Source organism: Telluria sp. BA11 (genome assembly GCF_056680305.1).
Window position 1 is genome coordinate 1,260,814 of the sequence record NZ_CM155275.1, and the last position, 922,746, is coordinate 2,183,559.

General features: G+C 63.3%; 793 protein-coding genes, 9 tRNA genes, 1 other RNA gene, 8 pseudogenes and 1 riboswitch (2 of these 812 cut by a window edge). Of the genes and pseudogenes, 411 read left to right on the forward strand and 400 right to left on the reverse strand.

Annotation, left to right across the window (positions count from 1 at the left end):
• The 3 genes in view from AC1MGT_RS05510 to AC1MGT_RS05520 are tightly spaced (each overlapping or abutting the next) and all read left to right on the forward strand, a layout consistent with a single transcriptional unit that may run on beyond the window.
• Positions 1-194, forward strand: the 3' end of a protein-coding gene (locus AC1MGT_RS05510; protein WP_499503339.1) for a DUF2760 domain-containing protein. It extends 397 nt beyond the left edge of the window; 194 of the gene's 591 nt are visible here — the last part of the coding sequence; its start codon lies off the left edge, out of view; the stop codon is at positions 192-194.
• Positions 191-2,092 (forward strand): Hsp70 family protein, encoded by a 1,902-nt coding sequence (locus tag AC1MGT_RS05515; protein WP_499503340.1) that lies wholly within the window; start codon positions 191-193, stop codon positions 2,090-2,092. The genes AC1MGT_RS05510 and AC1MGT_RS05515 overlap by 4 nt, the downstream gene beginning before the upstream one ends.
• On the forward strand, positions 2,089-4,926 hold the full coding sequence (locus tag AC1MGT_RS05520; RefSeq protein WP_499503341.1) for an Hsp70 family protein: 2,838 nt from the start codon (positions 2,089-2,091) through the stop codon (positions 4,924-4,926). The genes AC1MGT_RS05515 and AC1MGT_RS05520 overlap by 4 nt, the downstream gene beginning before the upstream one ends.
• Before the next feature lie 18 nt (positions 4,927-4,944).
• Here the strand turns inward: AC1MGT_RS05520 and AC1MGT_RS05525 are convergent, their stop codons facing one another.
• A complete protein-coding gene (locus AC1MGT_RS05525; protein ID WP_499503342.1) occupies positions 4,945-5,616 on the reverse strand; it encodes a class I SAM-dependent methyltransferase in 672 nt (223 codons plus the stop codon).
• A gap of 123 nt (positions 5,617-5,739) precedes the next feature.
• Here AC1MGT_RS05525 and AC1MGT_RS05530 point away from each other — a divergent pair, with 123 nt between their 5' ends.
• The 4 genes from AC1MGT_RS05530 (at position 5,740) to AC1MGT_RS05545 (ending at position 9,655) form a co-directional block, all read left to right on the forward strand.
• Positions 5,740-6,396, forward strand: coding sequence for a DUF4230 domain-containing protein (locus AC1MGT_RS05530; protein WP_332531421.1), 657 nt, complete (start codon positions 5,740-5,742; stop codon positions 6,394-6,396).
• A 129-nt stretch (positions 6,397-6,525) separates the two neighbouring features.
• Positions 6,526-7,503: a Bug family tripartite tricarboxylate transporter substrate binding protein gene (locus tag AC1MGT_RS05535; protein WP_499503343.1), complete on the forward strand. Its 978-nt coding sequence runs from the start codon at positions 6,526-6,528 to the stop codon at positions 7,501-7,503.
• A gap of 154 nt (positions 7,504-7,657) precedes the next feature.
• Positions 7,658-8,626, forward strand: a complete 969-nt coding sequence (locus AC1MGT_RS05540; RefSeq protein ID WP_499503344.1) for an IS1595 family transposase — start codon at positions 7,658-7,660, stop codon at positions 8,624-8,626.
• A gap of 234 nt (positions 8,627-8,860) precedes the next feature.
• Positions 8,861-9,655, forward strand: coding sequence for a DUF8692 domain-containing protein (locus tag AC1MGT_RS05545; RefSeq protein WP_499503345.1), 795 nt, complete (start codon positions 8,861-8,863; stop codon positions 9,653-9,655).
• A gap of 216 nt (positions 9,656-9,871) precedes the next feature.
• On the opposite strand, the pseudogene AC1MGT_RS05550 reads toward AC1MGT_RS05545, so the two are convergent.
• Positions 9,872-10,148 (reverse strand): annotated as a pseudogene (locus tag AC1MGT_RS05550) (IS1/IS1595 family N-terminal zinc-binding domain-containing protein); the annotation flags it as partial.
• A gap of 245 nt (positions 10,149-10,393) precedes the next feature.
• Between AC1MGT_RS05550 and AC1MGT_RS05555 the strand changes: the two are divergent.
• The 3 genes and pseudogenes from AC1MGT_RS05555 to AC1MGT_RS05565 all read left to right on the forward strand — a co-directional run.
• Positions 10,394-11,218, forward strand: a pseudogene (locus AC1MGT_RS05555) (SDR family NAD(P)-dependent oxidoreductase); the annotation flags it as partial.
• A gap of 62 nt (positions 11,219-11,280) precedes the next feature.
• Positions 11,281-12,441, forward strand: coding sequence for an IS30 family transposase (locus AC1MGT_RS05560; RefSeq protein ID WP_499501889.1), 1,161 nt, complete (start codon positions 11,281-11,283; stop codon positions 12,439-12,441).
• Between the two features lie 5 nt (positions 12,442-12,446).
• Positions 12,447-12,665, forward strand: a pseudogene (locus tag AC1MGT_RS05565) (SDR family oxidoreductase); the annotation flags it as partial.
• A gap of 279 nt (positions 12,666-12,944) precedes the next feature.
• Here the strand turns inward: AC1MGT_RS05565 and AC1MGT_RS05570 are convergent.
• Positions 12,945-14,786 carry a DEAD/DEAH box helicase gene (locus AC1MGT_RS05570; RefSeq protein WP_499503346.1) on the reverse strand — a complete coding sequence of 614 codons (1,842 nt, stop codon included), beginning with the start codon at positions 14,784-14,786 and terminating at the stop codon, positions 12,945-12,947.
• Positions 14,787-15,028: 242 nt separating this feature from the next.
• Here AC1MGT_RS05570 and AC1MGT_RS05575 point away from each other — a divergent pair, with 242 nt between their 5' ends.
• Positions 15,029-15,703: a PRC-barrel domain-containing protein gene (locus AC1MGT_RS05575; protein WP_499503347.1), complete on the forward strand. Its 675-nt coding sequence runs from the start codon at positions 15,029-15,031 to the stop codon at positions 15,701-15,703.
• Between the two features lie 64 nt (positions 15,704-15,767).
• On the opposite strand, the gene hrpA is transcribed toward AC1MGT_RS05575, so the two are convergent.
• Positions 15,768-19,883, reverse strand: coding sequence for an ATP-dependent RNA helicase HrpA (gene hrpA, locus AC1MGT_RS05580; RefSeq protein ID WP_499503348.1), 4,116 nt, complete (start codon positions 19,881-19,883; stop codon positions 15,768-15,770).
• 54 nt (positions 19,884-19,937) lie between these two features.
• Here hrpA and argA point away from each other — a divergent pair, with 54 nt between their 5' ends.
• Together argA and AC1MGT_RS05590 are read left to right on the forward strand one after the other, a co-directional pair.
• Entirely contained in the window at positions 19,938-21,251 is a 1,314-nt protein-coding gene (gene argA / locus AC1MGT_RS05585; RefSeq protein WP_183555633.1) for an amino-acid N-acetyltransferase, read from the forward strand.
• A gap of 48 nt (positions 21,252-21,299) precedes the next feature.
• Positions 21,300-21,572, forward strand: coding sequence for an oxidative damage protection protein (locus AC1MGT_RS05590; protein ID WP_183555634.1), 273 nt, complete (start codon positions 21,300-21,302; stop codon positions 21,570-21,572).
• 174 nt (positions 21,573-21,746) lie between these two features.
• On the opposite strand, the gene AC1MGT_RS05595 is transcribed toward AC1MGT_RS05590, so the two are convergent.
• Complete coding sequence (locus AC1MGT_RS05595) at positions 21,747-22,073, reverse strand: hypothetical protein (protein ID WP_499503349.1); 327 nt, start codon at positions 22,071-22,073, stop codon at positions 21,747-21,749.
• 14 nt (positions 22,074-22,087) lie between these two features.
• Positions 22,088-22,765 (reverse strand): ribose-5-phosphate isomerase RpiA, encoded by a 678-nt coding sequence (gene rpiA / locus AC1MGT_RS05600; RefSeq protein WP_332531414.1) that lies wholly within the window; start codon positions 22,763-22,765, stop codon positions 22,088-22,090.
• A gap of 172 nt (positions 22,766-22,937) precedes the next feature.
• On the opposite strand from rpiA, the gene AC1MGT_RS05605 reads away from it, so the two are divergent.
• The 3 genes from AC1MGT_RS05605 to AC1MGT_RS05615 are packed head-to-tail and all read left to right on the forward strand — an operon-like array spanning position 22,938 to position 26,094.
• Entirely contained in the window at positions 22,938-24,143 is a 1,206-nt protein-coding gene (locus AC1MGT_RS05605) for an efflux RND transporter periplasmic adaptor subunit (RefSeq protein ID WP_499503350.1), read from the forward strand.
• Entirely contained in the window at positions 24,140-24,874 is a 735-nt protein-coding gene (locus AC1MGT_RS05610) for an ABC transporter ATP-binding protein (protein WP_499503352.1), read from the forward strand. The genes AC1MGT_RS05605 and AC1MGT_RS05610 overlap by 4 nt, the downstream gene beginning before the upstream one ends.
• Positions 24,871-26,094 (forward strand): ABC transporter permease, encoded by a 1,224-nt coding sequence (locus tag AC1MGT_RS05615; RefSeq protein ID WP_499503353.1) that lies wholly within the window; start codon positions 24,871-24,873, stop codon positions 26,092-26,094. Before AC1MGT_RS05610 ends, AC1MGT_RS05615 begins: the two co-directional genes overlap by 4 nt.
• A 15-nt stretch (positions 26,095-26,109) precedes the next feature.
• Here AC1MGT_RS05615 and AC1MGT_RS05620 read toward each other — a convergent pair whose 3' ends face one another.
• A complete protein-coding gene (locus AC1MGT_RS05620; RefSeq protein WP_499503354.1) occupies positions 26,110-26,808 on the reverse strand; it encodes a helix-turn-helix domain-containing protein in 699 nt (232 codons plus the stop codon).
• 137 nt (positions 26,809-26,945) lie between these two features.
• On the opposite strand from AC1MGT_RS05620, the gene AC1MGT_RS05625 reads away from it, so the two are divergent.
• From AC1MGT_RS05625 to AC1MGT_RS05670, 10 genes are all read left to right on the forward strand, one after another.
• Positions 26,946-28,994 (forward strand): serine hydrolase domain-containing protein, encoded by a 2,049-nt coding sequence (locus AC1MGT_RS05625; RefSeq protein WP_499503355.1) that lies wholly within the window; start codon positions 26,946-26,948, stop codon positions 28,992-28,994.
• Positions 28,994-30,004 (forward strand): dipeptide epimerase, encoded by a 1,011-nt coding sequence (locus AC1MGT_RS05630; protein ID WP_499503356.1) that lies wholly within the window; start codon positions 28,994-28,996, stop codon positions 30,002-30,004. Before AC1MGT_RS05625 ends, AC1MGT_RS05630 begins: the two co-directional genes overlap by 1 nt.
• On the forward strand, positions 30,001-31,302 hold the full coding sequence (locus tag AC1MGT_RS05635; RefSeq protein ID WP_499503357.1) for a peptide MFS transporter: 1,302 nt from the start codon (positions 30,001-30,003) through the stop codon (positions 31,300-31,302). The genes AC1MGT_RS05630 and AC1MGT_RS05635 overlap by 4 nt, the downstream gene beginning before the upstream one ends.
• Positions 31,303-31,329: 27 nt before the next feature.
• Complete coding sequence (locus AC1MGT_RS05640; protein ID WP_499503358.1) at positions 31,330-33,567, forward strand: TonB-dependent receptor; 2,238 nt, start codon at positions 31,330-31,332, stop codon at positions 33,565-33,567.
• Positions 33,567-34,601 (forward strand): N-acetyltransferase DgcN family protein, encoded by a 1,035-nt coding sequence (locus AC1MGT_RS05645; RefSeq protein ID WP_499503359.1) that lies wholly within the window; start codon positions 33,567-33,569, stop codon positions 34,599-34,601. Before AC1MGT_RS05640 ends, AC1MGT_RS05645 begins: the two co-directional genes overlap by 1 nt.
• Positions 34,598-36,175: a serine hydrolase gene (locus tag AC1MGT_RS05650; RefSeq protein ID WP_499503360.1), complete on the forward strand. Its 1,578-nt coding sequence runs from the start codon at positions 34,598-34,600 to the stop codon at positions 36,173-36,175. The genes AC1MGT_RS05645 and AC1MGT_RS05650 overlap by 4 nt, the downstream gene beginning before the upstream one ends.
• Positions 36,172-37,365, forward strand: a complete 1,194-nt coding sequence (locus tag AC1MGT_RS05655) for a dipeptidase (RefSeq protein WP_499503361.1) — start codon at positions 36,172-36,174, stop codon at positions 37,363-37,365. The genes AC1MGT_RS05650 and AC1MGT_RS05655 overlap by 4 nt, the downstream gene beginning before the upstream one ends.
• Positions 37,366-37,637: 272 nt before the next feature.
• Positions 37,638-39,314, forward strand: a complete 1,677-nt coding sequence (locus AC1MGT_RS05660) for a methyl-accepting chemotaxis protein (RefSeq protein ID WP_499503362.1) — start codon at positions 37,638-37,640, stop codon at positions 39,312-39,314.
• A 259-nt stretch (positions 39,315-39,573) separates the two neighbouring features.
• The gene (locus AC1MGT_RS05665) at positions 39,574-41,229 is read left to right on the forward strand and encodes a methyl-accepting chemotaxis protein (protein ID WP_499503363.1); all 1,656 of its coding nucleotides are present in this window, start codon (positions 39,574-39,576) and stop codon (positions 41,227-41,229) included.
• A 350-nt stretch (positions 41,230-41,579) separates the two neighbouring features.
• Entirely contained in the window at positions 41,580-43,235 is a 1,656-nt protein-coding gene (locus tag AC1MGT_RS05670) for a methyl-accepting chemotaxis protein (protein WP_499503364.1), read from the forward strand.
• Between the two features lie 46 nt (positions 43,236-43,281).
• Here AC1MGT_RS05670 and AC1MGT_RS05675 read toward each other — a convergent pair whose 3' ends face one another.
• A complete protein-coding gene (locus tag AC1MGT_RS05675; protein ID WP_499503365.1) occupies positions 43,282-44,223 on the reverse strand; it encodes a LysR family transcriptional regulator in 942 nt (313 codons plus the stop codon).
• Positions 44,224-44,353: 130 nt separating this feature from the next.
• Here AC1MGT_RS05675 and AC1MGT_RS05680 point away from each other — a divergent pair, with 130 nt between their 5' ends.
• Genes AC1MGT_RS05680 through AC1MGT_RS05695 form a run of 4 tightly spaced genes read left to right on the forward strand, consistent with a single transcriptional unit; the run spans position 44,354 to position 48,470 of the window.
• On the forward strand, positions 44,354-45,673 hold the full coding sequence (locus AC1MGT_RS05680) for a CitMHS family transporter (protein ID WP_499503366.1): 1,320 nt from the start codon (positions 44,354-44,356) through the stop codon (positions 45,671-45,673).
• A gap of 32 nt (positions 45,674-45,705) precedes the next feature.
• Complete coding sequence (locus AC1MGT_RS05685) at positions 45,706-47,043, forward strand: acyclic terpene utilization AtuA family protein (RefSeq protein ID WP_499503367.1); 1,338 nt, start codon at positions 45,706-45,708, stop codon at positions 47,041-47,043.
• Between the two features lies 1 nt (position 47,044).
• On the forward strand, positions 47,045-47,347 hold the full coding sequence (locus AC1MGT_RS05690; RefSeq protein ID WP_499503368.1) for an AtuA-related protein: 303 nt from the start codon (positions 47,045-47,047) through the stop codon (positions 47,345-47,347).
• A gap of 46 nt (positions 47,348-47,393) precedes the next feature.
• Entirely contained in the window at positions 47,394-48,470 is a 1,077-nt protein-coding gene (locus AC1MGT_RS05695; RefSeq protein ID WP_499503369.1) for a porin, read from the forward strand.
• Positions 48,471-48,531: 61 nt separating this feature from the next.
• On the opposite strand, the gene AC1MGT_RS05700 is transcribed toward AC1MGT_RS05695, so the two are convergent.
• From AC1MGT_RS05700 to edd, 4 genes are read right to left on the reverse strand one after another with little or no spacing between them, the layout of a single operon-like run.
• A complete protein-coding gene (locus AC1MGT_RS05700) occupies positions 48,532-49,209 on the reverse strand; it encodes a penicillin-insensitive murein endopeptidase (protein WP_499503370.1) in 678 nt (225 codons plus the stop codon).
• Positions 49,206-49,742, reverse strand: coding sequence for a Rhs element Vgr protein (locus AC1MGT_RS05705; RefSeq protein ID WP_499503371.1), 537 nt, complete (start codon positions 49,740-49,742; stop codon positions 49,206-49,208). The genes AC1MGT_RS05700 and AC1MGT_RS05705 overlap by 4 nt, the downstream gene beginning before the upstream one ends.
• Positions 49,743-49,762: 20 nt before the next feature.
• On the reverse strand, positions 49,763-50,386 hold the full coding sequence (gene eda, locus AC1MGT_RS05710; protein WP_499503372.1) for a bifunctional 4-hydroxy-2-oxoglutarate aldolase/2-dehydro-3-deoxy-phosphogluconate aldolase: 624 nt from the start codon (positions 50,384-50,386) through the stop codon (positions 49,763-49,765).
• A complete protein-coding gene (gene edd / locus AC1MGT_RS05715; RefSeq protein ID WP_499503373.1) occupies positions 50,383-52,302 on the reverse strand; it encodes a phosphogluconate dehydratase in 1,920 nt (639 codons plus the stop codon). Before edd ends, eda begins: the two co-directional genes overlap by 4 nt.
• Before the next feature lie 230 nt (positions 52,303-52,532).
• Here edd and pgi point away from each other — a divergent pair, with 230 nt between their 5' ends.
• Both pgi and AC1MGT_RS05725 read left to right on the forward strand, forming a co-directional pair.
• Positions 52,533-54,176, forward strand: a complete 1,644-nt coding sequence (gene pgi, locus AC1MGT_RS05720) for a glucose-6-phosphate isomerase (protein ID WP_499503374.1) — start codon at positions 52,533-52,535, stop codon at positions 54,174-54,176.
• Between the two features lie 144 nt (positions 54,177-54,320).
• Positions 54,321-55,217: an SMP-30/gluconolactonase/LRE family protein gene (locus tag AC1MGT_RS05725; protein WP_499503375.1), complete on the forward strand. Its 897-nt coding sequence runs from the start codon at positions 54,321-54,323 to the stop codon at positions 55,215-55,217.
• Positions 55,218-55,253: 36 nt separating this feature from the next.
• On the opposite strand, the gene AC1MGT_RS05730 is transcribed toward AC1MGT_RS05725, so the two are convergent.
• The 3 genes from AC1MGT_RS05730 to AC1MGT_RS05740 all read right to left on the reverse strand — a co-directional run bounded on the left by AC1MGT_RS05730 (position 55,254) and on the right by AC1MGT_RS05740 (position 60,298).
• Complete coding sequence (locus AC1MGT_RS05730) at positions 55,254-57,662, reverse strand: TonB-dependent receptor plug domain-containing protein (protein ID WP_499503376.1); 2,409 nt, start codon at positions 57,660-57,662, stop codon at positions 55,254-55,256.
• Positions 57,663-57,806: 144 nt separating this feature from the next.
• A complete protein-coding gene (locus tag AC1MGT_RS05735) occupies positions 57,807-59,252 on the reverse strand; it encodes a methyl-accepting chemotaxis protein (protein WP_499503377.1) in 1,446 nt (481 codons plus the stop codon).
• 74 nt (positions 59,253-59,326) lie between these two features.
• Entirely contained in the window at positions 59,327-60,298 is a 972-nt protein-coding gene (locus tag AC1MGT_RS05740; RefSeq protein ID WP_499503378.1) for an aromatic alcohol reductase, read from the reverse strand.
• A 133-nt stretch (positions 60,299-60,431) separates the two neighbouring features.
• On the opposite strand from AC1MGT_RS05740, the gene AC1MGT_RS05745 reads away from it, so the two are divergent.
• From AC1MGT_RS05745 to tal, 5 genes are all read left to right on the forward strand, one after another.
• Positions 60,432-61,361 carry a LysR family transcriptional regulator gene (locus AC1MGT_RS05745; RefSeq protein WP_499503379.1) on the forward strand — a complete coding sequence of 310 codons (930 nt, stop codon included), beginning with the start codon at positions 60,432-60,434 and terminating at the stop codon, positions 61,359-61,361.
• A gap of 150 nt (positions 61,362-61,511) precedes the next feature.
• The gene (gene zwf, locus AC1MGT_RS05750; protein ID WP_499503380.1) at positions 61,512-62,981 is read left to right on the forward strand and encodes a glucose-6-phosphate dehydrogenase; all 1,470 of its coding nucleotides are present in this window, start codon (positions 61,512-61,514) and stop codon (positions 62,979-62,981) included.
• Between the two features lie 9 nt (positions 62,982-62,990).
• Positions 62,991-63,845 carry an SIS domain-containing protein gene (locus tag AC1MGT_RS05755; protein WP_183555662.1) on the forward strand — a complete coding sequence of 285 codons (855 nt, stop codon included), beginning with the start codon at positions 62,991-62,993 and terminating at the stop codon, positions 63,843-63,845.
• Positions 63,846-63,880: 35 nt separating this feature from the next.
• Positions 63,881-64,378 (forward strand): GAF domain-containing protein, encoded by a 498-nt coding sequence (locus AC1MGT_RS05760; protein WP_499503381.1) that lies wholly within the window; start codon positions 63,881-63,883, stop codon positions 64,376-64,378.
• A gap of 19 nt (positions 64,379-64,397) precedes the next feature.
• Positions 64,398-65,327 carry a transaldolase gene (gene tal / locus AC1MGT_RS05765; protein ID WP_499503382.1) on the forward strand — a complete coding sequence of 310 codons (930 nt, stop codon included), beginning with the start codon at positions 64,398-64,400 and terminating at the stop codon, positions 65,325-65,327.
• A gap of 409 nt (positions 65,328-65,736) precedes the next feature.
• Here tal and AC1MGT_RS05770 read toward each other — a convergent pair whose 3' ends face one another.
• Positions 65,737-66,393, reverse strand: coding sequence for a TetR family transcriptional regulator (locus tag AC1MGT_RS05770; RefSeq protein ID WP_499503383.1), 657 nt, complete (start codon positions 66,391-66,393; stop codon positions 65,737-65,739).
• 125 nt (positions 66,394-66,518) lie between these two features.
• Here AC1MGT_RS05770 and AC1MGT_RS05775 point away from each other — a divergent pair, with 125 nt between their 5' ends.
• The 4 genes from AC1MGT_RS05775 to AC1MGT_RS05790 all read left to right on the forward strand — a co-directional run bounded on the left by AC1MGT_RS05775 (position 66,519) and on the right by AC1MGT_RS05790 (position 73,518).
• The gene (locus AC1MGT_RS05775) at positions 66,519-67,841 is read left to right on the forward strand and encodes an efflux RND transporter periplasmic adaptor subunit (protein ID WP_499503384.1); all 1,323 of its coding nucleotides are present in this window, start codon (positions 66,519-66,521) and stop codon (positions 67,839-67,841) included.
• Positions 67,842-67,865: 24 nt separating this feature from the next.
• Positions 67,866-71,054: an efflux RND transporter permease subunit gene (locus AC1MGT_RS05780; protein ID WP_499503385.1), complete on the forward strand. Its 3,189-nt coding sequence runs from the start codon at positions 67,866-67,868 to the stop codon at positions 71,052-71,054.
• Entirely contained in the window at positions 71,051-72,499 is a 1,449-nt protein-coding gene (locus AC1MGT_RS05785) for an efflux transporter outer membrane subunit (protein ID WP_499503386.1), read from the forward strand. Before AC1MGT_RS05780 ends, AC1MGT_RS05785 begins: the two co-directional genes overlap by 4 nt.
• A gap of 209 nt (positions 72,500-72,708) precedes the next feature.
• Positions 72,709-73,518: a zinc-binding metallopeptidase family protein gene (locus AC1MGT_RS05790; protein ID WP_499503387.1), complete on the forward strand. Its 810-nt coding sequence runs from the start codon at positions 72,709-72,711 to the stop codon at positions 73,516-73,518.
• 13 nt (positions 73,519-73,531) lie between these two features.
• On the opposite strand, the gene hemW is transcribed toward AC1MGT_RS05790, so the two are convergent.
• From hemW to AC1MGT_RS05815, 5 genes are all read right to left on the reverse strand, one after another.
• Positions 73,532-74,782 (reverse strand): radical SAM family heme chaperone HemW, encoded by a 1,251-nt coding sequence (gene hemW, locus AC1MGT_RS05795; protein ID WP_499503388.1) that lies wholly within the window; start codon positions 74,780-74,782, stop codon positions 73,532-73,534.
• A gap of 1 nt (position 74,783) precedes the next feature.
• Complete coding sequence (rdgB, locus tag AC1MGT_RS05800; protein ID WP_499504254.1) at positions 74,784-75,374, reverse strand: RdgB/HAM1 family non-canonical purine NTP pyrophosphatase; 591 nt, start codon at positions 75,372-75,374, stop codon at positions 74,784-74,786.
• 79 nt (positions 75,375-75,453) lie between these two features.
• Positions 75,454-76,185, reverse strand: coding sequence for a ribonuclease PH (rph, locus tag AC1MGT_RS05805; RefSeq protein ID WP_499503389.1), 732 nt, complete (start codon positions 76,183-76,185; stop codon positions 75,454-75,456).
• An 11-nt stretch (positions 76,186-76,196) separates the two neighbouring features.
• On the reverse strand, positions 76,197-77,126 hold the full coding sequence (locus AC1MGT_RS05810) for a PP2C family protein-serine/threonine phosphatase (protein WP_332533761.1): 930 nt from the start codon (positions 77,124-77,126) through the stop codon (positions 76,197-76,199).
• Between the two features lie 8 nt (positions 77,127-77,134).
• Positions 77,135-78,148, reverse strand: a complete 1,014-nt coding sequence (locus AC1MGT_RS05815; protein ID WP_499503390.1) for a serine/threonine-protein kinase — start codon at positions 78,146-78,148, stop codon at positions 77,135-77,137.
• A 94-nt stretch (positions 78,149-78,242) separates the two neighbouring features.
• Between AC1MGT_RS05815 and AC1MGT_RS05820 the strand changes: the two genes are divergently transcribed.
• The 4 genes from AC1MGT_RS05820 to AC1MGT_RS05835 all read left to right on the forward strand — a co-directional run bounded on the left by AC1MGT_RS05820 (position 78,243) and on the right by AC1MGT_RS05835 (position 82,541).
• The gene (locus tag AC1MGT_RS05820) at positions 78,243-79,130 is read left to right on the forward strand and encodes a YicC/YloC family endoribonuclease (RefSeq protein ID WP_499503391.1); all 888 of its coding nucleotides are present in this window, start codon (positions 78,243-78,245) and stop codon (positions 79,128-79,130) included.
• Between the two features lie 138 nt (positions 79,131-79,268).
• Positions 79,269-79,916 carry a guanylate kinase gene (gmk, locus tag AC1MGT_RS05825; RefSeq protein ID WP_499503392.1) on the forward strand — a complete coding sequence of 216 codons (648 nt, stop codon included), beginning with the start codon at positions 79,269-79,271 and terminating at the stop codon, positions 79,914-79,916.
• A 90-nt stretch (positions 79,917-80,006) separates the two neighbouring features.
• Positions 80,007-80,210 (forward strand): DNA-directed RNA polymerase subunit omega, encoded by a 204-nt coding sequence (rpoZ, locus tag AC1MGT_RS05830; protein WP_019922806.1) that lies wholly within the window; start codon positions 80,007-80,009, stop codon positions 80,208-80,210.
• 78 nt (positions 80,211-80,288) lie between these two features.
• Positions 80,289-82,541, forward strand: coding sequence for a RelA/SpoT family protein (locus AC1MGT_RS05835; protein WP_499503393.1), 2,253 nt, complete (start codon positions 80,289-80,291; stop codon positions 82,539-82,541).
• Positions 82,542-82,661: 120 nt separating this feature from the next.
• Here the strand turns inward: AC1MGT_RS05835 and AC1MGT_RS05840 are convergent, their stop codons facing one another.
• Positions 82,662-83,261, reverse strand: coding sequence for a biliverdin-producing heme oxygenase (locus AC1MGT_RS05840; RefSeq protein ID WP_499503394.1), 600 nt, complete (start codon positions 83,259-83,261; stop codon positions 82,662-82,664).
• 28 nt (positions 83,262-83,289) lie between these two features.
• The gene (gene greB / locus AC1MGT_RS05845; protein WP_499503395.1) at positions 83,290-83,856 is read right to left on the reverse strand and encodes a transcription elongation factor GreB; all 567 of its coding nucleotides are present in this window, start codon (positions 83,854-83,856) and stop codon (positions 83,290-83,292) included.
• A 47-nt stretch (positions 83,857-83,903) separates the two neighbouring features.
• On the opposite strand from greB, the gene AC1MGT_RS05850 reads away from it, so the two are divergent.
• From AC1MGT_RS05850 to AC1MGT_RS05900, 11 genes are all read left to right on the forward strand, one after another.
• On the forward strand, positions 83,904-84,596 hold the full coding sequence (locus tag AC1MGT_RS05850; protein ID WP_499503396.1) for a sensor histidine kinase: 693 nt from the start codon (positions 83,904-83,906) through the stop codon (positions 84,594-84,596).
• On the forward strand, positions 84,589-85,236 hold the full coding sequence (locus AC1MGT_RS05855; protein WP_183555683.1) for a response regulator: 648 nt from the start codon (positions 84,589-84,591) through the stop codon (positions 85,234-85,236). The genes AC1MGT_RS05850 and AC1MGT_RS05855 overlap by 8 nt, the downstream gene beginning before the upstream one ends.
• A 102-nt stretch (positions 85,237-85,338) precedes the next feature.
• Positions 85,339-86,937, forward strand: a complete 1,599-nt coding sequence (locus AC1MGT_RS05860; RefSeq protein WP_499503397.1) for a GGDEF domain-containing protein — start codon at positions 85,339-85,341, stop codon at positions 86,935-86,937.
• A 192-nt stretch (positions 86,938-87,129) separates the two neighbouring features.
• Positions 87,130-88,581: a flagellin N-terminal helical domain-containing protein gene (locus tag AC1MGT_RS05865; RefSeq protein WP_499503398.1), complete on the forward strand. Its 1,452-nt coding sequence runs from the start codon at positions 87,130-87,132 to the stop codon at positions 88,579-88,581.
• Between the two features lie 85 nt (positions 88,582-88,666).
• Positions 88,667-89,011 (forward strand): flagellar protein FlaG, encoded by a 345-nt coding sequence (locus AC1MGT_RS05870; protein ID WP_332532351.1) that lies wholly within the window; start codon positions 88,667-88,669, stop codon positions 89,009-89,011.
• Between the two features lie 180 nt (positions 89,012-89,191).
• Positions 89,192-91,813 carry a flagellar filament capping protein FliD gene (gene fliD / locus AC1MGT_RS05875; RefSeq protein ID WP_499503399.1) on the forward strand — a complete coding sequence of 874 codons (2,622 nt, stop codon included), beginning with the start codon at positions 89,192-89,194 and terminating at the stop codon, positions 91,811-91,813.
• Between the two features lie 25 nt (positions 91,814-91,838).
• Positions 91,839-92,291, forward strand: coding sequence for a flagellar export chaperone FliS (gene fliS / locus AC1MGT_RS05880; RefSeq protein ID WP_499503400.1), 453 nt, complete (start codon positions 91,839-91,841; stop codon positions 92,289-92,291).
• 20 nt (positions 92,292-92,311) lie between these two features.
• The gene (locus AC1MGT_RS05885) at positions 92,312-92,635 is read left to right on the forward strand and encodes a flagellar protein FliT (protein WP_499503401.1); all 324 of its coding nucleotides are present in this window, start codon (positions 92,312-92,314) and stop codon (positions 92,633-92,635) included.
• A 22-nt stretch (positions 92,636-92,657) separates the two neighbouring features.
• On the forward strand, positions 92,658-93,800 hold the full coding sequence (fliK, locus tag AC1MGT_RS05890; RefSeq protein WP_499503402.1) for a flagellar hook-length control protein FliK: 1,143 nt from the start codon (positions 92,658-92,660) through the stop codon (positions 93,798-93,800).
• Positions 93,775-94,137 (forward strand): EscU/YscU/HrcU family type III secretion system export apparatus switch protein, encoded by a 363-nt coding sequence (locus AC1MGT_RS05895; protein WP_499503403.1) that lies wholly within the window; start codon positions 93,775-93,777, stop codon positions 94,135-94,137. Before fliK ends, AC1MGT_RS05895 begins: the two co-directional genes overlap by 26 nt.
• Before the next feature lie 9 nt (positions 94,138-94,146).
• Entirely contained in the window at positions 94,147-94,899 is a 753-nt protein-coding gene (locus AC1MGT_RS05900) for a flagellar brake protein (protein ID WP_499503404.1), read from the forward strand.
• A gap of 35 nt (positions 94,900-94,934) precedes the next feature.
• Here AC1MGT_RS05900 and AC1MGT_RS05905 read toward each other — a convergent pair whose 3' ends face one another.
• Positions 94,935-95,744 (reverse strand): alpha/beta fold hydrolase, encoded by an 810-nt coding sequence (locus AC1MGT_RS05905; RefSeq protein WP_499503405.1) that lies wholly within the window; start codon positions 95,742-95,744, stop codon positions 94,935-94,937.
• A 158-nt stretch (positions 95,745-95,902) separates the two neighbouring features.
• Here AC1MGT_RS05905 and AC1MGT_RS05910 point away from each other — a divergent pair, with 158 nt between their 5' ends.
• Positions 95,903-97,423 (forward strand): HD domain-containing phosphohydrolase, encoded by a 1,521-nt coding sequence (locus AC1MGT_RS05910; protein ID WP_499503406.1) that lies wholly within the window; start codon positions 95,903-95,905, stop codon positions 97,421-97,423.
• Here AC1MGT_RS05910 and AC1MGT_RS05915 read toward each other — a convergent pair.
• Together AC1MGT_RS05915 and AC1MGT_RS05920 are read right to left on the reverse strand one after the other, a co-directional pair.
• Positions 97,420-98,004 carry a PEP-CTERM sorting domain-containing protein gene (locus tag AC1MGT_RS05915; RefSeq protein ID WP_499503407.1) on the reverse strand — a complete coding sequence of 195 codons (585 nt, stop codon included), beginning with the start codon at positions 98,002-98,004 and terminating at the stop codon, positions 97,420-97,422. The two genes, AC1MGT_RS05910 and AC1MGT_RS05915, sit on opposite strands and share 4 nt — an antisense overlap.
• A 35-nt stretch (positions 98,005-98,039) precedes the next feature.
• Positions 98,040-100,283 carry a phosphocholine-specific phospholipase C gene (locus tag AC1MGT_RS05920; protein ID WP_499503408.1) on the reverse strand — a complete coding sequence of 748 codons (2,244 nt, stop codon included), beginning with the start codon at positions 100,281-100,283 and terminating at the stop codon, positions 98,040-98,042.
• Between the two features lie 299 nt (positions 100,284-100,582).
• On the opposite strand from AC1MGT_RS05920, the gene AC1MGT_RS05925 reads away from it, so the two are divergent.
• The 15 genes from AC1MGT_RS05925 (at position 100,583) to AC1MGT_RS05995 (ending at position 114,673) form a co-directional block, all read left to right on the forward strand.
• Positions 100,583-102,412 carry an ATP-binding protein gene (locus tag AC1MGT_RS05925; RefSeq protein WP_499503409.1) on the forward strand — a complete coding sequence of 610 codons (1,830 nt, stop codon included), beginning with the start codon at positions 100,583-100,585 and terminating at the stop codon, positions 102,410-102,412.
• Positions 102,409-102,786, forward strand: a complete 378-nt coding sequence (locus AC1MGT_RS05930; protein ID WP_183555695.1) for a response regulator — start codon at positions 102,409-102,411, stop codon at positions 102,784-102,786. Before AC1MGT_RS05925 ends, AC1MGT_RS05930 begins: the two co-directional genes overlap by 4 nt.
• Before the next feature lie 27 nt (positions 102,787-102,813).
• A complete protein-coding gene (locus tag AC1MGT_RS05935; RefSeq protein WP_499503411.1) occupies positions 102,814-104,367 on the forward strand; it encodes an HD domain-containing phosphohydrolase in 1,554 nt (517 codons plus the stop codon).
• A complete protein-coding gene (locus tag AC1MGT_RS05940) occupies positions 104,364-106,400 on the forward strand; it encodes an ATPase, T2SS/T4P/T4SS family (protein ID WP_499503412.1) in 2,037 nt (678 codons plus the stop codon). The genes AC1MGT_RS05935 and AC1MGT_RS05940 overlap by 4 nt, the downstream gene beginning before the upstream one ends.
• A gap of 5 nt (positions 106,401-106,405) precedes the next feature.
• Entirely contained in the window at positions 106,406-107,530 is a 1,125-nt protein-coding gene (locus AC1MGT_RS05945) for a type II secretion system F family protein (protein ID WP_499503413.1), read from the forward strand.
• A 66-nt stretch (positions 107,531-107,596) separates the two neighbouring features.
• Complete coding sequence (locus tag AC1MGT_RS05950; RefSeq protein ID WP_499503414.1) at positions 107,597-108,232, forward strand: type II secretion system protein; 636 nt, start codon at positions 107,597-107,599, stop codon at positions 108,230-108,232.
• A gap of 16 nt (positions 108,233-108,248) precedes the next feature.
• Positions 108,249-108,803 (forward strand): prepilin-type N-terminal cleavage/methylation domain-containing protein, encoded by a 555-nt coding sequence (locus AC1MGT_RS05955; RefSeq protein ID WP_499503415.1) that lies wholly within the window; start codon positions 108,249-108,251, stop codon positions 108,801-108,803.
• A gap of 14 nt (positions 108,804-108,817) precedes the next feature.
• Positions 108,818-109,261, forward strand: coding sequence for a type IV pilus modification PilV family protein (locus AC1MGT_RS05960; protein WP_499503416.1), 444 nt, complete (start codon positions 108,818-108,820; stop codon positions 109,259-109,261).
• A complete protein-coding gene (locus AC1MGT_RS05965; protein ID WP_499503417.1) occupies positions 109,258-109,764 on the forward strand; it encodes a PulJ/GspJ family protein in 507 nt (168 codons plus the stop codon). Before AC1MGT_RS05960 ends, AC1MGT_RS05965 begins: the two co-directional genes overlap by 4 nt.
• Positions 109,761-110,636, forward strand: a complete 876-nt coding sequence (locus tag AC1MGT_RS05970; RefSeq protein ID WP_499503418.1) for a DNRLRE domain-containing protein — start codon at positions 109,761-109,763, stop codon at positions 110,634-110,636. Before AC1MGT_RS05965 ends, AC1MGT_RS05970 begins: the two co-directional genes overlap by 4 nt.
• Positions 110,637-110,691: 55 nt before the next feature.
• A complete protein-coding gene (gene pilM / locus AC1MGT_RS05975) occupies positions 110,692-111,816 on the forward strand; it encodes a pilus assembly protein PilM (RefSeq protein WP_499503419.1) in 1,125 nt (374 codons plus the stop codon).
• The gene (locus AC1MGT_RS05980) at positions 111,809-112,462 is read left to right on the forward strand and encodes a PilN domain-containing protein (RefSeq protein ID WP_499503420.1); all 654 of its coding nucleotides are present in this window, start codon (positions 111,809-111,811) and stop codon (positions 112,460-112,462) included. The genes pilM and AC1MGT_RS05980 overlap by 8 nt, the downstream gene beginning before the upstream one ends.
• A complete protein-coding gene (locus AC1MGT_RS05985; RefSeq protein ID WP_499503421.1) occupies positions 112,459-112,992 on the forward strand; it encodes a GspMb/PilO family protein in 534 nt (177 codons plus the stop codon). The genes AC1MGT_RS05980 and AC1MGT_RS05985 overlap by 4 nt, the downstream gene beginning before the upstream one ends.
• On the forward strand, positions 112,989-113,333 hold the full coding sequence (locus AC1MGT_RS05990; RefSeq protein ID WP_499503422.1) for a hypothetical protein: 345 nt from the start codon (positions 112,989-112,991) through the stop codon (positions 113,331-113,333). Before AC1MGT_RS05985 ends, AC1MGT_RS05990 begins: the two co-directional genes overlap by 4 nt.
• Positions 113,330-114,673 carry a type II secretion system protein GspD gene (locus AC1MGT_RS05995; protein WP_499503423.1) on the forward strand — a complete coding sequence of 448 codons (1,344 nt, stop codon included), beginning with the start codon at positions 113,330-113,332 and terminating at the stop codon, positions 114,671-114,673. Before AC1MGT_RS05990 ends, AC1MGT_RS05995 begins: the two co-directional genes overlap by 4 nt.
• A 4-nt stretch (positions 114,674-114,677) precedes the next feature.
• Here the strand turns inward: AC1MGT_RS05995 and fliE are convergent, their stop codons facing one another.
• A complete protein-coding gene (gene fliE, locus AC1MGT_RS06000) occupies positions 114,678-115,052 on the reverse strand; it encodes a flagellar hook-basal body complex protein FliE (RefSeq protein ID WP_183555708.1) in 375 nt (124 codons plus the stop codon).
• A gap of 189 nt (positions 115,053-115,241) precedes the next feature.
• Between fliE and fliF the strand changes: the two genes are divergently transcribed.
• The 14 genes from fliF to AC1MGT_RS06070 all read left to right on the forward strand — a co-directional run bounded on the left by fliF (position 115,242) and on the right by AC1MGT_RS06070 (position 127,705).
• The gene (gene fliF / locus AC1MGT_RS06005; protein ID WP_499503424.1) at positions 115,242-116,942 is read left to right on the forward strand and encodes a flagellar basal-body MS-ring/collar protein FliF; all 1,701 of its coding nucleotides are present in this window, start codon (positions 115,242-115,244) and stop codon (positions 116,940-116,942) included.
• Entirely contained in the window at positions 116,935-117,939 is a 1,005-nt protein-coding gene (gene fliG, locus AC1MGT_RS06010) for a flagellar motor switch protein FliG (protein ID WP_482899802.1), read from the forward strand. The genes fliF and fliG overlap by 8 nt, the downstream gene beginning before the upstream one ends.
• Positions 117,939-118,700 carry a flagellar assembly protein FliH gene (fliH, locus tag AC1MGT_RS06015; RefSeq protein ID WP_499503425.1) on the forward strand — a complete coding sequence of 254 codons (762 nt, stop codon included), beginning with the start codon at positions 117,939-117,941 and terminating at the stop codon, positions 118,698-118,700. The genes fliG and fliH overlap by 1 nt, the downstream gene beginning before the upstream one ends.
• Before the next feature lies 1 nt (position 118,701).
• Complete coding sequence (fliI, locus tag AC1MGT_RS06020) at positions 118,702-120,126, forward strand: flagellar protein export ATPase FliI (protein WP_499503426.1); 1,425 nt, start codon at positions 118,702-118,704, stop codon at positions 120,124-120,126.
• A 40-nt stretch (positions 120,127-120,166) separates the two neighbouring features.
• Positions 120,167-120,610, forward strand: a complete 444-nt coding sequence (gene fliJ / locus AC1MGT_RS06025; RefSeq protein WP_332532379.1) for a flagellar export protein FliJ — start codon at positions 120,167-120,169, stop codon at positions 120,608-120,610.
• A 25-nt stretch (positions 120,611-120,635) separates the two neighbouring features.
• Positions 120,636-121,943, forward strand: coding sequence for a flagellar hook-length control protein FliK (locus AC1MGT_RS06030; RefSeq protein ID WP_499503427.1), 1,308 nt, complete (start codon positions 120,636-120,638; stop codon positions 121,941-121,943).
• 199 nt (positions 121,944-122,142) lie between these two features.
• Positions 122,143-122,664: a flagellar basal body-associated protein FliL gene (fliL, locus tag AC1MGT_RS06035; protein WP_332532381.1), complete on the forward strand. Its 522-nt coding sequence runs from the start codon at positions 122,143-122,145 to the stop codon at positions 122,662-122,664.
• Positions 122,665-122,676: 12 nt separating this feature from the next.
• Positions 122,677-123,660, forward strand: a complete 984-nt coding sequence (gene fliM, locus AC1MGT_RS06040) for a flagellar motor switch protein FliM (protein WP_183555716.1) — start codon at positions 122,677-122,679, stop codon at positions 123,658-123,660.
• Between the two features lie 47 nt (positions 123,661-123,707).
• Entirely contained in the window at positions 123,708-124,151 is a 444-nt protein-coding gene (gene fliN / locus AC1MGT_RS06045) for a flagellar motor switch protein FliN (protein WP_332532382.1), read from the forward strand.
• On the forward strand, positions 124,148-124,852 hold the full coding sequence (fliO, locus tag AC1MGT_RS06050) for a flagellar biosynthetic protein FliO (protein ID WP_499503428.1): 705 nt from the start codon (positions 124,148-124,150) through the stop codon (positions 124,850-124,852). Before fliN ends, fliO begins: the two co-directional genes overlap by 4 nt.
• A complete protein-coding gene (fliP, locus tag AC1MGT_RS06055) occupies positions 124,842-125,582 on the forward strand; it encodes a flagellar type III secretion system pore protein FliP (RefSeq protein WP_258835324.1) in 741 nt (246 codons plus the stop codon). Before fliO ends, fliP begins: the two co-directional genes overlap by 11 nt.
• Before the next feature lie 13 nt (positions 125,583-125,595).
• Positions 125,596-125,865, forward strand: coding sequence for a flagellar biosynthesis protein FliQ (gene fliQ / locus AC1MGT_RS06060; protein WP_332532384.1), 270 nt, complete (start codon positions 125,596-125,598; stop codon positions 125,863-125,865).
• A gap of 30 nt (positions 125,866-125,895) precedes the next feature.
• A complete protein-coding gene (gene fliR, locus AC1MGT_RS06065; protein ID WP_499503429.1) occupies positions 125,896-126,738 on the forward strand; it encodes a flagellar biosynthetic protein FliR in 843 nt (280 codons plus the stop codon).
• 55 nt (positions 126,739-126,793) lie between these two features.
• Positions 126,794-127,705: an alpha/beta hydrolase gene (locus AC1MGT_RS06070; protein WP_499503430.1), complete on the forward strand. Its 912-nt coding sequence runs from the start codon at positions 126,794-126,796 to the stop codon at positions 127,703-127,705.
• A gap of 58 nt (positions 127,706-127,763) precedes the next feature.
• Here the strand turns inward: AC1MGT_RS06070 and AC1MGT_RS06075 are convergent, their stop codons facing one another.
• On the reverse strand, positions 127,764-128,840 hold the full coding sequence (locus AC1MGT_RS06075) for a DUF4214 domain-containing protein (RefSeq protein WP_499503431.1): 1,077 nt from the start codon (positions 128,838-128,840) through the stop codon (positions 127,764-127,766).
• A 195-nt stretch (positions 128,841-129,035) separates the two neighbouring features.
• Between AC1MGT_RS06075 and AC1MGT_RS06080 the strand changes: the two genes are divergently transcribed.
• A complete protein-coding gene (locus AC1MGT_RS06080) occupies positions 129,036-131,063 on the forward strand; it encodes an AsmA family protein (RefSeq protein WP_499503432.1) in 2,028 nt (675 codons plus the stop codon).
• On the opposite strand, the gene flgL is transcribed toward AC1MGT_RS06080, so the two are convergent.
• The 11 genes from flgL to flgB form a co-directional block, all read right to left on the reverse strand.
• A complete protein-coding gene (flgL, locus tag AC1MGT_RS06085) occupies positions 131,050-132,273 on the reverse strand; it encodes a flagellar hook-associated protein FlgL (RefSeq protein ID WP_499503433.1) in 1,224 nt (407 codons plus the stop codon). The genes AC1MGT_RS06080 and flgL overlap by 14 nt on opposite strands.
• 17 nt (positions 132,274-132,290) lie before the next feature.
• Positions 132,291-134,261: a flagellar hook-associated protein FlgK gene (gene flgK, locus AC1MGT_RS06090; RefSeq protein WP_499503434.1), complete on the reverse strand. Its 1,971-nt coding sequence runs from the start codon at positions 134,259-134,261 to the stop codon at positions 132,291-132,293.
• Between the two features lie 228 nt (positions 134,262-134,489).
• Complete coding sequence (flgJ, locus tag AC1MGT_RS06095; RefSeq protein WP_499503435.1) at positions 134,490-135,467, reverse strand: flagellar assembly peptidoglycan hydrolase FlgJ; 978 nt, start codon at positions 135,465-135,467, stop codon at positions 134,490-134,492.
• 15 nt (positions 135,468-135,482) lie between these two features.
• Entirely contained in the window at positions 135,483-136,595 is a 1,113-nt protein-coding gene (locus tag AC1MGT_RS06100) for a flagellar basal body P-ring protein FlgI (protein ID WP_482899816.1), read from the reverse strand.
• Between the two features lie 12 nt (positions 136,596-136,607).
• On the reverse strand, positions 136,608-137,255 hold the full coding sequence (locus AC1MGT_RS06105) for a flagellar basal body L-ring protein FlgH (protein ID WP_499503436.1): 648 nt from the start codon (positions 137,253-137,255) through the stop codon (positions 136,608-136,610).
• Positions 137,256-137,269: 14 nt separating this feature from the next.
• Entirely contained in the window at positions 137,270-138,052 is a 783-nt protein-coding gene (gene flgG / locus AC1MGT_RS06110; RefSeq protein ID WP_332532395.1) for a flagellar basal-body rod protein FlgG, read from the reverse strand.
• Between the two features lie 64 nt (positions 138,053-138,116).
• Positions 138,117-138,857 carry a flagellar basal-body rod protein FlgF gene (flgF, locus tag AC1MGT_RS06115; protein WP_332532396.1) on the reverse strand — a complete coding sequence of 247 codons (741 nt, stop codon included), beginning with the start codon at positions 138,855-138,857 and terminating at the stop codon, positions 138,117-138,119.
• Between the two features lie 19 nt (positions 138,858-138,876).
• A complete protein-coding gene (locus AC1MGT_RS06120) occupies positions 138,877-140,403 on the reverse strand; it encodes a flagellar hook protein FlgE (protein ID WP_499503437.1) in 1,527 nt (508 codons plus the stop codon).
• Positions 140,404-140,444: 41 nt separating this feature from the next.
• Entirely contained in the window at positions 140,445-141,161 is a 717-nt protein-coding gene (locus tag AC1MGT_RS06125) for a flagellar hook assembly protein FlgD (protein WP_499503438.1), read from the reverse strand.
• A 19-nt stretch (positions 141,162-141,180) separates the two neighbouring features.
• Positions 141,181-141,582 carry a flagellar basal body rod protein FlgC gene (gene flgC / locus AC1MGT_RS06130; protein WP_183555738.1) on the reverse strand — a complete coding sequence of 134 codons (402 nt, stop codon included), beginning with the start codon at positions 141,580-141,582 and terminating at the stop codon, positions 141,181-141,183.
• A gap of 11 nt (positions 141,583-141,593) precedes the next feature.
• Positions 141,594-142,010 carry a flagellar basal body rod protein FlgB gene (gene flgB / locus AC1MGT_RS06135; protein ID WP_499503439.1) on the reverse strand — a complete coding sequence of 139 codons (417 nt, stop codon included), beginning with the start codon at positions 142,008-142,010 and terminating at the stop codon, positions 141,594-141,596.
• A 167-nt stretch (positions 142,011-142,177) separates the two neighbouring features.
• On the opposite strand from flgB, the gene flgA reads away from it, so the two are divergent.
• From flgA to AC1MGT_RS06200, 13 genes are all read left to right on the forward strand, one after another.
• Entirely contained in the window at positions 142,178-142,876 is a 699-nt protein-coding gene (gene flgA / locus AC1MGT_RS06140) for a flagellar basal body P-ring formation chaperone FlgA (protein ID WP_499503440.1), read from the forward strand.
• A 116-nt stretch (positions 142,877-142,992) separates the two neighbouring features.
• Positions 142,993-143,307 carry a flagellar biosynthesis anti-sigma factor FlgM gene (gene flgM / locus AC1MGT_RS06145; protein WP_183555741.1) on the forward strand — a complete coding sequence of 105 codons (315 nt, stop codon included), beginning with the start codon at positions 142,993-142,995 and terminating at the stop codon, positions 143,305-143,307.
• A 3-nt stretch (positions 143,308-143,310) separates the two neighbouring features.
• On the forward strand, positions 143,311-143,781 hold the full coding sequence (locus tag AC1MGT_RS06150) for a flagella synthesis protein FlgN (protein ID WP_332532402.1): 471 nt from the start codon (positions 143,311-143,313) through the stop codon (positions 143,779-143,781).
• 173 nt (positions 143,782-143,954) lie between these two features.
• The gene (locus AC1MGT_RS06155) at positions 143,955-145,190 is read left to right on the forward strand and encodes a GGDEF domain-containing protein (RefSeq protein ID WP_499503441.1); all 1,236 of its coding nucleotides are present in this window, start codon (positions 143,955-143,957) and stop codon (positions 145,188-145,190) included.
• Between the two features lie 96 nt (positions 145,191-145,286).
• The gene (locus tag AC1MGT_RS06160) at positions 145,287-145,634 is read left to right on the forward strand and encodes a hypothetical protein (RefSeq protein WP_499503442.1); all 348 of its coding nucleotides are present in this window, start codon (positions 145,287-145,289) and stop codon (positions 145,632-145,634) included.
• Between the two features lie 562 nt (positions 145,635-146,196).
• Entirely contained in the window at positions 146,197-147,237 is a 1,041-nt protein-coding gene (locus AC1MGT_RS06165; protein WP_499503443.1) for a DUF4214 domain-containing protein, read from the forward strand.
• Positions 147,238-147,407: 170 nt separating this feature from the next.
• Positions 147,408-149,276 (forward strand): glycosyltransferase family 2 protein, encoded by a 1,869-nt coding sequence (locus AC1MGT_RS06170; protein ID WP_499503444.1) that lies wholly within the window; start codon positions 147,408-147,410, stop codon positions 149,274-149,276.
• A 15-nt stretch (positions 149,277-149,291) separates the two neighbouring features.
• Positions 149,292-151,628: a glycosyltransferase family 2 protein gene (locus AC1MGT_RS06175; protein ID WP_499503445.1), complete on the forward strand. Its 2,337-nt coding sequence runs from the start codon at positions 149,292-149,294 to the stop codon at positions 151,626-151,628.
• Between the two features lie 89 nt (positions 151,629-151,717).
• The gene (locus AC1MGT_RS06180; protein ID WP_499503446.1) at positions 151,718-153,382 is read left to right on the forward strand and encodes a glycosyltransferase family protein; all 1,665 of its coding nucleotides are present in this window, start codon (positions 151,718-151,720) and stop codon (positions 153,380-153,382) included.
• A 1-nt stretch (position 153,383) separates the two neighbouring features.
• A complete protein-coding gene (locus tag AC1MGT_RS06185) occupies positions 153,384-154,424 on the forward strand; it encodes a hypothetical protein (RefSeq protein WP_499503447.1) in 1,041 nt (346 codons plus the stop codon).
• Between the two features lie 132 nt (positions 154,425-154,556).
• Positions 154,557-155,873 carry a hypothetical protein gene (locus tag AC1MGT_RS06190; RefSeq protein WP_499503448.1) on the forward strand — a complete coding sequence of 439 codons (1,317 nt, stop codon included), beginning with the start codon at positions 154,557-154,559 and terminating at the stop codon, positions 155,871-155,873.
• A 9-nt stretch (positions 155,874-155,882) separates the two neighbouring features.
• Positions 155,883-156,464 (forward strand): hypothetical protein, encoded by a 582-nt coding sequence (locus AC1MGT_RS06195; RefSeq protein ID WP_499503449.1) that lies wholly within the window; start codon positions 155,883-155,885, stop codon positions 156,462-156,464.
• 742 nt (positions 156,465-157,206) lie between these two features.
• Positions 157,207-158,262, forward strand: a complete 1,056-nt coding sequence (locus tag AC1MGT_RS06200; protein ID WP_499503450.1) for a phytanoyl-CoA dioxygenase family protein — start codon at positions 157,207-157,209, stop codon at positions 158,260-158,262.
• A 46-nt stretch (positions 158,263-158,308) separates the two neighbouring features.
• On the opposite strand, the gene AC1MGT_RS06205 is transcribed toward AC1MGT_RS06200, so the two are convergent.
• Positions 158,309-159,454 (reverse strand): DUF1501 domain-containing protein, encoded by a 1,146-nt coding sequence (locus AC1MGT_RS06205; protein ID WP_499503451.1) that lies wholly within the window; start codon positions 159,452-159,454, stop codon positions 158,309-158,311.
• A 3-nt stretch (positions 159,455-159,457) separates the two neighbouring features.
• The gene (locus AC1MGT_RS06210) at positions 159,458-160,828 is read right to left on the reverse strand and encodes a DUF1800 domain-containing protein (RefSeq protein WP_499503452.1); all 1,371 of its coding nucleotides are present in this window, start codon (positions 160,826-160,828) and stop codon (positions 159,458-159,460) included.
• 185 nt (positions 160,829-161,013) lie between these two features.
• Between AC1MGT_RS06210 and AC1MGT_RS06215 the strand changes: the two genes are divergently transcribed.
• The 4 genes from AC1MGT_RS06215 (at position 161,014) to AC1MGT_RS06230 (ending at position 165,960) form a co-directional block, all read left to right on the forward strand.
• Entirely contained in the window at positions 161,014-162,375 is a 1,362-nt protein-coding gene (locus AC1MGT_RS06215) for a chloride channel protein (protein ID WP_499503453.1), read from the forward strand.
• A 330-nt stretch (positions 162,376-162,705) separates the two neighbouring features.
• Positions 162,706-163,938 carry a Na+/H+ antiporter NhaA gene (gene nhaA, locus AC1MGT_RS06220; protein WP_499503454.1) on the forward strand — a complete coding sequence of 411 codons (1,233 nt, stop codon included), beginning with the start codon at positions 162,706-162,708 and terminating at the stop codon, positions 163,936-163,938.
• Positions 163,935-165,263: a TrkH family potassium uptake protein gene (locus tag AC1MGT_RS06225; protein ID WP_499503455.1), complete on the forward strand. Its 1,329-nt coding sequence runs from the start codon at positions 163,935-163,937 to the stop codon at positions 165,261-165,263. The genes nhaA and AC1MGT_RS06225 overlap by 4 nt, the downstream gene beginning before the upstream one ends.
• Entirely contained in the window at positions 165,256-165,960 is a 705-nt protein-coding gene (locus AC1MGT_RS06230) for a potassium channel family protein (RefSeq protein ID WP_499503456.1), read from the forward strand. Before AC1MGT_RS06225 ends, AC1MGT_RS06230 begins: the two co-directional genes overlap by 8 nt.
• A 33-nt stretch (positions 165,961-165,993) precedes the next feature.
• Here AC1MGT_RS06230 and rfbC read toward each other — a convergent pair whose 3' ends face one another.
• The 6 genes from rfbC to AC1MGT_RS06260 all read right to left on the reverse strand — a co-directional run bounded on the left by rfbC (position 165,994) and on the right by AC1MGT_RS06260 (position 171,765).
• A complete protein-coding gene (gene rfbC, locus AC1MGT_RS06235) occupies positions 165,994-166,539 on the reverse strand; it encodes a dTDP-4-dehydrorhamnose 3,5-epimerase (RefSeq protein ID WP_183555750.1) in 546 nt (181 codons plus the stop codon).
• Entirely contained in the window at positions 166,539-167,432 is an 894-nt protein-coding gene (gene rfbA, locus AC1MGT_RS06240; RefSeq protein WP_499503457.1) for a glucose-1-phosphate thymidylyltransferase RfbA, read from the reverse strand. The genes rfbC and rfbA overlap by 1 nt, the downstream gene beginning before the upstream one ends.
• Positions 167,429-168,334, reverse strand: coding sequence for a dTDP-4-dehydrorhamnose reductase (rfbD, locus tag AC1MGT_RS06245; protein WP_499503458.1), 906 nt, complete (start codon positions 168,332-168,334; stop codon positions 167,429-167,431). Before rfbD ends, rfbA begins: the two co-directional genes overlap by 4 nt.
• Positions 168,331-169,407, reverse strand: a complete 1,077-nt coding sequence (rfbB, locus tag AC1MGT_RS06250; RefSeq protein WP_499503459.1) for a dTDP-glucose 4,6-dehydratase — start codon at positions 169,405-169,407, stop codon at positions 168,331-168,333. The genes rfbD and rfbB overlap by 4 nt, the downstream gene beginning before the upstream one ends.
• 274 nt (positions 169,408-169,681) lie before the next feature.
• Positions 169,682-171,097, reverse strand: coding sequence for a heavy metal sensor histidine kinase (locus tag AC1MGT_RS06255; RefSeq protein WP_499503460.1), 1,416 nt, complete (start codon positions 171,095-171,097; stop codon positions 169,682-169,684).
• Positions 171,094-171,765 (reverse strand): heavy metal response regulator transcription factor, encoded by a 672-nt coding sequence (locus tag AC1MGT_RS06260; protein ID WP_258835355.1) that lies wholly within the window; start codon positions 171,763-171,765, stop codon positions 171,094-171,096. Before AC1MGT_RS06260 ends, AC1MGT_RS06255 begins: the two co-directional genes overlap by 4 nt.
• 129 nt (positions 171,766-171,894) lie before the next feature.
• On the opposite strand from AC1MGT_RS06260, the gene AC1MGT_RS06265 reads away from it, so the two are divergent.
• The gene (locus tag AC1MGT_RS06265) at positions 171,895-172,395 is read left to right on the forward strand and encodes a GlcG/HbpS family heme-binding protein (protein WP_499503461.1); all 501 of its coding nucleotides are present in this window, start codon (positions 171,895-171,897) and stop codon (positions 172,393-172,395) included.
• Positions 172,396-172,451: 56 nt separating this feature from the next.
• Complete coding sequence (uraH, locus tag AC1MGT_RS06270; RefSeq protein WP_499503462.1) at positions 172,452-172,889, forward strand: hydroxyisourate hydrolase; 438 nt, start codon at positions 172,452-172,454, stop codon at positions 172,887-172,889.
• Positions 172,890-172,935: 46 nt separating this feature from the next.
• Here the strand turns inward: uraH and cynR are convergent, their stop codons facing one another.
• Positions 172,936-173,832 (reverse strand): transcriptional regulator CynR, encoded by an 897-nt coding sequence (gene cynR, locus AC1MGT_RS06275; RefSeq protein ID WP_499503463.1) that lies wholly within the window; start codon positions 173,830-173,832, stop codon positions 172,936-172,938.
• A gap of 122 nt (positions 173,833-173,954) precedes the next feature.
• Here cynR and AC1MGT_RS06280 point away from each other — a divergent pair, with 122 nt between their 5' ends.
• The gene (locus tag AC1MGT_RS06280) at positions 173,955-174,668 is read left to right on the forward strand and encodes an HPP family protein (protein WP_499503464.1); all 714 of its coding nucleotides are present in this window, start codon (positions 173,955-173,957) and stop codon (positions 174,666-174,668) included.
• A 102-nt stretch (positions 174,669-174,770) separates the two neighbouring features.
• Here the strand turns inward: AC1MGT_RS06280 and AC1MGT_RS06285 are convergent, their stop codons facing one another.
• The gene (locus AC1MGT_RS06285) at positions 174,771-175,547 is read right to left on the reverse strand and encodes a class I SAM-dependent methyltransferase (RefSeq protein WP_499503465.1); all 777 of its coding nucleotides are present in this window, start codon (positions 175,545-175,547) and stop codon (positions 174,771-174,773) included.
• Positions 175,548-176,396: 849 nt separating this feature from the next.
• Here AC1MGT_RS06285 and AC1MGT_RS06290 point away from each other — a divergent pair.
• The gene (locus AC1MGT_RS06290) at positions 176,397-176,975 is read left to right on the forward strand and encodes a cupin domain-containing protein (protein WP_499503466.1); all 579 of its coding nucleotides are present in this window, start codon (positions 176,397-176,399) and stop codon (positions 176,973-176,975) included.
• 380 nt (positions 176,976-177,355) lie between these two features.
• Here the strand turns inward: AC1MGT_RS06290 and AC1MGT_RS06295 are convergent, their stop codons facing one another.
• Positions 177,356-179,563, reverse strand: coding sequence for a putative bifunctional diguanylate cyclase/phosphodiesterase (locus AC1MGT_RS06295; protein ID WP_499503467.1), 2,208 nt, complete (start codon positions 179,561-179,563; stop codon positions 177,356-177,358).
• A 242-nt stretch (positions 179,564-179,805) separates the two neighbouring features.
• Between AC1MGT_RS06295 and AC1MGT_RS06300 the strand changes: the two genes are divergently transcribed.
• The 3 genes from AC1MGT_RS06300 to AC1MGT_RS06310 are packed head-to-tail and all read left to right on the forward strand — an operon-like array spanning position 179,806 to position 181,742.
• On the forward strand, positions 179,806-180,876 hold the full coding sequence (locus tag AC1MGT_RS06300) for a M35 family metallo-endopeptidase (protein WP_499503468.1): 1,071 nt from the start codon (positions 179,806-179,808) through the stop codon (positions 180,874-180,876).
• 6 nt (positions 180,877-180,882) lie between these two features.
• Entirely contained in the window at positions 180,883-181,449 is a 567-nt protein-coding gene (locus AC1MGT_RS06305) for a hypothetical protein (protein ID WP_499503469.1), read from the forward strand.
• A gap of 26 nt (positions 181,450-181,475) precedes the next feature.
• On the forward strand, positions 181,476-181,742 hold the full coding sequence (locus tag AC1MGT_RS06310) for a PAAR domain-containing protein (RefSeq protein WP_258835366.1): 267 nt from the start codon (positions 181,476-181,478) through the stop codon (positions 181,740-181,742).
• Between the two features lies 1 nt (position 181,743).
• Here AC1MGT_RS06310 and AC1MGT_RS06315 read toward each other — a convergent pair whose 3' ends face one another.
• The 6 genes from AC1MGT_RS06315 to flhF form a co-directional block, all read right to left on the reverse strand.
• Positions 181,744-182,259 carry a hypothetical protein gene (locus tag AC1MGT_RS06315; RefSeq protein ID WP_499455472.1) on the reverse strand — a complete coding sequence of 172 codons (516 nt, stop codon included), beginning with the start codon at positions 182,257-182,259 and terminating at the stop codon, positions 181,744-181,746.
• 79 nt (positions 182,260-182,338) lie between these two features.
• Complete coding sequence (motD, locus tag AC1MGT_RS06320) at positions 182,339-183,094, reverse strand: flagellar motor protein MotD (protein WP_499503470.1); 756 nt, start codon at positions 183,092-183,094, stop codon at positions 182,339-182,341.
• 9 nt (positions 183,095-183,103) lie between these two features.
• Positions 183,104-183,847: a flagellar motor protein gene (locus tag AC1MGT_RS06325; protein ID WP_343027941.1), complete on the reverse strand. Its 744-nt coding sequence runs from the start codon at positions 183,845-183,847 to the stop codon at positions 183,104-183,106.
• The gene (locus AC1MGT_RS06330; RefSeq protein WP_183555772.1) at positions 183,829-184,557 is read right to left on the reverse strand and encodes an RNA polymerase sigma factor FliA; all 729 of its coding nucleotides are present in this window, start codon (positions 184,555-184,557) and stop codon (positions 183,829-183,831) included. Before AC1MGT_RS06330 ends, AC1MGT_RS06325 begins: the two co-directional genes overlap by 19 nt.
• Positions 184,558-184,599: 42 nt before the next feature.
• Positions 184,600-185,418 carry a MinD/ParA family ATP-binding protein gene (locus AC1MGT_RS06335; RefSeq protein WP_499503471.1) on the reverse strand — a complete coding sequence of 273 codons (819 nt, stop codon included), beginning with the start codon at positions 185,416-185,418 and terminating at the stop codon, positions 184,600-184,602.
• Positions 185,411-186,817, reverse strand: a complete 1,407-nt coding sequence (gene flhF / locus AC1MGT_RS06340; RefSeq protein ID WP_499503472.1) for a flagellar biosynthesis GTPase FlhF — start codon at positions 186,815-186,817, stop codon at positions 185,411-185,413. The genes AC1MGT_RS06335 and flhF overlap by 8 nt, the downstream gene beginning before the upstream one ends.
• A 301-nt stretch (positions 186,818-187,118) precedes the next feature.
• Between flhF and AC1MGT_RS06345 the strand changes: the two genes are divergently transcribed.
• The 3 genes from AC1MGT_RS06345 (at position 187,119) to AC1MGT_RS06355 (ending at position 188,283) form a co-directional block, all read left to right on the forward strand.
• A complete protein-coding gene (locus tag AC1MGT_RS06345; RefSeq protein WP_499503473.1) occupies positions 187,119-187,442 on the forward strand; it encodes a hypothetical protein in 324 nt (107 codons plus the stop codon).
• Positions 187,443-187,603: 161 nt separating this feature from the next.
• Positions 187,604-188,011, forward strand: a complete 408-nt coding sequence (locus tag AC1MGT_RS06350) for a DUF2778 domain-containing protein (protein WP_499504255.1) — start codon at positions 187,604-187,606, stop codon at positions 188,009-188,011.
• On the forward strand, positions 188,008-188,283 hold the full coding sequence (locus AC1MGT_RS06355; RefSeq protein ID WP_499503474.1) for a hypothetical protein: 276 nt from the start codon (positions 188,008-188,010) through the stop codon (positions 188,281-188,283). Before AC1MGT_RS06350 ends, AC1MGT_RS06355 begins: the two co-directional genes overlap by 4 nt.
• Before the next feature lie 36 nt (positions 188,284-188,319).
• Here AC1MGT_RS06355 and flhA read toward each other — a convergent pair whose 3' ends face one another.
• The 3 genes from flhA to AC1MGT_RS06370 form a co-directional block, all read right to left on the reverse strand.
• Entirely contained in the window at positions 188,320-190,431 is a 2,112-nt protein-coding gene (gene flhA / locus AC1MGT_RS06360; protein ID WP_499503475.1) for a flagellar biosynthesis protein FlhA, read from the reverse strand.
• On the reverse strand, positions 190,428-191,603 hold the full coding sequence (gene flhB, locus AC1MGT_RS06365; protein WP_332532437.1) for a flagellar biosynthesis protein FlhB: 1,176 nt from the start codon (positions 191,601-191,603) through the stop codon (positions 190,428-190,430). The genes flhA and flhB overlap by 4 nt, the downstream gene beginning before the upstream one ends.
• A 166-nt stretch (positions 191,604-191,769) precedes the next feature.
• A complete protein-coding gene (locus AC1MGT_RS06370; RefSeq protein WP_499503476.1) occupies positions 191,770-193,080 on the reverse strand; it encodes an MraY family glycosyltransferase in 1,311 nt (436 codons plus the stop codon).
• A gap of 353 nt (positions 193,081-193,433) precedes the next feature.
• On the opposite strand from AC1MGT_RS06370, the gene AC1MGT_RS06375 reads away from it, so the two are divergent.
• Positions 193,434-194,558: a hypothetical protein gene (locus AC1MGT_RS06375; protein ID WP_499503477.1), complete on the forward strand. Its 1,125-nt coding sequence runs from the start codon at positions 193,434-193,436 to the stop codon at positions 194,556-194,558.
• On the opposite strand, the gene AC1MGT_RS06380 is transcribed toward AC1MGT_RS06375, so the two are convergent.
• From AC1MGT_RS06380 to AC1MGT_RS06390, 3 genes are all read right to left on the reverse strand, one after another.
• Complete coding sequence (locus tag AC1MGT_RS06380) at positions 194,539-195,546, reverse strand: fumarylacetoacetate hydrolase family protein (RefSeq protein WP_499503479.1); 1,008 nt, start codon at positions 195,544-195,546, stop codon at positions 194,539-194,541. The two genes, AC1MGT_RS06375 and AC1MGT_RS06380, sit on opposite strands and share 20 nt — an antisense overlap.
• 55 nt (positions 195,547-195,601) lie before the next feature.
• Positions 195,602-196,696 carry a phospholipase A gene (locus AC1MGT_RS06385; RefSeq protein ID WP_499503481.1) on the reverse strand — a complete coding sequence of 365 codons (1,095 nt, stop codon included), beginning with the start codon at positions 196,694-196,696 and terminating at the stop codon, positions 195,602-195,604.
• A 154-nt stretch (positions 196,697-196,850) separates the two neighbouring features.
• Positions 196,851-197,567 carry a pseudouridine synthase gene (locus AC1MGT_RS06390; protein WP_499503482.1) on the reverse strand — a complete coding sequence of 239 codons (717 nt, stop codon included), beginning with the start codon at positions 197,565-197,567 and terminating at the stop codon, positions 196,851-196,853.
• Between the two features lie 214 nt (positions 197,568-197,781).
• Between AC1MGT_RS06390 and AC1MGT_RS06395 the strand changes: the two genes are divergently transcribed.
• Positions 197,782-198,192, forward strand: coding sequence for a hypothetical protein (locus tag AC1MGT_RS06395; protein ID WP_499503483.1), 411 nt, complete (start codon positions 197,782-197,784; stop codon positions 198,190-198,192).
• Between the two features lie 475 nt (positions 198,193-198,667).
• Here the strand turns inward: AC1MGT_RS06395 and AC1MGT_RS06400 are convergent, their stop codons facing one another.
• The 3 genes from AC1MGT_RS06400 to AC1MGT_RS06410 form a co-directional block, all read right to left on the reverse strand.
• Positions 198,668-199,669 (reverse strand): S49 family peptidase, encoded by a 1,002-nt coding sequence (locus tag AC1MGT_RS06400; protein WP_499503484.1) that lies wholly within the window; start codon positions 199,667-199,669, stop codon positions 198,668-198,670.
• A gap of 165 nt (positions 199,670-199,834) precedes the next feature.
• Positions 199,835-200,494, reverse strand: a complete 660-nt coding sequence (locus AC1MGT_RS06405; protein WP_499503485.1) for an HAD-IA family hydrolase — start codon at positions 200,492-200,494, stop codon at positions 199,835-199,837.
• A 91-nt stretch (positions 200,495-200,585) separates the two neighbouring features.
• Positions 200,586-201,566 carry an RluA family pseudouridine synthase gene (locus AC1MGT_RS06410; protein WP_332532445.1) on the reverse strand — a complete coding sequence of 327 codons (981 nt, stop codon included), beginning with the start codon at positions 201,564-201,566 and terminating at the stop codon, positions 200,586-200,588.
• A 661-nt stretch (positions 201,567-202,227) separates the two neighbouring features.
• Between AC1MGT_RS06410 and AC1MGT_RS06415 the strand changes: the two genes are divergently transcribed.
• The 3 genes from AC1MGT_RS06415 to moeA all read left to right on the forward strand — a co-directional run bounded on the left by AC1MGT_RS06415 (position 202,228) and on the right by moeA (position 208,647).
• Positions 202,228-205,434: an Rne/Rng family ribonuclease gene (locus AC1MGT_RS06415; RefSeq protein WP_499503486.1), complete on the forward strand. Its 3,207-nt coding sequence runs from the start codon at positions 202,228-202,230 to the stop codon at positions 205,432-205,434.
• Positions 205,435-205,635: 201 nt separating this feature from the next.
• Positions 205,636-206,748, forward strand: a complete 1,113-nt coding sequence (gene moaA / locus AC1MGT_RS06420) for a GTP 3',8-cyclase MoaA (RefSeq protein WP_499503487.1) — start codon at positions 205,636-205,638, stop codon at positions 206,746-206,748.
• A gap of 33 nt (positions 206,749-206,781) precedes the next feature.
• Positions 206,782-208,647 carry a molybdopterin molybdotransferase MoeA gene (gene moeA, locus AC1MGT_RS06425; protein WP_499503488.1) on the forward strand — a complete coding sequence of 622 codons (1,866 nt, stop codon included), beginning with the start codon at positions 206,782-206,784 and terminating at the stop codon, positions 208,645-208,647.
• 344 nt (positions 208,648-208,991) lie between these two features.
• Here the strand turns inward: moeA and AC1MGT_RS06430 are convergent, their stop codons facing one another.
• Genes AC1MGT_RS06430 through AC1MGT_RS06445 form a run of 4 tightly spaced genes read right to left on the reverse strand, consistent with a single transcriptional unit; the run spans position 208,992 to position 214,285 of the window.
• On the reverse strand, positions 208,992-210,317 hold the full coding sequence (locus AC1MGT_RS06430; RefSeq protein WP_499503489.1) for a DNA recombination protein RmuC: 1,326 nt from the start codon (positions 210,315-210,317) through the stop codon (positions 208,992-208,994).
• A gap of 4 nt (positions 210,318-210,321) precedes the next feature.
• The gene (locus AC1MGT_RS06435) at positions 210,322-210,723 is read right to left on the reverse strand and encodes a group II truncated hemoglobin (protein ID WP_499503490.1); all 402 of its coding nucleotides are present in this window, start codon (positions 210,721-210,723) and stop codon (positions 210,322-210,324) included.
• A 2-nt stretch (positions 210,724-210,725) separates the two neighbouring features.
• Positions 210,726-213,257: an ABC transporter permease gene (locus AC1MGT_RS06440; RefSeq protein WP_499503492.1), complete on the reverse strand. Its 2,532-nt coding sequence runs from the start codon at positions 213,255-213,257 to the stop codon at positions 210,726-210,728.
• A gap of 20 nt (positions 213,258-213,277) precedes the next feature.
• Positions 213,278-214,285, reverse strand: coding sequence for an adenosine deaminase (locus tag AC1MGT_RS06445; RefSeq protein WP_499503493.1), 1,008 nt, complete (start codon positions 214,283-214,285; stop codon positions 213,278-213,280).
• A gap of 519 nt (positions 214,286-214,804) precedes the next feature.
• Between AC1MGT_RS06445 and AC1MGT_RS06450 the strand changes: the two genes are divergently transcribed.
• The 17 genes from AC1MGT_RS06450 to AC1MGT_RS06530 all read left to right on the forward strand — a co-directional run bounded on the left by AC1MGT_RS06450 (position 214,805) and on the right by AC1MGT_RS06530 (position 235,184).
• Complete coding sequence (locus AC1MGT_RS06450; RefSeq protein WP_499503494.1) at positions 214,805-216,727, forward strand: PrkA family serine protein kinase; 1,923 nt, start codon at positions 214,805-214,807, stop codon at positions 216,725-216,727.
• A 208-nt stretch (positions 216,728-216,935) separates the two neighbouring features.
• Entirely contained in the window at positions 216,936-218,207 is a 1,272-nt protein-coding gene (locus AC1MGT_RS06455) for a YeaH/YhbH family protein (RefSeq protein ID WP_499503495.1), read from the forward strand.
• Between the two features lie 42 nt (positions 218,208-218,249).
• Positions 218,250-219,773, forward strand: a complete 1,524-nt coding sequence (locus AC1MGT_RS06460) for a SpoVR family protein (RefSeq protein ID WP_499503496.1) — start codon at positions 218,250-218,252, stop codon at positions 219,771-219,773.
• 771 nt (positions 219,774-220,544) lie between these two features.
• Complete coding sequence (locus AC1MGT_RS06465) at positions 220,545-221,210, forward strand: energy transducer TonB (RefSeq protein ID WP_499503497.1); 666 nt, start codon at positions 220,545-220,547, stop codon at positions 221,208-221,210.
• Positions 221,211-221,294: 84 nt separating this feature from the next.
• Complete coding sequence (locus tag AC1MGT_RS06470) at positions 221,295-222,242, forward strand: MotA/TolQ/ExbB proton channel family protein (RefSeq protein WP_221290656.1); 948 nt, start codon at positions 221,295-221,297, stop codon at positions 222,240-222,242.
• Positions 222,243-222,245: 3 nt separating this feature from the next.
• Positions 222,246-222,665: an ExbD/TolR family protein gene (locus tag AC1MGT_RS06475; RefSeq protein WP_482899869.1), complete on the forward strand. Its 420-nt coding sequence runs from the start codon at positions 222,246-222,248 to the stop codon at positions 222,663-222,665.
• A 74-nt stretch (positions 222,666-222,739) separates the two neighbouring features.
• Positions 222,740-223,174 (forward strand): ExbD/TolR family protein, encoded by a 435-nt coding sequence (locus AC1MGT_RS06480; RefSeq protein WP_258835395.1) that lies wholly within the window; start codon positions 222,740-222,742, stop codon positions 223,172-223,174.
• Positions 223,175-223,245: 71 nt separating this feature from the next.
• Positions 223,246-224,475: a tetratricopeptide repeat protein gene (locus tag AC1MGT_RS06485; protein ID WP_499503498.1), complete on the forward strand. Its 1,230-nt coding sequence runs from the start codon at positions 223,246-223,248 to the stop codon at positions 224,473-224,475.
• A 335-nt stretch (positions 224,476-224,810) separates the two neighbouring features.
• A complete protein-coding gene (locus tag AC1MGT_RS06490; RefSeq protein ID WP_499503499.1) occupies positions 224,811-225,782 on the forward strand; it encodes a bifunctional riboflavin kinase/FAD synthetase in 972 nt (323 codons plus the stop codon).
• A gap of 112 nt (positions 225,783-225,894) precedes the next feature.
• Entirely contained in the window at positions 225,895-228,780 is a 2,886-nt protein-coding gene (gene ileS, locus AC1MGT_RS06495) for an isoleucine--tRNA ligase (protein WP_499503500.1), read from the forward strand.
• A gap of 18 nt (positions 228,781-228,798) precedes the next feature.
• On the forward strand, positions 228,799-229,341 hold the full coding sequence (gene lspA / locus AC1MGT_RS06500) for a signal peptidase II (protein WP_332532458.1): 543 nt from the start codon (positions 228,799-228,801) through the stop codon (positions 229,339-229,341).
• A gap of 19 nt (positions 229,342-229,360) precedes the next feature.
• A complete protein-coding gene (gene coaBC / locus AC1MGT_RS06505; RefSeq protein WP_499504256.1) occupies positions 229,361-230,581 on the forward strand; it encodes a bifunctional phosphopantothenoylcysteine decarboxylase/phosphopantothenate--cysteine ligase CoaBC in 1,221 nt (406 codons plus the stop codon).
• A gap of 30 nt (positions 230,582-230,611) precedes the next feature.
• Positions 230,612-231,061: a dUTP diphosphatase gene (gene dut / locus AC1MGT_RS06510; RefSeq protein ID WP_499503501.1), complete on the forward strand. Its 450-nt coding sequence runs from the start codon at positions 230,612-230,614 to the stop codon at positions 231,059-231,061.
• A 21-nt stretch (positions 231,062-231,082) separates the two neighbouring features.
• Complete coding sequence (locus AC1MGT_RS06515; protein WP_499503502.1) at positions 231,083-232,177, forward strand: M48 family metallopeptidase; 1,095 nt, start codon at positions 231,083-231,085, stop codon at positions 232,175-232,177.
• Positions 232,178-232,260: 83 nt separating this feature from the next.
• Positions 232,261-233,256 (forward strand): XdhC family protein, encoded by a 996-nt coding sequence (locus AC1MGT_RS06520; RefSeq protein WP_499503503.1) that lies wholly within the window; start codon positions 232,261-232,263, stop codon positions 233,254-233,256.
• Positions 233,257-233,340: 84 nt separating this feature from the next.
• Positions 233,341-234,258, forward strand: coding sequence for a DMT family transporter (locus AC1MGT_RS06525; RefSeq protein WP_499503504.1), 918 nt, complete (start codon positions 233,341-233,343; stop codon positions 234,256-234,258).
• Positions 234,258-235,184 carry a DNA-3-methyladenine glycosylase family protein gene (locus tag AC1MGT_RS06530; RefSeq protein WP_499503505.1) on the forward strand — a complete coding sequence of 309 codons (927 nt, stop codon included), beginning with the start codon at positions 234,258-234,260 and terminating at the stop codon, positions 235,182-235,184. Before AC1MGT_RS06525 ends, AC1MGT_RS06530 begins: the two co-directional genes overlap by 1 nt.
• Here AC1MGT_RS06530 and AC1MGT_RS06535 read toward each other — a convergent pair.
• Both AC1MGT_RS06535 and AC1MGT_RS06540 read right to left on the reverse strand, forming a co-directional pair.
• Positions 235,181-235,594 carry a T6SS immunity protein Tdi1 domain-containing protein gene (locus AC1MGT_RS06535; protein WP_499503506.1) on the reverse strand — a complete coding sequence of 138 codons (414 nt, stop codon included), beginning with the start codon at positions 235,592-235,594 and terminating at the stop codon, positions 235,181-235,183. The two genes, AC1MGT_RS06530 and AC1MGT_RS06535, sit on opposite strands and share 4 nt — an antisense overlap.
• A gap of 176 nt (positions 235,595-235,770) precedes the next feature.
• Positions 235,771-235,847 (reverse strand) — tRNA-Met (locus tag AC1MGT_RS06540).
• A 182-nt stretch (positions 235,848-236,029) separates the two neighbouring features.
• Between AC1MGT_RS06540 and AC1MGT_RS06545 the strand changes: the two genes are divergently transcribed.
• The 4 genes from AC1MGT_RS06545 to AC1MGT_RS06560 all read left to right on the forward strand — a co-directional run bounded on the left by AC1MGT_RS06545 (position 236,030) and on the right by AC1MGT_RS06560 (position 239,293).
• Positions 236,030-236,611 carry an NUDIX hydrolase gene (locus AC1MGT_RS06545; RefSeq protein ID WP_499503507.1) on the forward strand — a complete coding sequence of 194 codons (582 nt, stop codon included), beginning with the start codon at positions 236,030-236,032 and terminating at the stop codon, positions 236,609-236,611.
• 1 nt (position 236,612) lies between these two features.
• Positions 236,613-237,335, forward strand: a complete 723-nt coding sequence (gene aat, locus AC1MGT_RS06550; protein WP_499503508.1) for a leucyl/phenylalanyl-tRNA--protein transferase — start codon at positions 236,613-236,615, stop codon at positions 237,333-237,335.
• A gap of 65 nt (positions 237,336-237,400) precedes the next feature.
• Positions 237,401-238,129: an arginyltransferase gene (locus tag AC1MGT_RS06555; protein WP_332532468.1), complete on the forward strand. Its 729-nt coding sequence runs from the start codon at positions 237,401-237,403 to the stop codon at positions 238,127-238,129.
• A gap of 114 nt (positions 238,130-238,243) precedes the next feature.
• Positions 238,244-239,293: a quinone-dependent dihydroorotate dehydrogenase gene (locus AC1MGT_RS06560; protein WP_499503510.1), complete on the forward strand. Its 1,050-nt coding sequence runs from the start codon at positions 238,244-238,246 to the stop codon at positions 239,291-239,293.
• Between the two features lie 41 nt (positions 239,294-239,334).
• On the opposite strand, the gene AC1MGT_RS06565 is transcribed toward AC1MGT_RS06560, so the two are convergent.
• The 4 genes from AC1MGT_RS06565 to cysT are packed head-to-tail and all read right to left on the reverse strand — an operon-like array spanning position 239,335 to position 243,128.
• Positions 239,335-240,264: a CysB family HTH-type transcriptional regulator gene (locus AC1MGT_RS06565; protein ID WP_499503511.1), complete on the reverse strand. Its 930-nt coding sequence runs from the start codon at positions 240,262-240,264 to the stop codon at positions 239,335-239,337.
• Complete coding sequence (locus AC1MGT_RS06570; RefSeq protein WP_183555813.1) at positions 240,261-241,334, reverse strand: sulfate/molybdate ABC transporter ATP-binding protein; 1,074 nt, start codon at positions 241,332-241,334, stop codon at positions 240,261-240,263. Before AC1MGT_RS06570 ends, AC1MGT_RS06565 begins: the two co-directional genes overlap by 4 nt.
• Before the next feature lie 19 nt (positions 241,335-241,353).
• Positions 241,354-242,259, reverse strand: coding sequence for a sulfate ABC transporter permease subunit CysW (cysW, locus tag AC1MGT_RS06575; protein ID WP_499503512.1), 906 nt, complete (start codon positions 242,257-242,259; stop codon positions 241,354-241,356).
• Entirely contained in the window at positions 242,256-243,128 is an 873-nt protein-coding gene (cysT, locus tag AC1MGT_RS06580; protein WP_499503513.1) for a sulfate ABC transporter permease subunit CysT, read from the reverse strand. The genes cysW and cysT overlap by 4 nt, the downstream gene beginning before the upstream one ends.
• A 250-nt stretch (positions 243,129-243,378) precedes the next feature.
• On the opposite strand from cysT, the gene AC1MGT_RS06585 reads away from it, so the two are divergent.
• Positions 243,379-244,347 carry an IS1595 family transposase gene (locus AC1MGT_RS06585; RefSeq protein WP_499503514.1) on the forward strand — a complete coding sequence of 323 codons (969 nt, stop codon included), beginning with the start codon at positions 243,379-243,381 and terminating at the stop codon, positions 244,345-244,347.
• A gap of 68 nt (positions 244,348-244,415) precedes the next feature.
• On the opposite strand, the gene AC1MGT_RS06590 is transcribed toward AC1MGT_RS06585, so the two are convergent.
• Positions 244,416-245,054, reverse strand: a complete 639-nt coding sequence (locus AC1MGT_RS06590; protein ID WP_499503515.1) for a peroxiredoxin — start codon at positions 245,052-245,054, stop codon at positions 244,416-244,418.
• Between the two features lie 67 nt (positions 245,055-245,121).
• Positions 245,122-245,538, reverse strand: a complete 417-nt coding sequence (locus tag AC1MGT_RS06595; protein ID WP_499503516.1) for a diacylglycerol kinase — start codon at positions 245,536-245,538, stop codon at positions 245,122-245,124.
• A 115-nt stretch (positions 245,539-245,653) separates the two neighbouring features.
• On the opposite strand from AC1MGT_RS06595, the gene AC1MGT_RS06600 reads away from it, so the two are divergent.
• Positions 245,654-246,439: an IclR family transcriptional regulator gene (locus AC1MGT_RS06600; RefSeq protein ID WP_499503517.1), complete on the forward strand. Its 786-nt coding sequence runs from the start codon at positions 245,654-245,656 to the stop codon at positions 246,437-246,439.
• Positions 246,440-246,488: 49 nt separating this feature from the next.
• On the opposite strand, the gene pbpG is transcribed toward AC1MGT_RS06600, so the two are convergent.
• From pbpG to AC1MGT_RS06615, 3 genes are all read right to left on the reverse strand, one after another.
• Positions 246,489-247,655, reverse strand: coding sequence for a D-alanyl-D-alanine endopeptidase (gene pbpG / locus AC1MGT_RS06605; RefSeq protein WP_499503518.1), 1,167 nt, complete (start codon positions 247,653-247,655; stop codon positions 246,489-246,491).
• A 166-nt stretch (positions 247,656-247,821) separates the two neighbouring features.
• Positions 247,822-248,517, reverse strand: a complete 696-nt coding sequence (locus tag AC1MGT_RS06610; protein WP_499503519.1) for a nitroreductase — start codon at positions 248,515-248,517, stop codon at positions 247,822-247,824.
• Entirely contained in the window at positions 248,514-249,440 is a 927-nt protein-coding gene (locus AC1MGT_RS06615) for a DMT family transporter (protein ID WP_499503520.1), read from the reverse strand. The genes AC1MGT_RS06610 and AC1MGT_RS06615 overlap by 4 nt, the downstream gene beginning before the upstream one ends.
• A 322-nt stretch (positions 249,441-249,762) precedes the next feature.
• Here AC1MGT_RS06615 and phaP point away from each other — a divergent pair, with 322 nt between their 5' ends.
• Complete coding sequence (gene phaP, locus AC1MGT_RS06620; RefSeq protein ID WP_332532479.1) at positions 249,763-250,335, forward strand: TIGR01841 family phasin; 573 nt, start codon at positions 249,763-249,765, stop codon at positions 250,333-250,335.
• A gap of 75 nt (positions 250,336-250,410) precedes the next feature.
• Here the strand turns inward: phaP and AC1MGT_RS06625 are convergent, their stop codons facing one another.
• The 6 genes from AC1MGT_RS06625 to AC1MGT_RS06650 all read right to left on the reverse strand — a co-directional run bounded on the left by AC1MGT_RS06625 (position 250,411) and on the right by AC1MGT_RS06650 (position 255,717).
• Complete coding sequence (locus AC1MGT_RS06625) at positions 250,411-251,145, reverse strand: ABC transporter ATP-binding protein (protein WP_499503521.1); 735 nt, start codon at positions 251,143-251,145, stop codon at positions 250,411-250,413.
• On the reverse strand, positions 251,145-251,915 hold the full coding sequence (locus AC1MGT_RS06630) for an ABC transporter ATP-binding protein (protein WP_332532481.1): 771 nt from the start codon (positions 251,913-251,915) through the stop codon (positions 251,145-251,147). Before AC1MGT_RS06630 ends, AC1MGT_RS06625 begins: the two co-directional genes overlap by 1 nt.
• Positions 251,912-253,123 carry an ABC transporter permease subunit gene (locus AC1MGT_RS06635; protein ID WP_499503522.1) on the reverse strand — a complete coding sequence of 404 codons (1,212 nt, stop codon included), beginning with the start codon at positions 253,121-253,123 and terminating at the stop codon, positions 251,912-251,914. Before AC1MGT_RS06635 ends, AC1MGT_RS06630 begins: the two co-directional genes overlap by 4 nt.
• 12 nt (positions 253,124-253,135) lie before the next feature.
• A complete protein-coding gene (locus AC1MGT_RS06640; protein WP_258835419.1) occupies positions 253,136-254,065 on the reverse strand; it encodes a branched-chain amino acid ABC transporter permease in 930 nt (309 codons plus the stop codon).
• Between the two features lie 230 nt (positions 254,066-254,295).
• On the reverse strand, positions 254,296-255,255 hold the full coding sequence (gene ispH / locus AC1MGT_RS06645; protein WP_332532483.1) for a 4-hydroxy-3-methylbut-2-enyl diphosphate reductase: 960 nt from the start codon (positions 255,253-255,255) through the stop codon (positions 254,296-254,298).
• 9 nt (positions 255,256-255,264) lie between these two features.
• A complete protein-coding gene (locus AC1MGT_RS06650; RefSeq protein ID WP_332532484.1) occupies positions 255,265-255,717 on the reverse strand; it encodes an FKBP-type peptidyl-prolyl cis-trans isomerase in 453 nt (150 codons plus the stop codon).
• Between the two features lie 113 nt (positions 255,718-255,830).
• On the opposite strand from AC1MGT_RS06650, the gene radC reads away from it, so the two are divergent.
• The 4 genes from radC to AC1MGT_RS06670 all read left to right on the forward strand — a co-directional run bounded on the left by radC (position 255,831) and on the right by AC1MGT_RS06670 (position 258,839).
• Positions 255,831-256,502 carry a RadC family protein gene (gene radC, locus AC1MGT_RS06655; protein ID WP_332532486.1) on the forward strand — a complete coding sequence of 224 codons (672 nt, stop codon included), beginning with the start codon at positions 255,831-255,833 and terminating at the stop codon, positions 256,500-256,502.
• A 210-nt stretch (positions 256,503-256,712) separates the two neighbouring features.
• Positions 256,713-256,949 carry a 50S ribosomal protein L28 gene (gene rpmB, locus AC1MGT_RS06660; RefSeq protein ID WP_183555830.1) on the forward strand — a complete coding sequence of 79 codons (237 nt, stop codon included), beginning with the start codon at positions 256,713-256,715 and terminating at the stop codon, positions 256,947-256,949.
• Between the two features lie 13 nt (positions 256,950-256,962).
• Positions 256,963-257,130, forward strand: a complete 168-nt coding sequence (gene rpmG / locus AC1MGT_RS06665; RefSeq protein ID WP_005665735.1) for a 50S ribosomal protein L33 — start codon at positions 256,963-256,965, stop codon at positions 257,128-257,130.
• 86 nt (positions 257,131-257,216) lie between these two features.
• Positions 257,217-258,839 carry a DUF418 domain-containing protein gene (locus tag AC1MGT_RS06670; RefSeq protein ID WP_499503523.1) on the forward strand — a complete coding sequence of 541 codons (1,623 nt, stop codon included), beginning with the start codon at positions 257,217-257,219 and terminating at the stop codon, positions 258,837-258,839.
• A gap of 316 nt (positions 258,840-259,155) precedes the next feature.
• On the opposite strand, the gene AC1MGT_RS06675 is transcribed toward AC1MGT_RS06670, so the two are convergent.
• From AC1MGT_RS06675 to AC1MGT_RS06695, 5 genes are all read right to left on the reverse strand, one after another.
• Complete coding sequence (locus AC1MGT_RS06675; protein WP_499503524.1) at positions 259,156-260,367, reverse strand: DesA family fatty acid desaturase; 1,212 nt, start codon at positions 260,365-260,367, stop codon at positions 259,156-259,158.
• 104 nt (positions 260,368-260,471) lie between these two features.
• Complete coding sequence (locus AC1MGT_RS06680) at positions 260,472-261,842, reverse strand: mechanosensitive ion channel family protein (RefSeq protein ID WP_499503525.1); 1,371 nt, start codon at positions 261,840-261,842, stop codon at positions 260,472-260,474.
• Between the two features lie 12 nt (positions 261,843-261,854).
• A complete protein-coding gene (locus AC1MGT_RS06685; protein WP_499503526.1) occupies positions 261,855-263,180 on the reverse strand; it encodes an RsmB/NOP family class I SAM-dependent RNA methyltransferase in 1,326 nt (441 codons plus the stop codon).
• Positions 263,181-263,223: 43 nt separating this feature from the next.
• Positions 263,224-263,853 carry a phosphoribosylglycinamide formyltransferase gene (purN, locus tag AC1MGT_RS06690; RefSeq protein ID WP_258835427.1) on the reverse strand — a complete coding sequence of 210 codons (630 nt, stop codon included), beginning with the start codon at positions 263,851-263,853 and terminating at the stop codon, positions 263,224-263,226.
• A gap of 64 nt (positions 263,854-263,917) precedes the next feature.
• Positions 263,918-264,445, reverse strand: a complete 528-nt coding sequence (locus AC1MGT_RS06695; protein ID WP_229424794.1) for a barstar family protein — start codon at positions 264,443-264,445, stop codon at positions 263,918-263,920.
• A gap of 274 nt (positions 264,446-264,719) precedes the next feature.
• On the opposite strand from AC1MGT_RS06695, the gene AC1MGT_RS06700 reads away from it, so the two are divergent.
• The 4 genes from AC1MGT_RS06700 to AC1MGT_RS06715 all read left to right on the forward strand — a co-directional run bounded on the left by AC1MGT_RS06700 (position 264,720) and on the right by AC1MGT_RS06715 (position 268,139).
• On the forward strand, positions 264,720-265,265 hold the full coding sequence (locus AC1MGT_RS06700) for a glycine zipper 2TM domain-containing protein (protein WP_499503527.1): 546 nt from the start codon (positions 264,720-264,722) through the stop codon (positions 265,263-265,265).
• A 130-nt stretch (positions 265,266-265,395) separates the two neighbouring features.
• Positions 265,396-266,178, forward strand: coding sequence for a spermine/spermidine synthase domain-containing protein (locus AC1MGT_RS06705; RefSeq protein ID WP_499503528.1), 783 nt, complete (start codon positions 265,396-265,398; stop codon positions 266,176-266,178).
• Between the two features lie 16 nt (positions 266,179-266,194).
• A complete protein-coding gene (gene tfpB / locus AC1MGT_RS06710; RefSeq protein ID WP_499503529.1) occupies positions 266,195-267,991 on the forward strand; it encodes a type IV pilus assembly ATPase TfpB in 1,797 nt (598 codons plus the stop codon).
• A 72-nt stretch (positions 267,992-268,063) separates the two neighbouring features.
• Positions 268,064-268,139 (forward strand) — tRNA-Lys (locus tag AC1MGT_RS06715).
• A 255-nt stretch (positions 268,140-268,394) separates the two neighbouring features.
• On the opposite strand, the gene AC1MGT_RS06720 is transcribed toward AC1MGT_RS06715, so the two are convergent.
• A protein-coding gene (locus tag AC1MGT_RS06720) for an IS3 family transposase (protein WP_499504257.1) occupies positions 268,395-269,482 on the reverse strand; the annotation gives its coding sequence in 2 pieces (ribosomal slippage) (positions 268,395-269,230 and positions 269,230-269,482; 1,089 coding nt in all).
• A 31-nt stretch (positions 269,483-269,513) separates the two neighbouring features.
• On the opposite strand from AC1MGT_RS06720, the gene AC1MGT_RS06725 reads away from it, so the two are divergent.
• The 3 genes from AC1MGT_RS06725 (at position 269,514) to AC1MGT_RS06735 (ending at position 272,329) form a co-directional block, all read left to right on the forward strand.
• Positions 269,514-270,691, forward strand: a protein-coding gene (locus AC1MGT_RS06725; protein WP_499500736.1) for an IS3 family transposase whose coding sequence is annotated in 2 segments (ribosomal slippage) — positions 269,514-269,781 and positions 269,781-270,691 — 1,179 coding nt in all. Because the reading frame shifts where the segments join, the coding sequence is not laid out codon by codon here.
• A 119-nt stretch (positions 270,692-270,810) separates the two neighbouring features.
• Complete coding sequence (locus AC1MGT_RS06730; RefSeq protein WP_499503530.1) at positions 270,811-271,404, forward strand: hypothetical protein; 594 nt, start codon at positions 270,811-270,813, stop codon at positions 271,402-271,404.
• Position 271,405: 1 nt separating this feature from the next.
• Complete coding sequence (locus AC1MGT_RS06735; protein ID WP_499503531.1) at positions 271,406-272,329, forward strand: SEC-C metal-binding domain-containing protein; 924 nt, start codon at positions 271,406-271,408, stop codon at positions 272,327-272,329.
• 643 nt (positions 272,330-272,972) lie between these two features.
• Here AC1MGT_RS06735 and AC1MGT_RS06740 read toward each other — a convergent pair.
• The 3 genes and pseudogenes from AC1MGT_RS06740 to AC1MGT_RS06750 all read right to left on the reverse strand — a co-directional run.
• A complete protein-coding gene (locus tag AC1MGT_RS06740) occupies positions 272,973-274,526 on the reverse strand; it encodes a hypothetical protein (protein ID WP_499503532.1) in 1,554 nt (517 codons plus the stop codon).
• Positions 274,523-275,053 carry a hypothetical protein gene (locus tag AC1MGT_RS06745; protein ID WP_499503534.1) on the reverse strand — a complete coding sequence of 177 codons (531 nt, stop codon included), beginning with the start codon at positions 275,051-275,053 and terminating at the stop codon, positions 274,523-274,525. The genes AC1MGT_RS06740 and AC1MGT_RS06745 overlap by 4 nt, the downstream gene beginning before the upstream one ends.
• A gap of 322 nt (positions 275,054-275,375) precedes the next feature.
• Positions 275,376-275,852, reverse strand: a pseudogene (locus AC1MGT_RS06750) (integrase core domain-containing protein); the annotation flags it as partial.
• Positions 275,853-276,392: 540 nt separating this feature from the next.
• On the opposite strand from AC1MGT_RS06750, the gene AC1MGT_RS06755 reads away from it, so the two are divergent.
• The 5 genes from AC1MGT_RS06755 (at position 276,393) to AC1MGT_RS06775 (ending at position 280,190) form a co-directional block, all read left to right on the forward strand.
• Positions 276,393-277,232 (forward strand): PEP-CTERM sorting domain-containing protein, encoded by an 840-nt coding sequence (locus AC1MGT_RS06755; RefSeq protein ID WP_499503535.1) that lies wholly within the window; start codon positions 276,393-276,395, stop codon positions 277,230-277,232.
• Between the two features lie 193 nt (positions 277,233-277,425).
• Positions 277,426-278,022, forward strand: a complete 597-nt coding sequence (locus AC1MGT_RS06760) for a hypothetical protein (RefSeq protein ID WP_499503536.1) — start codon at positions 277,426-277,428, stop codon at positions 278,020-278,022.
• 51 nt (positions 278,023-278,073) lie between these two features.
• A tRNA-Lys gene (locus AC1MGT_RS06765) sits at positions 278,074-278,149 on the forward strand.
• Positions 278,150-278,218: 69 nt separating this feature from the next.
• Positions 278,219-278,827, forward strand: coding sequence for an IMPACT family protein (locus tag AC1MGT_RS06770; RefSeq protein WP_499503537.1), 609 nt, complete (start codon positions 278,219-278,221; stop codon positions 278,825-278,827).
• 142 nt (positions 278,828-278,969) lie between these two features.
• Positions 278,970-280,190 (forward strand): MFS transporter, encoded by a 1,221-nt coding sequence (locus AC1MGT_RS06775; RefSeq protein WP_499503538.1) that lies wholly within the window; start codon positions 278,970-278,972, stop codon positions 280,188-280,190.
• Between the two features lie 13 nt (positions 280,191-280,203).
• On the opposite strand, the gene AC1MGT_RS06780 is transcribed toward AC1MGT_RS06775, so the two are convergent.
• From AC1MGT_RS06780 to AC1MGT_RS06810, 7 genes are all read right to left on the reverse strand, one after another.
• Complete coding sequence (locus AC1MGT_RS06780) at positions 280,204-281,115, reverse strand: choice-of-anchor A family protein (protein ID WP_499503539.1); 912 nt, start codon at positions 281,113-281,115, stop codon at positions 280,204-280,206.
• Between the two features lie 111 nt (positions 281,116-281,226).
• On the reverse strand, positions 281,227-282,066 hold the full coding sequence (locus AC1MGT_RS06785; protein WP_332532504.1) for an HDOD domain-containing protein: 840 nt from the start codon (positions 282,064-282,066) through the stop codon (positions 281,227-281,229).
• Between the two features lie 192 nt (positions 282,067-282,258).
• Positions 282,259-282,666 (reverse strand): cell envelope biogenesis protein TolA, encoded by a 408-nt coding sequence (locus AC1MGT_RS06790; RefSeq protein WP_332532505.1) that lies wholly within the window; start codon positions 282,664-282,666, stop codon positions 282,259-282,261.
• Positions 282,667-282,754: 88 nt separating this feature from the next.
• Entirely contained in the window at positions 282,755-284,377 is a 1,623-nt protein-coding gene (locus AC1MGT_RS06795; RefSeq protein ID WP_499503540.1) for a methyl-accepting chemotaxis protein, read from the reverse strand.
• 173 nt (positions 284,378-284,550) lie between these two features.
• Positions 284,551-285,993: an efflux transporter outer membrane subunit gene (locus tag AC1MGT_RS06800; RefSeq protein WP_499503541.1), complete on the reverse strand. Its 1,443-nt coding sequence runs from the start codon at positions 285,991-285,993 to the stop codon at positions 284,551-284,553.
• A 27-nt stretch (positions 285,994-286,020) separates the two neighbouring features.
• Positions 286,021-287,637, reverse strand: a complete 1,617-nt coding sequence (locus tag AC1MGT_RS06805; RefSeq protein ID WP_499503542.1) for a DHA2 family efflux MFS transporter permease subunit — start codon at positions 287,635-287,637, stop codon at positions 286,021-286,023.
• Positions 287,638-287,644: 7 nt separating this feature from the next.
• Positions 287,645-288,784 carry an HlyD family secretion protein gene (locus AC1MGT_RS06810; RefSeq protein ID WP_499503543.1) on the reverse strand — a complete coding sequence of 380 codons (1,140 nt, stop codon included), beginning with the start codon at positions 288,782-288,784 and terminating at the stop codon, positions 287,645-287,647.
• Positions 288,785-288,898: 114 nt separating this feature from the next.
• Here AC1MGT_RS06810 and AC1MGT_RS06815 point away from each other — a divergent pair, with 114 nt between their 5' ends.
• A complete protein-coding gene (locus AC1MGT_RS06815; RefSeq protein ID WP_499503544.1) occupies positions 288,899-289,546 on the forward strand; it encodes a TetR/AcrR family transcriptional regulator in 648 nt (215 codons plus the stop codon).
• 136 nt (positions 289,547-289,682) lie between these two features.
• Positions 289,683-289,868, forward strand: coding sequence for a hypothetical protein (locus AC1MGT_RS06820; RefSeq protein ID WP_183555857.1), 186 nt, complete (start codon positions 289,683-289,685; stop codon positions 289,866-289,868).
• Positions 289,869-289,937: 69 nt separating this feature from the next.
• Here the strand turns inward: AC1MGT_RS06820 and AC1MGT_RS06825 are convergent, their stop codons facing one another.
• The 4 genes from AC1MGT_RS06825 to aceE all read right to left on the reverse strand — a co-directional run bounded on the left by AC1MGT_RS06825 (position 289,938) and on the right by aceE (position 296,742).
• A complete protein-coding gene (locus AC1MGT_RS06825) occupies positions 289,938-290,261 on the reverse strand; it encodes a hypothetical protein (protein WP_499503545.1) in 324 nt (107 codons plus the stop codon).
• Between the two features lie 159 nt (positions 290,262-290,420).
• Complete coding sequence (gene lpdA, locus AC1MGT_RS06830) at positions 290,421-292,295, reverse strand: dihydrolipoyl dehydrogenase (RefSeq protein WP_499503546.1); 1,875 nt, start codon at positions 292,293-292,295, stop codon at positions 290,421-290,423.
• 13 nt (positions 292,296-292,308) lie between these two features.
• Complete coding sequence (gene aceF / locus AC1MGT_RS06835; RefSeq protein ID WP_499503547.1) at positions 292,309-293,970, reverse strand: dihydrolipoyllysine-residue acetyltransferase; 1,662 nt, start codon at positions 293,968-293,970, stop codon at positions 292,309-292,311.
• A gap of 75 nt (positions 293,971-294,045) precedes the next feature.
• On the reverse strand, positions 294,046-296,742 hold the full coding sequence (gene aceE / locus AC1MGT_RS06840; RefSeq protein ID WP_499503548.1) for a pyruvate dehydrogenase (acetyl-transferring), homodimeric type: 2,697 nt from the start codon (positions 296,740-296,742) through the stop codon (positions 294,046-294,048).
• Between the two features lie 339 nt (positions 296,743-297,081).
• Here aceE and folD point away from each other — a divergent pair, with 339 nt between their 5' ends.
• The 8 genes from folD to AC1MGT_RS06880 all read left to right on the forward strand — a co-directional run bounded on the left by folD (position 297,082) and on the right by AC1MGT_RS06880 (position 305,723).
• A complete protein-coding gene (gene folD, locus AC1MGT_RS06845; protein ID WP_183555862.1) occupies positions 297,082-297,942 on the forward strand; it encodes a bifunctional methylenetetrahydrofolate dehydrogenase/methenyltetrahydrofolate cyclohydrolase FolD in 861 nt (286 codons plus the stop codon).
• Between the two features lie 20 nt (positions 297,943-297,962).
• Positions 297,963-300,038 carry a M3 family metallopeptidase gene (locus AC1MGT_RS06850; protein WP_499503549.1) on the forward strand — a complete coding sequence of 692 codons (2,076 nt, stop codon included), beginning with the start codon at positions 297,963-297,965 and terminating at the stop codon, positions 300,036-300,038.
• Positions 300,039-300,096: 58 nt separating this feature from the next.
• Positions 300,097-300,522: a DNA polymerase III subunit chi gene (locus AC1MGT_RS06855; protein ID WP_332533669.1), complete on the forward strand. Its 426-nt coding sequence runs from the start codon at positions 300,097-300,099 to the stop codon at positions 300,520-300,522.
• The gene (locus tag AC1MGT_RS06860; protein ID WP_499503550.1) at positions 300,519-300,953 is read left to right on the forward strand and encodes a DUF2486 family protein; all 435 of its coding nucleotides are present in this window, start codon (positions 300,519-300,521) and stop codon (positions 300,951-300,953) included. Before AC1MGT_RS06855 ends, AC1MGT_RS06860 begins: the two co-directional genes overlap by 4 nt.
• Before the next feature lie 144 nt (positions 300,954-301,097).
• The gene (locus AC1MGT_RS06865; protein ID WP_332533667.1) at positions 301,098-301,427 is read left to right on the forward strand and encodes an H-NS histone family protein; all 330 of its coding nucleotides are present in this window, start codon (positions 301,098-301,100) and stop codon (positions 301,425-301,427) included.
• Between the two features lie 130 nt (positions 301,428-301,557).
• On the forward strand, positions 301,558-303,711 hold the full coding sequence (locus AC1MGT_RS06870; RefSeq protein ID WP_499503551.1) for an NHL repeat-containing protein: 2,154 nt from the start codon (positions 301,558-301,560) through the stop codon (positions 303,709-303,711).
• A 137-nt stretch (positions 303,712-303,848) separates the two neighbouring features.
• Positions 303,849-304,550: an SIMPL domain-containing protein gene (locus tag AC1MGT_RS06875; RefSeq protein ID WP_499503552.1), complete on the forward strand. Its 702-nt coding sequence runs from the start codon at positions 303,849-303,851 to the stop codon at positions 304,548-304,550.
• 108 nt (positions 304,551-304,658) lie between these two features.
• Complete coding sequence (locus AC1MGT_RS06880; protein ID WP_499503554.1) at positions 304,659-305,723, forward strand: CHAD domain-containing protein; 1,065 nt, start codon at positions 304,659-304,661, stop codon at positions 305,721-305,723.
• A gap of 61 nt (positions 305,724-305,784) precedes the next feature.
• Here AC1MGT_RS06880 and katG read toward each other — a convergent pair whose 3' ends face one another.
• Positions 305,785-308,043 (reverse strand): catalase/peroxidase HPI, encoded by a 2,259-nt coding sequence (gene katG, locus AC1MGT_RS06885; protein WP_499503555.1) that lies wholly within the window; start codon positions 308,041-308,043, stop codon positions 305,785-305,787.
• Between the two features lie 218 nt (positions 308,044-308,261).
• Between katG and AC1MGT_RS06890 the strand changes: the two genes are divergently transcribed.
• Complete coding sequence (locus AC1MGT_RS06890) at positions 308,262-308,675, forward strand: BLUF domain-containing protein (RefSeq protein ID WP_332533661.1); 414 nt, start codon at positions 308,262-308,264, stop codon at positions 308,673-308,675.
• Between the two features lie 43 nt (positions 308,676-308,718).
• Here AC1MGT_RS06890 and bluB read toward each other — a convergent pair whose 3' ends face one another.
• From bluB to AC1MGT_RS06905, 3 genes are all read right to left on the reverse strand, one after another.
• Positions 308,719-309,354: a 5,6-dimethylbenzimidazole synthase gene (gene bluB / locus AC1MGT_RS06895; RefSeq protein WP_499503556.1), complete on the reverse strand. Its 636-nt coding sequence runs from the start codon at positions 309,352-309,354 to the stop codon at positions 308,719-308,721.
• Positions 309,355-309,359: 5 nt separating this feature from the next.
• Positions 309,360-309,734: a (2Fe-2S) ferredoxin domain-containing protein gene (locus AC1MGT_RS06900; protein ID WP_499503557.1), complete on the reverse strand. Its 375-nt coding sequence runs from the start codon at positions 309,732-309,734 to the stop codon at positions 309,360-309,362.
• Positions 309,735-309,861: 127 nt separating this feature from the next.
• Positions 309,862-310,170 carry a c-type cytochrome gene (locus AC1MGT_RS06905; protein WP_258835467.1) on the reverse strand — a complete coding sequence of 103 codons (309 nt, stop codon included), beginning with the start codon at positions 310,168-310,170 and terminating at the stop codon, positions 309,862-309,864.
• A gap of 178 nt (positions 310,171-310,348) precedes the next feature.
• Between AC1MGT_RS06905 and AC1MGT_RS06910 the strand changes: the two genes are divergently transcribed.
• The 6 genes from AC1MGT_RS06910 (at position 310,349) to AC1MGT_RS06935 (ending at position 316,420) form a co-directional block, all read left to right on the forward strand.
• Positions 310,349-310,573 (forward strand): TIGR04438 family Trp-rich protein, encoded by a 225-nt coding sequence (locus AC1MGT_RS06910; protein WP_499503558.1) that lies wholly within the window; start codon positions 310,349-310,351, stop codon positions 310,571-310,573.
• 93 nt (positions 310,574-310,666) lie between these two features.
• The gene (locus tag AC1MGT_RS06915; RefSeq protein WP_499503559.1) at positions 310,667-311,572 is read left to right on the forward strand and encodes a LysR family transcriptional regulator; all 906 of its coding nucleotides are present in this window, start codon (positions 310,667-310,669) and stop codon (positions 311,570-311,572) included.
• 2 nt (positions 311,573-311,574) lie between these two features.
• Positions 311,575-312,384, forward strand: a complete 810-nt coding sequence (lgt, locus tag AC1MGT_RS06920; RefSeq protein ID WP_499503560.1) for a prolipoprotein diacylglyceryl transferase — start codon at positions 311,575-311,577, stop codon at positions 312,382-312,384.
• 78 nt (positions 312,385-312,462) lie between these two features.
• Positions 312,463-313,761, forward strand: a complete 1,299-nt coding sequence (locus AC1MGT_RS06925; protein ID WP_499503561.1) for a c-type cytochrome — start codon at positions 312,463-312,465, stop codon at positions 313,759-313,761.
• The gene (locus tag AC1MGT_RS06930; RefSeq protein WP_499503562.1) at positions 313,758-314,237 is read left to right on the forward strand and encodes a (2Fe-2S)-binding protein; all 480 of its coding nucleotides are present in this window, start codon (positions 313,758-313,760) and stop codon (positions 314,235-314,237) included. Before AC1MGT_RS06925 ends, AC1MGT_RS06930 begins: the two co-directional genes overlap by 4 nt.
• A complete protein-coding gene (locus AC1MGT_RS06935) occupies positions 314,234-316,420 on the forward strand; it encodes a xanthine dehydrogenase family protein molybdopterin-binding subunit (RefSeq protein WP_499503563.1) in 2,187 nt (728 codons plus the stop codon). The genes AC1MGT_RS06930 and AC1MGT_RS06935 overlap by 4 nt, the downstream gene beginning before the upstream one ends.
• 7 nt (positions 316,421-316,427) lie before the next feature.
• On the opposite strand, the gene AC1MGT_RS06940 is transcribed toward AC1MGT_RS06935, so the two are convergent.
• The 5 genes from AC1MGT_RS06940 to AC1MGT_RS06960 all read right to left on the reverse strand — a co-directional run bounded on the left by AC1MGT_RS06940 (position 316,428) and on the right by AC1MGT_RS06960 (position 318,666).
• Entirely contained in the window at positions 316,428-317,246 is an 819-nt protein-coding gene (locus AC1MGT_RS06940) for a sulfite exporter TauE/SafE family protein (protein ID WP_499503564.1), read from the reverse strand.
• A complete protein-coding gene (locus AC1MGT_RS06945; RefSeq protein WP_332533652.1) occupies positions 317,243-317,716 on the reverse strand; it encodes an EVE domain-containing protein in 474 nt (157 codons plus the stop codon). The genes AC1MGT_RS06940 and AC1MGT_RS06945 overlap by 4 nt, the downstream gene beginning before the upstream one ends.
• A gap of 99 nt (positions 317,717-317,815) precedes the next feature.
• Positions 317,816-317,997: non-coding RNA, 6S RNA (gene ssrS, locus AC1MGT_RS06950), on the reverse strand.
• A 46-nt stretch (positions 317,998-318,043) separates the two neighbouring features.
• Positions 318,044-318,355, reverse strand: coding sequence for a cell division protein ZapA (locus tag AC1MGT_RS06955; protein WP_499503565.1), 312 nt, complete (start codon positions 318,353-318,355; stop codon positions 318,044-318,046).
• Positions 318,352-318,666 carry a hypothetical protein gene (locus tag AC1MGT_RS06960; RefSeq protein WP_499503566.1) on the reverse strand — a complete coding sequence of 105 codons (315 nt, stop codon included), beginning with the start codon at positions 318,664-318,666 and terminating at the stop codon, positions 318,352-318,354. The genes AC1MGT_RS06955 and AC1MGT_RS06960 overlap by 4 nt, the downstream gene beginning before the upstream one ends.
• Before the next feature lie 364 nt (positions 318,667-319,030).
• On the opposite strand from AC1MGT_RS06960, the gene groES reads away from it, so the two are divergent.
• Together groES and groL are read left to right on the forward strand one after the other, a co-directional pair.
• A complete protein-coding gene (gene groES, locus AC1MGT_RS06965) occupies positions 319,031-319,321 on the forward strand; it encodes a co-chaperone GroES (protein WP_183555885.1) in 291 nt (96 codons plus the stop codon).
• A gap of 39 nt (positions 319,322-319,360) precedes the next feature.
• Positions 319,361-321,007, forward strand: a complete 1,647-nt coding sequence (groL, locus tag AC1MGT_RS06970) for a chaperonin GroEL (RefSeq protein WP_499503567.1) — start codon at positions 319,361-319,363, stop codon at positions 321,005-321,007.
• A gap of 115 nt (positions 321,008-321,122) precedes the next feature.
• Here groL and AC1MGT_RS06975 read toward each other — a convergent pair whose 3' ends face one another.
• Complete coding sequence (locus AC1MGT_RS06975; protein WP_499503568.1) at positions 321,123-322,355, reverse strand: PEP-CTERM sorting domain-containing protein; 1,233 nt, start codon at positions 322,353-322,355, stop codon at positions 321,123-321,125.
• Positions 322,356-322,632: 277 nt separating this feature from the next.
• On the opposite strand from AC1MGT_RS06975, the gene AC1MGT_RS06980 reads away from it, so the two are divergent.
• The gene (locus AC1MGT_RS06980; protein WP_499503569.1) at positions 322,633-323,106 is read left to right on the forward strand and encodes a hypothetical protein; all 474 of its coding nucleotides are present in this window, start codon (positions 322,633-322,635) and stop codon (positions 323,104-323,106) included.
• On the opposite strand, the gene AC1MGT_RS06985 is transcribed toward AC1MGT_RS06980, so the two are convergent.
• Entirely contained in the window at positions 323,103-324,950 is a 1,848-nt protein-coding gene (locus AC1MGT_RS06985; RefSeq protein WP_499503570.1) for a glucokinase, read from the reverse strand. The genes AC1MGT_RS06980 and AC1MGT_RS06985 overlap by 4 nt on opposite strands.
• Positions 324,950-326,590, reverse strand: coding sequence for an alpha-glucosidase (locus AC1MGT_RS06990; RefSeq protein ID WP_499503571.1), 1,641 nt, complete (start codon positions 326,588-326,590; stop codon positions 324,950-324,952). Before AC1MGT_RS06990 ends, AC1MGT_RS06985 begins: the two co-directional genes overlap by 1 nt.
• A gap of 313 nt (positions 326,591-326,903) precedes the next feature.
• Here AC1MGT_RS06990 and AC1MGT_RS06995 point away from each other — a divergent pair, with 313 nt between their 5' ends.
• Positions 326,904-328,454 (forward strand): POT-type proton-dependent oligopeptide transporter, encoded by a 1,551-nt coding sequence (locus AC1MGT_RS06995; RefSeq protein WP_499503572.1) that lies wholly within the window; start codon positions 326,904-326,906, stop codon positions 328,452-328,454.
• A gap of 7 nt (positions 328,455-328,461) precedes the next feature.
• Positions 328,462-331,176, forward strand: a complete 2,715-nt coding sequence (locus tag AC1MGT_RS07000; RefSeq protein WP_499503573.1) for an alpha-1,6-glucosidase domain-containing protein — start codon at positions 328,462-328,464, stop codon at positions 331,174-331,176.
• Positions 331,177-331,247: 71 nt separating this feature from the next.
• Here the strand turns inward: AC1MGT_RS07000 and AC1MGT_RS07005 are convergent, their stop codons facing one another.
• The 9 genes from AC1MGT_RS07005 to AC1MGT_RS07045 form a co-directional block, all read right to left on the reverse strand.
• A complete protein-coding gene (locus AC1MGT_RS07005; RefSeq protein WP_499503574.1) occupies positions 331,248-333,563 on the reverse strand; it encodes a sensor domain-containing diguanylate cyclase in 2,316 nt (771 codons plus the stop codon).
• Positions 333,564-333,841: 278 nt separating this feature from the next.
• Entirely contained in the window at positions 333,842-335,707 is a 1,866-nt protein-coding gene (locus AC1MGT_RS07010; protein WP_499503575.1) for a glucokinase, read from the reverse strand.
• A gap of 45 nt (positions 335,708-335,752) precedes the next feature.
• On the reverse strand, positions 335,753-336,772 hold the full coding sequence (locus AC1MGT_RS07015) for an alpha/beta fold hydrolase (protein WP_499503576.1): 1,020 nt from the start codon (positions 336,770-336,772) through the stop codon (positions 335,753-335,755).
• A gap of 60 nt (positions 336,773-336,832) precedes the next feature.
• Positions 336,833-338,512: an alpha-amylase family glycosyl hydrolase gene (locus AC1MGT_RS07020; RefSeq protein ID WP_499503577.1), complete on the reverse strand. Its 1,680-nt coding sequence runs from the start codon at positions 338,510-338,512 to the stop codon at positions 336,833-336,835.
• Between the two features lie 25 nt (positions 338,513-338,537).
• On the reverse strand, positions 338,538-340,169 hold the full coding sequence (locus tag AC1MGT_RS07025; RefSeq protein ID WP_499503578.1) for an alpha-D-glucose phosphate-specific phosphoglucomutase: 1,632 nt from the start codon (positions 340,167-340,169) through the stop codon (positions 338,538-338,540).
• Between the two features lie 126 nt (positions 340,170-340,295).
• Complete coding sequence (locus AC1MGT_RS07030) at positions 340,296-341,633, reverse strand: MFS transporter (RefSeq protein ID WP_499503579.1); 1,338 nt, start codon at positions 341,631-341,633, stop codon at positions 340,296-340,298.
• Positions 341,634-341,950: 317 nt separating this feature from the next.
• Positions 341,951-343,795: a DEAD/DEAH box helicase gene (locus AC1MGT_RS07035; protein WP_499503580.1), complete on the reverse strand. Its 1,845-nt coding sequence runs from the start codon at positions 343,793-343,795 to the stop codon at positions 341,951-341,953.
• Positions 343,796-343,995: 200 nt separating this feature from the next.
• Positions 343,996-346,659 (reverse strand): TonB-dependent receptor, encoded by a 2,664-nt coding sequence (locus tag AC1MGT_RS07040; RefSeq protein ID WP_499503581.1) that lies wholly within the window; start codon positions 346,657-346,659, stop codon positions 343,996-343,998.
• A 449-nt stretch (positions 346,660-347,108) separates the two neighbouring features.
• The gene (locus AC1MGT_RS07045) at positions 347,109-350,021 is read right to left on the reverse strand and encodes a TonB-dependent receptor (protein WP_499503582.1); all 2,913 of its coding nucleotides are present in this window, start codon (positions 350,019-350,021) and stop codon (positions 347,109-347,111) included.
• Positions 350,022-350,409: 388 nt separating this feature from the next.
• On the opposite strand from AC1MGT_RS07045, the gene AC1MGT_RS07050 reads away from it, so the two are divergent.
• Both AC1MGT_RS07050 and AC1MGT_RS07055 read left to right on the forward strand, forming a co-directional pair.
• Positions 350,410-352,263: a glycoside hydrolase family 13 protein gene (locus AC1MGT_RS07050; RefSeq protein ID WP_499503583.1), complete on the forward strand. Its 1,854-nt coding sequence runs from the start codon at positions 350,410-350,412 to the stop codon at positions 352,261-352,263.
• Positions 352,260-355,166, forward strand: a complete 2,907-nt coding sequence (locus AC1MGT_RS07055; RefSeq protein ID WP_499503584.1) for an alpha-L-rhamnosidase-related protein — start codon at positions 352,260-352,262, stop codon at positions 355,164-355,166. Before AC1MGT_RS07050 ends, AC1MGT_RS07055 begins: the two co-directional genes overlap by 4 nt.
• A 10-nt stretch (positions 355,167-355,176) precedes the next feature.
• On the opposite strand, the gene AC1MGT_RS07060 is transcribed toward AC1MGT_RS07055, so the two are convergent.
• Positions 355,177-356,151, reverse strand: coding sequence for a diacylglycerol/lipid kinase family protein (locus AC1MGT_RS07060; protein ID WP_499503585.1), 975 nt, complete (start codon positions 356,149-356,151; stop codon positions 355,177-355,179).
• Between the two features lie 247 nt (positions 356,152-356,398).
• Between AC1MGT_RS07060 and AC1MGT_RS07065 the strand changes: the two genes are divergently transcribed.
• The 3 genes from AC1MGT_RS07065 (at position 356,399) to AC1MGT_RS07075 (ending at position 358,759) form a co-directional block, all read left to right on the forward strand.
• Entirely contained in the window at positions 356,399-357,382 is a 984-nt protein-coding gene (locus tag AC1MGT_RS07065) for a DUF1852 domain-containing protein (protein WP_499504258.1), read from the forward strand.
• 26 nt (positions 357,383-357,408) lie between these two features.
• A complete protein-coding gene (locus AC1MGT_RS07070; RefSeq protein WP_499503586.1) occupies positions 357,409-358,437 on the forward strand; it encodes a methionine synthase in 1,029 nt (342 codons plus the stop codon).
• A gap of 133 nt (positions 358,438-358,570) precedes the next feature.
• Positions 358,571-358,759: a hypothetical protein gene (locus AC1MGT_RS07075; RefSeq protein ID WP_499503587.1), complete on the forward strand. Its 189-nt coding sequence runs from the start codon at positions 358,571-358,573 to the stop codon at positions 358,757-358,759.
• A 586-nt stretch (positions 358,760-359,345) separates the two neighbouring features.
• On the opposite strand, the gene AC1MGT_RS07080 is transcribed toward AC1MGT_RS07075, so the two are convergent.
• The 4 genes from AC1MGT_RS07080 to AC1MGT_RS07095 all read right to left on the reverse strand — a co-directional run bounded on the left by AC1MGT_RS07080 (position 359,346) and on the right by AC1MGT_RS07095 (position 363,597).
• Entirely contained in the window at positions 359,346-359,846 is a 501-nt protein-coding gene (locus AC1MGT_RS07080; RefSeq protein ID WP_499503588.1) for a hypothetical protein, read from the reverse strand.
• A 63-nt stretch (positions 359,847-359,909) separates the two neighbouring features.
• On the reverse strand, positions 359,910-360,485 hold the full coding sequence (locus AC1MGT_RS07085; protein ID WP_499503589.1) for a hypothetical protein: 576 nt from the start codon (positions 360,483-360,485) through the stop codon (positions 359,910-359,912).
• Positions 360,486-361,697: 1,212 nt separating this feature from the next.
• Positions 361,698-362,237 (reverse strand): GNAT family N-acetyltransferase, encoded by a 540-nt coding sequence (locus AC1MGT_RS07090; protein WP_499503590.1) that lies wholly within the window; start codon positions 362,235-362,237, stop codon positions 361,698-361,700.
• Positions 362,238-362,319: 82 nt separating this feature from the next.
• Complete coding sequence (locus AC1MGT_RS07095; RefSeq protein ID WP_499503591.1) at positions 362,320-363,597, reverse strand: amidohydrolase family protein; 1,278 nt, start codon at positions 363,595-363,597, stop codon at positions 362,320-362,322.
• 174 nt (positions 363,598-363,771) lie between these two features.
• Between AC1MGT_RS07095 and AC1MGT_RS07100 the strand changes: the two genes are divergently transcribed.
• The 4 genes from AC1MGT_RS07100 to AC1MGT_RS07115 all read left to right on the forward strand — a co-directional run bounded on the left by AC1MGT_RS07100 (position 363,772) and on the right by AC1MGT_RS07115 (position 371,289).
• Positions 363,772-364,584: a phasin family protein gene (locus AC1MGT_RS07100; RefSeq protein WP_499503592.1), complete on the forward strand. Its 813-nt coding sequence runs from the start codon at positions 363,772-363,774 to the stop codon at positions 364,582-364,584.
• A 136-nt stretch (positions 364,585-364,720) separates the two neighbouring features.
• On the forward strand, positions 364,721-366,511 hold the full coding sequence (locus AC1MGT_RS07105) for an ABC transporter ATP-binding protein (RefSeq protein WP_499503593.1): 1,791 nt from the start codon (positions 364,721-364,723) through the stop codon (positions 366,509-366,511).
• A gap of 79 nt (positions 366,512-366,590) precedes the next feature.
• Complete coding sequence (locus tag AC1MGT_RS07110) at positions 366,591-368,348, forward strand: ABC transporter ATP-binding protein (RefSeq protein ID WP_499456800.1); 1,758 nt, start codon at positions 366,591-366,593, stop codon at positions 368,346-368,348.
• 76 nt (positions 368,349-368,424) lie between these two features.
• Entirely contained in the window at positions 368,425-371,289 is a 2,865-nt protein-coding gene (locus AC1MGT_RS07115; RefSeq protein WP_499503594.1) for an ATP-binding protein, read from the forward strand.
• Here the strand turns inward: AC1MGT_RS07115 and AC1MGT_RS07120 are convergent.
• Positions 371,270-372,031 (reverse strand): DUF2243 domain-containing protein, encoded by a 762-nt coding sequence (locus AC1MGT_RS07120; protein WP_499503595.1) that lies wholly within the window; start codon positions 372,029-372,031, stop codon positions 371,270-371,272. The two genes, AC1MGT_RS07115 and AC1MGT_RS07120, sit on opposite strands and share 20 nt — an antisense overlap.
• A 212-nt stretch (positions 372,032-372,243) precedes the next feature.
• Between AC1MGT_RS07120 and AC1MGT_RS07125 the strand changes: the two genes are divergently transcribed.
• Positions 372,244-374,307, forward strand: a complete 2,064-nt coding sequence (locus tag AC1MGT_RS07125) for a tetratricopeptide repeat-containing diguanylate cyclase (protein WP_499503596.1) — start codon at positions 372,244-372,246, stop codon at positions 374,305-374,307.
• Between the two features lie 23 nt (positions 374,308-374,330).
• On the opposite strand, the gene AC1MGT_RS07130 is transcribed toward AC1MGT_RS07125, so the two are convergent.
• Positions 374,331-375,101, reverse strand: a complete 771-nt coding sequence (locus AC1MGT_RS07130) for a hypothetical protein (RefSeq protein WP_499503597.1) — start codon at positions 375,099-375,101, stop codon at positions 374,331-374,333.
• A gap of 193 nt (positions 375,102-375,294) precedes the next feature.
• Here AC1MGT_RS07130 and AC1MGT_RS07135 point away from each other — a divergent pair, with 193 nt between their 5' ends.
• The 10 genes from AC1MGT_RS07135 to AC1MGT_RS07180 all read left to right on the forward strand — a co-directional run bounded on the left by AC1MGT_RS07135 (position 375,295) and on the right by AC1MGT_RS07180 (position 391,945).
• Complete coding sequence (locus AC1MGT_RS07135) at positions 375,295-376,344, forward strand: hypothetical protein (protein WP_499503598.1); 1,050 nt, start codon at positions 375,295-375,297, stop codon at positions 376,342-376,344.
• A gap of 56 nt (positions 376,345-376,400) precedes the next feature.
• On the forward strand, positions 376,401-377,579 hold the full coding sequence (locus AC1MGT_RS07140; protein WP_499503599.1) for a GAF domain-containing sensor histidine kinase: 1,179 nt from the start codon (positions 376,401-376,403) through the stop codon (positions 377,577-377,579).
• A gap of 78 nt (positions 377,580-377,657) precedes the next feature.
• Positions 377,658-379,100 (forward strand): serine hydrolase domain-containing protein, encoded by a 1,443-nt coding sequence (locus AC1MGT_RS07145; protein ID WP_499503600.1) that lies wholly within the window; start codon positions 377,658-377,660, stop codon positions 379,098-379,100.
• 149 nt (positions 379,101-379,249) lie between these two features.
• Complete coding sequence (locus AC1MGT_RS07150) at positions 379,250-381,640, forward strand: M1 family metallopeptidase (RefSeq protein WP_499503601.1); 2,391 nt, start codon at positions 379,250-379,252, stop codon at positions 381,638-381,640.
• 70 nt (positions 381,641-381,710) lie between these two features.
• On the forward strand, positions 381,711-384,074 hold the full coding sequence (locus AC1MGT_RS07155) for a M1 family metallopeptidase (protein ID WP_499503602.1): 2,364 nt from the start codon (positions 381,711-381,713) through the stop codon (positions 384,072-384,074).
• Positions 384,071-384,565 carry a DUF6702 family protein gene (locus AC1MGT_RS07160; protein ID WP_499503603.1) on the forward strand — a complete coding sequence of 165 codons (495 nt, stop codon included), beginning with the start codon at positions 384,071-384,073 and terminating at the stop codon, positions 384,563-384,565. Before AC1MGT_RS07155 ends, AC1MGT_RS07160 begins: the two co-directional genes overlap by 4 nt.
• A 20-nt stretch (positions 384,566-384,585) precedes the next feature.
• On the forward strand, positions 384,586-386,613 hold the full coding sequence (locus tag AC1MGT_RS07165) for a TonB-dependent receptor (protein WP_499503604.1): 2,028 nt from the start codon (positions 384,586-384,588) through the stop codon (positions 386,611-386,613).
• A gap of 39 nt (positions 386,614-386,652) precedes the next feature.
• Positions 386,653-387,390 carry a 2OG-Fe dioxygenase family protein gene (locus tag AC1MGT_RS07170; protein ID WP_499503605.1) on the forward strand — a complete coding sequence of 246 codons (738 nt, stop codon included), beginning with the start codon at positions 386,653-386,655 and terminating at the stop codon, positions 387,388-387,390.
• Between the two features lie 296 nt (positions 387,391-387,686).
• Positions 387,687-388,829, forward strand: coding sequence for an efflux RND transporter periplasmic adaptor subunit (locus tag AC1MGT_RS07175; RefSeq protein ID WP_499503606.1), 1,143 nt, complete (start codon positions 387,687-387,689; stop codon positions 388,827-388,829).
• Positions 388,826-391,945: an efflux RND transporter permease subunit gene (locus tag AC1MGT_RS07180; protein WP_499503607.1), complete on the forward strand. Its 3,120-nt coding sequence runs from the start codon at positions 388,826-388,828 to the stop codon at positions 391,943-391,945. The genes AC1MGT_RS07175 and AC1MGT_RS07180 overlap by 4 nt, the downstream gene beginning before the upstream one ends.
• 11 nt (positions 391,946-391,956) lie before the next feature.
• Here AC1MGT_RS07180 and AC1MGT_RS07185 read toward each other — a convergent pair whose 3' ends face one another.
• From AC1MGT_RS07185 to AC1MGT_RS07215, 7 genes are all read right to left on the reverse strand, one after another.
• Positions 391,957-392,427 (reverse strand): hypothetical protein, encoded by a 471-nt coding sequence (locus tag AC1MGT_RS07185; protein WP_499503608.1) that lies wholly within the window; start codon positions 392,425-392,427, stop codon positions 391,957-391,959.
• Positions 392,424-393,155, reverse strand: a complete 732-nt coding sequence (locus AC1MGT_RS07190; RefSeq protein WP_499503609.1) for a phosphatase PAP2 family protein — start codon at positions 393,153-393,155, stop codon at positions 392,424-392,426. Before AC1MGT_RS07190 ends, AC1MGT_RS07185 begins: the two co-directional genes overlap by 4 nt.
• Positions 393,133-394,773 (reverse strand): phosphoethanolamine transferase, encoded by a 1,641-nt coding sequence (locus tag AC1MGT_RS07195; protein ID WP_499503610.1) that lies wholly within the window; start codon positions 394,771-394,773, stop codon positions 393,133-393,135. The genes AC1MGT_RS07190 and AC1MGT_RS07195 overlap by 23 nt, the downstream gene beginning before the upstream one ends.
• Positions 394,774-394,859: 86 nt before the next feature.
• The gene (locus tag AC1MGT_RS07200) at positions 394,860-396,101 is read right to left on the reverse strand and encodes a sensor histidine kinase (protein ID WP_499503611.1); all 1,242 of its coding nucleotides are present in this window, start codon (positions 396,099-396,101) and stop codon (positions 394,860-394,862) included.
• Positions 396,088-396,777, reverse strand: coding sequence for a response regulator transcription factor (locus AC1MGT_RS07205; protein WP_332533133.1), 690 nt, complete (start codon positions 396,775-396,777; stop codon positions 396,088-396,090). Before AC1MGT_RS07205 ends, AC1MGT_RS07200 begins: the two co-directional genes overlap by 14 nt.
• Positions 396,778-396,810: 33 nt before the next feature.
• Positions 396,811-398,817 (reverse strand): LTA synthase family protein, encoded by a 2,007-nt coding sequence (locus AC1MGT_RS07210; protein WP_499503612.1) that lies wholly within the window; start codon positions 398,815-398,817, stop codon positions 396,811-396,813.
• Positions 398,818-399,075: 258 nt separating this feature from the next.
• Positions 399,076-399,738: a hypothetical protein gene (locus tag AC1MGT_RS07215; RefSeq protein ID WP_499503613.1), complete on the reverse strand. Its 663-nt coding sequence runs from the start codon at positions 399,736-399,738 to the stop codon at positions 399,076-399,078.
• Positions 399,739-400,118: 380 nt separating this feature from the next.
• On the opposite strand from AC1MGT_RS07215, the gene AC1MGT_RS07220 reads away from it, so the two are divergent.
• Positions 400,119-401,015 (forward strand): cupin-like domain-containing protein, encoded by an 897-nt coding sequence (locus AC1MGT_RS07220; protein WP_499503614.1) that lies wholly within the window; start codon positions 400,119-400,121, stop codon positions 401,013-401,015.
• Here the strand turns inward: AC1MGT_RS07220 and AC1MGT_RS07225 are convergent.
• Positions 401,012-402,883 (reverse strand): metallophosphoesterase family protein, encoded by a 1,872-nt coding sequence (locus AC1MGT_RS07225; RefSeq protein ID WP_499503615.1) that lies wholly within the window; start codon positions 402,881-402,883, stop codon positions 401,012-401,014. The two genes, AC1MGT_RS07220 and AC1MGT_RS07225, sit on opposite strands and share 4 nt — an antisense overlap.
• A gap of 346 nt (positions 402,884-403,229) precedes the next feature.
• Here AC1MGT_RS07225 and AC1MGT_RS07230 point away from each other — a divergent pair, with 346 nt between their 5' ends.
• Entirely contained in the window at positions 403,230-404,411 is a 1,182-nt protein-coding gene (locus AC1MGT_RS07230) for a DUF2325 domain-containing protein (RefSeq protein ID WP_499503616.1), read from the forward strand.
• Between the two features lie 73 nt (positions 404,412-404,484).
• Here the strand turns inward: AC1MGT_RS07230 and AC1MGT_RS07235 are convergent, their stop codons facing one another.
• Positions 404,485-406,509: a DUF4214 domain-containing protein gene (locus AC1MGT_RS07235; RefSeq protein WP_499503617.1), complete on the reverse strand. Its 2,025-nt coding sequence runs from the start codon at positions 406,507-406,509 to the stop codon at positions 404,485-404,487.
• A 354-nt stretch (positions 406,510-406,863) separates the two neighbouring features.
• Here AC1MGT_RS07235 and AC1MGT_RS07240 point away from each other — a divergent pair, with 354 nt between their 5' ends.
• Genes AC1MGT_RS07240 through AC1MGT_RS07250 form a run of 3 tightly spaced genes read left to right on the forward strand, consistent with a single transcriptional unit; the run spans position 406,864 to position 408,248 of the window.
• Positions 406,864-407,328, forward strand: a complete 465-nt coding sequence (locus AC1MGT_RS07240; protein ID WP_499503618.1) for an Hcp family type VI secretion system effector — start codon at positions 406,864-406,866, stop codon at positions 407,326-407,328.
• 36 nt (positions 407,329-407,364) lie between these two features.
• Positions 407,365-407,874, forward strand: a complete 510-nt coding sequence (locus AC1MGT_RS07245; protein ID WP_499503619.1) for a hypothetical protein — start codon at positions 407,365-407,367, stop codon at positions 407,872-407,874.
• A complete protein-coding gene (locus tag AC1MGT_RS07250; RefSeq protein WP_499503620.1) occupies positions 407,871-408,248 on the forward strand; it encodes a hypothetical protein in 378 nt (125 codons plus the stop codon). The genes AC1MGT_RS07245 and AC1MGT_RS07250 overlap by 4 nt, the downstream gene beginning before the upstream one ends.
• 91 nt (positions 408,249-408,339) lie before the next feature.
• On the opposite strand, the gene AC1MGT_RS07255 is transcribed toward AC1MGT_RS07250, so the two are convergent.
• The 3 genes from AC1MGT_RS07255 to pepN form a co-directional block, all read right to left on the reverse strand.
• Positions 408,340-408,415, reverse strand: a tRNA-Thr gene (locus AC1MGT_RS07255).
• 149 nt (positions 408,416-408,564) lie between these two features.
• Positions 408,565-409,566: a class 1 fructose-bisphosphatase gene (locus AC1MGT_RS07260; protein WP_499503621.1), complete on the reverse strand. Its 1,002-nt coding sequence runs from the start codon at positions 409,564-409,566 to the stop codon at positions 408,565-408,567.
• A 27-nt stretch (positions 409,567-409,593) separates the two neighbouring features.
• On the reverse strand, positions 409,594-412,251 hold the full coding sequence (gene pepN / locus AC1MGT_RS07265) for an aminopeptidase N (protein WP_499503622.1): 2,658 nt from the start codon (positions 412,249-412,251) through the stop codon (positions 409,594-409,596).
• A 188-nt stretch (positions 412,252-412,439) separates the two neighbouring features.
• Between pepN and AC1MGT_RS07270 the strand changes: the two genes are divergently transcribed.
• Positions 412,440-413,093, forward strand: coding sequence for a DUF4136 domain-containing protein (locus tag AC1MGT_RS07270; protein ID WP_499503623.1), 654 nt, complete (start codon positions 412,440-412,442; stop codon positions 413,091-413,093).
• Between the two features lie 70 nt (positions 413,094-413,163).
• On the opposite strand, the gene AC1MGT_RS07275 is transcribed toward AC1MGT_RS07270, so the two are convergent.
• Complete coding sequence (locus tag AC1MGT_RS07275; RefSeq protein ID WP_499503624.1) at positions 413,164-413,316, reverse strand: hypothetical protein; 153 nt, start codon at positions 413,314-413,316, stop codon at positions 413,164-413,166.
• Positions 413,313-414,290: a quinone oxidoreductase family protein gene (locus tag AC1MGT_RS07280; protein WP_499503625.1), complete on the reverse strand. Its 978-nt coding sequence runs from the start codon at positions 414,288-414,290 to the stop codon at positions 413,313-413,315. Before AC1MGT_RS07280 ends, AC1MGT_RS07275 begins: the two co-directional genes overlap by 4 nt.
• Before the next feature lie 187 nt (positions 414,291-414,477).
• Here AC1MGT_RS07280 and AC1MGT_RS07285 point away from each other — a divergent pair, with 187 nt between their 5' ends.
• The 18 genes from AC1MGT_RS07285 (at position 414,478) to AC1MGT_RS07370 (ending at position 435,999) form a co-directional block, all read left to right on the forward strand.
• The gene (locus AC1MGT_RS07285; protein WP_183556443.1) at positions 414,478-415,203 is read left to right on the forward strand and encodes a YebC/PmpR family DNA-binding transcriptional regulator; all 726 of its coding nucleotides are present in this window, start codon (positions 414,478-414,480) and stop codon (positions 415,201-415,203) included.
• A gap of 13 nt (positions 415,204-415,216) precedes the next feature.
• Positions 415,217-416,482: a phosphoribosylamine--glycine ligase gene (gene purD / locus AC1MGT_RS07290; RefSeq protein WP_183556442.1), complete on the forward strand. Its 1,266-nt coding sequence runs from the start codon at positions 415,217-415,219 to the stop codon at positions 416,480-416,482.
• 81 nt (positions 416,483-416,563) lie between these two features.
• Entirely contained in the window at positions 416,564-417,475 is a 912-nt protein-coding gene (gene hemF / locus AC1MGT_RS07295; protein WP_499503626.1) for an oxygen-dependent coproporphyrinogen oxidase, read from the forward strand.
• Positions 417,472-418,137, forward strand: coding sequence for a nicotinate-nucleotide adenylyltransferase (locus AC1MGT_RS07300; protein WP_499503627.1), 666 nt, complete (start codon positions 417,472-417,474; stop codon positions 418,135-418,137). The genes hemF and AC1MGT_RS07300 overlap by 4 nt, the downstream gene beginning before the upstream one ends.
• Positions 418,137-418,865, forward strand: coding sequence for a ribosome silencing factor (gene rsfS, locus AC1MGT_RS07305; protein ID WP_183556439.1), 729 nt, complete (start codon positions 418,137-418,139; stop codon positions 418,863-418,865). Before AC1MGT_RS07300 ends, rsfS begins: the two co-directional genes overlap by 1 nt.
• A gap of 6 nt (positions 418,866-418,871) precedes the next feature.
• Positions 418,872-419,342, forward strand: coding sequence for a 23S rRNA (pseudouridine(1915)-N(3))-methyltransferase RlmH (rlmH, locus tag AC1MGT_RS07310; RefSeq protein ID WP_183556438.1), 471 nt, complete (start codon positions 418,872-418,874; stop codon positions 419,340-419,342).
• Between the two features lie 59 nt (positions 419,343-419,401).
• Entirely contained in the window at positions 419,402-420,019 is a 618-nt protein-coding gene (locus AC1MGT_RS07315) for a Maf family protein (RefSeq protein ID WP_499503628.1), read from the forward strand.
• A 78-nt stretch (positions 420,020-420,097) separates the two neighbouring features.
• Entirely contained in the window at positions 420,098-421,561 is a 1,464-nt protein-coding gene (gene rng / locus AC1MGT_RS07320; protein WP_499503629.1) for a ribonuclease G, read from the forward strand.
• Between the two features lie 1,353 nt (positions 421,562-422,914).
• Complete coding sequence (rdrA, locus tag AC1MGT_RS07325; RefSeq protein WP_499503630.1) at positions 422,915-425,602, forward strand: antiviral RADAR system adenosine triphosphatase RdrA; 2,688 nt, start codon at positions 422,915-422,917, stop codon at positions 425,600-425,602.
• 373 nt (positions 425,603-425,975) lie between these two features.
• Positions 425,976-427,063, forward strand: a protein-coding gene (locus AC1MGT_RS07330) for an IS3 family transposase (RefSeq protein WP_499500801.1) whose coding sequence is annotated in 2 segments (ribosomal slippage) — positions 425,976-426,228 and positions 426,228-427,063 — 1,089 coding nt in all. Because the reading frame shifts where the segments join, the coding sequence is not laid out codon by codon here.
• A 126-nt stretch (positions 427,064-427,189) separates the two neighbouring features.
• Positions 427,190-429,541 carry a hypothetical protein gene (locus AC1MGT_RS07335; protein ID WP_499503631.1) on the forward strand — a complete coding sequence of 784 codons (2,352 nt, stop codon included), beginning with the start codon at positions 427,190-427,192 and terminating at the stop codon, positions 429,539-429,541.
• Positions 429,542-429,752: 211 nt separating this feature from the next.
• A complete protein-coding gene (locus AC1MGT_RS07340; RefSeq protein ID WP_499503632.1) occupies positions 429,753-429,872 on the forward strand; it encodes a BPSL0067 family protein in 120 nt (39 codons plus the stop codon).
• Positions 429,873-429,875: 3 nt separating this feature from the next.
• The gene (locus AC1MGT_RS07345; RefSeq protein WP_499503633.1) at positions 429,876-430,304 is read left to right on the forward strand and encodes an STY0301 family protein; all 429 of its coding nucleotides are present in this window, start codon (positions 429,876-429,878) and stop codon (positions 430,302-430,304) included.
• Positions 430,305-430,354: 50 nt separating this feature from the next.
• Positions 430,355-430,975, forward strand: coding sequence for an HD domain-containing protein (locus AC1MGT_RS07350; RefSeq protein ID WP_499503634.1), 621 nt, complete (start codon positions 430,355-430,357; stop codon positions 430,973-430,975).
• Between the two features lie 27 nt (positions 430,976-431,002).
• Complete coding sequence (locus AC1MGT_RS07355; RefSeq protein WP_499503636.1) at positions 431,003-431,185, forward strand: hypothetical protein; 183 nt, start codon at positions 431,003-431,005, stop codon at positions 431,183-431,185.
• Between the two features lie 62 nt (positions 431,186-431,247).
• Entirely contained in the window at positions 431,248-432,147 is a 900-nt protein-coding gene (locus AC1MGT_RS07360; RefSeq protein ID WP_499503637.1) for a sensor histidine kinase, read from the forward strand.
• A gap of 231 nt (positions 432,148-432,378) precedes the next feature.
• Positions 432,379-434,790: a catalase gene (locus AC1MGT_RS07365; protein ID WP_499503639.1), complete on the forward strand. Its 2,412-nt coding sequence runs from the start codon at positions 432,379-432,381 to the stop codon at positions 434,788-434,790.
• Between the two features lie 267 nt (positions 434,791-435,057).
• The gene (locus AC1MGT_RS07370) at positions 435,058-435,999 is read left to right on the forward strand and encodes a hypothetical protein (RefSeq protein WP_499503641.1); all 942 of its coding nucleotides are present in this window, start codon (positions 435,058-435,060) and stop codon (positions 435,997-435,999) included.
• Here the strand turns inward: AC1MGT_RS07370 and AC1MGT_RS07375 are convergent.
• Positions 435,996-436,232, reverse strand: a complete 237-nt coding sequence (locus tag AC1MGT_RS07375; protein ID WP_499503643.1) for a hypothetical protein — start codon at positions 436,230-436,232, stop codon at positions 435,996-435,998. The genes AC1MGT_RS07370 and AC1MGT_RS07375 overlap by 4 nt on opposite strands.
• Before the next feature lie 197 nt (positions 436,233-436,429).
• Here AC1MGT_RS07375 and AC1MGT_RS07380 point away from each other — a divergent pair, with 197 nt between their 5' ends.
• Positions 436,430-438,682, forward strand: coding sequence for a family 1 glycosylhydrolase (locus AC1MGT_RS07380; RefSeq protein ID WP_499503644.1), 2,253 nt, complete (start codon positions 436,430-436,432; stop codon positions 438,680-438,682).
• A 51-nt stretch (positions 438,683-438,733) separates the two neighbouring features.
• Here AC1MGT_RS07380 and msbA read toward each other — a convergent pair whose 3' ends face one another.
• Positions 438,734-440,467, reverse strand: a complete 1,734-nt coding sequence (gene msbA, locus AC1MGT_RS07385; RefSeq protein ID WP_499503645.1) for a lipid A export permease/ATP-binding protein MsbA — start codon at positions 440,465-440,467, stop codon at positions 438,734-438,736.
• Positions 440,457-441,770: an O-antigen ligase family protein gene (locus AC1MGT_RS07390; protein WP_499503647.1), complete on the reverse strand. Its 1,314-nt coding sequence runs from the start codon at positions 441,768-441,770 to the stop codon at positions 440,457-440,459. Before AC1MGT_RS07390 ends, msbA begins: the two co-directional genes overlap by 11 nt.
• Positions 441,771-441,823: 53 nt before the next feature.
• Here AC1MGT_RS07390 and AC1MGT_RS07395 point away from each other — a divergent pair, with 53 nt between their 5' ends.
• Positions 441,824-442,654 (forward strand): glycosyltransferase family 2 protein, encoded by an 831-nt coding sequence (locus AC1MGT_RS07395; protein WP_499503648.1) that lies wholly within the window; start codon positions 441,824-441,826, stop codon positions 442,652-442,654.
• Between the two features lie 23 nt (positions 442,655-442,677).
• On the opposite strand, the gene AC1MGT_RS07400 is transcribed toward AC1MGT_RS07395, so the two are convergent.
• Positions 442,678-444,282, reverse strand: a complete 1,605-nt coding sequence (locus AC1MGT_RS07400) for an alkaline phosphatase D family protein (RefSeq protein ID WP_499503649.1) — start codon at positions 444,280-444,282, stop codon at positions 442,678-442,680.
• 152 nt (positions 444,283-444,434) lie between these two features.
• On the opposite strand from AC1MGT_RS07400, the pseudogene AC1MGT_RS07405 reads away from it, so the two are divergent.
• Together AC1MGT_RS07405 and AC1MGT_RS07410 are read left to right on the forward strand one after the other, a co-directional pair.
• Positions 444,435-444,602 (forward strand): annotated as a pseudogene (locus tag AC1MGT_RS07405) (LysR substrate-binding domain-containing protein); the annotation flags it as partial.
• Positions 444,603-444,689: 87 nt separating this feature from the next.
• A complete protein-coding gene (locus AC1MGT_RS07410; protein WP_499503650.1) occupies positions 444,690-446,024 on the forward strand; it encodes an NHL repeat-containing protein in 1,335 nt (444 codons plus the stop codon).
• Positions 446,025-446,039: 15 nt separating this feature from the next.
• Here AC1MGT_RS07410 and AC1MGT_RS07415 read toward each other — a convergent pair whose 3' ends face one another.
• The 5 genes from AC1MGT_RS07415 to AC1MGT_RS07435 form a co-directional block, all read right to left on the reverse strand.
• A complete protein-coding gene (locus AC1MGT_RS07415; RefSeq protein WP_499503652.1) occupies positions 446,040-447,095 on the reverse strand; it encodes a glycosyltransferase family 9 protein in 1,056 nt (351 codons plus the stop codon).
• A complete protein-coding gene (dnaE, locus tag AC1MGT_RS07420) occupies positions 447,085-450,579 on the reverse strand; it encodes a DNA polymerase III subunit alpha (RefSeq protein WP_499503654.1) in 3,495 nt (1,164 codons plus the stop codon). Before dnaE ends, AC1MGT_RS07415 begins: the two co-directional genes overlap by 11 nt.
• 9 nt (positions 450,580-450,588) lie before the next feature.
• A complete protein-coding gene (locus AC1MGT_RS07425; protein WP_499503655.1) occupies positions 450,589-451,755 on the reverse strand; it encodes an acyltransferase family protein in 1,167 nt (388 codons plus the stop codon).
• 99 nt (positions 451,756-451,854) lie between these two features.
• A complete protein-coding gene (locus AC1MGT_RS07430) occupies positions 451,855-453,393 on the reverse strand; it encodes a methyltransferase regulatory domain-containing protein (RefSeq protein ID WP_499503656.1) in 1,539 nt (512 codons plus the stop codon).
• A 191-nt stretch (positions 453,394-453,584) separates the two neighbouring features.
• Positions 453,585-454,268: a PEP-CTERM sorting domain-containing protein gene (locus AC1MGT_RS07435; RefSeq protein WP_499503658.1), complete on the reverse strand. Its 684-nt coding sequence runs from the start codon at positions 454,266-454,268 to the stop codon at positions 453,585-453,587.
• Between the two features lie 231 nt (positions 454,269-454,499).
• On the opposite strand from AC1MGT_RS07435, the gene AC1MGT_RS07440 reads away from it, so the two are divergent.
• The gene (locus AC1MGT_RS07440) at positions 454,500-455,384 is read left to right on the forward strand and encodes a sulfurtransferase (RefSeq protein WP_499503659.1); all 885 of its coding nucleotides are present in this window, start codon (positions 454,500-454,502) and stop codon (positions 455,382-455,384) included.
• A gap of 1 nt (position 455,385) precedes the next feature.
• Here AC1MGT_RS07440 and AC1MGT_RS07445 read toward each other — a convergent pair whose 3' ends face one another.
• The 6 genes from AC1MGT_RS07445 to AC1MGT_RS07470 form a co-directional block, all read right to left on the reverse strand.
• Positions 455,386-455,976 (reverse strand): DUF4214 domain-containing protein, encoded by a 591-nt coding sequence (locus tag AC1MGT_RS07445; protein ID WP_499503660.1) that lies wholly within the window; start codon positions 455,974-455,976, stop codon positions 455,386-455,388.
• Positions 455,977-456,051: 75 nt separating this feature from the next.
• Positions 456,052-457,398 carry a TolC family outer membrane protein gene (locus AC1MGT_RS07450; RefSeq protein WP_499503662.1) on the reverse strand — a complete coding sequence of 449 codons (1,347 nt, stop codon included), beginning with the start codon at positions 457,396-457,398 and terminating at the stop codon, positions 456,052-456,054.
• Between the two features lie 3 nt (positions 457,399-457,401).
• Positions 457,402-458,754 carry an HlyD family type I secretion periplasmic adaptor subunit gene (locus AC1MGT_RS07455; RefSeq protein WP_499503663.1) on the reverse strand — a complete coding sequence of 451 codons (1,353 nt, stop codon included), beginning with the start codon at positions 458,752-458,754 and terminating at the stop codon, positions 457,402-457,404.
• A complete protein-coding gene (locus AC1MGT_RS07460) occupies positions 458,754-460,661 on the reverse strand; it encodes a type I secretion system permease/ATPase (protein ID WP_499503664.1) in 1,908 nt (635 codons plus the stop codon). Before AC1MGT_RS07460 ends, AC1MGT_RS07455 begins: the two co-directional genes overlap by 1 nt.
• Before the next feature lie 257 nt (positions 460,662-460,918).
• Positions 460,919-462,769 (reverse strand): DUF4214 domain-containing protein, encoded by a 1,851-nt coding sequence (locus AC1MGT_RS07465; protein ID WP_499503665.1) that lies wholly within the window; start codon positions 462,767-462,769, stop codon positions 460,919-460,921.
• A gap of 291 nt (positions 462,770-463,060) precedes the next feature.
• Positions 463,061-464,482, reverse strand: a complete 1,422-nt coding sequence (locus AC1MGT_RS07470) for a FecR family protein (protein WP_499503666.1) — start codon at positions 464,480-464,482, stop codon at positions 463,061-463,063.
• Between the two features lie 202 nt (positions 464,483-464,684).
• Here AC1MGT_RS07470 and AC1MGT_RS07475 point away from each other — a divergent pair, with 202 nt between their 5' ends.
• From AC1MGT_RS07475 to AC1MGT_RS07535, 13 genes are all read left to right on the forward strand, one after another.
• On the forward strand, positions 464,685-466,592 hold the full coding sequence (locus AC1MGT_RS07475; protein WP_499503668.1) for a CHASE2 domain-containing protein: 1,908 nt from the start codon (positions 464,685-464,687) through the stop codon (positions 466,590-466,592).
• Positions 466,589-467,881, forward strand: a complete 1,293-nt coding sequence (locus AC1MGT_RS07480; protein ID WP_499503669.1) for a tetratricopeptide repeat protein — start codon at positions 466,589-466,591, stop codon at positions 467,879-467,881. Before AC1MGT_RS07475 ends, AC1MGT_RS07480 begins: the two co-directional genes overlap by 4 nt.
• 141 nt (positions 467,882-468,022) lie before the next feature.
• Positions 468,023-468,247, forward strand: a complete 225-nt coding sequence (locus AC1MGT_RS07485) for a VanZ family protein (protein WP_499503670.1) — start codon at positions 468,023-468,025, stop codon at positions 468,245-468,247.
• Between the two features lie 16 nt (positions 468,248-468,263).
• A complete protein-coding gene (locus AC1MGT_RS07490; protein WP_499503671.1) occupies positions 468,264-469,052 on the forward strand; it encodes a Crp/Fnr family transcriptional regulator in 789 nt (262 codons plus the stop codon).
• 168 nt (positions 469,053-469,220) lie between these two features.
• A complete protein-coding gene (locus tag AC1MGT_RS07495; protein ID WP_499503672.1) occupies positions 469,221-470,021 on the forward strand; it encodes an ABC transporter permease in 801 nt (266 codons plus the stop codon).
• On the forward strand, positions 470,021-471,298 hold the full coding sequence (locus AC1MGT_RS07500; RefSeq protein ID WP_499503673.1) for an ABC transporter ATP-binding protein: 1,278 nt from the start codon (positions 470,021-470,023) through the stop codon (positions 471,296-471,298). Before AC1MGT_RS07495 ends, AC1MGT_RS07500 begins: the two co-directional genes overlap by 1 nt.
• A gap of 17 nt (positions 471,299-471,315) precedes the next feature.
• Entirely contained in the window at positions 471,316-472,374 is a 1,059-nt protein-coding gene (locus AC1MGT_RS07505; protein WP_499503674.1) for an FkbM family methyltransferase, read from the forward strand.
• Positions 472,375-472,382: 8 nt separating this feature from the next.
• Entirely contained in the window at positions 472,383-473,789 is a 1,407-nt protein-coding gene (locus tag AC1MGT_RS07510) for an FkbM family methyltransferase (protein WP_499503675.1), read from the forward strand.
• A 5-nt stretch (positions 473,790-473,794) separates the two neighbouring features.
• Positions 473,795-476,749, forward strand: coding sequence for a glycosyltransferase (locus AC1MGT_RS07515; protein ID WP_499503676.1), 2,955 nt, complete (start codon positions 473,795-473,797; stop codon positions 476,747-476,749).
• A gap of 32 nt (positions 476,750-476,781) precedes the next feature.
• The gene (locus AC1MGT_RS07520; RefSeq protein WP_499504259.1) at positions 476,782-477,798 is read left to right on the forward strand and encodes a glycosyltransferase family 2 protein; all 1,017 of its coding nucleotides are present in this window, start codon (positions 476,782-476,784) and stop codon (positions 477,796-477,798) included.
• Entirely contained in the window at positions 477,791-478,165 is a 375-nt protein-coding gene (locus AC1MGT_RS07525; RefSeq protein WP_499503677.1) for a GtrA family protein, read from the forward strand. Before AC1MGT_RS07520 ends, AC1MGT_RS07525 begins: the two co-directional genes overlap by 8 nt.
• A 44-nt stretch (positions 478,166-478,209) precedes the next feature.
• Entirely contained in the window at positions 478,210-480,324 is a 2,115-nt protein-coding gene (locus AC1MGT_RS07530) for an ArnT family glycosyltransferase (protein WP_499503678.1), read from the forward strand.
• Between the two features lie 83 nt (positions 480,325-480,407).
• Complete coding sequence (locus AC1MGT_RS07535; protein WP_499503679.1) at positions 480,408-482,504, forward strand: DUF7024 domain-containing protein; 2,097 nt, start codon at positions 480,408-480,410, stop codon at positions 482,502-482,504.
• Here AC1MGT_RS07535 and AC1MGT_RS07540 read toward each other — a convergent pair.
• Complete coding sequence (locus tag AC1MGT_RS07540; RefSeq protein WP_499503680.1) at positions 482,455-484,500, reverse strand: acyltransferase family protein; 2,046 nt, start codon at positions 484,498-484,500, stop codon at positions 482,455-482,457. The genes AC1MGT_RS07535 and AC1MGT_RS07540 overlap by 50 nt on opposite strands.
• Before the next feature lie 217 nt (positions 484,501-484,717).
• Here AC1MGT_RS07540 and AC1MGT_RS07545 point away from each other — a divergent pair, with 217 nt between their 5' ends.
• Entirely contained in the window at positions 484,718-486,421 is a 1,704-nt protein-coding gene (locus AC1MGT_RS07545) for a response regulator (protein WP_499503681.1), read from the forward strand.
• Between the two features lie 48 nt (positions 486,422-486,469).
• Here the strand turns inward: AC1MGT_RS07545 and AC1MGT_RS07550 are convergent, their stop codons facing one another.
• The 4 genes from AC1MGT_RS07550 to AC1MGT_RS07565 all read right to left on the reverse strand — a co-directional run bounded on the left by AC1MGT_RS07550 (position 486,470) and on the right by AC1MGT_RS07565 (position 490,257).
• Positions 486,470-488,050, reverse strand: coding sequence for a DEAD/DEAH box helicase (locus AC1MGT_RS07550; RefSeq protein WP_499503682.1), 1,581 nt, complete (start codon positions 488,048-488,050; stop codon positions 486,470-486,472).
• Between the two features lie 280 nt (positions 488,051-488,330).
• Entirely contained in the window at positions 488,331-489,083 is a 753-nt protein-coding gene (locus AC1MGT_RS07555) for a hypothetical protein (RefSeq protein ID WP_499503683.1), read from the reverse strand.
• 23 nt (positions 489,084-489,106) lie between these two features.
• Positions 489,107-489,727 carry an LON peptidase substrate-binding domain-containing protein gene (locus AC1MGT_RS07560; RefSeq protein ID WP_499503684.1) on the reverse strand — a complete coding sequence of 207 codons (621 nt, stop codon included), beginning with the start codon at positions 489,725-489,727 and terminating at the stop codon, positions 489,107-489,109.
• A 98-nt stretch (positions 489,728-489,825) separates the two neighbouring features.
• On the reverse strand, positions 489,826-490,257 hold the full coding sequence (locus AC1MGT_RS07565; RefSeq protein WP_499503685.1) for a hypothetical protein: 432 nt from the start codon (positions 490,255-490,257) through the stop codon (positions 489,826-489,828).
• Positions 490,258-490,467: 210 nt separating this feature from the next.
• On the opposite strand from AC1MGT_RS07565, the gene AC1MGT_RS07570 reads away from it, so the two are divergent.
• The gene (locus tag AC1MGT_RS07570) at positions 490,468-492,765 is read left to right on the forward strand and encodes a CHASE domain-containing protein (protein ID WP_499503686.1); all 2,298 of its coding nucleotides are present in this window, start codon (positions 490,468-490,470) and stop codon (positions 492,763-492,765) included.
• A 16-nt stretch (positions 492,766-492,781) separates the two neighbouring features.
• Here the strand turns inward: AC1MGT_RS07570 and AC1MGT_RS07575 are convergent, their stop codons facing one another.
• Entirely contained in the window at positions 492,782-494,662 is a 1,881-nt protein-coding gene (locus tag AC1MGT_RS07575) for a bifunctional diguanylate cyclase/phosphodiesterase (protein ID WP_499503687.1), read from the reverse strand.
• 278 nt (positions 494,663-494,940) lie between these two features.
• On the opposite strand from AC1MGT_RS07575, the gene AC1MGT_RS07580 reads away from it, so the two are divergent.
• The 4 genes from AC1MGT_RS07580 (at position 494,941) to AC1MGT_RS07595 (ending at position 497,931) form a co-directional block, all read left to right on the forward strand.
• The gene (locus tag AC1MGT_RS07580; RefSeq protein ID WP_499503688.1) at positions 494,941-495,357 is read left to right on the forward strand and encodes a YbaN family protein; all 417 of its coding nucleotides are present in this window, start codon (positions 494,941-494,943) and stop codon (positions 495,355-495,357) included.
• Positions 495,358-495,415: 58 nt separating this feature from the next.
• Positions 495,416-495,874: an Rrf2 family transcriptional regulator gene (locus AC1MGT_RS07585; RefSeq protein WP_499503689.1), complete on the forward strand. Its 459-nt coding sequence runs from the start codon at positions 495,416-495,418 to the stop codon at positions 495,872-495,874.
• The gene (locus AC1MGT_RS07590) at positions 495,861-496,844 is read left to right on the forward strand and encodes an NAD(P)/FAD-dependent oxidoreductase (protein ID WP_499503690.1); all 984 of its coding nucleotides are present in this window, start codon (positions 495,861-495,863) and stop codon (positions 496,842-496,844) included. Before AC1MGT_RS07585 ends, AC1MGT_RS07590 begins: the two co-directional genes overlap by 14 nt.
• 61 nt (positions 496,845-496,905) lie before the next feature.
• On the forward strand, positions 496,906-497,931 hold the full coding sequence (locus AC1MGT_RS07595; RefSeq protein WP_499503691.1) for a ribonuclease Z: 1,026 nt from the start codon (positions 496,906-496,908) through the stop codon (positions 497,929-497,931).
• A gap of 58 nt (positions 497,932-497,989) precedes the next feature.
• Here AC1MGT_RS07595 and AC1MGT_RS07600 read toward each other — a convergent pair whose 3' ends face one another.
• Positions 497,990-498,637, reverse strand: a complete 648-nt coding sequence (locus AC1MGT_RS07600) for a hypothetical protein (RefSeq protein WP_499503692.1) — start codon at positions 498,635-498,637, stop codon at positions 497,990-497,992.
• A 192-nt stretch (positions 498,638-498,829) separates the two neighbouring features.
• Between AC1MGT_RS07600 and AC1MGT_RS07605 the strand changes: the two genes are divergently transcribed.
• From AC1MGT_RS07605 to AC1MGT_RS07620, 4 genes are all read left to right on the forward strand, one after another.
• Positions 498,830-499,993 (forward strand): sensor histidine kinase, encoded by a 1,164-nt coding sequence (locus AC1MGT_RS07605; protein WP_499503693.1) that lies wholly within the window; start codon positions 498,830-498,832, stop codon positions 499,991-499,993.
• A gap of 741 nt (positions 499,994-500,734) precedes the next feature.
• On the forward strand, positions 500,735-501,007 hold the full coding sequence (locus AC1MGT_RS07610; RefSeq protein WP_499503694.1) for a hypothetical protein: 273 nt from the start codon (positions 500,735-500,737) through the stop codon (positions 501,005-501,007).
• Positions 501,008-501,895: 888 nt separating this feature from the next.
• Complete coding sequence (locus AC1MGT_RS07615; RefSeq protein ID WP_499503695.1) at positions 501,896-502,162, forward strand: hypothetical protein; 267 nt, start codon at positions 501,896-501,898, stop codon at positions 502,160-502,162.
• Positions 502,163-502,180: 18 nt separating this feature from the next.
• Complete coding sequence (locus AC1MGT_RS07620; RefSeq protein WP_499504260.1) at positions 502,181-502,252, forward strand: restriction endonuclease; 72 nt, start codon at positions 502,181-502,183, stop codon at positions 502,250-502,252.
• Between the two features lie 213 nt (positions 502,253-502,465).
• On the opposite strand, the gene AC1MGT_RS07625 is transcribed toward AC1MGT_RS07620, so the two are convergent.
• From AC1MGT_RS07625 to ybiB, 7 genes are all read right to left on the reverse strand, one after another.
• A tRNA-Ile gene (locus tag AC1MGT_RS07625) sits at positions 502,466-502,544 on the reverse strand.
• 114 nt (positions 502,545-502,658) lie between these two features.
• The gene (gene rpoD, locus AC1MGT_RS07630) at positions 502,659-504,914 is read right to left on the reverse strand and encodes an RNA polymerase sigma factor RpoD (protein WP_499503696.1); all 2,256 of its coding nucleotides are present in this window, start codon (positions 504,912-504,914) and stop codon (positions 502,659-502,661) included.
• Between the two features lie 226 nt (positions 504,915-505,140).
• The gene (gene dnaG, locus AC1MGT_RS07635) at positions 505,141-506,937 is read right to left on the reverse strand and encodes a DNA primase (protein ID WP_482900076.1); all 1,797 of its coding nucleotides are present in this window, start codon (positions 506,935-506,937) and stop codon (positions 505,141-505,143) included.
• Positions 506,938-507,058: 121 nt separating this feature from the next.
• Positions 507,059-507,508, reverse strand: coding sequence for a GatB/YqeY domain-containing protein (locus AC1MGT_RS07640; RefSeq protein ID WP_183556374.1), 450 nt, complete (start codon positions 507,506-507,508; stop codon positions 507,059-507,061).
• Between the two features lie 127 nt (positions 507,509-507,635).
• Entirely contained in the window at positions 507,636-507,848 is a 213-nt protein-coding gene (rpsU, locus tag AC1MGT_RS07645) for a 30S ribosomal protein S21 (protein WP_005665410.1), read from the reverse strand.
• Positions 507,849-507,943: 95 nt separating this feature from the next.
• Positions 507,944-509,161, reverse strand: a complete 1,218-nt coding sequence (locus AC1MGT_RS07650; protein WP_499503697.1) for a BaiN/RdsA family NAD(P)/FAD-dependent oxidoreductase — start codon at positions 509,159-509,161, stop codon at positions 507,944-507,946.
• Positions 509,162-509,231: 70 nt separating this feature from the next.
• A complete protein-coding gene (ybiB, locus tag AC1MGT_RS07655; RefSeq protein ID WP_499503698.1) occupies positions 509,232-510,212 on the reverse strand; it encodes a DNA-binding protein YbiB in 981 nt (326 codons plus the stop codon).
• A gap of 158 nt (positions 510,213-510,370) precedes the next feature.
• Between ybiB and AC1MGT_RS07660 the strand changes: the two genes are divergently transcribed.
• From AC1MGT_RS07660 to AC1MGT_RS07670, 3 genes are all read left to right on the forward strand, one after another.
• Positions 510,371-511,432, forward strand: a complete 1,062-nt coding sequence (locus tag AC1MGT_RS07660; RefSeq protein ID WP_499455521.1) for a 3-deoxy-7-phosphoheptulonate synthase — start codon at positions 510,371-510,373, stop codon at positions 511,430-511,432.
• Between the two features lie 89 nt (positions 511,433-511,521).
• Positions 511,522-512,562 (forward strand): tRNA (adenosine(37)-N6)-threonylcarbamoyltransferase complex transferase subunit TsaD, encoded by a 1,041-nt coding sequence (gene tsaD, locus AC1MGT_RS07665; RefSeq protein WP_499503699.1) that lies wholly within the window; start codon positions 511,522-511,524, stop codon positions 512,560-512,562.
• Between the two features lie 144 nt (positions 512,563-512,706).
• Complete coding sequence (locus AC1MGT_RS07670; RefSeq protein ID WP_499503700.1) at positions 512,707-513,552, forward strand: endonuclease/exonuclease/phosphatase family protein; 846 nt, start codon at positions 512,707-512,709, stop codon at positions 513,550-513,552.
• On the opposite strand, the gene AC1MGT_RS07675 is transcribed toward AC1MGT_RS07670, so the two are convergent.
• The 3 genes from AC1MGT_RS07675 to ybaK all read right to left on the reverse strand — a co-directional run bounded on the left by AC1MGT_RS07675 (position 513,549) and on the right by ybaK (position 515,521).
• Positions 513,549-514,217, reverse strand: a complete 669-nt coding sequence (locus tag AC1MGT_RS07675; RefSeq protein WP_499503701.1) for a DsbA family oxidoreductase — start codon at positions 514,215-514,217, stop codon at positions 513,549-513,551. The two genes, AC1MGT_RS07670 and AC1MGT_RS07675, sit on opposite strands and share 4 nt — an antisense overlap.
• Positions 514,218-514,316: 99 nt before the next feature.
• A complete protein-coding gene (gene plsY / locus AC1MGT_RS07680; protein WP_499503702.1) occupies positions 514,317-514,940 on the reverse strand; it encodes a glycerol-3-phosphate 1-O-acyltransferase PlsY in 624 nt (207 codons plus the stop codon).
• Between the two features lie 89 nt (positions 514,941-515,029).
• A complete protein-coding gene (gene ybaK, locus AC1MGT_RS07685) occupies positions 515,030-515,521 on the reverse strand; it encodes a Cys-tRNA(Pro) deacylase (RefSeq protein WP_499503703.1) in 492 nt (163 codons plus the stop codon).
• 38 nt (positions 515,522-515,559) lie between these two features.
• Between ybaK and AC1MGT_RS07690 the strand changes: the two genes are divergently transcribed.
• Positions 515,560-516,504 (forward strand): endonuclease/exonuclease/phosphatase family protein, encoded by a 945-nt coding sequence (locus AC1MGT_RS07690; protein ID WP_499503704.1) that lies wholly within the window; start codon positions 515,560-515,562, stop codon positions 516,502-516,504.
• A 38-nt stretch (positions 516,505-516,542) separates the two neighbouring features.
• Here the strand turns inward: AC1MGT_RS07690 and AC1MGT_RS07695 are convergent, their stop codons facing one another.
• The 5 genes from AC1MGT_RS07695 to AC1MGT_RS07715 all read right to left on the reverse strand — a co-directional run bounded on the left by AC1MGT_RS07695 (position 516,543) and on the right by AC1MGT_RS07715 (position 522,009).
• Complete coding sequence (locus tag AC1MGT_RS07695) at positions 516,543-518,654, reverse strand: putative bifunctional diguanylate cyclase/phosphodiesterase (RefSeq protein WP_499503705.1); 2,112 nt, start codon at positions 518,652-518,654, stop codon at positions 516,543-516,545.
• Positions 518,655-518,878: 224 nt separating this feature from the next.
• Positions 518,879-519,106: a hypothetical protein gene (locus AC1MGT_RS07700; protein WP_499503706.1), complete on the reverse strand. Its 228-nt coding sequence runs from the start codon at positions 519,104-519,106 to the stop codon at positions 518,879-518,881.
• Between the two features lie 85 nt (positions 519,107-519,191).
• Positions 519,192-520,094 carry a site-specific tyrosine recombinase XerD gene (gene xerD / locus AC1MGT_RS07705; RefSeq protein WP_499503707.1) on the reverse strand — a complete coding sequence of 301 codons (903 nt, stop codon included), beginning with the start codon at positions 520,092-520,094 and terminating at the stop codon, positions 519,192-519,194.
• Positions 520,067-520,591 (reverse strand): methylated-DNA--[protein]-cysteine S-methyltransferase, encoded by a 525-nt coding sequence (locus AC1MGT_RS07710; RefSeq protein ID WP_499503708.1) that lies wholly within the window; start codon positions 520,589-520,591, stop codon positions 520,067-520,069. The genes xerD and AC1MGT_RS07710 overlap by 28 nt, the downstream gene beginning before the upstream one ends.
• A gap of 416 nt (positions 520,592-521,007) precedes the next feature.
• Positions 521,008-522,009, reverse strand: a complete 1,002-nt coding sequence (locus AC1MGT_RS07715; RefSeq protein WP_499503709.1) for a TRAP transporter substrate-binding protein — start codon at positions 522,007-522,009, stop codon at positions 521,008-521,010.
• 108 nt (positions 522,010-522,117) lie between these two features.
• Between AC1MGT_RS07715 and AC1MGT_RS07720 the strand changes: the two genes are divergently transcribed.
• From AC1MGT_RS07720 to AC1MGT_RS07730, 3 genes are all read left to right on the forward strand, one after another.
• The gene (locus AC1MGT_RS07720; RefSeq protein WP_499503710.1) at positions 522,118-524,151 is read left to right on the forward strand and encodes a two-component system sensor histidine kinase NtrB; all 2,034 of its coding nucleotides are present in this window, start codon (positions 522,118-522,120) and stop codon (positions 524,149-524,151) included.
• A gap of 41 nt (positions 524,152-524,192) precedes the next feature.
• The gene (locus AC1MGT_RS07725; protein ID WP_332532320.1) at positions 524,193-524,774 is read left to right on the forward strand and encodes a response regulator transcription factor; all 582 of its coding nucleotides are present in this window, start codon (positions 524,193-524,195) and stop codon (positions 524,772-524,774) included.
• A gap of 148 nt (positions 524,775-524,922) precedes the next feature.
• On the forward strand, positions 524,923-525,303 hold the full coding sequence (locus AC1MGT_RS07730) for a DUF3052 family protein (RefSeq protein WP_499503711.1): 381 nt from the start codon (positions 524,923-524,925) through the stop codon (positions 525,301-525,303).
• Here the strand turns inward: AC1MGT_RS07730 and queG are convergent.
• The gene (gene queG, locus AC1MGT_RS07735) at positions 525,300-526,415 is read right to left on the reverse strand and encodes a tRNA epoxyqueuosine(34) reductase QueG (RefSeq protein WP_499503712.1); all 1,116 of its coding nucleotides are present in this window, start codon (positions 526,413-526,415) and stop codon (positions 525,300-525,302) included. The genes AC1MGT_RS07730 and queG overlap by 4 nt on opposite strands.
• A gap of 53 nt (positions 526,416-526,468) precedes the next feature.
• Between queG and tsaE the strand changes: the two genes are divergently transcribed.
• From tsaE to AC1MGT_RS07750, 3 genes are read left to right on the forward strand one after another with little or no spacing between them, the layout of a single operon-like run.
• Positions 526,469-526,969: a tRNA (adenosine(37)-N6)-threonylcarbamoyltransferase complex ATPase subunit type 1 TsaE gene (gene tsaE, locus AC1MGT_RS07740; RefSeq protein ID WP_499503713.1), complete on the forward strand. Its 501-nt coding sequence runs from the start codon at positions 526,469-526,471 to the stop codon at positions 526,967-526,969.
• Positions 526,930-528,486 (forward strand): N-acetylmuramoyl-L-alanine amidase, encoded by a 1,557-nt coding sequence (locus AC1MGT_RS07745; RefSeq protein WP_499503714.1) that lies wholly within the window; start codon positions 526,930-526,932, stop codon positions 528,484-528,486. The genes tsaE and AC1MGT_RS07745 overlap by 40 nt, the downstream gene beginning before the upstream one ends.
• 1 nt (position 528,487) lies before the next feature.
• Positions 528,488-529,273, forward strand: coding sequence for a D-hexose-6-phosphate mutarotase (locus AC1MGT_RS07750; protein ID WP_499503715.1), 786 nt, complete (start codon positions 528,488-528,490; stop codon positions 529,271-529,273).
• Positions 529,274-529,279: 6 nt separating this feature from the next.
• Here the strand turns inward: AC1MGT_RS07750 and AC1MGT_RS07755 are convergent, their stop codons facing one another.
• Entirely contained in the window at positions 529,280-530,311 is a 1,032-nt protein-coding gene (locus AC1MGT_RS07755) for a carbonic anhydrase (RefSeq protein WP_499503716.1), read from the reverse strand.
• Positions 530,312-530,526: 215 nt separating this feature from the next.
• On the opposite strand from AC1MGT_RS07755, the gene AC1MGT_RS07760 reads away from it, so the two are divergent.
• The 5 genes from AC1MGT_RS07760 (at position 530,527) to AC1MGT_RS07780 (ending at position 534,729) form a co-directional block, all read left to right on the forward strand.
• Positions 530,527-531,471, forward strand: coding sequence for a peptidylprolyl isomerase (locus AC1MGT_RS07760; protein WP_499503717.1), 945 nt, complete (start codon positions 530,527-530,529; stop codon positions 531,469-531,471).
• 72 nt (positions 531,472-531,543) lie between these two features.
• Positions 531,544-533,481, forward strand: coding sequence for a DNA mismatch repair endonuclease MutL (gene mutL / locus AC1MGT_RS07765; protein WP_499503718.1), 1,938 nt, complete (start codon positions 531,544-531,546; stop codon positions 533,479-533,481).
• 8 nt (positions 533,482-533,489) lie between these two features.
• Positions 533,490-534,434, forward strand: a complete 945-nt coding sequence (gene miaA / locus AC1MGT_RS07770; RefSeq protein WP_499503719.1) for a tRNA (adenosine(37)-N6)-dimethylallyltransferase MiaA — start codon at positions 533,490-533,492, stop codon at positions 534,432-534,434.
• Positions 534,435-534,516: 82 nt separating this feature from the next.
• Positions 534,517-534,593, forward strand: a tRNA-Met gene (locus tag AC1MGT_RS07775).
• 59 nt (positions 534,594-534,652) lie between these two features.
• Positions 534,653-534,729: transfer RNA gene (locus tag AC1MGT_RS07780), tRNA-Met, on the forward strand.
• A gap of 29 nt (positions 534,730-534,758) precedes the next feature.
• Here AC1MGT_RS07780 and AC1MGT_RS07785 read toward each other — a convergent pair.
• Positions 534,759-534,971, reverse strand: a complete 213-nt coding sequence (locus AC1MGT_RS07785; protein WP_499503720.1) for a hypothetical protein — start codon at positions 534,969-534,971, stop codon at positions 534,759-534,761.
• On the opposite strand from AC1MGT_RS07785, the gene AC1MGT_RS07790 reads away from it, so the two are divergent.
• The 3 genes from AC1MGT_RS07790 to AC1MGT_RS07800 all read left to right on the forward strand — a co-directional run bounded on the left by AC1MGT_RS07790 (position 534,970) and on the right by AC1MGT_RS07800 (position 539,068).
• The gene (locus tag AC1MGT_RS07790; RefSeq protein ID WP_499503721.1) at positions 534,970-536,436 is read left to right on the forward strand and encodes an oligosaccharide flippase family protein; all 1,467 of its coding nucleotides are present in this window, start codon (positions 534,970-534,972) and stop codon (positions 536,434-536,436) included. The genes AC1MGT_RS07785 and AC1MGT_RS07790 overlap by 2 nt on opposite strands.
• Positions 536,437-536,612: 176 nt before the next feature.
• Complete coding sequence (locus AC1MGT_RS07795) at positions 536,613-537,857, forward strand: glycosyltransferase (protein WP_499503722.1); 1,245 nt, start codon at positions 536,613-536,615, stop codon at positions 537,855-537,857.
• Between the two features lie 8 nt (positions 537,858-537,865).
• Positions 537,866-539,068 (forward strand): glycosyltransferase family 4 protein, encoded by a 1,203-nt coding sequence (locus tag AC1MGT_RS07800; RefSeq protein WP_499503723.1) that lies wholly within the window; start codon positions 537,866-537,868, stop codon positions 539,066-539,068.
• 43 nt (positions 539,069-539,111) lie between these two features.
• Here AC1MGT_RS07800 and AC1MGT_RS07805 read toward each other — a convergent pair whose 3' ends face one another.
• From AC1MGT_RS07805 to gstA, 5 genes are all read right to left on the reverse strand, one after another.
• Complete coding sequence (locus AC1MGT_RS07805) at positions 539,112-539,444, reverse strand: putative signal transducing protein (RefSeq protein WP_183556349.1); 333 nt, start codon at positions 539,442-539,444, stop codon at positions 539,112-539,114.
• Between the two features lie 14 nt (positions 539,445-539,458).
• Positions 539,459-540,727 carry a DUF445 domain-containing protein gene (locus AC1MGT_RS07810; RefSeq protein ID WP_499503724.1) on the reverse strand — a complete coding sequence of 423 codons (1,269 nt, stop codon included), beginning with the start codon at positions 540,725-540,727 and terminating at the stop codon, positions 539,459-539,461.
• Between the two features lie 97 nt (positions 540,728-540,824).
• Positions 540,825-542,783, reverse strand: a complete 1,959-nt coding sequence (locus tag AC1MGT_RS07815; protein WP_499503725.1) for an AAA family ATPase — start codon at positions 542,781-542,783, stop codon at positions 540,825-540,827.
• Between the two features lie 536 nt (positions 542,784-543,319).
• Complete coding sequence (locus tag AC1MGT_RS07820; protein WP_499503726.1) at positions 543,320-543,883, reverse strand: DUF1697 domain-containing protein; 564 nt, start codon at positions 543,881-543,883, stop codon at positions 543,320-543,322.
• A 1-nt stretch (position 543,884) separates the two neighbouring features.
• On the reverse strand, positions 543,885-544,490 hold the full coding sequence (gstA, locus tag AC1MGT_RS07825; RefSeq protein WP_499503727.1) for a glutathione transferase GstA: 606 nt from the start codon (positions 544,488-544,490) through the stop codon (positions 543,885-543,887).
• 159 nt (positions 544,491-544,649) lie between these two features.
• On the opposite strand from gstA, the gene AC1MGT_RS07830 reads away from it, so the two are divergent.
• Positions 544,650-544,979: a hypothetical protein gene (locus AC1MGT_RS07830; RefSeq protein ID WP_499503728.1), complete on the forward strand. Its 330-nt coding sequence runs from the start codon at positions 544,650-544,652 to the stop codon at positions 544,977-544,979.
• The gene (locus AC1MGT_RS07835; RefSeq protein WP_499503729.1) at positions 544,976-545,809 is read left to right on the forward strand and encodes an HDOD domain-containing protein; all 834 of its coding nucleotides are present in this window, start codon (positions 544,976-544,978) and stop codon (positions 545,807-545,809) included. The genes AC1MGT_RS07830 and AC1MGT_RS07835 overlap by 4 nt, the downstream gene beginning before the upstream one ends.
• Positions 545,810-545,923: 114 nt before the next feature.
• Here the strand turns inward: AC1MGT_RS07835 and AC1MGT_RS07840 are convergent, their stop codons facing one another.
• Positions 545,924-546,331 (reverse strand): hypothetical protein, encoded by a 408-nt coding sequence (locus AC1MGT_RS07840; protein WP_183556342.1) that lies wholly within the window; start codon positions 546,329-546,331, stop codon positions 545,924-545,926.
• A gap of 605 nt (positions 546,332-546,936) precedes the next feature.
• Between AC1MGT_RS07840 and miaB the strand changes: the two genes are divergently transcribed.
• The 10 genes from miaB (at position 546,937) to AC1MGT_RS07890 (ending at position 557,910) form a co-directional block, all read left to right on the forward strand.
• The gene (gene miaB, locus AC1MGT_RS07845) at positions 546,937-548,298 is read left to right on the forward strand and encodes a tRNA (N6-isopentenyl adenosine(37)-C2)-methylthiotransferase MiaB (protein ID WP_499503730.1); all 1,362 of its coding nucleotides are present in this window, start codon (positions 546,937-546,939) and stop codon (positions 548,296-548,298) included.
• Positions 548,295-549,416 (forward strand): PhoH family protein, encoded by a 1,122-nt coding sequence (locus tag AC1MGT_RS07850; RefSeq protein WP_499503731.1) that lies wholly within the window; start codon positions 548,295-548,297, stop codon positions 549,414-549,416. The genes miaB and AC1MGT_RS07850 overlap by 4 nt, the downstream gene beginning before the upstream one ends.
• Positions 549,391-549,858 carry an rRNA maturation RNase YbeY gene (gene ybeY / locus AC1MGT_RS07855; RefSeq protein WP_499503732.1) on the forward strand — a complete coding sequence of 156 codons (468 nt, stop codon included), beginning with the start codon at positions 549,391-549,393 and terminating at the stop codon, positions 549,856-549,858. Before AC1MGT_RS07850 ends, ybeY begins: the two co-directional genes overlap by 26 nt.
• A gap of 99 nt (positions 549,859-549,957) precedes the next feature.
• The gene (locus AC1MGT_RS07860; RefSeq protein ID WP_183556338.1) at positions 549,958-550,836 is read left to right on the forward strand and encodes a CorC family transporter; all 879 of its coding nucleotides are present in this window, start codon (positions 549,958-549,960) and stop codon (positions 550,834-550,836) included.
• The gene (lnt, locus tag AC1MGT_RS07865) at positions 550,836-552,404 is read left to right on the forward strand and encodes an apolipoprotein N-acyltransferase (protein ID WP_499503733.1); all 1,569 of its coding nucleotides are present in this window, start codon (positions 550,836-550,838) and stop codon (positions 552,402-552,404) included. Before AC1MGT_RS07860 ends, lnt begins: the two co-directional genes overlap by 1 nt.
• Positions 552,405-552,526: 122 nt before the next feature.
• On the forward strand, positions 552,527-553,462 hold the full coding sequence (glyQ, locus tag AC1MGT_RS07870) for a glycine--tRNA ligase subunit alpha (protein WP_499503734.1): 936 nt from the start codon (positions 552,527-552,529) through the stop codon (positions 553,460-553,462).
• A gap of 17 nt (positions 553,463-553,479) precedes the next feature.
• Positions 553,480-555,576, forward strand: coding sequence for a glycine--tRNA ligase subunit beta (gene glyS / locus AC1MGT_RS07875; RefSeq protein ID WP_499503735.1), 2,097 nt, complete (start codon positions 553,480-553,482; stop codon positions 555,574-555,576).
• A 22-nt stretch (positions 555,577-555,598) separates the two neighbouring features.
• Positions 555,599-556,171 (forward strand): D-glycero-beta-D-manno-heptose 1,7-bisphosphate 7-phosphatase, encoded by a 573-nt coding sequence (gene gmhB / locus AC1MGT_RS07880; protein WP_499503736.1) that lies wholly within the window; start codon positions 555,599-555,601, stop codon positions 556,169-556,171.
• A gap of 51 nt (positions 556,172-556,222) precedes the next feature.
• A complete protein-coding gene (locus tag AC1MGT_RS07885) occupies positions 556,223-556,963 on the forward strand; it encodes a lysophospholipid acyltransferase family protein (protein ID WP_258835629.1) in 741 nt (246 codons plus the stop codon).
• A complete protein-coding gene (locus AC1MGT_RS07890) occupies positions 556,960-557,910 on the forward strand; it encodes a M48 family metallopeptidase (protein ID WP_499503737.1) in 951 nt (316 codons plus the stop codon). Before AC1MGT_RS07885 ends, AC1MGT_RS07890 begins: the two co-directional genes overlap by 4 nt.
• A 54-nt stretch (positions 557,911-557,964) precedes the next feature.
• On the opposite strand, the gene AC1MGT_RS07895 is transcribed toward AC1MGT_RS07890, so the two are convergent.
• The 6 genes from AC1MGT_RS07895 to AC1MGT_RS07920 form a co-directional block, all read right to left on the reverse strand.
• On the reverse strand, positions 557,965-558,474 hold the full coding sequence (locus AC1MGT_RS07895; RefSeq protein ID WP_499503738.1) for a YcxB family protein: 510 nt from the start codon (positions 558,472-558,474) through the stop codon (positions 557,965-557,967).
• A gap of 95 nt (positions 558,475-558,569) precedes the next feature.
• A complete protein-coding gene (gene waaA, locus AC1MGT_RS07900; RefSeq protein WP_499503739.1) occupies positions 558,570-559,856 on the reverse strand; it encodes a lipid IV(A) 3-deoxy-D-manno-octulosonic acid transferase in 1,287 nt (428 codons plus the stop codon).
• A gap of 1 nt (position 559,857) precedes the next feature.
• Positions 559,858-560,838, reverse strand: coding sequence for a lipopolysaccharide heptosyltransferase I (gene waaC / locus AC1MGT_RS07905; RefSeq protein WP_499503740.1), 981 nt, complete (start codon positions 560,836-560,838; stop codon positions 559,858-559,860).
• Between the two features lie 10 nt (positions 560,839-560,848).
• Complete coding sequence (locus AC1MGT_RS07910; RefSeq protein ID WP_499503741.1) at positions 560,849-562,231, reverse strand: phosphomannomutase/phosphoglucomutase; 1,383 nt, start codon at positions 562,229-562,231, stop codon at positions 560,849-560,851.
• Between the two features lie 237 nt (positions 562,232-562,468).
• Positions 562,469-562,780, reverse strand: coding sequence for an H-NS histone family protein (locus AC1MGT_RS07915; RefSeq protein ID WP_332532344.1), 312 nt, complete (start codon positions 562,778-562,780; stop codon positions 562,469-562,471).
• 103 nt (positions 562,781-562,883) lie between these two features.
• Positions 562,884-563,978, reverse strand: coding sequence for an MraY family glycosyltransferase (locus AC1MGT_RS07920; protein ID WP_332532286.1), 1,095 nt, complete (start codon positions 563,976-563,978; stop codon positions 562,884-562,886).
• 273 nt (positions 563,979-564,251) lie between these two features.
• Between AC1MGT_RS07920 and AC1MGT_RS07925 the strand changes: the two genes are divergently transcribed.
• Entirely contained in the window at positions 564,252-565,100 is an 849-nt protein-coding gene (locus AC1MGT_RS07925) for a symmetrical bis(5'-nucleosyl)-tetraphosphatase (protein ID WP_499503742.1), read from the forward strand.
• Between the two features lies 1 nt (position 565,101).
• Here the strand turns inward: AC1MGT_RS07925 and AC1MGT_RS07930 are convergent, their stop codons facing one another.
• From AC1MGT_RS07930 to AC1MGT_RS07955, 6 genes are read right to left on the reverse strand one after another with little or no spacing between them, the layout of a single operon-like run.
• Positions 565,102-565,857 (reverse strand): lysophospholipid acyltransferase family protein, encoded by a 756-nt coding sequence (locus AC1MGT_RS07930; RefSeq protein WP_499504261.1) that lies wholly within the window; start codon positions 565,855-565,857, stop codon positions 565,102-565,104.
• A 55-nt stretch (positions 565,858-565,912) separates the two neighbouring features.
• Positions 565,913-567,208, reverse strand: coding sequence for a dihydroorotase (locus AC1MGT_RS07935; RefSeq protein ID WP_499503743.1), 1,296 nt, complete (start codon positions 567,206-567,208; stop codon positions 565,913-565,915).
• Positions 567,205-568,179 (reverse strand): aspartate carbamoyltransferase catalytic subunit, encoded by a 975-nt coding sequence (locus tag AC1MGT_RS07940; protein WP_482900133.1) that lies wholly within the window; start codon positions 568,177-568,179, stop codon positions 567,205-567,207. The genes AC1MGT_RS07935 and AC1MGT_RS07940 overlap by 4 nt, the downstream gene beginning before the upstream one ends.
• Complete coding sequence (pyrR, locus tag AC1MGT_RS07945; RefSeq protein WP_258835639.1) at positions 568,160-568,690, reverse strand: bifunctional pyr operon transcriptional regulator/uracil phosphoribosyltransferase PyrR; 531 nt, start codon at positions 568,688-568,690, stop codon at positions 568,160-568,162. Before pyrR ends, AC1MGT_RS07940 begins: the two co-directional genes overlap by 20 nt.
• 4 nt (positions 568,691-568,694) lie before the next feature.
• The gene (gene ruvX / locus AC1MGT_RS07950) at positions 568,695-569,081 is read right to left on the reverse strand and encodes a Holliday junction resolvase RuvX (RefSeq protein WP_258835640.1); all 387 of its coding nucleotides are present in this window, start codon (positions 569,079-569,081) and stop codon (positions 568,695-568,697) included.
• Between the two features lie 26 nt (positions 569,082-569,107).
• Positions 569,108-569,764, reverse strand: coding sequence for a YqgE/AlgH family protein (locus tag AC1MGT_RS07955; RefSeq protein WP_499503744.1), 657 nt, complete (start codon positions 569,762-569,764; stop codon positions 569,108-569,110).
• 194 nt (positions 569,765-569,958) lie between these two features.
• Between AC1MGT_RS07955 and AC1MGT_RS07960 the strand changes: the two genes are divergently transcribed.
• On the forward strand, positions 569,959-571,449 hold the full coding sequence (locus AC1MGT_RS07960; RefSeq protein ID WP_499504262.1) for a cryptochrome/photolyase family protein: 1,491 nt from the start codon (positions 569,959-569,961) through the stop codon (positions 571,447-571,449).
• A 17-nt stretch (positions 571,450-571,466) separates the two neighbouring features.
• On the opposite strand, the gene AC1MGT_RS07965 is transcribed toward AC1MGT_RS07960, so the two are convergent.
• From AC1MGT_RS07965 to AC1MGT_RS07990, 6 genes are all read right to left on the reverse strand, one after another.
• Positions 571,467-576,803: a hybrid sensor histidine kinase/response regulator gene (locus AC1MGT_RS07965; protein WP_499503745.1), complete on the reverse strand. Its 5,337-nt coding sequence runs from the start codon at positions 576,801-576,803 to the stop codon at positions 571,467-571,469.
• 7 nt (positions 576,804-576,810) lie between these two features.
• Positions 576,811-579,066, reverse strand: a complete 2,256-nt coding sequence (locus AC1MGT_RS07970; protein ID WP_499503746.1) for a methyl-accepting chemotaxis protein — start codon at positions 579,064-579,066, stop codon at positions 576,811-576,813.
• 58 nt (positions 579,067-579,124) lie between these two features.
• Positions 579,125-579,670 carry a chemotaxis protein CheW gene (locus tag AC1MGT_RS07975; RefSeq protein WP_499503747.1) on the reverse strand — a complete coding sequence of 182 codons (546 nt, stop codon included), beginning with the start codon at positions 579,668-579,670 and terminating at the stop codon, positions 579,125-579,127.
• Complete coding sequence (locus AC1MGT_RS07980) at positions 579,667-580,065, reverse strand: response regulator (RefSeq protein WP_332532276.1); 399 nt, start codon at positions 580,063-580,065, stop codon at positions 579,667-579,669. The genes AC1MGT_RS07975 and AC1MGT_RS07980 overlap by 4 nt, the downstream gene beginning before the upstream one ends.
• 26 nt (positions 580,066-580,091) lie before the next feature.
• Positions 580,092-580,487, reverse strand: a complete 396-nt coding sequence (locus AC1MGT_RS07985; protein WP_183556317.1) for a response regulator — start codon at positions 580,485-580,487, stop codon at positions 580,092-580,094.
• 138 nt (positions 580,488-580,625) lie between these two features.
• Positions 580,626-580,778 (reverse strand): rubredoxin, encoded by a 153-nt coding sequence (locus AC1MGT_RS07990; protein ID WP_036170087.1) that lies wholly within the window; start codon positions 580,776-580,778, stop codon positions 580,626-580,628.
• A 98-nt stretch (positions 580,779-580,876) separates the two neighbouring features.
• Between AC1MGT_RS07990 and thiD the strand changes: the two genes are divergently transcribed.
• Together thiD and hemL are read left to right on the forward strand one after the other, a co-directional pair.
• The gene (gene thiD / locus AC1MGT_RS07995; RefSeq protein WP_258835643.1) at positions 580,877-581,686 is read left to right on the forward strand and encodes a bifunctional hydroxymethylpyrimidine kinase/phosphomethylpyrimidine kinase; all 810 of its coding nucleotides are present in this window, start codon (positions 580,877-580,879) and stop codon (positions 581,684-581,686) included.
• A 50-nt stretch (positions 581,687-581,736) separates the two neighbouring features.
• Positions 581,737-583,035, forward strand: a complete 1,299-nt coding sequence (gene hemL / locus AC1MGT_RS08000) for a glutamate-1-semialdehyde 2,1-aminomutase (protein ID WP_499503748.1) — start codon at positions 581,737-581,739, stop codon at positions 583,033-583,035.
• A 65-nt stretch (positions 583,036-583,100) separates the two neighbouring features.
• Here the strand turns inward: hemL and AC1MGT_RS08005 are convergent, their stop codons facing one another.
• The 7 genes from AC1MGT_RS08005 to AC1MGT_RS08035 all read right to left on the reverse strand — a co-directional run bounded on the left by AC1MGT_RS08005 (position 583,101) and on the right by AC1MGT_RS08035 (position 588,121).
• Complete coding sequence (locus AC1MGT_RS08005) at positions 583,101-583,481, reverse strand: hypothetical protein (RefSeq protein WP_499503749.1); 381 nt, start codon at positions 583,479-583,481, stop codon at positions 583,101-583,103.
• 10 nt (positions 583,482-583,491) lie between these two features.
• Entirely contained in the window at positions 583,492-583,953 is a 462-nt protein-coding gene (locus AC1MGT_RS08010) for a hypothetical protein (RefSeq protein WP_499503750.1), read from the reverse strand.
• 10 nt (positions 583,954-583,963) lie between these two features.
• The gene (locus AC1MGT_RS08015; RefSeq protein WP_499503751.1) at positions 583,964-584,455 is read right to left on the reverse strand and encodes an Hcp family type VI secretion system effector; all 492 of its coding nucleotides are present in this window, start codon (positions 584,453-584,455) and stop codon (positions 583,964-583,966) included.
• Positions 584,456-584,591: 136 nt separating this feature from the next.
• Positions 584,592-585,557: a magnesium/cobalt transporter CorA gene (gene corA, locus AC1MGT_RS08020; protein ID WP_482896218.1), complete on the reverse strand. Its 966-nt coding sequence runs from the start codon at positions 585,555-585,557 to the stop codon at positions 584,592-584,594.
• Between the two features lie 96 nt (positions 585,558-585,653).
• Positions 585,654-586,412, reverse strand: a complete 759-nt coding sequence (gene mtgA / locus AC1MGT_RS08025; RefSeq protein WP_499503752.1) for a monofunctional biosynthetic peptidoglycan transglycosylase — start codon at positions 586,410-586,412, stop codon at positions 585,654-585,656.
• 12 nt (positions 586,413-586,424) lie between these two features.
• Positions 586,425-587,240, reverse strand: a complete 816-nt coding sequence (aroE, locus tag AC1MGT_RS08030) for a shikimate dehydrogenase (RefSeq protein WP_499503753.1) — start codon at positions 587,238-587,240, stop codon at positions 586,425-586,427.
• Positions 587,237-588,121, reverse strand: coding sequence for an energy transducer TonB (locus AC1MGT_RS08035; RefSeq protein WP_499503754.1), 885 nt, complete (start codon positions 588,119-588,121; stop codon positions 587,237-587,239). Before AC1MGT_RS08035 ends, aroE begins: the two co-directional genes overlap by 4 nt.
• Before the next feature lie 250 nt (positions 588,122-588,371).
• Here AC1MGT_RS08035 and AC1MGT_RS08040 point away from each other — a divergent pair, with 250 nt between their 5' ends.
• Entirely contained in the window at positions 588,372-588,644 is a 273-nt protein-coding gene (locus AC1MGT_RS08040; protein WP_499503755.1) for a hypothetical protein, read from the forward strand.
• A 135-nt stretch (positions 588,645-588,779) separates the two neighbouring features.
• Here AC1MGT_RS08040 and AC1MGT_RS08045 read toward each other — a convergent pair whose 3' ends face one another.
• The 4 genes from AC1MGT_RS08045 to mpl are packed head-to-tail and all read right to left on the reverse strand — an operon-like array spanning position 588,780 to position 593,387.
• Entirely contained in the window at positions 588,780-590,846 is a 2,067-nt protein-coding gene (locus AC1MGT_RS08045; protein ID WP_499503756.1) for a ribonuclease catalytic domain-containing protein, read from the reverse strand.
• 2 nt (positions 590,847-590,848) lie between these two features.
• Entirely contained in the window at positions 590,849-591,436 is a 588-nt protein-coding gene (locus AC1MGT_RS08050) for a chorismate--pyruvate lyase family protein (protein ID WP_332532268.1), read from the reverse strand.
• Positions 591,433-592,050: a YqiA/YcfP family alpha/beta fold hydrolase gene (locus tag AC1MGT_RS08055; RefSeq protein WP_499503757.1), complete on the reverse strand. Its 618-nt coding sequence runs from the start codon at positions 592,048-592,050 to the stop codon at positions 591,433-591,435. The genes AC1MGT_RS08050 and AC1MGT_RS08055 overlap by 4 nt, the downstream gene beginning before the upstream one ends.
• Complete coding sequence (gene mpl / locus AC1MGT_RS08060) at positions 592,047-593,387, reverse strand: UDP-N-acetylmuramate:L-alanyl-gamma-D-glutamyl-meso-diaminopimelate ligase (protein ID WP_499504263.1); 1,341 nt, start codon at positions 593,385-593,387, stop codon at positions 592,047-592,049. Before mpl ends, AC1MGT_RS08055 begins: the two co-directional genes overlap by 4 nt.
• 124 nt (positions 593,388-593,511) lie before the next feature.
• On the opposite strand from mpl, the gene AC1MGT_RS08065 reads away from it, so the two are divergent.
• The 8 genes from AC1MGT_RS08065 to AC1MGT_RS08100 all read left to right on the forward strand — a co-directional run bounded on the left by AC1MGT_RS08065 (position 593,512) and on the right by AC1MGT_RS08100 (position 600,334).
• Positions 593,512-594,144, forward strand: coding sequence for a hypothetical protein (locus tag AC1MGT_RS08065; protein ID WP_499503758.1), 633 nt, complete (start codon positions 593,512-593,514; stop codon positions 594,142-594,144).
• A complete protein-coding gene (locus AC1MGT_RS08070) occupies positions 594,141-594,707 on the forward strand; it encodes a TlpA family protein disulfide reductase (protein WP_499503759.1) in 567 nt (188 codons plus the stop codon). Before AC1MGT_RS08065 ends, AC1MGT_RS08070 begins: the two co-directional genes overlap by 4 nt.
• Positions 594,708-594,850: 143 nt before the next feature.
• On the forward strand, positions 594,851-595,282 hold the full coding sequence (gene aroQ, locus AC1MGT_RS08075; protein WP_499503760.1) for a type II 3-dehydroquinate dehydratase: 432 nt from the start codon (positions 594,851-594,853) through the stop codon (positions 595,280-595,282).
• Positions 595,283-595,376: 94 nt separating this feature from the next.
• On the forward strand, positions 595,377-595,835 hold the full coding sequence (gene accB / locus AC1MGT_RS08080; RefSeq protein ID WP_499503761.1) for an acetyl-CoA carboxylase biotin carboxyl carrier protein: 459 nt from the start codon (positions 595,377-595,379) through the stop codon (positions 595,833-595,835).
• A 103-nt stretch (positions 595,836-595,938) separates the two neighbouring features.
• Positions 595,939-597,339, forward strand: coding sequence for an acetyl-CoA carboxylase biotin carboxylase subunit (gene accC / locus AC1MGT_RS08085; RefSeq protein ID WP_258835657.1), 1,401 nt, complete (start codon positions 595,939-595,941; stop codon positions 597,337-597,339).
• The gene (gene prmA, locus AC1MGT_RS08090) at positions 597,336-598,301 is read left to right on the forward strand and encodes a 50S ribosomal protein L11 methyltransferase (protein ID WP_499503762.1); all 966 of its coding nucleotides are present in this window, start codon (positions 597,336-597,338) and stop codon (positions 598,299-598,301) included. Before accC ends, prmA begins: the two co-directional genes overlap by 4 nt.
• A 4-nt stretch (positions 598,302-598,305) precedes the next feature.
• Positions 598,306-599,382, forward strand: coding sequence for a DUF3426 domain-containing protein (locus tag AC1MGT_RS08095; protein ID WP_499503763.1), 1,077 nt, complete (start codon positions 598,306-598,308; stop codon positions 599,380-599,382).
• 10 nt (positions 599,383-599,392) lie between these two features.
• Positions 599,393-600,334: a carbohydrate kinase family protein gene (locus tag AC1MGT_RS08100; protein ID WP_499503764.1), complete on the forward strand. Its 942-nt coding sequence runs from the start codon at positions 599,393-599,395 to the stop codon at positions 600,332-600,334.
• 77 nt (positions 600,335-600,411) lie between these two features.
• On the opposite strand, the gene AC1MGT_RS08105 is transcribed toward AC1MGT_RS08100, so the two are convergent.
• Together AC1MGT_RS08105 and AC1MGT_RS08110 are read right to left on the reverse strand one after the other, a co-directional pair.
• Complete coding sequence (locus AC1MGT_RS08105) at positions 600,412-600,942, reverse strand: YggT family protein (RefSeq protein ID WP_343026094.1); 531 nt, start codon at positions 600,940-600,942, stop codon at positions 600,412-600,414.
• 120 nt (positions 600,943-601,062) lie between these two features.
• Positions 601,063-601,626, reverse strand: a complete 564-nt coding sequence (locus tag AC1MGT_RS08110; RefSeq protein WP_499503765.1) for a histone — start codon at positions 601,624-601,626, stop codon at positions 601,063-601,065.
• Between AC1MGT_RS08110 and AC1MGT_RS08115 the strand changes: the two genes are divergently transcribed.
• Complete coding sequence (locus AC1MGT_RS08115; RefSeq protein WP_499503766.1) at positions 601,595-602,683, forward strand: hypothetical protein; 1,089 nt, start codon at positions 601,595-601,597, stop codon at positions 602,681-602,683. The genes AC1MGT_RS08110 and AC1MGT_RS08115 overlap by 32 nt on opposite strands.
• A 512-nt stretch (positions 602,684-603,195) precedes the next feature.
• Here AC1MGT_RS08115 and AC1MGT_RS08120 read toward each other — a convergent pair.
• The 3 genes from AC1MGT_RS08120 to AC1MGT_RS08130 form a co-directional block, all read right to left on the reverse strand.
• Complete coding sequence (locus AC1MGT_RS08120; RefSeq protein WP_499503767.1) at positions 603,196-603,615, reverse strand: hypothetical protein; 420 nt, start codon at positions 603,613-603,615, stop codon at positions 603,196-603,198.
• Positions 603,616-603,690: 75 nt separating this feature from the next.
• Entirely contained in the window at positions 603,691-605,400 is a 1,710-nt protein-coding gene (locus AC1MGT_RS08125) for a PQQ-dependent sugar dehydrogenase (RefSeq protein WP_499503768.1), read from the reverse strand.
• A gap of 52 nt (positions 605,401-605,452) precedes the next feature.
• The gene (locus AC1MGT_RS08130) at positions 605,453-606,136 is read right to left on the reverse strand and encodes a helix-turn-helix transcriptional regulator (protein WP_499503769.1); all 684 of its coding nucleotides are present in this window, start codon (positions 606,134-606,136) and stop codon (positions 605,453-605,455) included.
• 74 nt (positions 606,137-606,210) lie between these two features.
• Here AC1MGT_RS08130 and AC1MGT_RS08135 point away from each other — a divergent pair, with 74 nt between their 5' ends.
• On the forward strand, positions 606,211-606,636 hold the full coding sequence (locus tag AC1MGT_RS08135) for a VOC family protein (protein ID WP_499503770.1): 426 nt from the start codon (positions 606,211-606,213) through the stop codon (positions 606,634-606,636).
• An 82-nt stretch (positions 606,637-606,718) separates the two neighbouring features.
• Here the strand turns inward: AC1MGT_RS08135 and AC1MGT_RS08140 are convergent, their stop codons facing one another.
• The 6 genes from AC1MGT_RS08140 to AC1MGT_RS08165 all read right to left on the reverse strand — a co-directional run bounded on the left by AC1MGT_RS08140 (position 606,719) and on the right by AC1MGT_RS08165 (position 615,607).
• Complete coding sequence (locus AC1MGT_RS08140) at positions 606,719-607,825, reverse strand: ribonucleotide-diphosphate reductase subunit beta (RefSeq protein ID WP_499503771.1); 1,107 nt, start codon at positions 607,823-607,825, stop codon at positions 606,719-606,721.
• Positions 607,826-607,971: 146 nt separating this feature from the next.
• Positions 607,972-610,920 (reverse strand): ribonucleoside-diphosphate reductase subunit alpha, encoded by a 2,949-nt coding sequence (locus tag AC1MGT_RS08145; protein WP_499503772.1) that lies wholly within the window; start codon positions 610,918-610,920, stop codon positions 607,972-607,974.
• Positions 610,921-611,416: 496 nt separating this feature from the next.
• Positions 611,417-612,850, reverse strand: coding sequence for a sigma-54-dependent transcriptional regulator (locus AC1MGT_RS08150; RefSeq protein WP_499503773.1), 1,434 nt, complete (start codon positions 612,848-612,850; stop codon positions 611,417-611,419).
• A gap of 18 nt (positions 612,851-612,868) precedes the next feature.
• Positions 612,869-614,542, reverse strand: coding sequence for a sensor histidine kinase (locus tag AC1MGT_RS08155; protein WP_499503774.1), 1,674 nt, complete (start codon positions 614,540-614,542; stop codon positions 612,869-612,871).
• Between the two features lie 13 nt (positions 614,543-614,555).
• Positions 614,556-614,804: a PP0621 family protein gene (locus AC1MGT_RS08160; RefSeq protein ID WP_258835672.1), complete on the reverse strand. Its 249-nt coding sequence runs from the start codon at positions 614,802-614,804 to the stop codon at positions 614,556-614,558.
• A complete protein-coding gene (locus AC1MGT_RS08165; protein WP_499503775.1) occupies positions 614,804-615,607 on the reverse strand; it encodes a cytochrome C assembly family protein in 804 nt (267 codons plus the stop codon). Before AC1MGT_RS08165 ends, AC1MGT_RS08160 begins: the two co-directional genes overlap by 1 nt.
• A gap of 253 nt (positions 615,608-615,860) precedes the next feature.
• On the opposite strand from AC1MGT_RS08165, the gene ffh reads away from it, so the two are divergent.
• Together ffh and AC1MGT_RS08175 are read left to right on the forward strand one after the other, a co-directional pair.
• Entirely contained in the window at positions 615,861-617,228 is a 1,368-nt protein-coding gene (ffh, locus tag AC1MGT_RS08170; protein WP_499503776.1) for a signal recognition particle protein, read from the forward strand.
• A gap of 232 nt (positions 617,229-617,460) precedes the next feature.
• A complete protein-coding gene (locus AC1MGT_RS08175) occupies positions 617,461-617,877 on the forward strand; it encodes an SWIB/MDM2 domain-containing protein (protein ID WP_183556557.1) in 417 nt (138 codons plus the stop codon).
• A gap of 98 nt (positions 617,878-617,975) precedes the next feature.
• On the opposite strand, the gene AC1MGT_RS08180 is transcribed toward AC1MGT_RS08175, so the two are convergent.
• From AC1MGT_RS08180 to AC1MGT_RS08195, 4 genes are all read right to left on the reverse strand, one after another.
• Entirely contained in the window at positions 617,976-619,349 is a 1,374-nt protein-coding gene (locus AC1MGT_RS08180; protein WP_499503777.1) for an alkaline phosphatase, read from the reverse strand.
• A gap of 16 nt (positions 619,350-619,365) precedes the next feature.
• Positions 619,366-620,823, reverse strand: a complete 1,458-nt coding sequence (locus AC1MGT_RS08185) for an alkaline phosphatase (RefSeq protein ID WP_499503778.1) — start codon at positions 620,821-620,823, stop codon at positions 619,366-619,368.
• 93 nt (positions 620,824-620,916) lie between these two features.
• Positions 620,917-621,540, reverse strand: coding sequence for a lytic transglycosylase domain-containing protein (locus AC1MGT_RS08190; RefSeq protein WP_499503779.1), 624 nt, complete (start codon positions 621,538-621,540; stop codon positions 620,917-620,919).
• Positions 621,540-623,258: a proline--tRNA ligase gene (locus AC1MGT_RS08195; protein ID WP_499503780.1), complete on the reverse strand. Its 1,719-nt coding sequence runs from the start codon at positions 623,256-623,258 to the stop codon at positions 621,540-621,542. Before AC1MGT_RS08195 ends, AC1MGT_RS08190 begins: the two co-directional genes overlap by 1 nt.
• Before the next feature lie 226 nt (positions 623,259-623,484).
• On the opposite strand from AC1MGT_RS08195, the gene AC1MGT_RS08200 reads away from it, so the two are divergent.
• The 3 genes from AC1MGT_RS08200 to AC1MGT_RS08210 all read left to right on the forward strand — a co-directional run bounded on the left by AC1MGT_RS08200 (position 623,485) and on the right by AC1MGT_RS08210 (position 626,237).
• Positions 623,485-624,120, forward strand: coding sequence for an RNA pyrophosphohydrolase (locus tag AC1MGT_RS08200; RefSeq protein ID WP_499503781.1), 636 nt, complete (start codon positions 623,485-623,487; stop codon positions 624,118-624,120).
• 90 nt (positions 624,121-624,210) lie between these two features.
• Positions 624,211-625,737, forward strand: a complete 1,527-nt coding sequence (locus tag AC1MGT_RS08205; RefSeq protein ID WP_499503782.1) for an aspartyl protease family protein — start codon at positions 624,211-624,213, stop codon at positions 625,735-625,737.
• A 71-nt stretch (positions 625,738-625,808) separates the two neighbouring features.
• A complete protein-coding gene (locus AC1MGT_RS08210; RefSeq protein WP_183556282.1) occupies positions 625,809-626,237 on the forward strand; it encodes a DUF1841 family protein in 429 nt (142 codons plus the stop codon).
• 24 nt (positions 626,238-626,261) lie between these two features.
• Here AC1MGT_RS08210 and AC1MGT_RS08215 read toward each other — a convergent pair whose 3' ends face one another.
• The 3 genes from AC1MGT_RS08215 to AC1MGT_RS08225 form a co-directional block, all read right to left on the reverse strand.
• Positions 626,262-627,782: a SulP family inorganic anion transporter gene (locus tag AC1MGT_RS08215; protein WP_499503783.1), complete on the reverse strand. Its 1,521-nt coding sequence runs from the start codon at positions 627,780-627,782 to the stop codon at positions 626,262-626,264.
• A 74-nt stretch (positions 627,783-627,856) separates the two neighbouring features.
• On the reverse strand, positions 627,857-628,195 hold the full coding sequence (locus AC1MGT_RS08220; RefSeq protein WP_499503784.1) for a c-type cytochrome: 339 nt from the start codon (positions 628,193-628,195) through the stop codon (positions 627,857-627,859).
• An 8-nt stretch (positions 628,196-628,203) separates the two neighbouring features.
• Positions 628,204-628,554 carry a c-type cytochrome gene (locus AC1MGT_RS08225; protein ID WP_332532242.1) on the reverse strand — a complete coding sequence of 117 codons (351 nt, stop codon included), beginning with the start codon at positions 628,552-628,554 and terminating at the stop codon, positions 628,204-628,206.
• Positions 628,555-628,731: 177 nt separating this feature from the next.
• On the opposite strand from AC1MGT_RS08225, the gene AC1MGT_RS08230 reads away from it, so the two are divergent.
• The 4 genes from AC1MGT_RS08230 (at position 628,732) to AC1MGT_RS08245 (ending at position 633,163) form a co-directional block, all read left to right on the forward strand.
• Positions 628,732-629,589, forward strand: coding sequence for an AAA family ATPase (locus AC1MGT_RS08230; protein ID WP_499503785.1), 858 nt, complete (start codon positions 628,732-628,734; stop codon positions 629,587-629,589).
• A 25-nt stretch (positions 629,590-629,614) separates the two neighbouring features.
• Positions 629,615-630,784, forward strand: coding sequence for a vWA domain-containing protein (locus AC1MGT_RS08235; RefSeq protein ID WP_343026116.1), 1,170 nt, complete (start codon positions 629,615-629,617; stop codon positions 630,782-630,784).
• A gap of 71 nt (positions 630,785-630,855) precedes the next feature.
• A complete protein-coding gene (locus tag AC1MGT_RS08240; protein ID WP_499503786.1) occupies positions 630,856-632,046 on the forward strand; it encodes a cation:proton antiporter in 1,191 nt (396 codons plus the stop codon).
• Positions 632,036-633,163, forward strand: a complete 1,128-nt coding sequence (locus tag AC1MGT_RS08245) for a YbdK family carboxylate-amine ligase (protein ID WP_499503787.1) — start codon at positions 632,036-632,038, stop codon at positions 633,161-633,163. Before AC1MGT_RS08240 ends, AC1MGT_RS08245 begins: the two co-directional genes overlap by 11 nt.
• A gap of 12 nt (positions 633,164-633,175) precedes the next feature.
• On the opposite strand, the gene AC1MGT_RS08250 is transcribed toward AC1MGT_RS08245, so the two are convergent.
• From AC1MGT_RS08250 to AC1MGT_RS08260, 3 genes are all read right to left on the reverse strand, one after another.
• Positions 633,176-633,523 (reverse strand): hypothetical protein, encoded by a 348-nt coding sequence (locus tag AC1MGT_RS08250; RefSeq protein ID WP_499503788.1) that lies wholly within the window; start codon positions 633,521-633,523, stop codon positions 633,176-633,178.
• Between the two features lie 135 nt (positions 633,524-633,658).
• On the reverse strand, positions 633,659-634,669 hold the full coding sequence (locus AC1MGT_RS08255; RefSeq protein ID WP_499503789.1) for a gamma-glutamyl-gamma-aminobutyrate hydrolase family protein: 1,011 nt from the start codon (positions 634,667-634,669) through the stop codon (positions 633,659-633,661).
• A gap of 65 nt (positions 634,670-634,734) precedes the next feature.
• A complete protein-coding gene (locus AC1MGT_RS08260) occupies positions 634,735-635,559 on the reverse strand; it encodes a response regulator (RefSeq protein WP_499503790.1) in 825 nt (274 codons plus the stop codon).
• A gap of 173 nt (positions 635,560-635,732) precedes the next feature.
• On the opposite strand from AC1MGT_RS08260, the gene AC1MGT_RS08265 reads away from it, so the two are divergent.
• Positions 635,733-637,727, forward strand: coding sequence for a DNA topoisomerase IV subunit B (locus AC1MGT_RS08265; protein WP_183556269.1), 1,995 nt, complete (start codon positions 635,733-635,735; stop codon positions 637,725-637,727).
• A 45-nt stretch (positions 637,728-637,772) separates the two neighbouring features.
• Complete coding sequence (gene parC / locus AC1MGT_RS08270) at positions 637,773-640,112, forward strand: DNA topoisomerase IV subunit A (RefSeq protein ID WP_499503791.1); 2,340 nt, start codon at positions 637,773-637,775, stop codon at positions 640,110-640,112.
• Between the two features lie 361 nt (positions 640,113-640,473).
• On the opposite strand, the gene AC1MGT_RS08275 is transcribed toward parC, so the two are convergent.
• Entirely contained in the window at positions 640,474-640,968 is a 495-nt protein-coding gene (locus tag AC1MGT_RS08275) for a hypothetical protein (protein WP_499503792.1), read from the reverse strand.
• Positions 640,969-641,112: 144 nt separating this feature from the next.
• Positions 641,113-642,525 carry an IgA Peptidase M64 gene (locus AC1MGT_RS08280; protein ID WP_499503793.1) on the reverse strand — a complete coding sequence of 471 codons (1,413 nt, stop codon included), beginning with the start codon at positions 642,523-642,525 and terminating at the stop codon, positions 641,113-641,115.
• A gap of 153 nt (positions 642,526-642,678) precedes the next feature.
• On the opposite strand from AC1MGT_RS08280, the gene AC1MGT_RS08285 reads away from it, so the two are divergent.
• Positions 642,679-643,710 carry an alpha/beta fold hydrolase gene (locus AC1MGT_RS08285; protein ID WP_499503794.1) on the forward strand — a complete coding sequence of 344 codons (1,032 nt, stop codon included), beginning with the start codon at positions 642,679-642,681 and terminating at the stop codon, positions 643,708-643,710.
• Between the two features lie 4 nt (positions 643,711-643,714).
• On the opposite strand, the gene AC1MGT_RS08290 is transcribed toward AC1MGT_RS08285, so the two are convergent.
• Together AC1MGT_RS08290 and AC1MGT_RS08295 are read right to left on the reverse strand one after the other, a co-directional pair.
• Entirely contained in the window at positions 643,715-644,959 is a 1,245-nt protein-coding gene (locus tag AC1MGT_RS08290; protein ID WP_499503795.1) for a cyanophycinase, read from the reverse strand.
• Positions 644,960-645,026: 67 nt separating this feature from the next.
• Positions 645,027-645,464, reverse strand: coding sequence for a GNAT family N-acetyltransferase (locus AC1MGT_RS08295; protein ID WP_499503796.1), 438 nt, complete (start codon positions 645,462-645,464; stop codon positions 645,027-645,029).
• A gap of 199 nt (positions 645,465-645,663) precedes the next feature.
• Here AC1MGT_RS08295 and argH point away from each other — a divergent pair, with 199 nt between their 5' ends.
• Positions 645,664-647,061, forward strand: a complete 1,398-nt coding sequence (gene argH, locus AC1MGT_RS08300; RefSeq protein WP_499503797.1) for an argininosuccinate lyase — start codon at positions 645,664-645,666, stop codon at positions 647,059-647,061.
• A 76-nt stretch (positions 647,062-647,137) separates the two neighbouring features.
• On the forward strand, positions 647,138-647,803 hold the full coding sequence (locus tag AC1MGT_RS08305; protein ID WP_499503798.1) for an HAD-IA family hydrolase: 666 nt from the start codon (positions 647,138-647,140) through the stop codon (positions 647,801-647,803).
• 130 nt (positions 647,804-647,933) lie between these two features.
• Here AC1MGT_RS08305 and paaZ read toward each other — a convergent pair whose 3' ends face one another.
• Genes paaZ through paaA form a run of 12 tightly spaced genes read right to left on the reverse strand, consistent with a single transcriptional unit; the run spans position 647,934 to position 659,669 of the window.
• Positions 647,934-650,006, reverse strand: coding sequence for a phenylacetic acid degradation bifunctional protein PaaZ (gene paaZ, locus AC1MGT_RS08310; RefSeq protein ID WP_499503799.1), 2,073 nt, complete (start codon positions 650,004-650,006; stop codon positions 647,934-647,936).
• 16 nt (positions 650,007-650,022) lie between these two features.
• Entirely contained in the window at positions 650,023-650,622 is a 600-nt protein-coding gene (locus AC1MGT_RS08315; RefSeq protein WP_183556256.1) for a phenylacetic acid degradation protein PaaY, read from the reverse strand.
• Positions 650,623-650,626: 4 nt separating this feature from the next.
• On the reverse strand, positions 650,627-651,829 hold the full coding sequence (pcaF, locus tag AC1MGT_RS08320) for a 3-oxoadipyl-CoA thiolase (protein WP_499503800.1): 1,203 nt from the start codon (positions 651,827-651,829) through the stop codon (positions 650,627-650,629).
• 14 nt (positions 651,830-651,843) lie between these two features.
• Positions 651,844-653,157, reverse strand: coding sequence for a phenylacetate--CoA ligase PaaK (paaK, locus tag AC1MGT_RS08325; protein WP_499503801.1), 1,314 nt, complete (start codon positions 653,155-653,157; stop codon positions 651,844-651,846).
• An 18-nt stretch (positions 653,158-653,175) separates the two neighbouring features.
• Positions 653,176-653,625 carry a hydroxyphenylacetyl-CoA thioesterase PaaI gene (gene paaI / locus AC1MGT_RS08330; protein ID WP_499503802.1) on the reverse strand — a complete coding sequence of 150 codons (450 nt, stop codon included), beginning with the start codon at positions 653,623-653,625 and terminating at the stop codon, positions 653,176-653,178.
• Complete coding sequence (gene paaH, locus AC1MGT_RS08335) at positions 653,618-655,144, reverse strand: 3-hydroxyacyl-CoA dehydrogenase PaaH (protein WP_499503803.1); 1,527 nt, start codon at positions 655,142-655,144, stop codon at positions 653,618-653,620. Before paaH ends, paaI begins: the two co-directional genes overlap by 8 nt.
• A 2-nt stretch (positions 655,145-655,146) precedes the next feature.
• Positions 655,147-655,938 (reverse strand): 2-(1,2-epoxy-1,2-dihydrophenyl)acetyl-CoA isomerase PaaG, encoded by a 792-nt coding sequence (paaG, locus tag AC1MGT_RS08340; RefSeq protein ID WP_499503804.1) that lies wholly within the window; start codon positions 655,936-655,938, stop codon positions 655,147-655,149.
• Positions 655,939-655,971: 33 nt separating this feature from the next.
• Entirely contained in the window at positions 655,972-657,048 is a 1,077-nt protein-coding gene (gene paaE, locus AC1MGT_RS08345) for a 1,2-phenylacetyl-CoA epoxidase subunit PaaE (RefSeq protein WP_499503805.1), read from the reverse strand.
• 8 nt (positions 657,049-657,056) lie between these two features.
• A complete protein-coding gene (gene paaD, locus AC1MGT_RS08350; RefSeq protein WP_499504264.1) occupies positions 657,057-657,569 on the reverse strand; it encodes a 1,2-phenylacetyl-CoA epoxidase subunit PaaD in 513 nt (170 codons plus the stop codon).
• Positions 657,569-658,321, reverse strand: coding sequence for a 1,2-phenylacetyl-CoA epoxidase subunit PaaC (gene paaC, locus AC1MGT_RS08355; RefSeq protein WP_499503806.1), 753 nt, complete (start codon positions 658,319-658,321; stop codon positions 657,569-657,571). The genes paaD and paaC overlap by 1 nt, the downstream gene beginning before the upstream one ends.
• 20 nt (positions 658,322-658,341) lie before the next feature.
• On the reverse strand, positions 658,342-658,626 hold the full coding sequence (paaB, locus tag AC1MGT_RS08360; protein WP_183556248.1) for a 1,2-phenylacetyl-CoA epoxidase subunit PaaB: 285 nt from the start codon (positions 658,624-658,626) through the stop codon (positions 658,342-658,344).
• 53 nt (positions 658,627-658,679) lie between these two features.
• Positions 658,680-659,669: a 1,2-phenylacetyl-CoA epoxidase subunit PaaA gene (gene paaA, locus AC1MGT_RS08365; protein ID WP_499503807.1), complete on the reverse strand. Its 990-nt coding sequence runs from the start codon at positions 659,667-659,669 to the stop codon at positions 658,680-658,682.
• Between the two features lie 100 nt (positions 659,670-659,769).
• Between paaA and paaX the strand changes: the two genes are divergently transcribed.
• On the forward strand, positions 659,770-660,690 hold the full coding sequence (gene paaX / locus AC1MGT_RS08370) for a phenylacetic acid degradation operon negative regulatory protein PaaX (RefSeq protein WP_499503808.1): 921 nt from the start codon (positions 659,770-659,772) through the stop codon (positions 660,688-660,690).
• 56 nt (positions 660,691-660,746) lie between these two features.
• Positions 660,747-661,880 carry a M14 family metallopeptidase gene (locus tag AC1MGT_RS08375; protein WP_499503809.1) on the forward strand — a complete coding sequence of 378 codons (1,134 nt, stop codon included), beginning with the start codon at positions 660,747-660,749 and terminating at the stop codon, positions 661,878-661,880.
• Positions 661,881-662,273: 393 nt separating this feature from the next.
• On the opposite strand, the gene AC1MGT_RS08380 is transcribed toward AC1MGT_RS08375, so the two are convergent.
• Genes AC1MGT_RS08380 through pmbA form a run of 3 tightly spaced genes read right to left on the reverse strand, consistent with a single transcriptional unit; the run spans position 662,274 to position 664,791 of the window.
• Positions 662,274-663,170, reverse strand: coding sequence for a DUF4214 domain-containing protein (locus AC1MGT_RS08380; protein ID WP_499503810.1), 897 nt, complete (start codon positions 663,168-663,170; stop codon positions 662,274-662,276).
• 19 nt (positions 663,171-663,189) lie between these two features.
• Positions 663,190-663,429, reverse strand: coding sequence for a hypothetical protein (locus AC1MGT_RS08385; protein ID WP_183556243.1), 240 nt, complete (start codon positions 663,427-663,429; stop codon positions 663,190-663,192).
• A 9-nt stretch (positions 663,430-663,438) separates the two neighbouring features.
• The gene (gene pmbA / locus AC1MGT_RS08390) at positions 663,439-664,791 is read right to left on the reverse strand and encodes a metalloprotease PmbA (RefSeq protein ID WP_499503811.1); all 1,353 of its coding nucleotides are present in this window, start codon (positions 664,789-664,791) and stop codon (positions 663,439-663,441) included.
• A 93-nt stretch (positions 664,792-664,884) separates the two neighbouring features.
• Between pmbA and yjgA the strand changes: the two genes are divergently transcribed.
• From yjgA to AC1MGT_RS08405, 3 genes are read left to right on the forward strand one after another with little or no spacing between them, the layout of a single operon-like run.
• The gene (gene yjgA, locus AC1MGT_RS08395) at positions 664,885-665,493 is read left to right on the forward strand and encodes a ribosome biogenesis factor YjgA (RefSeq protein ID WP_258835714.1); all 609 of its coding nucleotides are present in this window, start codon (positions 664,885-664,887) and stop codon (positions 665,491-665,493) included.
• A complete protein-coding gene (gene mog, locus AC1MGT_RS08400; RefSeq protein WP_499503812.1) occupies positions 665,471-666,091 on the forward strand; it encodes a molybdopterin adenylyltransferase in 621 nt (206 codons plus the stop codon). Before yjgA ends, mog begins: the two co-directional genes overlap by 23 nt.
• Positions 666,088-666,756: an alpha/beta hydrolase gene (locus tag AC1MGT_RS08405; protein WP_499503813.1), complete on the forward strand. Its 669-nt coding sequence runs from the start codon at positions 666,088-666,090 to the stop codon at positions 666,754-666,756. The genes mog and AC1MGT_RS08405 overlap by 4 nt, the downstream gene beginning before the upstream one ends.
• An 18-nt stretch (positions 666,757-666,774) precedes the next feature.
• Here the strand turns inward: AC1MGT_RS08405 and AC1MGT_RS08410 are convergent, their stop codons facing one another.
• Positions 666,775-668,112: an aspartate aminotransferase family protein gene (locus tag AC1MGT_RS08410; protein WP_499503814.1), complete on the reverse strand. Its 1,338-nt coding sequence runs from the start codon at positions 668,110-668,112 to the stop codon at positions 666,775-666,777.
• 131 nt (positions 668,113-668,243) lie between these two features.
• Here AC1MGT_RS08410 and AC1MGT_RS08415 point away from each other — a divergent pair, with 131 nt between their 5' ends.
• On the forward strand, positions 668,244-668,813 hold the full coding sequence (locus tag AC1MGT_RS08415; protein WP_499503815.1) for a carboxymuconolactone decarboxylase family protein: 570 nt from the start codon (positions 668,244-668,246) through the stop codon (positions 668,811-668,813).
• 6 nt (positions 668,814-668,819) lie between these two features.
• Here AC1MGT_RS08415 and AC1MGT_RS08420 read toward each other — a convergent pair whose 3' ends face one another.
• The 3 genes from AC1MGT_RS08420 to AC1MGT_RS08430 are packed head-to-tail and all read right to left on the reverse strand — an operon-like array spanning position 668,820 to position 670,644.
• Positions 668,820-669,668 carry a fumarylacetoacetate hydrolase family protein gene (locus tag AC1MGT_RS08420; protein WP_499503816.1) on the reverse strand — a complete coding sequence of 283 codons (849 nt, stop codon included), beginning with the start codon at positions 669,666-669,668 and terminating at the stop codon, positions 668,820-668,822.
• A 56-nt stretch (positions 669,669-669,724) separates the two neighbouring features.
• Positions 669,725-670,081, reverse strand: a complete 357-nt coding sequence (locus AC1MGT_RS08425) for a c-type cytochrome (protein WP_499503817.1) — start codon at positions 670,079-670,081, stop codon at positions 669,725-669,727.
• A complete protein-coding gene (locus tag AC1MGT_RS08430) occupies positions 670,078-670,644 on the reverse strand; it encodes a c-type cytochrome (protein ID WP_499503818.1) in 567 nt (188 codons plus the stop codon). The genes AC1MGT_RS08425 and AC1MGT_RS08430 overlap by 4 nt, the downstream gene beginning before the upstream one ends.
• 117 nt (positions 670,645-670,761) lie before the next feature.
• Here AC1MGT_RS08430 and AC1MGT_RS08435 point away from each other — a divergent pair, with 117 nt between their 5' ends.
• Genes AC1MGT_RS08435 through AC1MGT_RS08450 form a run of 4 tightly spaced genes read left to right on the forward strand, consistent with a single transcriptional unit; the run spans position 670,762 to position 674,995 of the window.
• Positions 670,762-671,163, forward strand: coding sequence for a c-type cytochrome (locus AC1MGT_RS08435; protein ID WP_499503819.1), 402 nt, complete (start codon positions 670,762-670,764; stop codon positions 671,161-671,163).
• A gap of 25 nt (positions 671,164-671,188) precedes the next feature.
• Positions 671,189-672,163, forward strand: coding sequence for a cytochrome c oxidase subunit II (gene coxB, locus AC1MGT_RS08440; protein WP_499503820.1), 975 nt, complete (start codon positions 671,189-671,191; stop codon positions 672,161-672,163).
• The gene (gene ctaD / locus AC1MGT_RS08445; RefSeq protein ID WP_499503821.1) at positions 672,160-674,664 is read left to right on the forward strand and encodes a cytochrome c oxidase subunit I; all 2,505 of its coding nucleotides are present in this window, start codon (positions 672,160-672,162) and stop codon (positions 674,662-674,664) included. The genes coxB and ctaD overlap by 4 nt, the downstream gene beginning before the upstream one ends.
• A 4-nt stretch (positions 674,665-674,668) precedes the next feature.
• Positions 674,669-674,995, forward strand: coding sequence for a hypothetical protein (locus AC1MGT_RS08450; protein ID WP_499503822.1), 327 nt, complete (start codon positions 674,669-674,671; stop codon positions 674,993-674,995).
• Between the two features lie 135 nt (positions 674,996-675,130).
• Here the strand turns inward: AC1MGT_RS08450 and AC1MGT_RS08455 are convergent, their stop codons facing one another.
• The 3 genes from AC1MGT_RS08455 to AC1MGT_RS08465 all read right to left on the reverse strand — a co-directional run bounded on the left by AC1MGT_RS08455 (position 675,131) and on the right by AC1MGT_RS08465 (position 679,164).
• A complete protein-coding gene (locus AC1MGT_RS08455) occupies positions 675,131-676,444 on the reverse strand; it encodes a PQQ-dependent sugar dehydrogenase (RefSeq protein WP_499503823.1) in 1,314 nt (437 codons plus the stop codon).
• Between the two features lie 78 nt (positions 676,445-676,522).
• Entirely contained in the window at positions 676,523-677,797 is a 1,275-nt protein-coding gene (locus tag AC1MGT_RS08460; protein ID WP_499503824.1) for an MFS transporter, read from the reverse strand.
• Between the two features lie 29 nt (positions 677,798-677,826).
• Positions 677,827-679,164: a KamA family radical SAM protein gene (locus tag AC1MGT_RS08465; RefSeq protein WP_499504265.1), complete on the reverse strand. Its 1,338-nt coding sequence runs from the start codon at positions 679,162-679,164 to the stop codon at positions 677,827-677,829.
• A 340-nt stretch (positions 679,165-679,504) separates the two neighbouring features.
• Between AC1MGT_RS08465 and AC1MGT_RS08470 the strand changes: the two genes are divergently transcribed.
• Complete coding sequence (locus AC1MGT_RS08470) at positions 679,505-679,960, forward strand: cache domain-containing protein (RefSeq protein ID WP_499503825.1); 456 nt, start codon at positions 679,505-679,507, stop codon at positions 679,958-679,960.
• Positions 679,961-680,040: 80 nt separating this feature from the next.
• Positions 680,041-681,747 carry a methyl-accepting chemotaxis protein gene (locus AC1MGT_RS08475; RefSeq protein ID WP_499503826.1) on the forward strand — a complete coding sequence of 569 codons (1,707 nt, stop codon included), beginning with the start codon at positions 680,041-680,043 and terminating at the stop codon, positions 681,745-681,747.
• Here the strand turns inward: AC1MGT_RS08475 and AC1MGT_RS08480 are convergent.
• The gene (locus AC1MGT_RS08480) at positions 681,744-682,328 is read right to left on the reverse strand and encodes a DNA-3-methyladenine glycosylase (protein ID WP_499503827.1); all 585 of its coding nucleotides are present in this window, start codon (positions 682,326-682,328) and stop codon (positions 681,744-681,746) included. The two genes, AC1MGT_RS08475 and AC1MGT_RS08480, sit on opposite strands and share 4 nt — an antisense overlap.
• 161 nt (positions 682,329-682,489) lie before the next feature.
• Between AC1MGT_RS08480 and AC1MGT_RS08485 the strand changes: the two genes are divergently transcribed.
• The 3 genes from AC1MGT_RS08485 to AC1MGT_RS08495 all read left to right on the forward strand — a co-directional run bounded on the left by AC1MGT_RS08485 (position 682,490) and on the right by AC1MGT_RS08495 (position 684,921).
• Entirely contained in the window at positions 682,490-683,347 is an 858-nt protein-coding gene (locus AC1MGT_RS08485; RefSeq protein ID WP_499503828.1) for an HDOD domain-containing protein, read from the forward strand.
• A gap of 65 nt (positions 683,348-683,412) precedes the next feature.
• Positions 683,413-684,609: a tetratricopeptide repeat protein gene (locus AC1MGT_RS08490; RefSeq protein ID WP_499503829.1), complete on the forward strand. Its 1,197-nt coding sequence runs from the start codon at positions 683,413-683,415 to the stop codon at positions 684,607-684,609.
• Positions 684,610-684,636: 27 nt separating this feature from the next.
• A complete protein-coding gene (locus tag AC1MGT_RS08495; protein WP_499503830.1) occupies positions 684,637-684,921 on the forward strand; it encodes a CopG family ribbon-helix-helix protein in 285 nt (94 codons plus the stop codon).
• Positions 684,922-684,966: 45 nt separating this feature from the next.
• Here the strand turns inward: AC1MGT_RS08495 and AC1MGT_RS08500 are convergent, their stop codons facing one another.
• The 7 genes from AC1MGT_RS08500 to AC1MGT_RS08530 all read right to left on the reverse strand — a co-directional run bounded on the left by AC1MGT_RS08500 (position 684,967) and on the right by AC1MGT_RS08530 (position 694,449).
• Positions 684,967-685,476, reverse strand: coding sequence for a DNA-deoxyinosine glycosylase (locus tag AC1MGT_RS08500; protein ID WP_499503831.1), 510 nt, complete (start codon positions 685,474-685,476; stop codon positions 684,967-684,969).
• An 87-nt stretch (positions 685,477-685,563) separates the two neighbouring features.
• Complete coding sequence (locus AC1MGT_RS08505; protein ID WP_499503832.1) at positions 685,564-686,835, reverse strand: glucan 1,4-alpha-maltotetraohydrolase domain-containing protein; 1,272 nt, start codon at positions 686,833-686,835, stop codon at positions 685,564-685,566.
• A 256-nt stretch (positions 686,836-687,091) separates the two neighbouring features.
• Positions 687,092-688,585 (reverse strand): efflux transporter outer membrane subunit, encoded by a 1,494-nt coding sequence (locus AC1MGT_RS08510; protein WP_499503833.1) that lies wholly within the window; start codon positions 688,583-688,585, stop codon positions 687,092-687,094.
• Positions 688,585-691,767, reverse strand: a complete 3,183-nt coding sequence (locus tag AC1MGT_RS08515; protein WP_499503834.1) for an efflux RND transporter permease subunit — start codon at positions 691,765-691,767, stop codon at positions 688,585-688,587. Before AC1MGT_RS08515 ends, AC1MGT_RS08510 begins: the two co-directional genes overlap by 1 nt.
• Before the next feature lie 6 nt (positions 691,768-691,773).
• Positions 691,774-692,967, reverse strand: coding sequence for an efflux RND transporter periplasmic adaptor subunit (locus AC1MGT_RS08520; protein ID WP_499503835.1), 1,194 nt, complete (start codon positions 692,965-692,967; stop codon positions 691,774-691,776).
• Positions 692,968-693,388: 421 nt separating this feature from the next.
• Complete coding sequence (locus AC1MGT_RS08525) at positions 693,389-694,234, reverse strand: alpha/beta hydrolase (RefSeq protein ID WP_499503836.1); 846 nt, start codon at positions 694,232-694,234, stop codon at positions 693,389-693,391.
• Positions 694,231-694,449, reverse strand: a complete 219-nt coding sequence (locus tag AC1MGT_RS08530; protein WP_183556211.1) for a hypothetical protein — start codon at positions 694,447-694,449, stop codon at positions 694,231-694,233. The genes AC1MGT_RS08525 and AC1MGT_RS08530 overlap by 4 nt, the downstream gene beginning before the upstream one ends.
• A gap of 140 nt (positions 694,450-694,589) precedes the next feature.
• On the opposite strand from AC1MGT_RS08530, the gene AC1MGT_RS08535 reads away from it, so the two are divergent.
• From AC1MGT_RS08535 to AC1MGT_RS08550, 4 genes are all read left to right on the forward strand, one after another.
• Positions 694,590-695,543, forward strand: a complete 954-nt coding sequence (locus AC1MGT_RS08535) for a LysR family transcriptional regulator (RefSeq protein ID WP_499503837.1) — start codon at positions 694,590-694,592, stop codon at positions 695,541-695,543.
• A 62-nt stretch (positions 695,544-695,605) separates the two neighbouring features.
• Positions 695,606-696,052 carry an Mpo1 family 2-hydroxy fatty acid dioxygenase gene (locus AC1MGT_RS08540; RefSeq protein ID WP_499503838.1) on the forward strand — a complete coding sequence of 149 codons (447 nt, stop codon included), beginning with the start codon at positions 695,606-695,608 and terminating at the stop codon, positions 696,050-696,052.
• An 81-nt stretch (positions 696,053-696,133) separates the two neighbouring features.
• On the forward strand, positions 696,134-697,072 hold the full coding sequence (locus AC1MGT_RS08545) for a DMT family transporter (RefSeq protein WP_499503839.1): 939 nt from the start codon (positions 696,134-696,136) through the stop codon (positions 697,070-697,072).
• On the forward strand, positions 697,069-697,560 hold the full coding sequence (locus AC1MGT_RS08550; RefSeq protein WP_499455702.1) for a GNAT family N-acetyltransferase: 492 nt from the start codon (positions 697,069-697,071) through the stop codon (positions 697,558-697,560). The genes AC1MGT_RS08545 and AC1MGT_RS08550 overlap by 4 nt, the downstream gene beginning before the upstream one ends.
• Positions 697,561-697,798: 238 nt before the next feature.
• Here AC1MGT_RS08550 and hutI read toward each other — a convergent pair whose 3' ends face one another.
• From hutI to ada, 8 genes are all read right to left on the reverse strand, one after another.
• A complete protein-coding gene (gene hutI, locus AC1MGT_RS08555; RefSeq protein ID WP_499503840.1) occupies positions 697,799-699,001 on the reverse strand; it encodes an imidazolonepropionase in 1,203 nt (400 codons plus the stop codon).
• Complete coding sequence (locus AC1MGT_RS08560) at positions 698,994-699,605, reverse strand: HutD/Ves family protein (RefSeq protein ID WP_499503841.1); 612 nt, start codon at positions 699,603-699,605, stop codon at positions 698,994-698,996. The genes hutI and AC1MGT_RS08560 overlap by 8 nt, the downstream gene beginning before the upstream one ends.
• 12 nt (positions 699,606-699,617) lie before the next feature.
• Positions 699,618-700,976, reverse strand: coding sequence for a formimidoylglutamate deiminase (locus tag AC1MGT_RS08565; protein WP_499503842.1), 1,359 nt, complete (start codon positions 700,974-700,976; stop codon positions 699,618-699,620).
• Positions 700,973-701,761, reverse strand: coding sequence for an N-formylglutamate deformylase (hutG, locus tag AC1MGT_RS08570; RefSeq protein ID WP_499503843.1), 789 nt, complete (start codon positions 701,759-701,761; stop codon positions 700,973-700,975). Before hutG ends, AC1MGT_RS08565 begins: the two co-directional genes overlap by 4 nt.
• An 18-nt stretch (positions 701,762-701,779) precedes the next feature.
• Positions 701,780-703,324: a histidine ammonia-lyase gene (hutH, locus tag AC1MGT_RS08575; protein ID WP_499503844.1), complete on the reverse strand. Its 1,545-nt coding sequence runs from the start codon at positions 703,322-703,324 to the stop codon at positions 701,780-701,782.
• A gap of 4 nt (positions 703,325-703,328) precedes the next feature.
• Positions 703,329-705,038: a urocanate hydratase gene (gene hutU / locus AC1MGT_RS08580; RefSeq protein WP_499503845.1), complete on the reverse strand. Its 1,710-nt coding sequence runs from the start codon at positions 705,036-705,038 to the stop codon at positions 703,329-703,331.
• Positions 705,039-705,164: 126 nt separating this feature from the next.
• Positions 705,165-706,832, reverse strand: a complete 1,668-nt coding sequence (locus AC1MGT_RS08585; protein ID WP_499503846.1) for an amidohydrolase — start codon at positions 706,830-706,832, stop codon at positions 705,165-705,167.
• 97 nt (positions 706,833-706,929) lie between these two features.
• Positions 706,930-708,039 carry a bifunctional DNA-binding transcriptional regulator/O6-methylguanine-DNA methyltransferase Ada gene (ada, locus tag AC1MGT_RS08590; protein WP_499503847.1) on the reverse strand — a complete coding sequence of 370 codons (1,110 nt, stop codon included), beginning with the start codon at positions 708,037-708,039 and terminating at the stop codon, positions 706,930-706,932.
• Between the two features lie 151 nt (positions 708,040-708,190).
• Between ada and hutC the strand changes: the two genes are divergently transcribed.
• The 8 genes from hutC to AC1MGT_RS08630 all read left to right on the forward strand — a co-directional run bounded on the left by hutC (position 708,191) and on the right by AC1MGT_RS08630 (position 714,612).
• Complete coding sequence (gene hutC / locus AC1MGT_RS08595) at positions 708,191-708,904, forward strand: histidine utilization transcriptional repressor HutC (protein ID WP_499504266.1); 714 nt, start codon at positions 708,191-708,193, stop codon at positions 708,902-708,904.
• A gap of 86 nt (positions 708,905-708,990) precedes the next feature.
• A complete protein-coding gene (locus AC1MGT_RS08600; RefSeq protein WP_499503848.1) occupies positions 708,991-709,395 on the forward strand; it encodes a response regulator in 405 nt (134 codons plus the stop codon).
• Positions 709,396-709,628: 233 nt separating this feature from the next.
• Positions 709,629-709,955 (forward strand): thioredoxin TrxA, encoded by a 327-nt coding sequence (gene trxA / locus AC1MGT_RS08605; RefSeq protein WP_183556197.1) that lies wholly within the window; start codon positions 709,629-709,631, stop codon positions 709,953-709,955.
• Positions 709,956-710,103: 148 nt separating this feature from the next.
• Positions 710,104-711,366: a transcription termination factor Rho gene (gene rho / locus AC1MGT_RS08610; RefSeq protein ID WP_183556196.1), complete on the forward strand. Its 1,263-nt coding sequence runs from the start codon at positions 710,104-710,106 to the stop codon at positions 711,364-711,366.
• A 188-nt stretch (positions 711,367-711,554) separates the two neighbouring features.
• Positions 711,555-711,824, forward strand: coding sequence for a type B 50S ribosomal protein L31 (locus tag AC1MGT_RS08615; RefSeq protein WP_183556195.1), 270 nt, complete (start codon positions 711,555-711,557; stop codon positions 711,822-711,824).
• Positions 711,825-711,965: 141 nt separating this feature from the next.
• On the forward strand, positions 711,966-713,684 hold the full coding sequence (locus AC1MGT_RS08620) for an ArnT family glycosyltransferase (protein WP_499503849.1): 1,719 nt from the start codon (positions 711,966-711,968) through the stop codon (positions 713,682-713,684).
• A gap of 265 nt (positions 713,685-713,949) precedes the next feature.
• Entirely contained in the window at positions 713,950-714,417 is a 468-nt protein-coding gene (locus AC1MGT_RS08625) for a hypothetical protein (RefSeq protein ID WP_499503850.1), read from the forward strand.
• A gap of 110 nt (positions 714,418-714,527) precedes the next feature.
• Positions 714,528-714,612, forward strand: a tRNA-Leu gene (locus AC1MGT_RS08630).
• Between the two features lie 632 nt (positions 714,613-715,244).
• Here AC1MGT_RS08630 and AC1MGT_RS08635 read toward each other — a convergent pair.
• On the reverse strand, positions 715,245-716,126 hold the full coding sequence (locus tag AC1MGT_RS08635; protein WP_499503851.1) for a hypothetical protein: 882 nt from the start codon (positions 716,124-716,126) through the stop codon (positions 715,245-715,247).
• Positions 716,127-716,507: 381 nt separating this feature from the next.
• Here AC1MGT_RS08635 and AC1MGT_RS08640 point away from each other — a divergent pair, with 381 nt between their 5' ends.
• The 4 genes and pseudogenes from AC1MGT_RS08640 to AC1MGT_RS08655 form a co-directional block, all read left to right on the forward strand.
• Positions 716,508-717,197, forward strand: a complete 690-nt coding sequence (locus tag AC1MGT_RS08640) for a hypothetical protein (RefSeq protein WP_499503852.1) — start codon at positions 716,508-716,510, stop codon at positions 717,195-717,197.
• A 206-nt stretch (positions 717,198-717,403) separates the two neighbouring features.
• Positions 717,404-717,793 (forward strand): annotated as a pseudogene (locus AC1MGT_RS08645) (transposase); the annotation flags it as partial.
• Between the two features lie 66 nt (positions 717,794-717,859).
• Positions 717,860-719,037 (forward strand): IS3 family transposase gene (locus tag AC1MGT_RS08650; RefSeq protein WP_499500736.1). Its coding sequence is split into 2 segments (ribosomal slippage): positions 717,860-718,127 and positions 718,127-719,037, totalling 1,179 coding nucleotides; the frame shifts between segments, so codons are not numbered across the junction.
• 11 nt (positions 719,038-719,048) lie between these two features.
• Positions 719,049-719,816: pseudogene (locus AC1MGT_RS08655) on the forward strand (IS30 family transposase); the annotation flags it as partial.
• Between the two features lie 475 nt (positions 719,817-720,291).
• On the opposite strand, the gene AC1MGT_RS08660 reads toward AC1MGT_RS08655, so the two are convergent.
• Positions 720,292-720,486, reverse strand: coding sequence for a hypothetical protein (locus AC1MGT_RS08660; protein WP_499503853.1), 195 nt, complete (start codon positions 720,484-720,486; stop codon positions 720,292-720,294).
• A 410-nt stretch (positions 720,487-720,896) separates the two neighbouring features.
• Between AC1MGT_RS08660 and AC1MGT_RS08665 the strand changes: the two genes are divergently transcribed.
• Together AC1MGT_RS08665 and AC1MGT_RS08670 are read left to right on the forward strand one after the other, a co-directional pair.
• The gene (locus AC1MGT_RS08665; RefSeq protein WP_499503854.1) at positions 720,897-721,085 is read left to right on the forward strand and encodes a hypothetical protein; all 189 of its coding nucleotides are present in this window, start codon (positions 720,897-720,899) and stop codon (positions 721,083-721,085) included.
• Positions 721,086-721,333: 248 nt separating this feature from the next.
• Complete coding sequence (locus AC1MGT_RS08670) at positions 721,334-722,440, forward strand: acyltransferase family protein (RefSeq protein WP_499503855.1); 1,107 nt, start codon at positions 721,334-721,336, stop codon at positions 722,438-722,440.
• A gap of 543 nt (positions 722,441-722,983) precedes the next feature.
• On the opposite strand, the gene AC1MGT_RS08675 is transcribed toward AC1MGT_RS08670, so the two are convergent.
• Together AC1MGT_RS08675 and AC1MGT_RS08680 are read right to left on the reverse strand one after the other, a co-directional pair.
• A complete protein-coding gene (locus AC1MGT_RS08675; protein WP_499503856.1) occupies positions 722,984-724,252 on the reverse strand; it encodes a sensor histidine kinase in 1,269 nt (422 codons plus the stop codon).
• Positions 724,249-725,802: an ATPase domain-containing protein gene (locus AC1MGT_RS08680; protein ID WP_499503857.1), complete on the reverse strand. Its 1,554-nt coding sequence runs from the start codon at positions 725,800-725,802 to the stop codon at positions 724,249-724,251. Before AC1MGT_RS08680 ends, AC1MGT_RS08675 begins: the two co-directional genes overlap by 4 nt.
• Positions 725,803-726,024: 222 nt before the next feature.
• On the opposite strand from AC1MGT_RS08680, the pseudogene AC1MGT_RS08685 reads away from it, so the two are divergent.
• The 3 genes and pseudogenes from AC1MGT_RS08685 to AC1MGT_RS08695 form a co-directional block, all read left to right on the forward strand.
• A pseudogene (locus tag AC1MGT_RS08685) lies at positions 726,025-728,049 on the forward strand (tetratricopeptide repeat protein); the annotation flags it as partial.
• A 207-nt stretch (positions 728,050-728,256) separates the two neighbouring features.
• Positions 728,257-729,378 carry a DegT/DnrJ/EryC1/StrS family aminotransferase gene (locus AC1MGT_RS08690; protein WP_499504267.1) on the forward strand — a complete coding sequence of 374 codons (1,122 nt, stop codon included), beginning with the start codon at positions 728,257-728,259 and terminating at the stop codon, positions 729,376-729,378.
• Between the two features lie 130 nt (positions 729,379-729,508).
• Positions 729,509-730,693: an FkbM family methyltransferase gene (locus tag AC1MGT_RS08695; RefSeq protein ID WP_499503858.1), complete on the forward strand. Its 1,185-nt coding sequence runs from the start codon at positions 729,509-729,511 to the stop codon at positions 730,691-730,693.
• Here the strand turns inward: AC1MGT_RS08695 and AC1MGT_RS08700 are convergent.
• The 8 genes from AC1MGT_RS08700 to AC1MGT_RS08735 all read right to left on the reverse strand — a co-directional run bounded on the left by AC1MGT_RS08700 (position 730,690) and on the right by AC1MGT_RS08735 (position 736,745).
• Positions 730,690-731,328, reverse strand: coding sequence for a hypothetical protein (locus AC1MGT_RS08700; protein WP_499503859.1), 639 nt, complete (start codon positions 731,326-731,328; stop codon positions 730,690-730,692). The genes AC1MGT_RS08695 and AC1MGT_RS08700 overlap by 4 nt on opposite strands.
• Complete coding sequence (locus AC1MGT_RS08705; protein WP_499503860.1) at positions 731,318-732,466, reverse strand: aromatic ring-hydroxylating oxygenase subunit alpha; 1,149 nt, start codon at positions 732,464-732,466, stop codon at positions 731,318-731,320. Before AC1MGT_RS08705 ends, AC1MGT_RS08700 begins: the two co-directional genes overlap by 11 nt.
• On the reverse strand, positions 732,466-733,113 hold the full coding sequence (locus AC1MGT_RS08710; protein WP_499503861.1) for a PglD-related sugar-binding protein: 648 nt from the start codon (positions 733,111-733,113) through the stop codon (positions 732,466-732,468). The genes AC1MGT_RS08705 and AC1MGT_RS08710 overlap by 1 nt, the downstream gene beginning before the upstream one ends.
• Entirely contained in the window at positions 733,104-733,868 is a 765-nt protein-coding gene (locus AC1MGT_RS08715; protein WP_499503862.1) for an SDR family NAD(P)-dependent oxidoreductase, read from the reverse strand. The genes AC1MGT_RS08710 and AC1MGT_RS08715 overlap by 10 nt, the downstream gene beginning before the upstream one ends.
• Positions 733,865-734,611 carry an SDR family NAD(P)-dependent oxidoreductase gene (locus tag AC1MGT_RS08720; RefSeq protein ID WP_499503863.1) on the reverse strand — a complete coding sequence of 249 codons (747 nt, stop codon included), beginning with the start codon at positions 734,609-734,611 and terminating at the stop codon, positions 733,865-733,867. Before AC1MGT_RS08720 ends, AC1MGT_RS08715 begins: the two co-directional genes overlap by 4 nt.
• A complete protein-coding gene (locus AC1MGT_RS08725; RefSeq protein ID WP_499503864.1) occupies positions 734,608-735,645 on the reverse strand; it encodes a ketoacyl-ACP synthase III in 1,038 nt (345 codons plus the stop codon). The genes AC1MGT_RS08720 and AC1MGT_RS08725 overlap by 4 nt, the downstream gene beginning before the upstream one ends.
• Positions 735,646-735,649: 4 nt before the next feature.
• Positions 735,650-735,874 carry an acyl carrier protein gene (locus tag AC1MGT_RS08730; protein ID WP_499503865.1) on the reverse strand — a complete coding sequence of 75 codons (225 nt, stop codon included), beginning with the start codon at positions 735,872-735,874 and terminating at the stop codon, positions 735,650-735,652.
• A gap of 115 nt (positions 735,875-735,989) precedes the next feature.
• A complete protein-coding gene (locus AC1MGT_RS08735; RefSeq protein ID WP_499503866.1) occupies positions 735,990-736,745 on the reverse strand; it encodes a substrate-binding periplasmic protein in 756 nt (251 codons plus the stop codon).
• Between the two features lie 304 nt (positions 736,746-737,049).
• Between AC1MGT_RS08735 and AC1MGT_RS08740 the strand changes: the two genes are divergently transcribed.
• Together AC1MGT_RS08740 and AC1MGT_RS08745 are read left to right on the forward strand one after the other, a co-directional pair.
• The gene (locus tag AC1MGT_RS08740; protein ID WP_499503867.1) at positions 737,050-740,361 is read left to right on the forward strand and encodes an MHYT domain-containing protein; all 3,312 of its coding nucleotides are present in this window, start codon (positions 737,050-737,052) and stop codon (positions 740,359-740,361) included.
• On the forward strand, positions 740,358-741,353 hold the full coding sequence (locus tag AC1MGT_RS08745; protein ID WP_499503868.1) for a response regulator: 996 nt from the start codon (positions 740,358-740,360) through the stop codon (positions 741,351-741,353). The genes AC1MGT_RS08740 and AC1MGT_RS08745 overlap by 4 nt, the downstream gene beginning before the upstream one ends.
• A 430-nt stretch (positions 741,354-741,783) precedes the next feature.
• On the opposite strand, the gene AC1MGT_RS08750 is transcribed toward AC1MGT_RS08745, so the two are convergent.
• From AC1MGT_RS08750 to AC1MGT_RS08770, 5 genes are all read right to left on the reverse strand, one after another.
• A complete protein-coding gene (locus AC1MGT_RS08750) occupies positions 741,784-742,962 on the reverse strand; it encodes a glycosyltransferase family 4 protein (RefSeq protein WP_499503869.1) in 1,179 nt (392 codons plus the stop codon).
• Positions 742,963-742,974: 12 nt separating this feature from the next.
• Positions 742,975-744,114: a glycosyltransferase family 4 protein gene (locus AC1MGT_RS08755; protein ID WP_499503870.1), complete on the reverse strand. Its 1,140-nt coding sequence runs from the start codon at positions 744,112-744,114 to the stop codon at positions 742,975-742,977.
• Positions 744,111-745,061, reverse strand: a complete 951-nt coding sequence (locus AC1MGT_RS08760; RefSeq protein WP_499503871.1) for an NAD-dependent epimerase/dehydratase family protein — start codon at positions 745,059-745,061, stop codon at positions 744,111-744,113. Before AC1MGT_RS08760 ends, AC1MGT_RS08755 begins: the two co-directional genes overlap by 4 nt.
• A 1-nt stretch (position 745,062) precedes the next feature.
• A complete protein-coding gene (gene gmd, locus AC1MGT_RS08765; protein ID WP_332532838.1) occupies positions 745,063-746,103 on the reverse strand; it encodes a GDP-mannose 4,6-dehydratase in 1,041 nt (346 codons plus the stop codon).
• A 289-nt stretch (positions 746,104-746,392) separates the two neighbouring features.
• On the reverse strand, positions 746,393-748,705 hold the full coding sequence (locus AC1MGT_RS08770; RefSeq protein ID WP_499503872.1) for an NADP-dependent malic enzyme: 2,313 nt from the start codon (positions 748,703-748,705) through the stop codon (positions 746,393-746,395).
• Between the two features lie 149 nt (positions 748,706-748,854).
• Here AC1MGT_RS08770 and thiL point away from each other — a divergent pair, with 149 nt between their 5' ends.
• Positions 748,855-749,823 (forward strand): thiamine-phosphate kinase, encoded by a 969-nt coding sequence (gene thiL, locus AC1MGT_RS08775; RefSeq protein WP_499503873.1) that lies wholly within the window; start codon positions 748,855-748,857, stop codon positions 749,821-749,823.
• On the opposite strand, the gene AC1MGT_RS08780 is transcribed toward thiL, so the two are convergent.
• Together AC1MGT_RS08780 and AC1MGT_RS08785 are read right to left on the reverse strand one after the other, a co-directional pair.
• Positions 749,805-752,429, reverse strand: a complete 2,625-nt coding sequence (locus tag AC1MGT_RS08780) for an EAL domain-containing protein (RefSeq protein WP_499503874.1) — start codon at positions 752,427-752,429, stop codon at positions 749,805-749,807. The two genes, thiL and AC1MGT_RS08780, sit on opposite strands and share 19 nt — an antisense overlap.
• Complete coding sequence (locus tag AC1MGT_RS08785) at positions 752,426-754,462, reverse strand: sensor histidine kinase, YfiR-like protein-associated (RefSeq protein WP_499503875.1); 2,037 nt, start codon at positions 754,460-754,462, stop codon at positions 752,426-752,428. The genes AC1MGT_RS08780 and AC1MGT_RS08785 overlap by 4 nt, the downstream gene beginning before the upstream one ends.
• A gap of 399 nt (positions 754,463-754,861) precedes the next feature.
• Here AC1MGT_RS08785 and AC1MGT_RS08790 point away from each other — a divergent pair, with 399 nt between their 5' ends.
• From AC1MGT_RS08790 to AC1MGT_RS08805, 4 genes are all read left to right on the forward strand, one after another.
• Positions 754,862-755,344 carry a CinA family protein gene (locus tag AC1MGT_RS08790; protein ID WP_499503876.1) on the forward strand — a complete coding sequence of 161 codons (483 nt, stop codon included), beginning with the start codon at positions 754,862-754,864 and terminating at the stop codon, positions 755,342-755,344.
• 165 nt (positions 755,345-755,509) lie between these two features.
• The gene (locus tag AC1MGT_RS08795) at positions 755,510-758,344 is read left to right on the forward strand and encodes a M16 family metallopeptidase (protein WP_499503877.1); all 2,835 of its coding nucleotides are present in this window, start codon (positions 755,510-755,512) and stop codon (positions 758,342-758,344) included.
• Positions 758,345-758,425: 81 nt separating this feature from the next.
• Positions 758,426-758,776 (forward strand): ArsR/SmtB family transcription factor, encoded by a 351-nt coding sequence (locus tag AC1MGT_RS08800; protein ID WP_332532821.1) that lies wholly within the window; start codon positions 758,426-758,428, stop codon positions 758,774-758,776.
• On the forward strand, positions 758,773-759,759 hold the full coding sequence (locus AC1MGT_RS08805) for a cation diffusion facilitator family transporter (protein ID WP_499503878.1): 987 nt from the start codon (positions 758,773-758,775) through the stop codon (positions 759,757-759,759). Before AC1MGT_RS08800 ends, AC1MGT_RS08805 begins: the two co-directional genes overlap by 4 nt.
• A gap of 41 nt (positions 759,760-759,800) precedes the next feature.
• Here AC1MGT_RS08805 and AC1MGT_RS08810 read toward each other — a convergent pair whose 3' ends face one another.
• Both AC1MGT_RS08810 and tcdA read right to left on the reverse strand, forming a co-directional pair.
• Complete coding sequence (locus tag AC1MGT_RS08810) at positions 759,801-760,328, reverse strand: FKBP-type peptidyl-prolyl cis-trans isomerase (RefSeq protein ID WP_332532819.1); 528 nt, start codon at positions 760,326-760,328, stop codon at positions 759,801-759,803.
• Positions 760,329-760,375: 47 nt separating this feature from the next.
• A complete protein-coding gene (gene tcdA / locus AC1MGT_RS08815; RefSeq protein ID WP_499503879.1) occupies positions 760,376-761,272 on the reverse strand; it encodes a tRNA cyclic N6-threonylcarbamoyladenosine(37) synthase TcdA in 897 nt (298 codons plus the stop codon).
• An 86-nt stretch (positions 761,273-761,358) separates the two neighbouring features.
• Between tcdA and pdxH the strand changes: the two genes are divergently transcribed.
• Positions 761,359-762,639, forward strand: coding sequence for a pyridoxamine 5'-phosphate oxidase (gene pdxH / locus AC1MGT_RS08820; protein ID WP_499503880.1), 1,281 nt, complete (start codon positions 761,359-761,361; stop codon positions 762,637-762,639).
• Positions 762,640-762,642: 3 nt separating this feature from the next.
• On the opposite strand, the gene msrA is transcribed toward pdxH, so the two are convergent.
• Entirely contained in the window at positions 762,643-763,185 is a 543-nt protein-coding gene (gene msrA, locus AC1MGT_RS08825; protein WP_499503881.1) for a peptide-methionine (S)-S-oxide reductase MsrA, read from the reverse strand.
• A gap of 154 nt (positions 763,186-763,339) precedes the next feature.
• On the opposite strand from msrA, the gene AC1MGT_RS08830 reads away from it, so the two are divergent.
• A complete protein-coding gene (locus AC1MGT_RS08830; RefSeq protein ID WP_258835791.1) occupies positions 763,340-763,852 on the forward strand; it encodes a flavin reductase family protein in 513 nt (170 codons plus the stop codon).
• A 92-nt stretch (positions 763,853-763,944) separates the two neighbouring features.
• Entirely contained in the window at positions 763,945-765,138 is a 1,194-nt protein-coding gene (locus tag AC1MGT_RS08835) for an acyl-CoA dehydrogenase (protein WP_183556159.1), read from the forward strand.
• 36 nt (positions 765,139-765,174) lie between these two features.
• Here AC1MGT_RS08835 and AC1MGT_RS08840 read toward each other — a convergent pair whose 3' ends face one another.
• Complete coding sequence (locus AC1MGT_RS08840) at positions 765,175-766,053, reverse strand: LysR family transcriptional regulator (RefSeq protein ID WP_499503882.1); 879 nt, start codon at positions 766,051-766,053, stop codon at positions 765,175-765,177.
• A gap of 111 nt (positions 766,054-766,164) precedes the next feature.
• On the opposite strand from AC1MGT_RS08840, the gene AC1MGT_RS08845 reads away from it, so the two are divergent.
• From AC1MGT_RS08845 to AC1MGT_RS08860, 4 genes are all read left to right on the forward strand, one after another.
• Positions 766,165-767,124, forward strand: a complete 960-nt coding sequence (locus AC1MGT_RS08845; RefSeq protein WP_499503883.1) for a 3-hydroxyacyl-CoA dehydrogenase NAD-binding domain-containing protein — start codon at positions 766,165-766,167, stop codon at positions 767,122-767,124.
• 2 nt (positions 767,125-767,126) lie between these two features.
• Positions 767,127-767,819 carry an aspartate/glutamate racemase family protein gene (locus AC1MGT_RS08850; RefSeq protein WP_499503884.1) on the forward strand — a complete coding sequence of 231 codons (693 nt, stop codon included), beginning with the start codon at positions 767,127-767,129 and terminating at the stop codon, positions 767,817-767,819.
• Between the two features lie 52 nt (positions 767,820-767,871).
• Positions 767,872-768,837, forward strand: a complete 966-nt coding sequence (locus AC1MGT_RS08855; protein ID WP_499503885.1) for a Bug family tripartite tricarboxylate transporter substrate binding protein — start codon at positions 767,872-767,874, stop codon at positions 768,835-768,837.
• A gap of 131 nt (positions 768,838-768,968) precedes the next feature.
• Positions 768,969-770,933, forward strand: a complete 1,965-nt coding sequence (locus tag AC1MGT_RS08860) for a phosphatase PAP2 family protein (RefSeq protein ID WP_499503886.1) — start codon at positions 768,969-768,971, stop codon at positions 770,931-770,933.
• Between the two features lie 81 nt (positions 770,934-771,014).
• On the opposite strand, the gene AC1MGT_RS08865 is transcribed toward AC1MGT_RS08860, so the two are convergent.
• Positions 771,015-771,362, reverse strand: a complete 348-nt coding sequence (locus AC1MGT_RS08865; protein ID WP_258835797.1) for a hypothetical protein — start codon at positions 771,360-771,362, stop codon at positions 771,015-771,017.
• A 478-nt stretch (positions 771,363-771,840) separates the two neighbouring features.
• On the opposite strand from AC1MGT_RS08865, the gene AC1MGT_RS08870 reads away from it, so the two are divergent.
• On the forward strand, positions 771,841-773,940 hold the full coding sequence (locus AC1MGT_RS08870; RefSeq protein WP_499503887.1) for a putative bifunctional diguanylate cyclase/phosphodiesterase: 2,100 nt from the start codon (positions 771,841-771,843) through the stop codon (positions 773,938-773,940).
• Positions 773,941-774,012: 72 nt separating this feature from the next.
• Here the strand turns inward: AC1MGT_RS08870 and AC1MGT_RS08875 are convergent, their stop codons facing one another.
• The 12 genes from AC1MGT_RS08875 to AC1MGT_RS08930 form a co-directional block, all read right to left on the reverse strand.
• On the reverse strand, positions 774,013-775,467 hold the full coding sequence (locus AC1MGT_RS08875; protein ID WP_499503888.1) for a serine hydrolase domain-containing protein: 1,455 nt from the start codon (positions 775,465-775,467) through the stop codon (positions 774,013-774,015).
• A 95-nt stretch (positions 775,468-775,562) separates the two neighbouring features.
• Complete coding sequence (locus AC1MGT_RS08880; RefSeq protein WP_499455764.1) at positions 775,563-776,246, reverse strand: OmpW/AlkL family protein; 684 nt, start codon at positions 776,244-776,246, stop codon at positions 775,563-775,565.
• A gap of 68 nt (positions 776,247-776,314) precedes the next feature.
• Positions 776,315-777,676, reverse strand: coding sequence for an SGNH/GDSL hydrolase family protein (locus tag AC1MGT_RS08885; protein ID WP_499503889.1), 1,362 nt, complete (start codon positions 777,674-777,676; stop codon positions 776,315-776,317).
• A 262-nt stretch (positions 777,677-777,938) separates the two neighbouring features.
• Entirely contained in the window at positions 777,939-778,970 is a 1,032-nt protein-coding gene (locus tag AC1MGT_RS08890; RefSeq protein ID WP_499503890.1) for an L-threonylcarbamoyladenylate synthase, read from the reverse strand.
• Between the two features lie 2 nt (positions 778,971-778,972).
• Positions 778,973-780,172 carry a 5-(carboxyamino)imidazole ribonucleotide synthase gene (locus AC1MGT_RS08895; RefSeq protein ID WP_499503891.1) on the reverse strand — a complete coding sequence of 400 codons (1,200 nt, stop codon included), beginning with the start codon at positions 780,170-780,172 and terminating at the stop codon, positions 778,973-778,975.
• A 4-nt stretch (positions 780,173-780,176) separates the two neighbouring features.
• Positions 780,177-780,674 (reverse strand): 5-(carboxyamino)imidazole ribonucleotide mutase, encoded by a 498-nt coding sequence (gene purE / locus AC1MGT_RS08900; RefSeq protein ID WP_183556146.1) that lies wholly within the window; start codon positions 780,672-780,674, stop codon positions 780,177-780,179.
• 3 nt (positions 780,675-780,677) lie between these two features.
• Positions 780,678-781,574, reverse strand: a complete 897-nt coding sequence (locus AC1MGT_RS08905) for a phosphoribosylaminoimidazolesuccinocarboxamide synthase (RefSeq protein WP_499503892.1) — start codon at positions 781,572-781,574, stop codon at positions 780,678-780,680.
• Between the two features lie 149 nt (positions 781,575-781,723).
• Positions 781,724-782,788 (reverse strand): class II fructose-bisphosphate aldolase, encoded by a 1,065-nt coding sequence (gene fba / locus AC1MGT_RS08910; protein ID WP_183556144.1) that lies wholly within the window; start codon positions 782,786-782,788, stop codon positions 781,724-781,726.
• Between the two features lie 110 nt (positions 782,789-782,898).
• Positions 782,899-784,347, reverse strand: coding sequence for a pyruvate kinase (gene pyk, locus AC1MGT_RS08915; protein ID WP_183556143.1), 1,449 nt, complete (start codon positions 784,345-784,347; stop codon positions 782,899-782,901).
• A 53-nt stretch (positions 784,348-784,400) separates the two neighbouring features.
• Positions 784,401-785,615, reverse strand: coding sequence for a phosphoglycerate kinase (locus AC1MGT_RS08920; protein ID WP_499503893.1), 1,215 nt, complete (start codon positions 785,613-785,615; stop codon positions 784,401-784,403).
• A gap of 38 nt (positions 785,616-785,653) precedes the next feature.
• Entirely contained in the window at positions 785,654-785,998 is a 345-nt protein-coding gene (locus tag AC1MGT_RS08925; RefSeq protein WP_258835807.1) for an AzlD domain-containing protein, read from the reverse strand.
• A complete protein-coding gene (locus tag AC1MGT_RS08930; RefSeq protein ID WP_499503894.1) occupies positions 785,991-786,749 on the reverse strand; it encodes an AzlC family ABC transporter permease in 759 nt (252 codons plus the stop codon). Before AC1MGT_RS08930 ends, AC1MGT_RS08925 begins: the two co-directional genes overlap by 8 nt.
• Positions 786,750-786,971: 222 nt before the next feature.
• On the opposite strand from AC1MGT_RS08930, the gene AC1MGT_RS08935 reads away from it, so the two are divergent.
• From AC1MGT_RS08935 to AC1MGT_RS08945, 3 genes are read left to right on the forward strand one after another with little or no spacing between them, the layout of a single operon-like run.
• Positions 786,972-787,166, forward strand: coding sequence for a zinc-finger domain-containing protein (locus AC1MGT_RS08935; RefSeq protein WP_183556139.1), 195 nt, complete (start codon positions 786,972-786,974; stop codon positions 787,164-787,166).
• Positions 787,167-787,213: 47 nt separating this feature from the next.
• Positions 787,214-788,197 carry a YheT family hydrolase gene (locus AC1MGT_RS08940; protein ID WP_499503895.1) on the forward strand — a complete coding sequence of 328 codons (984 nt, stop codon included), beginning with the start codon at positions 787,214-787,216 and terminating at the stop codon, positions 788,195-788,197.
• A 4-nt stretch (positions 788,198-788,201) separates the two neighbouring features.
• On the forward strand, positions 788,202-788,789 hold the full coding sequence (locus tag AC1MGT_RS08945) for a DUF2946 family protein (protein ID WP_499504268.1): 588 nt from the start codon (positions 788,202-788,204) through the stop codon (positions 788,787-788,789).
• A 211-nt stretch (positions 788,790-789,000) separates the two neighbouring features.
• Here AC1MGT_RS08945 and AC1MGT_RS08950 read toward each other — a convergent pair whose 3' ends face one another.
• Positions 789,001-790,539, reverse strand: coding sequence for a M48 family metalloprotease (locus tag AC1MGT_RS08950; RefSeq protein WP_499504269.1), 1,539 nt, complete (start codon positions 790,537-790,539; stop codon positions 789,001-789,003).
• 124 nt (positions 790,540-790,663) lie between these two features.
• Here AC1MGT_RS08950 and moaC point away from each other — a divergent pair, with 124 nt between their 5' ends.
• Positions 790,664-791,170, forward strand: a complete 507-nt coding sequence (gene moaC, locus AC1MGT_RS08955) for a cyclic pyranopterin monophosphate synthase MoaC (protein WP_499503896.1) — start codon at positions 790,664-790,666, stop codon at positions 791,168-791,170.
• Between the two features lie 51 nt (positions 791,171-791,221).
• On the opposite strand, the gene AC1MGT_RS08960 is transcribed toward moaC, so the two are convergent.
• Together AC1MGT_RS08960 and AC1MGT_RS08965 are read right to left on the reverse strand one after the other, a co-directional pair.
• Entirely contained in the window at positions 791,222-791,608 is a 387-nt protein-coding gene (locus AC1MGT_RS08960) for a LysM peptidoglycan-binding domain-containing protein (RefSeq protein ID WP_499503897.1), read from the reverse strand.
• Between the two features lie 207 nt (positions 791,609-791,815).
• Positions 791,816-792,742: a MerR family transcriptional regulator gene (locus tag AC1MGT_RS08965; RefSeq protein ID WP_499503898.1), complete on the reverse strand. Its 927-nt coding sequence runs from the start codon at positions 792,740-792,742 to the stop codon at positions 791,816-791,818.
• Positions 792,743-792,910: 168 nt separating this feature from the next.
• On the opposite strand from AC1MGT_RS08965, the gene AC1MGT_RS08970 reads away from it, so the two are divergent.
• On the forward strand, positions 792,911-793,366 hold the full coding sequence (locus AC1MGT_RS08970; RefSeq protein ID WP_183556134.1) for a fasciclin domain-containing protein: 456 nt from the start codon (positions 792,911-792,913) through the stop codon (positions 793,364-793,366).
• Between the two features lie 156 nt (positions 793,367-793,522).
• Positions 793,523-795,589, forward strand: a complete 2,067-nt coding sequence (locus tag AC1MGT_RS08975) for a S9 family peptidase (RefSeq protein WP_499503899.1) — start codon at positions 793,523-793,525, stop codon at positions 795,587-795,589.
• Positions 795,590-795,666: 77 nt separating this feature from the next.
• On the opposite strand, the gene AC1MGT_RS08980 is transcribed toward AC1MGT_RS08975, so the two are convergent.
• The 6 genes from AC1MGT_RS08980 to recA all read right to left on the reverse strand — a co-directional run bounded on the left by AC1MGT_RS08980 (position 795,667) and on the right by recA (position 801,188).
• Positions 795,667-796,113, reverse strand: a complete 447-nt coding sequence (locus tag AC1MGT_RS08980; protein ID WP_499504270.1) for a pilin — start codon at positions 796,111-796,113, stop codon at positions 795,667-795,669.
• A 320-nt stretch (positions 796,114-796,433) separates the two neighbouring features.
• Complete coding sequence (sucD, locus tag AC1MGT_RS08985) at positions 796,434-797,315, reverse strand: succinate--CoA ligase subunit alpha (protein ID WP_332532790.1); 882 nt, start codon at positions 797,313-797,315, stop codon at positions 796,434-796,436.
• A 19-nt stretch (positions 797,316-797,334) separates the two neighbouring features.
• Positions 797,335-798,504 (reverse strand): ADP-forming succinate--CoA ligase subunit beta, encoded by a 1,170-nt coding sequence (sucC, locus tag AC1MGT_RS08990; protein WP_183556131.1) that lies wholly within the window; start codon positions 798,502-798,504, stop codon positions 797,335-797,337.
• Between the two features lie 66 nt (positions 798,505-798,570).
• Positions 798,571-799,134 carry a DUF2889 domain-containing protein gene (locus AC1MGT_RS08995; RefSeq protein WP_183556130.1) on the reverse strand — a complete coding sequence of 188 codons (564 nt, stop codon included), beginning with the start codon at positions 799,132-799,134 and terminating at the stop codon, positions 798,571-798,573.
• A gap of 440 nt (positions 799,135-799,574) precedes the next feature.
• Positions 799,575-800,039, reverse strand: a complete 465-nt coding sequence (gene recX, locus AC1MGT_RS09000; protein ID WP_499503900.1) for a recombination regulator RecX — start codon at positions 800,037-800,039, stop codon at positions 799,575-799,577.
• 75 nt (positions 800,040-800,114) lie between these two features.
• Positions 800,115-801,188, reverse strand: a complete 1,074-nt coding sequence (gene recA / locus AC1MGT_RS09005) for a recombinase RecA (protein WP_183556129.1) — start codon at positions 801,186-801,188, stop codon at positions 800,115-800,117.
• Positions 801,189-801,409: 221 nt separating this feature from the next.
• On the opposite strand from recA, the gene AC1MGT_RS09010 reads away from it, so the two are divergent.
• The 5 genes from AC1MGT_RS09010 to AC1MGT_RS09030 all read left to right on the forward strand — a co-directional run bounded on the left by AC1MGT_RS09010 (position 801,410) and on the right by AC1MGT_RS09030 (position 808,213).
• On the forward strand, positions 801,410-802,150 hold the full coding sequence (locus AC1MGT_RS09010; RefSeq protein WP_332532786.1) for a response regulator: 741 nt from the start codon (positions 801,410-801,412) through the stop codon (positions 802,148-802,150).
• Positions 802,147-803,706, forward strand: a complete 1,560-nt coding sequence (locus AC1MGT_RS09015; protein WP_499503901.1) for a sensor histidine kinase — start codon at positions 802,147-802,149, stop codon at positions 803,704-803,706. Before AC1MGT_RS09010 ends, AC1MGT_RS09015 begins: the two co-directional genes overlap by 4 nt.
• On the forward strand, positions 803,696-804,010 hold the full coding sequence (locus AC1MGT_RS09020; protein ID WP_499503902.1) for a DUF4212 domain-containing protein: 315 nt from the start codon (positions 803,696-803,698) through the stop codon (positions 804,008-804,010). Before AC1MGT_RS09015 ends, AC1MGT_RS09020 begins: the two co-directional genes overlap by 11 nt.
• Positions 804,007-806,073 carry a sodium:solute symporter family protein gene (locus AC1MGT_RS09025; protein ID WP_499503903.1) on the forward strand — a complete coding sequence of 689 codons (2,067 nt, stop codon included), beginning with the start codon at positions 804,007-804,009 and terminating at the stop codon, positions 806,071-806,073. Before AC1MGT_RS09020 ends, AC1MGT_RS09025 begins: the two co-directional genes overlap by 4 nt.
• 121 nt (positions 806,074-806,194) lie before the next feature.
• Positions 806,195-808,213, forward strand: a complete 2,019-nt coding sequence (locus tag AC1MGT_RS09030; RefSeq protein ID WP_499503904.1) for an alpha/beta hydrolase family protein — start codon at positions 806,195-806,197, stop codon at positions 808,211-808,213.
• Between the two features lie 15 nt (positions 808,214-808,228).
• Here AC1MGT_RS09030 and tssK read toward each other — a convergent pair whose 3' ends face one another.
• Complete coding sequence (gene tssK / locus AC1MGT_RS09035; RefSeq protein WP_499503905.1) at positions 808,229-809,560, reverse strand: type VI secretion system baseplate subunit TssK; 1,332 nt, start codon at positions 809,558-809,560, stop codon at positions 808,229-808,231.
• A 196-nt stretch (positions 809,561-809,756) separates the two neighbouring features.
• Here tssK and tssE point away from each other — a divergent pair, with 196 nt between their 5' ends.
• The 7 genes from tssE to AC1MGT_RS09070 all read left to right on the forward strand — a co-directional run bounded on the left by tssE (position 809,757) and on the right by AC1MGT_RS09070 (position 819,414).
• Positions 809,757-810,239 (forward strand): type VI secretion system baseplate subunit TssE, encoded by a 483-nt coding sequence (tssE, locus tag AC1MGT_RS09040; RefSeq protein ID WP_499503906.1) that lies wholly within the window; start codon positions 809,757-809,759, stop codon positions 810,237-810,239.
• Between the two features lie 20 nt (positions 810,240-810,259).
• The gene (tssF, locus tag AC1MGT_RS09045; RefSeq protein ID WP_499503907.1) at positions 810,260-812,101 is read left to right on the forward strand and encodes a type VI secretion system baseplate subunit TssF; all 1,842 of its coding nucleotides are present in this window, start codon (positions 810,260-810,262) and stop codon (positions 812,099-812,101) included.
• Positions 812,101-813,171, forward strand: coding sequence for a type VI secretion system baseplate subunit TssG (gene tssG, locus AC1MGT_RS09050; RefSeq protein ID WP_499503908.1), 1,071 nt, complete (start codon positions 812,101-812,103; stop codon positions 813,169-813,171). The genes tssF and tssG overlap by 1 nt, the downstream gene beginning before the upstream one ends.
• 112 nt (positions 813,172-813,283) lie before the next feature.
• Complete coding sequence (locus AC1MGT_RS09055; protein ID WP_499503909.1) at positions 813,284-816,091, forward strand: type VI secretion system Vgr family protein; 2,808 nt, start codon at positions 813,284-813,286, stop codon at positions 816,089-816,091.
• Positions 816,092-816,136: 45 nt separating this feature from the next.
• Positions 816,137-818,080, forward strand: coding sequence for a phospholipase D-like domain-containing protein (locus AC1MGT_RS09060; RefSeq protein WP_499503910.1), 1,944 nt, complete (start codon positions 816,137-816,139; stop codon positions 818,078-818,080).
• 1 nt (position 818,081) lies between these two features.
• A complete protein-coding gene (locus AC1MGT_RS09065; RefSeq protein ID WP_499503911.1) occupies positions 818,082-819,110 on the forward strand; it encodes an SEL1-like repeat protein in 1,029 nt (342 codons plus the stop codon).
• Positions 819,111-819,135: 25 nt separating this feature from the next.
• Positions 819,136-819,414 carry a PAAR domain-containing protein gene (locus tag AC1MGT_RS09070; protein ID WP_499503912.1) on the forward strand — a complete coding sequence of 93 codons (279 nt, stop codon included), beginning with the start codon at positions 819,136-819,138 and terminating at the stop codon, positions 819,412-819,414.
• Positions 819,415-819,451: 37 nt separating this feature from the next.
• Here the strand turns inward: AC1MGT_RS09070 and cysC are convergent, their stop codons facing one another.
• Positions 819,452-820,042 (reverse strand): adenylyl-sulfate kinase, encoded by a 591-nt coding sequence (gene cysC / locus AC1MGT_RS09075; protein WP_499503913.1) that lies wholly within the window; start codon positions 820,040-820,042, stop codon positions 819,452-819,454.
• A gap of 26 nt (positions 820,043-820,068) precedes the next feature.
• Complete coding sequence (gene purM / locus AC1MGT_RS09080; protein ID WP_258835832.1) at positions 820,069-821,112, reverse strand: phosphoribosylformylglycinamidine cyclo-ligase; 1,044 nt, start codon at positions 821,110-821,112, stop codon at positions 820,069-820,071.
• Positions 821,113-821,302: 190 nt separating this feature from the next.
• Between purM and hda the strand changes: the two genes are divergently transcribed.
• From hda to AC1MGT_RS09110, 6 genes are all read left to right on the forward strand, one after another.
• Entirely contained in the window at positions 821,303-821,986 is a 684-nt protein-coding gene (gene hda / locus AC1MGT_RS09085; protein WP_332532771.1) for a DnaA regulatory inactivator Hda, read from the forward strand.
• Entirely contained in the window at positions 821,983-822,657 is a 675-nt protein-coding gene (locus AC1MGT_RS09090; protein ID WP_499503914.1) for an HAD family hydrolase, read from the forward strand. Before hda ends, AC1MGT_RS09090 begins: the two co-directional genes overlap by 4 nt.
• On the forward strand, positions 822,650-824,113 hold the full coding sequence (pcnB, locus tag AC1MGT_RS09095; RefSeq protein ID WP_499503915.1) for a polynucleotide adenylyltransferase PcnB: 1,464 nt from the start codon (positions 822,650-822,652) through the stop codon (positions 824,111-824,113). Before AC1MGT_RS09090 ends, pcnB begins: the two co-directional genes overlap by 8 nt.
• On the forward strand, positions 824,110-824,583 hold the full coding sequence (folK, locus tag AC1MGT_RS09100; protein WP_499503916.1) for a 2-amino-4-hydroxy-6-hydroxymethyldihydropteridine diphosphokinase: 474 nt from the start codon (positions 824,110-824,112) through the stop codon (positions 824,581-824,583). Before pcnB ends, folK begins: the two co-directional genes overlap by 4 nt.
• A gap of 79 nt (positions 824,584-824,662) precedes the next feature.
• Positions 824,663-825,202 (forward strand): NUDIX hydrolase, encoded by a 540-nt coding sequence (locus AC1MGT_RS09105; protein ID WP_499503917.1) that lies wholly within the window; start codon positions 824,663-824,665, stop codon positions 825,200-825,202.
• Positions 825,203-825,418: 216 nt separating this feature from the next.
• The gene (locus AC1MGT_RS09110; RefSeq protein ID WP_499501889.1) at positions 825,419-826,579 is read left to right on the forward strand and encodes an IS30 family transposase; all 1,161 of its coding nucleotides are present in this window, start codon (positions 825,419-825,421) and stop codon (positions 826,577-826,579) included.
• 25 nt (positions 826,580-826,604) lie between these two features.
• Here the strand turns inward: AC1MGT_RS09110 and AC1MGT_RS09115 are convergent, their stop codons facing one another.
• The 8 genes from AC1MGT_RS09115 to AC1MGT_RS09150 all read right to left on the reverse strand — a co-directional run bounded on the left by AC1MGT_RS09115 (position 826,605) and on the right by AC1MGT_RS09150 (position 833,280).
• A complete protein-coding gene (locus tag AC1MGT_RS09115; protein WP_499503918.1) occupies positions 826,605-826,928 on the reverse strand; it encodes a hypothetical protein in 324 nt (107 codons plus the stop codon).
• A 602-nt stretch (positions 826,929-827,530) separates the two neighbouring features.
• Positions 827,531-827,860: a hypothetical protein gene (locus AC1MGT_RS09120; RefSeq protein WP_499503919.1), complete on the reverse strand. Its 330-nt coding sequence runs from the start codon at positions 827,858-827,860 to the stop codon at positions 827,531-827,533.
• 533 nt (positions 827,861-828,393) lie between these two features.
• A complete protein-coding gene (locus AC1MGT_RS09125; protein ID WP_499503920.1) occupies positions 828,394-828,945 on the reverse strand; it encodes a GNAT family N-acetyltransferase in 552 nt (183 codons plus the stop codon).
• A gap of 141 nt (positions 828,946-829,086) precedes the next feature.
• A complete protein-coding gene (locus AC1MGT_RS09130; protein ID WP_499503921.1) occupies positions 829,087-829,431 on the reverse strand; it encodes a hypothetical protein in 345 nt (114 codons plus the stop codon).
• 936 nt (positions 829,432-830,367) lie between these two features.
• A complete protein-coding gene (gene arsH / locus AC1MGT_RS09135; protein WP_499503922.1) occupies positions 830,368-831,087 on the reverse strand; it encodes an arsenical resistance protein ArsH in 720 nt (239 codons plus the stop codon).
• Between the two features lie 14 nt (positions 831,088-831,101).
• On the reverse strand, positions 831,102-832,382 hold the full coding sequence (locus AC1MGT_RS09140) for an arsenic transporter (protein WP_499503923.1): 1,281 nt from the start codon (positions 832,380-832,382) through the stop codon (positions 831,102-831,104).
• Positions 832,383-832,438: 56 nt separating this feature from the next.
• On the reverse strand, positions 832,439-832,918 hold the full coding sequence (locus tag AC1MGT_RS09145; RefSeq protein ID WP_258835842.1) for an arsenate reductase ArsC: 480 nt from the start codon (positions 832,916-832,918) through the stop codon (positions 832,439-832,441).
• A gap of 35 nt (positions 832,919-832,953) precedes the next feature.
• Complete coding sequence (locus AC1MGT_RS09150) at positions 832,954-833,280, reverse strand: ArsR/SmtB family transcription factor (protein WP_183556098.1); 327 nt, start codon at positions 833,278-833,280, stop codon at positions 832,954-832,956.
• Positions 833,281-833,488: 208 nt separating this feature from the next.
• Here AC1MGT_RS09150 and panB point away from each other — a divergent pair, with 208 nt between their 5' ends.
• The gene (gene panB, locus AC1MGT_RS09155) at positions 833,489-834,376 is read left to right on the forward strand and encodes a 3-methyl-2-oxobutanoate hydroxymethyltransferase (protein WP_499503924.1); all 888 of its coding nucleotides are present in this window, start codon (positions 833,489-833,491) and stop codon (positions 834,374-834,376) included.
• A gap of 24 nt (positions 834,377-834,400) precedes the next feature.
• Here panB and AC1MGT_RS09160 read toward each other — a convergent pair whose 3' ends face one another.
• Positions 834,401-835,552: an MFS transporter gene (locus AC1MGT_RS09160; RefSeq protein ID WP_499503925.1), complete on the reverse strand. Its 1,152-nt coding sequence runs from the start codon at positions 835,550-835,552 to the stop codon at positions 834,401-834,403.
• Positions 835,549-836,325, reverse strand: a complete 777-nt coding sequence (locus AC1MGT_RS09165; RefSeq protein WP_499503926.1) for a DeoR/GlpR family DNA-binding transcription regulator — start codon at positions 836,323-836,325, stop codon at positions 835,549-835,551. Before AC1MGT_RS09165 ends, AC1MGT_RS09160 begins: the two co-directional genes overlap by 4 nt.
• Before the next feature lie 181 nt (positions 836,326-836,506).
• Here AC1MGT_RS09165 and AC1MGT_RS09170 point away from each other — a divergent pair, with 181 nt between their 5' ends.
• The 3 genes from AC1MGT_RS09170 to AC1MGT_RS09180 all read left to right on the forward strand — a co-directional run bounded on the left by AC1MGT_RS09170 (position 836,507) and on the right by AC1MGT_RS09180 (position 839,824).
• Entirely contained in the window at positions 836,507-837,568 is a 1,062-nt protein-coding gene (locus AC1MGT_RS09170; RefSeq protein WP_499503927.1) for a sensor histidine kinase, read from the forward strand.
• A complete protein-coding gene (locus tag AC1MGT_RS09175; protein ID WP_499503928.1) occupies positions 837,565-838,305 on the forward strand; it encodes a LytR/AlgR family response regulator transcription factor in 741 nt (246 codons plus the stop codon). Before AC1MGT_RS09170 ends, AC1MGT_RS09175 begins: the two co-directional genes overlap by 4 nt.
• Positions 838,306-838,381: 76 nt before the next feature.
• On the forward strand, positions 838,382-839,824 hold the full coding sequence (locus tag AC1MGT_RS09180) for a high affinity choline transporter 1 (RefSeq protein ID WP_499503929.1): 1,443 nt from the start codon (positions 838,382-838,384) through the stop codon (positions 839,822-839,824).
• A 57-nt stretch (positions 839,825-839,881) separates the two neighbouring features.
• Here the strand turns inward: AC1MGT_RS09180 and AC1MGT_RS09185 are convergent, their stop codons facing one another.
• Positions 839,882-840,628, reverse strand: a complete 747-nt coding sequence (locus AC1MGT_RS09185) for an SDR family NAD(P)-dependent oxidoreductase (RefSeq protein WP_499503930.1) — start codon at positions 840,626-840,628, stop codon at positions 839,882-839,884.
• Between the two features lie 43 nt (positions 840,629-840,671).
• Here AC1MGT_RS09185 and AC1MGT_RS09190 point away from each other — a divergent pair, with 43 nt between their 5' ends.
• Positions 840,672-841,358, forward strand: coding sequence for a TetR/AcrR family transcriptional regulator (locus AC1MGT_RS09190; RefSeq protein WP_499503931.1), 687 nt, complete (start codon positions 840,672-840,674; stop codon positions 841,356-841,358).
• Positions 841,359-841,622: 264 nt separating this feature from the next.
• Here the strand turns inward: AC1MGT_RS09190 and AC1MGT_RS09195 are convergent, their stop codons facing one another.
• Positions 841,623-842,993 carry a glutamine synthetase family protein gene (locus AC1MGT_RS09195; RefSeq protein WP_183556091.1) on the reverse strand — a complete coding sequence of 457 codons (1,371 nt, stop codon included), beginning with the start codon at positions 842,991-842,993 and terminating at the stop codon, positions 841,623-841,625.
• A 55-nt stretch (positions 842,994-843,048) separates the two neighbouring features.
• Entirely contained in the window at positions 843,049-843,819 is a 771-nt protein-coding gene (locus AC1MGT_RS09200; RefSeq protein ID WP_499503932.1) for a gamma-glutamyl-gamma-aminobutyrate hydrolase family protein, read from the reverse strand.
• A gap of 251 nt (positions 843,820-844,070) precedes the next feature.
• On the opposite strand from AC1MGT_RS09200, the gene gabD reads away from it, so the two are divergent.
• Positions 844,071-845,525, forward strand: a complete 1,455-nt coding sequence (gene gabD / locus AC1MGT_RS09205) for an NADP-dependent succinate-semialdehyde dehydrogenase (RefSeq protein ID WP_499503933.1) — start codon at positions 844,071-844,073, stop codon at positions 845,523-845,525.
• Positions 845,526-845,538: 13 nt separating this feature from the next.
• Here gabD and AC1MGT_RS09210 read toward each other — a convergent pair whose 3' ends face one another.
• The 10 genes from AC1MGT_RS09210 to AC1MGT_RS09255 all read right to left on the reverse strand — a co-directional run bounded on the left by AC1MGT_RS09210 (position 845,539) and on the right by AC1MGT_RS09255 (position 856,235).
• Positions 845,539-845,946, reverse strand: a complete 408-nt coding sequence (locus AC1MGT_RS09210) for a nucleotide pyrophosphohydrolase (protein WP_499503934.1) — start codon at positions 845,944-845,946, stop codon at positions 845,539-845,541.
• On the reverse strand, positions 845,897-846,595 hold the full coding sequence (gene can, locus AC1MGT_RS09215; RefSeq protein ID WP_499504271.1) for a carbonate dehydratase: 699 nt from the start codon (positions 846,593-846,595) through the stop codon (positions 845,897-845,899). Before can ends, AC1MGT_RS09210 begins: the two co-directional genes overlap by 50 nt.
• A gap of 173 nt (positions 846,596-846,768) precedes the next feature.
• Complete coding sequence (gene dnaJ, locus AC1MGT_RS09220) at positions 846,769-847,896, reverse strand: molecular chaperone DnaJ (RefSeq protein WP_332533169.1); 1,128 nt, start codon at positions 847,894-847,896, stop codon at positions 846,769-846,771.
• 120 nt (positions 847,897-848,016) lie between these two features.
• Positions 848,017-849,969, reverse strand: coding sequence for a molecular chaperone DnaK (gene dnaK / locus AC1MGT_RS09225; RefSeq protein ID WP_183556084.1), 1,953 nt, complete (start codon positions 849,967-849,969; stop codon positions 848,017-848,019).
• Between the two features lie 93 nt (positions 849,970-850,062).
• Positions 850,063-850,626 carry a nucleotide exchange factor GrpE gene (grpE, locus tag AC1MGT_RS09230; protein ID WP_499503935.1) on the reverse strand — a complete coding sequence of 188 codons (564 nt, stop codon included), beginning with the start codon at positions 850,624-850,626 and terminating at the stop codon, positions 850,063-850,065.
• 196 nt (positions 850,627-850,822) lie between these two features.
• Complete coding sequence (gene hemH, locus AC1MGT_RS09235) at positions 850,823-851,932, reverse strand: ferrochelatase (protein ID WP_499503936.1); 1,110 nt, start codon at positions 851,930-851,932, stop codon at positions 850,823-850,825.
• A gap of 147 nt (positions 851,933-852,079) precedes the next feature.
• On the reverse strand, positions 852,080-852,508 hold the full coding sequence (locus AC1MGT_RS09240) for an organic hydroperoxide resistance protein (protein WP_183556081.1): 429 nt from the start codon (positions 852,506-852,508) through the stop codon (positions 852,080-852,082).
• 76 nt (positions 852,509-852,584) lie between these two features.
• On the reverse strand, positions 852,585-854,249 hold the full coding sequence (gene recN / locus AC1MGT_RS09245; RefSeq protein ID WP_499503937.1) for a DNA repair protein RecN: 1,665 nt from the start codon (positions 854,247-854,249) through the stop codon (positions 852,585-852,587).
• Between the two features lie 65 nt (positions 854,250-854,314).
• Positions 854,315-855,217: an NAD kinase gene (locus tag AC1MGT_RS09250; RefSeq protein WP_499503938.1), complete on the reverse strand. Its 903-nt coding sequence runs from the start codon at positions 855,215-855,217 to the stop codon at positions 854,315-854,317.
• A 130-nt stretch (positions 855,218-855,347) separates the two neighbouring features.
• Positions 855,348-856,235, reverse strand: coding sequence for a DUF3667 domain-containing protein (locus AC1MGT_RS09255; RefSeq protein ID WP_499503939.1), 888 nt, complete (start codon positions 856,233-856,235; stop codon positions 855,348-855,350).
• Positions 856,236-856,379: 144 nt separating this feature from the next.
• Between AC1MGT_RS09255 and AC1MGT_RS09260 the strand changes: the two genes are divergently transcribed.
• The 4 genes from AC1MGT_RS09260 (at position 856,380) to ribB (ending at position 858,633) form a co-directional block, all read left to right on the forward strand.
• Positions 856,380-856,718: a hypothetical protein gene (locus AC1MGT_RS09260; protein WP_499503940.1), complete on the forward strand. Its 339-nt coding sequence runs from the start codon at positions 856,380-856,382 to the stop codon at positions 856,716-856,718.
• 3 nt (positions 856,719-856,721) lie between these two features.
• A complete protein-coding gene (locus AC1MGT_RS09265) occupies positions 856,722-857,153 on the forward strand; it encodes an OsmC family protein (RefSeq protein WP_183556076.1) in 432 nt (143 codons plus the stop codon).
• A 93-nt stretch (positions 857,154-857,246) separates the two neighbouring features.
• Positions 857,247-857,660, forward strand: a complete 414-nt coding sequence (gene gloA, locus AC1MGT_RS09270) for a lactoylglutathione lyase (RefSeq protein WP_499503941.1) — start codon at positions 857,247-857,249, stop codon at positions 857,658-857,660.
• A 69-nt stretch (positions 857,661-857,729) separates the two neighbouring features.
• Positions 857,730-857,882: riboswitch (FMN riboswitch) on the forward strand.
• A 103-nt stretch (positions 857,883-857,985) separates the two neighbouring features.
• Positions 857,986-858,633 (forward strand): 3,4-dihydroxy-2-butanone-4-phosphate synthase, encoded by a 648-nt coding sequence (ribB, locus tag AC1MGT_RS09275; RefSeq protein ID WP_499503942.1) that lies wholly within the window; start codon positions 857,986-857,988, stop codon positions 858,631-858,633.
• A gap of 59 nt (positions 858,634-858,692) precedes the next feature.
• On the opposite strand, the gene AC1MGT_RS09280 is transcribed toward ribB, so the two are convergent.
• From AC1MGT_RS09280 to AC1MGT_RS09295, 4 genes are all read right to left on the reverse strand, one after another.
• On the reverse strand, positions 858,693-860,051 hold the full coding sequence (locus tag AC1MGT_RS09280) for a TolC family outer membrane protein (protein WP_499503943.1): 1,359 nt from the start codon (positions 860,049-860,051) through the stop codon (positions 858,693-858,695).
• A 39-nt stretch (positions 860,052-860,090) separates the two neighbouring features.
• Positions 860,091-860,414 (reverse strand): rhodanese-like domain-containing protein, encoded by a 324-nt coding sequence (locus tag AC1MGT_RS09285; RefSeq protein WP_499503944.1) that lies wholly within the window; start codon positions 860,412-860,414, stop codon positions 860,091-860,093.
• A gap of 10 nt (positions 860,415-860,424) precedes the next feature.
• A complete protein-coding gene (locus AC1MGT_RS09290; protein WP_499455822.1) occupies positions 860,425-861,078 on the reverse strand; it encodes a protein-L-isoaspartate O-methyltransferase family protein in 654 nt (217 codons plus the stop codon).
• Positions 861,079-861,261: 183 nt separating this feature from the next.
• Positions 861,262-861,912, reverse strand: a complete 651-nt coding sequence (locus AC1MGT_RS09295; protein WP_332533180.1) for a TetR/AcrR family transcriptional regulator — start codon at positions 861,910-861,912, stop codon at positions 861,262-861,264.
• Positions 861,913-862,091: 179 nt separating this feature from the next.
• On the opposite strand from AC1MGT_RS09295, the gene AC1MGT_RS09300 reads away from it, so the two are divergent.
• Entirely contained in the window at positions 862,092-862,376 is a 285-nt protein-coding gene (locus AC1MGT_RS09300; protein WP_499503945.1) for a YkgJ family cysteine cluster protein, read from the forward strand.
• Between the two features lie 10 nt (positions 862,377-862,386).
• Here the strand turns inward: AC1MGT_RS09300 and AC1MGT_RS09305 are convergent, their stop codons facing one another.
• Complete coding sequence (locus tag AC1MGT_RS09305; RefSeq protein ID WP_499503946.1) at positions 862,387-862,794, reverse strand: hypothetical protein; 408 nt, start codon at positions 862,792-862,794, stop codon at positions 862,387-862,389.
• Positions 862,795-862,977: 183 nt separating this feature from the next.
• On the opposite strand from AC1MGT_RS09305, the gene AC1MGT_RS09310 reads away from it, so the two are divergent.
• On the forward strand, positions 862,978-863,811 hold the full coding sequence (locus AC1MGT_RS09310; protein ID WP_499503947.1) for an undecaprenyl-diphosphate phosphatase: 834 nt from the start codon (positions 862,978-862,980) through the stop codon (positions 863,809-863,811).
• A 58-nt stretch (positions 863,812-863,869) separates the two neighbouring features.
• Positions 863,870-865,726 carry a DNA helicase RecQ gene (gene recQ, locus AC1MGT_RS09315; RefSeq protein WP_229424819.1) on the forward strand — a complete coding sequence of 619 codons (1,857 nt, stop codon included), beginning with the start codon at positions 863,870-863,872 and terminating at the stop codon, positions 865,724-865,726.
• A 2-nt stretch (positions 865,727-865,728) separates the two neighbouring features.
• Here the strand turns inward: recQ and AC1MGT_RS09320 are convergent, their stop codons facing one another.
• The 3 genes from AC1MGT_RS09320 to trmB form a co-directional block, all read right to left on the reverse strand.
• Positions 865,729-866,478, reverse strand: coding sequence for a LytR/AlgR family response regulator transcription factor (locus AC1MGT_RS09320; RefSeq protein ID WP_499503948.1), 750 nt, complete (start codon positions 866,476-866,478; stop codon positions 865,729-865,731).
• Positions 866,475-867,689: a sensor histidine kinase gene (locus AC1MGT_RS09325; protein ID WP_499503949.1), complete on the reverse strand. Its 1,215-nt coding sequence runs from the start codon at positions 867,687-867,689 to the stop codon at positions 866,475-866,477. The genes AC1MGT_RS09320 and AC1MGT_RS09325 overlap by 4 nt, the downstream gene beginning before the upstream one ends.
• 115 nt (positions 867,690-867,804) lie before the next feature.
• Positions 867,805-868,485, reverse strand: coding sequence for a tRNA (guanosine(46)-N7)-methyltransferase TrmB (trmB, locus tag AC1MGT_RS09330; protein ID WP_499503950.1), 681 nt, complete (start codon positions 868,483-868,485; stop codon positions 867,805-867,807).
• Positions 868,486-868,639: 154 nt separating this feature from the next.
• On the opposite strand from trmB, the gene AC1MGT_RS09335 reads away from it, so the two are divergent.
• Positions 868,640-869,755 carry a succinylglutamate desuccinylase/aspartoacylase family protein gene (locus AC1MGT_RS09335; RefSeq protein WP_499503951.1) on the forward strand — a complete coding sequence of 372 codons (1,116 nt, stop codon included), beginning with the start codon at positions 868,640-868,642 and terminating at the stop codon, positions 869,753-869,755.
• Here AC1MGT_RS09335 and AC1MGT_RS09340 read toward each other — a convergent pair.
• Together AC1MGT_RS09340 and AC1MGT_RS09345 are read right to left on the reverse strand one after the other, a co-directional pair.
• Positions 869,727-870,410: a DUF6064 family protein gene (locus AC1MGT_RS09340; protein ID WP_499503952.1), complete on the reverse strand. Its 684-nt coding sequence runs from the start codon at positions 870,408-870,410 to the stop codon at positions 869,727-869,729. The two genes, AC1MGT_RS09335 and AC1MGT_RS09340, sit on opposite strands and share 29 nt — an antisense overlap.
• Positions 870,407-871,336 (reverse strand): aldo/keto reductase, encoded by a 930-nt coding sequence (locus tag AC1MGT_RS09345; RefSeq protein WP_499503953.1) that lies wholly within the window; start codon positions 871,334-871,336, stop codon positions 870,407-870,409. Before AC1MGT_RS09345 ends, AC1MGT_RS09340 begins: the two co-directional genes overlap by 4 nt.
• 16 nt (positions 871,337-871,352) lie before the next feature.
• Here AC1MGT_RS09345 and AC1MGT_RS09350 point away from each other — a divergent pair, with 16 nt between their 5' ends.
• A complete protein-coding gene (locus AC1MGT_RS09350; protein ID WP_499503954.1) occupies positions 871,353-871,682 on the forward strand; it encodes a hypothetical protein in 330 nt (109 codons plus the stop codon).
• A gap of 27 nt (positions 871,683-871,709) precedes the next feature.
• On the opposite strand, the gene AC1MGT_RS09355 is transcribed toward AC1MGT_RS09350, so the two are convergent.
• A tRNA-Gly gene (locus tag AC1MGT_RS09355) sits at positions 871,710-871,783 on the reverse strand.
• Positions 871,784-872,176: 393 nt separating this feature from the next.
• On the opposite strand from AC1MGT_RS09355, the gene AC1MGT_RS09360 reads away from it, so the two are divergent.
• Complete coding sequence (locus AC1MGT_RS09360) at positions 872,177-873,103, forward strand: hypothetical protein (protein WP_499503955.1); 927 nt, start codon at positions 872,177-872,179, stop codon at positions 873,101-873,103.
• Between the two features lie 319 nt (positions 873,104-873,422).
• On the opposite strand, the gene AC1MGT_RS09365 is transcribed toward AC1MGT_RS09360, so the two are convergent.
• From AC1MGT_RS09365 to AC1MGT_RS09460, 20 genes are all read right to left on the reverse strand, one after another.
• A complete protein-coding gene (locus AC1MGT_RS09365) occupies positions 873,423-874,358 on the reverse strand; it encodes a nuclease-related domain-containing protein (RefSeq protein ID WP_499503956.1) in 936 nt (311 codons plus the stop codon).
• A gap of 410 nt (positions 874,359-874,768) precedes the next feature.
• Positions 874,769-876,487 carry a putative bifunctional diguanylate cyclase/phosphodiesterase gene (locus AC1MGT_RS09370; protein WP_499504272.1) on the reverse strand — a complete coding sequence of 573 codons (1,719 nt, stop codon included), beginning with the start codon at positions 876,485-876,487 and terminating at the stop codon, positions 874,769-874,771.
• Between the two features lie 2 nt (positions 876,488-876,489).
• On the reverse strand, positions 876,490-878,208 hold the full coding sequence (kaiC, locus tag AC1MGT_RS09375; RefSeq protein WP_499503957.1) for a circadian clock protein KaiC: 1,719 nt from the start codon (positions 878,206-878,208) through the stop codon (positions 876,490-876,492).
• Between the two features lie 275 nt (positions 878,209-878,483).
• Positions 878,484-879,512 carry a TraB/GumN family protein gene (locus AC1MGT_RS09380; protein WP_499503958.1) on the reverse strand — a complete coding sequence of 343 codons (1,029 nt, stop codon included), beginning with the start codon at positions 879,510-879,512 and terminating at the stop codon, positions 878,484-878,486.
• 165 nt (positions 879,513-879,677) lie between these two features.
• Positions 879,678-881,213: a UdgX family uracil-DNA binding protein gene (locus AC1MGT_RS09385; protein WP_499503959.1), complete on the reverse strand. Its 1,536-nt coding sequence runs from the start codon at positions 881,211-881,213 to the stop codon at positions 879,678-879,680.
• Positions 881,210-882,439, reverse strand: coding sequence for a putative DNA modification/repair radical SAM protein (locus AC1MGT_RS09390; RefSeq protein WP_332533217.1), 1,230 nt, complete (start codon positions 882,437-882,439; stop codon positions 881,210-881,212). Before AC1MGT_RS09390 ends, AC1MGT_RS09385 begins: the two co-directional genes overlap by 4 nt.
• A 108-nt stretch (positions 882,440-882,547) precedes the next feature.
• Positions 882,548-884,098 carry an SEL1-like repeat protein gene (locus AC1MGT_RS09395; RefSeq protein ID WP_499503960.1) on the reverse strand — a complete coding sequence of 517 codons (1,551 nt, stop codon included), beginning with the start codon at positions 884,096-884,098 and terminating at the stop codon, positions 882,548-882,550.
• Between the two features lie 6 nt (positions 884,099-884,104).
• Positions 884,105-886,327, reverse strand: coding sequence for a putative bifunctional diguanylate cyclase/phosphodiesterase (locus AC1MGT_RS09400; RefSeq protein ID WP_499503961.1), 2,223 nt, complete (start codon positions 886,325-886,327; stop codon positions 884,105-884,107).
• Between the two features lie 9 nt (positions 886,328-886,336).
• Positions 886,337-888,451: an HDOD domain-containing protein gene (locus AC1MGT_RS09405; protein ID WP_499504273.1), complete on the reverse strand. Its 2,115-nt coding sequence runs from the start codon at positions 888,449-888,451 to the stop codon at positions 886,337-886,339.
• Between the two features lie 343 nt (positions 888,452-888,794).
• The gene (locus tag AC1MGT_RS09410; protein ID WP_499503962.1) at positions 888,795-890,078 is read right to left on the reverse strand and encodes a multidrug effflux MFS transporter; all 1,284 of its coding nucleotides are present in this window, start codon (positions 890,076-890,078) and stop codon (positions 888,795-888,797) included.
• A gap of 14 nt (positions 890,079-890,092) precedes the next feature.
• A complete protein-coding gene (locus AC1MGT_RS09415; protein WP_499503963.1) occupies positions 890,093-891,295 on the reverse strand; it encodes a THUMP domain-containing class I SAM-dependent RNA methyltransferase in 1,203 nt (400 codons plus the stop codon).
• Between the two features lie 91 nt (positions 891,296-891,386).
• A complete protein-coding gene (locus tag AC1MGT_RS09420; protein WP_499455843.1) occupies positions 891,387-891,800 on the reverse strand; it encodes a CopD family protein in 414 nt (137 codons plus the stop codon).
• 25 nt (positions 891,801-891,825) lie between these two features.
• Positions 891,826-893,091, reverse strand: a complete 1,266-nt coding sequence (locus tag AC1MGT_RS09425) for a glutamate-5-semialdehyde dehydrogenase (protein ID WP_499503964.1) — start codon at positions 893,089-893,091, stop codon at positions 891,826-891,828.
• Between the two features lie 81 nt (positions 893,092-893,172).
• A complete protein-coding gene (holA, locus tag AC1MGT_RS09430) occupies positions 893,173-894,186 on the reverse strand; it encodes a DNA polymerase III subunit delta (protein WP_499503965.1) in 1,014 nt (337 codons plus the stop codon).
• A 3-nt stretch (positions 894,187-894,189) separates the two neighbouring features.
• A complete protein-coding gene (locus tag AC1MGT_RS09435; RefSeq protein ID WP_499503966.1) occupies positions 894,190-894,759 on the reverse strand; it encodes an LPS-assembly lipoprotein LptE in 570 nt (189 codons plus the stop codon).
• Entirely contained in the window at positions 894,759-897,401 is a 2,643-nt protein-coding gene (gene leuS / locus AC1MGT_RS09440) for a leucine--tRNA ligase (RefSeq protein ID WP_499503967.1), read from the reverse strand. Before leuS ends, AC1MGT_RS09435 begins: the two co-directional genes overlap by 1 nt.
• A 363-nt stretch (positions 897,402-897,764) precedes the next feature.
• The gene (locus AC1MGT_RS09445) at positions 897,765-898,016 is read right to left on the reverse strand and encodes a PAAR domain-containing protein (protein WP_499504274.1); all 252 of its coding nucleotides are present in this window, start codon (positions 898,014-898,016) and stop codon (positions 897,765-897,767) included.
• A gap of 100 nt (positions 898,017-898,116) precedes the next feature.
• Positions 898,117-898,872 (reverse strand): putative type VI secretion system effector, encoded by a 756-nt coding sequence (locus tag AC1MGT_RS09450; protein WP_499503968.1) that lies wholly within the window; start codon positions 898,870-898,872, stop codon positions 898,117-898,119.
• Positions 898,873-898,928: 56 nt separating this feature from the next.
• Entirely contained in the window at positions 898,929-899,711 is a 783-nt protein-coding gene (locus AC1MGT_RS09455) for a putative type VI secretion system effector (protein WP_499503969.1), read from the reverse strand.
• On the reverse strand, positions 899,708-902,140 hold the full coding sequence (locus AC1MGT_RS09460) for a T6SS effector BTH_I2691 family protein (RefSeq protein WP_499504275.1): 2,433 nt from the start codon (positions 902,138-902,140) through the stop codon (positions 899,708-899,710). Before AC1MGT_RS09460 ends, AC1MGT_RS09455 begins: the two co-directional genes overlap by 4 nt.
• A gap of 27 nt (positions 902,141-902,167) precedes the next feature.
• Here AC1MGT_RS09460 and AC1MGT_RS09465 point away from each other — a divergent pair.
• Positions 902,168-903,255 (forward strand): IS3 family transposase gene (locus AC1MGT_RS09465; RefSeq protein ID WP_499500801.1). Its coding sequence is split into 2 segments (ribosomal slippage): positions 902,168-902,420 and positions 902,420-903,255, totalling 1,089 coding nucleotides; the frame shifts between segments, so codons are not numbered across the junction.
• Here AC1MGT_RS09465 and AC1MGT_RS09470 read toward each other — a convergent pair.
• From AC1MGT_RS09470 to AC1MGT_RS09495, 6 genes are all read right to left on the reverse strand, one after another.
• Entirely contained in the window at positions 903,252-903,821 is a 570-nt protein-coding gene (locus AC1MGT_RS09470) for a T6SS effector BTH_I2691 family protein (protein ID WP_499503970.1), read from the reverse strand. The two genes, AC1MGT_RS09465 and AC1MGT_RS09470, sit on opposite strands and share 4 nt — an antisense overlap.
• Positions 903,818-904,864, reverse strand: coding sequence for a DUF4123 domain-containing protein (locus AC1MGT_RS09475; RefSeq protein WP_499503971.1), 1,047 nt, complete (start codon positions 904,862-904,864; stop codon positions 903,818-903,820). The genes AC1MGT_RS09470 and AC1MGT_RS09475 overlap by 4 nt, the downstream gene beginning before the upstream one ends.
• A gap of 4 nt (positions 904,865-904,868) precedes the next feature.
• Entirely contained in the window at positions 904,869-907,403 is a 2,535-nt protein-coding gene (locus tag AC1MGT_RS09480) for a type VI secretion system Vgr family protein (protein WP_499503972.1), read from the reverse strand.
• Positions 907,404-907,699: 296 nt separating this feature from the next.
• Positions 907,700-908,026 carry a barstar family protein gene (locus tag AC1MGT_RS09485; protein WP_499503973.1) on the reverse strand — a complete coding sequence of 109 codons (327 nt, stop codon included), beginning with the start codon at positions 908,024-908,026 and terminating at the stop codon, positions 907,700-907,702.
• 1 nt (position 908,027) lies between these two features.
• Entirely contained in the window at positions 908,028-908,837 is an 810-nt protein-coding gene (dapB, locus tag AC1MGT_RS09490; RefSeq protein ID WP_499503974.1) for a 4-hydroxy-tetrahydrodipicolinate reductase, read from the reverse strand.
• Between the two features lie 8 nt (positions 908,838-908,845).
• On the reverse strand, positions 908,846-909,457 hold the full coding sequence (locus AC1MGT_RS09495; RefSeq protein WP_229424818.1) for an outer membrane protein assembly factor BamE: 612 nt from the start codon (positions 909,455-909,457) through the stop codon (positions 908,846-908,848).
• Between the two features lie 75 nt (positions 909,458-909,532).
• Here AC1MGT_RS09495 and fur point away from each other — a divergent pair, with 75 nt between their 5' ends.
• Positions 909,533-909,964, forward strand: a complete 432-nt coding sequence (fur, locus tag AC1MGT_RS09500) for a ferric iron uptake transcriptional regulator (RefSeq protein ID WP_183556044.1) — start codon at positions 909,533-909,535, stop codon at positions 909,962-909,964.
• 89 nt (positions 909,965-910,053) lie between these two features.
• Here the strand turns inward: fur and hrcA are convergent, their stop codons facing one another.
• Both hrcA and AC1MGT_RS09510 read right to left on the reverse strand, forming a co-directional pair.
• Positions 910,054-911,070: a heat-inducible transcriptional repressor HrcA gene (gene hrcA, locus AC1MGT_RS09505; RefSeq protein ID WP_258835901.1), complete on the reverse strand. Its 1,017-nt coding sequence runs from the start codon at positions 911,068-911,070 to the stop codon at positions 910,054-910,056.
• 91 nt (positions 911,071-911,161) lie between these two features.
• A complete protein-coding gene (locus tag AC1MGT_RS09510) occupies positions 911,162-911,923 on the reverse strand; it encodes an HAD family hydrolase (RefSeq protein ID WP_499503975.1) in 762 nt (253 codons plus the stop codon).
• Between the two features lie 233 nt (positions 911,924-912,156).
• Between AC1MGT_RS09510 and AC1MGT_RS09515 the strand changes: the two genes are divergently transcribed.
• Both AC1MGT_RS09515 and AC1MGT_RS09520 read left to right on the forward strand, forming a co-directional pair.
• Positions 912,157-912,750: a hypothetical protein gene (locus AC1MGT_RS09515; protein WP_499503976.1), complete on the forward strand. Its 594-nt coding sequence runs from the start codon at positions 912,157-912,159 to the stop codon at positions 912,748-912,750.
• Between the two features lie 19 nt (positions 912,751-912,769).
• Positions 912,770-913,414, forward strand: a complete 645-nt coding sequence (locus tag AC1MGT_RS09520) for a hypothetical protein (RefSeq protein ID WP_499503977.1) — start codon at positions 912,770-912,772, stop codon at positions 913,412-913,414.
• A gap of 231 nt (positions 913,415-913,645) precedes the next feature.
• On the opposite strand, the gene rsmA is transcribed toward AC1MGT_RS09520, so the two are convergent.
• The 4 genes from rsmA to AC1MGT_RS09540 form a co-directional block, all read right to left on the reverse strand.
• Complete coding sequence (gene rsmA / locus AC1MGT_RS09525; RefSeq protein ID WP_499503978.1) at positions 913,646-914,422, reverse strand: 16S rRNA (adenine(1518)-N(6)/adenine(1519)-N(6))-dimethyltransferase RsmA; 777 nt, start codon at positions 914,420-914,422, stop codon at positions 913,646-913,648.
• A 14-nt stretch (positions 914,423-914,436) separates the two neighbouring features.
• Positions 914,437-915,495 carry a 4-hydroxythreonine-4-phosphate dehydrogenase PdxA gene (pdxA, locus tag AC1MGT_RS09530; protein WP_499503979.1) on the reverse strand — a complete coding sequence of 353 codons (1,059 nt, stop codon included), beginning with the start codon at positions 915,493-915,495 and terminating at the stop codon, positions 914,437-914,439.
• 3 nt (positions 915,496-915,498) lie between these two features.
• Entirely contained in the window at positions 915,499-916,908 is a 1,410-nt protein-coding gene (locus tag AC1MGT_RS09535) for a peptidylprolyl isomerase (protein WP_499503980.1), read from the reverse strand.
• Positions 916,909-916,983: 75 nt separating this feature from the next.
• Positions 916,984-919,260, reverse strand: a complete 2,277-nt coding sequence (locus tag AC1MGT_RS09540; RefSeq protein WP_499503981.1) for an LPS-assembly protein LptD — start codon at positions 919,258-919,260, stop codon at positions 916,984-916,986.
• A gap of 113 nt (positions 919,261-919,373) precedes the next feature.
• On the opposite strand from AC1MGT_RS09540, the gene AC1MGT_RS09545 reads away from it, so the two are divergent.
• The 4 genes in view from AC1MGT_RS09545 to AC1MGT_RS09560 are tightly spaced (at most 10 nt apart) and all read left to right on the forward strand, a layout consistent with a single transcriptional unit that may run on beyond the window.
• Positions 919,374-920,438, forward strand: coding sequence for an aminoglycoside phosphotransferase family protein (locus AC1MGT_RS09545; RefSeq protein WP_499503982.1), 1,065 nt, complete (start codon positions 919,374-919,376; stop codon positions 920,436-920,438).
• 10 nt (positions 920,439-920,448) lie between these two features.
• Entirely contained in the window at positions 920,449-921,171 is a 723-nt protein-coding gene (gene murU / locus AC1MGT_RS09550; protein WP_499503983.1) for an N-acetylmuramate alpha-1-phosphate uridylyltransferase MurU, read from the forward strand.
• Positions 921,168-922,514, forward strand: a complete 1,347-nt coding sequence (pepP, locus tag AC1MGT_RS09555; RefSeq protein ID WP_499503984.1) for a Xaa-Pro aminopeptidase — start codon at positions 921,168-921,170, stop codon at positions 922,512-922,514. Before murU ends, pepP begins: the two co-directional genes overlap by 4 nt.
• Positions 922,511-922,746: the start of an FAD-dependent monooxygenase gene (locus tag AC1MGT_RS09560; RefSeq protein ID WP_499503985.1), read on the forward strand. 913 nt of this gene lie beyond the right edge of the window; 236 of the gene's 1,149 nt are visible here — the first part of the coding sequence; the start codon lies at positions 922,511-922,513; its stop codon lies off the right edge, out of view. Before pepP ends, AC1MGT_RS09560 begins: the two co-directional genes overlap by 4 nt.

Below are 922,746 nucleotides of genomic sequence, written 5' to 3' on the forward strand. Positions count from 1 at the left end.
CCGAAGGCGCTCGCGTTACGCTGAACGAAGGCTTCGATGCCGCCAGCGTGCGCCTGACCGGCAACGTGGTCGGCACGGCGCCGTTCAACGGCACCCTGAGCCATCGCGGCTGGCGCGCTGCCAGCGTCACGCTGCCGCAACTGGCCGAGCGCCACGATGCGCGCGTGCTGGCCCCGGCGGAGGTGGAACTGTGAACGACATCGTGAACGACCCATCGAACGAATCGCTGAACCATGCAGCCGAGCCGCGCTACGCCATCGGCATCGACCTGGGCACGACCCACAGCGCGCTGTCGTATGTCGACCTGCAGGCGAGCGATGGCGAACAGGCCGTCGACGCCGTGCTGCCGATCCCGCAACTGACCGCGCCCGGCACGATCGAAGCGCTGCCGCTGCTGCCATCGTTCCTGTACCTGCCGCACCCGGACGAACTGCCGGCCGGCGAACGCGCGCTGCCATGGAGCGACACCGAAGCGACTACCATGTCGGCGATCGCCGGCGAGATGGCGCGCAACCGCGGTGCGACCACGCCGATCCGCCTGGTCTCGTCGGCCAAGAGCTGGCTGTGCCACCCGGGCGTGGATCGCCGCGCCGCGATCCTGCCAACGGATGCGCCGGACGAAGTCACCCGTGTGTCGCCACTGGATGCATCGACCCACTACCTGCGCCACCTGCGCCAGGCCTGGAACGCTGCGCACCCCGAAGCACCGTTCGACCAGCAATCGGTCACGGTCACTATCCCCGCCTCGTTCGATCCGGGCGCGCGCGAGCTGACGCTGGACGCCGCGCGCCTGGCCGGCTTTACGCCGACCCTGCTCGAAGAGCCGCAAGCGGCGCTGTACAGCTGGATCCAGGGCAGCGGCGGCCGCTGGCGCAAGCAGGTCGCACCGGGCGACATCATCCTGGTGGTCGACGTCGGCGGCGGCACCAGCGACTTTTCGCTGATTGCGATTCTCGAACGCGATGGCAAGCTCGAACCGCACCGCGTGGCCGTGGGCGACCACATCCTGCTGGGCGGCGACAATATGGACCTGGCGCTGGCCCACTTCGTGGCCCGCAAACTTTCTGCCAACGGCACGCAGCTCGACGCCTGGCAGATGCGCGCGCTGACCTATGGCTGCCGCAGCGCCAAGGAAGCGCTGCTGGCCGACGCCAATGCGACGACGCACCCAATCGTGGTGCCAAGCCGCGGCTCGAAACTCATTGGCGGCTCGATCCGCACCGAACTCACACGCGACGAAGTCACCGCCTTCATCACCGACGGCTTCTTCCCGCGCGTGGAAGCCTCGGCCCGGCCAACCGTGCGCGCCCGCGCCGGCCTGACCCAGCTTGGCCTGCCGTATGCGCAGGACGCCGCGATCACGCGCCACCTGGCCGCGTTCCTCGCGCGCCAGGCCGGCGCCACCGCCGAACTCGAAGGTTTCACTGGCCGCGTCACGGCCGACCACACGTTCCTGCACCCGAGCGCGGTGCTGTTCAACGGCGGCGTGTTCAAATCCGGCATCCTGGCCCAGCGCGTGATGGACACCATCAACGACTGGCTGTACATGGAAGGCGCCGAACCGGCCCGCATGCTCGAAGGCGCCGATCTCGATCTGGCCGTCGCGCGCGGCGCGGCCTACTTCAGCTACGCGCGGCGTGGCGGTGGCGTGCGCATTCGCGGCGGCACGGCGCGCTCGTACTACGTTGGCGTCGAATCGTCGATGCCGGCCATCCCGGGCATGGAGCCACCACTCGAAGCCCTGTGCGTGGCGCCGTTTGGCATGGAAGAAGGCAGCGAACTCGAACTGCCGGGCCAGGAATTCGGCCTGGTGATCGGCGAGCCGGTCACGTTCCGCTTCTTCGGCTCCACCACGCGCCGCCAGGACCGCATCGGCGACGTGCTCGAATTCTGGGGCCCGGACGAGCTGCACGAAATGAACGAGATCCAGGCCACGCTGCCGGCCGATGGCCGCGCAGCAGGTGATGTTGTGCAGGTAAAACTGCATGCGCTGGCGACGGACGCCGGCACGCTCGAACTGCTGGCAGTGGCGCGTGACGGCCAGCGCTGGAAGATCGAGTTCGACGTGCGTACGGCGGCCGGGGTCCAGTGACCTGGCTCGTCGGCATCGATCTGGGCACCACGAACACGGTGCTGGCCTACGGCCGCAATGGCCCGGGCGGCATCGAGTTATTCCAGATCGATCAATTGGTGGCGCCCGGCGAAGTGGCCGGCGCACCGCTGCTGCCGTCGATGCGTTACCACCCGGGGCCGGATGAACTCGCGCCCGGCGCCCTGCAACTGCCCTGGCAGCAGGCGGACGTCGCCGGCGTCGAACGCGTTGCGCTGGGGCGCCTGGCGCGCGTGCTTGGTGCGGCCACGCCGGGCCGGCTCGTCACGAGCGCCAAGAGCTGGCTGTCGCACGACGGCGTCGACCGCATGGCGCCGATACTGCCGTGGGGTGTCGACAGCGACGTGCCCAAGGTCTCGCCGGTGGCCGCCAGCGCCAGCTATCTTGCGCACCTGCGCGCCGCATGGAATGCGCGCTTTCCCAAACAACCCCTCGAACGCCAGCAGATCGTGCTCACGGTGCCGGCCTCGTTCGACGAAGGTGCCCGCGCGCTGACGCTCGAAGCGGCCAGGCTGGCCGGCCTGCCGCAGGTCGCGCTGCTGGAAGAACCGCAAGCTGCGCTGTACGACTGGCTATACCGCCATCGCGCCAGCCTGGCCGACGATCTGGGCGACGCGCGGCTGGTGCTGGTGGCCGACGTTGGCGGCGGCACCACCGACTTCAGCCTGGTCAAGGTCGATACCAGGGATGGCGAGCCGCACCTGACGCGCATCGGCGTGGGCAACCACCTGATCCTGGGTGGCGACAATATGGACCTGGCGCTGGCGCACCTGATCGAAGCGCGCATGGCGGAACAATCCGGTGACCACAATGGCAATGACGCCGCACGCACACGCCTGTCGGCCGCGCGGCTGGCCCAACTCACGGAACGCTGCCGCGCCGCCAAGGAACAACTGCTGGCCGATGACGCACCCGAGTCGGTCACCGTCACGCTGCTCGGCGCCGGCAGCCGCCTGATTGGCTCCGCTCGCAAAGCCGACCTGCTGCGCAGCGACATCGAGCGCATCGTGCTCGATGGCTTTTTACCGCTCAACGCCGCGCAGGAAGAACCGACGCGCGCCCGCGCCGGCATCGTCGAATTCGGCCTGCCGTATGCAAGCGACCCGGCCATCACGCGGCATCTGGCGAGCTTTTTGCGCCAGCATGCAGCGGCGTCGCGCGAAGCACTCGGCCTGGATGGCGGCGCGATCCCGATTCCGGATACGGTGCTGCTCAACGGCGGCGTGTTCAGGGGCGCCGCACTGGCCAGGCGCCTGGTCGACACGCTGAGCGGCTGGCGTGACGCGCCATTGCGCGTGCTGCACAACGAGAATCCCGATATCGCCGTCGCCCGTGGCGGCGTCGCCTACGCGCTGGCGCGCCAGGGTCTGGCGCCGGCCATCGACAGTGGCGCGGCCCGTAACTATTACCTGCTCCTGGACGGCGAGGCGCGCGCCGGCCTGCTGCGCGCCGTCTGCCTGCTGCCACGCGGCACGCCAGCCGCCACGGAAGTCACGCTGGCAAACCGCAGCTTCGCGCTGCGCGTCGGCCGGCCGGTGCGCTTTCACCTGGTCTCGACGATTGCCGATGCCGGCGCGGCGCCACAGGCCGGCGACCTGGTCGATCTCGACCTGGCGGACGTGGTGCGCCTGCCGCCAATCGCGACGGTGCTGCGCAAATCAGGATCCGGCGCCACGGCCGAGATTCCCGTGCACCTGGTGACGACGCTGAGCGAAGTCGGTTCGCTCGAAATGCATTGCGTCGCCGAAGACGGCGGCGGGCGCTGGCAGCTCGCGTTCCAGTTGCGTGGCAATAGCGATGATGACGGCGATATCGACGCGCCGGACGAGGCCCTGCCCGCGAACCTGGACGCGGCAATCGACAAGATCGAGCGCGTGTTCGGCGCCCGCTCGAAACAGGTCGAGCCGAAAGAAGTCAAGCAATTGCGTGCTGGCCTCGAACACCTGCTCGGCCCACGCGAAAGCTGGACCACGCCGCTGCTGCGCCGCCTGTTCGACGCCCTGATGGCGCGCGCGAAAGGCCGGCGCCGCTCGGTCGAGCACGAGCGCGCGTGGCTGAACCTGGCCGGCTACAGCCTGCGCCCCGGCTTCGGCCACCCGCTCGACGAGTGGCGCATGGAGGGGCTGTGGGCACTGTTCGAAGCGGGCGTGCAGCACCACAAGGACAGCCAGGTGCGTGCCGAATGGTGGACGCTGTGGCGCCGCGTGGCCGGCGGCCTGTCGCTCGACGCGCAACTGCGCGTGCTGGACGATTTCGCGTTCAACCTGCAGGCCGATGCCGCCGAGCGTGGCCGGCGGCCCGTCACCCTCGTCGACGGCAGCGAAGAAGACCTGCTGCGCGTGGGCGCGTCGCTCGAACGCATCCCATCGGCCTACAAGGCCGAGATCGGGGAATGGCTGTTCAAGCAGATCGCCGATATCCCTGCCGGCGGCAAGCTCGATGCCCGCGCCAGCGCGCGCTACGGGCGCTATCTGTGGGCACTGGGCCGCGTGGGTGCGCGCCAGTCGTTCCAGTCGAGCGCGCACGAAGTGGCGCCGCCCGACGTGGCCGAAGGCTGGCTGCGCCAGCTCCTGCTGCTCGACTGGCGCAAGGTGGAGCCGGCCGGCTTTGCCGCCGCCCATATCGCGCGCATGACGGGCGACCGTTCGCGCGACATCGATGACGCGGTGCGTGGCGACGTGCTGCGCCGCCTGGCGGCCAGCGGCGCGCCAGCGGCGTGGACGGCGATGGTGCGCGAGGTCGTGGAACTGGATCAGGCCAGCGAAGCGCGCATGCTGGGCGATGCGCTGCCGCCGGGGCTCAAGCTGCTGCGCTAAGCGCGGTCGATCGACGCATCACGCTTCCAGCTGCCCGATCAGGATCAGTGAGACCGGCTTGCCGGTGCGCGGATGCAGCGGCTCGCGCATGGCGGTGACCCGCAGCCCGTTTGCCGCGAACAGCGCGACCCAGCTCGCGATTGTGCGGAAGTACCACGGCGGCGCATCGGCGAAGTCGCTGGAAAAGCCCGCCCAGCTGCCGCTGCGCCAGCCGTCGACATACGGCGCATCGTCGCACGCCATGAGCGGATGCACGGTCTGTACGACCAGCGAGCCGCCCTCGCGCAGATAGGTCGGCGCCGCGCGCAGCAGGCCATCGACCGCCTCGTTGCCGATCAACGAGAAATTGCAGACTGCGACATCGACTGCCAGCGCCAGCTGGCCCTGCGCGATCTGCTCGAACGACAACACGCAAAAGTCGCCGCCGCCAGCGGCATTGGCTTTTTCGACCAGCGCGGCAATCGCATCGACACCGACCATCGCCACGCCCGGTAGCGCGCGCACCAGCCAGCCTTCGCCGCAACCGAGATCGATGCCGGTGGCCGGATCAAGGCTGCGCACTGCATCGACGATGGCGGCATTGGTGACCAGCGTGCGCGTTTCGATCTCACCGCCGCGCACGGCGGTGGTCCAGGGGTCGACATTGCGTGACCACGCGTCGAGAACAGCGGCATCGGTAAGACCTGGCATGGGTTCCTCCTGTCATGACGTGATTATGCCGCAGGCACTCATGGCACACCGGTGAACGACAGCCATCCACAGGATCGGATAGACTGGCCGCCGACTCCGCCAACGCACCCGCCTCTGCCGCCCATGAAACCATCGCAACACCTGCCGATCCTGCTCGTCGCCGTCCTCGCTGCCGCCATTACCTTCGCGCTCATCAAGCGCCCGGCCGACGAAGCGCCCGCACCGCCGCCGCTGGTGTCGCTCGAGAAGATGGGGCACCTGGTGTCGCTCAAGATGAACTATTCGGACGTGATCGAATTCACGCAGCCGAATGCCGTGGACATCCCGTGGTCGCAATGGGAAGTCCGGCTTGGCAGCACCCGCGTGCTGCTGGTCGCGCGCGGCGACTGCACGCTGGCCACCGACCTGCGACAGGCGCGTTACGAAGACATCGACAACACGGCGCGCACGCTGACGGTCGTGCTGCCGGCGCCCTCGCCGCTACAGGCGCGCATCAACCATGAACCGCGCGCCAAGGGCGGCTCGTACTTCTATGCGATCACCGACCAGGGCTTGCAGGCGTTCATTCCATCGGCGCAAACGCGCACCACAGCCATGAACAATGTACTGGCCACGGCGCAAAAAGCGGTGCAGGCCGCGTGCAGCCAGCCAACAATACTGAATACCGCAAGGGACAACGCCGCTACCGTGATGCAGGCCACGCTGCTGGCCACCGGGTGGACGCCGACCGTCGTGTGGGAAGCGAGCACCGGGCAGCCCAAGGCTGGCACCACGCCATAATCTGTTGCAAGAAATTCCCACATAGAAACAAAAGATTACACCTGAGATGACGCAACCGGCGTGACCGTTCGTGTAAAATCGCCTCAGCAGGTTATCGGAACAAATCAACTATATAGAGGTGACAACACCATGCGCGTCTTCCCATCCAGCGGAAAAACCCTTGTCTTTGCTCTCGCGGCAACCGTTCTTTCCACCAGCGTCTTCGCCCAAACGTGGCCAAGCGACACCGTGACCGTCGTCGTGCCATGGCCGGCAGGCGGCCCGTCGGACATCGCGGCGCGCCCGCTGGCCAAAGGCTTGACGACCGCGCTGGGCAAGTCGTTCGTCATCGATAACCGTGGCGGCGGCGGCGGCAATATCGGTTCGGCAGCGGTCACCCGCGCCAAGGCCGATGGCCAGACCATGCTGATCACCTCGAGCGCACCAATCGTGATCAACCCGAGCCTGTACAAGAAAATGGCGTTCAACCCGGCGACCGACCTGATCCCGGTCACCAACCTGCTGCGCGCGCCGCTGGTGCTGGTTGCCCACCCATCGGTCCCGGCCAAGAATGTCAAGGAACTGCTGGCCCTGATCAAGTCGAAGAACGGCCAGTTCTCGTATGCGTCGGCCGGTAACGGTACCCCGCAACACCTGACCGGTGAAATCTTCCGAGGCGTGACCAAGCTGGACATGGTCCACGTGCCATACAAGGGTTCGGCGCCGGCGATTTCCGACCTGCTGGGCGGCCACATCCCGATCATGTTCGACAGCACCATCGCGATCATGCCGCACATCAAGAGCGGCAAAGTGAAACCGATCGCCGTTTCGGGCAACAAGCGCTCGCCGCTGCTGCCGGACGTACCGACCTTCGCCGAAGCCGGCCTGCCGATCGAGTCGTATGCGTGGTACGGCATGTTCGTGCCAGCCAAGACGCCAAAGGCCGTGGTCGACAAGATCAATGCCGAAACCCAGAAGGTCATGAAGTCGCCTGACTTCCAGCGCGTGCTGACCGACACCGGCACTGAGTACGTGGGCGACACGCCTGAGAACTTCGCCAAGTTCGTCCAGGCTGAAACCACCAAGTGGTCGAAAGTCGTGAAAGACAGCGGCGCGACCGTCGACTGATTGTCAGCGACTCGGTAGTGCCCTGAAAACGGGTGACGCGGCTTTGCCGGGTCACCCGTTTTTTTTGGGCGCAGTCAGCGTTAAATAGAGACTAGCTTTGAACTGACGAGCAGTCCAATGGTCCAACCCCTGTCCCCAGCGTCAGGAGTCGATCATGAAAGCGCCACGTTTCAAGGGCTGGTTTGCAAAACTGCCTTCGCTGAACCAACCCCAGCGCCGGCAAGTGCTTGATGCCCTGCATCCTGCAGCCGGGCTTGATCAGGTAGTCGAACTCATCAGTGAGGCCAGAGCGCCAGGCCGCTGCTGCCCCAGATGCGGCAACGAGCGCTGCTACTGGCACGGGTTCGCCAACGACTTGCAGCGCTACCGCTGCTGCGCTTGCGGTCGCACCTTTAACGACCTGACTGGTACGCCACTGGCGCGGCTGAGGCTCAAGGCCAAATGGCTCGCGTATTCTCAGACGCTGCTCGATTCACTCCCCGTGCGCAAGGCAGCAAACCGGGTTAGCGTACACCGCACCACGGCCTTTCGCTGGCGCCACCGCTTCCTGCATTGGGTCAAGCTCGACCGCCCCCCAGCGCTTAACGGCATCGTCGAGGCCGACGAAACATTTCTGCTCGAATCACAAAAAGGTTCTCGCACACTTGACCGGCCACCGCGCCACCATGGCGGCCGCGCTGCCACACCGGGCATTTCCAGCGAACTCGACTGCATCTTAGTCGCCCGCGACCGCGAGGGACGCACGATCGATGCCGTTACTGGCCGCGGTGCACTCACGGCTGCGCAACTCGACCGTAACTTGCTGCCCAAGCTCGATAAGCAGGCGTTGCTGGTCAGTGACAGCCATGCCGCCTACCGCGCCTTTGCACGCAAGCACAGGATCGCGCACGAGACGGTCAACCTGCACGCCGGTGTGCGTGCAAGGCGACTGGGCAATCTTGCTATCCATGTGCAGAACGTGAATGCCTACCATCAGCGTTTCAAGACCTGGCTACAGGGCTTTCGCGGCGTGGCGTCGCGCTACCTGCCCAATTACCTGGGCTGGCGCTGGGCGTTGGATGGAGAGCGAATTATTTTTCCAGAACAATTGCTCCGCATTGCTATCAGCGTCATCAACAGATAACACTGACTGCGCCTTTTTACGTCCGTATTGTTGCTTGCCGCAGCCATCGCAGTGCCTGGCATCCCGTGCCAGAATCTGCCCGCACGATGTCTTTACATACCAGAAATTGACCATTTACGATGTCTTATTAATAAGGTAATCTCCGCCTTACCGTTGTCATCGTCTTGTCACAGAACTGTACAGTTCCTGTTATTCGAACAGAAATTTCTTGGCGATCATCTTGGAGAAAACAATATGTCCGCCTATCGCCTGTCCAGCAGCCCCCGCTCGATTGCCTACTTTCTGGGCACGATCATCGTCTGTCTTCTGTGCGCGCACGCAGCAGGTCTTGTCATGCGTCTGGGGTTGGGGCACGACACAGTCTATGGCCTGGTTCCTCTGTTCGACGTCAATGTCGAAGGCAATATTCCGACGTTTTTCTCGGTGTGCCTCGGACTGTGCAGCGCTGCCCTGTTTGCCGTGATTGCGCTGGACGCAAAAAGTCGTGGTGACCGGGACGCTATCTACTGGACTGTCCTGGCGGCTGGCTTCCTGTTTCTGTCTTACGATGAATGCTTCCAGGTGCATGAAAGAATGACTGTGCCGATGCGCGCCATGCTGGGGGGCTCCGATCCGGCAAATGGCACAAACCTTGGCCTGATGTATTTCAGTTGGGTCGTGCCGGGCTTGATTGGCGCGTTCACGGTTTCGCTGTTCTTCCTCAAATTCATGTTGCGGTTGCCTGCCGCCACCCGCCGCCGAATGATCCTGGCAGCAAGCCTGTTCCTCGGCGGTTGTCTCGGCATGGAACTGATCAATGGCAGTGTCATGGAAAGCCAGGGCGACGGTCTGCTCTACAACGTGCTTGTCATGACCGAGGAAGGACTCGAAATGACCGGCATGGCAACCCTGATTTATGCCATGACCAGCCATATCGCTGCGAGCTGCGACAGACTCGAGGTCAATCTGCATGCCGGTAACATGGCAACGGTGCGGCAAGCGACTCCGGCGCAGTGCACTGGCGGCGCTGCCCGAACCACGTCCTCATGACGCACGCACCGGGATTCCCTGGCTGTCGTGGCGAACTTCATTGCTTCGTGGTGGCCTTTTTCAGTGTGCGGCGAGCTTTGTCAGTGGGCCACAACCGTTCTTTATCAGTCTCGTCCAGAAAGCGGTGACGCCAGCGCAGCGCGGTATTGCTGTGCACGCCAACCTGAGCCGCCGCTGCGCGCACTGATCTGGCTTCGCGCAGCATGACAATGTAATCGAGCCACTTGTCGCGCAATCTCAGCCGCGCCAGCGGAGTGCCGGTCAGGTCGTTGAATGTCCGGCGGCACTGGCGGCAGCGAAAGCGCTGGCGGTTATTGGCCTGGCCATGCCGGTTCAGTTGCCGGCTAGCGCAATGCGGGCAGCAGCGTTGCGTCGACCTGCTGTCTGCGATGAGGGCCGCGAGCCGCTCAAGGCTGCCCTGCTGGTGCTGCACCGCCATCGCCCTTGCCGGCCGGGGCTGGTCGAGCAATGCGCGACGCGGACCTGATTTCACGAATCTGAACGATGTCACGGCGGGCTCCCTTGTTACAGTCGGAGTTCGACACCTGCCTGGCCCGCCAGTTCAGTTTTCATCACCGCGATGAAGCTCGCACCCTGTTGTCGTTCAAGCGTCTTTGACTTCCCTTACAAGACATTGCTCCACCGCTACCGAACACCATGACTTTTCGATAACGACTAACATCTTTATCAACGTCGTGACCGCTATCGGCACCCTGCCACCACATCCAAGGAGCAAGCATGCATTCGGAAGACAAGAAGGTCGAGAACCAGACCACGCAAGACATGGCGCCATCGCGCCGCCGGTTCGTCGGCACCGTGGCCGCCGGCGTTGCCGCCTCGGCCGCCGCCATGCCGGCCCTGGCCCAGCAAGCCGCGAGCGGCAACCAGCCGGCCGCCGGCGCCGCGCGCGAAGCGGCCAAGCGCTATCCGCGTCCACCGTTCCCGAATCAGGATCAGCCATGGCCTGCCCTGGCCAGCAAGATGACGCCGCGCCCTGACCACGGCGAAACCACCTATCGCGGCAGTGGCCGCCTGGCTGGCCGCAAGGCACTGATCACGGGCGGAGACTCGGGCATCGGCCGTGCTGCCGCGATCGCGTATGCGCGCGAAGGCGCGGACGTGGCGATCGGCTACCTGCCGGCCGAAGAGCCGGATGCACGCGAAGTGATGCAATTGATCCGTGACGCCGGCCGCAAGGCCGTGGCCGTACCGGGCGATATCCGCGATGAAGCGTTCTGCAAGAAGATGGTGGAAACCGCCGTGCGCGAACTGGGCGGCCTGGACATCCTGGTCAACAATGCTGCGCGCCAGCAGAACCACGATTCGATCCTCGACATCACCAGCGAACAGTTCGACTGGACGATCAAGACCAATGTGTATGCGGTGTTCTGGATCACCAAGGCGGCGATTCCGCACATGAAGCCAGGCAGCGTGATCATCAATACGTCGTCGCAGACGGCCTACGATCCGCCGGAAAAACTCCTTGACTATGCGTCGACCAAGGCGTTCGAGGTGGCATTCACCAAGTCGCTGGCCAAGCAGATGGCCTCAAAAGGGATTCGGGCTTGGATTCAACCGGTCGACGCAACACACTAAACTCTGGGTAAGCAGAAGGAGTGTTACGGATGAAGCAGAGAGCAAGGATTTATTATACGGATGCCCAGAAGGCGTTGATGTGGGAGCACTGGAAAAAGGGGGAATCGCTCCAGCAAATTGCCCAGCTGTTCGATCGAAACCACTCGTCTATACAGCGAATTCTTGCCGAGTCTGGTGGCATTCGGCCCGCAGAAAGACACCGATCAAGACTGGCATTAACCTTGGCCGAGCGGGAAGAAATATCACGCTCGCTAGCTACTGGTCAATCGATCCGTCAGATTGCTCAAGCACTTGGACGAGCACCGTCCACTATTAGCCGTGAGATCAGTCGCAATGGTGGCCAGACGAGCTATCGAGCTGGCTGTGCAGACGCGGCTGCTTGGAAGCGAGCCCATCGTCCTAAGTGCTGCAAACTGGTGACCAACCCTGAGTTGGCAAATATCGTAACAAGCAAACTCCAATTACAGTGGTCGCCTGAGCAAATTGCTGGGTGGCTCAAGCATACGTTTTCAGGCAGCGAGGATTACCAGGTGTCGCATGAAACGATTTATCGCAGCCTCTTCATTCAGGCCCGTGGTGCGCTGAAAAAGGAGCTACTTGAGCATCTTCGGCGAACCCGGGCCATGCGCCGATCGCGTCATCATACGCAAAAGAAAGAAAATCACGGCAGGATCAAAGATACGGTATCGATCAGCGAACGACCTGCCATAGTGGAGGATCGCGCTGTACCAGGACATTGGGAAGGAGACCTAGTGTTCGGAGACAGAAATAGCCAGATCGCTACCCTTGTCGAACGCCACACTCGTTACGTGATGCTAGTAAAAGTCGCAAGCAAAGATACAGAAACAGTCATCAGCGCATTGATTGATAACGCCCGTCAGTTACCCCGAGAGCTTTATCAATCACTGACTTGGGACCGGGGCAAGGAAATGGCTGACCACAAGCGTTTTACCATGGCCACTGATATCGATGTCTACTTCTGCGATCCACACAGCCCTTGGCAGCGTGGTAGCAATGAAAATACCAACGGACTATTACGCCAGTATTTCCCAAAAGGCATCGATATCTCCGCGTACTCGCAGGCCCAACTTAACGAAGTAGCTCGCAAATTGAACGAACGGCCAAGGAAGACTTTAGAATACCAGACACCCGCTGAACGATTCAGCAAACTTGTTGCATCGACCGGTTGAATCCAAGGGTCAATGCAGTCGCACCAGGGCCGGTGTGGACACCGCTGCAACTGGCGGGCGGCAATTCACCGGAGGGCCGCGCGAAGTTCGGGGAAGACACGCCGATGAAGCGTCCAGGCCAGCCAGCCGAACTGGCGGCGACCTACGTCACGCTGGCGTCGGATGAGTCGAGCTACACCACCGGCCATGTGTATGGCGTGGCAGGTGGCGGCGGGCAGCCGTAAGCGCCTACTAGCATGCCCGCCCGGCATTGCCGGGTGGACCATCAACGCTGCGTGCTCAGCGGCGACGCAGCAGACGCACCAGCAACGCCGCGAACGGGCGGGTCGGGATCCGGCGGCCCAGCGGCCCCGCGTTGTTGCAGCGTGAGGTGACGGTCATGATTGTTCTCCAAAGTATTGCTTTGCAGATTAACCATTGCCGCTTGGCTCTTCTGTACGCTGGTTCGCATAGTCTTACCTGCTGGCATCAGGCCGCTCCATGGCCGTGCGACTACGCAACACTTACATTGTTTCCAGCACCGTCATTGCGCGTTTGAGCTTGTCCGTATGGGGTGTGATGCCATCGCAGGTCATTACCAGCTCATGCGTGGCGCGGGTCATCGCCACATACAGCAGGCGCGCCTCGTCCTCGACGCTGTCCTCTTCTTTCAACTCGGCGCCAAGGCCGGGAATGCCGACCAGTGAAAACTCCAGCCCCTTGCTGCTGTGCATGGTGATCAGTTTGACGCTGTCGTGTACCGGCGAATATGCCGCGCCTTTTGCCTGCTGCCACTGAAACGGAATGTCGCGGCGCTGCAGCACTTCTGCCAGCACTTTACCGACACCATAACGCCGATAGATCAACGCCATCTCGCCCCATGGCGTGCCGGTCTTGCTGGCCGCAGCGAGTTTATCGGCCAGGTATTCGGCTTCTTTCTGCAGACTCGGTAGTTGCACCAGAATCGGTTTCGGACCATGCCGGCCCGTGCTCATCGGCTGGACCGTGGGCGCTTCATCATCCTCGGTATTGTGTGCGGTGAGCAGTTCGGCGGCAAAGGCGCGCGCCACCGCCAGGATTTCGGCCGTGTTCCGATAATTGAGTTTCAGGATGGTGGTGCGCCCTGCCGCCTGTACGCCGACACTCGAGAACGAGAATTTGAGCTTCTTTGCCGTGTGATAAATCGACTGTGCATCGTCGTACAAGACCAGCAGCGATTTGGTTTCAGGATTGACCATTTGAACGATCAGCTTGAACCAGGCCGGTTTGAAGTCATGTCCCTCATCGATCAGTACGGCGTCGTACTGCCCCCGGGGAATCAGATTGCTGTCCACGCCCCGGATCACGCTATCGATGCACGCCTCGAAATAAGCATCCAGATCGGCTGTCCTGGCGGGCTTGTCGACGTGATAGGTGTCAAGCTGGCGCATGCACCACGCGTGGAAATTGATGGCCACGATTTTATCGCCCAGCCCTTTTTGCTCAATCATGGCGGCCAGCTTGGCTGCGAGGGTCTTGTTGTAGCAAAGGATCGCAATCGGCCGCTGGCTCAGCTTTGCGAGGTGCTCGGCGCGATAACCGAGGATCAGCGTTTTGCCGGAACCCGCCACGCCGTGAATCACGCGATGCCCTTCACCCAGGCTGCGCGCTAGCTGCTCTTGCTGCAGGTCCATGACACGGATGAGGTCGGGGATTTCCGTACTGATCTGGCCGTGTTCTTCGCACGCATCTGCCTGAACGCCAATACGCACTTCAGGAAACATATGCCAGCGCACACGGTCAATCTGCGGCAACGACAGCTTCATCTTGAACTTGATGGGGAACATGCCCCATAACCGTGCCTGAAACGCTTCGTCGTCCACACTCTCAGTCATCTCGTCCTGGCAAATAACGAGGTGCGCCGGAAGAACCTCGCCCAACGCACCATCGTCAAATTGCTTGCGCGTGATATTGCTCAGCACGACCCCACAACCATAGGGAAAGAAAAACTTTCCTTTCAAGCTACCCGATGGCCAGATCAGCATCGGATCACCTTCCAGCTTGTTGGTGACGGCGTACAGATACTGGCGCGCCTGCTCCAGCGGATTCAAGACCTGCCTGGTGCCGGCATCGGTGACGATCACGGCGTGCTGCTTGTCGATACTGACCAGGGTGCCGAGACGCCAGTCTTTTACTTCCAGCACCAGCAAGCCGCGCGCAGGATGAAACACGATGAAGTCGGGATGCTGGTTGCGCGCGCCGATGCTCACGTCATACCAGCACAGGTAGTCATCTTCGAGTTTGTCTTCGAGGCGCACAGCGAAGCGCCGTTCACCAGAGGTCATGCGCGCCGTGCAGGCGCTGAGTGATGGGATGAGAGTTGCCATTAACGTATTCCTGTCGATCCATCAATGTAGCTGATCGTTCCAGGGCAAACCGGTAAAAATAGTATTTCCGCAACGCATTAGTATTGTTTGTTGCATTTTGCCGTCGCCAGAGAATGCATCGGCCCAAAGCGCTGGCGCGCGCGCCCCAATCCAATAGCGTCCTACCATGGCATGACAGGGCGACGGCTGGTCCAGATCGGGTTGGCCGCGGGCACTGTTCACAACGTCACATGGAGGAACATATGGGCTACGCAGATCGCGACAAATATGGCATGTACAAGGACAGCTCCATCGCAGGTCCGGGACCATCGCTGATGGGGGCTGACACCTTGATTGGCGAAAATGTTGTCAATGCCAGCGAAGAAGACCTTGGCGAGATCAAGGAAATCATGCTCGACATGCAGACCGGCCAGGTTGCTTACGCCGTGCTGGCCTTTGGCGGCTTCTTGGGCATGGGAGAGAAACTGTTCGCCGTGCCATGGCAGGCGCTGCACCTCGATACGGTGAACAAGCGTTTCGTGCTGGGCGTCGAAAAAGACCGCCTCAAATCCGCGCCTGGTTTCGACAAGGACGCGTGGCCCGACATGGCCGACACCACCTGGGCCGGCGACGTTCATGATTTCTATGGCACCGACCCGCAGCGCGCAGGCGCACCGTCCATGGGACCAGGCGTCCCGACGGCTGGCATGGGCGGCGCGGCCACCGGCAGCAGCACGTATGCCGGCGGCGCAATGGGCTCGAGCATGGGTTCGAGCATGGGCGCAGGGTCGGCCGGTTCCGCCAGCGTGGCCGGATCGGGCAGCAGCATGAGCGACTCGTCGCTCAATCAGAGCTCGGGCGCGAGCCTGGATCCACGCGCAGGCAATCTGGGCGACGACGATGATCTGAGCCGGATCCGGGGCAGCAATATCGGCTGATCGTACGGCGACTTTACAATGGCTGGCGCTAGGCTATCAACCAAGCCGTCAGCCATCACTGCCCTTACCGCTGCATCGACTCCCACACCTTCTGCAAACGCTTGGCCGACACCGGCATCGGCGTTCTCAACTCCTGCGCGAACAGCGACACCCGCAGTTCTTCCAGCATCCAGCGGAACTCGATCATGCGCGGATCGTTGTTCTTCGCCCCCATGTTCTTGAGCGTGCGCTGGAACTGCGCCGCCGCCGACTGCCACTCCGCCATCAGCTGCGCGTCGCGCGTCGGATTGCCACGCAGCTTCTCCAGCCGCACATTGATTCCCTTCAGATAGCGCGGGAAGTGCGCCAGCTGGCTGTACTCGTTGTCCGCGATGAAGCGCTTGTGCACGAGCGCCTGCAACTGCCCCATGATGTCGGCAGACACTGCCTGCGGCAGCGTTTGCACGCGCTTGGGCATGCCGTGGAATTCGGCCAGCACCTGGCCCGCCAGGCGCGCCACCTCGTTGATCAACAGGCCAATGCGGCCCTTGCCCTGATCACGGCGCGCGTTGAACTGCGCCGCATTGAGCGGCAGCGGATCCTGCAGGCACGCGATGTCGATCGCCTTGGCCACGATCTGGTCGCGCAAATCTTCCTGCGAACCCAGGCTCATGAACTGCATGCCCATGCCCTGCAGACCGGGGATGTTCTTCTCGGCGAACTTGAGCTGCTCCTTGAACTGCAGCGCGAACAGGCGGCGCAGGCCCACGCGGTGCGTGCGCGCCGCCACGTTCGGGTCGTCGAACACTTCCAGGTCGCAGTGCGTGATCTTGTCGACCAGCGCCGGGAAGCCGATCAGCGTCAGCTTGCCCTGGTTGATTTCCAGGAGCTCGGGCAAGTCGCCGAACGTCCACGCGGTCAGGCCCGTGTGCTGGCTGCTGGTCGACGCACCTTTTGCAGATGCCACCGCCGGCGCGGCCGGCTGGGCGCCCTTGCCCTTGGCCGTCGGCGCCGCGGCGGGTGCAGCGGCAGCAGTAGCAGCTGCGCCGGAACCGACTGCACCAGGGCGCGCCAGCCGCGCGAGCGAGCCGCTTGACGCCGGCGCCGACTCGGCCATCTTCTGGAAACTCTCGCGCGCCTGCCCGCCCAGTTCTGCCTGCAGCGTGGCCAGGTTGCGGCCCATGTCCAGTTGGCGACTGTGCTCGTCGATCACCTTGAAGTTCATGAACATGTGCGCCGGCAGCGTCTCGATCTTGAAGTCGGCCGTCAGCACCAGCGTGCCGGTCTGCGCGCGCACGTCGGCGATCAGCACGTCGATCAGGTCGCCCCGTCCGAACGTGCCGGCCGCGTGGATGCGCTCGACGAACTTGGCCGCATAGTCCGGCAGCGGCACGCAGTGACGGCGCAGCTTTTGCGGCAGCGACTTGAGCAGCAGGTGCACCTTTTCCTTGATCATGCCCGGCACCAGCCACGCCGCCCGCTCTTGCGGGATCTGGTTCAGTGCGAACAGCGGCACGGCCAGCGTCACGCCATCGCGCACGCTGCCCGGCTCGAAGTGGTACGACAGCCCCATCTCGATGCCGGTGACGGTCATCGTCTTCGGGAACAATTCGGTGGTGATGCCGGCCGCTTCGTGCCGCATCAGTTCTTCGCGGTTCAGGTACAGCAGCTTCGGATTCTCGCGCGCGACGTCCTTGTACCACTTCTCGAAGCCGGCACCATTGACGATGTCGCGCGGGATCTCGCTGTCGTAGAAGGCCGCGATCAGCTGGTCGTCCACCAGCACGTCCTGGCGGCGCGACTTGTGCTCGAGGTTCTCGATGTCCTTCACCAGCTTGTGGTTGTGGATATAGAACGGCAGGCGCGTTTCATAGTCGCCCGCGACCAGCGCGTCGCGGATGAAGATCTCGCGCGCCTCGGTTGGATTGCGCTGGCCGTAGTTGATGCGGCGCGCGCCGTAGATGACGATGCCGTGCAGTGTCGCGCGTTCGAGCGCCGTGACCTGCGCCTGCTTTTTCTCCCAGCGCGGCTCGCCCCAGGATTTTTTCAGCAGGTGCGCGCCGACCTTCTCGACCCACTCCGGCTGGATCTGCGCGATCGTGCGCGCATACAGGCGCGTGGTTTCGACCAGTTCGGCCGCCATGATCCAGCGCCCTGCTTTCTTGCCCAGCGTCGAGCCGGGCCAGATGTGGAACTTGATGCCGCGTGCGCCCAGGTAGATACCGGCCTGCTCGTCCTCGGCCTTGAAGCCGATATTGCCAAGCAGGCCCGTGAGCAGCGAGATGTGCAGCTGTTCGTAGGTCGCCGGCGACTCGTTCAGGCGCCAGCCCTGCTCGCGCACGATGGTCAACAGCTGTGAATGCACATCGCGCCACTCGCGCAGGCGCACCTGCGACAGGAAGTTGGCGCGGCAGTTTTCCTGCAACTGGCGATTGGTTTTCTTGTGCTCGATCGCGTCTTCGAACCAGGCCCATATCTTCAGGTAGCTGAGGAATTCCGAGCGCTCGTCGGCGAATTTCTTGTGCTTCTCGTCGGCCTGCTGCTGGTACTCGATGGGACGGTCGCGCGGGTCCTGCGTCGACAGGGCCGAGGCCACGATCAGCATCTCGGTCAGGCAGCCGTTGTCGAGCGCCGCGAGGATCATGCGGCCCACGCGCGGGTCGAGCGGCAGCTTGGCCAGCTTGCGGCCCAGCGGTGTCAGTTCATTGGTGTCGTCGACCGCACCAACCTCTTGCAGCAGCTGGTAGCCGTCGGCGATCGCGCGGCCCTGCGGCGCCTCGATGAACGGGAACGTCTCCACGTCCGTCAGGCGCAGCGCCTTCATGCGCAGGATGACGGCGGCCAGCGACGAGCGCAGGATTTCGGGCTCGGTAAACTTGGGGCGCTTGAGGAAATCGTCTTCTTCGAACAGGCGGATGCAGACACCATCGGCCACGCGGCCGCAACGGCCGGCGCGCTGGTTGGCGGCCGACTGCGCGATCGGCTCGACCTGCAACTGCTCGACCTTGTTCCTGAAGCTGTAGCGCTTCACGCGCGCCAGGCCCGTGTCGACGACATAGCGGATGCCAGGCACGGTCAGCGACGTCTCGGCCACGTTGGTCGACAACACGATGCGGCGCGCATTCGTCGTGCGGAACACGCGATCCTGCTCCTCGACCGACAGGCGCGCGAACAGCGGCAGGATCTCGACATGCGGCGGATGGTGCTTGCGCAGCGCCTCGGCACAATCGCGGATTTCGCGCTCGCCCGGCAGGAACACGAGCACATCGCCCTGCCCCAGGCGGCACACTTCGTCGACGCCATCGACCACGGCGTCCATCAGGTCACGCTTGTCGCGCGCGGCTTGCGCCTTCGGGGCCAGATTTGGTGTCTCGCCAGGCTTGGGTACATTGACGCCCACGACCGGATCACGATCGACGGCGCGATAACGCACCTCGACCGCGTACAGACGGCCCGACACCTCGATCACCGGCGCCGGTTTCAGGTCGGCGCCATCGCCCTTGCCGAAGTGGCGCGCAAAGCGCTCGGCGTCGATCGTCGCCGACGTGATGATGATCTTCAGGTCGGGCCGGCGCGGCATCAGCTGCTTCAGGTAGCCGAGCAAGAAGTCGATGTTCAGGCTGCGCTCGTGCGCCTCGTCGATGATGATCGTGTCGTAGTTGCGCAGCAGCGGATCGGTCTGCGTCTCGGCCAGCAGGATACCGTCGGTCATCAGCTTGACCGACGCGCCCTTTTGCAGCGTGTCGTTGAAGCGCACCTTGAAGCCCACGTGCTCGCCCAGCGGCGTGCCAAGCTCCTGCGCGATGCGCTTGGCGGTGGACGACGCGGCGATCCGGCGAGGCTGCGTGTGGCCGATCAGGCCCTTGCTGCCGCGGCCCAGTTCCAGGCAGATCTTCGGCAGCTGGGTGGTCTTGCCCGAACCGGTTTCGCCCGAGACGATGACCACCTGATTTTCCTGGATCGCCTTGGCGATTTCGGCGCGCCGGCCCGAGACCGGCAAGTCTTCGGGGAAGGTAATCGGTGGCAGCGGATTGCGCTCGCGCGGGACATCCTCGCGGGGCGGCCGCTCCTGGCGTGGCTGCCCCTCGCCACGCGCGCGGCGTGGACGTGGTTGGGCAGATGCAGGGGCCGCCGTGGTGGTCGAAGTGGCGTCTACGGCGCGCGCCGGTCGTTGCGAAGGCTTGTTACTCTGTTCAGACATTGATTTTTACAAGGTTTTGGTGCGCACATCGCGCAGCGAATTATAATGCGGCAAATGGAAACTCCTACCCAATTCGTCCAGTGGCTGCGCTCGGTCGCGCCGTACATTCACGCATTCGGCGGCAAGACCTTCGTGGTCGCCTTCCCCGGCGAGCTCGTTGCTGCCGGCGCGCTACCGGTACTGGCGCAGGACTTGTCACTGCTGGTTGGCCTGGGCATCCGGATCGTGCTGGTGCACGGCTCGCGTCCGCAGGTGGCCGAACAGCTCGATCTGCGTAACGTCGAGGGGCGCTTTCACAACGGCGTGCGCGTCACCGACACTGCCGCCCTCGAATGCGCGAAAGAAGCCGCCGGCGAACTGCGCCTCGATATCGAAGCCGCCTTCAGCCAGGGCCTGCCCAACACGCCGATGTCCAACGCCCAGATCAGCATCGTCTCCGGCAACTTCGTCGTCGCCCGCCCGCTTGGCGTGATCGACGGCGTCGACTTCGAACTCACGGGCGTCACGCGCAAAATCGCCGCCGAAAAAATCCACCCGATCCTGCAGACCGAAGACAACCTGGTGCTGCTCTCGCCGCTGGGGTTCTCGCCCACCGGCGAAATCTTCAACCTGACGCTGGAAGATGTCGCTGCGTCGGCCGCGATCGCACTGCACGCCGACAAGCTGATCTTCATTACCGAAACGCCGATGATCGTCGACGCGGCTGGCACCGAGATCCGCGAGCTGTCGTCGCACATGGCCGAAGCCGTGCTGCAGGCGGGTTTCCTGTCCGACTCGGCCGCGTTCTACATGGAGCATGCGATCAAGGCCTGCAACGCCGGCGTCGATCGCGCCCACATCATTCCGTTCGAGATGGACGGCTCGGCGCTGCTCGAGGTCTTCACGCACGATGGCGTGGGCACCATGATCAGCCACGAAAACCTCGAAAGCCTGCGTCAGGCCACAATTGAGGACGTTGGCGGAATTATCAAGCTCATCGAACCACTCGAAGCCGATGGCACGCTGGTGTATCGCGGCCGCGAGCTGATCGAACGCGAGATCGACCAGTTCTCGGTCATCGACCACGATGGCGTGATCTTCGGCTGCGCGGCGCTGTATCCGTTCCCCGAATCGAAGATGGGCGAGATGGCCTGCCTGACCGTGAGCCAGGATGCGCAGACGCAGGGCGACGGTGAGCGCATCCTCAAGCACATGGAAAACCGCGCCCGCGCGGCTGGCCTCACCAAGCTGTTCGTGCTGACCACGCGCACGTCGCACTGGTTCAAGAAGCGCGGCTTCGTGCCTGCGACCGTGGACGACCTGCCGAAAGACCGGCAGCACATGTACAACTGGCAGCGCCGCTCACAGGTCTTGATCAAGACTTTATAATACGCGTCTTACATGACCGAATCACCGAACGAATAACAGGAGTACTCGATGGCCCGCACCGTCCACTGCATCAAACTGAACAAGGAAGCCGAAGGCCTGGACTACCCACCGGTCCCCGGCGAGATGGGCAAGAAGCTGTACCTGCAGGTGTCGAAAGAAGCCTGGCAGGCATGGCTCAAGCACCAGACCATGCTGATCAACGAAAACCGCCTGAACCTGGCCGACGACCGCGCGCGCAAATACCTGGCAACGCAGCTGGAGAAGCACTTCTTCGGCGAAGGCGCCGACCAGGCGATGGGCTACGTGCCGCCACCGGTGTAAGCCAAACAGCACACGCCCGCATTCAACCACTGCACTAAAAACCGTCCTTCCCGCGCAGGCGGGAATCCAAGTTTTCCAGCGTACCCGCTTCGTTTGATCGGACTGGCACGCATAGGACTTGGATTCCCGCCTTCGCGGGAATGACGTTTTATGGCTGCGGGTTCAATCAAACCATTACATCTTTTTGCACTGGCGCAGCTCGCAGCGCGCCATGAATACCTGGCCATTCTGGCACTGCATCCGATAGACCTCGATCGGCCCCGGCTCGGTCACCAGCCCCGCGCCCTGCGTGCTGGTGCAGGCCTGCGCCTTGGCCAGCTTCTCGACCGTGTGCGACGATTCCCCGACCTTGAACGGCGTGCGCTGGATCGCTGTCACGTCGGTCGACGCCGCCGGCGCTACAACGGCAGGCTCGGACAAATCGATCGAACTGCCAAAGACAGAGCAACCCGCCAGCAAGGCAGCGAGCAAAGAAGCGGACAGCAGCAGCGCACGATTCATGGTCGGGTTTCCGGTTACAGCGACAGGGTCTTGACGCCGTCCGCCGTGCCGAGCAGGCAGACATCGGCGCCGGCTTTGGCGAACAGGCCAACGGCGATCACGCCGACGATCTGGTTGATTTTCTCTTCGAGCGCCACCGGATCGGTAATCTTCAGACCTGCCACATCGATCAGCTCACCGCCGTTGTCGGTGATGAAGGCCTGATCGGTACCGGCCTTGAGGCGCAGCTTCGGCTGGCCACCCAGTGCCGCCAGCTGGCGCATCACCGACGCGCGCGCCATCGGGATCACTTCGACCGGCAGCGCGAATGCGCCGAGCGTCTCGACCAGCTTGGAGCCATCGGCGATGCAGACGAATTTCTTTGCCACCGACGCGACGATCTTTTCGCGCGTGAGCGCCGCGCCGCCGCCCTTGATCATCGCGCCCTGCGCGTTGATTTCGTCGGCGCCGTCGATGTAGACCGCCATCGATTCGACGTCGTTCAGGTCGAACACAGGGATGCCGTGACCGCGCAGGCGGCTTGCCGTGGCTTCGGACGACGCGACCGTGCCCTTGATGCGGTCCTTGATCTTTGCCAGTTCGTCGATGAAGAAGTTGGCGGTCGAGCCGGTGCCCACACCGATGATTTCACCCTCGACCACGTAATCGATGGCGGCGCGCGCTACGGCTTGTTTCAGTTCGTCTTGAGTCATGATGCTTCGGTAAAAAAGGAATACGCCATTCTAGCGGATCGGCGGCGCCCTTTTTCCAAAATTGGGGGGCCTTCGCCGCCAAATTCAGGCATGCCAATGCGCCATGCATTGCCATTCGCGCACCGGTGCATCAAACTCGGCCTTTACTTGGTATTTATCTGGCATACATACAATGAACATCTTCACCAGGAAGCGCGTTGTCATCGCCGTTGCCGTCCTCGCCGCTGTCGCCGTCGCCGTTGCCGTGGTGAAGCGCAAGGACGACGCCGTACCACCATCCCAATACCGCAGCACCGTCGTCGACCGCGGCGCCATCAACCAGACCGTAACCGCCACCGGCACCATTAATCCGGTCGCGCTGATCAATGTCGGCTCGCAGGTGTCGGGCACCGTGGCCGAACTGAATGCCGACTTCAACGACCGCGTCAAAAAAGGCCAGGTGCTGCTCAAGCTTGAGCCGACCATCTTCAATGCGCAGGTGCGCCAAGCCGAAGCCAACATCGCGTCGGCGCGCGCCAGCCTGCGCCTGGCCCAGGCCACGCTCGAGCGCAACGAGCAGCTGGTGGCGCAGAACTTCCTGTCCGGCCTCGCGCTCGACCAGTCCAAGCGCGAGATGCAGGTCGCGCAGGCCAACCTGACGCTGGCGCAGGCACAGCACGACCGCGCCAGGGCGGACCTGAACAACAGCGTGATCCGCTCGCCGATCGACGGCGTGGTCATCAAGCGGACGATCGACCTGGGCCAGACCCTGGCGGCGTCGTTCAACACGCCGAACCTGTTCCAGATTGCGCAAGACCTGACCAAGATGCAGATCGATACCAGCGTCTCCGAAGCCGACGTCGGCCAGCTCAAGGACGGCCTGCCGGCGCGCTTTGTCGTCGATGCCTACCCCGACCGTGAATTTGCCGCCACCATGCGCCAGTTCCGCCTCGCGCCGAACGTCGTGCAGAACGTCGTGACGTACAACGTGGTGCTCGACGTCGACAACGTCGACGAACTGCTCAAGCCCGGCATGACGGCGCAGGTGCGGCTGGTGGTGGCGAACCGCCCGGACGTGCTGCGCATCCCGACCACCGCGCTGCGTTTCCGGCTATCCGAAGAAGAACAGGAGGCCGAGCGCAAGCGCAACAAGGATGCCAAACCGGGCGCTGTTGCGGCCACGCCTGCACCCGTCAAGGACGACGACATCGCGTTTCGCAACGCGAGCGACACCACGCGCATGTTCAAGATTTACAAGCTCGACGCGATGAACCGGCCGCAGCCCGTCGACATCCGCGCCGGTCTGTCGAACTTCCGCTATACCGAAGTCGTGTCGGGCGACCTGAAACCGGGCGACCGCGTCGTCACCCGCTCGCTGGCCACGCCGGACAATCCATGACCGGGCCGCTGATCGACATCCGCGGCGTGGTCAAGACCTACCTGAGCGGCGCGGTCGAAACCCCGGTGCTGCATGGCGTCGACCTGCGCGTGGAGCACGGCGACTTCGTCTCGGTCATGGGCCAGTCGGGTTCGGGCAAATCGACACTGATGAATATCCTCGGTTGCCTGGACCAGGCGACCGGCGGCACCTACCTGCTCAATGGCGTCGACACGCGCACGCTCGGGCGCGCCGAACTGGCCGACATCCGCAACCGCACGATCGGCTTCGTATTCCAGAGCTTCAATCTCATCAAGCGCATGAGCGTGGCGGAGAACGTCGCACTGCCCCTGATCTATGGCGGCATGGGCCGCACCAAGGCGCAGGCGCGCGCGGTGCAGGAACTCGAGCGCGTGGGCCTGGGCGAGTTTGCCAAACGCACGCCAAGCCAACTGTCGGGCGGCCAGCAGCAGCGCGTGGCAATCGCACGCGCACTGGTGACCGATCCGCCGCTGCTGCTGGCCGATGAACCCACCGGCAACCTCGATACCCACACGAGCAACGACATCATGACCAGCTTCGGCACCCTGAACCGCGAGCGCGGCATCACGATCGTGCTGGTGACGCACGAACCCGACGTCGCTGCCTACAGCCGGCGCCTGGTGCGCCTGAAGGATGGCCGCGTGCTGTACGATGGCCCGGCGGCAGAAGGCCTGCAACTGGCGAACAGCCAGGCGGGAGTCGCGCGATGAACCTGGTCCAGGTCCTGATCGAGTCGTTCCGTTCGATGGCGGCCAACCGGCTGCGCACCGCCCTGACGATGCTGGGCATCGTGATCGGCATCGCGTCGGTCGTGCTGCTGCTGGCACTGGGCGACAGCATGCAGCGCTTCATCGGCAAGCAATTGCAGATGCTGGGCACGAATATGGTCTACGTGATGCCGGGGGGTGACCGCACGGCCGCCCAGCGCGCCCGTGAAGGCAAGGTCGCGGTGCTGACGCAGGGCGATGCCGAAGCACTCAATGCGCTGCCCAGCCTGACCGGCGCCGCGCCGGCGCTGCAGGGCAGCTTCAAGGTCACCGCCGGCAACGAGAACGCCAGCAGCATGGTCATGGGCGTGACGCCGGCGATGTTCACGATCCGTAACTGGAAAGTCGATCAGGGCACACTGTTCAGCGAAAGCGACGTGCGCGCCAGCGCGCGCCTGGTGGTGATCGGCCAGAAGGTGGCGGACCAGTTCTTTTACCGCGCCGACCCGCTTGGCCAGTTCCTGCGCATCGAGAACGTCGCGTTCCAGGTGGTGGGCGTGCTGGCCGGTGAAGGCCGCCAGACCGATGGCACCGACCTGGCCGAACAGATCCTCGTGCCGATCACGGCGGCCAGCGCGAACCTGGTCAAGTCGCCGTTTCCGCAGAACGTCCATTACATCAATGCGCAGGGGCGGCCCGGGGTGGCGATGGCGGATGCCATCGAGGACATCAAGGAAGTCATCCGCAGCCGGCACCGGATCCGCGTCGACGATCCCGACGACTTCCGGGTGCAGAACCTCAATACCATCGCCGAGACGGCCAACAAGATCACGGCCGGCGTGGCGCTGCTGCTTGGGCTCATCGGCGCGATCTCGCTGCTGGTCGGCGGGATCGGCATCATGAACATCATGCTGGTGTCGGTGACCGAGCGCACGCGCGAAATCGGCATCCGCATGGCCATCGGCGCGCGGCCCAACGACGTGCTGATGCAGTTTCTGGCCGAGGCGGTGGTGATCTGCCTGGCCGGTGGCCTGGTCGGCATTGCCATTGCCGCCGGCGGCGCGGCGCTGATCACGAAGTTTGCGGACTTTGAGGTCTATCTCACCATCAGCGCGGTGATGGTGGCGTGCGGGTTTGCCACGGCGGTGGGCGTGTTCTTCGGCTTTTATCCGGCCCGGCGCGCTTCACGGCTGCTACCGGTGGATTGCCTGCGCTACGAATGAGCGCAGCGCAGCAGGCTACCCATCCTGCCTGCTGCGCTTGCGGGGCTTGACCGGCTTTGCCGCCACCGCTGGCGCGCCGTCGGTCGTCGACTGCGCCGGCGTGTGCGACGACATGATCGCCTGCATCTGCTCCTCATCCTCGCTCGACATCACGGTCAGCACCTCGGCCTCGTCGCACCCTTCCGGCGCCAAGTACGCGTGCCCCATGCTCGAGTCGAAGTAGATCGACTGCCCTTCCCTGAGCACCACCGGATCGTAGAACTCGCTGTGCAGCACGACCGCGCCCTTGAGCACGTACGTGAATTCTTCGCCCGAGTGATGCACCAGCTGCCCGAACTGCTTGACCGACTTGGCGCGGATGCGCGCGATCACGGGAATCATCCGCTTGCGGCGCAGCTCCGCGCACAGGTAGTGGTAGTCGTAGTTGGGCGTCTCCACCCGCACCGCGCTGGCCAGGTCGCCGATGCTGCGCCGCGCCGTCACTGGCGTGTCTGCCCCCTTGTCTTCTTCGGCAAATAACTCGGACATGCGCATGCCGAGCTTTTGGCTCAGTTGGTACAGCTTGTCGTAGCTGAGCGTCAGCTGGCCGTGCTCCACCTTCGACAGCGTGGAGACCGGGATGCCGCTGTTTGCGCTCATTTCTTTCAGCGTCCACCCCTTGCGGCTGCGCAGGCCGCGGATCAACGCGCCAAGGGTCGGGGATTCAGAGGTCATGGACGGCAATCATAAAGTGTTGACATGGTTTCCGATTGGGTAGATATTTCTCTAATCAGAGAAAAATACTCGGATCAAGCTTTATTTTATAGGCTGGCCCGATCGACCGCAATCAACCGTATGGATAGGGAGCCTTGATGAGATTTCTGAAGATGGTCTTGATGAGCGTTGTCTGCTGGAGTGCCGGCGCCGCCGCACAACAAGCGCCCCAGGCCCCGGCCGTGCCGCCCTCGCCTGCTGGCGCGAAGCCGGCGGTAACGCCGCCATCCGGGCCGCCGCCAACACTGGTTGCGGCACCCCGCGCCGGCAATGGCAAAACGCTCGACAAGACGGATGTCGACACCTGGCTCGACGGCTACATGCCGTTCGCGTTGAACAAGAGCGACATCCCCGGCGCAGTGGTTGTCGTGGTCAAGGACGGCCAGATCCTCACCGCGCGCGGCTTCGGTTACGCCGACGTCGACAAGCGCACACCGGTCGACCCGGAGCGCACGCTGTTCCGGCCCGGCTCGGTCTCCAAGCTCGTGACCTGGACCGCCGTCATGCAACTGGTCGAACAGGGCAAGCTCGATCTGGATGCCGACATCAACGGGTACCTGGATTTCAAGATCGCCCCGCGCGCCGGCAAGCCCGTCACGATGCGCCAGATCATGACCCACACCGCTGGTTTCGAAGAGTCGGTAAAGTACCTGATCGTCTATGACAAGGCGGATATCCGCCCGCTCGGTGAACTGCTCAAGGAGCGCGTCCCGGCGCGCATCTTTGACGCCGGCACCACGCCCGCCTACTCCAACTACGCCACCTCGCTGGCCGGCTACATCGTCGGGCGCATTGCCGGCATGTCGTTCGACGATTATGTCGAGCAGCGCATCTTCGCACCGCTGAACATGCGCACCGCGAGCTTCCGCCAGCCACTGCCGCCTGCACTGGCGCCGCTGGCGGCCACCGGCTACAGCAAGCCGGGCCAGCCGTCGCTGGGCTTCGAAGTCGTCAACTCGGCGCCGGCCGGCGGCCTGTCGGCCAGCGGCACCGACATGGCCAACTTCATGATCGCGCACCTGCAGAAAGGCCAGTTCAACGGCGCCCGCATCCTGTCCGAGGCTACCGCCAACGCGATGCACAGCAGTTCGCTGGACAAGGTCAACCCCGCGTCCCTGCTGCCACCGCTCAACCGCATGGAACTGGGCTTTTTCGAAACCAACGTCAATGGCCGCAGCGTGATCGCCCACCTGGGCGACACCGAAGCGTTCCACACGTCGCTGCACCTGTACATGGACGATGGCGTCGGCCTGTACCTGTCGGTCAACAGCAGCGGGCGCGAAGGCGCCTCCAATCCGCTGCGCAGCGCCCTGTTCCAGGACTTCTCGGACCGCTACCTCCCTTCCACGCTGCCGCCCGATGGGCGCGTCGACGCGAAGTTCGCCGCGCAACACGCGCAGATGATGACCGGCTCGTGGGAAAGCAGCCGCCGCGCCGAAACCAACTTCTTCGCCATCTTCGACCTGCTCGGCCAGGTCAAGGTGACCGTTGACGACAAGGGTGCGCTCGTCATCCCGGCCATGGTGGGGACCAATGGCCGGCCCCGCGAATGGGTCGAGATTGCGCCGTTCGTCTGGCGCGACCGCAATGGCGAAGACCGCCTCGCGGCGCACGTCGTCAACGATCGCGTAATCCGCTGGAGCATGGACTTCATGTCGCCGTTCATGGTCATGGAACCCGTCCCGGCCGGGAAGAACGGCGCCTGGCTGCTGCCGGCCGTTGGCGCGGCGCTGGCCGTGTTCGTGTTCGCGGTACTGGCCATGCCGGCCGGCTGGATCGTGCGCCGCCGCTTCAAGCTGCAGCATGTGTTGACCGGCCCGGCGCGCAGCGCGGCGCTGGCCACGCGCATCGCGGCTGCAGCCTGCCTGGCGGTGCTGGCCGGCTGGGTAGGCATCGTGTCGGTATTCGATATCAGCCTCAAATACGCCACCGCCTCACTCGACCCTTGGCTGTGGATCCTGCAGATCGGCGGCTTGCTGGCCTTCGTGGCGGCGCTGCTGGCCGGCGCGCGCAATCTGCAACTGGCGTTCGCGCCTGGCCAGGGTCGCCTGCGCCGCGTGTGGAGCGTGCTGTTCCTGGCTTCGGCGCTGCTGATCGCTTATGTCTGCCTGCGCTTTGGCCTGCTGTCCATGACGGTGGCCTACTGATGGCCCGCCTCACCGTATCGATCGCCGTCGAGAAGCTGCGTTTGACCACGCCGTTTCGCATCTCGGGCTATCTGTTCGACGCGTTCAACGTCGTCGTCGTGACGCTGGGCGATGGCCGCCACAGCGGGCGCGGCGAAGGCGGCGGCGTGTATTACCTGGGCGACGACGTGCCGCACATGCTGGCGCAACTCGATGGCGCCAGCGCCGCGATCGCCGCCGGTCCCACGCGCGACGAGTTGCGCGCGATCCTGCCGCCCGGCGGCGCGCGCAATGCCGTCGACTGCGCGCTGTGGGAGCTGGAGGCGGCGCGCGCCGGCGTGCCGGTCTGGGAGCTGGCCGGCAAGCGCGCGCCACGGCCGCTGCGCACGACCTTCACGCTCGGCGCTGACACGCCATCGGCGATGGCCGCCACCGCGCAGCGCCACGCGCAGGCGCGCTCGATCAAGATCAAGCTGACGGGCGACCTGGCACTCGACCTGGCGCGCGTGGCGGCGATCCGCGCCGCGCGGCCCGAGGTCTGGCTGGGCGTCGACGGCAATCAGGGTTTTACGGTAGGCCAGATCGATGCGCTGATTGCCGGCCTCGTGGAACAGGACGTGGCCCTGCTCGAACAGCCTCTGGCGCGCGGTGACGAAGCCAGCCTGGAAGGCCTGCGCTCGCCGATTCCGCTCGCGGGTGACGAAAGCATCCAGTCGCTGGACGACATCGCCGCCAGCGTCGGGCGCTACGACATCGTCAACATCAAGCTCGACAAATGCGGCGGCCTGACCGAGGGCCTGCTGATGGCGCAGGAAGCGCGGCGCCTGGGCCTGCAGGTCATGGTCGGCAATATGGGCGGATCGAGCCTGGCGATGGCCCCGAGCTTCGTGCTGGGCCAGGAATGCGACATCGTCGACCTGGATGGCCCGATCTTCCTGGCGGCCGATCGCCGTCCGGGCGTCGAGTACTTCGCTGGCAATGTCTGGTCGGGCCCCGACGTCTGGGGCGGCGCAGCGAGGGCCACGGCATGACCGGCACGATGCAGATCCAGCCCACGTGGTTCGGCCATCCGCGCGGCCTGACGGTGCTGTTCCTGACGAATATGTGGGAACAGTTCTCGTACTACGGCATGCGCGCGCTGCTGGTCTACTTCATGACCAAGGAACTGCTGTTCGGGCAGGCGCACGCCTCGTTCATCTACGGTGCCTACACGGCCGCCGCTTATTTCACGCCGATCCTCGGCGGCATGCTGGCAGACCGTGTCCTGGGCAAGCGGCGCGCCATCATCATCGGCGCCTCGGTCATGGCGGCCGGCCACTTCATGATGACCTTCGACGCCCTGTTCTACCTGGCACTGGCCACCATTGCGCTGGGCAACGGCCTGTTCTTGCCCACGCTGCCAAGCCAGGTCGGCGACCTGTATGCGCGCGGCGACGCGCGCCGTGGCTGGGCCTTCAATGTGTATTACGTTGGGATCAATATCGGCGGCTTCCTGGCACCGCTGATCTGCGGCACGGTGGGCGAGCTGTATGGCTGGCATTACGGTTTCGGCCTGGCCGGCATCGGCATGCTGCTCGGCCTTGCCATCTATGTCGGCGGAGCACGCTACCTGCCGCCCGAGACCCTGCCCGCCAGATCCACGGCGACAACGGAAGCACCGCGTGGCCTGGGCCGCGAAACGATCCTGGTGCTGATCGGGATCGGCCTGGCCGTCACGGTGTTTCGCGCCGCCTACGAGCAGGTCGGCAACACGGTCGCGTTGTGGGCCGACAGCGGCGTCGATCGTGCGGCCGGGGGCTTTCTGATTCCGATGACCTGGTTCCAGTCGCTCAATCCACTGTTCGTGATGCTGCTCACGCCGCCCCTGCTGGCTTACTGGCACCGCCGCGCGGCGGCCGGCATCGACCAGGCGCCGCTGCGGCGCATGGCGTGTGGCGCGCTGATCGTGGCGCTGGCCTATCTGCTGCTGGCGGTGGTGGGCTGGACCGCGAATGGCCAGGTCACGGGCTGGATCTGGCTCGTGCTGTTCTTTCTGGTGTTGACGATCGGCGAGCTGTTCATCCTGCCGACCGGCCTGGGTCTGTTTGCCCGCCTGGCGCCGCGCCATCTGGGCAGCACGACGGTGGCGGCGTGGTTCCTCGTCACCTTCTCCGGCAGCCTGGCGGCCGGCCTGGTGGGCAGCCTGTGGAGCCGCTTTGCCCCAGGGGTGTTCTTCGCCCTGCTCGCGCTGCTGTCGGCGATCGCCGCCGGCCTGCTGTGGCGCCTGCACCAGCCGATGCAGGCGGCGGACCGCCTGCACGCAATGACGCCCGCACCATCCGCACCCTAATCACAACGACTACCGGGAGAGATTCACATGGCAACAGTAGCAGGCCGCATCGCAGTGACTTCCATGGCGCTGGCCGTATCGGGCGCCATATCGCAAGCCTTCGCCGCAGAACAGGCCGCGCCGCAGGACGACGTCCAGCAAGTCGTCGTGACGGCGCAAAAACGCGCGCAGACGATGGTCGACGTGCCGCAATCGATGTCGGTGGTGGGCGGCGACACGCTCGACAGGCACCAGGCCACCGGCTTTGCCGATTACCTGAAACTCGTGCCCAGCCTGCAACTGGTGCAAAGCACGCCCGGCGAAGGCCGGCTCGTGCTGCGCGGACTGGACACGGGCGGCGTGGCATCGACCGTCGCGGTCTACCTCGACGAAACGCCGTTCGGTTCGAGCAGTGGCCTGGCCAATGGCGCGATCCTGGCGGGCGACTTCGACACGTTCGACCTGGCCCGCATCGAGGTCTTGCGCGGGCCGCAGGGCGCGCTGTACGGCGCCAGCTCGCTCGGTGGCCTGGTCAAGTTCGTGACCAATGCACCGGAGCTGGACCGCTTCGCACTGCGCGCGCGGCTGGGCGCGGCGACGGTCGACGGCGGCAAGGTGTCGTACCGCTCGAACCTGGTGGTCAACACGCCGCTCAGCGACACGGTGGCGCTGCGCATGTCCGGCTCGTACCAGAAGGAGCCTGGCTTTATCGATTCGATCGGCACCGCCGGCTCGGACATCGAACGCAACATCAACGGCGCCCGCAACTACGGCGGGCGCGCTTCGCTGCTGTACAAACCGAGTACCACATTCGACCTGCGCCTGAGCGCCGTGGCGCAGAACATCGCCACCGATGCACCCGGTACCGTGGAGAGCGACCCGGACACGCTCGAGACGCTGTATGGCCGCCCGACGCAATCGCAGTTCATACCGCACATGCGCGACATCCACTACCGCGTCTTCAATGGCACCGCCAACTGGAACCTGGGGCCAGCCAGCCTGACCTCGTCGACCAGCTACAGCACGCAAAAGCAGTTCGCGCGCGAAGACGTCAGCTTCAACCTGAGCGAGCTGGTCGAAGGTGTGTTCGGCGTACCCAATGAGCTGTATCTGGGCCAGGAAACCGAACTGAAAAAATTCACGCAGGAGCTGCGCCTGAGTTCCAACGCCGGCAAGCGGTTCGACTGGCTGGCCGGCTTGTACTACACCGATGAAAAAGGCGCGATCGCGCAGCGCTACCACGCCGTCGTGCCAGGCTCGATGACACCGGCAACCGGCCTGCCGCTGCTGGCCGACATCCGCCTGCGCTCGAACTACCGCGAGGTGGCGGCGTTTGCCAACACGACCCTCCACCTCACGCCCGTGTACGACCTCGATGTCGGCGGGCGCTATAGCCACAACAAGCAGGACGCCCGCCAGATCGGCGACGGCGCCCTGGCCGGTGGCCCGGCCGACAACCGCGCCGATTCGTCCGAAGGCGTGTTTACCTATGCCGTAGCGCTCAAGCGCAAGTTCAGCGAACGCAGCGCCGTGTATGCGCGCGCGGCCAAGGGTTTCCGGCCCGGCGGGCCGAACGTGCTGCCGCCCAATCCCGGCCCCGGCACGCCCGCCACCTATGATTCGGACAGCGTGATGAGCTACGAGGCCGGCATCAAGACCCAGACGGTGGACGGCATGTGGTCCCTCGACCTGTCGGCCTTCCACATCAAATGGAAGGACATCCAGCTGCTGGCGGTGGTCAACGGGTTTGGCGTGAACACCAACGGCGCCGGCGCCACCGCCGACGGCGTCGAGATCAGCGCGGGCTTCCGCCCGATGCGTGGCCTGCGCCTGTCGGCCAACGGCGCCTGGAACAAGGCGCGCCTCGACGGTGCGACCGATCCGCTGGTGGGCGGCTTCAAGGGCGACCGCCTGCCCTTCTCGCCGAAGTACACGGCCGCGCTGCTGGCCGACTATCGCTGGACGATCCGCGACACCACGCCCGCCTACGCCGGCGTCTCGGTGCGCCGCATCGCGGGGCAGTTCGCATCGTTCGACTTCGACTACCGCACGGCCAATGGCCGCCAGCGCGAGATCCCGTCGTACAACGTGTTCGACGCCCACGCCGGCGTCGAACTGGGCGCCTGGACGGTTGAACTGTACGGCAAGAACCTGGGCAACAGCGACGGCCGGACGTCCACCGCATCGTTGCTGGCCAACGGCGGCTTCGTCCATCCGAATGGCGCGCTCGGCACCGGCGTGATCGCGCCGCGCACGCTCGGTTTCACGCTGATCAAGGAGTATTGATGGCGCCCGCATCGAACGACGCACGTGCCGTTGGCCGCTGCCTGCTGTTTCTGGGCGACGTGACCGAATCCGGTTTCGCCAAGACCGCCTTTGGCCTGCGCGACTGGGCCAGTGAGCGCTGCGTGGGAGAGCTGCGCCTGCCAGGTGCCACGGTAACCACCGGCCTGCCCGGGCTCAGCGCCAGGCAGGCCGCAGCGCGGGGCGCGACCACCATCGTCATCGGCGTGGCCGCGCCAGGCGGCACGATCCCCGCAAGCTGGGTGCCGGCGCTGGCCGAGGCGCTGGCGGCAGGCCTGGACATCGTCTCGGGCATGCACGTGCGCCTCGACCAGTTCGCCGTGCTGAAGGACGCCGCGGCGCGCCACGGCCGGCGCCTGATCGACGTGCGCACGCCGCCTGCCGACATCCCCATCGCCAGCGGGCGGCCACGCACGGGCCGGCGCATCCTCACGGTCGGCACCGACTGCGCACTGGGCAAGAAATACACCGCGCTTGCGCTCAGTCGTGGCCTCGCCGCACGCGGCCTGGACGTGACCTTTCGCGCCACCGGCCAGACCGGCATCATGATCGCTGGCAGCGGCATGCCGATCGACGCCGTGGTGTCGGACTTCGTGGCTGGCGCGGCCGAGATGCTGAGCCCAGCGGCGGCGCCCGGGCACATCGACGTGATCGAGGGCCAGGGCTCGCTGTTTCATCCCGCATTTGCCGGTGTCTCGCTCGGCCTGCTGCATGGCAGCCAGCCCGACATGTTCGTGGTCTGCCACGACCCGGCGCGCAGCCACCAGCTCGGGTATCCGGGTTCGCCATTGCCGTCGATCGAGACCGTCATCGAGCAGACGATCGTGCTCGGACGCGTGACCAATCCGGCAATCCGCTGCATCGGCATCGCGCTCAATACCGGCGGCATGGATGCCGCAGCTGCGCAGGCCTCCATCGAGGCGCATGCCCGCCGTTTGCCGTACCCTGTTGCCGATCCGATGCGCGGCGGCGCCGATTTTGACCGCCTGCTCGACGCTTGCCTGGAGATGCCATGAACTGCCCTTGTCTTGTTCCTTCCATTTTGCTGGCGCTTGCCTGCACCCCTGCGCTGGCCGCGCCGCCGGCCGGCTTCGAAGCCCGCGTCGAGGCGCTGCGCCAGCGTGTGGGTACGCCGGGCCTGGCCATCGCCATCGTCGAAGACGGCAAGACGACGCTGGCGCGCGGCTTCGGTGTGCGCCAGCTGGGCGCGCCGGCGCCCGTCGACGGCGACACGCTGTTCCCGATCGGCTCGACCACCAAGGCGATGACGGCAGCCGCACTGGCCACGCTGGTCGATGCCGGCAAGCTCACGTGGGACGACAAGGTGACCGACCACCTGCCCGCCTTCCAGATGTACGACCCGTGGGTCACGCGCGAACTCACGATCCGCGACCTGCTGACACACCGCGCCGGCCTGGGGTACGGCGCGGGCGACCTGCTGTTCGTGCCGCGCACGAACCTGTCGCGCGCCGAGACAGTGCGCCGCGTGCGCTACCTGAAACCGGCCACGAGCTTTCGCAGCACTTACGCGTATTCGAACCTGATGTATGTCGTGGCGGGCCAGCTGATCGAGCAAGTGAGCGGCCAGCCGTGGGAGGCCTATGCGCGCGAGCACGTGCTGCGCCCAAGCGGCATGCGGCTGTCCACCACCGACAACGTCGACAACTTCGCCACTGCCAACCGCGCCTTCCCGCACGCGCGGATGGATGGCGGGCTGCGTGGCGCGGGCACGCAGGTACGCCTGGACGAGCGCGATGACCTGGGCCGCAACGCGGCGCCCGCCGGCGGCGTGGCCAGCAGCGCCAACGACCTGGCGGCGTGGCTGCACACGCAGCTGGCGGGCGGCGTCGCGCCGGGTGGCAAGCGTGTCTTCAGCAAGGCCACGCATGCGCAGATGTGGGCGCCATCGATGACCGTGCCGCTCGACGAGATGCCGCCGGAACTGAAGCTCATCGAATCGACCTTCGCCAACTATGGCCTCGGCTGGGACGTGGTGGACTACCGCGGCGCGCGCATGGTCTGGCATGGCGGCGCGGTGCTGGGCTTCGGCACGGCCGTCGTGATGCTGCCCGAGCAGAAGGTGGGCTTTGCAATTGCGATCAACAGCGAAGACGGTGAGCTGGTACGGGGCCTGATGTATGAGCTGGCCGACCATTACCTGGCCAAGCCAAAGGCCGACTGGCCGGCCACGTTCGAAACCTACAAGGCGAAGAAGATCGCACAAGGCCTCGCGCTGCAGAAGAGCAGCGCCGCCAAACCGGTGCGTTCAACGCCACTGGTGGCGCCGGCGGCGCTGGCCGGGACGTATGCCGACCCGTGGTATGGCAAGATCACCATCGCGGCGGCGAAGAATGGTTTGCGGGTCGACTTCGGCTCGACGCCGCGCATGGCGGGCCCGCTCGTGCACTGGCAATACGATACCTGGATCGCGCGCTTCGACGACGAGACCATTGAGCCTGCGTACCTGAGCTTTGCATTCGACCAGGACGGCAAGGTCGAACGCATCACCCTCAAGCCGGTCTCGCCCATCGCCGATTTCAGCTGGGATTACGCGGACCTGAATTTCACCCCGATCAAGGCGCCCGAATGAACCGCACCATGACGTCCACCATGGCATTGGCCTGCGCACTGCTGGCCGGCTGCACCACGCCAGTGCCGACGCCGGGTCCAATCGATCCGACACACCGCAAGCTGCTGACACTCGACGCGCACCTCGACACGCCCGTGCATTTCGGCCGCGCCGGCTGGGACTTCGGTGCCCGTCACGATCCGGCCACCGAGATCGCACAACTCGACCTGCCCCGCATGGCTGACGGCAGCCTCGATGGCGGTTTCTTCGTGATCTATACCGAACAGGGGCCGCTGACGGCGGACGGCTTTGCCGCCGCGCGCCGTCACGCGCTGGCACGTTCGGCGCTGATCGACACCACGCTCGCGCGCCATGCGGACCGCATCGGCGTGGCCACGAGCGCGCACGAAGCGCGCCGCCTCGACGCGGCCGGCAAGCTGGTGGCATTCAAGAGCATCGAGAACAGCTATCCGCTCGGCGAGAGCCTGACTGCGCTGGCGGAATTCCAGCGCCAGGGCGTGCGCCTGGTGGGCGTGGTGCATAGCCTGAACAACCAGTTTGCCGACTCGTCGACCGACAAGCCGCGCTGGAATGGTCTGAGCCCGCTGGGGCGCGACTGGGTGGCCGAGATGAACCGACTCGGGATGGTGATCGACGCGAGCCACGCGTCCGACGCTGTCGTCGATCAGTTGCTGGACCTGTCGCGCGCCCCGCTGCTGCTGTCGCACACCAGTTCGCGCACGAGCTTCAACCATCCGCGCAACCTGGACGATGCGCGCATCCGCCGCATCGCCGCGGCCGGCGGCGCGGTCTGCGCATCGACCATCTACCTGGGCACGATGCGCATGAGTCCACGACGGAGCGAACTGTTCGACCAGATCGATCACATCGGCGGCATGACCCCGGCGCAGCAGACGGCGCTGGGCAAGGAGTGGCTCGCGCTCGAAGCGGTCACGCCGATGTGGAGCACGAGCTTCGACCAATACATGGCCTCGCTGCAGCACCTGATCGACGTCGCCGGCATCGATCACGTGTGCATGGGTGCGGACTTCGACGGCGGCGGCGGTTTCCCTGGACTGGACAACGTGTCGCTGCTGCCGCGCATCACCGCGCGGCTCAAGGCTGGCGGGATGTCGGACACCGATCTGGGCAAGCTGTGGAGCGGCAATCTGCTGCGTGTGATGGATGCGGCAGCGAAGGCAGCGCATTGAACAGGGGCCACCGACCATAGCCCTGCGTTATGGCAGGTACATCCATCGACATTGGCTCGCCGATAACTCCGATATGCAATCGTTATCGGATAATGGCAACCAAGTATCATATTGTTTCGCACAAGCAACAATTATCGATATTGCCGGATTTTTTGATGTCCAATCAGCTTGCCTGCGTTTACGCTTGCCACTGTGCACTTGCGTTCCCGGCATGATGCACGCCCCGGCTTCACCAGGTTGTCGGGGCATCACTTGCTACCTGAACGGATACTATGAAAATCAACGATCTCAAAATAGGCGTCCGCCTCGGCGGCGCTTTTGCCGCCGTGCTCGCCCTGATGGTCCTGATGCTGGGCGTCGCCTTCTGGCAGCTCGAACGGATCGCCGACGCCAAGCAGACCATGGCGCAAACGTCCTACCGCGCCAAGCTGGCCAAGGAATGGAGCCAGGGCACCGTCACCAACAGCGTCAGCACCGTTGCCAAGTACAAGAGCATCGATCCGGCTGACGAGAAATACCACGACGCGCAGATGAAAGTCATCAGCGACAAGGCCGGCAAGCTGCAGAAAGAGCTCGAATCCCTCGTCCAGAGCGAACAGGGCAAGGCGCTGCTCGCTGAAATCGCGACCGAACGCGCCAAGTATTCGGTCATGCGCAACGAGGGCTTCAAGATGAAGAGCGCGCTTGGCGCCGACAACGCCGAGGTCAAGGCGTTCTTCGAGACCAAGGTCATTCCCGAAATGCGCATCTACGTTGCCACCATCGAGAAACTCGCGACCTACCAGGAGCAATTGTTCACTGATGCGGACACCAGCATCGACGCCATCGTCGTGTCGGCAACGCGTATCCTGATCGGCCTGGGCATCGCGGCGCTGGCCATCGGTGCGGCCTGCGGCTGGTTGCTTACCCGCAGCATCACGCGCCCGCTGGCACACGCGGTGGGCCTGGCGCGCCAGGTGGCCTCGGGCGACCTGACGGCGGATATCCGCGCCGAATCGCGTGACGAAGTGGGCGACCTGGTACTGGCGCTCAAGACCATGAATGACAACCTGCTCAAGACCGTGACCGAAGTGCGCGCCGGCACCGAGACCATCGTCACGGCATCGCAGCAGATCGCCTCGGGCAATCTCGACCTGTCGTCGCGCACCGAGCAGCAAGCCAGTTCGCTCGAAGAGACGGCGTCGTCGATGGAAGAACTGACCAGCACCGTGCGCCAGAACGCCGACAATGCGCGTCAGGCCAATGTGCTGGCCAAGAATGCGTCGCAGATCGCGGCGCATGGCGGTGAAGTGGTGTCGCAGGTGGTGGCCACGATGGCGTCGATCAACGCGTCATCGAAGAAGATCGGTGACATCATCGCCGTCATCGACGGCATCGCGTTCCAGACGAACATCCTGGCCCTGAATGCAGCGGTCGAAGCAGCGCGCGCCGGTGAGCAGGGTCGTGGCTTTGCCGTGGTGGCGAGCGAAGTGCGCAACCTCGCGCAGCGCTCGGCCGCGGCGGCCAAGGAAATCCGCGGCCTGATCAGCGACTCGGTCACCAAGGTCGAGGCCGGTGGCCGCCTGGTCGATGAAGCCGGTGTGACGATGCAGGAAATCGTCCAGGGCATCGGGCGCGTGACCGACATCATGGCGGACATCACATCGGCCAGCGCCGAACAGTCGACCGGCATCGAGCAGGTCAACGAAGCGATCACGCAGATGGATGGCGTGACGCAGCAGAATGCAGCGCTGGTGGAAGAAGCCGCGGCCGCCGCTGCATCGCTGCAGGAGCAGGCGATGACGCTGGCGGAGTTGGTCAGCGTGTTCAATGTCGGTCATGGCAGGCCGGGTGGTGTGCGCCAGGCTGCGCAGCCAGCAGTGGCCGGGCGTTCGCTGACCGTACGCCGCGCCACACCATCGCGCGCCGATGTTGAGCGGGTCGAGGATGAAGAAGACGCCATCGCCTGATGGTGTCTGCCGCAACGGGCCGCCCTGGCCCGTTGTAGCGTATGAAATAATCATCTTTACAACGTTATTATGCGTGTTACCTGCCCAAGGTAATGTTCACATATTATTTCGTTTACTCCCCGCAACACATTCAACGAATTTTTCATTCCCGCTGACAATTCTCCTCAACCAGAGATTATTCTGCAACAAGGGTTGCCTGTAAGTACGATTACTTGAAGGCCCCACGATCGTCTCCCCTATTGTCAGGAATGGAATAGAAATGAACATCAAGGACCTCAAGATTGGCACCCGCCTGGGTGCGACGCTCGCCATTATCGTGGGCCTCATGGCCCTCATGGCAGGCAACGCACTATGGCAACTCTTCCAGATTTCAAATGCGAAGACAGAGATGTCTGAGGCCTCTGAAAAATTCATGCTGGCCACGGAATGGCGCCAGGGTGTAGCGGTCAACCGGGTCAGCACCATCGCCCGCTTCAAGAGCACCTCCCCCGAAGACGAGACCTACCACGAGAAGGAAATGAAGGCGGTCAGCGCCAACGTGAGCAAGGTACAGGATGAGCTGGAATCGCTGATAAAAAGTGATGAAGGCAAGGCGTTGATCGCCACGGTGGCGACACGTCGCACGACCTACCTCGACGCGCGCAATGCGGCTTACAAGCTCAAGCGGGAACTGGGCCCGGACAATCCGCAGGTCCAGACATACTTTGAACAAAAAGTGATGCCGGCGATGCTCGCCTACACCGAGAGCGTCAATAAAGTTGCAGGCTTCCAGCAGATGCTGTTCAAGAATGCGAATGAGCAGATCGAGGTTCTCGACCAGTCTGCACGGCGCTCGCTGATCGTACTGAGTCTGATCGCGCTGATCGTCAGTATCGTGCTCGGGATGATGCTGGCACGCAGCATCACCACGCCGCTCAAACGTGCCGTGAGCCTGGCGCGTCAGGTTGCTGCCGGCGACCTGACCACTGAAATCCGCACCGAGTCCCGTGATGAAGTCGGTGACCTGCTGGACGCCCTCAAGACGATGAGCACGAGCCTGCACAAGACCGTGACCGAAGTGCGCGCTGGTACTGAAACCATTGTCACCGCATCGCGCCAGATCGCGTCGGGCAATATGGACCTGTCGTCGCGCACCGAGCAGCAGGCCAGCTCGCTGGAGGAAACGGCGTCGTCGATGGAAGAAATCACCAGCACGGTGCGCCAGAACGCCGACAACGCGCGTCAGGCCAATGTGCTGGCCAAGAACGCGTCGCAGATCGCGCTGCATGGCGGCGACGTGGTGTCGCAGGTGGTGTCCACGATGGCGTCGATCAACGCCTCGTCGAAGAAGATCGGCGACATCATTGCCGTCATCGACGGCATTGCATTCCAGACCAATATCCTGGCCCTGAATGCTGCCGTGGAAGCAGCGCGCGCCGGTGAACAGGGTCGCGGCTTTGCGGTCGTGGCCAGCGAAGTGCGCAACCTTGCGCAGCGCTCGGCCGCTGCGGCGAAGGAAATCCGGGGCCTGATCAGCGACTCGGTCGCGAAGGTCGATGCCGGTGGCCGCCTGGTGGGTGAGGCAGGCACGACGATGCAGGAAATCGTGCAGGGCATCGGGCGCGTGACCGACATCATGGCCGAGATCGCGTCGGCCAGTGCCGAGCAAACGACCGGCATCGAGCAGGTCAACGAAGCCATCACGCAGATGGACGGCGTGACGCAGCAGAATGCGGGGCTGGTCGAGGAAGCGGCAGCCGCGGCGGCGGCGCTGCAGGAGCAGGCGACATCGCTGGCAGAGCTGGTCAGCGTGTTCAATCTGGGACACGGCGACGCACCACGCGTTGGCACCAGCCGCTCGCTGGTGCTGCGCGCGCCAGCGCCGACACGTGCCGGTGCCAAGCTGATCAAGGAACACGAAGGCGCCATCGCCTGATGGTGTCTGCCGCGGCAAGCCGCCCTGGCTTGCTGCGGCGACTGTGCGTGGCATGGCGGTCAGGTATCTCGCCAGGCACGCCACAGGACAAGCTCGGGGCGAAGATCTGAATGCCAGCACGATCCGTCCCGACATGTATTTTCGATAACGCCAAATTGAGCATTACACCGGAAAGCGTAATACTCACACATTGTTTCGTTTACTTGCAGCAACAATTCCATCCATTTTTTCTTCCTTCCGGTTCTGCGGCAAGCGCTGAGCCTATCCTGTGACACGGTTACCGCGTCTTTACAAAAATGTACGCTGGCGCAACCTGGATCGTGTCTCCTATCGTCAGGAATGGAATAAAAATGAAAATCAACGATCTCAAGATTTCAACTCGTCTGGGTATTACATTGGCCATCATCGTGAGCCTCATGATCACGATGGCAGGAAACGCAGTCTGGCAATTATCTCGAATCAAGGATGCCAAAGTCGCCATGGCGGAAGCCTCGCACAAATACATGCTGGCCAAGGACTGGAGCCAGGGCGTTGCAGTCAACCGGGTCAGCACCATTGCCCGGTTCAGGAGCCCTTCTGCAGAAGACGAGAAGTACCACGAGCAGGAAATGAAGGCGGTCAGCGCCAACGTGAGCAAGGTGCAGGAAGAACTGGAATCGCTCGTGGACAGTGCCGAAGGCAAGACACTGATTACCGCCGTCGCAACGCGCCGCGCCGCGTATGTCGCGGCACGCAACACCGCTTACAAGCTGAAGAACGAGCTTGGTCAAGACAATCCGCAGTCCCAAGCGTATTTCGAACAGAAAGTGATGCCCGAGATGCGCGCCTATCTCGACAGCGTCATGAAAGTCGCTGCCTACCAGCAGAACCTGTTCCAGGCAGCCAATGAGCGCATCGATTTGCTTGACCAGTCGGCGCAACGCTTCCTGATCGGACTGGCCTTGGTCGCACTGATCGTCAGTATTGTGCTGGGCTTGCTGCTGGCGCGAAGCATCACCATTCCGCTCGTTCGCGCCGTGGGGCTGGCGCGCCGGGTTGCTTCCGGCGATCTGACGGCCGATATCCGGGTCGATTCACGCGATGAAATCGGCGACCTGCTGGACGCACTCAGGACGATGAACGGGAGCCTGCACAAGACCGTCACCGAAGTGCGCGCCGGTACTGAAAACATCGTCACCGCATCGCGCCAGATCGCATCCGGCAATATGGACCTGTCTTCCCGTACCGAACAGCAGGCCAGCTCGCTGGAAGAAACCGCGTCCTCGATGGAAGAGCTCACCAGCACCGTGCGCCAGAACGCCGACAATGCACGCCAGGCCAATGTCTTGGCCAGGAACGCCTCCCAGATCGCCGCGCATGGCGGCGAGGTGGTGTCGCAGGTGGTGTCCACGATGGCGTCGATCAACGCGTCATCAAAGAAGATCGGCGACATCATCGCCGTCATCGACGGCATCGCGTTCCAGACGAATATTCTGGCGCTGAATGCCGCGGTCGAAGCGGCGCGTGCTGGCGAACAGGGTCGTGGTTTTGCGGTGGTGGCGAGCGAAGTGCGCAACCTCGCGCAGCGCTCGGCCGCTGCAGCGAAAGAAATCCGCGGCCTGATCAGCGACTCGGTCACGAAGGTCGAGGCCGGTGGGCACCTGGTCGACGAAGCCGGCGTGACGATGCAGGAAATCGTGCAGGGCATCGGGCGTGTGACCGACATCATGGCCGACATCGCGTCGGCCAGTGCCGAGCAAACGACCGGCATCGAACAGGTCAACGAAGCCATCACGCAGATGGATGGCGTCACGCAGCAGAATGCGGCGCTGGTCGAAGAGGCAGCAGCGGCGGCGGCGGCATTGCAGGAGCAGGCGACAGCGCTGGCGCAGCTGGTCAGCGTGTTCAATGTGGGGCATGGCGACGCACCGCGCGCTGGCGCCAGCCGCTCGCTGGTGCTGCGTGCGCCAACGCCGGCACGTGCCGGTGCGAAGATGATCAAGGAACACGACGGCGCCATCGCCTGATGGCGTCTGCCGCGGCAAGCCGCCCTGGCTTGCCGCGGCACGTTGGCTAGAGTCGCAACCCCGCATCGACCGGCTTCGCACCACGCTGCCTGCCACTGGCCGACAGCCGCGCCTCGATCAATTCGAGCATGCCCTGCGCGGCATGCGATAACGCCCGGTCCTTGCGCTGGACGATCAGGATCGGGCGCACCACGGCCTCTGCATCGAGCGGAATGGCAATCAGGTCCAGACTGCGGAACTGGAACAGCGTCAGCTCCGGCACCAGGCTCACCCCGAGTCCCTGTCCGATCAGGCCCGCCACCGTAGCCAGGTGCTCGACCTCAAGACCGGAATGGCGCACGTCGAGCCCCCGCGTCAGCTGGTCGACGTGCTGGCGCACGCTGGTCGATGGCGCAAGGTGAATCAGTTCGCAGCCCACCAGATCCGGCATCCGGATTTTGCGCTTGCGCGCGAGCGGGTGATCGCGCCGGCAGACAAAGAAAAACGGATCGCTGCACAGCGTGCGGGTTGAAAACTCAGCCAGGTTTGCCCCGGGCGCCGTCAGCGCCAGATCGACCCTGCCCTGGCGCAGCAGGTGCAGGCATTGGTCCGACAACGCATCGAACAGCTGCACCGTGATGCCGGGATAGGTGGCCTTGTAGTGCGCGATGACCTCGGGCATGCCATTGGCCGCCAGCGATGGCAGCACGGCCAGCGCCACCCTGCCCTTGCGCCGCGCGATGAAGTCGCCCATGTCGGTGAAGGCCGCGTCAAGGTCGGCCAGCAGCGTGCGCGCCACTTCCACGAACAGTTCGCCTTCGGTGGTCAGGGTGACGTTGCGCGTGTCGCGCTGGACCAGCTTGGCGCCGACGGTCGCCTCGAGCTTCTGGATCACGGCACTGAACGCCGATTGCGACAGATGGCAGCGCTCGGCCGCCTGGGTGAAATGCCGGTGCTGCTCGAGCGCCAGGAACGCCTGCAACTGCTTGGTGGAGATATTCGGAAGCATCGCGCCTGCCACTTATCGAAAAAGCCGCACAATCAATCGGAAAAATCCATTTTACAACAAAAACCAACGCCCCCCAGAATGGCCTCAAGTGCTGCATCGATCAGCACATACCAATAAACTGGAGACTTCCATGCTGGCCTTCCTCGGCTTTCTGACTATTTTCGCCCTGCTGTTCGTTATCCTTGGCAGGAAGATGTCTGCGCTTGTCGCGCTGATTGCGATCCCCGCACTGACTGCACTGATTGGCGGCTTCGGCGCCGAGATCGGCACCTTCATCACCGACGGCATCAAGGCGATCGCACCGGTGGCCGGCATGCTGCTGTTTGCGATTCTGTTCTTCGGGATCCTGACCGACGCCGGCATGCTCGACCCGATCGTCAACCGCATCCTGAAAATCGTCGGCACCCACCCGGCCCGCATCACGCTTGGTACTGCGGTGCTGGCGGCAATCGTCCACCTCGACGGTTCCGGCGCGGTGACCTTTCTCGTCACCGTGCCGGCGATGCTGCCGCTGTATATCAAGCTGAAGATGGACAAGCGCATCCTGGCCTGCATCGTTGCCATGTCGGCCGGTGTGGCCAATGCGCTGCCATGGGGCGGCCCGACCCTGCGCGCGTCGGCCGCGCTGCATATTCCGATGACCGAACTGTATCTGCCGATGGTGCCGGTGCAGATCGCCGGGATGCTGTTCGTGTTTGCCTGTGCCTGGATGATGGGCGTGCGGGAACAGCGTCGTCTGGGGCTCACCGGGGCCACGCCTGCCGGCGCCGGTGGCAGCATGGGAAGCCATCATGTGCCCGAGATCGACGAGGCACAACTGAAGCTGCGCCGGCCCGGGCGCTTCATCCCCAACCTGCTGCTGGTGGTGATCGTGCTGGCAACGATGATCAGCAATGTGCTCAATCCGGTCGCCTGCTTCATGTTCGGCACCGTGCTGGCCCTGATGATGAATTACCCGGATGTCGCCGAACAGCGCGCCCGCGTCGATGCGCATGCCAAGGCCGCCCTGATGATGGCGAGCATCCTGTTTGCCGCCGGTGTGTTCACCGGCATCATGAAAGGCAGCGGCATGCTCACCGCGATGGCCCAGGTGCTCGCGGCCAGTATCCCGGTCAGCCTGGCGAGCCACCTGCCGTTTGTCACCGGCCTGGTGTCCATGCCGCTCAGTTTGGTGTTCGATCCCGATTCGTTCTATTTCGGCGTACTGCCGGTGCTGGCCGAGGCCGGCAATACCCTCGGCGTGCCGCAGGTGCAGCTGGCCCAGGCCGCGCTGCTCGGGCAGATGACGACCGGCTTTGCCGTCAGCCCGCTGACACCGGCCACCTTCCTGCTGGTCGGACTGGTGGGCATCGACCTGGGAGAACACCAGCGCTTCACGATTCCGTACCTGCTCGCCACCACGGTATTCATGACCTGCGTCGCCGCGCTGATCGGGCTGTTCCCGTTCTGACGCACCCATTGACCCTTTCGACAGACTGCACCATGAAAACCCTACGCATCGGCTGCGGCGCCGGCTATTCGGGCGACCGCATCGAACCGGCGCTCGAACTGGCCGAGCATGGCGACCTCGATTACCTCGTGTTCGAATGCCTGGCCGAACGCACCATCGCCCTGGCCCAGCAAGCCCGGATGAAAGATCCGGCGCTCGGTTACGACCCGCTGCTCGAAGCGCGCATGCTGGCCGTACTGAAGCCCTGCGCCGACAGGGGCATCAAAATCATCACGAACATGGGCGCGGCCAATCCGCTCGCGGCGGCCGCCAAAACCAGACAGATCGCCGTCTCGCTCGGCCTTGGCCACCTGAAGATCGCCGCCATCACGGGTGACGACGTCCTAGAGCAGCTGCGCCAGGGCGACTACCTCGACGACACGGGCGAGCCGGTGGCGGCATTGGGCAACCGGCTGCTGTCGGCCAATGCCTATCTGGGCGCGCAGCCGCTGGTCGACGCGCTGGCGCAAGGCGCCGACATCGTCATCACCGGCCGTATCGCCGACCCGGCGCTGGTGCTCGCGCCGGCCATCCACGCCTTCGGCTGGGCGATGGACGACTGGCAGCGCCTGGGCCAGGGCACGCTGGCCGGACACCTGCTCGAATGCGCCGGCCAGGTGTGCGGCGGCTACTTCGCCGACCCCGGCGTCAAGGACGTACCAAGCCTGGCGCGGCTGGGCTTCCCGCTCGCCGTGATCGGCGAGGACGGCAGCGTCGAGATCACCAAGGTGGCCGGTTCGGGCGGCTATGTGACGCGCGCCACCTGCACCGAGCAGCTGCTGTACGAAATCCACGACCCGGCCGCGTACCAGACGCCGGATGTCGTGGCCGATTTCTCGGCGGTGACGATGACCGAGTGCGCACCGGACCGCGTCACGCTGCACGGCGCGAGTGGCCATCCGTGCAGCGGCCTGCTGAAAGTATCGATCGGCTACATCGACAGCTACATCGGCGAAGGCCAGATCTCGTACGCGGGACCAGGCGCACTGGCGCGCGCGCGCCTGGCGCAGGCGATTGTCGCCGAGCGATTCGCGCTCACAGGCGTCGCACTGACCGAGGTGCGCTATGACCTGATCGGCGTGAATGCACTGCATGGCGACCGTGACGTGCCGGGCGACGCCGAGCCGCGCGAGGTGCGGCTGCGCGTCATCGGCCGCACCGACAGCCTGCAGCAAGCGATCCGCATCGGCAACGAGGTCGAAACCCTGTACACCTGCGGGCCGGCGGGCGGCGGCGGGGCCACCCGATCGGCGCGCGAAGTGATCGCGATCCGCTCCACACTGCTGCCTGCCGCACAGGTCAGCCCAGTGATCCATTTCGAGGAAACCTGACATGAAACTTCGCGACATCGCGCATTCGCGCGCCGGCGACAAGGGCGACATTTCCAACCTGTCCCTGATCGCGTTTCACGCGGCCGATTACGCGCTGCTGGAACAGCAGGTCACCGCCGAACGCGTACGCCGGCATTTCGCCGGCATCGTGCACGGCGAGGTGACCCGCTACCTGTTGCCGCAACTGGGCGCCATGAATTTCGTCATGCAGCAGGCGCTGGGCGGCGGCGTGACGCGCTCGCTGGCCCTGGACGCGCATGGCAAATCGCTCAGCTCGATGCTGCTCGACATGGAACTCGACTGAGTCGACATTCCTTCACGCTGTACCCCATAAAAACACGGAGACAAACATGAAACCATTCGCGGCGATTCCGATCGTCATGCTTCTTGCCGCCAGCGGCGCAGCCACGGCCCAATCCAATATCACGATCTATGGCATCGCCGACGCTGGTATCGTCAACGAGCGCGGGGGCGCAGCCGGCAACGTCACCAAAGTCAGCAGCGGCGTCGCATCTGCCTCCCGCCTGGGATTCAAGGGATCGGAAGAACTGGGCGCCGGCGTCTCGGCGCTGTTCGTGCTCGAGGCCGGGATCTCGATCGACACCGGTGCGCTGGCCTCGTCCGGCCAGGCATTCAACCGCCAGTCCTTCGTGGGGCTGGCCAGCAAGGACGCCGGCAGTCTGACGGTCGGGCGCCAGTACACGCTGACCTACAATGCCCTCGGTCAGGTCGGCGATCCATTCGGCAGCGGCCTGTCGGGCAGCGCCAAGAACCTGTTCCCGGTCGCGGGCGCCAATCTGCGCGCGAACAATTCGATCATCTACACGACGCCCGTGAAGAATGGCTTCAGCGCAGGGCTGCTGTACTCACTGGGCGAGACCGCCGGCGACAGCCAGGCCGGCAGCCAGTACAACGTCAGCATCAACTATGCCAATGGGCCGGTCAACGCCCGGCTGGCGCACAACCATCGCAACAACGACAGCGCCACCCTCACCGGTACCGACAGCGGTCGCAACACGCTGTTCGTGGCGAATGTCGACTTCAAGGTGGTCAAGGTCTTCTTCGCCTACAGCAACGATAAAGGACTCAACAGCGCGCCACTGAACAATGCAACGCCACTCCCCTACGGCAAGGTGTTCAGACCGAGCCTGCGCGGCGACGACACGCTGGTCGGCGTCACCATCCCGGTCGGCCCGGCGGGTACCATCATGACTTCGTACATCCGCAAGAATGACAAGACCGCGCCGAACCAGGACGCCGCCCAGTATGCAGTGGGCTATGTGCATGCGTTGTCAAAGCGCACCAGTGCTTATACCTCGTACGGCATGATCGACAACCGGAACGGGGCTGGTTATACGGTGGGTAACAATGCCGAGACCGGCTCAGGTGACCGGGCTTTCAATATCGGATTGCGTCATACGTTCTGAGCGAGGCAGGCTGGCGAGCGGTTCGATGGCGCAACTGGCAACGGTAGCTCCCGCCGTCGATCTACCCGACGCACTTGACCGCAAAATCAACGTGGTAATGCTCGTCATGCCGAACCCAGGGCCTGGTCTTCATGAAGGGCAGAGCCTTGATACGCTGGCCTGCGGGTGTGGCGAGTACACGCGGGATATAGGCCGGCTCCAGAATGACACGCGCGATACCGAAGCCATGACGCCGCGCCTCCACATCCAGCTGCGCCAGATGCGCTGCAATGGCGGCGAAGTCGATGCGCAAGTCCGCAAGCTTGCCTGCGTCATCGAACTCCAGATCGTATCCGTAATGGTTTTGCGCGGTACGCGGTAACGGCGCCGGCCGGCCATCCCGGCCGCGCACCGGCACCATGAAGTCCACCGATGTCCCGTTCTCGTGCGTGCGATGGGGCGGCATCGGGCCGCCTGTTCGCAGGCCGGTCTCCCCGTAGACGTACTGCACGTCCGGCGTGCTGCGGGACAGTGTCGAATACGCGCCCAGCACGACGTCGCGCACCTGCGCATGAACCCAGGTGCGGCCAAGCTTGAGACCGAGTTCCGAATAGGCCGCGAAGTTGGGGCCTGCAAGCGGCAGGGCGACCGCGCCGTCGATGCGCCCGCTCCCGCTATTACCGAAGCAGCTGCTGGCCAGCGCGGGCGCGCACAGGACCATGGCGGCCAGCATCGCCCCCACGGAAAACGGGCGCATCATGCCGCCAGCCAGCGCGCCGGCCCACGGGGCAAACTTGCGCGGCTGGCAGGATCGGCCAGAAACAGCGCCAGTACCTTCTCGTACAACACCAGGCTGTCGCGATACCGCTGCTGGCGCATCGCCTCCGGCCGGCGCAAGTGTTTGAGCATGAAGTAATCCGCCAGCAAATCGCCCTGCGCTTCCATATTGAAGTCCTCCAGCGTCGAATCGTCGGTCAGCGTGTAGCCATAGGATAGCCCGATCCGGAACGCGCCGCGCAGACGCACCGGGTACCCGAGCTGATGCTGCCAGACGTGCACCATCTCGTGCATGAACCAATGGATCGCGGGCGGATCGCCGCGTGCATAGTCGGGGAGAAAACAGGAGTGGTGAAAATACATACTGCCGTTGGGCGTCATGCAGCAGTTCCGTGGCTGGAACGGCATGTAGCGGCGGTTGTGGATCCGCACGCGGGCGACATCGATGGCGTCGCCGAACAGCAGCGACGCCAACTTGATTTCACCTTCGCTCAGGGGGCGAAAGTACGAGCGCACGATGTGTCGCCCGTCGCCAGTCAGCTGGCGCGCAGCGCTGCGGCGGCTTTGGCCAGCGCGGTGATGTGGGCCCAGTCGCCGGCCTCGATCGCGTCCTTCGGCGTGAGCCACGAACCGCCCACGCAGGCGACGTTCTTGCAGGCCAGGAAGGCCGGTGCGGTCTCGATCGTGATGCCGCCGGTCGGGCAGAACGTCATGTCCGACAGTGGACCGCGGATCGCATTGAGCATGCCCACGCCGCCTGCCTGCATGGCCGGGAACAGCTTGACCTGGCGGAAGCCCGCTTCTCGCGCGGCCATCACTTCGGATGGCGTCATGACGCCCGGCAGCAGTGGCAGGCCGCTCGATTTGGCGGCGGCGATCAGCGCTGACGTCAGGCCCGGCGAGACGCCGAACACGGCGCCGGCGTCGCGCGAGGCGACGAATTCTTCGGGCGACGTCAGCGTGCCGACGCCGACGATGGCGCCTTCGACTTCGCTCATGGCGCGGATCGCGCCCAGGCCGTGCTCCGTGCGCAGCGTGACTTCGAGCACGCGGATGCCGCCAGCGACGAGCGCCCTGGCCAATGGCACGGCATGGGCCGGATCGTCGATGGCGATGACAGGGATCACGCTCGCCGAGCGCATAATTTCAAGTAAGGTCATTTCTGCGTCCTAAAGAGAAAGTCTTCGTCTGAACCCGGCACGACCTCATTGGCGTCCAGGCCTTCGTGCAGCGGCACGATGGTGGGGATCGGCGACGGCAGCGGGAACGTCGCCGCGCCCTGCTCCGCGGCGCTGATCGAGGCGCGGAACATCGTAAACAGTTCGCGGCCCATGCCAATGTGGCTCTTGCTCAGGTCGGTCGTGGCCTGCTTGCGCGCGGCCCACTCGTCGGCCGGCACGAGTGCCTGCAGCGTGCCGGTGGTGGCGTCAACGCGGATGATGTCGCCGTCGCGCACGAGGCCCAGTGGGCCGCCGGCCAGGATTTCAGGCGACACGTGGATCGCCGCCGGGACCTTGCCCGACGCGCCCGACATGCGGCCATCGGTCACCATCGCCACCTTGAAGCCGGCATCCTGCAGGTTCGACAGCGCTGGCGTCAGGGCGTGCAGTTCGGGCATGCCGTTGGCACGCGGCCCCTGGAAGCGCACCACCGCCACGAAATCGCGATTGAGCTGGCCGGCCTTGTAGGCGCCCATGAAGTCTTCCTGCGAATCGAATGTGATCGCCGGTGCTTCGATCACGTGGTAGTCGTGCTTGACGGCCGAGATCTTCATCACGGCGCGGCCCAGATTACCCTGCACCAGCACCATGCCGCCGTTGGGGCTGAACGGGTTCGATGCCGGACGCAGCACGGTCTCGTCGCCGCTCTGGGCCGGCGTGTCGCGCCAGATGGTCTTGCCATCTTCACCCAGGAACGGCTCCTTGCAGTGGGCGCGCAGGCCGTGGCCCAGCACCGTGTTGACGTCTTCGTGCGCCAGGCCAGCGTCCAGCAGTTCGCGGATGATGAAGCCCGGGCCGCCGGCGGCCTGGAAGTGGTTCACGTCGGCTTCGCCGTTCGGGTAGATGCGGGTGAGCAGCGGCACGACCTTCGACAGCTGGTCGAAGTCGTCCCAGTCGATCACGATGCCGGCCGCGCGCGCGATCGCCACCAGGTGCAGCGTATGGTTGGTCGAGCCACCCGTCGCGTGCAGCGCGGCGATGGCGTTGACGATGCATTTCTCGTCGACGATGCGGCCGATCGGCATGTAGGTGCCGCCCTGCTGCGAAATCGCCACTGCCTGGCGCGCTGCGCTTTTGGTCAGCGCGTCGCGCAGCTCGGTGCCCGGCGTGATGAACGCGGCGCCCGGCAGATGCAGGCCCATGACTTCCATCAGCATCTGGTTGCTGTTGGCGGTGCCGTAGAAGGTACAGGTGCCGGCGTCGTGGTACGACGCGGCTTCGCATTCCATCAGTTCTTCGCGCGTGGCCTTGCCCTGCGCGTAGAGCTGGCGCACGCGCGCTTTCTCTTTGTTCGACAGACCCGACGTCATCGGGCCGCCCGGCACGAAGATGCCCGGGATGTGGCCGAAGTGCAGCGCGCCGATCAGGAGGCCCGGCACGATCTTGTCGCAGATGCCCAGGTACAGGCTGGCGTCGAACATATTGTGCGACAGGCCGACGGCGGTGGCCATGGCGATGGTGTCGCGCGAGAACAGCGACAGTTCCATGCCCGGCTGGCCCTGCGTGACGCCATCGCACATGGCGGGCACGCCGCCGGCAAACTGGGCCACGGCGCCGATCTCGCGCACGGCGTCCTTGATGATCTTCGGATAGCTCTCGAACGGCTGGTGCGCCGACAGCATGTCGTTGTAGGAAGAAACGATCGCCACCGACGGCTGCTTGACTTCACGCAGCTTCAGTTTGTCGTTGGCCGGGAACGCGGCGAACCCGTGGGCGAGGTTCGTGCACGACAGCGCGCCGCGCTGCACGCCCTGGATGCGGGCGGCCTCGAGGTGCGCCAGATAGGCAGCGCGCGACGGGCCGCTGCGCTTGATGATGCGGTTGGTAACCTGTTCGACTACGGGGTGGAGCGCCATGTTCGTTCCTTCCTGAATTTAGTATCTGAAATTTTACTACAAATTGGACCACTGCGCTCTTCAGCGCCTCCCGATGCTGTATGGATGAGCATGAAGGCGCGTTCCGAAAAGCACCAGTAGTTGGTATCCTGGCGGTGCACACGCGCTTTTATGTAGTGAATTTACGCGCAGATAATTGTATTATTCGATAATCTGTTAACGACAACATTGTGCCACGCACCCCGGACCCCATGCGCCAGCCATCCTTGACCAGTACCGCCAGCTTCCAGGCCCTCGCCCAGCACGCCGACATCGCCACCACGTGGCAGATGCGCGATCTGTTTGCCGCCGACCCGCAGCGCTTCGAGCGATTCAGTGACGAGGCTGCAGGCCTGTTCCTAGACTATTCAAAAAATCGCCTCGACGGGCGCACGCTTGAACTGCTGATGCAGCTGGCGCGCGAGCGCGGCGTCGAAGCGCGGCGCGATGCGATGTTCCTGGGCGCGCGCATCAACAACACCGAAGGCCGCGCCGTGCTGCACACTGCCCTGCGCGCCCCGCGCGGCGCGTCGCACGTGGTCGACGGCGTGGACATCAACGCCGACATCCACGCCGTGCTCGATCGCATCAAGACCTTCACCGACGCGGTGCGCAGTGGCGAATGGCTGGGCCACACCGGCAAGCCGATCACGGACATCGTCAATATCGGTATCGGCGGCTCGGATCTGGGCCCGAAGATGGTCGTACTGGCGCTGCGCCACTATGCGCATCCGCGCCTGCGCATGCACTTTGTCTCGAACGTCGACGGCCATGACATGGATGCCGCCCTGGGTCAGGTCGATCCCGAAACGACGCTCTTCATCGTCGCCTCGAAAACCTTCACCACCACCGAGACGATGATGAACGCGCAGACCGCGCGCCGCTGGTTCCTGGCGCACGCGCCTGAAGAGGCGTTGGCAAAGCACTTCGTCGCCGCATCGACCAACACCGAGGCAATCAAGGCCTTCGGCATCGACCCGGCCAATATGTTCCCGTTCTGGGACTGGGTTGGCGGGCGCTATTCAGTATGGTCGGCGATCGGCCTGCCGGTCGCGCTGGCCGTGGGCTTCGGCTACTTCAAGGACTTCCTGGCCGGCGCGCACGACATGGATGAACACTTCCGCAGCGCGCCGCTCGAGCAGAACCTGCCGGCGCTCCTGGGCCTGATCGGCTTCTGGAACCGCCAGTTCCTCGAGTGCAGCTCGGTCTCGATCGCGCCGTACCACCAGGACCTGAACCGCTTCCCGGCCTATCTGCAGCAGCTCGACATGGAAAGCAACGGCAAGCGCGTCACGCGCGACGGCCAGCCAGTCGACACGCCAACCTGTCCGGCAATCTGGGGCGAGTGCGGCACCAACGGCCAGCACGCCTACTTCCAGCTGCTGCACCAGGGCACCGACGTGACGCCGATGGATTTCATCGCCGCCCTGCGCCCGGCGCACGAGATGGACCACCACCACACTGCCCTGCTGGCGAACTGCTTCGCGCAGTCGGAGGCCTTCATGAAGGGCAAGACCGCCGACGAAGTACGCACCGACCTGACGGCGCAAGGCTTGCCGGCGGACGAAGTCGAGCGCCTCACGCCACACAAGACCTTCCCCGGCAACCGCCCGAGCAACACGATCCTGATGGAGCGCCTGACGCCCACCACGCTGGGCGCCCTGATCGCACTGTACGAGCACAAGACGTTTGTCCAGGGCGTGCTGTGGGACGTGAACAGTTTTGATCAGTGGGGCGTTGAGCTGGGCAAGGTATTGGCCAAGAAGATCGAGGCCGAGCTGGCGGGTGAGCCAGTGCCCAACCTGCACGACAGTTCCACCAACGGCCTGATCGCGCGCGCGAAAGCGGCCGTCTGATCGTAATCCTGTAGGGTGGACGGGTTCCCCGTCCACGCGTTCAACGATCTCTGGTACACCACAAAATCAGCTTGATTTGAACGCGTGGACGGCATAGCCGTCCACCCTACGCCGGCTGAAGCACCTGCGACGCGAAAGAAGACTATGGCAACCGAAAAATTTGAAGTGGTACACGATGCGCCGATGCTGGTGGGCGAATCGGCGATCTGGCACGAAGTCGAATCGGCCCTGTACTGGGTCGATATCGAAGGCCTGACCGTCAACCGCCTGCACGCGGCCAGCGGCAAATTCAGCTCATGGAAGATGGGGTCGAACCCGTCGGCGCTGGCCATCGACGACAACAATTTTCTGGTGGTGGCCACGCGCGAGCGGCTGCTGCGCCTGAACACGACCGACGGTGCGGAAACCCCGATCGCCGACGCGCCCTACGATACGTCAAAGGTGCGCTTCAACGACGGCCGCGTCGACCCGGCGGGCCGCTTCTGGATCGGCACCATGTACGAACCGCGCGACCAGCCGGCCGCCGAGATGTACGTGCTCGCGCGCGACAACCTGCGCTGCGCCTGGCGCGGCGGCATGACCAACTCGAACGGCCTGGCCTGGAGCCTGGATGGCCGCACGATGTTCCATGCCGATACCACCACGCACCGCATCGACTGCTACGACTTCGATGTGGCCACCGGTGAGCACAGCAACCGCCGCACGATCCTCACCTTCCCGACCGATAAAACGGCGCCGGACTACGGTGGCCGGCCCGATGGCGCGACGATCGACTCTGAAGGCATGTACTGGGTCGCGATGTTCGAAGGCGGTCGCGTGCTGCGCATCTCGCCAACCGGCGAGATCCTGCGCGAGATCAAACTGCCGGTGCGCTGCCCGACGTCGGTCTGCTTCGGCGGGCCCGACCTGCGCACGCTGTACATCACCAGCGCCAGCCAGGGTCGCTCAAACGAAGAGATCGCGCAGTATCCGCACACCGGCAAGGTGCTGTCGGTGCGGCTCGATGTCGCCGGCCGTGAAGAGCCCGAATACGCGATCTGAAGCCCGGGCGCAATCTGAACCCGGGCCCGCACCTGCTTACCAGGTGTAGCCGGCCTTCACATAGAAGTAGCGGCCATTGAAGCCGTTCGGCGCCCACACGCTGTACGGCTGGGTGCCGTTCACGTTCAGGTTGGCCCGCGACGTGACCTGCGCAGGATAGCGGTTGGTCACGTTGTCGATGCCGGCCGTCAGGCGCCACTGGTTCAGGCGCACGCTTGCTGCCAGATCAAGCACCCATTGTGGGTCGTAGTTCTGGTCCAGCGCCGGATCGTTCTGCGGCACCGTGAATTCGCCGTAACGCGTCACGACTGCGCGGCCATTCCACGCACCCTGCGTAAAGTCACCCGTCAGGCCAAGCTTGTCCTTCGGCGAGCCGACGGTCAGGCGGTTGATGCTCTGGCGGTCCACCAGCGACAGTCCCTGCCCCGACAGCACGGCCGGCGACGCCGCCACACCCTGCACCTCGTTGTCGTTATGGTTGTAGGCCAGCGTCAGGTCGGCGCGCGCGCCCTGCGCGAAGTTCAGGCGGTACGTGCTGACCACGTCGACACCCTTGGTGCGCGTGTCGACCGCGTTGGTGAAGTAGCGCGCCGCGCCGACGAAGACGCCCTGGGCCGCGAGCGCGCGCGACAGCGCCGGTGCATTGGCCAGCTGCAGGTTCGACGAGAACACGATGCGGTCATCGATATCGATGCGGTACAGGTCGACCGTCGTGGTCCAGTTGCGGGTTGGCTGCCACTGCGCGCCGATGCTCAGGTTGCGCGCCTTTTCGGCCTTGAGCGGCTGCGCGCCCAGTGCACGGGCGGCAGCGCTGCCGACCGGGAACGTGCCCGTCTCCACCAGCGCGCTGGCGCCGTTGACGAGCAGCGTGTTGGTGGTGGTGATCGTGTAGAACGACTGGGCCAGCGACGGCGCGCGGAAACCGTTCGAGGCCGTGCCACGCAACGCGAAGGCTGGCGTGAACGCGTAGCGTGCCGACGCCTTGGCCGAGTTCGTGCTGCCAAAGTCGCTGTAGCGCTCATGGCGCAGCGCCAGGGCGCCCGACAGTGCGCTCGTGATGTCGCCTTCCAGGTTCAGGTACACCGATTTGTTGTTGCGGCTGTTTTCGCCTGCATTCTCAGGGCGGAAGCCCGAATAGCCCTGCGCGCCGGAACCGAAGTACGAACCGGCTTCGCCCGCGCCGATCTCGTAGGATTCATGGCGCGCTTCCAGGCCCAGGGCCACCGTCAGCGGCCCGCTCATGAACGACACGGGAATCTCGCGCGCCACGTCCAGGTTGGCCAGGCTTTGCTTCGAGGTCAGTTCGCCGGCATAGAAACTGGTCGGGCTGGCCGCGCCCAGGCTGTAGTTGACCGTGTCGTTGACGTCGAGCGTGAAGCGGTTGCGGCCGTGGTTCAGGCTCGCATCCCAGCGCCAGCCGCCGGCCACGCCGCGCAGGCCCGAAACGATCGAGGCATCGACCGAGGTGCTGCCCAGCAGCGGCTGGAAGCCTTCCGGATACAGCGGCGAGCGCAGCGTGGTGCGGTTGTTGTCGGTGAATGCGGTGCGGAAGGTCGCCGCCGACGAGGTGTCACGTTCGCCGTAGCTCGCAAAGGCGTACCAGTCGACGTCGTCGTTGATGCGCACTTCGCTGTTGACGAACAGCGTACGTGGCCGGCTGTCCGGGTCACCGTAGCGCTGGGTGATCAGGCCCTGACGTGGGCCGGCAGACGGGCGCGGGTCGGCGAACGAGCGGTTGGTGGCGTTGCGCTCGGCCGCTTCGACGGCGATGCGCACCCAGCCATCCTGGCCCAGGTTAAAGCCGGCCGAGCCGCGCACGGTGGCCTGCTCGCCGTCGCCCGCGTCATACTGGCCATACACCACTTCCGCTTCGCCGCCCTTGGCGCCGCGCTTGAGAATGATGTTGACCACGCCGGCGATGGCGTCCGAGCCGTATTGGGCCGCGGCGCCGTCGCGCAGCACTTCGATGCGCTCGATCGCTGCCAGCGGAATCGCGTTCAGGTCGACCGGGGCCGAGCCGCGGCCCAGCGTGCCGTTGACGTTGACGACGGCCGACGTGTGGCGGCGCTTGCCGTTGACCAGCACCAGCGTCTGGTCGGGCGACAGGCCGCGCAACTGCGCCGGACGCACCGCGTCGCTGGCGTCGGCGCCGCTCGGGCGCGGGAAATTCATCGATGGCAGCAGGCGCGAGAGCACGGTGGCCAGCTCGCCCGAGCCGGTGCTGAGCAGCTCCTTGTTGCCGATGACGTCGACGGGCGACTCCGAATCCAGCGTGCGGCGGTTCAGTGAACGGGTGCCGGTGACGACGATCGTCTGCACGTCCTGGGCGGCCGGCGCCGGTGGCGGCGTCTCCTGGGCCAGCGCGGCGGTCGGCGCCAGGGTCGCGATCAGGCTCAGGATCAGGACCGCGCGATGCGGGTTGGCGTGATGGTGCTTGCAGCTCATGGGGGCTTCTCTTCTTCTGGTCGGTGACGGCGGTACCTCGACCGCCGAAGGGACGCGAAGCTTAACAGGCCTCCAATTGCGTTGCCAATATCGATTTTGCCTATGCTTATATCCGGAAACGGCAGATGGAAACAGGCCTCCCGCTCAGCCCATCATCCGGGCCGAATCGTAGCCGATCCGCACTGCGCCCCAGTGCTTCCCATCGAGTACGATCGGCATCGACAGATCGTTGATCACCTCGCCCGTATCGCGCAGATAGGTCTGCAGCAGGAATGGCTCGCGGTTCTTCGCCAGCCGGATGCCCACCGGGTCGTCGAAGATGCGCTTGTTGCGGCAATACACCAGGTCGTGCTCGCGCTGCCCGTTGGGCGGGCGCGAGAACTTGGTGTTGTGGGTCGGCGCGAAGCCGCGGTTATCCACGGCCAGCGCATAGGCGGCGCCCGGCAAATCAGTCAGCACGCGGTCGAACAGCATTTGCAGGTCGCGCTCGACGATGCGATCGTAGGACGTGGTAAAGCGCGGCGGATCGGACTGGGCGATCGGCTGGTAGCTCTGGTCGAACACGTTGGCCCCGCCGTCGGCGTGCCGCTTCAGGCAGGCCAGCACCTCTTCGCGCAGGACGGTAGTCGCGTCGACCAGCGCGTCGAACGGCGTGCCGCCGGTGCGGAAACCCGCCAGCACGCCTTGCAGCTCCTCGGTGGCCAGCCGCACCTCGTCCACCCGGCGCGACGCGTCGTGCATGGTTGCCGCCGCCCCGGATGCATTGCTCGCCACCTCGCCGACGCGCGCCCCGATCTGCTGGTTGACGCCGTCGAGCGACTGCATCGCCAGCGCCATCTGGTCGACGGTTGCGGTCATGCGCTCAAAATCGGCCACGAACGTCGTCAGGTGGCTCGCCGCGCTGCCGGCCTCGCGCGCCGAGACGTTCACGCCATCGAGAATATTGGCCGTCGCGCTGGAGGTCGATGCCACCAGCCCGCGCATCGCAGTGCTGGCGGTCGCGATCTTGACAGCTTCGGCGTTGACCACTTGCGACAGGCGCCGCACTTCGGACGCCACCACGGCGAACCCGCGCCCGGCCGGGCCGGCGCGCGCCGCCTCGATCGCGGCATTGATCGCCAGCAGGTTGGTCTGGTTGGCGACATTCTCGATGACGGTGCCGAATTCGCCGATCTCGTGCAGGTGCCCGACCAGTTGCGAGACGGTGTCGGAAAAACCATGCACCTGCGCCTCGATGGTGCGCATGCGCGCTTCGAGGCGTGTCAGTTCATCCATCGACTCGCGCGCCGTGTGCAGGTTGCGCTGGGCGGTGTCGGCGATGCGCAGCGTACCGGCATTGACATCGGCCGACAGGTCGGTGACTTCGCGCGCCGCGGCGGCCAGCGCGCCAGCCGCCTGATGCTGGCGCGCGGCCTGGGCCTGCGCCTGATCGACTTCCTTGCGCAGGCGCGCGGCATTGATCGCCGTGCGGATGCTGCCATCGCGGGCCTTGACCACCAGCGCGCGCATGCTGCCGCCCACACTACCGCCAACTGCCCGTCCACCGAACGGCGACAGCGCGCGTCCCAGACTTTGCATCCAACCCATCATGTCTCCCTCGTCTTCGCAGCTCGCATGGCTGCGATATTTACGTGTGGAAACTATAGTCCCATTCGGTGGAACTGTCATTCATCCTGGATGCCGGTGGGCCGATTGTCTGCGCGGCGCGACAACTGCGTGAGCCAGGTGCGGATGTCCGAGGTCGGGATACCACGCTGCGCGTTGTAGGTATTCTGTTTGCTCCAGGCCAGACCGTCACCGCGCGCGAAGGCGAGGCGGTAGCGCGCCTTCGCGTCGTCTGGCTGTGCGGCGAGATCGGCCTGCAGCGCTTCGCGGGTCAACAAGGTACGTTCGGTGGCGCGCCCCGTCACCTGCTCGACGATGTCCGCCAGCTGCCCGTACGAGACGGTGTCGCTGGCCAGATACACGACCTGGTTCGCAATGCGGGGCATCTCGAACAGGATCGCGGCGGTACACCGGCCGATGTCATCGGGCGTGGTGACCGTCACCTGCGTGGCCCAGCTACCCAGGCCGCGCACGATGCCGGCATCCAGGTCGACGATGCCGACCGTCTTCTCGAACAGGAAACTGGTGAACATGCCGGTCGAGATGATGATCCACTCGGTCCGGTCCTGCCCGCGCAGCATGCCGCGCACATCGAACTGCTCGTCGAAGACCGGCTGGCCACTGCCCTTGCCGACAATGTCGTAATCGACCCCGAGCTGCCACGGAATATGCCGCCGCACGCCGGCAGCCAGCACCGCCCGGGTCAGCCGCAGCTGGGTACCCGGGCCGGCGACGAAGCCGGTACAGTTGATGACCGTGTCGAACGGACGCAGCAAGGCAACCAGTTCTTCTTCGCGGCGCTGTGCCAGATCGAACGGCACCAGTGCCACATCCAGCGTGCGTAGCGTGGCGTGATCCTGCCGCTGGCGCGCGGTTGGCGTGGTGATCGAGCCGGGCGTGACCAGAACGGCCAGCGCGCGCCCTGCAGCCTTCTGGCGCGGCGCCAGATGGCGCAGGATGGCCATGCCAAGTTCACCGGCGCCAAGCACCAGCGTGTGCGGGGCATTGTTTGCATTGTGGTGGGTCGTCATGCGAGCTCCTGTCGTGATCAAAGACGTGAAGTATGGTCACCCGCCCTTCCACGCGTAAGCCCGCCCGCCGGCATTTCAGAATTGCGATGGGTGGGATAATCGACGATCGGGGCAGATCAGCGAGGCAGGATCGATGGACAAGTTACGGGCAATGCAGATTTTTTCGCGCGCCGTCGAAGCACGCAGTTTTGCCGGCGCCGCCAACATCCTGGCCGTCCCGCGTTCGACGATCAGCCGCGCGATCCAGGAGCTCGAGGCGTCCCTGGGCGTGCGGCTGCTGCAGCGCACGACGCGTACCCTGCACGTCACGCCCAACGGCAGCCTGTATTACGACCATTGCCAGCGCATTCTGGGCGCCATCGAAGGGGTCGAGGCAGCGCTGTCCGACAGCACGGCCGCACCACGCGGACTGCTGCGCGTCGACATGACCTCCTCGTTTGCACGGGCCGTCGTCCTGCCGGTCCTGGGAGAATTCCAGACCCGGTATCCGGCCATCGACCTGACCCTGACGCTGGGCGACCGCCCGGTCGAACTGGTCCAGGAAGGCGTCGATTGCGTGGTGCGGGCCGGCACGCCGGCGTCATCGGCGCTGCTGGTGGCGCGCCATCTCGGCAGCTTCGACTGGATCACCTGCGCCTCGCCCGATTACCTGGCACGCTGCGGCACGCCGGACTCGCTCGATGCGCTCGATGGGCATGACATCGTCGGCTACCAGTCCGCCGCCACCGGCCGCGCGACCGACTGGCGCTTCACGGTCGCTGGCGCCGAGCACACGATTGCGGCCGGCGCGCGGCTCATCGTCAACGATACCGACGCCTATCTGGGCTGCGGCCTGGAAGGACTGGGACTGATCCGGGTCGCCAGCTACGTGGCGCTGCCGCACCTGAAAGCCGGCCGCCTGGTGCGCGTCCTGCCGACAGTCCAGGGGCCACCCGTTCCGCTGTCGCTGATCTATCCGCAAGACCGGCATCTGGCCTCGACCGTGCGCACGTTCGCCGACTGGCTGGGCCAGCAGGTGCATGCGCAGCAAAGTACGTGGCATATACCCCTGCCCCGCGGGTGACACGTCCGCCTGCGCTGCGCGCGCGGCGAATATGGCACCATAGGCCATCATAGGTCATCGTAGAGCGCAGACGTAGTAGATTTTCTTGATCCCGCATAAATTATGTAGTAAATTTACAAAACCCTTTTACTGACGCAGATCCGACCCATCATGGCGATTCCCGATTTCGACCTCGTATTCTTTGGCGGCAGTGGCGACCTTGCGATGCGCAAGCTGTTGCCTGCCATGTTCGCGCGCGACGTGGCCGGCGACCTGCCGGCCAGCGCCCGCATCATCTGCGTCGGGCGCGACGACGCCACGCAGGAAGAATTCCTGCACATGGTCGAGACCAACTCGAAGCCGCACATCAAGGAAGCGCCATCTGGCGCCAACTGGGACAAATTCATCGGCCGCATCACCTATGTGGCACTGAACGCCACCGATGCGAGTACCTTCGGCGACCTGGTCGCGGCCCTGCGCGCCGATGAATCGCTCACACGCGTGTACTACCTGGCCACGCCGCCGCAGATCTTCGCCAAGATCTGCGACAACCTGGCCGCCACGGGCCTGGCCACGCCCAATTCGCGCGTGGTGCTCGAAAAGCCGCTGGGTCGCGACCTGGCTTCGGCCAAGCAGATCAACCTGGATGTGGGCAAGGTCTTCGCCGAGTCGCAGATCTACCGCATCGACCACTACCTGGGCAAGGAGACCGTGCAGAACCTGCTGGCCCTGCGCTTCGGGAACATCCTGTTCGAGCCGCTGTGGCGCCGCGAATGGATTTCGGACGTGCAGATCACTATCGCCGAGAAGATCGGCGTGGGCAACCGCATGGGTTACTACGACAACTCGGGCGCGCTGCGCGACATGCTGCAGAACCACCTGCTGCAACTGCTGTGCATCGTGGCGATGGAGCCACCGGCCTCGATCGCGCCGGACGCCGTGCGCGACGCCAAGCTGCAGGTGCTGCGCTCGCTGAAACGCTTCACGCCAACGACGCTGACCCACAATATCGTGCGCGGCCAGTACCGCTCGGGCTATATCGACGGACAGCCGGTGCCCGGCTACCGCGACGAACCGGATGCGCCAAAGAGTTCGCGCACCGAGACCTTCGTGGCGATGAAGGCCGAAATCGACACCTGGCGCTGGGCCGGCGTGCCGTTCTATCTGCGCACCGGCAAGCGCATGTCCGACCGCCTGGCCGAAATCGTCGTGCGCTTCAAGCCGATCCCGCACTCGATCTTCAACCAGCCGACGTCGAGCTTCCAGCCCAACAGCCTGGTGATCCGCCTGCAGCCCGACGAAGGGCTGTCGATGAACCTGATGGCCAAGACGCCGGGCGATTCGATGCGCCTGAAACAGGCCGAACTCGAACTCGATTTTCGCGAACAGTTCACGTCGCCGCGCATGGAAGCCTACGAGCGCCTGCTGCTCGATGTGCTGCGCGGCCAGCTGACATTGTTCATGCGCGGCGACGAGCTGGAAGCGGCGTGGGAATGGGTCGAGCCGATCCTGGAACACTGGGAACAGGACGACACCTCGCCCGCCCCGTACACGTCCGGCACGTGGGGCCCGGCTGCGGCCAGTGCCCTGATCGGGCGCGACGGCTTGCAGTGGCGCGAAGAATCGCTGCCTGAAGACTGAGGCCCACCAATGCTGCTCGACTCGATCCGCACCCAGCTCGACACGCTCTCCAAATCGGAGCGCAAGGTGGCGCTCGCGGTGCTGGCCGCGCCGTCGGGCACCGTGAGCCAGAACATCACGGCGCTGGCGCGCAACGCGGGCGTGTCGGAACCGACCGTCGTGCGTTTTTGCCGCACGCTCGGTTACGACGGCTGGCACGAGTTCAAGCTGAAGCTGGCGCAAGGCCTGGCGCTGGCCCTGCCCGGCGCGAATGAGGCACCGCACCAGGACGACCTGGCATCGGACCTGATCAACAAGATCTGCAGCCGCTCGATCAACACGCTGCTCGACCTGCGCAACAACCTCAAGCCGGAGCTGGTCCAGCAGGCCCTCGAGATCCTCGCACGCGCGAACAAGATCGAATTCTACGGCCAGGGCACGTCCGGCTTCGTGGCGGCCGACGCGCAGCACAAGTTCTTCCGCTCGGGCGTGCCGACGGTGGCCTACACCGACCCGGCGATTCACTCGATTGCGGCGGCCCTGCTGCGCGAAGGCGATGCCGTGGTCGCCATTTCGCAGCGCGGCAACAACCCCGCGCTGACCCGTTCGGCCAAGCTGGCCAAGGCGGGCGGCGCGCAGGTCATCGTGCTGGCGCCATCGGGCACCCCGCTGGCCGAGATGGCCACGCTGCTGATCCCGATCGACCTGGTGTTTGCGACCGACCCGTACACGCCAATCTCGGCGCGCCTGGCCTATCTGGTCGTGATCGACGTGCTGGCGGTGGGCCTGGCGCTGCGGCGCGGGCCGGAGTTTCGCAAGAAAATGCAGAACGCGCAGAAGGCGCTGCAGGAGTTCGACATGCAGTTCGATTCGTTCATCGGCTAAAATAGTTTTTTTATTGACCGCCAAATGGCAACGCCATGCACATCAATCCAGAACGCAGCGACCGCCCCGATTACGACCTGCTGGTACGCCAGGTCACGAGCATCCTCGAAGGTGAACGCGACCTGACGGCCAATGCGTCGCAGTTCTCGGCCCTCGTCTACGACACCATCGCTGACCTGAACTGGGCTGGCTTCTACTTCACCGTGCCGTCCAAAAAAGGCGAAGGCAACGATCTGCTGGTCGGCCCGTTCCAGGGCAAGCCCGCCTGCGCACGCATCCCGTTCGGGCGCGGCGTGTGCGGCGCCACCGCCGTCAAACGCGAGACCATCGTGGTCGCCGACGTGCATGCGTTCCCGGGCCATATCGCCTGCGATTCGGCGTCGGCCTCCGAGATCGTGATCCCGGTGCTCAAGGACGACCGGCTGATCGGCGTGTTCGATATCGACAGCCCGAAGCTCGAGCGCTTCAGCGACGAAGATCGCGTCGGCCTGGAAGCCATGCTGGCCGCGTTTGTCGCGGGCACCGATTTCTAAGAATATTCAAGAGACCACCATGAACCAACTCGAACAGCTCAAGCAATTCACCACCGTTGTTGCCGACACCGGCGACTTCCAGTCGATCAAGGCCTACACGCCGCAGGACGCGACCACCAACCCGTCGCTGATCCTGAAGGCCGTGCAAAAGCCCGAATACCGTCCACTGCTTGAAAAAGCCATCGCCAACGCGCCCGACGCATCGATCGACGGCATCATCGACAGCCTGTTGATCGCCTTCGGCGTGGAAATCCTCAAGTTCGTGCCAGGCCGTGTGTCGACCGAAATCGACGCGGCGCTGTCGTTCGATACCGAGGCCACGGTTGCCAAGGGCCGCGAACTGATCGCGCTGTACGAAGCCGCCGGCGTGTCGCGCGAGCGCGTGCTGATCAAGATCGCCTCGACCTGGGAAGGCATCCGCGCCGCCGAGATCCTGGAAAAAGACGGCATCCACTGCAATCTGACGCTGCTGTTCTCGCTGTGCCAGGCCGTGGCCTGCGCCGAAGCGGGCGTCAAGCTGATTTCGCCGTTCGTCGGCCGCATCTACGACTGGTACAAGAAGTCGACCGGTACCGATTACCAGGGCGCCGAGGATCCGGGCGTGCAGTCGGTCAAGGGCATCTACCAGTACTACCGCAAGTTCGGCTACGCCACCGAAGTGATGGGCGCGAGCTTCCGCAATACATCGCAGATCCTGGAGCTGGCCGGTTGCGACCTGCTCACGATCTCGCCGGACTTGCTGCAAAAGCTGGCCGACAGCGACGCGCCGTTCGAGCGCAAGCTGGTCAAGGACGACAGCGCCAATATCGAGAAGATCGCAATCGACGAAAAAACGTTCCGCTTCATGCTCAATGAAGATGCGATGGCAACCGAAAAGCTGGCCGAAGGCATCCGCGCGTTCGTGGCCGATTCGATCAAGCTGAAGGTGATGATCGAAGGCATGCGCTAGGCACACCCGCTGCGCAAAACGACAAACCCGGCTACGGCCGGGTTTTTTCTTGTTTCTACATCTGCACAACCAGACGTCTCACAGCCGGGGTCAGGTCTGACATTCAGACACGACCTCAGCATTAGCCTCTCACAGCGGGGGTCAGGTCTGACATTCAGACACGACCTCAGCCTTAGCTACTATCAACGGCGTCTTGCCCGATACCAACATGGTCCGATGCCAGCTAATCCCGGCTGCCCGACTGTCGAGATCGCGTCCGAATGTCAGACCTGACCCTCGCTTTTCTTGATCGACTGTCGAGATCGTGTCCAAATGTCAGACCTGACCCTCGCTTTTTTTGATCGACTGTTGAGATCGTGTCCAAATGTCAGACCTGACCCCCGCTTTTTTACATTTGTAAAACCAGGGGTCAGCGGGCGCGCAAGCCTGCCATGTAGGTATCGATCAGCTCGGCCCCCAGGTCGACCAGCTCGAATGCCCCAGGCTCGAAGATCCAGTTGCGGATCAGGCCGTCGAGCATCACCCAGACCGACATCGACGCCTTGCGCGGATCGACCGAGGCTGGCAACGTGCCGGCAGCCACGGCTTGCGTGAACTGATCCTGCAGTCGCCCGCGCCAGCGCGCTACCGATTCGCGCTTGTGGGCGCGCGCCGAATCGACCTCGTCGGTAAATTCGGTCTTGAGCGTGGCGATCTCGAACACGCGGCGCGCCTTCTCGTCGCCTTCCACGATCTGCAGCACGGCCAGCATTTCGTCGCGCAGGCTTTGCAGCGGATCGGTGTCCGCGCGTTCGCCTGCCAGCTTCACGGCGGCATCCATCGGCATCGTGGCGCGTTGCATCATGGCGCTGAACACGGCGCCCTTGTCGACAAAATGCCAATAAATCGCACCGCGCGTCACGCCCGCCGCGGTAGCGATATGCTGTAAAGTCGTTCTTGAAACGCCATGTTTTGCGAACAAAATTTCTGCTGCGTCAAGGATGCTATCGCGTGTTGCGGCGGCTTCTTCTTTCGTCCTGCGGACCATATTCGGGGGATACTCCAAAATTCCAAGGGGGCAAAACATTTTACATACAGTCGTGATAGTATATAAAACTATTTGCAAAAGCCAGTGTTGATATCACCCTTCGCCATGTTTTCCTGAGCGCCGGGTGATGTCGACGCGTTACTAACTAGAAGGAAGCACACGTAATGCGCCCTGCCCAATCCTCGTCCCCGTCCCTGACCCGGGTCGCTGCCGCCACTCTGGCAGCCCTGGTTCTGTTGTCCGCCTGTGGCAAGAAAGATGCAGCCCCAGCCGGCGCCGCCCCTGGCGGCCAGCAAGCTCCTGCCGTCCAGGCTGGCGTCATCACCACCAAGATCGAAACCGTCGCATTGCAGACCGAGCTGCCAGCCCGCGTCGAGGCAATCCGCACCGCCCAGGTTCGCGCCCGCGTCGATGGCAACGTCCAGAAGCGCTTGTTTACCGAGGGCAGCATGGTCAAGCAGGGCCAGGCGCTGTATCAGATCGACGCTGCGCCCTACCAGGCCCAGGTCGCTTCCGCCCAGGCTGACCTGGCGCGCGCCCAGGCCAATCTGGTGGCGGCCAAGTCGATTGCCGATCGCTACAAGCCGCTGGTCGAAGCCGCTGCTGTCAGCAAGCAGGAATTCGACAACGCCGTCGCGGCGCAACGCCAGGGTGAGGCCGAAGTGGCCGCCGCCCGCGCGCAGGTCCGCGTGGCACAGATCAATCTGGGCTACACCAACGTCAATGCGCCGATCTCCGGCCGCATCGGCCGTTCGCTGGTCACCGAAGGTGCGCTGGTTTCGGCAACCCAGTCGACCGAGCTGGCCCTGATCCAGCAGACCGACCGCATGTACCTGAACATCACGCAATCGGCGAACGATCTGCAGCGCCTGCGCAAGCAGGCTGGCGGCAGGATCGATGCCGAGCTCCCGGTCACGGTCGTGCTCGACGACGGTACCGTGCTGCCGCGCAAGGGCAAGCTGCTGTTCTCGGACGTGACTGTCGACGAAACGAGCGGCCAGGTCACGCTGCGCGCCGCCATCGACAATCCGGACAACGCCCTGCTCCCGGGCCAGTACGCACGCGTGCGCCTGTCGCAGTCGGAAACGCGTGGCATCCTGGTGCCGCAGCAAGCGGTCACCCGTGGCGGCCAGAACGGCGATACCGTGATGGTCATCGGCGCCGACAACAAGCCAGTGTCCCGCACGGTCAAGATCGCTTCGCAGCAAGGCGAGAGCTGGATTGTCACCGACGGCCTGAAAGAAGGCGAACAAGTCATGGTCGACGGCTTCCAGAAGCTGCAGATGCTGCCGCCGGGTACCCCGGTCAAGCCAGTGCCATGGACTCCGGCCGCCGCCCAGGCGCCGGTCCAGGCCGGCGCTCCGGCTGCCCAGCCGAACGCTGCCGGCACCCAGGCCGCCGCCGGTGCGAATGCTTCCGGTGCACGTACCCCGAGTTCCGGTTCGCCGGCAGCGGGTGCAACGACCCCGGCCAACAGCAGCCGCTAAGAATAAAACGAACAGGACTTTTCAATGGCACGTTTTTTTATTGACCGCCCAATTTTTGCATGGGTGATCGCGCTGTTCATCATGGTGCTGGGTACTGTTGCGATCAAGCAGTTGCCGATCGCCCAATACCCATCCGTGGCGCCACCCGCGATCGTCGTCAACGTCACCTACCCGGGTGCGTCGGCGCAGACTCTGGAGGATTCCGTCATCTCGATTATCGAACGCGAGATGAACGGCGCCCAGGGCATGATCTATATGGAATCGACCAGCCAGGCCAACGGCACTGGCTCGATTACCATTTCTTTCGAGACCGGCACTGATCCGGAACTGGCCCAGGTTGATGTTCAGAACCGCCTGTCGCGCGCGACCCCGCGTCTGCCGCCGGCGGTGACGCAGCAGGGTGTGCGCGTCGACAAGTCGCGCTCGAACTTCCTGCTGTTTACGATCCTGTCGTCGGATGACCCGAAGATGGACAATATTGCGCTGGGCGACTACGCCTCGCGCAATGTGCTGCCTGAAATCCAGCGTATTACCGGCGTTGGCCAGGCCCAGCTGTTCGGTACCGAGAAGGCCATGCGGATCTGGATCGATCCGACCAAGCTGGTCGGCTACAACCTGTCGCCGGCCGACGTCACGAGCGCGATCTCGCAGCAGAATGCCCAGGTCGCATCGGGCACGATCGGCGACTTGCCGATCGCGCAAGGCCAGCAGATCAGCGCCACCGTCATCGTGACGGGCCAGCTGTCGAACGTCGAACAGTTCGGCAACATCGTGCTGCGCGCCAACCAGGACGGCTCGACCGTGCGCCTGAAGGACGTGGCCCGCATCGAAGTCGGCGGCCAGTCGTACAGCACCACGGCGCGCCTGAACGGCAAGCCATCGGCCGGTATCGGCGTGCAGCTGGCGCCATCCGGCAACGCCCTTGAAACCGCGGATCTGATCAAGGCCCGCATGGCAGAGCTGCAGAAGCTCTTCCCGAACGGCATCAAGTACTCGATCCCGTACGACTCCACCACCTTCATCTCGATTTCGATCGAGCAAGTGGTCCACACGCTGATCGAAGCGATCGTGCTGGTGTTCCTGGTGATGTACCTGTTCCTGCAGAACTTCCGCTATACGCTGATCCCGACCATCGTGGTGCCAATCGCACTGCTGGGCTCGTTCGCCTGCCTGCTGGCGATGGGCTTCTCGATCAACGTGCTGACCATGTTCGGCATGGTGCTGGTGATTGGTATCGTCGTCGATGATGCCATTGTGGTGGTCGAGAACGTCGAGCGCATCATGAGCGAGGAAGGCTTGCCGCCGCTGGAAGCCACGCGCAAGGCAATGGGCCAGATTTCGGGCGCCATCATTGGCGTGACCGTCGTCCTGATCGCCGTGTTCGTGCCGCTGGCCTTCTTCGCCGGCGCGGTCGGCAACATCTACCGCCAGTTCTCGGTCGTCATGGTGACCTCGATCGCCTTCTCGGCGTTCCTGGCGCTGTCGCTGACCCCGGCGCTGTGCGCACACCTGCTCAAACCGATCGAAGCCGGCCACAATCACACCAAGAAGGGCTTCTTTGGCTGGTTCAACCGCAAGTTCACCACCGGTGCCAAGAAGTACGAAGGCTTCGTCGGCGCTCTCATGAAGCGTGCCGGCCGCTGGATGGTCGTGTTTGCCGTGCTGGTCGTCGTGGTCGGTGTGATGTTCACGCGCCTGCCGAATTCGTTCCTGCCGAACGAAGACCAGGGCTATGTGATCGCCAACGTCCAGCTGCCGCCAGGCGCGACTGCCGAACGTACCGGCACCGTGATGCGTGCAATGGAAGAGTTCGTGATGAAGCAGCCGGAAACGGCCAACATCGTGGCCATTACCGGCTTCTCGTTCTCGGGCCAGGGCCAGAACATGGGCCTGGCGTTCATCCCGATGAAGGCATGGGACGAGCGCAAGGGTGACGGCCAGGACGCGCAATCGTTCGCGGGCCGCATCACCGGCCACATGGGCGCGCTGCGCGACTCGTTCATCTTCGTGGTGAGCCCGCCGCCGATCCCGGAGCTGGGTACCGGCACCGGCTTCTCGTTCCGCCTGCAGGATCGTGCCGGCAACGGTCACGCAGCCCTGCTGGCGGCGCGTAACCAGATGCTGGGCATGGCGTCGCAGAGCAAGATCCTGACGGGCATGCGTCCGGAAGGCCTGGAAGATGCGCCGCAGCTCAAGCTGAACATCAACCGCGACAAGGCGCAAGCCCTGGGCGTGACCTTCGCTGCGATCAATACGGCGCTGTCGACGTCGATGGGTTCGTCGTACGTCAACGACTTCCCGAATGCCGGCCGCCTGCAGCGCGTGATCGTGCAGGCCGATGCGCCACAGCGCATGCAGCCGGACGACCTGCTGCGCATCAATGCGATGAATACCCAGGGCCAGCCGGTGCCGCTGTCGTCGTTCGCGACGACCGAATGGACCACCGGCCCGATGCAGACCAACCGCTACAACGGCTATCCTGCAATGAAACTGACGGGTGAAGCAGCGCCGGGTTACTCGAGCGGCGAAGCGCTGGACGAAATGCAGCGTCTGGCCGAGCGCCTGCCGCCTGGTTTCGCTTACGAGTGGACCGGCCAGTCGCGCGAGGAACTGCTGTCCGGTTCGACCGTGTTCATCCTGATCGGCTTTGCACTGCTGGCCGTGTTCCTGGCCCTGGCCGCGCTGTATGAAAGCTGGACCATCCCGGTGGCCGTGCTGCTGGTGGTACCGCTGGGTATTCTCGGCTCGCTGCTGGCGGCCAATATGCGGGGCTTGTCAAACGACGTCTACTTCAAGGTCGGCCTGATCACCATCATTGGCCTGGCGGCGAAGAACGCGATTCTGATCGTCGAATTCGCCAAGGACCTGCAAGCCGAAGGCAAGTCACCGTTCGACGCGGCGCTTGAAGCGGCTCACCTGCGCTTCCGTCCGATCATCATGACGTCGCTCGCCTTCATCCTCGGCGTGCTGCCGCTGGTCCTCGCGGGCGGCGCTGGTTCGGCATCGCAGCGCGCCATCGGTACCGGCGTAATGGGCGGTATGATTACGGCCACCGTGCTCGGCGTGATTTTCGTGCCAGTGTTCTTCGTCGTGATTCGCACGCTCTTCAAGGGCAGCGAGCGCCAGAACAAGATGTACGCCCATGCGCAGGAAAAACAGCATGCCCTGGAAAAGCAGGAACGCCAGGCCGCAGAAGAAGGGAAACAAGTATGATCAAGCATATCAAACTGATCGTCACGCCACTGGCGCTGTCGATGGCACTCGCCGGCTGCATGTCGCTGGCGCCGGACTATGAGCGCCCTGCTGCCCCGGTGGCAAGCGCCTTCCCGGCCGTGCCACAGGCCGCCACGGCATCGACCAGCCCGGTAATCACCCAGGCGCCTGCCGCGGTCGCCTGGCAGCAGTTCTTTGCCGATCCACGCCTGCGTCAGCTGATCGACCAGGCACTGGTGAATAACCGTGACCTGCGCATCGCCATCGCCAACATCGAGCAGGCGCGTGCGCAGTACCGCATCACGCGGGCCGATCGCCTGCCATCGGTGGGCCTGGGTGTCAGCGGCAACCGCCAGACCGTCGGTGAAGACCAGCCGATCAACAGCCAGTACCAGGCCGGCCTGCAAGTCACGTCGTTTGAGCTCGACCTGTTCGGCCGGGTACGCAACCTGAGCGAAGCCGCGCTGGCGCAATACTTGGCCACCGAAGAAGCGCGCAAGACCACGCAGATCAGCCTGATCGCATCGGTCGCCAACGCTTATCTGCAATTGCTGGCCGACGAAGAGCTGCTGCGCATCACGCAGGACACGCTCAAGACGCGCCAGGATTCGGATCGTCTGACGCAGCTGCGTTTCGAAAACGGCGTCGCATCGCGCCTGGACATCCAGCAATCGCGTTCGCTTGTTGAAACGGCCCTGGCCACGCTGGCGCAGCAACAGCGCTTCCGCGCCCAGGACATCAACCTGCTGACGCTGCTGGTCGGCCAGCCGCTGCCGGCCGACGTCTCGACCGGCGCCACGCTGGCCAAGACCGAGCTGCCCGACCTGCCGGCCGGTCTGCCATCGGACCTGCTGGCCAACCGCCCGGACATCCGCGCGGCCGAGCAGGAACTGATCGCGGCCAACGCCAATATCGGCGCGGCCCGCGCGAACTTCTTCCCGCGCATCTCGCTGACGGGCAGCGCCGGCAGCGCCAGCACCGAGCTGTCGGGCCTGTTCGAGAGCGGCACCTGGGGCTGGTCGTTCGCACCGCAGGCGATCCTGCCGATCTTCGATTACGGCCGCAACACCGCGACGCTGGGCGCCGCACGTGCCCAGCGCGACATCGCCGTGGCGCGCTACGAGCAATCGATCCAGACCGCGTTCCGCGAAGTAGCGGACGCCCTGGCCGGCCAGGCGACGTACAGCGAACAGCTGCGCGCGCAGGCAGCCGTGACCGAAGCCGAAGCCGACCGCTTCAACCTGTCCGACCTGCGCTTCCGCAGCGGCGCCGCCAGCCAGCTCGACCTGCTCGACGCACAGCGTTCGCTGTTCCAGTCGCAGCAGTTGTCGGTGCAGGCCAATCTGCTGCGTTTGCAGAACCAGGTCGCGTTGTATCGCGTGCTGGGTGGTGGTTGGGTGGAACCAGCGGCGCAAGCTGATGGGGCGCCGGTGGCGGCGAGGTAAGTTGCGACGTTGCTGACGCAAACGAGAACCGGGCCTGTGTGGCCCGGTTTTTTTTTGTGTGAAGGCGGTCATCGTTCCCGCTGTGGCATCCACGCCGCAGCACGTTGTAGCGCGGCATTGCCCTCCCCTGGCGCCGCAGATATCCGCGGGATTGGCTACACTGGTCGCATCGATTGCCGACGACGCGCCGCAAGGCGCTGTGTGACGCCATGAGAAATTTCTTCAATTCGCACTGGAAAGTCATCATCGCGATCCTGCTCGCGATCGTGCTGGCGACCCTGACCGTCGACACCCAATCCGACGCCGCGCCTTTGGCGGCGCGCCTGCAAGCTCATGCCCGGGCTCTGGCGCCGGACGCGCCAAGCAGTCCCATGCAGTACGTCGACACATCGCTGCGCCGGTATGGCTACGTGCTGGACAGGCAGCGGATCGGCAGCGGCAACGCCAGCCATCCCGGCGACAGCATCGAAGCAACGCTTGCCGGCGTGACGCCCGGTGTCATGCCAATCCGTACGTTCGTGATCGGCGCCCGCGTCGGGCCGGGCGGCGATGTCGGCGCGGCGGCCGTGCTTGAACTGGCGCGCGCCGTCAAGGATCTGCGGCCCGCGTGGGGGACAGAGATCCGCTTCGTGTTCTTCATGGGAGATGCGGGTTCAGGTGAGGAGGACACTGGCGCCGGCAACTTCATCGCGTTCATCGGCACACCCGATGGCGCGCAGCGCGTGAGCCAGGCCTTTGCAGCACTACGCAGCGACCCGCAGCTGATGCACCACGGGCTGGCGACGTCGGCCCACGTGATGGGCTTGACGCTATCTAGCCATGGCGATGGCAGCCCAGCCAAGACGACCCTCTTGATCACCGGCAGCGACTTTCTCGGCTACCCCTATTTCTACACCGCGCCATTGCCCGCCGACGAGAATGCCGATATGCAGCAGCGCGGCGAATTCGACGGCCTGGCGCGCGTCGTGGCCGGCCTCACACGCACGCTCACCGCGATGGCAGGCGTCGTGCAGGCCTGAAAAACCGAGACGCTTACTCGGCCAAAAACATTTCCTGCAAATCGTTCAGAAAACGCTGGCCCAGTTCCGTTGGTTTGATCAGCTTGTGATCGCGGTAGATCAGCCCCCTGGCCTCGGCCTCGTTGAGCGACTTCGTGATCGTATTGATGCTCATCCCGGTGCGCTCGCCGAACAGGTTCGGATCGAAGCCGCCAGTCAGGCGCAGCGTGTTGAGCATGAACTCGAAGCCCATGTCGGTGCGGCCGATTTCGTGCTCTTCCTGCACCGGATTGCCGCGCTTTGCCGCCTCGATGAACGATGCCGGCTGCTTGTAGCGGGCCTGGCGCAGGATGCGATGCGGGAACGAGATCTTCGAATGGGCCCCGGCGCCAATGCCCAGGTAGTCGCCGAACTGCCAGTAATTCAGGTTGTGGCGCGCGCGCCGGCCCGCTCTTGCGTAGGCCGAGACTTCGTAGTGATCGTAGCCCGCAGCGCCCGTCACTTCGGCAATCATGTCCTGCATGTCGGCGCTCAGGTCGTCGTCCGGCAGTGATGGCGGGTACTTGGCGAAGACCGTGTTCGGCTCCATCGTCAGGTGGTAGAGCGACAGGTGCGGCGGCGCGAACGCAAGCGCCGTTTCCAGGTCGTGGCGCGCCTCAGCCAGCGTCTGCGACGGCAGCGCGTACATCAGGTCGAGATTGAAGTTGTCGAACGTGTTCTTCGCGATCTCGACCGCGCGCAGCGCTTCGTCGCCGTCGTGGATGCGGCCCAGCGCCTTCAGGTGCGCCGGGTTGAAACTCTGGATGCCGATCGACAGGCGGTTGATGCCGCTCTCGCGATAACTCTTGAAGCGCTCGGCCTCGAAGGTGCCGGGATTGGCTTCCATCGTGATCTCGGCGTCGAGTTCCAGCGGCAGCAAGGTGCGCAGGTCGGACATCAGGCGATCCAGCCCTGCCGCCGACATCAGGCTCGGCGTACCGCCGCCGATGAACACGGTGTGGATCTTGCGGCCCCAGATCAGCGGCAGCGACTGTTCCAGGTCCAGGCGCAGCGCGTCCAGGTAATCCTTCTCGGGCAGCTCGCCCTTGCCCTCGTGCGAATTGAAATCGCAGTACGGACATTTGCGCACGCACCATGGCCAGTGCACGTACAGCGACAGCGGCGGCAGTGCCGTCAGGTTCAGCGCGCCAGGCTGCAGGTATTGCAGCGCGGCCGTCGCGGGCGAACGGGGCTCGCCGGCCAACGGTTGCGGCACGTTTTCGCCGACGAATTTAATGGGGATCATGTCAGGTGTTTTTCAGTTTCTCGACCAGCGCGCGCAGCGCCTGGCCACGGTGCGACAGCGCGTTCTTTTCGTCCGGCGCCAGTTCGGCCGTGGTCTTGCCCAGCGACGGGATCAAGAAATACGGGTCGTAGCCGAAGCCGTTCTCGCCGCGCGGCGTGGCGATGATTTCGCCGTTCCAGCGGCCGTCGGCGATGATCGGCTGCGGGTCTTCCGGGTGGCGCACGTAGACCAGCACGCAATAGTAATAAGCCGATTTGTCGCTGAGCGTGGACAGATCGGCGACGAGCTTGCGGCTGTTGTTGGCGTCGGACTTCGGTTCTCCAGCGTAGCGGGCTGAATACACGCCGGGCGCGCCGCCGAGGGCATTGACGCAGACGCCCGAATCGTCGGCCAGCGCCGGCAAGCCGGTCAGGCGCGACGCGTGGCGCGCCTTGGCCAGCGCGTTTTCAACGAAGGTGCCGAACGGCTCTTCTGCTTCCGGGACGTCGAATTCGCCCTGCGGATGCAGGTCGAGGCCGATGGGGCCGAGCAGCTGGGCGAATTCCTTGAGTTTGCCGGCGTTGTTGGAGGCGAGGATCAGGCGCTGGGTCATGGTGGTCACGGTGCTGGTGAGGAAACCGGTCATTTTACCGGCTTCGCGCACCTGCTGCGCAGGAACTGGGCAACCGCAGTCAGCCCACGCGCAGCGCCTGCTTCTGCAAATGGATCAGGTCGGCGATCCCCGTCTGGGCCAGGTCGAGCAGGCGGTCCATGGCGGCGCGGTCGAACGCGGCGCCTTCGGCCGTGCCCTGCACTTCGATGAAATGGCCCTGGTCGTTCATCACCACGTTCATGTCGGTATCGCAGTCCGAATCTTCCGGATAGTCCAGGTCGAGCACCGGCACGCCGTTCACCATGCCGACCGACACGGCCGCGACGAAATGCCGTACCGGCAGCGCCGTGATCGCGCACGACGACAAAAGCGTGCTGAAGGCGTCGTGCGCAGCCACCATCGCGCCCGTGATGGCGGCGGTGCGGGTGCCGCCGTCGGCCTGGATCACATCGCAATCCAGATGCAGCGTGCGCTCACCGAACGCGTGCAGGTTGAACGCGGCGCGCAGCGAGCGGCCGATCAGGCGCTGGATTTCCTGCGTGCGCCCGCTCTGCTTGCCGCGCGCCGCTTCGCGGTCCATGCGCTTGTGGGTCGAGCGCGGCAGCATCCCGTATTCGGCGGTCAGCCAGCCCTGGCCCTTCCCTTTCAGGAAGGCCGGCACCTTGTCCTCGATGCTGGCCGTGCAGATCACCTTGGTGTCGCCGAACTCGATCAGCACCGAGCCTTCGGCGTGCCGCGTGTAGTTGCGGGTGATGACGATCGGGCGCAACTGGTCTGGCGCGCGGCCGCTCGGGCGCGGTGGGTAGGTCATGGGGTCGGTCCTTACTTGAGCAGCTGGGAGGATTTTTCGATCGCTTCGCGGATCTCGGCGATGGCTTTTTCGATATCGTCTTCGTCGAATGCATCGCTGCCTTCGGGCAGCGGGTCGCCCGCGACGATGGTGGAACTCACGGCATCCTCGGCCAGCATTTGGGTCGAGATCACATTGAGGGCATCGGCATCGATGGTGCCGGCCGCGCCCTGCCAGGCAATGGCCAGCGCGGTCGTGTTGTCGGCCTGCGCCCCGCCGATGGCGGCGGCCATCTGCACCAGTTCCGGCACCGCCTGCACGACGCCGCTGGTGGCCAGGCGATGCACGATCTCGGTTTCGGGCAGGGTCGACCACAAGCCGTCCGAGCACAGCAGCAGCATGTCGCCATGCTGCAGGCTGTGCTGCTGCGACAGCTCGATCTTCGGCGCACTCGAAGCGCCCAGGCAGTTATAGAGCCTGTTGCGGTCGGGGTGCGTGTTGCGCTCGGACGGGTCGGCGCGGCCGCGCTCGAGCAGGTACTCGAAATGCGAGTGGTCGCGCGTGCAGGCCAGCACCTGCTTGCGCCGTACCCAGTACAGGCGCGAGTCGCCGACGTGCGCCCAGACGGCGCAGTTGTGCTGGATCAGGCACGCCACGACGGTGGTGCGCGGGATCTCGGACAGGCCGTGGGTGACGGCGTAGGCCTGGATATCGTGGTGCGCCTGCAGCAGCGCTTCTTCAAGGAAGCGCTCGGGCTTTTTCACATACGGACGCGCCTGCAGACGAAACATCGCCGACACCGTCTGCAGCGCAATGGTCGCGGCGATCTCGCCGCCCAGGTGCCCGCCCATGCCGTCGGCCAGCAGCAGCAGCAAGGCGTCGCGCGTGTAGCAGTAGCCCATCCGGTCCTGGTTGACCTTGCGCCCGCCAATATGGCTTTGTTGATACACCGAGAATTGCATGACTTCCTTTAATCGCGCCGGAATGCGCCGAGACGGTCGACCAGTCCGCGCCAGCCGCCGCGTGCTTCATGTGCGTCCACCGCCTCGTCCGAGGCGCCGGGTACCGATGGGACCGTGGCCCGCGCCGGGGGCGGCGCGGCCGGCGCGGCCTGCAGCACCTTCTGTATCTCGAACACGCTTTGCGGCCGCATCAATGGGTCGAGCGCCAGGCACGCGGCCACCAGTTTGACCAGCTCCGGTGAATAATAGCCTGCCAGGCGCGCCAGGTGGCGCGGCACGTGATCGTCCATGCGACGCGCATCGACCGGTGGCGGCATCGAGCGGCTCATGCAGGCGAGCATGGCCGCGCCCAGGCTGTAAATATCGGTCCAGGGGCCGAGCGCCGCGCCGCGTGTATACAGGTCGGGCGCAGCGAAGCCCGGCGTGTACATCGGGGCGAGCATCGGGGCGTCGGTGTGCAGCGTCTGGCGCGCGGCGCCGAAGTCGAGCAGCAGTGGCGAGCCGTCAGTACGCAGATAGATGTTGGCCGGTTTGAGGTCGAGGTGCAGCAGCTTGTTGGCGTGGACTTCGCGCAGGCCGCTGCAGACGCCATGGAACACCTGGCGCACGAAGTTTTCACTCAAGCCATTGCCTTTGGCAGCTGCGCGCGCGATGTGTTCCTGCAGCGAGTGGCCGGACTCGTAGGCCATGACCATGTATACAGTCTCATGGGCGCGAAAGAAGTTAAGTACGCGCACCACGTTCGGGTGGACGATGCGCGCCAGGGCGCGGCCTTCTTCGAAAAAACACTTCAGGCCGATGCGAAACACCGCCAGGTGCGGCTTGGCCACCACGGGAATCAATTGCCCCGGCTGACGCAGCGCCAGCGCACTTGGGAGGTACTCCTTGATGGCTACTGCATTGCCCTCGCTGTCATAGGCAAGATAAACAATACTGAACCCGCCGGACGCAATTTTCTTTACAATGCGGTATCCGGCAATTTCGAGTCCTGCGGGCAGAGGAGCGTTATTCTGTGCAGCCATCCAATTGAGTTTCCTTGCTAAACAGCGCGATTGTGTGGATAAATGTCGGCTTTGTAAAGAATAAAAACCGGGGATTTCATTGAGCATTTCAAGCATGACAGGTTATGCGGTCGCCACCAGCGAAGGCGCTGCGGGAACCCTCACGATCGAAATCAAGAGCGTCAACTCGCGCTTCCTCGATTTGCAGTTCCGCATCAATGACGATTTGCGCGCGCTGGAACCCGATCTGCGAACGGCCATCATGGCCGCCATCCAGCGCGGCAAGGTCGAAGTACGCGTCTCGTTTGGCCGCAAGGTCAGCGGCGGCGCCGCAGCGCTCAATCAGGAACTGCTGGCCGACCTGGCCCGCCTGCAAGGCGAAGTGACACGTCACTTCGCGCAGGCCGCGCCCATGACAGTGGCTGAGCTGCTGCGCTGGCCCGGCGTCATCGAAGAATCGACCATCGGCCAGGAGTCGCTCCAGGCCGACGTCGCCGCGCTCACGATCACCACCATCGCCGCGTTCGTCGACAGCCGCCGGCGCGAAGGCGCGGCACTCGAAACGATGCTGCAATCGCGCATCGAATCGATGGAAGCGATCGTCAAGCGCATCACGCCGCTGATCCCGCAAGTCATTTCGCAATTCCAGAACAAGGCCATCGACCGCATGCAGGATGCGCTGGGCCTGGCCGGCCACGGCAATCCGTCGACGCTCACGCGTCAGGAAGTGCTGGAGCGGATTCGCCAGGAAGTGACCCTGTACGGTATCCGGATCGACGTGTCCGAAGAATTGTCGCGCCTGTCGGCGCACCTGAACGAAACGCGCCACATCCTGAAAAAGGGTGGCCAGGTCGGCAAGCGCCTCGACTTCATGATGCAGGAGCTCAATCGCGAAGCCAACACGCTGGGCGCCAAGGCGTCGGTGAAGGAGCTGGCTGATGCGTCGATGGAGCTCAAGCTGCTCATCGAGCAGATGCGTGAACAGGTGCAGAACCTCGAGTAAGCACGAGAATTGAATCGGTAGCGATACCAGCGCCGGTTGAACGCGTGGACGGGTTTCCCGTCCACGCGTTCAACGTTAACATGACCACCCGCGACACCATGCTCGCGCACATACCCGTACTGACAAAGGACCCCCGCCATGCTCCTACAAGCCTTTTCCGGCAGCCTGTTCGTCGTCGCCGCGCCATCCGGCGCCGGCAAATCGACCCTGGTCAACGCCTTGCTGGCGAACGAACCGGGCATCAAGCTGTCCATCTCCACCACCACCCGCGCACCGCGCCCGGGCGAGCAGGATGGCCGCGAATACCATTTCACGACCGCCGACGACTTCGTCACGCGCGCCGACCGGGGTGAGTTTCTCGAGTGGGCTGAAGTGCACGGCAATTACTACGGCACGAGCCGCTTGTCGGTCGAGCAGGAAATGAAAAACGGCACGGATATCTTGCTCGAAATCGACTGGCAAGGCGCGCGCCAGGTGCGCAAGCTGTTCCCGGACGCGGCCGGTATTTTCATCCTGCCGCCATCAATCGAAGCGCTGGAACAGCGTCTGCACAAGCGTGGCACCGACGAGCCGCACATCATCACGCGGCGCCTGCTGGCGGCGGGCGGCGAGATCGCTCACGCACCCGACTTCGAATATGCTATCATCAACGAAGAGTTTAACGTCGCCCTGGCTGAGCTGCAGGCGATTGTCAAAGCGACACGTTGCCGATTTGCCCAACAAGCTGCCCGCAACGCTACGCTGTTTGCCCAGCTGGGAATCCACGCGAATCAACCACAATCTTGACGAGCGCGCCGTTGCAGGCGCGCCGCACGCGTTGTTTTCACTCTTTGTCGCACTCATTGTCATCCAACATTCAGCAACCCAGGAGCACACATGGCCCGCATTACCATCGAAGACTGCCTCAAGAACATCCCGAACCGTTTCCAGCTGACCCTGGCAGCAACGTATCGTGCGCGCCAGCTGCTGCAAGGCCACACCCCAAAGGTCGAAGCCAAGGACAAGCCAACCGTCGTCGCCCTGCGCGAGATCGCCGCTGGTAAAGTCGGCATCGAAATGCTGAAAAAAGTCCCGATGTAATCCCATTCGGGGTTGCCTGAATTTGCGTTATCCCGTCTTCTGTTATTCTGATCTCACCGCAGCCAGACGATTAACGTAATGAACCTGTTACCTCCAGATTCACCCGCTTCACGCAACCCCGCTCCGCGCGAGCGGCGGGCAGACAATCGTCCGCCCGATTTCATCGAGCCCGTCGGCCCTATCGTGCCCGGCGTGGCCTCGGTGACGCAGCTGATCACCAAGCTGTCCGAATACCTCACCCCTGCCGAGCTCAAAAAGGTCAAGGAAGCCTACCGCTTCTCCGACGAGATGCACCTGGGCCAGGTCCGCAAATCGGGCGAGCCCTATATCTCCCATCCGATTGCCGTTGCCGAGATCTGCGCCGAGTGGAAACTTGATGCGCAAGCCATCATGGCTGCGCTGCTGCATGACGTGATCGAAGACCAGGACGTCAAGAAGGATGAGCTGATCGAGCGCTTCGGCGCCCAGGTCGCCAACCTTGTCGACGGCCTGTCCAAGCTCGAGAAAATCGAATTCCAGAGCCAGCTCGAAGCGCAGGCGGAAAACTTCCGCAAGATGCTGCTGGCGATGGCGTCGGACGTGCGCGTCATCCTGATCAAGCTGGCCGACCGCCTGCACAATATGCGCACGCTCGGCTTCATGATTCCAGCCAAGAAGCGCCGCATCGCCGGCGAGACGATGGAAGTCTACGTGCCGATTGCGCACCGCCTCGGCCTGAACAATATCTACCGCGAGCTGCAGGACCTGTCGTTCTCGCACCTGTATCCGGTGCGCTACCAGACGCTGTCCAAGGCGATCAAGTCGGCGCGCGGCAACCGGCGCGAAGTGGTCAAGAAAATCCTCGAAGCGGTCAAGAACCAGCTCGAGGCCGGCGGCCTGAAAGCCGAAGTGCACGGCCGCGAAAAGACCCTGTACGGCATCTACAAGAAGATGCGTAACAAGCACCTGTCGTTCTCGCAGGTGCTCGACGTGTATGGTTTCCGCGTTGTCGTCGACAGCGTGGCCGAGTGTTACGTGGCCCTCGGCACCCTGCACGCGCTGTACAAGCCGATGCCGGGCAAGTTCAAGGACTACATCGCCATCGGCAAGATCAACGGCTACCAGTCGCTGCACACGACGCTGATCGGCCCGTACGGCACGCCTGTCGAATTCCAGATCCGCACGCAGGACATGCACCGGACCGCCGAAAGCGGCGTGGCGGCGCACTGGCTGTACAAGACGGGCGAATCGAATATGTCCGATCTGCAGCAGCGCACCCATGCGTGGCTGCAGTCGCTGCTCGACATCCAGCAGCAGACGGGCGACTCGGCCGAGTTCCTCGAACACGTCAAGGTCGACCTGTTCCCCGATTCGGTGTACGTGTTTACGCCCAAGTCGAAGATCATCGCCCTGCCCCGCGGCGCGACGGCGCTCGACTTCGCCTACTCGATCCACACCGGCATCGGCGACCATACGGTGGGCGTCAAGATCAACCACGAAGAGCAACCGCTGCGCACCGAACTGCACAACGGCGACATCGTCGAGATCATCACGCAGCCCGATTCGCGCCCGAGTCCTACCTGGCTGACGTTTGTCCGCACCGGCAAGGCGCGCTCGGCGATCCGCCATCACCTGCGCCTGGTCGACGTCAACGAGTCGGCCGAGCTGGGTCTCGAACTGCTGACCCAGGCACTGGCCGTACGCAACATCAAGCCCGATTTGCCGGCCAGCGTCGTCGAGCGGCTGCTGGGCGAGTCGTCGGCCAATTCGATGGAAGAAGTGTACGCCGACATCGGCATCGGCAAGCGCATGCCGACGCTGGTGGCGCGCCAGATTTTCGGCCTGATGGAGGGCGACCCCGATCTGCTGCCGTCGAGCAAACCGCTGCCAGCCAGCGACATCGCACCGGTGACGATCTATGGCAGCGAAGGCGTGGCGGTCCAGCTGGCGCCGTGCTGCCTGCCGATTCCGGGCGACCAGATCACGGGCCAGCTGCGCCGCGACCAGGCGCTGGTGGTGCACACCTGCGATTGCCAGACGGCCAAGCGCCTGCTGGCAAAGGAACCCGACCGCTGGATCGCCGTGCAGTGGGGCGACGATCTCAACCGCCGCTTCGACTGCCGTATCCGCCTGCTGATCAACAATGAAAAAGGCATCCTCGCCCGCGTGGCTGCCGAGATCGGCGAGTCCGACGCCAACATCACGTATGTGGGCATGGACGAAGACGACGAAAACATGATGACGCAGCTGCGTTTCACGATCCAGATCGCCGACCGAGTGCACCTGGCGCAACTGATTCGCAATCTGCGCCGAGTGGCCGGGGTGAATCGGGTGGAACGCGAGCGGACCTAATTTTCGTTGTCGGGGGGCTTGCCGGTAGGGTGGGCGGCTATGCCGTCCACGCGTTCAAACCAAATTCGCTCCCTGGTAAGCGGAGGCCTGTTGAACGCGTGGGCGGGAAACCCGCCCACCCTACTTGTCCAGGCTCAGCTTCAGAATACTGTCAAACGCCGCGCAGGCTCCCTCGCAGGCATCGGCGATCTCGTCCGCCGACCTCACATGTTCTTTCAGCGCCAGCATGAACGCGCGCCAGCGCGGGCCCGGCCCGGCGTCACTCCCCTTCAGATACCGCAGCGGATGCGGCGCCAGCGTACCCGCCAGCTTCCCGTACAGCACCTTGCCACCCAGCTGCGAGCCTTCGATCACATAGCACACGCCCCAGCGATAGGCCGCGCTGGCGTCGCGCGGCCACGCGTATGCGAGCGCGGGGGTACGCAGCGGCGGCATGCCTGGCTCGTTCAGGTCGGCTTCGATCAGTGCCAGGCGTTCGACTGGCGACAAGACCTGCTGCGGCCCATCCGGGAACGATTCCAGCCAGGGTAGCAGCGACGCCAGCCAGTCGCGCACCATCGTCAGGTGCGCCGCGTAGTCGTTCAGGTCGGGAGCAGGTCCGGACAGCGGCAGGCCGCTGTCGAGCCGTTCGTGTTGTTCAGTGGTTGCGGCGCGCAGCGCCGCAAGGGGGTCTGCCTGCTGGTGCATCGGACTGTGCGCCGCTTCATGAGGTCGGTTCATGCGCACATAGTAGCACCGGGCTGCGCGCTCAGTCGGCGACGGGCTCGGGATAGTCGACCGAGATGATTTCAAGCTCGTCCATGCCCAGTGGCGTGTGCAACTGCGCGACGTCGCCTTCGCGGCACTTGGTCAAAGCGCGCGCTACGGGCGAGACCCAGCTGATCTTGCCGTGCAACGGATCGAGCTCGTCGATGCCGACGATGGTGATGGTGTGCTCTTCGCCGGCCCCGTTGACATAGCGGACCGTGGCGCCGAAGAACACCTGGTCGTTGCCATGCTGGATGCTCGGATCGACGACAAACGCCGAATCCATGCGCTTGGTAAGAAAGCGGATGCGGCGGTCGATTTCGCGCAGGCGGCGTTTGCCATAGATATAGTCGCCGTTCTCGGAGCGGTCGCCATTGGACGCGGCCCAGTGGACGATGCGCACGACTTCCGGGCGGTCGACGTCGATCAGCTGCAGCAGCTCATCCTTGATGCGCTGGTAGCCGGCCGGGGTGATGTAGTTCTTGGCGCCTTCAGGAATCGCCTGTGCCAGCACCAGGGCTTCATCATCGTCGTCGTTGTCCGACTCTTTTACAAATGCCTTGTTCATGGACGCATTGTAACGAGACTTGCGCGCCCTTGTCGTATCATTCGACCATGCGCCAACCCACCCTGCTCCAGCACGACCGCGACGACGCCGCCCGCCAGGCCGAGCGTACCCGCATTGCGCGCGAACTGCACGATGACCTGGGCGGCAACCTCATCGCCATCAAGATGGCGCTGGCGCGGCTGGCGGCGCGCGTGCCGGCCGACCAGCCCGGCCTGGCCGGCCAGGCGCAGTACATCGACGAGCTCGTCGATCGCACCATCGAGACGGTGCATCGCATCTCGTTCGGCTTGCGCGCCACCGCGCTCGACCTGGGACTGGCGGGCGCCCTCTTATGGCAGGCGGACGAGTTCGCGCGGCAGACCGGCATCGCCGTGATCAGGCACTGTCCCGACGCGCTGACGCCAGAGCCGGCGCCGGCCCACGCCGATGCCCTGTTTCACATCGCCCAGGAAGCATTGACCAATGTTGCCACGCATGCACGCGCGACGCAGGTCACGCTGACGCTGGAAGATGACGGCGGCGAGCTCACGCTGTCCATCTGCGACAACGGCTGCGGCATCGACCCGGCCGCGCGCACCCGGCAGCACGCGTTTGGCCTGCGTGGCATGCACGAACGGGCCAGCGCGCTTGGCGGCGTGCTCTCCTTGTCGCCAGCGCCCGGAGGTGGCACGATGTTGACCGTCAAGACCAGGCTGGCGCCGCCCGTGGCCCCGGCACAGAACAAGAAGCAGAATGAGTGAAAAAGTAACCATCCGGGTATGCATCGCCGATGACCATGCCATCGTGCGCGAAGGACTCAAGCAGATCCTCGCCGACGAGCGCGACATCGTTGTCGCCGGCGAGGCCGAGGATGGCCACGATGCCGTGCGCCTGGCGGGCAAGACACGCTGCCACGTGATGCTGCTCGATATCTCGCTGCCCGACCGCAATGGCATCGACGTGCTCAAGCAGATCAAGAAGGACAAACCCGAACTGTCGGTGCTGATGCTGTCGATGCACCGCGAAGACCAGTACGCAATCCGCGCGCTCAAGGCCGGCGCTGCCGGCTACATCACCAAGCAGAGCGCGCCACGCGAACTGGTCACGGCCATCCGCCTGGTAGCGGGCGGCCAGAAATATGTCAGCGCCGCGCTTGCGCAAACGCTGGCCAGCGCGATCGGCGAAGACCACGAAAGCGCCGCCCACGAAGGCTTGTCCGACCGCGAATACCAGACGCTGACAATGATCGCGTCGGGCATGACCGTCACGCAGATCGCAGGCGAACTGTCGCTGTCGGTCAAGACGATCAGCGAATACCGCGCGCGTCTGTTGGTAAAGATGAAACTGCGGAGCAGCGCCGAGCTGACCACGTATGCGATCCGCAACGGCCTGGTCGACTGACGCCCCTGCCGCGTGTCTTGCCACTGAATAGTTGTTGATGCGAGGCAAATAAACTGCCTATCATGTCGTCAATCCCGCAAACCCGGCACCGCGTTGCAACCCATGTCCACTCCGTCCACACCCGTTCCCGCTGCATCTGGCACTGGTTCCGCTGCAGCTCCCGCAGCGAATCCGGCCGACATCGCACGCGAGGCGTTCCGCCGCCTGGCCACGCGCCGTATCGCGCCGACGCCGGACGCTTATCGCGCCATCTATGACGAGATCGCCGGCACCCCGCCGCCGCCGCCCGCGCCGGCCCCGGATCCAGGGGCCATCGAGGTACTGAACGGGTTCGCGCGCCGCCTGCTCGATACGCCGGGCGAGCTGGCCGACTACGGCCGGCGCATGACGCGCGCCGTCAAGACGGGGGACTGGGGCGGCTACACCCAGGCACTGGGCCAGTTGAGCGAGCGCCATCTGCGGCGCAACACCCCGGTGATGGCGATGGGCGACGAAGAGCCCCAGACGCGCCTGCTGCGCGACATGCTGGCGCGCACGCTGTCGTTCGCCTGCGCCTCGTTGCTGAGCGACAACCCGGAACAGGTCAAGGAGGCCGAAGCGCTTGGCGCACTGGTCAAGACGGCGGTTGGCGAAAGCGAACTGCAGGACATCGAGGCGCGCCTGAAGCAGTTGTGCTTCCAGATCGAACTGCGAAAGGACGACAGCGCCGGCCAGCAGGAACTGCTGCTGCGGCTGTTCCGCCTGCTGCTCGACAATATCGAAGGCTTGCTCGAGGACGACAACTATATGCGCGGCCAGGTTGTGGCGGTGCAGGAACTGATCGCCGGGCCACTCGAAACGCGCGCGCTGGAAGACGCCACGCGCAGCCTGAAAGACGTGATCATCAAGCAAAGTCATCTGAAACATGGCATCGCCGACGTGCGTGCGACGATGAAGAACATGATGATGACGTTTGTCGAGCGCCTGGGCTCGGTGGCCGCCGCGACCGGCGATTATCACGCCAAGCTGGGCGACTTTTCCGAGCGCATCGGCGGCGCGACCGACATCAACGAACTCAATACCCTCCTGAATGACGTGCTGCGCGAGACGCGCCATGCGCAGGACGAAGCGCTGGCCTCGCGCGACCGCATGGTGGGCGCGCACCGCGAAGTGCAGGAAGCCGAGCAGCGCATCCGCGAACTGGAAGCCGAGCTGCAGCATATGAGCGAGCTGGTGCGAGAGGATCAACTGACTGGCAGCCTGAACCGCCGCGGCCTGGACGACGTGTTCGAGCGCGAAAGCGCCCGCGCCGACCGCCGCAACACGCCGCTGTGCGTGGCGCTGCTGGACCTCGACAACTTCAAGCGCCTGAACGACACCTACGGGCACATGGCGGGCGACGCCGCGCTCAAGCACCTGGTCAAGGTCGTGCGCGAGACGCTGCGCGCGATGGACGTGATCGCGCGTTTCGGCGGTGAGGAATTTTTGATCCTGTTGCCCGAGACGACCGTCGACGCGGCAGCGGCGGCCATGGTGCGGGTGCAGCGCGAGCTGACCCGGCATTTCTTCTTGCACGATAACGAGAAGATGCTGATTACCTTCTCGTGCGGGGTGGCGCTGCGGATGCAGAACGAGGAACAGGCGTCGCTGATGGCGCGGGCGGATAAAGCGATGTATCAGGCCAAGAGCAGCGGGAAGAACCGGGTAGTCGTGGCGGAATGACAAGTTCTGAACAGGTGTTTTTCCAGACAGGTAAAAAAAACGATTTATTTTGCGTCCGGCCCTAAACTTTTTCCACAGGGCACCGTTACCAGCAACAACAGCGGTTTGAACGTCACTGAATAACGGGACGGACCAAAGTGAACAGCAGCACGGTCGCTGCACCCCTAGTAAGACCTAGTCTGGAGAAACACCATGGCATCAGTAATCAACACCAACGTCGCATCCCTGAACTCGCAGCGTAACCTGTCGGCGTCGCAATCGCAGCTGAACACCTCGATCCAACGCCTGTCGTCGGGTATGCGCATCAACAGCGCCAAGGATGACGCCGCTGGTCTGGCGATTTCGGACCGCATGAATTCGCAAATCAAGGGCATGACGCAAGCCACCCGCAACGCCAACGATGGCGTGTCGATGGCGCAAACCGCTGAAGGCGCCCTGTCGAGCTCGGGCGACATTCTGCAACGTGTCCGCGAACTGGCTGTCCAGTCGTCGAACTCGTCGAACTCGGCCAGCGACCGCAAGGCCCTGCAGACTGAAGTTACCCAGCTGACCTCGGAATTGAACCGTATCGCCAACACCACCGAATTCAACGGCCAGAAGCTGCTTGACGGTTCGACCGGCACCTCGAATTTCCAGGTTGGCGCCAATGCAGGCCAGCTGATCTCGATGACCGGCGCAAACTTCAACACCTCGACCTATGGTAACAACAGCGTTGCTGTCGATGCCAAGCTTGCCAGCGTTGGCGACTCCAATGGCGTTGTAGCCGGCGCAATCGTCATCAACGGTTCGCAAGGTTCGAAATCGTTCACACCAGTTGCCAACGACACTGCGAAAACCACTGCTGCGAACATCAACAAAGTCAGTGGCGATACTGGTGTGACCGCCTCTGCCAAGACCGATGCCAACCTGGATCTGAAAGCAGGCCAGTCTTTCTCGCTGGAACTGAAGTCGGACAACAGCACTGCAGTGACGATTTCGTTCTCGATCGGTACTGACGACGCCAATGGCCATGCAGGTGCGATCAGCGCCTTCAATGCGCAATCGGCCAAGACCGGTGTCACGGCATCGTACGACACCACGAACGGTGGCATCAAGCTGTCGCACACCGAAGGTAACGACATCAAGGTGAAGAACACCTCCACGGGTGCAGCAACTGGCGATGCGATGTTGTCGACCTACACGGCAGCCGGTGGCAAAAGCACCGCAGCCGAGACAAACGGTACGACGGGCGCTACCGCGATGGGCAAGATCACCATGGACTCGGAGAAGAGCTTCTCGGTCGTCGATGCCACCAGCCTTATGGGCATGACCAAATCGTCGGACCTGAAGTCGGTCGCCAACCTCGACATCAGCACCTTCGACGGCGCCCAGGCAGCCATCAAGGTTGCCGACGCTGCCCTGGCATCAGTCAACAGCCAGCGCGCTGAATACGGCGCACTGCAGTCGCGCTTCGAATCGGCGATCTCGAACCTGTCGTCGTCGACCGAGAACCTGTCGGCATCGCGCAGCCGCATCGTCGACACCGACTTCGCTGCTGAAACCGCCAAGATGACCCGCGGTCAGATCCTGCAGCAGGCTGGTACGTCGATGCTGGCCCAGGCCAACTCGCTGCCGAACGGTGTTCTGTCGCTCCTGCGTGGCTAATCGCTAACGCGTAGTAACAGCACCACTTGGTAAGCGGTTCCCCGGCTGAAGAAATTTGGCTGGGGAATTTTCGTTAGGATACGCCATGCAAATTCCATCCGTTGCAACGTCACCCCTCGCCAAGCTGGACGAACGTCCAGCGGTTGCGAGCGGGCCGGCTGCCCCGGCACCACGGGCAGCACCGGAGAAGGCTGAAGTCGAGCCGAACCGGGACGAGGTGTCGTCCGCCGTCAAGAAGCTCAACGAAGCGCTGCCACAATCGGCGCAGAGCCTGCAATTCGAGATTGACGAAGAGAGCAAGGACCTCGTGGTCAAGATCATCGACCGCGACACGAAGGAAGTCGTCCGCCAGATGCCGACCAAGGAGGCGCTCGAAATGGCCAAATCGATCGACAAGATGGTGGGGCGCCTGCTGAACCAACGTGCCTGACGCGATTCGCTGCTCACCCAAAGCGCCGCACCCCACCAGGTGCGGCGCTTTTTACATGGCGCCGCGACATCATTGGTGACGATCCCCACCAAAATAAAAAGAGAGCCGCCTTTACCGCTCTTAAGTACGGTTTGTTTCTGCCGATAATGACTTACATTATTGCTTTCACCGGAGAAACAAGTGGCACTCGACATCGAAGGCATCGTTACCAAACTGATGCAAGCTGAAGCAAGGCCGCTCGACAATTACGCCAAGAAAACGGCAGCATTGCAAGCGAAGAACTCGGCCTTGAATCAGGTGAGCGCTGCCGTGGGTGCGTTCCAGGGCGCACTCTCGTCGCTGAACCAGTCGAACACCTTCCAGGGTCTGAGCGCCATCCCCTCCAACAAGGATATCTTCACTGGCACCGCCGGCGCCGGCGCCGTGCCGGGCAAGTACAAGGTCAACGTTACCCAGCTGGCCCAGTCGCAAAGTCTCAAGACGACGGGCATGGCCAGCAGCACCAGCACCATCGGCGCCGGTGCGCCAACCAATCTGACATTCCAGTTCGGCACCGTGACCGGCGGGACGTTCGGCGCCACCGGCACTGCGCTGGGCCTGGCCGCGGCCGCGGGCGGCATCGCCAACGGTTCGCTGAGCCTGAACGGTGTGGCAATCAGCACCAGTCCGACTACCCGCAGCGCCCGCGCCCTGGCCGAGGCCATCAACGCGCAGAGCGAAAAAACCGGCGTGGTCGCCACGGCTGGCAGCACCGAAACCGCCGCTGACCTGTTCGCCGGATTTGGTGATGTCAGCGTGACTGCAGGTTCCAGCTATGCACTGTCGGTGGGCGGCGTCCAGCTGGCCAACCTGAATACCGGCAGCGCACCACTTACTGGCGCCAGCCTTGATACCACCCTGGCCAGCGCCGGCACGCGCAACGCACTGGCTGCAGCGAACATTACCGTGAGTGGCAGCGCCGCCGACGGCACGCTGCAATTCAAGGCGGCCGACGGCAATACCATCGACGTAACCGAAACCGTGGCCGGCACTGTCAACGGCGGCATCAAGCATGCTGCTGGCGACGTCAACACCGGCGCGACCACAACCGCCACCGCTGGCGTCACGCTGCGCTCGAACGACGGCAACCAGATCCTGGTCGGCGGTAACAACCCGGCGTCTGCCGGTTTTACTGCAGGCAGCGTCGGAGCCCACCAGGGTTCTGGCTTCTCGCTCAATGGCGCAATCAACAGCAAAACCATTACGCTCGAAGCGGGCGACCAGACGCTGCAAGGCATCCGCGACGCCATCAACAAGGCCGATATGGGCGTGACGGCGACCATCGTCTCCGATGGCAGCAGCAAACCTTTCCACCTCGTGGTCACGTCGAACAAGACCGGCGAAGCCACGTCGATGAAGATTGGCGTCTCGGGTGAAGACGGTTCGGCAGCCGACCCGGCCCTCGCGGCCCTGCTGGGCTACGATCCCACCGGTGTGCAAGGCATGGCCCAGACCGCCGGGGCGCAGAGCACGCTGCTGAACATGAACGGCATCGAAATCAAGAGCGACAGCACCAGCGTCAAGGATGCGATCCAGGGCGTGACGCTCGACGTCAGCGCAGTCGGCAGCAGCACGTTGACGGTCACGAAGGACACGGGGGCCATCAGCACGGCCGTCAACGACTTCGTCAAGGCATACAACACGCTGAACTCGACGATGAGCGGTTTGACCAAGTACAACGCTGAGACCAAAAAGGGCGCGGTCCTGCAGGGCGACGCCAGCGTGCGCGCGATCCAGAGCCAGATGCGCCGCCAGATCAGCGCTGTCGTGGAGGGCACCGGCGGCAAGCTCAATTCGCTGAGCCAGATCGGCATTGGATTCCAGCAGGACGGCAGCCTGAAGCTGGATTCAACCAAGTTGAACAAGGCAATCACGGACAATGCGGCTGACTTCGGCGGGCTGTTTGCGGCGATGGGTTCAACCACCGATGGTCTGGTCAAGTTCGACAAATCGACCGCTGCCACCAAAGCGGGCACGTACGGCGTGAATATCACCAGCCTGGCTACCCAGGGCACGCTGGCGAGCAGCGCCGCACTTGGTACGACGACGACAATCGCCCCGAACACGGTCTGGCGGGTAACGTTGAACGATACCGATCCGGTCACCGACAGCAAGACGCAGGAAATCAAGCTGCCCGCTGGTAATTACAGCAAGGATGACCTGGCTGCGCTGCTGCGCTCGTCCATCAATGGCAACGCCGTCTTCGCCGGCGCCGGCGACACGGCCGAATCAAAGGTCGACGATGCAGGCATCCTGACGCTGTCGTCGAGCAAACATGGATCCACGTCGAACATCTCGATTGTCGGTGTCAGCGGCAGCGCGGTCAATTCGATCTTCGGCAGTGCCGCGCCAAGCAAGGGCGCCGATGTGGTGGGCACAATTGGCGGCGTAGCCGCCACCGGCAACGGCCAGGCGCTGACGGCAGCGCCTGGCTCGAACGCAGAGGGCATCCAGGTCTCGATCACCGGCGGCATCCTCGGTGATCGCGGTACCGTGACGTTCTCGCAAGGCTTCGCGTTCCAGCTCAATAACCTGGCCACCAGCTTCGTCGGCAAGGACAGCCTGCTCAAGAGCAAAACCGATGGCCTGAACGTATCGATCAAATCGGTCGCCGACCAGGCAGCGCGTTTTGAAACGCGCCTGGACAGCATCGAAAAGCGCTACCGCGCCCAGTTCGTCGCGCTCGACGCCATGATGAGCTCGATGCAATCGACCTCGGACTATCTAACCCAGCAGTTGGCGTCCATCGCGGCCAACTCATAATTTCAGCATCACCGGAGAATCTCATATGTTTGGAACCCCGAAACGCGGCGTCGGCGCCTATGCAACGGTTGGTCTGGAGACCGGCGTCGCTGCCGCCTCGCCACAGAAGCTGGTGGTCATGCTGTACGACGGCGTGATCGTCGCCCTGCTCAGCGCGATCAACCACATCAAGTCGTCGAACGTGGCCGCCAAGGGCGCCTCGATCTCGAAGGCCATCACGATCATCGACAACGGCCTGCGCGCCTCGCTCGACCAGAAAGCTGGCGGCGAGATCGCACAGAACCTCGATGCGTTGTACGATTACATGAGCCGCCGCCTGTTGCAGGCCAATATGAAGAACGATATCGCGATCATCGAAGAAGTCCATGGCCTGATGTCCGATCTGCGCGAAGCCTGGGTCGCGATCGGCGAAAAGAGCGATACGGCCGAGCAGGCCGTGCCGGCCATCCAGCGTGCCCCTACCCTGATGAGCGCATAAGGTTGACGATGACGATGACGATGAATGGACAAGAAGTGGTGACGGTCTACGAAACGATGGTCGGCATCACCGAGCGCATGCTCGACGCGGCCACCGCCAGCGAATGGGATCGCCTTGCCGAACTCGAGCAGGAATGCGCCGCCCATGCGCGCCGCCTCAAAGCCAACGAAGGCGTGGCCCCGCTGGCCGGCCAGGAACGCATGCGCAAGGTCAATGCGATCCGCCGCATGCTCGACGCCGACCGCCGCATCCGCGACCTGACCAGCCCATGGATGGCGCACCTGTCGTCCCTGATCAACAACAAATCGACCGAACGCCGCGTCGCGCGCGCCTACGGCATCTGATGCGCCCGGCGGGGGTTGACTGATGCTGCCCCGCGATCTCATTGGCGCCGTTACGCGCGTCACGCCGGGCCAGGCCGCCGAGCAGGCCGTCGACCCGCGCCAGCAAGCCTTTGCGCGCGCCGTCGCGCCGTTGCTGGGCAAGGCGATCCACGGCGAAATCCAGGCCAAACTGACTGACGGCACCTTCATCGTCAAATTCGCCGACACCCAGGCGCGCATGCAACTGCCCCCCGGCGCGCTGGTCGGCGCCGACGTGCCGCTCACGCTGATCGGCCTGCATCCCCGCCCTACCTTTCAGGTCGGCGCCCAGACCACTGCCACGGGCTTTGCTGAAGCCGGCCCCGCACCGCAAGCCGAAACCGACGCTCCCGGCGCGCCGCTGGGCTACCGCGAAGGCGCCGCCCTCGGCCGCGCCGGCGCCCTGCTGGCCTCCAGCGCCGGACTGGGCACGCAGGCCTTTGCCGGCGGCACCGAAGCAAAAAACACCACGCTGAGCCCTACCGCCCAGGCCCTGGCCGGCGTGCTGGCGGCCGCCCAGAAAGCCGAGACGGTGCTCACCGCCGTCACTGGCAGTGCGCCACTGGTGGCCACGCCGGACGCCGATCCGGCGGCGCTGGCTGCCGGCCTGAAGCAGGCGTTCGGCAAGAGCGGCCTGTTCTACGAATCGCACGTGGCCGAATGGGCGCAGGGCTCGCGCGCACTGGCCGAACTGGCGAACGAACCGCAGCAGCAGGCCGCACAAAACGGCGCGCGCCCGAACCCGCAGGATCCCGCCACCGCGCAGTTCATCAGCATGCAGCTGGCGGCGCAGGAGCAATCGCAACTGGCGTGGAAAGGCCAGCTGTGGCCCGGCCAGCCGATGGAATGGGATGTGCAGCGCGAAGCCCACGGCGGCGGCGGCGACGATGACGGGGCGATCTGGAACAGCCGCCTGCGCCTGCGGTTCCCCGAACTGGGCGAACTCGATGTGCAGCTGCGGATGGTGGGCGGCGCCTTGCAGATCGGGCTCGCAACCGGCGACGACGCCACCGCCGCCCTGCTGCGCCAGCACGTGCCGAACCTGGCGGGCGCACTCGATTCGGTGGGCACGCCGCTGGCAGGGTTCGATGCGCGCGCAAGGGCCGAGGCGGCGCCGAAGCATGATGATGATGGCGACCATGAATAAGCTGGCCAACCAGCGTATCAAGAGCGCGGTGGCAATGGCCTACAGCGCCGGCGAGAAAGCGCCGACGGTCGTGGCCAAGGGCTCCGGCATGGTCGCCGAACAGATCATCCGGCGCGCCCAGGATGCGGGCGTGTTCGTGCACGAATCGAAAGAGCTGGTCTCGCTGCTCATGCAGGTCGATCTGGACCGCGAAATTCCCCCAACGCTGTATCGAGCAATTGCGGAACTGTTGGCATGGCTATATCATATTGAGTCGGCTAAAAAGAACGGTGAGTCAATGCCCACCGCACCTGATCCGACGCCTCACCTCCCCCCGGAACAAGCGTCAAGGACATAAAGCCTAGCAATGGATGAAGCAGAACTGGAAGACTGGCACGACTACGAAGTCGCATCGCGCCGCGAGATCGTCTCGCTGCTGCGCCAGATCGGCGAACACAACCAGCTGATCCGTCTGCTGATCAGGGGTGAGGCCGACGTCTGCGTGACCTCGATCCTGGCCGTGGACGAAGACAGCAACACGCTCGTGCTCGATCGCTCGGTCGATCCGGCGCAGAACCAGCGCATGACGGGCGCAGCGCGCGCGAAATGCGAAACCACGCTCGACAAGATCCGCATCCTGTTCGGCGCCGCCAACCTGGCCCCGACAGTCTGGCGCGGCGAACCGGCACTGCGCGCCGACATTCCCCCCACCCTGATCCGCCTGCAGCGGCGCGAGTACTACCGCATGGCCACGCCCGTCACCAATCCGGTGCGCGCACTGATTCCAGTGCCGATGGAGGATGGTACCGGCGGCATGAGCGTCTTCGCGCTGCACGATATCAGCGTCGGCGGCATTGCGCTTCTCGATAGCAAGCTGCTGCTCGATACCACGGTCGGGCGCGTGATCGCCAACTGCCGCATCGAACTGCCCGAGATCGGGCCGATCGCCACCTCGCTCGAAATCCGCAATTCGCTCGACCTTACCCTGCTGAACCACAAGAAGACGCGCCGCATCGGCTGCCGGTTCGCTGACATCTCGCGCAGCGGACTGGCGGCGGTGCAGCGCTACATCACCAAGCTCGAACGCGAGCGCAACGCGAAGCTGGCCGGGCTGGCCTGACCGGCCGTGACTGGCCGTGCCTGACCAGTTTGCGGTCAGCCTTGTTTGCTGGCCGCGACCGCCTCCAGAATCACCTTTGCCACATCGGCCGGGCGCGATTGCTGCGGCACGTGGCCCGATGGCAGCACGGTGGTGTGGGCGCCAATTTTCTTTGCCATCGCGCGCTGCTGTTGCGGATCGATCATGCGGTCCTTGCTGCTGACGATATACCACGACGGTTTGACCTTCCACGCAGCGTTGCTGACTTTCTCGCCAAAGGCGCTGCCCTTGATCGGCCCCTGAGTTGCGCTCATCACGGCCGTTTGCGTGGCCGGCACGTCCTGCGCGAAGTCGTCGCGCATCGCCTCCGGCGGCAGGGTCAGGAAGCCTTCGCTGTCAGCCACAAGCTTGCCAATCCCCGGCGCCGGCGCATACCCGTTGCCCAGCTCCGCGCTGGTCTGGCCGGCATCCGGCGCGAACGCCGCCACATACACCAGCGCTGTGACCTTGTCGTGGGCGCCGGCTTCGGTAATCACGGTGCCACCCCACGAATGCCCGACCAGCACCACCTTGCCGGTCTGCGCATCGAGCACGCGCCGGGTGACGGCGGCGTCATCCTTCAGCGACGTGAGGGGGTTCTGGATCGCGGTGACTTTCACACCTTTCGCCTGCAGCAACGGAATCACTTTGGCCCAGTCGGACCCGTCGGCAAAGGCGCCGTGGACGATGACGACGGACGTTGCTGCAGGCGCCGATGCGGCCGCCGGTGCTGCCGGTGCTGCTGCCGGTTTTGCTGCGTGAGCCGTGCCGGCGACGACGGCAGCTGCGATGGCGATGGTGCGAAGCGTGGTGGTGAGTGTGGTCATGAAGTTCTCCTGGTGGGTGGTTGCTACGGTGAACCCAGTATAGGAAGTGGCTTGACAATCCGGTATCGGTCGATCGACCGATGCAGGCCGAACTGGCTATACTATCGGCGCCATCCGGCACGCAGGTGCGTCACCTGCCCATCCCACATAAAGGCATCATGGACACGCTAACCCAGGCATCCACGCCACCGCTCTCGCCTGCCAGCATCAGCCTGCACGGCCACGATACGGTGACGCTGGCGCAGGCCATGGGACTGCTCGCGATCGTCGGCGACCTGAGCATGGGCCAGCCCATTGATGCGTCAAGGCGCGCCGCGCGGCTCGCCGCACGCATCGCGCGAACCGCCGGCTGCGATGCTACTGCGGCTGCCCACGCGCGCATGGTGGCCCAGCTGCGCTGGTCGGGCTGCACCGCCAATGCCGCCGGGTTTGCCACGCTGCTGGGCGACGACGTGGGTGGCCGCCACGCGATGCTGGGCCGCACCCTCACGGCGCAGCAGGCCGCGCGCCTGGCAGACATCACCCCGTTGGCCGAAATACACTGCGAAGTCGCGGGCGACATCGCCGCCATGATGGGCTTGCCCGCCCCGGTCGAACACGGCCTGCGCCACGTGTTCGAACAATATGATGGCGGCGGCCTCCCCTATGGCCTGGAAGGCGGCGCGGTGCCGGCCGTCGTGTATCACGTGGCGCTGGCCGGCGACATCGAGATCTTCGCGCGCGTGCATGGATTGACCGTGGCGCTGGCCATGGTCGAGCGCCTGGGCGGCGTCAAGTATCCGGCAAACCTGGTGGCGCAGGTGCTTCCGCAGGCGCAGGCCTGGCTGGAGGCACTCGACAGCGCTGAAGAGCCGGCGCCACTGAACGACTTCCTGCCGCTGTCGGTGCCGCTGACGCTGGTGGCCGACATGATCGAACTGAAGCTGCCCTGGCTGGCCGGCTATTCACGCCGCGTGGCGCTGCTGGTGCAAGGCGCCGCGCAAGGGGCCGGCCTGCCGGACGCCGGCCAGCGCAGCCTGGCGCGCGCGGCGCTGCTGCACGGGATCGGGCGCGTGGCTGTGTCGAACACCGTCTGGGAGCGCAAGGGAAAACCGAGCGACGTCGACTGGGAAGCCATTCGCCTCGTGCCCTACTGGACCGCACGCGCCGGCAGCCGGATCGACGGCATGGCGGCCGACGCGCAACTGGCCTCACACGTGTATGAACGGCTGGATGGCAGCGGCTACTTTCGCAGTCTCGATGCCGACTCGCTCGGCCTGCCGCAGCGCCTGCTGGCCGCAGCGGCAGTCTATGTGGCCCTGCGCTCGCCGCGACCATGGCGCGCTGCGCACGAACCGGCGGCAACGCTGGCGCTGCTCGAAGCCCAGGTGACGGGCGGGCGCCTTGATCGCGCCGCCGTGGATGCCGTGCTGGCCGCCGCCGCAGGCCGCGCCGCGCCAGCCACCAGCACGGTCTCGACCACCGCGCCGGCATCGGCATCGGCGCGCCAGTTATTGTCGGCGCGCGAGGTCGATGTCCTTCAGCGCATCAGCCTGGGCGAGACCAACAAGGAAGCCGCCCGCGCAATGCGGATCAGTCCAAGCACCGTGCGCACGCATGTCGAGAGCATCTTTCGCAAGCTCGGATGCTCGACCCGCGCTGCGGCGACGTTGCGCGCGCTGACACTGGGACTGATTTAAAACGACGCGCGGCGCACCCGTAACACGCCGGCCATGCCAAGTCCGGCCAGCAGCAGCGCCAGCGAACCCGGTTCCGGCACCTCGGTCACACTGACAAAGCTGAAGTCGTCCATCGCATACGAACCCTGCGCGCCGCTGGAAACGACGACCGTATCGATCGCGCCATCCCAGCCGGCGTCCAAGAACGCGGCCACGCCGGACAGTTGCAGCGCCGACGTACTGGCGACCAGCAGACCCTGGAAGTACAGGTCGAAGCGCACGCTGCTGTCCTCGTAGCCCGAGAACCAGGCGCCCTCGAAGACGGTGGGCGCCAGGAAGCGGATGGTGCTGGCGACCGGCCCGCCGTCGGTCCAGTCGGTGGTGACCCGGCCCGTGCCGGAACGGGCGGCAAACGGATCCTGCTCGCTCGTGAAGACATTCAGACCGGCGCCCGACCAGTCGAGGCCACCGTAGTTGGCAGCGACGGCAGCGTAGCCGTCGGGGCCGACGATGTCGTCGAAATCGAGCACGGTGGCCGAGGCGAAGGGGGCGCACAGCGCGAAGGCAACGGCTGCGGCCGCGTTACGAAGCATGGGATGCATGGGAATCCTGTTAATGGTGATGGAAGCGAACATGGTCAGACCAGGCCCAGCGCCGGATCGCTGACCGTGTGGCGACCGGTTTCGACGCGCCCGGCAAAGCGGCGCAGGTAGTCGGGCTGGCCCGAGACCGTGGCGCTCAGGTCGTACCAGAAGCCATTGGCCGCCAGCGGAATGCGCACGAGCAGTTCGGTGCGCGGCGCCAGCGTGTGCAGCTGGCGCAATTGCGCGTAGGCGTTCGCATTCAGGTTGAACGTGCACGGCGCCGCGCCGGCATTCAGCAGGCGCAGTACCAGTTCCCCCGTGGCGGCGTCGCAGCGCACGTGGACGTCCGGACGTGCCTGCCCTGCCGCGACGGCGCGCAGCGCGCTGCCCGTGAAGTGGCGGTGATAGCCGTTCGGACCCAGCACCCACAAATCGTAGGCGCCGCCCACAGCGGGCGTCCAGCTGTCGGCCAGCGATTTGCCTGCCTCGACGGTGTAGCGGCGCGGCACGGCCGCCAGGTTCTTGCGGTCGTAGACGTGGAAGACCGCGCCCTGGCGCCCGCTATTGATGAAGTTCAGCGTCACCTGCACGGCGGCCATCGTGGCGCCGGGCTGCACCTGGCAGGTGGTGGCCAGTTCATACGGCAGCGCGCGCGATGGCCGCGTGCCCGGGGCCTGCAACGGCATTTGCGGCGACGCCGGCGGCGCGATCTGCGCCAGGCGTTGCTGCGCGGCGCGCAGGGCGTCGGCCTGGCTGCGATTGGTGCGGCCCTGCAGTGCCGGCAGCGCCTCGTCGTTCGGTGTCGCGAAGTTGAAGGCGCTCGTCAGATCGCCGCAGACGGCGCGGCGGTACGCGCTGATGTTCGGCTCGATGACACCGAAGCGCGTTTCCAGGAAGCGCAGCACCGACGTGTGGTCGAACACCTGCGAATTGACCCAGCCGCCGCGGCTCCACGGCGAAATCACGTACATCGGCACGCGCGGACCGGGCCCATAGACGCGCCCGTCCGCCGCCGGTTGCCGGGTGCTGCCGGCAGGCCGGGGGTGCGTGTAGTATTCCGGGCCCAGCGCGCCAGGGGACAGCGTCGTCTTGCCGGCGTAGCCGCCCTTGCCGTCCGGCGATGGCGCGGAGGGCGACGGCACGTGGTCGAAGTAGCCGTCGTTCTCGTCGAAGTTGACGATCAGGACCGTTTTGCTCCAGACCTCGGGATTGGCCGTCAGCGCGTCCAGCACCTCTTGCAGGAACCAGGCGCCCTGCACCGGGCTCGATGGGCCCGGGTGTTCGCAGTAGATCGATGGTGCGTTGATCCACGACACCTGCGGCAGCTTGCCTTCGCGGATGTCGCGCCTGAAGGCGTCCAGGTATTGCTCGGGCTTGGTACCCGGCAAGGTGTTGGCAATGCCCTTGTAGAGCGGGTTCTTCGCGTTGTCGGTGGCCGCATCGTAGGCGTGATACGGCAGCGCCTGGCCCGTGTTGGTGTATGGCTGGCCGGGGGCGCCGCCGCTGGACACCGGATAGCCCGACGCGATATTGGCACGCCGGAACTGGCGGAATGCCCCCAGCATATTGTCGCCCCATTCGTCGGGCATGTTCTGGTAGCTGATCCAGCTCACGCCTGCCTTCTCCAGACGCTCGGCATACGTGGTCCAGGTATAGCCGGTGTTCACGCCGCCTGGCAGGCCGTCGATGGCATCCCACTCATTCGAGACGAAGGCCGTGCCGGTGGGTCCGGCGCCATTGGTGCCGGTCAGGAAGAACGACCGGTTCGCGTCGGTCCCCGTGTGCATCGCACAGTGGTAGGCGTCGCAGACCGTGAACGCATTGGCCAGCGCAAACGCGAACGGAATCTCGCTTTCCTTGAAGTAGCCCATCGAGATGGGATTCTTGTAGCGCGGCCACTGGTCCATGCGGCCGTTGTCCCAGGCCAGCTGGCTGTCGAGCCAATCGTGGGGCGTTCCATTGACGCGCTGGGCGTTGCCACGGCTGGCGTCCAGGTGGAACGGCATCACGACGTTGCCGTTGGCCAGGCGCTGCTGCCAGACACTGCGCCCTTCGGGCAGCGGGATCGTGAAGCGGTCACCGAAGCCGCGCACGCCCTTGAGCGTGCCGAAGTAATGGTCGAACGCGCGGTTTTCCTGCATCAGGATCACGACGTGCTCGACGTCGCGGATGGTCCCCGTCGCGTTATTGGCCGGGATGGCAAGGGCGCGCTGGATGGCGGGCGGAAAGGCGGCAAACGTGCCGGCTGCGATACCCGCGCGCGCACTGTTGCGCAGGAAACTGCGTCGTGAAGTCATAGGGGCGTATCCAAAGACGTGAATGTTTTAGCCGGGAAATTTATGTTGCAATTTATTGTCTTGTCGACATGATGCAAGACGGCGCCAGCGTACGCCCGGATCGTGACGACGCCATGACACATCCATGGACTGACGGTGGACGTGAAGACAACGTGAAAACAACATTCAACGTTGTCACACAATTATTTTTTTAAAGAAATGTTGCGCACAATTGGAATTTTATTTGCCTGTTTGCAACCGCCAACCTATAGTTTTGATCGTTACAGTTCGCTAGATTCCATTTCGCCAAGTCCATCCGCATGAAACTCAACCGCATCGGCATCATCCTCATCGCCTGTGCACTGGCGGCCATTACCCTCGTCGTCGCATTGCTCGTGGTCCGGCAGCAGGCCAGCCAGGCTGCGCAGGTGCGCAACAAGGGTGTCGGACTGGTCAAGGCGCTCAGCACCGTCCCGATGGCGCTCCTTGCCGACAGCAGCGGCCGCAGCGGCGTGCTCGCCGCAGTGCTTGCCTCGAACGACGGCAGCGACTTTGCTTATGTGACAATTGGCGATGCGACCGGCCGCACGCTGGCCGAGATCGCGGGCAGCGGCAGCATCGCGCCTGCCACGCCGCTGCCTGCCGATGCGCAGGCCGGCTTCGGTGAGCGCACGCTCCCGGCAACCGGCGGCAGCGAGCCGCTGCGCGAATTCTATGGCCCGCTGGCCGACGGCAGCGGCGGCAAGGCGTTTGTCCGCGTCGGCTTCCACCAGCCGGGCTTTACCGTGCTGGCGCAGGATGTGTCGTTCCTCGCGCTGCTGGCGCTGATGATGTTTCTGGTCGTGCCAGTCATGTACGTCGTCATCAAGCGCGAGATGGCGCCGCTCGCGGCGCTCAGCCACCAGCTGCGTGGCCAGCTGCGCCAGCTTGCCGCGCCCGGCAGGCCGGATCAGCCAGGCGCTGACGACATGCGCGAGCTGATCACCAATATGCAGCACTACCTCGACCAGGCCGGCGCCCGCATCGTCCAGCTCGAGGAAGGCTCGCTCAACACCACCGCCGACAACCGCCTGCTGCAATACGGCAGCAAGAAGCTCAATGCGGCGCTGCAGTCGCTGCCGGACGGCCTGTTGATGCTCGATCCGGCCGGCGACGTCACGTTCGCCTCCGGCAAGGTCGAGCCTCTGCTGGGCATCCCGATGGACCAGATCCTGGGACAGCCGCTCGATGCCTGGTGCTGCGATCCGGCGCTGCGCACGCTGTTCGGCCGCTACAGCGGCGACCTGCGCGACAACGCCCGCTCGCACAAGATCGACTTCGCGCCGCTGAATGTCGAAGGCCGGCAGCTGAGCGCCACCGCGCAACCGCTCAGCGGCGGGCACGGCACGATGTCGTTCGGCACGCTGGTCGTGCTGCGCGACGTCACCCGCGAATACCTGGCGCGCCAGGCGGGCAACGACTTCGTCGCCCACGTCTCGCACGAACTCAAGTCGCCGCTCAACGTCATCGGCATGTACGCCGAGATGCTGGCCGACAGCGACGACGAGAGCATGCGCGTCGAATCGCTGAACGTGATCCAGGACGAGATCGAGCGCATGAATGCGCTGGTGGGCAACCTGCTCAACGTAAGCAAGCTGGAAACCGGCAGCATGAGTCCCGAACGCAATCGCGTGCGGCTCGACGACATGCTGCGCGACGCGTATGAGCAGGCGTTGCCACGCGCCGAAGGCAAGCAGCTGCGCGTGCTGCTCGACCTGCCGCGCGAACTCGAGGCCGTGGCGATCGACAAGGACCTGTTCCGCATTGCGCTGAACAACTTGCTGACCAATGCCATCAAATACAACCGCCCGGGCGGCAGCGTGACGCTGGCGGCCCGCAATGAGGACAATGAAATCGTGATCAGCGTACGCGACACCGGCATCGGCATCGCGCCGGAAGCCCAGGACCGCATCTTCGAGAAGTTCTACCGCGTCAGTGAAGCAGGCGCCGCCACCCAGCGCGGTGGCCACGGCCTGGGCCTGTACCTGGCAGCCCAGATCGTCGAACTGCACCACGGCCGCCTGGTCGTCGAAAGCGAACCCGGCGTGGGCAGCACCTTCTCGGTGCACTTGAAAATCGTTTCCGCGCCCGCCGGCGCTGCCGTGCTATGAGCGCGCGCCACATCCTGCTCGTCGACGACGAGCCCCATGTCCTGCGCGTGCTGCGCCTGTCGCTCGAACGCGAAGGCTATATCGTGGCCACCGCCAGCGATGGCAACGCCGCGCTGGCCGCGATGGCGCAGCAGCTGCCCGATGTCTTGATCAGCGATATCCAGATGGACGGGATGGACGGGCGCACGCTGTGCCCGCTGGCTCGCGCCACCTATCCGGACCACCCGTTCCTGATCCTGGTCATGACGTCGATGACCGCGCTCGACGAGCGTGCCTGGGCGCGCGAACTGGCCAATACCGAATTCCTTGAAAAACCCCTGAGCCCGCGCCAGCTGGTGGCGCGGTTGTCCCGCCATTTCGCGGCCCTGGCGTAACGCCGCGCCAGCCACCAAAGCCTGCCCATGTCCCTTGATCTTCTGCCCACCCTCGACTACACCCGCCACGAGCGCTGGCTGCGCCGCAGCACCGGGAGCGATTATTCACTGGCCGTCTGCGACGCCGCTGGCGCGCCCTGCTGGAGCGCGCCTGGCGACACGACGCTCGCATCGTGGATCACGGCGCTCAATGCGGGCGGCTTCGCCTGGCCATCCACGGGCGACGGCATGCAGCGCCACGATGCGGGCGATGCCACCCTGCTCTACACGCCGATCATCGCCAAAAGCGGCCTGATCGGCTACCTCGCGGTTCGTGCGGACAAGGCGACCACGGCGGCCACCGACGTGCCGTTCGCCTGGGACGCGCTGGCCGAAGCGCTCGAAGACATCGCCAGCACCATCGCCGACGACTGCCGCACGCAGGGCGAGCTCGATGCGATGGCCGGCGAACTGTCGGACCGCTACGAAGAGCTGCACCTGGTGTACGCGATCGACCGCCAGGTGCAGGACATGACCACGGGCGAAGACCTGTTCGGCGAGCTGCTCGAGAGCTGGGCCAGCCACATGGACGCCGACGTCGCCGCCTTCATCAAGCCGGGCGAGAACCTGTGCGTCTCGGCCACCAACCTGTCGGCGCCGATCCATAACCTCGACCTGGTATTGGTCGAGATGCGCGGCGACCTGTACCGCTTCTCGCATTCGTCGCGCCAGCCGATCGTCATGAACGAACCCGACGATCCGCGCCGCGCCTACATCTTCACCGACATGCCGTTCAAGATCCTGTGCTGCCCGGTCTTCCAGGACAAGTCGGTCGTGGCGATCCTGGTGCTGCTCAACCATGCGAACAAGGAAGACTTCAGCAACAGCGACCGCAAGCTGGGCGAAGTGCTGGCCAATCACCTGTCGAGCCTGTCGCGCATGCACAGCATGCTGGCCGAAACGAGCAAGTTCAACCAGCAGATGGCGGCCGCGCTGATCGAAGCGGTCGAAGCGAAAGACCCGTACACGCGCGGCCACAGCGAGCGCGTGCACCACATCGCGATGGAAATCGGCCGCGCGCTGCGCCTGCCGCCGCGTGAACTGGACAACCTGTTCTGGGGTTCGCTGCTGCACGACGTCGGCAAGATCGGCATCCCCGACGCCGTGCTGTGCAAGCCGGGCCGCCTGACGCGCGATGAATTCACCTTCATCATGGTCCATCCCGAGCGCAGCTACGAAATCCTGCGCCACATCGACCGCCTCAAGGGCGCGGTGCCGGGCGCGCGCCACCACCAGGAAAAGTACGACGGCACTGGCTATCCGCATGGCCTGGCCGGCAACGACATCCCGTACAACGCGCGCATCATTGCAGTGGCCGACACCTACGACTCGATCACCAGCTCGCGCGCCTACCGCGCCGGGCGCAGCCACGAAGTGGCGATGGCCGAGATCGCGCGCTGCGCAGGCACCCAGCTCGACCCGGGTGTCGTGGCGATGTTTGAAACGGTATGCCGCGCCGAACCGGGCTGGATCGCCGAATTCCGCATCGCCCGCGATCCGGTGCCAGCACCGGCCCCAGCGCAGGTCGCCGTCACCGCATGAGCGAGACCGCTGCCCCCGAGCGGATCACCCGCAGCCGCATCGGCGCCATGACGTATCTGGCGCCGCTGACGGCGCTGGTGGCCGACGAGGCCGTCCAGACGCTGCAGGCGGCGCTGAACGAATGCGTGGCCCAGCACCAGGTGTCGATCGTGGTCGACCTGGGCAAGGTCACGCTGCTGTCCGGGCGCGCGCTGAGCATGATGGCCGACATGGGCGAGCGCCTCGGTGAGCTTGGCGGCTGGCTCAAGCTGGCCTACCCGAATGCCCTGCTGCAGGACATCCTGGCGGCCACGGGTCTGCTGGAACAGCTGCCGCTGTTCGATGCGCGGCCTACCGCGCCGCGCCGCGTGCGCGAACCGGGCAGCAAGCTGGGCGACATCCTGGTCGAGCGTGGCGCGGCCAGCGCTGAACAGGTCGCCGAGGCGGCGCGCCTGCAGGACCAGACCGGCAAGCGCATGGGCCTCATCATGGTCGAGCGCAAGTGGATCACCGAAGCGGCGCTGTACCAGGCGCTGGCCGACCAGCTGGGCCTGCCGTATGTGCAGCTGCGCACCGGCCTGTACGACCCGGGCGCGCTGGCGCTGCTCGAACGCGATGTCACGCGGCGCCTGAACGTGCTGCCGCTGTTCCAGGTGCAGGGCACACTGACCGTGGCCAGCGCCGAACCGCAGGCGATCCACAGCATCGACGAACTGCGCGCCCGCACCGGCGTGCGCATCCGCATCGTGGTCGCGCCGCCGGCCGATATCCGGCGTCTGGCCGACGAAGCCTATGGCGGCGCCCTGCCCGATTTCGTGCAGACCGAAGCGAGCGACCTGGAACTGATCGAGTCGACGATTCCCGACGACTACACGCAGATCGACGAGATGGCCGGCGCCAGCCCCGTCATCAATATGGTCAATGCCGTGATCCAGCGCGCGATCCGCGATGGCGCCAGCGACATCCATATCGAGATCTCGCGCAACCGCGCCCGCATCCGGCTGCGCATCGACGGCGTGCTGTACGAAGTCATGTCGCCGCGCGTGGACCAGCACCCCGCCATCGTCTCGCGCCTGAAGGTGATGGCCAACCTCGACATCGCCGAGCGCCGCCTGCCGCAGGACGGCCGCATCCAGGTGGCGACCCAGGGCCGCACGGTGGACCTGCGCTTCTCGTCGCTGCCCGGCATCTACGGCGAAAAGGTCGTGCTGCGCGTGCTCGACAAGAACCAGTCGATCCTCGACGTCGACAAGCTCGGCATGAATGCACATGCGGTCGGCGCGTTCAAGCGCCTGCTGGGCCGCAGCCATGGTCTGATCCTGGTTACCGGCCCGACCGGCAGCGGCAAGACCACCAGCCTGTACGCGGCGATCAGCCACCTGAAAAGCATCGAAAAGAACATCGTCACGATCGAGGATCCGGTCGAATACCAGCTCGACATCATCAACCAGAACCAGGTCAACGACGCCATTGGTTTGAGCTTCCCGAAGATCCTGAAACACGTGCTGCGCCAGGACCCGGACATCATCATGATCGGCGAAGTGCGCGACCGCCAGACCGCCGAGATCGCGGTGCAGGCGGCGCTGACCGGCCACCTGGTGCTGACCACGCTGCACACCAACGACACGCTGGGCGCAGTCTCGCGCCTGGTCGAGATGGGCGTGGAGCCGTACCTGCTGTCGTCGGCGCTGATCGGCGTGATGGCGCAGCGTCTCGTGCGGCGCGTGTGCCAGGGTTGCCGCACCAGTTACCTGGCCACGCCCGAAGCGGCGGCGGCTTACCGCTGGCGCGGCCAGGGCGACCTGCGCCTGATGCGCGGGCGCGGTTGCCCGGCCTGCTATGACTCCGGCTACAAGGGCCGCATGGGCATCTACGAGCTGCTCGAAGTCGGTCCCGACCTGCAGCGCATGATCGTGGCCAATGCCAGCAAGGACCAGCTGGCTGCGCACGTGGCCTCGACCGGCCACCATGACCTGTACGCCGACGGCATGGCGCGCGCCTTCGATGGCCACACGACGCCCGAGGAAATCGCGCGCGTCGTGCATTCGCTGTAACCGCCATGCCGATCGAACTCGACGCCGCCGGCCCGGGCCCCGACCCGGCCCGCAAGACCGCACCGTCAGCCGCCTCGTGGTGGACCCTCGGCGCACGTCCGCCGGGCATGCGCGAACGGGCGCTGTTTACCGAACGCCTGGCGCTGCTGCTCGAAACGGGCGTGCCGCTGCACACGGCGCTGCAATCGCTGCACGACCAGACCGAGCCGGGCCAGCTGCGCACGATGATCGGGACCATCGGTGACGACATCCTGGCCGGTGAACGCTTTTCGTCGGCGCTCGGGCGCCATGCGCTGTTCCCGGGCAGCTACGTCAACCTGATCGCGGCCAGCGAGGCCGGCGGCTTCATGGCCGAGGTGCTGGTGCAACTGGTCGAGCTGGACGAAAAAGAAGAGCGCCTGCGCGCGATGCTGGTCTCGGCCCTGTCGTATCCGGTGATCCTGCTGACGTTTTCGTTCGCGGTGGTGGTGTTCATTTTGACGTTCGTGTTCCCCAAGTTTGCCGTCATGTTCGCGTCGATCCATGACCAGTTGCCGATCACCACGCGCGTGCTGTTGGTGGTGAGCGAGGTACTTACGGGGCATGGCGCGATTGTCGCGGCGCTCACGGCCGGCGCTGTTGGCGCGGGCTGGGTGCTGATGCGTCAGCCCGGCGTGCGCGTCGCGATCGACCGCGCCAAGTTGCGCCTGCCGGTCGTGCGCGACGTGTTCGCCAAGATCTATCTGACGCGCCTGCTGCGCGTGATGGGCATTTCTCTCGAACACGGTGTGACGATCCTGGCCACGCTCGAGGCCTGCCGCGCGGTGGTGACCAATGCCGACTTCCAGCGCTTCATCCTCGACCTCGAACGCGACGTCACCGAGGGCAAGGGCATTGCCGCCGGCTTCGAGCACAGCAATTTCGTGCCACTGTCGGTGCGCCAGATGATCGCTACCGGCGAGGCGACCGGCACGCTGGGCCGCGTCATGACCCGCGTGGCCGACTCGTACGACCGCGAATTGACGCGCCTGCTGGCGCGCCTGACGAAGATGGCGGAACCCGTGATGCTGCTGGTAATGGGTGTACTCGTCGGCACCATTGTCAGTTCGCTCATCTTGCCGATATTTAAATTATCACGCGCTGTGCACTGAATCGTTTCTCAAAAACCACACATTCTTCACACGATACATTTCGACATTCCGTGCGGAAACATGGTCATGTTACTCTACGGCATTGTGAATTTTAACAAGCCATCACTGCCGGGCAGTGTGGTTCAACCCAAGAGAAAAGCCATGTTCCGTTCATTCAAGCGCACCGCCGCAGCCGGTTTTACCCTGATCGAATTGCTGATTGTTGTGATTATTCTGGCAATTATTTCTGCGATTGCGATTCCACAGTTTTCGGCGGCGACGGCTGATGCGCAGAACTCGGCACTCGATGCAAACCTGGCGTCGGTTCGCAACGCCATTGAACAGTACCGCGCCCAGCATACTGGTTTCATCTACCCTGGCGTCAACGCTTCGAGCGGCGGCACTTGTCCAGCCGGAGCAACGCAAGGCACTGGTGAAGCAGGCTCGTTCCAGGCTTTCAGGGACCAGATGCAGTTCGCATCCAATGCACGAGGTCAGACTTGTTCGGTCGCTGGCGGTGAATTCCGCTTCGGTCCCTATCTGCGCCAGGGTGTCCCTAACGAGCCAATCAATAACGTCGCCACCATTACGGTCACCAACACCGGTGTGCCGATTGTCCCGACCGCTGCTATCGGAGGCTGGGCCTATGACATCCGTTCCGGCCAGTTTGTTATGAACAGCAACGCTGTGGGTCCTGACGGCCGGGCTTTCTCGGCCCACTGATCCTGAGTCAGTCAGCATGTACGCACGCCATTGCGCAGCCTACACGCTGACCGAACTCCTGATTGTGGTCGCCATCCTCGCCATCGCCGCCGCCGTTGCCATCCCGACGGCGCAACCGGTGGCAGAGTTTCGCGCCGATGCAGCCGCCGGCGAAGTGGTGAATGCGCTGCGCTTTGCCCGCGAAGACGCGCAGTACAGTGGCGAGCAACGGCTGTTTGACTGCGATGCGCCGGCCAATGCGATCGCCGTGTACGCCCTGGTTACTGCCCGGACCACCACTACGGCGTCGAACATACCCGTCGAACACCCATTCGCCCGCGCACCCTACCTGCTCAACCTGAACGCTGCCCCCGCCGGAAACACCATGGCCCTCGTGCGCTGCACCTTTACCTTCGAGGACAACTCGACCGCTGCTGCCGTCGCATTCGATGCAGCCGGCAAGCTGCTGCGTGGTGCAGGCAGCGGCGCGGCGCGCGATCGTGTGCTGCGCGCGGGCCAGGTCGTACTGGGCGCCGGCAATGTCGAGCGCACGATCACCATCGACGCCACTGGTCGCATCACGGTTTCCTGACCATCTTGCCGACCATGCATGTTCTCCCATCGCGCACCAGGGGTGCCGGCATGACGCTGCTCGAAGCCGTGTTCGCCCTGCTGCTGCTGTCGGTCTGCCTGATCCCGGCCGCCAATGCGCTGCGCGGCGCCATCAACGTGCCTGCCGACAGCGCCCTCGCGGCACGCGATCTCGACTGCGTCAGCACGCTGATGGAATCGGTGCTGGCTGAACCCTATGGCAACCTGTACGCCGCCGTCGGCGAACCCGATGCACCATCGACCTACTCGACGCCGGCCGGCGCCAACGCGCTGCCGACGGCGCCCGATTGTCCCCCGATGACGGTCACCATCACCTCGTACGGCACTGACCGGACGCGCAAGCTTGGTGCCTCCGGCACCAGCAGCTACCTGCTGCGCGTGGTGGCGTTCGTGACGGCCGACGGCCGGTTTCCCCTTGCCACGCTGGTGGCGCAATGAACGCGCTTCGCCTGGCACGCGGCTATACGCTGCTCGAACTGCTCATCGGCCTGGCCATCGCGGCGATCGTGATGCTGCCCCTGACCGACATGCTGCGCGCGGGCGCCGACAATGCGCGCTTCGTGCGCGCGGAACTGGACCGCAACGCGGACGCGCGCTACGCCATCAACCGCATTGCCGCCCAGTCCACGCGCAACGGACCGGTGCCCGGACCGATACCCGATAAGGCAAATGCCGGCAACCCCGCGGCCTGGCTCGCACCGCTGCAATACACGCTGCAGAACGGCGTCCTGCTGGAAAGCCACTCCACCGCCACCCCTGCGCGCCAGTCCGTGCTCGCCACCAGCGTGCAATCGTTCGCCGTCGACATTCCCGACAACGGCGTGGGCCAACCGGTCCTGCGCATCGCCCTGGTACTGGCGCGCCCGGATTGCGACGGCAGTGGCGTGCAAGCCTGCAGCGTAGCGTACACGCGCAGCGTGCGCCTGGGCGCGCCGCTATGAGGCCGCCGCGCCAGGGCGGCGCCTTGCTGCTGATGGTCGCGCTGCTGCTGGCCACGCTGGCGGCGCTGGCATTCGGCATGCACCGCGCGGGGAGCGTCGAACTGCGCTCGATCAATGACGATTACGAAGGCCGCGCCGCGGCCTACGTGGCCGAAGCCGGGATTGCGGCTGTGCGCTGGTCCAGCCAGCTCAACGATTGCAAGGGCACGAGCTACAAGGACCAACCCTTCGGCGCAGGCACTTTCACGGTATCGGCCAAGGAGAATTCCGGAAAGATCAAGATCACCGCCAGCGGGCAATTCAACGGGGCCGTGCGCACGCCGGAAGAGCGCGAAGTCCGTATCTACAAGCTGACAGACCCAAAAAGTTACGATATCGACGACGATGTGAAGGACACCACGATCGCCCGGCAGAGCGGGCCGCTCAACAAGGGCAATCTGAGCCTGGTTTCAAACGGGGCGCACATCCTGATGTCCTGGAAGCTGGACGATGTCGACGACGATGTACGGGTGCTCTCGGCCACGCTCACCCTGGTGCAGGCAAGCACAGGCAGTACCGCGCGCCGGATCGCGGTGCACCGGGTCACAGCGCCCTGGGATGACAGCGCGACCTGGACCAGGCCGCGCGGCGGCGCCACCTGGGATGGCGGCGCCTACAACAGCGCGGTGCTGGCCAGCGCCAGCGTGACCAGCACCGGTCCGGCCATCCTGAACGTCACCGGCCTGATTGACAGCTGGGCCGCCAAACGCTTCCCCGAGCACGGCCTGCTGTTGCGCCTGCCCGATCCGGGCCAGGCTGCCACCTTCTACAGCAACGAAGCGAGCGACAGCCGGCGCCCGCTGCTACGCGTTGTCGCAGCCGACAAATGCTGATGAACGAACCCATGCATCCACACGCGCCTGGCGCCATGACTGGAGACGCCGCGCCATGACCCTCCATCGTCTTGTGGCTGGCCTGCGACGCCGCCTGCAGCCCTCAAGCGCGCGGCCCATTGGCGCCGACTTCGCCGCCAACCGGCTCAACCTGGTACAGGCCGACTGGCGCGATGGCGGCTGGCGGCTGCGCGCTGCCAGTTCGCTGCCCTATCCGATGCCGCGTGACGTGCTGCTGGCCTCCCCGAAGGCGCTGGTGCAATTCGTCGATGCCGCGCTGGCGCAGGCGCCTTTCCAGGGCCGCCGCGTGATTTCCGCGCTGCCCCCGGCCGACGTGCGCATCCTGCCGCTCACCGTGCACGTCGCCACCGGCCAGACCGAGGCGCAGGCAGTGGGCCGCGCGGTGAGCGAGCAACTGGGCGAGCGCGCCGGGCAGCACGTCATCGATTATTACCAGGTGCGCGGCGCCGACATGGATGGCGGCGAACGGCAGGTGCTGGTCGCTGCCGCGCTCAAGCACCGGGTGCTCGATTACCTGGCGATGCTGGAACACGCGCGCCTGGAGCCGGTCGCCCTTGACATCGGCCCGGCTGCCATCGGCCGCCTGCTGGCCACGCTGCACGGCAGCGACGTCGGCCAGTCGGTCGCGCTGCTCAATTTCGGCGCTGCCAAAAGCTACCTGACCGTGATCTGGGGCCGGCGCCTGATGCTCGATCGCGAGATTGCGTTTGGCGAAGACATGCTGGCGGGGGCTGTTGCGGGCGCGCTCGACCTGCAACCCGATACGGCCGCCAGCCTGCTGCGCCAGCACGGCATCGGCGCGCGCCCCGGCATGGCCATCGACGATCCGCACATCGAGCTGCGGCGCGCGATCCGCGCCATCCTGCACCCGGCCTGCCAGGCACTGGCAGACGAACTCGCCCATACCCAGGTGTACGTGGCCTCGCGCACGCGCGGCAGCTCGATCAGCCGCCTGTACCTCAATGGCAGCCTGGCGCGCTACCCCGACATCCAGTCCCGGATCGCCGAGCTGATCGACGTGCCGGTGCACCTGCTCGATCCGTTCGGTGCTTTCCCCGAGTCGGCCCAAAATATGGCACACGGCACGGCAGGCGAACAGGCGACGACATCGCTCGCGCTGGCCACCGGCCTGGCGCTGCGCGGAGGCGCCGATGGCTGATATCGACATGATCCCGCGCAGCTATCGAGATGGCGTGCGCGTGCGCCGCACGCTGCGCCGCGCCGGCATGGCGCTGACGGCGATCGTCCTGGCCGCGGCGACAGGCAGCGGGGCGCTGCGCTGGCAGAGCGCCGCGCTGGAGCGCCGCACGGCCACGCTGCAGCAGGCAGCCAGCGCGGCGCAGACCAGCCAGGCGCAGGCGGCCACCGCGTACGCGGCGCGCGAACGTCTCGTGCAGCAGCAGGGCCTGCTGCGCGCGCTGCGGCGCGAAGGCGAACTGGCCGCACTGGCCGCCGCCATCGACAGCGCCCTGCCCGCGAATGCCTGGCTGACCGCCATCAATCTGCAGCGCGACCTGCAACTGGCCACGGCGGCCCCGGCCACCGCTTCGGCCCCGGCCCCGGACAGCCGGGCAACGACATTCGCCACCGGCAACGCCGATGGCGGCACGCTGGTGATGATCAGCAGCGTCGAACTGGCCGGTCAGGCTGCCGATTACAACGGCATCACGGATTTCCTGTCGAACCTGGGGCGCATGCCCGGCATGCATGGCGTCGAACTGCTCTCGAGCAGCGCCAATCCGTCGACGGCGGCGATCGATTTCCGCGCCGTGGTCATGCTGGTCCCGCCGGTGGAGGCGCCATGAGCCCGAAACTGCGCGACCTGCTCGCCGCCCTGCCCGCGCGCCAGCTCAATCTCATCGTCGGCGGCGCGATCGTCATCGCGCTGCTGCTGGCCTGGACGCTGGCCCTGCGCGCGCCGCTGGCCGCCTACCGGCAGCACAAGGCAGCGCTGGCCGCACTCGAAGCAGCGGGCACGGCCACACCAGGCGCTGCGCCGCCGACGGTCTTCGCCGCTGCCATCACGCCGGCGCCAGCGCCCCCGGAGCCGCTGGCCCTCATCGCGGCGGTCAGTCGCATTGCTGCAGCGTCCGACGTGGCCGTGTTGTCGGCAGCGCAAGGCGCGCAGCGCACCGTGGGCGGCGTGCGCCTGCTCACGGTCGAGATCGTCGCCAGCGCCCGCTACACCGCCCTGCTGGACTGGCTCGCCGCCATCGAGCGGCAGCAGCCAACCGTGGGCATCCACCAACTGACCGTGGAAGCCGCCGACGATACCGACGACCGCGCCATCACCCTGCAGCTTGTCATCCACGACACTGGAACACCACCACCATGAAACACACTTTGATGCCGACGCTGGCGCTGGTCCTTGCTGGCCTGGCAGCCAATGTGCTGGCCACGCCGCCCCGCATCGTGCGCGATCCGTTCGTGAGCCGGCTCCCGGCCAGCGCGCCATTGGCCGCTGATGCGCCTGCGCCCGTGCCCGCCACGCCGCCACGCCTGCGCGCGGTGGTGCTCAACGGCGCGCATTCGCTGGCCAATCTTGACGGCAATGTCGTGGCCACCGGCGAGCGCGTCGCCGGCTATACGGTCGTGCGCATCGATGCGCGCGGCGTGCTGCTGGCGCACGCCGGCAACCAGCACCTGCTGACCATGCAGGACAAGGACACCCAATGACGCCGCGCTTCCTGCTCGTCGCCCTGTGCGCAGCCTGGGCGTCGCTCGCACTGCCCGCAGCCGCGAACACTGTCGCGCCGGCCGTGGTGACGAAAAGCACGGCCACCGCACCGGTACCGCTGGCCCCGGTGACGATGTCGTATACATTCCGCGACACGCCCATCGAAGAATTGTTCAACATGATTGCGCGCAGCGCGCGCATCAATATCGTGCTTGGCAAGGGGGTTGGCGGCAACGTCTCGATCAACCTGTACGACATGACGGTGCGCGAGGCGATCGAGGCAATCGCCGAAGCCGGCGGCTTTGCGGTCACGGAACGTGCGGGCGGTTTCCTGATTTCGGATCCGAAGACCGCGCTGCCCGAGCGCGGCGCCATTCTGCAGGTGAAGGCGATGAAGGTGCGCTACGCCGACGTGACCAAGGTGGGCGCCATCCTGGCGCGCCAGATCGGCGTGCCCGGCACGGTCACCGTGCTCGACCAGACCAAGACGCTCGTGATCGAAGCGACCGCGGCGGGCCTGGAGCGCGCAGCGCTGGTGCTGCGTGAAATCGACCGTGCGCCGCAGCAGATCCTGATCGAAGCAAAGATCCTGGAAATCACGCTCGACCAGAACGAAAACTTCGGGGTCGACTGGTCGCGCGTGTTCAGCGGCGATGGCCCCGACACAGTGGGCGCGACAGGCTTTGCCACGCGCGCCGGCCCGCGCTTTTTCCTGAACCTGGTCAATGGAAATATCGAGGCCTACCTGAGCGCGCTGAGCAACAAGGGCCGCGTGCACACGCTGGCCACGCCGCGCCTGCTCGCCCTCGAGGATCAGGAGGCGAGCACGAATGTCGGCGACCAGCTGGGCTACCGGCTGACGACGACGATCAACAATGTCACGTCCGAATCGATCGAGTTCCTCGACACCGGCGTGATCCTGCGCGTGACGCCGTCGGTCGACGCCGACGGGCGCATCATGATGAAGATCCGGCCTGAGGTCAGCTCGGGCTCGGTATCGGCCGGCATTCCGTCAAAGAAGACGACTGAAGTGAATACGCAACTGGTGGCCAGTGACGGACAACCGGTGCTGATCGGCGGCCTGATCAAGCGCAGCCGCACCTACCGGCGCCTGGGTATCCCGCTGCTGTCGGATATTCCGGTGATTGGCGGCGCCTTTGGCAGCACCGACGACGGCGGCGCGGCCACCGAAACGATTGTCGTCATCACGCCGCGCATCGTGCCTTCCAGCGGCCCGGCCATCGATGGCGTTACCGAACGCACGCTCCAGCAGGCCGAGCAGACCATGCGCACGCGCGGCGATATGCTCGACCGCAAGCTCGATACGCTCGACCGCTAGGGCATTACACCTGCATGTTCATGATGTCCTGATAGGCGGAAATCATTTTGTTGCGTACCTGCACAGTCGCCTGGAACGCAATGCTCGATTTTTGCATCGCCACCATCGTGTCCGACAGGCTGACCGTATCGTCACCCATCGTGAACCGCTTGCTCAGGGCTTGCGCCTCGGCCGAACGATCGCTCACGCCCTGCAGCGTGCTGTGCAGGGCTTCCGCAAAATCGAGCTTGACCGTGGGTTTGCCCCCGATCGCGCTCGCGCCGCCCAGGCCATTGGCCACCTCGGGCGCTGCCGACGCCTTGGTCGCTGCCGCCTTGAGCTGCTCCATCATGGCCTGGATCCGGCTTGTATCAATCCCGCCGATGCCGCCAATACTCATCTTGCCCTCCGCTTGTGTTCGCCTTGCAGAAAACTCTACAAATGCACTCAGGAAAGCAGAATAGCAGCGCAAAAGCGAATTTGACGTGCGAATCAGGCCCGTAAACGCCCGCTATTTCGGGGTTTGAATGTTGCCCGGTGGCTCCATAATGCGTGCTGTCCCCACCCATTTTGACCAGGCCCCTCCACCATGGCAGCAACTGCTGAAAACCTTATCGACACGCCACCAGGCACGCCGGCCCCCGCTACCCCGTCGTTTTTCCAGACGACCATGGGCAAGCGCGTTGCCGTGGGTGGTGGTGTCGCGCTCATTCTGGCGTTGATGATTGCGGTCTGGATGTGGAGCCAGGCGCCGGAGTACCGGATCCTGTTCGCTAATTACAGCGACCGTGATGGCGGCGCCATTACCGCGTCGCTCGACCAGATGGGTGTGCAGTACAAGTTTTCGGAAGGCGGCAATGCGATCCTCGTGCCGGCCGAGCAGATCCACGACCTGCGCCTGAAGCTTGCGGCCCAGGGCTTGCCGAAAGGCGGCAACGTCGGCTTCGAGCTGATGGAAAACCAGAAGCTGGGCGTCTCGCAATTCCTGGAACAGGTCAACTACCAGCGCTCGCTCGAAGGCGAGCTGGCGCGTTCGATCCAGTCGCTGGGTTCGGTCGCCGCCGCGCGCGTCCACCTGGCGTTGCCAAAACCGTCCGTCTTCGTGCGCGACCAGCAAAAGCCGACCGCGTCCGTGCTGCTGAACCTGCAGCCGGGCCGCGCGCTCGATCCGGGCCAGGTCAGCGCCATCGTCCACCTGGTTGCCTCGAGCGTGCCGGAACTGACCACCGGCAACGTCACCGTCATCGACCAGAACGGCGCGCTGCTGTCGGATACCAGCAACAAGGGCGCGGGCGGCAAGTCGCTCGATCCGACCCAGCTCAAGTACGTTGACCAGGTCCAGCAGAACATCATCAAGCAGGTCGAGTCGATCATCAAGCCGCTCGTCGGCGAAGGCAATGTGCGCGCCGAAGCGACCGCCGAGGTGGACTTTGCCCAGGTCGATACGGCTGCCGAGATGTACAAGCCGAATTCGCCACCGGAGCCGCAGGCGATCCGCAGCACGCAAAGTTCGGAAGTGGTCGGCGCAGGTGGCGCGGCATCCGGCGTGCCGGGCGCGCTGTCGAACCAGCCGCCGGGCGTGAACACGGCGCCGATCGACGGCGCACCGCCAGCCGAAGGCGCGCAGCCAAGCGCCCCGACCAGCAAGAACTCGACCACGAATTACGAAGTCGACAAGACCATCCGCTACGAGCAGCGTCCGATGGGCGGCATCAAGCGCCTGACGGTCGGCGTGGTCGTGAATCACCGCCGCATCGTCGATCCGGCCACCGGCAAGGTCACCGTGCGTCCGCTGGCCGCGGCCGAAGTGGCCCAGATCAATGAGCTGGTCAAGCAGGCGATGGGCTACAACCAGGCGCGCGGCGACACGCTGAACGTGACCAACGCGCCATTCGACGGCGTGGACAAACCGGCCGAGGCAGTGGTAGAACCGACCTGGTGGAGCGATCCGGCGAACTTCCCGCTGTTCAAGGACCTGGCCCGCTATGCCTTCGTGGCTGCCGTGATCGCCTTCCTGTACTTCCGCTTCCTGCGTCCGCTGCTGCGCCCGGCCATCAAGAAGTTCGACGAAGCCACGGCCGTGCCGGAAGAGCCGAAGGAAGAAGAAAAGGACGAGAACGCCGAAGAAGAAGTCGCCGACACGCCGGCCGAAGAAGCGATCAAGGAAGAAGAAAAGATACGCCAGGACATGGGTTACCGCGCCAACCTGAAAATGGCGCAAGAGCTGGCAAGCAAGGATCCGCGCATCGTCGCCAACGTGATCAAGGGATGGTTGGGTTCAAATGAGTGATAAAGACAAAGACAATACCAACAAGGCCGCCATCCTGATGCTGGCCCTGGGCGAGGCCGAAGCGGCCGAGGTGATGAAGTTCCTGGGCCCGCGCGAAGTGCTCAAGCTGGGCGCCGCGATGGCGCAGATGAAGGCGGTGCAGCACGATCAGGTGGTCACGGTGCTCGAAGACTTTGTCACCGAGACCAATCTGCACTCGACCGTGGGACTGGATTCGGACGAGTACATCCGCCAGGTGCTGACCAAGGCGCTGGGCGACGACAAGGCGGCCGTGCTGCTCAACCGGATTCTCGGCGGCAAGGACGCGTCGGGCATCGAGAGCCTGAAGTGGATGGACTCGGTGTCGGTCGCCGAACTCATCCGCAACGAGCACCCGCAGATCATCGCCACGATCCTGGTCCACCTCGAGCGCGACCAGGCCTGTGAAATTCTGGCAAACTTTACTGAGCGGTTGCGCAACGACGTGGTGCTGCGTATCGCGACGCTCGACGGCGTGCAGCCGGCGGCGCTGCGCGAACTGAACGACGTGCTGACCAAGCTGTTGTCGGGCAATGAGCACATCAAGAAGTCGTCGCTGGGCGGTGTGCGTACTGCGGCCGAGATCTTGAACTTCATGAGCGGCGAGCAGGAATCGGCCGTGATGGACAACATCAAGAACTACGACAACGACATGGCGCAGAAGATCATGGACGAGATGTTCGTGTTCGACAATATTATCGATATCGACGATCGTGGTATCCAGTTGCTGTTGCGTGAAGTACAGTCCGACATGCTGATCATCGCGCTCAAGGGCGCCTCGCAGGATCTGCGCGAGAAGGTGTTCAAGAATATGTCGCAGCGCGCCAGCGAAATGATGCGCGAAGACCTGGAATCGAAAGGTCCCGTGCGCTTGTCTGAAGTGGAATCCCAGCAGAAGCAGATTCTGCAGATCGTGCGGCGACTGTCCGATGAAGGCCAGATCGTGCTGGGTGGTAAAGGAGAGGATTCGTTCGTCTGATGGCAATTTCAAAAGAACAGCAGAGCGCCTACCAGCGCTGGGAGATGGCCTCGTTTGGCGACGAGCGCCCCAGCACGCTTGCCCGGCGCGCTGCTGAGCAGCCATCCCCGCCCGCAGTGCCGGCGGGCGTGTCGCTGAACAGCATCGGTGCCGGCCTGCCGCCGAACGTCATGCTGCCCAGCGTCGAAGAACTCGAAGCGATGCGCGAGGCAGCGCGCCAGGAAGGCTTCGCGCAGGGCCTGGACGAAGGCCGCACGCAGGGCCATGCCGAAGGCCACGCTGCAGGCCATGCCGAAGGCTTCGCCGCCGGCAGCGCTGAAGGCGAGCAAGCGGCCAAAGAAGAACTGGAGCAATTGCGCACGGTCGCTGCCAGCTTTGGCGACGCCGTGTCGCAGGCCGACGAGACGATCGCCAAAGACGTGCTCGACCTGGCGCTGCGCCTGGCGCGCGGCATGGTGCGCACCGGTCTGGACGTGCGGCCCGAGCTCATCATGTCGGTGGTGCGCGACGCCATCAACCAGTTGCCGATCCTGCAGCAGCCTGCCCTTCTCATGCTCAACCCGCAGGACGCCGAACTGATACGCCATGGCATGGCCGAAGAACTGGCCACCGGCGGCTGGCGCATCATCGAAAATGCCGCAATCGCGCGTGGTGGCTGCCGCGTTGAAACGGCCAGCAACCAGATCGATGCCCAGGTCGAGGCGCGCTGGCAACGCCTGACGCACGCGCTGGCCGCCAATGTCGACTGGCTGAGCCCGTAACATGGACGACCACACCACCCTGCACCCGCCCCAGGCGTCCTCGCACGACCGCCATACGGCGCGCTGGAAAGCGTATATCCGCGATTGCGACACGCTCGTCAGCTTTGCCGAGCCGCTGCAGATTTCGGGCCGCGTCACGCGCGTGGCGGGCCTGGTCATGGAATGCGTTGGCCTGCGCCTGGCTGTGGGCGCGGCCTGCACGATTCCCACCGCCAGCGGCCAGATCGAGGCCGAAGTGGTCGGGTTCGAGGGCGAGCGCCTGTTTTTGATGCCGCAAAGCGACACCGAAGGCGTCGTGCCCGGCTCGCGCGTGTTCCCCGTCGAGAGCGTGCTGCCGCCGCCGGGCAGCGTGCCGCACGGGCGGCGCCGGCCGCAAGACCGCGCGCGCCACCTGCCGGTAGGCATCCAGCTGCTGGGCCGCGTCGTCGATGGCGCCGGCCGGCCACTCGATGGCCTGGGGCCGCTCGGCACGTCCGACATGGCGCCGCTCAACGCCCGCCCCGTTAATCCGCTCGACCGCGCGCCGATCAAGGACACGCTCGACGTCGGCGTGCGCGCCATCAATTCGATGCTGACGGTCGGCCGCGGCCAGCGCCTGGGCCTGTTTGCCGGTACCGGTGTCGGTAAATCGGTCTTGCTCGGCATGATCGCGCGCTACACCGAAGCCGAGATCATCGTCGTCGGCCTGATCGGTGAACGGGGCCGCGAGGTGAAGGAATTCATCGATCAGATCCTGGGCCCGGAAGGCCGCGCGCGCTCGGCCGTGGTCGCCGCACCGGCCGACTCGCCGCCACTGCTGCGCCTGCAGGGCGCGGCCTACGCCACCGCCATTGCCGAATATTTCCGCGACCAGGGCAAGAACGTCATGCTGATCATGGATTCGCTGACCCGCTACGCGATGGCGCAGCGCGAGATCGCGCTGGCCATCGGCGAGCCGCCGGCGACCAAGGGCTATCCGCCATCCGTGTTCGCCAAGCTGCCGGTACTGGTCGAACGGGCCGGCAACGGCCTCGAAGGTGGCGGCTCGATCACGGCGTTTTATACCGTGCTGTCCGAGGGCGACGACCAGCAGGATCCGATCGCCGATGCGGCGCGCGGTATTCTCGACGGCCACATCGTGCTCAACCGGCACCTGGCCGAAGCAGGCCACTATCCGGCCATCGACATCGAACAATCGATCTCGCGCGCCATGCACTCGATCACCACGCATGAGCACCAGCTGGCGGCGCGCAAGCTCAAGCAGCTGTATTCGCGCTACCAGCGCTCGCGCGACCTGATCAGTGTGGGCGCGTATGCGGCCGGCAGCGATCCGGTGCTCGACATGGCGATTGCCAAGAACACCGAGATCGAGGAATTCCTGTGCCAGGAAATCCATGACAATGCCTCGCTTCCCGAGAGCTTGGGGCGATTGACCACGTTATTCTAGTGATTGCGGGCAACGTCATGCCGGTAGAATGTAATTCACCATGGCACAAGCTTCCGCTCTCGAAACACTGATCGACCTGGCGCAACGCGATTCCGACGCGGCCGCCAAGCGGCTCGGTGCGGCCCTGAAACTGGTCGAGGACGCCGAGCAGAAGCTGGCCATGCTGGTCGGTTACCGCGACGAATACGCGCGCAAGCTCGACACCGCCCAGATGGACGGCATCACGCCTTTCGCGTACCACAACTTCGTTGCCTTCATCGGCAAGCTGGACCACGCATTGAATGGCCAGCGCGAAGTGCTCAAACACGCGCAGAACAAGGCGACGTTCGAGCGCACGACCTGGCAGGAAAGCGAGCGCAAGCGCCTGTCCTACCGCACGCTGAACGAACGCGCAGCAAGCGAAGCACTCAAGGTCGAGAACAAGCGCGACCAGAAGCAGATGGATGACCACGCAGCCCGTGGCGCCCGTTACAAACAACGCTGAACCAACGTCGATAGTCGAGTCCACCATGACGATGCAGACCAACACCCTCCCGTTCCAGATCACCGGCGCCAACGCCACGACGCAGCGCCCGGCCACGCCGGATCGCCTGGCCGACGCAGCACGGAGCAGCGGCACTGGCGGATTCAGCGCCACGCTGAACCGTGAAATGGCCACGCGCCAGCCGGCTGCGCCGCCGCCACAACCGGCCGCGCAACCGAAACCGGCGCAAGGGCCAAAACCGGCAAATGCCGACAAACCGGCCAACCGCGATCCGGTACGCGACGGCCCGACCCGCTCGACCATCCGCCCGCCGATGCACGACGGTGACGCCAAGTCCACGCAGGCGGCCAGCAGCAACACGGCGGATGCGGCAAGCGATGCCGACGACGCGGCTGCAGCAGAAGCGGCCGCGGCCGCAGCGGCAGCCACCACGCCGGTCACCGACATGCTCGCCTTCATGGCCAGCCTGAGCCAGCCGGCCAGCACCGCTGCCACCATCAGCACCGACGCAGCCGCAGCCGGCGCCGCCACGGAAGGCGACGCACAACTGACGGCGCTCGAAACGGCGCTCGACAACATGAAAGCCATGACCACCGGCGCTACCGACGACACGGACGCCGCCGGCGGCAAGGGCCAGGCACTCGCCAGCGGCGTGCAGCAGGCACCTGCCGACCTGCGCACCACTCAGGCACCCGGCACCGCGCTGCCACAGGGCGAGCAGGACGTCGGCCAGTTCCAGGCCCAGTTGCGCGATACACAGCAACAGCAGCAGCAATTGCCAGTGGCCGAAGAAGCCCCGGCCCCGCTGGCCGCGCTGCAGGCCCAGGCGGCCAGGGTCGATGCCACGGGCAATCCGGCGATGCCGGGTGACCGCATCCCGGCGCGCCTGGGCACCCAGGCTTGGGACAACCAGGTCAGCCAGCGCATCGTGTACATGGTCGGCAAGGAGCAGGCGGCCACGCTGACCCTGAACCCGCCCGACCTGGGCCCGGTGCAGATCGTGCTGAACGTGAGCAACGACCAGGCCACCGTGGCCTTCTCGTCCGACCAGCTCGACGTGCGCCAGGCGCTTGAAAACGCCCTGCCCCGCCTGCGCGAAATGATGAGCGAAAGCGGCATCGCGCTCGGCAACGCCACGGTCGACGCCAATGTGCCCGACCAGCGCCAGCAGCAGGACAGTGACCGCCGGGCGCAGGGCGGCCAGGGCGGCCAGGGCGGCGCCGGTGGCCTGACGGGTGACGGCCAGGATGCCGCGCCGGCCGTGAACGAGGTCGCGCCGCGCACGCGCACCGTCTCGATCGGCGACCGTGGCATGGTCGATCTGTTCGCCTGATGCCGCATTGGTGTCCCGGGGGCGGCCGCGCGGCCGCCCTTTTCTATTCTGTCATCGCGCCCCAGCAACAATCACACGGATTACCACGGCTTCCACCCTCTATTCGAGGCTTGCTGGGACGCATCTTTCCACGACAATGCCATAATGATGAACCCTCACCAACCAGCGGCAAAGACACATCTTGAAAGCGAATCCGAAAATGAAAGCTGATCCGAAAGCGGACACCGCAGCGGCACCTTCCGGCTCGAAGAAAAAGCTGATCATCATGATCCTCGCCGCCGTGCTGGTACTGGGCGCAGGCGCCGGTGCAGGCTGGTACTTCACGCAGGGGTCAGCGGCCCATGGCGAAGAAGAAGAGGCGCCGGCCAAAGAGCACAAGAAAAAGAAAAAGAAGAACCCGGACGCGAAAGCCGAGTACGTGCCGATCGAATCGTTCACCGTGAACCTGCAACCGGAAAACGGCGAACAGTATTTACAAGTGCAGTTCACGCTGCAAGTGGCGGGCGCCGAGCAGGCCACGCTGGTCAAGGACAATATGGCGATCGTGCGCAATCGCATGCTGCTGCTGTTGTCGAGCAAAAAGGCATCCGAGATCAGCACCGTCGAGGGCAAGCAGCAGCTCGCCACCGAGATCCGGACGGCCATTACCGAACCCTTCGAGAAAGATGGCGACGAACAGGAAGTGTCCGACGTATTATTCACCTCGTTCATCATCCAGTAAATCCAGACAAACATGGCCGATAATTTCCTCTCCCAGGAAGAAGTCGATGCCCTCTTAAAAGGGGTCAACGGCGATCAGGACGACATCTCGGCGCCTGAAGACACCTCGGGGGTCCGCACCTACAACCTGGCAACGCAGGAGCGCATCGTGCGCGGCCGCATGCCGACGCTCGAGATCATCAACGAGCGCTTCGCCAGGTATTTGCGGATTGGGTTGTTCAACTTCCTGCGCCGCAGCGCCGAAGTGTCAGTCGGCTCGGTGCGGGTGTCAAAATACAGCGAGTTCATCCGTAACCTCGTGGTCCCGACCAACCTGAACCTGGTGCACATGAAGCCGCTGCGCGGCACGGCGCTAATGGTGCTCGATCCGGGCCTCGTATTCCTGCTGGTGGATAACCTGTTCGGTGGCGACGGGCGCTTCCACACCCGCGTCGAGGGCCGCGATTTTACCCAGACCGAGCAGCGCATCATCATGCGTATCCTCGACATCATCTTCGAGGCGTACGCCAAGTCGTGGGAGCCGGTGTTCCCGGTCGAATTCGAGTTCATCCGTTCCGAGATGAACACGCAGTTCGCCAACATCGCCACGCCGAACGAAGTGGTCGTGTCGTGCACCTTCACGGTGGAGCTGGGCTCGGTGTCGGGTCAGATCCACTTCTGCATGCCGTATTCGATGATCGAGCCGATCCGCGATGCACTGACCTCGAGCCTGCAGGGCGAAGCGCTGGAAGTCGACAAGCGCTGGGTGCGCCTGATGACGCAGCAGATCCAGGTCGCCGAAGTCGAGCTGGTGGCGGTGCTGGGCCATGGCAAGGCCAACTTCGACGAAATCCTCAACATGAAAATCGGCGACGTGATCCCGATCGTGGTGCCCGAGATGGTGCAGGCCACCGTCGACGGCGTACCCGTGATGGACTGCAGCTACGGCGTCTTCAGCGGGCAATACGCGCTGAAGGTCGAGAAGCTGCTCGCCAATAGCGACACATTCAACAAGTAATCGGTATATTGGCGAGGCGCGCAGCGCCCGCCGCACAGGAGAACACCATGTCCGACAATCAGGAAGACCAGGAAAACATCGACGACGATTGGGGCGCCGCCATTGCCGAACAGGCCGCGGCCGAAGCGGCAGCACTCGAACGCCAGACGTCCTCTGCGGCCGCCGCACCGGTGGCCGCCGCAGCCGTGTTCAAGGATTTTTCGAACAAGGGCGCGCGCAACGAAACGCCGAACGACATCGACTTCATCCTCGACATCCCGGTGCAACTGACGGTCGAACTGGGCCGCACCAAGATCGCCATCAAGAACCTGCTGCAACTGGCGCAGGGTTCGGTCGTCGAGCTTGATGGCCTGGCGGGTGAACCGATGGACGTGCTCGTCAACGGTTGCCTGATCGCCCAGGGCGAGGTGGTGGTCGTGAACGACAAGTTCGGCATCCGGCTCACCGACATCATCACGCCATCCGAGCGGATTCGCAAACTCAATAAATGATCGCACGCCGCGCCGCCAGCTATTCCACGACCATCGCTGCGCTGCTGCTGGCGGCACCGCTCGCGCTGGCGCAGCAGACGGCGCCAGCCAGTGATACCACGACCGGCCGGCCGGCGACACCCGCTGTACCGGCGCCGGCCACGGTGCCCGCCGTGACCGCACCGCCGGTTGCCGCGCTGCCGGGCGATGCTGCCGTGCCTGCAGTGCCTGCAGAACCTGCAGAGCCTGCCGAACTTGCTACACCGGCAGTGACGGCGGCCACGACGGCGCCCTCCACCACGACCACCGCGCCGGCCATCACGCCGATGCGCCCGCCGCCGCAAGTCGCGCTGCCGGCATCGGGCGGCTCAGGCGCGGCCGGTCTGCTGCAAACCATTTTCGCGCTGCTGCTCGTGCTGGGTCTGTTGATCGGCCTGGCCTGGCTGCTCAAGCGCTACGGCCCCAAGCCGGGCGGCGGCCTGGCCAATCTGCGCGTGGTCGGGGCGCTGAATATCGGCGGACGCGAACGCATCATGGTGGTGGAAGTGGGCGACCAGTGGATCGTCGTCGGCGCCGCACCGGGCCGCGTGAACGCGCTGCACACGATGCCGCGCCAGGACGTCGACCTGGGCGCAGGCACGGGCGCCGGACAAGGCAGTCTCCCCGCCACACGCTTTGCCGACTGGCTCAAGAACACGATGGACAAACGCAATGCGTCATAAACACCTGTGGCTGGCCGCTGGCCTGGCCCTGCTGCCGCTGATCGCGGCGGCCCAGCCCGGCATTCCGGCGTTCCAGAGCAGCCCGGCAGCCAATGGCGGCACCGCGTATTCGCTGCCGGTCCAGACGCTGCTACTGCTCACCTCGCTCACCTTCTTGCCCGCTGCCCTCCTGATGATGACGAGCTTCACGCGCATCATCATCGTGCTCTCGCTGCTGCGCCAGGCGCTTGGCACCCAGACCGCGCCGCCGAACCAGGTGATGGTGGGGCTGGCGCTGTTCCTGACGTTCTTCGTGATGGGGCCGACTTTCGACCGCATCTACAGCGAAGCGTATCTGCCGCTGCAGAACAACCAGATCCAGATGACCGAGGCCATGAACCGGGGCGCCGTGCCGCTCAAGGAATTCATGATCAAGCAGACGCGCGAGTCCGACCTGGCACTGTTCGTCAAGATTTCGCGCTCGCCAGCGCTGCAGGGCCCCGAAGACATTCCGCTGCGGGTCCTGATTCCGGCGTTCGTCACGAGTGAACTCAAGACGGCGTTCCAGATCGGCTTTGCGATCTTCATTCCGTTTTTGATCATCGACATGGTGGTGGCGTCGGTCCTGATGGCGATGGGCATGATGATGATGTCCCCGGCCGTCATCGCGCTGCCGTTCAAGCTGATGCTGTTCGTGCTGGTCGACGGCTGGCAACTTCTGCTGGGCTCGCTGTCCCAGAGCTTCTACTAGAGGACGCCGCGCGATGACTCCCGAGAGCGTAATGACGATGGGCCGCACGGCCATGGAAGTGACCCTGATGGTCTCGGCGCCGCTGTTGCTGGTGGCGCTGATCGTCGGCCTGGTCATCAGTATTTTCCAGGCCGCGACCCAGATCAACGAGGCCACGCTCTCGTTCATCCCGAAACTGGTCGGCGTGTTCGTCACCCTGGTGGTGGCCGGCCCGTGGATGCTGTCGGTGATGCTGGACTATATGCGCCAGGTGTTCACGGGTATTCCCGGCCTGATCGGCTAAGGCCCGCGTGCGCACGCCCGGAGGCGCCCGATGCTGACGCTGACCTCGGCGGAAATGAATGCCTGGATCGCCGGCCTGCTGTGGCCGCTGTCGCGCATTCTCGGCCTGATCGCCGCCGCCCCGCTGTTCGGCAATGCCAGCGTGCCGGTGCGTGCCAAGCTCGCGCTGGGCATCCTGCTGGCGATCGTCATCGCGCCCCTCGTGCCGGCCGTGCCGGCGGCCGATCCGACCTCGTGGGCGGGCCTCCTTATTTTGACCAAGGAAATGATCATCGGACTGGCGATGGGCTTTGCCATGCGCATCGTATTTGCCGCGATCGAGTACGCCGGCGAAGTATCGAGCCAGACGATGGGCCTGGGTTTCGCCATGTTCTTCGACCCCAGCACGCGCGGGCGCTCGTCGGCCATCAGCCAGTTCATGGCGCTGGTCGCGACGATGGCGTTTCTGGCCGTGAACGGCCACCTGATCCTGCTCGAGGCGCTGGCCGAAAGCTTCATCACGATGCCCATCACCGACACGCCATTTTCATCGAACACGGCGCTGGAACTGGTGCGCTGGGGCGGGCGCATCTTCTCGGCCGGGCTGCAGATCGCCATGCCGATCATCGCCGCGCTCTTGATCACGCAGGTCGCCCTCGGCATTCTGACGCGCGCCGCACCGCAGCTGAACATCTTCGGCATCGGCTTTCCGATCACGCTGGGCGTGGGCTTTTTGACGCTGAGCCTGGTGCTGCCGTACCTCGGCGCGCCGATCGTCAACCTCTTCAACCAGGGCATTGAAGTGAGCCGCTCGCTGCCGCGCGCCAGCAATCCACAGCCGGGGGCGGCGGGTGCGCAGCCGGCGGCGACGCCGGTGGTGCCGGCGCCGGGGTAACGGCGGCCAGCGCGCTGCGTTACAATGAGAATCATTCTCATCTTTAAACACGCGCATGGCCACTCCTGCTGCCGTTCCCACGTCCTTTCCACGCCGCCGCATCCTCGGCGCCGCTGCCGCACTGACCGCCCTCGCCACCCCGCTGGCCCGCGCCGCGGCTGAGTGGCAACCCGCCACGCTGCACCAGGCCCGGCAGCTCGACATCACCTCGCCCATCACCGGCCAGACCTACCGCATCTTCGTCAGTATCCCGACCACCCCGCCCCCGCCCGCCGGCTACCCGGTCGTCTACGCGCTCGACGGCAATGCGACCTTCCCGACGCTGGCGCTGATGGCGCGCACGATCCTGCGGCGGGGCGCTGCGCTGCCCGTTGTCATCGGCATCGGCTATCCGGGCGAGTTCGATTACGGGATGGGGCGTGGTCGCGATTACACGCCGCCCCCTGGTGCAGGCGGTCCTGCGAAGGAAGGCGGCGCCGACCTGTTCCTCGACTTTGTCGAACGCGAACTCAAGCCGCTGATCGCCGCGCTGGCGCCGCTCGATCCGGCACGCCAGGCGCTGTATGGTCATTCGTACGGCGGGCTGTGCACATTGCACGCTTTGTTCACCCGCCCGGCAATGTTCCAGACTTACCTGGCGGCCAGCCCGTCGATCTGGTACCGCGAGCGTGTGGTACTGGATGGCATGGACGGTTTCAATCGGCGCGTTGCCACCCTGCCCGCGAAACCGTCGCTGATGCTGGCCGTGGGTGAACTGGAACAACCGTCAACTGCACATGGTCCGCTGCAGGGCCGTGACGCCATCGCCGCTGCGCGCCGCATGGTGGACAACGCGCGCGAACTGGGCGAGCGGCTGCAAAAGACCAACACCCTGGCGCGTGTGCAGTTCCACCTGCTGGCGCATGAAGATCACGGTTCGGCAACCTTCCCGGCGATGGCGCGTGGCCTCGAGTTTTTCCTCGTGTGAATCAGGGAAAGTACCTGACCAGATACGCAACGCTGCGCCTTACAAGAGCGCGAGCGACTTACCCATACGGCGTATAGGTAAAGCCATTGCCAATCACGTCCGCCAGTTGCGCGCGATTTTCTACGCTCTCGGCAAATTCAATGAGTACGTCCGCGCGACTGGTTCCATACTCCAGCGCAGCATTCCAGAATGCGACACCGGACGCTTCGCCGTCGCGATGCAGTACGTTGTCATACAGCGCATCGATGAAGGCCATATTGCTGGTATTGGCGCCATACAGGTCGGTGAATTCTGCGCTGTCGATGAAGCTCTGCGAGATCGCCGTCAACGTCTGGCCCGCGTCGCTGACCGCTAGCCAGAAACCGAAACCGATCTTGTCGGGTGTACGGTCGAACGCGGCCTGGTACAGGCGGTACACCTGGCCCAGGTTGCCCGCCATGGACAGGGCCAGCGCGTCCTTGCTTTCAGTGAACAGGGCGCGTTCGATACTGGTCAGCTCCGACGAATCTTTGGCCCAGGGGATCGGCACGGTATAGCCGGTCGCGGTCTTGGTGAATGTGAATTCGGATAGAGCTCCGGGAAAGACTGCCGTATCGCGCGTGTTGGCATCGGTACCGGTCACACGACCACGAGTTTCGGCGCTGATGCCGGAAAGCGCGGTGTCGCCATTACGCAGTGTGTTGATCTCGAACGGTCCTACGAATCGGCTAGTCTCGTAGGGGTTGCCGGCGGCGTCGGTGATCCCGCGGTTGAAGGCCACCGTATAACTGCGTACATCAAATAAATGATCGGGGGTCAATGTGAGCGTATTGCCGCTGACCGTCACCGCGGGGCCGGTCAGGTCGAACGATTCGAGCTGCGTCGACAAATTCCCGGCCAGCAGCGAGAGATGGCCGCCACGCACCTGGATGACCTCGTCAAATACCAATGTGAGAGGCCCGTCGACGGTCCCGCTGACCGACACGACTCTCGGCGCTGTTGTGTCAGGGACCGTGGTAGCGGAAGTCGTTGCGACGACGCGTTCGGCGGTGGGGGCATTGGCGAGCAGACTGTCGGTGTGCATGAGCGTGACAAAAGGGTCGGGAGAGAACCAGTATAGCCCGATGAAAGCCGCATCCAGATAACCGGAAAGCATAAAATCACGCCGGGCCTCCGCGCATGGCGCGTGGCCTTGAATGTTTCCTCAGCTAACGTACAGCGTAAAAAAATACCAATTAATTGTGCAGTAGTGCGACTTAGCCAACCAACAATATTGCCTGGACCCTGCTAGCCTGACGATCCCGGTGCCTCGCTGCGCCAGCCGCCGACCCACTCATGGGCACGAACGACAATGACCCTTTCCAGACCTCTCAAAATTACCGGCTGGATCTTGCTGGCCATCACCGTGGCAGTGATCCTGTTCCTCATGCTGTTCGACTGGAACATGCTGCGTCCCTACATCAACCGCAAGGTGTCAGAGACAACCGGGCGTGAATTTGCCATCCGCGGTGACCTGGACGTCAAGTTCCAGCGTGACCGCAACGGCGAAACGGGCTGGCGGCGCTTCGTGCCGCAGCCGCATATCACGGCTGACAATGTCTACATGAGCAATCCTGCCTGGAGCACGGTCGGCAAGCAGATGGCCGCCGCCCAGCGCATCGAAGCCGGCGTGCGCATCCTGCCGCTGCTCACTAAAGATGTCGTGATCACTGACCTGCGCCTGGCCAATCCGGACATCGCCGTCCAGCGCCGCGCCGATGGCAGCAATTCGTGGACCTTCAAGGACAACGGCCCATCAGAATGGAAGGTCGATCTGCAGCGCCTGGCCTTCGACAGTGCGAAGGTGCGCTACGTCGACGAGCCGGTGGGCCTGGACCTGCGCGCCACGGCCGATTCGATCAAGGGCGGCGAAACCGCCTCCACGGCGGCAGGCGTACCGCCGTATGGCCTGACGTTCACACTGGCCGGAACCTACAACAAGGCGAAGATCACCGGTGGCGGCAAGGCCGGCGCGGTGCTCTCGCTCACCGGCGACGACACCAGCTTCCCGATCGAAGCCGAAGCCACGGCCGGCGAAAACAAGCTTGGCCTGCGCGGCATCATCCGCGATCCGCGCTCGCTGTCGGGCTTTGCCCTGCAGATGCAACTGGCCGGCGCCAGCATGGCCGACCTGTACGGTCTGACCGGCGTGCTGCTGCCGGAAACGCCGCCATATGCCACCAAGGGCACCTTGCTGGGCAAGAAGGACGGCGACTTCTGGACCTTCACCTATAAAGATTTCACCGGCAAGGTCGGCGCCAGCGATATCGCGGGTACGCTCGCCTACGCCCAGCGCAAGCCGCGGCCGCTGCTGACGGGTGCACTGACTTCGAAACAACTGCGCCTGGCCGATCTGGGTCCGACTGTGGGCGCGGATACGGGCGAAGGCACGAAGGCCGCGGGCAAGGTCAAGGCGCCGGCACCGGGCAAGGCGTTGCCGGTCGATCAGTTCAACACGGCCAAATGGGGCGCACTCGATGCCGAGGTCAAGTTCACAGGTAAACAGATCCTGCGCACGGCCGACATTCCGCTGCGCGACATCGAGACCACGATCCGCATGAAGGACAAGGTTCTGACGCTGACCCCGCTGAGCTTTGCACTGGCCGGCGGACGCATCACGTCGAATATTCGGCTTGACGGTCGCGAGAAGGTGCTGGATGCATCGGCCCGGCTGGCGGCGCGCGGCGTGAAGATCCGCGAACTGTTCCCCAAGCTGCAATCGATGCAGGCGACCTTTGGTGAAATCAATGGCGATGGCGCGCTGGTCGGCAAGGGCAATACCGTGGCGGCCATGCTGGGCACGTCGCAGGGTGAAATCAATGCCGTGGTGACCGAAGGCACGGTCAGCCAGTTCGTCCTCGAACTGGCCGGCCTGAACGTGGCCAATGCCGTCTACGTGAAAATTTTCGGTGACAAGCAAACCATGCTCAACTGCGTGGCAGCGACCACCACGGTGCGCAATGGCCGCGCGAACATCGATCGCTTCGTGCTCGACAGTGAAGATGCGGTGGTGAACGCGACCGGCTATGTGGACCTGGCCACCGAGAAGCTCGACGTGGACGTGCGGCCAAAAACCAAGGGCGCGCGCATCCTGTCGCTGCGCACGCCGCTGTATGCGCGCGGCACGTTCAAGGATCCGAAGGTGGGGCCGCATGCCGGGCCGCTGGCGCTCAAGGCCGGTGCGGCCGTGGCGCTGGCAGCGATCAATCCGCTGGCCGCCCTGCTCCCGTTGATCAACGTCGACAAGGCGCCCGATACGAACTGCGGCGCCGAAATCAGCGCCGCGAAAGAACCACCGAAGGTGAACGGTAAGGTCGCGCCGAAGATCAAAGGTAGTTAAACAGCGACAGGCCTGACATCGTCTTGAACGACATCTGCGCCGCCTGCAGCGTCATTTGCTGCTGCGAGAAGTCCGAGATGGCCTTGACGGTGTCGAGGCCCACCAGGTCGTCGAGCGTGGCCGCGTACTGGATATCCAGATCGTCGCCGGTGCTGTCGAGGTAGTCGAGCTCTTTCATGTGGGCGCCGACCGACGATTGCACCGTCAGCACGTTGTCGTGCGCATTCTTCAGATTGTCGAGCGCCGTGTTCAGGCCATTGGTCAGCGCTGCCTTGCCGGCCGAGCCTTCGCCCGGCATGCGCAGTGTGGCGATCAGGTCGGTAACCGTGGTAAACACCGACTGCTTCTGGCTTGGCTCGACACTGAACGTGTCGCCGTTGGCCGGCGCGCCCTTGATGTCGAAGGCCATGCCGCCAAAGGTAATCTGCTTGCCCGGTTCATAGGCGTTGCCGCCGCTGACCAGGGCTTGGGGATTGCTGCTCGTGTTGTAGACCGAGTACGTGGTCACCGGGGGCGTGGCGGTGCTGACCGCAAATTCGATCCCATACTTGGTGCTGTTGAACGCTTGGCGGTCCACGACTGAACCGGACGAGATCAGCGCTGCGCCCTTGTTGGCGCTGCCGGCCTGGGTCTGGAACGTGCCGTTGCCAGTCGGGATCGCCTCGAAAATGGCACTGCCCGATGCCGACAGCGGCAATTTGCGCGAGTCGCTTACCTGCAACTGGCGTACGCCCTGGTCGCCCTGGTAGGCCGCGCCCGTCGGGGTGCTGGTGAACGGCTGGGTCGTGGTCATGTAACCCGAAAACAGGTAACCACCCGCGCCGTCGGCGGTATTGGCGATGCCCAGCAGGTCGGCCAGCCGGCCTTCGAGTTCGGTCGCCAGCTTTTCGCGGTCGCTCGGCAGCATCGTGGCGTTACCGGCCGTGACGGCCAGCGTCTGGATGTCCTGCAGCACATCGCCCGTATTTTGCAGCGTCGATTCCACCTGCGCCAGCGACGACTTTGCGCTATTGCGGTTGGTGGCGAACTGGGCATTGATTTCCTGCGACTGGCTCACTTCGAGCGCGCGCGCCGACGCGACCGGATCGTCGGCGGCGGTCAACAGGCGGCGGTCGGTCGACAGCTGCATCTGCGTGCGCGCGAGCGCGCTTTGCAGCGTGTTGAGCTGGTTGGTCGAGGTGGAATACAGGTTCGCGGTACTGATACGCATGATGTTCTTTCGCTACGTTAGCGGCTGATCGACAGCAGCGTGTCGAAGATGGTGCCGGCGATCTGCATCACCTTGCTCGACGCCTGATAAGCCTGCTGGTACTTGATGAGATTGGCGGCTTCTTCATCCAGATTCACGCCCGACACATCGGCCTGGGCACCCTCGGCCTGTGCCAGCAAGGCATTGCCGGCCTGCGCATTGACCTGCACTTCGCGCGTCTTGTTGCCCACCTGGCTCACCATCTGCGCATACGACGACGTCAGCGTGGCGGTGCCATTGTTGAAGATATTCTTGGTCTGCAGTTCGCCCAGCGCAGCGATATTGCGGGTGTCGCCCACGCCGCTGCTATTGGCCGCGATCGTGAACTTGTCGTTGTCGCCCGGCTTGCCGGTCAGCGTGACACTCACACCGCCAAAGCTGTAGGTCGAGCCGTTGTCGAATTTGACGTTGGCAGAATTGACCTGGCTCGAGACGCCCTTGCTGTCGACCACGGTCACCATGCCTGCCGGGAAGCCGGACAGATTGCCGCTGGTTTCATCGAATTCCAGCGTCACCGGCAATGCGGCGGGTGTGGTCAGGAAATCCTTGGACACCTTGCCTTCGCTGATCTTGCCGGTGCCGGTATTGGCCAGCGGCATGCTGGTCAGAATCGGGGCCGCGGCGGCGATCTGCGAGACATCGTTGGCCAGCACATTGAAGTTGGCAGCGCCGTCGATGGTCGGGCGCACCAGGAAGGTATCCTTGTTGCGCGCATTGTTCTTGAAGCTGAACTCGACGCCATCGACTTCAAACGTGGCCACGCCATTTGCGCCCGGCGTGACGGTGCCCACATCGGTGTTGTCGGACTGGCGCACGACCTTGTAGTTGGTGCCGTTGAACGTGACTTCGTAGTCGCTGTCCTTGAGCTTGCTTGGATCGGTGACCTTGGCGGTCAGCTCGGCCGCGGGATCGGTGCTGGTGCCCTTGGCATTGTTGATGCTCGCGCCAACAAACGCCGGCGCCACGTTGAAGAACGGCTGACCCTTGTTGCCGTTCTGGTCCAGGCCCAGCTGGTGCTGGGCGTTGAATTCAAAGGCCATGCCGATCGCGATCTTGCCGAGCGAACTCTGGGCGGTATCGAGCGTCTCGGTACGAAACTCGAGCAGGCCGCCCAGCTTGCCGCCGGAGAGCGCGCCATCGGGCAGCACCGCCACTTTCGAGCCCACCTGGTAACCCACTTCCATGCGGGTCAGGTCGGTTGGCGAGACCATCGCCGCCAGCTGGAACGAGTCGTTGCCCACCACCAGTGGCTGGCCATTGCCGATGGAAATCGTCAGGCTGCTGTTGTCGCCCGGCGTGACGCTGGCCTTGACGAACTTGTTCAATTCGAGCACCACCTGGTCGCGCTGGTCGAGCAGGTCATTCGGCGGGCGCGTCGCCGACGAGGCGAAATTGGAAATCTGCTCGTTGAGCTTGGCGATCTGCGTGCCATAGGTGTTGATCGCGGTGACGCTCGCTTCGATTTCGCCGTTCACGCCGGTGCGGATTTCGCCAAGGCGCGAATCGAGGTCTTGCAGGCGCGTGGCCAGCGTTTCGGCACTCGACAGCATCGCCTGGCGCGACGGCACCGACGCGCGGTTGGCCGCCATGTCCTGCACGCCCTTGAAGAAGCCCTGCATCGCCGGCGACAGGCCGGACGTGGTGTCGGCCAGCAGGTTGTCGATCTGCTTGATCTGTGAATAGTACGACTCCAGGCCGCTGGTGCTGGCCTGGGCGTTACGCACCTGCATGTTCAGGAAGTTGTCGCTGTAGCGCTTGATCTGCGCGATCTCGGTCCCGGTGCCCAGGAAGCCGACACCCGTATCGAGCGCGGCCGACGTGGCCTGGACCACGCTCTGGCGCGAGAAACCCGCCACGTTCGCATTGGCGATGTTGTGGCCGGTCGTGGCGAGGGCTGCCTGTGCTGCATACAACCCTGTCTTACCGATGGCGAGGAGGCTACCTGACATAATTTTTTTCTCTCTGTGACAGTACAGTCAACGGCAGTTTTTCAGAAAACTTGACGGTCTCTGGATAACATTAGCGTTCAACGATCGTTGGTGCGCCACCAAATCACGTTAATTTGAACGCGTGGACGGCATAGCCGTCCACCCTACAACTGGATAACATTAGCGTGTAGGGTGGACGCGGCCGGCGAGGCGGGTTCCCCGTCCACGCGTTCAACGGGCGCATGCGCGTTACGCCAGCGAATTCTTGATCAGGCGGGTCAGCTTGGCCGCGTAGTTCGGATCGGTGGCATAGCCGGCGCGCTGCAGGCCCTGGGCAAAGGTGGCCGCGTCGCTGCTGCCGATGACTTTTTCGTAACGCGGGTTCTTCGCGATCATGTTCGCGTAATCGCGGAACGAATCGGCCGGGCTGTCGTAGGCGCGGAATTTCTCGACCTTCGTCTGCGGCTTGCCATTCACGTATTCGGTGGTGACAGCGGTGGCGACCTTGCCTTTCCAGCTGGCCCCGGCCTTGATGCCAAACAGGTTGTTGCTGTTGCTGCCATCGGCGTTCCTGATCATGCGTTTGCCCCAGCCGGTCTCGAGCGCGGCCTGGCCCAGCATGAACTTGGCCGGCACGCCCGTGGTCTGCTCGGCGGCATGCGCGTGCTCGTGCAGTTTTTCCTGGAACGCGCGCACGTGCGGCGCCTGCACCCGGCCCGTCTCGGTCGTCGCCGGCAGCGGCGGCGCCTTGCTGGCGGCAGTGCCGGATACCGCACTTGCTGCAGCGCCAGCACCGAGCGCCGCGCCGTTGCCATACATGGCCGCGGCGTTGTTCAGCGACGGTGTCAGACGGCCAGCGCCAGCAGCAGCATCACTGCCCATGCCATCGGCGCCAATGGCCAGCGCCTGCTGCCCCATCTGGTTCGCGCTCAGCTGGCGCACCAGCACATCGGCCAGGCCGACGCCGCGCTTGGCGAGGTTCTGGCTGGTCTGCTGGTCGAGCATCGTCGTGAAGGTCTTGGTCTGCTGGTTGTCCAGCATGCCTTCCTGCGGCGTCGCGTCGCGCATGCTCTTCATCATCATGTTGATGAACATCGCCTCGAACTGGGTCGCCGCTTCTTTCATGGCGGCCGGCGTGCCGGCTTTCGCGCTGTTCTTCAGCCCGTTGAGGCTGTTGGTGTCGAGCGCGAGCTTGCTGGTCTGGTCAAGGTTGGGCGATGCGATCATGGCGTGTCTCTCGATTTAGATGATTTCGAGCTCGGCGCGCAGCGAACCGGCGGCCTTGAGCGCTTGCAGGATGGCCAGCAAGTCTTGCGGGGTGGTGCCGATCGAGTTCATCGCCTTGACCACTTCGGCCAGCGATGCCCCGCCCTTCACGTTGATCATCTGGCCCGGTTCCTTCTTGATCTCGACCGACTGGTTCTGCGTGACGACGGTCTGGCCACCGGCCAGCGCGTTCGGCTGGCTCACCTGGGTGTCCGAGCCAATGGTGATCGACAGGTTGCCGTGCGAAATCGCGCAGTTATCGAGCATCACGGCCCGGTTCATCACGACCGACCCGGTGCGGGCGTTCATGATGACCTTGGCCGAAGCCAGCGGCTGATTGACGTCGATCTGTTCCAGCATGCCCAGGAAAGCCACGCGCTGGTCGCTCGACGACGGCGTGCGCACGCGCACCACACGGCCGTCCAGGGCCGTGGCGATGCCGGGTCCGAACTGGTCGTTGACGGCGTCGACGACGCGCGCAGCGGTGGCAAAATCGGTCTCTTTCAGTTCCAGGCGAATCTGGTTGTTCTCGCCCAGGTTCGATGCGACGGCGCGCTCGACCGTGGCGCCGGCCGAAATACGACCGACGGCCAGGTGATTGACCTGGACCTGCGCGCCACCGCCCTGCGCCTGCACGCCCACGCCGCCGACCACCAGGTTGCCCTGGGCCATGGCGTAGACCTGGCCATCGGCGCCATGCAGCGGCGCCATCAGGAGCGTGCCGCCGCGCAGGCTCTTGGCGTTACCGATCGACGACACGGTGATGTCGAGCGTCTGGCCCGGCTGGGCAAACGCCGGCAGCGAGGTCGTGACCATCACGGCCGCCACGTTCTTCAGTTGCAGCTGGGTGCCGGCCGGCAGGTTGACGCCCTTCTGTTGCAGCATCGCGCGGATCGACTGCACGGTGAACGGCGTCTGGCTGGTCTGGTCGCCGGTGCCGTCCAGGCCCACGACGATGCCGTAGCCGGACAACTGGTTCTGACGCACGCCGGCGATGGTGGCCAGGTCCTTCAGGCGCTCGGCCTGGGCCAGGGGGGCGATGCCGCCAAAAGCGGCAGCCAGCAAGACAACGGAAGCAAATTTACGCATGGGTTTGGCCTTTTAGAACGGCAGCATCGACAGAAAGAAACGCGACAGCATCGACGTCACTTCGGCGCGATCGAGTCGGCTGTTGGTGCGGTATTCGACGCGCGCATCGGCGATCACGTTGGACGAGACCATGTTGCCGGCCTGGATCGTGTCGGGGCTGACCATGCCCGAGAAGCGGATGAATTCGGTGCCCTTGTTCATCGCGACCTGCTTTTCGCCGGCCACGATCAGGTTCCCGTTCGGCAGCACTTCGGTGACAGTCACACCGATCGTGCCGGTGAAGTTGTTCGATGCGCTCTGGTTGTCGCCATCGGCAAACTTGGTGCCCGATTCCAGCGCCACGCCGGCGCCGATCACGCCGGCCAGCAGGCCCGGGCTGGTGAAGCTTGCGCTGCCAGTCTTGTTGCCCGAACTCGCGCCGGCCTTGGTCGCCGTCGTACGCTCGCTGATATTGACAGTCAAGAGGTCGCCGATATGACGGGCGCGGCGGTCTTCGAACATTGGCCGGTAGCTGTTGACGTTGAAGATCGCGCCATCGGTGGCCGGAGCGCCATCGACCAGCATCGGACGCGCGCTGGTCGGGCCCTGCACGATGGTGGTGGGGGTGGCGGCGCAACCGGCGAGCAGTACCAGCGCAGCGAACGAAGTCAGGATTTTCATGATGGCTGAAGAAATTAAAGCTGCGACAGTTTTTGCAGCATCTGGTCGGATGTCGTGATCGCCTTGCTGTTGATCTCGTAGGCGCGCTGGGTCTGGATCATCGCGACCATTTCCTCGACCACGTTGACGTTCGACGATTCCACATAACCCTGCATGATGTTGCCGGCGCCATTGGTGCCAGGCACGTTCAGGTTCGGGTTACCGGAGGCGGTGGTTTCGGTGTACAGGTTCTCGCCGCGCGACTCGAGGCCGGCCGGGTTGATGAAGGTAGCCAGCTGTAGGGCGCCGATCTGGGTGGTAGCGGTTTCGCCGGAGACAGTGACCGATACGGTGCCATCACGGCCTACCGTGATCGACTGGGCATTGACCGGCACGGTGATCGGCGGCTGGATGACGAAGCCGCTCGACGTCACGAGCTGGCCGTTCTGGTCTTTCTGGAACGAACCGTCGCGGGTGTAGGCCTGGGTGCCGTCTGGCATCAAGACAGGGAAGTAGCCAGGACCGTTGACCATCACGTCCTTGTCGTTGCCGGTCAGCTGGGGATTACCCTGGGTATGGATGCGCTCGGTGGCGACGGTGCGCACACCGGTACCGATCTGCAGGCCCGACGGCAGATTGGTCTGTTGGGACGATTGTGCACCTGGCTGGCGCACGTTCTGGTACAGCAAGTCCTCGAACACGGCGCGCGACTTCTTGAAACCGTTGGTGCTGACGTTGGCGAGGTTGTTCGAGATGACGTCGAGATTGGTCTGCTGGGCTTCCAGGCCGGTCTTGGCGATGTAGAGCGAACGGATCATTGCATTCTCCTATTGGTGGCAGGCGAATGCCTCCACGGACAATAGAATTATGCAGCGGCAACACTTAATTCAAAGCGAGGATCTGGGTGGCTTTCGCCGCGTTGTTCTCGGCGTTCTTCAGCAAGCTCATTTGCGTGTCAAAAGAACGTGCCAACGCAATCATGTCGACCATGCAATCGACCGGATTGACGTTGCTGCCCTCGAGCGCCCCGCCCGCCACCTGCACGGTCGGGTCGGCCTGGACCGGCGCGCCGTTCTTGACCCGAAACAGCCCATCGTCGCCGCGCACCATGTCGCCCTGTGGGGGATTGACCAGTTTCAGGCGGCCGATCACCGTCGGCGCGGCCGGCGTGTCGACGTTGGAGATGGTCGAGATGGTGCCGTCGCCGCCGATCGTCACCGTGGCGTCGGGCGGGACCGTGATCGGCCCGCCTTCGCCCGCAATCGTCTGGCCGCCCGGCGTTTGCAGCACGCCATTCGGGCTCATCTGAAGCGAGCCGTTGCGGGTGTAGGCCTCGGTGCCATCGGGCATCTGCAGCGCCAGCCAGCCCTGCCCTTTCACCGCCACATCCAGATCGCGCCCCGTGGCCTGCAGCGGGCCGGCCGCGAAATCGTTGCCGGCGGTCGAGTCGACGACGAACGCGCGGGTCGGCATGCCCGGGCCCTGCACCGGCGCCGCACGGAACATGTCGATCTGGGCGCGAAAGCCCGTCGTGCTCACGTTGGCCAGGTTGTTGGACGTCGTGGCTTGCTGCTCGAGGATGTGCTTGGCGCCGGAGGCGGCGGTGTAGATCAGGCGGTCCATGGTGGTTTCCTAGATGTGTTTAACGCAGGTTCACCAGCGTCTGCAACACCGAATCCTGCGTCTTGATCGTTTGCGCATTGGCCTGGTAGACGCGCTGCGCGGTGATCATGTTGACCAGCTCGGCGGTCAGGTCGACGCTCGATGCTTCGGTGGCCGACGCCTGCAGCACGCCCAGGCCGCCGGTACCGGCAGTGCCCATCAGCGGGATGCCGGAGTTCGACGACTCAGCCCAGGCGTTGTTGCCCAGCGGCTGCAGGCCGTTCGGGTTGGTGAAGTTGGCAAGCACGACCTGGCCCAGGACCTTGGTCTGGCCGTTGCTGTACTGACCGAGGATGCTGCCGTCGGCGCCGGTGGAGAAGCGCTGCAGCGAACCCGGCTTGTAGCCATCCTGCGCCAGGAACTTTTCGCTGGTGGTGGTGCCGTACTGGGTGGTGCCGGCGAAATCGATCTGCACTGGCAGTTTCAGCTCGGCGCCGGTCGATGGCACGATCGGAATATTGATATTGAACCTGCCGGCGGTGCCCGTGCTGGCCAGGTTCAGCGCGCCATTGGTGTCGAACTTGAGCGTGCCGATGGATTTCGGCTCCATCTTGAGCGCCTTGGCAATCGCGGCGTCGATCTGCACCGGGGTGGCGCCCGGGATCGCGGCGGCGGCTGCTGCGGCCGCGCGCACTTCGGTCAGGTTGTCGGGGGTGGCCAGGTTGCCGGCGCCCGTCACGACCGCATTGGCGGCGTCAGTGGCGTAGGTACCAATGGCCGTGGCCAGCGTGGCGGCCACAGGCGGCACGACCTTGCTTGCCGTATCCCAGGCGTTGCGCGAGGCGACCGCCGTCGGGTCGGTCTGGGCCTTGCCAACCGCGTCCAGCGCGCCGATCTCGGTGCCGTCCTTGGCCGCGTACACGTTCCAGGTGCCGTCGCCGGTCGGCGACTTGACATAGAAGGTCGACAGTGTGTGCGAGTTGCCCAGCGTGTCGTACACGCTCATCGGCACCTGCTTGTTGTAGGTGTCCGGATCGGCCGGATCGAATTCGGTCTTCTTCGGCGTGCTGGCACGCGAATCGAGCTGGAGCTGGATCTGCACTTCCGACGTGACCTTCGGTGGCTGGTCGGCGGTATCGATCTTGAGCGGCACGGCGGTGCCGGCGGCCAGCAGGCCGTTGGCGCCCAGGCCATAGCCGGTCAGCTTGGCGCCCTGGGCGTTGACGATGAAGCCCTCTTTGTCGAGCGAGAACTGGCCATTGCGCGAGTATTGCGTCACGCCGGCCTGCTCGATGCGGAAGAAACCGGCGCCGTTGATGGCGATGTCGAGCGGGTTGCTCGAGGCTTCGACGTTACCCTGCGTGAACTGCTGGGCGATGGCGGCGGTCTTCACGCCGATACCGGCGCTCAATCCGCCCGCGCCGTTGAGCGCATTGGCGTAGACGTCGGCAAACTGGGTGGTCGAGCCCTTGAAGCCGACCGTGCTGGCGTTGGCGATGTTGTTACCGATAACGTCGAGCGATTTGGCAGCAGCGTTCAAGCCGCTCAGGCCTTGTTGGAAAGACATGGTGATGCTCCAGTATAAGGTGAGAGAGTAAGCGGCCTGGCTTACAGAACTTGTTTAATGTCGGCCAGGGAAACAGCGCCCTTGCCCGGCAGGTTCAGCTTGACGCCGTCCTTGCCATTCGTCGTAACGCTGGCCACGCTGTCGAATGACAGGGTCTTGGCGTCGGTGAGCTGTTCGCCCGCGCGTGTTGCGATCACGCGGAAGGTGTAGTTCCCATCTGGCAGCACGACCGGCTTGCCATTGGCGTCCAGGTTGGTCGGGTCGGGGATGCCATCCCAGGCCACCGGCACGATCCCGGCTTTCTGCTCGCCCAGGTCGATCGCCGCCACATCCTTGCCCGTGGCCTTGTCGACGACAACGACCTGCAGCTTGTCGGCCGGGCTCTCCAGCTCGACGCCCAGGATCGCCTGGCTCTTGGACAGCAGGATGCCATTGCCTTCGACCAGCACGCCGTGGCCGATCAGATTGGTCGCCGACAGCGATTCGCTCGACTGGTAGCTGGCCTTCAGCGACTCCAGCGTGGTGTTGAGCTTGTTCACGCCGGTGACGGTCTGCAGCTGGGCCAGCTGGCTCGTCATCTGCGCGTTGTCCATCGGATTGAGCGGATCCTGGTTCTTCAACTGGGTCACGAGCAGCGTCATGAACTTGTCGGTGTCGGCCTGGACGCCATCTTCGGCGGTTTTCGCCTTGGCGTTCATGGTCGCCTGCAGGCTGGAAATGTCGGACGTTGCGGTCGAGCTGGTAATTGGACTGGTCATGGTATCGATCTGGGGGCGCTTACTGGCCGATGGTCAGGGTCTTGAGCAGCATGGTCTTGGCTGCATTCATGGTTTCGACGTTGGTCTGGTACGAGCGCGAGGCGGACAGCATATTGACCATCTCGTCGACCACGTTCACGTTCGGCATCGATACATAGCCCTTGTCGTCGGCCATCGGATGCTTGGGGTCGTACACCTGCTTGAGCGGCGACGGGTCTTCGACCACTTCGCGCACGCGCACGCCGGTCGCGCCCGAGGCGGTCGGCACCGACTCGAACACGACCGACTTGGCGCGGTAGGCTTCGCCCGACGGGGACGTGGCGCTGTCGGCATTGGCCAGGTTGCTGGCCACCGTATTCAGGCGCTGCGCCTGGGCGCTCATGGCCGAACCGGACACATTAAAGATATTAAACAGCGACATGGCGAGTTTCCTTATTGGCCCTGGATTGCGCTCAGGAGGCCCTTGATCTGGCTGTTGATCATGTTGATCCCGGCCTCGTAGCGCAGCGCGTTGTCGGCAAACTGATTGCGCTCGACGTCCATGTCGACCGTGTTGCCGTCGACACTGCCCTGCACAACGCCGCGGTACAGCACCGGCGTGCCGTTGGCCAGCGTGTCGCCGGTGGGAGCGCCATGCGCCATGTGGTTGGTATTGGTGGTGTTCATCGCACCGCCCGGCTTGCCGCCTGCCATCGCCCCCTGCAATGCTGCCGCGAAATTGATGTCGCGCGCCTTGTAGTTGGGGGTGTCGGCATTGGCGATATTGGACGCCAGCAGTTCCTGGCGCTGCGAGCGCAGGGACAATGCCGTTTCATTAAAACGCATGTAGTCGTCGAGTTTGCCGATCATGCCGCCTCCGGGCTGTGCTTTGTTGGGACAGAAGCGATCATACGGTTCGGTTCGCCACACCAATCGACGGAGAAGAGCGACCATTCCCCCCGCTATTCAAAGTTTCACTACGGAATCATTCGACCTAAGATAGCAGCATTCCCGAATCTCAGCCCGAACTCCAAACCATGACATCCCAACTTGTCGCTTTTTCGCTGCTGGCACTTATATACAGTGGTGCGCAGGCCCAGCAGGGGGCAAACAGCCGCCAGCAGCCCGAGGCCGTGCGCGCCGTGGTGGAGCAGTTCCTGACCACCCAGAGCGCCGGCCTGCCGGGCCAGGTAAGCGTGAAGGTCGGCGCGATCGATCAGCGCCTGAGCCTGCCCGCGTGCCCGGCGCCGGAAGCCTTCCAGCAACCGGGCGCCCGCCCCTGGGGCAAGACGACGGTGGGCGTGCGCTGCACGGCGCCGGCGTGGACGCTGTATGTGCAGGCCCAGGTCAGCGTGGTGGCCGAGTATGTGGCGGCCGGGGTGCCGCTGGCCCAGGGCCAGCCGCTGTTGCCGGGTCAGCTGGTGATGGTAAAAGGCGATATCGCCGCCATGCCGAACGGGATCATCACCGACATGGCGCAGGCGCTGGGCCGTGCACCCACGGTGTCGCTGCCTGCCGGCACGGCGCTGCGGGTGGACGCCCTGCGCAGCCAGACCGTCATCAAGCAGGGCCAGGCAGTACGGCTGGTATCGCGCGGCTCGAACTTTTCGGTGAGCAGCGAAGCCAAGGCGATCAACAATGCCAGCGATGGCCAGATCGTCCAGGTGCGCACGACGGCGGGCCGGATCATCAGCGGCACCGCGCGCGAAGGCGGGACCGTGGAAATCGTTTTATAGGAATTGCGTTGTTCTCTTCGTCGAATCGGTGTTGATTGCTAAAGTTTGTAAAGGCGCGGCCGTTACAATGAGCAGATCCCGGAGCTTGTGCTCCGCGCACCGAGAAGGATGAAGCCGTGAAAATCAACGATACACTCAAGAGCAACCCAGGCCTTCAACCCGCCACCACGCAGACGAACAATGCGCGTGGCGCTGACAAGGCGGCAACAACCGCGCCCCTGACCGGTGCGCAAACCGACAGCGTGCGCCTGTCTCCGCAAGGCCAGGCCATGGCAAGCAGCGTCGGCGGCGGCGCAGCCGTATTCGACGCCAAGAAAGTAGAACGTATCAAGATGGCCATCGCCGATGGCCAGTTCCAAGTCAACTCCGAGAAAGTGGCTGACGGCTTGCTAGACACCGTACGCGACTTGCTCCATTCGAGACAACGCTAAACCATGACCACCAGCCCGTTCCAGACCCTCGCCGCCGAACACCATCACCTCACCGCCCTCCTGGCGTTGATGAAGCAGGAGCAGCAATCCCTGGTGTCGCTCGATGCCGACACCCTGGCCGAGCTGACCACGCGCAAGAATGCGATGCTGGCCGATCTGGCCTCGTTGTCGCAACAGCGCCACGCGGCACTGGCCGCGGCGGGCTGCGATGCATCGGAAGCGGGCATGGAACCCTGGCTGGCAGTCAATGACGACGGCGACGTACGGCAACAATGGGAGCGCATGCTCGACGCTGCGCGCGAAGCAAAAGAACTCAACCGCGTCAATGGCATGCTGATCAACAAGCAGCTGGCGCACAACCAGGGCGTGCTCAACGCCCTGCGCACCCCGACCAACGCCCCGACCGGCACCATCTACGGCGCCAGCGGTCAGACCATGGGCGTGGGCGTCTCCAAACGCTACGTCATCGGCTGAAGGCCGTCGCGGGCAAGCCCCTTCTGCGGCTTGCCACGTTAAATTAAAGTAATTGAACAACTGCGCCAAATAAGCGCACGGCCTGGATACAACGACGGCATAATACCGGCTCAGTTCGGTTTGCCCCCTCTTTGTCCATCACTGCGCATCCCATTGCGCCAGGCCCGTTCGCCATGCTCGCCACTCAGCAGATCTTCCTGATCGCGTCCCTGCTTTGCTTTCTTGTCTATCTTGCGTTGGTGTCGGCGGGCTCGCAATCGCTGCGCGGCATGCGTGCAATGCGCGCCGCCGCGCTGCTGGGACTGCTTGGCAACCTGCTCTATGCCTTTGGCCGTGAACTGCCGACCCTGCTGGGCTACGAACTGGCGAACATGACCTATTCCGGCGCCGGCGCGGCCCTTGCCGCCGGTTATCGCCAGTTGTCCGGCCGCCAGGCGCCTGTCAAGACGCTGGCCTTGCTGGTGGGTGCGGTCGGCATCCTGACCGTGGTATTTCATGACTGGTTCGACTCGTTCACACTGCGCAGCGCCGTCGTCTCGCTGTTCCAGGCTGGCGTCTGCATGGACATCGCGCACAGCGTGCTTGCCGGGCGCGGCGAGCAGCAGCGCCGCTCGCACGGCCAAATGCACCTGCAAGGCCCCGGACAGCAGCACGTGCAACGCTTCGTGCTGCTCATGTGCGTGCTGGTGGCCGGCGGCCATGGCGTGCGCATGCTCTGGCTGCTGGTCGCTACCACGCCACCGACCTCGCTGCTGCAGCCAAGCATGGCCAGCCTGGCGATCCTGACCGCCGCCGCACTGGCATTGCCGGCACTGACCCTCGGTGGCCTCTTGACCCTGCACCGCCACATCGTGCACCAGGCCGAGTACATCGCGAACCACGATCACCTGACCGGCGCCTGGTCGCGCAAGGCGTTCTTCGAGATCGCCGAACGCGAGACGACGCGCGCCAGGCACCGGCGCCAGCCACTGGCACTGATGCTGATCGACCTCGACCACTTCAAGGCGATCAACGACAGCGCCGGCCACGAAGCGGGCGACATCGCATTGCAGCTGGTGACCACCAGCGCGCGCGAGACGCTGCGCGCCGTCGACTGCATCGCCCGCCTGGGCGGCGATGAATTCGCGGTGCTGCTGCCGGGCGCCGATCTGGCGCGCGCCAGCACGGTAGGCAAGGCGCTGGCGGAAGCACTGCGCGCGGTCACCAGCACGATGCCGGCCGCGCAACGCCGGCTGACGCTGAGCATTGGCGCGACTGTCACGCTGGACGGGGAACCGTTCAAGACGACGCTGGCGCGCGCCGACTCCGCGCTGTACGCCGCCAAGTCGGCCGGCCGCGACCAGGTGATTGCGCTCGCCCCGCCACTGCACGCCGTGCGGCCGTCGCACAAGGTCAGCGCCAGCCGCTGAGCGACCAGTCCTACGTCGGGACGCTCTTTGCTCCTATTGGGAAGGCAGGATGGTGCACCCAGATGCATTGCATACCAACGCATCCAGGAGAGCAGCATGAACAACGACAATACCAACAATCCAAAAGATACCGACATGCGTGACGGCGGCCTACGCGGCGGCGGTCCTGATTCATATGCCGGCTTTGTGGCGAATGACGCTGACGGCGATTCGAGCATCGGCCATGCTGCCAAGGGCGACAGCCATTCGGGCATCAACAGCAATTTCGCGAAAGCCTCGCCTGAGAGCAATGTCGGCCCGGCCGGCGCGCCGCAGGCCAGTCATGGACATGCGACGGGTGACGTGCCGGGTGGCTCGCGGCCCAAGGCGCCGGGTGAGCCGGATGGTGCGGCAGCAGATGGTGGCGCCGATACATCGGCGTCGGAATCCGGGCGCGATCGCTGATTCAGTACACGAACGGCGGACTTTCGTTTCCGCCGTTTCACATTTTTGCAACACTCTTACGCGCGGCGCCCTGCCGCGCGTTGTCGTTTACGCGCAGCCCCGCCTTTTCTGCGCCAACGTCGTTCGCATCATCGTTCAATATGTCTTAATAAAATTGCTACCCAGCATGGATACCAACTGTCGGAAAGTGTTGTATTTGTTAGTTATTGAACGAAAAACGTGCTGCACTGCACGATAAAGCATTGAATCCTGCATGCTCCGCAGTAAAGTTACTCCAGACGAACCTGCGCCAACCTGCTGTATTTACAATTTTTTTTAACCAACCAGGTTAGGTGACAATTAGTTGGGTATTGAGACATTTGGTGAGAATATCCGCACAATTTCTCTGTAGAATCTGAACAGGATCGTGTTGGTTTTTAGAACGGATGACCTGAACACTCTGCCATATCCACACTGAATAAATTCTTAGGTACGTCGCGTATTGGCCAGCCCTGGCCGTGCATGCTTGTCCCCTGGAGCACCCGGCGAAACCGGGAAACTTTAATCCTTTTAGGAGTAGTGAATGTACGATAGCAACGCCCAAGCAGTTAGCAGCGCGCTGACCGCCACCTCGACCGAAGTCTTCAACGCAGCCACGATCCAGCAGATCCTGTCGCTGGTGTCGTCGCCAACCGACACCAAAGTCGTCGTCGACAGCACCACCGTCGTCAACAACGCCACCGTCACCGGCGCTGCTGGTGTTGAAGTCCTGTTCGTGAACACCGCGCCAAACGCAGTGACGAATGTCACCCTGACCGGCGATACGCCAGTCGTGTTCTTCCAGGGCGCTGGTGGCGTGAACGCTACTGTCGGTACCGCTCCTACTGCTAACACCGCTGAAGCTGGCGCATCGCTGGCAACCGTTGCTGGCGTGGACATCGAGCGCGTCATCGTGGGCACCGCAGGCGCCGACACCATCACCATCGTTGACGGCAAGAACACCCAAGTCATCGTTGGCGACAAAGACACGGTCGTTGCAGGCACGGGCCAACTGGTCGTGAACGCAACCCAGGGCACCAGCAAAGTGACCGGTAACGACGAAACGGTCATCGTGACCGCTGGCGTTGAAGATGACTTCACCATCATCACCAACAATGGCATGTCGAAAATCACCAACACGAAGACCAACGTGTCGGTTGAATTCACCGATGTCGACTTCGTCCAGCTGAACGGCACCGATGCGCTGATCTTCGCAGACAACGCTGACCAGGCCGTCGTTGCCCATATCTACCAGGCGCTGCTGGGTCGCACCGCTGACGCTGGTGGCCTCGACTTCTGGTTCGACCGTGCTGATGACGGCGCTGCTCTGACCTCGATCGCCATGGGCTTCATGGACGCTGCCGAGTACACCGGTGAAACGCAGACCAACGCGCAATTCATCGACGCACTGTATGACGGCCTGCTGGACCGTGATGGCGATGCAGCCGGCACCGCATTCTGGACGGCTCAGCTGACCGCCGGCATGTCGCGCGCTGCAGTCGCTGTCGAGTTCGTCGAATCGGTGATGTCGGGTATCGAAACCGAAATCGTCGGTAGCGTCACCATCGTCGATCCAATCGGCTAAGCAGTCGTACTATGCAGCATCCAAAAGGGGGCCCCGCCCCCTTTTTCCTCACTTCGTGCACGTCCCGCTTGCGGGACGATGCATTACTGACGCGAGCGCTTGAACTGTTCGCGGCGGGCCACCACGCCGATGCGCTGCTGGCTGCCGAGTACGTCTGCCGCCGCTTTCCCATGAAACGCATTCCAGCCATCTTGCGCGCCAAGATCCTGCAGACGGGCTATCCATCGTTAGCCGCCCGCGCATGGCATGCCGCATGGATGACCGAAGCTGAAAACCCGTTATTACAAGACATCATGCTGCAGAGCTGGCTCAAGGACGGCGGCCGTGCCGACGTCGCCAGCCTGGGCCCTGCATTTTTGCCTGCGCGCTGCCGCGCAGGCCAGCACGCCAGCCTGCTGCCCATATTGCGCACGGCCGGCGTTGCCCATACCGGCGCCTGCTGGACTGAAGGCGACGCCATTGACGTCATGGTCTTTCTTGGCACCAGCAGTGCGACCGCGCCACGCGCGACCCTGCTGCTCTCCGACGAAACCACGCAATACCAGTTCGAGATCCCCGGCGACGGCACGCGGGTACGCTTGAACCCGCCCCGCCCCGGCGCGGTCTGGTCGATCACCCTGCTGCAACCCGACGGCCGCCGCCAACTGCTGCCTGGCTCGCCATTGGCGTTTTATCCGGCGCCATCGATCCGCGCCGACGCTGCGCCCGACGCCGCCGTGACGGCGACCCCACGCCCGGTATCGATCGTGGTGCCGGTGTACCGCGACCTGGCGCTGGTGCGCGCCTGCATCGAGAGCGTCCGCACGAGCCTTCCGCTGAACCGCACGCCGGCCCGCATCGTCGTGGTCGATGATGCCAGCCCCGAACCGGCCGTCTCGGCCTGGCTCGACAAGCAAGCCATCAGCGGTGCGATCACGCTGCTGCGCAATCCATGCAACCTCGGTTTTATCGAAACGGTGAACCGCGGCATGCGCATGTTCGACGACCATGACGTGTTGCTGCTCAATGCCGACACGCAGGTCCACGGCGACTGGATCGACCGCCTGGCCACCGCCCTGTATGCCACGCTGGATGTGGCGTCGGTGACGCCATGGACCAACAATGGCGAGATCAGCAGTTTCCCGGTGATCAGCCAGGCCGCACCGGCGCCCGATACGCGCGAACTCGCGCTGATCGACCAGACCGCCGCCGCCGTGCGCGCCGCGCCGGGCGGCGCCGACATCGAACTGCCGTCATGCTGTGGCTTCACGATGCTGATCCGCCGCACGGTACTCGACGCCGTCGGCATGCTCGACGGCACCGCGCTCAATCGCGGCTACGGCGAAGAAGTCGACTGGTGCATGCGCGCACGCGCCGCCGGCTGGCGCCATCTGCAAGCCACCGGCGTGTTCGTCGCCCACGAAGGCACGGTCTCGTTCCGCGCCGAAAAGACGCTGCGCGTCGCGCAGAACCGCGGCGTGGTGGTGGCGCGCTATCCAGATTACTACGGCGAGTTCGCCGCATTCCAGCGCAACGACCCGCTCTTCGGTGCGCGCGACCTGCTGCGCAGCGCGCTCGCCCAATCGCGCGCGGCCGCGTGGCTGCGCAAGGCAGAGACGGCCGAATACACGGCCGCGCTGCCCAACACCGTCGCAAAAAAACCGATACCGGCGAACCTGCCGGCACTGGCCTCGTCATACGATCGCATCGCCGTCTGGCGCCACGATCCGCTCGCGCCGATGGCGCGCCAGGTACTGGCGCTGGCGCGCATGATTGCCAGCCGGCCGCAACTGCGGCTGCGCCTGCTGATTCTTGGCGGCGCCAGCGACGCACTGCTGCATACCGGCGTGGTCGACCAGGTTCCGGCGCTGCTCGGCGAAGCCCTGCCGCTGCTGGACGATCTGCGCCTGCTCCAGGTGGCCGGCTGCCGCGCCGTGCTGACTGCTTCCCCAGCGGGCTTGCCCTCCCGGGTACGCCCTGTACTTCTCGACGACAGCTTCGATGCTGCCGCGTGGCTGAACAACTGGATGTCCCGCAACCCAGGTGCCAAGGCTGCCTGAATTCCCTTTCTCGTAATGAACACCGAATCTGTATTACCTGCTGGCGCTACCGCCGTCGCGGTGCGATGGCATGGCGCAGTAGATGGCCTTCATGACAAACTGGTGTATGGCTGGGCCATCGATGCAGAACGGCCCAATAGCCGCGTCGTGGTCGAAGTGTGCCTCGATGACGAACCCATCGCCTGCATCATCGCCGACGTGGCCCGATCCGACCTGATCGAACCCCTGATGGCACTCGGCGCCACCGACGTCTGCCACGGCTTCGTGGCAGATCTTGGCGCGCTGCCGGCACATTCGGCCGGCGTGATTTCGGCGCGCATCGCCAACACCAACGCACCATTGAACGGCCACGTGCGCCTGCGTCAGCCGACCTTACCGCCGGCCGCAGCCGTCAACAGCGTGGTCGGCGACGGCGGCCTGCGCCTGCACGGCTGGGCGCTCGACCCGGCCGATCCGCACCGGACGCTGACGGTGCGCGCCTTTGTCGGCAACGACATGGTGGCGCAAGCGACCGCCAACATCATCTTCCCATCGATGCGCGGCCATATCGACGGCGCCCATGGCTTCGACCTCGCCCTGCCCGCCTCGCTGGCGGACGGCGCCATGCACAGCGTGCGCGTGGTGGACGAAGAAGGCCGCCCACTGAACGGCAGCCCGCTGACGATCTGCTGCGCCCTCGATGGCCTAGCCGGCCTGCTGCCGGCTGACGCCGACGAATTGCTGCTGAACGTTGCCGACATCTACCAGCGGCACCTGCCACGCAGCCTGCCCATGTCGGCCTGGCCGGAATGGTCGGCCCGCTTCGACCGCGAGGGACCGGCGACGCTACCGACCCTGCGCACCGCCATCATCATCACGGGCGACGCCGATGCGGCGCAGCTGGAACGTACGATCGCCAGCGTACAAGCGCAGCACGGCATGACCGCGCAGACCTTCTCCGGACAACCATTCCCAGTGCTGCTGACGCAGGCACTGGCATCCGGCAGCGACGTCATCGGCTGCATACGCGCCGGCGACACCCTCGCGCCGCATGCACTGGCGTACGCGCTGGAAGGCTTTGCCCTGCCGAATGCCAAGGTCGTGTACACCGACAGCGAATTCGAAGGTCGGCCGTGGTTCAAGCCGGCATGGAATCCCGATTACGCGTTCGCAAGCGATTATCCGCTCGATTTTTTGCTGGTGCGCAGCGACGTCGCGCAGGGTTTGTCAGACATCGACAATGCCGCTGTCTTCGCATGGGATGCACTGGCCGCGGTGTGGCACGACGGCGCCACCAGCGTCGTACACGTGCCGCGCGTGTTGCTGCGCGTGTTATCCCCATTGAATGCCGAAGAGCGCACTGCGCGTTTTGCAGCTGCCACGCGTGCATCGCTGGCAGTGCAGCCGAACGCAGTACTTGAGCCGTTGCCGAACGCACCGCAAGGCGTTGCCTGGGCGGCGCGGCGTGTGCGTCATCCGCTGCCGGAAGGCGCGCGGGACATGACCATCAGCCTGGTGATCCCGACGCGTGACCGTGTCGACCTGCTGCAACGCTGCATCAGTTCAATCCAGCGCTTCACCGATTGGCCGAAGCTCGAGATCATCATCATCGACAACGGCTCGACCGACGATGAGACGCACGCTTATTTTGCGGAGGTTGCGCAGCAGGGTGTTCGGGTGTTGCCAATGCCAGGACCGTTTAACTACGCGGACCTGAATAATCGGGCGATTGCACAGGCTAATGGCGAGATCATTGGCCTGGTGAACAACGACATTGAGGCGCTGCATGATGGGTGGCTTGATGAGATTGTCTCGCAGCTGTTGCGGCCAGGCGTCGGTGCCGTTGGTGCGAAATTACTTTGGCCGAATGGGATGGTGCAGCATGGGGGGGTGTTGCTTGGCGTGGGTAACGTGGCTGGACACTTTGGTAATCTTTTAGCTGACGCTGACTGGGGCGATCATGGGCGCAACCAATTGGCGCAACAGGCCAGCGGGTGTACAGCCGCATGTCTATTCCTAAGACGACAGGAATTTTTCGAACTCGGCGGTATGGATGCCGATTCGTTTCCAGTAGCATTTAATGATGTAGATTTATGCTTGAAGGTGCGAATATCTGGCAAGACTATTGTATGGACCCCGTATGCAAAGTTATTGCATGCAGAGTCTGCTAGTCGAGGCAGCGAAGACACTTCGCAAAAAAAAGCGCGCGCCAAACGCGAAGTAGAAATTCTAAGAAAATTTTGGGGCTCCATACTAACGCACGATCCTGCATATCACCCTAGTTCAAACCTTGATGTCGCAGTTCATGCATTCGCTGGCTTATCAATACCTCCCAGGTCACGTAAAGCGCGTCTTGCATGGCCTAAGAGTTAAATTTTTCAGCCAAACCATCAATATTTTCATCCTCCATCGCCTATGTAAACCGGCAATGGACCACTCAAATTTACTACTTTTAGACTAAAATGTCTCAAGAAAAATCATTAAAAGCAGTTGGCGGCATCAGCCATACCGATACAGAAAGCCTAGCTGAGAAATATTTTGGCTTCGTCGAGGTATGTGACGGTAAAATCCTCTCTGGCTGGTGCCTTAAAGTGGTTGGAAACAAAATATTCCCCTCTCATGTCATGGTTATAACCAACAATAATAAATACCAAGTTCTTGCAAATGGATTTCGTCAAGATCTTCACCAGAAAACCGGGGCGAGCTTTGGGAACTTCTCGTTGGATCTTCCTATAGGAACGGCTTCAATTCCAACGGTTCTTTTTGAAAACGGCACGGTAGTACCCGTTGCACAGGGAGTCCGCCAATTAGTAAAGTCGTCGATCGATAACGAGCATGATGCATTTTTCAGTGGATGGGCTGTCTCAGCCGACAAATTAGTCCCTGTAGTTCAGGTTTTTTGTGACGACGAGTTGGTTGTTGAAACCTATGCTAGTCGCTTTAGGGAGGATTTGGCATTAGCCGGTTTAAACAACGGATATGCTGCTTTTCGCTGCCGTATACCAGCCAATATTCGTGGGCGTCAAAACGTCGCAACTAAAATTACAGTAGATGGCGCAGAAATATACTCAACAACAAGAACTTACTCTCCACTCTCGGTGCTTATTGTTTCGGAAACCGAGAGACTCGAAGATGCATCACGATACTACCGCTGCGAAAACTTACGGAAACTCCTTCAGACTGAGCAGTTGGATGCATCAGTTATCGGCCCAGGGGAATTCAGCTCAAAAGTTTGGGCTCACGTTGACGTAATAATTTTTGCACGATTCAGTGCCGACGAAACAATGTTCGATAAGGTCAGGCAGTACAAGGAGAATTACGGCATCAAGATATTATATGAAATCGATGATCTTGTTTTTCTTCCTTGGCACACATTTGATCTTGGATCGGTCCGATCCGGCGTCGAAACCGCCGACAATCCCCATTTGGCCAGCATGTTCGCACGTAGACTCCGTTTAATTACGCTAGCTGATGGTGCAATTACCACTACCTCGAAAATCGAGCAGCACCTTGATGCTATGGGAATCCCATGCAAATTAATACCAAACATGGTACGCCCACATGAGATCACGAGACGCAATCCTACATCAAGCGAAAAATTACGCATTTTATGTATGTCGGGATCTCCAACTCACTACAGAGACTTTCAAGATATTGAGCAGGTCCTAATAAAATTCTTACGCGAAAATAGCAAAACTGTAGAAGTAACTTTACTCGGGCATTTCCGTACTGGATTACAAATAATGGACTTGCCAAACGTAAAACACATTCCAAGAGTGCCTTACCCTCAAATGCTTCAAGCAATTGACAAAAGCGATCTTTGCATTGTCCCATTAGAAGACACTGAATTCAATGACGCAAAATCGTGTCTTAAATTCATTGAATGTGGTGCTCGTGGCGTGCCGGTACTGGCTTCGGCTACTGCAGATTACCGCAGGGTCATCACCGATCAGATTAATGGCTTAATTGCTTACGATGTTGACGACTGGGCACAACATTTAAAAGCTTGTGCCAGCAAAAAGTATGATTTGCATGAGATGGGCTTGCGAGCTCAGGCTGAGGTCATGCAAAAGTTTAATATTGAGAATGCGAAATTCTCACTTCGTGATTTTGTGAACGGAATTTAAAATGCGCGATACAGTCTTGTTTATTTGCGAAGGCACTCAGCACCTCTCGTCTGCAATCGCGCTTGCAAAAAATCTGAAAAAAACAGGTATCGATGCTAGCCTTTTCTATGCTCACGCGTACCCGAATGATCCTGGATGTCGCATATTTAAGCACATCCTAAACGACAACATGATTATCCCTGGCTTCCTACAAAATGTCGGACTGGCAGTATTTTTCACAAACGAGTCATCGCCTTTCTGCATGACTTCAATTCGCATCGGTTTCATCGCGAAGCGTACCGCAACACCAACGATAACAATTCAGCATGGGTGGATCCAACCTGGTCTAAATTACCAATCCGACCTTCAAAAAGTTGGATTCCTGGGCCGAGGCACTGATAGCTCAGCCGCCCTTTGGCATTTCACGCCAGTGCTGCGGTATTTTGGGAAGGATGGGATTGGCTATCCTTTGGGAGCCAACGATGTAGCTATAAAAATTCCACAAAAAGATAATATCAACGTCCTAATATCGACAAACCTGAATTGGAATGTTTATTCTCGAGAGAACATTGTTGGCTTCTTGCGTACGTTAATGCACCTAAAACAGGAATTTCCATTTCTTAAATTTATGCACCGGGCTCACCCTGCTGAAAAAGCGAATGTAATTGCAGCAGAAATAGGCATGTATATGGAAACACTGGGTATTAGCGTAGGACCGTGGCAGGACATTGGAACTGCGATAGATTGGGCGGACCTAGTGATATCAACTCCAAGCACTGTTGTGCTTGATGCCTACTTCAAAGAGACCCCAGTATTTGTTTATGCATTTCAAAGTTTTAAAGAGGCACTGGCGGAAGTGGAAGGTATTACTTTTGGGTCTGGCAAAGAACTAACATCGCTAGTAGCTGAATTACTAACAGAAGGTAAGTATTCTGATCCAAAATTCTCCGGACTTCAGCCTGAAATTTTTGAAGGAGTAGTCAGAGAAAAAATGAAAAGCGTTAAAGACTTCTGCTTAATTGAAGAAGACTATCTGCAATACCGTTTATTCTGCACTTCCTGATATTTCTATTTTAATAAGCATTCGACTGCTGAACTAACGCGACGCAGTCTACACAATTCCGGCCAAATCTAATTTGGCTCTGAATATTTTATTCAACCAGCTGCATTGAAAAGCTGCAGCAAAAGGAATCGCATGTATATCGAATGGGGATTTAGAAGTTGTCCTTTCGAGCCTGAAGCTCTTAGAGCAGACGCCATTGGGCATCAGTTATTAGTTGGAAGAGATGTCGAGACAAAGAAAGTAATGACTCGCTTGAAGGCGTCTAAAAAATTGGTTACGCTTGACGGTTCAAATGGTGTTGGTAAAACAAGTTTAGTTAATATAGCGCTTTATCGTTGCTATCTTGAATATTTGAAGTCACCATCAAATAGTTTGTTCATTCCCTGCAGAACAGTCTTTCAACTAGACCATATTGATGACTTAGCGGCTTTTCAAACCCATGTGCTGTCAGAGATTGCCTTTACCCTCAGTGAGCGTAAGCAGGAACTAGATGCACTAGAAACTGGGATGCCGGGTGCTGTAGTTTTAAATTCATTCCTTGATCAAGACCTACTAGGAAAATGGAGATTTTCAATCAGTGGGTCTAACTCCACAAATACCAATCAAAGTGAGCAAACAGCCCCAAATCCTTTGGTGACCTCTCAGTTCGAGAGCGGACTTAAAGAATGGCTTGCGAAAACACTCTTCGAAAAGCATGAAGGCGCTATCGTGTGCGTCTTGGATAATCTCGAATTGCTTCAGACTTCGAAACGTGCAAGGCAATGTCTAGAGTCGTTGAGAGATACTCTTTTTTCCGTTAAAGGAATTCGCTGGGTTTTATGTGGCGCTAATAACATCATTCTGTCGGTCGCCTCCACCCCACGTCTTGCTGGACATTTGGAAAGCCCAATTGACGTCACTCCGCTCAAGAAAAATTGTACAGAGCAAATTTTCTCCAGTCGTCGTCAGGCTTACCAACTTGCTGAGCAAAACTGGTACCTACCTTTGACAAGTTCTGAGTTTGATCTACTTTATACAGTATTGAACCAAAATTTGCGAACAACGCTATCCAAATGTCATGATTACTGTATATCAACTTACGAAAATGGGCTTCGTCCAAAAGATGACACTGAAAAGAAAATTCTGTTTGAGAAATGGTTAACTAAAGAGGCTTTAGAGAATGAGAAAGCCTGCAGCGGCGCGGTTAAACAGAAGGCATTTGAAATTTTTGATCGTGCGGCAACAGACGAAGAGTTAAAAGATTCTTTTTCTCTCAGTCAGTATCAAAATTTCGGTTTTGATAGTGTAAATACACTTCGCCCACTTGTAAAAGAACTCGAAGATGCTGGCCTCCTGATTAGCCAAATTGATGAGGACGATAACCGTCGAAAGACGATTAGCGTGACGCCAAAAGGATGGTTAGTAAACTATTCAAGGATTTTATCTGGAAAATCTTCGTCTAGAAAATGATAAATAAGGATGAACGCTACGAGAAAAAACAATCTAGAAAATGATTTAAAAGAACTAGACAGCCGAATAAGCTTATCTAAATGGATAATACTTGGATTTGGATTACTATTACCCATACTTTATTTCAGTTGGTTCATCTATCAATCAATTCCAGTTTCGATTGACAGTGCCGATTGGGGTACTTTAGGTGACTTTATTGGAGGAATATTAAATCCATTAATCGCATTTTCGACATTTTATTGGCTCACGAAATCTGTCCGCATGCAGAAAGAAGAACTGGGTGAAACTAGGGCTACGCTAGATGACACTCTGGCTGCGCAAAGCGCTCAGGTTAAGATATCTGCTTTTACAGCTCTTATAAGTTCGACGACTAACGAGGTCGAAGTCTTAAATACACGCTTAAGTTACTTGTGCAATCAATTTAAAATAGACGACTCTACGGGGATTTTAAATTTTGACGGGGAATGGTTTAGCATAGAGAATGCTCGATCTCAAATTTCTATACTAAACGACGAAATATTTACACAATTAGAGCGGAAACGTGGTTATGAAAAAAGCATTCTAAGCCTTTTGAAAAATTCTGAGAACTAAATAGTTTTTCTGAAAATAATAGACTAGCGAATAGTGATTAAGGCAAAATTTAAACCGAACGTGAAGCAATGGCGCTTAACGTAAATTAGAATTTTTATGAACTTTGAAAAATCTTTACGTTCACTATCGGCAACAGAAATTATTAAAGTTTTAAATTTTATGAGCCAAACTTTTTCTTAAGTCAAAAAGAAGTGTCGAAGTTCGAGAACCGAGGGTAAGCGTTAAATTTGAGTGCGAAGAGGTTTCCTCAGTCTGTGTCCTTATTTCGGGAATCGGTTTCTTCGCGGTTAGCCAAAGTACTGCATCAACGTGTAGTCTGCTGGAAAATAGACGATACTCCCAACAGCGCTCCTGCTTCAATCCTTCGGGGTTTGGTTATCAGTCTGCCTAGGCTTACCAACCGTAATATTTAAACCATCACTGCCCATTCGTCCGGTTATGTGCCCCTGCTAATTTACCAAAATTGCATGGCATCAATACTACTGGCATGGTCGGTTTTCTCAAAAAAGTTCTCTATAACTTTATTGTATCTGGTGATATTTTCGACGACACGAATAGCATTTTAAATGATGACGTGTTCGGTTACTATCACGGAATTACCTACTTCTGCGCTCTTTAATGCGCGCATCTAACAACTATTTTTCAGATGGTAACGCGCAACCTGAGCACCAGTCTTTTAGAGGCTTATAGGCTTGCCACAACTAATGGCTTATCATTTCAATATTACAAGATTTAAATATTTATGACGCCCTTTAAAAACTCACTGCCAGGTGTTCCCAGTATTGAACATCCTCTGTTTGCGCGCATCTTCGACGAATCCATCGACCCAGAAACCCGTCGCATAGCCTTCGAACTGGCAATCAAAGGCTACGCAGTACTGGACTTCCCCGACCAGGATTTCAATTCGATGGCCGAGTCGATCAAGCAAAAGCTTCACCCCCACTACGATTTTGAGGGCTGGCGTGACCACGGCCACAATGCTGGCATCAGCCTGCGCGTCCAGGACGCATGGGAGTTTGACGACAACGTCAAACGCATCGCCTGCAACGAGAAGGTGCTGGCCCTGCTGTCACAACTGTATGGCCGCCAGGCCTGGCCATTCCAGACACTGAACTTCCCGGTTGGTACCCAGCAGCACTTTCACACCGACTCGATTCACTTCAGCTCCAGCCCTGAACGCTTCATGTGCGGTGTCTGGGTCGCCATGGAAGATATCGATGCGTCCAATGGCCCACTGATGTACTTCCCAGGCAGCCATCGCTGGCCGATCTATACGAATGAGCACATCGGCAAGTGTATTGCGGAGCTGGAAGGTACCAAGTCACAGGCCATTTACGAGTCGATGTGGCGCGACCTGGTAGAAGCACATGACGCGCAGCCGGATTACTTCCATGCGAAGAAGGGACAGGCGCTGATCTGGGCGGCTAACCTGATGCATGGCGGCACGAAGCAACTCGATCCGAGCCGCACCCGCTGGTCTCAGGTCACGCATTACTTTTTCGACGACTGTGCGTATTACACGCCGATGATGTCCGACCCCTTTTATGGCAGCATCGCGTTCCGCACGCTCACCAATATCGTGACGGGTGACCCTGTCCCCAACTGCGTCGCCGGGTATGAGATTCCCGAAAGTTTTATTGAGGCGACAGCGCCGGGGCAAACAAACTGGCATGCCGCGCCCGTTTTTGATCCCCAGCTGTACCTGCTGGCCAATCCGGATGTGGCAGCAGCTGGTGTCGATCCGGAGCAGCACTACCTGCAGCATGGGAAACGTGAAAAGCGCCGGCTGCGTCCCTGAGCTGAAGCAGTGGCGGCCATGTGTCGATGCACGGCCGCTACCTGGCTCAGCCGCGCAATAGACGCGATGACGCCTTGTCCGGCCGCGAATCGGGGAACAACACCTGCGCAGTGCGTTGCGGATCCAGCAAAAACGCATCGGCGCAGGCCTGCGCCACCAGCGTGTCAAGGCCGAGGGTCGGTCGCAAGTCACGATTGTCGAGCAGGTCAGCGGGAGCAAGTCCTGGCCAGTCTGCGACGATCTTCCCGCCTCTCACCGCACCGCCAATCAGCATGGCAGCCGATGCAGTCCCATGGTCGGTCCCGCCCGTGCCATTTGCCGCGACTGTGCGCCCAAACTCGGTGGCAACGAGAATCGTCGTCTGCCGCCATGTATCGCCAAGCCCCTGCTGCAGTCCGCTGATCAGGTTATCGAGGTTGTTCAGCTGCGTGGCCATGCGCCCTTTTTGCGCACTGTGCGTATCCCAGCCATTGGTTTCGATCATGGCAATCCGGGGGCCGTCCGCGCGCGCCAGAAAGCCCGCAGCAACTTTGCCCAGTTCAGCCGGCGACTGCTGGCCCTTGCCGCCGGCAGCCGCGCCAGCCATGCCCTGCGCCTTGAGCGCCGTCGACCAGAGTCCGCTCAGCTGGGCATCGCCTTCGTACAGCTTCTGCACGCGCAGCAGCAGATCGTCGTTGGCGTGCGGCAGGCCAGATGGCGCGTACGACGCAACATCGATCGCGCCGCGCAGCGCCAGCGGCAGTGTGGGCGCAAACGCGATGGCCTGATTGCTGCGCCGTGGCAGCATGCCGGCCAGCCGGTTCATCCAGCCATCCTTGACGTCGAATGGCGCTTTGCCGCCCGTCTCAAGAACATTTTGCGCGTCGAAGTGCGAGCGATCGCGGTACGGTGACGCCACCGCATGGAACAGGCTGGCCTGCCCCGCCTTGTACAGCCCGGCAATGCCGGTCAGCGACGGGTGCAGCGCAAACGTGCCGTCCAGCTTCAATGCTTCGGTGGGATCGATGGCAAGCGCCCCGCGCAACCTGGCATACGCAGGGTCGGCGTAAGGGATCAGCGTGTGCAGGCCATCGGCGGCGCCTCGCTGGATGATGAACACGAAGCGGCGCTCGGTGTCGGCGCCTGCAAATGCGATCCGGGGCGCGGCAAGCAATGCGGCTGCGCTGGAAATAAAACCTCGTCGGTTGAGCATGTTTTACCTTCTCAGGAATTCAGGCGATGCCAATAGCAACGCAAGCGCATTGGCCGGGCTTTCTGCCTGGGCAATCGCCGTCGCGGTCGCGCCGCTCAAGGTACCCGGCAGCACACGCGGCGCCAACGCGCGCGCGTCGATCTTGCTGCCAAACTCCGTGGCCAGGCGCTGCGCGATTTCTACCCGGCGCAGCAGCGCATCGGGCGCCGCCCAGGTGGCAGTCACGTCGCCATAACCGGCCGGCGAACCGGGCCGCCAGACGGGCTGGCCAAGCCGGGCCATCAGAAACTGGATGCGCGCCGCCGGCACGGTCTGCACGCCCATGGCGCGCAGGCCGGACAGCGTCCAGTCCCATGGCGACTTGAACTTGGCGGCCACTGGCGGCAAATCACCTGCTGCGCTCACCAGTTCCCGGTACAGCGCCGGCAAGTCGCCGCCGGTCTGCAGAAACCGGTCCGCCAGCCGCTTGACCAATGCCGGTGGTGGATCGTCGGTGATGAAGTGGCGCGCGAGCTTGGTAGCGATGTGGCTAGCTGTGGCCGGCGCGCTGGCCAGATCGCGCAGGATGGCCGTCGCCTGCTGCTGCCCATCGTCGGCGTAGCTGCGGCCAAGCACCGTCCGCACGCCGGGCTCGTGCTGGTTTGCCTGGAACCGGAACGTTTGCGCGGCGTCCTCAAGCGACTGCTGGCCGGGCAGCGTCCAGCCGGTCAGCGCGCGGGCGAATTCCAGCACGTCGGCCTGGGTATAGCCGCTGCGCACGCCCAGCGTGTGCAGTTCGAGAATTTCGCGCGCCAGGTTCTCGTTCAGGCCACGGGTCGGGCGGTCCGGCGCTTTTGCGCTGGCCCGGCGCGCGGCGACGCTGTCCGGCCCCGTCGAGGCGGACTGGTCGAGATACAGCAGCATGGCGGGATGGCGTACCGTGGCGAGCAGCAAATCTTCGAACCGCCCCAGGACATTCGGCCGGATGGCATCGGCCTCGAAGCTGGCGGCAAAACCCAGCACTGGTACTTTGTCGACCGAGATCGCGAAATGGTTCGCCCAGAAGTGGACCAGGCGCTCGACGAACGGCGTGCTGCTCTGCAGGGCGCTGTTGGTGCGCGCCTCTACGCCGGCAAGATAGGCTGCCCTGCCCGCGCGCTGGTACGCTTCACGAACGCTCGCACGCTGCGCCTCGGGTGCGCTGCGGATGGCGGCTTGCTGCTCGTTCCACTGCGCGGCGCGCTTTGACGTGCGCTCGATGGCACGCCATGGCGGCGGCAACGGCTCGTAAGCATCGAGCTGCGCCAGCAACCAGCGCCGTGGATCGGCAACGGGCTGGTCGTCCGGTCGCGCACCGAGGCCCAGGCGGTTGCGCGCAATGGAATCGTTGATCATGCACCGAGTATAGAACTGGAACTGTGCTGGCAGGTCATACCGGCATGTATGGTCTGTAACTGTCCGTAACGGCTGGTCCGGCAGTGCGTGCAGAAATTCTTTTATATTTGTGTCATTACAACAGTGTGGGCGCAAATACATTCGCACAAATCTATATAATATGGCCTCGTCCCCTCGAGCCCACCATGTCCCACGACCCTTCTCCGCACGACGTACGATCCGCCTTCAAACGCGAACTCATTTCTGCCAATCTCTGGCGCACCCGCATCGTCGTCGTCGGCACGGCTTCCATCGCCGGCCTTGTGGTCGTGGCGTTTACCTGGCTGGCCGAGCTGGCATTTGGCCAGTTCAACAAGATCGCCGACTTCGCCTGGTGGGTGCCCCTGATCTGGACGCCGCTCCTGTGCGCCGCCATCGTCTGGGTCACCCGGCGTTTCGTGCGCGGCGCCGGGGGCTCCGGCATTCCGCAAGTGATGGCGGCCCTTGACCCGGCTATTTCCGGCGGCCGGCGGCCCCTGCTCGTGTCCCTGAAAATCAGCTTTGCCAAGATCGGCCTGACCTCGGCCGGCCTGCTGGGTGGCCTGTCGCTCGGGCGTGAGGGCCCGTCGGTCCAGATCGCTGCCGGCGTGATGCTCGCCGCGCGCCGCTGGCTGCCGCGCGGCAGCGGCATCAGCGCCCATTCGCTGCTGGTGGCAGGCGGCGCGGCCGGTATCGCGGCTGCGTTCAACACGCCGCTGGCGGGGATCATGTTTGCGATCGAAGAATTGTCGCGCGCACCCGAGCAGCGTAACAGCGGCCTGATCGTCGCGGCGATCGTGCTGGCCGGTCTGATCGCCGTGTCCGTCCATGGCAATGGCCCGCACTTCGGCGTCATTCATCCGGGGCCGATCGGGCTGTCGCTGCTGTGGCCCGGCTTGCTGGCCGCCGTCGTGTGCGGCTTTGCCGGCGGCCTGTTCGCGCGCGTGCTGATCGCCAGCCTGCGGGGTGTCTCGCCCGACCTGCCCACGCGCTGGCGCGCCCGCTATCCGGTGCGCTTCGCACTGGGCTGCGGCTTCCTGATCGCGGTCATCGGCGTGCTCAGCGGTGGAGCGACCTATGGCAGCGGCAACGAAGCCACGCGCAGCCTGCTGGAGAACGAAGCCAACGTGCCGGCGGCGTTTGCGCTCTTCAAGTTTGTCGCGACCTGGCTCACCGCGTGGTCGGGCGTGCCGGCCGGTATCTTCGCGCCGTCGCTGTCCATCGGCGCGGCCATGGGTCAGAACATTGCCTCGCTCACCGGCTACCCGCATGGCGCGGCGCTGATTGCGCTGGGCATGGTGGGTTTTCTGGCGGCCGCCACGCAGGCACCGCTGACGGCCTTCATCATCGTCATGGAAATGGTCGATGGCCACAGCATGGTGCTCAGCCTGATGGCTTGCGCGGTCGTCGCCAGTACGGTCTCGCGCGTGCTCACACCGCCGTTGTACAGCGCACTGGCGACGATCCAGTTGCCGCCGCGCCCCGTTCACCCGGCGGGTCCGGGCGAACCGCCCGAGCGTGCGCCATGACGCGCAGCCCGCGCCGTAGCGTGGGCGGCATGTCAAATAATTACGTTATAATCCGACCAGGGTGTTCATGCCGCCAGGCATGACAGGATTTGCGCTGGTCGGGCCGCCACGCGGGCCACTACGCGACCACCATGCACCTGCACTTCTACCAGGCTTACGGGCCAACATCCGCTGTCCACGATCCGATCGGCCACCATGGCCGGGTCTTGCCATACCTCTCGTCACACCTCACGCCCTACCCTACTTTCACGAGCGCCCCGGCAGCAGCTGCGCCGCCTCATTCCACACGGGGGTTGCCAGATGACGCCCAAGCACTTTTGGAGATTCACCATGCGCATTGAAAAGCGTCTATCGAACACATTCAAGGAATTCGCAGCGTCCGGCAAGGCGGGCGGCACGATCCTGATCCTGTGCACCATCCTGTCGCTGATGGTCGCCAATTCACCGTGGGGTGCGCCGTACCTCGCGTTCTGGCAGATCAACCTGGCCGGCCTGAGCGTCGAACTGTGGATCAACGATGCGCTGATGGCCATCTTCTTCCTGTTGATCGGCCTGGAACTGCAGCGCGAACTGAACAACGGCGAACTGTCCGACCTGCGCAATGCGCTGCTGCCGATCATTGCCGCGGCAGGCGGCGTGGCGGTGCCGGCGCTGATCCACTTCACGCTCAATGGCGGCACGCACACCCAGCCGGGTATGGGCATTCCAATGGCCACCGACATCGCGTTCGCGCTGGGCGTGCTGGCCCTGCTGGGCAGCCGGGTGCCGGCGTCGCTCAAGATTTTCCTGACCGCGCTGGCCGTCATGGATGACCTGGCGGCCATCATCGTCATCGCCGTGTTCTATACGGCCGAGCTCAAGGTCGGCTACCTGGTCGGCGCGCTGGGCATGTTCGTCGCCTTGTTCCTGATGAATCGCCGCCTGCGGGTGCTGGCGCTGTGGCCTTACCTGCTGGGCGGCGCGGTGATGTGGTTCCTGATGCTGATGTCGGGCGTGCACGCAACGATTGCCGGCGTGCTGCTGGCCTTCACCATCCCGTATTCGCACACGCAGGACGATCCCGCGTCGCCAGCTCACCGGATGGAGCACGTGCTGCACACGCCGGTTGCTTTCCTGATCCTGCCGATCTTTGCGCTGGCCAATACCGGCATCGTGATCGGTGCCGGCTGGGCCGGCGACCTGATGTCGTCGAACAGCATGGGCATCATCGCCGGTCTGGTCGCCGGCAAGCCGGTCGGCATCTTCCTGTTCACCTTTGCCGCCGTGATGCTCGGCGTGTGCCGCCTGCCGCTCGACCTGGCATGGCGCCACGTGATCGGCGCCGGCCTGCTGGGCGGGATCGGCTTCACGATGTCGATCTTCATCACCAACCTGGCGTTTGTCGGTGAGGCCGAGATCATCAACGCGTCGAAGATGGCAATCCTGGCGGCGTCGCTGGCGGCCGGCATCCTGGGCTTCGTCTGGCTCAAGCTGTTTGGCGCGCCGGCCGAAGGCGATACCGATCCGGACACCATGGATTTCGACGACGGCACCACGGACACCGGGCCAGCCCGGGCGGCATGACCGCTATCCTGCACCCGGCCAGGGTCGTCGTCCTGCTGTTTGCAGGCGCGATCCTGGCCGGCACGCTGCTGTTGATGCTGCCGCTGGCCAGTGCCAGCGGCCAGGGCGCGCCGCTCATGGTGGCGTTCTTCACGGCGGTATCGGCCGTATGCGTCGGCGGCCTGGCCGTGGTCGATACGGGCACGTACTGGTCGGGTTTTGGCCAAGCGTCGATCATGGTGTTGTTCCAGCTGGGCGGCTTCGGCATGATGACGGCCGCCACGCTGCTCGGCCTGATGGTCAACCGCTCGTCGCGCCTGCGCACGCGCCTGATTGCGCAGACCGAAACGCGCTCGCTGGGCATGGGCGACATCGCGAGCGTGGCCCGGGTCGTGCTGACCGTGTCGGTGCTGCTGCAGCTCGTGATCGCCGCCATCCTGTTCGTGCGGCTGCGCGCCGGGTACGATCTGGCGTGGGGCGACGCGGCATGGAGCGCCCTCTTCCACGCTGTCTCGGCGTTCAACAACGCGGGCTTTTCGCTGCATGCCGACAGCCTTACCCGTTATGCAAGCGATACGCTGGTGCTGCTGCCGATCATGATCGCCATCGTGGTCGGCGGGATTGGTTTTCCGGTGCTGCACGACCTGCGCCACCGCTTGCGCGATCCGCGCCATTGGTCGCTGCACACCAAGCTCACCCTCACCGGCACGTTGTTCTTGCTCGTGGGTGGCTTCGTCACGGTGCTGCTGTTCGAGTGGAACAACGCCGCCACGCTGGGCGCGCTGTCGACGCCCGACAAGCTGATGAACAGCATGTTCATCTCGGTGGCGTCGCGCACGGCGGGTTTCAATACCGTCGACTACAGCGCGCTGACACCCGAGACCTGGGCGCTGCACTATCTGCTGATGTTCATCGGCGGCGGCAGCGCAGGCACGGCGGGCGGCGTCAAGGTGGCCACTGTCATGATCCTGGTTTTGCTTGTCGTGGCCGAAGCGCGCGGCCAGTCCGACACCGAGGCCTTCGGCCGGCGGGTCGGGATGGCGGCGCAGCGCCAGGCCGTTACCGTGCTGGTGCTGGGCAGTGTGATCGTGGCGCTGGGCACGGTGGCACTGCTGCGGATCTCGCATTTTCCGACCGATCAGATTATCTTTGAAGTCATCGCGGCCTTTGGCAGCGCGGGCCTTTCCACCGGCATCACCGCCCAGCTGCCGGCCTCCGGCCAGCTGGTGCTGGCCTTGCTCATGTTCATCGGCAGGGTCGGCACGATCACCCTCGCGACCTCGCTCGTTCTGGGCAAGCGGCGCATGCCCTATCGTTATCCGGAGGACCATCCAATTGTTGGGTAGAATTTTCACAGAACAGTTCGCCTTTTCGGCGGGCGACAGCGTCGTCGTCATTGGCCTGGGCCGCTTCGGCGGCGCGGTGGCGCAATCGCTGATGCGCCTGGGGCACGACGTCATGGGCATCGACCGCAAGGAAGAGCTGGTGCAGCTCTGGAGCGAGCGGCTCACGCACGCCGTGCAGGCCGACTCCACCAACGAGAACGTGATGCTGCAGCTGGGCGTGCCCGACTTTTCGCACGCCATCGTCGCCATCGGCTCGGACCTCGCGGCCAGCCTGATGACGCTGATGGTGCTGTCCGAACTGGGCATCAAGGATATCTGGGTCAAGGCGATGACGCCCGAGCACGGCCAGATCGCGCAGCGCATCGGCGCCCATCACGTGGTCTACCCCGAGGCCGACATGGGCGCGCGCGTGGCCCACCTGATCACCGGGCGGCTGATGGATTTCATCGAGTTCGAAGACGGGTTTGCGATCGCGAAGATCAATGCGCCGGCCGAGACGCACAACCTCACGCTGGCCGAATCGCACGTGCGCGCGCGCTTTGGCGTCACCGTGGTGGGCGTGAAACGGCTCAACGAAGACTTCCAGCATGCACTGGGCGAGACCCGCATCCTGCCGGGCGACCTGTTGATCGTATCGGGCCCGACCAAGAAGATCGAGCTGTTTGCCGGCGGCGAGAAGAAAGGCAGGAAGCGCTAGGGCCGTGCCAGGGCCCCGGGGCTAAGCGACCGCTTACTCGAACACTTCCGCGGTAGCGAACATGGTGCCCTTCTCGTCCTTGGCCGACACCGATGGCGTCGCGCTGATCGGCCAGGTAATCGCCAGGCTCGGATCGTTCCAGACGATGCAGCGCTCGTGCTCGGGCGCGTAGTAGTCGGTGGTCTTGTAGACGAACTCGGCCGTTTCGGACAGCACCACGAAGCCGTGCGCGAAACCTTCGGGCACCCACAGCTGGGCCTTGTTCTCGGCGCTCAGGATTTCACCCACCCACTGGCCGAATGTCGGCGACGCGCGGCGCAGGTCGACCGCGACGTCGTAGACGCTGCCGGCGACCACGCGCACCAGCTTGCCCTGCGGCTGCTTGATCTGGTAGTGCAGGCCGCGCAGCACGTTGCTGGTGGATTTCGAGTGGTTGTCCTGCACGAACGACACCTTGCGGCCCACCGCTTCTTCAAAGCGGGCCTGGTGGAAGCTCTCGTAGAAAAAGCCGCGGTCGTCGCCGAACACGCGTGGTTCGATCTTCAGGACGTCTGGAATTGCCAAGCGAGTAATCTGCATCAAAATACCTTTTCATTCAAAACACGCACCAGATACTGGCCGTAGCCGTTCTTGCGCAGGGGTGCTGCCAGTTCTTCGAGCTGGGCGGCGTTGATCCAGCCCTTGCGAAACGCGATTTCTTCGGGGCATGCCACTTTCAGGCCCTGGCGCTGTTCGATCGTTGCGATGAACTGGCCGGCGTCGAGCAGCGACTCGTGGGTGCCGGTGTCGAGCCAGGCGTAGCCGCGGCCCATGATCTCGACGTTGAGCTTGCCGATGTCCATGTACATGCGGTTCAGGTCGGTGATCTCGAGCTCGCCGCGTGGCGACGGCTTGAGCGTGCGCGCCATTTTGGCGACATTCTCGTCATAGAAATACAGGCCCGTCACCGCATAGTTCGAGCGCGGCGTGGCCGGCTTTTCTTCCAGGCTGATGGCCTTGCCGTCGTCGCTGAATTCCACGACGCCGTAGCGCTCGGGATCCTGCACGTGGTAAGCGAAGACGCTGGCGCACTCGGTGCAGGCATCGGCGCGCTCGAGCAGCTGGTTGAAATCGTGGCCGTAGAACAGGTTATCGCCCAGCACCAGTGCCGACGGCGAATTGCCGATGAAGTCTTCACCGATGATGAAGGCTTGCGCCAGGCCGTCGGGCGACTCCTGCACCGCGTACGACAGATTCAGGCCCCAGCGCGCGCCGTCACCCAGCAGTTGCTGGAAGCGCGGCGTGTCTTGCGGCGTCGAGATGATCAGGATGTCGCGGATGCCGCCGAGCATCAAGGTGCTCAGCGGGTAGTAAATCATCGGCTTGTCGAACACGGGCAGCAGCTGCTTCGAGATTGCCAGCGTGGCCGGGTGCAGGCGGGTGCCGCTGCCACCGGCGAGGATGATGCCTTTGCGTTGCATAGCGTTGCTCATAGGTTTCCTTGCGCCGACAGTTCGGCGATCAATCGGTTGACGTGGTGGCGCCAGTCGGGCAGGCTCACGCCGAAACTGGCGCTGAACTTGCTGCAGTCGAGCCGCGAATTGGCAGGCCGCGCGGCCGGGGTCGGGAACGCGCTGGCCGCGATCGGCTGCACGGCATCCGGCCCGGCCTTGAGCACGGCGCCGTGGCTTTGCGCCTGTGCCAGCACGTGCTGGGCGTAGGCATGCCAGGTGGTGGCGCCAGCGGCGGCCAGGTGGTACACGCCCGACAACCCCTGCGCATCCACGCCAGGGGCGGCGATGCGGTGCAGCGCCAGCGCCGTGACGTCGGCCAGCAGTTCGGCGCCGGTCGGCGCGCCATGCTGGTCGGCGACCACGTTGAGCGACTCGCGCTCTTTGGCCAGGCGCAGCATCGTCTTGGCGAAGTTGCCGCCGCGCGGTGCGAACACCCAGCTGGTGCGCAGGATCAGGTGGCGCGCGCCGCTGGCGGCGATGCGCTGCTCGCCGTCGTACTTGGTGCGGCCATACACCGACAGCGGATTGACGGCGTCGGTTTCGACCCAGGCGCCCTCTTTCGTGCCATCAAAGACATAGTCGGTCGAGTAATGCACGAGCCAGGCATTGCCGGCTGCGGCTTCCTCTGCCAGCACGCCCGGCGAGACGGCATTGACGTTGTGCGCCATGGCGGCGTCGCTCTCGGCCTTGTCGACCGCGGTGTAGGCAGCAGCATTGACGATGACGTCGGGCGCAAACGTGCGCACGACGGCGCGCAGCGATTCGGGATCGGTGAAATCGGCGTCGGCGCGGCCCAGCGCGCGCAGTTCGCCCAGCGGCGCGAGCGCGCGTTGCAGTTCCCAGCCGACCTGGCCATCTTTACCCAGTAGCAGGATCTTCATGCGGCGGCGTTTTCTGCCGTGTACTGGCGGTCGACCCATTCCATATAGGCGCCGCTGGTGACGTTCTCGACCCAGGCGCCGTTGGCGAGGTACCATTCGACCGTCTTGCGGATGCCCGTGTCGAAGGTTTCGGCCGGGCGCCAGCCCAGTTCGCGCTCGAGCTTGCCGGCATCGATCGCGTAACGGCGATCGTGGCCCGGGCGGTCTTTCACGAACGTCATCTGCGTTGCGTACGACGCGCCGTCGGCGCGCGGCTGCAGTTCATCGAGGATCGCGCACAGCGTGCGCACGACGTCGATATTGGCTTTCTCGTTCCAGCCGCCGACGTTGTACGTTTCGGCCAGGCGGCCGTCTTCGAGCACGCGGCGAATCGCGCTGCAATGGTCGGTGACGTAGAGCCAGTCCCGGATCTGCTGGCCATCGCCGTAGATCGGCAACGGTTTACCGGCCAGTGCGTTGTGGATCACGAGCGGGATCAGTTTTTCCGGGAAGTGGTACGGGCCGTAGTTGTTCGAGCAGTTGGTGGTCAGGACCGGCAGGCCGTAGGTGTGGTGGTAGGCACGCACCAGGTGGTCGGACGCTGCCTTGGTGGCCGAGTACGGGCTGTTCGGTTCATAGCGGTGCTGCTCGGTGAAGGCCGGCGCATCGCTCTCGAGCGTGCCATACACTTCATCGGTCGACACGTGCAGGAAGCGAAAATCCGTCTTGGCCTGCTCGTCCAGGCCGTTCCAGTAGGCGCGCACGGCTTCGAGCAGGTTGAAGGTGCCGACGATATTGGTCTGGATGAAGGCGCCCGGGCCTTCGATCGAACGGTCGACGTGGCTCTCGGCCGCGAAGTTCAGCACGGCCCGTACCTTGTGCTCGGCCAGCAGGCGCGCCACCAGGGCGCCATCGCCGATGTCGCCGCGCACGAAGTGGTGGCGGCTGTCGCCTTCCAGGCTCGTCAGGTTTTGAAGATTGCCGGCGTACGTCAGCTTGTCGAGGTTGACGACGGGTTCGTCATTGTGAGCGAGCCAGTCGATGACGAAGTTCGAGCCAATAAAGCCCGCTCCGCCAGTCACGAGGATAGTCATGCCTGCAGTTCCTGGTAAAGGTATCGGTGGCTGCGCGGCGCCCTGGGCGCTGCGCGAACCTGAGAATTGTCGTGGACGAACGGCGGTGGCCGTTCATGCGGTGTTGCTTCTATTTTATGATGACTAGGTAGCAAAAATGTGACATGTCGCCACATTCTCCGGGCACTGTAGGTATTCTGTCAATGCCGGATAGCCTGTAGGTTTCGTTGGGGTAATCCTAACATCTGCCTGGAAAGTATGTCACGCAAATAACCGACTGGCTGTGTACAGTCAGTTACATCCCGTTGTCGTGTCTGGTCTTCACAGATTGTGGGAACAACAGGGCGAAACGATTGCCCGTGTCGTCGCTTTCAGCCTGCGCTTCACCACCGTGCAAATGCATGATCGAGGCGACAATGGCCAGTCCCAGACCACCCGAATCACCGCCCTGGCTGCGTGCCGGGTCACAACGATAAAATCGTTCGAACAGGTGTGGGAGATGGGCGGCCGGGATCGGTATGCCGGTATTGTGCACGGCGATGCTGACCGTTGCGCCATCGGCGCAGGTCTGGATTGTCACCGTGCCTTCGGCCGCACCGTAGCGCAGCGCATTGGCCAGCAAGTTAGCCAGCGCACGCCGCACCAGCGCGCGGTCAGCAACCAGTTCGCCTGCCGCGTGCACCACGACGCTGATCCCGCGTTCTTCGGCCACGCCTTCGAAATAGTCCACCAGCTGGGTGCACAACTCTGCCAGATCGATCGTTTCAAGCGTGACGCCGCTGGCCGGCTGCTCCGAGCGCGCAAGAAACAGCATGCTGTCGATCATGCGCGCAAGGCGCTCGTATTCTTCCAGATTTGACGCCAGCAGCTGTTCATAGTCATCCACGCTGCGGCGCTTGCGCAGCGCGTGTTCAGTGTGCCCCATCAGGTTATGCAAAGGCGTGCGCATCTCGTGGGCCAGATCTTCGGAAAAGCGCGACAGCTGGACAAAGCCGTCGGCCAGGCGCGTCAGCATCTGGTCGAGCGCTGCCCCCAGTTGCTGCAGTTCCTGCGTTTCTTTCAGCGGCACCGGTGTCAGCTTCACCGCCACGTTCTGCTGCAGGCGCCGCACGTCGACGGCGGCGGCCCGCTCCGCCATCAGCCGCACAGGCCGCAGTGCGCGCTGGCTGATCAACCAGCCCAGTACGAACGACAGCAGCGCCCCGCCGGCCAGCGCCGCCCCCAAGGTCATGCGGTAGCTGGCCAGCATGCGCTCGCGCTCGGCCAGCATTTTGGCGGCGACCACGGTGAACCGGCGGTTGCCCTGCCAGACATCGACCCAGGCCAGCCGCGCCGCCTGCCCGGTCGCGACATCGGTGAGGCGGATCGAGGACGCGGGCGGCAGGGACGGCAGCGTCAGGCCGCCCGGATTGACAGCGATCAGCAACTGCCCCTTGGCGTCGAGCATCCACAAGGCATTGTCGCGATTGCCCAGCATGTTGGCGTACAGCTGCGGGCGCCTGCGCAACGCCTCGATACTGGCGCTGTCGGCAACCAGCGCGTGCATGCGGTCGATCCTGCCTGCCAGCGCGATGTCGTCGCGCCACGCCAGCTCGCTTGCCAGGGACCGGTACAGGAACACGCCGATGGCCCCCAGCAGCAGCGCGCTTGCCAGGGCAAACCACAGCGCCAGGCGCATGCTCAGCGAACGGGGCGCGAACGCAAGCCTCATGGCGTCTCGCCCAGCATGTAACCCATGCCGCGTACCGTATGAATCAGTTTCAGTGGGTAGGGATCGTCGATTTTCACGCGCAGGCGGCGGATGGCCACATCGACGACGTTGGTGTCGCTGTCGAAGTTCATCTGCCACACGTGCGAGGCGATGACCGCACGCGAGAGCACCTCGTCGACCCGGCTGACCAGCAGGTGCAGCAGCGCGAATTCCTTGCCCGTCAGGGTAATCCGGTCGCCCTGACGCGTGACCCGGCGGCGCAGCACATCGACCTGCAGGTCGGCGACGCGAAATTCCTGCATGTCGCGCGGCGGCCCGCGCCGCAGCAAGGTGCGCACGCGCGCCAGCAGTTCAGCAAACGAAAATGGCTTGACCAGATAGTCGTCAGCGCCCAGTTCGAGTCCGCGCACGCGGTCTTCGATTGCGTCACGGGCCGTCAGGAACATCACCGGCGTGGCCGACCTGGCACGCACCAGTTGCAGCAGCGCCCAGCCGTCAAGGCCCGGCAGCATCACGTCGAGGATCACCAGATCGAAGTCGAACTCCTCGATCATATAACGGCCGTCAAAGCCATTGCTTGCCACTTCGACGATGTAGCCGGACTCGCGCAAGCTCTTTTGCAGGTAGTCGGCTGCCTTGCGTTCATCTTCCACGATCAGTATGCGCATGCATGGCTCCTTGTTTCGCAATCTTACTGCCCGCCGCGCGCCAGATGACAAAACTGTCATCTGGCCGTCATCTGGTTGTCGCCAGGCGCTGCGTACCATGCGGCCATTCGAACACCACCGGGATCATTCATGTACCACCAACTGCCTGCAGGTTTGCTGATCGCGTTGTCGCTGGCCTGCACCCAGGCCAGCGCCGCCGCCCCGCTGACCATACCCCACCGCACTATCTCACTCGATGGCGCGAGTCGCCTGCTCGACGCGGCGATGACTGCCTGCCATGCCGACGGCAAAGTGCTGGCCGCCGCCGTGGTCGACCGCGGCGGCAACCTGGTCGCCCTGCGCCGCGACGATGGCGTCGGATCGCACAACACCATCGCTGCCCAGCGCAAGGCCTACACGGCGCTGTCAACCAGAACGGCGACCCGCCTGCTGGCCGCCAATGCCCGCGCCAGCGCCGAAGCAGCCAACCTCAACACCGTCGACACGCTGCTGCTGCTTGGCGGTGGCGTGCCACTGATGGCTGACGGCGAGCTCATTGGTGCCATCGGCATTGCCGGCGCTGGCGGACCGGCCACAGACGAAGCCTGCGCACTGGCCGCAATCGACAACGTGTTCCGCAAGACGCCCTGATCGCTGGCGACATTGACGTTCCGATTATTTCTACACTCACCCCATATGGAGAACACATGAAATTCCTTCAGACCCTGCTCGTTGTGACCCTCGGCGCTGCTGCGCACTGCGCCAGTGCCGCGGCCGCACCCACCGTCGCACCTGCCACAGCGATCAACCCGCTCAGCGTCCATGTCCTCAACCTGCAGGACGGTTTGCCATCAGCCGATGTGGCTGTCACCCTCGAACAGCGCGTGGGCGACGGATGGACGATGCTCGGCGAAGGCGTCACCAACGCCCAGGGCCGCATCCCGGCGCTGTTCCCCGCCGGCGTGGCAATGGTACGCGGCACTTACCGGGTCACATTCAAGACCGGCAAGTGGTTTGCCGAGCACAAGAGCCCGACGTTCTTCCCCGAAATCCCTGTCATCTTTACGGCTGACGGCAGTGTGCCGCATTACCACGTGCCGCTGCTGCTGAGCCCGTACGGCTATTCGACCTACCGCGGCAATTGAATCCGTACAGCGGCAAAGACTGTCAGCGGCGCGCCGGCACAGAGCATCACGCGCCTGACGTCAAATCCCGCACCAGGTCGGTCAATACGTCGACCAGTGCTTTGCTTGCCGCTGTGCGATACGCCCCCTTGCGCCAGGCGTAGACGACATGGCGCGACGGCATCGCCGGCAGCAGTGCAACCGCGTGCAGATCGGTATAGGTGGCAGAAATCGGGTTGGGCAGAACTGTGCCCAGCGTTCCCTGACGAACGATCTCGACCAACGCGCCAATGGCATTGACTTCGACGGCGACCTTTGCCGCGATACCTTGCGATGCGCAGTACGCGTCGATTTGCTGGCGGGTAGCGAACGACTTGTTGAGCAAGACCAGCGGTTCGGTAGCGAACGCCGCCAGCGGCAACGCGGCAGACCGGGCTGCGAGTCGATGACTGGCGGCGGTCACGAAGCCAAGGTGTTCTTCGTACACCGGTGTGTAGTCGAGTTCACCCGGCTGCAGCGGACTGAAGGCGATGCCGAGGTCGAGTTCGTCGTTGATCAACATCGCTTCAATGTCTTCCTGCGCAATTTCCAGAAAACTGACTGTGACCCCTGGATGCAGTGCATGGAAACGGGCGATCAGCGGACCGATCAGATACAGCGATAACGTTGGCGGCGCAGCGCAACGCAGCACGCCACGGTGTGCAGTGCCGACATCCTGGATCGCGCGGACGCCGGCGTGAAGATGCTGCATGCCGAGTTTGGCGTGGCCCATCCATGCCTCGCCGGCGTCGGTCAGGCGCACGCTTTTTCCACTTCGGTCAAACAGCTGGACACCCAGCAATGCTTCGAGCTGCTTGATCTGCTGTGACAGCGCTGGTTGCGACAGATGCAGCGCGGCGGCGGCACGGGTGAAGTTGCGATGCTCTGCAACGGCAAGAAAATAGCGGATATGGCGCAGCAGCATGGACGTTCCGATGATTCGTTTTACTTATCGACATCATCGCATATCGGTCTTGGACCTTATGGTTGTGCGTTGTTATATTTGCCGCCCGAACAATCCACTCAGTTTTTTAGAAAGATGTCATCTTGTCGTCCTTTCAGCAATGGTGTCGTGACTTCCTTCCCGCCCCGATTCAAATAGCGCCTCGTGAACAATTACGCAGCAGTCTGGGCGCGCTGATCGGGATATTGTTTACGGGCATGATTGCCTGGTTTTTCGGCGGACCAGTCGACAATCTGCCATTGCTGGCAGCGCCCTTGGGCGCGTCTGCCGTGCTGTTGTTCGGCGTACCGGCAAGCCCACTGGCCCAGCCATGGGCGATCATCGGAGGAAATCTGATCGGCGCAGTAACAGGCGTCAGCTGCGCTTACTTGATCCCGATGCCGCTCCTGGCGGCAGCAGTCGCCGTGGCAGTCACAATCATGCTGATGTTTTCGTTTCGCTGCGTGCATCCACCGTCCGGTGCGGTGGCGATCACAGCGGTGCTGGGAGGCAGCAAGATTCATGCACTCGGCTATGCATTCGTGCTGTTCCCGATCGGTCTCAATTCTGTCGCCCTGCTTGCCGGCGCACTTGTTTACCACAGGCTCACCGGGCATCGCTATCCTCACCGCGCGATTCACAAGACGCCTGCGGCCAACCATGACGCGACGGAGATGTTCACACGTGCGGACCTTGATGCGGTATTACGCAGGCGCACCGAAATACTGGATGTCGATGCCGATGACCTGGAATCGGTGCTGGAAGAAGTGGCGCAGGAAAGTCAGCGACGTCGTGTGAGCATGTCGAATTCGTCCTGAAACGGGAGATGGTTGATCAGTGTGCGTTGCGGCGGAAGGTGCCATGCCACTTCCGCCCCCAGGCCGCAACGCATCGACAGCAGCGGCCAGAAAACCTGGCGCTCAGGGCTTGCGAAACACGACCGCATGCTGGATCGGCAGCGACTTGATGCTGCGTTCCCATGTCAGGCCATGCGCCGTGGCTTCACGCCGTATCTGCGTCTCGCTCATCTTGTGCAGCGGCTTGATCGCAACTGCCGGATCCTCGGCACGATATTCGACGAAGACAACGCGCCCGCCCGGCTTGAGGGCAGCAACGATGCTATCGAGGACTTCTGCGGGATAGGAGAGCTCGTGATAGACATCGACCATGATTGCCAGGTCGATGCTGGCCGGCGGCAGTTTGACGGTGGTTTCGCTGCCCAGCACCGAAACCACATTGCGCACGCCGCGCTTTGCCATCTGGCTGTCGAGCATGGCAATCATTTGCGGCTGCACATCGACGGCGTACACACGCCCATTGGGGCCGACTTTTTTCGCCAGCTGCCAGGTGTAGTAGCCGGTGCCGGCACCGATGTCGGCCACCGTCATGCCGGGCGCCAGCGCCAGGTCCCGCAGCAGCAATGCCGGCCGCTCCTCGTGTGCGCGGCTTTCGCGCTCGAGCCATTGCGCCCCCTCCCATCCCATCACACCGGAGATTTCGCGGCCCATGTAGCGCTTGCCGATGCCATCCGGGCTGGGTGCAACACGTTCATAGCGCGTATCGGCGGTGGCTGGCTGTGCCACAGCATCGATACTGAAGGATGACAGCAGCGTCAGCGCCGACAGGCAAGCCAGCAGGATGGGGAGCGTACGGTGAGTGCGGCCGGTGCGGCAGTTGCTCGAGCGGGTGCGGTGCATGATCGGTTTCCGTAAGAAGTCGCTGCCTGCAATGGCGCGGGCAGGCTTGTCGTGAATGGGAATGATCAGTGTAGCTGCGTTGGCTGTTCGATGTACTTTCCCGTGGCGACCGGCGTCGAACGATGTGCGCTGTTCACAGGGACTCAGCGAATCCGCGAATCGGGCTCGGCTCGTGACACCTGCGCTGTCCACTTGATCCGCTTTGGTGGGAACCAATTGTTCGTAAGGGTATGCGACGCTTTCGCCCTTGCCTCCCTGGTACGATAAATTTAATGAAAGGGTCCGGCCTTGGATTCAACCGATCGATGCAACACACTACACTCTGGGTAAGCAGAAGGAGTGTTACGGATGAAGCAGATAACAAGTATTTATTATACGGAAGCCCAGAAAACTTTGATGTCGGAGCCCTGGAATAAAGGGCATTGCCGTTTGTCCAAATCCTTGAAACCCTTTTTTCTCCAATCCATAGTTCATTTCTAAAGCTTCCCGGTTTGAATTGATACGTTTGCGACATAGTAACCCCAAGAAATTTAGGGATTACAAATCATAGACCAGGTTTCATCTAATTTTTTCATGCATTTAAAGCACACGTGGCTGGAAGCATTAATTTTCTGTTTTCTGAAATATATTCCTCAAAAAATCAATTACTTGCGCCGAAATTTATGTCGGGCAACCGACTAAATCAATGGATTCCTATATAGGTATTGTTAAAACAGACGATTTGACGCTGCTTACCAGCCTACTGAGGCATTAAAAGAAATCGACAGCCCATCTGAATTATTGTAAATTTAATAGTGCAGCAAAAATTTCAATTTGGTATTTGAATCATTGACCAAAAGGAGAATAGACATGGATGCTGATGCTAATTTTTCACTAAGCGATTGCGAACACGAGACATTGAAGCGAGCTGCCCAACAAAGGGTGATGCCGTTCGACGAGGAAAGACGTGAATATACCGGATCCGAGCTTGAAACCTTCGGTCTCGTGCGGGAAGGATACAATCGTCGGGAAATGCATAAGGCCGGCGTAAAACCTGAACGTGTATCATGCTTTGATGAAATAGCTGTACTGGCCGAAAGAACAATGCCATTGGATACTCCTTTTGGGAGCAACATTCGAAAATGGCAACTTCCAATCGACATGATGCCAATCCGCGTTTCAAAAACAGTGTTTCCGAAAAATTCTGTCGTCCGGCCCCACGTTCATCCGGAAGGCGAAGTTGGAAATCCCGGCGGAGGTCTGCGCGTTGTGACAAAAGGCTGTATTACATTTGATGGAAAGGCATATGGCCCTGGTGACTGGTTCTTCGTGCCAAACGGCGTTCCCTACGAATTTTTGACATCGTCAGAAGGAGACACAGAAGTGATGTACACCTATGCCTTCTTTGCGGCTGCTGAGGGAAATCGGTTCTCTCATCCTCACGCTTGATCTTTCTATACGAGAGGGCTGACTGATGACAGTTTTGTGGCCCTCTCATGCCATTCAGTGCTGAAGATAGGTGTCGAAGGGCACGCGTTTAGTGAGATGACGAAAGCTTCTTCCTTGCCATCGAATGGAGCCTTGTATTGGCTGCCATACGCACGCGATCACATACGCTGACCGACCTTCGCAACACCTTATAGCTGTATGTTGTTAATCATCGCGACATTTTTTATGTTTTCCGTGAGTATCAACTTCAGGTCAAAGTCGGACTGTCGCACACCTGCATGCCCTGCTGACTATGGGCATACGTTATTGTTGAAGCAACTGGTGAATAACGCTTTGCCGACGTGCCCTGACAGACCGCCCATCGCGCGACGTGCGTGCGCCTACGCAGCGGCCGTAAGATTGCCTGGCTGGCTCTGAACAGCAGGCGCCGCGCGCAGCAACGCTTCGATGGCGTTCGGCGCCACCGGCCGGCTGTAGCAGAAGCCCTGCATCTGGTCGCACCCGTGGGCCAGCAAAAAGGCGAGCTGGTCCGCCGTTTCGACGCCTTCGGCAATCACGTTGAGCTTCATCGAGTGGGCCAGGCCGATCACGGCGTCGACAATGGCGGCGTCATCGGCATCGTCGATCAGATCGCTGACGAACGAGCGGTCGATCTTGAGGCTGTGGATCGGGAAGCGCTTCAGGCTGGCCAGGCTCGAGTAGCCGGTCCCGAAATCGTCGATCGCCAGTTGCACGCCCATCGCCGCCAGGCGCGCCATCGTGGCGGTGGCCGCCACCGGGTTCTGCATCAGCACGCTTTCGGTGATTTCCAGCGTCAGCGCGCGCGGGTCGCACCCGGTTTTCTCGAGCAGCACAGCGACGCGCTGGGCCACGTCCTGGCCCAGGAACTGACGCGCTGACAGGTTCACGCTGACGCGTACCGGCGGCAGGCCGCCCTGCTGCCAGGCCACTTGCTGGGCCATGGCGGTTTCCAGCACCCACTCGCCAATCGGCACGATCAGGCCGGTTTCTTCGGCCAGCGGGATGAAGTCGGCCGGCGACACCATCGGCTTGCCCTGCGGCTGCCAGCGCAGCAGCGCTTCGACGCCACCCAGGTGGCCGGTGGCGATATCGACCACCGGCTGGTAATGCAGCACGAATTCGCGGCGCTGCAGCGCCCGTTGCAGCTCGCTTTCCATGCGCAGGTGCAGCGCGGTCTGCGCGCCCATGTCGGCCATGTAGAAGCTGAAGCCGTTGCCGCCCTCGCCCTTCGAGCCGTACATCGCGCTGTCGGCACACTTGAGCAGCGTGGCGCTGTCGGTGCCGTCGCGCGGGTACATGGCGATGCCGATCGAGCCGGTCGGGAAGACCTCTTGACCGCACAGCAGCAGCGGCTGAAACAGGTTCTCGAGCAGCTTGCGGGCCACGCGCGCGGCGTCGGTCTCGCCGTTCATCTCGGGCAGCACGACGACGAATTCGTCGCCGCCCTGGCGCGCCACGGTGTCGCTCTCGCGTAGCGAACTCGACAGGCGGCGCGCGATCTCGACGATCAACTGGTCGCCCGCGTCGTGCCCGAGCGTGTCGTTGACGTGCTTGAAACGGTCGAGGTCGATGAACATCACCGCCACCTGGCTCCCGGCGCGGTGCGCATGGGCAATCGCGCGCTCGAGCCGGTCCTGCAGCAGCACGCGGTTCGGCAGGCCGGTCAGGGCGTCGTGGTTGATGACGCGCAGCAGCGCTTCTTCGGCGCCCTTGCGGCGCGAGATGTCTTCGACCACCGAGATGAAACGCTGGTTGCCATAGGCGTCGCGCATCGTCGAGACACTGACATTGACCCAGATCGGCGTGCCGTCGCGCCGCAGCAGGCGCCGCTCGCGCTGGTAGTCGCTGATCTCGCCGTCGCGCAGACGTTTGACCAGTGTCAGCTCGTCCGGCAGATCGTCCACGTGCGTCAGTTGCTGGAAGAAGCGCTGCAGCAGTTCGATTTCCGTGTAGCCCAGGATCTGCGCCATCTTGCCGTTCACGCGCAGCAGGCGTCCGTCCGGGCCCAGCAGCACGATGCCAACCGCCGCCTGGCTGAAGGTCAGGCGGAAGAACTCCTCGCTCTCCTGCAGGCGCAGGCGCGCCTTGCGGCGGAAGGTGATGTCCTGGCCGATCAGCAACAGCATGCAGCCGCCGGCCTGCTCGGTGCGGCGGATGTTGAATTCGAGGTGGCGCACGCCGTCCGCGTGGCCTTCGAGCGAGACGAGCACGTGGTCTTGCGGCATGCCGGTGTCCAGTGCAGCGCTGACGCGCGCGGCCAGGCCGGCGTCGGGCAGCCAGCGCGCGAGTGGATGGCCGGCGCTGGCCGATTCTTCCGGTGCGTCGATCAGCTCGGCCATCATGCGGTTCATCGAGCGTACGCAGCGCTCGGCGTCGATGACCAGCAAACCTGCCGGCATGCCGTCTATCACTTGCTCGAGGTAGTTGCGGTTGTGGCCGAGCAGCGCGTGGGCGTCACGCAGCGCATGCGCCTCGCTGGTGTCCCAGGCGAGTTGGCCGGTTGTGGCGCCCAGGTTGGTTGCCGCAAAAGCTTGCGGTGCGGAAGTCTCATTTGGCTGGATCATCATGGGAGGCACCTGTAGCTATGCAACGTAATCGAGTGTTATTTTTTGTTGGATACGATTGTTGCATAATAGCAAACTAAGCCTGTTCAGGCGACGGTTGTCGCTCCTCTGTTGTTATTTCGTGTGAGATTTTTGTGTAGCAGAAGACACGATTCAAGCTCGCCATCGCCCGGTGCTGCAGCGGCTCAATGTGGGCAGAAAAAATAAGGTGAGAGTTATCCGGTCCAACCCAACCGGAGTCCACCATGCATTCAGGTTTTCTGCTGTCGCGCGCCGCTGGCGCACTCGCCGTTGTGTGCAGTGCTGGCGCGGCGCATGCCCAGGTCAACGTCACGCTGAGCCCGGCGCAACCGGCGGTTGGTCGCGGCGACAACGTCCTGGTGAGCGTCACGCTGACCAATACCTCGTACACGGTCCAGCACCTGCTGCGCTGGCGCACGCCGCAGCAGGGCCTGGAGGCGCCGCTGTTCGAGGTGCAGCGCGACGGTCAGCCGGTGCGCTACCTGGGCCGCCGCATCAAGCGCGCCGCGCCGGGGCCGGCTGATTACCTGCAACTGGCCCCGGGCGCGGCGCTCACGCACACGGTCGAGCTCTCGCGGTTCTACGAGATGACCATTACCGGTAACTACACGATCCGCTATCGCAGTCCGGCCATGCCGTCGCCGGGCACGACCGTCGGCGCGGTGGTGGGCGAGCTGGCCTCCAACCCCGTCACGATCTGGATCGACGGCCGCCTGCCGCGTGGCAGCAGGACGACGATCCTGCCGGAGGCAGCCGCCCCTGCCACGGGTTTTGCCAATTGCAGCAATGCGCAGCAGGAGCACCTGGTGACGGCGATCGACGCCGGGCGCGCAATGGCGGCCGACAGCCAGGCCTACCTGACCTCGGGCACGCCATATGGCGCGCGCTATGCGATGTGGTTCGGGGCGCAGGACGCCGCGCGCGGCGCGAAGGTCACGGCCAATGTCACGGCGATCAAGGAAGCGTTCGAGAGCAAGCCCCTCAAGATCAACTGCGATTGCGACGAGCCGTATTTTGCCTACGTGTATCCCGCGCGGCCGTACACGGTCTGGGTGTGCAAGGCGTTCTGGGCCGCAGCGGCGACAGGGACCGATTCGCGCGGCGGCACGCTGCTGCACGAACTGAGCCACTTCGACGTGGTGGCGGCGACCGACGACCACGTGTACGGCCAGGCTGCGGCAGCGGACATGGCGCGCAGCGCGCCGCAGCGGGCAATCAACAACGCCGATTCGTATGAGTATTTCGGCGAGAACACGCCGCGGCAGGCGACTGCGGCTCAGGCTGCCGGGGAGTGATCGACCATGACACGGCTCCCGACCACCCTTGCCGCCGCCAAATTCGCCCAACACCCCGGCTTCGACCGCCCCGAAAGCACGCTGCTCGACGACTACAAGCGCTGGGCCAATACGCCCCCGAAAGACTGGAAACCCACCCCCTGGTTCCCGGTCCCCTGGAACCGCAACCCGCTTGCCGCCTTCAACGACCTGCCCTCGATGGGCTTCATCCACTGCCCCGTGTTAGTCAAGTTCGAGGATAACGAAGGCAAGCCGGTCAAGCGCCGCGACGCCCGTCAAAAGCTGCAGGAAGCCGGCTGGCAGCAGGCGCTGCAAACACTGCCCGAAGCGCAGCGCGCTGCAGGCCCGGCGCGCATCATCGCCGCGTTCAACCACGACACCGAACAGAAGATCGCGCTGGCAGGCATCGTGTTCATCAGCCCGCCCAGCAAGGAACGGCGCGAGGCGCAAGGCGCGAACATCTTCAAGCACATCGTCCAGCCGTCGATCGACCCGGACAACTACAAGCCACCGACCGTGGCCTCGGTACTGGGCGCAGACGCCATCCCCGAACACGACACCGCATCCGACTGAAGTACCGTCAGAAGAAAGGCTCAATCATGCGCAATATCATCAGGCTCGGCGACGCCACGTCGCATGGCGGCAAGGTCCTTAGCGTCAGCGCGCGGCATGTGAAGGTGGGCGGTATTCCCGTGGCGTGCGTGGGCGACACTTGCAGTTGCCCCATCAAAGGTCACAATGGCTGCAAGATCGTCAGCGGCTCGGCGCATCATAAAATCGACGGCAAGCTGATTGCCTTCGATGGCGACAAGACGAGTTGTGGCGCGACGCTGATCGCCAGCGCCACCAATTGCAAAGCGCCTTGAATCAGCGCGCGGCCATCCTGACCGTGTGCGAGAACTTGACCGGCAGCGCCGGGCTGCTCTTGATGCCGCCCGCGTCGAGCTTGCGCAAATCGGTCACCCATGGGCCGGCGTAGCGGATCTCGTAACTGTGCTGGCCAGGCTTGAACGCATAGGCCTGCGTGATGTCGAGCGTGTTCAGATAGGTCGTCTGCGGCTTGACCTCGAGATAATCAGCAGCGTTCAGCGGGCCGCGCTTGACCATGCGACCCGTGTAAGCGACCGTGTCCGTCAGTGAACTCAGCGCAAAACGGGGGGCGCTCAGATCGTCGCCCAGCGCGATCTCGCGCGGGATCCATATCGGTACGTCGCCCCGGTTCTCGATCAGCACCCGCACCTTGACCTTGCCGGCCCCGGTTTCCACTTCGAGCCGATGCTGGACGTTCACCTTGGCCTCCACGGCCTTGACCACGCCAACCAGGCCGACCAGCGACAGCACCATTGCCAGCTTGGCCGCCGGCGAGCTTCGTTTGACATGCATTGCGACTCCTCGAGGATTCACGGCAGGCGTCACCCGCGCGACGCTGCCTGTCGATTATGCCATGATTCCATCAATACATTCACGGAAGTATGTTACCGCCGGTCTCGGGCAGTGCTGCCAGGATCATCACCGCCACGCGCCGGTTGCGCGCCTTGCCGGCCTCGTCGGTGTTGGGCGCCACCGGGCGCGTCGCGGCAAAGCCGATCGCCGACAGGCGCACCTCGGGCACGCCGTTGGCGGCGAACAGCCGCACCACGCTGCTCGCGCGCGCGGTCGACAGTTCCCAGTTCGATGGATACAGTGGATTGGCGATCGGCAGGTCGTCGGTGTGGCCTTCGACCTCGATGCGGTGCGTGTCGTTCCTGAGCAGGCCAGCCACCTGCGCGAGGATTTCCTGGCCTTCGCCGTCCAGCACTGCTTCGCCCTGCGGGAACAGCACACTGGCGTTGATCTCGACGCTGATGCCGCGCGCGTTCTGGATCACCCGCACCTGCCCCGACTTCACCAGCGGCAGCAAGGTCGCCGACAGTTCGCGCGCCATCACGCCCATCTTTTCCTGCTCGCGTCGCGCTGCTTCGTTGCGGCGGCGGTTGATGATGTGCGACAGCGGCAGCACCGGTTCGACATTGGTGTTGACCTGGGTGGCTGCGCCGCGGCCGCCGAACGCATCGCCGAGCGCCTCGGACAGCACCTGGTACTTGCCCTCGTTGACGATGGAGATGGCGTACATGACGACGAAAAACGCGAACAGCAGCGTGATCAGGTCGGCGTATGAAATCAGCCAGCGTTCGTGGTTTTCGGTGGGGACATCGTCGTCGTAGCGCTTGCGTGCCATGGCGCTGGCCTAGTGGTGCGTGAGCAGGCTGGCGACGCGCTCGTCGACGACGCGGCCGTGGTCACCGCTGGCCAGGTCGGAGAACACTTCGGCCAGGATCTCGTACTGCGACACCTTGTCGCTGACGATGGCCTTGAGCTTGTTGCCGACCGGGTAGAAGAACAGGTTGGCCATGCCCACGCCGTACACGGTCGACACGAACGCGACCGCGATGCCCGAGCCCAGACGGGCCGGATCGGACAGGTTTTCCATCACGTGGATCAGGCCCAGCACGGCGCCCAGGATGCCGATCGTGGGCGAATAGCCGGCGGCCGATTCCCAGATACGCGCCGCCTGGCGCTGGGCGAATTCGTAGCCGTTGATTTCGTGTTCGAGCAGGCTGCGCACCTTCTCCGGCGCGATGCCGTCGACCACCAGGCGCAAGCCTTTGGCGACGAACGGGTCGGCCTTGCTCATGAATTGTTCGAGCGACAGCAAGCCATCGCGGCGCGCCGTCAGGCTCCATAGCGCGATTTCGCGCGACAGTTTCTGGCGGCCGTTTTTTGGTGGCACGAACACCCAGCGCAGCATGGTGATGCCGCGCAAGAAGGTGCGTGTCTCGCTTTGCAGCAGCACGGCGCCGAAGGTACCGACCACCACGATGGCAAATGCGGCAGGCTGGATCAACGACGAGAACTTGCCGCCGTCGAGGGTGTAACCGAGAAAGATGCCGGCGATTGCCAGCACCAGGCCGATTACGCTGGCCCAGTCCATAATTGCTCCCGTAAGGTAGTGCGCAAACGTGCGACGGCCTGGGTGTGCAGCTGCGACACCCGCGATTCACTCACGCCCATCACGGCGCCGATTTCCTTCAGGTTCAGTTCTTCTTCGTAATACAAGCCCATCAGAAGTTTTTCGCGCGGCGGCAGCTTGTCGATCGCGTCGATGACGGCCTGGCGAAAATCGGTTTCCATCAGGCTGCGCAGCGGATCGGCATCGTCCACCGCATAACGGTCGAGGAAATTGTCGCTGCCTTCGTCGGCATGAAAGTCCTCGTAGTACAGCAGCTGGTGGCCGCCCGAGTCGGCCAGCATGTCCTGGTACTCGTCGAGCGAGATCTTGAGCGACGCGGCCACTTCGGATTCGCTCGGCGGGCGGCCCAGGCGCTGCTGCAGCGACTGCATTGCACCCTCGACCTTGCGCATGTTCTGGCGCGTGCTGCGCGGCATCCAGTCGCTCGAACGCAGCTCGTCGAGCATCGCGCCGCGGATGCGCAGCACGGCATAGGTCTCGAACTGGGCGCCGTGGTCGTCTTCGTAGCGGTTGATCGCGTCGAGCAAACCAATCATGCCGGCCTGGATCAGGTCATCGACCTCCACCGAAGGCGGCAGCTTCGCCTTCATGTGGTGGGCAAGACGCTTTACCAACGGCATATGCTCCGTCAGCAAAGAATTCTTGTCCGCTTTCCCTTTGACCGTATACATGCTGGCGTATGTCTTTTTCTTTATATGTCGATGGCGACTGTGTCAGGAACCGATGGACGCGCTGCCCTGGCGGCCGAACTGCGGCAGTGCAGGCAGTGCGAACTTGCCGGCCAGCTGGCGGAACGCAACCGATGCGCCGGCCAGCGGGAAGGCATCGACCACGGCCCGGCCCAGACGCGCGGCGCGGTGCAGGTATTCGTCGGCCGGCACGGCGCCCATGAAACTGAGCTTGACGGCCAGATAACGTGTTGCTGCCAATGACATATTATCGTATACCACCTTGGCCTCCCCCTCAGTCGCGCCGGTCACCAGGATGCCGAATGGCCGGCGGCCCAGTTCCTGCGTCAGGCGCTTGATGAGCGAGTAGGCATTGGTGATCGAGGCCGCGCTGGTCGACACCTGGATCACGATCTCCGAACTGGACATCAACGGCACCGGAAACTCACCGTCCGGACCCAGTTCGCCATCGACGATCACGATGCCCGCTTGCGTGGCCAGCACGTCGAAGGTCTTGCTCAGACGGCGCACGTCGTCGGCCGATTCGGGCGTGCCCATGGGCACCACCGAGAAGCCTTGCGGGGCCGGATGGATCACCTGGTTCAGCGCGCTTTCCTGGCGCGCGACCTGCAGCAGCGAGGCGCCGCGGTTCAGGCCCAGGCGGCGGGCGACGCCGTACTCGACGTTGCAGGCGTCGACGATCAGCACTTCGTTGCCGGCCTGGGCCAGCGAGGCGCCCAGGTTCACCAGCATCGCGCCCTTGTCGTCTTCCGGCGTGGCCGACAGAAACGTGACCACGCGCGGACGCGGGCCTTGCAGCATGCGGCGCAGGCCTTCGGCCTGGTCGAAGTCAAAACTAGCCATGCGACACCTCGCGGCGGTTGGCTTGCGCGGTGGCTGCCATCAGCATCGGCAGGTCGGCGTCCGCCGGGGCGGTGCCACGGTTGCGGAACGCGCGGTCGATCAGCATCGCGCTGTCGGCCACATGCAGGTCTTCCGGCACGCGCTGGCCGTTCGAGACGTAATGCAGTTTGAGCTTCTGGCGGATCACGATGTCGAGCACGCCACCGGTCGAGGCAGCCTCGTCCATCTTGGTCATGATCGCGCCGTGCAGGCCGCTGCCCTGGTAGGCGCGCACGACTTCGTTCAGCGTCTCGTTGGTCGACGTCGAATTCAGGCACAGCAGGCGTTTGACTTCGGCGCCCGAGCCCGACAGCATCGCGACCTGCTCGGCCACCATGTGGTCGCGCTGCGACATGCCGATGGTGTCGATCAGCACAGTGTGCTTGTTGCGCAGTTCTTTCAGGGCGATGCGCAGGTCGGCCTCGTCCTTCACCGAGTGCACCATGACGCCGAGGATCTTGCCGTAGATGCGCAGTTGTTCGTGACCGCCGATACGGTAAGCATCGGTGGTGATCAGGGCCAGCTTGTCCGGGCCGTGGCGCATCACGCAGCGCGCGGCCAGCTTGGCCGTCGTGGTGGTCTTGCCCACGCCGGTCGGGCCGACCAGTGCGAACACGCCACCTTCGGACAACATCGCATCTTCGTTGCCGATGGTCGCCAGGTTACGTGCCAGCACGGTCTTCACCCAGCGCATCGCTTGCGCCGCGTCGTTCATGGCCGGCATTTTTTCGATGATGTAGCGTGCCAGCGTGGCCGAGAAACCGGCAGCGAGCATTTCACGCAGCACGGTGGCCTTGTGCGGCTCGCGCTGGGCGGTCGAGCCCCACGACAGTTCGGCCAGCTGGGTTTCCATCAGGCCGCGCATGGCACGGATCTCGCTCATCATGTTGCTGACTTCCGAGGTCGCCGATTCCTTGGCCTGGGTGATGGCGGCGCTCATCATGGCGGTCATCGCGGCCATGTCGATCGTTGGTTCAGGTGCGGGGGCGCGGCGTTCGGCGTAGGTCGACACCGGCTCGGCCGGCGCCAGCGGCGCCATCGGTGCCACGGGCGCGACGTAGGCAGGCGCGACCGGCGCGTTCATGACCGGACCGGCATCCTGGTAGCGGCGTGCCGGGGTGGCGCGCGGTGCGGCTGGTGCGAGTTCGTCGAAGTGCTGCAGCTGCGGTTTTGGCTGCGCCATCTCGGAGTCGGCGACAGGCGCGGACAGCGACGCGACATCGTCGTTGTCGAGTGCCAGGATTTCGACGGCGCCATCGACCGGACGGTTGGACAGGATGACGGCATCCGGGCCCAGGGCTTCGCGCACCTTGCGCAAGGCATCCCGGGAAGTTGCCGCTGTAAATTTCTTCACTTTCATCGTGGTTCTCCGCACTTCAATCTATGTTCTGCATGACGGGCACATGCCCATCGATAGGAATCATTATTGTCGATGCCGTGCGGAAACGATCAACCGAGAAGGATGGGGAAAAGGGCCTATTTCCCCGCAACCAGAAAAAATGATACCGGTTTATTGGAATCAGACAGGATTGGTGCAGACGCCGCCCCGGTTTGCGCTGGCGCAAACAGGTGGCGTCCGGGTGCCGATCTTGCGAATGCCGGCCAGGTCGAATCATGACTGGCACGGCTGGCGTGCCGCAAACGTTCATCAGGAGAACCCCATGGCACGCTCGATCCGGCTGATCTACCGCAATGTACAGGGCCGTGTACGCCGCAATTTCAACTGGCCCGGCCTCACCGAAAGCTCGGCCGTCCTCATCACGGCCGCAGAGTGGGCACCGGTCCTCGACCCGTTCGATTCACCGCCCGGCCGTCCTCACCTGGGCGAGGCCAATGTGTATGTCACCAATATCGGGCCTCACGATCCCGAAGGCGGTCCCGGCGGTGTCGAGTTCCATCTGCATGTCGACTGGGACAGTCCGTTGCATATTCTTGTCACGATTACCGACCTGGGGCCTATCGAGAAGCAGATCGTGATGGACTAGGGCATCTGGCCCCTGGAGCCTGGCAGCGGCATGGTTGTGGGACGTCAGCGGGTACCTGCATCAGCCACCTATGATCAAAAACTTCTCAACCAGGCTTCGAGGGGTCGCATATGGTCGAATGTACGTTCAAACTCAACGGTAAACCGATGAGCACGTTTGAGATGAACTCTTTAAAATTTCCCGCCTTCTCAGGGCTTGGCGAACATAAAAATCGACGCGAGTTCGCTTGTGCAGCAGGCGTAGGCCCAATTCCGCCGGGGGCCTACTACATCGTGAATCGTCAGTCAGGCGGCAGACTCGGTCCGCTACTTGATTTCATCAAGGACAGGTCCGACTGGTTTGCCCTGTACGCAGCCGACAAGCACATTGACGATGAAGTCTTTTGCAATACCGTGAAACGAGGAAATTTCAGGCTGCATCCAGCGGGTACGCGCGGCATTAGTCAAGGGTGCATTACGCTGACAACCCGGACTGACTTCGACGTGCTGCGACATCAACTCATCGCAGCCGGTCATGTTCTCATTCCAGGCACCTCATTGCACGCTTATGGCCGAGTAACTGTCCAATGAAGAGAGCACTGATACGACTGTCTCTGATCATCTGGATCCTTGCTGGCACTGTTGTGCTCGCTCGTTTTCTGATTATCCATCACGACCTTTTCCCACCGTTCCCGGAAGCGTGGGCAATCTGGCTGATCAACCTGTACGGCTCAAGGGATGGCGAAGAGCTCGCCGATCTTGAAATACTCGTCGCCCTGGGGCTGGCCTTCAGCGCGATTCTGACGGTCACGACGCTTGGCTGGCTGGTGTGGCGTCAAGTCCATCGCCCTGCTCCGGCATGATGAGCACGGGGCAGCGCGTGCGCTGCCCCATCCCTGTTACATCGGCACGCCCACCAGACTTGTCACACGAATCGTCTTGGTCTCGGGCACTTCGGCATGCGACAGCACCTTGAGGGCTGGCACGGCGCGGCGCAAAAAGCGCGAAAGCAGCACGCGCAGTGGCGCCGGCACCAGCAGCACGGGCGACAGGCCCATCTGCTCTTGCTGGTTGGCGGCGTGCGCTGCCTGCTGGGCGATCGTGTCGGCCAGGCCTGGCTCGATCCCGGTACCGTCGCCACCCGCGCCCATCGCCTGCATCAACAGGCGCTCGAGGCGGTTGTCCAGGGTCATTACCGACAGCTCGTTCTCGCCCGGGAACAATTGCTGGACGATCGCGCGGCCCAGCGACACGCGCACCACGGCGGTCAGTTCGGCCGGGTCCTGCGTCATGCCGGCGTGCTCCGACAATGCTTCGATGATCGAGCGCATGTCGCGGATGTGCACGCCTTCGACCAGCAGGTTCTGCAGCACTTTCTGCAGCGTCGACAGTGACACGACTTTCGGCACCAGGTCCTCGACCAGCTTCGGCGTTTCCTTGCCCAGGTGGTCCAGCAGCGCCTGCACTTCCATGCGGCCCAGCAGTTCCGACGCGTGCAACGTGATCAGGTGGTTCAGGTGCGTGGCAACGACGGTGCCCGCATCGACCACCGTGTAGCCCATGCTTTGCGCTTCGTCGCGCAGGCTGGCTTCAATCCAGGTCGCCGGCAGGCCAAACGCCGGGTCGGTCGTGACCACGCCTGGCAGCGTGCCGCTGGCCATGCCCGGGTTGATCGCCAAAAACTGGCCATTGAGTGCTTCGCCGCTGCCCACTTCGACGCCCTTGAGCGTGATGCGGTAAGCCGAGGGCTTGAGCTCCAGGTTGTCGCGGATGTGCACTGGCGGCGCCAGAAAGCCCACTTCTTGCGCGAACTTCTTGCGGATGCCCTTGATGCGCTTGAGCAGCTCGCCGCCCTGGTTCTTGTCGACCAGCGGAATCAGGCGGTAGCCCACTTCCAGGCCCAGCGTGTCGACTGGCATCACGTCCTGCCAGGTCGCTTCTTCGCTCTCGGCCGGCGCCGTACGGGCAGCGGCGGCGGCATCGGCCACGGCGGCGGCTTCCGCCTGCGCCGGTGCTTCTTTCTTGCGCTTCGAGATGAAATAACCACCGGCAGCCAGCGAGCCCGCCAGCAGCAGGAACACCACGTTTGGCATGCCCGGGATCATGCCCAGGCCCCCGATGATGGCGGCGGTGATGTACAGCGCTTCCGGGCGAGCGAACAGCTGGCTGGTCAGCTGCGAGCTGACGTCTTCATCGTTGGCCACGCGCGAAACCACCATACCGGCCGCGATCGAAATGATCAGCGACGGGATCTGGGCCACCAGGCCGTCACCGATGGCCAGCAGCGTGTAGATCTTGGTGGCTTCACCGATGGCCAGGTCGTGCATCACGACGCCGACGATCAGGCCGGCGATCATATTGATCACGGTAATCATGATGCCGGCGACGGCATCGCCCTTCACGTACTTCGAGGCACCGTCCATCGCGCCGTAGAATTCGGCTTCTTGCGAGACTTCCTGGCGGCGCTTGCGCGCTTCGTCTTCACCGATCAGGCCGGCGTTCAGGTCGGCGTCGATCGCCATCTGCTTGCCCGGCATCGCGTCCAGCGCAAAGCGTGCGCCGACTTCGGCGATACGGCCCGCGCCCTTGGTCACGACCGAGAAGTTGATGATGGTCAGGATGATGAAGACGACGATACCGACCGTGTAGTTCCCGCCGATCAAAAAGTGGCCAAAGGCTTCGACGACCTTGCCGGCAGCGGCGCTGCCGGTATGGCCCTCGGTCAGGACGATACGGGTCGACGCGACGTTCAGCGCCAGGCGCAGCATCGTCGAGACCAGCAGGATGGCCGGGAAAGCCAGAAAGTCGAGCGGCTTGACCGTGTACAGCGCGGTCAGCAGCACGATGATCGACAGCGCGATATTGAAACTGAAAAACACGTCCAGCACGAACGCCGGCAACGGCAAGATCATCATGGCCAACAGCATGATGATCAGGATCGGGGCTGCCGCCTTGCCGCCTTGTGCTCCAAGGCCGCTCATCCAGGCTGGCAGTTTCATGCTGTTGGTCATTCAGTTGCTCCATTTTCGGGTGCCGGTCGCTGTTGCGAGGCCGGGTTCAGCGGGTCCATCTCGGCAGGTACTTTCAACCTGGTCGGGCGATCCGGATAGTCGCCCTCGCCTTTCTTGTAAGCCCGCAGCTGGTACACGTAGGCCAGCACTTCCGCCACCGCCGAGTACAGCTTTTCCGGGATCTCTTCATCGATCTCGGTGTGCTTGAACAGGGCGCGGGCCAGGGCCGGGGCTTCGAGCATGGGCACCTTGTTCTCGGCGCCCATTTCGCGGATCTTGGCCGCGACGTCATCGACGCCCTTGGCCACTACCCGCGGTGCTCCCTTGCCATCCGCGTACTTCAGTGCGACTGCATAATGGGTCGGATTGGTAACGATCACATCAGCAGTAGGGACATTTTGCATCATCCGGCCCCGGGCCATTTCGCGCTGCATCTGCCGAATCTTCCCCTTAATCTGAGGATTGCCGTCCGATTCCTTCGATTCCTGGATCATTTCCTGGCGCGTCATTTTCAGTTTGTCTTTCCAATGCCACAACTGATACGGGCCGTCGATGAGGGCAATCACCCCCAGCGCGCCGGTGATGAACAGGAACGAGCGGCCAATCATATCGCCGACGTGGGCGCTGCTTTCATTGAGCGGCTCGACCGCCAGCCCCAGCATCGCTTCCTTCTGGCCACTGACGACGATCCAGGCAACGACGCCAATGACGATCGTCTTGATGATGGCTTTGAGCAGCTCGACCAGCGCGTTCTTGGAGAACATATTGCCGATCCCCTTCATCGGGTTGAGCTTGCCGAAGTTGGGCATGAACGCCTTCGACGAAAACAGCCAGCCGCCGATCAACATCGGCGAGATCAGGGCGATGAGCATGACGGCCCCGGCAATCGGCAGACAGGCCAGCATGACGCTGACGATGTCGTTGAGAATGCGTTCGAGCAGGATGTTGGGATTGAAGATCTGTTCGCGGTCGAGCGTGAGACCGGACTTCAGCGAGGTCGCCAGTCTGCCGACGAGCATGCCGCCAAATGCCCACAGGCAGGCGCCGGCCGTCATCAGGACAGTGAACGTCGCCAGCTCGCGCGATCGGGGAACGTCGCCTTCTTCGCGCGCTTTCTCGATCTTTCTGGGCGATGCGTCTTCGGTCTTTTCTGCGTCGCTATCATCCGACATGGTGCCCCCGCTCGATTGCTCTTGAATGTCTCACTGGCGCCTTTGTACTGCGCGTGCGAGATTATCGCTGAAATTGCCGTGCAGACAGATCGAGAACAAGCGGGGAAACCTGCCCCAGTTCAGGGGCGGCGTCGTGCGGATTGGGGACTGCGGGTTGCTTGGGAGATTACATGCGGCGGCGCGCGAGAACCGGCGCTGCTTGCTTGTGGCTGTGATCGGCCAGGCCGCCAGGCTGGTTGGCGGAGGGATTGGCAGCAATGCGGGCAGCAACCAGGCCGGACGTGGCGCCCTGGCCATTGCTGCTGGTCGTGATGAGGGGGTTGACTGCCACCGGCTTGACGGCGACGGTAGCCGCCTTCGGTGCCAGCGGCGCGGTAGCGACCGGCATGATGAACGGGGCATGGCGGCGACGGGCACGCCAGGCCGAAACGACCAGCGCATACACGCCCAGATACAGCGCGAAACTGGCCAGTGCGCCCTGCACCAGCACGGCCGGATCGCCCGCATAATTGACGGCCAGCGCTGCCGGCACCAGGGCGATGCCCCACGAGACCGGCGAGACGAAGGCATTGCGCAGCGGCGGCGGCAGCATGCGCAGGTAGCGCGCCGTGATCGCGGTCTTGACCAGGCTGTGCAGGTGCCAGCTGTCTGGATGCCCCGGATGACGACGGCACCAGAGGCGGCGCATGATCGTAAACAACGTCTCAAAAACCGGGTAAGCGCAGGCCAGCAGCGGCGCCCAGGCCGATACCGACGGATTGCGGTAGACCAGCATCACGGACAACCAGGCCAGCAGGAAGCCAAGCAGGTAGGCGCCGCCATCCCCAAGGAACAGCTTGCCCAACGGGAAATTGACGACGAAAAAGCCGGCCGTCACGGCGCAGATCACGAAGCACAGCTGCGCCAGGTGAATGTCGCCAGCGCCCATGGCGATCAGGCCCAGCGTACCCAGGCCGATGACGACCGTGCCGCTGGCCAGACCATTGAAACCATCGATGATATTGACGGCATTGGCCACGCCGCCGACGGCAAACGCGGTGAACAACACCGAGAACGGGAGCCAGCCGAGCATGCCGTCGAGCAGTGGCAGGCCCGTGTGCTGCAGCGTGACGCCCGTGAGGAACCAGCACACCACGCCACTGCCGATCGTGGCCAGCAGGCGGGTGCGTACAGAGACGGTGCGGGTCAGGTCTTCGGCCAGGCCAAAGACAAAGGCTGGCAGCGAGGCAATGAGGACCGGCAGCAGCAAATCGCGCTGCGCCTGCGGCAACACGCCCAGCGCCAGCCAGAGGCCGGTCATGATGGCGGCGCCGCCGATCCGTGGGGTTGGGGTGATATGAAATTTCTGCACGCCACGCGTTGCATCAAGCGAGTAGCGGCCGTGCCAGCGTGTGGTGAGCACGAGCAGGAGCGATACGATCAGCGATGTGGCGAAGCCGATTTCGAGGCCGGCTAATGGCAGGTTATAAATACTCATAGAACCACTTTGTTAACTCGTCAATTCTATCGCATTTCGGGTCATTTCTTCCCCAATCGTGTTGCTGCAGGGTTTCTCACGCAATTTCACTCATCATTAACGGTGTAGTGCAAGCCCTTGATTGTGAACGATTTATTTAGTGATTTTAGGTACGTTGCGCTGCAACAATCAATAGTACAGATACTTCTCCTACCATTTCTCCACAAATTGTTACACTTTTCTATAGTGATATTTAGATAGATTTATTTCTTATTACCCAATTGGGGCGAATCATGGCGCGTCGATATTCAACCGTACGAGCGTTCTATTCGATCGTCATGTTATGTCTGGGCGTTATGCACTCTGCACATTCAATGGCCCAGAGCGCTACGCCGTCCGACCTGCTCGAAGCACGGGCGCGGCTGCAGGAAGCCGAAGCCCGGCAGGCAATCGCCGAAGCAGAGCGCGCCGAATTGCTGGCGCGCCTGCCACCAGCACAAACCAAAGCGCTGGGCGGCAGCGTCGATACGCGCGGCTTCGGCGCCGCCGGTCTGGCGCGTGCGTTCGACCTGACGCTCGAGCTGGCAGCCGGGGTCTGCCACATATTGCCGCCCGACCGCGTTGTCATCCTGTTTGACCCGCTTGTCAGCCAGGGCATCGTGGTGGCGCGTACTGTCGATGCCGCGCTGGTCCGCCAGGCGCAAGAGCTGGCCGTGCGCAACGCCGCGCTGCAACGCTATATCGAGGCCAGCACGCCGGCGGCCGCGCGCCAGCGCAGCGCCCTGCTGCTGGCCTGGCTGACCGCGCCGACGATGGTGCTGCGTGCCGGGGCCGACCTGGCCAGCCTGTTCAAGACCGACACCACGCTGGCCGGCACCGCCTACGGCGACGGCGCCCGCGCCCTGTTTGCCAGTGCCATGGCGCGCAACTGCCCTGCGCGCCTGGCTGGCCTGAGCGGCGGCTATATGGGCGAACTCGACGTCACGCGCCATGCGGCGCTGCTGGAACGGGTGCGGCTGCTGGGGCTGGAACGCGCCGCGCTCGCCCAGCACATCGACGCACTCGACGCACTGGCCGCCGCCGCCAAGGGCGAGCGCAAGAAAGAGCTCGCCGCTATTGCGGCCGCTGCGACGGTGCAGCTCAAGGCGGTCGACAGCTTCATCGACTCGCTGCGCGCGGGCGAAGCCAGCGACAAAAGCCCATTGTTTACAACGGCGCGCTATCTCGGCCAGGCCGAACACAGCGCCGGCGCACTGGTGCTCGATGTCGACCTGCGCCTCGAAGGCCTTGCCGTACAGCGCGATCACCTGTTCACGGGCGAGCACCTGGCCTTGTCCGGCGTGGCGTTTCTCTGGTACCGGCTGCATGAACCGGATGGGCGGCTGGTGCGCGCCGATGCGCTGCGCCGGATCAGCCGGCCGGTGCGGGTCGATCTGCGTGGCGTGCCAGGTAATGACGGCTTCTGGGACGAACCCGGCGTCAAGCCACCGCGGCCTTGAGCGTTTGCTCGATCGCGCCAAACAGCGATGTGCCCTTCTCGTCGAGCATCTCGATGCGCACCGTATCGCCAAAGCGCATGAACGGCGTGACCGCGTCGCCGCCAGCAGCCATCTCGATCCAGCGTGCCTCGGCAAGGCTGGCATAGCCCGGCGTGTGGCGCCTGGTCGCCCGGTTCGACACGACGCCCGAGCCGACGATCGTCCCGGCCGTCACCGGCCGCGTCAGCGCCAGCGCCGACAGCAGTTGCGCAAAATTGAACGTCATGTCCTCGCCCGCTTCGAGCGTGCCGACCGGATTGCCATTGAGGCGCACACGCAGCGGCAACGCGGCTTTTCCGGCCGCCCAGGCGTCGCCCAGCTCGTCCGGCGTGACCGCCACTGGCGCAAACGCGGTGGCGGGTTTGGCGTGCAGCAGGCCGAAGCCCGCCGCCAGTGCATCCGGCGCCAGGTTGCGCAGCGTGATGTCATTGGCCAGCAACAACAGGCGGATCTGGCCCAGCGCCGCATCGGGCGTCGCGCCCTGGCGCAGGTCACCGCTGACAATGGCCAGTTCGGCGCCGAAGTCGATGCCCCATTCCTCGCGCGCCAGCACCAGATCCTGTGTGGGGCCGAGCAACCCATCGGCTGCGGCCTGGCGCAGCTGCGGCGCGTCGCGCCATGCGGCCGGCAAGCTGCTGCCAAGTGCACGTTGTTCCAGGTCGTGATGGTGCAGATAAGTCGCGCCGCACACGCGGGCGCTGGCGCGCGGCAGCGGCGCCATGCATTTTGTAGGGTCGAAGTCGAACGCACGGCGCGCTCTGGCGTCGCCCTTGCCGTCGTTCAGTTGACGGTAGAGTGCATCGAGTTGCGGGGCAATGAAGACCCAGTCATCAAGCGCGGCGCGCAAACTCGGCGCGATGCCGTCGGCAATGTGGGCAGTGGTCAGGTCGCGCGACACCACGGCCAGTTGGCCGTCGCGGGTGCCGTCGTCCAGCGAGGCAAGTTTCATGGGCGGGCTCGAAGAATCAAGCCCGCCATTCTACGGTACGGCAGGTGTGAAGCGATCAATACTTGACGATGACACCGACGCCCAGGCTGCGCTGGAAGTAGTTGTAGTCGATCATGCTCTGGCCGTAGCCGGCGAACGCATTGACATAGCCCTTGATCGGGCCGACGAGCGGGAATGCCCAGCCGACCTGGACTGCACCCTTGTCGGTGCTGAAGTTACGGCGCACGAGGGCCGAGATTTCGTGGCCGCTACCCATGCGGTAATTGCCGGCCAGCTCGAAGCGACCCATGAAATCGGTGATGTCCGGGTTGTTGTCGTCTTCCAGCGATTCATTGACGCGCTTCCAGAGCTTGGCGGTCATGGTCAACGGGCCACGCTCCAGGCCGACCTGGGCGTAGTAGCGGTTCCAGCTGCGCGACAGGCTCGACGACTGACCGTTCGACTGGTGCACGAAGCCCAGGTTCAGGAAGCGCACATTGATGCCGGCCAGGGCGAAGTCCAGTGGCATGACTGCCATGATCTCCGGCTGGTAATTGGTTTCGCGGAACGGGCTCGATGCCTTGTGGTTGGCCGCCTGCCAGAACGAATTCTGGGTATAGCCGAACCAGACGTCGATCGGTTGCTCGAACAGCGTCTCGACCAGCTTCATCTTCACGCTGAGCTGGAATTCCAGTTCGGCCTTCGACAAGCCTTCGGCATCCGGGTCGGTCGCCAGGAAGTCGGCGTACGGCGCTTCGTTCGGGCGGTGGGTACGGGTCGCGATCAGGTAGTTCGGGTGGTGCGGACGGAACTTGAACGCGCCGCGCTTGTCGCGTGGATCGAGTTCCCAATGGCTGCTCAGCGTGTATTCAGCGGCGGCCTGGACGGTTGGATCGACGGTGGCGGTGTGATCGACGGCGCTGTTCAGCGGTGCGTCGAACGCGCTCTGGGCAGCCACGGCCGGTGCGACGACCGGGGTCGATGCGGTGCTCGCGGCAGCGGCGCTGCCGGTGCTCGCAACGCGGTCGAAACAGGCGAGGCGCTGGGCACTGTCGAGAATCGGGGTGCATTCGGCCAGGGTGGCCGGCTGGCTCTGTGCCATGACTGGCAGCGCCAGCAGCAATGGAATCAGGGCGAGGGAATGGGAGAGGCTCGGTCGGTATGCGTACATGGTTATTTTTCTGGAAAATTCATTCGTGCGACAACCGGTGCCCGGACGCCGTCGGAACGGAGTGTCGCGGAAATCGGCTGACTATGTCGCACGAATATTGTGGTTAAGCATGTTCCGTTGTGAAATTTCCACAACAGCATGCGGATGTGGTATGTCAGTCAGGTACGAGCAGGTCGAGCTGTGCCTGGTCGAGGAAGCACCACTCGCCTTCTTCGAGTCCCAGCGCGGCCAGCGTCAAGCCGCCGATCTGGGCCCGGTGCAGCGCGCTGCAGTGATTCTCGGCAGCGGCCAGCATGCGCTTGACCTGGTGATATTTGCCCTGCTCCAGCACGATCTCGATGGATTGTTCGCCCAGCTTGACGCACGACACCGCCTTCAATGGCGCCGGCTCATCGTGCAGTTGCACGCCAGCGAGCAGCTTGGCGACGAGTTCCTCGGTCACCGGTTCAGCCGTCGTGGCGTGGTACACCTTCGGTACGTGGCGCTTGGGCGACGATTGCGCGTGGATGAACGGACCGTCGTCCGACATCAGGAGCAGGCCAGTGGTGTCATGATCAAGCCGGCCGACGGGCTGCACATCGCGCCAGGTAAATTGCTCTGGCAACAGGGTCAGCACGCCAGGATGGTGGCTCGGCTTGCGCGAACATTCAAAGTTGGCCGGCTTGTACAGCGCAATATAGACATGCTCGCGGTACGCCCATTCTTCGTCGAAGACGGTCAGCACCAGGCCGTCGGTCTCGAACGTGGCCTTGAAGTTGTCGGCGACCTCGCCATTGATGGTGACGTCGCCATCCTCGATCAGGGCGCGGCAGTATTTGCGGGTGCCGAATCCCTGCGATTGCAGGATGCGGTCTAGGGACAGTTTACTCATGGGGCGAGACTTTACCAGAACAGGTCCGGCACGGACAGACTGACAATTAGAGCAATGTTTTTTAGTCAACTTGCATGCCGCGGTTCATTTGAGCAGCGTCAAGTCTGCAGAAATTCTTATTGATAGACTTCAACATGTTAGGAATCCGCCTAACGACCATGATGGTTGTTTGCCATACATCAAGGTGCAATTCCGCCAGAGAACAGGACTGAACGTGAACGATGATCTCGACACCTGCTACGAAAAGCTTTCCCCGCATGAAGTGCATTGCGCGCGCCAGCGCGTTGCACGAGTACATGCGGCGCTTTTTCCCACGCTGATGGCATTGTCGCGCTGGAGCAGCGGCGCCCGTCCCTTGCCGCATCATGACCAGTTCCGGCTGCGCGCTGCGTGGTTTGCCCGTGTCGGCGGCGACCATCAGGGCTGGCTCGAACGCGGCGGCTTTGCCCAGCATGACGATTTGCCACCCTTGCGCCAGCCCACCATGTGGCACCCGCCGCGCCTCGTGTTGCCTTCGACGCCGCAGGCGAATGACACCATGACCGACCACTGCAACGACAACGAACTGCACCACCCGTCACGCCGCATCGGCCGCGATGACGACGCCGCCAGTGCGGCAGCCTGACCTGATTCCTGCAACGCCCGTCACTGCAGCGCCAGCCCGCACTCCCTGTCCACCAAAAAAAACACGGCAGCCTGGTCGGCAGACGTAGGGTGGGCGGCTGCGCCGCCCACGCGTTCAAACCAAGCGTGCTCCGTGATAAGCGAAGGTGCGTCGAACGCGTGGGCGGGAAAACCCGCCCACCCTACGTCCTACATCGCTCCGTAACATGCCAAGGCGAGTTGGACGCATCCACGCGTAATTGCTCCACCAAAAGAAAACGACGGCCTGGGCCGTCGTTTCCATTCCCGCCACGCGCATGCACGCGCCCGGGACAGTCTTACCGCGAGGAATAAAAATTCTCTCGAAAACCGCACAGAGGTGCGGTCGCCAGCGTTCGCCGTCCGGGATCAATAGGTGAGCAGGTTAACTGATCCACCGCAGCGTCGGCCACCGTTTCACTATAGCCGCATATCCTCTGGTTTCAAGGACAACATGCTTAGCGCAATTTGGGCACGGCGCTGTGATACGCCGCCCGGACGGCGCTTTCACCCACCGACGCCCCAAATTTCTTCAGCACCCGTTCCGGCAAGCCTTCGTGCGCCGTGTAGTCGACGATGTCTTCGGCCTTGACGATGTCGCGCGCCACCGTATCGACCGTGCCAAAGGCATCGGCCAGGCCCATGTCGATGGCGCGTGCACCGGTCCAGTACAGGCCAGAGAACGTCTCAGGCGTTTCTTTCAGGCGCTTGCCGCGCCCGGCGCGCACCACCGAAATGAATTGCTGGTGGATTTCGTTGAGCATCGTCTGGGCATGTTCGCGGTGTTTTTCCGATTGCGGGCTGAACGGATCAAGAAACCCCTTGTTTTCGCCGGCCGTCAGCAGGCGGCGTTCGACACCCAGCTTTTCCATCGTGCCGGTAAAGCCGAAGCTGTCCATCAGTACGCCCACCGAGCCGACGATCGAGGCCTTGTTGACGTAGATACGGTCGGCGGCCGAGGCGATGTAGTAGCCGCCCGAGGCGCAGATCTCGTCGACCACGACATACAGCGGTTTATCGGGATAGCCGCGCTTGAGGCGCTGGATTTCGTCGACGATGATGCCTGCCTGCACCGGGCTGCCGCCAGGGCTGTCAATTCGCAGCACCACAGCGGCCGAGCCGGGATCGGAAAACGCCTTGTTCAGCGACGGGATCACGGTGTCGGCCGCGCCGCTGCCTTCGGCTTCGATCTCGCCGTTGATTTCGATCAGCGCCGTATGGCGGCCGAGGTTTTCGGTGTCGCCGCTGGCGAAGTTGAAGTCGTAGTAGGCCCACAGGGCCAGCAGCGCCACGATCAGGAAGCCGAGCTTGAAGAAGATGCTCCAGCGACGCGCGGAGCGGCGCTCCTGGACGGTGGCAAATACCAGTTTCTCGAGCGTGTCGCGCTCCCAGTTGCTCATCGTCGGATTCGACGCGAGCCGGCTGTCGCCGGGTTGGTCAATGCTCGTATGGTCACTCATAAAGTCGGGAAGGTGGACGACGAAACGCCGTCCCCGCGCGTCACGCGCGGGGCTGTTCGTGCGGCAATCAGTATATCGTGCCAGCGCCCTCGCGTACGGTCGGCAAGACCACCCGTACGCAGCAGGTCCGCTTCAGCCCGCTCTCAGGCTTCAGTGAACCCGACCTCAGGCGTGCTCGAGCAGCCAGTCATGCAGCTCGGGGATGTTCTTGGCAGAGAACAATGGCTGGCAGGCGTGGAGCTGGCTGACCGGATGGGCACCGAACTCGACCGCGATACCGGCCGCGCCGGCATTGGTGGCCATCAAGAGGTCATGCGTCGTGTCGCCGATCATCACCGTCCGCCGCAAATCCTGGCCAAGCTCGCGCGTCAGCTCTTGCAGCATCGCCGGATGCGGCTTGGAGAATGTCTCATCGGCGCAACGTGTTGCATCGAAGATCGACAGCAGCCCGGTCGCATTGAGCGCGCGGTTCAGACCAACCCGGCTCTTGCCGGTGGCCACGGCCAAAAAGTAACCTTCGCCCGACAACGCATTGAGCATCTCGGGCACGCCCTTGAACAGCACCAGCTGGTGGTCCTTGGTCAGGAAATGGTGCCGGTAACGCTCGACCATGCGCGGATACAGCGCCGGCTGGATATCGGGCATCACCGCCTGCATCGCTTCGGCCAGGCCGAGGCCGATGACGTGCGCGGCCGACGAGTCGGTTGGTACCGGCAAGCCCAGGTCGCGCGCCGCCGCCTGGATGCACTTGACGATGGCGGCGGTACTGTCCATCAAGGTGCCGTCCCAATCGAAGACGATCAGGTCGAATTGTTTTCTAGCCATAATTAGTGGCGGCAAGGCCGCCGGTCCCCTGTTGTTTTTTATTGGTGCGCTGTCGTACTTGCGCGATTCGATTGCTGTGCGCCAGGTGCTGCTACACCGGGGCGCCCAGACTGGTCAGGAAGCGCTCGCACTCGGCCGGCATCGGCGCGCGCAGAGTCATGCGCTCGCCCGAGTCAGGATGCGTGAACGTGATCTGGTGCGCGTGCAAAAACATGCGCTTGAGCGCGCCACGGCTTTCATTCGCCTTGTGCAATTGCTTGTTGAACGCGAAATCACCGTATTTTTCGTCGCCCAGGATCGGAAAGCCCGACGAGGCCAGGTGAACCCGGATCTGGTGCGTGCGCCCTGTCTTGAGCTCGGCTTCGAGCAAGGCGAAATTGTGCCATTTTTTTAACAAACTGAAAATCGTGTGCGCTTCCTGACCGCCGGCCTGGACCAGCACGCGCTTCTCGCCTTCCGCGCTCGTGTATTTATGCAGCGGCAAGCGGATGTGCTGGCGCTTGTTGACCCAGTCGCCTTTCACGGCTGCATAGTAACGCTTGTCGGTCGTGCCTTCGCGCATCTGGTCATGCAGGTGCGTCAGCGCGCTGCGTTTCTTGCCGATCAACAAGAGGCCCGAGGTTTCGCGGTCGAGCCGGTGCACCAGTTCCAGAAACTTCGCTTGCGGGCGCGCGGCGCGCAATTGTTCGATCACGCCGTACGACACGCCGGAGCCGCCATGCACGGCCACGCCGCATGGCTTGTCGATCACGAGCAGATGCGCATCTTCATAGACGACGGCAAATTCGGCGCCCGGCGCGGCGTGCTCGGCCGACTTTTCAGCAATGCGGATCGGTGGAATACGGACGGTGTCGCCGGCAACCAGGCGGTACAACTGGTCGATGCGGCCCTTGTTGACACGGACTTCGCCGGAGCGAAGGATGCGGTAAATGTGGCTCTTTGGTACGCCTTTACAGACACGCAACAGGTAGTTGTCGATGCGCTGGCCGGCTTCTTCTTCGTCGATTGTCACGAACTGCGCTTGCAGTGCTGCGGGGGATGAAGGGGGGACACTATCGTTCTGCATTGCCATTCGGTCTGTCTTCCCAGAAATTCTCTCTAAGTCCTTCATTTTGAATATATAATCGACAGGCGGCGGTCAAACCTCTGCTGGTGTAAGAATTAAAATGAAATTTTACACTGGGGCACGCCCCATCGGCCCCGCCAAGTGCAAATTCGATGGAAAGAACGTGTACGCACATCCTTGCGCCAATCAAGGTTGCAACCGATTTGTAATCGGATTGCGCGCAATGATGCCGGATTGGATTGTCAGGATTCTTAAGGATAAGTACCAGCAAGCATCCTTAACAAAGTGCTTGCCGGTTGATGGTGTCGATAACGCTTGTCGTTTTCGCTGACCCCGCTGCTGCAGCATCCACACCGCTTGAGCAAGGCTGTCTCTTCGCCTCCAGGCCGGTCGGTTGCTGGCGCCCAGGGTCGGCTGGCTGTGGCACACCCTCCCTTGTTCGTTGCTGTGCCAACCCCAATGTGGTGGCAGGTAACGAACAAAAGTTGCGGCGTGTTTAGACAATGACGTTCGGCCCCACAGCGCCCCGTTGCGGCAGCGAAATTACTTTGCTGTACCGCACGCCCGGGCATACCCCCTCCTGTCACCCGTCCCCGCATACATCCCTGTAGCTGCGCCGCCCGCGAGGGCGGCCTTCACACGGCCCCCGGGTCACGGAGTACTAAAAATGAAACGCATGTTGTTTAACGCGACGCAGCAAGAAGAGTTGCGCGTCGCTATTGTCGATGGCCAGAAGCTGATCGACATCGATATCGAGACTGCCGGTCGCGAACAGCGCAAGTCGAATATCTACAAGGGTGTCATCACCCGCATCGAACCCTCCCTCGAAGCCTGCTTCGTCAGCTACGGCGAAGACCGCCACGGCTTCCTCCCCTTCAAAGAAGTCGCCCGCACGTATTTCCGTGAAGGTGTTGACGTGCGCAATTGCTCCATCAAGGAAGCGCTGCGCGAAGGCCAGGAAATCATGGTCCAGGTCGAAAAAGAAGAACGCGGCAACAAGGGCGCTGCCCTGACTTCGTTCATCTCGCTGGCCGGCCGCTACCTCGTCCTGATGCCGAACAACCCACGCGGCGGTGGTGTATCGCGCCGCGTCGAAGGCGAAGAGCGCCAGGAACTGCGCGAAACGATGGACAAGCTCGACCTGCCGCAAGGCATGTCGGTGATTGCCCGCACCGCCGGCATCGGCCGCAATGTCGAAGAGCTGCAGTGGGACTTGAACTACCTGATGCAACTGTGGCGCGCGATCGAAGGTGCCGGCAAGTCGTCCAACGGCGCGTTCCTGATCTATCAGGAATCGTCGCTCGTCATCCGCGCGATCCGCGATTACTTCCAGCCGGACATCGGCGAAGTGCTGATCGACACCGACGAAATCTATGAACAGGCGCAGCAGTTCATGAGCCACGTGATGCCCGACATGGCGCACCGCGTGAAGCGTTACAGCGACGACGTGCCGCTGTTCTCGCGTTTCCAGATTGAACACCAGATCGAAACCGCCTACGCGCGCACCGTGCCGCTGCCATCGGGCGGCGCCATCGTGATCGACCACACCGAAGCGCTGGTCTCGATCGACGTCAACTCGGCCCGCGCCACGCGCGGCTCGGACATCGAAACGACCGCCTTCAACACCAACTGCGAAGCAGCCGACGAAGTGGCGCGCCAGTTGCGCCTGCGCGATCTGGGTGGCCTGATCGTGATCGACTTCATCGACATGGAAGTGGCCAAGAACCAGCGCGAAGTCGAACAGCGCCTGAAGGACGCCCTGCACCATGACCGCGCCCGCGTTCAGATGGGCAAGATTTCGCGCTTCGGCCTGATGGAACTGTCGCGCCAGCGCCTGCGTCCGTCGCTGTCCGAAGGCTCCCACGTGACCTGCCCGCGCTGCTCGGGCACCGGCCACATCCGCGATACCGAATCGTCAGCCCTGCAAGTCCTGCGCATCATCCAGGAAGAGGCGATGAAGGAAAATTCGGCCGCCATCCACGTGCAGGTGCCCGTCGATGTCGCCGCCTTCCTGCTGAACGAAAAGCGTGGCGAAGTGCTCAAGATCGAGAATCGCCACCGCATCACCGTGATCCTGATCCCGAACAAGCATCTGGACACGCCGCACTACAAGCTCGAGCGCATCAAGCACGACGATCCGCGCCTTGAAGACGCACACGCCAGCTACGCGATGGCCGAGTCGGCCGATACCGACATGGCCTACGCAAAGCGCCAGAAAGAAGAAGCCAAGCCGCGCCAGGAAGCCGTCGTCAAGACGATCACGCCGGCCCAGCCTGCGCCACTGGTCGACCGCAGCGAAGCAGCCAAGCCAGTCAAGCCCGCCGCCGCCCCTGCTGTTTCGGTGCCGGTGGCTGCACCGGTGGAAGAAGAAGGTTTCTTCGCCAAACTGCGCAACTTCTTCTTCGGCAAGCCAGAACCGAAAGGCGCCGCACCCGCCGTGCTGGTGGAAGTGCCTGTCACCACTCCTGCGCAGGCAGAGCGCGACCGCAACAACCGCACCAAGAATGGCCGTACCGGTGGCCGTCCAGGTGGCAAGCCAGGCCGTGAACGCGAAGAGCGCGAGCCGGTTGCCAAGGCGGCCGCACCGGGCGAAGAGCTGACCAAGGGCCCGGACGCCGAAGCGCGTCCACCACGCCCGCCGCGTCCTCCACGTGCACCGCGCGAAGGCCGCGAGCCGCGTGAACCACGCGAGCCGGCCGACGCCGCGCCACGTGCCGAAGGCGCCGAGCGTCCGGAACGTGGCGAGCGTCCTGAACGCGGCGAGCGCAAAGAGCGCCAGCCACGTCAGCCACGCGAGCGCACCGAGCGTACGGAACGCACCACCCAGGTCATCGAAGCCAAGCTCGACGAAATCAATGTCAGCCAGGTGATGTCGAACACCACCGTCGCCGTGACCACGACCGGTCCGGAAGGCAGCCAGGAAGTCGTGCAGCAAGTCATCAAATCGGTGACCACGATCGGCCCGGATGGCGAAGAAGTCGAGATGGATGGCGACGAGCCACGCCGTCGTCGTCGCCGCGGTGGCCGTAACCGCAACCGTCGCGACCGTGACCAGATCGAAGGCGAAGGCGGCGAAGGCAACGAAGACGCACCAGCGTTCGCGCCGGTAGCGGACGAAGAAGTGGCCAAGGTGGCAGCAGCTGCCCGCGCCGCCCGTGGCAAGCAGGCGCAGTCCGGCGCCCAGGCGCCGTGGCCGTTCCCGACCTCGGCATCGATCGCTGCCAAGGATGATGCGGCGCAAGCTGCAGCTGCAGCACCAGCACCAGCACCAGCGGCAGCGGCTGCGCCGGTGGCTGCGCAAGCGGCGCCGGTCGACGGCAATATGTTCCCGACGTCGGCATCGATGGCGGCAACGACGGCCGTGGCAGCGCCTGCCAATGTCGAGCCAGTGAACTTCCCGACGGCGGCATCGATGGGGGCGCCGGCAGAGGTTTCGGCACCAGCATCGGCACCGGCATCGACCGAACCGGTCATGTTCCCGACGGCGGCGTCGGTGGCGGCTGAGCATTCTGCTGAACCGATCGTGGCCGAGGCTGCGCCTGCACCAGCGCCTGTCGAGCCGGCGCCGGTGGTGGAAGTCGCCCCTGCGCCAGTTGTCGAGCCTGTTACCGCCGTGGCCGTTGAGCCAGCGCCAGTGGCAGCACCGGAAGTGACCACGGCGCCTGCGCCAGTGGCTGCTACCCCTGCGCCAAAGCTGGACGACATGCTGGCCGAAGCAGGCCTGCAACTGGCTGCGACCGATCCTGAAAAGCTGCGCGCCGCCCAGGCCGCAGCAGCGCAGGCGGCCACGCCGGTGCGCGTTGGCCGTGCCCGCAAGCCGGTCGTCGTGCCGGTCGACGAGCCGCTGGTGCAGGTCGATACCAGCCGTCAGTAAGCACTTGGCAATAAGCAATAAGCAATAAGCCGTAGCGTACGTCGTTCCCGCGCAGGCGGGAATCCAAGTTCATCAGCGTTGCGATAACGCTGGCACCTTGGGTTCCCGCCTTCGCGGGAACGACGCATTTGGGCCGCATTACTCCCTCCAACGACACACCCTCGCCCGGCAGTATTCCCGGGCGCATGCTATCGTATTGGAATGGCTGAAAAAATCATCCTTATCAATGACCTGCGCTCATCGAAGTTGCGGGTCCCGGCCGTGCCGGAAGCACCTACGGGCCTGCTGAGCGACGCGCTCGGCCGGCCGCTGCACGACTTGCGCATTTCCGTCACTGACCGCTGCAATTTCCGCTGCGTGTATTGCATGCCGAAGGAAGTGTTCGACAAGGATTACCAATACCTGCCACACGGCGACCTCTTGTCGTTCGAAGAGATCACGCGCGTGGCGCGCCTGTTCGTTGCACACGGCGTTGAAAAGCTGCGCCTGACGGGCGGCGAGCCGCTGCTGCGCAAGAATCTCGAACGCCTGGTCGGCATGCTGCGTGCGCTCCCTACCCCCAGCGGCCGTCCGCTCGACCTCACACTGACGACCAACGGTTCGATCCTGGCGCGCAAGGCGCAAGCCCTGAAAGACGCGGGTCTGGACCGGGTGACGGTGTCGCTCGATGCGCTCGACGACGGCGTGTTTCGCAGCATGAACGACGTCGACTTTTCGGTGGCCGACGTGCTGCACGGCATCGACACCGCGCATGCGGTGGGCCTGGGGCCGGTCAAGGTGAATATGGTCGTCAAGGGTGGCACCAACGTCGACCAGATCCTGCCGATGGCGCGCCACTTCAAGGGCTCGCCGACGATCCTGCGCTTCATCGAATTCATGGATGTGGGCGCGTCGAACGGCTGGGACATGCGCGACGTCGTGCCGTCGGGCGACGTGGTGCGCCGCATCTCGGCCGAGCTGCCGCTGGCGCCGGTGGCCGCCAACTACAGCGGCGAGACCGCATCGCGCTGGCGTTACCTCGATGGCGACGGCGAAATCGGCGTGATTTCCAGCGTCACGCAGGCGTTCTGCGGCGACTGCAGCCGCCTGCGCCTGTCGACCGAAGGCAAGCTGTATACCTGCCTGTTCGCCACGCGCGGCCACGATATGCGCGCACTGCTGCGCGAAGGGCATGACGACCTGGCCCTCAGTGGCGCCATCGCGCAACTGTGGCGCGGGCGGGCCGACCGCTATTCCGAAACCCGCTCGGCAGAGACCGGTACGGGCCAGCTGGACGGGCCGCGGCGGGTTGAAATGTCCTATATTGGTGGCTGACAGCCGGTGGTTAATCAAACGATGGAGGCAGGCTTGATCAGCGGGTTGATTCTGGCGGGCGGGCGTGGCTCGCGCATGGGCAATGTGGACAAGGGCTTGCAACCGTTCCGTTCCAGCACGATGGTCGAACACGTGCTGGCGCGTTTGCGGCCGCAGGTCGGGCCATTGCTGATCAGCGCCAACCGCAATCTCGACACGTACCGCGCATTTGGCGCGCCCGTGCTGACCGACGAGATGGCGGATTTTCCGGGCCCGCTGGCCGGGCTCGAAACGGGCTTGCGCCACTGCGCCACGCCGTATCTGCTGACCGTGCCATGTGACTCGCCATTTCTGCCCCCCGATCTGGCCGCGCGCCTGTTCGCTGCGCTGCAGGAGCACGACGCCGACGTGGCCTACGCCGCAACGCAGGAAGCCGGCATGCTGGTCCAGCCACATCCCGTGTTCTGTCTGGTGCGCGCTGACCGCCTGCCCGTGTTGTCGGCCTATCTGGCCCAGGGCGGCCGCCGGGTCGACGGCTGGTACCGCGACCTGAAGGCCGTCGAAGTCGTGTTCGACGACGCCGACGCGTTCCGCAACATCAACACGCTCGACGAGCTGCGCGGACTCGAGCAACCGGCCTTCCCCGCCAGCCTGGCGCAAGTGGCCAGCTGCATCAATGGCTATGACCCGGACGCGCTGCCGGTGCGCGATGCCCAGCGCATCATCCGCGAATTCGTCCAGCCGGTGCGCGCCCTCGAGATGGTGGCGCTGCGCGCAAGCCTGGGCCGCGTGCTGGCGCGCGACCTGGTCTCGCCGATCAACGTCCCGGCGCACGATAATTCGGCGATGGACGGCTACGCACTGCGCGGCGCCGACCTGCCGCAGGACGGCGTGGCGACGTTCAAGGTGGTCGATATCGTCTATGCGGGCAAACCGTCCGCTGTCGTGCCCGGCCCAGGCGAATGTGTGCGCATCATGACGGGCGGCGTGATGCCGGCCGGCTGCGACAGCGTGCTGCCACAGGAATTTGCCGACAGCGGCGACGACGTTGCGATGACCGTGCGCGCCGGCGCTATCCGTGCCGGCGATAACCGCCGGCTGGCCGGCGAAGACCTGAACATCGGCAGCGCAGCGCTGAAGGCGGGCCGCATCATCCGGCCGGCCGACCTGGGGCTGTGCGCGTCGCTGGGCTTCGCCGAAATCCCTGTGCAACGGCGCCTGCGCGTGGCCTTCTTCTCGACCGGCGACGAACTGCGCTCGATCGGCGAGCCGCTGGGTGAAGGCTGCGTCTACGACAGCAACCGCTATACGATCTACGGCATGCTCCAGCGCCTGGGCTGCGAGATCATCGACATGGGCGTCGTGCGCGACAGCCCGGAAGCACTGGAAGACGCGCTGCGCACCGCCTGCGAAAACGCCGACGCGATCATCACGTCGGGTGGCGTCTCGGTCGGCGCGGCCGACTACACCAAACAGGTGATGGCGCAACTGGGCGACGTCACGTTCTGGAAAGTGGGCATGCGCCCGGGCCGCCCACTGGCATTCGGGCGCATCACATCGAACGGCCGCAGCGCCTTCCTGTTCGGCCTGCCGGGCAATCCGGTGGCCGTGATGGTGTCGTTCTACTTCTTCGCGCGCGACGCGCTGCTGCAGATGATGGGCGCCAACGCCCCACTGCCGCTGCTGCAGGCGCGCTCGTCCGAGGCGATCCGCAAGAAGCCAGGCCGCACCGAATACCAGCGCGGCATCGTCGCGCGCAGCGTCGACGGCACGCCCGAAGTCCGCCTCACCGGCGCCCAAGGCTCAGGCATCCTGCGCTCAATGTCCGAAGCCAACTGTATGGTCGTCCTGCACGACGAGCAAGGCAACGTCGCCGCCGGCGACATGGTCGACATCTTGCCATTCGAAGGCCTGTTCTAACCCCCTAGACGCAGCGCCACACCTACCGCAATCACCAAATTCTTGCCCCCAGCCCCTTACAAAACAATAAACAATTAGGGTCAGAGTCGAATTGTTTGACAACTTTGGGTAATTGCCCATTAATTCGACTCTGACCCTAATTAATTTTGGCTGTTTTTTCGACTAAATCGAGTCGTCCTGGCAATTGAGTTCCGGCCGGAATCAGATTCGGCGTTTGGCGACTAAAACCCCGCCAAAACAATTAGGGTCAGAGTCGAATTGTTTGACAACATTGAGTAATTGCCCATTAATTCTACTCTGACCCTCATTGTTTTTGTGACCTGGGGGAAATTGTAGGGGTGCTGTCAGTCTTCGCGTTCCAAGCCGTCAGAGCCCAGGAGTAATTGGGCGGCTTCGGTTGGGAGAGCTTCTACCGACTTGAGCTTGCGGGCCATCTGGCGGCTGCGCACTTCGGCGTTTTCGATGTTTTTCGCTGCCCGCTCCAGCGTTGTTTTCGTCGCGGCCAGCACGTCGCCGAATTTGGTGAACTCGGTTTTGACTGCGCCCAGCACCTGCCACACTTCGGATGAACGCTTTTCCAGCGCCAGCGTGCGAAAGCCCATTTGCAGGCTGTTGAGCAAGGCGCTTAGTGTCGACGGGCCGGCGATCGTCACGCGCAGCGTGCGCTGCAGGTCGTCGGCCAGGCCCGGGCGGCGCATCACTTCGGCGTACAGGCCTTCGGTCGGCAGGAACAGGATCGCGAAATCCGTCGTCTGTGGCGGCGAGACGTATTTGTCGCAGATGGTTTGCGCCTCGCGCCGCACTGCCCGTTCCAGTTCGGCGCCGGCGCGGATGACGCCTTCCGCATCCGCAATGTCGGCCGCGGCCTGCAGGCGTTCGTACTGCTCTTTCGGGAACTTGGCGTCGATCGGCAGCCATAGTGGCGCGCCGCCGTCGACGGTGCCCGGCAGCTTGATCGCGAACTCCACCCGCGCGTTCGAGCCCGCCACCGTCTCGACGTTCTTCGCATACTGCTCGACCGTCAGCACCTGCTCGAGCAGCATCTCCAGCTGCACCTCGCCCCATGTGCCGCGCGTCTTCACGTTCGTGAGCACGCGCTTGAGGTCCCCCACGCCGATGGCCAGCTGCTGCATCTCGCCCAGGCCCTGATGGACTTTTTCCAGCCGCTCGGACACCTGGCGGAACGACTCCGTCAACCGCGTTTCCAGCGTCGCGTGCAGCTTTTCGTCCACCGTCTGGCGCATCTCTTCCAGGCGCTTGCCGTTGTCTGCCTGCAGGTCGCGGATCTTCGACTCGAGCGTGTTGCGCACTTCGAGCATGCGCTGGGCGTTCGATTCGGTCAGGTTGCCCAGCGTTTGCTGCAGCGTGTCGGCAAAGCGCTTGAGCGCGCGCGCCTGTTCTTCGCGGCCGCTGCTGGACTGCAGCTGCATCTGCTGACGCATGCTGTCAAATTGCTGGACCGAGGCATTGTGATACTGGGCCAGGTGGCCGGCGGTCTCCTGGCGCGTCGATTGCGCACTGGCCTGCAGTTCCTGGCGCAGCTCGCGCTCGAGCCGTTCGATGTGCGCGCCGTTGCCATCGCCGCTGCCGCGCAGGCGCAGCAAGACCAGCACCAGCAATGCGATGATGAGCGCGAGGCCCACCAGGATCAGGATCTCTGCTGTCGTCATCGTCTCAATCGGCCTTGTTGCGCATCCAGTCGGCGGTCTCGAAAAACGACGTCAGCAGGCGCACCCGCAGCGCGTCGTCATAGCCCAGGTCTTCCATCGCCCACGCCATCGCGCGCAGCCACGCGTCGCGCTCCTTGGTGCCGATCGCATACGGCAGGTGGCGCGCGCGCAGGCGCGGATGGCCGTAGCGTTCTATATACAGGTCCGGGCCCCCCATCCACCCGGACAAAAACATGAACAGCTTGTCGCGCGAGCTGTCATTGGGCACCGGGTGCATCACGTGGATATTGGCGAACTCCGGTTCGAGCTGCATCAGGTCATAGAAACGATCGACCAGCGCGCGCAGGCGCTCGGCGCCGCCCATGATCTCGTACAGCGTTGGCGTGTCGGCTTGCGTATCTTGCATGCTCACGCCTCCCGCAACGTCTGCAGCGGCGGCTGGCGCAGCACGCCGCGCAGGCCGAACCAGCCGCCGACGATCGCGCACAGGATCCCTACCACCAGACCAGCCAGCCACACGCCCGGCGCGAACGTCCACGGGAATTTGAATTGGTACGTCGCCAGCGCCCAGCCCAGCGCCGCGGCGCCCGTCGCGGCGAGCAGGCCTGACAGCCCGCCCACCAGCACGAACTCGATCCGCTGCGCCCGCGCCAGTTGCTGGCGCGTTGCGCCCAGCGCCCGCAGCAGGCCGCCTTCACGCGTGCGCTCGGAGGTCGAACCCATCAACGCCGCATACAGCACCAGCACGCCCGAGGCCAGCGTGAACAGGAACAGGAACTCGACCGCGACCACCACCTGGTCCAGCACGTCCTGCAGCTGGCGGATGATGCCCGATACATCGACCACGGTCAGGTTCGGGTACGCGCGCGTAAGCGCATTGCCCAGGTTCGCGCCTTCGGCCGGCACGTGGAACGCCGTCATGTAGGTGGTCGGCGCATTGGCCATCGCGGCCGGATTGATGATGACGAAGAAGTTGGCGCGCATCGAGCCCCATTCGAGCTTGCGCACGCTGGTGATCTTCGCGTCCACCATCAGCCCCGCCATGTCGAAGCGCAGGCTGTCTCCCAGCTTCAGGCCAAGGCGGTCCATGATGCTTTTCTCGACCGACGCTTCGGCCAGGCCAGGGGCGTCCCTGAACCAGGCACCTTCGACGACCTCGTTCCCCTCTGGCAGCGCATTGGTCGTCGACAGGTTGAATTCGCGGTTGGCCAGGCGGCGCGCCTCGCCGTCGGCAAAGGTGTCGCTCTTGATGGCGGCGCCGTTGATCGCCGTGAGACGCCCGCGGATCATCGGAAACAGCACCGGTTCCTTCACGTTGGCCGCCTGCAGCTGGTCTTCGACGCCCTTCGTCTGCTCGGGCAGGATGTTGATCACGAAGCGGTTCGGCGCGTCGGCCGGCGTGGCCGACTGCCAGGCCGCCATCAGGTCACCCCGCACGACGGTCAGCAGCAGCAGCGCCATCAGGCCGAGCGACAGCGACACCACCTGCACAACCGTGGCGCCGGGCCGGCGCTGCAGCGACGTGACGGCAAAGCGCCAGGCCTGCTGCGGGAACAGGTTGCGCATGCGGCGCAGCAGCTTGAGGCCCAGCCAGGCCACGAGCGCGAACACCGCAAAGCCGCCGAGGAAGCCCCCGGCCGTGATCAGCGCCAGCGTCAGGTCGCCCGCCTGCCAGTAGAGCAGCAGGACGAACGCGCCCACGCCCAGGCCATAGGTCGCCAAAGCGGCCGGTTGCGGCGCGCCGGCTTCGCGCCGGATCACGCGGTTGTGCGGCACATTGCGCAATTGCAGAATCGGCGGCAGCGCAAAGCCCACCAGCAGCAGCATGCCCGTGGCCACGCCCTGCAGCGCCGGCAGGATCGAGACCGGCGGCAGCTCGGTGCGGATCAGCGATGCGATCAGTTCGAGCAGCACGAAGTGCGCGCCAAAACCCACCAGCACGCCGAGCACGCTGCCCAGCAAGCCGACGAGGGCAAATTCGGTCACGTACATGACGGTGACCTGGTTCTGGGTCAGGCCAAGGCAGCGCAGCATGGCGCAGGCATCCAGGTGCCGGCTCATGAAGCGGCGCGCCGCCATCGCCACGGCCACCGCTGCCAGCATCGCCGACAACAGGCCCACCAGCGACAAAAACAAACCCGCCCGATCGAGCGTCGCGCGCATTTCGGGGCGCCCGTTCTCGAGCGTCTCGATGCGCACGCCCTTGAGGTTGCCGTCCCTGATTTGCGCGCGCAGCCAGGTTTCGTAGGCCTTGATGGCCGCCAGGTCGTTGCGGTTGGTCGAGGCAATCTGCAGCCTGAAATCCACACGCGCGAAATCGTCCACCAGGCCCGTGGCCTTCAGATCGGCCATCGACAGCATCACGCGCGGCGCGAAGTTCGCGAACGACGCGCCTTTATCGGGCTCGGTCGCGATCAGCTGGGTGATGCGCAACTGGCTGTTGCCCAGCGTAAGCATGCCGCCCACCTGTGTCGACAGCTGCGCGAGCAGGCCGGGATCGACCCACACGGTACCGGGCGCCGGCACGGCGCGCGTCGGCTCGCCGCGCGCGCCACTGGCCGCAACCGGATCGGTCGTGATCTTCATCTGGCCACGCAGCGGATAGCCTGTTGACACGGCCTTGATCGACGAGAGCTGCGCCAGCGACTCATCGCCCTCGCCGGCCTGCGCCATGCTCGGGAAGGTGACGGTATCGGCCAGCAGCAGGCCGCGCCGCGCCGCTTCATCGCGCCAGGCTTGGGGCACTGGGTCATCGGTCTTGACCAGCAGGTCGGCGCCCAGCAGCTGGTGCGCGTCGCGGTCCATGCCGGCGCGCATCCGGTCGGTAAAGAAGCCGACCGACGTGAGCGCCGCCACGGCGACGATCAGCGCCACCAGCAGGAAGCGCAATTCACCGGCGCGCCAGTCGCGCGCCGTCATGCGAAGTGCCTGGACGAACATGGCGTCGCTCCGTGGTTGGGTCAGGCGTTGGCGAAGAAGTCGTCGACTTCGGCCAGGAAGGCGCGCTTGCGCTCCGGGTCGATGAAGGCGGCCTGGAAGCTGTTGCGCGCCAGTTGCCGCGCGTGCGTCGCATCCAGCGGCAAGGCGTCAAAAGCGGCGAAGTAGTTCTCGTTGACGTAGCCGCCGAAATAGGCCGGATCGTCCGAGTTGACCGTGACGGCCAGGCCGGCATCGAGCAACGTGCGCAGATTGTGCGAACCCATGACGTCGAACACGCGCAGCTTGATGTTCGACAGCGGGCACACGGTCAGCGCCATCTGCTCACGCACCAGGCGCTCGACCAGCGCCGGGCTTTCCAGGCAGCGCACGCCGTGGTCGATGCGCTCGACCTTGAGCACGTCGAGCGCGCTTTCGATATACGCTGGCGGGCCCTCTTCGCCGGCATGCGCGACCAGGCGCAGGCCCAGGTTGCGGGCGCGCTCGAAAACGCGCGCGAACTTCTCGGGCGGATGGCCTACCTCGGACGAATCCAGGCCCACGCCAATGAACTTGTCGCGGTACGGCAGCGACTCGTCCAGCGTGGCGATCGCGTCGTCTTCCGACAGGTGACGCAGGAAGCACATGATCAGCTCGGCGCTCAGCGGCGCATCCTGGCAGGCGCGCCAGATGCCGTTGATGACGGTCTCGAACGGCACGCCGCGCGCGGTGTGTGTTTGCGGGTCGAAGAAGATTTCGGTATGGCGGACATTGTCGGCATGCGCGCGCGCCAGGTAGGCGGCGGTCATGTCATAAAAGTCCTGCTCGGTCAGCAGCACGCTGGCGCCTGCATAATAAATGTCGAGGAACGATTGCAGATCGCTGAAAGCGTAGGCATCGCGCAACGCTTCGACCGAGGCATAGGCCAGCTGGACGTTATTTCTTTGTGCCAGAGCAAAAATCAGTTCTGGCTCGAGCGAGCCCTCGATATGGATGTGCAGCTCAGCCTTGGGCATGTTCTGCAGCAGGGTGCGCAAGCGGTCGTCAAGCATGGTGTTCTCCAACAGGTGTTCAGTGAATAAGGTCGCGTTGAGGCGACCGGCAAGTGTAACGCATGCGTGCAATCGGCTCATGCCACAGCGAAAAAGCGTGAGTTCATCATGGGGCCGCGCACGATGCGCGTGCACCGCCTGTTGTACCGTTGACGAAAACTCGCTACGCTTTGCATCACGGCCCGCACACGCATACGGCGAAGGCAAAAAGCCAAATTTTTGTTGTCGAATCAAGCGCTTGTTACCACTTCATCATGTCGTGCAACACGACTTTGACTTCGGAAACTATTAGGCACATAATAAATTTCAGTAACGCAAAAAGACGCTCTCCATACTGCGGTTAGTTCGATATTTCCGGATCGACAACAAGCAATCGCACGCGCACCATCCACGACGCCGACCACACTGGCGCCGCACGTGACGACCGAATAAGGAGTACGCCAAACATAACCGGGCCCCCGGGCAGCGCCATGCGTTGCTGTGACAGTGATTCGTTGTTGGCACATTAAAGGAAATTCAATGAGCATCTTTGAAAATTACACGGCCCGCTATGAGCGTACTCGCGAAGAGGAATACTCGATGTCCGAGTTCCTGCAGATGTGCAAGCGTGACCCGCTGACCTATGCCAGCGCACCGGAACGCATGCTCGCCGCCATCGGCGAACCGACGCTGGTCGATACCCGTCTCGATTCGCGCATGTCGCGCATCTTCGCCAATAAGGTCATCAAGATCTATCCGGCGTTTCGCGAGTTTTATGGCATGGAAGAAGTGATCGAACAGGTCGTTTCGTATTTCCGCCACGCGGCGCAAGGCCTGGAAGAACGCAAGCAGATCCTGTATCTGCTGGGCCCGGTGGGTGGCGGCAAGTCGTCGATTGCCGAAAAACTCAAGAGCCTGATGGAGCTGGTGCCCTTTTATACGATCAAGGGTTCGCCCGTCAACGAGTCGCCCCTGGGCTTGTTCAGCGAAGACGAAGACGGCAAGATCCTCGAAGAGGATTACGGCATTCCCCGCCGCTACCTGCGCGCGGTGCCGAGTCCCTGGGCCGTCAAGCGCCTGCACGAATTCGGCGGCGACATCAACAAGTTCCGCGTGGTGCGGCGCTATCCGTCGATCCTCAAGCAGGTCGCCATTTCCAAGACCGAGCCGGGCGACGAAAACAACCAGGATATCTCGTCCCTCGTCGGCAAGGTCGATATCCGCAAGCTCGAGGATTTTTCGCAGGACGATCCGGACGCCTACAGCTATTCGGGTGGCCTGTGCCTGGCCAATCAGGGCCTGATGGAATTCGTCGAGATGTTCAAGGCGCCGATCAAGGTGCTGCACCCGCTGCTCACGGCCACGCAGGAAGGCAACTACAAGGGCACCGAAGGCTTTGGCGCGATTCCGTTCGACGGCATCGTGCTGGCGCACTCGAACGAATCCGAATGGAAGACCTTCCGCAACAACCGCAATAACGAGGCATTCCTCGACCGCATCTATATTGTCAAGGTGCCGTATTGCCTGCGGGTGTCGGACGAAGTGAAAATCTACGACAAGCTGCTGCGCAATTCGTCGCTCGACAAGGCGCCCTGCGCACCGGGCACGCTGCGCATGATGTCGCAGTTTGCGGTGCTGTCCCGCCTGAAGGATCCCGACAACTCCAGCATCTATTCCAAGATGCTCGTATATGACGGCGACAACCTGAAAGACACCGACCCCAAAGCCAAATCGCTGCATGAATATGTCGATTACGCGGGCGTGGACGAAGGCATGAACGGCTTGTCGACCCGCTTTGCTTTCAAGATTCTGTCGAAGGTGTTCAATTTCGACAATACCGAAGTGGCGGCCAATCCGGTACACCTGCTATACGTGCTCGAGCAGCAGATCGAACGCGAGCAATTCCCACCCGAGACCGAGCAGCGCTACCTGTCGTATATCAAGGAACACCTGGCGCAGCGCTACGTCGACTTCATCGGCAAGGAAATTCAAACGGCCTACCTGGAAAGCTATTCCGAGTATGGACAGAACATCTTCGACCGTTACGTGACGTTTGCGGACTTCTGGATCCAGGACCAGGAATTTCGCGATCCCGATACCGGCGAGAGTTTCGATCGCGAGTCGCTCAATGCCGAACTGGAAAAGATCGAGAAGCCGGCCGGGATTTCGAATCCGAAGGATTTCCGCAACGAGATCGTCAACTTCAGCCTGCGTGCGCGCGCGACCAATGCCGGCAAGAATCCCGCCTGGACCAGTTATGAAAAGTTCCGCAGCGTGATCGAGAAAAAAATGTTCTCGAATACGGAGGAACTCTTGCCGGTGATTTCATTCAATGCAAAGGCGAATACCGAAGATGCGAACAAGCACGCCGATTTCGTGGCGCGCATGGTCGAGAAAGGCTATACGCCGAAGCAGGTGCGGTTGCTGTGCGAGTGGTATCTGCGCGTGCGCAAATCGTCGTAAGCAACAGCGCATAAGCAACAGTATAAGTAACAGCGTTGCCGGCTGGCCGCAGGCCGCCCGCCGGCAACGTCCCGCGCTGTGCGTGCGTCGCACGTCCGTTCGCGTAGCGTATTAAGATAAGGGCGCTGCTGTTTGGACGGCAGCGCCACAGCGCCAACGGCGTGTCCAACACGCCAGATCCGCGCTTACATTGAGCAGGAGGCCTGTTTTGACTTACCTCATCGACCGTCGCTTACAGGGCAAGAACAAGTCTGCGGTCAACCGCGAACGCTTTCTGCGCCGCTACAAGGCGCAGATCAAGGATGCCGTTGGCCGCGCCATCAAGGGCCGTTCAATCACCGACATCGAAAACGGCGAAAAGGTCACCATCCCCGTCAAGGATGTGAACGAACCCCACTTCGGCCACGCCCATGGCGGCGTCTGGGAAACCGTCAACCCCGGCAATACCGAATATCAAAAGGGCGACCAGTTCAGCCGCCCGCGCGGCGGTGGCGCCGGTGCCGGCCGCGGTCGCCCCGGCAACAGCGACCAGACTGTCGAGGACGATTTCATTTTTGAATTGTCGCGCGAAGAATTCATGAATTACTTCTTCGAAGACCTCGAGCTGCCGAATATGGTCAAGACGCAGTTGACCCAGACCATTGAGTACAAGAATCAGCGCGCCGGCTACAACGTTTCGGGCACCCCATCGAATATCCACGTGCTGCGCTCGCTGCGCGGCGCCCTGGGCCGGCGCATCGCCGTGGGCGGGCCCACGCGGCGCCAGTTGGCCGAGGCCCAGGAACAATTGCAGGCCTTGTTCGACGAAGGCGCACCGGCCGACGACCAGGGCGTCGTCGAACTGCGGGATCGCATTCACCACTTGCGGATCCGGCTCAATGCGATTCCGTTCATCGACCCGTTCGACCTGCGCTACGCCAACCGGATCAAGGTTCCCAAGCCAAGTACCCAGGCAGTGATGTTCTGCATCATGGACGTGTCAGGCTCGATGGACGAAACGCGCAAGGACACGGCCAAGCGCTTCTTCATCCTGCTGTATCTGTTCCTGAAACGCGTGTACGAAAAAATCGATGTCGTCTTCATTCGCCACCACACGGCGGCGGCCGAGGTCGACGAGAACGAGTTCTTTCATTCGCGCGAGTCGGGCGGTACCGTCGTGTCGTCGGCCCTGCACCTGCTGCAAAAAGTCATCAACGAACGCTACGGCAGCGCCGACTGGAATGCCTACGTGGCGCAAGCCTCCGATGGCGACAACTGGGATAACGATTCGGTGCTGTGCAAGCAGATCCTGTCCAATGCGATCATGCCGCGCGTCCAGTACTACACGTATGTCGAAATCACGGACGGCCCGCCACAGAATCTGTGGGAACAATACTGCGACGTCGCCAGCCAGCACCGCAACTTCGCGATGCAAAAGATCGTGACCCCGGCCGATATCTATCCGGTGTTCCGGGAGCTGTTTAAAAAGCAGGCCAAGTAGCCGCGCGAACAGCCGAACCAGCCAACAGCAGCGAGGTACCTCATGCCAAGAGATCCGGACAACCCGCGCGCCCTGCCCGAACAGTCGGAATGGACTTTCGACCTGATCGAGCAGGCCCACGAAGAAATCAGGCGCGTGGCCCAACGCTACGGCCTCGACACCTACCCGAACCAGCTCGAGATCATCACCGCCGAGCAAATGATGGATGCCTACACCTCGGTCGGGATGCCGGTGTCATACAACCACTGGTCGTTCGGCAAGCATTTCCTGAGCACCGAGAAAAGCTACCGCCGTGGTCAGATGGGGCTGGCGTACGAAATCGTCATCAATTCCAATCCCTGCATCGCCTACCTGATGGAAGAGAACAGCCTGACGATGCAGGCCCTGGTGATCGCGCACGCGGCATACGGCCACAACTCCTTCTTCAAGGGCAATTACCTGTTCCGAAGCTGGACTGACGCTGACGCCATCGTCGACTACATGGTATTCGCCAAGAACTACATCGCCGAATGCGAGCAGCGGCATGGCATCGATGCGGTGGAAGAATTGCTCGATTCGTGCCACGCGCTGCAGAACCATGGCGTCGACCGCTACAAGCGCCCAGCCAAGCTGTCAGTGGCGCAAGAGGCGGCGCGCACCAAAGAGCGTGAAGACTACGCGCAGTCGCAGGTCAATGCCATCTGGCGCACATTGCCACTGCGCGAAGAGCAGGTACACAACGCAGCGCCCGTGCGCTTTCCGCCCGAGCCCGAAGAAAACCTGCTGTACTTCATTGAAAAATATGCCCCGCTGCTGGAGCCATGGCAGCGCGAGCTCGTGCGCATCACGCGCAAGATCTCGCAATACTTTTATCCGCAGCGCCAAACCCAGGTGATGAATGAAGGCTGGGCCACGTTCTGGCACTACACGATATTGCAGGACCTGTATCAGGAAGGCATCGTCGGCGACGGCTTCATGCTCGAATTCCTGCAAAGCCACACCAACGTCGTCTACCAGCCGCCGGCCAACAGTCCGTATTACAGCGGGATCAACCCGTATGCGCTCGGCTTCGCGATGATGAGCGACATCCGCCGCATCTGCGAACACCCGACCGACGAAGACCGTACCTGGTTCCCTGACATCGCGGGGAGCGACTGGCGCAAGACGCTGGACTTTGCGATGCGCAATTTCAAGGACGAGAGTTTCATTGCGCAGTACCTGTCGCCAAAGCTGATCCGCGAATTTCACTTCTTCGCCGTGCTGGACGACGATCGCAGCGACAAACTGTCCATTTCGGCCATACACGATGACGCCGGTTACCGTTATGTACGCCACAAGCTGGCCGAACAATACAATCTGGGCAGCCGCGAACCGAACATCCAGGTCTGGCAAGTCAATACACGCGACGACCGCGCGCTGACGCTGCGTCATACGCAGTACAACCGGCGCCCGCTCAATCAGCAGGCGCAAGAGGTCCTCAAGCACGTTGCCCGCCTGTGGGGCTTCGACGTGCGCCTCGAGACGGCCGATCCCGATGGCCACGTGGTCAGCTTCATCGATTGCCGGCGCGAAAAACGCACGCGCTGATTGCCTGTCCCTACACAGGATCGGCGTTCCCGCCGATCCTTCCCACCCCGCTCTTCAGCCCTCGTCACCTGTCAATACCACGCGTGCGTAGGAACACGTACGTACTTGTGTACGCTTGGTATCGCCAATATCGGAATTTCATGGTATGTTGCCGTCATCACATGTTGGCGCTGTCACATCTACGTCATGGCAATATGGTGGTGAAGTACCTAGCAAAACTAAGTAATATAGTTTGGCGAAGCAGGTGTAGAGCCTCGCAGCTTTTATTCCTGCCAAGTTGAACCTCTGTTAGGCGCACGGTTGAGTTATCTCAATGGTGAGAAGTCGTATAACTTTTATCTATAGCTTGTGAAGGAAGGTACCTGTTCCAAGTGATTCGTTCTCCGATGCAAGACCCGGGGAACAGCGATAGCTTGTACAAAAGCCGTCGCTTACTCATAGGAAATTTGCCAAACTGCACAATTAACGACAATAATTTGGCTAAACCAGCCTGAGCATTGATCTTCCACGTAATGAGGAGAATCCATAGATAAGACGACACATTTTCCGGACCTCCAAACCCCGCCGTACAGCCCATCCGTTCTTGTATAGATGAGCAGGTTTGCCTGCTTTTACAAGCAGTTAGCGGTCCTTTCGCTGCTGTAAAAATGTATGTGCAAAAAAGAATTCGTAGGTATAATTCCTCGAATGTCCCGGATGCGGCTCTAGGTTTCCGTCGTATTTAGTGGGTTTGGTAGCAACAAAAAAGAGTTGGCATTGGAGAAATATGGCATGAATTTTTCGAACGAAAAGCAACCCGGGAAAAATTTCACAGGATTCATCGTTGTGCTCATCTTCCACATCCTCGTGGGTTGGGCACTCGTTGCTGGCCTGGGGACCCGGATCGTCAGCACGGTGACCGAAGCTGTGGAGACCAAGCTGATTGAAGAAGTGGCTCCGCCGCCACCACCGGAAACCCCGCCACCGCCGCCACCGCCGGAAATGAAGGCTCCACCGCCTCCATTCATCCCGCCGGTCGAAGTGCAGGTGCAGCAGCCGCCACCGCCGCAGAACGTGATCGCCGCTGCGACGCAGACGCCGCCACCGACCACGTCGCTGGCACCGCCTGCACCACCGGCACCATCGGCGCCGCCAGCACCACCGGCACCGCGTGCAGTCAGCCGCAGCGAAGCAGTAGCAGACTTTAATACTTGCGCACGTCCGGAATATCCGCGTTCGTCGCAACGCAATGAAGAAACGGGTACCACGACCCTGCAATTCCTGATTGGTGTCGATGGTCGCGTGTTGGAAGCCAAGCTGGCGAAGTCAAGTGGCTTCCGAGACTTGGACCGGGCCGCGCAATCGGCTCTGAGCAAATGCCGATTCAAGCCAGCCATGATCGATGGCAAGCCGGAACAGGCGTGGACAGCGGTGCAGTACGTCTGGACGCTGGAATAAAACCGGGACAAAACACCGTCTCAAACTTTGATTGTCGTTGTCGTAAGTTCAGCGAACTGTCTATTTAAATATTTTGGAGGAAGCATGTTTAAGAATACCCGTTTGTCCGCTTTCCTGGCGGCTGTCCTGTTGTCGGTAACCGCAGCATCGGCGCTGGTGTCGGCACCAGCCTTCGCGCAAACCCCGGCAACCGACGCAGCTGCTCCAGCGGCGACCGACGCAGCTGCACCAGCCGTTGATCCGGCTGCTGCGCCTGCTACTGATGCTGCTGCTACCGCTGCTCCGGCCGATGCCGGCGCGCCAGCTGCTGCACCAGGCACCGAAAAAACCGAAGAAGTCTACAACCCGTACGGCCTGCAGGCTATGTGGGAACACGGCGACTTCGTCAACAAGGGCACCCTGATCATCCTGTCGCTGATGTCGATCGGTTCGTGGTACATCATCATCACCAAGCTGATCGATCAGCAAAAAGTGATGAACCAGGCTAAAGACATGAAAGCCAAGTTCTGGAAAGCACCGTCGATCGTCGCTGGTTCGGCTACGCTGAAAGAAGGTTCGCCATTCCGCTTCATCGCTGAAACCGGCACGAAGGCTACCCAGCACCACGATGGCGCCCTGCTCGAGCAGATCGACCTGTCGACCTGGGTTACCATGCAGATCCAGCGCGCTGTTGACCGTGTTCAGTCGCGTCTGCAAGATGGCCTGTCGTTCCTGGCAACCGTTGGTTCGACCTCGCCGTTCATCGGCCTGTTCGGTACCGTCTGGGGTATTTACAACGCACTGACCGCCATCGGCATGTCGGGTAACGCATCGATCGACAAGGTTGCAGGTCCAGTCGGTGAAGCACTGATCATGACCGCCTTCGGTCTGTTCGTTGCAGTTCCTGCCGTGCTGGGTTACAACTGGCTGGTTCGTCGTAACAAGACCGCGCTGGAAGACATCCGCTCGTTCTCGGCTGACGTGCACTCGGTACTGATCTCGGGCGCAATGTCGACCTCGAACGCAGCAATCAGCGCCAAGAAGATTGGATAAATTATGTCGATGAGTGTCGGATCCGATAACGGAGAAGATGAGCTGAATTCAGAGATCAACACGACGCCACTCGTTGACATCATGTTGGTTCTGCTGATCATCTTCCTGATCACGAGTCCGGTGGTTCTGAAACTGCAAAAAGTTGCACTGCCTGCAGAAGAGAACCAGGTCACCCTGACCAAGCCGGAAGACATTAATATCACCGTCAATAAAGACGGCGAAATGTACTATAACCAGCTGCACCTCGCGAACACGGACGAACTGTTCAAGTTTCTCGCGGAGCAGTCGGTGAAGGTGCCGCAACCGGCAGTAAAAGTTCGTGGCGACCAGGAAGCCCGCTACGAAGCAATCGGTCGGGTCATCTACACGGCACAACGTGCTGGGGTGCAGAAGGTTGGCTTCGTGATCGAGCCACCGGGCTAATTGCCCTGCACGCGGCGTCAGGCTCATCGAGCCGGGCGCCGCGCCCTTCTCCCGACATTTGAAAAGGAAACACCATGAGTATGAGCGTAGGTTCGAGCTCCGCTAAGGATGCTGATCCGGAACCGATGATGGAAATGAACATGACGCCGTTGATCGACGTCCTGCTCGTTCTGATCATTATGCTGATCATCACGATTCCGAAGCAGAACCACTCGGTCAATCTGAACATGCCGACGGGTACCCCGCCACCGCTGACGGATGTCAAGCCGGTCGTGGTCACCATCGACGTGGACTTTGACGGCACCATCCTCTGGGATGGCGAAGTGATTCCGGATCGTGCAGCCCTCGAAGCAAAGATGAATGCAGTCGCAGCAATGGCTGACCAGCCTGAAGTGCACCTGCGTCCAAATAAGCTGGTAGAGTATAAAGTTGTAGCCGGCGTGATGGCATCTGCCCAGCGCATCGGCGTCACCAAAATCGGCATGGTCGGTAACGAGCAATTCCAGTAATCGTTCCATGTTTTGACCAACACGGCAGGGCTACCCCCTGCCGTGTCCATTTTGAAATAAGGATTTTTCAGATGATCAAGTTCCGTCTCGCTCACCTCAGTATCGCGATGGCCGCACTCGGCTTCGTTGCCGCCACTCCGGTGATCGGCCTGTCCTCCGCTGTCGCTGCAGAAGCACTGCGCGCGGAGATCGGCAAACCACTGCAGCAAGCCCAGGCACAAATGAAACAGGGCAAGCACAAGGAAGCACTGGCGACCCTGCGTGGACTGGACAAAGTCGGCAACAAAACCGCCAACGAGAGCTACACGATCGAGCGCGTGCGCGCTGCGGCAGCATCGTCGGCCGGTGACTTTGATACCGCCGCCAAATCGTTTGAAGCACTGCTCGATTCGGGCAAGCTGAGCGCCACCGAGCGTTCGCAATTCTCGGAAGGCCTGGTCGGCATCTATATGCGCGCCGGCGATCTGAACAAAGCCAACAGCACGATCCAGAACCTGCTCAAGCAGAAGGACGATCCGAAGCTGCGCGCTTACCTGCTGCAGAACTACTACAAGCAAGGCAACACCGCTGCGCTCGAGCAAGAACTGCGCACCATCGAAAAAAGCGGCCGCCTGAGCGAAGATCAGCTCGGCATGCTGGCCAATATCCAGCTCAAGAAAAACGATACGGCCGGCTATGTCCGCACCATCGAGAAGCTGGCAGCAAGTTATCCGAAAGCCCAGTACTGGACCGACCTGCTGAACCGCGTGCAGCGTCAGCCTGGCTACTCGCAGCGTCTGAACATCGACGTCTACCGCTTGAAGCTGGCGAATAACCTGCTCAAGAAGCCGAGCGAGTTCATGGAAATGGCCCAGCTGGTGCTGCAGGCGAAAGCCCCGGCCGAAGCGCTCAAGATCATCGACCGCGGCTACAAGGCCGGCGCACTGGGCACCGGTACCGATGCCGCGCGCCACCAGCGCCTGAAGGAACTGGCCGAGAAAAACCTGGCCGAGCAAAACAAGAACTTTGCTGCGCTCGAAGCCGAGTACACCGCCGCCAAGGACGCAGACCAGATGGTCGGTCTGGGTTACGCGATGGTGCAGGCTGGCCAGGCCGACAAGGGCCTGAAGATGATGGAAGCAGCGATCAAGGCCGGCGGCCTGCGCAATGCCGAAGAAGCCAAGCTGCGCATGGGCGAAGCCTACGCCGTCGCTGGCAAGAAGCAGCAAGCCATCGCTGCGTTCAAGACCGTTGGCGGCAAGGACGGCACTGCCGAACTGGCCCGCTACTGGATCCTGGCAGTCAACCACCCACTGTCGTAACTGGTTAGAAAGCGGTAGGGTGGACGGGTTTCCCGTTCACGCGTTCAACGTAACGTCGCATACCATGAGCGAGGTTGGTTTGAACGCGTGGACGGCATAGCCGTCCACCCTACGTTGCAATTGACCAGAACGCAGCCCGCGGGCAGCGTTTTGATCGGCCAGAACGCCGCCCTCGGGCGGCGTTTTTGTTTGGTCCGCATCCTCATGCCGCGCCCTGCAAGATCGACGGCTATCCATTCCTTCTATGCAACGTCGGAGTTGCCGCGTAGTTCCCGTATAATCAGGCTTTTGGCGCCGCATACCGACAGCATGGCGCGCAACCGGAACCAGACTTGATGAAGGTATTTCGCGGACTTCCCAACGACAGGGCGCGCGCACCCTGCGCACTCACGATCGGCAATTTCGACGGTGTCCATCGCGGCCACCAGGCCCTGCTGGCGCAAGTGCGCGGCGCAGCCGACCGGCTCGGTCTGGACGCGGCGGTGATGACGTTCGAGCCCCATCCCCGCGAATACTTTGCCCACAAACTGGGCGACCCGTCCAAAGCCCCGGCGCGCGTGGCCAATCTGCGCGACAAGCTCGAAGACCTGGACAAGGCCGGCATCGACCGCGTCATCGTCGAACATTTCAACGAACAGTTTGCCGCCATGTCGCCGCAGGATTTCGTCCAGCGCGTGCTGGTCGACGGTCTGCACGTCAAATGGCTGATGGTCGGCGACGACTTCTGCTTCGGCGCGCGCCGCGCCGGCAACATTGCCATGTTGACCGAAGCCGGCCGCAAACACGGGTTCGAGGTCCACACGCTCGGCACTGTGATGCATGGCGACGAACGCATCTCATCGTCGGCCGTGCGCGCGGCGCTGGCCGCGGGCGACTTTTGCGCCACCAGCCGGCTGCTCGGCCATCCTTATGCGATGTCGGGCCACGTGATCCACGGCGCCAAGCTTGGCCGCACGCTGGGCTTTCCCACACTGAATTTGCGCGTCACGCACCGCCCTGCCCTGTCCGGCATCTTTGTCGTGCAAGTGCATGGCCTGGCCGAGCACCCGCTGCCGGCCGTGGCCAGCCTGGGCGTGCGCCCCACCGTCGAAGACGCTGGCCGCACCTTGCTTGAAGTGCATGTGTTCGACTATGCCGGCCAGTGTTACGGCAAGCTCGTGCGCGTGGAGTTTCTCGCCAAGCTGCGCGACGAAGAAAAATACGCTGACCTTGCCCTGCTCACGGCTGCGATCGACAACGACGCGCTGCAGGCGCGCGCGTTCTTCGACCGGCGTAATGGCGCGCTGAACGCGACCGACCGAATTTGAGTGCGCTTCCCGGCCAGTCGACGATTGGCAGGAAGCGCCTCACCCTGTTTGCCAGACCCCATTCGACGCGGCGCACGGCGCCGTGCACACGAACACCCAACAAAAGAACCTTATGTCCGATACCAAACAGCACAACCCTGCCAAGGGCGGCAAAAAGCCCGAGAGTAAATACCCGGTCAATATGACCGACACCCCGTTCCCGATGCGCGGCGACCTCGCCAAGCGTGAACCGGGCTGGGTCAAGCAATGGCAAGACAAGAAAATCTACGAGCGCGTGCGCAAGGCAGCCAAGGGCCGCCCGACCTTCATCCTGCATGACGGGCCGCCGTACGCGAATGGCGACATCCACCTGGGCCACGCCGTCAACAAGATCCTGAAAGACATGGTGCTGAAGTCGCGCACGATCGCCGGCTTCGACGCACCATACGTGCCGGGCTGGGATTGTCACGGCATGCCGATCGAGATCCAGATCGAAAAACTGTACGGCAAGAACCTGCCGACGGCCGAGGTGCTGCAAAAGGCCCGCGCCTACGCGCTCGAGCAGATCGACCGCCAGCGCGCCGGCTTCATCCGCCTGGGCGTGCTCGGCGAATGGGACAACCCGTACATGACCATGGCCTACAGCAATGAGGCCGATGAGCTGCGCGCGCTCGGCACGCTGCTCGAAAAAGGGTATGTCTACCGCGGCCTGAAGCCCGTGAACTGGTGCTTCGATTGCGGTTCGGCCCTGGCCGAAGCGGAAGTCGAATACCAGGACAAGCGCGACCCGGCAATCGACGTCGGCTTCCCGTTTGCCGAACCGGAAAAAATCGCGGCCGCCTTTGGCCTGGACAAGCTCCCGGCCGGTGACGGCTTCATCGTCATCTGGACCACGACCCCGTGGACCATCCCGTCGAACCAGGCGCTCAACGCCGGTCCGGAAGTCCAGTATTCGCTGGTGCAGGCCGAGCGTGACGGCAAGCCGCTGCTGCTGATCCTGGGTTCCGAGCTGGTCGAGTCGTGCCTGGCGCGCTACAAGCTCGAAGGCACGGTGGTCGCCACGACGGTTGGCGAGAAGCTGGCCGGCATCAACTTCAAGCACCCGCTGCATGCACAGGACGCATTCTACGACCGCCTCTCGCCGCTGTACCTGGCCGACTACGTCACGGTCGACAGCGGTACGGGTGTCGTGCACTCCGCGCCTGCCTACGGCCTGGAAGACTTCGTGTCGTGCAAGGCGCACGGCATGCAGGACGACGACATCCTCAAGCCAGTCATGGGTGACGGCCGCTTCGTCTCGACGCTGCCGCTGTTCGGCGGCCTGACGATCTGGGAAGCGAGCAAACCGATCTGCGCCGCGCTGACCGAAGCGGGCGCGCTGTTCGAACTCAAGATGTTCGATCACAGCTACATGCACTGCTGGCGTCACAAGACGCCGATCATCTACCGCGCCACCAGCCAGTGGTTCGCCGGCATGGACCTCACGCCAAAGGATGGCGGCCCGACGCTGCGCCAGACCGCGCTGGCCGGCATCGCCAAGACCCAGTTCTTCCCGGACTGGGGTCAGGCGCGCCTGCACGGCATGATCGAGAACCGCCCGGACTGGACCCTGTCGCGTCAGCGCCAGTGGGGCGTGCCGATGGCCTTCTTCATCCATAAAGAGACCGGCACGCTGCACCCGCGCACGCCGGAACTGCTGGAGCAAGTAGCCAAGCTGTTCGAAACCGGCGGCATCGACGCCTGGCACACGCTCGACCCGGTCACGCTGCTGGGCGACGACGCCGCGATCTATGAAAAGAACCGGGACACGCTGGACGTCTGGTTCGATTCGGGCGCGACCCATCAGACCGTGCTGCGCGGCTCGCACAAGGAGCAGCTGGGCTTCCCGGCCGACCTGTATCTGGAAGGCTCCGACCAGCACCGCGGCTGGTTCCACTCATCGCTGCTGACGTCGTCGATGCTCAATGGCGAGCCACCGTACAAGGCGCTGCTCACGCACGGCTTCACGGTCGACGAGCATGGCAAGAAGATGTCCAAGTCGCTCGGCAACACGATGGCGCCACAGAAAATCTCCGACACGCTCGGCGCCGACATCCTGCGCCTGTGGGTGGCCTCGACCGATTACACGGGCGAGCTGTCGATCGGCGAAGAGATCCTCAAACGCGTGACCGAATCGTACCGCCGCATCCGCAACACGCTGCGCTTCCTGCTGGCCAACACGTCGGACTTCAACCCGGCGCAGCACGCGGTGCCAATGGGCGAGCTGCTCGAGATCGACCGCTACGCGATCGCTTCGATGGCCCAGTTGCAGAAGGACGTGGCGGCGCACTTCGAGCGCTACGAATTCCACCCGGTCGTCTCGCGCCTGCAGAACTACTGCTCGGAAGACCTGGGCGGCTTCTACCTGGATATCCTGAAGGACCGCCTGTACACGACCGGCATCGATTCGGCAGCACGCCGCTCGGCCCAGACCGCGCTGTGGCATATCGCGCATGCGCTGCTGCGCGTGATGTCGCCGGTGCTGTCGTTCACGGCCGAAGAAGCGTGGGCCGTGTTTGCGGACCAGGAAACGTTCAACGCCAGCGATGAAACCATCTTCACGCAGACGCTGTGGACCTTCCCCGAACTGCCGGATGGCGATGCGCTGCTGGCCAAGTACGCCTTGCTGCGCCAGGTGCGCCTGGACGTGACGAAGCAACTGGAAGAAGTGCGCACCTCGGGCGCGATCGGTTCGTCGCTGCAGGCCGAGCTGGCGATCAAGGCCTCGGGCGAGAAGTACCGCGCGCTGGCCAGCCTGGACGACGACCTGAAGTTCGTCTTCATCACGTCGCAGGCGAGCGTCACGGAAGTGGCAAGCGAGGCTGAAGAAGCCGTGGCCGTGGTGCCGTCGGACGCCGAGAAGTGCGAGCGCTGCTGGCACTATCGCCGCGACGTCGGCCACGACCCTGCGCATCCAACGCTGTGCGGCCGCTGCACCAGTAACCTCTTCGGCGCCGGCGAAGCGCGCCGCTTCGCATAAGTACCGGGTCCAGACACCATGGCAACCAAAAAGAAACCAGCGCCGTCCGGCGCCACCCTGATCAAGCGCAGCACGAACAAAAGCGTCGGCGCCAGCATGTTCCCCTGGATCGGCCTGTCCCTGATCATCGTCCTGCTCGACCAGGTCACCAAGCTCACCGTCGAACGCACGTTTGCGTACGCCGAGACGGTGCCGATCACGGGCTTCTTCAACCTGATCAAGGTGTACAACCCGGGGGCGGCGTTCAGCTTCCTGGGCGACGCGAGCGGCTGGCAACGCTGGCTGTTTCTGGGTATCGCCATCGGTGCCGTGGTGTTCTGCCTGTACATGATGAGCAAGAACGCGACGCAGCGCCTGTTCTGCTTCGCGCTCGCGCTGATCATGGCCGGCGCGGTCGGTAACGGCATCGACCGTGTCGTGCACGGCCACGTGATCGACTTCCTCGATTTCTACTGGACCGGCATCGGCCACTTCCCGGCCTTCAATATCGCCGATATCGGCATCTCGGTCGGTGCCGTGCTGTTCGTGCTGGATGAATTCCGGCGCGTGAACAAGTCGTGACCGGGACGAAACCATGAGCATGGACCTGAAAGGCAAGCGCATCGTCCTGGGCCTGACTGGTGGTGTCGCCTGCTACAAGGCGGCCGAGCTGTGTCGCGCCCTGGTCAAGCACGGCGCCAGCGTGCAGGTCGTGATGACCGAGGCGGCGACGCATTTCATCGGTGCGGTCACCATGCAGGCGGTGTCGGGCAACCCGGTCTACCTGGACCAGTGGGATGCGCGCATGGCCAACAATATGGCCCACATCGACCTGACCCGGGGTGCCGATGCAATCCTGATCGCGCCCTGCTCGGCCGATTTCATCCGCAAGCTGGTGCACGGCACGGCCGACGACCTGTTGTCGCTGCTGTGCGTGGCGCGCCCGCGTCACGTGCCGCTGCACGTGGCGCCCGCGATGAACGTCGAGATGTGGGACAACCCGGCCACGCAGCGCAATGTGGCGCAGCTGCGCGCCGACGGCATTTGCCTGTTTGGTCCTGGCCGCGGTGCGCAAGCCTGTGGCGAGACGGGCATGGGACGCATGCTCGAAGCGGATGAACTGGTCGACGAGCTGATTGCCTCGTTCCAGCACAAGGTGCTGGCGGGCCGGCGCGTGATGATCACGGCCGGGCCGACGTTCGAACCGATCGATCCGGTGCGCGGCATTACCAATCTGTCGTCCGGCAAGATGGGGTACGCCATCGCGCGCGCTGCGCGGGAAGCCGGCGCCGATGTGACGCTGGTCTCCGGGCCGGTGTCGCTGCCCACGCCGCACGGCGTGCGCCGCATCGACGTGCTCACCGCGCAGCAGATGCACGACGCGGTGATGGCCGGCGTCACGGGCCAGCACGTGTTCATCGGCGTGGCCGCGGTGGCCGACTGGCGCGTGGTGAATGCCAGCGACCAGAAACTCAAGAAGACGCCTGATGGCGCCCCGCCGGCGCTGGAATTCGCGCAGAATGCGGACATCCTGGCCTCGGTCGCGGCAACCGTGTCGCTGTCGGGCTGGCCGTATTGCGTGGGCTTTGCCGCCGAATCCGAGCACCTTGAAACCTATGGTGCAGCCAAGCGTGAAAAAAAGGGTATCCCCCTATTGGTCGGCAATATCGGGCCGCAGACCTTCGGCCAGGACGACAACACGATCATCCTGTTCGACGAACACGGCCACGTGCTGCTCGAGCGCGCCGACAAGCTCACGCTGGCGCGCCAGCTGGTCTCCGAGATCGGCAAGCGCCTCGAACAGCGCTCCCTGCTCACCTGAGCTGATTATCTGATTACGCAAGAATTTGCAATGAAACATATCGACCTCAAAATCCTCGACCCGCGCATGCAGGACCTGCTGCCGGCCTACGGCACGCCGGGCAGCGCCGGCCTGGACCTGCGCGCCTGCCTCGATGCGCCATTGACCATCGTGCCGGGCGAAACCGTGCTGGTGCCCACCGGTCTGGCGATCCATATCGGCGATCCGGGTTATGCCGCGATGATCCTGCCGCGCAGTGGCCTTGGCCACAAGAGCGGCATCGTGCTGGGCAATCTGGTAGGCTTGATCGACTCGGATTACCAGGGCCAGCTGATGGTCTCTACCTGGAATCGCAGCAGCACCGCCTTCGTGCTGCAACCAATGGATCGGCTCGCGCAGCTGATCATCGTGCCGGTACTGCAAGTGGCTTTCAACGTGGTGACGGACTTCGCGTCGAGCGACCGTGGCGTCGGTGGCTTCGGCAGCACCGGCAAACAATAACAAACCATGAGGAGCACCCCGATGCGCATCCAGCGCCTGCACCGATTCACTTCCCCGGCGTTGATCGTCGCCACGGCAGCGTTGCTCGCTGCCTGCAGCACGCCGGGGCCAATGCAATCGTCGACCGAACCGGGCGCCGTACCGGTCGAACAGGGGTCGGGCAAGCCCGAGGTCACGCCGCAGATGGCCGCTGCCGCCGAGGTGCTCCAGCGCATGGCCACGCAGCACGACCGCCTCTACCGCGTCGCCGCACCCCTTCTGATCGACAACGCCGCGCTGTGCACCAAGCACGCGCGCAACCTGCTGGGCTTCACGGCAAAGAACCGCTACACCTATCCGGGCCAGTACAACGAGGCAGCGTGGGTGGTGCTCGGCATGGACGAGCACCTGCAGGTCACGAATGTCCTGAACGGCAGCGGCGCCGCCAAGGCCGGCCTGCGTCAGGGCGACCGCCTGCTGGCCGCCGCCGGCACGCCGCTCCCGGTGGGGCCGAATGCCCTGAGCAAGGCCGGCGCCGTGTTCGGCCCGATCATGGCCAAGCAGGCCAGCCTGCCGCTGTCGATCGAGCGTAGCGGCAAGCCGCGCGACCTGACCATTCCCGTCACGCGCGCCTGCGCCTTTGCCATTGAGCTTGGCAACGCCGACAACATCAACGCGTACGCCGACGGCAGCCGCGTGATGGTCACGCGCGGCATGCTGGGCTTCGCCCAGAGCGACGACGAACTGGCGTACGTGGTGGCGCGCACGATGGCGCACAATATGCTGGGCCACGCGGCCACGCAGCGCAATGCGGCCACCATCGGCAGCATCATCGACAACCTCACCGCCATCACGCCGGATACCTCGATGCTGATTGGCAGCGGTGGCATCAGGGCGATGCCGGCGGCCGACGACGTGGCGGCCGACCGCCTCGCGGTCTACCTGCTGGCGCGCGCCGGTTACCGCTACGAGGGTGCGTCCGCATTCTGGAAGCGCCTGGCGGTGACCTATCCGGCCAAGGTCCTGAATGGCTACACGGCGAACCACCCGGCCACGCCAATGCGCGTGGCGGCGATCGACAAGGCCGTGGCGGAAGTCAAGGCCAAGCAAAGCGCAAAGAAACCGCTGGTGCCTTGACGTCTGGCCTGCGCGCCGACACGTGCGGCGCTTTTTTTGTATGATTGTCCATCTTATTCACCCGCCCCGGCGACACGAACACCATGGACAGCATCGACCTCGACGTACTGAAAACCTGCGCCGCCTGGCTTGACGGCGGCCAGCGCTGCCAGCTGGTCACGGTCATCAAGACCTGGGGTTCCAGCCCACGCCCGGTGGGCGCCACGCTGGCCATCTGCGAAGACGGCCAGGTGGTCGGCTCGGTCTCCGGCGGCTGCATCGAAGACGACCTGATCGCCCGCGTGCGCGACAACGGCATCGAAATCACCCTCCCCGAAATCATCAGCTACGGCATCAGCGCCGACGAAGCGCACCGCTTCGGCCTGCCCTGCGGCGGCACCATCGAGCTGGCCATCGAACCGCTGTCGGTCGACAGCGGCATCAAGGAGCTGCTCGCGCGTCTCGGCGAGGGTGAACTGGTCGAGCGCAGCGTGCAGCTGGATACCGGCGCCGTTACGCTCGCCACGGCGCAGGCCACGGCCATCCAGCGCGTCGAGGATGGCGTGCTGCACACGCTGCACGGCCCGCGCTGGCGCCTGTACATCATCGGCGCTGGCCCGCTGTCGCGCTTCTTGGCGCAAATCGCCGCCGGCATGGATTACCGCGTCACCGTGTGCGACCCGCGCGAAGAATACCGCAGCGGCTTTCACATCCCCGGTGTGACGCTGGTGCACGCGATGCCCGACGATCTGGTGATCGACGCCAGGCTCGATGCACGCAGCGCCGTCGTGGCGCTTACGCACGACCCGAAGCTGGACGACCTGGCGCTGATGGAAGCGCTCAAGTCCGAAGCCTTCTACGTCGGCGCGATCGGTTCGCGTGCCAACAACGCCAAGCGTCGCGAACGCCTGAAGCTGTTCGATCTGACCGATGTTGAACTGGCGCGCCTGCACGGGCCGATCGGCCTGTACATCGGCAGCAAGACCCCGGCCGAAATCGCGGTGTCGATCATGGCCGAAATGACGGCCGTGAAGAACGCGGTGCCGCAGACGCTACTCATGCCGCATGCGGCCGCGCTGACGCTTGCCAGCGCCGCCTGATATCGGTGGCAAGAAGCGGTTGGCACATTGCTGCCGGCCCTGCCACAATGGTCAGCTTAACAACTGGCCATTTTTTTCGACCTCATGAACACCGCGAACATGCTGCGCCTCGTTGCGCTGGCCGCCATCTGGGGCGGCTCCTTCCTCTTCATGCGCATCGCCGCACCGGTGCTCGGTCCGGCCGTGCTGATCGAATACCGGCTCGCGCTGGCAGCCATGTTTCTTGCGCTGGTGAGCTGGGTGCTGCATCTGCGCGGTCGCGGCGCGCCGCTGAACGTGCGGCGCCACTGGCAGCATTACCTGATTCTCGGCCTGTTCAACTCTGCCCTGCCTTTCCTGCTGTTCGCGTTTGCGGCGCGCACGCTGTCGGCGTCGGTGCTGGCGGTGCTCAACGCCACCGCACCGATGTGGGGCGCGCTCGTCAGCGCCGTGTGGGCGCGCCAGCACGTCACGCGCCGCAGCGCCCTCGGCCTGCTGCTGGGCACCGCCGGCGTCGCGCTGCTGGTCGGCTTTGATCATGTGGCCGAGCGGCCCGGCGCGGGCCTGGCCGTGGCCGCGGCGCTGATCGCCGCCTTCAGCTACAGCGTCGCCAGCCAGTACACGAAGTCGGCCGCCGCCAGCAAGGGTGGCGTGGCGCCGTTCGCCAATGCGCACGGCTCGATGTGGGCTTCGGCCCTGCTGGTGCTGCCGCTCGTCGCGTTTTTCCCGGCGCCGGGCGCGCCGACCGCTGGCATCATGGCCGCCGTGGTGACGCTGGGCGTGGTCTGCAGCGGCATTGCCTACATCGTCTATTTCAAGCTGATCGAGGACGTGGGCGCCACATCGGCGCTGACGGTCACGTTCCTCAGCCCCGTGTTCGGGATCCTGTGGGGCGCGCTGTTCCTGCATGAGGTGATCGGGTGGCACACGATCGCCGGCTCGGCGATCGTCCTGCTCGGCACGGCGCTGGTGACCGGGTTCAAGCCGGCCTGGCGGCGCGTGCCGGCGCCGACGGGAACTTGATGACTGCATCCCATGCGATCGCCCTGCCGCCCGGCTACCGCGTCGCCGACGTGCTGGCATTTCACGGCCGCGATCCCGAGCGCGTCGCTGAGCAGGTCGATGCCGATGGCTTGCGCAAGGGCGTGCTGCTCGGTGGCGTGCCGACGCTGTTCGACATCCGGTTCGAGGGCGGCGCAGCGCACTGCCGCGTGACGTTCGACGGCCCGGTCACGCCGGATGTGCAGGCACGCACGCACGAGGCGCTGCTGAACGTGCTGGGCCTGCGGATCGACCCGGCTGCATTCGGCGCGGCGGTGCAGGACGACCCGTGGCTGGGGCCAGTGGTGGCGCGCCAGCCGGGGCTGCGCATCGTGCAGTCGGCCACAATCTTCGAGGCGCTGACCTGGGCCATCATCGGCCAGCAAATCAACCTGACGTTTGCCATCACGCTGCGCCGCACGCTGATTCAACTGGCGGGCCGCGCGCATTCGTCAGGCTTGTGGTGCTATCCGGAGGCGCTAGATGTGGCCCGGCTCGACATCGGCGAACTCACGGGCCGCAAATTCTCGAACGCCAAGGCCGAGACGATCCTGCGCGTGGCGCGCATGGTGGTCGATGGCAACCTGGTGCTCGAGCGGCAGGCTGGCGTGGAAGATATTTCTGGCTCGGCAAGCGCCGAGGTCAGCGAAAGACTGCTGGCCATCAAGGGCATCGGCCCCTGGACCGTCAATTACGTGCTGCTGCGCGGCTATGGCTACCCGGATTGCTCGCTGGAAGGCGACGTCGCCGTGCGTGCCGCCCTGCACAAGCTCTCGGGCAGCGCAGCCCGGCCAACCGTACCGGAAGCCGAGCGCATGCTGGCACGCTATGCGCCGCACCGCACGATGGCAGCGGCCTACCTGTGGGCGAGCCTGGCCGACACACCGGCGGCGGACAAGCCCGCTTAGTTCCAGCGCGGCAAACCATCAAACTGCTGCGCGCCTTCTCCCGAAAACCGGATCAACGCTGCCAGCGGTGCGATGGCGAGATTGTCACACCCGTACTTCCCGCCGAGCGCACTGGGAATTTTAAGGCAGTAGGTGCGCCCGTCGGTCAGCGGCCCCAGCGCGGCTTCGGCAAGGCATACGGCCTCGGGCATGTACCAGTCGTTGAGAAAATCCTGGTTGTACGACAGCGCATCGAGCGCAGCGCGGTTGCTGGCGAGCGGCTCGCAACAGAGTTCGTGCGGGCGCAGGCACCAGAACCGGTCGTCCTCGTCGCGGATGATGAGATTGCCGAAGGCATTGGCGCCGAGCACTTCCACCGCGCTCATGCCGACCCAGCCCCAGGATTGGTTGATGTCGTCTACATCGATCATGACTTGCCCCTGACTTGTCGTCCGTTGGAAGTTGGACCGGGCAAGCTGCCGTGCATTGCAGCAGAGGCGCGTGACGTTGCGCTGGATCGAGGCCGTTACAGCCAAGCAAGAACCTCAAGGACGAGGCCAGAAAAACGAAAAGCCGCTGATTCTTTCGAATCAACGGCCTCTAATCTTGGTTGCGGGGACAGGATTTGAACCTGTGACCTTCGGGTTATGAGCCCGACGAGCTGCCAGACTGCTCCACCCCGCGTCTGTGAAATGAATTATACGCCCCCGTGCGTCATTTAGCAAATCCAATCCTCATTGCATGGCTTATTGAAGAAACTTATATCTCGGTCGAGCGCGCGGGCGCCAGCTGTGAACGCGCCCCCTGCCCCTGCCAACGCCGCATTCGGTGTACAGTATTGCCACGACCAACCTGCCCTATCCACCATGAAATTCTGCTCCGAGTGCGCCCACCCTGTCGTGCTGGCCATTCCCGAAGGCGACAACCGGCCGCGCTACGTGTGCACGCACTGCAACACGATCCACTACCAGAACCCGAAGCTGGTCGTCGGTTCGATTCCCGTGTGGGAACGCGATGGCGAACTTCAGATTTTGCTGTGCAAGCGCGCGATCGAGCCGCGCTATGGCTACTGGACGCTGCCGGCCGGGTTCATGGAAAACGAAGAAACCACCGAACAGGCGGCGCAGCGCGAAACCGAAGAAGAAGCCGGCGCCAATATCGAGCTTGGCCCGTTGTTCTCATTACTGAACGTCGCCCACGTGCACCAGGTCCATCTGTTCTACCTGGCACGCCTGCTCGACCTTGACTATGCAGCGGGCATCGAAAGCCTGGACGTGCAACTGTTCACCGAAGCCACCATCCCCTGGGACGACCTGGCCTTCCCCACGATCCGCACGACGCTGGAACTGTTCTTTGCCGACCGGATCAAAGTGCGCGAGGGTGGCGACTTCGGCTTTCACAGCGTGGCCGTGAACCGCCCCATGATGGCCCCACGCGAACCGGACTGACATGATTCCCTGGCTCGAGATCGATACGCCGTTCCCCGACGTCTCGAAGGCATTGACCGTCGAAGCGCCGGGCCTGCTTGCAGCCGGCGCCGACCTGTCGCCGGCGCGCCTGCTGCAGGCCTACCGCAACGGCATCTTCCCGTGGTTTTCCGAAGGCCAGCCGATTCTGTGGTGGAGCACCGATCCGCGCATGGTGCTGTACACCGACCAATTCAAGGTCAGTAACAGCCTGGCAAAAACGCTGCGCAAGATCGAGCGCAGCCGCCTCGATGGCGGGCGCTGGGACGTGCGCTTCGACAGCGCGTTCGACGACGTGATGCGCGCCTGCGCTGCCCCGCGCCGCGACGGGCCAGGCACCTGGATTTCGGATGAGATCATTGCCGGCTACACGGGCCTGCACGCGCTGGGTTACGCGCACTCGGCCGAAGTCTGGCTCGACGGCGAACTGGTGGGCGGCGCGTATGGCGTGTGCATCGGCCGCATGTTCTATGGCGAATCGATGTTTGCGCGCGTGTCCGATGCATCCAAGGTCGCGCTGGCCTATCTGGTGGCGTTTTTGCAGCGCCATGGCGTCGAGATGGTCGATTGCCAGCAAGAGACCGGCCACCTCGCCTCGCTCGGTGCGGCGCCGATCCCGCGCAGCCGCTTTCTCGAGCATGTCCACCGCGCGACCGCCAGGCCGGGCATCGGGTCATGGACAGTGGCGGCACCGTTGCCTGGCTAACGGAATCGCGGCGCGGTTTTCGCTAGAATAGGCGGCAACCCCACGTCGTCCCGAGAGCTCCTTGCATGACGCACCTACACGACCTGCCCTTTGCCACGCTGCAGTTCTACACCACGGCGCCCTACCCGTGCAGCTATCTCGACGCACGCCAGGCGCGCTCGCAGGTCGCGACACCCTCGCACCTGATCAATGCCGATGTGTATTCCGAGCTGGTCAGAAATGGCTTCCGGCGCAGCGGCATCTTCACCTACCGCCCGTATTGCGATGGTTGCCAGGCCTGCATTCCGGTGCGCGTCAGGTGCGCCGACTTCACGCCCAACCGCACCCAGCGCCGCGCCTGGAAGCGCCATGGCAACCTGGTGGCGATGGTCGCCAACCTGGCGTTCTCGGACGAGCACTACGCACTGTATCTGCGCTACCAGACGACGCGCCATGTCGGCGGCGGGATGGACCAGGACAGTCGCGACCAGTACGCGCAGTTCCTGCTGCAAAGCCGCGTCAACACGCGCCTGGTCGAATTTCGCGAGCCCGATGGGACCTTGCGCATGGTGTCGATCATCGACGTGCTGTCCGACGGCCTGTCGTCGGTCTACACCTTCTTTGACCCGGATGTCGAGAACGCGTCGTATGGCACCTACAACATCCTGTGGCAGGTGAACCAGGCGCACGAACTCGGCCTGTCGCATGTGTACCTGGGCTACTGGATCGCGCAAAGCCCCAAGATGGCCTACAAGATCAACTTCCGGCCACTCGAAGCACGTATTGACGGGCAATGGGGCGTTCTGGACGCCTGAACCTGTTGCGTGCCGGGTCTTCGGACACAACCGCTAACAATTGCCTTGATACTTCGTTACGTACGCCCCCTCGCCGCACGTTAGAATGATGAAGATACGTCAACCGAGTACCCCATGCCAGACAAAATTCTGTATACCCTCGTCCGTCCCGCATTGTTCTCGCTCGATCCCGAAGCGGCGCACAACCTGACCTTGCCCATGCTGCGTCGCGCAGCAGCGCTTGGCCTGACAGGCGCATTCCGGAAACCACGGCCCGATCCGCGCACCGTCATGGGTATCACGTTTCCCAATCCTGTCGGCCTGGCCGCCGGGTTGGACAAGGATGGCGCGTATATCGATGGCCTGGCGGCACTGGGCTTCGGCTCCATTGAAATCGGCACGGTCACGCCGCGTGGCCAAGCCGGCAATCCGAAACCGCGCATGTTCCGGCTGCCGCGTGCGCGCGGCATCATCAATCGCATGGGCTTTAACAACGGCGGCGTCGACGCGTTCGTGGCCAATGTGCAGGCCTCGCGCTTTTTCCAGGAAAAGCAGGGGGTGCTGGGGCTGAACATCGGCAAGAACGCCGATACGCCCATTGAGCGCGCCGCCGACGACTATCTGGAATGCCTGCGCAAGGTGTACCCATACGCCAGCTACGTGACGGTCAATATCTCGTCGCCGAACACGCAGAACCTGCGTCAGTTGCAGGGGGCGTCCGAACTCGACGCCCTGCTGTCGCAGCTCAAGCAGGAGCAGATGCGCCTGGCCGACCAGCACGGCCACTACGTGCCGCTCACGCTCAAGATCGCACCGGACGTCGACGGCGACCAGATCCGCGATATCGCCGGCGCCCTGCTGCGCCACAAGATCGACGGCGTGATTGCCACCAACACGACGCTCAACCGGCGCGATGTCGAGGGCATGAAGCATGCGCAGCAGGCGGGTGGCCTGTCGGGCGCGCCCGTGTTCGAGCAGTCGAACATCGTGATCCGCGCGCTCAAGACCGAGCTGCGTGACGACATCCCGATCATCGGCGTGGGCGGCATCATGCGCGGCGCCGATGCACGCGCAAAAATCGCGGCCGGCGCCAAGCTGGTGCAGTTGTACAGCGGCTTGATCTACGCCGGGCCGGGCCTGGTGCGTGATTGCGCGGACGCGCTGCGCGAACAAAAAAAGAAGTAAAACCGGCCGGCGCGCCAGTGCGGCGTGCCGGCAGCACCACCCTATTGTGCAGTCGCAATCGCCTTTTCGATATCGGCCCGCGTGTAGCCTTGCGCGAAGCGCTCGATGAAGTGAAACGCGTACGAGCGCAGGTACGACCCGCGCCGCACCGCCAGGCGCGTCACGTTCTGCGCGAACAGGTGCGATGCCTCGATCGCGCGCAGGCCCTTGTCGCGGCCATGGTCGAACGCCATCGACGCCACGATCCCTACACCCATCCCCAGCGACACGTACTGCTTGATCACGTCCGAATCCATCGCCGTGAGCACGATGTCTGGCGCCAGCCCGGCTTCAAGGAAGGCCGCATCGATGTGACCCCGGCCAGTAAAGCCCTGGTCATACGTGATGAGCGGATGCTCGGCCAGGTCTTCCAGGCGCAGCGGCGAGCCGCTGGCGAAGATCGGATGGCCTTCCGGCGCCACGATCACGTGGCTCCAGCGGTAGCACGGGAACGACACCAGGTCGGGAAACGCCGACAGGCCTTCGGTCGCGATGCCAATATCGGCCTTGCCCGAAGCGACCCACTCCGCGATGTGTTCCGGCGCGCTTTGCTGCAGGGCGATGCGCACATTGGGGAACGCGGCGCGAAACGATTGCACCACCTGCGGCAGCGCGTAACGGGCCTGCGTATGGGTCACGGCCACCGTCAGCGTGCCGCTGTCCTGGCCGGCGAATTCGCGGCTGGCCTGCTGCAGGTTCTCGGCTTCGACCAGCAGCTTTTCGACGATGCGCAGGATGCCCTTGCCAGGCGGCGTGAGGCCAGTCAGGCGCTTGCCGTTGCGCTCGAAAATCACCACGCCCAGTTCATCTTCGAGTTCGCGGATCTGGCGCGATACGCCCGGCTGCGACGTGAACAGCGCATTGGCCACGTCGGTCAGGTTGAAGTCGCGCCGGGCTGCTTCGCGCACCGAGCGCAGCTGCTGGAAGTTCATGCGGCGCTTCCCTGGTCGACGAAGACTTCGATGCGGCGCGGGCGCACCACCAGCGTGTCGCCCTCTTTCAGGCCCAGGCTGGCGAAGCGTTCATTCGGCAGCACCGCCTCGATCATCTGGCCATTGTCGGCGCGCTCCAGATCGAGCTGGGCCAGCGGCCCGATCGCATGCGCGCGGCGCAGCTTGGCCACGACGCCCGCAGCGCCCGGGGTGTAGCGCTCGACATCGAGGTCGTGCGGGCGCACGTAACCGATGCCGGCGCCGTCGCGCACGTCGATGTGCTGCGGGGCCTGGAAGTTGACGTCACCGCTGGCCAGCACGCCTTCGTGGATGCGGCCGTGGAACAGGTTGACGTTGCCCAAAAAGCCGTACACAAACGGCGACGCCGGATGGTTGTAGACCTGGTCGGGGCTGCCCAATTGCTCGACGCGGCCCTTGTTCATCAAAACCACCTGGTCGGCCACTTCGAGTGCTTCTTCCTGGTCGTGCGTGACGAAGATCGATGTCACGTGCAGGTCGTCGTGCAGGCGGCGCAGCCAGCGGCGCAGTTCCTTGCGCACCTTGGCGTCGAGCGCGCCGAACGGCTCGTCGAGCAGCAGCACGCGCGGCTCGACGGCCAGCGCGCGCGCCAGGGCGATGCGCTGGCGCTGGCCGCCCGACAGCTGCGGCGGATAGCGGTCGGCGATCCAGTCGAGCTGCACCAGTTCGAGCAGCTTTTTCACCTTGTCGCGGATCTGGTCTTCGCTCGGGCGCTCGCTGCGCGGTTTCACGCGCAGGCCGAACGCAACGTTTTCGAACACGGTCATGTGCTTGAACAGCGCGTAGTGCTGGAACACGAAGCCGACCTGGCGCTCGCGCACGTGGCGATGCGACGAATCCTGGCCGTCGAGCAGCACGGTGCCCGAGTCCGGATATTCCAGGCCCGCGATGATGCGCAGCAGCGTGGTCTTGCCGCAGCCCGACGGGCCGAGCAAGGCGGTCAGTTCGCCGTCCGGGAACTGCAGCGACACGTCGTCGAGCGCCTTGAACTGGCCGAAATTTTTACGGATGTGTTGGACTTCAATCGTCATGCGTGGCTCCGGCGGATATTCAGTGAGGGGCGTCCAGCGAGGCCGACTTGGCCTGGTGCAGACGCCATTCGATAAAGGACTTGATGGCCAGCGTCACCAGCGCGAGCAGCGCCAGCAGCGACGCCACAGCAAAGGCGGCCGTGAAGTTGTATTCGTTGTAGAGGATCTCGACGTGCAGCGGCATCGTGTTGGTCTCGCCGCGGATGTGGCCCGAGACCACCGAGACGGCGCCGAACTCGCCCATCGCGCGGGCGTTACACAGGATCACGCCATACAGCAGGCCCCATTTGATGTTCGGCATCGTCACGCGCCAGAACGTCGACCAGCCCGATGCGCCCAGCACCAGCGCCGCTTCTTCTTCTTCAGTGCCCTGCTGCTGCATCAGCGGAATCAGCTCGCGCGCCACGAACGGGAACGTAATGAACACGGTGGCCAGCACGATGCCCGGCACCGCGAACAGGATCTTGATGTCGTGCTCGGCCAGCCACGGACCGAACCAGCCCGATGCGCCGAACAGCAGCACATACATCAGGCCCGCGATCACGGGCGAGATCGAGAACGGCAGATCGATCAGCGTAAGCAAAATGCTCTTGCCACGGAATTCGAACTTGGTGATGGCCCAGGCGGCGGCCACGCCGAACACGAGGTTCAGTGGCACCGAAATCACGGCGGCGATCAGCGTGAGCTTGATGGCCGAGATCGCATCCGGATCGATGACGGACTCGACATACACTTCCCAGCCCTTCTTGAGCGCTTCGGTAAACACCGCAGCGAGCGGGATGAACAGAAACAGCGTGAGAAACACCAGGGCAACGGCGATGAGCACATAGCTGACCCAGCGCGGCTCGAGCACGCTCGTGTCGAGGCGCTTGCCCCGGGCCGCCGGTGGGCGTGGCGGCGTGACTTTGTCGAGAACGGCGCTCATGACTTGCCTGCCCGTTTGCGTGTCCAGGCCTGCAGCAGATTGATGGTCAGCAGCAGGATGAACGAGAACACCAGCATCACGACGGCAATCGCGGTGGCGCCGGCGTAATCGTATTGTTCGAGTTTGGAGATGATGAGCAGCGGCGTGATCTCGGACACCATCGGCAGGTTGCCGGCGATGAAGATGACCGAGCCGTACTCGCCGGTGGCGCGCGCGAAGGCCAGCGCAAAGCCGGTCAGCAGCGCTGGCACGATCGTCGGCAGCACCACGCGGGTAAACGTCTGCAGCGGCGGCGCGCCCAGGCTGGCGGCGGCTTCTTCGAGCTCGCGTTCGGCTTCTTCAAGCACCGGCTGCACCGTGCGCACGACGAACGGCAGCCCGATGAAAGTCAGCGCAACCACGACGCCCAGCGGCGTGAACGCAACCTTGATGCCCCACGCGGCCAGGTACTGGCCGATCCAGCCATTCTGCGCGTACAGGGCGGTCAGCGTGATACCGGCCACGGCGGTAGGCAGCGCGAACGGCAAATCGACCAGCGCATCGATGAAGCGCTTGCCGGGAAATTTATACCGCACCAGAACCCAGGCGACGATGCCGCCGAACACGACGTTCAGGGCGGCTGCGATCAGCGACGCGCCAAAGCTGAGGCGATACGATGCCATGACGCGCTCCGACGTGACGGTGGCCCAGAACTCGGACCAGGTCATGCTGAAGGTATTGAGGAACACCGCCGACAGCGGGATGAGAACGATCAGCGCCAGGTAAAACAGCGTGAAGCCGAGCGAAAGGCCAAAGCCGGGAATGACCCGGCCCGGTGCTTTCGACGACTTCGATGCTGCCGTGCTGCCTGGCATAGCAAGCGATGTCATGCGAGTCCTTATTACAAATTCTTCTATCGGACGCTCATATTCTCACGTGATCTTTATAACGCAAACGAAGCAATCCTTATTTGTATAGACACGAAACGCTATGTAGACGTGCAGCGCTTGCATGGCGATATGCGGAAATCTTCGATGGCTGGACAAAAAAAAAGGCGCAGTCAACGTTAAATAGAGACTCGCTTTGAACTGACGAGCAGTCCAGTGGTCCAACCCCTGTCCACAGCGTCAGGAGTCGATCATGAAAGCGCCATGTTTCACGGGCTGGTTTGCAAAACTGCCTTCGCTGAACCAACCCCAGCGCCGGCAGGTGCTTGATGCCCTGCATCCTGCAGCCGGGCTCGATCAGGTAGTCGCGCTCATCAGTGAGGTCAGAGCGCCAGGCCGCTGCTGCCCCAGATGCGGCAACGAGCGCTGCTACCGGCACGGGTGCGCCAACGATTTGCAGCGCTACCGCTGCTGTGCCTGCGGCCGCACCTTCAACGATCTGACCGGCACGCCGCTGGCACGGCTCAGGCTAAAGGCCAAATGGCTCGCCTATTCGCAGGTGCTGCTCGATTCGCTCCCCGTGCGCAAGGCGGCAGACCGGGTCGGCGTACACCGCAACACGGCCTTTCGCTGGCGCCACCGCTTCCTGCATTGGGTCAAGCTCGACCGGCCCGCAGTCCTTAACGGCATCGTCGAGGCCGATGAAACATTCCTGCTCGAATCACAAAAAGGTTCGCGCACGCTCGATCGGCCACCGCGCCACCGTGGCGGCCATGCGGTCAAACGGGGCATTTCCAGCGAACTCGACTGCATCCTGGTCGCGCGCGACCGCGAGGGACGCACGGTCGATGCCGTCACTGGCCGCGGGGCCCTTACGGCTGCGCAACTCGCCAGTGACTTGCTACCCAGGCTGGATCGGCAGGCGTTGCTGGTCAGTGACAGCCATGCCGCCTACCGCGCCTTTGCACGCAAGCACAGGATCGCGCATGAGACGGTCAATGTGCGCGCAGGTGTGCGCGTGAGGCGTCTGGGCAGCCTTGCCATCCATGTGCAGAACGTGAACGCTTACCACCACCGCTTCAAGGCCTGGTTACAGGGCTTTCATGGCGTGGCGTCGCGCTACCTGCCCAATTACCTGGGCTGGCGCTGGGCGCTGGATGGCCAGCGGATCATTTCGCCAGAACAATTGCTCCGCATTGCTATCAGCGTCATCAACAGATAATGCTGACTGCGCCAAAAAAATGGCCCAGGCATGTGCCTGGGCCATTTTTCTGGGGCGTACAACCTGAATTACTTGTTCGGCTGTGGCGTCATGCGCAGGTAAGGCCGTGGCGATTCGAAGCCTTTTGGATACTTTTGCTTGATCACGTCAGGATCGGTGACGGTCAGCGGAATGATGACGTCGTCGCCATCTTTCCAGTTGCCCGGCGTGGCGACCGTGTAGCCGTCGGTCAGTTGCAGGGCGTCGATCACGCGCAGCACTTCGTCGAAATTGCGGCCGGTGCTCATCGGGTAGGTGATGGTCAGGCGCACTTTCTTGTTCGGATCGATGATGAACAGCGAACGCACGGTGGCGGTGGCCGATTGTTCCGGATGGATCATGTCGTACAGCGTCGAGACCGAGCGGTCGGCATCGGCGATGATCGGGAAGCCCACCACGGTTTGCTGGGTTTCTTCGATGTCGCGGATCCAGTCGCGGTGCTTTTCGGCCGCGTCGACCGACAGCGCGATCGCCTTCACATTGCGCTTGTCGAATTCAGGCTTGAGCTTGGCGGTCAGGCCCAGCTCGGTGGTGCAGACCGGCGTGAAGTCGGCCGGGTGCGAAAACAGCACGACCCACGAGTCGCCCGCCCATTCGTGGAAACGGATCTTGCCAATGCTGGAATCTTGCTCGAAGTCGGGGGCGGTATCGCCGAGGCGTAAGGTCATGGTCATCTCCTGTGATTGATCAAACTTGTTCGGGGCGCCATCCTGTACGGACGGCGCGTTGCATGGTCTACATGAAGCGATTGTAGAGGACGACGGCCCAGGTCGCGAACGCCAGCAACAGCGCCAGTGCGACGGCGGCGCTGCCGATGTCCTTGGCCGCTTTCGACAATGGATGGCGCTCGAGCGAGATACGGTCGACGACCGCCTCGATCGCTGAATTGATCAGCTCGACGATCAGCACCACGATCAGCACGCCGATCATCGCCAGGCGCTGGAAGCCGGACACCGGCAACAGCAGAGCGATCACGCTGGCCACGACGATCAGCACCACCTCTTGCCGGAACGCCGCTTCACTGCGCCAGGCCCAGCGCAGGCCGTCCCAGGTGTTGCGGCACGCCGCGCCAATGCGCTCGAGGCCGCGCAAGGTCTTGAATTCGCTGATCGGGTTGTCCATCATTGTCCAGTGAGGATGCAGGAACGTCATTATGCAGCCTCCCGATCAGCATGTGGCATGCAGGCCCACAATGCAAGGGCGGGTTTGCGCGAGCGTTTCACATCATGGTATAAAGAATGGGCCTACTGCACCGCACAACCATCATATGAACATGGAAACGCCCCAACCCGCCAAGACCTCGATCCAGGTGATCGAACGCATGACCTCGCTTCTGGACGCCCTGGCCACCTATTCCGACCCGGTCAGCCTCAAGGAGCTGGCGCGCGTGTCGGGTCTGCACCCGTCCACGGCGCACCGGATCCTCAACGATATGGTGGTCACGCGCTTCGTCGACCGTGTCGAGCCAGGCACGTACCGGCTGGGCATGCGCCTGCTGGAACTGGGCAATGTGGTCAAGAGCCGGCTGTCGGTGCGCGAAGCGGCGCTCGACGCCATGCGCGCCCTGCACCGCAAGACGCAGCAGACGGTCAATCTGTCGGTGCGTCAGGGCGACGAAATCGTGTATATCGACCGGGCCTTCTCGGAGCGTTCCGGCATGCAGGTCGTGCGCGCCATCGGCGGGCGCGGTCCGCTGCACCTGACGTCCACCGGCAAGCTGTTTCTATCCGTGGACGACGTGAAAGCCACGCGCGCCTACGCGACCCGCACGGGCCTGTCGGGCCACACGCGCAACTCGATCACCGAGCTGGCGCGGCTGGAGCGCGAGCTGAGCCTGGTGCGCTCGCGCGGCTATGCGCGCGACAATGAAGAGCTGGAACTGGGTGTGCGCTGCATGGCGGCAGGTATCCACGATGACAGCGGCAAGCTGGTGGCGGGTTTGTCGATTTCGGCGCCGGCCGACCGCCTGCAGGAAGATTGGCTCGATGACCTGGTGCAGACGGCGGCGCGCATTTCGGCGACGCTCGGGTATCGGCCGATGCCGACGGTATAAAACACGAGAGCAGGTACAACAAGGGCAGGCGCAAGGCCTGCCCTGTTTCTTAGCGCGCCAGGCCTGGCGCGCTGGCGGTGATGGTCGATGGCCGGATCGCATCGACATCCATGCGGTCGGGCAGCGACTCGATCAGGCGGCGAATTCGGCCGGCGTCGGCCGTGCGCGACATCTTGCCCTTCGAATCCAGGAACACCATCACCACATTGCGGCCATGAATCATGGCCTGCATCACCAGGCAGCGCCCTGCTTCGTTGATGAAGCCGGTCTTTTGCAGGCCGATATTCCAGTCGGGCAGCGACACCAGGTAGTTGGTATTGCGATAGTGCATCGTGCGGCCGCTGGCTTGCACGGTGGAGTTGGGCGTGGTCGAGAATTCGCGCAGCACCGGGTCGCCATGTGCCGCCATGACGAGCTTGGCCAGGTCGCGCCCACTCGAGACGTTGCGGCTCGACAGGCCGCTGGAGTCGACGTAATGGGTATCGCGCATGCCCAGCTGGCGTGCTTTGGCGTTCATCGCGCCGACGAACGCGTTGATGCCGCCCGGATAGTTGCGGCCCAGCGCCGACGCGGCGCGGTTCTCGGAACTCATCAGGGCAATATGGAGCAATTCGCGGCGCGTCATGCTGGCGCCGACCGGCAAGCGTGAGCTGCTGAACTTGTGGCGATCGACGTCGTCATCGGTCACGCGCAATACTTCGTCGAGGTCTTGCTTGGCGTCCATCACGACCATGCCCGTCATCAGCTTGGTCAACGACGCAATCGGCAGTGCGACGTTGGCGTTTTTCTCGAACAGCACTTCGGCGCTGTTCTGATCGACCACGTAGGCCACGTTCGAGCGCAGCGCCAGCGGATCGACGGTGTTGTCGAGGCCAGCCATGTCGCCGACGGTCTTGGCAGCAACGCCAACCGCGACGGCAGCGGCGGCAGTGCGCACCGGCTGGTACGTAACAACGCGCTTGCCGCGCACTGTCTTGACACGGCGGATCATGCGCGGACGGTCGCCTGCGGCGGCGAGTTCCTGGCGTTTGGCTTTTTTGGTGCGTGTGGCCGTGGTTTTGCGCACGACCTTGCGTTTGACTTTTTTCTTGGCGGCAGACGATTTCTTCGCCTGCTCGGTGGCGCCCGCACCCGCGCCTGCGCCGGCACCGGCGGCCTGGACTGGGGAAAAGGCAAATAAAGCGGCAACCACGGCAGCCACAGCAAGTTTGAACATGATGAAGCCCCTGACCCGAACAGATGAGATACGTAGTGAAGTGTAGCGGAACGACGTCCGATCGCAAGCAAAATTCACATTCCGTGCGGCAATAAGCGACTTAATACAACAAGAAGCGCCCAACCATTTTCCTTTTGATATCAACAGGATATTGACGGTATTTACGTTACTCCATGAAGCGGGCGAAGCCGTGGCTCGGTTCGCGCTCGGTCACCAGCGTGTTCTCGATGCGCTTTGGATCGGCCCAGCCCAGCGCCATGCCGCAGACCACCATCTCGCTGCCCGGAAGATCGAGTTCGGCGCTGATGATCCGATGATACTGCGTGAACGCCGCTTGCGGGCAGGTGTCGAGGCCCCTTGCGCGCGCCGCCACCATGATGTTCTGTAAAAACATGCCGTAGTCGAGCCACGAACCCTGCGCCATGATGCGGTCAATGGTGAAGATCAATCCTACCGGCGCGTCGAAAAAGGCGTAGTTGCGGGCATGCTGGGCCGCCATGCCGGCTTTGTTGTCGCGGTCCAGGCCAAGCAGGCTGTAGAGATCCCAGCCGACCTTGCGCCGACGGTCGATATACGGCGACGTCCATTCGCGCGGGTAGTAAGCGTATTCCTCGGTGTGCCCGCGCGCCTGTTCGGGATCGGCATTGACCGCCAGAATCGCATTCGACAGCCGCGCGCGCGCCGCGCCAGTGAGCACATACACCTTCCACGGCTGCGTGTTGGTGCCGGACGGTGCCCGCGCAGCAACGTCGAGAATGCGCGCAATCTCGTCGCGTTCCACCGGCTTGTCGAGAAAAGCGCGAATCGAGCGGCGCGACGTGATGGCGGCATCGACCGCTTCCTGGCTAGGACTGCTGATCATCGGAGGTTCCTTGGTTTTTTAACGACAAAGGCGACGCCGGTCACGGCGACGACCATCCCGACCAGGCCGAGCAGGCTGAACGATTCGCCGAACAGCAGCCAGGCCATGATGGCGGTGGTGGGCGGGGTCAGGTACATCAGGCTCGTCACTTCGGTGGCCTGGCTGCGCCGGATCAGGGTAAACAACAGGAAGATGGCGCCAATCGACAGCGCCAGAACCGACCACACCAGCGCCAGGATGAAGTCGCTGCTCCATGTGATGCGGCTGAACGCCGGGTCAAGGTCTTCCAGCCAGATGGCCAATGGAATCAGGGCCAGCACCGTCGCGCTGAACTGGATTGCGGTGCCGGTGCGCAGATCGAACTGTGGACAGAAGCGGCGCTGGTACAGCGTGCCAGTCGTGATGCACAACAGCGCAAACAGGCACAGGGCCAGCGCGACCGGCGACATGCCGGCAACGCCCAGCTTGGCATACACGACCAGGGCCACGCCGGACAGGCCCAAGAGCAGACCAAGCCACTGCAGGCGCCGCACGCGTTCGCCGATCAGCGGCGCGGCTGCAGCGGTCAGGATGGGCTGCATGCCGACGATCAGCGCCGTCAGGCCGGCCGGCATGCCCAGATTGATGGCAGCCCAGACGCCGCCCAGATACCCTGCCTGCAACAGCAGCCCCGCCAGTGCGATGTGCAAGATCTGCCCGCGCGGCCAGGGTGCACGCCAGATCAGCACGATCGGCAGCAGCACCGCCAGTACGCCCATGCAACGCACGATCAGGAAGGTCAGCGGCGGCGCATGGGGCAGGCCGAACTTGGCGACGATGAAGCCGGTGCTCCACAACAGGACAAAAAACAGTGGTATCGGCGACAGCCATGGAGCAGTCGGGACGGGAGCGGTAACCGGCGGCAGAATGGCAGGCTGTGACATGAGCGCAGTAATGTCCCGAAAGAAACGACAGAGTTAAGGTAAAGACAAAAACCGAGTCTAGCACACCGTTTTTGTGCAATTAAACAGCAAAAAAGAATGTTCGTTTGCGGTACATCAATTGAGCTTTTCATAGCAAATGCATTCTTGTCACTTCTGTACCACGGATTGTGCATCGCATCAAAATCGCTTGACGCCTCAAACGAAGTGGCACAAAATCTGCCCTGTTGCGGTGCACAAAAGAAGAGTTTCATCGCGTTTGCCGAAGAGCCTGCCCCACCCGAGCAATAGTCCATTCACGAAACGTAACATTTTGGAGAGACACATGTTTGCAATCCCTGAGCAGTTTTCGACCGCCACCAAGACCAGCCTGGAGTCGCAGTTCGCCCTGTTTTCGTCGCTGACGTCGAAGACGTTCGAAAGCATGGAAAAACTGGTCGCCCTGAACATCAGCACCGCACGCGCCAGCCTCGAAGAATCGTCGGCCCTCACCAGCAAGCTGCTGAGCGCCAAGGATCCGCAAGAGTTCTTCTCGCTGGCCGCCACCCAGGCACAGCCAAATGCTGAAAAAGCCATGGCCTACAGCCGTCAGCTGGCGTCGATCGCCAGCGGCACCGGCGCTGAATTCTCGAAAGCAGCCGAAAGCCAGATCGTCGAAGCCAACCGCAAGGTGATTTCGCTGGTCGACGAAGTGAGCAAGAATGCACCGGCCGGTTCGGAGAACTTCGTCGCCGCCGTCAAGACCGCCATCAGCAACGCCAATGCCGGTTACGAGCAGTTCAGCAAGACCTCGAAGCAGGCTGTCGAAGCCATCGAAACCAATGTCAACGCTGCCGTGTCGCAATTCTCGGCCACCGCTGCCAAAGCCACCAACGCCGCAACGGCTGCTGCTGCGTAATACTGCAGCATCACTGATCGGTAAAAAAATGGCCGGGTCGCGCAAGCGACCCGGCCATTTTTACGTGCGCGTACGTTATTCGCCCAGATATGCCGCCTGCACGCGCGGATCGGTCAGCATGTCGCGCGCATTGCCAGTCATGGTGACCTCGCCCGACTCCATCACATAGCCGCGATGCGCGGCCTGCAACGCCAGCTTGGCGTTCTGCTCCACCAGCAGGATCGTGATGCCCTGCTGCGATACATCACGGATCACCTCGAAAATCTTTTCGACCATGATTGGCGACAAGCCCATCGACGGCTCGTCGAGCAACAGCAACGTCGGATGGCACATCAGCGCGCGCGCCATCGCCAGCATCTGCTGCTCGCCGCCCGAGAGCGTCCCGGCCAACTGGGCCGCACGTTCCTTCAGGCGCGGGAACACGCTGTACCACTTCTCGATATCGGCGTCGATGCCGGCCTTGTCATTGCGCGTGTAAGCGCCCATCAACAGGTTTTCGTGAATCGACATGCGGGTGAACACGCCCCGCCCTTCCGGCACCATGGCCAGCTTTTGCTGGACCATGCGGAACGACTGCGTGCCGCGCAGCGGCTGCCCCAGGTAGCTGATGTCGCCTTCGACCTTGCATGGCGGCAACGTGCCGGTGATGGCTTTGAGTGTCGTGGTCTTGCCGGCGCCATTCGCGCCAATCAGCGTGACCAGTTCGCCCCGCGCCACTTGCAGATCGATGCCCTTGACCGCCTTGATGCCGCCGTACGCGACCTTCAAGCCCGTGATCTGCAGGATCGTTTCGCTCTTCATTGCATTCATCAGTGGGCACCTCCCAGATAGGCGTCGATCACGGCCTGGTTCTTCTGGATCTCGGCCGGCACACCTTCGGCGATCTGCTTGCCGTATTCGAGCACCGTGATGCGGTCGCACAAGCCCATCATCAATTTGACGTCGTGCTCGATCAGCAGCACGGTCTTGCCCTGCGCCTTGATCTTGACGAGCAGCTCGCGCAGACCCAGTTTTTCGGTGGCGTTCATGCCGGCCGCCGGCTCGTCCAATGCCAGCAATTGCGGATCGGTCGCCAGCGCGCGCGCGATTTCCAGGCGGCGCTGGTCGCCGTACGACAAAAACTTTGCCGTGCGGTTGGCAAACTGGCCGATACCGACGAAATCGAGCAGTTCCTGGGCGCGCACACGGATCGCCCGTTCTTCTTCACGCGCCGCCTTGTGGCGCAGGATCGCGCCGAGCACGCCCTGTTTGGTGCGCACATGGCGGCCCACCATGACGTTTTCGAGCGCACTCATCTCGCCGAACAGGCGGATGTTCTGGAACGTGCGCGCGATGCCGGCCCTGGCCACGTCGTGCGGGGCCGACGGCGAGTACGCCTTGCCGGCCAGCTCGAACGTGCCGCTGTCGGGCTGGTACAGGCCCGTGATCACATTGAAGAACGTGGTCTTGCCAGCGCCGTTGGGGCCGATCAGGCCGTAGATCTGGCCCTGCTTGATCCGGATGCCGACATCGGTCAGCGCCTGCAGGCCGCCGAAGCGCTTGTTGACGCCGGCAATATTGAGAATGACTTGTTCGCTCATGTGGTACTCGCTTCTTCGTCGTCACGCGCCAGCGCGGCGTTCGGCCGCTCTTCCTTGTTGGGCGACGGCCACAGGCCAGCCGGGCGCACCAGCATGATCAATACCAGCGCCAGGCCGTACAGCAACTGGCGCAGCACTTCGGCTTCAATGATCACCTTGCCGAACAGCGCCTGCTGGGCCGGGTCGACCACGTGGCGCAGCACTTCCGGCAGGGCCGCCAGCAACACGCCGCCCAGCACGACACCCGGGATGTGGCCGATACCGCCGAGAACCACCATGGCCAGCACGGCGATCGACTCAGTCAGCGAAAACGATTCCGGCGAAACAAACCCTTGGAAGGCGCCGAACATTGCGCCGGCCACGCCGCCAAACGAGGCGCCCATGGCAAAGGCGAGCAACTTGACGTTACGGGTATTGATGCCCATCGCCTTGGCCGCGATTTCGTCTTCGCGGATCGCCACCCAGGCGCGGCCCAGGCGCGAGTGCTGGAGGCGGCCCGTGATGAAGATCGACACAATCACCAGCGCCAGGAACAGGAAGTAATAGGCGTTCACCGACGGCATCGCGTAGCTGCCGATATGCACGGTGGCGTTGGAGCCCGCCTCGCCCGCCAGCGACACCCCGAAGATGCGGATCGGGTCGATCATGTTGATCCCCTGCGGCCCGTTGGTGAAGTTGATCGGGTCGTTCAGGTTGTTCATGAAGATCCGGATGATCTCGCCGAAGCCCAGCGTCACGATGGCGAGGTAGTCGCCGCGCAGTTTCAGGGTCGGGGCGCCCAGCAGCGCGCCACACAGCGCGGCGGACAAGGCTGCCAGCGGCACGATCGCCCACAGCGACAGGTGGATGCCGTTCTGCTGGATCTCGGGACCGAAGAACGCAACAAGCGCTTCGCCGATGGCGGGCGAATAATAGATCACCGATTCCAGCAGCGCGGCGAACTGTGGCGACGAGAACAGGCCGACCAGGTAGGCGCCTACAGCGAAGAACGCGATATAGCCCAGGTCGAGCAGGCCGGCAAAGCCCACTACGATGTTCAGGCCGAGCGCGAGCATGATGTACAGCAGCGCGATGTCGATGATGCGCACCCACGAGTTGCCAAATTGCGCGGCAAAGAACGGGAAGATCAGGAGCAGCACCAGCACAATCGCCATGCTGGTGTAGGCCTGGCGCGGCTTGTGCTGGGTGTCGAACGTCAGGAGTGCCATGGTGTGCTCCGGTTAAGCGCGGTCGGCCACGCGTTCGCCCATGATGCCGGACGGGCGCAGGGTCAACACGAGGATCAGCACCACGAAGGCGAAGATGTCCTGGTAGTGGCTGCCGAGGAAGCCACCGGTCAGGTCGCCGATATAGCCGGCGCCCAGCGCTTCGATGATGCCCAGCACGAGGCCACCGATCATGGCGCCATAGATATTGCCGATCCCGCCCAGCACCGCGGCGCAGAATGCCTTCAGGCCCGGCAGCACGCCCATCGTGAACGTGATCGACGCGTAGTTGGCACCCCACATTACGCCGGCCACGGCGGCGAGCGCCGCGCCGATGGCGAAGGTGGCGACGATCACGCGGTTCGTATCGATGCCCATCAGGCCAGCCACGCGCGGGTTTTCGGCCACAGCGCGCATTGCGCGGCCCATCCGCGTGCGCTCGACCAGCAGCACGAGACTGCCCATCGCCAGAGCGGCCAGCACCAGCAGCAAGACCTGGGTCTGCGAAATCATGGCGCCGCCAATCATGATCGGTTCGGACGACAGCAATTGCGGGAACGGCAACGGGCTGCGGCCCCAGATCATCATCGCGAACGTTTGCAGCAGGATCGAGATGCCGATGGCCGTGATCAACGGCGCCAGGCGCGGCGCATTGCGCAGGCGGCGGTAGGCGATGCGTTCGATCAGAATATTGACCAGCATGGTGACGGGAATGGCGCCGAGGATCGCGAGCGCCAGCTGCACATAGCCAGGCAGGCCGGGCACATAGGCTTCAAGCAATTGCAGGATGGTCAGGCCGATCATTGCGCCGATCATCAACACGTCGCCGTGGGCAAAGTTGATCAGGTTGAGGACGCCGTACACCATCGTGTAGCCGAGCGCGACCAGCGCATACATACTGCCGAGCACGAGCCCGTTCAGTAGTTGTTGGATAAAGGTTTCCATCGTTCCGCCTGTTGTGCAATAACAAAAAACGGCACGCCGGGGTATCCCGACGTGCCGCTCAAGGTCTGAAGCTGCTGCTTTACCGTTGTCTGCGGCCGAACGACGCGCTGGTTAGCACATCGCTACGACAAATCCGAGCGCCGCCATCATAGCTTGGCTGCCGGAAAACTAACAACGGTAAATGGCGGCAGTAGCTAATTTTTGTTTTCTGCCAGAACGAAAAATAATGTTCAGCCTTCCGCCTTGAAGGCAACCTGTCGAACGCCATCCAGGCCTTTCGGCAGCGGGAAAGTGACGTTCTCTTCAACGCCTTCAAGGGCGCGCACACTGGCCGCGCCCAGTTGCTTGAGGCGATCGATCACGGCTTGCACCAGTACCTCGGGCGCCGACGCGCCGGCGGTGACGCCGATGCGTTTCTTGCCGGCGATCCAGGCCGGATCGATGGCGGCGGCGTTGTCGACCATATAGGCAGGCGTGCCCATCTTGTCAGCCACTTCGCGCAGGCGGTTCGAGTTCGAGCTGTTGGGGCTACCGACGACGATCACCACTTCGACCTGCGGCGCGAGGAACTTGACGGCTTCCTGGCGGTTGGTGGTGGCGTAGCAGATGTCGCCCTTCTTCGGCTCGATAATGTTCGGGAAGCGCACCTTGAGCGCGTCGATGATGTCGGCCGTGTCGTCGACCGACAACGTGGTTTGCGACACATACGCGAGCAGGTCCGGGTTGCGCACTTGCAGGTTCTCGACATCGGCAACGGTCTCGACCAGGTGCATGCCTTCTTCGGCCTGGCCCATCGTGCCTTCGACTTCCGGGTGGCCGTCGTGGCCGATCATGATGATCTCGGCGCCGAGTTTGCGCATCTTGGCCACTTCGACGTGCACCTTGGTCACCAATGGGCAGGTCGCGTCGAAGATCGTCAGGCCGCGCGCTTCGGCGTCGGCCCGGACTGCTTTCGAGACGCCATGGGCCGAGAACACCAGGGTGTTACCCGGCGGGACGTCTTCGAGCTGCTCGATGAAGATCGCGCCCTTGGTGCGCAGGTCGGCCACCACATACGCGTTGTGGACGATCTCGTGGCGCACATAGATCGGGGCGCCGAATTGGGTCAGGGCGCGCTCGACGATTTCGATGGCGCGGTCCACGCCAGCGCAAAAGCCGCGCGGCTGGGCAAGCAGAATTTCGTTTTCCATAGTCTTCCTTTACAGCACCGAAATCAGTTTCACTTCGAACTGGAGCGCCCGGCCAGCCATTGGGTGGTTGAAGTCGAACAGGGCCGAGTCATCGCGCATTTCAAGCAGCACGCCGGCAAACCGGCCGCCCTTCGGCGCGTTGAACTCGACCACTTCGCCAACCAGATAATCGGCGCCCGGCACCGAATTTTCCTCCAATGTCGCCTTCGACACCGACTGGATCAGTTCGGGGTTACGTTCGCCGAACGCTTCCTGCGCGCTGAGCTCGAAGGTCTGGTGCGTGCCTTCGGGCAGGCCGATCAGGCGCTCTTCGAGGAACGGCGCGAGCTGGCCCTGACCGAGCAACAGGGTGGCCGGCGTGCCATTGAAGGTGGTGATCACATCAGAACCACCGGCAACAGCCAGGCGGTAATGCAGTGTCAGGTACGAGGATTCATTGACGACAGGAGCAGCGTTGGCCATGTTCTTTGCGACGTTTCGTATGAGTGCGGGCAGCCCCGGTGGGGCAAACCGCTATTGTAAGCCACGCGCGCAGCTTGCGCCCGGGCTGCCTCTTTTTTTGGCGAGGAATCACGATGGGAATTTGTGACTGGCCCGAGCAGGACCGCCCGCGCGAGCGCTTGCTGCGCGATGGCCCGGGGGCATTGTCCGACACCGAATTGCTGGCGATCTTCCTGCGCGTGGGCGTGGCCGGGAAAAGCGCCGTGACGCTGGCCGGCGACACCCTCACCCACTTTGGCTCGCTGCAGCGGCTGCTGCATGCCGATGCGGGTGAGTTCGGGCAGCTGCACGGGCTCGGGCCGGCCAAGTATGCGCAGCTGCAGGCAGCGCTCGAACTGGCGCGGCGCGCGGTGGCCGAACAATTCCGGCGCGAGGCGCTGTGTTCGCCCGAAGCCGTGCGGCACTATCTGCGCAGCCACTTCGCGCTGCGAACGCATGAATCGTTCATCGTGCTGTTTCTGGATGTGAAGAATCGCTTGATCAATTGCGATGAAATGTTCCGGGGCACGCTCACGCATACCAGTGTCTATCCCCGCGAAGTCGTCAAGGCGGCGCTGCGGCGCGATGCAGCGGCCGTGATCCTGGCGCACAACCATCCTTCAGGCGTGGCCGAGCCAAGCGACGCGGATCTGCGGCTGACCAGCGCGCTCACGCAGGCGCTGTCACTGGTCGAAATCCGGGTACTGGACCATTTCGTGGTGGCGGGCAGCCATGTGCATTCGTTTGCCGAGAATGGGCAGTTGTGACGGATTTGCTACCTTCGCCTGGCCTGGTCATTGGCATGAATTACATCGCGTAAACAGGGGCTTACCCGTGCAAATGTGCTCGAATTCGGGATTGTTAAATTTTTTATCCACGCTAATTAACCATTGTTTTTCGCAAGTGATTGATTCCGCTTCATTTTTCGCGCTATACTCTCGTTTTTCCAGTCCTGGAACATATTTAAGGAGTGCACTATGGCACGTGTTTGCCAAGTAACCGGCAAGGGTGTGATGGTTGGTAACAACGTCTCCCACGCTAACAACAAAACGAAGCGTCGTTTCCTGCCTAACCTGCAGAATCGCCGTATCTACGTCGAATCGGAAAACCGCTGGGTTTCGCTGCGTTTGTCGAACGCCGGCCTGCGCCTGATTGACAAGCTCGGCATCGATGCCGTGCTGGTCGACATGCGTGCTCGTGGCGAAAAAGTTTAATTAGGGAGCTATCATGGCAAAAACTGGCCGCGACAAAATCAAGCTGGAATCGACTGCAGGCACGGGTCACTTCTACACCACCACCAAGAACAAGCGCACGATGCCGGCGAAAATGGAAATTACCAAATTCGACCCTAAGGCACGTAAGCACGTGATCTACAAAGAAACCAAGATCAAGTAATTGATCCTGTTGTCTTTCAAAAAGCCGCCGGCGCAAGCCTGGCGGCTTTTTTTATGGCCGGACACCGTCCGCGTTACCATGGCGGAATGACCAGCTCGTCCCTGCCCGCCCTCTCTCCCGCCAACGACCGCCTCGATGCCCTTGATGTACTGCGCGGTTTTGCGCTGATCGGCATCTGCATCGCCAACGTCGAATTTTTCAACCGGCCCGTGGTCGAATCCGGACAAGGCATCCCGGCTGGCCTGCACGGCCTCGACTGGCTCGTGGCGTTCCTTGTCGCGTACCTGGTCAGCGGCAAGTTCTGGACGATCTTTTCGCTGCTGTTCGGCATGGGCTTCGCGCTGATGCTCGAGCGCGCCCGCGTGGCCGGGCGGCCGTTCGCGCCAACCTACGGCCGCCGGGTCGGCGTGCTGCTGGCAATCGGCTTGTTGCACCACACCTTGCTGTGGAGCGGCGATATCCTGATCAGTTATGCGGCCGGCGCACTCGCGCTGATGCTCGCCCTGCTGGCGCCAGCGCGCGTGCTGGTGATTGCCCTCATTGCCTGCATTGCGCTGCCCCAGGTTCCGGGGCTGGGCCTGCTGGGCTGGCTGCTGGCACCTGTCATCCTGGCGTCGCTGGTCGCGCTCTACCTGCGCACCCGGCAAGCCTGGCTATTTCCGCTGGTGACGATCGGTACTGGAGTACTGATGTTGCTGGCGGCACTGCTCGCCGCATCGGGCAGCAAGGGCGACGACACGACGATGCTGACCGCGGTGGGCGCCATCTTCACGGGCCTTGGCCTCCTTGCCTTATGGCGCGGACCGGCCGAGCAGAAGCCGCTACGCATCGGCGTCCAGATCGTGATGCTGACCTATTGTCTGATCGCGGTAGAAGCCGGCATGCGGCACTTTGCGCCTGCCGTTGGACAGACCGCGGGCGTCAGCAGCGTGAGCAGCACTGGTAGCGCTGGTATCGCTGGTAGCGCCCATGCTGATGGCGAGTCCCTGCCTGCCGACAGTGGCCGCGTTTTGCGCTACCAAGAACAAGTCGCACGCAGCACTGAAGAACGCGTCGTACTGACGCAGGGCAGCTATCCGGATGCAGTCGCAATGCGGTTCAAGCAACTGGACGAACGCATGGTGGACGAGGTCGGTTTCTCGGTGTTGCTGGTGGGCGTGTTCCTGATCGGTATCTGGTTCGTGCGATCGGGTGTGATTGCACACGCAGCCGAGCACAAGCCGCTCTACCAACGCCTCGCCATTGTTGGGATCCCGCTAGGCATCGGACTTGGCCTGCTTGGCAGCCTGATCGCGACGGGCCGGCCGCCTGGCGTCAACGATGGTGGCCATGATCTTGCCCACGCCCTGCTGTCACTGGGTAGTCTGCCAGCTGCGCTTGGCTATATTGGCGCCGTCATGCTGATGCTGCACAGCCATGGCGCGCTGGCACGGATCCGCCTGCTGGCACCATTCGGACGCATGGCACTGAGCAATTACCTGACGCAATCGCTCGTATTTTCATTGTTGTTTTATGCCCACGGAATGGGGCTCTGGGGCATCGGGCGGACAGCGCAAGTAGGCATTGCGCTGGGACTATGCGCGCTGCAGATCGGCCTGAGCCACTGGTGGCTGGCACGTTACCAGTACGGCCCAGCGGAATGGCTCTGGCGCGCGCTGACCTATCTGACTTGGCCACCGATGCACATAAAAAGCCGGGGTCAGGTCTGACATTCGGACACGATCTCGACAGTCAAGTAGTCGCATGGTCGAAAATAGCTGGAACTGCTACGTGCTAACGATGGGCGAGACACCACAAGAAGTGGCTAAGGTTGAGGTCGTGTCCGAATGTCAGACCTGACCCCGGCTGTACCGGCTGTACCGGCTGTATGACCCCGGCTGTACAGCTGTGACCCCGGCTGCGGAAGTGGATAAGGCTGAGGTCGTGTCCGAATGTCAGACCTGACCCCGGCTTTGGTGTGCGGGCGCGACCAAATGCAAAACGGCTCCCGAAGGAGCCGTTTCTTTTTAATGCGCTGATACCGAATCAGGCATAGGTGCGCAGGCGCAATGAGAACTCTTGCAGCGCCTTGATGCCCGACGCCTCGGCGCGGTTGCACCAGTCCTGCAACTGATGCAGCAACTGATCGCGGGTATGGTGCGAACGTTCCCAGATCGCGCCCAGTTCCACGCGCATATTGTGCATGGTTTCCAGCGCCTTGCTGTGCTGGAACAGCTCAACCAGCTGCTCTTTCTGCGACAACTCCAGCTTGGCCGGTTCACGTTGCATCAGCTTGCGCGAGCTTTTAAGGAAGCGCGTTTCCAGGCCACTTGCATGCTTGCGCTGCTCGAATTCTTCATGGAACGCGTGACGCACCGATTTCGCATACTTCGCCATCACGTCATACCGGTTGGCGATCACCGATTGCAGCGTGTCGAAGTCAGCCTGTTCCTTGTTCTTTGCAAGCTTTGGCTTCGGCGCCACTTTCTTGACCTTGGCCAAGCCCACCATCTCGAGCATGCGGATATAACCCCAGCCCAGGTCGAACTCATACCACTTGCTCGACAGCTTGGCCGACGTGGCATACGTGTGGTGATTGTTGTGCAGCTCTTCGCCGCCAATCAGGATGCCCCATGGGAAGATGTTGGTCGCGGCATCGCTGCAATCGAAATTGCGGTAGCCCCACCAGTGGCCGAGACCATTGATGATGCCGGCAGCAGTGATCGGAATCCACATCATCTGCACGGCCCACACCGACAAGCCGATGATGCCGAACAGCGCAATGTTAATCACCAACATCGCGACCACACCCATCATGCTGCGGCCGGTGTACACGTGGCGCTCGATCCAGTCGTCCGGGGTGCCATGGCCATACTTGTCCATGGTTTCCTGAACCTTGCTCTCAGCGCGGTACAGCTCGGCGCCTTCGAACAGCACCTTGCGGATGCCGCGCGTTTGCGGGCTGTGCGGATCTTCTTCGGTGTCGCACTTGGCGTGGTGTTTACGGTGGATCGACGCCCACTCCTTGGTGACCTGACCAGTGGTCAGCCACAGCCAAAAGCGGAAGAAGTGACTTGGAATCGGATGCAGGTCAAGCGCGCGGTGCGCCTGATGGCGGTGCAGGTACACAGTGACGCTGATGATGGTGATGTGCGTGACCACCAGCGTGTACAGAACGACTTCCCATGCCGAAAAATCCAGCAGGCCAGTCGACAAGAACGACAGCACAGCGTGCAAAGTGTCGTTAAAGAAATTCATTCAGTCTCCAATGGCAGGGCTTGTATGACGTCGATCAGGAAGATCGCACATGCATAACCCTTGCATTTTACGTGTTTCTACTGCCGCACGGCAGCAGCACGTCTTCAATTTTTGCCTAAATCCACGCCAGTCTGTTTTACGCCACCTTCGGTAGCGTCTGATGCACCCTCGGGGGTGCGCGCCATCATGGATGTGATGTGCGCGTCGAGCAGGCGCGTGTCCATCGAAGGATGGCCGAGCTTGATGGCGCCCGTGTGCACCAGCGCGTAAATCTTGCGGTTGACCTCAGAGATCGGCCCGCCCTGCCCGTTTTCCGGGTCGCCCAGGAAAAACCCGACTTCCAGCTCGTAGCCGTCGGCGACAAAGGCAGTGAGCAGCACATTCGGGGCCGGCGTCTCAAGCACGCGGGCAACGCCCTTGGGTTGCTCTTCCAGCAACGGCATCACGACCGCTAGATCGCTGTCGTACGACACCACCAGCTTGGTGACAGCGCGCACGTTCTTGTTCGTCACCGACTGGTTCAGCACCACGCCGGTGATCAGCATTTCGTTCGGCAACAGGGTCTGCGTACCGTCGGCGCTACGCAACACCGTGTAGCGCGTATTGATGCGCGAAACCTTGCCCGAATACTTGTCGAGCGTGATCGGATCGCCAATCGCCAGGCTGCGCTCGAACAGGATGATGAAACCAGACACATAATTACTGGCAATGCGCTGCATGCCCAGACCCAGACCCACACCAAGCGCGCCGCCGAACACCGACAGCACGGTCAGGTCCAGCCCCGCCAGCGACAAGCTGAACAACACTGCAACAAGGATCATCGCAGCGCGGCCCACGCGCGCTAACGCGACGCGCAGCGACGAGTGCATGCGCTCGACATGCATCAGCCGCTCTTCGAGCGCGGCGCCGGCCCACAGCGCCAGGATCATCAGCACGACGATCGACACGATGCCCTGCAACAGGTCGAGCAGCGAGGTTTTCTTGGCCCCGACCGGTAGCATGGTCGTCTCGAGCGCACGCAACACGTCCGGCAGGATGCCGGTCAGGTGCAGCGCCACGATAATCCAGGCCGTGAAGGCAAACACGCGCTCGAACGTCTGCAGCGCCTCGCCCACCTGGCCACGGCGCGCAAAAGCACGGCGCAGCAGGTAGAAGAAGGTGCGGATGACTGCCAGCGACACGAACAGCGGCAGCGCCACGCGCAGCAGGTTCACGGTCTGGAAGTGTTCCAGAATGACCTTGCTCAGCGACAGCAGCGCCACAGTCAACAGCGGCCCGAGCACACGGGCAACGCCGCCCAGCCCGACACGCATCAAGCGGCCCTGTTCATCCCGGTTCTTGAGCAGCGACCGCCCGATCAACCCTGCCAACCCCCAGCCCACCGCCACACAGAAGACAATCGCAAGCGCCTGCCACAACAGGGCCGGGTTGCGGATGTCGGCAATCATGACATTCCAGAGGTCGGACAAGGGCATCGCAGGGATTCCTTATTCTTCGTCGGTTGCCGTCACATCGGCGTCAAGATCGGCGTCTGCCTTGACTGGCGCTGCCTTGACCAGCGCCTTGCGTTGCAGCACGGCGGCGAAGAAGCCATCGGTCTGATGCTTGTGCGGCAAGAGCTTGAGATACTTGTCCATTTCGAGTGGAATCTTTTGCTCGGCCAGCACCTGGCTCATCGGCACCAGATCGAAATCCGGATGCGTAGCCAGGAAGCCTTCGACGATGACGTCGTTTTCTTCATTCAGCAGGCTGCAGGTGGCATACACGAGGCGGCCACCGTTCTTGACCAGGCGCGCAGCACCGTCCAGGATTGCGGCTTGCTTTTCCTGCATCTCGGCAATCGCGCCCAGTTGCTGGCGCCACTTGACGTCCGGATTGCGGCGCAAGGTGCCCAGGCCCGAGCATGGCGCATCGACCAGCACGCGGTCGATCTTGCCGGCCAGACGCTTGACCTTGGCATCGCGCTCGTGCGCGATGAGCACCGGATGCACGTTCGACAAACCGCTGCGCGCCATACGCGGCTTCAGTTTGGCCAGGCGCTTTTCGGACACGTCGAACGCGTACAGGCGCCCGGTGTTGCGCATCAGTGCGCCCAGTGCCAGCGTCTTGCCGCCAGCGCCGGCGCAGAAGTCGACCACCATCTCGCCGCGGCGCGCGCCAACGATCTGCGACAGCACCTGGCTGCCCTCGTCCTGCACTTCGATCGCGCCTTCCTTGAACAGCGGCAGATTCTGCAGCGCAGGCTTTTGCTTGACGCGCAGCCCCAGCGGCGCATACGGCATCGGCTCGGCGACGATCGGCGCTTCGAGCAGCGTAGCGATGACAGCGTCGCGCTCGGCCTTGATCGAATTGACGCGCAGGTCGAGCGGCGCCGGCGTGTTGAGCACGACAGCCAGTTCCAGGGCTTCGGCTTCGCCGAACTGGGCGACCAGCTTGTCGTACAGCCATTGCGGCAGATTGGCTTGCACCGGACCTGGCAGCAACGTGCGATCGACTTCCTTGATACGGGTCAGGAAGTGGGTTTCATCTTCGGTCAGGCCACCGATCGAATCGATGCCAGCCGTTTCGGCCAGGCCCAGCAGCGCCAGGCGACGCATCGATGGCGTGCTGCCATGGCCGGCGAAATCGGTGAAGAATGATTTGTTACGCAGCACCGAATACACGGCTTCGGCAATCACGCCACGCTCACGGCCGCCAAAACGCGGATTGTCTTTGAAGAAACGCGACAGGGTGACGTCGGCTGGGGAGGTAAAACGGAGAATCTCGCGCAGGACTTCTTCAGTCTTGGCGACGATCGCTGGAGGCAATCTCATGTAAATCCTTGGGTTGTAAACTGCTTACTTAAAACAATGCGTTTTAAATACTAATGGCGTCAAAGCCAGGCTCGACGATGCGCACCGCACCGTTCTCGACGACCAGACGGTCTTCAACGAACAGGCGCACCGCGCGCGGATAAAGCTTGTGTTCTTCGACCAGCAGGCGGGTAGCCAGCGTGGCTTCGGTATCGCCCGGCAGCACGGGAATGCGTGCCTGCAAGACAGCCGGGCCGTGATCGAGTTCGGCCGTAACAAAATGGACCGTCGCGCCATGCTCGACACAACCGGCATCGAGCGCCTGCTGGTGCGTGTGCAATCCCGGAAACAGCGGCAGCAGCGACGGGTGGATATTGAGCATCCGGCCTGCATAATGCTCGACGAACGGCGCCGTCAGGATGCGCATGAAACCGGCCAGCACGACCAGGTCGGGCTCGAAGACGTCGATGGTTTCCTGCAGCTTGGCGTCGAATTCGGCGCGGGTGGCGAACGACTTGCTTGGCACCACCGCAGTGGGAATGCCGCGCGCCTGCGCAAACGCCAGGCCACCGGCTTCAGGTTTATTGCTGATGACGGCGGCGATACGGGCTGGCCAACCTTCGGCATCAAGCGCTCGCACGACCGCTTCCATATTGCTTCCGCGGCCCGAAATCAGGATCACGATATTTTTCATAGCCGGCATTGTACCGTAACGACGGGCACCAAATGCTGCCTGAAATGGCGACCTTGGCCCTCGCTCAGGCGGTCGGCGGCACCGTCGCGAACGAGTAGAACACGCGGAACGGGACCTTCTTTTCGGCCCAGAATTCGGCCGCATCGCGAAATACGTCAAGCAGGTTTTCGCGCGCTTCCTTGTCGAACTTCTGGGCGCTTGGCAGCTGCTCCAGCACCACGATGAAGCCCGGCTGCGGGCCTGCTTCGTGGACGGTTTCGGTCAGGCATTTGCGCAGTGCATCGAAGTTCTTGCTGCAGGGCTTGGGGAAGTAAAATTGTTCGCCGATGCGGGCGCAGACTTGTTGTTTGGTGAGCGTATTGGCGCAATGTGCGTACAGAAAATGATGCCCGAGTTGCCCCGCCTCCTGTTGCAGATCGCCAACGTTAAACGCGCGGATCGCTTGCACAATATTCGGCGCCACTCTCATCAACAAACTCATTTTTTCCTCAAGTTGACCTGTCAATAACGCGCCATCGCGCAACCTGTCGCGACGCCATGGGGCGTTGCTGCCGCTAACCTCGCTGTCGTTGCTATACGCCAATAAGTCCATGATTTGTGTAAGGGTAACGTTTTGTGGTATTGGAAGCAACCCAAATGTGCATTGCGAATAGTCATTTGTAAGAATCGGTACCACCTTGACTGCCTCAAAAACAAGGCGAATCGGGCGGATTCATTCTGGCGTGCCTCGAACGCCTCGCCATCGGCTGTTACATTTTGTTGCCACGGGGACTCGATGCGTTTTTGCGATCGGCGTACTATCAAGACTTGAACGCAGACTGTATTTATTGTCTCAACCAACGTCGCACCACTGAACGAGGACCATCATGAAATTCCAAGCCAAACTGATCATCGCAGCCCTGGGTGTGGCCACCCTGCCGCTGGTACAGGCTGCCGACTTTGAAGATTTCGGCCGGGTGGTGCGCGTCGAGCCGCGCGTCGAACAAGTCCGCACCCCGCGCCAGGAGTGCCGAACGGAATACGTGCAAGTGCCGGTGCAACAAGAGCGCAATGCGGGCGGCACGATCGTCGGCGGTATCGCCGGCGCGCTGCTCGGCAGCCAGATCGGTGGCGGTAACGGTAAAGTGGCCGCGTCGGCCGCTGGCGCCATCGCCGGCGCCATGGTAGGCGACCGCGTTCAGAACAATGGCCGTCAGGGCAGCAGCGTGCAGGAACAAGCGGTGCAGCAATGCCGCACCGTGGAAGCCATCGAGTCGCGCACCTCCGGCTACAACGTGACCTACGAATACCGTGGCCAGAATTACACATCGCTGATGCGCAACGACCCGGGCAACCGCGTGCGCCTGCGCGTGTCGGTCCAGCCACTGGACAGCTACGACGACGGCCAGGCCTACAGCCAGTACCAGCGCTAAGATTCGTCATTCATGAACAACCACGCGGCCCTGGTGGCCGCGTTGTCGTATGCAGGGTGCGGATCGTGGACCGAGCTTGCGCTGTGGGAACGCAACCGCCGATAATAGGGCGATTCCATCAGGCAGTCTTATGCTCATCAAACGCAAATCCATCGAACAGGCCGAATCGTCGCGCCGCCCTTCCCGCAAACCCAAGTACGCGCCCGTCACGCTGTCCGAACAGGAAGGCGTGCGCTACCTGCATTTCGGTACCGAATGGGTCCAGGGTGCCATGCGCATCCGCAAGCCTGACTGGCCCGAACTCGAGTATGCGCAGCAGATGATGGCGTGGATGCTGTTCATCGAGTCGCCACGCGCCATCGTCCAGCTCGGCCTGGGCGCGGCGACGATGACCAAGTTCTGCTACCGTCAGTTCCCCGAGGCCACCGTCACCGCCATCGAACTGAACCCATCGGTCATCGCCATCTGCAACTCGATGTTCAAGCTGCCGGGCCTGGACGAGCGCCTGACCGTGCTCGAGATGGACGCGCTGGACTTCGTCGAAGACCAGGAACACCACAATGCGTTCGACGTGTTCCAATGCGACCTCTACGACGCCACCGCGCGCGGCCCGGTGCTCGACACCCCCGAGTTCTACGTGGCCTGCGCCAATTGCCTGACCGACGACGGCATCATGACCGTCAACCTGTTTGGCGACCACCCGAGCTTTGCCAAGAACCTCAAGGCCATGAAATTCGCCTTCGGCCACGTACTGTGCCTGCCCGAGGTGCACGATGGTAATGTGGTCGCGCTCTGCTTCAAGACGCGCCCAACGCTTGACGAGGACGCGCTGACCAAACGGGCGGCGCAGATCAAACTCCAGACCAAGCTGCCCGCCGCATCCTGGGTCAAGGGATTGTTCGCCACCGATTGATTCGCCAAGGGCCACCGTGAACGCCATCCCGCAAAAACCCGCCAGTCTGCGCAAGCTCGACCTGCAATCGATTTTTTCGTGGCTGCTGGCCGACGGGATCGTCACGAAGGACAATGTCAAGGCCCAGTTCGCCCAGGCCCAGGGCATTCTCAAGAATGCGCCTGGCTCGATGCACCCGCTTACGGCGGTGGCGCAATGCAAGCTGGTTTCCGAACTGCCCCCCAACCGCCTGCTCACGCTGGACGTGCTGACCGAATGGTGCGCGGCCAAGGTCGGCCTGCCCTTCATCCGCATCGATCCGCTCAAGATCGATTTCACGAAAGTGGCCGATGTGATGTCGGCCGGCTACGCCGCGCGCTTCAATATCCTGCCGGTGGAAATGACGGCCACGACGCTGGTGGTGGCCACGGCCGATCCGGCGCTGACCGAATGGGAAGCCGAAATCGCGAAAGTCGCCCGGCGCCGCATCGAACTGGTGCTGGCCAATCCGCTCGACATCGCCCAGTACATTTCGCAATTCTTTGCGCTGGCCAAGTCGATCCGCGACGCCAACCGCAGCAGCGGGCAAGACGTCGCGATGCGCAACAACTTCGAGCAGCTGGTGGAAATGGGCAAGGCGAACAAGCAGTTCGACGCCAATGACCAGCACATCGTCAATATCGTCGACTGGCTGTGGGGTTACGCCTTCGAGCAGCGCGCCTCGGACATTCACCTGGAACCGAAGCGTGAATTTGCTGTCGTACGGTTTCGCATCGACGGCGTGCTGCACCAGGTCTACCAAGTGCCGGCCGTGGTCATGATTGCGATGACGGCGCGGATCAAATTGCTGGGGCGGATGGACGTCATTGAAAAGCGCCGCCCGCAAGATGGCCGCATCAAAACCCGCACCGCCGGCGGCCAGGAAGTCGAATTGCGCCTGTCGACGATGCCCACCGCGTTCGGGGAAAAGCTCGTGATGCGTATTTTCGACCCTGAAGTCGTCGTCAAGACATTGCCCGAGCTGGGCTTTCCGGCTGACGACGCCCTGCGCTGGGATCGCCTGACCAAGCGCCCGCACGGCATCATTCTCGTGACCGGCCCGACTGGCTCGGGCAAGACGACCACGCTGTACACGACGCTCAAGGCGCTGGCGACGAGCGAAGTCAATGTCTGCACGGTGGAAGACCCGATCGAGATGGTCGAACCGGCCTTCAACCAGATGCAGGTGCAGCCGGGGATCGATTTGTCGTTCGCCGACGGCGTGCGCTCGCTGATGCGCCAGGACCCGGACATCATCATGGTCGGCGAGATCCGCGACCTGCCAACGGCCGAGATGGCGATCCAGGCCGCGCTGACCGGGCACCTGGTGTTCTCGACGCTGCATACGAACGACGCGCCATCGGCGGTCATGCGCCTGATCGAACTGGGCGTGCCGGATTACCTGCTCGAGGCCACCCTGATCGGCGTGATGGCCCAGCGCCTGGTGCGCACGCTCTGCCCTGCCTGCAAGACGCCCGGTGGCGAGTTGAGCGACGACGTGTGGGGCAGTGTTGGCGGTGCGTGGAAGATTCCGAAGCCCGCGGTTGTGTACCGGCCCATTGGGTGTCCGGAATGCCGTCAGACCGGGTATCGGGGGCGGACCGGGATTTATGAGCTGTTGAGCGTGAGTGAGGGCTTTGGCAAGCTGATGCGGGGTGCGGGCGACCTGGTCGCGCTGCGCCAGCAGAGTGTTCTCGATGGCATGAAGCCGCTGCGCATTGCCGGCGCCATGAAGGTGGTCGAAGGCGTGACCACGGCGGACGAGGTGCTGAAGGTCACGTCGGCGCTGTCTTGAGCAGTTCCTCGCAGAAATTTATGCGAGAGGCCTAGCGCGATGCCGGATCGCCCGCTATAATGCTGCCTCCTTGGGTCGTTAGCTCAGCTGGTAGAGCAGCGGACTTTTAATCCGTTGGTCGCAGGTTCGAATCCCGCACGGCCTACCAAGAATTATCGAGAAGCCCACGAATTTCGGTTCGTGGGCTTTTTTGTTTCTGGTCGCTCTCTGGTCGCACCGGAACACTACCGGCCACCGTCCCCACCCTATCATTTCCCGCTACGTACGCAGATATTTCCGACGAGTGCAAAGGGAGGACTTGAAATAGTCGCTCTATCCCTTAATATAGTTGCAAACTTTGCCGAATCGAAATTTCCCCGAAGGGGGTAATCCCCCCATTTTTAGAGCACGCTAAAAGTAGAGGTTAAGCGGCGAGCGCCAATTTCTGTTTTGGCGTAATACCGCCGAGCGCCATGTTAGGCCGGTCGTGATTGTAGGTCCACAACCAGTTGGTGGCAAATTCCTGAACTTCATCGAGCGTTTCAAACAGGTGATGGGCAAGCCAATCATAGCGAACCGTCCTGTTGTAGCGCTCGACGTAAGCGTTTTGCTGGGGCTGGCCAGGCTGAATGAAATCGATGCGGATACCGTGCCTGGCAGCCCAGGCTAGCGTCACCGCGCTGATGTATTCGGGACCGTTATCGCAGCGGATGGCGTCCGGTTTGCCACGCCATTCGATGATCCGGTCGAGCGATCGAATCACCCGTTCAGATGGCAGCGAGAAATCGACTTCGATCCCGAGGCCTTCGCGGTTGTAGTCGTCGATGACGTTGAACAGCCGGATACTGCGTCCATCGGCAAGCTGGTCATGCATGAAGTCCATCGACCAGCACTGATTGATCGCCGTCGGCACCGCCAACGGCAGCGGCTTCTCGCGTACCAGCCGATGGCGCGGCTTGATGCGCAGGTTCAGCTCGAGCTCGCGGTAAATCCTGTAGACGCGCTTGTGGTTCCATTTGAAGCCCTTCACGTTGCGCAGGTACAGGAAGCACAGTCCAAAGCCCCAGTTGCGCTGGTTATTTGTCAGCCGTACCAGCCAGTCCGCGATCACGCCGTTCTCGGCATCGAGCTTGGCCTTGTAGCGATAGCAGGTCTGACTGATGTGAAATGCCTGGCATGCCAGGCCTATCGTGGCTGACCGGTTCGCCACGGCCCACTGCGCCATCTCCCGCCGCTGAGATGGCGCTACCACTTTTTTGTGAGTGCCTCCGCAACGATCTCGGCCTTGAGGCGCTCCTCGGCATACATCTTCTTGAGGCGCCGGTTCTCGTCCTCGAGCTCCTTCATGCGCGCCATGAGCGACGCGTCCATGCCGCCGAACTTGGACCGCCACTTGTAGAACGTGGCGTTGCTGATGCCGTGCTCGCGGCACAGCTCAGGGACCGGGCTGCCGCCTTCGGCTTGCTTGAGGATGGCGATGTGTAGTGGTCTAATGTCTCCGGACACCTCGATAGGTGGATAATTCACCTTCGAAGGAGTTTACATGACCAGGCAGCGCCGCAATTTTGACCCTAGCTTCAAGCTTGAGGTCGTTCGAATGATCACAGAACAAGGCCTCAGCATTTCGCACGTCAGCCAGACGATGGACATTGGCGTTACCGCGATCCGTCGCTGGATGGAACAGTACGAGGCCGAGCAACAAGGCCAGCCAGGCATTGGCAAACCGTTGACGGCTGAGCAGCAGCGAATCCGTCAGTTGGAGCAGGAAAACCGTCAACTTCGTAGTGATGTGGACGTCTTAAAAAAGGCATCGGCCTTCTTTGCCCGCGAGCTCAAATGAGCTATCGGCTCATCGATGAGCTGCAAACGAAGGCCGTACCTGTCGCACAAACCTGTCGTCTCCTTGGTGTTAGCCGGGCTGGATTTTACGAAGCCAAGCGTCGTGCAACTGCGCCGATGTTTTGCAAAGCGAGCGTGCATTTGCGTGCCGCGTTCATGAGCAGCGGCCAAAGTTACGGCAGCCGTCGGCTTGTCACGGCACTGGCCAACAGAGGCCTGCAGGTCGGGCGTTACAAGGTGCGCCGCCTGATGCAACAGGCCTGCCTGAAGCCAGTCTGGAAGCGCAAATTCGTACACACAACCGACAGTAAGCATGCCCTGCCGGTTGCGCCGAACGTCCTTGCCCGACAGTTCAACCCGGCAGCGCCGAATCAGGCTTATGCCTCGGATATCACGTACATCCGTACTGGCGCAGGCTGGCTCTACTTGGCTGTCGTGCTCGACCTGTTCTCGCGCAGAGTCGTGGGCTGGGCAATGGCGCCGAGCATGCCAGCTGCCTTGGTTTGCGATGCCTTGCGTATGGCGATCCAAGCTCGGCGACCAGCGGCCGGACTGGTCGTCCACTCCGACCGCGGCAGCCAATATGCAAGCGACCAGTACCAAGCGTTGTTGACCGAGCATGGCTTCGTTTGCAGCATGAGCCGCAAAGGCAACTGCTGGGATAACGCCGTCGCTGAACGCTTCTTCTTAAATTTAAAGATGGAGCGTGTCTGGCAGCGCAATTATGCGAACCAAGCCGAAGCCAAGCTTGATGTGGCCAACTACATCGTCGGCTTCTACAACTGCGAGCGCTTGCATTCTGTATTGGGCAATCTGCCGCCCAGCGTCTATGAACGCGCAATGGCAGAGAAAGAACTTATCGTTGTGTCCGAAATTACTTGACCACTACAATGATCTGGCTGTCGGTAAAACGGGACGTCTTCATGTAGAGCTTTCTGTTCTTAAGTAGAAAATTCTACTTCTAAACGCGCTCTTTCTGTGGGGGGATTACCAGGGTACCTATGGATATCCAAATCGAAGTCAACGAGACCGTTCAGGACCGCTTTTTCTGGCTGGGTCAGGGTCTTGCACATAACAATCTTGCAGAAGTCTCAAGTGCAGATTTACTCATCGTTCCCCTGAAAGATTTCCGCGAAGGAATTCCGTTCGCGTTCCACCAAGACACAGCCTCGCTTGCCCGTTTCCTCGCAAAAAAGATGGCCGGGCAAGCGAAAGTCGAAGTGCTGGCCGATGACGAGGAATACCTGGAACTCGCATTACATGGTGCAAGTTTTAGATTCTGTACGATTTTTGTAAGCGTCGCGTTAGCACCATTACTAATAAATCTACTTTCCAGCTACATCTATGATGAGCTCAAGGCGAAGCCTTCTGACACAATCGAAATGAGCGTCGTTATCGAGGATCACCAATGCCGCTCAATGCACATAGGATTCAAAGGTGACGCGAAGGACTTCAATTCAGTCGTGGATAAAGTTAGCGAACTATCCCACGAATGCATGACTGCGAAGCCTGCAGCTGATTCGAATACGCAATCAAGTGCCAGGAAGTCCCCTGCTGAGATCGAGCTCCAAGATACCGCAGACGATGGGGCATAATATGGCGGCTGACGATAACGTTCCGCAAGAATTCCGCCACCATGCGCGGCCCCTTCTCCTGAATGGGTTATTAGCGGCCAGCGAGGCCATCCAACGGCTCGAACGCCCAGAAACCCCATCCGCCGACGCCCGCTCGCCTGACCTCCTTATACAGATAGCCTCCGCAAAGGCCGCAGCGGTGTCCGCGGGTGATCAGGACGAAGCGAAGCTGTGCTGGCAAGCAGAAGCCATAGCGCGCGCTCAGCTTAGCTTCGAGGACTCGTTCGAGCTCATGAAAAATGAGAGATTTTACGAAGCATGGTGCGAGTTAGAGCAGTGTGAGATTATCGTGGCGTCGATAAAAAGGCACTACACGCCGAGCCCAGACGATCTCCAACGGATAGGCTACATCGAAACGATGGTGGCTAGGTGGCAGTCAATTTACCCATATGCGATCTTTTTTAGCCCCGAATTTCTCAAGAAGCGTGTTGAATGTAGTACTTGTGGCGCCAAGGTATCGCTACGAAATCCTTGCGGACATGAGAAGGGGGAAATCTACGACGGAGAACAGTGCTATCACCGCGTTGTAGAGCTTAAATTGCTCTCCATTTCTGCGGTAGAGAATCCGGTACAGAAATATTCTGTGGCGTTCCTTTCGTCCGAAGATGGCTCAGGGCATCGCGACCACTATGACTACTCCATCGTCAAGTTTGCGGTAGACCGGCTGATTTCTCCCTACCACGGCTGGCACAAAGAGATTCAGACGCGGACGGTACCCATCGAAGCACTAGCTCATCTGCTGCCATCAGCTACATGTCCTTGCGGATCAGGTACTGGATTCGGAGAGTGCTGTGCCTCCAAACAGGAAGTCATCACCCCACATTTGCAGTTCGTTTTCTATGTACAGCCGCCAGAAGGACTGCCTCCGGAGCAGTTGAACTTCTAGCGACAACAGGACCCCAATGTGCCGTCGGCAAATTGGAGGTTCTCTTCTTCGCTACCGCTCTAGCGCATCACGCTCTTTTGCCGCGTCAATTTGATCCTGACTCCATAGCCCATAAATATAGTCAGATACATCAAAGTGCTGGAGTTTAAGTAGCAAATCTTGCTCATTCGCGATTGCAGCGGCAAGCCATAAATCTGTAGTTGCCCAAGAGCGTAAATCTTCCGCGCTGCCAACCCGGTTAAATCCGTCCAAGAGTGTGCAGGGCGTGCAGACGCAGATCTCCCCGCTCCACGCAACGCCCCAAGCAAAGCGCCTTGGACCAGAAATGGACCAGCCCCCCATCCCCGCGTCGAGAGAGTCCGCACCTGAATGCGCGAGGCGCGGCAGCACGCATCAACGAAGCAAACCGCCCCTTACTCGCAGATCCACGGATTCGAACTTCCCGGGACACCAAACACACCACCATTAACCAACCAACGAGACCGCTATAGGAGCGCAAACAATGAACAAACAATTCCGCTTCAAGAAAAAGCTGATTGATGGGATTTCCGTCCATCCGGAAGAGGCAAAGTCAAAAGAGAGTGAATACTCCGACACCGAAGTGGCGGGCCTCCGCGTAAGCGCCCCCACTTCACGCTGGCATTCATGCGCGCTTGCGCCCCATTGCGACAAACGGCAATTCAACTCGCGTTAGCGTCGAGCGCTGCCGTGACACGCGCTCGCTTATTTGAATCATGGTTGCGCCAGGGATGGACGAAGGATCAACGCCAAACCGTACAACCACCTTGTCTGCATCAATCGACCTATTTGCCGACTTCGACGCCGGCCTGCCTAGTCCGAGCGTCCAAGCGGCTTTATATCCCTTGGCCTTTCGGCGCCTATCGACGCAGCGTTTAACATCGACACCAAAGGACAGCTTAAAGCGCATGTACGGCGTCGACCGGCCTGGTTTAACGCTCAAACATTGCTCCAACAAATAGATCACGAACCGATTGAGCAAATAGGCTTTATCAAAGTGCTGCCCACGGACGATGTGGAGCACCTGTCCAGTGCCGGGACGCAAGGTCTTGCGGACCTGTCGCACCACCGCTAGGTTACACGCAAGACGCGCCGCTGCTCGCTTGCATGCAGCATCGGCCATTGCCAAACCTGAACTGTCGCGAGACCACGATCCGTGCTGTCGCAGCTGCCGGTCAATGCTCAGCAGCGCAGGTAGCTCATCCTGCAGAGCGCCCCGCACTGCCGGTGCGGATTCGATGTCCCGTATTAGCGAGAGTGGGTGATCATGGCGGGTGAGAATCCGCAAGGTGTCTTGGATAGCACCATCCCCTCCTCCGAGTACCACGATACGCCCTTTGGTCACTGCAGGCGATTTCAGATCATCGTCGGCCCAAAACGATGGTGACGCTGGTTGAAGAGCACCGGGCACGCGCACGACTTCCGTCCCCATGCCTGCAGCGATAATGACGTAGTCGGGCGCAAACGGCTGCGCCGGCATCGCCGCCAAACCGTTCCAGGGCACGGCTCCGGCCCCCATCGATCCCAACAGCACCTTTTCGCTTTGATAGGCGCCATGCTCGTCCTCGATCGCACGGACCGCTTCACGCTGCGCAAAATCCTTGACGAAGCTGCCAATCTGTCTCGGTCCCACATTGACGTAGAACGCCGGGATTGGTAACGGCGGATTAAATTTCAGCGCTGTCGCTATCCAGTTTTGTACCGATTGCGTCAGTTGTTCCGCCAACTCGTCGGCGCTGATGGGATGCTCTGCCTCCCAAGACAAGGGCGATCGGCCATAGCCACCCCAAGCCGCAGTGTCATGGCTTGGGTAGGACTGATTGCCGTGAAACGCACTTGGCCACTCGTACATGTACGGGCCAACGAAACGCCCTTTTACGTTGCGGAACAAGCTAAATGGCTGATCCTTCGTGTCCACAATGCGCACCTTGTCGAAACCAGCTTCGCATGCAGCAAGTGCGGCCGTCATTCCCGCAGCGCCCATGCCGACAATGAGCAGCGATCTGGACTCCGGATGAGCTTGTTTCAAGTCCGTTATCAGTTGCTGAGCGCGTACGAGTTGATCGCGGATGCTGACATTGAACTGACGACTGGAAAGATCGAAAACGTTCGATGCAACCTTATGTGCCAGAAGGCTCAAACAGTCGATCTCCTCAATACGTTTCTCACTTCCGCTCATGGGGCCCCCGGTCCATTAAACATGCCATCGACGAGATTGGTGAACTCCTGATTTGGCAGTGCAAATAAATAAGGATGGCCAAGTACCTCGCGAACGCCTCCGCCAGATGTTCCACCATCTCCTGCGCCGTTGCCATCGCTGCCGCCACCGCCGCCGTCACTGCCGCCCCGGCCTTCTCCGCCTCCCGGACCGTTCCGCCCGTCCTCGGGAAACCTTTCGTTCAGGGCGGAATGATTGACCACACCCCACGTGGCTGCCAGACCGTCGACATCCCCCTCCGGCGCATCAATATTTTGGGCCAACCCGAGCAGAGACATTGCGCGCAGGTGGCGGGCTATTACGCCGATTCTGTCATGCAAGAGAGCTTTACGGAACTCAATATAAAACCTGTAGTCCTCTACGCTATGCCAGTAGGGCCATTTATTGGTCAGTTCGCGGTCGAGCAACACCAGCGAAAATGCTCGATGCGGGCGCCTTGCCAACGTCAGCAAAATAATACCGATGAAGGAGGAGTGGATACCATCCATTGTTCAATTCCTTTAAGACCGAAAACACGCAGAATGCAGCGGACATATCGCAAGCTGTTCGATGTCGAGCGATGCCAGCGTCCGCGCCCATCGATGCACCGCCGGCCCCTCCATTCGAATGTTAATCCAGTAACGTAGCGACCAATCAGACACTCCCGGCCAACAGGATGTTCGACCTTGTCGCTTGCTAAATTAACTATGCGAAACGCTCACAGTATTGCATACCGTGAATTGCAACAGAAGCATTTATTCGCTCGTAAATCGGCCGGAGAAACCGGCTCGAATTGATCACGCAGGCAAACGGACGTCTCTGGTTGATACTTTAGCTGTCAAAACACGCTTGGTTGTAGACACGTTTTATGAATAATTCCGGCTTTTTGTCCTGCCGTTCCTTGGGTGCCTGGATCGGCATTTTATGATCGAGCGCGCGCTGCCGTATGTTGTTGTTGTAGAGTTTTAGGTGGTTGCGCAGCGTCGATACAAGCTCGGCAGAGGAGCCGAATCGTGTTTGGCCGACGGTGTTGCTGATGCGGCCGTTGAAGCGCTCGACCATGCGATTCGTCTGTGGGTGGCATGGCGGAATGAAGCGGTGTTCAATGGCGAGGTCCTTGCGCAGCACGTCGAACACATGCTTGCCGGCAGGGGAGCGGTTGCCGGTCACCGGATGTTTCTGCTTGCTCGTGAAGCGGCCTCTAAACTGGGTGCCGTTGCCGGTGAGCAGGTTGATTATGTGGATCGAGCAGGCGTTTTTCACCTTAATCAGGAAGGCGGTACTGCTGCTGTCAGACGCCGCGCCGTATCGTCGGGCAGCTGCCATCCAGACACCACAAACAGCATCGAAGCCGGCGTCTGGTCGCCCTCTGGTCGTGGCCAGATACATGAAGGTCAAGAGGCATCCATCGCCGTCAAGGTCGAGAAGAACGGAATCGGAAGAGAAATTCGCAATGATTCAACTGCGGCAAGGAAGTCCCTACTGCAATGGATTCGGTAGCGCCAGGAATGCACTAGACAATAGAGGATGATCTAGGAACTTTTAATCCGTTGGTCGCAGGTTCGAATCCCGCACGGCCTACCAAGATACATAAGAAGCCCACGAATTCACGTTTGTGGGCTTTTTGCTGTCTGCGCTGCGGAGATTAGCGATCTGCTCCGGATTAGCCGCCCCTTTTTTTCGACTTTCCTTACAACGCGTATTGACGCACATCCTAATTAGGCTAACCATTAGGCATAAATCATTGATTACGTGATTTATTTTGCCTGTTAAAGGCACAGGTGCGGTTATTGCTACAGCTCTCTCACAGCCCATTCGAGGCCTCGTAAAACATACTGAGAGAGACATATGACTAAACTGCACACACTTATCGCTGCCGCAACCTTACTGGGCAGTGCAAATTCCTTTGCTGCCGACATCACCGTACTACCTTCCGACCTGAACGGCGGCGGCTTGAACCAGTGGAACTTGTCGAACTACCGTGGCACGTCGAATGGCTACACATCGACCACCAGCGCAGGCATCACAACGAACAATCCGCGTAACGGCAACGGCTCGGTCGAGATGTCGCTGACAAACAGTACTGGCAAAGCCGACTATGCTTATACCTGGGGCTTCGACAGCACGCGCACGTTGGGCAGCCTGACCTCAATGAGCTACGACTGGTATCGCAGCAGCGCGAGCAGCGCTGGCGGCGTAATGCCGGCCTTTCGCCTGCTCTACGATGCGGACGGCAGCGCTATGACATCGGCAGACCAGGGCTACCTGATTTTCGAGCAGGTGTACAACCCGAACGTTGCTTCGGTCGTCAGCGACCAATGGGTCAATAGTGATCTGATGACAGCGAATCTGTGGCAGCGCCAGTTCTCGCCGGGATTCACTGTGGAGTCTTACGGCGTAACGCTGGCAGACTGGGCATCTGGCAGCAATCAACCTACCAATGCCGACCGACTTGGTGCTGGCACTGCCATTCTGGGGATTGAATTCGGTATCGGCTCTGGCTGGAATGGCACGTTCAGAGGCTTTGTCGACAACGTCAGCTTCGGCTTCAACAGTAACGTGACAACGTTTAATTTCGAGGTGGTGCAGGCTGCAGAAGTACCGGAACCAGATAGCGTCGCACTGCTCGCCCTGGGCCTGACTGGTCTTCTGGCCGCGCGTCGCCGCCGATTGATCACGTCCTCGTGATCGGAACGCTGGCTGCCAGTCTGCGCTAGTCGATGCTTCACGAAGGCGTGATGAGTGATCGTGACGCCTTTGTGAACGATGTTGTATCGAGCGTCCGCTGATGTCTCAAGTACCCGACAACACGCTTCTCACGAACATAACCCGCTTTACATTTGGTGCTAAAGTCTCGCATCTTTACAACCACCGCTCCCCCGTGAAAGCCATAACAAAACTCTTCGAACTCGGTTACGTGTTCATCGTCATCCTGTTCTTCGCCTGCGGCATCGGCCTCGTCGTGCTGGCTGGCGTCGAAATCTGGTCTGCCCTCAGTCCTTCCGCCGATACCGTTGCCCGCGAACGCTTCGACCTCATTCTTGAATGCATTGGCATGCTGACCATCGCCGTTGCCGCGCTCGGTCTTGGCCAGACCGTGCTGGAAGAAGAAATCCAGCGCGAAGCCAACATCAGCTCGCCTACCCGCGTGCGTCGCTTCCTGTCGCGCTTCCTGATCGTGGTCGTCGTGTCCCTGTCGGTCGAGTGCCTGATCGGTGTGTTCCAGTTCGTCCATGGCAGCCCGGAATACTTGCCGCACGCTGCGTCGATTGGTGTTGCTGCTGCCGCCCTGCTTGCCACCTGGGGCCTGTTCGTCCGAATGAACGTCAGCGCCGAAGAACTTGAGCCGCACGCCATGCACGATGTGCAGGCTGAAGACAAGGTCATCGAAGGCGAAGATGTCTCGGAAGAAGGCGAACAACACGCCGAAGAACAAGGCGACGAGTACCACGCTGACATAGACAAAAAGAAAGAATGAGCGGAAGCACTTGGTAAATCTGCCAAGTGCCGCTATAATCTCGTCTTCTTCGGGTCGTTAGCTCAGCTGGTAGAGCAGCGGACTTTTAATCCGTTGGTCGCAGGTTCGAATCCCGCACGGCCTACCAAAGATTCAACGACAACGCCAACCTTCGGGTTGGCGTTGTCGTTTTCGTTGTCCTTTTACTGCGCGCCCCATGCCCCAGACCATTGCCAGCGCCGTCCACCACGAACTGATCATCAAGAAAAGCCGCTTCATCGCGTGCGTGCAGCCGATGGCTGACCGTGCTGGCGCGCAGCAGGTCGTGGCGGCGCTGCGCGCGCAGCATCCTGGTGCGGCGCATGTTTGCTGGGCCCTGCTGGCCGGCGGCCAGTCGGCGGCGGTCGATGATGGCGAGCCGAGTGGCACTGCCGGGCGGCCGATGTTCGATGTGCTGCGCCACCAGGATCTCGATGGCGTGCTGGCCACGGTGGTGCGCTACTTCGGCGGCGTCAAGCTTGGCGCGGGCGGCCTCGTGCGGGCCTATACCGACAGCGTCGCGCAGGCGCTGCTCGGCGCGCCGAAGATTCCGATCATCAAGCTGCGCCAGCTGCGCTGCAGCGCGCCGTATGCGATGGAAGGAATGCTCCGGCGCGAGCTCGATGCGGCCGGCGCCACGCTCGATGAGGTAGCGCATGGCGACGACGTGCAGTTCACGTTCAGCCTGCCGGCAAGCGACGCCGCCGGCATCCGCGCGCGACTGGGCGACGTGGGCCATGGCCGCATTGTGTGGCCGCCGGACGACGACGAACCACTGCCCGCCTGAGCCGGCCCATTCGGGCGCCCTATACCTGTCATCACGACTCGTGAGCGGACGTTTAGTCGTGCAGCCGGTATAGTGGCAGACCCGGCCGCAAATTCCTCCGACGGCAGGGATCATTTTCCACCGCAGTACAACCACCTCCCCTGTGATCAAGAAAAGCCTACTCCCCCTCGCCCTTGGCGGCTTCGGCATTGGCATGACCGAATTCGTCATGATGGGCATCCTGCCCGATATCGCCCGTGGTCTGCAGATCACGATCCCGCAAGCCGGCTACCTCATCACCGCCTACGCGCTCGGTGTCGTGGTCGGCGCGCCGACCCTCGTCACGATTGTCGCCGGCCGTCCGCCGCGCACCGTGCTGATCTGGTTCATGCTGATGTTTGCCGTGTTCAACGCGATGTCGGCGTTCGCGCCGAACTTCGAGACGATGATGGCGTCGCGCTTCCTGGCCGGCTTGCCGCATGGCGCTTTCTTTGGCGTGGGCGCGGTCGTCGCCAGCCGCCTGGCCGAGCCGGGCAAGACGGCGGCGGCGATGGCCATGATGTTTACCGGCCTGACGCTGGCCAATGTGCTGGGCGTGCCGCTCGGCACCTGGATCGGCCATGCGTTCGACTGGCGCATGGTGTTCCTGATCGTCGCGGTCATTGGCTTGCTGACCATGTGGAGCCTGTACCAGTGGGTGCCGCCGATCGCGCCAGGCAAACGTACGGGCCTGATGCAAGACCTGCGCATCTTCCGGCACCTGGATCTGTGGCTAGCCCTGGGCATCGTGTCGATCGGCACTGGCGGCTTCTTCGCGTGGTTCAGCTATATCGCGCCGCTGCTGACCGACGTCACGGGCTTCAGCACGGGTGCGCTGCCGCTGATCATGACGGCGGTTGGTGTGGGCATGACGGTCGGCGTGCAGTTTGGCGGCTATCTGGCCGACAAGTTCCATCCGCTGCCAGCCCTGCTGATCCTGATGGTCTCGATGGTGGTACTGCTGCTGTGCAATGGCCTGATGGCCGAGTCGAAGATTGCGATGGTGGTGCTGGCGTTCCTGACTGGCGCCAATGCGCTGGCCATTGGTCCGCCGGTGCAGGTGCTCCTGATCGAGCATTCGCGCGAAGCCGAGATGCTGGGCTCGTCGCTGGGCCAGGCGGGTTTTAATGTCGGCAATGCGCTGGGCGCCTTGCTGGGCGGGATTCCGCTGACGCTTGGCTTTGCCTACACGGCGCCGCAGTGGGTCGCGGCAGCGATGGCATTATGCGGCGTGGTCTTGACGGCGTTGATGCTGACGCGTCGCCGCTGGAAGGCACGCGAATTGGCCCGGACGGTCGAGCGCATGCTGGGCGAAGCGCAGCCGGCGACCTCGCCGCCAGCGTAACGGCCAGGTCGATTCAGGCGCAGGCTTCACGCAGGCGGCGCCTGCGCGAAGCGCCAACGCCGACGACACCTGCGGCGCCGGCCAGCATCAACGCCAGCGTGCCCGGCTCGGGCACATCGGTCGGCGGCACGTCCTTGACGAGCTCGAAGCCCGCGACCTCGACCGATTTGAAGTAATGGTTCGAGTTCACCTGGACGCTCGAGTTCCACGTATTGGCAATGACCTGGCCATTGATCACGCCCCAGCCATTTTCAACTGTGGCATACGGCGCCAGCACGCTCCCGATGATGCCCTTGACGTTGATCGATTCGGCTTCATAGAAGTTAAACAGCACGTTGTAGCCGCTCAATGGGTCAAAGCCGATATTGCCACCATTGAACCCGCCCTGCTTGCCGCTGATATTGAAAATCAGCGTCTGACCTGCACTCAGGCCAGTCAGCATCCAGTTATTGCCGCCGTTGAAAAAGTCGGCATTCACGTTGAACACGTCGACGCCACCCTTGCCGCTGCCGGTGACCTTGTTGGCACTGTACTCGCGTGTGATCGTGCCGGTGGATGCGAGCATGCTCAGGCCGCTGGCAATATCCCTGAACTGCTGGGCTGCAGCGACAAAGTCGACAGGGCTGATGGTGGTAGCAGGCGTCTGCGCCGCGTTGTTCAGCGTGGTCGTTCCGCCGGCATAGGTCTTGCCATTGCTGATCGCGCCATTTTGCAGGAACAGATTGCCGCCCGCGGCCACCGCGTAGCCACCATACGCAGCCTTGCCGTTCTGGTTGACCGCGTAATTGGCGATCGAGACATTGCCACCCGAAACGATGGCGCCTTCAACATCGCTTGAATTGGCCGTAAAACTGCCCGCGGTGAAAACGTTTGCGCCGCCCATGACCGAACCGATATCGAGCACACCCGCGTGTGCACCGGTCATTGCCAGTAACGCCGTCAGACATACGCCAAGCTTGATCACGATAGTTCCATGTGGGAATTGGTAATGATCAATAGTATCACTTCCAACATTGTATTTACACAGAAAATCAGATCACACCAACGAGATGCCACCCATTGCTCGAGCGGTCTCGGCCGCTTCTTCCAGGATCTCGGCCAGCGTGGTTTCATCGAACACAAAGTCGATTGCGTTTTCACCATGTGGCGGCAATGGCTCGCGCCGGCTATCGAGCGGCGATGGCACCGGTGCATATTGATTGGCCATCAGCAGCGTGTCGAGCAGCGTGCCGGGCGGCATATTGAGCCAGCCGCCGCGCATGTCGGCAATGGCGTCGGACACGGCCGGTGGAATCGACAGCTTCTTCATGACCTCGGCGCTGACTACATCCTCGCACAGCGCGCCCCAGTTGTCGGCATCGTCGTCGAGCAGGCCGGGAAATTCGTCGGCCCGTGCCAGCAGGTAAAAAGCGCCCACCTCGTGCACGATGCCGGCAAACAGAGCGGTGTCGGGATTGACGCCCGTCACGCGCCGCGCCAGCGAATAGGCGATCGCGGCCATGTGGGTCGTGTGCTCCCACAATTGTTCGGCCTTGGCACGCAGCTGCGGATCGTTGATACGGTTACCGAACTGGCGCACCACCAGGCTCGCGACCAGCGCCTGCAGGCGGCGGTAGCCGATGCGCGTCACGGCGGTGCGGACATTGGTCACGGGCACCGAGCCACCGCCGCCAAATGCGGCCGTGTTGGCCAGGGCGACCGTGCGCGCGGCCAGTTGTGGTTCGGCCAGCACCAGCCTGATGGCCTCATCGATATGGCAATCGGGATTGTCGAGCGCCTGCTGCAGGCGCAGCACGGCATTGACGCTGGTGGGGAACGTGATTTCGCCGCGGACAGCTTGCGCGGCGATATATCCAAAGGCTTCGAGTTTATTCACCGGGCGATTATAGCGCCCGCCATCTGCCCCATCGGGCGTGTCTGCGCCCGGCATGCCTGGCAGGTGCCAACTGTGGCGTCAAGACCACACGTACGCCGGATACAAAAACGCCGTCCGCAGAACTAGTCCGGGGACGACGTTTTCATGACAGGCGCCGACCGCAGTGAGGTGCGGCCAGGCGCGCATCAGGAATTACTTGGCCTTGTTGGCGTCGCGCGCTGCGTCGCGGGTCGACTTGGCTTGCATTTCGCACTTGTCTTCTGCATCGCCTTTCAGGGCGTCGCATTTTTCGTCAGCCAGGTCGTACTCGGCTTCGATGACGTTACCGCGGGCTTTCATCACGTTGTTGCCGGTGTTGTCGAACTTCACCGCTGCATCGTGCTCGGCCTTGGCACGCATCAGCTTGGCTTCATCTTCGCAGATGTCTTCTGCGTTGCCGCTCATGGCGTCGCACTTGTCTTTGGCGACTTTGTAGTCGGCCTTGGCCTTGTCCATGGCCGTTTTGTGCGCAGCCTTGTTGACGGTCTGGGCAGCTGCAGGTGCGATACCAACGGCGGCGAAGGCAGCGGCGGTGATCAAGGTGGCGATGAACGATTTCATGGTGAAGTCCCTTATTAGGTTGTTGGTGTAGCCATTAAACGCCATCCTCAACAACCGCTCTGTGCGACACCGTACACTTGCAAAAAAATCAATTAAGCAAATGCGGTTGATAGCCTGATGCTTTCTGTACGGCGTGTGCGCCGTCGTTCAGCCGGAAGATGCTCACCAGCTGCGCCAGGCGCTGCGATTCATCCTCGAGCGTGGCGGCCGAGCCGCTGGCCTGCTGCACCAGCGCCGCGTTCTGGCGTGTGGCTTCATCGATCTGTGCGATCGCGCCATTGACCTGCTCGATACCGGCATTCTGCTCGACGGTCGCATGGCTGATCTCGGCCATGATATCGGTGACGCGCCGCACACCCGTGACGATCTCGCCCATGGTCGCGCCGGCGCGGTCGACCAGCACGGCGCCCGCATCGACACGCTCGACCGAACTGCCGATCAACACCTTGATTTCCTTTGCTGCTGCGGCCGAGCGCTGGGCCAGGTTGCGCACCTCGGTGGCGACGACCGCAAAGCCACGGCCCTGCTCACCGGCGCGCGCCGCTTCGACGGCGGCATTGAGCGCCAGAATATTCGTCTGGAACGCGATGCCGTCGATGACGCCGATGATGTCCACGATCTTTTTCGACGATTCATTGATCGACGCCATCGTGTCGACCACTTGCGCGACGACCTCACCACCGCGCAGTGCCACGGCCGAGGCCGACTCGGCCAGGCTGTTGGCCTGGCGTGCATTCTCGGCGTTCTGGCGCACGATGCCGGTCAGTTGGGTGACCGACGTGGCGGTGGCGTGCAGCGTGCCGGTCTGGCGTTCGGTACGGTTGGACAGGTCGCGGTTGCCGTCGGCGATTTCGGTGGAGACGGCGCTGATTGCCAGCGTGCCGTTGCGCACCTGCGAGACGATGCGCACCAGGCTGTCGCGCATGCCCTGCATCGCAAACAGCAGGCTTGTATTGTCGCCCGGACGGGTGACGATCGCCACGCCCAGGTCGCCACCGGCAATCGCCGAGGCGATCGACGCCGCGTAATCCGGCTGGCCGCCCAGTTGACGGAGCAGGCCACGGGCCGTGTACCAGGCTGCCAGCGAACCGGCGGCAATCGCGCCCAGGCACAGCAGCGCCATCCAGCCAACGAATCCCTTGGCCATCGCGCGTGCATCGGCGGCCGCTTCGTTATTCAGTTTTTCTTCCAGGTCGATCAGGCGGTTGATGCTGGCGAGCCAACCGGTAAACGCCGGTGCGGCCGATTGCGACAGCAGCGCGGCTGCCTCGGCACCCTGGCCGGCGGCGTGCAGCGCGACCACGCGCTCGATCAGCGGCTTGGTGAGGTTTTCCTGCGCCTTGATGGCGGCCAGCGCGTCCTTCTCTTCGGGGAGCATGTCGGTGCGCTCGGCGAACAGGGCGTCCAGCGGGCCGGCCGAACGCGCGTAGTTGTCGTCCAGCGTCTTGATCAGCGCGATGGAGGTCGCGGCGCCAGCCGGGTCCGCCGCCAGCACCACGTCACGCAAGGCGATCGCGCGGTCATGCACGCTGCCGCGGAAATTGATCGCATAGCGCTGTTTGACGCTGTTGACGTCATTGATGTAATTCAGGACATTTTCGATGCGCCCCACGCGGCTCGCGCCCAGCGCAACCAGGACAATCATCAGCAAAAAGACAACGCCATAGCCGAAAGCCAGCCGGGCGCCGATCGTGAGGTTCTTGTTTTTCATGGGGAGATCGAGATAAGTGGGTCGCAAAGAAAACTGTCTGTTTTCTTTCAGCGAGCGCAAATATATCACCCGATATTGCCCATTGGAATCAAATCTGAATCGTGTGCACCTCGTGTGCACCATTACGCAACACCTGCCCGTGGTTGGTCGTGACAACCACGGGTCGGCACGTCTCAGCGCACGGTAGCCAGTGCCGCGCCCTGCTCCCAGCCACCGCCCAGCGCACGTGCCACCGCCACCGTTGCCAGCAGGCGCTGGGTGCGGATCTGCGCTGCGGCGCGGTCGGCGGCCAGCGTGCTGCGCTGGGCATCGGTCACGTCCAGATAGGTCGAGACGCCGCGGTCATAGCGCGCCTGCGCCACCAGCAGTGCGCGCGCCGCCGCCTGCTGCGACTGCGCCTGCACATCGCCCTGCTTGTGGCGCTGCTCGACGTCCGACAGCGCATCTTCCACTTCGCGCAGCGCCGTCAGCAGGCGCGTGTCGTGATTCGCGCGTGCCTCGTTGTAGCGCGCCTGCGCCAGCGCCAGGTTGGCGCGGTTGCGGCCACCGTCGAAGATCGGCAGCGACAGGGCCAGCGGCCCGGCCGAAAATTGGCGTGCACCACCGCTGGTCAGATCGTTCAGGCTTTGCGACGCATAGCCGAAATTGCCCGTCAGCGACAGCGCCGGATAGAACGCGCCCTCGGCCACGCCGATCTGCGCATTGGCCGCCTTCAGCTGCGCCACGCTGGCCGCAAGATCAGGGCGCTGGCCCACGAGGCTGGCCGGCAGGCCCACCGGGATCGCTGGTGGCTGCGGCAATGCGCCGGCCGCCGTCTCGGGCAGCAGCGGCGCAGTGGGCGAAGCGCCCACCAGCGTGGCCAGCGCGTGTTCGACCAGGTTGCGCTGGCGCTGGACTTCGTGCAGGTCGGCTTCGGCGTTGGCGCGCTCGATGCGGGTGCGCGACACATCCAGCTCGTTCGACAGCCCGGCATTGAAGCGCGCTTCGATCAGATCCTGCGATTCGCGCCGCGTGGCCAGCGCGTCGCGCAGGATCGCCAGCTCGGCGTCCAGCCCGCGCAACTGCCAGTAGTTCGACGCCACCTGGCCCGAGAGCATCAGCAGCACGCCGTCACGATCGATCTGCGCAGCCAGTGCCTGCGCGTCGCTGGCTTCGACGATGCGACGCACGCGGCCCCACAGGTCGAGCTCATACGAGAACGACGCAGCCACACTGTAGTTATTGCCTTCGATCGAGCGGCCACCGAGGGCCAGGCCCTGCGACGTCTCGCTCGACGTGCGGGCATTGGACAAGCCCGCGCCCACCGACACCGACGGCAACTGCCCTGCGCGCACGACGCCCAGTTGCGCCTGCGCCTGCAGCAGGCGCTGGGCTGCCGCTTCGACGCCCGGGTTGTCGCGCAAGGCACGCGTCTCCAGCGTATCGAGCGTTGCATCGCCAAACACCTGCCACCAGGTGGCCGGCAGGCGCGCGCCGTCCGTGCTGGCGTCGACATGGCGGAATGCCGCATCGGCGGGTGCCAGCGGCGCCTTGAAATCCGGGCCCAGTGTGGTGCAGCCGGCGAACAGGGTGCTGATGGCGATCGCGAGGACGCCGTTAAGTACAGGCTTGAACATGGTTTGTCTCTTCAATTGAATGCGGGTTCAGTGGCCACCGCCGCCGCCGCCGGGCGACTTGACCTTGTCGGCCATCCAGATCGCCGCGATGCAGCCGAGCAGGATCATGCCGATGATCCAGAAGCCGTCGTTGTAGGCCATCACATACGATTCACGCCGTACGAGGCGGTCGACCACGCCCAGCGCCTGGTTGGCCGCAGCCGCCGGGTCAATGCCCTTGGCGATGAAGGCCTGGGTCAGCATGTCGAGCCGCTCCTGCGTGGCCGGCGCATAGGTCGACACGGCCTCGCCCAGGCGCGCCGAGTGAAAGTGTTCGCGGTTGGTCAGCGTGGTGGCCAGCAGCGCGATGCCGACCGAGCCGCCAAGATTGCGCGTCATGTTGAACAGGCTCGAGGCCGAACCCATCTCGCGCGGCGGCAGGCCGGACATGGCAAAGTTCGACAGCGTCAGCATCACGAACGGCTGGCCGATCGCGCGCACGACCTGCGTCCACATCAACTGGTCGTAGCCGGTGGTCGCATCCATGTACGAATTCATGATGCACGAAATGCCAAACATGAACAGGCCGAAGCTGCACAGGATGCGATTGTCCACTTTCGAGGACAGCTTGGCCGCGAACGGCATCACCAGCAGTTGCGGCAGGCCGACCCAGGCGATCACTTCGCCGATCTGCATCGGCGTGTAGCCGGCGATCTGGCCCAGGTACAGCGGCAGCAGGTAGGCCGAGCCATACAGCCCCATGCCGATCACCGCCGACAGCGTGGTCGCCACCAGGAAGTTACGCTGGCCGTACAGCGCCAGGTTCACGAACGGATCGGGCCGCGTAAAGCTGAGCGCGATCCAGCCCAGGATGCCCGTCAGCGACAGCGCGGCGAAGGTCACGATGAAGCTCGAATCGAACCAGTCCTTCGAGTTGCCTTCTTCGAGGAAGATCGTCAGGCAGGCCAGGCCCATGGCCATCAGCCCGATGCCGAGCCAGTCGGCCTTGATCAGCGTGCGGACGTTGGACTTCTCCGAATCCATCCCCCACATCATGCCGGCGATGAGCAGCACGCCCGGCACCCAGTTGATGTAGAAGACCGACGGCCAGCCATACAGCTCGGTGAGATAGCCGCCCAGCGTCGGACCCATCGCCGGCGCCAGCGTTGCGGTCAGGCCGAAGATGGCCATGCCGGTTGCGCGCTTGGAGGGCGGCAGGCGCGTCATCACGAGCATCATCGCCATTGGAATCAGCGCGCCGCCGGTGAAGCCTTGCAGCATGCGAAACACGATCATGCTCTCGAGGCTCCAGGCCGCGCCGCACAGCGTCGAGAACACGAGGAACAGTGCGGTCGTGCCCATCATGTAGTTGCGCATGCCGAAGGCGCGGGTAAACAACGCCGTCATCGGGATCACGACGATCTCGGCGCACAGGTAGGCGGTGGAGATCCACGAGCCTTCTTCCTGCGTGGCCGACAGCGTGCCGAGGATGTCGCGCAGCGACGAATTGGTGATCTGGATGTCGAGCACCGCCATGAAGGCGCCCAGCATGCCGGCGGCGATCGCGACCCAGGTGCGCAGGTCCACCGCAGCGCCATTCGCGGGTGCGCCCGGCATGCCGCTGCCCATCGCGCCCGGCGGGGCTGATTTGCTCAAGCTGGTCATGGTGTGCTTAGCGCGCGGCTGCGGTCTGCGTCGGTTTCACGTCCTGGCCCAGCTCCACCTCGGCCACCACCGACATGCCCGGCACCAGGCGGCCCGCATACTTCTTGACGTCCTTCGGATCGAGCGTGATCTTGACCGGCACGCGCTGGACGATCTTGGTGAAGTTACCGGTCGCGTTATCGGCCGGCAGCAGTGCGAACTGGTTGCCCGACGCCGGCGAGAAGCTGTCCACGCGGCCGACCAGGTGATGATCAGGCAGCGCATCGACTTCGAGGCTCACGGCCTGGCCCGGCGCAAGGCCGCCCAGCTGCGTTTCCTTGAAGTTGGCGACCACCCAGACGTTGTCTTCGACCACGGCCAGCATTGCCTGGCCCGGCTGCACGCGCGCGCCGACTTCGACGCTGCGCCGGCCGATGCGGCCCGCCACCGGCGCCACGATGCTGTTGTAGGCCAGTTGCTGGCGCGCGTCTTTCAGCTGCGCCTGCAGCACCTTGATTTCGGCCTTGAGCACGTCGCGGCCCGCTTCAGCGGCGCCAATCTGTGCCTGCGCGGCGGCGGCGTTGTCGCGGCGCGCGGCCACGTCAGCCACGGCGCCGGCGCGCGCTGCGCTCGACGCATCGACTTCGGATTTCGACACGGCCTTCATCGTGTCGTTGTACAGCTGGCCGAAACGCTCGGCGTCCTGCCGTGCGCGCAGCAACTGGGCTTCGGCCTGGCGCACCTGGGCGCCGGCGGCGCTGGCCTGGGCGCGCACCTGCAGCAACTGGGCGTCGGACTGCTTGACCTGCTGCTCCATGCTGGCGATCTGCGCCTGGATCTGCTCGACGCGCACGGCCTGGTCGGCCGGATCGAGCAGCGCCAGCACATCGCCCGCCTTGACCATCTGGTTGTCTTCCACCAGCACTTTTGTCACCACGCCCGCCACGCGCGACGAGACCTGGTGCATGCGGCCGGTGACGTAGGCGTTTTCGGTTTCCACGAAATGGGAGCTGCGGTACCACATGCGGCCACCGGCACCGATGGCCAGTAGCGCAATCACACCGACGACGATCAGCACGCGCTTGTTGGGCGGCTTCTTGGCGGCGGGAGCGTCCGCCTTCGGTTGCGCTGCGCTCGCCTGCCGTGCCGTGATGTCGTTCTCTGCCATGGTGCTGCTCCGAAATGAAATGAAATGGATTCGTCGCATTATTCGCCATCAATACAACGAAGTCAAGAAATGAAACGGTTGCATTTCATTTTATTTTGCTCTAGAGTCCAGCGTATGAACACAGCACCGACCTGCACCAAATCCGCCGGGCGTCCCAAGGCAGCCGATATCGAAACGCGCAACCAGGAACTGATCGAGGCCGCCGGCCGCCTGTTCCTGAAAAACGGCTACACGCGCACCAGCCTGGAATCGATCGCGCGCGAAGCGCGGGTTGCCGTGCGCACCATCTATGTGAAGTTCGGCGGCAAGGCCGGCTTACTCAAGGCCGTGCTCGCCTCGCGGCGCGAGCGCCTGTTTGCCAAGCGCAATATGGACGTCGATCCGCGCCCGTTGCGCACGATCCTCGATGAATTCGCGCGCGATTTCTACGCCCTGCTGGTCGAGCCCGATGCCCTCGCACTGCAGCGCGTGGTGATCGCCGAGGCAGGCACCAATCCCGAACTGGCGGAAGCGTTTTATGAAGGCGGGCCGCGCATGACGCGCGAGATGCTGGCGCGCTTTTTCGCGCGGCCCGATATACGCCTGCAATTGCGCGATGACGTGCCGCCGGCCATCATCCTGACCCACCTGATCGGCTGTATCAACGGCGACCCGGTCGGGCGCTTCCTGTTTCCGGATGCCGAACCGTCGGGCGAGGAAGCACAACGCCAACTGGCGGCGCGGATGGAACTGTTCTATAGCAGCGTGCTCAAACCCGGCTGAGTTTTATGCATGTAGCCTCGTGGAAAGTTCAGTGTGCCATCGTACCGACTATTACGATTAAACTGTGTCATTATGTAAATGTTCACAACGGGTGTCGTGAATGCAAATAAGAGCGGTGTGACCGCGAGGAGAAAGTATGAGCAAGTCGTCCAGATATGAATGGCGTGATCAGGCAGCTGCCCTGCAAGAGCGTATGAAGAGTTTTATCGAAAATCCGGGCGATGACCAGCTGGAAGCAGTCATCGCCGACATGCGTACCTACGCAGCAGCCGCCAAGAATGGCGCAATCGATATTCCGGAGCGTTTCGTCAGCTTCGCCTGAAGCCTGCGATACGTCTCCATGCATGCCGTCCGGTACAAACCGGGCGGCATTTTTTTTCGTGGAACGCCCTCAGACGGACGACAGTGGGACTGGCCTGCCCTGCTCTTCGACCTCGTGAACGCGGGTCAGGAAGTGCATCTTGTGTGGCGCCCGGTGACGTTCGTGGAGTACACGCGTAACTACCTCGACACGGCGCGGCCGCAGGGCAAGCTGGCATGGATCGGCGACGCCGCCACCGCCCGGTATGGCATCGGCCAGTTGCTGCGCCAGTGGCTGGGCCACGGTGCCGGTGATGACGGTGGCTGCGCCATGCAGCACCGTGTGGAGTTCGAATGCGTGCGATTGCGGCAGCACGTACACGGTGCCGATGTATTCATTGCTGTACTCGTCCATATGCCCTCCGGCATGTTGCGAGAAAGGCGGCAACGCTGCTGCCGCCGTATCACTTCATCTTAGACCTTTGGCGGCGTGCTGCAAGCGGCACGCACGCTGCGCACTGGCATAAAAAAACCGGGACCATGAAGGTCCCGGTCTCGCCTGCCACGTTGCCGATCAGCGCTTGCGCGGTGGCGGCAAATCGGTGCAGACACCTTCATACGCTTCGGCTGCCATGCCGATCGACTCGCCCAGCGTCGGGTGCGGGTGGATCGTCTTGCCGATATCCACGCCGTCGGCGCCCATCTCGATCGCCAGCGCGATCTCGCCGATCATGTCGCCGGCATGCGTGCCGACGATCGTGCCGCCGATGATGCGGTGCGTTTCAGCGTCGAACAACAGCTTGGTGAAGCCCTCGTCGCGGCCATTGGCCACGGCGCGCCCGCTGGCGTTCCACGGGAAGTGGCCCTTCTCGACCTTGATGCCCTGTTGCTTGGCTTCGTCTTCGGTCAGGCCGACCCATGCCACTTCCGGATCGGTGTACGCCACCGATGGAATGACCTTGGCGTCGAAGTGCGTCTTCTTCTCAAAAGCCGCCTCGGCCGCCACGTGCGCTTCATGCACCGCCTTGTGCGCCAGCATCGGCTGGCCCACCAGGTCGCCAATGGCGAAAATGTGCGGCACGTTGGTACGCATCTGGCTGTCCACGGCGATGAAGCCGCGATCGCTCACCGTCACGCCAGCTTTGTCGGCAGCAACCTTCTTGCCGTTCGGGCTGCGGCCCACGGCCACCAGGACCAGGTCGTACAGCTGCGGTTCCGGTGCGGCTGTACCCGCTTCGGCTGACTCGAACGTGACCTTGATCCCTTCCGGCAGCGCTTCCACGCCGACGGTTTTCGTCTTGAGCATGATGTTGTCGAAACGGTGCGCGTTGTACTTCTGCCAGACCTTGACGGCCTCGCGGTCTGCGCCCTGCATCAGGCCATCCATCATCTCGACCACGTCGATGCGCGCACCTAACGTCGAATACACGGTCGCCATTTCCAGGCCGATGATGCCGCCACCGATGACGAGCATCTTCTTCGGCACCTGGCGCAATTCCAGCGCGCCCGTCGAATCGACGATGCGCGGGTCTTCCGGCACGAACGGCAGCTTGACCACCGACGAACCGGCCGCAATCACGGCCTTCTTGAAGGCGATGACCTTCTTGCCGCCATCGGCTGCCGTGACTTCGATGTGGTTCGGGCTCAGGAATGCGCCCACGCCCTGCACCGTGTTGACCTTGCGCGCCTTGGCCATGAAGGCCAGGCCACCGGTCATCTTCTTGATCACGCCATCCTTGTAGCCGCGCAGCTTGTCGATGTCGACTTCTGGCTTGGCAAACGCCACGCCCAGATCGGCCATGTGCGCTGTTTCATCCATGACGGAGGCCACGTGCAGCAGCGCCTTCGACGGGATGCAGCCCACGTTCAGGCACACACCGCCCAGCGTTGCGTATTTTTCGACCAGCACGGTGTTCATGCCCAGGTCGGCCGCGCGGAACGCAGCGGAGTAGCCGCCGGGACCGGCGCCCAGCACCATCATGTCGCATTCGATGTCGACCGCGCCGCTGTAGCTCGACGGGGTCGGCGCCGGCGCTGCGCCCGGCTGGACCGCTGGCGCCGGATGGGCCGGTGCGTACGAATCGGTCGGGCCGGCGGCAGCCGTCGGCGCCACCGCTTGCGCGCCGATCTGCGCGGCTGGCTTGGCGTCGGCTGGCTTGGACTCGGCCGGCTTGGACTCGGCCGGCTTGGCGTCGGCGGCAGGGCTGGCTGCGCCCTCTTCCACCGTCAGCAGCAGCGTGCCTTCATTGATCTTGTCGCCGACCTTGACCGTGATCGACTGCACCACGCCCGCGTGCGTCGACGGGATTTCCATGCTGGCCTTGTCCGACTCCACGGTGACCAGGGACTGGTCGACCTTGATCGTGTCGCCGGCCTTGACCATCAACTCGATGACTTCGACGTCCTTGAAGTCACCGATATTCGGGACTTTCACTTCAACAGTGCTCATCAGTGCGCTCCAATCACAGAAGGGTCTTGCGCAGGTCCGCCAGCACTTCGCCCAGGTAGGCGGAGAAGCGCGCGGCGCCGGCGCCGTCGATCACGCGGTGATCGTACGACAGCGACATCGGCAGCATCAGGCGCGGCTGGAAGGTCGAACCGTCCCACACCGGCTTCATCGCCGACTTGGACAGGCCCAGGATCGCCAGTTCAGGTGCGTTGATGATCGGGGTGAACGCGGTACCACCAATGCCGCCCAGCGACGAGATGGTGAACGTTGCGCCCTGCATCGCGGTCGGCGGCAGCTTGCCGTCGCGCGCCTGCGCCGACAGTTCGCCCATTTCAGTGGCGATCTGCGAGATGGTCTTCTTGTCCGCATCTTTCACGACAGGGACCACCAGGCCGTTCGGCGTGTCGGCCGCGAAGCCGATGTTGTAGTACTGCTTGGTGATCAGCGCTGCGCCATCGCCCGACAGCGACGCATTAAATTGCGGGAATTTCTTCAGTGCGGCGACGCTCGCCTTGATGACGAAGGCCAGCATGGTCAGCTTGACCGCCGACTTCTGCTTGGCCAGCGACGCGTTGGTGTCAACGCGGAACTGCTCCAGGTCGGTCACGTCGGCTTCGTCGAAGTGCGTCACGTGCGGGATCATGACCCAGTTGCGATGCAGGTTCGGGCCCGAGATCTTCTTGATGCGCGACAGCGGCACCGTTTCGGTCGGACCGAACTTGGAGAAGTCCAGCGATGGCCAGGCCAGCAGGTCGAGGCCAACACCACTGCCACCGGCTTTTGCCGGCGCGGCGGCAGGCGGCGCTGCCATCACGCCCTTGACGAAGTTCTGCACGTCCTGCTGGGTGATGCGGCCTTTCGGACCGCTGCCCGGCACACGGCCCAGGTCCACGCCCAGTTCGCGCGCGAACTTGCGGATCGACGGCGAGGCGTGGGCTTTCGAGCCTGTCACGCCTGGTGCGGCTGGTGCCGGTGCAGCGGCTGGTGCAGGCGCTGCGGCAGGTGCCGGTGCCGGTGCAGCAGCAGGCGCGGCGGCCGGTGCAGCAGCGGCTGGCGCAGCGGCCGGTGCAGATGCGGCAGCAGGTGCGCCGCCGGTCGCTTCCACGACCAGCACGAGCGAATCCTTGGCGACCTTGTCGCCAACCTTGACCTTGATTTCCTTGACCACACCGGCATGGCTCGACGGGATTTCCATGCTGGCCTTGTCCGATTCAACGGTCAGCAGCGACTGATCGACCTTGATCGTGTCGCCCACCTTGACCATCAGTTCGATGACTTCGACTTCTTTGAAATCGCCGATGTCCGGCACGGTCACGTCGACCAGGCCACCGGATGCAGCGGGTGCGGCGGCTGGCGCTTCGGCGGCAGCCGGTGCAGCGGCAGCAGGTGCAGCAGCGGCAGGTGCAGCTTCGGCAGCAGGTGCGTCAGCCGCGCCACCCGCTTCTTCGAGCAGCAGCACGAGCGAGCCTTCGGCGACCTTGTCGCCGACGTTGATCTTGATTTCCTTGACCACGCCGGCGTGGCTCGACGGGATCTCCATGCTGGCCTTGTCCGACTCGACGGTCACCAGGGACTGGTCCACCTTGATGGTGTCGCCCGGCTTGACCATCAGCTCGATCACTTCCACTTCCTTGAAGTCGCCGATATCAGGGACTTTGACTTCCACAATGCTCATAGTGTTAGCTCCAATTGTTATGTGAGTTAGCCTCGACCCGCCGCCCCGAACAGCACGGGGCGGCGGACGTGAGCATTACTGGGTCACCGGATTCGGCTTGTTCTGGTCGATGCCGTACTTGGCGATCGCCTGCGACACGATGGCGCGGTCGATCTTGCCTTCGTCGGCCAGTGCGCGCAGCGAAGCCACCGTGATGTAGTAGCGGTTCACTTCGAAGAACTCGCGCAGCTTGACGCGCGAATCCGAGCGGCCAAAGCCGTCCGTGCCCAGCACTTTATAGGTGCGGTCCTTCGGCATGAAGCCGCGGATCTGCTCGGCGAACATGCGCATGTAGTCGGTCGTCGCGACGATCGGGCCACTGGTGGCGCCCAGCATCTCGGTGACGTACGGCACGCGCTGCGGCTGCTCCGGATTGACCATGTTCCAGCGTTCGCAATCGTTGCCGTCACGTGCCAGCAGCGTCAGCGACGGCGCCGACCACACGTCCGCATCGACGTTCCAGTCGTTCTTGAGCAGTTCGGCCGCAAAGATCGACTCGCGCAGGATGGTGCCGCAACCGATCAGTTGTACGCGCTGGGCATTGTCCTTGCCGCCTTCCTGCAGCAGGTACAGACCCTTGAGAATGCCCTCTTCCTGGCCAGGCTTCAGGCCCGGCTGCGGGTAGTTCTCGTTCATGATGGTGATGTAGTAGAACACGTCTTCCTGTTCTTCCACCATGCGGCGCAGACCGTCCTGGATGATGACCGCGACTTCGTGACCGAAGGTCGGATCGTACGGCAGGCAGTTCGGCACGGTCGCGGCGATGATGTGGCTATGGCCGTCTTCGTGCTGCAGGCCTTCGCCGTTGAGCGTCGTGCGGCCAGCGGTGCCACCCATCAGGAAGCCGCGGGCACGGATGTCGCCCGCCAGCCAGACCAGGTCGCCCACGCGCTGCATGCCGAACATCGAGTAGAACGTGTAGAACGGGATCATCGTGCGGTTGTTCGACGAGTACGACGTCGCTGCAGCGATCCACGAGCTCATGCCGCCCGCTTCGTTGATACCCTCTTGCAGGATCTGGCCTGCCTTGTCTTCTCGGTAGTACATCACCTGGTCGCGGTCGACCGGCTCGTACAACTGACCCTGCTGGTTGAAGATGCCGATCTGGCGGAACAGGCCTTCCATGCCGAAGGTACGCGATTCGTCGACCAGGATCGGCACAATGCGCTGGCCGATGCTTTCGTCCTTCAACAGGCTCGTGATCACGCGCACATACGCCTGGGTCGACGAGATTTCGCGGCCTTCCGGGGTTGGCTCGAGCACGCCCTTGAACGATGCCAGTGCCGGCACCGTCAGCTTTTCGTCCGACTTTTCGCGGCGCTGTGGCAGGTAGCCGCCCAGTGCCTTGCGGCGCTCGTGCAGGTACACCATTTCAGGCGCATCGTCGGCCGGCTTGAAGAACGGGATGTCGGCCAGCTGGTCGTCGGGAATCGCGATGTTGAAGCGGTCGCGCATGTCGCGGATCGCCTGGTCATCGAGCTTCTTGGTCTGGTGCGCGGTGTTGCGCGCCTCGCCCGACTTGCCCATGCCGAAGCCCTTGACGGTCTTCACCAGCAGGACGGTTGGCGTGCCCTTGTTTTCTTGCGCGTTCTTGAACGCGGCGTAGATCTTGTGCGGATCGTGACCACCGCGGGTCAGGCGCCAGATGTCGTCGTCGCTCATCTTCGACACCATCTCGAGCAACGCCGGATCCTTGCCGAAGAAGTGCTTGCGCACGTAGGCGCCGTCCTTGGCCTTGTAGTTCTGGTATTCGCCGTCGACCGATTCCATCATCACGCGCTGCAGGATGCCGTCCTTGTCCTGGGCCAGCAGCGGATCCCACTGCGAACCCCAGATGACCTTGACGACGTTCCAGCCGGCGCCGCGGAAGTCGGCTTCGAGTTCCTGGATGATCTTGCCGTTGCCGCGCACCGGACCGTCCAGGCGCTGCAGGTTGCAGTTGACGACCATGACCAGGTTGTCCAGCTGCTCACGCGCGGCCATGCCGATCGCGCCCATCGATTCCGGCTCGTCCATCTCGCCGTCGCCGCAGAAGACCCAGACCTTGCGGTTGTCGGTCTTGGCGATGCCGCGTGCGTGCAGGTACTTCAGGAAGCGCGCCTGATAGATCGCCATCAACGGGCCCAGGCCCATCGACACGGTCGGGAACTGCCAGAAGTCCGGCATCAGTTTCGGGTGCGGGTACGACGACAGGCCCTTGCCGTCGACTTCGCGGCGGAAGTTCAGCAGCTGCTCTTCACTCAAGCGGCCTTCGAGGAAGGCGCGGGCGTAGATACCAGGCGACGAGTGGCCCTGGATGTACAGCAGATCGCCGCCGTGGTCTTCGGTCGGGGCGTGCCAGAAGTGGTTGAAGCCCGTGCCCAGCATATTGGCCAGCGAAGCGAACGACGAGATGTGGCCACCGAGGTCGCCATCGGCGCGGTTGGCCTTGACCACCATCGCCATCGCGTTCCAGCGCATCCACGAGCGCAGGCGCTCTTCGTATTCGAGGTTGCCGGGCGAGTTCTGGTTCAGGTGCGCGGGAATCGTGTTGACGTACGCGGTGTTGCTCGAGAACGGGACGTGCGCGCCGCGACGGCGTGCCAGGTCCACCAGGCGCTCCATCAGGTAATGGGCGCGTTCCGTTCCTTCATGTTCGATCACCGCCTCCAGCGCATCGAGCCATTCCTTGGTCTCGATTGCATCCGGATCGTTGGCGGTTTGCGAGGTCAACTGGTCGAGTTGAGCTGCCATGTCATGCGTCTCCTAGTGTGGTACGCCCCATCCGATCCCTGCGCAGGCTGGCGGCGGTTGATGAAATTCGAACTATCTTTTAGCTAAACCATCAGATTCTAACAGTGGACTTCCCCATTTTCAAACTATGATATTGGATTTCATAATGTGAAAAACCATGCTGCAACTGCACAATTTGCATAGGGAAATGTTGAACTTCCTGCCACCAATCATCGTATACCGAAGCGCCTGAAACACGGCAAAAAAGGCCCATTTCAGCCATGCGGAACGGGCGACAGCGAACGGCAACACAGGCGCGGGCCGTATAATTCTGTTTTTGCCCAGGACGAGCCTCCCACCATGCCAGCCCAACACATCGACGGAATCCTTCTCTCCCAACAACTGCGCACCGACATCGCCGCGCGCACCGCCAAGCTCACCGCAGCCGGCAAGCAGCCCGGCCTGGCCGTGATCCTGGTCGGGGAAGATCCTGCCAGCCAGGTCTATGTGCGCAACAAGGTCAAAGCTTGCGGCGACGTGGGTTTCCACTCGGTGCTCGAAAAATACGACGCCGATCTGAGCGAAGCCGCCCTGCTTGATCGCATTGCAGCATTGAACACCGACCCGGCCATCCACGGCATCCTCGTGCAAATGCCGCTGCCGAAGCACATCGACCCCAACAAAGTCATCGAAGCGATTTCGACGGCCAAGGATGTGGACGGGTACTCGGTGCTGTCGGCCGGCGAACTGATGACGGGCCTGGAAGGCTTCCGTCCCTGCACCCCGTACGGCTGCATGAAGCTGATCGAAACCACGGGTGTCGACCTGCGCGGCAAGCACGCTGTCGTGATCGGCCGCAGCAACACCGTCGGCAAACCAATGGCCATGCTGCTCTTGCAAGCCAATGCCACCGTGACCATATGTCATAGCGCGACCGCGGATCTGGGCTACCACACCCGCCAGGCCGATGTCGTGGTGGCCGCCGTTGGCCGCCGCAATACCCTGACCGCCGATATGGTCAAGCCGGGCGCGATCGTGATCGACGTGGGCATGAACCGCGACGACGCGGGCAAGCTGTGCGGCGACGTCGATTTTGCCGGCGTACGTGAAGTGGCCGGCCACATCACCCCGGTGCCGGGCGGCGTGGGGCCGATGACGATCACGATGCTGCTGCAAAACACGGTGGAATCGGCGGAACGCGAACTGAAGAACCAACGCTAACGAATCTGGAAGGACTATTGATGACGAACGAAACGAGCAATCCCCTCCTCGACTTTTCCGACTTGCCGCGCTTTGACGCGATCAAGCCCGAACACGTCACGTCCGCCATCGACAGTCTGATCGCCGAGGCGAACGCCGTCGTGGCGCAGCTCGAGGCGCCGCTGGATGAGGTTACCTGGGCCACGCTGGCCCCGCTCGACGACGTCGGCGAGCGCCTGGGCCGCGCCTGGGGCGTGGTCGGCCACCTGAACCACGTGGTCGACACCCCCGAGCTGCGCGCCACCTATAACGAGAACCAGCCGAAGGTCGTCGAGTTCTCGACTGCGCTGAGCCAGAACGAAGCACTGTTCACCAAATACAAGCAGCTGCGCGAAAGCGCCGGTTTCGAGGCGCTGAGCGACACCCGCAAGCGCATCGTCGAGAACGCACTGCGCGACTTTCGCCTGGGCGGCGCCGAGCTGGCGGCCGACAAGAAAGAACGCTTCGCCGAGATCCAGGAACAGCAGTCGCAACTGTCGACGCGTTTCTCCGAAAACGTGCTCGATGCCACCAACGACTACAAGCTCGTGGTCGACAGCGAAGCCGACCTGGCCGGCCTGCCGGACGACGTGAAGGCTGCTGCAAAGGCCGCCGCCGAACGCGATGGCAAGACCGGCTGGCTGTTCACGCTGCACTTCCCGTCGTACTTCCCGATCCTGCAGTTCAGTACCAACCGCGCGCTGCGCGAAACGATCTACCGCGCCACCGCGACCAAGGCGTCCGACGCCGGCATCATGTTTACCGATGTCGCGAAGTGGGACAACTCGTCGAACATCGTCAAGTTGCTGCAACTGCGCAATGAAGAAGCGAAGATGCTCGACTACGGCAGCTTCGCCGATATCTCGCTGGTGGCCAAGATGGCCCAAAGCCCGCAGCACGTGATCGAATTCCTGGAAGACCTGGCGCGCCGTGCCCGCCCGTACGCCGAGAAAGACCTGGCCGAACTGCGCGCGTTTGCGCGCGACGAGCTGGCAATCGACGACCTGCAATCGTGGGACGTGGCCTTCGCCTCCGAAAAGCTGCGCGAGCAGCGTTATGCATTCTCGGCCCAGGAAGTGAAGGAATACTTCCCCGAACCAAAAGTGGTCGCGGGCCTGTTCGGCGTGATCCAGGAGCTGTTTGGCGTGACCGTGCGCCCGGACGACGCACCGACCTGGCACCCGGACGTGCGCTTCTTCCGCATCGAGCGCGATGGCCAGCTGGTCGGCCAGTTCTACCTCGACCTGTATGCGCGCGCCGGCAAGGCGCAAGGCGCGTGGATGAACGATGCGCGCGGGCGCCGCCTGCTGCACGGCGGCACCGTGCAGACGCCCGTGGCTTACCTGGTCTGCAACTTCACGCCACCGGCGATGAAAGACGGCGTGCTGCAGCCGTCGCTGTTCACGCACGACGAAGTGACCACGCTGTTCCACGAATTCGGCCACGGCCTGCACCATATGCTGACCGAAGTCGAAGAACTGTCGGTCTCGGGCATCTCGGGCGTCGAATGGGATGCGGTGGAGCTGCCGTCGCAGTTCATGGAAAACTTCTGCTGGGAGTGGGACAAGCTGCAGCAGATGACGGCGCACGTGAAAACCGGTGAGCCGCTGCCGCGCGCGCTGTTCGACAAGATGACGGCCGCGAAGAACTTCCAGTCCGGGATGCAGACGCTGCGCCAGGTCGAGTTCTCGCTGATCGACATGCACCTGCACTACGACTTCGACGCGCACAACGGTGAAGTCCAGGCGCTGATCGACGACGTGCGCCGCAACTTCGCGGTGATCACGCCGCCGTCGTTCAACCGCTTCCTGCATTCGTTCAGCCACATCTTCGCGGGCGGTTACGCGGCCGGCTACTACAGCTACAAGTGGGCCGAGGTGCTGTCGGCCGACGCCTATGCCGCATTCGAAGAAGCCGTTGTCGATGGCGGCGCCGACCTGTTTGAAACGGGCCGGCGCTTCCAGCGCGAGATTCTGGCGGTGGGCGGTTCGCGGCCGGCGCTCGATTCATTCAAGGCCTTCCGCGGCCGCGAGCCATCGATCGATGCCTTGCTGCGCCATAGCGGCATGAATGCCTGACCAATTGGATTGACCCTGTCGGGAGTGCCAGCGCACTCCCGATTTTCCATAAGCGCCCATGACACGCATCGACTTTCATACCAATATCCCGGATAAGCTGGCCTATGCCTGCCGCCTCGCGCGCAAGGCATATGGCGCGCGCGCCAAAATCGTCGTGCTGGCCGATAGCCCCGAACAAGCCGACGCCTTGAATGCCGCCATGTGGACCGTGTCGGATACTGATTTCATTCCGCACGTGATGGCTGGCGACGGGTTGGCGGCGCAAACGCCGATCGTGATTACCGATAATGAAGACAGCGAGCTGCCGCACCACGATATGCTCGTGAACCTGACGCGTCGCAGGCCGCGCAATTTCACGCAATTCGCGCGCGTGTTTGAAATTATCTCGATCGATGAAGAAGATGCCGCCGAAGGCCGCAAACGCTATGTCGCGTATAAAAAAGAATCCTATCCGCTGACCCACTTCGTCGCAGGACAATCATGAACCACGATCCCGCTTTCGATGCCAGTATTCCCGTGTTGACCGAAGTGGTCGCGGAACCAAACGCGCCGGGCGCGCCAGTCGCGCAGCCGGCGCCGATCATTGAGGCGGAGGCCCCGCCACCGCCTGCGCCCGTGGTGGCCGCACCGCAGGATGCGCCGGAGGCGCTGGAACGGCGCGCTGTCGACCACTGGAGCGGCGAACAATGGAGCGTGATGGAACGGCGCGTCACCGAGCGCATCCTGCAGCAATTGCAGGGCCGGATCGATTTCGTGCTCGAACAGCGCCTGCGCGACGGTATTGCCGATGCCGTCGACAAAGCAATGACCAGTTTCTCGGCCGATATTCGCAACAGCCTCGGCGAAACGCTGAGCGATGTCGTGACGCGCGCAGTTTCGCAAGAAATTGCACACATCAGAATGCTGGAAAAATAAACCCGCTCTACATGCTGCTCTGCCTTCCATTTGATTCGAAATTAACCCCGCGCACGATTGTTATTCCAAATTGGCGGTTCAATAGTAAAATCCCTGCGCGGCTCTTCGAAACGAATCGAATCACCTAATCAAGGAAGAAACAAAATGGCAAACATCAATCTGTCGGGTTATAACCTCGCCGAACTGAAAGGTCTTCAATTCGATATCGAAAAGGAGATCAAAAACCGCCAGCATCAAGACGTAAAGAAAGCGCGTGAGCAAATTCTCGAGATCGCCCAGAATATGGGAATCTCGGTCGAGGAACTGCTGGCCAAGGGCGGTACCAAAGCCAAGAAGACGGGCGGCGCCAAAGTCAATCCGCAATATCACAACCCGGCTGACAATACCCAGACCTGGACCGGCCGTGGCCGTCAACCAAAATGGGTCGTCGATGCCCTGGGCAAGGGCAAGTCGCTGGACGACCTGCGCATTTGAGCCTCGCAGTAATACGCAAGACCTGCACGCCGCCGCGACCTTCGTCCGGCGGCGTTCGCATTTCCACCTACCCCATCCATTCGCGTGTTTCGGCTAAGATTGCAACTTCAGCAATCAGCCGGTCGTCGTCGTGAAACGCACTCCCCTCATCGCAGCACTCGCCGGCGCCGCCATCCTGGCCGTCGGCACCGTCTTCTGGTTCACTGACCGGGTCGAACCCCGCAGCGGCGCCACCCCGGTACTGACCGCCCCGGTCGCCAAAACACAGCCATTCTGGGCTGCCCGCGTGCACCTGCTGGCGGGCGACGGCCAGGACGGCGTGCTCGATGGCGCAGCACCCGCCAGCCGCTTCAGCGATCCGTACGGCGTGGCCATTGGCCCGCGTGGCGCGATCTATGTCGCCGACGGGGGCGAGGCCAACCGCATCCGCGTCGTGCAGCCCGATGGCGCAGTCTCGACGCTGGCCGGCGGCAAGGAAGGCTTTACCGATGGTCTGGGCACGGCCGCCGCGTTCAATACGCCATCTGCCATCGCGCTCGACCATCTGGGCAATCTGTACGTGGCCGACACGGGCAATCACGCAATCCGCCGCATCGCGCCAGATGGCGCCGTGACGACGCTGGCCGGCAACGGCAGTCCTGGCTATGCTGATGGCATCGGCCGTGCCGCCCAGTTCAACGGCCCGGTCGGCATCGCGGTGGATGACGCCGGCATCGTCTACGTGGCCGATACCTACAACGACCGCATCCGCCGCATCGCCCAGGACGGCACGGTAACCACACTGGCCGGCACCGGCAAGCCGAACCTGTTCGACGGCCCCGGCCCGGCCGCCGCCTTCGACACGCCAAGCGCGCTGGCCGTCGACCATGACGGCAACCTGTACATCGCCGACACCGGCAACAACGCGGTGCGCCGCCTGCGGCCCGATGGCACGGTCGACACGCTCGCGCTGCCACCCGAGGCCGAACGCCGGCCCGCGCTGCGCCGCCCGGTTGGCCTGGCCGTCACGCGCGACGGCTACCTGTACATCGTCGCCAGTGCCGGCGGGCGCATCCTGCAGATGACGCCAACGGGCGAATTCCGTCCGCTGGAGGATACCGACCACCCGCTCGAGCCGAACGGTTTCGGCAGCGACGGCACCGTGCAACTCAACGGCCCGCGCGGCATTGCCGTGGCGCGCGACGGCAGCCTGGTAGTGGCCGACGCCAACGCCCATCGCCTGCACCGCCTGGCGCCGCCGCGTGCGGGCGAAGCCGCGCCCGTGCTGGCGCGCCCGCCGCTGCAACGGCGCACGGCACCGATGCCCTGGCCGCTTGGCCCGCAAGACACCGTCCATGAAGTCGTGGGCGTGATGGGCGAAGTGCGCGGCACGTATGGCGGCGACAGCCGCGACCATTTCCACGCGGGCCTGGATGTGCGCGGCGATGTCGGCGCAACCGTGCTGGCGATCCTGCCGGCCAAGGTGACCGATCCATATGCGAACTGGGGTTTCAACAACCTCGGCGAAGGCATGAGCGTGGGGCCGCTGTCATACATTCACATGCGCGTGGGCCGCGATCCGCAAGGCCGCGCGCTCGATCCGCGCTTCCAGATCCAGCGCGAAGAAACCGCCAATGGCAAACCCGGCAAGGCCGTGCGCGTGCGGGTGCCGCGGGGCACGCGCTTTGCCGTCGGCGACAAGCTCGGCACACTCAATGCGCTGGCGCACGTGCACCTCGATTACTACCAGGGCGGCACGCTCGTCAATGCGCTCACGCTGCCGTTCACCGGCTTTACTGACACGGTGGCGCCGACGATCTCGCGCATCGCCCTGTACGACACTGCCGGCAAGCGCATCACGGCGAAAAAGGGCCAGCCCCTGCAGCTGGAACGCACGCTGGGCGAGCTGCAGATCGTCGTGAACGCCTACGACCAGGTGGATGGCAACCTGGCGCGCCGCAAGCTGGGCCTGTACAAGCTGGGTTACCAGGTGCTGCGCGCCGACGGCACGCCGCTGCCCGGCTTCGAGCAGCCCGTCATCACGCAGGTCTACGACCGCCTGCCGCGCAACCCGGACGCCGTGAAAGCGGTCTATGCACCGACCAGCGGCATCACGGTCTACGGCAGCGCGTCGACCCAGTTCGACTATGCGCTCAACAACCGCCTGCGCGATGGCAGGATCGAGACGGGCAGCTGGCGCATCGCCGACCTGGCGCCCGGCGAGTACCTGCTGCGCATCCACGCCGCTGACTATGCGGGCCAGGTGGCGCAGAACGGCCGCGACCTGGCGTTCGTGATCGAGTAGGCGCGCATTGACGGCGCAGCTGCCGTCATGCACGCCACATAATCTAGACCTTGATATCTACTTTATATAGACATCAAGGTCTAGAAGCTTTACGCTGGCCTTGCCACGGGAATGTTCCCGCTACGACAAGGATCATCATGCTCAAGATGTTTGCCACCGCATTGGCTGTCGCCGCCGTGCTGCACGTTGCCCCTGCGCGCGCTGCCGATCTGCCCGCCTACCCCTTCATCCACGTGACGGCCGCTGCCGACCTGCACGTGATGCCGGATACGGGCGAGATCGACTTCGACATCGTCAGCACCGACGCCGACCTGGAGGCGGCATGGAAACTGGTCCACGAGCGCCTGACAGCGAGCCGTGCGCTGCTGGCCGAACAGGGTGTGAAGGTCGAGGACATTTCGGTGCAGGCCGTGCTGCGCCGCCCGCTCAAGGAGGGCGAGCGGGTGACGGCGATCGAAACCCGCGCCGCCGTGCACGCGACGGTGCGTGACTTGAACGGGTGGACGGCGCTGATCCAGAGCCTGATGGGCCTGCCCAATGTCGAAGCGCTGGCCGTGGCCTTCAGCCGCAGCGACGCCGACAGGATCGAGGCGGAACTCGTCAGCCAGGCGCTGGGCGCGGCGCGCGTGAAGGCGCAGAACATCGCCCGCGGCATTGGCGCCAAATTGGGTCCGGCGGGTGGCGTGGCGCTGGCACCACTGAAGAACCTGTCCAACGCGATGGGGCTGGCCAGCGATGCGCCCCGCTACCCATCGGTGTCGTCGCCACGCGATCCGCAGCTGGTGGGCGTGCAGAAATTCGTGCAGGGCGTGGACGTGATTTACCGGATCGGCAAATAAGCTGACCTGCCCTGCAGTGCGCAATGTCACGTGCCTGTCATGGAGATGTGAACGGATGAGTGCTCAGGCGTATGATGGATCCATCCACTGTCCACGAGAGGCACCAGCATGAGCAAACACCACAAAACAAAACACCTGACGCCCGGGATCGCGGCGGTTGCGACGCCCGATCTGACGGAAGCAGTCACGATCACAGAGGCGACCGATGTGGCCGACGTGCCCGACGAACCGCAAACGGACCAGCCGCTGCCAGCAGAGCCAGCACCTGACGTCAAAGAAGCGCCGATCGGCGCCGTCAAGGCCGAACCGGTCCACCTGCGCGGGCGCATGACGCTCGAAGACGCGTTCCAGGCCATTGGCCTCAACTGCGTGGCGCAGATCGAAGCAAACGTACCGGGCGTGCTGAAACAGCACGTCGAGAGCCTGCACCAGATGCGCGTGGGCCTGCGCCGCCTGCGCGCGCTGCTGGCGATGTTCGAGGAACTGGCGCCGCCACCGGTGCCGCTGCATGCAAGCATCGAGTGGCTGTCCGGCGAACTCGGTCCCGCGCGCGACTGGGACGTGCTGGCCGATTCCACCATCAAGCGTGTGCCGGGCATCGATGCGCACGCGCTGCGCCAGGCCGCGCACGACCGCGCCACGGGCCACCACGCGCAGATCCTGCACGTGCTGCGCGATGCGCGCTATACCGAGTTGATGGCGCAACTGAAGGACTGGCTGGGCGAGCGCCGCTGGCAACCCGAAGGTGGCCTGCCAAAAGATTCGCCGCTGCTCGAACGCGCCGCGAAAAGCGCCCTGCCCCTGCTGCGCACGGCCGAGAAGCGGCTGGCCAAACGCATCGACGGGCTGGACGAAGCCGATGCACCGGGTCGTCACCGCGTGCGCATTGCGGCCAAGAAGGCGCGCTACGCGGCGGAATTCTTCCGCGACCTGCTGCCGGCGCAGCGCGTCAAGCGCTACCTGGGCCATCTCGAAAAGCTGCAGGACCGCCTGGGCGCGCTGAACGACCTGGCCGTGGCTGACCAGCTGCTCGAAGAACTCAAGGGTGGCAGCAGCCAGGTCGCCAAGCAGGCGGCCTATGTGCGTGGCTATATCGCGGCAACTGGCGAGGCCGATGCGCAGGGGTTGTCGAAGGTGCTGGCCGATGTCGCCAAGCGCCGCATCACGCGCTGATGTGAACGGGCCAGGCTGAAAAGAAAAAGGCCCGGGGTTCACCCCGGGCCAGACGACAGAGTTACTTCACGTCGAAGCGGTCCAGCTCCATCACCTTGGTCCAGGCCGCCACGAAGTCCTTCACGAACTTCTGGCCGGCGTCGGCGCTGGCATACACCTCGGCGATCGAACGCAGCTGTGCATTCGAGCCGAACACCAGGTCGACGCGCGACGCGGTCCACTTCTTCTCGCCGGTCTTGCGATCGCGGCCTTCGAAGCGTTCGACGCCCTGGCCCGGCCGCGTGGCAGGCCGCCATTCGGTGGCCATGTCGAGCAGATTGACAAAGAAGTCATTCGTCAACGCGCCCTTCTGCTGCGTCAGCACGCCATCGGCGCTGCCGCCCGTGTTGGTACCCAGCACGCGCATTCCACCTACCAACACTGCCATTTCCGGCGCCGTCAGCGTCAGCAACTGGGCGCGGTCGATCATCAACGATTCGGCCGGGATGCTGTACAGGGCTTTCTCGAAGTTACGGAAGGCATCTGCCACCGGTTCCATCGCGTGGAACGATTCCACGTCGGTCTGCTCCTGCGACGCATCGGTGCGACCCGGCGTGAACGGCACGGTGATGTCGTGACCCGCCGCCTTGGCTGCCGCCTCGACGCCTGCATTGCCGGCCAGGACGATCAGGTCAGCCAGCGAGACCTGCTTGCCGCCCGTCTGCGCCCCGTTGAACTCGCCCTGGATGCTTTCCAGCTGCGCCAGCACGCGGCCCAGCTGTTCCGGCTCGTTGGCAGCCCAGTCCTTTTGCGGGACCAGGCGGATGCGGGCACCGTTGGCGCCGCCGCGCTTGTCCGAACCGCGGAAGCTTGCGGCCGAGGCCCACGCCGTCGATACCAGCTCGCCGATGGCCAGACCGGATGCCAGCACCTTGTCTTTCAGTGCTTTCGCATCGGCGTCGTCAATCGCCGCGCCTTCAGCTGCCGGCACCGGATCCTGCCAGATCAGCACTTCGGCCGGAACCTCCGGGCCGAGGTAGCGGGCACGCGGCCCCATGTCGCGGTGGGTCAGCTTGAACCAGGCGCGGGCAAAGGCGTCCGCGAACTGGTCCGGGTTTTCCAGGAAGCGGCGCGAAATCGCCTCGTAGGCCGGGTCCATGCGCAGTGCCAGGTCGGACGTCAGCATCGTCGGACGATGACGCTTGGTGGCGTCATATGCGTCCGGGACAGTGGCATCGGCGTCCTTGGCGACCCACTGGTGGCCGCCGGCCGGGCTTTTCGTCAGTTCCCACTCGTGACCGAACAGGTACGTGAAGTAATCGTGGCCCCACTGCGTTGGCGTGCTGGTCCAGGTGACTTCGAGGCCGCTGGTGATCGTGTCCGGGCCCTTGCCGCTGCCGAAGCTGTTCTGCCAGCCGAAACCCTGGGCATGCAGGCCGGCCGCTTCCGGCTCTTCCTTGACGTGCTCGGACGGACCGGCGCCATGGGTCTTGCCGAAGGTGTGGCCGCCGGCGATCAGCGCCACGGTTTCTTCGTCGTTCATGGCCATGCGGCCGAACGTGTCGCGGATGTCGCGGGCCGATGCAACCGGGTCGGGCTTGCCGTCCGGGCCTTCCGGGTTCACATAGATCAGGCCCATCTGCACTGCGGCCAGCGGGTTCTCGAGGTCGCGCGAATGGGTGATCTCGCTGTCGTCGTCCTTGTCGATGACGCCGCGGCCTTCGACGCCGGGCGAACCCACCGTGTAGCGCTCGTCGCTGCCCAGCCACTTGTTCTCGCGGCCCCAGTAGACGTCGAGGTCGGGTTCCCACACGTCCTGGCGACCGCCGGCAAAGCCGAAGGTCTTGAAGCCCATCGTTTCGAGGGCGACGTTACCGGTCAGGATGATCAGGTCGGCCCACGAGATTTTCTCGCCGTACTTCTGCTTGACCGGCCAGATCAGCCGGCGTGCCTTGTCGAGGCTGACGTTGTCGGGCCAGCTGTTCAGGGGTGCGAAGCGCTGCTGACCGCGGCCAGCGCCGCCACGGCCGTCGCCAATGCGATAGGTGCCGGCGCTATGCCACGCCATGCGCACGAACAGGCCGCCGTAGTGACCGAAGTCGGCCGGCCACCACTCCTGGGAATCCGTCATCACCTTGGCCAGATCGGCCTTGACTGCCTCGAGGTCGAGACTGTTGAAGGCGGCGCGGTAATCGAAGTCGCCACCCATCGGGTCGGACTTGGCCGAATGCTGGGCGAGCAGATCGAGACGCAGTGCTTTTGGCCACCAGTCACGATTGGTCGTACCGGTGCCGGCTGCGCCGCTGAACGGGCACTTGGCCGGGATATTGTCCACACTCATTTGTTTCTCCTGTCTGATCGGTAAGATTTGACAAAATTATAGAAAAACTTCGTGTACTCGTGGATTGGCAATGTTGATGAGTGCGATAGCGGGCGTCGCACCGACGGGTGCAGCGCGCACCTTTGACCCGCTCAAATTTTCCAATCGGCAACATTGCATCGACAATCGCTGTGTGTCGCGCTATCGTACTTTCTTTCCAATAAGAAAGAAGTTCTTTCATGTCGATCAATCAACTCGTCTACGTCAGCCAGGCCACCCGCAAGATGTCCCCTACCGACCTGGCAGCAATCCAGGACACGGCGAAGAATAACAATGCCCCACTCGACGTGACCGGAAGTTTATTCTACAACGGCGGCTGGTTCCTCCAGGTGCTGGAGGGTCCGGTAGCAACGCTCGACAAGCTGTACCAGAAGATTGAACTCGATCCCCGCCACAAGAATTCGCGCGTTCTCTATAACGAACCAGCCAAGTTTCGCACATTCCCGCGCTGGAGCATGAACATGATCAACCTGAATGATCGTCAGGCCGACAAATACGATGAGCTGGTGGAAGTATTGGAAGCTGCGCAAGCCAACCGGCGCATCGGCTCGGCGGCCCCGGCAGTGGCGTTACTGAAGATGTTTGCAAGCTGACGCTGCATCGGCGCTCACTACCGGCACTTACTACCGGCGCTCGCTACCAGCGGTCGAGCGTGACAAAATCGCCCAGCGTGCCCCGCTGGGCCCAGCCTTCGAGTTCCAGCATCGGCTTCGGATAAAACTCGGCGACATGGCCCAGGCACAGGATCGCCACCGGCTTGCCGCCTTCCGGAATCCCGAGCAACGCCGCCAGTTGCACGGGATCGAACAGCGACACCCACCCCATCCCCAACCCTTCGGCGCGCGCCGCCAGCCACATGTTCTGGATCGCGCAGGACACCGAGGCCAGGTCCATCTCGGGCAACGTGCGGCGCCCGAACACGTGCCGTTCGCGCCCGTCCATCAGCGCCACGACAAGCACCTCGCCGCATTCGCGCAGTCCCTCGACCTTCAGGCGCATGAATTCGGCGCCGCGCTCGCCCAGGGCGTTGGCGGTGGCCACGCGCTCCGCTTCAACGAGCGCGCAGATCTGTTCACGCAATGGCGCTGACGCGATGCGGATGAAGCGCCACGGCTGCATCATGCCGACGCTAGGGGCCTGGTGCGCCGCCGTCAGCAGGCGCAGCAGCACCGCCTCGTCGATTGCGCCGGGAATGAAGTGGCGCACGTCGCGCCGCTCGGCGATGGCGCGGTAGACGCCGTCGACCTGGGCGTCGTCGAAGCGGTGCGCCATCGTCGTCACGCCTCCGTGCCCGCCTGGTGGAATACCAGGTCTTCCACGCGCTCACCCTTGCACAGGTGCTGGTCGATGATGCGGTCCATATTGTCCGGCGTGACGTTGTAGTACCAGGTGCCGTCTGGCTGGACGCAGACGATCGGCCCGCCCTTGCACGCCGCGAAGCAGCTCACCCGGCTGCGCTTGACGCGCAGCGGGCCGCCATCCAGGCCGCTGGCCTTGAACTTCTCGCCCAGGCTGTCGAACAATGCCTGCGAAGCGCCGTCAGCGCTGCAGCGTGAGCCGGTGCACACGAGCAGGTGGCGGCGGTAGACGCCGATGGTGGGCTTGACGACCTCGCGGGGCGTATCGGGTGCGGGAGAATCGATGGTGGTCATGCTTTGGTCAGGTGGGAAAGGCGGGAGAATAGCCGGCGATCTTACACCACGTGGCCTGCGGATCGCCCATAAAAAAGCGCGCCTTGCTCACGCAGGCGCGCTTCGTGTCGTGCAGCAGCCGGATGGCTTATTTGGTCGCGAGCACCCACTTGACCAGCGAGCGCGCTTCGGCCTCGCTGACCTGCGGATTGGCCGGCATCGGGATCGGGCCCCAGGTGCCTGAGCCGCCCTTGAGTACCTTCTGCACCAGCTTGTCTTCGGCGCCCTTCTGGCCCGCGTATTTCTCGGCGACGTCCTTGTAGGCCGGGCCAACCAGCTTGGTGGCTGACGTGTGGCAGGCCATGCAATTCTTGGCCTTGGCCAGGTCGGCCTGGGCCAGGGCGCTGCCAGACGCAAACGCCGACAGCACGACACACAACAACAGGGACCGCTTCATGGAATTCTCCGGATTAGTGACTGAGTGAATTTTACCGGCAATCCGGCAGACCTTCTGCAAGCGATACACTCTGTAACGCGATCACCACATTTGCTCATACGGTGTAACAGAAAACTGCTAGATTTTCCCACAAGCATCATTTACGCCGTAAGATGTGTGGCTACAAGGAGTTTTCATCATGCCTCTGATCCTCTTGATCGCCCTGCTTGCCTCCCTGCGTGGCTTTGAGGTCTGGCGTTTTGCCGACCTGTCCTGGTGGTACATCATCGGCCTGATGGTCGTCGCCTTCATCTGGTTCGAGTACATCGAAAAGGCGCTGGGCCTGGACAAGCGCAAGGCGCACGACGTCGATGAACAGCGCCGCACCGACCGCGTGAAGAAGTCGCTGGAAAAGCGCCGCTGACCAGACCCCGGCGCTGTCATGGTGGCGCTGTGATACTTGTGCTGTGATACATTGGACAACTCACCGAGTCCTGTCCATCCATCACCGCCATCAATGCATCCCGAACTGCGCCAGCTCCGCCATTTCGTCGCCGTGGCCGAAGAGCTGCATTTCGGTCGCGCCGCGCAGCGCCTGCACATGACGCAGCCGCCGCTCTCGCAAAGCATCGCCAATCTCGAAGACCTGCTCGGCGCGCCGCTGTTTTTGCGCAACCGCCGCATGGTCGGCCTGACGGCGGCCGGCAGCGCGCTGCTGCCCGAAGCGCGCCGCATCCTCGATGAAGCCGGCGCGCTGCCCGAACTGGTGCGGCGCGCGGCCAGCGGCGAAGCGGGCCGCCTGGCGCTGTCGTTTGTTTCCACGGCCGGCCTGGGCATGCTGCCCGACGTGCTGCGCCGCTACCGCGCGGCGTTCCCGGGCGTACGCCTGGTGCTGCACGAGGCGACGTCCGACGTGCAGTTCGACGACCTGCTGTCCGGCCGCATCGATGCCGGCTTCGTGATCCCGCTGCAGCCGGGCGCACCCGCGGGAACGGCCGATCCGGCGCTCGACTACCGCAAGCTGCTCGACGAACCGCTGGTGCTGTGCGCGCCCAGCGGACTGGCAGCGCTGGCTACACCAGGACCGGTGTGGCTGCGCGACCTGCCCCCGCTGCCGCTGGTAATCTTCCCGCGCACGGTGGCGCCCAGCCTGCACGATGCGATCCTGGCCTGCTACCGCGCCGCAGGCGTGGTGCCCACGATCGGGCAGGAGGCAATCCAGATGCAGACCATCGTCAGCCTGGTTTCCGGCGGCATGGGCTTGGCACTTGTGCCACAATCCGTGTCGAACCTGATGCGCCCCGGCGTAGAATACCGTGCCCTGCGCGACGCCGCGCCGTTGGCCGAAACAGGCCTGGCGTGGCGGCGCGATAACGATTCGCCCGTCCTCAAGGGCTTCCTGGACCTATTGAAGAAAGACTGATTATGCTGATTCATCCGCAGCCGGACCCGATCGCGCTCGCGCTCGGGCCGGTGCAAATCCACTGGTATGGCCTGATGTACGTGGTCGCCTTTGCCCTGTTCATCATGCTGGGCCGCGTGCGCATCCGCATGCCGCACGTGGCGGTGCAGGGCTGGACCAAGGATGACCTGGACGACATGCTGTTCTACGGGATGCTCGGTGTGATCATTGGTGGCCGCCTGGGCGAAGTGCTGTTCTACCAGCCGCTGTACTACCTGGCCCACCCGCTCGAGATCTTCATGATCTGGCGCGGCGGCATGTCGTTCCATGGTGGCTTCCTGGGTGTCTTGATCGCGATGGCGCTGTGGGCCCGCAAGCGCCGCCGCAACATCCTCGACGTGTACGACTTCATCGCGCCGCTCGTGCCGCTCGGGTATGCCGCCGGCCGCATGGGCAACTTCATCAACGCCGAACTGCCGGGCCGTCTGGCCGATCCGAGCCTGCCGTGGGCCATGCTGTGGCCGGGCGTGACCGGTCCGCGCCATCCGTCGCCGCTGTACCAGGCGCTGATCGACGGTGTGCTGGTCTTCATCATCCTGTGGATGTTCGCACGCAAGGCGCGTCCGCGTCTGGCCGTCGGCGCCATGTTCACGCTGCTGTATGGCTGCGCGCGCTTCTTCACCGAATGGTTCCGCGTGCCGGATTGGGAAACCACCGTGTTCGGCTTGCCGATCACGTCGGGCCAGGTATTGTCGCTGCCGATGATCATCGCTGCGCTGGCCATGCTGGTATGGGCATACCGCAAAGCGCCCACGCGCCCCGTGACGGCATAAGTACCCCCTGGGTGGGCGAACGCACAGAGCGCCCACCCTTGCTGCATCCACAATGGGCCTCCCCGACACGGAGTCCCGATGGTTCAAGTCCAGCGCAAACGACATACCGGCTGGTGGCTGCTGCTCGCAGCCGTCATCGTCGCCAGCGGCATCGCGTTTGCCATCATGTGGCGCCCCGCACTGGCGCCGCAGACCGCGCAACAATCCTTCGACACCACCCGCATCGGGCGCGGCGCCAACCTGGCGCGCCTTGGCATGTGCGCCTCGTGCCATACGCCGGATCTGTCGCGGCCCTTTGCCGGCGGCAAGCCGATGAACACCCCGTTCGGCACGGTCCACAGCACCAACATTACCCCCGACACCAGGACCGGCATCGGCGCCTGGAGCGAAGCGGCTTTTACACGCGCGATGCGCGAAGGCGTCGCGCGCGATGGCCACCTACTGTATCCCGCCTTCCCGTACAACCACTATGTACGCATGACCGACGGCGACATCCAGGATTTATACGCCTACTTCATGACGCGCCCCGCGATCGTGGCGCCGGCACGCGAGAACCGGATGACCTTCCCGTTCGGGTTCCGCCCTCTGGTCGCGTTCTGGAACGTGCTGTACCTGGACGACACGCCCTGGCAGCCGGTCGCCGGTCAATCGGCCGAATGGAATCGCGGCGCGTACCTGGCCGACGCGGTCGCCCACTGCGCCGCCTGCCACACGCCGCGCACGCTGCTGGGCAGCCCCGATCTGAAGAAGCAGCTTGACGGCGGCGAAGCCGATGACTGGTACGCGCCGGCGCTGAACGAACATTCGCCGTCGCCCCTGCCCTGGACCCGCGACCAGCTGCATGCGTATCTGCGCACCGGCGTCGCGCACGACCACGCGATGGCGGCCGGGCCGATGCAGGATGTGGTCACGCACCTGGCGCAAGCGGACGAGCGCGACGTGGCGGCGCTGGCCGCCTGGACCCACAGCCAGCTGGCCAAGGCGCCGCCGCGCGCGACGCCGGCGCAGCAGGCCGGCCCGCTGCCCAAACCGGCCAATGACGATCCTGACCTGCAACGCATGACGCTTGGCTACGCGGTCTATGACAATGCGTGCGCACGCTGCCACGACGCCGGACGCGACGCCAGTTCCGGCACCGCGCTGCCGCTGCAAAAGGCGATCGCGCTGTACGACCCCGACCCGCGCGACCTGATTCACATCACGCTGGACGGCATCACGCCGCCCGATGGCGAGCCGTCGCGCTTCATGCCGGCCTTTAAAACGATTCTCACCGACGAACAGACCGGCGCCCTGGCAGCCTACCTGCGAAAATATGGCGCGAATCAACCCGTGTGGCCCGATCTGGACAAGGCCGTGCGCAAAGCGAGCAAAGAATGACGACCTACCGCCTGCAAGTGAACGGCAAGGTGCACGCCGTCGACCAGGATGCCGATACTCCGCTGCTGTACGTGCTGCGGAATGACCTCGAACTCAATGGCGCGAAGTTCGGCTGCGGCCTGGGCCAGTGCGGTTCGTGCACGGTGCTGCTGGACGGGAAGCCTGCGATGTCGTGCATGGTGCCGGTGTCCATCGTCGGCCAGCGGCCGGTGCGCACGGTCGAAGGCCTGGGCAATGCCACCACCCCGGGCGTACTGCAGCAAGCCTTCATCGACGAGCAGGCCGCGCAGTGCGGCTACTGCATCGCCGGCATGCTGATGCAGGCCACGGCGCTGCTCGAAAAGACGCCGGCGCCGACCGACGCCCAGATCCGCGCCCACATGTCGCCGAACCTGTGCCGCTGCGGCACGCACATGCGCATCCTGCGCGCCGTGCGGCGCGCCGCCAATACGCTGGCAGCGAAGGGCAAGCCATGATGATCGATACCGGCCGCCGTGCCTTTCTCGCTGGCGGCGGCGCCCTGACGCTGTCGTTCGCGCTGCCGGCAACCGCCGTTGCCGCCCCCGGTGAGCTGCCCAAGAGCCTGGACAAGTCGCCGTGGCTCGACGCCTGGATCCGCATCGAGGCCAATGAACGCATCACGGTATTTACCGGCAAGGCCGAACTGGGGCAAGGCATCAAGACTGCGCTCTTGCAGGTAGTGGCCGACGAACTGCGCCTGGCGCCTGGCCGCCTGCAGCTCGTCACCGCCGACACGGCGCGCACGCCGGACGAAGGCATCACCGCCGGCAGCAATTCGATGAAGGACAGCGGCACGGCGCTGCGCCATGTGGCCGGCCAAGTGCGTCTGCGCCTGGGCGAACTGGCTGCCACGCGCCTGGGCGCGCCCGCGGGCAGCCTGGCGCTCAAGGATGGCGCATTCAGCACGGGCGGCCGGCGCGTCACGTTCGGGCAACTGGTGACGGGCCAGGAACTGCACCTGCGCGCCACGCCAACGCCCGCACCACCCCCGCCAAGCCCGCGCACGGCAATCGGCAAGTCGGTGCCGCGCATCGATATCCCGGCCAAGGTCACGGGTGGCGCTGCCTACGTGCAAGACCTGCGGCTGCCGCAGATGGTGCATGCGCGCATCGTGCGGCCGCCGTCGCAGGCCGCGCGGCTGATCGCTGTCGATGCCGCCGCGATCGAACGCCTGCCGGGCGTGCTCAAGGTGGTGCAGGACGGGCGCTTTCTCGCCGTGATCGCCGAGGGCGAGTACCGCGCCGTGAAGGCGGCGACGGCGCTGGCGCGGGCCACGCGCTGGGAGACGCCAGCGTCGCTGCCGGTGCATCCCGACGTGAATGCCTTTATCCGCGCCCAGCCGGCCGAGGCGCTGCCGATCCTGGCGCGTGGCACCGCCGGATCGGCCGGCCGCCAGTTTGCCGCGCGTTACACGCGCCCGTTCCAGCTGCACGCCTCGATCGGCCCCTCGTGCGCCGTGGCGCAACTGGTCGATGGCCGCTATACCGTCTGGACCCACGCACAGGGTGTCTTCCCGCTGCGCACGGCCCTGGCCGAACTGATCGCCGTCAACGAAGACACGATCCGCTGCATCCACGTCGAAGGGTCGGGCTGCTATGGCCACAACGGGGCCGACGATGTCGCGGCCGACGCCATCCTGCTTGCGCGCGCCCTGCCCGGTCGGCCCGTGCGCGTGCAGTGGATGCGCGAAGAAGAACACGCGTGGGAGCCGTTCGGCGCGGCGATGGTGGTGCAGGTGGCCGCCACGCTCGACAGCACCGGCCGCATCGCCGACTGGCAGCACGACGTCTTCACGCCACCGCACAACACGCGCCCCGGCAAGGCCGGTAACCTGCTGGCGGCCACGCACCTGGCGCGCCCGTTTGCGCCACCCGTTGCCAAGCCTGCGCCGCAACCCGAAGGCAGCGGCGACCGCAATGCGATTCCGTATTACGTGCTGCCCAATGCGCGCGTGGTGCACCACTTCCAGCCAAAGCCGGTGCTGCGCTCGTCGGCGCTGCGCGGCCTGGGCGCCTACTGCAATGTGTTTGCCATCGAAAGCTTCATGGACGAACTGGCGCGCGCCGCGAACAGCGACCCGGTCGCGTTCCGGCTGCGGCATCTGGACGATCCACGCGCTCTTGACGTGGTCAAGCTGGCGGCAGCAAAATTTGGCTGGGATGCGTACCGGCGCCCTGCCCGGCGCGGCCGCGGCTTCGCGTTTGCGCGCTACAAAAACCTGGCCTCGTACTGCGCCATCGCGGTGGAAGTCGAGGTGGCGCGCGAGACGGGCCTGGTGCGCATCACGCGCGCGGTGAGCGCCGTCGATTGCGGCGAGATCGTCAGCCCGGACGGCGTGCGCAACCAGATCGAGGGCGGCATCATCCAGTCGGCCAGCTGGACCTTGCTGGAACAGGTGCGCTTCGACGCATCGCGCGTGCTGACGGTGGATTGGGCATCATATCCGATCCTGCGCTTTGCCCAGGCGCCGGAGCAGATCGACGTGCACCTGATCGACCGCCCCGGCCAGCCGTTCCTGGGCACCGGCGAAGCGGCGCAGGGCCCGGCGGCAGCGGCGATTGCCAACGCGGTGTTCGACGCCTGCGGCCTGCGCATGCGCGACCTGCCGCTGGACCGCGCGCGGGTGCGCAAGGCCTAGCTACAGTCTAGTTGAACGCTTTCCAGAACATGTAGGCAGCCAGCGCGCACAGGATGACGCTGAAGATGCGCTGTAGTTGACGTACCGGCAGCTTGTGCGCGGTGCGCGCGCCCAGCGGCGCCATCGACACGCTGGCCAGCACGATGATCGCCAGCGCCGGCAGGTAGATGAAGCCCAGCGACCAGGGCGGCAACCCAGGTTCGCCCCAGCCGAAATAGACGTTCGACAGGGTCCCCATCAGCGCAACCGGAAAGCCGATCGCGGCACTGGTGGCCACGGCGTTATGGATGCGTACATTACAGCGCGTCATGAACGGCACCGAGACGAAGGCGCCGCCCGCCCCCACGAGCCCTGCCAGGATGCCGATCACGCTGCCCGCGGCAAACATGCCCGGCTTGCCGGGCAGCTCACGCGCCGCTGCCGGTTTTTTCCCGATCAGCATCTGGATCGCCGAGTACGCCACGAAGCAGCCGAAAAAGAAGGCCAGCACCGGGGTGTTCATCTGCTTGCCGATCCAGGGCCCGATCCACGCGCCGAGCAGGATGCCGGGCGTGAACAAGCGTACGATCGGCCACAGCACGGCGCCGTGCTTGTGATGCGCACGCACCGACGACAACGAGGTAAAGAAAATGGTGCCCAGTGAGGTGGCGATCGCCATGTGCACCACGAGTTCCTCGGGAAAGCCGCGCGCCGTGAAGATCATCGTGATGAACGGCACGAGGATCATGCCGCCGCCGACGCCAAGCAGGCCAGCCACGAAGCCACCAAACGCGCCCATCGCCAGCAGGGCCAGAATCAGCAGCGGATCGAATGCGAGCGCCATCATGTCGTTCCTTTGCCGCGCACGAGCGCGACGATGGTCGTGTACTGGGCTTTCGTGACCGGCGAGATCGACAGACGGCTGCCCTTTTGCAGCAGCACCATGTCGTCCAGCGCAGCCACCGTGCGCAGTTCGGCCAGCGGCACGAAGCGGCCCGCTTCGACCGCCTTGACATCGACCGAGATCCAGCGCGGCGTTTCGGGCGTGGCCTTCGGGTCGTGGTAATGGCTGGCGGCGTCGAACTGGGAGGCATCGGGGTACGGGCCACTGACGATTTCGGCGATGCCGGCCACGCCGGGCAGCTTGCCGCCCGAGTGGTAGAACAGCACGCCGTCGCCGACGGCCATGGCGTCGCGCATGAAGTTGCGCGCCTGGTAGTTGCGTACGCCAAACCAGGCCACGGTGGCACCGGGGGCGGCCAGGACGTCGTCGAAACTGACTTCGTCGGGCTCGGATTTCATCAACCAGTAGCGCATCGCGCTGTTCTCCCTGCCAGCACACGATGCATCGGATGCATCAGTGAATGCGCACATAAAAAAAGCGGCTGCGTACCGAGTGCGCAACCGCTTGTATGTTTAGTCCCCGCCTGTGCCGTTTTTGCCGGCATCCTGAACCACAACGGTTCAAGGCGGTCACGGTCAGATCAATTTCGGGTTCGTCGGACTAGCGACGCTCACACCCATCGAACTTGTTCCACGACCTATGCGTAAGAATGGTTCAAGGAATATATGGCAAATCTCGAACACCGCAGGGCAGAAGAGAGTTTACTCCTTTGACCAGCCCTGTCAAACGGATTCGGCCTTTCAGGACAGATTTTCCTGGCCCGCCAATACCCGATCGAGGACCGTGTGCATCGACTCGAGTTTTTGCTTGACCTCGAGGATCGACATGTCCGACAGCGGCCCTTGCGGCGACTTCACCGACAGGAATTCGGCAGCCACGCTCAGCGCCGCCATCACGGCGATGCGGTCGGTGCCCTTGACCTTGCCGGAATCGCGCAGCTGGCACATCTTGCCGTCGAGGTAGCTCACCGCTTCGCGCAGCGTGCGCTGTTCGCCGTCGCGGCACGCCAGACGGTAGGACTGGCCCATGATATGCACGTCGAGATGGATCATAGTGCCCCCTGACGACGAGCGTGGGCGAGATGCGGCGGGATCGGCGCATTGGGATCGGGCGGCGCCTCTTCGGCTGGTTCGGCTGCGGCAGATTCGTCTGCGTCGCCCGATGCGTCCGGCGGCTTCGGCAATTCGTCGAGCAATGCTTCGACGCGGCGCTGCGCCTCGATCAGGCGCTCCTTGAACGCGAGGTTCTCGGTGCTGAGCAAGGTATTGGCCTGGCGGAGCAGGTAATTCTCGGCGCGCAACGACTGGGTCAGTTGCGCAAGCCGGTCGATTTTGTCTGAGAGGTCTTGGAATTCGGAAATCATTCGACACTATAGGATCGAGTTGCTTTTTCCGTCAACCGGTGCCCATTGCCGTGCGGCAGTAATAACACGCTGGCGTGCGGCGTCAATGTGGTCGGCGGTGTACGCTGCCGCCCTCCGGTCGTGCCATCCACAGCCGACAAACGCTGGCAAACATTGCGCATATGCCAATGTCATGATTGCGCTATATCAAGTGTTTAAAATGTTTTCGCCATCATGCGCCTTGAAAAGGCAGGTTATCGTCCCTATAATTAGCACTCGTTAGCTGAGAGTGCTAACAACTCTTTGCAGACCGGCGCAGCATCATCAACTTGCTGCGACGGCGTCAAAAACGCCAGTTAATCCATTGAATATTAAGGAGTTTTGCATGAACCTTCGCCCTCTGCACGATCGCGTAATCGTGAAGCGTCTCGACCAGGAAACCAAAACTGCGTCCGGCCTGATCATCCCTGATGCCGCGGCAGAGAAGCCGGACCAAGGCGAAGTTCTCGCCGTTGGTAACGGTAAAGTGCAAGATAACGGCCAGCTCCGCCCTCTGGAAGTGAAAGTCGGCGATCGCGTGCTGTTCTCCAAGTATGGCGCTCAGACCGTCAAGATCGATGGCCAGGAACTGCTGGTGCTGCGCGAAGAAGAAATCCTCGCGATCGTCGCACTGTAATTTCTGACCCCACTCACGAACATTTCGGAGAAATAACAAATGGCAGCTAAAGAAGTAGTATTCGGCGACGCAGCGCGCGCCAAGATGGTCGAAGGCGTCAATATCCTCGCCAATGCAGTCAAAGTCACCCTGGGCCCGAAAGGCCGTAACGTCGTGCTCGAGCGCTCGTTCGGCGCGCCGACCGTCACCAAGGATGGTGTCTCGGTCGCCAAAGAAATCGAACTGAAAGACAAGCTGCAGAACATGGGCGCGCAGATGGTCAAGGAAGTTGCTTCCAAGACCAGCGACAACGCCGGTGACGGCACCACCACCGCGACCGTGCTGGCACAAGCCATCGTTCGCGAAGGCATGAAGTTCGTTGCCGCCGGCATGAACCCGATGGACCTGAAGCGCGGCATCGACAAGGCAGTTGCTGCCACCGTCGAAGAACTGCGCAAGATCGCCAAGCCAACCACCACCACCAAAGAGATCGCACAAGTCGGCGCCATTTCGGCCAACTCGGAAACCTCGATCGGTGAGCGCATCGCTGAAGCGATGGAAAAAGTGGGCAAGGAAGGCGTCATCACCGTGGAAGACGGCAAGTCGCTGAACGACGAACTGGACATCGTGGAAGGCATGCAGTTCGACCGCGGCTACCTGTCGCCGTACTTCATCAACAACCCGGACAAGCAAGTCGCCGTGCACGAAAACCCATTCGTCCTGCTGTGCGACAAGAAGATCTCGAACATCCGTGACCTGCTGCCGGTACTGGAACAAGTCGCGAAAGCTGGCCGTCCACTGGTCATCGTCGCTGAAGACATCGACGGCGAAGCGCTGGCGACCCTGGTCGTCAACAACATCCGCGGCATCCTGAAGACCGTCGCTGTCAAGGCCCCAGGCTTTGGCGACCGTCGCAAGGCCATGCTGGAAGACATCGCTGTCCTGACCGGCGGCCAGGTCATCGCTGAAGAAGTCGGCCTGACGCTCGAAAAGGTCACGCTGGAAGAGCTGGGCCAGGCCAAGCGCATCGAAGTCGGCAAGGAAAACACCATCATCATCGACGGCGCCGGCCAGGCTGAATCGATCGAAGGCCGCGTCAAGATGATCCGCGCCCAGATCGAAGAAGCGACCTCGGACTACGACCGCGAAAAACTGCAAGAGCGCGTGGCCAAGCTGGCCGGCGGCGTTGCCGTGATCCGCGTCGGTGCAGCCACCGAAGTCGAGATGAAGGAAAAGAAAGCACGCGTCGAAGATGCACTGCACGCTACCCGCGCTGCTGTGGAAGAAGGCATCGTTGCCGGCGGCGGCGTGGCCCTGCTGCGCGCTCGTGCCAACATCACTGTCAAGGGCGACAACCCTGACCAGGACGCTGGTATCAAGATCGTTCTGCGCGCAATGGAAGAGCCACTGCGCATGATCGTCCAGAACGCCGGCGAAGAGCCATCGGTCGTCGTTGCAGCAGTGTTGGCCGGCACCGGCAACTACGGCTACAACGCAGCCAACGGCACCTACGGCGACATGGTCGAAATGGGCGTGCTGGATCCAGCCAAGGTCACCCGTTCGGCACTGCAGAATGCAGCGTCGATCGCCGGCCTGATGCTGACCACCGATTGCATGGTGTCGGAACTGGCTGAAGACAAGCCAGCCGGCGGCATGGGTGGTATGGGCGGCATGGGCGGCATGGGTGGTATGGACGGCATGATGTGATTGCCGGGGCAGTCCGGGCGAAGCGCGCTGCAGGCTTCGCCCCCGCTACCCACGATAAAAAACCCGCGAGGTTCACACCTCGCGGGTTTTTTGTTGTCTGCGTTGTCTGCGTCTTTCAGCGGACGCGCGACCCCTTGCGACGCAGCCACAGCAGCGCAGCCAGTGCGATACCGCCGAGCCACAGCGTGCCTGGTTCAGGTACTTCGGTCGGCACGACCGGTTCGACCACGGTGTCGCCCGGCGGCGTTGGCGTCGTTGGCGTCGCCGGTACGGTCGGGATACCTGGCGTGCCAGGAGTACCCGGCGTACCAGGGGTACCAGGCGTACCAGGGGTCCCCGGCGTGTCGATACCGGTGCCTGGCGTCGGCGGGGACGGCGGCGTCTTGACCGGCAGTTCGGGCACGTCATTGCCGCCGCCGTCCGGCACGGGGACCGGAGGCGGTACCTCTTTGACGCCAGGGCGATCCGTGCCACCCGTGTCACCGGCGCCGACTGTCGGACTGACGCTTCCCGGCACCGTGCTTCCGCCACTATCCGTGGCCGGCGCTGGCACGTCATCGCGACCGCCGACAGGGCTGGCAGGGCCCAGCACGCCGCCAGCATAGATCGGCGTGCCATACCAGTTCGGCGCGCCAGGTGGCTGACCCTGGCGAGACGGCGTCGGCATTGGCGTCGTATTTTCCGGCGTCAGCAGACCAGCGCCATTGGGAAAGCTGATGGCATTGTAGCGCTGCCCCCCTTCCTCGCTGGTGATCAGGTCGTCCATGCCCACGGGCAGCATGTTGCCTTCTTCACCAATCGCGCCAGCCGTATCGGAGAAGTTGCCGACAGCAACCACGGTATCGAGTTCGGCTTCGGTTGGCCCGTGGGGTTCGACCGGATACTGCGGCACGTCCGAGATGCGGTTGGCACAGCGGGCGCGGATCTCGTGCTCGCCGTCGGTCAGGAGCGTCTCGCCCTGCTCGAGCATGACCTTCTTCGAGGTCCAGTAGATTTGATCGTTCTTCCGGTACGACACATAGACTGCGCGCGGGGCCGTCACCGTCACGGCGCGGGCATTGCCGACATTGAAGCTCGCGTAGTGCGCCGCCACGAGCCGGTCAGTTCGCAAGATCTGCGCCAGTTCGACCTTGTCCGCCACGCCACCCGGCACGACCGAGTGCCGGTAAATGCGCCGTGCCGCAGCTGTCTGCTGCGCCGTTGGTGGCGTCGCGCTCAATGCATGCGCCGGTGCGCCAGCGACCGGGGCCGCGTTCGACGCTGGTCCGAACATCGGCCAGCTGATCGATGGCGATGGCAGCACGACGCCGGCCACACCGACGGCAACGCCCAGTACGGCAAGCGTCATCAGGCGTTTTTCGCGGTGGGAGCTTCGTTCGAGACGACGTTGGTAAGTAGCGCGGTTGTCCATGCGGTGTACTGACTGGTAGGAATGTTCCTACAGAATATCATTACTCACATCAACTAAATCAGATGCCAACATGAAACATATGCAGAGCGTGGCGAAAACCACGAAAGCATTTCCATGTGGAAATAATAACGTCCGTATGGACGTCACAGACGACGCATATTGCCGCTAAAACAAGCATGGTTTAGTATGGCCGTCTTATCTCACGGAACCTGCCATGTCCCCTCGCGCTGCCGTCTTCCCTACCTTGCGCACGACTCTTGCGGCGCTTGCCCTGTGCTGCGCAGTTGCTGCCTGCCAGCGGGCCGAGCGGCCCGCGCCGCCGCCCGCCCCGGCGCCGGCCGCACCTGTCGTCCAGGCACCTGTGCAGAGCAAGGAACAGGCAATGACCGCATTGCTGGCGTTACCGGAACTGAAGGCCTGGTCGGCGCAGATCGAACGGCGCACCGGCGGCAAGGCGCATGGCGCCGTGGTCGAGGACAACCCGGCGCCGCGCGAGGTGAACGGCAAGACGTACTACCAGCTGAGTTTTGTCGAAAACCGCGCACAGGACGCGCGGCGGCAGGAAAGCTTCCTGGTCGCGCAGGACGGCAGCGAAATCCTCGTCGACGACACCGAATCCGACACTCTCCTGAGCCTGCAGGAATGGCGCCGCACGATCGAGCGCGTCAACCTGAAGAGCGCAGATTAACTATCCAGATGCGAGATCAGCAGCCGGCGCGGATCCTGCCCCGGCGCCGGTCCATGCTGGCCATCGACCGAGATCCCGACGGCCATGATGTCGATCAGCAGCAATTGCAGGATGCGCGAAATCATCGACAGGAAGCTCGTACTGTCCTCGGCATGATCGACCGCCAGGCACACGCTGGCCTTGCGCGCCAGCGGCGACTGGCTGTTGCTGATCGCGATGACATCAGCGCCGGCCGCGCGCGCGATGTCCACTGCTTCCAGCAGTTCGGGCAAGCCGCCTGAATTCGATACCGCAATCACCACGTCGCCCGGCCCCAGCAATTCGGCGGCCAGCGTGAACAGGTGCGCATCGCCATACAGCGCGGTCGGGATACGGAAGCGGAAGAACTTGTGCTGACCATCGAGCGCCACCGCGCGCGAATTGCCCATCGCGTAGAACTCGACGCGCTTGGCGCGGCTGACCATCTCGATCGCGCGGTCAAGAGAACGCACGTCGAGCTGGTCGCGAAAACGCAGGATCGCCGACACCGTGTTGTCGATGACCTTGGCCGACAGATCGTGCGTGCTGTCGCTCAGGCGCACCTGGCTGTGGCGCACGGGGATCGAGCCGGTCAGGCTACTGGCGAACTTGAGCTTGAAGTCGGCCAGGCCCTGGAAGCCCAGCGAGCGGCAAAACCGGATCACGGTCGGCTGGCTCACGTCGGCCAGGCGCGCAATCTCGGCGATCGGTTCATTGAGCACCATGCGCGGCTGGTCGATCACGAGGCTGGCCACGCGCCCTTCGGCCGGCGACAGCTCGTGGCGCAGCTGCGTGATGCGCTCCATCAGCGTGTTGGCGCCGCTGCGCCCGCGCAGGTGTTCGGCCAGAATGGTGGCCACGCCGTGAAAGGCGGGGTTGGGCGTCGTGATCACCCAGGTCGGAATGTCGGCCAGGTAGTCCGAGAAACGGCCCTTGGCTTCGAAGCGCGCGCGAAACGGCGAGCTGGCAAACCACTCGCCCAGGCGCGGCACGATGCCCCCGCCGATGTACACGCCGCCAAACGCGCCGAGCGTGACGGCCAGATTGGCCGCTGCGCCGCCCAGCATGCCGCAGAAGCACTCGAGCGTTTCCAGGCACAGCGCATCGTTCTGTTCGAGCGCGCCGGCCACGATCGTCGCGGCCGTGCGCGGCGCGGCGTCGATGCCATTGCGGTCGGCCAGCGCGCGGTAGATCACTTCCATCCCGGGCCCGGAAATCAGGCGTTCGTTCGACACGTGCGGCCACTCGCGCCAGGCGTATTGCAGAATCGCGAATTCGCGCTCGTCGAACGGCGCGAAGTTCACGTGCCCGCCTTCGCTGCCCAGCGTGACGAAGCCGTCGGCGGTCGGAATACCGCCCGAGACGCCCAGGCCCGTGCCCGGCCCCAGCACGCCGATGACGGCGCCCGGCACCGCCTTGCCCGGACCGACCTGCATCAGATCGTCGCGCGCAAAATTGGGCAAGGCCGTGGCCAGCGCCGTGAAGTCATTGACGATCAACAGCGTGGCCAGGCCCAGCTCGCGCCGCACGGCATCGGTGGAAAACTCCCACGCGCGGTTGGTCATGCGCACATAGTCGCCGCTGATCGGATTGGCCACCGCAAAGGCGCCGTGGTGCAGCGTAACGTCCTGGTGGTCGAGCAGATAATGGCGCAGCAGCGGCACGATGCCGGCGAAGTCGTCGCAGCGCAGCACCGCCACGTCGCGAAACACCCCGGGCGCGCATTGCAGCGCGAAGCGCGCATGCGTGGCGCCAATGTCCGCGAGCAGGCGCGGGCCATCGGCAAACGCCGTGCGCGCGAATTTTTCGGGCTGCGCGCCGGCCATCAGCGATTCGCCGCCACGGTGCCGAACCAGGCACCGTACGGCGCCAGCGTGACGCGGCCCTGCTGCGCACTGCCCTGCAGGCCGTCGACCGGCATCTGCGCCACGCCGTCCGTTGCCGGCCAGTCAAAGCTGACTTCTTCGTTCGACAGATTGAACGCGGCCAGCACGCTGTCATGTCCGGCCAGGTCGCGGCGCAGCGCCAGGACCGGCTCGGGCGCATCGAAGAACGCGATCTCGCCGCGCGTGAGTTGCGGCAGGCTGCGGCGCAGGGCGATGAAGCGGCGCTGGAAGTTCAGCATCGAATCGTGGTCGCGGTCCTGCAGATCGACGGCGGCCTTGACGTGCGCGGCGTCCACCGGCAACCACGGCTGGCCGTCGGTAAAGCCCGCGTGCGGCGCATCGGCCACCCATGGCATTGGCGTGCGGCAGCCGTCGCGGCCCTTGAACTCGGGCCAGAAGGTCTTGCCGTACGGGTCCTGCAGCAGTTCGTACGGCACATCGGCCTCGGTCAGGCCAAGTTCATCGCCCTGGTACAGGCATGGCGTGCCCTTGAGCGAGAGCTGCATCGCCAGCACCAGCTTGGTGAAACCAGGCGCCGGGTTGACGCCGCCCCAGCGCGTGGCGACGCGGATCGCGTCGTGGTTACCGACCGACCACGACGCCCAGCCATCCTTGACGCGTTCGTTGAATTCCTCGACCTGGCGGCGCACATGCGCGGCCGTGAAGACCGGCGTGAGCAGGTTGAAGCTGTAGGCCATGTGCAGCTTGTTGCCGCCTTCGGTGTACTCGCTCATCTGGGCCAGCGCGTCGTCCGAGCTGATCTCGCCGATCGAGACGGCGCCGAATTCATTCAGTTGTGCGCGCACGCGCTCGAGAAACGCGATGTTCTCGGGCTGCGTCTTGTCGTACAGGTGCGCCTGCATGCCGTACGGGTTCACGTCCGTCACGGTCGACGTATCGCGCACCAGCGCCGGCGGGTTGCTGCGCAGCTGGCGGTCGTGGAAGTGGAACACGCACGCATCCATGCGCACGCCGTCGACGCCGCGCTCGAGCCAGAAACGCTGCGCATCGAGGTGCGCCTGCTGCACCAGCGGATTGTGGAAGTTCAGCTGCGGCTGGCTCACGAGGAAGTTATGCAGGTAGTACTGCTTGCGGCGGGTGTCCCACTGCCACGACGAGCCGCCGAACACCGACAGCCAGTTGTTGGGCGGGTTGCCGTCCGGGAGCGGGTCGGCCCACACATACCAGTCCGACTTCGGATTGTCGCGGCTGGCGCGGCTTTCGACGAACCATTTGTGCGTCTCGGCCGTGTGCGACATCACCTGGTCGATCATGATCTTCAGGCCCAGGCTGTGCGCCTTGGCGACCATGCGGTCAAAGTCGGCCAGGTCGCCGAACAGCGGATCGACGTCGCAATAGTCTTCGATGTCGTAGCCGAAATCGGCCATCGGCGACTTGAAGAACGGCGACAGCCACACGATGTCCACGCCCAGGCTCGCGATGTAGTCGAGCTTTTCGGTCACGCCGTTCAGGTCGCCGACGCCATCACCGTTGGTGTCGAGGAAGCTGCGCGGGTATACCTGATAGATGATGGCTTCGCGCCACCAGTTCGGGTTGTCGGTCGTCGAGATCTGGGTCATTGGCTGGTCCGGGCGGATGCGTGATGTGGAATTCTAGGCAATATACATCAGGCGACTCGTCTTGACAATTCCAGTCAGCCAGCCATAAATCCCATTTAGTCATTTAATTTCAATGACTTGAAGCGTTATAGCCGATTCTGCCGATTCTTCATCCGTACCTAAACTACGTATGCATGTTGCCACTTTGTTTCTAGTTTGTTTCACGACAATTTTTATGTTGCAAAGAGAGGCGTCCCCGTCATAGCATCGCGTCTGTTTGCCAATTCAAGGAAGCGGTTCGATGACATCTCTCGCAAAACCAGGCACCGGGCGCATGCCCCGGCAAATCCCCTACATCATTGCCAATGAGGGGTGCGAACGCTTCAGTTTCTACGGGATGCGCAACATCCTGACGCCGTTCCTGATCACGACCCTCTTGATGTTTCTGCCGGAAGACATGCGCACCGGCGAAGCCAAGCACGTGTTCCACACCTTCGTCATCGGCGTCTACTTCTTCCCGCTGCTGGGTGGCTGGCTGGCCGACCGCTACTTCGGCAAGTACAACACGGTGTTCTGGCTCAGTCTCGTGTACTGCCTCGGTCACGCCTGCCTGGCCATGTTCGAGGACAACGTCAACGGCTTCTACTTCGGCCTGTTCCTGATCGCGCTCGGCTCGGGCGGCATCAAGCCGCTGGTGGCCAGCTTCGTCGGTGACCAGTTCGACCACACCAACAAGGACAAGGCGAAGGTCGTCTTCGACGCCTTCTACTGGATCATCAATTTCGGTTCGTTCTTCGCCTCGCTCCTGATGCCGCTGCTGCTGCGCGACTACGGTCCGGCCTGGGCCTTCGGCGTGCCCGGCATCCTGATGTTCATCGCGACGATGGTGTTCTGGAGCGGCAAAAAGAAGTACGTGCACGTGCCGCCTGCACCGGCCAATCCGCACTCGTTCATGCGCGTGGCGAAAAGTGCGCTGCTGGCCAGGCAGCCCGGCCAGGGCCGTCCAGGCCTGAACCTGGCCTTGCTGGGCGCAGCCGGCGCCTTGGCTTCGCTGGCCATGGCCGCGCAATGGGGCTTCGTGATCGCTGCCTGTACGGCCCTGGTGCTGTTGATGGCCTTTGGCGGCATGGGCACGTCGATGCAGCTGGACCGCGCACGCGGCCTGCATCCCGACGACGCCGTGGACGGCGTGCGCGCCGTGCTGCGCATCCTGATCGTGTTCGCGCTCGTCACGCCGTTCTGGTCGCTGTTCGACCAGAAGGCCTCGACCTGGATCGTGCAGGCCAACACGATGACCACGCAAGTGAACCTGCTGGGCTGGACCTTCGATGTGATCCCGGCCCAGATGCAGGCCCTGAATCCCCTGCTCGTGATGCTGCTCATCCCGATCAACAACATCGTCCTGTTCCCGCTGATGCGCAAGATGGGCGTCGAGCCCACGCCCCTGCGCCGCATGACGGCCGGCATCGCACTATCGGCTGCGGCCTGGATCGTCGTGGGCAATCTGCAGGTGGCGCTCGACGCCGGCGACGCTGTCTCGATCGCGTGGCAGATCGCGCCGTATGCGCTGCTCACGCTTGGTGAAGTGCTGGTCTCGGCGACGGGTCTCGAATTCGCTTACAGCCAGGCGCCAGCATCGATGAAGGGCGTGATCATGGCGCTATGGTACCTGGCCGTTACGGTCGGCAACCTGTGGGTGCTGATCGTCAATGCCAGCGTCAAGAACGAGGCAGTGATCGCGTATATCGAAGGCTCGGGCGTGGGGGTGATGGCGTTCCAGATGTACTTCTTTGCCGCGTTCGCGCTGCTGTCGGCGGCGGCGTTCGGGTGGTATGCGACGCGCTACCGCATGGTCGACCACTATCGCAGCAGCGTCGCGGGGTAAGCGGTCCATGAAACGTCACCTTGTCCTGCTTGCAGCATCGCTGTCCTCCAGCGCGTATGCTGCCGTTCCTCTCGCCACCTGCGACAGCCCGGCCTTCCAGGAGGTACTCAGCGCCTCCGCCACCAAGCTCGATGCGCGCGCCGTCTGGCTCGACCGCCGCCTCGTGCGCTGGCCCGGCGCCTCTGGCGATGGCGTATACCGCCTGTACCACTCCCCTGTCGGCGGCATCCAGGCCACGGCGGGCAGCAAGGTCACCGGCAGCGCCGGCGCGATCACGCTGGCCGTCTCGCGCGTCGCGGTGCCGCAAGCCGTCGCCACACGCTTCAAATGGGTCGCCAGCGGCCCGACCCTGAGCGTGCAGGAAGCCGACCTGGCGCGCCTGCCTGCCCTGCACCGCGAACAGCTGGTGCTGGTGCATGAGAACCCGGATGGCACCGTGCGCGACGCAACCCGCGTGCAGGCGGCCGGCGCGCTCGACGACCTGTATGCGGCCGCCGAACGCATCCCGGACCTGGGCGCGACGCCCACCGGCGACAAAACTGCCTTCAAGCTGTGGGCGCCAACTGCGCGCGATGTGGCCGTGTGCACCTATGACAGCGCAACGGGCCGCGCGAACGCCGTGCTGCCGCTGACGCTGGACGCACGCACCGGCGCCTGGGCTGCCAGCGTCCCGCGCGATTTGTCCGGCACCTATTACAAGTACGCGGTCGACGTCGTCGCCGATGGCGCCGGACTGGTACGCAACCTGGTGACCGACCCGTACTCGGTCAGCCTGAATGCGGACTCCAAACGCAGCTACATCGCCAACCTGGATGCGCCGAACCTCAAGCCCGCCGGCTGGGACACCACGCAGCCACCGGCCACGGTCAAGGCGCAGACCGACATGGTCATCTACGAGCTGCACGTGCGCGACTTCTCGCTGATCGACCAGACCGTGCCGCCGGCCAAACGCGGCAAGTACGGCGCGTTCGGCGAGACCAATTCGAACGGCATGCGGCACCTGCGCGCGCTGGCAAAAGCGGGCCTGACCGACATCCACCTGCTGCCCGTGTACGACATCGGCAGCATCCCCGAAGTGGCGTGCGCGCAGCCCGCCCCTGCCGGCGCGCCGGATGGCGAGAGCCAGCAGGCGCTGGTCGTCAAGACCGCCCATACCGATTGCTTCAACTGGGGCTACGACCCGCAGCACTTCAACGCTGTCGAAGGCAGTTACGCAAGCGACCCGCAGGACGGCGCGCGCCGCATCGTCGAGTTCCGCCAGATGGTCATGGACCTGCACAAGGCCGGCCTGCGCGTGGGCACCGACGTAGTCTACAACCACACCTTCATCGCCGGCCAGGAAGAAAAATCGATCCTCGACCGCGTGGTGCCGGGCTACTACCATCGCCTGAACGCCGTGGGCGGCATCGAGGCCTCGACCTGCTGCTTCAACACGGCGACCGAAAACACGATGATGGCCAAACTGATGATCGATTCGTCGGTGTTGTGGACGCGCCAGTACAAGATCGATTCGTTCCGCTTCGACCTGATGGGCCACCAGCCGCGCGAAGCGATGGTGCGCCTGCAGCAGGCTGTCGACACGGCGGCGGGCCGCCACGTGCAGCTGATCGGCGAAGGCTGGAACTTCGGCGAAGTGGCCGATGGCGCGCGCTTCGTGCAGGCCTCGCAGCTGTCGCTGAACGGCACGGGCATCGGCACCTTCAGCGACCGCGCGCGCGACGCCGTGCGCGGCGGCTCGCCCGGCGACTCGGGCGAACCCGTGGTCAAGCAGCAGGGCTATATCAATGGCCTGGTGTATGACGCCAACGCCCTTGGCGGCGACGCGAAGAAGGCGGACCTGCTGCGCGCCGCGGACCTGATCCGCGTCGGCCTGGCCGGCTCGGTGCGCACGTATCCGATGCAAGGATTCGATGGCCAGGTGCGCCAGTTGCAGGCGATGGTCTACGGTGGCAACCAGCCGGCCGGCTACGCCAGCGAACCGGGTGAAGCGGTCAACTACGTCGAGAACCACGACAACCAGACGCTGTACGACATCAACGTGCTCAAGCTGCCTGTGGCAACGAGCAGCGCGGAGCGCGCGCGGGTTCAGGTGCTGGGGATGGCGATCAATGCGTTCAGCCAGGGCGTGGCGTATTACCACGCCGGCATCGACACGCTGCGCTCGAAATCGCTGGACCGCAACAGCTTCAATTCGGGCGACTGGTTCAACCGCATCGACTGGACCTACCAGGACAACTTCTTCGGTACCGGCCTGCCGCCGGCGCCGGACAATGCCAAAGACTGGCCGCTGTTCAAGCCGTTGCTGGCCAATGCCGCGATGAAGCCGGCGCCCGCCGACATCGCGTTTGCGCGCGACGCCTTCCGCGACCTGCTGCGCATCCGCGCCAGCAGCACGCTGCTGCGCCTGCGCACGGCCGACGACATCAACACGCGCCTGCGCTTCTTCAATACGGGGCCGCAGCAGGAGCCGACCGTGCTGGCCGCCTGGCTCGATGGCAAAGGCTATCCGGGGGCCGGCTTTGCCGGGATGGGTTACCTGGTGAACGTCGACAAGCGGGCGCACACGATCAAGGACGCCACGCTGCGCGGCAAGCGCCTGAAGCTGCATCCGGTGCACAGCGCACCTGGCGCGGCCGACAAGCGCGCGCTGAAGGCGCGCTTCGACAGCGCCAGCGGCACCTTCACGGTGCCGGCCCGCACGGCGGTCGTCTTCGTCGAGTAGGGTGGACGGCTACGCCGTCCACGCGGTGATGGTTGGCAGCGAGATCATCCGGCGCCTAAGCGGCGCCGGTATCAGCCGGCATGCTCCAACACAGGCACCGGCGCCGTCACCATCGCCAGCCGCGCAATCGCAAACGTGTTGCGCCCCTTGTCCTTGGCTTCGTACAAGGCGCTGTCGGCCAGCTCGCTGATCGTCAGCGCCGTCACGCCCGGCGCGTCGGCCAGCGCAATGCCAATGGTCGCGCTCACTGAAATCGGCTGGGAGCCGACCATGAACGGTGCTTCCATCGTCTGCATGATCTTCTTGGCCACCAGCTCGACGTCGCGCGGCGAATTGACTTCGTCGAGCAGCACCGTGAATTCGTCACCGGCCAGGCGCGCCACCATGTCGGAGCTGCGCACCACCTTGCGCACGCGCCGCGCAAATTCGACCAGCACCATGTCGCCCACCGCGTGGCCGTAGGTATCGTTGATGCGCTTGAAGAAGTCGATGTCGAGATAGAACAGCGCAAAGGCGCGCTCGCGTTGCGGCGCACGTTCGACGGCTGCCTGCAGCGCCAGCTCGAACTGGCGCCGGTTCGGGATGCCGGTCAGCGCATCGGTGTGGGCCAGCGCATGCAGGTTGCGTTCGTGCATGCGTGCGGCGGTGGCGTCGGTCGTCAGGATATACACGCCCACCACTTCACCGTCGCGCAGATGTGGCAGGAAGGTCGAGTGGACGATGCGGATGTGCTTCTTGCGCACGATGTCATGCTCGCACTGCGAGGCCTTGCCCAGCCAGGCGTCGTCCAGCGCTTCCTTCTGCTGCAGGTAGAAGTCTTCGCCGAAGGCTTCGACCATGGTCTGGCCGACCACCTGCTCGGACGCCTTGCCAAGCCACGACTGATGCACCGCATTGGCGAACATGTAGCGGTGATCCTGGTCGAGGTGCGCGATCAGGACCGGCAGGTTGTCGGTAATCGTGCGCAGGCGCTCTTCGCTGTCGGCCAGGCGGTCGCGCGATGTCTTCAGTTCGGTGATGTCCTTCATCGCCACCACGGCGCCAAGGGTCTTGCCCTGGGCGCTGCGCAGCGGCCGGCCGCTGGCCAGCAGCGTGTACGGCGCGCGGCCGGCCGGTGCGATGACCATCGCGCCGTCGCGCACGACTTCGCCCTTGAGCGCGCGCACCAGGGGCACGTCGTCCATCGCCATCGGGGTCTGGCCGTCGCCGTGGTACAGCGAGTAGAACTGCGGCCATTCCGATGGCGCAATCGCCTTCAGGTCGTGACCATGCAGGGCGCGCGCCGTGCGGTTGAACAGCGTCAGGTTGCCGACGGCGTCGCAGGCGACCACGCCGACATCGATCGATTCGAGCACCGCGTCGATCAGTTCCTGTTTTTCTTCCAGCTGCTGCTGCGTGCGGATGCGCTCCGAGATGTCATTGACGAAGGCGCCGATGTAACGCGCGCCATTCCATTCGTGCGCCGCCACCGTCATCTGGATCGTGATCTGGCGCCCGCTCTGGGTCAGCGCCGGCAGTTCCACATTCTGGTTCAGGTACGGGCCGGCGCCGGTATCGAGCAGGCTGCGGATGTTCGCGTCATGCGCTTCGCGCTGCTGCGCCGGCATGACCAGATCGGACAACTGGCGGCCGCGCGCGTACTCGCCCGACCAGCCGAAGATGCGCTCGGCCGACGTGTTCCATGCCACCACCACGCCGTTGCTGTCAGCGCCGATGAAGCCGCTGAACGACGAGTCGATGATCGTGCGGTTCCAGGCTTCGCTCTCGCGCAGCAGCGCTTCGGCCGCTTCGCGTTGCGTCACTTCGTGCGACAGTTGCCCGACCTTGTCTTCCAGTTCGGCGGTGCGCGCGACGATGCGCGCTTCCAGATCGGTATTGAGCGACTTGAGCGCCTGCTCGGCGAGCATGCGCGCGGTGACCGCCTTCAGGTGATTGATTTCGATTTCGACCAGCCCGGCCAGGTCGGCCAGCACCTGGCGCTGCTCCTGGTTCAGGCGGCGCGGCGCGCGGTCGATGATGCACAGCGTGCCCACGGCTTCGCCATCGCTGTAGACCGGATGGCCGGCGTAGAAGCGGATATGCGGCTCGCCGGTCACCAGCGGGTTCTCGGCGAAGCGGGGATCCTGCGCCGCGTCCTCGATCACGAGCAGCGCGCGCGCCTGTACCGCGTGGCTGCAGAACGACAGCGAGCGCGGGGTTTCCGACGCTTCCAGGCCATGGTGCGACTTGAACCACTGGCGCTCCGCATCGATCAGCGACACCAGCGCAATCGGCACGTCGAACGTCATGGCGGCCAGGCGGGTAAAGCGGTCGAAGCGGGTCTCGGCAGGGGTGTCGAGAATCTGCAGTTCGGCCAGCGCGGCAAGGCGGGCCTGTTCAATTAACATTTGGCTGACGATGATAAAACCTCTTCCATGGTCCGGAGCGGAGACGACAAGGCAGGACGGCCCTGTCGACACGGCGCCGGGGATTGGGGGAGCCACATGAAATGGTAGCACGCAGTGCCGTGCGGAAACTACACGTTCCGTCCCGTGCGTCGCGTGGCGTTGACGTTTTTTTGACAACTTTTAGCGAGACATCGGTACAAAAGCACGCGCACAAGCCATGCGTGACCCGATGCAGCGCATTCTCGTCAGCACGCGTGACATGCGCGTGACATGCGCTGTCAGATGTCCAGGTGCGAGATCAGCAGCCGGCGCGCATCGATATCGCCCTGGTGGTCCGGGCTGCCCTCCCCTTGCGTGCCAAGGGAAATCCCGACCGACATGATGTCGATGAGGAGCAGTTGCAGGATGCGCGAAATCATCGACAGGAAGCTTGTGCTGTCCTCGCTGTGATCCACCGCCAGGCACACGCTGGCCTTTTTCGCCAGCGGCGAGCGGCTGGCCGTAATCGCAATAATGTCAGCGCCGCGTGCGCGCGCCGTGTCAACCGCCTCAAGCAGCTCGGGCAACTGCCCGCCGGTGGAGATGGCGATGACGACGTCGCCCGGCCCCAGCAAACCAGCCGCGAGGTTCAGCAGGTGCGAATCGCCATACGACGCCGCCGGGATGCGAAAACGAAAGAACTTGTGCTGGCCATCGAGCGCCACCGCGCGCGCATTGCCCAGCGCGTAGAACTCGACCCGGCGCGCGCCCCGCAGCAGTTCGATGGCGCGGTCGATCGCGTGCACGTCGAGCGCATCGCGAAACTTCAGGATCGCCGAGACCGTGTTGTCGATCACCTTGGCCGACAGGTCATGCGTGCTGTCGGTCATGCGCACCTGGCTGTGGCGCACGGGGATGGTGCCGGTCAGGCTGCCGGCGAACTTGAGCTTGAATTCGGCCAGGCCCTGGAAACCCAGCGAACGGCAGAAGCGGATCACGGTCGGCTGGCTCACGTCGGCCAGGCGCGCGATCTCGGCGATGGGCTCGGACAGCATCTTGCGCGGATGCTCGATCACGAGCGCGGCCACGCGCTGCTCGGCCGGCGAGAGCTCGTGCAGCAGTTGCTGCACACGGTCGGTGAGCGTGTTGGCGCCGCTGCGCCCGCGCAGGTGCTCGGACAGGATCGCCGAGACGCCGTACAGCGCCGGGTTGGGCGTCATGATGATGTAGGTCGGGATCTGGGCGATGTAGTCCCGAAAGCGCCCCTTGGCTTCGAAACGCGCACGAAATGGCGACTGCGCGAACCAGGCGCCCATGCGCGGCACGATGCCGCCGCCGATGAACATGCCGCCAAACGCGCCCAGCGTCACGGCCAGGTTCGCGGCCGCGCTGCCCAGCATGCCGGCGAAGGTTTCCAGCACCTCGAGGCACAGCGGATCGTGGGCATCAAGGGCGGCGCTGACGATGTCGGCGGTGCTGCGCGCCGGGGCATCCACGCCGTTGCGCTCGGCCAGCGCCCGGTAGATCAGTTCGATGCCCGGGCCGGAAATCAGGCGCTCGTTCGACACGTGCTTCCACTCGCGCCACGCGTACTGCAGGATCGCGAATTCGCGCTCGTCGCTCGGCGCGAAGTTGACGTGCCCGCCCTCGCTGCCGAGGGTGACGAAACCGTCAATGGTCGGGATCACACCCGAGACGCCAAGACCCGTGCCCGGTCCCAGCACGCCCGACACGGCATGCGTCTGCGGCGCGCCGCCGCCGATCTGCAGCAGGTCCTTCGGCTGGAAGCCCGGCAGCGCCATCGCCAGCGCGGTGAAGTCGTTGACGATCAACAGCGTCGACAGGCCCAGCGCGCGGCGCACGGCATCCGTCGAAAACTGCCAGTCACGGTTGGTCATGCGGATGAAATCGCCGCTGATCGGATTGGCCAGCGCAAAGGCGGCGTGGTGAATGCGCCCGCCCGGATGCTGTTCGAGGTAGGCGTGCAGCAGCGGGATGATGCCGTCGAAGTCATCGCACAACAGCACGGCAACCTGCCCCAGCACGCCGGGCGCGGTCTCCAGGCCCAGGCGCGCATGAGTGGCGCCGATGTCGGCCAGCAGGCGCGGGCCGTCGGCAAAGGCGGCGCGCGGGGGTTTGCTTTTTGGATCAGGGTCTTCCGTCATCGCGCAAGGATAGCATTAACCGAATGACAAAAGAATGGCCCCTGATCAGCGCACGAGCCCCTTGAGCAGCGCCTTGTGGAACTGTACCGGGTCCTGCATCTGCGGCGCGTGCCCCATCTCGGGGAAGGTCACCAGCACCGACCCCGGGATTGCCTTGCGCGTGGTCTCGGCCAGCACCTTGTAGTTGCCCAGTGTCGGGCGCACGTCAGCGGGCGCGGCGTCCTTGCCGATCGCGGTGGTGTCCTTCAAGCCCATGAGCAGGAAGGTCGGCGTTTTGATCAACGGGAATTCATGCACGACCGGCTGCGTGTAGATCATGTCGTAGATGAGCGCCGAATTCCAGGCCACGAGCTCCTTGCCCTTGCCACGGTACATCCCGGCCAGCATCTGCACCCACACTTCGTACTCCGGCTTCCACTGACCGTTGTAGTAGGTCGTGCGCTCGTACTCGCGCACGCGCTCGGCCGATAATTTCAGCTCGCGCTCGTACCACTGATCGACACCCAGCGACGGCACGCCCAGGTTCTTCCAGTCTTCCAGGCCGATCGGGTTGATCATCACCAGCTGGTCCGTCAGTTCGGGATACATCAGCGCGTAGCGCGTGGCCAGCATGCCGCCGGTCGAGTGGCCGATGATGATGGCCTTCTTTACGCCGATCGAGGCCAGGAGCTTGCGCGTGTTGTCGGCCAGTTGCTGGAACGTGTACTGGTAATGCTGCGGCTTGGTGGATTTGCAAAAGCCGATCTGGTCGGGCACCACGACGCGGTAGCCGGCCTCGCTCAATGCTTTCGTGGTGCCGGCCCAGGTCGCGCCGCAGAAGTTCTTGCCGTGCATGAGCACGACGGTGCGGCCGTTCGGGCTGGCCGGCTTGACGTCCATATAGGTCATCTGCAGATCGACGCGCTGCGACGTGAAACGGTATTGCTGCGTCGGTGCAGGGTAGGCGAATTCTTCGAGTTCGGCGCCGTAGACTGGTTCGGCGGCCGATTGCGCCTGCGCCGGGGCCAGCGCGAGGGCGAAACCGAGGCCCGCGATGGCGCGGGCGATGTGCGTAAAGTAGGACATGAAGGCGGGCAGACTGGCAGCCGAAAAGTGGACGGAACGGCCAGTCTACCCGGAACCCGGTCAGTCCTGCGCGATCAGCGCGACCTGTGCGGCGGTTGCGAACCGCACCTTGCCGTCCTTGACCACGGCGGTGTTGCCGGTGTACCAGTCGCGTACCGTGGCGCCGTCGTTGAAGACGCCCCCCACCGAAATGGCCACCGGCTGCTGCGTCGACAGGCCCAGCGCGACGACCACGCGGTCGCTCACGCCATTCTGTTCCCACGTGCGCTTGAACGTGTACGGGCTCGAGCCGATCATCTGGTGCTTGCCGGCGCCGACGGCCGGATGCGCGGCGCGGAAGCGCCCCAGGCGCGCCCAGTGCGCGCGGATATCGGCCACGCGGTGCAGGCCGCGCTCGGCGTTCGACGCCAGCTCGTCCCAGTTCATGAAGGTGCGCAGGTTGGCGTCGCCCTCGGCGCCATCGAACTTCAGGATGCGCGCCGTTTCGTCGCCGTAGTAGATCTGCGCCGCGCCCGGCGCCAGCAGCAGCTTGTTGGCCGACTCGAACGGCTGCTGGCGCAGCGGATCGAACGGGCTGCTGTCGTCGTGCGAGCTGATGTAGTTCAGCACCGAGAACCCTTTCATGTCGCCATGCAGGATGGTCGAGTATTCCGAGAATACCTGTTCGTACGGGCGCTTGGCGTCGCTGCGCAGGCTGAAACTGATCATGCTGTCGAAGCCCTGGTCCAGGTAGTCGACGAATTCGCCGCCGCCCAGGTCGAACTTGCGCGCGTGCTTGATCTCGTAGTTGTAGACCTCGGACACCATCCAGAACGGCTTCTGGTCGATGCTCTTGGCCGGGTTGGCGCGCTTCCAGTCCGCCAGCGCCAGGCTCGCTTCTTTTTTCAGTTCCTTCCACAGGCCAGGCTCGGTGTGCTTGACGGTATCGGCGCGGAAGCCATCGATACCGAACTTGCGCACCCAGTCGGCATGCCATTTCATCAGGTAGTAGCGCGGCGCGCGCGGGTAGCCGGTGCGCTTGAAGAAGGCGTCGAGCTCTTTCACTTCGCGCTCGTAGCGCCCTTCCTTCTTCCACTTGGCCACCAGATGCGGCGGCAGGTCGACCGGCTTGTCGCTGCCGGTCAAGAAGTCCGGCAGGTTCGCCACCAGCGTGCAGTCGACCGTCGTGCGCGCATCCTTGTAGGTGCAGGTGGGGCCGGTGCGCACCCACGACGCCGGCCAGACCTTGTCCTGCGGCGTGACGGGGCCCGTGTGGTTCATCACCACGTCGAACACGATGCGGATGCCATTGGCGTGCGCCGTGTCGACCAGCGTGCGCAGCTCGTCCTCGGTGCCAAATGCAGCGTCGAGCGCCGTGAAGTCCTTCGCCCAGTAGCCGTGGAAGGCGTAGCTCTTGCCAGTGCCTTCATCGGTCGCGCCGTGGATCTGTTCGATCACGGGCGTCAGCCAGATCGCATTCACGCCCAGGTCGGTGAAATACCCTTCCTTGATCTTGGCCGTGATGCCGGCGATATCACCGCCCATGAAACCGCGCAGCGGCGCTGCGTCGTCCTTGCGGCCATAGGCCTTGTCGTTGGCCGGGTTGCCGTTGTTGAAGCGGTCCGTCAGCAAAAAGTAGACGGTCGCGTTCTCCCAGACGAACGGCTTGGCGGCGGGCGCCGGGCCGGGCAGCTGGGCGCTGGCAGGGGCCATCGCGCCGAAGGCGAGCAGCATGGCGGAAGCAAGGACGGGTAGTTTCATGCGGGGTTCCTGTGTGGTGAAGGGGTCAGGTGACGACCGTGGGTTCGCTGCGGCCGGTGCGCTGGCGCAGATCGGACAGGCTCTCGGCCAGATCGATCAGGCCTTGCAGCGCGGCCTGCGTGTCGAGGTTGTGGTGCGCCGGATCGGCTTCGTAGCGTTCGAGGTAGACCCGCACGGTAGCGCCTTCGGTGCCGGTGCCGGACAGGCGGAACACGATGCGCGAGCCATCCGCCATGATGATGCGGATGCCCTGCCTGGTGGAGACCGAGCCGTCGACCGGGTCGGTATAGGCGAAATCGTCGGCCAGCGCGATCTGGTGGCCGGCCAGTGTCTGCCCTGACAGCTCTGGCAGGCGCGCGCGCAGCGCATCCATCATGGCGCCGGCAGCGCCGGCATCCACGGCTTCGTAATCGTGGCGCGAATAGTAATTGCGGCCGAAGCGCGCCCAGTGCGCCGCCAGCAGCTGTTCGACCGTCTGGCCGCGCACGGCCAGCAGATTGAGCCAGAACAGCACGGCCCACACACCGTCTTTTTCGCGGATGTGGAACGAGCCGGTGCCATAGCTCTCTTCGCCGCACAGCGTGACGAGACCGGCGTCCATCAGGTTGCCGAAGTACTTCCAGCCGGTGGGCGTCTCGAAGCAGGCGATACCCAGTGCTTCGGCCACGCGGTCGGCCGCCATCGACGTGGGCATTGAACGGGCGATGCCCTTGATGCCGCCCGCGTAACCCGGCGCCACGGTGGCGTTGGCCGCGATGATGGCCAGGCTGTCCGATGGCGTGACGGCGATGCCGCGCCCGACGATCATGTTGCGGTCGCCGTCGCCATCGGAGGCGGCGCCGAAGTCCGGCGCATCGGGCGCAGCCATCGCGGCGATCAGCTCGGCAGCGTTGACAGGGTTCGGGTCCGGATGCCCGCCGCCGAAGTCTTCGCTCGGCACGCCATTGACGACCGTACCGGCAGGTGCCCCGAGGATGCCTTCGAGGATCGTGCTGGCATACGGGCCGGCCACCGCGTGCATGGCGTCAAAGCGCATCCGGAAGCCGCTCGCGAACAGGCCGCGGATCGCATCGAAATCGAACAGGCGGCCCATCTGTTCGGCGTAGTCGGCCACCGGGTCGATCACCTCGATCTGCATGTTTTCCAGATGCGTGGTGCCCAGCACATCGAGGTCGACGGCCGCTGCGTCGCTGATGCGGTACTGCGTGATCGTCTGCGTGTGCGCGAAAATGGCGTCGGTGATTTTCTCGGGCGCCGGGCCGCCATTGTCGATGTTGTATTTGATGCCGAAGTCGCCGTCCGGGCCGCCCGGATTATGACTGGCCGACAGCACGATGCCGCCCTGGGCGCCGTGCTTGCGGATCACGCAGCTCACGGCCGGCGTGGACAGGATGCCGCCCTGCCCCACCAGCACGCGCTCGACGCCGTGCGCCGCCGCCATGCGCAGAATGGTCTGAACCGCCTCGCGGTTGAAGTAGCGGCCATCGCCGCCGACAACCAGGTGACGGCAGGCGCCTTCGCCCAGCGTCAGGAAGATCGACTCGACGAAGTTTTCAAGGTAGCCGGGTTGCTGGAACTCGGTCACTTTCTTGCGCAGGCCCGATGTGCCGGGCCGCTGGCCGGCGAACGGGGTGGTCGCGACGGTCTGGATGGTCATGCTCTACTCCTGTCAATGTAAGCGTTCACAACACCGCCGGACAGAGCCGGACAATGTTGATAAAACGTTACGATACGACAGACGCCGGATTCAAGGCGCGCACGCGCGCACCGTGTACTCCTGACGTCACACGGCAGCGCGTACCGGCGCCGCCTTGTCCGTCACCAGCAGGGTCAGCAGCGCGGCGATGAGCATGCAAACGCCGCCCAGCACGAGCGTCAGCACCGCGTGACCATCGAACAGGTGCTTGGTCACGAAACCCAGCAGCAGGCCGCTGACGATCTGCGGAATCACGACGAAGAAGTTGAACAGGCCCATGAAGTAGCCCATGCGCTTGGCGGGCAGCGAGCCGGCCAGGATCGCGTACGGCATCGTCAGGATCGAGGCCCACGCAATGCCGATGCCGATCATCGGCACGACCAGCATGTTCTTGTCGGTGATGAGGAATACGCTGGCCAGGCTCAGGCCACCGATGGTCAGGCACGTCGCATGGACGATCTTGCGGCTGGTCATGCGGGCAAACACAGGCAGGATGAAGGCAGCCAGTGCCGACACGCCGCTGTAGACGGCGAACATGATGCCGACCCAGCTGCCGGCGTCCTGGTACGCAGTTGACTGCGCGTCGGTGGTGCCGTAGACGCTGTCGGCAATGGCGGTGCCGGTATAGATCCACATCGCGAACAGCGCGATCCAGGTGAAGAACTGCACGAACGCCAGTTGGACCATCGTGCGCGGCATCTTGCCAAAGCCGCCGAAGATCTCGGCAATGGCCACGCCCACGCTGCGCGAGGCGGCGCGTTCCTTGTTGAACGCTTCCATGTCGGGCGGCGGCAGCTCGTCGGCGGACACCACGGTCCAGGTCACGGCCAGGAAGAACACGAGGCCACCGGCATAGAACGAGTAGCGCACGGTGTCGGGGATCACGCCGCCGATGACGGCGTTCGACACGCCCATGCTTTCAAAGAACGTCGGCAGGAGCGAGGCGATGACCGCGCCGCAACCGATAAAGAAGGTCTGCATCGCATAGCCGGCCGTCTGCTGCGACGGATCGAGCTTGTCGCCGACAAACGCGCGGAACGGCTCCATCGACACGTTGATCGCGGCGTCCATCATCCACAGCACGGCCACGGCCATCCACAGCGCGGTGGAATTGGGCATCAGGAACAGCGCGATGGCGGCCAGCACGGCGCCGATGAAGAAGAACGGCCGGCGGCGGCCCCACTTCGGATGCCAGGTATTGTCGCTCAGGTAGCCGACGATCGGCTGGATCAGCAGGCCAGTGACGGGCGCAGCGAGCCAGTACAGGGAAAAGTTTTCGGGGTCGGCGCCAAGGGTGGCGAAGATGCGGCTGGTGTTCGCGTTCTGCAGTGCAAAGCCGAACTGGATGCCGAAGAAACCGAAGCTCATGTTCCACAGCTGCCAGAACGACAGGCGTGGTTTGAGCACGGTCGATTGCATATCCATGTGTGTCCCCAATCTGGCCCGACACGGGAGCGGGCGCTGTTATGTGAATGCGCGGCGCACTGGTGGTGCGCGCCGTTGATGCGGAGGCGTGCCGGAACAGACAACAATCCTGCCAGCGTATCTGTAGCAAAATAACATGGGGGTATCGGGGTGTCAATCGTGGAGATCTCATAGTGAGATCGGTGAGACACCTGCGGAACATGTAGCGTTTTGTAGTCAAACAACATGAGCAAGAGCGCCCGTTATTCGACGTGCAAATGCGAAAACGTCGCTCCTGCTTGCGCGGGAACGACGTTTTTCAGCTTATGGTGAGACGATCAGTCCCTGTTGCCCTCGCCCTTGCGATGCGGCTTCTTGCCCGGCATCGGCTTGTCCGTCACGCGGCGGTCGGCGCCGCTTTTCGTGAACGGCTTCTTGGCGCCGGCGGCTGGCACGGCTGGCGTTTCGCCATCACGCGTGATCGACAGCTGGCGGCCGGCGACCCAGATCGACTTGAGCTGCGTAAACAGCTCGGCCGGCATGTCCGATGGCAGGTCGAGCGTCGAGTAATCGTCATAGATTTCGATGCGGCCGATCTGCTTCGACGGGATGTTCGCTTCGTTGGCGATCGCGCCGACGATATTGCCCGGCTTGGCGCCGTGGGCAAAGCCCACTTCGATGCGGAAGGTGGCCATGCCTGGCTCAGGGTCGCGCATGACGCGCTCTTTCTTGAAGCCTGGCTCGCGTGCAGGGCGTGCCGGACGCTCTTCCCAGTCACCGCGCGGCTCGCGTGGTGCACGCTCGTGGCTGCCGCCAAATTCGCGCTGCGACGGCATGCTTTCAGGACGCACGTCGCGGTCAGGCTTGGTCAGCAGCAGCGGCTCGTCGCCACGTGCCATCTTGGCCAGGGCCGCAGCGATGTCGATCGCCGGCACGTTGTCGTCGCGCTCGACGTCCTCGATCAGCGCGCGGAACACTTCGAGGTTGCCTTCGGCCAGCGTGGCGCGGATCTGGTCCTTGAAGCGCGTCATGCGCACTTCGTTGACGGCCTTGACAGTCGGCAGCTCGAGTGGCGACACCGGCTGGCGGGTCGTGCGCTCGATCAGCTTGAGCAGGCTACGCTCGCGCGGGGTGATGAACAGGATCGCTTCGCCGCTGCGGCCAGCACGGCCGGTACGGCCGATGCGGTGGGTGTAGCTCTCTGGGTCCGACGGCACGTCGTAGTTGATGACGTGGCTGATGCGCTCGACGTCCAGGCCGCGCGCGGCAACGTCGGTCGCGACCAGGATGTCGATCTTGCCCTTCTTGAGGTTATCGATCGTGCGCTCGCGCTGCTGCTGGGCGATGTCGCCGTTGATGGCAGCGGCGGAGAAACCGCGCGCCTGCAGCTTGGTCGCCAGTTCTTCGGTGCCCAGCTTGGTGCGCGCGAAGATGATCATGCCGTCGAAGGCTTCGGCTTCGAGGATGCGGGTGAGCGCGTCGAGCTTGTGCATGCCGGCCACCAGCCAGTAGCGCTGGCGGATATTGTCGGCGGTGCCGGTCTTGGCCGCGACCGTGATCTCTTGCGGCTCGCGCAGGTAGGTCTTGGCGATGCGTTTGATCGCTGGCGGCATGGTGGCCGAGAACAGCGTGGTCTGGCGCGTGGCCGGGGTCTTTTGCAGGATCTGTTCGACGTCGTCGATGAAGCCCATGCGCAGCATTTCATCGGCCTCGTCCAGCACGAGGGTGGTCAGCTTCGACAGGTCGAGCGAGCCCTTCTGGATGTGATCGATGACGCGGCCTGGCGTGCCGACGACGACGTGCACGCCGCGGCGCAGCGACGACAGTTGCGGGCCGTAGCTCTGGCCGCCGTAGATCGGCAGCACGTGGAAGCCCTTGATGTGGGCAGCGTAGCTCTGGAATGCTTCGGCGACCTGGATCGCCAGTTCGCGCGTCGGCGCCAGCACCAGCGCCTGCGGCGCGGTCTGCTTGACGTCGATGTTCGACAGGATTGGCAGTGCGAAGGCGGCGGTTTTACCGGTACCGGTCTGCGCTTGTCCCAGCACGTCGCGCCCTTCCAGCAACAGGGGAATGGTGGCTGCCTGGATCGGCGACGGCGTTTCGTATCCGACGTCTTTCAATGCTTTCAGGACAGGCGCCGAAAGATTGAGGTCGGAAAACGATGGGATTGGGGTGTCTGACATAGAGGAAGTTGCTCTTATTAAGTAAGTACGAATGCGACAGTTTACACCGTTGCTTCGTTGGGGGCGCTAAATACAATGGACCGGGCGGCCGAAACCACAGAATCCGAACAATGAAAAATGCCCTTGCAGGCACACCTGCAAGGGCATTGGCGATCGCGACAGCGCCCCGTTGGGTGGCGCTACCTTCGCTTGATACCGGATTACAGCTTGTAGTTCAGGCCGAACAGCATCTGGCGGCCATACTTGGCATAGCCGCGCGGACGGTCTTCGGTACCAGCGTAGCTGCGGAAGGCGGTGTCGGTCAGGTTGTTGACCTGGAACAGCACGGACAGACCTTCGACTTGCTTGAAGTCATAACCCAATTGCAGGTCGACTACTTTATCAGCTTTTACGTAAGTCAGCTCGGTTGCACCACCAATTCCGCCGATTTCACCCACAAAATCGCTGCGATAACGCTGGCTGATACGTGCCGAGAAGCCATCTTTCTCGTAATACGCCGTGAAGTTGAACACGCGCTTGGACAGGCCTGGCAGCGGAATCGCGACATTGCCGAAGCGCTGGTCAAGAATCGAGATTTCGCTGTTGGTGAACGAGGCGTTGGCGGTGATGCCGAAACCGTCGAGCATTGGGTGGATCATGTCCAGCGGCGTCGATGCAGCAAACTCCAGACCACGCAGGCTACCGCCCTCGCCGTTACGCGGCTGGGTGATGGTACCGATGTTGGTCAGGGCGCCCTGCAGGTTGAACTCCGAGAAGTCACGCGGCACGGTCACGCTGTAGATGTACGAGGACAGGTCCTTGTAGAAACCAGCGGCCGAGATATAGCCCTTGTTGCCGAAGTACTTTTCGTACGACAGGTCGACCTGCTTGGCGCGCCATGGATCGAGCTGCGCATTGCCGCCGTTACCGTATGGGGTGCCGGTGGTCTGGGCGGTCAGGCCCACTTCCAGCGCCGCGTTCAGCTGGTTCAGCTTGGCGCGGGCCAGCGTCTTGCCGGCGCCGAAGCGCAGGAATTGCTGGTCAGGCAGGCTCCATGCCAGGTTGATGCTTGGCAGGTAGTCGGTGTACTTCTTGCCGTCGGTCAGTGGCACCAGATCGGCGAATGGCCAGGCCCGCAGCGTGTTCGCGGTCGAGCTCTGGTCGGTTTCGATGACTTGCATGCCAATATTGCCGCGCAGTGGCATCGACATCAGCTCGGTGTCGATGTTCAGCTTGGCGTAGCCGGTCTTGACCTTCTCTTCGATGGTCCAGTTCTTGGTCGCGCCCCATGGCACCAGCACGGCTGGCGTGAATGGGCCGAAGTTGTTGGCCAGCACGCCGTCGATGTCCCAGCTCAGGCTGTTCTGCAGGCCGTACAGCGCTTGCGAATCGTTCAGCACATTGGCGCCGAAGGTGCCGTTGCCGATCTTCGAGAAGCCCGTTTCCAGGTGTGCTTTTTCCTTTTCGCGCTTCGAGTAGTTGAAGCCGACTTCCATGCTGCTGAAGTGTGCATTGTCGAACTTGCGCTCGATGCTCGTGCGGAACGAGGTCATCTTGTCGGTCATGTTCGGGGCATTGACATAGCCTTCGCCGAACTGGCCGCCGATGGCGAGCTGGGACGGATCGTCGTAGGTGCCCGACAGGCCCAGCACAGGAATCGTGCCACCGTTGTAGCTGTAGTTCAGCGTCTGGCGCGCAGCGCGGCCGGCGTTGATCTCGATCAGCTGTTCCTTGTGGTCAGCCTTCGAGCGGCTGATGTCGACGATGCCGACCCAGTCGCCCGTCGTGTAGCGGTTGTTCCAGCCGAAGGCAGTCAGCTTGTCGTCGCGCGTCAGGCGGTTGTTGCGCACGACCGGATTGACGTTGTTGGCAGTGCCGCTGATCATCGTGCCGTTGACGACGGTCGGGTTCGAGAAACGCACTTCGCCGTCGTCCTTGAGCGGCATTTCGATGCCGCGGCGAATTTCTTCCTGGTCGAAACGCGAGTGGTAGACGTCGAAGGTCGAGCTGAAGTTGCGGTTAGGACGCCATTCGAGCACACCCATCAGGCCATCGCGCACCTGGTTGCCGGTCGTGGCGATCGACTTCATGCCCTTCGGCACTTTGACGGTCGAGCCTGGCACGACATTGGTGTCGTCCACCCAGTCCCACGTTTCGAACTGTTCGCCGACGTTCGGCTTGTCCTGGCGGGCGTAACCGATGGCCACACCGAGCGTGCGGTTGGCGAACTGGTCGATGTACGACGCGCTGACGCGGCTGCCGGTGTCGGGCGAGCCGGCGCTGATTTCGCCTTTGGAATTCTTTTCACCGCGCACATTGACGGTGACGACGCGTTCGCGCAGCGACAGCGGCTTGATGGTCTGCAGGTCGACCGTGCCCGACAGGCCCTGGCCGATCACGGCGGCGTCGCCGGTTTTATACACGGTGACGGCGCTGATCAGTTCGGATGGGTACTGGTCGTATTCGACGGTACGGTCCGAGCTGGTGGTGACTTGTTCGCGGCCGTTGAGCAGCGCGGTCGACAGGTCGCCCGAGGTGCCGCGGATGCTGATCGACTGGGCCTGGCCGTTGACGCGCTGCGCCGACAGACCCGGCAGGCGGGCCAGCGATTCGGCGATCGACACGTCCGGCAGCTTGCCGATGTCTTCCGACGAAATGGCTTCGACGATACCAGTCGATTCGCGCTTGACGGCAATGGCGTCCTCGATGGCGCGGCGGATGCCGGTCACGGTGACGGTAGCAACTGGCACATCGGTTGCGGCGGTGTCAGTCGTCGTGGCGGTTTGCGCCTGCGCGCTGCCGGCCATGATGGTGACAAAGATGGCGCACCCGGCGGCCACTGGGCTCAGCTGGAACGCGGAACGCTTGTTGGCGAAAGTTTTCATGATCTCCTCAGAACGACGTAATTTCCCTAGAGCAGCTTTCGACCGCATGTTCGGGACTTTGTTATGACACGCCTCAACATCAACGCTCGGCGGGATTCTGTATTAAAACTAGATGCACTGTCAACGGGAGTTGGTTTCAAACGAACTCGGGTCATCCATTGACACGATATTCAATGAAAACAATGACTTATTAACTGATGAGCAGCTCACGTGTGGTTTTTAACGCGTGTAGTTGGGCTACAAACGCTCTAAAAAGCAACGGTTTATGCTTGATTGCACCGAATCAGTGCGCAGGATGTAGTAAAACAATCAGCCCCTGAAAGCCAGGTTGTAACTTCACTACATGAATTTTGTATTTTTACAACAGACCAAAAAAATCCCCGGCAGCCTTTCAGCTGTCGGGGATTGCTTGACGCGGATCGAAGGCTGCTACGCAGCCTCGCCGGTCATCAGAACTTGTAGTTGGCGCCGAACTGGTAGGTGCGGCCGTAGTCGACGCGACGGGTAATCGAATCGCTGCTGTTCGTGTACTCCTGGTACGGCGCATTGTTCCAGTTGTTGGCCTGTGCAAACACCGACAAACCTTTGGCGAAGCCCGACTGGATTTCATACGACAGCTGGAAGTCGACGATCGTCTCGCCCTTCACGAACGTGTACTGCAGCGTATCCGAGAAGTCCGGCGACTGGCCCAGGAAGTCCGAACGCTTGCGCGCTGCAGCAGCGATCTGGAAGCCGTACTTTTCGTAGTACACGCGCAGGTTGCTGACCTTGCGCGACAGGCCTGGCAGCGGGATCGATTGCGCCGAGGTCTGGACGTTGCCAAAGCCCAGGGCCGGGATATCGATCGCCGAGCTGGTGAACGAGTGGTTGGCCATGATGCCGAAGCCGTCCAGCCAGTCGCTGACCATATTCAGCGGAATGTTCACCGCCAGCTCGTAACCCTTGATGTTGCCGCCTTCGCCGTTTTCAGGACGGTTCAGCACGCCAACGGTCGAGCCGGCGAAGTCGCCGGTGGTCGGCAGCGGCGTGGTCGAGGTCGTCCATGGCGCGAAGTCGTATTCCGACGGCGTGCGCAGGATGAACGTGTCGAGCTTCTTGTAGAACACGGCTGCGCTGACATAGCCCTTCTTCGCGAAGTACTTTTCATACGACAAGTCGAACGCCTTCGCCTTGAACGGCTTGAGGCCCGGGTTACCGCCGCCACCGCTGATGAACGGGTTGGTCACGCCGGTGTTCACGCCAAAGCCGATGCCGCCGCGCAGGTCGTCCAGGTTCGGACGCGACAGCACTTGCGCCAGACCCATGCGCAGCACCTGGTCATTCTTCAGGTCGAACGACAGGTTCAGGCTTGGCAGCACATCCCAGTAGCTGACGCTGTCGACGACGCGCACGGCCGGGCACGCATCGGCCGTTTCGCCGGTGCAGTTGCCGCTGTTGTAGCCGCCGCCCGTCTGCTTCGTGTGCACGAATTGCGAGCCGACGTTACCGCGGTATTCAAAGCCAAACAGCTCGCCGTTCAGGTCGCCCATCAGGTAAGCGGTCTGGACCGTTTCCTTGACATCCCAGAACTTGGTCAGGATGTCGGCGTTGACCTTCGTGGCCAGCTGGTACACGGTGCCGAGCGAGCCGGACGGATTCCACGTAGCGATCGGAAGGCCAGTGGTGCCGGCAACGCCGGTACCCGTGCCCGGCATCGTCTGCGCGGCGAACTGGGCGCCGCCCAGGATCTCGAGGCGGCCTTCTTCGCCGCTGCGCGCTTTTTCGCGGTCGGTGAAGTTGTAGCCGAACTGCACGGCCGACATCGGGCCCCACTCCACCGGACGCTTGGCGTTCAGGCGGATTGCCTTGAGCGTGTCTTCCACGTACGGCTGGGCCAGGTAACCGGCTTGCGGCAGGATGTTGGTAGCAGTGCCCGACCAGCCGTTCACGTCGGTCAGTTGCGCAACCGCGCGGTCCGAGTAGTTCAGGCCAGTGCGCCAGGCGACGTCGGTGAAATTGCCGCCGTTGAAGCCCGTCCACGAGATCGTGTCCAGCGGATTTGCATTGCCCGGCAGGCCGGCGGTGGTTTCGTAGCGCGCGCTCAGCTTGGTCGCTTTCGACCAGGTAATGTCGGCGCTGGTGCTCCACTCACCCAGCTTCAGTTCGTTCTTCCAGCCGACCGTCTTCAGGTCGTCTTCCGACGTCTCGACGTGGTTACGCACCACGCCCTTGTAGTTGGTCAGCGTGCCGCTGGTGGCGACACCGTTCTGCACGACGACGTTCTGCAGCACGCCGGCCGGGTCATACAGGCCCGACGTGTTCGAGCCGACTGCGCCTTCGAAACCGCTGCGCTTCAGGCCTGTCTCGCCAGCCGAATAGAACAGGTCGAGGGTCGAGCGGAAATCGCGGTTCGGACGGAACTGCAGCGACATGAAGGCGCCGTCACGCTTGTGCGACGTCGATTCGGTGTCGGCGGTAAAGCCCAGCGGCACCAGCACATTTTGGCCATTGAATGGCAGGGCTGCCGTGTTGCCGCCCCAGGCGTCGAACTTGCGCTGCTCGCCGCCGGTTTCGTCGTACGACGTGATGCCCAGCGCGATGCCGAACTTGCGGTCGGCGAACTGGTCGATGTACGAGAACGAGACGCGGTCGCCGCTGCCTTCTTCGGCAGTGCGCACACCCAGACGGCTGCGCTTGTAGTTGGCAGCAATGACGCGCTTGCCGAAGTCCAGCGGCTGCACGGTTTTCAGGTCGATCGTCGCGGCCAGGCCCTGGCCGATGACGCTCGCGTCCGGCGTCTTGTAGATCACGACGCCGCCCATCAGCTCGGATGGGAACAGGTCGAATTCAGGATTGCGGGCATTGCCGGTCGAGGCCATTTCGCGGCCGTTGAGCAGCGTGCCATTGAAGCTTGGCGACAGGCCGCGCACCGAGATTTCCGATGCACGTCCCGAACCGCGGCTGCGCTGGGCGGTCACGCCCGGCAGGCGGGCAATCGATTCGGCAACCGATGTATCCGGCAACTTGCCGATGTCTTCAGCCGAGATCGCCTCAACGATCGAATTCGAATTGCGCTTGATCGAAATGGCCGCTTCGATGCCGGTACGGATGCCGGTCACGGTCACTTTCGAGACGGCGCCGTTCGGGAACGCGGTGGGCGCGGCGGCCGGTGCTTCAGCCGGCGTCTGCACCGTGGCGGCAGCCACGGGCGTGTTCGGTGCGACGGGGGTGGCTTCTTCGCTGCCCGAGGCTTGCGCATACGCGTTACCTGCCAGGACCGACAGCAGCACGGCGCAACCGGCGGCGAACGGGTTCAACGGGAATGCAAAAGTGGCTGCAGTACGGCGACGGGCCTGGGTGGCCCGGGTAGCGGTGGCGTTCATGTGTCTCCTCGGTTTTTCTTAACTGCTGGTCACGACTCTGTACTAAAACTAGAGCCTGAACAGGGCAGCAATGTGTGGCGAGGATCATGGCATGCTTTGCACGACAACAACATTGTGCACGTTGTACTTGGGCTACACATTTGCGGGGTTTTCAGGCCCTCTATACGACTTTCGCACCGGATCTGAAGGCAATCTGAAGGTTGCGCCATCCTGCGCCTATGTAGTCGGGGTGAAATCGAATCCGCCCCGCATGATTGTTGGGCCGCAGGGTTTATAGTAACCTTCCATCAACACAACAATTACCGGCCCCGCGTTCCACCGTTGACATGCAGACCCTGTAGTCCAACTACGTCAGCAATATCGCGACTGGCACCAGCCCCCAGAACCCATGAGACAACTCCTCGCCACCATCGTGCTCGGCAGCGCTTCGCTTGCCGCCTTCGCCCAGGCCCCTGCCATCGACCGCATGGAGCCGCCGTTCTGGTGGGCCGGCATGCACGACAACAAAGTTCAGCTGATGGTGCATGGCGAGGCGATTGGCGATCTGACGCCGACACTGACCTATCCCGGCGCGCGCATCGCGTCCGTCACGCGCACACCGAACCGCAACTACCTGTTCATCGACCTCGTGCTCGACCCGAAGGTGGCGCCCGGCACGTTCGACATCACGTTCAGCGGCGCCGGCCGCACGACCACGCATGCTTACCGCCTGCTGGCGCGCGACCCGGGCTCCGCGACCCGCCAGGGCTTTTCCAGCAAGGACGCGATCTACCAGATCATGCCGGACCGCTTCGCCAATGGCGATCCGTCCAACGATAACGTCGCCGGCATGCTCGACAAGGCCGACCGCAAGGGCGGCCTGGGCCGCCACGGTGGCGACATCCAGGGCGCGATCAACCACCTCGACTACATCGCGGACATGGGCTTCACGCAGCTGTGGCCGACGCCGCTCATCGAGAACAACATGCCGGGCTACTCGTACCACGGCTATGCGGCCACGGACCTGTACAAGATCGACCCGCGCTACGGCAGCAACGAAGACTTCGTGCGCCTGTCGACTGAAGCGAAGAAACGCGGCATCGGCATCATCCAGGACGTGGTGCTGTCGCACATCGGTTCGCACCACTGGTGGATGAAGGATGTGCCGGCGCCGGACTGGATCAACTACAGCGACAAGTTCGTCCCGACCCAGCACTACCACACGGCGGTACAGGACCCGTACGGCTCGAAGGAAGACGCCGACAACTTCACGCGCGGCTGGTTCGTCAAGAGCATGCCCGACCTGAACCAGTCCAATCCGCTGCTGGCCAACTACATCATCCAGAACAACATCTGGTGGATCGAATACGCGAAGCTCTCGGGCCTGCGCATCGACACCTTCGGCTATTCAGACAGCGCGTTTTTGTCGGAGTACACGCGCCGCATCATGGCCGAATACCCGAACCTGAACCTGGTCGGCGAAGAGTGGAGCATCAAGGTGCCGGTCGTGGCGCGCTGGCAGCGCGGCAAGGACAACTTCGACGGTTACCGCGCCTACACGCCAAGCCTGATGGACTTCCCGGTGGCCGAGGCGATGCGCACCGCGCTGGCGGACAAGAAAGGCGGCAACGTGTTCTCGGACGTCTACGAGACGCTGTCGCTCGACTACCTGTATCCGGAACCGGGCAACCTGGTGCTGTTCGCGGACAACCACGACATGTCGCGCATCTACAGCGTCGCCGGCGAAGACTTCGACAAGTACAAGATGGCGATGGTGTTCATGATGACGGCGCCGCGCATCCCGCAGTTCTACGTGGGTGACGAGCTGCTGTTTACCAGCCCGACGAAAGACCGTGACGACGCCAGCTACCGCATCCCGTTCCCGGGCGGCTGGGCCGGCGACAAGGTCAATGCCTTTACCGGCACGGGCCTGAAGGACAAGCCGCGCGCGGCGCAAGCCTTCGTGCGCAAGCTGACCAACTGGCGCAAGAGCCAGCCGGTGATCCACAGCGGCCGCATGATGCATTACGGGCCGCAGAACAATACCTATGTCTACTTCCGCTATAACGCGGACAAGAAGGTGCTGGTCGCCTTCAACAACAACGCGAAAGAAATGGCGCTCGATGTCGACCGCTTCCGCGAAATGCTCACGGGCGTGACCAGCGGCGTGGATGTCCTGACCGGCAAGACGTTCGACCTGCGCTCGAAGCTCACGCTGCCTCCAGGTGCTTCCGTGATTTTGGAGCTGGAGGCAGCGCGATGATGCGCAGCGCCATCGCACTGGCCGCCCTCCTCGCCTGCGGCACCGCCCACGCGCAGTCAGATGCCGCCTTGTTCGTGCGCGGCGCGTTCAATGGCTGGGGGACGGCCGATGCGCTGGCGCCCAAGGGCAAGGGCATTTACCAGGCCGACATCGCCGTCGCGCCGGGTAACCACGCCTTCAAACTCGGCAGCAGCGACTGGGCTGCCGAGTGGGTCATCGATCCGGACAAGAGCGTCAATGTGGCGCCCGATACCGCGTACCAGCTCGAACGCCAGTCGGGACCGGAGACGTTCCTGTTCGTGCGCACGTCGGGCACCTACCGCTTCACGCTTGATGCGAGCGACCCGGCCAAACCTGCGCTGAAGGTCACGCGTCTTGCCGATGCAGACCGTGCCAACGCGCCCGATCCGCATGCGGGCCACGCTGCGATCGTCACGCAAGCCTGGCCAACGTGGGACGGCAAGACCGAGACGGTGCGCTACTCGACGCCGGATGCCCAGGCGCCACTGCGCCAGTATGTCCAGTCGAGCACCATGAGCTTGCGCGATCCCGGTCCGCAGCATGTCGCGTACGCCGAGCAAAAAGGCTTGCCGCGCGCCCGCACCGGCAATCTCGCCTTCGACGCGCTGTTCGCGCTGGCCGGCGCCGAGATGCGCCTCAATTCGGTCAGCCAGATCAAGGACGGCAACTACAACGGCGGCAACGCCATCGATTGCGACTGCTTCTCCACCGGCGAGAAGTGGGCGTATGTCTGGACGCGCGACCTGTCGTATGCGGCCGACCTGGGCCTGGCCCTGCTCGACCCGCAGCGCGTGCGCAATTCGCTCGACTTCAAGCTCTCTGGCTGGCGCGCCGGCGTCACACCCGCAGCGCAGATCCCCGCCTCGGCAGGCGGTCTGCAAATCGTGCAGGACACCGGCAGCGGCGGCAGCTGGCCGGTCAGCACCGACCGCCTGACATGGGCCTTCGCGGCCGAAGAAACGCTGCGCACACTGCCGGCTGCGGAGCGCGCGCCTTTTGCCAGCAAGGCGTTGATCGCGCTATCGAACACACTCGAGATCGACCGCGTGGCGGCATTTGACGCGGCCACGGGCCTGTACACGGGCGAAGAATCGTTCCTCGACTGGCGCGACCAGACTTACGCTGCGTGGATCCCGGGCGACCTGGCGTCGATGGCCAGCTCGAAGGCGCTGTCGACCAACGTCGTCATCTTCCAGGCCCTCAAGCTGGCAGCGCAACTGGCGCGCGAACAGCGCGATGCGGCCAAGGCTGCGCGCTACACGCGCTGGGCACTTGAGCTGAAACGCGCGATCAACAAAGAACTCTGGCTGGCCGACGAAGGCATGTACAGCAGCCTCACCGCCGGCCACCTGGACGGCGCGCCGCTGCACAAGTTCGACTGGCTCGGCCAGGCGCTGGCGATTGTCAGCGGCGTGGCCGACGACAGGCAGACGGCGTCGATCCTGGCACGCTATCCGCATGGCCCGATGGGCGCGCCCGTGATCTGGCCGCAGCAGATCGGCGCGCCGGTGTACCACAACCGCGCCATCTGGCCCTTCGTCACCGCGTACGGCTTGCGCGCTGCGGTGCAGGGCAAGAACGCGGCGGTGGCCGATGCCGCCTATGCAACGCTGATGCGCGGCGCAGCGGTGAATCTGTCGAACATGGAAAACCTCGAGTGGTTGTCGGGCCAGCCGCTGCTGCTCGATGAAACCACGCCATCATTGAGCGGCCCCGTGATCAACTCGCGCCGTCAGTTATGGTCGGTCGGCGGGTATCTGGGCATGGTGATCGACAACGTGTTCGGCGTGACGGTGCACGACGACGGCATTGCGCTGCGCCCGTTCGTAACGGCCAAGCTGCGGCGCGAGACCTTCGGCGCGTCGAGCGAGATTGCCTTGCACGACCTGCGCCTGCACGGCAAGCGCATCGACGTGGTGCTACGCCTGCCGCCAGCGGCCGAAGGCGACGGCTATCACCTGGTCGAGCGCATTCTGTTGAACGGCAAGCAGGTGGGGGACACGCTGCGTACGAGTGATTTGCAAGCCGGGAATCGCATCGAGATCGTGCTGGGCAAACTCGTCGCCGGGGCGCAGGGCATCCGCCGCGTGCAGGCCAATCCGTATGAAGAATCGTCCGTCACGTTCGGGCCGCGCGAACCGGTGATCGAGGCGCTGACGCGTGCATCGTCCGGCGCCGTGGGGTTGACGATTGGCGCGAACGGGAATGCGGCGGGTGTGACCTACCGCGTCTACCGCGATGGCAAGCTGGTGGCCGACAAGCTGCCGGCCGGCGCCTGGACCGACGACAAGGCCGGTGTGGCGTCGTGCTATGCGGTGGAGGCGCGCTTTGCCGACAGCGGCAATGTCAGCCACCACAGCCAGCCGCGCTGCATCGATGCAGTTGCTGGCACAGGCGTCGACATCGGCGTTACCGACCCGCGCGTGACGTCGAACGTGACAACCACGGCGCCGGATGCGCGCTTTTCACTACCCGCGATCCGCGACTGGGGCCGGCCGCAAGACCGCTTCGCCGTGGATGGAATTCGGGTTGAAAGCGCAGGTGACTATCGAGTTCAGGTGCGCTATCACAATGGCGCGAACCAGGTGAATCTGGGGATCAGCGGCGGCGTAAAGTGGCTGGCATTGAAGAATGGCGCTGGCAAGGTCGTGGCCCAGGGCGTGATCCAGTTGCCGCATGCGCCGCTGTTCAAGGGCGCGACGCCGACCGTGTATTCGACGCCGCTGGCCGCGCGCCTGACGGCTGGCAGCTACCGCCTGGAGATGACGGACTTCTACAATATGAGCTACCTGGAGAGCAACCGCACCTTCACGGGCGCCGGTGGCGCCGAACCGGCCAACCGGTTCGACATCCATGGCGTGCGGCTGGTGCGGGTGAAGTAAGCCGGCTGGCTCAGGCAGCGTCGCCAGGTGCGGCGGCGGCTGCCTGTGGCGGCGCCAGCAGCAGCTTGAGCCGCCCTTCCAGCACCCGGAACTCGAACGGCGTCGCCATCTTGCTGACCTCGCCATCGACGGCGACCTTCAGGCGCTTGCGCCCGTACAGCGACGGCGTGCGCACGGTCATGCGCTTGAACGAGAACGCCACGACGTCGTCGGCGCCGCCCAGTTTCCCAAGCGCACCCCGTACCAGCAAGCCCAGCAGCCCCAACTTGCCCATCGGCTTGGGCGCCAGCGCTGCCAGCTGGCCATCCTCGACCGCATCGGTCAACTGTTCCATGCCGACCTGTTCCATCTGCAACCGGTTGTTCCCCACGAACAGCGTCGTCGTGCGCAAGCGCTGCTCCTTGCCGTCGAGCTCGAGCCGGATCTGCAGGTGGCGATGCGCGCGCAGTGCCATCTTGATGGCCGACAGAAACGCGACCACGCGGCTGCGTCCGAACTCGCGCTTGTCGTGCTCGCGTTCTTCGAGCAGCGCCGGGTACAGGCCGACACTCGCATTGACCAGGAAAATCTTGTCGTTGAGCATGCCTACCTGCACTGGCTTGATCTCGCCGCGCAGCAGCGCATGCACAGCCTCGGCCAGGTCTTCCGGAATCCCGTGGGTGCGCCCGAAGTAGTTGAAGGTGCCCTGCGGCAGCACGCCAAACGCGCACCCTGCCAGCACCGCCTGGTGCGCGACCGTGTTGATGGTGCCATCGCCGCCAGCGGCCACCAGCACCCCGCCGCTGGCGACGGCCTTGGCCGCCATGTCCTTCGCGATCTGTTCGATGCGCTCGGGCTCGTCCACCACTTCCAGATGGCACACGCGGCCACCGGCGTCCATGACCTCGTTGATCGTGGAGATGCGCATCTCGGTTTCGGAATGACCCGACCCCGCGTTCAGAACAATGAAAAAAGGAGCGTCAGGTAGCAACTCGGTGGATGGCATCGCAGGGTCGATTCGGTAAGAGGTGGTTGATCGAGAATGCAGCCATCGTATCACCGGCATTGACGCCGCTGGGTGCGTTACACAACGCTCGCGTGCATGGGCCAGGGCCCGTAGAGCAGGCTATGAACCATGAGCGAATTTCATCGTTGAATGAGTTAACATCACTTTTATTCAATCGACCGGCTGGTCATAATCGACGGACCGGGCACACACAGGTGTGCTCTCAATCCCGGAGCAGCTGGCTATGATGAATGAAGATTTTACGTTTGCGATCAAGACCGTTCGGTTCGATGAACATTACCGTCCGGCCGATGGGACGCGGATCACGACCAATTTCGCGAACCTGGCCCGGGGAGAACATCGGCAGGACAATCTGCGCAAGGCCTTGAACATGATGGACGCGCGTTTCAACGCGCTGGCCCAGGCGGACAATCCCAGGGGCGATCGGTATGCCCTCGAACTCGATATCGTGTCGGTGGAGATGGCGTTGTCGGCTGAAGGCGGTGGTGATGCGTTCCCGCTGATCGAAATACTGAAAACCACGATTGTCGATCGCGAGACCAACCAGCGCATCGAAGGCATCGCGGGAAATAATTTTTCTTCGTACGTGCGCGATTATGACTTCAGCGTGCTGCTGTCGGATCACAACAAGGATCGACAGGAATTTGGCGTCCCGGATAACTTTGGCGACCTGCACGGAAAACTGTTCCAGTGCTTCATCGCGTCGGCGGCCTATAAAGAACATTTCAGCAAGCCGCCGGTGATCTGCCTGAGTATTTCAACCAACAAGACGTACCACCGCGCCGACCATCAGCATCCTGTACTGGGCGTGGAATACGTCCAGGACGAACCTTCCCTGACCGACCAATACTTCAGCAAGATGGGATTGAAGGTGCGCTACTTCATGCCGCCCAACAGCGTCGCTCCACTGGCCTTCTATTTTGTCGGCGACCTGCTGGGTGACTACACCGATCTGGAACTGATCGGCACTGTCAGCACGATGGAGGCGTTTCAGAAGATTTACCGGCCCGAGATCTATAACGCCAATGCTTCGGCGGCGAAACACTTTCAGCCGAAATTAAAACACCAGGATTATTCACTGACGCAGATCGTGTACGACCGGGAAGAGCGCAGCCAGCTCGCCGTCAAGCAGGGGAAATTTGCTGAGGAACATTTCATCAAGCCATACCAGCCAATCCTCGAGCGCTGGGCAGCCAGCTACACCTTCTGAAGACCAAACACGCAAAGCGATCTGACATGAAAAAATTATTGCCCACTTCAACTGCCGGCAGCCTGCCGAAACCCGCCTGGCTCGCAGAACCAGAAACCCTTTGGTCGCCCTGGAAATTACAGAACGAAGAACTGGTCGAGGGCAAACATGATGCATTGCGCCTGTCACTCGAAGACCAGCAACAGACAGGCATCGATATCGTCAGCGATGGCGAGCAGACGCGCCAGCATTTCGTCACGACCTTCATTGAACACCTGAGCGGTGTCGATTTCGAAAAGCGCGAGACGGTCAGGATCCGCAATCGTTACGATGCCAGTGTTCCGACCGTGGTTGGCGCCGTGAGCCGCCCGAAGCCGGTATTCGTCGACGATGCCAAATTTTTGCGCCAGCAAACGAACAAGCCGATCAAATGGGCCCTGCCCGGCCCGATGACCATGATCGACACGCTTTACGACAGCCACTACAAAAGCCGTGAAAAGCTGGCCTGGGAATTTGCAAAAATCCTGAATCAGGAAGCGCGCGAGCTGGAAGCGGCCGGTGTCGACATCATCCAGTTCGATGAACCGGCGTTCAATGTGTTTTTCGATGAAGTCAACGACTGGGGCATCGCCACGCTGGAACGGGCAATCGAAGGTCTCAAATGCGAAACGGCGGTCCACATTTGCTACGGCTACGGCATCAAGGCCAATACGGACTGGAAAAAGACACTGGGATCGGAATGGCGCCAGTACGAATCCATCTTCCCGCAGCTGCAAAAATCGAACATCGATATCGTCTCGCTGGAATGCCACAACTCGCATGTTCCGATGGATTTGCTGGAACTCATTCGCGGCAAGAAGGTGATGGTCGGTGCGATTGACGTGGCCAGCAATATTATCGAAACGCCGGAAGAAGTTGCCAATACCTTGCGCAAGGCGCTGAAGTTCGTCGATGCCGACAAGCTGTGCCCTTGCACCAATTGCGGGATGGCGCCGTTGTCGCGGCACGTCGCGAAAGCCAAGCTGGCTGCGTTGAACGCAGGCGCAGACATCATTCGGCGGGAACTGTCGGCTTGATTTGGTGATGTGACAGAGTCATGCAGGCCGAGTGCGGACAGTGCATTCCTACACTCGCGCCAGCTTCGGGACTATTCGTGCGCTGAAGATACCTGACTATGATGAGGCCATATTTCATGACAAGGAGACCAGCATGGCAATGCAAAATGAAGACAATGACGTCCAGGCAAATCCTGACCAACGGCGCACAGATGACGGTACCGGCAGCGACGCCGCCGTAGGCGAACCAGCCGCAACTGAAGACGACCAGCAGGCCGCAATGCCGCCGAGTGAGACCGACGACGACCAGTACGACCAGGGCACTGTGCAGCGCGAGAGCTGAACATCGTTGTTCAAATGGTGGCGGCCCTGTGGCTGCTACCCGGCTCCAATTGGGTCACAGGCTCCACTCGGGGTCAATCCAATCGGGGTCAGGTCTGACATTCAGACACGAGCTCAACAAGCACAATCGGGGTCAGGTCTGACATTCAGACACGAGCTTAACAATAGGTCTATCCGTGATAGCCCTCGTGAAGGACCAAGGTAGAGTCCGGGTCCAAATGTCAGACCTGACCCTCACCTCTTGACCCTCACCTCTTGACCCTCACATCGTGTTGGCCGCCCAGCGCAGGATAGCAGGGTGCTGAGCTGAGGAAATTACGGACTGTCACCATACCCAGGAAACGACCCATACCGGACGTTTGTGAATCCGTGCCAATCATGATTTCTCTGAGTCAGTAGCACAGCCACACTGCATTGTCTCGTGTCCGCGCGTCAATTTCACCCCAAATTACACCGTCGGAAACAGTTCAGGAAACGCTGCTAAAGCTCGTTGATAAATTTGATTCGTCACCTCCGCCATGACATTACCGAACGCTAGCTTAAACTTCTGTACCTGCTAAAGGACAGATCTGCTATCACTGCCATCGCTATCTGCGCTTTTTTGTTCCAAAGCTGCCTGGCAGTGGTTTCATTGCACAATTCTTTCGTAGGCGTTCCTTCAGGTCTTTCCCATAATGAGAAACTACTTGCCCCTTGCCGGTAAGAGTATTGGCGAAAGCCCGGTCTTTAGACATGATGACTTCCCAGTACGATCGCCAATATCCGCCACGCACGGCAATTTGCTCAAGTGCGGCCTCTAATTGTGAGTGTGCATCGTCGACCGTCCGCCCTACAGTTTCAACGAAGGTTGATTCGGTAGGCGAATCGAGGTCAGCACGAACTAACCTGTCGAGCTTTTCCCGCAGATCCGTCCGTGCTGCTATCGTACGTTCGGAGCGGTCTATCTGCATGACCAGTCCTTCATATACAGCGTGCGCGTCCGCCCGCGCACGCGCCACTTCTTTCTCTTTGTGGCGCAGATCAACTAGCAGTTGGGAATTAGTGCACTCCATCTTGCGCCGCCGTACGTCGTCCAGCAGCCGCGACACGCGTCGAGTTCCTTCCTCCGTAAGCCCAAGCCAGTAGCGTTCGCCTTGGACGACGCGCTCTTGTCAACCTAAGTTGGCGAGTTCGTCAACGTTTCTACGTGCACCACTCCAGCCCGTACCGTCCCAAATGGCATAGGCCAGATAGCTGGTCGCCAAATAGTGCGGCTCCACCCGGTAAACACCTGGTAGGGCGGGGGTAACATCTGGTTCGAACCAATCAGTCAGATAGCGTCGGTCTAGTGTGTCCAGGATTTCGTCCAGCGACTCCATCTGTGGGTCTGGTGCCGCACTGCTTCCGGTGGTACCTGGGGCGAGGTTGAACTCCTCGACTTCGATTGAGAATGACCAGACAGTATCGGCATCCTGGTCGTCCCAGCGCCCCTCAAACTGCAGCGACTCTGGCTGCCAGCTCATCCGTCCCACCACGCCAGCAAAGGTGCGTGTCCGGTCGTCCTCATCATAGACAAAACGGGCGCTGGCGAACTGCTCTGCGGTAGTGATGGCCAGTGTTATCTGTCCTTCACCAACGTCGCGGCATGTAAACACGACATTCAATCGAGTGTCGTCCTGCTTACAAATGGTTACCTTGCCATAACCGCTTTCGTACCCTTCTGCAGTCCAACTGACTAAGCCTTTCATGGGCAGTCTCCGTAATTTCGTAGATTCATAAGTCGCTGTTCAGGTAAGCCAGCACATGGGGTTACCGTGCGATCGTACATACATGAGCCACCGCGATGCAGGCATGTGCCACTTCCGGGGCAGTCGGAAGACAGCCAGGCACGCGGCGAATTCAAAGCGACGATAGCATTCGGCGATTTCGTCAACTTCGAGATGGGGAGCTGCGCAACTGAGCCTCTGGTGGAATCGTTCGTATATAGCCCCTCTACCGTCGTCACAACCGGCCAGCATCGAACGGACGCTGCGCGGATCGTGCAGGAGATCGACGCTCTCTCTGCTGCCAATGTCGCCCAGTAGCGTGCGACCGAGGGAATGATCACTCAAAACCGTGACAGGATCGTAAGGAAGCGGGGGTTTCATGGGCAATGTTGCTTAACGCATTGGTGCGAAATCGAAGTCTTTCACGAAGGCTACGACTGCATGTCCTCGTACGAACAGGACGCTTTCCGTTCTCAATTGCTCCTTTAAGGCCTCGATGAAACTTTCTTTGATTCTGTCACGCTCGCAGAATTCGTAGAACTTCGACCAACGCATCGTCACGACGTCCCGTGAATCGGTTTGCATATGTCTAACGATATTGTCTGAAATCTGTCGCACTGATAGCGGCATATAGACCTCCTAAAATTCGCCGTATGGAAACAGCGAGAGGGAGAATAACACTATTTAATATCTGTGTAAGATATTTGTATGGCATTCGTACGGCAATTCTAAGTAATTTTTTGTTGCGGCGGACAGGTGCTTTGCTCCCGATCCTGCCGGTGCCTCCCGGCGGCTAGGCAACTACGTACGTCTGGCGCATTCATCATCAAGTTTTCAATTTTCGATGGAATGATGCTAACCCAGCAACAAAAAGAACACGTACACCTGCGTTACGAGAAGGACGGGCCGAAAAGGATTACAACCTGCACCTGAAGCAGGATGCAGGCAGCACTGGCATGTGATGCTGGTTCCACTCGAACAGCAAGCAAGGGGCAACCCTCAAGCCCGAAGAGAGGATCGAGGGTACAGATTCGTATGACCAGACGAAGAAAGTCTTCAACCAGACTCTGAAAGAAGATAGGCGCCAAGGGAGGTTACGTGTCGCAACTGGCTGGCAGGTTGCCAAGATCGAAAATGCTACGAATGACCGAGTTTCTACCCGAGAGGCACATGCAACCGCCTCCGCAGCACCCGTCACCCGCCCGGCGCGTCGTCAGCCGTCGGCCAGTGATCCGGATCCTGCAGCAACTGGTACATCACATAGGCATCGATATAGCCCAGGCGCTTGTGGCGAAACGCCTTGGGCAGCGTGCCGACAATCGAAAACCCGAGCTTCTTCCACAGGCCGATGGCCGGCCCATTGGTGCTGACCACATGGTTGAATTGCATCGCCAGATAGCCGCGGCTGCGCGCTTCATTCAAGCTGTGCTGCCCCATCGCGCGGCCCACGCCCGCCCCCTGCGCCGCCGGGTTGACCATGTACGAGGCATTGGCCACGTGATGGCCACGCCCGACTTGGTTCGGCACCAGGCGGTACATCCCCAGCACCCGACCGCCCGGGCTCACCGCGACAAAACTGCCCACGCCCTCGCCCAGCCAGTAGCGGTAACCGGCTTCGCGGGACGTCGCCGTGCTGAAGACATAGGTTTCACCCGCCTCGATATGGGCGCAAAAAATAGCCCAGATCGACTCGAAATCGGCTTCGAGCGCAGGGCGGATAACAAGGTCTTTCACAACAATCTACGGGAGTGCCAGGACAGGACGGTCCGCTATTTTGCCTGAAAATACACGAATTATCACGCGCTATATTGACAGTTTAGCCACGGCCGAGGCGGAAGTCGGCGCTGTCGGGCCGGCCGGGCAGCTGCAGGCGGCTGGCTGCCGCTGGGGCTTCAGCCACGATCTGGCCGCGCCGCAACACGAAGCGGCGCGGGGCGCGCAGGCGGATCGCTTCCACCGTCGAGCCGGCGTCCAGGATCACCAGATCGGCGTGACAGCCCGGCGCCAGGCCGTAGCCTTCCAAGCCAAGGATGCGGGCGGGCGTCTCGGTGATGGCGGTAAAGCACGACTGCATCGCTTCCAGCCCCGTCATCTGCGCCACGTGCAAGCCCATGTGCGCCACCTCGAGCATGTCGCCCGAACCCATCCCGTACCACGGATCGAGCACGCAATCGTGGCCGAAGGCGACGTCGACGCCCGCTGCCATCAGCTCGGGCACGCGCGTCATGCCGCGGCGCTTCGGGTAGGTATCGTTGCGGCCCTGCAGCGTGATGTTGATGAGCGGATTGGCGATCGCCGCCACGCCGCTTTCCGCGATCAGCGGAATCAGCTTGCTCACATAATAATTGTCCATTGAATGCATCGACGTCAGGTGCGAGCCGGCTACCCTGCCCTGCAGCCCCAGGCGCTGCGTTTCATAGGCCAGAGTTTCGATATGGCGCGACATCGGGTCGTCGCTCTCGTCGCAGTGCATGTCCACGCGCAGACCCCGTTCGGCCGCGAATTCGCACAGCAGCCTGACGGATTCGGCGCCCTGCGCCATCGTGCGCTCGAAGTGAGGAATGCCGCCGACGACATCGACGCCCATGTCGATCGAGCGCTTCAGGTTCTCGAACGCGTTGGCGCTGCGCAGCAGGCCGTCTTGCGGAAACGCGACCAGTTGCAGGTCGAGATACGGCGCGACGCGGCGCTTGACTTCCAGCAGCGCCTCGACCGCCAGCAGCCGGTCGTCGCAGACGTCCACGTGGGTGCGGATCGCCAGCAGGCCGTGTGCCACTGCCCAGTCGCAATAACGCAACGCGCGCTCGATCAGCGCATCCTGGCTCAGCTGTGGTTTCAGCTCACCCCACAGTGCGATGCCTTCCAGCAAGGTGCCGCTCTGGTTGACGCGCGGCAGGCCGTAGCTCAGCGTGGCATCCATATGGAAGTGCGCATCGACGAACGGCGGGCTGACCAGGTCGCCGGCGGCGTCGATCTCGCGCACGCCCCGTGCGGCCAGTTGCGGCGCCAGCGCCGTGATACGGCCGTCCAGAATGCCGATGTCGATGCCGGTGCGGCCATCGGGCAGCGTGGTATTGCGGATCACGAGGTCCATGGTGACTCCATTGAGTGGTTGTCCGATTGTAGCAACTGTGGCACAACCGTATGGCAATGCTGCAACGCAATATCATCCGCGCCGAATAAGCGACCGACGTTCATTGCACCGGCCGACAATCGTGGGTACACTGACTTTATTGCAGCGCGCCATACTTGATAGATAGGAAACTTCATGACCTCACTCTCCGAGCAGTTGTCCGCAGCACCCAACAATTACCTGACTGCACCGATGAACGCTCAGCTCACGGTGCTCAATGCACTGGCCACCCAGGCAATCGACAGCGCCAGCCGCATCACGGCGCTGAATCTGACCACGTCCCAGGAAGTCCTCGAGCGCTCGGCGCAGACGGCCCGCCAGCTGATCGGCGCGCGCGACGCGCGTGACCTCGCCGTGCTGCGCAGCCATGCCGAAGAACAGGTGCACAGCCTGTTTGCGTATAGCCGCGAGTTGCTCGGTATCGCTGTCGGCGCCCAGCCATTCCTGCTGCGCAGCGCGACGCCCGCACCGGCACCCGCACCTGCAATAGTAACGGCGCCGGTCGCCGAGATGGCACCGGTCGCCGAGATGACGCAGGCCGTCGTCGATGCCGGCAAGGCCACCGCCGACACCGTGCAGGCAGCAGCAGAGCGCACGATCGATGCGGTTGCAGCGGCGCCAACGCCAGAACCCGTCGCCGTCGCCCCGGCGCCGGTTGTCGAAGCGCCCGAGCCGGAAGTCGACGCAGCGCCAAGCGCAGAGGCGGCGCCCCAGCCTGCCCCGACGATCGACGCCGTGACAAGCATGCTGCAGGAACCAGCACCCGATGACGCGGCGCTCAATGTGCTGTCCAGCCCTGCGGCGGCCAAGCCCACGCCAATCGCCCAGGCAGCTGGCAACGGCGCCGTCATGGCGGCAACGCCACTGGCGCCAGCGGCCGCGCCGATCGAGCGGCGCGACCCGGACGCCCCTGCCACGGCGGCCACGCCGCGCCGGCGCCGCAAGTAACGGGCACCTGACGCCACAGCCAGGACGGCAGTAGCCAAGCGGCCACCACGGCCCCGCGCTGCGCCAACTAGGCAAAACGACTACACTAGCGGGCTCTGGCCCGCTTTTTTTTCGGGCGCAACCGCAAGGAATTCGAATGAGTCTGTCCAGGCTGATCGGCGGCTTCGTGCGCCGTCATTGGCAATCCTATGCCTCGTCGGCCGTGATGCTCGTCGGCGTCGCGATCTGTACGGTTCTCATCCCCCGCAAGGTCGGCGCACTGGTCGACGCGCTCGCCAATAACCGCCTCGGCGAGCAGGATCTCCTGCTCGGCATCGCCCAGGTTCTCGGCCTGGGTGTGGCCATTTACGTGCTGCGCGTGTGCTGGCGGATCCGCCTGTATTCGGCCGCCTACCAGCTCGGCGTCGAGCTGCGCACGCGCCTGTATGCGCGCCTGGCCGCGCAAGGCCCTGCCTTCTATCAGCGCCAGCGCACCGGCGACCTGATGGCGCTGGCCACCAACGACATCGACGCCATCGAGATGGCCGCCGGCGAAGCCCTGCTGGCCGCGTTCGACGGCACGCTCACGCTGGTGATGGTCCTCGGGATCATGACGCTGGGCGTGGACTGGCGCCTGGCGCTCGTCGCGCTGCTGCCGTTCCCGCTGATGGGGCTCGCGTTCTGGTACATCTCGACCCATATCCAAAAAGCCGAGGGGGATGCGCTCAAGGGTTTCTCGAAGCTAAACGACCACGTGCAGGAGTCGCTGTCGGGCGTGCGCACGCTGCGCGCCCTCGGCCTCGAAGCGCGCAGCAGCACCCAGTTCGGCGTGCTGACGGCCAACGCGGCCGAGGCCAGCCTCACCGCGCAGAAATGGGAAGCGGCCTACGAGCCGGCCGTTGGCCTGGCGCTGACCGCCGCCACCGGCCTGACGCTGGGCCTGGGCGGCTACCTGGTCTGGCAGAACGAACTGACGGTCGGCGCGCTGACCAGCTTCACGATGTACCTGGGCCAGCTGATCTGGCCCATGTTCGCCGCCGGCTGGGTGGTCACGCTGATCGAACGGGGCCGCGCCGGCATGGCGCGCCTGCAGCCGCTGCTCGAGGCGCCGCTGTCGGTCGAAGACGCCGGCACGATCGACCAGGTGGGCCAGGGCCCGCTGGTGCTCGAAGGCGTCACGTTCACGTATGGCGTGAACGGCGCCGGTAAAGACGGCGCGGCCGCTGACGACACGGCGCAGGCGCCTGCCCTCTCCGGCGTGTCCGTCACGCTCGAACCCGGCCAGACGCTGGGTCTCGTCGGCCCGACCGGCTCCGGTAAATCGACGCTGCTGCGCGTGCTGCTGCGCCAGGCGACGCCGCAACAGGGCCAGGTGCGCTGGGCCGGGCAGCCGCTCGACGCCTATCGCCTGAGCGCCCTGCGCAGCGCCACCAGCTGGGTGCCGCAAGAGTCGTTTTTGTTCTCGTCCACGATTGCCGAAAACATCGCGCTGGCCCGGCCTGACGCCTCGCGCGCCGAGATCGAAGACGCGGCGCGCATGGCCGCCATCCACGACGACATCCTGCGCTTCCCGTATGGCTACGACACCCCGGTCGGCGAAAAAGGCATCACGCTCTCGGGCGGCCAGCGCCAGCGCGTGGCGATTGCCCGTGCGCTGCTGGCCGACAATCCACTGCTGCTGCTCGACGACGCGCTGTCGGCGGTGGACACCGGCACCGAAACGCGCATCCTCGAACACCTGGCCGAATTGCGCCGGGCACGGCCCGAGCGCGCCGCCATCATCGCCAGCCACCGCCTGTCGGCCGTGGTCGGGGCCGACCACATCGTGGTGCTGCGCGCCGGGCGCGTGATTGAAGCCGGCACGCACGACGAACTCTTGCTGCTGGATGGCTGGTACGCCAGTCAGTGGCGCTATCAACAACTGGAGGCCAGCCTTGACGCAACCTGAAGCAACGCTGGACACAGCCGACGCATCTACCACCACCCCGCCGCCGCCCAAGACCGATAACAGCCTGGAACGCGGCGTCATGCGCGACCAGGCCAAACTGGCCACGCGCCTGCTGCGCCGCGCCGCCGCGCCCGAACAGCGCCACCTGATCATCGCCACGCTGTGGCTGATCCTGGCGGCGGCCTTCGAAGTGGTCGGCCCGCTGCTGGGCAAGGCGCTGATCGACGACCACCTGCTGCCGCGCAATCTCGACTGGCCGCAGATGGCCCTGCTCCTGGGCGGCCTGGTGGTCACCGGCTGGGTGTCGAGCTGGGTGCGCTACCTGCAACTGATCCGCCTGTCCGGCGTGGCGATGCGCTCGGTGCAGCGCCTGCGCGAATGGGTCTATGGCCACGTGCTGCGCCTGCCGATGGCGTTCTTCGACCGCGCCATCACCGGTCAGCTGGTCAGCCGCGTGACCAACGACACCGAGGCCGTCAAGACGCTCTATATCCAGGTGCTGTACGTCATGCTCGACAACTCGATCGTCCTGATCGGCACGATGGTTGCAATGGCGTGGCTCGACTGGCGCCTGATGCTGATCGTGCTGTTGCTGGTGCCGGCGGTGGTCGGCATCGTCTGGCTGTATCAGCGCCTCTCCGCGCCGGCCGTTACCCGAGCGCGCGCGCTGCGCAGCGACATCAATGCGCAGATGGCCGAGTCGATCGGCGGCATGACCGTGCTGCAGGCCAGCAATGCCGAACTGCGCTTCGGCGAACGCTTCCTCGTCACCAACCGCACCCACTACACGGCGCGCCTGGCCGAGCTGCGCGCCAACGCGTTCCTGCTACGCCCTGCGCTGGACCTGCTCAACGTGGCGCTGCTGGCACTGGTGATTTTCGCGTTCGGCCAGCGCGAGATCGGCGCCGTCGAAGTGGGCGTGCTGTACGCGTTCGTCAGCTACATCGCGCGCGTCGTCGAGCCGCTCATCCAGATCACGATGCAGTTCAGCGGCCTGCAGCAGGCGGTGGTCGCGGCCGCGCGCGTGAACACGCTGCTCGACGAAGCGGGCGCGCCCGAACATGATGTGGACCGCATCCATGGTCAGAATGCGTTTTCGCCCGACGCTCCGGCCGTCAGCGTGCGCAATGTCGAATTTGCCTACGTGCCCGGCCAGCCGGTGCTGCACGACCTGTCGCTGGACGTTCCGCAAGGCGCGTTCTTCGGCATCGTCGGCCACACGGGCAGCGGCAAGTCGACGCTGCTGTCGCTGCTGCTGCGCTACTACGTCGTCGAACAGGGCAGCATCGAGATCGGCGGCGTGCCGCTGGCGAAGATCGGCAACGAGCGCTTTCGCAACGAAGTGGGCCTGGTGCCGCAAGACCCGTTCATCCTGGCCGCCAGCGCGCGCGAAAACATCGACATGGGCCGCGGCCTGCCGCTCGAACGCCTGATGGATGCGGCGCGCGCGGCGCATGCGCACGATTTCATCAGCGCGCTCGAACAGGGTTACGACACGCAGCTGGGCGAAGGCGGCTCGCGCCTGTCGTCGGGCCAGAAGCAGCTGATCGCCATTGCCCGCGCACTGGCGGGCGAGCCGCGCATCCTGCTGCTCGACGAAGCGACGTCGCGCATCGACAGCGCCACCGAACAGGTGGTGCAACAGGCACTCGAAGAACTGCGCGGCAAGGTGACCATCATCGCCATCGCGCACCGCCTGTCGACGATCCGCGACGCTGACCGCATCATCGTGCTCAACCACGGCCGGATCACCGAAGCCGGGCCGCACGAAGAACTGATGCGCATCGAGGGTGGCCTGTACCAGCGCCTGTATCTGCTGCAGCAGATCGCCCTCTAGGACGGCACGCACCGACTGTGCGTCCGATTTGCCCGCCCCGGCTTATGATGACGGTTCATCATCACTGCGCGCGATCATGACCTTACAACCGGCTGCAGTTCCCTCGTTCAACCAGCCGGGCCGCATGGCCCGGCGGCTGCGCGAGCACGACTGGAGCGTCTCGACGCTGGGGCCGCGCGCCACGTGGCCGCACAGCCTGAACCTGGCCCTGAACATCTGCCTCGACTCGCATTTCCCGATCGCGATCTGGTGGGGGCCCGACCTGATCCAGTTCTACAACGACGCCTACCAGCCGATCATCGGCGACGACAAGGACGTCACGGGCTTTGGCGGGCCGGCGTTCGAGTCATGGCAGGAAATCTGGGACACCATCGGCCCCATGGTCGAGCAAGTCATGCAACAGGGCGAAGCCGTCCGGGGCGAGGACCTGCCGCTCTGGATCCGCCGTAATGGCGTGCTGGGCCTCGCGCATTTCACGTTTTCGTACAGCCCGATTCGCGACGACAGCGGCGCCGTGCTCGGCATGTTTACGGCGGCCGTCGAAACCACGGCGCGCATGGACCTCGAACGGCGCCAGGCGTTTCGCCTGAAGCTGGCGCAGGACCTGCGCCAGATGCCGGGCCCGGACGCCGCGATGCAGGCGGCCAGCCTGGCGCTCGGTGACTACCTGGACGCGCCGTTCGTGCGCCTGGGCGCCATCGACGCGGCGACGCGCTCTCTGGTCCTCGAACCGGCCACGCCGGACGGCGCCGCGCTGACGATTGCGCTGGACGGCCCGCGCGCCGCCTGGTGCACCGCGCTCGATGAGGGTGCGCCCGTGCGGCTCGACGACCTGCGCGATCAGGCGCCCGTCCCCGGCATCGCCTCGTTGCTGATGTTGGCGGCCATCGAGGATGGCAGCGTCGGCACGGTGCTGGTCGTCGGCAAGCACGCGCCGTACCGCTGGACCGATGGCGACGTGCTGACGGCCCGCGAAAGCCTGGACCAGATCGAGGGCGTGCTCCGGCGCCTGCGCGCCGAGCAGCTCGTGCGCCAGAATCTGGCCACTGAAATCGAACGCCTGCGCCACATGTTCGACCAGGCGCCCAGCTTCCTGGCCGTCACGCAGGGGCCGCAGCACGTGTTCGACCTGGCCAATGCGGCCTTCGGGTCCCTGGTGGGCGAGCGCGAGATCCTCGGCCTGCCGGTGCGCGCCGCACTGCCCGAGCTCGGGGGCCAGGGCTTCTTCGAACTGCTCGACGAGGTGTATGCGACGGGTGTGCCGTTCATCAGCCGGGGCACGCCGATCAAGCTTCAGCGCACGCCGGACGCACCGCTCGACGAACTGATGGTCGATTTCATCTACCAGCCGGTGCTGGACGCCGAAGGCACCGTCACCGGCATCCTGATCGAAGGCACGGACGTCTCGATGCAGTACAGCGCCCAGGCCGAACTGGTGCGCGAGCGCGATCTGAGCCAGCACGTGTTGTCGAGCATGAAGGAAGGCTTTGCCATCGTCGGCAGCGACCTGACGGTACGGCAGGTGAACGACGAAGGCGTGCGACTGGCGCAGCGCCCGCGCGAGGCGATTGTCGGCATGCCGGCCGGCGCCGTCTGGCCCTGGCTTGACGGCGACGCGACCGACGCGCTGTCCGGGCGCGTGCTGGCCAGCCACGCCGCCGAAATCCGGGACGTGCCGTTCGCCTGGCCGGACGGGCGCCAGGCGTGGATGGAGCTGCGCATCTACCCGTCGCTCGACGACAGCATGGCGCTGTTCTTCCGCGACATCACCGAGCGCAAGGTGGCGCAGCGCCAGCTGCGCGACGCCGACAAGCGCAAGGACGAATTTCTGGCCATGCTCGCGCATGAACTGCGCAATCCCCTCGCCCCGATCGGCGCCGCGGCCGACCTGCTGCGCATGGCACATCTCGATGAAGCGCGCCTGCGCCAGACAAGCGGCATCATCACCCGGCAGGTCAGGCACATGACAAGCCTGATCAACGACCTGATGGACGTCTCGCGCGTCACGCGCGGCCTGATCACGCTCGAACACGACATCCTCGACGCCAAGGCGCTGATTGCCGATGCCGTCGAGCAGACCAGGCCCCTCATCGCCGCGCGCCGGCACAGCCTGGACGTGCACACGCCACACGAACCGGCTTTCGTGCGCGGTGACCAGAAGCGCCTCGTGCAGGTCCTCGCCAACCTGCTGGGCAATGCGGCCAAGTACACGCCGGAAGGCGGCGAGATTGCCGTGTCGCTGGAGGTGCGCGGGGCGCTCGTGCGCTTTACGGTGCGCGACAACGGCATTGGCATGGCGCCGTCACTGATCGCCAGCGTGTTCGAGCTGTTCATGCAGGGCGAGCGCACGTCGGACCGCTCGCAGGGCGGTCTGGGCATCGGCCTGGCGCTGGTACACAGCCTGGTCGAGCTGCATGGCGGCGCCGTGTCGGCGCACAGCGCGGGCCTCGGCCAAGGCAGCACATTCACGGTCGTGCTGCCGGCCGTGGCGAGCGATGTCGACGCGCTGCCCACGCCGGCGCACCGCTTGCCCGCGCCCACCGGACCGCGCCTGCGCATCATGGTCGTGGACGACAACGTCGATGCGGCGCAGATGCTGTCGATGTTTCTCGAGGCGGCCGGGCACGACGTGGTCACCGAACACAGTCCGTACGCGGCGCTCGAACGCGCGCGGGCCGACACAGTCGATGTGTTCCTGCTCGATATCGGACTGCCCGACATGGACGGCTACGAACTGGCGCAGCGCCTGCGCCAGCGCGCCGGTGGCGCAGGTGCCACCTTCATCGCGATCACCGGCTACGGGCAGGAGTCCGACCGCGGCTCGAGCATGAACGCGGGCTTTTCGTACCACTTCGTCAAGCCGGTCGACACGCTGGAACTGGCGCGCCTGCTGGCGACGCTGGCTGAAAAGCCGGCCAGGTTCAAGGCCGGCTCCAGTTGACGCAGCCGCCCGGCGCGCCCGCCCCGCTCACGAGCAGCGCGCCGTGCCGGTACAGGGTCAGGTGGTGGCGGGAAGGGATGGCCATCACCACCACACCCATCGCGCGGTCGCTCCAGACCAGGCGTCCGTCGACGGCGTCGAGCGCGGCGAATACCTCGCGCGGTCCGGCGCCCGGATGAAACACGACCGTGGTGAGGTTCTGGCCGGGCGGCGGCACGAGCGCCCAGCCACCGAGGGCGGCGCTGCCGGCGGCCAGCAGCACCAGGCCGGCTACCGAGGCGCGCGCGCCCGTGCCGCCGCCATCCGGCCGGCGCAGCCAGCGCAGGCCCAGCAACAGCGGCGCGATGCCGAACACGACGAGCCAGCCCAGGTCCCACAGCAGCGGATCGGGACTGTCGACGCGGATGCGGTGGATGCCCAGCAGCCAGTGCGACAGCAGCGCATCGATCGCATGCCACGATCCGAAGCCGGCCAGCATGGCGCCCGCCAGCGGCCGGCCCCAGTGCATCGCGCCGCGCCGCTGCGCGCGCCACAGGCCCGCCAGGCCCACGAGCGCGACCACGTACATCAGCAGGTGGAAGTAACCATCCCACAGCACCTGCAGGCGCAGGTCGTCCATCCCGGGCACCAGGCTGAACAGATGGTGCCATTGCAGGATCTGGTGCAGCAGGATACCGTCGAAAAAACCGCCCAGGGCAAAGCCCAGTGCTACGCCCCACCTGACCCACGGTGATTTCCACATGGCTGACCTCTATCCGGATAATTGTCCGGCCAGTATAGGTCGATGGTCCGACGGCGCACGCACGCTTGCCTGCGCCGCGTGGGACACTTGGAAACGATGCCGCTGTGTCATTTTTGTGACATTTCACGACAAACTGAATTTCTTGTTTGCAACAGCAATATAATATTCCAAACCAACTTCCGCCGGCTTCCCCGGTGCGACGAAACCACGGCATGTTCGCTATCCTGCATCGCGCCTTGTCGCGCTCCCGATTCAACGCCGTGGCCTTGTCACTGTGCGTTGCGTCGGCCTGCGCGCTCGCCGGTGACGGCCCGGCGCTCGACGCGCGCCTGGCCGAGATCCGCGAAGTCAACCGCATCGTCCCTGAACGCGCCCTGCCGATGCTCGAAGCCATCGAGGGCCAGGCACGCGTGGCCCCGCTGCCGCAGCGGATCGAATTCCTGAACCAGCTGGCCGCCGCCCGCCACGGGATGGGCCAGCATGCGCAGGCAGTCGCGCTGGCCAACGAGCTCATTGTCCTGGGCCGCCAGCACGATCACACCGGCGCACTGGCCAAGGGCCTTTTGATGCAGGGGTACGCTGCGTTCGCGCAGCACCGCCCGGGTGAATCCCACCGCCTGATCTGGGAGGCCGAGAAACTGGCCAACACGACGAACGATATCGACCTGCGCGTGCGCGCCGCGATTTCGTCGGGTGAATCGTATGCCGAGGAAGGCAATCTGCCGCGCGCCCTGCAGGGCCTGCAGGGCGCTGCCGCGCTGGCGCGTTCAAACGGCGATCCGGTCCATATCGTGATGGCGCTGTATTCCCTGGCGCGGCTGTATACCCAGATGCGCGAACCCGAAAAAGGCTTCGACGTGCTGGACGAGGCCTATGCCGCCGCCGCCAGCGCCAACTCGCCCGGCCGTACGGCGCTGCTCAAGCGGATCGAGTATGGCCTGGCGATCGATACCGGCCAGAACGAGCGCGCCCTGCGCGCGCTGCAGGAAGGCCTCGCGCTCGAGCGCAAGATCGGCGCTACCAATCGCATCGCCGGTACCCTGGTCAATCTGTCGGACTGGTATCTCAAGATGGGGGACTACCCCAACGCCGTCGTCTACGCGCAGCAGGCGCTCGACGCGCTGAAAACCCTGAACGATCGCCGGCTCGACGCGATCGCGCACCTGAACCTGGGCCAGGCCTTCCTGGCCACCGGCCGCCTCGTCGAGGGCAAGCGCCATATCGAGGCCGGTATTGCCGGCTATGAAGAAATGGGCGACAAGCCCGAACTGCAGACCGCGCTGGTGGAATACGGCCTGGCGCTCGAGCGCGTGGGCGACCTGCCAGGGGCCCTGAAGGCCTATCACCGCGAGCGCACGCTGTCGAACGAACTGTTTGAAAAGCGCCGCCAGCAGGCCATGCTCGAGCTGCAAGAGAAGTACGAGGCCGAACGCAAGCAGCGCCAGATCGAACTGCTGCGCAGCGAAAACACGATCAAATCTGCCGAAATCGACAACCGCCGCCTGCAGCAGCGCGTCTGGTGGCTGGTGCTCGTCGTGATCGCGCTGGCGGCGATCGTGGTGGGTCTTTTGTACCGCAAGGTACGCCATGCGAACGCACAGCTGCACGCGAAGAACTGGGAACTGAAACAGCAGAGCGTGCGCGATCCGCTCACGGGCCTGTACAACCGCCGCCACTTCCTCGAGTACATGCGCGCGCTGCCCCCATCGACGCCGTCAGCGGCCGGGACGGACGGCGTCGGCGCGCTGTTCCTGCTCGACGTCGACCACTTCAAGCATATCAACGACACCCACGGCCACGCGGCGGGCGACACGGTGCTGACCACGATCTCGGCCAGCCTGGCCGAGATCCTGCGTGAGACCGACATGATCGTACGCTGGGGCGGCGAAGAGTTCCTGGCGTTCCTGCCATCGGTGCCGCGCCATCGCATGGATGAAGTGGCCGCGCGCATCCTGGGCGGCATCAACGCCACCGTCATCGACCATGCCGGCGTGGAGATTGCAGTGACCGTGTCGATCGGTTTCGCGCCGTTCCCGCTTGCCATCGGCAAGCAGGCCATGGCCTGGGAACGCGTGGTCAACCTGGTGGACATGGCCCTGTACATGGCCAAGTCGCATGGCCGCAACCGTGCTTACGGCGTGCGCGGTTTCGCCGATGGCGAGCGTGTGAACCTGGATGTGATCGAGCAGAACCTGGAGCACGCCTGGCGCTCGGGCCAGGTCGACATGGCCATCGTGTACGGCGATCCGGACATGCCGCGGGCCGCCAGCGCTTGAGTCGGCGCGGGCGATGTCCGGGTTCAGCGCGAAGGATCGGCCAGCGGGTGGTCGCGCCGGCCGGCGTCGATGCGCGCCTTGACTTCGCGCGTGCGCGCATCCTCGCCCCAGCGCTTGGTAAACGTGGCAAGGCGGGTGCGCGCCTGTTCGAAGCTGCCCGTATTCAGCAGACGCTCGATGGCGTTGTTGGCAGTGGTCCAGGCAGCGCGGCGCTGCCCGGCGCGCGTACAGGCCGCGGCCGCCGTATTGAGCCCGCTTTGGACTTGGCGCAGCTGCTCGGGCGTCGCACGCGTCTTGCGCAGCGCGATCAACTCGTCCTGCGCTTCCTTCGGCTTGCACTCCTTGGCCAGGGCGATGGCTGACGCCATGCGGCGCTCGATGCGGGCCGCGGTCGGCTTGGTCAGCATCCAGGCCAGCCACAGGAGACCCAGGCCGATCAGCCACCAGCGCAGGCGGATCGGTCTGCGCGTTGGAACAGCCGGGCGTGGTGGGAGGGTGGCGCGCACGGGTGGCGCGGGTGGCACCGGTGGCGCTGGTGGTGCTGGTGGCGCCGGCGCCGGAATCGGCTTCGGCGCGGGCGGCGGTTGAACGACTGGTGCAGCGATGACCGGCGCCGGCGGCACGGGTGGCGCGGGTGGTACGGGAAGCACGGGAAGCACGGGTGGCATCACGACCGGCGACGCCGGTACGGCGTTGAGCGGCGCCTGCGCCGTTCCGCACCACGGACAAAAATCGACCGGCTGTGGAAACGCGCGGCCGCAGCCGATATTGATGCAGGAATCGTTGTGTGCCATGGTGCCCCGTATTTCGCTGTTGCCGTACATGCCGAAAGACGGCCTGCCAACCGCTGTCTTGATCGTGATCGAAGGCCGCATGATAGCGCCCCGCACTGCCGCGCGTCGCGCTGTTTGCCCGGTAGCGCCGCCTGATCCCTCGCGGTGCACCGGAACGTATAATGGCCGCTTCCCTCTTGCCTCCTGTGCGCCGATGACCGCTGCCGCCCCCCTCCTTTCCGACGACGACCTGCCCGCCACCGTGGTGGACGCCGCGACCGCGCACCTGGCGGCCGTGCTGTCGATCGCCCTCGAACACGGCCCGGCGCACAAGGCGCTGGTCGTGTACGACACGCGCACGCCGCTGGCGCGCGCCCTGCTCGCGGGCTACCGGCGCAATCTGCCCGAGGCCGCGTTCGTGGACTTTGACAGCGTGACGCCCGATGCGGTACTGGCGGCGTTCCGTTCGATGGCCGCGCACGACCTGGTGGTGCTGGTCCAGTCGACCAATTTCCGGCTCGACGGCTTTCGCATCCGCGTCGAGCTGTTCAAGCTCGATCTGAAAGTGATCGAGCACGTGCACCTGTCGCGCATGCCCGGCATCCAGGGCGAACACTATGTCAATGCGCTGGCCTACGATCCCGCCTACTTCCGCGGCACCGGGCGCGCGCTCAAGGCGCTGATCGATGCCGCGCCGCATGGCCGCGTGGTCGGCGGCGGCGAGACGCTCACCTTTGCCTCGCCGTTCGAAGCGGCCAAGCTCAATATCGGCGACTACAGCGAGATGAACAACGTCGGCGGCCAGTTTCCGATCGGCGAAGTGTTCACCGAGGCGCAGGACCTCGAAGCCGTGCATGGCCGGGTCCAGATCCACGTGTTCGGCGACACCAGTTACCGCTCGAACCATCCCGACGTACCGGTCACCTTGATCATCGAAGCGGGCCGCGTGACCGGAACAGAAAACGCCACGCCCGCCTTCCTGCAGGTGCTCGAGAACATCCGTCTCGAGGAAGGCGAAGTGTGGGTGCGCGAGCTGGGGTTCGGGCTGAACCGCGCCTTCACGCGCGACCTGCGGGTGGACGATATCGGGACGTATGAGCGCATGTGCGGCATCCACCTGTCGCTCGGGGCCAAGCATGGCGTGTACACGAAGCCGGGCTTCAAGCGCAAGGATGCGCGCTTTCACATCGACGTGTTCGCAGTCACCGATGCGGTGTTTCTGGGCGACGTGCAGGTGTATGCCGACGGGCGCTGGCTGGCCTGAGCCGGACCGTGCCTGCCGGCCGGTGGTATGATTTCGACCTCATCTACCAGGGCCCCATGATGCCAGATACCGTCCCCCAGCATGTCCGGGAAATCCAGGCCATTGCCGCCGTGCCGCGCGTACTGGAAACAGTAGCGACCATGACCGGGCTGGGGTTCGTCTGCATCGCGCACGTCACCGACACGACCTGGACCACCTGCGCCGTCCACGACCAGCTCGGGTTCGGCCTGCAGGCGGGCGACCCGCTCGACGTCACCACCACGCTGTGCGAAGAAGTACGCGCGACGCGCCAGCCGATCGTCATCGACAGCGTGCGTGACAGCGATTCGTATCGTGACCACCACACGCCGCGCCTGTACGGCTTCCAGAGCTACTTTTCGATCCCGATCTTCCGTCCCGAGGGCGACTACTTCGGCACCCTGTGCGGCCTCGATCCCGAACCGGCAGCATTGAGCACGGGCGCCACCGTGTCGGCGCTGACACTGTTCGCCGAACTCATTTCGCGCCAGCTCGAAACCGAGCGCTCGCTGCGCGCCACCCGCTCGGACCTGCTGTCCGAACGCGAAACGGCCGAACTGCGCGAGCAGTTCATCGCGGTGCTGGGCCACGACCTGCGCACGCCGCTCAGCGCCATCCTGACCGGGGCCGAACTGCTCAAGCGCCGCAGCACCGATCCGGCCACCGACAAGGTCGTCGAACGGGTGCGCAGCAGCGCCATGCGCATGGCCGGCCTGGTCGACAACGTGGTCGATTTTACGCGCGGGCGCATGGGTTCCGGCCTCGCGCTCGAACTGTGCCAGAGCGCCGACGTGCACCTGATGCTCGACCAGGTGGTCGACGAGCTGCGTGGCGTGTACCCTGACCGCGTGATCCAGTCCGACATCGCGCGTGACATCGCACTGCGCAGCGATCCGCAGCGGCTCGCGCAACTGCTGTCGAATCTTCTCAAGAATGCGCTGCTGCATGGCGACAGCGGGAAGCCGATCCATGTGGAAGCGCGCATCGACGGCGCCAGCTTCGTGCTCGCCGTGAGCAACGCCGGCCCCGACCTGAGCCAGGCCATCATCGCCCAGCTGTTCAAGCCCTACTGGCGCGCCACCTCACGCGCCGGCGACGAAGGCCTGGGACTGGGCCAGTACATCGTCGACCAGATCGCGCGCGGCCACGACGGCGCGATCGGCGTCACATCAACGGACGGGCGCATCACGTTCACTTTCAGAATGCCGGCGGCATAGCTTTCTCCCGGTGCTTGCCGGCCTGGCCGCACCTGCCCATACTGTTTGCCATTTGTGCAACCATGTCTGGAGAAGAAGATGCGTTCCGCCCTGCCCCGCCGCCATTCCCATGTTGCTTACTTCGCCGCCTGCATCGCAATGCTGGCCGCTGCCGGCGCGTATGCCGATGACAGCGCCGCCATCGCCCGCATCGAGTCCGGCCTGCGCCCGGAAGTCGCCCTGGCCGATGTGCCGGTAGCGCCGCTGGCCTTGACCGACGAAATGAAACGGCTGAACGTGCCGGGCGTGAGCGTGGCTGTGATCAAGGACGGCAAGGTGGCCTGGACGCGCGGCTACGGCGTGGCCTGGACCGGCGGGCCGGCCGTCACGCCGCAGACGCTGTTCCAGGCAGCCTCCCTCAGCAAACCCGTGTCGGCGATGGCGGCGCTGCGCATGGTCGAACAGGGCAAGCTCGCTCTGGACGCCGGCATCGACCAGGCGCTCACCAGCTGGACGCTGCCGAAGGGTAACGGCACGCCAAGCCTGCGCCAGCTGCTGTCGCACACCGGCGGCATGAGCGTCTCGGGCTTTCCCGGCTACGCCGCCGGCAAGAGCGTGCCGACGCTGCAGCAGGTGCTCGATGGCGCCGGCCCTGCCAACACGAAGGCCATCCGGGTCACTGCGGCGCCTGGGTCGGCCTTCCGCTACTCGGGCGGCGGCTACACGCTGGTGCAGCAGGCGATGATCGATCGCGCCGGCCAGCCGTTCGACGCGATCCTGCACGAACTGGTGCTGGCGCCGCTGGGCATGACCGCCAGCACCTACGCCCAGCCTCTCCCGCCGGATCTGGCGCCCAATGCCGCGCGGCCGCATGACGAAAACGGCAAGCCGTTCCCCGGCGGCGCCTACACCTATCCCGAACAGGCTGCCGCCGGCCTGTGGACCACGCCGCACGACCTGGCGCGCTTCGCGATCGCGATCCAGCAAGGCGCGGCGGGCGCAACGGACGGCGTGCTCACGCCCGCGATGACGCGCACGATGCTCCAGCCAGTCAAGAACAACTATGCGCTGGGCTTGCAGATACAGGACGGCGGCAAGGGCTTCAGCCACGGTGGCAGCAACCAGGGCTTCAAGGCGGTGTTCTACGCTGCCGTCGCTGACGGCAGCGGCGCGGTCATCCTGACCAATGGCGACAATGGCATCGACGTGGCGGCAGGTCTGATGCGCGCCATCGCCTACGAGTACAAATGGGACAGCAACCAGACCAAGCTGCGCAAGGCCGTCGCGCTTGCGCCGGAAGCGCGGCGCACGCTGGTGGGCCGCTACAAGCTGGACGGCGCGCCGGACTTCGACATCGCCGAGCGCAAGGGCCAGCTGATGGTCAACCAGAGTGGCCAGTGGGAACCGCTGTACGCCGAATCGGACAAGGTGTTGTTTGTCCTGTCGCGCGATATCGAACTGCGCCAGCAGGATGCCGACAATGGCCAGATCGTCATGGGCACGTGGGTACGGGGGTATGCACGCGTGGCCAACATGCAATGAGCACGTACTAATCGGGCAATTCCATGCAGGCGCGCGTCATTGGTGTGGTGCGCGCCACATGTATCCGGATTTTTACAAATACGTTAAGCAATTGAAGAATATCAACGATAGAATTCCTGTCATATTCCAACAACAAATCCAGGGGAATCATGTTTCGTTTGCCAATCGGCGTAGCAGCTCTATGCCTCGCAGCATCTTCGTTTGCCGCAGCACCGTTCGACGACAAGTTCCGCCAGCTCGATGAGCTGCTGCCGACCCCAGGCACGATCCGCACCGCCTCCGGCGCCCCGGGCCACGCCTACTGGCAGCAACGCGCCGATTACACGATCCGCACCACGCTCGATGAAGCCAAACGCGCGCTCTCCGGCGCTGGCACGGTCACCTACCACAACAATTCCCCGGACACCCTCAAATACCTGTGGGTGCAGCTCGACCAGAACATCTACAAGACCGATTCGGATGCACGCCAGAGCGCCATCCTGCCTTCGCGCGAGGCGTGGGCCAACGGCACCCAGACCACCGGCCTGAAATACGATGCCCTGCGCACCGTGCTCGAGGGACGCACCTTCCCCGGCGGCTTCGACATCCTGGCCGTCAAGGATGCGGGCGGGCGCCCGCTGCCGTACACGATCAACAAGACGATGATGCGGATCGATCTGCCGCAGCCACTCAAACCGGGCGCGAAGGTGACCTTCGGCATCGACTGGCGCTACAACATCAATGAGCAGAAGGTGCTCGGCGGACGCGCTGGCTACGAAAAATTCGACGACAAGAACGACCTGTTCGAAATCGCGCAGTGGTTCCCGCGCATGGCCGCCTACTACGACGTGTACGGCTGGCAGCACAAGCAGTTCCTGGGCTCGGGCGAATTCACGCTGGAGTTTGGCGACTACGACGTGCGCATCACGGTGCCGGGCGACCACATCGTCGCTTCCACGGGCGAGCTGCAAAATCCGGGCGAGGTCTTGACCGCGGCCCAGCGCGATCGCCTGCAACAGGCCAAGACGGCGAAAAAGCCGGTCATCATCGTGACCCAGGCCGAAGCCGAAGCGGCCGAGAAGGTCCGTAGCACGGCCATGAAAACCTGGCACTTCAAGGCCAAGAACGTGCGTGACTTCGCGTTCGCGTCGAGCCGCAAGTTCATCTGGGATGCACAGGCGGTCAAGAGCGGCAAGCAGGACGTGCTGGCGATGTCGTACTACCCGAAGGAAGGCAATCCGCTGTGGGAGAAATACTCGACCCAGGCGATCATCCACACCATCGAGCAGTACAACAAGTACTCGTTCGACTACCCGTACCCGACGGCGATCTCGGTCAACGGCCCGGTGGGCGGCATGGAATACCCGATGATTTCGTTTAACGGTCCGCGTCCGAGCAAGGACAAGAAGACCGGCGAACTGACGTACTCGCAGCGCACCAAGTATGGCCTGATCGGCGTGATCATCCACGAAGTGGGCCACAACTACTTCCCGATGATCGTCAATTCGGACGAGCGCCAGTGGACCTGGATGGATGAAGGCCTGAACTCGTTCGTGCAGTTCCTGGCACAGGAAGCCTGGGAAGCCAACTGGCCGGGCGGCCGCGGCGACCCGCGCGCCATCACCACCTACATGAAGAGCACCAATCAGGTGCCGATCATGACCAACTCCGAATCAGTTCTGCAATTCGGTAACAACGCCTATGCCAAGCCGGCCACCGCACTGAACGTGCTGCGTGAAACGGTGCTGGGCCGCGAACTGTTCGACTTCGCGTTCAAGGAATACGCCGAGCGCTGGAAGTTCAAGCGTCCGACCCCAGCCGATTTCTTCCGCACGATGGAAGACGCTTCGGGCACGGACCTCGACTGGTTCTGGCGCGGCTGGTTCTACACCACCGATGCGGTGGACGTGAGCGTCGACGGCATCACCGAGTACACGGTGTCGTCCAAGGACCCTGAAGTCGAAAAAGCCATGGCGCGCGCACGCCGCGCCGCCGAGCCGGTGTCGATCACGGACCAGCGCAACAAGGGCATGCCACGCCGCGTCGATGCGCACCCGGAACTGAAGGACTTCTACAACGAGAACGACGAGTTCACCGTCACCAACAAGGACCGCAACAAGTTCGCGGAAACGACGGCCGAGCTGGAAGACTGGGAAAAGGCGCTGCTCAAGGAAGGCAAGCACCTGACGCTGGTGGACTTCTCGAACGTGGGCGGCCTGGTCACGCCACTGATCGTGGAACTGACGCTGAAGAACGGCCAGAAAACCATCGAGCGCATCCCGGCCGAAGTGTGGCGTTATTCGCCGACGAAGATCACGAAGCTGTTCGTCACCGATGAACCGATCGTCGGCCTGACGCAAGACCCGAACTGGGAAACGGCCGACGTCGATGTCAGCAACAACAGCTGGCCACGCAAGGCGACACCGTCGCGTCTCGAACTGTTCAAGACCGAACGCGATCCGAACAACCTGATGCGCGACTTCAATTCGAAGCTCAAGACGAAGGATGCGGAAGGTACCTCCGCAGTAGCGCCAGAAGCGGCGCCAACGCCGGCGGAATAACGCAGCATCCCGTTGGTTCATTACCCGGGCGGAGCGATCCGCCCGATGTCATTTTTTGGGTACCACGATCATGAAACTCCCCCACCTGCACGCGGCCTTCGCGACCCTCACCCTCGGCGTCGCGATGACCGCCGGCGCGGCCGGCCCGGCCTTCGACGACAAATTCCGCCAGCTGGACGAGCTGCTGCCGACGCCCGGCGTCACGCGCAACGCCGCCGGCGCACCGGGCCACGCCTACTGGCAGCAGCGCGCCGACTACAAGCTGCGCGTCACGCTCGACGAAGCCAGTCGCGCCATCAGCGGCGCCGGCACCGTCACGTACCACAACAACTCGCCCGACACGCTGTCGTACCTGTGGGTGCAGCTGGACCAGAACATGTTCCGCAGCGACTCGGACAATCGCAAGATCACCACGCTGCCGTCGCGCAGCGCGTGGCAGGCCAGGGGCAACGATGGCGTGAAGTTCGACGCACTGCGCTTCACGCTCGAAGCAGGCAAGTTTGCAGGCGGCATCGACATCCAGAGCGTGACCGGCAGCGACGGCCGCGCGCTGGCGCACACGATCAACAAGACGATGATGCGGATCGACCTGCCGCAGCCATTGAAACCCGGCGCGCGCGTGTCGTTCAACGTGGCCTGGCGCTTCAACATCCCCGAAATGAATGTGCTGGGTCGCCGCATGGGCTTCGAGCGCTTCAAGGATGGCAACGACATCTACGAAATCGCGCAGTGGTTCCCGCGCATGGCCGCCTACTACGACGCAGCCGGCTGGCAGAACGCGCAATACCTGGGCGACGGCGAATTCACGCTGGAGTTCGGCGACTACGATGTGGCGATCACGGTGCCGAGCGACCACATTGTGGCCGCCACGGGCGAGCTGCAGAACGCGGGCGATGTCCTGACCAGCACCCAGCGCGGGCGCCTGCAGCAGGCGAAAACCGCGGGCAAGCCGGTGATGATCGTGTCGCAGGCCGAAGCGCAGGCGACCGAGAAGGAGCGCGCCACCGGCAACCGCACCTGGCGCTTCAACGCGAAAAACGTGCGCGACTTCGCGTTCGCGTCGAGCCGCAAGTTCATCTGGGATGCGCAGGGCATCAAGAGCGGCAAGCAGGACGTGATGGCGATGTCGTACTACCCGGCCGAAGCGAACCCGCTGTGGGAGAAATACTCGACGCCGGCCGTGGTCCACACAATCGAGCAGTACAACAAGTACTCGTTCGACTACCCGTATCCGGTGGCGATCTCGGTCAACGGCCCGGTGGGCGGCATGGAATACCCGATGCTGTCGTTTAACGGTCGCCGCCCCGTCAAGGACGCCAAGACGGGCGAGCTGACGTACTCGCAGGCCGCCAAGTATGGCCTGATCAGCGTGATCATCCACGAGGTGGGCCACAACTACTTCCCAATGATCGTCAATTCGGACGAGCGCCAGTGGACCTGGATGGACGAAGGGATGAACAGCTTCCTGCAGTTCCTGGCCGAGCAGGCATGGGAAGAGAACTATCCGGCGCGCCGTGGCGAGCCGCGCGACATCGTCGACTACATGCGCAGCACGAACCAGGCGCCGATCATGACGAATGCCGAGTCGACGCTGCAGCGCGGTGCGAACGCCTACGCCAAGCCAGCTACCGCATTCAACATCCTGCGCGAGACGGTGCTGGGGCGCGAGCTGTTCGACTTCGCATTCAAGGAATACGCCGAGCGCTGGAAGTTCAAGCGCCCTACCCCGGCCGACTTCTTCCGCACGATGGAAGACGCCTCGGGCACGGACCTCGACTGGTTCTGGCGCGGCTGGTTCTACACGACCGACGCGGTGGACATCAGCGTCGACGGCATCAGCGAGTACACGGTGTCGTCGAAGGACCCGGAAGTCGAAAAAGCCTGGCAGCGCGCCCGCCGCGCGGCCGAGCCGGTGTCGGTGACCGACCAGCGCAACCAGGGTATGCCACGCCGTGTCGATGCGCATCCCGAGCTGAAGGACTTCTACAACGAACACGACGAGTTCACCGTCACCAACAAGGACCGCAACAAGTTTGCCGAAACGACGGCCGACCTGGAAGACTGGGAAAAGGCGCTGCTCAAGGAAGGCAAGCACCTGACGCTGGTCGACTTTTCCAATCGCGGTGGCCTCGTGATGCCGCTGATCGTCGAGCTGACCTTCAAGAGCGGCAAAAAGACGATCGAACGCATTCCGGCCGAAGTGTGGCGCTATTCGCCCAAAAAGATCACGAAGCTGTTCGTCACCGATGAACCGATTGTCGGCCTGACCCAGGACCCGTACTGGGAAACGGCCGACATCGATGTCAGCAACAATAGCTGGCCACGCAAGGCGACGCCGTCGCGCCTGGAGCTGTTCAAGACCGAGCGCGATCCGAACAACCTGATGCGCGACGCGGCCACGCCGTTGAAAGCGGCACCGAAGGCGGCGCAATGACGCTCGGCGGACTCAAGTCGCTGCTACTGGCCCTGCTGCTGTGCGCCAGCGCTGCGGCCAGCGCGCACCGCTTCCACTTCGGCATGACCGACATCTCGTACAACGCGCGCACCGAGAGCACGGAAATCGTCCACACCTACACGGCGCACGATATCGATGCGCTGCTGCTCAATCTGTACGGACGCCAGTTTGACCTGAGCGACGTGGAAGACCAGGCGGTGCTGCGCACCTACGTCGAGCGCCACTTCTGGCTCGTCGACAAGGACGGCAAGAAGCTGCCCATGACCTGGGTCGGCATGACGGCCGATGCGCAAAGTGTCGTGATCTACCAGGAGCTGGCCGCCACGCCGCTGTCGGCAACGGCCGTGATCCACCAGGGCGTCCTGGTCGACTTCATGGCCGAACAGGTCAACACCGTCAACCTCAACGAAGGCGGCGCCGTGCGTTCGCTGACCTTCATGCGCCAGACGCTCGAACAGCCCGCGCGCTGACCCTTATTCTGAATTTGCCCATGCTGCTTCGTCCCATCCCTTGCGTGCTCGCCGCGCTGTTCGTCTCATCCACCGTTCATGCCGATGATTTCCAGCTCCAGCGCGTGCTGGTCGAAGGCGCCCGCGCCAGCCAGCTCGGCATCGCCGATTCGGCCGGCGCAGGCAGCGCCGGTGCGAAGGACCTGGCCGGGCGCATCGCCTACCGGCCGGGCGAGCTGCTCGAAGTCACGCCCGGTCTGATCGCCAGCCAGCACAGCGGCGAAGGCAAGGCCAACCAGTTCTACCTGCGCGGCTTCAATCTCGACCACGGCACCGACCTGGCCACCTGGGTCGACGGCATGCCCGTCAACCAGCGCAGCCACGCGCACGGCCAGGGCTGGACCGACCTGAATTTCCTGATTCCCGAACTGGTGGGCCGGCTCGATTACCGCAAGGGCCCGTACTCGGCGCGCGAAGGCGATTTTTCGTCCGCTGGCGTGGCGTCGCTCAGCTATGCCAATCGTCTGGTAAAAAGCATCGCCTCCGCAACGGTCGGCCAGGACGGCTACGCCCGCACGATGCTGGCCGGCTCGCCCGAGGTTGCCGGCGGCAGCCTGCTGTACGCGCTGGAATTGATGAAAAACGATGGCCCATGGACGCGCCCCGACGGCTACCGCAAGGTCAACGCCGTACTGCGCTACAGCCAGGGCTACGCCAACAATGGGTGGAACGTCACCGCGATGAGCTACAGCGGCCACTGGAATTCGACGGATCAGATTCCGCTGCGGGCCGTCGAGGATGGCCGCATCGGGCGCTATGACCTCATCGACGACAGCGATGGCGGCAAAGCGCGGCGCCAGAGCATCTCGGGCATCTGGCGCAGCACGGACACCGATTCGGCCTCGAAAGTCAGTGCCTACGTGATCCGCAACGAGCTCGAACTGTTTTCGAATTTCACCTACTTCTTGAACGATCCGGTGAGCGGCGACCAGTTCGCCCAGCCCGACCGGCGCGTGACGACGGGCCTGGACGCCACCCACACCTGGCACATGCACCGCAGTGACACGCTGTCGTCCGACCTGACGGTGGGCGCGCAACTCCAGAACGACAATATCTACAACGGCCTGTACGACACCCGCAAGCGCGCGCGGATTGCCACCACGCGCGAAGACCACATCGTCGAGACGAGTGGCGCGGTGTTCGTCGAGAATGCCACGCGCTGGAGCGATGCGCTGCGCACGGTCGTCGGTGTGCGCGCGAATAACTACCGCTTCCGCGTCGATGGCGACCGGCCTGAAAACGCCGGCAAGGCGCACGACACGCTGGTGACGCCGACGCTGAACATCGCCTATGGCCCGTGGACCTCGACCGAGCTGTATGCCAACTACGGCCACGGCTTTCACAGCAACGACGCGCGCGGCACGGTCGCCACGGTCGATCCGAAAACGCTCGATGCGGTGGATCGCACGCCAGGCCTCGTGCGTTCGCGCGGCGTGGAGTTTGGCCTGCGCACCGAGGCGATTCCGAAGATGCAGATGTCGCTGGCCGTGTACCGCCTCGACTTCGATTCCGAGCTGACCTATATCGGCGACGCCGGCAACACCGAGGCGGGCGATCCGAGCCGCCGCTACGGCATCGAGTTCTCGAACTACTACCGGCCCTACAAATGGCTGTCGGTCGACTTCGATGCGGCCTGGGCGCGCGCCCGCTCACTGGGCAACCGGATCCCGGGCGCCATCGAAGGCGTCGCGCAACTGGGCGTGACGGTCGACCGCAGCGGCCCATGGTCGGGTTCCCTGCGCCTGCGCTGGTTCGGTCCGCGCCCGCTCATCGAGGATGACAGCGTGCGTTCGAAGGCAAGCGTGACGCTCAACGGGCGCGTGGGCTACCAGCTGGCGAAGGACCTGCAGCTGGAGCTCGAAGCGTTCAACCTGACGAACCGGCGCGCCTCGGCGATCGACTACTTCTACGAGTCGCAGTTGGCAGGCGAAACGGCGCCCGTGGCGGACGTGCATTTCCACCCGATTGAACCGCGCTCGCTGCGCCTGACGCTGGTCAAGACCTGGTGAAGTCTGGCCGGGCGGCAATGAAAGTGCTAGGCTAGCGGGATGACCACTCCGCCCCTGCCCTATCTCGATCCGTCGCGCCTGACGGCCGCACTGCGCGACACCGGCTACGCCCTGCTGCGCCCTGACGACGTTGCGCTGCTGGCCGGCTGCAGCCTGCCTGAACTCGCCACGCTGGTGCCCAGCTGGGACCGCCTCGAACTCGACGACTACCTGAAGGATGGCGGGCGCTATCGGCGCCGCCGTCACTCCTGCTTCATCGACGATGGCGCCAGCCTGACGCAGACGCCGCACCGCGCGCACTGGCAGCCGGTCGAATACAACGCGCTGCACGGCGGCATGCACCGCCTGTTCGCACCAATGGAAACGGCGACCGTCGCCAACCCGGCCTGGGAACGGCTGCTGCGCGCGCTCGGCGCCGCATGTTCGGCGGTGACGCCAGCACACCCATGGTTCGTCGAAGCGCACCAGTTCAGGATCGACACGGCGGACGGCATCGGCCGCCCGACACCCGAAGGCGCGCACCGCGACGGCGTGAACTTCGTGGCCGTGATCATGATTGGCCGCCATGGCATCAAGGGCGGCGAGACGCGCGTGTTCGACGCCGATGGTCCATCTGGCCAGCGCTTCACGATGACCGACCCGTGGACGCTGCTGTTGCTGGACGACGCGGCCGTGATCCACGAATCGACGCCGATCCAGCCGCTGGGCGAGCATGGTTACCGCGATACGCTGGTGCTGACCTGGCGCGCCGGGTCGTTCCAGGGCGAAAACGCTTAAATAGAGCAAAAAAAACGCCCGCAGAACCTGGTGGTTGGCGGGCGGCAAATCCAATTTTCGGAGAAAACTGGAGGAGACAGTTCCAATATAGTCTTTTTTATTGTGCAGTGCAATACGGTAGATCTACTGTTGTAAATTTGCAGAACGCCCTGCCAAACCGCCCATTTTTCCGCACTGCACTATTTGTAACGACAACCGTGCAGCCCTGCGGGGGGCGTCACATTTGCTACACTCAGTTGCTTGCCGGAGCGCCGGATCACCGGATTGCTGGACCAGGCCGCGATCACCCAGACACCATGAAAACCATTCGACATCCACGTGCCCTTGCCACCGCCCTCGGGGCTGCGTCGCTGTGCGCCGTCATTGCGCTGACAACGATCAACCGCGCCGACGCCAAGGAAGAAAAGGCCGCGCCACGCCCTGCCCTGAGCGTCACCACCACCCGCCCCGCCACCACCAGCCTGCCGATCAGCCTGACCGCCAACGGCAGCATCGCCGCCTGGCAGGATGCCGTCATCGGCAGCGAATCGAACGGGCTGCGTTTGAACGAAGTGCGCGTCAATGTCGGCGACGTGGTCAAGAAGCGCCAGGTACTGGCCGTGTTCGCGGATGAAACCGTACGCGCCGATATCGAGGGCGCACGCGCCGCGCTGCTCGAAGCGAAGGCCAATGCGCTGGAATCCAAGGCAAACGCCGACCGCGCGCGGGCACTGGAAAGCTCCGGGGCCCTGAGCGCCCAGCAGGTCACGCAATACGTGACGGGCGAGCAGACCGGCGCCGCGCGCGTCCAGTCGGCCCAGGCCACGCTCACGCAGCAGCAGTTGCGCCTGAAGTACACGCAGGTGACGGCGCCCGACAGCGGTGTGATCTCGGCGCGCAGCGCCACCGTTGGCGCCGTCGTCGGCGTGGGCACCGAACTGTTTCGCATGATCCGCCAGGGCCGCCTCGAATGGCGCGCTGAAGTGACGGCGCAGGACCTGGGCCGCATCAAGGCAGGCACGCGCGCCATCGTGCGCGGCGCCAGCGGCCTCGAAGTCACGGGCAAGGTGCGCGTCGTGGCGCCGTCGGTCGATCCGCAGACCCGGCTTGCGCTGGTCTATGTCGACCTGCCGCCAGCACTGTCGGGCGACATGCCGCTCAAGGCCGGCATGTTTGCCAGCGGCCGGTTCGAACTGGGCACGTCGAATGCGCTGACCGTACCGCAGCAGTCGATTGCCGTGCGCGACGGCTTCAGCTATGTGTACCGCCTGAATGCCGACAGCCGCGTGAGCCAGCTGAAGGTCACCACGGGTCGCCGCCTGGGCGACCGGGTCGAGATCGTCGGCGGCCTGGCGGCCGACGCGCCGATTGTTGTCACCGGCGCCGGGTTCCTGAATGACGGCGACCTGGTGCGCAATATTGCGACGCCAGCTGCAGCCCCCGCAAAGGCTGCGCGATGAATTTCTCCGCCCTGTCGATCCGCAATCCGATCCCGGCGATCATGCTGTTCGTCCTGCTCACCGTGGCAGGGCTGATGGCCTTCAATGCCAGCAAGGTGCAGGACTTCCCGGACATCGAGCTGCCGATTGTCACCGTCACCGCCGTCCTGGACGGCGCCGCCCCGGCGCAGCTGGAGACCGAAGTCGCGCGCAAGATCGAGGACTCGGTCGCCACGCTGCAGGGCATCAAGAACATCTACACGCGCGTGCTCGATGGCGTGGCCACCGTCACGGTCGAATTCATCCTCGAGCGCGATTCGGCCGAAGCCGTCAACGACGTGCGCGACGCGGTCTCGCGCGTGCGCGCCGACATGCCGGCCGAGCTGCGCGAACCGACCGTGACCAAGGCCGCCACCGCCGGGCGCGTCGTCTCGACCTTCACGATCGCCGCAGCCGAAGGCTCGGGCCTGGACGACCAGGACCTGAGCTGGTTCGTCGACAACGACGTCGCCAAGCGCATGCTGGGCGTGCCGGGCCTCGGTGAAATCCGGCGCGTGGGCGGCGTCACGCGCGAGATGCGCGTGGAGCTCGATGACCAGAAGATGGCGGCGCTGCGCGTCTCGGCGCTCGACATCTCGCGCCAGCTGCGCAATGTGCAGCGCGAAGCGCCGGGCGGCCGGGGCGATGTCAGCGGCGTCGAGCAATCGGTGCGCACGCTGGCCACCGTTGGCACCGCGCAGGCGCTGGCCGCGATGGAGATCCCGCTGCCGGACGGGCGCCACGTGCGCCTGGACCAGGTCGCGCGCGTGCTCGATACCGTGGAAGAACCACGCGCGCTGGCCGAGCAGGATGGCCGCCGCGTGGTCGCCTTTGAAGTGTTCCGCACGCGCGGGGCCGGCGAGATCGATGTCGCCACGGGCGCCCGCGCCGCGATGGAGCAGCTCAAGAAAGAAAACCCGAAGCTGATCGTCAATGAAGTGATCGACAACTCGGTGTCGGTCGACGAGAACTTCGACGCCTCGATGCACATGCTGTACGAAGGCGCGCTGCTGGCGGTGCTGGTCGTGTGGTGGTTCCTGCGCGACTGGCGCGCAACGCTGATCGCCGCGGCCGCCCTGCCGCTGTCCGTGATTCCCGCCTTCCTGGGCCAGTACCTGTTCGGCTACACGCTCAATATGGTCACGCTACTGTCGCTGGCCCTCGTGATCGGGGTGCTGGTCGACGATGCGATCGTCGAGATCGAAAACATCTCGCGCCACCTCCACATGGGCAAGTCGCCAATGCAGGCCTCGCTCGAAGCGGCCGACGAAATCGGGATGGCGGTGATTGCCACCACGTTCGCCCTCGTGGCCGTGTTTCTGCCGACCGCCTTCATGGGCGGCATCCCCGGCAAATTCTTCAAGCAGTTCGGCTGGACCGCCGTGCTGGCGATCCTGGCCTCGCTGCTGGTGGCGCGCCTGCTCACGCCGATGATGTGCGCGTACCTGCTCAAGGCGCCGAAGAACGCCGGCGTGGCCGGTCACGAGCCGCAGGACGGCGCCATCATGCGGCGCTACCTGGCTGTCATGCAATGGTGCCTGCGCCGCCGTGGCCTGACGATGCTGGGCGCGGCCGTGTTCTTCGCGGGCTCGCTGGCGCTGGTGCCGCTGCTGCCGACCGGCTTCATGCCACCGGCCGACCGCTCGCAGACGCAGGTCAATGTCGAACTGGCGCCGGGCGCCACGCTGGCCCAGACCCGCGCCGTGGCCGAACAGGTGCGCCTGGAACTGATGAAGGTAGAAGGCGTGACGAGCGTCTTCAGTTCGATCGGTGGCGGCTCGAGCGGCGACGCGTTCTCGCCCGGCGCCGCTGCCGAAGCGCGGCGCGCGGTCCTGACCGTGAAAACGGTGGACCGGAGCGATCGCGACGTGAAGCTGGGCGTGATTGAAAACACGATCCGCGAACGCGTGGCCGCCATTCCCGGCGCGCGCTTCACGGTCGGCATTCCGGATGCCGGCACCAAGATGCAGCTGGTGCTGCGCAGCGAAGACGCCAATGCGCTGAGCACCGCGGCGCGCCAGGCCGAGCGTGAATTGCGCGGCCTGCCCGGCATCGGCAACGTCAGTTCGAGCGCCTCGCTGGTGCGCCCTGAAATCATCGTGCGCCCCGACTTTGCGCGCGCGGCCGACCAGGGTGTGACGGCGGCGGCCATTGGCGAGACGGTGCGCGTGGCCACCGCCGGCGACTACGAGCAGTCGCTGGCCAAGATGAACCTGGACGAGCGCCAGGTGCCGATCCGCGTGAAACTGCCGGACGCCGTGCGGGCCGACCTGGACGCGATCGGGCGCCTGACGGTGCCTGGCAAGAACGGGCCGGTGCTGCTCTCGACCGTGGCCGACATCACGATGGAAAGCGGCCCGGCGCAGATCAACCGCCTGAACCGCACCCGCAACGTCACGCTCGACGTCGAGCTGTCGGGCCGCTCGCTCGGCGAGGTCAATACCGAAGCGCGCGCGCTGCCCGTGTTCCAGTCGCTGCCGTCGTCAGTGACGATCGCGGAGCTGGGCGACGCCCAGGAAATGCAGGCGCTGTTTGCCAGCTTCGGCCTGGCGATGCTGATCGGCGTGCTGTGCATCTACGGCGTGCTGGTGCTGCTGTTCTCGGACTTCATGCAGCCGGTGACGATCCTGGCCGCGCTGCCGCTGTCGATCGGCGGCGCCTTCGTGGCGTTGCTGGTCACGAGCAATGCGCTGTCGATGCCGACGATGATCGGCCTGATCATGCTGATGGGGATCGTGACCAAGAACTCGATCCTGCTGGTCGATTACGCGATTCTGGCGCGCCAGGCGGGCATGAACCGCTTCGACGCGCTGGTCGACGCCTGCCACAAGCGCAGCCGGCCGATCGTGATGACCACCATCGCGATGGGCGCCGGCATGCTGCCGCTGGCGCTCGGGTTCTCGGGTGATCCGAGCTTCCGCTCGCCGATGGCGGTGGCCGTGATCGGTGGCCTGATCACGTCGACGTTACTGAGCCTGCTGGTGGTGCCGGCCGTGTTCACGTATGTCGACGACTTCGAAAACTGGCTCAAGCGCACCGGACGCAAGATGCGGCGCCAGCCGGCGCGGGCCGTCGAGGTGGACAACACCCCGGCCTGAGCGCGCGCCCTTTAACGAGGTTCTTCGCCGGCAGCTTGCAGCAGCTGCCAGAGCGCGAAGAACTTCGCGCCATCGTTCGCCGGGCAGTACTGCAACAGCCCGGCCCTGCTGGGTTCATCCATCGCAGCGACGATCCGTCCGATCAGCGCCGCATCGTCGGCGCTGACGATGGCCAGCGGATGCGCCCAGCGCGGGCGGCCCGGTTCGCGGCCGAACAGCCAGACCGGCAGCACGCCCACCAGCAGCAACGGGCAGACGACGGGAATCAGGTAGGTCCACCAGGGCGACCAGAGCGCGCCGACCAGGCCAGTCAGTCCCAGACTGGCCACGATGGTCGCGCCATATAACAGCGCGCCGCACCGCTCGAGCCAGTCTGGCGGATACGCCCTTGCCAGCCGGTTCACCACGCCCTGCAGACGGACATGGTCGCCGCGTGACAAGGCAATCCGGGCAGGATCGACGACGGTGCGAAGCATGCTCATGATGGCCTGCCCTGCAAGGTGGCGATCAGCGCCACGACGATCGTGCATGCGATCCAGATCGACCACAGCGTATGCGTCATGAAATGCGCGCCGCGCAGCTGCTGCAGATAGCCGACCGTGGCGCCGGCGCCGATGGCCAGCAATGCGGCGGCGCGCGCCCGCGCTGGCCGCGCCGGCAACCAGCAGACGGCCAGCCCCACCAGCCACAACGCGCTCGACGCATGGCCGGCAGGCAGGCACTGACCCGGCGCCATGCCCGTAGGGAGCGTGCCGAACAGGCGCACGTACGGCTGCTCGCCGCCATAGCGCAGCAGGTCCCATGGACAGTGCGATGCGCTGAGCTGTTTCAAGGTACTGGTCACGGCCGGCACCAGGATGGCGGACAGCGCGACGATGCGCAGCTGCACGCGGCCAAGCGCACCCAGCGCGGCGCGGGGCCGGCAGGCATCGACCAGCGCATAGCCGATGACGCCCACCGCAAACACGATCATGAACTGCTTGATGATGACGTGGTTGAACGTGACGGTCAGCCACGCATCACGCCAGGGAAAGACGCGGCGCTGTGCGTCGAACACGGCATCGGCCAGCATCAGGTCGAGATCCGTATAGCGGCCCAGCCACAGGATGGCCAACGCGGCCGCCGCCAGCAGCGCGGTCAGGCGTCTCAGGGCGTGCGCCGACAGCAGCGTGGCATCGGCCCGCACCTCACGCACCCCGCACGCACGCATGGAACAGGTCCAGGCGCGGGTTGAGCACGGCCGTGTTCACGTCGAGCATGCCGAGCACCGAGTGAAACACATTGTCATGCGATAGCGGTTCGTTGCGCCGCGCCGCCAGGCAGCGCCGGTCGATGCGGAACCGGTCGCTGAAGCTGTCGGACATCCACAGCATCATCGGTACCTCGGTCTGTTCGCGTGGCGCGAACATGTACGGCGCGCCGTGCAGATACACGTTGCTTTCGCCGAGCGACTCGCCATGGTCCGAGAAGTACAGCATGGCCGTATCGGCGTCCTGCGCGGCGGCGATCGCGCGCAAGCCGTCGATGGTCTTGCTCAGGAAGTAATCGGTGTACAGGATCGTGTTGTCGTAGGCGGCCCGGATCGAGTCGCGCGAGCAGGTGTCGAAGTCATTGCTCGCGCAGACCGGGCCAAAGCGGCCGAACCCTTGCGGATAGCGGCTGGCATACGCCGGACCATGGCTGCCCTTCTGGTGCAGCACCACGACCAGATCCTTGCTGCTGTTGGCGAGCAAGCCGGGCAAGCCATCGAGCAGGCGCTCGTCATAGCACTCGTCGCCGCTGCAGTGCACATTCTTGCCGTCGGGCCGGGACAGGTCTTCGTACTGCACGCGGTTGCACACGCCCTTGCAGCCCGAATTGTTATCGCGCCACAGCACGGCGAAACCCGCATGCGCCAGCACGTCCAGCAAGCCTTCCTGGCTCGACGCCTTCGACTGGCTGTAATCGTTGCGCCCGAAGGCCGAAAACACGCACGGCACCGACACCGCGGTTGCGGTACCACACGAGCTGACACGCGAAAAATTGATCAAGCCAGCTTGCCGCGCCAGCAGCGGATTGGTGTCGCGGGCATAGCCATCGAGCGAAAAATTCGCTGCCCGCGCCGTCTCGCCGACGACGATCACCGTCAGCGTCTTGCGGTGATGGCCCGCCCAGGCGGCGCCTTTCACGGCATCGCGGCCCAGCGGGGCGACCACGATCTCGGCCGCCCAGCGGCTGCGCAGATACCCATGCACGGCCTGGATGAAATTGGTGGGCGTGAGCAGGAAGCGCAGTTCACGGTGCTCATGCAGCGTCGGCGCCAGGCTCTTGAACAGCAGCGCCAGCAGCACGAACGCCAGCAGCAGCGAGCCGCCGGCATTGCTGCTGCGCTTGAGCAGCCCTTTCACGCCGCTGGGAAACTGGATATTCGCGCGCGCGATCCACAGCGATGGCAGCACGCCCAGCAACCCGATCCTGGCGGCCATCTGCCAGCTGATCAATTCGGTGGCTTCGCGGGTGTCGGTCTCGAACACGTTCTGGATCATCGCCTTGTCGATGACGATCCCGTAGGTCGCAATGAAGTAGCCTGCCGCGGATGCCGCCAGCACGAGAGCGATCAGCACCGGCTTGGCGAGGTAGCGAAAGCTGGCCAGTGTCAGGCAGGCGTTGAAGAACAGGACGACGATGAGGAACGTGCCGGCAAGCAGGGGCAGGCTGGCCAGCGATATGCCACCGGTTGCATGAACCAGCACCTTCCAGAACGTGACATTGCCGAGGCTTGCCAGCAATAGCGCCACGCCAAGTACCAGCAGCGATGCATCGATCCGTCTTGCAAACAGCTTGTCCATCTCACGCCCTTGTCCACAGCGCAGCCGACGTCGCTGCAATGCCTCAAGGATAGAAAGGGTGATGGCAAGCCACCGTCAACACGGCGTTAGGATGGCGTGAACGACGCAGGAAAAACGATCGTGAAGCGGCTGCCGCCGCTCGGGCGGTTTTCGTAGACGAGCGACGCGCCCAGGTATTCGCAGATGCGCTTGACCAGCGACAGCCCCAACCCGGTGCCGGCCGATCCGCTCGACGGGATCGGGCGTGCGCCTTCGCCCAGCGTCTGCCGTACCGCCTCGGGCAAGCCGCGCCCCGTGTCTTCGACCGTGATGCGCCCCTGTTCGATGACGACCGTCACTTCGCCCTGCTCGGTGTACTGGCAGGCGTTGCGAATCAGGTTGGCGATGGCCGACACGCACAGTTCGGCGGGCGCGCAAATGCGAAACGCCGCATCGCCGACACAGCGCAGCGTAACGGGTTTGTCCGCCACCATGGCCTGGTAGCGCTCGGTTTCGCGGCACGCGATCTCGTTGACCGAGACGGGAGAAAACAGAGCGAGCTGGGGTGCGCGCGCCAGCACCAGCAGCACCGTCACGCACTCCGTCGCTTCCTGCGCCGCCCGGTAAATGCGCTGCGCTGGCGCCTGTACCGCCGGGCTCCTGCCGTTTTCGACGAGGATTTCGGCCGCGCCCATGATGACGGTCAGCGGCGTGCGCAGCTCGTGGCTGACGTCGCCCGTAAACAGGCGTTCACGATCGAGGTATTCGCGCAACTCACGCGTGTGCGCAGCCAGCGCGCGCGCCAGCGTTCCCAATTCGTCGGCCCGTTGGGTATGTGGCAAGGCAAACGCGCCCTGCCCCACGGCGTCGGCCAGTTCGCGCAGCGGCGTGACGATGCGCCTGCCGACAAAGCGACCGAGAAACAGCGCCAGCGTGACGAAGCCGGCAAAAAAGGCTGCGAACATCGAGTACACCAGGATCTCGATCTGCTCGTAATCGCTTTCATGGTCGACCACGACATATGGCCCCCGTTCATCGGCGCCGGACAGCACGTGCAGGCCGATGCCATCGACGTCGGCCTCGGACACGCCGGCCGGCAGCGCGCGCAGCGAGAGCGGGATGTCGTCGCCCCGGTGGAAGCGCAGGCCGGCCGGCAGGTCGGCCGGCAGCCCGGCAGCGGCCCTGGGACGCGCCCACTTTTCGACTTCGGCCAGGCGCTCGTCGACCAGATGCACTTCGATGCCCTCGACCACCAGCGCGGCCAGCACCGCGAAGAACAGCGACAGGACCACGCCGAACAGGATGAAGGCGCCGACGATCGGCCGGCTCAGCGAACTAGCCGGGCGCATCGGGCATCGCCAGTTTGTAGCCGACACCGGCAATGGTATGGACCAGGGGCGAGGCAAACGGCTTGTCGACCGCCTGGCGCAGCGCGTGGATGTGCGTGCGCAGCGCGTCACTCTCGGGGCGGTCTTCGCCCCAGACCGCCTGCTCGAGCGCCTCGCGCGGCACGATGCGCGGGGCCGCCGCCATCAGGCAGCGCAGCAGGACATACCCGGTCTTGGTCAGCACGATCCTGACGCCGTCACGCGAAGCCTGCTGCTGGTCGGGATCGAACACGAGGGGGCCAAAGCGCAGGACGCGGCTGAACGCATGCTGCCCGCCGGCACGGCGCGCCAGGGCTTTCAGGCGCACGTCGAGTTCGACCAGCGAAAAAGGCTTGACCAGGTAGTCGTCCGCGCCGCTGTCGAAGCCCAGCACCTTGTCCTGCAGGCTGTCGCGCGCCGTCAGCATCAGCACCGGCGTCGCACTGGACAGCTCGGTGCGCAGCTTCTGGCACAGCTCCAGGCCGCTCAGGCCGGGCAGCATGACGTCAAGGACGATGACGTCGTAGTTGTTTTCGGACGCCAGCGCCAGGCCGCCGTAGCCGTTGCGCGCCGAATCGACGGCGTAGCCCTTCGGTTCAAGGAACCCGTAAAGGTTGGCCAGGATGTCGGGGTTGTCTTCAACGATGAGGATGCGCATGCCGGTCATTGTAAGGCGAATCGGTGGCCGTTTTCAGCGCGGGCGATAGCGCTGCTCGCGGTACAGGATCGACGGCAGGATCACGTGCGCCATCGCCTTGTCGACCTGCGCCTGGATCGGGCTGCCGCTGCCCGGGCTGAAATGCCCGCTGGCGGCGTCGTACCGGCCCGCCAGCGGCGATTGCCCGGGCCGCAGCACGGTGGCCGAGGCCCCTTCGAGGTAGGCAAAATAATCGTTGAACTGGATCAGCGCGCGGCCCGGCGTCGTGCTGTCTTGCGCGAAGTCGCGCCCGATCATCGGATGCGTGCTCGACACGCCCAGCAGCGACAGCAGCGTCGGCGCCAGGTCGATCTGGCTGGCGATGGTTGCAATGCGCTTGGGTTCGATGTCCGCGCCCAGGATCAGGCCCGGGATGTGGAATTTCTTGATTGGCACGAGGCTGTCGCCGTACACGCGGTTGTCGTGGTCGGCTACGATCAAAAACACCGTGTCTTTCCAGTAGGCCTGCTGTTTGGCTGCGCGGATGAACTTGCCCAGCGCGTAGTCGGCATACTTGACGGCGTTGTTGACGGTCTGCTTGTCGGGGTCATGCAGCCCAATCTTACCGTCCGGGAATTCGAACGGCTCGTGGTTTGACGACGTGAAGATCAGGCTGAAGAACGGCTTGTTCGCGGCGTGCAGGGTGTTCAGGCGCTCAAGCGACTTGTCGAACAGGTCTTCATCCGATGCGCCCCAGCTGGCGACGAACGCCGGTTTCATGTCGCCGATGTCGACGATCTTCTGGAAGCCGTTGCCGGTGAAGAAGCTGCGCATATTGTCGAAGTGCGCTTCGCCGCCGTAGACGAATTCGGTGTGATAGCCCTGGTCGCCCAGGCCGGCGGCCAGCGTGTAGAAATTCTGCTGCGACAGCGACAGCTTGACCGTGCTGCGCGCGGGCGTGGGCGCGTAGCCGGCAACCACCGCCTCAATGCCGCGCACCGAGCGGGTGCCGGTGGCGTACAACTGCTCGAACCACCAGCCCTCGCCCTTGAGCTTTTCGAGCTCCGGCGTGACGGCCAGGCCGCCCAGCGACTCGACGAACGTCGCGCCCAGGCTTTCCTGCAGCACGATGACAAGATTCAGCGGCTTGGCGCGCGTGACGGCCGCGCTCTGGTAGTGCCGCGTCGGCTGCTCTGAGTTACCGAACTGATAATCACGCAGCCATGGCGCCGCCTTCACTTCGGCAAACACCTTGGCGCGCGGGAAGTCGCCGTAGATATCGGACGACTTGGCTTCGTTGTCCATCGAGCGCATCGCGTCGAGCACCGACCATGCCGAATTGATGACGAGCGAATTGACCATCGCATCGCCCGTCAGCGCGAACATGGCCGGATTGGCAGGCCGGTGGCCGGTGGTCGAGCGGATCTGCATGAACACGAGCAGGCACAGGACCGGCCACACCAGCAGCAGCCTGCGGCCCGGCCATATCGGCGTGCTGGCAGATGCACCTTTCAGCAGGCGCACCAGCGCGACACCCACGAGCACGGTGACTGCGCAGCCCAGCAATACCGCCGTGCGGAAACCGTGCCACAGCGTGGAAAAGACTTCCCGGGGATTGTTCAGGTATTCGATGAACAGGCGGTTGGGACGCACGTCGTACTGCATGATGAATTGCGGCGACGCGACTTCCATGAACAGGATGAAGATCAAGGCCAGCATCGTCCAGCCCAGCGTGAAGCGTTGCCACAGGCGGGCCGTACGGCGATGCGCCAGCAACGGCGCGGCCAGCAATGGAATGGCCAGGCAGTAGCCAAGCAGAATCAGGTCGGCGCGCACGCCCTGCACGATGATGTCCAGCACGACGCCGGTGGCACGCACGCGCTCCCATTGCCAGGCCAGCATCGCCAGGCGAAAGCCCGAGAGCAGCACGAGGCCGATGAGCAGCATCTGCACCAGCGGTGCGAAGGGGCCGGCGATGCGTGTACTGCGTGCCAGCCAGGAAGATGCAGGGCGTGTCGGGGCGGTGGCCACCCGGTGCAGGTAAAGCTCGTCAGTCTTCATGAATCCGTCGGATATGCCGGGCCATGCGCTGCCCGGCGATGAATCGATCACGCGGACCTGGATCCAACGCGCCTTCTGATGCGCTATGGATGCTAGATTGCCCACCGTCATCGTCACGTTAATCAGACGTTAAGAAAGCGTTAAGATCAGAATGAAAAAAGCCCGGCCAGCAGATGCTGGTCAGGCTTTGGATCGGCACATCGATGATGCGCCGGAATCAATCCACGGTATCAAGCCGTGGATTCGTTGCGCGTAGAATTAATCGCGGTACGAGTTGTAGTCTTTGCGGTAGTCGTTGCGATAATCGTCACGATAGTCGCTACGGTCGCTCGAGCCACCCAGCAGCTTGGCCAGGATGAAGCCGACGCCCACTGCAGCCAGCAGTGCGCTGCCTGGGTTGTTCTTGACGTATTCCTTGCCCTGAGCCGACAGGTCCGAGTACTTCTCGGTGATCTGGGTCGAACGGTCGCCGAATTTTTCTTGCGCGGTGCTGATCAGGCCAGTGACCTTTTCGACGCCGGCGTGTGCCTTCGAAGCGATGTTGTCGACGACTGGCTGAGCGGCTTGCGCTGCCTTGTCGATGGCGCCGTGTGCTTTCTCAGGCGTGATCGACGACATTGCTGCCTTGATGCCACCAGCGGCGTTCGCTGCGGTGTCGCTGATCGACGATGCGGTCGACGACGTCGACGAGGTCGATGGGGTCGACGACGAACCGGTGGTCGAACCCGACGTGTTGCCGGCGCCGGTGCTGGCGCTGCTGCCGCTGTTGCCCAGACCGCTGTTGCCGGTCACGGTGCTCGTGCCCAGCGAACCGGTGCCGGTGCTGGTGCTCGACGACGCGTTTTGCTGGTTGCCCGAACCTGGGTTCGAAGCGTTGGTTGCGTTGATGCCTTTACCCTCGGTAGACTTTTGATTATCCATGATGTAACCCTCATAAAATAGTGATCAACGCGGAGTAGAACGAAATTCGACTAGCACCACATCTTTGATTGAATAAGTCCGATACAACAAGCGGGAACGATCTTTGACTGCGCTACATCAACATCGATTTGACTCGGCGTCTCTGTACATTTTCTTTGCGTCCCATCCCGGTTGGCCACCTTGCGGCAACTTTCCGAGTCGCAGTATCGGATTCACTGCGTCGCGATACAAAAAATACAATGGGCACCCTGCGCAGACCGTGCGCTGACTAACAGAACCGTCACATCGGTTCATAAAGCGGTCATTTTGGGTGATTTAGGCGCACTTTATGGCAGCTGGCGGTACCATACGCCCCCTCATTACAGACAGGAACGCCTGACATGGCAGTAGAGAAGGACCCGGGCGCTGCGCGCCTGCCGCCGCTGCGGCGTACGGACGTGGCGCAGGCGGAACAGGACGCGGCAGCGCGCGCGCAGCGCGATGCACAGGTGCGCGGCGTCGACTCGATCCCCGCCATGCGCGAGGCCATCAAAGCCGCGGCGCGGGCGCTGCCCCCGTTCACCCACGTGCCACGCCTCGCGCGCCTCGATGCAGCCGCGTTTCGCGCGCATGCGCTGGCCGGGATGCCGTTCCTGGTCACGGACGTGGTCGGGCGCTGGCCGATCGTGCAGCTCGACATCGCCACCCTGCGCGCGCAGTACGGCCACCTGCCCGTGCGCGCGCGCGTGGGCGACTACGTGCATACCGCCTTCGCGCCGGACCGGGCCATGCAGGACATGCTGCTGCGCGACTATCTCGATCTGTCCACGCCGGTCGAATCGGGGTTGCCGCCGTACGTGGGCAACCTGGCGCTGCGCGAACTGAACCGGCTGTGCCACTGGCCGGCGTATTTTGACAAGATGGGGCCGCCCCGCTTCTGGATCGGTCCGGCGCGCACGATCACGCCGCTGCACTGCGACTACGATGACAATATCTTCGCCCAGATCCGCGGCGTGAAGCGCATCTTCCTGGCCCCGCCCCACCATGACGCGTTCTTGTATACGCGGGAAGCCAATCCGCTCCTGTTCGGCTCACCCGTCGATCCGGAAGCGCTGGACGACGCGCGCTTTCCGCTGGCGCGCCAGGCGGCGCTGGTGGAAGTGATCGTCCGCCCGGGCGACATGCTGTATGTGCCGGCCGGCTGGTACCACCAGGTGCGGGCGCTGGAGTTTTCGCTGTCGTCGAACCGCTGGGCGCGCGGGTTGCCGCTGGCGCTGGTAGGCCGGCAGCCGGGCTAGGCGGCCTTCTTCGGCCGTTCGACTGCGCGCTCGACCGCCTTTTCCTCACCAAGCTTCAAAAACTGCGTGGAAGGCCGGCCATCGGCATTGTGCTGCACGATGCGCTCGGGCCGGCCCTTCGCATCCAGCCACACCTGGCCGATGCCGGAGCCGTTCCACAGGCGCTCGCCGTGCTTGCGCTGGTCGGGCAGGTGCGGCGTGATCGACATCGCGCGCCGCTTGGTGAACCAGTTCAGCGGCGAGCGCGGCGAATACAGCCAGCGGTTGAGGCGGTCGAGCCAGTTAAGCAGGTCTTCGGGGAATTCGTTCTTGAAGCCGCTGCTGGTGATCTGCCAGATATGCGGCGGCCGGGTATCGTCGCGCACTTCGACGTCATAGGCGAACGAATAATGCACGTCGCCCGAGAGGATCACGTAGTTGCCCGGTGTGCGCGAGTGGCGGAAGATATTCAGCAGGCTGCGGGCTGCGCCGCGGTGCGCCATCCAGTTTTCGGCGTCGACGGTCAGGGCCTGGCCCATCAGCGTCGCAATCTTCTGCACCACCTCGATCAGCTTCACACCGAACATCGGCGCCGCCGACACGATCACCGCCGCCGTTTCATCGATCAGCTCATGCTGGAATTCGGTCAGCGATTCCCAGTCCATCAGACCGGACGGATGGCTCGGACGGCGCTGGTTGCGCCAGCGCCGCGTGCGGGTATCGAGCACGATCACGGCCGGCTGCGTGCGCAGCATGTAATCCCACTGGCGGAACGTCAGCAGCCGCTCGATCAGCGCGCCGTGCGGTTCGGGTTCCAGGCGATTCCTGGAATCCGGCCTGGCGGCCATCGCCGCCATGTCGTCGAGCACCTCGCCAAAGACGTCGGGCCGGTTGCCCCAGCCCTGGCACAGCATGTAGGCCACCAGCGCATTGCCCATGATGCGGCGCGAGAAGGGGTGGCCGTAGGCGGTCTTTTCCCACTTGTACGACAGGTTCCAGTCATCGGTGACGTCGTGGTCGTCGAAGATCATCAAGGTCTGCACGTGCGCCATCAGGCGCGCGGCGCGCGGCAACTCGTCACAGAAGCCGTGCAGGATGCCGGCTTCCTCGTGCCAGCGCTCCTGGTGCTTGGGGTCGAGCTGGGGCATCGCGATTTCGCCAATCACCTGCCACGGCACCGGCGACCAGACCAGCAGGTACATCGCCAGCACTTCGCCCAGCGTCATCAGGTGGTTGTCGGCATTGGCCGTCGTGAAGATCGGCTTTTCGACGCCGCCGAAGAACTTCTCGCGCAGCGCCTCGCTCGATTTAACTGCCGGCAGCAGTTGCTGGCGGCCATAGTAACCGTCGGGATGGGCGTACAACTCGTCGCTGTCGGCGACGACGGCGCCTTCGACGCATTCGCCGAACAGGCCCAGGCGCTCGATCAGCGCGTGGGTGGCGCCCAGCATCGGGCCGGCCACGTCATCGGCATACACCTGGTCGCCAGCCAGCAACAGCATCGACGGGCGCTCGCCGGCCTGCCCCAGGTGTTCGGCAATCAGATCATCCCCCCGCGCCAGACCGTCGCGCGACGGGTGATGCGGCTTGCGGCACGAGCCATACAGGATGTTGTCGGAGCGGCTGCGCAGCACCATGTTCGGCATCGTGGCGCCTTCGTGCACCAGGTGCGGCGCCCAGGCAGCGATGCCCTGTTCGACGCCTTCGACATCCGTCAGCAACAGGTCGTAGTCGATCAGCGTGTCCTGCGGCAGTGGCTCGGGCAGCGTGACATCGATGAAGTGAATGTGCGCATCGCGCCCGATCGGAATGATGCGGCACGAGTCCTCATCCACCACCAGTCGCTGCGTCTCGCCGCCATGCGGCGCGACCACCAGGGTCAGGGACAACGGCGTGCTGCCCACCAGCCAGAGGACGAGACGACCAGGTTCGAGGCGGCGTAACAGAGGACCGGCGAGGACAGATGGGAGGCCGTTGGGAGTATGTATGTGGATCACGCGAACGACGGCGGGCTGTGGAAAAGATCGGCTCAGTGTAACAGAGCCATCCGGAAAGCAAAGTTGCTCATTCAGGCGCGCGGGCATGGGTGAGCACGCCAGATGCGTTGTCGGAAATCGTAAGCGCGTTGTAAATTTTGCTTGCGCGGGGCGCAGACTGCGATAGAATAAATGAGAATCATTATCATTTGATGGAGGGCACTGACCTCCTGCCCTTTCCGTGCCACGAGGATCTGCCATGTGCGACAAACATGCTTCGACCGTAACCTGCGCCAACGATGGTGCCCAGAGCTCGCGCCGGCGGCGCGTCTGGGAGTTGTCCCATGCGTCGCATTGTCCGCTGGTGGGCGTGGGGTTGCCGTTAAATGGCTTGCGCAAGCTGGTCGAGAAGGTCACGGGTGGGAAGGTGCTGCATGATGATTACGATATTCACGTCGGCACCGTCAGTGAATGCGCATTGCGCACGCCTGTCGCCGATGCGGTTCAGAAAGAGCTTGAACGTCGCTATGCCCAGCATGTCCAGCGTTTCCGCGCGGCCAAGACCACCGAGCAGGTCGAGGCGTTGTGGTCGGCGGCCGTTGCTGCCGGTGACGTGGCGGGCGCGTTCTGGGCCGGGCTGTCGCATCCCCGCTGCACGGTGTCGCTCGAAGAGAAGATGTGCCGCGATATCCACATGGTCCAGCACCAGGCCGGCGCCTGTGCCCGCGCCGACATCAACAAGTTCAATGCAATCGTTGCCGACAATTCCCGGCTCGAACGCGAGGTCGTCCGCCTGCAGGAGCGCTGCAACGCGCTGGCACAAGAAAAAGCGCTCGACGCCGAGCGTCACGAGCAACTCCTGATGACGGCGCGCGCTGCCACCATTGCCCGCGACGGCGATGTCGCCACCCTGCGCGCCGAGCTGGCGCGTCTGCAAGCCAGTGTCCCCGACCTCGACACCCGCGAGCGCATGGCCGAACGCATCGCACAGCTGGAAGCGCGCGAGCAGGCCCTGCGCGCGCAGGTGGCCGAGCTGAAGGCGTCACGTGCCACAGCGCCGGATGCCGACGAAGCGCCCGTGCCGGAACCCGTCGCCGTGCCCGTTGCGATGCCGGTACGGCTGCACAACCGCGCCGTGCTGTGCGTGGGCGGGCGCAGCAGCAGCGTGCCGATCTACCGGACGATGATCGAGCGCGTCGGCGCCCAGTTCGCGCACCACGACGGCGGCCTGGAAGACAGCAGCAGCCAGCTCGATGCCAGCCTGGCCGCGGCCGACCTGGTGATCTGCCAGACCGGCTGCATCAGCCACAGCGCCTACTGGCGCGTGAAGGACCATTGCAAGCGCCATGGCAAGCGCTGCGTGTTCGTCGACAATCCGAGCGTATCGAGCCTGGCACGCGGGTTGCAGGAAGCCGCGACCGAAGAGACCCAGGCGAGTTGACGGTTTGGCGTCAGGCGGCCAACAGACAATCTGGCAGTACCGCTACCCCGATGTAGCGTTGAACCAATAACGGTCAGGCCAGGTCGATCGTCGTGCTCATCATCCCCACCAGCGCCGTCATCTCGGCCGAATCGGCAATCCCCAGCAGCAGGTCGCCACGATTCAGGGCGCCCTCGTCCATCAGCTTGATCCAGCCGGCGATTTCGCCTGCGCTGGCGGTGCGCTCGAGGCCCGACTGATACAGCTGCGCGATGAATTCGGCATCGGTCATGGCATTGATGCCGCCTTCAGCCATGGTCACGAAGGCGTCGGCGATCGTCGCAATCGTATTGCCGCTCTCGAACGCACCGATCCAGTAATTCAGGCCACCGGCATCCGGTGCGCGGTCGAACAGGGCGTCGTACATGCGTACCAGGCTGCCAATCTCGGTATCGGCGATGTGGGTCGTGGCGCCTGCATATCGCGCATACGACAGCATCTCGAACGAGTCGGCAAACTCCAGCAGAACCTCGGCACGCGTGTCGCCTGCACGCAGGCCGACAAGGAGGTAATACAGTTCCTTTTGATTGCCCACGCGCTCAGCGCCATTCAGGTACAGGGATCTGCCGAAATCGTCGTATGTGAGTGCGTCGTCACCGTGGTAGTCCTCCAGCAGGCTGGCCGCGATGCCCACCAGTGCCGTCCCCGACGCATGCGCCGCTTCCCAGCCATCGAGCTCAACACGCGTGGCAACGCGGTCTTCCAGTGCATCGATCATGCGGGTGATCGTGCCACGTACCGACAGGTCCGCGCCCGCACCACCGAAGTTCAGCAGGTCCACATTGATCAGATGGTCAGTGCCATCGTCCCCGGTGCGCGCACTGACCACCATCTGACCCTGCTCCACGCGGATCGTGTAGTCGGCCCGCGTGGCACTCAAGCGCGCCGTATCAAGGCCTGCGCCGCCATCGATCCGGTCGTTTCCGGCGCCCCCAGTCAGCTCGTCGTCGCCTGCATCGCCGTACAGGCGATCGTCGCCGGCGCCACCATCGAGCAGATCGTTTCCGCCGCCAGCGTGCACGATGTCGTTGCCTTCGCCGGCATTCAGGCGCTGTACAGCGTCGTCGGCCACCAGGAACTGATTGCCCGCGCCGCCGCCATACTGGTAGCCCACGGTCATGGCACCGGACAGCGCGGCAAAGCCGATGTGGTCGAGTTCGAACGTGTGCGATCCGACACCGCGTGCATCGATGACCAGCGCAGTGACCGGATTGGCGCCGTCCTGCGGCGTACCTGTCAAGGCCATGCTGACGTAACTCTGACCCGTGCCAAGTGCGATCGTCGGGACAATGGTTTGCAACAGCAGCGGCGTCGCAGGGGCGAGGCTGGCCAGGAACTCGGTGGCACCGGCCCTCAGCCCGGCCTGTGAGGCAGAACCGGCTGCGCTGTGCTGACCAATCTCGCGCAGCACCTCGTCCAGCGATGCGGCGGCGGCGTGTGGCGTCGTGCTGCCGGACGCCGTCAGGCCAACGCCGTCGATATCATCAGCGTGCAACAACACGGCCCCGCTGCTGTCCCTGACGATGGCAAACCCATCGGGCGGGTTGGGGTTCGATGGCGCGTCAGGCAGCGCTCTGGTCGGGATCGAGAGTAGCTGGCGCACCGTCCCATCGGCTTCGGTGACATAGCGCACCACGACTTCGCGCCGCTCGTCGAGCGTCGTCTGCGGCGCGGTGCCAGGGCGCTCGTCGACATCGCTCACCCACACCGTCAGCATCTGCGCAGCCGTGCCGGCCCACTCCTGGCGCGTGACTTCGACTTCATAGGTATTGTTGCCGACGCCATCCCCGAGGTCGCGCGGCGTTTCGTAGTCGGGCGCGTCGATGAAGACCAGATGACCATTGGACGGATCGATCGAAAACAGGGCGGCATCGCGGCCGCCGGTGATCGTATAGACGTTCGGTGTGGGCAAAGGAACGGCAAACACGGTATCGATGGCCACGTCGCGCGCGTTCTCCATGACCTGGACGACGGGGCCGCCGGGATAACTGAAACGCGGAAGAAAGGGGCCGTCGTAGGGCGGGCTTGCGGTGCTCGATCCGGGTGTGGTTGCCATCATCGTTCCTCAAGGTGATTTACCAGGAGTATAGCCATGGCGGCCGACACACGATTCATAAATTGAACACCCGGCGCTTTTCATGCGCCGGGAATACAACTGCACCACCTGAACTATGGACGCAAGAAAAAAGGGTTACCGGCCGAAGCCTGTGACTGTCCAGACGCTCAGTAAGTTTCTTACAGAGACGTGTGACCCTGTCCCGCAAAGTGATGCGCAGCTGCTGCCGAGATCCACCTCATCAGTTGCAGTCGCACAAACCAATAGGCAAGTCACACGATCCATTGCGCGCTCATAACCCCTATCGCGGTCGTTGGTAAAGAATGACCGATGCACTTGACCCATCGGAGACAGCACATGGCACTCGACGCATATCTACAAATTGACGGCATCAAAGGGGAATCGGCTGATTCAGCGCACCAAGGCTGGATTGAAGTCGCCTCAACTCACTGGGGCGTGACGCAACCCAGAGTCACCAGCGTGTCGACCGCAGGGGGCCACACGGCCGGGCACTGCGAGCATCGCACCCTGTCGCTCACCAAACTGGCCGACCTCGCCTCGCCGGTCCTCATGCAGCACTGCTCGATGGGCAAGACCATCCCAAAGGCCAAGCTGGAGTTCATGCGTGCCGATAGCGACGGCAAGCCCGTGAAGTACTACCAGGTCGAACTGGAGAACGTGCTGCTGTCCCATATGGACCAAGTGATGCATGATGGTGGCCTGCTCCAGGATGAGATCGGGCTATGCTTCTCCAAGATCAAGTGGACCTACGTCCAGCAGAAGATCGGCGGCGGAGCCAGCGGCAGTACGTCAGGGGGCTGAGATCTCGCCACCAAAAAGTGTGCATGAGGCCGGACCATGCCGATACCCATTCAACCAAGGGATCAACTTGGCCACTTCATGCTCCTGCAAGCGCCGGAAGAAGCGGGCTACTACGTGTACGGCAATATCAAAGGCGTGCCCGGCACTGGTCATCTGGCCCAATATGCCCACCCCACTATGCTGACCGTGATATTTCAGGTTGAACGCGAGTGGCAGGCAATCGATGACCGAAAATTTGGCATCGGGAACATCAGTGTGGCGGGTGGACTCAGATTCGACCATGCCACGCACATGAGGGGCATCGACATGGATATCCGCCCGGTCCGCAAAGACAAGCTGGTCGGCCAGGCTGCGCGGTGCTCGTACCGGGACGCAATCTACGATCAAGCAGCTACGATCAGACTGGTCAGCCTGTTTTTGCGGCACCCCCTTGTCAAGCTCATCTACTTCAACGACGCCAAGGTGCGCGAGGTGTGCGGTCCGCTGGTAAAGACATGGCGTGACCATGATGATTATCTTCATATTGGACTTTGGGAGCGGCCATGAACATTCGCCTGGCGTGTCTTGCCGGAGCCATTGCGCTAGCTTCATTCGCCTCTGCTGGCGAGAGCAAGAGCCAAAGCCGGTACCTGGCCAAACCGCTCACCGGAGATTTTTACATGTACGGCGGCAGCCTCGGCGACTCGACCCTACCGACGGAGAAGGACAGAAAACTATCGTTGATGGTGACAGGGCCGCTTGCCAAGGATTTGTTCGACCATCTAGGCCCCGACATCAAGGACGCGTGTGGCGCCGGCCCTGATCAGCGGGAACGTGGCAAAGGCGATCTTAGCTGCATCTGGACGAAGAGCGAAGGGTACTCGTGCTACGTCGGCCTCGATCTCCGGACAGGGAAAAGCATGCGAGGGCTAACCTGCTGACCGAGTGGTTGCACGATCAGACGAAGTGCAGGGAAAAGAAAAAAGGGCTACCGGCCGAAGCCTGTAACCCTTTGATCTGACTAACTAATTTTGGTGCCGCTGACCGGAATCGAACTGGTGACCTTCGCATTACGAATGCGCTGCTCTACCGACTGAGCTACAGCGGCGAAACCTGTGCTTCGCCTTCCATCATGCCCGACAAACAAGCAGTCGTTCACGAAAGAGCCGTATTCTAGCAAACAAACCGGCAACCTTGCTAGTGTGTATCGCGTCACTTTCGCAAGATTTCCGGTTTGCCTAATTTATCAGCAAGTCTTCACGCAGCGTGATAGCCCGTAACCACGTCCACTTCGTCCTTCGAACCCAGGAACACCGGCACGCGCTGATGCAGCTTGGTCGGTTGAATATCGAGAATGCGGCCCTGGCCGTCGGTCGCTGCGCCGCCGGCCTGCTCGACGATCATCGCCATCGGATTGGCTTCGTACATCAGGCGCAGCTTGCCTGGCATGCTGGTGTCGCGCAGGTCGGCCGGGTACATGAAGACGCCGCCGCGGGTCAGGATGCGGTGCACGTCAGCCACCATCGAGGCGACCCAGCGCATATTGAAGTCCTTGCCGCGCGGGCCGGTAGAGCCTGCCAGCAGCTCGTCGACGTAACGCTGGACCGGCGGGTGCCAATGGCGCTGGTTCGACATATTGATCGCGAATTCCTTGGTGGCTGCCGGAATCTGCATATCGCTCTGGGTCAGCACCCACGAACCCTGCTCGCGGTCGAGCGTGAAGCAATGCACGCCGTTGCCGGTGGTGAGCACCAGCATCGTCTGCGGGCCGTACACGGCGTAACCGGCGGCCACTTGCGTGCTGCCGGCTTGCAAAAAGTCTTGCTCGGTCGGGTCCTGCATGCCTTCCGGCGCCTTGAGCACCGAGAAGATCGTGCCGATCGACACGTTGACGTCGATGTTCGACGAGCCGTCCAGCGGATCGAACAGCAGCAGGAATTCGCCTTTTGGATAGCGGCTCGGGATCTGGCGGATGGTTTCCATTTCTTCGGACGCCATCGCGGCCAGGTGGCCGCCCCACTCGTTGGCTTCGAGCAGGATCTCGTTGGAGATCACGTCGAGCTTTTTCTGCACTTCGCCCTGGATGTTTTCAGTGTCGGCACTGCCGAGCACTTCGCCCAGCGCGCCCTTGCTCACCGAATAGCTGATGCGCTTGCAGGCGCGGGCCACGACTTCGATCAGCAGGCGCAACTCCGCATTGATGCTCTGGTGCTGGCGTTGCTCTTCCACCAGGTACTGCGTCAGACTTACGCGTTTCATGGGTTCCTCAGGTTGTGTTGAATGTGTTTAGTTGGCCAGCGCCTTGCCGACGATTTCGCGCACGTCGTTCGACAGCTTGACCTGCCCCGCCACCTTCTGCAAGGCTTCGCGCATCTGCCATTGCAGCGACGGCGCATAACGGCGCCAGCGGTCCATCGCGCGTGCCAGGCGGCTGGCCACTTGCGGGTTGAGGGCGTCGAGTGCGATCACTTGCTCGGCCCAGAAGGCGTAGCCGCTGCCGTCCGGCGCGTGGAACTGTACCGGATTATTCACGCAGAACATCGCCACCAGGCTGCGCGCGCGGTTCGGGTTGCGCAGCGTGAAGGCCGGGTGCGTCATCAGCGCGCGCACTGCCGCCAGGTCGGTGGTCGGGCTTGACGCCTGCATCGCGAACCACTTGTCCACGACCAGTGCCTCGTTCTGGAATTCGTCATAGAACACGGCCAGCGCGTCGGCCGCCTGCGGCACGCGCGCGGCGACCAGGGCAGAAAGCGCCGCGGCGCGGTCGGTCATGTTGTCCGCTTCATCGAACTGGCGCTGCGCCAGCGCGACGCTGGCGGCATCCGGCGCCGCGTTCAGATATGCCAGCGCCAGGTTCTTCAGCGCGCGCTTGCCGGCCGAGGCGGCGTCCGGGCTGTAAGGGCCGGGCGTGGCGTTGGCCTCGTACTGGGCCATGAGCTCGCTGCGCAGGCGCGCGCCGAGGTCGGCGCGCACGAACTGGCGCGCGATGTGCACGGCCAGCGGATCGACGCACTCGAGCTGCTCGGCCACCATCGATTCGGATGGCAGCGTCAGGCACTGCTCGCGGAAGGCCGGATCGAGCGTCTCGTCGACCAGGATCTTGCGCAGCGCTTCGATGAAGGTCTCGTCCAGGTTCAGGCTGGCGGCTGCATCGTCCTTGCTACCTGCTTCACCGGTCAGTTTCAACAGGCGTTCCATGGCCAGGCGCTGACCTGCCTCCCAGCGATTGACCGGGTCGCTGTCGTGGCTGAACAGGTGCAGCAGGTCGGCATCGGTGTAGCCGCCCTGCAGGATGACCGGCGCCGAAAAATCGCGCAGCACCGAGGGCACCGGCTGCCCGGTCACGCCGGTGAAGACGAAGGTCTGCTCGGCTTCGGTCAGTTCGAGCACCGCTGTCGTGCCACGTTGCTGGCCATCGACGACGAGCCGCATGTCGGCGCCGGCGGCGTCGAGCAGGCCAACGGCCACCGGGATGTGGAACGGCAGTTTTTCGGGCTGGCCGGGCGTGGCCGGGCACGACTGGAACAGCGTGAGCGTGTAAGTCTGCGCGGCTTCGTCCCAGCGGCCTTCGAAGCGCAGCACCGGCGTGCCGGCCTGGCTGTACCAGCGCTCGAATTGCCCCAGTTCGCGGTGGTTGGCATCGGCCATCGCGCGGCGGAAGTCGTCGCACTCGACGGCTTGTTCGTCATGGCGCGCGAAATACAGGTCCATGCCCTTGCGGAAACCGTCGACGCCAAACAGCGTCTGGTACATGCGCACGACTTCGGCGCCCTTTTCGTACACCGTCACGGTGTAGAAATTGTTGATCTCGACAAACGAGTCGGGCCGCACCGGGTGCGCCATCGGGCCGGCGTCTTCCGGGAACTGCGCCTGGCGCAGCGTGCGCACCTGGTCGATGCGGGTGACGGCGCGCCCGGTGGCGGTGCCGATCATGTCGGCCGTGAATTCCTGGTCGCGGAATACCGTCAGGCCTTCTTTGAGCGACAGCTGGAACCAGTCGCGGCACGTCACGCGGTTGCCGGTCCAGTTGTGGAAGTATTCGTGCGCCACCACCGCCTCGATGCCCTGGAAGTCGATGTCGGTGGCCACGCGCGGGTTGGCCAGCACGAACTTGGTGTTGAAGATGTTCAGGCCCTTGTTTTCCATCGCGCCCATGTTGAAGTCGCTGGTGGCGACGATCATGAAGCGGTCCAGGTCGAGTTCGAGCCCGTATTTTTCTTCGTCCCAGCGTATGCTGTGCTTGAGCGACTGCATCGCGTAGTCGGTCTTGTCCAGGTTGCCATCCTCGACCCACACCTGCAGCAGCGCGTCGCGGCCATCGGCCAGACGGAAGGTTTCTTCCTGGCAGACCAGTTGCGCGGCAACCAGGGCGAACAGGTACGACGGCTTCTTGAACGGGTCTTCCCACAATGCATAGTGGCGACCATCGTCCAGGTCGCCTTCTTCGATCAGGTTGCCGTTGGACAGCAGCACCGGATAACGGGCCTTGTCGGCGCGCAGCATCACGGTGAACTTGGCCATCACGTCCGGACGGTCCGGGAAAAACGTGATGCGGCGGAAGCCTTCGGCTTCGCATTGCGTGAAGAAGTTGCCGTTGGACACGTACAGGCCGCTCAGCGTCGTGTTCTTGTCGGGCGCGCACAGCGTTTCGATCTCGAGCACCACGTCGTCGGGCGCCGAACGGATCGTCAGCATGTTGTTGGCCAGCGTGTAGTCGCGCTTGCCCAGCAGCTTGCCATTCAGGCGCAGCGCCACCAGCTCGATGTCTTCGCCATGCAGTTCGATGCCGCGCGTAGTGGCGGCCGGGTTGCGCCGCAGCGTCAGGCGGCTGGCCACGACGGTGCGCGCCGGGTCCAGGTCGAAGCCCAGTTCGACGGTATCCACCAGATAGCTGGGCGGGGTATAGTCCTTGCGGAAGATGGTCTGGGGCGTATCGGTGCGCATGATGGGCTCGGGCTGACACAGTGGATGAGGGGCTTATTTTACCAACAAGCTTTTGGATCGCCGCCGACGAATTGCCATGTATCGCTTTGTAGGCACGGTAACCGGGTGTAAAAGTGGCTCCCCTGAATCTGAACAAGGGGTAATCTTGAAGATCGGGGAAAGACCGACAAGACAAACGGGAGATTTGCATGAAACGCTTCATCACCATCGCTCTGGGTACCGCGTTCGCGCTGCTGCTGGGCGGCTGCGCGACGAGCATCCGCAGCGATGTCACCACGTTCCACCAATGGCCGGCGCAGATTGCCGACAAGACCTATGTGTTTGAAGTGCCGTCGCCGCAGGACGATACCCTCGAGTGGCGCAGCTACCAGGACCTGGTGCGTGGCCAGCTGGCGCGCCAGGGCTTCCGCGATGCCAACGGCGCCACGCCGGCGCTGACCGTGGCGATGCGCTTTACCACCACCGACGTGCCCGTGCGCGTGATCGAACCGCTGATGACGCCGTATTTCTATCCGAGCGCACGCTTCGGCTACGGCGGCTACCGCGGCGGCTTCAACCGCCGCTACTGGGGCGGCTGGTACAGCCCGTTCTACGATCCGTTCTGGGGTCCGTATCCGTCGTACCAGACGTCGATCGAGCACCAGTACCGGCGCGAGCTGCAAGTGGCGATCAAGTCGTCGCGCGACGGCAAGCGCCTGTTCGAAGTAACCGTGCACAACACGAGCCGCAATATGTCGACGCCTGAAGTCATGCCGGCGCTGGTGCAAAGCGCGTTCGAGGGCTTCCCCGGCCAGTCGGGCGTGGCGCGCCGCGTGGTGGTCACAAAAGAACCAGGCGCTTGACCATGTCTTGAAGACGGACCCGAGAGCCAGACAACGCTGTCTGGCTTTTTTTACGTCCGTCTATTGATCGTTAGCTGAAATACGCCTCCGACCCGAACGTGATCGCCACGACCAGCAGCAAGGCCAGCACCAGCACGGCCAGCAGCCGCCCGAACTTTGGCGTGCCATCGCCCGTCGGCCGCGATGGCGGCGTGAACGGCGCCTCGTCGCGGGTATCCCTCATGGCAGCAGCACCGTCGAGCCCGTGGTGCGGCGCGATTCCAGCGCGCGGTGCGCCTCGGCCGCCTGCGCCAGCGGGAACGTCTGGTTGACGTTGATGATCACCTTGCCGCTCGTGACCATCTCGAACAGCTCGGCCGACATCGTCTCGGCTTCCTGCTGATTGGTCATGTAGTCGAACAGGGTCGGGCGCGTGATGTACAGCGAACCGCGTTTGGCCAGCTCGCTCGGGGTGAACGGTTCCACGGCGCCGGACGCATTGCCGAAGCTCACCATCAGGCCACGCCGCTGCAAGCAGTCGAGCGACGCGGCAAACGTGTCCTTGCCCACCGAGTCGTAGACCACCGGCACGCAGGCCCCGCCCGTGATTTCTTTCACGCGCGCCACGATGTCTTCGTCGTTGTAGTTGATGACGTGCGCGGCGCCATGCGCCAGCGCCAGTTCGCCCTTTTCCTTGGAGCCGACGGTGCCGATCAGCTGCACGCCAAGGGCGCGCGCCCACTGGCAGGCGATCAGGCCCACGCCACCGGCTGCGGCGTGGAACAGGATCGTCTGGCCAGCCTGCAGCGGGTAGGTCGAGCAAAACAGGTATTGCACCGTCAGGCCCTGCAGCATCATGGCCGCTGCCGTCTCGAACGAGATCGCGTCGGGCAGCTTGACGACGACCGCGGCCGGCATCACGCGCAGGTCGGCGTAGGCGCCGTTGGGCCCGCCTGCGTACGCGACGCGGTCGCCCGGCTGCACGTTGGTCACGCCCTCGCCCACTGCCTCGACCACGCCCGCACCTTCCTTGCCCAGGCCGCCGGGCAGCGGCTGCGGATACAGGCCGGTGCGAAAATACACGTCGATGAAGTTCAGGCCGATCGCATGCTGGCGCAGCAGGATCTCGCCCGGCCCGGGCGCGCCCACGTCGACATCGACATATTCCATGACCTCGGGGCCGCCATTGGCGGCGATGCGGATTGCTTTGGCGTGCATGCAGTTCTCCTTTGTGTGCACCAAGAATACCGTATTCGTGCCCGTCGCCGGCGAAAGCACCGGCGCGCAAGACTGTTGTTTCCATGCCGATTCGCGCCCCCGGCTTGATGGCCCTTGGACCTTTTTGCAAGGGGGCGCTATGCTAGAATGTCGGCCACTCTTGCATACCGTCTAAGGAATTCTCGACATGGCTGGACACAGCAAATGGGCCAATATCAAGCACAAAAAGGCCGCAACTGACGCCAAGCGCGGCAAGATCTGGACGCGCCTGATCAAGGAAATCACCGTTGCCGCGCGCATGGGCGGCAGCGACATCCCGTCCAATCCGCGCCTGCGCCTGGCAGTCGAGAAGGCGGCCGATGCGAACATGCCGAAAGATAACGTCACGCGCGCGATCCAGCGCGGTTCGGGCGAACTCGAAGGCGTCAACTACGAAGAAGTGCGCTACGAAGGCTACGGCATCGGCGGCGCGGCAATCATCGTCGAGTGCCTGACCGACAACCGCGTGCGGACCGTGGCCGAAGTGCGCCACGCGTTCAGCAAGAACGGCGGCAATATGGGCACCGAAGGCTCGGTTGCGTTCATGTTCCAGCACACGGGCCAGTTCCTGTTCGCACCGGGCGTCGACGAAGACAAGCTGATGGAAGCGGCGCTCGAAGCCGGCGCCGACGATGTCGCGGCCGACGATGAAGGCGGCTTCGAAGTGCTGTGCGATCCGCACGCCTTTGCGTCGGTGAAAGAAGCGCTCGAAGCGGCCGGCTTCAAGGCCGAAGTGGCCGAAGTCATCATGAAACCCGCCACCGAAACGGTGTTCACGGGCGACGATGCGATCAAGATGCAAAAGCTGCTCGATGCACTGGAAAACCTGGACGACGTCCAGGAAGTGTTCACCAACGCCGTGATCGACGAATAACCTGGTAGGCAATATGAAAATTCTCGTAGTCGGCTCGGGCGGCCGCGAACACGCTCTGGCGTGGAAACTGGCCCAATCGGAACGCGTGCAAACGGTCTTCGTCGCTCCCGGCAACGGCGGCACCGAGCTCGACACGCGCCTGGTGACGGTCGACCTGCACGAGCCGCAGGCGCTGGCCGACTTCGTCGTGGCCGAGCACATCGCGCTGACGCTGGTGGGCCCGGAAGTACCGCTGGCCGCCGGCATCGTCAACCTGTTCCGCTCGCGCGGCCTGAAGATCTTCGGCCCCACCCGCGAAGCAGCCCAGCTCGAGAGCTCGAAGGATTTCGCCAAGTCGTTCATGCAGCGCCACGGCATCCCGACCGCGAAGTACGAGACGTTCTCGGACGCCGCCGCCGCCCACGCCTACATCGACGCCAACGGCGCCCCGATCGTCATCAAGGCCGACGGCCTGGCGGCCGGCAAGGGCGTCGTCGTGGCCATGACGCTCGAAGAAGCACACGGCGCCGTTGACCACATGCTGGCCGATAACGCCTTTGGCGACGCCGGCGCGCGCATCGTCATCGAAGAATTCCTGGCCGGCGAAGAAGCCAGCTTCATCGTCATGTGCGATGGCAAGAACGTGCTGGCACTGGCCACGAGCCAGGACCACAAGCGCCTGAAAGACCACGACCAGGGCCCGAACACGGGCGGCATGGGCGCGTACTCGCCGGCGCCAATTGTCACGCCATCGATGCATGCACGCGTGATGCGCGAAATCATCAACCCGACCATCCAGGGCATGGCGCGCGACGGCATCCCGTTCACGGGCTTCCTGTACGCCGGCCTGATGATCGATGCCGACGGCAATCCGCGCACGCTCGAATTCAACTGCCGCATGGGCGACCCGGAAACCCAGCCGATCATGGCGCGCCTGAAAAGCGACTTCGCCACCGTGCTCGAACACGCCTGCAACGGCACGCTCGACACGGTCGAACTCGAATGGGACCGCCGCACTGCCGTGGGCGTCGTGATGGCCGCTGCCGGCTACCCCGACAGTCCGCGCAAGGGCGACGTCATCGACGGCATCCCGCCGGAAGCGCCGGAATGCGTCACCTTCCACGCCGGCACGCGCGTCGTGGGCGGCACGCTGCAAGCCAGTGGCGGCCGGGTGCTATGCGTCGTGGGTCTGGGCGACAGCGTCAAGATGGCGCAGAAGCGCGCCTACGAAACGGTCGAGAAGATCCACTTCAATGGCGCGCAGTACCGGCGCGACATCGGCTGGCGCGGCATTAAGTAAGCACCATCCTCACAACGAGTGACCACCACGTGCGCAGGTGTACAATCTGCGCTCTTTTCATTTCCCGACCGCGATCGTTACATGCCTTCCCTCCATAGCGCAGCCATCAAGGCCTGGTTGCTCGACCTCCAGGCGCGTATCGTCCAGGACCTCGAACAGGTCGATGGCAAGCCGTTCCTGCGCGACGCGTGGGAACGGCCCGAAGGCGGCGGCGGCATTTCGCGCCTGATCGAAGAAGGTAATGTGTTCGAGCGCGGTGGCGTAAACTTCTCGCATGTGATGGGCGCCGCCCTGCCCCCGTCGGCCAGCGCGGTGCGCCCCGAACTGGCGGGCCGCGCCTGGGAAGCGATGGGCGTGTCGCTGGTGCTGCATCCGCGTAATCCGTATGCGCCGACGGTGCATATGAACGTGCGGTTTTTCGAAGCCACCGCAGCCGGCGAAGAGCCGGTCTGGTGGTTCGGCGGCGGCATGGACCTCACGCCGTATTACGGCGACGAGGCCGACGCGCGCCACTTCCACCAGACCTGCCACGACGCCCTGGCGCCATTCGGCCCAACGCTGCACCCGCGCTTCAAGACCTGGTGCGACGAGTATTTTTACCTGAAGCACCGCAAGGAAGCGCGCGGCGTGGGCGGCATCTTTTTCGATGACCTGAACGAACTGGGTTTCGAGCAGTCGTGCGCGCTGATGCAAAGCGTCGGCAACAGCTTCACCACCGCCTACCTGCCGATCCTGGCGCGCCACAAGGACCGCCCGTACGGCGAGCGCGAGCGCGATTTCCAGGCTTACCGGCGCGGCCGCTATGTCGAGTTCAACCTGGTGTGGGACCGCGGCACGCTGTTCGGCCTGCAGTCGGGCGGGCGCACCGAGGCGATCCTGATGTCGATGCCGCCGATCGTGAAATGGCGCTACGACTGGCACCCCGAGCCGGGCAGCCCGGAAGCGCGCCTGGCGACCGACTTTTTGCCGCACCGGGACTGGCTCGCGCCGTGACGGCCTGCATCGCCGTGCTGGGCGGCAGCTTCGATCCGGTGCACCTTGGCCACGTCGCGCTGGGCCAATTGTTTTGCGGCTTGCTGCAGGCGGACGAATTGCGCATCCTGCCGGCCGGCCGCCCCTGGCAAAAGAACGGCATGGAAGCCGGTGACGCGCATCGCATCGCGATGCTCGAACTGGCGTTCAGGCCACTGAACAACGACAAGCTGAACGTCGTGTTCGACCTGCAGGAAATTGAACGCACGACGCCAACCTACACGGTCGAGACCCTGCGCGCGCTGCGCCGGGAACTCGGCCCGCAGGCATCGATCGTATTCCTGATGGGCGCCGACCAGCTGCGCAATCTGGATACCTGGAATGAATGGCGCGAGCTGTTCGCGCTGGCCAACCTGGGTGTGGCCACGCGCCCGGGTTACGACCTGGCGCAAGAAACCTTGCCACCACCGGTGGCACAAGAATTGTCGACGCGCCTTGCGACGCCCGACACCGTGCGCGCAAGCAGCCACGGAAAAGTTTGCCTCGCACCGACGCTGGACGTCGACATTTCGTCAAGCCGCATTCGTGCGGCCTTGCACGCGGGCCTCGAAGCGGACGCAAACGCGCTCGCAATGGCGCAAGTGCTAGACTATATTCAACAACATAACCTGTACAAAAACTAATGGATCTCAAGAAACTTCAAACCCTCGTCGTTGACGCCCTGGAAGATGTCAAGGGCCAGGACATCGTCATGTTCGACACGACGCACCTGACCAGCCTGTTCGACCGCATCGCCGTCGTCTCGGGCACTTCGAATCGCCAGACCAAGTCGCTGGCCGCATCGGTGCGCGACAAGGTCAAGGCTGCCGGCGGCGACGTCATCGGCATGGAAGGCGAGGACACCGGTGAATGGGTGCTGGTCGACCTGGGCGACATCATCGTCCACATCATGCAGCCAGCCATTCGCCAGTACTATCGTCTCGAAGAAATCTGGGGCGAAAAGCCGGTCAAGCTGGGCGCCGCCAAGCGCAAGTCGACCGCCGAAGGCGCGGAAGCCGACGAAGCCAAGCCGAAGTCGAAGCACCTTGCCGCCAACCAGGACAAGGTCGAGGCCAAGCCGGTCAACGAACGCAAACCTGCCGCCAAGCGCGCTGCCACCGTCGCCAAGACCATCGCTGCCGAAGGCCCTGCTGCTGCCAAGAAGCCGGCTGCCAAGAAGGTCGCCGCCAAGGCTGTCCCAACCGGCAAGACCGTGAAGGTCAACCCGAGCAAGACCGAGACCGCCGCTGTCGAAGCAACCAAGGCCAAGCCGCCAAAGCGCGCCGTAAAAGCTGCCGCGCCGAAAGAAGCGCCAGCGGTCGAAGCGCCGGCCAAAAAAGTGATCCGTCGTATCAAGAAGGATGCCGAGTAAGCGTTCATGCAACTGATCATTGCCGCGGTCGGTCACAAGATGCCGGCCTGGATCGAGTCGGGTTTCACTGAGTACACGAAGCGCATGCCGCCCGAGCTGCGCATCGTGCTCAAGGAAATCAAGCCGGTCGAACGGTCCGGCAGCAAGACCGCTGCCACGGCGATGGCGCTCGAACGCGAGCGTATCGAGGCGGTCTTGCCGAAGGGCGTACGCATCATCGCGCTCGACGAGCGTGGCCGCGACCTGACCAGCGTCGGCCTGTCGCAGCAACTGGAAACCTGGCAACGTGACGGGCGCGACACCGCGTTCCTGATCGGTGGCGCCGATGGCCTCGATCCCGAGCTCAAGGCACGTGCCGAAGGCTTGATTCGTATTTCCAGCATGACGCTGCCGCACGGTATGGTGCGGGTGATGCTGGCCGAGCAGCTGTACCGTGCCTGGTCGATCACCCAGAATCACCCTTATCACCGGGTCTGAATTTTGCTTCTGCAGTAATTCCTTACCTGCCCGACAGCCATGCCTGATCGTCCGAATCGATGAGAAACAACCAGAACAAGATTTACCTCGCTTCGAAAAGCCCGCGCCGACGCGAATTGCTGCGGCAGATCGGCGTGGACTTCGAGCTGATGCTGCTGCGCAGTGATCCGTCCCGCGTGGTGGACGTCAGCGAAGACGTGTTGGCAAACGAAGACGTGCACCATTATGTAGCGCGCGTTGCCAAGGAAAAAGGCGCGTTTGCCTTCAACCTGCTGCTGCAACGGCGCCAGCCGCTGCGCCCCGTACTGACGGCCGACACGACCGTCACGATCGATGGCGAGATTCTCGGCAAGCCAGCTGATAACCGAGAGGCGATCGCCATGCTCGAGCGCCTGTCGGGTCGCACGCACCAGGTGCTGACCTCGGTTGCCGTGCACGCTGAACGCGTGGCCGAGCAAGTCACGCAAGTATCGAACGTGCGTTTTGCCAAACTCACGCCGGAACAGATCCGCGCTTACTGCGCGACGTCCGAACCCTATGACAAGGCCGGCGGCTACGGCATCCAGGGCCCGGCGGCGCTGTTCATCGAGCACATCGAAGGCAGTCACTCGGGCATCATGGGCCTGCCCCTGTTCGAGACCGCCAGTTTGCTGCGCAAGGCGGGCCTGACGGTCTGAATTGATCGCCTTCCTGCCCCGGCGATGCCCCGTGAGCGTGTATCATGATCACCCTGAACAATACGTGCGGCAGGGTCCATGAACGAAGATATTCTCATCAACATCACGCCGCAGGAAACACGCGTCGCGCTGGTCTTGCAAGGCGCGGTGCAGGAACTGCACATCGAGCGCACGCTCACGCGTGGGTTGGCGGGAAATGTCTATCTGGGCAAGGTCGTGCGCGTGCTGCCAGGCATGCAATCGGCCTTCATCGACATCGGGCTGGAACGCGCCGCCTTCCTGCACGTGGCCGACATCTGGGAAGCGCGCAGCCACGACGGCGCCAATGTTCCCCCGACCGCGATTGAAAAGCTGCTGTTTGACGGCCAAGTGCTGACGGTCCAGGTCATCAAGGATCCGATCGGCACCAAGGGCGCGCGCCTGTCGACCCAGATCTCCATCGCCGGCCGCATGCTGGTGTATCTGCCGCAAGACCAGCACATCGGCATCTCGCAGAAAATCGAAAAGGAAAGCGAGCGCGAACGTCTGCGCACGCGCCTGCAAGGCATGCTGCCGCCCGACGAAAAAGGTGGCTACATCGTACGCACGATGGCCGAAGAAGCGCCGGACGACGACCTGGCCGCCGACGTCGACTACCTGCGCAAGACCTGGGGCGCCATCGTCCAGGGCGCCCGCACCCGGCCGCCGACCACGCTGCTGTACCAGGACCTGTCGCTGGCCCAGCGCGTGCTGCGTGACTTCGTGCACGACGAAACCGCCACCATCCAGGTCGACTCGCGCGAGAACTACCTGAAGCTCGTCGAATTCGCGCAGGTCTACACGCCGAGCGTACTGTCGCGCATGGCGCACTACACGGGCGAGCGCCCGTTGTTCGATCTATATGGCGTCGAAGAAGAAATCCTGCGCGCGCTCGGCCGCCGCGTCGACCTCAAATCGGGCGGCTACCTGATCGTCGACCAGACCGAGGCGATGACAACCATCGACGTCAACACGGGCGGCTACGTTGGCGGACGCAATTTTGCCGACACGATCTTCAAAACCAATCTCGAATCGGCGCACGCCATCGCGCGTCAGCTACGCCTGCGCAACCTGGGCGGCATCATCATCCTCGACTTCATCGACATGGAGAACAACGAGCACCGCAACCAAGTGCTCGCCGAGCTGAAGAAAACCCTGGCACGCGACCGCACCAAGGTCTCCGTGAGTAATTTCTCGGCGCTGGGGCTGGTGGAAATGACGAGGAAGCGCACGCGCGAATCGCTGGCCCACATCCTGTGCGAACCCTGCCCGGCCTGCTCGGGCAAGGGCCAGGTGAAAACCAGCCGCACGATCTGCTACGAAATCCTGCGCGAACTGCTGCGCGAAGCCAAGCAGTTCAATCCACGCGAATTCCGAATCGTCGCCTCGCAGGAAGTGATCGATTTGTTCCTGGAAGAAGAGTCGCAACACTTAGCTATGCTGGGGGACTTCATCGGCAAGCGCATTTCGCTGCAGGTCGAGAAGGGGTATCACCAGGAACAGTACGATGTGATTTTGATGTGAATAAATTCTTTTTCAAAATCAAAGACTTATTGCTACTCCATAGGAGAAAAAAATACTGCTGGCTACGTCGCTCCATACGCCAACACGCGCGACCTACTTATGTTGAGCACATCAAAGCAAAGTGCTTTAGCCTAAGGGTTCTTTAACGAAATGAGCAAATTTCATAAAGCCAAAAGACCGCGCAGTAGCTTTGTTGCATAATCAGCTGAGTTCGTGATATTCCAAACGCCGGATGGAATTACGGCATGGCGACGGTAGTAGGGGTGTCCAAACGTCTGAAAGATCGATAGCGGCACGTGCCGGCAAAGCGGCCAAATGGCGGTCGAAGTCACGCGCTATGACTTGTTTCCGAGCAAGTTGAAACGGCGTATTTTGATTTCGAAGTGGCTACAACTATGATAGCCACTCCACTTCCTCCAGAGTTACAGCGGAGCCAGTGACAGCGTTTAGAACAGCATTACGAGCAGCGAAGCGAAGACGTCGATCGCTCCATGTCTTGGCATTTTGCGTACCGGGATAAGCGCTCGTACACCTCGGTGTGCGATGGTCTCCTGACAGCTCGTCGTGTTGTAGACGCTGCTGACGCTGACGATAATTTCGTCAACCGCGACTATATGAGCAGGCATCAGAGCATTGGAACATCACAGGAGGGCTTATAAGCGACCTCGAAGGCGTAGGTTTCCGGGGGGTGGTCTCATCAGGACACAAGTGCACCTTGTTCAACCGCCGACGTTCGTTAGCACCAGCTTTCTTTGATTTCCCATCTGCCTTTTTCCAGCATTCGTACGGTGCTGTTGACCAGTAAGTGCCAGCCCCGCGCCATCGGGAGCGCCAGGCATCGCTGCGAGATGCTTTCAACGCCTACTGACCAGCGCAAGCCGGCCAGCTTAGTCGGACGTGACATATTCATGGCCTGCGCAGCGCAAGATTAAACACGCACTTGATGAGCAGGCAGAACTTATTTGATGAGTCACCGTCTTTCAGACTGAGGTGAATTTCCCTCTAACACCACCATAACATCATATATGACTGTCGAACCGCATCAGCAGTGAACCACGCGCTTCAGCGCGGTGTTGTAGTCTTTCCAATTGGTCTTGTGCTAGTTCGGTTTTGCTGTGGCATTCGTGTCGCCAGTTTACAAGCACCTGATCAGGGGCGCCGTACGGACAAGTTCTTGCAACATTATGCAGCTGGATGCTTTCAATCAAACGACTAGCTATGCCCAGTTATGCCGAAAATATCATCCTAATCGTTTTCGATAGTCTAGTAAAATGACGTTGCATTCATTCAACTCACAAAACAGTTATGGGCGTTGGATATTACGATTCAACCAAACAAGCAAAGGGAATACGAATGTCCACACAATCCGTTTCGTTAGAAAACACCATTTACTACCCACTGAACCAAGGTGAACGGGCGAACCACCTATACGTGGATCAGTTGTTGCCTAGGTCAATCTACGAAAGATTAGCGGAGCTGTTGGCCGAGTCTCTGCAGCAGCTCCCCCCCTCTACTGCAATGGAAACGGACGAACAGCAAGAATTTTCCCGCAGGAGAGGCCACACTACTATCTTTCTTGACGGAGACAGAGGTACCGGTAAGACCACCGTGATGGTTAATCTGCAGGCATACCTACAAGCGCCAGAAGTACGTGCGCGTTTCGCAGGCCTTGCGGATCAAGTTCATGTCCTACAGCCAATCGACCCATCACAGCTTGAGGACAACGATGACTTGTTTCTGAACGTTATTGTAGCAGCTGTCCTAGGGGACGACGAGATCAAGCGTGGTAAAGAGAGAAATCCGGAATGCTGGCAAGCCCTATATAACAGTCTCCAACTGTTAGGTACGGCTCTGGCAGGAAAGGAAACGCAAAGTGACGGTGTAGGCCTTGACCGTCTTCGTTCCTTTATGGGAGCGCAAGAATTAGCAGGTGCTGTGCACGATTTTTTCGTGAACGCTGCACGCTTATTAAATAAGCGACTCTTGGTACTTCCGATTGACGACGTCGATACCACGCTTCATCGAGCATTTGAGAACTTAGAGGTTGTGCGCCGCTATCTTGCGAGTCCTGTATTGGTGCCAATAGTTTGCGGAGATTTACGGCTCTATCACGATGTAACATGGCGAGATGCATTTCGTCGTTTAACTACCGATATCGTAGGCTTCTACGACGAAGCCAAGTCTACAGCTGAGTCTCTCGCGCTAGAATATTTGCGAAAAATTTTACCTTTGCACCGCCGCTTACGCATGCCAGAGGTAGACACTTTTCTACATAATGACAAAGTTCTTCTCGGTACGCCGCGTGACCGCGACACTCCGCCCCGCCTTACCTTGCCGAACTTAGAAGCCTGGTTGACAGCTCTGTTAGCAGGTCCGGTCAATAATCATGAAAATAGCCGTCTCCACATCCCCATTCCGACTGTAAGAGCCCTATCGCAACTCCTGTCCCGCGTACGTGAAGAAATTTCCGACCTTGAATTAGCGTTTCATGGCGAAACAGCACCATCTCCTATCACCGACTTAATGCGAAGAATTATGTATTGGCGAAATGGGGAAGCGCCTCAATATAGAAGAAATGGAATGGATGGCTCGGAGCAGGCCACTGCTAGCGACTTATCTAAGGGGGAGTGGCAGACAGCGCTACTGGACCATTTCATGTTTGAACCCGATGCTGGCGCCGTATGTCTAGTCCTTATGGCCGCTCAACACTGGCAGGACTCCCCAAACACATCAGTTCTTGCAACGCCACTTTTTACCCCCCTTAAACAAGTTGGACACCCAACACTTCGATATATCCAGTCCCGCGCAGCACTTAATTGGACAAATGATCTAAGTGGGCGACTCCCCGATTCTTGGGTGAGCGAATTAGCGAGTGAATCGGTTTTACCGTTTGCTAGTCCAGAGATCGGAAGAGCTGTAGTGGCGGACGGATGGCACGATAAATCTAAAATATCTAGCAAAGCGTTTCCTATTGAGTTGTCTAACGTCTTGATTGATTTAATCACGCATCGAAATTTTTACAGTCCAAGTAAGCGTGCTACGTTGATTTGCAGTGGTCGAATTCTTGAACTCATTGCAACCAGTCTGGTTAGAAATGTATCTCCCCTAGATATTGATCGAATTTTGTCGATGGCCCCCTATCACAGTGCAGTTAGTGTTGCGGGAACAAAAGCCGTGCAAATTTCTATAGACGAAATCGAAGAAAGTAGTGAATCAGAAGCTATTGATGACGCTAAGTATCAAGAAGAATCATATGGCGAAGACGCTACCGATGCGCATTTAATGATTCTGAGACAAGACCGAGATCTCACTATTCATACAATGGCTTCCGAAATAAATATTTGGCGAGACGAAGTTCAAGCCAATCGCTTACCACTGTCGCCGTGGCTGATATATTGCGCCCTAAATAAGACCTTCAATCAAGTACCCTTCTTCACTCGCCCGTTGCAATACAACGAACAGCCAAATAAGGAAGCCTTAAGCAATGTCGCAGCATCTGGCCTTTCAGCATTTAACTCATTTTGGGCCGCAATAGCAAGTTTCGAGAAAGGACCTTTATTTGGCCTTCCACTGGAGCTTTCCAATGTCAACCTCATAAATCGGCGCGGCGACTTCCTACGAACTGACTTATTTACTCAGAATATTAAACCCCTATTAAAAGATGACCAGCGAACATTTCGGGGAGAACAACTAATTTCTACTACTTCGGTGCTCAACAAACACCCTCTGCGCAGGTGGCTCAAGGAATTTTTTGAACATACTAAGCAACTTGAAACGCCTTTGCCTCGGTCGGAAAGTGAAGTGACTGACGGACGAGTTCAATTTTTGAAGAATTTAGGCTTTGCAGAGACTCGACGTCGTGTGACGGTGGCCGATCTTGTCAAAGCGCTTGAGCGCAACGCACCAAAGGGCGTGCCTACATTACGTTATGCACAAGCTCTACTGCAGCAAACTACTCGGAACTTTCCTAAGCTGAAAGAATTGTCTACCTTAAAGCGCGCGATTGCTGAATTGCAAAAACATCATACTGGTTCTAACTGATGCTTTTACGTGCCGTCCCAGAGCGAATGCTAGGAGCTTTATTTGGTAGCGACCAAGTAGCTGAAATCCTACACAACCACTTGACTGAGCTACCGCAATTTGGAATATCTAAAGACGCAGCTTCCGTCTTATATGCACTCAGAAGTCAGTTAACAATAGCGGTTCAGTCCGACGTAGATCAACGCACTAGTCGACGTCACCGTCTTAACGAGCTTGAAGCAGCTGCTCAAAAACTGTATCCGCAAAATTTCCTCAAGTCAAAAGAATTTCCTTTACTCGACACGGTATTTAAAGAGCTAATGGAATGGTAATCCCCCCACAGAAAGAGCGCGTTTAGAAGTAGAATTTTCTACTTAAGAACAGAAAGCTCTACATGAAGACGTCCCGTTTTACCGACAGCCAGATCATCGCCATCCTCAAGCAAGCCGAAGGCGGCAGCCCGGTCCCTGAGCTGTGCCGCGAGCACGGCATCAGCAACGCCACGTTCTACAAGTGGCGGTCCAAGTTCGGCGGCATGGACGCGTCGCTCATGGCGCGCATGAAGGAGCTCGAGGACGAGAACCGGCGCCTCAAGAAGATGTATGCCGAGGAGCGCCTCAAGGCCGAGATCGTTGCGGAGGCACTCACAAAAAAGTGGTAGCGCCATCTCAGCGGCGGGAGATGGCGCAGTGGGCCGTGGCGAACCGGTCAGCCACGATAGGCCTGGCATGCCAGGCATTTCACATCAGTCAGACCTGCTATCGCTACAAGGCCAAGCTCGATGCCGAGAACGGCGTGATCGCGGACTGGCTGGTACGGCTGACAAATAACCAGCGCAACTGGGGCTTTGGACTGTGCTTCCTGTACCTGCGCAACGTGAAGGGCTTCAAATGGAACCACAAGCGCGTCTACAGGATTTACCGCGAGCTCGAGCTGAACCTGCGCATCAAGCCGCGCCATCGGCTGGTACGCGAGAAGCCGCTGCCGTTGGCGGTGCCGACGGCGATCAATCAGTGCTGGTCGATGGACTTCATGCATGACCAGCTTGCCGATGGACGCAGTATCCGGCTGTTCAACGTCATCGACGACTACAACCGCGAAGGCCTCGGGATCGAAGTCGATTTCTCGCTGCCATCTGAACGGGTGATTCGATCGCTCGACCGGATCATCGAATGGCGTGGCAAACCGGACGCCATCCGCTGCGATAACGGTCCCGAATACATCAGCGCGGTGACGCTAGCCTGGGCTGCCAGGCACGGTATCCGCATCGATTTCATTCAGCCTGGCCAGCCCCAGCAAAACGCTTACGTCGAGCGCTACAACAGGACGGTTCGCTATGATTGGCTTGCCCATCACCTGTTTGAAACGCTCGATGAAGTTCAGGAATTTGCCACCAACTGGTTGTGGACCTACAATCACGACCGGCCTAACATGGCGCTCGGCGGTATTACGCCAAAACAGAAATTGGCGCTCGCCGCTTAACCTCTACTTTTAGCGTGCTCTAAAAATGGGGGGATTACCGAATGGCGAGGATCCGCAATATCCTTTATTCCGGAGCATGTTCAACGATATGCAGAGCTCGTTTCTGAACTTGATCCAACGGTCTTAGTGGCATGGCAACTCGCAAAAATCGAAGACAGCGCTGTTTTAAAAGAAGCAGTAGAAAACATGACCACATTGTTTGTGAATTCAATTTTTTTCGATTCACCATTTGCAGACAACCACTCTCATCTTGGCGGAATTACCGGAGATGATGTCGTTTTAGCTGAGATAGTATTACTTAAACAGGTTTTCGATACAAATCAAAATGAAGATAACCCTGAAGTAGACTTACTGAATAGTGGAAAGGAAAAACCTCCACTATCGCCAAACGTTATCAGGATAAACCGTATCCACCTCATGCTTTCTGCGTTCGTGGAGCTATGGAAGGCTTTCGCAGTCAACGAAACGACAACTGTAGCGCAATATGAGAGCGAATTGATAGACGCATGTTTGCATGATGCAATGTCAACGGCCAGTTACATGACGTTCGACTGGACAACAGAAAATGCCGGAATCATCGTGGATAGTGCGGAAGTAACGAGCCGTTGGATGGTAAAGCAGATGGCCTCTGCCGCGAGTTGTCATGATATTCAAAAAGCATGGATGTGGTTGTTTATACTTTTATGGCGTACTTATCGCCTTAAAACGAGCTCAGCAACAATTAGTGCAGCTGTACTGCTGTTCGTTACTGATGTCATGGTACTACGAAGACAATTGATTATGGACGGGAACGGTTTGAGACGATTCACTACCGGTTATCCATTTTCACCGTTGCGTGTAGTTGCAAGCAAGAGCAAAGAATGGAAAAATCTATCTTATAGAGAATCGGCCCGCCGTACATTCGCGCGCGCCGGCGACAAGGCTGAACTTAAAATCTCGGCCGGCAATTTTGGCGAATCAGATCCTCTTACAGAGCAATTCTCTCGCGTCGCCAATGAACGTATTCAATTCATTCATCTAAAAGACAATCAAGATTCAGATGGCAATACAGCGCCGGGTTTTCTTGATCACTGGCACTTTTGCCTACATTTCAACCGATCAGGAAAGAAAGGGCGCTACGTTCGTCGACAGAAGCTTTGGGAAGAAGCACGTTTATTAAAGAAATTCTTAGGTTCAAAATCCGTATGGAAATACGTATTACCCTTGGAGGCATCTGGAGGCGAGATAAGTAGCCGCTTTTTGCCATCACAGTTTGTTCGTGCCTTAGATGTAGCCGGGGATGAAACAAAATGGCCAATTGAGGTATTTTCCCCAATGCTACGGTGGGTACGATATCAAGAAAATTTTAAAGATCTTATGGGAATGAGTTGCGTCCCGCCGACTTGGTTACATCTGAGCATTCATGCTGGAGAAGATTATACCCATCCATTGTCTGGGCTTAGAAATATAGATGAAACAGTAACATTTACTGGCATGACCAAGGGGGACCGGATCGGACACGGATTGGCTTTGGGCATTCCTCCTGCTGATTGGCTTCATCGCCACGGCGATGTCCTGCTGCCGGTTGATGAACATGTCGATAATTTAGTTTGGGCATGGCAAAAAGCTCAAGAACTAGGGGGAGTAAAAAATCTGGAAGTAGCACCAATACTACAAAGAATTGAAAAGAGAATTACACGTTTTCTCCCTTATGTTTCATGGATTTCTACATCCAAAACGGTATGCCCCCCCAAGATACAGGATTTATATAGGGCTTGGCAGTACCGCCTTAACTGTCCCACCCTAATTCTAGAGCAACATAAGGACTTACAAATTGGAAGCTCGAGTCTAAAAGTAGGTGCTCCCGATTATGATATTCTTTGCGCCCAGTTAGGTAATCCAGATCTTTCAACTGCGGAAGGAATCTATGTACATAGGGCGATTTCCGAGCGCGATGTCTCCACTGTTTCGGGAAGGCAAATCATAACTGTACGATTGACATATCCTAGACACGGACACCCGTCACGTGCTCAGGTGCGGCTAGAAGAACTGGGCCCAAACAACCTTTCTCAAATGTACGACCATGATAATGCTCTCGATTTAAAATTTATGATGGCATTACAGGACTTATGCATAGAGCGTTATGCGCAGACTGGAATTTCTATCGAGACGAATCCAAGCTCTAACGTTTACATAGGACAAATTGAGACGCATAGTGACCATCCTATTTATCGTTGGTTTCCTCTAGACATGCAAGATCTGGAATCCGGAAAGAAGTATAATGAATTCGGTCTACGCACGCTGCGCATTCCTGTGACTATTAATACGGACGATCAAGGTATTATTCCTACAACTTTACGTATGGAATATCATCTTATGCATGAGGCGGCACTTGACCATGGACATTCAGAGCCAGTTGCTGATGAATGGATTGAAGAGCTTCGTAAAATCGGCATGCAACATTTTAACGAAGCCCATTACGGTAATAATCAGAGCTAAAATTAATCAGTGCATTTTTTTCCTGTCACTAGATGACTTGTTCTATAGAGCCACTGCCCCGAATTATTGATAATGGTGGCTTCCCCCTAGCTGGCGTCAATTCGCACAAAAAAATTTCAAATAGCAGGCTCTATCAACGGCAAGTACACTAATTAGTCATGTGGTCGCTATACTGCATTATACTGACTAAATATCTTTCGACATTTACACAATGGATCAGTGGCGCCCAAAATCTGCAATGGGCAAGTGCTTAATCAACAGCACGGAAAATGGCAAAGGCAACTTTATCGAACCGTCTAACAATGCCGATGCATTTTTCGTGATCGAGTGAGCCATGAAAATTCAATATGCAGTCGCAGCAGCTTTGCTGTCGGCCCACCCCGTGGCCCACGCAGCGCCAACAAGCTATGTGTGCCCCCAATCGATCCCTGAGGCATCTTTTCACTTGGCCGCGCCGGGTGAGGAGTGGACACCGTTTGTCTCTTCGCCGCTGTACTTGAGCAGCGCTGCGCCGACTGACGGTTCGCCTGCACGGCTCGGCGTGCTTCGTGAACGCGATGCCACGAAAACCAAGACAGGTTGGAGACGAACATACTCATTAGATGGTCAGTACCCTGACGGTAAATGGCTCAGGTGCGACTACGGTGCGTTCGGCGAGGTGTCGTTGGCGAAACGGCTGCCTGATAAGATCACCACATGCACAGTGACAGGAATGAAAGGCGCCCATGCCGGAGAGACTCAGGTCGACGTCAGATGTCGATAGCGTGGCGTACTTCCTAGGAACAAGGTGTTTAACTGATGCATTCATCATTAATGCCCCATCAAGATAACCTGGCGCGCTGGCGCGCCACCTGGGCATCCCTGAACCTGGCCCCGCCCCCCGGCTTGTGCGAGCAATTGCTGCGCGCATGGGACGAACCCCAGCGCCACTACCGCACGCTGCATCACCTCACCGAATGCCTGGCGCTGTTCGACACGCTCCGCGCGCATGCCGAGCAGCCTGCCGACATCGAGCTGGCTCTGTGGTTCCACGATGCCATCTACGACGTGCAAGGCCACGATAACGAAGCACGCTCGGCGCGCTGGGCGGTCCAGGCCCTGGTGGCTAGCGGCGTCGATGCGGCCCGCTGCCAGCGCGTGCATGACCTGATCATGGCCACCTGCCACACTGCCCTGCCCGCCTCGCCGGACCAGGCTTTGCTGGTCGACATCGACCTGGCCATCCTGGGCGCGCCCGCTGCGCGCTTTGCCGAGTACACACGCCAGATCAGCGCCGAATACGCATGGGTGCCGCCAGAGGTCTACGCGGTCAAGCGCCGCGCCGTGCTGCAGGGTTTTCTGGATCGCGCACAGATTTACACGACGCCCGCCGTCGCGCAGTGCCTGGAACAGCACGCCAGAGACAATCTGGCCAAGGCGATTTCGTCGCTCTGAACAACGATCCATCAACAGGCAGCATGCTTGATCCAGATCGATTGCAGCCTGCTTGACGAACGCGCCCGCAAACCTATTGATATCCATTCCATCCAAGCTGCATGGTGCGCCGTTGCTGCCACCCGCAAACAGACACGCAGCCAACATGCGCGCGTGATTTTGCGTGCATTCCCATCGGTTCCGCTTGACTTGCGTCAGCAAAATACTTAGCGTCTCACAACAGGCAGCAGGAAACTCATCCCTTTTTCGCGCGTGAACCACAGGTGATTGCCATGCGAACCCGACTCCGCAATCGTCACAGCAAAGCACCGGACCAACTGCGCGATGCCTTGGCGCCGTCGCGTTATGCCGATGTGGTTGCGGATGACGGACTCGAAGCGTCCATGCGACAGCTGACCGAAGGACAAATGCTCGTCAACCAGGCGCTGGTTGAAAAGATCATCGCCTGCCAGCATTCCGAAGCATCGTTACGCGCATCCGAGCAGCAACTGCACTCGTTACTGGCCCACCAGCGCGCCAGCAGTGAGGCCGAGCGCAAGCGGATCTCGCGCGAGATTCACGATTGCCTTGGCCAGAACCTGCTGGCCTTGCGGCTCGACATCGTCACCCTGCACCAGCAAACGGACGATCAACGTGGCCGCCTGCACGATTGGGTGAGTGCAGCGCTGGGCAATGTCGACGAGACGCTGCGCACCGTCAAGCACCTGCTGAGCGAACTACGGCCTGCCGGCCTTGAACTGGGCGTCGTCGCCACGCTGGAAATCGAGGCGCGCAAGTTCACCCGTGCGAGTGGCATCGCTTGCGACGTACAGGCTGACGGGCATCTCGACGATCTGCAGATCGATGAAGATATCCTGATGAGCTTACACCGCGTGCTGCGCGAGTCGCTCGACAATGTGTGTCGTCATTCGCGTGCCAGCCGGGTTCAGTTGCATCTGGCCAGCGCCGATGCCATGCTCGAACTTAGCATCAGCGACAACGGTGTCGGGTTCAACCCGCAGGCGCCACGCAAGTCCGGCAGTTTTGGCCTGGCCACGCAGCAGGAACAAGTGGCTGCGCATGGCGGCACACTGGTCATCAACAGTGCCCATACGCAAGGAGCCCGCCTCGTCGTGCGCCTCCCCCTGATAGCGCAGCAAGCCGCTTCGAAGCGCGTTGATCGACTGACCTAGTAGCCTGCTGACACCCTCGTTGCGATGCCGCATTGCGTACTGAATGCACATCAATGCTGCACGACTATCTTGTTTATTTTGGAGCAAGGCACCGATTAAAAATCCTGATCGATATCATAGGAATAATTAAATACTGATCCTCCTGTGTGTGTGTGAACTCACAGTGGAGGACTGACGTGCTGGGCTATGTTATTGGGAGTTCAATTATCTCTACAACAAACAAGGAACAGCATGCCAACATCAAAGCACCCCAGCTCATTCGATGGCGCCGGATCGGTCCTGAGCACGGTAGCCGGTCCATCCGATGCCAAGCCGCCCCAGAGCCTTGGCGTCAGCAACCCGATCGCGGATCGTCTGCTCGACAAAATCCCTGCTGAGCAAGAGCTTGCAGCAGCACGTCCATTCAATGCCAACAAGGCTGGCGAGTATGGCGACGCGTCGCGTACGCCAGCAGTCGGCGAAACCTTCAAGCCGTCGACCCACGCCGCCACCGGCAGCACGTCGAGCGAAATCATCGCCAATGACAAGGTTGGCGACGGCAACCCGCCAAAAGGCGAGAACGCCACCGTCGATCCACTCGACCGCGTGCGTGTCGACCCGGCCGACCGTCACCTGACGACGAACCAGGGCGTCCCAGTCTCGGACAACCAGCATTCGCTGAAGGCCGGCCTGCGTGGTCCGACCCTGCTTGAAGACTTCGTGCTGCGCGAGAAGATCAGCCATTTCGACCATGAGCGTATCCCTGAGCGCGTCGTGCACGCACGCGGCTCGGCTGCCCACGGTTATTTCGAGTCCTATGACAACTTCAGCGCACTGACCCGCGCGATTCCGTTCGCCAAGAAGGGCAAGCGCACGCCAGTGTTCCTGCGCTTCTCGACCGTGGCCGGTGAGCGTGGTTCGACCGACACCGCACGCGATGTGCGCGGTTTCGCAGTCAAGTTCTATACCGAAGAAGGCAACTGGGATCTGGTGGGTAACAACATCCCGGTGTTCTTCATTCAGGACGCCATGAAGTTCCCTGACCTGGTGCACGCAGCCAAGCCGGAACCGCATCACGCAATGCCGCAGGCAGCTACTGCGCACGACACGTTCTGGGACTTCGCCTCGCTGTCGCCGGAAATCGCGCACATGCTGATGTGGACGATGTCGGACCGCGCCATTCCACGCAGCTACCGCACGATGCAGGGCTTCGGCGTGCACACGTTCCGCCTGATCAATGCACAGGGCGAAGCGCGCTTCGTGAAATTCCACTGGACGCCAATGCAGGGTACGCACTCGCTGGTGTGGGATGAAGCTGTCCGCATCTCGGGCGCCGATTCCGACTTCCACCGCCGCGACCTGTGGGAAGCCATCGAAGCCGGCAACTTCCCTGAATGGGAACTGGGCCTGCAGATCTTTACCGAAGAACAGGCTGCCAGCTTCCCGTTCGACGTGCTCGATTCGACCAAGCTGATCCCGGAAGAACTGGTGCCGCTGACCCCGGTCGGCAAGATGGTGCTGGACCGCAATCCGGACAACTTCTTTGCCGAAACCGAGCAAGTCGCATTCTGCACGTCGCACGTCGTGCCGGGCATCGACTTCTCGAACGATCCACTGCTGCAAGGTCGTAACTTCTCGTACCAGGATACTCAGCTGACCCGTCTGGGCGGCCCGAACTTCCACGAGATCCCGATCAACTCGCCGATCGTCCAGATCCAGAACAACCAGCGTGACGGTTTCCATCGCCAGGCCATCAACCGTGGCCGCGTGAACTACGAACCGAACTCGCTGGGCGGCGGTGTGCCATACCAGGCTGGTCCTGCAGGCTTCACCAGTTTCCCGGAGACGATCGCAGCGGACAAAGTGCGCGGCAACCCTGAACTGTTTGCTGACCACTACTCGCAGGCGCGTCTGTTCTGGCAGAGCCAGACCACGGCCGAGAAGAACCACATCGTCAATGCATTCCGTTTCGAGCTGACCCGCGTGCAGACGCCGGCCGTGCGCGAGCGTGTGCTGGCGCTGCTGGCCAACGTCGATGACGTGCTGGTGTCCCGCGTGGCCGAAGGTCTGGGCATGGATGTGCCGGCACCGTTGCCACTGGCCACCGATGCACCGATTCCAACCTATCCGCCTTCGCCAGCGCTGTCGCTGATGAGCCGTCCAGGCGTCACTGGCATCAAGGGCCGCCGCGTCGCCGTGCTGATCGCGTCGGGTGTCGATGACAAGGCAGTCAAGAGCCAGTATGGCAGCCTGCTCAAGGATGGCGCCGTGCCACGCATGGTCGGTAACATGCTGGGCAAGGTCAAGGCGCTTGACGGCGATCCGATCGACGTCGAGATCTCGGTCGAAGCTGGCCCATCGGTCATGTACGACGCCGTGATCGTGCCGGACGGCGATCAGGCCGTGGCCACGCTGGCCAAGAACGCACAGGTGCTGGAATTCCTGCGCGAGCAATACCGTCACGGCAAGCCGATCCTCGTGTTCGGCGCCGGTTCGGACCTGCTGACCAAGGCCATGATCCCGACCACCCTGCCGGACGGTTCGGATGATCCGGGCCTGATCATGGGTGATGCTGCCAACGGCGATGCGGCCCTGGCAGCATTCAAGACGGCACTCGCCGGCTTCCGCGTGTTTGCACGCGAAACCGATCCACCATCGGTGTAAGTCAGTCCAGACCGCCTGTCAGCGATCACCCCTGTGATTGCCGGCAGGCGGGACAGGCAAAAATTTAATGAGAAGTAAGAAAAAAGACACCAGCTGGTGTCTTTTTTTTTGCTCGTTCCACCACCGCAGTGAGTGTCGGTATAGACGGGCATCAATATTGATACGTGGAATTGGGTGAGACTTCCGCAGTGCCACGATCGCTATAAATGTCCTGCGGCATTGACTGGCACAGCATTGTGCCCTTCTCCCACTTTCACGAAAGCTCCCATGTTCTGTTCTCATTGCGGCGCCCCGATGGCGCCGGATGCTGCCGCGTGCGCCGTGTGCAGCAAGGCGGCAGCGGTCCTCGCAGCGCCGGCAGGCAGCCTCGACAAACCATCGCTTCGCGGGGCCAGCGGCGATATTCCCGATGGCGTCAAAGGCTGGAGCTGGGGCGCATTTTTCCTGAACTGGATCTGGGCGATCGGCAACCGCTCCTGGATTGGCCTGCTGGCGCTGGTGCCGTACGTGGGCTGGCTCATGGTGTTCTGGCTGGGATTCAAGGGCCGCGAAATGGCCTGGAAAAACAAGCAGTGGGACAGCCTCGAGCACTTCAACCGCGTCCAGCGCAAGTGGTCGCAATGGGGTGTCGGCATCACGGTGTTCGTATTTGTCGTCGGCATCCTTGCGGCCATCGCCGTCCCTGCGTATCAGGACTACACGACACGCGAGCGCGACGTGCAGCGCGCTGCCGACCAGGCCGAAGACACCGCGCTGCTTCCCGGTGGCAGTGTCATCGACAGCAATGCCGACAACCTGCCGACGTCGCTGCGCACCGTGGCCGGCCTGCTGGAACGCAAGACCGGCCACGGTGCGCTGCTGCTCGATGGCCAGGCGCTGTTCACGGGCGAGGATGCGCGCTGGCAGTTCCCGCTGCGCAGCTTCAAGCTTTCCGGCGGCAAGGAAGCGATCCTGGTCGCCAGCAGCGGTGGCCGCGGCAACAGTTGCGAAACGCTGTTCTACTTTTTGCTCGTCGACGCATCCGGCGTCACGCCCACGCCGCTGTTCGGCACCTGCGCCGCGCAAGGCAGCATCGCGCAGCGTGGCGACGTCATCACCATCAAGCTGCCGGACGTGAACGGCGCGTCGACGACGGTGTTCGAAGACGGCGTCGTGCGCGCCGACGGCCAGGTCGTGAGCCTGACCGGCATGAACGATCCATCGCGCTAACTGCGCCGCTTCTTCCAGTTATAGTCGGCGCCCGTGACGTCCACGCCGGGATGGCCCACGACGTCCGGATGCTCCGAACACATGGTGATGAAGCGTATGCCTTCGCCTTCGCGCTGGCGCTTGCGCAGCGCCTCCATGAATCCCATCGCCGGGACCATGTCGGCCGTGTCGAAGCCCTGCGCATGCGCGTGCGTGGCTGCGCCATCCACCACCGTCCAGTAGACCATGTACATTGGATTCCCCTCCTGCATTGTGATGACAGGCATTGTCGCTTGAATAGATCTGCTCTGCAGAATTGCCACGCTACCGAAAAAACCGCCGCAAGAAGGTAGGACTGGTCCGAAAAACGCCTGCTATGTGAACCACTTAACATAGTGACTGCCCGGTGACCGTTAGTCTGTTGTCATGTTCACTACGCAGGTAAGCCTTCATGACTCTTCGCACCGATTCCCAGCCCGACCTCGCCCTGTGGGGCGGGCTCGAATGCACGGTTAACCGCGTACGCGACGACTATTTCAGCCAGATGGACCGCAACGGCCATGCTGGCCGCCTGCAAGATATTGAACGCTTCGCATCGCTCGGCATCCAGGCGATCCGTTATCCGGTGCTGTGGGAGCGCACTGCGCCCGACGGTATCGACAAGGCCGACTGGTCGTGGGCCGACGAACGGCTGCCGGCGCTGCGCGACCTCGGGGTCAACCCGATCGTCGGCCTGATCCACCACGGCAGCGGCCCCCGTCACACGAGCCTTGTCGATCCCGCCTTCCCCGATCAGCTGGCCGAGTACGCCGGCGCCGTGGCCGCCCGTTATCCGTGGGTCGAGCACTACACGCCCGTCAACGAGATCTGCACGACCGCGCGCTTCTCGGGTCTGGCCGGCGTCTGGTACCCGCATGGCGGCGACGAAGCCACTTTCATCCGCGCGCTGCTGATCCAGTGCCGCGCGACGGTGCTGTCGATGCGCGCGATCCGCGCCATCAACCCAAACGCAAAACTGGTCCAGACCGACGATCTGTCCAAGACCTACGGCACGCCCGAGATGCAGGACATCGCGAACTACTTCAACGAGCGCCGCTGGCTGGCCTGGGACCTGCTGTGCGGCATGGTCGACACCCATCACAAGCTGTGGGACTACCTGCTCGACTCGGGCGCCACGGTCGACGAGCTGCGCTGGTTCCGCGACAACCCGTGCCCGCCCGATGTGATCGGCGTGAACTACTACGTCACCAGCGAGCGCTGGCTCGACCACCGCCCTGAACGCTATCCCGAAAGCCACCGCCACGTGTACCGGGGCGTGGCGCATGCCGATATCGAGGCGCCGCGCGCACTGGCCACGCCCACGCCCGGCATCGCCCCGCTGCTGATGGAAACCTGGGAACGGTACGGCATCCCGATCGCGATCACCGAAGCGCACATCGATGCCAACCGCGAAGACCAGTTGCGCTGGCTCGTCGAAATCTGGAATGCCGCGCTCAAGGCGCGCCAGCAGGGCGCCGACATCCGCGCCGTCACGGTCTGGGCGCTGCTGGGCTCGTTCGACTGGAACAGCCTGGTGACCGCGTGCCACGGCTACTACGAGCCGGGCCCGTTCGACGTGCGTTCACCAACACCCCGCCCGACCGCGCTGGCAACCCTGATGCGCGAACTGGCCAGCAAGCGTACGCTGTCCAATCCCGTCCTGCAGGGCGAAGGCTGGTGGCGCCGGCCGGGCCGCTTCTGGTGCAAACCCGTGGCTACCCGCACGGCGGTGGCCGACATCGCCGTGCGCAGCCAGTTCAAGTCGGCGCCCGTGCAGCCGATCCTGATCACGGGCGCGAGCGGCACGCTCGGCGCGGCCTTCAAGCGCATCTGCGAAGCGCGCAACCTGGCCTGCCACGCACTCACGCGGCAAGAGATGGACATTACCGATCCGGCCTCGGTCGACGCGGCGATCGTGCGTTTCAAGCCGTGGGCGATCATCAATGCGGGCGGCTTCGTGCGCGTTGACGAGGCCGAAACCGACAGCGAGCGCTGCATGCGCGAAAACACGCTGGGCCCGACCGTGCTGGCGCTGGCCTGCATGCGCCATGCGCTGCGCTTCATGACGTTCTCGAGCGACCTGGTATTCGATGGCGCCAAGGGCGCGCCGTATGTCGAATCCGATGCGACCAATCCGCTGGGCGTTTACGGGCGCAGCAAGCTCGATGCCGAAACCCGCGTGCTGGACGCCGATCCGCAGGCGCTCGTGATCCGTACCAGTGCATTCTTCGGCCCGTGGGACCGGCACAACTTCGTGACCCAGGCGCTGGGCGCGCTGGCCAATGGCGAGCCATTCCAGGCGGCGGGCGACATGATCGTCTCGCCAACCTATGTGCCGGACCTGGTGAAGGTGGCGCTCGACCTCATGATCGACCGTGAGCGCGGCATCTGGCACCTGACCAACGGCGATGCCGTGAGCTGGGCCGAATTGGCGCGGCGCGCGTGCGCGGCAGCGGGCATGTCAGCGGATGGCTTGCAGGAGGTTGCGGCCGATGCTGTGGATTATCCGGCGCAGCGACCGGCATTCAGTGCGCTGGGCAGCGAACGTGCGCTGCTGCTGCCATCGCTGGACAATGCATTGCAGCGCTATGCGCACGCAGTGCAGGAAGCTGCCGGCGGCGCCGGCATTCGGCAGGCGGGCGAAGCGGCGCATTACGCGCGCTGATACTGTTGGCTTGACGTGGGGTGGACGGCGTAGCCGGCCACCCCACGCAGGCTAGATTGCCTGCTTCTTCTCGGCCGTAAACTGCAGATAGTACAGATTCGCATACATGCCCTTCATGGCCAGCAGTTCGTCGTGCGTGCCCTGCTCCACGATGCGCCCTGCTTCCATCACCACGATCCGGTCGGCCCGCTCGATCGTCGACAGGCGGTGCGCGATCACGATGGTCGTGCGCCCGGCCATCAGCGTGTCGAGCGCCGACTGCACCGCGCGTTCACTCTCGTTATCCAGCGCCGACGTGGCCTCATCCAAAATCAGGAGCGGCGCATCCTTGTAGATCGCGCGCGCGATCGCCACGCGCTGGCGCTGGCCGCCCGACAGGCGCGAACCGTTCTCGCCGATGCGCGTGTCGATGCCATCCGGCAGGCGCGCCACGACGTCCGTCAGGTGCGCCGCGCGGATCGCGCCGGCCAGGCGCTCGTGGTCGATGTGCTCGGCCCCGTAGGCGATGTTGGCCCCCAGCGTGTCGTCGAACAGCACGACATTCTGGCTCACCATCGCCAGCTGGCTGCGCAGCGACGCGAGCTTGATGTCGGTGTACGGCACGCCGTCGAGCAGCACGCGCCCTACTTGCGGATCATAGAAGCGCGTGACCAGGTTCACGAACGTCGACTTGCCGCCACCCGAGACGCCCACCAGCGCCACCGTCTGCCCCGGCAACACCTCGAGCGAGACATCGTCGAGCGCGGGACCGGCTGCATTCGGGTACTGGAACGCGACCCGTTCGAACACCAGGTGGCCGTTGGCACGGCCCAGCTCACGGCTACCGGTGTCGACTTCCGGCTCGGCGTCGATGATGCCGAACACCGTCTCGGCGGCCGACATCCCTCGCTGCATCGGGCCATTCACCTCGGCCAGCGACTTCAGCGGCGTGAGCAGCATCAGCATCATGGTGACGAACTGCGTGAATTCGCCGACCGTCATGTCGGCCTGCATTGCCAGCACGACCACCAGCGACAGCGCCAGCGAGGTCGCGATCTGGGTCACCGGCGTGGTGGCGGCGAAGGCCACCGTCATGCGCTGCGAAAAGCCGCGCAGCGCGACACTACGCTGATGAAAGCGGCGGCGCTCGTAGGCTTCGCCGGCGAACACACGGATCACCTGGTGGCCGCGCGCGGCTTCCTCGACCACGCCGGTCATCTCGGCAGTCACGCGCTGGCTTTCGCGATTCAGGTTGCGCAGGCGCTTGGTGGTGGTGCGCACGATGACGGCGGTCAGCGGGATCACGACGATGGCGATCAGCGTGAGCTGCCAGTTCAGGTACAGCAGGCTGCCAAGCAGGCCAATCACGACCAGCACATCGCGCACGCAGGCGACGAACACCGACTGGATCATGTCGACGACCTGGCGCACGTCGTTGACGACGGTGTTGATGATCTTGCCGGTGCTCTCGTCCTGGTAACGCGCGACCGGCAGGCGCAGCACGCGCTCGAAGGCCATCGCGCGCATGTCGTTGAGCACGCGCGAGAGCACCCAGTTGTTGAAGTAAGCGGTGCCGAAGGTGCCGATCCCGCGCAGCACGAAGATCGACACCAGCACGGCAGGAATCAGCCACAGGCTGAACGAGACGCGCTCTTCGAAGCCGCGGTCGAACAGCAGCTGCATCGCCTTGGCCAGCAGCGGCTGCGTCGCGGCGGTGATCGCCATCGACAGCAGCGCCAGCGCCGCGCGCGATTTGTACGGTTTGACGAGCGCCAGCAGGCGCCGCACGATGACCTTAGTTTCCACGTTGTTCAACCTTCTTTTCAACCATTGCAGCTTTCGCCTGACGCGTTTTCGCGACCAGGCACAGTCCCATCAGCAGGAACACCATCAGCGCATAGAACATGCTGCCCTTGAGCGACCAGAAAATCACTTCGGTGAGGCCAAAGCTGAAATAGCTCAGCACCACCAGCATGCCCGCCAGCGCCGGCGCGAACTGCGGCAGGCCGGCGCCGCGCGCATGCGCCTGGGCCTGCGCGCCGCGGCCGAGCTGGCGCGCGAAGAACACGAACGGCGTGACCAGGATGCCGGCCCAGGCCAGCAGCCCGAAGATGCCGCCGGTGGCCAGCGCCTGCAACCCGTCATTATGGAGGTGTTCCAGGGACAAGATCGCCGGATCGAGCGTGCCCTGCTCGACCATGTTGCGGATTTCGGTGCGCAGCGTGTTGCGGTCAAGGCCGAACAGCGGCCGCTGTTCGATCAGGATCGCCGCGCCCTTCCACAATTCGAGCCGGGTGCCGACATTGGTATGCACATTGCCGCCATCGACCCAGGTCTGGACATCGTCCACGCCCTGCAGCGCGCGCTCCTGCATGCCGGTGGCTGGCACCAGGAATGCAGCGGCGACCAGCGCGAAGCTGCCAGCCAGCAGCAGGCGCAGCTTGCGGCTGTGCAGCAACTGCGCGTAACTGAGAAACAGCACGGCGGCCAGCGCCAGCGCAACCCAGCTGCCGCGGGTACCGGTGAGCAGGCAGGCGGCCAGGCCGGCCAGCGCGCCCAGGCCCGCCAGCGCTGCCTTGCCGGCGTGATGGCGATAATCGATCGCCGCCGCCAGCGCCACCAGGCCCAGGCACAGCGCCAGGTCGCCGAAGGTAATCGCGTTGAGAAAGCCGCCCGGGCGCTCGACGCCCATCGCGATGCGCTGCCAGGCCACGAATGGCAGCGCCGCAATCGCGCCGGCCACCACGCCCCACCACAGCATCGCGGCGCGCGGCCTGGCCAGCACGACCAGCGCCATGGCGCTCATGGCCAGCAGCAGGCGTGATGGTTTGTCGAGCGAATCCAGGTGCGCCTCGGGCCGCAGCGCCACGGCGGCCACGGCCAGTGCGAACTGGAACACGAAGGCCGCGAGCACCCAGCGGATCTCTTTCCAGTACGGCGTCATCGCCGCCCAGGCCTTGCGCGGCACGAACAATGCGGTGAGCAGAAACAGGAGGCTGGAAAAACCGATGCCGGACGGCGTGGTCAGACTAATCAGGGGAAACAGGAACATCTGGAAGCCAACCAACAACTGCAGCGGCTCCCGGGCCATGATCGACGTATTGTTCATTCTTGTTCTTGTGGGCTATTCTTGCGGCCTAGAGAGCATTTGTATCGGACACCATGCAGCAAACACAGACATTGTCGGTCGTGATCACCACGTACAACCGGCCCGACGCACTGGCGGCGGTGTTGGCCGCCTGTTTCTTGCAGGACGACAAGAATTTTGAAATCATTATCGCTGATGACGGCTCGACTGCCAACACGCGGGACTGCGTCACGCGGCTGGCGGCAGGCGCCCCGGTGCCCGTCAAGCATGTGTGGCAACCGGACGACGGCTTTCGCGCCGCCATGGCCCGCAACCGCGGCACGCTGGCGGCAACAGGCGACTATATCATCTTCCTCGACGGCGACTGCGTGCCGCAGCGCGACTTCATCGCCCGCCACCGCGCGCTGGCCCAGCAGGGCTTCCTCGTGTCGGGCAGCCGTATCCTGCTCAGCCAGGCGCTGACCGAACGCGCGCTGCAGGGCGGCATCGACGTGGCTGGCCTGAGCGTCGCCGAGCGCCTGCGCCTGCGGCTGTCCGGCGACATGAACAAGGTGCTGCAGACGATCGTGCGCTGGCCCGACGTTGGCCGCGTGCGCCGCAAGTTCAGCTGGCGCCGCATCAAGAGCTGCAATCTGGGGGTATGGAAGGCCGACCTAATAGCAGTCAATGGCTTCGACGAAAGCTTTACCGGCTGGGGCCACGAAGATTCGGATCTCGTGGTGCGGCTGTTCCATGCCGGCGTATTGCGCAAGGATGGCGCCATGGCAACTGAAGTGCTGCATCTGTGGCACGCCGAAGCCGAGCGCGACCAGGCATCGAGCAACCGGCGCACCGTGCTCGAGCGCGCCGCCAACGGCACCACGCAGGCCAGTGTCGGGCTGCGTGAACACGCTGCCCCGAACTGACCTGACCCTGACCTGGCCAGGCCTTAGACGCCCACCGCCGGCAGTGTCTGCGCAAACTGCGAGACGCCGTCGAGATTGAACAGCTCGACCTTCATCGCCTTGGTGCGCGGGTCGATATTGACCTCACCAAAGAACTGGTAGCCAGAAAACGGCGAAGAATTCTGGATCACCGGACTTTTCGAGAAAACCGCCGTAGGGCCGAAGGTCTTGTCGAGCACGCCCGGACCGAAGGCGCCGGCATTCATCGGGCCGGCAACGAATTCCCAGAATGGTGAAAAGTTCGTGAACCGGGCCTGGGCCGGATCGTAATAGTGGGCCGCGCAGTAGTGAACGTCGGTGGTGATCCAGACCACGTTGGGGATCGCCTTGATACTGCTGAGCAGGCGCGCCATTTCGAGTTCGCGCCCGAGCGGCACGCCATTGTTGCCGTTGGCGATCGCCTCCCACACGTCTTCACCCCGGACGTTCTTGCCGTCGCCAACATTCAAGCCGATGGGCATGTCGGCGGAAATGACTTTCCAGGTCGCGGTCGAGGCTTTCAGCCCGGCGATCAGCCATTCCACCTGTTCACGGCCCAGGAACGCCGAACTGGCGTCTTCCCCGGTTTGCAGATTGGCGCTGTTCGGACCGCGATACGTACGCATGTCCAACACGAAGACGTCCAGCAGCGGGCCGTGCGAGATGGTGCGATAAATGCGCTGCGGTTCGCTTTGCTTGTAGTAGCGCATCGGCGCATATTCGAGAAAGGCGCGGCGACCACGGGCCGTAAGGGTGGCGATGCTTTTCTCGGTATAGCGTGCGTCCCCCGACAAATCCTTGGCCGCGCTGTAGTTGTTCGTGACTTCGTGATCGTCCCACTGCCAGATCTGCGGTACCTGGGCCGCAAACTTGCGAAAGTTCGCATCCAGCATATTGTAGGCGTGACGGCCGCGGTATTCCTTCAGTGTTTCGGCGACCTTGCTCACTTCTTCGGTGACCACATTGCGCCAGACCTGGCCGTTTTCTGCCGTCACCTGGGCCAGGATCGGCCCATCGGCATAAATCGTGTCGCCGTTGTGGATGAAAAAGTCCGGGTCGCGCAAGCGCATCGCTTCATAGATTTTCATGCCGCCAAAATCGGTGTTGATGCCCCAGCCCTGGCCGCACTGGTCCCCGCTCCAGTGAAACCGCACAGCCCGGGTGCTGTCCGCAGCCGGCGTGGTCCTGAATTGGCCCGAGATGGTTTCGCTTTCGATCTTTGCATTATTGGGATCGACGTAGCGCACGCGCACGAAGACCGTCTGGCCGGCGGGCAAGCCGCTCAGGTCGATACGGCTCGTGAAATCGGTCGCGTCGCTAGCCGTGGGGCCGACGATGCGGCTGGCGTTGCTGAAACGCTCGCTGGTATCGTATTCGACAATCATCTGCGCGGTGCGGTCGCTGCGGCTCCAGATGATCGCCCGTTGATCGGTAATGTCGCCGAACTGTATCCCCGATGGCATCTTCGGGCGTTCCTTGTCACTGACACCGATGGCGGCCTGGCTGCTGCCGCCGCAACCTGCCAGCAGCAGGGAGCCTCCCAACGCCGAACTGCCCACCAATGCCCCACCCTGAGTCAGGAAAGTGCGACGCGAATGCGATGAAGTCATGCCTGCTCCGTTCATGTAAGAGCCGACAAGCTTATTTTTTCAATATGACGTGGGCATGAAATCAACAACCGGATCGCGTCAGTCCTTGTGATCCAGCGCCGGGATGTCGCTCTGACGGTCTGCATACCCCGCCTGGAAGCCGGGCCGCTATTGCGGTGGCCGAAGCGGTCAAGCGTGGGGATCTGGTAGAGATTCTTCAGCCCTACGGCGGTCGCTGCCGCCCGTTTTCCATTCTGTATCCACAAAACCGGCATTTGTCGGCGCGGGTGCGTGCGTTTGTGGATTTCCTGCGGCTGGCGGTCAGCATTCAACATGTTTGACAGGCGGGCCGGTGCAAGTTTTCGTGCATTTTGCGCCGTTCTGCATGTGTAAGATCCATGCTATCGCCATATACCGAAAGACTTGTCATGCTCAATGCACGCCATCTTGCGATGTTCTCGGCAGTATTCCTGACTGCGTGTGGTGGTGGCAAGCACGACAGCGCGCCTGTGTCATCGCCGCCGCCTCCGCCGACGATCGCGCTGGCCTCTTCGGCCGCGTCGATGATCCTCAATGGCTCGGCGGTCGAGATCACGCCAACGCTGACGGGTGTCACGGGGCCGGTCACCTGGTCAGTGATGCCCAAGGCCGGTATTGGCGATACCTTGTACACGGATCCAAACAAGCCGATTGCCGCCTACGCGGCCTCTCTTGATCTGACAACAGACAAGGCGACAATCACGGCCAGCGCAGGCGGCATCTCGAATTCGATTCAGCTGAACCTGAAGCCATCGCCAGTGCCCGTGCCCTGGGTCACCCTGCCGCTCACGTGGACGGTTCTCATCGCCGATCCGTCCCAGCTCAAGGGAGCGCGGCCCGTCGACTCGGCCGCCGATCCATCCGGCACTCTGTACATCGCTTATTCATCCCCCGTGTCGGACATCAAGAAGGTGACGACGGACGGCAACATCACGACCTACGCAAACGTGGCCGAACCACTATCGCTGGCGTTCGGGCCAGACCGGGCGTTGTACGTCGTGGACCGAGTTGGCGCCGCCGCGTATGCAATCCGGCGGATCGCAGGCGACGGTACGGTGACCACGCTGACGCAGACCGCGCCCTATGATGCAGCGACCGGAACGATCGATGGCGCCTCCGGCGTTGCCACCGCGTATACGTTGAAGCTCGCGGTGGCGCCAGACGGCACCATCTACGCAACCGACGGGTCGAGAGTTCGCAAGATCGCGCCAGACGGTGCGTTTTCAACGTTTGCTGGCGGCGGTTGCGAGGCTGTCAGTCCGCCGGGATCGCCCTGCGCCGGCCGCAGAAATCCAGTCGACGGACCTGGAACGCAGGCACGATTCATGGGACCAGCCCAGATCGTCGCCGACAAGGCCGGAAACCTGTACGTCAGCGATGTATTGCTGATCCGGAAGATTACCCCTGCAGGCGCGGTCACGACGCTTGCCGGTCGAACAGACCGGAACTTTGATTTTCTCGACGATGTCGATGGCACCGGCACTGCTGCCTTCTTTGGCAGCAACGGCCCGATGGACATTGATACCGCAGGCAACCTCTACAAGCTCGGCTCCAGAGGGCAGCTGAGGAAGATCACGCCCGCTGGCGTTGCCAGCACGGTGGCGGCCAGTCTGGGCTTTACCGGAGCGCTACCTCAAAACGGCCTCGTCTCGCTCCATGCCGGTACGCCTGGGGTTGTGACACTGATGTCCTACGCTCAGTTAAGCAAGATTCGGGTCGACTGAGGTCCAAATGAAACCCTAGGCAGCCCCGCGCCGCGCTCCCGCCCCACCCCAGGCGCGCACCCGCGCGGCCACATCCTGCGGCGTAATCGACCCCATGCAGGAGCAGGTCGCCGAGTCCGTGCAGCCGGCGCACGGCTGGCGGGCAACCGCCACCTCGGCCAGCGCCCCCAGCGGCGCCCAGCGGCCCGGATCCATCGGCTTGATCGGCGGGAACAGCCCCAGTGTCGGCCGCCCCAGCGCCGCCGACAGGTGCATCGGGCCGGTGCTGCACGCCACCAGGCCATCACAGGTGCCGATCAGCGCCAGCAGTTCATCGAGGTCGAGCCGGCCGCACAGATTGTCCACGTTCGGCAGCGCCAGCAAGGCCGGCGCCTGCGCGGCCAGCAGCACGCCCTCGGCGGCGCTGCCGGTGACGAACAGGCGCATGGCCGGGTCGCTCCCGAGGTCGCGCGCCAGCGCCGTGAAATGGGTCAGCGGCCATTCACGGGCGCTGCCATTCGATTTGGGATGCAGGATGACGTGCCGCCGCCCCGGCGCCAGCAAGGCGTCAACGGCGGCGCGCTGCGGCGCATCCAGCCCGTACAACTGCGGGATCTCGGCCAGCGTCGGCACATGGTCGATGCCCAGGGGGCGCAGCAGCAGAAAGTTCAGCTGCGCCTCGTGCAGGTCGGACTTCGCGCGGCTGAAGCGGGCCAGTCGGTTGCAGGTGAACCAGTGATACACGCGGTGGCTGGTGCCTACCCGGTTGGGCACGCGCGCTGTCTGCGCCGCGCGCGCCAGGCGCCGGTCGGGAAACGCAAAGATCACGGTGTCGTAGTCGCCGTCGGCAAACAGGCGGGCCAGATCGTTCGACGCTTCGAGCGTGATCACGCGGTCGAGATGGCGGCTGTGGCGCATGGCCGGGGCCACGTAGGCACGGCACAGCAGGTCGATCTGCGCCTGCGGAAAGCGCTGCTTGAGGTAGCCCGCCAGCGGCAGCGTCAGGACGACGTCGCCGATATTGTCGGTGCGGCAGATCAGGATGCGTCCAAAGGCCGATCTGCCGTCGGTCGAACGTGCGCTAGTACTCAACGGCGACGTCCTTCGCACCCAGCGACAGCTCCAGCGCCGCCTTGAGCGTATCGGATGGCGCCACGCGCCAGTCGTCGCCCAGTTGCACGGTGAACGGAATATCCTGCGTCTGCAGCCGCAGGCTCACCGGCATCCCGTCATGCACCCGGTGCGGCTGCAGGATCTCGGCCAGGCGCGCCGCGCTGACCGATTTGTCCAGGTCCATCTCGAGCTTGTGGCCGTACTGGATGCGCGCCGTGGCCAGGTCGAACACTTTCTCGGCCGTGATGCGCAGACCGCCGTTGAAGCGGTCTTCGGATACCTTGCCCACCACAAGCAAAAATTCGTCTTCCTTGAAGGCGTTCTTGTTGGCTTCGAAGACTTCGCTGTAGACCGTCACCTCATGCACGGCGGTCTTGTCGTCCAGCGCCACGATCAGGATCTTGCCGCGCTGCGTCATCTGCGTGCGGATGCCCGAGATCACGCCGCACATCATGCGCGGGTCGCGCGACGGCTCGAGGTCTTTCATGCGCGTCTTGGCAAAGCGCCGCACCTCTTGCGCGTACGAGTCGAACATATGGCCCGACAGGTAGTAGCCCAGCGCGATCTTTTCTTCGGACAGCTTCTGGCGATCGGTCCACGGCAGCGCCTTCACGTACTCGGGCGGCGCGACCAGGTCGGCATCGTCACCACCGAACAGGCTGACCTGGTTGATGGCTGCCGCAGCCTGGCCGGCCGCTTCCATCGCGAACGACACGGACGCCAGCAGCACGGAGCGATCCACCCCGAATGCGTCCATCGCGCCGGCGCGGATCAGCGATTCGATCGTGCGGCGGTTGATCTGCTTGCGGTCGACCCGGTTGCAGAAATCGAACAGATCCTTGAACTTGCCGCCTGCCGTGCGCGCGGCGATGATCGCCTCGATCGCGCCCTGCCCCGCGCCCTTCACGCCGCCCAGGCCGTAGCGGATATTGGTGACCGGCTTGCCCGTTTTCGAGCGCGCCTCGCCTTCCGGCGTGAAGCGGAACTGCGATTCGTTGACGTCCGGCGGCAGGATCGTGAGCTTGCAGACTTCTTTTGAATCCTCGACCAGGATCTTGATCTTCTCGGTGTCTTCCATCGCCAGCGACATGTTGGCTGCCATGAACGCGGCGGTGTGGTGCACCTTCAGGTACGCCGTGTGGTACGACAGCAGCGCGTAAGCAGCCGCGTGCGACTTGTTGAAGCCGTAGCCCGCAAACTTTTCCATCAGGTCGAAGATCTCGTCGGCCTTGGCGGTGGTGAGGCCATCCTTGGCCGCACCAGCGCGGAAGATCTCGCGGTGCTCGGCCATTTCTTCGGCCTTTTTCTTGCCCATCGCGCGGCGCAGCATGTCGGCGCCGCCCAGCGAGTAGCCGCCCACGATCTGCGCCATCTGCATCACCTGCTCCTGGTAGACCATGATGCCGTAGGTCTCGGACAGGATCGACTCGGTGCGCGGATCGGGATAGTCGAACTTTTCGCCATGCTTGCGCTTGCAGAAGTCGGGGATCAGGTCCATCGGGCCCGGACGGTACAGCGCGACCAGCGCAATGATGTCCTCGAAGCGGTCGGGCCGCGCATCCTTGAGCATGCCCTGCATGCCGCGCGATTCCAGCTGGAAGATCGCGACGGTCTTGGCGTCCGACAGCAGCTTGTACGACGCGCGGTCGTCCAGCGCCAGCTTGGCGAGATCGAATTCGCTCTCGGCCGGATCGAGCTGCTTGATGTACTTGACCGCGCGGTCGAGGATCGTCAGCGTGGTCAGGCCCAAAAAGTCGAACTTGACCAGGCCCACGGCCTCCACGTCGTCCTTGTCGTACTGCGAGACCACGCCGGTATCGCCGCCAGCCGTGTAGAGCGGGCAGAAGTCGGTGAGTTTACCCGGCGCGATCAGCACACCACCGGCGTGCATGCCGATATTGCGGGTGATGCCCTCGACCTTCTGCGCCAGTTCGAGCAGCGTCTTGACCTCTTCTTCGTTCTCGAGGCGCTCCTTGAGCATCGGTTCTTCTTCGATCGCCTCGGCAATCGACACCTGCTTGCCCGGCTTGAACGGAATCAGCTTGGAAATGCCGTCGCAGAAGTTGTAGCCGAAATCGAGCACGCGGCCGACGTCGCGGATCGCGCCCTTGGCTGCCATCGTGCCGAAGGTGGCGATCTGCGAGACCGCATCGCGCCCGTACAGGTCTTTCACGTGCTGGATCACCAGCTCGCGCTTTTCCTGGCAAAAGTCGATGTCGAAGTCGGGCATCGAGACGCGTTCGGGATTCAGGAAACGCTCGAACAGCAGGTTGTACTTGAGCGGATCCAGATCCGTGATCTTGAGCGCATACGCCACCAGCGAGCCCGCACCCGAACCGCGGCCCGGGCCGATTGGCACGTCGTTGTTCTTGCCCCACTGGATGAACTCGGCCACGATCAGGAAGTAGCCGGGGAACTTCATGTTGATGATCGTTTGATTTTCGAAGTCCAGGCGCGCCTCGTAGCGCGGGCGCTCGCGTTCACGCTCCGCCTCGTTCGGGTACAGCTGCAGCAGGCGGTCTTCCAGGCCTTTTTTGGTTTCGGCGATCAGGAATTCATCGATCGTCATGCCCGGCGTCGGGAAGTTCGGCAGCTGAGGCTTGCCCAGCGTGAGCGTGACGTTGCAGCGCTTGGCGATTTCAACCGAGTTGGCCAGCGCGCCCGGCAGGTCCCTGAACAGTTCGGCCATCTCGGCCTGCGACTTAAAACACATGTTCTCGTTGAAGCGGCGCACGCGCTTGGCGTTGGCCAGCATCTCGCCCTCGGCGATACAGACGCGCGCTTCGTGGGCGATGTATTCGTCCTTGTCGAGGAACTGCACCGGGTGCGTCGCCACGACCGGCAAGCCGAGACGACCGGCCAGCGCCACCGAATGACGCACCTGCTGCTCCTGGTTGAGCTGGCCGGCGCGCTGGATCTCGATATAGAAGTGGCCCGGGAACACGCGCGCCCAGCGCGCAGCATTGGCCTCGGCGCGGGCGATGTCGCCGTTCTCGATGGCCTGGCCGATGTCGCCGAAATGCGCGCCCGACAGCACGATCAGGCCATTGGCCTGCGACTGCTCGGGATTGAGCGTGGACGTGGACGTGGCCAGCGCTTCGAGCCATTCGGCGCGCAGTTCGGCGCGACCCTTGTGCTGGTTGGTGAGCCAGGCACGCGCCAGCAGGTCGCACAGCTGCAGGTAGCCGGTGTGGTTCTTGGCCAAAATGAGCAGGCGGTGCGGCTTGTCGCGGTTGTCGTCGTTGGTGATCCAGGCATCGACCCCGACGATCGGCTTGACGCCCTTGCCGCGCGCCTCTTTGTAGAAGCGCACCAGGCAAAAGGTGTTGGCCAGATCGGTCACGGCCAGCGCCGGCTGCCCATCCTTGACCGCCGCCTTGACCAGCTCGTCAATACGGACCAGGCCGTCGACGATGGAGTATTCGGAGTGGATGCGCAGATGGGTAAAAGTCGGGGAAGTCATCCCCGCATTTTACCGCGCCCGGGCTTCGCGCGGAGGGGCTGGCGGGGTTGGCGGTTCCGGGGGGCGGGTCAGCGTGGCGTTCTCGCCAACGGCAGGCAGTGCCCCATAGCTGCGACGCCCGCGCAGGAATGGCTCTTCGACGATATTGAAGCTGAGGGTGGCCAGCGCCCAGGTGACGGCATAGGCGCACGCAGCCATGAAAGCGGCGTTCAGCCAGCCGATACCGGTCGGGCGCATCAGGCCGACCGCTTCGGCCAGCACGTGCAGCACCGCCATGTGCAGCAGGTAGAACGAAAAACTGATCTTGCCGCCGTGGCTGAGCACGCGCCCGAGCGGGCCCTGGAAACCGGGCTTGAAGGCGACCCAGGCCAGGATCAGCAGCGCCCAGCCGGCGCTTTCGAGCATCGTCCAGATGATCCAGAACGACGCATGCGGGGCGGTCAGGAAGCTGGCGTTGACGTGCATGAGCCGCGTATTCCAGACCACCAGCGCGGCGCTGGCAAGCACCAGGAAAGGCGCCCAGCGGCGCAACGTGGCTTCATGACGCGCGTAGGTCATCGCCGCGATCATGCCGATGATGAACTGGTCGAAGCGCCCGACGAAGGTGCTGAAATACATCAGCGTGCTGTTGGTGTTGACGGTAAATGCCGCTGCCTTGAAGAACAGCAGCAGCACCAGCCAGCCGGCCAGGTAGCGCACGCCCCGCTCCATCGCAAAACGCGCCAGAAACGGGAACACCAGGTAAAACAAAAATTCAAGAGAGATCGTCCAGGCTGCGCCGGTAATGACGGTCTGCGACGTGGGCGGCATGCCGAGATTCGACGCGAAGAAGAACAGCAGGTCTTGCGGCTGGAACTTGTCGCGCGAAATCGACGTGGCCACCAGGAAGATCACCACGTACAGCGGCGCGATGCGCAGCACGCGGTTGCGCAGGAACTCGCCATACCGGATCTGGCGCTGGCGCAGCGCGATCTGCATGAACAAAAAGCCCGACAGCGTGAAGAACAGCCCCACGCCGGTATGGCCTTCGATGATCAAGGAGGTCCACGGATTGACCAGGCCATTGCCGCCAAGGCGGCGATATTCCAGGTGAAAGTGGAACAGGAACACGAGCGTCGCCGCCAGCCAGCGTAGCTGATCGATACGTGGATTGTACTGGATGTTCAATGACCGCATGACATACCCTGGCGCTTGTGCACAATGCAATATAGTAACTGACAAGGTGCCATCGCCGTTGCCTGTATCGACCGGCAATCGTCTTTTTGGGACTGGGTTTTAGGCAGCCACGCCCAATGCCTGAAAAACGGGCAAGCGCGTTGTGTCGAACGCATGCGCCTGGCTGCGCAGCATCTCGATCTGGCGGGCATCGTCCAGCACCGGCTGGCCATCCTTCATGATGCGCTGGCCTTGCGCCTGCAGTGCAGCGGCCGCGAAATCGGCCAGCGCCGGGGTGCTGGCCGCACCAACGCTGCGCGCCAGCAGAAACAGCTGGTCGATGCGGCGCACCGGGAAGCCGCCGCCCGTCACCGGCGAAGCCAGGCAACCGACATCTTCGGCATAGCGCGCCATGGCGCACAGGCGGGTATTGAGCAGGAGTGCGCCGGCCCTGGCAGCGTCGATGGCCTCGTCGGCCTGGGCCGGGTGCAGGTTGCCGGCGCCGGTCAGGAGCATGACTGCCTCGACGATCCGGGTCAGCGTGGCGCCGTGCGGGGCCAGCGTGATTTCAAGTTCGCCCAGACTGTGCGGCCGGTGGTCGGCCAGCGCATCGAGGATCGGGCGGTAGACGTCCTCGTGCAGGTTCGCTTCGCCCAGCGCGCCACTGATCTTGAGCTTGACCTTGGCGGCCGGCGTGGCCAGCACCACCCGCATGGCGCGCAGGCGCTCGGTGCGGTCGGCCGGCGCCAGCCGGCGCGCGCCGCGCACCCAGTAATCGCGCCGGAACAGGCGGTTGACGATGAAGTCACGCGCCGTTTCGCGAAAACCCGCATCCGGGATCGCGGCCAGCAGATCCTGCTGCTGCGCGGTCAGATTCAGCATCGGCACGTGGTCGATGAACTGGGCGGATGTGGCGTAGCTCAGCCGTGCCCCTTCCATCCAGGTACGCATCTGCGCGAACGGCATCGGCTGCCAGTCGCGGTTGAAATATTCGTGCGCCAGATAGCGCCGGTCCTGGCTGCGCAGGCGCTTGAGGTGCTCGGCCACCTGGGGATTGACCTTGCCGTACAGCGCGCCACTTGCGACCAGCCCGTCGACGAAGTCGAGCGCCGCGTCGATGCGCGCTGCCGGACCGATGCCGGGGGGATTGAGGGCCGCGTCGAAGCCGGCCATCAACTCGGTCAGCGGTCCGGTCGCGGCCCAGCCGGGCTGGGTGTTGTAGCTGACGTAGACAACGCCGCCCACCTTGAGCTTGCGCTCGATGAAGCTGGCGATCACGCGGCGGTTGGCGTCCGACACCCAGCTCCAGATGCCGTGCAGCGCGATGAAATCGAACTGCGGCAGATCGGCGCGCTGGCAATAGGCCTCGAAGGCCTCGTCGGACAGATTGGCTGCCAGCGGCAAGTCCTGCGCCAGCTCGCGCGCAAAACCGACCTGGGCCGGATTGAAGTCGGTGCCATGCCAGGCCGCGCCGGCCGCGACCGCATGGATATTGATGCTCATGCCCTGACCAAAGCCCAGCTCACAAGCGGTCTGGACATCCGGCGGGACGATGCCCGCCTCGAGCAGGGCCAGCCGTGCACGCAACGGGTTGAGTTCGGGATAGTAGCCGTAGGTATAGGCTAACTCGGTCATGTAGCCTTCGGACCAGTCGTGCATGGCGTTCCTGTCGGTGATGGAGCAATGCGAGGCACTCTAGCACGGCGTATCCGGGACGCATATGGCGACCTTGCGCGGCCACCCGGTACGGTGTGTTGTTAACGCAAAAACGTCGTTCCTGCCTGCGCAGGAACGACGTTTCCAGTCTGCTGTCAGCAGCGCGCCGGTATTTCTGGCGCGCCGAGCGGCAATCAGCCGCGCTTGTTGCGACGGGTAAATGCCAGGCCAGCCAGTGCCAGACCCATCAGGGCAACGCTGCTTGGCTCAGGCACTTCAGACTCGAGTCCGGTGACGCGCAGATTATTCACGTTCACGCTCAGGCCTTTGTCCAGACCCAGGGTACGAACGCCGATCGTGTTGAACGACGCCAGGTTCGTGTTGCCGGTTGCCTTCAGGTCGGCGCCGGTCAGCGACGCCTTTTCGGCAGCCGTTGCATTGAGCCACATGTCGAAGCGGTTGTAGGTCGTCGAGCCAGCGGCCTTGTACAGGTTCGCGAAGATGTTGTAGGTGGTGCCTGCAACCAGGTTGCTGTTGTTCATGAACGGGCCGCTTTCGCCGCCCAGGCGTGCGAACAGGTCGTTGCTGCAGGTACCGTTACCGCAGTTTGCCTTGAAGCCGACGTTCGGACCTTTGTAGGCTTGGGACAGATTGTTCGAATTGCCGAACCACAGGGCCAGGAAATCGTTGTTGTCGACCGTTGCGCCCGTGTAGGTGAAGTTGAAGTCGATCAGCACGCTGCCGCTCTGGGCTGCCGGCATCACATTGGTGTAGGCAGTGTTGCTGTCCGAGTTGAAGGTCAGCGTTGCAGGAATGGTAGCGGCCGAAGCGGCACCGGCAGTCAGCGAAAGGGCCAGCAGAGCGATATTACGGATCATTGTTGTTTTCCTAGTTGATCAAAGTTTGTACAGCGCAGCCCTCCTATAAGCAAACTTGGTGCCAGGTCGTTACCTACCATACAAATCAATGACTTATTTGATATTCATCAATGCTATGAAGCAATGGTGTAAATCTATTCGACAAGGATATGGCGGGCCGCTGACGGTTGGCGCTTCTGACTGACTTATAATATCGACCTGTCCGTTCACCGCGTTTCTTCTTCTATCGCCATGTCTTCCGCTCAACAGTACGTCAACATCGCCGCCTACAAATTTGTCACGCTCGACGATCTGGAAACCTTGCGCCCGCAGTACCAGGCGCTGTGCAACGAGCTTGCTCTCAAGGGCACGGTGCTGCTCACGCCGGAAGGCATCAATATGTTCTTGTCGGGTACGCGCGAGCACATCGACGCGTACCTGGACTGGGTGCGCAGCGATGCCCGCCTGGCCGACCTGACATGGAAAGAAAGCCTGTCGACCGAACAGTCGCACAAGCGCATGCTGGTCAAGATCAAGAAAGAGATCATCACGATGCGCATGCCGCTCATCAAGCCCGAACTGGGCCGGGCGCCGGCGGTCGATCCCGTCACGCTCAAGCGCTGGCTCGACCAGGGCCACGATGACGACGGCGTCGAGGTCGTGATGATGGAAACGCGCAATGCCTTCGAAGTCGACGTCGGCACGTTCGAGAACACGCTCGACTACCGCATCGACAAGTTCACCGAGTTTCCCGAGGTCGCGGCGCAGCACCGCGATGCGCTGGCCGGCAAGACGGTCGTGACCTTCTGCACCGGCGGCATCCGCTGCGAAAAAGCGGCGATCCACATGAAGGAAATCGGCTACGAGCGCGTGTACCAACTGGAGGGCGGCATCCTGAAGTACTTCGAGGACGTCGGCGGCGCGCACTACACGGGCGATTGCTTCGTGTTCGACTACCGCACCGCGCTCAATCCGAAGCTCGAGCCGACCGAAACCGTGCAGTGCTTCGCCTGCCGCGCCGTGGTGACGCCGCGCCAGCAGTTATCGCCTGATTATGTGTATGAGGTGTCGTGCCCGCACTGCATCGGCAGCAGCAGCGCCGCTGGCCAGGCAGCAGCCGGCGAGGCCGCGGCCTGATTCAAGCCAGCGGCACCACGCCGACCAGGCCCACATCCTCGATGGCGGTGCCGTCGGCACCCACGATGCGCGCGATCCACGCATCGACCACGACCGGGTCGGCCGCGTCGAGCGCGCTTTTGGCATCCTTGACAGTGGCGAGAAATTCCATGGCCAGCTCCAATCCCGTATCGCGGCCGTAGGCTGCCACTTCGTTCGGCGTATCGAGGCGCAGCGTGAAGACAGTGGCCACAGCCGCCTTGCCGTTGAACACGATTGCATCGGCACCAACCGCCGCTTCTGAAATTTCCCTGACCGCGTCGTCGATCGCGATGACCCCACGGTCGATCAGGTCAGCCCAATAGGTGATACCGACGGTTTCGGCGTCGCGCCCGAACAGGTGGTCGTAGATCCTGGTGACCACGGTGCGGCTGTCCATGTGGCTGTAGTTGTCACGGTATTCCTGCGACTCGGCAAAGGAGCGCGAAATATCATCGGGTGTCACCACATTCCCGGCCAGTGTATCCATCCAGTAATCAAGCCCGACAGGATCGGCCGGGCGGCCAAAATAGGCGACGTAGAGTTGCTGGACTTCGAGCGGGTTGACGGCCATGAAGAAGTTCCTCGATTGGTAATAAATTGATATTAATCCAATCGAGGCAGGTGTGGCGCAAATCCGCCCGCAGGATCAGCGGAAGAACGCCGCGATCTCGCGAATCGATTCCGGCTCGAGCGTGCCGGCGGCAGAGCGCAGGCGCATCAGGCCGACGAGGTAGGAATACCGGGCCTGGGCCAGGTCGCGCTGGCTGGTGAACAACTGCTGCTGTGCATTGAGCAGGTCGAGGTTGATGCGCACGCCACCCTTGATGCTCTGCTGGGTGGCGGTCATCAGGAGCTTGCCCGAATCGACGGCCTTGACCAGCGCATCGATCTTGCGCCCGCTGCTGAGCACGAGGTCGTGCGCGCGACGCAGCTCGATCAGGATCTCGTTGCTGCGTGCATCGAGCTCGGCCTGGGCGCGGCCCAGATTGGCTGCGGCCTGGCGCGTGGTGGCATTGACCGAACCACCCGAATAGATCGGGAAGTTGACCTGGAAGCCCACCGCGCGGTTGGTCGATTCGGTGCCACGAAGATTCAGCGTTTCACTGTCGTTCTTGCTGTAGGCAGCCACCAGATCCACGCGTGGCAGGTGCCCGGCGCGGTTGCGGTTGATGTCCAGGCGCGCGTTTTCCACGCCCAGGCGCGTGGCGGCCAGCGTGTTGTTGCGCGCCAGCGCCAGGCTGCGCCATTCTTCGAAACTGCCCACATTGAGCGTGACCGGACGGAAGTTCTCGGCCAGCTGGTCGAGCGAGCCGGGGTCGGTGCCGATCACGCCGGCCAGCGTGTTGCGCACGGCGACCACATTGTCCTGCGCCTCGACCAGCTGGGCCTCGGCCAGATCGAGCCGAGCCTGGATTTCCAGCATGTCGGTGCGGGTGCCTTCGCCCAGCTGGAACAGGCGGGTGTTCACTTTTTGATGCTCGACGTAGGCATCACGCTGCACACGCGCCAGCGCCAGCTGGTCTTCGGCGAACAGTGCGTCCATATAGGCGCTGACGACGCGCACCGAGACTTCATCCAGGCCTGCTTCGTAGGCCTGTTCGGCCTGCTCGCTTTGGACCTTGCCCTGGCGGTAGCGCTGTATGCCGTCCATATTGAACAACGGCTGGCGCAGCTGCACGACCGACGAGCGGCTCAGGTAACGCGGGTGACTCAGGCTCTGGACGTTCGGAACGTTGGTAGGCTGCAGCAGGTCCGTGATGTTGCGGTTGAACGAATGGCTGGCCGAAATCTGCGGCAGCAATTGCGCGCGACCGAGAATGCGGTTCTCCTTGCCGCTCTCGTTCTCGAAGTAGCGCATGCGAAACACCGGATCGTTCTTGAGCGCGGCCTGGTAGGCCTGCTCGAGCGTGATCGCGCCGGCGCTGCCGGCAGCAGCGGCCAGCAGCGCGCCGGCCACCAGGGTGCGCAGGCGGGAGGTACGAATCGACGTCATCGCTTACTCCTCGCTCAGGGCCGTGTGGGCACGGTCCATGATTGGCTTGAACAGATAGCTCATCATCGTGCGCTCGCCCGTCTTGACGAACAGTTCGACCGGCATGCCGGAACGGATATCCATATTGTTTGCGATGATTTTCTTTTCACCGGCCGGTGCCACCTTGACGTGCACCTTGTAATACGGGACACCGGTTTTTTCATCGACGGCGCTGTCGGCCGAAATATGGGTCAGCTCACCGTCGATGTGCGGGGTCTTGTTGGTGTTGAAGGCCGAGAAGATCAGCTCGACCGGCAAGCCTGCATGAACCTTGTCGACCAGATTGGTCGGCAGACGGCCGTCAATGATCAACGGTGCGTTGCTCGGGACGATGTCCATCATCTTGAAGCCAGACGGTACGACGCCGCCGTTGGTAAACACGGCCAGGCCGACCACAGTGCCGTCGGCAGGCGAGCGCACCGCGACGTTGGTCAGCTCGAAGCGCTGGGCCATCAGGCGGGCATGCTGCCCTTCGGCTTCACGTTGCTGGTCGTTGAGCTGGCTGCGCACTTCCTTCTGGTATTCCTGCAGGCGCTGCGCGCGGCGCATGGTCAGTTCGACCACCTGGCGCTGCGAGCGGCCGATATTGCCGATGTCTTCCGAAATGGCGCCGCCGAGCTGGGCATAGGTACGCTCCAGATCAAGCAGGCGGTTGCGGGCAACATAGCCTTCCTTGGCCAGGTCGCGCATGCCACCGAGCTGTTCTTTCAGGAAACCGACCTGCTCCTTCTTGCTGTCGCGCGATTCCTGCAGACCGGTGATCTGCATCTTGAGGCCTTCGATACTGGCGTCGACACCCGACAATTCGTTTTGCAGCGCGCCCTGGCGCGACATCAGCAATTGTTCTTGCGAGCTCATCAGCTCACTGATGCGCGGTTCGCTGCGGCGTGATTCCAGGTCGGCAGGCCACTTGATCGTGCGGGCGCCGTCGCGCTCGGCCAGCAGGCGCGAGACGCTGGCCAGAGCCGACAGGTATTGCGCTTCGGTGGCCTGCACTGCGGACTGGGCCACGATCGGATTCATGCGCACCAGCACCTGGCCCTTCTTGACCACGTCACCATCGCGCACCAGCAATTCCTGAACGGTACCGCCGCTCAGGTGCTGCACGGCCTGGCGATTCGATTCGCTGGCCACGGTGCCGGACAATGGCACGCCCTTGTCGAGCGGCGCCAGCAGGGCCCACAGCATGAAGCCGCCAAAGCCGAGCAAAACGACCAGCCAGCCGATGCGGGCAAATGCGCGTGCATCCGTCTTTACTTCGAGCGGGGTCACGTCATGGGTAATGACGTCCGCTGCATCTTTCTTAAGCAACTTCATCAGTTAATTTCTCCAGGTGCTGGCGCTGCAGTCGCAGCGGGGGCAGCAGGCGCTGCAGGGGCTGCAGGGGCAGCGGGTGCGGTTGGGGCTTGCGGTGGCGTGGCGGCGGCATCGGGGGCGAGGCGCTCGGGCACGGCATAGCGCGGCCGGTGAGTCTTCTCGGCAGCCGGCTTCGCGCCACCCTGCTGTGCAACGCGCTGTTGGGCCGCTTCGACGGCTTTCTTGCTCGCTTCCTGCATCGCCGTCATCACTTGCTGGGTCGGGCCAAAGGCCTGAACCATGCCATCTTTCATGACCAGCAGTTTGGTCGTGGCGCCCAGAATGCTCGGGCGGTGCGTGATCAACACGATGGTCTTGCCGCGCTTGCGCAGTTCGAGCACGGCGGTGACCAGTGCCTGTTCGCCGACTTCATCGAGGTTCGAGTTCGGTTCGTCGAGCACGATCAGGGCCGGATCGTCGTACATGGCGCGGGCCAGGCCCAGGCGCTGCTTCTGGCCGCCGGACAGGCCGCCGCCCGCGTCGCCCAGCGGCGTGTCGTAACCCTTCGGCAAGCGCAGAATCATCTCGTGCACACCGGCGCGCTGGGCGGCGGTGACGACTTTCTCGGCATCGACTTCGCCAAAACGGGCGATGTTTTCGCTGACGGTACCGCTGAACAGTTCGATGTCCTGTGGCAGGTAGCCGATGTTCGGGCCCAGCTCCGCCTTGTTCCACTGATAGATGTCGGCGCCGTCGAGACGGACCTTGCCCATCATCGCCGGCCACACGCCCACCAGCAGGCGCGCCAGCGTCGACTTGCCCGAGCCGCTCGGGCCGATCACGCCCAGCACGTCGCCGGCCACGATGCCAAAGCTCAGATTGCGCACGATCGGCGTGGTGACGCCCGGTGGCGCTGCCGTGATGGCTTCGACCGTCAGCTTGCCTTCCGGTTTCGGCAGCGCCATGCCGGCAGCACGCGCCGGGTTGGTTTCCAGCAGCTTCGTCAGGCGCTCATGCGCGCTGCGGGTGCTGCTCCAGCTCTTCCAGACGCCAATCACTTGCTGCACCGGCGACAGCGTGCGGCCGACCAGAATCGATGCGGCAATCATCATGCCGGGGGTAATCTTGTTTTCCAGGACCAGCAGTGCGCCAAAGCCGAGCACGAGCGATTGCAGCGCGGTCTGGACGAATTTGGTAATGGCGCCAATGGTGCCGGCCTTCTGGCTGGCATCGGCCTGCAGCGACAGGAACTTGCCATGGGTCTTGAACCAGCGGCCCATCAGGTTTGGCAGCATGCCCATCGATTCGATGACTTCGGCATTGCGCAGATTGTTGGTGGCCATCGCACTGGCAGCCACGGCCATCGAGTTCGCCTCGGACAGTGGCGCGCGCGTGACGCGTTCGTTGACGACGGCCAGGACGATCAGAATGATCGTGCCGCCCAGCGCAAACCAGCCAAGTGCCGGCTCGAACAGGAAAATGACGAACAAATAGATCGGGAACCATGGCGCATCGAAGAAGGCGAACAACGCATTGCCAGTCAGGAACTGGCGCAGGCTGGTCAGGTCGCTCAGCGCCTGGCCGGCATTGCCGCCGCTCTGCTTGAGGTTTTGCTCGAATGCGGCGGTGTAGATGCGCTTGTTGAGCATCATGTCGAACTTGGCACCAACACGCACCAGCACAAACGACCGCACGACCTCGAGGCAGCCAATGAACAGAAACGCGCCCAGCATCAGCAAGGTCAGCATCAAGAGCGTGATCTCGTTGCGGCTGGCCAGCACCCGGTCATACACCTGCAGCATGTACAGGGATGGCGTGAGCATCAGGACATTGATGATCGCGCTGAACACCCCAATCGTGATAAATGTGCTCTTGAACGCGAGCAATGCGCGTTCGATTTCGTTTTTAGCGTTTAGCAGTTTTTTCATGGACGATGGTCTGAAGGCAGAATCGGGTCAGGGCTGGTTGACCCCGCATGTTGCCGTAGTACAAGCAACCAGTTAGCGCGTTCATTATGCCGCATAACCCTTAAATTTTGTGACAGAGATCACAAATTATGAGCTTTCTGACTACATTCAGTCGCATCATGTCCACAACAGACTCATACAAGGCAGGCAAAAAAAAACCCGCCACCTTGCGGTGGCGGGTTTTGGCGTTACCAAGCCCGCCGAAGCGGGCTAGATAATTAGGCGCCTGCCTTCATCGAGATGATGCCATCGACCAGTTGCAGGTCAGTAGCGTCAACACCGATCAGGGTGATGACAGTGACGTCGTCGCTGGCCGAACCGAAAGCTTCGGTTTCGACGTGGACTTCGGTACGGGTACCGTTCTGGATGAAGAAGACTTCCAGTGCGGCGTTATTGCCGGTGGTCAGGGCGCCGCTGTTCACGACGTAACCTTCGCCGATGACCAGAGCATCCGAACCCGAACGGCCGAAGGCGCTGATGGTCACTGCCATTTCATCGCCCAGCAGGAAGACGTCCGAAGCCGAAGTTGCAGCAGCCGAAGGGCCATCCAGCATCACTGGGGCAGCGAAGCCAGCGGCCTCGAATGCAGCACCTGCATCGACAACTGCCTTGTTCAGAGCAGCCAGCTCGGTCTTCAGAGCGCGCGCTTCGGCCAGATCGGCAACAGCGTCAGCCAGTTCTTCGATGTTGGTGTTAGCAGCTTCGATTGCGATGTAAGCATTAGTAACGGCAAGCACTTCATCCGAGTTAGCAGCCAGCAGTGGGTCAGCGTTTGCATCGGTCAGGTCAGCAGCAGCGAAGCCAGCGTCGACATCAGCGTCGACGTCAGCAGCCAGTGCATCGCGCAGTGCGGTCACGCCTGGGTACTTGACTTCGGTCGCGCCGGTTGCCAGCACGAAGTTACCAGCAGCGTTGATCGAGATCAGGTTGACGGTGGTGGTGCCGTCAACGAAGGTCACGACTGGGACTGGGGCAGCGCCAGCTGCAGGAGCAGGAGCCAGTTCGATGTCCAGCGTGCCACCGACGCGGGTGTTCAGGCCCGAAGCAGCGACTTCCAGTTCGACTTGGGTCTCTTCAGCCAGCGTGATTGCAGCTTCGTTTGCAGCAACTGCAGCACGCTGGTTAGCGATCGCAGCGCTCAGGCCGGTGATGGCAGCAGCGTCAGCGTTGGCGGTAACCAGTGCTTTGTTGGCATCGCTCAGTGCTTTGGTGTTGGCAGTGCGCTGATCAGCGATCAGAGCAGCTTGCACCGATGCGGTAGCACCGGTGTAGGTGCCGGTGACTTCAGCATCGATTGCAGCGATTGCTGCGGTTTCGGCAGTGCCGATTTCGGTGCCAGCATCAGTTACCGATGCGAATTCGTTTTCTTCCAGGAACGTCGCCAGGTTGTCGTCAGCCGCTTCAACAGCAGCCAGGCCGCTCGACAGCGTGAATGGGGTACCGGCTTTGACGACAGCAGCAACTTGTGCGGTCAGGTTAGCTGGTGCGACTGCGGTTGCCAGGGTTGCATCGGTGGTGACGGTCTTGATGAACGCTTTAGCCAGGGTCAGTGCCGAGTTGCCAGCATAGCCTGCGTTTTCAGCGGTGGTGTCCAGAGCAGCGGTGAAGGCGGTCGAAGCAGCGACCTTGTTTTCAACGGCTTCTGCGTCGGTGGTCAGCGCTGCTTTTGCAACTTCAGCAACGATGGTGTCGACCTTGATGGTGCCGTTGGTCAGCAGGTTTGCCCAGTAGGTGCGACCAGCTGCATCAGCGTCGCGACCGAACAGGTTTTGATAGATGTTGTTGACGATCTGGGTGTTGGTCTGACCGAAGTAGGTCACGATGTATTCTGGCGATGCGGCGAAAGCGGCCGACACTGCAGTGGTTGCGCCGGCGTTGGCTTCAACGACGTTGGTCCAGTAGTCCAGGCCTGCGGTGTCAGCAGGACGACCGAAGTAAGCAACGTACAGTTGTTGAACTGCTGCAACGTGGGTGGTGACGATAGCCATGTGTAACTCCAAAAAAAATGAGATCGATCGATCGAATGTTGATTCTTTATTGCAAGAGCCGAGGACACTCTTGAAGTCCAACGAGCCGCATCATGACAGATACGTCGGCATGACTCGTGTGACGGCCATCACAGTAATGACCAAGTTTTCCTAAAAACTGACAATTTCCAGACAAAATTGCGGGGTTAAACCGATTCCCCATGGAGATTCTCTTCAATTATCACAGTATACACTCAGAATCTTGTACTTTGATAATCTTTACGGGCGTTACATCTTGAAACAAAATGAGGCTGGATATACTCGACCATTAATTCTTGGCACATAAAAAAACCCGGAATTACCGGGTTTTTTTATTATCGGATATACAAAAACTCAACGCCAGGTCGCAGCACCATTGACTGTACGACGATCATCGATGCGCCCGTCGAAGATAGTAGCGGCAGTCGACGACGGCCCACGTTCATTGGTCAGCAGTCCCTGAATGTTCAAATACCCCTGACGCCCGGCAGCATCACCTCGCAGGCGACCGTCGCTGCTGACCGTGCCGTCGCCGCGCAGCTTGACGATATCGCTGCGCGTAGTCAGATCCATATTGGTGTTGAAGCTCCGTTTACCGAAATCGACGTTCAGCGCACCATTCGACAAGGTCGCCGGCGCCGTCACGATAATGCCGTTGCCATATTCGGTCATGACATACGCTTCACTGCTGCGCAGGCTGAATCCGACGCTGCCGTTATTCGGCGCGACATACTCTTTACCTGGCGTGCGGAACAGTGCGAAATAACCATTGAGCGCAATCCGTTCATTCTTTGCCTCTTGTGCGGCAAAGTCGAACGGCGCCGCATCGCCGTTCACCGGTTGCCAGCGTCCCCAGATGGCAAAGCGCTCGGCCGGGTTCGGCACACCGACCGGCGGCAGCGGCGACACTGGCGTCTCGGGTACCGGCGTTGGTGCAGGTCCTGGCGTGACCGGGGTTTCAGGCACCGGGACCACCACGACCGGCGTTTCCACGTCAGGCAGATCGACCGGCGGGTTCGCCGGCTCGGCAGGCCCAGGATTGACGACCTTGTCGATGGCAGTGTTCAGGCCGATGTTCTTGGCGACCTCGACATTGACCTTTGGCTGATCGGCGTCCTTCTTGGTCAGGGGTTCATCGGGACGCGGCGGAGCGGCCTGGTCCGGGCTCTGGCCGCCGGCTTCCAGCACCTGCGGCGCGGCCTGGCCACGCGTGACCTGCACGAGTTGTCCGCGCTGGGCCGCGCTCAGTTCACGGCTGGTACCGCCTTCGCACGGCCCTGCCCCATCCGGCCGGCAACTGCCCACGAAGCCGCTCACGACGACGCCGCCCGAAAACACGGAGACGCGCGACGTGTCGTTGTCGGTCGTGACCGTGAAATCGGTGCCGCGCACGCCGATGGCGGCCACGGGCGTGTTGAAGCGGAAGTTCTGGCGCGCCTGCTTGACGGCCTCGCCCGACTTGCTGCGCGCCGTACCACTGAGCAGCTCGAACTTGACGCGGGTGTTGGCGGGATTCTGCTTGTCGATCTGGTACGTGACGATACGGGCCCGGGTCTGTGGGCGCAGGATGAAGAGGCCATTGTCGGCTGTCTTCACATACATATAGCCATCGGCGCCCGTGGACAGCATCTGCCCTTCTTCGACGCGCGTGCCTTCGACGGCCGCGCGCTCGCCGGCCGAGGCTGCGCCGGTTACGAAAATGATCTTGCCCGCCTCGGCGGCATGGGCAAACTGCGCGGCGCATGCGAGCGTGGCGGTAATGAATAATTTGTGCAAGATAGACCCCTTTCCTTCCCACTGTACCGCGTCGCCTTGACGCGTTGCTGTGACGGTTATCACATTCTAGCGCAAAGGAACGGTGCCGATATTGGCATTTCAGCGTGTGATATTTCCAAATAAACAATGCAATCGAGCAATGCGACCAGTTATACTGCGTCACTACACTTGACCAACCAATTCTTTGACAAGAGCGCAGCGCGTGGCTGAACCGAGAACGCAAGCACGTACCCGTGGCCGCTGGATCATCGCTGCGCTGGCTTTCATGGTCACTCTCTGGACACAGTGGAGCACCACGGCGGGCGTGTCGCCATCTGACAACAGGTGGTCGCGGATCGGCGTCAACCAGGTGGCCTTCCTGCCCAATGAATGGCTGCGCGACGCCTTCCTGCGCCTGCAGGTCAGCACCGCGCCCGAACCGCGCATTCTGGTCGTCGATATCGATGAAGCCTCGCTGGGCGAACTCGGTCCATGGCCCTGGCCGCGCGAGCGCCTGGCGCACCTCGTGGAAATCCTGCTTACCCGCTACGCCGCGCGCGGCGTCGCCCTCGACATCCTGCTGCCGGCCGCGAGCGGTACCGATGGCGACATGCGCCTGGCCCTGCTCGCCGCGCATGGCCCGCTCGTGCCGGCCCAGGCCTTCGATTTCGACTTTGCCGGCAACCGGCCGCAGCCGGTACTCGACGGCTACCTGGGCGGCGCGATTGCCGGCCAGGCCGGCGGCGTGCCGGCCACCGGCTTCATCGGCAACTTCCCGGGGCTGGCGCGGGCGCCGCATGTCGGCGCCATCGGTTTCATCCCCGATGCCGATGGCGCCCTGCGCCACGTGCCGCTGGTGACGCGCTTTGGTGGCAAGGCGTATCCGGCGCTCGGGCTGGCACTGGTCAACTGCTGCACCGGGCGGCCGCCGCTGGCCATCGAGAACGCCGGCCTGATGCGCATTCCCTATACACGCGACTGGCGTGCCTATACGGTGGTCAGCGCCGGTGACATTCTCGCCCAGCGCATCGCACCCGAGGGTGCCAGCGAGCGCCTGGTGCTGATCGGCTCATCGTCGCTGGGCATGGGCGACCGGGTCTCGACGCCGCTCGCGGCCAACCGCCCGGGGCTCGGTGTGCAAGCCACCATCCTGTCGGCCCTGCTTGACCGCCAGGAAGGCAAGCAACCGGCGCCATGGCCGGGGCGCCTGATCGCCTGCCTGTTTGCGCTGGCGTCATGCATCGCCTGCACGCTCGCCTTCCCGCGCCTGTCGGCCGCCAATTGCGTATTGCTGCTGGGCGCCAGTTCGGCCTTGTGGCTGGGACTGGCTTACATCGTGGCGCCGCACGACCCGGTGTTCGCGCCAGTGGGGCCGCTGGGCACCAATCTGTTCCTGCTGGCGGTGGCGGTGCCCTACGGCTGGCAGCAGGCCCAGCGCCGCTCGCGCCATTTGCTGCAGACGCTGCGGCAATACGTGGCGCCGGCCGTCGTCGAGCAATTGCTGCGCAGCGAAGAAGAAGACCCGCTGCGCCCGCGCCGCTGCGACGTGACCACTCTCGTGGCCGACATGGAGGGGTACACGAGCCAGGTCGAGACGCTGCCGGTGGAAGCGGCGGCCACGCTCACGCGCGACTTCCTCGATTGCCTGACCGGACCCGTGATCGATCACCAGGGCACGCTCGACAAGTACACGGGCGACGGGATGATGGCGTTCTGGGGCGCACCGTTGCCGCAGGCCGAGCATGCCGACCTGGCGCTCGATGCGGCGCGCGCGATCCAGGTGCGCGTCGACGAACTCAGCGCAAGCCGGGTGCGTCAGGGTTACCAACCGCTGCGGGTGCGGATCGGGATCGAAAGCGGCGCCGCAATGGCGGGCGACTTTGGCACGATGTTCCGCAGCATCTATACTGCGGTCGGCGACGGCGTCAATACGGCCGCCCGCCTGGAGCAGGTCGCGCGTGATTTCACGCACAATGTCATTATCGGTCCGGGAACGGTCGAGCGCAGCGAGCGCCACCGTTTCCTCGCCCTGGGCGAGCGCCTGCTGCGCGGCAAAGAAAGAGCCACCCCTTTGTATACATTCGAACCCAGTCTGCAAGCCAGCAGCGCCGCGCCGGAGCAGGCATCGTGAACCAGACCCTCATCGTGCGCGCGATAGCGGGCCTCTGCCTGGCACTGGCCTGCAACGGCGCGCTCGCGCAATCGGGCAGCCCGTCGCCTGGTGCCAGCCCTGAAGACGCTGCCCTGCCCCGTCCATCCGGGCACACGGCGGAAGAACTGCTGTATCAGGAAGCCCTGCAGTCGCTGGCCGAAGGCCGCAAGAGCGATGCGTCGGAGCAGATGACACGCCTGATCGGCATCGTGCCGCAGCACGCCGGCGCCTGGCTCGACCTGGCGCTGATCCAGTGCAGCCTGGGCCAGGGCGATGAAGCCGAGCGCCTGTTCGCCAATGTCGAGACCCGCTTCAATCCGCGCCGTGAAATCCTCGAACTGATCGCCGAGGCGCGCGACACCGGCTGCGTGCGCTGGACGCCGGCGAGCACTGCCGCCATCAGCGTCAGCCGCGGCGTCGACGATAACGTGAACCAGGGCGCCAGCAATTCGACGTTCATCGTCGAAGGTCCGGACGGTACGGTCGAACTGCCACTGCTGGCCGATTTTTTGCCCAAGCATGACGGCTACACGCAAGTGAGCGCCGACTACCTGCGTGACATCACGGCCAACGGCACACTCGGTTTTCTGCAATTCCAGGGCCGGCGCTACGACAGCCTGCACGACTATGACACCACGGCACTGTTCGGCGGCGTCGAATCGCCGTGGCGGCTGGGTACATGGCTGGTGCGCGGCACCGCCTCGCTCGGACTCACGGGCATGGGCGGCCATCTGTACCAGCGCCAGGGCCAGGCCCAGGTGCGCGTGACGCCACCCGTGCCGCTGCCGCCACGCACCCAGTTGCACCTGATCGGCGCGGCCACCCGCACCGACTACGCCACCCTGAGCGCGTTCGACGCCAACCTGATCGAGGCACGCGCGCTGCTGAGCCACTACACGGGCGACCTCAGCGCCACCGTGACTGCGGGCGTCCAGTCCGACCGCGCGCTGGCCGACCGCCCCGGCGGCAACCGGCATGGCGCCTACGTCAGCCTGAACCTGCGCCGCCCGCTCGGCTGGAGCACGACCGGCGAACTGGCCTATACCCGCCAGAGCTGGGACAGCGCCAGCCCTTATTCGCCCGAACTCCTGATCGACCAGGTACGCGCCCAGCGCACGCAGGTGCTGCGCGCCTCGCTGACGTACCAGATCGGCAAGCAGCAGCGTATCGTTCTGGAGGCCCGCGCAGTGCGCAACCGCGAGAACATCTCGATCTTTCAGTACAATAATCGCCAACTGCAGTTGAGCTGGCAATGGCATACGCCGTAGGCGGTACAATCGCGGTCCGGATTTGTAGAGGACCCTCTGGTGAGACTGGAAGCGATTTTGTTGGTCTGCGCGTCGCTCGGACTGTTGGCCGGGTGTCTGGTGCCCAACCGCTGGCTGCCGCCTCTGCCGAACGATAAACTGATGCATTTTGGCGCCTTCGCGCTGCTGACCGTGCTGGCCCTGCGCATTGCGCAGGACGGCCTCGAGGCAGCGTGGTGGATGGCCGGCCTGCTGGTGTTCGGCTGGTTGATCGAATGCCTGCAAGCCCTGGTGCCCGATCGCCGCTTCTGCTGGCGCGATCTGGCTGCCAATGCGGCCGGCATCGGCTGCGCCGCCCTGGCCGTCTTCGTGGCCGGGCATTTTTGACGAGACCGACACACCCATGAGTTCCAGCGCCAAGCTTTCCCTGAAATCCGCCGCCGCTGCCGCTGCCGCCGCTGCCGCGCCTGCGCAAGAAGCGGCCGCTGGCGCTGCGCCGCAACTCCAGGAACACCAGGTCCAGGTTCACCTGCGCAAGATTCCGCTGTTTTCGGACCTGAGCGACGAAGACATCGCGCGCGTCAAGAGCGAAATGCGTTACCGCCATTTCCCGAAACGCACGGTGGTCCTGCACAAGGGCGGCGTCGCCGATGCGCTGCTGTTCCTGCTCTCGGGCCAGCTGCAAGTGGTCGACGTGACCGAAGACGGGCGCGCGGTCGGCCTGCGCATGCTGGCGGCCGGTGATTTCTTTGGCGAGATCGCCCTGATCAACGGCTCGACCCGCTCGGCGTCGGTGGTGGCCATGACCGAGGTGCTGGTCGCGTTCTTGCCAGCCTCGACCGCGATGCACCTGTTCTCGCACTCGCCATCGGTGGCGCACAAGATGCTCGGCCACCTGGCCCAGAAAATCCAGCGCGATTCCGAGTTCCGCGCGCTTCTCAGCATCAACAACACGACGCGCCGCATCTACACCTACATCGCGCTGATGCCGCAGACCGAGGACAAGGAAGGCCAGCGTGTGGTCGAGAACCTGCCAACGCACCAGGACATTGCCAACATGATCAACACCAGCCGCGAAACGGTCACGCGCGCCCTGCTGGTGCTGGCGCAGCAGGGGGTCGTGCTCAAGGACGCGCACCGCCTGGTAATCCTCGATCCGGATGCGCTGCAGCGGCTGGCGCAAGGCAGCTGAACGCCTTTCGCGACGCCTTTCAAGGTGTCGCGCAGCACGACACGTCGTTACAATTGAACAATTTGTAGGCAGGACCGTGCGGTATAATTCCGCTCTTATTGCAGCCTGCATTACTATGACGACAACACTTCCGCCCTCTTGCGAGGCGCTTCCGAACACCCTCATTCCATGATCCTGCCCCTGATGCTGCGCGGCCTGTGGGCCTATCGCGGTTTCGTCCTGGGCAGCGTGCAACGCGAATTCCAGTCGAAATACGCCAATGCGATCCTGGGAGCCGTCTGGTCGCTGCTCAGTCCGCTTGCGATGATCCTGGTGTACACCGTGATCTTCGCCGAGGTCATGCGCACCAAGATGCCGGGCTCGGATTCGACCTTCGCCTATTCCATCTACCTGTGCGCCGGCATCCTGACCTGGGGCCTGTTCGCCGAGATGGTCGGGCGCGGGCAGACCATGTTCCTGGAACAATCCAATCTGCTGAAAAAAGTCAGTTTCCCGCGCATCTGCCTGCCCGTGATCGTCACGCTCAATGCGCTGGTCAACTTCGGCATCATCTTCGGCCTGTTCGTCGTGTTCCTGATCGTCACCGGCAATTTCCCCGGCCTGACGTTTTTCACTCTCCTTCCGGTGCTGGTACTGCAGGTGATGCTGGCGCTCGGCATCGGCATGGTGGTCGGCATCCTGAACGTGTTTTTCCGCGACGTCGGCCAGTTCATGACGATCGCGCTGCAGTTCTGGTTCTGGCTCACGCCGATCGTCTATCCGGCCAGCATCCTGCCCGAGCACGTGCGCCCGATCCTCGACTGGAATCCGATGGCCCCGATCATCGCAACCTGGCAGGGCGTGCTGGTCAAGGGCACCCCGCCGGACTGGGGCAGCCTGGTCTATCCGCTGGTTGTCGCACTGCTGCTGTGCACGCTCGGCCTGCGCATGTTCCGCAAGCGCGCCGGCGAAATCGTGGATGAACTGTAATGGGATCGATCGTCGCCAGTGGCCTGGGCAAGGCCTACAAACAATATAACAACCGCTGGGCGCGCCTGGCCGACTGGACCCTGCCGGGCCAGCGCCACACGCTCAAGTGGGTGCTCGAAGACATCGGCTTCACGATCAAGCCGGGCGAAGCCGTCGGCCTGATCGGCGTGAACGGCGCCGGCAAGAGCACGCTGCTCAAGCTCATCACGGGCACGACGCAGCCGACCACCGGCGCGGTGACCCTGGAAGGGCGCGTTGCGGCGCTGCTCGAACTGGGGCTGGGCTTTCATCCCGACTTCACCGGGCGCCAGAACGCGCTGATGGCTGGCCAGATGATCGGCCTGGACGCCGAGCGCGTCGAAGCGCTGATGCCCGAGATCCTGGCCTTTGCCGACATCGGCGAGTACATCGACCAGCCGGTGCGCGTGTACTCGAGCGGCATGCAGGTGCGCCTCGCGTTTGCCGTGGCCACCTGCGTGCGGCCCGACATCCTGATCGTCGACGAAGCCCTCGCCGTGGGCGACGTGTTCTTCCAGCAAAAGTGCTATGCCCGCATCGAAGGCTTCATCAAGGCCGGCACCACGCTGCTGTTCGTGTCGCACAGCGCCGGCACGGTACTGAATATCTGCAATCGTTGCATTTTCCTGCGCGGCGGCAAGGTCGCCTTCGACGGCTCGCCGGCCGACGCCCTCGATCTGTACCAGGCCGAATTGCTGGGCCGGCTCGACCAGGCGCCGGATGCGATCCAGATTCAGGGTGACGCGGCGCCGCTGGCCCCGATCGAGCGCGAGCACCTGACGGTCGTCGCCGGCAAGACTGGCAGCATCACCACGCCCGGCGCCGATTGCGTCGGCGTGCGCCTGCTCGACCGCCATGGCGCCGAACGCGCTACGCTGATGGCCGACGAAATGGTCACGCTGCAGGTCGACTACCTGCTGCACGAAGACGTCGCCGATCCGCACATCGGCTTCAAGATCCGCAACCGCTACGGCGCCACGCTGTTCGAGACCAACAGCTACTGCATGCGCCACGCGCCCGGCCCGACCGCGCGCGGCGCGATCATCAGCGCCAGCTTCGCCCTGAACCTGTCGCTGTTCCCGGACGAGTACACGCTCACCGTCGGCCTGGGCGCCGGCGGCCATGGCGAAGGCGCATTCGAAAAAGTGCTGAACTACCTGCACGAGGCGCACAGCTTCGTGGTCGCGCCGAATCCGTCAGCGATCGTCTGGGGCGGCCTGGTCAACCTGCATCCGCAGCTCAAGTTCAGCATCCGCTGACCCGATTGGATACCACCATGCCTGAACACGATTCCACTTCATCCCGGCAGGACCACGCCGCCATCGTGCGCGGCCTGTACCGGGGCTTCCTGGGCCGCGAGCCCGATCCGGCCGGCCTGGCTTACTGGAGCGCGCGGCTGGCCGAAGGCGCCGCCGCCGACGAATTGCTGGCCGCCCTGATGGCGTCGGGCGAATACGGCCTCGGTCACGGCGCGCCCGGCGCGGCCGGCATCGATGCCATCAAGGCGCAGGTCGCGGCGGCCGCCGCGCCGCTGCTGGCGCGCCCGCTCACCGTGGTCGACATCGGCGCCCAGGAACTGGAAAACGAAGACCACGTGTATGCGCCGCTGACGCGCCACGGCCTGCCGTATCGCATCATCGGCTTCGAGCCGCAGCAGGACAAGATCGACGCGAGCCGCCGCAACAACCCGGACAGCCACGTCACGCTGTACCCGACCTTCATCGGCGACGGCGGCCAGCACACCTTCCACATCAACAATGACGATGCCACGTCCTCGCTGCTGCCGTTCAACCGGACCCTGACCGCGCAACTGCGCGATCTCGATCATCTGGCGACGGTGCAGACCGAGAGCGTGGCCACCAGCCGCCTGGACGACGTGCTGGCGGATGCCGGCCCGATCGACTTCCTGAAACTCGATATCCAGGGTTTTGAGCTGCCGACGCTGCGCCATGCGACGGCGGTGCTGGCGCGGACCAACGTCGTGCACTGCGAAGTCTCGTTTGCACCGATCTACGAAGGACAGGCCCTGTTCTCGGAGATCGAGACGCTGCTGCGCGCGGCAGGCTTTTACCTGCTCGACTTTTCGTCGCTGTGCCGTTACCCGAGCGCGGGCAGCGCGGCGCGCTCGCGCGACCGCCTCGGCTGGGGCGACGCCGTGTTCGTGCGCGAAGCCACGGCGCAGCAGGACCTGCTGGCGCAGGCACTGGTGCTGCTGCTCGTGTATGACAAACCGTCGGCCGCGCATGCGCTGGCGCGCCAGGCCGATGCGGCCGGCGCCGGTACTGGCGCAGGCAATACGCCACTGGCCCACCTGTTCGGGCAGGCGCAGGCATGAAAGACCGCATGAGCTATTTCATCTCGTATTCCCAGAACAATGAAGACGTGCTGCTGTGGCGCGCGCTCGGCCACATCAAGAACGGCTACTACATCGACGTCGGCGCCAACGACCCGGTCGAGCACTCGGTCACCAAGGCGTTCTACGACGCCGGCTGGAACGGCATCAGCATCGAGCCGCTGCCGTCGTTCCACCAGGCCTTCCAAGAGCAGCGCCCGCGCGACGTCAACCTGGCCGTCGCCGCCGGCGCCACGGATGGCGAACTGACGCTGTACGACGTGCCGGCCGTGCGCGGCTGGGCCTCGCCCGAAGCGTCGGTGGCCGAGATGCACCGCGCCGAAGGCCATGACGTGGCCGAGATCACGGTCCCCGTGCGCACGCTGGCCGGCATCTGCGCCGAACACGTGCGGGGCGAGATCCATTTTCTGAAGATCGACGTCGAAGGCTTCGAAGGCGAAGTGCTGCGCGGGATGGACTTTCAGCGCTGGCGCCCATGGGTGCTGGTGATCGAAGCAACACTGCCGAACAGCCGCGAAACCAACCACGCCAGCTGGGAGCACATGGTGCTGGGCCAGCGCTATCACTACGCCTGGTTCGATGGCCTGAACCGCTATTACGTGGCCGAGGAACACGCCGCGCTGATGACGCAACTGGATATCCAGCCCAACGTGTTCGACGGCTTCGTCTCGCACCATCTCGAGAAAGCCTGGGCCAGCGAACATGCACTGAACAAGGCGCTGGGTGAATCCAACGAGCATGCACGTGAACTGACCGCCAGGATCAATCACGTCGAATCGCGCGAACAGGCCTTGCACGGCCACCTCGAGCGCGTCGATGCGCAGGCCAAGGGCCTGCTCGAGCAGCTCGACGGCGCCTACCGCCGGCTCGACGAAGCCAATGCGCGCGTCAATGACCTGGGCGAGCGGGCCGACCACGCCACGCGCCGCGCCAGCGAAGAAGCGCAGCGCGCCAACGACGCCGAACAACGCAATGCGGCACTGACCCACGACCTGGCCCAGGTCCATGCGCAGGCCGAACGCCTGACCAACTGGGCCAAGGGCATGGAAGCGCACATCGTCGCAATCCAGCACAGCACCTCGTGGCGCGTCACGCGACCGCTGCGCCGCGCCGGGACCGCGCTGCACGGGCTGCGCCGCCCGCACCTGCTGCGCCGCGTCGTCACGCGCCTGACCCGCATCGAACTGCTGCGCCGCACGATCATCCCGGTGCTGCTGCGCTTCCCGTGGCTGGCCCGCCGCGTGTCGGTGCAGCTGGCCACGATCAAGCAGACGGCCCCTGCGCCGCTGCCGGCGGACGTGCCGCCCGTGCCCGACGAACTGCGTGGCCTGCCAGAGTCGGTCCGCACCGTGCTGGCCGACCTGCAGCGCGCCCGCAATCTTCCTACAGGCAGTTGAACTCCATGCGTATCGTTATCGACCTTCTCGGCGCCGCCGACCGCGCCAGCGTGCCGGCGCCGGCCCTGGCCCTGTCCACTGCCCTGGCGCGCCTGGCGGCTGCCGACAGCCTCCACCACACGCTGTGGATCGCCGCCCCGCTGCACGACACCGTCACCCTCGAACTGCTGCGCCTCGAACCGGCGCTGGCAGCCCGCGTGCGCGCATTCGACCTGCCGGCCGGCCCGGTGCATGCGCTGCTGCGCCGCCATGCCGTGGCAGGCCTGGCGCCCGACGCGGTGCTGGTCATCGGCGCCGGCGCCGACGCCGCAGATGCTGATGCGCCGTATCCGGTGCTGGCGCACGACGCCGCCGACACCGCGCAGGATGCCGCCGGCCTGCTGGCGCGCCTGTACGCGCTGGGAGAGGCACCGGCCCGGCTGCTGCCAACCGGGCGGCCAAAGCTGGCCTATGTGTCGCCGCTGCCGCCGGTTCATTCGGGCATCGCCGACTACAGCGCCGAACTGGTGCCCGAGCTGGCGAAATACTACGACGTCGAACTCGTGGTCGCGCAAGAGACGATGGTCGACGCGCGCCTGGACGGCATGCTGCTGCGCGATCCGGCCTGGCTGCGCGCCCACGCGCACCAGTTCGAGCGCGTGGTCTACCACTTCGGCAATTCGCACGCCCACCAGCACATGTTCGAGCTGGTGCGCGACGTGCCAGGCGTTGTGGTGCTGCACGACTTCTTCTTCTCGGGCGTGCTCGACAACCTCGAGCGCGAGCAATACCTGCCCAAGGGTTTCCTGCGCGCGCTGTATGCGTCGCATGGCTACTCGGGCCTGCTGTCGCACCGCAAGGAAGGCCGCAACCCGTCGATCTGGAAGTTCCCGCTCAATAAGGGCGTGCTCGATGCCGCCAATGGCGTGATCGTGCATTCGGACTTTTCGCGCCAGCTCGCCGCCGAATGGTATGGCGACGGCGCCGCCGACGACTGGCGCACGATCCCGCTGCTGCGCGGCCGGCCGGACGGCTGCGTCACCGACGAAGCCTGCCACAAGGCGCGACGCGCTGCGCGCAAGCGCCTGAAACTGGCCGACGACGATTTCGTCGTCTGCACCTTCGGCATGCTGGGCAGCACCAAGCTCAATGCCGAACTGCTCGACGCCTTCCTGGCCTCGCCGCTGGCGGCCGATCCGCATTGCCACCTGGTGTTCGTCGGCGCCAACGATCCCGGCCCGTATGGCGAGGTGCTGGCAAAGACGATCAAGGCCAGCGCTGCAGCTGCGCGCATCCGCATCACCAGCTTCGTCGATGCCGGCGCCTACGCCGACTGGCTTGCTGCCTGCGACGGCGCCGTGCAGCTGCGGGGCGTCACGCGTGGCGAGACGTCGGCCTCGGTGCTCGACTGCCTGCTGTACGGCGCGCCGACGATCGTCAACGCGCACGGCTCGACCGCCGCACTGCCGGACGACGTGCTGATCAAGCTGGAAGACCGCTTTGCCACCGCCGATCTGGCCGCAAGCCTGGGCCGCCTGCGCCTGGATCGCGGCCTGCGCGAGCGCCTGTCGCAGCACGCCCTCGAATTCATGGCGGCCCACCACGCGCCAGCGCAGGTCGGGCGCCAGTACGCCGAAGCGATCGAAGCGTTCGCGCACAACGGCCGCGACGCCGTGTATCGCCGCCTGGTGACGCAGGCCGCGCCGCTGTGCAGCGCGGCCGACCTGCCGGCGCTGGCCGCCGCGATTGCGTTCAACCGCGCGCCGACGCCGCAGCGCCAGCTGCTGGTGGACGTCTCGGCGCTGATGCAGTCCGACCTGCGCACCGGCATCCAGCGCGTGGTGCGCAGCATCCTGCGCTCGATGATCGCCAATCCGCCGCCGGGCCTGCGCATCGAACCGGTGTACTCGCATGGCGGCAACCAGCCGTATATCTACGCGCGCAGCTTCGGCATGAAGGTCGTCGACGAGACCGACCTGGTGCTCGAGGATGCGCCGGCCGACATCCGCCCGGGCGACATCTTCTTTGGCCTGGACCTGTTCACCAACGGCACGTCGCAGAACGAAGAGCGCCTGCTCGACATGCGCATGCGCGGCGTCGAGGTGTACTTCGTCATCTACGACGTGCTGCCGATGCTGCGCCCCGAAGTCTTCCCGTTCGGGACCGAGCAGTATTTCGGCGACTTCCTGCGCACCGTGCACAAGGTGGCCGACGGCGTGCTGTGCATCTCGCGCGCCGTGGCCGACGAATTTGCCGGCTGGATCGCCAGCCAGAATCTGACGCGCACCACGCCATTCAAGCTGGCCCACTTCCACCTGGGCGCCGACATCGACGCCAGCGCGCCGAGCTTCGGCCTGCCGCCGGAAGCGGACCACGTGCTGGCCGAACTGGCCGCGCGCCCGAGCTTCCTGATGGTCGGCACGGTCGAACCGCGCAAGGGCCACGCCCAGGCGCTGGCCGCATTCGAGCTGCTGTGGGAAGCCGGCGTGGACGTGAACCTGGTGGTGGTCGGCAAACAGGGCTGGATGGTCGAGAAGGTCTGCGAACGGATGGCGGCCCATCCCGAGAAATCGGTGCGCCTGTTCTGGCTGCCGGGCATCTCGGACGAGATGCTGCTCAAGCTGTACGCCGGCTCCGCCGCCCTGCTGGCGGCCTCCGAAGGCGAAGGCTTCGGCCTGCCGCTGATCGAAGCGGCCCAGCATGGCATCCCGATCCTGGCGCGCAGCCTGCCGGTGTTCCGCGAAGTGGCGGGCGAGTACGCGTCGTACTTCGATGGCCTGGCTCCGAGCGACCTGGCCGACGCCATCACGGCCTGGCTGGCGCTGCACCGCGAGGGCAAGGCGCCGGCGTCGACCGGCATGCCGTGGCTGACCTGGGATGGCAGCGCGCAGCAGGCGCTCGATGCGCTGGTGCGTCAACGCTGGTATACAACCCTGCCGGGAAGCAAACCAGTAGTCAACTCAACAATAAATACCCGATAATGCACTCCTTGACCGATTCCCCCGTGAACGATATGAACGTTACCGCCCCGGCAGCGCCGCTGCCCGCCCTCGCGGCGGCGCAGATCGCAGTCGTGATCCCGAGCTACCGCGTCACGCGTCACATCATCGGCGTCATCGCCGGCATCGGCCCTGAAGTGTCGCGCGTCTACGTCGTCGACGACCGCTGCCCCGACGGCAGCGGCGCGTTCGTCACCGCGAACTGCCACGACCCGCGCGTGACCGTGCTGACCCACACCGAGAACCAGGGCGTGGGCGGCGCCGTCATGACCGGCTACCGCGCCGCGATTCTTGATGGCGCCACCGTCATCGTCAAGCTCGATGGCGACGGCCAGATGGACGCGTCGCTGATCCCGATGTTCGTCGCACCGATCCTGGCCGGCGAAGCCGACTACACCAAGGGCAACCGCTTCTTCGACCTAGAGCGCATCGGCGCGATGCCGCCGATCCGCCTGTTCGGCAACGCGATGCTCTCGTTCATGACCAAGCTCTCGTCGGGCTACTGGCATCTGTTCGACCCGACCAACGGCTACACCGCGATCCATGCCGATGCGGCGCGCTACCTGCCGTTCGAGAAAATCAGCAAGCGCTACTTCTTTGAAAGCGACATGCTGTTTCGCCTGAACACGCTGGGCGCGGTGGCGGTCGACGTGCCGATGGACGCGGTCTACGGCGATGAGGTGAGCAACCTGAAGGTCTCGCAAGTGATCACCGAGTTCGCGGCCAAGAACGTGCGCAATTTCTTCAAGCGCCTGTTCTACAACTACTACCTGCGCAACCTGTCGGTGGCGTCGCTTGAACTGCCGATCGGCGTGGCCCTGAGCATTTTCGGCACCGTCTTCGGCATCACCCACTGGATCGCCTCGGCCCAGAGCGACGTCGCCACGCCGGCCGGCACCGTGATGCTCGCTGCCCTGCCCGTGATCATGGGCGTGCAGTTCATCCTGGGCTTCCTGAACTACGACATCGCGTCGGTCCCGACGCGCCCCCTGCACAAGAAGACGCTGTTCCGGCGCCGCAGCAATGGTTGAATCGGCGCGCCTGCGCCAGTTCTTCATCTACGTCGCCGGGGGCCTGCTGTGCGCGGCCATCGACGTCGGCCTGATGCACCTGCTGATCACCAACGGCGTGCACCCGGCAGGCGCGGCCAGCGTCGGTTTTGTTGCGGGCCTGGTGGTGAACTACGCATTTCATAGCAAGGTCACGTTCTCGCAGGCCGCCACGAAGGCGAGCTTCGCGCGCTATATGTGCGTGGTGGGCCTGAATTACTGCCTGACGCTCGGCTGCGTTGCGCTGGCCGTGGCCATGTTCGACAGCCCGATGGCCGGCAAGATCGTGTCGCTGCCGCTGGTAGCGGTCAATGGCTATCTGCTTGGCCGGTTCTGGATTTTTCGCTAATCGCGGCGCGCGGCGCCGCTTCACTCACCACGATGGATAACACGATGCTGCCTGCGTCCTCCCCCCTTGCCGCGCCTGTAACGACCAGGCGCGACTGGCTGATCCTGGTCGCTGTGCTGGGCGCGGTGTTCGCCTGGCTGCTGTACCGCAATCTTGGCCTGAACCCGGCCATCTTTGCCGACGAGTGGTACTACAGCAAAATGGCGCGACTGGTGCCGCTGAGCGAATCGATCCTGCCGTCGTACCTGTACCTGTGGGTCTTCAGCGCCAGTTCGTCCTGCGGCACGGGCTTTCTGGACTGTGTCCGCATCGGCAATGCGATCCTGTTCGTTGGCGCCGGACCGTTCATCTACCTGATCACGCGCATGGTGGCGCGGCCGACGATGGCCGTGGCCGTCACGGTGTTCTCACTGCTGGGTCCGGTCAACATGTACACCGCGTTCTTCATGCCGGAAGCGACCTATTACGCCGGCTTCATCGTCCTGAGCTGGGTGCTGCTCACGCGGTCAGGCTGGGGCTGGGCGCCGATGAGCGTGGCCGCCGGCCTCGTGCTTGGCATGATGAGCCTGGTGAAAGTGCATGCGATGTTCCTGCTGCCGGCCATCGCCCTGTTCCTGGTCTGCGCCGGCTGGCTGCAGGCGCGCCAGCCGGGAACCCGCCATTGGCTCGTCACCGGCCTGGCCGGCGCCGTGCTGTGCGTGGCAGTCACGCTGGCGGTGCGCTTCGGCCTGGGCTTCCTGCTCGCCGGCGCACCGGCACTGAGCGTGTTCGGCGATTTTTATAACAACACTGCCAGCTCGAGCACCACGCGCTCGGTGTTCCACCTCGTCGCGCCCGGCTTCATCAACGGGCGCGGGCATGTGATGGTGCTGGCCTTGCTGATGCCGCTGCCGATGGCCCTGCTGCTGCTGTCGGTCGTCAGCCGCAGCACGCGCCGCGAATCCAGCGCGCCGTTCAACCGTCTGGCGCTGTACACGCTGCTGGTGCTCGGGTCGACGGTGGGCATGACGGTAGCCTACACCGCCTCGATCGCCGGCGTCGGACCGCTCGAAGTCATCCGCCTGCACCTGCGCTATTACAGCTTCACGTTCCCGCTGCTGCTGGCGCTGGCCGCGGCCATCGTCGGCCTGCCGGCGAGCATGACGGCCCGGCGCGCCCGCACCGTCGTGGCGCTGCTGGTGGGCGCCGCCGTCCTGGCCGCACTGGTCATGATTCCGCGCTACGCCGCCACCGATATCGACGGCCCTGAAATCGCCGCCATCCATTTGGCCAGCTGGACCGGCTGGGTCATCGTCGCCCTCGACCTGATCGTGCTGGCATTGTGGGCGCGCGGTTCGCGCTGGGCCGGCTCGGCATTCCTGTTCGTGGCGCTGCCCGCCATGCTCGTGCTGGGTATGCACGCGACCGGGAACTACCTGCGCCAGCTCGCACCGCCAGGCTGGCCACCGGATAACGCCGGCAAGATGGCGCGCGACACCGTGCCGAAGAACGAGCACAAGCTGATCACCATCGCTGCGGACAGCGTGATGGACATCATGCGCGCGCAATTTCACATCGACGACAAGGACGCCGGCATGCTCGAGCTGGTCAAGGGCGCGCCGATCGAACACTACCAGCTGCCGGCGCGCCACAAGTGGCTGCTGGTTGTCGGTGAGCACGCGCTGCCCGATGGCGTCGAGGTCGTCTCGAAAACGAACGAGTATGCGCTGGTGAAACTGGCGTCGGACTTCCAGCCGATCGGCTCCGTCGAGCTGTCCAAAGCGTATGGCGCAGGCAGCATGCTGACGCAGGTCGACGGCCTGTCGGTTTCCGAACCGTGGGGCCGCTGGTCCGACGCCAAGCAGGTCGTGCTGCACTTCGACCGCCCATTGCCGGCGCAGCTCGACGTCATCCTGAAAGGCCGCGCGTATGCCGACAACACCAATCTGCCGTTCACGATGCGTGTGGGCAGCGGCGACGCTGCGCCGAGCGCCACCTTCCGCCTGCCGGCCAGCTTCCAGGAAGTGCGCCTGCGCTTCGTCACCGACGGAACGCAGCGCACGCTGACGATCGACGTGCCGCGACCGATTGCGCCGAGTTCGCTGGGCGAGTGGCCGGACAACCGCGAACTCGGTATCGGTATCGCCGAAGTCAGCATCGGGTCCAGCGCCGCCAGGTAAGCGCGTCAGCGACACAAGCCACGGCATCGGCGGCAGCGTCGCCGATGCCGTCCGTGGTTCCACTGTCCCTTGCCGGGAGTGCCATGATCTCGTCCACCTTTGCGCGTGCGCGCGGCGCCTGGCGCCCCGCACTGTTCCTGGCGCTCGCTGCCACCCTCGTCCTCGTCTACCTGCGCAACCACGGCCTGTATCCGGCTGTCTTCGCTGACGAGTGGTACTACAGCAAGATGTCGCGCCTGATGCCGCTGGCCGATTCGCTGCTGCCGTCCTATCTGTACCTGTGGCTGTTCAGTGCCACCAATGCCTGCGGCGCCGGCTTCCTCGAGTGCGCCCGGGCCGGCAACCTGCTCCTGTTTGCGGCCGGCCTTCCCTTCGTCTATCTGGTCGCGCGCCGCTTCACGACGCCGCCCTGGGCCGGCCTGATCACGCTGCTGGCCGCCGCCGCGCCGCTCAATGTGTACACGATGTACTTCATGCCGGAAACCACCTACTGGTTCGGTTTCTGCCTGCTCAGCTGGATTGTGCTGACCCGCACCGCGTGGCCCCTCGTTCCGCTGGGACTGGCTGCCGGCGTCGTGCTCGGCGCGATGAGCCTGGTGAAGGTGCATGCGTTGTTCTTGATCCCGGCGCTGGGCCTGTACCTGCTGTATGCGAGCTGGTTGCAGGGCGGCGCCACGCTGCAGTGGCTGGCACGTGGCCTGGGTGCGGCGCTCGCGGCAACTGTCGTGACGGTCGCGCTGAAATTCGGCCTTGGCTGGCTGCTGGCCGGTGACGCCGGGCTCAGCCTGCTTGGGCCGTTCTATCAGGGCAATGTCAGCTCGGGCAGCACGACGGTACGCGCATCACTGCTTGCGCCGGTCCTGACCAGCGCCCTTGGTCACCTGATGGCGCTGGCGGTGCTGCTCGGCGTACCGCTGGGAATCCTGTTCCATGGCGTGGCCACCGATTCGCTCGGCCGCAGCGCGCCTGGCGCCAACCGCCTGCACGCCTACGTCTTGCTGATGCTGGGCGCCGCGCTCGGCATGACGGTCGTCTACACGGCCACGCTGGCAGATCGCGATGCAGTCGAAGGCATGCGCCTGCACCTGCGCTACTACAACTTCGTGTTCCCACTGCTGTGGTTGGTGGTCGCCGCCAGCCTGCGCACGGATCCCGGCGCCGGCCCGCGGGCACGGTGGTTGCGCTGGGTGCTGGCGCTGGTCCTTGGCATGCTGGTGCTGCTGGCCTTCAACAGCCTGCCGGCCTACGCGCCCTCGATTGTCGACGGTCCCGATATCGCATCTATCAATATGCGCTCGACGTCGGGCCACGTCACGGTGGTGCTGCAACTGGCGCTTCTGGCAGCCTGGGCCAGCGGGCGCTTCAATGCGGCCCGGCTGTTCTTGCTGGTACTGCTGCCGATCACGGTCCTGATCGGCCAGGACCGCATCGCCAAGTCGGCATCGGCGCACCGCGCCAGCAGCCTGGGCGACCGCGCCGGCGCGCTGGTGCTCGCAACCGTGCCGGCGGCCGAACGCGACCGCATCATTCTCGCCGGCGCCGATGCAATCGTGCCGCATATCATGCGTGCGCAATTTACCATTGACCGCGCCGACACCACGATGCTCGTGCTCCCCGAAGGTGCGCCGGTGCCGATGCAGCAGGTCACCGCCGGGCAGCAATGGCTGCTGGTGCTGGGGCAACACGCGGCGCCGCTGGGCATCGTGATGGAGCAGACCGATGAAATGACACTGGTGCGCCTGCCGCAACAGCAGGCGCCGTTCGTGCACGCCAGCCTGGCCGCACCGCTCGACGGCGGGCCATTCACAAAGGTCGAGGGATTATCGGTGAGCGAGCCGTGGGGCCGCTGGTCGGATGCGAAACAGGTGGTGTTCCACTTTGCGCAGCCGCTGCCGCGCGGGCTGGTCGTGGTGCTCAAGGCGCGTGCCTTCGGCATCAATGCCACGCTGCCGTTTACGTTGCGGGTCGGTGGTCAAGCCACGCAGTTCAGCGCCGGGCCGGGCTTCGAGCAGATCAATCTGTACCTGACGACCGATGGCGCCCAGCGCAGGCTGAGCATCGAGGTGCCGCAGCCGACATCGCCGGAAGACATCGGGACGCCCGGCGATCCGCGCAAGCTCGGCATCGGTATCAGCGAGCTGAGCTTGCGTGAGTCTCGCGTGCCGGCGCCGCTGCCTTGAGCCGTTGCTCTTCGGCGAACTTTGCGCCGATGTACAGGTCGCCTTCATAGGTCAGATGGCTGATGTCGCGATACATCAGCTTGTCATCGATCATCGCCTTGCAGCGCGTCGCATCGCACAGGTACTTGACCGGGTCGAACACGGTAATCGACGGGAACTCCTTCAGAACGGAGGCCACGATATCCCGGTGCGCGCCATAGGCTTTCTGGAAATCGCTGGCATCCATCGCGCACTCGCGGTTCGTGGTCGAGCTGGCGACGCCGGCGCGCTTGATGCACGCGCGCGGCTCGAAGTTCAGCAGCGGCACGTCGTAGAAATAGACGACGTGCTTGCCGGCATCCAGGAAGGTCTTCAACGTGTTGCGCAATTTATCGACGTACTGCTTGCCGTCTTCCCATTCGATATGGTGCTTGAGGGCCGTGGAAATGACGACGGTCTTGATGCTCGGCGTTGAGAGCGCAAGGTCGAGCATCTGCGGCGTGGCTTCCTGGTAGTGGTCGTTGGGTTCGGGCTTGACGCCAAAGTACGGAATCCGTGTGCCCAAAAACAGCAGATTTTCGCCCTGCCCGGCATAGTATTTCGTCAGGCCGGCCACGACGTGATAGGCATGACTGTCGCCGACCAGCGCCACCGTCGGCGGGCGATCGACCTGCGCCAGCAGGCAGTATTTGTAGACCGTATCGAATCCAAACCGCTTCTTGCAGGCGGCAACGTTCGCGCTGTCTTCGACCAGGACCAGCGCGCCCTGCAGATTCGCATTCTCGACGATGTGCGGTCGCGCCGGCATGCCTTTCTTGTTGTATACCCAGTTGCCAAACGCGCCCAGCAGGACGATCAGCAGCGCCAGCACGATCGCAACCGTGTTGCTGCGCTGGCCGCGACGGCGGATCGGTTGTTCGACCAGCTTGAAGGTCAGCCACGCCAGCAGCAAGGCCGCCAGCACTGCCCCAATGCGAATCTTCAGTGCCGGTACGCCCGACTCGACGATCTGCGCGAATGACAGTAGCGGCCAGTGCCACAGATACAGCGGATAACTGATCAAGCCGATCCACACGATGGCCCGGTTCGACAGGATGACGCGGTTGAACCAGGCCCGCGGGCCCGCAGCGATCAGGCATGCCGCACCGAGGGTCGGCAGCAGCGCCCACCAGCCAGGAAAGCCCTTGCCGCCCCGCACCAGCGCGCACGCCAGGACAATCAGGGCCAGACCGGCAAACGACAGCAGATTGCGGCCGGTCGCGCTGTCCGAATCGAACAGGGGTCGGCTGTCCACACCCGTCCCGCTCGCGGCGGGCCGGCGCACGCTGCCGAACGACACCGACACCTTGTGCAGGGACAGATAGGCGAGCAAGGCGCCGATCAGCAATTCCCACGCACGGCTGGCGATCGAATAGAACGTCGCGCTCGGGTAATTTTCAATAAAAGCGACGTTGACCAGCATCGAGGTCGCCAGCAGCGAGACGGTCAGCCAGAACAGGTTGAGCCGGAACCGGAATGCCAGGGCCAGCAGGATCGGCCAGGCAATGTAGAACTGCTCTTCGATGCCCAATGACCAGAGATGCAGCAGCGGCTTGGTTTCGGCAGCGGTATCGAAGTAGCCGACCTCAAACCACAGGAACACATTCGACAGGAAGGTCGAGCCACCGACGATATGCTTGCCGAGCATCCTGAATTCGTCGGGGAACAGCGCGATCCAGCCAAAGGCCAGCGTTGCGGCCATCACCAGGATCAGGGCCGGGAAGATGCGCCTGGCGCGGCGGGCATAGAAATGGCCATAGCTGAACGTCTTTGTTTCAAACTCGGCAATCAGGATCTTCGAAATCAGATAACCGGAAATCACAAAAAAGATATCGACGCCAATGAAGCCCCCAGGAATCAGCGTGGGGAAGGCATGGAACAGAACGACGATGGCCACTGCAATGCCGCGTATGCCATCAATGTCTGCGCGATATGGCAAATGTTGAGCAGCGGCGATTGCCTGACGATCAGTGTGCACGAGAACTCCATAGGGAAAGCAAGCCAAGAGAATAGCTTTAAGGCAAGATTATCGCATGCAATCCTTATTACCAAAAGGCATTGCATGGCAATGCACCCAAGGTGTGCGTTTTTGTGCGCTCACGAACGGAATCCCCCACGATCGGACAGTTATATTCATTGCCATATCCCGAGATGCGTCTTCACCGCATCCCGGCCTCCCACGCTCAAGGAAACGCATGGTACTCGGACCACCCAAGGACGACACGCTCAAGAAAGACCTCGATGTGCAAGGAGGCGGCCAGAGCCGCGGCGTACCGGCCGCCGGCCAGGTCGAGGGCAATGCCGTCAACCCGATGGGCCCGACCGAGGACAATCCCGGTGTGAATCACTGGCAAGCCAGCTATATCGAGCACGGCGGCCTGGACGAGCGCGGCAATATCTTCTTCGCGGCCGTGGAAATGACCCGCATGCCGATGCTGATCACCGACCCGCGCCAGCCCGACAACCCGATCGTGTTTTCCAATGGCGCGTTCGAAGACCTGACCGGCTACAAGCAGGAAGACATCCTGGGGCGCAACTGCCGCTTCCTGCAGGGCCCCGACACCGACCGCAACACCGTGGCCGAGCTGCGCCAGGCCGTCGATGAAGCGCGCGCCGTGGCGGTCGACCTGCTGAACTACAAAGCCGACGGCACGCCGTTCTGGAATGCGCTGTTCTTCGGTCCGATCTTCGACCAGGAAGGGCAGCTGCTGTTTTTCTTCGCTTCGCAGATGGACATCACCGAGCGTCGCACGACGCAGGAATCGTTCCTGCAGGCGCAAAAGATGGAAGCGATCGGCCAATTGTCGGCCGGCATGGCGCACGATTTCAACAATCTGCTGCAGGTCATCAACGGCAATCTGGACGTGGCGCTGCTGGGGACCGAGCGCCAGCACAAGGCGCTCGAGCCGATCCGCCGCGCCCAGCGCGCGACGATGCAGGCGGCCAAGCTCACCCAGCAACTGCTGACCTTTGCACGCAAGCAGCGGCTCGAGCCGAAGCGCCTGAGCCTGAACAGCCTCGTGGTCGAGTTTTCCGACATGCTGGTACGCACGCTGGGCGACAAGATCGATCTGCAGCTCGACCTCAAGCCGGGCTTGCCGGCCTGCACGATCGACCCGACCTACCTCGAAATGGCGCTGCTCAACGTGGTGCTCAATGCGCGCGATGCGATGCCGGGTGGTGGCGGCGTGAAGGTTGGCACCACGGTGCTGTCCGAAGAGCGGCGCCGCCAGCTGGGCCTGCGCGCCGGCGACTATGTCTGCATCTGCGTGATCGACGAAGGTCAGGGCATGACGCCCGACGTACGGCGCCGCGCGACCGAGCCGTTCTTCACGACCAAGGGGCCGGGTACGGGCCTGGGCCTGGCGATGGTGCACGGTTTCGTGCAGCAGTCGCACGGGCGCCTGGACATCGACAGCGAACCGGGGCGCGGCACGCAGGTGCGCATGATCTTCCGTGTGGCCGATCAGGCCGAGGGAGCTGCGGACGCCGGCGCAACGGCGCAGGGACCGGGCGCCGATGGCAAGCGGCGCTGCCGCATCCTCGTGGTCGAAGACAATGTCGATGTGCGCGAACTGGCCGAAGCGATGCTGCAGATGGCGGAGTACGACGTGGTGGCCGCGCCCAGCGGCGAGCGCGCGCTCGAAATCCTCGATACCGACCAGGAGTTCGACCTGCTGTTCACCGATGTGATCATGCCTGGGGGAATGAACGGACTGGAGCTGATCGAGCGCGTGCACGCCCGGCTGCCCGAGATGCCGGTGCTGGTCACGACCGGCTATATGGAACAGTTGCCGGGCGCCGACCTGCGCAGCGACGGCCTGAACGTGCTGGCCAAGCCGTACCAGCATCAGGACTTGCTCGACCGGATCAAGGCGGCGTTGAGACGTACACCTTGAAGTTGGTTTGAACGCGTGGACGGGGAACCCGTCCACCCTACCCTTTGCTTACTTCGGCCCGCCGCCGAGCAGGAACGCCAGCTTCTGCTTGCCCGGCTTGGCCGGTGCGTTGACCGGATCGGGATCCTTGCGCGGGCTGCTGGTTGGCTCGTAGGGCTTCAGGAACCACGGGTCGACGCGCTCGCGGCGCGAACCCGGGCCTGGTCCGGTGCGCGGCGTGCGCGGCGCGCCACGGCCGGCTTCGGCGTCGCGGCGCGGGCCGCGTTCGGTATCGCGTGGTGCTGCCGCGTCACGGCTGCCATCGCGCACGAATTCGCGGCTGGCGTCGCGCGGCGGACGAGCAGAATCGCGGCCAGTGTCACGACCGGATTCACGACCGCCAGCCGCATCACGCCCACGGCTAGCCGGCGCGACGAACCCGTCGAGCGTGCCGCGCGTGATCGTCTGCTTGATCAGCTTTTCGATGTCGAGCAGCAGGCGCTCGTCTTTTTCCGAATACACCGACAGCGCATCGCCCGAGGCGCCGGCGCGGCCCGTGCGGCCGATCCGGTGCACGTAGTCTTCGGCGTTGTACGGCAGGTCGTAGTTGATCACGGCCGGCAGGTCGGTGATGTCCAGGCCGCGGGCGGCGACGTCGGTCGCCACCAGCACTTCGACACCGCCATCCTTGAACGCGTCCAGGGCCGCCATGCGCTCCTGCTGCGTCTTGTCGCCGTGGATCGCCGACGCCTTGATGCCGCGCTTTTCGAGGTGCGTCGACAGGCGCGAGGCGCCGATCTTGGTGTTCGAGAAGATGATCACCTGCTTGAGGTTGCGCGAGCGGATCAGGTGCTCGACGACATCGCTCTTCTGGCCTTCTTCGACCTTGTAGACGATCTGCGTGACCTTGTCGGCGGTGGCATTGCTGCGCGCGACTTCGATGGTCAGCGGATTGTTCAGGAAGGTGTTGGCCAGCTTCTTGATCTCGGGTGAGAACGTGGCCGAGAACATCAGGTTCTGCCGCTGCTTCGGCAGCAGGTTGATGATGCGCTGCAGGTCGGGCAAAAAGCCCATGTCGAGCATGCGGTCGGCTTCGTCCATCACCAGCATCTGCACCTGGCCGAGGCTGACGTTCTTTTGCTCGATGTGGTCCAGCAGGCGGCCCGGCGTGGCGATGACGATCTCGACGCCGCCGCGCAGGATCTCGGTCTGCGGCTTCATGTCCATGCCGCCGAAGACGACGGTGGCGCGCAGCGGCGTGTGCTTGGCGTAGGCCTTGACGTTTTCGGCCACCTGCACCGCCAGTTCACGGGTCGGCACGAGGATCAGCGCGCGCACCGGGTGGCGCGCCGGCGACATGCTCGGGTTGGCATGCTGCATCAGCAGCTGGATGATCGGCAGCGAGAAGCCGGCCGTCTTGCCGGTGCCGGTCTGGGCGGCGCCCATGACGTCACGGCCCTGCAGCACGACAGGAATGGCCTCGGCCTGGATCGGCGTCGGGTGCACATAGCCCTGGTCCGTCAGCGCGCGCAGGATTTCCGGCGCCAGGCCGAAATCGGCAAAGCGCACGACCGGGACGGCGTCGGCAGCGACCAGCACGTCCACGTCTGGCGTGACAGCGACTTCGGTATTGTTCGGGGTATCAGACATAGTTTTTTCGGGAAATCATTCGTTCAGCTCTACGATCGGGCATGTTGACCCATCGCGATCGGCAGTACGCAGCGAGGGGTGACAACGGAAACCGGACGCCGGCGCAAGGCGGCGGGACCGGAAGATTGGCCTGCAAGCGGGCCGGAGAAAGCGGACGTAGAGACACTTTTAGCGGGTGACAAGATACCCGAAATCGGCAACCCTGTATATGCCCGCCACTTTTTTAAGCAGTTTATCAGAAGAAACAGCAGGGAGCGTGCAGCGCGCGGCGTTGCCATCCTCACCGGATCCAGCCGCGTTGCTGGGCGGCGCGTTCGGCGGCCGGGTCAAGTGCATTGCCGGCGATGCGGGCCTCGATGGCGGCGCGCACGGCAGGTGGCGGAATGCTGCCGTCGAGCCAGGCGGCGCCGGCCGTGCCCTGGGACAGGACCGGAATCGTCCAGCGCCCACGGCGCAGGCAAGCCAGGCCGGCCGTGGTATCGACCACGAAGCTGCGGCAATAGCCGCCATCCTTGGCCACGAACGTGATGCCGATGCGCACGCCGCTGTCGGATGGGCCTGGCGTGGCCAGTTGCTCGGCCAGGGCCGTCACCAGTGCGCCGCGCGCGATCAGTACGCCGTTGTCGTGGTCGAGCACGGCCACGCCGGTGCCCTGCCCCAGGTGATGCCAGCCGACCGCGCCCAGTATCGCGCTGCCCAGCAGGGCAGCAGCCAGCGTTACCCAGTGCAGGCCGACGACGCGGTTGGGCGCGGGCGCTTGCGGCATTGGCATCGGGCGCCCGGGGCGCAGGCTGTTCAGGTGCACCACCTTGGCCCCGTGCGGCACCGCGCGCTGCGTGCCGGGGCCGCCATCGTGGCCGTTGGCCGAGACCCCGATGCTGCGCCCGTGCCTGCTACGCAGTTCGGCCCGGAGCTGGGCCACGCGCGCGGCCAGGACCGGATCGGCCCGAGCGGCCCGTTCGACCGCCGCACGCGCCGGCTCGGCAAGGTCGCCGTTGATGTACGCAATGAGCAAGTCGTCCGAGAATGTCATGCTGGCTGAACCCCGATGAGCGGCTAGGAAGTGATCAACCCATGTTCGTCGAGGACATCGTGCAGCAGTTCGAGCCGGATCACGGGGTTATCAAGCATCAGCATATTGTGCTTTTGCTGGTTGGGCAATGGCAATAGCTCACACCAGCGATTGGCGACCCAGCCACAGTCGTCCAGCCGGAACGGCGGCTGCACCGGCCAGCGGTGCTGCGGGACTTCGTGCAGCGAATTGAGTACGCGGTCGAGCGCATCGGCGGCGCCCTGCAGCTCGGAGGGAATGCGCACGATCTGGTCATCTTCGGCCAGTTCGGCTTCGGCCACCCACAGGCCGTTGACACGCTGCTCGGCGGTGACGACATTGAAACGCGCCCCGCCACGGCACAGCACCTGCAGCAGGCCCGGGGCTTCGGCGGTGGTTTCGGTGACCGAGGCGATGGTGCCGGCTGCCACAAAGCGTTCTTGCTGGGCGTCGGCTTTGCGTACCTCGTGGCCGCTGGTGAGCAGGACGACACCGAACGGCGTGCCGTCGACGATGCAACGGCTGATCATGTCGAGATAGCGCACCTCGAACACCTGCAGCGGCAGCACCCCGTCCGGAAACAGCACCGTACTGAGCGGGAACAGTGGCATGGAAATCGTCGACATGGGTTCATGATGACAGAATCGTCGCCAACGCGGGACACGATTGCCCGGGCCCACGGCTGCTGCGAATTACCCTGCCTCAGAGCCCCCGCCGCAGCCCATCAGTCTTGCGGCGAGCGCAGCGGCAGGTAGCGCACCCACTGGCGCAGGCTGCCCAGGCGCCATACCAGGCGCGCCCAACCGGGGCCGGGTGCCGCCACCACGCGCACGCGCACCACCTTGCCCAGTACCGGTGGGCACACGTACTCGAACATGCCTTCGTCACTGAATGGCAGGCGCACGTCGCGCCCGGGCGCAATCTTGAGCGGACCGAACACGATCGGCACCCGGTCGCTGTTGCGTAGAAGCAGCACATCCTGCACGCCCCGCGTCAGGCGGATTTCGCCGGGCACGGCCATGCCGCTGACCGTCACGCCGGGTGGAAATGCCAATAGCAACTGGTGACTGCCGCCCTTGATCGGCGCCAGCATGCTCCACAACACGGTCAAGCCGAGCGCCGCGGCGAGCACCGTCAATGGCAGATGGCGATGCAAGAATTGCCTCATATCGCACCCACGTACTTACAAGAAAGAAGATTCGGGCTAGAATGTTTCATAAAATAAATTAACAAGGAACGAGCCCGATCGACAGCTCATTAACAAATTAGCAAAGTTGCGTGCGCCCCGTGAATGCGAGGGTGCGTATCCTGTGGAGACCTTACCGCTCCCACCTACTGCGCCACCACGGCTGCACTACACAAGGACATGCAGCAAACCCCCACCCGCCCCCCTGCCTCACCGCCGCCGCCCACCGCCGGCCACGCGCCACTGTTGATGGCGCTGCTGGTGTTCGTGATCACGCTGCTGGTGACCTGGGCGGCCTGGTCGAGCGCGCAACGCAATGCCGAGGCGCAGCTGCGCGAAGCCTTCGATTATCGCACCCGCGCGATGACCTACAACATCAGCCGGCGCATGCTCGTCTACGAGCAGGTACTGCAAAGCGCACGCGGCTTCCTGCGCGGCTCGGTCGACCTGCCGCGCGCCGTGTTCGGCGAGTATTACCAGAGCCTGGACCTGGTCCAGAATTTCCCCGGCATCGGCGCGCTCGGCATCGCCACCCGGCTGGCGCCCGGCGACGTGGCGGCGCACGAGGCGCAGGTGCGTGCCGACGGCTTTCCCGATTACCGCGTACAGCCGGTGCCAGCCGATCCGGCCGCCGGGACGGTGCTCGCGGTGATCTCGCACATCGAGCCGTTCAATCCGCGCAACCTGCGCGCGTTCGGTTTCGACATGGCCAGCGAACCGGCGCGCCGCGCGGCGTTGCTGGCAGCGCGCGACAGCGGCCAGGCGACCCTGAGCGGCAAGGTGGTACTGGTGCAGGAAGACGATGGCAGCGCCGAGTCGGGCGTGCTGATGTACCTGCCCGTGTATCGCACGGGGCGCCTGATCGACGACGTCGCGCAGCGCCGCGCCGCGCTGACCGGCTGGATCTACGCGCCGTTTCGCATGAATGACCTGATGCGCCGCGTGGGCGGCGTCAGCGCGCCCGAACTCGATGTCACCATCCACGACGGCGACACCCTCTCACCGGCCACGCTGCTGTACCAGTCGGCCAATGTGGCCACGCATACGGCGCCGCGCCTTTCCACGACCACGCGGATGATGATCGCCGGCCGTGTCTGGACCGTGCGGATGGGCTCCGGCGCCGCGCTGGACGCCACGCTCGACACCGCACGGCCGCGCATGATCGCGATCGCCGGCATCGTGCTCGGCGCACTGGCCAGCCTGATCGTCTGGCTGCTGGCCAGCTCGCGCCGGCGTGCGCTGGAACTCGCGCACGCGATGACGCTCGAACTGCGCGAATCGCACGACCGCATCGCCGCCGACGGCCGCCGTACCCGGGTGATCCTGGAAACCGCCTACGACGGCTTCGTCGCACTCGACCGCCAGGGGCGCGTGACCGACTGGAACGCGCAGGCGTCGCAGATCTTCGGCATGGAAGCCGAAGACGCCATCGGCCGCCCGGCCGAAGAATTGCTGCCCGCCGAAGGCCATGCGGCCTTCCGCAGCGCGTTCGACGCGTTTGCCAAGAGTGGCGTGGGACCGTTGCCGGGCCAGCCGGCCGAGACCGAGGTGCTGCACACCAGCGGCCGGCGCGTGCCGGTCGAACTGGCGGTGGCGCTGTTACCGCCATCGGACGGCGCCGGCGCCACGGTGTTCGTGCGCGACATCACGTCGCGCCGCGCCGCCGAGGAACGCGAACTACAGCGCCAGGCGCGCCTGGTCGAAGCGCGCATGGCGCTGCACCGCGCGCAAAAGCTCGAAGCGGTCGGCAAGCTGACGGGCGGTGTGGCGCACGACTTCAACAACATCCTGCACATCATCAGCGCCAACGTGCAGTTGATGCTGCGCGCCGATGGTCCGCCCACGCGCAAGCGCCTGCACAATGTGCTCGATGCAGTCGATCGCGGCTCGAAGCTGGCTGGCCAGCTACTCGCGTTCGCGCGGCGCCAGCCCCTGCACCCGAGCGTGGTCAACGTGGCCGAGCTGCTCGACCGCAGCGACAGCCTGCTGCAGCGCGCCGCCAGCGACGCCGTCACGCTCGAGCGCAGCAGCGCGCCCGACCTGTGGCCGACACTGGTCGATCCGAACCAGCTCGAGCACGTGCTGCTCAACCTGATCATCAATGCACGCGATGCGATGGACGGCGGTGGCCACATCGCACTGCGACTGGCGAACGTGACGATCAGCACTGCAGCCGGCCAGCTCGATACCGAACTGGCGCCGGGCGACTACGTGATGATCACGGTGGCCGACACGGGCCACGGCATGCCGCCCGAGGTCATGGAACACGCGTTCGAGCCGTTCTTCACGACCAAGCCGGAAGGCAAAGGGACGGGGCTGGGACTGTCGATGGCGCACGGCTTCGTGCGCCAAAGTGGCGGGCAGATCCGGCTGGCCAGCAAGCCGGGTGCCGGCACCACGGTGACCATCTACCTGCCGCGCCATACGGCGCATGTGCTGCCGACGCTGGCGGCGCCGGACATGGGCGCGCTGCTGTGATGCCGGCGGGCGGCTGTCAGCCGACGCGGGTGCGGTAGCTGCCCGAGATCCGGTTGCGCCCATGTGCCTTGGCGTCGTACATGGCCAGGTCGGCGCAGTGCAGCAGCGCTTCGGCATCGTCGCCGCAATCGGGATACAAGGCGTAACCGAGGCTGCCGGAGATATTCAGTTCGCGCGGGCCGTCGATGAACGGTTGCTCCAGGCAGGCCAGGATGGCGGCGGCCACGCGCTCGGTGTCCCCGGCCTGCGCGCAGCGCGGCAGCAGCACGGCGAATTCGTCGCCGCCCACCCGCGCCAGCGTGTCCGATTCACGCAGCACCCCGCGCACGCGCTCGGCCACCATGCGCAGCAGACGATCGCCCACCGCGTGGCCGTGCGTGTCGTTGACCGGCTTGAACTTGTCGAGATCAAAATAGATCAGGCCCGCCTTGTGGCCGTCGCGCGCCGCGCCCCGGATCGCCTGATGCATGCGGTCGTCGAGCAGCACGCGGTTGGGCAGCTTGGTCAGCGGGTCTTCATGCGCCATGCGCCGCATGCGCTCTTCTTCCTGCTTGCGCGCGTCGATATTCGAGAACGTGCCGACCATGCGCAGCGGCTCATTGCGCTCGCCCCGCTCGGTGACGGTGCCACGCGCCTCGATCCAGCGCCAGCTGCCATCGCGCATGCGGATCCGGTGCACCATCGCGTAATCGGGCGTGACGCCCTCGATATGGTCGCGCAAGGCCGCGCGCACGGCCCCGAATTCGTCCGGATGCACCAGCTCGGCCAGGCCATTGCTGCCGAACCACGAGACGGTCGCGTGTTCGCTGTCGAGGATGCGCTGCGCACTGGGCGAGAGCAGCGCGGTGCCTTGCGTGATGTCGCAATCCCAGACGCCGTCGCCGGCAGCGTTCAGCGCCAGTTTCCAGCGCGCCTCGGCTGCCGCCAGCGCCCTGAGCGCACGCCGGCGCCGGTCGGCAGCACCGATCGCTGCCCACCCCAGCACGCCCAGCACGAGCGAGACGACCACGCCCACATTGCGCATCATCGCGCTTTGCTGGGCGAAGCGCGCTTCGGCATCGTGGACGGCCTGGCCGACCGTGACCACCAGGCCATAGTCCGGCAGCTTGTGCCAGGCATAGAAACGGTCGATGCCATCGAGGGAGCTGGTCTTGCGAAACATGCCGCTCGCATCGGCCGCTGCCGTTTGCGGCGGGTTGGCGAGCCTGGTTCCCATGTGGCGATTGCCATCCGTGCGCGAGCTGCGCGCGATGATCGTATTATCCAGGCGCATGAGGCTCACGGTCGCATCCGGCCCGAGCTCGATGCTGTCATAAAAGCGCAGAAAGTAGGCCGGCGACATCGAGGCAGCAATCACGCCCGTCAGGCGGCCGCCGGCATCACGGATCGGGCGCGTAAACTGGACTGTCCACTGCCCGCCAGCGCGCTGCTTTTCCGGGCGGCCGACATACAGCCGGTCACCATCCTGCGTGCGGTGGATGGCGAACTGGCGCACCTCACCCAGCATCATGCCCGGTGGCGCTGCGCCATCATCCGAATACAGCAGCCGCCCCGCAGCATCGGTGACGGTGAACCGGATCGGCATGCGCAGATGGCGCGCGTGTTCGGCCACATCTCGTGCGAAATCGGCCGGATCGCGCTGCCACGTACCGCGCAGCTGGACCAGCGACAAATCGATCAGCCCGACGGTGGCCTTGACCTCTTCCGAAAATGCGCGCGACAGGTTCTGGACATTGTTCTTGCCGCCGGCTTCGGCCAGCTCGGCAAAGCGCGCCTGCTCGACCGCGACCAGGCCCCAGACGACCAGCAACATCAGCGCAAGGTACAGCAGCAGGTGGCGCAGTACGCGACGCTTGACGTAGCCGCCGAACACGGCCACGGAAGAATGGGACGACATGGGATAAGGCATGGAAGACGGCCGGATCGAGCCAGGCAGCAGGCGGACAGCACATGGAATGGATAGCCGGGCGTCAAAACAATTCCTGGTACTGCCAAATAAACGCGCCCGTCGTTGGACTGGACATTATACTGATTTATGCGTTAAAAGTTGCAAAGAGGAATTTAAAGTTGTGTAACAATATACGGCTCAACCACGTTTCATGTGGGTAAGTTGCAAACGATGCATGTTGGGTAGTCATTTCGACAAGTTTGTTCCGAGGGTGCTAGAGTAACGCCATGAAAGTTTTCTATAACGTCCTCGGCGTGCTGGCTGTACTGCTGGGCATCCTCGGTATCTTCCTGCCGCTGCTGCCGACGACGCCCTTCCTGCTGCTCGCCTCGGCCTGTTTCGCGCGCGGCTCGGTGCGCCTGCACCGCTGGCTCATCGGGCACCGGGTATTCGGCAAATACATCGCCAATTTCGAGGCGGGCCACGGCATCCCGCTCAAGGGCAAGATCGTGGCGACCGTGATGCTGTGGGGCTCGATGGCATGGTCGTCACGCCACTTCGACAGCATCGCGATCCTGATCATGATGGGCGTGATCGGCGCCTGCGTGAGCACGTACATGTGGTGGTACCTGCCAACCCTCAAGCTGCCTTCCACTTCCGCCAAACCCGCCGAACCCATCGTTTCCCGCACCGAGCTGCCGTAAATTCCTGTTTTTCAGCGCGTGGTGATCTGCTGCCTATTTTTGTACTATCATTAGTTACATGAAACGCGACAGCAAACTCTCTTCCGTCCTCCACGTGCTGCTGCACCTGGCCCACAGTGACCGCCCGATGACCTCGGAGCAGATGGCCGGCATGCTCGGCACCAACCCGGTACTCGTGCGGCGTGTGCTGGCCGGCCTGCGCGAACGCGGCTACATCAGCTCCGAGCGCGGCCATGGCGGCGGCTGGACCGTGACGTGCGACCTGGCCCAGGTCACGCTGCGCGATGTCTACGATGCCGTCGGCGCGCCCACCGTGTTCGCGATGGGCAACCGCAACGAGCACAGCGAGTGCCTCGTCGAGCGCGTCGTGAATGCCTCGCTCGAAAGTGCCTTTGCCGACGCCGAGGCGCTGCTGGTCGAGCGCCTCGGCCAAGTGAGCCTGGCCGACCTGTCGCGCGACTTCAACGGCCGTTACGACAATCACCTTCACACGAGGCCACAGCATGAGCACGATTGAACCGACACCTGCAGCGACAACGCACTACGACGCCATCATCATCGGCGGCAGCTATGCCGGCCTGTCGTCCGCGCTGCAACTGGCGCGCGCACGGCGCCGCATCCTGGTGGTCGACGCGGGCCAGCGCCGCAACCGCTACGCCGCCAATTCGCACGGCTTCCTGACACGCGACGGTCAGCCGGCCGCCGACATCGCCGCCGAGGGCCGCGCCAATGTCGTCGCCTATCCCAACGTGGACTGGCACGACGGCACGGCAATCTCGGCACGCCAGGATGGCGATGGGTTCGTCGTCGAACTCGACGGCGCCGCCACCGTGCGCGCTGCGCGCCTCGTGCTGGCCACCGGCGTGCGCGACGACCTGCCATCCATCGACGGCCTGGCCGAGCGCTGGGGCAAGAGCGTATTCCACTGCCCGTACTGCCACGGCTACGAACTGAACGAAGGCCGCATCGGCGTGCTGGCCAGCGGCCCGCTGTCGGTACACCAGGCGCAGATGCTGCCGCACTGGGGCCAGGTGACGTTCTTCACCAACGGCGTGTGTCCGCTCGACGACGCGCAACGGGCCGACCTGCACGCACGCGGCGTGGAGGTCGATGAGATGCCGGTGCGCCGGCTGGTGAATGTCGCCACGGTCGTGCTGGAAGACGGGCGCCAGGAAATCATGACCGGGCTGTTCACCTACGGGCGCGTGCACATGGCCAGCCCGATTGCCGAACAACTCGGTTGCGCGTTCGATCAAGGGCCGCTGGGACCATTCATTCGCACGGACGACAACCGACAGACCACGGTGCCAGCCGTGTTCGCCGCGGGCGACGCAATGCGGGCCGCCAGCTCGGTGGCGCTCTCGGTGGCCGATGGTGCCATGGCGGGCGTCGGTGCGCATCGCTCGCTGCTGTTTGGCGTGACGCCGTTTGCGGCGCCAATGGTCCCTAGTGCGGCATCGGCAGCGCCTGCTGGCACACGCGAATGAGCTTCTGACCGTTTGCGTTGGCGTGACGGATAATGGCACCGTCACTTCACGGGAACCGCTTATGGAAATCATTGTCCTGGGTACATCGGCCGGCACGCCGACCCGGCAACGCAATATGTCCGGCCTGGCGCTGCGCCTGCGCGGCGCCAAGAAGTGGATCCTGATCGATTGCGCCGAAGGCACGCAGCACCGCATCCTGCGCACATCCCTGTCAGTCATGAGCCTGCGCGCCGTGTTCATCACGCACCTGCACGGCGACCATTGCTACGGCCTGCCGGGACTGCTCGCCAGCGCCGCGATGGCGGGCCGCAGCGACGCCTTGACGGTTGTCGGCCCGCCGCCGCTGCGCGGCATGATCGAAGCCATCATGGTGCCGAGCCAGCTGAGTCTACCCTTCCCGCTCGTCTGGCTGACGCCGAACGACGTGGCTGGCGACCTGGCCGATGCGCCGCTCCTGCCCGAGCTGACGGTGGATGCAACGGCGTTGTCACACGGCCTTCCCTGCTGGGCCTATGGATTCACAGAGGCGGCAATGGCGCGCCATCTGGACACGGAAAAATTGCGGGCGGATGCCGTGCCGGCGTCGCCATTGTGGGGCGATCTCCAGAAAGGGCGCGATGTGACGCTGGCCGATGGGCGCGTCATCAAGGCGACGGACTACCTGCTGCCGCCACGCAGAGCGCGACGTATCGTCGTCGCCGGCGACAACGATCGGCCAGAGCTGCTGGCCACCGCAGCGCATGGCGCGGACGTGCTGGTGCACGAGGCGACCTACACCGAAGACGTGCTGCAAAAGATCGGGCCAGGTCCGCAGCATACTTCAGCAATGCGGGTGGCGCACTTTGCCGAAGAAGCGGGCGTGCGCAACCTGGTGCTGACGCATTTCAGTCCGCGTTATCAGGACCGTGGCGCGCTGCCGATGTCGCTGCTGGAGGATGAGGCGCGCGCGCAGTACAACGGCAATCTGATCCTGGCGCGCGATCTGGATCATTATGTGCTGGACCGCAGCGACGCCCTGGTGCGCACTGAGCAAGGGGCAACTGCCAGGATGCCTGCGATCGGTACGGCTGATGCAAGCAGCGGATAGTGTGACGCATCAGATAACACGGCCGTAAAGCCCGGACCAGCCGCCATGCGGCGCCGTATTACGCGTCTGCGCCAAATTTGGTTCTGGCGGCCTGCACCCGTTTCATCGCGGTATCCGGATCGATGCCCGCCATGATCAGGTTGACGATTTCCTGCTTGTCCTCCTGCCCTATCCAGGCGCATTCCTTGCGGTGCGAGCAGAAATAGGCGTACCACGACACGTCGGCGGGCCGCTCCTTGCGCGGCTTCAGGCGTGCCGACACGGCGGCGCGTGCGGTCTTGGCATAATCGGCAAGCTGCGTGTCGATGGCAGACCAGTCGAACGCGGCGACGGCGTGGCAGTCAGCATCCCAGTCGCCCTGATACTGCGCAGGCGGCCGCATCGTTGTTGGGCCGACGGCAAGGGCCGCGAGGTTGGGAAAGCCATGGGCCGCGCAGAATGCTTCGACGAACCGGAGTTTGGCACCGATACCAACCTGCACTGCGCGGTCGAGGACCAGGTCTTTGGGGTATAGAAGACGGGCCAGCCTGAGCAAATCCTTGTAGGCGATGGGCACGCCCCTGGCAGCGTCCGCGTGGTGCCGTAGAGCGTCGACCAGGCGCACGCCGACGTCGATATCATTGTGCGTACGCTGTGTATCTGCGGCGGTATGAATAACCATGCGAATGTTTGTCAGAAGAATCTGGCCGTGGGCCCAATCCGTCATTATGCATGGCTTTGCACGCCCGATGAATGGTGCTCGACCAGATTCCACGCCCCGCGGCGAGCGGATATGGCATGTCAATGTTTCGCCGAACGCTGTGCTTCATGATTTCGCCATACAATGGGACGGATAACGTTCTGACATACAGCACTCACACCGATGGAGGCTGCAGGCGTCTTGCCTGGGAGGCCCACCATGATGTATGAATTCCTGTCCAACAATGCCGACGATCTGATCCAGCGGTGTATCGACAAGGTGAACAAGCGTCCTCAACGGAACGCATCCAGAGAGCAACTGCGTACTGGCATACCGATGTTTTTGGAGCAGCTAACGAAAACGCTGTACGCAGAAGAGAAGATTGACACAACGGCTGCGATGGCCATCTCCGGCGCCTCCGGGGGCGAGAGAAAGGACGCATCGGAAATGGGTGCGACAGCTGCCGCGCATGGCGCCTCGTTGCTTGCGCTGGATTACACGGTGGACCAGGTGGTGCACGATTATGGCGACTTGTGCCAGGCGATCACGGACCTGGCCATCGAGCGGGACGCACCGTTTTCAGCGAATGAATTTCGTACCCTCAACCGCTGCCTGGACAACGCCATCGCCAGTGCAGTCACTGAATTTTCCTTTCTGCGCGACTGCGCCATCTCTGATCGCCATGCCTCCGAAACCAACGAGCGCCTTGGGTTCCTGATGCACGAGCTGCGTAATTCGCTGAGCGTGGCCACCATGGCGGTCGCAGCGATGGAAGCGGGCCAGCTGTCCATTTCGGGCGCCACCGGTGCCTTGCTCAAACGTGGACACGCGGCGATGCAGCGCCTGATCAACCTGTCACTGGAAGATGTCCGAACCGAGGGCGCAGCGTCGGGGCCGAAGGGCGTTTTCTCGCTTGCCGATTTCATTCACGAAGCACGTGATTCGGCGCAACTTGAAGCCGACACGCGAGGCTCGGCGCTTGTGGTCCCTGACGTCGACAAGTTGCTGGCCATCCAGGGCGATCGGGATCTGTTACTCGCCGCGCTGGCCAATCTGCTCAATAACGCGCTGAAGTTTACGTGCGCGCATACCGCCGTCTCACTGACAGCGTATGCGGAAGGGCAACGTGTTCTGATCGTTGTGCGAGACCACTGTGGTGGTTTGCCAGCGGGGAATGCAGAAAAGATGTTTTCACCGTTCACGCAACGTGGCGATGATCGCTCGGGGCTTGGCCTGGGCTTGTCGATTGCGCGCCAGAGCATTTCTCGCAATGGTGGTCAGCTGTCGGTGGAGGATTTTCCGGGTGTGGGCTGTGCTTTTACGATGAGTTTGCCGCGGCATCTGGCGCTGGATGGGATTCCGCCTGCTGAACAGACGCATTGAGCGGCGTGGCATCGGATTCATGCGCGCGCTAAGACCGATAAACGGTCAATAGCAAGTGAGGTAAAGGATGTATTGCAGCTTGCGTGGACTTCAGGTGCAAAGAATGCTTGGTGTGCTGCACTTGGCGGGTATCCAGGTCGACCGGGCAGACACGATTATGCTCAGTGCCTACGTGGACGAGACAATATCTGAGCTCGACTTGCCGGCGCAGTCACATCGATTCCAGAAGATGGGCGCCTGCCATGACTGGTAGCTTGCTCATCGCGAGACGCTTATCGGGACATACAACTTGCATATATCAGTCGAATTCAATTTGGCAGAATTTCAGGAATCGATCATGCGCGACTTTATTGCCTTGCATGGTAAACGCTAGCCTTTTATTCCCTGTGCATGCTTTTGCGCGACGAAGTCGCGCAACATCTGATCTCCTCAAAGGGTCAGCGGTGATCAGGCAGCTTGGAATGACCATCAAGCAACATCTGATCAAAAATAGACTCGTTACAAAAATTAATTCTTACTCATAATCGCAAGCAATTTACGGCATTCCTTATTTGCAAGGAAAACTTCGATGGTGGCGGCAACATAAATCGTACAACTTATCGTCACCTTGTTGATTTCGATAAAACTTTAAACACATTAAAAGCGAAAGCATCCTTAAGCGTTCATAATTTACTCGCTTGGAATCCAAAATCAAGCGTCGATCCCATACTGTATTTCAGGAAACTTCAATTGGAGATAATTATGACTGCTAAAAATGAGAAAATTGCCCACCCACAGCGGTCTGCTGAGGATGACTTTGAAGTACTTTTCAAGGTACAGGGAGAAAGTTATTCATTGTTCATACCTATGGAAACGATTAAATCAAAATCAAAGCAGGATATAGTTCAAGCATTTAGAGACGCCTTTACATGCTCCATCTGTTGTAGCCAGAAGGCCAGTTTTGCGCTGTGCATGGCACGCTGCGTAGAAGGTGATGGAAAATGTTGCGATGGCGGCGCAACCAACTGCGACTAAAGCCTCAGTAACAACCAGCTGAGTCACAGGTTTTGCAAAGGCAGGCCATTCCTTACCTGTAATCATGAATAATTCTCTTTTTACCTGCTTACAGGTGAGGCTTCCGAAGACCAACGCACGCTAGCCAGCTCCTTTATTTCCTAAATTATCCCCTAATTTCATTTTTTTATTAATGATGCCTTATGGCTACCATTAAAACCTTCTCCTGTTTCGAAGCGGCCCCTATAAAATTCTGATATCTACCCGAACGACGAGCTTGCTCTATGATGATGCCCATACCTAGCCTGTTTGCCAAATAAGAACACGGAAACCGACGTTCGAAGCCTGACCATCCGCTCTTCGGCTTGAGCAAGCAGGTTAATTTCAGCGCATTGCCCAACGAAATCCAAATCCAAATCCAAATCCAATTCAATATCGCCCTATCGAGCCCGTAGCCTGTCAAATGTGGGCGTCCGCCGTGCCCCACCATATTGATGACCAAGATACTGATTCTGCAGCAATTCTAAAATCTGGCTCACGACGCGCTCGAATTATCCCGAAACATATTTTTCTCGTGCCAATGCAGACATAGCAACATATCGGGTAACGTGGGCGCTGAAGTGTTAGATTGGGGTTGATGTTCAACTGTAGAGCGATGCCTGATCGCAAATGCGGGCTAATCTTGATTCGAAAGCGCTAATCACACGTAATTAGATCCCTGCTGAGTAATTTTTCCCAGAGTACGGATTAACAGAATCCCATTAGCTACCGTCAACGCTCGGGGCAGCACTCGGGATTTTTTCATAGCTTGCAAAATGACATTAGCGAATCGTTGTCGGCTTACCCACATTCAGCCGACGAGGTTCACTTTAATTGCAAGATAATCACCACTACTGAGGCCGAATCACTATGCAGAGTAAACGCAGCTGGTTTTATGCAAATCAAGAGCAATCCGAGAGCTTCATTGCCGAAGCTATTCCGCTAATGAACGAACAGAAGGCTACGGTGATTGTTGAACACCTTGTTTACGATCCGGTCGAAGACAAGTTAGACCTGAGCATCTTTACCGCAGGACAGACTAAGCAAGACTTCAGCAAGCCTGGCGAGCAGCTCCGGCATCATGTGTATGTCTACATACCGACCGACCCTACTATCAGGCGCGAATCCGTGAAGTAGCTGGATACCTGCACCGATGTGGTCGCATTTGCGAAGCTGCCGCTTTGCTTCCTTATCCCAACGCCAGTAGGCGATTACAATCCAGACTGAGCTGTTCCGTTCAAAAGAGGTACAGCTAAACATGTTTACTTCGTGCCGAACGAAGGGTTCGATGTCGTCCATGAAGCTCACGCCAATTAAGCAAATCAGGATCGATTGCGCACGTAAGTTCTCGTGAAGTAAAAACGGAAGTATGGATTTTGGGCCAGAATTAACTTGAAACGAAAAAGGCTTACGCAGATCCGCGTAAGCCTTTGTTTTTATTGGTAGGCCTCCCGTGAGTCGAACACGGCACCAACGGATTATGAGTCCGCTGCTCTAACCAAGCATGAGCTAGAGGCCCAGAAACTGGGATGATGGCAAGCAACTCGCCACCTGCGCATCAACACGAACGTGATGAGCGAAGTGGCGAGAGCATATTGCCTTTAGTACAGGGCCGTCAAGCCCGCATCAGCAATCAGCTGTTGTTCTCGAGGAAGCTCTTGAGCTTGTCCGAGCGCGACGGGTGACGCAGTTTGCGCAGCGCCTTCGCTTCGATCTGGCGAATCCGCTCACGGGTGACGTCGAACTGCTTGCCGACCTCTTCCAGCGTGTGGTCGGTCGACATCTCGATGCCGAAGCGCATGCGCAGCACCTTGGCTTCGCGTGGCGTCAGCGAGTCGAGCACATCCTTGACTACGCCGCGCATCGAGGCGTGCAGCGCAGCGTCCGATGGTGCCAGCGTGTTGTTGTCTTCGATAAAATCGCCCAGATGCGAATCGTCGTCGTCACCGATCGGCGTTTCCATGGAAATCGGTTCTTTCGCGATTTTCATGATCTTGCGGATTTTATCTTCCGGCATTTCCATCTTGATCGCGAGCGTGGCCGGGTCGGGCTCGGCGCCGGTCTCTTGCAGGATCTGGCGCGAGATCCGGTTCATCTTGTTGATCGTTTCGATCATGTGCACCGGAATACGGATCGTGCGCGCCTGGTCGGCGATCGAACGGGTGATCGCCTGGCGAATCCACCACGTTGCGTAGGTCGAGAACTTGTAGCCGCGGCGGTACTCGAACTTGTCCACGGCCTTCATCAGGCCGATGTTGCCTTCCTGAATCAGGTCGAGGAATTGCAGGCCACGGTTCGTGTACTTCTTGGCGATCGAAATCACCAGGCGCAGGTTGGCCTCGGTCATTTCGCGCTTGGCCTTGCGCGCCTTCATTTCACCGGCCGCCATCTGGCGGTTGATGTTGCGCAGGTCAGGCAGCGGCAGCACGACGCGCGCTTGCAGGTCGATCAGGCGTTGCTGCAGTTCCTTGATCGTCGGGATGTTGCGGCCCAGAATCGCGCTGTAAGCGTGGCCGGCATTGACTTCGCCATCCACCCATTCCAGATTGGTTTCGTTGCCCGGGAAGACCTTGATGAAGTGGGCGCGCGGCATGCCGCAGCGGTTCACGGCCACGTCGAGGATCTGCTTTTCGATGTGGCGCACTTCGTCGACCTGGCCGCGCAGCGTGTCGCACAGCTTTTCCACGACCTTGGCCGTGAAGCGGATGCCCAGCAGCTCGTTGGAGATCGCGTCCTGTGCCTTGACGTAGGCTTTCGAGTTGTAGCCGTCCTTCTCGAACGCCTTGCGCATCTTGTCGAATTGCTGGGCGATCTCGGCGAACTTGGCCAGGGCCGTGACTTTCAGCGCTTCGAGCTGCTCGGCCGAGTAGCCGGCGGCGCCCGAGTTGCTTGGCGCCTCTTCTTCTTCCTCTTCGCCTTCGGCGTCTTCTTCTTCGTCCTCGTCGTCGTCAGACTCGCTGGCGACAGGCGCGGCGACCTGCGGCGTGTTGTCTTCGCCTTCCTGGTCGACCAGGCCGTCGACGATTTCGTCGATCTTGATTTCGTCGCTGTCGATCTTGGCGGCGGTGCCGATGATCTCGGCGATCGTGACCGGGCAGGCCGAGATGGCCTGGATCATGTCCTTCAGGCCGTCTTCGATGCGCTTGGCGATCTCGATTTCGCCTTCGCGCGTGAGCAGCTCGACCGAACCCATTTCGCGCATGTACATGCGAACCGGATCGGTGGTGCGGCCGAAATCGGAGTCGACCGTCGACAGCGCAGCTTCGGCAGCCGCTTCGGCTTCATCGTCGCTGGTGGCGTTGGGGACATTGTCTGACAGCAGCAGCGTCTCGGCATCGGGCGCGTGCTCGTAGACAGCAATACCCATGTCGTTGAACGTGCCGATGATGCCTTCGATCGCTTCCGGATCGACGATGTTTTCGGGCAGGTGGTCGTTGATCTCGGCGTACGTGAGGAAGCCGCGCTCCTTGCCCGACTTGATCAGGGCCTTGAGCTTGCTGCGGCGCAGCTCGAGTTCTTCTTCGCTGGCCTCGGTATCGGACGAGAACGCATCCTTGAGCAGCGCCTTCTCTTTGGCCTTGCGGTCCTTGGCCTTGGCCTTGTCCGCGGCCTTGAGTTCGGCGCGCTCGACCGCGTTCAGCGCGGCGATCTCGTCGTTTTCAGGGGTAAATTCTTTTGGCTTGCGACCGCGCCGGCCCGGCACTTTGACAGAAGGCAAGACGTAGCCCGACGTGTCGATGGCGGCAAGCGTGGCCGCATCGGTCGTCTGGTTGACAGGCGCAGAGGTCGCCGTGCGCACCTCAGCCTTGTCTTGCGCGTTGTCGGCCTTGGCGGCGGACGTTCTCGTGGTCGTGGCAGCCACGTTGGTTTCGGGTTTCTTGGTTGGCACAGGCGCTTTCGATGTCACAACGACTAACTTTACGGTGGTTAAGAATAAAGTTTTGTTACCTTCATCATCCTGCAGGCACAAATCCATGCCCCGCTAACTAATACTCCACGCACGCAATTGAACCAAGAAGTGTTTCAACAGTTGCAATAGTTAGCGTTTTATTATAGCACGCACCCTTTCTTTTTCCAGTCGTGAACGCCTTGGCCCACGGGGAGAAAGCCAGTGTTCATCGGGGTGCCATCGCCGCAGTGGCTTCACGTTCCAGAAGGTCCAACTGGGCAGTAATCTCGCGGTAGCGAGTACTGACCTGATCTGGGGTCAAGCCGGCAGAAAACAACTGGTTCAATTCTTCTCGTAACGAATCCATCTTGATTTGGCGTACTGAACTGAGCAAAACGATGCGGTCGCCATCGACCTCGTTCTCGGGTTCGGCGGCGATTTCAGCAATCATGCCATCATACTCGTTAGTGACTTCATGCAACTGTTGTGACAGTGCGGCAAACGTGCCGTGCGGGCCCAGGGCCTGCGCGGTGTCGATCAGATGCCGCAGGCGATCCGCGCCCTCTTCGCCGAAATAGTCGAAGGCGCTCAGCGCAACCTCGTCGAGTTCCAGCGCCAGGTGCGGATGCGCAACCAGGATGCGCAGCATCTTGCGTTCCAGACCCACGGGCTCGGGCCGGCCCTGGCGCGGTGGCGCGCGGCGCGCCGTGGCCACCGGCTTAGACAACTCAAACAGGCTTTCGATCTCCGCCGGCGTCGATTGCGTCATGCTGGCCAGGCCGCGCACGATCTGCAGGCGCAGGCTCGACGGCGTCATCGATTGCAGCAGCGGCTTGGCGTCAAATTGTGATTTGGCGCGGCCTTCCGGCGTATCGAGGTCGTGCTCTTGCGTCACTTCGCGCAGCAGAAATTGCGACAGCGGCATCGCATCGGCAATTTCTTGCTCGAAGGCTTCAGCGCCGCGCTCGCGTACGAAGCTGTCCGGGTCGTGCTCTTGCGGCAGGAACAGGAACTTGATGGTCTTGTTGTCGCTCACTTGCGGCAGGCACGCTTCCAGCGCGCGACGGGCGGCCTTGCGGCCGGCCTTGTCGCCATCGAAGCTGAAGATCACGTCGTCGGTCTGGCGCAGCAGCTTTTGCACGTGGGTACTGGTGCAGGCGGTGCCGAGCGTGGCCACCGCTTGCGGGAAGCCCAGCTGGGCCAGTGCGACGACGTCCATATAGCCTTCGGTCACCAGCACATAGCCGGCGTCGCGGATTGCCTGGCGCGCCTCGAACAGGCCGTACAGTTCCAGGCCTTTCTGGAACAGCGGCGTTTCGGGCGAGTTCAGGTACTTCGGTTCGCCGCTGTCGAGCACGCGGCCGCCAAAGCCGATGACCTGGCCTTTGGTGTTGCGGATCGGGAACATCACGCGCTCGCGGAAGCGGTCGTAGCGTTTGTGGCGGTTGCCCTCTTCATCGACCTTGTCGATGACGAGGCCCGACTCGACCAGCACATGGGCCTCGTACTCGGGGAACACGGCGCGCAGGCTGTCCCAGCCGGCCGGGGCGTAGCCCATGCCGAAGCGGGCGGCCACTTCGCCGGTCAGGCCGCGGTTCTTCAGATACGCGATGGCGTCCGGCGCTTCGCGCAGCTGGGCGCGGTAAAACGCACACGCCTGCGTCAGCGCATCGGTCAGTGCCAGCGACTGCGCCTGCTGCGCGGCGCGCTGGGCCGGCGGGATCTTGTCGTCGACGTCGGGCACGATCATGCCGACGTTCTGGGCCAGGTCTTTCACCGCATCGACGAAGCCCATGCCCGAGTATTCGATCAGGAAGCCGATTGACGTACCATGGGCGCCACAGCCGAAGCAGTGATAGAACTGCTTGGTCGGACTGACCGTGAAGCTGGGGGACTTTTCGTTGTGAAATGGGCACAGGCCCATGAAGTTCGCCCCGCCCTTCTTGAGCTGGACGTAGCGGCCCACGATATCGACAATGTCGACCCGGTTGAGCAAATCGGTGATGAAAGTTTGCGGAATCACTTGAGCTTACACAGTGTTTGTCTAGGGCCAGACTATACCGCAGCGCCTGCTGCAAATTGATATGCAACAAGTTGTCGTCCCTGCCCGAGGGTGGGCAGGGACGACGCGTTGCAGATGGTGTTTACGCGCCAGCCAGGGCTTTCTTGACCAGGCCGGAGACCACGGTCATGTCGGCGCGGCCAGCCAGCTTTGGCTTGAGCACGCCCATCAGCTTGCCCATGTCTTGCGGGCCGGTCGCGCCGGTTTCGGCAACGGCCGCAGCGACTTCGGCGGCGATTTCTTCATCCGACAGACCGGCCGGCATGTACGCCGACAGGATGACCATCTCGGCCTTCTCGATGTCGGCCAGGTCAGGACGGTTGCCGGCTTCAAACTGGCTGATCGAATCCTTGCGCTGCTTGATCATTTTTTCGATCACGGCCAGCACCTGGGTATCGTCCAGCTGGGTCTGCTCGTCGAGTTCCTTGCGCTTGACTTCGGAAATGATCAGGCGCACCGCTGCCAGGCGGCCGGTTTCCTTGGCGCGCATGGCGCTTTTCATGTCTTCGGTCAGTTGTTCTTTTAAGCTCATGGGATCTCCGTATTCAAAAGGGTGAAACGACAAAACCCGCTGCGGCGAAACCGAAGCGGGTTTGCGGACTTCAGCGACTCGCCGGGACTGGCAATGCCGTCACCGGGTCTTGGCCGTCTGAACTGTCTTAGTACAGTTTCTTCGGCAGTTGCTGGCTGCGGATGCGCTTGTAGTGACGCTTCACTGCTGCTGCCAGCTTGCGCTTGCGTTCTGCGGTCGGTTTTTCGTAGAACTCGCGTGCGCGCAGTTCCGTCAACAGACCGGTCTTTTCGATGGTGCGTTTGAAGCGACGCATGGCGACTTCGAACGGCTCGTTTTCTTTAAGGCGGATAGTGGTCATGTAAAAATCAAACCGTTGGATTTAGGGAAGAACGAAATTCTAGCATCGTTTGCAGTTCAGTGGAAGCTTTAATCACGAAGTGGTGTTTTCAAACGTCAACTATTTGCCACCGCCAGACCGGCCGCCACGCCCGATGCCCAGGCCCACTGGAAGTTGTACCCACCCAGCCAACCGGTCACGTCGACCGTCTCGCCGATGAAGTACAGGCCGGGCACATTGTTGGCCATCATCGTCTGCTGCGACAGGCCCTTGGTATCGACGCCGCCCAGCGTGACCTCGGCCTTGCGGTAGCCTTCCGAGCCGGTGGGGACGATGGCCCAGCGGTTAATGGCGTCGCCCAGCGCGCGCAATTTCGCGTCAGCCATGTCGGCCAGGCGCGCAGTAGCGTCAAAGCCATTGGCCGCGAGCAAGCCTTCGGCCAGGCGCGCGGGCAGCCACTGCGTCAGCACATTGCCCAGCTGCTTTTTCTCGGTTTTCTTCAGGCCGATCAGCGTGTCGGCCACATCCATTTCAGGCAACAGATTCAGCACGATCGGCGTGCCCGGCTGCCAGTAGCTGGAAATCTGCAGGATCGCCGGACCCGACAGGCCGCGGTGCGTGAACAGCAAGTCTTCGCGGAAGTGCCCTCCCCGGGCGCCCTTGCCTTTGCTGCTGCCCGTGCTGACCTCGACCTCGAGCGCGATGCCCGCCAGCGGCACGAACGGCTCCCAACTCGGGCCGTCGAACGTCAGCGGCACCAGACCCGGGCGCGTCTCGATCAGTTTCAGGTCGAATTGCGTGGCGATGCGATAGCCGAGATCGGTCGCGCCGATCTTGGGGATCGACAGGCCGCCCGTGGCCACGACGACACTACCCACCAGCAACTCGCCGGCATCGGTCTCGATGGCAAAGCCATCCTCCGTCTTGCGCACACCGGCCACCTTGCACGGCATGCGCCATTCGACGCCGCCCAGGTCGCACTCGGCGCGCAGCATCGCGATGATCTGCTCGGCCGAATCGTTGCAGAACAATTGGCCGCGATGCTTTTCGTGGTGGGCGATCCGGTATTTCTTGACGAGTGCCAGGAAGTCCTGCGCCGTGTAGCGCGACAGCGCGCTGCGGCAGAAATGGGGATTGTTCGACAGATAATGCTGCGGCCCGGCATTGACGTTGGTGAAGTTACAACGTCCGCCGCCCGAGATGCGGATCTTTTCGGCCAGCTTGGCCGCGTGGTCGACCAGCACCACGCGCTTGCCGCCCTGCGCCGCCACGGCCGCGCACATCATCCCGGCCGCGCCCGCGCCGATTACCGCCACATCGAATTGATTTGCCATGCCTACCACCTTTGCTCAACCCGCCATTGTAAGGCAGCGGCGGATCGGCGAACAGCGGCGTGGTAAGCCTTTACTCGGCCACAGGCAGGCTACGGGCGCGGATCTTGCGCGAGACTTCGACGCAGTACGCCACCTGCGTGGCAATCGATGGCGGCACCGGCACCTCACCGCGCAGCGCGGCGCCGATCCAGGCAGCGGTGGTGGCCGCATCGCGGCCGTCGGGCACGATGGCCAGGTCGTCGGTGGGCGCGTCGCGCTCGACCAGCAGGGCGCGCTGGCCAGCGTGGAACCAGTCGATGCGCTGGGCGCGGTGCGGGTGGGCGACGGTCTCACCCTCGGTACCGCGCATCAGGAATGCGTCGCCCCGGGTTTCGCTGTCGACGCCTTCGAAGTACTCGCCCAGCGTTACCAGGTATTCAGGATGCGTGTACGAGACCAGGCGCAGCGCCGGGCCGTCGAAGGGCTGCAGGATCTTGACAATGGTGTGGGTCGAATTACGCACGCCCAGCACGCGGCGCAGCGCGAGCATGCGCGCCAGTTCCGGGGCCAGGTGCTCGATCGGCATGAAAGCCACGCGACCATGGACGAATTCGTTGTGCACCTCAGCGCCGGTGGTCGCATCGGTCACGCCCAGCTGGTGCAGGATTTCCGCAGTGGTGACGCGCCCGGGATCGTTGCTCACGCCATGCACCAGCACCGGCACGCCTTCGCGCGCCAGCAGCAGTGCCAGCAGTGGCGTCAGATTGGCCAGCTTGCGCGAACCGTTATAGGTAGGAATCGATACCGGCGCGAATTCGCCGCGCGGCGCCGGCAACGGCGTGAACGCGGCGCTCGCTGCATCCATGAAGCCGGCCAGCTCATCCACCGACTCGCCCTTGATACGCATGGCAAGCAAAATGGCGCCCAGTTCGAGGTCGGACACGCGGCCCTCGAGGATGGCCGCGTACAGCCGGTGCGCGTCGTCGCGCGTCATGCTGCGCGCCCCTTTTACGCCGCGGCCGATTTCCTTGATGAAGGGGGCAGCGACAAAGCGTTCGATATCGGTAGTCATGACAAAAGGATACACGGGAACGTCGCGCTGCGGCAGCACGCACGGGTGCAGAGCGCAGCGAGACGCCGCCCGACGCCGCCATTTGGGGCCACGCATGTGCACATACAGCAATTTCCGCTTACACTGATCCATCCCCCAAAAGAAATATAGATCGCATCATGACCAGTACGCCACAAATCGAAAATACCAACGTCAGCTCGTTCGCCCGCATGCCAACGCCGGTCGAGCTGCACACCACCTTGCCGCTGAACGAACGCGCCTATGCCACCGTGATGCAGGGCCGCGAAACGCTGCGCAATATCCTCGACCGCAAGGACAAGCGCCTGTTCGTCGTCGTGGGTCCGTGCTCGATCCATGATCCCGAAGCCGGCCTCGACTATGCGCGCCGCCTCAAGGCGCTGCAGGACGAGGTCAGCGAGACGATGGTGCTGGTGATGCGCGTGTACTTTGAAAAGCCGCGCACCACCACCGGCTGGAAGGGCTATATCAATGACCCGTTCATGGACGATTCGTTCCGCGTCGAGGTCGGCATGGAGCGCGCGCGCCAGTTCCTGCTGGATGTCTGCGAAATCGGCTTGCCGACCGCCACCGAGGCGCTCGACCCGATCTCGCCGCAATACCTGGGCGACCTGATCGCCTGGACCGCCATCGGCGCGCGCACGACCGAATCGCAGACGCACCGCGAAATGTCGTCCGGCCTGTCGACGCCCGTGGGCTTCAAGAATGGCACCGATGGCGACGTGAGCATTGCGATCAATGCGGTGCTGTCGTCGTCGAACCCGCATGCGTTCCTGGGCATCAATGGCCAGGGTTCCGTGTCGATCGTGCGCACCAGCGGCAACGCCTACGGCCACGTCGTGCTGCGCGGCGGCGGCGGCCGGCCGAACTATGATTCGGTCTCGGTGGCCATTGCCGAACAGGCGCTGACCAAGGCCAAGCTGCCAGCCAACCTGGTCGTCGACTGCTCGCACGCTAACAGCTACAAGAAGCCGGAACTGCAACCGCTGGTCATGTCCGACGTCATCCAGCAAATCCGTCATGGCAACAAGTCGCTGGTCGGCGTGATGATCGAGTCGAACATCGTCAGCGGCAGCCAGTCGATTCCGAGTGACCTGTCGCAGCTGACCTACGGTTGCTCGGTCACCGACGGCTGCATCGGCTGGGAAGAAACCGAAACCATGCTGCGTGAAGCGCACAAGGAATTGCTGCAGCGTCCGTAATAAACCGCGCAACAACCGCAGGGTGGGCGGCGGCGCCCTCTGCCCTGCGGTAGAATGCCCGGTTCCGCTCAATCCACCTGGCTTTCCACATGATCGTTCTCGGCGTCGAATCCTCCTGCGATGAAACCGGCTTTGCTCTGTATGACACCGAGCGCGGCCTGCTGTCCCACGCCCTGCACTCGCAGGTCGCGATGCACGAAGAATATGGTGGCGTGGTGCCCGAACTGGCGTCACGCGACCATATCCGGCGCGCCATTCCACTGCTGGACGAGGTGCTCAAGCGCGCCAATCTGCCGGCGTCGAACATCGACGCCATCGCCTACACCCAAGGTCCTGGCCTGGCCGGCGCGCTGCTGGTCGGCTCGTCGGTGGCGTGCAGCCTGGCGCTCGCGCTCGACAAGCCGGTGCTGGGCGTGCATCACCTCGAAGGCCACCTGCTCTCGCCGCTGCTCGCCTCGGAACGGCCGGACTTCCCGTTCATTGCCCTCCTCGTCTCGGGCGGTCACACGCAGCTGATGCGCGTCGATGGCGTGGGCAGTTACACGCTGCTGGGCGAAACCCTGGACGATGCCGCCGGCGAAGCGTTCGACAAGTCGGCCAAGCTGCTGGGCCTGGGGTATCCGGGTGGCCCGGCGATCTCGCAACTGGCCGAGCGCGGCGATCCGGCAGCCTACAAACTGCCGCGGCCAATGTTGCACAGCAAGGATTTCAACTTCAGCTTTTCGGGCCTGAAAACGGCGGTGCTCACGGTCGTCAAGAATCACGACGTCAAGGTGATTGCGGATATCCCCGAACAGGACAAGGCGAACATCGCGCGCGGCTTCGTCGACGCGATTGTCGACGTGCTCACCGCCAAGTGCGTGAGCGCCATGAAGCACACGGGTTTGAGCCGCCTGGTGATCGCCGGCGGCGTGGGCGCCAACAAGCAGTTGCGCGCTTCGCTCAATGCCGCCGCGGCCAAACGCAAGTTCAAGGTCTATTATCCGGAGCTGGAATTTTGCACCGACAATGGCGCGATGATCGCGTTTGCCGGCGCGATGCGTCTTGAGCGCAACCCAGCGTTGGCACAGCGCGATTATGCATTCAATGTGCGTCCGCGCTGGCCGCTGGACGAGCTCGAAGCGGCCTGAACACAGCCTCAAAACCAGCCCTAAGCCACGAGAAACAGCCTGCCGCCAACATTGAACTTGCCTGTCTGACACCGATCCTACGGTGTGACCGTTGCCATTAAAACGGTGGCAATATCCGTCGATCAAGTTTTACGGAGGTGAGCAATGCGCGTAGTCAGCTGGAATATTCATTGGGGTTGTGGCAAGGACGGTCGGATCCGCATTCACGCGATGATCGACGTGCTGCGCCGCTTGAACCCCGATGTGATTTGCCTGCAAGAGGTGGCTGCGAATCACCCCGAGCTCGAAGGCAGCGCCAGCGCCAACCAGTTCAAGCAACTCGCCGGCGCCTTCGGCGGCTACCACGCCATGGAGCACGCGCCGAGCGAGATTTACCAGAACAATGTCCCGCGCCTGTTTGGTAACCTGATCCTGTCCAAGTACCGCATCTCGCAGGTGCACCGGCATCTGCTGCCGTGGCCAGCTGATCCGGACCATGCGGCTGGCATGCCGCGCGGCCTGCTGGAAACCGTTGTCGAAGCACCTGGCGGCAAGCTGCGCCTGCTCACGACGCATCTCGAATATTACTCACCCGTGCAGCGCATGGCGCAGGTCAACCGCATCCGCGAACTGCATGCCGAGGCCAGTGCCCGAGCCCTGCTGTTCCAGCCCGATCCGAACCTGGACGCGCCATACCAGCTGGGCTTTCGGCCCGGCTCGGCAATCCTGTGTGGTGATTTCAATTTCGCGCCCGATGCGCCGGATTACGCGGCGCTGCTGGCCCCGCCGGAAGGCAGCGCCCTGGCCCTGGTCGATGCCTGGCGCGTCGTGCATGGCGACATGGCGCGCGCGCCGACCACCGGGCTGCACGGCTATCCGTGGCCCGAGCGGCCTGAATGTTACGATTATTTCTTCGTCACTGACGACCTGGCGCCACGCCTGACCGCACTTGATGTGCAGTCCGAGACGGCGGCGTCGGACCACCAGCCGGTGGTCCTCGATCTGACTTAAACGACGGCGTCGGCCGGCGTTTCCAGACCTGGAATCTCACGCAGCGCGCGCTCGAATACCTCAGGCAACTGACCGCCGGAAATCAGATGTTTCTGGTTGATGATCACGGCCGGCACCGACTTGATGCCGGCATTGAGGAAGAACTGCTCGCGCTCGCGCACTTCGTCCTTGTACTCGTCCGACGCCAGGATGCGCGCCGCCGTCTCGCGCTCCAGGCCCACGCTCTCGACCGCGCGCAGCAGCACGGCGTGGTTGCTCGGGTCTTCGCAGCGGGTGAAATAGGCTTCGAGCAGCGCGACCTTGAGCTGGCGTTGCTTACCTTCTTCTTCGGCCCACGACAGCAGGCGGTGCGCGTCGAAGGTGTTGTAGATGCGGCCGCGCCGCTCCATGTCGAAGGTGAAGCCCACGGCGGCGCCGCGCTCGCGGATCATGTCGCGGCTGGATGCCTGCTGCTCGAGGCTGGCGCCATATTTTTCAGTGACGTGCTCGACGATGTCCTGGCCTTCCGGCGGCATGTTCGGGTTCAGTTCGAACGGCTGGAAATGCAGGTCGACGCGCACGTCGTCGCCCACGTTCAACAGTGCCTGTTCGAGCGATTTGAGACCGACCGCGCACCATGGGCACGAGACGTCCGATACGAAATCAATCCTGAGTTGCTTGGTCACGGCGTACCACCTTTCTGTCCGGCGCGGCACGAATGTGCCGCTATTGCCGACCATGGTAACGCCTCGGCAAAAAAGCCGCGCACGCTGCCCTGCTTTGTCTTACTTTGCCTTTTTGGCGCCGCCCGACTTGCTGCCGAGCTTCGATTCCTTGCCCGCGATCAGGTTGCCGATATTGCCGCTGTGACGCCATACGAGCAGTGCGCTCATGACGATCACGGCCAGCAGAATGGCATCGACGCCGAACAGCAGGCCGTAGTACAAGGGCGCGAAGACCGCAGCCACCAGCGCGGCCAGCGACGAGTAGCGAAACGCATAGGCAATGATGACCCAGGTGGCCAGCGTCGCCAGGCCCAGCCATGGATTGATGCCGAGCAGCACGCCCAGCGCGGTGGCCACACCCTTGCCGCCGACAAAGCGGAAGAACACGGGCCACAGGTGGCCGATGAACACGGCGATGGCCACCAGCGCGATGCCCGTATCGTCCAGCCCGTAGTCGTAGCCATAGCGCACCGCCAGCCAGACGGCCAGCCAGCCCTTGGCCGCATCGCCGACCAGCGTGGCAATCGCGGCTTTCTTGCTGCCGCTGCGCAGCACATTGGTGGCGCCGGGGTTTTTCGAGCCATACGTGCGTGGATCAGACAGGCCGAACGCGCGGCTCATCACGACCGCGAAGGAAATCGAACCGAGCAAATAGGCGGCAATGGTGGCAATCAGGGTGTTCATCGTGTCTCTTTCGTGGGCGCCGGCATCGGGCTCATTCGTCTACCGGAAATTGGTGCGTGAATATACACCATCGGATGGGTACGGCGAAGCTACTCGGCGATGGCGCAGTTCACCGGCTGCGCCTGCAGCACATCGACCAGCACGCGCGGATCAATGCCCACCAGATAGCCGCGGCGCCCGCCGTTGATGTAGATTTTGTCGAGCTGCAAGATGCTTTCCTCGACATACACCGGCATCGCCTTGCGGATGCCGAACGGCGATGTTCCACCAACCAGATACCCTGAATGGCGCTGGGCCACATCCGGCTTGCATGGTTCGACCGACTTGCAGGGGATGGCGCGGGCCAGATTCTTGGTCGACACCTTGCAATCGCCATGCATCAGGACGATCAATGGCCTGGCTGCTTCATCCTGCATGACCAGGGTCTTGACCACGTCATGTTCCGGCACGCCCAGCGCGCCGGACGAGACCGATGTACCGCCGTGCTCCTGGTACGCATACGGGTGCTCGGAAAACGCCACGCCATGCTTGCGCAGGAATTGGGTGGCGGGGGTCTCGGAGACGTGCTCTTTCTTGGCCATGCGTGTTACGCTAAAGACGAACAATAGGGGTTTCTATTATGCAGGAAGAACTTCGGTTTGCCACCTTCAACACTTTCAATCTGGCACCGCCCGGTGCACGCTTGTACGACAATCTGGCACCCACGACGGCCGACGAATACGAAGCCAAACTGGACTGGACGGCGCACCAGCTCGACCTGATCAATGCCGACGTGATCGGCTTTCAAGAAATTTTCTCGCAGAGCGTGCTGGCGGAAGTCCTGCAGCGCACGCGGCGCTACCGCGACGCGCACCATATCGGCTTCGATCCCGACCCGGGCGCCGTGCGCCTGACGCCCAGCGTGGCCCTGGTCTCGCGCCTGCCGCTGGCCGAGCCGGGCACCGAGCTGGGCAAGTTTCCGGCCAATGTCACGATGCCGCCGGGCAGCCGCGACCCCGATCGTTTCACGCGCGCGCCGCTGCATGCGGGCGTGATTGCGCCGTCGGGCGTGGTGATCGACGTCATCGTCGTGCATTTAAAATCGCGCCGCCCCGATTACCGCTCGAGCGACAGCGGGGCCGACCCGCATCTGTACGCGCTGGCGTGCCTGCGCTCGCTGATCCGGCGCGGCACCGAGGCCACGGCGCTGCGCGTGCTGCTGACAAATATGGCGCACGCGCACCGCCGCCCGCGCATCGTGCTGGGCGACTTCAACGACGTGGCCGATGCGGTGACGACCGAGATCGTGCTGGGGGCGGGCACGCCGCAGGCCGAGCGGCTGTATGATGCGAGCCAGGTGCAGCGCCGGCTCGATCACCAGCGCCATGTGGGATTTTCGATCCTGCACGACACGCGCCATTCGACGATCGACCATATCCTGGTGTCGCCCGAATTCAACCCGGCGCTGCCCGAGGCGATCGGCGAAGTCATTGATGTGGTGTACCTGAACGATCACCTGAACCTGGCATTGCCCGAGTCGTCGGACCACGGGCAGGTACTGGCCAGGATCCGGTTGTTCGACTAGGGCTGCCGCATTACGGCCTCCGCATTACGGCCTCCGCATCAAGGCCTGATATACCAGGCCCGGTGCGGACTCAGGTTGGGCCGCGTACTGGCCGCGCTGGCATAGAACCCCTGGTAATCGTCGCACCCATGCCGGCGCAGAAAGTCGAGCTGCTCGGCGGTTTCCACGCCCTCCCCCACCACCCGCAGCTGCAGGCTGCGCGCCACCGCGATGATGGCTGGCACCATCGCGGCATCCACCGGATCGTGCCCGACGTCGCCCACGTAACTGCGATCGATCTTGACCGTGGTGAGCGGGAAGCGCCGCAATGCTTCCAGGCTCGACAGGCCGGTGCCAAAGCGGTCAATGCTCAGCCGCACCCCGCGGGCACGCAGCGCCAGCGCCGTATCGGCAAACGCGGACTCGCCCCGGATCAGCGCGTCTTCTGCGATCTCGAGTTCGAGCGCGGCGGGCGGCAGGCCGGCGCCCTCCAATGCGGCGTCGATTGCCGGCAGCAAGCCGTCGTGTTCCAGTTGGGCGTCCGACAGGTTGACGGCCACCGCGACGGCGGCCCCGGCATGGCGCCACGCACGCGCCCGCTGGCACGCTGCGCGCAGCACCCATTCGCCGATCGGGACGATCAGCCCGGACTCCTCAGCCACCGGCAAAAATTCGTGCGGCAACAACAGCCCGCGTTGCGGATGACGCCAGCGCAGCAACGCTTCGACCGATGTCACGCGCCCGGTCGCCACTTCGATTGCAGGCTGGTATTGCAGCATGAATTCCTTGCCGTCGAGCGCCTGGCGCAGGCGGTTCTCAAGCTCGACGCGCTCGATCACGTGGGCGTTCATGGCGGGGCTGAAAAACTGGAAGCTGCCGCGCCCGTTCTGCTTGGCGTGGTACATCGCGACATCGGCGTGGTGCAGCAAGGTATCGACTTCGGCGCCATCGTCCGGGCACAGCGCGATGCCAATGGAGGCCGACAGCGTCACCTCCTGGCCACCGATGTCGATCGGCAGCGCCACGGCCTGGGTCACGGCGACGGCCACGTGGGCGGCCTGGTCGGCGCCCTTGATGTCGGCCAGCAGCACGACGAACTCGTCGCCACCGAGCCGGCTGATGGTGTCGACCTGGCGCACACAGGCGCGCACCCGCAGCGCCACTTCGCGCAGCACGATGTCGCCGGCCTGGTGACCATGGGTGTCGTTGACGGCCTTGAACTTGTCGAGATCGAGGAACATGACGGCGGAACAGCTGCCCTGGCGGCGCCAGGTGGCCAGCGCCTGCTGCAACCGGTCCAGGAACAGGATGCGGTTGGGCAGGCCCGTGAGGGCGTCGTGCTCGGCCTGGTGGCGTACCTGCTCTTCGATGCGCTTGCGCTCGCTGATGTCGGACAGCATCGCCATATAGCTCGACACATCGCCGTGCGCATCGCGAATGGCCGTCAGCGTGACCCGCACCGGATAGCGCTGGCCGTTGCTGCGCGCACTGGCCAGTTCGCCTTCCCAGTGGTCGGCGCCTTCGAGCCCGGTCCAGATGCGTTGATAGAAGTCGTCGTCCACGCCCCAGCCGAGGCTGGCCAGCGGCTGGCCGATGATCTGCTCGGGCGCATGCCCGGTGATGGCGGTGAAGGCGCCATTGACGGCGCGCACGCGGTATTGGGCATCCATCATGATGATGGCGTCGCGCGCATTCTGGAACACTTGCGCGGCCTGCTCGAGATTGGTCTCGGCCTCCTTGCGCGCCGTGATGTCGATTTCCATGCAGAACACTTCGTGCATCACGTCGTCGTGCTTGACGGGATAGTGGCACGAGTAGACCCAGTGGCGCCGGCCCGTCATCGATTGCACGAGCCAGTCGCTTGCCTGTGGCGCCTGGCCGGTGCGCCAGATGGTGGCAATGACGTCTTCGAATTCGCTCTGGCGGTCGAGGTGGAATACCAGATCGCGAAACGCGCGGCCGACGGCGTCACCCGACGGGATGCCGTACAGCTCTTCGCTGGCGTGGTTCCAGAAGCGGATGATGCCGGCGCGGTCCATCGAGTGCACGGCAACGGCCGGCGCCAGCTCGAGGGCCGTGACGAAATGGTAGAGCCAGTCGAAGGCTTGTACGCCGGCCCCGGATGAGTCAGCCGCCGGACGACCCGGGGAATCTGGCAGTAGCTTGCTCACGGCAGCGCCTTTCGCTTGGGCAGTGACAGCGATCAGGGAGACAAGCCTGTCAGTGGCATGCTGCGAGACACGCTTTGTGTGCGAAGCGGCAAATGGCGCGCTGGCAAAAAATCAAGGAGGTAAGAAGGCAATTGCACCCTGCAATCAACTCGGGCAGCCAGCTGGCAGCTTGTCGCATTCAGATGGCTCAGACCGCAATTGCCGCGGTTAGTTCAATGATGGGTTCAGGCCGGGCTGGCAGGCACGGCTGCCGGAGCGACGGCGTCGCTGTCGGCATTGCTGTCGCTGTCGGTACTGGTGTCGCTGTCGCTGTCGCTGTCTTGCACGATGGCGTTGCCATCGGCATCGACGTCATTCTTTGGTTCGAGCTTGCGCTTGGCCTTGTCGTCAGCCTTGCGCTTCTTGTCGAGTTCCCGTTGCCGTTTTTCGTATTGAAAATTATTCCGTGCCATAGTCACCTCGATATGATGGAGCGGTAGGGCTACCGTCCTGACCGGCCATTATGGACTACCGCGCGGATCCCGGCTTGCCTTAACGCTAACCGCGGGGATGATGCTCGGTGTGCAGGCGCTTGAGGCGTTCGCGCGCCACGTGCGTATAAATCTGCGTGGTCGAGATATCGGCGTGGCCCAGCAGCAGTTGCACCACGCGCAGATCGGCGCCATGGTTGAGCAGGTGCGTGGCGAACGCGTGGCGCAGCGTGTGCGGCGACAGCGGCCCGGTGATGCCGGCTTTCTTGGCGTGCTTCTTGATCAGGATCCAGAACATCTGGCGCGTCATCGGACCACCGCGGCTGGTGACGAACAGGGCGTCGTCGATCTGGCCATTGAGGATGGTGCCGCGCGCATCCTTCAGATAGCGCTCGATCCAGCGCCGCGCCTCTTCGCCAAACGGCACCAGACGCGTCTTGCTGCCCTTGCCCGTCACGCGCAGCACGCCATCGTTGAGGCTCACTTCGACCAGCTTCAGGGCCACCAGTTCCGACACCCGCAAGCCGCTGGCATACATCAGCTCGAGCATCGTGCGTTCGCGCAGGCCCAGCGGCGTGGCCACGTCGGGCGCAGCGAGCAGCGCCTCGACCTGGCTTTCGTTCACCGTGTGCACGAAACGGGTCGGCTGGCGCGCTGACGCCATCTTCAGGCACGGGTCGACGTCGATGCGGTTGCGGCGCAGCGCCAGGCCATAGAAGCGCTTGAGCACCGACAGCCGGCGGTTGGCCGTGCTCGGGCGCGAGTCGGGATGGCGGTCGGCAAAATAGGCGGCCAGGTCGTCCGCGCCGACAGTCAGCAAGCCGCGCTCGGGCTGGCGCGCGTTCAGCCAGGTGGCGAACAGGCGCATGTCGCGCCGGTAGGCGTCGAGCGAGTTCTTGGCCAGGCCCTGTTCCAGCCAGAGCGTGTCGCAGAACTCGTCGATCAGGGAAAGATCGACTGCTGTTGCCATGGGCTTGCGGTGGCGCCTTCATGGCGCAGCAACCAGCGTTTCACCGACAGGTGAAAGCCGTTTTCGTCATCCTGGTTGGCAAAGCCGCCCAGGCCGCCGGTGGCGGTGACGCGGTGGCACGGGATCACGAGCGGGAACCGGTTGGCGCCGCAGGCCTGGCCGACGGCGCGCGGGGCCGAGCCGATCACGCGCGCCAGGTGCCCGTACGTGCGCACGGCGCCACGCGGGATCGCGTGGATGTGCTGCCAGACCTTGCGCTGGAATTCGGTGCCGACGTCCAGCAGCGGCAGGTCGAACACGGCATCGGGATCCTGCAGGTACCGCGCGACCTGCTGCGCTGTCTGCTCGGCCAGCGCGCTGTCGGCGCTTTTCTCGGCGAACGATGGCGGCAGGTAGACCAGCTCGCATACCTTGTCGTCGGCCGTGCGGATGCCCAGCGCGCCAAAGGGCGCCGATACGATGGCGTTGAACAACAGGGAGGCGCGATCTGGCTTCATGGCGACGGTTGACAGTGCGCGGCAACGGGACCATCCCGCTGGCAGGCACCCCGGCATCTTACCCGCCGCAACGAGTGCGCGGCCAGTCGTTTGACATCGGGAAACGAAAAACAGGCGAAAAAAAAGCGCACCATCAGGTGCGCTCCAATTCGGGTCACGTCTCCGGTCGTTTGGCAGTGCCAACGACTTCTGTAAAACGTGGTGTCTCCTCGAATATTCTCCGGTACGAGTACCGTTCTTATATCAATGCTCCCCCAAAACCTGTACTGCTTGTTACTGGCCCTGCACCGCACCACTTCAGTGCGTATGAGCGCCATGATAACGCAAATGCTTATAGAAAATGTATCTTTTAGGTCACAAAATTACAAAATTGTTTTACTTATAAACAAAATGCACTTGCCAAGCAGCCCGCAGGCTCAGCGTGCAACTTCGCGCAGGATAGCATGTACGGTCTCCTTGCCGATCCTGTTTTCCATCTGGCCGTACACCGGCTGCAATGCGCGGCGCCATTCGGCCTGCTGGGCCGGGTTGAGCGTATGAATCACGGTCGTGCCGGCCCGGCGGATTTTTTCCATTGACTCGTCGTTGGCACGCTGGGCGATCTGCTTTTCGTACACGGTCGCTTCGCGCATTGCACGCGCCAGAATCGTGCGGGTCGCCGCCGGCAAACCGTCCCAGAACTTCTTGTTGACGATCACGGCGTAACCCAGATAACCGTGGTTCGACACGGTCAGGTGTTTCTGCGTTTCGTGCATGCGCTGCGTGTACATGTTCGACGGCGTGTTTTCCGTGCCTTCCACCACGCCATCGCGCAGCGCCGGCGCGGCTTCCGAAAACGCCAGCACCATCGGCTGCGCGCCCAGCGCACGCATCTGCGCATCAAGCACCATGGAGGCCTGGATACGCATGCGCACCCCGTCGAAATCCTTCAGCGCGACCAGCGGCTGATTGGCCGACATGACCTTGAAACCATTGTCCCAGAACGCCAGGCCGGTGATGCCCTTCGGTTCGAGCTTGCGCAGCAGCTCGCGCCCGATGCGCCCTTCCGTCACCTTGTACAGGGCCGCCTTGTCCGGAAAAATATACGGCAAGTCGAACGCTTCGAATTCGCGCACGCCCAGCGGCGAAAACTTGGCCAGCGACGGCGCCAGCATCTGCACCGCGCCCAGTTGCAGCGCTTCGAGCTCTTCGCGGTCCTTGTACAGCTGGCTGTTCGGATAGACTTCCACCCTGACCTGACCGCGCGTCATTTGCTCGGCCAGCGCCTTGAAACGCTCGGCGGCGCGGCCCTTGGGCGTGTCCGGCGCCACCACGTGACTGAACTTGATCACGATCGGCCCTTGTGCCCAGGCATTCATGCTGGCGGCTGCGGCCAATGCAGCGCACAGCGCGCGCACGGCCAGGAGATTGAATTGCATGACGGTTCGATTCTTCCTGATGAAACGTTACACTGGCACATGTCGCATTGCCCGCCATCGCGACGATGCCACGATGCGCCCGACAGTGTAACCAAAACAGGACCTTGCATGAAATTTCCGTTCATCCAGCCCGGGGAGACAGACGACCTGGACGCCGAACCCGAGCCGCGCGCGCGCTCGCGCGGCTGGCGTTTCCTGCGCTGGATGGTGCCGATCCTGCTGGTGCTGCTGTTTCTGGCCGTGCTGATCTGGCTGCCATGGCAGGCGCGCCAGATGGAAAGCAACGATCGGCAAGAGCAATTGATTGCCGATACGCTGTGGGTCGAGCAGACGCTGCGCTTCGAGCTGGCGCGCAGCGAAGAAGCACTGGCCGCCCTCGGCGCCGACCTCGTCGTCGCGCCGCTGCCGCCGGCCAAGCTGACGGCCCGCTTCCGCCAGATGTTTACCAATGGCCCCGAACTGGTGCGCGTGGTCTGGAGCGATGCCGACGGCGTCCAGCAAGCCATCCACGGCAGCGATCTGCCTGCCGCCGGCCTGCCCCCTGCCACCTTGCTGGCCGGCGAGATGGCGCGCTCGATACGGCGCGGCCGCTACAGTGTGCCGTATGGCGCCACGGCCTCCACCCACGGCGTGATCGATTATTACCTGCCGCTGTTTCGCGGCGGCCAGTTCGCCGGTAGCCTGGTGGCAACCTACAGCCTGCAAGTGCTGCTGGATGAAACGGTGCCGTGGTGGTTCGCGCAGGACAATGCGCTGACGCTGCTCGATCGTAACGAGCTGCCGGTGGCGCGCCGCGCGTCGGGCGGTCCGGGTCGCAACGTCTACACCCATCAGCGCGAGCTCGACCTGCCCGGCGCGCAGCTGGTGCTGTCGACCAACAGCGTCAAGCGCGCGCCGCAACTCCTGCCCAATCTGCTAGTGGGCTCGGTGATCGTGCTGGCGCTTGGCTTGTTGATGAGCCTGGCCGCGCTATGGCGCCACATCTCGCGCACGCTGGCGGCCGAGGCCGCGCTGCGCCAGCAGATGGCGTTTCGCACGGCCATGGAAAATTCGCTGATCACGGGCTTGCGCGCGCGTGACCTCGAAGGCCGCGTCACGTACGTGAACCGCGCCTTTTGCCAGATTGTCGGCCTGTCGCAAGAAGAATTGATTGGCAAAAAGCCGCCGATGGCGTACTGGGCGCCCGAAGCGATGGCCGAATACGAGGACCGCTTCCAGGGCATCCTGTCGGGCAAGGTCACGCCGCAGTTCGAGACCGTGTTCCAGCGGCCCGACGAAGTGCGCGTGCCGGTGCTGGTGTTCGAGTCGCCCCTGGTCGATGTCGACGGGCGCCATACCGGCTGGATGAGTTCGGTGCTCGACATCACGGACCGAAAGCGCGTCGAAGAACTCAACCGCCAGCAGGAAGAAAAGCTGCAGGCCAGCGCGCGTCTGGCCACGATGGGCGAGCTGTCGTCGATGCTGGCGCACGAACTGAACCAGCCGCTGGCGGCCATCTCGAGCTACACGGTCGGCGCGCTGAACATGCTCGACCGCGCCGCCGGCACCGGCCAGGAAGTCAAGCCCGGCATGCTGCGCCACGCCCTGGAACAGGCGCGCCAGCAAGCCCAGCGCGCCGGGCACATCATCCGCAGCGTGCACGAGTTCGTCAAGAAACGGGAACCGCTGCGCCAGGAACTGACGATCCGCAGCGTGATTGCCAGCGTGCATGCGCTGATCGAATTGCAGGCGCGCCAGGCCGGCGTGGTGCTGCGCGTGCACTTGCCACCGGGCCTGCCGTCCGTGCTGGCCGACCGCGTCCTGCTCGAGCAGGTGCTGCTCAACCTCACGCGCAACGGCATCCAGGCCATGCAGGACACCGTGCCGGACCAGCGCGTGCTGCGCATCGAGGCGGCGCACATCGACGACCAGGTGGCCGTCTCGGTGATCGACCGCGGCCACGGTATCTCGCCCGAAGTGGCCGAGCGGCTGTTTTCGCCGTTCTATTCGACCAAGGCCGAAGGCATGGGCATGGGGCTGTCGATCTGCCGCACGGCGATCGAGTTCCATGGCGGCACCCTGAGCCATGCGCCGTATCCGCCCGGGGGCACCGTATTCACGTTTTCGCTGCCGGCGCAGGCAGGGAGTCGGGCGGTCGGCTAGAATCGCGTGCGGCGCCCTGCCCGACTATTACGGAGACCCCCATGCTGCACATCGTCGACGACGAAGAAGTCATACGCGATTCGCTCGCCTGGCTGGCGCAATCGCGCGGCCTCAACGTGCGCAGCTATCCCGGCGGCCAGGAATTCCTCGATGTCATCAAGGACCTCGACGGCAGCGGCGACTGCGTGCTGCTCGACGTGCGCATGCCCGGCATGAACGGCATTGCCGTGTTCGACCAGTTGATCGGCCGCGGTTTGCTGCCGCGCCTGCCGGTGATTTTTCTGACCGGCCACGGCGAGGTGCCGATGGCGGTCGATTCCCTCAAGCGCGGCGCCTTCGATTTCTTCGAGAAACCGTTCAATGACAATGTCTTGATGGACCGCGTGGAAGAAGCGCTGGCCGCCTCGCGCAAGGCGGCCACATCCGCTGCGGTGCAGGCGCGGCTGGCGACGCTGTCGACGCGCGAACGCGAAGTGCTCGACCTGATCCTGGCCGGCATGATGAACAAGGTCGTGGCCGACAAGCTCGGCATCAGCATGCGCACGGTGGAGGTGCACCGGGCCCATATCTTCGACAAGATGCAGGTCAAGACGGCGGTTGAGCTGGCCGGCTTGCTCAAGTAAATACCGGCGGCGCGCTCGCGCTGCCTTCACACTGTCTTCATTTCCTGCGCGTAAAGGGTCTGAAGGGTGCGCAACAGCCTTGTAAAATAAAGTCTGAACGCGCCGCGGCCAGGGCGCCGCGATGCACAGGCTCTTTCAGGAAACGCGCATGAACGAAAAGACAGTTGCAGACAAGATGTTTTTACGCACGGCGAAATCGATGCTCGTGCTCAATGGCCAAGCCAATCCGACCATGACGGCGCAACTGCCGGCCGACATCGTCAAACAAGGGGACGGGCCGTTCGACGTCATCCTGATGTTTTGCCTGGGTCAGAACGACCTCGCGCATTACCTGCCGCTCGCCAAACAACAGTTGCGTGATACCGGCTCGCTCTGGATCGCGTACCTGAAGCAGACGGCCTCGAAGGCGACCGATATCAACCGTGACTCGATCAATGCCTATGCCAAAGAGCATGGGATTACCGGCGTGGCCATGATTTCCATCGATGGCGACTGGTCGGCGCTGCGCCTGAAACGCATCGCAGTCTAGGTGGCAGAGTCGGGCCAGGCACCATGGCGCGCCAGCGCCCACGCCACGTGCTCGCGCACCAGTTCGGATGGATGATCGGCCCGCGTTTGCAGCGCTGCCACGATGGCCGCGTCGCCGCGCAACTGTTCGGCCGCATTGCCCAGCCCCACCGCCAGATTGCGCAGCCAGCGCTCGTGCCCGATGCGGCGGATCGGACTGCCTTCCATGCGCCGGTTGAATTCGGCTTCTTCCCACGCGAACAGGCCGATCAGGTCGCCCTCGCCCAGGCCATTGCGCTCGTCGAAATCGGGCACCTGCGCCCGCTGCGCGAACTTGTTCCACGGGCATGCGACCTGGCAATCGTCGCAGCCATAAATGCGGTTGCCGATCAGCGGGCGCAACTCTTCAGGGATGCTGCTTTTCAGCTCGATTGTCAGGTACGAGATACAGCGCCGCGCGTCGAGCTTGCCCGGGCCCAGGATCGCTCCAGTGGGGCACATGTCGATGCAGGCGGTGCAGCCGCCGCAATGCTTGCCGGTGGGCGGGTCGACCGGCAGCGGCAGGTCGATCAGGATTTCACCGATGAAGAAGGTCGAGCCGGCCGCGCGCGACAGCAGCAGCGTGTGCTTGCCGCGCCAGCCCAAACCGGCTTTTTCGGCCAGCGGCAATTCCATCACGGGCGCCGAATCGGTGAACACGCGAAACCCGAACGGTCCGATTTCATCCTGGATCTTCTCGGCCAGCGCCTGCAACCGATTGCGCAGTACCTTGTGATAGTCGCGGCCCCGCGCATACACCGACACGACGGCCGCGTTCGGGTCAGCCTGGCGCAGCCGTTCCCCGGCGCGCCAGTCGCCCTGGCGTTCGGTTGGCAGGTAGTCCATCCGCACCACGATCGCGCGCACGGTGCCGGGCACGAGTTCGGCCGGCCGCGCACGCTTCATGCCGTGGGTTGCCATATAATCCATCTCGCCGTGGTAGCCCGCATCCAGCCAGGCTTGCAGGCCCGCTTCCAGGTGCCCCAGATCGACATCGGCAATGCGCACGTCGGCAAAGCCCAGCCCCGCGCCCCATCCCTTGATGGCGCGCGCTAGCTGGGGCAGGTCGACGGATGAGGTTGGGGAATCGGACATACCGGGGTGGGAACACCACAAGAAGAATGCAGTACAACACGCTATTTTATGCCATGCAGCCCATCAAAGCGCACCAGCACCACTATTTGCCGGACGAGTCGGCCACCGATGCACTGGGCGGCGCGCTAGCCCGCGCGCTGGCGCCGGGCCTCGTCATCTATCTGCACGGCGACCTCGGCGCCGGCAAGACCGCCCTCACCCGCGCCCTGCTGCGCGCGCTCGGTCACACGGGCACGGTCAAGAGCCCGACCTACACGCTGTCGGAGCCGTACAACGTGACGCTTGACCATCAACCGCTGAGCGTGATCCACTACGATCTGTATCGCATGTCGAGTCCGGAAGAATTCCTGGACGCCGGCTTTCGCGAAGATTTCGACGGCCACAACGTCTGCATCGTCGAGTGGCCCGAAAAAGGCGAGCCCGTGTTACCGCCGCCGGACATCCGTTTACTGCTGAGCGTCAGCGGAAACGGCCGTGCTGTAGAATTGCAAGCGTTGTCTGAATTAGGCCTGCTATGCCTCGATCGTCTCGCTTTCCTCCCGCCGCCCCAGTAAATACTGCTTCCGCACGCCGCCGCGTCATGCTCAAGGCCGGCGGCACGCTGCTGTTGTCCGTCGTCGCGCCGCTGCCTGCCAGCGCCAACCAGATCCTGGCAGTGCGTGTCTGGCCCGCGCCCGAATACACCCGCGTCACGCTCGAAAACGACACCGATCTCAAGACCGAGCACTTCCTGATTCCCGATCCGCCGCGCCTGGTCGTGGACATCGAGGGCCTGGGCTTGAACCCCACGCTCAAGAGCCTGGTGGCCAAGATCGAATCGAACGACCCGTACATCAAGCAGGTGCGCGTGGGCCAGAACCGGCCGAATGTCGTGCGCCTGGTGTTTGACCTCAAGGCCGAGGTCAAGCCGCAGGTGTTTACGCTCGCGCCCGTGGCTGGCTACCAGCACCGCCTGATCTTCGATCTGTATCCCGTCACGCCGGTCGATCCGATCGCGGCGATGATCGAAAGCGGCGAATGGAGCACCGGCCCGACCAAGACCGTGGCGGCCGGCACGCCGGCGCTGGGCGATCCGGTGTCCGGCCCGCCGGGCGCCACGATGCCGGCCACCGTGCTGCCGCCGTCCGGCGCCATCGGTCCGGGTACGGCCGCAGCGGCAGGCGCCATCGTCGCCGCCACGCCGCCGGTGCAGATCCCGACCCCGCCGCCAGTGGCGCCACGCACGCAGCCGAACGCCGCGCCGGACGCCATTGCCCGGCTCGAATCCGCGATCTCGGGCCTGCAAGGCACGCCGCCGGCCCAGGCAGTGCAGCCTACGCCCGGCAGGGCCAGTGCCCGCCAGCCGCAGAAAGTGGCGCGCATGGTCACCATCGCGCTCGACCCGGGCCACGGCGGTGAAGATCCAGGCGCGATCGGCGCCAGCGGCAGCCGCGAGAAAGATATCGTGCTCGCAGTGGCCAAGCGCCTCAAGACCAAGCTCGAACAACTGCCGAACACGCGCGTGATGCTGACCCGCGACGGCGACTTCTTCGTGCCCCTGAACACCCGTGTGCAAAAGGCGCGCAAGGTGCAGGCCGACCTGTTCGTCTCGATCCACGCCGACGCCTGGGTCTCGCCCACCGCGCGCGGCTCATCGGTGTTCGTGCTGTCCGAAAAAGGCGCCAGTTCCAGCGCCGCGCGCTGGCTGGCCAACGACCAGAACCGGGCCGACCTCGTGGGTGGCGTGAACCTGGCCGGCGGCAGCGCCGACAGGCAGCTTGCCAGCGTGCTGTTCGACCTGTCGACGACGGCGCAGATCACCGACAGCCTCAAGCTCGGTAAGGCCGTGCTGCGCGAAATCGGCGGCATCAACCGGCTGCACAAGGCGTCGGTCGAACAGGCCGGCTTTGCCGTGCTCAAGGCGCCCGACATTCCGTCGATTCTTGTGGAGACCGCGTTCATCTCGAATCCGCAGGAAGAAGCGCGCCTGAACGACAACGGCTACCAGGACCAACTGGCCAACGCCATCACGAACGGCATCCGCCGTTATTTCGCCGACAACCCGCCGATGGCCAAGAGCCGCCAGACCTGACATGGACCACATCACTTTCGGGCAGCTGCCCGCGATCCGCATCACGGCGCCCGACGGCGCCACCGCCGTCGTCACGCTGTACGGCGCGCACCTGGTTTCGTGGCACGGGGCCGATGGCGGAGAGCGCATGTTCCTGAGCGCCCGCTCGGCGCTCGACGGCAGCCGCGCGATCCGTGGCGGCGTGCCGGTGATCTTTCCGCAATTCGCCGAGCAAGGCGACGGCATGCGCCATGGCTTTGCGCGCGTGTCCACCTGGCGCCTGGAAGACAGTGGCGTTGAAGATGGCGAGGCGTGGGCCGTGTTCGGCCTGAACGAGGCCGATCTGCCGCCAGCCATGGCGGGCGCGTGGCCGCACCGGTTCGCGCTGCAGCTGCGCGTGGCTGTGCGCGCCAATGAACTGATCATGGCCTTGAATGTGCGTAATACGGGCGACGCAGCGTTTCCGTTTGCGGCGGCGCTGCACAGCTACCACCTCGTGCCACACCTGGCCGACGTGCGCATCGAAGGCCTCGAAGCAGGCACGCTATCGATCGCCGACAAGCTTGACGTGGTGTACGAACAGGTCGACGACACCATCTTCCTGGGCACCTGGGCGCGCGTGCTGACGCTCGAACAGGAAGGCTTTTCCGATGCGGTCGTGTGGAATCCGGGCGCGGCCGACACGGCAGCGCTGGCAGATATGGAGGACGAAGAGTATCAGCGCTTCGTCTGCATCGAACCGGCGCAGCTGACGCCGGTGCAGCTCGAGCCTGGCGCAGCCTGGGAAGGCCGCTACCGGGTCAGCTGAGCGCCGTCACATAGACTCTTTGATCATCCGTCCATTGCTCGGCTGCACAGGCCGCGCATTGTACGGATAGAGGCGCGAGAACAGGGCCATCTGCTGCGGCGAGGCCGTCATCGGCTGCTTCATCACGATCCACAGCACGTTCTCGGTACATGGCGGCTCGCTCAGAGAGCCCATGTACGTAAAGTAATCGCGCCGCGCCGGCAGGATCTCGTTCACATTCAGCACGATCGACGGCGTCACGGTCGTCAGCTTTTCCAGCGGCAGATTGTTCCACACGGTCTGGATCATCGGATTGGCATCGCCACGCTCGAGCTGCACCGCCAGCACGGCGATCTTGTTGTCGTAGCTCTTGTGCACCATGTGCACCACCATCTCGGTGCCGCGGCCATTGACGCGTTCTTCACCCGGCCGGTGAAAGTGAAACTGCTGCAGCTCGTAGGTGGTGCCACCCACGGTCAGGAAGTTCCCGCCCGCGACATTGACTTGCACCGTGTGGCCGTTGTCGATTTCGTTGAACGAGCTCGGCTGATAGTCGAAGGTGATCTGCTCGAGGTTGACCTTGATGCCGTCGCGCAGGTCGATCGGCGACTGGCGATTGCCTGCATTGCAGGCCGCCCACGCAGTATTGATCTTGGACCAGTTCTCGGGTCCGAATTCACCGTCATAACTCCAGTGCGTGCCGTTCTTCGGTTTGGCCGCTTCGACGGCCACGGCCGCCACCATTGCGGCTTCCCGCTTGCGGCGCGCGTCGGCCGCCTTGCGGGCACGCGCGGCTTCTTCAGCGCGCAGGGCCTGCTTGGCGCGCAGCTCGGCGAGCTTTTCGGCGATGCGCACCGACAGATCGACCTCGGTATCCTCTTCGGATTTCGCGGGCGTAGCGGCGGCGGCAGGCGCAGCCGGCTTGAGGTTCGGCCGGATTGACGCGATCGCAGGCTTGGCCGGCTCGGCCACAGGCTTGGCGGTCTTCGGTGTCGGTTCGTTCGCCTGTGCCAGGGCGGTGACCAGGCCCAGGGTACATAGTGCGATCAGGTTACGCATGTGATTTTCGGATAGTTTGATTCTCTCCATCCTTTATCGGAGCCGGCGCCTGTAACTTGAGTGCGCGTCGGCAACATGGGGCATTTAAAGTCCGGATTGGCCGGTTTGCTGGCCGGGGCAACAACACTTCGTACCTTCCTTGCATCACACGCTTTGCCCTCGATTACAATTGTTCGATAAACATGACAGCGGCGCCGCCGCGACAGGGAGAGCAGATGCAGGCAGCGTCATCAAAAAAGAACACGATCCACGCAACCGTCGGCGCGGCGCTCTGCGCGCTGCTGACCATGTCCAGCGCGCACGCCGCGCCGGCCAAGGCAGGGCAGGAATTGCCGCCCAGGCTGACGGTGGCCGATGTCGTCAAGGCATCCAAAGCAGCCGAATGGCGCGCGCTCGATCCCGAGAACACGATGTACATCGAACTGCCAACGGGCCGCGTCGTCATCGAACTGGCGCCGCGCTTCGCGCCGAACACGGTGGCCAATATCCGCGCGCTGGTACGCGAGCGCTACTTCGACGGCTTGTGGGTGATGCGCGCGCAGGACGGCTTCGTCGTGCAATGGGGCGATCCGGATGAAGAAAAGCCGCGCCCGTTCAAGGCCGCCAAGACCGTGGCTGCCGAATTCACCGTGCCGTACACCAAGAGCGACGCCTTCACCCGCCTGAAGGAACGCGACGTCTACGCGCCGCAGGTCGGCCACGTCGACGGCTTTCCCGTCGCGCGCAATCCGGCCACCCGGCAAACCTGGCTGCCGCACTGCTACGCGATGATCGGCGTGGCGCGCGACAACGGCGCCGATACCGGCAATGGCTCGCAGCTCTATACGGTGATCGGCCACGCGCCGCGCCACCTGGACCGCAACATCACGGTCGTGGGCCGCATCGTGGCCGGCATGCCGCTGCTCACCGTCATGCCGCGCGGGACCGGTGCCTCGGGCTTCTACGAGAAGGCCGAACAGCGCACGCCGATCGCCAGCGTGCGCATGGCAGCGGACGTACCGCCCGCCGAGCGCAGCAAGCTCGAAGTCATGCGCTCGGACAGCGCTGCGTTCCAGGCCGTGATCGACGCCCAGCGCAATCGCGGTGGACCGTGGAGCAAGGTCGCGGCCGGCGCGATCGACCTGTGCAACGTGCCGATTCCCGTGCGCGAGCAGCCCTGAAGCCACAGGGGCGGCGGCGCAATTTGCAGCCGGGGACGATCCGGCGCTTTTTGGGCGGGCTATAATCTGCGGATGAACGCCCCTGCCCCGACCATCCGCCCCATCCAGCAGCTTCCCGACCAGCTCATCTCGCAGATCGCCGCCGGCGAAGTGGTCGAGCGGCCCTCAGCCGTCGTCAAGGAACTGCTGGAAAACGCACTCGACGCCGGTTCGACGACGATTACCATCCGCCTGGAAGAAGGCGGCGTCAAGCGCATCGCCATCACCGACAACGGCCGCGGCATCGCGCCCGAGCAGCTGCCCCTCGCGCTGTCGCGCCACGCGACGTCGAAAATCGCCTCGCTGAGCGACCTGGAAAACGTCGGCACGCTGGGCTTTCGCGGCGAAGCGCTGGCCTCCATTGCGTCGGTCGCCTCGGTGCGCGTGACCTCGCGCACGGCCGACGCCGCGCATGCGTTCGAGATCGTCGGCTCGCACGAGGGCGTGGTGGCGCCATCGTCGGGCGCCTGTGGCACCACGATCGACGTGCAAGACCTGTATTTCAATACGCCGGCGCGGCGCAAGTTCCTCAAGTCCGAACAGACCGAATACGCGCACTGCGCCGAGGTCGTGCGCCGGATCGCGCTGTCGCGCCCCGACGTGGCCTTCAGTCTGTCGCACAACGGCCGCACGATCGACCACTGGAACGTCAGCGAAGCAGCCAAGCGCAGCGCCCACATCCTGGGCAACGATTTTGCCGAGGCGCGCCTGGCGCTCGACGAAGCAGCCGGTCCGCTGCACCTGCACGGCTACGTCGGCCTGCCAACCGCCTCCAAGGCGCGCGCCGACGGCCAGTTCTTCTACGTGAACGGACGCTTCGTGCGCGATAAGGTGCTGGTGCACGCAGTCAAGGCAGCCTACCAGGACGTGCTGCACGGTGACCGTTTCCCGGCCTATGTGCTCTCGCTCGACCTCGACCCGGCGCTGGTCGACGTCAACGTGCACCCGTCGAAAACCGAGGTGCGCTTTCGCGACAGCCGCGCGGTGCACCAGTTCGTGTTCCACGCGGTGCAGCGCACGCTGGCGCAAACGTCGGCCACCGCGCACGGCAGCGTGCCGGGACCGATGACGGCCGCCGAGGTACGCCCGAGCGGCACGCCGCTATGGCAAACCTCGCAACTGTCGCAATCGCCATCGCAGCCGCAACAGCGCCCGCACGAGCAGACCTCGTTCGGCGCGCAGCTGACGCAGACCTTCTCGCCATCGCCATACGCAGCGGGCAGCCGCTGGGACGATGCGGCCACGGGTGGCGGCGTGCCCCAACGCCTTGAAGCCTACGGCGCGCTGTTTGCATCCGATGCCGCCAGTACGGCCGCGGTGCAGGTGCCGGTGCCGGTGCCCATGACGGCCGCCGACAAGCCGCTGTCGAACGACGACTTCCCGCTTGGCTTCGCGCTGGCCCAGCTGCACGGCATCTACATCCTGGCGCAGAACACGCGCGGCCTGGTGCTGGTCGACATGCACGCGGCCCACGAGCGCATCCTGTACGAGCAGATCAAGAATGCGCTGGACGCCCAGGCGCAGGGCCAGGAAATGCAGGTGCAGGCGCTCCTGATCCCGGTGACGTTCTATGCCGACGCGATGGAGGTCGCCACCGTGCACGAGCACGCGGACACCCTGGCAACGCTGGGCTTCGATATCGCGGCCCTGTCGCCCACGACGCTGGCAGTGCGCAGCGTGCCGACGCTGCTCAAGAACGCCGATGCGCAAACGCTGGCGCGCGACGTGCTGCGCGACGTGCGCGAATTCGGCGGCTCGCGCGTGCTGATCGAACGGCGCAACGAGCTGCTGGGCACCCTGGCCTGCCACACGGCGGTGCGCGCCAACCGCATCCTGAGCCAGCCCGAAATGAACGCGCTGCTGCGCCAGATGGAAAGCACCGAGCGCGCCGACCAGTGCAACCACGGCCGCCCGACCTGGGTGCAGCTTGAGATCTCTGCGCTCGACAAGCTGTTCCTGCGCGGTCAGTGATGGTGGCCATGAACACACCGCTGGCCGTGGCCATCATGGGCCCGACCGCCTCCGGCAAGACCGCCGCCGCCCTGCGCATCGCCCAAACGCGCCCCGTCGAAATCATCTCGGTCGACTCGGCCCTGGTCTATCGCGAGATGGACATCGGCACTGCCAAGCCCACACCCGATGAACTGGCCGCCGTGCCACATCACCTGATCGACATCCTCGATCCGCTCGATGCGTATTCGGTCATGCAGTTCCGCAACGATGCGATCCGCCTGGTGGCCGAGATCACGGCGCGCGGCGCGCTGCCGCTGCTGGTGGGCGGCACGATGATGTATTTCAAGGGCCTGGTCGAGGGGCTGGACGATCTGCCGACTGCCGACGTGGCACTGCGCGCTGCGCTCGACGCCGAAGCGGCGCGCATCGGCTGGCCCGGCATGCACGACAAGCTGCGCGCGCTCGACCCCGTCACCGCTGACCGGCTGGCACCGAACGACGCCCAGCGCATCAACCGCGCTCTGGAAATCATCGAACTGACCGGCAAGCCGATGTCGGCGCTGCTGGCGCTGCGCACGAAGCCCGTGCTGCCGTTCAGGCTCGTCTCGTTTGGCCTGGAGACCGATGACCGCGCGGTACTGCACAAGCGCATCGCGCAGCGCTTTGACACGATGCTGGGCTCGCGCGATGACAGCGGGCTGGTGGCGGAGGTGGCGCGGCTGCGGGCGCGCGGTGACCTGTCGCCGCTGCTGCCGTCGATCCGCTGCGTGGGCTACCGCCAGGCCTGGGATTATCTCGACGGACGCATCGACCGCGCCACGCTGCGCGAGACGGGCATCATCGCCACGCGCCAGCTCGCCAAGCGCCAGATCACGTGGCTGCGCGCGATGCCGGACCGGATCGTCATCGATTGCCTGGGGCCGGATCCGGCCGGCGCGATGCTGGCGCACCTTGCGCTGTTGGAAAAATGACATGCGCGGCGACTATTTGTGACGTATACGCGCCGGCGATCTTGACAGCCATCCACTCACGCCGGATAATACTTGCCGTTGCGGTGATATAGCTCAGTTGGTTAGAGCACAGCACTCATAATGCTGGGGTCGGTGGTTCAAGTCCACCTATCACCACCAAAGATTTCAGGCGATGGCCTGGCTCCAACGAGTCAGGCCATTTTGCTTTTGCCCGTTCCGGTGATATAGCTCAGTTGGTTAGAGCACAGCACTCATAATGCTGGGGTCGGTGGTTCAAGTCCACCTATCACCACCAAGAATCATGTGTTTGCAGTATCGCGATGTTCAGGAAGCCGCAGTTCTCCAGGGAGACTGCGGTTTTTTTATGCGCAAAGCATTGCTGACGTCGACGCTGCCCTCCTTGATCGAGTTGGATTTGCCCGCGACGAGGCGGCATGTGATTGGCTTCGCCAACCAGGCCAGCCCAAAAAAAGAGGTGGGGCATGCACCACCGTGCATAATGAGCTGAATAACTACAAAGAACTTGGCTTTATCCATGGTGAATATCCGGCGCTCCCTCTTTATCACCTTTTTTTCCTCGACTGGTCTCACGGTCATCCAATTTTCGGTCAATCTGTTTCTGGCACGTCTGCTGAGCCCTGCCGAGATTGGCGTCTATTCAATGACCATTGTGCTGGTCAATATCGCGCACATTTTTCAGGATTTTGGCGTAGGAAGTTACCTTCAGAGAGAGAAGGATCTGACGCCAGAAAAACTTCGCGCGGCAAGCGGCGTCATTTTCACGACATCATGGTTATTAGCGGCTGCCATCTATGCCAGCAGCGACTGGATCGGCAGATGGTTCAATGAGCCGGAAATGATTCCAGTGATGAAGGTGCTGGCCCTCTGCTTCGCGTTGATACCCTTTGGCTCCATTACAGGCTCCCTGCTCACCCGCGAATTCGCTGCAGGCAAGCAGGCGTGGGTTGCTGCAGCAAGCACGTCAGCGTCGGCCATTACTTGTATCACCCTTGCCATCATGGGTTTTGGTGCGATCAGCATGGCTTGGGCCAATCTTGCCAATATCATCGTCTGTTGCCTCATTTATATACCACTCAGGCCCAAATATCTTCCATGGCTGCCTTCTTTCAAGCACTGGCGCGGCGTGGTGCATTTTGGGGTCGGTTCGATGCTCACGAATTGCATGAATGCGGTCAATAGTTCGATTCCCGATATTCTTTTGGGTAAACTGGGAAATGCGAGCCTGGTGGGCCTTTTCAGTCGGGCCAACTCCACCGTGACCATCTTTTTCCATATCGCCGGTAGCACGGCGAACTATGGCTCGGAGGCTTACCTTGCCCAAGCTCACTACCGTGGCGAGTCTCTCCCCGCATTGCTGAGCAGGGCGACGGCCCTCCTGACCGGTATCGCCTGGCCAGCTTTTGTACTGACCTACATATTTTCGACCGAAATCATTGTCGTGCTCTATGGTGAAAAATGGCTGCCTTCGGTGCCTGCCATGGATGGATTATTGGTGGCGTGCGCGATCAGCACGATGTTCAACTATTACCCTGCCGCAGTGAGTGCAATCGGCCGACCTTACCTGGGGGCGCTGCCTGTTTTGGTTACCCTTGTAACGCGCATTGCCTTTGCTTTCGCCTTGTTCGACGGCAGTATTCAAAGTTTTTCCTGGGTGATCTGCGCTGCAACGGTGCTTGCGATGCCAGTTGTAATTATCCAGCAACGCATTTTTCTTCAGTACCGCTTCACCAGCATGCTACTGGCTTTATGGCCCAGTGCTGCAGTTGCAATCATATGCATGGCGGGTGCGGGTTTGCTGAAACTACTTATTCCGGCTTCCTTTGTACCGGTGTTTGTTCTCGTTGTTTCAGCCGTGCCCCTCGCATGCCTCTGGTATTTTTCGCTTCGAATCACCAAGCATCCGTTGACCGGCGAGATCCACAAAATAGTGTCAGGGCTTCAGGTTCGCGCTGCACAAAGGCGGGTACAGGACCAAACCTGAGACCATATGCGACTTGAATAGCTTTAACGGTTTCCAGGGCCAAAAAACGAATTAGGCAGCGATCAGCATGGCGCCGGGTGATATCATGAACGAATTCGTTCATGACTCTGTCTTATTCACAGGCGCTTGCAGGTTCCTTACTTTGCCCAAGTGCCCTTTTCAAACCATTGGCCTGAATGCCACACCTTAAACAGCAATTGTCCCAATATGTATTTGTCGTTTTTTCCGACGATTGGGGCCGCCACCCGTCAAGTTGCCAGCATTTGTTCTTGAGGATTATTCCGCAGGTCCAAGTTATCTGGGTGAATACCATTGGCTTGCGTACGCCTCGATTCAACTGGCATGACTTCAAAAGGACGATGCAGGTTATTCGCTCCTGGATTCGTCCCGATGCCAGGTTCAGAACACGCTCGGAAGATCGATCGAGTGATGTTGGGAACATGCGCTCTGCACCATTATGCAAGGACAGCGTTTTCCCCTATATCGTCAATCCGGTCATGTGGCCCTCGTTCCAAGGGCCCACATCCACTGCACTGAATCACCACCTTCTCTCTGGCGCCGTTTATGAGGCGCTCCGGCATGTGGCACCGGGCAAGCATCCCATCCTGGTAAGTACATCGCCCATCGTCCCCGGCCTCTTTCGCGATCATATTTTCAGGCGCAAGGTCTATTACTGTGTGGACGACTTCACGCATTGGCACGGGATCAATGGCCAAGCCATGCATCGCCTGGAGCAAGAAACGTTGAATGCTTGCGATCTCATGATTGCCACATCCACCTCGATTCTTGAAACCCGCGCCCCTTTCGCGAGCGCTTCGACCTTGCTGACCCATGGGGTGGACCTCGCGCATTTTTCCGACGCCATGCCGGATCCTTCGAGTCCCCTGGCCGACGTGCCACATCCCATGGTCGGCATGTTCGGCGTATTCGATCAGCGTGTCGATGGACCAGCCCTCAAGGCGGCAGCCCTTTTGTCACCGCAAGCGACCTTCGTCGTGCTGGGGCCAGTCGTGGATCGCGATCCGGGTGAATTCCGCGATGTGCCGAATCTGCGTTTTTTCGGCGCAGTGCCCTATGCCGATTTGCCCGGACACGTTGCCCATTTCGACCTCTGCATCCTGCCTTACGTGGTCAATGAATCAACCTGGAACATCAATCCTCTCAAGCTCAAGGAGTACCTGGCCACGGGCAAGCCGGTCATCGCGTCCCCCCTTCCTGAAGCGATCCGGCTCGCCCCGTACCTGACCCTGGCGGGGCCGGAAGCACTTCCCCAGGCTGTGGCATCGGCCCTGGCCACGATCGAATCGGGCGCCTTGACCCAGTCAGGCGACTCGCACACCAGCCTCGAGCGCTTTCTTCAGAGCGAAAGCTGGGAGGCGAAAGCGAGCCGCTTCCTGTCCGATGTCATGGACGACGTATGAAGAGTCGTATGCGCATTCTCTGCATCGCCACCATGTTTCCCAATCCGCAGATGCCGGTACATGCCCAATTCGTGAAGCAGCGGCTGGATGCATTGTCCGACAAGGTCGATCTGATCGTGGTCTCACCGATTCCCTGGTTTCCTGGCGAGCGATACTTTCCACGTTATGCCAACCGGAGCCAGATCGCCTCGCGAACCGACGAGAACGCGTACCCCACGTATTTCCCGAAATTTTTCTCCATTCCCGCAGTATGCAAGCCTCTGGAAGGTGTGTTCCTGGCCTTCGCGCTCTGGCGCTTCATCGAATCCCATGGCCTCAGGAACAAGATCGATATGCTCGATTGCCACTTGGCGTTTCCCGAAGGGTTTGCCGGTGCCCTGGTTTCGCGCGTCCTTGGCAAGCCCTATGTGGTCACCTTGCGCGGCCACGACATCAACGATCTTCCCCGCTTTCCCGTGCGGATTCGGCAAGTGCTGTTCGCCCTGCGTCATAGCGCACGTTACTTTGGCGTTGCCAGAGCACTGGTGGACGGCGCCATAAGGCTGGGAGCGCCGTCGGACAAGGGCCACGCCTCGACCAACGGCGTTGACACCAAACGGTTTCGTCCCACCGCGAAAGCCGATGCCCGCAAAGCGCTCGGCCTACCGCCTGGCAAACGCTACATGCTCTCGGTGTCCCATTTGGTACCACGCAAAGGCGTGGATATCCTGCTGCGAGCCCACGCTTTGCTGCGCGCCGAAGGTCTGACGGATCTGTGCTTGATCATCGTGGGGCAAGGGGGCGAGGAAGGCGACTGCGAGGCCAGGCTGCGTGCCCTGGCGGCAGAGCTCGGGATTGCCAACCAGATCGTGTGGGCTGGCGCCGTGCTGAACACTGACTTGCATACCTGGTACTCTTGCGCTGACGTGTTCTGCCTCGCGAGTGAAAAGGAAGGCTGGCCCAATGTCATCCTCGAGGCCATGGCGTGCGCCACGCCGGTGGTGGCCCATCGTACCTGGGGCGTGCCCGAGATCATCACCGGACCGGACCTGGGAATCCTCGTCGACACCAGACAGCCCGAGCCGTTCGCGCAAGCCATCAGCCTGGCTCTGGCGCAGACCTGGGATCCGGAGCGGCTACGTGATTACGCGCTGGAAAACACTTGGGACAATGTGGCAGAAGGACTTCTCAAACACTTCGAGGCGATCGTCGAGACTGGCCAGCCTGCGTAGTCAGCCGGTTGCCTCGTGTGGCGCGATTGCCGGACAGGCGCCGTCAAGTCGGCGTGCGCCACTCGCCATCGGGCGCATCTTCATCAAGCGCGAAGTCCCCGCGCGCCAGCGCCAGCAGCACCTCGTGCGCTGCCTGCACGTGCTCGGCCGGGACCAGGAGCCGCACGCCGCCCAGCGCGGGCGCCAGCAGAAGGTCGGTCTGCATCAGGTGCGCGTCGGCCAGCATCGCCGGGATGCCCGATGCTTCCAGGCAGCCCTGCGCCAGGGTGGCGTCCACGGGAATCATGTAGCGCGCCACGACATATAAATCGCGCTCGGGCACGGCTTCGATATCGGGGTGGGCGGCGAGCCAGTCGTTCAGGGAGAGCGTGTGCATCTGGGTTCCTTGGCTTAGCGCAGCAGTGCGGGAAGGTGCGACAACAGGTACAGGACCACACCGATCATCCCGCCGACGATAGTGCCGTTGATGCGGATGTATTGCAGGTCCTTGCCGATATTGAGTTCGATCTGGGCCGACATTTCGCGGTCGTCCCATTGCTTGACGGTGTCGGCGATGTGGCGCGTCAGGTAGCCTGCGAATTCGGGCGCCACGCCACGGGCGGCAGCCTCGAGGTTCTCTTGCAGCGACTGGCGCAGCTGCGGATCGTCGCCCAGCGCCTTGCCGATCCAGGCACCCATGCCGATGATGCGGCGGCGCATGCTCGAATCGTCGCTGGCCAGATCGCGCTTGAGCCACGCCTTCAGTTCGGCCCACAGCGAACCGACGTAGCCATTGAACGTGTCGTCTTCGAGCAGGTAGCGCTTGACGTCGTCGGCCTTGGCAATAAAGTCGGGATCGGCCTTCATGCGCTCGATGAAATCGGCCACGTACTCGTCGAAGCGTTCACGCAGCGGGTGCGCGGGGTCGGCCGCGACCTTGTTGAGAATACCCGAGGCCAGGCGCACGGCGATGTCGGCGCCCTTGCGGCCAATGAGTTCGGACGGCAGCATGCGTTCGACCAGCGCGTAGTCTTCCTTGAGCCAGTCGACAATGCCACCCGCGATGGCGCCCTGGGTCTCGGTATTGTCCAGCAGATGGGCGAGCTGGCGGATGCCTTCGTCGAGCAGCTGCTGGTGGCGCCGGCCGCGCGTCAGGCTCTCGAGGATGGCGCCGCCGGACTTCGACAAGTCGACGCTGCCCACCATCGTGTGCACCGCGCGCCGGATGACGTTCTGCACCGGTGCATCCTCGATGAAGTCGAGCATGAAGGTGGCAGCGCGCACCAGGTGCGCGCCCATCAGTTCGGTGTTGGCGGGTTTCGCCAGCCAGTCGGCCAGCAGTTGTACCGGGTCGTGGCGGCGGATCAGCTTGAGGATCGACTCGGTGTCGAGGAATTTTTCGCGCACGAACAGCGCCAGGTTGTCGGCGATCTTGTCCTTGTTGCCGGGGATGATGGCAGTGTGGCGCGAGATGATCGGAATCGGGATGCGCTTGAACAGCGCCACCACCGCGAACCAGTCGGCCAGCGCGCCCACCATCGCGGCTTCGGAAAACGCGCGCAACAGGCCCGTCCACCAGGTCTGGGGCAGCAGCAGGCTGACCACGAACAGCACGGCTGCGCCGACAAAGAAGCCAAGGGCGATCAGTTTGGACTTGCGCAGTTCGTCGTGCTTTTGCATGCGGGGCGGCCCGGCTGTGGCGATGCTGCCATGCTAGCCGACTTTGCCCGCGCGTGACGCGCCGGCTGCCTTCAGCGCACCAGTGCCAGCACCCGCCTTACGCCGCCACTTCTTCCTCGCACAAGGTCAGCTTCGCGCAGCGCTGTCCATGCAACTGCGGCAGCAGGAGTTCGCTGCGTTCTTCCAGCAGCGCGAACACTTCGTCCTTCGACAGCACGTACTGCTCCAGCAGCGTGTCCTTGAGCGACTCCATCATCAGCTTGTAGTCGCGGATCGCGTCCAGCGTGTAGCTGTACAGGGCATCGGCCTTTTCTTCCACCAGCCGCACGGTGTGCTCGCCGCCGATATCCTTCTGCAACTGGCTGTAATCGATCTTCGAGCGCGAATACATCGACAGGCGGCTCACCATCAGGTTGAGCATCCTGGTGATCTTTTCGATGTCGTTCTGGCTGCCCACCGAAATACCGCGCGGACCGTAGAACATTTCTTCGGCCGCGACGCCGCCGTACAGGCCCACGACGTCGCGCTCGAGTTCTTCCAGTGTGCGCAGCGACATGTCTTCGCCCGACTGCAGCACATAGCCCAGCGCGCCGATCTTCGACACTGCTTCGGTGCTGATCTTGAGCAAGTGCGAGCGTTCCTTGACTTCGGCCAGCGTCAGGCCCTGACGCAGAAACGGGTCGATCTGCATGAAGAAGTGACCCAGCTCGTGCAGGGCGATCCGCTCGCGCTGCTTGTGCTTGTCGAGCGTCGTGGCGCGGTCGGTCAGGCCGATCGTGGCGCGCTCGTAGGCCCGGAACAGCAGGTTCGTGTTGATGATCGTCTTTTCCTGGATCGACAGCATGCTGGCGCGTTCGACCACGGTTTCCAGCAATGCCGGGCTCAGGTTCTGGGTGATCTCGGCGACCTGGTCCAGGTTCAGGTCGTTCCAGTCGACGAGGCCATCCTTCTTGCGCGACAGGAAGCTGCGCAGCAGTTCGCGGCGCTCGGCCTTGTTCGGCAGGCGGAAGTTGATCTTGACCGAGAAGCGGCGCAGCATCGCTTCGTCCATCTCGGTCGAGCTGTCATCGAAGTTCGAGGCGACGATCCAGATGACGCCCGCGCCCTTGTCGCTTTTCACGCCGTCCAGCAGGCCAAGCATCGTGTTGGCGGTGTCGTCTTCCCATTTCTTTTCGCTGCGCCCGCGCGGCATGAAGAGGCTCTGCGCTTCGTCGAGGAAGATGATGCACTTGCCCTTGGCGCAGGCTTTGCGGTGCAAGGCGTTCAGCGCCTTGGAGCCGCCGCCGACATAGCCTGATTCGAGCGCCGAGCCGGACGCCGAAATCATCGGCAAATTCAGGCGCTTGGCCAGGTAGCCGACGAGCTTGGTCTTGCCGGTGCCGGCCGGGCCGGTGAGCATCACGTTGAACGGCTTGTCGATATTGTGCGACTGGTACTCGGCGCGGTTGCGGATCATTTCTTCCAGGTGCAGCACTTCCTGCTTGATGTCTTCCATGCCGATCAGGTCATCCATGCTGCCCTTGAGCTTGTCCGGGCTGATGACCGATGCGCTCATGCCCGTGCCCGGCATGCCGAATTTGATGAGGTACAGCACCAGCAGCACGATCGCGATGTTGAACGCGTTCTGCTTGAAGAAGGCGCCGGTGCGCGCCAGCGTGCTTTCGCCTTCGTCCATGACGGCTTCGTGGGCCGCCAGGTAGTCGTCCTTGGCGATCGAATACGGAATCGCGTTCTTGAGCAGCACTTCGCGCTCGAGCGACAGGTGTGACGTGCTTGGTACCTTGACCACGTTCAGTGCTGCCGAATCCTTGAACTTGTAGATATAACGCGGCGCTTCGGACAGCGGTTTGGCAATCAAGAGGTATTCCAGCCGGGCTTTCTGGCTGGCCAGTGCGGTAATCTCGGCGATGTTCTGCGAATGGACCACCGGGCGCGCGTCCTGCGGCACATTGGATTTGAAGATCGCCAGCGTCACCAGCATGCCCATCAGGATGACGGCGAGGATGCGGACGTAGACGTTCTTGAATGCAATCTGGAGACGGGAAAAATTGGGCATAAGGTGTACTCGTCGAAAATGCGTGAAGCAAAGAGAGACTGGGGTGCCATGCCACCGGTAACGGTCGCCGGCGTCGGCAATGGGCCGACGAATTCGAGGTCTTGCGGCTTGCTTTTTGATGCTTGGCGGCAAGGGAGTAAGAAGACTATACCTTCAAAAAAAACCGCCGGGAATACCAAAAAGTCAAAAACGCACGCGATTTAAGGCGAATGAAAGTCTTGATAAGAGAATTGATTATCCGACTGACAGCATTCGTGATGAGTGTGTCAAATAAATCGGAAATACTTGCGAGAACGGCATGATGAAATGCGTGGAGAATGCATACCTATATTGCTGAGCGCTGCATATTTACCACAGTCAACTTTTTCAGACTGCATGCAATGTGACGTTATCGGTATCGAAAGTGATGGCTATTTCTGCAACTGCTTCAGAAAAGGCATGCAAACTGGCACCGATTGGAAAAACCAGCCGGAGAGAATCGGTTAATAATATTTATGCCACCAAAGGCGGCAAATGCTTATTCAGACAGGCGTCAGTTAATCGGCGCCAGCGCAGCACAGGCCATGCAATTTGATCATCGTATTCCAGTTGCGCGACGTGGCGCCATCCCCCAACCGCTTGCCGAGCGCTGCCGCGGTTGCGCTGTCGAGCAAGCCTTGCGGACACCAGACGTAGACTGCGTGACGTCCAAGCGCCACCGTCTCGGGCGCCCAATCCTGGCCGCACAGGTCGGCCGCCAACGCCCGTTGCGGCGCACCTGCCAGCAGGAAGACGAACAGGCGCGCGTGGTCAGTGGCAACGTGCAGCAAGGGGTTGTCGTCAACGATCTCGGCCACTTCATCGCATGCGAACACGAACACGCGCGCGCTGACACCCAGATGCAGGGCGATTGCCGCTTCGATCTCTTGCGCCGCATCGACGGGCGGGACGGCGGCGTCGAACACGATATTGCCGCTATTGAGCAGACTGCGCACGCCCGTATAGCCAAGGTCTTCGACCAGTTGACGCAGGTCGGCCATCGCAATGCGTTTGGCGCGACCGACGTTCACACCGCGCAGCAGGGCAATGTAGCGCAACCGCGGCGCGGTGTCGGTCCCCATGCTATTGCAACCCTTCCTGGCGCAACGCTTCCTGCACCGCAGGCAGCGTCTTGATGCGCGCATGATAGGCCTGCAATGCCGGCCAGTTATCCAGCGAAAAGCTGGTGAACCCCACCCAGTTCAGGACTGTGAACAGGTAGGCATCGGCCACGGTGAAACTGTTCCCGATCAGGTACCCGTCGTCGCCGATCTGGCCCGCCACATACGTCAGTGGCGCCGCCAGTGCTGCCCAGGCCGATTCCTTGGCATCGCTCGACGCGCCCGGTGCGAAGATGGGCGAAAAGCGCTTGTGCAGCTCGGTCGATGTCCACGCCAGCCATTCCATCGATTCGTAGCGCTCAAACGTGCCGAGGGCAGGCGCCAGCACGCCTGCCGGGGCCTGGTCGGCCACGTACTGCAGGATGACCTGGCTCTCGGTGAGCAGGTGGCCATCTTCCAGCGCCAGCGCCGGCACATAGCCTTTGGGATTGATGGCCCGGAAATCGTCGCCGCCTTCGGTCAGCTTGGTGCGCAGATTGACGCGCTCGCTGTCGAACGGCAGGCCGGAGACGATCAGGGCGATACGGGGCGCAAGCGAGCAGGCGCCGGGACTGAAATAGAGTTTCACGGGGTTCCTGAAAATAATGATGGATGGCAAAAGCCTACAGTATTTTGGTACCGCCCTCCAGCCACAAGTCGTGCGGCATGAATGCGACATATTGCGTCGCCGTCGTGATCGGCCTGCACACCGGTGATACCATCTCCAGAGTATTGAATGGAGGAAACTATGAGCGACGATCACGCGCTGGTCCCGGTAGCCAGCGCCTTGCCGGGCATGGTGCTGTCGGATGAGCTGCTCGACAGCCACGGCCTGGTGCTGCTGGCCAAAGGCACGGTCTTGAGCGAGGCGATCATCGCGTCGTTCGCGCGCCATCAGATCGACATGGTGCCGGTGGCGCGCGTCGAAGCGCACCGCGCGCCGGATGCGGCCGCGGTGCAAGCGCGGCTCGACATCCTGTTCCGCCGGCACGACCGCGACGACGACAACGACTGGGCCGGCAACCTGCTGCGCCGCTACGTCGAGGATTACCGGCTCGAGCGGCAGGTGGCGCCATGACCCTCGATGAATTGACGGCCGGCCTGGACGACCTGCCCTCGCTGCCTGCTGTCGTGATGGAGCTGCTGGGCAGCATCGACCAGGAAGATGCCGATCTGGCCTTGCTGGCCAAAAAGGTGGCGCTTGATCAGGCGCTGACTGCCAAGACACTGCGCCTGGCCAATTCGTCGGCCTTCGGCCTGCAGGTCAAGGTCACGACGATCCAGCAGGCATTGACGTTCCTGGGCGTGCAAGCAACGCGCAACCTGATCATGGCGGCATCGATCACCGGCTGTTTTCCCAGCGGCCGCTGCCCGGCATTCAATGACAAGGCCTTCTGGCGCCTGTCGATCGCCACGGCTGCCTGCGCGCGGGTGCTGGCGCGGCACATGCACTTCAATCCGGACGTGGCGTTTACGGCCGGCCTGTTGCACGGCATCGGTCGCCTGGTGCTGGTGATGCGTTATCCCGAGCAATACGACGCCGTCCTGCGCGAACGCGAGCGCGTCGATGGCGATCTGCTCGAGACGGAGCGCGCCATGCTGGGTGTCGACCACGTGCTGGCAGGCCGGGCACTGGCCGAACACTGGCAATTTTCGGATACGCTGCGCCAGGCCATCGCGTTCCATGGTCAGCCGGAGATGCCGGGTGCGGGTTTCCTGGCCACCATCGTGCATGTGGCAAGCGCTGTGGCGCATGCGCTCGATCTGGCGGGCTATGCGAACGAGGTGGTGCCGACGGTGTCGAGTGTCGCCTGGACGGCGCTGGGATTATCCGAGGAAGCGTGGTTGCAGGTGTTCCGCGAGACGGAGCTGCAATTTGAAGAAATGACCGCCATCCTGTTGGCGTAGGCCGCAGGACGGAATCAGGTAGTACGGAGAAAACTGCGGTGCGGCGCCACTCAGGCGGCGCCGCGGCACGCCAACAACGAAGGCATGACAGAAACGGCTGCCATGCCCACGATTTCAGTGCGCATAATTACCGGTTTTTGGCGTCACGTCGCCCGACTGATTTGCCTGACCCTGTGCTGGCTGACCTGCCTGCTGAGCTGCTGCGGCAGCGGCTGCTGCTGCTTTTTCTTCTGGCTTTGGACGGCCTTGTGCATCCGACAGACGGTACTTGGTGCGGCGATCGCCCATCAGATCACGCAGGTCACGGATGCTCATGCCCGTCACTTCGTGCATGCGGATCAGCAGCGACGCGCCAACCGGCAGACGGTGGTGACGAATCTTGCTGATCACGGGCGGCGCCACCTCGAGCATGCGCGACAGCGCAGCGTCGTTCTTCAGCTGCATCTTACCCAGCAGAATGTCGAGCAGATGGTTCGGGTTGTAACTCTCTTGCGACGACAGAGCGTGATGTTGTTGTGCCATGATATTACCTCACGAGTTGGTTAAAATAGTTCCCTTGTGAACCTTAGTAGGAGACAACATGTCTTCGACTTAAGTTCCCGGAACGTGTTCAGGAATTAAACAGGGCGAATCTGAGTAGTTCCTTAAGAATTCCGGTCTTGCCGTGCACTACGTCGTTTCTGCAAGCGCACTTGTCTTTCAAACAAATTATGGCGGCGCGCGCCGGATCGAGGCCGACCCTGCGCACGTGACTCCTTGTCAGAAATCAAGCTAACGTATGGAAAGCTTGTCACGTTTGCATTTCAGCACATGGGGGCACATTGTGGCGCACGCAAGAGATTTCCCTGATAAATTTTTCCAATCAGAATGATCACGGAACTCTTTGATTTACATAGAGAAATACTTAGTGCACGTGACGCCATACGGCGACGAAAATAAAGTATGTTCGCTAGCGGACATTTAACATTGTAAATAAAACGATGATTACTTTAGGTAAAGGAACTTAACATTCCCTTCGGAATGATTCGTTCTTTCCTGCCCGTGTTTTTATCGGGTCAATACCGAATTACGGTAAACTGATCCCCCAGCCTTGTCGGCACAGCAATTCGTCCCCAACTACCCTCTCCATGCAGAAAAAAGTCTTTATCAAAACCTTCGGTTGCCAGATGAACGAGTACGACTCGGACAAGATGGTCGATGTCCTTGGCGCCTCGGACGGGTTGGTACGCACCGACAAGCCGGAAGACGCGGACGTCATCCTGCTTAACACGTGCTCGATCCGCGAAAAAGCGCAAGAGAAAGTGTTCTCCGATCTTGGCCGCCTGCGTGAACTCAAGCGCAACAAGCCTGACCTCGTCATTGGCGTGGGCGGCTGCGTTGCTTCGCAAGAAGGCCAGGCCATCATCAAGCGCGCCCCGTTTGTCGATGTCGTGTTCGGCCCGCAAACGCTGCACCGCCTGCCCAAGCTGATCAGCGACCGGCGCGCATCCGGCGTGGCCCAGGTCGACATCGCCTTCCCCGAGATCGAAAAGTTCGATCACTTGCCGCCGGCCAAGGTCGACGGCCCTGTGGCGTATGTGTCGATCATGGAAGGTTGCAGCAAGTACTGCAGCTACTGCGTCGTCCCGTACACCCGCGGCGAGGAAGTCTCGCGCCGCTTCGACGACGTGCTGACCGAGGTCGCAGGCCTGGCCGCGCAAGGCGTCAAGGAAATCATGCTCCTGGGCCAGAACGTGAATGCGTTCCGCGGCACCATGGAAAACGGCGAGATCGCCGACTTCGCGCTGCTGCTCGAATACATCGCCGAGATCCCCGGCGTCGAGCGCCTGCGCTTCGTGACCAGCCACCCGAAAGAATTCAGCCAGCGCCTGATCGACGCCTACGCCAAGATCCCGCAACTGGTGAACCACCTGTACCTGCCCGTGCAGCATGGCTCCGACCGCATCCTGTCGGCCATGAAGCGCGGCTACACGGGCCTCGAGTACAAATCGATCATCCGCCGCATCCGCGCGGTGCGTCCCGACATCACGTTCTCGTCCGACTTCATCGTGGGCTTTCCCGGCGAGACCGAGGCCGACTTCGAGGCGATGATGAAACTGGTGGCCGACGTCAATTTCGACAACAGCTTCAGCTTCATCTTCAGCAAACGCCCCGGCACGCCGGCCGCGAATCTTGAAGACGACACGCCGCACGAGGTCAAGCTGGCGCGCCTGCAGCGCCTGCAAGCCCTGATCGATGCCAACACCCGCAAGCACAGCGCCGCCATGGTCGGCACGGTGCAGCGCGTGCTGGTCGAAGGGTATGCCAAGAAAGATGTAACCCAGCTCCAGGGCCGCGCCGAGAACAACCGCGTCGTCCTGTTCCCCGTGGATGCAGCCAGTGTCCAGCTCATCGGCCAGCTGGTCGATGTGCGCATCAGCGCCAGCCACGATTATTATTTGCGCGGCGAACTCGTCGCCAACCTTGATACGATTGCCATCGCCAGTTGAAAACACAGCCAACCCAGCCCTCGTACTTCATTCCTGAGCCGCTCGACAACACGCGGCTTGCCCACCTGTGCGGTCCACTCGATGAAAACCTGCGCCAGATCTCGGCCGCGCTCGACGTGACCGTATTTCGCCGTGGCGAGAAATTCATCGTCACCGGCGACAACGCCGAGCGCGCTGTCGAATTGCTCGAACGCTTCTACGCGGTCGCCAACAAGGTCGTGCCGATCGAAGAAGTGCAGCTGGCCCTGGTCGAGCAGCGCGCCGGCATCAAGCCGCGCAGCCTCGACGCCCCAGGCGGCGAGCCGCGCGCCATCAAGGGCGTTAAGGCGGTCAAGGCCGTGCCCGACATGGCGCAGGCCGACGCGCAGGACGACGTTGCACCCAACGACACCGACAGCCCGGCCCTGAGAACCCGCCGCAGCGACCTGCGCGGGCGCACGCCGCACCAGATCCAGTACCTCAACGATGTGCTGAACCATGACATCGCCTTCGGTGTGGGCCCGGCCGGCACCGGCAAGACCTACCTGGCCGTCGCCTGCGCCGTGGACGCGCTCGAGCGTGATGCCGTCAAGCGCATCATCCTGACCCGGCCTGCAGTCGAGGCCGGCGAGCGCCTGGGCTTCCTGCCGGGCGATCTGGCGCAAAAGGTCGACCCGTACCTGCGTCCGCTGTACGACGCGCTGTACGACCTGCTCGGCTTCGACCGCACGCAAAAGCTGTTCGAAAAGCAGGTCATCGAGATCGCCCCGCTGGCCTACATGCGCGGGCGCACGCTGAACCACGCATTCGTCATCCTCGATGAAGCGCAGAACACGACCGTCGAGCAGATGAAGATGTTCCTGACCCGTATCGGCTTTGGCAGCAAGGCCGTGATCACCGGCGACGTGACCCAGGTCGACCTGCACAAGAACCAGCGCAGCGGCCTGGTCGACGCCATGCACGTGCTCAGGGACGTGCGCGGCATTGCCTTTTCCCAGTTCTCGAGCGTGGACGTGGTGCGGCACCCGCTGGTCGGGCGCATCATCGATGCCTACGAATCCGACAATTCGGTACAGGAACTGGCCGATCTCCCCAAACCGATCCCGGTGAAAAATGCAAGAAAAAAAACATCCGCTTGAACTCGAGGTGCAGTTCGCCGACCTGCGCCTGGAAAGCCTGCTGCCCGAGGCCACCTTGCGTACCTGGGTCGAGTCTGCCCTGCTCGGCCCGGCCGAACTGACGATCCGCTTTGTCGACGCGGCCGAAGGCCAGGCGCTGAACCTGGCGTATCGGGGCAAGGACTACGCGACCAACGTCCTCACCTTCGCCTACAACGAAGATGAAGACCTGGCCGAGGACGATCCGGTCAAGGCCGACATCGTCCTGTGCACCGACGTGCTGCAGCGCGAAGCCGACGAGCAAAAGAAAACCGTCGAGGAACACACGGCGCATCTGGTCGTGCACGGCGTGCTGCATGCGCAGGGCTGGGACCACGACAATGATGACGATGCCGAAGAAATGGAACAGTTCGAGCGCGACATCATGGAAGTACTGGGGTTCCCGGATCCCTATGCGGACTGAGTGAAGATGGCTTGAACGTCAGCCTGGCCTGCATCAAAAACAGGCAATGTGCCTTTTGGTGTATCCTACGCCCATCGCAACAACGGCTTCTCGCCAACTATGCCCGAGTATCCCAGTGACGTCCGTCCGGACGCCAAACCCCATCGGTCCCTGCTGGAAAGGTTGACCGCATTCATCTCCCCCGAGCCTGAAAACCGCGCAGAGCTGCTGGAAGTCCTGCACGACGCCCACGAACGCAACCTTCTCGATGCCGACGCCCTGTCGATGATCGAAGGCGTGTTCCAGGTGTCCGACCTGTCCGCGCGCGACATCATGGTGCCCCGTTCCCAGATGGACGTGATCGATATCACGAAGCCCATCGAAGAGTGGATGCCCTACGTGCTCGAGACCGCCCACTCCCGCTTCCCGGCCATCGAAGGTGAACGCGACAAGGTCGTGGGCATCCTGCTGGCCAAGGATTTGCTGCGCTATTACGCCGAAGAATCATTCGACGTGCGCACCAAACTGCGCCCGGCCGTGTTCATTCCCGAATCGAAACGCCTGAACGTGTTGCTGCGCGACTTCCGCGCCAACCACAATCACATGGCGATCGTGGTCGACGAATATTCCGGCGTGGCCGGCCTGATCACGATCGAAGACGTGCTCGAGCAGATCGTCGGCGACATCGAGGACGAATACGATTTCGACGAAGAAGAAGACAATGTGATCTCGATCCGCGAAGGCCAGCTCGGCCCGCGCTGGCGCGTCAAGGCGCTCACCGAGATCGAGCAGTTCAACGACGAAGTCGGCACCAACCTGCCGGACGACGACGTCGACACCGTCGGCGGGCTGGTCGCCAGCCACCTCGGCCACATGCCCCACAAGGGCGAAGTAGTCGATCTGCACGGTGTGCGCTTCGAAGTGCTGCGCGCCGACGCGCGTCAGATTCACGTCCTGCTGGTCGAAAAACTGCCATTGGCGGACGACGAACACGACTGATGCTGCGTCGCCGTACCTCCCCAGCCGCAGCGCCGGTTCCGGCGCTGCGCGCCAACAAGCCCTCGGCCCTGCTGCTGCTGGGCGCCGCACTCGCCGGCGCTTCTTCCCTGTTGTCGTTCCAGCCCGTTGGCTGGTGGCCGCTGCAATTCCTGTCCTTGGCCTGGCTGTTCTACCAGGTCGGCATGAGCCCGTCCATCAAGCGCGCCACGCTGATCGGCTGGGCCTTCGGCTTTGGCTGGACGCTGGCCGGCGTGCACTGGCTGTACGTCTTCATGACCGATTTCGCCCACTTGCCGGCCGTACTGGCGGTGGTGGGCTTGACGCTGCTGTGCCTGTACATGGGGCTGTGGGGCGCCTTCACGGCGGGCGTGGCCACCTGGCTGCGCCGCCGCTGGTCGCTGCCGGTGGCCGCCTTCCTGCTGCTCGTGCTGCCCGTGACCTGGGGGGTGTCGGAATGGCTGCGCGGCTGGGTATTCACCGGTTTTCCGTGGGCCTCGTCCGGCTACGCACATGATCTCGCGCCACTGGCAGGTTACGCGCCGCTGATCGGCGTGTACGGCATGGGCATCGTCGTCGGTGTCATTGCCGGTTGTTTCGCGATGCTGACCCAGCGCGCGCGCTGGCCGGCAATGGGTTTGATGGCCGCCCTGCTGCTGGGCGGCGCAGGCCTGCGCACGGTCGAATGGACGCAGGATGTCGGCCAGCCGATCAGCGTGCGCCTGCTGCAAGGCAATATTGCGCAAGACCGCAAGTTCGACGCTGAATTCTTGAACAGTATCCTCACGCGCTATCAGGGCCTGATCACGGCGGCGCCGGCCGACCTGATCGCCACGCCGGAAACAGCGATCCCGACCTTTCCGCAACATCTGCCGGATGGTTACCTCGCGGGTCTGCAGCGCTATGCCACCACCAGCAGCAGCACGCTGGCCATCGGCATGCCCCTGCTCGACGGCCCGGGCAAATATGGCAACAGCCTGGTCACGCTGACGCCGCAGCCCCAGGCCACCGTGTACCGCTACGACAAGGCGCACCTGGTGCCGTTCGGCGAATTCATCCCGCCGGGCTTTCGCTGGGTGACGGACATGCTCGACATTCCGCTGAACGACGCCACCCGTGGCGCCGCGCTGCAGGCGCCGTTCGCCGTCAAGGACCAGCTGGTGCTGCCGAATATCTGCTACGAAGACGTGTTCGGCGAAGAGATCGCCTACCAGCTGCGCAACGCGCCGCAACCGGCGACGCTGCTGCTGAACGTGTCGAACCTGTCGTGGTATGGCCAATCGGTCGCGATCCCGCAGCACCTGCAGATTTCCCGCATGCGCACGCTGGAGACGGGCCGTCCGATGCTGCGCGCGACCAACGACGGCGCCACCGCCATCATCGACCGCCGCGGCAATCTCACGCACGCGCTGCCGTTCTACACCGACGGCGTGCTCGCCGCCACCGTGCGCGGCGCGACCGGCATGACGCCGTTCATTCGCCTGGGGAGCGCGTCGTTCCTGCTGCTGGGGGCATGCATGCTGCTTGGCGCGTGGTTTGCCGGGCGGCGTTATCTGCGCACAAAAGCGTAAGGTGGACGGCATCGCCGCCCACCCCGCCGAAATCCCTTCCCAGAGGGTACGAAAAATTCAGTAGAATTGGCCATTTGGCAAACATACCGCGTTCACGGTCCACGGGCCGCGTTCCACTCGACATGCTCACATTCCAGCAAATCATCCTCACCCTGCAGTCCTACTGGGACAAACAGGGTTGCGCACTGCTCCAGCCCTACGACATGGAAGTCGGCGCCGGCACCTTCCACACCGGTACCTTCCTGCGCGCGATCGGCCCGGAGCCTTGGCGCGCCGCCTATGTGCAGCCATCGCGCCGTCCGAAGGATGGCCGTTACGGCGAGAACCCGAACCGCCTCCAGCACTATTACCAGTTCCAGGTAGCGCTCAAACCCGCGCCAGAGAATATCCTCGACCTGTATCTCGGTTCGCTCGAGGCACTGGGCCTGGACCTGAAGAAGAACGACGTGCGCTTCGTCGAGGATGACTGGGAAAGCCCGACGCTGGGCGCCTGGGGCCTGGGCTGGGAAGTCTGGCTCAACGGCATGGAAGTCACGCAGTTCACCTATTTCCAGCAAGTGGGCGGTCTCGATTGCAAGCCGGTGCTGGGCGAGATCACGTACGGCATCGAGCGCCTGGCCATGTACCTGCAGGGCGTCGAGAACGTGTACGACCTGGTCTGGACCGAGTGGCAGGAAGACGGCAAGACCAAGAGCCTGAGCTACGGCGACGTGTTCCATCAGAACGAGGTCGAGCAGTCGACCTACAACTTCGAACACTCGAACGCCGAGATGCTGTTCCAGGCATTTGCGAACCACGAGTCGGAAGCCAAGCGTCTGGTCGAACTGGCGCTCACGCTGCCGGCCTACGAGCAGATCATGAAGGCCTCGCACAGCTTCAACCTGCTGGACGCACGCGGTGCGATTTCCGTGACCGAGCGCGCCGCCTACATCGGCCGCGTGCGCACGCTGTCGCGCCTGGTGGCGCAAGCCTATTACGACTCGCGCGAAAAGCTGGGCTTCCCGATGGCGCCACAAGCCAAGCCAGCCGAACCAGCTGCTGACCAAGCCGCAGCCTGAAAAGAACAGAACAGACCATGAACCAAACACTCCTCGTCGAACTGCAGACCGAAGAACTGCCGCCGAAGGCGCTCGTCAAGCTGGGCGCCGCTTTTGCCGCCGGCATCGCGAACGGCCTCAAGGCGCGCGACTTCCTCGAAGCCGACAGCGTCGTCACCACCCACGCCACACCGCGCCGCCTGGCCGTCTCGATCACCAATGTGCGCGACACGTCACCTGACAAAGCGATCCGCGAAAAAGTGCTGCCGGTGACGGTAGCCCTGGACAAGGAAGGCAACCCAAGTGCGCCATTGGCCAAGAAGCTGGCCGCACTGGGCTTTCCCGACCTGACGATCGACCAGCTCGAACGGGCTCCGGATGGCAAGACCGAAAGCTTCTTCTACACCTACACCGCCGCCGGCAGCGCCCTGACCGGCGCCCTGCAGGACGTGCTGCAGGACGCAGTGAACAAGCTGCCGATTCCGAAGCTCATGAGCTACCAGCGTCCGAACGGCGACACCGTGCAGTTCGTGCGCCCGGTGCACCGATTGCTCGCGCTGCACGGCGAGCAGGTACTGCCACTGACGCTGCTCGGCCTGACGGCCGGCCGCGAGACCGCCGGCCACCGCTTCCTGTCGCATGGCGGCGCGATCACAATCGCGCATGCGGATCAGTACGCGAACACGCTGGAAACCGAGGGCAAGGTCATCACGTCGCCACAGGCGCGCAAGGACAGCATCCGCGCCCAGTTGCTCGAACAGGCCGGCGCCGACCAGGTCCTGATGCCCGAGTCGCTGCTCGATGAAGTCGCGGCCCTGGTCGAATGGCCGGTCGTCTACGAATGCCGCTTCGAAGAAGAATTTCTGGCCGTGCCGCAGGAATGCCTGATCCTGACGATGCAGACGAACCAGAAATACTTCGCGCTGACCGATGCCGACGGCAAGCTGCGTTCGCGCTTTCTGATCGTGTCGAACATCGCGACGGACGACCCGTCCGCGATCGTCGGCGGCAACGAGCGCGTCGTGCGCCCGCGCCTGTCGGACGCCAAGTTCTTCTTCGAGCAGGATAAAAAGAAGACGCTCGAGTCGCGCCTGCCGGCGCTCAGCAACGTCGTGTACCACAACAAACTGGGCTCGCAGGCCGAACGCAGCGAGCGCGTGACCAAGCTGGCCATGTACATCGCCACGCGCCTGGGCTTTGACGCGTCGCTCGCCGAACGCGGCGCGCGCCTGTCGAAGGCTGACCTGCTCACCGACATGGTCGGCGAATTCCCGGAACTGCAAGGCATCATGGGCACGTACTACGCGCGCCACGATGGCGAGCACGATGAAGTGGCGCGCGCGGCGTCCGAGCACTACCAGCCGCGCTTTGCCGGCGACACCCTGCCAACCACCGATACCGGCCTGGCCGTTGCACTGGCCGACAAGCTCGAAACGCTGGTGGGCATCTGGGCCATCGGCCTGCAGCCAACGGGCGAAAAAGACCCGTTCGCGCTGCGCCGCCACGCGCTGGGCATCATGCGCATGCTGGTCGAAAAGCGCCTGCCGCTCGAACTGTCCGACATGCTGCGCGACGCCGTCACGACGTTTGCCGACCAGCCGGCGTTCAAGGACCCGAGCGCGGAGGTCACCGCCTTCATGCTCGACCGCCTGCGCGGCCTGCTGCGCGACCGGGGCTTCTCGCCGAACGAAGTCGAAGCCGTGCTGGCCCAGAACCCGGACCGCGTCGACGACGTCGTGCAGCGCCTGGAAGCCGTGCAGGCCTTCGCCGCACTGCCCGAAGCCGCCTCGCTCGCCGCCGCCAACAAGCGCATCACCAACATCCTCAAGAAGAACGAGGAAGCACTGGCGCAAGCCGGCGCGGTCGATCCGGCCCTGCTGCAGGACCAGGCCGAGAAAGACCTGGCCGCTGCCGTCACGCGCGTGCAACCGGCCGTCGATGCAGCGTTTGCCGCAGGCGACTTCGCCGGCACGCTCAAGACGCTGGCAGAGCTGCGCGAGCCGGTCGACGCGTTCTTCAACGACGTGATGGTGATGGCCGACGACATTGCGCTGCGCAACAACCGCCTGGCGTTGCTGGCATCGTTGCACGGCATGATGAACCGCGTGGCCGACATCTCGAAGCTGGCGACGTAAGCACCGCATGCAGGCACCCCCGATGAAACTCATCATTCTCGACCGGGACGGCGTGATCAACCACGACTCGCCCGACTTCATCAAGTCGCCGGCCGAGTGGATCCCGATCCCCGGCTCGCTCGAGGCCATCGCCCGCCTGAATCAGGCGGGCTATCGGGTGGTGCTGGCCACGAACCAGTCGGGCATTGCGCGCGGCCTGTTCGACATCGCCACGCTCAACGCCATCCATGCCAAGATGCACGCGGCGGCGCAGCTGGTGGGCGCCGACATCGACGCCATCTTCTTTTGCCCGCACGCGGCGCTCGATGCCTGCGACTGCCGCAAGCCCAAGTCGGGCATGTTCGAAGAAATCGGCAAGCGTTTCAAGATCAACCTGAAAGGCGTGCCGACGGTGGGCGACTCGCTGCGCGACCTGCAGGCAGGCTTCAACCGTGGCTGCACGCCCTACCTGGTCCTGACCGGCAAAGGTGAACGCACGCAGATGACGGGCGGCCTGCCGCCCGGCACGACGGTGTATCCGGACCTGGCCGCAATGGTCAGCGCCCTGCTCAAGCCCGCCAGCGCCACTGGTGCTGGCGCTGCCCAGGCGTCATAATCAATACAACACCACGATAAGAATAACCAGATCGTTTTGTCCGGAGTCCCTTTGCGTAATTTCAGTCTGTTTCTGCGTTCCCTGCTGTTCACGGTCGTCATGATGGTGGCGACGATCATCTGGGCTTCACTGTGCTTCCTGGCAGCCCCGCTGCCTTACAACCAGCGCTTCTGGTTCACCTCGCGCTGGAACGTCTTCATCATCTGGTGCGCGCGCGTCATCTGCGGCATCCGCTACGAATTCAAGGGCTATGACAACCTGCCCGACGCGCCGGCCATCGTGCTCTCGAAGCACCAGTCGGCGTGGGAAACGATTTTCTTGCTGCCGAACCTGACCCGTCCCCTGGTCTACGTCTTCAAGAAGGAAATCCTGTACATCCCGTTCTTCGGCTGGGCCATGGGTTTGCTGCGCATGATCCCGATCGACCGCAAGCAGGGCAAGAACGCGTTTTCGCATGTGGTGCGCCACGGTAAACGCCGCCTGGCCGACGGCCAGTGGATTATCATGTTCCCCGAAGGTACCCGCATCCCGGTGGGCCGCAAGGGCAAGTACAAGAGCGGCGGCGCGCGCCTGGCGGTCGAGACCCAGGCAGTGGTGGTGCCGATCGCGCATAATTCGGGCGAGTGCTGGCCCAAGAATTCGTTCATCAAACGGCCCGGAACGATCACGGTATCGGTCGGCAAACCGATATCGCCGCAAGGCCATACCCCTGACAGCCTGATGCAAGAGGTAGAAAATTGGATAGAATCGGAAATGCGCGTCATTTCGCCCCACGCCTACAAAGGTGGTTGAGCGACGTTAGCACCCAGATCAGGAATTCGCGTCCGCAGCAAACGGCGGCGTCGTCGAAGATCGACGGCGACCAGCTCGAACTGTTTGCACAAGAATTCTTTGCGGCGCTCAAGCCTTCCGACAGGCCGGCGCCGCCGTCCCAGCCATTGTTCAAGGCGCCGCCGGCGCCGCCCCGCACCAGGCTTCCTTCGCCGCCCGTCGGCCCGCAAGACCCTCCCCTCAAACGCATCGCGCTCGGCCAGCATTACGTCGACTACGCGCTGCGCCGCTCGTCGCGCCGCTCGATCGGCTTCATGATCGACGACGACGGCCTGCGCGTGACCGCACCGCGCCGGGTGACGCAGGACGACATCGAGAACGCGCTGCGCGCCAAGAGCCGCTGGATCATCACCAAGCTGCTCGAACGGGGCGAGCGGCGCGAACTGCGCCAGCAACGCGCGCCGGTCGTCTGGGTCGATGGCGCGCTGCTGCCGTTCATGGGTGGCGAGATCACGCTGCGGCTCGAGCCGGCCACGCGCAGTCATTGCCGGTTTGATGAAGCCACGCGCGAACTGGCAATTGGCGTGGTGCCAGGGCTGGCCGAGTGGCAGCTCAAGGAACGGGTCAAGCTGTGGTTCCAGGCCGAGGCCAGGCGCGTATTCACCGAGCGCCTGGACCACTATGCGCCGCGCCTGAACGTGCGCTATACAACCTGCACGCTGTCGTCGGCCGGTTCGCGCTGGGGTTCGTGCACGGTGGGCGGGAGCATTCGCCTGAACTGGCGCCTGATCCACTATCCGCTCGCGCTGATCGACTACGTGGTGGCGCACGAACTGGCGCATCTGCGCGAGATGAACCACAGCCCGGCGTTCTGGGCGACGGTGGCCGAGGTGTATCCGGATTACGATGGTGCGCGTCTGGCGCTGCGCAAGCAGTCGCACCAGATGCCGGTCTTGTTTGAGGAGTAGGTAGGCCGCTGGCCTGCCAAGTTCACGCCGGTCAGCGCCGGCGCAGTGTCGTGATCAGTGCAGACTCAATGCATGGCGCGCTGCCGCCAGATCGCGCATGCTGGCAGTCTGTTGCTGCGACAGGCAGCGAAACGGGATCGGCAATGTGCCGCGTTTAAGCACCATCATGAAGCCGCGCGAGTAGGTGCGCACGGCGGCCACGTCGGCCCATTCGATCAGCGTGACGCCACCACTGGTGCGCACGATGCCGTGCGCGTCGATGGTGAATTCATAGGTGCGGCGCCCGCGGCCGAGCAGCACGAAGTTCAGCCCCGCGCTCAGCGTGCTGCGCAGGCGCAGCAGAAAGCTCGCAGGCCAGCGCACGCGCCGGCGGCGGATCAAAAAGCCCCCGTGCTGCCACATGAAACTGACGTATTCGCTCAGCGAGTAGCGGACGAAAAAATGCAGTGCATCGAGCGGCAGCACGCTTGCCGCTTGCTGCTTTGCCGGCGCGTGGTCGGCCAGGCCTGAGCCCAGGATCGTTCCCAGCGTGTCGACTACCCCTTCCTGGACCCGAAGAGACACTGGCTCTCCATCACTGCCCGGTGTCGCGCGATTCAATGACAACATGGCGCATCCCCTATAGTTATGTAGCGTGCAGATGGGAATGGTAACAAAACCTACCCAATAAGCCGTTGCACGAGTTCAACAGTGCGCAGGGTTGCCCCGCGATGGCGCCCGGCAAACGCCAGCGCCCTGGCGCCCATCGCCGCGCACGCCGCATCGTCACGCAGCAGGCGCGCGGCCTGGGCGACGAGCGCGTCGGCGTCCGGCACGCGCAAGGCAGCGCCGCCATCGACGGCATCGATCGTCGCGTCGAGAAAATTGAACGTGTGTTCGCCCACCAGCACCGGCTTGCCCAGTGCGCAGGCCTCGATCAGGTTCTGGCCACCCAGCGGCAGCAGGCTGCCGCCGATATAGGCGCAGTCGCAGGCGGCGTAATAGGCGAACATCTCGCCCATCGAGTCGCCCAACAGCACGTCGGCGTCGATGGCGGCGGTGTTGTCAGCTGCGAGCTGCGAGCGGCGCGCAAGCGTCAAACCGCCTGCCTCGACCAGCTTGGCCACATCGTCAAAGCGCTGCGGATGGCGTGGCACCAGCAGCAGCAACGCGTTCTGCGGCTTGTCGCGGTTCTGCCGCCAGGCGTCCAGGATCAGCGCTTCTTCGCCTTCGCGCGTGCTCGCGCACAGGAACATCGGGCGGCGCGCCGCGCCATCGATGCGCGTACGCAGCCAGGCGCCCTTCTCCAGCGCGCTCGGCGGCGGCACGATGTCGAATTTGACGCTGCCGGTGACGACGACGTTCGGCGCGCCCAGCGACGCAATGCGCGCCGCATCGGCGTCGGTTTGCGCCGCCACCAGCGTGAACGAGCGCGCCGCCTCCAGCATCACGGCGCCGGCCTTGCGGCCCCGCTTGAGCGAGCGTTCGGACAGGCGCGCATTGGCCAGCACGACCGGCACGCCTTGCTGCGTGCAGGCGTGGATCAGGTTCGGCCAGACTTCGGTTTCCATCAGGATGCAGGCACGCGGACGATGCCGGCGCAGGAAGCGCGCCGTCATCCATCCCGTGTCGTACGGCAGGTAGGCCTGCACGACGCGCTCACCGTGACGCGCAAACAGGTCGCGCCCGGTGGCGCGGCCGGTCGGCGTCATGTGGGTCAGCAGAATGCGGCTATCCGGATAGGCCAGCAGCAGCGCATCGATCAGCGGCTCGCTGGCGCGCGTCTCGCCCACCGACACCGCATGCACCATGATCGTGGGCCGCTCGCCAGCCGCCGGGCCGCCCAGGGACAGGCGTTCATCCCAATGCGCGCGGTAGCCCGGCTCCTTGCGGCCGCGCCACCACAGCCGGCCCAGCACGGCCGGCATGGCCAGCCACCAGAGGCTTGAGTACAGCGTGCGGTTCATGTCATGCCGGCGCCAGCAGGCACCGTGCGGCCGCGATGACGTCGCCGCTTGACGGCGGCGCGCCCAGGTCGCCCAGATTGACGATGCGATCGGACCAGTTGCCTTCAGTCTTCCACTTCGGCGAATCGCAATAAATCTCGATCGTCGGCCGCACGAAGGCGGCGGCGATATGGGTCAGGCCCGTGTCGACGCCCACAGCAAGGCGCGCATGCTGGGCCAGCAATACCGCGTCCATCATCGACAATTTTGGCAGCACGCGGGCATTGGGGATCGCTGCCGCCAGCGCCTGGGCATCCTCGTGCTCAGCCTGCGAGCCCCACGGCAGAAGCACCGGCATCGGTGCGAGCGCCGCGCCCAGTGCGATCCAGTTGGCGTCTGCCCACTTCTTGGCTGCGCGCGCCGTGCCATGGAAAAAGACCGCGTAGTCGTCGTGCGGCAAGAACGCCGGCCGCGTGGCTTGCGTTGGCGCCGGCAACCCGAAATCGGGTGCCGAGTCGACGCTGTAGTCGAGCGCAGCGCCGGCGACCATGCGCCCGCGCGCCACGGCATGCGTGCGGGGATTCAGCGGGATGCTGTCGGTATGGAAGATACGCGAGATGCCTTCATAGCCCGAGCCTTCGCTGCCGTTGGCCAGGCCGACCTTCTTGCCACCCTTGCGCACGCGCGCCGCGCCCATGATGATGCCAGTCTTGAGCAGGCCCTGGGTGTCGAACACATAGTCGTATTCTTCTTCGCGCAGCGTGCGGAAGAACGCGCGGATTTCAGCCCGCGTTTCTTTCCTGCCCAGGCTCTTGCGCCAGCGGCGCAGTGACCACGGGATGATCTTGCGCACATGGGGATTCAGGCGCACGAGGCTCACGTACCCTTCTTCGACCACCCAGTCGATCGTAGCGCCCGGATGCTCGCGCAGCAGGTCGGCCACCATCGGCAGGTTATGCAGCACGTCGCCCAGCGACGACACGCGCACGAGCAGGATCTTCAAGCGCCTATCCTCAGAACGGCAGGTCCGCGTCCGGCTTGGCGGCCAGGATCACGGTCTTGAACTCAGCCTGGATGCGCGCCAGTGCTTCCGGCGACTCGCCCTCGAAGCGCAGCACGACGACCGGCGTCGTGTTCGACGAACGGGCCAGACCGAAGCCATCGGCGTACTCGACGCGCAGGCCGTCGATGTCGTTGATTTTTTCGGACGTCGGGAACGTGGCGTTGGCGCGCAGGTGGTCGATCAGCGTGAAGTTCTCGCCCTCTTGCAGCTGCAGATGCAGTTCCGGGGTGCTGCTGGCCATTGGCAGGCTGTTGAGCAGCGCCGACGGATCCTGCTGCTTGGTCAGGATCTCGAGCATGCGCGCGCCTGCATACATGCCGTCGTCGAAGCCGTACCAGCGCTCCTTGAAGAAGATATGGCCGCTCATCTCGCCGCCAAGCGGCGCGCCGGTTTCCTTCAGCTTGGCCTTGACCAGCGAGTGGCCGGTCTTCCACATCAGCGGCTTGCCGCCATGCTGCTCGATGTACGGCGCCAGGTGGCGCGTGCACTTGACGTCATACAGGATCTCGCCGCCGGGAACGCGCGACAGCACGTCGGCCGCGAACAGCATCATCTGGCGGTCCGGGAAGATGATCTGGCCATCTTTGGTGACGATGCCGAGGCGGTCGCCGTCGCCGTCGAAGGCCAGGCCGATTTCGGCGTCGGTCTCTTGCAGCGCGCGGATCAGGTCTTGCAGGTTTTCCGGGTGCGCCGGGTCAGGATGGTGGTTCGGGAAGGTACCGTCGACCTCGCAGAACAGCTCGACCACTTCGGCGCCCATGCCGCGATACAGGTCACCCGCGAACGCACCGGCCACGCCGTTGCCGCAGTCAACCGCGATCTTGATCGGGCGCGCCAGCTTGACGTCGCCGATGATGCGCTCGAGGTAGGCGGCCCGGATGTCGTGCGTGCTGTAGCCGCCGCGCTGCGGCGCGATCGCGCCGTCATACGCTGCGATGCTGTCGTGCAGACCGGTGATCGCGTCGCCGTAAATGGCTTCGCCGGCCAGGACCATCTTGAAGCCGTTGTAGTCGGGCGGGTTGTGGCTGCCGGTGACCATGATGCCCGAGCGGGTGTCGAGCACGTTGGTGCCGAAATAGACCATTGGCGTAGCGACCATGCCCAGGTCGATCACATCGACGCCGGCGTCACGCAAGCCTTCACCCAGTGCGCTGGTCAGTTCAGGGCCGGACAGGCGGCCATCGCGGCCGATGACGACCTTGCTCTCTCCCTTGGCCAGCGCGGCAGCGCCGAATGCACGACCGATGTGACGCGCGATACCGGCGTCCAGGGTCTTGTCGATGATGCCGCGAATATCGTAAGCCTTGAAAATCGTTTTGGAGAGAGCGACCATTTTGTTTCCTGGAATATTGGAGGATTGATAAGTAAGCACTATTGTAACGGCAAGCGTGGCTCGCGTGGGAATGGCGCGCGTGCGCAAGCCTGGCAAAAGCCGAATGACAGAGCAAGGGAATATCGGGAAATAGCCGGAGCCGCGAATGGGCGCCGGAGTCGATGGCAGCACGCCACCGGCGCCGGCGCTGGAGAAGCGCGCGGCGCATGCTCCGCATTGCGGAGCGGTGCAGATTGCTTAGACGCGCAGGTCGTCGATCGACTTGCCGCCGTCGACCCATTCCTTGACCCACTTTGGCTGACGGCCACGGCCGGTCCACTGCTGGCTGGAATCCTGCGGGTGACGGTAACGCACGGCGACGGTCGCGCCTTTCGAACCGCGGCCGGTGGTGGCCATCAGTTCTTTCAGCGGCATGCCGACGCTTTGCGCGATTGCCAGAATTTGTTCACGTGCTTTCTGCACTTCCTGGGTTTCACGCGTTTTCATTTCCTGCTTGATTTGTTCTTGCAGGTTGCGCAAATCGCCTACCGACATATTCGACAGATCCATCATCGTTCCTCGTTCGTTAAAAAATTGAATGCATATTCAGCAATTGCTGACGCTCGGCGAATACTCACCAAATGTCGCAATATACTACAACAATAATATTCGGTCAGTCTTTCTTGCTTAAAAAGAGCCAGCGTGGCGACTTGAATCGAACAATACGCCCATACAACCAGAGGTAACTGATTATAAACAACAGACAGAACACCATCAATGCGCCGGTGCTTTCCCAGAACACGGTTGCCGGTATCACTGCCAGCAATGAAATCAGCCATAAATAAGGCGAAGTGCGGGCATTGCGTTTCATCAGTGCGCGGGCCTCGCGCGGCCCCACGGTCCATTGCACGATGCGCCGAAAAATCAAACTATGCAAGTGAATACCATCGGGCAGCGTTGGTGATTTGCCGCGAACAAACATGCGGCGGTATGCAGAGAATATGGTTTCAAATGCCGGGTAAATCAGCAATAGCGCTGCATACCAGGTGGAGACAGCCGGATTGCGCATTACCAGCAGCAGGGCCAGCTCGCCCAGCAGGAAGCCAAGGAAATACGCCCCGCCATCGCCCAAAAAAATCAGTCCGACCGGATAATTCCAGATCAGGAAGCCGGCCGTGGCCCCGGCGACGATCAATGCCGCCACCAGCACGAACATATCGCCCACCTGCAAGGCGACGTAGGACAGCGACAGCAGCATGAAAATGCTGATCACGCCGGCCAGACCATTGAAGCCGTCGATGATATTGATGGCGTTGGCCACGCCGGCCACGGCCAGCATCGTCAATGGCAGCACGATCCAGATGGATTCGAGCGGCACGACCGTCCACGGCAAGTCGAGACGGCCAATACGCGCGTCGAGCAGCCAATAACCAAAGCCTGCTGCGAGCATCGTCAGGAACAGGCGACGGCTCGGCGAGACCTTTCCCGTATAGTCTTCGGCAATACCGCCGGCCAGGGCAATCGTGGCGCAGGCAATCAGGGTTGCCAGCCACGCTGCCATTTGCGGCTGGCGCAGGATCGATAAACCGGACGCCACCACCACTGCCAGAAAGATGGGAATACCGCCGATGCGCGCGACTGCATGCGTATGGTTTTTCTGTACGCCGGTAAAATCACCATCGAGTCCCAGGCCATGTTTTCGCGCGGTCTTGATGACCAGCAGCGTGAGCAATGCGCAGGAAAGGAAACTGACAAAAAACGAGAACATTATTGTTTTCTTTCGGAGCGATTCTTGTGCAGCGCTCCGCGAAGGAAGCGAATTGGCGCAGCCACGATACGCTATTCATCAATGGAAAGCCGGCCTCATTGTACCGGACTGGACGTGGATGCCGGCGCGCGTATTTATGTTTTCATCCGCTTGCACGGCGACGCAAAAAACTTCCCTGGCGCGTAAAATCATTTAGTATCCGCCAGAGCATCATATGCTCCATTTTTCATAACGCCAGGCAGCAGGACGGCAATGTCCTGCCAGAACAAGAATATGACCACTTACGCCATTGGCGACCTCCAGGGCTGCGCACATGAAGCGCAGCTGCTGCTTGACCGCATTGCCCTCGTTGCGGGTGATGACGCGCGCATCCTGTTCGTGGGTGACCTCATCAACCGCGGCCCCGAATCGCTGATGGCGCTGCGGCGCATGAAAGCGCTCAACCAATCGAGCGGCGGGCGGGTCGATGCCCTGCTCGGCAACCACGACCTGCACCTGATCGCGGTGGCCGGCGGCGCCCAGCGCCTGAGCCGCTCCGACACGCTCGACGAGATCCTGGCCGCCCCCGACCGCGACGAACTCATCGCCTGGCTGCGCGCGCGGCCGCTGGCGATGTTCGTCGACAATCACCTGCTGGTGCACGCCGGCGTGGCCCCGCAATGGGATGCGGCGCAGACGATGGCGCTGGCCGGCGAAGTCGAACGCATGCTGCAGGGCGACGGCTGGCTTGATTTCCTGAGCCAGATGTACGGCAACCAGCCCGACCGCTGGGACGACAGCCTGACGGGCATCGAGCGCCTGCGCTGCATCGTCAATGCGCTCACGCGCATGCGCCTGTGCGCGCCTGACGGCGCGATGGATTTCAAGCACAAGGAATCCGACACCGGCCCGACCGGCAGCGACCTGCTGCCATGGTTCGACCTGCCGGCGCGCCGCACGCAGGACGTGACGGTGGTGTTTGGCCACTGGTCGGCGCTGGGCGTGGTGCAGCGGCCCAACCTGGTTGGGCTGGACAGCGGCTGCGTCTGGGGCGGCAAGCTGACAGCCGTGTGCCTCGATGACCGCACACTTCTGCAGGTGGATTGCCCCGAGTACCGCGAGCACGGCGGCAAGCAGCGCTGAACTAGCGCGGGACCGGGTTGACCACCGCGGTGGCTACTGCAGTTGCCACGGCCTCCTGCGACGCCTGCGCCAGTTCGCGCCGGTGCGCGCCGTAGCTTTCGAGGGGCGCCAGGCAGGTCAGACGCGCCATGACGGGCGGCCCCTGCAAAATCCGGAACAGGCTGTCGACAAAGGTGGTCTCGCCGACGTACTCGATCGACGGGTGGTGCGCGCCGTCGGCGCCGACATAGGCCAGCGCATACGGCTGCACCCGCACGCCGGCATCGATGGCCGCTTCGAACAGGTTGGCGTGGAACGGCAGCACCTGGCCTTGCAGGCCGGTCGTCCCTTCCGGGAACAGCGCCACGCGCTCGCCATGCTGCAGCACATCGACCAGCCCCTTGAACACGTGGCGCAATTCGCGCCGGTTGCCACGCGCGATGAAGACGGTGCCGGCGCCGGCGGCCAGGCGCCCCATCACGGGCCAGGCGCGAATTTCGGCCTTGGCCACGAACCGGCACGGGCTCAAAGCATTGATGACGAAGATATCGAGCCACGACACGTGATTGGCCACCACCAGCGCGTGCGCGAGCGGCGGTACGCCGCCGTCGCGGGCGACGCTGACACGGCACAGACGCAGCAGCTGGCTCGACCAGCGCCGCGTGATCCGCGCGCGCAGTGGGGGGGACGCAAAGGGAAACACCAGCGCGCACGTCGCCAATCCTTCGCACAGATGGACGGTAACGCGCGCAAGGCGCCAGGCAAGCCGGATATTCAAGGTGATGGGCGCAGTGAAGGCGCGCGCTTCAGACGAAGCGCGCACAGTGGTGGAATCAACGCTGGTAGGCCACGCGGCCGCGCACGACGGTCGCGCGCACCTGCCCGGCCAGCTCGTAGCCGAGGAATGGCGTGTGCTTGCCCTGGCTGGCCAGCGCCTTGCGGTCGACAGTCCAGCGCGCGGCCGGGTCGAACAGCACGACATCGGCTGCCGCACCCACGCCCAGCGTGCCCGCCGGCAGGCCCGCAATGCGCGCCGCTTCGCAGGTCACCTTGCCGAGTGCCAGCGCCAGCGCGCCCTGTGCATCCTGTGTGCTATGCGGCTGGTCTTGCGCCCACTTGAGCGTGAGCGCCAGCAGCAACTCCAGGCCCGTGGCGCCCGGCGAAGCTTCGCCGAACGGCAGCAGCTTTTCGTCGTCATCCACTGGCGTGTGGTCGGAGCAGATCGCATCGACCGTGCCATCGACGAGCGCAGCGCGGATCGCGTCGCGGTCGCGCTGCGAGCGCAGCGGCGGCGTGAGGCGCGCGTTGGAATCGAAGAAGCCGATATCGGCGTCCGTCAGGTGCAGATGGTGCACGCCCACGTCGACTGTCAGGTTCAGGCCTTCTTTCTTTGCGGCGCGAATCAGGTCCAGGCCCGCAGCGGACGAAATCCGGCACAGGTGCACGCGCGCGCCCGTGGAGCGCATCAACTCGAAGATCGTGTGCAGCGCGATGGTTTCGGACATCACCGGCACGCCGGACAGGCCGAGGCGCGAGGCCAGCGGGCCGGCATGGGCCACGCCGCCGCGGCCGATGTGCGCGTCCTGCGGGCGCAGCCAGACGGTGTACTCGAACGTCTTGGCGTACTGCATTGCGCGCAGCAGCACGTTGGTATCGAGGATCGGCTCTTCGGCCTGCGCGAAGCCGATGCAGCCGGCTTCGGTCAGTTCGGCCATCTCGGTCAGCGCCTGCCCTTTCAGGCCCACGGTCAGTGCGCCCAGCGGGTGCACATTGGCCTGGTCGACGATGCGCGCGCGGTGCTTGAGCATTTCGACCAGGCCTGGTTCGTCGAGCACCGGGTCGGTGTCGGGCGGGCAGACCAGCGTGGTCACGCCGCCCTGCATCGCCGCCTGCAGCTCGGATTCGAGCGTGGCCTTGTATTCGTAGCCGGGCTCGCGCAGGCGCGCCGACAGGTCGACCAGGCCCGGGGCGACCACGAGGCCGCTCGCATCGATGCTTTGGTCGGCCGTGAAGCCTTGGGGGGCGACGCCAAGCGCCGCAATCTTGCCGTCGACGATGAACAGGTCTTGCACGGCGTCGACGCCGTTCGCCGGGTCGATCACGCGCCCGTTCTTGATATGGAGTTTCATGCGTGGGTTCCTGCCAAAATGCTCATGACTGCCATGCGTACCGCGATTCCGAACGTCACCTGCGGCAGGATCACTGCCTGGCTGCCATCGGCCACCGCCGAGTCGATCTCGACGCCGCGGTTCATCGGCCCCGGGTGCATCACGATGGCATCGGGTTTCGCCAGCGCCAGACGCTCGGGCGTCAGGCCGTAGCTCTTGAAATATTCTTGCGCCGACGGCAGCAGCGCGCCGCTCATGCGCTCGTTCTGCAGGCGCAGCATGATGATCACGTCGACGTCCTTCAAGCCTTCGTCGATATTGGTGAAGGTGCGCACGCCCATCTGATCCAGGCCGCCCGGCAGCAGCGTGTGCGGGCCGATGGCGCGCACTTCGGGCACGCCCAGCGTGGTCAGCGCGTGGATGTCCGAACGGGCCACGCGGCTGTGCAGGATGTCGCCGACAATGGCCACGCGCAGGTTCGTGAAGTCTTTCTTGTAGTGCCGGATCGTGTACATGTCGAGCAGGCCCTGGGTCGGGTGCGCATGGCGCCCGTCACCGGCATTGACGACGTGGACATCCGAACGGGTCCGGTTCAAGTGCTGCGCGATCATGTACGGCGCGCCCGACTGCGCGTGGCGCACCACGAACATGTCGGCATGCATCGCGGCCAGGTTGTCGATCGTGTCGAGCAGCGACTCGCCCTTGGTGGTCGACGAGGCCTGGATGTTCAGGTTGATGACGTCGGCCGATAGGCGCTTGGACGCAATCTCGAACGTGGTGCGGGTACGCGTCGAATTTTCGAAGAACAGGTTGAACACGCTCTTGCCGCGCATGAGCGGGACCTTCTTGACTTCGCGGTCGGAGATCCCCACGAAGCTCGATGCGGTGTCGAGGATGTGGTCGATGTGCGACTTCTTGAGGCCCTCGATGGTGAGCAGGTGCTGCAGCTCGCCGTTTTTGTTCAGTTGCGGATTATTGTGCAGGATCGGCATTGTCTTGTTCGATGGTAAGCGAAAGTTGGCCTGTCTCATCGCGCTGCAGGCACAGCGACTCGTTGGCTTCGAGCACGGCGTGGGCGCCGACGAAATCGGCGGCCACCGGCAGCTCGCGCCCGCCCCGGTCGGCCAGCGCGGCCAGGCGGATGCAGGCCGGACGGCCGTAGTCGAACAGCACGTTGATCGCCGCGCGCGTGGTGCGGCCGGTCTGCAGCACGTCGTCGACCAGCACCACGGTGGCGCCGTCGACCGCGAAGCGGATGTGCGTTGGTTTCACGTCCGGGTGCAGGCCCTTGCGCGCATAGTCGTCGCGGTAGAACGAAACGTCGATGGAGCCGAGACGATGCGTCAGGTCGAGGTCGCGCGCAAGGCGCTCGGCCAGCCAGGCGCCGCCCGAATGGATGCCGACGATGGCCGGCTCGGCGACACCGTCCAGGCCAGCGCGGACCTGGGCCAGCAGCTCGCGGTAGAGCGCTTCGGCATCGAATGCGTGTTTGTTGGTGGGCATAGGGTTAGCGTGATGCGTCAAAATACTGTTGCAAAATAATGGCGGCCGCCTTGTCGTCGATGACGTCGCCGCGCTTTGATGCAATCACGGCCGACGAATAACGTTCATCGACCAGTTCGACGGGAAGGTTGAAGCGGCCATGCAGCTGGTTGGCAAAGCGGCGGCTGCGCAAGGTCATGTCGTGCTCGGCGCCATCGGGATGGCGCGGCTCGCCCACGATCAGGCGCGCCGGCTGCCATTGGGCGATCAGCTCGCCAATGATCTGGAAGCGGGTGGCGTTGTCGATCGCACTGACGACTCTCAAAGGCTGGGCTTGCCCGGTCAGGGTGTTGCCCATGGCGATGCCGATCCGCTTGATGCCGAAGTCGAAGCCCAGGACGATATCAACCATGCATGCGTTTCTTATACGGAAGCGCCTTACGCATGGCCGGCTTCAGTGGCGAGCATCAGGGGATCGATGCCCAGCAGCTTGATGGCAGCGTGGTAGCGCTCTTCAATCGGCAGGTCGAACAGCACGCGCGCGTCGGCGCCCACCGTCAGCCAGCCATTGCGCGAAATTTCTTCTTCGAGCTGGCCCGGGCTCCAGCCAGCATAGCCGATGGAGACGAGCATGCGCGCCGGGCCACCGCCGTTGGCGACGGCCTCGAGCACGTCGATCGAGGTCGTAAACGAGACGTCGTCGGTGACGGTCAGCGACGACGAATAGCGCCCGCCCGGCGAATGCAGCACGAAGCCGCGGTCGTCCTGCACGGGGCCGCCGAACATGATCGGCTCGTCGACGACGGTGGCGCGCAAGCCTTCGGCCAGCTTGAGATCGACGCGGTCAAACAGGGTTTCCATCGTCATGTCGGTCGGCTTGTTGATGACCACGCCGAGCACGCCCTTGTCGTTGTGCTCGCAGACGTAGACGACGGTGCCGCCGAAGACGGGATCCTGGATCGACGGCATGGCGATCAGGAAGTGATTTGCCAGGTTCAGGCCGGACGCTGCCGGGCCCGCCATAGTAGGGGAGCCATCCTGCTCACGGGGCATGCCCGGCATGGGAAGAGTTTGGCCAACTTTGGTTTTTTTCATACGATTGCTCTCAAAAGGCGCACTCTCGCGTTGTTACTTCTGTTGAACGGCTGCCAGGTATCTGCAGAACAACCTTACGCTTTTCGACAGTTTACACCCATTTGCCCCTGAGGCCATTGGAAGCATTCCTCGGGCGCCACACGTTTCGATGATGGGCAGTAAAATCTGGATCCGCCTTGACCTCGCACACGATGATGAATTTAAGCAAGTCTTTAGTCTGGTTTCGCCGTGACCTGCGCACGTTCGACCACGCCCCCCTGCACCACGCCCTGCGTTCATCACAGCAGGTGTATTGCGTGTTCGTGTACGACACCGACATCCTCGATGAGTTGCCAAAGGATGACCGGCGTCTGCGTTTCATCCATGCCAGCCTGGCCCAGCTCGACACTGAACTGCGTCACCTTGGAGGCTACCTGATCGTGCGGCACGGCAGCGCGCGCGATGAAGTCGTTGCTTTAGCGGAAGAACTCGGGATCGATGCCGTGCATGTTGGCACCGACCATGAACCGTCGGCCATTGCGCGCGACCTCGCCGTGGCCGAACAACTGGCCAAGCGCGACTGCGCCTTCCATACCTACAAGGACCAGGTCATCTTCGAGAAGCAGGAAGTGCTCACGCTCGCCGGCGGCGTGTTCTCCGTGTTTACGCCGTACAAGAATGCCTGGCTCAAGCGCCTGGCGGCCCATCCCGAGACGCTGGCCACCTACCCGGTCGACGCCCATGCGCACGCGTTCGCGCCCCCTACCGGTGCGCCGGTCGCCCTGCCGGCCCTGGAAGACATCGGCTTCACGTCGGGCGAGCCGCCGCTGCCTGCCGGAATGGATGGGGCCGAAGAGATGTTCGAGGCGTTTGTGACCGAGATGGCCGACTATGGCCGTGCGCGCGACTTCCCGGCCGAGGAAGGCACCTCGCGGCTGTCGGCGCACCTGCGCTTTGGCACCACATCGATCCGCCACCTGGTGCGCAGCGCCCGCGACATGGTGCAGTCGGGCACCGGCGGGACCGGTGCGTCCGTGTGGCTGTCGGAACTGATCTGGCGCGACTTCTACGCGATGGTGCTGTCGCAGAACCCGCACGTGGTCGAACGTTCGTTCAAGCCGGCGTTCGACGCGGTCGAGTGGGATACCGGGGACGAAGCCGACGCGCTGTTCGCGGCCTGGTGCGAGGGCCGCACCGGGTATCCGCTGGTCGATGCGGCGATGCTGCAGCTGAACCAGACGGGCTTCATGCACAACCGGCTGCGCATGGTCACGGCGAGCTTTTTGACCAAGGATCTGGGGATCGACTGGCGCCGCGGCGAGCGCTATTTCGCGCGCCAGCTCAATGACTACGAGCTGGCCTCGAACAACGGCGGCTGGCAGTGGGCGGCGTCGACCGGATGCGATGCGCAGCCGTGGTTCCGGATCTTCAATCCGGTCACGCAATCGACGCGCTTTGACGCGCGCGGGGAGTTCATCCGGCGCTACCTGCCGCAACTGGCAAAGCTCGACGGCAAGCAGATTCACGCGCCGTGGCTGGTGAAGTCCGATGTGCTGGCAGAGCGCGGCGTGGTGCTGGGACGGGGTTATCCGGCGCCGGTCGTGGAGCACGACGCGGCGCGACAGCGCACGCTGGAGCGCTTTGCGGTGGTGAAGAAAGTGGTGGCGAAGGCAGAGGACGAGAAGGACGACGCGAACGACGACTGAACGCCGTCGTTACGCCATTACGCTGCTTCGCGCCCCAGCAAGCCCTCGATCGCCGCCAGCAGCACCGTCTCCTGGTACGGCTTGCCGAAGTAGGCATTCACACCCAGCCCGAGCGCCACGTTGCGGTGCTTGTCGGCCGTGCGCGACGTGATCATGATGATCGGGATCGCCTTCGTTGCCTCATTGCTCCGCACATTGCGGGTCAGGTCGAAGCCATCCATGCGCGGCATCTCGATATCGACCAGCATCAGGTCGGGTGCGCCCTGCCCGATCAGTTCCAGCGCCTCGATGCCGTCCTTGGCCAGCACCACGCGATAGCCTTCGCGTTCGAGCAGGCGCTGCGTCACGCGCCGCACCGTCAGCGAATCGTCGACCACCATCACGGTAGGGCGCCGGACCTGCAGCGCGACGGCCTGCTTCACGCGAGCTTCACCCTGTGGTTGCTGCGCCAGTGCCAGCGGATCGAGGATCAGGACGATCTCGCCCGAACCCAGGACCGTGGCGCCGTCGATGCCCGGCATGCGCGCCAGCTGGCGGCCGATGTTCTTGACCACCACCTCGCGGTTGCCCAGCACCTCGTCCACGCGCAGCGCGATGCGGCGGCTGCCGCCATTCAAGACCAGCACCGGCGTCGAACGCTGCGTCGTGATGCGCTCGTCGTCGTCCATGCCCAGCAAATCCGGCAAGCCATACAGCGCCAGTTCGTGGCCGGCCAGGTGGATAGTGCCGGCGTCGATCGCGGCGGCCAGGTCGGCCTCGCGTACCTGCTGCACCGCCTCGACCAGCGTCGACGGCACCGCATGGGTGCGGCCACCGGCCACCACCAGCACGACCTGCGCCACGGCCAGCGTCAGTGGCAGCGTGATCGTGAAGCGCGCGCCCTGCCCCGCCTCGGACGCCACTGCGACACGTCCGCCCAGCGCCTGCGCTTCGGAGCGCACCACGTCCATGCCGACGCCACGCCCGGCCAGTTCGGTCAGCGTGTCCGCCGTCGAAAAGCCCGGCGCGAAAATCAGGTCGGTCACCTGGTCGTCCGGCGCCTCGTCGCCTTCGGCAATCAGGCCGCCGGCCAGCGCCTTGGCGCGGATGCGTTCGAGGTCCAGCCCGGCGCCGTCGTCGCTGAAGTTGATCAAGACTTCGTTGCCGTGCTGGCTGACCTGCACCAGCAGTTCGCCCGTCTCGGCCTTGCCAGCGCTTTGACGCGCCGCGCGCGGCTCGATGCCGTGCACGATTGCGTTGCGCAGCAGGTGTTCGAACGGCGCCGCCATCTGCTCCAGCACGCCGCGATCGATTTCCACCGCGCCACCCCGGATATCCAGGTTGACGCGCTTGTCGGTTTCTTTCGCGGTCTGGCGCGCGACGCGGAACAGGCGCTCGGACAGGCTGGCAAACGGCACCATCCGCACCCGCATCAGGTCGCGCTGCAAGTCGCGCGTCATGCGCGCCTGGGCCGACAGTTCTTCATTGGCCGAATCGACCGTGCGCGCCAGGCTTTCCTGGAACGAGGCGACGTCGTCGACGCTTTCGGCCAGCATGCGCGTAAGTTCCTGCAGACGCGTGAAGCGGTCGAATTCAAGTGGATCGAATTCGCGCTCGCCGGCGATCGACAGACGCGAGGCGATCTGCGATTCGGCCTGCATCTCGATCTCGCGCAACTGGCGCCGCAGGCGGCCCACGTTGTCCGAGAAGTCGCCGAGCGACGATTTGAGAACACCGATCTGGTTTTCCAGGCGCGAGCGCGTGATCGATACCTCACCGGCCTGGTTCACCACGCGGTCGAGGATGTCGGCGCGCACGCGCACCAGCGGCGCGCGGGCCGGCTCGGCCGGCGCGGCTGCGGGGGCATCCACGGAGGCCGGCGCCGCTGCCGTTGCCGAACCAGCGCTGGCCTCCGGCTGCTGCAAGCCCTCGAACAGCAGCATCGCGCTGTCGTAGTTGGCCAGCAGCTCGTCGAACGCGGTCGGCGGCAGCGTCGAGGTGCCGGCATGGACCATGTTCTCGATCTGCGTTTCCAGTTCGTGCGCGTGCTGGCCCAGGCGCATCGCGCCGGCCATGCGCGCGCTGCCCTTGACCGTGTGCAGGTCGCGCTGCATGCGCTGCGCGACGCCGGCGTTGGACGGCTCCTGCTGCCACTGGCGCAGGTCGTGCCCGATGCGCGGCAGCAGGTCGGTGGCTTCTTCGAGGAAGACCGGCAGCAGGTCGGCGTCGATCTCGTCGACGTACCCGCTGGCGCCCACTAGCTCGGGCTCGTGCAGGTCGTCGAGCGCCAGATCGGGTTCCGGTGCAGGTTCCGGTACAAGTTCAGGTTCCGGCTCGGCTTCAGGTTCCGGTGCAAGTTCAGGTTCCGGCTCGGCTTCAAGTTCCGACACCTGTTCTGACGCAGATTCGGCCAGCACGGCTTCATCGGGCGTCACCGCCACGAAGCCGGCCTCTCCCGGCTGCGGGGCGGCCTGTTCCAGCGCCGGCGCCGCGAACGGGTCGTCGCCGAATGCGCTGAAGATGTCGTCGATATCGTCCGGCTCTGCCGGTGCCGGCGCAGCCGCGCGTGGCGCTGGCGCCGTGAATGGCGGCGGCTCGGCCAGCAACTGCTTGTAGGCGTCGGCAAACAGCGTATCGAGCCGGCTGGCCAGCGCCGGTTCGAGCTTATCGAACGGCGATGTCCCCAGGCGCGCGCGCAGCGCAGCCAGCTGTTCGATCAGGTCCGGCTGCGCCGGGGCCAGTTCGCCCAGCGTGAACACGTGCAGCATCGCGCGCATGCGCGCCAGCGTCGTGTCGAACAAATCCAGCCCGTCCTCGCCCATGGGCGCGCCCGGCACGGTGAGCTTCTCTAGCGTTCTTTCCAACGCATGCGCCAGTTCGCACAGGTCGGTGTAGCCGACCGTGGCCGAGGTGCCGGCCAGCGTGTGCGCGGCCGTGATCGCATCGGCGGATGCACGCTGCGCCGGGTCCTGGCGCAGCGCGGCGAACGCGTCTTCCAGGGTGGCGCACAGCGATTCGGTTTCGAGCAGGTAGACGTCGTGCAGCGCCTGGCCGATGGTCAGGTCGCCCACGCGCCGCACGGCATCCTCGCCCGGCGGCGTGATCTGGACGTCGAGTACCGGGATGTTGTCGAACTGCGCGTCGAACTGCGCGTCGAACTGCGCGTCGAACTGCGCATCCGGCTGTGCATCGGCCGGCAGCTCGAACGCGCCGCCCTCCTGCACCCGCGCCGCTGCCTCGATCAGCGCCGCGCCATCGCGCAGCGAAGCCTGGCCGGCGGCCAGTTCGGCCACCCAGGCATCCAGTTCGGCGTAGGCGTGCGCGAGCAGCGCCAACAGGTCGGCGGTGGCCGCGCGACCGTCGGCCAGCCAGATGTTCATGACCCGCTCGATGCTGGCGGCGGTCGCGCCAAAGGCTTCCAGGCCCACCATGCGGCTGCTGCCCTTGAGCGTGTGGAAGGCACGACGCAGGCCCGTCAGGGTTTCCTGATTGCCCGGCTCGTCGGCCGCGCGCGGCAGCGTCTCGACCACGACGCCAAGCACTTCCTGCGCTTCGGCGATGAAGATCCCGAGCAGTTCGGCATCGACGTCGTCCTGTGCGTTGGCTCCCGCGACAGGCGCCACCGGCGTCTCGACGGCGGCGGCATCGGTGAACTCGAACGGCAGTTCGCGCAGCAGCTGCTTCTCGGTGTCGAACGTGAAGCGGCCGCGCGCCAGCGCGCTGTCCTGCGCCAGCAGATCAGCGAAGAAGCCCAGGGCGCCGATATTCTGCGCGATATTGTGCAGCGATGCGTGCTGCGCGGTGACATCGCTGGCGCTGTCGGCCAGCGTGCGCACTGCGTCTTCGACGTGACGCACGGTCAGCACGGCCTGCTCCTGGTCGAGGATGGCGAACGCGCCCTGCAAGCCATGCAGCGCCGGCCCGGCCTGTTCCAGCACCTGGCGTTTCGACGGGTCGTCGTAATAATCGTCGAGCAGTTTCTCGATCTGGCGCAGGCCGGCCTTGACCTCGCCCGCCAGCACGGCCACGGTCTGGCCCTGCTGGATCTGGCGCGCCAGTTCGCCCTGCCACTGCGGGGCGTCGGGCGGCGTTTCGCCGGCGGCCAGCGCCAGGAGGCGCGCGCCGACGGCTTCGGCGTTCTGTGAAAAATCGTCGGGCAACTGGCGCAGCTGATCCAGGCTGTTCTCGACGAACAGCATGGCGGCGGCCATCTCCAGCCCGAACTGGTCATCGCGCCCCGACTGCACCGAGTCGCCCGCCGCGCGGCCCAGCTCACGCAGCAGCTGCGCCAGCGCGGGCGCGCCCAGCTTGTCGCTGGCGCCGGCCAGGCGTGCCAGCGCATCGTTGAAATCGCTCTCGATGGCGGCGTCGGGCTTGCCGTCACCGGCGATCAGATCCCAGTCCGACTTGGTGCGGGCCAGCGCTTCGCGTGCATCCTTCAGCGCCTGCGGATCGAGTTTGCCGTAGCGGCGTTCGGCGTAGTCGTGCGGCACAGCGCCGTCCAGGCCCAGGGCCTGGCGCAGCGCACCTGCCTCCGGGCCCGGCGCGCAGGCGGCGGCCACGAAGAACAGCGCGTCGCGCAGCATCGTTTCTGGTGAATCCTGCTGGCCCTTGGCCAGGCGCCGCAATTGCAGGTTGATCTGGCCAAAGAGCTGTTTGACATACAGGTCGGTGGCAACCTGGCCGCCAGCCACCACGGTGGCAAACGCATGCAGCGCCTGCCAGAACAGGCGCGCGCGTGCGCTTTCCTGCGCGCCGGCGATCGGCGCGATTGCCGCGGCCATGTCGTGCGCCTGCGCGCGGCGCGCGGCGTCGTCGTCGGCCTTCAGGTACGGCAGCAGGGCTTTTTCGAATTGCGCGCGGCAGGCCGCGATGTCGACCTCGCCCACGGCAGTGGCACTGGCAGGCAGTTCAGGCAGCACCGACAGATCGAGTGGCAGCAGGTCGGCCGGATGGACCTTGGTCTCACCCTGGCGTTCGACCATGTCGCGGTAGTACGGGAACAGGCGCGCCGGCTGCTGCGGGGCGCCGCCCAGGAGTTCGTCGAGGTATTCGCCCAGCGCACCGAAGGCGTCCAGCACCACCTGCACGCTTTCGGCGTTGCATGGCAGCTGGCCATCCTTGAAACGATCGAGCACCGCTTCGGCGGCGGCGGTGAACACGCCAACGCCTTCGACATCGACCATCTGCAAGGCGCCGTGCGCCTGGTGCAGATGCGATTTCGCATGCAGCAGCAGCGTTGGCTGCGCCTCGGGCGAACGGCCCGCTGCATCGCGCAGGGACGTCGCGGCGCGTGTGAGGGCGTCGCGGATTTCGCCAATGACCCAGGACAGCGGGCCGGTATCAAAACTGCTGGAGCGGTTCAAGGTCGTCATCGCCCGGTCAGGATACCACGCGGAAGCGGGACACCGAATCCTTCAGTTCCTGCGCCAGCGTGGCCAGTTCCTGGATCGACAAGGCGGTCTGGCGGGTACCCTGGCGGGTCTGTTCGGTCACGGCGAGAATCTGCTGCATCTTGTCGGCCACACCGGTGGCCTTGGTGGCCTGGCGTTCGGTGGCGGTCGACATGTCGCCGATCAGGTCACCGAGGCGGTTCGAGACGCGCGAAATGTCCGACAGCGCGGCGCCGGCGGCGTCCGACAGGCGCGCCCCCTCGACCACACCCTGGGTCGATTTTTCCATTGCCGCCACCGCGTCGTGGGTGTCGGTCTGAATGGTGCGCACCAGCGCGCCGATCTGCTTGGCCGCGTCGCCCGAGCGTTCGGCCAGACGCTGCACCTCTTCGGCAACCACCGAGAAGCCGCGCCCTGCTTCGCCGGCCGATGCGGCCTGGATTGCGGCGTTCAGCGCCAGCACGTTGGTCTGCTCGGTAATGTCCGAAATCAGCTCGGTGATCTCGCCAATCTCCTGCGAGGATTCGCCCAGGCGCTTGATGCGCTTGGAGGTTTCCTGGATCTGCTCGCGGATCTCCTGCATGCCCTCGATCGCATTCTGCACCGCGGTCGAACCCTGCGCCGCCGCCGCCACCGACTGGCGCGCCACGTCGGCCGATTCGAGGGCCGAGCGCGACACGTCGGTAATCAGGCCGGCCAGGCGCAGCGTCGTCGCCGACGCATCCTGAATTTCGCGCGACTGCTGCTCGGCCGCGCCGAGCAGTTCGGTCGAGACGTCCTGCGCACCGTTCGATGCGCGCGCCACCTGCTCCGCCGTGCGGATGACCCGCACGACCAGCTCGCGCAGTTCTTCGACCGTATAGTTGACCGAGTCGGCAATCGCGCCGGTGATGTCTTCCGACACCGTCGCCTGCACCGTCAAGTCACCGTCGGCGACGTCCTGCAGTTCGTTCATCAGGCGCAAAATGGCGGCCTGGTTCTGTTCATTGGTGGCCTTGGCTTCTTCTTCCTTGGTCTGCGCCAGGTGGCGCATCGCTTCGGCTTCCTGGCGGCGCCCTTCGGCGCCCGCGGCGCGTTCACGCGATTCCTGCAACATGGCGCGGGTGGTGCCCAGGGTAGCCAGCAGCGTGAACACGCCGGCGCCGATGGCCAGCCAGAACCACGGGCTGATCCCGGCCTGGTCGCGCTGGTAATCCATGTGCAGCTTGGCGAGCATCACGCGCAGCGGTTCGCTGTCGCGCGAAATCAGGCGCTCGGCGGCGCGGGCGCCGGCGTAGCTGGTCAGGTTGCCGATCAGCGGCGTGACGGTCTTGACGTATTCGCGCAGGCTGTCACGGGTGCGCGACAGCCGCACGCGCATTTCGAGGTCCGTCAGCGGCGCCAGGCCAAAACGGCCGCCGCCATCGAGCAGGCCGTCGACGAGCGCTTCGAGCGAGGCGATGTCGCCCAGGATGTAGGTCACCGCGTTCTGGGTCGAACCCGGCGTGTTGAAGGTCTGGGCGCCGGCCGTCAGGCGCTGGGTCACCGACAGCAGGCTCAGTGCCGCCATCTGGCGCCGGGCGTCGGCGGCCTCGTCGCGCTGCAGGCGTTCGGCAATGGCGACCAGTTCCGGCCCCACTTCTTCGTACTGGGCCAGGCTCGCGCCGAAGGCGATCAGGTTGCGCCGGTTGCCGAGAATATTGGCAGCGGCCTTGGACGAGCGGTTCCACAGCACGATGGCTTTTTGCAGGTCGTCGGCGCGGGGACCGCTGGCGGCGGGAATGCGGCCGGTCGGCGACTGGCCGCCACGCGCCAGCAGATCGAGTTCGCGACCCAGTTCGGTGCGGCTCTCTTCCAGCTGGAAGAAGGCTTGCGCATCGCCGCGCAGCGCGATCGGCGCCGCCTTGGCGAAACGCTGCGAGTGCATCACGGCGTCACCGGCGACCTGGCTCTGCCCCGCCAGACGGGCGTCGCTGGCGGCGTTCTGCCACATGGCCAGCACGGTCAGCACCGCGCCGGCGGCAACGGCCCCCAGCAACAGGCGCAGGCGATTCGGCTGGAAGCTGCTGCCCATGAGCGTGGCGCGCATGTCGCCCCCGCCATCGGCGGCGCCGTCGTCACGGCCACGAAAGCCGCCCAGGCGCCGCGCCGCTGCGGCGGCCGAACCACTGGCAACCGCGTCGGGCGCCGCAGCATCGGCGACGGGGACCGGTGTTACCGGCCGCACCGCGTCATCGGCTGCGCCACCCCTGGCGAAGACATTCATGGTCAATTTCGAGGCGAATCCCATTCCGGCTCCCTGTGCTGCAAGTTAGTGTGTTCGGTTAGCGTGCAATGTGCAGGAAGCGCTCTTCGCGCACCAGCGCCGCCAGCGACAGCGGCATCCATGTGTTGCCATCGGCATCGCACAGGGCGTCGCCGTCGCGCGTCATCGTCCCGGCATGGCGCAAGCCATACACCGCAGACGCGAGCAGCGCGCAATTCAAGCCCAGGCCAGGTGCAAACACCAGCAGGCGCGGGGTGCTGCCAGGCGTGGCCGGCGTGGCGGCCACATGCTCTTCATCGAGATAGCGGGCCAGGTCGATCACGCCCAGCAGGCTGCCGCGCACATTGGCCAGCCCCAGGTACCACGGGCGGGTCAGCGGCACGGGTGTGACCGGCACGGGCGCGACGATCTCGCCCACTTCGGCCAGATCGATCAGGTAGCGCGCGCCGCCGATGGCCAGGCCCAGCTGCGCCACACTGGCGCCGGCGCCGTTTTTGGCCGCCTGCATCCGTTCGAGCAGCTGTTCCTGGTACAGGCGCAGGCGGGTGCGCCGCGCCGCGGGATCGCGGCGGCCTGCACGTTCGTCCGCGCCGCCGGTGGTCATGCCTTCACGCTGCCGGTAGCAGCGCCCGGCACGGCCAGCGCCGCAATGGCCGCCAGCAGGCGCGCCGGATCGACCGGTTTGACGAGGTATTCCTTGGCGCCCTGGCGCATGCCCCAGATGCGGTCGGTTTCCTGGTCCTTGCTGCTGCAGATGATGATCGGCAGCGCCGCCAGTTCCGGATCGCGCGAAATGGCGCGGGTCACCTGGAAGCCGTTGGTGCCGGGCATGACCACGTCCATCAGGATCAGTTGCGGGCGCTCGGCGCGAATGCGCTCGATCGCTTCGTCGCCACTGACGGCGGTGCACACGGTAAAGCCGTTCTTGACCAGGATGTCGGTCAGGTACAGTCGTTCGGTCGGCGAATCGTCGACGATGAGAATCTTTTGAATGGCCACGCAGGGCTCCAGCGTTGGTTGAATCGTCAGCCTGCTGCCGGCGCATGCTCGCGCACGGCCGCCAGCAGGCTGTCTTTGGTAAAGGGTTTGGTCAGGTAGGCGCTGGCGCCGACCATCGCGCCGCGCGCGCGGTCGAACAGGCCGTCCTTGGACGAGAGCATCAGCACCGGGGTCGCGTGAAACCGCACGCTCTTCTTGATCAGCGCGCAGGTCTGGTACCCGTCGAGACGCGGCATCAGGATGTCGCAGAACACGAGCGCAGGATGGTGGTCGTTGATCTTGGCGAGCGCGTCGAAGCCATCGTCGGCCAGCACCACGTGGTAGCCCGCCTGGGTCAGGAAAATCTCTGCTGACCGGCGGATCGTGCTGCTGTCATCGATCACCATGATGGTCAGGCTTGATGATTGCGGCGATGTCGTCATGGTCGTTTCACTTCGGCTTGAAGTGCCACGATAGCATAACGAATCTTTCTTGTGCGCAAAGTGTTGCAGGGAGTCAACTACACGTTTGCGATGGCATCAGGGGCTTACCAGGATGCCATGCAAGCACAACAACAGGTGTTATATCGCTGTCATTTCAAAGTCGTCCTTGCGTGCGCCGCACTCGGGACAGGTCCAGTTCATCGGTACGTCGGCCCAACGGGTGCCCGGCGCAATGCCGTCCTCCGGTGCGCCGGCAGCTTCATCGTAGACCCAGCCGCAGATCAGGCACATCCAGGTCAGGAACGGGGCGGTGGATTCAGTACTCACGGTGTTGATCCTTGTATCTAGTAAAATGTGGAATCAGAATCCGGCATCTTAATCTACCCGTCGTGCAAAACCAACCGTTACCCCTCATCCTGAGTTTTGGCGTCTGCGATCCCGTCGGCGCGCTGGGCGTGCAATCGGACGTCGCCGCCTTTGCCGCCCTCGGGTGCCACGGGCTGTCGGCCATTGCAGGCCTGCTGGTGTCCGACAGCGCCCGCGTCGAGCACATGTATGAGCTCGACAGCGACTGGATGGCCGAACAGGCGCGCGCGCTGCTCGAAGACATGCCGATCGCCGCCTTCAAGGTTGGCGCCGTGGGCACCGCACTGCACCTGGCCGCCATTGCCGAGATCGTGTCCGACTACCCGGACGCGCCGCTGATCCTCGACCCGTTCCTGTCGGCCCTGCCCGACGCCGGCATGGGCGACGAAGAAATGCTGATGGCCCTGCGTTCCATTCTGGCGCCGCAAGCCACCGCGCTGATCCTGTCGCAGGCCGAACTGGGCCGCATGGCCGAGCTGTGGCGCGATGGCGGCGATGCCGATCCCGGCAACCTCGACGAAGACGTGGCCGAACTGACCTCGTCCGGCCTGCAGTATGTGCTCGTGACCGGCACGCGCGACACGGCCGGCGCCTGCTCGAACCGCCTGTTCGACACCAGCGGCGAAGTCGCGCGGGTCGACTGGCAGCACCTGCCCGGCCCGTTCCTGGGCGCCGGCAACACCTATTCGGCCGCGTTCACCGCCCTGATGGCGCGCGGCATGGATGCGCCGACCGCGCTGGCCGTGGCACAGGAATACACGACCGGCGCGCTCGAGAACGCACAACGCTTCGGGATGGGCAAATTCATTCCCGCCAAATTCTTCCGTCCCTGAGTTTCAAGCGCGCTGCGCGGGACGGTCTTTCCTCTTCTTGAAACGTCAACATGACCATTGAACAAGCCACCTCGCGTAACGACACCCTGTTTGCCCGTGCCCAACTGACCACGCCCGGCGGCGTCAATTCGCCGGTGCGCGCCTTCCGCTCGGTCGGCGGCACCCCGCGCTTCATCACGCGCGCCCTCGGCCCGCACTTCTGGGACGCCGACGGCAAGCGCTATATCGACTACATCGGCTCGTGGGGCCCGGCCATCCTCGGCCACGCCCGCCCCGAAGTGGTGTCGGCCGTGCAGGCCGCCGCCGCAAATGGCCTGTCGTTCGGCGCGCCGACCGAAGGCGAAATCGAGATCGCCGAAGAAATCTGCCGCCTGCTGCCATCGATCGAGCAGGTGCGCCTGGTGTCGTCCGGCACCGAAGCGACGATGAGCGCGCTGCGCCTGGCGCGCGGTGCCACGGGCCGCGACAAGATCGTCAAGTTCGAAGGCTGCTATCACGGCCACGCCGATTCGCTGCTGGTGAAAGCCGGCAGCGGCCTGCTCACCTTCGGCAATCCGACCTCGGCCGGCGTGCCGGAAGACTTCGTCAAGCACACGCTCGTGCTCGACTACAACGACGTGGCGCAACTGGAAGACGCATTCGCGACGATGGGCGACGAGATCGCCTGCGTGATCGTCGAGCCGGTCGCCGGCAACATGAACCTGATCCGCGCTACGCCAGAATTCCTGCAGAGCATGCGCGACCTGTGCACGAAGCACGGCGCCGTGCTGATCTTCGACGAAGTGATGTGCGGCTTCCGCGTGGGCCTGCAAGGCGCGCAGGGCATGTACGGCATCCAGCCCGACCTGACCGCGCTGGGCAAGGTCATCGGCGGCGGCATGCCGGTGGCGGCCTTCGGCGGGCGCGCCGAGCTGATGCAGAAGATGGCGCCAATCGGCCCGGTGTACCAGGCCGGCACGCTGTCGGGCAATCCGGTGGCGGTGGCGGCGGGCATGACGACGCTCAAGCTGATCCAGGAAGCCGGGTTCTACGAGCGCCTGAGCGCCACGGCGAACCGCCTCGTGGCCGGCTTGAGCGACGCGGCGCGCGAAGCGGGCATCGACTTCTGCGGCGACGCCGTGGGCGGCATGTTCGGCATGTACTTCTCGAAGGAAGTCCCGGGCAGCTACAGCGAAATGATGGCGGGCGACAAGGAGCGCTTCAACCGCTTCTTCCACGGCATGCTGGACGAAGGCGTGTACTTTGCACCGGCGATGTTCGAGGCAGGCTTCGTGTCGATCCAGCACGACGACGCGGCGATCGACGAGACCATCGAAGCGGCGCGACGCGTGTTCAAGCGGATTGGGTGACCATCACACGCGTTCTTGTGAAATCATGAACGTCATCCCGGCATGTATTCCGGGCACGCCTGCCGCTAGCAGGTCTCGCCCGGCATGCTCTTTCCTGTTTTGAGGTCGAGCCCCACGAAGCATGTGTACGGGGCAGACTTTATCTCGTGGTCATAGGCACATGTGACATCGCCTCGCTGTCTGATACGCACGCCGGTTGACGCGCCACAGGCCTGCTTCTGGTTGGCGCCGAGCGAATCGAACAGTTCTTTTGCCAGCGGCCCTTCGATCATCAGCGAAAGCTTCTGACTGCCTGTCCTGGGCGGCTCCTTTTCGCTGAGACTACCCGAATACATCAAGTAGCTGGTCTTCGTGCTGGCATAGTCGCCGTCCCATTGCCTGGGCGTTTCGGCGTACGACGGTGGAAGCATCAGTATCGACAAGAAAAGCATCACAGAACGTTTCATGGCTGCGCCTTCACTTGAATTCGACATGAAAATGGTTGTCATGACCGCGTAGCGCCAGGACACCGGGGATGCGTAGATCGTTGAAGAAAATTGTCAGTTGGCCAGGAAAGCATCGGCGAAATATCTCGATCAGCCGTTGTGTGCCTGCACGATCATAATCTGGCCATGTATACGAAACCGGGATTGTATGGCCATCTTTGCGTAGCGGTCGAAGATCGACCTCAACGCCTTTCATGTGGGTTGCGTGATCGTATTTGACACCTTCAGCCTTGCTCATGTTACCAATACCAAACTTGCGATTATCGACAGCTGACCATTCTCTTTCGACAGCGAAAAGCAAGGAGAGCATGCGAGCATCCGCATATTGTGCCCTGCCCTTGTCGGGGGTGCCGTACACGTAGTATCCCGATTCTTCTGGTGCTTGGGGCAACATGAAATGGCCGCGGGAGTCTCTGGGCTGGAAACCAGACATGAGCAGCTCCTCAGGCTATTCGGTTAGCTGCCAGATCCCAACCACCCGAAGTATTGCCACTGCTGCCGCCGGCAATCTTTTGTTGGGTATATTTCCATTTCACTTTCGAGAACCGGATACCGATCGAATCATGGATACCGCTACCTTCAAGTGCAGTTTGATCCATGTATGCGATGAGAGCGTTGTGGAGTTCGATGACGTAGTATTTGATGGGAGCACCGTTGCCATCTGCCCGCATAAATTCCAACGTAGCTTTTGGAATCGTCTTGCCACATGAGCAAAGCTGCAAGAGTATCGGAGAACACAGGTCGGCCAACTTCGTCACTGCCAATGTCTTGTGCTCGCAACGTTCTGCTGTGTGACCACCGGCTGTAGATGCGGTAGCGCTTCTGGGCTGTTTCACACCCCATGTAGCTGAAGTAAGTTCAATCCATCCGGTGTGATCGGAATCAGCCGACTCCCCTTTCACGCCATCAATAAACAGGTATGCGTCGATAGCCATGTCTTATCTTCCGAGAAGTCAAGTTGATCGAACAGTGTCGACCGGCTAGAAAGACGCAGTATGGAGAATGGTCAAGCTAACTCAGCTTGCAAGTCCTGAGCGCACCCGGCGCGCTTACACGCATCGTCCGGGACGCTTATTTCAGCCAGCCACGCCTTCTGAAATACCACAGCGGCGCCACGCCGCAGCCAATCATCAACAGAATGGCCAGCGGGTAGCCGAAGCGCCATTGCAGCTCGGGCATCACGGCGAAGTTCATGCCGTAGACACTGGCGATCAGGGTCGGCGGCAGGAACGCGACCGAGGCCACCGAGAAGATCTTGATGATCTTGTTCTGGTTAATGTTGATGAAACCGACCGTGGCGTCCATCAGGAAGTTCACCTTATCGAACAGGAACGACGTGTGCCCGTCGAGCGACTCGATGTCGCGCAGGATCTGGCGCGCCTCTTCGAACTGGTCCGAGTTCAGCAGGCGCCCGCGCATCAGGAAGCTGACTGCGCGGCGCGTGTCCATCATGTTGCGGCGAATGCGGCCGTTCAAGTCTTCCTCGTGCGCGATCGCGTTCAGCGCCGCGGCCGCGTCCTGGTCGGTAAATTCCTTTTGCAGCACGCGGGTCGAGACTTCTTCGAGACTTTCGTAGATGCCCTCGAGCGAGTCGGCCGAATACTCGGCGTCGGTCGCGTACAGGTCGAGCAGCACGTCCATATAGTCTTCGATCGAGCCGGGCCGCGAACGGGCGCGCATGCGCACCAGGCGGAACACCGGCAAGTCGTCGTTGTGCACCGAGAACAGGATTTTGCCCGACAAGATGAACGCCACCGTGATCACGCGCGACGGGCCGTCTTCTTCTTCCAGCAGGAAGTCGGTGCGCAGGTGCAGGTCGCCATTTTCGGCTTCGTAGTAGCGCGCCGATGCTTCGATGTCCTGGACTTCGTCTTCGCCCGGCAGGATCACGTTGTACTTGGCCTTGACCCAGACGCGCTCTTCCTCGCTCGGGTCGGTCAGGTCGACCCAGACCGGCGCCACGCTCTCGAGTTCCTCGCGGGATTCGATCGTGACCTGGTTCAGGCGGCCGTTCTGTAGGACGAATACATTGATCATGCGCTGGGTCTCGCTATTCTTGGCCGGTCGACAAAAGTAGCGCAAGTGTAACCGTTTGCCCGCCGCGGAGCCAACTCCAGCGCCATAAACGCGCGTTTATGGCCGCTCATCCGCACGTGGCACGTCGGCCGACGGGATCCGGCGCTGGATCGTGCTGGTGCGGCGCTCCAGGTAGCGGGTCGAGCGGTTCTTGTCGTAGAAGCGCGGATTGGGCAGCATCACGGCCAGGCGCGCGGCTTGCGCCGTGCTCAGTTTGGCGGCGGACGTCTTGAAGTAATAGCGCGCCGCCGCTTCGGCGCCGAACACGCCACGGCCGAACTCGGCCACATTCAGGTAGATTTCCAGGATGCGCTGCTTGCTCATGATGGCTTCGAGCATGAACGCGATGATGGTTTCCTGGCCCTTGCGCAGATAGCTGCGCGAGCCGGACAGGAACAGGTTCTTGGCCAGTTGCTGCGTGATGGTCGAGCCGCCGCCGACCAGCTTGCCCCGGCGCTCGTTGCGCTCGTAGGTACGCTCGATGGCTTTCAGGTCCACGCCATAGTGCTCGTTGAAATTGGCGTCTTCGGACGCCACCACTGCACGCTTCAGATTGTACGAAATCCGCTCGTACGGCACCCACTCGTGCTTGAGCGTCGCGTTGGGATTCGTTTCGCGCAGTACCGACAATTGCGCGCGCATGAAGCTGGTCGAGCCGGGATCGACCTGGGAATACCAGCACACCATCAGGAAGAAATACAGCTGCACCAGCAGCACGAGCAGCAGCGGCCCCAGAAAAATCCACTTGATCCAGCGCCGCTTGGCTGGCGCCTTCGCGGATCCCTTCGCTGGTGTCTTACTACGCGATGTAGCCACGGGTTACCCCTGTTATTGTGATTGACGCATCGATGCCAGCACGTGCGCCGTGCCCGGCCGCTTGCCCCGCCACAGCGCGAACGCTTCGGCGGCCTGTTCCACCAGCATGCCCAGGCCGTCGCGCACGGCAGCGCCATGACCCGCGGCAAAGTCCATGAACACGGTTGGCTTGTTTCCGTACATCATATCCAACGCGAGCGTGTCCGGGCCGAATACCGTCGCCGGCACCGGCGGCACGGCGGCGTCCAGGCTGGCCGACGTCGCATTGATGATCACGTCGAACGGGCCGTCGACATCGGCAAAGCCGCTGACCGCCAGGCGCGCCGCATAATCGGCAAACTCGGCCACCAGCGCTTCGGCGGTGGCCAGCGTACGGTTGGCAATGACGATCTGGCGCGGACCGGCGTCCAGCAACGGCAGCAGCGCGCCACGGGCGGCGCCACCGGCGCCCAGGAGCAGCACGCGTTTGCCGTCCAGCGACACGCCGGCATTGCGCACGATGTCGGCCACCAGGCCCACGCCGTCCGTGTTGTCGCCGACGATCTCTCCGCCGTCGAACACCAGCGTATTGACGGCGCCGGCCGCCTGCGCGCGCGGGGTCAAACGTGTGGCCAGGCGCGCGGCTTCGAGCTTGAATGGCACGGTGACGTTGGCGCCCTTGTAGCCTTCGCCGACCAGGCGCGCCACCGTCGCGGCAAAGCCATCGACGGGCGCCAGGCATTGTTCATACTGGAGATCCTCGCCCAGCTCCGCGGCATATTGCGCGTGGATCCGGGGCGACTTGCTGTGGGCAATCGGGTTGCCGATGACGCAGTAACGGTCGGTCATGGCGATGCATTCCCCAGGGTTGCGCGCAGGCTCTCTTCGCGGGTGAACTGGAAGCGCGTAAACACTTCCCACAAATCGTCCTTGCCCTTGGTGCGCATATTGGCCGGGAACGCGCCGTACGGCGCCGAGCGGCGCACGATGTCGAGCGCTGCCTTGTCGAGCGCAGGATTACCCGAGCTGCGCTCGACCTTCGGACCGCCATCCTTCAGGTACAGCGTGCCGTCCTGGTACACGGGGATGTACACCACCAGCTCGCCATACAGCTTCTTGCCGGCCTGCTGCGGGAAATTGAGCGTGCCGACTTCCTCGATCCGCTTCTGCATCGCCTTGTAGTACAGCGCGTACCCGGCCTCGCGCGTGCTCGGCGTGATCTTCGTGCGTTTCGGACGGCGGTTTTCTTCTTCGATGCGCTCGAAGATTTCGGCAGCGCTGCGCGAAATGGCGCGCGACGTGTCGAGGTTGTCCTCGCCCGTGCGCGACGGGTCCGGCCTTTCCTTTTCGGTCACGGGCGGCGCAGTAAAGCTCGACGTGCGGGCGCGCGTGACGACGTTCTGCTGGATCTGCTCCAGCACGGCGATGCGGCGCTGCAGCGCCTTGATGCTGTCGCCATCCTCCACCTTGCGCAGGTCGGGCAGCGGCGACTTGGCGCGGCCCGCTTCGGCGGTGCCGCCACCGTCCAGGTTCGCCTGGGCCAGTGCGTCGGCCTTGACCGGCGCCCGGTCATGCTTGGCGTTGACCAGAATGACCTCGAGGCCCGGGTCGGCCGGGGTCTGGCGGAACGTTTCAGGCGCAGCAAAGCGCACCGCCAGCAGCGCCGCGTGGGCTGCCACCGATACGGCCAGGGCAATGATCAGGGGACGGTTGTGTAGGAGAGACTTCACGCGCTGCGGGTGAGAATTGAATCGGAGAATTGATTCATTCTAACCTGAGGCGAACTCATAGGGGGAGGTGGAATTGGCGTGCGGGATAACGTGGTGCGTTCGACAATAGTAGCCGGAGGGTTGAATGGCCTTGCCAATCCTTCAATGTCCGCTTGATCTCGGGTACCTACGACCCTGACTCGTGACAAGCCTACAGCGTCATACAGGGTGAATAATCGTCGGTCTTATCCAACTCACAACGGAGAGCCACATGGCGAACGATGCATGGTCACGGCAAGTGGCATTGTTTTCGACAGTCCATACGGGGCGGAACGAATTGTCCATCAATGGAACCGTTCAAACCATGAAAGCCATCCTCAGTACCTTGAAATACCTGCTGATCGCAATTGGTTCGACACTGTCAGTTGCGGTACTCGTCTGGCTGGCGATCTTCCTCTTCGATCAGTCCATGAGCATTGACAAGGCGTTCGCGCTGATCTTCTACCCGTCCGTCGTTGCGGGTGTCATTGCGCCGTTGGCGTAGTGGCTGCGAAGGCGCAGGCTGCAAGCCTGAGCAGCGGGCGGCCTGCAAAATCCCGCACTCAGTCTCCTTGCCAACGGCCACAGAGCCCGCGGCTTCAGATGCCGTCCATGCCTTCGGCGTCGTTTGCCAAATCGATTATGGTGCCGAAGTACTGGACGGCGTTGCTGACGATGCTGGTTCCGTCACGTCAGCCGTGTCCACCACGGCAACGGCGCCTTCCGCCTCCACCGCTTCGGCCGCTGCCGCTTCGCCGGTGTCGGCTTCGGTGTCCTCCTCATCGGCGATGGCCGCATCCGGCGCAGCGCTTGCCACTTCCAGCAAACGTGCCTCGAGGTTCAGTTCGATCTCGTCCCAGCGGACGATGTCGAGCTTGACCTGCGCGCCGCGCGCCACCTGCGACATGCCCGGCAAACGCACCACCAGCGGCACGTCGGTCAGGCGCACGAGCTCGTCCTTGAGCACGACGGCATCGACCATCTTGACGCCCTCCTGCCCCAGCCAGCGCAGGCACCAGTAGCGTTCCATATTCTGCTGGAACTCGTTATAGGCCGCGTACGCCGCGTCGAAGCTCGACACGATCGAGAACAGCGTCGCATCGCGGTGCTTGAATGGCGCGACGAGTGGCGCGGTGACGCCGTTTTCGGCCGCCGCGATGATCTGCCACTGGTTGACCAGGTCGGTGTAGCGGCGCAGCGGCGACGTGCTCCATGCGTACTGGTCCACGCCCAGGCCCTGGTGCGGCGCGGCGTGCGTGACCATGCGCACCTGCATCTTGGCGGCCCAGCCGCCGGCGCCCGGCCCTTGCGAGCGGTAGATGCCCGGCACGCCCGAGTCGTGCAGAAGCTTGCCCCAGGTGCTGTTGGCAAAGATCATCAGCTCGGCGACGATCTTGTCCAGCGGCGCGCCCCGCTTGCGGCGCACGATCGAGACCACGTCATCCTCGACGTAGAAATTGAAGTCCATGCGGTTGGCCTGCTCGGGCTTGAGGCCAAAGGCTTCGCGCTTTGCCATGCGGCCTGCTTCGAGCTGCAAGGCCCACTGCCACAACTGGCCCAGTTCTTCCTTGTGCGGATACTCGCCCTCGCCGCTGGCCAGCGTTTCTTCATTGACCAGGTCGTCCAGATCGTTGTGGCGCAGATTGCTCTTGATCGGCACCAGCTCGGCGCGCGTCGTCGTCGACACCACGCTCCAGTCTTCGGGATTGAGCACGGCGTACAGCGACAGCGCCGGGCAATCGTTGCCCTCGGCCAGCGTGAACGCGTTGACCACCTCGTCCGGCAGCATCGTGATCTTGTCGCCCGGCATGTACACGGTGGACATGCGCGCGCGGGCGATCTTGTCGATCGCATCGTCCGGACGCACAGCCAGGCCCGGCGCGGCGATGTGGATGCCCACGCGCACGGTGCCATCGTCCAGCTTGACGACGGAGAACGCATCGTCGATCTCGGTCGTGGTCACGTCGTCGATCGAGAATGCGGCAACGTCGGCGCGTGGCAGGTCGGTCGGTGCTTTCGGTACGTCCACCGGCGCAAAGCCGGCGCCGCGCGGGAAGTTCTCGAACAGGAAGCGGTCCATGTGCAGGTCTTTGGGCGAGGCCAGGCCGCCGACGTCCAGCATCAGGCGTGCCGGGTTGGTCTGCAGCTCGTTGGCCGCAGCCTCGAATGCCTTGTATTCAATAGTGTTCTTGTCCGGCTTGAACAGCAGCTGGTGCACGAGCGGCTGCATCGATTCAGGCAGCTTGCCGGCTTTCAGCTCGTCGACATAACCGGCCTGGATGATGGCCTGCTGTTTTTTCTTTTCAATACCGGCCAGCGCGGCCTTGAGCGACGCTTCCGGCGCAGCCTTGTAGCGGCCACGGCCCTTCTTGTAGAAGTAGATGGGCGAGCCGTGCAGCGTCAGCACGAGGCCGGCCGCTTCGTGCGGCAGCGGTGCGTGGCCGAAGTATTCGGCGCCCAGCTCGGCAAAGCCGAATTCTTCTTCGCCCGCGACTTCCCACAGGAACTCGAGGTCGACGTCTGCCGCCACGGCCTTGGCCGCGTCCATCAGCTCTTGCGGGCTGGGCTTCTCAAATTGCAGCAGCACGTCGCGCGTCTTGACCTTGGTGCGCTTGCCGCTGGCCAGTTCGACCTGGTATGCCTCGCCGGCTTGCGACAGGATGGCGCCGACCTTGAAGTCGCCCGATTCCTCAAAAAATACATTCATGATTATTCTGTGTTGTTCGTGGTTGCGCCCGCTCCCAGGCTGAGCACCGCCGGCAAGAATACCTCGGTGACCAGGAGCAGGCCTTGACGGCGGCGATAGACGCAGCGCCGCGCATGGTAAATCGGCTGTTGGACGCCTGCGCCGCCAATGGCCGCGTGCGCACGGCGCACGAGCGGATGGTCGGCGCCCAGGCGCGCAAATTCAAGTGATCCGCGCCGCACGAGCGGATCGTAAAACAGGGTCGAGCCGAGCGAGCGTTCGCCCAGCGCCGAAAACAGCGGCCAGTCGCTCGCGTCGGCATCGGGCGGCACGACCGTGTGGGCAAAGACCACCGGCGTGCCGTCGCAGACGAGCAGCACTTCACGTTCCCAGACCCGTTGCGGTCGTGCCAGGCCAATCGCCGCCGCTTCGTCGGCCAGGCACACGGCGCCGTGCTGGTGCAGGCGGCGCACGCGAAACGCGTCGCTGCTGGCGACCAGGCGCGCGGTCAGCGAGCCGGGCGTGACGAGCCAGTCGTGCATTGGTGGAGAAGCACGCACGGCGCGCGCATGCGGCTGCCAGGCGGCCAGGCGCAGCGAACGGTTCCTCACTGCGCCTGATCCCCGACAGAGTCCATGCCGCAGAACGCCAGCACCTCATCGACATAGATCGGAAACTCCGACACCGCATGGTCGCTGCCGTAGATCACGTGCTGGCGCGCGCCCGCGTAGTGGGCCACCATGTCGCGGTAGTCGAGCACTTCGTCGCCGGTGGCCGCCAGCAAAAAATAGCGCTCGGGCTGCGTGATGGCCGCGACGCGCAGTGCCTTGAGTTCATCGATGTACTCAGGGCGAAACTCGAACGGTTCGTCCGAATGCCAGTTGGTCGTCACGCCCACGTGGTGTTCGAGGTTGCGGGTCGGGTCGACCGACGGATTGATGATGACGGCCGGCACGCCCAGGCGCTCGGCCAGCGCACACGCATAGAAGCCGCCAAGCGACGAGCCGACGATCGCGAGATTGCCAGGTGCATGCTGCGCGGCCAGGTCCAGCGCCAGCGCGAACGCCGCCTTTGGCGACGCCGGCAATTGCGGGCAGATCAGGCGGTCCAGCAAGCCGCGCTCTTCGAGCGCTGCCTGCATGACGCGCGCCTTCATCGATTTGGGCGACGAGCGAAAGCCGTGCAAATAAAGAAGGTACGGTGGCAAATGCGGCGCCGACGTCATGGGGCCAGCGCGTCCAGCAGCTTCTGGTGCACGCCGCCGAAGCCGCCATTGCTCATGACCAGGATATGGTCGCCCGGCTGCGCCTGCTGCACGATGGCCTGCACCATATAGTCGATCTGGTCGAAGCTGTGTGCGATCGCCCCCATCGGCTTGAACGCATCGGCCAGCGACCAGCCCAGCGCCTGCTGGCTGCCGAACCCGAACACCAGGTCGGCATCCTTCAGGCTGCCCGGCAGCGCATCCTTCATCGCGCCCAGCTTCATCGTGTTCGAACGCGGCTCGAGCACGGCCAGGATGCGGCCGGAACCTTGCGCGCCCAGCTTCTGGCGCAGGCCGCCGACCGTGGTGGCAATCGCCGTCGGGTGGTGCGCGAAATCGTCGTAGACGGTGATGTTGTTGACCACGCCGCGCACTTCCATGCGGCGCTTGACGTTCTCGAAGCGGGCCAGCGATTCGATGGCCTGCGCGACCGGCACGCCGACGTGGCGCGCGGCGGCAATTGCGGCCAGCGCGTTCGAGCGGTTGTGCTTGCCAGTCAGGTCCCAGTGCACGGTGCCTTGCGGCGCGCCCTTGAAGATGACGTCGAAACTGGCGCCGCCCGGATGCTCGACCATTGTCCAGTCGACGCCATCGGCGCCGCCAAAGCTTTCCTTCTCGCTCCAGCAACCGCGCTTGAGCACGCGCCCGATCGACGCTTCGTCGCCATTGACGACCAGGCGACCCACGCCCGGCACCGTGCGCACCAGATGGTGGAACTGGGTTTCGATGGCGCCGATGTCAGGGAAGATGTCGGCGTGGTCGTATTCCAGGTTGTTCAGCACGGCCGTCTTGGCGTGGTAGTGCACGAACTTGCTGCGCTTGTCGAAGAATGCCGTGTCGTATTCATCGGCTTCGATGACGAAGAAGTCCGATGGCTTGTCGCCATGCAGACGCGCCGAGACCCCAAAGTTCATCGGCACGCCGCCGATCAGGAAGCCCGGCGCATAGCCGGCATCTTCCAGGATCCAGGCCAGCATCGACGTCGTGGTCGTCTTGCCGTGCGTACCGGCCACCGCCAGCACCCATTTTTCGCGCAGGATATGCTCGCCGATCCACTGCGGCCCCGACATATATGGCAGGCCGCGGTTCAGGATTTCCTCGATCAGCGGATTACCGCGCGTCATGACATTGCCGACCACGTACAGATCGGGATTCAGCGACACCTGCTCCGGGCCATAGCCCTGGATCAGCTCGATCCCCTGGGATTGCAACTGCGTGCTCATCGGTGGATAGACGTTGGCGTCGCAACCGGTCACGCGGTGGCCGGCTTCCTTGGCCAGGACCGCCAGGCCACCCATGAAGGTGCCGCAAATGCCGAGAATATGAATGTGCATGGGAAGGTGCGCTGGTGCGATGTAAATGGACGAAACCGGGATTCTACCCGAGCCGCAGCCGTTTTCCGTTCAGAGTATGATCTCGATCATGATGCCGAACTTGAACAACGATCTCATTCAATTGCGCGCCGAGATCGCCCTCGTGGCTGCGCGCATGGTTGCCCAGGATGGCGCCGACATCGATACCGCGCGCCGCAAGGCGGCCCGCCAGGTGCTCGGCGTGAACCAGCCTGTCCCCAATATGATGCCCGACGACATCCAGGTCGAAGACGAAGTGCGCAAGTACCTGGCACTGTTCGGCGGCCCGGACCACAGCGAGCGCCTCGCGCAATTGCGTGCCACGGCGCTACAGGTGATGGAGGCGCTGGCCGACTTCAATCCGTACATCACGGGCCCGGTGCTCCAAGGCACCGCCGGCGAGCACGACGATATCCATCTGCAATTGTTCGCCGACAGTGCGAAAGAAGTGCAGATCTATCTGCTGAATCGCAATGTTAATATCGAGATCTCGGAAACCCCGCATTTCAAGGGGGGGCGCCATGCGCCCGTCGAGACCGTCAGTTTCCCGTGGATGAAGGAAACTGTACATGCGCAATTGTTTGAATACCAAGACCTGCGCGGCGCGCTCAAGCCGCGCGCGGATGGCCGCCCGCAACGCCTCGACGCTGCCGGCCTGCACGCGCTGATCGCTGCCGACTCAACACTGGAACAGAACGAATGAACAAGAAACATCTGGCCACCTATGTGGCAGTGGCCGCGCTGTTCGGCGTGATGGGCGCCGTCGTTGCGCTCTATAAGAAGGCGCCGGCACCGGTCTCCCCCCAGATCAGTACGACTGCCGGCGCCGGTGCAGTAACCAATGCCGTCACCAACCTGTATGCGCAGTCGCTCAACAACCTGGCGGGCGAACCGCAGCCGCTGGCCCAGTGGAAGGGCAAGCCCCTGCTGGTGAATTTCTGGGCCACCTGGTGTGGCCCGTGCGTGCAGGAAATGCCCGAGCTGTCGCACCTGGCAGGCGAAGACAAGGGCAAGCATTTCAATGTGATCGGGATCGGGATCGACTCACCAACGAATATGAGCGAATTCGCCGCCAAGCACCAGATTGCCTACCCACTCTACGTGGCCGGCATGGGCGGGACCGAGCTGTCGAAGGAATTGGGCAACACGATGGGCGGCTTGCCGTACACTGTGCTGATCGGCGCCGACGGGCAAGTGCTCAAGACGTATATTGGCAAGCTCAAGTTCGACGAATTGCGCGCCGACCTGGCCAAATTGAAGGGTTAAACGGGCGTAGATCGCGGATTTAACGAACGATCGTACGATTTGCAATTGCGGCCAATTTCGGCTAATCACCAGCAATTTTACCGCTTGCCAACAGCCGAGCTAGGCGGCACAATGCCTGACTTTCGGGCTACCAGACTCTCATTATGGCGAAAAAGCTACTGCTTCTCAACGGCCCCAACCTCAATTTATTGGGGACGCGCGAGCCTGCGGTGTACGGCACGACGACATTGGCCGACATCGAGAACGCAGCAGTTGCACAAGCCACGAACGCCGGCGCAGGACTGGAGCATTTCCAGAGCAACCATGAGGGCGCCCTGATCGATCGCATCCACGCCGCACGCACCGAAGGCGTGGATTTTATCGTGATCAATCCTGGTGGCTTGACCCATACCAGCGTAGCACTGCGCGATGCGTTCGCGTCGGTGGCCATTCCATTCGTCGAGGTGCACGTGTCGAACGTGCATGCCCGCGAATCTTTCCGGCAGCATTCCTATCTCTCCGGCATCGCGCGTGGCGTGATCTGCGGACTGGGGCCGGACGGATACAGGTTTGCCATCGACTTCGCACTTAAATAGCGTTAATCTACGTCAACTTCATGTATCAGCAGCTGCGCGGCCTGTTGGACGCGCCGGCCTGCTCTCTAAAACGAATAATTCCAAGGGGTTTCACATGGATCTACGAAAACTCAAGACCTTGATCGACCTGGTCGCTGAATCGGACATCGCCGAACTCGAAGTGACCGAAGGCGAAAGCAAGGTCCGCATCGTCAAGTCGTCCACCGTTGGCCAGGGCCAGATGATGATGATGCCGCAACAAGGCGTGCAACAATTCGCGGCGCCAGCCCCGGCCGCGGCGCCTGTCGCTGCAGCACCGGTCGTGGCCGCCGAGCCAACCGGCCACGTCGTCAAGTCGCCGATGGTGGGTACCTTCTACCGTTCGTCCGCACCGGGCGCTGCCGCGTTCGTCGAAGTGGGCGCGAACATCAAGGAAGGCGAGACGCTGTGCATCATCGAAGCGATGAAGCTCCTGAATGAAATCGACGCCGATGTCTCGGGCGTTGTCACCAAGATCCTCGTGGAAAACGGCCAGCCGGTCGAATTCGGCCAGCCGCTGTTCGTGATTGGCTAAAGCCTCAAGCTGGGCGGCAGTCCTGCCACCAGCTCACCCATGACGTGTCCGGCGCCGCTTGTCTTTCAGCTGCGCCGGTTTTCACTGAACCACCGGACCAACCATGTTTGAAAAAATCCTCATCGCCAACCGTGGTGAAATCGCGCTGCGTATCCAGCGCGCCTGCCGCGAGCTGGGCATCAAGACGGTCGTCGTGCACTCCGAGGCCGACAAGGACGCCAAGTACGTGAAACTGGCGGACGAGTCGGTCTGCATCGGCCCGGCGCAATCGAGCCTCAGCTATCTGAACATGCCCGCGATCATCAGCGCGGCCGAAGTGACCGACGCCGAAGCGATCCACCCGGGCTACGGCTTCCTGTCCGAAAACGCCGACTTCGCCGAGCGCGTCGAGAAATCGGGCTTCGTCTTCATCGGCCCGCGTTCCGAATCGATCCGCCTGATGGGCGACAAGGTTTCGGCCAAGCAGGCCATGATCCGCGCCGGCGTGCCGTGCGTGCCAGGCTCGGACGGCGCCCTGCCGGACGACCCGAAAGAAATCGTGCAGACGGCGCGCCGCGTCGGCTACCCGGTAATCATCAAGGCTGCCGGCGGTGGTGGCGGACGCGGCATGCGCGTGGTGCACACCGAGGCGGCCCTGATCAACGCCGTGGCGATGACCAAGACCGAAGCCGGCGCCGCGTTCGGCAATCCGGAAGTCTATATGGAGAAGTATCTGGAAAATCCGCGTCACGTGGAAATCCAGATCCTGGCCGACGAACACAAAAACGCCGTCTGGCTCGGCGAGCGCGATTGCTCGATGCAGCGCCGCCACCAGAAGGTCATCGAAGAAGCGCCGGCGCCGGGCATCCCGCGCAAGCTGATCGAAAAGATCGGTGACCGCTGCGCCGAAGCCTGCCGCAAGATCGGCTACCGCGGCGCCGGCACCTTCGAATTCCTGTACGAGAATGGCGAGTTCTACTTCATCGAAATGAACACGCGTATCCAGGTCGAGCATCCGGTCACCGAGATGATCACCGGGATCGATATCGTCCAGGAACAGATCCGCATCGCCTGCGGCGAAAAGCTGCGTTTCCGCCAGCGCGACATCATGCTGTCGGGTCACTCGATCGAGTGCCGCATCAATGCCGAAGACCCATTCAAGTTCACGCCGTCGCCAGGGCGCATCACCAGCTGGCATCCGCCGGGTGGCCCTGGCATCCGCGTCGACTCGCACTCGTACGCCGGCTACTACGTGCCGCCGCACTACGACTCGATGATCGGCAAGGTCATCGCGTATGGCGCCACGCGCGAGCAGGCAATTCGCCGCATGCAGATCGCGCTGTCCGAGATGGTGGTCGAGGGTATCCTGACCAATATTCCGCTGCACCGCGAACTGATGGTCGACGCCCGCTTCATTGAAGGCGGCACCAACATTCACTACCTGGAGCAGAAACTGGCCGCCAAGCCTGACCTGCCGAAGGAAACGGCGCTGTCCGCCAAATCCGAAGTCAAGGTGAACGAATGAGCTGGACTGAAGTCGTCATCGAACTGGCGCGCGAACACGCCGAAGCGCTGTCGGACGCCCTGATGGAAGCCGGCGCGCTGTCGGTGTCGGTGGAAGACGCCGACGAAGGCACCGAAGACGAAAAGCCGCTGTTCGGCGAGCCGGGCATGGAGCCGACCGAAGCGGCGTGGGATCACAGCCGCGTCGTCGCGCTGACCGATGCCGACGCCGACCAGCTGGCAATCGTCACCGAGGCCGCGCAAGCGATCAACCTGCCCGTCGTGCCGGCGTTCACCACCCGCAAGGTGGAAGACGCCGACTGGGTGCGCCTGACGCAGTCGCAGTTCGAGCCGATTCACATCGGCACCAATATCTGGGTCGTGCCGAGCTGGCACGTGGCGCCGGATCCGAATGGCCTGATCCTCGAGCTGGACCCGGGCCTGGCCTTCGGCACCGGCAGCCATCCGACGACGCGCCTGTGCATGGAGTGGCTCGAAGGCCATCCTGCGCCGGGCAAGTCGGTGCTGGACTACGGCTGCGGCTCGGGCATCCTGGCGATGGTGGCCAAGAAGCTGGGGTCGCAGGACGTGGCCGGTGTCGACATCGATCCGCAAGCGATCGAATCGGCACGCGCCAACGCTGAGCGCAACAACGTCGCCATCGACTTCTACCTGCCTGACACGTTTGCCGCTTCCGGCAATGCGCGCCATGCCGGCGGCAAGTTCGACATCGTCGTGGCCAACATCCTGTCGAGCCCATTGAAGCTGATGGCGCCGATGCTGGCTGGCCGCGTGGCCGATGGTGGCTCACTCGTGCTGTCGGGCGTGCTGGCACGCCAGGCCGACGAAGTGGCTGCAGCCTACGCGCCATTCATCAAGCTGGGCGTCTGGGCCGAGCAGGATGGCTGGGTTGCCCTGCACGGCACGCTGGGCCAGGACACACCGCCGGCACGCACTGCCACTGCCACTGCCACTGCCGGATAAAGGCATGGCGCTCGCCACACAATGCCCCCACTGCGGCACGCAGTTCCGCGTCGCCGCGGATCAGCTCAAGCTGCGTGGGGGCATCGTGCGTTGTGGCGCATGCCAGCAGATTTTTGACGGGAACAGCGCGCTGATCGATCTGGCGGCCGGGCCTGCACCGGTTGTTGCGGCGCCTGCCGACGCGGCGGACGAAGTTTCTTCCCCTCCCGTTGACGAGACGCCGGTCGAGACGCCGGTCGAGACACTTGCCCCGGTGAGCGAGCCGGTCGCGCAGCAGGAACCAGACCCAGAACCGGCGCCGACGCCGGCATCAACACCCGAACCGGACACCCTCCCCGCACCCGAGCCAAGCCGCGAACACACGGCAGACTCGATCGGTCCGCCGACCCTGCTGCTGCGCGAATCGTCGGGCGGCTCGCCGCCGATCGTATCGAACGTGCCTGCCTCGCCGCGCAACCGCGCCGCCGAAGCACGCGCGCGCCGCGTCAAGGCCGCACCGCCGCGCATCGACGAGGCGCCCAAACCACCGCCACCACCGCCAAAGCCGAAGCCGGACATCGACGAACCCGAGTTCGTGCGCAGCACGCGCCAGCGCGAAGCTTCCAGCAAGACGAGGCGCATCGCGCTGGCCGTGGGCAGCGTGCTGCTGCTGATTGCGCTGGTCGTACAGGCGGCGTTGAGTTTTCGCGACGTGCTGGCGGCGCGCCATCCGGGCCTGCGCCCGGCCCTGGTCTCGACCTGCGCCCTGCTCGGCTGCAGCGTCAATCTGCCGGCGCGACCGGAGCAACTGGTGATCGAGACCGGTGAGCTCATCACGCTGGGCGGCAACGCCTATACCTTCAGTACCGTGCTGCGCAACCAGGGCGACATGGCGCTGGCCTGGCCCAGCCTCGAGCTGACGCTGAACGACCTTGACGACAAGCCGCTGGTACGCCGCGTGTTCGCCCCGCGCGATTACGCCGGCGCCGCCGCTGCCGCGCCCACCGGGTTCGCCGCACGCGGCGAGCAGCAGGTGCGCATCCATTTCAGGCTGGAGGGCGCAGAGCCGTCCGGCTACCACATCGCAGTGTTCTATCCATGAAAGCCTCACCATGACCAAAACCGCCCTGATCTGCGGCTCGCTCGCGTTCGACAAAATCATGCAGTACCACGGCCGCTTCGGCGACACGCTGCTGGCCGACCAGCTGCACCGCGTGAACGTGTCGTTCCTGGTGCCGACGCTGCGCACCGAATACGGCGGCTGCGCGGCCAATATCGCGTACAACCTCAAGCAGCTGGGCGGCGAGCCCCTGATGATGGGCACGCTGGGCCAGGATGGCGCCGACTACCTCAAGCGCATGCAGGAACAGGGACTCGAGACGCGCGGCATCCGCACGATCCCCGAGGCCTACACCGCGCAGTGCTTCGTCACGGCCGACCAGGACAACAACCAGATCAACGCCTTCCACCCGGGCGCGATGGAGTACTCGAACCAGAACAACGTGGCCGACCAGGGCCCGATCCGCGTGGCGATCATCTCGCCCGATGGCCGCGACGGCATGATCAAGCACGCGCGCGACTGCGCCGAACAAAAGGTGCCGTTCATGTTCGACCCGGGCCAGCAACTGCCGATGTTCTCGGGCGAAGAACTGATCACGTTCATCGGCCAGGCCAGCTACCTGGCGTGCAATGACTACGAATTCGAGATGGTCATGGACCGCACGGGCCTGAGCCATGCCGACATCGCGGCGCGCCTGGAGGCCTTGATCATCACGCGCGGCGAAGCCGGCTCGGACATCTACGCGAACGGTGAGCACATCAAGATTCCAGCTGTGACGGCCACGAACGTGGTCGACCCGACCGGCTGCGGCGACGCCTACCGCGCGGGCCTGCTGTTCGGCATCACCAATGATCTGGACTGGGCCACGAGCGGGCGCATCGCCAGCCTGCTGGGCGCGATCAAGATCGCGTCGGCCGGTGGCCAGAACCACCACTTCACGCCGCAGGAATTCGACGCGCAGTACGAGCAGGCGTTCGGTAGCAAGTTCCGTTAAAACGAAGGCGCCGCTGGCGCCGTGCATGACATAAAAAAAGGCCTCTGCATGCAGAGGCCTTTTTTACGACCGGTGATTCAAACGTAGCCGAATACCTGCCGCAGCACGAACAGCAGGATCTGGATCAACACCAGCGCCACGAGCACCGACAGGTCCATCCCGCCAATCGGCTTGACGACACGCCGGATCGGCCGCAGCAATGGCTGATTGAGCGCGTGCACGAACGGCGCCAGCGGCGCGTTCGGATTAACCCAGCTGAAGATCGCTTCGATGATCAACAGCGCCATGAAGCCGTACAGGATCCACGTCAGGAAACGGTGCAGCGCGTACAGCAGCATCGTCTCGCCGCTGGCGCCGGCCAGCAGCAGCACCGTGCTGGCCACCAGGACCACCAGGAAGGCGCCGATGAGGCTTGCCCAGTCGTAGCCGCGGGTGCCGGGCACCACGCGCCGCAGCGGCATCACCAGCCAGTCGGTGATGGTGTGGACGAACTGGCGAATCTGGTCGGGAAGACGTACGCGGATGGCATTCGTCCAGAAGCGCAGCAACAGCACCCCACCCAGCAGGCCTGCAACGATATCGACGATAAACTGAAGAATGGACAGCACGGACTCTCCTCAAAAAAAAACCGCTGTGCGAAGGATCACACAGCGGCATTGTGCCTGAAGCGCGCCCCACTTGCCATGCTGCGCAAGACGCGCGGCAGGCAGGCAGGGCGGCGTTCGCGATTACGGACGGCTGCTGGTCGGGAATGGCCAGGCGGTTGGCGCGATCACGCTTTTTGCTGCAGTGGTCGCTGACGCTGCCGGAGCGGCTGCAGGCGTGTCGCCCGCTTTCGCATCAGCCGCTGCCGGCTTGGTGGCTGCCTTCTTCGCGGCTGGCTTCTTCGCTTCTGGCTTGGCGTCGGCCTTGCTGTCCACTTTCGCGTCTGCTTTTACATCGGCTTTGACGTCGGCCTTCGCGTCGGCTTTGACTTCCGGCTTGGTGTCAGCTTTGATGTCGGCCTTGGTGTCAGCTTTCATGTCCGGCTTCGCGGCAGCTGGCTTGGTGGCGGCTGGCTTGGCGGCGACGGTCTTGGTCGCAGCGGTCTTGGTGACAGCTGGCTTGGCCGTGGCCGTGGCCGTTTTTGTAGCAGCGGTTTTGGTCGCAGCAGGCTTGGCGGCAGCGGTCGTGGTCGCGGCAGCTTTGGTCACGGCTGGTTTGGCCGCGGCGCTGGTGGTGCTCGCTTTTTTCGCGGCAGGCTTGGCAGCAGCGGTCTTGGTGACGGCCGGTTTGGCTGCGGTTTTGGTCACCGTGGCTTTTTGCGCTGCCGGCTTTGCCGTTGCTTTGGTCGTGGCCGCTTTTTTGGCGACTGGCTTGGCGGCTGCCTTGGTGGTGCCCGCTTTTGCGGTGACCGGCTTGGCTGCAGCTTTGGTCGTCGTTTTAGCGGCTGGCTTGGCGGTGGTTTTCTTTACTGCCGGCTTGGCTGCTGATTTAGCGGTCGACTTGGCCGGCGATTTCGCTGGCGACTTGGTGGCCGATTTGGTGGCCGATTTAGCAGTCGACTTGGTAGCCGATTTAGCGGTCGATTTAGCTGGCGATTTGGTAGCAGCCTTGGCCGACGTTTTCGTGGCAGCAGGTTTGGCTGCTGGCTTAGCTGCTGGCTTAGCTGCTGCTTTCTTTGCAGCCGGCTTGGCCGCAGGTTTCGCTGCTGCTTTCTTTGCCGCCGGCTTGGCTGCAGGTTTCGCTGCTGCTTTCTTTGCCGCTGGTTTGGCTGCTGCTTTCTTCGCTGCCGGCTTGGTTGCTGCTTTAGCTGCTGGCTTGGTTGTTGCTTTAGTTGCTGACTTAGTTGCTGGCTTAGCTGCTGGCTTAGTTGCCGGCTTCACTGCGGACTTGGCAGCGACATTCTTGGTTACCGGCTTCGCTGCAGTTTTAGCAGCGGTTTTGTTTACCATTGGCTTTGCTGCAGTTTTGGTGACGGTTTTCTTTACTGCCGGCTTTGCGGACGACTTGGCGGTCGATTTAACTGCGGCTTTGGCTGCAGTGGTTTTGGTCGCCGTGGTTTTGGTCGCAGCGGTTTTGGTTGCAGTGGTTTTCTTTGCAACAGGTTTCGCCGTGGTTTTCGTCGCTGGCTTGGTCACTGCCCGGGCTGCCGGTTTGGCCGCTGCCTTGGCGGTGGTCTTGGCAGTGGTTGCCTTTGCCGTGGTGGTCTTGGCGGTGGTGGCCTTGGTCGCGGCTTTTTTCGCGACTGGTTTCTCTGCTGCAGCCTTTGCGGTCGACTTCGTCGTGGACGAAGGCGCGCTCTTCACTGCTGCCTTTACAACTGTTTTTTTAGCGGTTGCCATTTTAATTCTCCTTCATCTGCGATGAGAAATACGCTCAGGGTTTAAAACCCGCCAGGTCGTTGTTGACCGGCGAGTTATTCATCGACGCAAACCGAAGATCGATATGCGTCAATGAATCCGGCACCGGCTGAACTGCTGCAACTCCTCACAGTTGCAGCGCTTCAGCCAACGTCGACAGGCCACCGTTCCAGCGTCGTCACAGCGCTACCCTTGCGGGTGCGAAAAGAAAAAGCCGCCTTGCCTGAGCAATTGGTCAGGCAAGGCGGCTTGTTCTTTTCGCTTCGCTTCCGTGCATACTGTTTGGTTCAGCGCCCTATTATTCGATCGATTTGCCCGATGCCCGCGACAATATCACATCTTCTCGATTTGACAAATTCAATCGCGTAAAGTACGTGCTTTCTTTGTGTGTGCGCAACCGAGAATCGGAAACAAGCCGCGCAATATGATCGGCCAAATAAGCAAGCGCGCCTGAATTGACGGGGATTCTGCAAATGGCGCCGAATTCACGCGCGCCTTTCAACCCGCAGTTGAATCGATTCACAGATCGAACGGTCCGAACCAATAGATACTGTCGATGACGCCGCCGCGTTTGGCAATATAGGCCAGTCGAGTCTGGCAATTGACGAATACCGAATGGAACGAGCCATCCAGTTGCCGCGCCATTCGCTCCACCGGGTGGCTACCGAGCGGCACCAGGTAGACGGATCGCGGCGTCGCATCCGCCGGCGTGCCGGCCAGGGGTGCGACCACCATCTCCTTCGCCATCAGATCGAAACCGTGGTTGGTGACGCGGGCACGCGCGCCATCATCCAGGGCTAGGCACGCCGCATCGCGCGGCGCGCCGTCCACGTAGTCTTCGAGAACCAGCGTCGGCTTGACCGCCGTGGGCGGTGTGCCGGCACAGCCAGCCAGCAAGGCCGCGCCACAAAGCGCCAGCCTGAAGGTATGCGGAATCATGAAAGCCCCTGCCAATAGGAGATGCCCATCCTAGCGCATGCGCGGTCGCTTGTGCACGCGCGTGTCCAGGTCGCGTCAGCGTCCCGGCGCCACGCGCCACAGCGTGCCGCCGGCATCATCGACCACCAGCAGCGCGCCATCGCGCGCGACTTCGACTGCCGCCGGCCGGCCCCACACATCGCGGTCGCTGACCACCATGCCGCTCATGAAATCCTGATACTGCCCGGTGGGCACCCCGTTCTTCATGAACACGCGCACGACCTTGTAGCCGGTGCGCACGCCACGGTTCCACGAGCCGTGCAGCGCCACGAACACATCGCCCTCGTACTCCTTCGGGAACGCACCCGTCGCACCTTTGGGCGCGTGATACACCACCATGCCCAGCGGCGCCGAGTGCGCCTGCAGCAGCACGTCCGGCGTGATCGTCTTGCCCTTCAGGTCGGGCCGGTGACCCGCCAGGCGCGGGTCTTCGTTGTCGCCGATGTAGTACCACGGCCAGCCATAGAAACCGCCCTGCTTCACGCGTGTGAGGTAGTCCGGCGGCAGGTTGTCGCCCAGCGCATCGCGCTCGTTCACATTGCACATGACGTCGCCCGTGGTCGGCAGCACCAGCAAGCCAACGCAGTTGCGCAGACCGGTCGCGAAGGTGCGGCGGTTCTTGCCGTCCGGGTCGAACGCCATCACGGTGGCGCGGTCCGTCTCGACGCCCCAGGCGCCGCCCACGCCGTGCTCGCGCTCCCACTGCGCCAGCGGCACTGGCGGCGTACGCCCGATGTCGGCCGCGACGTTGGTGGCCGAGCCGATCGACAGCAACAGGGTCTTGCCGTCCTTCGAGAACGCCAGCGTGCGCGTCGTGTGCCCGCCGCTGGTCTCGGACAGTTCGGCAATCACGACCTCCGGCGCGGCGCGCGCCGTCAGGTCGCCATTGCGGTACGGGATGCGCACCACCGAATTGACGCCGGCCACATACAGATACTGCGGATTGGCGCCGCTCGGCCAGAACGCCATGCCGTACGGACGCGCCAGGCCAGTGGCGAACACGCCGGCGCTGTCAGCCTTCCTGCCATCGCGCGAGCGCAGCACCTTGATCGCGCCGGCGCCGGTCGCGGCCAGGAACACATCGCCATTCGGCGCGCGCAGTGCCACGCGCGGCTTGTCGGCGTCCTGCGCAAACACGCTGACCGTAAAGCCGGGCATCACGGTCGGCAGCGTGCCGTTGGGCCGTGCCTGCACACGCGCGCTGTTGCCGGCGCTGTCCGTCGCAAATGGTGCGGCCAGGTCGGTCGGCTTGATGTGCCAGATCTTGCCGGGCTGGTTCTCGGTCCAGGCGCCGGCGCGGGATGCAGGTTGTGCATCGGCCTTTGCAAGGGCTGGCGCGGCGGCGGCAGCTGCAGCGCCCTGCAGGCTGGCCAGGTAGTCGATCAGCGCGCCGCGCTGTTTTGCGTCCGGTACGCCGACCGGCATCATCGTGCCGGGCACGCGCTTGGCCGGGTCGAGCAGGAACACGTCGAGTTCGTCGCGCGTCCACACGGTGCCGCTTGCGCCGGCCTTGGCCAGCGCCGCCGAATAATTGAACCCGGCGATACCCGCCGCCTTGCGCCCGACAACGCCGAATAGGCCCGGGCCAGCCAGCTGCGCCATCCCGGTATCGACCGTGTGGCAGCTGGCGCAGTTGTTCTGGAAGATGGTGCGGCCCGTGGCCACCTGGGGCGCAGCGTGGACGACTGAAACTGTCGCCAGGCCGGCGAGCATGAGGGCGGGCAGCAGCGTGGTGTGGGCGTTCAAGGGTGTCTCCTGGTCAGGCTTGAAAGATCGCCATCATAGGGTATGCGCGCCGCTACGTCGCGTCGAGAATCGCCTGGTAGTCGCGCAACAACGCTGCCCGCCGCGGCCGGAAACTGGCACCCGTTGGCGCGAGCGTCGCGATGCGCTCGGCACGGAACATGCGAAAGTCCTCGCGCAGGCAGCAGCGCGCCAGCACGACCAGCATCCCGTCGAGATACACAATGGCCAGCGGCCAGATGGTGCGCGTGCTGGCCGCGCCGTGGCGGTCGCGGTAATCGATCGCCAGCGCCTCTTCGCGCCAGCAGCAGGCGCGGATCGTGGCCATGTCGGGCAGGCTGGAAAAGCGCTGGCCGAAACGGTGGACCTGCGACACCGCATGCAGCAGGTGCTGCTGGCCGAGCGACGGCAGGGTTGCCGCCACCTTGGCCAGCACCGCGTCGGCCGCACTGGCCAGCGCCGGGTCACCCATCTGCCGTACTTCGGCCAGGCCGAGTGTCAACGCTTCGATCTCGATGCGGCTGAACGTGTGCGGGCGCAGCGTGCCGTCGTCGACCAGCGTGTAGCCAAAACCGCGCTCGCCGCCGATCTCGGCGCCACCCGCGCGCAGGGTCTCGATATCGCGATAGACCGAGCGCACCGAGACGCCGGTGTCGTGCGACAGCTGCGCCGCCGTCACGGGGGGCGGCAGACGGCGAAGTGCATCGAGCAGGCGAAACAGGCGCTGTGGGCGGGACATCGGCAACTGACAAAAAGTGGCAGGAGGGATTGCTATCGTAGCACCTGTCTTCCAACCCTCATCAGGAGTTCTTCATGTCCGTCCAGGCAGTCACCCATCTCAACTTCCAGGGCCAGGCGCGCGCCGCGCTGGCCTTCTATCAACAGGTCTTTGGCGGCCAGCTGATGCAGTTCACTTACCGTGACGCGGGCCGCACCGCAAACGAGGCAGACCTGGACCTGATCGTCTGGGGCCAGGTCGAGGCGCCCAACGGCTTTCGCATCATGGCCTTCGATGTAGCGGCTGACAGGCCGTGGCACCAGGGAGAGAACGCGTTCTACGTCTCGCTGCGCGGGGACACGCAGGAAGAAATCCAGGCCCTGTGGGACAAGCTGGTCGACGGTGCGGCGATCGTACAGGGACTCGCGCCCTCCAGCTGGTCACCGATGTACGGCATGGTGAAGGACCGGTTTGGCATCGCGTGGGTAGTCGATGTGGTGGAACACGCCCGCGTCGCCTGACGCGCAAACAACAAAAAAGCCCGGCTGATCCAACGCCGGGCTTTTTGTTCGTGGCTGACGCAGGGCGATCGACGCCCCCGCATCAATCCCAGCTCAGCGTGCCGCCAGTCTGGTACTCGGTCACGCGCGTCTCGAAGAAGTTACGCTCTTTCTTCAGGTCGATCATTTCGCTCATCCACGGGAACGGGTTTTCTTCGTTCGGGAACAGCGGCTCGAGGCCGATCTGCACCGCGCGGCGGTTGGCGATGAAGCGCAGGTAACCCTTGAACATCGGGGCGTTCAGGCCCAGGACGCCGCGTGGCATCGTGTCTTCGGCGTAGCGGTATTCGAGGTCGACTGCTTCGATGAACAGGGCCTTGATCTCTTCGCGGAATTCCGACGTCCACAGCTGCGGATTTTCCATTTTGATCGTGTTGATCACGTCGATGCCGAAGTTCACGTGCATCGATTCGTCGCGCAGGATGTACTGGTACTGCTCGGCGGCGCCGGTCATCTTGTTCTGGCGGCCCAGCGCCAGGATCTGCGTGAAGCCCACGTAGAAGAACAGGCCTTCCATCAGGCAGGCAAAGACGATGATCGACTTGAGCAGCTTCTGGTCGTTTTCTGTCGTGCCGGTCTTGAATTCAGGGTCGGTCAACGTGTCGATGAACGGGATCAGGAACTGGTCCTTGTCGTGGATCGACTTGACTTCGTTGTAGGCGTTGAAGATCTCGGCTTCGTCCAGGCCCAGCGACTCGACGATGTACTGGTAAGCGTGCGTGTGGATCGCTTCCTCGAACGCCTGGCGCAGCAGGTACTGGCGGCACTCGGGGGCCGTGATGTGGCGGTAGGTGCCCAGCACGATATTGTTCGCGGCGAGCGAGTCGGCCGTCACGAAGAAGCCCAGGTTGCGCTTGACCAGGCGGCGCTCGTCTTCCGACAGGCCGTTCGGGCTCTTCCACAGCTCGATATCGCGCTGCATGTTCACTTCTTGCGGCATCCAGTGGTTCGCGCAACCGGCCAGGTACTTGTCCCATGCCCATTTGTACTTGAATGGCACGAGCTGGTTCACGTCGGTCTGGCCGTTGATGATGCGCTTGTCGTCGGCGTTGACGCGCTTTGCCACTTCGGCGGCAGGCACGATGGCGAGGCCGGCGTCGGCTTGCGGAGCGCTTGGCGCGCTGGTTGGTTCGTCGTCCCAGTTAAGCATGGTGGTCCCTTCTGTGGTGCGCTGGCGCAGCGACTGCGGCCGGGGCACGTTGATGCATTGGTTATTCGTGTTGTCGGCGACTGGCGCCGTTGTGTACTTGCCGGAGGGCGAGCCGGCCTTGCAGGCGGCTCGCCTCCCTTACTACATTACTGGCAGGCTTCGCATTCCTCGAAACCGTCGTCGCCCGGACGCAGATAGCAGGCGGCGCCGTCTTCTTCTACTGCTGCCGTCGCCGTATTGGCCGCCGGTGCTGGTGCCGGAGCAACCGGCGCTTTCTCGCCAGCCGACAGGCCACCGGACAGGCCGCCCGAGACCGACACGGCGTTCAGCGCGCCGGTGCGGGTGGTCGACTTTTCCAGGTGCGTCGCGGCGATCGTACGCAGGTAGTACGTGGTCTTCAGACCGCGCAGCCACGCCAGCTTGTAGGTTTCGTCCAGCTTCTTGCCCGATGCGCCAGCCATGTAGATGTTCAGCGACTGGGCCTGGTCGATCCATTTCTGGCGGCGCGACGCAGCGTCGACCAGCCACTTCGGCTCGACCTCGAATGCCGTTGCGTACAGGTCGCGCAGGTCTTGCGGTACGCGGTCGATTTTCGACAGCGAGCCATCGAAGTACTTCAAGTCGGCGATCATGACTTCGTCCCACAGGTCGCGCGCCTTCAGGTCGCGCACCAGGTACGAGTTGATCTCGGTGAATTCACCCGACAGGTTCGACTTCACGTACAGGTTCTGGAACGTCGGCTCGATACAGGCCGAGACGCCGATGATGTTCGAGATCGTCGCGGTCGGGGCAATCGCCACGCAGTTCGAGTTGCGCATGCCGAACTGCTTGATGCGCTCGCGCACCGGGGTCCAGTCCATCTTCGACGACGTGTCCTGCTCCAGGTACTGGCTGCCACGTTCGTCGGCCAGCAGTTGGATCGAGTCCTGCGGCAGGATGCCGCGGTCCCACAGCGAACCGGTGTACGTCTCGTAACGGCCACGCTCTTCGGCCAGTTCGGTCGAGGCCAGGTAGGCGTAGTAGCAGACCGCTTCCATCGACGTGTCGGCGAACTGCACCGCCCGGTCTGACGAGAACGGAATGCGCATCATGTGCAGGCAATCCTGGTGGCCCATCACGCCCATGCCGACCGGACGGTGGCGCAGGTTCGAGTTGCGCGCTTTTTCGACGGCGTAGTAGTTGATGTCGATGACGTTGTCCAGCATGCGCATCGCGGTGCGGATCGTCTTTTGCAGCTTGACGTGATCCAGGCCATCGCCCTTCATGTGCTGCGGCAGATTGACCGAGCCCAGGTTGCAGACGGCGATTTCATCGGCGCTCGTGTTCAGCGTGATCTCGGTGCACAGGTTCGACGAGTGCACGACGCCCACGTGCTGCTGTGGCGAGCGGATGTTGCACGGGTCCTTGAACGTGATCCATGGGTGACCGGTTTCGAACAGCATCGACAGCATCTTGCGCCACAGGTCGAGCGACTCGATCTTTTTGAAGACGGCCATTTCGCCGCGCTCGGCCTTGGCTTCGTACGCCAGGTAGGCTTGTTCGAAGGCCTTGCCGGTCAGGTCGTGCAGGTCAGGCGTCTCGGATGGCGAGAACAGCGTCCAGTGCGACTTTTCCATCACGCGCTTCATGAACAGGTCGGGAATCCAGTTCGCCGTGTTCATGTCGTGGGTGCGGCGGCGATCGTCGCCCGTGTTCTTGCGCAGGTCGAGGAATTCTTCGATGTCGAGGTGCCAGGTTTCCAGGTAGGCGCAGACAGCGCCCTTGCGCTTGCCGCCCTGGTTGACCGCGACGGCCGTGTCGTTGACCACTTTCAGGAACGGGACCACGCCCTGCGAGCGACCGTTGGTGCCCTTGATGCGCGAACCGAGTGCGCGCACTGGCGTCCAATCGTTGCCCAGGCCACCGGCGAACTTCGACAGCAGCGCATTCTCCTTGATGGCGTCGTAGATGTCTTCCAGGTCGTCGCCGACGGTGGTCAGGTAGCACGACGACAGCTGCGAGCGGCGGGTGCCCGAGTTGAACAGCGTCGGGGTCGAGCTCATGAAGTCGAACGACGACAGCAGGCTGTAGAACTCGATGGCGCGCGCTTCGCGGTCGTCTTCACGCAGGGCCAGGCCCATTGCCACGCGCATGTAGAACGCCTGCGGCATTTCGATGCGCACGTCGCGCACGTGAAGGAAGTAGCGGTCATACAGGGTTTGCAGGCCGATGTAGCCGAACTGCAGGTCGCGGTCGGCGACGATGGCCTTGGCCAGGCGCTCGAGGTCGTACTTGCCCAGTTCTTCGTCGAGCAGCTCGTTGGCGATGCCCTTGGCGATGTATTGCGGGAAGTAGGTCAGGTATTCGGCGGCGGCGCCGGCTTGCGCCACTTCGCGGCCGAAGACTTCCTTGCGGATCGTGTGCAGCAGGATGCGGGCGGTGACCTGGCTGTAGGCCGGGTCTTTTTCCATCAGCGCGCGCGCAGCCAGGATGGCCGACTTGTGCAGCTCTTCGACCGGCACGCCGTCGTACAGGTTCTTCATGGTCTCGGCCAGGATCGCGTCGGCGTCGACGTGCTTTTCGAGGCCGGCGCAGGCGGCGCCGATCAGACCGATGACGGTGTTGATGTCCAGCAGGCGACGCTCGCCGCCATCGACGACGTGGATCTGCGGCGCGACGACGGCGCCACCGCCACCGGCGGCTTCTTTTGCGGCGCGGCGCTCTTCCATGCGCTTGGCGCGGTACAGCACGTATTCACGCGCGACATCGTGTTCGCCCGAACGCATCAGCGACAGCTCGACCTGGTCCTGCACGTCCTCGATGTGGAACGTGCCGCCGTTCGGCTGGCGACGCACCAGCGCGGTGACGACGTTGTTGGTCATCTGCTCGACCAGCTCGCGGATGCGCGCCGACACGGCGCCCTGGCCACCGGCGATTGCCAGGAAAGCCTTGGTCATCGCGACCGAGATCTTGTGTGGCTCGAACGCCACCACCGAACCGTTGCGGCGGATGACGCGGTAGTCGCCACGGGCGACGATGTCGGCCGGGGTGGTGCCGGCGGGCGCCGATCCTGGGGTGACATGTTGGTTGATCGAACTATTCTGTGCTGTTTGCATTGCGCCTCCAGGAGCGGTCGGACCGCCGTTGTCTACGTGGCAACCGTCTTGCCGTATTGCGCAAACCCGGTCCGTCAACAAATTAAAAAACGATGCCCTGCCAGCCGGTGGCCTGTGGTGGCAAACCAGAGAAGCAGGGTAAGAACTAGTAAATATTGCGTGTCGACAAGTGCTTAACTAACCGATCGATGGATAAGTTTGTGTGCAACTTGTGGACAACGTATGAACAACTCGCCGCAGCCCGCAATCCTGGTGCCTTTTCAGTCACTACCACTATATCTAGTGCCGGGCGTTGATATCAGACTAATTGTAGTACCTCGTTTGCGGTACAGGCAAGCAAATAAATGTCCAAAATTTTCAGTTTTATCGCGTGCGAGCCTTGACTTTCGAGAGTCGCCATAAGGACGGGGAGTACGCGGTAAGCGACTACTAACCTGAAAAAACTGTAGGGAAATGACCGGGCGCGCGGGTCCGCCGCGCGGCCGCAGACCGGCCGTCAATCGTCCGGCGCGCTGATGTCCAGCTTCTGCATCTGATAACGCAACTGGCGGACACTGATGCCGAGCAGGCTGGCGGCCTGGGTCCGGTTGAACTGGGTTTGCTGCAGGGCGCGGCCGATGATGTCGCGTTCGACCTGCTCCAGGTATTCGGGCAGGTTGCCGGGCAATTCGGCGGGACCGACGCCCGGCGGCGCCGATACCGTTGGCGCGGCCGGCGCGACTGGCGCCGCGGCAACGGGCGGCGTGACCGCCGGCGGCGCCAGTTCCGCCCGTGCCGGTTCGATCGGCCGCGCCGCCTTGAGCGACAGGTCGCCCACTTCGATCACGCCATCGTTGGCAAACGCCAGCGCCCGCTCCAGCACGTTTTCCAGCTCGCGCACATTGCCGGGGAACGAATACGCCCGCAGCGCGTCCAGCACCCCGGCTCCGAGCGTGGCCTGCCCTGCCCCGGCCAGGCGCTGCAGGATGCCGTTCACCAGCGGTGCCAGATCGTCCAGGCGCTCTCGCAGCGGCGGCAGCCCCAGCTCGATCACGTTCAGCCGGTAGAACAGGTCTTGTCTGAACTTGCCCGTTTCGACGCAGCGCGCCAGGTCCTGGTGCGTTGCGCTGATGATGCGCACGTCGACCGGCTCCTCGACCGTCGCGCCGATCTTGCGCACGCGCCGCTCCTGGATCGCGCGCAGCAGTTTCACTTGCATTGCCAGCGGCAGGTCGGCCACTTCGTCGAGCATCAGCGTGCCGCCGTTGGCCGCCTGGAAGAAGCCGTCGCGCTCGTCGGACGCGCCCGTGAACGCCCCCTTGCGGTAGCCGAAAAATTCGGCCTCCATCAGCGTTTCGGGAATCGCGCCGCAGTTCACGGCGATGAACGGTTTCGCGGCGCGCGAGCTCTGGGCGTGGATTTCGCGCGCGGCCAGCTCCTTGCCGCTGCCGGATTCGCCCGTGATCGAGATCGGCGCCATCGAGCGCGCCAGGCGGGCGATCTGGGCCCGCAATGCCGCCATCGCGGGCGAGCTGCCGATCATGCGCGAGTCGGGCGCCGCGCCGTCACCGAGCGCCGCGCTTTCGGATTGCTTGAGCGCCGCGCGCACCATCACGCGCAGTGCGTCCAGCGCCACCGGCTTGGCGATGTAGTCGAACGCACCGGCTTTCAGCGCCACCACTGCGTTTTCGGCGCTGCCGTAGGCGGTGATCACGGCCACCGGCGTACCCTTGCCGGACGCGCCGATTTCGCGCACCAGTTCGAGGCCCAGGCCGTCCGGCAGGCGCATGTCGGTCAGCACCAGCGCGTAATCGCGCTCGTCGAACAGCGCGCGCGCCTCGCGCAGCGTGGCGGCGCTGTCGACGTCCAGGCCCATCTTGAGCAGCGTGATCTCGAGCAGCTCGCGCAGGTCGGCCTCGTCGTCCAGTACCAAAACGCGCGGCGCGCTCATGACGGCTCCCCGGCCACGTCAGGCAAGGGCAAAGGTGATGACAAAGCGACCGCTGGCCTTGCGCGGGCCCAGTGCGGACGGGTCGAACCGGTATTCATAATCAAGTTTCGCATCGTTGTTGAGGCACAGTTCGCGCGCCAGGTAGAGTCCAAGGCCGGTGCCCTTGCTCGAGGTGGTATAGAACGGCTCGAACAGGTGGTCGCGCACTTCGGGCGTGATGCCGGGGCCGTCGTCCTGCACGTGCAGCTCGCGCCGCCCGGCCGCATCGCGCGCCGGAAAGATGCGGATGCTGACCGGCTGGCGGCTGGCGTAGCGCACCGCGTTGTTGAGTAAATTGAGCAGGACTTCGTGCAGGTGCAGCGGATCGAAGCGCACGGCGCTGCCGCCCGGATCGCCGATATAGACTATATCATCGGCCAGGCCGTGGATTTCGCAGAACTCGGCTTTGAGCTGTTCCAGAAACGCGCCCAGCGGCACCGGCTCGCCATTGGGCTGGGCCTTGCGCGACAGCTGCAGGATGTCTTCGACCATGCGGTTCACGCGCGCCACATTGTCGCCGACGATTTTCAGCAGCCGCACTTCGGCCGGGCCGTGCAGGTCTTCGGCCAGCAGCGCCGTCGCGTGGCCGATGGCCGACAGCGGGTTGCGCACCTCGTGCGCGATGCTGGCGGTCAGGCGCCCCATCGACGCCAGCTTGAGTTGCTGCGCCTGGTTTTCGATGGCGCTCACGTCCTGCATGAAGATCACGCTGCGCCCACCTGCCTCGCCCACGGCATCGCCCACCGCATTGGCCGGCGCCGCCACACGGGCAAAGCGCAGCTTGACGTGCACCGGCTGGTCTCGCCGGCCACGCACGTCGCCGGCGCCGTCGCCTTCGCGGTAGGGCTTGACGGTGACGAAGGCGGTATCGTTCTCGGGCGCGGCGAGCCAGGCATCGAACGCGCCGGCCAGCGGCTCGAAGGCCGGCGCCGCGTGCAGCAGGAAGCCCGACGTGTCGGCCTGCAGCCCGAGCATGCGGCGCGCCGCCGGGTTACCTGTAAACACTGCGCCGTCGGCGCCCACCACCAGGATGCCGTCGCCCACGTCGGCGATCACGATTTCATTGATCGCCTGCTGTATGCGCAGGTCGGCGCCGCGCTGGGCCGCCAGTTCTTCCTGTCCCAGCAGACGCGCGGCCATGCGGTTGGTTACCAGCACGGCGGCGAAGAAGGCTGCGCCAAACAGGCCCGCCTGCATCAGCGGCGGATCGAACCCTTCGACCAGTTGCCACACGCTCAGGCCAAGCAAGAACAGCGTGGCCACCGCCGCCGCGAACAACGCCAGCAGCAAGGGCGCGAGGATCGCAGCGCCGGCCAGCGGGAACAGATACAGGATGCCAAGGCCGCTGCGCAAGCCGCCGGCTGCCAGATACAGCAGCGATATGACCAGGAGGTCGAGCGCGACCTGCACGCCGAGCTGCACCAGGAAGCGGCGCTGGCGGCGCGCGGCGAACGAGAACACCAGCGCCATGATGGCGTAGCCCAGGCAGATCTGGGCCACCTGCTGCGTGACGCGCAGCGTGCCGTTCTCGAAGTTGAAACCGAAATACAGCAGCAGTACCAGCGCGATGACGATGCGCGTGAGCGTGAAGGTCTGCAGCGAGCGCCACAGGGCGACGCGCGCTTCGGGCGACAGGATGCGGCGTTGCGTCAAGGCCGGCCTGCGCCTACGGCGGCGGCAGGCGCACGTGGCCTGGCGAACAGTAGTCGTGGCCGTCGGCGCGCACCGATTCGGACGCCGGAAAGTACATGCCGCAGTGGGTACATTGGGCCATCGCTTCGATCTGCACCGGCGCCTTGGCCGCGCCGGGGCGCGCCTGCGGCGGTACGGCCGCGCGTTTGCTCATGGCGCGCAGCTTGTTGCGCACCGCGAAGACGACGAGGGCGATGAAGGCAATCCAGAATAATAGTCGCATCAGATGGTTCCCCGGTGCAGGATAACTTCGAGCACGAAACGGCTGCCGACATAGGCCAGCGCCAGCGTGGCAAACCCGGCCAGCGTGAAGCGCAGCGCGGTCTTGCCGCGCCAGCCTCGCCAGCGGCGCCCGGCCAGCAGCGCCGCGAACAGCGCCCACGACAGCAGCGCGAACACGCTCTTGTGGTCGAGCAGCAGCGGCCGGCCGAACACCTGTTCGGAGAACACGAAGCCCGACAGCACCGTCAGGCTGAGCAGGACGAAGCCGATCCAGATCACGCGGAACAGCAGTTTTTCCATGGTAAGAAGCGCCGGCAACTGGTCGAGCGCGGCGTCAAACCGGCCGCCACCGGCGGTGCGGGTGTGCAGCCGCGCTTCCTGCAATGCCATCAGCACGGCGTGGAAGGCGGCAATGGTCAGGGTGCTGTAGGCCAGTACCGCAACCGCGATATGCCAGCCAAACGCCGGCGACTTGCCGGCCAGCGGCGTCAGGGTGCCGGGAAACAGCAGCGGCAGCAGCGCGGCCACGGCGGCGAACGGCATCACCAGGCGGCGCATGCCATCGAGGGCGAAATTGCGGTTTTCGAGCCAGTAGGCGGCCACGGACACCCACAGCGCGGACGAGAGCATGATGGCGAAACCGACGCGCAGCCGGCCCGGCACCATCACGTCCATGCCGAGCGAGACGCCGTGCAGCGCCCACGCGCCGGCCGTCACGGCCGAGATGGCCGGCGCGCGGCGCGATGGCAGCAGGGCGCATACCGCGTACAGGAAAGCCGCGGCAAGGAAGAGGAAATTCTGCATGACGGGAGTCTACACCATTGCATGGTGCCGCCGTGGGGTGAGCGGATTTTTCGCCCACCTGGCATGCGAGCGGCGCCGCCCACGCTTTCCTCCAGCGCAAAACGCCACGGTTTGCTGAAAAAATGTGCGCCTGCCGTCCGCCGGAAGAACCAGCAGCACCTGCGCAAGGTAAAATGCCGCTTTGGCGGCGCTCGCCTACCGGCATTTTGCCCGGGACCGCGCGTCCGATGTGCCCTTACTAATTAGGTTGAACATGCTAGATAACCTCACCCAACGCCTTGCCAAGGTCGTCAAGACCATGCGCGGCGAGGCGCGCCTCACCGAGGCAAACACTGCAGAGATGCTGCGCGAAGTGCGCATGGCCCTGCTCGAGGCCGACGTGGCGCTGCCGGCGGTGCGTGAATTCATCGCCAAGGTCAAGGAAAAAGCCCTCGGCGAAGAAGTCGTCGGCTCGCTCAGCCCGGGCCAGGCGCTGGTCGGCGTGGTGCAGAAGGAACTGGCGGCCCTGATGGGCGCCGACCTCGGCCCCGAGGCCAGCCAGCTGTCGTTCGCCCAGCAACCGCCGGCGATCATCCTGATGGCCGGTCTGCAGGGTGTCGGTAAGACCACCACCACCGGCAAGCTGGCCAAGTACCTGAAGGAACAGAAAAAGAAGAAGGTCCTGACCGTCTCGGCCGACGTGTACCGCCCGGCCGCAATCGCGCAGCTCGAATCGGTGACCAGGCAGGTCGGCGCCGACTTCTTCCCGTCGACGGCCAATGACAAGCCGGTCGACATCGCACTGGCCGCACTCGACTGGGCCAAGAAGCATTACCACGACGTCCTGATCATCGATACCGCGGGTCGCCTTGGTATCGACGAAGCGATGATGCAAGAGATCGCGGCCGTGCACGCCGCCGTCAACCCGATCGAGACGCTGTTCGTCGTCGACGCCATGCTGGGCCAGGATGCGATCAACACCGCCAAGGCGTTCAACGACGCCCTGCCCCTGACCGGCATCGTGCTGACCAAGCTCGATGGCGACTCGCGCGGCGGTGCGGCGCTGTCGGTGCGGCACGTGACGGGCAAACCGATCAAGTTTGCCGGTGTCTCAGAAAAACTCGATGGCCTCGAAGCCTTCGATCCGGCCCGCATGGCCAACCGCGTGCTGGGCATGGGCGACATCCTGGCCTTGGTCGAAGAAGCGCGCAAGGGTGTCGATGCCGAAGCGGCAGCCGAACTGGCCAACAAGATCAAGGTTGGCGGCCGTTTCGACATGAACGACTTCAAGTCGCAGCTGACGCAAATGAAAAAGATGGGTGGCATGGCCGGCCTGATGGACAAGCTGCCGGCCCAGTTCCAGCAAGCCGCGGCAGGCGCCAACATGGGCCAGGCCGAGAAATCGGTCCAGCGCATGGTCGGCATCATCGATTCGATGACGCCGCTCGAGCGCGCGAAACCCGAACTGATCAAGGCCAACCGCAAGCGCCGCATCGCGGCCGGCGCCGGTGTGCAGGTGCAGGAAGTCAATCGCATGCTCAATCAGTATGACCAGATGCAGACGATGATGAAAAAGCTCAAAGGCGGCGGCCTGATGAAGATGATGCGCGGGATGAAGGGCATGATGCCCGGCATGCGCTAATCTGCTGTTTTCCGCCCGCAGAACCGCGCAACGTATCGCTTTGCGCGGTTTTTTACGCCCCTTGTCGGCGTTTTATCGCTCCCGCGCGTTGTTGTGTGCGATAGCGCCCATTTAGCCGCTTATCAGAGTGAAAAAGTTTGGAAAAAGACTTGCACGAACAGTAAAACGCTACCAATATAGGCGTGCGATAAATTACGCATTTTTCCATGTGTTCGTTTTAGGAGGCTCGAAGATGGCAACAGCCAAAAAAACCACTGCAGCACCAGCAAAAAAAGCAGCTGCCAAGCCTGCTGCAGCGGCCAAGCCCGCAGCAAAAAAGGCAGCAGCACCAGCAAAAGCAGCCGCTAAAACGGCTGACAAATCAGCTGACAAATCGGCCGACAAGCCAGCAGTTGCACGCAAGCCAAACGCCGCGTTCATGAAAGCCATGACCCCGTCGGCCACGCTCGCTGCAGTCGTTGGCGACAAGCCGCTGCCACGCACCGAAGTGACCAAAAAGGTCTGGGATTACATCAAGTCGAAAGACCTGCAAGATCCGGCAAACCGTCGCATGATCAATGGCGACGACAAGCTCAAAGCAGTCTTCGGCGGCAAAGAGCAAGTCTCGATGTTTGAAATGACCAAACTGATTTCGGATCATCTGAAATAAGTTCAGGTTATATTCACTCGGCGTCTCGCTGATTAAAAAGCCCCGGATTCAAACCCGGGGCTTTTTGTTATTCAGCTGTAAATAACCTGAATCTGCACTTACAAGCCGCCGGCAGCCTTCATCAGTTCGAACACGCGGGTATTCTCCATCGTGCCTTTGAATGACGCCGAACCGGCGCCAGTCGCATACAGTTTCACGTCGCCGCCGCCATGGGTTTCGGACGACTTGTGCACGCCCGTTTCCTGGTGGTAATCGTCGCCCTGCGCGGCCATGCCATCGACATCGGCGCGCACGTCCGGCCGGTTCGGACCATTGCCGAACACCAGCGTGGTGAACGTCTTGCCGTCCGCGTCCTTCTTCGGCTCGCCCGTCGCATAGTCGCGCACGACATCCAGGATCGGGTTGCCGCGTTTCGGGTAGCCGTTGATCTGCATCGTGTGGTCATGGTCGGCGGTGAGCACGATCAGCGTGTTCTGCAGGCCCGGATCGATCGCGCGCATGCGCTCGACCGCCAGTTGCAAGGCGTCGTCGAACGCCACCGTCTCTTCCAGCGCGTGCTTGGCGCGGGTGTCGTGCAGCGCGTGGTCGATCTTGCCGCCTTCGACCATCAGGAAGAATCCGTTCGGATTGGTCGACAGCAGGTCGATCGCCTTGCCCGTCATCTCCGCCAGCGTCGGCTGCTCGGGACGGCGCTGGTACGCATAATCGAGGTGGCTGCTGGCACTGTAGATGCCGACGAACTTGCGCCCTGCCTTGGCCGACATCATGCCGGCGCGCGTGCCGGCCACGTAATAGCCGGCGCCGGCAAATTCGGCCATCAGGTCACGCCCGTCGGGCCGGCCCTTCGGATTGAGCGCCGCGTCGCGTGGCGTGAAGTGATTGCGCCCGCCGCCCATCAGCACATCGACACCGTCGCCCAGCGCCGCGTTATAGCCGGCGCCGCCCGGCACAAGCTGCTGCGCGATCGTGTAGGCCGCGTCGCGGCTGCAGGTGTGCGCGAAGGTCGACGCCGGCGTGGCGTGCGTCAGTTCGGTGGTGGTGATGGCGCCGGTGGCGCGGCCCCGGGCCTTGGCCAGCTCCAGGATCGTCACGGCTGGCGTGCCGTTGTTCGGGCCGCACTGGTCGACACCGTCTTTGGTCGGGTTGATCGTGCGGGCGCCGGCCTGCGAGATGACGTCGTTGTTCAGCTTCATGCCGGTCATGTATGACCCCATCGACGGCGCGCTGTCGGTGGTCTGGTAATCGAGCGAATAGGTCTTGATGCGCGCGGTGCGCTCCATCAGGCGTTCGAAGTGCAGCAGGCTGTCTTCGCCGCCACGATAGATGCGGGCGGCGGTGGTGACGGACGGGCCCATGCCGTCGCCAAGGAAGAAGATGATGTTCTTTGCTTTTTGCTGGGCCGAAGCCGTTGCCGGCAGCGCTGCGCCAAAGGCGGCGGCCAGCAGCAGCGGGAGAATGCGTCGTGAAGTCATGGTGGATTTCTCGTGCTTACAGACCGGCTGCGGTCTTGATCAGATTGAAGACGCGCGTGTTGTCGATGGTCCCGCGAAACAGCTCCGCGTTCGCGCCGGCCGCGCCCAGGTAGACGTCGCTGCCGCCATGCGTCTCGGCGCCTGCGCGCGTGCGCACGACCGCTTGCTGGTGGTAGTCGTCGGCCGTCACGACAGCGTCGGTCAGCGCCGTGGTGCGCCCGCCCTGGTGGCGATTCTCGCCCGTGCCGAAACCGATGATCGTGTACGGCATGCCCTGGCTGTCGAGCGTCGGCTTGCCATCAGCCGTGCGCACCAGGCCCAGTACGCCCGGATTGGCAGGCGTGGTCTTGCCGGTGCGCGCTGCATAGCCGTTCAGCAGCAGCGTGTGGTCATGGTCGGCAGTGGCGACGATCAGCGTGTTCTTCAGGCCCGGGTCGAGCGCTTCCATGCGTTCGAGCGCCGCCTGCAGCGCGGCGTTGTACGTCACTGTCTCCTGCAGCGCGCGTTTGCCCAGCGTCGCGTGCAGCGCATGGTCGATCAGGCCGCCCTCGACCATCAGGAAGAAACCACCACGGTGCGGCGCCAGCAGGTCGATTGCCTTGGTCGTCATGGCCGGCAGCGCCGGTTGGCGGGCGGCGTCGCGGGTCGCGTCGAAGTCCATGTGGTTGGCGGCGAACAGGCCCACGACCGGCGCGCCCGGCGTCAAGGCATTGAACCCGGCGGTGTCGCCCACGACCCGGAAGCCCTTCGCCTTGAACTCGGCCTGCAGATCGCGGTTGTCGGCGCGCTTGCCTCCACGCGCGAACGGCGTGAATTGCTGCGCGCCGCCGCCGAACAGGACGTCCAGGCCATTGGCGCCCAGCGCCCCGTTGTAGCCGGCGCCGCCGGGCACCAGGCTGGCGGCGATGTCGGTTTCCAGCTTGCGATGGCAGGCGTGGGCATAGGTGGCGGCCGGGGTGGCGTCGGTGACGCTGGTATTGGTGACCACGCCCACGGCCATGCCGCGCTTGCGGGCCAGTTCGAGCAGCGTGACGGCTGCTTCGCCGTTTTCGCAGCGGCTCACCAGGCTGTTGCCGTTGGCGTCCTTGCCGGGCGCGATCGAACGGGTGCCGGCCGACATCGAGATCACGCCGTTGTTCTGCTTCACACCCGTCATGTAGGCGGCCATCGAAGCGGCGCTGTCGGTGACCTGTGCATCGTTGGAGAAAGTTTTCACGAAGGCCGATTCAGGTAGGCGGTCAATCGCCAGCTCGCCCTCTTCGCCGACAGCAAAGATGCGCGCCGCGGTCAGCGTGTTGACGCCCATGCCGTCGCCCAGGAAGAAGATGATGTTCTTTGCGCGCTGGTCGACCGGATTGGCCGTCAGGGCGGGGGTTGCGGTCGGGGTCGCGTTCTGGGTCGAAACCGGCGGCGTGGCCGCGCAGCCGGTGAGCGCCGCCAGCAGTGCGCCAGCGGTGAAAAGAATGGGTCGCATGCAGTCCTCACTGGGGAAAGCGGGAAGTCTACACTGCGTCGATGACGGCGTGGTGGATTGCTATGTTAGGGTTTTGTACAAGGCAGGGACGCTTCACGCCCCCGGTTTGAATTCCCAGTTCTTCCATGCGGCCAGCACCGCGTTCGGGTACTTCGGCTTGCCCCGGCTGCCGTTGTAGCGGCCCAGCGCCAGGTACAGGTCGCCCCGCTCCATGTCGATATACATGCGCAGGATCGCGCACCCGTAGCGCAGATTGGTCTGCATGTGGAACAGGCGGCGGCGGTCGCCGTCGCCGATTGCCTTGGTCCAGAACGGCATCACCTGCATGTAGCCGCGCGCGCCGGCAATCGAGATCGCGTACTTGCGGTAGGCCGATTCCACCTGGATCAGGCCCAGCACCAGCCCCGGATCCAGGCCCGCGCGGGTTGCCTCATACCACGCGGTCTCGAGGAACTCGGTGCGGGTCTGGACGTCGGGCAGGCGCTTGGCCAGGCGGGGCGACATCTGGTCGAACCACGCCTGGTAGCGCGCCCGCCCCGCCTCCGTGCGGAAGGTCGGGCGCGGCGGGCGTGCGTCGGCGATGGCGTTGGCCAGCGCCAGACGCACCGAATCCGACAGCGCTTCTTCTTTCTGGTTGCCGGCATGCGCCGGCGCTGCCAGACCGAAGGCCAGCGCCAGCAGCACGCCTGTGGACCAGGAGGCCAGGCGCAATGCCATCACTTGCCCAGCTTGGCCTTGATGAAGCCGAGCATATCGCCGACAGCCACGCCACTCGCTTCTGCATCGCGACGGCCCTGGTACTCGAGGTTGCCTTCCTTCAGGCCACGCTCGCCGATCACGACGCGGTGCGGCACGCCGATCAGCTCCCAGTCGGCGAACATCGCGCCTGGGCGCAGGCCGCGGTCGTCGACGATGACGTCGATGCCGATGGCCGACAGCGACGCATACAGCTGCTCGGTGGCGTCCTTGACCATCTCGCTGCGGTCCATGCCCATCGGGCACAGCACCACTTCGAACGGCGCCAGTGCGTCCGGCCAGACAATGCCCTTGTCGTCGAAGTTCTGCTCGATCGCCGCGCCCAGGATGCGGGTCACGCCGATGCCGTAGCAGCCCATCTGCAGCGGCGCAGGCCGGCCGCCGTCGTCCAGGAAGGTCGCGCCCATTGCCTGCGAGTACGCGGTGCCGAGCTGGAACACGTGGCCCACTTCAATGCCGCGCTCGATCGCCAGCACGCCCTTGCCGTCCGGCGACGGGTCGCCTTCGACGACATTGCGCAGGTCGGCCACGAGCGGCTCGGGCAAATCGCGGCCCCAGTTCACGCCGATGTGGTGGAAGTCTTCTTCGTTCGCGCCGCATACGAAATCGGCCATGTTGGCGACCGTGCGGTCGGCCACGACGGTAACCGGCAGCTTTGTGCCGACCGGACCGAGGTAGCCCGGCACGGTGCCGAACACCTCGAGGATTTCCGCTTCGGTCGAGAAGCGGTGGCCGGCCAGGCCTTCCACTTTGCCGACCTTGATCTCGTTGAGCTCATGGTCGCCGCGCAGCAGCAGTACCCAGTAGCTCTTCTTGCCGTCGTTCTCGACCGTCAAAGCGATGGTCTTGACGGTCTGCGCCAGGTTCACGCCCAGCAGCGAAGCGACGGTTTCGCACTTGGTCGTGCCCGGGGTCGGCGTCTTGGTCAGCGTTTGCGTGGCGGCGGCGCGCTCGCCGCTTGCCACGGCTTCTGCTGCTTCCATATTGGCCGCGAAATCGGACGTCGGGCAGTAGACCAGCGCATCTTCGCCGGTGCTGGCGATGACGTGGAATTCGTGCGAGCCGGTGCCGCCGATGGCGCCGTTGTCGGCTGCCACCGCGCGGAACTTCAGGCCGAAGCGCGTGAAGATGCGGGTGTAGGCGTCGAACATGGTCTGGTACGACGTCTGCATGCCGGCGACATCGCGGTCGAACGAATACGCATCTTTCATCGTGAATTCGCGGCCGCGCATCAGGCCGAAGCGCGGACGACGCTCGTCGCGGAACTTGGTCTGGATGTGATAGAAGTTCACCGGCAGCTGGCGGTACGACTTGATCTCGCTACGCACGACGTCGGTGATGACTTCTTCGGACGTCGGCTGGATCGCGAAGTCGCGGCCATGGCGGTCTTTCACGCGCATGAGCTCGTCGCCCATCTTGTCCCAGCGACCTGTCTCTTGCCACAGTTCGGCCGGCTGCACGAGCGGCATCAAGAGTTCGATACCACCAGCGCGATTCATTTCTTCACGGACGATCGCTTCGACCTTGCGGATGACGCGCAGCCCGACCGGCATATACGTATAGATGCCGGAACCCAGGCGCTTGATCATCCCGGCGCGCATCATCAGCTTGTGGCTGACGATCTCGGCATCGGAAGGCGCTTCTTTCAGAGTTGAAATAAAAAATCGTGAGGCACGCATATCTGTGAATTCTTTTTAAAAAGAGAGGGTTATAATCGACCTAATTTTAAAGGATTAGCCGGCTGATGCGTCCAATCTTTCTACAAACAGGGTCCGGAACCAGCATCATCGACCGCGCAAGCGGTGCGGAAACCCCTTGGGCATGACAATACGTAAGTAAAAACACAAGGGTACCGAGTGCCCGCAAGAGGGAACGTCCGCCGGCAGAAAGTATCGAGGTGCACTTATGCTCGACCGTGAAGGGTTCAGGCCCAACGTCGGCATCATCCTGCTGAACGCTAACAACGAGGTCTGGTGGGGCAAGCGGGTGCGAGAGCACTCATGGCAATTTCCTCAAGGGGGAATCAAGTACGGCGAAACACCCGAGCAGGCAATGTACCGCGAGCTCGAGGAAGAAATCGGTTTGCGTCAGGAGCACGTCAAGATCGTGGGTCGCACCCGCGATTGGCTGCGCTATGAAGTGCCCGATCATTTCATCAAGCGTGAAATTCGCGGGCATTACCGTGGCCAGAAGCAGATCTGGTTCCTGCTGCGCATGGTCGCGCGCGACAACGAAGTCAATCTGCGCCTGACCGACCACCCCGAGTTCGACGCCTGGCGCTGGCACGACTACTGGGTGCCGCTCGACGTCGTGATCGAGTTCAAGCGCGACGTCTACCAGCGCGCCCTGCAGGAACTGTCGCGCTTTCTGAGCTGGCCGGCCAAGGGCCAGCACGGCGAGCGGCGCCACAGCGCGCGCTATCTGCGCCAGCCGCATGGGCGCTCGCAGCCTGGCGCCAAGCCGGGGCAGGACATGCTCGGAGCGGCCGGGCCGGGCAATCCGGCGGCGCCCGATGCACTGGTGCTGGCGCCGAACAAGTAGGCTGTAACGATCGGAAGCGGCGCAGGCCGCTTCTCGATTTCATGCTTAAAGCATTGCTTTGATAGCAATATTCGCCGGTACAATGGTGGCATGAGCCCACTTATCCGTCACCTGCGTTTGCTGCTATTGCCTTTCGCCGTGCTGACAGCGGCGCCTGCTGCCCATGCCTGGCAGAACACGCCGGCACGCTGCCAGCTGAGCCTGTTGACCACCCTCCCCATACGGTACACCGGCCCGAGCCTGAGCCTCACGCTCGAAGGCCGGATCGACGGGTCTCCGGCCGACATGCTGATCGACACTGGCGCTTCCGGCAGCATGCTGACGCGCACCGCGACCGAGCGCCGTGGGCTGCCACTGCGCTCGAACGACGCACTCGCAATCGGTGTCGGCGGCGTTTCGCGCATTTACACAACGCGCATCAAGCAATTCAAGGCCGGACCGGCGTCGATCACAAACAGCCGCGTGAACGTGCTGAGCGACTTCGGCACCGCACCATCGTTCGACGCCATCCTGGGCGCCCCGTTCCTGCTCCAGTCCGACCTCGAGATCTCGCTGGCGACCAAGGAAATCAAATTTTTCAAACCGGCCAACTGCGACAATGCGGTGCTGTCGTACTGGGACCATGACGCGGTACAGATCCCCTTCAAATGGCGGTCGGCCGGGCGCGACAATCCCCAGTTCAAGGTACTGCTCAATGGGAAAGAAGCAACGGCGATCATCGATAGCGGCACCTCCACGACGGTCATCACGCACCGGGCGGCCGAAAAGGCGGGCCTGAAGATGGATGCGCCCGGTGTCGAACAGGCAGTTGCGACAGGCGGGGTGGGTTTGAAGCGCACCGCGCGCTGGAACGCGACGCTGGGCACGCTGCAAATCGGCCGCGAAACCATTGAAAACGCCGACGTCGGTGTGATCGCCGCGGACGATTTCGATGCCGACGTGATCCTGGGCGCCGACTTCCTGCGCTCGCACCGTGTACTGTTCGCCATGAGCCAGAAGAAGCTGTATATCAGCTACGTCGGTGGCGATGCGCTTGGCCAATGGCGCCGCATCGAGCCCTGGTTGCAACAGGAAGCCGACGCCGGCAACGGTGACGCCCAGATGATGGTGGCATCGATGCATGGCCGCGGAAACGGCGTCCCCCTGGACAAGGTACAGGCGCATGCCTGGGTCGACAAGGCGGCGGCCGGCGGACATCCCCGCGCCAACCTGATGGTCGGCGCGCGTCTGGTCAAGGAACGGCGCTACGCCGAAGCAGCCGTGCGAATCAGGCAGGCGCTCGACCGCCTGCCGGCCGATCGCAGCGGCGCACTGCTGCTGTACACGGCGCGCATGCACAACGGTGACACGGCGCTGGCGCGGCGCGAACTGGAAACCACGTTCAATCACGACACCGATGAATGGCCGGGGCCGCTCGCCGATTTCTATCTTGGCAAGATCGATGAAGACAAACTCATGCAGCTGACCGTTGCAGCGCCCGACCCCTCGGTACAGCGCTTTTGCCAGATGCGCTTCGCGATCGCCGAGGGCTACCTCTTTGCGGGCGATATCGAACGCGAGAAACTGGCGCGGGAGAAAGAGGCTGTCTGCCACCCGGCGCCCACATCCACGCCCTGACGGCCCGCCCCGCGCCGGATCGGCGGCTGCGCTACAATGCCCGCTCTCCCCTTTTTTCGCCCCCTCCTGCCATGTTCACTCCGTCCTCGCACGACGTGCGCCGCTTTTTCTGCGACGCCTATCGCAAGCAACGCAATGGCGAAATCCTGACGCCGATGGACGCCATCGCGGCCGACTGGATCGTGCAGCATCCCGAATACCACGACCAGTTCGAGGACATCGAGGCGGCGATTGCGCGCGACTATTCGGTCGAAGGCGGCAAGCCCAATCCGTTTTTGCACCTGTCGATGCACCTGTCGATCGCCGAGCAGATCTCGATCGACCAGCCGCGCGGCATCCGCGCCGCGCACGACATGCTGGTGGCCAAACGGGGCGAGCACGATGCCCACCACGAAATCATGGAATGCCTGGGCGAGATGATCTGGGCGTCGCAGCGGGGTGGCGTGCCGCCGGACACCGAGGCGTATATCGAGTGTGTGCGGCGCCGTGCGTTTGCCTGAATGCCGACGTGACTTGCGCGTGATTTACGCCAGCTTATCGTCCGCGACCCGGTAACGCGGGTCTTCCACCAGGTTCACCTCGATCATGTCCTGCGCCTTTTCCAGCAGCTCGCGGCAGTCGGGGCTAAGATGGCGCAGGTGCAGGCGCTTGCCCAGCAGGCGATAACGCTCGGCCAGCGCGTCGATCGCCTGGATCGCCGAATGGTCCACCACGCGCGCGTGCAAAAAGTCGATCACGACATCCTGCGGATCGTCCTTCGGCGTAAAGATGCCCTGAAACGCACTCACTGACGCGAAGAACAGCGTGCCGTCGAGCGCGTACACCTTCCAGCCTTGATCATCGACCGCGACCGCCGCCTTCACCTGGCGCGCATGCTGCCACGCGAACACCAGCGCCGAGACGATCACGCCGGTCAGCACCGCCACCGCCAGATCGACCAGCAGCGTGATCGCCGCCACCAGCACGACCACGAACAGGTCCGCGCGCGGCACGCGGCCGGCCAGGCGGAACGTGCCCCATTCAAAGGTCTTTTCGCAGACGACGAACATCACGCCGATCAGCGCCGCCAGTGGAATCGCCTCGATCCAGCTGGAGCCGAACAGGATGAAGCACAGCAGGATCAAAGCCGCCGCGATGCCCGACAGGCGCCCGGTCGCGCCGCTATTCACGTTGATCATGCTCTGGCCGATCAGCGCGCAGCCGCCCATCCCGCCAAACACGCCGCTGACGACGTTGGCCGCGCCCAGTGCCAGCGATTCGCGGTTCGGCTGGCCGCGCGTGTCGGTGATTTCGTCGATCAAGGTGAGCGTGAGGAGCGATTCGATCAGGCCCACGCCCGCCATCACGAGCGCGTACGGGAACACGATGCGCAGCGTGTCCCACGTCATTGGCACGTCGGGCAGTGCGAAGCTGGGCAAGCCGCCGGCGATGGAACCGAGGTCGCCCACGGTGCGCGTCTCGACGCCCAGCAGCGCGCAACCGACGCTGGCCACCAGGATGCCTACCAGCGTGGACGGCACCGCTTTGGTGATGCGCGGCGTCAGGTAGATCACCGCCATCGTGATGGCGATGATGACGCCCATCGTGACCAGCTGCACGGCCGGCATCCATTGGGGCGTGCCGTCAGGGCCCGCCACCTTGAAGTGCCCGAACTGGGCGAGAAAAATCACCAGCGCCAGCCCGTTGACGAAGCCGAGCATCACCGGATGCGGCACCATGCGGATGAATTTGCCGAGCCGCGCGGCGGCAAACAGCAGTTGCAGCACGCCCATGAGCACCACGGCCGCCAGCAGGTACTGCGCGCCATGCTGCACCACCAGCGCGATCATCACGACGGCCAGCGAGCCGGCGGCAGCCGAGATCATCCCGGGCCGCCCGCCGAACGCGGACGTGATGAAGGCAACCAGCACGGCCGCGTACAGGCCGGTGAGCGGCGACAGGTGGGCAACCAGGGCGAAGGCAATCGCCTCCGGCACGAGGGCCAGGGCGACCGTCAGGCCGCTGAGCAGGTTGGTTTTGAGGTAGGAAGGAGAAAGAGGTAACACGAAGAGCTCCGGCGGGTGACGCGGCAAGGGGCTCGCATGTTACCAGCAAGCGCCTTGCGCGTCTGGCGCCGGGCTTATTTTTTGGTCACCAGCTGGCCCGGCAAACTGCCCAGGTACGCGCCCAGATCGGCCATGTCGCGGTTCGACAGCGGCTGCACCAGCGCCGCCATGATCGGGTTCACGCGCCCGTTCGGGCCGGCGCCGCGCTTGTAGGCACGCAGCGCCGTCGTCAGGTAGTCGGCGTGCTGCCCGGCCAGCTTGGGGTAGCTCGGGTCGATCGGCTTGTTGAAATCGGCGCCATGGCACGAGGCGCAGTTGTGCGTCTTGGCCAGCGCCGCGCCGCGCGCGACGTCGGCGGCCGATGCGCTCGCGCCCAGCGCGCCCAATACCATTGAAAAGACAATCCGTTGCATGGCGTGGTTCATCGCGAGGCCACCGTCTGTTGGGAGTAATAGGCCGCCACGTCGGCAATGTCCTGGTCGCTCAGCGACTTGGCGATATTGACCATCGACGGATGCTTGCGGTCGCCCTTGCGGTAGGCCTTGAGGGCCGCTTCGAGATACTTTGCCGACTGGCCGCCGATCATCGGCACCCGGTAGACCTCGGGAAAGGCCGTCTTGTAGCCGCCCTGGATGCCGTGGCAACCGATGCACATCTCGATCTTGGCGACGGCCGCCTTGGGGTTGCCGACGACTTCTGCGGCCGTGGCGACGGCGCTGCCGGCGGTACAGGCGCATGCTGCCAGTACCAATGGTGCCAAACTTGTTTTCATGGGCGTCTCGTTAGTTGTAATTCGAAAACCGCAACCGCATAAAAAGTTAGCAAAGGTCTACCAACGGGCCGATTCTATCTGAAGACTTGTCACCAGTCTACAAACCGGACGGCGGCGGCGCGCCCGGGGTTATGGCGTATACTTCCTGCCACCGACCGACTCGACAAAGCACCCGCCATGCATGCTGCTCCCCGCTTCGAAGGCAGCGACAAATACGTCGCCACCGCCGACCTGAAACTGGCCGTCAACGCGGCCCTGACGCTGGGCCGCCCGCTCCTGATCAAGGGCGAGCCGGGCACCGGCAAGACCATGCTGGCCGAAGAAGTCGCGGCCAGCCTGGACATGCCGCTGCTGCAGTGGCACGTCAAATCGACCACCAAGGCCCAGCAGGGCCTGTACGAATACGACGCCGTCTCGCGCCTGCGCGACTCGCAACTGGGCGACGAGCGCGTGCGCGACATCCAGAACTACATCGTCAAGGGCGTGCTGTGGCAAGCCTTCACGGCGCCCGAACCCGTCGTGCTCCTGATCGACGAGGTCGACAAGGCCGACATCGAGTTTCCGAACGACCTGCTGCGCGAACTCGATCGCATGGAGTTCTATGTGTATGAGACGCGCGAGATGGTTGTGGCCACCCACCGCCCGCTCGTGATCATCACATCCAACAACGAGAAGGAACTGCCGGACGCGTTCCTGCGCCGCTGCTTCTTCCACTACATCCAGTTCCCTGACCGCGAGACGATGGCCGACATCGTCGGCGTGCACTTCCCGAACCTGCGCCAGGACCTGCTGGCCGCGGCGCTGCAAAGCTTCTATGCCATGCGCGATGTCCCCGGCATCAAGAAGAAGCCATCGACGTCGGAATTTCTCGACTGGCTCAAGCTGCTGCTGGCCGAGGACGTGCCGGCCGAGGCCCTGCGTGCGAGTGCCGAAGGCAAGGTGGGCATCCCGCCGCTGCACGGCGCCCTGCTCAAGAACGAGCAGGACGTGGGCCTGTTCGAGCGCCTGATGTTCATGGCGCGGAACAACCGGTGATGGTGGCGCCAGCCCCCTCGATGCGATGCTGATCGATTTTTTCCGCGCCCTGCGCGAGGCCCGCATCCCGGTCTCGATCCGCGAATTCCTGACGCTGCTCGACGCGCTGCAACGCGGCGTGATCGCCCCGTCGCTCGACGACTTCTACTACCTCGCGCGCCTGACGCTGGTGAAGGACGAAGCCCACTTCGACAAGTTCGATCGCGTCTTCGGCGCCTGGTTCCGCGGCATCGATGCGGTGTTCGACGCGAAAGCCGAGATTCCACTCGACTGGCTGATCAAGCGCTTCGAGCGCGAACTCACGCCCGAGCAAAAGGCGCAGCTCGAAAAATTCGGCTACGACAAGCTGCAACAGCGCCTGCAGGAACTGCTCAAAGAGCAGAAGGAACGCCACGCGGGCGGCAGCAAGTGGATCGGTACCGGCGGCACGTCGCCATTCGGGCATGGCGGCACCAACCCGGAAGGCATCCGCATCGGCGGCGAGAGCCGCAACCGCACCGCCGTCAAGGTATGGGACCAGCGCACCTACCGCGACTACGACGGTGAGCGCGAACTGGGCACGCGCAACCTGAAGGTGGCGCTGCGCCGCCTGCGCCGCTTCGCGCGCCAGGGCGCGGCTGATGAACTGGCGCTGGACGACACGATCCGCGCCACCGCCAGCAATGCCGGCTGGCTCGACATCCGCATGCGGCCCGAGCGCAAGAACCGGATCAAGGTCGTGATGCTGTTCGACGTCGGCGGCTCGATGGACGACCATATCGAGCGCACTGAAGAACTGTTCTCGGCCGCCAGCAGCGAATTCAAGAACATGGAGTTCTACTACTTCCACAACTGCGTCTACGACTACCTGTGGAAGAACAACGCACGCCGCCACAGCGAGCGCTTCGCCACCTGGGACGTGCTGCGTAAATACCCGGCCGATACGCGCGTGCTGTTCGTCGGCGACGCGACCATGAGTCCCTACGAAGTCATGGCGCCCGGTGGCTCGGTCGAATACAACAACGACGAAGCCGGCGCGGTCTGGCTGGCGCGCTTCATGACCGCGTTTCCGAAGTGCGCCTGGCTCAATCCGGAGCCCGAGCACCTGTGGCAGTACCGCCAATCGATCGCGCTGATTCGCCAGGTGATGAGCAACCGGATGTTCCCGATCACGCTGGAGGGCCTGGAACGGGCCATGCGCCTGTTGAGCAAGTAGTGTTAGCACGAACACGGACGCGAGCCGCCGGGCGCACTAGAATCGCGCAACGATAAGAAGAAGGAGACCGCATGCCTGACCTGTTGTCCGTATTGACGAGCCTTGCCTGGCCCCTGGCGATTGCGCTGGCGTGGCTGGCCGGTGAATTTGGCCAGCGCTGGACCGGCCTGCCCCGCATCAGCTTCTACGGCCTGGTGGGCTTCGCGCTGGGCAGCTCGCAGATCGGCGTGCTGCCTGCGGCCGATCTGGGCCCGGTCTCACTGCTGGCCAATATCGCCTTCGGCCTGGTCCTGTTCGAACTGGGCAACCGCATCAATCTGCGCTGGCTCGTCAACAATCCGTGGATCGGCGTGGCCGGCCTGGTCGAGTCAAGCCTGACGTTCGGCCTCGTCTACCTCGTCGCCATCGCATTTGGCGCGGCCCAGATCACGGCGCTGCTGATGGCGGCACTCTCGATGGCCACGTCGCCCGCCACCGTCCTGCGGGTCATCAATGAACAGAAAAGCTCGGGCCAGATGACCGAGCGCGTGCTGCACCTGTCGGCCCAGAACTGCGTGCTGGCCGTATTCGCGTTCAATGCCATCATCGGCGTCTGGCTGTTCCACACGCAGGACGCCGTCAGCGAGGCACTGTGGCAAAGCCTGGTCATGCTCGCCGCGTCGATCGTGGCCGGTGCCGTGTTCGGCCTGCTGGTGCCGGCGCTGCTGCGCGCGATCGGCAATGCGCAGCAGGACACAACCGTCGCGTTTGCGCTGGCCGTGATTTTGCTCGTATCGATGTGCGACGTCGCCGGCCTGTCGCCGGTCGTGGCGGCGCTGGCCTTCGGCCTGACCGTGCGCTCGCGCCGCGCGACCTTTACCCAGACCCAGCGCAATTTCGGCGCGCTCGGCGAAGTGCTCACCGTGCTGCTGTTCGTGTATGCCGCCTCGACCCTCGACTGGCGCCTGGTGGCGGCCGGTGGTGTGATGGCGGTGGTCGTGGTGCTGGTGCGGCTGCTGGCCAAGACCGCCGGCGTGGCCGCGTTCTCGCACCTGTCGGGCGTCACCTGGCGCAAGGGCGCGCTCACGGGCCTGGGCCTGGCGCCGCTGGCCGTGTTCGTGATCCTGATGCTCGAACATGCGCGCTATGCCGGCCTGAAAGTGGTCGACGACCTGCACGCGATGGCCGCGGTGGCGATGCTGCTCGAAGTGGTTGGCCCGATCATCATCCAGCGCGCCCTGATCTGGGCGCACGAAGCACCGGAGTCCCATCATGCCGCTTGACGCGTTTACCCCGTCCACGCCGCTCACCTTCGGGGTCGAGCTCGAACTGCAACTGGTCAACCTGTCGGACTTCAACCTGACCGCCGCCAGCCCCGACCTGATGCATCTGCTGGAGCGCAAGCCGTTCCCCGGCAACGTCACGCCCGAGATCACCGAGAGCATGATCGAGATTAATTCGAGCGTGCACACGGCGTATGGTCCCTTGCTGGCCGAACTGACCGAGATCCGCGACACGCTCGTCGCGGCCAGCGACACGCTCAATATCGGCATCGCCGGCGGTGGCACGCACCCGTTCCAGCACTGGTCCGACCAGCGCATTTCAGCCAAGCCGCGCTATGAATACCTGTCGCAGCTGTACGGCTACCTGGCCAAGCAGTTCACGGTATTCGGCCAGCACGTGCACATCGGCTGCGCCAATGGCGACGATGCGATGTACCTGCTGCACGCGCTGAACCGCTACCTGCCGCACTTTATCGCGCTGTCGGCGTCGTCGCCGTACGTGCAGGGCCACGACAGCCTGTTCGAATCGGCACGCTTAAATTCCGTGTTTGCGTTTCCGATGAGCGGGCGCGCGCCCTTCACGCTCAGCTGGCAGGAGTTCACCGACGTGTACTTCGCCAAGATGGAACGCACCAACATCATCAAGAGCATGAAGGATTTTTACTGGGACCTGCGGCCCAAGCCCGAATTCGGCACGATCGAGCTGCGCGTGTGCGACACGCCGCTGACCGTGGAGCGGGCCGCGGCGCTGGCCGCCTACCTGCAGGCGCTGTGTCGCCATCTGCTCGAGCGCAAGGATGATGCCCCTGTTGAAGACGACTACCTGGTCTACAACTACAACCGCTTCCAGGCCTGCCGCTTTGGCCTGGATGGCAGCATCACGCACCCGAAAACCTACGACAGCATCGTGATCCGCGACGATATCCTGGCCACGCTCGAACGGATGCTGCCGCACGCGGAAGCGCTGGGCAGCGTCGAGGCGCTGCAGCACCTGGCAGCAGCCGCGCGCGGCGGCAGCGACGCGGCGATCCTGCGTCGGCACGCGGAGCGCGAAGGCTCGGTCGAAGGCATGGTCAATGCGGCGATCGGGCACTTCCGGGGTGACCGCAGCGCCTGATCGGGCAACCGCTTACCCGGCCACTGGCATGCCCTTGCCCACCCAGCCCGTTTTCATGAAGCGCGCCAGCAGCGGTTGTTTGGCTGGCGCCGGCACCGGCAGCCTGGCGTCGACCACGTTCGCCCACTGATCGGCCAGTTGCTCGCAGGTAGCGCGCAGCACCGGGTCGATCGTCGGCAGGCGCGCCAGCGCGCACAGGTGGCGCTCGATCACGGACGCCAGCTTGACGCACGGCGGCTCGCCGTCGCCTTTCGCGCTGTAATGCGACATCAGGTGCAGGAGCGAGGCAACCAGGAGCGTGTCCTGGTTGCGCGGCTCGGCTACTGCGGATGGCGTGGCGGATGTGGGGGAAATCGTCATGCGAAAGTCTCCATGGGCCGAAGTGAAGCAATGAAATGAGAATGATTCTCATTTCATTATTCACGTGCCACACGGTGAAAGCAAGCGTTTTCGCGCGCGCTCCGGCAGTATCGCAGGCAGACTGCTGACGAATTTCTACAGGCGCGTCTCGCGCGCTGCGCGCAGGAATTCATCCAGCACCGGCGTGCAATCGAGCAGGTCGACGCCGCCCGCGCGGTGGAACTCGGGGTGCCATTGCAAGCCCATGACGAAGTTGGCGCGCTGGTAGCGGATCGCCTCGATGATGCCGTCCGGCTCGGACATGGCTTCGATGCGGATATCGCGCCCCAGGTCCTTGACGGCCTGGTGGTGAATCGAGTTGACCATCGCCTGCTGGATATTGGGGAACATGCGGCCCAGGGACGAGCCCTTGGGGAACACGATCGCATGACGGTGCGCATCGTACAGGTCGTGCACATGTGCCAGCGCGTCGGGACGGTCGGTGGCGACGTCCTGGTGCAGCGTGCCGCCAAAGGCGACGTTGATCAGCTGGCAGCCACGGCACACTCCCAGGACCGGTTTGCCGGCGTCGACGAATTCGTGCAGCAGTTCGAGTTCGTACACGTCGCGTGCGCGGTCGCCGCTCCATTCGGGGCGCGTGGGCGTTTCAGAATAGGTTTGCGGCGCGACGTCGGCGCCGCCCTGCAGCACCAGGCCATCCAGGTGACGTGCATAGTGGCGCAGCGTGATGTTGCTGGGGTGGAGCAAGCCGTTGGTGTTGACCGTCGGGATCATGAACACCAGCACGTCGCGCGACATGACCCACTGGGCAATGGACTCCTCGAGATACTGCAGGTTTTTGCTCAACAGCCCCTTGGCGCCGGCTTCGGGATGGAAGATGCGGGCCGAGACGCCGATGTGCAGCGTGCGCTGCATGATGTCGCGACTGAAGCGTTCACGCAGCGAGCGAAAGCGCGACGTGATGACCCGGCCAGCCAGGGCCACCGGGTTGTCGCCATCGCGCATATAGCGCGCCGGTCCGCGTGCGTGCTGGCCGCCGCTGGCGCGCCGGTCGGGCACGCGCACGCGCGTCTCGCGACGTTCATCGATATCCGCCTCGGGCGAGGGGTCGTCTGGCTTGCGCTTGATGGGTTCGTCTTCGGTCATGTCAATAATATAACTTCGGCAATGCTGCGCACGATTCAAAGTTGTTACAAAAGGTCGCCATGCGCTCAGACCGGCACGTCGAGCAGCTTCTGGAAGGTCAGCATCAGGTGGCGCCCTGCCACGGGCGTCTCGAGCAAGCCGCGCGCGCCGGCCAGCCGGGCGCGGGCGCTGTCGTACTGAAACGATGGCGCGACCATGAACACGACCGGCGTGCGCCCGGCGCCGGCCTGCGCCTTGATCGATGAGCACAGCGCATACGGTTCGATGCCCGGGGCGGCCGTGTTGATCAGGACCAGCGCCACCGGCGTCTCGTCGCACAGGCGCACGGCGGCGGCCCGGCTGTCGGTCCATTCGACGCCGATCCGGCGCGGCCCGAGCACCTGTGCCACCCGGTTGCGCAGGTTGCACGCCTGATCGACGATCAATACCGAACCATCGACGGGCCCATGGCGCAGTCGCGTGTAGAATGCGGGCGTTTCAAGATCCGGCCCCAGACGCGGACGGCGGCGGCGTTCGGCCAGCACGCGGCGCGCACGGGCGCCCTGCTGGGCCAGCGCATGCACGCGCGTGTCGAGCAGTTCGGCCAGCCGGCCATGCAATGCCCGTTGGTCAAGTGGGCGGGTCAGAGTTGGCCAACAAGTGGCGTCAGTGCCGCCGATGACCAGTGCCGGTTGCAGTGCATCGGGTGGCCGGCGCGCCAGTTGTGCCAGCGCAAACGGGTTGTCGCCATTGGCAACCAGCAGATCCGGCTCTTGCAAACTATCGGCATGCAGGCAAGAATACGACGGCCCGGCGCCCGGCGCGTCTTCGAGCAGCGCCGCCAGCCGGGCGGTTTCAACCGGATCAAAGCCGATCGGACGCACGGTGAACAGACAATGGGATCGCTGCATCGGGCCCCACCCTTCTTGCATCGATTATGTATTTACAGCGTAATCTAACACAAAGATGCAAGGCGAAAAGCACGACATAAGCGCAAAATACTGTATATTTATACAGTTAAAAAGCATTTCCTTTTCCGCTCGACAAGATAGAATGCCAACGCATTCTACAAATACTCTTCAAGATGGCCTCCAAGAAACCCGCTCCAGACTACAGCGAATCATCCATCCGTGTCCTCAAGGGACTCGAACCTGTGAAACAGCGTCCGGGCATGTACACCCGCACGGAAAATCCGCTCCACATCATCCAGGAAGTGATCGACAACGCCTCCGACGAGGCGCTGGGTGGCTATTGCAAGAACATCAGCGTCACGATGAACCCGGACGGCTCGATCACGGTCGAAGATGACGGCCGCGGCATCCCGGTCGGCATCCACCCTGAAGAAGGCGTGTCCACGGTCGAGATCGTGTTCACGCGCCTGCACGCCGGTGGCAAATTCGACAAAGGCTCGGGCGGCGCGTATGCGTTCTCGGGCGGCCTGCACGGCGTCGGCGTGTCGGTCACCAATGCGCTGTCCAAGCGTCTCGAGATCGAAGTCTGGCGCAAGGACGATCAGGGCAACGGCCAGCACAAGCTGGTGTTCGCCGCTGGCGACGTGATCGAACCCCTCACCTCCGCGCCATTCGAGCGCGGCGGCAAGAAGAACGGCACGCGCGTCACGGCCTGGCCGGACGGCAAATACTTCGATTCGCCAACCATCCCGATGAACGACCTGCAGCGCCTGCTGCGCTCGAAAGCCGTGCTGCTGCCGGGTGTGACGGTCACGCTCACGAACGCCAAGGGCGAAGTGCAGACCTGGCGCTACGACGAAGGCCTGCGTGGCTACCTGACCGAGGCGCTGGCGCAAAGCTCCACCGGCGAAACCCTGATCCCGCTGTTCGAAGGCGCGCAGTACGCGGCCGCCGGCGACGACAGTTTTGCCGAAGGCGAAGGCGCGGCCTGGGTCGTGGCCTGGACCGAAGAAGGCGGCGTGGTGCGTGAATCCTACGTCAACCTGATCCCCACCGTCAGCGGCGGCACGCACGAAGCGGGCCTGCGCGACGGCCTGTATGGCGCCGTCAAGAACTTCGTCGAGCTGCATGGCCTGCTGCCAAAAGGCGTCAAGCTGCTGCCCGAGGACGTGTTCGCGCGCGTCTCGTTCGTGCTGTCGGCCAAGGTGCTGGACCCGCAATTCCAGGGCCAGACGAAAGAACGCCTGAATTCGCGCGATGCGCTCAAGCTGGTCTCGACCTTCACCAGGCCGCCGCTCGAACTGTGGCTGAACCAGCACGTCGAATACGGCAAGAAGCTGGCCGAACTCGTGATCCGGCAGGCGCAATCGCGCCTGCGCTCGCTGCAGAAAGTCGAAAAGAAAAAATCGTCGGGCGTGGCCGTGTTGCCAGGCAAACTGACCGATTGCGAATCGAACGACATCACGCGCAATGAGCTGTTCCTGGTCGAGGGCGACTCGGCCGGCGGCTCGGCCAAGATGGGCCGCGACAAGGAATTCCAGGCCATCCTGCCGCTGCGCGGCAAGGTGCTCAACTCGTGGGAGACCGACCGCGACCGCCTGTTCGCCAACAATGAAATCCACGATATCTCGGTGGCGATCGGCGTCGATCCGCACAGTGCCAGCGACTCGCCCGACCTGACCGGTCTGCGCTATGGCAAGATCTGCATCCTGTCCGATGCCGACGTCGACGGCTCGCACATCCAGGTGCTGCTGCTCACGCTGTTCTTCAAACACTTTCCGGCGCTGTTCGCGAACGGGAACATCTGCATCGCGCGCCCGCCGCTGTTCCGCGTCGACGTGCCCGCGCGCGGCAAGAAGCCGATCCAGAAGCTGTATGCACTCGACTCGGGTGAGCTGCTGGCCATCGAGGACAAGCTGAAAAAAGAAGGCCTGAAGGAAGGCGTGTGGAGCATCTCGCGCTTCAAGGGCCTGGGCGAGATGAACGCCGAGCAGCTGTGGGAAACGACGATGAACCCGGACACGCGCCGCCTGCTGCCCGTGTTTTTGGGCGACTACGACCACGCCGAATCGTCGGCACGCTTCAATATGCTGATGGGCAAAGGCGAAGCCGCCGCGCGCCGCGCCTGGATCGAAGAACACGGAAACGAGACCGAGGCCGATATCTAATACGCCGCACCGGCCATCCGCCCCGCGCGCAACAGAACAGACACCATGACGAACCAACCAAGTCTCTTTGAACAGCAACACGAGCCGTCCGACGTCGAGACGCTCACCCTCTCCACCTTCGCCGAGCGCGCCTACCTCGACTACGCCGTTTCGGTGGTCAAGGGCCGCGCACTGCCGGACGTGTCGGACGGCCAGAAGCCGGTCCAGCGCCGCATCCTGTACGCGATGAATGAACTGGGCCTGGGCCCGACCGCCAAGCCGCGCAAGTCGGCGGCCGTGGTCGGCGACGTGCTCGGCAAACTGCACCCGCACGGCGACCAGTCGGTGTACGACGCGCTGGTGCGCATGGCGCAGGACTTCTCGCTGCGCTACCCGCTGATCGACGGCCAGGGCAACTTCGGCTCGCGCGACGGCGACGGCGCCGCCGCGATGCGCTACACCGAAGCGCGCCTGACGCCGATTGCCCGCATCCTGATGGATGAAATCGACATGGGCACGGTCGATTCGCAGCCGAACTACGACGGCTCGACGACCGAGCCGCGCACGCTGCCGGCACGCCTGCCGATGGTGCTGCTCAACGGCGCCTCGGGCATCGCGGTCGGCCTGGCCACCGAGATCCCGTCGCACAATCTGCGCGAAGTGGCTGCTGCCGCCGTCGCCATGATCCGCAATCCCAAGATGTCGCACGCCGAGCTGATGGCCATCGTGCCGGGCCCCGACTTCCCGGGCGGCGGCCAGATCATCACGCCAGCGTCCAGCATCGCCGACATGTACGCGGTCGGCCGCGGGTCGATGAAGGTGCGCGCGCGCTGGAAGATCGAAGAACTGGCGCGCGGCCAGTGGCAGGCGATCGTCTACGAACTGCCGCCGGGCTGCTCGTCGCAGCGCGTGCTCGAAGAAATCGAAGAACTCACCAACCCGAAGGTCAAGGCCGGCAAGAAGGCGCTGCTGCCCGAGCAGCTCGCGCTGAAGAACACCGTGCTGGGCGCGCTCGACACGGTGCGCGACGAATCGGGCCGCGAAGCCGCGGTGCGCCTGGTGTTCGAGCCAAAGTCGAAGAACCAGGACCAGAACGAATTCATGCTGATGCTGCTCGCGCACACGTCGCTCGAGTCGTCCAGCCCGATCAATATGGTGATGATCGGCGGCGACGGCCGTCCGCGCCAGAAGGGTCTGGGCACGATCATCCAGGAGTGGATCGACTATCGCTTCACGACGATCCGCCGTCGCACCGACTTCAAGCTGGCCAAGGTCAACGACCGCATCCACATCCTGGAAGGCCGCGAGACCGTCCTGCTGAACATCGACAAGGTCATCGCCATCATCCGCAACTCGGATGAACCGAAGGCCGCGCTGATCGAGGAATTCCGCCTGAGCGAGCGCCAGGCCGAAGACATCCTCGAGATCCGCCTGCGCCAGCTGGCGCGCCTGGAAGCGATCAAGATCCAGCAAGAGCTGGCCGACCTGCGCAGCGAAAAGGAAAAGCTGCAGGACATCCTCGAGAACCCATCGTCGATGAAACGCCTGATCATCCGCGAAATCGAAGCCGACGCCAAGCAGTTCGGCGACGAGCGCCGCACCGTGATCGAAGAAGCGCAGCGCGCAGTGGCCGAGCAGAAGGTCGTCGACGAACCGGTGACCGTCATCGTGTCCGAAAAAGGCTGGGTGCGTGCCCGCACCGGCATCGGCCACGACCCGGCGCAGTTCGCGTTCAAGGCCGGCGACTCGCTGTACAAGGCGTTCGAATGCCGCACGGTCGACCATCTGCTGGGCATTGGCGACAATGGCAAGGTGTATTCGGTGCCGGTCGCGGCGCTGCCTGGTTCGCGCGGTGACGGCGTGCCGATCACGACGCTGGTCGATTTGTCGGGCGGCATCCGCATCCTGCATTACTTTGCCGGCAATCCCGAGACGCGCCTGCTGCTGTCGACGTCGGACGCCTTCGGCTTCATCACCAAGGCGGGCGACATGGTCAGCCGTCTGAAAGGCGGCAAGTCGTTCATCACGCTGAACGACGGCGCGACGCCGCTGCCGCCAAGGGTCGTGACCGACAGCTGCGGCGCGATCGCGTGCCTGTCCGAAAAGGGCCGCGTACTGGTGTTCGGCATCGACGAGATGAAGGTGCTGACCAATGGCGGCCGCGGCGTGACGCTGATGGAACTCGAGCCAAAAGAAACCATGCTGGCGGCGCAGCCGATCAATCAGAAGGGGCTGAACGTGATCGGCACCTGGGCCGGCGACAAGGCGCGCACGGTCGAGCTGTTCGCATCGGGGCTGGAGCCACACTTCGGCAAGCGCTCGCGCAAGGGCAAGGCCTTGTCAGCGCGCATGAAGGCGCATGATCTGGGAATGCGGGCAGCCGAAACCGATACCGTGAAAACGTAACGCGACCACAATCCCGTTCAGTAACACAGCTGGGGTCATAAAACAGCTGGGGTCAGGTCTGACATTCGGACACGACCTCAGCTACGCCATTTCCCCAGCCGGGGTCAGGTCTGACATTCGGACACGACCTCAGCTATGCCATTTCCCCACCCGGGGTCAGGTCTGACATTCGGACACGACCTCAGCTATGCCATTCTGAATGGTATTTTGCCCCAGTAGTAGCATGGCGCGGTGCCAGCTAGTTTTGACTACCGGACTGTCGAGATCGTGTCCGAATGTCAGACCTGACCCCCGCTTTTCCCCGCTTTTCCAGACAAAAAAAATGCCGGCTGAGCCGGCATTTTTCATTGGAGCTACTTGCTTAGTTCTTTGCAGCAGCCTTGTGCACGTCAGCCTGGGCTTCGGCGCGGACCTGTTCGGTCTTGGCAGCAGCGGTTGCCTTGTCGGCAGCAGCGTCGACCTGTGCTTTCAGCACTTTCTCGTCAGCCTTGATCATCTTCTTCTCGGCCTTCAGGTTGGCGTCAGCCACTTTGCCTTCGGCCTTGGCCATTGCCTTGGCGCGGTCTTCAGGATCGGCCTTGGCGACGTTCGCAGCAGCGTCGGTGTGGGTCTTGACCAGCTTGGCATGTGCGTCGCCCTTGGCTTCGGTGGCCTTGGCCACGGTCTTGTTCAGCTTCTGGTCAGCCTTGACGGCGGCCTTGATTTCTTTTTGTTCGGCCTTGATGACGTCTTTTTCAGCGCTGGCTTCCGCCTTCACGATGCGGTTGTCCGCAGCGGTGGTGGTTGGTGCGGTGGTTTGGGCGTGAGCAGCGGTAACCATCAGGCCGGCGATAAGGGTTGCGATCAGTTTGTTCATGATGAATTTCCTTTTGGTGGTCGCTGTACAGAGCGGGTTGCCCGTGCAGTCGTTGTTGTTTTTCAGTGATTCCAGAATACGGCTTCACCACCGTCCGGTCTGTTAGCCAGCACACGCAGAAATTGTCAGAGTTGTAAGCAAAGATTACTGATGAACAGAGCCTGCGTACAAGTCGATGATGTCAGTGACGCCGTCGCGGCACACCGGGCAGAACGCATCGCTGCGGTCGAACATCAGGCACTGCATCGCGGGCCGGTAGTAGCCGCTGGCCTCGTAGTTGGCGCCTTCAAAAGCCCCGACCGCGTGGCGGTGCGGCTGCCCGTCGAACAGCGCGTTGGTCTGCTTGAGGTCTTCACGGAACAAGGCGCTCATTTCCGACTCCGGCCGGTTGGCCTCGCGCAGCGCGGCGCGCTTTTTCTGGTAGGCGCGCGACGCGGCTTCGTACTCGGCCTTCGGCCACGGCGTCGGCAACGGCGTACCAGCTGTCACATGACGCTGCCATTTGAGTCTGGCCGGGTCACGCAGCGCGGTGACGTTCGGTTCCCACGGCTCCATGCGTCCACTCGCCGCAGCGTACGCCACCGGCGACGTGTAGTACTCGTCGGCCAGGCCCGCGAAGTGGTGCCCGAACTCGTGCACGAACAGGTAGTCGGCCCAGTCGTTGCTGGCTGCCGCGGTGCTGAACTGGCCGAAGATCCCGCCGCCGCCGTAGGTCTCATTGTTGACAAGGATTTCGATGAATTCGTACGGCGCATGCTGGGCGATATCGCGCAGCGCGCGGTTGTCGAGCGTGAGCACATAGCGCTCGCTCCCAAAAATGTCGTAGCGCGTACCCAGCGCCGAGGAATGGTGAACGCCGGTCGATGGCCGGCTGATGCCCGATTGCCCGGTCGGCACGGCCATCGCCAAGACATTGAAGTCCTTCGCCCGCTCCTTGAACGGCGACACCGAAAACAGATGCGCCGACAGGCGCCGCGCATCCTGCTCGAACTTGGTCATCTCTGCCTGCGTGTAGCCATCACCCAGAATCAGCAGGTCGACCTTGTCGGGCGACGGGCCACTGACGCGGATCGGGATCGGCTTTGCCGCTGGCGGCGGCTGGCGCTTGACCACATCGGGCGCGTTCGGATCGACGTCGATGCTCCAGGCGACTGAGAACTGGTTGCGCTCGTCGCGCTTCAGGATGCGCACGCGCACCGGCTGCGCGAACTGGGGGAAGCGCACCGACTCGCTGAAACTGCGGCTGATGCGCCCTGCTTCCTCGGTCGTGCGCCATTCGCCGAACACGGTGGAGAAACCGCGCGAGTACAGCACGTCGCCCGTTTTCGGATCAACCACTTCGACCCGGTTCTGGCCACGGTTGGTGTCGTCCAGATTGCGCGCGGCGCTGCCTGGCCAGGGCAACGGCTCGATAACGACGCGTTCGATCGCGTAGCCATCGGCCAGCGCATTGCCGCTGTGCGTGTAGTCCAGGCGGACCGTAGCCGGCTGCGCGGCGTGGGCAAGTGAAGCGAATGCGCCAAGCAGCAGCGCAGCGAAGGAGTGAAACAGGCGCATTGCGAATCCCCGACAAGTAGATCGCGCTATTCTAAGCCCGCGGTGAGCTGCGGCGACGCCGTCACCTGTCAGATGTGCCAGGCCAGGGCGATTGACCCGGTTGGGTAGCCACGCCACAATCAGCCTGGTCATCCTTGTCCATCCGGAGTCCCGATGTTTTGCCTGCGCGCCTGCCTTGCTGTTCCGCTGTTCAGTGCCTGCCTGGCCCATGCCGCTCCAATCTGCAAGCCCGGCCAGCCGATCGACGAAAGCGGTTTCGTGGAGATCGGTGGCATCGCGCAGTGGGTCACCGTCAGCGGCGACGACTGTGCCAATCCGGTGCTGCTGTACGTGCATGGCGGCCCGGGCAATCCGACTTCGGTGTTTGGTGCCGGCCCGTATGCCTCGTGGCGCAAGCACATCACGCTGGCGCAGTGGGATCAGCGCGGCAGCGGCATGACCTGGGGCCGTCACCGCCCCGGCGAGGACGTCCCCTTGCGCATCGACCAGCTGCGCGACGATGGCCTCGATGTGGCGCGCTATCTGACGCAGCGTTTCGGCAGAGACAAGGTGATCCTGCTGGGCAGCTCGTGGGGCTCGATGATCGGCGCCCACATGGCCAAAGAAAAGCCGGGGCTGTTCTGCGCCTATGTTGGCGTGGCCCAGTTGGTAGGTTACCGGGACAATGCCACGTCGTGGAACACGGTCATTGCACGCGCGAGGGCAGCGAACGACACTGCCACCGTCACGCAACTGGAGGCGCTTGGCCCGCCGCCCTGGACCAATCCGCGCAACTTCGGCATCGTGCGGCGCGCCGTGCGCAAGTACGAGGCGCCCAACATCGATCCAACGCCGCCATCCTGGTTCGAGGTACTGCCTTTGTATGCTTCGCCGCAGGCAAAGGCCGACTACACCGAAGGCGAGGATTATTCGTTCCTGAAGTTCGTCGGCTGGAAAGGCGACGGCATGGCGTCCACGATGGACCTGTACCGCCTGGGAACGCGCTACGAGCTGCCGGTCTATCTGGTGCAGGGAACTGAAGACCTGCTGACCGAGCCGAAGGTCACGCGCCGCTTCTTCGAGGCCATCACGGCGCCCGACAAGGCTCTGGTCGAGGTGCCGCGCGCCGGCCACGATCCGAACGGCCCGCTGATCGACGCACAGCGCCAGGTGCTGGCCGAGCGGCTGCACTGGCGCTGCGACTGAGCGATCACCGGTACTGATACAACGGCCGTTGCACCACGATCGGCCGGATATCGAGCCGCACGTTGTAGACCGAATAGGCTTCGCTGTACGCCGACTGGTAGCCGACCGTCTCGTTCACCCGGCCGAGCTTGAACTCGAAGCCGAGGTCGGGCCGGTCGGCATTCGGGCTGTCGAGCGACAAGCCGATTGCATCCGGCTGGTCACTGTCGACCAGCTTGGACATCAGGTCGACCACCGTGCCGTTGCCGAGGATATCGGCCGAGAACAGCGGCCCGCGCCAGTACGGCTTGTTCGCATCGAGCTTGCCGCGCACTTTCTCGGGCGCCGGTGTGAACACCTTGCTGTCCAGGTTGAAGCGGTCGCCGTTATCGAGATAGCTCAGCCGGCCGTTACTGAGGTTGAACGTACCGTCGCGCGTGGCGGCGTTGCTCAGGTCAACCAGCAGCGCGCCACGATAGCCGAGCACTTCGACGTCGCGCTTCGGGCCAACGACCATCGCCGTGTTCTCGTCGATGCCCAGGCCGATGTTGTAGCCCTTGGCCAGCATCGCTGGCAGCATGCGCGCAAAGCGCCCGCGCACCAGCAGGTGCTGGTCGATGAAGACGTCGTCGCCGATGAAGCCCAGGCCGCGCGTGATCTGGCGGCCATCGGCCACGCCATGCTGCAGCGTGCCCAGCACCGAGCGCGGATGGCCGAACATCGTGGCGCTCATGATGGCAGCGCCGGCGCTCGAGCCGGCGATGACGCCACCGCGCCGGTACATGTCCCACAGCGCATCGAGCAGTTGCGTGTTGCTGCCGTCGGGCCGGCGCAGCGCATTCGTGATGCGCGCCTGGTCGCCGCCCGAGAAGTAGGCGCCGCCAGCCGAACGCACCGCCTCGACCAGCGCCGGATCTTCGGCTGCGGCGCGCACGTCGGAACCGTCGAGGCGTTCGGCGACGGGGACGAAGAAGGCGCTGGCGCCGTGCTGGTTCAGACGTTCGATGAGATAGTTGCCGGCCCGTTCCGGGCTGGCCGAGGCCGAAGCGAACACCGCGATGCGGGCGTTTTTGCCGCCGGCAAGCTGCACGATGCGCGTCCAGACGGCGTCGTTGTCATCGCGCAGCGCGCCACCGATGATGACGAGCGAGCCCTTCGGCTGCGGTGACGATGGCATGGACGGCAACTCAGCGGCGTGGCTACTGATGCTGGTGACGACGCCCAGTGCGAGCGTGGCATGGACAACAACACGGACGACAGATTGGAACATGCGGCTTCCCCCGATAAGTCATCAGCGTAAGCCTGATTCCAGTTTCACGTCGCCGTGTTGAGTGCGCTCAGGATAAGTAGATGTTGGGAAAGTAACGCTCCATCAATGTCTCTGGACGCAACGGCGGCGTGAACCCGAAGCGTTCGTACAGGCCGTGGCAATCCGACGTGGCCAGCGTGAAGCGGCGCAATTGCTGCAGGCTGGGATGCCGCATCACCACACCGATCAATTGCTTGCCATAACCACAGCCACGCGCTTCCGGCACGACGAACACGTCCACCAGGTTGGCGAAGGTGGAAAAATCGGTGATCACGCGCGCAAAGGCGATCTGGCGACCATCGAGGTAGCCGCCAAAGCACAGCGAGTTTTCGATGGCGCGCTCGACGACGGGCCGCGAAATCCCCACGGCCCAGGTGGACTGCTCGCTGAGAAAGCGGTAGATCATTGGAATGTCGAGACGGGTCTGGTCAGTGCTGACCTCGAAGCTGGAATCGTTCGTCATCATGGCCTGGACAAGGTGACAAAAAGTCATTCTAGCGCCGATTGGTACCAACGCAAGCGGCGATGTGACGTGCCGCACCGGATTTTGCCAGGGCCTGCCTGCGAGTCTGCCTGCAAGCCTGCCTGCGAGCCCGGCCAGCCATGCCGCATGGCACACAGGCAGCGCAGTTTATAATCGAGGGATCCCCAACCGGAATCCCAACATGACCGAACAATTCTCCAAAAAAGCCGAAGCCTGGTCTGCCCGCTTCTCCGAACCTGTATCGGATCTCGTCAAGCGCTACACCGCATCGGTCTTCTTCGACAAACGCCTGGCGCCGCACGACATCGAGGGCTCGCTGGCGCATGCCGAGATGCTGGCCGCGCAAGGCATCATCAGCGAACACGACCGCGCTGAAATTGAACGTGGCATGACCCAGATCCGGGCCGAGATCGACGCCGGCAGCTTCGAGTGGCTGCTCGACCTCGAGGACGTGCACCTGAACATCGAAAAACGCCTGACCGAACTGGTGGGCGACGCCGGCAAACGCCTGCACACGGGCCGCTCGCGCAACGACCAGGTCGCAACCGACATCCGCCTGTACGTGCGCGCCGCGATCGACGACATCGTCACGCTGCTCGCCAGCCTGCGCGGCGCCCTGACCGACCTGGCCGAACGCCACGCCGACACGATCATGCCGGGCTTTACGCACCTGCAGGTGGCCCAACCGATCACCTTTGGCCACCACATGCTGGCCTACGTCGAAATGTTCGGCCGCGACGCCGAGCGCATGCTCGACGCACGCCGCCGCGTGAACCGCCTGCCGCTGGGCGCCGCCGCATTGGCCGGCACCACCTTCCCGATCGACCGCCTGCGCGTGGCCAAAACGCTTGGTTTTGACGACGTGTGCCACAACTCGCTCGATGCAGTGTCAGACCGCGACTTCGCCATCGAGTTCACGGCCGCCGCATCGATTCTGATGATGCACATCTCGCGCATGTCCGAAGAACTGGTCATGTGGATCAGCCCGCGCATCGGCTTCATCGACATCGCCGACCGCTTCTGCACCGGCTCGTCGATCATGCCGCAAAAGAAGAACCCGGACGTGCCGGAGCTCGCGCGCGGCAAGACCGGCCGCGTGTATGGTCACCTGATTGGCCTCCTGACCCTGATGAAAGGCCAGCCGCTGGCCTACAACAAGGACAACCAGGAAGACAAGGAACCGCTGTTCGACACAATCGACACCGTGATGGACACGCTGCGCATCTTCACCGACATGGCCTCGGGCATCACGGTCAAGGCCGAGAACATGCGCTCGGCAGCGCTGCAGGGCTATGCCACGGCCACTGACCTGGCCGACTACCTGGTCAAGCGCGGCCTGCCGTTCCGCGACGCCCACGAAGCGGTGGCGCATGCCGTGCGCGCCTGCGACGATGCCGGTTGCGACCTGTCCGAAATGTCGCTCGAGACGCTGCAGACGTTCTCGTCGTTGATCGAAGAGGACGTGTTCGCGGTGCTGACGCTCGAGGGTTCGGTGGCCGCGCGCGACCACGTGGGCGGCACCGCGCCGAACCAGGTCCGCATCGCCATCGAGCGCGTGCGCAAGCAGCTGGCCGAGTAATCTCGCACCCCGAAGCGGGCCGGCGCTGCTACAGCGCCGGCCCGCTTTTCCATGCCCTTTTTAGATTGATGACGCCATGACCGCACTGCCCGCACGCGACTACGCCGCCTTCCTGTTCGACATGGACGGCACCATCCTGACATCCATCATCGCCGCCGAGCGCGTCTGGGCGGACTGGGCCCGCAGCCACGGGCTGGACGTCGACGTGTTCCTGCCGACGATCCACGGCAAGCGCAGCGTCGACACCGTGCGCGGCCTGGGCCTGCCCGACATCGACGCGGAGGCAGAAGCGCACCGCATCACGCTGGCCGAGATCGAGGACGTCGACGGCATCGAAGCGATTGCCGGTGTGGCTGCTTTCCTGGCCACGCTGCCAGCGGAGCGCTGGGCGATCGTGACGTCGGCGCCGCGCGCGCTGGCCCAGGCGCGCATCGCCGCAGCCGGCCTGCCGCTGCCGCCGGTGCTGGTCGCAGCCGAAGACGTCAAGCACGGCAAGCCGGCACCGGACCCGTTTTTGCTCGGCGCCGAGAAGCTGGGCATGCGCCCGGAAGAATGCCTCGTGTTTGAAGACACGCTGGCCGGCCTGCAGTCGGCCGCCGCCGCCGGCATGGACAGCGTGATGGTCACCGCCACGCACAAGCATCCGGTCGAGACCGATGTGACGGGCGTGCCCGATTACGATGATTTGCGGGCGATTCGTACGGCAGACGGGTTGCTGCGTCTGCAGCGTACGCGCTCGTAATTTTTTTCAAGCCGTTCGACGGTCGTTGAACGCGTGGACGGCACAGCCGTCCACCCTACCTAATGCATCGGATAGTAGGGTGGACCGGGACGCGCAGTCGGGTTCCCCGTCCACGCGTTCAAACCGTTGCTCAATGCCGCGGCGATTCTTCCACTGCGCGCTTCTGCACCAACGTCAAAATGTCATAACTGGCCACCAGCTCATCGCGCTGGTTGGTCACCTGCACATCCCACGCCACCACGCCCTGCCCCCGGCCCTGCTCGTCCGTCCGGTTGCGATCGACCTTGCGCTTGCACGTCAGGCGCGCGCGGATCGTGTCGCCGATCGCCACCGGCGCCACGAAGCGCAGGTTGTCCAGCCCATAATTGGCCAGCACCGGCCCCGGCGCCGGCGAGACAAACAGGCCCGCAGCCGCCGACAGCACGAAGTAACCGTGCGCGATGCGCTGCCCGAACTGCGTGTCCTTGGCCGCGATGGCGTCGAAGTGCATGTAGAAGTAGTCGCCCGAGACGCCGCCGAAATTGACGATATCGGCCTCGCTCACCGTGCGCCGGTGCGTCAGCAACGAGTGCCCGACTTCCAGGTCCTCGAAATGCCGGCGGAACGGATGCAGGTCGCTTTCCTTGACCGCCCCGCCGCGCACGTATTCGCCCGTGACGGCGCCGAGCATCGTGGGCGAACCCTGGACCGCCGCGCGCTGCAGAAAGTGCTTCACGGCCCGGATACCGCCCAGTTCTTCACCACCACCGGCGCGCCCCGGCCCGCCGTGTTTCAGTTGCGGCAGCGGCGAGCCGTGGCCGGTGCTGTCCACCGCCGCCTCGCGGTCGAGGATCAGCACGCGGCCGTGCGATGCCGCCACGATCGGCACCGCGTACGCAGCCAGCGCCGGGTCTTTGGTCGCAAAGGTGGTCACCAGGCTGCCCTTGCCGCGCGCCGCCAGCTCAAGCGCTTCGTCGATGTCGGTGTAGGTCATCAGGGTGCTGACCGGGCCGAACGCTTCCACGTCGTGCACGGCGTCGTTGACCATCGCATTGCGGCATAACAGCAGCGTCGGCGAGAAGAAGGCGCCGCTGGCGACGTTCTCGCCGACCGGCTTGAATCCGTCGCGCGCACCGAACAGCACCTCGTTGCCGCGCGCGAGCAGTTCGACCCGCGCACTCACGTCGCGGTGCTGGTCCATCGAGGCGAGTGCACCCATGCGTACCCCCTCCACCTTCGGGTCGCCCACCGTGATCTTCGCGAGCCGCTCGCGCAGCCGCTCGCCGACCGCATCGACCAGCGCTTCGGGCACGATCACGCGCCGGATCGCCGTGCATTTCTGGCCGGCCTTGCCGGTCATCTCGCGTGCGACTTCCTTGATGAACAGGTCGAACTCGGGATCGGAAGGCAGCACGTCGGGCGCCAGCACCGCGCAATTGAGCGAGTCGGCTTCGGCGGTGAACGGCACCGAGGCGCGAATCAGATTCCCGTTCGCGCGCAGCATCGCCGCGGTGTCGGCCGAGCCGGTGAACGTGACGGCGTCAAAACCACCGAGGCGATCGAGCAGGTCGCCCGTGCTGCCGATCACGAGCTGCAGCGCGCCATCGGGCAGCAGGTTCGAGTCCACCATCATCTTGACCACTGCGTGGGTCAGGTAGCTGGTGGCGGTGGCCGGCTTGGCGATGCACGGCATCGCGGCCAGGAAACTCGGCGCAAATTTCTCGAGCAAGCCCCAGATCGGGAAGTTGAAGGCGTTGATGTGCACCGCCACGCCGCCCCGCGGCACCAGGATGTGGGTGCCGGCAAAGCCGCCCCGCTTGCCCAGTGCGATGGCCGGGCCTTCGTGCAGCACGTTCGACGACGGCAGCTCGCGCGAGCCCATGCTGGCGTACGCAAACAGCGTGCCGATGCCGCCTTCGACGTCGACCCAGCTGTCCTGGCGCGTAGCGCCGGTCAGGTGCGAGATCGAATACAGTTCTTCCTTGCGCTCCATCAGGTACAGCGCGAGCGCCTTCAGCACGGCGGCGCGCTCCTGGAACGTCTGGCGCATCAGCGCCTTGACGCCCGTCTTGCGCGCGAAGGTGAGCGCTTCGTCGAAGTCGATCTTCTCGGCGTGCGTGTGATAGATCAGGGTGCTATCGAGCGCGCTGTGCAGCGGCGTGTGCGATGCGGCGCCGTGCCAGCGGCCGGCGATCAGGCTCTGCAGTGTCGGGATGTGGCCCATAAGGTCTCCAGTAGGTTCAGGACTTCGGCGTGTGCAGCGCGCTCGTGTCGAATGCAATGCGGCCACGGTCCGGCGCCACGGCGGTGTCGGCATCGACTTCGCGCATCGTCTGCAGCGAGCGCACGGCCAGCTCGTGGTACTGGCGCGTGCCGAAGCTCTTCCACGCAACGTCGTCGTCGCTCAAGGCGCGCACCACCTTGGCCGGCGTGCCCATGACCATCGAGCGCGGCGGGATGACCATCCCCGCTTTCACGAAACTCATCGCGGCGACGATCGATTCCGCGCCGACGACCGCCTTGTCCATCACCACCGCGTTCATGCCGACCATCGCATTGCGCCCCACGCGGCAGCCATGCAGCACGGCGCCGTGGCCGATGTGACCATCAACTTCGACCACGGTGTCTTCCAGCGGAAAGCCGTGCATCACGCACGAATCCTGCAGGTTGGCGCCTTCTTCGAGGATCAGGCGCCCGAAGTCGCCGCGCAGGCTCGCGCACGGGCCGATATAACAGCGCGGGCCGACGATCACGTCGCCGATCAGCACGGCGGAAGGATGCACGTAGGCGCTCGGATGCACGACGGGCCGCACACCATCGATTTCATAGACTTTGACCATCGTGCTAGACCCGCTCGACGATCAGCGCGATGCCCTGGCCGACGCCGATGCACATCGTGCACAGCGCGTAGCGCCCGCCGGTGCGGTGCAGCTGGTTCACTGCGGTCATGACGAGGCGTGCACCGGACGCGCCCAGCGGGTGCCCCAGCGCGATCGCACCGCCATTCGGGTTCACGTGCGCCGCATCGTCCGGCACGCCCAGGTCGCGCAGCACGGCCAGGCCCTGCGCGGCAAACGCTTCGTTCAATTCGATCACGTCCATCTGGTCCAGCCTCAAGCCCGTTTGCGCCAGCAGCTTCCTGACGGCGGGCGCCGGGCCGAAACCCATGATGCGCGGCGCCAGGCCGCTTGTCGCCATGCCGATCACGCGGGCGCGCGGGGTCAAGCCGTGGCGCGCTGCGGCCTCGCCAGAGGCCAGCAGCAGCGCGCAGGCGCCGTCGTTCAGGCTCGAGGCGTTGCCGGCGGTGACCGAGCCGTCCGGGCTTACCACGCCCTTCAGCTTGGCCAGCGCCTCGATGCTGGAGTCAGCGCGTGGTTGTTCGTCGGTGTCGACCACACGCGTTTCTTTTTTGCCCTGGAGCGTGACCGGCACGATCTCGTCCTTGAAGACGCCAGCGGCATGCGCCTGGGCCCAGCGCTGCTGGCTGCGCAGTGCGAACGCGTCCTGGTCGGCGCGGCTGACATTGAATTCACGCGCGACGTTTTCGGCCGTTTCGGGCATCGAGTCGATGCCGTACTGCGCCTTCATGCGCGGATTGACGAAGCGCCAGCCGAGCGTCGTGTCCTCGATTTTTGCGGCGCGCGAAAACGCGCTGTCGGCCTTGCCCATGACGAACGGCGCGCGCGTCATGCTCTCGACGCCGCCCGCGATCACCAGGTGCGCTTCGCCGGCCTTGATCGCGCGCGCGGCGGTGCCAATGGCGTCCATGCCCGAGCCGCACAGGCGGTTGATCGTGTTGGCCGGCACGTCCTGCGGCAGCCCGGCCAGCAGCGCGGCCATGCGGCCGACGTTGCGGTTGTCTTCGCCCGCCTGGTTGGCGCAGCCGTAGAACAGGTCATCGACCTGGGCCCAGTCCACGCCGGGGTTGCGCGCCATCAGCGCGGCGATGGGCAGCGCGGCCAGATCGTCGGCGCGCACGGTCGAGAGAAGCCCGCCGTAGCGGCCGAAGGGCGTGCGGATTGCGTCGCAGATGAAAGCGTCAAGCATGCTGGTTTCCTTGTTCATTGTTTGGGACGGCCGTCGACCACGCGCCGGGCCTTGCCCGTCAGCGTGCGCTCGATGCCTTGCGGCGGCAACAGGCGCACGCGCGTGGTCACGCCGACATAGGTCTTGATGCAGTGCTGCAGTTCGCGCGCCTGCGCCTCTACAAAGTCCGGCGCAAGCAGCGTATCGCGCAGCTCGCACAGCACCTCGAGCGTGTCGAGGTGGCCGTCGCGCGCCACGACCAGCTGGTAGTGCGGTGCCAACGCCGGCATGCGCAGCACCAGTTCCTCGATCTGGCTGGGGAACACGTTCACGCCGCGGATGATCAGCATGTCGTCCGAGCGCCCCGTGATGCGGCCCATGCGGCGCATCGCGCGCGAGGTCGGTGGCAGCAGGCGCGTCAGGTCGCGCGTGCGGTAGCGGATGATCGGCAGCGCTTCCTTGGTCAGCGACGTGAATACCAGCTCGCCCTCTTGCCCATCGGGCAGCACCTCGCCCGTGTCGGGGTCGATGATCTCGGGATAGAAATGGTCTTCCCAGATCACCGGGCCATCCTTGCTCTCGATGCATTCGCTGGCCACGCCCGGGCCCATTACTTCTGACAGGCCGTAGATGTCGACCGCATCGATACCGGCGCGCGTCTCGATCTCGCGCCGCATCGCATCGGTCCACGGCTCGGCGCCGAAGATGCCGACCTGCAGCGACGACGCTGCAGGGTCCAGCCCCTGGCGCGTGAATTCCTCGACGATGTTGAGCATGTACGACGGCGTGACCATGATGATCGATGGTTTGAAGTCGCAGATCAGCTGTACCTGCTTCTCGGTCTGCCCGCCCGACATCGGCACGACCGTGCAACCGAGGCGCTCGGCGCCGTAGTGCGCACCCAGGCCCCCGGTGAACAGGCCGTAGCCGTAGGCGATGTGCACCAGGTCGCCCCGGCGACCACCGGCGGCGCGGATCGAACGCGCGACGATATCCGCCCAGGTGTCGATATCGTTCTGCGTGTAGCCGACCACGGTGGGCTTGCCGGTGGTGCCGGACGAGGCATGCACGCGCACCACCTGCTCGCGCGGCACGGCGAACATGCCGAACGGGTAGTTGTCGCGCAGGGCTTTCTTTTCGGTGAACGGAAATTTCGCCAGGTCGGCCAGGGTTTTCAAATCGCCCGGGTGCACGCCTGCGGCGTCGAACGCGGCGCGGTAGTGCGGCACGTTGTCATACGCGTGCTGCAGCGTCCATTGCAGCCGTTGCAGTTGCAGCGCCTGCAGTTCGTCGCGGCTGGCGCGCTCGATCGGTTCCAGGTCGCCCGGTGCGGGAATGTGTTGGACCATCTGTCGACTCCTTGTGGTTCAGGCGTCCACGGGCGCCACGGTGCCGCCGATGCGATGCGATTTGCCACGAAACAGCGCGATGGTGCGCCCGTCCGCGGCCTTCACCGTGACGTCGTAGACGCCGGTTTTGCCCTGCAGCGCCTGCTCGGTGGCTTCGGCCACCAGCACGTCGCCCGCGCGGCCAGGGGCGAGATAATCGATCGTGCAGCCGGCGCCCACGGTGCTGAGGTTGTGCGAGTTGCAGGCGAAGGCAAAGGCGCTGTCGGCCAGCATGAAGATGTAGCCGCCGTGGCAGGTCGCGTGCCCGTTGAGCATGTCGGCGCGCACAGTCATTGTCATGCACGCGTAACCGGGCCGGATGTCATCCAGCACCATGCCCAGCGCCTGGCTGGCCGGGTCGCGTTCGAACATCGTACGCCCGGCCAGCTCGGCGAGCGCCTGTGCATTCTGATCCTGACCTTCATGCATGAAAGCGCGCCCCCTGCGGATCGGCGGCCAGCTTGCGGCGCAGCAGCGGCGAGACGCGGTAGCGGTCTTCGCCATACGTCGCGGCCAGGTTCGACAGCACGGTCACAACCTGCCCCATGCCGATCGCGTCCAGCCAGGCCAGCGGTCCGCGCGGATAATTCACGCCCTTCTGCATTGCGATGTCCACGGCGCGCGCGCTGCACACTCCCTGATGGACGGCGTCGGCCGCTTCGTTGGCCAGCATTGCCACCGTGCGCATCACGGCCAGCCCCGGGACGTCGTCCAGGCGCGTGACGACGAAACCGGCGGCCTGGAACAGGCCGACTGCCGCCGTCCAGGCTTCATCGCTACAGCCATCGGCACGCGCGAGCGCGATGCGCGGTGCCGTGGTCGCATCGAACAGCAGGTCGAACACGATCGTGTCCCGCCCGTTATCCGCCTGCGCACGCTCGGTGGCGCTGCGCCCGTCAGTGAGATGGATCGCCGCGCCGCCGCAGTACAGGCCCGGTGCCGCTTCGATCTCGGTCAGGTCGATGCCGAAAGTCTGCAGCCGCGCGACAAGCGCATCGACGCTGCCGGGTGCACCGGCGTACTTGACTGCTGTCGGCTTGTCGCAGACGGCTTCGGCTTGCGCGACCGGCATTGGCACCCCATCGCCATAGCGATAAAACCCGCGCCCCGTCTTGCGGCCCAGATAACCCGCATTGACCAGCTCCTGCTGCAGCACCGATGGCGTGAAACGCGGGTCGCCAAAGTACGCCGCAAACACCGACTGCGTGACCGAGAAGTTGACGTCGTGCCCGATCAGGTCCATCAGTTCGAAGGGGCCCATGCGAAAACCGCCGCACTCGCGCATGACGGCGTCGAGCGTGGCGACGTCGCCCGCCTGTTCGAGCAGCAGGCGCAGGGCTTCGCCATAGAACGGGCGCGCCACGCGGTTGATGATGAAGCCGGGCGTCGATTTCGCATGCACGGGGCTCTTGCCCCATTTTTCAGCGGTGGCATACACGATCTGCGCGACCTCGCGCCCGGTCGCCAGGCCGCTCACCACTTCCACCAGCGCCATCAGCGGCGCCGGATTGAAGAAGTGCATGCCGACCAGGCGTTCGGGATGCGCCAGTTGCGCGCCAATGGCCGTGACCGAGATCGACGATGTGTTGGTCGCCAGGATGCAGTCGCTGGTGACGACGGCTTCGAGCGCAGCAAACAGCGCGCGCTTGACCTGCAGGTCTTCGACGATGGCCTCGATGACGAGCACCGCACCGGATGCTTCGTGCAAGGCATCGATGCGGCGCAGGCGCTCGCGCGCGAGATCGGATTCGACGGCACCCATGCGGCCCTTGGCGACCAGGCGCGCATAGGTGGCGCCGATCTGCGCGATGGCCTTGTCGGCGGCGCCGGTGCGGGTATCGAACAGCAGGACCTGATGGCCGGCCGTGGCCGCGACCTGGGCAATGCCGGCGCCCATCGCGCCGCTGCCGATGACGGCAATCGTCGAATGCGGTGGCAGTGACTGCATCCCTACTCCCCCTTGAACTGCGGCGCGCGCTTGGCCAGGAATGCAGCGACACCTTCGCGGTAGTCGTGGCTGTTACCGAGTTCGCGCATCATGTCGGCTTCGAGCTGCAATTGCTGCTCCAGCGTGTTGGCGTAGCTGGCCTGGAAGGCGCGCTTGGTGAATGCCAGGCCCTTGGTCGGCGCGGCGGCAAAGTGTTTCGCCATGGCCAGCGCTTCATCCATCAGCACGTCGTCCGGCACGCAGCGCCAGATCAGGCCCCAGGCTTCGGCTTTTTCGGCGCTGAGTTTTTCGCCCAGCATGGCCAGGCCCAGCGCGCGCGCGGGGCCGATCAGGCGCGGCAAATGCCAGGTGCCGCCGGTGTCCGGAATCAGGCCCAGTTTGCTGAAGGCTTCGATGAAGCTGGCCGATTGGGCGGCCAGCACGATGTCGCAGGCCAGCGCCAGGTTGGCGCCAGCGCCAGCGGCCACGCCGTTGACGGCGCAGATGACGGGCATCGGCAGGTTCTTCAGCGTGAGCACGAGCGGCGCGTAGAACTCCTCGACCGACGCGCCCAGATCGACACTCGGCGCGCCCGGGTCGACCGCGCGGTCGGCGAGATCCTGGCCGGCGCAAAAACCGCGGCCGGCGCCGGTCAGCACCAGCACGCGCACGGACCGGTCGGCCTGCACGCGCGTGAGCGCATCGCGCACTTCGAGGTGCATGGCACGGGTGAAGCTGTTGAGGCGATCGGGGCGGTTCAGGGTCAGGACGGCGACGCCGCCTTCTGCCTTGAACTGGATGCTGTCGTAGTTCATCGTGGTCTCCGTTTTTGTTCTGGTTGCGCGCGGTTATTCGGCGATATCGAAATCCACCACCACCTTGTCGGTCACCGGGAAACTCTGGCAACTCAGCACGAACCCGCGCGCGACTTCATAGTCTTCCAGCGCGTAGTTCACGTCCATCTCCACTTCGCCATCGAGTACCTTGCAGCGGCAGGTCGAGCACACGCCGCCCTTGCACGAATAGCGCATGTCGATGCCGGCGCGCAGGCCCGCGTCCAGCAGCGATTCGGTGTCCCGGTCCATCGTGAAGCTGGCGGCGCTGCCGTCCATGATCACGGTCACTTCGGTGTGCTGGCGCGCGCTGGCAGCAACCGCGCGCGGCGTGCGCTCGCGGGTCGGCGCGCTCGCCGCAAACAGCTCGATGCGGATCTGCTCTTTTGCCAGCCCGGCCGCCTGCAGCGCGCGCGAGACGCCATGCATCATGTCTTCGGGCCCGCAGATGAAGGCGACATCGATCGCCTTGATGTCGATCCACTGGCGCAGGAACTGCGTGCACTTGTCTTCGGTGATGCGCCCGTTGAAGAGTTCAATGTCCTGCTGCTCGCGGCTCATCACGTACACCAGGCGCAGGCGGTCCATGTACTGGTCTTTGAGGTCGGTGAGTTCGTCGCGAAACAGCACGCTCGACGAGGCGCGGTTGCCGTACACGATCGTGAAGCGGCTACCCGGTTCGGCCAGCAGCGTGGTCTTGACGATCGACAGGATCGGCGTGATCCCGCTGCCGGCAGCAAACGCCAGGTAGTGGCGCTGGCTGGCTGCGTCGAGCGGCACGTTGAAGTTGCCGCTCGGGGGCATGACGTCGAGCTGCGCGCCCGGTTGCAGGCTGTCGTTGGCCCAGCTGGAGAACTGGCCGCCCGGCGTGCGCTTGATCGCCACGCGTAACTGGTCGTCCTGCACCGCCGAACAGATCGAGTACGAACGGCGCACGTCCTCGCCATCGATCGTGGTGCGCAGCGTCAGGTACTGGCCCTGGCGGAAGGCGAAGGTCTCTTTCAATGCCGGCGGCACGTCGAACGTCACGCACACGGCGTCGCGCGTTTCGTGTTTCACCTTGCTGACGGTGAGAGGATGGAATTGGCTCATGCTGGGCTTTAATGACACTTGAAATAATCGAACGGCTCGCGGCAATCGAGGCACTTGTAGAGCGCCTTGCACGGCGTCGAGCCGAATTCGCTGGTCAGCTGGGTGTGCGCCGAACCGCAGTGCGGGCAGCTCACGGCCGGCGCGGCGCGGCGGCGGATGCCGGCATGCAGGCCGCTGATGTCGATCGCCTGCTGCACGGGCGGCGCGATGCCGTAGCCGGTGAGCGCGACCTTGCCGGCAGCGCTCATCCAGTCGGTGGTCCAGGCAGGCGCCAGGCGCGTCGCGATGCGCACGCGCTCGAGGCCATGCGCGCGCAATGCGTCGCCCACGCTGTTGGCGATCACGGTCATGGCCGGGCAGCCCGAATACGTCGGCGTGATCGTCACCACCCACGTGTCGTCGTCCAGCACCACGTCGCGCACGATGCCCAAGTCGACGATCGAGATGACGGGGATTTCCGGATCCGCGACCTCGCCCAGCCAGGCCCAGACCTGCTCGACCGAAACGGCCAGCGCAGTCATCACCAGGCCGCGCCCGGATAGGCGCGCTGCAGGAACTGCATCTCGGCCAGGATGAAGCCGAGGCGCTCGCTGTGCCGGCCCTGCTTGCCGCCGCGCTGCATCCAGGCATCTGGCGATGGCATGGTCAAGGTGGCTTCGGCGAATATCTCAGCCAGGTGGTTCAGGTAGGCTTCACGCAGCGGCCCGACGGCCGGCGCCACGCCCTCTGCCACCATCGCCTCGTCGACCGCGTCGTACAGGAACATCTCGCCGCTGTACATCCACAGGTCGTCCAGCGCGGTCTGCATCATCGCGTGGCTGGTGGCCGTGCCGTCACCCAGGCGCACCACCAGGTCGCCGCTGCGGCGCAGGTGGTACGTGACTTCCTTGAGCGACTTGGCCGCGATCTCGACGATGCGCGGGTCGCTCGAGCGGGTCAGGCCATCCATCAAGAAGTAGTGCCAGGCGTCGAACAGGAACTGGCGCATGACGACGTCGGCATAACTGCCATTGGGCTGCTCGAGCAGGATGCAGTTGCGGTACTCGCCGCTGTCGCGCAGGAAGGCCAGGCGGTCTTCGTCGCGGCCCTGGCCTTCGAGTTCGGCGGCGTACGACAGCCACATGCGGGTCTGGCCCAGCAGGTCGAGCGCCACGTTCGACAGCGCCATGTCTTCTTCGAGTGCCGGGCCCTTGCCGCACAACTGGCACAGTTGCTGCGACAGGATCAGGGCGTTGTCGCCCTGGCGCAGCAGGTAGTCGATTTTTGCATCCATGGGATTGGTCTCCGGCGCGCTCACAGATTCTTGACTTCTTCCGGCATTGGGAAGAACGTCGGGTGGCGATACACCTTGCTATTGGCTGGCTCGAACAGCGACGATTTATCGGCCGGGCTGCTGGCGACGATGTCGGCGGCGCGCACGACCCAGATCGAGACGCCTTCGTTGCGGCGCGTGTAGACGTCGCGCGCGTTGTTGACGGCCATCTCGGCGTCAGGTGCGTGCAGGCTGCCGACGTGCTTGTGGGCGAGGCCGTGCTGGCTGCGGATGAAGACTTCCCACAGGGGCCATTCTTTGCTCATTGTTGTCTCCGTATTGCCTTCGCATCGTATGAGTGTGCGAATGTGCGTTGGAATCAGGCGGCCACTTTTTTTGCGGCCTGCTTGTCGGCGTGCGCCACCAGCGCGTCGCGGAACCATTCGCCGTCGTCCCAGGCTTTGACGCGCGTGCGCAGGCGCTCGCGGTTGCACGGGCCGTTGCCCTTTAAAACGTCGTAGAACTCGCTCCAGTCGATCGCGCCGAAGTCGTACGAGCCGCGTTCGGCGTTCCATTTGAGGTCGGGATCCGGCACCGTGAGGCCCAGGTACTCGGCTTGCGGCACGGTCTGGTCGACCATGCGCTGGCGCAGTTCGTCGTTGGAGAACAGCTTGATGCGCCAGGCGCTCGACTGCGCGCTGTTGACCGACTCGGCATCGGACGGCCCGAACATCATCAGCGACGGCCACCACCAGCGATTGAGCGCGTCCTGCGCCATCGCCTTCTGCTCGGGCGTGCCCCTGGCCAGCGCCATCATGATGTCGTAGCCCTGGCGCGCATGGAACGATTCTTCCTTGCAGACGCGGACCATGGCGCGCGCATACGGCCCGTACGAGCAGCGGCACAGCGGAATCTGGTTGATGATCGCCGAGCCGTCGACCAGCCAGCCGATCGCGCCCATGTCGGCCCAGCTCAGGGTCGGGTAATTGAAGATGCTCGAATACTTGGCCTTACCGGCATGCAGGGCCGCCAGCAGCTCGTCGCGCGAGACGCCCAGAGTCTCGGCCGCGCTGTACAGATACAGGCCGTGGCCCGCCTCGTCCTGGATCTTGGCCAGCAGGACCGACTTGCGCTGCAGGGTCGGCGCGCGCGTGACCCAGTTGCCTTCCGGGAGCTGGCCGACGATCTCGGAATGGGCATGCTGCGAGATCTGCCGGATCAGCGTCTTGCGGTATGCTTCCGGCATCCAGTCCTTCGGTTCGATCTTGATCCCGGCGTCGATGCGCGCCTGGAATGCCCCCTCTTCGGCGCTCATGTCCTGTTCTGTGCGGACTTTATTGAGGCCTGTCTCCACCATTTGTGCGTACATGGATCTCTCCCGTTGCAAAATCTGTGCGAATCATAATACGATACAAAAAATCGGAAGTACACAATAATTTTGAATCATATCGAGCCCGATCGTGAATGACATGACCAGTACCCAGTGGATCGCCCTCAGCCTGGCCACCGATCCGCCGCGCCACAAGTCGCTGGTGATGACGATCTGCGGCGACGCGATCGCGCCCCACGGTGGCGCCTTCTGGCTCGGCAGCATGATCGAGCTGCTCGCCCCCTTTGGCGTGAACGACCGGCTGGTGCGCACCAGCGTGTTTCGGCTGGTACAGGAAGGCTGGCTGACGGCCAGCCGCGAGGGCCGGCGTAGCCGCTATGCGCTGGCGCCGACGGCGCTGCCGCGCTTTGAACGCGCCAACCGCCGCATCTACGCCGCGCCCGGACAGGACTGGGATGGCCGCTGGACGTTCGTGCTGGCCACCAACGGCAGCATCGACAGCGACCTGCGCGCGCTGGTGCGCAAGGAACTCGAATGGGAAGGCTTTGCGATGCTGGCCAGCGGCGTGATGGCGCATCCGGCGCCCGACCGCGACCTGCTGCGCGACATCCTCGCGCGCACGGGCGCCGAAGGCCGCGTGTTCGTGTGCCAGGCCGATGAGGTGCCGGATGCCGGATCGCGTCCGCTGCCCGAACTGGTGGGCGACTGCTGGAACCTCGATGCGGTGGTGCTCGCGTACCGCGGCTTCATCGAGACGTTTGCCCCGCTGCCGGCCTTGCTGGCGCGCGGCGACGTCAGTCCGGCGCACGCGTTCGCGATCCGTACCTTGCTGATCCACGCCTACCGCCGCGTGCAGCTGCACGACCCGATGCTGCCGCTGCCCCTGCTGCCCGACCCGTGGCCCGGCGCCGACGCGTATGCGCTGGCGCGCACCATTTACCAACTGAGCCACGAACGCGCCGAGGAGCACGTGCTGGCCATGCTGCGCGTCGAGGATGCGGCCACGCCCGAGGCGGATGCGGCGTTTCGCGGCCGCTTCGGCGGGCTGGCGCCACGGTAGCGCGGCGAAAGCGGTATCATTTCTTCTTTGACGTCTTCCCAACACAGGACAACACCATGTCTATCAAGATCAGCAGCCAATTCGACGCTGGCGCCATCGAGGTCGTGAACGCCACGAGCGCGAACGCCATCGACCTGAACATCCGCAAGGATTCGCACGCCGACATCATCCAGTGGTTCTACTTCCGCCTGCAGGGCGCGCAGGGGCAAGCCTGCACCATCCGCCTGCTCAATGCCGGCAAGGCCGCTTATCCGGCCGGCTGGGAAAACTACCAGGCGATGGCGAGCTACGACCGCGTGAACTGGTTCCGCGTGCCGACGTCGTTCGACGGCAGCGTGCTGGCGATCGAACACACGCCCGGCATGGACAGCGTGTATTACGCCTACTTCGAGCCGTATTCGTTCGAACGCCACCTCGAACTGCTCGACCGCGCCCAGATGGCTGAAAACGTGCGCATGCTCGACCTGGGTTCGACCGTCGACGGCCGCGATCTGAACATGCTGGTGATCGGCGAGCCGGCCGAAGGCAAGAAGAAGGTCTGGGTCATCGCGCGCCAGCACCCGGGCGAGACGATGGCCGAATGGTTCGTTGAAGGCATGCTCGACGCGCTGCTCGATCCCGCCAACCCGTTCGGCCGCCAGCTGCTGAAAGAGTCGGTGTTCTACGTGGTGCCAAACATGAACCCGGACGGCTCGGTGCGCGGCAACCTGCGCACGAATGCCGCCGGCGCGAACCTGAACCGCGAGTGGCTCAATCCGAGCATGGAGCGCAGCCCGGAAGTCTTCCTGGTGCGCCAGAAGATGCACGAGACGGGCGTGGACGTGTGCCTCGACGTGCACGGCGACGAAGGCTTGCCATATGTGTTCGTGGCCGGCAGCGAGTCGCTCCCGAACTTCACCGCCGAGCAAGGCGCGGCGCAAGCCAGCTTCATCGCCGACTTCAAGATCGCCAGCCCGGACTTCCAGGACGTGCACGGCTACGGCAAGACGCCCTACACCGACCAGACCTTGACGATGGGCTCGCCGCACATCACGCACACCTTCGGCGCCCTGTCGCTGACGCTCGAGCTGCCGTTCAAGGACAATGCGAACGACCCGGATCCGCTGGTCGGCTGGGACGGCGCACGCAGCGCGCGCCTGGGCGCAGCGGTGCTGCAGCCGGTGCTCAAGGCAATCCGCTCGCGCAAATAAGGAAGTAAGCCAGCCTCACCCATCCCAACACAGCTGGCACAGCTGGGGTCAGGTCTGACATTCGGACACGACCTCAGCCTTAGCCACGTCCAGTGGTGTCTTGCCCAGCACTAGCGTGGCCTGGTGCCAGCTAGTTTCGACCGCCCGACTGTCGAGATCGTGTCCGAATGTCAGACCTGACCCCGGCTTTTCATTAGCCACGTCCAATGGTATCTGCGCAGTATCAGCGTGGCCCGTGCCAGCTAGTTTCGACCGCCCGACTGTCGAGATCGTGTCCGAATGTCAGACCTGACCCCGGCTTTTCATTTAGAGCGCGCGGGTAGCTGCAGGCCGTGCAATGCAAAGCGCCGTCAATCGACGGCGCTTTTTTTGTGCCAATACCACGCAAGAGCGTCAGCCGTATGGCACGTACTCGAAGCCGTTGGCGATCAGCGGCGCGACTGCAGCAACGTTTTCAGGGCTGTCGCTGATCGCGTCGAGCACCTGCGCAGTAGTGGCCTTGCCGCTGTCGAGCAGGCCGGACCAGTAGGCTAGGCCGCCCGCATCGGGCGTACGTTCGAGGATGTTGGTGTAGTACTTTGTCACCAGATCGGTATTGCTGGTCACGCCGCTGTACAGCCTGGCGTATTCGGCGCTGCCGATGAAGCCGGCGGCGATGTCGACGATGTCCGCGCCATCGTCGAGGCGGTTCATCCAGTACCCGAGGCCGACCACGTCAGGCGCCCGGTCCAGCGCGGCCTCGTACAGGCGGTAGATGGTGCCGCCATTGTCGAAAGCGCCGACGTCGATGGCGATGTGCTTGTCGGTGAAGGCCAGGCGCTCGACATTGATCAGGGTGTCGCTGCCGGCGGCGCCGGTCACCGCGAACGAGCTGTCGCTGGCACGCAGCGTGTAGCTGGCGGCGGTGCCGCGATAGACGGCGGTGTCGATGCCGCCATAACCATTGAGGAAGTCATTGCCGGCGCTGCCGACGACCGTGTCGGCGCCCGAGAGCACATAGGCGTAGGTCAGCTGCGTATCGAGTTCGTTGCGCGCGAACTGCGCGATCCGGGCGGCATCGAGCTGTGCACCCGAGACCCGGTAGACTTCGACGTCGTTCTGGAAATAGGACGTGCCGGTGACCGTGCCGGCCACCCGGTCGATGCCGAGATACGAGAAAGCGCCGTTGAAGGTCTGCTTGCTGCCCGCACCCTCGATCGTGATGCGATTCTGGATCGCCTCGGTGATGGTCCACTCCCAGTCCTGGGCAGTACGGAAGTCGAATGCTCGATACAGCTCGATAGTGGCCATGCGCGATCCTTTCGGTGGATTACAGATCGACGCCCAAATGTGCCTTTACCCAGGCGTTGGCGTCGCTGCTGCTGTCGAAATGCAGGGTGGCGATCGCGGTTTTATCCGGCGCCAGGAAAGTGGCATACACCTTGCGGCCGTCCCCGCTCGAGCTGAGCAGATCGGATTGGGGAGCGAGCTCCACGGTGGCTACCAGGTCGAGGTTGAGCAGCACCGTCTTGGGGCTGCTTTCCTTGTCGATGCGAACGAAGCGGGTCATGCGTTTTCCTTAGTTGCCGGCAATGACCATGTTCTCGATCAGGATCGAGCCCGTGGTCTTGTTGCCGCGAACCAGCGTGTCGGTGCCGACGGCAACGATCTGCTGGAACATATCGCGCATATTGCCGGCGATCGTGATTTCTTCGACCGGGTACTGGATCACGCCCTGCTCGACCCAGTAACCGGAGGCACCGCGCGAATAGTCACCGGTGACGTAGTTGACGCCCTGCCCCATCAGTTCGGTAACCAGGAGGCCCGTACCCAGCTTGCGCAGCATGCCCTCGAAGTCATCGGTGCGGCGGGTGGCTGTCGAGACGATCTCGAGGTTGTGCGCGCCGCCGGCGTTGCCCGTCGTTGGCATGCCCATCTTGCGCGCCGTATATGACGACAAGAAATAGCCTTGCAGCACGCCATCGCTGATCACCTTGCGGCGCACGGTTTTGACGCCCTCGTCATCGAACGGGGCCGAGCCGACGCCGCCGATCAGGTGCGGGTCTTCGACCACCTGGATATGCGACGGGAACACCGGCTTGCCCAGCATGTCGAGCAGGAACGTGGACTTGCGGTACAGCGCGCCACCGGAGACGGCTTGCACGAACGCACCCAGGAGGCCCGCAGCCAGCGGCGCCTCGAACAGCACCGGGCAGGTGCGGGTGTTGAGCTTGCGGGCATTCAAACGCGCCAGCGCGCGCTCGGCGGCGTAGCGGCCGACTTGTTCAGGTGCAGCCAGTTGCTTGGGATCGCGCGACGACGTGTACCAGTCGTCGCGCTGCATCCCGTTGCCCTTGCCGGCAATGGGCGCAACCGAGATCGTGTGACGCGAGAATGGGTAGCCGCCCAGAAAACCACGCGAATTGGCGGCGACGAAGTGCGACTGCTGCACGTAGACGCTGGCGCCTTCGCTGTTGGTGATGCGCTTGTCGACGGCGAACGCGGCGGCTTCGCAGCGCTGGCCCAGCTCGACGGCTTCTTCGGTGGAGATGGGCCACGGGTAGAACAGGCGCAGGTCGCGCGGCGCGGTTTCGATCAGGTCGGCGTCGGGCAGGCCGGCGCAGTCATCCTCGGCGGTAAAGCGCGCGATGTTGGACGCGGCTTCGACCGTGGCCTTGAGCGAATCGGCGGAAAAATCGGACGTGCTCGCGTTGCCGCGGCGCTGGCCAAAATACACGGTGATGCCCAGGCCCTTGTCCTTGTTTTGCTCGATTGTCTCGATGTTGCCTTTACGCACAGAAACTGACAGCCCGCTCCCTTCACTGATTTCGACCGCTGCATCGGACGCACCCTGCTCGCGCGCAAGCGCCAGCATGTCGCGCGCCAGCTGTTTCAGCTGATCCTGGGTGTGGGTAAAAGGGGTGTCATTCATGTGTGTTTTTCGTGGCCGTCCCTAAAACAGTTATCATAGCAGCCGTTTACTGTTTTCACTGATCGGCCCAGCGCCAATCAAATCATCCAAATCATGCCTAATCCAAATCGCGGCTCGGTGGGCTTCCAGTCCAACGAGTTCGAACCAGAGTACGACCGTCCTTCCAAATCTGAGCTCAAGCGCCAGTCGAACGAGTTGCAGAAGCTCGGCGAGCAGCTCGTCGAAGCGGCGCGCGACCGCGTCAAGCGCGTCGAGATGCCTGAAGACGTGCGCGATGCCATCCTCACGTGCCAGAGCATCACCAACCACGAAGGCCGGCGCCGCGCGCTGCAATTCGTGGGCAAGAAAATGCGCACGCTGAACGAAGAAGAAGTCGCCGTCATCCAGCGCACGATCGACAGCTGGAAAGGCGCGTCGAAGGCCGAGACAGCATCGCTGCACGCACTCGAACGCCGCCGCGACAAGCTGTTGTCGGACGACACGGCGCTGACCGTGCTGCTCGAAGAAAACCCCGAGCTCGACGTCCAGCACCTGCGCACCCTGATTCGCAACGCGCGCAAGGAAGTGGCCGAATCCAAGCCGCCGAAAGCCTTCCGCGAAATCTTCCAGATCCTCAAGGATCTGCAAAAGAAGAAGAAAGCCGATGCGGCTGCCGCTGCCGACGACGAAGAAGCGAACGATGACGAGTCCGACGACGAGTAATAACGATGTGCTGGTGATCGGCCTTGTCTCCGTTTCCGACCGCGCCAGCGGCGGGGTCTACGAAGACAAGGGCATCCCGGCGTTGAACGACTGGCTGGCCAGCGCGCTCACGACACCGTACCGGATCGAGACGCGCCTGATCCCGGACGAGCGCGCGGCCATCGAAGCCACGCTGATCGAGCTGGTCGACACGGCGCGCTGCCACCTGGTGCTCACCACCGGCGGCACCGGCCCGTCGCGGCGCGACGTGACGCCCGAGGCCACGCTGGCGGTTGCCACCAAAGAGATGCCGGGCTTTGGCGAACAGATGCGCCAGATCAGCCTGCGCTTCGTGCCGACCGCGATCCTGTCGCGCCAGACGGCCGTGATCCGTGAAACCGCCGACCATGCGGCCCTGATCATGAACCTGCCGGGCCAGCCCAAGTCGATCAAGGAAACGCTCGAAGGCCTCCGGGACGACGCCGGCGCCACGATCGTGGGCGGCATCTTCGCGGCCGTCCCCTACTGCGTCGATCTGATTGGCGGCCCGTATATGGAAACCAATCCGGCGGTCAGCCAGACCTTCCGCCCCAAATCGGCATTGCGAAAGACACCATGAGCCAGCTGCTGGACAATATCGAAATCGAGACCGCCCCGAATCCGACCATCGCCGTCGTCTGGCTGCACGGCCTGGGCGCCGATGGCAACGACTTCGTGCCGCTCGTGCGCGAACTGGACCTGACCGGCCTGCCGGGCATCCGCTTCGTGTTCCCGCATGCGAACACGATGCCGGTGACGATCAACGGCGGCTACGTGATGCGCTCGTGGTACGACATCGTCGCCACCGACCTCACGCGGCGCGAAGACGAAGGCGGCCTGCGCGCATCGCAGCTGCAGGTCGAGGCGCTGATCGCCCGCGAAAAAGCGCGCGGCATCCCGGCCTCGCGCATTATCCTGGCCGGCTTCTCGCAGGGTTGCGCGATGACGCTGCAAACCGGTTTGCGCCATCCCGAGAAACTGGCGGGCATGCTGTGCCTGTCGGGCTACCTGCCGCTGTCCAGCGTCGCCGGCGCCGAGCGCAGCGAAGCAAGCCTGGGTACGCCGATCTTCATGGCGCACGGCGTGCAGGATCCGGTAGTGCCGTTTGCGCGCGCCGAGGAGTCACGCAAGGTCGTCGAGGCGCTCGGCTACCAGGTCGAGTGGCATGCTTATCCGATGCAGCACACGCTGTGCCTCGAAGAGGTGCAGGACATTTCAAAGTGGATTCGCAAGGTCGTCGCGTAACACCGTCAACGGCGGCCCTCACCCCACGAGGGCCGTCGCCAACGCGGCCTTGACCGCCGCGTCCAGCCGCGACACGATCTCCGACAACTCCCCCGGCGTCACGATGAACGGCGGCGCCAGCAACACGTGGTCACCCAGCTGACCATCGATCGTCCCACCCATCGGATACACCAGCAAGCCGCGTGCCATCGCCTCGGCCTTGATCGCCGCGTGCAGTTTGACCTCCGACGCGAACGGCGCCTTCGTCTCCCGGTCCCGCACCAATTCCAGCGCCATGAACAGCCCGCGCCCGCGGATATCGCCCACGTGCTCGTGCGTGCCAAACGCATCGCCCAGCATCTGCCGCAGCAATGCGCCGCGGCGCCCTACCTGCGCCAGCAGGTCGTCACGCTCGATCACCTGCTGCACCGCCAGCGCCGCCGCTGCCGCCACCGGGTGGCCGATGTACGTGTGCCCGTGCTGGAACATGCCGCTGCGCTGGCGCAGCGTGTCGACGATCGCCTCGTGCGCGAGCACCGCGCCGATCGGCTGGTAGCCGGCGCCCAGGCCCTTGGCCACGGCCACGATGTCCGGCGCCACGCCCTCCTGCCCGATCGCGTACATGCTGCCGGTGCGGCCCATGCCGCACATGACTTCATCGGCGATGAACAGGATGCGGTGCCGGTCGCAGATATCGCGCACGCCCTGGAAGTAGCCCGGCGTGGGCGGGATCGCGCCGCCGGTGGCGCCCACCACCGGCTCGGCGACGAAAGCAATGATGGTGTCCGGCCCGGCCTTGATGACGGCCGTTTCGAGTTCGTCGAGCAGGCCGGCCGTGTAGTCGTCGAGCGACATGCCTTCGCCGCAGCCCCGGTAGGCGTAACAGGGCGCGACGCGCAGCGCCTCTTTCAGCAGTGGGGCAAAGGCGCGCTTGCGCCACTCGTTGCCGCCCACGCCCAGTGCGCCCAGCGTGTTGCCGTGGTAGCTCTGGCGGCGCGCAATGAATTGCGTGCGCTGCGGCTCGCCCGCCTCGACCCAGTACTGGCGCGCCAGCTTGAGCGCGGTTTCCATCGCTTCCGAGCCACCCGAGACGAAGTACACGCCGCCCATGTCCTGCGGCCCGCCGGCGATCAGGCGATCGGCCAGTTGCTCAGCGACTTCGGTGGTGAAGAACGCGGTGTGGGCGTAGGCGCAGCGGTCGATCTGGCGGTGCATCGCTGCAATGACGTCCGGGTGGCCATGGCCCAGCGACGACACGGCCGCGCCGCTGCTGGCGTCGAGGTAGGTCTTGCCGCTGCTGTCGCGCAGCACGATGCCTGCGCCGCCAACCGCCGTGGGCGGCATCTGGCGCAGGTTGCGGTGGATGATGTGGCTCATGGACGGCTCCCTCGGCGGTGACTGCAACGCTTGACGATAAGCGTGCTCCGAGGCACTTCTTTTGATTTTTAGCGCGGGCCGTGCGAATATTTTCCTGCCTTCAATTTCGATACAACAGGCGGGTATGCTCGATGAATGAACGTCTCGGCCCCATCCCCGATCACGCTTTGACCACGGCCCAGCGCGCCGCTGCGCAGGAGATCATCGACGGCCCGCGCGGCGCCGTCTACGGCCCGTTCGTGCCGCTGCTGCGCAGTCCCGAACTGATGCTGCATGCGCAGCGCATGGGCGAGTACCTGCGCTACTGCAGCGCGCTCGGCGTGCGGCTGTCGGAGCTGGCAATCCTGGTCACGGCGCGCCAGTGGGACCAGGCCGTCGAATGGGCGATCCATGCGCCGATCGCGGCGCAGGCGGGGATTCCGGCGGCGGTGATTGAGGCAGTTGCGGCGCGTGAGCGGCCCGCCGACATGCTGGTCGACGAGGCGGTGGTGCACGACTTCTGCATCGAGCTGCACGAGACGAAGGCAGTGTCGGACCGCGTGTACGCGGATGCGCTGGCGCTGTTCGGCGAACAGGGCGCGGTCGATCTGACGGGGATCTGCGGGTACTACACGCTGCTGGCGATGGTGATGAATACGGCGCGCACCGCCGTACCGGATACCGGCGAGCCGCGTGGCGGCCCGCCTGCTGGTCTACCTTGATACCCCTTACTTCGGATACGCCACGACGTCGGCCTGCTGCTCGCCGAGACCGGCAATCCCCAGGCGCAGCTGGTCGCCCTTCTTGAGGAAGCGCTGCGGCTTGCGGCCCATGCCCACGCCCGGCGGCGTGCCGGTGGTGATGATGTCGCCCGGTTCGAGCGTCATGAAGCGCGACACGTAGCTCACGAGCTGCGCGACGCTGAAGATCATGCTGGCCGTGTTCCCGGTCTGCATGCGCTTGCCGTTCAATTCCAGGTACAGGTCGAGGTCCTGCACGTCGAGGATTTCGTCGCGCGTGACGAGGAACGGGCCGACCGGGCCGAACGTATCGCAGCCCTTGCCCTTGTCCCACTGCGAGCCCATCTCGAACTGGAAGGCGCGCTCGGTCACGTCGTTGACCACGCAATAACCGGCGACGAACTTGAGCGCCTCTTCTTCGCTCACGTACTGCGCGCGCGTGCCGATGATCACCCCGAGCTCGACTTCCCAGTCGGTTTTCTTCGAGCCCTTCGGCAGCTGGATCGGATCGTCCGGGCCGTTCAGGGCGCTGATCGCCTTGGTGAAGAAGATCGGTTCGGCCGGCACCTCGGCGCCCGTTTCGCGCACGTGGTCCAGGTAGTTCATGCCGATGCCGATGAATTTGCCAATACCCCTGACCGGCACGCCCAGGCGCGGATTACCGCGCACGAGGGGCAGCGTTTTCTGGTCGAGTTTGGCGAGTTTGCGCAGCGCCTTGTCGGACAGCTGCGACGGATCGATGTCGTCGATGATGCCGGACAGGTCGCGCAGGCGCCCCTCTTCATCGAACAGGCCCGGCTTTTCCTTGCCCGGGCGGCCGTAGCGAACCAGTCTCATGATGTCATTCCTGTAGAAAAACGCGAATGATACCAATGAATGGTGTCAACCAAGCCTTAGTGGCTCAGCAGGTAGGCGCTGATGTCGATCGCGTCGCGCTCGCTCACGCCCATGTTCGGCATCGCGTTGCCCGGATCGATCGCCTGCGGATCGCGGATCCAGCGCACCAGGTTGGCCTGGGTGTTGGGCAGTTTGCCCGCAATGTAGCGCTGCTGCGCAAGCTCGTCGAGCGGCCGGCCCACGCGCACGTCCGAGCCCGGCACGCCCGGCACCACGTGACATGAATGGCAGGCGTATTGCGCGGCGGCGATCTTGCCGCGCACCGGATCGCCCACCAGGCCGGGGGCCAGTTTCGGGCCGCAGCCGGCCAGCAGCGCGGACACGCCAAGGAGGATGGTGATCGTGGATTTCATGGCTGGCCTTCCTGACCCTGCTGTGCGCGGCCCGTTGCTGTCTGCTCGACATGCGGCGGAACGGCTCCGCCCGCCGTCATGCGTTTGAAGTCCTGGCTCGTCATGCCCGGCATGGCGCCCACGAACGCCACCACTGCCCACATGTCGGGCTCACTCAGGTGGTATTCCCAGGCCGGCATGCCGCTCATCTTGATGCCGTTGCGGGTGATCCAGTACAGCTCGCGCGTCTTCCAGTTGACATCCGCATCGACCAGCGGGCCCGGGGCCGGCTGCATGCTCATGCCGATCGTGCTGGGCGCCACGCCCGGCCCGCCGTGGCATTGCACGCAGTTGGCCTGGTAGACGAGCGCGCCGCGCTGCAGGCGTTCGGGCGTGTTCAGGTTGGGTGGCACCACGATCTCGCGCGCATGGTTCTGCACCGAGTACTGCATGCCTTCGCCGAGCACCCGGTAGACGAACGCGTAATGCGGCGTGATCGCGCTCAGGTCATAAAAGCCGCCGCGCAGCACGATCAGGCCACCCACGGCGCCGATCGTGCCGGCGCCGAGCAGAGTCAGCAGCATGGTCTTGACAATAAGTCGGGCGCGATTCGATAGCATAGCCTAGGGTGTCCAGTTGAAAGAATGACATCTGAATTCCTTGTATTATAAAAGCCATCGCTTTTTTACGAAAAATCAAACGTGCGCAACCCACACCGTCCCTACGAACGCTGGCTTCCGGTACTGAGCAGAAGCGCTCTGGTCTTGTGCGCAGCCCTTGCAAGCGGCTGCACTACGGAAGAACCCGCCTCACGCGTTTCTGGCGGCGATCCCGAACGTGGCCGTTTGCTGGTGCAGCAATACCAGTGCGCCGCCTGCCACTACATTCCTGAGGTCCAGGGTGTGAACGGCGATGCCGGCCCGTCGCTTGAGACCATGGGCCGCATGAGCTATATCGCAGGCAGCATTCCGAACCAGCCCGAGAACATGATTCGCTTCCTCCAGAATCCCCCTGCCGTGAAACCAGGCACCCTGATGCCGGCGCTTGGCATCAGCGAAGACGAGGCGCGTCACATGGCCGCTTTCATGTACACGCTGCGATGATGTGGCTCCAATGAGTATGGCTCCCATGAATATGGCTCCCATGAGCAACATCCAGTCCGTCATGCATCCGGCCGGTGCCGACGCGGCAATCATTTACCAGTTCACGTGGGTCCTGTTCGTCGGCGGCACGGTGATCTTTGCCATCGTCATGGGCCTGCTCGCGCTGGCCATGCGGCGTCAGGCGCGCCCGATCACGCCCGGTGTCTGGATCCTCGGCGCAGGCATCGCGTTTCCGGTCATCGTGCTCACCGCGCTGCTCACCTGGAGCACGTGGCGCACCGGGCAACTGGTGCCGCAAACCTCGCACAAGGCATTGACCATCTCCGTCACCGGCAAGATGTGGTGGTGGGAAGTGCGCTACCGCGACCCGACCAGCAACCGTGAAATCATCAGCGCCAACGAGATCGTCATTCCGGTTGGCGAATCGGTGTATCTGGGCTTGACCGCATCGGACGTGATCCACAGCCTGTGGGTGCCGTCGCTGGCGGGCAAGCGCGACATGATCCCGGGCCGCGTGACGGGCCTGAACCTGCGCGCCGACAAGCCGGGCACCTACCGCGGCCAGTGCGCCGAATACTGCGGCGAGCAGCACGCGCGCATGGCGTTCCACGTGATCGCCCTGCCACGTCCCGAGTTCGACGCCTGGCTCGCGCGCCAGGCCCAGCCGGCCGTGCCGGCCGACACCACGGTGTTGCAGCGCGGCCGCGAGGCGTTCCTCGCGCAGCAGTGCCAGACCTGCCACACCATTCGCGGCGTGACCGATGTCGCGCCGCAGCTGGATGCCCGGATTGCCGATGCCCCGCGCCTCGGCCCCGACCTGACGCACATCGGCAGCCGCCGGCACATCGCCGCCGGCACGCTGCGCAATCACCGCGGTACGCTGGCCGGCTGGATCGCCGACCCGCAAGCCATCAAAACGGGCGTCTTCATGCCGCCCTCCCCGGACCTGGACGGCGAGACCCTGCGCGCACTGGCCACCTACCTTGAGCACCTGAAATGACGCGCGACGCAACCTTACCGAACTCCGCCCCACGCCCGCCAGAGGAGCTGGAAAAACTGGAGGCCGTCTGGAAAACGCCCTCCGGTCTGGGCTTCTTCAAGTCGGTCAACAACACCAATATCGGCCTGCTGTACATCGGCACCGCGATCCTGTTCTTCATCCTGGCCGGCATCCTGGCCCTGATCATGCGGGTGCAGCTGTCGGTGCCGGACAACGACCTGGTCTCGGCCGGCACCTACAACCAGATCTTCACGATGCACGGCACCGTGATGATGTTCCTGTTCGCGATTCCGATCGTCGAGGCGATCGCCGTCTACCTGCTGCCGAACATGCTGGGCGCGCGCGATCTGCCATTCCCGAGATTGTCCGCGTACGCGTTCTGGTGCTACGCCTTTGGCGGCCTGGCCTTCTTCTGCACGCTGTTCTGGGGCCTGGCGCCGGACGGCGGCTGGTTCATGTACCCGCCGCTGACGGGCATGAAGTATTCGCCCGGCCTGAACGCCGACTTCTGGCTGCTGGGGATTGGCTTCATCGAAATTTCCGCCATCGCCGGCGCCATCGAACTGATCGTCGGCATCCTGTTTACCCGCGCGCCCGGCATGACGCTGCGCCGCATGCCGGTGTATGCGTGGGCCATGCTGGTGGTGGGCGTGATGATCGTGATCGCTTTCCCGGCCGTGATTGCCGGCACGGCGCTGCTCGAACTCGAGCGCGCGCTGAACCTGCCGATCTTCGACCCCGAGCGCGGCGGCGACCCGATCATCTGGCAGCACCTGTTCTGGTTCTTCGGCCACCCCGAGGTCTACATCATCTTCCTGCCAGCCGCCGGCATGATCTCGACGATGATCCCGACCATCGCCGGCAACCGTCTGGTGGGCCGCCGAACGATCGTTGTCGCGCTGGTCGGCGTGGGCATCTTCAGCTTCGGCCTGTGGGCGCACCACATGTTCACGGCGGGCCTGGGCGTCATTGAAATGAGCCTGATCTCGGCGGCCAGCATGGCCGTGGCGATCCCCACCGGCATCCAGGTGTTCGGCTGGATCGCCACGCTCTGGAGTGGCCGCATCAGGATGAATGCGCCGACGCTGTTCATGCTCGGCTTCATGTTCATCTTCGTGCTGGGCGGCCTGACCGGCGTGATGGTCGCCGTTGTCCCATTCGACTGGCAGGTACACGACACCTACTTCATCGTCGCCCACCTGCACTATGTGCTCATCGGTGGCATGGTGTTTCCGGTGTTTGCCGCGATCTACTACTGGATGCCGCTCATCAACGGCAACACGATGTCCGAGCGCCTGTCGAAATGGACGTTCTGGCTGCTGTTCGGAGGCTTCAACATCAGCTTCTTCCCGATGCACATCACGGGCCTGTTCGGCATGCCGCGCCGCGTCTACACGTATTCGAGCGAGATGGGCTGGGATGCCCTGAACATGATCTCGACCCTGGGCTCGTTCCTGTTCGCGCTTGGCATCCTCCTGATGATCATCGACGCCACGCGCACGCTGCGCCGTCCGACCAAGGACGTGGGCAATCCGTGGAATGCCGCCACCCTCGAGTGGCTGCCGTCGGAAGACTACGGCAACCGCAGCATCCCGATCATCACGTCGGACGACCCGCTGTGGGACCAGCCGACGCTGTCGAAGGAAGTCGCCGAAGGCCGCCACTACCTGCCCAACACCGTCACCGGCCGCCGCGAAACCATCTCCACCAGCCCGGTCAGCGCCAAGCCGACCTACCTGATGATTCTGCCGGGCGACAGCTGGCTGACCGTGCTGGGCGCCTTCGGCACCGCCGGCTTCTTCCTGCTGCTGACCGTCAAGGCCAACGTGCTGGCGATCATCTGCGGCCTGATTGCCATCGGCTCGATCATTGCCTGGCTGTGGCAGTCGGACCAGAAGGTGCCGATGCGCGAGGCCGACATCGGCGGCGGCGTCACGCTGCCGATCGGGGCACGCGGCACGGCGTCGCACTCGTGGTGGGGCACGTTCATCATGCTGATCGTGCTGTTCCTGATCTACTGCTCGTTCGCCTACGTCTACATCCACACGTCGATGCGGCTGCAGATCTGCCCACCGCCGGGCGCATCGCTGCCAGCGTGGTCGTGGACGCTGCTGTCGGCCGCCCTGCTGCTGGGTGGCTCCGCGCTGGTGTGGCTGAGCGACCGGGTCTCGAACAAGCTCACGCCGTGGGTGCTGATCGTGGCACTGGCCTGCACCGCCGGCGCCTTCGGCGTCGACGTCCACAGCTGGCGCCTGGTGAACCTGGACGGCACGCGCGATACGTGGAGTGCGTCGATTTCGATCCTGCTCGGCTTCCAGGGCATCATGCTGTTCGTGCTGCTGCTGGCCGCGCCGTACCTGTGCGTGCGCGCCTGGCGCGGCATGATCGTCCCCGAGAACCGTGCCACGCGCGACAATATCGCGCTGATCTGGCACTACGTGACGCTGCAGGGCCTCGCCGGATTCCTGGTGATCCGCGGCCTGCTGCTGGTGATGGAGTGATGCGATGAGCGACCATTTCTTTTCGCGTGCCACGCGTGCTTCGCTGCCCCTGCTGATCTGGGGCGCGCACTTCGCGTTCGCCTACATCGTCGCAGCGAGCCAGTGCACGCCGGGCGCGCTGCGCGCTGCGGGTCCTAATCCGTGGCTCTTGGGCGGTGCGACGCTGCTGTCGATGGCGGCGTGCGTGTGGGTCGGCGCCCTGGCCGGCAAGCGCCTGCGCCAGGGGTCCGACGAGTTCGTGGATTATGTGGGTGCGACCAGCGCGGTGCTGGCCGTGGTGGCAGTGGCTTGGACCGGGATTCCGGTGCTGCTGGTCACAGGCTGCGCCTGAGGATCCAACATCGGTAGGGTGGAAGGCTCCGCCTTCCACGCGGTGATCGACGGCGTTTCCCGTCTCGTGTCGGATGATCTGGCCGCCAACCATCACCGCGTGGACGGCGGAGCCGTCCACCCTACGAACTGGCGATCAACCGGCGTCCGGCACCACCCGCCAGATCACGTTGCCGACATCGTCGGCCACCAGCACCGCGCCCTTCTTGTCCACCACAACGCCCACCGGCCGGCCCTGCGCCTCGCCATCCTTGTTGACGAAGTCGCTGAGGATGTCGACCGGCTTCCCGTTCGGCATGCCATCCCGGAATGGAATGAACACGACGTTGTAGCCCGAGCGTGGCTTGCGGTTCCATGAACCGTGGTTGCCGATGATCGCGCCGTTCCGGTACTGGGTCGGCAGCAGTGCTCCTTCATAGAACGTCAGGCCCAGCGCGGCCACGTGCGCGCCCAGCGCGTAGTCGGGAACGATCGCCTTGTCCACCAGGTCTGGCCGCTGCGGCTTGACGCGCGCATCGATGTTCTTGCCGTAGTAGCTGTATGGCCAGCCATAGAAGCCGCCCTCTTTCACCGACGTCAGGTAGTCGGGCACCAGGTCGCTGCCGATTTCGTCGCGCTCGTTTACGACCGTCCACAACGCGCCCGTCTGCGGATTCCACGCCATGCCGTTCGGATTGCGCAGGCCCGACGCGAACACACGCGTGGCGCCATTGGCCAGATCCACTTCAAGGATCGCGGCGCGGTTCTTTTCGGCTTCCATGCCGTTTTCGGCGACGTTGCTGTTCGAACCGACCGTGGCATACAGCTTCTTGCCGTCCTGGCTGGCGATGATGTTCTTGGTCCAGTGGTGGTTCAGCCCGGCTGGCAGCGGCGCGACCGGCTGCGCAGCTTCCGTGATTTCGGTGGCGCCTTCCTTGTAGTTGAAGCGCACGATGGCATCGGCATTGGCCACGTACAGCACGTCGCCCACCAGCGCCATCCCGAACGGCGAATGCAGATTTTTCAGGAAGACTGTTTTCAGTTCGGCCACGCCGTCGCCGTCGGCGTCGCGCAGCAGCGTGATGCGGTTCGCGCTCGGCACGCCGGCGCCGGCGCGGGCCATTACCTTGCTCTGTATCCAGTTGCGGATCCCGCCGGCGTCGGGCTTGGCCGGGGCATTCGATTCGGCTACCAGCACGTCACCGTTGGGCAGCACGTACAACCAGCGCGGATGGTCGAGCGCCGTGGCGAAGGCATTCACGTCCAGGCCGGCCGCCGCCGTGGGCATCACGCCCGCAGGCCAGCCGGTGGCCTTTGCGATGTTGACCGTCGGGATCAGGGTCTTGTTAGGCGCCTTGAGCTCGGGCTGCGGCCCGATGTCGGCGCCTTGCGGCAGCGTCGACTTGTCGCCGCAGGCGGCCAGCAACAGGATGGTGGCGCCGGCGCACAGGCGCGGCAGATGATGTCGCATGGTGTTCCCCCAAAATACAGAATGGGGAAATCTTATATTGACAAAACATTACACCATGTACGTTACGGGGCAGCAATCTCAGGTCACCGGCAACGGTGCCCCCCGGCGGCGCCGCGCGTACTGCCACAACCCTGGCACCTGGATCAGCACCAGCAGCGCGAACGCACAGCGGTAAGCGGCCGCAGGCGCGTGGCCCAGCAGGTCGGGCTGCCACAGCCCGATCACCACGCCAAAGCCCGCCTGCACCAGGAAAGCGCCGATGAAGATCAGGAGGTTCAGGAAGGTGGCGGCGCGCCCGGTCAGGGCCCGGGGCATCGACTGGGCCACGATCGCGTAGTCGATGCCGGTGACCGTACCGGCCAGCGTGAACATCACCGAGAGCCACGGAAAGCTGGGCCGGTAGCCGATCACGAACGCCGCCTGGATCAGCACGAACATCGTGATGCCGGCGGCGGCCACATCGAGCGGCGGCATGCCGCGCCGCCCGGCCCATTCGGTGATCATCCCCACTGCGATGGCGCCGAACACCACGGCCGCCATGCCCAGGTACAGCAGGTAGGCGACGGCGTCTTCCGGGTACAGCGCCACGTCGGCCAGCCAGCGCCCGATCCACAGGCCCTGCACGCCGAAGAACACCGCATGCGGCACCAGCACGAGGGCCACCACGGCGCGAAAGCCGGGCGCGCGCCAGACCTCGCGCAGCGCCGGCAAGAGCGGTGATAACGGGCTCCGGCCAGGCGCGGCGTCGGCCGTCTTCGGGTACAGCAGCGCGATCAGCAACCCGGTGCAGGCGACCAGGCCGGCCAGCAGCAGAAACAGGCCACGCCAGTCGGTGTACTCGAGCATCGCGCGCACCGGCATCGTCGCACTGGCCGCGCCCATGCCGCCGACGGCGATCAGGTAGCCGTGCACCGACGGCAGCCGGCTGGGGGCGATCCAGATCGACACGGCCTTGACCGCCGCCATGAAGCAGCCGCCCAGGCCACACCCCATGATCGCGCGCGCCGCGAGCAGGCTCCAGAAGCCGCCGCCACGCGCAAACAGCACCGCGCCGCAGGACGCCACCAGCAGCATCGCCACCTGCACGCGGCGCGGCCCATAGCGGTCCAGCGCCATCCCCACCGGCAGCTGGACCAGCGCGAACGCAAAGAAGAACGCGCTGGTGAGCAGCCCCAGTTGGCCCGGCGTGAGCGCGAGCGCGCTCGCCAGTTGCGTCGCCAGCACCGCGTTCACGTTGCGCAGCAGCGAGGACAGGTAATGCCCCAGCGCGAACGGCACGAACACGTACACGAACACCGCCAGGCCGGACAGACGCGGGGTAGCGGGAGACACCAGCGTGGCAGCAGGTTGCATGGCGCAGGCTCTGGCTGAACGTCGACCCGTTATGCCGCGTCGGGCTGGGCATGGCCGCGCTGGCCGGCCGGCACCAGCGGGATCACGCGCCCGCCCGCGCCCCGCAGCGGGCCGCCGCTTTCCGTCTCGAAGAAGAAATGATCGCGCCCGAACGCGGGTTTCAGGTGATCGAGCCAGGTCGCCGTGGCATCGTATTTGGCAAAGAACGGCCGCCGCACCCATTCCGGATTGCGGGCCTGCAGGAACTGCAGCGCGAACAGCTTTTCGCCATTGATCGTGACGACGCCGTCGATCACGACCTTGCCGGGGAAAGCGCTCATCGACGGTCCGCGCACGGTGCGCGACAGGCCCGAGACCATCGAATAGGCTTCCTGGAAGATCTCGTGGGCGCGCGCCAGCGGCAGTGCGAAGTAGTCGCGCGGGCCGGTGTCGCGCTCGACGAACATATAGTAGGGAATCGCGCCCAGGCGCACGCCCGTCGTCCACAGCTCGGCCCAGCTTTTCGGGTCTTCGTTGATGTGGCGGATCAGCGGGCCCTGCATGCGCAGCGTAGCGCCGGTGCCGACGATGCGCTTGACCGCCTGCTGCGCGATCGGTGCACGCAGTTCGACCGCGTGGTTGTAGTGGCCCATGATGGCCAGGTTCTTGCCGCTGGCGACCACCTTCTCGAACAGGCGCATCAGATCGTCGCTGTCCTTGTCCGACACGAAGCGCTGCGGCCAGTACGCCACCGACTTGGTGCCGATGCGGACGTTCTGGATGTGGGCCAGTTCGGGGATCAGGAGCGGCTCGAGGAATTCGGCCAGCGAGCGCGTATTCATGATCATCGGGTCGCCCCCCGTGATCAGGACGTCGGTGACCTCCGTGTGCATCTTCAGGTAGTCCACCAGTTCGCCGCATTCGCGCGCATCGAACTTCAGGTCGTCCATGCCGACGAACTGCGGCCAGCGGAAACAGAACGTGCAATAGGCGTGGCAGGTCTGGCCGGCGCTGGGGAAGAACAGTACCGTTTCCTTATACTTGTGCTGCAAGCCCTTGAGCGGCGCATCGTTCACGCGCGGCACGTTGTGCGTCATCTGCCCGGCCGGGTGCGGATTCATGCGCATCCGGATCGCGTGCACCAGGCGCGCGATCGCGGCGTCATCTTTTTTGACCAGCACCAGGTCGCGCAGTTGTTCGTATTCGGCGCGCGGGAGCATGTCGCGGTGCGGAAATGTCAGGCGATAGATCGGATCGTCCGGCACACGCGACCAGTCGATCAGCGTATCCATCACATACGCATTGGTGCGAAACGGCAGCACATGCGAGACCACCTGTACGGCTTCCTGCAGGTCGGGCGTGAGCCACTCCCATTGGCGCGCGGTCATGATCGACTGGCGCGTGAAGGGCTTGAACTTGGTGGGCGTCGTTGCAGTCGTGTTCACGAAAATCTCCAGAAGAAGATGATGGGAAGGCGGCGGATTGCCGGAAAGAACCCATCTTAGGGAGGCCGAATGGACAGCAATTGCCATCAATCAATGAGATGGTGTCTGACGGCGTGAATAGGACAATCACAGGCTGCTGTAGGAAAAAGTGCGGCATCGGCGCAACGGCGGCAGGGCGATTTCCACGGCCTTGTGCGCGCGCAATCCGGCAAAGGCACGCGCCGCTAGAGTAGTGAATGCACTTAAGCAATATTTCTGATGCATTCAACGCGAAAGGACCGCCATGAAACTGATCGCCACCGCCGCCGCCCTGTGCCTGGGGCTGGCATCGACCGCCGCCCTGGCCAACGAACCGACCGAGAAGGACGCCATTGCCATGGCCGAGCGCGGCGCCGCCCTGATCAAGGCCAAGGGCAAGGATGAAATGATGAAGCGCATCAATGCCAAGGACCCGGATTTTGTCCAGGGCCAGCTGTACATCGACCTGCGCGACGTCAAGACCGGCATCGTGCTGGCCCACCCGTACAACCCGTCGATCGTCGGCAAGGACCTGACCGACGTGCCCGATGCAAACGGCAAGAAGTACCGGCGCGAGATCATCGAGCTGGCCGCCGCCAAGGGCAAGGGCTGGGTCGACTACCAGTACAAGAATCCCTCCACCGGCAAGATCGAACCCAAGACGACCTACATCCTGCTGGTCGACGGCGTGGTGCTCGAAGCGGGCATCTACAAGAAATAAGCCTGCGCCGGTCTCGCGCATCCCCTGCTGTCGCTGCCGTCGCCCTGCCCGCGATGGCAGCTTTTTTTGTAGAGTGACCCATGCTGAACAAACTGCGGATCGGCCAGAAACTGCTGCTGGCCCCGGGCCTCGTGCTCGTGCTGCTGACCATGCTGTCGGGCGCCGCCTACTATGGCATGGTGCGCCAGAACGCCTCGCTGGAACACATGGTGCAGGTGCGCGCCGCGCGCCTGCAGGCGGTGGCCGATGTCGCCGGCGAGGCGCGCTTTGCCCACGCCAACGCCTACCAGTTGCTGGCCTGGACCAACGGCAGCTTCGCCCAGAACCGCCTGAGCGCGCTGACGGCCGACATCGGCCGCCGGCACGCCGCCATCGGCGACAAACTGGGCAAGTTCGCGCATGCCGCCGAGCGCGAAGAACGCGCGCCGGTCGAGGCATCGCAGGCGGCGCTGACGCGCTATCGCAAGGCGATCGGCGAGACGATCGAGATGGCAGCGGTGGATCAGTCGATCGCCACCAATGCGATGCAGAAGGCCGAGCAGCAGTTCGGCGCACTCGACACCGCGCTGACGCAACTCGCGCACATCGAAAAGACGATGAACCAGGAGGCCTACGCCGCCGCCAGGGCCGAATTTCGCACGCTGGGCTGGACCATGGCCGGCCTGGTGCTGCTGTCCATTGCACTGTCGCTGGCAGTGACGATGCTGGTGCGGCGCGCGATGCTGGCCGGGATCCACTCGATCGCGCACACGGTGGGCGAACTGGCCGAGGGCCGGCTCGACGCGCCGCCAGTGGACGCGCAGGGCCGCGACGAAATCGCCGACACGGGCCGCGCGCTGGATCACACGATCGCGCGCCTGAATGCCGCGCTGCGCAGCGTGATGACGGCGGTGCGCTCGATCGACACGGCGTCGCAGGAAATCGCCACCGGCAATATGGACCTGTCGAGCCGCACCGAGATGCAGGCCAGCTCGCTCGAGCAGACGGCCAGCACGATGGAGACCTTGACCACGGCGGTCAAGGACAACGCCACCAATGCGCGCCAGGCGTCCGAACTGGCGGCCGAAGCGGCGCAACTGGCCGCGCGCGGCGGCCAGGCGGTGCAAGGGGCGGTGACGACGATGGAATCGATCCAGGCCAGCTCGCGCAAGATCGTCGAGATCATCGGCGTCATTGACGGCATCTCGTTCCAGACCAATATCCTGGCCCTGAACGCGGCGGTGGAAGCAGCGCGCGCCGGCGAACAGGGGCGCGGCTTTGCCGTGGTGGCGTCCGAAGTGCGCACGCTGGCGCAGCGCTCGGCGGCAGCGGCCAAGGAGATCAAGGGCCTGATCGCGGACTCGGTCAGCATCATCGAACGGGGCAATGCGTCGGTGAGCGAAGCCGGCGCCAGCATGGGCGACATCGTCTCGTCGGTGCGCCAGGTGAACGACATCATCGGGCGCATCAGCATCGCCAGCACCGAGCAGGCCGACGGCATCGCCGACGTCAATCGCGCGGTCGGGCAGATGGACAGCATGACGCAGCAGAATGCGGCGCTGGTCGAACAGGCCGCAGCGGCGGCCGAGAGCCTGCACGAGCAGACCGTCAATCTGGCCAAGGCCGTGGCGATCTTCCGCATCGCACCGGGTGACGACGACGTCGAAGAGGTGGAAGAAGCGCATGACGACGCGCTGGCGGTGGGCTTCCAGGGCGTGGCCGATCGCCGCAGCCGCGCCAGCACGATGCGCGCGAAGCCCGTGCCGGCCCTGCCGCCGGCGACGGCGCGCCGGCGTGGATCGGCTTAGTTGCGCGCTTCGCCGCGGATTGGCCGGCTCAGAAAGCGCGAGCCGGCCAGGCCAAAGCGCCACGGCACGTCGACCGCCTTCGAGATACCGATGCGGATGCCCTCCACGACGACCAGTCCCGCCTCTGCCGGCAGCAAGGTAAACGACGCTCCCGCCAGCGCCATCCCGTCGTGCGCACGCGTCACGCCCAGCGCCTGGCACAACTTGCCCGGCCCCGAGCACAGCGCGCGCTCTTCCAGCGCATCGCGGCGCGCGCGCATGACGTCCAGCCCCGCCACCGGTTCCAGCGCGCGGATCAATACCCCGGCCCCGTGCCCTGCTTCGCGGCACACGAAGTTCAGACACCAGTGGATGCCGTACGAGCGGTAGACGTAGGCATGCGCAGGCGGCCCGAACATCGAGGCATTGCGCTCCGTCTCGCCGGCAAACGCGTGCGAGGCCGCATCGTCGCGGTCATATGCTTCGGTTTCGACGATACGCCCGCCCACCCCGTCGAGCAGCACCGTCACCCCGATCAACTGGCGCGCCACGGTGGCGGCGTCGGCTGAAAAATCAATTCCTGCAATTGTCGAAATAGCCATGCCGGGATTCTAGCGCGCACGCCCGTGCCCTGGCGCTATGGTGGAATTGCCACATTAACCAGTTGATTTGCACATTGCCTTGCTGCAATATTTTATCGGCTCGGGTATAGTGACACGTTCCCCCGCAACGTCCGAGATGCCCTCTCGCGCCCCGCCATTTCATGAATACCGTCGTCGAGTCCGCCCCCCAAACCGACCAGGTCGATGCCCTGATCAAGTCGATCCGCATTCCGCCGCGGCCGAGCCTGCTCGCCGATCTGCAGCGCGAGCTGGGGGCCGACGATCCATCGCCCGACGCCATCGGCCGGATCGTGGCGAGCGACGTCGGCATGTCCGGCGCCCTGCTCAAGCTGGCCAATTCGGCCGTCTACGGTGGCCGGCGCAAGGCCAAGTCGATCGAGCAGGCCATCCTGTTCCTGGGCATTAATCAGGTTGCGGCCCTGATGACCGGGCTGCTGGCGCGCCAGGCGATTCCCGTCAACAGCGCCGCGCTGGCCACCTTCTGGGATCTTTCGACCCGCCGTGCGCACGCGATGGTGTTCCTGACGCGCCGCCTGCGCATGGGCGAGCCCGACGTGGCGCACACGTTCGGCCTGTTCTGCGACACCGGCGTGCCCCTGCTGATGGACCGCTTCAAGGACTACGAAGCCACCTACGGCGCTGCGTCGATGGAAGCCCATCGTCCGTTCACCGACCTCGAGAACGAACGCCATGCGACCAGCCACGCCGCCATGGGCTGCCTGCTGGCCCGCAACTGGGGGCTGTCCGACCACGTCGCCTGGGCCATCCTGCACCATCACGACTTTGCCGTGATCGACGATGCCGCCACCGCGGGGCCCGTGCGCTCGCTGGTCGCCCTGTCGCTGCTGGCCGAGAACGCGATCTGCCGCTACCAGGGCCACGCCGAGTCGAACGAATGGAACAAGGGTGGCGTGGCGGCCTGCGCGTATCTGGGCTTGTCGGACGAAGAAACCGCCGAGATCATGGACGAACTGCTGGAAGCGTTTCACGAAGACTGAGTTTTGACTTCGCCCGCAAGGGAGCGGATACTGCCATGTCAGTACGCTCGTTTGCAGGAGGCGCCATGCGCTGGGTCTTGTTCAATTGGCCGTCGTTCGGTTGGCTGTTGTTAAGCATGCTGCTGGCCGGCTGCGCCAGTCTCGCTCCTCCCCCGGCCCCGTCAGAAGCCCTGTTTGCCGATGCACGCTTCGCGTCGCCATCAGAACCCATCGGCGCGGACGACCTGTTCGCGCTCAGTCCCGCAATGCGCACTTACCTGAACAGCAGCGCATTCACGTCGCGCTTGCGGACCAAGGGCCTGCAGCACGGCCTGGTCGATGCGCTCTACAGCAAGTCCGACCTGAAGCTCGAGTACGAATCGAGCATCACCCGCACCGCCAGCCAGACCTACGCCGCGCGCACGGGCAACTGCCTGTCGCTGGTGATCATGACGGCGGCCTTCGCCAAAGAACTGGGCATGCCAGTCCGGTTCCAGAGCGTGGACGTCGACAACACCTGGAGCCGCACTGCGGGCCTGTACCTGTCCAGCTCCCACATCAACGTCAGCCTGGGCGAACGCCCGGCCGACGCGCCGCGCGGCTACCACCCGCAGCGCGTGCTGGTCGTCGACTTCATCCCGCGCGACGAGGCCGCGCGCCTGCGCACCCGCGAGCTCGAAGAAGACGACATCGTCGCCCTGTTCCTGAACAACCGCGCCGCCGAGGCGCTGGTGCAGGGCCGGAGCGACGACGCCTACTGGTGGGCACGCGCGGCGGTCCTGGCGCGCCCCGGCGTGGCGAGCACGCTCAACACGCTGGGCGTGATCTACCAGCGGCATGGCGAACCGGCGCTGGCCGAGCGCGCGTTCCAGGCGGCGCTGGTGCGCGAGCCCGAGAACCTGGCGGTGCTGCACAACCTGCAGCCGGTACTTGTGGCGCTCGGCCGGCCGCTGGAAGCGGCGGCGCTGGCCGCGCGCATCGCGGCGGTCGATCCGACGCCGCCCTACCACTATTTCGATCTCGGCACGACCGCGCTCAAGGCCGGCCGGTACGACGATGCGGTAACCCACTTCGCGCGCGAGGTGCGGCGCGCGCCGTACAACGACGAGTTCCGGTTCTGGCTGGGCGTCGCCCATCTGCAGCTGGGGCATGTGCGCGATGCACGGGAACAGATCGCGCTGGCGGTCGATCACAGCACGCGGCAGGATATGCGCGAGGTGTACGTGGCAAAGCTGGCGTATCTGCGGAAGATGGCGGCGGGGACCGGGACGCATATTCGGTAGGCATGCTCGCAAACGAGGCACAATCCCATGTCAACGATCTCACTGAAACTTCCCGATGAACTCAAGCAGCGCGCAATCGATGCTGCCCACGTGCTTGGCATCAGCCCGCATGCGTTCATGGTCGAGGCAATCCGGCAAGCCGTCCATGCGGTTGAGAAGCGTGCCGCCTTCGTTGCGCAAGCTCGTGACGCCAGAGCAGAGATGTTGGCGCAGGGCCAGGGCTATGCGCCCGACGACGTGCGCGCATATCTGCATAGCCGCCTGACAGATCGGTCGGTGGTCAGACCTGCCAAGACACCCTGGCGCAAATAGGCTGCGCGAGTCGCATGCCCTGCGACCTGGAACGGGTCAGCGCCGTCAGTCCGCCAGCAAGCGCTGCCAGGCCAGCAGCTTTTGCGCAAACGGCATCGCCGCATACGCCGGCGAAGTCGATGGCAGCAGCACCGTCCGATAGCCGGCGGCGGCAAATTGCGGTGCAAATTTGCCCGCCGTCTTGCCATTGAAGCCAACGGTTGCAAGCAGCGGGCAACGCTCGCGCAGCCGCGCGAAGTCGTTCGCGGCCGGCGCACGGATGGCGGAATCGAGACTGCCCGTGCGTTCGCACGCACCCAGCACATCCCACAAACCGATACCGTGCGCCAGGAGGCGCGGCAGGCGCTCGTCGTAGGGCAAGCCGGCCAGGTCTTCGCCCGTCAGTTGCGACAGGATCGGCCATAACAGATTGCGCGGATGCGCATAATACTGCCCGGCCGCCAGCGACGCGGCGCCCGGAAAACTGCCCAGCACGAGAATGCGGGTAGTGGCGTCGATGACGGGCGCGAGGCCGGTGAGCGGTGGAACAGGAACACAAGCAGATGCGATGGACATGGCGCCATTGTAGCGGCGCCCAGCCGCATCACGTCGACGACCGGCCGCCGTCGCCGGCAGCCGGTACGTCACACACACAGCGGATCCTTACTTCATCCACACCGCGTAATTGCTGCCCGACGTCTGCAGCACCCAGCCCGTGCCGGTCGGGCTCCAGGCGTTTGGCCCGATCTTCATCGCGAGCTGGCGCGTGTTGCCCGTGACGACTGCCGCATACAGTCCCTGCGCCGCCTGCTGGATCGCCACCGGCGACGTCGAGGTCACCCCGGCCGCCCGGCGCGCGGCCATCAGCGCGGCGATCGGGGTTTTCAGGCCCCAGTTGTAGATGTGCGGGTAGTACACGGTCGGAATGCCCGGGTGGCTCAGCACATAGGCGTAGCCCTGCATCACCGAACCGCATGGCACGGCCCAGTGGTTCTGGCCGTTGCCGCAGCTTTCGGACGGACCGGTGTCGTGGTTGTCGACGAACGTCACTGCCATCGCCGGCCACCAGCCAATGGCGCCTTGCGGCTTGCCAGAGGCATCCTTCAGGCGCCAGTAGTTGCCGTTGGCCAGCGCGTCGTTGAGCAGGCCCTTGGTGGTGAAGTCGAATGCGCCGCAGCTGTTGCTGGTCCCGTTAATCCAGTTCATGATTTCCTGGCGGTGCGCGTCGACGTTGTTCAGGTTCAGGTCGTTCCACAGTTCGCCGACGCAGAACTCGGCGTTGAAGGCATTGGCATACTGCCCGACGTAGCTGGGGCTGAAGCCCCGTACATAGTCCACCCGCATGCCGGTAAAGCCCACGGGTTTGAGCGTGTAGTTCAGCCACGTGGTGATGCCGTTCTGGACTTCGCCGACGTTGCGGTGGTCGATGTCGCGCCCGCCGTTGAAGCCGAGCGCCGTATCGGCGCTGCCCAGGCCGCAGTTGCACTCGTCGTTGTTGACGATCGAATACGTGGTCCAGTTGGGATTGGTGAAGTCCGACCAGCCGGTGGTGCCGACGCGGTGGTTGACGACGACGTCGGCCACCGCCTTGATGCCACTGTTCGTGAACGCGCGCACGACGTTGGTCAGCTCGGCCGAGCTGCCGTAGGCGGAATTCAGGTTGTTCAGCTGGCGCGGCAGATAGCCCTGCAAGGCCGCCGAATCGGATGGCGGCGGGAACCAGACATGGCTAAAGCCCATGGTCTTCAGCTCGCCCACATTGCCCTGCAGGGTGTTGTACCAGTTCGGACTCCTGGCGCTCGACGAGTTCCAGTGGAAGCCCTGCAACAGCACAGCTGAACTGTTACCCGCCTGGGCAGGCGGGGTGGCGGCCAGGGCCGGGTTACTCAATGCCACAACGCTGGTGGCAAGCATGGCGATGATGCTTTTCTTCATTTTGTCTCCTCCGGTGTAATTGATGTGTTTCAGTCCTTCAGGACATCGACGGACATACTGTCGGTCACGTAGATAAACTACGTAACTGGTTGCCGTGGTCTCTGAGCGGACACTTTCGGCCCACAGATTCTGTTCTTGTCGTTTAATCGAGTCAATTGAATCTGAACATTTTTGTAGTTTTGCTACACCGGCGAAAAAAAAGCGGCGGTGCGTTCACACGCACCGCCGCAAAGGGCAAACAACTTTTATACGGGAATCAACGTTGCGCCACCGCCGCATTCACCGGCTGCGTCGCATCCCAACCGCCGCCCAGTGCGCGAATCAGGGCCACCGTTGTCAATGCGCGCTCACCGCGCAACTGCACCGCCGTGCGTTCGACGACCGCCAGGTTGCGCTGGGCATCGAGCAGTTCGAGATAGCTCGAGCGGCCGGCGTCGTACAGCTTCTGCGCCAGGTCGGCCGAACGGCGTGCCGAGACCACGGCCGCGTCGATCTCACCGGCCTGCCCTGCCAGGATGCGCAGGCCGGCCAGGTTGTCCTCGACTTCGGCGAACGCCACCAGCACGCTCTGGCGATAGGTGCCCACCGATTCCTCGAGCACCGCTTCGCTGCGCACGATGTTGTTGCGATTGCGGCCACCGTCGATGATCGGCATCGAGGCCAGGGCCCCGAGCACCCACGAACGGCTGCTCCACTTGAACACTTCCGAGAACACGCCGCCCACGCCGCCGCCATCGGCATTGATGGTCAGGGCCGGGAACATCGCCGCGCGCGCCACGCCGATGCGGGCGTTGGACGCTTCCATCGCACGCTGGGCGGCGACGATGTCGGGGCGGCGCTCCAGCAGGCTCGATGGCAGGCCGGCAGGAATCGCCGGCATCAGGCTCGCATCGAGCAGCGGGCTCGGACCGGCCACATAATCGGCTGCCGGCTTGCCCAGCAAGACCGCCAGTGCGTGCTCGGTCGTGGCGCGCTGGCGCTGCACGCCGATGGCTTCGGCGCGCGCGGTGGACAGCTCGGTGCGGGCCCGCGACAGGTCGAATTCACCGATGTCGCCCAGGTCGAAGCGCCGTTGCGTGACCTTGATGCTTTCTTCACGCAGGCGCACCGTATCGGCCAGCGTCACCAGTTCAGCGTCGAGTGCGCGCAGCCTGAAATAGGTCTGCGCGACGTCCGCCTGCAAGGCCAGCAGCACCGAGCGGAAGTTGGCTTCGGAGGTCGCCGCATCGCCCCGCGCTGCCGACACGCCGGCCGCCACGCGGCCGAACAGGTCGACTTCGTAGCTGGCCGACAGGCGCGCGCTGTAGCTCGTGTACGCGTCGGTCCCCACACCTTGCGGCAGGTTCGATTCGCGCGGCGACAGGCGCGCACGCTGGGCGCCGATGCCCACGCCCACCTGCGGGATACGGTCCGCTTCGGCGATGCCGGCAATCGCGCGCGCCTGCTTGACGCGGCTGGCCGCGACCGACAGGTTGGCGTTGTTGGTGGCAGCTTCGTCGATCAGCGCGGTCAGCGCCGGATCGTTGAAGGCCAGCCACCACTGGCCGCGCGGCTGCTGCTCGGCTGGCTGCGCCGGCTTCCAGCGCGCGCCGTCAATGCCCGCCACTTCCGCGGCCGGCACTGGCGCCTGCGACTCGCGGAAGGCGTCCGGCGTGGCCACGTGCGGCTGCACGAAGTCGGGCGTGGCGCAGGCTGTCAGCAGCAGCGCCGCCAGCAGGGGCGCGACGCCCTTTGCAATCATCGTATTCATCAGTGCACTCCTTCTGCGCTGTGCACCACCGCAGGGGCGGCGTGCACGGGTTTTTCAAAACGCTTGGCCAGCGAGCGCAGCAACACGTAGAACAGCGGCGTGAGGAACAGGCCGAAGAAGGTCACGCCCAGCATGCCCCAGAACACGGCGACACCGATGGCGTGGCGCATCTCGGAACCCGCGCCGCTCGAGAACACCAGCGGCACCACGCCGGCGATGAACGCGATCGACGTCATCAGGATCGGCCGCAGACGCAGGCGGCTCGCTTCCAGCGCAGCCTCGACGACGCTGCGGCCATGGTCTTCCAGCTCGCGGGCAAATTCGACGATCAGGATCGCATTCTTCGATGCCAGGCCGACCAGCACGAACAGCGCGATCTGCGTGAACACATTGTTGTCGCCACCGGTGAGCTTGACGCCAATGAGCGCGCACAGGATCGACATCGGCACGATCAGGATCACCGACAGCGGCAGCGTCCAGCTTTCGTACTGGGCCGCCAGCACCAGGAACACCAGCAGCACGCACAGCGGGAACACATAGATCATCGTGTTACCCGACAGGACGTCCTGGTAGGTCAGCTCGGTCCATTCGTACGACACACCCTTCGGCAGCACTTCTTTCGCGATGCGTTCCATCGCCGCCTGCGCCTGGCCGGACGACACGCCGGGTGCAGCGCCGCCATTCATCTCGGCCGAGACGTAGCCGTTGTAGCGCGTGACGCGGTCCGGACCATAGGTGTCCTTCACGCGCATCATCGACGACAGCGGAATCATTTCGCCCGTATTGCTGCGCACCTTGAACTGCTCGATCTGCTCGCGCTGCGAACGGAACGGCGCGTCAGCCTGCACCCGCACCTGATACGTACGGCCGAACTGGTTGAAGTCGTTCACGTACAGCGAGCCGAGGTTCACCTGCAAGGTCTGGTTGATGCTCGCCAGCGGCACGCCCAGCTGCTTGGCCTTCACGCGATCGATGTCCGCGTACAGCTGCGGCACGTTGATCTGGAAACCCGAGAACACGCCGGCCAGTTCCGGCGTCTGCGCGGCCTTGGCCGTCAGCGCCTGCACTGCCTTGTTCAGCTCTTCGTAGCCGACGTTGCCACGGTCTTCGATCATCATCTTGAAGCCGCCCGTCGTACCGAGGCCATTGACCGGCGGTGGCGACAGCACCATGACGAATGCATCTTCGACGGCGCCCATGCGCTTGTTGATCTCGGCGGCGATGGCTTCGGCGCTTTTCGCCTTGTCCTTGCGCTGGTCGAACGACTTCAGGCCGACGAACACGATGCCGGCGTTCGGCGCATTGGTAAAGCCGTTGATCGACAGGCCCGGGAAGGCGATCGACGATTCGACACCGGGAATCTCCTGGGCGATCTTCGACATCTGGCGGATCACGGCGTCGGTGCGGTCGAGCGAAGCGGCGTCCGGCAGTTGCGCGAAGCCGATCAGGTAGGCCTTGTCCTGCGGTGGCACGAAGCCCGGCGGCACTGCCTTGAACATGAATACCGCAGCCACAGCCAGCGCCAGGTACACAGCGACCGAAGCGCTCTTGCGACGCAGGACACCCTTCACACCGTGTTCATAGCGCACCGACGAGCGGCCGAAGAAGCGGTTGAAAGCGCCGAAGAAGCGGCCCAGCACGGCGTCGATCATGCGCGTCAGGCGGTCCTTCGGTGCGTTGTGCGGTTTGAGCAGCGCGGCCGACAGGGCCGGCGCCAGCGTCAGCGAGGCGAAAGCCGAGATCACGGTCGAAATCGCGATGGTCAGTGCGAACTGGCGATAGAACTGGCCGGTCAGGCCCGACACGAACGCGATCGGCACGAACACGGCGCACAGCACCAGCGCGATGGCGATGATCGGCCCGCTGACTTCCTTCATGGCCTGGATCGTCGCGTCGCGTGGATTGAGGCCATCGGCGATATTGCGCTCGACGTTTTCCACCACCACGATCGCATCGTCGACCACGATACCGATGGCCAGCACGAGGCCGAACAGCGACAGCGTATTGATTGAAAAGCCAAAGGCCAGCATCACGGCAAAGGTACCGACCACCGACACCGGCACGGCCAGCAGCGGAATGATCGAGGCGCGCCAGGTCTGCAGGAAGATGATCACCACCAGCGCGACCAGCACGACCGCTTCGAACAGGGTCACGATGACCGAGTTGATCGACTCGCGCACGAACTGGGTCGGGTCATACACGATCGAATACTTCACGCCTTCCGGGAACTCCTGCGACAGCGCTTCCATCGTCGTGCGCACGTCGGCGGACAGCTGCAGGTCGTTCGCGCCAGGGGCGGCGAAGATCGGGATCGCGACGGCCGACTTGTTGTTCAGCAGCGAGCGCAGTGCATACGAGCTCGAACCGAGCTCCATGCGCGCGACATCCTTGAGCAGCGTGGTGCCGCCTTCGGCATTGGTCTTCAGGACGATGTCACCGAATTCGTCGGTGCTTTGCAGGCGCCCTTGCGTATTCACGGTGAGCTGGAAGTCGGCGTCCTTGGCCGGACCCTGGCCGATCACGCCAGCCGCGACCTGCACGTTCTGTTCGCGGATCGCGTCGATGACGTCGCCGGCGGTCAGGCCGCGCGCAGCGACCTTCTGCGGATCGAGCCAGATACGCATCGCGTAGTCGCCCGAGCCGAACAGCTGGACTTCGCCCATGCCCTTGATGCGGGCCAGCTGGTCCTTCACGTTCAGCACCGCGTAGTTGCGCAGGTACAGGTCGTCGTAGCGGCCATCCGGGGAATTGAGGTGGACCACCATCGTCAGGTTCGGCGACGACTTCACGGTCGTCACGCCGATCTGGCGCACTTCTTCGGGCAGCCGTGGCAGTGCGCGCTGGACCCGGTTCTGCACTGCAGTTTCGGCCTGCTCGACATCGGTGCCGATTTTAAACGTGACGGTCAGCGCCAGCGCGCCGTCGGACGTGTTCTGCGACGACATGTACAGCATGTCTTCGACGCCGTTGATCTGCTCTTCCAGCGGCGTGGCCACCGTTTCGGCGATGACCTTCGGGTTCGCACCCGGATACTGGGCGCGTACCACCACGGAGGGTGGCGTGACTTCCGGGTACTCGGAAATCGGCAGCATGAAGATCGAGATCAGGCCGGCGACGAAGATGATCACCGACAGCACGACCGCGAAGATCGGTTTGTCGACAAAGAATTTAGGAAAGTTCATGGTGACTTATGCTCCCGTTGCAGCCGCTGGGGTGGCCGGTGCCGGTGCTGCGGTGGCCACCATCGGCACGACCTGCGCCGCGATCGGGGCGCCCGGGCGCACGCGCTGCAGGCCGTTCACGACGATCTTTTCGCCTGGTTTCAGGCCTTCGCGCACGATGCGCAAGCCGTCGTCCAGCGGGCCCAGTTTGACGCTGCGGTATTCGGCCTTGCCATCCTTGTCGACGACGTAGACGAACTTGCGGTCCTGGTCGGTGTTGATGGCGCGGTCGACGATCAGGATCTGCGGGGTCGGCGCGCCGCCGGCGATCTGCACGCGGGCAAAGAGGCCCGGCGCCAGCGCGCGGTCGGTGTTGGCCAGCGTGGCGCGCATGCGCACGCTGCCGCTGCGGCTGTCGAGCTGGTTGTCGACGAATTCGAGCTTGCCGCTGTGCGGGAAGCCTTCTTCGCCGGCCAGGCCCACCTTCACGTCCACCGGCTGGCCGGCGTTGGTGCGGCGCGACACGCGCAGGTAGGTGGATTCATCGCCATCGAAGCTGGCATAGATGCGCTCGAGCGAGACCACCGAGGTCAGGACCGCCGTGGCGTCCACCAGGTTGCCCAGGGTGATTTCGGCCTTCGACACGCGGCCGTCAATGGGCGACGTGACGCGGGTGTAGGCCAGGTTCAGGCGCGCCGTTTCGTGCTCGGCCTGGGCGGCGCGCACGCTCGCATCCAGTTCCTTCTGGCCGGCCGAACGTTCGTCGAATTCGCGCTGGGCGATGGCCTTGTCGGCCAGCAGGCGCTCGGCGCGCTGCAATTCCAGGCGCGCCAGGTCGGCGCGTGCCTGCGCCGCGGCAGCGACGGCTTTCGTGCGGTCCGCTTCGGCCTGATAAGGCCGTGGATCGATCACGAACAAGACCTCGCCCTTTTTTACTTCGGCGCCCGGTTTGAAGTTGACGGCCGTGATGTAGCCCGACACGCGGGGGCGGATTGCAACGACTTCGATCGCTTCCAGGCGACCGGAGAATTCCTGCGTTTCGGTGACGGCGCGCTGGATGACGACCGCGCTCGTGACTGGCGGCGCACTTGGCGCTGCCGCTGCCGGTGCGTCGTCGCTGGTGGCGTCGGCGCAGCCGGTGATACCGGCGCCCGCGAGACCTGCGATTGCCAGCGCGGCGATGATGACGCGCAGTTTGCCCATCCCTGATTGGTTATTCATGATTAACCCTTTTATTAGAAACGATGAAATACGACGATGAAAAAAAAGACAATAGAACCCCGTCCCGCGTCGCTGGCATGTCGGCCAGACGAAACGCAGGCAAAACGAATCCCCTTCCGCGCCGGGGCGTGGAAAAAATTTCTTGTTAGCTGATGTAGAGCCGGTGGTTTAGTCCGGCGGGTGGTTGTGCGTTATCTGCGAGGCAGATACTGCGATTGGGCGCTGTGATTCATTTGCACTCTCTTATTGTGATGAACTCTTACTTACCATGTTGGCTGCACGTAGGGTGGACCGGGACGCGCAGTCGGCTACGCCGTCCACGCGTTCAAATTCATGCGGTTATGGCACGCCATCGTTCGTTGGACGCGTGGGCGGGGAACCCGCCCACCCTACGGTGTGCGGTCAGAACAACCCGGCCGCATCAAGCCCCCTGCCGCCCCTCCAGCCGTGCCAGGAAGTTGGCAATCTCGCCCATCGCCTGCCATTTGCAGGCGCATTCATTGCGACCGTTCGGGTCTTGCAGATCGGCGGGCGCCATGCGCCGCACCGTGGTGCAGATGCCCGCATTGATCAGTTTTGCGCCATACAGCTCGGCTTCGTCGCGCAGCGGGTCGTCTTCGGCCGACAGGATCAGTGCCGGCGCCAGGTTTTTCAGCCGGCTTGAATGCAGCGGCGCCGCGTACGGATGCGAGCGGTCCGCCGCGTGGGGCAGATAACCGCGATAGGCTTCGGCGCAGATCGTGGCGGCCTTTTCGCGGTCGGAGCATTGCGTGAGCTGGCGCATCGAGCCGGTGCTCAGGGCCGGATCGAGCATCGGCATGACCAGGATCTGGCCAGCGAGTGCCGGACCACCACGATCACGCGACATCAGCGCGCACACGGCCGCCAGGTTGGCGCCGGCTTCGATCCCGGCCGTCACCAGGAGCTTGCCGTTCCAGCCAAGCTTGGCCTTGTTCTTCTTGGCCCATTGCAGCACTGCATGGGCATCCTCAACGGCCGCCGGGAACGGGCTGACCGTGGCCAGCGTGTAGCTCGGCGCCAGCACCAGCGGCAGGTGATCGCATTCGGCCAGCGAGCGCAGGAAGTCGTCCGCCTCATCGAGGTCGCCGCTGTCGAAGCCACCACCGTGGTAGAACACGACCAGCATGTCACGCTTGGCCGCCGGGCCGGCAGCGTACAGGCGCGCCGGCAGCGGGCCGGTGGCGCCCGCGACCTCGAGGTCGCGTACTTTCAGCGCGCGCTCCGGCATGTCGCCCACGGCGTTCATCGCGGGACCTGCCCGAGCTCAAGTTCGACGATACGCTCGTCAACGGCAGCGCAATCACCCACGCAGCTCATCTGCATCTGCATCGACAGCGCCCGCACACCGCGTGCTTCGGCGCCGGCGGCGCGGGAGTAAGCATCCGTGCAAAGCAATCCCGCCAGCGCAACGCCGCTAAGCGTGACTGCAACCGTGGTAAAAATGCCATCTCGAATACTCATGTCCTGCTCCGTCTTCTCAAGTAAATACTTTGTTGCGATGCACACATAATAGTCTTGATCCCGAATCGGATAAAGATGACAATACCGAATTGATTGTTCAGATTCCTGAACAATGGCGTGATTTTTGAGTCAGAATCCAGATGAACAAGCTGCAAGCCATGGAAGTGTTCGTGCAAGTTGTCGATGCGGGCAGCTTCACGCGCGCCGCCGATACCCTGCAAATGCCCAAGGCAACGGTGTCGACACTGATCCAGGCGCTCGAAACATCGCTCGCCTCGCGCCTGTTGCATCGCACGACCCGCCACGTATCCGTGACATCCGACGGCGCCGCCTATTACGAGCGCTGCGTGCGGATCCTGTCGGATGTGCGCGACGCCGAAGAATCGCTCACGCGCCACCGCTTCAGCCCCAGTGGCCGGCTGCGGGTGGATGCGCCCACGGGTCTCACCTGCGAGATCCTGATCCCGGCCCTGCCCGATTTTTTTGCGCGCTATCCCGATATCACGCTGGAGATGGGCAGCACCGATCGGCCGGTCGACCTGGTCGAGGAAGGCGTCGACTGTGCCGTGCGCGGTGGCGACCTGATCGACAACAACCTGATTGCGCGCCGCGTTGGCGTGATCAACTTCGTCACCTGCGCAGCGCCCACGTATATCGAGCGCTTCGGCATGCCGCTGCATCCGAACGATCTGGAGCGCCATCGCTGCGTTAATTATTTCTCGTCCAAGTCGGGCAAGGTCAGCGGCTGGGATTTCACCCGCGATGGCGAGCGCATCGAGGTCATGCTGCCCGGCGCCATCGCGCTCAACGACTCGAATGCCTATATCAAGGCGGGCCTGGCCGGCCTGGGCGTGATCAATATGACCGACTATCTTTTGTCCGAGCAGCTCGCCACCGGCAAGATGGTGCGGCTGCTGCCGGATTGGCGCTGCGATCCGATTCCCGTCCATGTCGTGTATCCGCACAACCGCCATTTATCCGCCAAGGTGCGGGTATTCGTCGAATGGATCGCCGAGCTGTTTGCGAACCATGCCCATCTGCGCGTGCAGCCGGCCGACACCACGGCGCCCACGCCGGCGCTGCCGCCACGATAGACCGCCGCACGGGGAACAGCGGCGGTAGAATCGTCCTTACAACAATACAGGGAGACGCCGCCATGTACACCGCATCCACGTCCCGCGCCATCGATGTCCTGCTGGCGCGCTATGGCGAAAGCCACCGCAATCCCGTCAATGAACTGATCCACATCGTCTGCATCCCGGCAATCGTGTTCAGCCTGCTGGGCATCCTGTGGGCGCTCCATCCGGCGGTGGCGCTGCTGGTCGTGGCGGCGGCGCTGGCCTATTACGTCACGCTGTCGCGCACCTTCGCACTGGGGATGGGCGTGATGGCCGGTGCGATGCTGCTGGTGCTGGCGATGCTGCCGGACGGGACCGTGCTGCCGACGTCGATCGGCGTGTTCGTGGCGGCCTGGCTCGGCCAGTTCGTCGGCCACCATATCGAGGGCAAGAAGCCATCGTTCTTCGACGATCTGCGCTTCTTGCTGATCGGGCCGCTGTTCGTGCTGAGCATCCTGTACCGGCGCATCCGGGTCGCGTGGTGATGTTGCATTTCTACTACATCGGCTGAGCTGGTCGATGAACTGATGCCGACAGGACCTTAGCGGGCCATCTATACTCCCGCGATGTCTTCCCCCATCCTCTTTACCATCGCGTCCCTGATCTGGGGCTCGACCTTCTGGGCCATCACCTTGCAACTGGGGCATACCGCACCGGCGGTATCGGTGGCCTACCGCTTCTTCCTCGCCGCCGCGGCCCTGTTCGCCGTATGCATCGCACGCCGCGAACGCCTGAGCCTGCCATGGCGCACGCACCGCTGGATGGCGCTGCAGGGCGGCCTGACCTTCGGCATCTCGTATATCTGCACCTACCACGCGGAGCAGCACGTCGTCTCCGGCCTGGTGGCCGTGATGTTTGCGCTGATGGTGTTCTGGACGCCCATCTGGAGCCGCCTCTTCTTCGGCACCGCCATCAACCGCCGTACCTGGACCTGCGGCGCGGCCGCCACGGTCGGCGTCGCGCTGCTGTTCTGGCACGCCATTGGCGACGCCTGGCAGGCGATCCGGGCCGGCGGCAACGGCCACTTCATTGCGGGCGTCGTGCTGGCGCTGGCCGCGACCATGGCCAGCGCGGGCGGCAGCGTTGTCGTCACCAAGGTCAAGCAGCAGTGCGCGAACCTGCCGCTGACGATGGCGTGGTCGATGCTGTGGGGCGCATCGATGGTGACGCTGTGGTCGCTCGCGAACGGCGACGCCTTCACGCTGCCCGACAGCGGCACCTACTGGGCCGGCCTGTTCTACCTGTCGATCTTCGGCTCGGTCGTCGCCTTCTTTGCCTACTTCACGCTGATCGCCCGCATCGGCGCCAACAAGGCCGTGTATGTCACCGTCGTCACGCCCGTGCTGTCGGTACTGCTGTCGGTCCTGCTCGAAGATTACCGCCCCGGCGCGCTCGAATTTCTCGGCATGATCGTATGCCTGGCGAGCGTGGCCTGGGCCGTGCGCGCACCCGCACCGAAAATCGTGCAATCCGCTAACCTGAACAATCCCATCGAATCGCCATGACCGCTGCCCCATTTTCCATCCGCCCTGCCCGTCCGGACGACGTCACCCACATCCACGCCATGATCGTGGAACTGGCCGTCTTTGAAAAACTCGAACACATGGTCGTGGCCACCGAAGCGCTGCTGCACGAAGGCCTGTTCGGCGCGCACCCGTCGTGCGAAGCCATCGTTGGCGAAGAAAACGGCGAGGTCGTCACCTTCGCGCTGTTCTTCCATAACTTCTCGACCTTCCTGACCAAGAAAGGTTTGTATCTCGAAGACCTGTATGTGAAGCAGGCGCATCGCGGCAAGAACATCGGCACGCGCATGCTGCAACGGCTGGCGCAGCTGGCGGTCGAGCGCGGCTGTGGGCGTTTCGAATGGTCGGTGCTGGACTGGAACGAGCCTGCAATCAATTTCTACAAGGCGATGGGTGCGGACGTGATGCCCGAGTGGCGCATCTGCCGCGTGACGGGCGAGAGCCTGACGGCGCTGGCCGAACGCAGCTGATTTCGGCTGACGCTAAACCCGACCGACAAAGAAAAACCCACGGCGCGTTGGCGCCGTGGGCAAACCCATTTTGGCAAATGGGGAGGGGAGAAGTTGAATCACGAGAAGGACTATAGCCAGCGATCCTTAACGATTGATTAAGCCTTACATTTGCTTACGGCCGTCACCGTTTTTTTTACACGTCGTGAAATTCATCTTCTCCGAAACGCAGATGACAGCCTTGCGGGCGATCAAAAGCTCAGCCGATGGTGCGCAAGACGCCGCCATGGATGACGGCCTTGCAGGGATTCAAACCCATCGCGTAAGCAAGATCGGCAGGTCGCGCGATGTTCCATAACGCCAGGTCGGCACGCTTGCCGATCGTGAGCGTGCCGATCTCATCCTGCAGACCGAGCGCGCGCGCTGCGTGAGCGGTCACGCCCAGCAATGCCTCTTGCGGCGTGAGACGCCACAAGGTGCACGCCATGTTCAGCGCCAGCAGTAATGACGTCAGTGGTGACGTGCCTGGGTTGCAGTCGGTGGCCACGGCCATCGGCACGCCGGCGGCGCGCAAAGCCGCGATCGGCGGCATGGTCGTTTCACGCAGATAGTAATAGGCGCCGGGCAGCAGCACGGCCACCGTGCCAGCGCGCGCCATCGCGGCGATACCCTCTTCGCTCAGATATTCCAGATGATCGGCCGACAACCCACCATGGCGCGCCACGAGCGCGGCGCCGCCCTGGTCGGACAACTGCTCGGCATGCAGCTTGACGGGCAAGCCCAACGCGCCTGCCTTGTCGAACACGCGCGCGGTCTGCGCGCTGGTAAAGCCGATGCGCTCGCAAAATGCATCGACTGCGTCGACCAGGCCCTGCTCCGCCAGCGCCGGCAGCATGACATCGCACACGTAGGTAATGTAGTCGTCCGGGCGTTCCTCGAATTCAGGCGGCAGCGCATGCGCGCCGAGAAACGTGGTGACGACACGCACCGGCAGCAGCTCGCCGATACGGCGCGCCGCGCGCAGCATGCGTTCTTCGGCGTCCAGCGCGAGACCGTAGCCCGACTTGATCTCGAGCGTCGTCACGCCTTCGGCCAGCAAGGCCTTCACACGCGGCAGGCTGGCCGCGACGAGTGCATCGATGTCGAGCGCGCGCGTGGCGCGCACGGTGGCCATGATGCCGCCGCCCTGGCGCGCGATGTCTTCGTAGGTGGCGCCGTTCAGGCGTGCTTCCCATTCGTTGCTGCGGTTGCCGCCGTGGACGATGTGGGTGTGGCAATCGATCAGGCCGGGCGTGAGCCAGGCGCCACCGCAGTCGTGTTCGCGCGCGGCGGCCGGCGCATCGCAGCGCGCGCCGATCCAGGCGATGCGGCCATCCTTGATCGCCAGCGCGGCGTCGTGCAGCACGCCGTAGCCATTGTCCATCGTGGCCAGGTGCACGTTGGACAGCAGCAGATCAGTCATACATTCCCATGTCGTCGTCATCGTCGTCGGAGTAATAATGGACGTCGACGATATAGATGGTGGCCTGCCCCGCCTCGAGCGTCCACACGGTGCCCTGGTCGAGCACCACCGCGTCGTAGCGCACGAGGCCGATGCGCTCGTTGTCGCTGGCCAGCTGCAGGCTGTCGCCTTCGGCCAAAAACAGCACCGTGATCTCGGCGCGCGCGATGAAGGTCGAGTCGCCGCTCAGGCGCCGCCGGCCGAACTGGTGATAACAGCGCTCGCTGCGCGACATGACATTGAAGTCGGTCGTCGGCCCGCGATTGAGCTTGGCCCGCACTTCCGAGCTGCCATCGAACGCCACCACCGGCTCGGCATGCGTGATCAGGGTCGGCTCGCCATCGATCTGCAAGGTCATGCCGTGGCCGTCGACCAGCGCCAGCGTGCGGTCGACACCCTCGAACTGCGAGAACGCGCCGTCTTCGGCGATGGTGGCGAGGCTGACGCGCCAGTCGAAATCGTCGAAGCCGGCGTCGTGCGGGCCGATCGCGATCTCGGTCGTGTTGCCGCCGCCGTTCTTCCACGGTACCGGGGCCAGGCCTGCAAACGGAATCAAGACAGTCATGTGGTCACCTTTCTAAGAACGCAAATCCCTGAGCGCCTGGCGGTAGCGCGCCGCAATCGCCTCCTGCGCCCGGTGGCGGCCGCCCTGCACCACCCAGCGGCCGCCGCACAGCACGTCGCGCACGAGGTTATCGTTACCGCAAAATACCATGCGACCAAGGACCTCGGCGTGGTCAATGCCGTCGAGGTTCGGATGCTGTGCATCCAGCACCAGCAGATCGGCGCGCCGCCCTGCTTCCAGTGCGCCCACGCGCCGGCCAGTGGCCTGCGCGCCGCCAGCCAACGCAGCTTGCCACAAAAAGTCGCCAACGCTGCGCTGCGCTGGTACGTGCGCCACATTGCGCTGCCGGTGCTGCAGGCGCTGGCCGTATTCGAGCCAGCGCAATTCTTCGACGGGACTCTGCGATACATGGCTGTCGCTGCCGATGCCGAAGCGCCCGCCGGCCGCAATGTACGGCGCCAGCGGAAACAGGCCGTCGCCCAGATTCGCCTCGGTGGTCGGGCACAGGCCGGCGACGGCGCCGCTGGCTGCCAGCGCCGTGACTTCGGCCGCGTCCAGGTGCGTGGCGTGCACGAGGCACCAGCGCGCGTCTGGCGCGAGCTGGTCGAACAGGTAGGCAACGGGCCGCTGGCCCGTGTGCGCGATGCACTGCGCCACCTCGGCCTCTTGTTCGGCGATGTGGATGTGCAGCGGCCGCGCGGCGGGCAAGCCGGCCGCCAGCGCGCGGATCGCATCGATGCCGGCCGCACGCAGCGAGTGCGGCGCGGCGCCCACTTCGAGCTGGCCGCCCCGCAGCGGCGCCAATGCCTCGACGATGCCCAGCACGTCGTCGACGTCCGTGCGAAAGCGCGCCTGGCCCGGCGTGAGCAGTTGCGCGCCAAATCCGGCGTGGCTGTACAGCACCGGCAGCAGCGTCACGCCCATGCCGGCCAGTTGCGCGGCCGCGGCCACGCGTTCGGCTGTTTCGGCGGGCCGCGCATAGCTGGCGCCATCGACCGCGCGCTGCAGGTAATGAAATTCGCAGACCGAGGTATAGCCATGACGCAGGCACTCGGCGAACAGCTGCGCGGCGATGGCTTCGATCCCCTCCGGCGTGATGCACGCGGCGAAGCGGTACATCAGGTCGCGCCAGGTCCAGAAGCTGTCCGGCCCATCGCTGCCTGTTTCGGTCAGGCCGCCCAGCGCGCGCTGGAACGCGTGCGAGTGCAGGTTGACCATCCCCGGCAGCACGTACTCGGCGCGTGCCACGTTCAGGGGTGGGCGCGCGCCGGGCGCGACCTGCGTCAGGTCACCCCCGCTGTCCCATTCGAGCAGCACGTCGCGCTGCCAGCCCTGCGGCAGCAGCGCGTGGCGCGCGAACAGCGCTGTCATGGCCGCACCCAGTCGACGGCGGCCTTGACCATGTCGCGCAGCAGCGGCTGCAGCGTCGCGGCGACCGCTGGCCGGTACTCGAACGGCGGCGCTTCGTTCATGTACAGGTACTGGCATTTCTCGAGCTGGATCGCATGCACGCCCGATGCCGGCTGACCGTAGTGGCGCGTGATGTGGCCGCCCTTGAAGCGGCCATTGAGCGCGATCGAGAAGCGCTCCTGCGCGCGCGCCACGTCCAGCACCGCGGCTTCGAGGCCCGGGGCGCAGGACGTGCCTTCGGCCGTGCCGAAGTTCAGGTCGGGCAGCTTGCCGTCGAAAAAGCGCGGGACGACCGAGGCGATGGAGTGCGCTTCCCACAGCACCACGCGCCCGTGCTCCATCTTCAGGCGGTCGAGCTCCGCGCGCAACTGCGCGTGATACGGCTGCCAGTAGCGCGCCAGGCGCCGCTGCACCTCGGCCCCGTCAGGCTCCATGCCATCGCGGTACAGGCGCTCGCGCCCGAACGTGTCGAGCGGGCACAGGCCGGTGGTATCCAGGCCCGGATACAGGTTCGTGTCTTCGGGCGGACGATTCAGGTCGATCAGGTAGCGCGACCAGCGCGCCGAGATGGTCGAGATGCCCATCTCTTCGAGAAAACCGTACAGCTCGGGCAAGTGCCAGTCGGTGTCGGCGCGTGCGGCGGCGCACGGCGCCAGGCTGGCCACCACCTCGTCGGGAATATCGGTGCCCGCATGCGGCATCGATACCAGCATGGGAAGCCTGCCTGCCTTGAACCGGAATTCCATTGCAACTCCCTGGTCGATTTACGGATGCAGCGCCGAAAACAGCGTCTTGCACGAGGCCGACAACGCGCCCTGCCACACCATCGTGCGCGCCGCTTCGATGTCCGGCGCAAAGAAGCGGTCGGCATCGTACGGCGCAACCTGCTCGCGCAACTGCGCGTGGACCGATTCCAGCGTCTGCGAACTGCGCAGCGGACGGTGGAACTCGATGCCCTGGCACGCGGCCAGCAATTCGATGCCGACGATGACGCAGGTATTGTGCGCCATCTGGTGAAGACGGCGCGCCGCGAAGGTGGCCATGCTGACATGGTCTTCCTGGTTGGCCGAGGTCGGCAGACTGTCGACGCTGGCGGGATGGGCCAGCGACTTGTTTTCGGACGCCAGCGCCGCCGCCGTCACGTGGGCGATCATGAAGCCCGAATTCAGGCCCGGCTCGCGCACGAGGAAGGCCGGCAGGCCGGACAGGTTGGCGTCGATCAGCAGCGCGATGCGGCGTTCGGCCAAAGCGCCGATCTCGGCGATGGCCAAGGCCAGCGAATCGGCGGCAAACGCCACTGGCTCGGCGTGGAAGTTGCCGCCCGAGAGGATGACGCTCCCGGCTTCGTCGTCGGTGAACAGCAGCGGATTGTCGGTGACGGCATTCGCCTCGATCAGCAGCGTGCGGCCGGCATTACCGATCAGGTCCATCACGGCGCCCATCACCTGCGGCTGGCAACGCAGGCTGTACGGGTCCTGCACGCGCTCGTCGCCAACCAGGTGCGAGGCGCGGATCGCGCTGCCGGCCACCAGCTCGCGGTAAATGGCCGCCGCCGCGATCTGGCCCGGCTGCCCGCGCACCGCGTGGATGCGGGCGTCGAACGGCGCGTCGCTGCCGCGCGCAGCGTCGACCGACAACGCTCCGGTGACCAGCGCCGCTTCGAGCAGGCGCTCGGCCAGGAACAGGCCGTGCAGCGCCAGCGCAGTCGACACCTGGGTGCCGTTGATCAGTGCGAGTCCCTCTTTCGCGCCCAGCACGACCGGTGCGATGCCGGCCGCCGCCAGCGCATCAATGGCCTCGACCAGCACGCCGTTGTGGCGCACCTGGCCCACGCCCAGCATGGCCAGCGTCATGTGCGCCAGTGGCGCCAGGTCGCCCGATGCGCCCACCGAGCCCTGCGCGGGAATGGCCGGCATGATGTTGGCGTTGTACAGCGCAATCAGCGTCTCGACGATCAGCGGCCGCACGCCCGAGTAGCCGCGCGCCAGGCTGCCGATCTTGGTCAGCAGGATCAGGCGGACAATCTGGTCGTCGATCAGCGGCCCCGTACCCACCGCGTGCGACAGGATCAGGTTGCGCTGCAGCGTGGCCAGTTGCTCGACCGGGATATGGGCCTTGGCCAGGATGCCGAAGCCCGTGTTGATGCCATAGGCCGGATCGCCCTTGGCGCCGATGGCGGCGACGGCGGCGCTGGATGCGGCGATGTCGCGCCAGGCCGCGCTGGCCAGGGTCAATGGTGCGTGCGCGCTCCAGGCGGCGCGCAGGTCGCCCAGGGTCAGCTGGCCGGGTTGCAGAATGAATTCGTTCATGGATTTATTTGATCATCGGAAGATTGAGGCCATTGCGCCGGGCGCAGTCGATGGCGGTGTCGTAGCCGGCGTCGGCGTGGCGCATGACGCCCGAGCCACAGTCGTTGACCAGCACCCGCGCCAGGCGCTTGGCGGCGGCATCCGTGCCGTCGGCCACGATGACGACGCCGGAGTGCTGCGAGTAGCCCATGCCCACGCCGCCGCCATGGTGGAGCGAGACCCAGGTCGCGCCGCCGGCAGTATTCAGTAACGCGTTCAGCAGCGGCCAGTCGGATACGGCGTCGGTCCCGTCGCGCATCGCTTCGGTTTCGCGATTCGGGCTGGCGACCGAGCCAGTGTCGAGGTGGTCGCGCCCGATGACGATCGGCGCCTTCAGTTCGCCCGTGCGCACCATCTCGTTGAACGCGAGACCCGCCAGATGGCGTTCGCCCAGGCCCAGCCAGCAGATACGCGCCGGCAGGCCCTGGAACGCGATGCGGTCGCGGGCCATGTCGAGCCAGCGGTGCACGCGCGCGTCGTGCGGGAACAACTCCTTGATCTTGGCGTCTGTTTTGTAGATGTCTTCGGGGTCGCCCGACAGCGCTACCCAGCGAAACGGCCCGCGCCCTTCGCAGAACTGCGGCCGGATATACGCCGGCACAAAGCCAGGAAAGTCGAACGCATCCCCCACGCCTTCGTCCTTGGCCACCTGACGGATGTTGTTGCCATAGTCGACCGCGTGGCAGCCCATGGCCTTGAAGTCGAGGATGGCGCGCACGTGCTGCGCGCAGGATGCCGCCGCGTCGCGCGTCAGGCGCGCGTGCTGGCCGGGATCGCGCTGCGCGGCCTGCCACTCGGCCACGCTCCAGCCGCTTGGCAGGTAGCCGTTGATCAGGTCATGGGCCGAGGTCTGGTCGGTCACCAGGTCGGGCTTGATGCCGCCAGCCCGGGCGCGCCGTACGAGCTCCGGCAGCACGTCGGCGGCATTGCCAAGCAGGCCAATGGAGACGGTCTCGCGTTGCGCCGTGTACTGCTGCACCATCGCCAGCGCCTCGTCGATGTCGCGCGCCTGCTTGTCGAGGTAGCGCGTGCGCAGCCGGAAATCGATGCTGCTTTGCTGGCACTCGATGGTCAGCGACACGGCGCCAGCGAAGCTTGCGGCCAGCGGCTGCGCGCCGCCCATGCCGCCCAGGCCCGCCGTCAGGATCCAGCGCCCCAGCATGTCGCCGCCAAAGTGCTGGCGCCCTGCTTCGGCAAAGGTTTCGTAGGTGCCCTGCACGATGCCCTGCGTGCCGATATAGATCCAGCTGCCGGCCGTCATCTGGCCGTACATGAACAGGCCGCGGCGATCGAGCTCGTTGAAGTGGGCCCAGTCGGCCCATTTCGGCACCAGGTTGGAGTTTGCCAGCAGCACGCGCGGGGCGTCCGGGTGGGTCTGGAATACGCCGACCGGTTTGCCGGACTGGATCAACAGGGTCTGGTCGTCATCGAGCTCGCGCAGGCTGGCCAGGATCTGGTCGTAGCAGGCCCAGTTGCGGGCTGCGCGACCGATGCCACCATAGACGACGAGGCGCTGCGGGTTTTCCGCGACCTCGGCGTCGAGGTTGTTTTGAATCATGCGGTAGGCCGCTTCGGTCAGCCAGCTCTTGCAACTGAGCGTGGTGCCGCGCGGGGCCTGGATTACGCGCGAGGGGTCGAAGCGGGGATCGTCGGCAACATCAGCATTGTGGTTCATGGCGGCTCCTTCGATAAGGAATGGGCTCCGCGTGCGTACCGGATGAGTTGAGTGCCAACCATCACCGCGTGGACGGAGAATCCGTCCACCCTACCGCATTCAGGTTGTCTATACAACCCTATCAGGTTACTTTTTGAAGACCTGTTTGCCCGCCACCCAGGTTTCAAGCACGCCCGTCTTGTGGATGTCGTACGTCGGCATCTTGAACAAGTCCTGGTCGATGATGATGAAGTCGGCCAGCTTGCCGGCTTCGAGCGAGCCGAGGCTGTCTTCGCGGTGTCCGGCGTAGGCGGCGTCGAGGGTGAAGCAGCGGAATGCCTCTTTCAGCGACATCGCCTGGTTCGGGTACCAGCCGGCCACTGGCTGGCCCTGCGCATCCTGGCGCGTGACGGCGGCGTGCAGGCCGAAGAACGGGTTTGGCGCTTCGACCGGGAAGTCCGAACCGCAGGCGATGCGCGAACCCTGGTGCAGGAAGGTGCGCCAGGCATACGCGCCTTTGATGCGCTCGGGGCCGACGCGGGTCTCGGCCATGTTTTTATCCGACGTTGCGTGGGTCGGCTGCATCGACGGGATGATGCCGATCGACTTGAAGCGCGGGATGTCGCCCGGCTGCACGACCTGCGCGTGCTCGATGCGGTGACGCTGCGCTGCGCTCTTCGTTGCGGACACCTCTTTCTGGTAGATGTCGAGGATCTGCTTGTTGCCGGCGTCGCCGATCGCATGCACATTGACCTGGTAACCGCGGCGCATCGCCTTCGTCATCATCGTGTCCATCTGCCCGCTCTTGAAGAACAGCAGGCCGTGCGAATGCGCGTCATCGCTGTACGGCTTGATCAGCGCCGCGCCGCGGCTGCCCAGCGCGCCGTCCGAGTACAGCTTCACGGCGCGCAATGCGTACATGCCGTTGCCGTAGTCGTTCAGCGGGCCGTTCTTGGCCAGCACATCGAAGTCCGCGCCGGCGCCGCCGATCATGCCGTACACGCGCGTCGTCAGCTTGCCCGCATCGGCGTAGGCGCGGTACAGGCGGTCCTGGGTCACGTCCACGCCGGCGTCGTGCACGCTGGTCAGACCCACGCGCGCCAGTTCGCCCAGGGCGCGGTCGAGCATCGTGCGCGATTCAGCCTCGGTCTGCGGCGGCAGCACCTTGGTCAGCAAATCCTGCGCGGTATCGACCAGGACGCCGGTGGCTTCGCCATTCGCGTCGCGCACGATCTTGCCGCCGACCGGATCCGGCGTGGCTTTCGTGATGCCGGCCAGCGCCAGCGCGCGGCTGTTGGCCCAGCCGGCATGGCCGTCGACGCGTTCGAGCCACACCGGCCGGTCGCTGACGACGGCGTCGAGTTCAGCGGCGGTGGGGAAGCGCCCCAGCTTCCAGTTTTCCTGGTTCCAGCCGCGCCCGCGCAGCCATGGGTGCCCCGGATTGGCGCCCGCATACTCGCCGATCGACTTCAGTGCGCCGGCCAGCGACGTGCTGTTGAACAGGTCGAGCTGCGTCAGTTGCTGGCCCAGGCCGAACACGTGGCCGTGGGCGTCGATCAGGCCGGGCAGCAGCGTGCGGCCACCCATGTCGATGCGCTTGGCCTGCGGCGCCTTGGCAGCGACATCCGCGCTGGCGCCCACGGCGATGATGCGGCCCGCGTCATCAAAGGCGAGCGCGGTGAACTGCACCAGGTCGCCCTTGGTGTTGAGGGTATAGCCGTTGGCATTGTCGATCAGGGTCGCGGCGTGGGCTGGCAAGCTGCCGGCAACGGCCAGGACGATCAGGGAACACAGGGGGGTCAAGCGGGCGCGCATGCGTGGTTTTCTCCGTCGGTTGGGATCCCGCGCCTCGTGGGCGCAGCTCGGGAGAGTGTATCGAAATTTGCATGCCCGGCATAGCACCGGCGCCCGTTCAATCCGGGTTGGATGCTACTTGCTCCAGCTCGCGTTCGAGCAAGGTGCGCTTGCGCTCGATCCCCCACCGATAACCCGACAGTGCGCCCCCCGTGCGCACCACGCGGTGGCAGGGAATCGCGACCGCCACCGGATTGGCGGCGCAGGCCCCGGCCACGGCGCGCGCGCCACCGGCCACGCCAACGATGGCGGCCAGCTCGGCGTAGCTGACCGTGCGCCCGGCCGGGATGCTGCGTAGCGCCTGCCACACGCGCTGCTGGAAGGCGGTGCCGCGCACGTCCAGTGGCAGCTCGAAACCGATGCGCGGCGCTTCGACCAGCGCGACCACCTGCGCCACGGTCTGCCCGAATGCCGCGTCGGCGCCTTCCAGCGTGGCCTGCGGAAAGCGCGCCTGCAGATCGTCCAGCAGCGGCGCCGGCGCGTCGCCGATCAGGATCGCGCAGATCCCGCGCCCGGTCGCCGCCACCAGGATCGCGCCCAATGAACACTGCCCGATGGCGAAGCGGATCGTCTCGCCGCGCCCGCCAGCCCGGTAGTGCGCCGGCGCCATGCCCAGCACCGCCTGCGCCCCCGCATAGAAGCGCGTGCTCGAGCCGTAGCCGGCGTCGAACAGCGCATCGAGCACCGGCGCGCCCTGCGCCAGCCCGCGCCGTACGCGCTCGCCCCGCCGCGCGGCCGCATACGCTTTCGGCGTGATCCCGGTCTGCGCCTTGAACACGCGGTGGAAGTGAAAGCGGCTCATCCCAGCGGCCTGCGCCAGGCTGTCGAGGTCCGGCGCTTCGTCGGCGGCATCGATCAGGCGGCACACCCGCGCGACGGCTTCGCGCTGGCGCTCGGCGAGCGGCGGCAAGTGCGGCGCGCAGCGCAGGCAGGGCCGAAAGCCGGCCGCTTCGGCGGCATTTGGGTCTGCATGAAAGGCCACGTTGGCGCGCCGCGCCGCGCGCGATGGACACGACGGCCGGCAATACACGCCGGTGGTACGCACCGAGTACACGAAGCGGCCATCGAAGGCCGGGTCGCGCCCCTGCACGGCGGCCCAGCGCAGATCGGCGCTGTCTGCGCCGGCGTCGGCGTCGGCATTGGCATCGGTGGGAATGGTCATGTTCATCTCCAGGGGTCAGGCGGCAAGCCTATCGTAGCCCCATGCCTGGTGCCATGCACGCCGGGTCTTGCTTTCGAATCGAATGCTAAAATCGCAGCTGGTCAGACAGGCCGTCACTCCGGAGAACCGCTTGGACCCAAGGACCACACACGATCCCCTGCAAGACAGCCCACCGGACAAAGCACCCATTTTCCGGCAAATCAAGGATTACCTGGTCGGCGAAATCGCGACCGGGCGCTGGAAGGAAGGCGACCTGGTGCCGTCCGAACAGGCGCTGGTGCGCCTGTTCGGCGTCTCGCGCATGACCGTCAACCGCGCCGTGCGCGAACTCACCGCCGAGCACGTCCTGGTGCGGCGCCAGGGCTCGGGCACGTATGTCGCGCCGCAGAAGTACCAGGCCACGCTGGTCGAGATCCGCAACATCGCCGACGAGATCCGCGAACGCGGCAGGCAGCACACCAGCCGCGTGCTGGTGCTGGCGGCCGGCGTGGCAGACGATGGACTAGCGGCTGAATTCGCGCTCGAAGCGGGCAGCACGCTGTACCACTCGCTGATCGTCCACTTTGAAAACGACGTGCCGATCCAGTTTGAAGACCGCTGGGTGAATCCGGCCTGCGCCCCGGCCTACCTGGAACAGGATTTTTCCAGCATCACGCCCAATGAACACCTGATGGTGAGCGCGCCGCTGCAGGGCGCGACCTATACCATCGAGGCCTTGCCGGCATCGGGCGCCCCGGCCACGCATCTTGGCATCGCGCCTGGCGCGCCGTGCCTGGTGCTGCATCGGCGCACGACCTCGGCCGGCCGGATCGCCTCGGTGGCCACGATGTGGCATCCGGGCCACCTGACGCGCTTCACGGGCAGCGTGTAGCAATTAATTATGCGAACAGACAATAAACCATGCCACACTCTGGCCATCTGGCGGAACAGCCATCATCTTCCCCGTCAAGTATGACCATGCCATCGCAAGCCGCCAAGGCGCCAATCCCTGAAGCGCCCCTGCACGTACTGGTGCTTGACGACGATCCGCTGCTGCTGGACGTGATGCGGGAAATGCTCGCCGTATGCGGACTGCGCAACATCGCGCTCGAAACGCAGGCGTGCAGTGCGCTGCGGCGCCTCGATCAATCGATGCCAGACGTCGTGATCTGCGACCTGATGATGCCGGAAATGGATGGCATCGAGTTCCTCCAGGCTGCAGCGGCGCAAGGTTATCAGGGCAAGGTGATCCTGATGTCGGCGCTCGAAGACGGCGTACGCGAAGCGGCTGGCGAACTGGCGCGTGCATTGGGGCTGCAAGTCGTCGGTTCATTTCGCAAGCCGCTCGAACAAAACCAGTTGCGCGCAGCGTTGGCCTGTTGAATTTTTGTACAAGCGGCTAAACACTTTTCAAAAAAATGCGGTATTATTCGGCTCATTCCCCGCCTGACACCCTCTAGCCGTTCTTCCAATATTGAAATTCGCACACAGTGCCTCCACCATTGTGTAGTAACAATATTAAGCAACACAGGAAGATACCCGGTAGCCGGTCGAGACGTTCCGCATGTCCTGTCTCAAGGCGTTAATCACAGTTACTACCTCTTATCGAGGAAACCATGAGCGAAAACATCAAACACATCAGCGATGCATCCTTTGAATCCGACGTGCTCAAATCCGAGCTGCCGGTGCTGGTCGATTTCTGGGCCGAGTGGTGCGGTCCTTGCAAGATGATTGCCCCAATCCTCGAAGAAGTCGCCAAGGAATACGGCGGCAAGATCACGATCGCCAAGATGGACGTCGACGCGAACCAGGCTGTCCCAGCCCAGTTCGGCATCCGCGGCATCCCGACCCTGATCCTGTTCAAGAATGGCGAAGTCGCTGCGCAGAAAGTCGGCGCACTGGCAAAAGGCCAATTGACCGCGTTCATCGACAGCAACATCTGATTCAGCTGATACAATAAGCGGCGACGACGCGCCCGCGTCATCGCCTCCCGGCCGGGAGGGCCCACGGCCCATCGCCACCTTCCCGCCTTGATTAACCCACGCAGTTCCCTCCCCTACCTTTTTTACCCGTCACGGGTTACCCAAACACATGCATTTATCTGAACTGAAGGCGATGCACGTTTCCGCGCTGCTGGAAATGGCAATCGGCCTCGATATCGACAACGCAGCCCGCCTGCGCAAACAGGAATTGATGTTTGCAATCCTGAAGAAGCGCGCAAAAGGCGGTGAGCAGATCTTCGGCGACGGCGCTCTGGAAGTGCTGCCGGACGGTTTCGGTTTCCTGCGCTCGCCTGATGCGAGCTATATGGCCTCGACCGACGACATTTATATCTCCCCGTCGCAGATCCGTCGTTTCAACTTGCATACGGGTGACTCGATCGAAGGCGAAGTGCGTACGCCAAAAGACGGCGAACGCTATTTCGCGCTGGTCAAGGTCGACAAGGTCAATGGCGAATCGCCGGAAGCCTCGAAGCACCGCATCCTGTTCGAGAACCTGACGCCGCTGCACCCGAACGAGCCGCTGCGCCTCGAGCGCGACATGAACGGCGCCGAAAACATCACCGGCCGCATCGTCGATTTGATTTCGCCGATCGGCAAGGGCCAGCGCGGCCTGCTGGTGGCGTCGCCAAAGTCCGGCAAATCGGTCATGCTGCAGCACATCGCGCATGCCATCACGGCCAATCACCCCGACGTCACGCTGATCGTTCTGCTGATCGACGAACGTCCGGAAGAAGTGACCGAGATGCAGCGTTCGGTGCGCGGCGAAGTCGTCGCCTCGACCTTCGACGAACCAGCAACCCGCCACGTGCAGGTTGCCGAGATGGTGCTGGAAAAAGCCAAGCGCCTGGTCGAAATGAAAAAGGACGTCGTGATCCTGCTGGACTCGATCACCCGCCTGGCGCGCGCCTACAACACCGTGATCCCTGCCTCGGGCAAGGTCCTGACCGGTGGTGTCGACGCCAACGCGCTGCAGCGTCCGAAGCGCTTCTTCGGCGCGGCCCGTAATATCGAAGAAGGCGGCTCGCTGACCATCATCGCGACTGCGCTGATCGAAACCGGTTCGCGCATGGATGACGTGATCTTTGAAGAATTCAAGGGTACCGGCAATATGGAAGTGCACCTCGAGCGCCGCCTGGCCGAAAAGCGCGTCTACCCGTCGATCAACCTGAACAAATCGGGCACCCGTCGCGAAGAACTGCTGATCAAGCCGGACCAGCTCCAGAAAATCTGGATCCTGCGCAAGCTGCTGTACTCGATGGACGAGATCGAAGCGATGGAATTCATCCTCGACAAGATGCGCGCCACGAAGAACAACGTGGAGTTCTTCGACATGATGCGCCGCGGCGGCTAAGCCACCGCAACGCAGTACGCGCAAAGGCAGCCTTCGGGCTGCCTTTTTTGTTGGGCATTGCCGGAAGCTGAAAACCTATTTATAATCGCCGGTTCTGCCCAACCCTGGCAAGTGATCGGCAATCGGGTCAAGAAGCGAGACGACCGACGAAGTGCTGTTTGGCTACCAACTCTATAGAAAGCAAGACCATGAAGACCGAAACTCACCCAGAATACCGCGACGTCGTGTTCCATGACGTGTCATGCGACTTCAAGTTCATCACGCGCTCGACCATCAACACCCGCGACAAGATCGAACACGAAGGCAAAGAATACCCACTGGTCAAGATCGAGGTGTCGGCTGAATCGCACCCGTTCTTCACCGGCAAGCACAAGATCGTCGATACCGCCGGTCGCGTCGAGAAGTTCCGCCAGAAGTTCGGCGCAGTTGGTTCGAAGACTTCGGTCGCCAACGGCTAATTGCCGACGTAATACCGTCAAAGCCTTCACCGGCTTTGGCCAGACAGCCGGCTTTGCCGGCTTCAAAAAAGAAGCCGCTTACCCGGCTTCTTTTTTTTTCGCGGCTATACTACGCGCTCATTTCCGCCATCAGACTTATCGATGAAACCAGTCCGTCTTCCCGCCGCCGCCACCCTGGCACTGCCCCGCTGGGCCCTGCTTGCGCTGGGCCTGTTCTACATCCTGCCAGGCCTGATCGGCCGCGACCTGTGGAAGGAAGACGCCGCCAGCTTCGGCATCATGTGGACGATGGCGCATGGCACGCTGGCCGACTGGCTGTATCCGAACATCGCGGGCCTTGCCAGCGTCGACGAAGGGCCGCTCGCGTTCTGGCTCGGCGCCGTGTGCATCAAGCTGTTCGGCTGGCTACTGGGCGACGTGCTCGCCGCCCGCGTCTCGACCGTCGGCATCTTCGTGCTGGGCACGATGTCGCTGTGGTACACCGCCTTCCACCTGGGCCGGCGCGCTGAAGCGCAACCGCTGCGCCTGGCCTTCGGCGGCCAGCCCGAACCGGACGACTACGGCCGCACGCTGGGCGATACCGCCGTCCTCATCTACCTCGGCAGCCTGGGCCTGCTGCTGCAAAGCCACCTGACGCTCGCAGCGACGCTCCAGGGCGCGCTGCTCGCCTTCTTCCTGTACCGCGCCGTGCGCTACGTCGAGCTCGCCGGCACGCGCAACGCGGTGCTGGTGGGCATCGCCCTTGGCGCACTGACGCTCACGCAAGGCTTCCTGCCGCCGCTGGTGCTGCTCGTGGCACTGTTTGCCTGCACCCGCTACCTCGAACTGCCCGCGCCACGCGCGCTGCGCGACCTGGCCGTTGCCGCCGGTGTCGGCTTCGCCCTCACGCTGATCTGGATCGTACCCGCCACGGTATTGCAACCCTATGGCCTGTCGCCGGTCGCCGACTGGCTCGACTGGAACGCGCACCAGATCGGCTTGCCCGGCTGGCCAGCGCTGAAAGCCTTCTTCCGGATCGGCATCTGGTTCTTCTGGCCAGCCTGGCCGTTCGCCCTGTGGGCAGTCTGGGCCTGGCGCCGCCAGCAGATGCTGCACATCGTGCTGCCCGTATTCTTCTTCCTGGCACTGGTGCTGCAACTGCTGGCCGACCCAGCGCCCGAAAACAGCGACTTCCTGAAAATGCTGCCGCCGCTGGCACTGATGGCCGCTTTTGGTCTGCCGACGATGAAGCGCGGCGCGATCAACGCCATCGACTGGTTCTCGGTGATGGTGCTGACGATGCTGAGCGCGATCATCTGGCTGTTCTGGATCGCCAAGCTGACCGGCTGGCCGGCACAGCTGGCCAAGAACGCGCTCAAGCTGGTGCCGGGCTTCACGCCCGAAATCGGCGTGGTCACCTTCATCGTTGCGGCCGGCGCCAGCGTCGGCTGGATCATGCTGGTGCACTGGCGCCTGTCGCGCCAGCCGGCGGTGCTGTGGCGCGCCGTGGTGCTGTCCTCCGGCGGCCTGATCCTGCTGTGGGTGCTGTTGATGACGCTGTTCCTGCCCGACCTGAACTACGGCAAGAGCTACGCCGGCGTCGCCCAGCAGATCGCCGCCCGCCTGCCGGCGGACGCCAACTGCATCGCCACCAACGTCGGCGCCGCCCAGCGCGCCTCGCTGGCCTTCTACGGCCGCCTGCCGTTCGTGACGCTCGCTGGCGGCAAGTGCGACTACGTGCTGCTGCAAGACAGCCTGCGCAACCGCCGCGACGCCACCCTGCTGCCTAAATGGAACGTGCGCGACGCAGTGCCGCTGTGGGAAGGCCGGCGCGCCTCGGACCGCGACGAACGCTTCCGGTTATTCCGCCAGAAACCCTGAGCACTTCCCCGACAAGCCGTACTTCTGTGCGGCTTGTTCGTTCTGGGCCAATGCCTGGCCGAAATCCACCTGTGCGCGGCAAGTGTTGTCTTTATGAGAAGCTGGCTTCAACGAGTGCGTGTTTGCGCGCAGTCAAACGTCAGCCACTAAGTGCTTGTCACAATGATCAAGTCAATGACGATTCAAATAATAGTTGGCTGGATATTGCACCAGTTTTCTTGATCGGCGCGAACACGGACTGATGCAGGCAGCCAAGGAGAGCAGCATGAACAGCGTGACATTTTCTGAAATCGAGCGCGTCAGGAAACGCCCTGGCTTCCTGCAGCGCATCGATACCTGGCGTCAGTCGCTGCCATGGGCGCTCACGCTACTGGCCGGGTTGCCGCTACTGGTACTGGCCCTGCACCTGATCGATCCCGGCACCCCGATGCCGTTTCTCGTTGTGCCCGCCGTCGTCGGTGGCTTGCTCCCCATCTGCATGCTGGGTCCGGGCCGCTTTGAAATGCGCAGCCGCGCCGATGACTGTCAGATGATCGACAGGCTCGACGAAGCGCTGGGAGCGCTTGGCTACCGGCGCACGGCCGCCGACAGCACCAGCATCCGGTACTTCCGCCCACGTCCCTGGTTGCGCGGGCAGGAAGGCGCGATCGATGTCGCGGTGCGCGAGCATGTGCTGGAGATCATCGGGCCGATGGGGAGCTTGCGGTTGTTGCAGCATCGGATGACGTGTTAGTCAGCGGGGCGCTTACCGCTGGAGTGTCCATCTGGCAGCCCGCACACCGAATTTTGTTGCGGACTGGCCAGCTGAGCAATCGATGTGCTAAGATGCCCGCCTGCGATTGGGCCTCTGTGGCGGAATTGGTAGACGCACTTGACTCAAAATCAAGCGCCGTAAGGCGTGCCGGTTCGATTCCGGCCGGAGGCACCACCTACTCGCATGACGCTAAAAACCCGCACTCTTCTTAGGAAGCGCGGGTTTTTTGCTATCTGGCCTCAGCATCATCAAGCGCTGTCATTTCAACACCCCCATCTCCGTCCTGCACGGCTGACACTGAGCGTTCCCTCGTACAGCTCGATGAACCAAAGCCTGATGATCGTCGGGTCGAAGCTGAAGCCTGTGTTCACCCAAGCGCGGATAAGTAACAACGGCGGCTTCAGATCGGCTCTACTTTTCACATTGGACGCGGGATTTTCAGCTCGACAACCTGCTATTCTCAATGGCTCCGGGGTTTGGTCTGGCATTTAGACATGAACTCTAATGTAGTCAAACTTGTTCGTCTTTCAACGGCATTGCTGAGTGAGTATCGGCTCTTCCAAATGCCGTCGCTTAGCTTTGAAGATGACGCCAAACACCAAATTTAAATCCGCTTTGACCGGGTTCGCGCAAAGCTGAGTCCGTGTCCAAATGTCAGACCTGCCCCCAATTTTGTGACCCCAATTTTGCAGTCAACCCGGTCTGCACGAGGCCAAGCCCTATATCGAGCTAAGGAAGTTATCCAATGGGCTTCGCGGTATCAAGACAGAAACTAATAATCAATCTCGCTCATAAGAACGGGAGTTCTAATCGCTAGTTCCTCCTTTAAAGTTATTCGTGCCATCGTATACAAAACCAACCCCTAAATCTTTTGGGAGCAAAGGCGGAACATTCTTAAATTCAGGCGTAAGTGGCTGGATAATCTGCGTATGCTCTTTAGGCACATCAAGACGATGAGTACCGTCTCCGAATCGTTCTTTGAATTTTCCTGCCTGGGCCATGAAAGATTGAATAACGTACGCGGGATAACCGAGAGGAAGTGTGTCGAAAGTAATTAAGGGAATATTTTCTTTGTCCCCATCTAGCACTACTATTCTATTTCCCGTCCAGTAGAAGATCTTTCGGAATCCGTGCTTTGCTGTGCGCTCCCCATACGATACGCCCCTGATAAAACCTTCATGGTCATACTCAACGATGTCTCTGGGGCCAAGCATCGGAGGGTGAACCAAAAGAAAAAGATTTAGCGTGTACGGTCCTTTTTCATATCCTTGAACTTTTTTCCATTTTTTTTCTATTGCATTTTTCATCCAAGAATGTGGTTCAATTGGGATAACAATTTTTGCTACATCCACACCCTTCTTGAACTTATACCGAAAAAAAGTCTTTATTGCTTTTTGCATGTCGCTAGGCATTAGGCTAACGATCTCGCACCCTACTGGAACGTTTTCAAGCGCAAATCTTAGGTCTGGTTTATCCTTAAAATCAACATCAGTTACCGGCACCCCAAGTGCCATGAAGAACTTCAGCAGAGCATCTCCTGCACTAAGTTCCTCCTTCGTCGGCTCGTTCCGTGACATTTTTTTCTCACATAAAATATACACTATCCTGCCACACATGCTTTGAATTCGGTAGTCAGACCATGGAATTTGCTGATTTAGTAGCCTGTTGTGCCGAAGCTTAGCAAACATACGTTACCCACTTTTTACCCGTCGATATGCTAAGTTTATGATTTTAATAGGAACTATACTCCGGCCGAATACAACTCAGCAGTATGCCGAGCAGAGATCCGTTGCAGCCCTGTAACGATTACAAGTGTTTCGCTCAAGATGCAGTAGTAACCTATACTGAACATGTCCGACCGTCCGGTATCGGCCACAAGCACCCACTTAGCCTGCAAGGAATATATTTCCGGCTGCTGCCGCAACGTTTAGATGAGAGACAGCGGTCGTGATCGAGATGGACACTGCGGAGCACGCACCTGAGTAATGCGTATGATGTTCTCAGAACGAATTGACAATCAATTATTGGCTTTACTTCATTAACTTCAATCACTGAAACAAGGGGAAACAATGGAACAACTGCCTACAAAAAGAACACCGGGCGATGTTGCGCATGATGTGGCAAGAGGACTGATTTCAGCGATACCGGCTGCTGGTGGCCCACTTCAGGTCTTGTTCGAAACTGTTTTTTCCGCCCCGCTGGAAAAGCGCAAAGAAAAATGGATGCAGGAGCTTGCGCTCGCATTAATAGAGTTACAACAAACTGTCAATGATTTTACGCCTGAGAAACTCGCCGAGAATGAGGCTTTTATCACGATGGCGATTCGAGCTTCTAACATCGCCATTCGTAGTCATCAACAGATCAAACTAGACGCGCTGCGAAATGCAATAGTTAATTCGGCAAGGTCCTCTTCGATAGATGAAGATGAGCAGATGGCTTTTATTCATCTCATTGATCAATTTACGCCGTCACATTTGCGCTTACTTGGACTTCTTCACGACCCTCAACAATGGATAACGATAAATGGTTGCCCAGAGTCCAGCGATAGATTTAAGAGCGTATGGAGCCTTATTGCGCTCTGCATGCCAGATTTGATCGTTCGGGAAGACACGGTAAATAATCTTGTCCGCGATCTTCAATCAAGCGGGATAGTTGAACAAATGTTGTCAGTAGGCGCGGTGATTGAAGGGTCTGGCGCGCTCGAGCCGCGAACTACAGCGTATGGTAGGAGGTTCGTTTATTTTATTTCTGTATCGTAGCTATTGAGTGGAAACAGGGAGCACGGCCGTCTGCTCGCTTGGTTGTCTACTTTTTTCCAAGCGGAAGCCAGCCTCCAGCAATTTGATGCCATCCCTCGCACTCACAGATGAGCTGGTTTCAAGCCAGCAAAGGTCCGCTATAGGTCTTGGATTCAACCGGTCGACGCAACACACTAAACTCTGGGTAAGCAGAAGGAGTGTTACGGATGAAGCAGAGAGCAAGGATTTATTATACGGATGCCCAGAAGGCGTTGATGTGGGAGCACTGGAAAAAGGGGGAATCGCTCCAGCAAATTGCCCAGCTGTTCGATCGAAACCACTCGTCTATACAGCGAATTCTTGCCGAGTCTGGTGGCATTCGGCCCGCAGAAAGACACCGATCAAGACTGGCATTAACCTTGGCCGAGCGGGAAGAAATATCACGCTCGCTAGCTACTGGTCAATCGATCCGTCAGATTGCTCAAGCACTTGGACGAGCACCGTCCACTATTAGCCGTGAGATCAGTCGCAATGGTGGCCAGACGAGCTATCGAGCTGGCTGTGCAGACGCGGCTGCTTGGAAGCGAGCCCATCGTCCTAAGTGCTGCAAACTGGTGACCTGTAGTGGTCTAATGTCTCCGGACACCTCGATAGGTGGATAATTCACCTTCGAAGGAGTTTACATGACCAGGCAGCGCCGCAATTTTGACCCTAGCTTCAAGCTTGAGGTCGTTCGAATGATCACAGAACAAGGCCTCAGCATTTCGCACGTCAGCCAGACGATGGACATTGGCGTTACCGCGATCCGTCGCTGGATGGAACAGTACGAGGCCGAGCAACAAGGCCAGCCAGGCATTGGCAAACCGTTGACGGCTGAGCAGCAGCGAATCCGTCAGTTGGAGCAGGAAAACCGTCAACTTCGTAGTGATGTGGACGTCTTAAAAAAGGCATCGGCCTTCTTTGCCCGCGAGCTCAAATGAGCTATCGGCTCATCGATGAGCTGCAAACGAAGGCCGTACCTGTCGCACAAACCTGTCGTCTCCTTGGTGTTAGCCGGGCTGGATTTTACGAAGCCAAGCGTCGTGCAACTGCGCCGATGTTTTGCAAAGCGAGCGTGCATTTGCGTGCCGCGTTCATGAGCAGCGGCCAAAGTTACGGCAGCCGTCGGCTTGTCACGGCACTGGCCAACAGAGGCCTGCAGGTCGGGCGTTACAAGGTGCGCCGCCTGATGCAACAGGCCTGCCTGAAGCCAGTCTGGAAGCGCAAATTCGTACACACAACCGACAGTAAGCATGCCCTGCCGGTTGCGCCGAACGTCCTTGCCCGACAGTTCAACCCGGCAGCGCCGAATCAGGCTTATGCCTCGGATATCACGTACATCCGTACTGGCGCAGGCTGGCTCTACTTGGCTGTCGTGCTCGACCTGTTCTCGCGCAGAGTCGTGGGCTGGGCAATGGCGCCGAGCATGCCAGCTGCCTTGGTTTGCGATGCCTTGCGTATGGCGATCCAAGCTCGGCGACCAGCGGCCGGACTGGTCGTCCACTCCGACCGCGGCAGCCAATATGCAAGCGACCAGTACCAAGCGTTGTTGACCGAGCATGGCTTCGTTTGCAGCATGAGCCGCAAAGGCAACTGCTGGGATAACGCCGTCGCTGAACGCTTCTTCTTAAATTTAAAGATGGAGCGTGTCTGGCAGCGCAATTATGCGAACCAAGCCGAAGCCAAGCTTGATGTGGCCAACTACATCGTCGGCTTCTACAACTGCGAGCGCTTGCATTCTGTATTGGGCAATCTGCCGCCCAGCGTCTATGAACGCGCAATGGCAGAGAAAGAACTTATCGTTGTGTCCGAAATTACTTGACCACTACAACCAACCCTGAGTTGGCAAATATCGTAACAAGCAAACTCCAATTACAGTGGTCGCCTGAGCAAATTGCTGGGTGGCTCAAGCATACGTTTTCAGGCAGCGAGGATTACCAGGTGTCGCATGAAACGATTTATCGCAGCCTCTTCATTCAGGCCCGTGGTGCGCTGAAAAAGGAGCTACTTGAGCATCTTCGGCGAACCCGGGCCATGCGCCGATCGCGTCATCATACGCAAAAGAAAGAAAATCACGGCAGGATCAAAGATACGGTATCGATCAGCGAACGACCTGCCATAGTGGAGGATCGCGCTGTACCAGGACATTGGGAAGGAGACCTAGTGTTCGGAGACAGAAATAGCCAGATCGCTACCCTTGTCGAACGCCACACTCGTTACGTGATGCTAGTAAAAGTCGCAAGCAAAGATACAGAAACAGTCATCAGCGCATTGATTGATAACGCCCGTCAGTTACCCCGAGAGCTTTATCAATCACTGACTTGGGACCGGGGCAAGGAAATGGCTGACCACAAGCGTTTTACCATGGCCACTGATATCGATGTCTACTTCTGCGATCCACACAGCCCTTGGCAGCGTGGTAGCAATGAAAATACCAACGGACTATTACGCCAGTATTTCCCAAAAGGCATCGATATCTCCGCGTACTCGCAGGCCCAACTTAACGAAGTAGCTCGCAAATTGAACGAACGGCCAAGGAAGACTTTAGAATACCAGACACCCGCTGAACGATTCAGCAAACTTGTTGCATCGACCGGTTGAATCCAAGGTTGAAAGCAGACGTTAGTAGCATTCGCACCTGCATGATGGACTCGCGTTGCACTTCTTAGACGGCTCATAGCAACTACGCATAAATTACGCAATCAATTTACAACTCATTAATTATAAATGGATGTGGATTCCGGCCGGAGGCACTACCTACTCGCACCACGCATTCGTATCACGTTAAAAACCCGCAATCTTCTCAGGAAGCGCGGGTTTTTTGCTATCTGGCCTCGGCATTACACAAGCGCCGTCAGCCTAGCGCACCCCTACCGGCAATCGAATTGCATGGCACTGTGGGGCATGGCCTTCTGGGGCACCCACTCCGGATCAGGTCTGACATTTGGACACCAATTCTGATGTAGTCAACTCATTCGCTTTTCAAGGCTTAGTTGAGGAAAATATCAGCTTTTCCAAGTGACGTCACCTAGAATTGGAGCCGGGGCAAAACATAAACCCAGACTCTGCACTTGACTCATACAAAGCTGAGGCTGTGTCCAAATGTCAGACCTGACACCATCACGGACACGCCAAACACATGCGGCAGATCGTCCGCCTCAATTTCCTGCCTGGAATCGGCGATATCGATCTTGACCGACGCCCTGGCACAGCGGATACCGATGCCGATCACCCCGCCAACCGGTGTTAACTTGACCGCATTTAACAGCAAATTCCAGCTCTAGGTTCGGTCCAACTCTGAGAGTTGGCCTGGTATCCGGACACGAACTCTAAGGTAGTCAAACTTGTTTGCCAATCAATGGCGCTGAGTGAGTATCGACTCTTCCAAACGCCATCTATTAACTTTGGTGATGAGACAAAACATCTAATTTAAGTCCGGACTCTGATTTGGCTCGTGCAAAGCTCAGTCTGTGTCCGAATGTCAGACCTGACCCCAATTTACATGACCCCAATTTATGCAAAGCTGAGTCTGTGTCCGAATGTCAGACCTGACCCCAATTTATGATTTATGCAAAGCTGAGTCTGTGTCCGAATGTCAGACCTGACCCCAATTTATGACCCCAATTTATGACCTCCAATTTATGACCCCAATTTACTGTGACCCCAATTTACTGTGCACGCTTGGCGAAGAAGCTCAACGTGCTCGACTTGGCGCGCATGGTGGGACACAAGGACCTACGGCAGCTGCAGGTGTACTACAACGAAACGGCAGAGACGATGGCAGCACGCTTGGATGAAGAGCTGCGATTAGCGAACAGGACTGTGATTCATATTGTCATGACTTCAAGCCCCATCAGCCACGCCAAATAATTCTTATTAAAAACAAAGGGTTAAATGCTTCTCGCTTGTAACCATTTTGTCTTTTTTGGAAAATGAATTCCAAATTTTTGGGAGATCATGTATCGACAGCAGTCAGACGCCTATGACACGTAGGCCGGTTCCCCTCGAGAGTTTTTTTCTATTTCTATGAAGCTACGCTGCTGATCTGCTTGCTCACTACTCGTGCCTTGTTGGAATTTTGCACAAGTCAATACAAACCTTGCCTAAATGACAAAACATTGTTAAAGTTTCCAGAATATAACTATATTTGGGGAACTGAAATGAATTCGCAGGGTCATATCGCACATCTTGATGGTTGGCGGGGACTTGCCATCTTCGCAGTCTTTTTCGGGCATTTTGTCAGTAAAGCGCAATACTGGTGGATTGGCACGTTCGGAGTTGCGCTATTTTTCGTACTATCCGGATTTTTAATGTGCAATATTCTGTTCTTCAAAAATACTAAACTACCTGATTTTTTTGCCCGAAGGATCATTAGGGTTGGTCCTACATTCGTATTGTTTGTCCTTGCAATTACGGTGTACGCGTCGACGATGCAGCCCGTTCGCTACACTCCTTCGGCCACCGAGGTACTATCGACCCTACTTTTTCTGAGATCTTATCTTCCGTCTAACTCTGGCATCATTAACGACGACTGGCCAATTGGGCATCTGTGGTCACTCAACGTCGAAGAACACACGTATATTTTTCTGGCTATAGCCGCGCTCTGCGCAAGGAAACTTAATCGCCGATGGATGACTGCCGCAATTCTCCTTGTGGCGACTGCCTCCGCTTTGTACTTTTCAGTATATTACGTCCTACACCCAGCATCAGGTAATGGAACGCCGGCGTACTTCCGTAGTGAGGCGGCATCTCTCGGAATATTGGCTGCGGTATCGCTAAGCTATATCAAGCGCAGTTGGCCCCATCGCGTTTTTGACCGAATTCATCCGCTACTTCCCGTTGTCAGCTTGGCGGTTGCGTTTGTCTGCTTTACTGATCCCCTCCGTTGGCGTGGCTTCCACCTCATCATTGCGCCGCTTTGTCTTGCTTTCACTGTCAACTTTCTAGACCGCCTGCCCGCTGCATTTATCTGCCTCCTCTCGAACGAGCGGCTGTGCTGGATTGGGCGCATTTCATTTTCACTGTATATTTGGCAGCAACCATTCCACTTTGCTGTTTGCCACTACGATATGAATGCTTGGCTGGCGGTACTCCTCGCTGTCGGCCTTGGCCTCGTCTCGTTCTATGGGTTTGAGAACCCGGTAAGGCTTTGGCTGACCCAAGCGTGGGATGTCCGGAAATCTAATACGTCGCAAGTGGGGCAAGCCATAATCATTCTCAAATAATTCCAATCCATGGCCCGTTGAATCTGCAAGCAATCCGAACTTCACTGAGAATATGAAGTTTGGAATCGAACAAGAGTTTCCCGTACTATATAAGTACATCAAGCTGCGTCACGTAACCAGCACGTTGCAGGACGGGAGTTTCAGGATCGGTACGCTCCGAGAACACCAAGGCTAAGACCATGAAGAGATCGGCGATAAAGAAGAGGCGATTCTGGTCGTCTCTATATCCCACCGATCGTAACGTAGCCCCTTGATGCATGGGGGGTGCTCCTATCGGACTGAGCGGGATTTTGGCGAAGCTACGCTAAAAGTTACGCCACGACGGGCGCACCCTGAACACAGCCAGTGTTATAGCTTCGGCTGCTCTTGGACTACCGGCTAGTCCGCTAGCATGGCGTGCAGTGTCTCCGCCATGACCGGGGCGGTAAAGGATGATCCCTGTCGGAAGTAGTCATGTGTGCGGAGGGCTAGGGCGCCAGTGGTCAGACGCTGAGTGGGTGTGATCTTCCGCAGAACAAGATCGGGTAGTTTCAAGGTTTTTCGCTATCCACCCTCAGGATCACCAGGCGCCGCCAGCCCAATCCCCCCAACCGGCAACCGAATCGCAAACGTCGCCCCCCGTCCCCGCCCTTCACTGCTGACACTGAGCGTCCCCTCATGCAGCTCCACAATCCGCCGCGCGATATACAGCCCCAATCCAAGCCCGGTCGCATTGTCATGCTGCTGCAGCTTGAACGCGCCAAACACATGCGGTAAATCGTCCGCCTCGATCCCCTGCCCTGAATCGGCGATATCAATCTCGACCCATCCCCCGCTGCGGCGGATGCCGATGCGAATCACCCCACCCACCGGCGTGAACTTGACCGCATTGAACAGCAAATTCCAGCACACCTGCTGCAGCCGCTGCCCATCCGCCTCGAAGCGGATGTCCGCGCCGTAATCAGCCGGCGTCACCTGCATCAGGATCTGCTTGGCATGCGCATGCGGCTCCACCGTGGCGATGGCTTCGCGTAACACTTGCCCCAGCACGATCGGCTTGCGCACGATGGACATCTGCCCGGTCAGCGTGCGCGCCGCGTCGATCAGGTCGTCGACCATGCCGGCTTCCTGGCGCACGTGCACGCGCATCGCTTCCAGGCCGCTAACGGCCTTCTCTGGCAGGTCGGGGATCGTACGCAGCATCAGCTCGATGCGCATCGACAGCGCCGACAGCGGCGTGCGCATCTCGTGCGAGACGGTCGCCAGGAACAGCTCGCGCGTGCGGTTCACGCGCGTCAGGTCGTCGATGGTTTCGCGCTGCCGGTCGAGCGTGCCCGAGAGCGTGAGCAGCAGGGTTTCGTAGGTTGCCATGCGCTGCGCCGATACGGGCGCATCAAGCCGCACTTCGCTCCACAGCAGATGGCCCGACACGCCGATCTGCCGGCCGATGCGCTCGCAGGCCAGCGGCGAGCTGAAATCGGCAAAGCGCCAGCCGAAGACCAGCACGCCGTACACGTCGCCATGCAAAAGCAGCGGCAACGCGCGCACGCAGAAGCCTTCGCTGAATTCGCTGGCCGCTGGCGTGCCCTGCTGGCAGACGTCGCGCGCCAGGCTGCGCTCGAGCGCCGTGCCGGGGCCGTCCTCGGCCCACAGCGTCGACTGCTCGGCGAGGAAGGTCGACATGCGCGAGCCGGTCAGCGGGCCGATGCGGCGCACGCCGGTCGCGTCGTAGACGGACGTCACCAGCCCGGTCGCCTCGGTGTACTGGCGCAGCGGCGCTCGCCAGTCGTCCCAGTCGATGGGCGGCTTGTCGGGCAGGTCGACGGCGATCACCGATTCGTTTCGACCGGCTGGTGCGTCGACTCGGGCAAGGGCTCACCATTGGCGACGGCTTCCTCGATCATCGGACTCTGGCGCGATGGCGAACGCGACAGCAGACCGTAATACGACGAGAACGGCAGTTGCGGGACGGCCTGGTTATTGTTGTCGCTTTCGTCCAACAGATTCAGGCCGCCCACGCCGATCGTGTATTCGCGCGTCACTTGCAGGTTGCGGCTGCCGCGCACTTTCGGCACGGCCAGCGCGCGCCGCAACACGGTAGAGATTTCGACGTAGTTGAGCAGGATGATGTTGTCGACCAGATGCGAGCCCTTGAGCTCTTCGCTGATTTGCGATACGCCCAGCAGTTCGGGGCTTTCGTAGTTGAACAGCGTCGTGGCCAGCCGGTTCTTGAAGAAGCTCGCCAGCGCGTACAGGTAATCGGCCACTTCGCTGCGGCTGGTCATTTCATACACGGCGATCGAATCGAACACGACGCAGTCGATGCCTTCCTTTTCCACCAGCTTGATGATGCGGTCGAAGTGCACGTCCAGCTCGAGTTCGAGCGGCGACTCGTAATGGATGAACAGGTCGCCCGCATCGACCAGCGCCTGCAGATCAAAGCCGAGGGGCTTGGCGTTGCGCATCAGCTGGCGTGCGTGCTCGTCCAGGCTCACCAGCAGCGCCTTATGGCCGTTCTTGATCGCGTCGCTCAGGAACTGCACGCTGAGCACCGTCTTGCCGGTACCGGAAATGCCGCTGACCAGCGTCACCGAGCCCTTGTAGATGCCACCGTCCATCATCTTGTCGATGGCGGGCGAGCCGGTCGACAGGCGTTCTTCCGACGTCGGCTGATCGGGCGACATGACCGGGCGCGACTGGGCGCGGCGGTACACGTGCACGCCCTGATGCGCCTCGATGCGCATGGTGTGGCTGCCGCCGATGAAATCCTGGCCGCGCGACTTGGCCACCGTCAGGCGGCGGTGCACGCGGCGGCGCGATTCTTCGAACGTCAGCGAGATGATGGTGTCGAACACGAAGCGCTCGTGTGCCAGCACGCCGCCGAGCGACGCGTCCTTTTCGGCCGTGACCATCGTCGTCACGCCCAGGCGCGTGAGTCCCTCGATCAGCAGATGCACGTCTTCACGGAACGGGATGTCGTTGCCTTCGGCGTACAGGCGCAATGGCGTCAAGCCATCGATCAGCAGGCGCTTGGCGCCCATCGCGATCAGTGCGGCCGAAAACGCACCGTCGCTGCTGCGAAATTCGCTCATCAGCACGGCGGGGCTGGTCTGGATGATCTTGATCCGGCCCTGGTCGATCATGCCCTGCAGGTCCCAGTCGAAGCCGGCCGCGTCGCGCAGCAGCTTGGCCGGGTCGAGCTCGAACGAGACGATGGCGCCCGGCTCGTCGAAGTCGACGGCGCCGCGGTAGATGAAGCCCAGTCCCAGCGTCGTTTTGCCCGCACCGGGCGGCCCTTCGACGAGCAGGTTGTTATTGCGTGGGATGCCACCGTGCAGGATCTCGTCCAGCCCCACAATCTCCGTCCTCACCAACGCGCTCATGAACTCACCTTTTTTGCAGAATGGGGCAGCTTATCATGTGTGCAAGCTGCGCTCCAGCAGCAGCGGCACACCGCCGATTCTTGACCCTGGCAAGCTCATGATCTATTGTGTCGAATGATGCTGTAGAACAATCCGGCCTGCGCTCTCTACTACCCCGCGCCGGTCGTCACATCCGTACTTCCTGCACGCCCTCTCGATAGGCAAAGGCCGCCGCCCGCATCCATGGAACAACAGCGCACTCCCCTCAGCGACGCGGTCCGGCACATCGTCGATGAAGCATTGCAGGCCGCCGAAAATGAAACCGCCGCCGGCCAGCCGGCGCAGGCCGAAGCACTGTACCGCGCCGTGCTCGACCTGGCCCCCGGCCATGCCGGCGCCCACTTTGGCCTGGGCCTGCTGGCGCGCCAGGCCGGCGACCTGGCCGCCGCGATTCCGCACCTGACCGAAGCCCTGCAGGGCGCCACGGGCGAAGGGCGCTACTGGCTCGCCTACATCGAGGCGCTGATCGCCGCGCGCCAGTTCGCCACCGCGCACGACTTGATCGCCCTGGGGCGCAGCCACGGCCTGGCAGGGCCGGAGGTCGATGCGTTCGAGCAGCAACTGGCCACGGCCGGCGCGCCGGATCCCGAAACGATCGCCGCCGCCACGGCGCTGTTCGCATCGGGCCGCCTCGATGAAGCCGGTTATGCGGCGCAGTTTTTAACCGAGCAGTTTCCGCAGCATCCGTTCGGCCACAAGCTGCTGGGCGGTATCCACCACCTGCAGGGCAACCTGCTGCAGGCGCTCGAGTCGATGCAGGTGGCCGTGCAGTACGCGCCGGACGACGCCGAGGCGCTGAGCAACCTGGGCTTGCTGCTGCGGGGCGCAGGCCGGCTGGCTGACGCGCAGGCCGTGCTCGAACGCGCCGTCGCGCTGCGGGCGGACGATGCCCACGCCCACAACCACATGGCGCTCACGCTGCTTGACGCAGGCCGCCTGAGCGAAGCGTATGCCAGCGCCAGCACCGCGCTCGCGCTTGATCCGGCCCATGCGCAGGCCGGCAATACCCTCGCGATGATCCTGCAGCATCAGAGCCGCGCGCTTGAGGCGGTCGAGGCCTACCGCAGCGTGCTGGCACGCGATCCGCACAACACCGATGCGCACAGCAATATGCTGTTCTGCATGAGCCAGGTGAGCAGCATCGGTGCCGATGCGCTGTTTGCCGCGCATTGCGCTTTCGGGCAGCAGCTCGAAGCGCGCATCGGGGCGCCGCGCACCACCTGGCACAACACGCCGGACCCCGGGCGCACTCTGCGCGTCGGACTCGTCTCGGGCGACCTGCGCAACCACGCGGTGGCCGCGTTCATCGAACCGCTGCTGGCGCGCCTGGCAGGCCGGCCCGGCCTGGTGCTTTACGCCTATTACAACTATCCGGTGCACGATGCAGTTACCGCGCGCCTGCGTGGCCACATGGCCCAGTGGCGCGATGTGGCCGGCCTGGACGACACCGCGCTGGACGCGCAGATCGTCGCCGATGGCATCGACATCCTGATTGACCTGGCCGGCCACACCGCCCACAACCGGCTGCCGGTGTTCGCGCGCAAGCCGGCGCCGCTGCAGGCGACCTGGATCGGCTACCCGGGCACCACGGGGTTGGCCGCGATGGATTACTACCTGACCGACCGCTTCATCCTGCCGGCCGGCCAGTTCGACCACCTGTTCACCGAAAAACTGGTGCGCTTGCCGGTCTCGGCGCCGTTCCAGCCGGCCGCCGACGCGCCCGACATCGTCGCGCCCCCGGCGCTGGCCAATGGCTACGTCACGTTCGGCAGCTTCAATCGCCTCAGCAAGATCAGCCGCGCCGTGGTCGCTGCCTGGGCCGGTCTGCTGCGCGCCGTGCCCACTGCGCGGCTGCTCGTGGCCGGCCTGCCCGACCACGGCCACGAGAGCCTGCTGCCATGGTTCGACGAAGAAGGCATCGCGCCCGAGCGCCTGCGCTTTCATGGCCGCGCCGGCATGCACGACTATCTTGCCCTGCACAACGAGGTCGACATCTGCCTCGATACCTTCCCGTACTCGGGCGGCACGACGACGCTGCACGCGATGTGGATGGGCGTGCCGACGCTGACGCTCGCGGGCGAGACCGCCGCCGGCCGTCAGACGGCCTGCATCCTCGAACACAATGCGCTGCCACAGTTCATCGCGCACGACGCCGCCGCCTTCGCCGCAAAAGGTGCGGCCGCGTGCAGCGACCTGCCCGCGCTGGCCGTGCTGCGCGCCGGCATGCGCGGCCGCTTCGCGCCCACCGCGTCCGGCCCCATGAATCGGATCGCCGACAGCGTCGAGCATGCATTACGGTTGATGTGGCGGCGCTGGTGCGCGGGCCAGCCGGCCACCAGCTTCGACGTGCCGTTGCCGCCAAAGCACAAGCCGCAGCACGAGCCACACCAAACGCTGAATCAGCAACCGGATACTGTGCCGGCGCCGGCGCCGGCAGCACCCCCGATCCGCGTCACCCAGCCGCACCTGCCACCGCTGCAGGACTTCATTCCCTACCTCGAGCAGATCTGGGAGAGCAAATTCCTGACCAATGGCGGCCAGTTCCACCAGCAGCTCGAAGCAGCGCTGTGCGATTACCTGGGCGTCGCGCATATCTCGCTGTTCGCCAATGGCACACTGGCCCTGATGACGGCCCTGCAGGCACTGGGCATCGAGGGCGAGGTGATCACCACACCCTATTCGTTCGTCGCCACCAGCCACGCGCTGCTGTGGAACGGCCTGCAGCCCGTCTTCGCCGATATCGACCCGGTCACGTTCAACCTCGATCCGGCGCGCATCGAAGCAGCGATCACGCCGCGCACCACGGCCATCATGCCGGTGCACTGCTACGGGATCCCGTGCGACGTAACAGCCATCGAACGCATCGCCCGCAAGCACGGCCTGAAGGTCATTTACGACGCGGCCCATGCCTTCGGCGTACGCCAGGACGGCGCCAGCATCCTGCGCCACGGCGACCTGTCGGTGCTGAGTTTTCATGCGACCAAGGTATTCAATACCTTCGAAGGCGGCGCGATCATCTGCCACGACGCGGCCACCAAGCGCCATATCGACCTGCTCAAGAACTTCGGCATCCAGGACGAGCAAACGGTCGTCGCGGCCGGCATCAACGGCAAGATGAACGAGGTCAGCGCCGCCTTCGGCCTGCTGCAACTGCGTGGCATCGACGCCGCGCTCGCGCAGCGCCGGGAGATCGCCGCGCACTACCGGCGCCTGCTGGCAGACATTGCCGGCATCGATCCGATGCCGGACCTCGGCGACGACGCCAACAACAGCTACTTCGCGGTGCTGGTGCGCGACACCTATCCCCTCAGCCGAGATGCGCTGCACCAGAAGCTGCACGATGCAGGGGTTCACGCGCGCCGCTATTTCTATCCCCTGATCAGCCACTTCCCGATGTACCGCGCCATGCCGTCGGCGGCGCCCGCGAACCTGCCCCAGGCCAACGTGATCGCGAATCAGGTCATTTGCCTTCCTATTTATCCGGCACTCGGCGCGCAGGATGTCGAGCGCATCGTCGGCCTGATCAAGCAATCCTGAATCGCACGATGCATCTACCCACGCCTGACGCCCTGCTCACCCGACTCGACCTGGGCGTGTTCGACCCCGGCGCGGCGCCGGGTCGACATCATGTCGACCGACCGTAACCTCACGAACCACAGGACACACCATGACCATCCAGCCATTTCGCCACGCGACGCTCGCCGATTTCAACGCGCTCGCCGGCCACGCCGATACTGCCTTCGACGACCTGCATGCGTTCGACGAGGTCTACTTCCTGGGCGACCATACCGGCAGCTTTGCGCTGCGCGCCAACACCATCGCCAGATCACTGCCCAATTTCGCCGGCATCGCCGTGTTCTCGGTTTCGCCCGAAAAGCGCACCCGCATCGCGCAGCAGTTGCCGCTGCGGGTCAACTGGGGGTTCATCGAGATCGCCGATCTGGTCGCACGCGCGGCCGGCAAACGCATCGTCGTCATCGATTTCAACGACAACCTGGCCGGCAAGCAGGTCGCCGCGAAGATCGCGGCGCAGGGCGTACCGGTGCGCGACTGCCTGTACGCGATGCATCAGCTCGATAACGTCCACACCTACCAGACCGTGCGCCAGGAACGCGAGCACGTGGTGGCCAACCTGGACCAGTTCATCGCGCTGGCCGGACGTTTCAGCGACGACTGGTCGCGCACCACGCTGCTGGCGCGCCTGCGCGCCTTCCTGACGCTCGATCGCCGTCCGCTCATCGAGGCCGCCTTCCCGCTCGGTGAATTCATGAACAGCTTTTCCACCCAGGCCGGGCTGAAGGTCGGCACGAACGACATCTTCATCGATGCCGGGGCGGCGCACGGCGACACGGTGGCCCACTTCTTCCACATCGCGCGCGGCCAGTACCGCGCGGTGCATGCGTTCGAGCCCGATGCGACCAATTTCGCAGCGCTGCGCAATCTGGCTGCGCACCTGCCCGACGTGCACCCGTATTTCGCCGGCCTGGGCGCAGAAGATGGCGAGGTCGATTTCTACGAAAACCCGGACAACCGTTTCGGCAGCAACTTCGCCGGCGGGGGCATCAAGACCACCATGAACATCATGGCCATCGACAGCGTCGTCGACGAAGCCACGATCATGAAGATCGATGTGGAAGGCTGGGAAGCGCAAGTACTCAAGGGCGGCGCGCGCACGATCGCGGCCTGCAAGCCGGACATGACCATCTCGGCCTACCACTATGCAAAGGACATCCCGGAGCTGCTGGCCACAATGGACGACATCACCCGCTACCAGCACGTGGCGATGCGCCACTATTCATCGAGCCTGTACGACACGCAATTGCTGTTCTCGGACCGCCAGGACTTCAATTAGGCGCCGATGATGACGATTGGCTGGGCGTGGGTCGCGTGGATGAACGTTTTGGCAGCGATGTCATGCTCGATGCGCCCCGCCTTGTCGACGATGCACAGCTTGCCGATCTGGCGGCCATGACCGACGATCACGCCCAGGCCGAGCGTGACCTGGGCGCCGATGCGCGCACCGCGCCCGATCACCACACCCTCGTCGATCCAGACCGAGTGGCCGACCGTGACGCCGCTGCCGACGACGGCGCCGGCACCGATCACGGTATTGAAGCCGATCCGGCTGCCATGCTGGATGATCGCGCCGGCGCCGATCCAGCAGTTGTCGTCCATGCGCACGCCAGCGGCCACCAGGGCGCCGGGTTCGACCAGCGCCGGCATGGCGATACCGCGCAACCGCAGGCTCGCCATCAGGTCCAGGCGCATGCCGTTCAGGAAGCGTGCATCGAGCGCGACGAAGGCAGTGGCGCCCTCACCATCCAGGCCATCGAGGCCGTCCAGCGCTGCCGCCAGCGCCGCCTGGCCGGCGGCCGGGTCGAGCTCCAGCGGCCGCAGCTCCAGCGCCGCCGCCGGGGCGACAGAGCGCCACGCCGCCAGTGCGCGTGCCAGTTCCGGCCCATGACCGATCACGTGCTTACAAGGCAAACTTCCCCTCCATCAGGTCCAGGTACCAGAGTTCCAGGCTGGCGTTGATGAATTCGTAGTCGCCCAGATGGGGCGAGCGCGCGCCCGGGTGCAGCGTGCGCTGGATCTGTTCCATCACCTCGATATCCTCGCGCATGACTATATCGGTACCCATCATGTGTGCATGCAGGACCGCGGCCGACGACGCGTACGGCTGCTTCTTCTTCGCCGTCAGGTAGTACACCACCAGGTCGGTACGCCCGGCCGCGACGGGGATGTGGTGCTCGATGATGAAGGCATGGCCGCCGTTCGCCGAGGCGATGTGCAGGTTCGGGAACGCCAGCCAGTTGTAGTACCAGTCCTGGTCGCGGTAGCGCTCGACGTGAACGTGGTACGGCTCGTCCGGGGGCGACGCCATCGGCGCATCGCGCCCGCCGCCGCTGAAGCTGCGCATCAGGCCCAGCGCGCGGTTGCGCTCGCCAATGCCGGCCTGCTGCAGGCGGCGCAGGCCCGCCACGCCCTCTTCGCTGATGCTCGCCTCGAACTTGACGTCCTGATACAGCGAGCGCGCATGCAGATAGCGCGGGTGGTGGCCGTCACGCAGGTTTTCGTAGGCCAGCTTCCAGTTGAAGTGGCCCTCGTACGTCGTCATGATCACTTCGCTGTCGTAGGCCAGCGACGAGGCCGTGAGCGAAGCCAGCATGGCTGCACCGAACTGCTGCTTGATCGGCAGGGGCGTCCCGGCCAGGCACACGAATACCAGGTTGCCGACGACTTCCAGCGCGAAGCGGCGCAGGTGAATGCAGGCCCGCTCTTCCTGCGGGAAGCGGTACAGCGCATCCTCGTGCGGGATGCGCGTGGCGCCCTCGCGGTCGAAGCTCCAGCCGTGGTAGCCGCAAAACAGCGGCCGCACGCCATGCGGCTGGACCTGGATGGGATTTTGCCGGTGCGGGCAGATGTTTTCAAACGCGCGCAGCTCACCATGGAAGTTCTGGACCACGACCGGGATGCCAAACAGCGTGCGCGTCATGAAGGCATTGTGCTTCTCGAGCATGACCTTCAGGCCGATGAACTGCCATAACGGCTTGAACAGCAGTTCGCGTTCGCGCGCGAACCAGGCCTCGTCGATGTACGCCTGCGGCGGCATGCGTGAGCGCATTACTTGAACCGGAAGATCTTGGCCGGGTTGCCGATCATCGTCACGCCCGGCGGCACGTCGGCCATGACGACGGCGCCGGCGCCAATGACGGCGCCATCGCCCACCGTCACGCGCGGCAGGATGGTCGCGTGCGGGTGGATGATCACGTCGCTGCCGATGCGCGCCCCACCGCCCACGAACACGAAACTGCCGATCGTGGTGTAGTCGCCGATCTGCACTTCGTAGCCGATCACGCTGGTGGACTGGATGAACACGAAGTCGCCCAGGCGCGTGTCCACGCCCATACGCACCTCGGGCTCGAACAGGCAGCCGGCGCCCATCCGGACACCGATCGCCTTGTGCAGGCCGGTGCAGAGACTCATGAAGGTCGCGCCCTGCGCCAGCAGCGGCGCAGCGAAATGGCGGCGCTGCGCCGGCTGGCCCAGCGCGCACAGGAATTCTTGATTCGGACCCGCGCGCCAGGTCAGCGGGTCACCCAGCACCGGCAGCGGCGTACCGGCCGCCAGCTCGCCGCGGTTGTCGAGAAAGCCGGTGACGGTCCAGTCGACGCCATTGGCGATGTCGCTTTGCATGATGTTGTAGACGCTGCGGCCAAAGCCGCCGGCGCTGATGATCAATGCGTCTTTCGGGCGGGGCGTCACGTCCATGGAATGCCTCCGTCCAGGTGCAGCTGCATGCCGGTCACCTTGCGGCTGATATCGGCCAGCAGGTAGATGGCGGCGTAGGCGACGTCTTCGGGCTTGCCCAGACCCAGCGGATACATGTTGGCCTTTTCGTCGAGCCAGGCGCGATCGTCGTTGACCAGCGGCGTATCGACCAGGCCCGGTGCGATGGCGTTGGCGCGCATGGCGCGCGGCGCGATCTCCAGCGCCAGCGGGCGAATCATCCCTTCGAGCGCCGCCTTGGACGCCGAATACGGGCCCACGCCGACGGTACCGGTGTGCGCCGCAATCGACGACATGAACACCAGCGAGGCGCCGTTGCGCAGCGTCTTTTTGGCCAGCAGTTGCTGGGTGAGCATGAGCGGTGCCAGGAAGTTTGCATCGAGCACCGTCTGCATGAAGCTCTGGCGCAGCATGCGCAGCGGCGTCACGCCATGCACGCCGGCGGCGTGCACCACGCCATCGAGCTCGCCGCACGCGGCCACCAGGCGCGCCATCTGCGGCGGATCGGTCAGGTCGGCCACGCAGGCCACGTGTTCGGCCCCCGCATCGGGCACGGCGTCGAGCACTGCAAGCGTAGCGGCCAGGCGCGCTGCATCGCGGCCATTGATGACGACGCGCGCGCCGGCGCGGGCGCATTCGACGGCGACGGCGCGGCCAATGCCGCTCGATGCGCCGGTGACCAGCACGGTCTTGCGGCGCAGGTGGAACGGATGCTGGAACAGGGATGTGTCGTTCATCGCACGTGCAGGGTCAAGCCCGAATCGATGACCAGGGAAGTTCGTGATACCCAGCGGCTGGCCGGCGCCAGCAGCCAGGCGATGGCGCCGGCCACGTCGTCCGGTTCGATCATGCCCAGTGGCGCCAGGGCTGCCTTGTCGCCCGTGCTCATCACATTTTGCAGGCCATCGAGCATCGGCGTGGCGACGTAGCCGGGCGAGACGCAGTTGGCGCGCACGCCCTGCTTTGCGTGTTCGACCGCGATCGTGCGCACGGTGGCGGTCAGCGCCGCCTTGGCGCCGGAGTAGATGCCCGTAGCGTGCGGCGCGACGTGTTCGGCCACTGCCGTCACGTACACGAGCGACGCATTGGCTGCGACCTTGCGCCTGGCCAGCAAGGCTTGCGTGAGCAGCACGGGCGCGTCGTAGTTCACGGCAAACAGCTGATCGAGGTGGCGCTGGGTCACCATGCGCATCGGCGCGAGCTGCGCGGCACCGGCGCTGAACACGCAGCCGTCCAGGCTGGGCGCGGCATCGACGAGGGCCTGGCGCGCGGCCGGATCGGTCAGGTCGCCGACGATGGCCTGGTGGCCTGCGCCGGCCAGGCCGGCAACAACGCGCGCCAGCCGGTCGGAATCGCGTCCGCAGGCGAGAATGCGCGCGCCCATGCCGGCGCACAGGCGGGCCGTGGCTTCGCCGATGCCCGACGACGCGCCGGTGATCAGGATCGTCCGGTCCGCGAGGCTGAATGGCGATGCATTCATGATTCGACCAGCGCCGGGAACACCGCGCGGTCGATGTCGACGATGCAGCTGCCCCACGACAGGCCGATGCCGAAACCCGACATCAAGACCTTGTGCTTGCCGCCCTGCAGGGCTTCGCGCAGGCGCGCCGTCATCGTCACCGGGATCGAGGCCCCGCTGGTGTTGCCGAAGTCATGCAGCGTCGACGGCACCTTCTCGACCGGCAAGCCAAGCTTCTTGCGGATGGTGTCGTTGATCATCCGGTTCGCCTGGTGAAAGATGAAGTAGTCGACAGCCTCGATCGGGCATTCGGCATACGCCAGCAGCGCACGCACGGCGGGCGGCACGCGCTGGGTCGAGAAGCTCAGCACCGCCGGACCGTCGAGCACCAGCGCGGCCGGACTGCGCAGGATTCCGTCGTCGTCCTTGTACGGAAGCAGGTGCTGCAGGCCGATCGGTTCGCGATGGCCGCCCGCCGGCAGCATGATGGCGCGGTAGCCGCTGCCGTCGCTATTGAGGTCGAAGTACATCGGCGGCGCCGCCGGATCGTATTCGAGCGCGGTGGCGGTGCCCGCGTCCGAGAACAACGGCTCGACCACGGTGGCGGCCCTGTCGCCCACCAGCAGCAGCGCCTTCCTGATGCCGCCCGAGGCCATCATCGCGCCCAGCACGTGCAGGCCGAAGGCATAGGCCGAACAGCCCAGGTTGATGTCGAAGGCGATCGTGCCGGGCTTCAGGCCCAGGCGGTCCTGCAGGATGATGGCGGTGGCCGGAATCAGGTAGTCGGGCGACTGGGTGATGACGATCAGCGCGTCGATCTCGTCCTTGTTCCACTGCAGCTCGGCCAGCAGGCGCTCGCTGGCGTCGAACGCCAGGTCCGAGAAGGTTTGCCATTCGGGGCAGATGCGGCGCGTCTCGATGCCGATATTGCGCACCACACGTTCGCGCGCGCTCTTGATCTGCGGTGGACAATCGTGCAGGTTGGACAGGACGCGCCGTGGCACGCAGGACGCCATGCCGGCATAGCGCACATTGCGGATGGTCGCCTGGGCCATGGTATCAGCCGATCAGCTTGTAGACGTCGCTCACGAGCTGGCACTCGACCAGGTCCTTGCCGGTGATCGCCTTGTCGTACTCCATGTCGAACATGATGATCACGCCCAGCGCCGCCAGCGAGTCCCATTCGGCCAGCGTCTTGAGATTGGTCTCGCCGGTCAGGTGCACATCATCCTGGAAGTCGACCGCGTTCTTGAATTTTTCGACGAATTGCTCGAGTGTGTCCATTGCAGCCTAATGAAATCGTGTACTTGCGAAAAGTGGTGCCAAAAAACGTTGCGAATAACAAGTTCGCTTGATTAAAAACAATCATGACGCACTATAAGTCAAACGTAAGGCCCTGTCACCGTGTAGTAGCACGCCGCTCGTAGCGCTGCTCGATGGCGCGTGCCGTGCCGTCGCGCTCGATCGCGTCAAACCCGGCATTCAGGCGCTTGACCAGTGCATCGGGCACGGCCCGGTTGCAGGCAAGATAAACGGCGACACGGTTGAACACGAACACCGGCACGATCTGCTTGTCCCAGCCATTCCGGGCCAGCACGTCGCTGCCCGCGCGCCAGCTGGCGGCCCACAGATCGATGCGGCCCTGCAGGAGCTTGGGCGGATTGAGCATGTCATGGGGCGACGTATCGACGACATGGCCCCGGCTACGCAGATAAGTGTCACGTGCGTCGCCGGCATAGGTGCCAATGCGCAGGCCGCGTGCGTCTTCCAGGCTCGTGATACGCCAGGCGCGGTCGATGCGCCCCATCAGGACCCACTGCGCCTCGTCGGTCGGCCCGATCCACTTGAACAGGGCTTCCCGTTCCGGCGTGCGGGTGGCGGAGTACACGCAGCCATTGGCCTGCTGCAGTGCCGCTGCGTATGCGCGCTTCCAGGGCAGCAGCGTGATGTCGTGGGTGACCCCGACCCGTTCCATGACAACCCGGATCTTGTCGGTGGCGATACCGACCACGCGCCCGTCCTCGAGCATGCTCGATGGCGCCGAGCTTTCGGTGGTGATCGACAGGTAGGGCGCGGGCAGCGGGGCCGCCCGCGTCGTTGCCGACAGGCTGCCTGACAGGATGACAAGGCCAATGCAGAGTTGCCGAAATCGCATCTGATTCTCTTGGGATGAGCGCCACGGATGCGGCGCGCAAGGGCGACGGGATGTAGTTTGTTGCGCCCTCAGCATACCAGCGAGCATGATTTTTACGCAATGAACAGGCTGAATTGGTCGCTTGGACGCTACAGAACACAACAATTCGTCCAGCAATCTCACGTGCACCAACACAGTAAATTCGGAAAATGCGATACTTCGGTTTAATGCCATATGGAAGTTTTTTTTACTTCAATACAACTCTGCCTTCACCATGCTGCCATCGTTTGCCGTTCCTGAAGACCCATCCTTGCTGACGTACGGGATGTACGACCCTACTCTGGTAGGGCTGTCGCTGCTGGTGGCGATCTTCTCGTCGTGGATGGGGTTGCAGGTGACCGGGCAGGCCAGTGCCCATCCGTCGCACCGCGCCATCGCGCTTGGCACGGGTAGCCTGGCGCTGGGCGCCGGAGTCTGGGCGATGCACTTCATCGGCATGCTTGCCTTCGACCTGTGCACGCCGGTGCATTACGACCACTGGACAACGCTGCTGTCGGCGCTGCCCAGCATCGGTGCGTCGTGGGTGGCGCTGAGCCTGATCTCGCGTTCCGAACTGCGCCTGTCCCATTTGCTCGTGGGCGGCGTGCTGGTCGGCGCCGGTATCGGCGCGATGCACTATGCCGGCATGGACGGCATGCGCATGCGCCTGTCGCTGCACTACGATCCGTTCACGTTCGCGGTCTCGATCCTGGTGGCCGTGATCCTGGCCACGCTGGCCCTGAGCGTGCGCCACGGCCTGTCGCGCTTCCAGTCGGTGTCCGAACCGCGCCGCCTGCTGCTGTCGGCCTGCGTGATGGGCTGCGCGATCGCCGGCATGCACTATACCGGCATGGCGGCTGCGCGCTTCTCGGGCACGGTCGATCCAGGCGGCGCGGCCGATACCAACAGCGGCTTCCTGGCGCTGTCGATCACGGTGACCACGGTGGCGCTGTCGGTGGCCGTGCTGGGGGTGAACGGCCTGCTGCGCTATCGCCAGATGTTCCAGGACCTCTCGCGCAGCGAAGCCTGGATGCGCGCCCTGCTCACCACCACGGTCGACGGCGTGATCACGGTCGGGCGTGACGGCATCATCACCGAATTCAATGCCTCGGCCGAGCGCATCTTCGGCTGGCGCCGCGACGAGATCGTCGGGCGCAGCATCGGACTGCTGCTCACCGAGCGCGGTCGCGCCGCCAACCTTAACGTACTGACCGTGCTGGCGCGTGGCAGCCTGGAAGGCATCAACACCAGCACCGAGACCTGGTGCCTGCACAAGGATGGCCACGAAGTCCCGGTACGGGGCGCAATCGGCCATGCGCGCCTGCGCGAGCAGGACCTGTTCGTCTGCTTCGTCACCGACATCAGCGAGCGGCGTGCGATGGAGAGCGCGCTGCAGGCCAGCGAGCAGCAGTTCCGCTCCCTGATCGGCAATATTCCCGGCATCTCGTACCGCAGCGCGCTCAATGAAGACTGGCCACTGATCTTCATCAGCGATGCGGTCGAACGCGTTACCGGTTACCCGGCGCGCGACTTCCTGGGCAGCCCGCCGCGCCGCGTGTTCGGCGCGATGATCCACGCCGAAGATCGCCTGCGGGTGGGCAAGGAAACCAGCGCCGCGATGCGCGAGCACCGGCCGTACCTGGTCGAATACCGCCTGCTGCATGCCGATGGCAGCGTGCGCTGGCTGTGGGAAAACGGCACCGGCGTGCACGACGAAGCCGGCAACCTCCAGTACCTCGATGGCGTCATCCTCGACATCACCGAGCGGCGCGAGATGGAAGAAGCGCTGCGCTGCGCCAAGGAGAAGGCCGAGCAGGCTGCGGCCGCCCGCGCGACCTTCGTGGCGAATATGAGCCACGAAATCCGCACGCCGATGAATTCGATCCTGGGCTTTACCGACGTGCTGCTCGACGGCGAACTCAATGTCGAGCAGCGCCGCCACCTGGACACCGTGCGCAGCGCAGGCCGCGCCCTGCTGCGGCTGCTCAACGAAATCCTCGACACGGCCAAGCTCGAAAAAGGCGCGGTCGAACTCGAACAGAACGACTACAACCTGCTGTCGCTGATCGATGAACTGTCGTCGACGCTGGCGGCCAATGCGCGCGCCAAGGGCCTGCACCTGGATATCCAGTACGACCCGGCGCTGCCCACCGGCCTGCGCGGCGACGAACTGCGCATGCGCCAGGTGCTCACCAACCTGCTCGACAACGCGATCAAGTTCACCGCCACCGGCGGCGTGACGCTGACCGTGCGCGCCGATGTCGACCAGCTGTGCATCGCCGTGATCGACACCGGCATCGGCATCGCGCCCGAGCGCCTGGCCGCGATCTTCGATCCGTTCACCCAGGCCGACGCGTCGATGACGCGCCGCTTCGGCGGGACCGGGTTGGGCACCACGATCAGCAAGCAGCTCGTCGAGCTGATGGGCGGGCGGATCTGGGCCGAGAGCCAGCCGGGCCAGGGCACAACCTTCCACGTGCGCGTGCCGCTGATCCTGGCGCGCTTTGGCAATCAGGCGCCGCGTGTGCGCAGCGCTGCCGTGCTGCCGCCGCTGCGCGTGCTGGTGGCCGACGACGTGCCGCAGAATCTCGAACTGATGCAACTGTTGATGACGCGCCGCGGGCACACGATGACGGCTGCGCGCGACGGCGGCGCGATCGTCGAACTGGCCACCAGCGGCGAGTACGACGTGGCGCTGATGGACTTCCAGATGCCGGTGATGGATGGCCTGGACGCAACGCGCGCCATTCGCGAGCACGAGGCGCGTCATGGCACGGCGCGCCTGCCGGTGATCGCGATGACCGCCAGCGTGCTGGCCGAGCACCGCCAGGCCAGCGTCGATGCCGGCATGGACGGCTTTGCCAGCAAGCCGGTCGACTGGTTCGCCCTGTCGCACGAGATCGCGCGCGTGCTCGGTCTCGAAGGCGGGGTACCGGCCGAGGCGGCCGCCGTTCCGACGGCGCCACGCGAAGTGCTCAACCGGCGCGCCGGCCTGCACCGCTGGAGCAACCGCGAAGACGCTTATGCCGAAGCCCTCGACCACTTCGGCCGCCAGTACGCACAGCTGGACGGCGCGATGCGCCTGCATGCCGCCGGTGGCGAGCACGTGCAACTGCGCATGCTGGCGCACAAGGTGCGCGGCGCCGCCGCCAACGTCGGCCTGGAGCGCTTGTCCGACGCGCTGGCGACGCTGGAGCAGGCGACCAACGCGGTGCCGACGGACGAGCGGCACGCGGCCGAGGCCCTGGGCGTGGCGGGACAGGCGCTCGAAGCTGCGCTGGCCGCGATCGGCAACGTGGCCGCCACGCCAGTGCCGGCCACGCCAGGTGCCAGCGTCGACCTGACACGCGCGCGGCGTGCCGGCGGCGTGCTGCTCGAAGCGCTGCGCCGCGGCGCCCTGAACGACGGCGCCATGACCAGCCTGGCCGTGGCGCTGGCCGCCCACCCGGCCATCACCCGCGTGGCCCAGGTGCAGTCGGCCATCGCCGATTTCGACTTCGATCTCGCCCTCGATCACCTGGAAGCCGTGCTGGCGATCCTGGGGGCCGAGTCCTCTGACGGCGCGCCTGGCGACGCCACCAACGATCCTTCCGCATGAACCAACCGAATACCCGACCGCTGATCCTGGCCGTCGACGATGAAGCGAGCAACCTGCAGCTGCTGCGCCAGATCCTGCAGGACCACTACCGCCTGCTGTTCGCCAAGGATGGCGCGCGCGCGCTCGAACTGGCGCGCCAGGAGCAGCCCGACCTGGTCCTGCTGGACGTGATGATGCCGGGGATGTCCGGCTACGAAGTGTGCGCGGCGCTCAAGGCCCATCCGGCCACGGCGTCGGTGCCGGTGATTTTCGTGACCGCCCTGACCGAGACTGCCGATGAAGTGGAAGGCTTCGAGGCCGGCGCGGTCGACTACATCACCAAGCCGGTCAGCCCGCCGGTGGTGCGCGCGCGCGTGCGCACCCACCTGTCGCTGGTGCGCATGGAAGCGCTGCGCGCGAGCCGTCTGGAGATCGTCCAGCGCCTGGGCCTGGCGGCCGAGTACAAGGACAACGAGACCGGCCTGCACGTGATCCGCATGAGCCATTTTTCGCACATCCTGGGCATCGCAGCCGGCCTGAACGAGGTGGAAGCGGACGACCTGCTGCACGCGGCGCCGATGCATGACGTGGGCAAGATCGGCATCCCGGATCGCATCCTGCAAAAACCGGGACCGCTCGACCCCGACGAATGGAAGATCATGCAGAGCCACGTGACGATCGGCGCCGAGATCATCGGCGAACACACCAGCGGCATGCTGGCGCTGGCGCGCAAGATCGCGCTCACGCACCACGAAAAATACGATGGCAGCGGCTACCCGAACGGCCTGGCCGGGGAAGCGATCCCGCTGGTCGGCCGCATCGTGGCCATCGCCGACGTCTTCGACGCGCTGACCTCGCTGCGACCGTACAAGAAAGCCTGGACCGAAGAAGACGCAGTCGCCTTCCTGCACGACCAGAAAGGCCGCCACTTCGATCCCCAGCTCGTCGACCTCTTCACCACCCGCATCCCCGCCATCCGCGAAATCCGCACCCGCTGGGCCGAAAAACCCTAACCCCCCCCTAAAAATTAATTAGGGTCAGAGTAAAAATTAATTAGGGTCAGAGTAGAATTATTGGGCAATTACCCAGAGTTGCCAAACAATTCGACTCTGACCCTAATTGTTTTGGGGGCTTTTTCGATGGTGCGCGGCGTTTCTGATGCCGTCAGTAATTGAATTTTTTCGGAGCATCAAATTACACGCCAAACTGGCAAAAATTAATTAGGGTCAGAGTCGATTTATTGGGCAATTCCTCAAAGTTGTCAAACAATTCGACTCTGACCCTAATTGTTTTTCAAGGGTTTTGGGGCATGGATTTGTGTGGTGACAGCGACTCAGGCGGGGATTGGGGGTGCGATCGGCGTTGCCGATCGCGGGGTGATGCGTCGTCTCAGACTTTCGTCTGCGATGCGTCGTCCCAGACTTTCGTCTGCGATGCGTCGTCTCAGACTTTCGTCTGCGACAAACCTGCTTCCGTTTGCTCAAGCGCGGCGGTGCTTGAGCCGGTGGCGCGGCGGGCGATCAGGTCGTGGTAGAGCGCGGTGTAGTTGGCGGCCATTTGTTCGGAGGTGAACAGCTCTTCGAAGCGTGCGGCGGCGCGCCGGCCCATCGTGCGGGCGAGCTCGGGGTTGTCCCACAGCGTGCGCATTGCGGCGCGCAAGGCCAGCGCGTCCGATGGCGGGACCACCAGGCCCGTGTCGCCATCGATGTTGATGTACGTGGTGCCGGTGCCGATCTCGCTCGAAATCATGGGCTTGCCGTACATCGCGCCTTCGAGCAGCGAGATGCCGAAAGCTTCCGAGCGCAGGTGCGACGGGAACGAGACCGCGTAGCACAGCGTCAGCAGCGCGGCTTTATCGGGTTCGTCGATTGCGCCGACGAACAGGACGTTCTTCAGGCCCAGGCGTGCGGCTTGTTCCTTGAGCTCGTGCTCGATTGGTCCCGCGCCGACGATGACGACCGGGTAATCGGTGCCGGCCGCCGCTTCGAGCAGGATGTGCAGGCCCTTGTAGTAGCGCAGCACGCCCACGAACAGGAAGAACTTGGGACCGACCCGCTCGCGCCAGTGCGCCAGGCGATCGGGGTCGGGCTGCGGGTAGGTGGTGCGGTCCAGGCCGAACGGGATCACGCTGGTCTTGCCCGGATACCGCGCCAGCACGGTGGATGAGCCCAGGTAATTGGGCGAGGTCGCGACGATGGCGTCGACGCTGCGCAGGAAGCGGTGCTTGAGTGGCTGGTACAGGCGCAGCAAGTGGCGCTGGCGCACGATGTCGGAGTGGTAGGTGACCACCGTCGGCTTGTTCACGCGCGCCATGAAGTGCGCCAGGTCCATGAACGGCCACGGGAAGTGGTAGTGCACGACGTCGGCTTCACGCGCCAGGCGCGCCAGCGCGCCGATCGACTGGACCGAGATGGCGTTGGACGCGATCTCGGCATTGAGCGGGACCCGGTGCACCATATGGCCCTCGAACTCGAACGGTGCGAGGTTCTGGTGGCGCGACAGCGACAGCACGGTATTGGTCACGCCAAGGCGCCCGGTGCCCACGGCCATCTGGCGGATCACCTGTTCGACGCCGCCGACTGAATCCGGGTGGTAGGTCTTGTAAAAATGAAGGACGCGCATAATCAACTCAGCTTACTGCGAAAGTACGGCTCGGTACACATTTGCCGTCAGGCGTGCGGTGTTTTGCCATGTCAGTTGTTCGGCACGTGCACGCCCGGCGGCGATACAGCGCGTGCGCGCAACGCTGTCCTGTGCCAGCGTGCGCATGGCCTCGGCCAGTTCGCCCGCCGACAGCGGGTCCACCAGCAAGGCCGCATCGCCCGCCACTTCGGGCAGCGAGGTCGTGTTGGACGCCACCACCGGCACGTTCGATGCAAACGCTTCGAGCACCGGAATCCCATAGCCCTCGTACAGCGAAGGGAAGACGAACACACCGGCGCCTGCATACAGGTGGCGCAATTGTTCCTGGTCGGTCAGGCGATCGAGCCAGACGAGGTTCTCGCCCGCCGCGCGCGCCGCCCCCATGCTGGCCACCAGGGCGTCGCTGCGGCTGCCGGGCGCGCCGACGATCACCAGCGTGCGCTCGGCGCGCACGGCCGCCGGCAGCATCAGCCAGGCGGCCAGCAAGCGCTCGACATTCTTGCGCGGCTGCAGCGTGCCCACGAACAGAAAATAGCCCGGCTGCAGCTTGTGGGCCGCCAACGTGGCCCGCGTGGCCTCTGGCGCGGGCGGCGTCAGCCAGCTTTCGTCGACGCCGCACGGCACCACCGTCACGCGCCGTTCGTCGACGCCAAAGCACTCGACCAGTTCGGGAATGGCGAAGTGCGACAGCGCGATCACGTGGTCGGCCTTGCGCGCAGCCTTGGCCTGCAACTGGTTTTTCAGCCCGCGCAAGCGCGGATTGCACCACTCCGGGTGCTTGATCGGCAAGGCGTCGTGCAGGCTGGCCACGACCGGACAATCCATGCGCACCACGCGGTAATCGGTCACATGGAACAGGTCGAGCGGCATATGCACGCGGTGCGCCGCCGGCGTCACCAGGTCGAGCAGCGTGGCGGCTTCGAACGAATAGGGAAAGGCCTGGCCGACACTGATGTCAGCGGCCCCGCCGCGCGCACGCGGCCAGGACCACGGCGTCACGGTGCAACCGGTGGCCGGCAGGTGGCGCAGCAAGGCATTGGTGTAGACGCCGATGCCATCGAGGCGTCCGCCCGTCAGCCCCGGTTCGATCATGGTCGTCCCGAGGCCGACGTTGATCGCTGCGGCGTTCACGCCAGGTACATCCAGCGCAAGGTCTCGTACAGCGGCGTCGGGGCCAGGTCGCCCACCACGGCAGTCAGCTTGCGATTGCTGCCAGTCAGTTGCAGCACGTCGTTGGCACGCACGAAGGCCGGATTGACCTGCACGTCGATGGGATAGCCGGCGATCTCGCCCATCATCTCGATGACGTTCGACAGCGAATGCGGCGTGCCCGAGCAGACGTTGAACGCTTCGCCAGCCGGCGCTGCCGCCAGGATGCGGCGGTAGGCACGCGCCACCATGCGCACATCCGAGAAGTCGCGCGCGATGGCGAGATTGCCCAGTTCGATGCGCGCCTCGTTGCGGCGGAAATGCGAAACGATTTTCGGCAGCAGGAAATTGTCCGCCTGCCCCACGCCGGTGTAGTTGAACGGCCGCACGATCGTGATCGGCAACTTGTCCATCCACAGGCGCGCCATGTATTCCATGGCCAGCTTGCTCACCGCGTAATCGTTGGCCGGTGCCGGCGGCACGTCTTCATCGATGACAGGCACGCTGGCATTTCCATAGATGTTGGCCGATGACGCCAGCAGCACGCTGGTTGGCCGGTGACTGCCTGAAGCAAGCGCCTCGAGCAGATTGCGCGTGCCCACCACGTTGACGCGGTAAATCGCTTCGACGTTGGCGTGGCCGACAAACGCGATACCGGCCAGGTGCGCCACGACATCGGGCTGCACCTCGGCCACCATGGCAGCGACCGCATCGCGGTCGCACAGATCCACCGCGACCATGTCGGGGCCGACCTCTTCGCCCGGCATCACGGTGCCGAACACGCGATAGCCGGCGGCCGCCAGCTCTTGCGCCAGGTAGTACCCGGTGAAGCCGCGCAGGCCCGTGATCAGGGCGCGCCGCCCCTCCCCTTCACGCAGCGGGGCAAGCCCCGAAGATGCGCTGGTGTCGTCCGTGGCCAGGCGCGTCATATCAGAACGAGAAGCCCAGTTCGTTGCGACGCAGGTCGGCATCGACCATCATCTGGCACAGCTCTTCGAGCGTGGTCTTCGGTTCCCAACCCAACTCGCGTTTGGCCTTGGCCGGATCGCCAATGAGCAGCTCGACTTCGGCCGGACGATAGAACTTCGGCGAGACGCGCACCAGTTGCTTGCCGCTGGCGGTGCAATGGGCCACTTCGTTGTCGCCGCTGCCGCTCCAGTCGAGCGTCACGTCCACGGCCTTGAAGGCCATGTTGACGAAATCGCGCACGGTCTCGGTGCGGTTGGTCGCCAGCACATAGGTGTCAGGCTTGTCGGCCTGCAGCATGCGCCACATGCCTTCGACGTATTCCTTGGCAAAGCCCCAGTCGCGCTTGGCATCCATATTGCCCAGCTCCAGCACGTCCTGCTTGCCCAGCTTGATCTTGGCGACGGTATCGGTGATCTTGCGCGTGACGAACTCACGGCCGCGCAGTGGCGACTCGTGGTTGAACAGGATGCCCGACGAACCGAAGATGTCATACGACTCGCGGTAGTTGATCGTCATCCAGTGCGCGTACAGCTTGGCCACGCCGTACGGGCTGCGCGGGTAGAACGGGGTTTCTTCGATTTGCGGGATCGCCTGCACCTTGCCGAACATTTCCGACGTCGACGCCTGGTAGAAGCGGATCTTCGGGTTGACGATGCGGATCGCCTCGAGCAGGTGGACCGCGCCCAGACCGGTAATCGATGCGGTGGCCAGCGGCTGGTCGAACGACACGCCAACAAAACTTTGCGCTGCCAGGTTATAGACCTCGCCCGGCTGCGCCGTTTCCAGCAGGCGGATGCTCGAGGCCAGGTCGGTCAGATCGTATTCGACGAGCGACAGGTTCGGATGCGTGGTAACGCCGAGCTCATCCATGCGCCAGAAATTGACTGAGCTCGAACGGCGATAGGTGCCGGTGACGTGGTAGCCTTTTTCGAGAAGCAGTTGCGCCAGATAGGCGCCGTCCTGGCCGGTGATGCCGGTGATGAGGGCTCGTTTGTTATGCATATGATGGATGATTTGAAGTTGGTCTTGCAGGCGCAACGTGATGAAAAAGGCGCCCGGCCAAACGAAGATTGTAACAGAGGAGGTCGCCAGACTGGCTCGCGCTCCGGAGTTTGGTGCAATTCAGACAACGCTTACCCGGTCAATTATGACGCGAAAATGACGCGGTAAACGGCGTGCTTACGGTTTGTTACGAGTGTCCCCGGGGCGCGACAAAGGGCGACAGCCCGAGACAAAGTACGGTCAGGCGGCGCGTGGACGGCAATGCCATCCACGCATTCATTGCCCCCGCTTAGCGTGGCGAAACCGCCTCGACGACGGCCAGCGCCGTCATGTTGACGATCCGGCGCACGGTCGCTGACGGCGTCAGGATATGCACCGGCCGCGCGCAACCCAGCAGCACCGGGCCAATGGCGATGCCGTTGCCGGCCGCCGTCTTGACCAGGTTATAGGCGATGTTCGCGGCGTCGATATTCGGCATCACGAGCAGGTTCGCATCGCCCTTGAGCGTCGAGTTCGGCATGATCTTGGCGCGCATCTTGGCGTCGAGCGCCGTGTCGCCATGCATCTCGCCATCGATTTCGAGGTCAGGCTTCTTCTGCTGCACGAGTGCCAGCGCGGCGCGCATCTTTTGCGCCGATTCCGAGTTGGCGCTGCCGAAGTTCGAGTGCGACAGCAACGCTGCGCGCGGGACGATGCCGAAGCGCTCCATCTCTTCGGCCGCCATCACCGTGATCTCGGCCAGTTGCTCGGCGTTCGGATTTTCGTTGACGTGGGTATCGACCATCGCCAGCTGACGCTCCGGCGTGATGACGAAGTTCATCGCCGCATACACCTTGGCGCCGGCGCGCTTGCCCAGTACCTGGTCGACGAATTCGAGGTGCATCTGCGTGGTGCCGTAGGTGCCGCAGATCATGCCGTCGGCTTCGCCCTTGTGGATCATCATCGCGCCGATCAGCGTGTGGCGGCGGCGCATGGCCAGCTTGGCCAGGTCCTGCGTGACGCCCTTGCGCATCACCATCTGGTGATAGCTCTGCCAGTAATCGCGGTAACGCTCGTCGAAATCGGGGTTGATGACGTCGAAGTGCACGCCGAGTTTCAGGCGCAGGCCGAATTTTTCGATGCGCTGTTCCAGCACGGCCGGACGACCGACCAGGATCGGACGCGCGAGCTTTTCGTCGACCACCACCTGCACGGCGCGCAGCACGCGCTCTTCTTCGCCTTCGGCGTAGACGATGCGCTTGAGCTCATCCGGTGCGCTCTTGGCGATCGTAAACAGCGGCTTCATGAAGGTGCCGCTGCGGTACACGAACTGCTGCAGGTTCTCGGCGTAAGCCGCCAGGTCCTCGATCGGGCGGGCAGCAACGCCGCCGTCCATCGCGGCCTTGGCCACGGCCGGCGCGATATGGGTCAGGAGGCGCGGATCGAACGGCATCGGGATCAGGTATTCCGGACCGAACGACAGGTTCGAGATGCCGTAGGCCGAGGCCACGATGTCCGATTGCTCGGCGTGGGCCAGGTCGGCAATCGCGTGGACGACGGCAATTTCCATTTCGCGCGTGATCGTCGTCGCGCCGCAATCGAGCGCGCCGCGGAACATGTACGGGAAGCACAGCACGTTATTGACCTGGTTCGGATAATCCGAACGGCCGGTGGCGATGATCGCGTCGCTGCGCACGGCTTTCACGTCTTCGGGCAGGATCTCGGGATTCGGGTTGGCCAGCGCCAGGATCAGCGGGCTCGGACCCATCGACGCGACCATTTCCTTCTTGAGCACGCCACCAGCGGACAGGCCCAGGAAGATGTCGGCGCCCGGAATGACTTCGGCCAGGCTGCGGTGCGGCGTGTCCTGGGCGAAGCGTTCCTTGTCCGGGTCCATCAGTTCGACGCGGCCCTTGTAGACCACGCCGGCCAGATCGGTGACATAGATGTTTTCGATCGGGAAGCCCAGGTCGACGATCAGGTCGAGGCAGGCCAGCGCGGCCGCGCCGGCGCCGGACACCACCAGTTTGCACGACGTAATGTCCTTGCCCACGACTTTCAGGCCATTCATGATCGCGGCGCCGACGATGATCGCGGTGCCGTGCTGGTCATCGTGGAAGACCGGAATCTTCATGCGCTCGCGCAGCTTGCGCTCGATGTAGAAGCACTCGGGCGCCTTGATGTCTTCGAGGTTCACGCCGCCAAAGGTCGGCTCGAGCGAAGCGATGATGTCGACCAGTTTGTCGGGATCGGTTTCGTTGATCTCGATGTCGAACACATCGATGGCGGCGAACTTCTTGAACAGCACGCCCTTGCCTTCCATCACCGGCTTGGAGGCCAATGGGCCGATATTGCCCAGGCCCAGCACGGCGGTGCCGTTGGTGATGACTGCTACCAGGTTACCGCGCGCCGTGTACTTGTAGGCGTTGGCGGGATCCTTGACGATTTCTTCGCATGGCGCCGCGACGCCCGGCGAGTACGCCAGCGCCAGGTCGCGCTGGTTCAGCAAGCCCTTGGTGGGCGTGACGCTGATCTTGCCGGGACGTGGGAACTGGTGATATTCGAGCGCTGCTTGGCGCAATTGCTGACGCAATTCTTCTTTTTTGTCAGATGACGAATCCATGCTGAGAGGCCTTCCTGGTGCGAAACGGGGCTTTCGATTCTATCAGAGAGGGTCTTGGCAACGACTACGTATTTTCAACATGATTATGTGCGGTTGCAGCAAAATCGCCCGTACTGGCTGGCGGTTGGCGCCACGGTACAATCGCCGCCATGCTTTCCGAATTCGACCTCATCAAGCGCTACTTCAAGCGCGACCGGCCTGGCCGCGCGCCGCTGGGCATCGGCGACGACTGCGCCCTGCTCGCCATCACGCCGGGCCGCCAGCTTGCCATCTCGTCCGACATGCTGGTGGAAGATCGCCACTTCTTTGCCGGCGCCGACCCGCGCATGCTGGGCCACAAGGCGCTGGCCGTGAACCTGTCCGACCTGGCTGCCATGGGCGCCCGCCCCGTCGCTTTTACCTTGGCTCTGGCGCTGCCCGAGGCCAATCCGGACTGGCTCGCCGGCTTCTCGCAAGGCCTGTTCGCACTGGCCGACGCACACGAATGCGAATTGATCGGGGGCGACACGACCAAGGGGCCGCTCAATATCTGCATCACCGTATTCGGCGAACTGTCGCCCGGCCACGCGCTGCGGCGCGATGCGGCCCAGGTGGGCGACGACATCTGGATTTCGGGCACGCTGGGCGACGCCCGGCTGGCGCTGGCGGGCTACTGGAACGAGCTCGAACTCGACCCGGCATTGCACGCGCAGGCGGCCACGCGCATGCACCTGCCGACGCCGCGCGTGGCACTCGGCCTGGCGCTGGCCAGCCTGTCGGTCGCCCATGCGGCGCTGGATATCTCGGACGGGCTGGTGGGCGACCTTGGCCACATCCTGCACGCCTCGCGGGTGGGCGCAACACTCGACGTCGATGCGCTGCCGGCCGGGCCGGTGCTGGCGCAGCAGGCGCCGGCATTGCGGCGGCGCTTCACGGCCGCCGGCGGCGACGATTACGAGTTGTGCTTTACCGCGCCGCGCGCCGCGCGCGAGGCCGTGCTGGCGGCGGGGGCGCAGGCCGGCACGCCGGTCACGCGGGTGGGCACGATCGACGCCGCACCGGGACTGCGCCTGGTCGATGCGCACAGCGTGGCGCTCGATCTGGCGCTGTCAGGCTGGGATCACTTCAGCGGCGCCTGATGCGCGGTGTCGCCATGCGCAGGATCGTCGCCTTCGCGCGGCGCCTTGCGGTCGTCATACGGCCCATGCGTCATCCAGTAATGGCGAAACGCCAGCCGGATATTGTCGCGCAGTTCCATGTCGTCCCACGGCTTGGTATAGAAGCGGTAGATCGCGCCGCGGTTGATCGAATCGAGCACCGCCTCCACGCCCGTGTCGCCCGACAGGATGATGCGGATCGTGTCCGGATACATCTCCTTGACCTTGCTGAGAAACTCGGTCCCGCTCATCACCGGCATGCGCTGGTCGCACAGGATCACGTGCACGTGGTACAGCGCCAGCAGTTCAAAACCTTCGCTCGATGACGATGCCGTCAGCACGCGGTAGCCGTCGCGCCGGAACAGCCGGTGCAGCGCAGCCAGCACGTTGATGTCGTCGTCGACGATGAGCAGTGTCTGCACGTTGTCGATCACTTCCGGCGGCTCGTTCGGATTGGCGCGGTTCGACACCACGAGCTTGGCCAGTTGGGCGGCCGGCAGCGCGCGCGAAAAGTAGAAGCCCTGGATTTCGTCGCAGCGGTTGCGCCGCAGGTACGCCATCTGGGCGCGTGTCTCGACGCCTTCGGCAACCACTTGCATGTGCAGGCTGTGCGCCATGCTGATGATGGCCAGCGCGATCGCGGCGTCGTCCGGATTGGTGATGATGTCGCGCACGAATGCGATGTCGATCTTGAGCTTGTCGATCGGGAAGCGCTTCAGGTAGGCCAGGCTCGAGTAGCCGGTGCCGAAGTCGTCGATCGCGATGCGGATCCCCAGCGCCTTCAGGCGTGTGAGCACCGCCGTCGTGCGCTCGACATTTTGCATCAGCGCGCTTTCGGTCAGCTCCAGTTCAAGCAGGCCCGCCTCGATGCCGTGGCGTTCGAGGGCGCTGCGCACCACGTCTTCCAGGTCGCCCTCGACGAACTGGCGGCTCGACACGTTCACCGCCACCCGCACGTCGCGCACGCCCTCAGTGTTCCAGGCCGCGATCTGGCGGCAGGCTTCGTTGATGATCCAGTCGCCCACGCGCACGACCAGGCCCGTCTCTTCCATCACCGGCACGAATTCGGCCGGATACACGAGGCCATAGCCGGGCCGGTTCCAGCGCAGCAGCGCTTCGCTGCCGGCAATGCGGCCTGTATTGAGTTCCAGCTTGGGCTGGTAGTGCAGCACGAACTGGTTGTCCGCCAGCGCGCCGCGCAGCGCCAGTTCGAGGTCCAGGCGCGCCAGCACCTGCACGTTCATGCCGGCAGTGAAGAAGCGGTAGCCGTCGCGCCCTGCTTCCTTGGCCCGCACCATGGCCGTGTCGGCGTACTTGACCAGCGTGCCCGGGTCGATCGTGTCGTCCGGATACATCGCGATGCCGATGCTGGCCGTGAGCGCGGCCTGCTGGCCGTGCAGGTCGAACGGCAGGCGCAGCGCTTCGCGTACTTCGTTGGCCATGTTCACGGCGTCCTGCTGCTCGCGCGGCATCGTCAGGATCAACGCGAATTCATCGCCGCCCAGGCGCCCGACCGAATCGCGCACCTTCACGCAGCGCACCAGGCGCGTGCTGAACTGGCGCAGCAGCTCGTCGCCCGGCGCCGTGCCGAGCGAATCGTTGATCACCTTGAAGCGGTCGAGAGTGATGCATAGCACCGCCACGCGCCAGTTCTTGTCCTGGGCCAGCTCGATCGTGCCGCGCAGGTTCTCAAAGAACAGCGTGCGGTTCGGCAGGCCGGTCAGCGCGTCGTAGCTGGCCGCGTGGCGCAGCCGTTCCTGCGCCTGCAGACGCTCGCTGATGTCGCGCGCCACGGCAATGAGCATGCGCTGGGCGTTACGCTGCCCTTCCGGGTCTTGCAGCTTCCAGCTGATTTCCACCGGCACCGAGCCTTCCCCGCCGGCGCGCAGCAGGTCGGTCTCGACGATGTCGGGTTCGGGCCGTCCGCCCTGCGCCGCTGCACCCATATGGCGCTCGAGCTGCGTGCGCGAGGCCAGGCCCAGCGCCACCGGATCGATGCGCAGCAGCGCGTCGCGCGAAAAGCCCAGCATGCGGCAGGCGCCTTCGGACACGTCGACCATCGCCATGCTGGCCGTGTCGATCAAAAACAGCGCATCGGGCGTGGCGTCCATGGCGCCGCGAAAGCGCGCCAGTTCGGCGGTGCGCTCGCGCACCTGGCGTTCGAGTTCGCTGCCGTAGTCGAGGGATTCGCGGTGCAGCAGGCGCACCTCGAGCAGGTTGCGGATGCGGGTCATGACCTCGACCGTGTCGAACGGCTTGCCGATGAAGTCGCGCGCGCCGGCTTCGAGCGCCGCCAGTTTCTTGTCCGGCTCGGCCGTCACCACCAGCACCGGCAGCCACGAATCGCTCTCCAGGGGTTTTAGCGCCTCCATCACGTCGAAGCCGTCCATGCCGGGCATGTGCAGGTCGAGGATGATCAGGTCGAAGCGGTGCTTCAGGTGCAGCGCCACGACCTGGCGCGGATCGAACGTCGAGGTGACGTTTTCGTAGCCCGTGGTCTTCAGGAGATATTCGAGCAGTTGGACGTTGACCGGTTCGTCATCGACGACCAGAATGCGGGCCCGTCTGATGTCGGACAGGGAAATCATGGGTGGTTCCTTTCGCCTGACGCGGCCAGGTCAGGGCCCTCCGCCAGGGTGCTGTTGATCGCCTCAGTGAACTTTTCGATGTCGATCGGCTTGGTCAGGTAGCGGTGGAAGCCCGCCGCCATGCCGCGCTCGATATCGCGCGGCATGGCGTTGGCGGTCAGCGCAATCACCGGGATGTCCGCGGTTTCCGGGTCCGCCCCCAGCTGGCGCAGCACCTCGAAGCCGCTCATGCCGGGCAGGTTCAGGTCCATCAGGATGATGTCGGGGCGGTGCGCCCGCGCCAGTTGCAGGCCCAGGTGGCCGTCGTGCGCCGACAGCAGGCGCAGGTCGCGCCGGAACGCCACGATCTCTTCGACCAGGCGGAGGTTGGCCGGATTGTCCTCGACGTACAGCAGCAGGCGTGGCGTGGTGTCGGATGTGGAAGCGGACGACGTGGCCCCACTGCCGCCGGGTGCGGCGCGTTCGGCCAGGCTGGACGTGCGCGGCGCGGTGCTGGCCAGCTCGATCCAGAACACGCTGCCCACGCCCGGGCTGCTGGTCACGCCGATCTCCCCGCCCATCAGCTCCACCAGGCGCTTGGTCACCACGAGGCCGATACCGGTGCCTTCCTGGGTGCCCGACTCCTGGCCCAGCCGGTTGAACGGCTGGAACAGGCTCGCGACCTGCTCGGGATTGAGCCCGTTGCCGGTGTCCTGGATCGACAGGCGCATGCGCGAGGGCGTGGTCTGGTCGCACGTGAGCACCACGGCGCCCTCGTCGCGGTTGTACTTGACGGCATTCGACAGCAGATTGAGCATCACTTGCTTTAAGCGTGTGCGGTCGGCCATCACCACGGCGCCGTCGACGTCCGGGAATAGCACCCGCACCTTGCGCGTGGCGGCGATCGGCTCGATCATCGTGCGGCACTCGAGCAGGATGTCGGCCAGCGCCACCGGTTCCATCGACAGCGTGATGGTGCCCGATTCGACCTTGGCCAGGTCGAGGATTTCGTTGATCAGCGTGAGCAGGTGCCGGCCGGACTTGAGGATGTGGTTGGCAAATTCCTTCTTTTGCTCGAGCGTCGACGGCAGCGTGTTGGATGTCAAAATCTGCGCAAAGCCCAGGATCGCATTGAGCGGCGTGCGCAACTCGTGGCTCATCGACGACAAAAAGGCCGACTTGGCCTGGTTGGCGCTGCGCGCTTCTTCGTTGGCGTTGGCCAGTTCGGCGTTGGCCAGCGCCAGCTGCAGCGTGCGCTCATCGACGCGCTGCTCGAGCTGCTCGTTCAGGCGCATCACTTCTTGCTGGGCATGCGAGCGCTCGGTGGCGGTGCGCAGGGTGGCGTTGTGCGAATCTTCGAGCTCGCGCGTACGGCCTTCGATCTCCGTCAGCATGGCGTTGAACGAGTCGGCCAGCTCGGCCGCCTCGTCGTCGCCGATGCGCGGCGCGCGGCGCGAATAGTCGCGCGTGGCCACCACGTCGCGCGCCACTTCGGTGATCGCGATGATCGGCGACGTGAGCACGCGCCCGAAGCGGCGCATGAGCAGGTAGGCGATCGCCATTGCGATCAGGGTCACGCCAACGGCGATGGCAAGGTAATCGATGAAGCGCGCCAGTATGCGATTCTCGGCGCGCATCACGACAGTGCCGACCGTCTCGCCATTTTCGACGATCGGCTGGCTGACCACCATGATGCCGTTGCCGCTTTCGTCGATCTGGTCGAGCCGCTCGGGCACGGGCTGCTTTTCACCGGCGGCAGAATAGGACGCGAACAACTGGCCACGCGCATCGTAGATGGCGGCGCCGCGCACCAGGGGACTGGCCCGCAGCAGCAGCAGGTCTTCGTTGGCAAGGCGCGGGTCGTCGAACGTGAGTGCGGCAGACGTCATGTGGCCGACCAGTTCGGCGTCGGTCGACAGGTCATTGACGAGCGTGTGGTGATAGCTGCGCAGGTCGTAGGCCACCACCAGGGCGATCGAGACCAGCAGTGCGACGAGTGTGGTCGTCATCACCATTGCTACCAGCTTCTTGCGAATCGAGCGCTGGCGGCTCATGCTTCCTCCACGAACCGTTTCACGAAACGGCTACGCGTGTGCGCGGGGCGCTGACCCGGTTGGGCTGGCGACTTCACGATCGGGCCAACCCTGGCTGGCCACATGCGATGCGTCCGTACGGCATTGTAAGATCTACGTAAAACAAAAAAGAGGCATCCAGCCACGGAGGCCAGCTGCGTTCCAGCATAGCAGTCCGCCCAAGCCGCATGTCGCACGGAACATCTGTCAGGGTTCGACAACAACTTTGCCTTCGATGCGTCCATGCCGAGAGCATAGCATCTTTGCGTATGGCAATATTCAACGAGACTGCTCTGCTGCCAGCATGCCGTACCGGCACACTGCGCGCTAGAATGGAATCACCCGGACAAGCCCGTCCGCCGACTGCACAAGGAGACGCACGTGACGCATGAACTTACCGATCTTGCAAATCAGGTCAGCCAGACGCTTGGCGCCAAAAAAATGATGCTGGCCACGGCCGAATCCTGTACCGGCGGCGGCATCGCCCAGGCGCTCACCGACATTCCCGGCTCGGGCGACTGGTTCGATTGCGGCTTTGTCACCTATTCGAACACGGCCAAGAACGACATGCTCGACGTGTCCGGCGCCGTCATCGCGCAATTCGGCGCCGTCAGCGAAGAAGTGGCCGCCGCCATGGCTGCAGGCGCCGTCGCCAACAGCAGCGCCGATGTGGCCGTTTCGACCACCGGCATCGCCGGCCCGACCGGCGCCGTGCCCGGCAAGCCGATTGGCACCGTGTGCTTTGGCTGGGCGCAGGGCGACCGCGTGCAGACCGAGCGCCTGGTGTTCCAGGGCGACCGTCAGGCCGTGCGCGCGCAGGCTGTGGCGCATGCGCTGCGCGGGCTGCTGCGCTTTGTCGAATAGACGGGCAAAGGCGGCGCCGGCCCACGCCTTTCGCGCGTATCCGCGATAATAGCGTGTTGTGCGAGGCCGGTTCGACGGTGTCCTGCAGCCCCCCACCCTGCCGGCTGGCCGGGGCGTCGCCTGGCCGACGCCAGCGTCGTTGCCAATGAATTATCTGGAGAATGCTTGAATATTCCTACCCTGATGGTCCCGCTGATGCTGGCCGCTGCGCCGGCCTCCGGCCCGGCCCAGGCGCAGCCCCCCGCCCCTGCATCGTCACCGGCAGCCGCGCCGGTGCCGTCGATCGCCTTTGACAAGCTGGTGCTGCCCAACGGCCTGCAAGTCATCCTGGTCGAAGACAAGCGCCTGCCGATCGTGGCCGTGAACCTGTGGTACCACGTCGGCCCGGCCAACGAAGCGCCCGGCCTGACGGGCTTTGCCCACCTGTTCGAGCACATGATGTTCGCCGCTACCGCGCACATCCCGCGCGGCATGGCCGACCGCCTGCTCGAAGGCGCCGGCGCGACCGACAGCAATGGCGGCACGGGTTACGACAGCACCAGCTATTACGACACGGTGCCGTCGAACCAGCTCGAACTGGCGCTGTGGGTGCACGCCGACCGCATGGGCTACCTGCTCGACGTGCTCGACCAGCAGGCGCTGACCAACCAGCAGGACGTGGTGCGCAACGAGCGGCGCCAGACCGTCGAGGGCGAGCCGTATGGCATCGTCGAGGAAGCGCTGGCGCGCACGCTGTTCCCGCAGGGGCACCCGTACGCGGCGTCGATCATCGGTTCGCATGCCGACATCCAGAGCGCGCGCCTGGAAGACGTGCGCGCCTTCTTCACCCAATACTATGGCCCGAACAATGCCAGCCTGGTGATCGCCGGCGACATCGACAAGCAGACCGTGCGCGACCTGGTCACGCGCTACTTCGGCGGCCTGCGCCGTGGGCCGGACGTGGTGCGCCCGCACGTGGTCACGCCACCGATCACGGCCGAACGCCGCGTCGTCGTGCGCGACCGCGTCGAATTGCCGCGCGTGTTCATGGGCTGGCTCACGCCGCCGGCCTATCAGCCGGGCGACGCCGAACTGATGGTGGCGGCCACGATCCTGGGCGGCGGCAAATCGAGCCGCCTGTACAAGTCGCTCGTCTACGAACGCCAGATCGCGCAGGACGTCTCGGCCTCGCAGGGCTCACTGGGCCTGGCGTCGACCTTCGTCATCGACGTGACGGCGCGCGCCGGCCACACGCCGCGAGAGATCGAAGCGGCGATCGACGCCGAACTGGCCCTGCTGCGCACCGAAGGCCCGACCGCGCGCGAGGTCGAACGCGCGCGCAACAGCCTGGAAACGTCGCTGCTGGCCTCACTGGAAAAACTGGGCGGCGATGGCCTGGCCGAGCAGCTCAATCACTACAACCTGTACACGGGCGACCCGGGCTACCTGGACAAGGACCTGGCGCGCCTGCGCCGCATCGACGCCGCCGCCGTCCAGCGCGCAGTGCAGACCTGGCTGCCGCAGCAGGCGCGCGCCGTCGTCACGGGCGTGCCGGGCAAGCCGAAGGTGGACGATCCGCGCGCCGGCAAGCCCGCCCGCGCTGTGGCCGCGCCGACGCCGGTAGCTCCGGTCAACGTGGCCGAAGCGTGGCGTGCGACGCCGCCGAAGGCCGGCCCGGCGCCGCGTTTCAAGCAGCCGCGCGGCGAGACCTTCACGCTGGCCAATGGCCTGACCGTCATCCACTACCGCAATCCGGCGCTGCCACTGGTGTCGAGCCAGCTCGTGGTGCGTAGCGGCGGCGCCGCCAATCCGCCCGACCTGCCCGGCCTGGCCGGTTTTACCGCCCAGATGCTGGAGGAAGGCACGGCCACGCGCAGCGCGCCGGCCATCGCCGACGACATCGCCCAGCTGGGCGCGTTCATGGACACGGGCAGCAGCGACGACGTCTCCACCGTCTCGCTGCTGGCCCTGACGTCCACCTTTGCACGCGCGCTGGAAATCGTCGCTGACATCGTCCAGCGCCCGGCCTTCCCGGCCGCCGAGATCGAACGCCAGCGCCAGGACCGCCTCGGCGCGCTCACGCAGCAGCGCGACGACCCGGAAACCGTCGCTGCGCTGGCGGCGGCAGGCGCGCTGTTTGGCGCGGGCCACCCGAAAGGCTATGGCCAGCTTGGCCTGGAGCCGGCCATCCGGCGCACGACGCGCGACGACATCGTGGGCTTCTGGCGTCGTCACTACGTGCCGTCGAACGCGGCGCTGGTGGTCACAGGCGACATCACGCGCGCCGAACTGGAAGCGCTGGCGCAGGCGCAGTTCGGCGGCTGGACGGCGTTTGATGCCCCAGCGGCTGCGGTTGGCCCGGCCAAACCGACCGCGGCGCGTCTGGTCGTGATCGACCAGCCGGACGCCGGCCAGACGGCGCTGCAGGTGGCGACGATGGGCCCGGCGCGTGACACGCCCGACTTCCCTGCCCTGCAAATCATGAACGGGGTGCTGGGCGGGATGTTCTCGAGCCGGCTCAACAACAACCTGCGTGAAACGCGCGGCCTGACCTACGGCATCCATTCGCACTTCGACTACGACCGCCAGCCGGCGCCGTTTTCGGTGGAAGCGAGCGTGCAGCAGGATGCGACCGGCGAAGCGGTGCGCGAAATCCTGCGCGAAGTCGCGCTGCTGCGCGACCAGCCAATCTCCGCCGACGAACTGGCGGCGGCGCGCAATGCGCAACTGCTGTCGCTGCCGGGGCAATTCGAGACCAATGCCGACATCGGCGCGAGCCTGACGGAGTTGTTCGTCTATGGCCTGCCGGCGGATTATTACGACAGCCTGGCCACGCACCTGGCGGGCGTTGGCGTCGACGATGTGCAGGCGGTCGCGCGCCGCTGGCTCGATCCGGACCGGATGATCGTGGTGGCGGTGGGCGAACGGCGCAAGATCCTGCCGCAGTTGCAGAAGCTGGGGCTGGGACAGCCGGAGATTCGGGATGACGATGGGCAGGTGAGCAACAAACCACGCCACTGAACCGGTAACCCACTACGCCGTGCTTGCCCGGCGCGGCTCGTTGCTCTAACATGTGAACACCTATTCACATGTTAGAGTCGCATGCACGAACACACCCACACGCACCCGGCCGCCCAGCCGATCGCCCCGCCGCCAGAGGAAGCGATCGGCCAGCTGGCCGACCTGTTCCACCTGCTGGGTGATGCAACGCGCCTGCGCATCGTGCTGGCCTGCCTGACGCAACCGACGGCCGTGGGCGATATCGCCAATACGCTGTCGCTGTCGAGCTCACTGGTCAGCCACCACCTGCGCCTGCTGCGCGCGGCCCGCATCGTCAAGGCCGAGCGCCAGGGCAAGCAAGTCTTCTACGCAGCTGCCGACGCCCACATCAGCAGCCTGCTTTCCACCATGTTCGAGCACATTGCCGAACCCGCCACCGGAATGGACGCATGAGCCAACATCACGATCACGATCACGATCACGACCATGATCACAAGCGCGAGCACAAGCACGACGATCACGGTCATGGCTTCGGCCACCATCACCACCACATGCCCTCTCCCGAAGGCAACGGCCGCGCTTTCGCGCTGGCGATCGGGTTCAACATGGCCTTTGTCATCATCGAATTCGCCTATGGCTTCATCGCGCACTCGACGGCGCTGATGGCTGACGCCGGCCACAACCTGTCCGACGTGCTAGGCCTGGTGCTGGCCTGGGGCGCGGCGGTGCTGGCCAAAAGCGTGCCCACCGGCCGCTACACCTACGGCCTGCGCGGCTCGTCGATCCTGGCGGCAATGGGCAACGGCCTGCTGCTGATGGTCGCTTGCGGCGCCATCGCCTGGGAAGCGGTGCAGCGCTTCGCCGAACCGGCGCCCGTAGCCGGGGCCACGGTGTCGATCGTTGCCGCCATCGGCGTGCTGATCAACGGCTTCTCGGCCTGGCTGTTCCTGGCTGGCAGCAAGGGCGATCTGAACATCCGCGGCGCCTACCTGCACATGGCGGCCGATGCGGCGCTGTCGCTGGGCGTGGCGATCTCGGGCCTGATCATCATGTTCTGGGGCTGGACCTGGATCGACCCGGCGGTGAGCCTGGTGATCGTGGTGGTCATCGTGCTGGGTACATGGTCGCTGCTGCGCGAATCGGTGCAGCTGTCGATGGCGGCCGTGCCGCCTGGCGTGGATGCCGACAAGGTGCGCGGCTTCCTGCTCGCGCAGCCCGGTGTGACCGACCTGCACGACCTGCACATCTGGGCGCTGAGCACGACCGAGACGGCGCTGACGGCGCACGTCGTGATGCCCGCCGGGTATCCGGGCGATGGGGCGATCGATGCGATGGTGGACGGGTTAAGCGCGCAGTTCGCGATTCATCACTGCACGCTGCAGGTCGAGGAAGGCACGACCCATCATCACTGCACGCTGCACGGGCACGCGCACTGAAGGACCGGCGCGGCCCGAAAGCGGGCCGCGCTGTTAAAGCATTACTTCACGTTGAGGAGTTCGACGTCGAAGATCAGATCCGAATCCGGCGGAATCATTCCGCCGCCCGCGCCACGCTTGCCGTAGGCCAGCGCGCTTGGGATGATCAGGGTGCGCTTGCCGCCGACCTTCATCCCGGCCACGCCCTGCTCCCAGCCCTTGATCACGCGGCCTGCACCCAGCTGGAATTCCAGCGGATCGCGGCCGTTGTCGAGCGACGAATCGAACTTGCGGCCGCGCTGCTGCTTGGCCAGCGGTTTGTGGAACCAGCCGGTGTAGTTGACGACGACATTGCTGCCCAGCGAGGCTTCCTTGCCGGTGCCGACCACGCGATCGACGATCTCGACCTGCGGTGCCTGGGTTTCGGCGGCGACCGGCGGCGTGACCGGGGTAGCAGCAGGCGCAGTCGCTGGCTGCTGCGCTTCCGGTGGCGGCTGGGTTGCGGGCTTGCTGGCGTCCTGTGCGCCTTCCTGGGCCTGGGCGCTGCCTGCCACCAGGAGCAGGGCGATGACTGCGGATCGACGAATCATGTGTGCTCTTCCATCAAAGGTCGCAACCGGGCGGTTGCATCTGGCACCTATGATAGCAAGGCAGCCTCAGCTTGCACAGTTTGCCCGGCAGCGGCATTGGCATCGGCATCGGCAGCCGCAGCCTGGGCATTGGCCGCCTCGGCCAGCCGGCGCAGCACCTGCCCCGCTGTCACCATGCCGAAGGTGGCGGTCACCACCATGCACGAACCGAAGCCAGCGCAGTTCAGGCCTGTGATGCCGTTGTCGTCGATCTCGCAAGCGTCCCCGGTCTCCGGATACCGCAACGGCTCCATCGAAAACACGGCGTCGATGTGGTACTTCTGCTTTTCGCCACGCGAAAAATCGTATTGGGCGCGCAGCAGCTTGCGCACTTTTTTCAGCAGCGGTTCCTGCTCGGTGCGGGCCAGGTCGCGGATCTCGACCTTGGTCGGATCGATCTGGCCGCCCGCGCCGCCCACGACCACCAGCGGCATCCGGTTGGCGCTGCACCAGGCAATCAGCGCGGCTTTCGGCTTGACGCTGTCAATGGCATCGACGACGTAATCGAAGCCCTGATTGGCCACCAGCGTCTCGATATTCTCCAGGTCGATGAAGTCCTCGACCAGGGTCACCTGGCAAAACGGATTAATCTCGGCAATGCGCTGGCGCAGCGCTTCGATCTTCGGCATGCCGATGGTCGACGACAGCGCCTGGATCTGGCGGTTGATGTTCGATTCGGCCACGTTGTCGAGATCGATCAGGGTCAGGTGGCCAATGGCGCTGCGCGCCAGCGCCTCGACCACCCACGAACCGACGCCGCCGACGCCGATCACGCAAACGTGCGCCGCGCGGAAACGTTCCAGCGCAGGCTCACCATACAGGCGTCCGATGCCGCCGAAGCGGCGCGCAAAGTCGACATCCTCCGTGGGCGTTGCCGCCGCCTCTTGCTCAAGTAATTGATTCATCCCGATATTGTAGCGGACAGGTGTTTCGCGACTACACTAGAATAATCGTTCGTCAACCAAATAACCTGCGTGTCTCCCACAGAACAATGACCTCTCTCCTGCCCGACACCGCCCCCGATTTCTCCCAGCCGATCGCTGTGCTCAAGCATTGCCATGGCCGCATCCGCAAACAACTGTCAACACTGGAAAAGCTGCTGCCGCACCTGGCCGAACACGGCGTCGACAAGCAGGCACGCGACGCCGCCGGCGCCGTGCTGCGCTACTTCGACAAGGCAGCGCACCTGCACCACGACGACGAAGAGCAGGACCTGATCCCGATGCTGCGCGCCACCGCGCAGGGCGACGACGCCGCCACGCTGCAAGCGCTGGCGCCGACGATTGTGCAGGACCACAACGACATGGATGCCCTGTGGCAAGACCTGCACGAGCAACTGACCGCGATCGAAGCCGGCACCGGCACCATGCTCTCCAGCACGGCGGTCGAGCGCTTCGTCGCCCGCTACACGGCGCACATGGAGCGCGAGGAAAGCACGCTGGCGCCGATGGCAATGCGCCTGTTCTCGCCCGAGCAGATGGCACAGCTGGGCCAGGCGATGCAGCGCCGCCGCGGCCTGCTGGCGCCCGAGGCGTTTGACCAGCCGGTGGCATCGGCCACCGCATCGGCCACCGCAGCGGCCACAGCAGCGGCCACAACATCGGCCACGGCGGCGGCCAAGACAGCCGGCGTCGGCCAGGCAGTGGCCGACCTGCGCCAGGATTACGGCCAGGCAAGCCTGAACGAAGACGATGTGCTGGACGACCCGATCGCGCAGTTCACGGCGTGGTTCGAGCAGGCACTGGCCGCGCAAGTGAACGAGCCGAATGCGATGACGCTGGCGACCGTCGGCCCGGGCAACCGGCCGAGTTCGCGCATCGTGCTGATCAAGCAATTCGATCCGCGCGGTTTTACCTGGTACACCAATTACGACAGCCAGAAGGCGCAGGAACTGCGCGGCAACAACCAGGCCGCCCTGCTGTTCTTCTGGAGCGAACTCGAGCGCCAGATCCGCATCGAAGGCCGCGTCGAGATGACGTCAAGCGAAGAAAGCGACCATTATTTCCGCAGCCGGCCGCTCAAGAGCCGGGTGTCGGCCATTGCTTCGCAGCAGAGCAGCCCGATTGCCAGCCGCGCCGCACTCGAAGCGAATTACGAGGCCGTGGCACAAGTGGCCGGCGACGATCCGGCGCGCCCGGACAACTGGGGCGGTTTCCGCCTGGTACCGGAGCGCATCGAGTTCTGGCAAGGCCGCCGCTCGCGTTTTCACGACCGGATCGTCTACCAGCGCCAGCCGGATGGCAGCTGGACGCGTGGCCGCCTGCAACCGTAATCGTTACGCCTTGAGGCGGTCGCTGAAGGTCGCGCGGAACTTGCTGACTTTCGGCGCCACCACGAACGCGCAATACCCCTGCAACGGGTGTTGCGCGAAGTAATTCTGGTGGTAATCCTCGGCCTTGTACCAGGTTTCCTGCGGCAATACCTGCGTCACCAGCGGTGCATCCCACACCATGGCCATCTCGGCCATCACGGTGCGCGCGACGGCGTCCTGTTCCGGCGACGTGGTGAAGATCACCGACCGGTATTGCGTGCCGACGTCATTGCCCTGGCGATTGAGCGTGGTCGGATCATGGATCGTGAAGAAGATCTCGAGAATGTCGTGGTAGCTGATCACCGACGGATCGAATTCCAGGCGCACGACTTCGGCGTGGCCAGTGGTGCCGTTGCAGACGGCCTCGTAGGTTGGTTGGTCGGCATGGCCACCCATATAGCCTGACTCCACGCGCGTGACGCCGCGTGCTTCGAGAAACACCGCCTCGATGCACCAGAAGCAGCCGCCCCCAAGGATGGCAACGTCGCCCGTTGTTTGCTCACTCATGATGAACCTTGTTTCGTAAAATTTCGATAAGCTTAATGTAGCGCAAAGCCCGGCTGCCCGCTGTATTGACCCGCTGCCGATGCTGCTAGAGAGCAAGGCGCGGCAAGCTTGCGCAGGACGGTGGCATAATGAGCGTCACAGTTCCAGGAACACCATGAATACACTTTCTGCCCGCGCGACCACGCGCGGCTTCGATACGACGCATTTCCGCCAGGCGCTGTCGCAATTTGCGACCGGCGTTACCGTCATTACTACCCGCCTGGCCGATGGCACCTTCCGCGGCCTGACGGCCAGCTCGTTCAATTCGGTCTCGCTCGATCCGCCGCTGGTGCTGTGGAGCCTGGGCGCCGGGGCCAACAGCATGCCGATCTTCAGCGGCAACTCGCACTACGTGATCAATGTGCTGTCCGCCGGCCAGGAAGACCTGGCGATGCGCTTTGCGCGCCGCGGCGAGAATCCGTTCGAGGGCGTCGACTACGAACTGTCGCGCACCGGCCTGCCGATCCTCAAGGGCGTGTCGGCATGGTTCGAATGCCACAACCGCAGCCGCTACCCGGAAGGCGATCACGTCATCTTCGTCGGCGAGGTCGAAGAGTGCCAGTTGCAGCCGCAGCCGGCGCTGATCTTCCACGGCGGCAAGTTCGGCAGCACCGCCAGTCAAAAATGAAAATGCCTGTCGCAGTTTGAAAAGATCGGGCTGCGCCACGTTTCTATAATGGTTGGGTAACTTCTAACCAGAATTCAGAGACAGGATTTCCGATGACCCGTACCGACTCGCCCAAGAAAGCCGCTTTCCATTGGGATGACCCGCTGCTGCTCAATAGCCAGCTGACCGATGAAGAGCGCATGGTGCGCGACGCCAGCGCCGCCTATTGCCAGGACAAGCTGCGCCCGCGCGTGCTCGAGGCGTTCCGTCACGAGTCGATGGATGTCTCGATCTTCCGCGAGATGGGCGAGCTGGGCCTGCTCGGCCCGACCATTCCCGAAGAATACGGCGGCCCGGCGATGGGGTATGTCGCCTACGGCCTGATCGCACGCGAAGTCGAGCGCGTCGATTCCGGCTACCGCTCGATGATGAGCGTGCAGTCTTCGCTCGTCATGGTCCCGATCTTCGAATTCGGCAACGAAGCCACCAAACAGAAATACCTGCCGAAGCTGGCTACCGGCGAATGGATCGGCTGCTTCGGCTTGACCGAGCCGAACCACGGCTCCGACCCCGGCTCGATGATTTCCCGCGCACGCAAGGTCGAGGGCGGCTACAGCTTGAGTGGCGCCAAAATGTGGATCACCAATTCGCCTGTGGCCGATGTGTTCGTCGTGTGGGCCAAGGACGATGAAGGCGCGATCCGCGGCTTCGTGCTCGAAAAAGGCTGGAAGGGCTTGTCGGCCCCGGCGATCCACGGCAAGTTCGGCCTGCGCGCGTCGGTCACTGGCGAAATCGTCATGGACAATGTGTTCTGCCCGGAAGAAAACGCGTTCCCGGACGTACGTGGTCTGAAAGGTCCGTTCACCTGCCTGAATTCGGCCCGCTACGGCATCGCCTGGGGCGCGCTGGGCGCGGCCGAGGATTGCTGGCACACGGCGCGCCAGTACACGATGGATCGCCAGCAGTTCGGCAAGCCGCTGGCAGCGAACCAGCTGGTGCAAAAGAAGCTGGCCGACATGCAGACCGAGATCACGCTCGGCCTGCAAGGCTGCCTGCGCCTGGGTCGCATGAAGGACGAGGGCACGGCGGCGCCCGAGATCACGTCGATCATGAAGCGCAACTCGTGCGGCAAGTCGCTCGACATCGCCCGCATGGCGCGCGACATGCTGGGCGGTAACGGCATCTCGGACGAGTTCGGCATCATCCGCCACATGGTCAATCTCGAGGTGGTCAACACCTACGAGGGCACGCACGACATCCACGCGCTGATTCTCGGGCGCGCGCAGACCGGCATCGCCGCGTTCTGATCTTGTAGCCCCCCGGCGCGGCAATCGCCGCGCCGTTCAAGAACCATCCGCAATCTGCTCCTGCAACAGCGCCAGCATCGCCTGCGCCGCTGGCGTGAGCGCGCCTTCGCTGCGCCGGACCACGCCGATCGAACGCCGGATCACGGGATCGACCAGCTCGCGCCGCACCAGCCCGGCGCTGGCAATCACATCGGCTGCCAGGCTCGGCAAGGCCGCCACACCCAGCTCCTCCACCACCATGGCGCCAATCGTGGCCAGGTGATCGACTTCGAAGGCCGGATAAAAATTGATCCCCGCCTGCAGCGCGGCGGCGTCCACGTATTGGCGTACGCTGGTATGGCGCGACATCGAAATATGCGGATACGGCAGCGTCTCGGGCAGGCGGATCGGGCTGCTGTCGCGGCCCAGCGGATGCCCGGGCGCGGCCAGCAGCACGAATTCATCGGTTGTCAGCGGGATGTATTCCAGATCCTGGTAGGCCGGATTGGCGGCAGTGATGGCGAAATCGACACGCCCCTGGCGCACCAGCTCGAACGCAGGTTCGGACAGCGTGTCGGCCAGCGACAGCGCGATGTCGGGATGGCGCGCATGGAAGACGCGGAACAGGCGCGGCACGAGCCGCGCTGCCAGCGAGGGCATCGCGGCCAATGCCACCCGGCCCCGGTGCAGCGCCGTCACGTCGCGTACCGCGGCGGCCGAGCGCTCGATATCGGCCAGTAACTGCTGCGCGTGCAGGACCAGTACCTCGCCGGCAGCACTCAAGGCGACCGAACGCGTGGTGCGCGAGAACAGGCGACTCCCATAGCCCTCCTCCAGCCGACCAATGAGTGTCGACAGGGCTGATTGCGACAGGCAGACCTGCTGCGCCGCCTTGCTGAAGCTGAGCGTGTCCGCCAGGGCGAGAAACGCACGCAATTCACGTGCAGATAGATTTATTTCCATAATCGATAAGTTTATAGAAAAAATGCGTTTCTCAGATAATTTGATGAAGCGCAAACTAAGTTCATTCTCATTTCGAAAATGGTCATGGAAAATCTGACACTTCCCAAGCCTGCGCACGCGCTGGCCCTCGTCGCAGGTGGCGGCACAATGGGCGCCGACGTGGCCATCGTGCTGGCACGCGCCGGCTGTCGCGCGATCGTGCTCGAACCTGGCGCCACGCGCCGCGCCGCGCTCGACACCTATTTTGGCGACACCCTGGGCAAGCTGGGACTGGAACACAAGCGCGAGCGCATCACGACCTGCGCCAGCCTCGATGAACTCGACTGGCAGGCCATTGACCTGGTCATCGAGTGCATTCCAGAGAAGCTGGCGCTCAAGCAGGCACTGTTTGCCGAGCTGGTCCGGCGCGCGCGTCCCGATACTCTGCTGTGCAGCAACAGCTCGAGCTTTCCCATTTCGGCCATCGGCGAACACCTGGAAACGACCGGGCGCATGCTGGGCCTGCATTTCTTCATGCCGGCGCATCTGGTGCCGCTGGTCGAGGTGGTGCTCGGCGCGAACTCGTCGGGCGAGCTGGCCGAGGCGTTGATGGCCTTCATGCGTGCCTGCGGCATGGTGCCGGTGCTGGTACGGAAGGACCTGCCGGGTTTCCTGGCCAACCGCCTGCAGCATGCCCTGGCGCGCGAAGCGTTTGCGCTGATCGACGCCGGCATTGCCACGGCCGAGGACGTCGACGCTGCGGTGCGCTTCGGCTTTGGCTTCCGCTTTCTTGCGGCCGGCCCCGTGCTGCAGCGCGACCATGCCGGCATTGACGTGCACTACCCGGCCGCTGCCACCATGTACCCGTCGCTGGCCGCCAACACGACGCCGGCCCGGGTACTGGCGCAGCGCTACGACGCCGGCCACTACGGAATGAAAACGGGTGAAGGTTTTTATCGCTGGACGCCGGAAACCATTGCCGCCGAGCGCGCACGTTACGATGGCCTGTTGATGGCCGGGTTGCGCCTGCTGGCGCCTGAACTGCCAAAGATCGAGGACCAATGATCATGTCTGCCTCCCCTTCAGCGGCGAACCGCCCGGCGCCACGCATCGCCCTGATCCACGCCCTGAGTCATTCGGTCGAGCCGATCAATGCCTTCATGGCCGAGCAATGGCCCGAAGCCACGCGCATGAATCTGCTCGACGATTCGCTGTCGGCCGACCTGGCGCGATCCGGCCGTGGCCTCGACGATGCGATGCACAAGCGCTTCGCCGATCTGGCGGATTACGCGCTTGGCAGCGGGGCCGAAGCCATCCTGTTTACCTGCTCAGCCTTTGGCCCCTGCATCGAAGCGGTGGCGCAGCGCTATCCGCACATCCCCGTGCTCAAGCCAAACCAGGCCATGATTGCCGATGCCGAGGCCAGTCAGGCGGCCGGCCCGGTAGGCCTGATCGCGACGTTCGGCCCCACCCTGGCCTCGATGCCGCCCGAATTTCCGGCGCGCGTCGCGCTGCGCTGCGCGCTGGCCGAAGGCGCGCTCGATGCGCTCAACCGGGGCGACGTCGACCTGCATGACGAGCTCATCGCTGACAGCGCACGGCGGTTGATCGACGATGGCTGCGCGACGATCGCACTGGCGCAATTCAGCATGGCGCGCGCGCATGACGCCTGTGTCCGTGCCGCGGGTGCACCCGTGCTGACCACGGTGCACAGCGCCGTGCATGAACTGAAACGGCGCCTGGCGCAGCGGGCACCCTGAACGACAACGTACTACCCCACCAAAACAAAACAAGACAAACCGGAGACAAAGCATGCTCAAGAAGGTACTTCTCGCAACGCTGTTCATGACCCAGGCGCTCGTTGCCGGCGCCGCCGACGTGTATCCGTCGAAGCCGATCCGCTTCGTCGTGCCCTATCCGCCAGGCGGGCCGACCGACGCGATGGCGCGCCTGATCCAGGGACCGCTGCAGGCAAAGTTCAAGGTTCCCGTCATCATCGACAACCGGGGCGGCGCTGGCGGCAATATCGGGACCGGCATGGTGGCGAAATCGGCGGCGGACGGCTACACGATCCTGCTGGCGGCCAGCGGGCCAATGGCGGTGAACAAGACGCTGTACAAATCGATCCCGTTCGACCCGGACAAGGATTTTGCACCGGTGATCCAGATCTCGGCCTTCCCGCTGGTGCTCGAAGTGCACCCTTCGGTCACGGTCAAGAACGTCAAGCAGTTCATTGCCATGGCAAAAGAGCATCCCGATACGCTGAGCTTTGCCTCGGCCGGCAACGGCACCCCGCAGCACCTGGCGGGCGAACTGTTCAATACTGCGGTGGGCACCAGGCTGCAGCACGTTCCCTACAAGGGCGCCGGCCCGGCGCTGAACGATGTTCTGGGCGGGCACGTCAAGGTCATGTTCGACATCCTCGGCAGCTCGGTCCAGTACATCAAGACGGGCAAGCTGCATCCGATCGCCGTGACGACAGCCACGCGCGTGCCGAGTTTGCCGGACGTGCCGACCCTGGCCGAGTCGGGCCTGAGCGGCTACAACTTCACGGGCTGGCACGGCATCGTGGCGCCAGCCGCCACGCCCAAGCCGGTGGTGATGCGCCTGAATCAGGCGCTCAACGAGATCTTCGCCGATCCGGCCTTCCGCAAGAAATGGGAAGAGCTGGGCACGCCGGTCGTTGGCGGCACGCCCGAAGCGTTCGGCGCCCTGATGCGCACCGAATCGGTCAAGCTGGGCAAGGTCGTCAAGGACGCCGGTGTAACGGTCGACTGACGCAGGGCGGCGCCCGATCACCGCTACCTACCGCCGGTGATCGGGCGCAACCGACCGCGCGTCATCATGACGTCACACGCACTTCTTATCATCCCTTCAATTTTTCGCCTCACCACCATTGAAGGGTTCACATGCATCACGTCGTTCTCCGCCGTCTTCCGCTTGCCGTCGCCATCGGCGCCGCACTTGCCCTGTCCGCCTGCGGTGGTTCCGACCACCATGACGACGCCACCGCCGCCGATGTCGCCATCGTCATCCCGGCCGCGCCAGCTGACCAGGGCGCGGCCGACACCGCGCCGGTGCCATCCGTCCTCGCTTTTGTCGACACCGCCGCCACCAACCAGCGCGGCGACGCCCGCTACGCCACGCTGGCCACGAATGCCGGCGTGCGCGTGCTGGGCGGCATGCTGGCCATCTGGAAGCCGGTAACCGAACTCGTCGATGCAGGCCAGACGGCGCCGGCCGTCGACGGCTTCCCGGCCGTTGCCGCATCGACCTGGACCGGCGTGCCGAACGACGGCACGAATGGCGGCACGATCGTCAACGCCGCCGTGCACAATGCCAACATCGATTACGTCGTTAAGGCCACCGCCAGCCGCACCTCGGAGCAGGCTCTGCTGGCGTATCTGGACGACCGGCGCGGCAAGGGCTACAGCGTCACCGGCGGCATGGGCCCGCTGACCGATGCGTGGCGCAGCGCCACCCGCCAGACCACCACCATCAACGACATGCCGGCGGATGCCATCAAGGTCAAGTATGAAGATGGCGGCAACAACAACGGCGTCGGCGGCGCCGCCAATGCCGAGTTCGGCAAAGTCGTCGACCTGGTCAATGCGATGGGCGGCAACGGTTCGACCGAGCCAGCCAAGCGCTTCTACAAGTACGCGCGCCCTTACCGCTGGAGCAGCGCGGTACAGGTCGTGCCGCAGCTGGAACCAGCCAAGAGCGCGACGCCGAACACCGACGGCGGCTTCACCAGCGGCCACTCGGCCGAGGCCGTGCGCAACGCCGTCGCCATGGCCTATGTGCTGCCGGAACGCTACCAGGAACTGGTCGGCCGTGGCCTCGAACTGGGCGAGAGCCGCATCTACGCCGGCATGCATTCGCCGCTGGACGTGATCAGCGGTCGCGTGCAGGCGCAAGCCGTTGCTGCCGCCAACCTGATCGCTGCCGGCGCCACCACGCGCGCCGCAGCCCGCGAACAGGCGCAGACCACGCTGATGAAGCTGACCGGCACGACCGCCAGCACCTTCCCGAGCTACGCCATCTCGGGCACGCCGGCGAACGACCGCTTTGCCGACTACGCGACGAGCAAAGCCAACTACCTGCGCCGCATGACCTTCGGCCTGCCACTGATCGGCTCGACCACCGCGCCGGCCGTCGTGCCAAAAGGCGCCGAAGTGCTGCTGGAAACGCGCCTGCCGTACCTGACCGATGCGCAACGCCGCGTGGTGCTGAAAACCACCGCGATCGGTTCCGGCTATCCGATCCTGGACGATGCTGAAGGCTGGGGCCGCCTGAACCTGTTTGCTGCGGCCGAAGGCTATGCGGTGTTTTCCGGCAACGTCGTGCTGAACATGGACGCGAGCAAAGGCGGCTTCAACGCCGCCGACCGCTGGCGCAACGACATCACCGGCAGCGGCAAGCTGGTCAAGCAAGGTTCGGGCGCGTTGAAGCTGGGCGGCAAGAATGCCTGGACCGGCGGCACGCAGGTCGACGCCGGTAGCCTCGAAGCGCTGTCGACAACCGCCTTCGGCACCGGTGACGTGTATGTCGCCGGCGGCGGTACCGTGATCAGCAACGCGCCGGCCACGCTGGTCGTAGGCGGCAAGTACACGCAGCTGACCGGCGCGACGCTGGAACTGCGCCTGGGCGCGGCCCAGGGCGGCCGCATGAGCGTGACGGGCGCGGCCACCATCGGCGGCGGCACACTGCGCATCAAGTTCCAGGACGGCGTCAAGCCGGCCGTGGGCGACACGCTCACCGTCATCAGCGCGGCAAGCCTGAAGGGCAAGTTCGAGACCATCACGGTCGACGGCTTTACCGTGACGCCGACCTACACCGACACGGGCCTGCAACTGCGCCTGGGTTCGTAAGCGCAGCGCAGGTTCCACGAAAATGGGGCCGGGTTCGATGACGAACCCGGCCCCATTGTTTTGCCACGTTGCTGCCGCAGCTTACTCGTCGAACTCTTCCGCCAGATTCTTCCAGCCACGGCTCTTGGCGAACGCCGAAAACTCTTCCGGCGCCTCGAGCACGATCAGACGGCTCTCCTGCAGGCCCGGGTCGCTGTGGCCAAAATCTGGCCCCTTGTACCCGAGCGTGCGCAGGCGCTCGACGAGTTGACGCACTAGGACAGTGTCCTTGTAGGCATCAGGATCGAGCTTGGCAGCAAACTCCACGTACACATCGATGATCCCGTAACCCTCGTCGAAAATGCGGATCTCTTTGACGTCGAGGGTACGGCCGTTGCTGTCCTTGGCCTGAAAGGCGCCGGACAGTTCAATATCGGTATCAGTAGTCATGGTGAAAGCATAGCACCGAGCCGCAGGTTGCGTAGCGCACGCCAAAATCGCAAAAGCGGGGGTCAGGTCTGACATTCGGACACGGCCTCTGCACTGGCGTCTATTTTTTGCTTTTCCAAGAACAACAATTCCAGGCGGATCGCTTAATACTGCCTCTGAATTTCAACGCGATCCTTAAATCAAGCGAATAAGGTTGAGGTCGTGTCCGAATGTCAGACCTGACCCCGGCTTTACCTCCAATCAAGCAAATAAGGCTGAGGTCGTGTCCGAATGTCAGACCTGACCCCGGCTTTACGGCTTTACCAGCTTTAATTGTGACACCTTGCCAATGCCGCTTTACCTTGCGTGGCATACCGAATGCATCTGATGACGATTCGTCTGGTCATCCGTACTTGGGACTTGCGAGCGGCCCGATTTGCGCTACCATCGAATGCATGTTGCATGGCCTGCACAGGCTGGCGCATTTCACGGTAGAGGCATGATGAGCTTGACGCACCCCGTATCCGATCCGTCCGCATCCAGCCGCAGCGATGCCTTGTCGCTCGACCTGCTGCTGAGTAATTTGCCGGGCGCTGCGTACCGCTGTCGCAATGACAGCGAGTGGAGCATGGTGTTCATCAGCGACGGCGTCGAAAAAGTGACCGGCTACTCGGCGGCCGCGTTCACCGGTCGCCCGGGCCTGTCGTATGCGAGCATCATCCTGCCCGAAGACCGCGACCAGATGCATGCGGCGGTGGCGATCGCACTGGCCCAGAACCAGCCCTTCCAGGTCACGTACCGGATTCGCACTGCCAATGGACAAATCCGGTGGATCTGGGAACAAGGCGCCCTGAACCGGCAGGCCGGCATGCTCGAAGGTTTCCTGGCCGATTTCACGCGGGTCAAGCACGCCGATCTCGTGATGCTCGAGCAGGCGTCGTTCTTGCAGCAGGCGCGTGATGCGATCATCGCGATGGACATGGTCTCGCGCATCAGCTACTGGAACCATGGCGCCGAGCGCCTGTACGGCTGGAGTGCGCACGAAGCGATCGGCAAGCGCTTTTGCGAGCTGCTGTGCGACGAGCAGGCCCACTACGAAACCGCGTTCGCCCACACGCTGGCCGATGGCGAATGGTGCGGCGAACTGGCGCACATGCGGCGTGACGGCTCGAAGGTCGACACCGACACGCGCTGGACCTTGCTGGCGCCCGATGCCGTGCCGGGCGCGAGCCAGAAGATTCTGGTGATCGGCACCGACATCAGCGAGCGCAAATCGAGCGAAGCGCGGATCTTCCGGCTGGCGTTTTTCGACCATCTCACCGACCTGCCCAACCGCGCCAACCTGCTTGATCAGCTACGCCGCGCCCTGCTCGGCAGCGCCCGCAGCGGCAAATGCGGCGCGCTGATGTTCTGCGACCTCGACAACTTCAAGTACCTCAACGACAGCCAGGGCCACGCCGCCGGCGACCTGCTGCTGCAGGCCGTGGCGCGCCGGCTCGAAGGCTGCGTACGCGAAGCGGACATGGTGGCGCGCCTGGGCGGCGACGAGTTCGTGGTGCTGATCCGGCCGGTCGAGGATTCGCGCGATGTGGCGGCGGCGCAGGCCGAGACGGTCGCCAAGAAGGTGGTCGCAGCGCTGGCGGCGCCGTTCCAGCTGGGCGAGTTGCATTACACGCTGTCGGTGAGCGTCGGCGTGGTGACGCTGTGCGGCTTGCACGACACGGTCGAATCGACCTTGCGCCAGGCCGACGCCGCGATGTACCAGGCCAAGGCGGCCGGACGCAACACGTTTCGCTTTCACGACCCGGCGGTGCAGGCCGCGTGGCTTGCGCGCGCTGAACTCGAAAGTTGCTTGCGGCGCGCGCTGCAACGCCAGGAATTCGTGCTGCACTTTCAGCCGCAACTCGACCGCTCGGGCCACGTGATCGGGGCCGAAGCGCTGCTGCGCTGGCACCAGCCCGATGGCAAGGTCGTGCTGCCGGCCGAGTTCATCCGCATCGCCGAAGAAAGCGGGCTCATCATCGAGATCGGGGCCTGGGTCATGCGCACTGCCTGCCTCGAGCTGGCACGCTGGCAGCGCCAGCCGGCAACGGCCGGCCTGACGCTGTCGGTCAACGTCAGCGCGCGCCAGTTCACCGAACCGGATTTCGTCACGCTGCTCGCAACGATTTTTGCCGAAACCGGCGTGCAGCCGTCAGGGCTGCGCCTGGAGCTGACCGAAAGCCTGGTCGTGACTGATTTCACATCGACCGCGCAGACGATGGCCACACTGAAACAGCAGGGTGTCTCGTTTTCGCTGGACGACTTCGGCACCGGCTACTCGTCGCTGGCCTACCTGCGCAAGCTGCCGCTGGACCAGCTCAAGATCGACCGATCGTTCATGCGCGAGGTCCTCACCGACCAGAACGATGCCTCGATCGTGCGCTCGATCATCGGGCTGGGCGACAGCCTGGGCTTGCAGGTGATCGCCGAAGGCGTGGAGACGGCGGGCCAGCACCAATTTCTGGCCAATGCAGGCTGCCATCTCTACCAGGGCTTCCTGTACCAGCCGGCGATGAGTGCCGAACTATTCGTGCAGTACGCCAGCGCTGTGCATTGAGGGCGCCGTGAATGCCGCTGTGCATTCCAACACGTCCAGAATCGGCGCCCAAATCTTCACAAAAGCCGCCTCTTACGGTACGCGCTTGAAACGGACATCGAAAGGCCCGGCGACGATCTGACCCGTATCGCCAGGCAGCGCATCGAAGCGCAATTCAAGTCGTTGCGACAGCACGAAAAAACGCGTTTCCGACTCGCGGTACAAGCGCTCACCCTGGCCCGCCTTGATCCAGAACATCGGTTGTCCGTCCTGCACGGTGATGTCGAAGTCACCCAACCCGGGGATCGCGTATTTCCCGGTCATCTGTTGCGCCATCACGGCATCGATCGGCATTGCTTCGCGCAGTGCGGTTTGATAGCTGGGCCAGCCATACTCGGCGGCGATGGCACGCATGGTCGCGCGCGCCACTTCGTCGCCAGCGTCGCCGTTTGTCATGACCACTGCGCCACGGCCGCCATCGACGTAGCCAAACAAATAGTTCTGATACCCGCGGTTACTGCCACCATGGGCGAAGGACGCGGCGGCGCCGCTGCCGGCGGTCTCGAAGCCCAGTGCGTAGTCGTTACGGACTGCAGCGAGCATCCTGCGCGCGTTCTGTGGTTGCAGCACCTTGCTGCGCCCGGCGGCAGATGCCTGAACACCGATGACGAAGCGGGCCAGATCGCTCGGCGTTGTCCACATGCCGGCCGCAGCGAGCTCCGGATAGGTGGACGGGCCACCGGCGTACGGCTTGCCGGCGCTGTCATGCGGCAAAGCTGCCTTCCCAAGGGTCGCGGTGCTGGCTGGCTGACTGAAATGGCTGGATGGCATTCCCAATGGCGCCAACACGCGCGCTTGCATGATCGTTTCGAAAGCTTGGCCAGTCACGTCGATCATCAGCTGCTGCACCACCGTGTAACCGCCGCCCGAATACTGCCACGTGCCGCCTGGTGGTGATGTCATGCGTACCGGCGCTGTGGTGGCAGGCGCCACGCCGTCCAGAACCTGCAGCAGGGTTGGGACGGGCATTCCTGGCGCATACCCGGGAAACCCACTGACGTTCAGGCCGCCGGTGTGCGACAGCAATTGCAAAAGACTCACTGGCGCGCCGCCAAATGCAGCAGGCAATTTCCAGCTGCGCAGCTGCGTATTGATATCGGCGTGCAGGTCGAGCTTTCCGGACTGAACCAGCGTCATGGCGCCAAATGCTGCAACAGGCTTACTGATCGATGCCGCCTGGAATAACGTTTCTGTCGTCACAGGCTCACCGCCCGGACCCACGACGCCATAGCCTTTTGCCCATGCCAATCGCCCATCATCGACGACTGCGATGCTCAATCCAGGTACGTGAAGACGACGCATCTCACCCTCGAGCGTGCTCAACGGCACCGGCGCGCCGGCAAGTGCCTGAGCAGGCCGCAGGCCCCGCTCGATGTTGGCGATACGGTGAGCGTTATCGGTCGCTGCAGCAGCAACAGGGAACGCTAATGCGGCCACTATTGGCACGGTAGCGATACATTGTAATGGCGTCATCGGAAGCTTTCGCATTGGCGATTAGCAAGTATAACGGACAGCCACAGCGCCGACGCGCCATGAAAAAAGCCCGCACGCGGCGGGCTCTCGTCATGCGGCTTGCGCCGTACTTAAAACTTGTAACCCACCGCCAGCACGATCGCCACCGGATCCAGTTTCATGAACTGGGTCTGGCCGGTCGAGAAGTGCACGTCCGTGCGCAGGCGCGTCTTGATGACCGTCGCGTCGGCGAACCAGCGCTCGTCGAAGTTCATCGCGATACCCACTTGCGCGCTGTAGGTCAGCTTGTTGTCGATCTTGAAGGTGGTCGGCACGTCGCTGCCAGGATTGGTGATCGAGGTCAGCTTGCCGTTACCGCGTTCCTTCATGAAGTACGCGTAGGTCGGGCCCACGCCGATGAACGGACGGAAGGCCGCGGTCGGCGCGAAGAAGCGGTACTGGAAGAACGCGGTCGGCGGCAGCGCCTCGACCGTGCCCACCGAACCCACGCCGGTGATCGCGCCCGCACCATAGATCTGGTGCTTGTAAGGCGTGCCGAGGGCGCCCTCGACCGACAGGTTGTCGGTGAAGCTGTACGACAGGATGACCACTGGCTGCATGTCGTTGCCGACGTCGGCCTTGGTGCCTGGCAGTGCCGGCGCGCTGATGTCACCGCTTTCGACCTTCGGCATCAGGCGGTTGAAACCGACCTTGGCGGTGATCTGGCCAGCCGATTGCGCCGATGCGCCGGTGGCGAACGCCAGTGCGGCAGCGACACCCGCAACCTTGGCGATACTGCTAAAACGAACTTTCATGACTTCTCCTGATAGATGTGTGAGGCCCGCCGCCAGGGCAGGCCCGCCGCTCGTTGCTGAGAACCTGCTTACAGCCAGCCCTTGATAGCCATGTCCTTGAAGACGTAGCGGGCGATAAGGTCGTTCTCGAACGGGGTCGGATGGATCCCGTCGGCGAACATGTAGCGGCTCACATCACCCGCCACCGTGTTGTTGGCGGTGCAGATCAGCGAGGTCCCACCCAGCGCGTTGTTGGCGCACGCCGGGGTGCTGGTGTTGGTCAAGCCATACGGGCCAGGATTTTTCACCTGGTCGTTGCTGACCGAGTACAGATCGGAGTACAGCACGCGCGCATCGTCGGCGCCCAGGCCGGCCTTGAGCTGCGTGTTGAAGGCGTTGACCATCGCGGCGACCAGCGCCTGGATCGCAGCCGGACGCGATTTCGCGGTCGGCGTGCTGGCCACGTCAGGCAGGTTGGCGACGATGACGTACTTCGCGCCCTTGGCCAGCAGTTCGTTCTTGACCAGGCCAGCCATCTGCGCACCGGCGGTACCCAGCGCCGTCACCATCGCGGTGGCGTTGGCAGTGGCGTAGGCGCCGGCGGCGGTGTTGCCAGCAGCGGTGCCGTCCGCTTGCGCGGCGGTCACGAGCGGACCATACACAGCAGGTGCGGCAACCGCCGAATTGCCTGGCTGGGTAGCGGCGGCGCGCACGGCAGCAGCGACCAGCGTTGCATCGGTCTTGCCTGGGCGGGCATTCTCGGTAGCGATCGCAGCCAGGATTGCCTGGGTAGCGGCTTGCGGATTGGTGGCAGTTGCGCCAAGGCGGGTGGCCAGGGCGCCAGCGAAGGCCTGCGCACCGGCAGCGGTGCCGGCGCTGGTCACGGCTGCCAGTTGCATCAGCACGTCATTGCCGCCCGACAGAACCGTCACGAGCTCGGTGCCGGTGAACTTGTTGCCAGACCGGGCCAGGTGGTTGGCGATCTGGGTGACCATCGGGGTAGTCATTTCGCCGATCGGCGAGCCGGTCGCAGCATTGCCCGGGCCGATCGGGTTGACCACGCGCGAACCGCCCTGGGCGTAGTTGAAGCAATTCGGATTGTTGACAATCGGAACCGAGAAGCCAAGCGATGCGTCGCCTTGCAGGCCGGTCTGCGCAGCGCATGGCGCCGGCAGTTTCAGCTGGGCAGCCATGAAGTCGAGCCAGATCTTGCCGTTCAGGTCTTCGCTCTTGGCAGTGCTGTCACCGTTGATGGTGAATTTGCCGCCACCAGCTGCCGCCACGGCGCCGACGCGGTAGGTACCGACGTCCGACAGGCTGTCGCCGAACGAGACCTGCTTGGTGAACGTGACCTTGGTCGCCTGGTCGCCGCCTGCCGGGCTCGTGCCGCCGCCGCACGCGGACAGCAGCGCTGCCGTCAGCACGGCCAGCGCAAATTTGGTTTGACGCATTGTGTCTCCTGAGTTGAATTTTTTTCTAAACGAACGCTCGTGCTATTCGCTGCGTGCTTACTATGCCAGCGTTCATTACCCATGTATAGCAAAATCCATTGCTTAATGGCCGTTGCGATACGTACCTATCAGATGCGATGGGTCTGGCTGTCGGGGTCGGATTATAACCAGCCTTTACTCGGCAGAAAGTGGGGAATTTGTAACGAGTGGGGCGGCAAGTTGCGGCGTACTTACGCCCCATCAATCGATTCGTTGACGTGAATTAAACGTTTGGTCGACTGTTGAGCAATCCGTGGACGATGCCCGTCGATCCATGCGCAGCGCGGCGCAGGCGATCGTTGACGCCCAGCCACTCGCCATGCTGTGGCGGGGATTCGACCAGGATGACGTCAGCGCCCTGCCCGTCCATCGCGCGCAGCGCGGCGTACAGCGCATGGGCGAAGCCTGCAGGCTGGGGCGGCAGGCGCTGCGCGGCGTGGGTTTCCGGCATGGTGCTGACGTGGATCAGCGCGACCTTGCGCCCGGCTGCGTGCAGCTGTTCGATCGTCTCGAGCAGCACCGCGCGCGCCTGCATCGCGACCGGCGTGTGCGGCGCGTAATGCGATTCGAGCGTGCCCGAGGCGCGCGGCGCGGCCGCATCGGCTGCGGCCGGCATGCGGTCGATCACGGCCGCGATTGCCTCGGCGCTGATGTGGCCAGGGCGCAGTAGCACTGGACCAAGTGTGTCCAGCCGCGACAGGTCGACGATGGTCGATTCGATGCCGACCTGCGACGCTCCGCCATCGAGCACCATCGCCACCGTGTCGTCCATCGCGAATTCGTCGACGACGTGATCGGCCAGCGTCGGGCTGACGTGCCCGAACTTGTTGGCCGACGGCGCGGCGATGCCGCCCTTGCCGCCCTTGAACGCGCGCAGCAGCGCCAGCGCCACCGGGTGCGACGGGCAGCGCAAGCCAACCGTGTCCTGGCCGCCGCTGACAGCGTCGGGGATATTCGACGCGCGTTTCAGGATCATCGTCAGCGGGCCGGGCCAGAAGGCCGCGGCCAGCGCGCCAGCCTCTGGCGGGATGTCGCAGGCCCAGTAATCGAGCGGGGCTTCCGGCGCCAGGTGCACGATCACGGGATGGTCTTGCGGCCGGCCCTTGGCAGCGTAGATGGCGGCCACTGCGGCTGGATTCTCGGCGTCGGCGCCCAGGCCGTACACGGTCTCGGTCGGAAACGCGACCAGCTCGCCCGCGTCGAGCAGGCGGGCGGCGGTGTCGATGACCGACTGGTCGATCTGCAGGTCGGTCATGGTTACGCGGCGATCCCGAGGATGGCGCAGGCAGCGCGCAGATTGGCCTGCGCTTCGCCCAGCGTCGGCGCAACGAAGGTCACGTGGCCCATCTTGCGGGCGCGGCGCGGATCGTTTTTGCCGTACAGGTGCAGGTTGGCGCCCGGCAGCGCCAGCACGCGGTCCCAGGCCGGTTCGCGCGTGTTGTCAGTGTCACCGTCAAACCACACGTCGCCCAGGATGTTGAGCATGACGCTTGGCGAATGCTGGCGCACGTCGCCCAGCGGCAGGCGGGCCATCGCGCGTACCTGCTGCGCGAACTGGCTCGTGATGCAGGCGTCGATCGTGTAGTGGCCGCTATTGTGCGGGCGCGGCGCCATTTCGTTAACGACCAGCGTGCCGTCGTCGAGCACGAAGAACTCGATGCACAGCACGCCGACGTAACCCAGCTGGTCAACGATGGCGCGCGCTGCATCCTGGGCCTGGCGCGCGCATTGCGGCGACACGTTCGGACCCGGCACGGTGGTGGTAAACAGGATGCCGTCGCGATGCACGTTTTCGGCGATCGGGTACACGACAGAGGCGCCGTCACGGCCGCGCGCGGTCAGCACCGACACTTCATAGGCCAGCGGCAGCATCTTTTCGAGCATGCAGGTCACGCCGTCCATGTCATCAAACGCCGCGCGCACGTCGTCGCGCGTGCGCACGCGTACCTGGCCCTTGCCGTCGTAACCCATGCGCACGGTTTTCAGGATGCCCGGCAGCAGGTCGTCACCGATGGCGTCGATGTCGGCGTGCGAGGCGATCGTCTTGTGCGGCGCCGGCATCACCTTCGAGGTTGGCGCGCACTCGACAAAGAAACGCTTTTCGGCGATGCGGTCCTGGGCGATCGACACGCACGATGCGCCCGGTGCGACAAAGCTGCCTTCGGCCAGCAGTTGCAGGCTGTCGGCCGGGACGTTCTCGAACTCGGTCGTCACGGCGGCGCACAGCGCGCGCAGTTCGGCCAGCGCCGCCGCATCGTCGTAGTTGCCTTCGATGGTGCGATCGGCAACCTGCCCGGCCGGACAATCGGCGCTCGGCTCGAGCACGGCAACCTGGTAGCCCATGCTTTGCGCGGCATGCGCGAACATGCGGCCAAGCTGGCCGCCACCCATCACGCCAAGCCAGGTGGACGGATCGGCCGATGGAAGAATTGGAGAAGTCTGCTGCGCTTGGGTCATCGGTTCAAACAGGTAAGGTCATGGCCTGGGCGGCGGCGGTCTGGTCGCGGCGGAACTGCTCCAGTTTGTCGGCCAGCGCGTCGTCATTGGCAGCAAGGATCGCCACGGCGGTCAGCGCTGCATTGGCGGCGCCTGCTTCACCGATGGCGAACGTTGCCACCGGCACGCCTTTGGGCATCTGCACGATCGACAGCAGCGAGTCTTCGCCACGCAGGTACTTCGATGGCACGGGCACGCCCAGCACCGGCACGATGGTCTTGGCGGCCACCATGCCAGGCAAGTGGGCCGCGCCGCCGGCGCCGGCGATGATCGCGCGCAGGCCACGCGCGCGGGCTGTCTCGGCGTAGGTGAACATTTCGTCCGGCATGCGGTGCGCCGAAATCACCGACGCTTCGAACGGCACGCCGAACTGCTTCAGGATCGCGACCGCGTTCTGCATCACGTCCCAGTCGGACGACGAGCCCATGATGACGCCGACGAGCGGCTTGGATTGCTCGGTCATCACTTATGCCTTCAGCTTTTCGCCGGTCAGGCGTTCGATGGCCTCGAAATACTTGGCCTGGGTTTTGTCGATGACGTCCTGCGGCAGGCTTGGCGCCGGTGCGGTCTTTGGCCACTCGGTCAGCGTTTCGAGATAGTCGCGCACGAACTGCTTGTCGAACGACGGCGGCGACATGCCCGGTGCGTACGAGTCGGCGGGCCAGAAGCGCGACGAATCGGCGGTCAGCACTTCGTCCATCAGGTGCAGCACGTTGTTGTCATCCAGGCCGAATTCGAACTTGGTGTCGGCGATGATGATGCCGCGCGTGGCCGCGTATTCGGCAGCGGTCGTGTAGAGCTTGATGCTGATGTCGCGCATTTTGGCAGCCAGTTCGGCGCCGATTTTTTCTTCCATCTGGGCGAACGAGATGTTTTCGTCGTGCTCGCCCAGGTCGGCCTTGGCGGCCGGCGTGAAGATGGGCTCCGGCAGCTTTTCAGCTTGCTGAAGGCCGGCTGGCAGCGAGATGCCGCAGATAGCGCCGCTTTGCTGATAATCCTTCCAGCCCGAACCGATGATGTAGCCGCGCACGACGGCTTCGACCATGATCGGTTTCAGGCGCTTGGCCACGACCGCGCGGCCGGTCACCTGCTCGACCTCGTTTGGTGCGACCACGCTTTCCGGCGCAACGCCGGTCAGGTGGTTCGGCACGATGTGGCCGAGCTTCTCGAACCAGAAATCGCTCATCTGGTTCAGTACCTTGCCTTTGCCGGGAATCGGCTCGTTCATGACCACGTCGAAGGCCGACAGGCGGTCGGTGGTGACGATCAGGATCTTGTCGTCGCCAACGGCGTAGTTATCGCGCACCTTGCCGTGACCGAGCAGTGGCAGGGACTGAATGGAGGATTGGTAGAGGCTGTTCATAGATGGGGTATCAGGAAAGCGGAACCGGCGGAACGGGCCGCCGGTTGTGAAAGTCAGGCGGTAAAGCCTGGTCAATGCGATATTTTACGTCAATTTGCGACGCGGGCGATCGAACCCGGGGATGGCGGCGTTGCCGCCATCCCTATGATTTATTGAACGATCTGCGACAGCTCGCCGGCCTTGTAACGCTCGGCCATCTTGTCGAGCGGGATCGGCTTGATCTTGTCGGCCTGGCCTTCGCAGCCGAACGACAGGAAGCGCGCCTTGCACACGTCCATTGCCGCTTCGCGCGCCGGCTTCAGGTAGTCGCGTGGATCGAACTTCGACGGATTCTGGAACATGTACTTGCGAATCGCTGCCGTCATCGCCAGGCGAATGTCGGTGTCAATGTTGATCTTGCGAACACCGTGCTTGATGCCCTCTTGAATCTCTTCGACCGGCACGCCGTAGGTCTCTTTCATGTCACCGCCGAATTCGCGGATGATCGCCAGCAGCTCTTGCGGCACCGACGACGAACCGTGCATCACCAGGTGGGTATTCGGGATGCGTGCGTGGATTTCCTTGATGCGGTCGATTGCCAGGATGTCGCCGGTTGGCTTGCGCGTGAACTTGTACGCGCCGTGCGAGGTACCGATGGCGATGGCCAGGGCGTCGCACTGGGTGCGCTTGACGAAGTCGGCGGCCTGGTCGACGTCGGTCAGCAGCTGCTCGCGGGTCATGGCGCCGTCGGCGCCGTGGCCGTCTTCCTTGTCGCCCATCATCGTTTCGAGCGAACCGAGCACGCCCAGTTCGGCTTCGACGGTCACGCCGATCGAGTGCGCGAACTTGACGACTTCTTGCGAGACAGCGACGTTGTATTCATAGCTGGCGACGCTCTTGCCATCGGCCTCGAGCGAGCCGTCCATCATCACCGACGAGAAACCCGAACGGATCGCGGCCATGCAGACGGCCGGCGACTGGCCGTGATCCTGGTGCATGACGACCGGAATGTGCGGGTACGCTTCGACGGCAGCGTCGATCAGGTGACGCAGGAAGGCTTCGCCCGCGTACTTGCGCGCGCCGGCCGAGGCCTGCATGATCACCGGGCTGTTGACAGCGTCGGCGGCAGCCATGATGGCCTGCACCTGTTCGAGGTTGTTGACGTTAAATGCCGGCAGGCCGTAGCCGTTTTCGGCGGCGTGGTCCAGCAACTGACGCAGTGATACGAGTGCCATGGTAGTACTCCAAAACAATAAAGAAACTTGTCGGGAAGTGGCGCGTGCCGAGCGCGGCATGCCGAACTACCGGCATGCCGTGAACGCATCAGGCGCGGCGCCCTATCCCGTTAATCATATTCGCCCACACGCACGATCTTGAGCGCATTGGTACCGCCGGCTTCGCCCATTGGCGAACCCCACGTCACCACGATCAGGTCGCCCTTGCGCACGTAACCTTCGTTCATCAACAGCTCTTCGGCCTTGCGCAGCACGGCGTGGCTGCCACCTTCCTGCTCGAGGTGGAAGGCGCGCACGTTGCGGTACAGCGAAGCCTTGCGCTCGGTCGTCTTGAGCGGGGTCAGCGCCAGGATCGGCGTGTCGATGCTGTGACGGCTCATCCACAACGCGGTCGAGCCCGACTCGGTCAGCGCCACGATCGCCTTCACGCGCAAGTGGTGCGCGGTAAACAGCGTACCGTACGCGATGGTCTGGTCGATGCGGGTGAACTGTTTGTTGAGGAAGTCGACGTCGACCTTGTTGTATTCGGACATCTCGGCTTCGAGACAGACCGCGGCCATCATCTCGACGGTTTCAATCGGGTACTTGCCCGATGCGGTCTCGGCCGAGGTCATGACAGCGTCGGTGCCATCCAGCACGGCATTGGCGACGTCGGACACTTCGGCGCGGGTCGGCACGGCGTTGACGATCATCGACTCCATCATCTGGGTCGCCGTGATGGCCAGCTTGTTCGAATCGCGCGCCATGCGGATCATGCGCTTTTGCAGCGCCGGCACGGCAGCATTGCCCACTTCGACGGCCAGATCGCCACGGGCGACCATGATGCCGTCCGACGCGTCCAGGATCTCCTGCAGCAGCGGAATCGCTTCGGCGCGCTCGATCTTGGCAATCATCATCGGCTTATGGCCGTACGGCTCGCCGGCGATATTGGCCAGCTGGCGCGCCATTTCCATGTCGGTCGCGCTTTTCGGGAACGAAATGGCCAGGTAGTCGGCCTGGAAGCTCATCGCGGTCTTGATGTCTTCCATGTCCTTCGACGTCAGGGCTGGCGCGGTCAGGCCGCCACCCTGGCGGTTGATGCCCTTGTTGTTCGACAGCTCGCCGCCGACCTTCACGGTGGTGCAGATTTCATGACCGGCGACGCGGTCGACGATCAGCACGATCAGACCGTCGTTGAGCAGCAGCCTGTCGCCCGGCTTGACGTCGCGTGGCAGCGCCTTGTAGTCGAGGCCCACGCGCTCCTGGTTGCCCAGCTCGCCGTTCTCGCCCCACTTTGCGTCCAGAATGAACCGGTCACCATTGTTCAGGAAGATCTTGCCTTCTTCAAACTTGCCGACGCGGATCTTCGGACCCTGCATGTCGGCCATGATGGCCACTTCACGGCCGCACTCGGCGGCGGCGCGACGTACCAAGGTGGCCCGGTCGATGTGATCCTGGGCCTTCCCGTGCGAAAAGTTCAGGCGTACGACGTCGACGCCGGCGCGGATCATTTTGACGAGAATATCGAAGTCGGTCGATGCTGGGCCGATGGTTGCGACGATCTTGGTGCCACGGTACATGAAGTGTCCTTGTAAAAAACAAAGCGCAGCCACTGGCTGCGCTAGGGTCTCATTTATGCTGCAGACTGCGCGCTGCGTTGCAGCAGGATATCCACCGCCGGCAGCGTTTTTCCTTCGAGGAATTCCAGGAAGGCGCCACCACCGGTCGAAATGTAGCCGATCTGGTCGGCGATCTTGTATTTTGCGATCGCGGCCAGGGTGTCGCCGCCACCGGCGATCGAGAAGCCCCTGGAACCGGCGATGGCCAGCGCCAGGGTCTTGGTGCCCTCGGCAAACTGGTCGAATTCGAACACGCCGACCGGACCGTTCCAGACGATCGTACCGGCCGTGGCGACCTGCTCTGCCAGCATGGCGGCGGTCTGCGGGCCGATGTCGAGGATCATGTCGTCGTCTTGTACGTCCGCCACCAGCTTGACGGTGGCGACGGCCGTTGGCGCGAATTCCTTGGCGCACACGACGTCGACAGGGATCGGCACTTGCGCGCCGCGCGCGGCCATCTTGTCGATGATCGCCTTGGCTTCGTTCACCAGGTCGTTTTCAACGAGCGACTTGCCGATGTTCAGGCCGACGGCCTTCATGAACGTGTTGGCGATGCCGCCGCCGACGATCAGGTTGTCGACCTTGTCGGCCAGGCTTTGCAGGATGGTGAGCTTGCTCGAAACTTTCGAGCCGGCGACGATCGCCAGCAGCGGACGCTGCGGCTGACCGAGGGCCTTGCCCAGCGCGTCGAGTTCGGCGGCCAGCAGCGGGCCTGCTGCGACGATTGGTGCGAACTTGGCGATGCCGTGCGTGGTGGCTTCAGCGCGGTGCGCGGTGCCGAAGGCATCGTTGACGTACACATCGCACAGCTTGGCCATTTTCTGGGCCAGTTCGTCGTTGTTTTTCTTTTCGCCGGCATTCACGCGGCAGTTTTCCAGCAGCACGACCGAACCCGGCGCGACATCGACGCCGTCGACCCAGTTTTGCTTGAGTTCGACCGGCTGGCCGAGCAGCTCGGACAGGCGCGCGGCGACCGGCGCCAGGCTGTCTTCCGGCTTGAACGCGCCTTCGGTCGGCCGACCGAGGTGCGACGTCACCATCACTGCCGCACCCGCCTTGATGGCGGCCTGGATCGCCGGCACCGAAGCGCGAATGCGCGTGTCTTCGGTGATATTGCCAGCGTCATCTTGTGGCACATTCAGGTCGGCGCGAATGAAGACGCGCTTGCCCTGCAGGGCGTTCTGATCGATCAGGTCTTGCAAACGGGTGAAACGGCGGGAAGCGTCCATTGGTCAGCGTGGCAATAGTGAAAAAACGTCATTGTACATTAGGCTGCGGCGCCAAAAACGTGCAGGACGCGCAGGGCAGTAAAGACAAGCATGCCGAATAAAATCGTCAGCAGCATGTTACGGCGCCACACATAGAACGCAAACGCGGCCAGCCCCGCCAGCAGCTTCGGATTGGCCAGCGTGAACTGCAGTCCGCCCTGCGGATCGATCAAAAAATCGGGTCCGATGATGGCCGCCAGCGCGCAGGCCGGCGCATAGCGCAGCATTTCCTGCACCCGTGGCGGAATCGATACGCGGTGGCCGATCAGCCAGAACGAACTGCGCGTGGCAGCCGTGGCCACGCACAGCACGCCAATCACGACCCAGATTTCCCAATCAGCCACGGCGCGCCTTTATCTTGTCCATTGTTTCTTCGATGACCATCGCCGTCACCATCCCGACCAGCACCGCCAGCAGCAAGCCCAGCTTGTAAGGCAACTCATAGGCCAGCACCGAGACGGTGCCCGCCACCAGCACGCCGCACAGGGCGGCGCGGTTGATCATCAACGGCACCATGATGCAGAGGATGGCCAGCGTGCCAGCAAAGCCCAGGCCCCACTCGGCCGGCACGGTGCTGCCCAAAAACACCCCGATCACCGAACCAATTTGCCAGGCGCCCCAGTTCGGGAACATCAAGCCCTTCAGGTACGACAGCTTGCCCACCGCCGGCGTCGGACTCGGATATTTCTGCAGGAACAAGGCGACGGAAATATCGCCCGAGATATAGCCGAGATACAGGCGCTGGCGCCACGGCAGATGGGCAAAGTGCGGCGCGAGCAGCGCCGAAAAGATCACGAAGCGCAGATTGACGACCAGCGCCGTGGCGAAAATCACCCAGATCGGCGCCTGCGCCGCGATCAGCGGCAGCGACGCCAGTTGCGCCGAGCCGGCGAACACCAGCAGTGTCATGCCCAGCGCCTGCGGCACGGACAGGCCGCTCTTGACCATGGCGATGCCCACCACCAGGCCCCAGGCAGCGATGCCGAACAGCGTTGGCAGGCCAGTCTTGAATCCGTCGCGAAACGCGTCGCGGTCGGGCGCGTCGCCGATCGTGACCGGTGGCTGGCCAGCCGGCTCGCCGGTGCTCACGGGCATGGTGGTGTGGCGTTCGTGCAACTTCCCAGCAGCGAAATGACGGCTGGGACGACAGCGGTGGTCTGGAAACAGAGGGGCATGAAACGCATGGAATGGGTCGTGGCCTCTTGAGAAAGGGCACTTGGGCTCAATATGTTGAGCGCATTATTTTACGGTCATTTCGACAATAGAGCGAATCCGTTAGAATCCTGTCTTTGCCCACCTGCCAGACGGAGACACCAGATGACCCAAAAGACGATGCCAATCGTGGAACTCACGGCGAAAGACTTGCCGGCGCACTGCCCGAACCCGGCCATGCCGCTGTGGTCGTCGCACCCGCGCGTGTTCCTCGATTTCGACCACCACGGCGAGGCGAAATGCCCGTACTGCGGTACCGGCTACCGCCTGGCGCCGGGCACAGTGCTCAAGAACCACTGATCTTTCGGGGCGTACGCGACTGCGCGCGCCCCTCTCCTCACTTCTTCATGCCTTACCGCGCACCACGCTGGCTGCCTGGCGGCCATCTCCAGACCATCTACCCGGCGACCTGCATCGCCAAGCCGCACGTTGCCTACCGCCGCGAGCGCTGGACGAGTGCGGACGGCGACTTTGTCGACCTTGATTTTGTCGATGGCCAGCCGGGCCAGCCGCTGGTGGTGCTGTTTCACGGCCTGGAAGGCTCGTCGGAGAGCCATTACGCACGCGCGTTGATGGCGGCGCTGGCCGCGCGCGGCTGGTCGGGCGTGGTGCCGCATTTTCGCGGCTGCTCGGGCGAGCCGAATCTGGCGCCCCGCTTTTATCACTCGGGCGACGCCGCAGAAGTCGAGTGGATCGCGCGCTCGCTGCGCGCGCGCCATGACGGTGTGTTCTACGCGGCTGGCGTGTCGCTGGGCGGCAACGCGCTGCTGCGCTGGCTGGGCGAATCGGGCCATGGCGCATCGATCGTCGATGCGGCATGCGCGGTCTCGGCCCCGCTCGATCTGGCGCGCGGCGGCGCAGCGCTATCGTCGGGTTTCAACATGATTTACACCCGGATGTTTCTGCAGACGCTCAAGCCCAAGTGCCTGGCCAAGCTCGACCAGTTTCCGGGTCTGTTCGACCGCGCCGCCCTGCTCGCCGCGCGCGACCTGTATGCGTTCGACAATGTGGTGACGGCGCCGCTGCACGGCTACCGCGACACCGATGACTACTGGCACCGCGCCAGCGCGCGCCATGTACTGGACGCGATCACCGTGCCGACACTGGTGCTCAATGCGCGCAACGATCCGTTTCTGCCAGGGATGTACCTGCCGGCGACGGCATCGGCTGCGGTGACGCTCGAGTACCCGGCCACGGGCGGGCATGTGGGCTTTCCGACCGGGCCGTTTCCGGGGCGGATCGACTGGCTGGCGCAGCGCATCCTGCAGCATTTCGATGCCGTAGCGGGCACGCGCGCGCTGACCGGCGCCGAACTGTGCGATGCTGGCTGACACTATGGACGATATCGTAAAACAGGCAATGGCCAAGTGGCCAAACGTACCGCACTGCTACGGCTGGCTCGCGCTCGATGCGCGCGGCCACTGGCGCATGCGCGACGAAGCGACCCAGCAGGCCGGCTCGCCCGGCGACCGGCTCGAAAACGAGAAACTGGTGGGGTTCATCAACCGCAATTACCTGCACGACGAGCGGGGCAACTGGTATTTCCAGAACGGCCCGCAGCGCGTGTACGTGAATCTGGAGGCCGCGCCGTTCATCGCACGCACCGATCCGCAGCAGGGTTTGCTATTGCAAACCGGGCAGGCGCTGACGACTGTCGAGCACGTGTTCCTGAGCGATGCCGGCGCTGTGCTGTTCGTGGCCGGCGAGATTGTGGCGCAGCTCGATGACCGCGATGTAGCGCAGGTGCTGGGCCAGTTCACGCTGGATGGCCGCGTCGCATCGGACGACGCCGTGATGGCGTGGCTGGGCGGCGGCGCTGGCACATTGGCGTTGCCGTGGCAGGGCGAGGTGTTCACCGTGGAACGGGTGGCGGACGCCGACCTGGCGCAGCGGTTCGGGTTCAACAGGATGCCGGCGCCATAAGCAGGTGATGGTGGCCAAGTGATCTGGCTGCCAATCCGCCCGCGCCACGTAGGGTGGAAGGCTCCGCCTTCCACGGGGTGATTGTTGCCGGGGCCGCTTCCGGGCCGGATGATCTCGCTGCCAACCATCACCGCGTGGACGGGGAACCCGTCCACCCTACCGTGATGGTCGTTACCGGCGCCACGTTCGGACCGGCTGATCTGGCGGACCGTCAATCGTCCTTCTCTTCCTTGTCCTTCTTTTGCTGCGCCTCGAGTTCGCGGGCGCGTGCATCGATCACAGCCTGGTCGTAGAACGATGCGTCGCGCGCCTTGCGCGCCAGCTCGAGCTGCGCCATCGCGGCCGGCGTGGCGCCGGCCAGCACATACGATTCGGCAAGCGCCATATGCTGCAAAGCGATCTTGCCCTGCTTTGCATAGGCCTTGGCCAACAGATCCTGCAGCTTGTATTCCTCGCGGTATTGCTGCGACTGGTCACGCAGAAAGCGCGTGGCCTCGTCGAGTTTGCCGGTGGCGATCATGGCGTCGGCGTACTGGTGTGCCAGCGAGCGCGACAGCGGAAAACGCGCGTGCATCGTCTCGGCTTCCTTCACGGCCCCGGCCAGCACTGACGCCGGCTGGCCCGGCGCCATCTTGATCTCGATCGCCAGGCCCGCGTACATGGTCGCGCCATCGCCGACGTTCGACGCCGCCGACAACACGCCTTCGCGCGGCTTCATGGTCTCGCGTGATTTATCGAGCCAGCTCTGCGCGTCAGCCAGGTTGCCCTGCTTGAGCGCGAGGTAGGCCAGGCCATACTGCGCGCCGGCCTGCTGATGGCGGTGCGTTTCCCTGAGCTGCGTGTTGAACGCACTGCGCGTATTGCGCTGGCCCTGCTCGCTTGGTTCCTGCAGCACGCGGATGCGCGCGCGCACCAGGTGAAAGTCGAGGCTGTCGACGCGCTGCTTCTTGGGCATTTCGCGGATGCGCGCCTGCATGTCGCTGATGCGCTCCTGGGTCAGCGGGTGGCTGCTCAGGTTGCTCAAACCAGACGGCAGTTCGCCATACAACTTTGACGCATTTTGCAGGCGACGGAAAAACGCGACGATGCCGGTGGTGTCGTAGCCGCCCGCCTCCATGATCTGGAAGCCCACGCGGTCGGCCTCACGTTCGGCGTCACGGCTGAAGTTGAGCTGGCGCTGGACTACCAGGCCCTGGCCGCCCATCAGCACGCCCATCGCCGCATCCGAGCCGGCCTTGGCGGCCAGCGCCGCCAGGATCATCGACGCCAGCGGCAGCAGGATATCCTGCCGCTGCTGGCCCAGCATGCGCGCAATGTGGCGCTGCGTGACGTGGCCAATCTCGTGCGCCACGACGCCGGCCAGTTCGGATTCGGTCTGGGCCGCGATCACAAGGCCCGAGTGCGCACCGATGAACCCGCCCGGCAGCGCGAACGCGTTGAGCGCCGCATCGCGCACGGCAAAGAAATGAAAATCGGCATTGGTCTCGCCGCGCGCACCGGGCACCGCAGCCACGAGGCCATTGCCAAAGTTGTTCAGGTATTCGGAGATCGGTTCGTCGTCGAGGTAATCGCGGTCGCGCCGGATGTCGCGCATGATCTCTTCGCCAAGCTTGCGCTCGACGACCGGCGACAGGTCGACGCGCGCGGTGTCGCCCAGCGTCGGCAAGTGGATGTGGTCGGGGCGCTGGAGCGGATCGGACTGGGCAGCCACGGCAAACGCTGCCGTCGTGCACAGGGCAACAGCGGTCAGGACGGGGCGCCAGCGGCGCACGGATGCTGGTCGGACGACAGATTTCACGGTGCTATCATAACCGTATCCGCATGCACCCTGCTGCTCCCAGAACACTTTGTTACCCAACGATACCAAGCCATTCATGACGCAATCCACCCCGACCGCAGACCATCTGACCCACTTCGACGCCACCGGCCAGGCCCATATGGTCGATGTCGGCGCCAAAGAGGACACGCACCGCATCGCAGTGGCCGCCGGCACCATCCGCATGCAGCCGGCCACGCTGGCCCTGATCACGTCGGGCAGCGCAAAAAAAGGGGACGTGATCGGCATCGCGCGCATCGCTGCGATCATGGCCTCCAAGCGCACGAGCGACCTGGTGCCGCTGTGTCATCCGTTGCCGATCACGCGCGTGGCGGTCGATTTCGAGATTGACGAGGCGGCCAACAGCGTTCATTGCCGGGCGCAGGTGGAAACCATCGGCAAGACCGGCGTCGAGATGGAAGCGCTGACTGCAGTGCAGGTGGGCTTGCTGACCGTGTACGACATGTGCAAGGCGGTCGACCGCGGCATGGTCATGACCAATGTGCGGGTGCTGGAAAAGCATGGCGGCAAGAGCGGTGACTGGACGGCGCAGCCCGAGGACTAACGCTCGGGTGCGCCGCGTTCCAGCGTATTCAGACTACTGAAACAGTCAGGGTTACGGAGCGGACAAAGTCAGTTTGCGGCCAATCTGCAGTTCCCGTGGATCGTTGATGTTGTTCCACTTCGCCAGATCGCCATGCTGAATATTGTTTTTCTCTGCGATGCTCCACAGCGTGTCGCCCTTGTCGACCACGTACGTGCCCTCGCCGCCGGATGCAGTCATCCCTGCCGCCGATGAGCCCGATGCGGAGGATGACGCCGCCGGCGTGGTTTCGGTAGCAGGCGCCTCAGGCACCAGGACCGCTGCCGGGGTAGGTGCCTCGACCGGCGCTGACGCGACAGGCGGAGTAGCGACCGGTGCGGGAGTGACGGGCTCAGGCGCATCTTTATTACATGCGACCAGCAGGGGAATACAAGCAAGTGCAGTCAGTAGCGTTTTCATGTCGACCTCTATGGTTGTTGGAAAGGTATGCCTCCACATGACGGCAATGCACCACCGGCGTGACGCCGAAGCAGTGCCGGATACTCTCGAACTCCCATGATAGACCCTATGATCAAAAAATCAAGATGTATTGTACAAATGTAGTTTGATCGACTCTGCTCGTGGTCTGGGTCACCGCGCCAGCCCCGCTCGCGCATTCGGATGACCTCAGCCTTTCGGCAACGGCAACCCTTCCGTGATGGCCAGATGCTCCATCGCATCTTCCATCACGACGCGCGCCCGCCCTGCCGCCATCTTCAGCCGCGCATGCAGCACCTCATCACCCGGATTGCGATGGGCACACTGGTCGCTATAGCGCTCGAAGCTGGAAATCATCATCAGGATCTCGGACAAGTGCCGGGGACATTCGCAATCGAGGCGGATGCCGGCCGCCGTCATGATGTTGCTCAGCGCCTCCTCATCGAAGCGGGGCGGCGCTACAGGCGGCAGCGGCTGCTCCTGCAGCGGCGGACGGTGGCCCGTCAGGGCCGACTGGCACAGCAACGCCAGTTCGGACAGGTCAGCCGGAATGCGCGCCACCAGGCAGCCCTGCGCGCGCAGGGCGCGAATCGTGGCACTGGAACAAAAGCGGTACAGCACCACGACGGCTGCAACCCCAGTGGCCTCGCGCGCGGCGGCGATCGGCGCCAGGCCGGTGTCGTCGAGTTCGGACTGTTCGATCACCAGCACGTCCGCCCCGACATCGCGCGGCAACGCCAGCGCCTGTGCGAGAGTGGCGCAATGACCGCGCACGTCCAGGCCCAGCGCAGCTTGCCCGGTGGCGGCGATCCGGCGCGACAGCATTGCGCCGACCAGCAGCACGCGCGCTGGCGAGGTGGCAATCGCCCTCGCCTGGCCATCCAGGCCCAGCATCGATTGCAGCTGTTCACGGTTCAAGCCGGCCAGCACGCCAATCGAATGGCCCTGATCGACCAGTTGCTTGAGCAGGCCGAGGCGCGCGACTTGTTCGGCGGAATACAGGCGCTGGCCGCGCTCAGAACGCTGCGCATCCGATAAACTGTAACGGCGCTCCCACACCCGCAGGGTTTCTACAGGCAATCCGGCCAGGCGCGCAGCAGCACCGGTCCGGTACATGATCGGTTCATGATGGGTTCTTAATGAGTTTTCCATGATTTTTGTCCCTTGATTGAACCTTTATTATGCTACAGAAACGGTGCACACGTTAGACAAGTTGTAAAAAGAGGATTACATTGGAATCAACGCGGTTCACGACGAACTGCAAAAACCACATGGAGTCATACGATGAAAAAATTTCTGATCGCACTGCCACTCGCCTTCGCCTTCGGCGCCGCCAACGCAGCAGATATCGTTGATACCGCCAAATCGGCTGGCACGTTCAATACGCTGGTCACGGCTGTCCAGGCTGCCGGCCTGACGGACACCCTGAAAGGTCCGGGCCCGTTCACCGTGTTCGCACCGACCGACGCCGCATTTGCCAAGATTCCAAAAGCCAAACTCGACGCACTGCTGAAAGACAAGGCCGCGCTGACCAAGGTGCTGACGTACCACGTGGTGCCAGGCACCGTGAAAGCAGCCGACGTCAAGCCAGGCGACGTCAAGACCGTCGAAGGCAGCGCCTTCAAGGTCAAGGTTGCTGGCGGCAAAGTCATGGTCGACAAGGCCACTGTCACCAAGACCGACATCGTTGCCGACAACGGCGTGATCCACGTCATCGACACGGTCATCATGCCAAAATAATCACAAACTTCCTGTGCGTTAGGGAACGTTAAAGCGCCCCCGCTGCCCGGCATTGCCGGATAGCGGGGGCGTTGTCGTATCGGCTGGCGTGGCGCGCGTGGTACATTCCCGGCTTGCCTGCGGCACCCGGCCGCGGGACTGATCGACGAGGATGGCATGAAATTTCGTTTGATGACGGTGGCAGCGGCGACCCTGGCCGCCACCACCGCAATGGCCGCGCCGCGCGGCTTCACCGTGGAAGACCTGGTCAATATGGAACGGGTCGGTAGCCCGGCCGTATCGCCCGACGCCACGCGCGTGATCTACACCGTGCGCAGCACCGACATGGAAAAGAACCGCGGCAACACCCAACTCTGGATGATCGACCTGCGCGCCGCCAAGCCGACGCCGCAGCGCCTGACCGACCATGCGTCGAGCAGCGCCGATCCGGAATGGTCGCCGTCGGGCGATGCTGTGTATTTCCTGTCCGCGCGCTCCGGCTCGTCGCAGGTTTGGCGCCAGCCGGTGGCCGGCGGCGCCCCCGTCAAGGTCACCGACCTGCCGCTGGACGTCGACAACTTCCGCGTCGCACCCACGGGCGACCGCCTGGCGTTCAGCCTGGCAGTGTTCCGGGACTGCGCCGACCTGGCCTGCACCAAGGCACGGCTGGACGCGAAAGAAAAAGAAAAGGCCACCGGCAAGGTGTATGACCGCCTGTTCGCGCGCCACTGGGATACCTGGAGCGACCACCGCAATGCAGTGCTGTTCTCGGCGCCGATCGGCGCAGCAGGCGCGATCACCGGCGAGCCGGTCAGCCTGTCGGGCTCGCTCGACGGCGACGTGCCCTCGAAGCCTTTCGGTGACCGCGAAGAATACCGCTTCAGCCCGGACGGCAAGACGGTCGTGTTCTCGGCTCGCATCGCCGGCAAGACGGAAGCCTGGTCGACCAACTTCGACCTGTACAGCGTGCCAGCGGCAGGCGGCACGGCCCCACGCAACCTGACGGCGGACAATCCGGCCTGGGACACCAAGGGCACGTTCTCGCCCGATGGCCGCACGCTGGCCTACCTGGCGATGGCCCGCCCCGGCTTCGAGGCCGACCGCTACCAGATCATGCTGATGGATGTGGCGACCGGCACCAAGCGCCCGCTGGCAGCCAGCTGGGACCGTTCGGCCGGCAGCCTGGTCTGGCGCGCCGACGGCAAGGCACTGATCGTCGATGCGGAAGACATCGGCCAGCACCGCCTGTTCTCCATCGACGTGGCAGGCGGCAAGGTCACCCCGCTGACCGACACCGGCGCCGTGGGCGCCTTCGATCTGCGCCGCGATACGCTGGTCTATACCCATGCGAACCTGTCTGCTGGTGCGCAATTGTTCTCGATGAAGCTGGGCGCCAAGCCGAAGCAGCTGACCACGTTGAACACCGAGCTGCTGAAAGACGTGCGCTGGGGCGAGGCCGAGCAGTTCTCGTTTGCCGGCGCCAATGGCGACACCGTCTACGGTTACGTGATGAAGCCGTGGAATGCGCAGCCGGGCCAGAAATACCCAGTCGCGTTCATCGTCCACGGCGGGCCGCAAGGAAGCTTCGGCAACAGCTGGAGCTATCGCTGGAATCCACAGACCTATGCCGGCGCGGGTTACGCGGCCGTGTTCATCGACTTCCACGGTTCGACCGGCTACGGCCAGAAGTTCACCGACTCGATCAGCAACGACTGGGGCGGCAAGCCGCTGGTCGATCTGCAAAAGGGCTACGACGCGGCGGTGAAGAAGTTCCCGTGGCTGGACCGTTCACGCGATTGCGCACTGGGCGCGTCGTACGGCGGCTACATGATGAACTGGATCGCCGGTAACTGGTCGGATGAGTTCAAGTGCATCGTCAATCACGACGGCGTGTTCGACACGCGCGGCATGGCGTACTCGACCGAGGAGCAGTGGTTCACGGACTGGGAAAACGGCGGGCCGTACTACAAGGTGCCGGAGAACCATGAGCGCTTCAATCCGGTTCATCACGTCGCCAAGTGGAAGACGCCGATGCTGGTGATCCAGGGTGATCTGGACTTCCGGATTCCGACGGCGCAGGCGCTGGGGACGTTCACGGCGCTGCAGCGTCAGGGCGTCGAGAGCAAGTTGCTGGTGTTCCCGGATGAGAATCACTGGGTACTCAAGCCAGCCAATTCGGTGCAGTGGCATCACACCGTGAATAGGTGGCTGGATCGGTTCTTGAAAGCGCAGCCAGCGAAGTAACGCTGCAATGAAAAAAGCCCGCTGGGAAGCGGGCTTTTGCGCTGAATTTAGAGCAGTAGCTTCATGCTCAGTGTTGATTAGTCCTCATTGTTCTTAGTAATTGCATCCAGCGCAGCCGAGTTTGTGACCGTAGTGGTGTTTTCCCATGCAAGATTTGCGTCGTTCAGGGTTGGAGTCATGGTGATGGTGCCGCCGTCCACATCCGTACCGATGCCGCTATCTGCCAGCGTGATGAGGATGGTTCCACCGTCGACAGCGACACTAGCGATTTCTTTGGTGGTGAAGGTGGCAGGGACACCGCCTGCGCCAGAATCACAAGCGTCCAGCGAACCACCATTTTCCTGTGCGCAAACACCAACGGCTGTTTTGACCGATGAAACCGCGCCCAGTACTGAAGCTATTTTTGCTTTGATGGTGTAGTTGCTGTACTGCGGAATTGCCACAGCAGCCAGAATACCGATAATTGCAACGACGATCATCAGTTCGATCAGGGTGAAGCCGCCTTCGGCTTTTTTGCTTGGCATTTGCTTGAAGTTCATTTTAAATCTCCAGGTGGGTATTTCAAAAAAGTGGACCTACGTATCTTGTGCTGCTCACTGCTACGCTTTCTTATATGCAAGCGCTGTGCCAGCCCAAAAATGGCGTAAAACGGTCGATTTTATGAACAACAAACCAACAAAATCCTGTTCCAGCACAAAAAACGGCACCTCGGATGACAAAATTTGTCAGTGCCCTACGGCAATTTTTGTCACGCGCGATGCGTATCAACAAAAAGTGGCGCACCAAATAGAAAACGGGGAGCTCACGCTCCCCGTCTTATCTTTCGATCAATAGATCGTCAGGATTACAGCATGGCCTTCAGCAGACGCGCCATTTCCGACGGGTTCTTGGTGACGGTGATGCCGCAGGCTTCCATGATTTCCAGCTTGGCTTGCGCAGTATCTGCACCACCCGAGATCAGCGCGCCGGCGTGGCCCATGCGCTTGCCTGGTGGCGCGGTGACGCCAGCGATGAAGCCGACGACTGGCTTCTTCATGTTGTCCTTGATCCAGTAAGCCGCGTTGGCTTCGTCAGGACCACCGATTTCGCCGATCATGATGACCGCGTCGGTATCAGGATCGTCGTTGAACATCTGCATGACGTCGATGTGCTTCAGACCGTTGATCGGGTCACCACCGATGCCGACTGCCGACGACTGGCCCAGGCCCAGTGCGGTCAGCTGTGCAACTGCTTCATACGTCAGGGTACCCGAACGCGAGACGACGCCGATGCGGCCCTTGCGGTGGATGTGACCTGGCATGATGCCGATCTTGATTTCGTCAGGGGTGATCAGGCCTGGGCAGTTAGGGCCCAGCAGCAGGGTCTTCGAACCTGCTTTGGCCATACGGTCCTTGATTTCCATCATGTCACGGACTGGAATGCCTTCGGTGATGCAAATTGCCAGGTCCAGCTCGGCTTCGACGGCTTCCCAGATTGCAGCGGCTGCGCCTGCTGGTGGGACGTAGATGACCGACACGTTGGCGCCGGTTTCTTTTTTCGCTTCAGCAACGGTTGCGAAAATCGGGATGCCTTCGAAATCTTCGCCGGCTTTCTTCGGGTTCACGCCAGCAACGAATGCTTCCTTGCCGTTTGCGTACTCACGGCACATGCGGGTGTGGAACTGACCGGTCTTGCCGGTGATGCCCTGGGTGACTACTTTGGTATCTTTGTTGATCAGAATCGACATTTTTTTATTTCCTTAGCAATTAGGCTTGACCGGCAGCAGCGGCGACGACCGACTTGGCTGCGTCTTCCATCGTGTCTGCGGCGATGATTGGCAGGCCCGATTCGGCCAGCATCTTCTTGCCCAGGTCTTCGTTGGTGCCCTTCATGCGCACGACCAGCGGCACTTGCAGCGAAACGGCTTTCGATGCAGCGATCACGCCTTCGGCGATGACGTCGCAACGCATGATGCCGCCGAAGATGTTGACCAGGATTGCTTTCAGGTCAGGGTTCTTCAGCATGATCTTGAACGCTTCGGTCACTTTCTCAGCCGTGGCGCCACCGCCGACGTCGAGGAAGTTGGCCGGCTCGCCGCCGAACAGCTTGATGGTGTCCATGGTGGCCATGGCGAGGCCGGCGCCGTTCACCAGGCAGCCGATGTTGCCGTCAAGCGAGATGTAGGCCAGGTCGAATTTCGATGCTTCGACTTCAGCTGGATCTTCTTCGTCCAGATCGCGGTAAGCGACGATTTCAGGACGGCGATACAGGGCGTTCGCGTCGAAGTTGAATTTGGCGTCCAGGGCGATGATCTTGCCGCTGCCGGTGACGATCAGCGGGTTGATTTCGGCCAGCGATGCATCGGTTTCCCAGTAGGCTTTGTACAGGCCCTGCAGGTTCGCGCGTGCGTCGGCGATCGAGCCGGCTGGCACACCGATCTTGGCGGCGACGTCATCAGCCTGCTCATCGGTCAGGCCGACTTTTGGGTCGATGATGACGTTGTGGATTTTTTCCGGGTTGCTGTGCGCGACTTCTTCGATGTCCATGCCGCCTTCCGACGAGGCCATCAGCACGACTTTCTGGCTGACGCGGTCGGTGACGAGCGAGACATACAGTTCTTGTTTGATGTCGGCGCCTTCTTCGACCATCAGGCGACGGACTTTCTGGCCTTCCGGGCTGGTCTGGTGCGTGATCAGCTGCATGCCCATGATCTGGTCAGCGTATTCCTTGACCTGCTCGAGCGATTTGGCGACCTTGACGCCGCCGCCCTTGCCACGGCCACCAGCGTGGATCTGTGCCTTGACGACCCAGACCGGACCACCCAGTTCTTCAGCAGCTTTGACAGCCTCTTCAACCGACATGCACGGAATGCCGCGCGGAACGGTCACCCCGAATTTTCGGAGGATTTCTTTGCCCTGATACTCATGGATCTTCATGCTGGCTTCCCTTCTATCTATTACTGAATTAGAAACGGTTGAACTACAGAAAAAACAAACGACGACTTAACCCGACACTGCCTTGATGGACCAGCGCGGGTAATATTTGGCCACGGCGGGGCCGTCGCTGCGCAAGGCATGGCAACGGTCGAGCTCAAATGGACGGTCGGATGACGTGACGCCTTGCCCGCCTGGGGCATCGACGGTGTCGTCAGCAAAGGCTTGCAGCGCTGCAGTGGGCAGCACCTGGGCCAGTTCGGTCAGATGGGTGCAGCCGAGCACGCCGGACAGGCGGTCTTTCAGATGCAACCGGAAATGGTTCACGAGCGAGAGCCCGATCAACTTCTTGTAGGCAGGGCCGATGGTATCGCAAAAGCCCGGATACGGGACGGCATCGGATGCGGCTTCGGCATCGACGATGTTCAGGTCGCGGTCGATCGTGACGCGCAGCTTCAGGTCGTGCACTGGCGTGCCGCCGGGCCGTTCGCCGGAAGCAAGTTCAACAGTACGCGTTTTCACATCGCGGATGCTGGCATCAAGATCCCACATGCCATCGTCGCGCGCATAGGCATCGACTGTGATGGCGCGCGTATGCCGGAGCGAGCGCGATACGGGAAGAGACAAAGGCATAAATACCAGTGCCGTCGAGACGGCGGTTAGTGATGCAGCCGGTGTGCTAGTGCACGTCACCGCAGCTTCTGCGGCAACAACCGCTCATGCGGCGCTGCTTAAACCCCTAAAGTTTAGCACAGCGTCCCGCCCGGCGCATCGCTAAAAGGGGACATCACGGCCAACGTCGACGACGATGCCCGGACTTGGCAGGCGCTTGACAGCGTGTTTGACGCATATGGTATGCGCATGAAGGACAGCCGGTGGTGGTCGCCATTCATGTCATGAATGGGAGATATGGGATTTTTTTCTGAGTACTGCCAACGTAAAAAAGCGCCAGCGTGCAGCGCCATCGCCCGTTGAGGAATATGCGTTCGCATATCGGGGATGACGCTCCACGCTGACGCCTGGGGCAGCATCGAGTTGTACCTCGTGACTGCAAGCGATCACGAGAACATTAATTAGTCGGGAAACTCGTCGTCGTCGGGCGCGCCCTGCATCGCCGCCCGTGCCGCGCGCTGGGAAAAGCCACGCTGCAGCAGGAATCGCATCTGCTTGGCGCGCGCCGCGGCATCCTCGGCAACCGTGCCGAATTTGCGTTGCCAGACTTCGACCGCACGCGCGGTCTCGCTGTCGGACAGCCCGGCCTTGATATCGACCAGGGCCTCGCCCGTTAATCCATGACTTTTCAATTCGGCCATCACGCGACTGTCGCCATAACGGCTCGCTTTACGGTTGACCAGGGATTCGGCAAAGCGTTCCTGCGACAACCAGTTATTTTTTTCAAGAAAATCGAGCAGGGCATCGACGTCATCCCCCTCTTCCGCATACTTGGACAGCTTGCGGCGCAATTCGAAGCGGCTGTGCTCTCGCTGCGACAGATAGCGCAGCGCGCGGCCCTTGAGACTCAGTTCGGGTGCTCGCATGGGGAACGTCAGCCCATCAGCATGGCGCCAGGCGCCGGTGGCAAGCTGCTGCCACCGCGCCCTGCGCCCGGCTGATTATTCACCAACCGCCTGCAGCTTCGGCTTGTCGTCGCCACCGATCGTCGGTGGCAGCTCACGCACACCCAAGGCGGTACGGACCTTGTTTTCAATCTCGCGCGCCAGGGCTGGACGGTCACGCAGGAACTGACGCGCGTTGTCTTTACCCTGACCGATACGCTCGCCGTTGTAGCTGTACCACGAGCCCGACTTCTCGACGATTTTGTTATCTGCGCCGAGATCCAGAATTTCGCCTTCACGGGACGTGCCTTCTCCATAAAGAATGTCGAAGTGCGCTTCCTTGAATGGCGGGGCGATCTTGTTCTTGACGACCTTGACCTTGGTTTCGTTACCGATCACTTCGTCACCCGACTTGATCGAGCCGGTACGACGGATGTCCAGGCGCACCGATGCGTAGAACTTCAGCGCGTTACCACCGGTGGTGGTTTCAGGGCTGCCGAACATGACACCGATCTTCATGCGGATCTGGTTGATGAAAATGACCAGGGTGTTGGTGCGGTTGATCGAGCCGGTGAGCTTGCGCAGCGCTTGCGACATCAGGCGCGCCTGCAGGCCGGGCAACGAGTCACCCATGTCGCCTTCGATTTCGGCGCGTGGCGTCAGGGCCGCGACCGAGTCGATGACGACCAGGTCGACACTGCCCGAGCGCACCAGCGCGTCGGTGATTTCAAGCGCCTGCTCGCCGGTATCCGGCTGCGAGATCAGCAGTTCGCTCAGGTTGATGCCCAGCTTTTGCGCGTAGGTGACGTCGAGTGCGTGCTCGGCGTCGATGAACGCGCAGGTGCCACCCAGCTTTTGCATCTGGGCGATGGTTTGCAGCGTCAGGGTGGTTTTACCCGACGATTCAGGACCGTAGATCTCGACGATACGGCCGCGCGGCAGGCCGCCAACGCCCAGCGCGATGTCCAGGCCCAGCGAGCCGGTGGAGACCGTTTGTACTTCTTCGACCGGCGTGTTCGCATCCATGCGCATCACCGAGCCCTTGCCGAACTGCTTTTCAATCTGCGCCAGGGCGGCAGCCAGCGCCTTGCCCTTATCAGCGGCGTTCAATGCGGTTTTTTTGTCGTCCATGGTGTACTTTCTGTCGTGGAGTAGGCAAGGTGTGGGCGGTCACGCGCACTTCAAGAGCCAGTACTGTATAAAAATCCAGTGGTTTTTGCAAGCGAAAAGACGTGGTTATCTTACCAACAATCGCTCGGGACTCGCATTGTGGCGGTAAATCCAACACAATGAGAACCGGTTCGATCACGCGTGTTCGATGAACAAGCGACAACGTCAATAAGAGGTGCCCCATGCGAATTCTGCTTGCCGAAGATGATAGCGTACTTGCCGATGGCCTGACGCGCTCCCTGCGCCAGTCCGGCTATGCCATCGATTGTGTCAAGAACGGCCAGGATGCCGATACTGCCCTGTCCACGCAGGAGTTCGATCTGCTCATTCTCGACCTGGGCCTGCCGAAGATGTCCGGACTCGAAGTGCTGCGCCGCCTGCGCGCCCGCGCCTCGCTGCTGCCCGTATTGATCCTGACTGCGGCCGACTCGGTCGAGCAGCGCGTCGAGGGTCTCGACCTGGGCGCCGACGACTACATGGCCAAGCCGTTCGCGCTGTCCGAGCTCGAAGCGCGCGTGCGGGCGCTGACCCGGCGCGGCGCTGGTGGCGGCGCGGCCGTCGTGCGCCATGGCCCGCTGGTCTACGATCAGGTTGGCCGCAGCGCCTACATCAACGACCAGATGCTCGACCTGTCGGCGCGCGAGCTGGGCCTGCTCGAAGTGCTGCTGGCGCGCACCGGGCGCCTCGTCTCCAAGGAACAATTGGTCGACCACCTGTGCGAATGGGGCGAAGAAGTTTCCAACAATGCCATCGAGGTGTACGTGCACCGCCTGCGCAAGAAGATCGAGGTCGGCGGCGTGCGCATCGCCACCGTGCGCGGCCTGGGCTATTGCCTCGAGAAATTCTCCGAGGCCAGCGCGGCCGCCGCAGCCGCTGCGGCCGCGAACGACGCCCGCATCGCCACCTCCGCCGCCGACAAGTGAACGCCGGCTTCACGCCCGAGCCCGCGCAGCAGCAGCCGCAGCAGCAGCAACAGTTCGAGCCGCTCTACGTTCCACCCAACCCCGAGCCGGACGAAAACATCCGTCACTCGCTGTTCGGGGAAATCCTCGACTGGATGCTCGCGCCGCTGCTGCTCCTGTGGCCGATGAGCATCGCGATCACCTATCTGGTGGCGAAATCGATCGCCAATCAACCGTTCGACGACGCGCTCGAAGACCGGGTCACGGTGCTGGGCCAGCAGATCCGCACCGTGGACGGCAAGACGGTCGGCCAGCTGCGCACGGCCGGACGCGACATCCTGCGCGCCGACGACGTCGACAGCGTGTATTACCTGCTGGCCGGCCCGGCTGGCGAACACCTCGACGGCGACCGCGACCTGCCGCGTCCGCGCGCCAACCGCGCTGGCGAGCCGGCCCGCAGCGGCACGGTCGAATTTCGCAACGACACGATCCACGGCACGCCGATCCGCGTGGCCTACGCGTATGTGAATCTCGATCCGCTGCACGAGCGCACGGCATCACCGACGCCGTCGCTGGCACTGGTGCAGGTGGCCGAAACGCTCGACAAGCGCGCGCACCTGGCCAATGAAATCATCAAGGGCGTGATCCTGCCCCAGTTCATCATCCTGCCGGTGATCCTGGCACTGGTCTGGTTCGCGCTTTCGCGCGGCCTGAGTCCGCTGGCCGAGCTGCAGCAGCGTATTCGCGCGCGGCCGCAGGACGATCTGTCGCCGATCGATCCGCGCCAGGTGCCCGAAGAAATCTCGCCGCTGGTCGGCTCGTTCAACGACATGCTCGAGCGCCTGGGCAAGACGGTGGAGATGCAGAAACGCTTCATCGCCGACGCCGCGCACCAGATGAAGACGCCGCTGGCCGGCATGCGCATGCAGTCTGAACTGGCCCTGCGCGAAGTCGATCCGGCCGAGATCCACCGCTCGCTCGAGCAGCTGGCCAAGAGCTCCGAATCAGCCACACGCCTGATCAACCAGTTGCTGGCCCTGGCGCGCGCCGAGAACCAGCCGCAGGCGGGCCTGGCGTTCGACGAGATCGACCTGGCTGCGGTGGCGCGCGAGACCGTGCAGGACTGGGTGCAGGCGTCGTTCGCCCACCAGATCGACCTGGGTTTCGAGCCGCCCGCCAATGACGACGAGCGGGTGATGATCGCCGGCCAGCCCCTGATGCTGCGCGAGATGCTGTCGAACCTGATCGACAATGCGCTGCGCTATACGCCCGCTGGCGGCAGCGTGACGGTGCGCGTGCGCAGCAGCGGCGAACACGCGCTGCTCGAAGTCGAAGACACCGGCCCCGGCATCGCGCCGACCGAGCGCCTGCACGTGTTCGAACGCTTCTACCGCATCCTGGGCAGCAATACCCAGGGCAGTGGCCTGGGGCTGGCGATCGTGCGCGAAATCGCGCAGCAGCACGGCGCCGACATCGACATCTTCAACAATCCACGCAGCGTGTCCCCACGCTTTCCTGGCAGCCTGTTTCGCCTGACCTTCCCACCGCCTGTGGGTGAACCCGACCATGCCGACTGATTCCATCCCTGAACCGACCTCCGACACAATGGCACGTGCGCGCCTGGAACACGCCCGCGCGATCCACTGGCACCGCACGCGGCGCATGTCGCTGCTGTTGCTGGCCGTCTGGCTCGTCACGGGTTTCGGCACCGTGTTCTTCGCGCGCGAGCTGGCGCGCTTCGAGGTGTTCGGCTGGCCGCTGTCGTTCTACATGGCCGCGCAGGGCGCCGCACTCGTGTCGCTGACGATCATTGCCATCTACGCCTGGCGCATGCGCCGGCTCGACCGCGATTACCACGCCGCACTGGCGCCGCGCCCATGAGCACGAACCCTACGCCGGTTGTGAAGCACGGCTATTTCAGGAAGCTCTCGCGCTACTACCTGTCGTATACCGGCGCCTTCGCCATATTCCTGGCGGCCCTCGCCCTGCTCGAGCAGGAAGGCATGCCGCGCCTGTGGATCGGCTACCTGTTCATGTTCGCCACGATCGCGCTGTACGCGATCATCGGCGTGATCTGCCGCACCTCGAACGTCACCGAATACTACGTCGCCGGCCGGCGCGTGCCGGCCATGTTCAACGGCATGGCAACGGCGGCCGACTGGATCTCGGCGGCCAGCTTCATCAGCCTGGCCGGCGGCCTGTATCTGCAGGGCTTCGACGGCCTGGCCTTCATCATGGGCTGGACCGGCGGCTTCGTGCTGGTCGCGCTGCTGATCGCGCCCTACCTGCGCAAGTTTGCGCAGTACACGGTGCCCGACTTCCTGGCGGCGCGCTACGGCGGCGGCGCGGGCGGCCGTGGCGGCCCAGTGCGGGCGCTGGCCGTGAGCGCGACCATCCTCGTCTCGTTCACGTATGTGGTGGCGCAGATCTATGCGGTCGGCCTGATCGCGTCTCGCTTTACCGGCGTCGATTTTTCAGTCGGGATTTTCCTGGGCCTGGCCAGCATCCTGGTCTGCTCGTTCCTGGGCGGGATGCGCGCCATCACCTGGACCCAGGTGGCGCAGTACATCATCCTGCTGGTCGCGTTTCTCATCCCAACCATGTGGCTGTCGGTGAAGCACGCCGACAATCCGATCCCGCAGGTGGCATACGGATCGCTCCTGCCCAAGCTCACCGCGCGCGAAGCCGAACTGGCGAAAGACCCGCGCGAAGCCCAGGTGCGCGCCGAGTTCCTGCGCCGCGCTGACGGCTACGCCGCGCGCGTGGGCGCCCTGCCCGAATCGTGGGAAGCCGGCAAGCTCGACGCCCAGCGCCAGCTGGCTGCAGCCCGCGCGCGCAACGCGTCGCTGACCGAAGTACGCCAGGCCGAACGCGCGCTGACCACGTATCCCAACTCGGTCGACGATGCCCGCGCGCTGTGGCTCGAACGGCGTGACGCCAACCTGGCACGGGCACGCCCGCCCGAGCCCCATGCGCAGCCGTTCCCCGGCGCCACGCCGGAAGAATCCGACGCACGCCGCAACAATTTTCTGGCGGTGGTGTTCTGCCTGATGTTCGGCACCGCCGCCCTGCCCCACATCCTGATGCGCGCCTACACGACGCCCTCGGTGCACGAGACGCGCGTGTCGGTGTTCTGGACGCTGTTCTTCATCCTGCTGGTGTACCTGACGATTCCCGCGCTGGCCGTGCTGGCCAAGTACGACATCTATACGTCGCTCGTGGGCAGCGATTTCTCGTCGCTGCCCACCTGGATTTCGTACTGGGCCAATGTCGACAAGGCCAATCCCCTGATCAGCGTGGCCGACATCAACGGCGACGGCATCGTGCAGCTGGCCGAATTCGCGATCGACGCCGACGTGCTGGTGCTGGCCACGCCCGAAATCGGCGGCCTGCCCTACGTGATCTCGGGCCTGGTCGCAGCCGGTGGCCTGGCGGCGGCGCTGTCCACGGCCGATGGCCTGCTGCTGGCCATTTCCAACGCGCTGTCGCACGACGTGTATTACAAGATGGTGGAACCGGGCGCGTCGACCCAGAAACGGGTGACGATCTCGAAGCTGCTGCTGCTGGCAGTGGCCTTCATCGCGGCGTACGCGGCGTCGCAAAAGCCGGCCGACATCCTGTCACTGGTGGCGGCGGCGTTCTCGCTGGCCGGCTCCACACTGTTCCCGGTGCTGGTGCTGGGAGTGTTCTGGAAGCGCGCCAACCACATCGGCGCCATCACCGGGATGATCACGGGATTTGCCGTGTGCCTGTATTACATGCTGCGCGCCAGCCCGGTCCTGGGCGGCAATGCGCTGGAAACCTGGTTCGGCATCCTGCCGATGGCGGCCGGCGTGTTCGGGGTGCCGGCAGGCCTGCTCACGGTGGTGGTGGTGAGCCTGCTCACGCCCCGCCCGAGCCGGGCCAGCGCCGGCATGGTCGACTATATCCGGGCGCCCGAATGACACAGACAGGTGGAAACTGAGGTGGGAATTGAAGAGATTTTCCCGGTGACGCAAATGCTATTCTGGGCCGCGCCAACATAGGCCGAACCATGCCAACACCAAGCATTTCACGGAAAACTTCATGTCTGTATTTACCCGCGCGCTGCGGAGGGCCACCTTCGCTGCGCTCGTCCTCGTCGCTTCGCCACTGACCCTCGCACAAACCCCGCCAGCCCCGCCGCCCGTCTCGGCCTTCTTTGGCAACGCGCCATTCGGCGACGCCAGGCTCTCCCCGAGCGGCCGCCATCTGGCCGTGCGCGCCAGCGCCCCGGGCAAGCGCGACTTTTTGACGGTCATCGACCTGGACACCAACAACGCCAGGATCGTCGCCCATTACAACGACGCCGATGTCCGCAATTTCTACTGGATCAACGACCGGCGCCTGGTGTTCGACACGCATGACAAAGGCGTCGGTCCGGGCGACCAGCGTTTCATGCCCGGCATGTACGCGGTCGACTTCGACGGCGGCCGTTTCGTTGAACTGGCCAGCCGTAACTTCGTCAACAGCAGCACCGGCACGCGCATCGCGCGCCGGCTGCTGCCACCGTGGAGCCAGATGGCCGGCAACACCCCGTGGGTTGACTCGGATGACACCTACGCGCTGGCGGCGGTCGGCGACACCCGTAGTGAACTGAGCCATGTCGACCTGCTGCAAGTAAACACCGTGTCGGGCCAGTACAAGACAGTACCGCGCCCTGGCGCCACGCGTGGCTGGCTGCTCGATCACAAGGGCGAACCGCGCCTGGCGATCACCTACAAGGACCTGACCACGACGCTGCAGTATCTCGACCCGGCCACCGGTAAATGGCGCGAACTGACCAGTTTCCCGACCTTCAAGGAAACCGCCGCGACGATCGAACCGGTGGCCTTCGGGCCGACCGGCACGCTGTTCGTGACGGCGCGCGGCAAGGCCGGAACAACCGCCATGCACACGTTCGATGTGAACACCGGCAAGCTCGATCCGCAGCCGCTGCTGTCGGCGCCCGGCTACGATATCGACGGTGAGCTGGTGATCAACCGCGACAAGGTGCTGGGCATGCAGTTCCGTACCGATGCGGTATCGAATGAATGGTTCGACGCCGGCATGAAGGCGATCCAGCAGGACGTTGACAAGCTGCTCCCGACGACGGTCAACCTGATGTCGGTGCCGGCCCGGGGTGACTCGCCGCTGCTCGTGGTCACCGCCTATTCGGACGTGGTCGCACCGGTGTTTTTCTTGTACAACAGCAAAACCAAATCGCTGAACAAGGTCGGCGAAGCGCGGCCAGGCATCGATCCGACGCAGATGGGACGGCAGCAGTTCCTGCGCTACAAGGCGCGCGACGGCCTGGACATCCCTGCCCTGCTCACCCTGCCGCCGGGCGCCAGGCGCACCGGCCTGCCGCTGGTGGTGATGGTCCATGGCGGCCCCTGGGTGCGCGGCAAATCCTGGGGCTGGGCCGCCGACTCGCAATTTCTGGCCACGCGCGGCTACGCCGTGCTCGAACCAGAATTTCGTGGCAGTACGGGTTTCGGGTCCAGGCATGAACGTGCCGGCTACAAGCAATGGGGCCTGGCCATGCAGAACGACATCGCCGACGGTGTACGCTGGGCTGTCGACAAGGGGCTGGTCGACCCCAAGCGCGTCTGCATCGCTGGCGCCAGTTATGGCGGCTATTCGACGCTGATGGGACTCGTCAATGATCCGGACGTGTTCCGCTGCGGTATCAGCTTTGTCGGCGTGACCGACATTGGCCTGCTATTCGACAATGGCGCGCATTTCAGCAGCGACACGTCACGCGACGTGAAGAAGCACACCCTGCCGGAACGGATCGGCGACCCGGTCAAGGATGCCGACCAGTTCAAGGCCACGTCACCGCTGCAGCAGGCGGCGCGCATCACCCAGCCGCTGCTGCTGGCCTACGGCGGCGTCGACCAGCGCGTGCCGATCAACCATGGCACCGCGCTGCGCAACGCCGTCATGCGCACCAACAAGCAGGTGGAATGGGTCGAGTATCCCGAAGAGGGTCACGGCTGGGCACTGGAAAAGAACCGCATCGATTTCTGGGGGCGGGTCGAGAAGTTCCTCGACAAGAATATCGGTAGCGGAGCGGTGCGCTGACATCGCGGTGCTTGACTAGAGCACCACGACCAGGTCGATTTTAAGTCCCGGGATCCCGTCCGGCGCATACACCGCCAGCACGCCTGCCTCGAGTGCCTTGTCGTACAAGGGATTTTTGGTGGACAGCGAAAAATAGTAGGTGTTGGGCCGCACCGGGATCGCCGGGGGCACTTGCGGCATGTGCGCGATCGGCACGCCTGGCAACGCTGACCCGACGATGCTTTCCATATTCTCGGGCGCAGCGACCTTGAGCCGGATCGGTACCGTCGCCACCAGATCAAGGCCCGCCATATCGGCAGTAATCGCAAGATAAAGCTGGCTTTGTTTCGTGACCTTGGCCGGATCCAGGATCGCCTGCGAGAACGTGCGCCGGCTCTTGTCGGCCACAAACGGGATGATGAGATAGTTGGTGCCGATCGCCGTATCGACCAGATCGCGCAGCAACGCGTCGAGCTCGGCGAATGCCTCGCCCATCGCCTCGTGGCGGTAGGCGGGCAGGTCGGCTGTTTTGTAGCGATCGGAAAACGTCATCAGTCCACCGGCGGCGGCGAGCATCTGCCGGAACATCACTTCGGGATGAAACCCGGGCGACCTGGCGCAGTGCATCAGCAGCGCATTGGCCGTGCTCAGGATGTTGAGCATCCACCACGACGAGATATCGCCCGCGCCGGCTTCGTACATGCTGTTGTTCGTCATGCGGTGCGTGCGCTGGAGCGATTCGATCTTCGTCGTGATCACACTGCTCAGGCCATCGAGCATGCGCACCAGGCCTGGCGCTGCGCCCACCGTGACGCTCGGCGGGATGAACTCCGGCACCAGCTCGAAGCCCCCTTCCGCTACCCGCCGCAGCCGCACCACCGGGATGCTGGCACGCGCCCCATGCGGCTCGGCCTGCAGCAACAGCCGCACCTGCTTTTTAAGGAAAGGCACCTCGATCGCCAGCGCATCACTGAACAGGTCAGTGGTATCCAGGTCGCAGCGCACGTAGCGGCTGTTGTCGTCGGCATTGCCCCCATGCGGCTTGACCACGGCAAGGGCTGCGTAGAACGTGAATGATTCTTCCTCTGGCGGCAAGCGTGTGAGATCAACCGGCTCGGGCAGCAGGTCGGCGCCGGGCGCTTCGACGATGTCTCCGTCGGGATAGATGAGCGACATCGTGTTCGCGCTCAGGCGGTTGTGTCCCAATCCGTCCACATTCCACGTCACCTTGCACACACCCCAACAGTACGGATTGAGGGCCGAAGCGATGCGCTGGAGCCGGGTTTCGTGATAGAGATCCTGACGCTGAAAGTGCTGCGGGCCCAGCGTCAAGCCTTCCGACCACAGGACCTTCGATGTTGCGCTCATGGTTTCTCCCGTTGAAGTTTCGCTGGACACATTCTCGGAAGGATGGCGTTGTGCCTGAAGCGCGATATTGATTTCGCGCAGCCAGGCAGCGTATCGATCAACCAGTGCATTCCCTTGTGGCGGCGCAACATTGCTGAGATTCACGATCCGACAATGGCTCCCTTGGGTGTTGTCCGGCTTTGACGAGAGGAACGCGATGCGCGGCTTTACTTCCGGTCTGTTCGACCGCCTGGACGACACCGGTGAGCCCCCATCGGGTAATCGGCGCGACGCCCGCGCGCGCGCTGTCGAGCATGCGCTGCGCAGCGTCACGCGTGACCTGCAGGCGTTGCTCAATACCCGCTGCGGCGTGCACCAGGCGTCGTTCAGCCCGCTCCCGGCGGTATCGGGCTCCATCCTGAACTACGGCCTGATCGACTTCGCCGGCATGTGCATGAACAGCGATACGGACCAGCAGGAAATCTGCAAGGCCGTCCAGCTGGCCATCCAGCGCCATGAACCCCGGCTGCACAAGGTCTTTGTGTCACTCCGGGGCGCCAAGAGCGCCAGGGGCACCATCAACCGCGTGGAATTCGTGATCACTGCGCAGCTGAAACATGCGTCGATGCCCGAGGCGATGTCGTTCAATGCGGTATTTCGCCCCTCGCTCCAGCAGTATTCGATCGAAGGTGCCAAGTAGAGGGCGCAAGCGCCGATCCCATGGACGAATTGTTGACAAAGTACGAGCGCGAACTCGTCATTCTCAGGTCACTGTGCAGGGAATATGCCCAGCGCTATCCCAAGGTTGCCGCCAGGCTGCAAATGGGTGGCGATACCTGCGACGATCCGCATGTCGAACGCCTGATCCAGAGCACGGCCCTGCTCAGCGCGCGCGTGTCGAAGCGACTGGACGATTCGTATCCCGAATTTACTGAAGCCCTGCTCAACCTGCTCTATCCCCACTACCTGCGCCCCTTTCCGTCGTGCGCAATCGTGCGCGTTTCCAGTACACTCGATCGCCCGGACACGATCCCCGCCATGCCGCGCGGGACGTTGCTGGAATCAAAGCCAGTCCACGGCGTGGCATGCCGCTTCAAGACCATCCACGACGTCAAACCATCGCCTGTCGCACTGGGCGCCGCAAGTTTCGAAACCGTCATTCAGGCGCCGGTCGCAACACGCCTGCCGGACGACGTTACATCGTCGCTGACGCTGACATTCGGCGCCGCCGGATGGGGCCCGCTGCCGGCGCCGGACACAGCGACCGTGCTGCGCGTGTATGCCGATGGCGATGCCTCGTTCTGCGCCACGCTGCGCGATGCCCTCTTCATGCACACGGTGGCGGCGTACGTGCAGATTAACGAGGACGGCCCGTGGGAACGGTTACCCTGCATACCGATCGCACCGGCTGGCTTTGCCACCGACGATGCCCTTATTCCGTTCGACGCCCGCTCGCATGGGGCTTACCGCATTCTTGCCGAGTATTTCGCCTTTCCCGAGAAGTTCAATTTTTTCGACATCGATATTGCCGTGCTGCTGGCACGCGTATCTGCCGGCTGCGCCAGTGTCACGTTACGTCTGGGCCTTGCCGGCATCCGCCCCGACGCCGACAAGGCGCGCATGCTCGCCGGCCTGTCGACACAGCATCTGGTGCAAGGTTGCACGCCCGTCGTCAATCTGTTCCAGCAGCCTGGCGTGCCAATTACGTACGACCAGCGCGCGGCCGACTATACCCTTCTGGCGCACGCCAATTTTCCGCAGGCATATGAGGTGTATTCGGTCGATGCGGTGCACCTGGTGCGCCAGAACGGCAACGACACGTCGACCATGGCATTCCAGCCGTTCTATGCGCTTCGGCACGGCGCACAATACGCCAGCGAGCAAGGACGCTACTGGTTCCTGCGGCACGACGAGACGCTTGCCTTGTGCAGTCCGGGCCATGAAAAATCGATCACGCTCGTCGGCGCCGATTGCGACCCGTTCGAGATCGAACGAAATATCCTGTCGGTTGAACTGAGCTGCACCAACCGCGATCTGCCCTGCTCACTGGCCATCGGTGCGCCTGAAGGTGACCTGTTCATCCCTGGCGCAACACGCAACGCAGCGATCCGCATGGTGCGCAGGCCAACCCGCCCTGCCCGCTTGACGAATGACGCAGGCATGCACTGGCGCCTGATCTCGCACCTGGCGCTGAACCATCACTCCTTGATGGACGACGGCGTGCACGGCCTGCGCGAAATGCTGTCCCTGTACGACCTGGCCTCGTCGTCCGTCTCGCGGCGGCAAATCCGCGGCATCATCGCGCTCGACCAGCAGGACACCACGGCCTGGATCAGGCACAGGAACGGCACATCGCTGGTGCACGGCCTTGAAGTGCGCATCACGCTCGACGAAGAAGCCTATGCCGGCGCCGGCCTGCACCTGTTCGTCCAGGTGCTGCACCAGTTCTTCGCGCTGTACGTTCACCTGAACAGCTTCGTCGAACTCGTCGCCCTCTCGCATCAAAGCGGAAAGGAGCTGATCCGATGCGCCCCACGAAGCGGAAGCATGAGCCTGCTGTAATGGCCCTACTCCTGGCTGAACCATACCGGTTCAGCTTCACCCAGCTGGTCAGCATCCTGCTACGCGCGCTGCAGCGCCATGGCATCGGCCGCGAGCGCGCCTTGCGCACCGTGCTCTCGTTTCGCAACAGCCTGTCGCTGTCGTTTCCTGCCAGCGAAGTCGAAGCGCTCGACGTCGAGCCGGCAACACAAGATCCACTTGGCGCGCTGCGCTCGGGAACATTGCGCCGCGTCCGGATTACGCCTGCATTCATCGGCCTGCTCGGCGCCAGTGGCACCCTGCCGGTGCACGATACCGAACGGATCGCAGCGCGCAAGTCGCTTGGGGACGATGCCAGCCAGCGCGAACTGCTCGATGTCATGTCGACCCGGTTGATCGGCTTGTTTTATGAAGCGTCGGTCAAGTACCGGGTCGAACACGACCTGGCCATTGGCGACGGGGACCGGTTGCTGCCGATGATGACTGCCTTGGCAGGCACGTGCCCGCCACGGGCCGCAAGCGCCGGGCAACCCGTCAGGCACGTCAGACCGGACACTGCAGCCTGTTTCGCCGGGCTGCTGCGCACCCGCCCGGTGGCGGCCGGCACAGTCGAACAGGTGTTGAGCAGCTACTTCAACGTGCCGGTCAGACTCGAACAATTTGTTGGCTGCTGGGATCCGGTTCCCGAAAACCGGCGCAGCACATTGGGCGTCACCAAGCCCGTGCTCGGCATCAGTACGGTGCTGGGCACGCGCCTGTGGCGGCATGACATCTGCGCGCGTCTGCATGTCGGGCCACTGGACGAAGCGCAAGCACGCAGTTTTCTTCCCGGTGGCACGGCGCTGGCGGCATTGCGGGAAATGACAAGGATGTTTGCGGTGCCGACCTTGCACTACGGACTGCGGTTACTGCTTGCACCGCCTGCCATCAAGCAGCTTACCTTGAGCACGAGGACGCCGTCGCCTCAGCTTGGATGGAATACGTTTCTTACCGCGACACCAGGCGTTACGGATCGTCCCGACGTCCGGTTGATGCTGCAGGCCCCGATGACTCGAAAAAGAGACAGACAGGAACACGGTGACGTGGCTTAAAAAACGGCGTTGATGCCAGTCAATTGAGGCTGCGTGACAGCGGGCTAACGTGGTCGCTGACCATGTCGATTATTTCAACTGCGGCCGTGCAGCGGCCATCGGGAGCAACGCAATGGGCGAGAGCCAGACCATCGCAGCCGGCGCCGCACTATCGGCATTTCGCGGTAACTCGCAACACAACCGGCTGATGCGACTGGACTTTCCTTTCGAGGACGGCCCGCCCGCCATTTTGCTGCCAAACAAGCTGGTCGCACACGAGGAAGTCTCACGCGGATTCCGGTTCGAGGTCGACGTCCTGTCGGACGACCCGCGCATTCCGCTCAAGATGCTGATGGGCCGGCTGGTCACGATTTCGCTGGTACGCCAGGACGGTTCTCTGCGTTACTTCAACGGGTACATCACGCAGCTGTCTTTCTTGCGCGCCGATGGCGGCTTTGCCTTTTACCGGATGGTGCTCGAGCCCTGGCTTGCCTTCGCGCGACTGCGCAAGGACAACGTGTCGTTCCATGGCAAGAGCGTGCAGCAAATCACCGAAGAAACGCTCAAGCACTACCGCCAGGCCGAGTGGCACATGCATGTGTTTGAAGAAGATCCGCCACTGACCGTTGCCAATAAATATAACGAGACCGACTACAACCACCTGCACCGCCGTTGGGAAGCGCGGGGCATGCATTACTGGTACGAACACCGCTTTGATGGTCACAAGCTCATGCTCTCCGACAAGAGCTTCCATAACGAGCCGGTCGATGCCACCAGCTATGACGACGTGGACGTTATTGCGTTTCATGACAAAAGCGGCTCGCTCGAAGATGACGGCATTCACCTGTGGAGTGCGAGCCGGCGCCTCGGCTCCGGCACGACCACGCTGGCCAGCGTCGACTACAAGAATCCCGGCGCACAGCACGCCACCGGCTATTCCGCCAACCGGCAAGGCGACATATTCGCCTACGAAGTGTACGAAGACAGCGGCGCCTACGGCTTTCGCATGCGCAGCGATGGCGAACGGCTCGCAACGCAGCGCATGGTGGAGCAGGACAAGGATACGCAGACGTTCGATGCCACCAGCAATGCCCGCAGTGTCCAGCCCGGGCGCACCTTCAAACTCGGCGGGCATTTCAGCGCCGAGCCGCGCTCGATGGACTACGACCCCGAACCGCGCCGCAGCATTGGTGACCGCAGTTACCTGATCCTGTCCGTCGAGCACGAAGCTACCAACAACTACCAGGCCGGCGCGGGCGCCCCGTCGCACTACGAAAACCGGTTCACCTGCATCAACAGGGACATCCGCTGGCGGCCGGGTCGCGACTTCAACAGCGAGCCAGGCGCCTACATGGGCTTGCACACGGCGACGGTCGTCGGTCCGGCTGGCGCCGACATCCACACCGATGGCTTCGGCCGGGTCAAGCTGCAATTTCACTGGGACCGGCTGGGCCAGCACGACGAAAATAGCTCGCCATGGATTCGGGTGCTGAGCCCGGCTGCGGGGAAGGAGTTTGGCCACATCCGCCTGCCGCGCGTTGGCGAAGAAGTCGCTGTTGTCTATCTGAACGGGAACATCGACCATCCACTGATACTGGGCGCGCTGTACAACGGCACGCACATGCCGCCATGGGCGCTGCCGGCGCAATCGGCCCTGGCAGGCTTGCGCAGCCGCGAGTTCGGCGGTGGTGCACGCGGCAATCACCTGGTGCTGGATGACACGAAGGAGATGATCCAGGCACAGCTGAAAAGCGATCACCAGTGCAGTCAGCTTTCGCTCGGGCATATCACGCGGATCGAGGACAACGCCGGGCGCAAGGATGCGCGCGGGGAAGGCTGGGAACTGCGTACGGACGGACATGGCGTCGCACGGGCAGCCAAAGGGCTGTTGATCACGACCGAGGCAAGGCAGGCGGCGCGTGGGGCGATCAAGGATATGGATGAGACGGCGCGCCGGCTCACGCTCGCTACCGAACAGCATCAATTTCTGGCGGAGATCGCGCAAAAGAACGGTACCCAAGAGCCTGTCGACAATCAGAACGACGTTGCCGCACTCCTGCAAGCGCAAACCGATGCGGTGCAGGGGGCAGGATCAAAGGCTGGCAGCTTCCCGGAACTGGGTAAACCGCATCTGGTTCTGGCAAGCCCCGTTGGCATCGCCACGACGACAGCCGGCGACACGCACATCGCCAGTGACCGCCATACCGCCTTCACATCCGGAAAAAGTCTGTCGCTGGCTGCCGGTACGCATTTCTTTGCCAGCATCCGCCAAAGCTTCCGGCTGTTTGTCCAGAAGGCCGGCATGAAAATGGTCGCTGCCGCTGGCGACATCGATCTGCAGGCGCTGACAGACAATATCAAGCTTCTGGCAAAACTGGACATCACGCAGACGGCCAATCGGATCACGGTCACCGCCAAGGAAGAAGTCGTCATCAACGGTGGAGGCAGCTATGTCAAATTCACTGCTGGCGGCATTGAGCATGGCACTAATGGGACGTTTGTCGCGCACGCTGTGAATCACAGTCTGCTCAGCGCAAAGAACATGGCGATGGCGGTCAATATGCCGCCGGTGGCCGATGTCTTGCGCAATGGGAGCGGCACTCTGAACATCGGTAGCCATGCCGAGACCGCCGGGCGCATCAGTGCCGGGCTGCCCTTCAAGCTGTTCAAGAACGGCGCATTGGTCGAGCAGGGACAGTTCGATGCCAAGGGAAATATCGGGTTCGCACACGAACTCGATGCCATGGCGAACTACAAGGTTGAGCTTCCAACTGGCCCGTCCTTTGACATCGCGCCCGGTGATCACGCCGAACAGCATGAAATCAATGCGGGCGTGGGATACCACGGCTACGAGAATCCTGGCGGACTTCTGCCCGAAGACGTCGTGTCTTCAGAACAGGATCGCATCGATGCCAGTCCCTTGACAGGCGAGAAGCCTTGATGCGGTCTTTCATAGCAGCCCTATCCAAAGAGGATCCCAATGGGAATGGACGAGAATGCAGGACTGTATACGCAGAAGCTCAGCTACAACAAGACAATGGGGCCGTACCAATGCCTGTCCAAACCCTGGTGGATACGGACTGGCAAACACGCAATATACCCGCCGCGCCACGCATGCTGCCTTGAGGCGCTCGTCTGTGGCGAAGAGGTATTTCGCAGCATACAGACCGACCTTCTGGCAGCACAGCACAGCGTAGATATCATCACCTGGGGATTTGATCCGGGCATGGTGCTGGTTCGCACTGGCGCAGGCGAAACCGGCCTACGCTACGGAGACCTGCTCAAGCGGATTGCGACACGCAAGGACAACCCGGTCATGGTTCGTCTTCTTTTATGGAACGACGACGTCGCCTCGCACTTAATGGCCAAGAACAACCCCGGCTATTACGGGGGCCGTATCCCGACTATCAAAGGCTATGCCGGTTTTTTCGGCGAACTGCGCGAACGCTATAACTGCGAGTGGTTCAAGGACATCATCGGGGGTAAGGTAGCGAATATTGTGCTGCAGGGGCGTGAAGTCGCATTGAAATGTCGCGGCCCTGCGCTCGAAGGAGAAAACTATAAAAGCAGCGCCAAGGGCATGCTCGGATCCGCCTATCCGACACACCACCAGAAGTCGCTGCTGATCGACTACGAAACGCCGGCGAGGGCCGTTGGTTACGTGATGGGTCATAACTCGACGACCGACTTTTGGGACACGATCGAGCATCGCTTCCACGACCCGAATCGTGAAGTACTCTTCAATAAAAATCCGGCCGAAGCGATCAGCCAGTATGCGGCCACGATCGATGAAGCCCACGATCGTTACGAACAAATGGCTTATTCCGCCACCCCTTTTCAACCGGGACTCAGGCGGGCCGGGCGCATGGCTAAATTCGCGGAACAGCACGCCCTTGTCGCCAAACCCTACCAAGATGTATCGCTGCGCGTGTGCGGTCCCGTCCTCTACGACCTGAATCACAATTTCTGCACTGGCTGGGCCGAAACCGGGTCGGTGAAATCGACCTTCAGCACGGCCTTGGGCCTGACCCCAATTGGCCTTGCAGTCAAGGCGACACAGGCCATTGTCGGGGCGATCGTCACCGCAGCGCCGCGCCTGCCCGATCCGGCGCAGAGCAGGAAGCACATCAAGGCAGCCGAATTCATCGTGCGCGGCGCTCGCCACAGTGCGCAGCTCCTGCGCACCTACCCGGCCACGAAAGAAAAAGCGATCAAGGAATGCTATGCAAATCTGAATCGGCTCACCGAGCACTACCTTTTCATCCAGAACCAGTACGTCCAATATGAAGACTGGGCCACCCATCTGACCGAGTGCGCCGACAAGCTACGTAACGCCGGCTATCTCAAGCCGATCTACGTGTTTATCGTGACCTCGACGCCAGAGTCGGATGGCATGGATCTGGCGACCTACGACATCGCCTTGCGGCTTGGGAGCAGTGAGAAGATGAAGGTGGAGCACAAGGAAACCGTGGCACAGGCAATGCGGGGCAAGACCACGATGCCGATAACCGCCGACGCATTGGCTGAGAGAGGTATCCGTGTCCTGATGGCGTCGATGTGGAGCGGTGCCGCCAAGCCGACGTCAATTGCCGACTACGAGGAAACCTATATCCACGCCAAGGTAGCGATCGTCGATGACGCTGCTTTCACGGTCGGGTCGGCCAACCTGAACGTGCGCAGCATGGCATTGGACAGTGAGCTGAACATACTCAGTCAGGCCATGGATGTTGCTTTCGACTTACGCCGGAAACTCTTCAAACAATGCGCTGACGATGAAGGGCCGGTGCAGTTCGGAGATATGAATAAGACGTTCGAAAAATGGCTTGATCTAATGGCGAAGAATACCAAGGCGATGTCGAATTGCTCGCCTTTATCTGGCCAGATTGCTAATTTTCAAGTCAACAGAGAACCCGGCTGGCCAGTGATCTGATATGCATCTGACACGTCGCCGCTGGATTTACACCATCGTCGTGCTGATCGCCGTCGCGACCGGCGCTTATTTCTTGCAACGACATTTGGAGTACGTGAAGATGCATACCATTCCCGCCGGCTTGCGCGCGTTCGATATCAATGATCCGATCCCTACCTGCGGCCGCTGGAAAGACACGATGCCGAAGGCTCGAGATGCTAATGCCTATCGACTCTATATCAATGCCCGCAAATTATGGCGCAGTAAAATTGCTTGGCAACTGACACATGAAGAATTTCTTATCATTTTTCACGCTGTGCAGACGGCGGCAAACCAGGGGGATTGGGGAGCGCGCGCCTTGTTGGCGCACTTCTACCGATCTGGCCTCGGTCCTCTCAAATCCAACCACACGCTGGATATCGACCTCGACAAATCGGTCGCAATTATCCGCAACGCTGTCGCGGCAGGCCAGGCTTGGGGTTACTACGATCTCGGTGTCGCTCACGAGCATGGCTACGGACGCGCGGTACACGATGGGAAAATCGCGTGGGCGTACTACCTGAAAGCTGCAGAGCTTGGCAGCCCAGAGGCCCAGATGGCATTGGCAGGAGCCTACCTGAAGGCACAGCTTCGCGATGCTGAGCATACGATGGTGATGTGCGCATATAAACAGGGTCACGGCCCTGCGGCATACGATCTTGGAATCTCAGCTGAGCTTCAAAAAAACTTCAAGCTGGCGCTGGAATATCACCAGGCGGGAACAAGATTCGGTAGCAAGAATTCCGCAGTATCACTGCGGATGATGTTTGACATCAGGGAATGGGACCTACGCGACAAACAGGATCAGGCTGCCTTTAAAGAGTTGCAAATTCTTCCGGATCCGGAACGCGAGTATCGGTACGACCAGCTCGCCGACGCGCTCGACCTCAACCCAGATCTAAAACTTACGCGATTGGATCAGGTGCTGCCATTGCCCCCTGCCGAACTGCCCGCATGGCAGAGCATCAATGACGCGATCGAGCCGGAGCCGGACGGCCCCCCGACCTACTGACATCAACGACTTCAAGGAGAACGACGTGTCCCTGAAAATCATCACCGTCGGCGACAAGACCGATCACGGCGGAACCGTCATCAGCGGCGCGCCCAACCAGAATATTCATGGTCGCGCGGTCGCAAGGCTTGGAGATAAAGTCGACTGTCCACAGTTCTACCCCGGAGGAAAACCGCACGGCATCAACAAAATCATTACCGCCTGTAATACCGTCACGATTAACGGCGTACCTGTTGCTGTCGAAGGGTGCACAACAGAATGCGGATGCAAGCTGATCGGCAGCCAGCCCGCCAGCGTCGGTTAGCGATCCTGCATCGATGTTTGAAATGCCTGCGACAGGATTACGCGCCGTCGGCGTTTGAGGTATTGATCATCCCGTGCTGCCGCAGCCAGACCAACACCTTCTCCACCCCATCATCAACCGAAGCCGCAGCACTATCAACAACCACCTCAGGCGCCTGAGGCGCCTCATACGGCGATGAAACCCCAGTAAACTCCGCCAACTGCCCTGCCCGCGCCCGCCGGTACAACCCTTTCGGATCGCGCGCCTCGCACACCGCCAGCGGGCAGCGGCAATACACCTCGATGAACTGCGGCGCCGGCACCAGCGCGCGCACGCGGGCGCGGTCTGCGCGCATGGGCGAAATGGCCGAGACGATCACGATCTGGCCGGCCTGGCAAAACAGGTGCGCCACTTCGCCGATGCGGCGAATGTTTTCGGAACGTTCAGGGAGAGAAAAACCGAGATCGGCGCACAGGCCGCTGCGGACCTTGTCGCCATCGAGCGCGAATACCTGGCAGCCCAGGTCAAACAGCGTGCGTTGGAGTGCGTCGGCCAGCGTGGTCTTGCCAGCGCCGGACAGGCCGGTGATCCAGACCACGGCGCCGCCGTGGCCGGCCCGCTGGCGCCGTTCCTCGTCGCGAATGGACATGGAAGGCGCCAGGGATGTCATCGAGGTTAGACGACGATGGTTTGCGCTTCGCCGTCGGCGCGGGCGCGGATTTCGCCGATGCGGTAGACGGTCTCGCCAGCCGCTTCGAGCTGGGCGAAGGCGGCGTCGGCGTTCTCTTTCGAGACGATGACGGTCATGCCGATGCCGCAGTTGAACACGCGGTGCATTTCGGCGTCAGCCACGCCGCCGTGCTGCTGCAGCCACTGGAACAGCGGCGGCATCGTCCACGACGAACCATCCAGCACGGCCGTCAGGTGATCCTGCAGCACGCGTGGGATGTTCTCGACCAGGCCGCCACCGGTGATGTGGACCAGGCCCTTGACTTCCATCGACGCCATCAGCGCCAGCAGCGGCTTGACGTACAGGCGGGTTGGCGCCATCAGCACGTCGGCCAGCTTGCGGCCGTGGAAGTCGCCGTCGAGGTCGGGCTTGGCGACTTCGATGATCTTGCGCACCAGCGAGTAGCCGTTGGAGTGGATGCCCGACGAGGCCAGGCCCAGCACCACGTCGCCCGGGACGATCTTGCTGCCGTCGATGATCTGCGACTTTTCGACGGCGCCGACGGCGAAGCCGGCCAGGTCGTATTCGCCGTCCGGGTACATGCCCGGCATTTCGGCAGTTTCGCCGCCCAGCAGCGCGCAGCCCGACTGTTCGCAGCCCAGGGCGATGCCCTTGACCACGGCGGTGGCGGTGGCCACGTCCAGCTTGCCGCAGGCGAAGTAGTCGAGGAAGAACAGCGGCTCGGCGCCCTGGACCAGGATGTCGTTGACGCTCATGGCCACCAGGTCGATGCCGACCGTGTCGTGGCGGTTCAGCTCGAACGCCAGGCGCAGCTTGGTGCCCACGCCGTCGGTGCCCGAGACCAGGACCGGCTCCTTGAACTTCTTGCTGATTTCGAACAGACCGCCGAAGCCGCCGATGCCGCCCAGTACGCCCTCACGCATGGTGCGCTTGGCAAGTGGCTTGATCGCTTCGACCAGCGCGTCGCCGGCATCGATATCAACACCCGCATCGCGGTAGGAGAGAGAAACATTAGATGGTTGGTTCATGGTATTTGGCAGCGGAGGCGGTAAAATAGGAGGCGACCGGCGAAACTGGTCAATCCACTATTTTAGCAAAACGGCTTCCCCTGTATTCCTTTTATAGGCCGATCACTGCCGTTTAACGTACATAACAACGAAAACTTATCCTTACTGGCATGCCCATTCCTCCATCTTCCGGCATGAATCGGCCCTCGCGATGAAACAGCTGGTGCTCGATTTAGGCGCCGAACCGGCCCAGAGCCTCGACACCTTCCAGGTCGGGGCCAATGCCGAGCTGACGCACCTGATGCACCTGTTCGCCGAGCGCAGCTCGCGCGAGCATTTCGCCTATCTGTGGGGCGACACCGGCGCCGGCAAGACCCACCTGCTGCACGGCCTGGCCGCCAGCCCGGGCGCGCGCTACATCCCGTTCGATGCGCCAGCGAGCCAGTTCGTGCATGCCGCCGGCACCACGCTGTACCTGCTCGACGACTGCCATCGCCTCAGTGCCCGGCGCCAGATCGACGCGTTTGCGCTGTTCAACCAGATCCGCGAACACGGCGCCTACATGGTCTGCACCGGCCCCGTGCCGCCGGCGGTGCTGCAGGTGCGCGAAGACCTGCGCACGCGCATGGGCTGGGGCCTGGTGTACCAGATCCACGGCCTGTCCGACGACCAGAAGATCGAAGCGCTGACGCACGCTGCCGAGGCGCGCGGTTTGACGCTGTCGGCCAGCGTGTTACCCTATTTGTTGTCTCATTTCAAACGCGACATGCGTTCCCTGTCGACGATGCTCGATGCGCTTGACCAGTATTCGCTTGAAACCCAGCGGCCGGTCACGCTGCCGCTGCTGCGCGACCTGCTGTTGCAAGAAAACCTGCCGCTCGAATCCAAAGAATGAAAAACCTCGCCCTGTTTGACCTCGACCACACGCTGCTGCCGATCGACTCCGATCACGAATGGGGCGAATTTCTGGCGCGGGTCGGCGCGGTCGATGGCGACGCCTACCGCGCCCGCAACGATGCCTTCTTCGCCCAGTACAATGCCGGCGTGCTGGATCCGGTCGAGTACCTCGAATTCGCACTTGGCACCCTGGCGGCGTTCCCGCGCGCGGAACTCGACGCGCTGTATGCGCGCTATATGCGCGAAGTGATCGAGCCGGCCATCACGCCGCAAGCCATCCAGCTCGTGCGCGATCACCAGGCAGCCGGCGACCTGGTGGCGATCATCACCGCCACCAACCACTTCATCACGGCGCCGATCGCGGCAGCCTTCGGCGTCGAGCACCACATCGCCGCGATGCCCGAATTTGATTCTGCCGGCATGCTCACCGGGCGCCTGGCCGGCACGCCGACATCGGGCCCCGGCAAGGTCGTTCACATGCACGCCTGGCTCGAACGCCTGGGGCAGCCGTTCGACAGCTTCGGGCGCAGCTACTTCTACAGCGATTCGCACAACGACATTCCGCTGCTGTCGATCGTGTCCCATCCGGTCGCCACCAATCCCGGCAAGGCGCTCGCAAGCCACGCGCGCGAACAGGGCTGGCCAACCATCCAACTATTCAATGATTAAAACCTTCATCCGTAAAATCCTGGGTGTGAAAGACCAGCGCGACCCGACCGAGCCGGTCATCCTTGGCCCCGACGAACACGGGATCGACCCGCGCAGCGTGTCGTCCAACGCGATCCGCGTGACACAGGCGTTGCAGGAAGCCGGCTACCAGGCCTTCGTCGTCGGCGGCGCCGTGCGCGACATGCTCCTGGGCGTCAAACCCAAGGACTTCGACATCGCCACCGACGCCACGCCCGAACAGGTGAAAAAACTGTTCCGGCGCGCCTTCATCATCGGCCGGCGCTTCCAGATCGTGCACGTGATGTTCGGCCAGGACCTGCTCGAGGTGACCACCTTCCGCGGCAACGGCAGCGACAACGCGCCGAAGGACGAACATGGCCGCGTCCTGCGCGACAACAGCTTCGGTCCGCAGCACGAAGACGCGGCGCGCCGCGACTTCACCATCAACGCCCTGTACTACGACCCGGCCAGCCAGCAGGTGCTCGATTACCACGGCGGCATGGAAGACATCCGCAACAAGCTGCTGCGCATCATCGGCGTGCCCGAAGAACGCTACCGCGAAGACCCGGTGCGCATGCTGCGCGTGGTGCGCTTCGCGGCCAAGCTGGGCTTCTCGATCGAGCAGGCCACGCTGGCGCCGATCCCCGTCATGGCCCCGTTGATCGACAACGTGCCGGCCGCGCGCGTGTTCGACGAGATGCTCAAGCTGCTCATGTCCGGCCACGCGCTGGCCTGCCTGCAGCAATTGCGTTCGGCCGGCCTGCACCATGGCCTGCTGCCGCTGCTGGATGTCGTGCTCGAGCAGCCGATCGGCATGAAGTTCGTCACGCTGGCGCTCGAGTCCACCGACAACCGCATCAAGGCCGGCAAGGGCGTCTCGCCAGGCTTCCTGTTTGCGTCACTGCTGTGGCACCAGGTACTCGAAAAATGGACGGCCTATGTTGCCGGCGGCGAGTCGCCGATCCCTGCCCTGCACTTGGCGGCCGACGACGTGCTCGAAACGCAGACCGAGAACCTGGCCCTGCAGCGCCGCATCGCCACCGACATGCGCGACATCTGGGCCATGCAGCCGCGCTTCGAGCGCCGCGCCGGCCGCGCGCCGTACAAGCTCCTTGAACATCCGCGCTTCCGCGCCGGCTACGATTTCCTGCTGCTGCGCTGCGAATCGGGTGAACTCGACATGGAAATCGGCGACTGGTGGACCGATTTCTATGCCGCAGAAGGCGGTGACCGCGAGCGCCTGGTCGAAGTGGCTGTCTCGCGCGAGCGCGAAGGTGGCCCGGCCAAGAAGCGCCGGCCACGGCGCGCGCCGCGCAAGAGCGGCGGTGAAGGCGATGCGGGCGACACCATGCGCGCGCCGGACCCTGACGATGGCCTGACCGCCGAAGACCGGGCCCGCGACGCTGCGTATGCGGCGCACGAAGAAGCCAAGTACCGGGCGATGCGCGGCAAATGATCGCCTATATCGGCATCGGTGCGAACCTGGGCGACGCGCGTGGCAACGTGCTCGATGCGCTGGCGCGCCTTGCGCGCATGGACGGCGGCATGCTGGTGCACACGTCCAGCATGTACCGCACCGCCCCGATCGATTCAAACGGCGACGATTACATCAACGCCGTGGCCTGCCTGGATACGTCGCTTGGCGCGCACGACCTGCTGGCGGCGCTGCAAGCCATCGAACAGGCCCATGGCCGCGAGCGCCCGTACCACAACGCCCCGCGCACGCTCGACCTCGACCTGCTGCTGTACGGTGATGAGACGATCGCCACCGCCACCTTGAGCGTGCCGCATCCGCGCATGCACGAACGCGCGTTCGTGATCGCGCCGCTGCTGGAAATCGCGCCGGACATCGACATTCCCGGCCACGGCGCCGCGCGCGACTTCGCGCAATTGGTGGCCGGCCAGACGATCGCCAAACTCGACTGATATCCGCGCGCCAGTCACGGCGTGCCGGTTGCGGCCTTGCCACCACGGCGCCCACTTTAACGAAGTACCAGGAGCTTTTGTGACGCTGCTGCATACACTGACCCATCCTGGCGTCTCGCTCGAAGGCACCATCTTCGAACGGCAGGCCGTGCGCGCCATCATCCTGCGCGGCCGCGACATTTTGCTGCTGTATACCCGCCGTTACGATGACTACAGCTTCCCGGGCGGCGGACTGGATGCGGGCGAAGATCCGATGGACGGCCTGCGCCGCGAACTGCTGGAAGAAACGGGCGCCGCCAACGTTACTGTCGATGGTTATGTCGGCTATCTCGACGAGCATCGCCCGCCGCTGAAAAGTGGCTACGACGTGCTGTTCATGCGCTCGCACTTCTATCGCTGCCACGTTGACGGCGAATTGGGCGCGACCTCGCCCGAAGCGTATGAGGTTGCCAACGGCATGGTGCCGCGCTGGATCGCTATCGACGCCGCCATCGAACACAACGAGCGGATACTCGGTACCAAGCCGGCGCACATGGGGCTGTCGATTGCGCGTGAAACGTGGATGCTCAGATACGCGCTGGTCATGCTGGCTGCAGGTGCTGCTGTGGGCGGACAATAAAGTTTGACGCAAGCCCGGCTATGAGGCGAACGATTTAGACATGCTGGGCACGCAAGAAAGTTTGATACAAACGCAAGTCGAAGCTCCGCAAATCTCAGGTTTGCAACAACACAACCTGCTGGTTCCCTCACCCTATTCGACCGGCCGCTTTCGACCTTGGATTCAACCGGTCGACGCAACACACTAAACTCTGGGTAAGCAGAAGGAGTGTTACGGATGAAGCAGAGAGCAAGGATTTATTATACGGATGCCCAGAAGGCGTTGATGTGGGAGCACTGGAAAAAGGGGGAATCGCTCCAGCAAATTGCCCAGCTGTTCGATCGAAACCACTCGTCTATACAGCGAATTCTTGCCGAGTCTGGTGGCATTCGGCCCGCAGAAAGACACCGATCAAGACTGGCATTAACCTTGGCCGAGCGGGAAGAAATATCACGCTCGCTAGCTACTGGTCAATCGATCCGTCAGATTGCTCAAGCACTTGGACGAGCACCGTCCACTATTAGCCGTGAGATCAGTCGCAATGGTGGCCAGACGAGCTATCGAGCTGGCTGTGCAGACGCGGCTGCTTGGAAGCGAGCCCATCGTCCTAAGTGCTGCAAACTGGTGACCAACCCTGAGTTGGCAAATATCGTAACAAGCAAACTCCAATTACAGTGGTCGCCTGAGCAAATTGCTGGGTGGCTCAAGCATACGTTTTCAGGCAGCGAGGATTACCAGGTGTCGCATGAAACGATTTATCGCAGCCTCTTCATTCAGGCCCGTGGTGCGCTGAAAAAGGAGCTACTTGAGCATCTTCGGCGAACCCGGGCCATGCGCCGATCGCGTCATCATACGCAAAAGAAAGAAAATCACGGCAGGATCAAAGATACGGTATCGATCAGCGAACGACCTGCCATAGTGGAGGATCGCGCTGTACCAGGACATTGGGAAGGAGACCTAGTGTTCGGAGACAGAAATAGCCAGATCGCTACCCTTGTCGAACGCCACACTCGTTACGTGATGCTAGTAAAAGTCGCAAGCAAAGATACAGAAACAGTCATCAGCGCATTGATTGATAACGCCCGTCAGTTACCCCGAGAGCTTTATCAATCACTGACTTGGGACCGGGGCAAGGAAATGGCTGACCACAAGCGTTTTACCATGGCCACTGATATCGATGTCTACTTCTGCGATCCACACAGCCCTTGGCAGCGTGGTAGCAATGAAAATACCAACGGACTATTACGCCAGTATTTCCCAAAAGGCATCGATATCTCCGCGTACTCGCAGGCCCAACTTAACGAAGTAGCTCGCAAATTGAACGAACGGCCAAGGAAGACTTTAGAATACCAGACACCCGCTGAACGATTCAGCAAACTTGTTGCATCGACCGGTTGAATCCAAGACCCTAAGCCGCCGTTCGCTAGCTATCGGTATGTAGCTGCGCGTAGGCTTCAGCCTCAACGCGACCATCGCCACAAATAAGATCGCCGTCTTCATCAAGCACGCCATAGCTATGTTGGACGCCGCCGATGCTTGCGGCGCCGTCGAGTCCAAGCAGCAAGGTATAGAACGTGTCCGTGAGCGCGAGGTTCAGTACATCGCGCAGTGCAATGGTCTGCTGTTCGCTAAGGCCCATCGATGCGATCCTTTGGGAGACTAAAGTTTCGCCGGCCGTACTCATGAATAGCTCAAGCAAGCCATCCTTTTCCGTCTGCCAGTGCCTCACAAACTCGGCAGGAGTCATCTCGTGTTCCCTCTAAGTCAGCACAGCATGGTGTACGTCTGCTCTTGGCCGAACTCGGCCGTTCGCGCCAGCTTAGCAGCTTGCCGGGCTGGAAAGTCACTGACTGTCGCGACCGGCAGCTGTTGGCCGAAAGCGGCCTGTCGCACTAGGTTAGCAGCTTGTAAAACAGAAAAATCCACAGGTTGTCACAGACGCCGTTTTCCTTGATGGCATCCTTTAGATCGGCCAACGTGAGCAAATTCTTGATCTGATATTCCGAAGTCGTGGCAACGAATGCTACGTAGTCCGGAACGGGAGCGTAGCAAAGTTTCCTTGCATGGCTGCGCGTACCTTCACTTCCATTGCCCCCTTGCGTCGAGCACTTTCTTCCTTTCCTTCCCGGCGCCGTCGAACCGGTTCGCCAAGACGAAGAGAATTTCGGCCGCTTCTTTGAGGATGCGCTGTTTTTTATCGTTCAGCCCGCCCACCGCTCAACCGGGCTCTTATGCCAGCCTCGTTGCACGCGACAACGATCTTGATGCCCAGCCAAAAGCATCTACAGGAAGAGACGGAAATCGTACGATAAGGTGAATCGAGGCGGCGATGATCATTCCTGGCGATCCTCAACCGTTCTGCGCCGCCTTGGCGTCTGCCAGCTCGTCGGTGCTGACCATGTAGCCCTCATCGGCGGCCAGCTGCGCGTCCGGCTGCAACTGCTCGTGTTCGCGCGCGCGGGTGAGGAGCACTTGCACCGTGTCGATTTTATGGCGCACAGTCTCGGATAACGCGGCCAGGGTCAGCGGCTCCGGGAGCATCACTTCGCATTCCTCGGCGGCGCGCGCGACTGGGTGCTCGCGCGCCAGTTCGCCGGATTGTCCCGTCTCGTCGCGCTCGATCAGGCGCAGCACGTTGCGCAAACCCTGCTCCAATTGTTCCAGCCGGCTCGATTCCATTCAAAACCTCCCGTGTTCGCGATAGAAAAAAGGCACTTCGGCCAACTGCACGCCGCAACGCCCTGCAAAGCATACACATTCTTCCTCGCCGACGACGCCCTGCTCGGAGCTAACGCCAGTGAGATGGATGCGGCGACATGTACCTCAACGTGAAACGCCGTGGCGGGGCCTAAAATTGGCTGGAACAGCTATCGCTGCGTGATTTACCGCTCTTCCTGCAGACGCTTTTAACTGAGTGTGCTTACCTGCGGCTTTAGCATCGAGGCCGGCACACTAGCCGGTTGAGTAGTGGGCGGGGCGCGGAGTTTGCGACACGTCTAGAGCGATTTATCTGGGTCTTGCGTCCCGAAGCGATGGCCGCTTGCAAGTGACGGACTGTCACGACAGGCAGCAATCGCCCGATTGCTTTCCGTTCTATTTCCTGTCCGCTTAGGAGGCCGACCGCCTCAAGCCGCAAGGCATCCGAACTTCCGGTTTCGACCCATTGCGGACCTTCGCAGTATCCAGTCGGAGACCAACGAGGCGCAACGCAACTAGGTAATTTCGATCCAATAGCGACGCGCCAAGTGCCCTTCGTCGTAGGTAGTTCGCTCAAACACGCCACCATTCGATTCGATGACCTTCCAAGACCCAATATTCTCGTCCTTACAAGTGACAAGGAGGCGAAGAAGACCGATTTTTCTCGCTTCTAGAAGAGCGAGTGCCAGCATTTTTGTCGCAAAACCCTTGCGCCTTTCGCTTGGGCAGACGCCATAGCCAATGTGTCCACCAGTGTCGATTAGGTTCGGATGGTTGATGTGGTGGCGAATCTGGATGGCGCCGAGAAGTCTCGAATTTTTGGTATCAGCAAGAAAAAACAAGTGTGCTGGCACGGCTGCCGGATCTGACTCGGTCCGGTCGCTCTGGACTATCGACAGGAATTCGTCGAAGTCTTTTCCCGTAAAAAGCTTACCTGGAGACGTAGGCGTTTCGATATTACGCCACCCACGGACCATGTCTTCGTACGCGGCACGATGTTTTTCCTTAGGAAATTCAAGAATGAGCATAAGAAATACCGGGTGCCGCGCCCCGGAAAAATTCAACATAAAATCGATTTCTGACCCGCCGAACGACTGCTCTTGGCCGAACCCGACCGTTCACGTCAGCTTAGCAGGTTGCCTGGCTTGAAAAAGCACTGACTGTCACGACAGGCGGGTACCGACCCGAAGCGGACATGTCTCGACTGACTATTCGTAATCGAAATTAGCTTTGAACGTCCAGCTGTCACCCTCTTGTTTGGCGAAGTAGACCGCTCTCACCAGCAAGCCTCGAGCATCTTGCAATAGTTCATCAAGTTTGTACGTCGCTGCGTAAAGACTGTCGGCAGGTCCAACGGGAGCATGTCCCTGCGGACTTGATAGCTCATGGTGGAAATTTCCGAAAGCTCCAAGCGTAGTCGCCCCATTCGACGCAGTTGATGGCAATCTAGTTAGCGTCAGTACGATTTGCTCCCATGACTCAGGGGTGCTTTCGATCATGGCTTGAACTAGTTCAGCATCGACTAGACGCTGCTGCTCCTGAAGATTTTGCATTCTTGATTTTCAAGTAGGTCATAGTGCCGATATCGACTGGAGGTCTGCTTCTGGCCGAACCCGGCCGCTCACATCAGCTTAGCAGTTTGCACGGCTTGAAAAAGCACTGACTGTCACGACAGGCCGCTACCGACCCGGCGCGGAGATGGCGACCTTATGCGCTCTATCTAATCCGCTGCCAGACTCACTTCGTTGGGACCGAAGATAACGCTGGATGATTGAATTCGCATTTATGCATGAGCCAGAGTGAAATGCACAATGCGACAAGGTTTATGCCGATGGCGAAGCGCGCACCCGGTTGTCCCAGGTTGATACTGAATTGCGCACCAAATCCCGAACCGAAAAAGCCGACTTGAAATGGTGAGAGCTTGGCGAAGACCTGAAGTTGCGCACCGCAAAACACTGTGTAGCCGAGAAAGGGTGTCTATAGCAGAGGCGTCTGTACAAACCAGAAAATCACATTTCGGTATAGGGCGTTCCGAGTGCCTTCAAGCATTTGCACGCCACACCATATACCCTATAGAAAAAACCCCATGCCGAGTGCGAAGGGAACGATATTTGTTGGGGCTAGCTCCTGACCTTGCAGAACTGCGGTCATGCTTGAGCCGAATCCAAGTGCCCCGCCACCGATGGACAGGACGCCAAGTCCACGACGTTGCCAGTTACTGAAGGAGCCGATCATGTGAATCTGCGCATTGTTTTTTGTTGAAGATGCGCGAGATTACCAGACGACAGCTCGGAGGAAATGCTCGGATTCTCACCACGACAGACAGGAAACGATATATCAACGCTTATGCCTTCTCGAGAAGTCCGCTTTTGGCCGAAAGCGGAAGTTCGCCAGAGCATGTCCGCTCTGGCCTCTCGTGTCGAACTTTATTGTTTTATGTCGAACTTTATTGTTCGTCCACAGCTGCGCACGACTGACATCGATGTCATTCAAATTTTCCCGATCTGCCGGTCAATCGCCTTCAGCGCCCTTTCGTTACGCTCGCTATACCGGTCGGTCAGGTAATCGCTCCGGCCCCTGGTCAGCAGCGTGAACTTGACCAGCTCCTCCATCACGTCGACCACGCGGTCGTAATAGGCCGAGGGCCGCATCCGGCCTTCCTCATCGAATTCCTTGTACGCCATCGGTACCGACGACTGGTTCGGAATCGTGATCATGCGCATCCAGCGTCCCAGCAGGCGCAGCGTGTTGACGACGTTGAACGATTGCGAACCGCCGCAGACCTGCATCACGGCCAGCGTACGGCCCTGGCTTGGCCGCACGGCGCCCTGCTCCAGCGGGATCCAGTCGATCTGGTTCTTCATCACGCCGGTCACCGTGCCGTGGCGCTCGGGGCTGCACCAGACCTGCCCTTCCGACCACAGGCACAACGCGCGCAGTTCGACGACTTTCGGGTGCGTCTCCAGCACGCTGCCCACCATCGGCAAGGTCATCGGATCGAAGATTTTCACCTCGGCGCCGAAGTGTTCGAGGATGCGCGCTGCCTCGAACGTGAGGAAGCGGCTGAACGAGCGTTCGCGCAGCGAACCGTAGAGCAGCAGGATGCGCGGCGGATGATTCATGTCGCCCACCGGCTCGAGCTTGTCGATGGTCGGCATGTCCAGCAACTCGGGCCGGATGTTGGGCAGGTTCGGGATGGTGTCATTCATGGCGATAGGCTTTCTTAGCTCAGGCGCAGCGCAAGCGCGCACAGGGTAACGAACAGGACCGGCAGCGTCAGCACGATACCGACCCGGAAGTAGTAGCCCCACGAGATCCGGATATCCTTCGTCGCCAGCACATGCAGCCACAGCAGGGTGGCCAGGCTGCCGATCGGGGTGATTTTGGGGCCAAGGTCGGCGCCGATGACGTTCGCATACACCATCGTCTCGCGCACCACGCCAGCGGTGGTCGTGGCGTCAATGGCCAGCGCGCCCACCAGGACCGACGGCAGATTGTTCATGATCGAGGACATGATCGCCGTGATGAAGCCGGTGCCAAGCGCCGCGCCCCAGACACCGTATTGCGCGCACCAGTTCAACAGATCGGTCAGATACACCGTCAGCCCGGCATTCCTCAGGCCATACACGACCAGGTACATGCCGAGCGAAAAGATCACGATCTGCCACGGCGCATCGCGCAGCACGGCGCGCGTCGAGATGCGGTGCCCGCGCGCGGCCACGGCCAGCAGGAGTGCGGCGCCGGCCGCCGCCACGGCGCTGATCGGCACGCCCATGTCGTCAAGCCAGAAGAAACCGACCAGCAGGATCCCCAGTACCCACCAGCCGGTGATGAAGGTTGCCCGGTCATGGATGGCATCGCCTGGATGCTTCAATTGCGCCATGTCGTAGTTCGCCGGGATGTCCTTGCGGAAGAACCAGATGAGTGCGCCAAGCGTTGCCGCCACCGCGACCAGATTGACCGGCACCATCACCGACGCATAGCGGGCGAAGCTGATGCCGAAATAGTCGGCCGAGACGATGTTGACGAGGTTCGACACGACCAGAGGCAGGCTGGCCGTATCGGCGATGAAGCCGGCCGCCATGACGAAGGCTAGCGTGGCCTTGGGCGTGAAGCGCAGCGCCAGCAGCATCGCGATCACGATCGGCGTCAGGATCAGCGCTGCGCCATCGTTGGCAAACAGGGCCGACACTGCAGCGCCGAGCAGCACGAGCAGGATGAACAGGCGCAGGCCATTGCCCTTGCCCCAGCGCGCAACGTGCAGGGCCGCCCACTCGAAGAAGCCCGCCTTGTCCAGCAGCAGGCTGATGATGATGATGGCGACGAACGCACCCGTCGCATTCCAGACGATGCCCCACACCACCGGAATGTCGGCGACGTGGATGACACCGGTCAGCAGCGCGACCGCAGCGCCGGCCGTGGCGCTCCAGCCGATGCCCAGCCCACGGGGCTGCCAGATGACCAGAATGAGTGTTGCGAGAAAAATCAGCGATGCGATCAGCACGAAGGGTCCTAGTGAACAGGTCAATCAAATACAGCGTCGGCAGTGCCGGATGCCGTTCAGGGCAACAGGGTGCCGATGCGGTCGAGCTCGGCCTTGAACCGGTTGCGGTCAGCTTGCAGTTCTTCCAGCGGCAGGGCCAGGAAGGCCTGCGTGCGGGCCAGGATGATGGCATAAGTGCGCTCGAACGCCGCTTCGATTTGTTCGTCGGTACCGACGACGTGGCTCGGGTCGTCCAAGCCCCAGTGCGTGCGCAGGACCGGGCCCAGGTAGGCAGGACAGGTCTCGCCGGCCGCGCTGCCGCAGACGGTCACGACGATATCGGGCGTGACCGGCAAGTCGTCCCACGACTTGCTGTAATAGCCCTCGGTCGAGATGCCCTTGCGGTGCAGGAGCGCGACAGCGCGCGGATGCAGCGTGCCCGTCGGCTGGCTGCCGGCGCTGATTGCCTGCCACCCCTCGGGCGCCAGATGGTTGAAGGTGCCCTCGCTGAGGACGGAGCGGCACGAATTGCCGGTGCAGAGAAAGAGAATGTTCATGGGATGGTTGGTCTGGTGAAGGGTTATGTGCAGCGTCAATTTGGTTTGCATGGCTCGCCAGCGGCCACGTCGCACGGCACGCCGCCACAGCAGTTCTCGGTCAGAAAGCCGACCAGGCCATTCATCGTCGCGATGTTGGCTGAATAGATCACGAAGCGCCCGTCCTGCCGTGACGACAGCAAATCTGCGTGCGACAGCTCTTTCAGATGAAACGACAGCGCCGAAGGCTGCACGTCGAGGTGCTCGGCAATCCGGCTGGCTGCAAGCCCCGCCGGCCCCACCTGGACCAGCAGCCGGAAAATCGCAAGGCGGCTCCCCTGCGACAAGGCTGACAGGGCGGCAAGTGTGGCTTTGGTATCCATAGTGTTCCCGATTGATGCATTACAAGATATAAGAATGATAGCCGAACGGTACAACAATTCAAATAATATTGAAGTATTTTGACGGCTTGATGACATGGGAGTGGCCGTGTCAGGAAAGGCAGGCTGCAGTAGAATGCGCGCTGACTGCAGCTTCGCAGGCGCCGCATTACACTAGGCGCCAGGACGTATCGTTTTAAAGGATTTCTTCATGAGTGGTTATTTGCAGGGTAACGACATGACGGCTGGCGCAGGTGTAGCCACGCCAGCCGCTGTGCCAGCGCCCGCCGCCCCCGTACCGGCAACCCCAAAAGCCGTCACCGTGCCATCGCTGCTGGCCATGCGCGCAGCCGGCAACAAGATCGCGATGCTGACCTGCTACGACGCGAGCTTTGCGTCGCTGATGGACCGCTGCGGCGTTGAAATCCTCTTGATCGGCGATTCGCTCGGCATGGTCTGCGCCGGTCACGATTCGACGCTGCCGGTGACGGTGGCCGACATGGTCTATCACACGGCCTCGGTCGCGCGCGGCAACAAGCACGCACTGGTGCTGGCCGACATGCCGTTCGGTGCCTATGGCAACCCGCAGCAAGCCTATGACAGCGCCGTGCAGCTGATGCGCGCCGGCGCGCAGATGATCAAGATCGAAGGCGGCGCCTGGCTAGCCGACACCGTGCGCCTGCTGGTCGAACGCGGCATTCCGGTGTGCGCGCACATTGGCCTGACGCCGCAGTTCGTGCACCAGCTGGGTGGTTTCCGCGTGCAGGGCAAGACCGACGCCGGCGCCGACAGCCTGAAGAACGATGCGCTGGCGCTGCAGGCGGCCGGCGCGGCACTGATCCTGATCGAGGCGGTGCCGGCGGCGCTGGGCAAGGAAGTTACCGAACTGCTGTCGGTGCCGACGATCGGCATTGGCGCCGGTCCCGATTGCTCGGGCCAGGTGCTGGTGATGCACGACCTGCTCGGCGTATTCCCGGGCCGCAAGGCACGCTTCGTGAAGAACTTCATGGACGGCCAGACCAGCATCGACGCAGCCGTCACGAGCTATGTGACGGCCGTGAAGGATGGCAGCTTCCCGGCTGCCGAACACTGCTTCTGATCGTGATGACGCCCTGGCGCCGGCTTAGCGTCGAATCACGCGGGCGCTCAGGGCGATCACGAGGCCCGACAACGACAGCCCGCCCAGCGCCACCATGATGCTCGAGTGCATGGCGACCCAGCCCAGCACCGGCGGCGCCAGCAGCAACCCACCGTAGCCGAGCGTGGCCACCGCTGCCACGCCGTTCCCGGCGCTCATGCCGGGGATGCGCGCGGCTGCCCCGAACAGCAGCGGCACCACGTTCGCCGCGCCCAGTCCCACCAGCGCAAAACCGACCGCCGACAGCACGAAGTGCGTGCTGGCCACTGCCAGCGCCAGTCCGGCAAACATCGCCAGGCCGCCAACCACCATGATGCGCAGCGCGCCGAAGCGCACGATCAGCCGGTCGCCGGCGAAGCGGCATGCCGCCATCGCAATCGAAAACGCCGAGAAGCCCAGCGCCGCCGATGCCGGCGTGGCGCCGGTGCGCTCCTGCATCAGCAACGCGCTCCAGTCGACCAGCGCACCTTCGACCGCAAAGCACAACAGCGCCAGCAGGCCCAGGCCAAGCGCCGCACCACGCGGCAGCGAGAAGTGGCTGCCGGCGCCATGCGTGGCCGCAAAGCCCATCACGCGCGGCGCGGACAGCGCCAGCACGACTGCCGTGACCACGCCGACCATCAGCGCGCCCTGGCCATGGCCCAGGCCCTGCCCGACCAGCAGCCCGCCAATGCCGGCGCCGAACAGGCCGCCGAGGCTGAAGAAGCCGTGGAACGACGACATCGTCGGCAAGCCACGCGCGGTTTCGACTTCGCTCGCGTTGGCGTTCATTGCGACGTCCAGCGCGCCATTGCTGACGCCGAACAGGAACGCGGCGATGAACAGGAGCGGCAGACTCGGCGCGCCCATGATCAGCGGCGTCATCGCCGCAAACGCAAAGCCGGACAGCAGCACCATGCGGCGTGTGCCCCAGCGCCCGGTCAGCCCACCCATCAGCGGCATTGCCAGCAACGCGCCGCCGGCGACGGTCAGCAGCACCATGCTCAGCATGCCGGTATCAATCCCCATGCGCGCCTGCACGGTCGGCACGTGCGCAGCCCACAGGCCGATGCCGGCGCCGTTGAGCAGGAACACGGTGGAGATGGCCCAGCGCGCCGCGTCGATGCTGCGTGGATTGGCGGTAGTGACAGGATTCATGCGGCAGCCTTTGTGGTCATGGTGATGTCGAGCGCCGGATGGTGCTGGCGCAGCAGGGCAATGCTGGCGGCGGGTGCGTCGTGCTCCAGCACCAGATGGTCGATCTCTGACAGCGCACCAAACAGGAACGCCGCGCTGTCGTCGAAGCGTTCGTTGAGCGCCGCGACCGCGCGGCGCGTGCTGGCTGCGAACATCGCGCGTTTGAGCGCCGTTTCTTCGGGATCGGATGCGCTCACGCCACGCGCGGGATCGAGGCCGCACACACCGACGAGCGCCAGATCGAGTCGCAGGCGCGCCACCTCGGCCAGCGTGGCTGCGCCGACCGTCGCGCCGAGCGACGGATGGTAAGTACCGCCCAGCAGCACGATGCGCGTAAGCCTGAATCCCCCCAGCGCCAACGCGATCTGCGGGCTATTGGTGACGATCGTCGCGGCGCAGCCGTCGTCGAGCAGGCGCGCCAGCGCCAGGTGCGTCGAGCCGGCATCGATCAGGACCGTATCGTCCGGCCGGATGCAGGCGCGCAGACCATGCGCCAGTGCGGTCTTGCGTGGCAGGTCGGTGGTTGCACGCTCGTTGAAGCTGGGCTCTGGCTGACGCCGGATCGCGCCGCCATGCACGCGGCGCAGCAGGCCGGCTGCATCGAGTTCGCGCAGGTCGCGCCGGATCGTGTCTTCCGAGGTTGCCAGGCGTGTGGCCAGTTCTGCCGCCAGTACCCTGCCCTCGCGCTCGACCGCATCGACGATGGCATCGCGCCGTTCTTCGGCTAATTGCATGGCGTTCTCCTTGTTCTAGACATGTCACTGTACACAAACATGCACGTTCGTGTAATAACGTGCATAAAAACGCAAGGACGTGATCCGTGTCCTGATGACGCAATCCTGCAGTTCGCACCGGATTCCCGCATTTCGGCACAAGACCCGCCGCAGCACGGTTTTTCTACGCGATACTCGACAGATGACCACGACCAAGTCTTACGCACTGTCACCGATGTGGCGCCTGTACATCGCCGCCTGGCTGAGCTACATGCTGGTGATTGCGCTGGTGATGCAGGCCGACACCCTGCTGGCGGGCCGGCTCGACCCATCCCTGTTCTGGCGAGCCTTTGTGAGCATTGCGCCATCGGCTGCGATGCTGGCCCTGCTCTGGCCGCTCAGTGGCCGCTTCGAGCGGCGCGCCGTCCCCGGCGTGCAACGCTTCGTCATCCATGTCGTGGCGGCGCTGGCGTTTGCCACCTATGCGCACACGGTGCTGGTGGTAACGCAGAACCCGCCACCCCATCCGCTGTCCTGGCACCTGTGGCCCTTCCTGTACAACATGATGAGCTACGCCGTGGTGGCCGGCGTGTTTCACCTCGTGCGCGCCAACGCCGCGACCCAGCGCCAGGCGCTCGCCACGCAGCAGGCGCAGACGCTGCTGGTGGCGAGCGAACTGGGCGCGCTGCGCAGCAAGCTCAATCCGCACTTTCTGTTCAACACCCTGCACTCGATCATCGCCCTCACCGGGCGCAATCCGGAAGCGGCCGAGACGGCGCTGTTCCAGTTTTCGAACATGCTGCGCTACGTGCTCGACACCGAGCGCGCCGGCATCGACCGCGTCACGCTGGACGCCGAACTCGATTTCGTGCGCGACTATCTGGAGCTGGAAAGCCTGCGCCTGGGCGAGCGCCTGCGGGTCGAGTGGGATCTCGACCCCGACCTGGGCGATTGCCTGGTGCCGGCCCTGAGCCTGCAACCGCTGGTCGAGAACAGCATCAAGCACGCCTTCAATCCATTCACCCGCCATGGCGTCCTGCGCATCGAGAGCCGACGCGAGCCCGCTACCGGCCTGTTGCGCGTGACCGTGCGCGACGACGGCCCCGGCGCCACGCCGGCCACGATCGAGGCCTCGCCCGGCCTGGGCATCCGCACCATTGGCCGGCGCCTGGACCTTGACTACGCCGGCCGCGCTGCGCTGCGCATCGACTCCCAACCCGGCGCCGGCTTTGCCGCCTGCGTCACCGTGCCCACGACGCCATGACCACAAAGACCGTATTCTTCGCCGAAGACGAACCGCTCGCGCGCGACGTGCTGCGTGACGCCATCTACGCCCATCCGGGCCTGCGGCTGGTGGGCGAAGCGGCCGATGGCGCGAGCGCACTGGCGCGCATCGGGGCGCTGCGGCCCGACGTCGTGTTCATGGACATCCAGATGCCCGAGATGACGGGCCTCGAGGTGCTGCGCCAGCTCGACTACCTGCCGCAGATCGTGTTTACCACCGCCTACGACCAGTATGCGGTGGCCGCGTTCGAACTGCACGCGGTCGACTACCTGCTCAAGCCGTTCACGCGGGCGCGCTTTGCCGACAGCGTGGCGCGCCTGCTCGATGGCGCGCGGTCCGAACGCGCGGCCGTCGAAGGTGCGCTGGTGCGCGCCAGCACCGGGCCGGCGCCGCTCGATCGCATCCTCGTGCGCGACCGTGGCCGCATTTTTCCGCTCGCGGTGCACGAGATCGAATACATGAAGGCCGATTCGAAGTACACCGTGATCTCGGCGCGCGGCCAGCATTTCCTGGTGCGCATCGGGATGTCTGAACTCGAAGCGCAGCTCGATCCACGGCGTTTCATCCGCGTGCACCGCTCGGCGCTGGTGAACCTGGACTTCGTCGAATCGATGCGCGCCGACGACCAGTCGCAACTGCAGATCTTCATGCGCGACGGGACCTGCATTGGCGCCAACCGCGAGGCTTCCCGACTGTTGCGTGAGATGGCAATTTAGGCCGCCGGCCAGGTTTCGGATTTATAATCGCGGAATTTTCCGCTCATAAATTTCCTGGCCTCGGAGCACCTACTGCATGAACCTCACTTTGATCACCTTCGTCGTGCTCTATCTGCTCGGCACGCTGGCTCTCGGCATGTGGGCGGGCACGCGGATCAAGAACACCAGCGACTTTGCGGTCGCCGGGCGCAGCCTGCCGCTGGTCATGGTGATCACCACCACGTTTGCGACCTGGTTCGGCGCCGAGACCGTGATGGGCATCCCGGCCAAGTTCGTGCAGGGCGGCCTGAACGCCGTAATCGAGGACCCGTTCGGCGCCGGCATGTGCCTGGTGCTGGTGGGCCTGTTCTTCGCCACCAAGCTGTATAAACTCAACCTGCTCACGATCGGCGACTACTACCGCCAGCGCTACGGCAAGGGCATCGAGATCTTTTGCTCGGTCGCGATCATCATGAGTTATCTCGGCTGGGTCGCCGCGCAGATCACGGCGCTGGGCCTGGTGTTTTCCGTCCTGACGGCCGGGGCGATGTCGCCGGCCGCCGGCATGATCGTCGGCACGCTGACGGTGCTGATCTATGTGGTGGTCGGGGGCTTCCTGGCGGTGGCGATCACGGACTTCATCCAGATGATCGTGCTGGTCGTGGGCATGAGCGTGATCGCCTGGTTCGCGGCCGATCTGGCCGGCGGCGCCGGCAACGTGATGGCGATGGCGCAGAACGCCGACCTGTGGCGTGTGTGGCCCGAGCCGAGCTTTACCGACATCATGTTCTTCATCGCTGCGGCCGTGACGATGATGTTCGGCTCGATTCCGCAGCAGGACGTGTTCCAGCGCGTGATGTCGGCCAAAGACGCGCCGACCGCGCGCACCGGCGCCGTGATCGGCGGCGTGAGCTACATCCTGTTCGCTTTCGTGCCGATGTTCATCGTGGCCGCCGCCGTGGTGGTGATGGGTAGCCAGGCGCTCGAGATCGCGCAGAACGACTACCAGCGCCTGCTGCCGACCTTCGTGATGACCAAGATGCCGCTGGTGATGCAGATCCTGTTCTTCGGCGCCCTGCTCTCGGCAATCAAGAGCACGTCGTCGGCCACGCTGCTGGCGCCGTCAACGAGTTTTGTGGAGAACATCCTCAAGAATATCCGGCCCGGCATGACCGACCGCCAGCAGCTGCTGGCGATGCGCATTACGATCGTGATCTTTGCCACGCTGGTGCTGCTGTATGCGATCGCGATGGAAGGCACGTCGATCTACGAACTGGTCTCGAGCGCGTATCAGGTGCCGCTGGTGGGGGCGTTCGTGCCGCTGGTGATGGGGCTGTACTGGAAGCGTGCTACCACCCAGGGTGCGATCCTGTCGATCGCGGGCGGCTTGCTGACGTGGATACTGTTCTTCGAACAGATCACCGGCTGGGGCGTGCATTTCCCAGGGCAGCTGGCCGGATTGATCATGGCGTTCGTCGGCATGGTCGTCGGGTCGCTGGCGCCGCAGGTGCTGGTCAATCGCCGCGAAGTGGCAGCATAAGCCGTGGTTGAACGCGTGGACGGCACAGCCGTCCACCCTACACTGCTCATCAGGGCATTACCAGGGGACGATGCCGTTCTCGTCCGAAAAAGTACCGTTCGGACCATCGTCACCGATCAGCGCCAGGCGCACCGGCTCACGCGCTCCCTCCTCGACGCTGCGCGTCCCATTGAAATTGTTCAGCGCCGTCGACGTGAATCCCGGGCAGGCCGCGTTCACTTTGATCCTGGTGTGTTCGAGGGCGAGCGCGAAGGACAGCATCACGGCATGGACTGCCGCTTTCGACACCGAGTAATTGCCAAACATGCGCCGGTGCGCATTCGACTCGTCCGAATTGAGCGTCAGCGACGCGCCGGAACTGCCGGTGATGACAATCCGGCCGGCCGGCGCTTCAGTTAACAGCGGCAGCATTGCCTGCGTCATGGCGATCACGCCAAACACATTGGTCTCGAACACTTTGCGCACATTCTCGAGCGGCGCAGTGGTCAACAGGTTGGTGTTTACCGCTTTGTCGAATGACTGGTTCGACGCCGCACGCGAGATGCCGGCATTGTTCATCAACACATCCAGCCGGCCGAACTCGCGCCGGATGCGCTCGGCTGCTGCCTGAATCGACGCCGCATCGGTGACATCGAGCTGGATGGCATGTGCGCGATCGCCAAGTTTGCTTGCTGCAGCTTCGCCCTTTGCCAAGTCGCGCGCACCGACCAGTACGGTAAGTCCTTTCGCAACCAGCTCCTTCGCGATCTGCAACCCGATCCCTTGATTTGCGCCGGTGACCAGAGCGACACGTTGTTCGTCCATGAGAATGACCTTTCCAAGATGACGACGAGTGCCGCCTGCTGGTATGATCACCATAAGCGGAACGCCATTCCGCCTTTATACGGAACAAGGTTCCGCTTGTCAACGGGCGCAGGTGGCCGCTTTTTCCAACGAAGAAACGAGTAGAACAACAATGAGCGATGCAACGGGACGCCGCGTGCGGGCAGATGCGCTGCGCAATATCGATACGGTGGTGGAAGCGGCGCGCGATGTCTTTGCCGAGCAGGGTGTGGATGCACCGATGCGCACGATTGCGCAAAAAGCCGGCGTGGGTGTGGGCACCATCTACCGGCACTTCCCGCAGCGGGCCGATCTGATCGCGGCAGTGTTCCGACACCAGGTTGATGCCTGCGCCGACGCGGCAGCGTCATTTTTGCAGCAGCATCCGCCGGGCGAAGCACTGGATCTGTGGATGCAGCGCTATGTCGACTTCATTGTTGCCAAGCGGGGCCTGGCGGCGTCATTGTATGCAGGCGGGGCCGCCTTCGAAAACCTGCCAGCGTATTTCGACAGCCGTTTTGAGCCAGCCCTTCAATCGCTTCTTGATGCTGCCGTGGACGCCGGCGAGTTGCAGGCCGGCGCGGATCCTCGTGATCTGCTTCGCGCTGTTGCCAGTCTGTGCATGCCGACCAGCAATGGCGATCCGACGTCTGCGCGCCGCCTGGTTGCACTGCTGGTGGATGGTCTGCGTTACCGTGCGGTGCCACGATAATCATGCAGGTCCTGGTTGCAATAGCATCCACCGTGCACGTTCAACCCTTCACCGCGCCATGCAGCCAGACCGGCGGCATACGGTGAACGGGGGGTTAACTAACGATCAAACGTGCGGTGGCGGCGTAGGCAGTGGTTGAACGCGTGGACGGCAAGCCGTCCACCCTACGTTGGTCATCATGACAATCGGTGGAACGATTCAACCACCGCGCAAACATGTGTAGGGTGGACGGGTTCCCCGTCCACGCGTTCAACGGTCGTTCGATCAGACGTGCAGCAGCAAGTGCTCGCGTTCCCACGGGCTGATCACCCGCATGAACTCCTGGTGCTCCAAATCTTTCACCGCCGTATAAACGTCGATGAAGCGCTCGCCCAGCACATCGCGCAGGCGGTCTTCGCGGCGCAGCACCGTGATCGCTTCGGACAGCCCTTGCGGCAGGTCCACCGGCATGTCGTAGGCGCTGCCTTCGACCATTGCTGATGGCTCGATCGCTTCGACCATCCCCAGGTAGCCGCAGGCCAGCGTGATCGCCAGCGCTAAGTACGGGTTAGCGTCGGCGCCGATCACGCGGTTCTCCACGCGCCGGTCTTGCGAACCCGACACCGGCACCCGGATACCGACGGTGCGGTTATCGATCCCCCACTGCAGATTGATCGGCGCAGCCGTGTGACGCACGATGCGGCGGTACGAGTTCACGTACGGCGCAACGATCGCCATCGCCGATGGCATGTAGCGCTGCAGGCCGCCGATGTAATGGTGGAACAGCTCGGACGGCGCGCCGTCTTCGGTGCTGAAGATGTTCTTGCCTGTCTCGCCATCGATCACGCTCTGGTGCACGTGCATCGCCGAACCCGGCTCATTGGCCATCGGCTTGGCCATGAAGGTCGCGTACATGTCGTGCTTGAGCGCTGCTTCGCGCAGCGTGCGCTTGAAGTAAAACACCTTGTCGGCCAGGCCCAGCGGCTCGCCATGCTGGAAGTTGATTTCCATCTGGCCGGCGCCGATCTCGTGGATCAGCGTGTCGACGTCCAAATTCATCAGCTCGCAGTAATCGTAGATGTCCTCGAACAGCGGATCGAACTCGTTGACCGCATCGATGCTGTAGACCTGCCGGCTTGTTTCAGCGCGGCCGCTGCGGCCAATCGGCGGCACCAGCGGCAGGTCGGGATCGATGTTCTTGGCCGTCAGATAGAACTCGAGTTCCGGCGCCACCAGTGGTTTCCAGCCGCGCTGCTCGTAGAGCTTGAGCACGCGGCGCAGCACGCTGCGCGGCGCAAAGTCGACCAGGCGGCCGTCGGCGTAATAGCAGTCATGGATCACTTGCGCGGTCGGGTCGACCGCCCACGGCACCATCGTGATGGTGGTCGGGTCGGCCTTGAGGATCATGTCGCGGTCGATGCTCGAGATGGCGCGCTCGTAGGCGTCGTCACGTTCCGGCGTGTTGCCGGTCACGGTCATGCCCAGCACGACTTCAGGCAGGCGCATGCCACGGTCGTCCGTGAACTTCACGCGCGGCAGGATCTTGCCGCGCGCAACGCCGGTCAGATCGGGCACCAGGCATTCGATTTCGGTGACCCGCTTTGCATCGAGCCACTCGTCCATATCGGTATAACTGAAATTTTCACGTATTGCCATCATTGCCTCATGTCGGTAATCGATTGCGCGCCCGCTTCATGCAGGGCGCGCCGGGTCATTTCAACAGCGAGCCGCCACCCAGGCGTTGCTCGCGGTAAGCGCGGCAGGCGTCGCCAAAGGCGCGGAACATCTTCATCGAGTACGGGTTGTGCTGGATGCGCCATTCGGGATGCCACTGGACGGCCAGCGTGAAGCCTGGCGACGTCGATACGGTGAACGCTTCCACCAGGCCGTCTTCGGCCACGGCTTCGACCGACAGGCCCGGCGCCAGTTCATTGACGCCCTGCCCGTGCAGCGAGTTCACGGGGATCTCGGCCGCGCCGAGAATGCCCTCGAGCATGCCGCCGGGGGTGACGGTGACGTTGTGCGCGTCGCCATATTGCTCATCCATGCCGAGCTCGGCTTTTTCTCGGTGATCGAACTTGCCCACGACCGTCTGCACCGCCTGGTGCAGGCTGCCGCCAAGCGCCACGTTCATCTCCTGGAAACCGCGGCAGATGGCGATGATCGGCACGCCACGGCGCACCGCTTCGCGGATCAGGGGCAAGGTAGTCTGGTCGCGCGCCGGGTCTTGCGGCAGCGTTGGATCCAGCACTTCTTCCGAGTAGTAGCTGGGATGCACATTGGAGGCCGAGCCGGTCAGCATGATGCCGTCGATGGTGCCGAAGATGGTTTCCAGGTCCAGCGATTCGCCGGACGATGGCAGGATCAGCGAGGCGCAATCGGCGCCCAGGGTGACGGCGTCGACATACTTGTGCTGGGCGGCGTGATACGGATGTTCGCCGAAATCACGCGTGCATGCGGGGACGATTACGATAGGGCGCATGGTGTTGTCCTTCTCTTTGAGGCGCGCGACCACAAGGCGGTCAAAGGGTCGGGCGCGGGGGAAATTTCATGTCAAAAGCTTAACTTCATTCGGCTAAGGCAGCCCACACGTTTCCAAAAGTCATCACAATTTCGAGAATTTCAGTATGCAGTAATCGGGCGCGGCGGCACGTTCGTTTGCAAATGGGTCTACCATGACGGCTTGCATCCGCGCTCTGCAGCCGATGCTCGACATGAATTGACGAGGACACTATGCCGAATTTGAAAGACCCTTCCCTGCTGCGCCAGCAAGCCTTTGTTGGCGGCGCCTGGTGCGACGCCGACGACGGCCAGACCATCGCCGTGACCAACCCCGCCAATGGCGAAACCGTGGCCAGCGTGCCGCATATGGGCGCTGCCGAAACAAAGCGCGCCATCGACGCCGCCAACGCCGCCTGGCCGGCGTGGCGCAAACTGCCCGCGAAAGAACGCGCCGCGATCCTGCGCAAGTGGAACGATTTGATGCTGGAAAATGCCGACGACCTGGCATTGCTGATGACGCTGGAACAAGGCAAACCGCTGGCTGAGGCCAAGGGCGAAGTCGCCTACGCCGCCTCGTACTTCGAGTGGTTTGGCGAAGAAGCCAAGCGCGTGGCCGGCGAGACGCTGGCCTCGCCATGGCCCGATAAGCGCATCGTCGTGACCAAGGAGCCGATCGGCGTGTGCGCCGCGATCACGCCGTGGAACTTCCCCGCCGCGATGATCACCCGCAAGGTCGCGCCGGCGCTGGCCGCCGGTTGTCCGATCGTGCTCAAACCGGCCGAACTCACGCCGCTGTCAGCACTGGCGCTGGCCGTGCTGGCCGAGCGTGCCGGCGTGCCGAAAGGCGTATTCAGCGTCGTCATTGGCGACTCCAAGGCGATCGGTGGCGAGATGACGGGCAACCCGCTTGTGCGCAAGCTGAGCTTTACCGGCTCGACCGCCGTGGGCCGCCTGCTGATGGAACAGTGCGCACCGACGGTCAAGAAGATTTCGCTCGAACTGGGTGGCAACGCGCCGTTCATCGTGTTCGACGATGCCGATCTGGATGCGGCGGTTGAGGGCGCGATCGCCTCGAAGTTCCGCAATGCCGGGCAGACCTGCGTGTGCGCCAACCGCCTGTACGTGCAGGATGGCGTGTACGACGAATTCGCGCGCAAGCTCGCCGTGGCGGTGGGCAAACTGAAGGTGGGTGACGGCCGCGAAGAAGGCGTCACGCAAGGCCCGCTGATCGAAGAAAAAGCCGTGCGCAAGATCGAGCAGCACATCGAGGATGCGCAGGCCAAAGGTGCCAAGCTGCTCCTGGGCGGCAAACGCCACGCGCTGGGGCACAGCTTCTTCGAGCCGACGGTGCTGACCGATGTGACGTCCGATATGCTGGTGGCGCGTGAAGAAACCTTCGGCCCGCTGGCGCCACTGTTCCGCTTCAAGACGGAAGACGAAGTGATTGCCATGGCCAACGACACCGAGTTCGGGCTGGCGTCGTACTTCTATGCGCGCGACATCGGCCGCGTCTGGCGCGTGGCCGAGGCGATCGAGAGCGGGATGGTGGGGGTCAATACCGGCATCATCTCGACCGAGGTCGCGCCGTTCGGCGGCGTCAAGCAGTCAGGCCTGGGGCGTGAAGGCTCGACCTACGGCATGGACGATTACCTGGTCGTGAAATACATCTGCATGGGCGGCATGTAAGGGGCGCCGGCGATCACGTTTTTTTGTACTCTTTGTACTCGTAATACTTGCGTGCATCGCCGCGCACCAGCTCGGCCGGGTACTTCGCCCGGTTGAGCACCATCTTTTCTTCGACCGCCGCGACCAGGTCGACGTCGAGCTTGTCCGCCAGCCGCACGAGATAGACCAGCACATCGGCCATCTCGTGCCGCACTTCGACCAGTTTATCCGCGCCGAGTTCTTCGGCACGGCCCGACTGCAGCCACTGGAAATGCTCCAGCAACTCGGCCGCCTCGACCGTCAAGGCCGCGGCGAGGTTCTTCGGCGTGTGGAACTGATCCCAGTCACGCTCGTCGACGAACGCGCGCACCAGCGCGCGCAGTCGCATCAGATCACTGTCCACGCCGCTCTTCACGCACGACGCCGCCCTCGACGTAGCCATCAAGCACCCGGCGCAGCTTCGGCTCGATCTCTTCGAAGCTGCTGACGGTGATGCCCAGGTCGCGCAGCAGGCCGTCGTGCACACCGTACACCCAGCTGTGGATGGTCAGCGGCTGGCCACGTTCCCACGCATCGCGCACGATGGTCGTGTGGGCGGTGTTCATGACCTGCTCGGCCACGTTCAGCTCGACCAGGCGGTTGGTGGCGGCGCGGCCGCTCACGTGGCCCAGGTACTTGCCATGCTTGTCGCGCACATCGCGCACGTGGCCGAGCCAGTTGTCGGCCAGGCCCACGCGCGCATCGGTCAGCGCCGCGTGCACGCCCGAGCAGCCATAGTGACCGCAGATGATGATGTGCTTGACCTTCAGAACGTCAATCGCGAACTGCAGCACACTCAGACAATTCAAATCCGAATGCACGACGACGTTGGCGATATTGCGGTGAACGAACAGTTCGCCCGGCGCCATGCCCAGCAATTCGTTGGCGGGGACGCGGCTGTCCGAGCAGCCGATCCACAGGTATTCCGGCGCCTGCTGTTCCGACAGCGCCTTGAAGAAGTTCGGGTCCTCGGCCACCATCGTGGCTGCCCACGTCCGGTTGCGCTCGAACAGTTCTGCCGCGGTCAATCCCTTGGTCTTGTATTTGTCCATCATGGTTCCTTGTGCTTGTTACCGTCCCAAAAGGGGCGTTGCCAGGCCTGTTCTGGAGCAGGCTTCAAAGGCGGGTAGGTCTCGAAACAGGGGGAGTATAACCGTGTTGGCGGGCCAACCGGACAGGCAAAAAAAAACCGCTGAAGGCATATGCCATTCAGCGGTAAGTAGACTTACTCGAAGAAGTCCTTGACCTTGTCCATCCAGCCCTTGCTTTGCGGGCTGTGCTTGGCGCCGCCTTCGATCGTCAGGCGTTCGAACTCGCGCAGCATGTCCTTCTGCTTGTCGGTCAGCTTGACCGGCGTCTCGACGATCACGTGGCAGAACAGGTCGCCCGTGTAGCCCGAACGCACGTTCTTGATGCCCTTGCCCTTGAGGCGGAAGGTCTTGCCGGTCTGGGTGCCTTCAGGCACCGTGAACGACACCTTGCCGGTCAGGGTTGGCACTTCGATTTCGCCGCCCAGTGCCGCTTTCGAGAACGAGATCGGCATTTCGCAGTGCAGGTCGTCGCCTTCGCGCTGGAACACGGTGTGCGGCTTGATGTGGATCTCCACATACAGGTCGCCTGCCGGCCCGCCATTGGTACCCGGTTCGCCATTGCCCGACGAGCGGATGCGCATGCCGTTGTCGATACCGGCCGGGATCTTCACTTCCAGCGTCTTGTTGCGCTTGATGCGTCCGGCGCCGCCGCAGGCCGCGCACGGCTCGGGGATGATCTTGCCGCTGCCATGGCATTTCGGGCAGGTCTGCTGGACGCTGAAGAAGCCCTGCTGCATGCGCACCTGGCCATGACCGGCGCAGGTGGTGCAAGTCACAGGCTGGGTGCCCGGCTTGGCGCCGCTGCCGTGGCAGGTGTCGCACTTGTCCCAGCTCGGCACGCGGATCGTCGTGTCGAAGCCGTGAGCGGCCTGTTCCAGCGTGATCTCGAGGTTGTAGCGCAGGTCGGCGCCGCGGTACACCTGCGGGCCGGCACTACGGCCGCCACGGCCACCGCCAAAGATGTCGCCGAAGATGTCGCCGAACGCATCGCCGAAACCACCGGCGCCGCCGCCCATGCCGCCCATGCCGCTGTTTGGATCGACGCCCGCGTGACCGTAACGGTCATACGCTTCGCGCTTCTCCGGGTTGGTCAGCATCTCGTAGGCCTCTTTGACCTCCTTGAACTTCTCTTCCGCTTCCTTGTTATCCGGATTGCGGTCAGGGTGGTACTTCATCGCAAGCTTGCGATAAGACTTCTTGATCTCGTCTTCCGACGCACCCTTCGCGACCCCAAGGATCTCGTAAAAATCACGCTTCGCCATGGTCGGCACCTAAAGTTATCTGAAAACTGAATTCTTTAAACCAAAAAAACCGAGCCGAGTACCTGGAAGGTGTCGGCTCGGCCTGTACGCGAAGGCATCAAGCCTTCGCGCCGGAGACGCTTACTTCGCGTCTTTCACTTCCTTGAAGTCGGCGTCGACAACGTCGTCATCCTGCTTGCCCGACTGCTCGCCACCGGCTGCACCGGCGCCTGGGCCACCGGCCGCGCCAGCGCCACCAGCCTGCTGCGCCTGCATGTCGGCGTACATCTTCTCGCCCAGCTTCTGCGATGCGCTCGACAGGGCTGCCGTCTTGGCATCGATGTCCGCCTTGTCGCCGCTCTTGATCGCGCCTTCGAGGTCGGTGATTGCCGCTTCGATCTGCTCTTTCTCACCGGCTTCCAGCTTGTCGCCGTATTCGGTCAGCGATTTGCGGGTCGAGTGCACCAGGGCGTCGCCCTGGTTGCGCGCTTCCGCCATTTCCTTGACCTTCTTGTCTTCTTCGGCGTTCAGCTCGGCGTCCTTGACCATCTTCTGGATTTCTTCTTCCGTCAGACCCGAGTTCGCCTTGACGGTGATCTTGTTCTCTTTGCCGGTGGCCTTGTCTTTCGCGCCGACGTGCAGAATGCCGTTGGCGTCGATGTCGAAAGTCACTTCGATCTGTGGCGTGCCACGCGATGCTGGCGGGATGCCTTCCAGGTTGAACTCGCCCAGGCCCTTGTTACCGGCCGCGATTTCACGCTCGCCCTGGAACACCTTGATGGTCACGGCCGGCTGGTTGTCGTCGGCAGTCGAGAACACCTGCGAGAACTTGGTCGGGATCGTGGTGTTCTTGTGGATCATCTTGGTCATCACGCCGCCCAGGGTTTCGATACCCAGCGACAGTGGCGTCACGTCCAGCAGCAGCAGATCCTTGCGCTCGCCCGACAGGACCGAACCCTGGATCGCAGCGCCGACAGCGACGGCTTCGTCCGGATTGACGTCCTTGCGTGCTTCCTTGCCGAAGAACTCCTTGACCTTCTCCTGCACCTTCGGCATACGGGTCATACCGCCGACCAGGATGATGTCGTCGATGTCCGAAACCTTGACGCCGGCATCCTTGATGGCCATGCGGCATGGCTCGATCGTCTTGATGATCAGCTCTTCCACCAGCGACTCGAGCTTGGCACGGGTCATCTTCAGGTTCAGGTGGACCGGCGCGCCGTTCGCCATGGCGATGTACGGCTCGTTGATTTCGGTCTGCTGCGACGACGACAGTTCGATCTTTGCGCGCTCGGCCGACGCCTTGATGCGTTGCAGGGCGATCGCGTCTTTCGACAGGTCCAGGCCGTTGATCTTCTTGAACTCGTCGATGATGTAATCGATGATGCGCTGGTCGAAGTCTTCGCCGCCCAGGAACGTGTCGCCGTTGGTCGACAGCACTTCGAACTGCTTTTCGCCATCGACGTCGGCGATTTCGATGATCGAGACGTCGAACGTGCCGCCGCCCAGGTCATACACGGCGATCTTGCGGTCGCCCTTGTCGGTCTTGTCCAGGCCGAATGCCAGTGCGGCAGCGGTTGGCTCGTTGATGATGCGCTTGACGTCCAGGCCCGCGATACGGCCGGCATCCTTGGTTGCCTGACGCTGCGAGTCGTTGAAGTACGCCGGCACGGTGATGACCGCTTCGGTGACTTCTTCGCCCAGGTAGTCCTCGGCGGTCTTCTTCATCTTGCGCAGCACTTCAGCCGAGATCTGCTGGGCAGCCAGTTTCTTGTCGCGCACACCAACCCATGCGTCGCCGTTGTCGGCCTTGACGATGGCATATGGCATCAGCGAGATGTCTTTTTGCACTTCTTTTTCATCGAACTTGCGGCCGATGAGACGCTTGACGGCGAACAGCGTGTTCTTCGGGTTGGTCACGGCCTGGCGCTTGGCCGGCGCGCCGACGAGGATCTCGCCGTCTTCCTGGTAAGCGATGATCGATGGCGTGGTACGCGCGCCTTCGGCGTTTTCGATCACTTTTGGCTGACCGTTTTCCATGATGGCCACGCACGAGTTCGTGGTGCCAAGGTCGATACCGATAATTCTGCCCATGATGTATTCCTTTTTATATGCTGAGTTTCTGATGGATTCAATATTGGGAAAAACGGCGTGCTTTCAAGAGCATTACGCGGCACGCGGCCATTCTTATTTTGGTGCTGCTGCCGTCACGATGGCTGGCCGCAGCAGGCGGTCGGCGATCATGTAACCCTTTTGCAGCACGGTGACCACGGTATTGGCTTCCTGCTCCGCCGGCACCACGGCAACGGCCTGGTGCTTGTTCGGATCCAGCTTGTCGCCCACTTGCGGCAGCACCTCGACCAGGCGGTTCTTTTCGAACGCGCTGGTGAGCTGCTTGAGCGTCATCTCGACGCCTTCCTTGATCGACTCGACCGTCGGCGCTTCGACCTTCAGTGCCATCTCCAGGCTGTCGCGCACCGGCACCATGGCCTCGGCGAAGCTTTCGATCGCAAATTTGTGGGCCTTGCTGACGTCTTCCTGAGCGCGGCGGCGGATGTTTTCCGCGTCGGCCTTGGCGCGCATGAAGGCGTCATGCATTTCGGCCAGCTTGGCTTCGGTGGCGCTCAGTTGTTCTTCGAGGCCCGGCGTACCCGTCTGCGCGGCGCCAGCGGTAGCACCATCATTGATGTCAGCGCCAGGCGCCTGTACATCCTGCTCGTTGCTCATCTCTTTGTTTTCTTGGTCTTGCATCGGAAAAACTCCTGGAATCAAGGACTTGGCTGATTTAAAAACGTATCCTGATTGATACACAGCGCACCAGATGGGGCGATCTCCTACAATTACAAGGGGAATTGCAGGAAAGCCATCTGAAATTCAGGCAAATGCGGCCCTGCAGCGCCAACAACCCGCTATTTTAGCAGGTTGTCAACAGGCAAGTCGGTATGGACTAGTTGGGAGCGCCGAGGCTCTTGGCGCGCGCGGCGCCACGTTCGGCATCGATGCGGCGCGCTTCGCGCTGTGCCGGCGTGAGGATGGTCGGCCAGCCAATCAGGTGCTGCTCGGCGATTTCGGCCAGGCCTTGAATCCAGGCCGGCGACGCGTTCAGGCACGGGATGTAATGAAACTCCTTGCCACCGGCCGCTTCGAAATCATGGCGCACTTCCATCGAGATTTCTTCCAGCGTTTCCAGGCAGTCGCTGGTAAAGCCAGGACAGATCATGTCGATGCGTTCAAGGCCATCACGCGCCAGTTGCGCGACGGTCGGCGCGGTGTACGGCTGCAGCCACTCGGCCTTGCCGAAGCGCGACTGGAACGTGACCATGTACTCGTCCTGCGACAAATCGAGCGCGGTGGCCAGCAGGCGCGCGGTTTTATAGCACTCGCAGTGATACTGGTCGCCCAGCAGCAGGGTGCGCTTGGGCACGCCGTGAAAGCTCATCACCAGCTTCTGGCCGCGGCCATGGTTGTCCCAGTGCGCCAGCACGTTGTCGCGCAGCGCGTGGATATAGCCTTCGTGGTCGTGATAATGCTTCACCAGGCGCAACTCGGGAATGTTGCGCACCTTGGCATAGTGCTGGAACACGGCATCCCAGATCGAGGCGGTGGTGGTGCCGGAATATTGCGGGTAGGCGGGCAGCACGACGATGCGGTCGACACCCTCCTCTTTCAGGCGATCGAGCACCTCGGGCATCGATGGCGAGCCGTAGCGCATCGCCATCGCCACACTCACGTCTTCGTGGCCGCGCTCGGTCAGCATCGCTTGCAGGCGCGTGGCTTGCAGGGCCGTGTTCACGCGCAGGGGCGAACCGTCGCGGGTCCAGATCGTGCGGTATTTCGCGGCCGACTGGCCGGAGCGGAACGGCAGGATGATCAGGTGCAGGATGCACCACCAGACAAGGCGCGGCACTTCGACCACGCGCGGATCGGACAGGAACTGCTTCAGGTAGCTGCGCACCTTGCCGCGCGTGGGCTCGTCAGGCGTGCCGAGATTGACCAGCAGGACCGCGCTGCGTGGGATGGTACCGTGGGTGTAAGGCGGTTCAGGGCGAAATGACATGGGGGCGTAGTGAAGACAGGATCTGGCCATTATAAGTCTGGCATGTCCTGCCCGCAGGACCCAACAGCGGGTCAGTGCGCTTTGGGTTGCCGGTCCGTGGTGTTCGAGCCACGGACCGGCAAGGCTAGCGCGAGGTCAGAATCAGAATCAGGTGCTCACGTGCAGTCGCACGTCGATGTTGTTGCGGGTGGCGTTCGAGTACGGGCACACGATGTGGGCCTTGTCGACCAGCTCTTGCAGCTGGGCCTGGTCCATGCCCGGGCCCTTGATGCTCAGGTCGACTTCGATGCCAAAGCCGGTCGGGATCTGGCCGATGCCGACGTCGCCGGTGATGGTCAGGTCGGCCGGCAGCGTGACCTTGGCCTGGCCCGCGACAAATTTCAGCGCGCCCAGGAAGCAGGCCGAGTAACCGGCCGCAAACAGCTGCTCGGGATTGGTGCCCGCGCCGCCACCGCCGCCCAGTTCCTTCGGCGTGGACAGCGTCACGTCCAGGGCGCCATCCGAACTTTTCGACGTGCCTTCACGGCCGCCTTGCGACGTGGCTTGTGCGCGATACAGGACTTTTTCGATGCTCATGCGAGTTCCTTCCGGAGTGGTTGATGGGGGTGTTTACTGTGCCACAAAACCACCCGGAGCCCGCGCATGCAAGCCATCACGACGCCAGCAACTCCCTTGCATGCTTGCGCGTGGTCTCCGTGATCTCGATGCCGCCCAGCATGCGCGCCACTTCCTCGACCCGCGCGCGCTTGTCGAGCACGTCGATGCGCGAGACCGTGCGGCCAGCGTCGGTCGTGCCCTTGGCCACCTGGAAGTGCTGGTTCGCCTGGCTGGCCACCTGCGGCAAGTGCGTCACGCACAGCACCTGGCGTTGCTGGCCCAGGCGCTTGAGCAGGCGCCCCACCACCTCGGCCACGCCGCCGCCGATGCCGGTGTCGACTTCGTCAAAAATCAGCGTCGGCACCGTCGTCGCATTCGACGTGATGACCGAGATCGCCAGCGAGATGCGCGCCAGCTCGCCGCCCGACGCAACCTTGGCCAGCGCGCGCGGCACGACGCCTGCGTGGCCGGCCACCAGGAACTCGATCTGCTCCAGGCCATGCGCGCCCGGCTCGCCGCGGTTCAGGCCAATGGCGAAACTGCCGCCGCTCATGCTCAGCTCCTGCATCGCCGCTGTGACCTGCGTGCCCAGCTCGTGCGCCGCTGCCGCGCGCCGCACCGACAGGCGCCCGGCCACCTCCATGTACGCCGCCTCGGCTTTTTCTTCCTGCTTGCGCAGGCCGTCGATGTCGGTGGCGTCGGCCAGCTGGCGTAGCTTGGTGGCCAGCAGCGCGTGTTCGTCCGGCAGTTCTTCGGGCGTGACGCGGTACTTGCGCGCCGCCGTGTGCAGCGCTTCCATGCGCGCGTCGACTTCGCGCAGGCGCGCCGGGTCGAGCTCGACCTTGTCGATATACGTGTTCAGCTCGGACACCGCTTCTTGCAGCTGGATGCGCGCCGGCTCCATGCAGTCCAATACCGACTGCAACTGCGTATCGACGTCGACCAGTTTGCCCAGCTTGGCGTTGAGCGCCGACAGTTGCGACAGGATCGGATGGTCGGATTCGGAGATCGCCGCCAGCGCTTCCTGCGCGCCTTCGAGCAGCGTCGCGGCGTGCGACAGGCGGCTGTGCTCGTTGCCGATGTCGAGCCACTCGCCGGCCTTCGGGGCCAGCTTGTCGAGTTCGGCCACTTGCCACTCGAGGCGCTCGCGCTCGATCAGCACGTTCTTGGCGTCGGCTTCGTATTCTTCGCGCTGGCGCACCAGCGCGCGCCAGGTGCGCCAGGCTTGCGACACTTCTTGCGCCTCGATGCGCGCGGCCGGATCGCGCACGCCGATCTGGTTGTCGAGCAGTGCACGCTGGGCGTCGGGCTTGAGCAGGCTCTGGTGCGCGTGCTGGCCGTGAATGTCGACCAGCAGGTCGCCCAGCTCGCGCAGTTGCGCCGCCGTGGCCGCGACGCCGTTGATATAACCCTTGGAGCGGCCGGCGTTGTCGATCACGCGGCGCAGCAGCGCCCCGCCCTCGTCGGCGCTGAACTCGTGCTCGGCCAGCCAGACACGCGCCACTTCGGTCGGTGCGAAATCAGCGGTGATGTCGGCTTTGGCAGCGCCTTCGCGCACCATGCTGGCGTCGCCGCGGCCGCCCAGCGCCAGCTGCAGCGCATCGATCAGGATCGACTTGCCGGCGCCGGTTTCGCCGGTGAACACCGAGAAGCCGTTCGAGAATTCCAGTTCGATGGCGTCGACGATGACGAAGTCGCGGATGGTAAGTGTGCGCAGCATGAAAAATCGGGTCTCCGGCGGTTAGGGCGATTCTGTAGCAAATGCGGGCGGCTGCGATGGATAGCTTACTTGAGCCTGCCGTCGTTGGTGGGGTACTCGTTCCAGTGCAGTTTCTGGCGCAGCGTGTGGTAGTAGCTCCAGTCGAGTGGGTGCAGGAACGTGATCGTGTGCGGCGAGCGCGAGATCACGATCTGGTCACCCAGCTGCAGGCTCGTGAAGGTCTGCATGTCGAAGTTCACGCTGATGTCGCGCCCGCTGACCAGTTCGACCACGATCTCGCTCGTGTCGGGCACCACGATCGGCCGGTTCGACAGCGCATGCGGCGCGATCGGCACCAGCACCGTGCCGCCCAGGCTCGGATGCAGCAATGGCCCGCCGGCCGACAGCGCATACGCCGTCGAGCCGGTGGGCGTGGAGACGATCAGACCGTCCGAGCGCTGGTTGTACATGAATTGACCGTCGACGCTCAGTTTGAGTTCGACCATGCCGGCGCCGGTGCCGCGCGCCACGACCACGTCGTTGACGGCGACGCTGGAAAAGATCAGCACCCCATCGCGCATGACGCGCGCCTCGAGCAGCGTGCGCTCTTCGCGCCGCGCGCGGCCTTCCAGGATGTTGCTCAGTTGGGGCAGCATGTCGTCCAGTGCGATATCGGTGATGAAGCCCAGGCGCCCCAGGTTAATGCCGATGAGGGCGATATCGTATTCGGCCAGCTGGCGCGCGATGCCGAGCATGGTGCCGTCGCCGCCGAGGACGATGCCGATCTGCGCCTGTGCGCCGATCTCGGCCACGGTCATCGATTCGAGATTGTCGAGCGCGAGATTGGCGGCGGTATCGGCCTCGAACACGACGCGGTAGCCGGCCCCGACCAGAAAATCGCGGATGCGGCTGACCGGCTCTTCGACGCCTGGCGTGTTATGCCGCACCACGAGCGCGATGATCTGTTGCGGTTGGGGCGAAGCGGGCATAGCGATCTCGGCAGTAGTAGGTTAACAACACGCTGGAGATTAACCGATAATTCCTGCGGCTGCCATAGCAGCGCTCGGCAAACACTGTACAGATGCACAGTATACCGGTCGCCGCCCCGGTCCCGCAAGTTCAGGCCACCAGTGCCGCTCCCATGGCAACCACGACCGCCAGGACCAGGCTCAGCACATGAAGCAGGCTCAGCACGATCCAGCGCAGGCCGGTGGCCAGGCGCGCGCCGCCATACACCCTGTGCATCGCCAGTGGCAGATACAAGAGCAGCCACAACGATAGTGGCAGCTCCAGGAAATCCAGCATTGGCGGCAGCGTCAGCAGCACGCTGAACATCAGGAAGGCAAATGCATTGGTGTGCAGCGCAAACAGGAAATGCTCGCCATAGCGGCGGCCCGTGCGCACGTACAGGATCCGCAGATAGAAGGCGAACACCGGCATCAGTGCGAATACCGCATACGGCGTATAGCTGAAGAACGCCCCCTTGAGCGCCACTTCCTGATCACGCCGCGGCAGGTCGAGGAAGTGCTGGATTTTCTGGCCCAGGGTGGCGTTGAACGATCCGGCGCCAGTCACGAGGGGCGCGACAGCGCGGTTGAATTCCGTGGCAGGCTTGGCGGTTTCTTGCCTGTCCCCGGACACGACGACGGCCGAAGGCGGTACCTCTTCGCCGAGATTGATTACTTCCATCCCGCTGAACTTGAACAGCGCAAAAAAGATGATGCTGAACGTCAGATACAGGCGCAGCGGCTGCAGGTAGCGGGCGCGTCGGCCTTCGATGTATTCGCAGGTGAGAAAGCCTGGCTTGAAGATCAGCCCGCCAAGCGACTTCCACAGCGCGCCTTCCAGCGCCACGTAGTGCGCAATGAATTCGTGCAGGAACTCGCGCGCGCTCGGCACGTGCAGGTGCGTGGCCTGGCCGCACTGATGGCAATAGTTGCCATCGGTGGCGGCGCAGCAGTTCTTGCAGACCGCCGTGGCGTGCTGCGGCAGGGTGTCAGGCGTCACGGTGCATCTTCCGTCAAGACATTCAAAATCCTATCTTAGCCATGTAATTGCAAAAAAGCATCATATTTACAAAGTTCAATTGAGCGACCGTTTTGGGCGTGGGCAGTTAGGATGAGGATGACTAAAATACAAAAGGAGATCGCGATGGCGACCAACGCAAAAGACCGCGCCGTGAATACGGACGAACCAATGGGCAACGATGGCGTCAAACGCCAGCCGCACGAACGCGATGAAACGCCGGATGGCCAGGACACCGAGCCACGCGGCATCATGAAGCAGGCAGCAGCCGACCTCGAACAAGGCCTGATCGATACCGAAGCACGCGGCACGCCGGGCATTTCCCAGGCAGTCGATGCCGCACCCGGCGCGAGTGGCCAGGCCACCCCGCTGCCGGACCGCCATCGCGACATGCGTGACCACGAGGCCGAACCGGCGCCCGAGGCAAAAGACGACGACACTGACAACACCAACGAAAGGAAATAAGACATGACAATCAAACGCGACGGCAGCGCCGTATGGAGTGGTGGCATCAAGGATGGCAAGGGCCAGGTGTCGACCGGCAGCGGCGCACTGAAGGACCAGCCATATGGCTTCAACACCCGCTTTGAAGATGCGCCAGGCACCAACCCCGAAGAACTGATCGGCGCGGCGCACGCAGGCTGCTTCACGATGGCGCTGTCGGGCCAGCTCGGCCAAGCCGGCCTGACCGCTGACGAACTGCGCACCAAGGCCACCGTGTCGATGGAAAAAGTCGAAGGCGGCTTCTCGATCACGGCGATCCACCTGGAACTGCGCGCGAAGATCCCGGGCGCAAGCCAGGAAGCCTTCGACAAGGCAGCGACCACGGCAAAGGAAAACTGCCCGGTGTCGAAGCTGCTGAACGCCACCATCACGCTCGACGCCAAGCTCGAGAGCTGATAGCAAGATCGGATGCGCATCGGGCCCTGTCCGGCAAGGAAACCGTCGAAGGCATAAAATGACGGTCTTTCCGAACCATATAAGGCACACACGATGCGCATCCTGCATACCATGTTGAGGGTCGGCGACCTGCAACGCTCCATCGACTTCTACACCACCGTGCTGGGCATGAAACTGCTGCGCACGAGCGAGAACGCCGAGTACAAATACAGCCTGGCCTTCCTCGGCTACGGCAGCAATCCCGATCACGCCGAACTCGAGCTGACCTATAACTGGGGTACCGACAGCTACGACATGGGCACGGCCTACGGCCACATCGCCATCTCCACCGCTGACATCTACGCGACCTGCGACCAAGTGCGTGAAGCCGGCGGCAACATCTCGCGTGAGCCAGGCCCGGTCAAGGGCGGCAGCACCGTGATCGCCTTCATTACCGATCCGGATGGCTACAAGGTCGAGCTGATCGAACGCGCCGACAACGCCAGCGGTGGCGGCCTGAGCAAGTAAGCCTGCCGCCTGCAAGGATAGCGCGGCGCTGCTACAATCGCCGCGCCTGCATCCTGCAGGCACACAACATTACGTCTTCGGGGCGGGGTGCAATTCCCCACCGGCGGTATGACCGGCAACGGTCGAGCCCGCGAGCGCCTGCCCGGCATCATGCCGGGCAGGGTCAGCAGATCTGGTGCGATGCCAGAGCCGACGGTATAGTCCGGATGAAAGAAGATGTGCGCGTTCACGCGCCCGGTCTGCCCTGCCTTGCGTGGGGGAGACGGGCGTGCGGCTGCGCTTTGCCCTGATGCGTTTTTCGCCCACTTTGCGAGGAGCGTTTCACATGCTGGTTTCTACCCATACCCTTTTCAGTCACGACCTGGAAGGCCGCATCGCCGCGGCGCTGGACGCCATGCGCGCCGGCATTCCGGTCATCCTGCTCGACGATTTCGATCGCGAGAACGAGGCCGACCTGATCGTCGCCGCCGAACACATCACTAGCGACACCATGGCCCTGATGATCCGCGAATGCAGCGGCATCGTCTGCCTGTGCCTGCCTGACGAGAAGGTTCGTACGCTCGAACTGCCGCCGATGGCGCCGGACAACGGCAGCCGCTTCGGCACGCCGTTCACGGTGTCGATCGAGGCGCGTCATGGCGTGACCACCGGTGTCTCGGCCGCCGACCGCGTGACCACGATCCGGGCCGCCATCGCGCATGACGCCCGGCCGGACGACGTCGTGCGGCCGGGCCATGTATTCCCGCTGCGCGCCACGCCCGGCGGCGTGCTGGCCCGCGCCGGACACACCGAAGGCTCGGTCGACCTGGCCCGGCTGGCCGGTCTGCAGCCGGCAGCCGTGCTGTGCGAATTGATGAACCCTGACGGCACGATGATGCGCGGGGAGCAGATCGAGCAGTTTGCGCAGGAGCGCGATTTTCCGATCCTGACGATTGCTGAACTGATTCAGTGGCGCAAGGCGCGGGCGCTGTAAAACAAAAAACCCGGTCGCCACTTGCATGGTCGACCGGGCTTGCGTGATGCAGCAGAAAATTACTCTACCAGCAAACTGTTCACCGGCGTCAGGTCGGTCTCGCGCAGCGAACCCGCCGCTGCTTTCAGGCGCAAGCCATTGACGATCACATCATAGCGTGCACGCGACAGGTCGGTGCGGGTCTGGTACAGCTGGCGCTGCGCATTGAGCACGTCGATATTGATCCGCACGCCCACCTGGTAGCCGAGCTTGTTCGACTCGAGCGCCGACTGGCTCGACACTTCCGCCGCTTCCAGTGCTTTCACTTGCGCCAGGCCGCTGTTCACGCCGAGGAACGACTGGCGCGCCTGCAGCGCTGCATTGCGGCGCGTTGCTTCCAGCTCGTTGCGGGCGCGGTCTTCCAGCGCGATCGACTCGCGCACGCGGCTGGTGACGGCGTAGCCGCTGAAGATCGGCACGCTCCACTGCAGGCCGATCGCATTGTTTTTGGTATCGCCCGAATTGCCCGTGCGACCGTTGACGTCGCGGCGCGTCGAGCTGGCCACGAGATCGAGCGTCGGCATGTGCCCGGCGCGGTTGCGCGAGATGTCGCGCGTGGCAATTTCCACCTGAAGCTGGCTGACCGTCACGCCATAGTTCTGGTTTTCGGCCGACGACACCCATGGATCGACCGTGGCCGGCTGCGGCACGGCCAGCGTCGTGCCGGGTTTCAGGGCTGCCAGGTTGCCCGGCGCGGTGCCGATGATGGCCTGCAGCGCATTGCGCTTGTTGTCCAGGTCATTGACGGCGGCGAATTCCTGCGCCAGCACCAGGTCATACGCGGCTTGCGCTTCGTGCGTGTCGGTGATGGTCTGGGTGCCGACTTCAAAATTGCGCTTGGCCGATGCCAGCTGCTCGGTGGTTGCGTCCTTCTGGGCGCGGGTCGATTCCAGCTTGTCCTGCGCCGCCAGCACGTCGAAGTAGGCTTGCGCCACGCGCGTGATCAGGTCCTGCTGGGCCTGGGCAAACTGGGCTTCGCCGATGGCTTGCTGCAGCTTGCTCTGCTGGTACGTTTCCCAGCGATCCCAGCGATACAGCGGCTGCTGCAGCGCCAGCGTGTATTCGTTGGTGCGCAGGTTCGAACCGCTGCTGCCGACGATGCCCGGCTGGCCGTTCGGCAGGGTGCCGAGCTGACCGACATTCCATGGATCGAAGTCACTGTCGTTCTTGCTCAGTGCACCGCTGATACCAACGGTCGGGAGTAGCCCTGCACGCCCCTGGATGATGCGCTCGCGGCTCGCCGACAGCGAAGCACGCGCACTCGCGTACGTCGCATCATTGGCCAGTGCCTGCTGATACACCTGGATCAGGTCGGCAGCACCGGCGTTGAGCGAGAAGCACGCGCTCGCAAGCAGCACGGCGATAAGGGGTTTCTGCATTGCTATCTCCACAGGGGTCATCAAGTTTTTGGAATCAGGTCAATACGTCGGCATCGACGGATCGACTTGCAAAGCCCAGGCGTGTATCCCGCCCGTCAAGTTCGTTACATTGTCAAAACCATTGCGCTCGAGGAAGGCAGCAACCTGCATGCTGCGCGCCCCGTGGTGGCAGATGCAGACGACCTCGCGGTCGTCGTCGATCTCGGTCACGCGCACCGGAATCAGGTTCATCGGAATCTGGGTCGAGCCGGCGATCCGGCACGTCTCGAATTCCCAGTTTTCGCGCACGTCGAGCAGCAGCGGCTGCTCGCGCGCCGGATCGGCCAGCAAGGCGGCCAGTTCGGGAGCAGTAATCTGTTGCATCACGGCGTCCTCAGAACGTGAAGCCGGACGGCTTCGTTGCGCCCGTCAGCGGTTTGGCGACGGTTTCGAACACGGTGACCGCCTCATGCGCGGTGGCCGAGGTGCGGGTGATCCGCTGGCACGTCATGGCCGGCGCAGTGCCGACAATCGCGATCATGCGGCCACCGATTTTCAGTTGCTTGATCAGCGACTCTGGCAGCAGCGGCAGTGCGCCCGAGACGACGATCACGTCGTAGTCGGTGCCGGTGGCCCAGCCCTGCGCGCCATTGCCCACTTCGACCGCTACATTGGTGATGCCGGCAGCGTCCAGGTTCTGCTTGGCCTGGGCGGCGGTTTCCGGCAGGATTTCAACGCTCGTCACGTGACGCGCCTTGCTCGCCAGCAGCGCTGCCAGGTAGCCCGAACCGGTACCGATCTGCAGCACGTTGTCGCCCTGCTTGACGCCAGCCTCTTGCGCCATGCGCGCTTCGACCTTCGGATTGAGCATGGCTTCGCCGCCCGGCAGCGGGATTTCGGTGTCGGCAAATGCCAGGTTCTGGTAGGCCTGTGGCACGAATTGTTCACGCTTGACCACGTGCAGCAGGTCGAGGATGTCCTGGTCCAGCACGTTCCAAGGACGGATCTGCTGTTCGATCATATTGAAGCGGGCTTGTTCGATATTCATTTCAGTTCTCGGTGGAAAAATAAACAATCCGATATTCTAATCCGTGAACGGTGCTGGAACCTACCTGAATAGGTATCTCGAGGCACATCTTATCGACGCACGCCTTCCCCAGAGGAAAATTGCGACAGTCTGCAGTTTGGAGGGGATGAACGCCAGAAAACCGTCCCTGGCGTGAACGGGCGTTCAGCGGGCCGGTTGGCCAGCCGGCACGAGGCCATTGAGGGTGATGTCGAGGAAGGCATCGAGGAAGGCTTCGGGATGCAGGTCACAGCGCTCACACGGGGCGATGGTGTGTTTCCAGGTGGACAGCATCAGCATTGGCGCGATCAAAACCTGGGTGGTCTGGGGAATATCGATCGCGCGAAACTCGCCGCGCTGCACGCCGCGCTCGAGCATGCTGGAGATCATGCGCATGCCGCGGCTCATGACTTCGGTCTGGTAAAAGCGCGCCAGCTCAGGGAAATTATCGGCTTCCGCAAAGATCAGCTTGCTGATGCCGGACGCCTTGGTCGCACCCACCCGATGCCACCACGACAGGATCACGCTACGCAGCAGGTCGGCGCTGTGGCCTTCGAATTCAGCGACCGAGATTTCGGCCTGCCCCAGCATCGGCACGATACTCTGGCGTACGACGGCCTTGAACAGGTCTTCCTTGTTGGTGTAATACAGATACAGGGTGCCCTTGGACACACCGGCGCGCTTGGCCACATCTTCCAGGCGGGTCGAGGCAAAGCCGCGCTCGACAAACAACTCGACGGCAGCCGAGAGCAGCTCTTGCGGCCGCGCTTCCTTGCGACGTTCCCAGCGTGGCTTACTGTCTGTTTGGCAGTCCATTTTCCCACTCAGAAATTATCTAAGGAACAACCAATATAGACCCGTCATGTTGTTGCCGTCAAGCGACCGCTGCGTAACTAAAAATATATTATATTTAGCCACAATAAGTAGACAATGCATCATCTGACGCTGGCGCCGCGGTCCGATGTATACTTGCGGTCTGCCACTTTTCAAACGCCATGCTGTCCACTCCCGCCCCCTTCCAGTGCCGGTCGCAATGCGGCGCCTGTTGTACTGCACCGTCGATCACTAGCCCGATCCCAGGAATGCCCAATGGCAAGCCGGCAGGCGTGCGTTGCGTGCAATTGGGAGAAGACGAGCGCTGCCGCATCTTTGGGCAGCCCGAGCGGCCGGCCTTTTGCGGCGGACTGCAACCGTCGCACGAGATGTGTGGCGATACGCGGACGCAGGCGATGGTCTGGTTGAGCGAACTGGAACGGCTGACGGCGCCCGAGCCCGTGTGAATACGGTGGCTTAGATCGCCGGCTTGCCGCGTGCCTGTTGCACGCGCTGGAACAATCCGCCGAGCGTCAGGCCGTCGTGCCAGATGTCGCTCAGCAAGACACCATAGCGTTCGCGCACTGCGCGCGCCAGCGGTTCGATGTCGGTGGCGTCGGGCATCCAGCGCGTTGGCTTGGCGGCGCGCACGACATTGAGTACCGGGTCGTCAGGGCGCAAATGCAAACGGTCGCAAGCGCCAAAGGCGCAGGCCGAGCCACACACGGCGAGGAAATCGCGGATGTCCTTGCGGGATGCGGAAGGGAAAGAACTACGCCACGCCCGACCCTGGAAAGGCCGGTAACGCAGGGCGTTGGGCAACTGCCAGTCATGAAATGCTACCCAGGCCAGCGCAGCAAGAATGAGGACAAGAAAAAGACTCATGGCTTTGAGTGTAGCACGCGTTTTTACGGATGACACATCTTTACAGCGAGATTAAAACGGCCCCGATGCCATCCGCGGCAGCTCGTACGGTTCAGTTAGCCCAACGGCAGCCCCCGCGCTCATGGTAAGCTTTGCCCCCTCGCATGTACCTCCCACAGTTCACTTCCACAGCACAAAAACACCATGGACATCGTTCTCGCCATTAAGGCAATCATCATGGGCCTGGTCGAGGGTTTCACTGAATTCCTTCCGATTTCGTCGACCGGCCACCTGATCCTGATGGGCAGCTTGCTCGATTTCACGGGCACCAAGGCGACCGTGTTCAAGATTGTCATCCAGGCCGGCGCCATGCTGGCCGTGGTCTGGGAATACCGTGCGCGCATCGCGAAGGTGTTCGCCGGACTGGGCGCCGATCCCGTCCAGCAGCGCTTTGCGCGCAATGTCGTGATTGCATTCTTCCCTGCCGCGATTGCTGGCGTGCTGTTCAGCGCGGCCATTACCGAAGTGCTGTTCCACCCGATTCCCGTGGCCGTCGCCCTGGTGCTCGGCGGTATCGTCATCCTGTGGGTCGAACACCGCAACCGCCAGAACCCGAAGGCCGCGCGGGTCGAGACGGTCGACGACATGAGCATGCTCGATGCGCTCAAGGTCGGCTTCGCGCAAGCCTTCGCGCTGATCCCCGGCACCAGCCGTTCGGGTTCGACGATCATCGGCGGCATGCTGTTTGGCCTGTCGCGCAAGGCAGCCACCGAATTCTCGTTCTTCCTGGCCATGCCGACGATGCTGGGCGCCACGGTCTACTCGATCGCCAAGGAGCGCGACCTGCTGTCGATGGCCGATGTGCCGCTGTTTAGCCTGGGCTTTTTCTCAGCGTTTATTTCCGCGTTCCTGTGCGTGCGCTGGCTCCTGCGCTACATCAGTACGCACGACTTCACGATCTTCGCCTGGTACCGTATCGTATTCGGTATCCTGATTCTCGTGACCGCCCAATTCGATCTGCTTACCTGGGCGGACTAAACTTGCAGCATCAGCCGGTCCAACACACAGCTTGAACACTCTGTCCGACATTGAACGTATGAATTCAGACACCGGCGCCGACATGGTCACCGACACTGGCGCCGACCTCAGCGCACGTGCGCTTCACGTGCTCGAGACCGTCTTCGGCTACCCCGCGTTCCGCGGCCAGCAGGGCGAAATCGTCGAGCACGTGGCCAGTGGCGGCGACGCGCTGGTCCTGATGCCCACCGGTGGCGGCAAGTCGCTGTGCTACCAGATTCCTGCGCTGCTGCGCGACGGCGTCGGCGTGGTCATCTCGCCGCTGATCGCGCTGATGCAAGACCAGGTCGACGCGCTTGAAGAAGTCGGCGTGCGCGCCGCGTTCCTCAACTCGACCCAGACATTCGAAGAAGCGATGCGCATCGAGCGCCTCGTGCGCACCGGCGAAATCGACCTGGTCTACGTGGCGCCCGAGCGCCTGATGACGCAGCGCTGCCTCGAGCTGTTCGATGCATCGAAGATCTCGCTGTTCGCGATCGACGAAGCGCACTGCGTCTCGCAATGGGGCCATGACTTCCGCCCCGAGTACATCCGCCTGTCGATCCTGCACGAGCGCTTCCCGAACGTGCCGCGCATCGCGCTCACGGCGACAGCCGACCAGCAAACGCGCGCCGAGATCGCGCTGCGCCTGCAACTGGGCGAAGCGCGCCAGTTCGTCTCGTCGTTCGACCGCCCCAACATCCGCTACTCGATCGTCGAGAAAGCCAACGGCCGCAAGCAGCTGCTCGACTTCATCGCCGGCGAGCATTCAGGCGACTCGGGCATTGTCTACTGCCTGTCGCGCAAGAAGGTCGAAGAAACCGCCGACTTCCTCAACGAAAACGGCATCCGCGCCATGGCCTACCACGCCGGCATGGAATACGCGGTGCGCGCCAAGAACCAGGCGCGCTTCCTGCGCGAAGAAAACATCGTCATGGTCGCCACCATCGCCTTCGGCATGGGCATCGACAAACCCGATGTGCGCTTCGTGTGCCACCTCGATCTGCCCAAGAGCATCGAGGGCTATTACCAGGAGACCGGCCGCGCCGGCCGTGACGGTGGCCCCGCCAGCGCCTGGATGGCCTACGGCCTGCAAGACGTGGTGCTGCAGCGCCGGATGATCGACGAATCCGAGGCCGACGAAACGTTCAAGCGCGTGCTGTCGATGAAGCTCGACGCCATGCTCGGCCTGTGCGAAACCCTGTCGTGCCGCCGCATGCGCCTGCTCGACTACTTCGGCGAACGCTCCGGCCCGTGCGGCAACTGCGACACCTGCCTGATCCCGCCGGTGAGCTTCGACGGCTCGGTGCCGGTGCAAAAGCTCCTCTCCACCATCTACCGGGTCGACCAGCGCTTTGCCGGCGGCCACGTGATCGACGTGCTGCGCGGCGCGACCACCGAGCGCATCACCCAGTGGCACCACGACAAGCTCACCGTGTATGGCGTCGGCGCCGACCGCAGCGAGCAGGAGTGGCGCGCCATCCTGCGCCAGGCGATCGCGCTGGGCCTCGTCACGGTCGACCACGACGCCTTCAGCTCACTCAAGCTCACCGACGCCGCGCGTCCGGTGCTCAAGGGCGAGCAAACGGTGCAACTGCGTCAGTACCAGAAACCGGTCAAGGCCAAGCGCCCTTCCACGTCGCGCTCGACGTTCGAGGAAGTGGAACTGTCGCGCTCCGAACAGGGCATCTTCGAGCGCCTGCGCTCGTGGCGCATGGGCACAGCGCGCGAGCACGGCGTGCCGGCGTACGTCGTGTTCCAGGATGCGACGCTGCGCGAGATCGCGAAGGTCAAGCCAACGTCGATCGACCAGCTGCGCGGCGTGACCGGCGTGGGCGAGAAAAAGCTCGTGTCGTATGGCGACGCGATCGTCGCGATCATCAACGAGATGCTGTAACGCTATTCGCGAAACAGATGCGTGAAGCTGCGGCTGACGGGAAGCACTTCGCTGCTGCCGCGCAGCAGCACCTGCATGCGCTCGGCGTCGATGCGCTCGGCGGCGCGGATCGCCGTCACCTTCACGACCGTGCCGCGATGAATCTGCCAGAAGCGGTCGGCATCGAGCCCGCCCAATAAATCCTTCAGCGGGATGCGCACCAGCGCTTCCGATCCTTCCAGCACCACGCGCGTGTACTTGGTGTCAGCCTGGAAGAACAACACCTCCTCAACGTTGATCAGGCGAATCTGCTTGCCTACGCTGGCCTTCAGCCACTTCAGGTGTTCGCGCGCCGGCGCGGGCGACGCCGCCTTCACCTGCCGGACGACTGCGCTGACATCCATCGGCTGGCTGTCAAGTTTTTCACGTAGCCGCGCCAGCGCTTTGTCCAGGCGCCCCGGCTGGATGGGCTTGAGCAGATAGTCGACGGCGCCGGCGTCGAACGCATCGACGGCGTACTGGTCGTAGGCGGTGACGAACACCACGTGCGCCTGACGGCCGATGCGCTCGGCCACTTCCAGGCCCGACAGGCCGGGCATGCGGATGTCGAGAAACACCACGCGCGGCGCATGCTCCAGATAGGCATCCCAGGCATCGAGGCCATTGTCGACCGCCGCGATCACCTGCGCGTCGGGCCAGGCCAGCGCCAGCATGCCGAGCAAGCGCTCGCGCATCAGCGGTTCGTCTTCAGCAACCAGAATCGTGACTGTCATTGCGCGTCCTTGCGGGGGATGAGGAGTTCGGCCAGCAGGCCCGGTTCGGCTTCGCTCAGCGCCAGGCTGGCGCTCTCGCCATAGGCCAGGCGCAGGCGGCTGCGCACATTCTCCAGGCCCGTGCCGTTGCCGGGTGTGTCGCTCATGCCCACGCCGCTGTCGTGCACCGCGATGCGGATCCGATCGGCGTCTTCGTGGGCGGTGACGGTGATGTCGCCACCGCGCAGGGACGGCTCGATGCCGTGCTTGATCGCGTTCTCGGCCAGGGTCAGTACCAGCATGCTCGGGATCCGGGTGGCGGCCAGGCCCGTGGGGAGATCGATCCGGAACCGCAGGCGCTCACCCATCCGGATCTGCATCACGGCCAGGTACGATTCGACCAGGCCGAACTCGGTGGCCAGGCTCACCTGCTCGCAGCGCATGTCGCTCATGCTGGCGCGCAGAAAATCGATCAGGTGCGCCGTGAGTTCGGCGGCGCGCGGCGCGCCTTGCTCGGCCAGTTGCTGCACGGCGCCGAGGGTGTTGAACAGGAAGTGCGGTTCGATCTGGGCGCGCAGCAGGCGCAGCTGGGTTTCGCTCAGTTCGCGTGCCAGGCGCGCCTGCTCGGCATCGCGCTGGAGCTGGGCGTTCGCAGTTTCGTAATGCCGGTTGCGCAGTACAGCGAGCACGATCGACGGTGCTGCGATCAGCACCGTTGCGGCACCCGTCACCAGCATCAACGTGCGTGGCAGATCATCGATCAGTTCCTGCCATGGCTTGCCACGGCTTACCGTCACGATGAGGGTCCCGAACAGGCCACCGATCGCTCCGAGGCCAACCATTGAGGCCAGCGCCCTGAGCTTGGCGCGCGCGATCTTCCGGTAGTTGAACCAGACCCCCGCGAATGATGCCGACAGTGCCAGCCCGATCGTATTGGCCGCAACAACCGTCTTCCACCATGGGGCAGCAGGCATGAAGGCCAGATGGAGCAGCAATCCGAGCACGGACAGTACGAGGCACAGCGCGGCCAGTGCCAGCCATACCCGGGGTCCACGCCAATAGACGGAAAACCGGTACAACTCCTGGCGCTCGCGGAGCGGCAGCGCTGCCAGCTTGCAGGCGACATAGCGGCGGTAACCAAAGGGCGCCTGGCGCGCCAGCGCCGGGTCCTGCAGCACTGCTAGTTGTTCCTGCTCCCACTGCCGGTACCACTTCGCGATCCCTGCCCACATGGTGTCCTCCGTTCTCGTTAATGTATAGCAACGAGATCAGTCTAGGAAACTACTGCGACGGCGTACAGCGATGGACGACGAACGACGAGAAGACAGGCACGAGCGACGATGTGGCTTATTTGCGCGTGAAAACCAGATCCCAGACGCCGTGACCGAGCTTGATGCCGCGGTTCTCGAACTTGGTCAGCGGGCGGTAGGCCGGCTGCGGCGCGTAGCCGTCGGCGGTATTGGCCAGTTCGGGCTCGGCACTCAAGACTTCCAGCATTTGCACCGCGTAGTCTTCCCAGTCGGTCGCCAGGTGCAGGTAGCCGCCAGGGGCCAGCTTCTGGCACAGCAGCTTGACGAACGCCGGCTGGATCAGGCGGCGCTTGTTGTGGCGCGCCTTGTGCCATGGGTCGGGGAAGAACACATGCACGCCGTCGAGCGAGCCATCGACGATCATGTGGTTGAGCACCTCGAATACGTCGTGCTGGATCAGGCGCAGGTTGGCGATGTCCTGCTCGCCGATCTGCTTGAGCAGGCTGCCGACGCCCGGCGTGTGCACTTCGACGCCGATGAAGTCTTTCTCGGGCATCAGCTTGGCGATATGGGCCGTGGTGTCGCCCATGCCGAAGCCGATTTCCAGGATCACCGGCGCGGTACGGCCGAAGGCCTGCGCGACGTCGAGCGGTTCTTTCTTGTACCCGATCAGGAACTTGGGGCCCAGTTCATCGAAGGCCCGCGCCTGCGCGGTCGACAGCCGGCCCGCGCGCGTGACAAAACTGCGGATGCGGTGTTCGGTAGGATCGTACAGCATGGACCGCGCCGGGCCATTGTTGGGCTTATCAAGAGACATGGGATGTGGGGACGAAGAAAGTGAAGAGGAAAATGCGGCTGTCATTATAGCCGACGCGACGCGCCGCCCGGATCGGCCATAATCGCGTCTTCACCCAGCTTGCCGGAGTCTGTCCATGCATTCCACGAAACACCCGATCGCCATCGACGAGCATATCGCCACCGTCAACCTGACCTCGTTCCATTACGGCGCGCCGGGCAGCGGCAAGAAGGTCTATATCCAGGCCTCGCTGCACGCGGATGAAGTGCCGGCCATGCTCGTCGCGCACGTGCTGCGCCAGGAACTCGAGCGTCTCGACGCCGAAGGCCGCATCAAGGGCGAGGTGATCCTGGTACCGGTGGCCAATCCGATCGGGCTGGCGCAGGTGATTCACGGCGCGCCGTTCGGCCGCTACGACCTGGCAACCGGCACCAACTTCAATCGCGCCTACCGCCACGTGGCGCAGGATGTGATGGCGGCAGTCGACGGCCAGCTTGGGCAGGGCGCCGCCGCCAACGTCGCGCTGATCCGCGAGCATGCACGGCACTCGGTGGCCAGCTGGGAGCCTGACAACCCTACCGCCACGCTCAAGAAAACGCTGCTCACGATGGCGATCGACGCCGACATCATGCTCGACCTGCACTGCGACACCGAGGCGGTGCTGCACATGTACGCCGGCACACCGCTGGTCGAAGCAGTGCTACCGCTGGCCGCGCTGATGGAAGCGCGCGTGCTGCTGGTGGCGACGGAATCGGGCGGCGAACCGTTCGACGAAGCCTGCGGCCGCCTGTGGTGGGACCTCGCGCGTCACTATCCGGATGCTGCGATTCCGCCGGCCTGCGTGGCCGTCACCGTCGAACTGCGGGGCGAGAACGACGTCAATTACGACTACGCGCGCAAGGATGCGGACGCGCTGCTGCGCTACCTGGCGCACCAGGGCGTGCTGGATATCCCGCTCGGCGACATGCCCGCCTACGCCTGCGCGCCGACACCGCTCGACGCGGTCGAACCGCTGACCGCGCCGCATGCGGGCGTGCTGGTGCTGCGCAAGACGTTGGGAGACCGGGTCGAGGCGGGCGAGCCGATTGCGGACATCGTCAATCCGGTCAGCGGGCAGGTCACGCCGGTGGCGGCGAGCCGGCCAGGGTTGCTGTTTGCGTGCACGGCGCACCGGCATTTGCTGCGCGGGATGCACGTCTGTAAAGTGGCGGGGACGGACTCGTTCAGGATTGGAGATTTGCTGTCGAGTTGAGGTCGCGCGGTGTTTTTCTTTTGATGATCCAGGCAAGGCTGCTGATGAAGGCAAGCGCCGGCAGCAGCCATGCATGGCCGATCTTCAGTTCCATCAGCGTTGCGCCGCTGACGAAGCACCAGAGCATTGGGATCAGCCAGAAGATCGCAGGCGCGCGCCATGCGAGCAGCACGCCCAGGGTGGCAACGACCGTGGGATCGGGGACGATGCCGAAGACTTCCGCCTGGGGCCAACTGCCGCCGTCACGTATCAGCGCCAGCAAGGGATAGGCGAAGATGGCCAGGCACGCCAGGCCGAGTGCTGCAGGTTGCGGCGCAGGCGCTGCGTTACCTGGCCTGTACGCGAGCCAGCACAGTAATAGCGCCTGCATGGCAAACGCTGCAGCAAAATACGGCGCTGCCGTGTTGATCTCGGCATAGCGCTCCAGGTGATACGCCCATGCGACCCAGCCCCAGGCGGCTGCCAGCACCAGCGCCGCTGATCGTTGCAGGTGCTGGCGTGGCCGCGCGATGGCACCGATCACGATGACGCCCACCACCAGCGCCAGCAAATGCGCTGGCCAGATGGCAGTGTTGTAGCTCTCGATGAGCCGGTAGTAACTGCGGCTTGAAAACATCAAAAAGTCGGACAGCGAATACGTCCACCACTCGCTCATGCCAGCCTCTCGACATCCTGCGCGATGCGCTTGCGCAGCGCCTCGTCAGGCATGCGACCGGTGCCAGCCAGCAGATTCTCGCGCACATGCACGACGCTGGACGTGGCCGGAATCGCGCACGTGACGGCCGGATGCGACACGATGAACTTGAGCAGCGCCTGCGCCCACGTCGTACAGCCGATATCGGCCGCCCAGCCCGGCAACGGCTTGCCGGCCAGCGCCTGCGTCAGGTCGCCCTGGCGGAATGGCCGGTTGACGATCACGCCGATCTTGCGCTCGCGCGCCAGCGGCAGGATGCGCCGCTCGACGTCGCGATCGAGCGCGTTGTACGAGATTTGCACGAAGTCGATCGGCTGCGACGCCATGATTTTTTCGATCTCGGCGTGCCGACGGCCTTCGGACGTGGTGATGCCGACGTAGCGCAGCCGCCCTTCCCGCTTCATCGCCAGCAGGATTGGCAAATGCTCTTCCCACGACAGCAAGTTATGGACCTGCAGCAGATCGAAGCGCGGCACGCGCCACAGCTTGCGCGATGCCTCGACCTGCGCCACGCCACGCGCACCGCCGCTGACCCAGACCTTGTCGGCCGAGAACAGCCGCGCGGGTTTGAGAGTTTGCACCGCCTCGCCGATCACGTCCTGGGCCGAGCCGTACATGGGCGACGAATCAACCAGCCTGCCGCCACCGGCAAAGAACTGGCGCATCACGTCGACCGATTCACGGCGGCCTTGCGGGTCGCGCCCGACGTTGAAGGTAATCCAGCTGCCAAGTCCGATGACGGGGAGTTGTTCGCCGCTTGAAGGGATCGGTCGGGTAAGCAACGGGGCGGGTGGTGCAGCAGCGAGCAGCGGTGACAAGGCCAGTCCGCCCGAGGCGGCAATCATGGATGCCAGCAGATGACGGCGTGATGGGGAGGTCGGTGGCATGCAGAGCGCTCCTTGCTTGGACAGTGAAACGCAAGGCTACATCGGCGCGACTGAACGTGGCGCAGCGCTACACGGTGGGATGCTGGGTCAGGCAGCGTCTACACTACATCATCGCCGCAATCCGACAAGCACATGCGCATCCAGTTTGAAGGCAGCAAATGTCCAGGAAGTCAATGCCATGCCGAATTTAAGATCTGGAACGATGGTTCCAACACCGGAAGAAGATGCGGAAATTACAGCCGCAGCGATGGATGACCCTGACGCGCGTCCATTGTCCGATAATGAGTGGGAGCTGGTGAAGCCGATACGTAGCGGCGATGTGCCTGTCGATTCGGGGAAATCTTGAACCCAGGCGTTCGCGTCAGGTCATGATTGGAGCGGGTGAAGGGAATCGAACCCTCGTCGTAAGCTTGGGAAGCTTCTGCTCTACCATTGAGCTACACCCGCGTTGCCTGCATTCTACGCGGGTTTTAACGTTGTTGACAACATTGCAGTCTGGAGAGTGTAATCCAGGCAGGAGCTGAAGGAGCTTGTGGTAATTTTGATGGTAGAGATTCATGGCACTTCGATATCGTTTTCGGTACGGGAGCCATTTATGGAAAACGATTTTCAGACAACGGAATCGACGCTGGTAGATTATGAATTGCTGTTGACAGCCAAAAATAAATTGGTAGAATCCACATAGGCCATGCCAGCCTTGCTACCTACCTATAGCGAACCCTCAGGGATGGCAATTGCAAAGCACATTCAAAACCTTGGTCATTTGATCATGGCGACATTGATGTAAGAGGTAGGCTTACAACAGCTGCATCTGCAGGTCGTCGTGCATTCGGAATAACCATGCAACCAACTCTCCACGCTAGCGTCCTTGAGCATGCTCAAAGGATTTCTGAGCTGCGCTCTATCTCCCTCTCTGAAGCTGTAAATCGCTTAGCGGAAGTGCGCCCCTACTACTTGCAGAGTCTTCCTTTGTTTACCAAGTGGAGGGAAAGGCGCCCACCGTTTGCGGTTACTTCTCACTTAGTGCGCACTCTAAATTCGGAAGCTAAAAAGCTACGAAAACAGTCAAATGTCCAGCTCGCGGCAGCGTTGGATGCTGCCGCGTTTCATGCTGGATTTCACGACTGGAAGCACGTAATAAAGATGGCGAACGCCTACGAGCTAACAGTAGAGACGCCCGTCAAATCTGGTTTCGCCTTTGCCATGTGGTATCCGCAAAATCCGTGGGATAAAAAAAAATGGAATCCGAGAATTTTAGAGTCATCTGGGTTCATACATGACCCAAGATTATTCTTTTCTACCGCGGAAGATCTAAAAAACTCTTACAGCAACGAAGACGCAGATGGTGGCTTCTATGTTCTTGGCCACCCTGTGACGAAAGAAGATGGTTCGGTTGGAATGAGAACAAGGACTGAGGCTTATTTGGAAGAATTACGGGCAGATGTTTACGTTGAGAATAACCTTCCCGGACTACACTTCTTTCGGTATACCGGCATGGCTATTCCAGCTACGCTCGATGAAGCGCGCACCTTACTGGAAGATGCATTAGGACCAGTGAGGTGGAATATTAGAGAGCCGAGCTTTCCACCTGAACCGGTATCCCTAAGCGTCGCGATAGAAATGATGATGAGCAAGGAGCCAAACCCAGATCTACCGCCCACGTTGCCGCCGATTGGCGACAAATCGAATATTAGCCTCCACATCCCGATCGTTCATTACGTCTGGCTCAAGGGAGAATTTGTGGAGCTTGACGATTACTACTTCTAATTTTGCGGCAAGAATATCGAGAGGTTATATGTCCACATATCACTATCAATGTCAGTACTGTTTATGCACTACAAACCTGTGGTCAACGGAGGATGGATCAGACGCATTCTACGGCGGTGCGATTGAGGACTGCGGCTGCCAACAATCGGCCCGCCCTGCTTACGAAGATGATGACGATTAAGTGTGGGCCCTAAAGAAGTAACATAGTGTTGTATGCCGCCACCACCTCAATGGCTTTTTAAGCGGTGGCGGCCTATTCTAATGTTTGATCACGCGATCGGTTGAATCGAAGATCATCCAAATGCCCTCTTTCCCGCAATTACATCTTTGCTTGGCAAACACGGCAATAAGCCTTTCCTCCGAATCTGGATTTATTATTCCAACAAAATTTGGCCACAACCGTTGCTATCGAGCTTTTGCAATTCGCACAAAAATATTCCGTTTCTTCTTTTCTTTTTAATACCGTTGAAGCAGTGCTAGTCTTCTGTTCAGAATACGCCGGTTCGACTTGCTCCTTGCTGAGCAGTGCCGACCCCAGGTCAAACCTTTTAATGTAATCAACGCGCTTAGGCTTGTGCAATGAAAGCAGTTTTTCACCAAGACTTTTAACTGTATCGCTAGAGCATATTTTAAGAATTCCCACCGTATCTTTCAGCGTCAACCCGTCCATTTTTTTATGGTACCAAGAAAAAAACTGATCGAGTTTTATGATCGACGCGTCCGAGCTAGCTAGTTTGGGACGATTTATAATCGCTTTTGGCGAAACGAGAACTACTGAATTGAATGAAGGCTGCAAAGTGATACCAAGCCGCTTGGGCAGGCCGATTTCTTTAAATGCGTCTTTGAGTACAGATATGTGACGTGCATTTTGCTCTACCGGAGAAGGAATACCCACTTCTTTCCCTTCATAAAAAGTCGAGAACTCCCCCCTGTCATTGATTGACAATCCAGTGCTAAACGTCTTTGTTTCAAGAACGAAAACTTCAAAAGCTCGATTCATCAACAAATGATCGATCTGAGCAACGCGACCGCCAATTTCAAGGCGAAGATCGTGAATGACGAATAGATTTTTGCTAGGCGCAGCATAGAAATCTATTTCGAACGCTGCCTGTCTTTCGGTGGCAATACCAACCGATAGATTCCGCACCTCCCTTTCGATTAGTTGCTTCTTTTCAGCCGGCACACGTTCGTGAGAAAGCAGGTTCTGAAGTATTGCGATCTCCGACTCTTTGTCGTCTGCGCTTTTGATGAGCATGTTTACCTGAGCTAAGTGCAAATACAATATTGCATTGTATCAACGCTCGCTTGATGTGTGGCAGGTTCGGAAGTTTTTGTGGCGGAAAGTCACAAATGGCACCACAACAGCTTTTCGAAACCCAAGTGTGGTCGAAAATGTGATGGTGACTAACGCCTTGATTTGAATGGTTTTTGGTCTACAGGGCGTTTCGCGCGGGGGAAACGCGCATTAACAGTGGTTGTTCTTGATGTAAAGGGGCTTGGGAAGCTTCTGCTCTACCATTGAGCTACACCCGCGTCGCCCGCATCCTACGCCGGTTTCCAGCTTTCTAACAAATTCAACCTTTGGCAGCCGGGCCGTGAAATGGAATGGCCGTTTCTTGTGCGCCGTGATCGCGTGCTGCCCTGCCCTGGCGGCGATATCACGCGCTATGTATCGGACCGCATGTAACCGGGGCCGAGTCGGACCGTCCTGCCGTCACGCAGCAGCGAGGCCAGCTTGTGGGGCGGCAGCGGGCGGCTGAAATAATAGCCCTGTACCAGGTCGCAGCCGCGCTGGCGCAGATAGCGCCCTTGCCAGGCGGCGTAGGCGCCTTCGGCGGTAACGGTCAGGTTCAGGCTGTGGGCGAGCGCGATGGTGGCGCCCGCGATCGAGCTGTTGCGGTCGCCAATGCCGATTTCTGCGATGAGCGACTTGTCGACTTTGAGGTTATCGATCGGAAAGCGTTTCAGGTAGCCCAGGCTGGAATAGCCAATGCCGAAATCGTCGATCGACAACTGCACGCCAAGCGCCTTCAGTTTGTGCAGCGTGTCGCCGACGTCGCCCATCAACGTCGTTTCTGTCAGTTCCAGTGCAAGGTAGCGCGCGTCGAGCGCACTGTCAGCCAGCGCACTCGATACCGCAGACACCAGTTGTGAACGGCACTGACGCGCCGAGACGTTGACGGAAACCCGGATCGGCCGCAGACCCTGCCGCTGCCAGAGGCTGTTCTGGGCACAGGCGCGGCGCAGGACCCATTCGCCGATATCGACGATCAGACCGGTCTCTTCGGCGGTGGGAATGAAGCGGTCGGGCCCCAGGATGCCCAGCATGGGATGGGACCAGCGCAGCAGCGCTTCGGCACCGACGACCCGGCCGGTGGGCAGTGATACCAGAGGCTGGTAAAAAATGAAGAACTCGTCATGCTCGAGGCCGCTGCGCAGACTGTTTTCAAGGATGAGCCGCTCCACGGCGCGCGAGGTCAGCTTGGCGGTATAGAACTCGAAGCAGTTGCCCCCGCGCGCCTTGGCGTTGTACATGGCGCTGTCGGCATTGCGGGTGAGCATGTCGGCGTCGGCAGCGTCCGCCGGATACATGCTGATGCCGACACTCGCGCCGATGGAAAGGCATTCGCCCTCGATGTCGTACGGCTCAGCCATGGCCGAAATGATCCGCTGTGCCATGGTGGCAGGCACGTCAGGCTGCTCGACATGCGGGAGGAGGAAAACGAATTCATCGCCGCCGACCCGGGCAACGGTGTCCGCCGGGCGGATCAGCGACTGCAGCCGCGCCGCCACGCTACGCAGCAGGAGATCGCCCACGCGATGACCGAGCGAGTCGTTGATCAGCTTGAAGCGGTCGAGATCGAGGAACAGCAGCGCAACCGGGCCGGCATGGCTACTGGCAGTGGCCAGCGCGCGCGTCAGCCGCTCGCTCAGCAGGTAGCGGTTCGGCAGACCGGTCAGTGCATCGTGCTGGGCGCGAAAGACCATGCGCTCTTCCTCGGCCTTGCGCTCGCTGAGGTCGGAAAACACGCCGACGTAATGGGTCAGCACGGCGTGCTCGTCGCGCACTGCACTCAGCGACAGCGCCAGCGGCAGTTGAACGCCGGCGCTGGTGCAGCACGACAGCTCGCCACGCCAGTGCCCGGTGCTGCGGAGGGCACGCCACATGCCGCGGCAGGCTGCAGCATCCATGCGCGCGCCGTTCAGCCGGCTCATGGTCGCGCCCGTGACGTCCGCCGGCGCAAAGCCGGTGATAATGCTGAAGGCGGGATTGACGGCCAGAATACGACGCCGGGCATCGGCAACGAAGATCCCTTCGGCAAAGCACGCCAGGACCTGTTCAACATGCAACGGCGGTTCGACCCCGTCCAGCCATGCCGGCATGGTCACGGTGCGCCCGGCTCGTGGTCAGCGCGAGAAGATTGGTCGATGCCACGCAGGCGGCCGATTTCACTGGCGGCGGTGGCGCGCTGCGCTTTGTCACGCGCCATTTCTTCGGCCAGCGCCTCGCTTTCCAGACGACGCAGCTCCAGTTCACGCTTGAGCAGTTCGATGTGGGTGCCCACCTGGGCCTCGGCCAGAGACAGTTCACGTTCCTTTTTTAGCAAGCTTGCATGCGACAACGCCGACTCGCGCCGGACGGCTTCTTCTTTTTCCCAGCGCAGCGTACCCATCAAGACTTCACCGCCAGCGATATAGACGTCCGACAGCGTCACGCCGTCATTGGACAGGATCAGTTCGCGTGCCTGGCGCGAATGGGCAGTGCCGCGCGCCTTGACAATCGACAGCAGCCGGTTGCGTTCGCCCATCTGGACCTTGAATGACAGGTGAATCCAGGTGTCGGCGATGGTGGACACTTTCATTTCCGTGCTTTCGGGACTGTCGCTGTTATTCACCAGGCTCGTGCTGAGCATGGTGATGCCTTCGGTCTTGGTGAACCCAATCAGGCGCAACGGCACATCCATCATGATGCCGAACGCCTGCGACCTGAGCACGGCGGACAGCGGATCGATCACCAGGCAGCGCGGCTGGTACTGGCGAATCAGGGCCTTGATATACAGCAGATGCTGTTCGCCATTGAGCGCACCAGTCTGAACGGAATGAAAGCGCAGATTGCCGTCTGCGACTGCAGAGGCCAGATCGAGGCCGATGGACGACATGTTGCGGATGATCTCGCTGCTGCTCTCGTCGAAGCTGACGTACAGGCAGCGCTCGGCGCGCTGGACGCAGGCATGGGCGAAGGCCGCAGCCAGCGTCGATTTGGCGGTGCCGGGCGAGCCAGTCACCAGGATGGTACTGCCGCGCAGATAGCCACCGCCAAGCATCGTGTCGAGCCGCTCCACGCCCGTAGAGACGCGCTCGGAGAAAGCGGGAAAACGCATCTCGTGCGACATAGGCATGGCCACTTCGATGCCGTCCGCGCCGATGATCAGCGGGAATTCCCCTTCGTAGATCGGCGAGCCGCGGTATTTGGCCACGCGCAGATCGCGATGGGCGAGGCCACCGATGACGTGCTGGCTCAGATGCACGACGCAATCGGCCATGTACTCGAGGAAGTCGTTTCCGGTCCCGTTCGTCTGGTTGGCAGTACGCGCCCGGGTAGTGACGATGCCGGTGATGCCGTTGACGGCCAGCCAGTCCTGAATGCGGTAGAGCTCTTGCCGCTCCGTGAACGGGTCGTCGAGCAACGACAGCAGCACGTCGATCGAGTCGAACACGATGCGTGTGGCATGGTTCTCGGCAAACCGGGCGCGGATGCCGGACAAGAGAGCGCTGACATCGAAACGCCCGGTCTGCACGACATCGGGCGACATGCCGGCATCCATGAATGTGAGTTTGTCCTGGCCAGCAAGATCCCAGCCGAACGAAGCGGCGTTGGCAATGACGCTTTGCGAATTTTCTTCGAATGCGACGAAAATGCCGCGTTCGCCGTACAGGAGCGCGCCATTGATCAGTGTCTGCAAGGCGAACACGGTCTTGCCACTACCGGGCCCGCCAATAAGGGTGCATGTGCGCCCATGCGGCAGGCCGCCCCCGGTAATCGCGTCAAACCCCTCGATGCCGGTGGGGGATTTTTTCACAGTCGCAACGTCAGCGTCAGGCATGAGGATGCTCCGAGGCGGCGCCTGGAGCACGCCGATTGGTTGATAGGACAGCAAGGACGAATAGGGAGTTCCAGATGTGGCGCGAAAGGACGCGGCGCCTTGACATGGGCCGAACAATAGAGCGACAGCTTGCCTGGCGGCGCGCAACCGCAACGGTAAGCCCATCAATGCCGCCACAGGCTTGAACAGCGCCCTGCCGTGGATGCGGTGGATTGCGCGCGTCAGGCGCGCCGCAGCGCTATCGGCGCACGAGCGCCGGGGCCTGACGCAGGCGGTTACTCGGGCTGCTCGACCTCATACCCCTTCGCCGCCAGCGCCGCGATCACGCCTTTCGGATCAAAAATATCGTCCATCGACAACAGTGCAAAGGTCGATGCATTGGCAGCAAGTGCTTTCTCGGCCGATGCGATCCACTTCGCATGCGAGCGCACCTTCACGTTCTTCCATTCAGGCTCCGTATCGAGCGCGGCGCTGTTCATCAGCGCGCCGAAACACGCCTCCTCGCGTTCGGCGTAGTTCAGCTTGCGCATCTCATCCACGTCACCCTTGGCCCAGGCGTTGGCGCGCGCTGTTGCGCCGTCGATATCCTGCTTCAGCGTGGCCATCGTCGTCCTCAGGCAGGCAGCGTCAGCGAGGTTCGACTTCTTGAAGTTCTTGATCAACGCGCGCGCATTGTCCGTTGGCAGTTCAACCTCCGTCGACGTCTGTTTCAGCTCGCTCTTCTTGATCAGTGCAAGCACCTGCTTGCGCACAGCGTAGCCGTTCACCAGCCCCGCCCCCTTGCGCGCTGCTTCCGTCAACGCCTGCGCGGCAAAGATCGGCCGCTCGCGTTCGACGTCGCTGTTATCAAGCAGGTAGGTTGCCTTGAGCGTGCTCCACTGCGCGTAGTCTTCCGGCGGCAGAACATCACGCAGCTGCGCGCCATCCGGATTCTTGCGCATGCCGATCAGACTTGGCAGCAGCGTGACCATTTTGAAAAAGCCCGGCTTGGCTGTGGCGCCGGGCGGCGCCAGGTATTCCTGCGAATTCCTGATGACGTTTTCCACCTGCTGCGAACGCCACGTCATGTTCTTCGGCAGCGGCGCATAGGTGCCGAACACCCACAGCACATGATCGCCCTTCTTTACCTTCCACATGCCCGGGCCAGGGCGCTGGGCGACGACGTGAATCTGTTCCGGCGCAGGTTCGACCGCGTCCGTGGTGACAACAACGGCAGGCGGGGCATCGGCCCCGTCAAGCGACTGTGCCCATCCAGGGGCAGCCAGTAACGACAAGCACAGTGCGGGAACGACGAGTGGGCGCATGAAGAGATCCTGTTGTGAAAGTAGCCAGCGTGCGCCGATTATGAGGCGGCCATCGTGGCGATCACAAGGACTTTCGAATGCATACGCAAGGCGCAGTGTGCGGATAAGTAGGCCTGGGACGGGTGCCCGCCCGCCTCCGCACGCGTCACGATATCGCGACGTGGATCAGTTCTCGCCAGACCGCTCAAGCAGCGACTGCGCCACCCGCAAGCCCTCGACCATCACGGCAAACGCTTCGTGCTTGGTTGCTTCGTCCGGCACACGCAGCACGTACGACGGGTGATAGATCGTCACCACCCACGCGTCGCCATGGCGCACCGGTTGGCCGAGACTGTCCCTGAGCGTCACGTTCCCCTTTTGCAGCACCGATTTCAGCGCAGTCGCGCCCATCGCCACGATCACTTTCGGCTTGCGGGTGGCGATTTCCTTTTCGAGCCAGTAGTGGCAGGCTTCGATCTCTTTCTGCGCCGGCGTCTTGTGCAGGCGCCGCTTGCCGCGCGGCTCCCACTTGAAATGCTTGACGGCGTTGGTGATGTAGACGCCCTGGCGGTCTACCTCCGCCTGCGCAAACACGCGATCGAGCAACTGGCCGGCCGGGCCGATGAACGGCTGGCCGGACAAGTCCTCCTGGTCGCCCGGCTGCTCGCCGACGAGCATGATCTGCGCGTGGTCCGGGCCGATGCCGCCGACGGCTTGCGTCGCGTGCTGCCACAGTTCGCAGCGGCGGCATTCGTCGAGCTTCGATGGCTGTTCGCGGTCAGGCTGGGCCTTCTCGGCCGCGATCGGGATCGTCGTGCCGCGGCGCTGGCCTACCTCGGCGACCTGGCCGATGCGGCGCGCGCCCAGGCCGGCCTGGCTGACCATCGACGGCACCAGAGCCCCCTCGGGCAGGTTCTTCCAGAAGCGCGACGGTACATGGCTTTGCATGACCTTCGTGTTCAGGCGCGCGGGGTTGAAGATGCTGCGGTAGTAGGTCAGCCACAGCGCCTCGCCGTCGTCTTCGAGGTCGGCGGGGCCGGACATCAACGGCCCGGCGTCGTGCAGCGTGGCGCCGTCCCACAGCACGCTGGCCTCGGGCGTGGCGATCATCCAGGTCATCTTGCCCATGCGGGCGACGAAATGCTCGGCCACCTGCGGCAGCACGTCGTGCGCGGGTTCGAACCAGGCCACGAACTGCGGCGGCCCGGCCTCGATCGGCCGTTCGCGAAAGCGGATATAGGCGAACATGTCGTGCACCTCGCGCCGCACGGCCTTGACCATCGACGCCAGCCGCGCGCCATCGGGATCGGCGGGCGACTGCACGTCGTGCTCGCCCTGCTGCCAGCGCCAGACCACACGGTACAGAAAGGCCCAGCGGTCGTGGTCGCGGTAGCAGGCGGCCGTTTGCAGCATCTCCATCAGGGAGCGCGGCACCTGCGGCCTAGGCGTGGCTTGTGCCACCCGTTCGACAGGCGGGGCGGCGAGAAGGTCGCCAGTCGGCTGTACCGTCTCCAGGGCCGATGCCGGCGCTGCCGGCGCACTCGAGAACAGATCGGCGCCCGGCTCGCCCCACGTCACCGTCTCGGGCGGCACGCCTGCGCGCAGCAGGGCGCGGGCCGTGGCGCGCCACTCGACGAACGAAGCCACCAGCAGCGGTTGGCCCGCGCGGACCTCGGCGACGGCTTCGCTGGCGACGACGGCTGCGCTGGCCGCGGGGGTCATGCTGCCTGCAGCTCCGGCCACAGGTTCATCTGCTGCGGCGCGTCGGCCATGTGCTTGCGCAGCAGGTCGGAGCTGGTCGCGCCTTGCGCCGGCTTGTAGTCGGCGGTGACGACGAACGGCGCCAGTTTTTTCAGGCTGCAGCGCAGCCGCGATAAATCTTCCCAGCGGATGCGGCGAATGCGGCGCAGGTCGGCGATGCGCTTGGCGTTGCGCAGGCCGATGCCGGGAATGCGCGCGATGAGCGTCGCATCGACGCGGTTCAGGTCCATTGGAAACTGGTCGCGGTTCGAGAGCGCCCAGGCCAGCTTGGGATCGATGTCCAGCGCCAGGTTGCCCGTCTGCGGCATGATCTCGCCAGCCGTGAAGCCGTAACTGCGCAGCAGGAAATCGGCCTGGTACAGGCGGTGCTCGCGCAGCAGCGGCGGTGGCGCGAGCGGCACGCTCTTGGGGCTTTGCGGAATCGGGCTGAAGGCGGAGTAGTACACGCGCTTGAGTTTATAGCTGCCGTACAGCGTCTCCGCGGTGTTGAGGATCGTGTGGTCGTCGCTGGCGTCGGCCCCGACGATCATCTGCGTGCTCTGGCCGGCCGGCGCGAAGGCGGGCGACCTTGGCTCTTCGGCTTTTTCATCGAGCTTGCGCCGGATGGAGCCCATCGCCAGCTTGATCGTGTGCACGCTCTTTTCGGGCGCTAGCTTGGTCACGCTGTCGTGCGTCGGCAGCTCGATATTGACCGACAGGCGATCGGCCCAGCGCCCCGCTTCGGTAATCAGGAGCGGATCGGCATCGGGAATCGTCTTGAGGTGGATGTAGCCGCGGAAGTTGTGCACCTCGCGCAGGGTGCGCGCCACGGCCACCAGTTGCTCCATCGTGTAGTCGGCCGACTGGATGATGCCGGAACTGAGGAACAGGCCGTCGATGTAGTTGCGCAGGTAAAAATCCTGCGTCAGCTTGACCACTTCGTCGACCGCAAAGCGCGCGCGAGGGACGTTCGACGTGCGCCGGTTGATGCAATACTGGCAGTCGTAGATGCAGAAGTTGGTGAGCAGGATCTTGAGCAGCGAGACGCAGCGGCCATCGGGCGTGTAGCTGTGGCAGATGCCCATGCCGGTGGTGGCGCCCAGGCCGTCCTTGCCCTCGGAGCCGCGCTTGGGCGCACCGCTGCTGGCGCAGGATGCGTCGTACTTGGCCGCGTCGGCCAGGATTTCGAGCTTGTCGTTGAGTTCCATCGGACGCCCGTGGCTGTATGGGCATACAGTATAGCGTGGCGTGTCATGACAGAGGGTGCGGCAGCGCACCCGTGCGCGGGTGGCGCCGGGTCAAAGACGGGACGCTAGTTAAGCGTGCAGCAAGCCTTCGGCAAGCGCCAGCTGCTGCGCATCCATCCGGCGCGCGGTGCGGGCCAGGTAGTCGCGTGCCGGCCGGATCCCGGCGCCGCCCGCCCGATGCAGCCACGCATACGCTTCGACCAGATCGCGCGGCGCGCCCTGCCCCGCCGCATACATCACGCCCAGGTTGAACTGGGCCCGCGCATGGCCCTGGCGCGCCGCGCACAGGTACCAGAAATGGGCTGCTTCGTAATCCTTGTCCGCGCCCTTGGCGCAGTCGTAGCGCAGCCCCAGCTCGAACTGCGCCAGCGCGTGCTTCTGGTCGGCCGCCTTGTGCAGCCAGTCGGTGGCTTCCGCCGGGTCGCCCAGATCGAGCCGGTCGAGCAGCGTGGCCACCATGTACTGCGCCGCCGCGTAACCCTGCGCTGCAGCGCGCCGGTACCACCCGAGTGCCTGCACGCTGTCCTGCGCCGCGCCGATGCCGTTTTCGTGACGCAGGCCCAGGTCGAACTGCGCGCGCAGGTAGCCCTGCTCGGCCGCCTTGCGGTACCAGGCGGTGGCCTCCACCGCATCGCGCTCGACGCCGTTGCCGGTGTCGAGGAGCTGCCCAAGGTGGTACTGCGCCACCGGCAAGCCCTGCTCGGCCGCACGGCGGTACCAGATGGCCGCCTGCGCCGCATCCTGCACCACGCCCTGGCCGTGCTCATGGCGCATGCCCAGGCTGTCCTGCGCGCCCGCATGGCCCTGCTGCGCGGCGCGCCGGTACCAGATGGCGGCCAGCGCATCGTCCTGCGGCACGCCGTGGCCCGTGTCGTACATCAGCGCCAGATTGAACTGCGAGCTGGCATGGCCCTGGATGCCCGCGCGGCCGTACCACAGCATCGCCTGTTCGCCGTCCGCTTCCACGTCCTGGCCCTTGTCGTAGCGCAGGCCCAGATTGAACTGGGCCGGCGCGTAGCCCTGCAGCGCGGCCTTGCGCAACCACTCGAGCGCCTGCACCGGATCGCGCGCCACGCCCTGGCCGCTGTCGTAGCGCAGGCCGAGGCTGTACTGCGAACGGGCGTAGCCCTGGCTGGCTGCGCGCCGGTACCAGTCCAGGGCCGCATCCTGGTCCTGGGCCACGCCCTTGCCGGTGTCGTACATCATCCCGAGATTGTGCTGGGCGCCCGGTTCGCCCTGTTCTGCGGCGAGGCGGAACCAGTGCAGCGCGCGGCCCACGTCCTGCGCCACGCCCTGCCCCTTGGCGTACAGCCAGCCCAGGTTGTACTGGGCCAGCGCGTAGCCCTGGCTGGCGGCGCGCTCGTACCAGTGGGCGGCCAGCATGAAGTCCTGCGTCACGCCCTGGCCCTTCTGCAGCATCACGCCGAGGTTGTACTGGGCCTGCGCCAGGTTGGCCGTGGCCGCAAGCCGGTACCAGCGCACTGCCAGTTCATCGCTTTGCGCCACGCCCTGGCCGTTCACGTACATGAAGCCCAGGCTGTGCTGGGCCTCGGCGACGCCACGCTCGGCCAGTCCTTTCACACGCAGGAATTCGGCGCTGTGCAACGACGTGTCGGGCATGCCCACTCAGGCCAGCACGGCGCGCAGGTTCGATCCGGGCCGGGTGCGCAGCGCCACCATGAAGTCGCCCAGCGAAATCGGGCGGTAGAACAGGTAGCCCTGCATCGTCATGCAGCCGTTGGCACGCAGGTAGCGCGCCTGTTCCTCGGTCTCGACGCCTTCGGCGATCAGGTTCAGGCCCAGGCCGCGCGCGATCGAGATGATCGCCAGGATCACCGGATAGTGGCCGTCTTCCTCATGGATCTCCTTGACGAACGACTGGTCGATCTTGATCGTGTGGATCGGGAAGCGGTGCAGGTACGACAGCGACGAGTAGCCGGTGCCGAAGTCGTCGATCGCGATCGACACGCCCAGCTCGCACAGTTTGTTGAGCTGCTCGATCGCATACTGCGGGTTGCGGATGCAGATGTTCTCGGTGATCTCGACTTCGATCTGCTGTGGCGAGATCGCGTAGCGCGCCAGGGCGCCGCGCATCTTCTCGAAAAAGTCGCCGCGGTCGAGGTATTGCGGCGACAGGTTCAGCGAGAGCCGGATGTCGCTGCCGCCGACGGCGTTCCAGCGCAGCATGTCACGGCACAGCGCGCCGATCATCCAGTCCGAGATCGGCAGCATCAGGCCGTTTTCTTCGGCGAACGGCAGGAATTCGCCGGCCGACAAGCGTCCGCGCGTTGGATGGTTCCAGCGCATCAGCGCCTCGGCGCCCGTGATATTGCCGGTCATGGCGTCGATCTGCGGCTGGTAGAACATCTCCAGCTCGTCGTGCTCGAGCGCGCGGCGCAGTGCCTGCTCCAGCGCGATCTTCTGGTGCGACACTTCGAGCATCGAGTCGTGATAGAAGCTGTGGCCGTTCTTGCCCAGCGCCTTCACCTGGTACATCGCGATGTCGGCGTGGCGCAGCAGTTCGTCGATTGATTCGCCGTCTTTCGGATAGATCGCGATGCCGATCGAGGCCGAGATGTGCACTTCGTGGCCATCGAGGTCGAACGGCAGCTGCAGGCAGGTGAGGAATTTGTCCGCGACCATGCGCGCGTCGTCGTGGCTGACCAGTTCGGGCAGCACGATGGTGAATTCGTCGCCGCCCTGGCGCGCCAGCGTATCGCCCTTGCGCAGGCATTCCTTCAGCCGGCTGGCCGCCTGCTGCAGCAGTTCGTCGCCCTTGACGTGGCCGAGCGTGTCGTTCACGAGCTTGAAGCGATCGAGGTCGATGAACATCACCGCGAGTTCGGTCTGCTTGCGCTTGGCCTGGATCACGGCCAGCCCCAGGCGGTCCTTGAACAGGATGCGGTTCGGCAGGTCGGTCAGGATGTCGTGGTAGGCCTGGTAGGCGATGACTTCCTCGGCGCGCTTCCTGTCCGTGATGTCGCGCGCCACGCCGTAGGTGCCGAAGAACTCGAGCTTTTTCACTTCCTGGTCCGGCACGTGCATGCCGATCGCGTTCAGCGAAATCGTCATTAGCGTCGTGTTGAACGTGCGGTCGTTGCTGGTGTTGCCATTCCCGCCCCGGCACTTCAGGCGCAGTTCGACGTTGCGCGACGCGCGTTCGTCGATGCGGCGTTCGTTGAACACGTAGCGCGCGCGTTCCAGGTCTTCTTCGTGCACGACGATCGAGTAATGCTTGCCGATCAGCTCTTCGCGCGTGTAGCCGAGCAGCTGGTAGGCCCGGTCGTTGACGAACGTGAAGCGGCCTTCGTGATTGAGCGTATAGATGATGTCCGGCGACGAGTCGACCAGGTAGCGGTACATCTTCTCGGAGTTCTCGAGCTGGTTCGCGATGCGCGCGTTTTCCAGCGCCAGGCGCCGGCGCCCCAGTGCGTTGCTGACGGTCGAGAGCAGCTCTTCGCGGCTGTACGGCTTGCGCAGGTAGCTGTAGGCGCCGCGCTTGAGCGCGCCGATCGCGGCATCGATGCCCACCTCGCCGCTCATCACGATCACGTCGGCGTCGATTCCCTTGTCGTTGATGAAGTCCATGATCTCGTGGCCGCCGATATCGGGCAGGCGCAGGTCGAGCAGGACCAGGTCGAAGCGCTGGCGCGACAGCTGCGCCAGCGCCTCCGTGCCGGATGCCGCGGTCGTGAGGCGGTAGCCGCGCCCCTGCAGCAATTCGTGCAGTGACGCCAGCAGGCGGGGTTCATCGTCGACCAGCAGCAGGCGTGGCTGGCTATCGGCTTCGAGTGTCGGGGAAAATGGGGAAGGTTCACCAGGGAGCATGGTGGCAGGGTGCGCGTGCATGGTGAGGGGTCAGGCGGAACCGAGCGCGCGCGCCGGCAGCGCGAGCGCCTTGCCAGCGCCGCTGTACGCCGGCAGGAGTATTTCAAACGAGGTACCGGAACTGGCGCTGCGGCAGGCGATATGGCCGCCCATCTTCTTGACCAGGCCATGGACGATCGACAGGCCCAGGCCGCGCTTGCCGCCATCGAGCGCGCCTTCCTTGCTGCTTTTTACAGGCATGAACAGGTTGGCCAGCACGTCGCGCGACAGGCCCGGGCCATTGTCGTTCACGCCCAGTTCGACGTACAGGTGGCGCTCACGGTTGACGTGGCCGCGGTTGACGACCTCGATCCGGCCGCTGTTCTTGTGCTGTGGCCCGAATGCTTCGACCGCATTCTTGATCAGGTTCACCAGGATCTGCTTGAGGACATCGGGGTCGCCCTCGATCGCGCTGTCGCCATCCATGTGCGCCACGATCTGCACGCCGCCCGGCACGAAGCCGCTGGTGCGGAACAGGCGCAGCACATCGTCGACGACGCGGGCGGCATCCACAGGCCGCGGACCGGCATCCGGCACCTGCGGTTCGGCCAGCGAGCCGATCAACTGGCCCACGCGGTCGATCTCTTCGTTCAGGATCGACAGCTCGCCGCCCACCGGTTCCTGGCGCGCCAGCTTGCCATCCAGGATGCTCAGGTAATTCTTGATGATCGCCAGCGGGTTGTTCACTTCGTGCACCACGCGGCGCGACGCGTCGCGGAATTCTTCGGCCACGTTGGCCAGCTGGCGGCGTGCGTGACCGCGTTCGAGCAGCAGGTTCTCGAGAGCGCCGGCGGCCTGCGCGCCGAAAGCCTGCATGAACCGCTCGCGGCGCTGGCAATGCGGCAGCTGCCAGGCCGGCACGCCGCCAATCAGCACGCCCAGGCAGCGCGCGCCGGCCACCAGCGGCACCACCACCAGGCTGTCCGTGCCAAGGATGCGCAGCAGCTGCTCTTCGGCCAGGCCAAGCTGCTGGCGGTTGCCCCCCACGAACGCGGGCCGGCGCTCCAGCGCGCTGCGCGCCACGGGGCCGCCCTTGGCCAGCGACACCGAGAAATCGGCGATGCGCGCCACGCCCGGCGCCGGGGCGCCCGACAACAGGTGGCCGGTGGGGTTCTCGAGCAGCACGACGGCGCTTTCGAAATCGAACAGGATGCGGGCGGTGCGCGTCATCGCGTCGAGCAGGCCCGACTCGCCCTGCTGGCGCGCCAGGGTCTGGCCGACCTCGGACACCAGCACCATATTGCGCACTTCTTCGTTCAGGCGCTTTTGCACCGGGTCGACCGGCGGCGGCGGCGCATAGGCCGATGGCTGCGGGATGTCGTCGGCGCCCGCCAGATCGATGCCCAGATGCGCGGCGGCCTGCTCGACCTGGCGCGCGGCGCCGTCGATCAGGTGCGCCGTGCGCACGGCGTCGATCCCGCACAGCGCGCAGGCGTCCAGCACCGTCGTCTCGTCGTGCGCGTGGCAGGTCAGCACATGCGCCAGGCGCACGATGCGGATCAGGAGATGACTGCCTTCCAGGCGGTCGCCCGGCTCGTGGTGATACAGCACTGCATCGGCCAGGAACGAATCGAGCTGCCAGCGTTCGATCAGCCAGGCGCCTGCTTCGGCGTGGGTGATCTGGAGCGTGCGCTGCTCGACCGCGCACAGGTCTTCGTCATCGAGCGCGGTGAAGTTGAATGCGTATTCCTTGGGCGCGGCGGCCAGCAGCGCCAGGCGGCCGACATTGTGCAGCAGGCCAGCCAGATAGGCTTCTTCGGGATGCACGTAGTCGAGCATGCGCGCCGCATCGCGCGCAATCACTGCGGCCGTCAGGGAGTTTTTCCAGAACGCGCGCAAGTCGATGCTGCCGGCATGCGGGAAGCTGTTGAAGGTCTGGAATACCGAATCGCTGATCACGAGCGTCTTGATCATGTCGGTACCCAGTGCCACCAGCGACTGTTCGAGGTTGGCGCTGCGCGTACTGCGGTGGTACGCCGAGCTGTTGGCGACCGCCAGCAGTTTGGCCGTCATGCCGGCATCCTTCGCAATCAGCGCGGCGAGTTCCGGCATGCCGAGATCGTCGGCCTGCAGGTGCTCGATCAGCTTGACCAGGATCTGCGGCATGGCCGGCAGCCGGGCGATCAGCAAGCGATTGCGAATATCCTGATCGGATAGGAGCGTATTATCAAGCACGGCGCCACTTGTCGAAGGGTTCTATTAGGTGGCGATCGCGCCCGAACAGGCATGCCACGTCGCCCTGCACTTCAGTGCATGGAACAGGCGAGAGGTCTGCCAACTGCTCCAGATGATAAAAACGTATCGTAACATATATACATTTCTGATCAGGAACAATAGTTACGGGAATACTCGTTGCAACGGGCTTCCTCAGGGAGTAAACACAGCCACACTCCAGAACTTGTTGTAACGATACGACTGTTTCCCTAATTCATGCTCATTCAATGCAAGGTCAGGGTGTCAGTTCGCCCCGGGCGCGCAGCTTGCGGCGATGGCGCCGCGCGGTATCCCAGCATGCCAGCGACAACAGCACGAAGAATGCCTGGCCGAGCGCCAGTGCCAGCACCGAATGCGACAGCGCCGGCGCGACGGCGCCGGCCACGACCGCGCCCAGCAGCGTCAGAATGAACGACTGGCACGACGCCACCGTGCCGCGGATGCGCGGGAACAGGTCGAGCGCCAGCAGCGTCGCCCCAGGCGCGATCAGCGAACTGCCAAAGGTGAAGAAGAACATCGGCGCCACGGTCCACGGCAGGGCCGGCGGAAGGAACGCGTGGTAGACCACGTTGAAGGTCACGGCCCCCAGCATGAAGAAAAAGCCCATGCGGATCTGGCGCGCGAAGTCCATCTTGCCGGCCAGCCGGTTGGCAACGAGCGAACCGAAGAAAATGCCGCTCACGGTCGGCACGAACAGCCACGCGAATTCGGACGGGCCCAGGCCCAGGCTTTCGGGCAGCATGACGGGCGCCGCGGCGATGTACAGGAACAGGCCGGCGAAGTTCAGCGCCGTCACGCCGGCCATCGTCAGGAACAGGAACGAGCTGAAGATGGCGCCGTAGCTCTGCGCCAGAAAACGGGGATTGAACGGCTGGCGCTCGGTCGGCGGCACCGTCTCGGGCAGGTGCTTCCAGCAGAACCAGAACAGCAGCACGGTGTAGACCGACAGCGCCAGGAAGATCGCGCGCCAGTCGAGCAGCGTGACGATCCAGCCGCCCACCACCGGCGCGATGGCCGGGGCGATCGAGAAGATCATCGTGACCATCGACAGCAGACGCGCCGCCGCGGTATCCGAATACAAATCGCGGATGATCGCGCGCCCCACCACCACGCCGGCCCCGGCCGACACACCCTGAAGGATGCGAAACACCCACAGGTATTCCACCGACGACGCCGAGGCGCAGCCGAAGCTGCCGATCGCGAACACCACCAGCGCCACCAGGATCACGTTGCGGCGCCCGAACGCATCGGACAGCGCACCATGCCACAGCACCATGACGGCAAAGGCCAGCATGTAGGCGGTGAGGGTTTGCTGGACCTGCAGCGGCGTGGCGGCAAGCTGGGCCTGGATCTGCGGGAACGCCGGCAGGTAGGCGTCGATCGAGAATGGCCCCAGCATCGACAGCGCTGCCAGCAGCGTTGCCAGTCCGCCCGCCGAGAGCATCGCGATCTTGTGGGGCGGCGGCGCCGGCACGGGGGTGACGGGGTCCTTGGGCAGATCGGATGGTTCTGGCAGCATGGGGCGGTTCCGGGTCAGTCCTGCTTTGGTTTGGCTTCCTCGCGGCGGTTGAAGCCCGCCACCATGTCGAAACGGAACAGGCGGCATTCGAGCGCGCCATTGAAGAACGGGGTTTTGCGCGACTCTTTCAGGCGCAGCATTTTCGGCAGGCCCAGGTCGGCCGTGAACAGATAGGCGGTCCAGCCGGCAAAGCGCTGCTTGAGCGTCGTGGAGAACGCGGCGTAGAAGCCGGCCGCCATGTCGTCCTGCGGCACGGTGCTGTCGCCGCGCACGCCGATCCGCTCGCCGTACGGCGGGTTGGTCAAGAGAATGCCCGGCTCGCTCGTCGGCGCCGACACGTGCTGCGCTTCGATCTGCTTGAGCGGCACGTCGAACAGGATGCCGGCGATCTTCAGGTTATGGCGCGTCATTTCGACCATGTCGCCCGAGATGTCGGAGCCGAAGATGGTTGGCTCCTGCGGCAGCACGTTCGGCTTGACCGCCGCTTTCATCGCGGCCCAGGCCTGACGGTCGTGGTCGGCGAATTTTTCGAAGGCGAAGCTGCGGCGCGCGCCGGACGGAATCCCTTGCAGCATCTGGGCCGCTTCGACCAGGATGGTGCCAGAGCCGCACATCGGGTCGAACAGCGGCACGCCCGGCTTCCAGCCCGACACGCGCAGCAGACCCGCGGCGAGGTTCTCGCGCAGCGGCGCGTCGCCCGTCTCTTCACGCCAGCCGCGCTTGAACAGCGCTTCGCCCGAGGTGTCGAGGTAGACGATGAAGTTGCGGGCGTCCAGAAAACCGACGATGCGCATGTCCGGTTCGCGCGTGTTGACCGACGGGCGCTTGTCGTACTGGTCGCGGAAGCGGTCGCAGATCGCGTCCTTGATCTTGAGCGTCGTGAATTCAAGGCTGCGCAGCGGCGACTTGACGGCTGTGACGTCGACGCGGATCGTGTGATCGGGGCCGAACCAGTCTTCCCAGGTCTGCTCGAGCACCAGGTCGTAGATGTCGTTTTCGGTGGTATAGCTGCGCTGGGCCATGCGCATCAGCACACGCGAGGCGATGCGCGAATGCAGGTTGAGCAGCCAGGCATCCTGCATTGTGCCCGAGCAGTGCACGCCGCCGGGCACCTGGTTGTGCACTTTCAGCGTGGTGCTTTGTGCGGCGATCTCGCCGATTTCTTCGGCCAGCGCCGCTTCCATGCCGCGTGGGCATGGGCAAAAATAGGAAGCCATGAGGGGTACCCTTTGTCCGTTGATGAAACGATGAAAAATTAAACGCGCCACCAGCCCGGGCCGATGACGCAGCAATACAAAAAATGCAGGTTTAGAACGGCTTGACGGTCACCAGGATGACAATCGCCAGCATCAGCACGACGGGCACTTCATTGAACCAGCGATACCATTTGTGGCTGCGCGTATTGACGCCGCGCTCGAATTTCTTGAGGATGCCGCCGCACATGTGATGGTAGCCGATGGTCAGGAACACGAGCAGCAGTTTCGCGTGCAGCCAGCCGCCCTGGATGCCGTAGCCCAGCCACAGCCACGCGCCCAGCAGCACCGCTGGCACCGACAGGATCATCGAGAAGCGGTACAGCCGGCGTGCCATGCCCAGCAGGCGGTCACGCGCTGCGGGGTTGGTTTCCTCGGCCAGGTTGACGAACAGGCGCGGCAGGTAGAACAGGCCGGCGAACCAGGACGCAATGAAGACGATGTGCAGTGCTTTGATCCAGAGGTACATGCTTTCCTTGTGGTAAACGTTGAATTCAGTTGCGGACTTCGCCGTGCCCGAACACGACATACTTGAGCGACGTAAGGCCTTCCAGGCCCACCGGGCCGCGTGCGTGCAGCTTGTCGTTCGAGATGCCGATCTCGGCGCCCAGGCCGTATTCGAAGCCATCGGCAAAGCGCGTCGACGCATTGATCATCACCGACGCCGAGTCGACTTCGCGCAAGAAGCGCATCGCGCCGCTGTGGTCTTCGGTGACGATCGATTCGGTGTGCTTCGACGAGTACGCGTCGATGTGGTCCATCGCCTCGTCGATGCCGGCCACCACCTTCACGGCCAGGATCGGCGCCAGGTATTCGGTCGACCAGTCTTCTTCCGTTGCCGCGACCAGATGCGGATAACCGGCCAGGATCGCGAACGCTTCCGGATCGGCGCGCAGCTCAACCGACTTGGTCGCATACAGTTCGGCCAGGCGCGGCAGCACGGTCGGGGCGATGCCGCGCGCAACCAGCAGCGTTTCCATCGTGTTGCAGGTGCCGTAGCGGTGGCACTTGGCGTTGAACGCGATGGCCAGCGCCTTGTCGATGTCGGCCTTGTCGTCGATGTAGACGTGGCAAATGCCATCGAGGTGCTTGATCATCGGGACCGTGGCTTCGGCCATCAGGCGCGCAATCAGGCCCTTGCCGCCGCGCGGGACGATGACGTCCACGTACTGCGGCATCGTGATCAGCGCACCGACGGCGGCGCGGTCGACCGTGTCGACCACCTGCACTGCCGCCTGCGGCAGGCCGGCGCCAGCCAGGCCTTCGGCGACCAGTTTGGCCAGCGCGCGGTTGCAGTGGATCGCTTCCGAGCCGCCGCGCAGGATCGCCGCATTGCCGCTCTTGATGCACAGGCCCGCCGCATCGACCGTCACGTTCGGGCGCGCTTCGTAGATGATGCCGATCACGCCCAGCGGCACGCGCATCTGGCCGACCTGGATGCCGCTCGGGCGCACTTTCATGTTCGAGATTTCGCCGACCGGATCGGGCAAGGTGGCGATCTGGCGCAGGCCGGCGACCATCGTCGAAATCGCCGCGTCGGACAATGCCAGGCGGTCCATCAGTGCCGGGGCCAGACCTGCCGCCTGGGCGGCCTCGAGGTCACGGGCATTGGCGGCGCGCAGCAGGTCGGCGTCGCGCTCGATCGCATCGGCAATCAGGTGCAGGGCGCGGTTGCGGGTGGCGGTGTCGGCGCGTGCCATGGCGCGCGCGGCGGCGCGGGCTTGCTGGCCCAGCGTGTGCATGTGTGCGGTAATGTCCATCGAGTTTCCCATTGCATTAACCTGGCTCGCGCAAGGCGGCGATGTTCATCGGCGTCGAGCCAAGGCTCTACTGCGAGAGCCTTACCGCGCCACCCGCAACGCCAGCTGCAACATCGCATCCCACGCGTCGCCCGCGAATTTTTTGGCGCGCAAGCCCTTGACCATACGGTCGACCTGCGCCGCTTCTTGCAGCGCCGCTTCGAGTGTCGCGAGCGACACGCGGCGCAGCGCCGGCTCCATCATCCGCTCGCGCGGCCCCCAGATCCGGTATTCCTTGAGCAGGGCATTCAGTGGCCTGCCCTGACTCATCCCGCTCTTCAATTTTAGCAGCGTGCGGATTTCTTCGGCCACCGCCCACAAGACCAGCGGCAGCGCCTCACCTTCGCCCTTCAGGCCTTCGAGCATGCGCACCAGGCGCGCCGTGTCGCCCGTGAGCATGGCCTCGGACAGCTTGAACACGTCGTAGCGCGCCACGTTCAGCACGGCGTCGTGCACCTGCTCGAACGTGAGTTTGCCCGGCTCGTGGAGCAGGCCGAGCTTTTGAATCTCCTGGTGCGCCGCCAGCAGATTGCCTTCGACACGGTCGGCGATGAAGTCCAGGCTCTGGCGCTCGGCGCTCTGGCCCTGCGCTGCCAACCGGTTGCCAATCCAGGCCGGGAGTTGCGCGCGCTCGATGTTCGGAATGTCGATGTAGACCGCGGCCTGCTGCAGCGCCGTCACCCACGATGCCTTGGCCGTCTGCCAGTCGAGCTTGGGCAGCGTGATCAGCGTCAGGTTGTCGGGGCTGAGGTCTTTCGCATAGGCCTGCAGCGCGGCGCTGCCATCCTTGCCCGGTTTGCCGGTCGGGATGCGCAGCTCGATCAGCTTCTTGTCGCCGAACAGCGACAGCGCCTGGTTGGCCGCCAGCAGCTCACCCCACTTGAAGGTGCGCTCCACGCTCAGCACATCGCGCTCGGTATAGCCTTGCGCGCGCGCCGCCTTGCGGATGCGGTCGGCCGCTTCCAGCGCCAGCAGATGCTCGTCGCTGGCGATCACGTACAGCTGCGCCAGGTTCTTGGCCAAGTGGCCGTCGAGCGCTTCGAGCCGCAGTTGCATCGTTTACGGCGTCGGCAAGGCGGCTGCCGGCGTCGCAGGCGCCGTCACGGGCGCCAGCGGCTTGATCGCCACCAGACGGCGCAGGATCTGCTGCACCAGGTCGGACTGCATGTCGCGGTACAGCAGCGCTTCTTCGGATTCCTTGGCCAGCACCTGCGATTCATCGAACGCGATATTGCGGCGCAGGGTGATCTCGGTCGGCGCCAGCAGCTGGCGGTTGTTGGCGTCGCGCACCTGGAACACCAGCGTGTAGCTCAGCGAGTATTCACGCACGCGCCCCAGGCTGTTGAGCGACAGGATCGACTTGCCGCGCGACTCGCTGATCACATCGAACAACGCCTCGGCCTTGGACGCATCGGACTCGATGCGCAGGTTATCGCCCGCGCGCAGGTTGCGCTTGAGCTCCGTGCCCAGCGGCGAGGCTTCGTTGAACGACAGCCAGAGACTCTGGAACGGCACGTTGTACTGGCCGTCGCTGCCGCGCAGCTTGAAGCCGCAGCCTGCCAGCATCGCGACCAGCAAAACTGCACCGAGGGCGCGGACGAGGTAGTTGTTGTTCGAGATGTTCATCATCAGACCACGATATTGACAAGTTTGCCCGGCACGACGATGACCTTCTTCGGCGTGCCTTCGATGAACTTCTGCACTGCTTCACTGGCCAGCGCAGCCGCTTCGATGGTCGCCTTGTCGGCATCCTTTGCGACCTTGACCGAACCACGCAGCTTGCCGTTCACCTGGATCATCATGTCGATCTCGGACTGTTCGAGCGCCTGTGGATCGACTTCCGGCCATGGGGCGTTGAGCAGGTCGCCATGGACACCGGCAAAGCCAAGTTCCTGCCACAGCGCGTGCGTGATGTGCGGCGCGACCGGGTTCAGCAAACGCAGGAAGATCGAGAAGCCTTCGGCGATGATGGCGTTGGACGCTGCACTGTCATCGAGCTTGCTCGATTCGAGCGTGTTGAGCATCTTCATGCACGCCGAGACCACGGTGTTGTACTGGATGCGCTTCAGGTCGTAGTCCGCCTGTTGCAGGATCTTGTGCACTTCGCGGCGCAGCGTTTTCTGCGCATCGGTGTGCGTGCCCTGCACTTCACCGGTCAGTGCCGCAGCAATGCGCGCGCGCTGCGCGTAACCGAAGGCCCACACGCGGCGCAGGAAGCGGCTGGCGCCTTCGACGCCGCTGTTCGACCACTCGAGCGTCTGCTCGGGTGGCGACGCGAACATCGTAAACAGGCGCGCGGTATCGGCGCCGTACTGCTCGATCTGCGCTTGCGGATCGATGCCGTTGTTTTTGGACTTCGACATCTTTTCGGTGCCGCCGATTTCCACCGGCTGGCCGTCGGCCTTCAACACCGCGCTTTGCGGGCGGCCCTTGTCATCGAAGGTCAGCTCGACGTCGGCCGGGTTGAACCAGGTCTTCTTGGTCGATGCGGCTTCGCGGTAGTAGGTCTCGTTGAGCACCATACCCTGCGTGAGCAGGTTCACAAACGGCTCGTCGAATTTGACCAGGCCGAAGTCGCGCATCACCTTGGTCCAGAAGCGCGCGTACAGCAGGTGCATGACGGCGTGTTCGATGCCGCCGATGTACTGGTCCATCGGCATCCAGTAATCGTTGCGCTCGTCGACCATCGCGTTGTTGGAACCCGGCGACGTGTAGCGCATGTAGTACCACGACGAATCGATGAACGTGTCCATCGTGTCGGTTTCGCGGCGCGCAGGCTTGCCGCAGGTCGGGCAGTCGCACTTGAGGAACGCTTCGTCCTTGTTCAGCGGATTGCCGGTGCCGTCCGGGACCAGGTGCTCGGGCAGCACGACCGGCAGGTCGGCTTCTGGCACCGGCACGATGCCGCACTCGGCGCAGTGGATCATCGGGATCGGCGTGCCCCAGTAGCGCTGGCGCGAGATGCCCCAGTCGCGCAAGCGGAACGTGACCTTCTTGGCGCCCAGGTCCTGGCTTGCCAGTTCACCCGAGACCGCGTTGACGGCCGAGGTGTAATCGAGACCGTCGTACTTGCCCGAGTTAATCGTGCGGCCGTTGTCCTTGTCGCCGTACCACTCCTGCCAGGCGTCGAGCGAGAATTCCTGGCCTTCGACGGCCACGACCTGCTTGATCGGCAGATTGTATTTTTTGGCGAAGCCGAAATCGCGTTCGTCATGCGCCGGCACGCCCATCACGGCGCCATCGCCGTAGGTGATCAGGACGTAGTTGCCGACCCAGACCGGGATCTGTTCACCGGTCACGGGATGGGTGACGAACAGGCCGGTCGGCATGCCCTTCTTTTCCATCGTCGCCATGTCGGCTTCGATGACGGAACCGAGCTTGCATTCGGCGATGAATTGCTGCAGCGCCGGGTTGTTCTTTGCGGCGTGCTGGGCCAGCGCGTGCTCCGGTGCCACGGCGCAGAAGGTCACGCCCATGATCGTGTCGGCGCGCGTGGTGAAGACGTACAGCTTGCCGTCGTCGATTGGCGCGCCGGTGTCGTCGGCGATCGTGTGCGGGAACGCGAAGCGCACGCCGGTCGACTTGCCGATCCAGTTGGCCTGCATCGTGCGCACGCGCTCGGGCCAGCCTGGCAGCTTGTTGTCGACATGGTCGAGCAGTTCGTCGGCGTATTCGGTGATACGCACGTAGTACATCGGGATTTCGCGCTTTTCAATGAGCGCGCCCGAACGCCAGCCGCGGCCGTCGACGACCTGCTCGTTGGCCAGCACGGTCTGGTCGACCGGGTCCCAGTTCACGGTGCCGGTCTTCTGGTAGATGATGCCCTTCTCGAGCATCTTGAGGAACATCCACTGGTTCCACTTGTAGTAGTCCGGCTTGCAGGCGGTCATCTCGCGCGACCAGTCGATCGCCAAGCCCATCGACTCCATCTGGCCACGCATGTGGGCTATGTTCGAATAGGTCCACTCGGCCGGCGGCACGTTGTTGGCCATCGCCGCGTTTTCGGCAGGCATGCCGAAGGCATCCCAGCCCATCGGCATCAGAACGTTGTAGCCGTTCATCCGCAGGTAGCGGTACATCACGTCGTTGATCGTATAGTTGCGCACGTGGCCCATGTGCAGCTTGCCCGATGGGTAAGGCAGCATCGAGCAGGCGTAATACTTGCCCTTCGGGAAACGCGGATCGTGTTCGACAGCTTTATAGGCGTCGATCGATTTCCAGTAGGCCTGGGCGGCCTGTTCGACTTCGGCTGGACTATATTTTTCTTGCATGATTTCTGCAGACGTAATGTGGGAGATGGAACCGAGCATTATAGCTGGTTCAATTTGCAGTGCGGCGTGGAGAGGGAGCGGCTTGGGGATGGCGGCGTGGGGCCCCTGTCAGCTGACTGCTGCCTTGAGCGAAGCGCCAGAGGATGGCAGCGCTAGTTTGCTGGCGGGCGATGTTGCCTGCAACCTGCATCCTGCACTAAAGATCAGTTCAGTATTGTCAAAATTGGTGGGGCAAGTGCATTGGCGAACTGCCGATCAGCTTGTTCCATCAAGCTGCGCCATCTGGACACATCAGTTTGCCCAGCACCGCTGCAGCTCAGGCAGAGCATGCGACGCAGATTGCGCTGGCAACTGACCGCCACATTACGCCAAGCTGGAGATCAGGCAACAACCGCAGGTGGCGCGATGACCGTGCCGGGCAATCGGCGCACCATCATCCGTCATCGATTCATCGCCTTCTTGAATGACGTTCGGTTTTACGCCAGGGTGCTGCGGGCATGACACTTCATCGCCCTTGCGCGCCACTGAACGGTTGTCGAATCGCATTGTCGACGAAGCGGTGATGACTTTCCCACCGTGGTCGGTGTCGTCTCCTAGTCGTATCAGATTGATCATGATGATTGAGAGATTAGTTATCATGGCTTGGCCAAATTCAGACGAATAAGGCTCCCAAATAAGATTCGTTTATTTCCAGCCCTGACAAATCTACGCTGCATCAGGTTGCTACTGGGATGTTATAACGAAAATAACGTTCGCCGAAACCAAGAATTTTGTACTCACCTGGATTCGCCTTGGAAGTCTTTCGCAGATCAATTTTTTCCACATCTGGCCAGCCAAATGTCCTGAATATCGCTTCGGCCATACAGACAGATTCCATATACATCCTGGAAATTCTGAAGGCGATTAGCCCAATCGTCACAAAACAAACTACGACCCACAGCGTCATGAAATGCCACGTATCTTCCTCAAGCAAAATACTCAAACCCATTTCGATCACGGAATCGAACACATATAACAGAATTGCGATAACTGAGAACCATAGCCAGCCTCTCACCGAGTTCCGATAAAGGACTTTCCTTCCCGCAATCACATGCGGATAAGCAGCAACCAAGCCGTCATCAACGCGTCTTATTGCATAAACTGTATAACAAAGGCCCCCGGTATGTTCAGCAACGACCTCGACATTATCCCCAGTACCCAAAGGCATCACCCAAATCCAGCCTTGTATTTTTTTACCATCAAGTTCAAACTCTAGCCAGTGGGCTTTTTCAGCTTTATTCCCGGCTGAGCCCACCATGCCTGCAGCTTGTGCACCCATTCCCATCGCTGTGGCGATTATTGCAGTTATTCCAATTTGCTTATGTTGATCTGTGGTCGATATGAAATCATGTTCACGTGTGTAGCATCTGAGCTTTGATATTTTCCCTTTTAGCAACAACAGAGAATCGTGAGGGTCATCTCTTTTCATCATAGCTCAAACATGGCTTAGTCAAAATCAGACGAGTCAGGCTCCTGAAGAAGATCATTTTATTTCCGGCCTGATAAATTCATGCTATATCCGGATGCCACTTTAGCTTTATAACGAAAATAATGTTCACCGAATCCAGGGATTTTGTAGTCCCCTGGATTCTCTTTGGAAGTCTTTCGCAGATCGATTTTTTCTACATCTGGCCAGCCGAATGTACTGAATATATCTTCGGCCATATAAACAGACTCCATATACATCCTTGAAATTCTAAAGGCTATTACTGCAATTACCACAGGACAAACTACAACCCACATTTTCATAAAGCTCCACATTTTTTCGTCAAACAATGCGCTCACCCCGATTTCTATCATAAAAAATAAGATAGGCAATAAAAAACAGATAACTGAGAACCATAACCAACCTCTTACCGAGTTACGATACAGGACCTTCCTTCCAGCAATCACGTGAGGGTAAGCGGCAACCAAGCCGTCATCAACGCGCTTTATTGCATAAGCTGTGTAGCAATTGCCTCCAGTATGTCGAGCAACAACTTCGACATTATCCCCAGTACCCAAAGGCATCTTCCAAACCCAACCTTGTATTTTTTTACCGTCAAGTTCAAATTCCAGCCAGTGCGCTTTTTCAGCTTTATTCCCGGCTGAGCCCACCATGCCGGCAGCTTGTGCACCCATCCCCATTGCTGTGGCTACTATCGCAGTTATGCCGATTTGTATATGTTCATCTCTGGTAGTTATGAAATCATGTTCACGAGTGTAGCATCTTAGCTTTGATATTTTTCCTGCCGGCAATAAAATGAAATCGTAATGATCTTCGTTTTTCATAATAATGAGGTCATAGCGTTGAAAAAATCCTTCTCTTGTTTAGAAGGGTCTGAATAAAGGGTGACGTTACTGTTTATAACGATTATTCCTGGTGCTTTTCCGGCACTGAAAACACATCGTGAACACCATTCTTCCAATTCGGTTGGAGTGAGCCAAGCGGCCATTGCTTCGATTACAATTAAAAATATCATCGCTTCCCAACCTGTCAGCCACGTAAAGTAGCGAATTGCTGCCAAAGCAATCGCCCGTTTTGTGACTGTCTCCACAGCTTCAATGACAATAATCGTTCCATATCGGTTCGCGATTTTCCTGAGCAGAGGTGCTGCAGTACTCGTCGCTTCAACTAAAATTGCACCGCCTGAGCAGAAACCAGCTACACTTTTTAATGCGTAAATTCCCATTAAATCCATTTTTCCTTCATTCCACAGCTTGATCGTTTTCTCCCCGGCTATCCAGGTAGATATAAATGTCCCAAAACTGCTAAGCCCTCCACCCACTAGTTTCCAACTCTGCGAGCGAACAGAATCTTTCAAAGCTACATAAAAAGGCGTCATCGTGATCGTGATGAGCGACGACAGCAACGATGCTCCCGACTGAATCAGTTTCAACTCAGTATCTTCATCCGTTGCAGCCGTCATGATCTTGTAGAAATTTACTGCCTCCATTAATGCGGCAACTACCGCAATTCGACTTGATCTCAGTGCTTTCACGCCATCGTCAGTCGACTGCATTTCGTCCCACACGTCATACAGAGCCAGTGTCGACCTCGGCACTTGAGTCGGTGCATCGGCGCGCAATATAGAGCGGGTTCTTACCAACCGCTCGACTGTTTCACGGCGGCTCAACATCTCCAGCTTTGCCTGCTGACGCACCAATTTCATCGCGTCCACGTAAGAAATACCGGATCGCTGAAGGAAGACACTTTGAATAATCTTCTCTCCAACAAAATCGCCAATCTGATTGATCCGGAATTGTTTAAAGATCGCGTCGCCGACAGTCATGCCAAATGTGTCAACTCCAAGGCGTTTGAGCAATGCGCCTATCGGTGATATTTTCTTGGGATCGGTTTCGAGTGCCAGCGCTGAGAGCTTCCCGTAATAACCGCTGAGTTTTCCGATCATTGCCGCAGCCGAAAATACTGCTTCAACGCCAGGGCTGTTGCTGGTGCCTGCCTGGGCCGATTCCAGCGGCATGTTCTTTTTCGCCAATGCCGCCTTCAATAACTTGCCAAGCTCTTGCCGGGCATCTTTCTGGTTCATGGCAAACACACGCCAGATGATGCTCCCCGGTTGGAGTGGATCCCACTGGGTGACAAGCGCATCAAGGATTTGCTTACCTTTTGGCGTGGAACCGAGGCCTGCAATCGCATCGGTGATGGTGATCTCGAACGCGGCAGCGTCAAGCATATCCGGCGACTGATAATCTTCGAGCGTATCGAGAAAGAGCTTTGCCTGCAGCCATTTGCCGACATCCGCACTACGTGACTCTTGCAGGTCGAAAACTGCGGATTGAAGCGCCTTGTATTGCGCCCGAAAGCGCTCAATCTCCTGGCGCTTGAGCAGGACTTCGTACTTTGACCAGTTGTAATCGAAGGTCTTCGCCACATTCCGGTCATGCGCGCCAGGTTGTACTTTCAGGTAATTCCGCGCGTCGTTCAAGGTCTCATCGCGATAGGTACCGGTGTAAGGCACGCTTGAGTTCGCATTACCAGCCGATGTCGACTGACTTAGCCGGATCAGCTTGTTCTGGCAGGTACCGGGAATCTTGTTGGCGGCCATCCAGTTCATGTCGTCGTAGTAGGCGTTGACCTGCGCAACCCGATGCGGGGCAGCACCGGCCAACGTCCGGGCGCGTTGCGCGTCGAGCGCACCTTGCGCCATTGGTTGCGCAAGCGCAGTCGTCGAATGGGCGTTTCGCGCCGTCGTTTCCCGGCCTTTTACCTCATGATTCGTGCGTGACTGGACAATCGCATATGCGGCGTCGATGCTTTGCAGTGCGCCGACCTGTAACGCACGTTCCTTTGTGACGTACAGATCGAGCCATGAGACGGGGTCGCCACGAAAACCATTCAGCTCATGCACAATGCCAATGCCGTCCCACAGCGCAAGCATCATCGGCGGACAATGCGAGGCATCGCCGCCGGGATCCGCACCAGTTGCGCCGATCTGATTCATCAGCTTCACAAGCGCCCGACTCGCTGAGGCAGGTGATGCCTGCCTAATGAACGGGTGGTAGCGTGACACCTCATGCTTTAACAAGCCTTCGTTGTAACCACCTTTCTGGTCACTGAACGACTGCTTTTCATCGGGAAGAGCAAGTAGTCTCGGGTCGAAACCGGGCATGTATTCAACAATACTGTCCACTACCTTCTCAGTGGCGACGATGGCATGGTAATCCCCCCACAGAAAGAGCGCGTTTAGAAGTAGAATTTTCTACTTAAGAACAGAAAGCTCTACATGAAGACGTCCCGTTTTACCGACAGCCAGATCATCGCCATCCTCAAGCAAGCCGAAGGCGGCAGCCCGGTCCCTGAGCTGTGCCGCGAGCACGGCATCAGCAACGCCACGTTCTACAAGTGGCGGTCCAAGTTCGGCGGCATGGACGCGTCGCTCATGGCGCGCATGAAGGAGCTCGAGGACGAGAACCGGCGCCTCAAGAAGATGTATGCCGAGGAGCGCCTCAAGGCCGAGATCGTTGCGGAGGCACTCACAAAAAAGTGGTAGCGCCATCTCAGCGGCGGGAGATGGCGCAGTGGGCCGTGGCGAACCGGTCAGCCACGATAGGCCTGGCATGCCAGGCATTTCACATCAGTCAGACCTGCTATCGCTACAAGGCCAAGCTCGATGCCGAGAACGGCGTGATCGCGGACTGGCTGGTACGGCTGACAAATAACCAGCGCAACTGGGGCTTTGGACTGTGCTTCCTGTACCTGCGCAACGTGAAGGGCTTCAAATGGAACCACAAGCGCGTCTACAGGATTTACCGCGAGCTCGAGCTGAACCTGCGCATCAAGCCGCGCCATCGGCTGGTACGCGAGAAGCCGCTGCCGTTGGCGGTGCCGACGGCGATCAATCAGTGCTGGTCGATGGACTTCATGCATGACCAGCTTGCCGATGGACGCAGTATCCGGCTGTTCAACGTCATCGACGACTACAACCGCGAAGGCCTCGGGATCGAAGTCGATTTCTCGCTGCCATCTGAACGGGTGATTCGATCGCTCGACCGGATCATCGAATGGCGTGGCAAACCGGACGCCATCCGCTGCGATAACGGTCCCGAATACATCAGCGCGGTGACGCTAGCCTGGGCTGCCAGGCACGGTATCCGCATCGATTTCATTCAGCCTGGCCAGCCCCAGCAAAACGCTTACGTCGAGCGCTACAACAGGACGGTTCGCTATGATTGGCTTGCCCATCACCTGTTTGAAACGCTCGATGAAGTTCAGGAATTTGCCACCAACTGGTTGTGGACCTACAATCACGACCGGCCTAACATGGCGCTCGGCGGTATTACGCCAAAACAGAAATTGGCGCTCGCCGCTTAACCTCTACTTTTAGCGTGCTCTAAAAATGGGGGGATTACCGCATGTCCGTTGGCATCGGCACCACTTGCGACCCATTCCGATGGCTTGATGAATTGCATCCGGGCCTGCATCAATGCCGCATCCGAGGCATACCGATCGAGGACGTCCTTGTGCCAGGCGTGCGCCGAGAACGCAATGAATACCCGGCCGGTACACTTTTCCGGTCGTTCGATGGCAATGATATCCATCGGCACTGTCATCGCGCCGCGCGCGCAGCTTGGATGGATTACCAGTTCCCGCGGCAGTGGCAAGCTCTGCTTCCACAGGCGTCCATCTGACGTTACCTTGTACACTTCCCAATACCGACTGCCGCGCGCGCCAACTTCATAGAAGAGGTAGATCCAGCCCTCACGTAGTGTGCGTAATCCGTAGTGGTGTGCATCCAGCGCGACATCCGTTACCCGTGCGCCGCCGATTCCTGCGGGCAAAGTGGCTTTTACCTTGTTGGGTAAAACGCTATAGCGCACTGGCAGGATCGGGAGGCCGGTTTTTTCGCAGTTCTTGCATGTCTGGTTATTGGTTGTCATACGTTGTCGTCGTAGTCAATGCCATGCGCGTGCTGCGCTTTTGCGGGTGCCAGAGCAGCCAGGTGCTCATGCCAGGAACCGTGCTGTATCTCGTCGATGTCGTCTGCAGTCAGCTGCCCAATCACGCTGGTATAGAAATCGTCGTCAGCCTTGTTTTCGAGAAGCAGCAATACCTTCGGATGCAAGTCGAACTGTGGGTGCCATGTCAACGCATGGCCAATAAACGCCACCCAGTCATCACGGTCGGTCAACCGGTATCGCTCGGCGCGCTCAGCGGCAGCAATAGCAGTCTCGATTTCGCCAGGCGCCGGCTGGCGGCAACATGCCCGCGCGTGCAGTGCAAGCGCCCGATTAACGAAACCGTGCCGATGGATCTTCTGCCACTGTGCGGCCGACAATACGAAGTCCGGACGCGGTTCTGACGACGCTAAATGAAGTTTCGGCGTGGCACTTGCGTCGAGGACATGCCATGCCCGCACCGGCCCGAGCATGGCTTGCCGCTGCATTCGCGACAGGGTTCCCCAGATCAATGCCATGGCACGCGAATCATAGAACCGCAGCACGCAGGTGCGTCTGTTGTCATCACACTGAAGCGCAAGCCTGGACCAGTACATGGCGACTTCTTCAGGAGAAGCACGGCTCCCCAGCCAGCCACCGACGCGTTGGCCGAGACCCTCGGCCATGGATTCCGGCCGCCGGTCTTCGTATGCCACACGTACACTGTGCGCCAGCGCATTCACACCGATCGGCGTCGCCAAATCAAGTTTTAGAAGATAGGGACGATGCGCTTCGGGAAAGGCACCATGATCGATGTCCACATCAACCCGATGCAGCTCGGACAACTGCGGCTTGCCATCGGCATCGTCGCTTGTCCAATCCCGCTGACTGGGGTCGATGGCGAGGTAGCAGTGCATGTCGCGGTGCCGCCCGAACCACTCCTTGAGGAAGACGTTCAGCGATGCAATGCGCGCGTTTTCATCGACAGCAGGTGATGTGGCTACGCTGTCGAAACAAAGGGATTGTCCAGGCTCCAGATTACGCATCGCACTACTCCATGACGACACTTGAAGCGCTGTCCGCAGACGCTGACGCGGTTTTCCACGAACAGCCATTGGCAACGCTGGTAACCTGCGCCGGCAGGCGCATCGACGATGCTCCGAGCTTGTCCCACGACGCACATTTTTCGAGAATCTGACCGGATGTACCATTCTCGATCGACTCGGCTGTGATCCGGATGTATGAGCCGCCGGCACCGATCCAGATTTCCTTTTCAGCCGAAAGCAGCAGTTTTCCGCTGACGCTGGTAATCGTCACATCGCTCAATGCGGACAGGGCCAGTGCATCTCCCTGCGCCTGGATGTCGATCTTTCCCTTCGCGGCAAATAACTTCACCCCGGCGTTCTGCGCAAAAAGACTGATCTTTTCCATCACACTGACGATCAGCGATTTGCCGGCTGCGACGTGCGTGCTCTTGCCACTCACGATATTGACGTGCTGACTTGCGGTAAGTTGGGCCGAATCGTGCGTCGATACACACACACCTGCGGGACTCGCCATCAGCATGATGGGCGTGGAAAATCCATTCGCGTTGCCAGTTCCACCAGCTCCAGTATTGTCTGATACGTTGTGTTGGGTGGCATCAGTGAACTTCTTCAGTGCAGTGTGTCCTTCGTCCAGACTCTCGGCCTGGTTCGAAGCGCTCGACTGCGAAGCCAATTCCAGCACCATATTGGCACTCGCCAGCTGCTCGGTTGCGGCTGTGACATCCAGCGGTTGGTTGAACGCCGCCGAGTGGGTCGAGACAAACAACCCCTGCCCCGCGCGAATGGCTCCGTACGCATCCGATTTGAGATCGAACCCATTGCCCAGCAATGCACCACGTGAATTATCCGATTGCTCGACGAGATAGCCCAAATGCAGCTGCGATCGGTAACTGCTCGAATACAAATGAAGCCGGCTCTGCGAGGTTGAGTCGTCCATCACCAGTTGGTTATAGCCATTTCCACTGAATTCCTTGGAACGGTACCCCGAGAGCCGTCCATTTGAATGCCATCGGGGTGCCGCTGAACCGCTATACATGCGCGAAATTACCACCGGCCTGTCACAATCTCCGCCGATATGGTCAATGAGGACTTCCTCACCCACGCGCGGCATATGCACGCTGCCATAGCCATTTCCTGTATCCGACTGCGCCACCCGTATCCAGCATGACGACTTTTCGTCACCGCTATTCAGACGATCCCAGATGTACTGCACCTTGATTCGATTCAGCGCGTCCGTGTAGACCTCTTCGCCTTTCGGACCCACGACAATTGCGGATTCCAGATGGGTTTGCGGCTTTGGATGTTCAAACGGGCTGTGATAAGGCACAGTCGTACGTTGCGCCTCGATCTGTGTCATGTAGAAACCTTCCGAGCCATCTGAGCAAGAGACACTGAAGGTTGCGTCACTGGCGTGACGCGCCCGCACTTCATCGACAACGCCTTGCAGGCTGTGTGGGAACGCCGAACCTTGCTTTCCAATCGGTAGATTGTTCACGATTGCCCAAGTGGTTTCGATCACGGCGAATTCTTTTTGAATCGGTTGATCGTCGTCATGATCCGGGTGACCTTTCAGAACAAACAGCCGCCCTGCATCGACGCCGCGCAGGCTTCCCACGCCAACGAAACGTTTCGTCCGGGATTCCCATTCCTCGACCCTGATTCGGGAGAGTTGGTAACCTCTCTGCTGCATCGGATATGTGTATGCGCCGGTGTACTCGTAGACTTCGGCCTGAGCCGGCAAAGCGCCCTGATTCGCGACTGTCGGGACGCTCGTGCTTTTCGGGTGGAACAGCATCGCCGAGCTTTTGTAGTCGAAAGTGCGAGTCGTCAGCGTGGTACTTTGCAGCGTGCGTGTGCCCGACCATTGCACCAGTGCGTCCGTCTCGTTGCCGGTGCTGTTGCGGCTGAACGATACGGTTTCTGGTGCAAGCGGATCGAGCATTGCAAGGCGGTCGGTAATCACAAGCGTGTGCGTTTCACCGTCCGGCGCCTGCTGCCAGAAGCCGTACAGGCCTTCAGATTCCAGCAGCCGATGAACGAAATTCCAGTCATCCTCGTCCTGTCGGCAGTACGAACGTGAGGGCAGCGGATTTAACGTTGCAAACCGAAACCGGCCGCGTGCTTGAGGATGCTCATTGAAGACATCCGTGACGATATCGGCCACACTTCTGTCTTGCCAGATGCGCTGGTCCCGACGAAACTTCAGGAAGTGCATCCAGGACGCAAAACCGAGTTGGTACGTCGTCAGGGCGCCGTTCGATCCCAGCCGTCGCGCCGTGTGCACATAACCGTGATGGGGTTGGTATGACTTGTCGGATTGTTGAATCCACAGCGTTACGGGCTGTGCAATGAGTGTCTTGAGTTCGACCTTGTTCGAGATGGAGATTACATCGACAGTAAATTCGAAGTGCCGTCCCAGACGTGAGCAGCCTACGACCCGTTGTGGCACCAGACAATCCCGGCCCAGACTGGTATCAAGTTTGATCAATCGGTCATTCTGCGACAGACCGTTCCGGATTGTGTCAGTGAGATCCTGCATTCCCGTTCCGCCTTTATTCAGCCTGATTCAGGTTGTCATCGTTGCCGCATGCATGGGCAGACAGCCAATCTAAGGCGAGCAGGAACCTGCTGTATTGCCACAGCGCAAATTATGGGAATGGGTAACAGCCCGACGCAGATTCAAGGCAAATATTGCCGTTCTGCTCTCGGTCTTGCTGAAATGATGGGGAAGCCTTGTCCATGAAAGGAAATCAGGACAAAAAAAAAGCGCGGGTAAGCCCGCGCGTCGGATGCTGCCAGTCGATAGCGCCGCTATGCGCTATTCGACGTTTGCTGCTAGCGCAGCACGAGTTTCAGTGCCGGAGTTTCGCCATAATCTTCATACCGCTCGTTGATGCCGCCAATACAGAAGGCCAGCTCCTCCAACAGATCAGGCACGGCGGCCTTCATGGCGGCAGCGTCGCGGATGATGATCTCGAGCACTTCGTCCGGCGCCAGCTGGAAGCTGGTCATGTTTTCGTCGTCGCGCAGGTAGCTCAGGCAGTCCACCCAGGCGTCGATACTGTTCGCATACGACGCCGGGAAGCCGAACGCGGCCCGGCTTTGCGCATGAAACGACGCCTCGTCGACGATCGCAGCGCCGTTCAGTTCTGCAACGGCCATATCAGGCTTTCAGGCCCAGCACGTCCTGCATGTCATACAGGCCGTGGGATTTGTCTGCCAGGAAGCGTGCGGCGCGCAGCGCGCCGTGTGCGTAGGTCACGCGGCTGCTGGATTTGTGGCTGATCTCGATGCGCTCGCCCGTGCCCAGGAACATGACGGTGTGGTCGCCCACGACGTCGCCGCCGCGCACGGTGGCAAAGCCGATCGTCGACGGATCGCGCTCGCCGGTGACGCCTTCGCGGCCGTACACGGCGCATTCCTTGAGGTCGCGGCCGATAGCGTCGGCGATCACTTCGCCCATCTTGAGCGCGGTGCCCGATGGTGCATCGACCTTGTGCCGGTGGTGCGCTTCGACGATTTCGATGTCGTAGCCTTCGGCAAAACTTTTGGCCGCCATTTCGAGCAGCTTGAGCGTGACGTTCACGCCCACGCTCATGTTCGGTGCGACCACGAGCCCGATTTTCTCGGCGGCGGCGGCGATTTGCGCCTTGCCGGCGTCATCGAAACCGGTGGTGCCGATCACCATCTGCTTGCCGTTGGCGGCGCAATACGCGAGGTGTGCCAGCGTGCCTTCCGGGCGGGTAAAGTCGATCAGCACGTCGGCGTTGTGCAGGCCGTGCTTGATGCTGTCTTCGATCATCACGCCAGTGAGGAAGCCCCCGAAGGCGCCGGCATCCTGGCCGATGAACGGCGAACCGGGCATGTCGAGGGCGCCGGCCAGGCGGGCGTCGGGTGCGTACTGGATGGCTTCGATCAGCATGCGGCCCATGCGGCCGCTGGCGCCGGCTACGGCGATATTCAACATCGTCATGGCAATCCTTACTGCTGGGTTGCCGGGGCAGTCACCGTGATCGGTGCGACCGGACGGCTTTCCGGCTTTTCTTTCTTGCTCGGCACCTTGGCGGGGCCGGCGATACGGTCAATGTAATCGCGCTCGCTTGGCAGGTTGCCGCCTTCGAAGCGCTCGACCACGTCATCCTTGAAGAACACGGTGACGCGGCTGGTGGTCAGCTCGCCATTGCCGCGGGCCAGGTAGAACGGGTAATCCCAGCGGTCAGCATGGAACGCATCGAGCAGCAAAGGCGAACCGAGCAGGAAGCGCACCTGATCGCGCGTCTGGCCGGCTTTCAGCTGGTTCAGCATCTCTTGCGAGACGAAGTTGCCCTGCTGGATGTCCGGGCGATAAGGCGAGAAGATCCACAGGAACTTTTGCAGGCGCGAAGCCTGCACGGTCTGCGCGCCGGCATTGGCGATGGCGGCCGATTTGTCGGCGTCGGCCGCGGTGGCCGCCGAGTCCGTTGCCACCGGTGGCGCCGGACGGGTCTGGTTGCGCCAGGACGCGCAGCCGGACAGCGTCAGCGTGCAGACGAGACCTGCCGCCAGCACCGCCTTGGCGGAAAATCGATGGGATACGGCTTGTTTGACGCGCATAGGTAACCTCAAATCGAGCGGGAGCTTTCAAAACGCTATATCATAAAGCACTCCGCCAATATGCGAGTAACAAACATGAGTAACAATCCGACCGACCTGAAGGCAAGCGGCCTGAAGGCCACGCTCCCGCGCCTGAAAATCCTGGAAATCTTCCAGAACAGCGCCGTGCGTCACCTCACCGCCGAAGATGTCTACAAGATCCTGTTGGCTGAAAACATGGACGTCGGTCTGGCTACCGTCTACCGCGTCCTGACGCAATTCGAGCAGGCCGGCCTGCTCAACCGCAACCACTTCGAAACCGGCAAGGCCATCTACGAACTCAACGCCGGCTCGCACCACGATCACCTCGTCTGCGTCACCTGCGGCCGGGTCGAAGAATTCTACGACGACGAAATCGAGCAGCGCCAGAAAATGATCGCCGAAACCCACGGCTACACGATCGTCGATCATGCGCTGGCGATCTACGGCAGTTGCCCGCAGTGCCAGGCGGCGCGCAAGGCAAGCTAAGTTATTCGCAGCCGGCAAGGCTGCACAGCAAAAGGGCGCATCGGATTTCCCGTGCGCCCTTTTTGCGTCTTGGTAACAGTAGAAAACTGTTAAGGCTGGCTCAGTGCGTTCGACAGCAGCTTGGCGGTGATGTCGACGATCGGAATCACCCGCTCGTACGCCATCCGCGTGGGACCGATGACGCCCAATGTGCCAACGATGCGGCCGTCGACCGCGTACGGCGCAGTGACCACGCTCATCTCGTCCATCGGCACCAGGTTCGATTCGCCGCCGATGAAGATCTGCACGCCCCCGGCCTTGCTCGACATGTCCAGCAACTGCATCAGGCCGGTCTTTTGCTCGAACATCTCGAACATCTGGCGCAGCGAACTCATATTCGACGACAGGTCGGTCACCGACAGCAGGTTGCGCTCGCCGGAAATGACCACGTCGTCGCTCTCGGCCATCGCTTCGCTGCCGGCCTCGACCGCCGCATGCATGAGGCGCCCCATGTCGTCGCTCAACTGGCGCAGTTCGCCACTGAGGCGTTGGCGCACGCCGTCGAATGACTGGCCGGCAAAGTTCTGGTTCAGGTAATTGGCCGACTGCGACAATTGCGCCGGCGTGTAGTCGACATCGGTCAGCAGCAGGCGGTTCTGCACATCGCCGCGCGGATCGACGATCACGAGCAGGATGCGCTTTTCGGACAGGCGCAAGAATTCGATCTGCTGGAACACCGATTCGCGGCGCGGGCTCTGCACCACGCCGGCAAACTGCGACAGCGACGAGAGCATCTGGGCCGCGTTGGCGATCAGCTTTTGCGGATGCTGCAGCGGCAGGCGCATGCGCTCGGCGCCAACCGTCGTTTCATCGAGTTGCTTGACGGTCAATAAGGTATCGACAAACACGCGGTAGCCGCGCGGTGTTGGAATCCGGCCAGCCGAGGTGTGGGGACTGGCGACGAACCCCATGTCCTCGAGGTCGGCCATGATGTTGCGGATCGTCGCGGGCGACAATTCCAGGCCCGACAGCTTGGACAGCGCGCGCGAGCCGACCGGCTGGCCGTCGGCGATATAGCGTTCGACAAGCGCTTTGAGCAGGGTTTGGGCACGGTGATCGAGTTGCATGGTTCCGGGAAGCGTCTTTTTCTGTGGTGCTGGGATGAGAATCAAATTGGGGCGCGGCACGGCAGCGCAAGGCCTGCTGTCCGTCCCAGTGTTATACGCGCATCGGCGCGGATCCGTGTGGCAACTCGTGTGGCGGCTCCTGTGGCAGCTCGTGCGCCGCATCGAGCCAGTCGAGCAACGCATCGATGCTGTTCACCTCGACATCGGGGCGCACCTGGTCGGCCAGCTCGTTGATCTTGCCGCTGCGGTTCATCCAGGCGGCGCGCAAACCTGCCTGCTGGGCGCCCTGGACGTCGAGCAGCAAATCATCGCCCACATACAGGGTGTCGGCCGGCAGCACCCCGAGCGCAGCGCAGCCTGCCAGGAAAATCCCCGGATCCGGCTTGGCGGCGCCAAAGTCGCGCGCCGCCACGGATGCCTGGAACTGGTCGGCCAAGCCGATGGTGACCAGGTCGGCCACGCCGTTCGTAACCGAGCCCAGCAGCGCGCGCTGCCGGAGCCGCGCGAGGCCCGGCGCCACATCGTCATACAGCGTCACGGCATTGCGCGCGGCAACGAAGACGACCATGGCCTCCTCCACCCGGGCGACGTCCTCCCCCGCCTGCTCGAACGCGGCGACCAGGCCGGCGTGGCGTAGCGCGCTCAGGTCGATCCCGTACTGGGGCTCGCGGGCCAGCAATTCCAGGCGCGCCTTGCGCAGGCTGTCGATCGTGAACCGCCCGGCCACGCGCGGCGCATGCTGCTGCAACCACGCATACAGAATGGTTTCGGCAGCCCGGATCACGGGCGCGATCGGCCACAGGGTATCGTCGAGGTCGAACAGTACGGCTTTGGGCCAGGGATGGCGGGTCATCGGCTTCCAGGGAACAGGCATGAAAAAACGCTACGCCAGCATAGCGATGCATACGGCCAAAAGCAAACCGCACGGGCTGCGCGTTGCTCATATGACATTGTGCTTACAACCTGATACACATGGAAATGGGGCGCAAATGGACCGGTTGCCTAATAAATGAACTAAAATGTTGAGCGATTTTTTGATTCCAACCGCGCAGCCTGCGCTTTCCCGCTAGATTATTTGGAGAATATATGAAGAGTTCCTACCTGCGCGCAAGCGCAGCGCTGGCATGCGCGGTCCTGCTGACGGCGTGCGGTGGTAGCGATGGTCAACTACTGCTGGCTGGTACGATTACCGGCGTGACCAAGCCGGGCATGGTCCTGATGAATAACGGCGGCTCGGAGTTCGAGGTGCCGGTTCCGTCGAACGGCACCGGTGTGACCACGTTCCGCTTTCCTGAGCTGATTTCGTCGGATGACAAGTACGATGTGCAGGTCAAGAGTGTACCGTCGAATGTGGACATCACTACTTGCCAATACCTTTACAACAAAGGTCGCGCTGGCTTCGATGTCACCAACATTCGAATCTCTTGCGACTTCAAGACGCAAGCCCTCGGCGGCACAGTCAGCAATCTCAAGGGCGAACTGGTCCTGATCAACGGCGCCGACCGCGTCATCGTTCCCGCCGGCGCAACCACGTTCACCATGGCACGTGTTGCACAAGACGCCCCATATGGTGTGTCGATCCTGACGAATCCTGCCAACCAGAGCTGCACCATCGCCAACGGCGTCGGCACCATGGGCGCAGCCGATGTGAACAACGTGACCGTCACGTGCGCACCTTAATTTTCCTGGAGTCAAACGCATGAAGTCTTCCCTGATCCGCCCGGCGCTTGCGCTGGCGCTGGCTGCAAGCCTGGCCGCCTGTGGTGGCAGCGACAAAGCCGAGTTCACCGTTGCCGGTTCGGTGACCAGACTCGTTTATGATGGCCTGGTCCTGAGCAATGCCGGCGTTCCATTAAAGGTTGCACCGCCAACGACTGCCGGCGCAGCGGTACGCTTTGCCTTCCCCGACAAGCTGGAATATGGCGACACCTATGCCGTCACCGTGACCACGCAGCCGGCACACCAGACCTGCGTGCCGAGCGCTCCTGAAGGCGGCCTTTACGCCAATAACGCCGACACGGCGGGCCGCCTTGTATCGATCGATATCGCGATTGATTGCGAGATCAACGAATTCACTGTCGGTGGCACGATCACTGGCCTGACCGGCGCCGGCCTGGTGCTGGCCAACGGCAGCACGGGTGGCACCTACACGGCTGCAACGCCGGCAACCCCGCCTGCCACGACGCCGATTACCTACGCGCTGCCTGCGGTGAAATTCGGCACGACCTACGGCGTCACGGTCAGCAAGCAGCCGGCTGGCCAGGTCTGCACTATCGTGAACCCGACCGGCACCATGGGTGACGCTACGGTGAGCAACGTCAACGTGACGTGCGTCGCTGCATAGACTTAGAAAGTTATACGAAATTCTTATGTCGAGTATGCGAAAGGAAAATTGGACTTATATGCTGTAACGCAGCATACTGATCCTGTCTCCTCCAACTCTCCTCAGAAAAGAATTGGATTTCGGCCCGCTCTTGTAGCGGGCCTTTTTTTTGCCCGTCCAGCAGCATGCCCATGAAAAAAGCGCCCTGAAGGCGCTTTGATCTGGGACATGCGGGCCGGATGGCTGCGAAAACTATGCCTGGCTTGGCAGATTGGCCAGCGCCACATACTGCGCCAGGCTGACGGCTTCGGGCCGTACGCTCGGATCGATGCCCGCTTCCACCAGCTGCGCCTCGGTGAACATCCCTGCCACGCAATTGCGAATGACCTTGCGCCGCTGTGAGAAGGCCTTGGCCACCACCGCTTCAAGGCGCTTGGCGTCGCACGGCAGTTGCTGCTTGACAGGCACCATGCGCACGATGGCCGATTCGACCTGCGGTGGTGGATCGAACGCGGTCGGCGGCACGATGAACATCAGCGACATGTCGTAGCGCCATTGCAGCATCACCGACAGGCGGCCGTAGGTCTTGCTGCCCGGCTCGGCCACCATGCGCTCGACTACTTCCTTTTGCAGCATGAAGTGCTGGTCTTCGATCAGGTGGGCGAAGTCCGCCAGGTGAAACAGCAGCGGGCTGGAAATGTTGTACGGCAAGTTGCCCACCACGCGCAGCTTCTGTCCCTCGGCCACCGGAATCGCGCCGAAATCAAACTTCAGGGCGTCGCCCGAATGCACGGTCAGGCGCTCGCGCGGATAAGCTTTTTCCAGACGCGTGACCAGATCGCGGTCGAGCTCGACGACGTGCATGTGGTCGAGCTGCTTGAGCAGCAGCGCCGTCATCGCGGCCAGGCCCGGTCCAATTTCGACCATGGTCTCGCCCTGGCGCGGTGCGATGGCGTCGATGATGTCGGAGAGGACTTGCTTGTCGGTCAGGAAGTTCTGGCCGAAGCGCTTGCGTGCTACGTGTTTCATGAATGCTTTCTTGATTATTTGATACCGGCCGCGCGTTGCGCCAGCACCATGTGCATGGCCGCGCCGATCGCTTCGATCATGCTGCCGCAATCGGCCAGGCCGAGGCCCTGCGCGGCCAGGTCGAGCGCGGTGCCATGGTCGACCGAGGTGCGGATCAACGGCAGGCCGAGCGTGACATTGATGCCGCGCCCGAAGGTTGCGTGCTTGAGCACTGGCAGACCCTGATCGTGGTACATCGCCAGCACGCAGTCGGCGTCTTTCAGGTACTTCGGCTGGAACAGCGTGTCGGCCGGATACGGGCCGCGCGCGTCGATGCCGCGCGCACGCGCTGCCTCGAGCACCGGCGTGATGACGTCGATTTCCTCGCGGCCCAGGTAACCGTTCTCGCCCGCGTGCGGGTTCAGGCCGGTGACCAGGATGACGGGCGCGGCGATGCCGAACTTGGTGGTCAGATCCGCGTGCAGGATGTCGAGCACCTGGGTCAGGTTCTCGCGCGTGAGCGCGCCCGGAACATCCTTCAGCGGCAGATGGGTGGTAGCAAGCGCAACGCGCAGGTACGGTTGATCCTCGCCTGGCGAGCCCGCCAGCATCATCACCACTTTCGGCGTGCCGGTCTTTTCGGCCAGGTATTCGGTGTGACCGGAGAACGCGACACCGGCATCGTTGATCGTGCTTTTTTGCAGCGGCGCGGTGACGATGCCGTCGAACCAGCCCCGCTCGCAGCCTTCAATCGCCAGGTCGAGCGTGGCCAGCACGGCGCGGCCATTCTCGGGATCGAGCCGGCCCGGCACCACGTGGGCGTCGAGCGGCACGTCGATCACGGCCAGCCGCGCGGCGCCGAAGTGCGGCAGGCCGCCATTGCGCAGCGCCTGGGTCGACAGGGCGGCCAGGCGGATATCAGGGTCGATCAGGCTGGCCGTGAGCGCCAGGAAGGCAGCGTCGCCCACCAGCACGCAGTCGGCCTCATCGCGCATGGCCCAGGCGGCGCGGATCGCGATCTCGGGGCCGATGCCGGCCGGCTCGCCGACCGTGATCGCCAGCGTGGGACGTTGGTGCGCCAGCGGCGCACTCATGGCTTACTGCTCCTCGCGGAACTCGACGTAGGCACGGTCGCGCACCTGGCGCATCCAGTCTTCCATCGCTTCCTGCATCTTGCGGTCGCGCAGGACCTGGCGCGCCACGTTGCGCTCTTTCTGCTGCGTCACGTCTTCGCTCTTGCGCTCGACGACCTGGATCAGGTGGAAGCCGAACGGCGACTGCACGATGTCGGACGTATCGCCCGGCTTCAGGGCATTCATCGCGGTCTCGAATTCCGGCACGGTGTCGCCCGGATACAGCCAGCCCAGATCGCCGCCCTTGCTGGCCGAACCATCCTGCGAGTACTGGCGCGCCAGATCTTCGAAGGTGCCGGCGTTGTTGGCCATCTTCTCCTTGATTTCGAGCAGCTTGCGCTTGACCTCAGCCTCGGTCATGGTCGGCGTGACCTTGAGCAGGATGTGGCGTGCGCGGGTCTGCTCGACGACGGCCTTGTCGGTCTCGCTGGCCAGCGAACGCTTGCCGGCCAGTTTCAGGATGTGGAAGCCGACGTTGGTCTTGAGGATCGGCGTGACCTGACCAGCTTCCAGCTTGCGCAGCTCGGTCGAGAAATTCGGCGGCAGGCGGTCGGCATCGCGCCAGCCGATATCGCCGCCCTTGAGCGCGTCCGGTGCGTCGGAATACGTCGAGGCCATGCGCGCGAAGTCGGCGCCGGTGCGCAGCTGGCGCATCACTTCTTCGGCGCGCGCGGCGCGGGCAGCGATCTGCTCGGGCGACGCGTTTTCGGGCACGCGCACCAGGATCTGGGCGATGTTGACTTCGATGCGGTCGGCGGCGGCGGCCTTGGCGGCAGCCATATAGGTGTCGATCTCGGCTTCCGAGACTTGCACCTTGCTGTCGACTTCGTGCTCGCGCAGGCGCTGCATCATGATTTCGTTGCGGATGTCTTCGCGGAAGCGCGAGAAGGGCATGCCTTCTTTTTCCATCTGGTTGCGCATGTCCTGCACCGACAGCTTCTGGTTCTCGGCGATGCGGCCGATCGTGGCGTCCAGCGTGCGGTCATCGACCTTGACGCCCATCTCCTTGGCCAGCTGCAGCTGGGCGCGCTCGACGATCATCGCCTCGAGCACCTGGCGCTCCATCGTGGCGGTGTCGGGCATCTGGGCGTTACGTGCCTTCATGTTTGCCGTCACCTGGACCATGCGGCCAGCCACTTCGTTGCGCGTGATGACTTCATCGTTGACGACGACCTGGATCGAGTCGACCACCTTGGCATTGGCCGAGGCAGGCGGCAGGAAGCCCGAGCTGGCGGCCGGCGTGGCGGCTGGCGTCGTGGCGGCCGGCGTACCGGCGGCAGGCGCTGCGGCCTGGGCCAGGACCTGGCCGGCGCTCATTGCGCACAGCAGCGCGGCTGCCAACTGGAGAGACTGCAAACGGGTAGTACGCATCATCTGGAAAGCACTCATTTGAGGATTGTTCACGTCAGGTTGGACGACGAAGTATGGACACCGAGTCTGAAATTTGACTTAGGGCCGGCCGAGGCCAGCGTTCAGTCGCGTATAACCCGGGACGCTCTTGTTGAACGACTCGAGCGGATTGCCCAGGCCCAGGCGCGACAAGCCATTGAGCTCGAGCTGGAAGAAGATCGGCGTCGACGTCGTCTGGGCTGCGGTCACGAAACGCTGCGCGCCCATCCGGAACACCCAGCAATCGGCCTGGTATTCGAGACCGATCAGGCTCTCGATCAGCTTGCTGCCAGTGGACGGATTGACCGCCTGCCCCACGCCATACGAACGCAGCGCATAACTGACACGCCCGACGCCATACCAGCGCCGCGAGATCGGATATTGCGCCGACAGGTCGATGTTGCGGAAGCTGTCACGCTGATAACGATACTCGGCATTCACGGCCTTCATCTTCCCCGGACGCCACTGCACGCTCACGTTCGAGCTGTACAGACTGCTTCCGGCCGCATCGTATTGTACGCCGCTATCGAAGGTCCAGGACTCGGAAATGGTGCCGCCGGCGGCCAGCAGCAGGTCGTACCGGCTTTGCTGCGCCGCTTCGCCCGCGATGCGCACGCGCGGCTCTTCGAAGTACAGGCGCTGGCCGATGGCCAGGCGCAGGCGCTCGGCGCCGTCTTCCTGGATGAAGCGCGAGACCAGCGCCGCGGTCAGCTGGTTGGCGTCGGACACGCGGTCCAGGCCAACGTAGCGGTTCTCGGAAAACAGCTGGGCATAATTGAAGCCAGAGCGGCCCGTGTCGAACAGCGGGACATCGTCCTGGTTCTCGTACGGCGTGTACACATAGAACAGGCGCGGTTCGAGCGTCTGCGTCGTGGACTTGCCGAACAGCGAAGCATCGCGCTCGAACACCATGCCGCTGTCGAACGACACCGTCGGAATCGAGCGCGTCAACTTGGTCGGCTTGCCCAGGCGCGTGGCATGGTCGTCGAGATCGTACTGGGCCGCGTTGTACATCAGCTTGGGCGTGACGAACCAGCCCGGGCGCACGATCGGATAGCTGACCTGGCCCTGGACCACGGCGCGCGAGCCGCCCACGTCGGTGGGGTGGGCGAAGCGGGTCGCCTCGGCGTCGACCGCCCAGTCGAAGCCCGCCACGTCGTAACGCGCCGAACGGAAGTTAATCTGCGGCAGGCGGTCGTACGGGCGCGGCACCGTCAGGCTTGGATTGGTGGCGGCCGCCGGGTCCTGCAGCACCTGGTAATTCTGGGCGCGCGCGGACAGGCTCCAGTACTGGCCAGAGTAATCGGTGCGCAGTTCGCGCAGCAGCTGGCGCTCGGCGCTGGCGGCGACAGTGCGCGAAAAGTCAGACGGGTATTCGTCGTCCGATGCGCCATGCAGGTTCCAGCCGTACGACCAGTTCGGTTTGATCGCGCCGTTGTGCAGCGAGTCGGCGCGCCAGCGCGTGGTGCCTGTCTGGCGGTCGTCCGGCAGCACTTCAACGTGGGTTTCGCCGTTGTAGGTGCTGCCCAGATAGCGCCCGGTCGCACCGAGCTGGAAGCCGCGGTCAAACATCATGCGCGGGTACAGCGTCAGGTCGCGGTTCGGTGCGATGTTGACGTAGTACGGCACCATCACCTCGGCCTTGCCCTGCGAGCCGAAGCCGACGGTTGGCGGCAGCCAGCCCGAACGGCGCTGACCCGACAGCGAGAACGACATCGCCGGCGTGCCCAGGATCGGCACATCCTTGAAATAGATGACCGTTTTGCCGGCAGTGCCGACGTCGCGGCCCTTGTCCAGGCGCAGCGTGCTCGATTTCAGATACCAGTCGGGATCCGGTCCTTCGCAGGTGCTGTAGGTACCGTCGCGCACGACGGCCTGCTGTTCACCCAAAAAGTCGATCCGGCTCGCCTGGCCCTGGGCATTGTTCGCCGCCATGAAATACGTCGGGTTGAGCAGGTAGCCCTTGCCCGTTTCGAGGTTCAGCTGCAGCTCGTCGCCCTTGTAGCGGTCGCCAAAGCGCCACATGTCGACGTTGCCGGTGGCCGTGACCTGGTCTTCGACGATCAGGTAGCAGGCCGTGTCGGCGGTCATGCCGGTCTGGCCGCGCGTGATCTCGACGTTACGGGAGAGGTCGAGCCGGCGGTCGGGCCGGCCGGCGATATCCTCTGCCTTGACGGTGACGGGAAGCTCGTCCTCGGCCTGGGCCGTTGGTGCAGGGGCGGTGACGTTGACGGTGGCGGGCGTCTGGGCGAACGCAGGCATTGCAGTGACCGAAGCCATTGCATACAGTGCGAGCACGTGTCGTGGTGGGAATGGTTGGGCCGAGGACCAGCTCATGGAAAATCGCAGCTCATGGAGAATCGACGTGCGCCATAAAGGGCGGTTTTTTTGGGATGAATCCCTTATTATAGGGGAATTAGTTCAACCAACCGGATTCATCAGGCCGCTTCATGTCATCTTTGTCTCAAAACCTTTCCGCCTCCGCCGACGCAGTGCCAGATACCCGGCTGTCGCAACTGAACGAATGGCTGGCCACGACCGGCCTGGTCGATGTCGCGTCCGGCCGCCGCGCCTCCGTCGACGCCAGTTTCCGGCGTTACTTCCGCTACGACGTTGTCGCCGACATGCAAGACAAGCTGGGCGCGACGCTGGTCGCGATGGATGCCCCGCCCGAGCGCGAAAACGTGCCGGCCTTCATCCACGTGCAGGGTTTGCTGCTGGAAGCCGGCGTGAGCGTGCCGGCGATTGCCGCGCGCAACGTCGAACAGGGCTTCCTGCTGCTGTCCGACCTGGGCAACACCACCTACCTGTCGCGCCTGTCCATCGACAATGCCGCCTTCATGTATTCGGACGCCGTCGATGCGCTGCTCAAGTTCCAGATGGCCAGCCAGCCGGACGTGCTGCCCGAGTTCGACCGCGCCTTCGTCATGCGCGAACTGGGCATCTTCCCCGAGTGGTACCTGGGCAAGCACCTGGGCGTGACGCTCGACGACAAGCAGCAGGCGCAGCTCAATGGCGTATTCGAAGCCATTGCCGCCAACGTGCTGGCGCAGCAGCAGGTGTTCATGCACCGCGATTTCCATTCGCGCAACCTGATGTTCCTCGACCAGCACAACCCGGGCGTGATCGACTTCCAGGACGCCGTGTATGGCCCGGTCACGTACGACCTGGCCTCGCTGCTGCGCGACGCCTACATCCAGTGGGACGAAGACATGGTGCTCGACTGGGTGGTGCGCTACTGGCAAAGCGCCAAAAGCGTCGGCCTGCCGGTCAATCCGGACATCGACGCGTTCTACCGCGACTTCGAATACATGGCCCTGCAGCGCCACCTGAAAATCCTCGGCATCTTCTGCCGCCTGAACTACCGCGACAACAAGGCCCACTACATGGGCGACCTGCCGACGGTGCTCGACTACGTGCGCAAGACCGCCAACCGCTACAACGAACTCAAGCCGCTGCTGCGCCTGCTCGACGCAGTCGACGACAAGCCGCAACAGTTCGGCTACACCTTCTAAGGCAACCATCATGAAAGCGATGATTTTTGCCGCCGGCCGCGGCGAGCGCATGCGGCCACTCACCGACACCTGCCCGAAGCCCCTGCTCAAGGTGCGCGGCCGGCCCCTGATCACCTGGCACGTGCTGAACCTGGTGCGCGCCGGGATCGTCGACATCGTCATCAACCACTCGCACCTGGGTCACATGATCGAGGCCGAGCTGGGTGACGGCAGCCGCTACGGCGCGCGCATCGTCTACTCGCACGAACCGAGCCCGCTCGAGACGGCCGGCGGCGTGGCCAATGCGCTGCACCTTTTGGACGACGAACCGTTTCTGGCGGTATCGGGCGATATCTATGCGCCCTACTTCGACTTCACCGAGGCGCTCGACGCGCTCAAGGACAAGGACGCGGTGGGCCAGGTCTATGCGGTCGACCAGCGCGACATCGCCTGGCTGTGGCTTACGCCGAACCCGTGGCACAACCCGGAAGGCGACTTTGCGCTCGACATGTACACGCTGCGTAACGAGGGTGACATCAAGTTCAATTTTGCCGGCATTGGCGTCTACCGGCCCGAGATGTTCGACGGCATCCGCGCGGGCGAGTTCGTCAAGTTCGGTCCCCTGATGCGCCAGTACATCGAGCAGGGTCGCATCGGTGGCGAGGTGTATCACGGCCAGTGGGTCAATGTCGGCACCGTCGGCCAGCTCGAAGAACTGAACGCGCCGCTGCGGCCGGCCAAGTCGGCGCCATGATGCCGGCGGGCGCCGTGCATGCGGACCGGCGCGCGCGCGTGCTGGCGCAGATGCAGCCGGGCGCGGTAGCGGTGCTCAGCACGGCGCCCGAAGTCATGCGCAATGGCGACAGCCCATACACGTACCGGCACGACAGCTATTTTTATTACCTGACCGGCTTCGCCGAGCCTGACAGCTGCCTCGTGCTGGTGGCGGCGCTCGATGCGCGCCCTGCCCGCGCGATCCTGTTCTGCCGCGCGAAAGACCCCGACCATGAAATCTGGGACGGCTTTCGCTACGGGCCCGATGCGGCGCGCACGACGTTCGGGTTCGACGAGGCGTATCCGGTCGACGAACTCGATCACCGCATGGTGGGCATGCTGTCGAATGCACCCGCACTGTACTACGCGCCGGGCCACAGCGCAGCGCTCGATGCGCAGCTCACCGGCTGGCTGAAGGGCGTGCGCGCGCTGGGCCGCACGGGCGTGACGGCGCCGGCGACGACGCACAACTTGCTGGTGCTGCTGGACGAGATGCGGCTGCTGAAGGACGCGCACGAAGTGGACCTGATGGCGCGCGCCGGCGCCATCTCGGCTGCGGCGCATGCACGCGCGATGCGCGCCACGCGGCCCGGCATGATCGAGTACGAGATCGAGGCCGAGCTGCTGCACGAGTTTCGCCGCAACGGCGCGCAGGCGCCGGCGTATTCGTCGATTGTCGCATCGGGGCCGAATGCCTGCGTGCTGCACTACATTGCCAACGACCGCCGCATTCTCGATGGCGAGCTGGTACTGATCGACGCCGGCTGCGAAGTCGATGGCTACGCGGGCGACATCACGCGCACCTATCCGGCCAATGGCCGCTTCACGGCGCCGCAGCGCACGCTGTACGACCTGGTGCTGCGCGCCCAGGCCGCAGCGCTGGCAGCCGTCCGGCCCGGGCAGCCCTATAGCGGCATCCACGAGGCGGCGGTACGGGTGCTGACCGAAGGGATGCTCGACCTGGGCCTGCTCGACAAACGCAAGGTCGGCTCAATCGACAACGCGATCGACACGCGCGCGTTCGCCCAGTTCTACATGCACGGCACCGGCCACTGGCTGGGGATGGACGTGCACGATGTGGGCTTGTACCGCGACGTGTCGACAGCCGACAAACCATCGCGCGCGCTGCAGCCGGGCATGGCGCTGACGGTGGAGCCGGGCATCTATGTGCGGCCGGCCGACGGCGTGCCCGAACAATACTGGAACATCGGCATCCGGATCGAGGACGACGTCGTCGTTACCGATACGGGCGCGCGCATCCTGACGGACGGCGTACCGAAAGACGTGGCGGAGATTGAAGCATGGATGAAGGCAGCACGATGACGAACCAAACTTACGACGTCGATGTGGCGATCTGCGGCGCGGGGCCAGTGGGCCTGGCGCTGGCGGGCTTTCTGGTCCGGCGCGGTATTGCCGGAGCGCGCATCGCGCTCATCGACGGCAAGTCGCTGGGCCAGGCGATTACAGATCCGCGTTCGATCGCGCTGTCGTGGGGCAGCGCGCAACTGCTGCAAGAGGTCGGCGCCTGGCCGCTGGCCGCCACGCCGATCCACGA

Coding starts and splice junctions, on each gene's coding strand:
- AC1MGT_RS05525 (WP_499503342.1), bottom strand. CDS start 5,616: ATGCCAGGTCTTACCGATGCCGCTGTTCTCGACGCGTGGTCACGCAAT.
- AC1MGT_RS05530 (WP_332531421.1), top strand. CDS start 5,740: ATGAAACCATCGCAACACCTGCCGATCCTGCTCGTCGCCGTCCTCGCT.
- AC1MGT_RS05535 (WP_499503343.1), top strand. CDS start 6,526: ATGCGCGTCTTCCCATCCAGCGGAAAAACCCTTGTCTTTGCTCTCGCG.
- AC1MGT_RS05540 (WP_499503344.1), top strand. CDS start 7,658: ATGAAAGCGCCACGTTTCAAGGGCTGGTTTGCAAAACTGCCTTCGCTG.
- AC1MGT_RS05545 (WP_499503345.1), top strand. CDS start 8,861: ATGTCCGCCTATCGCCTGTCCAGCAGCCCCCGCTCGATTGCCTACTTT.
- AC1MGT_RS05560 (WP_499501889.1), top strand. CDS start 11,281: ATGAAGCAGAGAGCAAGGATTTATTATACGGATGCCCAGAAGGCGTTG.
- AC1MGT_RS05570 (WP_499503346.1), bottom strand. CDS start 14,786: ATGGCAACTCTCATCCCATCACTCAGCGCCTGCACGGCGCGCATGACC.
- AC1MGT_RS05575 (WP_499503347.1), top strand. CDS start 15,029: ATGGGCTACGCAGATCGCGACAAATATGGCATGTACAAGGACAGCTCC.
- hrpA (WP_499503348.1), bottom strand. CDS start 19,883: ATGTCTGAACAGAGTAACAAGCCTTCGCAACGACCGGCGCGCGCCGTA.
- argA (WP_183555633.1), top strand. CDS start 19,938: ATGGAAACTCCTACCCAATTCGTCCAGTGGCTGCGCTCGGTCGCGCCG.
- AC1MGT_RS05590 (WP_183555634.1), top strand. CDS start 21,300: ATGGCCCGCACCGTCCACTGCATCAAACTGAACAAGGAAGCCGAAGGC.
- AC1MGT_RS05595 (WP_499503349.1), bottom strand. CDS start 22,073: ATGAATCGTGCGCTGCTGCTGTCCGCTTCTTTGCTCGCTGCCTTGCTG.
- rpiA (WP_332531414.1), bottom strand. CDS start 22,765: ATGACTCAAGACGAACTGAAACAAGCCGTAGCGCGCGCCGCCATCGAT.
- AC1MGT_RS05605 (WP_499503350.1), top strand. CDS start 22,938: ATGAACATCTTCACCAGGAAGCGCGTTGTCATCGCCGTTGCCGTCCTC.
- AC1MGT_RS05610 (WP_499503352.1), top strand. CDS start 24,140: ATGACCGGGCCGCTGATCGACATCCGCGGCGTGGTCAAGACCTACCTG.
- AC1MGT_RS05615 (WP_499503353.1), top strand. CDS start 24,871: ATGAACCTGGTCCAGGTCCTGATCGAGTCGTTCCGTTCGATGGCGGCC.
- AC1MGT_RS05620 (WP_499503354.1), bottom strand. CDS start 26,808: ATGACCTCTGAATCCCCGACCCTTGGCGCGTTGATCCGCGGCCTGCGC.
- AC1MGT_RS05625 (WP_499503355.1), top strand. CDS start 26,946: ATGAGATTTCTGAAGATGGTCTTGATGAGCGTTGTCTGCTGGAGTGCC.
- AC1MGT_RS05630 (WP_499503356.1), top strand. CDS start 28,994: ATGGCCCGCCTCACCGTATCGATCGCCGTCGAGAAGCTGCGTTTGACC.
- AC1MGT_RS05635 (WP_499503357.1), top strand. CDS start 30,001: ATGACCGGCACGATGCAGATCCAGCCCACGTGGTTCGGCCATCCGCGC.
- AC1MGT_RS05640 (WP_499503358.1), top strand. CDS start 31,330: ATGGCAACAGTAGCAGGCCGCATCGCAGTGACTTCCATGGCGCTGGCC.
- AC1MGT_RS05645 (WP_499503359.1), top strand. CDS start 33,567: ATGGCGCCCGCATCGAACGACGCACGTGCCGTTGGCCGCTGCCTGCTG.
- AC1MGT_RS05650 (WP_499503360.1), top strand. CDS start 34,598: ATGAACTGCCCTTGTCTTGTTCCTTCCATTTTGCTGGCGCTTGCCTGC.
- AC1MGT_RS05655 (WP_499503361.1), top strand. CDS start 36,172: ATGAACCGCACCATGACGTCCACCATGGCATTGGCCTGCGCACTGCTG.
- AC1MGT_RS05660 (WP_499503362.1), top strand. CDS start 37,638: ATGAAAATCAACGATCTCAAAATAGGCGTCCGCCTCGGCGGCGCTTTT.
- AC1MGT_RS05665 (WP_499503363.1), top strand. CDS start 39,574: ATGAACATCAAGGACCTCAAGATTGGCACCCGCCTGGGTGCGACGCTC.
- AC1MGT_RS05670 (WP_499503364.1), top strand. CDS start 41,580: ATGAAAATCAACGATCTCAAGATTTCAACTCGTCTGGGTATTACATTG.
- AC1MGT_RS05675 (WP_499503365.1), bottom strand. CDS start 44,223: ATGCTTCCGAATATCTCCACCAAGCAGTTGCAGGCGTTCCTGGCGCTC.
- AC1MGT_RS05680 (WP_499503366.1), top strand. CDS start 44,354: ATGCTGGCCTTCCTCGGCTTTCTGACTATTTTCGCCCTGCTGTTCGTT.
- AC1MGT_RS05685 (WP_499503367.1), top strand. CDS start 45,706: ATGAAAACCCTACGCATCGGCTGCGGCGCCGGCTATTCGGGCGACCGC.
- AC1MGT_RS05690 (WP_499503368.1), top strand. CDS start 47,045: ATGAAACTTCGCGACATCGCGCATTCGCGCGCCGGCGACAAGGGCGAC.
- AC1MGT_RS05695 (WP_499503369.1), top strand. CDS start 47,394: ATGAAACCATTCGCGGCGATTCCGATCGTCATGCTTCTTGCCGCCAGC.
- AC1MGT_RS05700 (WP_499503370.1), bottom strand. CDS start 49,209: ATGATGCGCCCGTTTTCCGTGGGGGCGATGCTGGCCGCCATGGTCCTG.
- eda (WP_499503372.1), bottom strand. CDS start 50,386: ATGACCTTACTTGAAATTATGCGCTCGGCGAGCGTGATCCCTGTCATC.
- edd (WP_499503373.1), bottom strand. CDS start 52,302: ATGGCGCTCCACCCCGTAGTCGAACAGGTTACCAACCGCATCATCAAG.
- pgi (WP_499503374.1), top strand. CDS start 52,533: ATGCGCCAGCCATCCTTGACCAGTACCGCCAGCTTCCAGGCCCTCGCC.
- AC1MGT_RS05725 (WP_499503375.1), top strand. CDS start 54,321: ATGGCAACCGAAAAATTTGAAGTGGTACACGATGCGCCGATGCTGGTG.
- AC1MGT_RS05730 (WP_499503376.1), bottom strand. CDS start 57,662: ATGAGCTGCAAGCACCATCACGCCAACCCGCATCGCGCGGTCCTGATC.
- AC1MGT_RS05735 (WP_499503377.1), bottom strand. CDS start 59,252: ATGATGGGTTGGATGCAAAGTCTGGGACGCGCGCTGTCGCCGTTCGGT.
- AC1MGT_RS05740 (WP_499503378.1), bottom strand. CDS start 60,298: ATGACGACCCACCACAATGCAAACAATGCCCCGCACACGCTGGTGCTT.
- AC1MGT_RS05745 (WP_499503379.1), top strand. CDS start 60,432: ATGGACAAGTTACGGGCAATGCAGATTTTTTCGCGCGCCGTCGAAGCA.
- zwf (WP_499503380.1), top strand. CDS start 61,512: ATGGCGATTCCCGATTTCGACCTCGTATTCTTTGGCGGCAGTGGCGAC.
- AC1MGT_RS05755 (WP_183555662.1), top strand. CDS start 62,991: ATGCTGCTCGACTCGATCCGCACCCAGCTCGACACGCTCTCCAAATCG.
- AC1MGT_RS05760 (WP_499503381.1), top strand. CDS start 63,881: ATGCACATCAATCCAGAACGCAGCGACCGCCCCGATTACGACCTGCTG.
- tal (WP_499503382.1), top strand. CDS start 64,398: ATGAACCAACTCGAACAGCTCAAGCAATTCACCACCGTTGTTGCCGAC.
- AC1MGT_RS05770 (WP_499503383.1), bottom strand. CDS start 66,393: ATGTTTTGCCCCCTTGGAATTTTGGAGTATCCCCCGAATATGGTCCGC.
- AC1MGT_RS05775 (WP_499503384.1), top strand. CDS start 66,519: ATGCGCCCTGCCCAATCCTCGTCCCCGTCCCTGACCCGGGTCGCTGCC.
- AC1MGT_RS05780 (WP_499503385.1), top strand. CDS start 67,866: ATGGCACGTTTTTTTATTGACCGCCCAATTTTTGCATGGGTGATCGCG.
- AC1MGT_RS05785 (WP_499503386.1), top strand. CDS start 71,051: ATGATCAAGCATATCAAACTGATCGTCACGCCACTGGCGCTGTCGATG.
- AC1MGT_RS05790 (WP_499503387.1), top strand. CDS start 72,709: ATGAGAAATTTCTTCAATTCGCACTGGAAAGTCATCATCGCGATCCTG.
- hemW (WP_499503388.1), bottom strand. CDS start 74,782: ATGATCCCCATTAAATTCGTCGGCGAAAACGTGCCGCAACCGTTGGCC.
- rdgB (WP_499504254.1), bottom strand. CDS start 75,374: ATGACCCAGCGCCTGATCCTCGCCTCCAACAACGCCGGCAAACTCAAG.
- rph (WP_499503389.1), bottom strand. CDS start 76,185: ATGACCTACCCACCGCGCCCGAGCGGCCGCGCGCCAGACCAGTTGCGC.
- AC1MGT_RS05810 (WP_332533761.1), bottom strand. CDS start 77,126: ATGCAATTCTCGGTGTATCAACAAAGCCATATTGGCGGGCGCAAGGTC.
- AC1MGT_RS05815 (WP_499503390.1), bottom strand. CDS start 78,148: ATGGCTGCACAGAATAACGCTCCTCTGCCCGCAGGACTCGAAATTGCC.
- AC1MGT_RS05820 (WP_499503391.1), top strand. CDS start 78,243: ATGACAGGTTATGCGGTCGCCACCAGCGAAGGCGCTGCGGGAACCCTC.
- gmk (WP_499503392.1), top strand. CDS start 79,269: ATGCTCCTACAAGCCTTTTCCGGCAGCCTGTTCGTCGTCGCCGCGCCA.
- rpoZ (WP_019922806.1), top strand. CDS start 80,007: ATGGCCCGCATTACCATCGAAGACTGCCTCAAGAACATCCCGAACCGT.
- AC1MGT_RS05835 (WP_499503393.1), top strand. CDS start 80,289: ATGAACCTGTTACCTCCAGATTCACCCGCTTCACGCAACCCCGCTCCG.
- AC1MGT_RS05840 (WP_499503394.1), bottom strand. CDS start 83,261: ATGAACCGACCTCATGAAGCGGCGCACAGTCCGATGCACCAGCAGGCA.
- greB (WP_499503395.1), bottom strand. CDS start 83,856: ATGAACAAGGCATTTGTAAAAGAGTCGGACAACGACGACGATGATGAA.
- AC1MGT_RS05850 (WP_499503396.1), top strand. CDS start 83,904: ATGCGCCAACCCACCCTGCTCCAGCACGACCGCGACGACGCCGCCCGC.
- AC1MGT_RS05855 (WP_183555683.1), top strand. CDS start 84,589: ATGAGTGAAAAAGTAACCATCCGGGTATGCATCGCCGATGACCATGCC.
- AC1MGT_RS05860 (WP_499503397.1), top strand. CDS start 85,339: ATGTCCACTCCGTCCACACCCGTTCCCGCTGCATCTGGCACTGGTTCC.
- AC1MGT_RS05865 (WP_499503398.1), top strand. CDS start 87,130: ATGGCATCAGTAATCAACACCAACGTCGCATCCCTGAACTCGCAGCGT.
- AC1MGT_RS05870 (WP_332532351.1), top strand. CDS start 88,667: ATGCAAATTCCATCCGTTGCAACGTCACCCCTCGCCAAGCTGGACGAA.
- fliS (WP_499503400.1), top strand. CDS start 91,839: ATGTTTGGAACCCCGAAACGCGGCGTCGGCGCCTATGCAACGGTTGGT.
- AC1MGT_RS05885 (WP_499503401.1), top strand. CDS start 92,312: ATGAATGGACAAGAAGTGGTGACGGTCTACGAAACGATGGTCGGCATC.
- fliK (WP_499503402.1), top strand. CDS start 92,658: ATGCTGCCCCGCGATCTCATTGGCGCCGTTACGCGCGTCACGCCGGGC.
- AC1MGT_RS05895 (WP_499503403.1), top strand. CDS start 93,775: ATGATGATGATGGCGACCATGAATAAGCTGGCCAACCAGCGTATCAAG.
- AC1MGT_RS05900 (WP_499503404.1), top strand. CDS start 94,147: ATGGATGAAGCAGAACTGGAAGACTGGCACGACTACGAAGTCGCATCG.
- AC1MGT_RS05905 (WP_499503405.1), bottom strand. CDS start 95,744: ATGACCACACTCACCACCACGCTTCGCACCATCGCCATCGCAGCTGCC.
- AC1MGT_RS05910 (WP_499503406.1), top strand. CDS start 95,903: ATGGACACGCTAACCCAGGCATCCACGCCACCGCTCTCGCCTGCCAGC.
- AC1MGT_RS05915 (WP_499503407.1), bottom strand. CDS start 98,004: ATGCATCCCATGCTTCGTAACGCGGCCGCAGCCGTTGCCTTCGCGCTG.
- AC1MGT_RS05920 (WP_499503408.1), bottom strand. CDS start 100,283: ATGACTTCACGACGCAGTTTCCTGCGCAACAGTGCGCGCGCGGGTATC.
- AC1MGT_RS05925 (WP_499503409.1), top strand. CDS start 100,583: ATGAAACTCAACCGCATCGGCATCATCCTCATCGCCTGTGCACTGGCG.
- AC1MGT_RS05930 (WP_183555695.1), top strand. CDS start 102,409: ATGAGCGCGCGCCACATCCTGCTCGTCGACGACGAGCCCCATGTCCTG.
- AC1MGT_RS05935 (WP_499503411.1), top strand. CDS start 102,814: ATGTCCCTTGATCTTCTGCCCACCCTCGACTACACCCGCCACGAGCGC.
- AC1MGT_RS05940 (WP_499503412.1), top strand. CDS start 104,364: ATGAGCGAGACCGCTGCCCCCGAGCGGATCACCCGCAGCCGCATCGGC.
- AC1MGT_RS05945 (WP_499503413.1), top strand. CDS start 106,406: ATGCCGATCGAACTCGACGCCGCCGGCCCGGGCCCCGACCCGGCCCGC.
- AC1MGT_RS05950 (WP_499503414.1), top strand. CDS start 107,597: ATGTTACTCTACGGCATTGTGAATTTTAACAAGCCATCACTGCCGGGC.
- AC1MGT_RS05955 (WP_499503415.1), top strand. CDS start 108,249: ATGTACGCACGCCATTGCGCAGCCTACACGCTGACCGAACTCCTGATT.
- AC1MGT_RS05960 (WP_499503416.1), top strand. CDS start 108,818: ATGCATGTTCTCCCATCGCGCACCAGGGGTGCCGGCATGACGCTGCTC.
- AC1MGT_RS05965 (WP_499503417.1), top strand. CDS start 109,258: ATGAACGCGCTTCGCCTGGCACGCGGCTATACGCTGCTCGAACTGCTC.
- AC1MGT_RS05970 (WP_499503418.1), top strand. CDS start 109,761: ATGAGGCCGCCGCGCCAGGGCGGCGCCTTGCTGCTGATGGTCGCGCTG.
- pilM (WP_499503419.1), top strand. CDS start 110,692: ATGACCCTCCATCGTCTTGTGGCTGGCCTGCGACGCCGCCTGCAGCCC.
- AC1MGT_RS05980 (WP_499503420.1), top strand. CDS start 111,809: ATGGCTGATATCGACATGATCCCGCGCAGCTATCGAGATGGCGTGCGC.
- AC1MGT_RS05985 (WP_499503421.1), top strand. CDS start 112,459: ATGAGCCCGAAACTGCGCGACCTGCTCGCCGCCCTGCCCGCGCGCCAG.
- AC1MGT_RS05990 (WP_499503422.1), top strand. CDS start 112,989: ATGAAACACACTTTGATGCCGACGCTGGCGCTGGTCCTTGCTGGCCTG.
- AC1MGT_RS05995 (WP_499503423.1), top strand. CDS start 113,330: ATGACGCCGCGCTTCCTGCTCGTCGCCCTGTGCGCAGCCTGGGCGTCG.
- fliE (WP_183555708.1), bottom strand. CDS start 115,052: ATGAGTATTGGCGGCATCGGCGGGATTGATACAAGCCGGATCCAGGCC.
- fliF (WP_499503424.1), top strand. CDS start 115,242: ATGGCAGCAACTGCTGAAAACCTTATCGACACGCCACCAGGCACGCCG.
- fliG (WP_482899802.1), top strand. CDS start 116,935: ATGAGTGATAAAGACAAAGACAATACCAACAAGGCCGCCATCCTGATG.
- fliH (WP_499503425.1), top strand. CDS start 117,939: ATGGCAATTTCAAAAGAACAGCAGAGCGCCTACCAGCGCTGGGAGATG.
- fliI (WP_499503426.1), top strand. CDS start 118,702: ATGGACGACCACACCACCCTGCACCCGCCCCAGGCGTCCTCGCACGAC.
- fliJ (WP_332532379.1), top strand. CDS start 120,167: ATGGCACAAGCTTCCGCTCTCGAAACACTGATCGACCTGGCGCAACGC.
- AC1MGT_RS06030 (WP_499503427.1), top strand. CDS start 120,636: ATGACGATGCAGACCAACACCCTCCCGTTCCAGATCACCGGCGCCAAC.
- fliL (WP_332532381.1), top strand. CDS start 122,143: ATGAAAGCTGATCCGAAAGCGGACACCGCAGCGGCACCTTCCGGCTCG.
- fliM (WP_183555716.1), top strand. CDS start 122,677: ATGGCCGATAATTTCCTCTCCCAGGAAGAAGTCGATGCCCTCTTAAAA.
- fliN (WP_332532382.1), top strand. CDS start 123,708: ATGTCCGACAATCAGGAAGACCAGGAAAACATCGACGACGATTGGGGC.
- fliO (WP_499503428.1), top strand. CDS start 124,148: ATGATCGCACGCCGCGCCGCCAGCTATTCCACGACCATCGCTGCGCTG.
- fliP (WP_258835324.1), top strand. CDS start 124,842: ATGCGTCATAAACACCTGTGGCTGGCCGCTGGCCTGGCCCTGCTGCCG.
- fliQ (WP_332532384.1), top strand. CDS start 125,596: ATGACTCCCGAGAGCGTAATGACGATGGGCCGCACGGCCATGGAAGTG.
- fliR (WP_499503429.1), top strand. CDS start 125,896: ATGCTGACGCTGACCTCGGCGGAAATGAATGCCTGGATCGCCGGCCTG.
- AC1MGT_RS06070 (WP_499503430.1), top strand. CDS start 126,794: ATGGCCACTCCTGCTGCCGTTCCCACGTCCTTTCCACGCCGCCGCATC.
- AC1MGT_RS06075 (WP_499503431.1), bottom strand. CDS start 128,840: ATGCTTTCCGGTTATCTGGATGCGGCTTTCATCGGGCTATACTGGTTC.
- AC1MGT_RS06080 (WP_499503432.1), top strand. CDS start 129,036: ATGACCCTTTCCAGACCTCTCAAAATTACCGGCTGGATCTTGCTGGCC.
- flgL (WP_499503433.1), bottom strand. CDS start 132,273: ATGCGTATCAGTACCGCGAACCTGTATTCCACCTCGACCAACCAGCTC.
- flgK (WP_499503434.1), bottom strand. CDS start 134,261: ATGTCAGGTAGCCTCCTCGCCATCGGTAAGACAGGGTTGTATGCAGCA.
- flgJ (WP_499503435.1), bottom strand. CDS start 135,467: ATGATCGCATCGCCCAACCTTGACCAGACCAGCAAGCTCGCGCTCGAC.
- AC1MGT_RS06100 (WP_482899816.1), bottom strand. CDS start 136,595: ATGCGTAAATTTGCTTCCGTTGTCTTGCTGGCTGCCGCTTTTGGCGGC.
- AC1MGT_RS06105 (WP_499503436.1), bottom strand. CDS start 137,255: ATGAAAATCCTGACTTCGTTCGCTGCGCTGGTACTGCTCGCCGGTTGC.
- flgG (WP_332532395.1), bottom strand. CDS start 138,052: ATGATCCGTTCGCTCTACATCGCCAAGACCGGCCTGGAAGCCCAGCAG.
- flgF (WP_332532396.1), bottom strand. CDS start 138,857: ATGGACCGCCTGATCTACACCGCCGCCTCCGGCGCCAAGCACATCCTC.
- AC1MGT_RS06120 (WP_499503437.1), bottom strand. CDS start 140,403: ATGTCTTTCCAACAAGGCCTGAGCGGCTTGAACGCTGCTGCCAAATCG.
- AC1MGT_RS06125 (WP_499503438.1), bottom strand. CDS start 141,161: ATGACCAGTCCAATTACCAGCTCGACCGCAACGTCCGACATTTCCAGC.
- flgC (WP_183555738.1), bottom strand. CDS start 141,582: ATGTCGCTGTTTAATATCTTTAATGTGTCCGGTTCGGCCATGAGCGCC.
- flgB (WP_499503439.1), bottom strand. CDS start 142,010: ATGATCGGCAAACTCGACGACTACATGCGTTTTAATGAAACGGCATTG.
- flgA (WP_499503440.1), top strand. CDS start 142,178: ATGACATCCCAACTTGTCGCTTTTTCGCTGCTGGCACTTATATACAGT.
- AC1MGT_RS06150 (WP_332532402.1), top strand. CDS start 143,311: ATGACCACCAGCCCGTTCCAGACCCTCGCCGCCGAACACCATCACCTC.
- AC1MGT_RS06155 (WP_499503441.1), top strand. CDS start 143,955: ATGCTCGCCACTCAGCAGATCTTCCTGATCGCGTCCCTGCTTTGCTTT.
- AC1MGT_RS06160 (WP_499503442.1), top strand. CDS start 145,287: ATGAACAACGACAATACCAACAATCCAAAAGATACCGACATGCGTGAC.
- AC1MGT_RS06165 (WP_499503443.1), top strand. CDS start 146,197: ATGTACGATAGCAACGCCCAAGCAGTTAGCAGCGCGCTGACCGCCACC.
- AC1MGT_RS06170 (WP_499503444.1), top strand. CDS start 147,408: ATGAAACGCATTCCAGCCATCTTGCGCGCCAAGATCCTGCAGACGGGC.
- AC1MGT_RS06175 (WP_499503445.1), top strand. CDS start 149,292: ATGAACACCGAATCTGTATTACCTGCTGGCGCTACCGCCGTCGCGGTG.
- AC1MGT_RS06180 (WP_499503446.1), top strand. CDS start 151,718: ATGTCTCAAGAAAAATCATTAAAAGCAGTTGGCGGCATCAGCCATACC.
- AC1MGT_RS06185 (WP_499503447.1), top strand. CDS start 153,384: ATGCGCGATACAGTCTTGTTTATTTGCGAAGGCACTCAGCACCTCTCG.
- AC1MGT_RS06190 (WP_499503448.1), top strand. CDS start 154,557: ATGTATATCGAATGGGGATTTAGAAGTTGTCCTTTCGAGCCTGAAGCT.
- AC1MGT_RS06195 (WP_499503449.1), top strand. CDS start 155,883: ATGAACGCTACGAGAAAAAACAATCTAGAAAATGATTTAAAAGAACTA.
- AC1MGT_RS06200 (WP_499503450.1), top strand. CDS start 157,207: ATGACGCCCTTTAAAAACTCACTGCCAGGTGTTCCCAGTATTGAACAT.
- AC1MGT_RS06205 (WP_499503451.1), bottom strand. CDS start 159,454: ATGCTCAACCGACGAGGTTTTATTTCCAGCGCAGCCGCATTGCTTGCC.
- AC1MGT_RS06210 (WP_499503452.1), bottom strand. CDS start 160,828: ATGATCAACGATTCCATTGCGCGCAACCGCCTGGGCCTCGGTGCGCGA.
- AC1MGT_RS06215 (WP_499503453.1), top strand. CDS start 161,014: ATGTCCCACGACCCTTCTCCGCACGACGTACGATCCGCCTTCAAACGC.
- nhaA (WP_499503454.1), top strand. CDS start 162,706: ATGCGCATTGAAAAGCGTCTATCGAACACATTCAAGGAATTCGCAGCG.
- AC1MGT_RS06225 (WP_499503455.1), top strand. CDS start 163,935: ATGACCGCTATCCTGCACCCGGCCAGGGTCGTCGTCCTGCTGTTTGCA.
- rfbC (WP_183555750.1), bottom strand. CDS start 166,539: ATGCAGATTACTCGCTTGGCAATTCCAGACGTCCTGAAGATCGAACCA.
- rfbA (WP_499503457.1), bottom strand. CDS start 167,432: ATGAGCAACGCTATGCAACGCAAAGGCATCATCCTCGCCGGTGGCAGC.
- rfbD (WP_499503458.1), bottom strand. CDS start 168,334: ATGAAGATCCTGCTACTGGGTAAAGATGGCCAGGTCGGCTGGGAACTG.
- rfbB (WP_499503459.1), bottom strand. CDS start 169,407: ATGACTATCCTCGTGACTGGCGGAGCGGGCTTTATTGGCTCGAACTTC.
- AC1MGT_RS06255 (WP_499503460.1), bottom strand. CDS start 171,097: ATGAGGCTTGCGTTCGCGCCCCGTTCGCTGAGCATGCGCCTGGCGCTG.
- AC1MGT_RS06260 (WP_258835355.1), bottom strand. CDS start 171,765: ATGCGCATACTGATCGTGGAAGATGAACGCAAGGCAGCCGACTACCTG.
- AC1MGT_RS06265 (WP_499503461.1), top strand. CDS start 171,895: ATGTACCACCAACTGCCTGCAGGTTTGCTGATCGCGTTGTCGCTGGCC.
- uraH (WP_499503462.1), top strand. CDS start 172,452: ATGAAATTCCTTCAGACCCTGCTCGTTGTGACCCTCGGCGCTGCTGCG.
- cynR (WP_499503463.1), bottom strand. CDS start 173,832: ATGCTGCTGCGCCATATCCGCTATTTTCTTGCCGTTGCAGAGCATCGC.
- AC1MGT_RS06285 (WP_499503465.1), bottom strand. CDS start 175,547: ATGCACCGCACCCGCTCGAGCAACTGCCGCACCGGCCGCACTCACCGT.
- AC1MGT_RS06290 (WP_499503466.1), top strand. CDS start 176,397: ATGGATGCTGATGCTAATTTTTCACTAAGCGATTGCGAACACGAGACA.
- AC1MGT_RS06295 (WP_499503467.1), bottom strand. CDS start 179,563: ATGATGATCCAGCCAAATGAGACTTCCGCACCGCAAGCTTTTGCGGCA.
- AC1MGT_RS06300 (WP_499503468.1), top strand. CDS start 179,806: ATGCATTCAGGTTTTCTGCTGTCGCGCGCCGCTGGCGCACTCGCCGTT.
- AC1MGT_RS06305 (WP_499503469.1), top strand. CDS start 180,883: ATGACACGGCTCCCGACCACCCTTGCCGCCGCCAAATTCGCCCAACAC.
- AC1MGT_RS06310 (WP_258835366.1), top strand. CDS start 181,476: ATGCGCAATATCATCAGGCTCGGCGACGCCACGTCGCATGGCGGCAAG.
- AC1MGT_RS06315 (WP_499455472.1), bottom strand. CDS start 182,259: ATGCATGTCAAACGAAGCTCGCCGGCGGCCAAGCTGGCAATGGTGCTG.
- motD (WP_499503470.1), bottom strand. CDS start 183,094: ATGGCACGCAAGCGCTACGACGACGATGTCCCCACCGAAAACCACGAA.
- AC1MGT_RS06325 (WP_343027941.1), bottom strand. CDS start 183,847: ATGGACTGGGCCAGCGTAATCGGCCTGGTGCTGGCAATCGCCGGCATC.
- AC1MGT_RS06330 (WP_183555772.1), bottom strand. CDS start 184,557: ATGTATACGGTCAAAGGGAAAGCGGACAAGAATTCTTTGCTGACGGAG.
- AC1MGT_RS06335 (WP_499503471.1), bottom strand. CDS start 185,418: ATGGCTAGTTTTGACTTCGACCAGGCCGAAGGCCTGCGCCGCATGCTG.
- flhF (WP_499503472.1), bottom strand. CDS start 186,817: ATGAAAGTGAAGAAATTTACAGCGGCAACTTCCCGGGATGCCTTGCGC.
- AC1MGT_RS06345 (WP_499503473.1), top strand. CDS start 187,119: ATGGCACGCTCGATCCGGCTGATCTACCGCAATGTACAGGGCCGTGTA.
- AC1MGT_RS06350 (WP_499504255.1), top strand. CDS start 187,604: ATGAACTCTTTAAAATTTCCCGCCTTCTCAGGGCTTGGCGAACATAAA.
- AC1MGT_RS06355 (WP_499503474.1), top strand. CDS start 188,008: ATGAAGAGAGCACTGATACGACTGTCTCTGATCATCTGGATCCTTGCT.
- flhA (WP_499503475.1), bottom strand. CDS start 190,431: ATGACCAACAGCATGAAACTGCCAGCCTGGATGAGCGGCCTTGGAGCA.
- flhB (WP_332532437.1), bottom strand. CDS start 191,603: ATGTCGGATGATAGCGACGCAGAAAAGACCGAAGACGCATCGCCCAGA.
- AC1MGT_RS06370 (WP_499503476.1), bottom strand. CDS start 193,080: ATGAGTATTTATAACCTGCCATTAGCCGGCCTCGAAATCGGCTTCGCC.
- AC1MGT_RS06375 (WP_499503477.1), top strand. CDS start 193,434: ATGGCCCAGAGCGCTACGCCGTCCGACCTGCTCGAAGCACGGGCGCGG.
- AC1MGT_RS06380 (WP_499503479.1), bottom strand. CDS start 195,546: ATGAAACTTGCCTCGCTGGACGACGGCACCCGCGACGGCCAACTGGCC.
- AC1MGT_RS06385 (WP_499503481.1), bottom strand. CDS start 196,696: ATGTACGCATACCGACCGAGCCTCTCCCATTCCCTCGCCCTGATTCCA.
- AC1MGT_RS06390 (WP_499503482.1), bottom strand. CDS start 197,567: ATGAGTAAACTGTCCCTAGACCGCATCCTGCAATCGCAGGGATTCGGC.
- AC1MGT_RS06400 (WP_499503484.1), bottom strand. CDS start 199,669: ATGAGTGACCATACGAGCATTGACCAACCCGGCGACAGCCGGCTCGCG.
- AC1MGT_RS06405 (WP_499503485.1), bottom strand. CDS start 200,494: ATGGCTAGAAAACAATTCGACCTGATCGTCTTCGATTGGGACGGCACC.
- AC1MGT_RS06410 (WP_332532445.1), bottom strand. CDS start 201,566: ATGGCAATGCAGAACGATAGTGTCCCCCCTTCATCCCCCGCAGCACTG.
- AC1MGT_RS06415 (WP_499503486.1), top strand. CDS start 202,228: ATGAAACGCATGTTGTTTAACGCGACGCAGCAAGAAGAGTTGCGCGTC.
- moaA (WP_499503487.1), top strand. CDS start 205,636: ATGGCTGAAAAAATCATCCTTATCAATGACCTGCGCTCATCGAAGTTG.
- AC1MGT_RS06430 (WP_499503489.1), bottom strand. CDS start 210,317: ATGACGACAGCAGAGATCCTGATCCTGGTGGGCCTCGCGCTCATCATC.
- AC1MGT_RS06435 (WP_499503490.1), bottom strand. CDS start 210,723: ATGCAAGATACGCAAGCCGACACGCCAACGCTGTACGAGATCATGGGC.
- AC1MGT_RS06440 (WP_499503492.1), bottom strand. CDS start 213,257: ATGTTCGTCCAGGCACTTCGCATGACGGCGCGCGACTGGCGCGCCGGT.
- AC1MGT_RS06445 (WP_499503493.1), bottom strand. CDS start 214,285: ATGCTTGACGACCGCTTGCGCACCCTGCTGCAGAACATGCCCAAGGCT.
- AC1MGT_RS06450 (WP_499503494.1), top strand. CDS start 214,805: ATGAGCATCTTTGAAAATTACACGGCCCGCTATGAGCGTACTCGCGAA.
- AC1MGT_RS06460 (WP_499503496.1), top strand. CDS start 218,250: ATGCCAAGAGATCCGGACAACCCGCGCGCCCTGCCCGAACAGTCGGAA.
- AC1MGT_RS06465 (WP_499503497.1), top strand. CDS start 220,545: ATGAATTTTTCGAACGAAAAGCAACCCGGGAAAAATTTCACAGGATTC.
- AC1MGT_RS06470 (WP_221290656.1), top strand. CDS start 221,295: ATGTTTAAGAATACCCGTTTGTCCGCTTTCCTGGCGGCTGTCCTGTTG.
- AC1MGT_RS06475 (WP_482899869.1), top strand. CDS start 222,246: ATGTCGATGAGTGTCGGATCCGATAACGGAGAAGATGAGCTGAATTCA.
- AC1MGT_RS06480 (WP_258835395.1), top strand. CDS start 222,740: ATGAGTATGAGCGTAGGTTCGAGCTCCGCTAAGGATGCTGATCCGGAA.
- AC1MGT_RS06485 (WP_499503498.1), top strand. CDS start 223,246: ATGATCAAGTTCCGTCTCGCTCACCTCAGTATCGCGATGGCCGCACTC.
- AC1MGT_RS06490 (WP_499503499.1), top strand. CDS start 224,811: ATGAAGGTATTTCGCGGACTTCCCAACGACAGGGCGCGCGCACCCTGC.
- ileS (WP_499503500.1), top strand. CDS start 225,895: ATGTCCGATACCAAACAGCACAACCCTGCCAAGGGCGGCAAAAAGCCC.
- lspA (WP_332532458.1), top strand. CDS start 228,799: ATGGCAACCAAAAAGAAACCAGCGCCGTCCGGCGCCACCCTGATCAAG.
- coaBC (WP_499504256.1), top strand. CDS start 229,361: ATGGACCTGAAAGGCAAGCGCATCGTCCTGGGCCTGACTGGTGGTGTC.
- dut (WP_499503501.1), top strand. CDS start 230,612: ATGAAACATATCGACCTCAAAATCCTCGACCCGCGCATGCAGGACCTG.
- AC1MGT_RS06515 (WP_499503502.1), top strand. CDS start 231,083: ATGCGCATCCAGCGCCTGCACCGATTCACTTCCCCGGCGTTGATCGTC.
- AC1MGT_RS06520 (WP_499503503.1), top strand. CDS start 232,261: ATGGACAGCATCGACCTCGACGTACTGAAAACCTGCGCCGCCTGGCTT.
- AC1MGT_RS06525 (WP_499503504.1), top strand. CDS start 233,341: ATGAACACCGCGAACATGCTGCGCCTCGTTGCGCTGGCCGCCATCTGG.
- AC1MGT_RS06530 (WP_499503505.1), top strand. CDS start 234,258: ATGACTGCATCCCATGCGATCGCCCTGCCGCCCGGCTACCGCGTCGCC.
- AC1MGT_RS06535 (WP_499503506.1), bottom strand. CDS start 235,594: ATGATCGATGTAGACGACATCAACCAATCCTGGGGCTGGGTCGGCATG.
- AC1MGT_RS06545 (WP_499503507.1), top strand. CDS start 236,030: ATGAAATTCTGCTCCGAGTGCGCCCACCCTGTCGTGCTGGCCATTCCC.
- aat (WP_499503508.1), top strand. CDS start 236,613: ATGATTCCCTGGCTCGAGATCGATACGCCGTTCCCCGACGTCTCGAAG.
- AC1MGT_RS06555 (WP_332532468.1), top strand. CDS start 237,401: ATGACGCACCTACACGACCTGCCCTTTGCCACGCTGCAGTTCTACACC.
- AC1MGT_RS06560 (WP_499503510.1), top strand. CDS start 238,244: ATGCCAGACAAAATTCTGTATACCCTCGTCCGTCCCGCATTGTTCTCG.
- AC1MGT_RS06565 (WP_499503511.1), bottom strand. CDS start 240,264: ATGAACTTCCAGCAGCTGCGCTCGGTGCGCGAAGCAGCCCGGCGCGAC.
- AC1MGT_RS06570 (WP_183555813.1), bottom strand. CDS start 241,334: ATGACGATTGAAGTCCAACACATCCGTAAAAATTTCGGCCAGTTCAAG.
- cysW (WP_499503512.1), bottom strand. CDS start 242,259: ATGAGCGCCGTTCTCGACAAAGTCACGCCGCCACGCCCACCGGCGGCC.
- cysT (WP_499503513.1), bottom strand. CDS start 243,128: ATGACATCGCTTGCTATGCCAGGCAGCACGGCAGCATCGAAGTCGTCG.
- AC1MGT_RS06585 (WP_499503514.1), top strand. CDS start 243,379: ATGAAAGCGCCATGTTTCACGGGCTGGTTTGCAAAACTGCCTTCGCTG.
- AC1MGT_RS06590 (WP_499503515.1), bottom strand. CDS start 245,054: ATGACCTTACGCCTCGGCGATACCGCCCCCGACTTCGAGCAAGATTCC.
- AC1MGT_RS06595 (WP_499503516.1), bottom strand. CDS start 245,538: ATGACGTTCCTGCATCCTCACTGGACAATGATGGACAACCCGATCAGC.
- AC1MGT_RS06600 (WP_499503517.1), top strand. CDS start 245,654: ATGAACATGGAAACGCCCCAACCCGCCAAGACCTCGATCCAGGTGATC.
- pbpG (WP_499503518.1), bottom strand. CDS start 247,655: ATGTTCAAACTTGCTGTGGCTGCCGTGGTTGCCGCTTTATTTGCCTTT.
- AC1MGT_RS06610 (WP_499503519.1), bottom strand. CDS start 248,517: ATGATCAGCAGTCCTAGCCAGGAAGCGGTCGATGCCGCCATCACGTCG.
- AC1MGT_RS06615 (WP_499503520.1), bottom strand. CDS start 249,440: ATGTCACAGCCTGCCATTCTGCCGCCGGTTACCGCTCCCGTCCCGACT.
- phaP (WP_332532479.1), top strand. CDS start 249,763: ATGTTTGCAATCCCTGAGCAGTTTTCGACCGCCACCAAGACCAGCCTG.
- AC1MGT_RS06625 (WP_499503521.1), bottom strand. CDS start 251,145: ATGAATGCAATGAAGAGCGAAACGATCCTGCAGATCACGGGCTTGAAG.
- AC1MGT_RS06630 (WP_332532481.1), bottom strand. CDS start 251,915: ATGAGCGAACAAGTCATTCTCAATATTGCCGGCGTCAACAAGCGCTTC.
- AC1MGT_RS06635 (WP_499503522.1), bottom strand. CDS start 253,123: ATGGCACTCCTGACGTTCGACACCCAGCACAAGCCGCGCCAGGCCTAC.
- AC1MGT_RS06640 (WP_258835419.1), bottom strand. CDS start 254,065: ATGGAAACCTTTATCCAACAACTACTGAACGGGCTCGTGCTCGGCAGT.
- ispH (WP_332532483.1), bottom strand. CDS start 255,255: ATGGAAAACGAAATTCTGCTTGCCCAGCCGCGCGGCTTTTGCGCTGGC.
- AC1MGT_RS06650 (WP_332532484.1), bottom strand. CDS start 255,717: ATGGCCAACGCTGCTCCTGTCGTCAATGAATCCTCGTACCTGACACTG.
- radC (WP_332532486.1), top strand. CDS start 255,831: ATGGGAATTTGTGACTGGCCCGAGCAGGACCGCCCGCGCGAGCGCTTG.
- rpmB (WP_183555830.1), top strand. CDS start 256,713: ATGGCACGTGTTTGCCAAGTAACCGGCAAGGGTGTGATGGTTGGTAAC.
- rpmG (WP_005665735.1), top strand. CDS start 256,963: ATGGCAAAAACTGGCCGCGACAAAATCAAGCTGGAATCGACTGCAGGC.
- AC1MGT_RS06670 (WP_499503523.1), top strand. CDS start 257,217: ATGACCAGCTCGTCCCTGCCCGCCCTCTCTCCCGCCAACGACCGCCTC.
- AC1MGT_RS06675 (WP_499503524.1), bottom strand. CDS start 260,367: ATGAATTTCTTTAACGACACTTTGCACGCTGTGCTGTCGTTCTTGTCG.
- AC1MGT_RS06680 (WP_499503525.1), bottom strand. CDS start 261,842: ATGCCCTTGTCCGACCTCTGGAATGTCATGATTGCCGACATCCGCAAC.
- AC1MGT_RS06685 (WP_499503526.1), bottom strand. CDS start 263,180: ATGAGATTGCCTCCAGCGATCGTCGCCAAGACTGAAGAAGTCCTGCGC.
- purN (WP_258835427.1), bottom strand. CDS start 263,853: ATGAAAAATATCGTGATCCTGATTTCGGGCCGCGGAAGCAATATGGAA.
- AC1MGT_RS06695 (WP_229424794.1), bottom strand. CDS start 264,445: ATGGACTTATTGGCGTATAGCAACGACAGCGAGGTTAGCGGCAGCAAC.
- AC1MGT_RS06700 (WP_499503527.1), top strand. CDS start 264,720: ATGAAATTCCAAGCCAAACTGATCATCGCAGCCCTGGGTGTGGCCACC.
- AC1MGT_RS06705 (WP_499503528.1), top strand. CDS start 265,396: ATGCTCATCAAACGCAAATCCATCGAACAGGCCGAATCGTCGCGCCGC.
- AC1MGT_RS06730 (WP_499503530.1), top strand. CDS start 270,811: ATGGATATCCAAATCGAAGTCAACGAGACCGTTCAGGACCGCTTTTTC.
- AC1MGT_RS06735 (WP_499503531.1), top strand. CDS start 271,406: ATGGCGGCTGACGATAACGTTCCGCAAGAATTCCGCCACCATGCGCGG.
- AC1MGT_RS06740 (WP_499503532.1), bottom strand. CDS start 274,526: ATGAGCGGAAGTGAGAAACGTATTGAGGAGATCGACTGTTTGAGCCTT.
- AC1MGT_RS06745 (WP_499503534.1), bottom strand. CDS start 275,053: ATGGATGGTATCCACTCCTCCTTCATCGGTATTATTTTGCTGACGTTG.
- AC1MGT_RS06755 (WP_499503535.1), top strand. CDS start 276,393: ATGACTAAACTGCACACACTTATCGCTGCCGCAACCTTACTGGGCAGT.
- AC1MGT_RS06770 (WP_499503537.1), top strand. CDS start 278,219: ATGCCCCAGACCATTGCCAGCGCCGTCCACCACGAACTGATCATCAAG.
- AC1MGT_RS06780 (WP_499503539.1), bottom strand. CDS start 281,115: ATGACCGGTGCACACGCGGGTGTGCTCGATATCGGTTCGGTCATGGGC.
- AC1MGT_RS06790 (WP_332532505.1), bottom strand. CDS start 282,666: ATGAAATCGTTCATCGCCACCTTGATCACCGCCGCTGCCTTCGCCGCC.
- AC1MGT_RS06795 (WP_499503540.1), bottom strand. CDS start 284,377: ATGAAAAACAAGAACCTCACGATCGGCGCCCGGCTGGCTTTCGGCTAT.
- AC1MGT_RS06800 (WP_499503541.1), bottom strand. CDS start 285,993: ATGTTCAAGCCTGTACTTAACGGCGTCCTCGCGATCGCCATCAGCACC.
- AC1MGT_RS06805 (WP_499503542.1), bottom strand. CDS start 287,637: ATGACCAGCTTGAGCAAATCAGCCCCGCCGGGCGCGATGGGCAGCGGC.
- AC1MGT_RS06810 (WP_499503543.1), bottom strand. CDS start 288,784: ATGGCAGAGAACGACATCACGGCACGGCAGGCGAGCGCAGCGCAACCG.
- AC1MGT_RS06815 (WP_499503544.1), top strand. CDS start 288,899: ATGAACACAGCACCGACCTGCACCAAATCCGCCGGGCGTCCCAAGGCA.
- AC1MGT_RS06820 (WP_183555857.1), top strand. CDS start 289,683: ATGAGCAAGTCGTCCAGATATGAATGGCGTGATCAGGCAGCTGCCCTG.
- AC1MGT_RS06825 (WP_499503545.1), bottom strand. CDS start 290,261: ATGGACGAGTACAGCAATGAATACATCGGCACCGTGTACGTGCTGCCG.
- lpdA (WP_499503546.1), bottom strand. CDS start 292,295: ATGAGCACTGTTGAAGTGAAAGTCCCGAATATCGGTGACTTCAAGGAC.
- aceF (WP_499503547.1), bottom strand. CDS start 293,970: ATGAGCATTGTGGAAGTCAAAGTCCCTGATATCGGCGACTTCAAGGAA.
- aceE (WP_499503548.1), bottom strand. CDS start 296,742: ATGGCAGCTCAACTCGACCAGTTGACCTCGCAAACCGCCAACGATCCG.
- folD (WP_183555862.1), top strand. CDS start 297,082: ATGCCAGCCCAACACATCGACGGAATCCTTCTCTCCCAACAACTGCGC.
- AC1MGT_RS06850 (WP_499503549.1), top strand. CDS start 297,963: ATGACGAACGAAACGAGCAATCCCCTCCTCGACTTTTCCGACTTGCCG.
- AC1MGT_RS06855 (WP_332533669.1), top strand. CDS start 300,097: ATGACACGCATCGACTTTCATACCAATATCCCGGATAAGCTGGCCTAT.
- AC1MGT_RS06860 (WP_499503550.1), top strand. CDS start 300,519: ATGAACCACGATCCCGCTTTCGATGCCAGTATTCCCGTGTTGACCGAA.
- AC1MGT_RS06865 (WP_332533667.1), top strand. CDS start 301,098: ATGGCAAACATCAATCTGTCGGGTTATAACCTCGCCGAACTGAAAGGT.
- AC1MGT_RS06875 (WP_499503552.1), top strand. CDS start 303,849: ATGCTCAAGATGTTTGCCACCGCATTGGCTGTCGCCGCCGTGCTGCAC.
- AC1MGT_RS06880 (WP_499503554.1), top strand. CDS start 304,659: ATGAGCAAACACCACAAAACAAAACACCTGACGCCCGGGATCGCGGCG.
- katG (WP_499503555.1), bottom strand. CDS start 308,043: ATGAGTGTGGACAATATCCCGGCCAAGTGCCCGTTCAGCGGCGCAGCC.
- AC1MGT_RS06890 (WP_332533661.1), top strand. CDS start 308,262: ATGTCGATCAATCAACTCGTCTACGTCAGCCAGGCCACCCGCAAGATG.
- bluB (WP_499503556.1), bottom strand. CDS start 309,354: ATGGCGCACCGCTTCGACGACGCCCAGGTCGACGGCGTCTACCGCGCC.
- AC1MGT_RS06900 (WP_499503557.1), bottom strand. CDS start 309,734: ATGACCACCATCGATTCTCCCGCACCCGATACGCCCCGCGAGGTCGTC.
- AC1MGT_RS06905 (WP_258835467.1), bottom strand. CDS start 310,170: ATGAAGCGGTCCCTGTTGTTGTGTGTCGTGCTGTCGGCGTTTGCGTCT.
- AC1MGT_RS06910 (WP_499503558.1), top strand. CDS start 310,349: ATGCCTCTGATCCTCTTGATCGCCCTGCTTGCCTCCCTGCGTGGCTTT.
- AC1MGT_RS06915 (WP_499503559.1), top strand. CDS start 310,667: ATGCATCCCGAACTGCGCCAGCTCCGCCATTTCGTCGCCGTGGCCGAA.
- lgt (WP_499503560.1), top strand. CDS start 311,575: ATGCTGATTCATCCGCAGCCGGACCCGATCGCGCTCGCGCTCGGGCCG.
- AC1MGT_RS06925 (WP_499503561.1), top strand. CDS start 312,463: ATGGTTCAAGTCCAGCGCAAACGACATACCGGCTGGTGGCTGCTGCTC.
- AC1MGT_RS06930 (WP_499503562.1), top strand. CDS start 313,758: ATGACGACCTACCGCCTGCAAGTGAACGGCAAGGTGCACGCCGTCGAC.
- AC1MGT_RS06935 (WP_499503563.1), top strand. CDS start 314,234: ATGATGATCGATACCGGCCGCCGTGCCTTTCTCGCTGGCGGCGGCGCC.
- AC1MGT_RS06940 (WP_499503564.1), bottom strand. CDS start 317,246: ATGATGGCGCTCGCATTCGATCCGCTGCTGATTCTGGCCCTGCTGGCG.
- AC1MGT_RS06945 (WP_332533652.1), bottom strand. CDS start 317,716: ATGCGCTACTGGTTGATGAAATCCGAGCCCGACGAAGTCAGTTTCGAC.
- AC1MGT_RS06955 (WP_499503565.1), bottom strand. CDS start 318,355: ATGATCCATCTCGACGTGCATATCATGGGCCAGTCCTACCGTCTGGCG.
- AC1MGT_RS06960 (WP_499503566.1), bottom strand. CDS start 318,666: ATGATTTCCGAATTCCAAGACCTCTCAGACAAAATCGACCGGCTTGCG.
- groES (WP_183555885.1), top strand. CDS start 319,031: ATGAACCTTCGCCCTCTGCACGATCGCGTAATCGTGAAGCGTCTCGAC.
- groL (WP_499503567.1), top strand. CDS start 319,361: ATGGCAGCTAAAGAAGTAGTATTCGGCGACGCAGCGCGCGCCAAGATG.
- AC1MGT_RS06975 (WP_499503568.1), bottom strand. CDS start 322,355: ATGACGCTTGCCGTACTGGGCGTTGCCGTCGGTGTGGCCGGCGTCGTG.
- AC1MGT_RS06980 (WP_499503569.1), top strand. CDS start 322,633: ATGTCCCCTCGCGCTGCCGTCTTCCCTACCTTGCGCACGACTCTTGCG.
- AC1MGT_RS06985 (WP_499503570.1), bottom strand. CDS start 324,950: ATGGCCGGCGCGCAGCCCGAAAAATTCGCGCGCACGGCGTTTGCCGAT.
- AC1MGT_RS06990 (WP_499503571.1), bottom strand. CDS start 326,590: ATGACCCAGATCTCGACGACCGACAACCCGAACTGGTGGCGCGAAGCC.
- AC1MGT_RS06995 (WP_499503572.1), top strand. CDS start 326,904: ATGCCCCGGCAAATCCCCTACATCATTGCCAATGAGGGGTGCGAACGC.
- AC1MGT_RS07000 (WP_499503573.1), top strand. CDS start 328,462: ATGAAACGTCACCTTGTCCTGCTTGCAGCATCGCTGTCCTCCAGCGCG.
- AC1MGT_RS07005 (WP_499503574.1), bottom strand. CDS start 333,563: ATGTTAATTGAACAGGCCCGCCTTGCCGCGCTGGCCGAACTGCAGATT.
- AC1MGT_RS07010 (WP_499503575.1), bottom strand. CDS start 335,707: ATGACGGAAGACCCTGATCCAAAAAGCAAACCCCCGCGCGCCGCCTTT.
- AC1MGT_RS07015 (WP_499503576.1), bottom strand. CDS start 336,772: ATGTCCTACTTTACGCACATCGCCCGCGCCATCGCGGGCCTCGGTTTC.
- AC1MGT_RS07020 (WP_499503577.1), bottom strand. CDS start 338,512: ATGAAACTACCCGTCCTTGCTTCCGCCATGCTGCTCGCCTTCGGCGCG.
- AC1MGT_RS07025 (WP_499503578.1), bottom strand. CDS start 340,169: ATGACCATCCAGACCGTCGCGACCACCCCGTTCGCCGGCCAGCGGCCC.
- AC1MGT_RS07030 (WP_499503579.1), bottom strand. CDS start 341,633: ATGGATATGCAATCGACCGTGCTCAAACCACGCCTGTCGTTCTGGCAG.
- AC1MGT_RS07035 (WP_499503580.1), bottom strand. CDS start 343,795: ATGTCAGACACCCCAATCCCATCGTTTTCCGACCTCAATCTTTCGGCG.
- AC1MGT_RS07040 (WP_499503581.1), bottom strand. CDS start 346,659: ATGAAAACTTTCGCCAACAAGCGTTCCGCGTTCCAGCTGAGCCCAGTG.
- AC1MGT_RS07045 (WP_499503582.1), bottom strand. CDS start 350,021: ATGAACGCCACCGCTACCCGGGCCACCCAGGCCCGTCGCCGTACTGCA.
- AC1MGT_RS07050 (WP_499503583.1), top strand. CDS start 350,410: ATGAGACAACTCCTCGCCACCATCGTGCTCGGCAGCGCTTCGCTTGCC.
- AC1MGT_RS07055 (WP_499503584.1), top strand. CDS start 352,260: ATGATGCGCAGCGCCATCGCACTGGCCGCCCTCCTCGCCTGCGGCACC.
- AC1MGT_RS07060 (WP_499503585.1), bottom strand. CDS start 356,151: ATGCCATCCACCGAGTTGCTACCTGACGCTCCTTTTTTCATTGTTCTG.
- AC1MGT_RS07065 (WP_499504258.1), top strand. CDS start 356,399: ATGAATGAAGATTTTACGTTTGCGATCAAGACCGTTCGGTTCGATGAA.
- AC1MGT_RS07070 (WP_499503586.1), top strand. CDS start 357,409: ATGAAAAAATTATTGCCCACTTCAACTGCCGGCAGCCTGCCGAAACCC.
- AC1MGT_RS07075 (WP_499503587.1), top strand. CDS start 358,571: ATGGCAATGCAAAATGAAGACAATGACGTCCAGGCAAATCCTGACCAA.
- AC1MGT_RS07085 (WP_499503589.1), bottom strand. CDS start 360,485: ATGAAAGGCTTAGTCAGTTGGACTGCAGAAGGGTACGAAAGCGGTTAT.
- AC1MGT_RS07095 (WP_499503591.1), bottom strand. CDS start 363,597: ATGGACCTCGTGATCCGCAATACCACGCTGCCCGATGGCCGCACCGGC.
- AC1MGT_RS07100 (WP_499503592.1), top strand. CDS start 363,772: ATGACCTCACTCTCCGAGCAGTTGTCCGCAGCACCCAACAATTACCTG.
- AC1MGT_RS07105 (WP_499503593.1), top strand. CDS start 364,721: ATGAGTCTGTCCAGGCTGATCGGCGGCTTCGTGCGCCGTCATTGGCAA.
- AC1MGT_RS07110 (WP_499456800.1), top strand. CDS start 366,591: ATGCGCGACCAGGCCAAACTGGCCACGCGCCTGCTGCGCCGCGCCGCC.
- AC1MGT_RS07115 (WP_499503594.1), top strand. CDS start 368,425: ATGACCTTACAACCGGCTGCAGTTCCCTCGTTCAACCAGCCGGGCCGC.
- AC1MGT_RS07120 (WP_499503595.1), bottom strand. CDS start 372,031: ATGTGGAAATCACCGTGGGTCAGGTGGGGCGTAGCACTGGGCTTTGCC.
- AC1MGT_RS07125 (WP_499503596.1), top strand. CDS start 372,244: ATGTTCGCTATCCTGCATCGCGCCTTGTCGCGCTCCCGATTCAACGCC.
- AC1MGT_RS07130 (WP_499503597.1), bottom strand. CDS start 375,101: ATGGCACACAACGATTCCTGCATCAATATCGGCTGCGGCCGCGCGTTT.
- AC1MGT_RS07135 (WP_499503598.1), top strand. CDS start 375,295: ATGACCGCTGCCGCCCCCCTCCTTTCCGACGACGACCTGCCCGCCACC.
- AC1MGT_RS07140 (WP_499503599.1), top strand. CDS start 376,401: ATGATGCCAGATACCGTCCCCCAGCATGTCCGGGAAATCCAGGCCATT.
- AC1MGT_RS07145 (WP_499503600.1), top strand. CDS start 377,658: ATGCGTTCCGCCCTGCCCCGCCGCCATTCCCATGTTGCTTACTTCGCC.
- AC1MGT_RS07150 (WP_499503601.1), top strand. CDS start 379,250: ATGTTTCGTTTGCCAATCGGCGTAGCAGCTCTATGCCTCGCAGCATCT.
- AC1MGT_RS07155 (WP_499503602.1), top strand. CDS start 381,711: ATGAAACTCCCCCACCTGCACGCGGCCTTCGCGACCCTCACCCTCGGC.
- AC1MGT_RS07160 (WP_499503603.1), top strand. CDS start 384,071: ATGACGCTCGGCGGACTCAAGTCGCTGCTACTGGCCCTGCTGCTGTGC.
- AC1MGT_RS07165 (WP_499503604.1), top strand. CDS start 384,586: ATGCTGCTTCGTCCCATCCCTTGCGTGCTCGCCGCGCTGTTCGTCTCA.
- AC1MGT_RS07170 (WP_499503605.1), top strand. CDS start 386,653: ATGACCACTCCGCCCCTGCCCTATCTCGATCCGTCGCGCCTGACGGCC.
- AC1MGT_RS07175 (WP_499503606.1), top strand. CDS start 387,687: ATGAAAACCATTCGACATCCACGTGCCCTTGCCACCGCCCTCGGGGCT.
- AC1MGT_RS07180 (WP_499503607.1), top strand. CDS start 388,826: ATGAATTTCTCCGCCCTGTCGATCCGCAATCCGATCCCGGCGATCATG.
- AC1MGT_RS07185 (WP_499503608.1), bottom strand. CDS start 392,427: ATGAGCATGCTTCGCACCGTCGTCGATCCTGCCCGGATTGCCTTGTCA.
- AC1MGT_RS07190 (WP_499503609.1), bottom strand. CDS start 393,155: ATGCGTGCGTGCGGGGTGCGTGAGGTGCGGGCCGATGCCACGCTGCTG.
- AC1MGT_RS07195 (WP_499503610.1), bottom strand. CDS start 394,773: ATGGACAAGCTGTTTGCAAGACGGATCGATGCATCGCTGCTGGTACTT.
- AC1MGT_RS07200 (WP_499503611.1), bottom strand. CDS start 396,101: ATGCGCCCGGCTAGTTCGCTGAGCCGGCCGATCGTCGGCGCCTTCATC.
- AC1MGT_RS07205 (WP_332533133.1), bottom strand. CDS start 396,777: ATGCGCATCCTCATCGTTGAAGACAACCCCGACATCCTGGCCAACCTT.
- AC1MGT_RS07210 (WP_499503612.1), bottom strand. CDS start 398,817: ATGAAGACTGACGAGCTTTACCTGCACCGGGTGGCCACCGCCCCGACA.
- AC1MGT_RS07215 (WP_499503613.1), bottom strand. CDS start 399,738: ATGGATAATCAAAAGTCTACCGAGGGTAAAGGCATCAACGCAACCAAC.
- AC1MGT_RS07220 (WP_499503614.1), top strand. CDS start 400,119: ATGGCAGTAGAGAAGGACCCGGGCGCTGCGCGCCTGCCGCCGCTGCGG.
- AC1MGT_RS07230 (WP_499503616.1), top strand. CDS start 403,230: ATGTGCGACAAACATGCTTCGACCGTAACCTGCGCCAACGATGGTGCC.
- AC1MGT_RS07235 (WP_499503617.1), bottom strand. CDS start 406,509: ATGATGGCAACCACACCCGGATCGAGCACCGCAAGCCCGCCCTACGAC.
- AC1MGT_RS07240 (WP_499503618.1), top strand. CDS start 406,864: ATGGCACTCGACGCATATCTACAAATTGACGGCATCAAAGGGGAATCG.
- AC1MGT_RS07245 (WP_499503619.1), top strand. CDS start 407,365: ATGCCGATACCCATTCAACCAAGGGATCAACTTGGCCACTTCATGCTC.
- AC1MGT_RS07250 (WP_499503620.1), top strand. CDS start 407,871: ATGAACATTCGCCTGGCGTGTCTTGCCGGAGCCATTGCGCTAGCTTCA.
- AC1MGT_RS07260 (WP_499503621.1), bottom strand. CDS start 409,566: ATGAAACGCGTAAGTCTGACGCAGTACCTGGTGGAAGAGCAACGCCAG.
- pepN (WP_499503622.1), bottom strand. CDS start 412,251: ATGCGCACCGATACGCCCCAGACCATCTTCCGCAAGGACTATACCCCG.
- AC1MGT_RS07270 (WP_499503623.1), top strand. CDS start 412,440: ATGAAACGCTTCATCACCATCGCTCTGGGTACCGCGTTCGCGCTGCTG.
- AC1MGT_RS07275 (WP_499503624.1), bottom strand. CDS start 413,316: ATGAGGGATACCCGCGACGAGGCGCCGTTCACGCCGCCATCGCGGCCG.
- AC1MGT_RS07280 (WP_499503625.1), bottom strand. CDS start 414,290: ATGCACGCCAAAGCAATCCGCATCGCCGCCAATGGCGGCCCCGAGGTC.
- AC1MGT_RS07285 (WP_183556443.1), top strand. CDS start 414,478: ATGGCTGGACACAGCAAATGGGCCAATATCAAGCACAAAAAGGCCGCA.
- purD (WP_183556442.1), top strand. CDS start 415,217: ATGAAAATTCTCGTAGTCGGCTCGGGCGGCCGCGAACACGCTCTGGCG.
- hemF (WP_499503626.1), top strand. CDS start 416,564: ATGCCTTCCCTCCATAGCGCAGCCATCAAGGCCTGGTTGCTCGACCTC.
- rsfS (WP_183556439.1), top strand. CDS start 418,137: ATGGATCTCAAGAAACTTCAAACCCTCGTCGTTGACGCCCTGGAAGAT.
- rlmH (WP_183556438.1), top strand. CDS start 418,872: ATGCAACTGATCATTGCCGCGGTCGGTCACAAGATGCCGGCCTGGATC.
- AC1MGT_RS07315 (WP_499503628.1), top strand. CDS start 419,402: ATGAGAAACAACCAGAACAAGATTTACCTCGCTTCGAAAAGCCCGCGC.
- rng (WP_499503629.1), top strand. CDS start 420,098: ATGAACGAAGATATTCTCATCAACATCACGCCGCAGGAAACACGCGTC.
- rdrA (WP_499503630.1), top strand. CDS start 422,915: ATGTCCACACAATCCGTTTCGTTAGAAAACACCATTTACTACCCACTG.
- AC1MGT_RS07340 (WP_499503632.1), top strand. CDS start 429,753: ATGGATCAGTGGCGCCCAAAATCTGCAATGGGCAAGTGCTTAATCAAC.
- AC1MGT_RS07345 (WP_499503633.1), top strand. CDS start 429,876: ATGAAAATTCAATATGCAGTCGCAGCAGCTTTGCTGTCGGCCCACCCC.
- AC1MGT_RS07350 (WP_499503634.1), top strand. CDS start 430,355: ATGCCCCATCAAGATAACCTGGCGCGCTGGCGCGCCACCTGGGCATCC.
- AC1MGT_RS07360 (WP_499503637.1), top strand. CDS start 431,248: ATGCGAACCCGACTCCGCAATCGTCACAGCAAAGCACCGGACCAACTG.
- AC1MGT_RS07365 (WP_499503639.1), top strand. CDS start 432,379: ATGCCAACATCAAAGCACCCCAGCTCATTCGATGGCGCCGGATCGGTC.
- AC1MGT_RS07370 (WP_499503641.1), top strand. CDS start 435,058: ATGTTCTGTTCTCATTGCGGCGCCCCGATGGCGCCGGATGCTGCCGCG.
- AC1MGT_RS07375 (WP_499503643.1), bottom strand. CDS start 436,232: ATGTACATGGTCTACTGGACGGTGGTGGATGGCGCAGCCACGCACGCG.
- AC1MGT_RS07380 (WP_499503644.1), top strand. CDS start 436,430: ATGACTCTTCGCACCGATTCCCAGCCCGACCTCGCCCTGTGGGGCGGG.
- AC1MGT_RS07390 (WP_499503647.1), bottom strand. CDS start 441,770: ATGAACAATACGTCGATCATGGCCCGGGAGCCGCTGCAGTTGTTGGTT.
- AC1MGT_RS07395 (WP_499503648.1), top strand. CDS start 441,824: ATGCAGCAAACACAGACATTGTCGGTCGTGATCACCACGTACAACCGG.
- AC1MGT_RS07400 (WP_499503649.1), bottom strand. CDS start 444,282: ATGACTTCATCGCATTCGCGTCGCACTTTCCTGACTCAGGGTGGGGCA.
- AC1MGT_RS07410 (WP_499503650.1), top strand. CDS start 444,690: ATGCTCAATGCACGCCATCTTGCGATGTTCTCGGCAGTATTCCTGACT.
- dnaE (WP_499503654.1), bottom strand. CDS start 450,579: ATGACTTCCCCGACTTTTACCCATCTGCGCATCCACTCCGAATACTCC.
- AC1MGT_RS07425 (WP_499503655.1), bottom strand. CDS start 451,755: ATGCGGTCATTGAACATCCAGTACAATCCACGTATCGATCAGCTACGC.
- AC1MGT_RS07430 (WP_499503656.1), bottom strand. CDS start 453,393: ATGCACGACTGGTCCGAAGGCTACATGACCGAGTTAGCCTATACCTAC.
- AC1MGT_RS07435 (WP_499503658.1), bottom strand. CDS start 454,268: ATGATCCGTAATATCGCTCTGCTGGCCCTTTCGCTGACTGCCGGTGCC.
- AC1MGT_RS07440 (WP_499503659.1), top strand. CDS start 454,500: ATGTCTTCCGCTCAACAGTACGTCAACATCGCCGCCTACAAATTTGTC.
- AC1MGT_RS07445 (WP_499503660.1), bottom strand. CDS start 455,976: ATGGCCGTCAACCCGCTCGAAGTCCAGCAACTCTACGTCGCCTATTTT.
- AC1MGT_RS07450 (WP_499503662.1), bottom strand. CDS start 457,398: ATGACGTCGATTCGTACCTCCCGCCTGCGCACCCTGGTGGCCGGCGCG.
- AC1MGT_RS07455 (WP_499503663.1), bottom strand. CDS start 458,754: ATGAAGTTGCTTAAGAAAGATGCAGCGGACGTCATTACCCATGACGTG.
- AC1MGT_RS07460 (WP_499503664.1), bottom strand. CDS start 460,661: ATGAAAAAACTGCTAAACGCTAAAAACGAAATCGAACGCGCATTGCTC.
- AC1MGT_RS07485 (WP_499503670.1), top strand. CDS start 468,023: ATGCATTTTGGCGCCTTCGCGCTGCTGACCGTGCTGGCCCTGCGCATT.
- AC1MGT_RS07490 (WP_499503671.1), top strand. CDS start 468,264: ATGAGTTCCAGCGCCAAGCTTTCCCTGAAATCCGCCGCCGCTGCCGCT.
- AC1MGT_RS07495 (WP_499503672.1), top strand. CDS start 469,221: ATGATCCTGCCCCTGATGCTGCGCGGCCTGTGGGCCTATCGCGGTTTC.
- AC1MGT_RS07500 (WP_499503673.1), top strand. CDS start 470,021: ATGGGATCGATCGTCGCCAGTGGCCTGGGCAAGGCCTACAAACAATAT.
- AC1MGT_RS07505 (WP_499503674.1), top strand. CDS start 471,316: ATGCCTGAACACGATTCCACTTCATCCCGGCAGGACCACGCCGCCATC.
- AC1MGT_RS07510 (WP_499503675.1), top strand. CDS start 472,383: ATGAGCTATTTCATCTCGTATTCCCAGAACAATGAAGACGTGCTGCTG.
- AC1MGT_RS07515 (WP_499503676.1), top strand. CDS start 473,795: ATGCGTATCGTTATCGACCTTCTCGGCGCCGCCGACCGCGCCAGCGTG.
- AC1MGT_RS07520 (WP_499504259.1), top strand. CDS start 476,782: ATGAACGTTACCGCCCCGGCAGCGCCGCTGCCCGCCCTCGCGGCGGCG.
- AC1MGT_RS07525 (WP_499503677.1), top strand. CDS start 477,791: ATGGTTGAATCGGCGCGCCTGCGCCAGTTCTTCATCTACGTCGCCGGG.
- AC1MGT_RS07530 (WP_499503678.1), top strand. CDS start 478,210: ATGCTGCCTGCGTCCTCCCCCCTTGCCGCGCCTGTAACGACCAGGCGC.
- AC1MGT_RS07535 (WP_499503679.1), top strand. CDS start 480,408: ATGATCTCGTCCACCTTTGCGCGTGCGCGCGGCGCCTGGCGCCCCGCA.
- AC1MGT_RS07545 (WP_499503681.1), top strand. CDS start 484,718: ATGGTACTCGGACCACCCAAGGACGACACGCTCAAGAAAGACCTCGAT.
- AC1MGT_RS07550 (WP_499503682.1), bottom strand. CDS start 488,050: ATGTCTGATACCCCGAACAATACCGAAGTCGCTGTCACGCCAGACGTG.
- AC1MGT_RS07555 (WP_499503683.1), bottom strand. CDS start 489,083: ATGACATTCTCGGACGACTTGCTCATTGCGTACATCAACGGCGACCTT.
- AC1MGT_RS07560 (WP_499503684.1), bottom strand. CDS start 489,727: ATGTCGACGATTTCCATGCCACTGTTCCCGCTCAGTACGGTGCTGTTT.
- AC1MGT_RS07570 (WP_499503686.1), top strand. CDS start 490,468: ATGCAGCAAACCCCCACCCGCCCCCCTGCCTCACCGCCGCCGCCCACC.
- AC1MGT_RS07575 (WP_499503687.1), bottom strand. CDS start 494,662: ATGTCGTCCCATTCTTCCGTGGCCGTGTTCGGCGGCTACGTCAAGCGT.
- AC1MGT_RS07580 (WP_499503688.1), top strand. CDS start 494,941: ATGAAAGTTTTCTATAACGTCCTCGGCGTGCTGGCTGTACTGCTGGGC.
- AC1MGT_RS07585 (WP_499503689.1), top strand. CDS start 495,416: ATGAAACGCGACAGCAAACTCTCTTCCGTCCTCCACGTGCTGCTGCAC.
- AC1MGT_RS07590 (WP_499503690.1), top strand. CDS start 495,861: ATGAGCACGATTGAACCGACACCTGCAGCGACAACGCACTACGACGCC.
- AC1MGT_RS07595 (WP_499503691.1), top strand. CDS start 496,906: ATGGAAATCATTGTCCTGGGTACATCGGCCGGCACGCCGACCCGGCAA.
- AC1MGT_RS07600 (WP_499503692.1), bottom strand. CDS start 498,637: ATGACGGATTGGGCCCACGGCCAGATTCTTCTGACAAACATTCGCATG.
- AC1MGT_RS07605 (WP_499503693.1), top strand. CDS start 498,830: ATGATGTATGAATTCCTGTCCAACAATGCCGACGATCTGATCCAGCGG.
- AC1MGT_RS07610 (WP_499503694.1), top strand. CDS start 500,735: ATGACTGCTAAAAATGAGAAAATTGCCCACCCACAGCGGTCTGCTGAG.
- AC1MGT_RS07615 (WP_499503695.1), top strand. CDS start 501,896: ATGCAGAGTAAACGCAGCTGGTTTTATGCAAATCAAGAGCAATCCGAG.
- AC1MGT_RS07640 (WP_183556374.1), bottom strand. CDS start 507,508: ATGAGCTTAAAAGAACAACTGACCGAAGACATGAAAAGCGCCATGCGC.
- rpsU (WP_005665410.1), bottom strand. CDS start 507,848: ATGACCACTATCCGCCTTAAAGAAAACGAGCCGTTCGAAGTCGCCATG.
- AC1MGT_RS07650 (WP_499503697.1), bottom strand. CDS start 509,161: ATGGCAAATCAATTCGATGTGGCGGTAATCGGCGCGGGCGCGGCCGGG.
- ybiB (WP_499503698.1), bottom strand. CDS start 510,212: ATGACTACCGATATCGAACGCTTTGTCGCTGCCCCCTTCATCAAGGAA.
- AC1MGT_RS07660 (WP_499455521.1), top strand. CDS start 510,371: ATGACCAGTACGCCACAAATCGAAAATACCAACGTCAGCTCGTTCGCC.
- tsaD (WP_499503699.1), top strand. CDS start 511,522: ATGATCGTTCTCGGCGTCGAATCCTCCTGCGATGAAACCGGCTTTGCT.
- AC1MGT_RS07670 (WP_499503700.1), top strand. CDS start 512,707: ATGCGCGTAGTCAGCTGGAATATTCATTGGGGTTGTGGCAAGGACGGT.
- plsY (WP_499503702.1), bottom strand. CDS start 514,940: ATGAACACCCTGATTGCCACCATTGCCGCCTATTTGCTCGGTTCGATT.
- ybaK (WP_499503703.1), bottom strand. CDS start 515,521: ATGGCCAAGAAAGAGCACGTCTCCGAGACCCCCGCCACCCAATTCCTG.
- AC1MGT_RS07690 (WP_499503704.1), top strand. CDS start 515,560: ATGCAGGAAGAACTTCGGTTTGCCACCTTCAACACTTTCAATCTGGCA.
- AC1MGT_RS07700 (WP_499503706.1), bottom strand. CDS start 519,106: ATGGCACGGAATAATTTTCAATACGAAAAACGGCAACGGGAACTCGAC.
- xerD (WP_499503707.1), bottom strand. CDS start 520,094: ATGGCAACAGCAGTCGATCTTTCCCTGATCGACGAGTTCTGCGACACG.
- AC1MGT_RS07710 (WP_499503708.1), bottom strand. CDS start 520,591: ATGAAGCCAGATCGCGCCTCCCTGTTGTTCAACGCCATCGTATCGGCG.
- AC1MGT_RS07715 (WP_499503709.1), bottom strand. CDS start 522,009: ATGCAATTCAATCTCCTGGCCGTGCGCGCGCTGTGCGCTGCATTGGCC.
- AC1MGT_RS07720 (WP_499503710.1), top strand. CDS start 522,118: ATGAAATTTCCGTTCATCCAGCCCGGGGAGACAGACGACCTGGACGCC.
- AC1MGT_RS07725 (WP_332532320.1), top strand. CDS start 524,193: ATGCTGCACATCGTCGACGACGAAGAAGTCATACGCGATTCGCTCGCC.
- AC1MGT_RS07730 (WP_499503711.1), top strand. CDS start 524,923: ATGAACGAAAAGACAGTTGCAGACAAGATGTTTTTACGCACGGCGAAA.
- queG (WP_499503712.1), bottom strand. CDS start 526,415: ATGTCCGATTCCCCAACCTCATCCGTCGACCTGCCCCAGCTAGCGCGC.
- tsaE (WP_499503713.1), top strand. CDS start 526,469: ATGCAGCCCATCAAAGCGCACCAGCACCACTATTTGCCGGACGAGTCG.
- AC1MGT_RS07745 (WP_499503714.1), top strand. CDS start 526,930: ATGCCTCGATCGTCTCGCTTTCCTCCCGCCGCCCCAGTAAATACTGCT.
- AC1MGT_RS07750 (WP_499503715.1), top strand. CDS start 528,488: ATGGACCACATCACTTTCGGGCAGCTGCCCGCGATCCGCATCACGGCG.
- AC1MGT_RS07755 (WP_499503716.1), bottom strand. CDS start 530,311: ATGCGTAACCTGATCGCACTATGTACCCTGGGCCTGGTCACCGCCCTG.
- AC1MGT_RS07760 (WP_499503717.1), top strand. CDS start 530,527: ATGCAGGCAGCGTCATCAAAAAAGAACACGATCCACGCAACCGTCGGC.
- mutL (WP_499503718.1), top strand. CDS start 531,544: ATGAACGCCCCTGCCCCGACCATCCGCCCCATCCAGCAGCTTCCCGAC.
- miaA (WP_499503719.1), top strand. CDS start 533,490: ATGAACACACCGCTGGCCGTGGCCATCATGGGCCCGACCGCCTCCGGC.
- AC1MGT_RS07790 (WP_499503721.1), top strand. CDS start 534,970: ATGGTGAATATCCGGCGCTCCCTCTTTATCACCTTTTTTTCCTCGACT.
- AC1MGT_RS07785 (WP_499503720.1), bottom strand. CDS start 534,971: ATGGATAAAGCCAAGTTCTTTGTAGTTATTCAGCTCATTATGCACGGT.
- AC1MGT_RS07795 (WP_499503722.1), top strand. CDS start 536,613: ATGCCACACCTTAAACAGCAATTGTCCCAATATGTATTTGTCGTTTTT.
- AC1MGT_RS07800 (WP_499503723.1), top strand. CDS start 537,866: ATGCGCATTCTCTGCATCGCCACCATGTTTCCCAATCCGCAGATGCCG.
- AC1MGT_RS07805 (WP_183556349.1), bottom strand. CDS start 539,444: ATGCACACGCTCTCCCTGAACGACTGGCTCGCCGCCCACCCCGATATC.
- AC1MGT_RS07810 (WP_499503724.1), bottom strand. CDS start 540,727: ATGCAAAAGCACGACGAACTGCGCAAGTCCAAACTGATCGCCCTTGGC.
- AC1MGT_RS07815 (WP_499503725.1), bottom strand. CDS start 542,783: ATGCCCAATTTTTCCCGTCTCCAGATTGCATTCAAGAACGTCTACGTC.
- AC1MGT_RS07820 (WP_499503726.1), bottom strand. CDS start 543,883: ATGGGGACCGACACCGCGCCGCGGTTGCGCTACATTGCCCTGCTGCGC.
- AC1MGT_RS07830 (WP_499503728.1), top strand. CDS start 544,650: ATGAGCGACGATCACGCGCTGGTCCCGGTAGCCAGCGCCTTGCCGGGC.
- AC1MGT_RS07835 (WP_499503729.1), top strand. CDS start 544,976: ATGACCCTCGATGAATTGACGGCCGGCCTGGACGACCTGCCCTCGCTG.
- AC1MGT_RS07840 (WP_183556342.1), bottom strand. CDS start 546,331: ATGGCACAACAACATCACGCTCTGTCGTCGCAAGAGAGTTACAACCCG.
- miaB (WP_499503730.1), top strand. CDS start 546,937: ATGCAGAAAAAAGTCTTTATCAAAACCTTCGGTTGCCAGATGAACGAG.
- ybeY (WP_499503732.1), top strand. CDS start 549,391: ATGCAAGAAAAAAAACATCCGCTTGAACTCGAGGTGCAGTTCGCCGAC.
- AC1MGT_RS07860 (WP_183556338.1), top strand. CDS start 549,958: ATGCCCGAGTATCCCAGTGACGTCCGTCCGGACGCCAAACCCCATCGG.
- lnt (WP_499503733.1), top strand. CDS start 550,836: ATGCTGCGTCGCCGTACCTCCCCAGCCGCAGCGCCGGTTCCGGCGCTG.
- glyQ (WP_499503734.1), top strand. CDS start 552,527: ATGCTCACATTCCAGCAAATCATCCTCACCCTGCAGTCCTACTGGGAC.
- glyS (WP_499503735.1), top strand. CDS start 553,480: ATGAACCAAACACTCCTCGTCGAACTGCAGACCGAAGAACTGCCGCCG.
- gmhB (WP_499503736.1), top strand. CDS start 555,599: ATGAAACTCATCATTCTCGACCGGGACGGCGTGATCAACCACGACTCG.
- waaA (WP_499503739.1), bottom strand. CDS start 559,856: ATGAACCGCACGCTGTACTCAAGCCTCTGGTGGCTGGCCATGCCGGCC.
- AC1MGT_RS07910 (WP_499503741.1), bottom strand. CDS start 562,231: ATGGTCGCTCTCTCCAAAACGATTTTCAAGGCTTACGATATTCGCGGC.
- AC1MGT_RS07915 (WP_332532344.1), bottom strand. CDS start 562,780: ATGGATCTGTCGAATATGTCGGTAGGCGATTTGCGCAACCTGCAAGAA.
- AC1MGT_RS07920 (WP_332532286.1), bottom strand. CDS start 563,978: ATGTTCTCGTTTTTTGTCAGTTTCCTTTCCTGCGCATTGCTCACGCTG.
- AC1MGT_RS07925 (WP_499503742.1), top strand. CDS start 564,252: ATGACCACTTACGCCATTGGCGACCTCCAGGGCTGCGCACATGAAGCG.
- AC1MGT_RS07935 (WP_499503743.1), bottom strand. CDS start 567,208: ATGAAACTCCATATCAAGAACGGGCGCGTGATCGACCCGGCGAACGGC.
- AC1MGT_RS07940 (WP_482900133.1), bottom strand. CDS start 568,179: ATGCCGATCCTGCACAATAATCCGCAACTGAACAAAAACGGCGAGCTG.
- pyrR (WP_258835639.1), bottom strand. CDS start 568,690: ATGCCCACCAACAAACACGCATTCGATGCCGAAGCGCTCTACCGCGAG.
- ruvX (WP_258835640.1), bottom strand. CDS start 569,081: ATGGTTGATATCGTCCTGGGCTTCGACTTCGGCATCAAGCGGATCGGC.
- AC1MGT_RS07955 (WP_499503744.1), bottom strand. CDS start 569,764: ATGAAAAAAACCAAAGTTGGCCAAACTCTTCCCATGCCGGGCATGCCC.
- AC1MGT_RS07960 (WP_499504262.1), top strand. CDS start 569,959: ATGAATTTAAGCAAGTCTTTAGTCTGGTTTCGCCGTGACCTGCGCACG.
- AC1MGT_RS07965 (WP_499503745.1), bottom strand. CDS start 576,803: ATGACGACCTTGAACCGCTCCAGCAGTTTTGATACCGGCCCGCTGTCC.
- AC1MGT_RS07970 (WP_499503746.1), bottom strand. CDS start 579,066: ATGAATGTCTTCGCCAGGGGTGGCGCAGCCGATGACGCGGTGCGGCCG.
- AC1MGT_RS07975 (WP_499503747.1), bottom strand. CDS start 579,670: ATGACCACCGGCGGCGCGGACGAACGTGCAGGCCGCCGCGATCCCGCG.
- AC1MGT_RS07985 (WP_183556317.1), bottom strand. CDS start 580,487: ATGACGACATCGCCGCAATCATCAAGCCTGACCATCATGGTGATCGAT.
- AC1MGT_RS07990 (WP_036170087.1), bottom strand. CDS start 580,778: ATGTGCCTGATCTGCGGCTGGGTCTACGATGAAGCTGCCGGCGCACCG.
- hemL (WP_499503748.1), top strand. CDS start 581,737: ATGACCATTGAACAAGCCACCTCGCGTAACGACACCCTGTTTGCCCGT.
- AC1MGT_RS08005 (WP_499503749.1), bottom strand. CDS start 583,481: ATGAAACGTTCTGTGATGCTTTTCTTGTCGATACTGATGCTTCCACCG.
- AC1MGT_RS08010 (WP_499503750.1), bottom strand. CDS start 583,953: ATGTCTGGTTTCCAGCCCAGAGACTCCCGCGGCCATTTCATGTTGCCC.
- AC1MGT_RS08015 (WP_499503751.1), bottom strand. CDS start 584,455: ATGGCTATCGACGCATACCTGTTTATTGATGGCGTGAAAGGGGAGTCG.
- corA (WP_482896218.1), bottom strand. CDS start 585,557: ATGATCAATGTATTCGTCCTACAGAACGGCCGCCTGAACCAGGTCACG.
- aroE (WP_499503753.1), bottom strand. CDS start 587,240: ATGACCGACCGTTACTGCGTCATCGGCAACCCGATTGCCCACAGCAAG.
- AC1MGT_RS08040 (WP_499503755.1), top strand. CDS start 588,372: ATGGCGAACGATGCATGGTCACGGCAAGTGGCATTGTTTTCGACAGTC.
- AC1MGT_RS08045 (WP_499503756.1), bottom strand. CDS start 590,846: ATGAATGTATTTTTTGAGGAATCGGGCGACTTCAAGGTCGGCGCCATC.
- AC1MGT_RS08055 (WP_499503757.1), bottom strand. CDS start 592,050: ATGACGTCGGCGCCGCATTTGCCACCGTACCTTCTTTATTTGCACGGC.
- mpl (WP_499504263.1), bottom strand. CDS start 593,387: ATGGGTGGCCTGGCGGTCCTGGCCAAGGAAGCCGGCCACCGCGTGACC.
- AC1MGT_RS08065 (WP_499503758.1), top strand. CDS start 593,512: ATGATGCCGAACTTGAACAACGATCTCATTCAATTGCGCGCCGAGATC.
- AC1MGT_RS08070 (WP_499503759.1), top strand. CDS start 594,141: ATGAACAAGAAACATCTGGCCACCTATGTGGCAGTGGCCGCGCTGTTC.
- aroQ (WP_499503760.1), top strand. CDS start 594,851: ATGGCGAAAAAGCTACTGCTTCTCAACGGCCCCAACCTCAATTTATTG.
- accB (WP_499503761.1), top strand. CDS start 595,377: ATGGATCTACGAAAACTCAAGACCTTGATCGACCTGGTCGCTGAATCG.
- accC (WP_258835657.1), top strand. CDS start 595,939: ATGTTTGAAAAAATCCTCATCGCCAACCGTGGTGAAATCGCGCTGCGT.
- prmA (WP_499503762.1), top strand. CDS start 597,336: ATGAGCTGGACTGAAGTCGTCATCGAACTGGCGCGCGAACACGCCGAA.
- AC1MGT_RS08095 (WP_499503763.1), top strand. CDS start 598,306: ATGGCGCTCGCCACACAATGCCCCCACTGCGGCACGCAGTTCCGCGTC.
- AC1MGT_RS08100 (WP_499503764.1), top strand. CDS start 599,393: ATGACCAAAACCGCCCTGATCTGCGGCTCGCTCGCGTTCGACAAAATC.
- AC1MGT_RS08120 (WP_499503767.1), bottom strand. CDS start 603,615: ATGATTCCGCATACCTTCAGGCTGGCGCTTTGTGGCGCGGCCTTGCTG.
- AC1MGT_RS08130 (WP_499503769.1), bottom strand. CDS start 606,136: ATGTCCCGCCCACAGCGCCTGTTTCGCCTGCTCGATGCACTTCGCCGT.
- AC1MGT_RS08135 (WP_499503770.1), top strand. CDS start 606,211: ATGTCCGTCCAGGCAGTCACCCATCTCAACTTCCAGGGCCAGGCGCGC.
- AC1MGT_RS08140 (WP_499503771.1), bottom strand. CDS start 607,825: ATGCTTAACTGGGACGACGAACCAACCAGCGCGCCAAGCGCTCCGCAA.
- AC1MGT_RS08145 (WP_499503772.1), bottom strand. CDS start 610,920: ATGCAAACAGCACAGAATAGTTCGATCAACCAACATGTCACCCCAGGA.
- AC1MGT_RS08150 (WP_499503773.1), bottom strand. CDS start 612,850: ATGAGCGCGCCGCGCGTTTTGGTACTGGACGACGAGGCCGACCTGCGC.
- AC1MGT_RS08160 (WP_258835672.1), bottom strand. CDS start 614,804: ATGCGACTATTATTCTGGATTGCCTTCATCGCCCTCGTCGTCTTCGCG.
- AC1MGT_RS08165 (WP_499503775.1), bottom strand. CDS start 615,607: ATGCAGAATTTCCTCTTCCTTGCCGCGGCTTTCCTGTACGCGGTATGC.
- ffh (WP_499503776.1), top strand. CDS start 615,861: ATGCTAGATAACCTCACCCAACGCCTTGCCAAGGTCGTCAAGACCATG.
- AC1MGT_RS08175 (WP_183556557.1), top strand. CDS start 617,461: ATGGCAACAGCCAAAAAAACCACTGCAGCACCAGCAAAAAAAGCAGCT.
- AC1MGT_RS08180 (WP_499503777.1), bottom strand. CDS start 619,349: ATGACTTCACGACGCATTCTCCCGCTGCTGCTGGCCGCCGCCTTTGGC.
- AC1MGT_RS08185 (WP_499503778.1), bottom strand. CDS start 620,823: ATGCGACCCATTCTTTTCACCGCTGGCGCACTGCTGGCGGCGCTCACC.
- AC1MGT_RS08190 (WP_499503779.1), bottom strand. CDS start 621,540: ATGGCATTGCGCCTGGCCTCCTGGTCCACAGGCGTGCTGCTGGCGCTG.
- AC1MGT_RS08195 (WP_499503780.1), bottom strand. CDS start 623,258: ATGCGTGCCTCACGATTTTTTATTTCAACTCTGAAAGAAGCGCCTTCC.
- AC1MGT_RS08200 (WP_499503781.1), top strand. CDS start 623,485: ATGCTCGACCGTGAAGGGTTCAGGCCCAACGTCGGCATCATCCTGCTG.
- AC1MGT_RS08205 (WP_499503782.1), top strand. CDS start 624,211: ATGAGCCCACTTATCCGTCACCTGCGTTTGCTGCTATTGCCTTTCGCC.
- AC1MGT_RS08210 (WP_183556282.1), top strand. CDS start 625,809: ATGTTCACTCCGTCCTCGCACGACGTGCGCCGCTTTTTCTGCGACGCC.
- AC1MGT_RS08220 (WP_499503784.1), bottom strand. CDS start 628,195: ATGCAACGGATTGTCTTTTCAATGGTATTGGGCGCGCTGGGCGCGAGC.
- AC1MGT_RS08225 (WP_332532242.1), bottom strand. CDS start 628,554: ATGAAAACAAGTTTGGCACCATTGGTACTGGCAGCATGCGCCTGTACC.
- AC1MGT_RS08230 (WP_499503785.1), top strand. CDS start 628,732: ATGCATGCTGCTCCCCGCTTCGAAGGCAGCGACAAATACGTCGCCACC.
- AC1MGT_RS08235 (WP_343026116.1), top strand. CDS start 629,615: ATGCTGATCGATTTTTTCCGCGCCCTGCGCGAGGCCCGCATCCCGGTC.
- AC1MGT_RS08240 (WP_499503786.1), top strand. CDS start 630,856: ATGCCTGACCTGTTGTCCGTATTGACGAGCCTTGCCTGGCCCCTGGCG.
- AC1MGT_RS08245 (WP_499503787.1), top strand. CDS start 632,036: ATGCCGCTTGACGCGTTTACCCCGTCCACGCCGCTCACCTTCGGGGTC.
- AC1MGT_RS08250 (WP_499503788.1), bottom strand. CDS start 633,523: ATGACGATTTCCCCCACATCCGCCACGCCATCCGCAGTAGCCGAGCCG.
- AC1MGT_RS08255 (WP_499503789.1), bottom strand. CDS start 634,669: ATGACCGAAGACGAACCCATCAAGCGCAAGCCAGACGACCCCTCGCCC.
- AC1MGT_RS08260 (WP_499503790.1), bottom strand. CDS start 635,559: ATGCAGCGATCCCATTGTCTGTTCACCGTGCGTCCGATCGGCTTTGAT.
- AC1MGT_RS08265 (WP_183556269.1), top strand. CDS start 635,733: ATGGCCTCCAAGAAACCCGCTCCAGACTACAGCGAATCATCCATCCGT.
- parC (WP_499503791.1), top strand. CDS start 637,773: ATGACGAACCAACCAAGTCTCTTTGAACAGCAACACGAGCCGTCCGAC.
- AC1MGT_RS08275 (WP_499503792.1), bottom strand. CDS start 640,968: ATGAACAAACTGATCGCAACCCTTATCGCCGGCCTGATGGTTACCGCT.
- AC1MGT_RS08280 (WP_499503793.1), bottom strand. CDS start 642,525: ATGCGCCTGTTTCACTCCTTCGCTGCGCTGCTGCTTGGCGCATTCGCT.
- AC1MGT_RS08285 (WP_499503794.1), top strand. CDS start 642,679: ATGTTTTGCCTGCGCGCCTGCCTTGCTGTTCCGCTGTTCAGTGCCTGC.
- AC1MGT_RS08290 (WP_499503795.1), bottom strand. CDS start 644,959: ATGTTCCAATCTGTCGTCCGTGTTGTTGTCCATGCCACGCTCGCACTG.
- AC1MGT_RS08295 (WP_499503796.1), bottom strand. CDS start 645,464: ATGATGACGAACGATTCCAGCTTCGAGGTCAGCACTGACCAGACCCGT.
- argH (WP_499503797.1), top strand. CDS start 645,664: ATGACCGAACAATTCTCCAAAAAAGCCGAAGCCTGGTCTGCCCGCTTC.
- AC1MGT_RS08305 (WP_499503798.1), top strand. CDS start 647,138: ATGACCGCACTGCCCGCACGCGACTACGCCGCCTTCCTGTTCGACATG.
- paaZ (WP_499503799.1), bottom strand. CDS start 650,006: ATGGGCCACATCCCGACACTGCAGAGCCTGATCGCCGGCCGCTGGCAC.
- AC1MGT_RS08315 (WP_183556256.1), bottom strand. CDS start 650,622: ATGGTCAAAGTCTATGAAATCGATGGTGTGCGGCCCGTCGTGCATCCG.
- pcaF (WP_499503800.1), bottom strand. CDS start 651,829: ATGCTTGACGCTTTCATCTGCGACGCAATCCGCACGCCCTTCGGCCGC.
- paaK (WP_499503801.1), bottom strand. CDS start 653,157: ATGGTCCAACACATTCCCGCACCGGGCGACCTGGAACCGATCGAGCGC.
- paaI (WP_499503802.1), bottom strand. CDS start 653,625: ATGCATGAAGGTCAGGATCAGAATGCACAGGCGCTCGCCGAGCTGGCC.
- paaH (WP_499503803.1), bottom strand. CDS start 655,144: ATGCAGTCACTGCCACCGCATTCGACGATTGCCGTCATCGGCAGCGGC.
- paaG (WP_499503804.1), bottom strand. CDS start 655,938: ATGAACTACGACAGCATCCAGTTCAAGGCAGAAGGCGGCGTCGCCGTC.
- paaE (WP_499503805.1), bottom strand. CDS start 657,048: ATGAGCCAATTCCATCCTCTCACCGTCAGCAAGGTGAAACACGAAACG.
- paaD (WP_499504264.1), bottom strand. CDS start 657,569: ATGACTGCGCTGGCCGTTTCGGTCGAGCAGGTCTGGGCCTGGCTGGGC.
- paaC (WP_499503806.1), bottom strand. CDS start 658,321: ATGGATGCAAAAATCGACTACCTGCTGCGCCAGGGCGACAACGCCCTG.
- paaB (WP_183556248.1), bottom strand. CDS start 658,626: ATGAGCAAAGAATGGCCCCTGTGGGAAGTCTTCATCCGCAGCCAGCAC.
- paaA (WP_499503807.1), bottom strand. CDS start 659,669: ATGTACGCACAAATGGTGGAGACAGGCCTCAATAAAGTCCGCACAGAA.
- paaX (WP_499503808.1), top strand. CDS start 659,770: ATGACCAGTACCCAGTGGATCGCCCTCAGCCTGGCCACCGATCCGCCG.
- AC1MGT_RS08375 (WP_499503809.1), top strand. CDS start 660,747: ATGTCTATCAAGATCAGCAGCCAATTCGACGCTGGCGCCATCGAGGTC.
- AC1MGT_RS08380 (WP_499503810.1), bottom strand. CDS start 663,170: ATGGCCACTATCGAGCTGTATCGAGCATTCGACTTCCGTACTGCCCAG.
- AC1MGT_RS08385 (WP_183556243.1), bottom strand. CDS start 663,429: ATGACCCGCTTCGTTCGCATCGACAAGGAAAGCAGCCCCAAGACGGTG.
- pmbA (WP_499503811.1), bottom strand. CDS start 664,791: ATGAATGACACCCCTTTTACCCACACCCAGGATCAGCTGAAACAGCTG.
- yjgA (WP_258835714.1), top strand. CDS start 664,885: ATGCCTAATCCAAATCGCGGCTCGGTGGGCTTCCAGTCCAACGAGTTC.
- mog (WP_499503812.1), top strand. CDS start 665,471: ATGACGAGTCCGACGACGAGTAATAACGATGTGCTGGTGATCGGCCTT.
- AC1MGT_RS08405 (WP_499503813.1), top strand. CDS start 666,088: ATGAGCCAGCTGCTGGACAATATCGAAATCGAGACCGCCCCGAATCCG.
- AC1MGT_RS08410 (WP_499503814.1), bottom strand. CDS start 668,112: ATGAGCCACATCATCCACCGCAACCTGCGCCAGATGCCGCCCACGGCG.
- AC1MGT_RS08415 (WP_499503815.1), top strand. CDS start 668,244: ATGAATGAACGTCTCGGCCCCATCCCCGATCACGCTTTGACCACGGCC.
- AC1MGT_RS08420 (WP_499503816.1), bottom strand. CDS start 669,668: ATGAGACTGGTTCGCTACGGCCGCCCGGGCAAGGAAAAGCCGGGCCTG.
- AC1MGT_RS08425 (WP_499503817.1), bottom strand. CDS start 670,081: ATGAAATCCACGATCACCATCCTCCTTGGCGTGTCCGCGCTGCTGGCC.
- AC1MGT_RS08430 (WP_499503818.1), bottom strand. CDS start 670,644: ATGCTGCTGACTCTGCTCGGCGCCGGCACGATCGGCGCCGTGGGTGGC.
- coxB (WP_499503820.1), top strand. CDS start 671,189: ATGAATATGGCTCCCATGAGCAACATCCAGTCCGTCATGCATCCGGCC.
- ctaD (WP_499503821.1), top strand. CDS start 672,160: ATGACGCGCGACGCAACCTTACCGAACTCCGCCCCACGCCCGCCAGAG.
- AC1MGT_RS08450 (WP_499503822.1), top strand. CDS start 674,669: ATGAGCGACCATTTCTTTTCGCGTGCCACGCGTGCTTCGCTGCCCCTG.
- AC1MGT_RS08455 (WP_499503823.1), bottom strand. CDS start 676,444: ATGCGACATCATCTGCCGCGCCTGTGCGCCGGCGCCACCATCCTGTTG.
- AC1MGT_RS08460 (WP_499503824.1), bottom strand. CDS start 677,797: ATGCAACCTGCTGCCACGCTGGTGTCTCCCGCTACCCCGCGTCTGTCC.
- AC1MGT_RS08465 (WP_499504265.1), bottom strand. CDS start 679,164: ATGACCGCGCGCCAATGGGAGTGGCTCACGCCCGACCTGCAGGAAGCC.
- AC1MGT_RS08470 (WP_499503825.1), top strand. CDS start 679,505: ATGAAACTGATCGCCACCGCCGCCGCCCTGTGCCTGGGGCTGGCATCG.
- AC1MGT_RS08475 (WP_499503826.1), top strand. CDS start 680,041: ATGCTGAACAAACTGCGGATCGGCCAGAAACTGCTGCTGGCCCCGGGC.
- AC1MGT_RS08480 (WP_499503827.1), bottom strand. CDS start 682,328: ATGGCTATTTCGACAATTGCAGGAATTGATTTTTCAGCCGACGCCGCC.
- AC1MGT_RS08485 (WP_499503828.1), top strand. CDS start 682,490: ATGAATACCGTCGTCGAGTCCGCCCCCCAAACCGACCAGGTCGATGCC.
- AC1MGT_RS08490 (WP_499503829.1), top strand. CDS start 683,413: ATGCGCTGGGTCTTGTTCAATTGGCCGTCGTTCGGTTGGCTGTTGTTA.
- AC1MGT_RS08495 (WP_499503830.1), top strand. CDS start 684,637: ATGTCAACGATCTCACTGAAACTTCCCGATGAACTCAAGCAGCGCGCA.
- AC1MGT_RS08500 (WP_499503831.1), bottom strand. CDS start 685,476: ATGTCCATCGCATCTGCTTGTGTTCCTGTTCCACCGCTCACCGGCCTC.
- AC1MGT_RS08505 (WP_499503832.1), bottom strand. CDS start 686,835: ATGAAGAAAAGCATCATCGCCATGCTTGCCACCAGCGTTGTGGCATTG.
- AC1MGT_RS08510 (WP_499503833.1), bottom strand. CDS start 688,585: ATGAATACGATGATTGCAAAGGGCGTCGCGCCCCTGCTGGCGGCGCTG.
- AC1MGT_RS08515 (WP_499503834.1), bottom strand. CDS start 691,767: ATGAACTTTCCTAAATTCTTTGTCGACAAACCGATCTTCGCGGTCGTG.
- AC1MGT_RS08520 (WP_499503835.1), bottom strand. CDS start 692,967: ATGAATAACCAATCAGGGATGGGCAAACTGCGCGTCATCATCGCCGCG.
- AC1MGT_RS08525 (WP_499503836.1), bottom strand. CDS start 694,234: ATGAACGCCGTGGGCGACATGCCGGAGCGCGCGCTGAAAGTACGCGAC.
- AC1MGT_RS08530 (WP_183556211.1), bottom strand. CDS start 694,449: ATGAGTATTCGAGATGGCATTTTTACCACGGTTGCAGTCACGCTTAGC.
- AC1MGT_RS08535 (WP_499503837.1), top strand. CDS start 694,590: ATGAACAAGCTGCAAGCCATGGAAGTGTTCGTGCAAGTTGTCGATGCG.
- AC1MGT_RS08540 (WP_499503838.1), top strand. CDS start 695,606: ATGTACACCGCATCCACGTCCCGCGCCATCGATGTCCTGCTGGCGCGC.
- AC1MGT_RS08545 (WP_499503839.1), top strand. CDS start 696,134: ATGTCTTCCCCCATCCTCTTTACCATCGCGTCCCTGATCTGGGGCTCG.
- AC1MGT_RS08550 (WP_499455702.1), top strand. CDS start 697,069: ATGACCGCTGCCCCATTTTCCATCCGCCCTGCCCGTCCGGACGACGTC.
- hutI (WP_499503840.1), bottom strand. CDS start 699,001: ATGACTGATCTGCTGCTGTCCAACGTGCACCTGGCCACGATGGACAAT.
- AC1MGT_RS08560 (WP_499503841.1), bottom strand. CDS start 699,605: ATGACTGTCTTGATTCCGTTTGCAGGCCTGGCCCCGGTACCGTGGAAG.
- AC1MGT_RS08565 (WP_499503842.1), bottom strand. CDS start 700,976: ATGACAGCGCTGTTCGCGCGCCACGCGCTGCTGCCGCAGGGCTGGCAG.
- hutG (WP_499503843.1), bottom strand. CDS start 701,761: ATGGAATTCCGGTTCAAGGCAGGCAGGCTTCCCATGCTGGTATCGATG.
- hutH (WP_499503844.1), bottom strand. CDS start 703,324: ATGAACGAATTCATTCTGCAACCCGGCCAGCTGACCCTGGGCGACCTG.
- hutU (WP_499503845.1), bottom strand. CDS start 705,038: ATGAACCACAATGCTGATGTTGCCGACGATCCCCGCTTCGACCCCTCG.
- AC1MGT_RS08585 (WP_499503846.1), bottom strand. CDS start 706,832: ATGCGCGCCCGCTTGACCCCCCTGTGTTCCCTGATCGTCCTGGCCGTT.
- ada (WP_499503847.1), bottom strand. CDS start 708,039: ATGAACATGACCATTCCCACCGATGCCAATGCCGACGCCGACGCCGGC.
- AC1MGT_RS08600 (WP_499503848.1), top strand. CDS start 708,991: ATGCCATCGCAAGCCGCCAAGGCGCCAATCCCTGAAGCGCCCCTGCAC.
- trxA (WP_183556197.1), top strand. CDS start 709,629: ATGAGCGAAAACATCAAACACATCAGCGATGCATCCTTTGAATCCGAC.
- rho (WP_183556196.1), top strand. CDS start 710,104: ATGCATTTATCTGAACTGAAGGCGATGCACGTTTCCGCGCTGCTGGAA.
- AC1MGT_RS08615 (WP_183556195.1), top strand. CDS start 711,555: ATGAAGACCGAAACTCACCCAGAATACCGCGACGTCGTGTTCCATGAC.
- AC1MGT_RS08620 (WP_499503849.1), top strand. CDS start 711,966: ATGAAACCAGTCCGTCTTCCCGCCGCCGCCACCCTGGCACTGCCCCGC.
- AC1MGT_RS08625 (WP_499503850.1), top strand. CDS start 713,950: ATGAACAGCGTGACATTTTCTGAAATCGAGCGCGTCAGGAAACGCCCT.
- AC1MGT_RS08635 (WP_499503851.1), bottom strand. CDS start 716,126: ATGTTTGCTAAGCTTCGGCACAACAGGCTACTAAATCAGCAAATTCCA.
- AC1MGT_RS08640 (WP_499503852.1), top strand. CDS start 716,508: ATGGAACAACTGCCTACAAAAAGAACACCGGGCGATGTTGCGCATGAT.
- AC1MGT_RS08680 (WP_499503857.1), bottom strand. CDS start 725,802: ATGAGCGCGTTGGTGAGGACGGAGATTGTGGGGCTGGACGAGATCCTG.
- AC1MGT_RS08695 (WP_499503858.1), top strand. CDS start 729,509: ATGACCATCCAGCCATTTCGCCACGCGACGCTCGCCGATTTCAACGCG.
- AC1MGT_RS08705 (WP_499503860.1), bottom strand. CDS start 732,466: ATGCGCTCACGCATGCCGCCGCAGGCGTACATCGACGAGGCCTGGTTC.
- AC1MGT_RS08710 (WP_499503861.1), bottom strand. CDS start 733,113: ATGGACGTGACGCCCCGCCCGAAAGACGCATTGATCATCAGCGCCGGC.
- AC1MGT_RS08715 (WP_499503862.1), bottom strand. CDS start 733,868: ATGAACGACACATCCCTGTTCCAGCATCCGTTCCACCTGCGCCGCAAG.
- AC1MGT_RS08720 (WP_499503863.1), bottom strand. CDS start 734,611: ATGAATGCATCGCCATTCAGCCTCGCGGACCGGACGATCCTGATCACC.
- AC1MGT_RS08725 (WP_499503864.1), bottom strand. CDS start 735,645: ATGGCCCAGGCGACCATCCGCAATGTGCGCTATGCCGGCATGGCGTCC.
- AC1MGT_RS08730 (WP_499503865.1), bottom strand. CDS start 735,874: ATGGACACACTCGAGCAATTCGTCGAAAAATTCAAGAACGCGGTCGAC.
- AC1MGT_RS08735 (WP_499503866.1), bottom strand. CDS start 736,745: ATGCGATTTCGGCAACTCTGCATTGGCCTTGTCATCCTGTCAGGCAGC.
- AC1MGT_RS08740 (WP_499503867.1), top strand. CDS start 737,050: ATGTACGACCCTACTCTGGTAGGGCTGTCGCTGCTGGTGGCGATCTTC.
- AC1MGT_RS08745 (WP_499503868.1), top strand. CDS start 740,358: ATGAACCAACCGAATACCCGACCGCTGATCCTGGCCGTCGACGATGAA.
- AC1MGT_RS08750 (WP_499503869.1), bottom strand. CDS start 742,962: ATGCGCGTCCTTCATTTTTACAAGACCTACCACCCGGATTCAGTCGGC.
- AC1MGT_RS08760 (WP_499503871.1), bottom strand. CDS start 745,061: ATGACGCGCCTGGCCACGGACGACACCAGCGCATCTTCGGGGCTTGCC.
- gmd (WP_332532838.1), bottom strand. CDS start 746,103: ATGCATAACAAACGAGCCCTCATCACCGGCATCACCGGCCAGGACGGC.
- AC1MGT_RS08770 (WP_499503872.1), bottom strand. CDS start 748,705: ATGGATTCGTCATCTGACAAAAAAGAAGAATTGCGTCAGCAATTGCGC.
- thiL (WP_499503873.1), top strand. CDS start 748,855: ATGCTTTCCGAATTCGACCTCATCAAGCGCTACTTCAAGCGCGACCGG.
- AC1MGT_RS08780 (WP_499503874.1), bottom strand. CDS start 752,429: ATGATTTCCCTGTCCGACATCAGACGGGCCCGCATTCTGGTCGTCGAT.
- AC1MGT_RS08785 (WP_499503875.1), bottom strand. CDS start 754,462: ATGAGCCGCCAGCGCTCGATTCGCAAGAAGCTGGTAGCAATGGTGATG.
- AC1MGT_RS08800 (WP_332532821.1), top strand. CDS start 758,426: ATGCACGAACACACCCACACGCACCCGGCCGCCCAGCCGATCGCCCCG.
- AC1MGT_RS08805 (WP_499503878.1), top strand. CDS start 758,773: ATGAGCCAACATCACGATCACGATCACGATCACGACCATGATCACAAG.
- AC1MGT_RS08810 (WP_332532819.1), bottom strand. CDS start 760,328: ATGATTCGTCGATCCGCAGTCATCGCCCTGCTCCTGGTGGCAGGCAGC.
- tcdA (WP_499503879.1), bottom strand. CDS start 761,272: ATGAATCAATTACTTGAGCAAGAGGCGGCGGCAACGCCCACGGAGGAT.
- pdxH (WP_499503880.1), top strand. CDS start 761,359: ATGACCTCTCTCCTGCCCGACACCGCCCCCGATTTCTCCCAGCCGATC.
- msrA (WP_499503881.1), bottom strand. CDS start 763,185: ATGAGTGAGCAAACAACGGGCGACGTTGCCATCCTTGGGGGCGGCTGC.
- AC1MGT_RS08830 (WP_258835791.1), top strand. CDS start 763,340: ATGAATACACTTTCTGCCCGCGCGACCACGCGCGGCTTCGATACGACG.
- AC1MGT_RS08835 (WP_183556159.1), top strand. CDS start 763,945: ATGACCCGTACCGACTCGCCCAAGAAAGCCGCTTTCCATTGGGATGAC.
- AC1MGT_RS08845 (WP_499503883.1), top strand. CDS start 766,165: ATGGAAAATCTGACACTTCCCAAGCCTGCGCACGCGCTGGCCCTCGTC.
- AC1MGT_RS08850 (WP_499503884.1), top strand. CDS start 767,127: ATGTCTGCCTCCCCTTCAGCGGCGAACCGCCCGGCGCCACGCATCGCC.
- AC1MGT_RS08855 (WP_499503885.1), top strand. CDS start 767,872: ATGCTCAAGAAGGTACTTCTCGCAACGCTGTTCATGACCCAGGCGCTC.
- AC1MGT_RS08860 (WP_499503886.1), top strand. CDS start 768,969: ATGCATCACGTCGTTCTCCGCCGTCTTCCGCTTGCCGTCGCCATCGGC.
- AC1MGT_RS08865 (WP_258835797.1), bottom strand. CDS start 771,362: ATGACTACTGATACCGATATTGAACTGTCCGGCGCCTTTCAGGCCAAG.
- AC1MGT_RS08870 (WP_499503887.1), top strand. CDS start 771,841: ATGATGAGCTTGACGCACCCCGTATCCGATCCGTCCGCATCCAGCCGC.
- AC1MGT_RS08875 (WP_499503888.1), bottom strand. CDS start 775,467: ATGCGAAAGCTTCCGATGACGCCATTACAATGTATCGCTACCGTGCCA.
- AC1MGT_RS08880 (WP_499455764.1), bottom strand. CDS start 776,246: ATGAAAGTTCGTTTTAGCAGTATCGCCAAGGTTGCGGGTGTCGCTGCC.
- AC1MGT_RS08885 (WP_499503889.1), bottom strand. CDS start 777,676: ATGCGTCAAACCAAATTTGCGCTGGCCGTGCTGACGGCAGCGCTGCTG.
- AC1MGT_RS08890 (WP_499503890.1), bottom strand. CDS start 778,970: ATGACCGACCTGCAGATCGACCAGTCGGTCATCGACACCGCCGCCCGC.
- AC1MGT_RS08895 (WP_499503891.1), bottom strand. CDS start 780,172: ATGACCCAAGCGCAGCAGACTTCTCCAATTCTTCCATCGGCCGATCCG.
- purE (WP_183556146.1), bottom strand. CDS start 780,674: ATGACCGAGCAATCCAAGCCGCTCGTCGGCGTCATCATGGGCTCGTCG.
- AC1MGT_RS08905 (WP_499503892.1), bottom strand. CDS start 781,574: ATGAACAGCCTCTACCAATCCTCCATTCAGTCCCTGCCACTGCTCGGT.
- fba (WP_183556144.1), bottom strand. CDS start 782,788: ATGGCACTCGTATCACTGCGTCAGTTGCTGGACCACGCCGCCGAAAAC.
- pyk (WP_183556143.1), bottom strand. CDS start 784,347: ATGTACCGTGGCACCAAGATCGTCGCAACCATCGGCCCAGCATCGACC.
- AC1MGT_RS08920 (WP_499503893.1), bottom strand. CDS start 785,615: ATGGACGCTTCCCGCCGTTTCACCCGTTTGCAAGACCTGATCGATCAG.
- AC1MGT_RS08930 (WP_499503894.1), bottom strand. CDS start 786,749: ATGCCCGTGAGCACCGGCGAGCCGGCTGGCCAGCCACCGGTCACGATC.
- AC1MGT_RS08935 (WP_183556139.1), top strand. CDS start 786,972: ATGACCCAAAAGACGATGCCAATCGTGGAACTCACGGCGAAAGACTTG.
- AC1MGT_RS08940 (WP_499503895.1), top strand. CDS start 787,214: ATGCCTTACCGCGCACCACGCTGGCTGCCTGGCGGCCATCTCCAGACC.
- AC1MGT_RS08945 (WP_499504268.1), top strand. CDS start 788,202: ATGGACGATATCGTAAAACAGGCAATGGCCAAGTGGCCAAACGTACCG.
- moaC (WP_499503896.1), top strand. CDS start 790,664: ATGACGCAATCCACCCCGACCGCAGACCATCTGACCCACTTCGACGCC.
- AC1MGT_RS08960 (WP_499503897.1), bottom strand. CDS start 791,608: ATGAAAACGCTACTGACTGCACTTGCTTGTATTCCCCTGCTGGTCGCA.
- AC1MGT_RS08965 (WP_499503898.1), bottom strand. CDS start 792,742: ATGTACCGGACCGGTGCTGCTGCGCGCCTGGCCGGATTGCCTGTAGAA.
- AC1MGT_RS08970 (WP_183556134.1), top strand. CDS start 792,911: ATGAAAAAATTTCTGATCGCACTGCCACTCGCCTTCGCCTTCGGCGCC.
- AC1MGT_RS08975 (WP_499503899.1), top strand. CDS start 793,523: ATGAAATTTCGTTTGATGACGGTGGCAGCGGCGACCCTGGCCGCCACC.
- AC1MGT_RS08980 (WP_499504270.1), bottom strand. CDS start 796,113: ATGCCAAGCAAAAAAGCCGAAGGCGGCTTCACCCTGATCGAACTGATG.
- sucD (WP_332532790.1), bottom strand. CDS start 797,315: ATGTCGATTCTGATCAACAAAGATACCAAAGTAGTCACCCAGGGCATC.
- sucC (WP_183556131.1), bottom strand. CDS start 798,504: ATGAAGATCCATGAGTATCAGGGCAAAGAAATCCTCCGAAAATTCGGG.
- AC1MGT_RS08995 (WP_183556130.1), bottom strand. CDS start 799,134: ATGCCTTTGTCTCTTCCCGTATCGCGCTCGCTCCGGCATACGCGCGCC.
- recX (WP_499503900.1), bottom strand. CDS start 800,039: ATGCGAGCACCCGAACTGAGTCTCAAGGGCCGCGCGCTGCGCTATCTG.
- recA (WP_183556129.1), bottom strand. CDS start 801,188: ATGGACGACAAAAAAACCGCATTGAACGCCGCTGATAAGGGCAAGGCG.
- AC1MGT_RS09010 (WP_332532786.1), top strand. CDS start 801,410: ATGCGAATTCTGCTTGCCGAAGATGATAGCGTACTTGCCGATGGCCTG.
- AC1MGT_RS09020 (WP_499503902.1), top strand. CDS start 803,696: ATGCCGACTGATTCCATCCCTGAACCGACCTCCGACACAATGGCACGT.
- AC1MGT_RS09025 (WP_499503903.1), top strand. CDS start 804,007: ATGAGCACGAACCCTACGCCGGTTGTGAAGCACGGCTATTTCAGGAAG.
- AC1MGT_RS09030 (WP_499503904.1), top strand. CDS start 806,195: ATGTCTGTATTTACCCGCGCGCTGCGGAGGGCCACCTTCGCTGCGCTC.
- tssK (WP_499503905.1), bottom strand. CDS start 809,560: ATGAGCGCAACATCGAAGGTCCTGTGGTCGGAAGGCTTGACGCTGGGC.
- tssE (WP_499503906.1), top strand. CDS start 809,757: ATGCGCGGCTTTACTTCCGGTCTGTTCGACCGCCTGGACGACACCGGT.
- tssF (WP_499503907.1), top strand. CDS start 810,260: ATGGACGAATTGTTGACAAAGTACGAGCGCGAACTCGTCATTCTCAGG.
- tssG (WP_499503908.1), top strand. CDS start 812,101: ATGGCCCTACTCCTGGCTGAACCATACCGGTTCAGCTTCACCCAGCTG.
- AC1MGT_RS09055 (WP_499503909.1), top strand. CDS start 813,284: ATGGGCGAGAGCCAGACCATCGCAGCCGGCGCCGCACTATCGGCATTT.
- AC1MGT_RS09060 (WP_499503910.1), top strand. CDS start 816,137: ATGGACGAGAATGCAGGACTGTATACGCAGAAGCTCAGCTACAACAAG.
- AC1MGT_RS09065 (WP_499503911.1), top strand. CDS start 818,082: ATGCATCTGACACGTCGCCGCTGGATTTACACCATCGTCGTGCTGATC.
- cysC (WP_499503913.1), bottom strand. CDS start 820,042: ATGTCCATTCGCGACGAGGAACGGCGCCAGCGGGCCGGCCACGGCGGC.
- purM (WP_258835832.1), bottom strand. CDS start 821,112: ATGAACCAACCATCTAATGTTTCTCTCTCCTACCGCGATGCGGGTGTT.
- hda (WP_332532771.1), top strand. CDS start 821,303: ATGAAACAGCTGGTGCTCGATTTAGGCGCCGAACCGGCCCAGAGCCTC.
- AC1MGT_RS09090 (WP_499503914.1), top strand. CDS start 821,983: ATGAAAAACCTCGCCCTGTTTGACCTCGACCACACGCTGCTGCCGATC.
- pcnB (WP_499503915.1), top strand. CDS start 822,650: ATGATTAAAACCTTCATCCGTAAAATCCTGGGTGTGAAAGACCAGCGC.
- folK (WP_499503916.1), top strand. CDS start 824,110: ATGATCGCCTATATCGGCATCGGTGCGAACCTGGGCGACGCGCGTGGC.
- AC1MGT_RS09110 (WP_499501889.1), top strand. CDS start 825,419: ATGAAGCAGAGAGCAAGGATTTATTATACGGATGCCCAGAAGGCGTTG.
- AC1MGT_RS09115 (WP_499503918.1), bottom strand. CDS start 826,928: ATGACTCCTGCCGAGTTTGTGAGGCACTGGCAGACGGAAAAGGATGGC.
- AC1MGT_RS09120 (WP_499503919.1), bottom strand. CDS start 827,860: ATGGAATCGAGCCGGCTGGAACAATTGGAGCAGGGTTTGCGCAACGTG.
- AC1MGT_RS09125 (WP_499503920.1), bottom strand. CDS start 828,945: ATGTTGAATTTTTCCGGGGCGCGGCACCCGGTATTTCTTATGCTCATT.
- AC1MGT_RS09130 (WP_499503921.1), bottom strand. CDS start 829,431: ATGCAAAATCTTCAGGAGCAGCAGCGTCTAGTCGATGCTGAACTAGTT.
- arsH (WP_499503922.1), bottom strand. CDS start 831,087: ATGAATGACACCATCCCGAACCTGCCCAACATCCGGCCCGAGTTGCTG.
- AC1MGT_RS09145 (WP_258835842.1), bottom strand. CDS start 832,918: ATGAACATTCTCTTTCTCTGCACCGGCAATTCGTGCCGCTCCGTCCTC.
- AC1MGT_RS09150 (WP_183556098.1), bottom strand. CDS start 833,280: ATGGATACCAAAGCCACACTTGCCGCCCTGTCAGCCTTGTCGCAGGGG.
- panB (WP_499503924.1), top strand. CDS start 833,489: ATGAGTGGTTATTTGCAGGGTAACGACATGACGGCTGGCGCAGGTGTA.
- AC1MGT_RS09160 (WP_499503925.1), bottom strand. CDS start 835,552: ATGAATCCTGTCACTACCGCCAATCCACGCAGCATCGACGCGGCGCGC.
- AC1MGT_RS09165 (WP_499503926.1), bottom strand. CDS start 836,325: ATGCAATTAGCCGAAGAACGGCGCGATGCCATCGTCGATGCGGTCGAG.
- AC1MGT_RS09170 (WP_499503927.1), top strand. CDS start 836,507: ATGACCACGACCAAGTCTTACGCACTGTCACCGATGTGGCGCCTGTAC.
- AC1MGT_RS09175 (WP_499503928.1), top strand. CDS start 837,565: ATGACCACAAAGACCGTATTCTTCGCCGAAGACGAACCGCTCGCGCGC.
- AC1MGT_RS09180 (WP_499503929.1), top strand. CDS start 838,382: ATGAACCTCACTTTGATCACCTTCGTCGTGCTCTATCTGCTCGGCACG.
- AC1MGT_RS09185 (WP_499503930.1), bottom strand. CDS start 840,628: ATGGACGAACAACGTGTCGCTCTGGTCACCGGCGCAAATCAAGGGATC.
- AC1MGT_RS09190 (WP_499503931.1), top strand. CDS start 840,672: ATGATCACCATAAGCGGAACGCCATTCCGCCTTTATACGGAACAAGGT.
- AC1MGT_RS09195 (WP_183556091.1), bottom strand. CDS start 842,993: ATGGCAATACGTGAAAATTTCAGTTATACCGATATGGACGAGTGGCTC.
- AC1MGT_RS09200 (WP_499503932.1), bottom strand. CDS start 843,819: ATGCGCCCTATCGTAATCGTCCCCGCATGCACGCGTGATTTCGGCGAA.
- gabD (WP_499503933.1), top strand. CDS start 844,071: ATGCCGAATTTGAAAGACCCTTCCCTGCTGCGCCAGCAAGCCTTTGTT.
- AC1MGT_RS09210 (WP_499503934.1), bottom strand. CDS start 845,946: ATGGCTACGTCGAGGGCGGCGTCGTGCGTGAAGAGCGGCGTGGACAGT.
- can (WP_499504271.1), bottom strand. CDS start 846,595: ATGGACAAATACAAGACCAAGGGATTGACCGCGGCAGAACTGTTCGAG.
- dnaJ (WP_332533169.1), bottom strand. CDS start 847,896: ATGGCGAAGCGTGATTTTTACGAGATCCTTGGGGTCGCGAAGGGTGCG.
- dnaK (WP_183556084.1), bottom strand. CDS start 849,969: ATGGGCAGAATTATCGGTATCGACCTTGGCACCACGAACTCGTGCGTG.
- grpE (WP_499503935.1), bottom strand. CDS start 850,626: ATGCAAGACCAAGAAAACAAAGAGATGAGCAACGAGCAGGATGTACAG.
- hemH (WP_499503936.1), bottom strand. CDS start 851,932: ATGTCATTTCGCCCTGAACCGCCTTACACCCACGGTACCATCCCACGC.
- AC1MGT_RS09240 (WP_183556081.1), bottom strand. CDS start 852,508: ATGAGCATCGAAAAAGTCCTGTATCGCGCACAAGCCACGTCGCAAGGC.
- recN (WP_499503937.1), bottom strand. CDS start 854,249: ATGCTGCGCACACTTACCATCCGCGACTTCGTCATCGTCGACGCCATC.
- AC1MGT_RS09250 (WP_499503938.1), bottom strand. CDS start 855,217: ATGCCCGCTTCGCCCCAACCGCAACAGATCATCGCGCTCGTGGTGCGG.
- AC1MGT_RS09260 (WP_499503940.1), top strand. CDS start 856,380: ATGGCGACCAACGCAAAAGACCGCGCCGTGAATACGGACGAACCAATG.
- AC1MGT_RS09265 (WP_183556076.1), top strand. CDS start 856,722: ATGACAATCAAACGCGACGGCAGCGCCGTATGGAGTGGTGGCATCAAG.
- gloA (WP_499503941.1), top strand. CDS start 857,247: ATGCGCATCCTGCATACCATGTTGAGGGTCGGCGACCTGCAACGCTCC.
- ribB (WP_499503942.1), top strand. CDS start 857,986: ATGCTGGTTTCTACCCATACCCTTTTCAGTCACGACCTGGAAGGCCGC.
- AC1MGT_RS09280 (WP_499503943.1), bottom strand. CDS start 860,051: ATGCAGAAACCCCTTATCGCCGTGCTGCTTGCGAGCGCGTGCTTCTCG.
- AC1MGT_RS09285 (WP_499503944.1), bottom strand. CDS start 860,414: ATGCAACAGATTACTGCTCCCGAACTGGCCGCCTTGCTGGCCGATCCG.
- AC1MGT_RS09290 (WP_499455822.1), bottom strand. CDS start 861,078: ATGAATATCGAACAAGCCCGCTTCAATATGATCGAACAGCAGATCCGT.
- AC1MGT_RS09295 (WP_332533180.1), bottom strand. CDS start 861,912: ATGGACTGCCAAACAGACAGTAAGCCACGCTGGGAACGTCGCAAGGAA.
- AC1MGT_RS09300 (WP_499503945.1), top strand. CDS start 862,092: ATGCTGTCCACTCCCGCCCCCTTCCAGTGCCGGTCGCAATGCGGCGCC.
- AC1MGT_RS09305 (WP_499503946.1), bottom strand. CDS start 862,794: ATGAGTCTTTTTCTTGTCCTCATTCTTGCTGCGCTGGCCTGGGTAGCA.
- AC1MGT_RS09310 (WP_499503947.1), top strand. CDS start 862,978: ATGGACATCGTTCTCGCCATTAAGGCAATCATCATGGGCCTGGTCGAG.
- recQ (WP_229424819.1), top strand. CDS start 863,870: ATGAATTCAGACACCGGCGCCGACATGGTCACCGACACTGGCGCCGAC.
- AC1MGT_RS09320 (WP_499503948.1), bottom strand. CDS start 866,478: ATGACAGTCACGATTCTGGTTGCTGAAGACGAACCGCTGATGCGCGAG.
- AC1MGT_RS09325 (WP_499503949.1), bottom strand. CDS start 867,689: ATGTGGGCAGGGATCGCGAAGTGGTACCGGCAGTGGGAGCAGGAACAA.
- trmB (WP_499503950.1), bottom strand. CDS start 868,485: ATGCTGTACGATCCTACCGAACACCGCATCCGCAGTTTTGTCACGCGC.
- AC1MGT_RS09335 (WP_499503951.1), top strand. CDS start 868,640: ATGCATTCCACGAAACACCCGATCGCCATCGACGAGCATATCGCCACC.
- AC1MGT_RS09340 (WP_499503952.1), bottom strand. CDS start 870,410: ATGAGCGAGTGGTGGACGTATTCGCTGTCCGACTTTTTGATGTTTTCA.
- AC1MGT_RS09345 (WP_499503953.1), bottom strand. CDS start 871,336: ATGCCACCGACCTCCCCATCACGCCGTCATCTGCTGGCATCCATGATT.
- AC1MGT_RS09360 (WP_499503955.1), top strand. CDS start 872,177: ATGCAACCAACTCTCCACGCTAGCGTCCTTGAGCATGCTCAAAGGATT.
- AC1MGT_RS09365 (WP_499503956.1), bottom strand. CDS start 874,358: ATGCTCATCAAAAGCGCAGACGACAAAGAGTCGGAGATCGCAATACTT.
- AC1MGT_RS09370 (WP_499504272.1), bottom strand. CDS start 876,487: ATGCCGGCATGGCTGGACGGGGTCGAACCGCCGTTGCATGTTGAACAG.
- kaiC (WP_499503957.1), bottom strand. CDS start 878,208: ATGCCTGACGCTGACGTTGCGACTGTGAAAAAATCCCCCACCGGCATC.
- AC1MGT_RS09380 (WP_499503958.1), bottom strand. CDS start 879,512: ATGCGCCCACTCGTCGTTCCCGCACTGTGCTTGTCGTTACTGGCTGCC.
- AC1MGT_RS09385 (WP_499503959.1), bottom strand. CDS start 881,213: ATGACCCCCGCGGCCAGCGCAGCCGTCGTCGCCAGCGAAGCCGTCGCC.
- AC1MGT_RS09390 (WP_332533217.1), bottom strand. CDS start 882,439: ATGGAACTCAACGACAAGCTCGAAATCCTGGCCGACGCGGCCAAGTAC.
- AC1MGT_RS09395 (WP_499503960.1), bottom strand. CDS start 884,098: ATGCCCGACACGTCGTTGCACAGCGCCGAATTCCTGCGTGTGAAAGGA.
- AC1MGT_RS09400 (WP_499503961.1), bottom strand. CDS start 886,327: ATGCACGCGCACCCTGCCACCATGCTCCCTGGTGAACCTTCCCCATTT.
- AC1MGT_RS09405 (WP_499504273.1), bottom strand. CDS start 888,451: ATGCCGCAGATCCTGGTCAAGCTGATCGAGCACCTGCAGGCCGACGAT.
- AC1MGT_RS09410 (WP_499503962.1), bottom strand. CDS start 890,078: ATGCTGCCAGAACCATCCGATCTGCCCAAGGACCCCGTCACCCCCGTG.
- AC1MGT_RS09415 (WP_499503963.1), bottom strand. CDS start 891,295: ATGGCTTCCTATTTTTGCCCATGCCCACGCGGCATGGAAGCGGCGCTG.
- AC1MGT_RS09420 (WP_499455843.1), bottom strand. CDS start 891,800: ATGTACCTCTGGATCAAAGCACTGCACATCGTCTTCATTGCGTCCTGG.
- AC1MGT_RS09425 (WP_499503964.1), bottom strand. CDS start 893,091: ATGGACATTACCGCACACATGCACACGCTGGGCCAGCAAGCCCGCGCC.
- holA (WP_499503965.1), bottom strand. CDS start 894,186: ATGCAACTGCGGCTCGAAGCGCTCGACGGCCACTTGGCCAAGAACCTG.
- AC1MGT_RS09435 (WP_499503966.1), bottom strand. CDS start 894,759: ATGATGAACATCTCGAACAACAACTACCTCGTCCGCGCCCTCGGTGCA.
- leuS (WP_499503967.1), bottom strand. CDS start 897,401: ATGCAAGAAAAATATAGTCCAGCCGAAGTCGAACAGGCCGCCCAGGCC.
- AC1MGT_RS09445 (WP_499504274.1), bottom strand. CDS start 898,016: ATGATCAATCTGATACGACTAGGAGACGACACCGACCACGGTGGGAAA.
- AC1MGT_RS09450 (WP_499503968.1), bottom strand. CDS start 898,872: ATGATGAAAAGAGATGACCCTCACGATTCTCTGTTGTTGCTAAAAGGG.
- AC1MGT_RS09455 (WP_499503969.1), bottom strand. CDS start 899,711: ATGAAAAACGAAGATCATTACGATTTCATTTTATTGCCGGCAGGAAAA.
- AC1MGT_RS09470 (WP_499503970.1), bottom strand. CDS start 903,821: ATGACAACCAATAACCAGACATGCAAGAACTGCGAAAAAACCGGCCTC.
- AC1MGT_RS09475 (WP_499503971.1), bottom strand. CDS start 904,864: ATGCGTAATCTGGAGCCTGGACAATCCCTTTGTTTCGACAGCGTAGCC.
- AC1MGT_RS09480 (WP_499503972.1), bottom strand. CDS start 907,403: ATGCAGGATCTCACTGACACAATCCGGAACGGTCTGTCGCAGAATGAC.
- AC1MGT_RS09485 (WP_499503973.1), bottom strand. CDS start 908,026: ATGGCCGTTGCAGAACTGAACGGCGCTGCGATCGTCGACGAGGCGTCG.
- dapB (WP_499503974.1), bottom strand. CDS start 908,837: ATGACGATGTTGAATATCGCCGTAGCCGGCGCCAGCGGCCGCATGGGC.
- AC1MGT_RS09495 (WP_229424818.1), bottom strand. CDS start 909,457: ATGCGCGTCAAACAAGCCGTATCCCATCGATTTTCCGCCAAGGCGGTG.
- fur (WP_183556044.1), top strand. CDS start 909,533: ATGAGTAACAATCCGACCGACCTGAAGGCAAGCGGCCTGAAGGCCACG.
- hrcA (WP_258835901.1), bottom strand. CDS start 911,070: ATGCAACTCGATCACCGTGCCCAAACCCTGCTCAAAGCGCTTGTCGAA.
- AC1MGT_RS09510 (WP_499503975.1), bottom strand. CDS start 911,923: ATGACCCGCCATCCCTGGCCCAAAGCCGTACTGTTCGACCTCGACGAT.
- AC1MGT_RS09515 (WP_499503976.1), top strand. CDS start 912,157: ATGAAGAGTTCCTACCTGCGCGCAAGCGCAGCGCTGGCATGCGCGGTC.
- AC1MGT_RS09520 (WP_499503977.1), top strand. CDS start 912,770: ATGAAGTCTTCCCTGATCCGCCCGGCGCTTGCGCTGGCGCTGGCTGCA.
- rsmA (WP_499503978.1), bottom strand. CDS start 914,422: ATGAAACACGTAGCACGCAAGCGCTTCGGCCAGAACTTCCTGACCGAC.
- pdxA (WP_499503979.1), bottom strand. CDS start 915,495: ATGAGTGCGCCGCTGGCGCACCAACGTCCCACGCTGGCGATCACGGTC.
- AC1MGT_RS09535 (WP_499503980.1), bottom strand. CDS start 916,908: ATGATGCGTACTACCCGTTTGCAGTCTCTCCAGTTGGCAGCCGCGCTG.
- AC1MGT_RS09540 (WP_499503981.1), bottom strand. CDS start 919,260: ATGAGCTGGTCCTCGGCCCAACCATTCCCACCACGACACGTGCTCGCA.
- AC1MGT_RS09545 (WP_499503982.1), top strand. CDS start 919,374: ATGTCATCTTTGTCTCAAAACCTTTCCGCCTCCGCCGACGCAGTGCCA.
- murU (WP_499503983.1), top strand. CDS start 920,449: ATGAAAGCGATGATTTTTGCCGCCGGCCGCGGCGAGCGCATGCGGCCA.
- pepP (WP_499503984.1), top strand. CDS start 921,168: ATGATGCCGGCGGGCGCCGTGCATGCGGACCGGCGCGCGCGCGTGCTG.